At 73.7% G+C, this 902,302-nt stretch carries 873 protein-coding genes, 1 tRNA gene, 2 rRNA genes and 5 pseudogenes (2 of these 881 only partly in view); 512 read left to right on the forward strand and 369 right to left on the reverse strand.

Annotation, left to right across the window (positions count from 1 at the left end; translation table 11 throughout):
• The 8 genes from ACQEVB_RS18670 to ACQEVB_RS18705 form a co-directional block, all read left to right on the forward strand.
• Positions 1-1,397: ribosomal RNA gene (locus ACQEVB_RS18670) — 23S ribosomal RNA — on the forward strand (it extends 1,728 nt beyond the left edge of the window).
• A gap of 119 nt (positions 1,398-1,516) precedes the next feature.
• Positions 1,517-1,633 (forward strand): 5S ribosomal RNA (rrf, locus tag ACQEVB_RS18675).
• A gap of 239 nt (positions 1,634-1,872) precedes the next feature.
• The gene (locus tag ACQEVB_RS18680) at positions 1,873-2,376 is read left to right on the forward strand and encodes a single-stranded DNA-binding protein (RefSeq protein WP_432972819.1); all 504 of its coding nucleotides are present in this window, start codon (positions 1,873-1,875) and stop codon (positions 2,374-2,376) included.
• A gap of 25 nt (positions 2,377-2,401) precedes the next feature.
• A complete protein-coding gene (gene ettA, locus ACQEVB_RS18685) occupies positions 2,402-4,078 on the forward strand; it encodes an energy-dependent translational throttle protein EttA (RefSeq protein ID WP_432972822.1) in 1,677 nt (558 codons plus the stop codon).
• 110 nt (positions 4,079-4,188) lie between these two features.
• A complete protein-coding gene (locus ACQEVB_RS18690; RefSeq protein ID WP_432972825.1) occupies positions 4,189-8,196 on the forward strand; it encodes a hypothetical protein in 4,008 nt (1,335 codons plus the stop codon).
• A 138-nt stretch (positions 8,197-8,334) separates the two neighbouring features.
• A complete protein-coding gene (locus ACQEVB_RS18695) occupies positions 8,335-13,134 on the forward strand; it encodes an NAD-glutamate dehydrogenase (protein WP_432972828.1) in 4,800 nt (1,599 codons plus the stop codon).
• Positions 13,131-13,565 carry an acyl-CoA thioesterase gene (locus ACQEVB_RS18700; protein ID WP_432972831.1) on the forward strand — a complete coding sequence of 145 codons (435 nt, stop codon included), beginning with the start codon at positions 13,131-13,133 and terminating at the stop codon, positions 13,563-13,565. Before ACQEVB_RS18695 ends, ACQEVB_RS18700 begins: the two co-directional genes overlap by 4 nt.
• Positions 13,562-14,179, forward strand: coding sequence for a hypothetical protein (locus tag ACQEVB_RS18705; protein WP_432972834.1), 618 nt, complete (start codon positions 13,562-13,564; stop codon positions 14,177-14,179). The genes ACQEVB_RS18700 and ACQEVB_RS18705 overlap by 4 nt, the downstream gene beginning before the upstream one ends.
• On the opposite strand, the gene ACQEVB_RS18710 is transcribed toward ACQEVB_RS18705, so the two are convergent.
• The 4 genes from ACQEVB_RS18710 to ACQEVB_RS18725 all read right to left on the reverse strand — a co-directional run bounded on the left by ACQEVB_RS18710 (position 14,154) and on the right by ACQEVB_RS18725 (position 17,765).
• Complete coding sequence (locus ACQEVB_RS18710; protein ID WP_432972837.1) at positions 14,154-14,948, reverse strand: MBL fold metallo-hydrolase; 795 nt, start codon at positions 14,946-14,948, stop codon at positions 14,154-14,156. The two genes, ACQEVB_RS18705 and ACQEVB_RS18710, sit on opposite strands and share 26 nt — an antisense overlap.
• Positions 14,945-15,502 carry an ester cyclase gene (locus tag ACQEVB_RS18715; protein WP_432972840.1) on the reverse strand — a complete coding sequence of 186 codons (558 nt, stop codon included), beginning with the start codon at positions 15,500-15,502 and terminating at the stop codon, positions 14,945-14,947. The genes ACQEVB_RS18710 and ACQEVB_RS18715 overlap by 4 nt, the downstream gene beginning before the upstream one ends.
• A 301-nt stretch (positions 15,503-15,803) precedes the next feature.
• Entirely contained in the window at positions 15,804-17,345 is a 1,542-nt protein-coding gene (locus tag ACQEVB_RS18720; RefSeq protein ID WP_432972843.1) for an alpha-amylase family glycosyl hydrolase, read from the reverse strand.
• A gap of 36 nt (positions 17,346-17,381) precedes the next feature.
• Positions 17,382-17,765, reverse strand: coding sequence for a globin (locus tag ACQEVB_RS18725; protein WP_432972846.1), 384 nt, complete (start codon positions 17,763-17,765; stop codon positions 17,382-17,384).
• A 49-nt stretch (positions 17,766-17,814) separates the two neighbouring features.
• Between ACQEVB_RS18725 and ACQEVB_RS18730 the strand changes: the two genes are divergently transcribed.
• The 3 genes from ACQEVB_RS18730 to ACQEVB_RS18740 are packed head-to-tail and all read left to right on the forward strand — an operon-like array spanning position 17,815 to position 19,499.
• Positions 17,815-18,093 carry a YciI family protein gene (locus ACQEVB_RS18730; protein ID WP_432972849.1) on the forward strand — a complete coding sequence of 93 codons (279 nt, stop codon included), beginning with the start codon at positions 17,815-17,817 and terminating at the stop codon, positions 18,091-18,093.
• Between the two features lie 18 nt (positions 18,094-18,111).
• Positions 18,112-18,894, forward strand: coding sequence for an endonuclease/exonuclease/phosphatase family protein (locus tag ACQEVB_RS18735; protein WP_432972852.1), 783 nt, complete (start codon positions 18,112-18,114; stop codon positions 18,892-18,894).
• A 29-nt stretch (positions 18,895-18,923) separates the two neighbouring features.
• Positions 18,924-19,499, forward strand: a complete 576-nt coding sequence (locus ACQEVB_RS18740; RefSeq protein WP_432972855.1) for a mycothiol-dependent nitroreductase Rv2466c family protein — start codon at positions 18,924-18,926, stop codon at positions 19,497-19,499.
• A 9-nt stretch (positions 19,500-19,508) separates the two neighbouring features.
• Here ACQEVB_RS18740 and ACQEVB_RS18745 read toward each other — a convergent pair whose 3' ends face one another.
• The 7 genes from ACQEVB_RS18745 to ACQEVB_RS18775 all read right to left on the reverse strand — a co-directional run bounded on the left by ACQEVB_RS18745 (position 19,509) and on the right by ACQEVB_RS18775 (position 30,052).
• A complete protein-coding gene (locus tag ACQEVB_RS18745; protein ID WP_432972858.1) occupies positions 19,509-20,546 on the reverse strand; it encodes a right-handed parallel beta-helix repeat-containing protein in 1,038 nt (345 codons plus the stop codon).
• 73 nt (positions 20,547-20,619) lie between these two features.
• A complete protein-coding gene (locus tag ACQEVB_RS18750) occupies positions 20,620-21,933 on the reverse strand; it encodes a UDP-glucose dehydrogenase family protein (protein WP_432972861.1) in 1,314 nt (437 codons plus the stop codon).
• An 11-nt stretch (positions 21,934-21,944) separates the two neighbouring features.
• Positions 21,945-22,946, reverse strand: coding sequence for a right-handed parallel beta-helix repeat-containing protein (locus tag ACQEVB_RS18755; protein WP_432972864.1), 1,002 nt, complete (start codon positions 22,944-22,946; stop codon positions 21,945-21,947).
• Positions 22,943-24,673, reverse strand: a complete 1,731-nt coding sequence (locus ACQEVB_RS18760; protein ID WP_432972867.1) for a right-handed parallel beta-helix repeat-containing protein — start codon at positions 24,671-24,673, stop codon at positions 22,943-22,945. Before ACQEVB_RS18760 ends, ACQEVB_RS18755 begins: the two co-directional genes overlap by 4 nt.
• Positions 24,660-25,901 (reverse strand): glycosyltransferase, encoded by a 1,242-nt coding sequence (locus tag ACQEVB_RS18765; RefSeq protein WP_432972870.1) that lies wholly within the window; start codon positions 25,899-25,901, stop codon positions 24,660-24,662. Before ACQEVB_RS18765 ends, ACQEVB_RS18760 begins: the two co-directional genes overlap by 14 nt.
• 246 nt (positions 25,902-26,147) lie before the next feature.
• The gene (locus ACQEVB_RS18770; protein ID WP_432972873.1) at positions 26,148-28,676 is read right to left on the reverse strand and encodes a polynucleotide kinase-phosphatase; all 2,529 of its coding nucleotides are present in this window, start codon (positions 28,674-28,676) and stop codon (positions 26,148-26,150) included.
• Positions 28,673-30,052, reverse strand: a complete 1,380-nt coding sequence (locus tag ACQEVB_RS18775; protein ID WP_432972876.1) for a 3' terminal RNA ribose 2'-O-methyltransferase Hen1 — start codon at positions 30,050-30,052, stop codon at positions 28,673-28,675. Before ACQEVB_RS18775 ends, ACQEVB_RS18770 begins: the two co-directional genes overlap by 4 nt.
• Positions 30,053-30,238: 186 nt before the next feature.
• Here ACQEVB_RS18775 and ACQEVB_RS18780 point away from each other — a divergent pair, with 186 nt between their 5' ends.
• Both ACQEVB_RS18780 and ACQEVB_RS18785 read left to right on the forward strand, forming a co-directional pair.
• Positions 30,239-30,541 (forward strand): ArsR/SmtB family transcription factor, encoded by a 303-nt coding sequence (locus ACQEVB_RS18780; RefSeq protein ID WP_432972879.1) that lies wholly within the window; start codon positions 30,239-30,241, stop codon positions 30,539-30,541.
• Positions 30,538-30,990, forward strand: a complete 453-nt coding sequence (locus tag ACQEVB_RS18785; protein WP_432972882.1) for an SRPBCC domain-containing protein — start codon at positions 30,538-30,540, stop codon at positions 30,988-30,990. Before ACQEVB_RS18780 ends, ACQEVB_RS18785 begins: the two co-directional genes overlap by 4 nt.
• 30 nt (positions 30,991-31,020) lie before the next feature.
• Here ACQEVB_RS18785 and ACQEVB_RS18790 read toward each other — a convergent pair whose 3' ends face one another.
• The 4 genes from ACQEVB_RS18790 to ACQEVB_RS18805 all read right to left on the reverse strand — a co-directional run bounded on the left by ACQEVB_RS18790 (position 31,021) and on the right by ACQEVB_RS18805 (position 35,683).
• Entirely contained in the window at positions 31,021-31,467 is a 447-nt protein-coding gene (locus tag ACQEVB_RS18790; protein WP_432972885.1) for a group II truncated hemoglobin, read from the reverse strand.
• A gap of 154 nt (positions 31,468-31,621) precedes the next feature.
• Positions 31,622-32,611, reverse strand: coding sequence for a mechanosensitive ion channel family protein (locus ACQEVB_RS18795; protein WP_432972888.1), 990 nt, complete (start codon positions 32,609-32,611; stop codon positions 31,622-31,624).
• Positions 32,611-34,707: a prolyl oligopeptidase family serine peptidase gene (locus ACQEVB_RS18800; protein ID WP_432972891.1), complete on the reverse strand. Its 2,097-nt coding sequence runs from the start codon at positions 34,705-34,707 to the stop codon at positions 32,611-32,613. Before ACQEVB_RS18800 ends, ACQEVB_RS18795 begins: the two co-directional genes overlap by 1 nt.
• 127 nt (positions 34,708-34,834) lie before the next feature.
• Positions 34,835-35,683 (reverse strand): phytanoyl-CoA dioxygenase family protein, encoded by an 849-nt coding sequence (locus ACQEVB_RS18805; protein ID WP_432972894.1) that lies wholly within the window; start codon positions 35,681-35,683, stop codon positions 34,835-34,837.
• Positions 35,684-35,768: 85 nt separating this feature from the next.
• Here ACQEVB_RS18805 and ACQEVB_RS18810 point away from each other — a divergent pair, with 85 nt between their 5' ends.
• Positions 35,769-37,586: a BTAD domain-containing putative transcriptional regulator gene (locus ACQEVB_RS18810; RefSeq protein WP_432972897.1), complete on the forward strand. Its 1,818-nt coding sequence runs from the start codon at positions 35,769-35,771 to the stop codon at positions 37,584-37,586.
• Between the two features lie 206 nt (positions 37,587-37,792).
• On the opposite strand, the gene ACQEVB_RS18815 is transcribed toward ACQEVB_RS18810, so the two are convergent.
• Complete coding sequence (locus ACQEVB_RS18815) at positions 37,793-40,843, reverse strand: BTAD domain-containing putative transcriptional regulator (RefSeq protein WP_432972900.1); 3,051 nt, start codon at positions 40,841-40,843, stop codon at positions 37,793-37,795.
• 251 nt (positions 40,844-41,094) lie between these two features.
• Between ACQEVB_RS18815 and ACQEVB_RS18820 the strand changes: the two genes are divergently transcribed.
• From ACQEVB_RS18820 to ACQEVB_RS18865, 10 genes are all read left to right on the forward strand, one after another.
• Positions 41,095-41,994, forward strand: coding sequence for an LLM class flavin-dependent oxidoreductase (locus ACQEVB_RS18820; protein WP_432972903.1), 900 nt, complete (start codon positions 41,095-41,097; stop codon positions 41,992-41,994).
• Complete coding sequence (locus ACQEVB_RS18825; RefSeq protein WP_432972906.1) at positions 41,991-44,873, forward strand: thiopeptide-type bacteriocin biosynthesis protein; 2,883 nt, start codon at positions 41,991-41,993, stop codon at positions 44,871-44,873. Before ACQEVB_RS18820 ends, ACQEVB_RS18825 begins: the two co-directional genes overlap by 4 nt.
• Complete coding sequence (locus ACQEVB_RS18830; protein WP_432972909.1) at positions 44,870-46,039, forward strand: lanthionine synthetase LanC family protein; 1,170 nt, start codon at positions 44,870-44,872, stop codon at positions 46,037-46,039. The genes ACQEVB_RS18825 and ACQEVB_RS18830 overlap by 4 nt, the downstream gene beginning before the upstream one ends.
• Before the next feature lie 167 nt (positions 46,040-46,206).
• Positions 46,207-46,392: a hypothetical protein gene (locus ACQEVB_RS18835; protein ID WP_432972912.1), complete on the forward strand. Its 186-nt coding sequence runs from the start codon at positions 46,207-46,209 to the stop codon at positions 46,390-46,392.
• A gap of 151 nt (positions 46,393-46,543) precedes the next feature.
• Positions 46,544-46,714 (forward strand): hypothetical protein, encoded by a 171-nt coding sequence (locus ACQEVB_RS18840; protein ID WP_432972914.1) that lies wholly within the window; start codon positions 46,544-46,546, stop codon positions 46,712-46,714.
• A 35-nt stretch (positions 46,715-46,749) separates the two neighbouring features.
• Positions 46,750-49,191: an ATP-dependent Clp protease ATP-binding subunit gene (locus ACQEVB_RS18845; RefSeq protein ID WP_432972917.1), complete on the forward strand. Its 2,442-nt coding sequence runs from the start codon at positions 46,750-46,752 to the stop codon at positions 49,189-49,191.
• 9 nt (positions 49,192-49,200) lie between these two features.
• Complete coding sequence (locus ACQEVB_RS18850; RefSeq protein WP_432972920.1) at positions 49,201-50,307, forward strand: lanthionine synthetase LanC family protein; 1,107 nt, start codon at positions 49,201-49,203, stop codon at positions 50,305-50,307.
• A complete protein-coding gene (locus ACQEVB_RS18855; protein WP_432972923.1) occupies positions 50,304-51,227 on the forward strand; it encodes a DUF6895 family protein in 924 nt (307 codons plus the stop codon). Before ACQEVB_RS18850 ends, ACQEVB_RS18855 begins: the two co-directional genes overlap by 4 nt.
• The gene (locus ACQEVB_RS18860) at positions 51,224-52,975 is read left to right on the forward strand and encodes an ABC transporter ATP-binding protein (protein WP_432972925.1); all 1,752 of its coding nucleotides are present in this window, start codon (positions 51,224-51,226) and stop codon (positions 52,973-52,975) included. Before ACQEVB_RS18855 ends, ACQEVB_RS18860 begins: the two co-directional genes overlap by 4 nt.
• Positions 52,972-54,690, forward strand: coding sequence for an ABC transporter ATP-binding protein (locus ACQEVB_RS18865; RefSeq protein ID WP_432972928.1), 1,719 nt, complete (start codon positions 52,972-52,974; stop codon positions 54,688-54,690). Before ACQEVB_RS18860 ends, ACQEVB_RS18865 begins: the two co-directional genes overlap by 4 nt.
• 1 nt (position 54,691) lies before the next feature.
• On the opposite strand, the gene ACQEVB_RS18870 is transcribed toward ACQEVB_RS18865, so the two are convergent.
• Positions 54,692-55,021 (reverse strand): hypothetical protein, encoded by a 330-nt coding sequence (locus ACQEVB_RS18870; protein WP_432972930.1) that lies wholly within the window; start codon positions 55,019-55,021, stop codon positions 54,692-54,694.
• A 45-nt stretch (positions 55,022-55,066) separates the two neighbouring features.
• On the opposite strand from ACQEVB_RS18870, the gene ACQEVB_RS18875 reads away from it, so the two are divergent.
• Positions 55,067-55,567 carry a MerR family transcriptional regulator gene (locus tag ACQEVB_RS18875; RefSeq protein WP_432972933.1) on the forward strand — a complete coding sequence of 167 codons (501 nt, stop codon included), beginning with the start codon at positions 55,067-55,069 and terminating at the stop codon, positions 55,565-55,567.
• Between the two features lie 39 nt (positions 55,568-55,606).
• On the opposite strand, the gene ACQEVB_RS18880 is transcribed toward ACQEVB_RS18875, so the two are convergent.
• Positions 55,607-56,080, reverse strand: coding sequence for a MarR family winged helix-turn-helix transcriptional regulator (locus tag ACQEVB_RS18880; protein WP_432972936.1), 474 nt, complete (start codon positions 56,078-56,080; stop codon positions 55,607-55,609).
• A gap of 51 nt (positions 56,081-56,131) precedes the next feature.
• Between ACQEVB_RS18880 and ACQEVB_RS18885 the strand changes: the two genes are divergently transcribed.
• The gene (locus ACQEVB_RS18885; RefSeq protein ID WP_432972939.1) at positions 56,132-56,599 is read left to right on the forward strand and encodes a nitroreductase/quinone reductase family protein; all 468 of its coding nucleotides are present in this window, start codon (positions 56,132-56,134) and stop codon (positions 56,597-56,599) included.
• 7 nt (positions 56,600-56,606) lie between these two features.
• Here ACQEVB_RS18885 and ACQEVB_RS18890 read toward each other — a convergent pair whose 3' ends face one another.
• The gene (locus ACQEVB_RS18890) at positions 56,607-57,254 is read right to left on the reverse strand and encodes a pyridoxamine 5'-phosphate oxidase family protein (protein ID WP_432972942.1); all 648 of its coding nucleotides are present in this window, start codon (positions 57,252-57,254) and stop codon (positions 56,607-56,609) included.
• 68 nt (positions 57,255-57,322) lie between these two features.
• Here ACQEVB_RS18890 and ACQEVB_RS18895 point away from each other — a divergent pair, with 68 nt between their 5' ends.
• Positions 57,323-58,738: a PLP-dependent aminotransferase family protein gene (locus ACQEVB_RS18895; RefSeq protein ID WP_432972945.1), complete on the forward strand. Its 1,416-nt coding sequence runs from the start codon at positions 57,323-57,325 to the stop codon at positions 58,736-58,738.
• A gap of 27 nt (positions 58,739-58,765) precedes the next feature.
• On the opposite strand, the gene ACQEVB_RS18900 is transcribed toward ACQEVB_RS18895, so the two are convergent.
• A complete protein-coding gene (locus ACQEVB_RS18900) occupies positions 58,766-60,496 on the reverse strand; it encodes an MFS transporter (protein ID WP_432972948.1) in 1,731 nt (576 codons plus the stop codon).
• Positions 60,497-60,649: 153 nt separating this feature from the next.
• Here ACQEVB_RS18900 and ACQEVB_RS18905 point away from each other — a divergent pair, with 153 nt between their 5' ends.
• Entirely contained in the window at positions 60,650-61,546 is an 897-nt protein-coding gene (locus ACQEVB_RS18905; protein ID WP_432972951.1) for a DMT family transporter, read from the forward strand.
• A 7-nt stretch (positions 61,547-61,553) separates the two neighbouring features.
• Here the strand turns inward: ACQEVB_RS18905 and ACQEVB_RS18910 are convergent, their stop codons facing one another.
• Complete coding sequence (locus tag ACQEVB_RS18910) at positions 61,554-62,405, reverse strand: NAD(P)H-binding protein (RefSeq protein ID WP_432980438.1); 852 nt, start codon at positions 62,403-62,405, stop codon at positions 61,554-61,556.
• Positions 62,406-62,497: 92 nt separating this feature from the next.
• Here ACQEVB_RS18910 and ACQEVB_RS18915 point away from each other — a divergent pair, with 92 nt between their 5' ends.
• Entirely contained in the window at positions 62,498-63,100 is a 603-nt protein-coding gene (locus ACQEVB_RS18915; protein ID WP_432972954.1) for a TetR/AcrR family transcriptional regulator, read from the forward strand.
• On the opposite strand, the gene ACQEVB_RS18920 is transcribed toward ACQEVB_RS18915, so the two are convergent.
• A complete protein-coding gene (locus ACQEVB_RS18920) occupies positions 63,054-63,959 on the reverse strand; it encodes an oxygenase MpaB family protein (RefSeq protein ID WP_432972957.1) in 906 nt (301 codons plus the stop codon). The two genes, ACQEVB_RS18915 and ACQEVB_RS18920, sit on opposite strands and share 47 nt — an antisense overlap.
• Positions 63,956-65,683 (reverse strand): acyl-CoA dehydrogenase family protein, encoded by a 1,728-nt coding sequence (locus ACQEVB_RS18925; protein WP_432972959.1) that lies wholly within the window; start codon positions 65,681-65,683, stop codon positions 63,956-63,958. Before ACQEVB_RS18925 ends, ACQEVB_RS18920 begins: the two co-directional genes overlap by 4 nt.
• 46 nt (positions 65,684-65,729) lie before the next feature.
• Between ACQEVB_RS18925 and ACQEVB_RS18930 the strand changes: the two genes are divergently transcribed.
• Positions 65,730-66,356 (forward strand): TetR/AcrR family transcriptional regulator, encoded by a 627-nt coding sequence (locus tag ACQEVB_RS18930; RefSeq protein ID WP_432972962.1) that lies wholly within the window; start codon positions 65,730-65,732, stop codon positions 66,354-66,356.
• On the opposite strand, the gene ACQEVB_RS18935 is transcribed toward ACQEVB_RS18930, so the two are convergent.
• Positions 66,328-66,999: a TetR/AcrR family transcriptional regulator gene (locus ACQEVB_RS18935; RefSeq protein ID WP_432972965.1), complete on the reverse strand. Its 672-nt coding sequence runs from the start codon at positions 66,997-66,999 to the stop codon at positions 66,328-66,330. The genes ACQEVB_RS18930 and ACQEVB_RS18935 overlap by 29 nt on opposite strands.
• 83 nt (positions 67,000-67,082) lie before the next feature.
• On the opposite strand from ACQEVB_RS18935, the gene ACQEVB_RS18940 reads away from it, so the two are divergent.
• Positions 67,083-67,973: an NAD(P)H-binding protein gene (locus tag ACQEVB_RS18940; protein WP_432972968.1), complete on the forward strand. Its 891-nt coding sequence runs from the start codon at positions 67,083-67,085 to the stop codon at positions 67,971-67,973.
• Here the strand turns inward: ACQEVB_RS18940 and pruA are convergent.
• A complete protein-coding gene (gene pruA / locus ACQEVB_RS18945; protein WP_432972971.1) occupies positions 67,921-69,546 on the reverse strand; it encodes an L-glutamate gamma-semialdehyde dehydrogenase in 1,626 nt (541 codons plus the stop codon). The genes ACQEVB_RS18940 and pruA overlap by 53 nt on opposite strands.
• A 93-nt stretch (positions 69,547-69,639) precedes the next feature.
• Positions 69,640-71,163 carry a PucR family transcriptional regulator gene (locus ACQEVB_RS18950; RefSeq protein ID WP_432972974.1) on the reverse strand — a complete coding sequence of 508 codons (1,524 nt, stop codon included), beginning with the start codon at positions 71,161-71,163 and terminating at the stop codon, positions 69,640-69,642.
• Positions 71,164-71,244: 81 nt separating this feature from the next.
• Between ACQEVB_RS18950 and ACQEVB_RS18955 the strand changes: the two genes are divergently transcribed.
• Complete coding sequence (locus ACQEVB_RS18955) at positions 71,245-72,174, forward strand: proline dehydrogenase family protein (protein WP_432972977.1); 930 nt, start codon at positions 71,245-71,247, stop codon at positions 72,172-72,174.
• Positions 72,175-72,424: 250 nt separating this feature from the next.
• Here the strand turns inward: ACQEVB_RS18955 and ACQEVB_RS18960 are convergent, their stop codons facing one another.
• Positions 72,425-72,868, reverse strand: coding sequence for a TIGR03618 family F420-dependent PPOX class oxidoreductase (locus tag ACQEVB_RS18960; protein ID WP_432972980.1), 444 nt, complete (start codon positions 72,866-72,868; stop codon positions 72,425-72,427).
• A 46-nt stretch (positions 72,869-72,914) separates the two neighbouring features.
• On the opposite strand from ACQEVB_RS18960, the gene ACQEVB_RS18965 reads away from it, so the two are divergent.
• Complete coding sequence (locus ACQEVB_RS18965; RefSeq protein ID WP_432972983.1) at positions 72,915-74,015, forward strand: D-alanine--D-alanine ligase family protein; 1,101 nt, start codon at positions 72,915-72,917, stop codon at positions 74,013-74,015.
• Here ACQEVB_RS18965 and ACQEVB_RS18970 read toward each other — a convergent pair whose 3' ends face one another.
• The 7 genes from ACQEVB_RS18970 to ACQEVB_RS19000 form a co-directional block, all read right to left on the reverse strand.
• Positions 74,016-74,552 carry a dihydrofolate reductase family protein gene (locus ACQEVB_RS18970; protein ID WP_432980441.1) on the reverse strand — a complete coding sequence of 179 codons (537 nt, stop codon included), beginning with the start codon at positions 74,550-74,552 and terminating at the stop codon, positions 74,016-74,018.
• A 66-nt stretch (positions 74,553-74,618) separates the two neighbouring features.
• Positions 74,619-75,305, reverse strand: coding sequence for a helix-turn-helix domain-containing protein (locus ACQEVB_RS18975; protein WP_432972986.1), 687 nt, complete (start codon positions 75,303-75,305; stop codon positions 74,619-74,621).
• Between the two features lie 79 nt (positions 75,306-75,384).
• Entirely contained in the window at positions 75,385-76,092 is a 708-nt protein-coding gene (locus tag ACQEVB_RS18980) for a hypothetical protein (RefSeq protein WP_432972990.1), read from the reverse strand.
• Positions 76,093-76,212: 120 nt separating this feature from the next.
• The gene (locus ACQEVB_RS18985; protein WP_432972993.1) at positions 76,213-77,460 is read right to left on the reverse strand and encodes an Nramp family divalent metal transporter; all 1,248 of its coding nucleotides are present in this window, start codon (positions 77,458-77,460) and stop codon (positions 76,213-76,215) included.
• A complete protein-coding gene (locus ACQEVB_RS18990) occupies positions 77,457-78,140 on the reverse strand; it encodes a metal-dependent transcriptional regulator (RefSeq protein WP_432972996.1) in 684 nt (227 codons plus the stop codon). Before ACQEVB_RS18990 ends, ACQEVB_RS18985 begins: the two co-directional genes overlap by 4 nt.
• A gap of 21 nt (positions 78,141-78,161) precedes the next feature.
• Positions 78,162-78,725 (reverse strand): DUF3515 domain-containing protein, encoded by a 564-nt coding sequence (locus ACQEVB_RS18995; RefSeq protein ID WP_432972999.1) that lies wholly within the window; start codon positions 78,723-78,725, stop codon positions 78,162-78,164.
• Positions 78,722-78,958, reverse strand: a complete 237-nt coding sequence (locus ACQEVB_RS19000) for an Lrp/AsnC ligand binding domain-containing protein (protein WP_432973002.1) — start codon at positions 78,956-78,958, stop codon at positions 78,722-78,724. Before ACQEVB_RS19000 ends, ACQEVB_RS18995 begins: the two co-directional genes overlap by 4 nt.
• Positions 78,959-79,093: 135 nt before the next feature.
• Between ACQEVB_RS19000 and ACQEVB_RS19005 the strand changes: the two genes are divergently transcribed.
• Positions 79,094-80,038 (forward strand): thiamine-phosphate kinase, encoded by a 945-nt coding sequence (locus ACQEVB_RS19005; protein WP_432973005.1) that lies wholly within the window; start codon positions 79,094-79,096, stop codon positions 80,036-80,038.
• On the opposite strand, the gene ACQEVB_RS19010 is transcribed toward ACQEVB_RS19005, so the two are convergent.
• Positions 80,039-80,560 carry a DinB family protein gene (locus ACQEVB_RS19010; RefSeq protein ID WP_432973007.1) on the reverse strand — a complete coding sequence of 174 codons (522 nt, stop codon included), beginning with the start codon at positions 80,558-80,560 and terminating at the stop codon, positions 80,039-80,041.
• Positions 80,561-80,617: 57 nt separating this feature from the next.
• On the opposite strand from ACQEVB_RS19010, the gene ACQEVB_RS19015 reads away from it, so the two are divergent.
• Entirely contained in the window at positions 80,618-81,346 is a 729-nt protein-coding gene (locus ACQEVB_RS19015) for a hypothetical protein (RefSeq protein WP_432973010.1), read from the forward strand.
• A gap of 35 nt (positions 81,347-81,381) precedes the next feature.
• Positions 81,382-82,074: a DUF3105 domain-containing protein gene (locus ACQEVB_RS19020; protein WP_432973013.1), complete on the forward strand. Its 693-nt coding sequence runs from the start codon at positions 81,382-81,384 to the stop codon at positions 82,072-82,074.
• 3 nt (positions 82,075-82,077) lie between these two features.
• On the opposite strand, the gene ACQEVB_RS19025 is transcribed toward ACQEVB_RS19020, so the two are convergent.
• From ACQEVB_RS19025 to ACQEVB_RS19040, 4 genes are read right to left on the reverse strand one after another with little or no spacing between them, the layout of a single operon-like run.
• Complete coding sequence (locus ACQEVB_RS19025) at positions 82,078-83,724, reverse strand: L-lactate permease (RefSeq protein ID WP_432973016.1); 1,647 nt, start codon at positions 83,722-83,724, stop codon at positions 82,078-82,080.
• A gap of 44 nt (positions 83,725-83,768) precedes the next feature.
• Positions 83,769-85,106, reverse strand: a complete 1,338-nt coding sequence (locus ACQEVB_RS19030; RefSeq protein WP_432973019.1) for a (Fe-S)-binding protein — start codon at positions 85,104-85,106, stop codon at positions 83,769-83,771.
• Between the two features lies 1 nt (position 85,107).
• Positions 85,108-86,193 carry an FAD-binding oxidoreductase gene (locus ACQEVB_RS19035; protein ID WP_432973022.1) on the reverse strand — a complete coding sequence of 362 codons (1,086 nt, stop codon included), beginning with the start codon at positions 86,191-86,193 and terminating at the stop codon, positions 85,108-85,110.
• Positions 86,190-87,644, reverse strand: a complete 1,455-nt coding sequence (locus ACQEVB_RS19040; RefSeq protein ID WP_432973025.1) for an FAD-linked oxidase C-terminal domain-containing protein — start codon at positions 87,642-87,644, stop codon at positions 86,190-86,192. The genes ACQEVB_RS19035 and ACQEVB_RS19040 overlap by 4 nt, the downstream gene beginning before the upstream one ends.
• A gap of 70 nt (positions 87,645-87,714) precedes the next feature.
• Between ACQEVB_RS19040 and ACQEVB_RS19045 the strand changes: the two genes are divergently transcribed.
• Positions 87,715-89,835 carry a malate synthase G gene (locus ACQEVB_RS19045; RefSeq protein WP_432973028.1) on the forward strand — a complete coding sequence of 707 codons (2,121 nt, stop codon included), beginning with the start codon at positions 87,715-87,717 and terminating at the stop codon, positions 89,833-89,835.
• 105 nt (positions 89,836-89,940) lie between these two features.
• Here ACQEVB_RS19045 and ACQEVB_RS19050 read toward each other — a convergent pair whose 3' ends face one another.
• Entirely contained in the window at positions 89,941-90,762 is an 822-nt protein-coding gene (locus ACQEVB_RS19050) for an SAM-dependent methyltransferase (protein WP_432973031.1), read from the reverse strand.
• A gap of 40 nt (positions 90,763-90,802) precedes the next feature.
• Here ACQEVB_RS19050 and ACQEVB_RS19055 point away from each other — a divergent pair, with 40 nt between their 5' ends.
• Complete coding sequence (locus tag ACQEVB_RS19055; RefSeq protein ID WP_432980444.1) at positions 90,803-91,312, forward strand: GNAT family N-acetyltransferase; 510 nt, start codon at positions 90,803-90,805, stop codon at positions 91,310-91,312.
• On the opposite strand, the gene ACQEVB_RS19060 is transcribed toward ACQEVB_RS19055, so the two are convergent.
• From ACQEVB_RS19060 to ACQEVB_RS19080, 5 genes are read right to left on the reverse strand one after another with little or no spacing between them, the layout of a single operon-like run.
• Entirely contained in the window at positions 91,281-92,558 is a 1,278-nt protein-coding gene (locus ACQEVB_RS19060; protein WP_432973034.1) for an ABC transporter substrate-binding protein, read from the reverse strand. The genes ACQEVB_RS19055 and ACQEVB_RS19060 overlap by 32 nt on opposite strands.
• The gene (locus ACQEVB_RS19065) at positions 92,555-93,382 is read right to left on the reverse strand and encodes a carbohydrate ABC transporter permease (protein ID WP_432973037.1); all 828 of its coding nucleotides are present in this window, start codon (positions 93,380-93,382) and stop codon (positions 92,555-92,557) included. The genes ACQEVB_RS19060 and ACQEVB_RS19065 overlap by 4 nt, the downstream gene beginning before the upstream one ends.
• Positions 93,379-94,278 (reverse strand): carbohydrate ABC transporter permease, encoded by a 900-nt coding sequence (locus ACQEVB_RS19070; protein WP_432973040.1) that lies wholly within the window; start codon positions 94,276-94,278, stop codon positions 93,379-93,381. Before ACQEVB_RS19070 ends, ACQEVB_RS19065 begins: the two co-directional genes overlap by 4 nt.
• Before the next feature lie 57 nt (positions 94,279-94,335).
• Entirely contained in the window at positions 94,336-94,956 is a 621-nt protein-coding gene (locus tag ACQEVB_RS19075) for a DUF998 domain-containing protein (RefSeq protein WP_432973043.1), read from the reverse strand.
• Positions 94,953-95,360 (reverse strand): hypothetical protein, encoded by a 408-nt coding sequence (locus ACQEVB_RS19080; RefSeq protein ID WP_432973046.1) that lies wholly within the window; start codon positions 95,358-95,360, stop codon positions 94,953-94,955. The genes ACQEVB_RS19075 and ACQEVB_RS19080 overlap by 4 nt, the downstream gene beginning before the upstream one ends.
• A gap of 72 nt (positions 95,361-95,432) precedes the next feature.
• Here ACQEVB_RS19080 and ACQEVB_RS19085 point away from each other — a divergent pair, with 72 nt between their 5' ends.
• The 5 genes from ACQEVB_RS19085 to ACQEVB_RS19105 all read left to right on the forward strand — a co-directional run bounded on the left by ACQEVB_RS19085 (position 95,433) and on the right by ACQEVB_RS19105 (position 99,996).
• A complete protein-coding gene (locus ACQEVB_RS19085) occupies positions 95,433-96,365 on the forward strand; it encodes a LysR family transcriptional regulator (RefSeq protein WP_432973048.1) in 933 nt (310 codons plus the stop codon).
• A 155-nt stretch (positions 96,366-96,520) separates the two neighbouring features.
• Complete coding sequence (locus tag ACQEVB_RS19090; protein ID WP_432973051.1) at positions 96,521-98,215, forward strand: sodium:solute symporter family protein; 1,695 nt, start codon at positions 96,521-96,523, stop codon at positions 98,213-98,215.
• Between the two features lie 27 nt (positions 98,216-98,242).
• A complete protein-coding gene (locus ACQEVB_RS19095; RefSeq protein ID WP_432973054.1) occupies positions 98,243-98,500 on the forward strand; it encodes a hypothetical protein in 258 nt (85 codons plus the stop codon).
• Positions 98,501-98,794: 294 nt separating this feature from the next.
• Positions 98,795-99,316, forward strand: coding sequence for a gamma carbonic anhydrase family protein (locus tag ACQEVB_RS19100; RefSeq protein WP_432973057.1), 522 nt, complete (start codon positions 98,795-98,797; stop codon positions 99,314-99,316).
• The gene (locus ACQEVB_RS19105; protein ID WP_432973060.1) at positions 99,316-99,996 is read left to right on the forward strand and encodes a uracil-DNA glycosylase; all 681 of its coding nucleotides are present in this window, start codon (positions 99,316-99,318) and stop codon (positions 99,994-99,996) included. Before ACQEVB_RS19100 ends, ACQEVB_RS19105 begins: the two co-directional genes overlap by 1 nt.
• Positions 99,997-100,073: 77 nt before the next feature.
• Here ACQEVB_RS19105 and ACQEVB_RS19110 read toward each other — a convergent pair whose 3' ends face one another.
• A complete protein-coding gene (locus tag ACQEVB_RS19110; RefSeq protein WP_432973063.1) occupies positions 100,074-100,271 on the reverse strand; it encodes a hypothetical protein in 198 nt (65 codons plus the stop codon).
• A gap of 68 nt (positions 100,272-100,339) precedes the next feature.
• On the opposite strand from ACQEVB_RS19110, the gene ACQEVB_RS19115 reads away from it, so the two are divergent.
• Positions 100,340-100,591, forward strand: coding sequence for a hypothetical protein (locus ACQEVB_RS19115; RefSeq protein WP_432973066.1), 252 nt, complete (start codon positions 100,340-100,342; stop codon positions 100,589-100,591).
• Between the two features lie 14 nt (positions 100,592-100,605).
• Here the strand turns inward: ACQEVB_RS19115 and ACQEVB_RS19120 are convergent, their stop codons facing one another.
• Positions 100,606-101,514 (reverse strand): LysR family transcriptional regulator, encoded by a 909-nt coding sequence (locus tag ACQEVB_RS19120; RefSeq protein WP_432973069.1) that lies wholly within the window; start codon positions 101,512-101,514, stop codon positions 100,606-100,608.
• An 80-nt stretch (positions 101,515-101,594) separates the two neighbouring features.
• Here ACQEVB_RS19120 and ACQEVB_RS19125 point away from each other — a divergent pair, with 80 nt between their 5' ends.
• Entirely contained in the window at positions 101,595-102,428 is an 834-nt protein-coding gene (locus ACQEVB_RS19125) for an oxidoreductase (protein WP_432973071.1), read from the forward strand.
• A 51-nt stretch (positions 102,429-102,479) separates the two neighbouring features.
• Here the strand turns inward: ACQEVB_RS19125 and rpmB are convergent, their stop codons facing one another.
• On the reverse strand, positions 102,480-102,704 hold the full coding sequence (rpmB, locus tag ACQEVB_RS19130; protein WP_432973074.1) for a 50S ribosomal protein L28: 225 nt from the start codon (positions 102,702-102,704) through the stop codon (positions 102,480-102,482).
• Positions 102,705-102,844: 140 nt separating this feature from the next.
• Between rpmB and ACQEVB_RS19135 the strand changes: the two genes are divergently transcribed.
• Positions 102,845-103,888, forward strand: a complete 1,044-nt coding sequence (locus tag ACQEVB_RS19135) for an SAM-dependent methyltransferase (RefSeq protein ID WP_432973077.1) — start codon at positions 102,845-102,847, stop codon at positions 103,886-103,888.
• Positions 103,885-104,898 carry a tryptophan--tRNA ligase gene (locus tag ACQEVB_RS19140; RefSeq protein WP_432973080.1) on the forward strand — a complete coding sequence of 338 codons (1,014 nt, stop codon included), beginning with the start codon at positions 103,885-103,887 and terminating at the stop codon, positions 104,896-104,898. The genes ACQEVB_RS19135 and ACQEVB_RS19140 overlap by 4 nt, the downstream gene beginning before the upstream one ends.
• Positions 104,899-104,988: 90 nt before the next feature.
• On the opposite strand, the gene ACQEVB_RS19145 is transcribed toward ACQEVB_RS19140, so the two are convergent.
• Positions 104,989-106,074, reverse strand: coding sequence for a methyltransferase (locus tag ACQEVB_RS19145; protein ID WP_432973083.1), 1,086 nt, complete (start codon positions 106,072-106,074; stop codon positions 104,989-104,991).
• A gap of 82 nt (positions 106,075-106,156) precedes the next feature.
• Between ACQEVB_RS19145 and ACQEVB_RS19150 the strand changes: the two genes are divergently transcribed.
• Both ACQEVB_RS19150 and recG read left to right on the forward strand, forming a co-directional pair.
• Positions 106,157-107,749, forward strand: coding sequence for a DAK2 domain-containing protein (locus ACQEVB_RS19150; RefSeq protein WP_432973086.1), 1,593 nt, complete (start codon positions 106,157-106,159; stop codon positions 107,747-107,749).
• Positions 107,749-109,932 (forward strand): ATP-dependent DNA helicase RecG, encoded by a 2,184-nt coding sequence (gene recG, locus ACQEVB_RS19155; protein WP_432973089.1) that lies wholly within the window; start codon positions 107,749-107,751, stop codon positions 109,930-109,932. Before ACQEVB_RS19150 ends, recG begins: the two co-directional genes overlap by 1 nt.
• An 87-nt stretch (positions 109,933-110,019) precedes the next feature.
• On the opposite strand, the gene ACQEVB_RS19160 is transcribed toward recG, so the two are convergent.
• Positions 110,020-110,817 carry a hypothetical protein gene (locus ACQEVB_RS19160; RefSeq protein WP_432973091.1) on the reverse strand — a complete coding sequence of 266 codons (798 nt, stop codon included), beginning with the start codon at positions 110,815-110,817 and terminating at the stop codon, positions 110,020-110,022.
• Between the two features lie 201 nt (positions 110,818-111,018).
• On the opposite strand from ACQEVB_RS19160, the gene ACQEVB_RS19165 reads away from it, so the two are divergent.
• Positions 111,019-114,396, forward strand: a complete 3,378-nt coding sequence (locus ACQEVB_RS19165) for a pyruvate carboxylase (RefSeq protein ID WP_432973094.1) — start codon at positions 111,019-111,021, stop codon at positions 114,394-114,396.
• Here ACQEVB_RS19165 and ACQEVB_RS19170 read toward each other — a convergent pair.
• Both ACQEVB_RS19170 and ACQEVB_RS19175 read right to left on the reverse strand, forming a co-directional pair.
• A complete protein-coding gene (locus ACQEVB_RS19170) occupies positions 114,380-114,892 on the reverse strand; it encodes a pyridoxamine 5'-phosphate oxidase family protein (protein WP_432973097.1) in 513 nt (170 codons plus the stop codon). The two genes, ACQEVB_RS19165 and ACQEVB_RS19170, sit on opposite strands and share 17 nt — an antisense overlap.
• Positions 114,889-115,740: an NAD(P)-binding domain-containing protein gene (locus tag ACQEVB_RS19175; RefSeq protein ID WP_432973100.1), complete on the reverse strand. Its 852-nt coding sequence runs from the start codon at positions 115,738-115,740 to the stop codon at positions 114,889-114,891. Before ACQEVB_RS19175 ends, ACQEVB_RS19170 begins: the two co-directional genes overlap by 4 nt.
• Before the next feature lie 80 nt (positions 115,741-115,820).
• Between ACQEVB_RS19175 and ACQEVB_RS19180 the strand changes: the two genes are divergently transcribed.
• The 6 genes from ACQEVB_RS19180 to ACQEVB_RS19205 all read left to right on the forward strand — a co-directional run bounded on the left by ACQEVB_RS19180 (position 115,821) and on the right by ACQEVB_RS19205 (position 120,862).
• Entirely contained in the window at positions 115,821-116,645 is an 825-nt protein-coding gene (locus ACQEVB_RS19180) for an AraC family transcriptional regulator (protein WP_432973103.1), read from the forward strand.
• Complete coding sequence (gene rsmD, locus ACQEVB_RS19185) at positions 116,645-117,196, forward strand: 16S rRNA (guanine(966)-N(2))-methyltransferase RsmD (protein ID WP_432973106.1); 552 nt, start codon at positions 116,645-116,647, stop codon at positions 117,194-117,196. The genes ACQEVB_RS19180 and rsmD overlap by 1 nt, the downstream gene beginning before the upstream one ends.
• 9 nt (positions 117,197-117,205) lie before the next feature.
• On the forward strand, positions 117,206-117,688 hold the full coding sequence (gene coaD / locus ACQEVB_RS19190) for a pantetheine-phosphate adenylyltransferase (RefSeq protein ID WP_432973109.1): 483 nt from the start codon (positions 117,206-117,208) through the stop codon (positions 117,686-117,688).
• 58 nt (positions 117,689-117,746) lie between these two features.
• Positions 117,747-118,448 (forward strand): DivIVA domain-containing protein, encoded by a 702-nt coding sequence (locus ACQEVB_RS19195; RefSeq protein ID WP_432973112.1) that lies wholly within the window; start codon positions 117,747-117,749, stop codon positions 118,446-118,448.
• Between the two features lie 211 nt (positions 118,449-118,659).
• Positions 118,660-119,778, forward strand: coding sequence for an AAA family ATPase (locus tag ACQEVB_RS19200; protein WP_432973115.1), 1,119 nt, complete (start codon positions 118,660-118,662; stop codon positions 119,776-119,778).
• 55 nt (positions 119,779-119,833) lie between these two features.
• Entirely contained in the window at positions 119,834-120,862 is a 1,029-nt protein-coding gene (locus ACQEVB_RS19205) for a MinD/ParA family ATP-binding protein (protein WP_432973118.1), read from the forward strand.
• 68 nt (positions 120,863-120,930) lie between these two features.
• On the opposite strand, the gene ACQEVB_RS19210 is transcribed toward ACQEVB_RS19205, so the two are convergent.
• On the reverse strand, positions 120,931-123,372 hold the full coding sequence (locus ACQEVB_RS19210; protein ID WP_432973121.1) for a hypothetical protein: 2,442 nt from the start codon (positions 123,370-123,372) through the stop codon (positions 120,931-120,933).
• A 936-nt stretch (positions 123,373-124,308) separates the two neighbouring features.
• Between ACQEVB_RS19210 and ACQEVB_RS19215 the strand changes: the two genes are divergently transcribed.
• Genes ACQEVB_RS19215 through mutM form a run of 5 tightly spaced genes read left to right on the forward strand, consistent with a single transcriptional unit; the run spans position 124,309 to position 127,980 of the window.
• The gene (locus tag ACQEVB_RS19215; protein WP_432973124.1) at positions 124,309-125,313 is read left to right on the forward strand and encodes a MinD/ParA family ATP-binding protein; all 1,005 of its coding nucleotides are present in this window, start codon (positions 124,309-124,311) and stop codon (positions 125,311-125,313) included.
• On the forward strand, positions 125,310-125,732 hold the full coding sequence (locus tag ACQEVB_RS19220) for a hypothetical protein (protein WP_432973127.1): 423 nt from the start codon (positions 125,310-125,312) through the stop codon (positions 125,730-125,732). The genes ACQEVB_RS19215 and ACQEVB_RS19220 overlap by 4 nt, the downstream gene beginning before the upstream one ends.
• Positions 125,733-125,764: 32 nt before the next feature.
• Complete coding sequence (locus ACQEVB_RS19225; RefSeq protein WP_432973130.1) at positions 125,765-126,334, forward strand: YceD family protein; 570 nt, start codon at positions 125,765-125,767, stop codon at positions 126,332-126,334.
• Between the two features lie 21 nt (positions 126,335-126,355).
• The gene (gene rnc / locus ACQEVB_RS19230) at positions 126,356-127,096 is read left to right on the forward strand and encodes a ribonuclease III (protein ID WP_432973133.1); all 741 of its coding nucleotides are present in this window, start codon (positions 126,356-126,358) and stop codon (positions 127,094-127,096) included.
• 5 nt (positions 127,097-127,101) lie between these two features.
• The gene (mutM, locus tag ACQEVB_RS19235) at positions 127,102-127,980 is read left to right on the forward strand and encodes a bifunctional DNA-formamidopyrimidine glycosylase/DNA-(apurinic or apyrimidinic site) lyase (RefSeq protein WP_432973136.1); all 879 of its coding nucleotides are present in this window, start codon (positions 127,102-127,104) and stop codon (positions 127,978-127,980) included.
• Here mutM and ACQEVB_RS19240 read toward each other — a convergent pair.
• Positions 127,953-129,206: an APC family permease gene (locus tag ACQEVB_RS19240; protein WP_432973139.1), complete on the reverse strand. Its 1,254-nt coding sequence runs from the start codon at positions 129,204-129,206 to the stop codon at positions 127,953-127,955. The two genes, mutM and ACQEVB_RS19240, sit on opposite strands and share 28 nt — an antisense overlap.
• Positions 129,207-129,341: 135 nt before the next feature.
• On the opposite strand from ACQEVB_RS19240, the gene ACQEVB_RS19245 reads away from it, so the two are divergent.
• On the forward strand, positions 129,342-130,829 hold the full coding sequence (locus ACQEVB_RS19245; RefSeq protein WP_432973142.1) for a peptide MFS transporter: 1,488 nt from the start codon (positions 129,342-129,344) through the stop codon (positions 130,827-130,829).
• Between the two features lie 6 nt (positions 130,830-130,835).
• Here ACQEVB_RS19245 and ACQEVB_RS19250 read toward each other — a convergent pair whose 3' ends face one another.
• Positions 130,836-131,873 (reverse strand): magnesium and cobalt transport protein CorA, encoded by a 1,038-nt coding sequence (locus ACQEVB_RS19250; RefSeq protein ID WP_432973145.1) that lies wholly within the window; start codon positions 131,871-131,873, stop codon positions 130,836-130,838.
• Positions 131,874-131,994: 121 nt separating this feature from the next.
• Between ACQEVB_RS19250 and ACQEVB_RS19255 the strand changes: the two genes are divergently transcribed.
• From ACQEVB_RS19255 to ACQEVB_RS19290, 8 genes are all read left to right on the forward strand, one after another.
• The gene (locus ACQEVB_RS19255; RefSeq protein WP_432973148.1) at positions 131,995-132,312 is read left to right on the forward strand and encodes a PadR family transcriptional regulator; all 318 of its coding nucleotides are present in this window, start codon (positions 131,995-131,997) and stop codon (positions 132,310-132,312) included.
• Positions 132,309-133,436, forward strand: coding sequence for a DUF1700 domain-containing protein (locus ACQEVB_RS19260; protein WP_432973151.1), 1,128 nt, complete (start codon positions 132,309-132,311; stop codon positions 133,434-133,436). Before ACQEVB_RS19255 ends, ACQEVB_RS19260 begins: the two co-directional genes overlap by 4 nt.
• Positions 133,437-133,679: 243 nt before the next feature.
• Positions 133,680-133,772, forward strand: coding sequence for a K(+)-transporting ATPase subunit F (gene kdpF / locus ACQEVB_RS19265; RefSeq protein WP_432973154.1), 93 nt, complete (start codon positions 133,680-133,682; stop codon positions 133,770-133,772).
• A complete protein-coding gene (gene kdpA, locus ACQEVB_RS19270; RefSeq protein WP_432973157.1) occupies positions 133,772-135,448 on the forward strand; it encodes a potassium-transporting ATPase subunit KdpA in 1,677 nt (558 codons plus the stop codon). Before kdpF ends, kdpA begins: the two co-directional genes overlap by 1 nt.
• Positions 135,445-137,541, forward strand: a complete 2,097-nt coding sequence (gene kdpB / locus ACQEVB_RS19275; protein WP_432973160.1) for a potassium-transporting ATPase subunit KdpB — start codon at positions 135,445-135,447, stop codon at positions 137,539-137,541. Before kdpA ends, kdpB begins: the two co-directional genes overlap by 4 nt.
• A 3-nt stretch (positions 137,542-137,544) precedes the next feature.
• Entirely contained in the window at positions 137,545-138,132 is a 588-nt protein-coding gene (locus ACQEVB_RS19280) for a potassium-transporting ATPase subunit C (protein ID WP_432973163.1), read from the forward strand.
• A 4-nt stretch (positions 138,133-138,136) separates the two neighbouring features.
• The gene (locus ACQEVB_RS19285; protein WP_432973166.1) at positions 138,137-140,641 is read left to right on the forward strand and encodes a DUF4118 domain-containing protein; all 2,505 of its coding nucleotides are present in this window, start codon (positions 138,137-138,139) and stop codon (positions 140,639-140,641) included.
• Complete coding sequence (locus tag ACQEVB_RS19290; protein WP_432973169.1) at positions 140,638-141,327, forward strand: response regulator; 690 nt, start codon at positions 140,638-140,640, stop codon at positions 141,325-141,327. Before ACQEVB_RS19285 ends, ACQEVB_RS19290 begins: the two co-directional genes overlap by 4 nt.
• Here ACQEVB_RS19290 and ACQEVB_RS19295 read toward each other — a convergent pair.
• The gene (locus ACQEVB_RS19295) at positions 141,324-141,968 is read right to left on the reverse strand and encodes a CAP domain-containing protein (RefSeq protein WP_432973171.1); all 645 of its coding nucleotides are present in this window, start codon (positions 141,966-141,968) and stop codon (positions 141,324-141,326) included. The genes ACQEVB_RS19290 and ACQEVB_RS19295 overlap by 4 nt on opposite strands.
• Before the next feature lie 19 nt (positions 141,969-141,987).
• Here ACQEVB_RS19295 and ACQEVB_RS19300 point away from each other — a divergent pair, with 19 nt between their 5' ends.
• Complete coding sequence (locus tag ACQEVB_RS19300) at positions 141,988-142,281, forward strand: acylphosphatase (protein WP_432973174.1); 294 nt, start codon at positions 141,988-141,990, stop codon at positions 142,279-142,281.
• Here the strand turns inward: ACQEVB_RS19300 and ACQEVB_RS19305 are convergent.
• Positions 142,268-142,684, reverse strand: coding sequence for a PaaI family thioesterase (locus ACQEVB_RS19305; RefSeq protein ID WP_432973177.1), 417 nt, complete (start codon positions 142,682-142,684; stop codon positions 142,268-142,270). The two genes, ACQEVB_RS19300 and ACQEVB_RS19305, sit on opposite strands and share 14 nt — an antisense overlap.
• Positions 142,681-143,889: a 3,4-dihydroxy-2-butanone-4-phosphate synthase gene (locus ACQEVB_RS19310; RefSeq protein ID WP_432973180.1), complete on the reverse strand. Its 1,209-nt coding sequence runs from the start codon at positions 143,887-143,889 to the stop codon at positions 142,681-142,683. The genes ACQEVB_RS19305 and ACQEVB_RS19310 overlap by 4 nt, the downstream gene beginning before the upstream one ends.
• A 219-nt stretch (positions 143,890-144,108) precedes the next feature.
• Between ACQEVB_RS19310 and smc the strand changes: the two genes are divergently transcribed.
• The 7 genes from smc (at position 144,109) to ACQEVB_RS19345 (ending at position 156,025) form a co-directional block, all read left to right on the forward strand.
• On the forward strand, positions 144,109-147,669 hold the full coding sequence (gene smc, locus ACQEVB_RS19315) for a chromosome segregation protein SMC (protein ID WP_432973183.1): 3,561 nt from the start codon (positions 144,109-144,111) through the stop codon (positions 147,667-147,669).
• Positions 147,670-147,694: 25 nt separating this feature from the next.
• Entirely contained in the window at positions 147,695-149,134 is a 1,440-nt protein-coding gene (locus tag ACQEVB_RS19320) for a DUF222 domain-containing protein (protein WP_432973186.1), read from the forward strand.
• Between the two features lie 770 nt (positions 149,135-149,904).
• Positions 149,905-151,347, forward strand: coding sequence for a signal recognition particle-docking protein FtsY (gene ftsY / locus ACQEVB_RS19325; protein ID WP_432973189.1), 1,443 nt, complete (start codon positions 149,905-149,907; stop codon positions 151,345-151,347).
• A 145-nt stretch (positions 151,348-151,492) separates the two neighbouring features.
• The gene (locus ACQEVB_RS19330) at positions 151,493-152,905 is read left to right on the forward strand and encodes an ammonium transporter (RefSeq protein ID WP_432973192.1); all 1,413 of its coding nucleotides are present in this window, start codon (positions 151,493-151,495) and stop codon (positions 152,903-152,905) included.
• Between the two features lie 4 nt (positions 152,906-152,909).
• Positions 152,910-153,248, forward strand: a complete 339-nt coding sequence (locus ACQEVB_RS19335; RefSeq protein ID WP_432973195.1) for a P-II family nitrogen regulator — start codon at positions 152,910-152,912, stop codon at positions 153,246-153,248.
• A gap of 87 nt (positions 153,249-153,335) precedes the next feature.
• Positions 153,336-153,659, forward strand: a complete 324-nt coding sequence (locus ACQEVB_RS19340; RefSeq protein ID WP_432973198.1) for a P-II family nitrogen regulator — start codon at positions 153,336-153,338, stop codon at positions 153,657-153,659.
• A complete protein-coding gene (locus tag ACQEVB_RS19345; RefSeq protein WP_432973201.1) occupies positions 153,656-156,025 on the forward strand; it encodes a [protein-PII] uridylyltransferase in 2,370 nt (789 codons plus the stop codon). The genes ACQEVB_RS19340 and ACQEVB_RS19345 overlap by 4 nt, the downstream gene beginning before the upstream one ends.
• Positions 156,026-156,056: 31 nt before the next feature.
• On the opposite strand, the gene ACQEVB_RS19350 is transcribed toward ACQEVB_RS19345, so the two are convergent.
• A complete protein-coding gene (locus ACQEVB_RS19350) occupies positions 156,057-157,346 on the reverse strand; it encodes an MFS transporter (protein ID WP_432973204.1) in 1,290 nt (429 codons plus the stop codon).
• A gap of 74 nt (positions 157,347-157,420) precedes the next feature.
• Here ACQEVB_RS19350 and ACQEVB_RS19355 point away from each other — a divergent pair, with 74 nt between their 5' ends.
• The gene (locus ACQEVB_RS19355) at positions 157,421-158,071 is read left to right on the forward strand and encodes a histidine phosphatase family protein (RefSeq protein ID WP_432973207.1); all 651 of its coding nucleotides are present in this window, start codon (positions 157,421-157,423) and stop codon (positions 158,069-158,071) included.
• A 4-nt stretch (positions 158,072-158,075) separates the two neighbouring features.
• Here ACQEVB_RS19355 and ACQEVB_RS19360 read toward each other — a convergent pair whose 3' ends face one another.
• From ACQEVB_RS19360 to ACQEVB_RS19370, 3 genes are read right to left on the reverse strand one after another with little or no spacing between them, the layout of a single operon-like run.
• A complete protein-coding gene (locus tag ACQEVB_RS19360) occupies positions 158,076-159,020 on the reverse strand; it encodes an MBL fold metallo-hydrolase (RefSeq protein WP_432973210.1) in 945 nt (314 codons plus the stop codon).
• Positions 159,017-159,919 (reverse strand): fumarylacetoacetate hydrolase family protein, encoded by a 903-nt coding sequence (locus tag ACQEVB_RS19365; protein WP_432973213.1) that lies wholly within the window; start codon positions 159,917-159,919, stop codon positions 159,017-159,019. The genes ACQEVB_RS19360 and ACQEVB_RS19365 overlap by 4 nt, the downstream gene beginning before the upstream one ends.
• A 46-nt stretch (positions 159,920-159,965) precedes the next feature.
• Positions 159,966-160,838, reverse strand: a complete 873-nt coding sequence (locus ACQEVB_RS19370) for a LysR family transcriptional regulator (RefSeq protein WP_432973216.1) — start codon at positions 160,836-160,838, stop codon at positions 159,966-159,968.
• 105 nt (positions 160,839-160,943) lie between these two features.
• On the opposite strand from ACQEVB_RS19370, the gene ACQEVB_RS19375 reads away from it, so the two are divergent.
• The 10 genes from ACQEVB_RS19375 to ACQEVB_RS19420 all read left to right on the forward strand — a co-directional run bounded on the left by ACQEVB_RS19375 (position 160,944) and on the right by ACQEVB_RS19420 (position 168,292).
• On the forward strand, positions 160,944-162,407 hold the full coding sequence (locus ACQEVB_RS19375; RefSeq protein ID WP_432973219.1) for an amidohydrolase family protein: 1,464 nt from the start codon (positions 160,944-160,946) through the stop codon (positions 162,405-162,407).
• A 106-nt stretch (positions 162,408-162,513) separates the two neighbouring features.
• Complete coding sequence (locus tag ACQEVB_RS19380; RefSeq protein WP_432973222.1) at positions 162,514-162,852, forward strand: P-II family nitrogen regulator; 339 nt, start codon at positions 162,514-162,516, stop codon at positions 162,850-162,852.
• A gap of 40 nt (positions 162,853-162,892) precedes the next feature.
• Positions 162,893-163,447, forward strand: coding sequence for an AAA family ATPase (locus tag ACQEVB_RS19385; RefSeq protein ID WP_432973225.1), 555 nt, complete (start codon positions 162,893-162,895; stop codon positions 163,445-163,447).
• A 10-nt stretch (positions 163,448-163,457) separates the two neighbouring features.
• On the forward strand, positions 163,458-164,996 hold the full coding sequence (gene ffh / locus ACQEVB_RS19390) for a signal recognition particle protein (protein WP_432973228.1): 1,539 nt from the start codon (positions 163,458-163,460) through the stop codon (positions 164,994-164,996).
• Positions 164,997-165,002: 6 nt separating this feature from the next.
• On the forward strand, positions 165,003-166,088 hold the full coding sequence (locus tag ACQEVB_RS19395) for an amidohydrolase family protein (protein WP_432973231.1): 1,086 nt from the start codon (positions 165,003-165,005) through the stop codon (positions 166,086-166,088).
• A gap of 168 nt (positions 166,089-166,256) precedes the next feature.
• A complete protein-coding gene (gene rpsP / locus ACQEVB_RS19400) occupies positions 166,257-166,700 on the forward strand; it encodes a 30S ribosomal protein S16 (protein WP_432973234.1) in 444 nt (147 codons plus the stop codon).
• Positions 166,697-166,939, forward strand: a complete 243-nt coding sequence (locus ACQEVB_RS19405; protein ID WP_432973237.1) for an RNA-binding protein — start codon at positions 166,697-166,699, stop codon at positions 166,937-166,939. The genes rpsP and ACQEVB_RS19405 overlap by 4 nt, the downstream gene beginning before the upstream one ends.
• Positions 166,917-167,468: a ribosome maturation factor RimM gene (rimM, locus tag ACQEVB_RS19410; protein WP_432973240.1), complete on the forward strand. Its 552-nt coding sequence runs from the start codon at positions 166,917-166,919 to the stop codon at positions 167,466-167,468. The genes ACQEVB_RS19405 and rimM overlap by 23 nt, the downstream gene beginning before the upstream one ends.
• Positions 167,469-167,506: 38 nt before the next feature.
• Positions 167,507-167,722 carry a helix-turn-helix domain-containing protein gene (locus ACQEVB_RS19415; RefSeq protein ID WP_432973243.1) on the forward strand — a complete coding sequence of 72 codons (216 nt, stop codon included), beginning with the start codon at positions 167,507-167,509 and terminating at the stop codon, positions 167,720-167,722.
• A 15-nt stretch (positions 167,723-167,737) separates the two neighbouring features.
• Positions 167,738-168,292 carry a Clp protease N-terminal domain-containing protein gene (locus tag ACQEVB_RS19420; protein WP_432973246.1) on the forward strand — a complete coding sequence of 185 codons (555 nt, stop codon included), beginning with the start codon at positions 167,738-167,740 and terminating at the stop codon, positions 168,290-168,292.
• Positions 168,293-168,296: 4 nt separating this feature from the next.
• Here ACQEVB_RS19420 and ACQEVB_RS19425 read toward each other — a convergent pair whose 3' ends face one another.
• A complete protein-coding gene (locus ACQEVB_RS19425) occupies positions 168,297-169,016 on the reverse strand; it encodes an MgtC/SapB family protein (protein ID WP_432973249.1) in 720 nt (239 codons plus the stop codon).
• Positions 169,017-169,047: 31 nt separating this feature from the next.
• Here ACQEVB_RS19425 and trmD point away from each other — a divergent pair, with 31 nt between their 5' ends.
• The 11 genes from trmD (at position 169,048) to ACQEVB_RS19480 (ending at position 179,754) form a co-directional block, all read left to right on the forward strand.
• On the forward strand, positions 169,048-169,788 hold the full coding sequence (gene trmD, locus ACQEVB_RS19430; protein WP_432973252.1) for a tRNA (guanosine(37)-N1)-methyltransferase TrmD: 741 nt from the start codon (positions 169,048-169,050) through the stop codon (positions 169,786-169,788).
• A 127-nt stretch (positions 169,789-169,915) separates the two neighbouring features.
• Positions 169,916-170,275: a 50S ribosomal protein L19 gene (gene rplS / locus ACQEVB_RS19435; RefSeq protein ID WP_432973255.1), complete on the forward strand. Its 360-nt coding sequence runs from the start codon at positions 169,916-169,918 to the stop codon at positions 170,273-170,275.
• A 152-nt stretch (positions 170,276-170,427) separates the two neighbouring features.
• On the forward strand, positions 170,428-171,966 hold the full coding sequence (lepB, locus tag ACQEVB_RS19440) for a signal peptidase I (RefSeq protein ID WP_432973258.1): 1,539 nt from the start codon (positions 170,428-170,430) through the stop codon (positions 171,964-171,966).
• A gap of 29 nt (positions 171,967-171,995) precedes the next feature.
• A complete protein-coding gene (locus tag ACQEVB_RS19445) occupies positions 171,996-172,820 on the forward strand; it encodes a ribonuclease HII (protein WP_432973261.1) in 825 nt (274 codons plus the stop codon).
• A complete protein-coding gene (locus ACQEVB_RS19450) occupies positions 172,817-173,137 on the forward strand; it encodes a DUF2469 domain-containing protein (RefSeq protein WP_432973264.1) in 321 nt (106 codons plus the stop codon). The genes ACQEVB_RS19445 and ACQEVB_RS19450 overlap by 4 nt, the downstream gene beginning before the upstream one ends.
• A 218-nt stretch (positions 173,138-173,355) precedes the next feature.
• On the forward strand, positions 173,356-174,531 hold the full coding sequence (locus tag ACQEVB_RS19455) for a helix-turn-helix domain-containing protein (RefSeq protein ID WP_432973267.1): 1,176 nt from the start codon (positions 173,356-173,358) through the stop codon (positions 174,529-174,531).
• Positions 174,532-174,693: 162 nt separating this feature from the next.
• Positions 174,694-175,050, forward strand: coding sequence for a YraN family protein (locus ACQEVB_RS19460; RefSeq protein WP_432973270.1), 357 nt, complete (start codon positions 174,694-174,696; stop codon positions 175,048-175,050).
• Positions 175,050-176,561: a YifB family Mg chelatase-like AAA ATPase gene (locus ACQEVB_RS19465; protein ID WP_432973273.1), complete on the forward strand. Its 1,512-nt coding sequence runs from the start codon at positions 175,050-175,052 to the stop codon at positions 176,559-176,561. Before ACQEVB_RS19460 ends, ACQEVB_RS19465 begins: the two co-directional genes overlap by 1 nt.
• A complete protein-coding gene (gene dprA, locus ACQEVB_RS19470) occupies positions 176,558-177,838 on the forward strand; it encodes a DNA-processing protein DprA (protein ID WP_432973276.1) in 1,281 nt (426 codons plus the stop codon). Before ACQEVB_RS19465 ends, dprA begins: the two co-directional genes overlap by 4 nt.
• A gap of 100 nt (positions 177,839-177,938) precedes the next feature.
• Complete coding sequence (locus ACQEVB_RS19475) at positions 177,939-178,862, forward strand: tyrosine-type recombinase/integrase (RefSeq protein WP_432973279.1); 924 nt, start codon at positions 177,939-177,941, stop codon at positions 178,860-178,862.
• A gap of 91 nt (positions 178,863-178,953) precedes the next feature.
• Positions 178,954-179,754 carry a FliA/WhiG family RNA polymerase sigma factor gene (locus ACQEVB_RS19480; protein WP_432973281.1) on the forward strand — a complete coding sequence of 267 codons (801 nt, stop codon included), beginning with the start codon at positions 178,954-178,956 and terminating at the stop codon, positions 179,752-179,754.
• A 28-nt stretch (positions 179,755-179,782) separates the two neighbouring features.
• Here ACQEVB_RS19480 and ACQEVB_RS19485 read toward each other — a convergent pair whose 3' ends face one another.
• Entirely contained in the window at positions 179,783-180,742 is a 960-nt protein-coding gene (locus ACQEVB_RS19485; RefSeq protein ID WP_432973284.1) for a M23 family metallopeptidase, read from the reverse strand.
• Positions 180,743-181,069: 327 nt separating this feature from the next.
• Here ACQEVB_RS19485 and rpsB point away from each other — a divergent pair, with 327 nt between their 5' ends.
• The 7 genes from rpsB (at position 181,070) to ACQEVB_RS19520 (ending at position 186,594) form a co-directional block, all read left to right on the forward strand.
• Positions 181,070-181,954, forward strand: a complete 885-nt coding sequence (gene rpsB / locus ACQEVB_RS19490; RefSeq protein WP_432973287.1) for a 30S ribosomal protein S2 — start codon at positions 181,070-181,072, stop codon at positions 181,952-181,954.
• Between the two features lie 87 nt (positions 181,955-182,041).
• Positions 182,042-182,857 (forward strand): translation elongation factor Ts, encoded by an 816-nt coding sequence (tsf, locus tag ACQEVB_RS19495; RefSeq protein ID WP_432973290.1) that lies wholly within the window; start codon positions 182,042-182,044, stop codon positions 182,855-182,857.
• A gap of 49 nt (positions 182,858-182,906) precedes the next feature.
• On the forward strand, positions 182,907-183,725 hold the full coding sequence (pyrH, locus tag ACQEVB_RS19500) for a UMP kinase (protein ID WP_432973293.1): 819 nt from the start codon (positions 182,907-182,909) through the stop codon (positions 183,723-183,725).
• Complete coding sequence (gene frr, locus ACQEVB_RS19505; RefSeq protein WP_432973296.1) at positions 183,722-184,279, forward strand: ribosome recycling factor; 558 nt, start codon at positions 183,722-183,724, stop codon at positions 184,277-184,279. Before pyrH ends, frr begins: the two co-directional genes overlap by 4 nt.
• Positions 184,280-184,329: 50 nt before the next feature.
• Complete coding sequence (locus tag ACQEVB_RS19510) at positions 184,330-185,154, forward strand: phosphatidate cytidylyltransferase (protein WP_432973299.1); 825 nt, start codon at positions 184,330-184,332, stop codon at positions 185,152-185,154.
• A complete protein-coding gene (locus ACQEVB_RS19515) occupies positions 185,151-185,852 on the forward strand; it encodes a class I SAM-dependent methyltransferase (RefSeq protein WP_432973302.1) in 702 nt (233 codons plus the stop codon). The genes ACQEVB_RS19510 and ACQEVB_RS19515 overlap by 4 nt, the downstream gene beginning before the upstream one ends.
• Before the next feature lie 25 nt (positions 185,853-185,877).
• On the forward strand, positions 185,878-186,594 hold the full coding sequence (locus ACQEVB_RS19520; RefSeq protein ID WP_432973305.1) for a hypothetical protein: 717 nt from the start codon (positions 185,878-185,880) through the stop codon (positions 186,592-186,594).
• A 74-nt stretch (positions 186,595-186,668) separates the two neighbouring features.
• Here ACQEVB_RS19520 and ACQEVB_RS19525 read toward each other — a convergent pair whose 3' ends face one another.
• Positions 186,669-189,305, reverse strand: coding sequence for a PEP/pyruvate-binding domain-containing protein (locus ACQEVB_RS19525; protein ID WP_432973308.1), 2,637 nt, complete (start codon positions 189,303-189,305; stop codon positions 186,669-186,671).
• 131 nt (positions 189,306-189,436) lie between these two features.
• Here ACQEVB_RS19525 and ACQEVB_RS19530 point away from each other — a divergent pair, with 131 nt between their 5' ends.
• Positions 189,437-190,513, forward strand: coding sequence for a hypothetical protein (locus ACQEVB_RS19530; RefSeq protein ID WP_432973311.1), 1,077 nt, complete (start codon positions 189,437-189,439; stop codon positions 190,511-190,513).
• 7 nt (positions 190,514-190,520) lie between these two features.
• Complete coding sequence (gene rlmN / locus ACQEVB_RS19535; protein WP_432973314.1) at positions 190,521-191,624, forward strand: 23S rRNA (adenine(2503)-C(2))-methyltransferase RlmN; 1,104 nt, start codon at positions 190,521-190,523, stop codon at positions 191,622-191,624.
• Positions 191,625-191,803: 179 nt separating this feature from the next.
• On the opposite strand, the gene ACQEVB_RS19540 is transcribed toward rlmN, so the two are convergent.
• Positions 191,804-192,673, reverse strand: coding sequence for an alpha/beta hydrolase (locus ACQEVB_RS19540; RefSeq protein ID WP_432973317.1), 870 nt, complete (start codon positions 192,671-192,673; stop codon positions 191,804-191,806).
• Positions 192,674-192,825: 152 nt separating this feature from the next.
• Between ACQEVB_RS19540 and ACQEVB_RS19545 the strand changes: the two genes are divergently transcribed.
• Positions 192,826-193,731, forward strand: coding sequence for a family 43 glycosylhydrolase (locus ACQEVB_RS19545; RefSeq protein ID WP_432973320.1), 906 nt, complete (start codon positions 192,826-192,828; stop codon positions 193,729-193,731).
• Here the strand turns inward: ACQEVB_RS19545 and ACQEVB_RS19550 are convergent.
• Together ACQEVB_RS19550 and ACQEVB_RS19555 are read right to left on the reverse strand one after the other, a co-directional pair.
• Entirely contained in the window at positions 193,720-194,790 is a 1,071-nt protein-coding gene (locus ACQEVB_RS19550) for an ATP-dependent DNA ligase (protein ID WP_432973323.1), read from the reverse strand. The two genes, ACQEVB_RS19545 and ACQEVB_RS19550, sit on opposite strands and share 12 nt — an antisense overlap.
• Before the next feature lie 28 nt (positions 194,791-194,818).
• Positions 194,819-195,214 carry a MarR family winged helix-turn-helix transcriptional regulator gene (locus tag ACQEVB_RS19555; protein ID WP_432973326.1) on the reverse strand — a complete coding sequence of 132 codons (396 nt, stop codon included), beginning with the start codon at positions 195,212-195,214 and terminating at the stop codon, positions 194,819-194,821.
• Positions 195,215-195,289: 75 nt separating this feature from the next.
• On the opposite strand from ACQEVB_RS19555, the gene ACQEVB_RS19560 reads away from it, so the two are divergent.
• The 3 genes from ACQEVB_RS19560 to mug are packed head-to-tail and all read left to right on the forward strand — an operon-like array spanning position 195,290 to position 197,636.
• Positions 195,290-195,655 carry a MarR family winged helix-turn-helix transcriptional regulator gene (locus ACQEVB_RS19560; protein ID WP_432973329.1) on the forward strand — a complete coding sequence of 122 codons (366 nt, stop codon included), beginning with the start codon at positions 195,290-195,292 and terminating at the stop codon, positions 195,653-195,655.
• A gap of 10 nt (positions 195,656-195,665) precedes the next feature.
• On the forward strand, positions 195,666-197,069 hold the full coding sequence (locus ACQEVB_RS19565; protein WP_432973332.1) for an amidase family protein: 1,404 nt from the start codon (positions 195,666-195,668) through the stop codon (positions 197,067-197,069).
• Positions 197,070-197,078: 9 nt separating this feature from the next.
• Entirely contained in the window at positions 197,079-197,636 is a 558-nt protein-coding gene (gene mug, locus ACQEVB_RS19570; RefSeq protein WP_432973335.1) for a G/U mismatch-specific DNA glycosylase, read from the forward strand.
• Here mug and ACQEVB_RS19575 read toward each other — a convergent pair whose 3' ends face one another.
• The 4 genes from ACQEVB_RS19575 to ACQEVB_RS19590 are packed head-to-tail and all read right to left on the reverse strand — an operon-like array spanning position 197,637 to position 199,564.
• Complete coding sequence (locus ACQEVB_RS19575; RefSeq protein WP_432973338.1) at positions 197,637-198,056, reverse strand: PIN domain-containing protein; 420 nt, start codon at positions 198,054-198,056, stop codon at positions 197,637-197,639. It abuts the gene before it with no gap.
• Positions 198,053-198,289 carry an AbrB/MazE/SpoVT family DNA-binding domain-containing protein gene (locus ACQEVB_RS19580; protein WP_432973341.1) on the reverse strand — a complete coding sequence of 79 codons (237 nt, stop codon included), beginning with the start codon at positions 198,287-198,289 and terminating at the stop codon, positions 198,053-198,055. Before ACQEVB_RS19580 ends, ACQEVB_RS19575 begins: the two co-directional genes overlap by 4 nt.
• 31 nt (positions 198,290-198,320) lie before the next feature.
• A complete protein-coding gene (gene ligD / locus ACQEVB_RS19585) occupies positions 198,321-199,286 on the reverse strand; it encodes a non-homologous end-joining DNA ligase (protein WP_432973344.1) in 966 nt (321 codons plus the stop codon).
• Between the two features lie 8 nt (positions 199,287-199,294).
• Positions 199,295-199,564, reverse strand: coding sequence for a DUF2631 domain-containing protein (locus ACQEVB_RS19590; protein WP_432973346.1), 270 nt, complete (start codon positions 199,562-199,564; stop codon positions 199,295-199,297).
• 71 nt (positions 199,565-199,635) lie between these two features.
• Between ACQEVB_RS19590 and dxr the strand changes: the two genes are divergently transcribed.
• The 7 genes and pseudogenes from dxr (at position 199,636) to ACQEVB_RS19625 (ending at position 205,454) form a co-directional block, all read left to right on the forward strand.
• Entirely contained in the window at positions 199,636-200,805 is a 1,170-nt protein-coding gene (dxr, locus tag ACQEVB_RS19595) for a 1-deoxy-D-xylulose-5-phosphate reductoisomerase (RefSeq protein ID WP_432973348.1), read from the forward strand.
• On the forward strand, positions 200,802-202,094 hold the full coding sequence (locus ACQEVB_RS19600; protein WP_432973351.1) for a M50 family metallopeptidase: 1,293 nt from the start codon (positions 200,802-200,804) through the stop codon (positions 202,092-202,094). The genes dxr and ACQEVB_RS19600 overlap by 4 nt, the downstream gene beginning before the upstream one ends.
• A 75-nt stretch (positions 202,095-202,169) precedes the next feature.
• Entirely contained in the window at positions 202,170-203,312 is a 1,143-nt protein-coding gene (gene ispG, locus ACQEVB_RS19605) for a flavodoxin-dependent (E)-4-hydroxy-3-methylbut-2-enyl-diphosphate synthase (RefSeq protein ID WP_432973354.1), read from the forward strand.
• Between the two features lie 66 nt (positions 203,313-203,378).
• A complete protein-coding gene (locus tag ACQEVB_RS19610) occupies positions 203,379-204,212 on the forward strand; it encodes a GNAT family N-acetyltransferase (RefSeq protein WP_432973357.1) in 834 nt (277 codons plus the stop codon).
• A 68-nt stretch (positions 204,213-204,280) separates the two neighbouring features.
• A pseudogene (locus ACQEVB_RS19615) lies at positions 204,281-204,610 on the forward strand (GNAT family N-acetyltransferase); the annotation flags it as partial.
• Between the two features lie 5 nt (positions 204,611-204,615).
• A complete protein-coding gene (locus tag ACQEVB_RS19620; RefSeq protein ID WP_432973360.1) occupies positions 204,616-205,266 on the forward strand; it encodes an alpha/beta fold hydrolase in 651 nt (216 codons plus the stop codon).
• A gap of 14 nt (positions 205,267-205,280) precedes the next feature.
• On the forward strand, positions 205,281-205,454 hold the full coding sequence (locus ACQEVB_RS19625) for a hypothetical protein (RefSeq protein WP_432973363.1): 174 nt from the start codon (positions 205,281-205,283) through the stop codon (positions 205,452-205,454).
• On the opposite strand, the gene ACQEVB_RS19630 is transcribed toward ACQEVB_RS19625, so the two are convergent.
• The gene (locus ACQEVB_RS19630; RefSeq protein WP_432973366.1) at positions 205,433-206,257 is read right to left on the reverse strand and encodes an ABC transporter permease; all 825 of its coding nucleotides are present in this window, start codon (positions 206,255-206,257) and stop codon (positions 205,433-205,435) included. The two genes, ACQEVB_RS19625 and ACQEVB_RS19630, sit on opposite strands and share 22 nt — an antisense overlap.
• A complete protein-coding gene (locus ACQEVB_RS19635) occupies positions 206,254-207,216 on the reverse strand; it encodes an ATP-binding cassette domain-containing protein (protein WP_432973369.1) in 963 nt (320 codons plus the stop codon). The genes ACQEVB_RS19630 and ACQEVB_RS19635 overlap by 4 nt, the downstream gene beginning before the upstream one ends.
• A 136-nt stretch (positions 207,217-207,352) precedes the next feature.
• Here ACQEVB_RS19635 and ACQEVB_RS19640 point away from each other — a divergent pair, with 136 nt between their 5' ends.
• Both ACQEVB_RS19640 and ACQEVB_RS19645 read left to right on the forward strand, forming a co-directional pair.
• The gene (locus ACQEVB_RS19640; protein WP_432973372.1) at positions 207,353-207,628 is read left to right on the forward strand and encodes a hypothetical protein; all 276 of its coding nucleotides are present in this window, start codon (positions 207,353-207,355) and stop codon (positions 207,626-207,628) included.
• A 28-nt stretch (positions 207,629-207,656) separates the two neighbouring features.
• The gene (locus ACQEVB_RS19645) at positions 207,657-208,403 is read left to right on the forward strand and encodes a TetR/AcrR family transcriptional regulator (RefSeq protein WP_432973375.1); all 747 of its coding nucleotides are present in this window, start codon (positions 207,657-207,659) and stop codon (positions 208,401-208,403) included.
• On the opposite strand, the gene ACQEVB_RS19650 is transcribed toward ACQEVB_RS19645, so the two are convergent.
• Positions 208,394-208,840, reverse strand: a complete 447-nt coding sequence (locus ACQEVB_RS19650; protein ID WP_432973378.1) for a MerR family transcriptional regulator — start codon at positions 208,838-208,840, stop codon at positions 208,394-208,396. The two genes, ACQEVB_RS19645 and ACQEVB_RS19650, sit on opposite strands and share 10 nt — an antisense overlap.
• On the opposite strand from ACQEVB_RS19650, the gene ACQEVB_RS19655 reads away from it, so the two are divergent.
• The 3 genes from ACQEVB_RS19655 to ACQEVB_RS19665 are packed head-to-tail and all read left to right on the forward strand — an operon-like array spanning position 208,839 to position 211,726.
• On the forward strand, positions 208,839-209,459 hold the full coding sequence (locus tag ACQEVB_RS19655) for a class I SAM-dependent methyltransferase (RefSeq protein ID WP_432973381.1): 621 nt from the start codon (positions 208,839-208,841) through the stop codon (positions 209,457-209,459). The genes ACQEVB_RS19650 and ACQEVB_RS19655 overlap by 2 nt on opposite strands.
• Positions 209,460-209,497: 38 nt before the next feature.
• On the forward strand, positions 209,498-211,309 hold the full coding sequence (locus ACQEVB_RS19660) for a penicillin-binding transpeptidase domain-containing protein (RefSeq protein WP_432973384.1): 1,812 nt from the start codon (positions 209,498-209,500) through the stop codon (positions 211,307-211,309).
• 42 nt (positions 211,310-211,351) lie between these two features.
• Positions 211,352-211,726: a DUF3054 domain-containing protein gene (locus ACQEVB_RS19665; RefSeq protein ID WP_432973387.1), complete on the forward strand. Its 375-nt coding sequence runs from the start codon at positions 211,352-211,354 to the stop codon at positions 211,724-211,726.
• On the opposite strand, the gene ACQEVB_RS19670 is transcribed toward ACQEVB_RS19665, so the two are convergent.
• On the reverse strand, positions 211,727-213,061 hold the full coding sequence (locus tag ACQEVB_RS19670; RefSeq protein WP_432973390.1) for an MFS transporter: 1,335 nt from the start codon (positions 213,059-213,061) through the stop codon (positions 211,727-211,729).
• Between the two features lie 97 nt (positions 213,062-213,158).
• Here ACQEVB_RS19670 and ACQEVB_RS19675 point away from each other — a divergent pair, with 97 nt between their 5' ends.
• Complete coding sequence (locus tag ACQEVB_RS19675; protein WP_432973393.1) at positions 213,159-214,097, forward strand: Lrp/AsnC family transcriptional regulator; 939 nt, start codon at positions 213,159-213,161, stop codon at positions 214,095-214,097.
• 140 nt (positions 214,098-214,237) lie between these two features.
• Here the strand turns inward: ACQEVB_RS19675 and ACQEVB_RS19680 are convergent, their stop codons facing one another.
• Positions 214,238-215,818 (reverse strand): IS1182 family transposase, encoded by a 1,581-nt coding sequence (locus ACQEVB_RS19680; RefSeq protein ID WP_432964610.1) that lies wholly within the window; start codon positions 215,816-215,818, stop codon positions 214,238-214,240.
• Positions 215,819-216,073: 255 nt separating this feature from the next.
• On the opposite strand from ACQEVB_RS19680, the gene map reads away from it, so the two are divergent.
• From map to ACQEVB_RS19705, 5 genes are all read left to right on the forward strand, one after another.
• Positions 216,074-216,931: a type I methionyl aminopeptidase gene (gene map, locus ACQEVB_RS19685; protein WP_432973396.1), complete on the forward strand. Its 858-nt coding sequence runs from the start codon at positions 216,074-216,076 to the stop codon at positions 216,929-216,931.
• Between the two features lie 197 nt (positions 216,932-217,128).
• Positions 217,129-217,284: a hypothetical protein gene (locus ACQEVB_RS19690; protein ID WP_432973399.1), complete on the forward strand. Its 156-nt coding sequence runs from the start codon at positions 217,129-217,131 to the stop codon at positions 217,282-217,284.
• Positions 217,285-217,326: 42 nt separating this feature from the next.
• Entirely contained in the window at positions 217,327-218,202 is an 876-nt protein-coding gene (locus ACQEVB_RS19695) for an ABC transporter ATP-binding protein (RefSeq protein WP_432973402.1), read from the forward strand.
• The gene (locus ACQEVB_RS19700; protein WP_432973405.1) at positions 218,199-219,053 is read left to right on the forward strand and encodes a hypothetical protein; all 855 of its coding nucleotides are present in this window, start codon (positions 218,199-218,201) and stop codon (positions 219,051-219,053) included. Before ACQEVB_RS19695 ends, ACQEVB_RS19700 begins: the two co-directional genes overlap by 4 nt.
• Positions 219,054-219,056: 3 nt before the next feature.
• Entirely contained in the window at positions 219,057-219,926 is an 870-nt protein-coding gene (locus ACQEVB_RS19705; RefSeq protein WP_432973408.1) for an alpha/beta fold hydrolase, read from the forward strand.
• A 15-nt stretch (positions 219,927-219,941) separates the two neighbouring features.
• On the opposite strand, the gene ACQEVB_RS19710 is transcribed toward ACQEVB_RS19705, so the two are convergent.
• From ACQEVB_RS19710 to ACQEVB_RS19745, 8 genes are read right to left on the reverse strand one after another with little or no spacing between them, the layout of a single operon-like run.
• Complete coding sequence (locus ACQEVB_RS19710) at positions 219,942-220,634, reverse strand: hypothetical protein (RefSeq protein ID WP_432973411.1); 693 nt, start codon at positions 220,632-220,634, stop codon at positions 219,942-219,944.
• 42 nt (positions 220,635-220,676) lie between these two features.
• Entirely contained in the window at positions 220,677-221,144 is a 468-nt protein-coding gene (locus ACQEVB_RS19715) for a peroxiredoxin (RefSeq protein WP_432973414.1), read from the reverse strand.
• Positions 221,141-221,962 (reverse strand): DUF1295 domain-containing protein, encoded by an 822-nt coding sequence (locus tag ACQEVB_RS19720; RefSeq protein ID WP_432973417.1) that lies wholly within the window; start codon positions 221,960-221,962, stop codon positions 221,141-221,143. Before ACQEVB_RS19720 ends, ACQEVB_RS19715 begins: the two co-directional genes overlap by 4 nt.
• A 4-nt stretch (positions 221,963-221,966) precedes the next feature.
• The gene (locus ACQEVB_RS19725) at positions 221,967-223,310 is read right to left on the reverse strand and encodes a class I SAM-dependent methyltransferase (RefSeq protein ID WP_432973420.1); all 1,344 of its coding nucleotides are present in this window, start codon (positions 223,308-223,310) and stop codon (positions 221,967-221,969) included.
• A gap of 8 nt (positions 223,311-223,318) precedes the next feature.
• A complete protein-coding gene (locus tag ACQEVB_RS19730) occupies positions 223,319-224,554 on the reverse strand; it encodes a class I SAM-dependent methyltransferase (RefSeq protein ID WP_432973423.1) in 1,236 nt (411 codons plus the stop codon).
• Entirely contained in the window at positions 224,551-225,267 is a 717-nt protein-coding gene (locus ACQEVB_RS19735) for a DUF1365 domain-containing protein (RefSeq protein WP_432973426.1), read from the reverse strand. Before ACQEVB_RS19735 ends, ACQEVB_RS19730 begins: the two co-directional genes overlap by 4 nt.
• Positions 225,261-226,517 (reverse strand): NAD(P)/FAD-dependent oxidoreductase, encoded by a 1,257-nt coding sequence (locus ACQEVB_RS19740; RefSeq protein WP_432973429.1) that lies wholly within the window; start codon positions 226,515-226,517, stop codon positions 225,261-225,263. The genes ACQEVB_RS19735 and ACQEVB_RS19740 overlap by 7 nt, the downstream gene beginning before the upstream one ends.
• Entirely contained in the window at positions 226,514-227,230 is a 717-nt protein-coding gene (locus tag ACQEVB_RS19745) for an alpha/beta hydrolase (RefSeq protein ID WP_432973432.1), read from the reverse strand. The genes ACQEVB_RS19740 and ACQEVB_RS19745 overlap by 4 nt, the downstream gene beginning before the upstream one ends.
• 199 nt (positions 227,231-227,429) lie before the next feature.
• On the opposite strand from ACQEVB_RS19745, the gene ACQEVB_RS19750 reads away from it, so the two are divergent.
• Together ACQEVB_RS19750 and ACQEVB_RS19755 are read left to right on the forward strand one after the other, a co-directional pair.
• On the forward strand, positions 227,430-228,209 hold the full coding sequence (locus tag ACQEVB_RS19750) for a lysophospholipid acyltransferase family protein (protein ID WP_432973435.1): 780 nt from the start codon (positions 227,430-227,432) through the stop codon (positions 228,207-228,209).
• A gap of 66 nt (positions 228,210-228,275) precedes the next feature.
• A complete protein-coding gene (locus ACQEVB_RS19755) occupies positions 228,276-229,856 on the forward strand; it encodes an IS1182 family transposase (RefSeq protein ID WP_432964610.1) in 1,581 nt (526 codons plus the stop codon).
• 140 nt (positions 229,857-229,996) lie between these two features.
• On the opposite strand, the gene ACQEVB_RS19760 is transcribed toward ACQEVB_RS19755, so the two are convergent.
• From ACQEVB_RS19760 to ACQEVB_RS19790, 7 genes are all read right to left on the reverse strand, one after another.
• A protein-coding gene (locus ACQEVB_RS19760; RefSeq protein WP_432973438.1) for an IS5 family transposase occupies positions 229,997-230,886 on the reverse strand; the annotation gives its coding sequence in 2 pieces (ribosomal slippage) (positions 229,997-230,514 and positions 230,514-230,886; 891 coding nt in all).
• A 194-nt stretch (positions 230,887-231,080) separates the two neighbouring features.
• The gene (locus ACQEVB_RS19765; protein ID WP_432964610.1) at positions 231,081-232,661 is read right to left on the reverse strand and encodes an IS1182 family transposase; all 1,581 of its coding nucleotides are present in this window, start codon (positions 232,659-232,661) and stop codon (positions 231,081-231,083) included.
• A 66-nt stretch (positions 232,662-232,727) separates the two neighbouring features.
• Complete coding sequence (locus tag ACQEVB_RS19770) at positions 232,728-234,104, reverse strand: mycothione reductase (RefSeq protein WP_432973441.1); 1,377 nt, start codon at positions 234,102-234,104, stop codon at positions 232,728-232,730.
• 30 nt (positions 234,105-234,134) lie between these two features.
• The gene (locus ACQEVB_RS19775) at positions 234,135-234,656 is read right to left on the reverse strand and encodes an NUDIX domain-containing protein (protein ID WP_432973444.1); all 522 of its coding nucleotides are present in this window, start codon (positions 234,654-234,656) and stop codon (positions 234,135-234,137) included.
• A gap of 1 nt (position 234,657) precedes the next feature.
• Positions 234,658-234,771 (reverse strand): M15 family metallopeptidase, encoded by a 114-nt coding sequence (locus tag ACQEVB_RS19780; RefSeq protein WP_432973447.1) that lies wholly within the window; start codon positions 234,769-234,771, stop codon positions 234,658-234,660.
• Positions 234,768-235,286, reverse strand: a complete 519-nt coding sequence (locus ACQEVB_RS19785; protein WP_432973450.1) for an NUDIX domain-containing protein — start codon at positions 235,284-235,286, stop codon at positions 234,768-234,770. The genes ACQEVB_RS19780 and ACQEVB_RS19785 overlap by 4 nt, the downstream gene beginning before the upstream one ends.
• 1 nt (position 235,287) lies before the next feature.
• The gene (locus ACQEVB_RS19790; protein WP_432973453.1) at positions 235,288-236,085 is read right to left on the reverse strand and encodes a M15 family metallopeptidase; all 798 of its coding nucleotides are present in this window, start codon (positions 236,083-236,085) and stop codon (positions 235,288-235,290) included.
• Positions 236,086-236,124: 39 nt separating this feature from the next.
• On the opposite strand from ACQEVB_RS19790, the gene ACQEVB_RS19795 reads away from it, so the two are divergent.
• Positions 236,125-236,580, forward strand: coding sequence for a GNAT family N-acetyltransferase (locus tag ACQEVB_RS19795; RefSeq protein WP_432973457.1), 456 nt, complete (start codon positions 236,125-236,127; stop codon positions 236,578-236,580).
• A gap of 100 nt (positions 236,581-236,680) precedes the next feature.
• Positions 236,681-237,163: a LapA family protein gene (locus ACQEVB_RS19800; RefSeq protein ID WP_432973460.1), complete on the forward strand. Its 483-nt coding sequence runs from the start codon at positions 236,681-236,683 to the stop codon at positions 237,161-237,163.
• An 8-nt stretch (positions 237,164-237,171) separates the two neighbouring features.
• Here the strand turns inward: ACQEVB_RS19800 and ACQEVB_RS19805 are convergent, their stop codons facing one another.
• From ACQEVB_RS19805 to yaaA, 4 genes are all read right to left on the reverse strand, one after another.
• Complete coding sequence (locus ACQEVB_RS19805) at positions 237,172-238,425, reverse strand: DEAD/DEAH box helicase (protein WP_432973462.1); 1,254 nt, start codon at positions 238,423-238,425, stop codon at positions 237,172-237,174.
• Between the two features lie 322 nt (positions 238,426-238,747).
• Complete coding sequence (locus ACQEVB_RS19810) at positions 238,748-239,680, reverse strand: serine protein kinase RIO (protein ID WP_432973464.1); 933 nt, start codon at positions 239,678-239,680, stop codon at positions 238,748-238,750.
• A 194-nt stretch (positions 239,681-239,874) separates the two neighbouring features.
• The gene (locus ACQEVB_RS19815; protein WP_432973466.1) at positions 239,875-241,329 is read right to left on the reverse strand and encodes a hypothetical protein; all 1,455 of its coding nucleotides are present in this window, start codon (positions 241,327-241,329) and stop codon (positions 239,875-239,877) included.
• Between the two features lie 190 nt (positions 241,330-241,519).
• A complete protein-coding gene (gene yaaA, locus ACQEVB_RS19820; protein ID WP_432973468.1) occupies positions 241,520-242,269 on the reverse strand; it encodes a peroxide stress protein YaaA in 750 nt (249 codons plus the stop codon).
• A gap of 116 nt (positions 242,270-242,385) precedes the next feature.
• On the opposite strand from yaaA, the gene ACQEVB_RS19825 reads away from it, so the two are divergent.
• The 7 genes from ACQEVB_RS19825 (at position 242,386) to ACQEVB_RS19855 (ending at position 252,891) form a co-directional block, all read left to right on the forward strand.
• Positions 242,386-243,504, forward strand: a complete 1,119-nt coding sequence (locus ACQEVB_RS19825; protein WP_432973470.1) for a PLP-dependent transferase — start codon at positions 242,386-242,388, stop codon at positions 243,502-243,504.
• Positions 243,505-243,516: 12 nt separating this feature from the next.
• Positions 243,517-244,656 carry a homoserine O-acetyltransferase MetX gene (gene metX / locus ACQEVB_RS19830; protein WP_432973472.1) on the forward strand — a complete coding sequence of 380 codons (1,140 nt, stop codon included), beginning with the start codon at positions 243,517-243,519 and terminating at the stop codon, positions 244,654-244,656.
• Positions 244,657-244,832: 176 nt separating this feature from the next.
• Positions 244,833-245,450, forward strand: a complete 618-nt coding sequence (locus tag ACQEVB_RS19835) for an FHA domain-containing protein (RefSeq protein ID WP_432973474.1) — start codon at positions 244,833-244,835, stop codon at positions 245,448-245,450.
• Positions 245,451-245,463: 13 nt separating this feature from the next.
• Positions 245,464-248,550 carry a DUF1668 domain-containing protein gene (locus ACQEVB_RS19840; protein ID WP_432973476.1) on the forward strand — a complete coding sequence of 1,029 codons (3,087 nt, stop codon included), beginning with the start codon at positions 245,464-245,466 and terminating at the stop codon, positions 248,548-248,550.
• Between the two features lie 23 nt (positions 248,551-248,573).
• Positions 248,574-249,203, forward strand: a complete 630-nt coding sequence (locus tag ACQEVB_RS19845; protein WP_432973478.1) for a RibD family protein — start codon at positions 248,574-248,576, stop codon at positions 249,201-249,203.
• Positions 249,204-249,244: 41 nt separating this feature from the next.
• The gene (locus ACQEVB_RS19850) at positions 249,245-250,993 is read left to right on the forward strand and encodes a proline--tRNA ligase (protein WP_432973480.1); all 1,749 of its coding nucleotides are present in this window, start codon (positions 249,245-249,247) and stop codon (positions 250,991-250,993) included.
• Between the two features lie 233 nt (positions 250,994-251,226).
• A complete protein-coding gene (locus ACQEVB_RS19855) occupies positions 251,227-252,891 on the forward strand; it encodes an FHA domain-containing protein (RefSeq protein ID WP_432973482.1) in 1,665 nt (554 codons plus the stop codon).
• A gap of 143 nt (positions 252,892-253,034) precedes the next feature.
• On the opposite strand, the gene ACQEVB_RS19860 is transcribed toward ACQEVB_RS19855, so the two are convergent.
• Positions 253,035-253,445 carry a secondary thiamine-phosphate synthase enzyme YjbQ gene (locus ACQEVB_RS19860; RefSeq protein ID WP_432973484.1) on the reverse strand — a complete coding sequence of 137 codons (411 nt, stop codon included), beginning with the start codon at positions 253,443-253,445 and terminating at the stop codon, positions 253,035-253,037.
• A gap of 19 nt (positions 253,446-253,464) precedes the next feature.
• On the opposite strand from ACQEVB_RS19860, the gene ACQEVB_RS19865 reads away from it, so the two are divergent.
• Entirely contained in the window at positions 253,465-254,490 is a 1,026-nt protein-coding gene (locus tag ACQEVB_RS19865) for an aminotransferase class V-fold PLP-dependent enzyme (protein ID WP_432980447.1), read from the forward strand.
• 16 nt (positions 254,491-254,506) lie between these two features.
• Here the strand turns inward: ACQEVB_RS19865 and ACQEVB_RS19870 are convergent, their stop codons facing one another.
• Complete coding sequence (locus ACQEVB_RS19870; RefSeq protein WP_432973486.1) at positions 254,507-255,022, reverse strand: ferritin-like domain-containing protein; 516 nt, start codon at positions 255,020-255,022, stop codon at positions 254,507-254,509.
• Between the two features lie 15 nt (positions 255,023-255,037).
• The gene (locus tag ACQEVB_RS19875) at positions 255,038-255,574 is read right to left on the reverse strand and encodes a hypothetical protein (protein ID WP_432973488.1); all 537 of its coding nucleotides are present in this window, start codon (positions 255,572-255,574) and stop codon (positions 255,038-255,040) included.
• A gap of 240 nt (positions 255,575-255,814) precedes the next feature.
• Between ACQEVB_RS19875 and rimP the strand changes: the two genes are divergently transcribed.
• From rimP to rbfA, 6 genes are all read left to right on the forward strand, one after another.
• Positions 255,815-256,360, forward strand: coding sequence for a ribosome maturation factor RimP (gene rimP / locus ACQEVB_RS19880; RefSeq protein WP_432973490.1), 546 nt, complete (start codon positions 255,815-255,817; stop codon positions 256,358-256,360).
• Positions 256,357-257,388, forward strand: a complete 1,032-nt coding sequence (nusA, locus tag ACQEVB_RS19885; protein WP_432973492.1) for a transcription termination factor NusA — start codon at positions 256,357-256,359, stop codon at positions 257,386-257,388. The genes rimP and nusA overlap by 4 nt, the downstream gene beginning before the upstream one ends.
• A 180-nt stretch (positions 257,389-257,568) precedes the next feature.
• Positions 257,569-257,865 carry a YlxR family protein gene (locus tag ACQEVB_RS19890; protein WP_432973494.1) on the forward strand — a complete coding sequence of 99 codons (297 nt, stop codon included), beginning with the start codon at positions 257,569-257,571 and terminating at the stop codon, positions 257,863-257,865.
• Between the two features lie 93 nt (positions 257,866-257,958).
• Complete coding sequence (gene infB, locus ACQEVB_RS19895) at positions 257,959-260,937, forward strand: translation initiation factor IF-2 (protein WP_432973496.1); 2,979 nt, start codon at positions 257,959-257,961, stop codon at positions 260,935-260,937.
• A gap of 67 nt (positions 260,938-261,004) precedes the next feature.
• Positions 261,005-261,301 carry a DUF503 domain-containing protein gene (locus tag ACQEVB_RS19900; protein WP_432973498.1) on the forward strand — a complete coding sequence of 99 codons (297 nt, stop codon included), beginning with the start codon at positions 261,005-261,007 and terminating at the stop codon, positions 261,299-261,301.
• A 25-nt stretch (positions 261,302-261,326) separates the two neighbouring features.
• Positions 261,327-261,797, forward strand: a complete 471-nt coding sequence (gene rbfA, locus ACQEVB_RS19905; protein ID WP_432973500.1) for a 30S ribosome-binding factor RbfA — start codon at positions 261,327-261,329, stop codon at positions 261,795-261,797.
• Between the two features lie 75 nt (positions 261,798-261,872).
• Here the strand turns inward: rbfA and ACQEVB_RS19910 are convergent, their stop codons facing one another.
• Positions 261,873-262,208: a DUF397 domain-containing protein gene (locus ACQEVB_RS19910; RefSeq protein WP_432973502.1), complete on the reverse strand. Its 336-nt coding sequence runs from the start codon at positions 262,206-262,208 to the stop codon at positions 261,873-261,875.
• 15 nt (positions 262,209-262,223) lie between these two features.
• Positions 262,224-263,069 carry a helix-turn-helix domain-containing protein gene (locus tag ACQEVB_RS19915; protein ID WP_432973504.1) on the reverse strand — a complete coding sequence of 282 codons (846 nt, stop codon included), beginning with the start codon at positions 263,067-263,069 and terminating at the stop codon, positions 262,224-262,226.
• Between the two features lie 223 nt (positions 263,070-263,292).
• Between ACQEVB_RS19915 and ACQEVB_RS19920 the strand changes: the two genes are divergently transcribed.
• The 3 genes and pseudogenes from ACQEVB_RS19920 (at position 263,293) to ACQEVB_RS19930 (ending at position 265,573) form a co-directional block, all read left to right on the forward strand.
• Positions 263,293-263,505 carry a hypothetical protein gene (locus ACQEVB_RS19920; RefSeq protein WP_432973506.1) on the forward strand — a complete coding sequence of 71 codons (213 nt, stop codon included), beginning with the start codon at positions 263,293-263,295 and terminating at the stop codon, positions 263,503-263,505.
• A gap of 119 nt (positions 263,506-263,624) precedes the next feature.
• A pseudogene (locus ACQEVB_RS19925) lies at positions 263,625-264,071 on the forward strand (class I SAM-dependent methyltransferase); the annotation flags it as partial.
• 179 nt (positions 264,072-264,250) lie between these two features.
• Entirely contained in the window at positions 264,251-265,573 is a 1,323-nt protein-coding gene (locus ACQEVB_RS19930) for an MATE family efflux transporter (RefSeq protein WP_432973508.1), read from the forward strand.
• A 19-nt stretch (positions 265,574-265,592) separates the two neighbouring features.
• On the opposite strand, the gene ACQEVB_RS19935 is transcribed toward ACQEVB_RS19930, so the two are convergent.
• Positions 265,593-267,245: an ABC-F family ATP-binding cassette domain-containing protein gene (locus tag ACQEVB_RS19935; RefSeq protein ID WP_432973510.1), complete on the reverse strand. Its 1,653-nt coding sequence runs from the start codon at positions 267,243-267,245 to the stop codon at positions 265,593-265,595.
• Positions 267,246-267,307: 62 nt separating this feature from the next.
• On the opposite strand from ACQEVB_RS19935, the gene truB reads away from it, so the two are divergent.
• From truB to ACQEVB_RS19975, 8 genes are all read left to right on the forward strand, one after another.
• On the forward strand, positions 267,308-268,186 hold the full coding sequence (gene truB, locus ACQEVB_RS19940; RefSeq protein WP_432973512.1) for a tRNA pseudouridine(55) synthase TruB: 879 nt from the start codon (positions 267,308-267,310) through the stop codon (positions 268,184-268,186).
• Between the two features lie 68 nt (positions 268,187-268,254).
• On the forward strand, positions 268,255-269,178 hold the full coding sequence (locus tag ACQEVB_RS19945) for a bifunctional riboflavin kinase/FAD synthetase (protein WP_432973514.1): 924 nt from the start codon (positions 268,255-268,257) through the stop codon (positions 269,176-269,178).
• Positions 269,179-269,228: 50 nt separating this feature from the next.
• The gene (locus ACQEVB_RS19950; RefSeq protein ID WP_432973516.1) at positions 269,229-269,699 is read left to right on the forward strand and encodes a helix-turn-helix domain-containing protein; all 471 of its coding nucleotides are present in this window, start codon (positions 269,229-269,231) and stop codon (positions 269,697-269,699) included.
• On the forward strand, positions 269,699-270,190 hold the full coding sequence (locus ACQEVB_RS19955; protein WP_432973518.1) for a 2'-5' RNA ligase family protein: 492 nt from the start codon (positions 269,699-269,701) through the stop codon (positions 270,188-270,190). Before ACQEVB_RS19950 ends, ACQEVB_RS19955 begins: the two co-directional genes overlap by 1 nt.
• A gap of 103 nt (positions 270,191-270,293) precedes the next feature.
• Positions 270,294-270,773 carry a hypothetical protein gene (locus ACQEVB_RS19960; protein WP_432973520.1) on the forward strand — a complete coding sequence of 160 codons (480 nt, stop codon included), beginning with the start codon at positions 270,294-270,296 and terminating at the stop codon, positions 270,771-270,773.
• Between the two features lie 195 nt (positions 270,774-270,968).
• Complete coding sequence (rpsO, locus tag ACQEVB_RS19965) at positions 270,969-271,238, forward strand: 30S ribosomal protein S15 (protein WP_432973522.1); 270 nt, start codon at positions 270,969-270,971, stop codon at positions 271,236-271,238.
• Positions 271,239-271,452: 214 nt separating this feature from the next.
• Entirely contained in the window at positions 271,453-273,693 is a 2,241-nt protein-coding gene (locus ACQEVB_RS19970) for a polyribonucleotide nucleotidyltransferase (protein WP_432973524.1), read from the forward strand.
• A gap of 70 nt (positions 273,694-273,763) precedes the next feature.
• Complete coding sequence (locus tag ACQEVB_RS19975; protein WP_432973526.1) at positions 273,764-275,101, forward strand: M16 family metallopeptidase; 1,338 nt, start codon at positions 273,764-273,766, stop codon at positions 275,099-275,101.
• A gap of 11 nt (positions 275,102-275,112) precedes the next feature.
• Here the strand turns inward: ACQEVB_RS19975 and ACQEVB_RS19980 are convergent, their stop codons facing one another.
• The 3 genes from ACQEVB_RS19980 to ACQEVB_RS19990 form a co-directional block, all read right to left on the reverse strand.
• Positions 275,113-275,916 (reverse strand): alpha/beta hydrolase, encoded by an 804-nt coding sequence (locus tag ACQEVB_RS19980; RefSeq protein WP_432973529.1) that lies wholly within the window; start codon positions 275,914-275,916, stop codon positions 275,113-275,115.
• On the reverse strand, positions 275,913-276,443 hold the full coding sequence (locus tag ACQEVB_RS19985) for a hypothetical protein (RefSeq protein WP_432973532.1): 531 nt from the start codon (positions 276,441-276,443) through the stop codon (positions 275,913-275,915). The genes ACQEVB_RS19980 and ACQEVB_RS19985 overlap by 4 nt, the downstream gene beginning before the upstream one ends.
• Before the next feature lie 110 nt (positions 276,444-276,553).
• Positions 276,554-276,679 (reverse strand): hypothetical protein, encoded by a 126-nt coding sequence (locus ACQEVB_RS19990; protein ID WP_432973535.1) that lies wholly within the window; start codon positions 276,677-276,679, stop codon positions 276,554-276,556.
• Between the two features lie 243 nt (positions 276,680-276,922).
• Between ACQEVB_RS19990 and ACQEVB_RS19995 the strand changes: the two genes are divergently transcribed.
• Together ACQEVB_RS19995 and dapB are read left to right on the forward strand one after the other, a co-directional pair.
• Complete coding sequence (locus ACQEVB_RS19995) at positions 276,923-277,399, forward strand: DUF456 domain-containing protein (RefSeq protein WP_432973538.1); 477 nt, start codon at positions 276,923-276,925, stop codon at positions 277,397-277,399.
• Between the two features lie 9 nt (positions 277,400-277,408).
• Complete coding sequence (gene dapB, locus ACQEVB_RS20000; protein ID WP_432973541.1) at positions 277,409-278,158, forward strand: 4-hydroxy-tetrahydrodipicolinate reductase; 750 nt, start codon at positions 277,409-277,411, stop codon at positions 278,156-278,158.
• 14 nt (positions 278,159-278,172) lie between these two features.
• Here dapB and ACQEVB_RS20005 read toward each other — a convergent pair whose 3' ends face one another.
• A complete protein-coding gene (locus ACQEVB_RS20005) occupies positions 278,173-278,727 on the reverse strand; it encodes a GNAT family N-acetyltransferase (protein ID WP_432973544.1) in 555 nt (184 codons plus the stop codon).
• Positions 278,728-278,790: 63 nt separating this feature from the next.
• On the opposite strand from ACQEVB_RS20005, the gene ACQEVB_RS20010 reads away from it, so the two are divergent.
• On the forward strand, positions 278,791-280,053 hold the full coding sequence (locus ACQEVB_RS20010) for a winged helix-turn-helix domain-containing protein (RefSeq protein ID WP_432973546.1): 1,263 nt from the start codon (positions 278,791-278,793) through the stop codon (positions 280,051-280,053).
• Here ACQEVB_RS20010 and ACQEVB_RS20015 read toward each other — a convergent pair.
• Positions 280,034-281,077, reverse strand: a complete 1,044-nt coding sequence (locus ACQEVB_RS20015) for a DUF4097 family beta strand repeat-containing protein (protein ID WP_432973549.1) — start codon at positions 281,075-281,077, stop codon at positions 280,034-280,036. The two genes, ACQEVB_RS20010 and ACQEVB_RS20015, sit on opposite strands and share 20 nt — an antisense overlap.
• Positions 281,074-281,595, reverse strand: coding sequence for a toxin-antitoxin system HicB family antitoxin (locus tag ACQEVB_RS20020; protein WP_432973552.1), 522 nt, complete (start codon positions 281,593-281,595; stop codon positions 281,074-281,076). Before ACQEVB_RS20020 ends, ACQEVB_RS20015 begins: the two co-directional genes overlap by 4 nt.
• 87 nt (positions 281,596-281,682) lie before the next feature.
• On the opposite strand from ACQEVB_RS20020, the gene thyX reads away from it, so the two are divergent.
• From thyX to ACQEVB_RS20050, 6 genes are all read left to right on the forward strand, one after another.
• Positions 281,683-282,435: an FAD-dependent thymidylate synthase gene (thyX, locus tag ACQEVB_RS20025; protein WP_432973555.1), complete on the forward strand. Its 753-nt coding sequence runs from the start codon at positions 281,683-281,685 to the stop codon at positions 282,433-282,435.
• Between the two features lie 2 nt (positions 282,436-282,437).
• Positions 282,438-283,061, forward strand: coding sequence for a TIGR03085 family metal-binding protein (locus ACQEVB_RS20030; RefSeq protein WP_432973558.1), 624 nt, complete (start codon positions 282,438-282,440; stop codon positions 283,059-283,061).
• 56 nt (positions 283,062-283,117) lie between these two features.
• Positions 283,118-284,101, forward strand: coding sequence for a 4-hydroxy-tetrahydrodipicolinate synthase (dapA, locus tag ACQEVB_RS20035; RefSeq protein ID WP_432973561.1), 984 nt, complete (start codon positions 283,118-283,120; stop codon positions 284,099-284,101).
• Between the two features lie 78 nt (positions 284,102-284,179).
• Positions 284,180-285,955 (forward strand): ribonuclease J, encoded by a 1,776-nt coding sequence (locus ACQEVB_RS20040; protein ID WP_432973564.1) that lies wholly within the window; start codon positions 284,180-284,182, stop codon positions 285,953-285,955.
• A 49-nt stretch (positions 285,956-286,004) separates the two neighbouring features.
• Positions 286,005-286,577: a Uma2 family endonuclease gene (locus tag ACQEVB_RS20045; RefSeq protein ID WP_432973567.1), complete on the forward strand. Its 573-nt coding sequence runs from the start codon at positions 286,005-286,007 to the stop codon at positions 286,575-286,577.
• 29 nt (positions 286,578-286,606) lie between these two features.
• The gene (locus tag ACQEVB_RS20050; protein WP_432973570.1) at positions 286,607-287,029 is read left to right on the forward strand and encodes an SgcJ/EcaC family oxidoreductase; all 423 of its coding nucleotides are present in this window, start codon (positions 286,607-286,609) and stop codon (positions 287,027-287,029) included.
• Between the two features lies 1 nt (position 287,030).
• Here the strand turns inward: ACQEVB_RS20050 and ACQEVB_RS20055 are convergent, their stop codons facing one another.
• Entirely contained in the window at positions 287,031-288,665 is a 1,635-nt protein-coding gene (locus ACQEVB_RS20055) for an APC family permease (protein WP_432973573.1), read from the reverse strand.
• Positions 288,666-288,805: 140 nt separating this feature from the next.
• On the opposite strand from ACQEVB_RS20055, the gene ACQEVB_RS20060 reads away from it, so the two are divergent.
• From ACQEVB_RS20060 to ACQEVB_RS20070, 3 genes are read left to right on the forward strand one after another with little or no spacing between them, the layout of a single operon-like run.
• Entirely contained in the window at positions 288,806-289,273 is a 468-nt protein-coding gene (locus ACQEVB_RS20060; protein WP_432973576.1) for an Lrp/AsnC family transcriptional regulator, read from the forward strand.
• The gene (locus ACQEVB_RS20065; protein ID WP_432973579.1) at positions 289,270-290,658 is read left to right on the forward strand and encodes an aspartate aminotransferase family protein; all 1,389 of its coding nucleotides are present in this window, start codon (positions 289,270-289,272) and stop codon (positions 290,656-290,658) included. Before ACQEVB_RS20060 ends, ACQEVB_RS20065 begins: the two co-directional genes overlap by 4 nt.
• Positions 290,655-291,998 (forward strand): NAD(P)/FAD-dependent oxidoreductase, encoded by a 1,344-nt coding sequence (locus ACQEVB_RS20070; protein WP_432973582.1) that lies wholly within the window; start codon positions 290,655-290,657, stop codon positions 291,996-291,998. The genes ACQEVB_RS20065 and ACQEVB_RS20070 overlap by 4 nt, the downstream gene beginning before the upstream one ends.
• A gap of 307 nt (positions 291,999-292,305) precedes the next feature.
• On the opposite strand, the gene ACQEVB_RS20075 is transcribed toward ACQEVB_RS20070, so the two are convergent.
• A complete protein-coding gene (locus tag ACQEVB_RS20075; protein WP_432973585.1) occupies positions 292,306-292,740 on the reverse strand; it encodes a MerR family transcriptional regulator in 435 nt (144 codons plus the stop codon).
• 94 nt (positions 292,741-292,834) lie between these two features.
• Between ACQEVB_RS20075 and ACQEVB_RS20080 the strand changes: the two genes are divergently transcribed.
• A complete protein-coding gene (locus ACQEVB_RS20080; RefSeq protein WP_432973588.1) occupies positions 292,835-294,229 on the forward strand; it encodes a DHA2 family efflux MFS transporter permease subunit in 1,395 nt (464 codons plus the stop codon).
• Here the strand turns inward: ACQEVB_RS20080 and ACQEVB_RS20085 are convergent.
• From ACQEVB_RS20085 to ACQEVB_RS20095, 3 genes are read right to left on the reverse strand one after another with little or no spacing between them, the layout of a single operon-like run.
• On the reverse strand, positions 294,217-294,831 hold the full coding sequence (locus ACQEVB_RS20085) for a response regulator (protein ID WP_432973591.1): 615 nt from the start codon (positions 294,829-294,831) through the stop codon (positions 294,217-294,219). The genes ACQEVB_RS20080 and ACQEVB_RS20085 overlap by 13 nt on opposite strands.
• Complete coding sequence (locus ACQEVB_RS20090; protein ID WP_432973594.1) at positions 294,828-295,967, reverse strand: sensor histidine kinase; 1,140 nt, start codon at positions 295,965-295,967, stop codon at positions 294,828-294,830. The genes ACQEVB_RS20085 and ACQEVB_RS20090 overlap by 4 nt, the downstream gene beginning before the upstream one ends.
• Positions 295,960-296,898 carry a hypothetical protein gene (locus tag ACQEVB_RS20095; RefSeq protein WP_432973596.1) on the reverse strand — a complete coding sequence of 313 codons (939 nt, stop codon included), beginning with the start codon at positions 296,896-296,898 and terminating at the stop codon, positions 295,960-295,962. Before ACQEVB_RS20095 ends, ACQEVB_RS20090 begins: the two co-directional genes overlap by 8 nt.
• A 208-nt stretch (positions 296,899-297,106) precedes the next feature.
• Here ACQEVB_RS20095 and ACQEVB_RS20100 point away from each other — a divergent pair, with 208 nt between their 5' ends.
• From ACQEVB_RS20100 to ACQEVB_RS20115, 4 genes are all read left to right on the forward strand, one after another.
• On the forward strand, positions 297,107-298,252 hold the full coding sequence (locus ACQEVB_RS20100; protein WP_432973599.1) for an epoxide hydrolase family protein: 1,146 nt from the start codon (positions 297,107-297,109) through the stop codon (positions 298,250-298,252).
• Between the two features lie 114 nt (positions 298,253-298,366).
• Entirely contained in the window at positions 298,367-299,131 is a 765-nt protein-coding gene (locus tag ACQEVB_RS20105) for a hypothetical protein (RefSeq protein WP_432973602.1), read from the forward strand.
• A gap of 53 nt (positions 299,132-299,184) precedes the next feature.
• The gene (locus ACQEVB_RS20110) at positions 299,185-300,432 is read left to right on the forward strand and encodes an IS256 family transposase (protein WP_432973605.1); all 1,248 of its coding nucleotides are present in this window, start codon (positions 299,185-299,187) and stop codon (positions 300,430-300,432) included.
• A 49-nt stretch (positions 300,433-300,481) separates the two neighbouring features.
• A complete protein-coding gene (locus ACQEVB_RS20115; protein WP_432973608.1) occupies positions 300,482-300,697 on the forward strand; it encodes a hypothetical protein in 216 nt (71 codons plus the stop codon).
• Positions 300,698-300,733: 36 nt separating this feature from the next.
• Here ACQEVB_RS20115 and lat read toward each other — a convergent pair whose 3' ends face one another.
• Positions 300,734-302,035 (reverse strand): L-lysine 6-transaminase, encoded by a 1,302-nt coding sequence (gene lat, locus ACQEVB_RS20120; protein ID WP_432973611.1) that lies wholly within the window; start codon positions 302,033-302,035, stop codon positions 300,734-300,736.
• A gap of 81 nt (positions 302,036-302,116) precedes the next feature.
• On the opposite strand from lat, the gene ACQEVB_RS20125 reads away from it, so the two are divergent.
• From ACQEVB_RS20125 to ACQEVB_RS20155, 7 genes are all read left to right on the forward strand, one after another.
• Positions 302,117-302,557 carry an Lrp/AsnC family transcriptional regulator gene (locus ACQEVB_RS20125; protein ID WP_432973614.1) on the forward strand — a complete coding sequence of 147 codons (441 nt, stop codon included), beginning with the start codon at positions 302,117-302,119 and terminating at the stop codon, positions 302,555-302,557.
• Between the two features lie 47 nt (positions 302,558-302,604).
• Positions 302,605-303,099 carry a toxin-antitoxin system HicB family antitoxin gene (locus ACQEVB_RS20130; protein WP_432973617.1) on the forward strand — a complete coding sequence of 165 codons (495 nt, stop codon included), beginning with the start codon at positions 302,605-302,607 and terminating at the stop codon, positions 303,097-303,099.
• Positions 303,100-303,151: 52 nt separating this feature from the next.
• On the forward strand, positions 303,152-303,994 hold the full coding sequence (locus tag ACQEVB_RS20135; RefSeq protein ID WP_432973620.1) for a DUF4097 family beta strand repeat-containing protein: 843 nt from the start codon (positions 303,152-303,154) through the stop codon (positions 303,992-303,994).
• Positions 303,987-304,949 (forward strand): ATP-binding cassette domain-containing protein, encoded by a 963-nt coding sequence (locus ACQEVB_RS20140; RefSeq protein ID WP_432973623.1) that lies wholly within the window; start codon positions 303,987-303,989, stop codon positions 304,947-304,949. Before ACQEVB_RS20135 ends, ACQEVB_RS20140 begins: the two co-directional genes overlap by 8 nt.
• The gene (locus ACQEVB_RS20145) at positions 304,946-305,764 is read left to right on the forward strand and encodes an ABC transporter permease (protein ID WP_432973626.1); all 819 of its coding nucleotides are present in this window, start codon (positions 304,946-304,948) and stop codon (positions 305,762-305,764) included. Before ACQEVB_RS20140 ends, ACQEVB_RS20145 begins: the two co-directional genes overlap by 4 nt.
• Positions 305,765-305,777: 13 nt before the next feature.
• A complete protein-coding gene (locus ACQEVB_RS20150; protein WP_432973629.1) occupies positions 305,778-306,071 on the forward strand; it encodes a hypothetical protein in 294 nt (97 codons plus the stop codon).
• A gap of 76 nt (positions 306,072-306,147) precedes the next feature.
• Positions 306,148-308,676, forward strand: a complete 2,529-nt coding sequence (locus ACQEVB_RS20155; RefSeq protein WP_432973632.1) for a DNA translocase FtsK 4TM domain-containing protein — start codon at positions 306,148-306,150, stop codon at positions 308,674-308,676.
• A gap of 134 nt (positions 308,677-308,810) precedes the next feature.
• Here the strand turns inward: ACQEVB_RS20155 and ACQEVB_RS20160 are convergent, their stop codons facing one another.
• Positions 308,811-309,617, reverse strand: a complete 807-nt coding sequence (locus ACQEVB_RS20160; RefSeq protein WP_432973635.1) for a helix-turn-helix domain-containing protein — start codon at positions 309,615-309,617, stop codon at positions 308,811-308,813.
• Positions 309,618-309,634: 17 nt separating this feature from the next.
• Entirely contained in the window at positions 309,635-310,132 is a 498-nt protein-coding gene (locus ACQEVB_RS20165) for an amino-acid N-acetyltransferase (RefSeq protein WP_432973638.1), read from the reverse strand.
• Positions 310,133-310,214: 82 nt separating this feature from the next.
• On the opposite strand from ACQEVB_RS20165, the gene rimO reads away from it, so the two are divergent.
• The 4 genes from rimO (at position 310,215) to ACQEVB_RS20185 (ending at position 313,817) form a co-directional block, all read left to right on the forward strand.
• The gene (gene rimO / locus ACQEVB_RS20170; protein ID WP_432980450.1) at positions 310,215-311,681 is read left to right on the forward strand and encodes a 30S ribosomal protein S12 methylthiotransferase RimO; all 1,467 of its coding nucleotides are present in this window, start codon (positions 310,215-310,217) and stop codon (positions 311,679-311,681) included.
• Positions 311,678-312,277 carry a CDP-diacylglycerol--glycerol-3-phosphate 3-phosphatidyltransferase gene (pgsA, locus tag ACQEVB_RS20175; protein ID WP_432973641.1) on the forward strand — a complete coding sequence of 200 codons (600 nt, stop codon included), beginning with the start codon at positions 311,678-311,680 and terminating at the stop codon, positions 312,275-312,277. The genes rimO and pgsA overlap by 4 nt, the downstream gene beginning before the upstream one ends.
• A gap of 115 nt (positions 312,278-312,392) precedes the next feature.
• A complete protein-coding gene (locus tag ACQEVB_RS20180) occupies positions 312,393-312,773 on the forward strand; it encodes a helix-turn-helix domain-containing protein (protein WP_432973644.1) in 381 nt (126 codons plus the stop codon).
• Positions 312,774-313,013: 240 nt separating this feature from the next.
• On the forward strand, positions 313,014-313,817 hold the full coding sequence (locus tag ACQEVB_RS20185; RefSeq protein ID WP_432973647.1) for a PspA/IM30 family protein: 804 nt from the start codon (positions 313,014-313,016) through the stop codon (positions 313,815-313,817).
• 70 nt (positions 313,818-313,887) lie between these two features.
• On the opposite strand, the gene ACQEVB_RS20190 is transcribed toward ACQEVB_RS20185, so the two are convergent.
• Positions 313,888-315,354 (reverse strand): ketol-acid reductoisomerase, encoded by a 1,467-nt coding sequence (locus ACQEVB_RS20190; RefSeq protein ID WP_432973650.1) that lies wholly within the window; start codon positions 315,352-315,354, stop codon positions 313,888-313,890.
• Between the two features lie 89 nt (positions 315,355-315,443).
• Between ACQEVB_RS20190 and ilvY the strand changes: the two genes are divergently transcribed.
• Positions 315,444-316,319 carry an HTH-type transcriptional activator IlvY gene (ilvY, locus tag ACQEVB_RS20195; RefSeq protein ID WP_432973653.1) on the forward strand — a complete coding sequence of 292 codons (876 nt, stop codon included), beginning with the start codon at positions 315,444-315,446 and terminating at the stop codon, positions 316,317-316,319.
• 55 nt (positions 316,320-316,374) lie between these two features.
• On the opposite strand, the gene ACQEVB_RS20200 is transcribed toward ilvY, so the two are convergent.
• Complete coding sequence (locus ACQEVB_RS20200) at positions 316,375-317,436, reverse strand: TetR/AcrR family transcriptional regulator (RefSeq protein ID WP_432973655.1); 1,062 nt, start codon at positions 317,434-317,436, stop codon at positions 316,375-316,377.
• Positions 317,437-317,493: 57 nt separating this feature from the next.
• Between ACQEVB_RS20200 and ACQEVB_RS20205 the strand changes: the two genes are divergently transcribed.
• Both ACQEVB_RS20205 and ACQEVB_RS20210 read left to right on the forward strand, forming a co-directional pair.
• Entirely contained in the window at positions 317,494-318,441 is a 948-nt protein-coding gene (locus ACQEVB_RS20205; protein ID WP_432973657.1) for an ATP-binding cassette domain-containing protein, read from the forward strand.
• Entirely contained in the window at positions 318,438-319,196 is a 759-nt protein-coding gene (locus ACQEVB_RS20210) for an ABC transporter permease (protein ID WP_432973659.1), read from the forward strand. Before ACQEVB_RS20205 ends, ACQEVB_RS20210 begins: the two co-directional genes overlap by 4 nt.
• On the opposite strand, the gene ACQEVB_RS20215 is transcribed toward ACQEVB_RS20210, so the two are convergent.
• On the reverse strand, positions 319,197-320,000 hold the full coding sequence (locus ACQEVB_RS20215) for a DNA-formamidopyrimidine glycosylase family protein (RefSeq protein ID WP_432973661.1): 804 nt from the start codon (positions 319,998-320,000) through the stop codon (positions 319,197-319,199).
• Between the two features lie 93 nt (positions 320,001-320,093).
• Between ACQEVB_RS20215 and ACQEVB_RS20220 the strand changes: the two genes are divergently transcribed.
• Genes ACQEVB_RS20220 through ACQEVB_RS20235 form a run of 4 tightly spaced genes read left to right on the forward strand, consistent with a single transcriptional unit; the run spans position 320,094 to position 323,704 of the window.
• Positions 320,094-321,017 carry an ABC transporter ATP-binding protein gene (locus tag ACQEVB_RS20220; RefSeq protein WP_432973663.1) on the forward strand — a complete coding sequence of 308 codons (924 nt, stop codon included), beginning with the start codon at positions 320,094-320,096 and terminating at the stop codon, positions 321,015-321,017.
• A gap of 10 nt (positions 321,018-321,027) precedes the next feature.
• A complete protein-coding gene (locus tag ACQEVB_RS20225; protein ID WP_432973665.1) occupies positions 321,028-321,762 on the forward strand; it encodes an ABC transporter permease in 735 nt (244 codons plus the stop codon).
• Entirely contained in the window at positions 321,753-323,063 is a 1,311-nt protein-coding gene (locus tag ACQEVB_RS20230) for a sensor histidine kinase (RefSeq protein WP_432973667.1), read from the forward strand. The genes ACQEVB_RS20225 and ACQEVB_RS20230 overlap by 10 nt, the downstream gene beginning before the upstream one ends.
• Positions 323,060-323,704, forward strand: coding sequence for a response regulator (locus tag ACQEVB_RS20235; protein ID WP_432973669.1), 645 nt, complete (start codon positions 323,060-323,062; stop codon positions 323,702-323,704). Before ACQEVB_RS20230 ends, ACQEVB_RS20235 begins: the two co-directional genes overlap by 4 nt.
• Positions 323,705-323,723: 19 nt before the next feature.
• Here the strand turns inward: ACQEVB_RS20235 and ACQEVB_RS20240 are convergent, their stop codons facing one another.
• Both ACQEVB_RS20240 and ACQEVB_RS20245 read right to left on the reverse strand, forming a co-directional pair.
• Positions 323,724-324,473, reverse strand: a complete 750-nt coding sequence (locus ACQEVB_RS20240) for a GNAT family N-acetyltransferase (RefSeq protein WP_432973671.1) — start codon at positions 324,471-324,473, stop codon at positions 323,724-323,726.
• A gap of 63 nt (positions 324,474-324,536) precedes the next feature.
• Positions 324,537-324,719: a YegP family protein gene (locus ACQEVB_RS20245; protein ID WP_432973673.1), complete on the reverse strand. Its 183-nt coding sequence runs from the start codon at positions 324,717-324,719 to the stop codon at positions 324,537-324,539.
• Between the two features lie 110 nt (positions 324,720-324,829).
• Between ACQEVB_RS20245 and ACQEVB_RS20250 the strand changes: the two genes are divergently transcribed.
• Both ACQEVB_RS20250 and yidC read left to right on the forward strand, forming a co-directional pair.
• Positions 324,830-325,126 (forward strand): DUF6412 domain-containing protein, encoded by a 297-nt coding sequence (locus ACQEVB_RS20250; protein ID WP_432973675.1) that lies wholly within the window; start codon positions 324,830-324,832, stop codon positions 325,124-325,126.
• Positions 325,127-325,184: 58 nt separating this feature from the next.
• The gene (yidC, locus tag ACQEVB_RS20255; RefSeq protein ID WP_432973677.1) at positions 325,185-326,060 is read left to right on the forward strand and encodes a membrane protein insertase YidC; all 876 of its coding nucleotides are present in this window, start codon (positions 325,185-325,187) and stop codon (positions 326,058-326,060) included.
• A 3-nt stretch (positions 326,061-326,063) separates the two neighbouring features.
• Here yidC and ACQEVB_RS20260 read toward each other — a convergent pair whose 3' ends face one another.
• The 4 genes from ACQEVB_RS20260 to ACQEVB_RS20275 all read right to left on the reverse strand — a co-directional run bounded on the left by ACQEVB_RS20260 (position 326,064) and on the right by ACQEVB_RS20275 (position 334,576).
• Positions 326,064-327,017: an SGNH/GDSL hydrolase family protein gene (locus ACQEVB_RS20260; protein WP_432973679.1), complete on the reverse strand. Its 954-nt coding sequence runs from the start codon at positions 327,015-327,017 to the stop codon at positions 326,064-326,066.
• A 443-nt stretch (positions 327,018-327,460) separates the two neighbouring features.
• The gene (locus ACQEVB_RS20265; protein ID WP_432973681.1) at positions 327,461-332,311 is read right to left on the reverse strand and encodes an ATP-dependent helicase; all 4,851 of its coding nucleotides are present in this window, start codon (positions 332,309-332,311) and stop codon (positions 327,461-327,463) included.
• Between the two features lie 45 nt (positions 332,312-332,356).
• Positions 332,357-333,091, reverse strand: a complete 735-nt coding sequence (locus ACQEVB_RS20270) for an arginase family protein (protein WP_432973683.1) — start codon at positions 333,089-333,091, stop codon at positions 332,357-332,359.
• 183 nt (positions 333,092-333,274) lie between these two features.
• A complete protein-coding gene (locus ACQEVB_RS20275; protein ID WP_432973685.1) occupies positions 333,275-334,576 on the reverse strand; it encodes a CoA transferase in 1,302 nt (433 codons plus the stop codon).
• A gap of 29 nt (positions 334,577-334,605) precedes the next feature.
• Here ACQEVB_RS20275 and ACQEVB_RS20280 point away from each other — a divergent pair, with 29 nt between their 5' ends.
• The 5 genes from ACQEVB_RS20280 to ACQEVB_RS20300 all read left to right on the forward strand — a co-directional run bounded on the left by ACQEVB_RS20280 (position 334,606) and on the right by ACQEVB_RS20300 (position 338,690).
• Positions 334,606-334,800: a DUF3046 domain-containing protein gene (locus ACQEVB_RS20280; RefSeq protein WP_432973687.1), complete on the forward strand. Its 195-nt coding sequence runs from the start codon at positions 334,606-334,608 to the stop codon at positions 334,798-334,800.
• A 246-nt stretch (positions 334,801-335,046) separates the two neighbouring features.
• Positions 335,047-336,090, forward strand: coding sequence for a recombinase RecA (gene recA / locus ACQEVB_RS20285; protein WP_432973689.1), 1,044 nt, complete (start codon positions 335,047-335,049; stop codon positions 336,088-336,090).
• Between the two features lie 14 nt (positions 336,091-336,104).
• Entirely contained in the window at positions 336,105-337,139 is a 1,035-nt protein-coding gene (locus ACQEVB_RS20290; protein WP_432973691.1) for a regulatory protein RecX, read from the forward strand.
• A gap of 60 nt (positions 337,140-337,199) precedes the next feature.
• Positions 337,200-338,078 (forward strand): CBS domain-containing protein, encoded by an 879-nt coding sequence (locus tag ACQEVB_RS20295; protein WP_432973693.1) that lies wholly within the window; start codon positions 337,200-337,202, stop codon positions 338,076-338,078.
• 48 nt (positions 338,079-338,126) lie between these two features.
• Positions 338,127-338,690, forward strand: a complete 564-nt coding sequence (locus ACQEVB_RS20300; RefSeq protein WP_432973695.1) for an HdeD family acid-resistance protein — start codon at positions 338,127-338,129, stop codon at positions 338,688-338,690.
• Here the strand turns inward: ACQEVB_RS20300 and ACQEVB_RS20305 are convergent, their stop codons facing one another.
• Complete coding sequence (locus ACQEVB_RS20305) at positions 338,691-339,635, reverse strand: LysR family transcriptional regulator (RefSeq protein WP_432973697.1); 945 nt, start codon at positions 339,633-339,635, stop codon at positions 338,691-338,693.
• Positions 339,636-339,711: 76 nt separating this feature from the next.
• On the opposite strand from ACQEVB_RS20305, the gene ACQEVB_RS20310 reads away from it, so the two are divergent.
• The 3 genes from ACQEVB_RS20310 to ACQEVB_RS20320 are packed head-to-tail and all read left to right on the forward strand — an operon-like array spanning position 339,712 to position 343,114.
• Positions 339,712-340,422, forward strand: coding sequence for a succinate dehydrogenase cytochrome b subunit (locus tag ACQEVB_RS20310; protein WP_432973699.1), 711 nt, complete (start codon positions 339,712-339,714; stop codon positions 340,420-340,422).
• Positions 340,422-342,362, forward strand: coding sequence for a fumarate reductase/succinate dehydrogenase flavoprotein subunit (locus tag ACQEVB_RS20315; protein WP_432973701.1), 1,941 nt, complete (start codon positions 340,422-340,424; stop codon positions 342,360-342,362). Before ACQEVB_RS20310 ends, ACQEVB_RS20315 begins: the two co-directional genes overlap by 1 nt.
• Entirely contained in the window at positions 342,359-343,114 is a 756-nt protein-coding gene (locus tag ACQEVB_RS20320; RefSeq protein WP_432973703.1) for a succinate dehydrogenase/fumarate reductase iron-sulfur subunit, read from the forward strand. Before ACQEVB_RS20315 ends, ACQEVB_RS20320 begins: the two co-directional genes overlap by 4 nt.
• Here ACQEVB_RS20320 and ACQEVB_RS20325 read toward each other — a convergent pair.
• Entirely contained in the window at positions 343,065-343,547 is a 483-nt protein-coding gene (locus ACQEVB_RS20325; RefSeq protein ID WP_432973705.1) for a hypothetical protein, read from the reverse strand. The two genes, ACQEVB_RS20320 and ACQEVB_RS20325, sit on opposite strands and share 50 nt — an antisense overlap.
• 51 nt (positions 343,548-343,598) lie before the next feature.
• On the opposite strand from ACQEVB_RS20325, the gene ACQEVB_RS20330 reads away from it, so the two are divergent.
• The 6 genes from ACQEVB_RS20330 to ACQEVB_RS20355 all read left to right on the forward strand — a co-directional run bounded on the left by ACQEVB_RS20330 (position 343,599) and on the right by ACQEVB_RS20355 (position 349,781).
• Complete coding sequence (locus ACQEVB_RS20330; protein WP_432973707.1) at positions 343,599-344,195, forward strand: TetR/AcrR family transcriptional regulator C-terminal domain-containing protein; 597 nt, start codon at positions 343,599-343,601, stop codon at positions 344,193-344,195.
• Positions 344,192-344,887 carry an SDR family NAD(P)-dependent oxidoreductase gene (locus ACQEVB_RS20335; RefSeq protein WP_432973709.1) on the forward strand — a complete coding sequence of 232 codons (696 nt, stop codon included), beginning with the start codon at positions 344,192-344,194 and terminating at the stop codon, positions 344,885-344,887. The genes ACQEVB_RS20330 and ACQEVB_RS20335 overlap by 4 nt, the downstream gene beginning before the upstream one ends.
• A 161-nt stretch (positions 344,888-345,048) precedes the next feature.
• The gene (locus ACQEVB_RS20340; protein WP_432973711.1) at positions 345,049-345,855 is read left to right on the forward strand and encodes a hypothetical protein; all 807 of its coding nucleotides are present in this window, start codon (positions 345,049-345,051) and stop codon (positions 345,853-345,855) included.
• Positions 345,856-345,862: 7 nt separating this feature from the next.
• Positions 345,863-347,782, forward strand: a complete 1,920-nt coding sequence (locus tag ACQEVB_RS20345; RefSeq protein WP_432973713.1) for a fumarate reductase/succinate dehydrogenase flavoprotein subunit — start codon at positions 345,863-345,865, stop codon at positions 347,780-347,782.
• Positions 347,779-348,549, forward strand: a complete 771-nt coding sequence (locus tag ACQEVB_RS20350) for a succinate dehydrogenase/fumarate reductase iron-sulfur subunit (RefSeq protein WP_432973715.1) — start codon at positions 347,779-347,781, stop codon at positions 348,547-348,549. Before ACQEVB_RS20345 ends, ACQEVB_RS20350 begins: the two co-directional genes overlap by 4 nt.
• 62 nt (positions 348,550-348,611) lie before the next feature.
• Positions 348,612-349,781 (forward strand): zinc-binding dehydrogenase, encoded by a 1,170-nt coding sequence (locus ACQEVB_RS20355; protein ID WP_432973717.1) that lies wholly within the window; start codon positions 348,612-348,614, stop codon positions 349,779-349,781.
• A gap of 93 nt (positions 349,782-349,874) precedes the next feature.
• Here ACQEVB_RS20355 and ACQEVB_RS20360 read toward each other — a convergent pair whose 3' ends face one another.
• On the reverse strand, positions 349,875-350,189 hold the full coding sequence (locus tag ACQEVB_RS20360; protein WP_432973719.1) for a hypothetical protein: 315 nt from the start codon (positions 350,187-350,189) through the stop codon (positions 349,875-349,877).
• A gap of 161 nt (positions 350,190-350,350) precedes the next feature.
• Between ACQEVB_RS20360 and ACQEVB_RS20365 the strand changes: the two genes are divergently transcribed.
• From ACQEVB_RS20365 to ACQEVB_RS20390, 6 genes are read left to right on the forward strand one after another with little or no spacing between them, the layout of a single operon-like run.
• A complete protein-coding gene (locus ACQEVB_RS20365) occupies positions 350,351-351,079 on the forward strand; it encodes a hypothetical protein (protein WP_432973721.1) in 729 nt (242 codons plus the stop codon).
• Positions 351,076-351,570, forward strand: a complete 495-nt coding sequence (locus ACQEVB_RS20370) for a hypothetical protein (protein ID WP_432973723.1) — start codon at positions 351,076-351,078, stop codon at positions 351,568-351,570. Before ACQEVB_RS20365 ends, ACQEVB_RS20370 begins: the two co-directional genes overlap by 4 nt.
• Positions 351,567-352,088: a hypothetical protein gene (locus ACQEVB_RS20375; protein WP_432973725.1), complete on the forward strand. Its 522-nt coding sequence runs from the start codon at positions 351,567-351,569 to the stop codon at positions 352,086-352,088. Before ACQEVB_RS20370 ends, ACQEVB_RS20375 begins: the two co-directional genes overlap by 4 nt.
• The gene (locus ACQEVB_RS20380) at positions 352,085-352,282 is read left to right on the forward strand and encodes a hypothetical protein (protein WP_432973727.1); all 198 of its coding nucleotides are present in this window, start codon (positions 352,085-352,087) and stop codon (positions 352,280-352,282) included. The genes ACQEVB_RS20375 and ACQEVB_RS20380 overlap by 4 nt, the downstream gene beginning before the upstream one ends.
• 51 nt (positions 352,283-352,333) lie before the next feature.
• A complete protein-coding gene (locus ACQEVB_RS20385; protein WP_432973729.1) occupies positions 352,334-352,849 on the forward strand; it encodes a hypothetical protein in 516 nt (171 codons plus the stop codon).
• A complete protein-coding gene (locus ACQEVB_RS20390; protein WP_432973731.1) occupies positions 352,846-353,184 on the forward strand; it encodes a hypothetical protein in 339 nt (112 codons plus the stop codon). The genes ACQEVB_RS20385 and ACQEVB_RS20390 overlap by 4 nt, the downstream gene beginning before the upstream one ends.
• A gap of 93 nt (positions 353,185-353,277) precedes the next feature.
• Here the strand turns inward: ACQEVB_RS20390 and ACQEVB_RS20395 are convergent, their stop codons facing one another.
• Positions 353,278-353,700 carry a VOC family protein gene (locus tag ACQEVB_RS20395; protein WP_432973733.1) on the reverse strand — a complete coding sequence of 141 codons (423 nt, stop codon included), beginning with the start codon at positions 353,698-353,700 and terminating at the stop codon, positions 353,278-353,280.
• Positions 353,697-354,206, reverse strand: coding sequence for a DinB family protein (locus ACQEVB_RS20400; protein ID WP_432973735.1), 510 nt, complete (start codon positions 354,204-354,206; stop codon positions 353,697-353,699). The genes ACQEVB_RS20395 and ACQEVB_RS20400 overlap by 4 nt, the downstream gene beginning before the upstream one ends.
• A gap of 25 nt (positions 354,207-354,231) precedes the next feature.
• Here ACQEVB_RS20400 and ACQEVB_RS20405 point away from each other — a divergent pair, with 25 nt between their 5' ends.
• Positions 354,232-356,163: a prolyl oligopeptidase family serine peptidase gene (locus tag ACQEVB_RS20405; RefSeq protein WP_432973737.1), complete on the forward strand. Its 1,932-nt coding sequence runs from the start codon at positions 354,232-354,234 to the stop codon at positions 356,161-356,163.
• Between the two features lie 52 nt (positions 356,164-356,215).
• Here ACQEVB_RS20405 and ACQEVB_RS20410 read toward each other — a convergent pair whose 3' ends face one another.
• The 4 genes from ACQEVB_RS20410 to gluA all read right to left on the reverse strand — a co-directional run bounded on the left by ACQEVB_RS20410 (position 356,216) and on the right by gluA (position 359,516).
• Positions 356,216-357,112 (reverse strand): amino acid ABC transporter permease, encoded by an 897-nt coding sequence (locus tag ACQEVB_RS20410; RefSeq protein WP_432973739.1) that lies wholly within the window; start codon positions 357,110-357,112, stop codon positions 356,216-356,218.
• A complete protein-coding gene (locus ACQEVB_RS20415) occupies positions 357,109-357,756 on the reverse strand; it encodes an amino acid ABC transporter permease (RefSeq protein ID WP_432973741.1) in 648 nt (215 codons plus the stop codon). Before ACQEVB_RS20415 ends, ACQEVB_RS20410 begins: the two co-directional genes overlap by 4 nt.
• 84 nt (positions 357,757-357,840) lie before the next feature.
• On the reverse strand, positions 357,841-358,755 hold the full coding sequence (locus ACQEVB_RS20420) for a glutamate ABC transporter substrate-binding protein (RefSeq protein ID WP_432973743.1): 915 nt from the start codon (positions 358,753-358,755) through the stop codon (positions 357,841-357,843).
• Positions 358,756-358,787: 32 nt separating this feature from the next.
• The gene (gene gluA, locus ACQEVB_RS20425; protein WP_432980453.1) at positions 358,788-359,516 is read right to left on the reverse strand and encodes a glutamate ABC transporter ATP-binding protein GluA; all 729 of its coding nucleotides are present in this window, start codon (positions 359,514-359,516) and stop codon (positions 358,788-358,790) included.
• A 127-nt stretch (positions 359,517-359,643) separates the two neighbouring features.
• Between gluA and ACQEVB_RS20430 the strand changes: the two genes are divergently transcribed.
• Positions 359,644-360,351 (forward strand): response regulator transcription factor, encoded by a 708-nt coding sequence (locus ACQEVB_RS20430; RefSeq protein WP_432973745.1) that lies wholly within the window; start codon positions 359,644-359,646, stop codon positions 360,349-360,351.
• Between the two features lie 4 nt (positions 360,352-360,355).
• Positions 360,356-361,768: a sensor histidine kinase gene (locus ACQEVB_RS20435; protein ID WP_432973747.1), complete on the forward strand. Its 1,413-nt coding sequence runs from the start codon at positions 360,356-360,358 to the stop codon at positions 361,766-361,768.
• 136 nt (positions 361,769-361,904) lie between these two features.
• On the opposite strand, the gene ACQEVB_RS20440 is transcribed toward ACQEVB_RS20435, so the two are convergent.
• Positions 361,905-362,864 carry a TAXI family TRAP transporter solute-binding subunit gene (locus ACQEVB_RS20440; protein WP_432973749.1) on the reverse strand — a complete coding sequence of 320 codons (960 nt, stop codon included), beginning with the start codon at positions 362,862-362,864 and terminating at the stop codon, positions 361,905-361,907.
• 63 nt (positions 362,865-362,927) lie between these two features.
• Here ACQEVB_RS20440 and miaB point away from each other — a divergent pair, with 63 nt between their 5' ends.
• From miaB to ACQEVB_RS20470, 6 genes are all read left to right on the forward strand, one after another.
• Entirely contained in the window at positions 362,928-364,385 is a 1,458-nt protein-coding gene (gene miaB / locus ACQEVB_RS20445; protein WP_432973751.1) for a tRNA (N6-isopentenyl adenosine(37)-C2)-methylthiotransferase MiaB, read from the forward strand.
• Entirely contained in the window at positions 364,382-364,870 is a 489-nt protein-coding gene (locus tag ACQEVB_RS20450; protein WP_432973753.1) for an Rv2732c family membrane protein, read from the forward strand. The genes miaB and ACQEVB_RS20450 overlap by 4 nt, the downstream gene beginning before the upstream one ends.
• A gap of 25 nt (positions 364,871-364,895) precedes the next feature.
• Positions 364,896-365,579, forward strand: coding sequence for a hypothetical protein (locus tag ACQEVB_RS20455; protein ID WP_432973755.1), 684 nt, complete (start codon positions 364,896-364,898; stop codon positions 365,577-365,579).
• A gap of 90 nt (positions 365,580-365,669) precedes the next feature.
• Positions 365,670-366,617 carry a hypothetical protein gene (locus ACQEVB_RS20460; RefSeq protein WP_432973757.1) on the forward strand — a complete coding sequence of 316 codons (948 nt, stop codon included), beginning with the start codon at positions 365,670-365,672 and terminating at the stop codon, positions 366,615-366,617.
• Positions 366,618-366,622: 5 nt separating this feature from the next.
• Positions 366,623-367,294 carry a hypothetical protein gene (locus tag ACQEVB_RS20465; protein ID WP_432973759.1) on the forward strand — a complete coding sequence of 224 codons (672 nt, stop codon included), beginning with the start codon at positions 366,623-366,625 and terminating at the stop codon, positions 367,292-367,294.
• On the forward strand, positions 367,294-367,716 hold the full coding sequence (locus ACQEVB_RS20470; RefSeq protein ID WP_432973761.1) for an Rv0361 family membrane protein: 423 nt from the start codon (positions 367,294-367,296) through the stop codon (positions 367,714-367,716). The genes ACQEVB_RS20465 and ACQEVB_RS20470 overlap by 1 nt, the downstream gene beginning before the upstream one ends.
• Before the next feature lie 6 nt (positions 367,717-367,722).
• Here ACQEVB_RS20470 and ACQEVB_RS20475 read toward each other — a convergent pair whose 3' ends face one another.
• Positions 367,723-369,234, reverse strand: a complete 1,512-nt coding sequence (locus tag ACQEVB_RS20475) for a DUF349 domain-containing protein (protein WP_432973763.1) — start codon at positions 369,232-369,234, stop codon at positions 367,723-367,725.
• A 227-nt stretch (positions 369,235-369,461) separates the two neighbouring features.
• Here ACQEVB_RS20475 and ACQEVB_RS20480 point away from each other — a divergent pair, with 227 nt between their 5' ends.
• Genes ACQEVB_RS20480 through dapF form a run of 3 tightly spaced genes read left to right on the forward strand, consistent with a single transcriptional unit; the run spans position 369,462 to position 371,894 of the window.
• Positions 369,462-370,145 (forward strand): hypothetical protein, encoded by a 684-nt coding sequence (locus ACQEVB_RS20480; protein ID WP_432980456.1) that lies wholly within the window; start codon positions 369,462-369,464, stop codon positions 370,143-370,145.
• The gene (miaA, locus tag ACQEVB_RS20485) at positions 370,142-371,044 is read left to right on the forward strand and encodes a tRNA (adenosine(37)-N6)-dimethylallyltransferase MiaA (RefSeq protein WP_432973765.1); all 903 of its coding nucleotides are present in this window, start codon (positions 370,142-370,144) and stop codon (positions 371,042-371,044) included. The genes ACQEVB_RS20480 and miaA overlap by 4 nt, the downstream gene beginning before the upstream one ends.
• Position 371,045: 1 nt before the next feature.
• On the forward strand, positions 371,046-371,894 hold the full coding sequence (dapF, locus tag ACQEVB_RS20490) for a diaminopimelate epimerase (protein ID WP_432973767.1): 849 nt from the start codon (positions 371,046-371,048) through the stop codon (positions 371,892-371,894).
• Here the strand turns inward: dapF and ACQEVB_RS20495 are convergent.
• The 3 genes from ACQEVB_RS20495 to ACQEVB_RS20505 are packed head-to-tail and all read right to left on the reverse strand — an operon-like array spanning position 371,891 to position 373,618.
• Entirely contained in the window at positions 371,891-372,775 is an 885-nt protein-coding gene (locus tag ACQEVB_RS20495; RefSeq protein WP_432973769.1) for a helix-turn-helix domain-containing protein, read from the reverse strand. The two genes, dapF and ACQEVB_RS20495, sit on opposite strands and share 4 nt — an antisense overlap.
• On the reverse strand, positions 372,765-373,256 hold the full coding sequence (locus ACQEVB_RS20500) for a DUF6879 family protein (protein WP_432973771.1): 492 nt from the start codon (positions 373,254-373,256) through the stop codon (positions 372,765-372,767). Before ACQEVB_RS20500 ends, ACQEVB_RS20495 begins: the two co-directional genes overlap by 11 nt.
• A gap of 29 nt (positions 373,257-373,285) precedes the next feature.
• Positions 373,286-373,618: a hypothetical protein gene (locus ACQEVB_RS20505; RefSeq protein ID WP_432973773.1), complete on the reverse strand. Its 333-nt coding sequence runs from the start codon at positions 373,616-373,618 to the stop codon at positions 373,286-373,288.
• 345 nt (positions 373,619-373,963) lie between these two features.
• Here ACQEVB_RS20505 and hflX point away from each other — a divergent pair, with 345 nt between their 5' ends.
• Together hflX and ACQEVB_RS20515 are read left to right on the forward strand one after the other, a co-directional pair.
• The gene (gene hflX, locus ACQEVB_RS20510; protein ID WP_432973775.1) at positions 373,964-375,397 is read left to right on the forward strand and encodes a GTPase HflX; all 1,434 of its coding nucleotides are present in this window, start codon (positions 373,964-373,966) and stop codon (positions 375,395-375,397) included.
• A complete protein-coding gene (locus ACQEVB_RS20515; RefSeq protein ID WP_432973777.1) occupies positions 375,397-376,410 on the forward strand; it encodes a hypothetical protein in 1,014 nt (337 codons plus the stop codon). Before hflX ends, ACQEVB_RS20515 begins: the two co-directional genes overlap by 1 nt.
• A gap of 3 nt (positions 376,411-376,413) precedes the next feature.
• Here the strand turns inward: ACQEVB_RS20515 and lexA are convergent, their stop codons facing one another.
• On the reverse strand, positions 376,414-377,151 hold the full coding sequence (gene lexA, locus ACQEVB_RS20520) for a transcriptional repressor LexA (protein ID WP_432973779.1): 738 nt from the start codon (positions 377,149-377,151) through the stop codon (positions 376,414-376,416).
• A gap of 228 nt (positions 377,152-377,379) precedes the next feature.
• Here lexA and ACQEVB_RS20525 point away from each other — a divergent pair, with 228 nt between their 5' ends.
• The 3 genes from ACQEVB_RS20525 to ACQEVB_RS20535 all read left to right on the forward strand — a co-directional run bounded on the left by ACQEVB_RS20525 (position 377,380) and on the right by ACQEVB_RS20535 (position 381,684).
• Positions 377,380-377,892 (forward strand): hypothetical protein, encoded by a 513-nt coding sequence (locus tag ACQEVB_RS20525; protein WP_432973781.1) that lies wholly within the window; start codon positions 377,380-377,382, stop codon positions 377,890-377,892.
• Between the two features lie 275 nt (positions 377,893-378,167).
• Positions 378,168-378,641: a transcriptional regulator NrdR gene (gene nrdR, locus ACQEVB_RS20530; RefSeq protein WP_432973783.1), complete on the forward strand. Its 474-nt coding sequence runs from the start codon at positions 378,168-378,170 to the stop codon at positions 378,639-378,641.
• 154 nt (positions 378,642-378,795) lie between these two features.
• Complete coding sequence (locus ACQEVB_RS20535; RefSeq protein WP_432973785.1) at positions 378,796-381,684, forward strand: vitamin B12-dependent ribonucleotide reductase; 2,889 nt, start codon at positions 378,796-378,798, stop codon at positions 381,682-381,684.
• Between the two features lie 58 nt (positions 381,685-381,742).
• Here the strand turns inward: ACQEVB_RS20535 and ACQEVB_RS20540 are convergent, their stop codons facing one another.
• The 7 genes from ACQEVB_RS20540 to ACQEVB_RS20570 all read right to left on the reverse strand — a co-directional run bounded on the left by ACQEVB_RS20540 (position 381,743) and on the right by ACQEVB_RS20570 (position 387,257).
• Positions 381,743-383,647 carry a DUF2339 domain-containing protein gene (locus tag ACQEVB_RS20540; RefSeq protein WP_432973787.1) on the reverse strand — a complete coding sequence of 635 codons (1,905 nt, stop codon included), beginning with the start codon at positions 383,645-383,647 and terminating at the stop codon, positions 381,743-381,745.
• 74 nt (positions 383,648-383,721) lie between these two features.
• On the reverse strand, positions 383,722-384,657 hold the full coding sequence (locus ACQEVB_RS20545; protein WP_432973789.1) for an alpha/beta fold hydrolase: 936 nt from the start codon (positions 384,655-384,657) through the stop codon (positions 383,722-383,724).
• A 127-nt stretch (positions 384,658-384,784) separates the two neighbouring features.
• Positions 384,785-385,438 carry a response regulator transcription factor gene (locus ACQEVB_RS20550; protein ID WP_432973791.1) on the reverse strand — a complete coding sequence of 218 codons (654 nt, stop codon included), beginning with the start codon at positions 385,436-385,438 and terminating at the stop codon, positions 384,785-384,787.
• Entirely contained in the window at positions 385,435-386,574 is a 1,140-nt protein-coding gene (locus ACQEVB_RS20555; RefSeq protein ID WP_432973793.1) for a sensor histidine kinase, read from the reverse strand. Before ACQEVB_RS20555 ends, ACQEVB_RS20550 begins: the two co-directional genes overlap by 4 nt.
• Positions 386,575-386,592: 18 nt before the next feature.
• The gene (locus ACQEVB_RS20560; RefSeq protein WP_432973795.1) at positions 386,593-386,718 is read right to left on the reverse strand and encodes a hypothetical protein; all 126 of its coding nucleotides are present in this window, start codon (positions 386,716-386,718) and stop codon (positions 386,593-386,595) included.
• Positions 386,715-386,951 (reverse strand): hypothetical protein, encoded by a 237-nt coding sequence (locus ACQEVB_RS20565; protein ID WP_432973797.1) that lies wholly within the window; start codon positions 386,949-386,951, stop codon positions 386,715-386,717. Before ACQEVB_RS20565 ends, ACQEVB_RS20560 begins: the two co-directional genes overlap by 4 nt.
• Before the next feature lie 69 nt (positions 386,952-387,020).
• Positions 387,021-387,257: a helix-turn-helix domain-containing protein gene (locus tag ACQEVB_RS20570; RefSeq protein ID WP_432973799.1), complete on the reverse strand. Its 237-nt coding sequence runs from the start codon at positions 387,255-387,257 to the stop codon at positions 387,021-387,023.
• Between the two features lie 177 nt (positions 387,258-387,434).
• Here ACQEVB_RS20570 and ACQEVB_RS20575 point away from each other — a divergent pair, with 177 nt between their 5' ends.
• Complete coding sequence (locus ACQEVB_RS20575; RefSeq protein WP_432973801.1) at positions 387,435-388,475, forward strand: MBL fold metallo-hydrolase; 1,041 nt, start codon at positions 387,435-387,437, stop codon at positions 388,473-388,475.
• A gap of 209 nt (positions 388,476-388,684) precedes the next feature.
• Entirely contained in the window at positions 388,685-389,173 is a 489-nt protein-coding gene (locus ACQEVB_RS20580) for a DUF3145 domain-containing protein (protein ID WP_432973803.1), read from the forward strand.
• Positions 389,174-389,257: 84 nt separating this feature from the next.
• On the opposite strand, the gene ACQEVB_RS20585 is transcribed toward ACQEVB_RS20580, so the two are convergent.
• The 5 genes from ACQEVB_RS20585 to ACQEVB_RS20605 form a co-directional block, all read right to left on the reverse strand.
• Entirely contained in the window at positions 389,258-390,505 is a 1,248-nt protein-coding gene (locus ACQEVB_RS20585; protein ID WP_432973805.1) for a beta-ketoacyl-[acyl-carrier-protein] synthase family protein, read from the reverse strand.
• On the reverse strand, positions 390,502-390,744 hold the full coding sequence (locus ACQEVB_RS20590) for an acyl carrier protein (protein WP_432973807.1): 243 nt from the start codon (positions 390,742-390,744) through the stop codon (positions 390,502-390,504). Before ACQEVB_RS20590 ends, ACQEVB_RS20585 begins: the two co-directional genes overlap by 4 nt.
• A 44-nt stretch (positions 390,745-390,788) precedes the next feature.
• A complete protein-coding gene (locus ACQEVB_RS20595) occupies positions 390,789-391,775 on the reverse strand; it encodes a beta-ketoacyl-ACP synthase III (RefSeq protein WP_432973809.1) in 987 nt (328 codons plus the stop codon).
• Positions 391,772-392,722, reverse strand: a complete 951-nt coding sequence (locus ACQEVB_RS20600; RefSeq protein WP_432980459.1) for an ACP S-malonyltransferase — start codon at positions 392,720-392,722, stop codon at positions 391,772-391,774. Before ACQEVB_RS20600 ends, ACQEVB_RS20595 begins: the two co-directional genes overlap by 4 nt.
• 151 nt (positions 392,723-392,873) lie before the next feature.
• Positions 392,874-394,049, reverse strand: coding sequence for a PucR family transcriptional regulator (locus ACQEVB_RS20605; protein WP_432973811.1), 1,176 nt, complete (start codon positions 394,047-394,049; stop codon positions 392,874-392,876).
• Between the two features lie 112 nt (positions 394,050-394,161).
• On the opposite strand from ACQEVB_RS20605, the gene ACQEVB_RS20610 reads away from it, so the two are divergent.
• The gene (locus ACQEVB_RS20610; RefSeq protein ID WP_432973813.1) at positions 394,162-394,935 is read left to right on the forward strand and encodes a pirin family protein; all 774 of its coding nucleotides are present in this window, start codon (positions 394,162-394,164) and stop codon (positions 394,933-394,935) included.
• 89 nt (positions 394,936-395,024) lie between these two features.
• Here the strand turns inward: ACQEVB_RS20610 and ACQEVB_RS20615 are convergent, their stop codons facing one another.
• From ACQEVB_RS20615 to aceE, 3 genes are all read right to left on the reverse strand, one after another.
• Entirely contained in the window at positions 395,025-395,231 is a 207-nt protein-coding gene (locus tag ACQEVB_RS20615) for a cold-shock protein (protein WP_432973815.1), read from the reverse strand.
• Positions 395,232-395,471: 240 nt separating this feature from the next.
• A complete protein-coding gene (locus ACQEVB_RS20620) occupies positions 395,472-396,332 on the reverse strand; it encodes an ATP-grasp domain-containing protein (RefSeq protein WP_432973817.1) in 861 nt (286 codons plus the stop codon).
• A gap of 19 nt (positions 396,333-396,351) precedes the next feature.
• Positions 396,352-399,138, reverse strand: coding sequence for a pyruvate dehydrogenase (acetyl-transferring), homodimeric type (gene aceE, locus ACQEVB_RS20625; RefSeq protein ID WP_432973819.1), 2,787 nt, complete (start codon positions 399,136-399,138; stop codon positions 396,352-396,354).
• 181 nt (positions 399,139-399,319) lie between these two features.
• Between aceE and ACQEVB_RS20630 the strand changes: the two genes are divergently transcribed.
• The 3 genes from ACQEVB_RS20630 (at position 399,320) to ACQEVB_RS20640 (ending at position 400,418) form a co-directional block, all read left to right on the forward strand.
• Entirely contained in the window at positions 399,320-399,754 is a 435-nt protein-coding gene (locus ACQEVB_RS20630; RefSeq protein WP_432973821.1) for a DUF3052 domain-containing protein, read from the forward strand.
• A gap of 86 nt (positions 399,755-399,840) precedes the next feature.
• Positions 399,841-400,299, forward strand: a complete 459-nt coding sequence (locus ACQEVB_RS20635) for a peroxiredoxin (protein WP_432973823.1) — start codon at positions 399,841-399,843, stop codon at positions 400,297-400,299.
• A 47-nt stretch (positions 400,300-400,346) separates the two neighbouring features.
• Positions 400,347-400,418 (forward strand) — tRNA-Val (locus tag ACQEVB_RS20640).
• Positions 400,419-400,483: 65 nt separating this feature from the next.
• Here the strand turns inward: ACQEVB_RS20640 and ACQEVB_RS20645 are convergent.
• The 3 genes from ACQEVB_RS20645 to ACQEVB_RS20655 form a co-directional block, all read right to left on the reverse strand.
• A complete protein-coding gene (locus tag ACQEVB_RS20645; RefSeq protein ID WP_432973825.1) occupies positions 400,484-401,500 on the reverse strand; it encodes a magnesium and cobalt transport protein CorA in 1,017 nt (338 codons plus the stop codon).
• 122 nt (positions 401,501-401,622) lie between these two features.
• On the reverse strand, positions 401,623-402,774 hold the full coding sequence (locus tag ACQEVB_RS20650) for an NAD(P)/FAD-dependent oxidoreductase (protein WP_432973827.1): 1,152 nt from the start codon (positions 402,772-402,774) through the stop codon (positions 401,623-401,625).
• Entirely contained in the window at positions 402,771-403,700 is a 930-nt protein-coding gene (locus tag ACQEVB_RS20655; RefSeq protein WP_432973829.1) for an ornithine cyclodeaminase family protein, read from the reverse strand. The genes ACQEVB_RS20650 and ACQEVB_RS20655 overlap by 4 nt, the downstream gene beginning before the upstream one ends.
• A gap of 158 nt (positions 403,701-403,858) precedes the next feature.
• On the opposite strand from ACQEVB_RS20655, the gene ACQEVB_RS20660 reads away from it, so the two are divergent.
• The gene (locus ACQEVB_RS20660) at positions 403,859-404,443 is read left to right on the forward strand and encodes a hypothetical protein (RefSeq protein WP_432973831.1); all 585 of its coding nucleotides are present in this window, start codon (positions 403,859-403,861) and stop codon (positions 404,441-404,443) included.
• Positions 404,444-404,509: 66 nt separating this feature from the next.
• On the opposite strand, the gene rpmF is transcribed toward ACQEVB_RS20660, so the two are convergent.
• Positions 404,510-404,710, reverse strand: coding sequence for a 50S ribosomal protein L32 (gene rpmF / locus ACQEVB_RS20665; RefSeq protein ID WP_432973833.1), 201 nt, complete (start codon positions 404,708-404,710; stop codon positions 404,510-404,512).
• A gap of 220 nt (positions 404,711-404,930) precedes the next feature.
• On the opposite strand from rpmF, the gene ACQEVB_RS20670 reads away from it, so the two are divergent.
• Positions 404,931-405,413, forward strand: a complete 483-nt coding sequence (locus tag ACQEVB_RS20670; RefSeq protein ID WP_432973835.1) for an ATP-binding protein — start codon at positions 404,931-404,933, stop codon at positions 405,411-405,413.
• Positions 405,414-405,547: 134 nt separating this feature from the next.
• Complete coding sequence (locus ACQEVB_RS20675; protein ID WP_432973837.1) at positions 405,548-406,744, forward strand: phosphodiester glycosidase family protein; 1,197 nt, start codon at positions 405,548-405,550, stop codon at positions 406,742-406,744.
• Here the strand turns inward: ACQEVB_RS20675 and ACQEVB_RS20680 are convergent.
• Entirely contained in the window at positions 406,737-407,888 is a 1,152-nt protein-coding gene (locus ACQEVB_RS20680; protein WP_432973839.1) for an anhydro-N-acetylmuramic acid kinase, read from the reverse strand. The two genes, ACQEVB_RS20675 and ACQEVB_RS20680, sit on opposite strands and share 8 nt — an antisense overlap.
• Before the next feature lie 39 nt (positions 407,889-407,927).
• Between ACQEVB_RS20680 and ACQEVB_RS20685 the strand changes: the two genes are divergently transcribed.
• On the forward strand, positions 407,928-408,233 hold the full coding sequence (locus ACQEVB_RS20685; protein ID WP_432973841.1) for a hypothetical protein: 306 nt from the start codon (positions 407,928-407,930) through the stop codon (positions 408,231-408,233).
• On the opposite strand, the gene ACQEVB_RS20690 is transcribed toward ACQEVB_RS20685, so the two are convergent.
• The 4 genes from ACQEVB_RS20690 to ACQEVB_RS20705 all read right to left on the reverse strand — a co-directional run bounded on the left by ACQEVB_RS20690 (position 408,184) and on the right by ACQEVB_RS20705 (position 411,130).
• Positions 408,184-408,717 (reverse strand): GNAT family N-acetyltransferase, encoded by a 534-nt coding sequence (locus tag ACQEVB_RS20690; RefSeq protein ID WP_432973843.1) that lies wholly within the window; start codon positions 408,715-408,717, stop codon positions 408,184-408,186. The genes ACQEVB_RS20685 and ACQEVB_RS20690 overlap by 50 nt on opposite strands.
• Positions 408,718-408,727: 10 nt before the next feature.
• Positions 408,728-409,936, reverse strand: coding sequence for a cytochrome P450 (locus ACQEVB_RS20695; RefSeq protein ID WP_432973845.1), 1,209 nt, complete (start codon positions 409,934-409,936; stop codon positions 408,728-408,730).
• Between the two features lie 80 nt (positions 409,937-410,016).
• Entirely contained in the window at positions 410,017-410,568 is a 552-nt protein-coding gene (locus tag ACQEVB_RS20700) for a TetR/AcrR family transcriptional regulator (protein WP_432973847.1), read from the reverse strand.
• Positions 410,569-410,716: 148 nt separating this feature from the next.
• A complete protein-coding gene (locus ACQEVB_RS20705; protein WP_432973849.1) occupies positions 410,717-411,130 on the reverse strand; it encodes an SsgA family sporulation/cell division regulator in 414 nt (137 codons plus the stop codon).
• A gap of 403 nt (positions 411,131-411,533) precedes the next feature.
• On the opposite strand from ACQEVB_RS20705, the gene ACQEVB_RS20710 reads away from it, so the two are divergent.
• Positions 411,534-413,225 (forward strand): AMP-binding protein, encoded by a 1,692-nt coding sequence (locus ACQEVB_RS20710; RefSeq protein ID WP_432973851.1) that lies wholly within the window; start codon positions 411,534-411,536, stop codon positions 413,223-413,225.
• Between the two features lie 49 nt (positions 413,226-413,274).
• Positions 413,275-413,508, forward strand: coding sequence for a hypothetical protein (locus ACQEVB_RS20715; RefSeq protein ID WP_432973853.1), 234 nt, complete (start codon positions 413,275-413,277; stop codon positions 413,506-413,508).
• 7 nt (positions 413,509-413,515) lie between these two features.
• Here the strand turns inward: ACQEVB_RS20715 and ACQEVB_RS20720 are convergent, their stop codons facing one another.
• Complete coding sequence (locus ACQEVB_RS20720; RefSeq protein WP_432973855.1) at positions 413,516-414,685, reverse strand: hypothetical protein; 1,170 nt, start codon at positions 414,683-414,685, stop codon at positions 413,516-413,518.
• Between the two features lie 96 nt (positions 414,686-414,781).
• A complete protein-coding gene (locus ACQEVB_RS20725; protein WP_432973859.1) occupies positions 414,782-415,420 on the reverse strand; it encodes a flavin reductase family protein in 639 nt (212 codons plus the stop codon).
• Positions 415,421-415,500: 80 nt separating this feature from the next.
• On the opposite strand from ACQEVB_RS20725, the gene ACQEVB_RS20730 reads away from it, so the two are divergent.
• Positions 415,501-416,313 carry a hypothetical protein gene (locus tag ACQEVB_RS20730; protein ID WP_432973861.1) on the forward strand — a complete coding sequence of 271 codons (813 nt, stop codon included), beginning with the start codon at positions 415,501-415,503 and terminating at the stop codon, positions 416,311-416,313.
• Between the two features lie 13 nt (positions 416,314-416,326).
• Here ACQEVB_RS20730 and ACQEVB_RS20735 read toward each other — a convergent pair whose 3' ends face one another.
• The gene (locus ACQEVB_RS20735; protein WP_432973863.1) at positions 416,327-417,151 is read right to left on the reverse strand and encodes a helix-turn-helix domain-containing protein; all 825 of its coding nucleotides are present in this window, start codon (positions 417,149-417,151) and stop codon (positions 416,327-416,329) included.
• An 85-nt stretch (positions 417,152-417,236) separates the two neighbouring features.
• Between ACQEVB_RS20735 and ACQEVB_RS20740 the strand changes: the two genes are divergently transcribed.
• Positions 417,237-418,154 (forward strand): alpha/beta fold hydrolase, encoded by a 918-nt coding sequence (locus ACQEVB_RS20740; RefSeq protein WP_432973865.1) that lies wholly within the window; start codon positions 417,237-417,239, stop codon positions 418,152-418,154.
• Between the two features lie 9 nt (positions 418,155-418,163).
• Complete coding sequence (locus ACQEVB_RS20745) at positions 418,164-419,069, forward strand: cobalamin biosynthesis protein (RefSeq protein WP_432973867.1); 906 nt, start codon at positions 418,164-418,166, stop codon at positions 419,067-419,069.
• On the opposite strand, the gene ACQEVB_RS20750 is transcribed toward ACQEVB_RS20745, so the two are convergent.
• The gene (locus tag ACQEVB_RS20750; protein ID WP_432973869.1) at positions 419,053-419,859 is read right to left on the reverse strand and encodes an SURF1 family cytochrome oxidase biogenesis protein; all 807 of its coding nucleotides are present in this window, start codon (positions 419,857-419,859) and stop codon (positions 419,053-419,055) included. The genes ACQEVB_RS20745 and ACQEVB_RS20750 overlap by 17 nt on opposite strands.
• Before the next feature lie 17 nt (positions 419,860-419,876).
• Between ACQEVB_RS20750 and ACQEVB_RS20755 the strand changes: the two genes are divergently transcribed.
• From ACQEVB_RS20755 to ACQEVB_RS20770, 4 genes are all read left to right on the forward strand, one after another.
• A complete protein-coding gene (locus ACQEVB_RS20755) occupies positions 419,877-421,385 on the forward strand; it encodes a cobyric acid synthase (protein ID WP_432973871.1) in 1,509 nt (502 codons plus the stop codon).
• A 6-nt stretch (positions 421,386-421,391) separates the two neighbouring features.
• Positions 421,392-423,557, forward strand: coding sequence for a VWA domain-containing protein (locus ACQEVB_RS20760; RefSeq protein WP_432973873.1), 2,166 nt, complete (start codon positions 421,392-421,394; stop codon positions 423,555-423,557).
• Complete coding sequence (gene cobO, locus ACQEVB_RS20765) at positions 423,557-424,171, forward strand: cob(I)yrinic acid a,c-diamide adenosyltransferase (RefSeq protein ID WP_432973875.1); 615 nt, start codon at positions 423,557-423,559, stop codon at positions 424,169-424,171. Before ACQEVB_RS20760 ends, cobO begins: the two co-directional genes overlap by 1 nt.
• Before the next feature lie 159 nt (positions 424,172-424,330).
• On the forward strand, positions 424,331-425,311 hold the full coding sequence (locus ACQEVB_RS20770; protein WP_432973877.1) for an aldo/keto reductase: 981 nt from the start codon (positions 424,331-424,333) through the stop codon (positions 425,309-425,311).
• A gap of 34 nt (positions 425,312-425,345) precedes the next feature.
• Here the strand turns inward: ACQEVB_RS20770 and ACQEVB_RS20775 are convergent, their stop codons facing one another.
• Together ACQEVB_RS20775 and ACQEVB_RS20780 are read right to left on the reverse strand one after the other, a co-directional pair.
• The gene (locus tag ACQEVB_RS20775) at positions 425,346-425,822 is read right to left on the reverse strand and encodes a hypothetical protein (RefSeq protein ID WP_432973879.1); all 477 of its coding nucleotides are present in this window, start codon (positions 425,820-425,822) and stop codon (positions 425,346-425,348) included.
• A 12-nt stretch (positions 425,823-425,834) separates the two neighbouring features.
• Positions 425,835-427,250, reverse strand: coding sequence for a hypothetical protein (locus ACQEVB_RS20780; RefSeq protein WP_432973881.1), 1,416 nt, complete (start codon positions 427,248-427,250; stop codon positions 425,835-425,837).
• Between the two features lie 818 nt (positions 427,251-428,068).
• On the opposite strand from ACQEVB_RS20780, the gene ACQEVB_RS20785 reads away from it, so the two are divergent.
• Together ACQEVB_RS20785 and ACQEVB_RS20790 are read left to right on the forward strand one after the other, a co-directional pair.
• Positions 428,069-429,433, forward strand: a complete 1,365-nt coding sequence (locus tag ACQEVB_RS20785) for a cobyrinate a,c-diamide synthase (RefSeq protein WP_432973883.1) — start codon at positions 428,069-428,071, stop codon at positions 429,431-429,433.
• Between the two features lie 23 nt (positions 429,434-429,456).
• Positions 429,457-430,488 (forward strand): patatin-like phospholipase family protein, encoded by a 1,032-nt coding sequence (locus ACQEVB_RS20790; protein ID WP_432973885.1) that lies wholly within the window; start codon positions 429,457-429,459, stop codon positions 430,486-430,488.
• Positions 430,489-430,493: 5 nt separating this feature from the next.
• Here ACQEVB_RS20790 and ACQEVB_RS20795 read toward each other — a convergent pair whose 3' ends face one another.
• Entirely contained in the window at positions 430,494-430,877 is a 384-nt protein-coding gene (locus ACQEVB_RS20795) for a TIGR03618 family F420-dependent PPOX class oxidoreductase (protein WP_432973887.1), read from the reverse strand.
• 93 nt (positions 430,878-430,970) lie between these two features.
• Here ACQEVB_RS20795 and ACQEVB_RS20800 point away from each other — a divergent pair, with 93 nt between their 5' ends.
• From ACQEVB_RS20800 to ACQEVB_RS20820, 5 genes are all read left to right on the forward strand, one after another.
• A complete protein-coding gene (locus ACQEVB_RS20800; RefSeq protein WP_432973889.1) occupies positions 430,971-431,420 on the forward strand; it encodes a winged helix-turn-helix transcriptional regulator in 450 nt (149 codons plus the stop codon).
• Positions 431,421-431,527: 107 nt separating this feature from the next.
• On the forward strand, positions 431,528-432,610 hold the full coding sequence (locus tag ACQEVB_RS20805; protein ID WP_432973891.1) for a DUF5685 family protein: 1,083 nt from the start codon (positions 431,528-431,530) through the stop codon (positions 432,608-432,610).
• Between the two features lie 47 nt (positions 432,611-432,657).
• A complete protein-coding gene (gene cobA, locus ACQEVB_RS20810) occupies positions 432,658-433,905 on the forward strand; it encodes a uroporphyrinogen-III C-methyltransferase (protein WP_432973893.1) in 1,248 nt (415 codons plus the stop codon).
• A gap of 9 nt (positions 433,906-433,914) precedes the next feature.
• Positions 433,915-434,451 (forward strand): cyclodeaminase/cyclohydrolase family protein, encoded by a 537-nt coding sequence (locus ACQEVB_RS20815; RefSeq protein ID WP_432973895.1) that lies wholly within the window; start codon positions 433,915-433,917, stop codon positions 434,449-434,451.
• Entirely contained in the window at positions 434,448-435,347 is a 900-nt protein-coding gene (locus ACQEVB_RS20820; protein WP_432973897.1) for a bifunctional 5,10-methylenetetrahydrofolate dehydrogenase/5,10-methenyltetrahydrofolate cyclohydrolase, read from the forward strand. Before ACQEVB_RS20815 ends, ACQEVB_RS20820 begins: the two co-directional genes overlap by 4 nt.
• Here the strand turns inward: ACQEVB_RS20820 and ACQEVB_RS20825 are convergent.
• The gene (locus ACQEVB_RS20825) at positions 435,337-436,929 is read right to left on the reverse strand and encodes a hypothetical protein (protein WP_432973899.1); all 1,593 of its coding nucleotides are present in this window, start codon (positions 436,927-436,929) and stop codon (positions 435,337-435,339) included. The genes ACQEVB_RS20820 and ACQEVB_RS20825 overlap by 11 nt on opposite strands.
• Before the next feature lie 160 nt (positions 436,930-437,089).
• Between ACQEVB_RS20825 and cobT the strand changes: the two genes are divergently transcribed.
• Positions 437,090-438,160 (forward strand): nicotinate-nucleotide--dimethylbenzimidazole phosphoribosyltransferase, encoded by a 1,071-nt coding sequence (gene cobT, locus ACQEVB_RS20830; RefSeq protein ID WP_432973901.1) that lies wholly within the window; start codon positions 437,090-437,092, stop codon positions 438,158-438,160.
• Positions 438,161-438,237: 77 nt separating this feature from the next.
• Here cobT and ACQEVB_RS20835 read toward each other — a convergent pair whose 3' ends face one another.
• From ACQEVB_RS20835 to ACQEVB_RS20865, 7 genes are all read right to left on the reverse strand, one after another.
• The gene (locus ACQEVB_RS20835; RefSeq protein WP_432973903.1) at positions 438,238-438,981 is read right to left on the reverse strand and encodes a DUF998 domain-containing protein; all 744 of its coding nucleotides are present in this window, start codon (positions 438,979-438,981) and stop codon (positions 438,238-438,240) included.
• A 124-nt stretch (positions 438,982-439,105) separates the two neighbouring features.
• Positions 439,106-440,416: a DNA polymerase IV gene (locus tag ACQEVB_RS20840; RefSeq protein ID WP_432973905.1), complete on the reverse strand. Its 1,311-nt coding sequence runs from the start codon at positions 440,414-440,416 to the stop codon at positions 439,106-439,108.
• A 47-nt stretch (positions 440,417-440,463) separates the two neighbouring features.
• Complete coding sequence (locus tag ACQEVB_RS20845) at positions 440,464-441,159, reverse strand: molybdopterin-dependent oxidoreductase (RefSeq protein ID WP_432973907.1); 696 nt, start codon at positions 441,157-441,159, stop codon at positions 440,464-440,466.
• A gap of 160 nt (positions 441,160-441,319) precedes the next feature.
• A complete protein-coding gene (locus ACQEVB_RS20850; protein WP_432973909.1) occupies positions 441,320-441,700 on the reverse strand; it encodes a VOC family protein in 381 nt (126 codons plus the stop codon).
• Positions 441,697-442,299 (reverse strand): TetR/AcrR family transcriptional regulator, encoded by a 603-nt coding sequence (locus tag ACQEVB_RS20855; RefSeq protein ID WP_432973911.1) that lies wholly within the window; start codon positions 442,297-442,299, stop codon positions 441,697-441,699. The genes ACQEVB_RS20850 and ACQEVB_RS20855 overlap by 4 nt, the downstream gene beginning before the upstream one ends.
• 32 nt (positions 442,300-442,331) lie before the next feature.
• Positions 442,332-443,030 (reverse strand): 4'-phosphopantetheinyl transferase family protein, encoded by a 699-nt coding sequence (locus tag ACQEVB_RS20860; RefSeq protein ID WP_432973913.1) that lies wholly within the window; start codon positions 443,028-443,030, stop codon positions 442,332-442,334.
• Positions 443,031-443,105: 75 nt separating this feature from the next.
• Entirely contained in the window at positions 443,106-443,324 is a 219-nt protein-coding gene (locus ACQEVB_RS20865; RefSeq protein ID WP_432973915.1) for a hypothetical protein, read from the reverse strand.
• Between the two features lie 202 nt (positions 443,325-443,526).
• On the opposite strand from ACQEVB_RS20865, the gene ACQEVB_RS20870 reads away from it, so the two are divergent.
• Complete coding sequence (locus ACQEVB_RS20870) at positions 443,527-444,666, forward strand: NAD(P)/FAD-dependent oxidoreductase (RefSeq protein WP_432973917.1); 1,140 nt, start codon at positions 443,527-443,529, stop codon at positions 444,664-444,666.
• Here the strand turns inward: ACQEVB_RS20870 and ACQEVB_RS20875 are convergent.
• The 3 genes from ACQEVB_RS20875 to ACQEVB_RS20885 are packed head-to-tail and all read right to left on the reverse strand — an operon-like array spanning position 444,659 to position 446,519.
• On the reverse strand, positions 444,659-445,144 hold the full coding sequence (locus tag ACQEVB_RS20875) for a GNAT family N-acetyltransferase (RefSeq protein ID WP_432973919.1): 486 nt from the start codon (positions 445,142-445,144) through the stop codon (positions 444,659-444,661). The genes ACQEVB_RS20870 and ACQEVB_RS20875 overlap by 8 nt on opposite strands.
• On the reverse strand, positions 445,138-445,773 hold the full coding sequence (locus tag ACQEVB_RS20880; RefSeq protein WP_432973921.1) for a CoA transferase subunit B: 636 nt from the start codon (positions 445,771-445,773) through the stop codon (positions 445,138-445,140). The genes ACQEVB_RS20875 and ACQEVB_RS20880 overlap by 7 nt, the downstream gene beginning before the upstream one ends.
• Positions 445,770-446,519, reverse strand: a complete 750-nt coding sequence (locus tag ACQEVB_RS20885; protein ID WP_432973923.1) for a CoA transferase subunit A — start codon at positions 446,517-446,519, stop codon at positions 445,770-445,772. Before ACQEVB_RS20885 ends, ACQEVB_RS20880 begins: the two co-directional genes overlap by 4 nt.
• A 46-nt stretch (positions 446,520-446,565) precedes the next feature.
• Here ACQEVB_RS20885 and ACQEVB_RS20890 point away from each other — a divergent pair, with 46 nt between their 5' ends.
• The 4 genes from ACQEVB_RS20890 to ACQEVB_RS20905 are packed head-to-tail and all read left to right on the forward strand — an operon-like array spanning position 446,566 to position 449,814.
• On the forward strand, positions 446,566-447,537 hold the full coding sequence (locus ACQEVB_RS20890; RefSeq protein WP_432973925.1) for an endonuclease/exonuclease/phosphatase family protein: 972 nt from the start codon (positions 446,566-446,568) through the stop codon (positions 447,535-447,537).
• Entirely contained in the window at positions 447,534-448,649 is a 1,116-nt protein-coding gene (locus ACQEVB_RS20895) for a lyase family protein (RefSeq protein ID WP_432973927.1), read from the forward strand. The genes ACQEVB_RS20890 and ACQEVB_RS20895 overlap by 4 nt, the downstream gene beginning before the upstream one ends.
• Entirely contained in the window at positions 448,646-449,398 is a 753-nt protein-coding gene (locus ACQEVB_RS20900) for an IclR family transcriptional regulator domain-containing protein (RefSeq protein WP_432973929.1), read from the forward strand. Before ACQEVB_RS20895 ends, ACQEVB_RS20900 begins: the two co-directional genes overlap by 4 nt.
• Positions 449,395-449,814: a nuclear transport factor 2 family protein gene (locus tag ACQEVB_RS20905; protein WP_432973931.1), complete on the forward strand. Its 420-nt coding sequence runs from the start codon at positions 449,395-449,397 to the stop codon at positions 449,812-449,814. The genes ACQEVB_RS20900 and ACQEVB_RS20905 overlap by 4 nt, the downstream gene beginning before the upstream one ends.
• Position 449,815: 1 nt before the next feature.
• Here ACQEVB_RS20905 and ACQEVB_RS20910 read toward each other — a convergent pair whose 3' ends face one another.
• The gene (locus ACQEVB_RS20910; RefSeq protein WP_432973933.1) at positions 449,816-450,259 is read right to left on the reverse strand and encodes a MarR family winged helix-turn-helix transcriptional regulator; all 444 of its coding nucleotides are present in this window, start codon (positions 450,257-450,259) and stop codon (positions 449,816-449,818) included.
• A gap of 52 nt (positions 450,260-450,311) precedes the next feature.
• Between ACQEVB_RS20910 and ACQEVB_RS20915 the strand changes: the two genes are divergently transcribed.
• Positions 450,312-451,271 carry a threo-3-hydroxy-L-aspartate ammonia-lyase gene (locus tag ACQEVB_RS20915; protein ID WP_432973935.1) on the forward strand — a complete coding sequence of 320 codons (960 nt, stop codon included), beginning with the start codon at positions 450,312-450,314 and terminating at the stop codon, positions 451,269-451,271.
• Between the two features lie 72 nt (positions 451,272-451,343).
• Here ACQEVB_RS20915 and ACQEVB_RS20920 read toward each other — a convergent pair whose 3' ends face one another.
• The 3 genes from ACQEVB_RS20920 to ACQEVB_RS20930 form a co-directional block, all read right to left on the reverse strand.
• Positions 451,344-452,663, reverse strand: coding sequence for a M1 family metallopeptidase (locus ACQEVB_RS20920; protein ID WP_432973937.1), 1,320 nt, complete (start codon positions 452,661-452,663; stop codon positions 451,344-451,346).
• On the reverse strand, positions 452,627-456,448 hold the full coding sequence (locus tag ACQEVB_RS20925; protein WP_432973939.1) for a Pls/PosA family non-ribosomal peptide synthetase: 3,822 nt from the start codon (positions 456,446-456,448) through the stop codon (positions 452,627-452,629). The genes ACQEVB_RS20920 and ACQEVB_RS20925 overlap by 37 nt, the downstream gene beginning before the upstream one ends.
• A gap of 109 nt (positions 456,449-456,557) precedes the next feature.
• The gene (locus ACQEVB_RS20930; protein WP_432973941.1) at positions 456,558-457,991 is read right to left on the reverse strand and encodes an MFS transporter; all 1,434 of its coding nucleotides are present in this window, start codon (positions 457,989-457,991) and stop codon (positions 456,558-456,560) included.
• A 101-nt stretch (positions 457,992-458,092) separates the two neighbouring features.
• Between ACQEVB_RS20930 and ACQEVB_RS20935 the strand changes: the two genes are divergently transcribed.
• A complete protein-coding gene (locus ACQEVB_RS20935; protein ID WP_432973943.1) occupies positions 458,093-458,935 on the forward strand; it encodes a helix-turn-helix transcriptional regulator in 843 nt (280 codons plus the stop codon).
• On the opposite strand, the gene ACQEVB_RS20940 is transcribed toward ACQEVB_RS20935, so the two are convergent.
• Both ACQEVB_RS20940 and ACQEVB_RS20945 read right to left on the reverse strand, forming a co-directional pair.
• Positions 458,919-459,464, reverse strand: a complete 546-nt coding sequence (locus ACQEVB_RS20940) for a dihydrofolate reductase family protein (protein WP_432973945.1) — start codon at positions 459,462-459,464, stop codon at positions 458,919-458,921. The genes ACQEVB_RS20935 and ACQEVB_RS20940 overlap by 17 nt on opposite strands.
• Entirely contained in the window at positions 459,461-459,943 is a 483-nt protein-coding gene (locus ACQEVB_RS20945; protein WP_432973947.1) for a cysteine dioxygenase, read from the reverse strand. Before ACQEVB_RS20945 ends, ACQEVB_RS20940 begins: the two co-directional genes overlap by 4 nt.
• 74 nt (positions 459,944-460,017) lie before the next feature.
• Between ACQEVB_RS20945 and ACQEVB_RS20950 the strand changes: the two genes are divergently transcribed.
• The 7 genes from ACQEVB_RS20950 to ACQEVB_RS20980 all read left to right on the forward strand — a co-directional run bounded on the left by ACQEVB_RS20950 (position 460,018) and on the right by ACQEVB_RS20980 (position 466,044).
• Positions 460,018-460,881: a LysR family transcriptional regulator gene (locus ACQEVB_RS20950; RefSeq protein ID WP_432973949.1), complete on the forward strand. Its 864-nt coding sequence runs from the start codon at positions 460,018-460,020 to the stop codon at positions 460,879-460,881.
• A 16-nt stretch (positions 460,882-460,897) separates the two neighbouring features.
• Positions 460,898-461,797 (forward strand): alpha/beta fold hydrolase, encoded by a 900-nt coding sequence (locus tag ACQEVB_RS20955; protein WP_432973951.1) that lies wholly within the window; start codon positions 460,898-460,900, stop codon positions 461,795-461,797.
• Positions 461,798-461,986: 189 nt separating this feature from the next.
• Positions 461,987-463,225 carry a helix-turn-helix domain-containing protein gene (locus ACQEVB_RS20960; RefSeq protein WP_432973953.1) on the forward strand — a complete coding sequence of 413 codons (1,239 nt, stop codon included), beginning with the start codon at positions 461,987-461,989 and terminating at the stop codon, positions 463,223-463,225.
• A gap of 51 nt (positions 463,226-463,276) precedes the next feature.
• The gene (locus ACQEVB_RS20965; RefSeq protein WP_432973955.1) at positions 463,277-463,471 is read left to right on the forward strand and encodes a hypothetical protein; all 195 of its coding nucleotides are present in this window, start codon (positions 463,277-463,279) and stop codon (positions 463,469-463,471) included.
• A 65-nt stretch (positions 463,472-463,536) separates the two neighbouring features.
• The gene (locus tag ACQEVB_RS20970; protein WP_432973957.1) at positions 463,537-463,776 is read left to right on the forward strand and encodes a hypothetical protein; all 240 of its coding nucleotides are present in this window, start codon (positions 463,537-463,539) and stop codon (positions 463,774-463,776) included.
• 129 nt (positions 463,777-463,905) lie between these two features.
• Positions 463,906-464,952 carry a winged helix DNA-binding domain-containing protein gene (locus ACQEVB_RS20975; RefSeq protein ID WP_432973959.1) on the forward strand — a complete coding sequence of 349 codons (1,047 nt, stop codon included), beginning with the start codon at positions 463,906-463,908 and terminating at the stop codon, positions 464,950-464,952.
• 228 nt (positions 464,953-465,180) lie between these two features.
• Entirely contained in the window at positions 465,181-466,044 is an 864-nt protein-coding gene (locus ACQEVB_RS20980) for a poly(ethylene terephthalate) hydrolase family protein (protein ID WP_432973960.1), read from the forward strand.
• Here the strand turns inward: ACQEVB_RS20980 and ACQEVB_RS20985 are convergent.
• The gene (locus ACQEVB_RS20985) at positions 466,033-467,265 is read right to left on the reverse strand and encodes a PucR family transcriptional regulator (RefSeq protein WP_432973962.1); all 1,233 of its coding nucleotides are present in this window, start codon (positions 467,263-467,265) and stop codon (positions 466,033-466,035) included. The genes ACQEVB_RS20980 and ACQEVB_RS20985 overlap by 12 nt on opposite strands.
• 146 nt (positions 467,266-467,411) lie before the next feature.
• Here ACQEVB_RS20985 and ACQEVB_RS20990 point away from each other — a divergent pair, with 146 nt between their 5' ends.
• On the forward strand, positions 467,412-468,263 hold the full coding sequence (locus ACQEVB_RS20990; protein WP_432973964.1) for an SGNH/GDSL hydrolase family protein: 852 nt from the start codon (positions 467,412-467,414) through the stop codon (positions 468,261-468,263).
• Positions 468,264-468,267: 4 nt separating this feature from the next.
• Here the strand turns inward: ACQEVB_RS20990 and ACQEVB_RS20995 are convergent, their stop codons facing one another.
• On the reverse strand, positions 468,268-468,423 hold the full coding sequence (locus ACQEVB_RS20995) for a hypothetical protein (RefSeq protein WP_432973966.1): 156 nt from the start codon (positions 468,421-468,423) through the stop codon (positions 468,268-468,270).
• 86 nt (positions 468,424-468,509) lie between these two features.
• Between ACQEVB_RS20995 and ACQEVB_RS21000 the strand changes: the two genes are divergently transcribed.
• Positions 468,510-469,463: a GlxA family transcriptional regulator gene (locus tag ACQEVB_RS21000; RefSeq protein WP_432973968.1), complete on the forward strand. Its 954-nt coding sequence runs from the start codon at positions 468,510-468,512 to the stop codon at positions 469,461-469,463.
• Here the strand turns inward: ACQEVB_RS21000 and ACQEVB_RS21005 are convergent, their stop codons facing one another.
• Positions 469,464-470,453 carry a ferritin-like domain-containing protein gene (locus tag ACQEVB_RS21005; protein ID WP_432973970.1) on the reverse strand — a complete coding sequence of 330 codons (990 nt, stop codon included), beginning with the start codon at positions 470,451-470,453 and terminating at the stop codon, positions 469,464-469,466. It lies immediately after the preceding gene.
• 106 nt (positions 470,454-470,559) lie between these two features.
• On the opposite strand from ACQEVB_RS21005, the gene ACQEVB_RS21010 reads away from it, so the two are divergent.
• Entirely contained in the window at positions 470,560-471,336 is a 777-nt protein-coding gene (locus ACQEVB_RS21010; protein WP_432973972.1) for an enoyl-CoA hydratase-related protein, read from the forward strand.
• A 78-nt stretch (positions 471,337-471,414) separates the two neighbouring features.
• On the forward strand, positions 471,415-472,794 hold the full coding sequence (locus ACQEVB_RS21015) for an FAD-dependent oxidoreductase (protein WP_432973974.1): 1,380 nt from the start codon (positions 471,415-471,417) through the stop codon (positions 472,792-472,794).
• On the opposite strand, the gene ACQEVB_RS21020 is transcribed toward ACQEVB_RS21015, so the two are convergent.
• Entirely contained in the window at positions 472,781-473,056 is a 276-nt protein-coding gene (locus tag ACQEVB_RS21020; RefSeq protein ID WP_432973976.1) for a hypothetical protein, read from the reverse strand. The two genes, ACQEVB_RS21015 and ACQEVB_RS21020, sit on opposite strands and share 14 nt — an antisense overlap.
• 247 nt (positions 473,057-473,303) lie before the next feature.
• Here ACQEVB_RS21020 and ACQEVB_RS21025 point away from each other — a divergent pair, with 247 nt between their 5' ends.
• Positions 473,304-474,488, forward strand: a complete 1,185-nt coding sequence (locus ACQEVB_RS21025) for a glycosyltransferase 87 family protein (protein ID WP_432973978.1) — start codon at positions 473,304-473,306, stop codon at positions 474,486-474,488.
• A 116-nt stretch (positions 474,489-474,604) separates the two neighbouring features.
• Here ACQEVB_RS21025 and qcrB read toward each other — a convergent pair whose 3' ends face one another.
• The 4 genes from qcrB to ctaE are packed head-to-tail and all read right to left on the reverse strand — an operon-like array spanning position 474,605 to position 478,978.
• Positions 474,605-476,293: a cytochrome bc1 complex cytochrome b subunit gene (gene qcrB, locus ACQEVB_RS21030; protein WP_432973980.1), complete on the reverse strand. Its 1,689-nt coding sequence runs from the start codon at positions 476,291-476,293 to the stop codon at positions 474,605-474,607.
• A complete protein-coding gene (gene qcrA, locus ACQEVB_RS21035) occupies positions 476,290-477,444 on the reverse strand; it encodes a cytochrome bc1 complex Rieske iron-sulfur subunit (protein ID WP_432973982.1) in 1,155 nt (384 codons plus the stop codon). Before qcrA ends, qcrB begins: the two co-directional genes overlap by 4 nt.
• Positions 477,441-478,310: a cytochrome bc1 complex diheme cytochrome c subunit gene (qcrC, locus tag ACQEVB_RS21040; protein ID WP_432973984.1), complete on the reverse strand. Its 870-nt coding sequence runs from the start codon at positions 478,308-478,310 to the stop codon at positions 477,441-477,443. Before qcrC ends, qcrA begins: the two co-directional genes overlap by 4 nt.
• Before the next feature lie 50 nt (positions 478,311-478,360).
• Positions 478,361-478,978, reverse strand: coding sequence for an aa3-type cytochrome oxidase subunit III (ctaE, locus tag ACQEVB_RS21045; protein WP_432973986.1), 618 nt, complete (start codon positions 478,976-478,978; stop codon positions 478,361-478,363).
• 122 nt (positions 478,979-479,100) lie between these two features.
• Here ctaE and ACQEVB_RS21050 point away from each other — a divergent pair, with 122 nt between their 5' ends.
• Together ACQEVB_RS21050 and trpD are read left to right on the forward strand one after the other, a co-directional pair.
• A complete protein-coding gene (locus tag ACQEVB_RS21050) occupies positions 479,101-479,520 on the forward strand; it encodes a hypothetical protein (protein WP_432973988.1) in 420 nt (139 codons plus the stop codon).
• Positions 479,517-480,554 (forward strand): anthranilate phosphoribosyltransferase, encoded by a 1,038-nt coding sequence (gene trpD, locus ACQEVB_RS21055; RefSeq protein WP_432973990.1) that lies wholly within the window; start codon positions 479,517-479,519, stop codon positions 480,552-480,554. The genes ACQEVB_RS21050 and trpD overlap by 4 nt, the downstream gene beginning before the upstream one ends.
• Before the next feature lie 92 nt (positions 480,555-480,646).
• Here the strand turns inward: trpD and ACQEVB_RS21060 are convergent, their stop codons facing one another.
• Positions 480,647-480,925 carry an Lrp/AsnC family transcriptional regulator gene (locus ACQEVB_RS21060; RefSeq protein WP_432973992.1) on the reverse strand — a complete coding sequence of 93 codons (279 nt, stop codon included), beginning with the start codon at positions 480,923-480,925 and terminating at the stop codon, positions 480,647-480,649.
• A 99-nt stretch (positions 480,926-481,024) separates the two neighbouring features.
• Between ACQEVB_RS21060 and ACQEVB_RS21065 the strand changes: the two genes are divergently transcribed.
• Positions 481,025-482,605 (forward strand): IS1182 family transposase, encoded by a 1,581-nt coding sequence (locus ACQEVB_RS21065; RefSeq protein WP_432964610.1) that lies wholly within the window; start codon positions 481,025-481,027, stop codon positions 482,603-482,605.
• 192 nt (positions 482,606-482,797) lie between these two features.
• Here the strand turns inward: ACQEVB_RS21065 and ACQEVB_RS21070 are convergent, their stop codons facing one another.
• Entirely contained in the window at positions 482,798-484,510 is a 1,713-nt protein-coding gene (locus tag ACQEVB_RS21070; protein ID WP_432973994.1) for a DEDD exonuclease domain-containing protein, read from the reverse strand.
• Positions 484,511-484,627: 117 nt separating this feature from the next.
• Here ACQEVB_RS21070 and ACQEVB_RS21075 point away from each other — a divergent pair, with 117 nt between their 5' ends.
• The 10 genes from ACQEVB_RS21075 (at position 484,628) to ACQEVB_RS21120 (ending at position 493,427) form a co-directional block, all read left to right on the forward strand.
• Positions 484,628-486,037 (forward strand): NYN domain-containing protein, encoded by a 1,410-nt coding sequence (locus ACQEVB_RS21075; RefSeq protein ID WP_432973996.1) that lies wholly within the window; start codon positions 484,628-484,630, stop codon positions 486,035-486,037.
• A 75-nt stretch (positions 486,038-486,112) separates the two neighbouring features.
• Entirely contained in the window at positions 486,113-486,460 is a 348-nt protein-coding gene (locus ACQEVB_RS21080; protein ID WP_432973998.1) for a hypothetical protein, read from the forward strand.
• Between the two features lie 325 nt (positions 486,461-486,785).
• A complete protein-coding gene (locus ACQEVB_RS21085; protein ID WP_432974000.1) occupies positions 486,786-487,838 on the forward strand; it encodes an NlpC/P60 family protein in 1,053 nt (350 codons plus the stop codon).
• Between the two features lie 90 nt (positions 487,839-487,928).
• Positions 487,929-489,092: a glycosyltransferase family 4 protein gene (locus ACQEVB_RS21090; protein WP_432974002.1), complete on the forward strand. Its 1,164-nt coding sequence runs from the start codon at positions 487,929-487,931 to the stop codon at positions 489,090-489,092.
• Positions 489,079-489,498: a polyketide cyclase / dehydrase and lipid transport gene (locus ACQEVB_RS21095; RefSeq protein ID WP_432974004.1), complete on the forward strand. Its 420-nt coding sequence runs from the start codon at positions 489,079-489,081 to the stop codon at positions 489,496-489,498. Before ACQEVB_RS21090 ends, ACQEVB_RS21095 begins: the two co-directional genes overlap by 14 nt.
• A 9-nt stretch (positions 489,499-489,507) precedes the next feature.
• A complete protein-coding gene (locus ACQEVB_RS21100; protein ID WP_432974006.1) occupies positions 489,508-490,296 on the forward strand; it encodes a metallophosphoesterase family protein in 789 nt (262 codons plus the stop codon).
• Between the two features lie 34 nt (positions 490,297-490,330).
• Complete coding sequence (locus ACQEVB_RS21105; RefSeq protein ID WP_432974008.1) at positions 490,331-490,777, forward strand: SRPBCC family protein; 447 nt, start codon at positions 490,331-490,333, stop codon at positions 490,775-490,777.
• A gap of 43 nt (positions 490,778-490,820) precedes the next feature.
• Positions 490,821-492,095, forward strand: coding sequence for an ArsA family ATPase (locus tag ACQEVB_RS21110; protein WP_432974010.1), 1,275 nt, complete (start codon positions 490,821-490,823; stop codon positions 492,093-492,095).
• The gene (locus tag ACQEVB_RS21115; RefSeq protein WP_432974012.1) at positions 492,088-492,441 is read left to right on the forward strand and encodes a hypothetical protein; all 354 of its coding nucleotides are present in this window, start codon (positions 492,088-492,090) and stop codon (positions 492,439-492,441) included. The genes ACQEVB_RS21110 and ACQEVB_RS21115 overlap by 8 nt, the downstream gene beginning before the upstream one ends.
• 23 nt (positions 492,442-492,464) lie before the next feature.
• Positions 492,465-493,427 (forward strand): ROK family glucokinase, encoded by a 963-nt coding sequence (locus ACQEVB_RS21120; protein ID WP_432980462.1) that lies wholly within the window; start codon positions 492,465-492,467, stop codon positions 493,425-493,427.
• 76 nt (positions 493,428-493,503) lie between these two features.
• Here ACQEVB_RS21120 and ACQEVB_RS21125 read toward each other — a convergent pair whose 3' ends face one another.
• Complete coding sequence (locus ACQEVB_RS21125; protein WP_432974014.1) at positions 493,504-493,968, reverse strand: hypothetical protein; 465 nt, start codon at positions 493,966-493,968, stop codon at positions 493,504-493,506.
• Between the two features lie 203 nt (positions 493,969-494,171).
• Between ACQEVB_RS21125 and ACQEVB_RS21130 the strand changes: the two genes are divergently transcribed.
• Positions 494,172-494,873: a lysophospholipid acyltransferase family protein gene (locus ACQEVB_RS21130; protein ID WP_432974016.1), complete on the forward strand. Its 702-nt coding sequence runs from the start codon at positions 494,172-494,174 to the stop codon at positions 494,871-494,873.
• A 290-nt stretch (positions 494,874-495,163) separates the two neighbouring features.
• Positions 495,164-495,877, forward strand: a complete 714-nt coding sequence (locus tag ACQEVB_RS21135; protein ID WP_432974018.1) for a hypothetical protein — start codon at positions 495,164-495,166, stop codon at positions 495,875-495,877.
• A gap of 28 nt (positions 495,878-495,905) precedes the next feature.
• Here the strand turns inward: ACQEVB_RS21135 and ACQEVB_RS21140 are convergent, their stop codons facing one another.
• The 4 genes from ACQEVB_RS21140 to ACQEVB_RS21155 form a co-directional block, all read right to left on the reverse strand.
• The gene (locus tag ACQEVB_RS21140) at positions 495,906-497,231 is read right to left on the reverse strand and encodes an ABC transporter substrate-binding protein (RefSeq protein WP_432974020.1); all 1,326 of its coding nucleotides are present in this window, start codon (positions 497,229-497,231) and stop codon (positions 495,906-495,908) included.
• A 10-nt stretch (positions 497,232-497,241) separates the two neighbouring features.
• Positions 497,242-498,069, reverse strand: a complete 828-nt coding sequence (locus tag ACQEVB_RS21145) for a carbohydrate ABC transporter permease (protein ID WP_432974022.1) — start codon at positions 498,067-498,069, stop codon at positions 497,242-497,244.
• Positions 498,066-498,941 (reverse strand): carbohydrate ABC transporter permease, encoded by an 876-nt coding sequence (locus ACQEVB_RS21150; protein WP_432974024.1) that lies wholly within the window; start codon positions 498,939-498,941, stop codon positions 498,066-498,068. Before ACQEVB_RS21150 ends, ACQEVB_RS21145 begins: the two co-directional genes overlap by 4 nt.
• 341 nt (positions 498,942-499,282) lie before the next feature.
• Complete coding sequence (locus ACQEVB_RS21155) at positions 499,283-499,510, reverse strand: AbrB/MazE/SpoVT family DNA-binding domain-containing protein (protein ID WP_432974026.1); 228 nt, start codon at positions 499,508-499,510, stop codon at positions 499,283-499,285.
• Positions 499,511-499,587: 77 nt separating this feature from the next.
• Between ACQEVB_RS21155 and ACQEVB_RS21160 the strand changes: the two genes are divergently transcribed.
• A complete protein-coding gene (locus tag ACQEVB_RS21160; RefSeq protein WP_432974028.1) occupies positions 499,588-500,082 on the forward strand; it encodes a polyadenylate-specific 3'-exoribonuclease AS in 495 nt (164 codons plus the stop codon).
• 35 nt (positions 500,083-500,117) lie between these two features.
• On the forward strand, positions 500,118-501,509 hold the full coding sequence (locus ACQEVB_RS21165; RefSeq protein ID WP_432974030.1) for a class II 3-deoxy-7-phosphoheptulonate synthase: 1,392 nt from the start codon (positions 500,118-500,120) through the stop codon (positions 501,507-501,509).
• 10 nt (positions 501,510-501,519) lie between these two features.
• Here the strand turns inward: ACQEVB_RS21165 and pknB are convergent, their stop codons facing one another.
• On the reverse strand, positions 501,520-503,271 hold the full coding sequence (gene pknB, locus ACQEVB_RS21170) for a Stk1 family PASTA domain-containing Ser/Thr kinase (protein ID WP_432974032.1): 1,752 nt from the start codon (positions 503,269-503,271) through the stop codon (positions 501,520-501,522).
• A gap of 122 nt (positions 503,272-503,393) precedes the next feature.
• Between pknB and ACQEVB_RS21175 the strand changes: the two genes are divergently transcribed.
• Positions 503,394-503,747 (forward strand): Rv2175c family DNA-binding protein, encoded by a 354-nt coding sequence (locus ACQEVB_RS21175; RefSeq protein WP_432974034.1) that lies wholly within the window; start codon positions 503,394-503,396, stop codon positions 503,745-503,747.
• Between the two features lie 131 nt (positions 503,748-503,878).
• On the opposite strand, the gene ACQEVB_RS21180 is transcribed toward ACQEVB_RS21175, so the two are convergent.
• The 5 genes from ACQEVB_RS21180 to ACQEVB_RS21200 all read right to left on the reverse strand — a co-directional run bounded on the left by ACQEVB_RS21180 (position 503,879) and on the right by ACQEVB_RS21200 (position 506,763).
• Positions 503,879-504,337, reverse strand: coding sequence for a YybH family protein (locus ACQEVB_RS21180; RefSeq protein WP_432974036.1), 459 nt, complete (start codon positions 504,335-504,337; stop codon positions 503,879-503,881).
• A gap of 11 nt (positions 504,338-504,348) precedes the next feature.
• Positions 504,349-504,951, reverse strand: coding sequence for an NADPH-dependent FMN reductase (locus ACQEVB_RS21185; protein WP_432974038.1), 603 nt, complete (start codon positions 504,949-504,951; stop codon positions 504,349-504,351).
• A 57-nt stretch (positions 504,952-505,008) separates the two neighbouring features.
• Positions 505,009-505,173, reverse strand: coding sequence for a hypothetical protein (locus ACQEVB_RS21190; RefSeq protein ID WP_432974040.1), 165 nt, complete (start codon positions 505,171-505,173; stop codon positions 505,009-505,011).
• Between the two features lie 77 nt (positions 505,174-505,250).
• Positions 505,251-505,772: an allene oxide cyclase barrel-like domain-containing protein gene (locus ACQEVB_RS21195; RefSeq protein WP_432980465.1), complete on the reverse strand. Its 522-nt coding sequence runs from the start codon at positions 505,770-505,772 to the stop codon at positions 505,251-505,253.
• Between the two features lie 88 nt (positions 505,773-505,860).
• Entirely contained in the window at positions 505,861-506,763 is a 903-nt protein-coding gene (locus tag ACQEVB_RS21200) for a LysR family transcriptional regulator (protein WP_432974042.1), read from the reverse strand.
• A 108-nt stretch (positions 506,764-506,871) separates the two neighbouring features.
• Between ACQEVB_RS21200 and ACQEVB_RS21205 the strand changes: the two genes are divergently transcribed.
• Positions 506,872-507,240, forward strand: a complete 369-nt coding sequence (locus tag ACQEVB_RS21205) for a hypothetical protein (protein ID WP_432974044.1) — start codon at positions 506,872-506,874, stop codon at positions 507,238-507,240.
• 7 nt (positions 507,241-507,247) lie between these two features.
• On the forward strand, positions 507,248-508,831 hold the full coding sequence (locus ACQEVB_RS21210; protein WP_432980468.1) for a multicopper oxidase family protein: 1,584 nt from the start codon (positions 507,248-507,250) through the stop codon (positions 508,829-508,831).
• Positions 508,832-509,240: 409 nt separating this feature from the next.
• Here ACQEVB_RS21210 and ACQEVB_RS21215 read toward each other — a convergent pair whose 3' ends face one another.
• The 4 genes from ACQEVB_RS21215 to ACQEVB_RS21230 form a co-directional block, all read right to left on the reverse strand.
• Entirely contained in the window at positions 509,241-510,197 is a 957-nt protein-coding gene (locus ACQEVB_RS21215; RefSeq protein WP_432974046.1) for a phytoene/squalene synthase family protein, read from the reverse strand.
• Positions 510,175-511,830, reverse strand: a complete 1,656-nt coding sequence (mptB, locus tag ACQEVB_RS21220; protein WP_432974048.1) for a polyprenol phosphomannose-dependent alpha 1,6 mannosyltransferase MptB — start codon at positions 511,828-511,830, stop codon at positions 510,175-510,177. Before mptB ends, ACQEVB_RS21215 begins: the two co-directional genes overlap by 23 nt.
• An 80-nt stretch (positions 511,831-511,910) precedes the next feature.
• Positions 511,911-513,443: a phytoene desaturase family protein gene (crtI, locus tag ACQEVB_RS21225; RefSeq protein WP_432974050.1), complete on the reverse strand. Its 1,533-nt coding sequence runs from the start codon at positions 513,441-513,443 to the stop codon at positions 511,911-511,913.
• Positions 513,440-514,564, reverse strand: coding sequence for a polyprenyl synthetase family protein (locus ACQEVB_RS21230; RefSeq protein WP_432974052.1), 1,125 nt, complete (start codon positions 514,562-514,564; stop codon positions 513,440-513,442). Before ACQEVB_RS21230 ends, crtI begins: the two co-directional genes overlap by 4 nt.
• A 217-nt stretch (positions 514,565-514,781) precedes the next feature.
• Between ACQEVB_RS21230 and ACQEVB_RS21235 the strand changes: the two genes are divergently transcribed.
• Positions 514,782-515,741, forward strand: a complete 960-nt coding sequence (locus ACQEVB_RS21235) for a methylenetetrahydrofolate reductase (protein ID WP_432974054.1) — start codon at positions 514,782-514,784, stop codon at positions 515,739-515,741.
• Here the strand turns inward: ACQEVB_RS21235 and ACQEVB_RS21240 are convergent.
• Positions 515,722-516,417 (reverse strand): LppM family (lipo)protein, encoded by a 696-nt coding sequence (locus ACQEVB_RS21240; protein ID WP_432974056.1) that lies wholly within the window; start codon positions 516,415-516,417, stop codon positions 515,722-515,724. The genes ACQEVB_RS21235 and ACQEVB_RS21240 overlap by 20 nt on opposite strands.
• A gap of 22 nt (positions 516,418-516,439) precedes the next feature.
• The gene (locus tag ACQEVB_RS21245) at positions 516,440-517,054 is read right to left on the reverse strand and encodes a GNAT family N-acetyltransferase (RefSeq protein WP_432974058.1); all 615 of its coding nucleotides are present in this window, start codon (positions 517,052-517,054) and stop codon (positions 516,440-516,442) included.
• Between the two features lie 171 nt (positions 517,055-517,225).
• Between ACQEVB_RS21245 and ACQEVB_RS21250 the strand changes: the two genes are divergently transcribed.
• Both ACQEVB_RS21250 and ACQEVB_RS21255 read left to right on the forward strand, forming a co-directional pair.
• The gene (locus ACQEVB_RS21250) at positions 517,226-517,552 is read left to right on the forward strand and encodes a hypothetical protein (RefSeq protein ID WP_432974060.1); all 327 of its coding nucleotides are present in this window, start codon (positions 517,226-517,228) and stop codon (positions 517,550-517,552) included.
• Between the two features lie 28 nt (positions 517,553-517,580).
• Positions 517,581-518,030 (forward strand): SAV_6107 family HEPN domain-containing protein, encoded by a 450-nt coding sequence (locus tag ACQEVB_RS21255; RefSeq protein WP_432974062.1) that lies wholly within the window; start codon positions 517,581-517,583, stop codon positions 518,028-518,030.
• 46 nt (positions 518,031-518,076) lie between these two features.
• On the opposite strand, the gene ACQEVB_RS21260 is transcribed toward ACQEVB_RS21255, so the two are convergent.
• Positions 518,077-518,898, reverse strand: a complete 822-nt coding sequence (locus ACQEVB_RS21260) for a ParA family protein (protein WP_432974064.1) — start codon at positions 518,896-518,898, stop codon at positions 518,077-518,079.
• 239 nt (positions 518,899-519,137) lie between these two features.
• Between ACQEVB_RS21260 and ACQEVB_RS21265 the strand changes: the two genes are divergently transcribed.
• Both ACQEVB_RS21265 and ACQEVB_RS21270 read left to right on the forward strand, forming a co-directional pair.
• The gene (locus ACQEVB_RS21265) at positions 519,138-519,878 is read left to right on the forward strand and encodes a class I SAM-dependent methyltransferase (RefSeq protein WP_432974066.1); all 741 of its coding nucleotides are present in this window, start codon (positions 519,138-519,140) and stop codon (positions 519,876-519,878) included.
• A gap of 235 nt (positions 519,879-520,113) precedes the next feature.
• Positions 520,114-520,503, forward strand: coding sequence for a DUF3040 domain-containing protein (locus ACQEVB_RS21270; protein WP_432974068.1), 390 nt, complete (start codon positions 520,114-520,116; stop codon positions 520,501-520,503).
• A 68-nt stretch (positions 520,504-520,571) separates the two neighbouring features.
• Here the strand turns inward: ACQEVB_RS21270 and ACQEVB_RS21275 are convergent, their stop codons facing one another.
• The 3 genes from ACQEVB_RS21275 to ACQEVB_RS21285 all read right to left on the reverse strand — a co-directional run bounded on the left by ACQEVB_RS21275 (position 520,572) and on the right by ACQEVB_RS21285 (position 525,355).
• The gene (locus ACQEVB_RS21275; protein WP_432974070.1) at positions 520,572-522,800 is read right to left on the reverse strand and encodes a transglutaminaseTgpA domain-containing protein; all 2,229 of its coding nucleotides are present in this window, start codon (positions 522,798-522,800) and stop codon (positions 520,572-520,574) included.
• A gap of 223 nt (positions 522,801-523,023) precedes the next feature.
• Positions 523,024-524,337, reverse strand: coding sequence for a DUF58 domain-containing protein (locus ACQEVB_RS21280; RefSeq protein WP_432974072.1), 1,314 nt, complete (start codon positions 524,335-524,337; stop codon positions 523,024-523,026).
• Position 524,338: 1 nt separating this feature from the next.
• Positions 524,339-525,355 carry an AAA family ATPase gene (locus tag ACQEVB_RS21285; RefSeq protein ID WP_432974074.1) on the reverse strand — a complete coding sequence of 339 codons (1,017 nt, stop codon included), beginning with the start codon at positions 525,353-525,355 and terminating at the stop codon, positions 524,339-524,341.
• 408 nt (positions 525,356-525,763) lie between these two features.
• Here ACQEVB_RS21285 and mraZ point away from each other — a divergent pair, with 408 nt between their 5' ends.
• The 21 genes from mraZ to ACQEVB_RS21390 all read left to right on the forward strand — a co-directional run bounded on the left by mraZ (position 525,764) and on the right by ACQEVB_RS21390 (position 550,431).
• The gene (gene mraZ, locus ACQEVB_RS21290) at positions 525,764-526,195 is read left to right on the forward strand and encodes a division/cell wall cluster transcriptional repressor MraZ (RefSeq protein WP_432974076.1); all 432 of its coding nucleotides are present in this window, start codon (positions 525,764-525,766) and stop codon (positions 526,193-526,195) included.
• Positions 526,196-526,385: 190 nt separating this feature from the next.
• Positions 526,386-527,375, forward strand: coding sequence for a 16S rRNA (cytosine(1402)-N(4))-methyltransferase RsmH (gene rsmH / locus ACQEVB_RS21295; protein WP_432974078.1), 990 nt, complete (start codon positions 526,386-526,388; stop codon positions 527,373-527,375).
• 31 nt (positions 527,376-527,406) lie between these two features.
• Positions 527,407-528,084, forward strand: coding sequence for a hypothetical protein (locus ACQEVB_RS21300; RefSeq protein ID WP_432974080.1), 678 nt, complete (start codon positions 527,407-527,409; stop codon positions 528,082-528,084).
• Positions 528,084-529,931, forward strand: coding sequence for a peptidoglycan D,D-transpeptidase FtsI family protein (locus tag ACQEVB_RS21305; RefSeq protein ID WP_432974082.1), 1,848 nt, complete (start codon positions 528,084-528,086; stop codon positions 529,929-529,931). The genes ACQEVB_RS21300 and ACQEVB_RS21305 overlap by 1 nt, the downstream gene beginning before the upstream one ends.
• 197 nt (positions 529,932-530,128) lie before the next feature.
• Positions 530,129-531,550, forward strand: coding sequence for a UDP-N-acetylmuramoyl-L-alanyl-D-glutamate--2,6-diaminopimelate ligase (locus tag ACQEVB_RS21310; RefSeq protein ID WP_432980471.1), 1,422 nt, complete (start codon positions 530,129-530,131; stop codon positions 531,548-531,550).
• Positions 531,547-532,962, forward strand: coding sequence for a UDP-N-acetylmuramoyl-tripeptide--D-alanyl-D-alanine ligase (locus tag ACQEVB_RS21315; RefSeq protein WP_432974084.1), 1,416 nt, complete (start codon positions 531,547-531,549; stop codon positions 532,960-532,962). The genes ACQEVB_RS21310 and ACQEVB_RS21315 overlap by 4 nt, the downstream gene beginning before the upstream one ends.
• Entirely contained in the window at positions 532,959-534,029 is a 1,071-nt protein-coding gene (gene mraY, locus ACQEVB_RS21320) for a phospho-N-acetylmuramoyl-pentapeptide-transferase (protein ID WP_432974086.1), read from the forward strand. The genes ACQEVB_RS21315 and mraY overlap by 4 nt, the downstream gene beginning before the upstream one ends.
• Positions 534,026-535,414, forward strand: coding sequence for a UDP-N-acetylmuramoyl-L-alanine--D-glutamate ligase (gene murD, locus ACQEVB_RS21325; protein WP_432974088.1), 1,389 nt, complete (start codon positions 534,026-534,028; stop codon positions 535,412-535,414). The genes mraY and murD overlap by 4 nt, the downstream gene beginning before the upstream one ends.
• On the forward strand, positions 535,411-536,730 hold the full coding sequence (gene ftsW, locus ACQEVB_RS21330) for a putative lipid II flippase FtsW (RefSeq protein WP_432974090.1): 1,320 nt from the start codon (positions 535,411-535,413) through the stop codon (positions 536,728-536,730). Before murD ends, ftsW begins: the two co-directional genes overlap by 4 nt.
• A gap of 6 nt (positions 536,731-536,736) precedes the next feature.
• Entirely contained in the window at positions 536,737-537,810 is a 1,074-nt protein-coding gene (locus ACQEVB_RS21335; protein WP_432974092.1) for a UDP-N-acetylglucosamine--N-acetylmuramyl-(pentapeptide) pyrophosphoryl-undecaprenol N-acetylglucosamine transferase, read from the forward strand.
• Positions 537,811-537,976: 166 nt separating this feature from the next.
• Complete coding sequence (gene murC, locus ACQEVB_RS21340; RefSeq protein ID WP_432974094.1) at positions 537,977-539,383, forward strand: UDP-N-acetylmuramate--L-alanine ligase; 1,407 nt, start codon at positions 537,977-537,979, stop codon at positions 539,381-539,383.
• Positions 539,383-540,162, forward strand: coding sequence for an FtsQ-type POTRA domain-containing protein (locus tag ACQEVB_RS21345; RefSeq protein WP_432974096.1), 780 nt, complete (start codon positions 539,383-539,385; stop codon positions 540,160-540,162). The genes murC and ACQEVB_RS21345 overlap by 1 nt, the downstream gene beginning before the upstream one ends.
• A 153-nt stretch (positions 540,163-540,315) precedes the next feature.
• The gene (gene ftsZ, locus ACQEVB_RS21350) at positions 540,316-541,725 is read left to right on the forward strand and encodes a cell division protein FtsZ (RefSeq protein WP_432974098.1); all 1,410 of its coding nucleotides are present in this window, start codon (positions 540,316-540,318) and stop codon (positions 541,723-541,725) included.
• Positions 541,722-542,471, forward strand: a complete 750-nt coding sequence (pgeF, locus tag ACQEVB_RS21355; protein WP_432974100.1) for a peptidoglycan editing factor PgeF — start codon at positions 541,722-541,724, stop codon at positions 542,469-542,471. The genes ftsZ and pgeF overlap by 4 nt, the downstream gene beginning before the upstream one ends.
• On the forward strand, positions 542,468-543,226 hold the full coding sequence (locus ACQEVB_RS21360; RefSeq protein WP_432974102.1) for a YggS family pyridoxal phosphate-dependent enzyme: 759 nt from the start codon (positions 542,468-542,470) through the stop codon (positions 543,224-543,226). The genes pgeF and ACQEVB_RS21360 overlap by 4 nt, the downstream gene beginning before the upstream one ends.
• A 56-nt stretch (positions 543,227-543,282) precedes the next feature.
• A complete protein-coding gene (locus tag ACQEVB_RS21365) occupies positions 543,283-544,113 on the forward strand; it encodes a cell division protein SepF (RefSeq protein ID WP_432974104.1) in 831 nt (276 codons plus the stop codon).
• Positions 544,114-544,117: 4 nt separating this feature from the next.
• Positions 544,118-544,405 (forward strand): YggT family protein, encoded by a 288-nt coding sequence (locus tag ACQEVB_RS21370; RefSeq protein WP_432974106.1) that lies wholly within the window; start codon positions 544,118-544,120, stop codon positions 544,403-544,405.
• Between the two features lie 53 nt (positions 544,406-544,458).
• On the forward strand, positions 544,459-545,313 hold the full coding sequence (wag31, locus tag ACQEVB_RS21375) for a DivIVA-like cell division protein Wag31 (protein WP_432974108.1): 855 nt from the start codon (positions 544,459-544,461) through the stop codon (positions 545,311-545,313).
• A gap of 72 nt (positions 545,314-545,385) precedes the next feature.
• Complete coding sequence (locus ACQEVB_RS21380) at positions 545,386-546,513, forward strand: hypothetical protein (RefSeq protein WP_432974110.1); 1,128 nt, start codon at positions 545,386-545,388, stop codon at positions 546,511-546,513.
• A 254-nt stretch (positions 546,514-546,767) separates the two neighbouring features.
• The gene (gene ileS, locus ACQEVB_RS21385) at positions 546,768-549,947 is read left to right on the forward strand and encodes an isoleucine--tRNA ligase (protein WP_432974112.1); all 3,180 of its coding nucleotides are present in this window, start codon (positions 546,768-546,770) and stop codon (positions 549,945-549,947) included.
• Positions 549,948-550,161: 214 nt separating this feature from the next.
• Entirely contained in the window at positions 550,162-550,431 is a 270-nt protein-coding gene (locus ACQEVB_RS21390) for a DUF167 domain-containing protein (protein WP_432974114.1), read from the forward strand.
• A 128-nt stretch (positions 550,432-550,559) separates the two neighbouring features.
• Here ACQEVB_RS21390 and ACQEVB_RS21395 read toward each other — a convergent pair whose 3' ends face one another.
• A complete protein-coding gene (locus ACQEVB_RS21395; protein WP_432974116.1) occupies positions 550,560-550,928 on the reverse strand; it encodes an excisionase in 369 nt (122 codons plus the stop codon).
• A 51-nt stretch (positions 550,929-550,979) separates the two neighbouring features.
• Between ACQEVB_RS21395 and ACQEVB_RS21400 the strand changes: the two genes are divergently transcribed.
• The 9 genes from ACQEVB_RS21400 (at position 550,980) to ACQEVB_RS21440 (ending at position 559,425) form a co-directional block, all read left to right on the forward strand.
• Positions 550,980-551,942 carry a Clp protease N-terminal domain-containing protein gene (locus tag ACQEVB_RS21400; RefSeq protein WP_432974118.1) on the forward strand — a complete coding sequence of 321 codons (963 nt, stop codon included), beginning with the start codon at positions 550,980-550,982 and terminating at the stop codon, positions 551,940-551,942.
• On the forward strand, positions 551,939-552,694 hold the full coding sequence (locus tag ACQEVB_RS21405) for a class I SAM-dependent methyltransferase (RefSeq protein ID WP_432974120.1): 756 nt from the start codon (positions 551,939-551,941) through the stop codon (positions 552,692-552,694). Before ACQEVB_RS21400 ends, ACQEVB_RS21405 begins: the two co-directional genes overlap by 4 nt.
• A 43-nt stretch (positions 552,695-552,737) precedes the next feature.
• Positions 552,738-554,231, forward strand: coding sequence for a potassium/proton antiporter (locus tag ACQEVB_RS21410; protein WP_432974122.1), 1,494 nt, complete (start codon positions 552,738-552,740; stop codon positions 554,229-554,231).
• Between the two features lie 7 nt (positions 554,232-554,238).
• Complete coding sequence (gene lspA, locus ACQEVB_RS21415) at positions 554,239-554,793, forward strand: signal peptidase II (protein WP_432974124.1); 555 nt, start codon at positions 554,239-554,241, stop codon at positions 554,791-554,793.
• A gap of 37 nt (positions 554,794-554,830) precedes the next feature.
• The gene (locus ACQEVB_RS21420; protein ID WP_432980474.1) at positions 554,831-555,715 is read left to right on the forward strand and encodes an RluA family pseudouridine synthase; all 885 of its coding nucleotides are present in this window, start codon (positions 554,831-554,833) and stop codon (positions 555,713-555,715) included.
• On the forward strand, positions 555,712-556,395 hold the full coding sequence (locus ACQEVB_RS21425) for a hypothetical protein (RefSeq protein ID WP_432974126.1): 684 nt from the start codon (positions 555,712-555,714) through the stop codon (positions 556,393-556,395). The genes ACQEVB_RS21420 and ACQEVB_RS21425 overlap by 4 nt, the downstream gene beginning before the upstream one ends.
• Before the next feature lie 65 nt (positions 556,396-556,460).
• Entirely contained in the window at positions 556,461-557,201 is a 741-nt protein-coding gene (locus ACQEVB_RS21430) for a DUF998 domain-containing protein (RefSeq protein ID WP_432974128.1), read from the forward strand.
• Complete coding sequence (locus ACQEVB_RS21435) at positions 557,198-558,205, forward strand: hypothetical protein (protein WP_432974130.1); 1,008 nt, start codon at positions 557,198-557,200, stop codon at positions 558,203-558,205. The genes ACQEVB_RS21430 and ACQEVB_RS21435 overlap by 4 nt, the downstream gene beginning before the upstream one ends.
• A 56-nt stretch (positions 558,206-558,261) precedes the next feature.
• Positions 558,262-559,425, forward strand: a complete 1,164-nt coding sequence (locus ACQEVB_RS21440; RefSeq protein WP_432980477.1) for a glycosyltransferase — start codon at positions 558,262-558,264, stop codon at positions 559,423-559,425.
• Between the two features lie 76 nt (positions 559,426-559,501).
• Here the strand turns inward: ACQEVB_RS21440 and ACQEVB_RS21445 are convergent, their stop codons facing one another.
• Both ACQEVB_RS21445 and ACQEVB_RS21450 read right to left on the reverse strand, forming a co-directional pair.
• Positions 559,502-560,551, reverse strand: a complete 1,050-nt coding sequence (locus ACQEVB_RS21445) for a glycosyltransferase family 4 protein (RefSeq protein ID WP_432974132.1) — start codon at positions 560,549-560,551, stop codon at positions 559,502-559,504.
• On the reverse strand, positions 560,548-561,435 hold the full coding sequence (locus ACQEVB_RS21450) for an alpha/beta fold hydrolase (protein WP_432974134.1): 888 nt from the start codon (positions 561,433-561,435) through the stop codon (positions 560,548-560,550). Before ACQEVB_RS21450 ends, ACQEVB_RS21445 begins: the two co-directional genes overlap by 4 nt.
• A gap of 430 nt (positions 561,436-561,865) precedes the next feature.
• On the opposite strand from ACQEVB_RS21450, the gene dnaE reads away from it, so the two are divergent.
• On the forward strand, positions 561,866-565,432 hold the full coding sequence (gene dnaE / locus ACQEVB_RS21455; protein WP_432974136.1) for a DNA polymerase III subunit alpha: 3,567 nt from the start codon (positions 561,866-561,868) through the stop codon (positions 565,430-565,432).
• On the opposite strand, the gene ACQEVB_RS21460 is transcribed toward dnaE, so the two are convergent.
• The 3 genes from ACQEVB_RS21460 to ACQEVB_RS21470 form a co-directional block, all read right to left on the reverse strand.
• Positions 565,433-566,605, reverse strand: a complete 1,173-nt coding sequence (locus tag ACQEVB_RS21460) for an MFS transporter (RefSeq protein ID WP_432974138.1) — start codon at positions 566,603-566,605, stop codon at positions 565,433-565,435.
• A 67-nt stretch (positions 566,606-566,672) separates the two neighbouring features.
• Entirely contained in the window at positions 566,673-567,308 is a 636-nt protein-coding gene (locus ACQEVB_RS21465) for a TetR family transcriptional regulator (protein ID WP_432974140.1), read from the reverse strand.
• Positions 567,309-567,349: 41 nt separating this feature from the next.
• On the reverse strand, positions 567,350-568,204 hold the full coding sequence (locus tag ACQEVB_RS21470) for a PaaX family transcriptional regulator (protein WP_432974142.1): 855 nt from the start codon (positions 568,202-568,204) through the stop codon (positions 567,350-567,352).
• Between the two features lie 165 nt (positions 568,205-568,369).
• Here ACQEVB_RS21470 and ACQEVB_RS21475 point away from each other — a divergent pair, with 165 nt between their 5' ends.
• The 3 genes from ACQEVB_RS21475 to ACQEVB_RS21485 are packed head-to-tail and all read left to right on the forward strand — an operon-like array spanning position 568,370 to position 571,974.
• A complete protein-coding gene (locus tag ACQEVB_RS21475) occupies positions 568,370-570,490 on the forward strand; it encodes a SulP family inorganic anion transporter (protein WP_432974144.1) in 2,121 nt (706 codons plus the stop codon).
• Between the two features lie 52 nt (positions 570,491-570,542).
• Entirely contained in the window at positions 570,543-571,487 is a 945-nt protein-coding gene (locus tag ACQEVB_RS21480; RefSeq protein WP_432974146.1) for a GNAT family N-acetyltransferase, read from the forward strand.
• A 22-nt stretch (positions 571,488-571,509) separates the two neighbouring features.
• A complete protein-coding gene (locus tag ACQEVB_RS21485; protein ID WP_432974148.1) occupies positions 571,510-571,974 on the forward strand; it encodes a type II toxin-antitoxin system PemK/MazF family toxin in 465 nt (154 codons plus the stop codon).
• Positions 571,975-571,993: 19 nt separating this feature from the next.
• On the opposite strand, the gene ACQEVB_RS21490 is transcribed toward ACQEVB_RS21485, so the two are convergent.
• Both ACQEVB_RS21490 and ACQEVB_RS21495 read right to left on the reverse strand, forming a co-directional pair.
• A complete protein-coding gene (locus ACQEVB_RS21490) occupies positions 571,994-572,668 on the reverse strand; it encodes an LON peptidase substrate-binding domain-containing protein (RefSeq protein WP_432974150.1) in 675 nt (224 codons plus the stop codon).
• A 4-nt stretch (positions 572,669-572,672) separates the two neighbouring features.
• Complete coding sequence (locus ACQEVB_RS21495) at positions 572,673-573,374, reverse strand: NUDIX hydrolase (RefSeq protein WP_432974152.1); 702 nt, start codon at positions 573,372-573,374, stop codon at positions 572,673-572,675.
• Positions 573,375-573,516: 142 nt separating this feature from the next.
• On the opposite strand from ACQEVB_RS21495, the gene nadA reads away from it, so the two are divergent.
• Genes nadA through ACQEVB_RS21520 form a run of 5 tightly spaced genes read left to right on the forward strand, consistent with a single transcriptional unit; the run spans position 573,517 to position 578,673 of the window.
• Positions 573,517-574,506, forward strand: coding sequence for a quinolinate synthase NadA (nadA, locus tag ACQEVB_RS21500; RefSeq protein WP_432974154.1), 990 nt, complete (start codon positions 573,517-573,519; stop codon positions 574,504-574,506).
• Positions 574,503-576,080, forward strand: a complete 1,578-nt coding sequence (locus ACQEVB_RS21505) for an L-aspartate oxidase (RefSeq protein WP_432974156.1) — start codon at positions 574,503-574,505, stop codon at positions 576,078-576,080. The genes nadA and ACQEVB_RS21505 overlap by 4 nt, the downstream gene beginning before the upstream one ends.
• On the forward strand, positions 576,077-576,940 hold the full coding sequence (gene nadC / locus ACQEVB_RS21510) for a carboxylating nicotinate-nucleotide diphosphorylase (protein WP_432974158.1): 864 nt from the start codon (positions 576,077-576,079) through the stop codon (positions 576,938-576,940). Before ACQEVB_RS21505 ends, nadC begins: the two co-directional genes overlap by 4 nt.
• A gap of 42 nt (positions 576,941-576,982) precedes the next feature.
• Positions 576,983-577,672 carry a protein kinase domain-containing protein gene (locus ACQEVB_RS21515; RefSeq protein WP_432974160.1) on the forward strand — a complete coding sequence of 230 codons (690 nt, stop codon included), beginning with the start codon at positions 576,983-576,985 and terminating at the stop codon, positions 577,670-577,672.
• On the forward strand, positions 577,573-578,673 hold the full coding sequence (locus tag ACQEVB_RS21520) for a protein kinase domain-containing protein (protein ID WP_432974162.1): 1,101 nt from the start codon (positions 577,573-577,575) through the stop codon (positions 578,671-578,673). The genes ACQEVB_RS21515 and ACQEVB_RS21520 overlap by 100 nt, the downstream gene beginning before the upstream one ends.
• Positions 578,674-578,679: 6 nt before the next feature.
• Here the strand turns inward: ACQEVB_RS21520 and ACQEVB_RS21525 are convergent, their stop codons facing one another.
• Positions 578,680-579,591 carry an aldo/keto reductase gene (locus ACQEVB_RS21525; protein ID WP_432974164.1) on the reverse strand — a complete coding sequence of 304 codons (912 nt, stop codon included), beginning with the start codon at positions 579,589-579,591 and terminating at the stop codon, positions 578,680-578,682.
• A gap of 63 nt (positions 579,592-579,654) precedes the next feature.
• On the opposite strand from ACQEVB_RS21525, the gene ACQEVB_RS21530 reads away from it, so the two are divergent.
• The 5 genes from ACQEVB_RS21530 (at position 579,655) to ACQEVB_RS21550 (ending at position 584,075) form a co-directional block, all read left to right on the forward strand.
• On the forward strand, positions 579,655-580,299 hold the full coding sequence (locus tag ACQEVB_RS21530; protein WP_432974166.1) for a DNA-binding response regulator: 645 nt from the start codon (positions 579,655-579,657) through the stop codon (positions 580,297-580,299).
• Between the two features lie 188 nt (positions 580,300-580,487).
• Positions 580,488-581,801, forward strand: coding sequence for a histidinol dehydrogenase (gene hisD, locus ACQEVB_RS21535; protein WP_432974168.1), 1,314 nt, complete (start codon positions 580,488-580,490; stop codon positions 581,799-581,801).
• Positions 581,798-582,931, forward strand: coding sequence for a histidinol-phosphate transaminase (locus ACQEVB_RS21540; RefSeq protein WP_432974170.1), 1,134 nt, complete (start codon positions 581,798-581,800; stop codon positions 582,929-582,931). Before hisD ends, ACQEVB_RS21540 begins: the two co-directional genes overlap by 4 nt.
• Complete coding sequence (hisB, locus tag ACQEVB_RS21545; RefSeq protein WP_432974172.1) at positions 582,928-583,527, forward strand: imidazoleglycerol-phosphate dehydratase HisB; 600 nt, start codon at positions 582,928-582,930, stop codon at positions 583,525-583,527. The genes ACQEVB_RS21540 and hisB overlap by 4 nt, the downstream gene beginning before the upstream one ends.
• Before the next feature lie 17 nt (positions 583,528-583,544).
• Complete coding sequence (locus ACQEVB_RS21550) at positions 583,545-584,075, forward strand: GNAT family N-acetyltransferase (RefSeq protein ID WP_432980480.1); 531 nt, start codon at positions 583,545-583,547, stop codon at positions 584,073-584,075.
• On the opposite strand, the gene ACQEVB_RS21555 is transcribed toward ACQEVB_RS21550, so the two are convergent.
• Positions 584,041-584,511, reverse strand: a complete 471-nt coding sequence (locus ACQEVB_RS21555; RefSeq protein ID WP_432974174.1) for a GNAT family N-acetyltransferase — start codon at positions 584,509-584,511, stop codon at positions 584,041-584,043. The two genes, ACQEVB_RS21550 and ACQEVB_RS21555, sit on opposite strands and share 35 nt — an antisense overlap.
• 62 nt (positions 584,512-584,573) lie before the next feature.
• Between ACQEVB_RS21555 and hisH the strand changes: the two genes are divergently transcribed.
• Genes hisH through hisI form a run of 5 tightly spaced genes read left to right on the forward strand, consistent with a single transcriptional unit; the run spans position 584,574 to position 587,434 of the window.
• Positions 584,574-585,227, forward strand: coding sequence for an imidazole glycerol phosphate synthase subunit HisH (gene hisH / locus ACQEVB_RS21560; RefSeq protein WP_432974176.1), 654 nt, complete (start codon positions 584,574-584,576; stop codon positions 585,225-585,227).
• Positions 585,224-585,478 (forward strand): hypothetical protein, encoded by a 255-nt coding sequence (locus ACQEVB_RS21565; RefSeq protein ID WP_432974178.1) that lies wholly within the window; start codon positions 585,224-585,226, stop codon positions 585,476-585,478. The genes hisH and ACQEVB_RS21565 overlap by 4 nt, the downstream gene beginning before the upstream one ends.
• Before the next feature lie 20 nt (positions 585,479-585,498).
• Complete coding sequence (gene priA / locus ACQEVB_RS21570) at positions 585,499-586,266, forward strand: bifunctional 1-(5-phosphoribosyl)-5-((5-phosphoribosylamino)methylideneamino)imidazole-4-carboxamide isomerase/phosphoribosylanthranilate isomerase PriA (protein ID WP_432974180.1); 768 nt, start codon at positions 585,499-585,501, stop codon at positions 586,264-586,266.
• Between the two features lie 29 nt (positions 586,267-586,295).
• The gene (hisF, locus tag ACQEVB_RS21575) at positions 586,296-587,069 is read left to right on the forward strand and encodes an imidazole glycerol phosphate synthase subunit HisF (RefSeq protein ID WP_432974182.1); all 774 of its coding nucleotides are present in this window, start codon (positions 586,296-586,298) and stop codon (positions 587,067-587,069) included.
• Positions 587,069-587,434 carry a phosphoribosyl-AMP cyclohydrolase gene (gene hisI / locus ACQEVB_RS21580; protein WP_432980483.1) on the forward strand — a complete coding sequence of 122 codons (366 nt, stop codon included), beginning with the start codon at positions 587,069-587,071 and terminating at the stop codon, positions 587,432-587,434. The genes hisF and hisI overlap by 1 nt, the downstream gene beginning before the upstream one ends.
• Positions 587,435-587,445: 11 nt before the next feature.
• Here the strand turns inward: hisI and ACQEVB_RS21585 are convergent, their stop codons facing one another.
• Positions 587,446-588,342 carry a hypothetical protein gene (locus tag ACQEVB_RS21585; protein ID WP_432974184.1) on the reverse strand — a complete coding sequence of 299 codons (897 nt, stop codon included), beginning with the start codon at positions 588,340-588,342 and terminating at the stop codon, positions 587,446-587,448.
• A 108-nt stretch (positions 588,343-588,450) separates the two neighbouring features.
• On the opposite strand from ACQEVB_RS21585, the gene ACQEVB_RS21590 reads away from it, so the two are divergent.
• Genes ACQEVB_RS21590 through ACQEVB_RS21600 form a run of 3 tightly spaced genes read left to right on the forward strand, consistent with a single transcriptional unit; the run spans position 588,451 to position 591,045 of the window.
• Positions 588,451-589,674, forward strand: a complete 1,224-nt coding sequence (locus ACQEVB_RS21590; protein WP_432974186.1) for a histidine kinase — start codon at positions 588,451-588,453, stop codon at positions 589,672-589,674.
• 4 nt (positions 589,675-589,678) lie between these two features.
• Positions 589,679-590,344: a response regulator transcription factor gene (locus ACQEVB_RS21595; RefSeq protein WP_432974188.1), complete on the forward strand. Its 666-nt coding sequence runs from the start codon at positions 589,679-589,681 to the stop codon at positions 590,342-590,344.
• On the forward strand, positions 590,341-591,045 hold the full coding sequence (locus ACQEVB_RS21600; protein WP_432974190.1) for a hypothetical protein: 705 nt from the start codon (positions 590,341-590,343) through the stop codon (positions 591,043-591,045). Before ACQEVB_RS21595 ends, ACQEVB_RS21600 begins: the two co-directional genes overlap by 4 nt.
• Positions 591,046-591,059: 14 nt before the next feature.
• On the opposite strand, the gene ACQEVB_RS21605 is transcribed toward ACQEVB_RS21600, so the two are convergent.
• Positions 591,060-591,686, reverse strand: coding sequence for a TetR family transcriptional regulator (locus tag ACQEVB_RS21605; RefSeq protein WP_432974192.1), 627 nt, complete (start codon positions 591,684-591,686; stop codon positions 591,060-591,062).
• A gap of 58 nt (positions 591,687-591,744) precedes the next feature.
• Between ACQEVB_RS21605 and ACQEVB_RS21610 the strand changes: the two genes are divergently transcribed.
• From ACQEVB_RS21610 to ACQEVB_RS21680, 15 genes and pseudogenes are all read left to right on the forward strand, one after another.
• Positions 591,745-593,295 carry an anthranilate synthase component I gene (locus tag ACQEVB_RS21610; RefSeq protein ID WP_432974194.1) on the forward strand — a complete coding sequence of 517 codons (1,551 nt, stop codon included), beginning with the start codon at positions 591,745-591,747 and terminating at the stop codon, positions 593,293-593,295.
• Positions 593,292-594,182: a Trp biosynthesis-associated membrane protein gene (locus tag ACQEVB_RS21615; protein WP_432974196.1), complete on the forward strand. Its 891-nt coding sequence runs from the start codon at positions 593,292-593,294 to the stop codon at positions 594,180-594,182. The genes ACQEVB_RS21610 and ACQEVB_RS21615 overlap by 4 nt, the downstream gene beginning before the upstream one ends.
• An 89-nt stretch (positions 594,183-594,271) precedes the next feature.
• Entirely contained in the window at positions 594,272-595,096 is an 825-nt protein-coding gene (gene trpC, locus ACQEVB_RS21620) for an indole-3-glycerol phosphate synthase TrpC (RefSeq protein ID WP_432974198.1), read from the forward strand.
• A 50-nt stretch (positions 595,097-595,146) separates the two neighbouring features.
• A complete protein-coding gene (trpB, locus tag ACQEVB_RS21625) occupies positions 595,147-596,475 on the forward strand; it encodes a tryptophan synthase subunit beta (RefSeq protein WP_432980486.1) in 1,329 nt (442 codons plus the stop codon).
• Complete coding sequence (gene trpA, locus ACQEVB_RS21630) at positions 596,472-597,251, forward strand: tryptophan synthase subunit alpha (protein ID WP_432974200.1); 780 nt, start codon at positions 596,472-596,474, stop codon at positions 597,249-597,251. Before trpB ends, trpA begins: the two co-directional genes overlap by 4 nt.
• A gap of 118 nt (positions 597,252-597,369) precedes the next feature.
• Positions 597,370-598,476 (forward strand): annotated as a pseudogene (lgt, locus tag ACQEVB_RS21635) (prolipoprotein diacylglyceryl transferase); the annotation flags it as partial.
• 278 nt (positions 598,477-598,754) lie between these two features.
• Complete coding sequence (locus ACQEVB_RS21640; protein WP_432974202.1) at positions 598,755-599,393, forward strand: DUF2461 domain-containing protein; 639 nt, start codon at positions 598,755-598,757, stop codon at positions 599,391-599,393.
• A 50-nt stretch (positions 599,394-599,443) separates the two neighbouring features.
• Positions 599,444-601,165 (forward strand): sensor histidine kinase, encoded by a 1,722-nt coding sequence (locus ACQEVB_RS21645; protein WP_432974204.1) that lies wholly within the window; start codon positions 599,444-599,446, stop codon positions 601,163-601,165.
• Positions 601,162-601,815 (forward strand): response regulator transcription factor, encoded by a 654-nt coding sequence (locus ACQEVB_RS21650; protein WP_432974206.1) that lies wholly within the window; start codon positions 601,162-601,164, stop codon positions 601,813-601,815. Before ACQEVB_RS21645 ends, ACQEVB_RS21650 begins: the two co-directional genes overlap by 4 nt.
• A 164-nt stretch (positions 601,816-601,979) precedes the next feature.
• Positions 601,980-603,401, forward strand: coding sequence for a pyruvate kinase (gene pyk, locus ACQEVB_RS21655; RefSeq protein WP_432974208.1), 1,422 nt, complete (start codon positions 601,980-601,982; stop codon positions 603,399-603,401).
• Positions 603,402-603,561: 160 nt separating this feature from the next.
• Positions 603,562-604,473, forward strand: a complete 912-nt coding sequence (locus ACQEVB_RS21660; RefSeq protein ID WP_432974210.1) for an acyl-CoA thioesterase — start codon at positions 603,562-603,564, stop codon at positions 604,471-604,473.
• Positions 604,474-604,498: 25 nt separating this feature from the next.
• Positions 604,499-605,194, forward strand: a complete 696-nt coding sequence (locus tag ACQEVB_RS21665; RefSeq protein WP_432974211.1) for a dienelactone hydrolase family protein — start codon at positions 604,499-604,501, stop codon at positions 605,192-605,194.
• Between the two features lie 160 nt (positions 605,195-605,354).
• Positions 605,355-605,879, forward strand: coding sequence for an OsmC family protein (locus ACQEVB_RS21670; RefSeq protein ID WP_432974213.1), 525 nt, complete (start codon positions 605,355-605,357; stop codon positions 605,877-605,879).
• A 16-nt stretch (positions 605,880-605,895) separates the two neighbouring features.
• Positions 605,896-607,218, forward strand: coding sequence for an O-acetylhomoserine aminocarboxypropyltransferase/cysteine synthase family protein (locus tag ACQEVB_RS21675; RefSeq protein WP_432974215.1), 1,323 nt, complete (start codon positions 605,896-605,898; stop codon positions 607,216-607,218).
• Positions 607,218-607,700 carry a CoA-binding protein gene (locus tag ACQEVB_RS21680; RefSeq protein ID WP_432974217.1) on the forward strand — a complete coding sequence of 161 codons (483 nt, stop codon included), beginning with the start codon at positions 607,218-607,220 and terminating at the stop codon, positions 607,698-607,700. The genes ACQEVB_RS21675 and ACQEVB_RS21680 overlap by 1 nt, the downstream gene beginning before the upstream one ends.
• Here the strand turns inward: ACQEVB_RS21680 and ACQEVB_RS21685 are convergent.
• The gene (locus tag ACQEVB_RS21685; RefSeq protein WP_432974219.1) at positions 607,695-608,156 is read right to left on the reverse strand and encodes a hypothetical protein; all 462 of its coding nucleotides are present in this window, start codon (positions 608,154-608,156) and stop codon (positions 607,695-607,697) included. The two genes, ACQEVB_RS21680 and ACQEVB_RS21685, sit on opposite strands and share 6 nt — an antisense overlap.
• Positions 608,157-608,377: 221 nt before the next feature.
• Here ACQEVB_RS21685 and ACQEVB_RS21690 point away from each other — a divergent pair, with 221 nt between their 5' ends.
• A complete protein-coding gene (locus tag ACQEVB_RS21690; protein WP_432974221.1) occupies positions 608,378-609,373 on the forward strand; it encodes a malate dehydrogenase in 996 nt (331 codons plus the stop codon).
• Between the two features lie 77 nt (positions 609,374-609,450).
• Here the strand turns inward: ACQEVB_RS21690 and ACQEVB_RS21695 are convergent.
• Both ACQEVB_RS21695 and ACQEVB_RS21700 read right to left on the reverse strand, forming a co-directional pair.
• A pseudogene (locus tag ACQEVB_RS21695) lies at positions 609,451-610,107 on the reverse strand (AraC family transcriptional regulator); the annotation flags it as partial.
• Positions 610,098-610,298, reverse strand: coding sequence for a cupin domain-containing protein (locus tag ACQEVB_RS21700; protein ID WP_432974223.1), 201 nt, complete (start codon positions 610,296-610,298; stop codon positions 610,098-610,100). The pseudogene ACQEVB_RS21695 and the gene ACQEVB_RS21700, both read right to left, overlap by 10 nt.
• 244 nt (positions 610,299-610,542) lie before the next feature.
• Between ACQEVB_RS21700 and ACQEVB_RS21705 the strand changes: the two genes are divergently transcribed.
• From ACQEVB_RS21705 to ACQEVB_RS21720, 4 genes are all read left to right on the forward strand, one after another.
• Positions 610,543-611,046, forward strand: a complete 504-nt coding sequence (locus ACQEVB_RS21705; RefSeq protein ID WP_432974225.1) for a DUF1772 domain-containing protein — start codon at positions 610,543-610,545, stop codon at positions 611,044-611,046.
• Positions 611,047-611,069: 23 nt separating this feature from the next.
• The gene (locus tag ACQEVB_RS21710) at positions 611,070-611,588 is read left to right on the forward strand and encodes an anthrone oxygenase family protein (RefSeq protein ID WP_432974227.1); all 519 of its coding nucleotides are present in this window, start codon (positions 611,070-611,072) and stop codon (positions 611,586-611,588) included.
• A 455-nt stretch (positions 611,589-612,043) separates the two neighbouring features.
• Complete coding sequence (locus ACQEVB_RS21715; protein WP_432974229.1) at positions 612,044-613,270, forward strand: DUF222 domain-containing protein; 1,227 nt, start codon at positions 612,044-612,046, stop codon at positions 613,268-613,270.
• Between the two features lie 595 nt (positions 613,271-613,865).
• Positions 613,866-614,681, forward strand: a complete 816-nt coding sequence (locus ACQEVB_RS21720; RefSeq protein ID WP_432974231.1) for a mycofactocin-coupled SDR family oxidoreductase — start codon at positions 613,866-613,868, stop codon at positions 614,679-614,681.
• Positions 614,682-614,683: 2 nt separating this feature from the next.
• Here ACQEVB_RS21720 and treZ read toward each other — a convergent pair whose 3' ends face one another.
• The 7 genes from treZ to ACQEVB_RS21755 all read right to left on the reverse strand — a co-directional run bounded on the left by treZ (position 614,684) and on the right by ACQEVB_RS21755 (position 624,472).
• Positions 614,684-616,429 carry a malto-oligosyltrehalose trehalohydrolase gene (gene treZ, locus ACQEVB_RS21725; RefSeq protein WP_432974233.1) on the reverse strand — a complete coding sequence of 582 codons (1,746 nt, stop codon included), beginning with the start codon at positions 616,427-616,429 and terminating at the stop codon, positions 614,684-614,686.
• The gene (locus tag ACQEVB_RS21730; protein ID WP_432974235.1) at positions 616,426-617,571 is read right to left on the reverse strand and encodes a serine/threonine-protein kinase; all 1,146 of its coding nucleotides are present in this window, start codon (positions 617,569-617,571) and stop codon (positions 616,426-616,428) included. Before ACQEVB_RS21730 ends, treZ begins: the two co-directional genes overlap by 4 nt.
• A gap of 70 nt (positions 617,572-617,641) precedes the next feature.
• Positions 617,642-618,880 (reverse strand): PQQ-binding-like beta-propeller repeat protein, encoded by a 1,239-nt coding sequence (locus ACQEVB_RS21735; protein ID WP_432974237.1) that lies wholly within the window; start codon positions 618,878-618,880, stop codon positions 617,642-617,644.
• A gap of 41 nt (positions 618,881-618,921) precedes the next feature.
• Positions 618,922-621,225 (reverse strand): malto-oligosyltrehalose synthase, encoded by a 2,304-nt coding sequence (gene treY, locus ACQEVB_RS21740; RefSeq protein ID WP_432974239.1) that lies wholly within the window; start codon positions 621,223-621,225, stop codon positions 618,922-618,924.
• A 57-nt stretch (positions 621,226-621,282) separates the two neighbouring features.
• Entirely contained in the window at positions 621,283-623,430 is a 2,148-nt protein-coding gene (gene glgX, locus ACQEVB_RS21745; RefSeq protein ID WP_432974241.1) for a glycogen debranching protein GlgX, read from the reverse strand.
• A gap of 90 nt (positions 623,431-623,520) precedes the next feature.
• Positions 623,521-623,982 (reverse strand): PPOX class F420-dependent oxidoreductase, encoded by a 462-nt coding sequence (locus tag ACQEVB_RS21750; RefSeq protein ID WP_432974243.1) that lies wholly within the window; start codon positions 623,980-623,982, stop codon positions 623,521-623,523.
• A gap of 10 nt (positions 623,983-623,992) precedes the next feature.
• On the reverse strand, positions 623,993-624,472 hold the full coding sequence (locus ACQEVB_RS21755; protein ID WP_432974245.1) for a hypothetical protein: 480 nt from the start codon (positions 624,470-624,472) through the stop codon (positions 623,993-623,995).
• 92 nt (positions 624,473-624,564) lie between these two features.
• On the opposite strand from ACQEVB_RS21755, the gene ACQEVB_RS21760 reads away from it, so the two are divergent.
• The 10 genes from ACQEVB_RS21760 to ACQEVB_RS21805 all read left to right on the forward strand — a co-directional run bounded on the left by ACQEVB_RS21760 (position 624,565) and on the right by ACQEVB_RS21805 (position 635,567).
• On the forward strand, positions 624,565-624,990 hold the full coding sequence (locus tag ACQEVB_RS21760) for an HIT family protein (protein WP_432974247.1): 426 nt from the start codon (positions 624,565-624,567) through the stop codon (positions 624,988-624,990).
• A 4-nt stretch (positions 624,991-624,994) separates the two neighbouring features.
• A complete protein-coding gene (locus ACQEVB_RS21765; RefSeq protein WP_432974249.1) occupies positions 624,995-625,609 on the forward strand; it encodes a histidine phosphatase family protein in 615 nt (204 codons plus the stop codon).
• Between the two features lie 59 nt (positions 625,610-625,668).
• A complete protein-coding gene (locus ACQEVB_RS21770) occupies positions 625,669-626,898 on the forward strand; it encodes an MFS transporter (RefSeq protein ID WP_432974251.1) in 1,230 nt (409 codons plus the stop codon).
• Positions 626,899-626,985: 87 nt separating this feature from the next.
• The gene (locus ACQEVB_RS21775; RefSeq protein ID WP_432974253.1) at positions 626,986-628,377 is read left to right on the forward strand and encodes a GGDEF domain-containing protein; all 1,392 of its coding nucleotides are present in this window, start codon (positions 626,986-626,988) and stop codon (positions 628,375-628,377) included.
• Between the two features lie 73 nt (positions 628,378-628,450).
• Positions 628,451-629,854, forward strand: a complete 1,404-nt coding sequence (locus ACQEVB_RS21780) for a diguanylate cyclase (protein ID WP_432974255.1) — start codon at positions 628,451-628,453, stop codon at positions 629,852-629,854.
• A gap of 51 nt (positions 629,855-629,905) precedes the next feature.
• Positions 629,906-631,849 (forward strand): 1-deoxy-D-xylulose-5-phosphate synthase, encoded by a 1,944-nt coding sequence (gene dxs / locus ACQEVB_RS21785; RefSeq protein WP_432980489.1) that lies wholly within the window; start codon positions 629,906-629,908, stop codon positions 631,847-631,849.
• Positions 631,849-632,517: a response regulator transcription factor gene (locus tag ACQEVB_RS21790; protein WP_432974257.1), complete on the forward strand. Its 669-nt coding sequence runs from the start codon at positions 631,849-631,851 to the stop codon at positions 632,515-632,517. The genes dxs and ACQEVB_RS21790 overlap by 1 nt, the downstream gene beginning before the upstream one ends.
• A gap of 9 nt (positions 632,518-632,526) precedes the next feature.
• Positions 632,527-633,642 carry an ATP-binding protein gene (locus tag ACQEVB_RS21795; protein ID WP_432974259.1) on the forward strand — a complete coding sequence of 372 codons (1,116 nt, stop codon included), beginning with the start codon at positions 632,527-632,529 and terminating at the stop codon, positions 633,640-633,642.
• Positions 633,643-633,812: 170 nt separating this feature from the next.
• Entirely contained in the window at positions 633,813-634,835 is a 1,023-nt protein-coding gene (locus tag ACQEVB_RS21800) for an alpha/beta fold hydrolase (RefSeq protein ID WP_432974261.1), read from the forward strand.
• 81 nt (positions 634,836-634,916) lie between these two features.
• A complete protein-coding gene (locus ACQEVB_RS21805; protein ID WP_432974263.1) occupies positions 634,917-635,567 on the forward strand; it encodes a class I SAM-dependent methyltransferase in 651 nt (216 codons plus the stop codon).
• A gap of 12 nt (positions 635,568-635,579) precedes the next feature.
• Here ACQEVB_RS21805 and ACQEVB_RS21810 read toward each other — a convergent pair whose 3' ends face one another.
• The 6 genes from ACQEVB_RS21810 to ACQEVB_RS21835 form a co-directional block, all read right to left on the reverse strand.
• The gene (locus ACQEVB_RS21810; protein WP_432974265.1) at positions 635,580-635,930 is read right to left on the reverse strand and encodes a hypothetical protein; all 351 of its coding nucleotides are present in this window, start codon (positions 635,928-635,930) and stop codon (positions 635,580-635,582) included.
• Between the two features lie 49 nt (positions 635,931-635,979).
• Positions 635,980-636,609 (reverse strand): sugar transferase, encoded by a 630-nt coding sequence (locus ACQEVB_RS21815; RefSeq protein WP_432974267.1) that lies wholly within the window; start codon positions 636,607-636,609, stop codon positions 635,980-635,982.
• 92 nt (positions 636,610-636,701) lie between these two features.
• Positions 636,702-637,199 (reverse strand): TspO/MBR family protein, encoded by a 498-nt coding sequence (locus tag ACQEVB_RS21820; RefSeq protein ID WP_432974269.1) that lies wholly within the window; start codon positions 637,197-637,199, stop codon positions 636,702-636,704.
• Positions 637,200-637,259: 60 nt separating this feature from the next.
• Entirely contained in the window at positions 637,260-638,438 is a 1,179-nt protein-coding gene (locus ACQEVB_RS21825) for an HRDC domain-containing protein (protein ID WP_432974271.1), read from the reverse strand.
• A gap of 62 nt (positions 638,439-638,500) precedes the next feature.
• The gene (locus ACQEVB_RS21830) at positions 638,501-639,154 is read right to left on the reverse strand and encodes a LuxR C-terminal-related transcriptional regulator (RefSeq protein WP_432974273.1); all 654 of its coding nucleotides are present in this window, start codon (positions 639,152-639,154) and stop codon (positions 638,501-638,503) included.
• Positions 639,155-639,490: 336 nt separating this feature from the next.
• Positions 639,491-640,105 carry a DUF3000 domain-containing protein gene (locus ACQEVB_RS21835; RefSeq protein ID WP_432974275.1) on the reverse strand — a complete coding sequence of 205 codons (615 nt, stop codon included), beginning with the start codon at positions 640,103-640,105 and terminating at the stop codon, positions 639,491-639,493.
• Between the two features lie 173 nt (positions 640,106-640,278).
• Between ACQEVB_RS21835 and hemE the strand changes: the two genes are divergently transcribed.
• The 7 genes from hemE to uraH all read left to right on the forward strand — a co-directional run bounded on the left by hemE (position 640,279) and on the right by uraH (position 647,297).
• The gene (gene hemE / locus ACQEVB_RS21840) at positions 640,279-641,367 is read left to right on the forward strand and encodes a uroporphyrinogen decarboxylase (protein ID WP_432974277.1); all 1,089 of its coding nucleotides are present in this window, start codon (positions 640,279-640,281) and stop codon (positions 641,365-641,367) included.
• On the forward strand, positions 641,364-642,749 hold the full coding sequence (hemG, locus tag ACQEVB_RS21845; RefSeq protein WP_432974279.1) for a protoporphyrinogen oxidase: 1,386 nt from the start codon (positions 641,364-641,366) through the stop codon (positions 642,747-642,749). Before hemE ends, hemG begins: the two co-directional genes overlap by 4 nt.
• A 139-nt stretch (positions 642,750-642,888) precedes the next feature.
• The gene (locus ACQEVB_RS21850) at positions 642,889-644,124 is read left to right on the forward strand and encodes an MFS transporter (RefSeq protein ID WP_432974281.1); all 1,236 of its coding nucleotides are present in this window, start codon (positions 642,889-642,891) and stop codon (positions 644,122-644,124) included.
• Positions 644,031-645,629: a peptide chain release factor 3 gene (locus ACQEVB_RS21855; RefSeq protein WP_432974283.1), complete on the forward strand. Its 1,599-nt coding sequence runs from the start codon at positions 644,031-644,033 to the stop codon at positions 645,627-645,629. The genes ACQEVB_RS21850 and ACQEVB_RS21855 overlap by 94 nt, the downstream gene beginning before the upstream one ends.
• A 31-nt stretch (positions 645,630-645,660) precedes the next feature.
• Positions 645,661-646,440, forward strand: coding sequence for an alpha/beta fold hydrolase (locus tag ACQEVB_RS21860; RefSeq protein WP_432974285.1), 780 nt, complete (start codon positions 645,661-645,663; stop codon positions 646,438-646,440).
• 7 nt (positions 646,441-646,447) lie between these two features.
• Complete coding sequence (gene uraD / locus ACQEVB_RS21865; protein WP_432974287.1) at positions 646,448-646,906, forward strand: 2-oxo-4-hydroxy-4-carboxy-5-ureidoimidazoline decarboxylase; 459 nt, start codon at positions 646,448-646,450, stop codon at positions 646,904-646,906.
• Positions 646,907-646,982: 76 nt separating this feature from the next.
• Positions 646,983-647,297, forward strand: a complete 315-nt coding sequence (gene uraH / locus ACQEVB_RS21870; RefSeq protein ID WP_432974289.1) for a hydroxyisourate hydrolase — start codon at positions 646,983-646,985, stop codon at positions 647,295-647,297.
• Here uraH and ACQEVB_RS21875 read toward each other — a convergent pair.
• Together ACQEVB_RS21875 and ACQEVB_RS21880 are read right to left on the reverse strand one after the other, a co-directional pair.
• Positions 647,282-647,767 carry an N-acetyltransferase family protein gene (locus ACQEVB_RS21875; RefSeq protein WP_432974291.1) on the reverse strand — a complete coding sequence of 162 codons (486 nt, stop codon included), beginning with the start codon at positions 647,765-647,767 and terminating at the stop codon, positions 647,282-647,284. The genes uraH and ACQEVB_RS21875 overlap by 16 nt on opposite strands.
• Positions 647,768-647,854: 87 nt before the next feature.
• The gene (locus ACQEVB_RS21880; protein ID WP_432974293.1) at positions 647,855-648,433 is read right to left on the reverse strand and encodes a TetR/AcrR family transcriptional regulator; all 579 of its coding nucleotides are present in this window, start codon (positions 648,431-648,433) and stop codon (positions 647,855-647,857) included.
• A gap of 82 nt (positions 648,434-648,515) precedes the next feature.
• On the opposite strand from ACQEVB_RS21880, the gene ACQEVB_RS21885 reads away from it, so the two are divergent.
• Genes ACQEVB_RS21885 through alc form a run of 3 tightly spaced genes read left to right on the forward strand, consistent with a single transcriptional unit; the run spans position 648,516 to position 651,245 of the window.
• Positions 648,516-648,893 (forward strand): allophanate hydrolase-related protein, encoded by a 378-nt coding sequence (locus ACQEVB_RS21885; RefSeq protein ID WP_432974295.1) that lies wholly within the window; start codon positions 648,516-648,518, stop codon positions 648,891-648,893.
• A gap of 22 nt (positions 648,894-648,915) precedes the next feature.
• Positions 648,916-650,232 (forward strand): allantoinase AllB, encoded by a 1,317-nt coding sequence (allB, locus tag ACQEVB_RS21890; RefSeq protein WP_432974297.1) that lies wholly within the window; start codon positions 648,916-648,918, stop codon positions 650,230-650,232.
• Positions 650,229-651,245: an allantoicase gene (alc, locus tag ACQEVB_RS21895; RefSeq protein ID WP_432974299.1), complete on the forward strand. Its 1,017-nt coding sequence runs from the start codon at positions 650,229-650,231 to the stop codon at positions 651,243-651,245. Before allB ends, alc begins: the two co-directional genes overlap by 4 nt.
• A 30-nt stretch (positions 651,246-651,275) precedes the next feature.
• On the opposite strand, the gene ACQEVB_RS21900 is transcribed toward alc, so the two are convergent.
• Complete coding sequence (locus tag ACQEVB_RS21900) at positions 651,276-651,575, reverse strand: hypothetical protein (protein WP_432974301.1); 300 nt, start codon at positions 651,573-651,575, stop codon at positions 651,276-651,278.
• A 116-nt stretch (positions 651,576-651,691) separates the two neighbouring features.
• On the opposite strand from ACQEVB_RS21900, the gene ACQEVB_RS21905 reads away from it, so the two are divergent.
• Both ACQEVB_RS21905 and ACQEVB_RS21910 read left to right on the forward strand, forming a co-directional pair.
• Complete coding sequence (locus ACQEVB_RS21905) at positions 651,692-652,642, forward strand: hypothetical protein (RefSeq protein WP_432974303.1); 951 nt, start codon at positions 651,692-651,694, stop codon at positions 652,640-652,642.
• Positions 652,643-652,728: 86 nt separating this feature from the next.
• On the forward strand, positions 652,729-653,718 hold the full coding sequence (locus ACQEVB_RS21910) for a hypothetical protein (RefSeq protein ID WP_432974305.1): 990 nt from the start codon (positions 652,729-652,731) through the stop codon (positions 653,716-653,718).
• A gap of 48 nt (positions 653,719-653,766) precedes the next feature.
• Here ACQEVB_RS21910 and ACQEVB_RS21915 read toward each other — a convergent pair whose 3' ends face one another.
• From ACQEVB_RS21915 to ACQEVB_RS21950, 8 genes are all read right to left on the reverse strand, one after another.
• The gene (locus ACQEVB_RS21915) at positions 653,767-655,362 is read right to left on the reverse strand and encodes a hypothetical protein (RefSeq protein WP_432974307.1); all 1,596 of its coding nucleotides are present in this window, start codon (positions 655,360-655,362) and stop codon (positions 653,767-653,769) included.
• Between the two features lie 133 nt (positions 655,363-655,495).
• On the reverse strand, positions 655,496-656,944 hold the full coding sequence (locus ACQEVB_RS21920) for a GH1 family beta-glucosidase (RefSeq protein WP_432974309.1): 1,449 nt from the start codon (positions 656,942-656,944) through the stop codon (positions 655,496-655,498).
• Between the two features lie 110 nt (positions 656,945-657,054).
• The gene (locus ACQEVB_RS21925; RefSeq protein ID WP_432974311.1) at positions 657,055-657,501 is read right to left on the reverse strand and encodes a Rieske (2Fe-2S) protein; all 447 of its coding nucleotides are present in this window, start codon (positions 657,499-657,501) and stop codon (positions 657,055-657,057) included.
• Between the two features lie 26 nt (positions 657,502-657,527).
• Positions 657,528-658,139 (reverse strand): DUF6529 family protein, encoded by a 612-nt coding sequence (locus ACQEVB_RS21930; protein WP_432974313.1) that lies wholly within the window; start codon positions 658,137-658,139, stop codon positions 657,528-657,530.
• The gene (locus ACQEVB_RS21935; RefSeq protein WP_432974315.1) at positions 658,139-658,792 is read right to left on the reverse strand and encodes a hypothetical protein; all 654 of its coding nucleotides are present in this window, start codon (positions 658,790-658,792) and stop codon (positions 658,139-658,141) included. Before ACQEVB_RS21935 ends, ACQEVB_RS21930 begins: the two co-directional genes overlap by 1 nt.
• Before the next feature lie 95 nt (positions 658,793-658,887).
• A complete protein-coding gene (locus ACQEVB_RS21940; protein WP_432974317.1) occupies positions 658,888-659,778 on the reverse strand; it encodes a pseudouridine synthase in 891 nt (296 codons plus the stop codon).
• 53 nt (positions 659,779-659,831) lie between these two features.
• Positions 659,832-660,752: a helix-turn-helix domain-containing protein gene (locus ACQEVB_RS21945; RefSeq protein ID WP_432974319.1), complete on the reverse strand. Its 921-nt coding sequence runs from the start codon at positions 660,750-660,752 to the stop codon at positions 659,832-659,834.
• A gap of 103 nt (positions 660,753-660,855) precedes the next feature.
• Positions 660,856-661,068: a DUF397 domain-containing protein gene (locus ACQEVB_RS21950; protein ID WP_432974321.1), complete on the reverse strand. Its 213-nt coding sequence runs from the start codon at positions 661,066-661,068 to the stop codon at positions 660,856-660,858.
• 280 nt (positions 661,069-661,348) lie between these two features.
• Here ACQEVB_RS21950 and ACQEVB_RS21955 point away from each other — a divergent pair, with 280 nt between their 5' ends.
• Positions 661,349-661,606: a hypothetical protein gene (locus ACQEVB_RS21955; protein WP_432974323.1), complete on the forward strand. Its 258-nt coding sequence runs from the start codon at positions 661,349-661,351 to the stop codon at positions 661,604-661,606.
• Between the two features lie 106 nt (positions 661,607-661,712).
• Here the strand turns inward: ACQEVB_RS21955 and ACQEVB_RS21960 are convergent, their stop codons facing one another.
• The gene (locus tag ACQEVB_RS21960) at positions 661,713-662,939 is read right to left on the reverse strand and encodes an MGH1-like glycoside hydrolase domain-containing protein (RefSeq protein WP_432974325.1); all 1,227 of its coding nucleotides are present in this window, start codon (positions 662,937-662,939) and stop codon (positions 661,713-661,715) included.
• Positions 662,940-663,018: 79 nt separating this feature from the next.
• Between ACQEVB_RS21960 and ACQEVB_RS21965 the strand changes: the two genes are divergently transcribed.
• Positions 663,019-663,222: a hypothetical protein gene (locus ACQEVB_RS21965; protein WP_432974327.1), complete on the forward strand. Its 204-nt coding sequence runs from the start codon at positions 663,019-663,021 to the stop codon at positions 663,220-663,222.
• 7 nt (positions 663,223-663,229) lie between these two features.
• Here the strand turns inward: ACQEVB_RS21965 and ACQEVB_RS21970 are convergent, their stop codons facing one another.
• Entirely contained in the window at positions 663,230-664,024 is a 795-nt protein-coding gene (locus ACQEVB_RS21970) for a 5-formyltetrahydrofolate cyclo-ligase (protein WP_432974329.1), read from the reverse strand.
• 157 nt (positions 664,025-664,181) lie between these two features.
• Between ACQEVB_RS21970 and ACQEVB_RS21975 the strand changes: the two genes are divergently transcribed.
• Positions 664,182-664,883, forward strand: a complete 702-nt coding sequence (locus tag ACQEVB_RS21975) for an LppU/SCO3897 family protein (protein WP_432974331.1) — start codon at positions 664,182-664,184, stop codon at positions 664,881-664,883.
• 69 nt (positions 664,884-664,952) lie between these two features.
• Here the strand turns inward: ACQEVB_RS21975 and ACQEVB_RS21980 are convergent, their stop codons facing one another.
• Positions 664,953-666,155, reverse strand: a complete 1,203-nt coding sequence (locus ACQEVB_RS21980) for a GNAT family N-acetyltransferase (protein WP_432974333.1) — start codon at positions 666,153-666,155, stop codon at positions 664,953-664,955.
• A gap of 121 nt (positions 666,156-666,276) precedes the next feature.
• On the opposite strand from ACQEVB_RS21980, the gene ACQEVB_RS21985 reads away from it, so the two are divergent.
• Entirely contained in the window at positions 666,277-666,816 is a 540-nt protein-coding gene (locus tag ACQEVB_RS21985; protein WP_432974335.1) for a dihydrofolate reductase family protein, read from the forward strand.
• A gap of 180 nt (positions 666,817-666,996) precedes the next feature.
• Here the strand turns inward: ACQEVB_RS21985 and ACQEVB_RS21990 are convergent, their stop codons facing one another.
• Positions 666,997-668,136: a glycosyltransferase gene (locus ACQEVB_RS21990; RefSeq protein ID WP_432974337.1), complete on the reverse strand. Its 1,140-nt coding sequence runs from the start codon at positions 668,134-668,136 to the stop codon at positions 666,997-666,999.
• A 99-nt stretch (positions 668,137-668,235) separates the two neighbouring features.
• On the opposite strand from ACQEVB_RS21990, the gene ACQEVB_RS21995 reads away from it, so the two are divergent.
• Genes ACQEVB_RS21995 through ACQEVB_RS22005 form a run of 3 tightly spaced genes read left to right on the forward strand, consistent with a single transcriptional unit; the run spans position 668,236 to position 674,226 of the window.
• Complete coding sequence (locus ACQEVB_RS21995) at positions 668,236-670,587, forward strand: glycerol-3-phosphate 1-O-acyltransferase (RefSeq protein ID WP_432974339.1); 2,352 nt, start codon at positions 668,236-668,238, stop codon at positions 670,585-670,587.
• The gene (locus ACQEVB_RS22000; protein ID WP_432974341.1) at positions 670,577-673,441 is read left to right on the forward strand and encodes an HAD-IB family hydrolase; all 2,865 of its coding nucleotides are present in this window, start codon (positions 670,577-670,579) and stop codon (positions 673,439-673,441) included. The genes ACQEVB_RS21995 and ACQEVB_RS22000 overlap by 11 nt, the downstream gene beginning before the upstream one ends.
• Positions 673,438-674,226, forward strand: coding sequence for an SAM-dependent methyltransferase (locus ACQEVB_RS22005; RefSeq protein WP_432974343.1), 789 nt, complete (start codon positions 673,438-673,440; stop codon positions 674,224-674,226). The genes ACQEVB_RS22000 and ACQEVB_RS22005 overlap by 4 nt, the downstream gene beginning before the upstream one ends.
• 80 nt (positions 674,227-674,306) lie before the next feature.
• Here the strand turns inward: ACQEVB_RS22005 and ACQEVB_RS22010 are convergent, their stop codons facing one another.
• Positions 674,307-675,392 carry an erythromycin esterase family protein gene (locus ACQEVB_RS22010; RefSeq protein ID WP_432974345.1) on the reverse strand — a complete coding sequence of 362 codons (1,086 nt, stop codon included), beginning with the start codon at positions 675,390-675,392 and terminating at the stop codon, positions 674,307-674,309.
• 32 nt (positions 675,393-675,424) lie between these two features.
• Between ACQEVB_RS22010 and ACQEVB_RS22015 the strand changes: the two genes are divergently transcribed.
• Complete coding sequence (locus ACQEVB_RS22015) at positions 675,425-676,561, forward strand: CaiB/BaiF CoA transferase family protein (RefSeq protein ID WP_432974347.1); 1,137 nt, start codon at positions 675,425-675,427, stop codon at positions 676,559-676,561.
• 10 nt (positions 676,562-676,571) lie between these two features.
• Here the strand turns inward: ACQEVB_RS22015 and ACQEVB_RS22020 are convergent, their stop codons facing one another.
• From ACQEVB_RS22020 to ACQEVB_RS22070, 11 genes are all read right to left on the reverse strand, one after another.
• Positions 676,572-677,342 carry a metallophosphoesterase family protein gene (locus ACQEVB_RS22020; protein ID WP_432974349.1) on the reverse strand — a complete coding sequence of 257 codons (771 nt, stop codon included), beginning with the start codon at positions 677,340-677,342 and terminating at the stop codon, positions 676,572-676,574.
• 13 nt (positions 677,343-677,355) lie between these two features.
• Positions 677,356-677,601, reverse strand: a complete 246-nt coding sequence (locus ACQEVB_RS22025; protein ID WP_432974351.1) for a hypothetical protein — start codon at positions 677,599-677,601, stop codon at positions 677,356-677,358.
• Positions 677,602-677,614: 13 nt separating this feature from the next.
• Positions 677,615-678,760 (reverse strand): anion permease, encoded by a 1,146-nt coding sequence (locus ACQEVB_RS22030; RefSeq protein ID WP_432974353.1) that lies wholly within the window; start codon positions 678,758-678,760, stop codon positions 677,615-677,617.
• 118 nt (positions 678,761-678,878) lie between these two features.
• Positions 678,879-680,300 (reverse strand): SDR family NAD(P)-dependent oxidoreductase, encoded by a 1,422-nt coding sequence (locus ACQEVB_RS22035; RefSeq protein ID WP_432974355.1) that lies wholly within the window; start codon positions 680,298-680,300, stop codon positions 678,879-678,881.
• The gene (locus ACQEVB_RS22040) at positions 680,297-680,692 is read right to left on the reverse strand and encodes a DUF4282 domain-containing protein (RefSeq protein WP_432974357.1); all 396 of its coding nucleotides are present in this window, start codon (positions 680,690-680,692) and stop codon (positions 680,297-680,299) included. Before ACQEVB_RS22040 ends, ACQEVB_RS22035 begins: the two co-directional genes overlap by 4 nt.
• Before the next feature lie 21 nt (positions 680,693-680,713).
• A complete protein-coding gene (gene hrpB, locus ACQEVB_RS22045; RefSeq protein ID WP_432974359.1) occupies positions 680,714-683,089 on the reverse strand; it encodes an ATP-dependent helicase HrpB in 2,376 nt (791 codons plus the stop codon).
• Positions 683,090-683,159: 70 nt separating this feature from the next.
• Positions 683,160-684,050, reverse strand: coding sequence for a hypothetical protein (locus ACQEVB_RS22050; protein WP_432974361.1), 891 nt, complete (start codon positions 684,048-684,050; stop codon positions 683,160-683,162).
• On the reverse strand, positions 684,047-684,880 hold the full coding sequence (locus ACQEVB_RS22055; protein WP_432974362.1) for a PhzF family phenazine biosynthesis protein: 834 nt from the start codon (positions 684,878-684,880) through the stop codon (positions 684,047-684,049). Before ACQEVB_RS22055 ends, ACQEVB_RS22050 begins: the two co-directional genes overlap by 4 nt.
• On the reverse strand, positions 684,880-685,656 hold the full coding sequence (locus ACQEVB_RS22060; protein WP_432974364.1) for an AIM24 family protein: 777 nt from the start codon (positions 685,654-685,656) through the stop codon (positions 684,880-684,882). The genes ACQEVB_RS22055 and ACQEVB_RS22060 overlap by 1 nt, the downstream gene beginning before the upstream one ends.
• Positions 685,653-686,303: an AIM24 family protein gene (locus ACQEVB_RS22065; RefSeq protein ID WP_432974366.1), complete on the reverse strand. Its 651-nt coding sequence runs from the start codon at positions 686,301-686,303 to the stop codon at positions 685,653-685,655. Before ACQEVB_RS22065 ends, ACQEVB_RS22060 begins: the two co-directional genes overlap by 4 nt.
• A gap of 1 nt (position 686,304) precedes the next feature.
• On the reverse strand, positions 686,305-686,928 hold the full coding sequence (locus tag ACQEVB_RS22070) for an AIM24 family protein (protein WP_432974368.1): 624 nt from the start codon (positions 686,926-686,928) through the stop codon (positions 686,305-686,307).
• A gap of 61 nt (positions 686,929-686,989) precedes the next feature.
• Between ACQEVB_RS22070 and ACQEVB_RS22075 the strand changes: the two genes are divergently transcribed.
• The 6 genes from ACQEVB_RS22075 (at position 686,990) to ACQEVB_RS22100 (ending at position 691,228) form a co-directional block, all read left to right on the forward strand.
• Entirely contained in the window at positions 686,990-687,562 is a 573-nt protein-coding gene (locus ACQEVB_RS22075; protein WP_432974370.1) for a YdeI/OmpD-associated family protein, read from the forward strand.
• 112 nt (positions 687,563-687,674) lie between these two features.
• Positions 687,675-688,094 (forward strand): DUF6069 family protein, encoded by a 420-nt coding sequence (locus tag ACQEVB_RS22080; RefSeq protein WP_432974372.1) that lies wholly within the window; start codon positions 687,675-687,677, stop codon positions 688,092-688,094.
• Between the two features lie 19 nt (positions 688,095-688,113).
• Positions 688,114-688,461: a YciI family protein gene (locus ACQEVB_RS22085; RefSeq protein WP_432974374.1), complete on the forward strand. Its 348-nt coding sequence runs from the start codon at positions 688,114-688,116 to the stop codon at positions 688,459-688,461.
• Positions 688,462-688,471: 10 nt separating this feature from the next.
• Complete coding sequence (locus ACQEVB_RS22090) at positions 688,472-689,665, forward strand: RNA polymerase sigma factor (protein ID WP_432974376.1); 1,194 nt, start codon at positions 688,472-688,474, stop codon at positions 689,663-689,665.
• An 18-nt stretch (positions 689,666-689,683) separates the two neighbouring features.
• Positions 689,684-690,487, forward strand: coding sequence for a DUF427 domain-containing protein (locus ACQEVB_RS22095; protein WP_432974378.1), 804 nt, complete (start codon positions 689,684-689,686; stop codon positions 690,485-690,487).
• Between the two features lie 66 nt (positions 690,488-690,553).
• Positions 690,554-691,228 (forward strand): hypothetical protein, encoded by a 675-nt coding sequence (locus ACQEVB_RS22100; protein WP_432974380.1) that lies wholly within the window; start codon positions 690,554-690,556, stop codon positions 691,226-691,228.
• Positions 691,229-691,240: 12 nt separating this feature from the next.
• Here ACQEVB_RS22100 and ACQEVB_RS22105 read toward each other — a convergent pair whose 3' ends face one another.
• Positions 691,241-692,071, reverse strand: coding sequence for an ABC transporter permease (locus tag ACQEVB_RS22105; protein WP_432974382.1), 831 nt, complete (start codon positions 692,069-692,071; stop codon positions 691,241-691,243).
• Complete coding sequence (locus ACQEVB_RS22110) at positions 692,068-694,815, reverse strand: alpha/beta fold hydrolase (protein WP_432974384.1); 2,748 nt, start codon at positions 694,813-694,815, stop codon at positions 692,068-692,070. The genes ACQEVB_RS22105 and ACQEVB_RS22110 overlap by 4 nt, the downstream gene beginning before the upstream one ends.
• Positions 694,816-694,934: 119 nt before the next feature.
• Here ACQEVB_RS22110 and ACQEVB_RS22115 point away from each other — a divergent pair, with 119 nt between their 5' ends.
• The 3 genes from ACQEVB_RS22115 to ACQEVB_RS22125 all read left to right on the forward strand — a co-directional run bounded on the left by ACQEVB_RS22115 (position 694,935) and on the right by ACQEVB_RS22125 (position 698,032).
• Positions 694,935-695,282 (forward strand): YciI family protein, encoded by a 348-nt coding sequence (locus ACQEVB_RS22115; protein WP_432974386.1) that lies wholly within the window; start codon positions 694,935-694,937, stop codon positions 695,280-695,282.
• Positions 695,279-696,502, forward strand: coding sequence for an RNA polymerase sigma factor (locus tag ACQEVB_RS22120; protein ID WP_432974388.1), 1,224 nt, complete (start codon positions 695,279-695,281; stop codon positions 696,500-696,502). The genes ACQEVB_RS22115 and ACQEVB_RS22120 overlap by 4 nt, the downstream gene beginning before the upstream one ends.
• A gap of 132 nt (positions 696,503-696,634) precedes the next feature.
• Positions 696,635-698,032, forward strand: coding sequence for an MFS transporter (locus ACQEVB_RS22125; RefSeq protein WP_432974390.1), 1,398 nt, complete (start codon positions 696,635-696,637; stop codon positions 698,030-698,032).
• On the opposite strand, the gene ACQEVB_RS22130 is transcribed toward ACQEVB_RS22125, so the two are convergent.
• The gene (locus tag ACQEVB_RS22130) at positions 698,029-698,961 is read right to left on the reverse strand and encodes a DMT family transporter (RefSeq protein ID WP_432974392.1); all 933 of its coding nucleotides are present in this window, start codon (positions 698,959-698,961) and stop codon (positions 698,029-698,031) included. The genes ACQEVB_RS22125 and ACQEVB_RS22130 overlap by 4 nt on opposite strands.
• Positions 698,962-699,022: 61 nt before the next feature.
• On the opposite strand from ACQEVB_RS22130, the gene ACQEVB_RS22135 reads away from it, so the two are divergent.
• On the forward strand, positions 699,023-699,604 hold the full coding sequence (locus ACQEVB_RS22135) for a TetR/AcrR family transcriptional regulator (RefSeq protein ID WP_432974394.1): 582 nt from the start codon (positions 699,023-699,025) through the stop codon (positions 699,602-699,604).
• Between the two features lie 11 nt (positions 699,605-699,615).
• Positions 699,616-700,980, forward strand: coding sequence for an MFS transporter (locus tag ACQEVB_RS22140; RefSeq protein WP_432974396.1), 1,365 nt, complete (start codon positions 699,616-699,618; stop codon positions 700,978-700,980).
• Here ACQEVB_RS22140 and ACQEVB_RS22145 read toward each other — a convergent pair.
• Positions 700,964-701,260: an antibiotic biosynthesis monooxygenase family protein gene (locus ACQEVB_RS22145; protein WP_432974398.1), complete on the reverse strand. Its 297-nt coding sequence runs from the start codon at positions 701,258-701,260 to the stop codon at positions 700,964-700,966. The two genes, ACQEVB_RS22140 and ACQEVB_RS22145, sit on opposite strands and share 17 nt — an antisense overlap.
• Before the next feature lie 32 nt (positions 701,261-701,292).
• Between ACQEVB_RS22145 and ACQEVB_RS22150 the strand changes: the two genes are divergently transcribed.
• Positions 701,293-702,141, forward strand: a complete 849-nt coding sequence (locus ACQEVB_RS22150; protein WP_432974400.1) for an SMP-30/gluconolactonase/LRE family protein — start codon at positions 701,293-701,295, stop codon at positions 702,139-702,141.
• Between the two features lie 75 nt (positions 702,142-702,216).
• Here ACQEVB_RS22150 and ligD (ACQEVB_RS22155) read toward each other — a convergent pair whose 3' ends face one another.
• Genes ligD (ACQEVB_RS22155) through ACQEVB_RS22165 form a run of 3 tightly spaced genes read right to left on the reverse strand, consistent with a single transcriptional unit; the run spans position 702,217 to position 704,029 of the window.
• Positions 702,217-703,173, reverse strand: a complete 957-nt coding sequence (ligD, locus tag ACQEVB_RS22155) for a non-homologous end-joining DNA ligase (protein WP_432974402.1) — start codon at positions 703,171-703,173, stop codon at positions 702,217-702,219.
• Positions 703,170-703,658, reverse strand: a complete 489-nt coding sequence (locus ACQEVB_RS22160) for a metallophosphoesterase family protein (RefSeq protein ID WP_432980492.1) — start codon at positions 703,656-703,658, stop codon at positions 703,170-703,172. Before ACQEVB_RS22160 ends, ligD (ACQEVB_RS22155) begins: the two co-directional genes overlap by 4 nt.
• Positions 703,655-704,029: an FKBP-type peptidyl-prolyl cis-trans isomerase gene (locus ACQEVB_RS22165; protein WP_432974404.1), complete on the reverse strand. Its 375-nt coding sequence runs from the start codon at positions 704,027-704,029 to the stop codon at positions 703,655-703,657. The genes ACQEVB_RS22160 and ACQEVB_RS22165 overlap by 4 nt, the downstream gene beginning before the upstream one ends.
• A gap of 66 nt (positions 704,030-704,095) precedes the next feature.
• Here ACQEVB_RS22165 and ACQEVB_RS22170 point away from each other — a divergent pair, with 66 nt between their 5' ends.
• On the forward strand, positions 704,096-705,532 hold the full coding sequence (locus ACQEVB_RS22170) for an MFS transporter (RefSeq protein WP_432974406.1): 1,437 nt from the start codon (positions 704,096-704,098) through the stop codon (positions 705,530-705,532).
• A 28-nt stretch (positions 705,533-705,560) separates the two neighbouring features.
• Here the strand turns inward: ACQEVB_RS22170 and ACQEVB_RS22175 are convergent, their stop codons facing one another.
• Positions 705,561-705,773, reverse strand: a complete 213-nt coding sequence (locus ACQEVB_RS22175; RefSeq protein ID WP_432974408.1) for a helix-turn-helix domain-containing protein — start codon at positions 705,771-705,773, stop codon at positions 705,561-705,563.
• An 83-nt stretch (positions 705,774-705,856) separates the two neighbouring features.
• Here ACQEVB_RS22175 and ACQEVB_RS22180 point away from each other — a divergent pair, with 83 nt between their 5' ends.
• A complete protein-coding gene (locus ACQEVB_RS22180) occupies positions 705,857-706,081 on the forward strand; it encodes a hypothetical protein (RefSeq protein WP_432974410.1) in 225 nt (74 codons plus the stop codon).
• A 60-nt stretch (positions 706,082-706,141) separates the two neighbouring features.
• On the opposite strand, the gene ACQEVB_RS22185 is transcribed toward ACQEVB_RS22180, so the two are convergent.
• The 5 genes from ACQEVB_RS22185 to ACQEVB_RS22205 form a co-directional block, all read right to left on the reverse strand.
• Positions 706,142-708,220 carry a prolyl oligopeptidase family serine peptidase gene (locus ACQEVB_RS22185; RefSeq protein WP_432974412.1) on the reverse strand — a complete coding sequence of 693 codons (2,079 nt, stop codon included), beginning with the start codon at positions 708,218-708,220 and terminating at the stop codon, positions 706,142-706,144.
• A gap of 34 nt (positions 708,221-708,254) precedes the next feature.
• Complete coding sequence (locus ACQEVB_RS22190; RefSeq protein WP_432974414.1) at positions 708,255-709,433, reverse strand: LCP family protein; 1,179 nt, start codon at positions 709,431-709,433, stop codon at positions 708,255-708,257.
• A gap of 157 nt (positions 709,434-709,590) precedes the next feature.
• Positions 709,591-710,196, reverse strand: a complete 606-nt coding sequence (locus ACQEVB_RS22195) for a response regulator (protein ID WP_432974416.1) — start codon at positions 710,194-710,196, stop codon at positions 709,591-709,593.
• Entirely contained in the window at positions 710,193-711,353 is a 1,161-nt protein-coding gene (locus tag ACQEVB_RS22200) for a sensor histidine kinase (RefSeq protein ID WP_432974418.1), read from the reverse strand. Before ACQEVB_RS22200 ends, ACQEVB_RS22195 begins: the two co-directional genes overlap by 4 nt.
• Complete coding sequence (locus tag ACQEVB_RS22205; protein WP_432974420.1) at positions 711,350-712,378, reverse strand: hypothetical protein; 1,029 nt, start codon at positions 712,376-712,378, stop codon at positions 711,350-711,352. The genes ACQEVB_RS22200 and ACQEVB_RS22205 overlap by 4 nt, the downstream gene beginning before the upstream one ends.
• A gap of 246 nt (positions 712,379-712,624) precedes the next feature.
• Here ACQEVB_RS22205 and ACQEVB_RS22210 point away from each other — a divergent pair, with 246 nt between their 5' ends.
• Entirely contained in the window at positions 712,625-713,218 is a 594-nt protein-coding gene (locus tag ACQEVB_RS22210; protein WP_432974422.1) for a dihydrofolate reductase family protein, read from the forward strand.
• Positions 713,219-713,271: 53 nt separating this feature from the next.
• Here ACQEVB_RS22210 and ACQEVB_RS22215 read toward each other — a convergent pair whose 3' ends face one another.
• From ACQEVB_RS22215 to ACQEVB_RS22230, 4 genes are all read right to left on the reverse strand, one after another.
• The gene (locus ACQEVB_RS22215) at positions 713,272-713,565 is read right to left on the reverse strand and encodes a DUF1330 domain-containing protein (RefSeq protein WP_432974424.1); all 294 of its coding nucleotides are present in this window, start codon (positions 713,563-713,565) and stop codon (positions 713,272-713,274) included.
• A gap of 389 nt (positions 713,566-713,954) precedes the next feature.
• Complete coding sequence (locus tag ACQEVB_RS22220) at positions 713,955-714,401, reverse strand: type II toxin-antitoxin system VapC family toxin (protein ID WP_432974426.1); 447 nt, start codon at positions 714,399-714,401, stop codon at positions 713,955-713,957.
• Positions 714,402-714,408: 7 nt separating this feature from the next.
• Entirely contained in the window at positions 714,409-714,675 is a 267-nt protein-coding gene (locus ACQEVB_RS22225) for a type II toxin-antitoxin system Phd/YefM family antitoxin (protein ID WP_432974428.1), read from the reverse strand.
• Between the two features lie 57 nt (positions 714,676-714,732).
• On the reverse strand, positions 714,733-715,404 hold the full coding sequence (locus tag ACQEVB_RS22230) for an MBL fold metallo-hydrolase (RefSeq protein ID WP_432974430.1): 672 nt from the start codon (positions 715,402-715,404) through the stop codon (positions 714,733-714,735).
• A gap of 137 nt (positions 715,405-715,541) precedes the next feature.
• On the opposite strand from ACQEVB_RS22230, the gene ACQEVB_RS22235 reads away from it, so the two are divergent.
• Genes ACQEVB_RS22235 through ACQEVB_RS22255 form a run of 5 tightly spaced genes read left to right on the forward strand, consistent with a single transcriptional unit; the run spans position 715,542 to position 720,068 of the window.
• Positions 715,542-716,756, forward strand: coding sequence for an ABC transporter substrate-binding protein (locus ACQEVB_RS22235; RefSeq protein WP_432974432.1), 1,215 nt, complete (start codon positions 715,542-715,544; stop codon positions 716,754-716,756).
• Positions 716,757-716,759: 3 nt separating this feature from the next.
• Positions 716,760-717,617: a branched-chain amino acid ABC transporter permease gene (locus ACQEVB_RS22240; RefSeq protein WP_432974434.1), complete on the forward strand. Its 858-nt coding sequence runs from the start codon at positions 716,760-716,762 to the stop codon at positions 717,615-717,617.
• Positions 717,614-718,615 carry a branched-chain amino acid ABC transporter permease gene (locus tag ACQEVB_RS22245; RefSeq protein WP_432974436.1) on the forward strand — a complete coding sequence of 334 codons (1,002 nt, stop codon included), beginning with the start codon at positions 717,614-717,616 and terminating at the stop codon, positions 718,613-718,615. Before ACQEVB_RS22240 ends, ACQEVB_RS22245 begins: the two co-directional genes overlap by 4 nt.
• A complete protein-coding gene (locus ACQEVB_RS22250) occupies positions 718,612-719,370 on the forward strand; it encodes an ABC transporter ATP-binding protein (protein ID WP_432974438.1) in 759 nt (252 codons plus the stop codon). The genes ACQEVB_RS22245 and ACQEVB_RS22250 overlap by 4 nt, the downstream gene beginning before the upstream one ends.
• Positions 719,367-720,068, forward strand: coding sequence for an ABC transporter ATP-binding protein (locus ACQEVB_RS22255; RefSeq protein WP_432974440.1), 702 nt, complete (start codon positions 719,367-719,369; stop codon positions 720,066-720,068). The genes ACQEVB_RS22250 and ACQEVB_RS22255 overlap by 4 nt, the downstream gene beginning before the upstream one ends.
• On the opposite strand, the gene ACQEVB_RS22260 is transcribed toward ACQEVB_RS22255, so the two are convergent.
• The gene (locus tag ACQEVB_RS22260; protein ID WP_432974442.1) at positions 720,061-721,290 is read right to left on the reverse strand and encodes an NAD(P)/FAD-dependent oxidoreductase; all 1,230 of its coding nucleotides are present in this window, start codon (positions 721,288-721,290) and stop codon (positions 720,061-720,063) included. The genes ACQEVB_RS22255 and ACQEVB_RS22260 overlap by 8 nt on opposite strands.
• Positions 721,287-721,889 carry a GTP cyclohydrolase I FolE gene (folE, locus tag ACQEVB_RS22265; protein ID WP_432980495.1) on the reverse strand — a complete coding sequence of 201 codons (603 nt, stop codon included), beginning with the start codon at positions 721,887-721,889 and terminating at the stop codon, positions 721,287-721,289. The genes ACQEVB_RS22260 and folE overlap by 4 nt, the downstream gene beginning before the upstream one ends.
• Before the next feature lie 126 nt (positions 721,890-722,015).
• Here folE and ACQEVB_RS22270 point away from each other — a divergent pair, with 126 nt between their 5' ends.
• Both ACQEVB_RS22270 and ACQEVB_RS22275 read left to right on the forward strand, forming a co-directional pair.
• Positions 722,016-722,669 carry a helix-turn-helix transcriptional regulator gene (locus ACQEVB_RS22270; protein WP_432974444.1) on the forward strand — a complete coding sequence of 218 codons (654 nt, stop codon included), beginning with the start codon at positions 722,016-722,018 and terminating at the stop codon, positions 722,667-722,669.
• A 402-nt stretch (positions 722,670-723,071) separates the two neighbouring features.
• Entirely contained in the window at positions 723,072-725,528 is a 2,457-nt protein-coding gene (locus ACQEVB_RS22275; protein WP_432974446.1) for a hypothetical protein, read from the forward strand.
• A gap of 3 nt (positions 725,529-725,531) precedes the next feature.
• On the opposite strand, the gene ACQEVB_RS22280 is transcribed toward ACQEVB_RS22275, so the two are convergent.
• On the reverse strand, positions 725,532-726,212 hold the full coding sequence (locus tag ACQEVB_RS22280) for a sugar transferase (protein WP_432974448.1): 681 nt from the start codon (positions 726,210-726,212) through the stop codon (positions 725,532-725,534).
• A 98-nt stretch (positions 726,213-726,310) separates the two neighbouring features.
• Entirely contained in the window at positions 726,311-727,096 is a 786-nt protein-coding gene (locus ACQEVB_RS22285) for a MerR family transcriptional regulator (protein WP_432974450.1), read from the reverse strand.
• Positions 727,097-727,212: 116 nt separating this feature from the next.
• Between ACQEVB_RS22285 and ACQEVB_RS22290 the strand changes: the two genes are divergently transcribed.
• Both ACQEVB_RS22290 and ACQEVB_RS22295 read left to right on the forward strand, forming a co-directional pair.
• Positions 727,213-728,271 carry a ferredoxin reductase gene (locus ACQEVB_RS22290; RefSeq protein WP_432974452.1) on the forward strand — a complete coding sequence of 353 codons (1,059 nt, stop codon included), beginning with the start codon at positions 727,213-727,215 and terminating at the stop codon, positions 728,269-728,271.
• Positions 728,272-728,348: 77 nt separating this feature from the next.
• Positions 728,349-729,428 (forward strand): fatty acid desaturase family protein, encoded by a 1,080-nt coding sequence (locus tag ACQEVB_RS22295; RefSeq protein ID WP_432980499.1) that lies wholly within the window; start codon positions 728,349-728,351, stop codon positions 729,426-729,428.
• Positions 729,429-729,651: 223 nt separating this feature from the next.
• Here ACQEVB_RS22295 and ACQEVB_RS22300 read toward each other — a convergent pair whose 3' ends face one another.
• The 3 genes from ACQEVB_RS22300 to ACQEVB_RS22310 form a co-directional block, all read right to left on the reverse strand.
• Positions 729,652-730,677 (reverse strand): TIGR03617 family F420-dependent LLM class oxidoreductase, encoded by a 1,026-nt coding sequence (locus ACQEVB_RS22300; RefSeq protein WP_432974454.1) that lies wholly within the window; start codon positions 730,675-730,677, stop codon positions 729,652-729,654.
• A 19-nt stretch (positions 730,678-730,696) separates the two neighbouring features.
• Positions 730,697-732,646 carry a GTP-binding protein gene (locus ACQEVB_RS22305; RefSeq protein WP_432974456.1) on the reverse strand — a complete coding sequence of 650 codons (1,950 nt, stop codon included), beginning with the start codon at positions 732,644-732,646 and terminating at the stop codon, positions 730,697-730,699.
• Positions 732,647-732,765: 119 nt separating this feature from the next.
• On the reverse strand, positions 732,766-733,425 hold the full coding sequence (locus ACQEVB_RS22310) for a TetR/AcrR family transcriptional regulator (RefSeq protein WP_432974458.1): 660 nt from the start codon (positions 733,423-733,425) through the stop codon (positions 732,766-732,768).
• Between the two features lie 79 nt (positions 733,426-733,504).
• On the opposite strand from ACQEVB_RS22310, the gene ACQEVB_RS22315 reads away from it, so the two are divergent.
• Positions 733,505-734,161: a DUF998 domain-containing protein gene (locus ACQEVB_RS22315; RefSeq protein WP_432974460.1), complete on the forward strand. Its 657-nt coding sequence runs from the start codon at positions 733,505-733,507 to the stop codon at positions 734,159-734,161.
• 25 nt (positions 734,162-734,186) lie between these two features.
• On the opposite strand, the gene ACQEVB_RS22320 is transcribed toward ACQEVB_RS22315, so the two are convergent.
• Positions 734,187-734,513: a putative quinol monooxygenase gene (locus tag ACQEVB_RS22320; protein WP_432974462.1), complete on the reverse strand. Its 327-nt coding sequence runs from the start codon at positions 734,511-734,513 to the stop codon at positions 734,187-734,189.
• A gap of 178 nt (positions 734,514-734,691) precedes the next feature.
• Here ACQEVB_RS22320 and zwf point away from each other — a divergent pair, with 178 nt between their 5' ends.
• The 4 genes from zwf to ACQEVB_RS22340 all read left to right on the forward strand — a co-directional run bounded on the left by zwf (position 734,692) and on the right by ACQEVB_RS22340 (position 739,614).
• Positions 734,692-736,188: a glucose-6-phosphate dehydrogenase gene (gene zwf / locus ACQEVB_RS22325; RefSeq protein ID WP_432974464.1), complete on the forward strand. Its 1,497-nt coding sequence runs from the start codon at positions 734,692-734,694 to the stop codon at positions 736,186-736,188.
• Between the two features lie 87 nt (positions 736,189-736,275).
• On the forward strand, positions 736,276-736,497 hold the full coding sequence (locus ACQEVB_RS22330; RefSeq protein ID WP_432974466.1) for a hypothetical protein: 222 nt from the start codon (positions 736,276-736,278) through the stop codon (positions 736,495-736,497).
• 175 nt (positions 736,498-736,672) lie between these two features.
• Positions 736,673-737,437: an ABC transporter ATP-binding protein gene (locus ACQEVB_RS22335; protein WP_432974468.1), complete on the forward strand. Its 765-nt coding sequence runs from the start codon at positions 736,673-736,675 to the stop codon at positions 737,435-737,437.
• The gene (locus tag ACQEVB_RS22340; RefSeq protein ID WP_432974470.1) at positions 737,434-739,614 is read left to right on the forward strand and encodes an FtsX-like permease family protein; all 2,181 of its coding nucleotides are present in this window, start codon (positions 737,434-737,436) and stop codon (positions 739,612-739,614) included. The genes ACQEVB_RS22335 and ACQEVB_RS22340 overlap by 4 nt, the downstream gene beginning before the upstream one ends.
• 10 nt (positions 739,615-739,624) lie before the next feature.
• On the opposite strand, the gene ACQEVB_RS22345 is transcribed toward ACQEVB_RS22340, so the two are convergent.
• The 5 genes from ACQEVB_RS22345 to ACQEVB_RS22365 are packed head-to-tail and all read right to left on the reverse strand — an operon-like array spanning position 739,625 to position 745,095.
• A complete protein-coding gene (locus tag ACQEVB_RS22345; RefSeq protein WP_432974472.1) occupies positions 739,625-740,197 on the reverse strand; it encodes a GNAT family N-acetyltransferase in 573 nt (190 codons plus the stop codon).
• Positions 740,198-740,214: 17 nt separating this feature from the next.
• Entirely contained in the window at positions 740,215-741,762 is a 1,548-nt protein-coding gene (locus tag ACQEVB_RS22350) for an ABC transporter ATP-binding protein (RefSeq protein WP_432974474.1), read from the reverse strand.
• Entirely contained in the window at positions 741,759-742,583 is an 825-nt protein-coding gene (locus ACQEVB_RS22355) for an ABC transporter permease (protein WP_432974476.1), read from the reverse strand. The genes ACQEVB_RS22350 and ACQEVB_RS22355 overlap by 4 nt, the downstream gene beginning before the upstream one ends.
• Positions 742,584-742,618: 35 nt before the next feature.
• Entirely contained in the window at positions 742,619-743,560 is a 942-nt protein-coding gene (locus ACQEVB_RS22360; protein WP_432974478.1) for an ABC transporter permease, read from the reverse strand.
• Positions 743,557-745,095: an ABC transporter substrate-binding protein gene (locus ACQEVB_RS22365; RefSeq protein ID WP_432974480.1), complete on the reverse strand. Its 1,539-nt coding sequence runs from the start codon at positions 745,093-745,095 to the stop codon at positions 743,557-743,559. The genes ACQEVB_RS22360 and ACQEVB_RS22365 overlap by 4 nt, the downstream gene beginning before the upstream one ends.
• 185 nt (positions 745,096-745,280) lie before the next feature.
• On the opposite strand from ACQEVB_RS22365, the gene ACQEVB_RS22370 reads away from it, so the two are divergent.
• Together ACQEVB_RS22370 and ACQEVB_RS22375 are read left to right on the forward strand one after the other, a co-directional pair.
• Positions 745,281-746,684, forward strand: coding sequence for an MFS transporter (locus tag ACQEVB_RS22370; RefSeq protein ID WP_432974482.1), 1,404 nt, complete (start codon positions 745,281-745,283; stop codon positions 746,682-746,684).
• Positions 746,685-747,056: 372 nt separating this feature from the next.
• The gene (locus ACQEVB_RS22375) at positions 747,057-773,393 is read left to right on the forward strand and encodes a hypothetical protein (RefSeq protein ID WP_432974484.1); all 26,337 of its coding nucleotides are present in this window, start codon (positions 747,057-747,059) and stop codon (positions 773,391-773,393) included.
• Here the strand turns inward: ACQEVB_RS22375 and ACQEVB_RS22380 are convergent.
• Positions 773,340-774,080 carry an acetoacetate decarboxylase family protein gene (locus ACQEVB_RS22380; RefSeq protein ID WP_432974486.1) on the reverse strand — a complete coding sequence of 247 codons (741 nt, stop codon included), beginning with the start codon at positions 774,078-774,080 and terminating at the stop codon, positions 773,340-773,342. The genes ACQEVB_RS22375 and ACQEVB_RS22380 overlap by 54 nt on opposite strands.
• 101 nt (positions 774,081-774,181) lie before the next feature.
• On the opposite strand from ACQEVB_RS22380, the gene ACQEVB_RS22385 reads away from it, so the two are divergent.
• Positions 774,182-775,195: an NAD(P)/FAD-dependent oxidoreductase gene (locus tag ACQEVB_RS22385; RefSeq protein ID WP_432974488.1), complete on the forward strand. Its 1,014-nt coding sequence runs from the start codon at positions 774,182-774,184 to the stop codon at positions 775,193-775,195.
• Here the strand turns inward: ACQEVB_RS22385 and ACQEVB_RS22390 are convergent.
• The gene (locus tag ACQEVB_RS22390; RefSeq protein ID WP_432974490.1) at positions 775,119-775,445 is read right to left on the reverse strand and encodes a DUF3099 domain-containing protein; all 327 of its coding nucleotides are present in this window, start codon (positions 775,443-775,445) and stop codon (positions 775,119-775,121) included. The genes ACQEVB_RS22385 and ACQEVB_RS22390 overlap by 77 nt on opposite strands.
• A 52-nt stretch (positions 775,446-775,497) precedes the next feature.
• On the opposite strand from ACQEVB_RS22390, the gene ACQEVB_RS22395 reads away from it, so the two are divergent.
• Positions 775,498-775,800: a DUF3817 domain-containing protein gene (locus ACQEVB_RS22395; protein ID WP_432974492.1), complete on the forward strand. Its 303-nt coding sequence runs from the start codon at positions 775,498-775,500 to the stop codon at positions 775,798-775,800.
• A gap of 52 nt (positions 775,801-775,852) precedes the next feature.
• Here the strand turns inward: ACQEVB_RS22395 and ACQEVB_RS22400 are convergent, their stop codons facing one another.
• Positions 775,853-776,452, reverse strand: coding sequence for a TIGR03086 family metal-binding protein (locus ACQEVB_RS22400; RefSeq protein WP_432974494.1), 600 nt, complete (start codon positions 776,450-776,452; stop codon positions 775,853-775,855).
• A gap of 36 nt (positions 776,453-776,488) precedes the next feature.
• Positions 776,489-777,175 carry a DUF4386 domain-containing protein gene (locus ACQEVB_RS22405; RefSeq protein WP_432974496.1) on the reverse strand — a complete coding sequence of 229 codons (687 nt, stop codon included), beginning with the start codon at positions 777,173-777,175 and terminating at the stop codon, positions 776,489-776,491.
• A gap of 130 nt (positions 777,176-777,305) precedes the next feature.
• Between ACQEVB_RS22405 and ACQEVB_RS22410 the strand changes: the two genes are divergently transcribed.
• Genes ACQEVB_RS22410 through ACQEVB_RS22425 form a run of 4 tightly spaced genes read left to right on the forward strand, consistent with a single transcriptional unit; the run spans position 777,306 to position 780,627 of the window.
• Positions 777,306-778,112, forward strand: coding sequence for an alpha/beta fold hydrolase (locus tag ACQEVB_RS22410; RefSeq protein ID WP_432974498.1), 807 nt, complete (start codon positions 777,306-777,308; stop codon positions 778,110-778,112).
• Positions 778,113-778,148: 36 nt separating this feature from the next.
• Positions 778,149-778,892: an esterase family protein gene (locus ACQEVB_RS22415; protein ID WP_432974500.1), complete on the forward strand. Its 744-nt coding sequence runs from the start codon at positions 778,149-778,151 to the stop codon at positions 778,890-778,892.
• Positions 778,893-778,903: 11 nt separating this feature from the next.
• Complete coding sequence (locus ACQEVB_RS22420; protein ID WP_432974502.1) at positions 778,904-780,142, forward strand: ATP-grasp domain-containing protein; 1,239 nt, start codon at positions 778,904-778,906, stop codon at positions 780,140-780,142.
• Positions 780,139-780,627 carry a PPA1309 family protein gene (locus ACQEVB_RS22425; protein WP_432974504.1) on the forward strand — a complete coding sequence of 163 codons (489 nt, stop codon included), beginning with the start codon at positions 780,139-780,141 and terminating at the stop codon, positions 780,625-780,627. Before ACQEVB_RS22420 ends, ACQEVB_RS22425 begins: the two co-directional genes overlap by 4 nt.
• 4 nt (positions 780,628-780,631) lie before the next feature.
• Here ACQEVB_RS22425 and ACQEVB_RS22430 read toward each other — a convergent pair whose 3' ends face one another.
• Positions 780,632-782,140, reverse strand: coding sequence for a plasmid pRiA4b ORF-3 family protein (locus ACQEVB_RS22430; RefSeq protein WP_432974506.1), 1,509 nt, complete (start codon positions 782,138-782,140; stop codon positions 780,632-780,634).
• Positions 782,141-782,190: 50 nt separating this feature from the next.
• Here ACQEVB_RS22430 and ACQEVB_RS22435 point away from each other — a divergent pair, with 50 nt between their 5' ends.
• Both ACQEVB_RS22435 and ACQEVB_RS22440 read left to right on the forward strand, forming a co-directional pair.
• Positions 782,191-783,093 (forward strand): hypothetical protein, encoded by a 903-nt coding sequence (locus tag ACQEVB_RS22435; RefSeq protein ID WP_432974508.1) that lies wholly within the window; start codon positions 782,191-782,193, stop codon positions 783,091-783,093.
• A complete protein-coding gene (locus ACQEVB_RS22440; protein WP_432974510.1) occupies positions 783,090-784,229 on the forward strand; it encodes an alpha/beta hydrolase-fold protein in 1,140 nt (379 codons plus the stop codon). Before ACQEVB_RS22435 ends, ACQEVB_RS22440 begins: the two co-directional genes overlap by 4 nt.
• 89 nt (positions 784,230-784,318) lie before the next feature.
• On the opposite strand, the gene ACQEVB_RS22445 is transcribed toward ACQEVB_RS22440, so the two are convergent.
• Positions 784,319-785,797, reverse strand: a complete 1,479-nt coding sequence (locus tag ACQEVB_RS22445; RefSeq protein ID WP_432974512.1) for a glutamate-cysteine ligase family protein — start codon at positions 785,795-785,797, stop codon at positions 784,319-784,321.
• A 119-nt stretch (positions 785,798-785,916) separates the two neighbouring features.
• Here ACQEVB_RS22445 and ACQEVB_RS22450 point away from each other — a divergent pair, with 119 nt between their 5' ends.
• Entirely contained in the window at positions 785,917-786,702 is a 786-nt protein-coding gene (locus tag ACQEVB_RS22450; protein ID WP_432974514.1) for a hypothetical protein, read from the forward strand.
• Positions 786,703-786,858: 156 nt separating this feature from the next.
• On the opposite strand, the gene ACQEVB_RS22455 is transcribed toward ACQEVB_RS22450, so the two are convergent.
• Entirely contained in the window at positions 786,859-789,141 is a 2,283-nt protein-coding gene (locus ACQEVB_RS22455; RefSeq protein ID WP_432974515.1) for a molybdopterin-dependent oxidoreductase, read from the reverse strand.
• 96 nt (positions 789,142-789,237) lie between these two features.
• Between ACQEVB_RS22455 and ACQEVB_RS22460 the strand changes: the two genes are divergently transcribed.
• Both ACQEVB_RS22460 and ACQEVB_RS22465 read left to right on the forward strand, forming a co-directional pair.
• Positions 789,238-789,753, forward strand: coding sequence for an Lrp/AsnC family transcriptional regulator (locus tag ACQEVB_RS22460; protein WP_432974517.1), 516 nt, complete (start codon positions 789,238-789,240; stop codon positions 789,751-789,753).
• A gap of 21 nt (positions 789,754-789,774) precedes the next feature.
• The gene (locus ACQEVB_RS22465; RefSeq protein WP_432974519.1) at positions 789,775-790,419 is read left to right on the forward strand and encodes a DUF1707 SHOCT-like domain-containing protein; all 645 of its coding nucleotides are present in this window, start codon (positions 789,775-789,777) and stop codon (positions 790,417-790,419) included.
• Positions 790,420-790,506: 87 nt separating this feature from the next.
• Here ACQEVB_RS22465 and ACQEVB_RS22470 read toward each other — a convergent pair whose 3' ends face one another.
• On the reverse strand, positions 790,507-791,283 hold the full coding sequence (locus ACQEVB_RS22470) for a GH12 family glycosyl hydrolase domain-containing protein (protein ID WP_432974521.1): 777 nt from the start codon (positions 791,281-791,283) through the stop codon (positions 790,507-790,509).
• A 175-nt stretch (positions 791,284-791,458) separates the two neighbouring features.
• Between ACQEVB_RS22470 and ACQEVB_RS22475 the strand changes: the two genes are divergently transcribed.
• On the forward strand, positions 791,459-791,614 hold the full coding sequence (locus ACQEVB_RS22475; RefSeq protein WP_432974523.1) for a hypothetical protein: 156 nt from the start codon (positions 791,459-791,461) through the stop codon (positions 791,612-791,614).
• On the opposite strand, the gene ACQEVB_RS22480 is transcribed toward ACQEVB_RS22475, so the two are convergent.
• The 3 genes from ACQEVB_RS22480 to ACQEVB_RS22490 all read right to left on the reverse strand — a co-directional run bounded on the left by ACQEVB_RS22480 (position 791,601) and on the right by ACQEVB_RS22490 (position 793,145).
• Positions 791,601-791,780 carry a hypothetical protein gene (locus tag ACQEVB_RS22480; protein ID WP_432974524.1) on the reverse strand — a complete coding sequence of 60 codons (180 nt, stop codon included), beginning with the start codon at positions 791,778-791,780 and terminating at the stop codon, positions 791,601-791,603. The two genes, ACQEVB_RS22475 and ACQEVB_RS22480, sit on opposite strands and share 14 nt — an antisense overlap.
• Positions 791,781-791,847: 67 nt before the next feature.
• A complete protein-coding gene (locus ACQEVB_RS22485) occupies positions 791,848-792,498 on the reverse strand; it encodes a class II aldolase/adducin family protein (RefSeq protein ID WP_432980502.1) in 651 nt (216 codons plus the stop codon).
• A complete protein-coding gene (locus tag ACQEVB_RS22490; protein ID WP_432974526.1) occupies positions 792,498-793,145 on the reverse strand; it encodes a nuclease-related domain-containing protein in 648 nt (215 codons plus the stop codon). Before ACQEVB_RS22490 ends, ACQEVB_RS22485 begins: the two co-directional genes overlap by 1 nt.
• Positions 793,146-793,250: 105 nt before the next feature.
• On the opposite strand from ACQEVB_RS22490, the gene ACQEVB_RS22495 reads away from it, so the two are divergent.
• Complete coding sequence (locus tag ACQEVB_RS22495; protein WP_432974528.1) at positions 793,251-795,050, forward strand: glycoside hydrolase family 2 protein; 1,800 nt, start codon at positions 793,251-793,253, stop codon at positions 795,048-795,050.
• On the forward strand, positions 795,047-796,069 hold the full coding sequence (locus ACQEVB_RS22500; protein WP_432974530.1) for a LacI family DNA-binding transcriptional regulator: 1,023 nt from the start codon (positions 795,047-795,049) through the stop codon (positions 796,067-796,069). The genes ACQEVB_RS22495 and ACQEVB_RS22500 overlap by 4 nt, the downstream gene beginning before the upstream one ends.
• On the opposite strand, the gene ACQEVB_RS22505 is transcribed toward ACQEVB_RS22500, so the two are convergent.
• Positions 796,059-796,544: a carboxymuconolactone decarboxylase family protein gene (locus tag ACQEVB_RS22505; RefSeq protein WP_432974532.1), complete on the reverse strand. Its 486-nt coding sequence runs from the start codon at positions 796,542-796,544 to the stop codon at positions 796,059-796,061. The two genes, ACQEVB_RS22500 and ACQEVB_RS22505, sit on opposite strands and share 11 nt — an antisense overlap.
• 174 nt (positions 796,545-796,718) lie before the next feature.
• Here ACQEVB_RS22505 and ACQEVB_RS22510 point away from each other — a divergent pair, with 174 nt between their 5' ends.
• From ACQEVB_RS22510 to ACQEVB_RS22525, 4 genes are all read left to right on the forward strand, one after another.
• Complete coding sequence (locus ACQEVB_RS22510) at positions 796,719-797,606, forward strand: RNA polymerase sigma-70 factor (RefSeq protein ID WP_432974534.1); 888 nt, start codon at positions 796,719-796,721, stop codon at positions 797,604-797,606.
• A 48-nt stretch (positions 797,607-797,654) separates the two neighbouring features.
• Positions 797,655-798,059 carry a hypothetical protein gene (locus tag ACQEVB_RS22515; protein ID WP_432974536.1) on the forward strand — a complete coding sequence of 135 codons (405 nt, stop codon included), beginning with the start codon at positions 797,655-797,657 and terminating at the stop codon, positions 798,057-798,059.
• 29 nt (positions 798,060-798,088) lie between these two features.
• Positions 798,089-798,466: a hypothetical protein gene (locus ACQEVB_RS22520; RefSeq protein WP_432974538.1), complete on the forward strand. Its 378-nt coding sequence runs from the start codon at positions 798,089-798,091 to the stop codon at positions 798,464-798,466.
• 145 nt (positions 798,467-798,611) lie between these two features.
• Positions 798,612-800,027: a protein kinase domain-containing protein gene (locus ACQEVB_RS22525; protein WP_432974540.1), complete on the forward strand. Its 1,416-nt coding sequence runs from the start codon at positions 798,612-798,614 to the stop codon at positions 800,025-800,027.
• Between the two features lie 4 nt (positions 800,028-800,031).
• On the opposite strand, the gene ACQEVB_RS22530 is transcribed toward ACQEVB_RS22525, so the two are convergent.
• Positions 800,032-801,444, reverse strand: a complete 1,413-nt coding sequence (locus ACQEVB_RS22530; RefSeq protein ID WP_432974542.1) for an amidohydrolase family protein — start codon at positions 801,442-801,444, stop codon at positions 800,032-800,034.
• Positions 801,445-801,453: 9 nt separating this feature from the next.
• On the reverse strand, positions 801,454-801,921 hold the full coding sequence (locus ACQEVB_RS22535) for a DUF1348 family protein (protein ID WP_432974544.1): 468 nt from the start codon (positions 801,919-801,921) through the stop codon (positions 801,454-801,456).
• Positions 801,922-801,940: 19 nt separating this feature from the next.
• On the opposite strand from ACQEVB_RS22535, the gene ACQEVB_RS22540 reads away from it, so the two are divergent.
• Positions 801,941-802,510: a TetR/AcrR family transcriptional regulator gene (locus ACQEVB_RS22540; protein WP_432974546.1), complete on the forward strand. Its 570-nt coding sequence runs from the start codon at positions 801,941-801,943 to the stop codon at positions 802,508-802,510.
• 79 nt (positions 802,511-802,589) lie between these two features.
• On the opposite strand, the gene ACQEVB_RS22545 is transcribed toward ACQEVB_RS22540, so the two are convergent.
• Positions 802,590-803,768 carry a VWA domain-containing protein gene (locus ACQEVB_RS22545; RefSeq protein ID WP_432974548.1) on the reverse strand — a complete coding sequence of 393 codons (1,179 nt, stop codon included), beginning with the start codon at positions 803,766-803,768 and terminating at the stop codon, positions 802,590-802,592.
• On the reverse strand, positions 803,765-804,250 hold the full coding sequence (locus tag ACQEVB_RS22550) for a MarR family winged helix-turn-helix transcriptional regulator (RefSeq protein WP_432974550.1): 486 nt from the start codon (positions 804,248-804,250) through the stop codon (positions 803,765-803,767). Before ACQEVB_RS22550 ends, ACQEVB_RS22545 begins: the two co-directional genes overlap by 4 nt.
• 116 nt (positions 804,251-804,366) lie before the next feature.
• On the opposite strand from ACQEVB_RS22550, the gene ACQEVB_RS22555 reads away from it, so the two are divergent.
• Positions 804,367-804,786 carry a DUF6069 family protein gene (locus ACQEVB_RS22555; RefSeq protein WP_432974552.1) on the forward strand — a complete coding sequence of 140 codons (420 nt, stop codon included), beginning with the start codon at positions 804,367-804,369 and terminating at the stop codon, positions 804,784-804,786.
• Here the strand turns inward: ACQEVB_RS22555 and ACQEVB_RS22560 are convergent, their stop codons facing one another.
• The 8 genes from ACQEVB_RS22560 to ACQEVB_RS22595 all read right to left on the reverse strand — a co-directional run bounded on the left by ACQEVB_RS22560 (position 804,787) and on the right by ACQEVB_RS22595 (position 813,504).
• Positions 804,787-806,982: a DUF5682 family protein gene (locus ACQEVB_RS22560; protein WP_432974554.1), complete on the reverse strand. Its 2,196-nt coding sequence runs from the start codon at positions 806,980-806,982 to the stop codon at positions 804,787-804,789. It abuts the gene before it with no gap.
• Entirely contained in the window at positions 806,979-808,064 is a 1,086-nt protein-coding gene (locus ACQEVB_RS22565; RefSeq protein ID WP_432974556.1) for an ATP-binding protein, read from the reverse strand. Before ACQEVB_RS22565 ends, ACQEVB_RS22560 begins: the two co-directional genes overlap by 4 nt.
• Positions 808,061-809,605 carry a DUF5691 domain-containing protein gene (locus tag ACQEVB_RS22570; RefSeq protein ID WP_432974558.1) on the reverse strand — a complete coding sequence of 515 codons (1,545 nt, stop codon included), beginning with the start codon at positions 809,603-809,605 and terminating at the stop codon, positions 808,061-808,063. Before ACQEVB_RS22570 ends, ACQEVB_RS22565 begins: the two co-directional genes overlap by 4 nt.
• A 184-nt stretch (positions 809,606-809,789) precedes the next feature.
• On the reverse strand, positions 809,790-811,094 hold the full coding sequence (locus tag ACQEVB_RS22575; RefSeq protein ID WP_432974560.1) for an SWIM zinc finger family protein: 1,305 nt from the start codon (positions 811,092-811,094) through the stop codon (positions 809,790-809,792).
• 50 nt (positions 811,095-811,144) lie between these two features.
• The gene (locus tag ACQEVB_RS22580; protein WP_432974562.1) at positions 811,145-811,543 is read right to left on the reverse strand and encodes a PPOX class F420-dependent oxidoreductase; all 399 of its coding nucleotides are present in this window, start codon (positions 811,541-811,543) and stop codon (positions 811,145-811,147) included.
• Entirely contained in the window at positions 811,540-811,902 is a 363-nt protein-coding gene (locus tag ACQEVB_RS22585) for a VOC family protein (protein WP_432974564.1), read from the reverse strand. The genes ACQEVB_RS22580 and ACQEVB_RS22585 overlap by 4 nt, the downstream gene beginning before the upstream one ends.
• 334 nt (positions 811,903-812,236) lie before the next feature.
• Positions 812,237-812,845: a class I SAM-dependent methyltransferase gene (locus tag ACQEVB_RS22590; RefSeq protein WP_432974566.1), complete on the reverse strand. Its 609-nt coding sequence runs from the start codon at positions 812,843-812,845 to the stop codon at positions 812,237-812,239.
• Positions 812,842-813,504, reverse strand: a complete 663-nt coding sequence (locus tag ACQEVB_RS22595; RefSeq protein WP_432974567.1) for a TetR/AcrR family transcriptional regulator — start codon at positions 813,502-813,504, stop codon at positions 812,842-812,844. The genes ACQEVB_RS22590 and ACQEVB_RS22595 overlap by 4 nt, the downstream gene beginning before the upstream one ends.
• A gap of 87 nt (positions 813,505-813,591) precedes the next feature.
• Here ACQEVB_RS22595 and ACQEVB_RS22600 point away from each other — a divergent pair, with 87 nt between their 5' ends.
• The 6 genes from ACQEVB_RS22600 to ACQEVB_RS22625 are packed head-to-tail and all read left to right on the forward strand — an operon-like array spanning position 813,592 to position 822,977.
• Positions 813,592-815,187, forward strand: coding sequence for an acyl-CoA carboxylase subunit beta (locus tag ACQEVB_RS22600; protein ID WP_432974569.1), 1,596 nt, complete (start codon positions 813,592-813,594; stop codon positions 815,185-815,187).
• Between the two features lie 14 nt (positions 815,188-815,201).
• Positions 815,202-817,139: an acetyl/propionyl/methylcrotonyl-CoA carboxylase subunit alpha gene (locus ACQEVB_RS22605; RefSeq protein WP_432974571.1), complete on the forward strand. Its 1,938-nt coding sequence runs from the start codon at positions 815,202-815,204 to the stop codon at positions 817,137-817,139.
• A gap of 11 nt (positions 817,140-817,150) precedes the next feature.
• The gene (locus ACQEVB_RS22610) at positions 817,151-817,945 is read left to right on the forward strand and encodes a TIGR03084 family metal-binding protein (RefSeq protein ID WP_432974573.1); all 795 of its coding nucleotides are present in this window, start codon (positions 817,151-817,153) and stop codon (positions 817,943-817,945) included.
• The gene (locus ACQEVB_RS22615) at positions 817,942-819,651 is read left to right on the forward strand and encodes an acyclic terpene utilization AtuA family protein (RefSeq protein ID WP_432974575.1); all 1,710 of its coding nucleotides are present in this window, start codon (positions 817,942-817,944) and stop codon (positions 819,649-819,651) included. The genes ACQEVB_RS22610 and ACQEVB_RS22615 overlap by 4 nt, the downstream gene beginning before the upstream one ends.
• 43 nt (positions 819,652-819,694) lie before the next feature.
• Positions 819,695-820,432: a GNAT family N-acetyltransferase gene (locus ACQEVB_RS22620; RefSeq protein ID WP_432974576.1), complete on the forward strand. Its 738-nt coding sequence runs from the start codon at positions 819,695-819,697 to the stop codon at positions 820,430-820,432.
• Positions 820,425-822,977 carry a M28 family peptidase gene (locus tag ACQEVB_RS22625; RefSeq protein WP_432974578.1) on the forward strand — a complete coding sequence of 851 codons (2,553 nt, stop codon included), beginning with the start codon at positions 820,425-820,427 and terminating at the stop codon, positions 822,975-822,977. The genes ACQEVB_RS22620 and ACQEVB_RS22625 overlap by 8 nt, the downstream gene beginning before the upstream one ends.
• Here the strand turns inward: ACQEVB_RS22625 and ACQEVB_RS22630 are convergent.
• Positions 822,971-823,765, reverse strand: a complete 795-nt coding sequence (locus ACQEVB_RS22630) for a methyltransferase domain-containing protein (protein WP_432974580.1) — start codon at positions 823,763-823,765, stop codon at positions 822,971-822,973. The genes ACQEVB_RS22625 and ACQEVB_RS22630 overlap by 7 nt on opposite strands.
• Positions 823,766-823,769: 4 nt before the next feature.
• Complete coding sequence (locus ACQEVB_RS22635) at positions 823,770-824,327, reverse strand: TetR/AcrR family transcriptional regulator (RefSeq protein WP_432974582.1); 558 nt, start codon at positions 824,325-824,327, stop codon at positions 823,770-823,772.
• 88 nt (positions 824,328-824,415) lie between these two features.
• Here ACQEVB_RS22635 and ACQEVB_RS22640 point away from each other — a divergent pair, with 88 nt between their 5' ends.
• Positions 824,416-825,609 (forward strand): FAD-dependent monooxygenase, encoded by a 1,194-nt coding sequence (locus tag ACQEVB_RS22640; RefSeq protein ID WP_432974584.1) that lies wholly within the window; start codon positions 824,416-824,418, stop codon positions 825,607-825,609.
• Positions 825,610-825,814: 205 nt separating this feature from the next.
• Here ACQEVB_RS22640 and ACQEVB_RS22645 read toward each other — a convergent pair whose 3' ends face one another.
• Positions 825,815-826,393: a TetR/AcrR family transcriptional regulator gene (locus tag ACQEVB_RS22645; protein ID WP_432974586.1), complete on the reverse strand. Its 579-nt coding sequence runs from the start codon at positions 826,391-826,393 to the stop codon at positions 825,815-825,817.
• Between the two features lie 77 nt (positions 826,394-826,470).
• Here ACQEVB_RS22645 and ACQEVB_RS22650 point away from each other — a divergent pair, with 77 nt between their 5' ends.
• From ACQEVB_RS22650 to ACQEVB_RS22680, 7 genes are all read left to right on the forward strand, one after another.
• Positions 826,471-827,313, forward strand: a complete 843-nt coding sequence (locus tag ACQEVB_RS22650) for an SDR family NAD(P)-dependent oxidoreductase (protein ID WP_432980505.1) — start codon at positions 826,471-826,473, stop codon at positions 827,311-827,313.
• Between the two features lie 239 nt (positions 827,314-827,552).
• Positions 827,553-828,611, forward strand: a complete 1,059-nt coding sequence (locus ACQEVB_RS22655; RefSeq protein ID WP_432974588.1) for a sensor histidine kinase — start codon at positions 827,553-827,555, stop codon at positions 828,609-828,611.
• Positions 828,608-829,387: a LytR/AlgR family response regulator transcription factor gene (locus ACQEVB_RS22660; RefSeq protein WP_432974590.1), complete on the forward strand. Its 780-nt coding sequence runs from the start codon at positions 828,608-828,610 to the stop codon at positions 829,385-829,387. The genes ACQEVB_RS22655 and ACQEVB_RS22660 overlap by 4 nt, the downstream gene beginning before the upstream one ends.
• Positions 829,384-829,734 (forward strand): hypothetical protein, encoded by a 351-nt coding sequence (locus tag ACQEVB_RS22665; protein WP_432974592.1) that lies wholly within the window; start codon positions 829,384-829,386, stop codon positions 829,732-829,734. Before ACQEVB_RS22660 ends, ACQEVB_RS22665 begins: the two co-directional genes overlap by 4 nt.
• Positions 829,735-829,754: 20 nt before the next feature.
• Entirely contained in the window at positions 829,755-831,440 is a 1,686-nt protein-coding gene (locus tag ACQEVB_RS22670) for a cation acetate symporter (protein ID WP_432974594.1), read from the forward strand.
• A gap of 140 nt (positions 831,441-831,580) precedes the next feature.
• The gene (locus ACQEVB_RS22675) at positions 831,581-831,940 is read left to right on the forward strand and encodes a DUF485 domain-containing protein (protein ID WP_432974596.1); all 360 of its coding nucleotides are present in this window, start codon (positions 831,581-831,583) and stop codon (positions 831,938-831,940) included.
• Positions 831,937-833,574, forward strand: a complete 1,638-nt coding sequence (locus ACQEVB_RS22680) for a solute symporter family protein (protein ID WP_432974598.1) — start codon at positions 831,937-831,939, stop codon at positions 833,572-833,574. Before ACQEVB_RS22675 ends, ACQEVB_RS22680 begins: the two co-directional genes overlap by 4 nt.
• 62 nt (positions 833,575-833,636) lie before the next feature.
• On the opposite strand, the gene ACQEVB_RS22685 is transcribed toward ACQEVB_RS22680, so the two are convergent.
• Entirely contained in the window at positions 833,637-834,581 is a 945-nt protein-coding gene (locus tag ACQEVB_RS22685) for a cupin domain-containing protein (protein WP_432974600.1), read from the reverse strand.
• Positions 834,582-834,663: 82 nt separating this feature from the next.
• Here ACQEVB_RS22685 and ACQEVB_RS22690 point away from each other — a divergent pair, with 82 nt between their 5' ends.
• Complete coding sequence (locus ACQEVB_RS22690) at positions 834,664-835,656, forward strand: NADP-dependent oxidoreductase (RefSeq protein ID WP_432974602.1); 993 nt, start codon at positions 834,664-834,666, stop codon at positions 835,654-835,656.
• 3 nt (positions 835,657-835,659) lie between these two features.
• On the opposite strand, the gene ACQEVB_RS22695 is transcribed toward ACQEVB_RS22690, so the two are convergent.
• The 3 genes from ACQEVB_RS22695 to ACQEVB_RS22705 all read right to left on the reverse strand — a co-directional run bounded on the left by ACQEVB_RS22695 (position 835,660) and on the right by ACQEVB_RS22705 (position 838,004).
• Complete coding sequence (locus ACQEVB_RS22695) at positions 835,660-836,961, reverse strand: MFS transporter (protein WP_432974604.1); 1,302 nt, start codon at positions 836,959-836,961, stop codon at positions 835,660-835,662.
• Between the two features lie 63 nt (positions 836,962-837,024).
• Positions 837,025-837,186: a hypothetical protein gene (locus ACQEVB_RS22700; protein WP_432974606.1), complete on the reverse strand. Its 162-nt coding sequence runs from the start codon at positions 837,184-837,186 to the stop codon at positions 837,025-837,027.
• An 83-nt stretch (positions 837,187-837,269) separates the two neighbouring features.
• Entirely contained in the window at positions 837,270-838,004 is a 735-nt protein-coding gene (locus ACQEVB_RS22705) for an AfsR/SARP family transcriptional regulator (RefSeq protein ID WP_432974608.1), read from the reverse strand.
• 244 nt (positions 838,005-838,248) lie between these two features.
• Here ACQEVB_RS22705 and ACQEVB_RS22710 point away from each other — a divergent pair.
• A pseudogene (locus ACQEVB_RS22710) lies at positions 838,249-838,408 on the forward strand (MBL fold metallo-hydrolase); the annotation flags it as partial.
• A 10-nt stretch (positions 838,409-838,418) separates the two neighbouring features.
• On the opposite strand, the gene ACQEVB_RS22715 reads toward ACQEVB_RS22710, so the two are convergent.
• Together ACQEVB_RS22715 and ACQEVB_RS22720 are read right to left on the reverse strand one after the other, a co-directional pair.
• Positions 838,419-838,784 carry a helix-turn-helix domain-containing protein gene (locus ACQEVB_RS22715; RefSeq protein ID WP_432974610.1) on the reverse strand — a complete coding sequence of 122 codons (366 nt, stop codon included), beginning with the start codon at positions 838,782-838,784 and terminating at the stop codon, positions 838,419-838,421.
• Between the two features lie 156 nt (positions 838,785-838,940).
• Positions 838,941-839,510 carry a TIGR03086 family metal-binding protein gene (locus ACQEVB_RS22720; protein ID WP_432974612.1) on the reverse strand — a complete coding sequence of 190 codons (570 nt, stop codon included), beginning with the start codon at positions 839,508-839,510 and terminating at the stop codon, positions 838,941-838,943.
• 51 nt (positions 839,511-839,561) lie between these two features.
• Here ACQEVB_RS22720 and ACQEVB_RS22725 point away from each other — a divergent pair, with 51 nt between their 5' ends.
• The 3 genes from ACQEVB_RS22725 to ACQEVB_RS22735 all read left to right on the forward strand — a co-directional run bounded on the left by ACQEVB_RS22725 (position 839,562) and on the right by ACQEVB_RS22735 (position 841,579).
• Positions 839,562-839,969 (forward strand): MarR family winged helix-turn-helix transcriptional regulator, encoded by a 408-nt coding sequence (locus tag ACQEVB_RS22725; protein ID WP_432974614.1) that lies wholly within the window; start codon positions 839,562-839,564, stop codon positions 839,967-839,969.
• A complete protein-coding gene (ligD, locus tag ACQEVB_RS22730) occupies positions 839,966-840,928 on the forward strand; it encodes a non-homologous end-joining DNA ligase (RefSeq protein ID WP_432974616.1) in 963 nt (320 codons plus the stop codon). Before ACQEVB_RS22725 ends, ligD (ACQEVB_RS22730) begins: the two co-directional genes overlap by 4 nt.
• A gap of 438 nt (positions 840,929-841,366) precedes the next feature.
• Positions 841,367-841,579: a helix-turn-helix domain-containing protein gene (locus ACQEVB_RS22735; RefSeq protein WP_432974618.1), complete on the forward strand. Its 213-nt coding sequence runs from the start codon at positions 841,367-841,369 to the stop codon at positions 841,577-841,579.
• 526 nt (positions 841,580-842,105) lie between these two features.
• On the opposite strand, the gene ACQEVB_RS22740 is transcribed toward ACQEVB_RS22735, so the two are convergent.
• From ACQEVB_RS22740 to ACQEVB_RS22755, 4 genes are read right to left on the reverse strand one after another with little or no spacing between them, the layout of a single operon-like run.
• Positions 842,106-842,732, reverse strand: coding sequence for a TetR/AcrR family transcriptional regulator (locus tag ACQEVB_RS22740; RefSeq protein WP_432974620.1), 627 nt, complete (start codon positions 842,730-842,732; stop codon positions 842,106-842,108).
• Complete coding sequence (locus tag ACQEVB_RS22745; protein ID WP_432974622.1) at positions 842,729-843,784, reverse strand: PDR/VanB family oxidoreductase; 1,056 nt, start codon at positions 843,782-843,784, stop codon at positions 842,729-842,731. Before ACQEVB_RS22745 ends, ACQEVB_RS22740 begins: the two co-directional genes overlap by 4 nt.
• Entirely contained in the window at positions 843,781-844,668 is an 888-nt protein-coding gene (locus tag ACQEVB_RS22750) for a metal-dependent hydrolase (RefSeq protein ID WP_432974624.1), read from the reverse strand. The genes ACQEVB_RS22745 and ACQEVB_RS22750 overlap by 4 nt, the downstream gene beginning before the upstream one ends.
• Before the next feature lie 13 nt (positions 844,669-844,681).
• On the reverse strand, positions 844,682-846,385 hold the full coding sequence (locus ACQEVB_RS22755) for an SDR family oxidoreductase (protein ID WP_432974626.1): 1,704 nt from the start codon (positions 846,383-846,385) through the stop codon (positions 844,682-844,684).
• A gap of 135 nt (positions 846,386-846,520) precedes the next feature.
• Here ACQEVB_RS22755 and ACQEVB_RS22760 point away from each other — a divergent pair, with 135 nt between their 5' ends.
• The gene (locus tag ACQEVB_RS22760; RefSeq protein WP_432974628.1) at positions 846,521-846,745 is read left to right on the forward strand and encodes a hypothetical protein; all 225 of its coding nucleotides are present in this window, start codon (positions 846,521-846,523) and stop codon (positions 846,743-846,745) included.
• Here the strand turns inward: ACQEVB_RS22760 and ACQEVB_RS22765 are convergent.
• The 3 genes from ACQEVB_RS22765 to paaZ all read right to left on the reverse strand — a co-directional run bounded on the left by ACQEVB_RS22765 (position 846,736) and on the right by paaZ (position 850,975).
• Positions 846,736-847,614 (reverse strand): lysostaphin resistance A-like protein, encoded by an 879-nt coding sequence (locus ACQEVB_RS22765; protein ID WP_432974630.1) that lies wholly within the window; start codon positions 847,612-847,614, stop codon positions 846,736-846,738. The genes ACQEVB_RS22760 and ACQEVB_RS22765 overlap by 10 nt on opposite strands.
• A gap of 80 nt (positions 847,615-847,694) precedes the next feature.
• The gene (gene paaK, locus ACQEVB_RS22770; RefSeq protein ID WP_432974632.1) at positions 847,695-849,008 is read right to left on the reverse strand and encodes a phenylacetate--CoA ligase PaaK; all 1,314 of its coding nucleotides are present in this window, start codon (positions 849,006-849,008) and stop codon (positions 847,695-847,697) included.
• Positions 849,005-850,975, reverse strand: a complete 1,971-nt coding sequence (gene paaZ / locus ACQEVB_RS22775; RefSeq protein ID WP_432974634.1) for a phenylacetic acid degradation bifunctional protein PaaZ — start codon at positions 850,973-850,975, stop codon at positions 849,005-849,007. Before paaZ ends, paaK begins: the two co-directional genes overlap by 4 nt.
• A 192-nt stretch (positions 850,976-851,167) precedes the next feature.
• On the opposite strand from paaZ, the gene ACQEVB_RS22780 reads away from it, so the two are divergent.
• From ACQEVB_RS22780 to ACQEVB_RS22830, 11 genes are all read left to right on the forward strand, one after another.
• Positions 851,168-852,550 (forward strand): FAD-binding oxidoreductase, encoded by a 1,383-nt coding sequence (locus ACQEVB_RS22780; protein ID WP_432974636.1) that lies wholly within the window; start codon positions 851,168-851,170, stop codon positions 852,548-852,550.
• Positions 852,551-852,648: 98 nt separating this feature from the next.
• Positions 852,649-853,488, forward strand: coding sequence for an enoyl-CoA hydratase/isomerase family protein (locus ACQEVB_RS22785; protein WP_432974638.1), 840 nt, complete (start codon positions 852,649-852,651; stop codon positions 853,486-853,488).
• A complete protein-coding gene (locus tag ACQEVB_RS22790) occupies positions 853,485-854,084 on the forward strand; it encodes a TetR/AcrR family transcriptional regulator (protein ID WP_432974640.1) in 600 nt (199 codons plus the stop codon). Before ACQEVB_RS22785 ends, ACQEVB_RS22790 begins: the two co-directional genes overlap by 4 nt.
• The gene (locus ACQEVB_RS22795; RefSeq protein ID WP_432974642.1) at positions 854,081-854,470 is read left to right on the forward strand and encodes a GNAT family N-acetyltransferase; all 390 of its coding nucleotides are present in this window, start codon (positions 854,081-854,083) and stop codon (positions 854,468-854,470) included. Before ACQEVB_RS22790 ends, ACQEVB_RS22795 begins: the two co-directional genes overlap by 4 nt.
• 167 nt (positions 854,471-854,637) lie before the next feature.
• Positions 854,638-855,570, forward strand: a complete 933-nt coding sequence (gene paaA / locus ACQEVB_RS22800) for a 1,2-phenylacetyl-CoA epoxidase subunit PaaA (protein WP_432974644.1) — start codon at positions 854,638-854,640, stop codon at positions 855,568-855,570.
• Entirely contained in the window at positions 855,567-855,851 is a 285-nt protein-coding gene (gene paaB / locus ACQEVB_RS22805) for a 1,2-phenylacetyl-CoA epoxidase subunit PaaB (RefSeq protein ID WP_432974646.1), read from the forward strand. Before paaA ends, paaB begins: the two co-directional genes overlap by 4 nt.
• A complete protein-coding gene (paaC, locus tag ACQEVB_RS22810; protein ID WP_432974648.1) occupies positions 855,848-856,735 on the forward strand; it encodes a 1,2-phenylacetyl-CoA epoxidase subunit PaaC in 888 nt (295 codons plus the stop codon). The genes paaB and paaC overlap by 4 nt, the downstream gene beginning before the upstream one ends.
• Positions 856,729-857,211: a 1,2-phenylacetyl-CoA epoxidase subunit PaaD gene (gene paaD / locus ACQEVB_RS22815; protein WP_432974650.1), complete on the forward strand. Its 483-nt coding sequence runs from the start codon at positions 856,729-856,731 to the stop codon at positions 857,209-857,211. Before paaC ends, paaD begins: the two co-directional genes overlap by 7 nt.
• Before the next feature lie 2 nt (positions 857,212-857,213).
• Entirely contained in the window at positions 857,214-858,266 is a 1,053-nt protein-coding gene (gene paaE, locus ACQEVB_RS22820) for a 1,2-phenylacetyl-CoA epoxidase subunit PaaE (protein ID WP_432974652.1), read from the forward strand.
• A 13-nt stretch (positions 858,267-858,279) separates the two neighbouring features.
• Positions 858,280-859,077 carry a thymidylate synthase gene (locus ACQEVB_RS22825; RefSeq protein WP_432974654.1) on the forward strand — a complete coding sequence of 266 codons (798 nt, stop codon included), beginning with the start codon at positions 858,280-858,282 and terminating at the stop codon, positions 859,075-859,077.
• Positions 859,074-859,526: a dihydrofolate reductase gene (locus ACQEVB_RS22830; protein WP_432974656.1), complete on the forward strand. Its 453-nt coding sequence runs from the start codon at positions 859,074-859,076 to the stop codon at positions 859,524-859,526. The genes ACQEVB_RS22825 and ACQEVB_RS22830 overlap by 4 nt, the downstream gene beginning before the upstream one ends.
• 1 nt (position 859,527) lies before the next feature.
• Here the strand turns inward: ACQEVB_RS22830 and ACQEVB_RS22835 are convergent, their stop codons facing one another.
• The 3 genes from ACQEVB_RS22835 to ACQEVB_RS22845 all read right to left on the reverse strand — a co-directional run bounded on the left by ACQEVB_RS22835 (position 859,528) and on the right by ACQEVB_RS22845 (position 863,266).
• Positions 859,528-859,866 carry a hypothetical protein gene (locus ACQEVB_RS22835; protein ID WP_432974658.1) on the reverse strand — a complete coding sequence of 113 codons (339 nt, stop codon included), beginning with the start codon at positions 859,864-859,866 and terminating at the stop codon, positions 859,528-859,530.
• A 231-nt stretch (positions 859,867-860,097) separates the two neighbouring features.
• Complete coding sequence (gene ppc, locus ACQEVB_RS22840) at positions 860,098-862,827, reverse strand: phosphoenolpyruvate carboxylase (RefSeq protein WP_432974659.1); 2,730 nt, start codon at positions 862,825-862,827, stop codon at positions 860,098-860,100.
• Positions 862,828-862,903: 76 nt separating this feature from the next.
• Positions 862,904-863,266, reverse strand: coding sequence for a YchJ family protein (locus ACQEVB_RS22845; RefSeq protein WP_432974661.1), 363 nt, complete (start codon positions 863,264-863,266; stop codon positions 862,904-862,906).
• Between the two features lie 32 nt (positions 863,267-863,298).
• Here ACQEVB_RS22845 and ACQEVB_RS22850 point away from each other — a divergent pair, with 32 nt between their 5' ends.
• The gene (locus ACQEVB_RS22850; RefSeq protein ID WP_432974663.1) at positions 863,299-863,919 is read left to right on the forward strand and encodes an L-threonylcarbamoyladenylate synthase; all 621 of its coding nucleotides are present in this window, start codon (positions 863,299-863,301) and stop codon (positions 863,917-863,919) included.
• On the opposite strand, the gene ACQEVB_RS22855 is transcribed toward ACQEVB_RS22850, so the two are convergent.
• Positions 863,920-864,156: a hypothetical protein gene (locus ACQEVB_RS22855; protein ID WP_432974665.1), complete on the reverse strand. Its 237-nt coding sequence runs from the start codon at positions 864,154-864,156 to the stop codon at positions 863,920-863,922.
• Between the two features lie 28 nt (positions 864,157-864,184).
• Positions 864,185-865,252 carry a serine hydrolase domain-containing protein gene (locus ACQEVB_RS22860; RefSeq protein WP_432974667.1) on the reverse strand — a complete coding sequence of 356 codons (1,068 nt, stop codon included), beginning with the start codon at positions 865,250-865,252 and terminating at the stop codon, positions 864,185-864,187.
• 54 nt (positions 865,253-865,306) lie between these two features.
• Between ACQEVB_RS22860 and hemQ the strand changes: the two genes are divergently transcribed.
• Positions 865,307-866,002, forward strand: coding sequence for a hydrogen peroxide-dependent heme synthase (hemQ, locus tag ACQEVB_RS22865; protein WP_432974669.1), 696 nt, complete (start codon positions 865,307-865,309; stop codon positions 866,000-866,002).
• A 15-nt stretch (positions 866,003-866,017) separates the two neighbouring features.
• On the opposite strand, the gene ACQEVB_RS22870 is transcribed toward hemQ, so the two are convergent.
• Positions 866,018-866,794, reverse strand: a complete 777-nt coding sequence (locus tag ACQEVB_RS22870; RefSeq protein WP_432974670.1) for a helix-turn-helix domain-containing protein — start codon at positions 866,792-866,794, stop codon at positions 866,018-866,020.
• Positions 866,795-866,880: 86 nt separating this feature from the next.
• Here ACQEVB_RS22870 and ACQEVB_RS22875 point away from each other — a divergent pair, with 86 nt between their 5' ends.
• Entirely contained in the window at positions 866,881-867,225 is a 345-nt protein-coding gene (locus ACQEVB_RS22875) for a nuclear transport factor 2 family protein (RefSeq protein ID WP_432974672.1), read from the forward strand.
• A gap of 6 nt (positions 867,226-867,231) precedes the next feature.
• On the opposite strand, the gene msrB is transcribed toward ACQEVB_RS22875, so the two are convergent.
• Positions 867,232-867,654, reverse strand: coding sequence for a peptide-methionine (R)-S-oxide reductase MsrB (gene msrB, locus ACQEVB_RS22880; RefSeq protein WP_432974674.1), 423 nt, complete (start codon positions 867,652-867,654; stop codon positions 867,232-867,234).
• A gap of 43 nt (positions 867,655-867,697) precedes the next feature.
• Positions 867,698-868,003: a hypothetical protein gene (locus tag ACQEVB_RS22885; RefSeq protein ID WP_432974676.1), complete on the reverse strand. Its 306-nt coding sequence runs from the start codon at positions 868,001-868,003 to the stop codon at positions 867,698-867,700.
• 36 nt (positions 868,004-868,039) lie between these two features.
• Here ACQEVB_RS22885 and ACQEVB_RS22890 point away from each other — a divergent pair, with 36 nt between their 5' ends.
• From ACQEVB_RS22890 to ACQEVB_RS22905, 4 genes are all read left to right on the forward strand, one after another.
• Positions 868,040-869,122: a DNA polymerase domain-containing protein gene (locus ACQEVB_RS22890; protein WP_432974678.1), complete on the forward strand. Its 1,083-nt coding sequence runs from the start codon at positions 868,040-868,042 to the stop codon at positions 869,120-869,122.
• Positions 869,123-869,229: 107 nt separating this feature from the next.
• Complete coding sequence (locus ACQEVB_RS22895; RefSeq protein WP_432974680.1) at positions 869,230-870,432, forward strand: cytochrome P450; 1,203 nt, start codon at positions 869,230-869,232, stop codon at positions 870,430-870,432.
• Positions 870,429-870,623 carry a ferredoxin gene (locus tag ACQEVB_RS22900; RefSeq protein ID WP_432974682.1) on the forward strand — a complete coding sequence of 65 codons (195 nt, stop codon included), beginning with the start codon at positions 870,429-870,431 and terminating at the stop codon, positions 870,621-870,623. The genes ACQEVB_RS22895 and ACQEVB_RS22900 overlap by 4 nt, the downstream gene beginning before the upstream one ends.
• Before the next feature lie 14 nt (positions 870,624-870,637).
• Complete coding sequence (locus tag ACQEVB_RS22905) at positions 870,638-871,237, forward strand: TetR/AcrR family transcriptional regulator (protein WP_432974684.1); 600 nt, start codon at positions 870,638-870,640, stop codon at positions 871,235-871,237.
• Between the two features lie 121 nt (positions 871,238-871,358).
• Here the strand turns inward: ACQEVB_RS22905 and ACQEVB_RS22910 are convergent, their stop codons facing one another.
• Together ACQEVB_RS22910 and ACQEVB_RS22915 are read right to left on the reverse strand one after the other, a co-directional pair.
• Positions 871,359-872,675: a 6-phospho-beta-glucosidase gene (locus ACQEVB_RS22910; RefSeq protein WP_432974686.1), complete on the reverse strand. Its 1,317-nt coding sequence runs from the start codon at positions 872,673-872,675 to the stop codon at positions 871,359-871,361.
• The gene (locus ACQEVB_RS22915; protein ID WP_432974688.1) at positions 872,672-873,484 is read right to left on the reverse strand and encodes a DeoR/GlpR family DNA-binding transcription regulator; all 813 of its coding nucleotides are present in this window, start codon (positions 873,482-873,484) and stop codon (positions 872,672-872,674) included. The genes ACQEVB_RS22910 and ACQEVB_RS22915 overlap by 4 nt, the downstream gene beginning before the upstream one ends.
• A gap of 97 nt (positions 873,485-873,581) precedes the next feature.
• Here ACQEVB_RS22915 and ACQEVB_RS22920 point away from each other — a divergent pair, with 97 nt between their 5' ends.
• Positions 873,582-874,691: a PfkB family carbohydrate kinase gene (locus tag ACQEVB_RS22920; RefSeq protein ID WP_432980508.1), complete on the forward strand. Its 1,110-nt coding sequence runs from the start codon at positions 873,582-873,584 to the stop codon at positions 874,689-874,691.
• 13 nt (positions 874,692-874,704) lie between these two features.
• Here ACQEVB_RS22920 and ACQEVB_RS22925 read toward each other — a convergent pair whose 3' ends face one another.
• Entirely contained in the window at positions 874,705-875,274 is a 570-nt protein-coding gene (locus ACQEVB_RS22925; RefSeq protein ID WP_432974690.1) for a hypothetical protein, read from the reverse strand.
• Between the two features lie 458 nt (positions 875,275-875,732).
• Between ACQEVB_RS22925 and ACQEVB_RS22930 the strand changes: the two genes are divergently transcribed.
• From ACQEVB_RS22930 to ACQEVB_RS22965, 8 genes are all read left to right on the forward strand, one after another.
• The gene (locus tag ACQEVB_RS22930; protein ID WP_432974692.1) at positions 875,733-877,097 is read left to right on the forward strand and encodes a ferredoxin reductase family protein; all 1,365 of its coding nucleotides are present in this window, start codon (positions 875,733-875,735) and stop codon (positions 877,095-877,097) included.
• A 97-nt stretch (positions 877,098-877,194) separates the two neighbouring features.
• Positions 877,195-878,280, forward strand: coding sequence for a DUF4142 domain-containing protein (locus ACQEVB_RS22935; protein ID WP_432974694.1), 1,086 nt, complete (start codon positions 877,195-877,197; stop codon positions 878,278-878,280).
• A gap of 115 nt (positions 878,281-878,395) precedes the next feature.
• The gene (locus tag ACQEVB_RS22940; RefSeq protein ID WP_432974695.1) at positions 878,396-879,352 is read left to right on the forward strand and encodes a hypothetical protein; all 957 of its coding nucleotides are present in this window, start codon (positions 878,396-878,398) and stop codon (positions 879,350-879,352) included.
• 11 nt (positions 879,353-879,363) lie between these two features.
• Positions 879,364-879,912, forward strand: a complete 549-nt coding sequence (locus ACQEVB_RS22945) for a response regulator transcription factor (protein ID WP_432974696.1) — start codon at positions 879,364-879,366, stop codon at positions 879,910-879,912.
• A 210-nt stretch (positions 879,913-880,122) separates the two neighbouring features.
• Positions 880,123-880,872, forward strand: coding sequence for an SDR family oxidoreductase (locus tag ACQEVB_RS22950; protein ID WP_432974697.1), 750 nt, complete (start codon positions 880,123-880,125; stop codon positions 880,870-880,872).
• A gap of 61 nt (positions 880,873-880,933) precedes the next feature.
• Positions 880,934-882,217: a nucleotidyltransferase domain-containing protein gene (locus ACQEVB_RS22955; protein ID WP_432974699.1), complete on the forward strand. Its 1,284-nt coding sequence runs from the start codon at positions 880,934-880,936 to the stop codon at positions 882,215-882,217.
• Between the two features lie 9 nt (positions 882,218-882,226).
• On the forward strand, positions 882,227-883,381 hold the full coding sequence (locus tag ACQEVB_RS22960) for a geranylgeranyl reductase family protein (protein ID WP_432974701.1): 1,155 nt from the start codon (positions 882,227-882,229) through the stop codon (positions 883,379-883,381).
• 165 nt (positions 883,382-883,546) lie between these two features.
• Complete coding sequence (locus ACQEVB_RS22965) at positions 883,547-885,022, forward strand: DUF732 domain-containing protein (protein WP_432974703.1); 1,476 nt, start codon at positions 883,547-883,549, stop codon at positions 885,020-885,022.
• Between the two features lie 271 nt (positions 885,023-885,293).
• Here ACQEVB_RS22965 and ACQEVB_RS22970 read toward each other — a convergent pair whose 3' ends face one another.
• From ACQEVB_RS22970 to ACQEVB_RS23010, 9 genes are all read right to left on the reverse strand, one after another.
• Positions 885,294-886,868, reverse strand: a complete 1,575-nt coding sequence (locus ACQEVB_RS22970) for an alpha/beta hydrolase (protein ID WP_432974704.1) — start codon at positions 886,866-886,868, stop codon at positions 885,294-885,296.
• 66 nt (positions 886,869-886,934) lie between these two features.
• Positions 886,935-887,555 (reverse strand): alkaline shock response membrane anchor protein AmaP, encoded by a 621-nt coding sequence (gene amaP / locus ACQEVB_RS22975; protein WP_432974706.1) that lies wholly within the window; start codon positions 887,553-887,555, stop codon positions 886,935-886,937.
• A complete protein-coding gene (locus tag ACQEVB_RS22980) occupies positions 887,552-888,106 on the reverse strand; it encodes a DUF6286 domain-containing protein (protein WP_432974708.1) in 555 nt (184 codons plus the stop codon). The genes amaP and ACQEVB_RS22980 overlap by 4 nt, the downstream gene beginning before the upstream one ends.
• Before the next feature lie 38 nt (positions 888,107-888,144).
• The gene (locus ACQEVB_RS22985; RefSeq protein ID WP_432974710.1) at positions 888,145-888,531 is read right to left on the reverse strand and encodes an Asp23/Gls24 family envelope stress response protein; all 387 of its coding nucleotides are present in this window, start codon (positions 888,529-888,531) and stop codon (positions 888,145-888,147) included.
• On the reverse strand, positions 888,528-888,707 hold the full coding sequence (locus tag ACQEVB_RS22990; RefSeq protein ID WP_432974712.1) for a hypothetical protein: 180 nt from the start codon (positions 888,705-888,707) through the stop codon (positions 888,528-888,530). The genes ACQEVB_RS22985 and ACQEVB_RS22990 overlap by 4 nt, the downstream gene beginning before the upstream one ends.
• A gap of 24 nt (positions 888,708-888,731) precedes the next feature.
• Positions 888,732-889,004 (reverse strand): hypothetical protein, encoded by a 273-nt coding sequence (locus ACQEVB_RS22995; protein WP_432974714.1) that lies wholly within the window; start codon positions 889,002-889,004, stop codon positions 888,732-888,734.
• Positions 889,001-889,333: a hypothetical protein gene (locus ACQEVB_RS23000; RefSeq protein WP_432974716.1), complete on the reverse strand. Its 333-nt coding sequence runs from the start codon at positions 889,331-889,333 to the stop codon at positions 889,001-889,003. The genes ACQEVB_RS22995 and ACQEVB_RS23000 overlap by 4 nt, the downstream gene beginning before the upstream one ends.
• Positions 889,330-889,827 carry an Asp23/Gls24 family envelope stress response protein gene (locus ACQEVB_RS23005; protein WP_432974718.1) on the reverse strand — a complete coding sequence of 166 codons (498 nt, stop codon included), beginning with the start codon at positions 889,825-889,827 and terminating at the stop codon, positions 889,330-889,332. The genes ACQEVB_RS23000 and ACQEVB_RS23005 overlap by 4 nt, the downstream gene beginning before the upstream one ends.
• 86 nt (positions 889,828-889,913) lie before the next feature.
• Positions 889,914-890,648, reverse strand: a complete 735-nt coding sequence (locus ACQEVB_RS23010) for a pyrimidine reductase family protein (protein WP_432974720.1) — start codon at positions 890,646-890,648, stop codon at positions 889,914-889,916.
• Between the two features lie 284 nt (positions 890,649-890,932).
• Here ACQEVB_RS23010 and ACQEVB_RS23015 point away from each other — a divergent pair, with 284 nt between their 5' ends.
• The 5 genes from ACQEVB_RS23015 to ACQEVB_RS23035 all read left to right on the forward strand — a co-directional run bounded on the left by ACQEVB_RS23015 (position 890,933) and on the right by ACQEVB_RS23035 (position 895,401).
• A complete protein-coding gene (locus ACQEVB_RS23015) occupies positions 890,933-891,898 on the forward strand; it encodes a FecCD family ABC transporter permease (RefSeq protein WP_432974722.1) in 966 nt (321 codons plus the stop codon).
• The gene (locus ACQEVB_RS23020) at positions 891,898-892,983 is read left to right on the forward strand and encodes a FecCD family ABC transporter permease (RefSeq protein ID WP_432974724.1); all 1,086 of its coding nucleotides are present in this window, start codon (positions 891,898-891,900) and stop codon (positions 892,981-892,983) included. The genes ACQEVB_RS23015 and ACQEVB_RS23020 overlap by 1 nt, the downstream gene beginning before the upstream one ends.
• A complete protein-coding gene (locus ACQEVB_RS23025; RefSeq protein ID WP_432974726.1) occupies positions 892,980-893,798 on the forward strand; it encodes an ABC transporter ATP-binding protein in 819 nt (272 codons plus the stop codon). The genes ACQEVB_RS23020 and ACQEVB_RS23025 overlap by 4 nt, the downstream gene beginning before the upstream one ends.
• A gap of 86 nt (positions 893,799-893,884) precedes the next feature.
• Positions 893,885-894,544, forward strand: a complete 660-nt coding sequence (locus tag ACQEVB_RS23030) for a Uma2 family endonuclease (protein WP_432974728.1) — start codon at positions 893,885-893,887, stop codon at positions 894,542-894,544.
• Positions 894,545-894,555: 11 nt separating this feature from the next.
• Positions 894,556-895,401, forward strand: a complete 846-nt coding sequence (locus ACQEVB_RS23035; RefSeq protein ID WP_432974729.1) for a PPK2 family polyphosphate kinase — start codon at positions 894,556-894,558, stop codon at positions 895,399-895,401.
• A 12-nt stretch (positions 895,402-895,413) separates the two neighbouring features.
• On the opposite strand, the gene ACQEVB_RS23040 is transcribed toward ACQEVB_RS23035, so the two are convergent.
• The 5 genes from ACQEVB_RS23040 to ACQEVB_RS23060 form a co-directional block, all read right to left on the reverse strand.
• Entirely contained in the window at positions 895,414-896,379 is a 966-nt protein-coding gene (locus ACQEVB_RS23040; RefSeq protein ID WP_432974730.1) for an LGFP repeat-containing protein, read from the reverse strand.
• A 368-nt stretch (positions 896,380-896,747) separates the two neighbouring features.
• On the reverse strand, positions 896,748-897,353 hold the full coding sequence (locus ACQEVB_RS23045) for a hypothetical protein (protein ID WP_432974731.1): 606 nt from the start codon (positions 897,351-897,353) through the stop codon (positions 896,748-896,750).
• Positions 897,354-897,424: 71 nt separating this feature from the next.
• The gene (locus tag ACQEVB_RS23050; RefSeq protein WP_432974733.1) at positions 897,425-898,423 is read right to left on the reverse strand and encodes an anion permease; all 999 of its coding nucleotides are present in this window, start codon (positions 898,421-898,423) and stop codon (positions 897,425-897,427) included.
• A 2-nt stretch (positions 898,424-898,425) separates the two neighbouring features.
• Positions 898,426-899,061, reverse strand: coding sequence for a DUF47 domain-containing protein (locus ACQEVB_RS23055; protein ID WP_432974735.1), 636 nt, complete (start codon positions 899,059-899,061; stop codon positions 898,426-898,428).
• Between the two features lie 37 nt (positions 899,062-899,098).
• The gene (locus ACQEVB_RS23060) at positions 899,099-900,241 is read right to left on the reverse strand and encodes an acyl-CoA dehydrogenase family protein (protein WP_432974737.1); all 1,143 of its coding nucleotides are present in this window, start codon (positions 900,239-900,241) and stop codon (positions 899,099-899,101) included.
• 155 nt (positions 900,242-900,396) lie between these two features.
• Between ACQEVB_RS23060 and ACQEVB_RS23065 the strand changes: the two genes are divergently transcribed.
• Positions 900,397-900,690: a hypothetical protein gene (locus ACQEVB_RS23065; protein ID WP_432974739.1), complete on the forward strand. Its 294-nt coding sequence runs from the start codon at positions 900,397-900,399 to the stop codon at positions 900,688-900,690.
• 745 nt (positions 900,691-901,435) lie between these two features.
• Positions 901,436-902,302 carry the 5' portion of an alpha/beta hydrolase gene (locus ACQEVB_RS23070; RefSeq protein WP_432974741.1) on the forward strand. It continues 213 nt past the right edge of the window, so only the first 867 of its 1,080 coding nucleotides appear in the window; its start codon is at positions 901,436-901,438; the stop codon falls past the right edge of the window.

The raw sequence follows: 902,302 nt of genomic DNA on the forward strand, positions 1-902,302 counted from the left end.
ATATAAGGGTGAGACGTGATGCATAGCCGATTGAGGCGAAGTAGAGTGATCCCATGCTGCCGAGAAAAGCCTCTAGCGAGTGCTGTTGCGGCCCGTACCCTAAACCGACACAGGTGGTCAGGTAGAGAATACCAAGGCGATCGAGTGAACTGTGGTTAAGGAATTCGGCAAAATACCTCCGTAACTTCGGGAGAAGGAGGACCATCTGCTGTGAAGCTCCTTGCGGGCTAGCGGTGGGTGGTCGCAGAGACCAGGCCCAAGCGACTGTTTACTAAAAACACAGGTCCGTGCGAAGTCGTAAGACGATGTATACGGACTGACGCCTGCCCGGTGCTGGAACGTTAAGAGGACCTGTTAGTCCCTTTGGGGGCGAAGCGGAGAATTTAAGCGCCAGTAAACGGCGGTGGTAACTATAACCATCCTAAGGTAGCGAAATTCCTTGTCGGGTAAGTTCCGACCTGCACGAATGGCGTAACGACTTGGGCGCTGTCTCGACCACAGACTCGGCGAAATTGCACTACGAGTAAAGATGCTCGTTACGCGCGGCAGGACGGAAAGACCCCGGGACCTTTACTATAGCTTGGTATTGGTGTTCGGTTCGGCTTGTGTAGGATAGGTGGGAGACTGTGAAGTGGCCACGCCAGTGGTTGTGGAGTCGTTGTTGAAATACCACTCTGGTCGAATTGGATGTCTTAACCTCGGGCCATGATCTGGTTCAGGGACAGTGCCTGGTGGGTAGTTTAACTGGGGCGGTTGCCTCCCAAAGAGTAACGGAGGCGCCCAAAGGTTCCCTCAGCCTGGTTGGCAATCAGGTGTTGAGTGTAAGTGCACAAGGGAGCTTGACTGTGAGACCGACGGGTCGAGCAGGGACGAAAGTCGGGACTAGTGATCCGGCACCTCCTTGTGGAAGGGGTGTCGCTCAACGGATAAAAGGTACCCCGGGGATAACAGGCTGATCTTGCCCAAGAGTCCATATCGACGGCATGGTTTGGCACCTCGATGTCGGCTCGTCGCATCCTGGGGCTGGAGTAGGTCCCAAGGGTTGGGCTGTTCGCCCATTAAAGCGGTACGCGAGCTGGGTTTAGAACGTCGTGAGACAGTTCGGTCCCTATCCGCCGCGCGCGTTGGAGACTTGAGGAAGGCTGTCCCTAGTACGAGAGGACCGGGATGGACGAACCTCTGGTGTGCCAGTTGTCCCGCCAGGGGCACGGCTGGTTGGCTATGTTCGGAAGGGATAACCGCTGAAGGCATCTAAGCGGGAAGCTCGTTCCAAGATGAGGTCTCCCACCACCTTGAGTGGGTAAGGCTCCCAGTAGACCACTGGGTTGATAGGCCAGAGATGGAAGCCTCGTGAGGGGTGGAGTTGACTGGTACTAATAGGCCGAGGGCTTGACCACAACTTGTTTATTGCATCCACTATGCGACCCTGAGCACACCACTGTGGTGGTGCTCACGGCCCGAACATCGACACCCTTTTGTTGGGTGTGGGTGTTGGGGTTGATTTGTGGATAGTGTTGTCGGTGGTTATGGCGGAGTGGGAACGCCCGGTCCCATCCCGAACCCGGAAGCTAAGCACTCCAGCGCCGATGGTACTGCACTCGGTAGGGTGTGGGAGAGTAGGTCGCCGCCGACATCAAATGTGAACGAGAAGGCCCCCGCGAGTTTCGCGGGGGCCTTCTTGCTGTCTGCGTACGGTCTGCGACTCCATCTTCGCACGCGGCACCGACAGTTTCGGTTCCACGACGTCGATCCATCCCCAACGGCACGTGGCTGTCCACAGAAATGACGACCCTCTTGGCGCGGGTCTCCAACGCGGGCACGCTCGAATACGTCCGGGTCAGCCGGACGAGACACGAGCTGAGGAGAATCCCCATGTACGAGACCATCGTCACCGCTGTCGGCCGAGTCGCCACCATCGTGTCGAGCCACCGCTTCGGCGACGGTCCGCCGAAGGCGTCCTTCCGCCTCGCGTGCAACGAGCGACGACGTGACTGGTCCAGCGGCAACTGGGTCGACGGCGACACCGTCTACTTCTCGGTGAGCTGCTGGCGATCCCTGGCGGAGAACGTCCAGCATTCGCTGAGGGTGGGGGATCCGGTCGTCGTGCGCGGCCGCATGCACACGCGGGATTACGAGACACCCGAGGGCCGGCGCACGTCCGTGGTCGAGCTGGACGCCACGGCGATCGGGCCCGATCTGGCGCGCTGCACCACCGTCGTCACGCGGGCCGAGCCGGTCGGGCGTGGAACGGGGCGCCAGGAGGCCATCAGCGCGAGCGAGCCTCGCGGGTCCGGCGGGGAGGCCGTGGCCGCCGAGAGGGAGCTCGTGGGCGCCGCAGCGGGCGGTCCGGCGGCGGAGGTGCCCATGAGGCCGTAGGGCGCGCCGCAACTACGATCGTGGAGTGGCAGAGTTCATCTACAGCATGCGCCGGGTCCGCAAGGCACACGGCGACAAGGTCATCCTCGACGACGTCTCGTTGAACTTCCTGCCTGGTGCGAAGATCGGTGTCGTCGGTCCGAACGGGGCCGGCAAGTCGACTGTTCTGAAGATCATGGCAGGGCTGGAGCACGCCAACAACGGCGACGCGCAGCTCGCTCCCGGGGCGACTGTCGGCATCCTCCAGCAGGAGCCTCCGCTCAACGAGGAGAAGACCGTTCTCGGCAACGTCGAGGAAGGCCTCGGCGAGATCAAGCAGCAACTCGACCGCTACAACGCGATCCTTAAGCAGCTGGAGACCGACTACTCCGACGAGCTGATGGAGGAGATGGGGCAGCTGCAGGAGATCCTCGACGCGAACGACGCGTGGGAGATCGACTCGCAGCTCGAGCAGGCGATGGACGCGCTGCGGTGCCCACCGCCCGACATGCCGGTCACGCAGCTGTCCGGCGGTGAGCGCCGCCGCGTGGCGCTGTGCAAGCTGCTGCTCAGCAAGCCGGATCTCCTGCTGCTCGACGAGCCGACCAACCACCTCGATGCCGAGAGCGTGCTGTGGTTGGAGAAGCACCTCGAGAGCTACGCCGGCGCCGTGCTCGCCGTGACCCACGACCGCTACTTCCTCGACAACGTGGCGCAGTGGATCATGGAGCTCGACCGTGGGCGGGCCATCGGCTACGAGGGCAACTACTCCACGTACCTGGAGAAGAAGGCGGAGCGGCTCGCCGTCCAGGGGCGCAAGGACGCGAAGCTGCAGAAGCGGCTCGCCGACGAGCTCGCCTGGGTGCGGTCGGGCGCCAAGGCGCGGCAGGCGAAGAGCCGTGCCCGGCTGCAGCGCTACGAGGAGATGGCTGCGGAGGCCGAACGCCACCGGAAGCTGGACTTCGAGGAGATCCAGATCCCGGCGGGGCCGCGGCTCGGCAACGTCGTGGTGGAGGTCGACCACCTCGACAAGGGCTTCGACGAGCGGGTCCTGATCAAGGACCTGTCCTTCACATTGCCGCGCAACGGCATCGTCGGGGTGATCGGCCCCAACGGGGTCGGCAAGACCACGTTGTTCAAGACGATCGTCGGGCTGGAGAAGCCCGACTCGGGCACGGTCCGCGTCGGCGAGACGGTCCTGCTGTCGTACGTGGACCAGAACCGCGGCGGGATCGACCCGACCAAGACGGTGTGGGAGGTGGTGTCGGACGGGCTCGATCACATCAAGGTCGGCAACGTCGAGATGCCCTCGCGCGCCTACGTGGCGGCGTTCGGCTTCAAGGGGCCCGATCAGCAGAAGCCTGCGGGGGTGCTGTCCGGCGGTGAGCGCAACCGCCTCAACCTGGCGTTGACGCTCAAGATCGGCGGCAACTTGATCCTGCTCGACGAGCCCACCAACGACCTCGACGTCGAGACGCTGTCGTCGCTGGAGAACGCGCTGGAGCAGTTCCCGGGCTGTGCCGTGGTGATCTCCCACGACCGGTGGTTCCTCGACCGGGTGGTCACCCACATCCTCGCCTGGGAGGGCACGGAGGAGAACCCGGCCTCGTGGTTCTGGTTCGAGGGCAACTTCGAAGCATACGAGGCCAACAAGGTTCAGCGTCTCGGGGTGGAGGCGGCGCGACCGCACAGAGTGACGCACCGTAGGCTTACTCGCGACTGACCGCAAGCAAGCTTCTGCCCGTCGGGTGCAGTCCGGGTCCTCCGGTCGCGGCACACCCCCACCGAATGGGCGTCGTGCGGCACGTGCTGCCAGGAAGGTGGGTACGTCACGTGGGTGTCGACCTGCTTGCCGCCGCTGAGACGTTGCTCCCGGCGCGTCCCGATCTGGCTGCTGCCATCGCCGCGCAGGCGCTGGACGCTTCCGCTGCGGCTGACGACCGGAACGGTTGGCTCGCCGCGGCGGGTGTCTTCCTCGACGCGCGGGGCCGGTTCGGCGACGGTCGCCGCACCGCGATCGACCTGCTGTCGACCGTGCGGCGGTGGGGTCCGGGTGCGCTGACCGCTCCAGCGGCGCGTCGGCTGCGGGTCGAGCTCGCTCTGCTCGCGGCCGGAGCCGGGGCGGCCGAGATCGTGCGGACGCTCGTCGAGCCCGTGCTCAGCGTCGGTTCGGGCGCCGCCGACCGATCGCTGCGTCCGGCGGCCCGGATCGCGCTGGCCCGGTCGGCCACCGATCCGGTGGAGAGCACGGCCGCGCTGCGGGCCGCGCGGGAGGACTGCTCCGACGACCGGGCCGGCCGGATCGCGCGGGCGGAGGTCGTGCTCGTCGGCGCGGCGATCGCCCGGCACGACGGTGCGGCGCGCACAGCGGTCGAGTTCGCGGAGGAAGGGCTGCGGCTGCTGGGCGACGACACCGGCGGTGACCGCGATCTGCGCTTGTCGCTGGTCGCGGAGTCGGTCGCCGCTCTGATCGACGTCGGCGACGCGCGTCGCGCCCGCGAGCGGGCCGAGCTGGCTGCGGAGCTGCTGCGCACGACGCCGGGCCCCCGTCGGCAGAGGGCGCTCCTGCAGCTCACCGTGGTGAGCGCGTTCGCCGGGGTCAGGGACATGGCCGACACCGTGGCGGCGCTCGGCGCGGCCGCGCAGGAGGCCGCCGACAGCGACGCGCCGGAGCTGGAGGCGATCTGCCGCTCCGCGCTGGGCGCCATCCACGAGAAGGCGGGTCGGCTGGATGCGGCGCTGGCGGAGTTCCAGGCCGGCGTCGACGCCCAGCACCGCGACCGCGACCGCGAGCAGCGGTTCATCGCCGCGGTCGAGGCCCAGCTCGGATCGGAGTCACCGGCGGCGCCTGCCGGTCCGTTGCCCGCGGAGTCGTCGGCGGACGGGATCTCGTGGTTCGCCGGCTCGCCGTGGGCCGGAGACCCTGCCGACGGACCCGACCAGACCGATGCCGAGGCGGCGACCGCGGCTGCCAATCCCTGGTCCGGTGGAGCCTGGTCGAACGGTGCCCACCGCGGGGTGACGGACGGCCCGGGGGCCGAGACGGCTGGTCGCGGCGCCCAGCGTGAGGTGCGCAGATCCGACCGGTCCACCAACGGTCACGATCACACCGCTGCTCGGCCTGCCCGGCACGCGAAGCCGGATCCGTCGCAGCTGCGCGGTCGCGAGGCGCGGAACGGTGCACGACCCGGCGCACCCGTCCGGGACGATGCGACGGCCCGGCGAGCGCCTGCTGGGGACGCGGCCGGGAACACTGCCGCCGACCGGATCACGGACAGCGACGACATCGAGTCGTGGATGCGCACCGCCCTCGACGACCTCGACCGGACGTGGGGTCCGATGACCGGCCGGACCTCCGGCGCCGGATCGAGTGGGCCGACCCGCGGCGGCTCGACCGACAGCCCGAACGGCGACGGGCGAACCGCCGGTGAGGACGGGACGAGCGGCGTCCGTGATCGCGGCGACCTCGCGAGCGATGACCGTGACCGCACCGGCCCGGACCGGCCGGGTCGGCGCGCCGCGGCCGAGGGTCGTGGCGGTGCGGACGCCGCGGCGTCCGGCAAGCGTCGGGCCGAGCCGGGTGGACGGCCCGGCCGCGACGCCGAGGACGTGGACGTCGATCCGCTCGGACCGTGGACGACGTGGGGACGCCGAACCAGCGCTCCGCGGGCCAACGGTTCGGCCGGTCACGACGCCGTGAGCCGTGCGGGGGCCGGCGACGAGCGAGGGACGCAGGGGCGCTCGGGTCGGAACGGGTCCACGGAACGTGGAGCGGCCGAGGCCTGGCCGTTGGGCCGGCTGGAGACCGACGAACCCGCGGGGCGCGGCGAGGCATCCGGCGCCGGGGGCGAGCCAACTCGACGCTCGGCCGACGATCGGTGGCAGCTGGACCGCGCCGGGTCGGTCGATCGACCCGGGCAGGGAGAGCCGCGACGGTCGCGGGACGAGGCGCCCGATGGTGGGCGCTCGGGCCGTCGCCGGGCGGAGCGGAACGGATCCGGCTCCACCGGAGGAGACCACCGGGCCGACCGGTCCGGGAAACGTACGGCGGACGGTGCACGGCCGCCGGGCCGGTCTAACGATCCGGACGATGGCTCCGACCGGACGACCGTGGGTGGGCAGCGGTCGCACGCACCTGGCCGGTCCGTCGACGACAGGTCGTCCGACCGGTCCGAGCTGGACAGGTTCGACGATCGCAGCGGGGACCCGTCGATGACGTCGCGAGAGTCGAACGGCCTCTCAGCCGACGCGTGGCCCCTGGGCCGGTCGGGCTGGGAGAGGTTGACCGAGCACGGGTCGGCGCGCCACTCGGGTGGCGCTGAGGGCGGCAGGTGGCCGTTCGATTCGTCGGAACAGGACCAGGCCGTGGATCGCGGGCCGGAGGATGCTGATGTCTGGCCGTTGAGCCGGCCGGAGCGGGAACGTTCGAGCAGACCTGCCGGCGAGAAGTCGTGGGATTCCCGCGACTCCGACCGCGGCCCTCGGCATGCGGACCGCGACCGGTCCCCTGGCGGCGCAGACGACGCGCCTGGTGTGCGGTTGAATCGGCCCGGCGATGGCGCAGGTGTGCGGCGTTCGGACGATGAGAGCTGGCCGCTGGATCGGTCGGAGCGGGATCGTTCGCGCAGTGGAGCGGGCGACTCCGGCGCCGGAAGTGCTGGCCGGGAGCGGTCCGGCGATGGCGCAGGTGTGCGGCGCTCGGGCGCGCCGGAGAGGGATCGTTCGGGCTCCGGGGCGGACGAGGAGCCGTGGGGTTCACGCGGCGCAGGCTCGCGGGGCGCGCGCCGAGACCGGTCTGGTGATGGCGCGGGCGCGCGGCGTTCGGAGCAGGATCGTTCGGGCCTCGGGACGGGCGAGGGACCGTGGGGTTCCCGCGACTCCGATGGAGCCGGACGGTCCGGGACCAGGGCCGACCTGGCCGGGTCACGCGAGCGTTCAGGACTCGGCGCAGGCGCGGGGCAGGTGCAGCGCTCCGGGCTGGACCTGTCCGGGGCGCGTGGACGGCATGGCTCCGGCGGCCCGTCCGCGGACGGGAACGGGGAGCGCCGCGAGCCGCGGGAGACGGCGGGTCAGTCGGAGTCCGGAGCGGCGGCCGAGACGGATCCGCTGTTCGCGCTGCTGCGCGCCCCCAAGGCGCCGGTGTCCAAGGATGCGCTGGCCGATCTCGCCCGGCGGCTGACCGTCGCGCCGCAGCGCATGCCGCTCCCGCCCGACGATGCCGCCGGCGGCACCGAGGCCGAGGCGCCCGCCGCGGATCGCGCGGCCGCCGGCTGCGCGGTGGTGCTCGACCTGGCCAGGGACGGGCGGCGGTTCGCCGGCGTCCGGGCGGCGACGGTGATCCGGGAGGTCGCTGAGCTCGTCGCCGAGCACGTGCCCACCGGGTCGCGTGTGCGGTTCGACGAGCCCGACGTGCTGTCCCTCGTCCTGCCGGGCTGGGCCGGCGCGGACGCGACCCGATGGATGTACCGGACGCTGCCCGGGCTGCTCGCCGGGTTCACGGCGAGCGAGGAGATCCGCGGTGTGCAGCTGCGGGCCACCGTCCACGACGTCGACGGGCCGGTGGGTGCGCAGCTGCTGCACCGCATCGACGGTGGCCGCACCGCGGAGCGTCGGGCGCGGACGAAGGAGACCGACTCCGCACCGGGCTTCGAGCGCCCTCCGCCGCGCCCCGTCGAGCGTCCCACCATGCGGGAGGAAATCTCACAAGCCGCGCAGGAGGGCGTGAGACCCGACACATCCGCGCCGGCCCCGGAGGAGGCGCCGTTCACGCCGGCCGACGCCGACGGTCTCGGGCTCGCGGATCTGCTCGCCGGAGCGCTGGCCGCGTACCGCTCGATCTGACGCTCTCTGACTCGATCACTGACTCGATTCCACCGGCGGCGGAGCGGCTGGCGGCGAGCCAGGGCGAGCGCCCCGACGAGCAGGTCGCGAGGGCCGCGACGTGCGCCATGGCGCGCTGTGGACGCCCCTGATCCGGGCATGGAACGCTGGCCGCGCATCACTAGGGTGAAATCTCGCCGAGGCCACCCGGACGGTGGCCAGCGTCGACCATCGGAGTTCACTGTGACAGGCCGGAACGCGGAGCACCCGCTCACGAACGACCCGGAGCTGGCGGCCGTGAGCGCGCTCTACGCGCGCCACGCCCCGGATCTGCGGGGCGGATCGGGCGACCGGCTTCCACAGCTGGACGTGGCCGCGGAGAACCACCTGCGGCTCGCCGCGGAACGTCCACCGGGCGAGGCGCTGGTCCAGGTGCGTCCCGGAGCGGACCGGACGGGCGGGTCGGTCGAGATCGTCACCGACGACATGCCGTTCCTGGTGGGCGCCGTGCTGGTGGCGGTGTCGAAGGCCGGTGCAGAGGTGCGCCGGCTCATCCACCCCATCGTCGTGGTTCGCCGCGGTCCGGACGGCAAGCTGGCCGAGGTGCTGGGCGACGCCGACCCGGCCGATCCGCCGGCCGACACGGTGGTCGAGTCGTGGATCCACCTCGACCTCGACCACGTGCCGGAACCGCGGGAGGAGCTGCAGCGATCGGTCACGCAGGCGGTCACGAACGTGCGGCGCGTTGTCGGGGACGGCACGGCAATGGTCGACCGGGCCCGCTCGGCCGCCGAGCGCCTGACCGTGCAGCACGGCCGCGCCGACGCGGCCACCCCGCCTGCGGAGATCGGCCGTTTCCTGCAGTGGCTGGTCGACGGGCACTTCACCTTCCTCGGCCACCGCGGTTACGCGGCCGACGGATCGGCGCGCGACGCCGGCCTCGGGGTCCTGCGCGACGACGCCGCGGCGGCCGCGTTCGCCCCGCGCAGCGGACTGCTGGCGGGCGGCGACCAGGACGACGTGGTGGTCACCCGGGCCAGCGCGCCCAGCCCGCTCCGCGCGGTGCACCCGTACGTGATCGCGGTGCTGGAGCGCGACGACCAGGGCGTGGTGACCGGCGAGGACCGGTTCGTCGGGATGCTGACGGTGCCGGCGCTGTACGAGAGCGTGCTCGACATCCCGGTGGTGGAGCAGCGGGTGCGCGCGGCGATCCGCGGCGCCGGCTTCCCACTGGAGTCGTACTCGGGCCAGCAGATGCTGGAGGTGATCTCCGGGCTGCCGCGGGAGGAGCTGTTCAGCGCTTCCGAGGAGCGGCTGCGCGACACCGCGATGGGCGTGCTGTCGGTGATCGGCCGGCGCGCGGTGCGGTTCTTCGGGCACCGCGACCCGTACCGCCGGTTCATCTCCTGCCTCGTCTACCTGCCCCGCGACCGGTACACGACGTCGTCGCGCCTCGCGATGGCCGACGTGCTGCAGCGCCGGCTCGGCGGCACCTCGGTCGACCACACCGCTCGGGTCAGCGAGGCGCGGCTCGCGCAGGTGCACTTCACGGTGCACACCGACCCCGACGCGGTGGGCGACGACGAGATCGATCTGACGGCGCTGCAGGACGAGCTGGGCGCGGCGGTGCGCACGTGGGAGGACCGCCTCCTCGGCGCCGTCGGCGGCAGCGACGGCGACACCGCGGAGATCACCGCGGCGCTGCCCGGGATCCCCGAGTCGTACAAGGCGGTGGCGCCGCCGGAGCGGGCCGTCGAGGACCTGCGCCACGTCGCTGCGCTGTCCGGCCCGGGCGACATCGGGGTGCGGCTGTACCCCGGCACGTCGGGCGAGGACCGGCGGTTCACGTTCTACCTGGCCGGCGAGCCGGCGACGCTGACGGCGGTGCTGCCGGTGCTGCAGCAGCTGGGCACCGAGGTGCTCGACGAGCGACCGGCCGAGCTGACCCGTCCGGACGGGCTGCGCGTGCACGTCTACGACTTCGGCCTGCGCCTCGACGAGCCGACCCGGGCCGCGACCGCGGGCCGCTCCGACCACGACATCGAGGCCGGCTTCTGCTCGTCGTTCCGCGCGGCGTGGAGCGGCGACGCGGAGTCCGACGGCTTCTCCGCGCTGATGCTGCGGGCCGGGCTGGCCTGGCGTGAGGTTGCGGTGCTGCGGGCGTACGCCCGCTACGCCCGCCAGCTGGGCAGCCCCTACGGGCACCAGTACATGGCCACCACGCTGCTCGCGCAGACACCGGTGGCGCGCGCTCTGGTGGAGCTGTTCCGGGCCAGGTTCGACCCGGCGCTCACCGGCGACCGCGACGCCGTCTGCGAGGCCGCGCTGGCCCGCGTGCGCGAGCTCATCGACGCCGTGACCGGCCTCGACAGCGACCGGATCCTGCGCGGGTTCCTCGGCATGATCACCGCGACGCTGCGGACGAACTACTACCGCAACCGGCCGTTCCTGTCGTTCAAGTTCGACCCGTCGCAGGTGCCGGACATGCCGGCGCCGCGGCCGAAGTACGAGATCTTCGTGTACTCGCCCCGCGTCGAGGGCGTGCACCTGCGGTTCGGCGCGGTCGCGCGCGGCGGGCTGCGCTGGTCGGACCGGCCGCAGGACTTCCGCACCGAGATCCTGGGCCTGGTGAAGGCGCAGGCGGTGAAGAACGCCGTGATCGTGCCGGTCGGCGCGAAGGGCGGCTTCTTCGTGCGGAACGCGGAGAAGGGGCCGGAGGAGGTCGAGGCGTGCTACCGCACGTTCATCTCCGGGCTGCTCGACATCACCGACAACCTGGTGGATGGCAAGACGGTGCCACCGCCGGACGTGGTGCGCCACGACGGCGACGACTCCTACCTGGTGGTCGCAGCGGACAAGGGCACGGCCAAGTTCTCCGACACGGCCAACGAGGTGGCCGCGTCGTACGGGTTCTGGCTGGGCGACGCGTTCGCCTCCGGCGGCTCGGTCGGCTACGACCACAAGGCCATGGGCATCACCGCCAAGGGCGCGTGGGAGAGCGTGAAGCGGCACTTCCGCGAGCTCGGCGTGGACACCCAGTCCGAGGAGTTCACCGTCGTCGGCATCGGTGACATGTCCGGTGACGTGTTCGGCAACGGCATGCTGCTGTCGGAGCACATCCGGCTGCTCGCGGCGTTCGACCACCGGCACGTGTTCGTCGACCCGAACCCGGACGCGGCCACGTCGTTCGCCGAGCGGCAGCGGATGTTCGCGTTGCCGCGCTCGTCGTGGGACGACTACGACCGGTCGCTGATCAGCGCGGGTGGTGGCGTGTGGCCGCGCACCGCCAAGTCGGTGCCGGTGGGCCCGGAGATGCGGGCGGCGCTCGGCATCGCCGACGGGGTGGAGAAGCTCAGCCCGCCGGAGCTGATCGCGGCGATCCTGCGCGCGCCGGCCGACCTGCTGTGGAACGGCGGCATCGGCACGTACGTGAAGGCGTCCGACGAGCCGCACGAGGCCGCGGGCGACAAGACCAACGACGGCGTGCGCGCCGACGGTCGCGAGCTGCGCGTCAAGGTCGTCGGCGAGGGCGGCAACCTGGGGCTGACGCAGAAGGGCCGCATCGAGTTCGCCCGCAACGGCGGCAAGATCAACACCGACGCGATCGACAACTCGGCCGGCGTGGACTGCTCCGACCACGAGGTCAACATCAAGATCCTGCTGGACCGGCTGGTGGCCTCCGGCGAGCTCGCCCGCGAGGACCGCAACGCGGTGCTGGCGGAGATGACCGACGAGGTGAGCCGCCTGGTGCTCGCCGACAACACCGACCAGAACGTCGTGCTGGGGATCGCGCGGGCGCACGCGCCGTCGATGGTGAGCGTGCACGCGCGGCTCACCAGCGACCTGGAGTCCCGGCGTGGACTCGTGCGCAAGCTCGAGGTGCTGCCCGACGACGCCGGGTTCGCCGCGCTGGAGTCCGCGGGGTCGGGCCTGTCCAGCCCGGAGCTGTCGACCCTGCTCGCGCACACGAAGCTGGACCTGACCGCGGCGGTGCTCGCGACCGACCTGCCCGACACGCCGGCGTTCGCCGACCGGCTCCCCGAGTACTTCCCGCGCCCGATCCGGGAGCGGTTCCCCAAGGCCATCGCGGGGCACCCGCTGCGCCGCGAGATCGTCGCGACACTGCTGGTCAACGAGATGGTCGACGGTGCGGGCATCACGTACGCGTTCCGCCTCGGCGAGGAGCTGTCGGCGTCCCCGAGCGACGCCGTGCGCGCCTACGCGGTCACCACCGCGGTCTTCGACCTGCCGTCCCTGTGGAAGCAGCTGCGGGAGCCGCACATCCCGACGGCCGTGTCGGACTCGGTGGTGCTGGAGACCCGGCGGCTGCTCGACCGTGCGTCGCGGTGGTTCCTCAACAACCGCCCACAGCCGTTGACCGTCGGATCGGCCATCGCGCGGTTCGCGAAGCCGGTGCGGGAGCTCCAGGACCAGATCCCCGAGCTGCTGCGGGGCAAGGAGCACGAGGTCGTCGCCGAGTCGACCGCGGCGCTGACGGGCGCGGGCCTCGCTCCCGAGCTCGCGGCCCGCTGCGGTGCGCTCATGTACTCCTACGGCCTGCTCGACGTCGTGGAGCTGGTCGAGCTGGCCGAGCACGACCGGGAGCCGCGGGAGCCGCGTGACGTCGCTGCGCTGTACTACGCGATGTCCGAGCACCTGGGCGTCGATCTGGCGCTGACGTCGGTGAGCGCGCTGGAGCGGGGCGACCGCTGGCACGCGTTGGCTCGGCTGGCGCTGCGTGACGACCTGTACGGGTCGCTGCGCTCGATCACGCTGGACGCGATGCGCGAAGCCGGCCCGGAGGCGTCGATCGAGGACACGATCGCCGGGTGGGAGCGGGCGAACGCGTCGCGGCTGGTGCGCGCCCGGTCGGCGCTGCACGAGATCGGCAAGGCGGGGCAGCTCGACCTGGCCACCCTGTCGGTGGTGTCGCGGCAGCTGCGGGGGCTCGCTCGATGACGGAGGCACGTTTTGCCGCTCAGGTGCCGATGCGCTGGAGCGACCTCGACGACTACGGCCACCTCAACAACGCCCGCGCCGTCACCCTGCTGGAGGAGGCGCGCATCGCGTTCCTCTGGACGGCGAAGGCGGAGAGCGCCGGGACGTCGTTCCGCGGTGGCCTGCTGGTGGCGGGGTTGAACGTCGAGTACAGGCACCAGGTCAACTACCGCACGGGCCGCACGCTGCGCGTCGCGATGGCGATCGACGAGGTCCGGGCGGCGTCGTTCCGCATCCTCTACGACGTGCACGACGGCCCGGACGCCGAGGACCGGGTGGCGATCCGCGCGTGGACGCGGATGGCGCTCTTCGACATGGACGCGCAGCGCCCGCGCCGGCTCTCGGCGGCGGAGAAGGACTACCTCGCCGGGTTCGCGGAGGCGACGGGATGAGCGCGCTGGCGCTTCCGGACGCCGACGACCGGGCCGACCTCGGCGCGTTCGTGGCGCGCGTGGTGCGCCTGGACTCGGCCGCGACGGTGCGGCTGCGGGCCCGGGACGGGCGGGTGAGCGCGTGGGCGAGCACCCCGTTCGACGTGCTCGCCACCCGCACCGTCGCCGGCGAGCTCGAGCCGCCGGACGTGACGGCGCCGGCGTCGGCACTGCTCACGGCGTTGACGGTGGAGCGGGCGGAGACCGTCGACCCGGGCCGGGGCGGGCTGTGGGCCGGTGACCTGCCGCCCGACACCGGCTGGACGCTGGTCGACGAGGTGCCCGCTGCGGAGCTGGAGGCGCTCACCGAGCGCGGTCTCGCGGTGGCGCGCGACAACGCCGGCCCGCACGGCCCACCCACGTCGCTGCTCGACCAGACGGTGCTCACCGTGACCGGGGCGGGCATCACGGTGAAGGTGCCGATGCGCTGCCTGTTCGCGCTGTCCGGGATGGGTTTCATCGGCGCCGACGCCGCGCCGGTGCGGGTGTCGGCGACCAGCTCCTGGCTGCGGCTGGACGCCCGTTACGGCGCGGTGGCCCGGCGGCGGCTCACGGCGCTCCCGCTGCTGATCTGACCTCGGCCAGCAGGTCGGGGTCGTGGGCGCTGACCACGGTGACCCCCGTGGTCGGGTCGCGGTGCAGCTCGGCGAGGCGGGCGTGGTTGTCCTGCACCTGGGCGAAGTCGTGCGCGACCAACCGTTCCATGACCGTGAGCAGGGCGGGCTGGCGACCTTGCCCGTCGACGATGCTGTGGTGGTAGAACGCGTCGCCGGCGTGCAGCACGGTGCGGTCGTCCAGCTCGACGGCGTACGCGGCGTGCCCGCGGGTGTGTCCGGGCAGCGCGATCATGGCGATGCCGGGGGCGACCTCGTCGAGCGGGCGGGCGGCGGGGAACCCGCGCCACGCCTCGCCCTGCGGCTCGTGGGTGACGACCCGCGGGCCGTGCGCCCACACCACAGGCCGGTAGCGGGCGCGCTCGATGGCGGTGGCCGGGTTGCGGGCGGCCGTCCACTCCGCCGCGGTCGTGTGCACCTGGGCGTCCGGGAAGTCGGCGATCCCACCGGCGTGGTCGGCGTCGAGGTGCGTGAGCAGGATGTGCCGGACGTCGGCTGCGGTGAAGCCGAGCTGCTCGACCTGGCGGACCGCGGTCTCCGCCGGGTCGAGCGCGGGCCGCATGAGGTGCCGGGTGCCGCCCAGGCGCTTCCCGGGGTCGGCGAGGTCGGCCAGCCCGTACCCGGAGTCGACGAGCACCAGGCCGTCGTCGGTCTCGATCAGCAGCACGTGGCAGACCACGGCGGCGCCGGGCGGGCGCATCGTGCCGCAGTTGAGGTGGTGCACCTTCATGACAGCTCCGGTGGGGTCGTCGTGGTGAGCGCCGGGTCGGGTTCGCGGCCCGCCATCCGCAGCATGCCGATCACGGCGCGGGCGAGTGTGAGCAGGTCGCGGGGCTTGCGCCGGTCGAGGCTGCCCAGGAGCTGGCGGAGCACGCTGAGCTGGTCGAAGTAGATGCGCTCGGCGACGAGGTTCTCGTGCTCGTCGAACACGAAGTACGCGGTCATCCGCGTGCGGTGCCGCCCGCCCGTGGCCGGGATCGCGCCGTAGGGACCGAGCTGGGTGCCCGTCAACCAGAACTCGACGATCACCGCGTCGGCGCTGTGCCGGAACGCGATGATCTCGTGGTCCTGGTCGGGGAACGCCCGGCGAGTGTCCGCGTAGTAGCCGCGCACGGCTTCCTCCCCGTCGTGCACGGTCATCGAGGCCACCAGCTCGTAGCGCGGGTGCGGGAAGGTGGCCAGCACGTCGTCCCAGGCGTGGCGCACCTCGTCGTGGAAGTGGTCGAGGACGAGCTTCTGCCGGGCCCGCAGAACGTGCTCGGGCGGGAGCGTGAAGGCGGTCACGCTGACCGAGCCTATTGCGTCGGGCGGCGGTGGGCGGGGAGTCGGCGCGGTGTCCCGGGTAGCTCGCACGGTGCGGGGAGGCCCGCGCGGGCGACGTCACACACCGCGCGGCCATCGCACACAGGTTGCAACCTGTGTGAGACGGCCGGAACCTGTGTGACGTCCTGTGGCCAATTCCGCTCGGCGTCGATCACGAAGGTGCGGTGCCCGGCCTCGCCGGTGAGCTCGTCGGCCTGGTCGCTGCGCAGCCCGTTCCACCAGCGCGACGTGGCGGTGAGCGGCCAACTCCCGCCGGCACTCCTCAGGCGAGCCAGGCCGCGGTGTCCGGGGGGAGCTCGCCCGACTCCAGCGGCCCGCTCGCGAGCAGCACCTCGCCGGGCGGCAGGGGGACCGGGGCGGTGGAGGCGTTCAGGGCGCAGACCAGGGTCGAGCCCGAGCGGCGGAACGCCAGGCAGCCGGGCGGGGCGCCGAACCACTCGACGGCGTCGCCGGCGAAGCCGGGGTGGCTGCGGCGCAGCTCGATCGCCGCACGGTAGGCCGAGAGCATCGACTCGGTGCTCTCCAGCTGCTCGTCGGCCACCAGCTGCCCGTACGCGGCCGGCATGGGCAGCCACGGCGCTCCGGTGGTGAAGCCGTAGCCGGGCGCGGTGCCTTCCCACGGCATCGGGACGCGGTAGCCGTCGCGGCCGCGCTCGCGGCGGCCGGAGCGCTCCCACAGCGGGTCCTGCAGCACCTCGTCCGGCAGGTCGACGTCGACCAGGCCCAGCTCCTCGCCGTAGTACACGAACACGGTGCCGGGCAGGGCCATGGTCAGCATCGCCATGGCCAGTGCGCGCGAGCGGCCAACCTCGCCGCCGCCGTAGCGGGTCACCGCGCGGCTCACGTCGTGGTGCCCCAGCGCCCAGGTCGGCGGTGCGCCGACCGACGCGGTCGCGGCGAGCGCGCGCTCCACGGTCTCCCGGATCGCGTCGGCGTCGAACGGGGTGACCGCCAGCTCCCGGGAGAAGCCCAGGTGCAGCTCGTCGTCGCGCAGGTAGGCGGCGAACCGCTCGTCGTCGGGCAGGCCGATGTCGCCGATCACGACGCGGCCCGGGTAGTGGTCGACGACCGAGCGGATCATGCGGTGGATGTCGTGCACCGGCGGCTGGTCGAACGGGCGGATGCGGGCCGACGCCGCGTCGGTCAGCGACGCCGGCTTGCTCATGCTGTGGGCGCCCTCGACGCGGAACCCGTCGACGCCGCGGTCGAGCCAGAACCGCATGGTCTTCTCCAGGTCGGCCCAGACCTCAGGGTTCGTCCAGTTCAGGTCGGGCTGCTCCGGGGCGAACAGGTGCAGGTACCACTCCTCGGGCCGGTCGTCGGCGTCGGCGACGCGCGTCCAGGCCGGGCCGCCGAACATGCTGGTCCAGCCATTGGGCGGGGTGGCGCCGTCGGGTCCGCGGCCCGGGCGGAAGTGGTACCGGGACCGCTCGGGGCTGCCGGGCGCCGAGGACAGGGCGGCGCGGAACCACTCGTGCTGCACCGAGGTGTGGTTGGGCACGATGTCGAGCAGCAGCCGCAGGCCGTGCTCGTGCACGCGGTCGACCAAGGTGTCGAACCCGGCCAGATCACCGAACACCGGGTCGACGTCGCGCGGGTCGGCCACGTCGTAGCCGTGGTCGGCCATGGGGGAGGTGAAGATCGGCGTGAGCAGCACCGCGTCGGCGCCCAGCAGCTCGACGTAGCCGAGCCGCGACGCGACCCCGTCGAGGTCACCGACGCCGTCGCCGTCGGCGTCGGCGAAGCTGCGCGCGTACACCTGGTAGATCACGGCGTCGCGCCACCACTGCGCCGGTAGCTGCACGATGGACGATCCTGCCAAACGTTGGCCCGGAAGACCTCAGAAGTCGGAGTTCATCATGCTCATGGCGGCGTACTGCAGGTACTGCCACAGCTGGGCGCGGTGCGCCTCGTCCAGCCCGGCCTCGTCGACGGCGATGCGCATGCAGCGCAGCCACGCGTCGCGCTCGATGGGGCCGACCTTGAACGGCATGTGCCGCATCCGCAGGCGCGGATGCCCGCGCTGGTCGGAGTAGGTGCGCGGGCCACCCCAGTACTGCTCGAGGAACATGCGCAGCCGGTCCTCCGCCGGGCCCAGGTCCTCCTCCGGGTACAGCGGGCGCAGCACCTCGTCGTCGGCGACCTCCTCGTAGAAGCGCGAGACGATCTTGTGGAAGGTCGGTGCGCCACCCACCTCGTCGTAGAAGTTCTGCGGTTCGGTCACGCCTGCATTGTCCCGCACCGCCGCGTGGAGGGACCGGTAGCCTCCGCGGATGGAGGTCGTTGTCTTCTACGCCGTTCGTGAAGGAGTCGACCGTGATCGGCTCATGGACGTCTACCCACGCCACAAGAGCTACTACGAGGAGTTCCACGCGAGCGGCGGCGGTCTGATCGCGCTCGGCCCGTTCCTCGCGCCGGACCCGGCGGGTGGATCGATGGGGATCTTCCGATCACGTGAGGACGCGGAGCGGTTCGTCGCCGCGGACCCGTTCGTCCTCGAAGGCCTGGCCGATCCCCGGATCGTCGAGTGGAGCGTCGTGCGATTCGGGTAGGTCCCGGGCGTGCGCCTGATGACGATGAACGTGTGGGGAGTGCGCGGCGACTGGCCCGCCCGCCGGGAGGTGCTGCGCGCGACGCTGGCCGAGCTGCGACCCGACGTGCTGACGCTGCAGGAGACGGTGGTCCGGCCCGGGCTCGACCAGGTCGCAGAGATCCTGGACGGCGTCGTCGACCCCGTCCACGTGGTGCACGGCCGCCACCGCGAACCCGACGGCCAGGGCATCTCGACGGCGAGCCGCTGGCCACTGACCACGGTCGGCGAGATCGACCAGCAGACCGGGCCCCGGACGGCGGGCTTCGCCGCCACCACGCTCCTGACCGACGTCGCCACCCCCGACGGGCCGGTGCTCGTCGTCAACCACTTCCCGAGCTGGCGCCTCGACCTGGAGCACGAACGGTGCGTCCAGACGGCCCGGGCGGCGCGGGAGATCGAGCGGCTGCGCCCGGACCTCGCTGATCCGGTGATCGTGGCCGGCGACCTCGACGCCGACCCGACCGCCGACAGCATCCGCTTCTGGACGGGTCGCTGCGCGCTGGAGGGCACGAGCGTCTGCTACCGGGACGCGTGGGAGGCGGCGCGGCCCGGCGAGCCCGGCACGACGTACACGTCGGAGAACCCGCTGATGGACGAGGACTGGCCGTTCGGGCGGATCGACTACGTGCTGGTGCGCTGCGGCGAGCACGGCGGTGCGCGGCTCCGGGTGCGCGACTGCCGGCTGGTGCTCGACGCCCCGCGTGACGGCGTGCAGGCCAGCGATCACTACGGGGTGCTCGCCGACCTCGGCGAACCGTGACCCGTCACCCGCACGCGTACGGTCGCGGAATGGCCGACCGGTGGACCGCCGATCTGTGGAGTGACCCGGCGTGCCCGCTCAGCCGGCTGACCGCGCGGTGGCTCGGCGTGGTCGCCGAGGCCCGCCCGATCGACGTCGAGTGGCGGGTCATGAGCCTGAAGGTGCTGAACGAGCACCTCGACGTCGACCCCGAGGGCGACGACGAAGGCTACCTGTGGATCCCGGCCCGGATCGCGACCGCGGTGCGGACGAGGTTCGGCTCGGCGGCGCTGGGCCGGTTCCACGACGCGCTGTGGACCGACGGCGAGTGGATCGGTGATCCGGCGGACGCCCTGGCCCGGTGCGGGCTGCCCGCCGAGCTGGCCGCCGCGGGCTGGTCCACGGAGTACGACGCGGCGCTGCGTGCCTCGCACGCGGCCGCGACGGCGCTCGTCGGGCCGGGTGTCGGTACACCGATCCTGGCCGTCACCGGACCGGACGGCGTGCGGGGTGCCGTGTTCGGGCCGGTGCTCACCGGCGTGCCGGATGCGGCGGAGGCGCTGCGGCTGTGGGACGGGATCGTGCTGCTGGCGCAGGTGCCGCAGCTGCGCGAGCTCAAGCGCTGACGAGCGCGGTCACCCGCACTTCCGGTCGACGGCGACGAGCGCGCCGGTCGGGACGAAGCCGCGCACGGTGTTGTTGCGGAAGGTGTTGCCGCAGCCGGACGTGGCCGGATCGGTGATCACGTGCGTCTCGATGACGTTGTGCAGGGCAGCGCTGCTGCCATGGGTGACGTTGTCGACCACGGTCGCGGCGTAGCCCTTCACGTCGACGACGGAGTCGGCGCTGTTGCGGCCCTGCACGCCCGAGCCGTCGAAGAGGTTGCGGGCGAGCACGGTGCCGGCCGTCTCCTCCTTCACGTCGACGTTCTCGGCGGCGGTGTTGGCGAACGTGGTGTCGAGGACGCGGTTGCGCATCGACAGGTCCGGGCCACCACCGGCGACGTACCTGCTCCAGTTGCTCTTGGCGCTGCCGATGTAGACGCCCTCGCCGAACTCGGGCTTCTCCAGACCGGTGTCGTGCACGCGGGAGTGCTGCACCACGTTGTCGCTGGAGGCCGAACGGAAGTGGATGCCCTCCTCGGCGGTGCGGCCGACGGTGAGCCGGTCGAGCACGTTGCGCTGCCCCTGGTCGACGACGACGCCCTTCTCGCCGCCGGTGACCGTGAACCCGGTGAGCTGCCAGTGCGACGCGCCGTCGAGGTGGACGGCGTAGCCGGAGTCGCTGCCCTCCAGCACGGCGCCGGCGGGTCCGGCGAGCGTGATGGGTGCGGCGGCCGTGCCGGAGCGGGTGATCGAGATCGGCCGGTACCGGCCGGGGGCCAGCCGGATCACGTCGCCGGGGGCGGCGGAGTTCAGCGCGGTCTCGAGGGTGTCGTCGTCGCGGACGGCCACTTGTCGCCCGCGGCCGGCCACCAGCGTGACGGGCGCGGTGTCCGGGTCGGGCGCAGGAGCGGCGGTGGGGGCGCGACGCGCGGCGTTCGGTGCCGAGGCGGCGGCGCTGGTGGCGACCGGCGCCGGCTCACCGTGCCGCGGGGCCGGATCGGGACCGGCGGACAGCGAGACGGCGGCGGCGCACACCGCCGCGGCCAGTGCCGCCGTACCGATCATCACGGCGTCCATGGTGGCCCATCGACGCCGTCCGCGGGGCCGGTTCCGGCCGTTCCCCACCCGATCAGTGCTGCTCCTAGCCGCGGCCCACCCCGATCCACGTGAAGCCGGCGCGGCGGAGGATGTCGTCGTCGAGGAGGTTGCGGGTGTCGATCACGACGGGGGTGGTGGTGACCCCGGCCAGGGCGCTCCAGTCGAGGGTGCGGAACTGGGGCCACTCGGTGAGCACCACGAGCGCGTCCGCCTCCTTCGCCACTGTCAGCGGATCGTCGACGACGGTGACGTCGTCGGTCACGCCGGGGACGCCGACCCGATGGGCTGGATCGTAACCCGTGAGCTCGGCGCCCTCGGCCCGCAGCAGCGACGCGACGGCCAGTGCGGGGGAGTCGCGCAGGTCGTCGGTGCCGGCCTTGAACGTGAGCCCGAGCAGGCCGACGCGCCGACCGGCCAGCGTGCCGCCGACGGCCGTGCGCACCTTGTCGACGACGAGGGCGCGGGCCTTCTCGTTGACGGCGAGGCTGGCGCGGACGAGGTCGAAGTCCATGCCGGCGGCCTCGGCGATCTGGAGCAGGGCGTGGGTGTCCTTGGGGAAGCAGGAGCCGCCCCAGCCGGGTCCGGGGGAGAGGAAGGTCTGGCCGATGCGGCGGTCGTGGCCCATGCCTTCGGTGACTTCGACGACGTCGGCGCCGAGGCGTTCGCACAGGTCGGCCAACGAGTTGACGAACGACAGCTTCATGGCCAGGAAGCAGTTGGCGGCGTACTTGACCATCTCGGCGCTGGCGGCGTCGGTGAGCAGGGTGGGGGCGCCGAGGCGGGAGTAGAGGGCGGCGACGCGTTCGGCGGCTTCCTGGGAGGCGCTGCCGACGACGATGCGGTCGGGGTGCAGGAAGTCGTGCACGGCGCTGCCTTCGCGCAGGAACTCCGGGTTGGACACGACGGCGACGTCGGGGCGGTCGAGGATCTGCAGGGTGGTGGCGGCGGTGCCGACGGGCACCGTCGACTTGTTGACCACGACGCAGCCGGGTGGGAGCAGGTCGCGGACCTCGTCGGCGACGGCGCGGACGGCGGCGAGGTCGGCGGCGCCGCCTTCGCCCATGGGGGTGGGGACGCACAGGTAGACGATCTCGGCGGGCAGTTCCGCACCCCGGCCGCCGCTGGTCACTGCGGCGCTCGCGCCGACGACGAACCGCAGCCGACCCGCGGCGATGCCTTCGCCGACCAGCTCGGCCAGGCCGGGTTCGAGGATGTCCACCCGCCCGGCGCGCAGGCGTTCGATCTTGGCCTCGTCGATGTCGGCGCAGACCACGTGGTGGCCGAGTGAGGCCAGGCAGGCTCCGGTGGTGAGCCCGACGTAACCGGTCCCGATGACGGCGATCCGTCGTGCGAACACGGATGGCTCCTCTACTGGCTGCAGGGTTCGCGGGTGATCCCGCGTGCGGCGCCGACCGCCACGTTGTCGCAGGTGACGGTGTTGCGGTCGGCGTTGCGCGTGATGTTGACCGCGTAGCCGTCGGCGGCCACGGCGGCGGTGTTCGCGGAGAAGGTGTTGCCGATGCCCCAGCCGGGGGCGACGTCGTGGACCTGGAAGCCGTCGGTGGGGGCTGCGGTGCCGCGGTTGCCGGTGATGGTCCAGCCGTTGCCCTTGACGTCGACCCAGGCGTCGGCGGCGCTCATCCCGGCGCCGTCGAAGGTGTTGCCGCGCACCACACCGCCCGTGGTGCCCTCCTTCACATCGACCGACTCGGCGGTCGTGGCGGAGATCGTGTTGTCCTCGACGACGTTGCGGTCGCTGCGATCGGGCTGGCAGCCGGTCTGCTCGCACCAGTTGCCCTGCGCGCTGCCGATGTAGATGCCTTCGCCGAACTTGGCGCGGCGCAGCCCGGTGTCGCGCACGGTCAGGCCGCGCACCACGTTGTCGGTGCTGTTGCGGCGCAGGTGCACGCCTTCGTCGCCGGTGCCGGTGACCAGCAGCCCGTCCAGCACGACGTGCTGGGCGCCGTCGAGCATCACGCCCTTCTGCCCACCCCGGACGGTGAACCCGCGCAGCGTCCAGCGGGACGCACCGGCCACGTGGACGGTGTAGCCGTCCTCGATCGCGCCGCCGTCGACGACGGCGTCGCGCGGCCCGCACAGCGTGATGGGCGCGTCGGCGCCGCCCGCGCTCGTGACGACGACGGGGCCGGCGTACCGACCGGGCTGGAGCGCGATCACCGTGCCGGGCCGGGCGCCCGCGATCGCCGCGACGAGCGCTGCGGTCCCGTCGACGAGGGTGACGCCGGTGCCGCAGTCCGCGACCGTGCGCACCGGCGGCGCCGGTTCCTGGGGTTGCGGGGCGGCGGGCGCCGGCCCGGCGCAGGCCGCGAGCAGACCGGCCAGCGCGGCCGCCATGACGGCCCGCCTCACGCGTCCACCTGCGACACGATCGTCACCCGCGTGATCGGCAGTGCCTGCGTCCGCTCGGTGTCGACGACCGGCGGTTCCGCCGGGCGGTCCTCGGGGACCGCGGCGACGGTGGCCGGCACCCGTCGCCGGTGCCGCGTCCACAGCGCGGCCGCCACGGGCAGCACCAGGATCAGCGACCAGAGCAGCAGCAACGGGTGATCACCCAGGTAGCCGAGGAACCGGCCGCTCTCGTCGCGCTGCACGACCCAGCCGGTGTCGTCGTTGGCCCCGACGGCGACCGAGCTGCCGTCGGCGACGCGGGCCGTGTCGATCGCGGACGGGCCGTGCCCGCCGAGCCGGTTGGCGGCGACGGTGGTGCCGCCGGACGCGCCGACGAGCGACACCGCGTAGCGGCGGGCCGCGCCCACGGCGTTGCCCTGCAGGTCGGCGCGGGCGTCGGCCACCTGCATGGCGATCGTGGCCGTGCGGACCGTGTTGCCGACGAGGCGGGTGTCGGTGGCCCCGTCGCGCACCGCGATGCCGAACCCGGTGGCCTCCACGGTGTTGCCGCGCAGCTCCTGACGGGTGCCGGCGCCGCGGACCAGGATGCCGTCCGGGCTGCCGGCGACGCTGTTGTCGGCCACGGTCAGCTCGGCGGCGGTGTCGGCGACGATGCCGACCTCGCGGTTGCCGTCCAGCACCGAGCGCTCCACGGTGAACGTGCGGCCCGGTTCGGGCACCGTGCCGGGCGGGGCGGCCGGGTCCGGCCGCGGTGCGCCGTCGACGCGGATCCCGGCACCGGCGTTGGCGTGGGCGCTGAGCTCGCTGAGCACCACGCGGCTCGCCCCGGCGGAGACGGTGACCCCGTTGCGGCCGTTCCCCGACGCCTCCAGCCGGTGCACGGTGACGTCGGCGGACGAGCGGTGCACGAGCAGCCCGTCCAGCTCGTTGTCGCGGACCGCGCCGCTGTCGATCGTGAGACCGGTGGTGCGGGCGACGAACATCCCGTAGCGGCTGCGCTGCACGACCGTCCGCAGGGCGGCGCCGGTGCCGAGCTCGGTCCGGCTGCCGGTCCACGCGACGCCGCCGGTGCGGCCGCTCCAGAACCCCAGATCGGAGGCGGCGACGTCGGCGAGGTCGAGCCGTCCGCCGGCCGAGCGCAGGTAGGCGCGGCCGTCGGTGACCGTGCCGTCGGGGTTGCCGGTGTCCGGGTCCCAGCTCGCGATCGTCAACGGGCGGTCCAGCGCGCCCGCCAGCTCGACCGTGCCCTTGGCCGCGACGATCGAGGCGAAGCCGCCGCGCCCGCTGGCCAGGCGCAGCACCGCGCCCGGCGCCTGCACCCGCAGGGTCGCCCCGCGCTCGACGACCACGGACATCAGCAGGTCCCAGCTGCCGTCGGGCCGCTGCCGGGCGGCGTCGAGCCCGGCCAGGTCGGCCAGGCCGTAGGGGAGCGGACGGGCGGTGAGCACCGCCGTCGGCACCAGCGACGGTGCGGTGGCGGGGGCGACGTAGGCGGGGGAGCCGCCGTCGCGCAGGGTCGAGACGGCGTAGATTCGGTCGTCCTCGACGGCGACGAGGCGGGCCTGCTGCTCCTGCGCCGCGTCGCCCGCGAGCGGACCGACCTCGGCCTCGGTGCCGGGCACCGAGAACGCAGGAAGGGGCACGCCTGCGGTGTCGGAGCAGCCGGCCAGGGCGGCGCCGAGCAGCACGGCGCCGGCCAGGGCAAGCCGACGGTCACGCCGCCGCACGGTTGCTCCCGGCGTCGAGGCTGGCTTCGTCCTGTCCTTCGCCGCCGATCTGGTCGGCGTGGCGGGTGAGCCAGCCTTGTTTGTTCATGGTGAGGAAGGCCCAGGTCTTGATGGGCAGGGCGACCATCATGATCACGGCGGTGACCAGGGGGAGGATGAGCAGGTCGGCCGGGCGGCGGCGCAGGTGGGAGAACGAGCGGATGGCCCGCCCGACGAGCAGCCAGGCGCCGCCCAGGGCCAGCGCGAGCCCGGGGTGCGGGTTCCAGGCGGCGGCGACGAGGAACCACACCGTGGCGAACATGGTGACCGGGGTGAACAGGATCTGGAACACGGTGAGTTGGGAGATCAGGGGTTGGCGCCAGAGCCAGCCGTTGGTGATGGCGGTGAGGTAGCAGCGGTAGGAGTTGCGGCTCCAGCGGACGCGTTGTTTGCAGAAGGCTTTGAAGGTGGCGGGGAACATGGACAGGGCGCGGGCGGAGTCCTGGTGTTCGGTGCGGTAGCCCTGGGCGAGGACGAGCCAGGTCAGGCGGCCGTCGTCGCCGGCGACGCAGCGGCGGCCGCGGAAGTACTCGTGTTCGAGGTCGTCGAGGACGGGCAGGACGGCCGAGCGGCGGTAGGCGGCGGTGCGCCCGGACAGGCAGACCACGCCGCCGCGCCGCGCGGTGGCGGGGACGTAGTCGAGGTAGCGCAGGTCGATGATCCAGTCGGCGACGCGGCGCCAGATGCTGGTGTGGGGGTGGTAGACGTTCTGGCGGGTGCCGACGCCGCCGACGCGGGGGTCGGCGAAGGGCATCTGCACGGCGGCGAGCAGGCCGGGTTGCCAGGCGGTGTCGGAGTCGGTGAGCACGAGGATGTCGTGTTTGGCGGCGCGGATGCCGACGCCCAGGGCGGAGCGTTTGCCGGCGTGGGCGAACATCATGACGTGGATGCGTCGGTCGGCGCGGGCGATGAGGCGGTCGCGGGCTTCGATGTCGGCGACGTCGAGGACGATGATGACTTCGGTGGGGTTCTCGGCGAGCCAGGTGTCGAGGCAGCGGTCGATGACGTCGGGGTCTTCGTGGAAGGAGGGCACGACCACGCTGGTGGTGGTGCGGAAGTCGTTGACCAGGGGGCGGTAGCCCATCGACATCAGCTTGCGGACCAGCCACACCGCCCAGCTGATGACGCCGATGACCCCGAGCGGCAGGAACAGCTGCCACTGCTCGGCGAGTCCGGCGGATGGGGACATGCGAGAGCCCTTACGAGAGGTCGTGGATCGCTCGCGACAACGTCGGCGGAAGCGGAAGATCTGTCATCCAGACCAACGGTGCAGCCCGTTCGGGGGTACACCACGTCCGCCCTTCGGGCGGCGCGCCTCACACGAGCGGTGCGGACCGTGATCGAAACGTCGACGGGTGCCACCTGACCCACTGGGCTGTTCGGGGGAGCGGCGGCCGGTCACGCCGCTGGATCGGCCCAGCGGCGTGACCGCCTGTCACAGGCGAGGGTCGACCGGCTCGGACTCCAGCGCGAGCACCGCGAACACGCACTCGTGCACCCGCCACAGCGGCTCGCCCGCCGCGAGCCGGTCCAGCGCCTCCAACCCGAGCGCGTACTCCCGCAGTGCGAGCGAGCGCTTCCCCGCGATCCGCCGCCGGCGCACCCGCACCAGGTTCTCCGGCTCGGTGTAGTCCGGCCCGTAGATCAGCCGCAGGTACTCCCGACCCCGCACCTTCAGGCCCGGCTGCACCGGCGCCCGCTGCCCGCGCACGTACGAGCCGGCCGGCTTCACGACCATGCCCTCGCCGCCCTCCGCGGTGAGCTCCTCCCACCACGCCGTGCCCGCGGCGACCGACGCCGGGTCGCCGACCTCGACCGTGCGGGACCGGGTGGGAGCGATCAGGTCGCTCGCGGCGGCCAGCCGGTCCGCGACGCCCAGGTGCCACGCGTGCTCGACGACGGCCAGGTTGCGACCCTGCGCGGCCAGCACCTGGAACGGCGCGATGCGCACGCCGGCGAGCCCGTCCGTCGGCCAGGTGTAGCGGCGGTGCACGGCATCGAACGCCGCGGCGTTGCGCTGCCGGCCGGCGACCCGCCCGGCCACCTCCCCGACGTCGACGCCCCGCGCCGCGGCCGCCGTCAGCGCCGCACCCGCGGCCGGGAGCGCCGTCAACGCGGCCGCGCCGACCGCCGCGTACTGCTCGCGGATCAGCCCGGCCGCCTTCGCGCTCCACGGCAGCAGCTCGGCGTCGAGCAGCAGCCAGCCGGTGTCCAGCTCGTCCCACAGACCCGCGGCTCCGACGGCCGCGCGCAGCCCGGCGAGCAGCTCGGCGGTGAGCGCGTCGTCGAAGAACGACCGGCCCGTGCGGGTGTACGCGGCGCCCGGCCCGTCGATGCCGAAGCGCGCCGGACCGACGCCGTCGTCCCGGGTCACGAGCAGGACGGCCCGCGAACCCATGTGCTTCTCCTCGCACACGACCGACGGCACGCCCTCGCGCGCGAAGTACGCGAACGCCTCGGCGGGGTGCTCCAGCATCCCCTCGACGGCGGACGTGTCCGTGGGCGCCATGGTCGGCGGCAGGTAGGCGAGCCAGCGCGGGTCGATCGCGAACCGGCTCATCACCTCCAGCGCTGCCGCTGCGCGCTCGGCCGGCACGGTCATCCTGCCCAGGTGGCGGCTCTCGACGATCCGCTTGCCCGCCACGTCACCGAGGTCCAGCAGGTACGGGGCCCGCTCCGGCGGTGCCGGCGGCCGCAGCGGCCGGGCCGGCTCGTACCAGACCCGCTCCGACGGCACGGCCACGACCTCGCGCTCCGGCCAGCGCAGCGCCGTCAACGCGTTGCCGAACACCGCGCCCGTGTCCAGGCAGAGGGTGTTGTTGACCCACTCCACCTCCGGCGTCGGCGTGTGCCCGTACAGGACGGTGGCGCGGCCGCGGTAGTCGTTCGCCCACGGGTAGCGCACCGGCAGCCCGAACTCGTCGGTCTCGCCGGTGGTGTCGCCGTACAGCGCGAAGCTGCGCACCCGGCCCGACGAGCGGTTGTGGTAGTTCTCCGGCAGGCCGGCGTGCGCGACGACGAGGCGGCCGCCGTCGAGCACGTAGTGCGAGATCAGGCCGTCGACGAAGCCGGCGACCTGCGCGCGGAACTCGGCGGTCTCGGTGGCCAGCTGCTCCAGGGTCTCGCCGAGCCCGTGCGCGATGCGCACCTTGCGCCCGGCCAGTGCCTTGGCCAGCTTGTCCTCGTGGTTGCCGCGCACGCAGAGCGCCGTGCCGGCCGCGACCATGCCCATGACGAGCCGCAGCACGCCCGGGGTGTCCGGGCCGCGGTCGACGAGGTCTCCGACGAACACCGCCGTGCGGCCCTCCGGGTGGCGGGCGTCGATCGCGCGCCCGTCGCCGTCGCGGTGCAGCTCCCAGCCCAGCTTCGCCAGCAGAGCCTCCAGCTCGCCGCGGCAGCCGTGGACGTCGCCGATCACGTCGAACGGGCCGGTGAGCGTCCGCTTGTCGGTCCAGAGCGGCTCCAGGACGATCTCGACCGCGTCGATCTCGTCCTGGGTGCGCAGCGTGTGGATGGTGCGGAAGCCCTCGCGGCGCAGGCCAGGCAGGCCCTTGCGCAGCTGGCTGCGCTGCCGAGCGATGACGTCGCGGCCGAACGCGCGGTCCGCGCGGGCCTCGGTGCGCTCGACGCACAGCGCCGTCGGCACGTCCAGCACGATCGCGACGGGCAGCACGTGGTGCTGCCGCGCCAGCTGCACCAGCGCCGTGCGGGCCGTGGACTGCACGTTCGTCGCGTCGACGACGGTGAGCCGGCCGCCCGCCAGCCGCAGCCCTGCCACGTGGTGCAGCGCGTCGAACGCCGCCGGGGTGACGGACTGGTCGTTCTCGTCGTCGCCGACGAGGCCGCGGAAGAAGTCGCTGGAGAGCACCTGGGTGGGCCGGAAGTGCTTCGCGGCGAAGGTCGACTTGCCGGAGCCGGACACGCCGACGAGCACCACGAGGGAGAGGTCCGGGATCGTGATCATGCGGCCACCGCCTTGGTGAACAGCGCGAGCTGCGTGGGCGGGCCGACCTCGGGGTCGTCGTCGCCGACCGGCCGGTACGCGACGGTGTAGCCGTACTCGCCGGCCACCGCGTCGGCCCACTCGCGGAACTGGGCACGCGTCCACTCGAAGCGGTGGTCGCGGTGGCGCAGCTGCCCGGCCGGGAGCGTCTCGTAGCGCACGTTGTGCTCCACGTTCGGCGTCGTGACGACGACCGCGCCCGGCGCGGCGTGCCCGAACACAGCGCGGGCCAGTGCGAGCAGCCGCGGCGGGTCGACGTGCTCGACGACCTCCATCAGCACCGCAGCGTCGTAGCCGCGCAGCGCGTCGTCGGTGTAGGTGAGGGCCGACTGGCGCAACGTGATCCGGTCGGCCGCGCGGTCGGACATGCGGTCCAGGTGCAGCCGGCGCTCGGCGGTCTCCAGGGCGTGCGCGGACACGTCGGCGCCGAGGATGCGGGTGAACTCCGGCTCCCGCACGAGGTCGCGCAGCAGCGCCCCGCCGCCGCAACCCAGGTCGGCGACGGACCGGGCGCGCACGTCCTTGAGGGCCGTGACGACCGCGGCCCGGCGCAGCACGGCCAGCGGCGCGCGGGGCTCCACCTCGGCCGGCGGCTCGGCCACCTCCTCCACCTCCTCCACCGTGAGGTCGTCGGCCTCCGCGAGCCGGGCCAGCGCCGCCGCGACGAGCCGGGGGCGGCGCAGGTAGCGGCGGCTCACGAGGTCGCGGTCGGGGTGCGCGGCCAGCCACTCGGCGCCGGCCCGCAGCAGCTTGTCCACCTCGTCGTCGGCCATCCAGTAGTGCTTGCCGCCGTCGAGCGCGGGCAGCAGCACGTACAGGTGGGAGAGGGCGTCGGCGAGGCGCAGCGTGCCCGAGAGGTGCAGCTCGTGGTACGGGCTGGCACCCCAGCCCGGCATCTCGATCGGGGTGGCCTCGACCTGCCAGCCGATCGGGCCGAACAAGCGACCGATCAGCTCGCCGTCCCCGCGGACGACGGGCACGTGCACGTCGAGGGGGATCGGGGTGGCGGCCACCTCGGGGCGGGCGTCGCAGCGGCCGGACAGGGCCGTGCGGAACACCTTGCCCAGTGCGGTCGCGACCATCGACGACGCCACGTACGGGCGGTCGTTGACGTACTGGCCGAGGCTGAAGGCGTCGTCGCGGCCGCGCTGCGCCAGGCCGATCGGGTCGATCTCCAGAAGCAGCGCGACCGTGCACCGCTCGTCGGACGCCTCGGGGTAGAACACGTGCGCCCGCCCGCCGGCCACGTCGAACGTCTGCATCCGCTCGGGGTGCTTGTGCAGCAGGAACCCCAGATCGGTCGCAGGCCGGCGCGTGGTGGAGAGGGTGATCAGCACCCGGCCGAGTATGGCCGGCCGGCCGGTGGGCCTGGCGCGAATTTCCGGTGCCGGGGCGTGGCGGTGATCAAGGGCAAACGGTCGTTCCTGCATCGATCCCGAGCGACCTTTTGCCCTTGATCACGCAGCTCCGCCGCAACCGGGGTTGACCCGGGCATATTGGTTGCTCCAGAGTAACCGTTGCCCATGAGCGACCAAGCAGAAGCAGTCCTCGACGCCCTCGGCGACGCGACCCGTCGCCGCATCCTCGAACGCCTCGCCGCCGGACCCACCCCGGTCGGCGAGCTGGCCGCGAGCCTGCGCACCGGGCGGCCGGGCGTCAGCAAGCACCTGCGCGTGCTGGAGGGCGCCGGGCTCGTCACGCACGAGAGCGTCGGCACCCGCAACCTCTACGCGCTGGCGCCCGCCGCGCTCGTGCCCCTGCAGCAGTGGCTCGTCGGCATGTGGGACTCCGCGCTGACCGCGTTCGCCGAGGAGGCATCGGAATGACACCCCTGCGCCGTGAGGTCATCGTGCCGATCGCCCCGGACGCTGCGTTCGAGCGCTTCACCGCCGGCATCGGCCGCTGGTGGCCGCTGGCCCGGCACAGCGTCGGGGGCGCGACGAGCACGGTCGCGTTCGCCGACGGGCAGCTGGTCGAGACGTGCGCCGACGGGACGACCGACGTCTGGGGCGAGGTGATCGCGTGGGAGCCGGGGCAGCGGTTCGTGATCACCTGGCACCCCGGCCGACCCGACGGCCCGGCCACCGAGGTCGAGGTGCGGTTCGAGCCGGCCGGCTCCGGCACCCAGGTCGTCCTGGAGCACCGCGGCTGGGAGGTGCTGCCCGAGCCGGCCGCCGCCCGCGAGGAGTACGGCAACGGCTGGCCGGGCGTGCTCGCCGCCTACGGGGACGAGGTCCGCAGTGCCGGTGCAGTTCACGCCGATCGCGGCCGTTGACCTTGGGCGTTGTACGCAGGGCGCGAACGTTCAGTCCTGGTCGCCCGGCCACGTCCAGCGCGGCACCTCGCGCAGGGGATGCAGCTCGTCGTCACTGGTGGCGTGGGAGTTCTGCATCGCGACGCGTGACCCGAACTCGACGTGCTCGCGCACGGCGTCGCGGAACGCGGGATCAGCCGGCAGCTGCGCCTCGTCGAGCGCCTTCATGTACAGCTCGACGAAGCGGGCGCGTTGCCGTTCGTCGATCTTCAGTCCGCGGTGGACCGCGATGAGCTGGGCGAAGCCCAGCTCGCGGGAGAAGCGGTCCGGGCCGCCGAAGGACTCGGCCGTGAACGCCGTCAGGTGATCGACGTGCTCCGGCCGGCCTGCACCGAACAGCGGCTGCAGCAGCGGATCGCGCAGCACGCTGTCGTAGAAGATCTGTTCCAGGCGGTGCAGCGCGTCCTCGCCACCGGCGTGCTCGAACAAGGACGGCATCCGCGCTCCCCCGGGTCGTCGGTCTGCAACAGAGTAATCACCGCGGGGCCTGCCGGCGAGCCCGCTCTCGACGGGCGACGTCACACACCGCTGGGCCCGTTCACACACGTTCTGACGTGTGTGAACGGGCCCGACGGTGTGTGACGTCGGTCGGCTACTGGGCCGGTGCCGTCGGCGGGGCAGGGAAGACTGCCGGGCGCGGCACGCCGGCGCCGTCGAACGCGTCGGTGATGGCGGCGTTGAGCGCCCGCTGCACGGCGAACTGCTGCCCGGGCTGCACCTTCACGGTCAGGCGAAGCGTGATGCCCTCGGTGGCGATGCGCTCCACGCCGAGCACCTGCACCTCGCCCAGCACCTGCGCGGCCAGGTCCTTCTCCGCGAGCCGTTCCTGCGCCGCCCGGCCCGCCAGCTCCGTCGCGTCGGCGACGTCGGCGCTGTGCGCCACCGGGATGTCGACGACGGCGACGGCGTAGCCCTGGCTCTTGTTGCCCACGCGCAGGATCTCGCCGTTGCGCACGTACCAGACGGTGCCGCCGACGTCGCGCAGCGTCGTGATGCGCAGGCCGACGGCCTCGACCACGCCGCTGGCCTCGCCGAGGTCGACGATGTCGCCGACCCCGTACTGGTCCTCGAGCAGCATGAACATGCCGGAGAGGAAGTCGCGGACGAGGTTCTGCGCGCCGAACCCGACCGCGACGCCGACGATGCCGGCCGAGGCGAGGATCGGGCCCAGGTTCACCCCGAACTCGGCCAGCACCATGATCGATGCGACCACCAGCACGACCGCGGACGCGATCGACCGCAGCACCGATCCGATCGTGCGGGCCCGCTGCACGCTGCGCGGGCTGTCGGCCGGCGTGGGGTTGCGCGGCAGGCGCGAGGTCAGCCGCGTGAGCCGCGTGCTGGTGGCGCCGTCGACGACGCGGTTGATCGCGCGGTGCAGCAGGTAGCGCACCAGCAGCGCCACCGCCACGATCAGCACGATGTGCAGGGTCGTGCTGACGATCGTGTCGGCCGACTGGGCGAGCACGTCGGAGTTGGTGAGCTGGAAGAAGGTGGCGCACCACGAACCGGGGTCGTCGGCGCAGGCGGGGCGGAAGGGCAGCAACTGCTCGTCGGCGAGGTTGTCGACGGGGGCGTACATCAGGGGAGCTCCAAACCGGTGTGGGCGGCGAGGAAGGCGAGCTGGTCGACCGACAGCGCGACGGTGCGGCTCACCGAGCGGGCGCCGTGCCCGACGTCGGTCTCGCGGCGCAGCAGCACCGGCCGGGTGTCGGGGTCACCGGCCGTGGCGTGCTGCAGCGCCGCGCACATCTTGCGGGCGTGACAGGGATCGACGCGGGAGTCGGCGTCGAAGACGGTGAACAGGACGGCCGGGTACGCCGTCCCGTCCTGGACGTGGTGGTAGGGCGAGTAGCTGAGCAGCCACTCGAGCTCGCCGGGGTCGGCGGCCGTGCCGTACTCGTCGTTCCAGGTGCGGCCCAGGGAGAACTCCTCGTAGCGCACCATGTCGAGCAGCGGGGCCGAGCAGACGACGGCGCGGTACAGCTCGGGGCGCTGGGTGAGCGCGGCGCCCACCAGGAGTCCGCCGTTGGAGCCGCCGAGGATCGCCAGCTGCTCGGGCGTCGTCGTGCCGGCCGCGACCAGCGATTCGGCGGCCGCGTGGAAGTCGTCGAACACGTTCTGCTTGTTGCCGCGGTTGCCGGCGCGGTGCCACTCCTCACCCTCCTCGCTGCCGCCGCGCAGCGAGACCACCACGTAGGCACCCCCGGCCTCCACCCACGCGAGCGCCGCCGACGAGTACGCGGGTTCGCGGGAGAGCGCGAACCCGCCGTAACCCGTCATCAACGTGGGGACGGGCCCGGTGTGCGCGGGGGAGAGCACGAACATCCGCACCGTGGTGCCGTCGCGGCTGGTGAACGTGCGCTGCTCGCTGCGGACCGCCGGCACCGTGACCGCGCCCGGAGCAGTGGCCTCGCGCACCACCTCGCCGGTGGCCGCGTCGAAGCGGTGCACCTCGGTGGGCGTCACGAAGTCGGTCCAGCCGAACCACAGCTGCCCGAACCGCTCGGGGGTGCGCGCGTCGGCCACGGACAGGCCGGTCAGCGAACCCGGGCCGGGCAGGGCGACCGTGCCGCGCGGGCTGCCGTCCAGCCCGTGCAGGGCGAGCTCGCCGACGGCGTGCCGGCTGCGCGCGAGCACCAGCAGCGGTTCCGCACCCGGCACCTCCAGGTACCGGACGGCGTCGAGGTTCGCACCCGGGTCCTCCGCCACCAGCTCCCGCCAGTGCTCCCGACCCGGCGTGCGCGGGTCGGTGACGGCGAGCCGCCAGCGCGGCGCGCCGTCGGTGGTGCGCACGTAGAGGCGGCGGTCGCGCTCCACCCACACCGTCGCGCGCACGCCGTCGGCCTGCGTGAGGACGGGCGTGAGCGGCGGCACCGGCGCGCCGGGGGTGAGCTCGGCGATCCAGACGCTGTCGCGGCGGGCCGTGCCGACGTTGGCGGACACGACGAGCCAGCGACCGTCGTGCGACAGGTGCAGGCCGTAGTAGGTGTGGTCGGTGTAGAGGCCCGGCCCGTCGACGAGCACGTCCTCTCTGGTGGGGGTGCCGACCCGGTGGCGCCAGATGCGGCGGTGGAACATCTGCTCGCCGGGGGGAGCCTCGTGCTCGGCGACCGTGCGCACGTACAGGAACTCGGTGCTGTCCAGCCACACCACCGCCGAGTAGCGGCAGCGGTCGATCGGCTCCTCGACCTGCTCGCCCGTGTCCACGTCCATGACGTGCAGGACGGAGTTCTCGTCGCCGCCGAAGGACAGCTGGTAGGCCAGCAGCCGGCCCTCGCGATCCACCACGCCGCCGTCCAGCGTGGTGCGGCCGGTGGGGTCGAGCGCCATCGGGTCGACCAGCGGTCGCTGCGTGCCGTCGGGCTCGACGACGTGCAGCACGGCGTGGTCCTGGTCGGGCTCGCGGCGGGTGACGAACCGCCGGCCCGCTTTCCACGACGGCGCCGACACCGAACCCGTGGCGGTGAGCCGCTCCAGCGTCGCGGTGAGCCCGGCCCGGCCGGGCAGTGCCGCCAGCCGGGCGGCGGCCAGCTCGTCCTGCGCCTGGGACCAGGACTTGGTGCGCAGGTCGTCCGGGTCCTCCAGCCACCGGTACGGGTCCGGGACGCGGTGGCCGTGCAGTTCGTCGACGAGATCGAGCCGGGGAGCATCGGGGTAGTGGTCCGTGGCCGTCACGCGGACCGAGCCTAGTTCAGCCGACCGGGCGACCACTCGGCGGTCAGGGCCGCCGGCCCCGTCCGGCGGCCTCCGCGCCGGTCAGGATGCGGGGCCGTGCGTCGAGGCCCGCCGACTCCGCGGCCCGTCACGGCGCCGATCCGGCGGGACGTCCGCCGCCGCTCGTGTGCGCGTTTCCGGCGGGAAGGCGGAGCCCGGGATAGCGCTGCTCGACGGCGGCGACCGTCCGCGGCGTCCAGTACGGGTCCGTCGGGGGTGGGAACCCGAGGCAGGTGAGCTGGTCCCCGGACAGCCGCGGGACGAGCGCGGTGAGCCGGGTCCACGCCGCGAAGCTCATCGAGCCCGGCGTGTTCACCGTCGACCCGGGCGTGGTGCGGAGGCTGTACGACACCTGCATCGACAGCCGTTCCGCCCCGACGGCCAGCTCGGTGCCGCGGTGGTAGGTGTTGAAGCCGAAGAGCAGGACGTCACCGGCGCGGGCATGGATCCGCTGCTCCACCTCGTACTCCGGCGCCGGCCGGGGGATGACGGGATCGGAGCCGACGTCGCGGTGCGCGGTCGCCGAACGGGGGACGACGGCGGTCGGCCCCAGCTCGTCGGTGCCGGCGTCGGTGAGGTAGATCAGCGCCACGACCCCGCGGTCGTCGTCCGCATCCACCGGTACGACGAGGCTGTACTCCTTGTTCTCCAGGTGCAGCGGCTGGTCGTAGCGGGCCGCGCCCCCGGTCTTGAGCACGGCCGTGCTGGCGCGCACGGTGGGCAGCCCCGGCAGCCCGAGGGCGGCGATGGCCGCGAGGATCGACGGGCTCAGCGCGATGTCGTTGAGCGCGTCCGTCGCGAAGGGAAAGGCGACGGCGCCGCTGGTGTCGGCGACGGCACCCCGCAGGGCCGTCTCGCCGGCCGCTCGCACGGCGGGGTCGAGCAGTTCGCGAAGGAGTACGAACCCGTCCTGGGCGAAGCGTTTCCGATCGTTCATCGACTGCCCCTCCTTTCGGTGCTCACCACAATCCGTCCGATCCCTTAGCCTCGATGCCGTTCAGGGGGACACATCGGGGGCAGCCGTGCACGTGCACAACCGGGGCGACCAACCGGACCGCACGATCCACTTCGGGGTGCTGGGCCCGGTCCAGGTGATCGAGGGCGGTCGCGACCGCACGCCGTCGCGTTCGCGGCTGCGCGGACTGCTCGCGCTGCTGCTGCTGCGCGCCAACTCGCCGGTCAGCAGCCGGGTGCTCATCCAGGAGCTGTACGGCGACCGGCCACCGACCACGGCGGCCACCGCGCTGCACGTCCACGTGTCGCAGCTGCGCAAGACGGTGTTCGACGAGCGGTCGAGGGCCGAGTCGACACAGCGGCTGGGCACGGTGCGCGGCGGCTACCTGTTGCGGGTCGGGCCCGACGAGCTGGACCTCTTCACGTTCGAGTCGCTCGTCGCCGACGCCGACGCGACGATGGCCGCCGGCGAGCCGGCGCGGGCCGCCGCGAAGTTCCGGCAGGCGTTGCGGCTGTGGCGCGGCCCGGCCCTGACCGACACGGACGCGCCCGTGCTCGTCGAGGTCTTCGCGCCGTGGGCGGAGGCCCGCAGGCTCGACGTCCTGCTGCGCCGCATCGCCGCCGAGATGGAGGCCGGGTCGAGCGCTGCGCTCGTGCCCGAGCTGCGCAGCCTCGTGGCCGAGTACCCGCTCGTCGAGCGCATGCGCGCCAAGCTGATCCTGGCCCTGTACCGGGCGGGCCGGCAGGGCGACGCCCTCGCGGAGTACGCCGAGCTGGCCGCGCTGCTGCGCGCCGAGCTGGACTGCGCGCCGAGCAGCGAGCTGCAGCAGCTGCACCAGCAGATCCTCGTCTGCGACCCGGCGCTGCAGGGCCGGCGGCACGTCGCCGTGATGCGCACCCACGAGCCCGTGACCCCGGCGCAGCTGCCGCGCTGCCCGGGAGCCCTGCACGGGCGGACCGCCGTGCTGGACGAGCTGGTGGAGGCGTTGGCGACCGGTCGGCGCCGGTGCGTGGTGAGCGGCGGCCCTGGCACCGGCTCGACGGCCGTGACCGTCGCGGTGGCGCACCAGGTGCGTGACCGCTTCCCCGACGGCCAGCTGTTCGCGACGGTCGACGCCGGCGCCACGCCCGCCGACGTGCTCGGCAGCTTCCTGGCCGCGCTCGGGCACCGCGGGGACGACCTGCCGATCGGCGGGGTGGCCAGGGCCCGGCTGCTGGTCGCCGAGCTCACCGCGCGCCGGGTGCTGATGGTGCTCGACGACGTCCCCGCCGAGTGGGGTGGCGCCGCACTGGCGACGCTCGCGGGGATGCCACCGGGCTGTGCGCTGATCGCCAACTCGCCCGGCCCGTTGCCCGAGCTCGGCCCGGGCGCGCGGGTCCGGCTCGGTCCGCTCCCGGACGCCGCCGCGCTCGAGCTGCTCGCCGCGGGCGTCGGCCGGCGTGCCGTCATGGACGAGGTCGGCGCGGCGACCGAGATCGTGCGCCGGTGCGGCCGGATGCCGCTGGCGATCCGGATCGTCGGCGCGCGCGCCGGCGGGCGACCGCACTGGAGCCTGCAGGCCGTGGCCAGGCGCCTGGCCGGTCCTCGGCTGCTCACCGAGCTCGCCGTCGGCGACGTCGGCGTGCGGTCGAGCCTGCTGCGCCGGTACGAGCGCTGCGCGGGCACCGATCGCAGCGCGTTCCGCTCGTTGGGGAGGTTGGACGCGCTGCGGGGTGCGCTCCCGGGCGCGGACGTCGACGTCGTGCCGGGCGTGCACATCGCGCCGCGGGCTGCTGCCGGCATCGCCGCCGCGGGCCTGCTGGAGGACAAGGCCGGCTCCGGGTACGTGCTCCGGCCGTTGTGCGCCGCCCTGGCCAGCGAGCTGTGGGCCGAGGAGGCGTCCTGACCGGCCGGAGCGGTGTCCGTCGGTCACAGCGGGTCCGGCGGGATGGAACGGGTCGGCGCGGCGGTGTGGATCGACGGACGGTTCGCTGTCATCACCGGGGCTCCCCTCACATCTGTGTGACGTGGTGCTCACAGCGTGTGCCCGGCGCCTTAACGTTGGCCTAAGCGGCTCACTTACGCGCGCCGAACGGCGGATGGGCCCGCCTGCTAGCCGGTCGATCCGGCGAGGTCGGCGAGGACCAGGTGGAGGTCGGCGGCGGCCTCGTCCGCCAGTGACTCCAGCCCGATCCGCCGGTAGAGCTCGACGCTGCGCCGCAGCCAGTGGGCGGCGTCGTCGAGGCGGCCGGTGTCGCGGTGCGCCCGTCCGAGCACGAGACCGGCTTTCGCGAGCGCCCGCGGATCGCCCAGCTCGGCGAGCCGCGGCATGGCCCCGCCGAGCAGCTCGACGGCCACCTCGGGGAACCCGCGGGCCCGGTGGACGTCGCCGAGGTAGCAGAGGGTCTGCACGACGGCCCGGGTGTCGCCGACGCTCTCGAACAGCGCGATGCACCGGCGGAAGCGCTCCTCCGCCGAGGCCCAACGCTGCTGGTCGACGTCCACCTCGGCGAGGCTGAACAGCGCGAACCCTTCCCAGCGCTTGTCGGAGAGCAGCTGGAAGGCGGCCACGCAGTCGGCGCCGAGCTGCTCGGCCTCGGCCGCCCGGCCCTGCATCCGCCGGACCCGCACGAGACCGCGGAGCACGTAGGCCCACCACCGGCGGTCGCCGAGCTCGTGGAAGATCTCCGCGGCCTGGGCGAGGCTCTCGCCGGCCTCGTCGAGCCGCCCGCTGTCGCGGTCCAGCAGGCCGCGGGCGCGCAGCAGCTGCGCCTGCCCTCGCCGGTCACCGGATCTGGCGAGCTCGGGCGCCGCCGCGGCGAGCAGTGCGCTGGCCCGCCGCAGGGGTCCGCGGTCGGCATACACGGCGGCCGTCCCGAGCAGGGCGAGCGCCTCGCCGTGCCCGTCGCCGAGGGCGCGCGCGCGACACCGCGCCCGGGTGTAGGCGACGACGGCCGCGCCCGCCTGCCCGAGGTCCCACGCGAGATCACCCGCGCGGCGCAGCACCCCTGCCTCGCCGTGGCGGTCACCGGCCTGACGGGCTGCGCTGAGCGCCAGGCGGATCGCGGTGCGCCGGCCCGTCCAGTCGCTGTGGACGTCGACGATCCAGTCGATCCGCTCGGCGAGCCGGACCGTCACCGCCCACAGACGCGCCTCGTGCGCGAGCGCGAGCACGTCGAGGGCGGTGCGGTACTCGCTCCCCGACCAGCCGAGCGGATCCGCGTCGAGCCCGGCGAGCAGCGCGTCGTCCACCGACCACGACACCAGCCTCGGCGGGGGCGCCGGGCTGCCCGGGTGCACCGCCCGCTCGGCCCGGCCGAGCATGGTGCCCATCGCCTCGGCCACGCGCCCGATGCCGCGGTTGATCTCGTCGACGGGGTCGGCGTCGGCCATCTCGGCGGCGAACAGGCGCACGAGCTCACCCAGCCGGTAGCGCACCTCGCCCATCCGGTCCACCCCCGCGACCTGCACGAGCTGCGCGTCGACGAGCCGTTCCACGATCTCCGCCCCGGTGCGCACGTCGACGTCGAGCAGGCCGGCGAGCACCCATGCCGGGAAGCCGGCGAGTCGCAGCCTGGCGAGCGTGCGCAGCGCGCGCTGGTCCTCGGGGCAGCACGCGCGGTAGCTCAGCCCGATGCTCGACCGGACGGCCAGGTTGCCGGCGACCAGCTCGTCGAGCCGGCTCCGCTCGTCCGCGAGGGACTGGGCGAACTCCGTGAGCGTCAGCTGGGGGTTGACCGCGAGCCGCGCCCCGGCGATCCGGACGGCGAGCGGCAGGTGCCCGCAGTGCGCCGCGATCGCTGCGGCGGCCACCGGTTCCGCGGCGACCCGCCCGCCGCCGACGGTCCGGTCCAGCAGTGTGATGGTCTCGGCGGGATGCAGCACGTCGAGAACGACGGTGGCGACGTCCTCGAGGCCGTCGAGCCGCTTCCGCCCGGTCATGAGCACGGCGCAGCCGGCACTGCCCGGGATGAGGGGCCGCACCTGCCGCTCGGACGCCGCGTCGTCGAGCACGACCAGCACGCGCCGGTCCGACAGGATGCTGCGGTAGAGGCGCTCCCGCTCGTCGAGCGAACGGGGGACCAGCCGGCCGTCGACCCCCAGCGCCAGCAGGAAGTCGCGCAGCACCTCGGCGGGATCGACCGGCGCGCCGGTGGCGTCGACGAGCTCGGCGACGAGCTGGCCGTCGCGGAACCGGTCGGTGATGCGGTGGGCGGCCTGCACGGCGAGCGTCGTCTTCCCGATCCCGCCGGGCCCGACGATCTCGCAGCACGCGGGCGCGCCGACGCCGAGCCGGGCAGCGGTGAGCGCGGCGACGACCCGTTCCAGGTCGTCGACGCGCCCGGCGAAGTCGGCGATCGCGGGCGGCAGCTGGGCCGGTACCCCGCGCGTGGTGGACGGCTGCGCGGTCGCTCGCGCCCGCGCGGTGCGCAGCGGCGCGCCCAGCCGGATCCGCTCCCGTACGGCCCGCAGCTCGGGCGACGGGTCGATGCCGAGCTCGTCGGCCAGGACCGTCCGGGTCCGCTCGTACTGGCGCAGGGCCTCGTCGCGCCGCCCGACCTGGTCGAGCGCCATCATGAGGAGCGCGACGAGCCGCTCCCGCAGCGGATGCTCGGCGACGATCGCGGAGAGGTCGGCGATCACCGGCGCCGGGCGGTCGAGGACGATCCGGGCGTGGGCGTGCTGCTCGTGGACCGCGAGCCACAGCTCGGTGGCGGCCGGGACGTACGCGGTGTGCAGCGCCGCGGACGCGACATCGGCGAGCACGGGACCTCGCCACAGCCGCAGAGCGGCGGTGAAGGCGTCGGCGGCCGCGGCCGGATCGCCCTTCGCCAGTGCGGCGGACCCGCGGTCGGCGAGCGCCCGGAAGCGGTGCAGATCGCACTGCATCGGGTCGATGCGGAGCCGGTATCCCCGCCGGGACGTCTGCAGCAGCTGGGCCGGGTCGCGGGCGGACCGGCCCGGGTCGAGGACCTGGCGCAGCTGCGAGACGTAGACCTGGAGCGCGGTCGTCGCCGTCGTCGGCGCGTCCGCGTCCCACAAGCCGTCGATCAGTGCATCCGTCGGTACCGGATTCGGTGCTCTGACCAGCAGCAACGCCAGCAGCGTCCGCAGTTTCGCCGGACGCGGCGTGCGGTCGGTGGCTCCGGCGCGCACCGACATGGGCCCGAGGATCGAGAACCGCAGTGCGTCCAGGTCACCACCCCCCAATGGTGAGCGCGACGGGTGCGGCACGCTCGCGCGCCCGATCCGGACATTCGCACCGGATCACCCGTTCAGGGCGGCCAGCGCCCCCGCGCCCCGATCGTCGCACGGGCCGGGCGATCCGTCCTGTTTAGGCGGCCGGTTAGGTCGATCGGCGAAGCTTCGCGCTCGCCGGGGGTGTCGGTCTCCGGCCAGGTGAAGGGGGCCCCATGCCAGTCACTGACCACCGGCTTCCGCTCGGGCTGATCGAGTTCCTCGACACGTCGGCCGGCACCGTGGGGCGCACCCGCGACCGCCAGCACCGCGCGCTCGCGGGCGCGGTGCTCGCCGACCGGATCGGGTACCGGCGGGTGTGGATCCCCGAGCACCACGGCATCGGGTCCGCCAGCACCAACCCCGTGCCGCTGGTCGCCGTGGTGGGCAGCCACACCCGGCACATCCGGGTCGGCACTGCGGTGTCGCTCGTGCGGGTCCGGCACCCGCACCTCACCGCGGAGGACCTCGTCACCTGCGGGCTGTTCTGCGGTGACCGCCTCGACGTCGGGCTCGGCCGGGGCGACGTCGCCGGGGACGCGGCCACGGCGCTCGCCGGGCTGCACAAGGACGACGCCGCCACGCGGCAGGCCGTCACGACGGTGATGGCGCTGCTCGACCACGGCTGCTCCTGGATCGAGCCGCTGGACACGCCGTTCCAGCGCTGGATGCACGGCGCTCGCGCCACGTCCGCGCAGCAGGCCGGCGAGGCGGGCTTCGACTACTGCCACGGCCTCTTCCTCAATCCCGACGAGGACGTGTGCCGCGCCGCGCTCACCGCTCACCGCCACGCGCACCCGGCCGGCCGGCGGGCCGCGGCGATCGCCGTCGTCGCCAACGACGACCGGCGCCGGGCAGGCGCCGACGCCGCCGTCCAGGGTGGGGTGCACATCAGCTGGGCCGGTACCGCGGCCGAGTGCGCCGCCGCGGTGGTCGCGCTGCTGCAGGGCACCGACGCCGACGAGGTCGTGATCGCCGAGCTGTCCCGTGACGCGGCGGACCACGCGGCGGCGCTGACGGCGATCGCCGGGCACGTGGCCGCGGCTGGTGCCGGCCTGCCGGTGGCCGTCGCATGAGCGCGCAGTTCGCGCTGGTCCGCACGGCGCTGCTGAGCGTGGGTGAGGCGGCCGCCATGGTCACGGCCGGGGAGTGCGACGACCCCGTCGCGCTCGCCGCGGTCGAGCTGGCGGCCGGTCCGCGCGTCGCCGCGGGCGACAGCGAGCGGGCGCGGGCGGCGCGGGCGCGCTACCTGGCCCGGATGGGCGGGCGGGCCACCCCGTTCGGGATCTTCGCCGGCACGGCGGTGGCGGACATCGGCGACGCGCGGCAGCTCGACCTCGACGTTCGGGTCCGGCACCGTGCCCACGTCCGGGTCGACGCGGAGGCGCTGCGCCTGCTCGTCCAGGAGTCCTACGACGAGCAGCCGTTCGGCAACAGGCCGTTCCGGGCGAACCCGACACTGCGCGTCGACGGCTCGGTGCTGCGGTTCACGCGGCTCGGCGACGCGACCGCGGACGTCGTCGCGATGCGGGCGAAGCCGGCGATCCGCACCGTGCTCGCGATCCTGGACCAGGGGCCGGCCACCGGGGCGGAGCTGGTCGACGGGCTGGCCGCGCACGGCGGCCCGGCGGCGCTCGCGGCGTTCGTCGAGCAGCTGGTCGGGACCGGCCTGCTCGTGCCGGCGCTCGACCTGCTCGAACCCGGCAAGGAGCCCGCAGAACTCGCGCTCGCGCTGCTCGAACGCATGGGGGACACCACGCGCGCTGCCGCGCTGCGCACACTGCTCGCCGCCGGGTGCGGCCCCCGGCCGCTCGACGCGGCGCTGCCGCAGCGGCTGAGCGCGGCCTGGAGGGCTGCCGCGCCCGCGACCGCTGCGTGGTCGGACATCGGGGCGCCGCACCGGTTCCACCTGGATCTCCAGCTCGGGGTGCCCGCGGCGGTGCTGGACCGGGCCACCGTCGACGACCTGGAGGCGGCCCTGCTGCGGGTGCGGGCGATGTCGTCCGGCCGCCACGAGCTCGACGACGTGCGCGACGCGTTCGTCGCGCGCTACGAGGACGCCGAGGTGCCGTTGCTGGAGGCGCTCGACCTCGAGGTGGGCGTGGTGCAGCACCACGCCCGCGCCGCGTCCGTGCTGGCCGGCAGCGCCGGGGTCCGCTTCGCCGACAGCGACGACCCGCCACGGGTCGACCCGCGGCGGTTGGCGGTGCTCGACACGTGGCTGCGGGCGGGCTGCCCGGCGGAGGGCGTCGACATCGCCGACCTGCCGGCGGCCGAGCACACCCCCGTCCGGTCCGTCCAGGCCGTGCTGCTCGACGACCACGAGGGCCGCTACCGCGCGCTGCTCGTCGGTGGTGGGGGCCGCGCACCGTTCGCCCTGATGGCGCGGTTCGCGCCCGGCCGGGACGACCTGGAGCGGCGGATGGCGCGGTGGGTGGCCGACGACGGGCCCGATCCCGACGAGCCGATCCGCGCCGAGCTGGTCCACAACCCGGGAGGGCGCATCGCGAACGTGCTGGTCCGCCCGCGGGTGTACGAGCACACGATCGCGCTGGCCGGCGCCGGCGGCGGGTCGCTGTCGCTGGACCGGCTGCTGCTGCGGGTGCAGGGCGACCGCTTCGCGCTGCGCGACGCCCGCACCGGACGGCCCGTGCACGTGGAGCTGAGCTCCGCGCACAACGTCGACATGGCGGGGCAGGACCCGCTGTACTCGTTCCTCGGGCACCTGGCCGCCCCGGGCGGCGCGGCGTGGTCCTGGGGCGCGCTCGAACGCCTGTCGCGGCTTCCGCGGATCACGTGCGGGTCCGTCGTGGTGGCGCCGCAGCGGTGGCGCGTCGAGGCGGCCGAGGTGGCGGAGGTGCTCGCCTCGCCGTCCCCGGCCGCGCGGCTGCGGCAGCTGCTCCCCGGCGTGGCCGACCGCCGCTGGGTCGGGACGGGCGTGTACGACCACGTCCTGCCGATCGACCTGTCCACGAACGCCTCGGTGGCCGCTGCGCTCGGCCGCTCCGGGACCCGTGCGATCGACGTGTTCGAGATGCCGCAGCTGGAGAGCCCCGCCGTGCGCGGGCCGAACGGGCGGCACGTCGCCGAGGTCGTCGTGCCGGTCCGCGCCCGCCGGCCCGCCGCGGTGGGCCCGGTCCCGGCGCGGTTCGAGCAACGCCACGGCGACGGCTGGGTCTACTTCCGCTTCCACACCGGGTTCGCCGCGGCCGACACCGTGGTGACCCGGGCCGCCGACCTGGCCCGCCGGCTGCGCGCCACCGGGACGGCGACGGGCTGGTTCTACCTGCGCTACGGCGAGGGCGGGCACCACGTGCGGGTGCGCATCCGGCCCGCGGAGGGTGCTGCCGACGCGGTCGTCGCCGCGCTGCGCGCGCTCGGCCGGGAGCTGCGCGCGGAAGCGCTGGTCAGCCGGGTCGTCATGGACGACTACGTGCCCGAGGTCGCGCGGTACGGCGGCGCGGCCGGGCTGGCGCTCGCCGAGGAGTTGTTCGTCGCCGACAGCGACGACGTGGCCCGCGTGATCGCGGCCGGCACCGCAGAGGCGGACCGGCTGTACCGGACGGTGGCCGACATGGTCGCCTGGTGCGACGCGCTCTTCGCCGACCCGGCGAGCGCGCAGGAGTTCCTCCGCCTCGGCGGGACGGGGCAGGGGCTGCAGTTCCTGGCTGAGGGCAACCGGCACGGCATGTTCCACCGCGAGCACCGGACGGTGCTGGAGGAGCACCTGGCCCGCGTCGCTCCCGACGACGCGGTGCTCGATCGGCTCCGCGCGTTGGCGACCCAGGTGCGCGGCAGGCTCGACCGCCGCCGGTCCGACTCCGTCCTCGGCTCGGCGCTGCACATGCACTGCAACCGGATGTTCGCCTTCGACGCCAACCGCCTGGAGTTCCTCGCCTACGAGCTGGCCCGGCGGACCCTGCGCGCCCGCGAAGCCCGCCGACGTGCGTCATGACGATCGACGAGGCCTCCCACGAGGCCGCTGCCGAGGCCGTCCAGGACGTGGCGGCACTGGCGCGCACGCTGCTCGACGACGCGCGCGCGGGCATCGCCGGGTCCGCCGACGTCGGGCTGCACCTCGACCTGGCGACCGCCGAGCTCGCTTTCGACGAGCCGGAACGGGCCAGGGCGGAGCTGCGCCGGGCGATCGGGCTGCTCGGCGACCGGCGACCGCCGCCGTGGCTGTACCGGGGTGGCGCCGCTCATCTGGGCTGGGTGAGCGCGCAGGTCGCGGCCCGCCTCGGCGACCCGGGACCCGATCCGCGATGGGCCGCCGTCGTCGGCGAGACGGTCGCCGCGTTCCCCGCCGACCGCGACGTCGACCTGCCGCTGGGGCTGCTTGGCCTCGGCGTGTACGCGCTGGCCCACCCCGACCCGACGGTGCGTGCGCCGCTGGTCGAGCGGGTGCTCGACGTCGTCGCCGACCGCGCCGAGCACGACGTCGACGGCATGTTCGTGCGGCTCGTCGACGCCCCGCACCGGCGCCGGGACGGGTCGGCGGGCCTCGTGCTGCTCGGCGTCGCGCACGGCATGGCGGGACTGGTGTCACTCCTCGCGTCGGTGGCCGACGCCGACCTGCCGGGCCGCGGTCGGGCGCACCGCCTCCTCGCCGGCGCCGTGCGGTGGCTGCTGCGCCAACGCGTTCCCGACGAGGCGCGCTGGGTGCGGACCGGCCATCAGCCGCACCGGCTGACGTGGTGCTACGGCGATCCCGGGATCGCGCTCGCCCTGTCGGTCGTGGCCACGGCGACCCGCTCGGCCGCGGTCGAGGCGGCCGCCGCCGCGATCACGGCGGACGCGCTCGCCCGCCCACCGACGGAGGCCGGGGTGCTGGACGCGACGATCTGCCACGGCGCGGCCGGGCTGATCTGGTTCGGTCACCGGGTCGCCACCGGCGCCGGCGATCCGGCGGCTGCGCGGTTCACCAGGACCTGGGTGTCGCACGTCGTGCAGCAGCGATCCGCGGGCCCGCTGGTGTACGTCCGGCCGGACGGCCCGGGCCGCGACCACTCGTTCCTCGAAGGGGACATCGGGGTCGCACTGGCGCTGCAGTACGTCGCGACCGGCACGCGGCAGCCGTGGGAGCAGCTGCTGCTGGGGTGCCGCATCACCCCGCACTGACGCACGGCCCGAATCGAACCCCGCATGCGCGGTGACCAGCTGGGTCACCGCGCATCTTTGCGTTCTCGACCGGCCTGAAGATCGGTTTAGGAACTGATTAGCCCGGACCGTCATAGTTCTTCTCGTAACCTCCGCCTCGGGGGCCACGGAAAATAGGAGGAAGTCGCATGAGCAACGACCCGCTGAACCACGAGAACGACGACCTGAACGTCGACTCGGAGTCCCTCTCGGCGCCCGGCGGCGGCGAGCTCGGCGGCGACAACGAGGCCCGGGACGGCGCCGACGGCCCGATCACCTTCGGCACCACCTGCTGGGGCACGCCCTGCCCGAGCGCCAACACCATCTCCTGCTGATCGACGCACCCGTCGGCCGGCCCTCCCGACGCGCAGTGGCTCCGTACCAGCCACTGCGCGTCGGGCGTCCTTCGGATCGCCTCTTTAGGACCTGATTAGTCACCCGTTCGACACTGTCCCAGCAGTCCAGGCGAGACCGAGGAGCAGTCCCGTGAACGACATTCCCGAACACAATCCCGATCTGGGCGACGAGGAACTCGGACTCGCCATCGATCCCGCGGCACTCTCGTCCCCCGGATCCGGCGACCTGGCCCCCGAACCGACCGATTCGGCGTCCGCCGAGGTGAACTTCTTCTACACCCAAGGTGGAACTCCCTGCTGAATGCAGGGCCCGGTGCGTTCGAGGGAGCGGGAGCAATGACAGGACGTGGTGAGCTCCCCGAGGGCGGCATCGGCGGGCCGTTCGGCCTGGGTGGCGACCTCAGTGACCAGGCACGGGTGATCGTCTCGGCCGCGCTGGACCACTCCGCGTCGCGCGGCATCGGCGACATGGACACGCACCACCTGCTGTGGGCGGCGGCGACCCAGTGCGACACGACCCGGTCGATGCTCGTCAAGGCCGGCGCCGACCCCGATGCGCTGGCCGCCGAGGCGGGCGACGGCGAGCGGGCGGGACAGCCGCTCGACTCCGTCCCGACGTTGAGCCCCGCCGCGAAACGCGCCCTCCTGGACTCGCACCGCATCTCCCGCGCGCTCGGCGCGGACCACGTCGACGCGGAGCACCTGCTCATCGCGCTCGCGGAGAACCAGGAGTCCGGGGCCGGCCAGATCCTGATGGCCGCGGACGCGACCGCCGACGCCCTCCAGCGGGCGGTGATCCGCGTCGGCCAGGACGGCTCGCGGCTGCCGGCCACCGTGCTCCCCGCCGAGTCGGAGACGCCGACGCTCGACCAGTGCAGCCACGACCTCACGGAGCTGGCCCGGCGGGGCAAGCTCGATCCGACCATCGGGCGCGACGAGCAGATCGAGCAGATCATCGAGGTGCTCAGCCGCCGGAACAAGAACAACCCCGTCCTCATCGGGGAGCGGGGCGTCGGCAAGACCGCGATCGTGGAGGGGCTCGCCCGCCGGGTCGCCGCCGGCGACGTCCCGGATCCGTTGGCGCGGCGGCGGGTGGTGCAGCTGGACCTCTCCGGGATGGGGACGAAGGACGCCGACGCCCACCTCGCGAAGGTCCTCGGAGAGATCCGCGAGTACGGCGAGGGTCTCGTCGTCTTCCTTCCCGACCTGCACACGCTGATCAGCGCGAGCGGGGGCGACATCGGCAACCAGCTCAAGCCCGCCCTCCTGCGCGGCGAGCTGCACATCATCGGGGCGACGTCGCCCGAGGACTACCGCAGGCACGTCGAGAAGGTGCCCTCGCTCGCCAACAGCTTCCAGCCGATCGCGGTCCCGGAGCCGACGGTCGAGGAGACCGTCGCGATCCTGCACGGCCTGCGCGACCGCTACGAGGCCCATCACCAGGTCCGCATCGGCTACGACGCGCTGGCCACCGCCGCCCGGCTGGCCCATCGCTACATCGCGGACCGGTTCCTCCCCGACAAGGCGATCGACCTCGTCGACCGGGCCGGTGCCCGCGCCCGGCTGCGCCGCCACACGCCGACGACGAACCTGCGGGAGCTGGAGCGGACGCTCGAACGGCTGGTGCGGGAGAAGGACGACGCGGTCGCCACCGAGCAGTACGAGCTCGCCTCGGCCCTGCGCGACGAGGTCACCACCACCCGCGGCGAGATCAGCGCGGCCCGGGCCACCACCGGCGGCATCCCCGAGGTCGGCGCCCGCTGTGTCGCCGACGTCGTCGCGCAGACGACGGGCATCCCCGTCGAGCAGCTCGTGCACTCCGAGCGCTCGCGCTTGCAGGGCCTCGACGAGGTGCTGCGGGCCAGGGTGGTCGGGCAGGACGCGGCCATCGCGACGGTGTGCGAGGCGATCCGCCGCTCCCGGGCCGGCCTGACGAGCTCACGCCGGCCCATCGGCAGCTTCCTGTTCCTGGGGCCGACCGGCGTCGGGAAGTCGGAGCTCGCCCGGGTGCTGGCCAAGGCGCTGTTCGGCACCGACGACCGGCTCGTGCGCCTCGACATGAGCGGCTTCACCGACGCCGCATCGGCGGCTCGGCTGATCGGGATCCCGCTGGGCTCGACCGCTACGGGCGACGCCGGCTACCTCACCGAGGCGGTGCGCCGCCGGCCCTACTCCGTGCTGCTGCTGGAGCAGGTCGACAAGGTGCACACCGACGTGTTCAGCGCCCTCCTGCGGATCCTCGACGAGGGCCAGCTGGTGGACGGACTGGGCCGGACGGTCGACTTCCGCAACACCGTCGTGATCATGACGAGCGGGGTCGCCGTCGAGCTCCTCACGACCTCGACCGGGCTCGGCTTCGGCGCCAAGCGCCTCGCGGACGACCCGGACAACCTGGAGGGCCGGGTGTACGCGAAGCTGCGGGAGCGCTTCCGGCCCGAGTTCCTCAACCGGCTCGACGAGATCGTCGTCTTCCAGCCGCTCACCGGCGCTCAGCTGCGCAACGTCGCGACGCGGATCCTGGACGAGACCCGCAGCCTGCTGGCCGACCAGGACATCACGATCGACTTCGCACCGGCCGCCCTGGACTGGATCACCGAGCGCGGCCAGCACGACCACGGCGCCCGGCGGCTGCGCCGCACCATCCAGCGCGAGGTGGACAACGGGCTCTCGGAGCTCCTGCTCTCCGGGCGGCTGGAGCCGGGGCAGCACGTCACGGTGGAGGCGACCGACGGCCAACCGCAGTTCGTGGTGCGCGACGTCCCGCCCCCGACGGCGTAGGCGGGCGGCATGGACAGCATCCTCGACACGGCGCACCGGCTGCGCGCCGACGCGACCGCGCACGCAGCCACGAGCGCCGACTACGCCGTACACCTCGACGTGGCGATGGCGGCCACGGAGTTCGAGCGCGTCCTCGGCGAGCCGTTCGGCGCCGCGGCCGCCTGGCGGCGCGCCGTCGAGCTCCTGCGCGCCGCCCCGTCGATCGACCCGTGGCTCTACCGCGGGGCCGCGCAGGTGGCCTGGGTCGCGCGACGGCGCGGGATGGGCCAGGTGGCGGCGCTCGACGACTGCGTCGCCCGCTGGATCGACGCGTACCCCGCCTGGGGCACCGTCGACCTGCCCCGCGGCCTGCTCGGGTTGGGCGTCTCCGCTGCCGAGCACCCGGACGGCGCGGTGCGCGACAAGCTGACCAGCCGGGTCCTCGACGTCATCGAGGACCGGACGGTGCTCGACGCGGACGGCCGCCACCTGCCCGCTGCGCCGCGGGGCGTCGGGCACCTGCTCGGACTCGCCCACGGCGCCGCGGGGCTGGTCGCCTACCTCGCCGCGGTGAGCGCCACCGACCTGCCGTGCCGCCTGCGCGCAGCCGACCTCCTGGACGCCGTGACCGGCTGGCTGCTCGCCCAGCGGCACCCGGTCGGCGGGTCGGTCTTCCCGCGGTCGGTCGAGACCCGGGACGTTCCGGCCCGCAGCGCCTGGTGCCACGGCGATCCGGGGATCTGGATCGGCCTCGCGGCCGCCGCTGCGGCGGGTTCGGCGGCCGCCGCGGCGGTCGTCGACGAGGTCGCGCACGCCGTGGTCACCCGCCCACCCGAGCACGCGGGCGTCGTGGACGCGACCGTCTGCCACGGCTCCGCCGGCCTGCTGTGGATCGCCCACCGGATGCACGTGGCCACGGGTGACCCGGCGGCAGCCGCGCGCGTCGAGCACTGGATGCGGCACATCCGCGCCGAACGGGCCGCCGGCCCGCTGCGCTACTTCGGCGGCGCCGGCATGGTCCGCAACGCGTCGTTCCTCGAAGGCGATCTCGGGGTCGCGCTCGTGCTGCTCGCCGTCGCGACCGGAACCCGGCCCGCGTGGGAGCGGCTGCTGCTGGGCGGGGAGGTCGGGCGATGACCGGCGCGACGACGGCCGCTCACCCGGCACCGCTGCTCCTCGACAGCGCGCTGGACTGGCTGACGGCCAACGGCGACTGGTTCCGGCCCGAGAAGTGGGAGCAGGAGCTCGGTATCCGCCGCGAGTTCTACGCGCAGCCCGTGCTGGAGCTGCTGCTCGCTGGCCGCAGCCTCGCGCCGCGCCGGCCCGATCTCGCCACGGCGGTGACCGGGCGGGCGCTCGCGATCGCCGAGAGCGTCGTCGACTCCGATGACGTGCGCACCGCGCTGCTCGACCGCGGTGCGCGCTTCGAGGAGTGGCTCTTCCTGCTCACGGTGGTGCACGCGAGCGGGAGTCCACGACCGCAGCTGCTGGCCGCGCTGCAGACCGGCCTCGACGACGACCCCGACATCGGCCCGATCGAGCACCCGGTCCAGCTCGTCGTGCGCCGGTACCTGCTCGATCTCGGCGCGCTGCGGCATCCCACACCGCCGATGGCGGACGTGGCGCGCGCCGCGATGCGCGCACTCGACCGGGACGCCGACAGCCTCGACGAGATGGACGTCTACGGGTTCACCCACCTGCTGCTCTACGCGAGCGACTTCGGCGCGGACCCGCTCCCGTTCGAGCCGGCGCCGACCCGCCGGCTCGTCCGGGAGCTCCTCCCCGCGCAGATCGGCCGCGACCACGACCTCACCGCGGAGCTACTGGCCTGCGCGGAGCTGGTCGGGCTCGGCGCCGACCCGCTTGTCCGGGAGGGCTGGGCGGCCCTGCGCCGTGCGCAGCACCCCGACGGGGCGGTGCCGAGCCCGCCGTACGACGCCGCGGTGGAGGCCACGGTGCCCGCGGGGCAGCTGGCCGGCTACCGCTTCGCCACCCGCTACCACACGACCCTGGCGACTGTGCTGGCTGCGGCGCAGTGCGGCGAGGGACCGCGATGACTGCGACGACCGTCCGTCCGCCGACGGAAGCACCCCCGGTCGCGGCGCCACCGGTGCGCGCGGACCGGCTGCTGGTCGACGCCGTCCGCCAGGGCGGCTGGTGGGTGCTCCTGATGGTGGTGGCCCACGCCGGCGTGGCGGTCTCCACGCTGCTCCTGCCGACCGCACTCGCCGCCGCGCTCGACGCCGTCCTCGCACCCGGTACGTCGACGGGAGCGCTGCCGCTCTTCGCCCTGCTGGTCGTGGCCGCTGTCGGCGCGGCGTTCCTGCTGGAGCTCGCCCAGCCGTACGCGGCGACCGCGGCGACGAGGTGGCTGCGGGGGCGGCTCGTCGACCGCGTGCTCGCCGCCGGAGTGGCCGGCCGGCGCCGGTTCGACACCGGCGACCTCATCACGCGGCTGGGCAGCAACACCGCGACCGCGGCCGCGGCCGGGTCGGTCGTGCTCAGCTCGGTGGTCGGGCTCGTCACGTCGGGGGGCGCGATCGTGGCGCTCTTCCTGCTCGACCCGCTCGTCGGCGGCCTGTTCGTGGTCGGGGTCCCGATCGGGTTCGTCGTCCTCACGTACTTCGTGCGGCAGAGCTCCGACCTCTACGGCCGCTACCAGGCGCTCCAGGGCCGCATCGCCGGCCGCTTCGTCGACGCCATGGCCGGCATCCGCACCATCCGCTCCGCCGGGACCGCCGACCGGGAGGTCCGGCGCGTGCTGGCCCCGCTGCCCGAGCTGTCCGCGGCCGGCCGCGGGATCTGGCGGATGCAGGGCATGGTGACCTGGCGGATCCAGGTGCTCGCCCCGTTCATGGAGATCGGGGTGCTGATGCTCGTCGGGTGGCTGGTCACGACCGGTCGCCTGACGCCCGGCGATCTCGTCGCTGCCGCCGCCTACACCACCCTGGGCCTGCGGTTCTTCGACCAGGGCAGCCTGCTCATCGGGCTGTCCCGCTCCCGGGCCGCGGCGCGGCGGGCCGCCGAGGTGCTCGGCGACCCGGACGCAGACCCGAAGCCCGGCGCGTCGGCGCTGCCGGATCGCGGTGGGGAGCTGCAGCTCCGGGGCGTCACCGTGCGCGTCGCCGAGCGGGTGCTGCTGGACGCCGTCGACGTGCGCGTCCCGGCAGGCGCGGTCGTGGCGCTGGTCGGGCACTCCGGATCCGGCAAGTCCACGCTGGGCGCGGTCGCCGGCCGGCTGATCGACCCGGACGCCGGTTCGGTGCAGCTCGACGGCGTCGAGCTGCGCGATCTCGACCCGGCCGCGCTGCGGCGGGCCATCGGCATCGCGTTCGCCCACCCCGTCCTGCTGGGCACGACGGTGCTCGACGCGCTGGGCTACGGCTGCCCGGACGCCCGACGGGCCGACCTCGTGGCCGCCGCGACCGCGGCGCACGCGGACGGCTTCATCCGCCGGCTGCCCGGCGGCTACGACACCCCGATCGCGGACGCGCCCTTCTCCGGCGGCGAGGCCCAGCGGCTCGGGCTGGCCAGGGCCGTGGCGCGGCGCGGCCGGTTGCTGATCATGGACGACGCCACGTCCAGCCTCGACACCGTGACCGAGGCACAGGTCGTCGACGCCATCACGACCGCGCTGGCCGGCCGCAGCCGGCTCGTCGTCGCCCACCGGACCAGCACGGCCGCCCGCGCCGACCACGTCGTGTGGCTGGACGAGGGACGGGTCCGGCGAGCGGGCCGGCACGCGGACCTCTGGCACGACCCCGCCTACCGCGCGGTCTTCGGCGTCACCGGGGGAGCGGGATGAACCAGCAGGCGCTCAGCCGGGCCGGGTGGCAGTCGCTGAGCGTGGAGCTGCGCCGGCGTCCCGGACCGCTGTGGCGGCTCGCCGGGTGGTCGCTGCTGGAGGTCCTGCCGACAGCGGCGTCCGGGTTCGTCGTCGCCCGCGCGGTCGACCAGGGCTTCGTGCGGGGTGACGCCGCCGTCGGGGTGGCGTGGCTGGGCGGGCTCGCGGTCCTGATGCTCCTCGGGGCGGTCGGCGCCCGGCAGACGTTCGGGAGCCTCGCCGACGTCGTGGAGCCGCTGCGCGACACGGTCCTCGGCGCGGTCGCCGCGGGCGCGATCCGCCGGGCGGCCGCCGGTGTCGAACGGCCGAGCGCGGGTGCGGTGGCGCAGCTGACCGGGCAGGTCGAGGCCGTCCGGGAGATGACCGCGGCCCTGCTGATGACGGTCCGCAAGTTCGCCTTCACCGCGGTCGCCACCCTCGCCGGCATCACCGCGCTCGCCCCGGCGCTGCTCGTGGCGGTGCTCCCGCCGCTCGTCGTGGCGCTGGTGCTGTTCTGGTGGCTCCTGAAGGGCGTCGCGCCCCGGTCACGCACGGCGATCCTCGCCGGCGAGGCGACCTCCGGGGTCCTCGGCGCCATGGTCGGTGGGGTGCGCGACACCGTGGCGAGCGGTGCCGAACGGCGCGCGTCCGGCGAGGCCGGTGCTGCCATCGCGGCACAGGCCACGGCCGAGCGGCGGCTCGCCCGGGTCGAGTCGGCACGGGTGCCGGCGGTCGCCGTCGGGGCGCAGCTACCGGTCGTCCTCCTGCTGGTCGCGGCGCCCTGGCTGGTCGGCGACGGGCTCGTCACGCCCGGCGAGCTGCTGGGCGCGGTCACGTACATCACGACCGGACTGGCGCCGATGCTCGCGGTCCTCGTGCAGGGCATCGGGGCGGTGGGGGTCCAGCTGGGGGTCGTGCTCCACCGGCTGCACGAGGCGTCGCGGGTGCCGCCGATCGCTCCCCCCGCGGATGCGCGGACGCCGCGCGGCCACGACATCCAGGTCAGCGGGTTGACCTTCGCCTACGGAGTGCACGCCGACCCCGTCGTGCACGGGTTCGACCTGTCGATCCCGCCGGACGAGCACCTCGTCGTCGTCGGGCCGAGCGGGATCGGCAAGTCGACGCTGGCGAACCTGATCACGGGAATGGCCACGCCGCAGGCCGGGACCGTCCGGCTCGGCGGCGTCGACCTGCAGCGCGTCGCGCCGGAGGAGCGGCACCGCAGGCTCGCGCTCATCCCGCAGGAGGCCTACGTCTTCGCCGGCACGGTGCGCGAGAACCTCGGCTACCTCCGCCCCGGCGCCACGTCCGCCGAGCTGGACGCCACCTGCGCGGCCATGCCGCCGCTCGCCGACCTGGTGGCGCGGCTGGGCGGCCACGATGCGCCACTCGTTCCGGCCGCGCTCTCGGCCGGCGAGCGCCAGCTCGTCGCGCTCGGCAGGGTGCACCTCTCCGCGGCCGACGTCGTCCTCCTCGACGAGGCGACCTGCTACCTCGACCCGGCCGCCGAGGAGCTCGTCGAGCACGCCTTCCACGACCGCCGCGGCACCCTCGTCATCGTCGCGCACCGGATCAGCTCGGCGCTGCGCGCCGACCGGATCCTCCTGCTCGACGGGGCGCGGGCGCACCTCGGCACGCACCAGGAGCTGCTGGCGAGCTCGCCCCTCTACACCGACCTCGTCGGCCACTGGGCGTGACTCACGGCCGCCGGCGCAGCCCGGCCGCGTCCGCACCCGTCAGGACGAGTGGCCGCTCCGTCGGGTCGGGGTAGCGCCCGATCCGCAGCGTCACCCGTCCCGGTGCGGCCTCGACGAGCATCACGGGCACCCACCGGCCGTCGCGGTGCAGCCACCACGGCTCGGCGAGCGCGGCGAGCCCGGCCCTGCGCACGGCGGACTCGGCCGCCCGCTCGTCGTCGGTGACGGCCAGCTGCGCACCGAAGACGGTGCGCGCGTGCCACCGGCCGTCCTGCTCGGCGACGAACCCGACCAGCTCGCCGTCGTCCCGGCGTACCTCGATCCCGTGCATGCGATCGAGGATGGGACCTGACGTAACGTGAGGTTCAATCGGTGTGTGAGCCACGGCATCGGCGAGCTGGCCCGGATGGCCGGGATCAGCGTGCGCACGCTGCACCACTACGACGCGATCGGGCTGGTCCGGCCCTCCGCGCACAGCCGGGGCGGGCACCGCCGCTACACCGACGACGACATCGCCCGGCTCAGCCGGGTCCTCACCTACCGCGAGCTCGGCTTCGCCCTCGGCGAGATCGCCGAGCTGCTCGCCGACGGCGACGTGCGCGCCCACCTGCTGCGCCAGCGCGAGCTGCTCGCCGAGCGGGCCGCGGCGATCGCCCGGATGGCGGCGGCCGTGGAGGAGGAGCTGGCGGCCGAGGGCTCCGGCGTGCTCATGCCGCCCGAGAAGCGGCTGGCCGTGTTCGGTGACCGGCGCCCGCCCGTCGGGTACGCGGCCGAGCTGGAGGCGGCGTGGGCGGGCCGGCCGGAGCAGCAGCTCCCGGGCATGGCCGACTGGCTGGTCGCGGCGACGGCCGCCGCACGCGATCCTCGCAGAGGTTGAGGCGACCTCGCAGAAGTTCGAACTGCTGCGAGGACGTCCTCACCTCTGCGAGGTGCGATCGTCGGCGCGGATCCGGCTCGCCTGTGCCAGTTGCAGCTCGCGGCCGCGTTCGAGGAAGTCCGCGATCGTCGTCAGCTCGGCGTCGGTGTAGCGCTGCAGCAGGGCCATGCCGGCGTCCCCGACCGGGCCGTAGAAGCGCTCGGCCAGCCCGACGCCCGCCGCGCCGATCGTGATCACCGCCCGGCGGCGGTCGGCGGGGTCGGTGTCGCGGGCGAGCAGCTCGCGGGCCACCAGACGCTGCACGGCCTCGGTCGTGGCGGCCGGGCTCAGCCCGACGGCCGCCGCCAGCGTGCCGGCCGAGGTGGGCCCCTGCTGGTAGATCACGCCGAGGATGCGCAGGTCGGTGCGGTTGACGCCGATCACGTCGGCCACCGCCTGGTCGACGGCGTCGGCGGCGTCGCCGTAGGCGGCGGCAGCGTGGGCGGCCCGCTCCACGACGGATTGCTTCGGCACCCGAAGGACTGTACTGTGCGAAGAATACTTCGGCTACCGAAAGGATTTGCAATGGCTGCGGGACGACTGCCGGGTTGGCTGAAGCCGATGAACCGAGTGGTGCGCGGGCTGGGCCGGATCGGTCTCTCGCTCGGCACGATCCACGTCTTGACCGTGCCGGGGCGAAGGTCGGGGCGGCCGCGCTCCACCCCGGTCTCCCCGCTGGTGGTGGACGGACGGCGCTACGTCATCGCCGGGCTGCCGGAGGGCGACTGGGCGCGCAACGTCCGCGCGGCCCGCCGGGGCGTGCTCGCGAAGGGCCGCAGGCGGCAGGCCGTGGAGCTCCTCGAGGTCACGGATACGCAGGTGCGCGCCGCGGTCATGGCCGCGTTCCCCGTCGAGGTGCCGCACGGCGTCCAGTTCTTCGTCACGCTCGGGCTCGTCGAGAAGCCGACGCCCGCCGAGTTCGCGGCGGCGGCCGACCGGGTCGCGGTGTTCGAGGTGCGCCCGGCCGACCGGCCGGTTCCGAGCCGCCGCTGAGCGGCGGTCAGCGGCGCTCGGCCACGTGCGCGGGGACGGGGAAGTCGGCGGGCACGGTCGGGCAGGGCTCCGGGGCGCCGAACACCGTGTGGACCGGCAGCACCCCGGCCCAGCGGTCGAGGTCGGCGAGGTCGGCCTCGTCGTCGCCGGCCTGCTCGGCCCGCACCTTCACGCTGGCCTCGTCGAGTGGCAGGGCGAGCACCGCGGTCGCAGCCAGCTCGCGCCGGTCCGGCAGGCGGGCGTGCGTCCACGAGCCGGGGGACAGGTGCTCGACGATCGCGTGCAACGCGGCCATGCGCTCGTCGGGATCGGTCACGACCCGGGCGGTGCCGTGCACCACCGCGCTGCGGTAGTTCATCGAGTGGTGGAACACCGAGCGCGCGTACACGATCCCGTCGAGGTGGGTGACGGTGACGCAGATCGGCGCCCCGTCGATGCCGCGGGCGTACCCGGCGCCGGTGGAGGCGTGCAGGTAGAGGGTGTCGTCGATGCGCCCGTAGCCGGTCGGGATGACGACGGGTGCGCCGTCGCGGACGACGCCGAGGTGGCAGATCAGCCCGGCGTCGAGGATCGCGTGCAGGTCGGCGCGGTCGGTGCGCGCCCGCTCGCGGATGCGGGTGATCGTGCTGCGGGCGGTGGTGGAGAGCGCGGTCATGGTTCCAGCGTGGCTGCCGCAGTGGCATCCTGACAGGGCCACTTCGCCGCTGAACGGGAAGGCCACTGGTGGATCTGCCGCCGCTGCCGCTGGACCGCACGAGCGGCCTCCCGCTCGCCGTCCAGCTCGCCGACGCGGTGCGCGGCGCCGCCGCGGCGGGCAGCTTCCGCCGCGGTGACCGGTTGCCGTCGACCCGCGCGCTGGCCGCGACGCTCGGCGTGAGCCGCACCGTCACCGCCGCCGCGTACGACCAGCTGCTCGCCGAGGGCTGGATCGCCGCCCGGCACGGGGCCGGCACGTTCGTCGTCGGGGCGCCGGACGCACCGCCGGGCCCGGCCGCGACCCCGGCGCGACCGCCGACCGCACCGGCCGGCACCGCCACGACGAGCCTCGAACCCGGCTCGCCGTGCACCGAGGCGCTCGACCCGGCGGCGTGGCGACGGGCCTGGCGCGCCGGGGCCGACGCCCTGCCCGCGCTGCTCGCCGACGACGTCGGGCTGCCGGCGTACCGCGCCGCCGTCGCGGACCAGCTGCTGCGGCACCGCGGGCTCGTGACCGGACCGGACGCGGTCCTGGCGACGGCGGGCACCACGGCGGCGGTCGCCGAGCTCGCGGCCCTGCTGCCGCGCGGGGCGCGGGTCGCCGTCGAGGACCCCGGGTACCAGCGGGTGGCCGCGGCGCTGCGTCGTGCCGGCACGACGGTGCTGCCGGTGCCCGTGGACGACGAGGGGCTCGTCGTGGACGCGCTCCCGGACCGGCTCGACGCCGTGTACTGCACGCCCGCGCACCAGTACCCGCTCGGCGCGCGGCTGTCGGCCCGGCGCCGGTTGGCACTGGTGCAGCGGGCGCGCGCCGGCCGGTTCCTCGTGATCGAGGACGACTACGACGGCGAGCTGCGCTACGACGTCGCACCGCTGCCGCTGCTCGCCGCCCTCGCCCCGGACGTCGTCGCGCACCTGGGCACCACCAGCAAGGTGCTCAGCCCGACGCTCGGCGTGGGGTGGCTGGTCGCGCCCCCGGCGGTCCGCGCGGGGCTGCTCGTCGCGCGGGCGTCCGGTGCCCGGCCGGCGGAGGCCGGGCAGCGGGTGTTCGCCGCCATGGCCGCGCACGGCGACCTCGCCCGGCACCTGCGCCGGCTGCGTCGGGTGCTGGGGGAGCGGCGGGCGGAGACGGTCGCGGCGATCCGCGCCACCGGTCACGAGGTGCGCGGTGACGCCGCCGGCGGCCACGTCGTCGCCCCGCTGCCGGACGCGGCCGGCGAGATCGCGGTGGCGGAGGCGCTGGCCGCGCGGTCCGTGACCGTCGGGCTGCTGTCGAGCTACGGGCTCACCGGCCCGACGGGGTACGGCGTCGTGGTCGGGTACGCCGGCCCGGACCGGCCCGCACTGCGCCGCGGCCTGGCGGCCCTGCAGGAGGCGCTGGCCGGCGCAACAGCGGACGTCACACAGCGCGCGGCCATCTCACACAGCGCCCAACCTGTGTGACGTGGCCGCGCGCTGTGTGACGTCGGATCACGCCCGGCGCGGTGCCTCGACCACCAGCTCGCTCGGCCCGCCGGCCTCGCCCGCCACGGCGGCCAGCTCCGCGCCCACCGACTCGGGCGCGCCGGGCTTGCCAGAGCCCGAGAAGTACGACGCCACCGCGGCGACGATGCACGCGATCACGGCGAACAGGAACGCCGCGGCCAGCCCGTCGGCGAACGGGCCGGCGATGAGCTGCGGGAAGAACGAGCGGCCCGTCAGGTAGGCGGCGTGGTCGGCGGGCAGGCTCGCGAGCGTCGGGCCCAGTAGCTGCTGGATCGGGTTGTAGCCCAGGAAGGACGCGAACAGCACGGCCACCGGCGGCAGCCCCGCGATCTGCTGGGCCTGCGCCGCCGGCACCCCGTTCTGGACGAGCCCGGCCGACATCACCGCAGGCAGATCCGTGGACAAGCCCGCGATCATGAGGCTGAAGAAGAAGCCGATCGACAGCACCATCGCCGAGTTCTGGAACGTGGCGGTCATGCCGGCGCCCGCACCGCGCGCGGTGGGCGGGAGGCTGTTCATGATGTCGGCGCGGTTGGGCGAGGAGAACAGGCCCATACCGATGCCGTTGAGCAGCAGGATCACCGCGAACGACCCGTAGGCGAAGTCGATCGGCAGCTCCATGAGCAGCAGGAACGTGACGGCGGAGAGCAGCATGCCGCCGGTGGTGAACCAGCGCGCGCCCAGCCGGTCGGACAGCAGGCCCGACAGCGGCGCCGAGACCAGGAAGCCGACGGTGAGCGGCAGCATGTAGATGCCGGCCCACAGCGGCGTCTCCTCGAACGAGTAGCCGTGCTGGGGCAGCCAGATCCCCTGCAGCCAGATGATCAGCATGAACTGCAGGCCGCCGCGGCCGAGCGACGCGAGCAGGTTGGCCGCGTTGCCGAGGCTGAACGCGCGGTTGCGGAAGAGCGAGAGCGTGAACAGCGGGTTGGGCACCTTCGTCTCGATCACGACGAACGCGGCGAGCACCAGCAACCCGCCGATCACGCAGGTCAGCACGAGCGGGCTGCCCCAGCCCATCACCGAGCCGCCGTAGGGCTGGATGCCGTACGTGATGCCGACGAGCAGCGCGACGAGCCCGACGGCGAACGTGATGTTGCCCCACCAGTCCATCCGAGCCGGCGTGCGGACGCCGTTGTCGCGCAGCTTGAGGTAGGCCCAGATCGTGCCGAACACGCCGAACGGCACGGAGACGAGGAAAACCAGGTGCCAGTTGACCGGCCCGAGCAGCCCGCCGATGACGAGCCCGAGGAACGAGCCGGCGATGGCGGCGACGCCGTTGATGCCCATGGCGGTGCCGCGCTGGTGGGCGGGGAACGCGTCGGTGAGGATCGCGCTGGAGTTGGCCATGATGAACGCGCCGCCGACGCCCTGCACGATCCGCCAGACGATCAGCCACCAGGCCGCGGCGTCGCCGGTCTGCCAGGTGGCGGCCAGCAGGATCGACGCGACGGTGAACACCGCGAAGCCGAGGTTGTACATGCGGACCCGGCCGTACATGTCGCCGAGCCGCCCGAACCCGACCACCAGCACGGCGGTGACCACGAGGAACCCCATGATCATCCAGAGCAGGTAGCTGGTGTTGCCGGGGCTGAGCGGGTCGATGCCGATGCCGCGGAAGATGTCGGGCAGCGCGATCAGCACGATGGACGAGTTGATCGTGGCCATGAGGAGCCCGAGCGTCGTGTTCGACAGGGCGACCCATTTGTAGTGCACGTCGCTTCCCCACGTGATCGAGGATTAGTTACTTGAGCTAAGCATCTTACTCGCCCATGCGGGAAGTGGAACGCGTCACTCCGGTTTTTGGACCAGTCGATCACGCGTCGTATGGCGCTGTTGCTCGGGCCAAGCGGCGGCGATCGTGGGCCCATGACGCTCACCGCCGAACCCGAGACCACTACCCGAACCCGCGCCGGCGCCCTCTACGCCGCCGTCGGGATGACGTGCGTCGGCAGCAGCGTCGCGGTCTCCCAGGTGCTCGTCGACGCGCCGCTGTTCACCGCGCAGGCCCTGCGCTACGGGTTCGCCGCCGTGCTCCTGCTGCTGATCGCCCGGCTCGGCGGCCGGCCGCTCCCGCGGCCGCGCGGCACCGACTGGTGCTGGCTCGTCGCCGTGGCCGCCGTCGGGCTGGTGGTGTTCAACGTCGCCGTCGTCCGCGGCGTCGAGCACGCCGAACCCGCCGCGATCGGCGTCGCCGTGGCCACCGTGCCCATCGCGCTGGCCCTCGCCGGGCCGATCGCCGCACGACGCCGTCCGTCGCCGGTGCTCGTCGTCGGTGCGCTGGTCGTGACTGCGGGCGCCGTGCTCGTCGTCGGGGTGGGCCGGGCCGACGCCGAGGGCGTCTTCTGGGCGGTGGTGGCGATGCTCTGCGAGGCCGGGTTCACCCTGCTCGCGGTGCCCGTGCTCCGCCGGCTCGGGCCGTGGGTGGTCTCGCTGCACACCGTCTGGATCGCCGCGGTCGCCCTCGCCGTGCTCGGTATCGCCGTCGAGGGCCCGGCCGCGGTCGCCCGGCTCGACACCGGCGACCTCCTCGCCGCGCTGCACCTCGCCGTCTTCGTCACGGCGCTGGCGTTCGTGCTCTGGTACACGGCCGTGGGCCGGATGGGCGCCGGCCGCGCCGGCCTCTTCACCGGCATCGCGCCGGTGGCCGCGGCCGTCGGGGGCGTGCTGCTCGGCGGGCCGGTGCCCGGCCCGCTGGTCTGGGCCGGTACGGCCGTGGTGGGGCTCGGGCTGGCCATCGGGTTCGCGTCGGGCCGGGCCGCCTGATCCGGGCTCAGAGGGCAGCCCGCACTGCCTCGATCGACGGCGTCGGCGCGGTCGGCAGGAGCGTGGCCAGGTCGGTGGAGGTGTGCGATCCCCAGCCGGCCCGGAAGGCCGCGTAGAGGTCGATGAGCATGTCGACCGCGGCGGCCGGGAAACCGTGCTGCACGACGTGCGCTCGGAACTCGTCGTCCGTCGCCGCCACGTAGTGCACCGCCGGGCCGGCCAGTGCGGCGAGGTCGCCCCAGCCGATGAGGTCGGGTCCGGTGAGGTCGTAGGTCCGGCCCTCGTGGCCCGCGTCGACCAGGACGGTCGCGGCGGCCACCGCCAGATCGGCGACCGCCGCCGGTGCGATGGTGGCGTCGGCCGCCGGTGCGCGGAGGGTCCCCGTGCGGATCGCGTCGTGCACGTCGCGTGCGACGGAGGCCGCCATTCCCCAGGTCATTCGCAGGATCGTGGCGCCGGCGAAGGCGGACCGGGCAGCGTCCTCGACGGCGCGGTAGGGCTCGGCGTACGCGAGCGGGCAGTGGTCGAGGTCCTGCCAGCTGGTGATGACGATCCGCTCGGCGCCGGCCTGCTCGGCGGCGCGGATCGCGGCGGTGAGCTGGCGGTGCGCCTGGCCGGTGACGGCGGCGCCGTAGTTGGTGCCGTTGACGAAGATCGTCGATGCCCCCTGGTACGCCGCGGCGAGGGTCTCCGGCCGGTCGAAGTCGCCGGTGCGGACGTCCACGCCGCGCGCGGCGAGCCCGCGTGCCCGTTCGGGGTCGCGCACGCTGACCGCGAGCTTCTCGCCGGGCATCCGGCGCAGCAGTTCTTCCACGATCGCGCTGCCGAACGGTCCGTTCGCGCCGGTCACCAGGATCATCACGGTTGCCCCTCGTCGATTAAAGTGGAGTCGTACGCCCCGTTTCGAACAATACGGGGCGGCCGCCCCGTATTGCAACCGAAGGAGTATTGGTGAGCCCCGCTGCTCGTGCCGTCCGATCGGACGTGCTGCGCAACCGCGCCGCCCTGCTCGACGCGGCGGCCGCGGCCTTCGCGCAGGACGGACCCAACGTGAGCCTCGACGAGATCGCGCGGCGGGCCGGCCTGGGCGCCGGGACGCTGCACCGCCACTTCCCGACGAAGAACGCGCTGATCGAGGCCGTCCTCGTGCACCGGCTCGAGGAGCTCGGCCGCCGCGCGCAGGCCTGCTGTGCCGCCGACGAGCCGACGGCGGCGTTCTTCGACTTCCTCGCCGTCATCGCGGCCGAGGCCGGCCAGAACATGACTCTCGCGTCCGCGCTCGACGATCCCGCCGCGCTCAGCGAACGCGTCGCCGAGGCGGGCCAGGCACTGCAGGCGGCCTTCGCCGAGCTGCTCCGCCGGGCTCAGGACGCCGGAGGCGTCCGGTCCGACGTCACGGCCGTCGAGCTGCACGCCCTGGTCACGGGCGTGATCGCCACCGAGCGCGCGCTGCCGGAGGAGTCGCGCGGCCGCGGGCTCGCCGTCGTCGCCGACGGGCTACGGGCGGCTAGCGGGTCACCCGAAGGCCCGGCGCGCGCGCCTCGTCGGGCGTGACCGTCACGGGCCGGACGGGCGGGGTGGGATCGAGGTGGCGGCGCAGCACCGCCGCGGTCGCCGGCAGCGTGTCCCCGAGCACGGCCAGCATCACGCGTGGGGTGGCCGCGCGCACCGCCGCCCGCACCGCCGGCCGGTACGCGCGGCCGAGCGCCGCGGCCCGGCCGAACCCGCCGACCTCACCCATCCACGCCGGCAGCGACGCGATCGTCGCCGGCGCCATCAACCGGCTCAGCCCGGCGACCGCCGCACCCGTCCGCCCGCTCCCGCGCCGGTACGGGGTGCGCAGCAGGTAGTGCATGCCCCGGTGCGCCCGTTCGGACGACGCGAGCCGCGGCCGGACCGCGGCGAAGTACTCCCGCACCTGCTCGCGCGACGACGGCACGTCCGCCGGACGGCAGGTCTGCAGCTCGGCGGCCACCACCGACTCCCGCCAGTACCGCCGCTCCTCGTCGGCCGTCAGCGGGCCGGGGCCGTACAGCTCGTAGCACTTGAGCACCGAGTGCCAGCCGGTCACGTGGATCCACAGCTGCGACTCGGGCGCGTTGGCGCTGTAGCGCCGCCCGCTGATCGGCTCGATGCCCGTGGCCCGCGCGTGCACCTTCTGCAGGTGCTCGGACGCGGCGATCGCCGTCGCGCCGTCCGCCGTCGCGACGGTGAGGAAGTACGCCAGCGTGTGGTCGAGGCGCGTGCGCGGATCGGTGTAGATGCCCGCGCTGTCGGCAACGGCCGCGGCGAGATCGAGATCGAAGTGCTCCAGCACCACCGAGCGCTGGAAGCCGATCAGCGCCGTCGGCGCCGCCCACACCTTCCACGTGGGGGAGTCGGGGCCGAAGAAGCCCCAGTCCTGGCGGGTCATGGCTTCATCTCGTACACGCCCGACAACCCCGCCACCTGCTGCCACACCCGGTCGAACGTGGCGTCGTCGGTCCGCGGGGCCCGCAGCACCGACCGCGCCCACTCGCGCTGCGCGTCCGTGGCGGCGCGCTTGCCGTGCAGGTCGGTGGCGCGGGCGGAGAAGTCGCGCACCAGCACGTCGAAGATCGAGGTGAGCAGGTCCTCGTCCAGCCCGACGATGTCGGCCTGCTCCAGGATCAGCTGCCCGTACACGATCAGCGTGAACAGCTCGCCGAGCGCGAGCCCGAAGTCGAGGTCGCCGAGCTGCTCCGGCGTCGGCGGCGCCGTGGTCAGCAGCTGGACGAACGCCTCGGCCTGCTCGGTGAACACGGCGACGTTGACGTTGCCGGCGTGCGCAGCGTAGGGCGCGCGCCAGTCGCTGAACCGCACCTTCGACAGCCCGCGCGCCGGACCCTGGCGGAACAGGAACTCGTCGTCGGCGGCGTCCAGGCGCGTGCCGACGGCCGGCAGCTCGGTGGGCTGGAACAGGTACGCCGGCATGAACTTGCCGATCAGCGCCAGGTTGACCGCGACCGTGCCCTCCAGCTTGGGCAGCCCGGTGACGTCGGTGCGGGCGACGGTGACGTAGGTGTCGGCCTCGAAGCCCTTCGCCGCGACGACGTCGGCGATCAGGTCGAGCACCACCTCCGCCTCGGTGGTGACCTTCATCTTCGTGACCGGGTTGAACAGCAGGTAGCGGCGGTCGTCGGGGTTGGCGCTGCGGAAGTAGTCGATGGCGCGGTCGGAGAACAGCCGCATCGCCACCAGGCGCGTGAGCGCGTCGACGAGCTGGCGGCGGACCTGCGGGAACGCGGTGACCGGCTTGCCGTACAGCACCCGGTTCTGCGCGTGCGTGACGGCCTCGTACAGCGCGTGGGTGGCCATCCCGATGCCGCCGAAGCAGAGGTTGAACTTGCCGACGTTGACCGTGTTGAGCGCCGCGGAGAACGCGGCGTCGCCGGTGTGCAGGATGTCGGCCGGGGTGACCGGGTAGTCCTCCAGCCGGAACTGCGCCACGTACATCTGCGACGGCACCACGTTCCTCACGACGTGGTAGTTCGGGTGCGTCGAGTCGGCCAGGAAGAAGACGTACTGGTCAGGACCCTCGACGCCGTCGATCCGGCCGAACACGGAGACGGTCGTCGCGCAGTTGCCGTTGCCGATGTAGTACTTGCCGCCGCTGGCGGTCCAGCCGCCGTTGCCGTCGGGTGTGAGGACCATGTCGGACGAGTAGATGTCGGCGCCGTGCTCCCGCTCGGAGAGCCCGAACGCGCCGACGCCGCCCGCGTCGAGCTTGGCGGCGGTGCGGGCGCGGGCGTCGGCGTTGTCGCTCTGCCAGACCGGGCCGAGCCCGAGGATCGTGACCTGCCACGGGTACCAGTAGTTCAGCCCGTAGAAGGCGAGGATCTCCGAGAGCGCGGCCACCCGCGCGGTGTCCCACCGCTTCCCGGGGCCGCCGTCGCGGGTCGGCGTGAGGAACGTGGCGAAGAGCTTCTCCTCGGCCACGAAGTCGAGGAACTCCTGGTAGAAGACGTGACCGTGGTAGTCGGCCAGGAGCTTGCCCTTGCCCCGCGACTCGAACCAGTCGATCACCGCGCGCAGCGCCCGGCGCGTCTCGGCGTCGAAGTGCTCGGGGTCGTAGCGGTTCGGATCGAGCAGCAGCCCGCGCGCGCCATTCCTACTCATGGGTAGCAATATCCTACGGTAACGTAGCTTTGTCGAGAGGGGATCCGTGAACGGACGCCGTGCCTACGCGCCGCGCGTGCCCGTCGAGCAGCGCCGCACCGAGCTGCTCGACGCCGCGCTGGACCTCGTCGTCACCGAGGGGCACAGCGCGGCCACCATGGAGGCGGTCGCCGAGCGCGTCGGGGTCTCCAAGCCCGTCGTCTACGGGGTCTTCGAGAACCGGGCGGCACTGCTCGGCGCGCTGCTGCAGCGCGAGCAGGAGGCCGTCATGGCCCAGCTGGCCGCGATCTCCCCGGGGCGCATCGATCCGGGGCGGCCGCTCGGGCCGCAGGTCGCCGCCGTGCTCGACGACGTGCTGGCCGCCGCGCGGATGGCGCCCCAGCGCTGGACGTGCGTGGTCATGTCGATCCCGGACATGCCCGCCGCGTTCCTCGCCGCCCGCGAACACACGCGTGCGGTGCTGCACGCCCGGATCGAGCAGCACGTCCGCGCCTGGCTCGCGGCGGCCGGCATCGGCCCCGACGTGGCGTCCGACGTCGTGGCGCACGCGGTGCTGTCGCTGGTGGAGACCGCGATCCGGCTCGTGCTCACGGAGCCGGAGCGCTACCGCCCGGAGCTCATCACCGCCACGCTGACGGCGTTGCTCACCGCAGGTGGTGCAGCGCGCGATTGATCCACTCGCCGAGCATCGCGCGTTCCGCGGCGGTCAGAGCAGGCAGGGACGGCACGACCGTCGCGACGGTCGTGAGGAGGGCGACCAGGTCGTCGGCGGGGCTCGCCGGCGCGTCGGTGAACACCGCGGCCGCCACGGTGTCCCACATCGCGTCGGCGAGGGCGGGGTCGCGGGCATCCGCCGGTGCGCCGGTGATCGCCAGGACCGTGCCGACGCCGGAGGCGTGCAGCATCCCGAACGCGCGCTCCTCGTCGACGCGGAGACGCCCGGCGGCGGCCGCCCGGCGGATCCGCCCGCGCAGCACCTCGGCTCCCGCTGCGGTGGCCGGGGACCGCTGGGCCCGCCCCGGCTCGCTGAGCAGCGCGAAGAGCTCGGGGTTGGCCACCCCGAACGCCACGTGGGCGTGCCAGCCGGTGCGCAGGTCGGCGACCGGATCGCCCTCGGCCGGTGGCTTGCCCGCGACGTAGGCGGCCATGACCTGCTCCGCCACGGCGTCGACGAGCCCGTCCTTGTCGCCGAACAGACGGTAGATGGCCGGCGCCTGCACGCCGGCCGCCGCGGCGACGGCGCGGGTGGTGACGGCGTGCACGCCCTGCTCCCGCAGGAGCGTCGCGGCGGCGTCGACGATGCCGGCGCGGGTCATGTATCGACGATAACAGATTCTGGGTAGCGCTGTCTTATCGGTGATACCGTGCAACTGTTATCGGCGATACCAAGGAGTGGATCATGATCGTCATCACCGGCGCCACCGGGCGTCTCGGCACCCTGATCGTCGACCGGTTGCTGGAGCGCGTCCCGGCCGGCGACGTCGGCGTCAGCGTGCGCGACCCCGCCCGGGCCGCCGCGCTCGCCGACCGCGGAGTGCGGGTGCGCCGCGGCGACTTCACCGAGCCGGCGACGCTCGCGGCGGCGTTCGAGGGCGCCGACCAGGTGCTCGTGATCTCCGCCTCGATCGTGGGCCCCGTCGCCGAGGCGGCCAACACCGCCGCGATGGACGCCGCCCGGGCTGCCGGTGCGGCGCGCATCCTGTACACGAGCCACCAGGCCGCGTCGCCGGACTCGCTGTTCGCCGCGCAGCACACCCACGCCGCATCCGAGGCGCACCTCGCCGGGCTGGGCGTGCCGTTCACGGCGCTGCGCAACGGCTACTACGCGAGCGCCATCCCGATGCTGCTCGGCGACGCCCTGGAGAGCGGGCGGCTCGCACTGCCCGCGGACGGGCCGGTCTCGTGGACCGCGCACGTCGACCTCGCGGACGCGGCGGTGGCCGCAGTGACCGAACCCGGCCTGCTCGACGGCGTGACGTCCCCGCTGACCGGCCCCGAGCTGCTCGACTTCGCCGACGTCGCCCGGATCCTCACCGACCTCACGGGCCGGCGGATCGAACGCGTGGTCGTCGACGACGAGGAGTGGGTGGCCGCGTCGACCGCGCCGCGCCCGTACGCCGAGTTCCTGCTCGGCATGTTCCTCGCCGCCCGGCGGGGCGAGTTCGCCGTGACCGACCCGACGCTGGAGTCCGTCATCGGTCGGCCCGCCCGCACCGTGCGGACGATGCTGGCGGAGTTCAGCCCTGGTGCGGGTACCCCGACGCCGTCGGCGGCACGAACGTCTCCTTGATCACCCGCGGGCTGGTCCAGCGCAGCAGGTTGTAGACCGAACCCGCCTTGTCGTTGGTGCCGGACGCGCGGGACCCGCCGAACGGCTGCTGGCCGACGACGGCGCCGGTCGGCTTGTCGTTGACGTAGAAGTTGCCGGCGGCGAACCGCAGCGCCTTCGACGCCTGTTCGACGGCGGCGCGGTCGCGCGCGATGACCGAGCCGGTCAGGCCGTAGGCGGCGCCGCGGTCGATCTGGCCGAGCACGGTCTCGACGTCGGCGTCGTCGTAGACGTGCAGCGCGAGGAACGGGCCGAAGTACTCGGTGGAGAACACCTCGTGCGTCGGGTCGGCGCCCACCACGATCGTCGGTCGTACGAAGTACCCGGTCGCGTCGTCGGCGGTGCCGCCGGCGACGACCTCCAGGCCCGGGTCGTCGTGGGCGAGCCGCTGCGCCGCGGTCACCTTGTCGTAGGCGCGGCGGTCGATGACGGCGCCCAGAAAGTTCGAGAAGTCGGCGACGTCGCCCATCTTCAGGGCTTCGGTCTCGGACACCAGGTCGTCGCGCATGCGGGTCCACAGCGACCGCGGCACGTACGCCCGCGAGGCCGCCGAGCACTTCTGCCCCTGGTACTCGAACGCGCCGCGCACCAGCGCCGTCCGCAGCACGTCGACGTCGGCGGACGGGTGGGCGAACACGAAGTCCTTGCCGCCCGTCTCGCCGACGATGCGCGGGTAGGTGTGGTAGTTCGCGATGTTCGCGCCCACGCGGCCCCACAGGTGCTGGAAGGTCGCGGTCGAGCCGGTGAAGTGGATGCCGGCGAGCGCCGGGTCGGCCAGCAGCACGTCGGAGACGTCCTTGCCGTCGCCGGTGAGCAGGTTGATCACGCTGGGCGGCATCCCGGCCTCCTCGAGCAGCCGCATCGTCAGGTGCGCGGCGAGGCCCTGGGTGGGGGAGGGCTTCCAGATGACCGTGTTGCCCATCAGCGCCGGCGCGGTGGGCAGGTTGCCGGCGATCGCGGTGAAGTTGAACGGGGTGATCGCGTAGACGAAGCCTTCGAGGGGCCGGTAGTCCATGCGGTTCCAGACGCCCGGCGAGCTGGCCGGCTGGTTCTCGTGGATCTGACGGGCGAACGCGACGTTGAAGCGCCAGAAGTCGGCCAGCTCGCACGCCGAGTCGATCTCGGCCTGGTAGCAGGTCTTCGACTGGCCGAGCATCGTCGCGGCGTTGATCCGCGCCCGCCACGGGCCGGTCAGCAGGTCGGCAGCGCGCAGCAGGACGGCCGCGCGCTCGTCGAACGGGAGGTCGCGCCACGCCGGTGCCGCGCGCAGCGCCGACTCCACCGCCGCCTTCGCGTCCTCGTGCGACGCGTTCGCGGTGACCCCGAGGACGTGCCCGTGGTCGTGCGGCGCCACCACATCCACGCGCTTCCCGGACGCCATGTGCTGCCGCCCGTCGATGGTGACGGTGAGCTCGTGCTGCTCGCCGCCGACGGCGACCAGCGCCGCCTCCAGCTCGGCGCGTTCCGGGGAGCCGGGTGCGTAGCTGAGCACGGTCTCGTTGCGGGGCGCGGGCGTGCCGGTGATGGCGTCCATGAAGAGGAGGGTAGGAACCGGGCGCGATCGTCAGGCTGTCCGATCGGACAACATCCGACGGCCGGTGTTGTCCACCCCGACGGTAAACGGCTTTCAGCGGCGGGCCAGCAGCAGCTGCAGGTGTGCCATGAGGCGTGCCCTCGGGTCGCCCAGCGCCAAACCGGACACCGCCGTCGCCCTCCGCAGGCGGTGGCGCAGCGTGTTGGGGTGCACCGTGAGCTGCTCCGCCGCGGCGCGGACGTCGCCGTGCGCCTCCAGCCAGGCCAGGACGGAGTCGGCGAGCTCGGAGCCGTGCTCGGCGTCGTGCGCGACGAGCCGGGTGACGGCCGGGTCGCGCACGTCGGGTGCGTCGGCGAGCAGGTCGAGGGTGGCGTCCAGCAGGATCTCCGCGCGCAGGTCGGCGAGCGCGGCCACCTGCGCGTCGGCCGGCATCGTGGCGAGCACCCGGTCGGCCTCCGCCCGGGATGCCGGCACTCCGGCGAGCCCGGCGGCCGGCGCGCCGATCCCGGCCTGGACACGTCCGCCGGTGCGTCGCGCCGCCAGCGCCACGACCTCGGCGCACATCGCGCGCAGCCCCGGTTCGATGCGGTCGGCGGGCACCCCGGGCAGCACCGCGTAGACGTGGCCGCCGTCCGCGGCCGTCGGGGCGGCGCGGCGGTAGGTCGCCGCATGCACGGCCACGACGTCGGCCAGGTCGGCCACCCCGACGGCGTCGGCGGCGGGGGCGGCGAACGCGGCCACGACCACCGGGGCGGCCGGGTCGATCCCGTACGCGCCCGCGACCAGCTCCGGGGCGACCCGCCCGGCGAGGAGCCCGGCGACCAGGTCGGTGCCGGGGGATCGGCGGGTGCGGCGCCGCACGAGGTGCCCGGCCGCGACCCGCGCGGCGCCGAGCAGCGCGTCCTCCGCCCGCGACGTGAACGGCGTCGCGCCCTCCTGCACCCACATCGTGCCCAGCCAGCGCGACCCCGAGTGGATGCCGGCGGCCAGCCGGCGGCGGATCCCGAGCTCGGCGTGCTCGTTGATGCGCACCACGCCCTCACCCGCCCGCACCCGGTCGAACACGCCCCACTCGCGCAGCAGCCGCAGGTAGTCCGGCGGGCCCTGCCAGCCGAGCACCGACAGCCGGCGCAGCTCGTCGGCCGACGCGCTGTCGGAGCGGGAGTAGGCCAGCACCCGGCTGCCGGTGTCCTCGATGCTCACCAGGCCGCCGGTGAGCAGGCCGGTGGTCTGGGCGAGCGTGAACAGCTCGTCCGGCCCGGCGTCGGTCTCCAGCACCTCGCGGACGAGCTGCTCGACGTGGTCCCAGCGGGCGTCGTCGCGCACGGCGACGACCGCGGCGCGCTGGGCTGCGCGGCGCACCGCATCGGCGTCCGCGCCCGCCTTCACGGCCACCGCGACCGCGCCCCGCCGGTCGACGCCCCGCACCGCGGCCACGGCTTCGCGCCCGCGCGCGCCGATGACCAGCACGAACCTGCCGGCGTAGTCGTCCGGATCGTCGTCGGGGTCGACGATGGCGAGCCCGGACACGGGGACGTCCAGACCGGTCGGGGCCGAGAGGGCTTCTGCCAGCGGAGTGCCCAGCGCAGCGAGGAGGCTCCGCAGACTCGTCTCCACCGTCCGATCCTACGACAACCGCTCCCGATCGTTGTCCGATCGGACAGCCCGCGGCCGCCGGCCCGGACCTACCGTCGTCGCATGCTCAGGACCGTGATGCTCGCCGCCGCCCGTTCCCGGGCATGCCGCGACCTCGCCGAGAACACGCCGCTGCTGCGGCCGCTCGTCGACCGCTTCGTGGCCGGCGAGACCCTCGACGCGGTGCTCGCGGCCACCGCCGCACTCACCACCGACCGGCTGGTGACGATCGACCACCTCGGCGAGGACACCCACGACCGCGCCGCGGCCGACGCCGTCGTCGACGCGTACGTCGCGCTCCTGGGCCGGCTGGCTGCCACGGGGCTTGCGCGACGGGCCGAGGTCTCGGTGAAGCTGTCGGCGCTGGGTCAAGCCCTGCCCGACGACGACGCCGACAAGATCGCGCTCGACAACGCCCGCCGCATCTGCGCGGCCGCGGCCGAGGCGGGCACCACGGTCACCGTCGACATGGAGGACCACACCACCACCGACTCGACGCTTGGCATCGTCGCCGACCTGCGCGCCGACCACCCGTGGGTGGGCGCGGTGCTGCAGGCGCAGCTGCGCCGCACCGAGGGCGACTGCCGCGCGCTCGCCGGCCCCGGCTCCCGGGTGCGGCTCTGCAAGGGCGCCTACGCCGAGCCGGCCGCCGTCGCCTTCCGCGACAAGCACGAGGTGGACACGTCGTACGTGCGCTGCCTCAAGATCCTCATGGCCGGCGACGGGCTGCCGATGGTGGCCACGCACGACCCCCGGCTCGTCGCCATCGCCCGGCACCTCGCAGACGAGCACGGTCGCGGCCCGGGCGACTACGAGCTGCAGATGCTCAACGGCGTGCGGCCCGACGCGCAGCGCGAGCTGGCCGCCGAGGGCCTCACCGTGCGCGTCTACCTGCCCTACGGCACCGAGTGGTACGGCTACTTCATGCGCCGGCTCGCCGAGCGGCCGGCCAACCTGGCGTTCTTCGCGCGCTCGCTGCTGACGCGCTCGTGAGCAGCGGCGCCCGCGACGCCGGGCAGCGCAGGCGCAGGTAGACGTCGCCACCGTCGTCTTCGAAGCGGGCGACCACGACGGCGTCGGCGCGGCACTCGGGGCAGGGCACGGTGGCGGGCATTGCGGCTCCACGGATCGCGGCGGGCACGGAGCGTGCGACCCTGCACACCCCGTGCAACGCCGCCGCTCGACCGCCGGGTGCGGGCCGCGCTGTTACGGCTACGTCAACCCTTCCCGCCGGCGCAGGACCTCAGCCGTTGCCCAGCACCCGCGTCGGCGTGACGAGCACCGCCACCCGCCGCTCCGTGCGCATCACCTCGTCGTAGGTGTCCCAGTCGTCGTGGGTGCCGCCGCACGCGGTGAACACCTCGCGCAGCAGCACGCGCAGCCGTTCGGCGTCGATCCCGTCGACGGGGTCGTCCGGGCCGATCAGCTGGGCGGCACCCTCCACCCCGGCCCACCGCCACCCGACCCGCCACGCGATCGCCGTCGCCGGACGCGCGCGCAGGTTCGCCAGCTTCACCTTCCCGTACGTCACGTAGCCCACGACCGGCTCGCCGGTGAGCGGGTGATCGAGCACCCCCGCGTTCACCAGCGACGAGTGCGGGGTGCCGTCGGCCCGGACGACGGTGACGGTGGCGAGGCCGTGATCCTGCGCGACCAGCGCGCGGACCCCGGCGAGATCGATGCTCATGGGGTGATTCTGCGCCCCGTCACCGGGCCACCTACCCTCGCTGAGCATGAGCGGACGACGAACTCGGGTGGCAGTGGTGTTCGGCGGCCGCAGCAGCGAGCACGCGGTGTCCTGCGTGTCGGGCGGGGCGGTGCTGTCGCACATCGACCGGGACCGCTTCGACGTCGTCCCGGTCGGGATCACCCCCCAGGGCTCCTGGGTGATCGCCCCCGACGACCCGGCCGCGCTGACGATCAGCGACCGCGCCCTGCCCGCCGTCGACCCCTCCGGCACCGCCGTCACGCTGTCCTCCGACTCCGCCCGGCACGCGCTCGTCGCGCTCGACCCGGGTCGCGGGGGCGAGGTCTTCGCCGACGTCGACGTCGTGTTCCCGGTCCTGCACGGCCCCTACGGCGAGGACGGCACCATCCAGGGCCTGCTGGAGATGGCGGGCGTGCCCTACGTCGGGGCTGGGGTGCTGGCCAGCGCGGTCGGCATGGACAAGGAGTTCACGAAGAAGCTGCTCGCCGCCGCCGGGCTGCCCGTCGGCGACCACGTCGCGCTGCGCTCGGGCACACTCGACCTGGACCAGCGGGAGCGGCTCGGCCTGCCCGTGTTCGTCAAGCCGGCGCGCGGCGGCTCGTCGATCGGGATCACGAAGGTGCACGACTGGGCCGATCTCGACGACGCCCTCGCCGTCGCCCGGGAGCGGGACCCGAAGGTGCTGGTCGAGGCGGCCGTGGTGGGCCGCGAGATCGAGTGCGCCGTGCTGGAGTTCCCCGACGGCGAGGTGCGGTCCAGCCTGCCGGCGGAGATCCGTGTCGTCGGCGCCGACGGGGTCGTGCCCGAGTTCTACGACTTCGACGCCAAGTACCTGGACGACGTCTGCGAGTTCGACATCCCCGCCAAGCTCGACGACGCCGAGAGCGAACGCATGCGCGAGCTCGCCGTGGCCGCCTTCCGCGCTGTCGACGGGCAGGGCCTGGCCCGCGTCGACTTCTTCTACACCCCGGACCGGCGCATCGTCGTCAACGAGGTGAACACGATGCCCGGGTTCACCCCGGTCTCGATGTACCCGCGCGCGTGGGCGGTGACCGGGCTGGACTTCACGACCCTGGTCACCACCCTGATCGAGACGGCGCTGGCCCGGGGCACCGGCCTGCGCTGATCAGCCCGCGGCGCGGTAGCCGAGGATCACGATGCCGGAGTCGAGCCGGTGCACGTCGACCAGCTCGAAGCGCCCGGCGCTCCCGGTCCGGTAGAGCAGGCCGTCGGTCGTGCCGGTGCCGACGATGAACGGGTGCACCCACAGCCGCAGCTCGTCGATCAGGCCCGCGGCCATGAGCGCGTGCGAGACCACGCCGAAGCCGTACTGCACGATGTCGGCGCCCGGCTGCTGCTTGAGCTCGCGGACGGCCCCGACGGGGTCGCTGCTGATGACGGTGGTGTTGTTCCACGCCGGATCGGCGAGGGTCGTCGAGACGACGTACTTCGGGAGCGCGTTCATCCGGTCGCTGAACGGGTCGGAGCGGGCGGACCACACCGAGGCGAACCCGTCGTAGGTGTGGCGGCCCATCAGCACGGCGTCGCACTGATCCAGCAGCGCCGCCTGCACCTGGCCGCCGGCGTCGCTGAAGCCGCCGAGCGACGGCCAGTCCTGCGGGTCGCGGACGACACCGTCGAGGGTGATGTAGGTCGAGTTGATGAGGCTCCGCGTGCGGCGGACGGTAGCGACGGGGACCGGGCGCGGTCTTGTACCGAACCGCCACTCCTACAGGTCGAGGAACATCCCGCCGCGGTCCAGCTGAGCGGGGGTGTGACCGATCATCCGGCGCAGCGTCCGGGTCAGGTGCGGCTGGTCGTGGAAGCCACCCGCGTCGACCACGTCGGCGATCGACGCCCCGGCGCGCAGCCTGCGCGCGGCGGTGCGTGCGCGCTCGATCACCGCCAACGTGCGGCGCGAGATGCCGACCGCCCGGAGGAACCGCCCCTGCGCCGTCCGCTCCGGCATGCCGCGGGGCACCTCGCCGTGCCCCAGGTCCTCGACCAGCGGGTCGACGACCAGCAGCCCGCAGCGCGCGAGCCGGTCGACGAAGACGTCGACGTTCTGCGGCGTCGGCAGCTCCCACGCGTGGCCGTCGAGCAGGATCCGGCCGTCGGGCAGGGTCGGCAGCACGATCTCGCTGTTCACGAGGCCGGCCCGGGGGAACGTCGTCAGGTGGGCGCCGATGCGGAAGTCGACGCCGAAGTACTCCGAGTCGGCAGGGCACGACAGGGTCCGTGCCGCCGTCAGCGGCCCGCGCAGGTGCACGGTCGTGGTGCCGCCGATCCGGGCGAACCCGATCCCGGGGGTGGCCGATGCGATCGAGCTGAACTCGGTCGGGCTGTCGCAGGAACCGGCCCAGATCCGGCAGAGCGGCCCGGTCGGCCCGCAGAGGTCCTCGTTGTGCAGGCCCACAGCGGGAAGTGAATCACGTTGAGCGCGATCACGATGGCCGGCCGGGAGCCCGGCCGCACAGGTCGTGACGTGGTTCAGGTCAGTCGTTCCTGAGGAACTCGCCCCAGGCCCATCCGGCGTTGTCGGCCAGCTCGCAGAAGGCATCGGGCGTGCAGGCCTTGACCACCTTGACCACTCGGCCCTTCTCCAGGAATCCGATCTTCTTGGCGTCGTCGCCGGAATCGTCGGAATAGAGATCCACGTCGTCGGTCACGGTCGCGGTCCCGCGGAAGACCCTGTGCATCTTCTTGATGGGTCCTGGCTTCGATTCGGACGTCGCCGGAGTGACGCAGCTGAGCGCGTCGCTGCTGCGCCAGGTGCTCGTGTCGCCCCGGGAACTGGTAGTGGTGCCACTGGCGTGCCCGTCGTCGCCGATCTGGCCGGTGTAGTGGCCCCAGACGCCGGCGCCGACGCCTTCGTCCCAGGTGACGGTGAAGTCGACGGCGCGCCCGGTGATCCCGCCGGAAGCGGTACCCAGGGTGAGGGTGGTTCTGCCGGGTATCGCGTACGCGGCGCGCCCGCCGACCTTGTCGCCGGACGCAGGGACCTGGACGACGTAGCCGCCCGGCTGCTCCATCTGCAGGAGGCCGGCGAACTCGTACTTGTCGCACGTGGCGCTGAGCGCGGCTGGCCGGACGGGGATCTCCGCTGCCGCTGCGGTGGGAGCAGCCAGCCCCGCGAGAACGGCGGCGGCCAGCACGCCCATCGATGCTCGGGCGGTGTTCTGAACGAAAGTGGTGTACGACATCTCTGCTCCTTCCATGACGATTCCTGTGGACCAGGAATCGTCGCCGGAGGTGTTTCCGGCGTCGGGGAGGAGCAGAACATTCCCCCGGTGCGGCCGTCAGCCCTGCTGTGCGGCAGGGGGTCAGGCGCCGGTGAAGAACTGCCAGAGCAGGAACCCGTTGAGCGCGATCACGACGGCGGCGGCGAGGCCGGCCGCCCAGGTGGTGACCGGCCGGTTCACCAGCTCCGCCATGACGTCGCGGCGGCGGGTGAGCAGCACCAGCGGCACCAGCGCGAACGGGATCCCGAACGACAGGACGACCTGGGAGATCACGAGCGCCTGGGTCGGGTCGATGCCGATCCCGAGCACGATCAGCGCCGGGGCCAGCGTGAGCAGGCGGCGCAGCAGCAGCGGGATCTGCCGCTGGATGAACCCCTGCATCACGACCTGCCCGGCGTACGTCCCGACCCCGGACGACGCGAACCCGGACGCGAGCAGCGCGATGGCGAACGCGAACGCGGCCGGCTGGTCGAGCACGCGGGCCAGCCCAGCGTGGACACCTTCGAGCGTGTCGGTGTCGGGCACGTCGCTGCCGAAGAACAGGGCGGCCGCGATGATCAGCATCGCCGCGTTGACGAGGCCGGCGAGGCTCATCCCGACGATGACGTCGACCTGCTGGCGGCGCAGCAGGAACCGCCGGCGCGCCGGGGTGTCGGCGGGCATCCGGGACTGGGTCAGCGCCGAGTGCAGGTAGATCACGTGCGGCATGACGGTGGCGCCGAGGATGCCGGTGGCCAGTAGCAGGCTGCCTGTCCCCTCGAACTGCGGGACGAGCCCACCGGCCAGGTCACCGGCGTCGACGGGGATGCGCAGCAGGGTGGTGAGGAACCCGAGCAGGATCACTCCGAGCAGCCCGGCGATGGCCAGCTCGAACGGCCGGTAGCCGCGGCCCTGCAGGGCGAGCAGCGCGAACGCGACGATGCCGGTGACGACGCCGCCGAGGAACAGCGGGATGCCGAAGAGCAGGTGCAGCGCGATCGCGCCGCCGATGACCTCGGCGAGGTCGGTGGCGATGGCGACGAGCTCGGCCTGGACCCACATCAGGCGGGACACGGGGCGGGGGAACTGCTCGCGGCAGTTCTCGGGCAGGTTGCGACCGGTCGCCATGCCGAGCTTCGCCGACAGCGTCTGGACGAGCATCGCCATCAGGTTGGCCGCGACGATGACCCACAGCAGCAGGTAGCCGAACTCGGCGCCGGCGGAGAAGTTGGTGGCGAAGTTGCCGGGGTCGACGTAGGCGATGGCGGCGACGAAGGCCGGCCCGAAGTAGCGCAGCCGTCCCCAGCCGGCCGCGGTCGGCAGGTTGACGGTCTTGTCGGTGGCGGTCACTGCGACGTCGTCTCCGATCCGGGAAGCACGTGGCCGTGCACGATGGCGACGAGCGGGCCGCCGAGCGCGTGCCGGGTTCCCGACACGACGACCCAGCGCGGCCCGCCGAAAGGTTCCTGGTCGGCGACCTCGATCTCGGCGCCCGGCACGATGCCCAGCTTGCCCAGATGCCGTAGGGCTGCGCTGTCTCGATCTGACACACGTTGCACGCGGAAGCGCGAGCCGGCCGGCACGGCGCGGAGCGGGGTGCCCCACCCTTCGTCGTGGCTGCCGGTGCGGGGCGGGATGGGGTCGCCGTGCGGATCGTGGGTCGGGTGGCCGAGTGCGGCGTCGATGCGTTCCTCGAGCCGCTCGGACAGCGCGTGCTCGAGGAGCTCGGCCTCGGCGTGGACCTCGTCCCACGGCACGCCGGCGGCCCGGAAGAGGAAGGTCTCCAGGAGCCGGTGGCGGCGCACGACCCGCAGCGCGGCCTGCTCACCGGTGCCGGTGAGCCGCAGGGACCGCGGGTCCGGCCGGTCGACGAGCTCGCCGTCCTCGAGGCGCTTGACCATGGCCGACACGGACGGCGAGGACACGCCGAGCTCACGGGCGAGCTGCCCGGTCGTCACCACCTCGCCGCGGGTCGTGAGCTGGTAGATCGTCTTGAGGTAGTCCTCGGTCGCCCGGGACATAGCCACCATGACGGAAGATGATAGACGAGGCTACCGAACGGGAACGGGTCGGACTTCCAGTTTCTGCGCGACGACGTCGGAGATCTCCTGCAATGGCCCGGTTCCCGTGGCGACCGGCAGCGTCACCGCGATGAACACCTGCCGATCCACCGCGACGTGGGTCAGTACCACCGGGTCGGGCACCCCGTCGTCGAGGGTCAACCACGCGACCCCGTTGACCTGCAGCAACGGCGAGGTCGGGCCGAGCTCGGCGGGCCGGGGCAGCCCGCAGCGCAGCACGACCGGACGGGGCGCCGCGGCCCAGGCGCGCACGCCGGGCGTCGGCGGTGTGATCTCGCGCGCAGGCAGCGACCCGGCGAGCGTGCCGGGCAGCGCGTCGAGGAGGGTCGCGCAGGCCGGGTCCGTGGCGGCCGGCGCCTCGACGGGCGCGACGGCGAACGGCCCCGTCTCGGCGACGGGCCGGGCATCGAGCCCGCCGGTCCGCGCGATCACGGCGAGCACGGCGACGGCGACCGCGAACAGCGCCGGGATGGCGACCGCGAGCAGGACCGGCGGTGACCACACCCCGGTCCGGCCGCCCGACCGGGGACTCACCCGAGCTTGACCACCGGGCAGGTCAGCGTGCGGGTGATGCCGCTGACGCCCTGCACCTTGGCCACGACGAGCTGGCCGAGCAGATCGACGTCGGGCGCCTCGGCCCGCACGATGACGTCGTAGGGGCCCGTCACGTCCTCGGCCGACACCACACCCTCGAGCCGGGCGATCGCGGAGGCCACCGCAGCGGCCTTGCCGACCTCGGTCTGGACCAGGATGTAGGCCTGCACCACGGCGTGCCCCTCTCGAACGGATGAGATCGTGAGTACGACTGTCGGATGCCGAAAGTACCGGAGGTGGCACTCGTGCCCGCAGCACCGTCGAGGGAACCCGCGGCCGGCGGACCGGGCGGGCCGGACGCTGGGACGATGGCCGCGACCGTGGCCGCCACCGGCGAGTTCGGGCTGATCGCGGCCCTGACCGGCGATCTTGCGCAACCGCCGACGACGCTGCTTGGCCCGGGCGACGACGCCGCCGTCGTCGCCGCGCCGGACGCGCGTGTGACCGTCACCACCGACGTGCTGGTGGAAGGCGTGCACTTCCGCCTGGACTGGTCGACGCCCGAGCAGATCGGCCGCAAGGCCGCCGCGGTCAACCTGGCCGACGTCGCCGCGATGGGCGCGACCCCCACCGCGTTGCTGGTGGGACTGGTGTGCCCGCCGTCCACGCCGACCGCGACCGCCGTCGGGATCGGCAAGGCGCTGCGCGCCGAGGCGGAGGCGGCCGGGGCGGCCGTCGTCGGTGGCGACGTCACGGGCGGCCCCGTGATCGTGCTCGCGATCACCGCGCTGGGGAACCTCGGCGGCCGCCCGCCGGTCACCCGGGCCGGCGCGCGCCCGGGCGACGTGGTGGCGCTGTGCGGCAGCCTCGGCCGGGCCGCGGCCGGGTGGGCCGTGCTGTCGCGCGGGTTCCGCTCGCCGCGGGAGTTCGTCGAGGCCCAGCGCGTGCCGACTCCGCCGTACGCGGCCGGTCCGCAGGCGGCGCGGGCCGGCGCCACCGCCATGATCGACGTCTCGGACGGGCTGCTGGCCGACCTCGGGCACGTCGCGGCGGCGTCCGGGGTCGTGATCGACCTGGAGGTGCCGCCGGTGCCCCCGCGCATGGCGGAGGTGGGGGCCGCGCTCGGCGTCGACCCGTTGACGTGGCTGCTCACCGGCGGCGAGGACCACGCCCTCGCCGCCACGTTCCCGGCCGGCACCACGTTGCCGGACGGGTGGTCCGCGATCGGCTCCGTCCGCGAGGGTGACCCGGCGGTGCTGGTGGCCGGCCGGCCGTTCGACGCGGACGCGCTCGGCTGGGACCACTTCCGCTGATCAGGATCGGGCGCGGTAGAGGTCGCGCAGCAGGCTCACCTCGGCGCCGTGGTGGATCGCCTCGCGGTTGATGTGCAGCACCAGTGCCGCCATCGGCAGCTCGGCGAACGGCCCTTCCGCCGGTCCGACGGGCTTCTCGAGCGCCTCCGCGTCGAGGCCGCGCACGCCGGCGATCCAGCGGTCGTGGGAGTCGTCGAGCTGGGCGAGCGCCTCGTCGGCGGTCGCGGCGTAGGGCCAGGTGCCGTAGTCGGCGGGCGGGCCGCCGAAGTGCGAGGCGGCCCGCAGGGCGAACACCCCGACGATGACGTGCGCGAGCCGCCACGCGATCGTCGTGACGGGTGGCGGCTCCGGGTTCGGGAACGCGTAGTCGATCGTCAACCCGCCGTCTCCCGGCCGCAGGTTCCAGCAGCCGGGGACGGGCTCCCAGAAGTACTCGTCGTCGGTGAGGCCGGACAGGCGCGGGCGGAGCTGGGTGGTCCAGTGCCATTCCAGCTGGTCGGTGAGCTGCGCGGGCCAGTCCATCGGCCGACCGTAGCCCCGCACGACCGCCGCCGCCGGGCGGTGCGGGACAGTGCGCGGGTGGACGCCGACGACGATGCGCGGCTCGACCCGTCGGCCATGACCGCCCTGGGTGCGCAGGCGGAACGCGCGGGCGACGACGCGGCGGCATGGGCATGGTGGCGCAGGGCGGGGTTCGGCGGCGACGAACCCGCGATGCGCCACCTGGCCCGCGCGCTGCGCCGCGCCGACCCCGCCGAGGCGCAGCTGTGGCGCTGGCACGCGGTGGTCGCGGGCAAGCGCCGGGCGGCCGGCGATCCGCCGGCGGACGTCACCGCGGCGGCTGCGGGGCTGGGCCCGCAGCGTCTCGCGTTCGGGCACGGCGACCGGTCCCCGGCGGAGGCCGGTCTCGGGTGCGGGACGCTGCTGGTGCTCGCCGCGGCGGCGGCCGGGCTGGTGGCGCAGCTCAACGGGGCCGTCCCGGTCGGGATCACGGCGTTCGTGCTGGCGGGCGTGGGCGCGGCGGCGCTCGTGGTGAGCTGGCTGCGGGTTCGCGGCCGGCGCCACCCCGGCGTGTGGGAGTACGCCGACGGGCTCGTCGTGCGCACCCCCGACGGCCGGCTGGCCGGCGCCCGATGGGCCGAGATCACCCTGGACCTCGCGACCGATCCGCCGCTGCTCGGGCTGCCCGGCGGGACACTCCCGCTGGCGCCGGACGCGTTCCCGACGGGGGAGCAGCCGGTGCTGCTGCACCGCATCGGCCACCACACCGATCATCCCGGTGACGAGCCCGGACCAGGCGTGTCGTAGCGTCGGGCCACCGCGGCGCCGAGAAGGAGAGACCGTTGCGCAGACCCGTCCGCTCCGCCGCCGTGGTGCTCGCCGGCGCGCTCCTGCTCAGCGGATGCTCGTCGTTGCCGTTCGGCGGGGCGTCGGCCGCCCCGATCCGGCAGAGCGTCGACACGTCGGCGTTCGTCCCGTCGGCGGACAACCCCGACCCGTCGAAGAAGATCAAGGGCATCACGATCCAGAAGTACGCCGGTGCGCTGCACGTGGGCGGCGACGTGCGGGTGGCCTACACGCACACCCCGCCGTTCGGCGGCCGGCACGACCAGGTCTGGGCCGCCTGCAACGGCGTCGTCTACACGAAGCCGGTGCGCAGCGAGAACCTCGTGCACTCCACCGAGCACGGAGCGATCTGGATCGCCTACGACCCGGCCCGCATCCAGGGCGGCGACGTGGCCGCGCTCGCCGCGCTGGTCGAGGGCAAGCCGTACATGGTGATGTCGCCGTTCCCCGACATGCCCTCCCCGATCTCGCTGCAGTCGTGGGGCCACCAGCTGGCCGTCGACTCGGTGACGGACCCGCGCATCGACCAGTTCATCACCGCGCTGCGCGTCAACCCCAACACCCACCCCGAGCCGAACGCGTCCTGCGACATGTCGAGCAAGTACTTCGACCAGGACAACCCGCCGCCGTACGTGGCGCCGCCCGGCGTCAAGGAGGTCGACGGCAAGAAGATCGTCAAGGAGAGCTGAGCGTCAGGGCAGCATCCACCCCAGCACCGGGGTCGCCTGCAGGGCGATGAGGGTCGCGAGCACGACGAGCATGCCGAGGCTCCAGCCGATCACCTTGCGCAGCAGGACGCTCTCCTGGCCCTCGATCTTGACGGCGACGGCGGCGATCGCGAGGTTCTGCGGGGAGAGCATCTTGCCGAGCACGCCGCCCGACGAGTTCGCGGCGGCGAGCAGGTCGGCCGGCAGGCCCGCTCCACGTGCCGCGGTCACCTGGAGGGCGCCGAACAGCGCGTTCGCTGACGTGTCCGACCCGGTGACGGCGACCCCGAACCAGCCCAGCACCGGTGCGAGGAACGCCAGCGCCCCGCCCGCACCGGCCACGAACAAGCCGATGGCGGTGGTCTGCGCCGAGGCGTTCATGACGTAGGCGAGGGCGAGCACGGCGGCGACGGCGAGGATCGCCCACTTCAGCTCGTTCACGGTCCGGCCCCAGATGGCGACGGCCCGCCCGGCCCCCACCCGCAGCACGAAGGCGACGATCACGCCGGCGACGAGCATCAACGTGCCGGCCGTGGTGAGCGCGGTGAGCGAGTACGCCGTGGTGCTGTGCGGCTTGCCCTGCGGGGTGAGCACGTCGATGCCCGGGAACGGGAAGGCGATCTTCACCGCGTCCAGTGCGGGCTTGATGAACGGCAGCTGCACCAGTGCGAAGACCACCACGATGATCACGTACGGGGCGTAGGCCCGCCGGACCTCGGCGGGTGTGTCCGGGGCGGATGCCGTCCCGGGCCCTCCGGTTGCCGCGATCGCCGGCTTCCGGGCGGCCCACGGCGCGCCGCGAGAGAACCGCGCAAGGACGAGCACTGCGATCGCGCCGAGCAGTGACGCGACGATGTCGGTGAGCGGCACCGAGATGTAGTTCGACGTGACGAACTGGCCGATCGCGAACGCGATCCCGCAGGTGAGCGCCGGCAGCCACGCCTCGCGGATCCCGCGGGTCCCGTCGACGATGAACACGAGCACGAGCGGGACGAACAGGGCCAGGAACGGTGTCTGGCGGCCCACGACCGACGCCACCTGCTCGAGCGGCAGCCCGGTCACGCTGGCCAACGTGATCACCGGAACACCCATGGCCCCGAACGCCACCGGCGCGGTGTTGGCGACCAGCGCGACGACCGCCGCCTTGATCGGTCGGAAGCCGAGCGCGATCAGCATCACGGCGGTGATCGCCACCGGAGCGCCGAACCCGGCGAGCGCCTCCAGCAGCCCGCCGAAGCAGAACGCCACGAGGATCGCCTGCGTGCGGACGTCCGAGGACAGTGCGCCGAAGCTGCGCTGGAGCACCTCGAAGTGCCCGGTCGCGACCGTCATGTTGAACACCCACAGCGCGTTCACGACGATCCACAGGATCGGGAACAGTCCGTACAGCGCCCCGTGGGCGGCCGCCAGCAGTGACATGCCGACGGGCATCCCGAACCCGAGCACGGCGACGAGCAGGGCTGTCAGCAGTCCGGCGAGCGCGGCCCAGTGGGCGCGCACCCGCAGCACGCCCAGCAGCACGAGCACCACCGCGAGCGGCAACAACGACACCAGCGCCGAGAGCCCGAGCGAGCCCCCGACGGCGTTCGGATTCTGCTGGTAGGCGGCCAGGTACTGCGTTGTACCCCACATGGGGTGGGATTGTGCGCCCGCCGGCGCCCGGGGGCATCTCGGAATCAGGTGCGGGGGACGGGCACCCCGCGGATCGACGCGTCCAGCAGCTGCACCGGGTGCAGCAGCGGGAGCGTGGCCTCCAGGTGCTTGCCGATCTGCAGCAGGCAGCCCGGGTTGGCGGTGACGACGATGTCGGGTTGCGCGGCCCGCACGTTCGCGGCCTTGCGCGCGCCCAGCTCGCCGGCGGCGTCGGGCTTGAGCAGGTTGTAGATGCCGGCCGAGCCGCAGCACAACTCCGCCTCGGGGAGGTCCACGAGCTCGACGCCGGGGATCGAGGTCAGGACGGCCCGCGGCTGCGCACGCACCTGCTGGGCGTGCCCGAGGTGGCAGGCGTCGTGGTAGGCGACCCGGGCCCGGACGGGGTGGCGCTCGGCCCGCGGCCCGGCGTCGGCCAGCACCTCGTGCACGTCGCGGACGGACGCGGAGAACCGGGCAGCGCGGTCCGCCCAGGCCGGGTCGTCGGCGAGGAGGTGGCCGTACTCCTTCATCGACGACCCGCAGCCCGCCACGTTCGTGACGACGGCGTCGACGCCGAGCACCTCGAACTCCTCGATGGTGCGCCGGGCCCGCCGCAGCGCCGGGTCCTCACGGCCGGAGTGCAGCTCCAGCGCGCCGCAGCACTGCTGGTCGCGGGGCACGACCACGTCGAAGCCCTCGGCGGCGAGCACGCGCACGGTGGCGGCGTTGACGCGGTGGAAGAACACGTCCTGCACGCATCCCGTCAGCAGGGCGACCCGTCCGCGCCGGTTGCCCCCGACCGCCGGCGTGAGGCGGGGGAGCTGCGCGAACGCGTCCCGCACGGTGACGGGCGGCAGCAGCGACTCCATCGCGGCGAGCCGGCCCGGCAGCTTCCCGGCGAGCCTCGCGACCGCCGGGATCCGGCGCAGCCGCTGGTAGAGCGCGCCGGGCAGGGCGGCGAGCCGCAGCCGCCGCTTGTACGGGAAGAGCGCGAAGATCGCGGTGCGGAAGAGCCGGTCGCCCGGCGAGCGTGACACGTTGCGTTCGATCTGCGGGCGCACCGCCTCCAGCAGCCGGTCGTACTGCACGCCCGACGGGCACGCCGTCACGCAGGCCATGCAGCCGAGGCACGCGTCGATGTGCTGGGTGAACGAGCCCTCCAGGGTGATCTCGCCCTTCCCGGCGAGGTCCATGAGCAGGATGCGGCCGCGCGGGGAGTCCATCTCCTCGCCCCACAGCTGGTAGGTGGGGCAGGTGGGCAGGCAGAACCCGCAGTGCACGCAGTCGTCGAGGAGGTCCCGGTCCGGCGGGCGGTGCCCGTCGAACGCGCTGGGGCCCTGCTGGGGGATGTTGGTCTCGGCGGATCCGGCGGGGGTGGTCACGTCACATCCAGGGGTCGAGGCGGCCCGGGCCGAGTCGGCCGTCCGGGTCGAGGGACTGCTTGACGGCGCGCAGCACACCGAGCGCCGAGGGCGGCGGGCCCCACGCGGGAACGTCGGCGCCGGCGGGTCGCGACCGCAGCACCGACGTGCCGCCGGCGCCCGCGACCGTCTCGTGCGCGGCGGCCACGTCGCCGGGATCGAGGGCGACCGTGGCGATCCCGGTGCCCAGACCGGCAGTGACGGTCCGCGCGGGCAGCGCGGCCAGCACTCCCGGCAGCCGCGACGGGCGGGTGCCGATCCGCAGGACGGCGTCCTGCGGCCCGCCGCGGACGGCGGCGGCGTGCGCCGCCCACCCGTCGGTCAAGGTGGCGCCGGGCAGCACGTGGCGCAGCCGGCCGAGGCGCGCCTCCATGGCGGCGTCGGTGCCGTCGAGCCGCACGAGCAGGGTGCCGCCCACCCACTCCAGCGCCGCCGGCTCGTACGGCCCGCCCAGCACGGCGGCCGCGAGCTCGGCCGCGTCGGCGAGCGGGCAGGTCACGGCGAGCGTGGCCCGCCGCTCGGGCACGGGGTGCAGCCGCAGCACCACCTCGGCCAGCACAGCGAGCGTGCCGTACGAGCCGTGCACGAGCTTGGCGAGGTCGTAGCCGGCCACGTTCTTGATCACGTGCCCGCCGCTGCGGGCCACCGTGCCGTCGGCCAGCACGAGAGTGACGCCGATGACGAGATCCCGCAGGGAGCCGAACACCAGCGCCGACGGCCCGGCGTCCCCGGTGGCGAACAACCCGCCGACGGTCGCGCCGTCCGCCACGCGCGCGGCGTCGAGGCTCACCTGCTGGCCGTGCGGCGCCAGCTCCTGCTGCAGGTCGCGCAGCGGGGTACCGGCGCGCACGGCGACGGTCATGTCGCCGGGGTTGTGCACGATCACCCCGGACAGCCCGGTGGTGTCGAGCACCGCGTCGACGGGCCGCAGCGCCCCGGCCCACCCCGCGGCCGTGCCCGCGCCGCCGATGCCGATGGTGCCCGTCGTGTCGAGGATCGCCGCCCGTAGCGACGCGAGATCGGTGGGCCGCAGCATCGATGCGGTCATAGCCTCTCGATCACCCCGGCCTCCTCCAACGGATGCGCGCGGTACTTGCCGGGCTGCTCCCCGCACAGCCGCGGGGTGGGCAGCACCTTGCCCGGGTTGCAGATGCCGTGCGGGTCCCACGCGTCGCGCACCCGCGCCATCACGGCGAGGTCGTCGCGGCCGAACATCTTCGGCATCGAGCAGGCCTTGTCGGTGCCGATGCCGTGCTCGCCGGACAGCGCACCGCCCATCTCGACGCACAGCTCGGCGATCGCCGACGAGAGCTGCTCCGCCCGCTCGGTCTCGCCGGCCGCCGCGCTGTAGAGCACGAGCGGGTGCAGGTTGCCGTCACCGGCGTGGAAGACGTTCGCCACCCGGATGCCCGCCTTCGCGCCCATCGCGGCGATCCGGTCGAGCGTCTCGGCCAGCCGGGTGCGCGGCACCACGCCGTCCTGCACGAAGTAGTCGGGGCTGATCCGCCCGACGGCGGCGAAGGCCGCCTTGCGTCCCCGCCAGATCGCCGCGCGCTCCTCTGGGGAGCCGGCGATGTGCAGTCGGGTGCAGCCGTGCCGGTCGCAGATCTCCTTGACCTGCTCGAACGTCGAGTCGCACTCCTCGGCCGGCCCGTCCAGCTCGACGACGAGGGCGGCAGGCGTGCCGACGGTGTAGCCCGCGTGGACGGCCTGCTCGGCGGCCTCGATCGCGAGCGTGTCCATCATCTCGACGGCGGCGGGCACGATCCCCGCGGCGACGATGTCGGAGACCACGTCACCGGCCGACGCGATCGACGGGAAGTCGGCCAGCAGCGTCCGCACCGTCTCGGGCGTGCGCAGCAGGCGCAGCGTGACCTTCGTGGTGATGCCGAGCGTGCCCTCCGAGCCGAGGAACACCCCGCGCAGGTCGGGACCCAGCTGCTCGCCGGTGTCGGAGCCGAGCGTGACCATCGAGCCGTCGGGCAGCACCACCTCGATCGCGAGCACGTGGTTGGTGGTGAAGCCGTACTTGAGGCAGTGCGCGCCGCCGGAGTTCTCCGCGACGTTGCCGCCGATCGTGCAGACCTGCTGGCTGGACGGGTCCGGCGCGTAGTAGAGCCCGTGCTGCGCGACGGCCCGCGTGACGTCGAGGTTGGAGACGCCGGGCTCGACGATCGCCCGCCGGTCGAGCGGGTCCACCTCCAGCACCCGGTTGAGCCGGTTCAGGCCGATCACGACCCCGTCCGCCACCGGCAGCGCTCCACCGGAGAGCCCGGTGCCGGCCCCGCGGGCCACGAACGGCACCCCGTGCTCGGCGCAGACCCGGACCGCGGCGGCCACCTGCTCGGCCGTGCGCGGCAGCAGCACCAGCTGCGGGACCACGCGGTAGCCGGTCAGCCCGTCGCACTCGTACGCGCGGCAGGCGACCGGGTCGCTCAGCACGTCGCGAGGGTCGAGGGCACGCTCGAACGCCCGCTGCACCGCGGTATCCAGCGCCATCGGCAAAGCGTACGACGGCACGGGTCATTCCGCAATGCGGAAAACATTATCCGTATGCTAGAATCTAGCCGTGGCTGCCCTGGAGATCGACCCTGCCCTGCGCGCGTTCGTCGCCGACGAGCTGCTGCCCGGTCTCGACATCGACTCGGAGCTTGACTCGGCGCGCTTCTGGAGCGTGCTCGACAGCCTCCACCAGCGGTTCGCCGGGCGCATCACGGAGCTGCTCGCGCGCCGCGACGAGCTGCAACAGCGCGTCGACGCCTGGCACACCGAGCACGGCGCCGACCCGGCGGGCTACGAGGAGTTCCTCGCCGAGATCGGCTACCTCCTGCCGGTCGAGGAGCCGCAGATCGACGTCGCGAACGTCGACGCGGAGATCGCCACCATCGCCGGCCCGCAGCTCGTGGTGCCCGCCACCGTGCCGCGCTACGCGCTGAACGCCGCGAACGCCCGCTGGGGCTCCCTCTACGACGCGCTGTACGGCACCGACGCGCTCCCGCAGACCCGCGAGCTCGCCCCCGGCTACGACGAGCAGCGCGGCGCCGAGGTCATCGAGGAGGCCGACCGCCTGCTCGACGAGCTGTTCCCGCTCGCGTCCGGCAGCCACGCCGACGCGACCGCGTACACGGTCAACAACGGCCGCCTCGTCGTCCACACCGGTTCGGGGGAGGCCGGGCTGGCCGACGCCGACCAGTTCGCCGGCTCCACCGAGGGCGGCGTCCTGCTCGTGCGCAACGGGCTGCACGTCGAGCTGCGCATCGATCCCGAGCACCGCATCGGCCGCCAGCACCACGCCGGCGTGGCCGACGTCGTGCTGGAGTCGGCCGTCACCGCGATCGTCGACCTCGAGGACTCGGTGGCCACCGTCGACGGCGCCGACAAGGCGAACGCCTACCGCACCTGGCTCGGCCTGATGACCGGCGCGCTCACCGCGACGTTCGAGAAGGGCGGGCAGACCGTCGAGCGCACCGTGCACGGCGACCGCGAGTGGACGGCACCGGACGGCTCCCCGCTCACCCTGCCGGGCCGCGCGCTGCTGCTGGCCCGCACCGTCGGCCATCACATGACCAGCGACGCCGTGCTCGTCAACGGGCAGGAGGTCGCGGAGGGCGTCCTCGACACGCTGGTCGTCGCCACGGCGGCGCTGCACGACCTGCGCGGCCTCGGCCGGTTCGCCAACTCCCGCACGGGCAGCGTCTACATCGTCAAGCCCAAGCAGCACGGACCCGACGAGGTGGCGCTCACCGTCGAGCTGTTCGCCGCCGTGGAGGAGGCGCTGGGGCTGCCGGCGCGCACCCTCAAGATCGGCATCATGGACGAGGAGCGGCGCACGTCGGTGAACCTGGGCGCGTGCATCGCGCGGGCCGCCGACCGCGTCATCTTCGTCAACACCGGGTTCCTCGACCGCACCGGCGACGAGATCCACACCGACTTCCTGGCCGGCCCGGTGGTGCGCAAGGACGCCATGAAGTCCACCGAGTGGCTCACCACCTACGAGGACGCGAACGTCGACGTGGCGCTCGCCGCGGGCTTCGCCGGCCACGCCCAGATTGGCAAGGGCATGTGGGCCAAGCCGGCCGCGATGGCCGCGATGCTGGAGCAGAAGGGCGCTCAGCCGCTCGCCGGCGCGAGCACCGCGTGGGTGCCGTCGCCGACCGCGGCCACCCTGCACGCGCTGCACTACCTGCGCACCGACGTCGCCGCCCGCCAGCGCGAGCTCGCCGGCCGGGGCACCGACCGGCGCGGCATGCTCACCGTGCCCCTGCTCGTCGACCAGCTCTCCGACGAGGAGAAACGCCACGAGCTGGAGACCAACGCCCAGTCGATCCTCGGCTACGTCGTGCGCTGGGTGGGCCTCGGCATCGGCTGCTCCACGGTGCCCGACCTGGAGGGCGTCGGCCTGATGGAGGACCGCGCCACGCTGCGCATCTCCAGCCAGCTCATCGCCAACTGGCTGCACCACGGCATCGTCGACGAGGCCGGCGTGCGCGCCACCTTCGCGCGCATGGCCGAGCTCGTCGACGAGCAGAACGCGGCCGAGCCCGGCTACCGGCCGATGGCGAAGGACCTCGACGGCAGCGAGTCCTTCCAGGCGGCGCTGGAGCTGGTGTTCACCGGCCGCACCGAGCCCAACGGCTACACCGAGCGCGCACTGACCCACTGGCGGAAGCGGGCGAAGGCCGGCGCGTAGGCGGCGCCGGCCCGCGGACCTCACACACGGTTGGGCCCGTTCACACATGTCCGGACGTGTGTGAACGGGCCCAACCGTGTGTGACGTCGTGGGTGTGGCGCGCCCTCACGGCTTGCGCGCCGCCACCCCGTAGACGGAGATCTTGGCGTCCGGCACCTCGGACATGACCGAGCCCTCGTCGGGGCGCCACCGGTGCACGACGACGACGCCCGGCTCCAGCACGTCCAGCCCGTCGAGGAACAGCTCGTGCAGCTGCTCCTTGCTGCGCAGGTGGGTCTGCACCCCGCCGCCCGCGTAGCCGGCGGCGGCGCCGCGCACGGTCTCGGCGTCGAGGTCGAGGGTGATCTGGGACAGCGCGAGGCAGCTGCCCGACGGCACCGAGTCGAGGACGGTGTGGACGAGCCGGGTGGCGGTCTCGTCGTCGAGGAAGTGCAGCAGCCCGATCACCGACAGCGCGACGGGCTGCGTCAGGTCGAACATGCCGGTCAGCTCGGGCGAGTCGAGGATCGCCTGCGGGTCGCGCGCGTCGGCCTGCAGGTAGGTGGTGCGGCCGCGCGGGTCGCCGTTCATCAGCGCTGCCGCGTGGGCCAACACGATCGGGTCGTTGTCGACGTAGAGGACCCGGGCGTCGGGGGCGACCTCCTGCACCACCTGGTGCAGGTTGGGCTCGGTCGGGATGCCGGTGCCGACGTCCAGGAACTGCCGGACGCCCAGCTCGGCGAAGTGCCGCGCGACCCGCGTCATGAACGCCCGGTTCGCCCGCACCGCCAGCCGCACCGCAGGCCAGGCCCGCTCCGCGGCGTCGGCGATCGCACGGTCGGCCGCGTAGTTGTCCTTGCCGCCGAGCAGGTAGTCGTAGGCGCGGGCGCTGTGCGCGCGGTCGGTCATCAGGTCCGGCTCGGGTCCCCCCGGCGAGCTGGTCGTCATGGCCTCCATCGAACACCACCGGCCGTACTGTCGACGCGTGATCGACGTGCGAGCCGTGCCCATCGACCATCCCGACGCGCAGAAGCTGATCGCCGAGCTGTACGCGTTCTACGGCGAGACCTACGGTGACACCGGCGACGAGACCGTCGTCGCGGTCGACGACTTCGCCCCGCCGCGCGGCGCGTTCCTCGTCGGGTACGTCGACGATGAGCCCGTCGCGTCCGGCGGGTGGCGGGCCCGCGACGCCGACCCCTCCGACCCGGCCGTCCGCGACGGCGACGCCGAGGTCAAGCGGATGTTCGTGGCGTCGCACCGGCGGGGGCGCGGGTACGGCCGGGCGATGCTCGCCGCGCTGGAGCGCAGCGCGCTGGCAGCCGGCCGCACGCGGGCCATCCTCGAGACGGGCACGCCGCAGTCGGCCGCGATCGCGCTCTACACCGCGGCCGGCTACGCACGGATGCCGTCGTTCGGGCACTACCGGGCGTCGCCGATGAGCCGCTGCTACGCGAAGGCGCTGCTCAGCGCGCCACCTGCTGCCAGCCCTCGGTGAGCTGCGCGCGCAGGGTGGGCAGGTCGATCCGGTTGCCCAGGTAGCGCTGCAGCGCCGGGGTGGCGATCCGGTCCTTCCACTGCGGGTAGCGCTGCACCGACTGGAACGGCGCCCGCACCATGTGCTGCGCGCCGGCCAGCGTGCCGGCCCAGCCGTTCTGACCGTGCGTGGCCGCGGCGACGGCCGCCCGCGCGGGCATCGACGACGGGATCAGCCACTCGCCCTGCGTCAGCGCGGCGAGGTTCGCCGGCTGCACGACGTGCTCGACGAACCGCGCGGACTGCGCGATGGCCGGGCTGTCGACCGCCACCGACAGCACCTGCGGGTTGGCGGACTGCCGCGCCGACGTCGGGTCCGCCGAGCCGGAGAGCGCCGGCAGCACCGTCCAGTGGAAGCCGGGCGGCGCGGTCTCGGTGAGCTGCTGGGCGAGGAAGCTGCCGCCGACGATCATCGCGTAGCGGCCGTTGAGGAAGCCCTTCAGCACGTCGGAGCCGCTCTGGGTGAGCGAGGTGGTGTCGAGCGACCCGTCCACCCACGCCATGTCGTGGATGCGCCGCGGCACCTCCAGCTCCGCGTCCCCGACGGCGAACGTGACGGCGTCGCCGCTGCCGCTGAAGAACCCGCCGCCGAAGTTGAGGCCGAGCGACATGACCGTCGCCGTCGGCTGGCGCAGCCCCCAGCCCAGGCCCTTGTGGGTGTCCGTGGTCGCACGGCGCGCCAGGTCCGCCAGCGCGTCCCACGTCAGGGTCTGGCCTTCGGGCACACCGACACCGGCGAGCAGGTCCGTGTTCGCGAACACGACGTAGGACTGCATCATGATCGGCACGCCGACGATCCGCCCGTCGACGGTCACGGTGTCCCACAGGCCCTGCGGGATGGCGGCGCGCAGCTCGGGGGAGAGGTACGGGGTCAGGTCGGCCACGTAGCCCTGCCGGGCGAAGCCGGTGATGTCGACCGACTCGTCGTGGATCACGTCAGGCGCCGAGCCGGACATGAACTGGGTGACGAGCTGGTTGTGCACCGAGTCGAAGCTGCCCTGGTTGAGCCGCACGGTGATGTCGGGGTGGGCGGCGTTCCAGTCCGCGACGATCCGCTTGGTGGCCGCGACGGTGGGGTTCTGGAAGGCGAGGCTCTGGAACCGGATCGTGGTCGGTCCGGTGGTTTGCGGGGTGGGCGGCACCGTGGCGGTGGCGCAGCCGGCCACGGCGACGAGCCCCGCGACGAGCGCGGCGAGCGTGCGGATCATCCCTTCACCGCCCCGGAGACCAGGCCGGACGTGAGCCGGCGCTGCACCGCGGCGAAGAACAGCAGGCTGGGCACGGTGGCCAGCAGCGCGCCCGCGGCGAGCGCGCCGAGCTGCACCTGCCCCTCGGAGCTGACGAACCGCGACAGCGCCAGCGGCAGCGTCACCTTGTCCGGGTCCTGGATCAGCACGAGCGCGAAGAAGAACTCGTTCCACGACGAGATCAGCGTGAACATCGCCGTCGCCACCAGCCCGGGGGCGAGCAGCGGCGCGACGATGCTGGCGAGGATGCGGGTGCGGCCGGCGCCGTCGACGGCCCCGGCCTCCTCGACGTCGCGCGGGATGGCGGCGATGTAGCCCTGCAGCATCCAGAGCGCGAACGGCAGCGCGTACACGGCGTGCACGAGGGTGAGCCCCCACAGGCTGTCGGTGAGCCGGAACTGGCGCAGGATCAGGAACAGCGGCAGCACCACCAGGATCACCGGGAACACCTGGCTGACCAGCACCCACCCGTTCGCGACGATCTTGAGCCGGGTCCGGATCCTGGCCAGCGCGTAGGCCGCCGGCAGTGCCATGACCAGCACGGCGAGGGTCGCGCCGAGGGCGACGCGGGTGCTGTTCCACGCGGCGGTGCCCAGGTCGGCGTCGGTCGCGGCGGCGGCGAAGTTGGCGAGCGTCGGGTTCGCGGGCAGCAGCCCGGTGCCGCCGATCGCGAGCTCGGCGGCCGGCTTCAGCGCGCTGGACAGCAGCCACAGCAGCGGGAAGCCCAGGAAGACCAGGTACGCGGCGAGCGCGAGGTACTGGGCGGGGCGGCCGAGCGCTCTCATCGCTGCCCCCGCAGCTGGGAACGCAGGTAGAACAGCAGGAACCCGACGATCAGCACCACCATCACGTTGCCCATCGCGGCGGCCCGCCCGAAGTTGCCGGCGCCGAACGCCTCGTTGTAGGCGAACAGCATCGGCAGCATCGTCTGGCCGCCCGGCCCGCCGGCCGTCAGCACGTACACCAGCCCGAACGAGTTGAACGCCCAGATGAAGTCGAGCGTCGTGACGGCGACGGCGACGGTCCGCAGCCCCGGCAGCGTGACGTGCCAGAACCGCCGCCACAGCCCGGCCCCGTCGACGGCGGCGGCCTCGTGCAGCGTGGGGTCGATCGCCTGCAGGCCGGCGAGCAGCGTGATCGTCGTCTGCGGCATGCCCGCCCACACGCCGACGACGATCACGGCGGGCAGCGCGGTGGCGAAGCTGCCGAGCCAGTCGACGCCACCCACCACCCCGTACTGCGGGTTGAGCAGCAGCCGCCACATGATCGCGATGATCACCGGCGGCATGGCCCACGGCACCAGCGCGAGCGTGCGGGTGAGCCAGCGCAGCCGCAGGTCCGCGTTCAGGAGCAGTGCCAGACCGAGGCCGGCGCAGAACTGCAGCACCGTCACCGACAGGGCCCACACCAGCCCGATGCGGAACGACGACCAGAACAGCGTGTCGTCGAGCAGCGTGACGTAGTTGTCCAGGCCCGTGAACGACGTGACGACGTTGCGGCCGGCGCGGCTGTCGGTGAAGCCCAGCGCGAGCCCCTGCAGCAGCGGCCACACGGACAGCAGCGCGACGGGCAGCAGCGCCGGGAGCAGCAGCGGCCAGGCATCGCCGCCGCGGCGCCTGCGCGGTGGCGCGGATCCGGCCCGGCGGACCGCCGGCCGGCTCAGCTGGGCAGCGTCCACCATGCCGTCGTCCCCCCACCGCCGTTGGTCCGCCGACGGTGACACGTCGACGCGCGCCGATCAACCGGTCGGCGCTCCACGTGCGCGATCCACGGCGAGCACCGTGAGCCAGGCCAGACCGACGACGAGGCAGAGCCGCTGCAGGAGCCCGCCGACCGGCAGGAGGACCGGCTGCTGGGCGAAGCCGAGCGCGGCGAGCACGAACAGCGCGAGGAACGCGACGGCCGAGACCAGGCCGTACCGGGCGAACCCGCGCCGATGCTCCCCGCGGGCCGCGACGAGGGCCGCGATCGGCAGCCCGAGGAACACCAGCGCCGAGAACGCCCGGTGCAGCGTGCCGCGCACCGTCGGGACCGGCGCCAGCGGCGTTCCGGGCGGGTACCCGTTGATCGGGTCGCAGGTGAACAGGCCGGCGCCGAGCAGCCCGATGCCGACCAGCCCGACGAGCACGGGCAGCCACCGCCCGGAGCCCGACCGCCGCAGCCCGACGGCGAACGCGAGCACCAGCAGACCGGTGACGAGGAAGTTCGCCGCCTGCGTCCAGCCCGCGTCGCCGATCGCCAGCGAGCTGACGGGGTGGCGCAGCGGGCTGTAGTCGGCCCGCAGCGCACCCGCGACGAGGAACGCGATCACGAAGAGCGGGCCGGCGACCATGCCGCAGGCCAGCAGCGTGCGGGTCACGCGTCCAGCGTAGGGACCCTCTGCCCGGCCCGTGGCCCGATCCACCACGCGATGCCGGCGACGGCGTAGAGCGCCGGCAGCGCGATGACGCTGACCGGCCCGAGTGCCATGACCAGCCCCGCGAGCGCGACGGCGGCCGGAGTCGCCGCTGCTGCGGTCGTCAGCGCGACCCGCACGCCCCGCCGCGGATCCGCAGCGACGAACCCGGCGCCGACTCCGGCCACGCAGCCGATGAGCAGGCCGAGCCCGGTCGCGGCGAGCAGCCCGGCCGTCGGCACGGCCGCCGCGGCGATCAGCACCAGCGGAGCGGTGCCGACCACGCCGGCACCGGCCGCGATCCGCCGCGGCCGGCTGGTCGGGGTGCGGTGGCGGGAGACCTCGTGCAGGGTGCAGATCGTGTGCATGACACCAGCCTGACCGCCATCAACCAACAGGTCCATTTCACGTTTGTGGACGCGAACCTGTAGCCTGGCTGCATGATGGACCGCCGGATCCACGTCCTGCGCGTCGTCCACGCGCTCGGCACGATCACCGCCGCCGCCGCATCGCTGCACCTCACCCCGTCCGCGGTCTCCCAGCAGCTGCGCGGGCTCGCCCACGAGCTCGGCGTCCCCCTGCTCGAACCCGACGGCCGCCGCGTCCGGCTCACCGAGGCGGCGCACGTCCTGCTGCGCCACGCCGACGACCTCGCCGCCGGCTGGGAACGCGCACTGGCCGAGCTGGAGGCCGCCACCGACCTGCCCGGCGGGCCGTTGCGGCTGGCCGGTTTCCCGTCCAGCCTGGACCTGCTCGTCCTGCCGGCCGCGCGGCGGCTGCGCCGGACCCATCCCCGGCTGGAGGTGCGCATCTCCCAGCTGGAGCCGGCCGAGGCGTTCGAGCGGCTGCTGACCGATGAGCTCGACCTCGCCGTCACCACGCCCGCACCGGCCGGCCCGAGCGTCGACGACGCCCGCTACGAGCAGGTCCACCTGCTCGACGACCCGCTCGACCTGATCGTCCCCGCCGACCACCCCCTGGCCGGCCGGACGAGCGCTGCCCTCGACGACGTCGCGCACGAGCCCTGGGTGCTCGCCGCGCCCGGCAGCTGCCCCCAGCACGACCTGGTCACCGCGGCGTGCCTCTCCGCCGGGTTCAGTCCCCGGATCGCCCACGAGGTGACCGACTGGCCACTCGTCGTGGCCATGGTCGGCCACGGCTTCGGCGTCTCCCTCAAACCACGCCTGGTGCCCGCCGAGCCCACGGTCCACGTGATCCCCCTGAGCGGCCCCAGCACCCCGCACCGGCGGCTGCTCGCCGGCCTGCGCCGTGGCAGCCGGGAGAACCCCCGCGTCGCCGTCGGCCTGCAGGCGCTCCTGGAGGTCGCCGGCGCCGAGCCGCACGTGGATCACCCTGTCCTGCGCACCGCCTGATCATCGGCCGGCGACGCTGCGGCCCGTAGCTCCGTCGGGCGAGGATTGATCACGATCCCGACGCGCCGCGCGCCTGCGGTGGCGGCGACCCGTTCGAGGGCACATGATGCGTCCCGCGCACGGGGCGCACGAACGCATCAGGGGGCACACGGACGATGACGACGGTGCTGGCGCAAGCGGTCGATACCCGCCTGGACACGGCCTGGTACGACTACGTGTTCATCGTCTTCTACTTCGCGCTGGTGCTCGGCATCGGCTACGCGGCGCGCAGATCGGTCTCGTCCAGCCTGGACTTCCTGCTGTCGGGCCGCTCGCTGCCGGCGTGGGTGACCGGGCTGGCGTTCATCTCCGCCAACCTCGGCGCGCTCGAGCTGATCGGCATGACCGCGAACGGCGTGAAGTACGGCGTGCCGACCGTGCACTACTACTGGATCGGCGCGATCCCGGCGATGGTGTTCCTCGGGATCGTGATGATGCCGTTCTACTACGGCAGCAAGGCCCGCTCGGTGCCGGAGTTCCTGCGCAAGCGGTTCAACCCCACCACCCAGCGCGTCCAGGGTGTGGCGTTCGCACTGGCGTCGGTGCTGATCGCCGGGGTCAACCTGTTCGCGCTCGGCCTGGTGATGCAGGCGCTGCTGGGCTGGTCGCTGGCCGTGGCGATCCCGGTGGCGGCGCTGGTGGTGCTCGCCTACACGTTCCTCGGCGGGCTGTCGGCCGCGATCTACAACGAGGTCCTGCAGTTCTTCGTGATCCTCGCCCTGCTCATCCCGCTGACGGTGGCCGGCCTGGTCCGCGTCGGCGGCTGGGACGGGCTCAAGCAGAAGGTCGCGGCCGCCGGTTTCCCCGACGACCTCTCGTCGTGGCCGGGCACCGCGCTCACCCAGATCGACAACGGCTTCCTGTCCGTGGTCGGCATCGTGTTCGGCCTCGGGTTCGTGCTGTCGTTCGGCTACTGGACCACCAACTTCGCCGAGGTGCAGCGCGCCCTCTCGGCCAGGAGCATGTCGGCCGCGCGGCGCACGCCGATCATCGGCGCGTTCCCCAAGGCGCTGATCCCGCTGGTGATCGTGGTGCCGGGCATGGTGGCCGGGGTGCTCGTCCCGCAGCTGGTGGAGCTGAAGAAGGCCGGCGGGAACGCGCCCGACGGCGCCGTCACCTACAACGACACGCTCACCCTGCTGATGGGCGAGGTGCTGCCGAACGGCCTGCTCGGTGTCGCGCTGGCCGGCCTGCTCGCGGCGTTCATGGCCGGCATGGCGGCCAACGTCAGCTCGCTCAACACCGTGTTCACCTACGACCTGTGGCAGGACTGGATCCGGCCCGGCCGCTCCGACCGCTACTACCTGCAGGTCGGTCGCGCCGTCACCGTCATCGGCTGCCTGCTGGCCATCGGCACCGCGTTCATCGCGAGCGGCAGCCAGAACCTGATGGACTACATCCAGAGCCTGTTCAGCTTCTTCAACGCGCCGCTGTTCGCGATCTTCATCCTGGGCCTGTTCTGGAAGCGGATGACCGGTCCCGCCGGATGGACGGGCCTGGTCGCCGGCACGGCCGCGGCGTTCACGATCGACCGGCTGGTCGCCGGCAAGGTCATCGACGTGTCGAGCCAGGCCGGCAGCTTCATCGGCGCGGCCGCGGCGTTCGTCGTCGGCGTGCTGGTCGCGGTGGTCGTCTCGATGTTCACCCGGCCCAAGACCGACGAGGAGCTGCGCGGGCTCGTGTGGTCGCTGACGCCCAAGGAGGCGCGCACCCACGAGGCCACGGGCGAGGACGCCGGGTGGTACCGCTCGCCGACCACGCTCGGCGCGATCGTCCTCGCGCTGACCGTCGTCCTCTACATCGTCTTCTGAGCAGTCTTCCGATCGGGGAGGTAGACCATGGCTGATCTCGAGAAGGAGACCGCGGGCGACGAGGAGGTCCCCAGCGCCGCGTCGACCCTCTTCGACCTGCGCACGGTGATCGCGCTGCTGTTCGGCGTCTTCGGCCTGCTGCTGGTGATCATCGCGATCACCGACACCCCGCAGGCGGAGCTGGACAAGTCCGGCGGGCTGCACATGAACCTGTGGTCCGGGATCGTGATGCTGGTGGTGGCCGCCGCGTTCTTCCTGTGGATGCGGCTGCGTCCCAACACCTGATGCGCGACACCCCCGCGCCCTGACGGGTCGGCGGGGGTGGTCGCTGGGGAGCGGACTGGCTCTGGATCTACCTCAGCGGCGCCGCAGCACCGGCTGCGGGTTGAACGCGATCAGCGTCCACTCGTCGAGGCGGCGCATGGCGCGGCGGAGACGGTCGGTCATGGAGTTCATTCCCTTCGGTGCGTCGTCGGTGTTGTGCGTGCACCCAGTACATCGCTCGACGTGTCTGGATCGTTCCAGATGATCAGGTGAGGCCGCTCACGGCCGGGAACGGGCGCCTCATAGGCTGACCCGATGCCCGTCTATGCACTCGGCGACAGCGAGCCGGACATCCATCCCGAGGCGTACGTGCACCCCGACGCGGTGGTGATCGGCAACGTCACGATCGGCGCGGAGTCCTCGATCTGGCCGACGGCGGTCCTGCGCGGCGACGACGGCCGCATCGAGGTCGGTGCTCGTACCAGCATCCAGGACGGCTCGATCATCCACACCACGGCGTTCGAGCCGACGATCATCGGCGACGAGGTGACGGTCGGGCACAACGTGCACATCGAGGCGGCACGGATCGGCAACCGCGCGCTCATCTCGTCCGGGTCGGTGGTGCTGAACGGCTCGTCGGTGGGCGAGGGAGCGATCGTCGCGGCCGGTGCGGTGGTCTCGCCGCGCGCGCAGATCCCGCCGCTCACGATGGCGATGGGTGTGCCGGCGCGCGTGCGCGAGGGCTACGAGGTCAACCCCGATCTCGTCCAGTACGCCATCGACAGCTACATCGCGCGGGGCAAGCGGTTCCGCGCGGAGCTGCGGAGGATCGGCTGATGGCCGCGAAGCCCCTCGAGGAGGTCGTCGAGGCCGGTTGGGCGCGGGCGCTGGCCCCGGTCGCGCCGGTGATCACGCAGATGGGCGAGTTCCTGCGCGCCGAGAACGCCGCCGGCCGCCGCTACCTGCCCGCAGGGGCCAACGTGCTGCGCGCGTTCCAGCAGCCGTTCGAGGCGGTGCGGGTGCTGATCGTCGGCCAGGACCCGTACCCGACGCCCGGGCACGCCGTCGGCCTCTCGTTCTCCGTCTCGCCGGAGACCCGCCCGCTGCCGCGGTCGCTGATGAACATCTTCCGCGAGTACTCGGAGGACCTCGGCCACCCCGCCCCGTCCACCGGCGACCTCACGCCGTGGACCGAGCAGGGCGTCCTGCTGCTCAACAGGTGCCTCACGGTGGCCCCCGGCGCCCCGGGTTCGCACCGCAACAAGGGCTGGGAGGCCGTCACCGAGCAGGCGATCCGCGCGCTCGTCGAGCGCGACGCCGACCCGCTCGTCGCCATCCTGTGGGGCCGCGACGCCCGCAACCTGGTGCCGCTGCTGCAGGACGTGCCGTGCGTCGAGTCCGCCCACCCCTCGCCCATGTCGGCGGCCAACGGCTTCTTCGGCTCTCGCCCGTTCAGCCGCGCCAACGCGCTGCTGGAGGAGATCGGCGGCGAGCCCATCGACTGGAAGCTGCCGTAGCAGCCCGGCCCGCGTCACCTGGGCGATGAACGACAACGCCCGGCGCAGCTCGTCCTCCCAGCTGGGCTGGATGCCCCTCACCGGGCGTCGCGGGACTCATGCACCTTGATCGCGGCGCGGTAGAGCGAGCAGGGCCAGACGTAGCGGCCCGATTGAGCGCCACCGGAGCATACGCGGCAGCGGCCCGTCCCATCGTCGGCGTGATCTCTCGCAAGGCGCTCGGCCATGCCCGGGTTGCCGGCAATCAAGGTGATGAGCGGATCGGCCTCCTCCACGGTGACACCTTCCCATAGTGGGAAGATGCTTCCCAGAGTGGGAAGGGGGTCGAACGTAGTGTCCGGCCGTGGACTTGGAGGCGATGCAGGCGGACGATCTCGTCCGGCTCGCCCGCGACGCCGAGACCTCCCGCAGGGAAGCCCTGGATCTCACTGGGCGCGCGTTGGCCGTCCTCCATGACCGCCACGGACTCTCCTGGCCAACGATCGAACGCCTCACCGGCATCCCGTCCTCCACGGCCCATCGCCGTGCCAGGGACCACCTCCGCGTGGAGGCCGACGACGACGGCCGGCGGTCGGGCGACGAGGCGCAGGGCTGACCGGGTACCGCGCGTCACGAAGCGTGCGGTGGCCGGCGGTGTGCTCCGGCCGAGCGCAGCAGGAACGCCCGGCAGGCCTGCGCCGCTGGTACGAGAGGCCGGTCGGTGCGGTGCAGGAGCCCGACGGGCCGCAGCACCGGTCCCGGGTCCACCTGGTGCACCGCCACGGGCCGGCCGGGTGCCTCGGCCACCGAGCGGGCCAGCAGGGCGACGCCCAGCCCGTGCGCGACGAGGTCGCGCAGCTGCGGCAGGCTGGCGCTCTCGAACGGGATGCGCGGAGTGAAGCCGGCATCGGCGGCCAGCTGTTCGAGGCGGGCACGCAGGCCGCTGGCCGGCGGCAGGCAGACGAACGGCTCGTCCCGCAGGGCGGTGATGGGCAGGGCGCCGGCCGTGGCCGTCGGGTGCTCTGGCGCTGTGATCAGCACCAGCTCGTCGGTGAACAGGTGTGCTGCCGTGACGTGCTCGGGCAGCTCGCCGGGCAGCGGGCAGATCGCCAGATCGATGTGGTCGTGGTCGAGGGCGTCCAGCAGTGCGGCGACCCGGCCCGGTCGCAGGACCAGCTCGACGTCCGGATGGCGGCGATGGAAGGCCGCGAGCGAGCTGGACAGGTCGAACGGGTCGAGCGCCTGGATCGCCCCGATCCGCACCCGGCCGATGTCCCCACCGGCGAGGAGTGCGAGGTCGGTGCGGGCGGCCGCAAGTTCGTCCTGGACGGCCCGAACCTTGGCCAGGAACAGCTCACCGGCGCGGGTCAGCTCGACCCGGCGCGTGGTCCGGCGCAGGAGGGTCACGCCCAGCTCGGACTCCAGCTTGCGCACCTGCGTCGACACCGCGGGCTGCGCGATCCGCAGATGCTGCGCCGCGCGACCGAACCCGCCGTGCGCGACGACGGCCTCGAAGTAGGTGAGTTGGCGCAGCTCCACGTCATTCATCATGCAACGCGATGAATGAGACGTCGAACCGGTCTTGGACGGGCGGGGACACGCCTTTCCATGATGAATGCATGGCAGATGTTTCCACTCTCCGATGGTTGATCACCGGAGGTTCCAGCGGCTTCGGACGCACCATCGCCGAGACCGTCCTCGCGCGCGGTGACGCCGCGGTCGTCACGGCCCGCGATCCGAGCAGGCTCGACGACCTGGCCGAGCGCGGGACCGAGACCGCGGCGCTCGACGTCACGCAGCCCGACCAGGTGCGCTCGGTCGTCGAGTCGGTCGCGGCCCGCGGCCCGATCGACGTGCTCGTCAACAGCGCCGGGTTCGGGCACATCGGCGCGCTGGAGGAGGTCGCCGAGCCGGACCTGCGCCGCGTGCTGGAGACCAACGTGTTCGGCGCGATCGCCATGACCCGCGCGGTCCTGCCGCACATGCGGGCCGCGCGCAGCGGCCACATCGTGCAGCTCTCGTCGGTCGGCGGGGTGATCGGCAACCCCGGCCACGCGGCCTACGCGACGTCGAAGTTCGCGCTGGAGGGCGCCTCCGAGGCACTGGCCGGGGAGGTCGCACCGCTGGGCATCCGCGTCACGATCGTCGAGCCCGGCCGCTTCCGCACGCGGTACGCCGGCACCAGCATGACCTGGGCAGAGCCGATCGCCGACTACGCGGGCACCCCTGCGGGCACGCTGCGGGAGCAGTTCGCCCAACAGGACGGCAACCAGCCCGGCGACCCGGTTCGCGCCGCGGCGATCATCGTCGACACGGTGCACGCAGGGGCGGCACCGCTGCGGCTGCCGCTCGGGCGCGTCGCCGTCGAGCGCATCCGCGAACGGCTGCACGCGCGACTCGCCGACCTGGACGCCGTGGCGGAGCTGGCCGTGTCGGCGGACTACCCAGGCTGAACACGACGAAGCCCTCCGGCCGCCGGCCGGAGGGCTTCGTGGAGGCTTCGGTCAGGCCGAGACGGCCCGGTGCACCTTGCCGGACTTGATGCACGTCGTGCACACGTTGATCTTCTTCGTGTTGCCGCCGTCGGCGACGCGCATGGTCTGGATGTTCGGGTCCCAGCGCCGCAGCGTCTTGGCCTTGATGCGCCGCTTCAGGGCGCCCTTGCCGAGGCGGGCGTTGCGCTTGCCGAAGCCTGGCGACTTGTCGCAGATCTCGCAGACTGCGGCCATGATGGTGAATCCTCTCCGTACCTGCTGAAGTGCGCGTGCCAGCGGTCAAGTCTACAGACCTGCTCCGGCACACCGCGTCGAGGGCGGCGTGCCCACCTGCGGCCGACCGCCCGGTCCGCCCCCGATGTTAGCGTCCGGCCGTGTCCGCCTCCGCGCCCGGGTCCGTTCTCTACTCCGCGTCCGAGGAGAACCTGGACACGGCGGGTCACGAGCTGCGCAGCGTGTTCGGCCGCGCGATCCGGCTCGAACGGATCGGACCGGACCTCGGTGCGGTGGAGGGGCCGTCGATCGCGGAGGTCGCGGAGGCCGCCAGCACGGGGCGGATGGCGTTCGTGCAGCACCTGGCGGTCGAGCGGGCCCGGCTGGCGCCCGGCGCCGGTCTCGCGGACGTCGTGGCCGCGGCCGTCGAGCTGGCCCCACCCGGAGCCGATCTCGCCGTGCAGGCGTGGGCGAGCGGCTCGCCGAAGGCCGGCTACGGCTCCGGTGAGGTCTTCGCGGGGGTCCGCGACGCGCTCGCCGAGCGCGGCACGACGGTCGGGCGGTCGGGTCGCGAGCTCGTCCTGTCGGTGTGCACGACGGAGCGCGGCGTGGTGCTCGGCCTGAACCGCACCGCCGACGCGCTCTGCGACTGGCCCGGCGGCCGGGTGCGCCTGGCCAAGGGCCCCGGCCACGTGTCGCGGGCGGAGTTCAAGCTGGAGGAGCTGTTCGGGCTCGTCCCCCTGGATCTCCCGAAGGGCGGCAACGCGGTCGACCTCGGCGCGGCCCCCGGTGGCTGGACGCGCATCGTGCGGCTGCGTGGCCCGCAGGTGTGGGCCGTCGACCCGGGCGACATGGACCCGCGCGTGCTCGGCGACCCGGGTGTCCACCACGTCCGCACGACGGCGGGGGAGTTCTTCCGGGCGACCGACCTGGAGTTCGACCTCGTCGTCAACGACATGCGGATGGACCCGCTGCTGTCCTGCGACGTGATGCTGGAGGCCGCGCAGCGGCTGCGTCCCGGCGCCCTCGCCGTCATGACGTTGAAGACGGGCACCCACCGCCCCCTGGAGACGCTGCAGCGGTGCCGGCAGCGCCTCGGCGCGCGCTACGACGTCGTCTTCGCCCGGCAGCTGCACCACAACCGCCACGAGCTGACGGTCGTGCTGCGTCGACTCCGAGGGCGCCGCGATAACGTGGCCTCGTGACGCAACGCAAGGTCTCGCTGACCGGCATCAAGCCCACCGGCGAGCCGCATCTCGGCAACCTGATCGGGGCGATCCGGCCGGCGCTGCAGCTGGCCGACACGTACGAGGCGATGTACTTCATCGCCGACTACCACGCGCTGACGACGGTGCGCGACGCCGCGCAGATGCGCCACTACTCGCGGTCCGTCGCGGCGACGTGGATCGCGGCTGGCCTCGACACCGACCGCATCACCATGTACCGGCAGTCCGACGTGCCGGAGACGTTCGAGCTGGCCTGGGTGCTCGCCTGCGTCACCGGCAAGGGCCTGATGAACCGGGCGCACGCCTACAAGGCCGCGCGCGACCGCAACGCCGAGGCGGGGATCGAGGACCTCGACGCCGGCATCAACATGGGCACCTACAACTACCCGGTGCTGATGGCCGCCGACATCCTGCTCATGGACACCGACGTCGTGCCCGTCGGCAAGGACCAGTCGCAGCACGTCGAGTACGCGGCCGACATCGCGAAGTCGTTCAACGCGCTCTTCGGCGAGACCTACCGGCTGAAGGTGCCCGAGCTCGTGCTGCCCGCCGCCGACGCCGGCAAGACCCTCCCCGGCACCGACGGCCGCAAGATGAGCAAGAGCTACGACAACACCATCCCGCTGTTCGCGCCGTCGTCGCAGCTCAAGAAGGTGGTGCGGCGCATCGCCACCGACTCCACGCCCGTCGAGGAGCCGAAGGACCCCGACAGCTCCTCGGTGTTCCAGATCCTCGAGCAGTTCGCCGCGCCCGACGTCGTCGCCGACGTGCGCGAGCGGCTCAAGGCCGGCGGCATGGGCTGGGGCGACCTCAAGAACATCCTCTTCGAGACCCTCGACCAGCAGATGGGCCCGCTCCGCGAGCGCTACGACGAGCTCATGGCGCCGGACAGCGACCTGGACGAGCGGCTGGCGGCCGGTGCGGCGAAGGCCAGGGTCCGCGCAGGCGAGGTGCTCGGCGGCGTCCGCGCGGCCGTCGGCATGGGCTGAGGCCGGACACGCGTCGAGAACGAACTTACGGTGATCAACAAGCCCTGTTGATCACCACAACTTCGTTCTCGACGCGTCGACCGGGCCTGCTCAACGCCGCCGCAGCACGTAGATGCGGGGGTGGTGGCCCTTGTTGAACACCTTCTGCTCGCTCACCGGGCGCCAGAGGTCCTTCGCGGCCGTGAGGCAGCGCGCCATGATCTTGATCTCGTGCGTGAGCACGACGAGCCGGGCGCCCGGTGCCGCGACGTCGTGGGCGCGCCGCAGCAGCAGGGTGTGCAGCTCCTCGTTGCCGGCGTGGTCGCCGATCTTGTCGCCCCACGGGGGATCGGAGAGCAGCACGTCGAACGGCCCGCCCGCAGCCCATTCCTGATCGGCGATGTCGGCGGTGAACAGCCGGGCGCGCCCGGTCAGCCCAGCGCCGGCGAGGTTCTCCTGCGCCGCGGCGATCGCGTCCGCCGCCAGGTCGACGCCGACGGCGACGCGGGACGGCGCCGCCAGAAGCCGCTCGACGAGGATCGTGCCCGAGCCGCACATCAGGGCCGCGACGCGGTCGTCGGGGGACGGGCGGGAGAGGCGCACCATCGCCGCGGCCACCGTCGCGTTGGCGGCGGCCACGTAGCCGGAGCGCCGCCAGGTCCGCGCCGAGAGCGGCCGGTTCCCCAGCCGCACCAGCACGTCCCAACCCTCGCCGGAGCGGCGGAACCGCAGCAGCGTGGTGCCCTCCTGCGGGTCGTGGCGCATCCGGGTTGCCGCCGCGATCTGGTCGGCGACCTGCCGGAATCCGGCGGAGTCGCGGCCGGCCGCGTCGATGCGGAACGAGCGCGACACGGCCCGCCGGTCGGCGTTGGCCGCGTCCCGCACCGTCTCGACGAGGCGGGGGAACTGGCGTCCGTCCAGCAGCGACGTCGGGCGGGGCACGTCCGCGTGCAGGACGAGGAACGGCGCCACGACCGTCCGCAGCGCCATCAGCGTGTGCAGGGGGCCCGTGACGGTCGCGGCGACGGCGTCCTCGCGCACGCTCGTCACCGGCTTGTCGCCCACGACGGAGCGCAGCTCGTCCCGAACGACGGCCTCCAGGCCGGGCAGGAACGTGAACTCGACCCGCCGCCCCACCTTCTCCGGCGCCTTCCGCGGGGGCCTGGCGCCGCGCGCCGAACGGGTGCCGCGTGCCACGAGGTGCCTTCCCTGGAGTTCGTGCTGTCGGCCCTGAGTGTGTCAGCGTGGAGCACCCGTACCACCGGATACCCTCCCCGGCGTGGTCCCCGCCCTCGACGCCCCTCTGTTCGTCCGGTGGGTGGCTGCGGCGGCCGACGGCCTGGAGCGGCACCGCGCCGAGATCGACCGCATCAACGTGTTCCCCGTCGCCGACGGCGACACGGGCTCGAACATGCTGCTCACGCTGCGGGCCGCGCTCGCCGAGGTGGAGGGCGCGGCCGATCCGGCAGCAGCGCTGGCGAAGGGTGCGCTGACCGGGGCCCGCGGCAACTCGGGGGTGCTGCTCTCGCAGGTGCTGCGCGGGGTGGCCGATGCCGTCGCCGACCGCGGTGACCTGGCCGCCGCGCTGGACGCCGCGTCCGTGGCAGCGCGCTCGGCACTGTCGCGGCCCCGTCCGGGCACGATCCTGACCGTCCTGGAGGAGGCGGCGGGCGCGGCCGCCGGGAAGGCCCTCCCCGCGGCCGCGGCCGCCGCCGCGGACGCCGCGGAGCGCGCCGTCCGCCAGACCACCGCGCAGCTGCCGGAGCTGGCCAGAGCCGGCGTCGTCGACGCCGGTGGGCTCGGCCTCTACGTCGTGCTCGACGCACTGGCCGGGCTGGTCACCGACCGCGAGCCGACCGAGACCGTGCCGCTGCCCGCCACGACCGGCCGCCCCCCGCTGCGCAGCCGGGAGGCACTGGTGGGGGATCGCGAAGGCGGTTCCGTCGACTTCGAGTACGAGGTCATGTACCTGCTCGACGGCGTGAACCGGCGCGCCGCCGACGTCCTGCGCGACGAGCTGGACGAGCTGGGCGACTCGGTCGCCGTGGTCGGCGACGGCGCCGGCACCTGGAACGTCCACGTGCACTGCAGCGACGTCGGCGCCGTCATCGAGGCCGGTCTGACGGTGGGTCGGCCGCGGCGGATCACGGTCGTCCGGTTCGGCGACACCCCGGCCCCGGGTGCGGCCCCGCCGGACGCCTGGTTCGTGAAGGCCAGGGCGGTGCTGATGGTCGTCACCGGTGCCGAGGTGGCCGAGCTGGCCGGGGAGGCCGGCGCCCAGGTGCTGGAACGCGATCCCGACCAGCAGGTCGGCGACGACGAGCTGGCTGCGGCCCTCGCGGCCACCCGTGCGCGGCACGTCGTGCTGCTGCCGGACGACGCCGAGCTCACCACGGTCGCCGAGAAGGCTGCCGCGAAGGCGCGCCGCACCGGCCAGGACGTCGTGGTGATTCCGACGTCGTCCGTGCTGCAGGGGCTCTCCGCACTGGCCGTGCACGACCCGCACCGCCGCGCCGGCGACGACGTCGTCGCGATGGCGGAAGCGGCCGCGGGCACCCGCACCGCCGGGCTGATGGTGGCCGAGTCGGAGGCGCTGACCTGGGTGGGTCGCTGCGAGCCCGGTGACGTGCTCGGCATCTCCGACGGTGAGGTGGTGCTCATCGCCCCCGATCTGGCTGTCGGTGCCCTGTGGTTGGCTCATCGCATGCTGACGGCCGGTGGCGAGATCGTCACGGCGCTGCTGGGCGCCGACGCCGACCCCGCGCTCGGTGAGGGCCTGGCGCTCGACCTGCGCCGCACCCACCCGGAGGTCGACGTGATCGTGCACCGCGGCGGTCAGACCGACTTCCCGCTGGTGCTGGGGGTGGAGTGATGCCGCAGTACGACCGCGCCGACCTCGACTCTCCCCTGGAGCCGCTGCTCGGCCGCAAGACGGCCGACCTGCTGGCCGCCCAGCTGGAGATCCACACCGTCGGCGACCTGCTGCGCCACTACCCGCGCCGCTACGTCGACCGCGGCAAGCTCACCGACATCGCCGGGTTCGAGATCGGCGAGCACGTCACCGTCATCGCGCAGGTGGAGTCGGCCAGCCTGCGCCCGATGCGGCAGCGCCGGGGCGAGCTGCTCAACGTCGTCATCCGCGACGAGAAGGGCGCCACCCTCGACTGCACGTTCTTCAACGGGCGGAAGGTCGGCCACGTCGTCAAGCCGGGGCTGCGGGCCGTCTTCTCCGGCAAGGTCGGTGTCTTCAACAAGAAGCTGCAGCTCACGCACCCGCAGTTCGAGCCGTTCGATCCCGAGGACGAGATCCGCCCGTTCGTCTCGGTGTACCCGGCCACGGCGAAGATGACGTCGCTGCAGATCGCCCGGTGCGTGCGGCAGGTGCTCGACATGGTCGACGACCCGACCGACCCGCTGCCGGAGAGCCTGCGCCGCCGCGAGGGCCTGGCCGAGCTGGGCCGCGCGCTGCGCCGCATCCACGTGCCCGAGTCGGAGGCCGACCACCACGCCGCGCGGGCCCGGCTGGTGTGGGACGAGGCGATGGGCGTCCAGCTCGCGCTCGCTCTCCGCCGCGAGGCCACCGCGCAGCGGCCGGCGCCGGCGTGCCCGCCGAAGCCGGGCGGGTTGGCCGAGGCGTTCGAGGAGCAGCTGCCGTTCACGCTGACCGAGGGGCAGCAGAAGGTGGGCGCGGAGATCGCCGCCGACCTCGCGCTGGAGCACCCGATGAACCGCCTCGTCCAGGGCGACGTCGGCGCGGGCAAGACGATCGTGGCGCTGCGGGCGATGCTGCAGGTCGTCGACGCCGGCAAGCAGGCGGCGCTGCTCGCCCCCACCGAGGTGCTCGCCGCGCAGCACGCGCGCTCGCTGCGGGCCATGCTCGGCCCGCTCGGCCAGGCCGGCGAGCTGGGCGCCGCGGAGCAGGCCACCAAGATCACGCTGCTCACCGGCTCGCTCGGCACGAAGGCCAAGCGCGCCGCCCTCCTCGACGCGCAGTCGGGCGAGGCCGGCATCGTCGTCGGCACGCACGCGCTGATCCAGGACCGCGTCGGGTTCGCCGACCTCGGCCTCGTCGTCGTCGACGAGCAGCACCGGTTCGGCGTGGAGCAGCGCGACGCCCTGCGCAGCCGCGGCGAGCTGGCCCCGCACATGCTGGTCATGACGGCCACCCCGATCCCGCGCACCGTCGCCATGACGGTGTACGGCGACCTGTCCGTGTCGGCCCTGCACGGCCTGCCCGGTGGCCGCTCGCCGATCTCCACCACGGTGGTGCCGCTGGCGGAGAAGCCGAGCTGGTTCGACCGGGTGTGGCGGCGGGTGCGCGAGGAGGTCGAGGCCGGTCACCAGGCGTACGTCGTGTGCCCGCGGGTGGGGGAGGCCGCGACGGAAGAGGACCCGGAAGAACCCCCTGAGGACGACGAGTCGGAGGAGTCGGCCCGCCGACCCCCGCTGGCCGTCCTCGACGTCGGACCCAAGCTGGCCGAGGGTGCGCTGCACGGGCTGCGGCTGGGAATCCTGCACGGCAAGCTCCCGGCCGACGAGAAGGACACCGTGATGCGGGCCTTCGAGCGCGGCGAGCTCGACGTGCTCGTCGCCACCACGGTGATCGAGGTGGGCGTCGACGTGCCCAACGCCACCGGCATGGTGATCCTCGACGCTGACCGGTTCGGCCTCTCCCAGCTGCACCAGCTGCGCGGCCGAGTCGGCCGCGGCTCGGCTCCGGGGGTGTGCCTGCTGGTCACCGACATGCCGGCGGCGAGCGCGGCCCGCGAGCGGCTCGACGCCATCGCCGGTACCACCGACGGGTTCGAGCTGGCCCGCCTCGATCTGGAGCTGCGCCGCGAGGGCGACGTGCTCGGCGCGGTGCAGTCGGGGCGGCGCTCCGGGCTGCGGCTGCTGTCGCTGCTGCGCCACGAGGAGATCATCGCGAAGTCGCAGGTCTACGCCATGGACCTCGTCGCGCAGGACCCCGGCCTCGCCGAGCACCCCGGCCTGCGCGCACTGGTGGCGGAGACGATCGGCGACGAGGAGCGCGCGGCCTACCTCGACAAGGTCTGAGTCAGCCCCCGGCGGCTGACGCATACGGTGGGGTGCTCACGCACATGGTCGAACATGTGCGCGGGCGCACCACGATGTGCGTGGGCCTCAGGCGGCGGGCAGGCTCCCGCGGGCCGCGGAGTCGAGCGCGGCCTTCGCCAGCCGCGGCACGTGCACGACGCCGGCCTTGTCGAGCTTGTCCAGCTCGGTGCGGGCCAGCGCGTAGGCGGCGTGGCGCTCCGGGTCGCTGTCGGAGTCGCGTGCGGTGGTGAGCAGCTTGACGACGCGCTCGATGGTGCGGCGTTCGTCGGCGGTGAGGCCGGAGAGGCGGATGCGCTCGGCGGCGTCGCGCGCGGCCTCCCAGGCCCGTTCGGCCTTGTCGACGGCGTGCGCGAACGCGACGGCGTGCGGCGGCGGCGGGAACTGGTCGGTCTCCAGCGCCTGGGCCTCGGCGAACGCGTCGACGAACCGGGCGGTGCTCGGCACCGACACGTCGGAGAGGGCGGGCAGCCGCAGCACGGCGAGGGTGTCGCACTCGTGAGCGGCGTAGGCGTCGCGCAGGGCGTGGAACCGGTTGCGGGTGCGCGCCCACACGAGGTCGGGCCGGGGCGGGGGCGCGGGGCGCATCATCGGGCGCGGCATCGGCGGCCGGGCGGGACCGCGGTACGGGCCGGCCACCGGGCGGCGCGCCTGCGCCTGCCGCAGCCGCCGGCGGCGCCGCCGCCCGGACCCGGAGACGGCGTGGACGAGCCCCACCCCGAGGAGCACCGGGACGATCGGCGACATCAGGGTGCCCACGATCGCGAACCCGACCGCGGCGGTGACCAGGGCGGCCGTCCCCATGGTGATCAACATGACGAGCGCGAGGATCACCAGCGCTCGCGCGGGCGGGAACGAATGCCGCATTCGGGCCTCCTCGCGGAGTCGTCGGCCTTCCGCGAATGCCACTGCGTGAGCGTGGTGCCGCATCATTTCTTGGTACCCGAGACCTACGGCGCTCGCAGGGGCCGATCGGGTGCACCGGCCCCCGCCCGGTGGGGCATGTGGGGCCGCGAGCCCGGGTACGGTTCGCCCGCCGGGAGATCTCCGGCGAGCGAGGAGGTCGGTGTGTTCGAGAAGGTCCTGGTCGCCAACCGCGGGGAGATCGCGATCCGCGCGTTCCGCGCCGCATACGAGCTGGGCATCTCGACGGTCGCCATCTACCCGTACGAGGACCGCAACTCGCTGCACCGCGCGAAGGCCGACGAGTCCTACCAGATCGGTGAGGTCGGCCATCCGGTGCGCGCGTACCTCTCCGTCGACGAGGTGATCAAGGCGGCGCGGCGGGCGGGCGCCGACGCCGTCTACCCCGGCTACGGGTTCCTGTCGGAGAACCCGGACCTGGCCGAGGCGTGCGAACAGGCCGGCATCACGTTCGTCGGGCCGCCGGCGTCCGTGCTGCACCTGACCGGCAACAAGGCCCGCGCGGTGGCTGCGGCCCGCGAGGCCGGGGTGGCGGTGCTGGCGTCGTCGGAGCCGTCGTCGGACGTGGACGCGCTGGTCGCCGCGGCTGACGACGTCGGCTTCCCGATCTTCGTGAAGGCGGTCGCCGGCGGTGGTGGCCGGGGGATGCGCCGCGTGGCCGAGCCCGCGCAGCTGCGCGACGCGATCGAGGCGGCGATGCGGGAGGCCGAGTCGGCGTTCGGCGATCCCACGGTGTTCCTCGAGCAGGCGGTGGTGAACCCGCGCCACATCGAGGTGCAGATCCTTGCCGACGCCGAGGGCAACGTGGTGCACCTCTACGAGCGCGACTGCTCGGTGCAGCGGCGCCACCAGAAGGTCGTGGAGATCGCGCCGGCACCCAACCTCGACCCGGACGTGCGGGAGCGGATCTGCGCCGACGCCGTCGCGTTCGCCCGGCACATCGGCTACGTCAACGCGGGCACCGTCGAGTTCCTGCTCGACGAGCGCGGCTCGCACCACTTCATCGAGATGAACCCGCGCATCCAGGTCGAGCACACGGTCACCGAGCAGGTCACCGACCGCGACCTGGTGATCGCGCAGCTGCGCATCGCGTCCGGGAAGACGCTGCCGGAGCTGCGGCTGCGCCAGGAGGACGTGACGATCTCCGGAGCCGCGCTGCAGTGCCGGGTCACCACGGAGGACCCGGCCAACGGGTTCCGCCCCGACACCGGTCTGATCAGCACCTACCGTTCGCCGGGCGGGCCGGGGGTGCGGCTGGACGGCGGCACGACCCACACCGGCGCCGAGGTCAGCGCCCACTTCGACTCGCTGCTGGTGAAGCTCACCTGCTCCGGCCACGACTTCGGCAACGCGGTGCGCCGGGCGCGCCGGGCGATCGCCGAGTTCCGGATCCGGGGCGTGGCCACCAACCTGCCGTTCCTCGCGGCGGTGCTGTCCGACCCGGACTTCCAGGAGGGTCGGGTCACCACCAGCTTCATCGAGGAGCGCCCCGAGCTGCTGAGCGCGCGCCAGCCGGCCGACCGCGGCACCCGCCTCCTCACCTACCTGGCCGAGACCACCGTGAACCGACCGAACGGGCCGCGTCCGCAGGTCATCGAGCCGGTCGACAAGCTGCCCCCGATCGACGCGTCGGCGGTGCCGCCGGCCGGGTCGCGGCAGCTCTTGCAGCGGCTCGGCCCGGAGGGGTTCGCGCGGGCGCTGCGCGAGCAGACCGCCGTCGCCGTCACCGACACCACGTTCCGCGACGCCCACCAGTCGCTGCTCGCCACGCGGGTACGCACGCGCGACCTGCTCGCCGTCGCGCCGGTGGTGGCGCACACCGCTCACCAGCTGTTCTCGCTGGAGTGCTGGGGCGGTGCCACGTACGACGTCGCGCTGCGGTTCCTCGCCGAGGACCCGTGGGAGCGGCTGGCCGCGATCTCCGCCGCGGTGCCCAACATCTGCACCCAGATGCTGCTGCGCGGCCGCAACACCGTCGGCTACACGCCGTACCCGGTCGCGGTGACCGACGCGTTCGTCGAGGAGGCTGCGGCCACCGGCATGGACATCTTCCGCGTCTTCGACGCGCTCAACGACGTCGCGCAGATGCGACCGGCCATCGACGCGGTGCGCGCCACCGGCACGGCGGTCGCGGAGGTGGCGCTCTGCTACACCGGCGACCTGGCCGACCCCGCCGAGGACCTGTACACGCTGGACTACTACCTGCGGCTGGCCGAGGAGATCGTCGAGGCGGGCGCGCACGTGCTCGCGATCAAGGACATGGCCGGGCTGCTCCGCCCGCCCGCGGCGAAGAAGCTGGTCACGGCGCTGCGGGAGCGGTTCGACCTGCCGGTGCACCTGCACACCCACGACACGGCGGGCGGCCAGCTCGCGACGCTGCTGGCCGCGATCGACGCCGGCGTCGACGCCGTGGACGGGGCGGTGGCGTCGATGGCGGGGACGACGAGCCAGCCGTCGCTGTCCGCCCTGGTCGCCGCCACCGACCACACCGAGCGCGCCACCGGGCTGTCGCTCGCGGCCGTGGGCGACCTGGAGCCGTACTGGGAGGCCGTCCGCAAGGTGTACGCGCCGTTCGAGTCGGGGCTGGCGTCGCCGACGGGCCGCGTGTACCACCACGAGATTCCCGGCGGCCAGCTCTCCAACCTGCGGCAGCAGGCCATCGCCCTCGGGCTCGGCGACCGGTTCGAGCTGATCGAGGACCTGTACGCCGCCGCCGACCGCATGCTCGGGCGGCTGGTGAAGGTCACCCCGTCGTCGAAGGTGGTGGGCGACCTCGCCCTGCACCTGGTCGGGGCGGGCGTCTCGGCGGCCGACTTCGAGTCCGACCCGGGCAAGTTCGACGTGCCCGACTCCGTGATCGGGTTCCTGCGCGGCGAGCTGGGCGACCCGCCCGGCGGCTGGCCCGAGCCGTTCCGCACGCGTGCGCTGGAGGGGCGCGCGCCGCAGAAGGCGACGGTCGAGCTGTCCGACGAGGACCGCCGCGACCTGCGCGACGACCGCCGCGCCACCTTGAACCGGCTGCTGTTCCCCGGCCCGGCCAAGGAGTACGCGGCGCACCAGGAGGCCTACGGCGACACCTCGGTGCTCGGCACCCTGGACTTCCTCTACGGCCTGGACGCCGACCGCGAGCACACCGTCACGATCGACAAGGGCGTCAACCTGCTCATCGAGCTGGAGGCCATCAGCGAGCCGGACGAGCGCGGCTACCGGACCGTGCTCGCGTCGCTCAACGGGCAGCTGCGTCCCCTCACCGTGCGCGACAAGGCGGTCGAGACCGACGTGAAGGCCACCGAGAAGGCCGACCGCGGCAACCCCCGCCACGTGCCCGCCCCGTTCGCCGGCGTCGTGACGCTGCAGGTCGGCGAGGGCGACGTGGTGTCGGCGGGGCAGACCGTCGCCACCATCGAGGCCATGAAGATGGAGGCGAGCATCACCGCGCACCAGGCCGGCACCGTCGCCAGGCTGGCCATCGGCAAGGTGCAGCAGGTGGAGGGTGGCGACCTGCTCATAGAGCTGCAGTGACGCCCTCCGCGGGCGACCGCCAGATGCGCGGCGGGACACCACTGGCGAGCTCGCGACCCAGGAGCAGCTGCACCCGGTAGGGCTGCAGCTTCAGCACCTGCCACGCCGCGCCGTCCGGTCCGTCCGGCCAGAAGCGGGCCGGCGGGTACCCGACGCCCGCCGGCGAGCCCTGCTCGTACAGCCGCCACGCGTGGCGCCGCTCAGCGGGGTCGTCGGTCCATGCGGCGCCCGTGTCGAACGAGACGGTGTCCTGGCGCTGGTCCCAGTAGGAGAACGTGGCGTACGGGTGGGCCGCCAGGTGGGCGGTCTTGACCGGCGTGCGGAACGTGCCGAGCCAGCCGATCGGCTGCGGCCCGTCGAGCTCCCAGACCGCGATCAGGACCCGCGACCGGGGCCGGAGCCGGCCGTCGACCGTCGTCATCGTGGCGTAGTTGATGCGCCCCAGCACCGCCTTGACGTCCTCGCGCATCACGTCGAACGCGACGGCGCGGCTCACCGCAGCACCTCCGCCACGCTGCCGAGGCCGGCATCGCCGTGACCGGCTGCGACGGCGCGCTGCAGGACGGCGAGCAGGGCATCGGGGACGTCGGTGGCGACCCCGCGTGCCACGGACGCCGCGGCCAGCTGCTCGACCGCTCCCACGAACACCGCCACCGATCCGTCGTCCGCGGGGTAGCGACCCGCGTCGATCTGGCCGGCGTGCTGGCCGAGGACGTCCGCGACGAACGGCAGGTGACCCAGCACGACCTCCGCGAACCGCGCGACCGGCGCCCCGACCAGTGCCGCCCCGTGGTGGAACCCGGCGAGCGCGCCGAGGATGACGGCCAGCAACGCCGTGTCCCACAAGGACGCCGCCCCCGGGTCCGCGCCGACGTGCTGGGCGGTGCCCAGCGCCCGCAGTACGGGCTCGACAGCAGCGAACGTCCCGGGGTCACCGCCGTAGAGGAAGAGCGCGGCGGGATCGCCAACCAGCCGTGTGCCGCTCATCGCCGCGCCGTCGAGGTAGCCGGAGCCGACCCGGGCGGCGAGCACCCGCGTGCTCTCCGGGGTGGTGGACACGAGGTTCACGACGGTGCGGCCGGCGATCGTTCCGCCGAGCACGTCGAGCAGGTGGTGGGCGGCGTCGTCGTCGGCGACGGCGAGCACGACGACGGTGGCGGCGGTCGCCGCCTCGGCGGGGGTCCCGGCGGCCCGGATCGCCGGCTCGGCGGCGACGAGGTCGGCCAGGCGGGCGGGTGTGCGGTTCCAGGCGGTGGTGGGGTGCCCGGCAGCCGCCAGCGCGCGGGCCACCACGCTGCCCAGCGCGCCGGTGCCGAGCACCGCGACGGGTTCGAGATCGGTCATGGCGGCAGTCAACCCGGCCCTGGGCTACGGACGGATATTCGAGAACGTCGTCCGGATACGGCTACGTCTACGCTGGCGACGTGCACGACGCCCTGTCCCGGTTGCTCGCCGACGTCCGCCCGCGCCGGGCAGTGGTCGAGAGCGCCGCCCTGAGCGCGCCGTGGTCGGTGCGCTGCACCGAACGGCCGGCGCTGGCCGTCGTCGCCGTCGCGCGCGGCGACGCCGCCGTCGAGATCGCCGGGGAGCGGCCGGTGCGCCTCACCGCCGGCCAGGTGGCGCTCGTCGTCGGCCCTCACCCGTACGCCATGACCGGCACCGACGGCGACACCGCAGTCGTCACCGGCCACTACGACGTGCACGGTGGGGTCTGCGACCGCGTGCTGGGCGGGCTTCCCGCGCTGCTGCGGGCGGACGGTCCGGGCGTCGCCGGGGTGATCGCGCTCGCCGCCGTTGAGCTGGACGGGGAACGGGCGGGGCGGCACGCCATGCTCGATCGGCTGCTGGACCTGCTCCTGCTGGCGGCCCTGCGGGAGTGGCTCGACCGCCCCGAGTCCGGCGCGCCGCCCTGGTACGCGGCCCAGCGCGATCCCGTGGTCGGCCGCGCCCTCACCCTCATGCACGACGATCCGGCGCACCCCTGGACGGTCGCGGAACTCGCGGGCCACGCCGCGGTGTCGCGAGCGGCGTTCTCCCGCCGCTTCCGCGACCTGGTGGGGGAGCCGCCGATGTCCTACCTCACCTGCTGGCGGCTGTGCCTGGCCGGTGACCTGCTGCGCGACACCGACGACACCCTCGCCACCATCGCCGGCAAGGTCGGCTACGCCAACGCCTACGCGTTGAGTGCCGCGTTCACCCGGGTCAACGGGGTGCGGCCGGGCGAGCACCGCGCGCGGGCGGCGGCCTGATGACGCGCATCATCGCCGGCACCGCCGGCGGGCGGCGACTGGCCGTGCCGGCCAAGGGCACCCGACCCACGTCCGACCGCGTGCGCGAGGCGCTGTTCGGGGCGCTCGACCACGACCCCGGCCTGGACGGTGCCGCCGTGCTCGACCTCTGCGCCGGATCGGGCGCGCTCGGTCTGGAGGCGCTGTCGCGCGGGGCAGCGCACGCGCTGCTCGTCGAGTCCGACCGGCGGGCGGCGGCCGTGCTGCGCCGCAACGTGGCCGAGCTGGGGCTGCCCGGCGCCGAGATCGCCGTGATCGACGCCGGGGCGCTGCTGCGCGGGCCGGCCCGGCGCACCTACGACGTCGTGCTCGTCGACCCGCCCTACGACGTCCCCGCCGACGACGTGGCGCGCTGGCTCGCCGACGGTGCCGCGCACGGCTGGTTCACCGACGACGTCGTCGTCGCCGTCGAGCGGACGGCCCGCGACGGCGCGTTCCCGTGGCCGTCCCCGCTGCGCGGCGTGCGTGAGCGTCGTTACGGGGACACCATCGTGCACGTGGGCGGCGGGTAGCCTCCCGCCATGCGGCGCGCCGTCTGCCCCGGCTCCTTCGATCCGCCCACGAACGGCCACCTCGACATCATCGGCCGGGTCGCGGCCCTCTTCGACGAGGTCGTCGTGCTGGTGGCGGTCAACCCGGCCAAGAAGGGCCTGTTCACCGCCGACGAGCGGGTCGCGATGATCGAGGAGATCGCGAAGCCGTTCGGCAACGTCCGCGCCGTCGCGTTCGAGGGGCTGCTCGTCGACTACTGCCGCGACGCCGACGTGCAGGCGATCGTCAAGGGCCTGCGCGGACCCGGCGACTTCGAGTACGAGCTGCCGATGGCGCAGATGAACCAGCACCTGATCGGCATCGAGACGCTGTTCATGGTCGGCGATCCCGGCGCCAGCTTCGTGGCCAGCTCGCTCGTGAAGGAAGTGGCCAAGCTCGGCGGCGACGTCGCTGACCTCCTGCCACCGGTCGTGCACACGCGGTTGATCGAACGGCTCGCCGAGCAGACCTGACACGCGCTGCGTGCGCGAATGCCGGGAACGGTGTGCCCCCGGTGGGATGATGCCGGGCGTGTACCGGGTCTTCGAATCCCTCGACGCGCTGGTCACCGTCGTCGAGGAGGCGCGCGGGGTCCCGATGACGTCCAACTGCGTCGTGCCCCGCGGCGAGGTGCTCGAACTGCTCGACGACGTCCGGGAGGCCATCCCGGCGGAGCTGGACGACGCTCAGGACGTGCTGGACCGCCGCGACGAGCTCGTCGACGAGGCGGCCCAGGAGGCCGAGCACACCCGCAGCACCGCCGAGTCCGAGGCCGAGGAGCTGAAGGCGAACGCCCGCGCCGAGGCCGACCGGATGATCGCCGCGGCCCGGCAGGAGGCCGAGCAGACGGTGGCGCAGGCCCGGCACGAGGCGGAGCGCGCCCTCGCCGAGGGCCGCCGGCAGTACCAGGAGCTCACCGACCGGGCGCACGCCGACGCCGAGCGCCTCGTCGCCGAGGGCGAGGCCGAGCAGGCCCGGCTCGTCTCCCAGACCGAGGTGGTGCGCGCCGCGCACGCCGAGTCCGCCCGGATCGTCGACGGCGCGGAGGCCGAGGCGGCCCGCCTGCGCCAGGAGTGCGACAGCTACGTCGACACCAAGCTCGCCGAGTTCGAGGACACCCTGAGCCGGGCGCTGCGCACCGTGTCCCGCGGGCGCAGCCAGCTGTGGTCGGGCGGATCGGCGCCGGTCGGGGTGAACGGGCGCTCCGGCACCGGGATGGACCTGATCGACTGACCTGATCTCGACCCTGATCTCGGTCGGACCCGTTCCAGCACGTCCGCGGCCGAATGAAGGTATTGTGCCGGGCGTGGGGGACCGCCGGGTTGAGCCCGATCCAACGACCTGGTGGGATCGCTATGGGCATCGCCTGGAGCCACGCGATCTCACCGCCCAGGGTGGCGACCCGAACGTCGTGCAGCACGACCAGCAAGGGGGCAGCAGCGGGATGTCGGCACCGACGGGTCCGCCCTACCCGCCCCCCGGGCCGCCGGCTCCCGGAGGCCCGCCACCGCAGGCCGTAGGCCCGCAGGGGCCGCCGCAGCAGACGGGTCCGCAGCAGGCCGTCCCGCAGTTCGGGCCGCCCGCACCGCCGCCGCCGCTGTTCCCGGCGCAGCAGAGCCAGTACGGCACGCCGCCGCCACCGCAGGGCCCCAAGTCGGCCGCCGAGCTGTCCAGCGAGGCGATCCTGCGCGCCCGCTCCGACGAGCCCGTCGGCGGCTGGCGGCGCGCGGTGCTGCGCATGTCGGGCGGCCTGCTCAACCCGGGCCCGAGCCCGGAGGAGCTGCGCGAGCGGGAGGTGCTGCACCGCATCCGGCGCCCGCTGCTGCAGTCGCACCGCATCGCCGTCACCTCGATCAAGGGCGGTGTCGGCAAGACCACGGTCTCCACGCTGCTGGGCCTGGTGATGGCGGAGAACCGCGGCGACCGCGTGATCGTCGTCGACGCCAACCCCGACGCCGGCACGCTCGCCGACCGGCTCACCGGCGAGTCCAACGTCACCGTCCGGGAGCTGCTGCGCGACCTCGACCGCATCAACACCTGGACCGAGGTCTCCCGCTACACCAGCCTCGCCGGCCGCCTGCAGGTGCTGGCGTCCGAGCAGGACCCGGCCGCGGGTGACGCGTTCAGCCGCGAGGAGTACGAGCACATCTGCGCGCTCCTCGACCGGTTCTTCAACGTCATCATCACCGACTCCGGCACCGGACTGGTGCACTCCGCGATGGAGGGCACCCTCAAGCTCGCCGACAGCCTGATCATCGTCGGCGCGCCCACCGTCGACGGGGCCGGCCGCGCCAGCAAGACCCTCGACTGGTTGCTCGCCCACGGCCACGGCTCGCTCGCCACCGACTCGGTGGCAGTGCTGTCGTGCGACCGCACCAGCCACGAGGTCGACCTGGCCCGCATCCGCGAGCACTTCGCCGCCCGCTGCCGGGCCGTCGTGGAGATCCCGCACGATCCCCACCTCGCCACCGGCGGACGCGTGCAGCTCAGCCGCCTGCGGCCGCAGACCCGCGCCGCCGCGTACGAGCTCGCCGCGCTCATGGCCGACCAGTTCGTCACGTAGGCTCACCGCGAGCTAGCCGCCGGCCGGGGGGTCGGCGCGGGGGAGTGACTCACGAGTGACACAGACACAGGCACACACGACGCACCTGCAGCGACCGGCACCGGTCGCGCCGGTCATGACGCACACGGCCGCCGAGATCGCCGAGGACGCCGTCGTCCGGTTCCGCGGTGACCGCCCGCGCCGCGGCTGGCGCGGCACCGTGTACGCCGCCACCGGCGGCTGGGTCAACCCCGGTCTCGGCGCGGCCGAGACGGCCCGACAGGAGTGGCTCGCCCGCATCCGGCGGCCGCTGCGCGGGGTGCACCGGGTCGCCGTCACCTCGGTCAAGGGTGGCGTCGGCAAGACGACGGTGGCCGCGTGCCTCGGTCTCGTGCTGGCCGAGAACCGCGGCGACCGCGTCATCGCGATCGACGCCAACCCCAACGCGGGCACCCTCGCCGACCGGCTCACCGCCGACACCGCGGTCACCATGCGCGAACTGCTCCGCAACTTCGAGCACACCCGCTCGCTCACCGACATCGCCCACTTCACCAGCCTCGCCGGACGGCTGCAGGTGCTGGCGTCCGAGCAGGACCCCGCCATGAGCGCGGCACTGCGCCGCGAGGAGTACGAGCAGGTCAGCGCGCTGATCGCCCGCTACTACAACGTGACGATCACCGACTCCGGCACCGGGCTCGTCCACTCCGCGATGGAGGGCACCCTCGCCGTCGCCGACAGCCTCGTCGTCGTCGGCGCGCCGACCGTCGACGGCGCCAGCCGGGCCAGCCTCACGCTCGACTGGTTGGAGGCGCAGGGCCACACCGAGACCGCCGCCGACGCCGTCGTCGTGCTCTCGTGCGACCGCATGAGCAAGGACGTCGACACCGCCCGGGTCCGCGAGCACTTCGCCGCCCGCTGCCGGGCCGTCGTCGAGATCCCGTTCGACCCGCACCTCGCCACCGGCGGGCGGATCGAGCTCGACCGGCTCCGTCGCGCCACCCGCGATGCGTTCCTGCAGGTCGCAGCGCACGTGGCCGACGGGTTCGATCCCGGCCGGGTGCCGTCGGCGCCCGCCGTGTCCGGGCAGGTGCCGGCACTGGGCTGAGCCCCCCGACAGACAACGAGGCCCGGTGCTCCAGATGGAGCACCGGGCCTCGTCGTGAGCGTCAGGCGTCAGTCGTCCGAACCGCCGTGGTCACCGCCGGAGTCGCCACCGTGGTCGCCGCCGCCGTTGTCGCCGCCGGAGCCCTTGTCGGAACCGCCGTCGGAACCCTTGTCCGAACCGCCGTCAGAGCCCTTGTCAGAGCCCTTCTCCGAGCCCTTGTCGGAGTCGTGGTCGCCGCCGTCGGAGCCCTTATTGCCGCCGTCGTCGCCCTTGTCGGAGCCACCCTTGTCGGAGCCACCCTTGTCGGAGTCGCCCTTGTCTGAGCCGCCCTTGTCCGAGCCGCCCTTGTCGGACGAGCCGTCCGAGTCGCCGCCGGACTTGCCGGCGTTCCGCTCGCCCTTGCCCTGCGGCTTGGAGGAACCGCCGTCGTCGGACCCCTTGTCAGAGCCCTTGTCGGACCCCTTCTCGCCGCCCTTGTCGGAGCCGCCCTTGTCCGAACCCTTGCCGTCACCCTTGTCGGTGCCCTTGCCAGAGCCCTTGTCGCCGGCGTCGGAGCCCTTGCCGGGGCCCTTCTCGTCGCCCTTGTCCGTGCCCTTCCCGTCACCCTTGTCAGTGCCCTTGTCAGTGCCCTTGTCAGTGCCCTTGTCAGTGCCCTTGTCAGTGCCCTTGCCGCCAGAGCCCGGCTTGTCACCGGAGCCCACTCCGTCGGTGTCGTTGCCCTGCCCGTGACGGTCGAGCCAGTCGTTGCCGGTGCGGCGCTGGTGCTCTTCCTTGCCCGACGGCCGGTTGTTGCCGAGGATGCCGCCGATCAGACCAGCTTCGTTGTCGTCCTTGTCGTCGTCGTGCTGGTTGCCACGGCCGTTGTCCCAGCCGTTGCCCCAGCCGTTTCCGCCCTTGTCGCCCTTGTCTCCGTCGTCGTCGTCGTGGCCGCGGTTGCCCGAGTCGTTGTTGCCCTTGTCGGAGTCGCCGCCGTCGTCGCCGTCATCAGAGCCGCGGGAGCCGCCACCGAGCAGGCTGTTGCCGACGTTCCCGACGGTGCGCGACACGGTGTCGACGGCGCCGCCGAGACCACCGCCCCGGTCGTCGTTGCCGCCACCGTTGCCGCCGCCGTTGTTGCTCTTGCCGGCGACGTTGTCGCTGCTGCGGTCCGCGCCCGTGTCGACGAGGCTGCCACCGCGGCCCGGGAACGGGCCGGCGGCGGTGGAGGAGTCCTGGCGTTCGCCGTTGCTGCCGCTGCTGCCCTCGTCGTCGCGCGGCACCCCGGCCGCGACGACGTCGACGACGCCGTCGTGGCTGCCGCCGTCGTGGTTGCCACCCGACCCGGAGCCGCCGACGAGCGCGAGGACGCCGTCGAGGACCGAGCGGGTGCTGTCGTCGTCGGTGTCGGGCAGCGGCGCCGACATCGCCGACGCCACGTCGTTGCGCAGCGAGTCGACCGCCGCCTTGCTGCTGTCGCGCTGCTGGGCGCGCGCGTTCCGCTGCTCGCCGAGCGTGCCGGCCGCGGCGACCGCGGTGGGGCTGGTCGACGCCTGCGGCGCCGACGCGATGGTGCGCTCGATCGCGGCCAGCTGGGTCTCGGCGTTGGCGAGGTTCCGCTCGGCCTCGGGCAGCGACCGCCAGGACTCGAGCTGAGCGGCGAGCGTGGCCCGCTGCTGCAGCAGGAGGTTCTTCCGCGCGATCAGGGCCTGCACGGCCTCCGGCTGCGTGCTGCCGGCCTTGGCCATCCCGCTGGTGTTCCAGGCGTTCTCGACCTGGGTGACGTCGTCGAGCTGCTTGCTCAGGCTGGCCAGCGCGATGTTGGCGCGGGCGGCCCAGTCGCCGCTGTTGTTGTCGGGCGCCACGGGCAGGGCCGTGGGCTCCGGCGCGGCCGGCGGGTTGGCGACGACGTAGCCGCTGCCGCCGATGACGAGGCTGGCGATCGCGATGCTCGCGACCGCGCGGCGACGCCGTTCGGTGGCCGTGGCCTTGCGCTCACTGCGGAGCGTGGGCCGCTTCTCCGGGCGCAGGACCCGCTTGGTCTGGGTGCCGGAGCTCGTGGCCGCGGCGCGGAACGGGTTGCGGAACGCCGCCGGACGCGCAGCGGCGCCGGACAGGGCCGGCCGGATCCGCACGGTGACGGGCTCCGGCTCCGGCTCGACCGCACCCCGCGCGGCGACCTCGGTGGCCGGCTCGTCCTCGACGACCGGCTGCGGGACCTCCCGCTGGATGCGCTCGGTGGGCGGCTCGACCTCCACCGTCTGCGTCGGCGCCTCGACCACGACGCGCCGGGTGGGCTGCTCCGCCGCGACCGCGGCAACCTCGACGCGCTGGGTCGGCTGCTCGGACTCGGCGACGGCCGCGGTGAGGGCGGACGTCAGCTCCGCGCGCGCGACCTGCCGCTGCTTGCGCGCGGCAGCGCGGTGGGCGGACGAGCAGTAGCGCCGGGGCGGCCCGCCGGCGTCGGGCTGCTCGATGACGACGTCGCACCCCGGCAGAGCGCAGATGGTCGGATCCGTCGGCTGGTCGCTCATCGCGCTCCCCCGCTGATGCTCGGCCGGCGCTGCGCGGAGCGCTGTGTGGATGACTGGCTCGCAAGCTCGCTCATACGGTGTCCCCCCTAGGACAGTTCACCCGCCCCGACCGGCGTCGCCCGGCAGCCGCAGTCGCCTGCGACCGAACGGACCAACCGGCCTCGACGGTTCGTGGGCGACCCCGGCACATCACCTACATGACCTTCATCGCCCGCCTGTGCACTCTCGTTAGCGAGTGACCGGGACGCCCCCCAGCGCCCGACGGCTGCCCACTGCGGATCGTGCACACCACCACAGCACCGGCGAGTCTATCGGGTGAACGCCATTCCCGCGCTGGGGGATCTTGCAGCGGTGCTCGGCCTTCGCTGAACCGTTCGGGTGCCGGGCGCGGGAATCGAGGACCACGCGTTCGTGGACCCGCCGTCCACTGCGGCAACGCCGTCGCGGACCGTGACGGAGCCGATGCGGCGCGCCGTGCGACCGCGCCGGATCCGGCCGCGCGCGGGACCTCTGAGTAGGATCATCCGCGACTGACGGGCCGGTCGCCCGTCCACCGGCGTTCCGCGTCCGGCATCGGGGGAGAGGACACATGCCGAAACGAGCGTTCGTGCCGCCGCACCCGGACGCGCAGCCGGCCGATCCTGGACAGGACGCGCCGACCGCCAGCACACCCGAGCCGAGTGCCGCGCAGGCGCCGGTCGCCGAGCCCGCCCCGCCGGCGGAGGAACCGCAGGTCGCGCCCGCGCCGCCGGCCGCCCCTCCGGCGCCCCCGGTGCGCACGCCGGCGTCCCCGCCCGTCGTCGGCGCGCGTCCCGCCCCGCCCGAGGACGCCACGCAGCGCATCCCCGTCACGGCCAGGGTCGCGCCCACCCCGCCGCCGGCGGCGCCGCCGTTGCCGCCCCCGCTGCGCCGCGGGCGCCGCAGCCCCGCCCGCCGGTGGCCGCCCCGGCCGGCCGGTTCGCGCCGGGCCAGGTGCCACCGCCGGCGTTCAACCCCGGCGACCCGCGCTCGGCCGCCGAACTCACCGACTTCACGATCGTCAAGCCGCGGTCGGACGTCCCCACCGTCGGATGGCGGCGTGCGCTGTACTCGCTCACCGGCGGGGCGGTGAACCCCGGCCTGGGCCCGCTCGAGCGGCACCGCCAGGAGCTGGTCGCCCGCATCCAGCGCCCGCTGCCCGGCTCCCACTTCGTGTCGGTGCTGTCGCTGAAGGGCGGCGTCGGCAAGTCGACGGTGGCGGCGATGCTCGGGCTGATGCTCTCGGAGCACCGCGGTGACCGCGTCGTCGGCATCGACGCCAGCCCCGACGCCGGCACCCTCGCCGATCGCCTCACCGGCGACTCGGAACGGTCCGTGCGCGACCTGCTGGAGAACCTCGACGGCATCCAGGCACTGCCGGACGTGGCGCGCTTCACGAGCCTGATCGGCCGGCTGCAGGTGGTGGCGTCCGCGCAGGACCCCACGGCGCGCACCGAGTTCGACCGGCGCGGGTACGAGCAGGTCACGAGCGTGCTCTCGCGCTACTACGACATCATCATCACCGACTCCGGCACGGGGCTGCTGCACTCGGCGATGGAGGCCACGCTGCAGCGCGCCAGCAGCCTCGTGATCGTCGGCTCGCCGACCGTCGACGGGGCCAGCCGGGCCAGCAAGACCCTCGACTGGCTCGTGTCGCACGGGTTCGCGGAGGCCGTCGAGCGGGCCGTCGTTGTGCTGTCGGCCGACCGCACCAGCGGCGAGGTCGACACCGCACGCCTGCGGGAGCACTTCGGCAAGCGCTGCCGTGCGGTCGTGGAGATCCCGCGCGACCCGCACCTGGCCGCGGGCGGGCGGATCGAGGTCGAGCGGCTGCGGCCCGCGACCTCCGACGCCTACCTGGAACTGGCCGCACTGGTCGCCGACGAGTTCGGCAGCGCGCCGCCGCAGCGGGCCGTCTCGTGAGGGCGCCGGCCGTGGTCGCCGCAGCGCTCGCCGCAGTGACGGTCGCGGGCTGCGCGATCACGCCCGGCACCGCGGTCCCGGCCGGTCAGGCGGTCCCGCTCCCGGCGACGTCGCCGGCGGCCGCTCCCGCCCCCGACGGACCGGGCACCTGCCGGATCGAGGCGGGCACCGGCAGCGTCAGCATGCGCGGGGGCAGCGGCCGGGTCAGCACGGTCAACGGGGTCACCACCCTGACCTGCGGCAGCGGCCCGCCCATGACGATCGCCGCGATCTCCGCCGACGGCGTCGAGGTGCGGCTGCAGGGCGGGCCGAGCGTCACGCTGCGGCCCGGCCCGGCCACCCCGGTCGGCCCCTACACCGTCACCGTCGACGGGGTGAGCGGCGGCAAGGCCACGATGCGGGTCACCCCGCCGCGCTGAGTGTTCCCGGTGCGAGGCCTACCCTGGTCAGGGTGAGTACGCACCACCCCGCCGCCGGCCGTCCCGATCCCGCGAGCCCCTGGGTCTTCGGTACCCGTGAGCTGGGCCGCCGCGCCGGCAACATGCGCACCTACGAGCGCACCATCCCGGCGCCGGCGCCCGGTCTCGGCATCGAGACGATCGGCGTGCCCGAGGGTTCCCCCGTCGAGCTGGCCGTCCGCCTCGAGGCGGTCACCGAGGGCGTCTACGTGTCCGGCACCGTGCACGCCGCCCTGGAGGGGGAGTGCGCCCGCTGCCTCGACCCCCTCACCGACGAGATCGACGTCGAGCTCGGGGAGCTGTTCGCCTACCCGGACAGCGCCACGGACGAGACCACGGACTCCGACGAGCTGCCCCGCGTGGTCGACGAGCAGATCGACCTGGAGCAGACGGTCCGTGACGCCATGATCACGGAACTGCCCCTCGCGCCGCTGTGCCGGGACGACTGCCGCGGGCTCTGCACGGGCTGCGGGGAGAAGTGGGCCGACCTGGAGCCCGGGCACGGGCATGAGACACTGGACCCCCGGTGGGCCGCCTTGCAGGACCGCCTGCCGGCGGAGTGAACCGCAACCCCAGGGGATCACGTGGTGGAACGAGGCTCGCTGGGGCCGATCGAGGACCGCGGCCAGCTGCTCGAAGCCGTGGGCGTCAAGATCGACGACGAGCTGCTGACGCTCGCGCTCACGCACCGCTCGTACGCGTACGAGAACGGCGGGCTGCCGACGAACGAGCGCCTGGAGTTCCTCGGCGACTCGGTGCTGTCGATCGTCGTCACCGAGCGGCTGTACCGCGACCACCCCGACCTGCACGAGGGCCAGCTGGCGAAGCTGCGCGCGAGCGTGGTCAACATGCACGCCCTCGCCGGTGTGGCGGCGGTGCTGGGCGGGTCGGGGCTCGGCGCGTTCCTGCTGCTGGGCCGCGGTGAGGAGCTGACCGGGGGCCGGTCGAAGAGCAGCATCCTGGCCGACGCCATGGAAGCGCTGATCGGCGCCGTCTACCTGCAGCACGGGCTGGAGACCGCGCGTGACGTGGTGCACCGGCTGTTCGAGCAGCTTCTCCTCGGCGCGCCGCTCCTCGGCGCCGGCCTCGACTGGAAGACCAGCCTCCAGGAGCTCACGGCGTCGGCCGAGCTGGGCGTGCCGGAGTACGTGATCGGCGAGAGCGGACCCGACCACATGAAGGTCTTCACCGCCACCGCGGTGGTCGGCGGACGCGAGCTGGGCGACGGCGCCGGCCGCACGAAGAAGGAAGCCGAGCAGAAGGCCGCCGAGCTGGCCTACCGCACGTTGAAGGCCGAGGCCGACGCGGCGAGCAACACCGACTGACGTCCATGCCCGAGCTGCCCGAGGTCGAGGTGGTGCGGCGCGGCCTCGCCGACCACGTCCTCGACCGGACGATCGCGGAGGTGTCGGTCGAGCACCCCCGCGCAGTGCGCCGGCACGTCGAGGGCGACCTCGACTTCGCCGGCCGGCTGGCCGGGCGCACCATCACCGCGGTCTCCCGCCGCGGCAAGTACCTGTGGCTGGAGCTCGACGACGCCGGGATCGGCTCGGACGCCGTCCTCGCCCACCTCGGGATGAGCGGGCAGATGCTGGTCGCGCCGGCCGAGCGGCCGCCGGCCACGCACCTGCGGGTCCGGGTGCGCTTCGCCGACGACGGCCCGCAGCTGTGGTTCGTCGACCAGCGCACCTTCGGCGGCATGTCGATCCACCCGCTCGTGCCCGCCGTTGGTGGCGGGTTGCTGCCGGAGCCGGTGGCGCACATCGGGCGCGACCCGATGGACCCCGCCTTCGACCTCGACGCGGCCGTCGCGGGCATCCGCAGGCGCCGCACCGAGCTGAAGCGCGCCCTGCTCGACCAGACGATCGTGTCGGGCATCGGCAACATCTACGCCGACGAGGCGCTGTGGCGCGCACGTCTGCACGGCAGCCGCCCCACGGAGAAGCTGACCCGCGCGCAGGGCCGCGCGGTGCTCGGCGCGGCGGCCGAGGTGATGGACGCCGCGCTGGCTGCCGGCGGCACGTCGTTCGACGCGCTGTACGTGAACGTCAACGGGGCGTCGGGCTACTTCGACCGCTCGCTCGACGCGTACGGCCGGGAGGACCAGCCGTGCCGGCGCTGCGGCACGCCGATCCGCCGCGAGCAGTTCATGAACCGCAGCTCCTACAGCTGCCCGCGGTGTCAGCCGCGCCCGCGCGCCCGCAGCTGAGTGACCACCGCCCGTCCGACCAGGCCGGCGACCAGCACCGCGGCGCCCGCCAGCACGGTCGGGCCGGGCAGGGTGAACGCCAGCACCACGCAGCCGACGAGGCCGAGCGCGGCGACCGGCCGGTGCAGACGGCCGCCGTCGTGCCGGTCGAGCGTCCACGCGGAGGCGTTGGCGATCGCGTAGTAGCCGAGCACGGCGAAGCTGGAGAAGCCGATCGCGCCGCGCACGTCGGCGACCAGCACGATCACCAGCACGACCACGCCGAGCAGCAGCTCGGCGCGGTGCGGCACCCGGAACCGCGGGTGGACGGCGGCGAGGAACGCCGGCAGCTCGCCGTCGCGGGCCATGGCGAGCGTGGTGCGCCCGATGCCCGCCATCAGCGACAGCAGCACCCCGGCGGACGCGACGGCGGCGCCGACCTGCACGACCGGCGCCAGCCCCGCCCACGTGCCCGAGCGCACCACGTCGGCCAGCGGTGTCGGCGAGGAGGCGAGGGCGGCCGGCCCCACCGTCGCGAGCGCGGTCACCGCGACCGTCGCGTACACGGCGAGCACGACGGCCAGCGCGATCGGGATGGCCCGCGGGATGGTGGTGGCCGGCTCGCGCACCTCCTCGCCCAGCGTGGCGATCCGCGCGTAGCCGGCGAAGGCGAAGAACAGCACGGCCGCGGCCTGGCCGATCCCGGCCGGACTGCACACCGGGCCGCCCAGGTGCGCGGGGTCGACCGCCCCGCCGCCGAGCCCCGCGGCGACCACGGCCGCCAGCGCGAGCAGCGTGACGGCGACCAGCACGCGGGTCAGACCCGCCGTCTTCGTCACGCCGGCGCAGTTCACAGCGGTCAGCACGACGACGGCGCCGGCCGCGGCGAGCGCCGGGTGCGCCGGCCACGCGTACGCGCCGAACGTCAACGCCATCGCGGCGCAGCTCGCGGTCTTGCCGACCACGAACCCCCACCCGGCGAGGAACCCCCAGACCGGTCCCAGCCGGCGGCGACCGTACACGTAGGTGCCGCCGGACTCCGGGTACACGGCCGCGAGCCGGGCCGACGACATCGCGTTGCAGTAGGCCACCACGCCCGCGACCGCCAGCCCGATCAACAGGCCGGCACCGGCCGCCGACGCCGCCGGCGCGAACGCCGCGAACACCCCGGCGCCCAGCATCGACCCCATGCCCAGCACCACGGCGTCGGTGAGTCCGAGGCGCCGTACGAGGCCCGGTTGCGTCATACGCCGGAGGTTAGGCCAACCCGGCGTGCCGAACCGCGCGAGCGTGGTCTGCGCGACGTAGGCATCTGCCTGCGTTTGACGACGGTAGCGAGCCGGCGTACACCGGGTGACCGTCCGACGACGAACGGGGGAGCGATGTCGGAGACGGGGAACGAGCACGGCGAGGTGCGCACGGCGGAGGGTGAACTGCCCGACCGCACGATCTTCGGCCATCCGATCGGCCTGGCCAACCTGTTCGGCGTCGAGCTCTGGGAACGGTTCTCGTTCTACGGGATGCTCACGATCCTCGCCTACTACCTGTACTACTCGCTGGAGCAGGGCGGGTTGGGCCTCCCGCAGCCCACGGCCACGGGGATCGTCGGCGCGTACGGCGGGTTCGTCTACTTCTCGACGGTGCTCGGTGGCTGGCTCGCCGACCGGGTGCTCGGCATGGAGCGCACCGTCTTCTACGGCGGGGTCGTGGTGGTGCTCGGCCACCTGGCGCTGGCCGTGCTGCCCGGCCTCGCCGGTGTGGGCGTCGGCCTCGTGCTGGTGGCGCTGGGCAGCGGCGGGTTGAAGGCGAACGCGTCCTCGCTGCTCGGCACCCTGTACGCGAAGGGCGACGTGCGCGCCGACGGCGGGTTCACCCTGTTCTACCTGGGCATCAACCTCGGGGCGTTCGTCGGACCGATCGTGACGGGCTTGCTGCAGACCTCGCTGGGCTTCCACGTCGGGTTCGGTGCTGCCGCGGTGGGCATGGCGCTCGGCCTGATCCAGTACGTGGTGTTCCGCCGCAACCTCGGCACGGCGGGCCGCCACCCGACCAACCCGCTGCCGCGCTCGGCCTACCCGGTGGCGGCCGGCGTCATCGTCGCGGTCGTGGTGGTGATCGCCGTCGTCCTGCTCACCGGGCTCGTCCCGCTGGCGGACGTGTCGAACGTCGTCACGACGGTGCTGGTCATCGCGTCCGTCGGGTACTTCTACCTGCTGTTGACCAGCCCCAGGGTGACCGCGCCGGAGCGCGCCCGGGTGGGCGCGTTCATCCCGCTGTTCATCGCGAACGCGGCCTTCTGGGCGCTGTTCCAGCAGATCTTCACCACCCTCGCCGTGTACTCCGACGAGCGCATGGACTGGAACGTCTTCGGCTGGACCGCGCCGTCGAACTTCATCGGCTCCGAGGAACCGATCTGGATCATCCTGCTGTCCGGGGTGTTCGCCGCGATGTGGACGCGGCTGGGCGACCGGGCGCCGTCCACGCCTCGCAAGTTCGCCTACGGCGTGATCGGCATGGGCGTGGCGTTCCTGCTGTTCCTGCTGTTCGCGGGTGGCACCGGGAAGTCGACGCCGGCGATCGCGGTGCTCGTGATCCTGGCGTTCTTCGCGGTCTCGGAACTGCTGATCTCGCCGATCGGGCTCTCCGTCACCACCAAGCTCGCACCCGAGGCGTTCCGCGCGCAGATGATGGCGCTCTACTTCTTCTCCGTCGGCATCGGCACGTCGCTGTCGGGCAGGCTCGCCGCGTTCTACTCGCCGGAGCACGAGGGCGCCTACTTCGGCGTCAACGGGTTCGTGGTGATCGTGATCGGCCTGGTGATGTACGCGATCGCGCCGTGGATCAGCCGGCAGATGGAGGGCGTGCACTGACTCCGTTCAGAGCCAGCCGCGCTTCTTGAACAGCACGTACAGCAGCCCGGCGGCGAGGATCATCAGGCCCACCGCCATCGGGTAGCCCAGCGGCCAGTCCAGCTCGGGCATGTGCGTGAAGTTCATGCCGTAGATGCCGGCGACGAGGCTCGGGGCGAACGCGATGGCCGCCCACGACGACACGCGCTTCATCTGCTCGTTCTGCTCGTAGCCCGCCTCGGTCATGCGCGCCATCTCCTCGTTCTGGCGCTGGCCGACGAGCGCCGCGTTGACGCTGAGGATGTTGGTGAGCAGCTGCCGGAAGCCTTCGGTCTTCTCCAGCACGCGGGTGGCGTGGTCGGCGACGTCGCGCAGGGAGCGGCGCAGCTCCAGGTCGAACGTGCCCGCCTTCTCCTTCAGCCGTTCCCGGATGCCGTCGAAGACCTCTTCGAGGGGTTCCACGGCGCGCTGGAACTGGATCACCTCGCGGCTGAGGGTGTAGATCCGCTTGGAGACGGCCGGGTCGCCGCCGAACACCTGGGTCTCGATCTCGTCGATGTCGACCTGCAGGCCTTCGAGCACGGGCAGGTAGTCGTCGACGACCTTGTCCATCACGGCGTAGAGCACCGCGAACGGGCCGTGGTCGAGCAGCCCGGGGTCCTCCTCCAGGCGCCTGCGCACCTGGCCGAGGTCGGGCTGTGCGGCGTGCCGGACGGTGATCACGAACGACGGGCCGAGGAAGAGGTGGATCTCGCCGATCGTCACGGACTCGCGGGCGTCGTCGTAGCGGGCGGGGCGCAGCACCACGAACTCGACCTCGCCGTAGCGCTCGACCTTCGGACGCTGGTGCGCGTTCACCGTGTCCTCGACGGCGAGCGAGTGCAGCTCGAACTCGGCGGCCACCGCGTCGATCTCCTCCTGCGAGGGATCGAGCAGGCCGATCCAGCAGAAGGCGTCGCGGGCGCGCATCGCGCAGTCGCGCAGCGTCTCGAACGTCTGGTCCAGCGACTCGGGCACCACGGCCCGCTTGCCGTCGATGTAGATCGCGTTGTCGATCACGGACATCCGCTGCACCTCCCACGGTCCGCGCCAGCGTAACCGCGTGGGACCGGACCCCGGGTTCACCTCCTGCGCTGTCCGGGCTATTGTGCGATGCGCAGTAGCTCGCGGTGCGCAGGAGGGTGCGATGGACACGAGCCAGTTGCTCAAGGGGGTGCTCGACCTCGCCGTGCTGACCGTGCTGGCTCGCGACGACGGCTACGGCTACGAGGTCGTCCGCCGGCTGCGCGCAGCCGGCCTGGAGGAGGTCGGCGACGCGTCGGTGTACGGCACGCTGCGCCGCCTCTTCAACGCCGGCCTGCTCACCTCGTACGTGGTGGCGAGCGACGAGGGCCCGCACCGCAAGTACTACAGCGTCAACGACCTGGGTCGGGTCCGGCTGGGCGAGATCACGAAGGTGTGGCGGGAGTTCGCCGCCACGATGGAAGGGCTGGTGGGGGCATGAGCACGGGCTCCGAGGAGACGACGACCGCCGCGCAGGCCTACCTCGACGGAGTGCGGGCCGCCCTCGCCGATCTCCCCGCGGCCGAGGTCGACGAGATCCTCGACGACGTGCGCGGCCACCTCGACGAGCTGACGGCCGAGCTGGGGGAGGGTGTCGAGCCACTGACCACACGCCTCGGCACCCCCGCGGACTACGCGGCCGAGCTGCGGGCCGCCGCCGGGTACCCGGCCGCAGCACCGGTCGCGGCGACCTCGCCGTGGCCGGCCCGCTGGGCGCTGGCCGGGATCCTGGTCGGAGCCGGCGGGCTCGCCCTCGGGACGCTGTCGCGCAACCCGCTGCTCGTGCTGATCGGCGTGCTCGCCCCGATCCCGGCGCTGGCCCTCATCGCCCGCGACGGCAAGGACGTGCCGTCGGTCGCGGCCCTGCCGGTGGTGCGTCGGTTCGTCGGTGCCGTCCCGCCGCCCGGATCGGCCGCCCGCGCGGTGACCGACTTCCTGGCGAGCCTGCAGCCGGCCTGGTGGCTGCTGCGGGCGGTGGTCGCGGGGCTGCTGGTGGGCGCCCTCTTCGGGGACCTCCTCGCGGCCGCCGTCCTGGCGGTGGTCGGCGTCCCGGTGTCGGTCTGGCTCGGGTTCGCCAGCAAGCGGGACCGGCGCTGGCTGTGGCTGGTCGTGCCGCTCAACGCGCTCGCCGTGGCGCTGGTGCCGCTGGCGCTCGACGGCTGGAACGTCCCCGGCGGCCACACGCGGGCGACCGCGTACCGCCCGCCGGCCGGCCTCTACCAGGACGACGGCCGCCCGATCCGCGACATCCGCCCCGTCGACGCCTTCGGCAACCCCCTCACCGGCGTGTACCTCTTCGACCAGGACGGCCGGCCGATCGACGCCCGCGCCGTGGACTACTGCTACGACCCGTACCCGACCGCCGCGTCGCCGACCGGCCCGGACCTGCGGCCCTACCCGCGCGGGACCAGGGAGGAGGACCCGGCCACGGGCCGCTGCCACACCGTCCCACCCCGCCCGCTGGTCGTCGCAGTGCCGCAGCCGACGCCGTCGGCCGCCGCACCGACCAGCGCACCGACCAGCGCACCGACCACCGCACCCCCCGCGGCCGCGCCGACGGGCTGACCCGCTACCGGGTGACGGCGGCCACGCGGGCGTCAAGAACGCGTCAACGTGGACCGGTCCCGGCGTCAACGGGCCGTTGCGGACCCACTCGATCGGGGCCGGCTCGGACGACCCTTCGACACGGCCCGCCACGGTGGCGGGCCGCTGCTCGGAGGTGTCCGTCATGGCCGACCTGGCCTACGCGTTGCTGCTGATCGGCGGTTTCGCGCTGCTGGTGCTGATGCTGCGGGGGCTCGACGCCCTGTGAACACCATCGCCTACGTCGTGGGCGGGCTGGTCGCGCTCGCCCTGCTCGGCTACCTGGTCGTCGCCCTGCTGCGCCCGGAGGAGTTCTGATGCTCCCGGACGTCGTCGCGGGGCTGCTGCAGATCGCGGCCCTGCTGATCCTCCTCGCGCTCGCCTACCGCCCGCTGGGCGACTACATGGCGCGCGTCTACTCCGACGAGCGCGACTGGGCCCTCGAACGGTGGCTCTACCGCCTCGTGCGGGTCGACTCCGGCGCCGAGCAGCGCTGGAGCGGCTACGCGGCCGGTGTGCTCGGCTTCTCGTTCGTCTCGGTGGTGCTGCTCTACCTGCTGCAACGCCTGCAGCCGCTGCTGCCCATGGCGTTCGGTCACGGTCCGGTCGAGCCGGCGATGGCGTTCAACAACGCGATCTCGTTCGTGACGAACACGAACTGGCAGAGCTACGTCCCCGAGCAGGTGCTCGGCAACACCGTGCAGACGGCCGGGCTGGCCGTGCAGAACTTCGTGTCGGCCGCGGTCGGCATGGCCGTCGCGGTCGCGCTGGTGCGCGGGTTCGCCCGGTCGGCCACGGAGCCGAATTCTGGCCGCCTGGGCAACTTCTGGGTCGACCTCACCCGCGGTGTCACCCGCATCCTGCTGCCGTTCGCCTTCCTCGCCGCGATCGTCCTGGTCGCGACGGGGGTCGTGATGTCGTTCTCCGCTGGGCTGGACGTGACGGCCGTCGACGGCGCGCAGCACACGCTGCCGCTGGCCCCGGCGGCGTCGCAGGAGGCGATCAAGGAGCTCGGCACCAACGGCGGCGGCATCTTCAACGCCAACTCCGCGCACCCGTTCGAGAACCCGAACGCGCTCTCGAACCTCTTCGAGATCTTCCTGCTGCTCGTGATCCCGGTCGCGCTGACCCGCACCTTCGGGACGATGGTGCGCAACACCCGGCAGGGCACCGTGCTGGTCGCGGTGATGGGCGCGATCTGGGGCGTGTTCGTCGCGCTGGCGTGGCTGGCCGAGGCCAACCCGAACGGGCCGGCCGCGGTCGCGGCCGGTGCGGCGATGGAGGGCAAGGAGGTCCGATTCGGCATCCCCGGCTCCACGCTGTTCGCCGTCTCGACGACGGGCACGTCGACGGGTGCGGTGAACTCCCTGCACGACAGCTTCACCGGCGGCGCCGGCGGGATCGCCCTGCTCAACATGCTGCTCGGTGAGGTCGCGCCCGGCGGTGTGGGCGCCGGCCTCTACGGGATCCTCGTGCTCGCCGTCATCGCCGTGTTCCTCGCCGGTCTGATGGTCGGGCGCACCCCGGAGTACCTCGGCAAGAAGCTGGGCCGCCAGGAGGTCACGGCAGCGTCGATCTCGATCCTCGCGATGCCGGCGATCGTGCTGATCGGGGCCGGGCTGGCGATCGCCCTGCCGGACACCTTGAGCGCGCTCGGCAACGACGGCGCGCACGGGTTCTCCGAGGTCCTCTACGCGTACGCGTCGGCCGCGAACAACAACGGCAGCGCCTTCGCCGGCATCACCGTCACCAGCGACTTCTTCCAGACCACGCTCGGGCTCGCGATGCTCCTCGGCCGGTTCGTGCCGATCCTCGCCGTGCTCAAGCTCGCCGGCGTCCTCGCGGAGCAGCGCCGCGTCGCGCCCGGCGCGGGGACCCTGCCCACCGACGGCGCCCTGTTCGGCGTGCTCGTCGGCGGCACCGTGCTGCTCGTCGCAGCCCTCACCTTCTTCCCGGCCATGGCGCTGGGGCCCATCGCGGAGGCACTCTCATGACGGTCCAGCTCGAGGAACGGCCGGTCGCGCCCGCCGCGGCGCGGTCGGTCGCCGCGGGCGCGTTCGCACCGGCACAGCTGTGGCGGTCCCTGCCCGAGGCGCTGCGCAAGCTCGACCCGCGCGCGCAGCTGCGCAACCCCGTCATGTTCGTGGTGTGGGTGGGGTCCGTGCTGGTCACGGTCTTCGCGATCCTCCAGCCGAGCGTCTTCGCGGTGCTGATCGCGGTGTGGCTGTGGTTCACCGTGCTGTTCGCGAACCTCGCCGAGGCCGTCGCGGAGGGCCGCGGCAAGGCACAGGCCCAGGCGTTGCGCGCGACCAAGCGCGACACCGTCGCCCGCCGGCTGACGGCGACGGGGGAGGAGCGGGTGCCCGGTACCGAGCTGCGCATCGGCGACCGCGTGGTCGTCGAGGCCGGCGAGACGATCCCCGGCGACGGCGACGTCGTCGAGGGCATCGCGACCGTCGACGAGTCCGCGATCACCGGTGAGTCGGCGCCCGTGGTGCGCGAGGCCGGCGGCGACCGCAGCGCCGTCACCGGCGGCACGACGGTGCTGTCGGACCGGATCGTCGTCGAGATCAGGACGCAACCGGGGGAGTCGTTCGTCGACCGCATGATCGCGCTGGTCGAGGGCGCGTCCCGGCAGAAGACGCCGAACGAGATCGCGCTGACGATCCTGCTGGCCGTCCTGACGATCATCTTCCTGCTGGCCGTCGTGGCGGTGGCGCCGATGAGCGCGTACGCGGGGCAGCAGCAGAACCTGATCGTGCTCACCGCGCTGCTGGTGTGCCTCATCCCGACCACCATCGGCGCGCTGCTCTCGGCCATCGGCATCGCCGGCATGGACCGGCTGGTGCAGCGCAACGTGCTCGCCACCTCCGGCCGGGCGGTCGAGGCGGCCGGCGACATCGACACGCTGCTGCTGGACAAGACCGGCACGATCACCTTCGGCAACCGGCGCGCGACCGAGCTGCTGCCGGCGCCCGGCGTCACGGTCGAGGAACTGGCCGCCGCCGCGCGCATGTCCAGCCTCGCCGACCAGACGCCGGAGGGCCGCAGCATCGTCGAGCTCTGCCATCAGCAGTACGGGCTGCCGGCCGAGGCCACCGCCGAGGAGGCGGTCGCGGAGTTCGTCCCGTTCACGGCGCAGACGCGGATGTCGGGCGCGGACATCGGCGGCCGCGAGATCCGCAAGGGTGCGGCGGCGACGGTCCTCGCCCGGGCCACGCGTCGAGAACGAACTTGTGGTGATCAACAGGGCGATTCGATCACCACAAGTTCGTTCTCGACGGTGCGGGCGGACGCCGAGCGGGTCGCCGACGAAGGGGGGACACCGCTCGTCGTGGCCGACGGCGATCGGGTGCTCGGCGTCATCCGGCTCTCCGACGTCGTCAAGCCGGGCATGGTCGAGCGGTTCGCGGAGCTGCGCGCGATGGGCATCCGCACGGTGATGATCACCGGCGACAACCCGCGCACCGCCCGTGCCATCGCGGCCGAGGCCGGCGTCGACGACCACCTCGCCGAGGCCACGCCCGAGGACAAGATGGCGCTGATCAAGAAGGAGCAGGAGGGTGGGCGGCTGGTCGCCATGACCGGCGACGGCACCAACGACGCGCCCGCGCTCGCGCAGGCCGACGTCGGCGTCGCGATGAACACGGGGACGGCCGCGGCCAAGGAGGCCGGCAACATGGTCGACCTCGACTCCGACCCGACGAAGCTCATCGAGATCGTCGAGATCGGCAAGCAGCTGCTCATCACCCGCGGCGCGCTCACCACGTTCTCCCTGGCCAACGACCTCGCCAAGTACTTCGCGATCCTGCCGGCGATGTTCGTCGCGATCTACCCCTCACTGGGCGCGCTGAACGTCATGGCGCTGGCGACGCCGGAGTCGGCGATCCTCTCGGCGGTGATCTTCAACGCGCTGGTGATCGTGGCGCTGATCCCGCTCGCGCTGCGCGGGGTGCGCTACCGCCCCACGAGCGCGGCTGCGCTGCTGCGCCGCAACCTGCTGATCTACGGGCTCGGCGGTGTGGTGACGCCGTTCGTCGGGATCTTCCTCATCGACCTGCTCGTCCGACTGATTCCGGGGCTGTAGACCATGCTCTCCCTCCTCACCCGCCAGACCGCGGCGGGCCTGCGCATCCTGGTGGCGTTCACGCTGCTCCTCGGGGTGGCCTACCCGGCCGCGGTGTGGGCGGTCGCCCAGCTCCCCGGGCTCTCCCGGCAGGCGGCGGGGTCGCCGGTCACGACGCCCGACGGGACCGTCGTCGGGTCGGCGCTGATCGGGATCGACCCGGTCGCCGCCGATCCGGCCACGGATCCGTGGTTCCACACCCGCCCGTCCGCAGCACCGGACGGCGCGTCCGGCGGCTCGAACAAGAGCACGTCCAGCACGGACCTGCTCGACGCCGTGACGAAGCGTCGCGCGCTCGTCGCCCAGCGGGAGGGCGTCGATCCGGCGCTCGTCCCGCCGGACGCGGTGACGGCGTCCGCGTCCGGCCTGGACCCCGACATCAGCCCGGCCTACGCGCAGCTGCAGGTCACCCGGGTCGCGCGGGTGACCGGGCTGCCCGTCGCGCGGGTGCAGCAGCTGGTCGCGCAGGCCACGTCCGGGCGAATCCTCGGCTTTCTGGGTGAGCCCACGGTGAACGTGCCGGAGCTGAACCTCGCCGTGCGAGGAGGATGACCGCATGAGACGGGGTGAGCTGCGCATTTACCTCGGCGCGGCGCCCGGCGTCGGCAAGACGTACGCGATGCTCGGCGAGGCGCGCCGGCGGATCGAGCGCGGCACCGACGTGGTCGCGGCGGTGGTGGAGACCCATGGCCGCGCCCGCACCGCCGAGCTGCTCGACGGCATCGAGGTGGTGCCGATGGTGGCGCTCGGCGGGCCACTGCAGGAGCTGGACCTCGACGGGGTGCTCGCCCGCAAGCCCGAGGTAGCGCTGGTCGACGAGCTGGCGCACACCAATGCACCCGGCTCGCGCCACGCCAAGCGCTGGCAGGACGTCGAGGAGCTGCTCGACGCCGGCATCGACGTCCTGACCACGGTGAACGTGCAGCACCTCGCCTCGCTCGGCGACGTCGTCGAGCGGATCACCGGCGTGCGCCAGCGCGAGACCGTGCCCGACGAGGTGGTGCGCCGGGCCGAGCAGCTCGAGCTGGTCGACATCACTCCGGAGGCGCTGCGCCGCCGCCTCGCGCACGGCAACGTCTACGCCGCCCACAAGATCGACGCGGCGCTCGCGAACTACTTCCAGCCGTCCAACCTCACGGCGCTGCGGGAACTGGCGCTGCTGTGGGTGGCCGACGAGGTCGACGTCGCGCTGCAGCGCTACCGCGCGCAGGCCCGCACCGACGAGGTGTGGGAGACCCGCGAACGCGTGGTCGTCGCGCTCACCGGCGACAGCGAGAGCGAGACCGTGCTGCGCCGCGCCGCCCGCATCGCGAAGCGGTCGGGGGCCGCCGAGTTGCTCGCCGTGCACGTCCTGCGCGGGGACGGGCTGGCCGGCCCGCCCGTCGGCGCGATCCCGCGGCTGCGGGCCCTGGCCGAGGAGGTCGGGGCGAGCTTCCACACGGTCGTCGGCGGCGAGAACGTGCCGGAGGCGTTGCTGGAGTTCGCCCGCGGCGCCAACGCCACCCAGCTCGTGCTCGGCACGTCCCGGCGCTCCCGCCTCGCGCGCGTGTTCGACGAGGGCATCGGCGCGAAGGTCGTCCAGGACTCCGGGACGATCGACGTGCACATGGTCAGCCACGCCGAAGCGGGCCGCGGACTGCGGCTGCCCGCACTGCGCACCGGGCTGTCGGAGCTGCGGAAGGTGCTGGGTTGGGCGCTCGCCCTGCTGCTCCCGGCGATCGCGACGGTGCTGGGCGTGCTGCTGCGCGACCTGATCGGGCTGTCCACCGACGTCGTGCTGTTCTTCCTGGCCACCGTCGTGGTGGCGCTGGTGGGCGGGCTCGGTCCGGCGCTGCTCGCGGCGGTGCTCGGCGGCCTGCTGCTCAACTTCTTCCTCACCCCGCCGATCTACTCGTTCACGATCAGCCAGCCCGAGAACGCCGTCACGGTCGTCGCCATGGCGGTCGTCGGGGTGCTCGTCGCGCTCGTGGTGGACCGTGCGGCGCGGCGGGCGGTGCAGGCCACGCGAGCGCGGGCCGAGGGCGCGTTGCTCGCCTCGTTCGCGCGCACCGTGCTGACCAGGACCGATCCGCTGCCGCGGCTGCTGGAGAAGGTGCAGGAGGCGTTCGGGCTGACGGCGGTGGCGCTGCTGGAGCAGGTGCCGCCCGGCAGCGACCACTGGACGTGCGTGGCGTCGGCGGGACCGGCCGGATGCCTCGACCCCGACGACGCCGACGTCGACGTCGCGGTGGAGACCGACCTGCACCTCATCGGGCTGGGCCGGACCCTGCCGGCGGCCGACCGGCGGCTCCTGGAGGTCGTGGGCGGGCAGGCGCTGCTCGCCCTGCGCAGCCAGCGCGCCGCGGCCGCCGCCGACGACTCGCGCCGGCGCGCGGAGGCCACGGAGATCCGCAGCACGTTGCTCTCGGCCGTCGGCCACGACCTGCGCAGCCCGCTGACCTCGATCAAGGCCGCCGCGAACAGCCTCGCCGACCCGACGTTGGACCTCCCTGAGGCCGACCGCCGCGAGCTCGCCGAGACCGTCGAGGAGTCGGTCGACCGGCTCAGCGCGCTCGTCGACAACCTGCTCGACTCCTCCCGGCTGGCCGCCGGCGCCGTCGAACCGCTGCTCGCGCCCGTCGGCTACGACGAGGTGGTGGCGCTCGCGCTGGTCGGGATCGAGGACCGTGGACGGGTGACCGTCGAGATCGACGAGTCGCTGCCCGACGTCGTCGCCGACGCCGGGCTGCTGGAGCGCGTCGTGGCCAACGTCGTGGACAACGCGCTGCGCCACGCGGCCGGCGCCCCGGTGGTGCTGCGCGCGAGCGCGTACGCCGACCGCGTCGAGCTGCGGATCGTGGACTCGGGGCCGGGCGTGCCGAAGCGCGAGCTGGACGCGCTGTTCACGCCGTTCCGGCGGCTGGGCGCGGACCCGAGCGACCGCGACGGACGCGCCGGGGTCGGGCTGGGGCTGTCGGTGGCCCGCGGCTTCCTGGACGTCATGGGCGGCACCTTGACGGCCGAGGACACCCCCGGCGGCGGCCTGACGGTCGTCGTGTCGCTCCCGGAGGCCCCGCGATGACCGCGCACCGCGTGCTCGTCGTCGACGACGACCCGCAGATCCTGCGCGCGCTGCGCATCAACCTCACCGCCCACGGCTACCAGGTGCTCCTCGCCCCCGACGGCGGCGCGGCGCTGCGCGCCGCCGCCGACGGCCGCCCCGACGTGGTGGTGCTCGACCTGGGCCTGCCCGACCTGGACGGCGTCGAGGTGATCGAGGGCCTGCGCGGCTGGACCACGGTGCCGATCATCGTGCTGTCGGCCCGCGTCGGGTCGGCGCACACCGTCCGCGCGCTCGACGCGGGCGCCGACGACTACGTCACCAAGCCGTTCGGGATGGCCGAGCTGTTGGCCCGGCTGCGGGCCGCGGTGCGCCGGGCCGCCGTCGCGACCGTCGACGGCGAGCCCGTCGTCGACGCGGGCGACTTCCGGGTCGACCTCGCCGCGAAGCGCGTGGTCCGCGCGGACGGCACCGAGGTGCACCTGACGCCGACGGAGTGGGGCGTGCTGGAGCTGCTGGTGCGCCACCGCGGCAAGCTCGTGGGCCAGAAGGAGCTGCTCCGCACGGTGTGGGGACCGAACTACGGCTCGGAGACCAACTACCTGCGCGTCTACATGGCGCAGCTGCGGCGCAAGCTCGAACCCGAGCCGGCGCACCCCAAGCACCTCATCACCGAGGCGGGCATGGGCTACCGGTTCGAGGTCTAACGGCCGAAGTCCTGCGTCCAGTACGACCCGTCGGCCGCGTAGCCGACGCCGATCGTGGTCAGCGTGCAGTCGAGGATGTTGCGCCGGTGCCCGGGCGACGCGAGCCACGCCTGCATCACCTCCGAGCTGGAGGTCTGGCCGACCGCGATGTTCTCGGCCCCCGGGTTCGGGTAGCCCGCGGCGCGCATCCGGTCGACGAAGTCGCGGCCGTTGCGGCTGTCGTGGTCGAAGTAGCCGCGACGGGCCATGTCGTCGCTGTGCGCCTGGGCGGCCCGGGTGATCCGCGAGTCGATGCGCAGCGGGGCGCAGCCGGCGCTCACGCGTGCCCGGTTGGTCAGCGCCACCACCTGTGACTCCTTGGCCGCGTCGACCGTGCCCGTCCGTGGCGACGCCGTGCCGGACGGGGTCGGCGTGGTCCGGGGAGTGGCGGAGGGGGAGCGGGTGGCGCTGGGCTGCGGGGTGGCGCTCGGGGTGCGGCTGGCCGCTGCCGTGGGCAGGACGATCGGACGTTCGCTGACCAGGGCGGACGGGGCGCTCGCCCGGTGCGACGTCAGCGCCGCGATCCCGACCCCGCCACCGAACGCGGCGATGCCCGCGACCGCGATGAGGACGGCCGCTCCACGCCGCCCGAGGTTGATCACGAAGCGATAACGTAGCAGGGTGACGAGTGGTGACGACGATTCGGCCGTTCGGCTCACAGCATGGGTGAGCGGTCGGGTGCAGGGCGTCGGGTTCCGGTGGTGGACGCGGTCGCGGGCGCTGGAGCTCGGACTCGTCGGCGAGGCGCGCAACCTGCCGGACCGCCGCGTCGTGGTCGTGGCCGAGGGCGATCGCAGGTCCTGCGAGTCGCTGCTCGACCTCCTCCGCGGTGACACCACCCCCGGCCGCGTCGACCAGGTCGCCGAGCAGTGGGGCACGGCCAGGGGTGGGCTGCGCGGGTTCAGCGAGGCCTGACGGCCACCGTGCCCTGGGCGGCGGCCACCACCTTCTCCTCGCCGTCCTCGGTCACGGCCACGACGTCGCACCGGCTCAGCACCTGCCGCGCGGTGGCGTGCTCGGCGACGGCATCGGCGCGCAGCACGCTCCCGACGGCCGGGCGCAGGTACGAGATCGTGAGGCCCGCGGTCAGCACGTCCGGCCCGACGAGTGCGGCCGCGGCGAACGTGAGGGCGTTGTCGGCGAGGTAGGCCAGGACCCCGCCGTGCACGAACCCGTTCTGCTGCAGCAGGTCGGCCCGCACGTCGAGCTCCAGCACCGCGCGGCCCGCCTCCACGGCCACCACGCGGGTGCCGAGCAGCACGGCGAACGGCTGGGTCGCGAGCCCGCGCGTCGCGATGTCCAGGTCGATCCCGGTCACAGGAAGTCCTTCAGGTCGGCGATGTCGATCATCGGGAGACCCCAGGCCAGCGCGAGCACCTCGGCCTCGGCGGCACCGGCCATCGTCCCGTCGGCCGACATGATCTCGCAGCAGACGCCGACGGGCGCGAGGCCGGCCGCCCGGCACAGCGCCACCGTCGCCTCCGTGTGCCCGGGCCGCTCGTCGAGCAGCCCGGGTCGTGCGCGCAGCGGGTGCACGTGGCCGGGACGCAGGAAGTCGGTCGCGGCCGCGTCCGGGTCGGCGAGGCGGCGGATCGTCGCGGCGCGGTCCGGGGACGACACGCCGGTGCCGGTCAGGCTCGCGAGGTCGACGGGCGTGCACCAGGCGGTGCCGTGCCGGTCGCCGCCGCCGGGAAGCGGCTCGATCCCCAACCGGTCGAGGACCTCCGGCGCGCTCGGCACGCAGGGCATGCCGCAGACCTCCCGCACGAGGAAGCGCATGGTGTCGGTGGCCAGCCGGTTCGCGGCCACGACGACATCGGCTTCGCCCTCGGTCGTCGGGTCCCACACCACCACGGCGCCGCCGGCCGCGATCTGTCGCACCACCTTGTCGACGCCGCTGCGCCCGTGCACGGCACCCGCCCACGGGAGGTTCGCCAGCACCGGCCCGGCCGCGACCGCGCGCCGGGTGGCCAGCCGGACCAGCCCGTCCAGCTCCAGGTTGACGCGCCGCCCGGGCGTGACCGCGTCGAGCGTGGTCAGGCTGCGGGTGTGCGGCAGCAGCACGACGCTGAAGCGGTCGCGCTGCACCTCCGCGACGGTGACGCTGACCCCGTCCACCGCGATCGGCGACTTCCCGACCAGCCCGTCCAGCAGCCGGGCCGGCGGCCGGATCCACACCCGCGCGCAGCCGTCCTCGTCGTCGACCCGGACAACCTTCCCGACGGCGTCGACGTACCCCTGGACGAGGTGCCCGTCGAGCGGGTCGCCGACGGCCAGCGGCACCTCCACGTTGACGCGGGCACCGGCGCCGAGCGCGTCGAACGTCGAGCGGTGCCGGGTCTCCGCCGACACCGTCACCGCGACCGTCCCGGCCTCGACGGAGCGCACCGTCAGGCGCACCCCGTCCAGGCACACCGCCCCGCCGGCCCGCAACGACCCGGCCGCCTTCGGCGCGTGCACCCGCACGTCCGCGCCGTCGATCTCCTGCACGTGACCGATCTCGGCCACCCGTCCTGTGAACACGATCCACCCACCTCTGCGTCAGCACGTAGCGGACGGGCCCGATCGACGTCGGGCCGGATGGCGGGGTGTCACCGCACGGTCCCGGACTCCCACCGGGTCGCTCCGCACCGGGCGGAGGTGGCCGACTGTGACGGCCACGCCTGGAATTGCACCAGGGCCCATCAGAGCACATACCCCTCGGTACGCTCTACCTTCGCCTCGTCCCCGGAGACCCTGCCCGTGCACCTCAAGAGCCTGACGCTGAAGGGCTTCAAGTCCTTCGCCTCGGCCACCACCCTGCGCCTCGAGCCGGGGATCACGTGCGTCGTGGGGCCGAACGGCTCCGGCAAGTCCAACGTCGTCGACGCGATCGCGTGGGTGCTCGGCGAGCAGGGCGCCAAGGCGCTGCGCGGCGGCAAGATGGAGGACGTCATCTTCGCCGGCACCTCCGGCCGCGCCCCGCTGGGCCGCGCCGAGGTCACGCTGACCATCGACAACTCCGACGGCGCGCTGCCCATCGACTACGCCGAGGTGTCGATCACCCGCCGCACGTTCCGCGACGGCGCAGGCGAGTACGAGATCAACGGCTCGTCCTGCCGCCTGCTCGACGTGCAGGAGCTGCTCTCCGACTCCGGCATCGGCCGCGAGATGCACGTCATCGTCGGGCAGGGCCAGCTCGACGCCGTGCTGCAGAGCAAGCCCGAGGACCGGCGCGCGTACATCGAGGAGGCCGCCGGCGTCCTCAAGCACCGCAAGCGCAAGGAGAAGGCGCTCCGCAAGCTGGAGGCGATGCAGGCCAACCTGACCCGCCTCACCGACCTCACCGGCGAGCTGCGCCGTCAGCTCAAGCCACTCGGTCGCCAGGCCGAGATCGCCAGGCGGGCCCAGGCCGTGCAGTCCGAGCTGCGCGACGCCCGCCTCCGGCTCGCCGCCGACGACCTGGTCACCCTGCGGGACGAGATCGCCCGCGAGGAGGCGGACGAGGCCAGCGCCCGCGCCCGGCGCGCCGAGACCGAGGAGCAGCTCTCCGTCGCCCGCGTGCAGCAGGAGGAGCTGGAGGCCGCGCTCGCCGCGGACGCGCCGAAGCTCGCCGCCGCTCAGGACACCTGGTATCGGCTGTCCGCGCTCGCCGAGCGCCTGGCCGGCACCGTCCGGCTGGCGAACGAGCGGCGCCGGCACCTCGCGGACCCGGTCGAGACCCGAACCCCCGGTCGCGACCCCGACGAGCTGGAGGCAGAGGCCGACGCCATCGCCGAGGAGGAGGACCTGCTGGTCGAGGCCGTCGTCGAGGCGCGGCGGGCGCTCGCTGAGGTGATGGAGGAGCGTGCCGAGCACGAGCGCACCCTCGCCGCCGCCGAGCGCGCGCACCTCGCCGCCGTCCGGGCGCTGGCCGACCGCAAGGCCGGGCTCGCCACGCTCGCCGGCAAGGCCGAGGCGCTGCGCAGCGGCGCCGCCGCTACCGCCGACGAGATCGAGCGGCTCTCCGAGGCGCTGGCCGAGGCGCAGGAACGCGCGTCGGCGGCCCGCGGCGAGCTCGACGACGCGCGCGCCGAGCTGGGCGAGCCCGGCGAGGCCGACCCCCAGCTCGACCAGCGGCTGGACCAGGCCAAGGAGGCGTTCGAGACGGCCCGCACCCGCGTCGCTGAGCTCGTCGCCCGCGAGCGGGAGCTGGAGCAGCAGCGCGCGCACTGGCGGGCCCGCGTCGACGCGCTGTCGGTGGGACTCGCCCGCAAGGACGGCTCGGCCTCCCTGACCGACACCGAGGGTGTGCTGGGGCCGCTGTCCGGCCTGATCACCGTCGAGCCCGAGGCGCGCACCGCGGTCGCTGCCGCGCTCGGCGAGCTGGCCGAGGCGCTCGCCGTCGCCGACGTCGACAGCGCCCGCTCGGCCCTGGAGCTGCTGCGCGGCCGGGACGCCGGGCGCGCAGCGCTGCTGGTCGCGGGCGGGAAGCCGCCCGCCGCCCGCGGCCCGGTCCCGGATGGCGGGCGCTGGGCGGCCGAGGCGATCGGTGGCTCGGGGCCGGCGGTCGCCGCCGTGCGGGCGCTGCTCGACGGCGTGGTGATCGTGCCCGACCTCGCCGCTGCCGTCCGCCTCGTGCAGGCCGAGCCGGCGCTGACCGCCGTCACCACCGCCGGTGACCTGCTCGGCGCGCACCGCGCCGCCGGCGGCTCCGGCACCGCGTCCAGCGCGCTCGACGTGCAGGCCGCCGTCGACGAGGCCTACGAGCGCCGCGAAGCCGTCGAGCAGGAGCTGGCCCGGCTGCGGCCCGCCCTCGAGGGGGCGCGCGCCGAGGAGGCCGCCCGCCAGAACGACGTCGAGACCGCGCGGCGGGCGCGCGGCGACGCCGAGCAGCAACGCGCCGCCGGCGCCGCCCGCCTCGGTCTGCTCGACCAGGCCACCCGATCCGCCGAGGCCGAGGCCGCGCGGCTCAAGGAGCGCCGCGACGCCGTCGAGGCCCGCCGCTCCGACGCCCTGCTCGCGCTGGAGGCCGCCGAGCAGCAGCTCGCCGTCGCCGAGGACGAACCCGTCGACGACGAACCCGACACCGAACTGCGCGACGCCGCCGCCGACGCACTCGCCACCTCCCGTTCCGCCGAGGTCGACGCCCGGTTGGCCCTGCGCACCGCGGAGGAGCGCGCCCGCGCCATCGCCGGGCGCGCCGAGTCGCTGCGCCGCCAGGCCACCTCGGAGCGCCTGGCCCGCGAACGCGCCGCCACCGCCCGGCAGGCCCGCGAGCGCGACGCCGCCATCGCCTCGCTCGTCGCCGACGCGGGGGAGCGGGCGTGCGCGGCCATCGAGGAGTCCCTGGCCGCGGCCGTCGCCGAGCGCGACGCCGCCGAGGCCGCCCGCCGCGCCCGCGAACAGGCGCTCGGTGAGGCCCGCGTGGTCACCGGCCGGCTGACGGCGCTCATGGAGAAGCTCACCGACGCCGTCCACCGCGACGAGGTGCTGCGCGCCCAGCAGCGGATGCGCCTCGAGCAGCTCACCGAGAAGGTGCTCGCCGACCACGGCCTCGGCGTCGACGACCTCGTCGGCGAGTACGGGCCGCACGTCCCCGTCCCGGCGTCGGCGCAGGAGATGGCCGAGTACGAGGCGGCGAAGGAACGCGGCGAGGACGTCACCGCGCCCCCGCCCATGCCGTTCGACCGCGCCACCCAGGAACGCCGCGCCCAGCGCGCCGAGAAGGACCTCACGCTGCTCGGCAAGGTCAACCCCCTCGCCCTGGAGGAGTTCGCGGCGCTGGAGGAGCGCTACCGCTTCCTCTCCACTCAGCTCGAGGACCTCAAGAACACCCGCCGCGACCTCTTCACGGTGGTCCGCGAGGTCGACGAGAAGATCCTCGAGGTCTTCACCCAGGCCTGGGAGGACGTCGCCCGCGAGTTCGGCATCGTCTTCCAGACGCTCTTCCCCGGCGGCGAGGGCCGCCTGGTGCTCACCGACCCCGACGACATGCTCACCACCGGCATCGAGGTCGAGGCCCGCCCGCCCGGCAAGAAGGTCAAGCGGCTGTCGCTGCTGTCCGGCGGCGAACGCTCCCTCACCGCGATGGCGCTGCTCGTCGCGATCTTCCGCGCCCGCCCCTCCCCGTTCTACGTCCTCGACGAGATCGAGGCCGCCCTCGACGACGTCAACCTCCGCCGCCTCATCGCCCTCATGGAGGAGCTGCGCTCCACCAGCCAGCTCATCGTCATCACGCACCAGAAGCCGACCATGGAGGTCGCCGACGCCCTCTACGGCGTCTCCATGCGCGGAGACGGCATCACCACGGTGATCTCTCAAAGGCTGCGGCCGGCGAGCTGAGCCGTTCAAGGAGATCCTGCTCGGGGTGCGGATCGCTGCCGCGCTGCTTCCGCCCCTCGGCCCTGACGGGCCCGCGGTGCGGGTCAGCCTGCCCCCCGAACAACCTGGATCATCCTCCTGTTTTCGCTGGTCACGGGCACCATCCTGCGGTAGAATCGAACACATGGTCGATGCTGAGGAGTGGGTCGGGGTACCCGACTCGCTGCTGCTCGACGGCTCCCCGTCCCCCGCGGCGGTGCAGCCGTCGGGATGGTTGGCGCTCGAACTCGACCAGTACTTCGCCGACCCCTCCACCCTCGACGACCCGGCCCTGATCGACGCGCTTGTCGGCTACGAACGAGTGGTGGCGTGGGCGCAGGCCAGGCAAGCCCGGCTGATCGCGGAACTGTCCGCGCGGCGGGCCGAACCGGGCGGGGTGACCGACTGGGCCGCCGACGAGGTCGGCACCGCGTTGCACCTGTCGTCCGGGACGGCGGCGTTTCGCACCCGCCAAGCCGAGGCGCTGGTGTCGCGGCTGCCGGACACCCTGGCCGCGTGGGAAGCCGGCCTGTTGGATCAGCGGCGGGTCACGGTGATCACCGAAGGCACCGCGAATCTGTCCGACGAGCACGCCGCCCTGGTGGAAGCCCGGGTGTTGCCGCGTGCGCCGCGGCAGACCGCGGCGCAGCTGCGGGCCGCCGTCAAGCGGGCGATCATCGCCGCCGACCCCGCTGGTGCGCAAGAACGGCACGAGCGGGCACGCCGGGATCGGCGGGTCGCGGTCAACCCCGAACCCGACGGCATGGCCTCGCTATGGGCGCTACTCCCAGCCCCGGACGCGGTCGCCGCGTACGAGTGGCTCACCCGGCTGGCCCGCGGGTGCGGCGCCGAGGATCCGCGGTCGATGGATGAGCGGCGTGCTGACCTGTTGGCGGATCTGCTGTCCGGCCGGGTCACCAACCCCGACCTGGCGCTGCCGACCCCGGTGAACCCGGGCAAACCGCTGGTGCAGCTGCTGATGCCGATGACCAGCCTGTTCGGGCTCACCGACGACCCGTGCGAGCTGCTCGGGTACGGCCCGATCACCGCCGAGATGGCCCGCGAGATCGCCGCCACCGCGGTGTGGCGGCGCCTGTTGTTCGACCCCGCCACCGGGGCCCTGCTCGATCACGGCCGCACCACCTACACCCCGCCCGCCGCGCTGGCCGAGTTCGTGCGGGCGCGGGATGTGTACTGCCGCTTCCCCGGCTGCCGCCGCAAGGTCGTCAACGGCGAACTCGACCACATCACTGCTTTCGCCGACGGTGGCGCGACGAGCGCGGCCAACCTGGCCGGCTACTGCGTACGGCATCACCACCTGAAACACGCCGGTGGCGGTTGGCAGGTCCGCGCCCTGCCCGACGGCGGGCTGGAGTGGATCACCCCGACCGGGCACACCCACATCACCCGGCCCTACGACTACCGCGCCGACCCAGACCCACCCTGAACGGCGGCGGCAACAGCACCGTCGAACCCGTGATCGCAGCCCGGAGCACCGGTTCGGGCTTCTTGGGGGACTTCGCGTTGGAGGGTGTTCGGCATGACCCGCGCGACCCGCTTGTGGTTGACCGCTGCCCGGGTGCAACTGCGTCGGTAGCTCGGCAGTGATCCGCGGCCGCCCGCAGGTGGTGTCCGCGGCATGCGCTGCGGCGAGTGCGGCATTGGCGGCGGCCCGAGCGGCTGGGCGGGGCGGCGCCTTTCCATGCGTAGAACGGGGAACGCTCGATCTCCACGAGCGTTCCCAGCCGCTTCACCGTCCTGCCCGGACGGGCAGAGGTTGGGGGTCGTGGTGTGGTCAGCGTTGGAGAGCCAGACGAAGTGGAAGCGGCTCACCAGTTCGTCTGCCCGGCGAACGTGGCCTGCGGCGCAGAATCCGGCGCATTGAGTTCGGGCCGCACGCCTGTTGGTGGCCGGCTCGACGAGCGGCCGGGCGGCTGCGGTGCCGTCCGCGGCGGTCTTGCGGGCGGTGCCGAGCTGGTCGAGGGGGGTCCGTAGCGTGCTGCGCTCGATCCCCGGGTCCTCGGCGATGCCGCGCGGAACAGGGTCGAGGCGCTGACCACGCTGCGTTCGCAGCCCCCGGTTCGCGCGGGGTGGGCATCCCTCCCCACCGGCGGCGCTCGCCCACGAACTCGCCGACGTACGCGGCCAGGAGGGGATCCACCGACCGGACACACCCACCCTGAGCCAGGTCGGCGGGCTCCATGACAGGGTGTGGGCGTGACTCCGGCAACCCTGTGGACCGTCATCGCGGTCGTCGCCGTGGTGGTGCTCGTCGCGCTCGTGGCCGGGCTGGTGCTCTACCGGCGCCGGCGCATCAGCCTGCGCGAATCCGAGCAGGTCGAGCGCGGCGGTGGGGACACCGCGGTCGCGCCGCCGCGCAAGGCCAACGAGTACAAGGCCGGCGGCGGGTTCGACTTCTCCGCGGGCACCGACACCCCGCCCGCGGCCCCGCGCCCGCGCACCCCGAAGGCGGAGACCGCGCCGCCGACGGCTGCGCCCGACCGCATCGCCCCTGCCGAGACCAGCGCAACCGCGGAGAGCAGCGCGCCCCCGGAGAGCGCCGCGCCGGAGACCGCTGCGCCGGAGACTGCCGCGCCGGTCGAGTCCACCCCCAGCACCCCTGCGCCGGTGGAGCCGGACGCGCCTGCGCCCACCACGGCTGCGGCTGCCTCGACCCCGGTCACCACGGCCGATCCGTCCCGCAACGGTGCGGCGCCCCCCGCGCCCGTCGACGAGATCGCCCCCGCCGAGGGCCGCCTGGAGCGGTTGCGGGGGCGGCTGTCCCGGTCCCGTTCCGGGCTCGGGCAGAGCCTGCTCGGCCTGCTCGGTGGCGGGGAGCTGGACGAGGAGTCGTGGGAGGACGTCGAGGCGACCCTGCTCGCGGCGGACCTCGGCCCGGAGATGACGGCCGAGCTGGTCGACACCCTGCGCACCGAGCTGGCCCGCCGCGCCGTCCGCACCCCCGACGAGGCGAAGGCGCTGCTGCGCGAGGTGCTGACCGACGCCTTGCGCTCGGATCTGGACCGGTCGGTGCGGGCGCTGCCGCACGACGGACGGCCGGCGGTGCTCCTCGTCGTCGGCGTGAACGGCACCGGCAAGACCACCACCACCGGAAAGCTGGCCCGGGTGCTGGTGGCGAGCGGCCGGCAGGTCGTGCTGGGCGCCGCCGACACCTTCCGCGCAGCTGCGGCCGAGCAGCTCGCGACCTGGGGCGAACGGGCGGGCGCCACGGTGATCCGCGGGCCGGAGGGGGCCGACCCGGCCTCCGTCGCGTTCGACGCGGTGAAGCAGGGCGCCGAGGAGGGCGCCGACGCGGTCCTGCTCGACACGGCGGGTCGCCTGCACACCAAGACCGGCCTGATGGACGAGCTGGGCAAGGTGAAGCGGGTGGTGTCGCGCCAGTCGCAGGTCGACGAGGTGCTGCTCGTCCTCGACGCCACGACGGGCCAGAACGGGCTCACCCAGGCCCGCGTCTTCGGTGACGTGGTCGACGTGACCGGGGTGGTGCTCACGAAGCTCGACGGCACCGCGAAGGGCGGCATCGTGTTCCGGGTGCAGCGCGAGCTGGGCGTTCCGGTGAAGCTGGTCGGCCTCGGCGAGGGACCGGACGACCTGGCGCCGTTCGAGCCCGCCGCGTTCGTCGAGGCCCTGCTGGGTTGAGATCGGCCCCAAGGCCTCCGGTCCGGGTAACCGGCCCGTAACCTCGTGCGCCTCCTCGTTCACGGAGGCGCAACATTGGTCGCCTGCGCCTGAAACACGACGCACTGAGTATTCCTCCAGCCTGGCCGACAGCAGGAGGGAAACCGTGCTCAATTCCGGCGACACCGCGTGGGTCCTCGCGAGCGCAGCGCTCGTGATGCTCATGACCCCCGGACTGGCGTTCTTCTACGGCGGCATGGTCCGCAGCAAGAGCGTCCTCAACATGCTCATGATGAACTTCATCGCGCTCGCCGTGGTCGGCGTGCTGTGGGTGTTCTACGGGTTCAGCATCTCCTTCGCCAACGACGCGACGGGCCTCGGCCTGTTCGGCAACTTCGACTTCGTCGGCCTGCAGAACACCGTCGGCAAGCTGGCCGGCTTCGCCGTCACGGCGAACCCGGAGACCGGCGTGGCGGCGGCCCCGTGGCCCGGACCCGATGCGCTGCCCGTGCTCGCGTTCGCGATGTTCCAGCTGATGTTCGCGGTGATCACGCCGGCCCTGATCTCGGGGGCCATTGCCGACCGGGTCAAGTTCTGGAGCTGGTCGCTCTTCATCGCGCTCTGGGTGACGATCTGTTACTTCCCGGTGGCGCACTGGGTCTTCTCGTTCGACGGGTTCGTGAGCGCTGACGCGATCGGCGGTTGGATCGCCAACGCCGCGCACGGCATCGGCGCGCTGGACTTCGCCGGTGGTACCGCGGTGCACATCAACGCCGGTGCTGCGGGTCTCGCGCTGGCGCTGCTGCTCGGCAAGCGCCGCGGGTGGCCGAAGGAGCCGATGCGCCCGCACAACCTGCCGTTCACGCTGCTGGGTGCGAGCCTGCTGTGGTTCGGCTGGTTCGGGTTCAACGCCGGCTCGGCGCTGACCGCCGGTGACCTCGCCTCCGTCGCGTTCACCAACACGATGGTCGCCACCTCGGCCGCCACGCTCGGCTGGCTCGTCGTCGAGCAGTTCCGCGACGGCAAGCCCACCACCCTCGGCGCCGCCTCCGGTGCCGTCGCCGGCCTCGTCGCCATCACGCCCGCTGCCGGCTACGTCTCCCCGATCGGCGGCATCGCGATCGGTTTCATCGCCGGTGTGGTCTGCGCACTGGCGGTGGCTCTGAAGTTCCGGTTCGGCTTCGACGACTCGCTCGACGTGGTGGGCGTCCACCTGTTCGGCGGTCTGACCGGCACGCTGCTGATCGGCTTCTTCGGCACGACGTCGGTCAACTCGCTCGGCGGCGACGGCCTGTTCTACGGCGGCGACGCGTCGCTGCTGGGCAAGCAGGCCCTCGCGGCCGTCAGCGTGATGGTCTTCTCCTTCGTCACGGCCTTCGCGATCGGTGCGCTGATCAAGTACACGATCGGCTTCCGCGTCAGTGTCGAGGAGGAGGTCACCGGCGTCGACGAGGTCGAGCACGCGGAGACCGCGTACGACTTCTCCACCCTGCGTGGTGGCACCGGCCTGAGCAGCAACTCCCTGCCCGCCACGTCGTCCGACGCCAAGGTCACCGTCACTGCAGGCAAGGAGAGCTGAGCCGATGAAGCTCGTCACGGCGATCGTCAAGCCGTTCGTGCTGGAGGACGTGAAGGGGGCGCTGGAGCAGATCGGCGTGCTCGGCATGACCGTCAGCGAGGTCCAGGGCTACGGCCGGCAGAAGGGCCACACCGAGGTCTACCGGGGTGCGGAGTACTCCGTCGACTTCGTGCCGAAGGTGCGCGTGGAGGTCGTCGCCGACGACACCCTCGCCGACAAGGTCGTGGACGCGGTGGTCGAGGCCGCCCGCACCGGCAAGATCGGTGACGGGAAGGTCTGGGTGACCGCTGTCGAGAGCGTGATCCGGGTGCGTACCGGCGAACGCGGGAACGACGCCATCTGAGCAACGACCGGCCCGGGCCCGTCGCACGACTCGTGCGGCGGGCCCGTGGCCGCTTCACCGAACATCCGGACAGATCGGACAAACGGCGTGAAGCTGGTCACCGCTGTCGTGCAGCCCTTCGCAGTCGCGGACGTCCGCGCTGCGCTGGACCGCATGGGGATCGCGGCGGAGACGGTGTCCGAGGTGTCCGGGGTGGGCCGCCAACGCGGTCACACCGAGATCTATCGAGGTGCGGACTACCGCGTCGACCTCGTGCCGAAGGTGCGGGTCGAGGTCGTGGTCGCGGACGAGGCCGTCGAGCAGGTACTCGCGGAGCTGACCGCGGCCGCGCGGACGGGCAGGATCGGGGACGGCAAGGTGTGGGTCACGACGATCTCCACGGTCGCGGAACGGGGTGCCGGAGCGCGGTGAGAACGGCTGCGGCGTCGGGGGACGCAGGAGACCTGGTCAAGGCGAAGGCGGTGCTGCTGGAGCCAGGTCCTGGGAAGAAACGGCTCAGCCCGGAGGCGCTCCGGGCCGCGCTGGTGGATCTGCACGACTTCTGGCTGTCGTCGCGGGCCACGTCGATCGGGATCAGCGACCGCGCCGCGCTCGTCGCGGTGGGCGCGCTGGGCCGGCGTGAGCTCGCGCCCTGGTCGGACCTGGACCTCGTGCTGCTGCACGACGGTCGCAAGGACGTCGAGCGGCTCGCCGACGCGCTCTGGTACCCGCTGTGGGACGCCGGGATCGGGCTCGACCACTCGGTCCGCACGCCGGGCCAGGCGGTGCAGGTGGCCGCGACGGACCTGCGCGCCGCGTTCGGCCTGCTCGAGGCCCGCCACATCGCCGGCGACAACGCCCTCACCACGAAGGTCAGCGACGCCGTCCGGCAGGCGTGGCGGGCGGGCATCCGCACGCGCTACGACGAGATCGCCGACGCGGCGCGGGCGCGCTGGGAGAAGGTCGGCGACGTCGCGCACCGGATCGAACCCGACCTCAAGAGCGGCCACGGCGGGCTCCGCGACGTCCAGCTCCTCGACGCGTTGGCGGCCGCGCAGCTGATCGACCGGCCGTCCGCCGACGTCGTCGAGGCGCGGCGGTTGCTGCTGGACGTCCGCACGGAGCTGCACCGCCTGGCCGGCCGCGCCCGCGACGTCCTGCGCGCGCAGGACGCCGACGAGGTCGCTGCCGCGTTGGAGATCGCCGACCGGTTCGAGCTGGCCAGGGCGCTGTCCGGGGCGGCGCGGTCGATCGCGTTCGCGGCCGAGGTGGGCCTGCGCTCTGCCCGGTCGGCGCTGCCTCGCCGGGGGTTGGCGGCGCTGCGCCGCGCGCCCGTGCGGCGCCCGCTCGACACGGGCGTCGTCGAGCACGCCGGCGAGGTGACGCTGGCCCGCGACGCCACCGCTGCCCGGGACCCCGCCCTGATGCTGCGGGTCGCGGCGACCGCCGCGCGCACCGGCTACCCGATCGCCGCCGGCACCCTGCACCGGCTCGCCGACACCGCTCCCGAGCTGCGCGAGCCGTGGCCGCGGGCCGCCCGCGGCGAGCTGCTGTCGCTGCTCGGCGCCGGCCGGGCGATGGCGGAGGTCGTCGAGGCCCTGGACCGCACCGGTCTCTGGGGCCGGCTCTTCCCGGAGTGGGGTGTGGTGCGGGACCTCCCGCCGCGGGACCGCGCCCACGTGTGGACGGTGGACCGGCACCTCGTGGAGACGGCGGCGCAGGCCGCCCGGCTGACCACCCGCGTGGCGCGGCCCGACCTGCTGCTGGTGGGATCGCTGCTGCACGACATCGGCAAGGGCCGCGGCGGCGACCACTCGATCGTGGGGGAGTCGCTGGCCCTGCAGGTGAGCAGGCGGTTGGGCTTCGCCGAGCAGGACGTCACGATCCTCGGGGCGATGGTCCGCCACCACCTGCTGCTCCCGCACACGGCCACGCGCCGCGACCTCGACGACCCGGCGACGGTCGCCAGGGTCGCGGAGACGCTCACGGCGGAGGTCGGCCCCCATGCCGGGCTGCTGCTGGACCTGCTGGCGGCGCTCGCCGAGGCCGACTCGCTGGCCACCGGGCCGGGCGTGTGGAGCCCGTGGAAGCAGCAGCTGATCGGCGACCTGGCCCGGCGGTGCCGCACCTTCCTGGCCGGCGAGCCACTGCCGGCGCCAGCGGTCACGACGGCGGCCGAGGTGGCGCTCGCCGCGGCCGTGGTGGCGGAGGGCCGCCCGCAGCTCGCCGTCACCGAGTCCGGCTCCGACGAGCCCGCCACGGTCGCGATCGCGATGCCGGACCGCGGCGGGTCGCTGTCCGCCGCTGCGGGGGTGCTGGCGCTGCACTCGCTGGAGGTGCACGCCGCCGAGCTGCGCACGGTCACGTCCGGGGACGTCGAGGTGGCGGTGTTCACCTTCACCACCTCGCCCCGGTTCGGCCGCCTGCCCGACCCGGCGTTGATGCGGTCCGACCTGGTCCGCGTCTTGGACGGCGGGCTCGCCCTGGACGAGGCGTTGGCCCGCAAGGAGCGCGACTACGCGCCGGCGATGGCGGTCGCCGACGCCGCGCCGGCGCGGGTCCTGTGGTTCGACGACGAGGCCAGCGGCGCGGTCGTGCTGGAGCTCCGCGGCACCGACCGCATCGGCCTGCTGCACCGCATCGCGGCCGCGCTGGAGAAGTCCGGCGTCGAGCTGCGGTGGGCCCGGGTGGCGACGCTCGGCGCCTCGGTCGTCGACTCGTTCTGCCTGGAGGCCGCCCCCGACGGCGACCGCGTCCGGATCGAGGAGGCGGTGCTGGCTGCGGCCGACATCGGGTGAGAGCGCCTGACGCCTGCGGCGGGGATCAGCATCACCGGACGGGGTGGTAGCTCTCCGCCCGCTCCAGCACGCCGGCCTCGCCGGTGCCGTCCATCGCGATCTCCGCGACTTCGACCCCGTCGAGGTCGGCCTGGCCGGCGTGCGCGGCCTCGTCGACGACCAGTTGCCGATCGGCCGCGGCGAGGAGGGTGTGCCCGGTGCGCAGCACCCCGATGGCGAGCAGGACGGCGACCGCGCCGACGTAGAACGGCACGTGCACGTTCAGGTGCTCGGCGAGCAGGCCGGCGACGAACGGGGCGAGGCCGCCGCCGATGAACCGGATGAACCCGTACGCCGCCGATGCGACGGGCCGGTCGACGGGCGCGACGAGCATGACGGCCTGGGTGGTGAGGGTGTTGTTGATGCCGATGAGCGCGCCGGACGCGATCACGCATACGACCAGGGTCGCGGTCGACGAGGTGAAGGTGGCGATCACCGCGAGCACGATCGCGAAGAGCAGCAGGTTCACGTACAGGGTCGGGGCGGTGCCGAACCGGGTCTGCAGCCGGGGCGCGACGAGCACCGAGAAGATCGCGACGAGCAGGCCCCAGCCGAAGAACACCGCACCCAGCTCGTAGATCGAGAGCCCCATGGGGAACGGGACGTAGCCGAGCATCGTGAAGAAGCCCCAGTTGTAGAGCAGCGCGGTCACACCCATGACGAGCAGGCCGCGGTGGCGCAGCGCCTTGATCGGCTCGCTGATCGACGCGCGGTGGGCCGGCCGCGGGGTCGCCGGCACGAACGCGACGGTGGCGACGAGCGCGATCGCCATGAGCACCGAGACGCCGAAGAACGGGCCGCGCCAGCTGATGTTGCCCAGCAGCGCGCCCAGCAGCGGGCCGCAGGCGATGCCGATGCCCAGCGCCGTCTCGTAGAGCACGATCGCGCCGGCGAAGCCGCCGCTGGCCGAGCCCACGATGACGGCCAGGGAGGTGGCGATGAAGAGGGCGTTGCCCAGGCCCCAGCCGGCGCGGAAGCCGACGATGCCGCCAATGGTGTCGGACGCGCCGGCGAGTGCGGCGAACGCGACGATCAGCACGAGCCCGGCGATGAGGGTGTTCTTCGCGCCGATGCGCGTCGACACCCACCCCGTGACGAGCATGGCGACGGCGGTGACGACGAGGTAGCTGGTGAACAGCAGCGTGACCTGGCTCGGCGACGCGTGCAGCTGGGTGGAGAGCGCCGGCAGGATCGGGTCGACCAGGCCGATGCCCATGAACGAGATCACGCAGGCGAACGCGACGGCCCACACGGCACGGGGCTGGCGGAAGGGACTGCTCATGGGTTATTTGTATAGCACAGCTAACTAACAGAGCCGACCCGATCGTGACGCACCAGACCCGGCAGGATGCCTGCGTGCGGATCGTGGTGCTGCGGCACGCCGAGAGCCTCGGCAACATCGACGAGAGCGCCTACTGCCGCATCCCCGACCACGCCCTGCCGCTGACCGCCGCCGGCAGGGCACAGGCCGCGGCCGCCGGACCGGCCGTGCGGGCGGTACTGGGCACCGGCCCGGTCGCCGCCTACGTCAGCCCGTACGTGCGCACCGTCGAGACCTACCGGCTGCTCGGCATCGACGACCTGGTCAGCCGCTACGTGCCGGAGCCGCGGCTGCGCGAGCAGGACTGGGGCAACCTGCAGGACCCGGCCGAGCAGGTCGTGCAGAAGCGGCTGCGCCACGAGTTCGGGCACTTCTTCTACCGGCTCGCGCACGGCGAGTCCGGCGCCGACGTCGACGACCGCGTCGCGAGCTTCGTCGACCAGCTCGAGCACCGCGTCGCCGAGGACCCGCACCACCCCGACACGGCGCTCCTCGTCTCGCACGGGCTGACGACGCGGCTGCTGTGCCGTCGGGTGTTCTCCTGGAGCGTCGAGCTGTTCGAGTCGCTCTCCAACCCGGGCTACTGCGCCCTCCACGTGCTGACCAGCGAGAACGGGAGCTGGCGGCTGGACCGCCCGTTCGACCAGTGGCGGCCCAGCCCCGACGGCACCGTCCAGACCGGGTAGCTCCTCAGGCGAGGCAGGTCAGCGGCTTGCCGCCGTTGTAGGTGACCATGTCCGCGAGAGCGGCCATGACGTCGATCGGTCCGCCGCGGGGGTGCCCGTCGAGCTCGGCGTAGGCGCGGTGCAGGTTGCCGACGATCCGCTCGGCATCGGGCCAGTCGGCGAACCGGCCGAGGTCGGTGTCCTGCGCGGCCTGCAGCGGGGTGATGCCCGCGGCCCGGCCCCGCTCCGCCAGGTCCAGCACGAACCGCAGGTAGTCCAGGGTGGCGTCGAGCGGGCCGCGATCGTGGAAGACAGGGCCGTGGCCGGGGACCGTCGTCGTCGCGCGCAGCGGCGCCACCACGTTCTCCAGCACGTCGACGGCGCCGGCGACCGAGCCCATGAGCAGGAACGGCGTGCCCCCGTTGAAGATCAGGTCGCCGCAGAAGAGCGTGGCCCGCTCCGGGAACCAGACGAGGGAGTCGTTCGTGGTGTGCGCGGCCGTCCCGACGTGGCGCACCTCGGCCCGCAGGTCGCCCACGTGCACCGTGACGCCCTCGGTGAAGGTCAGGAACGGCGGTTCCAGTGGCAGCGATCCCCAGTCCGGGCTGTCCCAGAACGGCAGCTCCCGGGGCGGCCCGAAGGCGAGCATCTCCGCCCGGGTGCGCTCGTGCGCGACGATCGTGGCGGTGCCGAACAGGGCGTTGCCCCAGGTGTGGTCGCCGTGGTGGTGGGTGTTGACCAGCGTGCGGACCGGTGCCGCGGTCACCGAGCGGATCGCGTCGACGAATGCCCGGGTGCGTCGCTCGGTGGAACACGAGTCGACGGCGACCACGCCCTGCGGGCCCACCGCGAACCCGGTGTTGTTGATCCACCACGTGCCGTCGGGCTGGATGTAGGCGTGGATCCCGTCGCTGACCTCTTCGAGCCGCGGCGGGCCGGGGACGGTGATGTCGTGGGTGTGCGCGCTCATGCGTGCTCCTTCCGCAGTGGCCGGACAGGGGCACCGGCGACGATCGGGGCGTCGATCGCCCCGAGTCCCTCCACCTCCAGGCGGACCCGGTCGCCCGGCACGAGGTACGGGTAGGCGTCCGGGCCGTGCACCCGCGACAGCTCGAGGATGCAACCGGTGCCGACCGTCCCGCTCCCGATCAGGTCGCCGGGCAGCACCCGGGTGCCGCGCGAGGCGTAGGCGATCATCTCGCCGAAGGTCCAGTACAGCGCGTCGAGGCGGCCCGCGCTGTAGGGCTTGCCGTTGACCTCGGCGGTCATCGCGGCGGCCGCCGGCAGCTCGTCAGGGGTGAGCATCCACGGGCCGCAGCTCGACGCCGAGTCCTTCCCCTTGGCGGGACCCAGGTTCAGCCGCATCTCCGCACCCTGCAGGTCACGGGCGCTCCAGTCGCAGAACAGCGTGTAGCCCGCGATGTGTTCCACGGCCTCCTCGGGGCTGAGGTCGGAGCCCTCGCGCCCGATCACGGCGGCGACCTCCAGCTCGTAGTCGAACAGCGAGCTGCCGGGCGAGATCGCGACCGGGTCGTGCGCGCCGTGCAGCGAAGCCGGGTTCGTGAAGTAGAAGACGGGCTGGGCGTACCAGAGCGGGTCCACGGTGAGGCCGATCGCCGCGCTCGCGGTGACCACGTGCTCCTCGAAAGCCATGAAGTCCCGGATCGACGGCGGCCGGGGCACCGGCGGCAGCAGGGTCACCGACTCGGGGTCGACGGCGGGGCCGGCCAGCGCGCGGTCCGCGGCCGCGGGGAGGTCGCCCAGGAGGTCGACCAGTGCGGTCCCGGCGGGCGCGGGATGCAGGCGGTCGCCCGCCCAGACCGCCGCCCGGACGGTGCCGTCGGCTTCGGCGTAGCTGCTCCAGCGCATCGCGCTCCTCACGTCGGGGTCAGCCTGCCGTGCCCGGCGGCACCGATCATGCACGGGATCGGTGATGATCCGCGATCGCCTGGGTGGCGGCGCGGAACACCGCGACGCCCTCGTCCCGCTCACCTCGGCGGGTCGCGACGGCGATCCGGGCCCGGGGACCCGCGAGGGGGACGTATCGGACACCGGGGTGCGGGAAGAACCGGCGGGCGGGCTCCGCGTGCAGTCCGAGCCACCCGCTCGTGACCACGGCCGTCGGGACCCCGGACGGCGACCGGACGTGCACGCCGTCCCGGCGTCCGGCGTCCTCGCCCCACTCGGCCAGCCCGGGGAACCCGCCGACGGGGGAGATCCACCGCTGCCCCTCGACGTCCGCCGCCGTCAGCTGCTCGGCCCGAGCCAGCTCCGACCCGACCGGGACGACGGCGTACCGGTCCAGGTCGGCCACCCGGTCCAGCTCCAGGTCCTCCGCTCCGCCGACGTCGTGGACGATCGCGACGTCGACGTCCCCGGCGCGCACGGCGTCGTACTGGTTCTCCCAGTCGAGCTCCATCGAGGTCAGGGCCAGATCGGGGCAGCGGGACCTGACCAGGTCGCGGACGTCCGGCCACAGGTCGGCCAGGCCGAACCCGAGCACGCCGATCCGCAGGACGCCGGAATCCGCCGGGGGTCCCTCGGCCTGCCGGACCAGCGCGTCGAGCTGCGCGAGGACCTGGCGGGCCCGGGGGAGGAAGCGCTCCCCGGCCGGGGTGATCGTGACCCGGCGGCTGGTCCGGGCGAACAGCGGCGTGCCGAGCTCGCGCTCGAGGGCCTGGATGCGGCGGCCGAAGGGCTGGGCCGCGATGTAGTGGACCTGCGCAGCGCGACCGAAGTGGAGGGTGTCCGCGAGCGTCACCGCGTAGCGCAGCGATCGGACGTCCATGTCCTCACCACCTCGTGTTCCGCGCGATGCTACGTCGGACGGGCCGCGCGATCGCAACCTCTTCGGCACATGTTCCGGCCGCCCGGCGTCGCCACGCTGGGCCGCATGACACGCACCCTGATCCGCGGCGGGCACGTCCTGACGATGGACCCCGCCCTCGGTGACCTGCCCGTCGGCGACGTCCTGGTCGAGGACGGCGTCATCGCGGCCGTCGGCCCTGCCCTGCCGGTCACGGACGCGGAGGTGATCGACGCGCGCGGGCACCTCGTCCTGCCCGGGCTCGTGGACACCCACCGGCACACCTGGCAGTCACTGGTCCGCGGGATCTGCGGGGACTGGACGCTGGGGGACTACTACTTCGGCATCCGGCTCGCGATCTCCCCCGCCTACACCGCCGACGACGTCCGCCTCGGCAACCGGCTCGGCGCCCTCGACGCGCTGAACGCCGGCGTGACCACGCTGCTCGACTTCTCGCACTGCAACAACACCCCCGACCACAGCGACGCCGCCGTCCTCGGTCTGCAGGACGCCGGCATCCGCGCGGCCTTCTGCTACGGCTTCTTCGAGAGCTCGCCCGAGGCCACGCGGTTCGGTGAGCACTCAGCACGGCTCGCCGACTTCCACCGGATCGCCGACACCTACTTCCCGTCGAACGACGGCCTGCTCACCCTCGGGGTGTCGCTCTCGGAGCTGTTCGGGCTGCCGTGGGACCGGACGGTCGCGGAACTGGCCGCCGCGCGCGAGCGGCAGGCGCTGATCGTGAACCACGCCGGTTGCGTCTGGGGCAGCGTGCTGACCGGCGGGATCACCGAGCTCGACGCCCTCGGCCTGCTCGGCCCGGACATGGTCCACGTGCACTGCAACACGTTCGACGACGCGGAGTGGGCGGCGCTGGTCCGCAGCGGCGGGAAGGTGTCGATCTCCGTCGAGACGGAGCTGAACATGGGGATGGGCCGGCCGATCTTCGAGCGCTGCCGCCGGCACGGGCTCGCCCCCACGCTCTCGGCCGACGTCATCTCACTCAACTCCGGCGACCTCTGGCACGAGCTGCGCTTCGGCCTCGGCTTCGCGCGCTGGGCGGCGACCGAGGCGACCACCCTCGCGAACGCGATGCCCGAGACCGTGACCATCACCGCGAAGGAGGCGCTGGCCTGGTCCACCGTCAACGCGGCCGATGCGCTCGGGCTGGGTGGCCGGATCGGCTCGCTGACGCCGGGCAAGCGGGCCGACCTGCAGCTCGTCGGCGGAGGGGCGATCGAGCAGCACCCCCGGATCGATCCCTACGCCACGCTGATCTTCCAGACGACGGCGGCGGACGTGCGCACCGTCCTCGTCGACGGCCGCCTGGTGAAGCGCGACGGTGTGCTCATCGGCGTCGACCTGCCAGGGCTGACCGCCGAGGCCGACACCGCCGCGGACGCGATCCTCGGCCGGGTCCGGGACGCGGGGCGCGCTCTCCCGGGCACGCCGCCGGGTGCCTTCGAGGCACTCGAACCCATCGCGCGCGGCCTCCACGCCGAGGCGGTGCGGGCGGCGGCGGTCACCTCGCCGATCACCGCGTCGTCATGACTCCATGACGGCGGCCCGGTGAGTTCTCCCCCCTCGCGACCGGCGGATCCTCGATACTGGGCACCCGCCCGAGCACGGGCACCGCCGTCCGCGAGGAGTCCGCCCGATGAAGCTGGTCACCGCCGTCGTGAAGCCGTTCGCCCTGGGGGATGTGAAGGCGGCACTGGAACAGATCGGTGTGCTCGGCATGACGGTCTCGGAGGTGCAGGGCTTCGGCCGGCAGAAGGGGCACACCGAGGTCTACCGCGGCGCGGAGTACACGGTCGACTTCGTCCCGAAGGTCAAGATCGAGGTCGTGGTCGGCGACGAGAACGCGGAGAAGGTCGTCGACGCCGTCGTCGAGGCGGCGCGCACCGGCAAGATCGGCGACGGCAAGGTCTGGGTGACTCCGGTGGAGCAGCTCGTCCGCGTCCGTACGGGGGAGCGCGGCGCCGACGCCGTGTGACGACTCGGAACGAATCGGGCGAACCGTACGTTGACGACACGTGGCCCCGCTGATGCTCTCCGTGCCCGGTCGCGCGCTCGTCCTCGTCGCCGGGATCCCCGGCGCCGGCAAGTCCACGCTGCTGGGCACGCTCGCACCCGATCCCGGCACGGTGGTGCTCGACTCCGACGCCCACCGCGCCGCGCTGCGCGGCGTGCTGCACCCGCTCCCGTACGGCTGGTACCGGTGGCTGGTGCACCTGTGGCACCGGCTGTCCGTGCTGGTGGCGGCGTTCTCCTCGATCCCGACGGTGGTCGTGCACCTGCCGGCCACGGCGGTCGGCACGCGCGCCGCGGTGCTGCGCGTCGCCGCCCTGTCGGGACGGGCCCCGCACCTGCTGTGGCTCGACGTCGACGCCGCCACCGCGCGGAGCGGGCAGGCCTACCGCGGCCGGGTCGTGCCCGGTTCGTCGTTCGAGCGGCACGTGCGGGCCGCCGCCGTGCCGCCCGCCGCCGACGGGTGGGAGAGCGTGACGGTGGCCGACCGCGCCGAGGCCGCCGGCGGCCTGGTCCTGCAGGCACTGCCGGCAGTGAGCGGTTCCCGCACGGGCCAGTAGGCTGGGACGGGTGTTCGACACCCTCTCCGACCGGCTGTCCGGAGCGCTGGCCAACCTCCGCGGCAAGGGTCGCCTCTCCGAGGCCGACATCGACGTCACCGCCCGCGAGATCCGCATCGCGCTGCTCGAGGCCGACGTCGCGCTGCCGGTGGTGCGCACCTTCATCGCGCGCATCAAGGAACGCGCCAAGGGCGCTGCGGTGTCGGAGGCGCTCAACCCGGCCCAGCAGGTCGTCAAGATCGTCAACGAGGAGCTCATCACGATCCTCGGCGGCGAGACGCGCCGCATCGCGCTGGCCAAGGAGCCGCCGACGGTCGTCATGCTGGCCGGTCTGCAGGGTTCCGGTAAGACCACGCTCGCCGGGAAGCTCGCGCACTGGCTGAAGAACCAGGGGCACACCCCGCTGCTCGTGGCCTGCGACCTGCAGCGACCCAACGCGGTCAACCAGCTGCAGATCGTGGGTGAGCGGGCCGGCGCCACGACGTTCGCGCCGGAGCCCGGCAACGGTGTCGGCGACCCGGTCGACGTGGCCCGCCGCGGTGTCGCGCACGCCCGCGAGAAGCACTTCGACGTCGTCATCGTCGACACCGCCGGCCGGCTGGGCGTCGACGAGGAGCTGATGCGCCAGGCCGCGGACATCCGCGACGCCGTGCAGCCCGACGAGACCCTGTTCGTCGTCGACGCGATGATCGGCCAGGACGCCGTCACCACGGCGGAGGCGTTCCGCGACGGCGTCGGCTTCACCGGCGTGGTGCTCACCAAGCTCGACGGCGACGCCCGCGGCGGTGCGGCGCTGTCGGTGCGCGAGGTCACCGGCCAGCCGATCCTGTTCGCGTCCAGCGGCGAGAAGCTCGCCGACTTCGACGTCTTCCACCCCGACCGGATGGCCAGCCGGATCCTCGGCATGGGCGACCTGCTCACCCTGATCGAGCAGGCCGAGCAGGTCTTCGACCAGGAACGGGCGCAGGAGACCGCGCACAAGCTGGGCACCGGCGAGCTCACGCTGGAGGACTTCCTCGAGCAGATGCTCGCCATCCGCAAGATGGGCCCGATCGGGAACCTGCTGGGCATGCTGCCGGGCGCCAACTCGGCGCAGATGAAGGAAGCCCTCTCGCAGGTCGACGACAGGCAGCTCGACCGGCTGCAGGCGATCATCCGCGGCATGACCCCGGCGGAGCGGGCCGACCCCAAGATCATCAACGGGTCGCGCCGGCTGCGCATCGCGAACGGTTCCGGCGTGGCGGTCAGCGAGGTCAACGACCTGGTCACCCGGTTCTTCGAGGCCCGCAAGCAGATGAAGGCGATGGCCGGGCAGTTCGGGTTCGGCAGCCGCAGCGCCACGAAGAAGCAGGCCAAGCCGCGTCGGGGCAAGAAGAACCAGAAGGGCGGCCGTCGCGGGCCCACCCCGCGCGCCGGCGCCCAGCCGTTCGGCGCGGGGATGCCGGACCTGTCGAACCTGCCGCCGTCGCTGCGCGAGCTGCCGCCGGGTCTCGACCAGCTGCCGCCCGGCTTCGATCCGAGCAAGCTGCGGTTCCCGAAGGGGAAGTAGTAGCGCATGTACCGGCTGCACGGTGTGGTGCTGGGGCCGGGCGGGGCGGAGGAGTCCCGTGAGCTGTTCGTCGGGTCCGACGGCCGGATCGCCGACGGGCCCATCGCCGGCGCGGAGACCCTGCTCGACCGCGGCTGGATCGTGCCCGGGCTGGTCGACGCGCACTGCCACGTCGGACTCGGCCCCGAGGGGCCGACGACCCTCGAAGAGGCCGTCGAGCAGGCGCTCGTCGACCGCGACGCCGGCGCCCTGCTGCTGCGCGACTGCGGCTCGCCCATCGACACCCGGCCGCTGCAGGCGCGGGACGACCTCCCGGAGATCATCCGGGCGAACCGGCACGTCGCGCGGCCCAAGCGCTACGTCCGCGGCGTCGCCGTCGAGGTCGACGAGCCGGCCACCCTGCCCGAGGTCGTGGCCGAGCAGGCCGCGGCGGGCGACGGCTGGGTGAAGCTGGTCGGCGACTGGATCGACCGCGACGAGGGTGACCTCGCCCCGCTGTGGCCCGACGACGTGCTGGTGGCGGCCATCGACGCCGCGCACGCGGCCGGCGCCCGGGTCACCGCGCACGTGTTCGGCGCCTCCGCGATGCCCGGCCTGATCCGGGCCGGGATCGACTGCCTGGAGCACGGCACCGGGCTCACCGACGACCTGATCGCCGAGATGGCCGCCCGCGGCACCGCGCTCGTGCCCACGCTGATCAACGTCGACACGTTCCCGCAGATCGCGGCCTCGGCGTCGCGGTTCCCGCGCTACGCCGAGCACATGCTCGCGCTGCACGCGGGTGCCCGCGACGTGGTGCGACGCGCGGTCGAGGCCGGCGTCCCGGTCTACGCCGGCACCGACGCCGGCGGCGGGATCGCCCACGGCCGCATCGCCGACGAGGTGCTGGCCCTGCACGCGGCCGGGCACCCCGACGCGCTCGGCGCGGCGAGCTGGTCGGCCCGGGCCTGGCTCGGCAAGCCGCTGCTCGACGCGGGCGCGCCCGCGGACCTGGCCGTGTACCGGGAGGACCCGCGGCGCCACCCCGAGGTGCTGCACGAGCCCGCGCTCGTGATGCTGCGCGGCCGCCCGGTCGACGGCAGCGGCCGGTAGTAGCCCAGCTCCCCGTCCGAGCAGGGCATCTGGCAGAATGGCCGACTGGCTGCGCGGTCGGCCCTCTACCAGCCGCGCCCATCGAACCTCGAGACGCGTCGCACGTACCCCACACGCGCAGCGCGGCCTCACGCCGAGAAAGACACATCGCGAGGAGCAGCAAGCAGCGTGGCCGTCAAGATCAAGCTGACGCGACTGGGCAAGATCCGCCAGCCGTACTACCGCATCGTCGTCGCCGACGCCCGTACCCGCCGCAGCGGCCGGGCCATCGAGACCATCGGCAAGTACCACCCGAAGCTCGAGCCGAGCCTCATCGAGATCGACTCGGAGCGGGCGCAGTACTGGCTGGGTGTGGGCGCGCAGCCCACCGAGCCCGTCCAGCACCTGCTGGAGATCACCGGCGACTGGCAGAAGTTCAAGGGCCTGCCGGGCGCCGAGGGCACCCTCAAGGCCCAGCCGGAGAAGGCCGACAAGCTGGCCCGGTTCCAGGCCGCTCTCGCCGCAGCCGGCGAGGAGCCCACCACCGAGGCCACCACCCCGAAGAAGAAGGCCGACCGGCGCGCCAAGGACGAGGGGGCCGCTGAGGCCGCTGACTCCGCGGCCCAGTCGTGACGGCGGTCCTCGCCGACGCTCTCGAGCACCTCGTCCGCGGGATCGTCGATCACCCGGACGAGGTGCGGGTGGACCTCGTGACCACCCGCCGCGGCCGCACCCTCGAGGTGCGGGTGCACCCCGAGGACCTCGGCAAGGTCATCGGGCGGGGCGGTCGCACCGCCACCGCCCTGCGCACCGTCGTCGGTGGTATCGGCGGCAAGGGTGTGCGGGTCGATGTCGTCGACACCGATCGGTAGTACGCAGTTCCTCGTCGGCATCGCCGTGCGGGCCCATGGCCTGCACGGCGAGGTCGCCGTCGAGGTCAGGACCGACTCCCCGCAGGAGCGGTTCGCCCCGGGTGCGCGGCTCGCCACGAGCCGCCCCGGGAGCCCGGCGGGCGCGCTCACCGTCGCGTCGGCCCGTCCCCACTCCGGCCGGATGCTCGTCCGGTTCGTCGAGGTCCCCGACCGCACCGCAGCGGAGGCGCTGCGGGGCACCCGCCTGCTCGTCGGGGTCGACGAGCTCGCGCCGGTCGAGGACCCGGACGAGTTCCACGTCCACCAGCTCGAGGGCCTCGCGGCCGAGCTGGTCGACGGCACCCCCGTCGGCACCGTGCGCGAGGTCGTGCACGGGCCTGGCGGCGAGCTGCTCGTGCTCGCCCGACCCGAGCTCCCCGACGCGCTGGTGCCGTTCGTGCGCGCGATCGTCCCCACCGTGGACGTGGCCGGCGGCAAGGTCGTCCTCGATCCCCCCGAAGGCCTCCTCGACCTCGAGTCGTCAACCTGAGTTGACACGCCCGCTGCCGTCAACGTAGGTTGACGGCCATGACGGATGCGACAGAGGTGGCCGCCGCGGCCTCCAATCGGGATCCCGCGATCGGCCTCGCGGCCGTCGCCTCCCTGCGCGAACTCCTCGAATCGCTCGAGGAGCTGCAGGTCGGCAACGCCCGCCAGCAGGGCTGGTCGTGGCAGCAGATCGCCGAGTCGCTGCGCGTGTCCAAGCAGGCGGTGCACAAGAAGTACCGCCGGCTCGGGTTCTGAGAGGGGAACAGCCCAATGTTCGAACGGTTCACGGCCAAGGCTCGCGACGTCGTCATCCGTGCGCAGGCCGAGGACATCGCCCGGGGCGCCGACGCCATCCGCAGCGAACACCTGCTCGCGGCGCTGGTCCAGGTGCCCGACACGATCGCGCTGATGGTGCTCACCGGCTTCTCGGTGACCCCCGCCGACGTGCTCGCCGACGTCGACGCGCTCGGCACCACGCCGTCCGACAGCGAGGCGCTGGCCAGCATCGGCATCGACCTCGACGAGGTGCGCCGGCAGGTGGAGGAGGCCTTCGGGCCCGGCGCGCTCGACCGGACCATGGCCGCGCGCGGCGGCCGGAAGAACGGGCGCACCCCGTTCGACCGCACCGCCAAGAAGGTGATGGAGCTGGCGCTGCGCGAGGCCATCGCGCTCAAGCACAACTACATCGGCACCGAGCACATCCTGCTCGGGATGCTGCACAGCGAGACCGGCGCCGCCCAGCGGATCCTCGCCGCCCGCAACGTGCAGCAGCACGTCGCCCGCGTGATGGTGGAGGAGCTGGTCAGGGGCAAGCGCGCCGGTTAGGGCCTCATTCGTCCAGCGGCTCCCGGCCCGTCGCCGTGAACCGGACGGCCGGCAGCTCGGCCAGCTCGCCGGCCAGCGCCGGAAGATCGCCGCGACCGTCCAGGTGCAGGGTCACCGCGGCCACCCGGACGCCGGCGTCGTCGACGTCCTCCCGGTCGACCTCAACCCCGTGCACGGCCCAGCCCCGCTCGGTGCACGCGGCGAGCACGGCCCGCAGCACACCGTGGCCGTCGGCGTAGCCCAGGCGCAGCACGGGCTGCTCCTTGCGCCGCCGAGCTGTGGCCCTGGCCAGCGGCGGCAGCCCGCGGGTCACGACGAAGTGCCCCGCGGTCGTCGCGACCGCGAGCACCGGAAGGCCGGCGCCGCACGCCATCCCGACGGCGGCGACCAGCCACACGGTGGCCGCGGTGGTGAGCCCACGGACGGCGTCCTTCCGCACGAAGATCAGCCCGCCGCCGATGAACCCGATGCCGGACACGATCTGCGCCGCGATCCGCGACGGGTCCAGGGCCACGTGGTCGAGCACGAGCATGTCGGCGAAGCCGTACTTCGACACCACCATGATCACGGCCGACCCCAGCCCGACCAGCGCGTGCGTGCGCAGCCCTGCGCTCTTCGCGCCCGCCTCGCGCTCCAGCCCCACCAGCACCGAGAGCACGAGTGCGAGCGCCACGGGCAGCAGGACCGACCACTGGCCGTCGGTGGACCACAGCGCTGGTGGCACGGCCGGTGCTCCCTCCTGCGAGTATCGCCGCGTGCGGATCGACGTCGTGACCATCTTCCCCGGCTACCTCGCGCCGCTGCGCGAAGCCCTCCTGGGGCGGGCGATCACGGCCGGGCTCGTCGAGGTCGAGGTGCACAACCTGCGGGACTGGACGCGCGACGTGCACCAGGCCGTCGACGACTCCCCGTACGGCGGCGGGCCGGGCATGGTGATGCGCCCGCAGGTGTGGGGCACCGCGCTCGACGACGTGCTGGGGGAGGAGCCGGCCCGGCTGGTGGTGCCCACACCGGCCGGTGTGCCGTTCACGCAGGCCACCGCCCGGCGCTGGGCCGAGGAGCCGCGGCTGGTCTTCGCCTGCGGCCGCTACGAGGGCATCGACCAGCGCGTGGTCGACGACTACGCGACCCGGATGCCCGTCGAGGAGGTCAGCATCGGCGACTACGTGCTGGTCGGGGGCGAGGTCGCGGTGCTGGTGATGGTGGAGGCCGTCGCGCGCCTGCTGCCCGGTGTGCTGGGCAACCCGCAGTCCGCCGAGCAGGACTCGTTCTCCGACGGGCTGCTCGAAGGCCCCGCCTACACCCGGCCCGTGACGTGGCGCGGGCTCGAGGTGCCGGAGGTGCTGCGCAGCGGCGACCACGGCGCGATCGCGCGGTGGCGTCGCGACCGGGCGCTGGAGCGCACGGCGGCGCGCCGTCCCGACCTGCTCGCGGCGCTGCCCGAGGATGCGCTGGACAAGCGGGACCGGGCCTTCCTCGAGTCCCTGGACGGGTGAGTGCATGCCCTCCGGACGCGTCTGGCACTATTGATGAGTTGCCAGCGCCCCAACGGGCCTGCCCGCGCCGTTGACGAGTAACGAGCGCCGCACCACCGCTATCACGTACCGAGGACGGATCTTCGCGATGAACACCCTGGACGCCCTGGACGCAGAGCAGCTGCGCTCCGACATCCCCGCCTTCCGGCCGGGTGACACGCTCAAGGTGCACGTCAAGGTCATCGAGGGCAACCGCTCCCGCGTCCAGGTGTTCCAGGGCGTGGTCATCCGCCGCCACGGCGCCGGCGCCCGCGAGACGTTCACCGTCCGCAAGGTGTCGTTCGGCGTCGGCGTGGAGCGCACGTTCCCCGTGCACTCGCCGAACCTCGAGAAGATCGAGGTCGCCACCCGCGGCGACGTGCGCCGCGCCAAGCTGTACTACCTCCGTGATCTCCGCGGCAAGGCCGCGAAGATCAAGGAGAAGCGCGAGACCCCATCGGCGTCCTGACCTTGAAGGTCGGTTGACGTAGCCTCGTGGGCGTGGCCCTCCCCGAGCTCCCCGACGACAGGCGGGGCCGATCTCGACGGCAGACGCCGGACGGCGAACCGCCTCCGCCGCGGCGTCGGGTGCCGGCGCCGCCGGTCCGGCGTGGTCCCGCCGTGCCCGTCGAGGAGCCCGAGCAGGACAGCCGGCCGGCCCGGCGCGCCCCCGCACAGGGCGATGGTCGCCGCCGGACGGCCGATCCCGCGCGCCGCGGAGCGCCGCCGGCCGACGAGCCCAGGCGAGAGCGGCGGGCGCCCGACCCGCGGCAGAACCCGGACGGTCGACCCGCCGGGCGCCGCCGACGCCCGGAGCCACCGGATACACCGCCCGAGCTGCCCCAGCGGCGTCCACGCGACGCCGAGCAGGGCCGCCGCCAGCCTCCGCCCGTACGCCGCGAGGAGCGCAGACCCGCCGTCCGCGACGACCGCCCGAGCGGACCGGTCGGTGCCGAGCTGTTCACCCCCGAGCCGCCGGTCGAGCGTCGCCCGGAACCGGGGCGCTACGACGGCGGCCGCCGCAACGGCCGCCCCCAGGACGCAGCGCCCCGCCGCGAGCCGGGTCGCCGCCGCGCGCCCGACGGCCGCCGCGGCGCGATCGACGAGCCCACCGTCCGCGCCGGAAACCGCACCGCCCCACGGGGTGTGCCCGTCGAGCCGCTGGAGCCCGTCGACGACGTCATCGCCGGCCCCGCCGCCGACACCGAGGCCACCACGCACGTCGACCCCTCGTCCCCGGAGTTCCCCGGCCGGCACCGCCGCCGAGCCGGCGAGTCCGCCGACGAACGCCCCGCCGCGGCCTACCGCGAGCTGGCCGCCGCCGACGGCCGCAAGCAGCGCACGGGACGGCGGCGCCGCTCGTCGTTCTGGAAGGAACTGCCGCTGCTGGTGCTGGTGGCGCTGGTACTGACCTTCCTCATCCAGACGTTCATCGCGAAGGTCTACGTCATCCCGTCGGGCTCGATGGAGACGACGCTGCACGGCTGCACCGGCTGCAACAACGACCGCGTGCTCGTCGACAAGGTCACCTACCGGTTCTCCGGCCCGCAGCCCGGTGACGTCGTGGTGTTCCGCGGTCCCGACAGCTGGAACAGCGAGATCCAGATCGCGCCGCCGAGCAACTTCCTCATCGCCGGACTGCAGCAGCTGGGCTCGCTGATCGGCCTCGCGCCGCCCGACGAGAAGGACTTCGTCAAGCGCGTCATCGCCGTCGGCGGGCAGACGGTGCAGTGCTGCACCACCAACGGCCAGGTGATGGTCGACGGCAAGCCGCTCAACGAGCCCTACATCTACTACCTGCCCGGCGCCGGTGAACCGCGCCAGCAGGCGTTCGGGCCGGTCACGGTCCCGCAGGGCGAGCTGTGGATGATGGGCGACAGCCGCAACAACTCGGCCGACTCCCGCATCGCCGGGCACGGCGCGGTGCCCGTCGCCAACGTCATCGGCAAGGCCCGCTTGATCGTCCTGCCGTTCCCGCGGTTCGGCTGGATCCCCAGCGCGGACCCGCAGAACCTCAGCGTCGGGCTCGGTCCGGCAGGCGACGCGGCCGGGTTCGGAGCGGTCGCGTTGGCGGCCGCGCTGCCGCTGCTCCGGCGTCGGCGCAGGTCCGGCCTGCTCGACCTCGACGACGTCGACACGTGGCCCATGCGGCGCCGCTGAGCGACGCCGTCCGCTCTAGACTTGCCGTGATGTCCCGCTATGCCGCCTCACGTCGTCGTGCCGTTCGCGCGGCGACCTCGGACCTCCGCCGCGAGGGGCTGCTGCCGGAGCGGGCGATCGTGCGCCGCAGCGGCAACTGGACGTTCCAGGCCACCCTGCAACGGCACGGCCTCGGCCCCGTGGCGGGCGTCGACGAGGCCGGTCGCGGTGCCTGCGCCGGGCCGCTGGTGGTGGCGGCGTGCGTGCTGCGCGCGGCGGACGCCAAGCGGCTCGACGGCCTCACCGACTCGAAGCTGCTCTCCGCCGCGGCCCGCGAGGAGTTCTACGAGATCATCGTGCGGCGGGCCGAGCAGTACGCGGTCGTCGTGATCCCGCCGACCGAGGTGGACCGGCGCGGGGTGCACGTCGCGAACGTCGAAGGGATGCGCCGGGCCGTCGCGCAGCTGGCCGAGCCGCCCGGGTACGTGCTGACCGACGGCTTCCCGGTGCGCGGGTTCGGCCGTCCGGCTCTGGCCGTGCAGAAGGGCGACCAGGTCGCCGCCTGCGTCGCCGCCGCGTCGGTGCTGGCGAAGGTCACCAGGGACCGGATCATGGTGGAGCTCGACGCGGAGTACCCGCAGTACCGCTTCGCCGAGCACAAGGGCTACTGCACGCCCGTCCACGACGCAGCGCTCGCTGATCACGGTCCGTCACCGGTGCATCGCTACTCGTTCGTGAACGTCAGGGCCGCCTTGGCGGGCGCGGGACGGTCCGCCGTCGGCTTCGCGGGCGACCTGGTGGACAATGGACCCTTGCCCGAGCTGATGCCCGTCGGGATGTCCGACGTGGGCGCAGGAGGAGGAGTCGAGTCGTGAGCGCCGAGGATCTCGAGAAGTACGAGACCGAGATGGAGCTCACGCTCTACAAGGAGTACCGGGACATCGTCTCCCAGTTCTCCTACGTCGTGGAGACGGAGCGCCGCTTCTACCTGGCCAACTCGGTCGACGTGGCGGCCCGCAACTCCGACGGCGAGATCTACTTCGAGGTCCGCATGTCCGACGCGTGGGTGTGGGACATGTACCGGCCCGCCCGGTTCGTGAAGAACGTGCGCGTGCTGACGTTCAAGGACGTCAACGTCGAGGAGCTGGACAAGCCCGACCTGCGGCTGCCGGAGGGCAAGGAGTTCGGCTGACCGGGGGAGTCCCGACCAATCGGCGGGTCTGTTCATAGGTTCGTCCCGGCCCGCTGAACCGCACCGGTTCACAGCTCGGCGGCGGACTGCGCATACCTCTGCAGGCTGCACGGCCAGACGAGGCGTGCGGCCCGGCGGAGCACACGCGACACCGCCCGGGCTCGCTACAGCGCGTCAGTGCGGCATCGATGGTGTGGGCAGACAGGGATACTCCGGCAGTGACCGCTCGACGTGCCCGGCTCGCGCGAGCGCGACGCGCGGCCGGTCTCACCCAGGAAGACCTCGCCCACCGCGTCGGCGTCGACCGGTCCACGGTCGGCCGCTGGGAAGCCGGGGAGTCGGACCCGCAGCCGTGGGCACGTCGCAAGCTCGCGAAGGTGCTCGGACTACCGCTCGACGAGCTGGCCGTCGCGCTCGACGACCCTCGGCGGACAGATGCCACGGCGGCCGCCGACGAGGACGCGTTCGACCGGCTGGCCCGCGCGGTCGAGCAGCCGAGGCGCGTCGACCTGACCGTGGTCGAACACCTCGCCGAGACCCTCGCCCGGCAACGGAAGATCGAGGACGAGGTCGGCGCCCGTGCGATGGCGCCCGCGGTACTCGCCGAGATCACGCTGCTCGAGCGGATGGCCCGAGAGGCGCGCGGCCCGGTCCGTGCGGCGGCCGTCCAGCTCCTCGCGGAGTACCACCAGTTCGCCGGTTGGATGGGCGAGGATCTCGGCGACCACGCCGGGGCTACCGCCCACTACGACCGCGCGATGGACGCGGCCACCGAGACCGGCGACGCCAACATGATCACGTCGGTGCTGTCGATGAAATCGCACCTGGCGTGGTCGCTGTGTGATGCAGCGCTTGCCGTGGGACTCGCAGCCGCCGGGGGCCGACACCCTGGCGCAGTCAGCCCCGGCGTGCTGTCGCTGGTGACGCAGCAGGAGGCGCGCGGCCACGCCCTCGACGGCAACGGTGAACAGGTCGATCGTCTGCTGGACCGAGCCGAACGATTGTCGCTCGATGCCGCCGAGCACCCCGAGGACGAGCCCCCGTGGGTGTACTTCACCGACCCCGGCCGGGTGTTGTTCCAACGCGGCGTCGCCTACGTCGAACTCGGCCGGCACGCGCGCGCCGTGGAGCTGTTCCGCGAAGCTCGCGCGCACCTGGGCCCGAGCTACCGACGGGACCACGGCCGGTACGCGGCGCGTCTCGCGCTCGCTGCCGCGCTGGACGGGCGGATCGACGAGGCCACGGCCGCCGGCCGAGAGGCCGTCGCGCTCGCGCTGGTGGCTGGCGGCGCGCACACGGTCGCGGACCTGCGGCGGATGCGCCGCGCGCTGGAGCGGTGGAGCAGCGCGCCTGCCGTCGTGGAGTTCGACGAGATGCTGGCCGATCTCGCGTAGGTGCCGGCGCGGCCGGTCTCCATCGCGCTTGAGCGCGGCGCGTTTACCACGACGCCCCGACGTTTCCGCCGCGCACCGGCCGAGTTGTCCCCAACTCGCCAGTCTGTCCACAGATTTCGCAGGTCACGCCCACGACGGCCGATCAACCGTCATCGTTGAGGCATGGCAGCGAAGGACGAGCTCGGCCGCCGCGGTGAGGACATCGCGGTGCGCTACCTCGAGCACCACGGGCTCGTGGTGCTCTCGCGCAACTGGCGATGCCGCGTCGGGGAGATCGACGTCATCGCCACCGACGCGCAGCGGCTGGTCGTGTGCGAGGTCAAGACCCGCAGCAGCGAACGGTTCGGCGGTCCGGCGGAAGCGGTCGACCTGAGGAAGGCCGTCCGCATCAAACGGGTCACCCAGGCCTGGCTCACCACCCACGGGGTGCGCTGGTGCGAGCTGCGGTTCGACGTGCTCGCGGTGGTGGCCGCACCCGGCGCGCCGGCCCGCGTCACCCACTACCGGTCGGCGTTCTGATGGGCATCGGGCGGGCGTGGTCGGTGGCGCTGCAGGGCGTCGACGGGCACGTGGTGGAGATCGAGGCCGACGTCGGCGACGGGCTGCCCGGCGTGCACATGGTCGGCATGGCCGACACGGCGCTGCGCGAGTCGAAGGACCGGGTGCGCGCCGCAGTGGTCAACTCCGAGTGCGGTTGGCCCAACCGGCGGGTCGTGCTCGCACTGTCCCCGGCGGCACTGCGCAAGACGGGCAGCTCCTTCGACTTGGCGCTGGCCTGCGGCATCCTCGCCGCCGAGCAGGTCGTCGAGCAGCAGGCGCTCGCCGGCACGGCACTGCTGGGGGAGCTGGCGCTCGACGGGCGGCTGCGCGAGGTCCGCGGGCTCCTGCCGTGCCTGCTGGCCGCGCGCCGGGCCGGCCTGCGCCGCGTGGTGGTGCCCGAGTCGATGCTCGGCGAGGCGGCGCTGGTCGACGGCATCGACGTGTTCGGGGCCGCGTCGCTCTCCGACGTGCTGGTGTGGCTGCGCGGGTTCTGCGAGCTGCCTCGTCCCGAGCGGATTGCGGAGGCCGGCACCGGTGCGACCGACGAGCTCGATCTCGCCGACGTCGTCGGGCAGGAGGACGCCCGGCTCGCCTGCGAGATCGCGGCCGCCGGTGGCCACCACATGCTGCTCGTCGGGCCACCGGGCACCGGCAAGACCATGCTGGCCCGCCGCTTCGCCGGCTTGCTGCCGGCACTCGGTGACGAGGACGCGCTCACGCTCGCCGCCATCCGATCCGTCGCCGGGCGGCTGCCGGAGGGGCAGGCGCTCTCGCACAGCCCTCCGCTCGTGGCGCCGCACCCGTCGAGCTCCACCGCTGCGCTCATCGGTGGCGGCAGCGGCATCGCCCGGCCCGGCGCGGTGTCGCTCGCCCACCGCGGCGTCCTGTTCCTCGACGAGGCGCCAGAGCTCAGCCCGCGCCTGCTGGACGCCCTCCGCACCCCGCTGGAGGAGGGCGAGGTGCGCCTCGCCCGCACGGAAGGCACTGTCACCTACCCGGCGCGGTTCCAGCTCGTGCTGGCGGGCAACCCGTGCCCGTGCGCGCCGGCGCACGATCGCGACTGCGTCTGCACCTCGCCGGTGCGGCGCCGCTACCTCGGCCGGCTGTCCGGACCGTTGCTCGACCGCGTCGACCTGCACGCCCGCCTCTACCCGGTCACCACCTTCGCCGTGCCCGACCGCGGCGAGAGCTCCGCCGCCGTCCGCAGCCGCGTGCTGGCGGCCCGGGAGGCAGCCGCCGAACGATGGGCGGGGGAGGGCTGGAAGACCAACGCCGAAGTGCCCGGGCCGGCTCTGCGATCGCGGTTCGCGCTGCCGGCGAAGATCGTGCGCCCGCTCGACCTCGGCCTGCGCTCGGGGCTGCTCAGCGCCCGCAGCGCGGACCGCGCCCTGCGCGTCGCCTGGACCCTCGCCGACCTCGCCGGCGCCCCGTACCCCGACACCCAACTGGTCGAATCAGCCATTTCGTTCCGAGAACGGAGAGCAGCATGAACACCACACCGTCGCAGGTCACCCACCGCCCGTCCCTCGGCCACGGCCCCGTCGCGGGATCGGGCGACGCACCCTCGGCGGCATCCCCACCGCTCTTGGAGGTCGGCCGGTCGGGGACCGTCCCTGCGCAGTTCCGCGGTCCGCCCGAGCAGGCGCCGCCGGTGCCCGACGAGATCCTGCTGGCCCGGGCCTATCTCTCACGGGTCGCGGAGGCTCCGGCGCCGGCGCTGGCCCGGTTCACCGCGGCCGTCGGAGCGGTGGAGGCGGCGGCGCGGGTCCGGCAGGGGGCGGTGCCGGAGGAGGTGGCGGCGGAGACAGCGGGGCGGCGCGCCACCGACTGTGCCGCTGCCGACCTCGAGCTGGCCCACCGGTGTGGCGCGCGGCTGGTCGTGCCCGAGTCACCGCAGTGGCCGGCCGCGTCGTTCGCCGCGTTCGAGGTGTGCGGCGTGCCGACACTCGCGCCGCCACTGGCGCTCTGGGTGCGCGGGCCCGCCGATCTGGTCGGGCTCACCGAGCTGTCCGTCGCCATCGTCGGCGCGCGGGCCGCCAGCAGCTACGGACTGCACGTCGCGGGGGAACTGGGCGCCGGACTCGCCACGCACGAGGTCTGCGTGGTGTCCGGGGCCGCGCTGGGCATCGACGGAGCAGCGCACCGCGGAGCGCTCGCCGGCGGCGGCGCGACCGTGGCCGTGCTGGCGTGCGGGATCGACCGCGCCTACCCGACCACCCACGAGGCGCTCCTTGCTCGGATCGCCACGGACGGGCTGGTGATCAGCGAGTACCCGCCCGGGTCGGTCCCCGGACGGCACCGGTTCCTCGTGCGCAACCGCCTGATCGCGGCGCTCGGCACGGCCACCGTCGTGGTGGAGGCCGGCGTCCGCAGCGGCGCGCACCGCACCGCGGCCGACGCGCAGGCGCTGGGCCGGCCGGTGATGGCGGTGCCCGGCCCGGTCACGTCCGGCTCGTCCGCAGGGTGCCATCGGTTGATCCGGGAAGGCGCCGAGCTCGTCACCCGCACCGAGGAGGTGCTGGAGATCGCCGGTCCGATCGGGCAGCACCTGCTCGCCGAGGAACGGCCGATCGGTGCGCGCCCCACCGACGGGTTGGCGCCCGTGGCGGCCCTGCTGCACGACGCGCTCCCGGCCCACGGTGCGCGGGCAGCGCCGTGGCTGGCGGCCGAGGCGGGCGTCCCACTGTCGGCGGCGCGGGCCGCGCTCGTGGATCTGGAGCGCCGCGGGCTCGCGGTCGCCGATGCGGGTCGGTGGCGACGGTGTTGACGGCTTCGTCGACATGTGCGCCGACGTTCACGAGGGTGGCGCGCCCCGACGCGCGGGCGCGGTACTTGACCACGCCCGGGCCGGCACGGACCGTCGGGGGATGGCCACCCCGCCGGCAGCCGACGAGCTCGCACCAGCCCTGCGTGCCGCGCTCGACGCGTTCGCCGAGCACCTGCAGTTCGAGCGCGGCCGGTCGGAGCACACCGTCCGGGCGTACCGGAGCGACCTGCGCGGGCTGCTCGCCGGCCTGCCCGGGATCGACGCGCTCGACCTCGCGCACCTGCGGGGCTGGCTCGCCGCAGGCCACGCCGCCGGGTTGTCCCGCACCACGCTCGCTCGACGGGCGGCGGCGGCCCGCACGTTCACCGCCTGGGCGAAGCGCGCCGGCCTGACCGACACCGACCCGGGCACCCGCCTGGGTTCACCTCGGCCGCACACCGACCTCCCCGCGGTGCTCGGGGCGCAGCAGACGGCCGACGTGCTCGACGCTGCCACCACCGGAGCCGAGGAGGGCGAACCCGTCGCGCTGCGGGACCTGCTCGTCCTGGAGCTGCTCTACGCCACCGGGGTGCGGGTGTCGGAGCTCTGCGGGATCGACCTCGACGACATCGACGCCGGACGGCGGGCGGTGCGGGTGACCGGCAAGGGCGCCCGCGAGCGCACCGTCCTCTACGGGGTGCCGGCCGAGCAGGCGCTGCGTCGCTACCTGGAGGCGGGACGTCCGGCACTCGTCACCCCGCGGTCGGGGCCGGCGTTGTTCCTCGGAGCGCGGGGTGGCCGGCTCGATCCCCGCGTCGCACGCGCGGTCGTGCACCGGGCCGTCACCGCCGTGCCGGGTGTGCCCGACATCGGCCCGCACGGGCTGCGGCATGCCGCGGCCACACACATGCTCGAGGGCGGCGCGGACCTCCGTTACGTACAGGAGTTGCTCGGTCACGCTAAGCTATCAACCACTCAGCTCTACACGCACGTCACCGTCGAGCGGCTGAAGGTGGTTCATGAGCAGGCGCACCCTCGAGCGTGAGCTCCCGCGGGTCGACGATCTGCAGCTCGATGCGCCTGTTGCGAGCGTTCCGGCCGAACCACGCCGGCGGCGGTCGGAGCCTCGACCGGTCGTGCACGCGCTCCAGCTGCCCCCACCTCCGCCCGTCGAGATCACCGAACCGCCCTTGGAGGAACCGCCCCGCACCGCGACCGACGAGCTCTGGGAGCTGTACCGCACCACCGCGACACGCCCGAGCAGAGATCGACTTCTGCTGCACTACGCGCCGCTCGTGCGCGCCGTGGCACACCGGGTGGCGGCCGGGCTGCCGACCTACGTCGAGGTGGCCGATCTCGCGCAGATCGGCTACTTCGGCCTGCTCGCCGCGATCGAACGGTTCGACCCGGAGCGCGGGCTGCGGTTCGAGACCTACGCGGCGCAGCGCATCCGCGGCGCCATCCTCGACGACCTGCGGTCGCAGGACTGGGTGCCGCGGACCGTGCGCGGCCGTGTCCGCGACCGCGCCCGGGCCCGCGAACAGCTGGAGTCGCGGCTGCGGCGGGTGGCCACGGAGGAGGAGGTGGCTGCCGAGCTGGGGATCACGGTCGACGACCTGCGCGCCCACCGCCAGCCGGTCCAGCTGGTGTCCGTGGAGGCGCTCGACGAGCACGGAGGCGGCATCGCCGACCTCGTCGAGGCCGAGGAGTCGGACCCCGGTGAGCAGTTGGACGCCCGCGAGACCGTCGAGATGCTGCGGACCGCGCTGCAGCGTCTCGAGGAACGCGACCGCACGGTGATCCGGCTCTACTACGCCGAGAACCGCACACTCGCGGACATCGGGCGAACGCTGGGGCTGACGGAATCGCGGGTGTGCCAGCTGCACTCGCGAGCGGTGCTGCGGCTGCGCGGGAAGTTCGCCGAGCTGGCCGGCTGACGCGCCGCGGCTGGCTGCGCAGGGCCGCTCAGTCGGGTCGCGGCGGCCACTGCGCCGGCACCGGCAGCAGCCGGACGTGCGGCGGGCGCAGGAGCACCAGCGGGTCGACGTAGACCAGCCGGTCGCGGCGCGCACCCCAGTGCAGGCACGCGCTCGGGCAGGCTCCGTGCCCGGGCTCGAGCAGGCCCAGCACCTGCCCGGCCGCTACGGGCTGTCCGGCCGCGACGAAGGGTGTGACGGGTTCGTAGGTGGTGCGCAGGCCGTCGTCGTGCTGCACCGACACCGACCCGCGCCCGGCCACCGGCCCGGCGAACACGACGACTCCACCGCGTGCGGCCAGCACAGCCTGTCCCGGAGACCCGGCGAGGTCGACCCCGCGGTGCCCGGGACCGAACGGCTGGTCCGGCCCCCGGAACGGCGTCACCACCTCCGGCGCCGGCAGCAACGGCCACGCGTACCCCGCACCTGGTGCGGGCACTCCGGCGCCCGGCGGAGCGGGCGGGACGGCCGGAGGAGCCGGCGCCTGGGCGCCGGGCGGGACCGGTGGGAGCGGCGGATCCTGGCTGAGCCGCCCTGCCATGGTGTCGAGCGCTGCAGTGCCGGTCCGCCGAGCAGCGACGGGGAGGACCCGGCCGGCGAGACCGACCACCGCTGCGACCAGGAACTGGGGCCCGGACACGTCCTCGACGTCGGTGCCCCGGTGCGCCGACGCGCCGGCGATGGCTGCGGTCGCTGGGCGCCACTGTGGCGGGCTCGGCCCGGCCATCGTCGCGGGCAGCGCCGCTGTGGCGCGTGTGGCGATGGTGCGGTGTGCCGGCAGGTCGGCGACCGCGCCGGTCGTCTGCGGGTGCGCTGCAGTCGGCCCGGGCGCCGAGGCAAGCCCCGCGGCCAGCGCCACCGCCACCGCCACGATCACCTGCCCGGCGACCGGCCGGAACGGGGCGGGACGCCGCCCGGTCGGTGGGTGCGCGCGGCCTGCTCGGTCCATGCCTCGACGCTGGCACGGATCGGGTCGTGTCGGGCCCACGACCGCTGATCTGTGGATGGCCGCACCCCGATGTGGACAACTGCGGGCCTCGCGGCGGGCGCCACGGCCCAGCGGCGTACACTCGATCTGCGCCTCGGGCCGTCCGAGGTGACTTCGCGCGCTCGCGTGATCCCGGCCGAGTCGGGGTGCGGTGGACGGGCGGTCCCGTGCAGTTGGCGGGTCCGGCCACCGGCACGGGCGCCAGGGCGGTGCCGCCACCCGGCACACCGCGACGAACCGCGCGCGTGGCCGGAAGCGGCCGCGCCTGAACGAGAGGTGCACCCGGCCGTGGCCGTCGTCACCATGAAGCAGCTGCTGGACTCCGGTGTCCACTTCGGGCACCAGACCCGGCGCTGGAACCCGAAGATGAAGCGCTACATCCTCACCGAGCGCAACGGCATCTACATCATCGACCTGCAGCAGACGCTGTCGTACATCGACCGCGCGTACGAGTTCGTGCGCGAGACCGTCGCCCACGGCGGCACGATCATGTTCGTCGGCACGAAGAAGCAGGCGCAGGAGGCCATCGCCGACGAGGCGGGCCGCGTCAACATGCCGTACGTGAACCAGCGCTGGCTGGGCGGCATGCTCACGAACTTCCAGACCGTGCACAAGCGCCTGCTGCGCCTCAAGGAGCTCGAGGCGATGGAGCAGTCGGGCGGGTTCGAGGGCCGCACGAAGAAGGAAATCCTCATGCTCACGCGTGAGAAGGACAAGCTCGCGAAGACCCTCGGTGGTATCCGCGACATGTCGAAGGTGCCGAGCGCGGTGTGGGTCGTCGACACCAAGAAGGAGCACATCGCCGTCGGCGAGGCCCGCAAGCTGGGCATCCCGGTCGTGTCGATCCTCGACACCAACTGCGACCCCGACGAGGTCGACTACCCGATCCCGGGCAACGACGACGCGATCCGCTCGGCCGCGCTGCTCACGAAGGTGATCGCGCGTGCCGCGGCCGACGGCCTGATGGCCCGGGCGCAGCGCGCCCGCGGCGAGGGTGCCGACAAGGCCGACGGTGTCGCCGCCGACGAGCCGCTGCCCGAGTGGGAGAACGACCTGCTGCAGCAGGGCGCCGGCTCCGACGGCGCGAGCCTCACCGACACCACTCCGGCCGAGGCCGCGGTTGCCGCCGCGCCCGCCAGCACGACGAACGGCGCGTCGCAGTCCGCCAACTGAGCTGATGCAGGGCCGGGTCCCGACCCGGACCCGGCCCCTGCTCGGCCCACCCCCACGCACCGCCCCCAGAGAACGGACGAAAGGCAGATGGCGAACTACACCGCCGCCGACGTGAAGAAGCTCCGGGACCTCACCGGTTCCGGGATGATGGACTGCAAGAAGGCGCTCGAGGAGTCGGACGGCGACTTCGACAAGGCCGTCGAGCTGCTGCGCATCAAGGGCGCCAAGGACGTCGGCAAGCGCGCCGGCCGCGAGACCGCCAACGGGCTGGTCGCGGCCGAGGGCGGCTCGATGATCCAGCTCAACTCCGAGACCGACTTCGTCGCGAAGAGCGCCGACTTCCAGAAGCTCGCGGCCGACATCCTGGCCGTGGCCGTCGAGAAGGCGCCCAAGGACCTCGAGGCGCTGAAGGCCGAGGCGCTGGGTTCCAGCACCGTCGGCGAGGCCGTGCAGGAGCTGTCCGCCCGCATCGGCGAGAAGCTCGAGCTGAAGAACTACGTGCACATCGACGGCCCGGTGGCGCTGTACCTGCACCGCCGCGACCCCGACCTGCCGCCCGGCATCGGCGCGCTGGTCGCGTACGAGGGCGCCGACGACGAGACCGCCAAGTCGGTCGCCATGCACATCGCCGCCGCCCGCCCGCAGTTCACCACCCGCGAGCAGGTGCCCGCCGAGCTGCTGGAGAACGAGCGCCGCATCGCCGAGGCCACCGCCCGCGAGGAGGGCAAGCCGGAGCAGGTGCTGCAGCGGGTCGTCGAGGGCCGGATCAACGGCTTCTACAAGGACGTCGTGCTGCTCGAGCAGGCCTCCGTGCACGACGCGAAGAAGACGGTCAAGAAGCTGCTCGACGAGGCGGGTGTCGAGGTCAAGGACTTCGCCCGCTTCGAGGTCGGCCAGGCCTGAGCCGGTCCCACCCGAGCAGCTCCGTCCTGTCGAGAGGAACCCCGGCCCGATGACATTGACCGACCCGCGGATCGGCGCAGAAGGCACCCGTACCGGATTCAACCGCGTGCTGCTGAAGCTCGGCGGTGAGATGTTCGGTGGCGGGGCCGTGGGCGTCGATCCGTGGGTGGTCGAGACGGTCGCCCGCCAGATCGCCGAGGTCGTGCGCACCGGCGCCCAGGTGGCGGTCGTCATCGGGGGTGGCAACTTCTTCCGCGGGTCGGAGTTGCAGGAGCGCGGCATGGACCGCGCGCGTGCCGACTACATCGGCATGCTGGGCACGGTCATGAACTGCCTCGCGCTGCAGGACTTCCTGGAGCGCGAGCACCACATCGAGACGCGCGTGCAGACCGCGATCACGATGGGGCAGGTCGCGGAGGCCTACATCCCGCGGCGCGCGATCCGGCACATGGAGAAGGGCCGGGTCGTGATCTTCGGCGCCGGGGTGGGCATGCCCTACTTCTCCACCGACACCGCGGGCGCGCAGCGTGCGTTGGAGATCGGCGCCGAGGTGTTGCTGCTGGCCAAGGGCGTCGACGGGGTCTTCACGGCCGACCCGAAGACCGACCCCACCGCGACGCAGTTCACCGAGATCACCCATCGCGAGGTGCTGGAGCGTGGGCTGAAGGTCGCCGACGCCACGGCGTTCAGCCTCTGCATGGACAACAAGATGCCGATCATCGTGTTCAATCTGCTCACCGAGGGCAACATCGCCCGTGCTGTGCGGGGAGAGCGGATCGGCACGCTGGTCAGCACGCCGGACCACTCGCAGGATGCCGCGCGGAGCTTGTCGGAGCGCGCAGGAAACGCCGAAAGGGACGAGCCATGATCGACGAGGCGCTGTTCGAGGCCGAGGAGAAGATGGAGAAGGCCGTCTCCGTGGCCAAGGAGGACCTGGCCGGCGTCCGCACGGGGCGCGCCACGCCGAACATGTTCTCGCGCGTGGCGGTCGAGTACTACGGCGCGATGACCCCGATCAACCAGCTCGCCTCGATCAACGTCCCCGAGGCGCGCCTGGTCGTCATCAAGCCCTACGACGCGGGCTCGATGAAGGCGATCGAGAAGGCGATCCGGGAGTCCGACCTGGGGCTCAACCCGTCCAACGACGGCCAGCTCATCCGCTGCGTGATCCCGCAGCTGTCCGAGGAGCGGCGCCGCGAGATGGTGAAGGTGGCCCGCGGCAAGGGCGAGGACGCGCGCGTGGTGATCCGCGGTGTGCGGCGCAAGACGATGGACGAGCTGCACCGCATCGTGCGCGACGGCGAGGCCGGTGAGGACGAGGTGACCCGCGCGGAGAAGGAGCTGCAGGCCACCACGGACAAGTACGTCCACCAGATCGACGACCTGGTGAAGCACAAGGAAGCCGAACTCCTCGAAGTCTGAGCACGGTGTCCAGTCCGCCCGCATCGGGTGCCGCCGGAGGTGCGGCGACCGTGCCGCCACGCACCTCGCGTGCCGGCCGGGACCTCGTCGCCGCGATCACGGTCGGCGTGGTGCTGGGCGCGGTCATCCTCACCTCGCTGCTGATCGAGCGGCACTTCTTCATCGGCGTGCTCGGCGCGGCCGCTGCGGTCGGCACGTGGGAGCTGGCCGGGGCACTGCGCCGGGGCGCGGGGATCGCCGTGCCGCTGCCGGTGCTGCTGGTGGGCGGGCAGGCGATGGTGTGGCTGGCGTGGCCGTTCGGGCTCGCGGCCATGGCGGTGGCGTTCGCGGGCACCGCGCTCGCGGTGCTGCTCTGGCGGATGCACAGCGGGTCCGAGAACTACCTGCGTGACGTCAGCGCCGGCGTGTTCACCGCGGCCTACGTGCCGCTGCTGTGCTCTTTCGCCACCCTGATGACGGTCGCGCCCGACGGCGTCGGGCGCATCCTCACGTTCATGATCTGCGTGGTGGCCTCGGACGTCGGCGGCTACACGGCGGGCGTGCTGGCCGGCAGGCACCCGATGGCGCCCACGATCAGCCCGAAGAAGTCCTGGGAGGGCTTCGGCGGCTCGCTCCTGTCGGGCATGGTCGCCGGCGCGCTGTCGGTCACCCTGCTGCTGAACGGGCAGTGGTGGGCCGGCGCGCTGACCGGTGCGCTGCTCGTGGTGTGTGCCACGCTGGGCGACCTGGTCGAGTCGATGATCAAGCGGGACATCGGCATCAAGGACATGGGCAACCTGCTGCCCGGCCACGGCGGGCTCATGGACCGGCTCGACTCGCTGCTCCCCACCGCGCTCGTGGCGTGGGCGGCGCTGACCCTCGTCGTGCCCGGGTGATCGGGCGCGTCCGCCCGATCCCCAGCCCGAACATCTGGCACTGGCCCGACGTCTACGCGCTGGAGAACGCCGCCCAGGACGTCGACGGCGCGATCTGGGCCGCGCTGCGGGAGCTGGCGCCGTTCGCGGGCCGCGACGTCGTCGACGTCGGGTGCGGCGAGGGCTTCCACCTGCCGGTGTTCGCCGCCGAGGCGGCGTCGGTGGTCGGGGTGGAGCCGCACCTGCCGCTGGTGCGCCGTGCTCAGGCGCGCGGGCTGGACGTGCGCGCCGGCAGCGCCGAACGGCTGCCGCTGCCCGATGCGAGCGTCGACGTGGTGCACGCGCGCACCGCGTACTTCTTCGGCCCGGGCTGTGAGCCCGGTCTGGCGGAGGCGGAGCGGGTGCTGCGCCCCGGCGGCGTGCTCGCGATCATCGACCTCGACGCGACCGTGCCGCCGTACGGCGACTGGATGCGGGCCGACCTGCCCCGTTACGACCCGCTGGCGGCGGAGCGGTTCTTCGCCCGGCAGGGCTTCACGATGCGCCGCGTCCGTACGACCTGGCGGTTCCCGGACCGCCGCACCTGCGAGGCGGTGCTGCGCATCGAGTTCTCCGCACGAGTGGCCGCCCGCGCCCTGGCGACCGTCGCCGGGGTGGAGCTGCCGGTCGGGTACCGGGTGCACGTCCGGCCGGCCGGGGTGGTCGTGACCGCGTCGTGACCCGTCCGCCGCTACCGTGGACGGTATGCGCGAGCAGCCCACCGTGCCCAACCGGGCACACCCGACGCGCCCGGAGCCGCCCACCGTGCGGCGGCCCGTACCGCCGAGCCGACCCCGCCCCGTAGCACCGCCGCCGGCTCGTCCGGGGCTGCCGCCGACGCTGCAGGCTCCGCTGCCCGAGCCGCCGCGGGCGCAGCGGCCGCCGCGGCCGGTGCGGCCCATGCCGCTGCCCCTGCTCCTGCCGGCCATCGGTGGGGCCTGGTGGGCGGTCGGCGCGTCCGCGCTCGACACCGGTGCGGGCACGCTGGTGCTCGCGCTGGGCCTGTCGCTCGCCGTCGCGCTGGGCATCGCGCTGCACCGCCGGCTCGGCACGGGCGCGCCGCTCCCCCCGGGTGGGCGCCTGCGCGTGCTGCGCATCGCCCTGGTGGCGGTGGCCGGCATCGTGCTCGGCGGTTGGGGTCTGCGCCTGCTCGGCCTCGGTGAGGTGACCGTGCCGCTGGCCTGCGGCATCACGGGGCTGGCGCTGTTCGCGTTCGTCCGGCTGGTGGACGAGCGGATCATCGTGGCGCTGGCCGGGGCGTTGCTGGTGCTCGCCGCCGTTGGCGCCTCGCTGGCTTTCGGCACCCCCGGCGCGCTGTACCCGCAGGGCCTCGTGGGTATGGGCGCCGGCGCGCTGTGCTGCGCGGCCGCCGCGGTGCGCGGCGGCCTGGTGGCGGAGCTCCTCGCCCGCCGCCGCGGCTGACCCACGTCACACACCGAGTGCGGTCGTCACACACGTTGCAGCATGTGTGAGGTCCGCACTCGGTGTGTGACGTGCTAGGTGGCCGCCACCGCGACCTCGGCCGCCACCGGCGTGACGATGCCGGCGGCCCCGTCCACGGTGATGCGGTCACCGGTCGCGATGGTGATGGTCGCGTCCGGCACCCCGACGACGGCGGGGATGCCGTACTCGCGGGCCACGACGGCGCCGTGCGAGTTGGCGCCGCCCATCTCCATGACCAGCCCGCCCGCGGTGAGGAACAGCGGGGTCCAGCCCGGGTCGGTGGACGGGACGACGAGGATCTCGCCCGGCTCCAGGTGCGCGCCCACCGGGTCCAGCACCACGCGGGCGATGCCGGTGACGGTGCCGGCGGAGGCCGCGGTGCCGGTGAGCGCCCCGTCGGGGGCAACGGCGGCCGTGGCGAGCGCCTCGGGTTCGGTGCCGTCGGACAGCAGGATCCGCGGCACGTGCCGCCGCTGCAGCTCGCGGTCGTAGTCGGCCCGCCGTTCGGCGATGAGCTCGCGCAGGTTGACCCCGCCGACGGCGCGACGCAGCTCGGCCAGGTCGAGCCAGACGACGTCGTCGGCGTGGTCGAGCAGGCCGCGCTCGGTCAGGTCGCGGCCGACCGCGACGAGCTCGGCCCTGACCACCGCGAACAGGCGAACGAGGTAGTCCTTGTGGGTCTCGCGCAGCCCGGCGAGCTCGCGCATGCGGCGCAGCGCCCAGCCGGTCAGCGCGGCCCGGAGCGCGGAACGCTGCCGCACCGCTCCCACCACACCGGCGACGGCGGCATCGGCGGCCGCGGCACCCCGTGCGAACACGGCGTCGGGGGCCTGGGCGGGATCGGTCAGGCGCAGGTAGTTGGCGATCACGCCGAGCACGTACGTCGGGTCGTCCCACCAGCGCGGCATGCCGAGATCGATCTCCGCGACGGCGCGGTGCCCGTGCGCCTCCAGGAACCGGGTGAGGCCGTCCTGGGCGACCCGGGGGAGCAGCCCGTCCCTCCACCGGCCCGCGAGCTCGACGGGGGTGGCCTCGGCGAGGGCTCGCACCGACTCGGGGTCGTCGCGCAGCTGCACGGCCAGCGCCCACAGCTCGAGGTCCATCTCGGTGGTGCTGTTGTGCGGCAGGGACCGCAGGAGCTCGTGGACGGCGTCGGCGTCGATGGCCGGGCCGGCCACCAACCGGGCGAGCCCCAGCATCGCGAAGCCCGCGCCGGCCGCCGGCACCACCGTGGGCAGCACCGGGAAGCACTCGCGGAGCACGTCCGCGGCGTGGTCGATCCGTGCGAGCGGGGCGGTGCCGTCGGGCAGCGGATGCTGGGCGTAGACGCGGGCGCCGATCCGGTCGATGCGGCGTCGGGCGGCCTGCGGGCTGGCCAGCGCGAGCAGGATCTGCGGCGGGATGCGGTACCGGAACGCCACCCGCACGACCTTCGCCACGAACCTCCGGCGTGATCCCCGCCGCGGCGCGAACGCCGGGTCGTCGAGCAGCCCCCGGATCACGACCGCGGACCGCGCCTCCATCACCCCCAGCACCTTCGGGATGAGCACCCGGCCGAGCTCGTTGCGCAGCCCGTCGGTGAAGTCGAAGAAGGTGCGCCCGCCGGCGGCGTGGATCGCCGGGGGGCCCTGCTCGTCGTCGGCGGGGAAGCCGAAGGCATTGCGCGACGCCGTGGCGCCCACAGCGCGGAAGGCGGCGATGCCGAGCGGGGTGATGGGCCGGGTCAGGCCCTGGGCGAGGCTGAAGTTGAGGTAGGCCCGCTTGCCGGGACGGTTGCCGACGGGCACCGGGTGCAGCGTGGTGATCGGGCGGGCCTGGGTGAGCAGCAGTGCACCGGACGTGTCGAGCGCCCACTCGATGTCCTGCGGGCTGCCGTAGTGCCGCTCGACGGCGCGGCCCAGCGCGACGAGCGCGAGCACCTGCTCGTCGGTGAGGGCGTGGCCGGAGTCGCCGCCCAGCTCGACGCGCTCGGTGCCCCCGCCGGGCAGGGCCCGGATGGCGACGGCCTTGTCGCCGGGCGCGTAGTCGATCCGGCCGTCATCCACGGTGATGTGGTCGGGGTTCACCGCGCCGGACACCACAGCCTCGCCGAGGCCCGGCGCGGCGTCGATCACGGTGGTGGTGCGGCGGCCGCTCACCGGGTCGGCCGTGAAGAGCACCCCGGCGACCTGAACGTCGACCATCTCCTGGACGACGACGGCGAGCGCGACGGTGCGCTGGTCGATGCCGGCCGTGTTCCGATAGGCGACGGCGCGGTCGGTCCACAGCGACGCCCAGCAGCGGCGGACGGCGTCGAGCACCGCCTCGGCGCCGACGACGTTGAGGAACGTGTCCTGCTGGCCCGCGAAGCTGGCGCCCGGCAGGTCCTCTGCGGTGGCCGAGGAGCGCACAGCGACGGGCACGTCCGTGCCGAGGGCGGCGTAGGCCTCGGTGATCGCCGTGGCCACGTCGGGCGCGATCGGGGTGTCCAGCAGGGCCGCGCGGGCGGTGGCGGGCAGGTCCGGGCCGCCCTCGTCGAGCACGGCCGAGATGCCGGCCGACGCCGCGGCGTCGCGGTAGGCGGCGGTGGTGACGCAGAACGCCGGTGGTACGGCGAAGCCCGCGGCGGTGAGTTCCGCGAGGTTGGCCGTCTTGCCGCCGACGACGTCGAGGTGGCGAGCGTCGGGGGCGTCGAGACCGATGACCATCATGAACACGAGATTAACTCAACGCGCGATGAATTCTATCCTCCTTTCCGGTGACCGGCAGATGGCGTAGAAGGGGGAGGCCGCTCCCTCGCGCGCGGGAGGTCGCGCCGGCCCCGTCGGAAGACGCTTCCGGCATGGACACGAAGACACCCACCGGGCGGCTGCCCGTCGTCGTCGGAGGTTGGAGCGCAGGCGCTGTCGTGATCGGATCGTGGTGGTCGCTGCGGCCCGCCGACCATCCCTTCGCCCGGCCGGGTGACGACGGCTTCCCGACGCTCCTCGACCTCGTCCCCGGGTCGGTGACCGCGCCGGCACTGGTCGGTGTCGGCGTGGTCGGCCTGGCGGCGGTCCTGACCCGGTCCCGGCCGGTGCTGGTCACCGTCGGCGTGCTCGTCGCGGTGGCGTTCGGCCTGCTCGCGGCCGGCGTCGCCCCGCTCGCCCTGGCCGGGTACGCGATGGCGATGTTCGGCCCGGTCGTCCTCGCCGGCACGCTCGTCGTCGGGGCGTGGCGGTGGCGGGGCGGGCCCGTCGCGCTGGGGCTGATGGTCGCGATCGGAGCCGCGGCGTGGCTCACCGGGATCGCCGACGGTGCCGTCCTGCGGCGCTACGTGGACGTCGTCACCGGCAGCGCTGCGAAGTTCGGGCCGCCGGCCGCGCTGACGTTCCTGCTGGCCGGGGCGGTGCTCTGGGGGGCGCTGGCGGGGCGCCTGGCCCTCGCCGGACACCGTAGGCCGGCGTGGGCCGAACCCGACGCGGCGGCCCGGTGGGGCCGCGCCGCTGCGTTCGTCGCCGCCGCCTGTGTGCTGCCGTACTTCCTCCTGCGCATGACCTGGCTGACGCCGTGGCCGCTCGGCATGTCGGCGGACGAGCTGGCCGTCGTACCCGAGATCCGCCTGCACGGGCTCCTGCTGGGGCTCGCCGCGCTGGCCGGCGGCGTGCTGACGCTGGGCCTGGTCTCCCGCTGGGGCGAGGTGTGGCCGCGGTGGGTGCCGGTGCTGCGCGGCCGGCCGGTGCCGCGCGCCGCAGCGGTCGTGCCCGGTGCGCTGGTCGCGGTGCTGCTGACGGCGGCCGCGGTGCCGATGGCGATCCAGGCGGTCGCGGAGGGCGCGTTCGAGATGCTGCTGATCTTCCCGTTCTGGCTGTGGGGACCGGCGCTGGGGCTGGCCGTGCTCGGCTACGCGCTGCGCCGCGGGACCGCCTCGTACACTTGAGCAGGTCATGACTCTTCCGCTGGTCTTCGACGCGCCCAAGCGCGCCCTCCCGCCCCGCCACCTCGCCGACCTCGAACCCGACGAGCGTCGGGGTGCGGTGACGGAGCTCGGGCTGCCCGGGTTCCGGGCCGACCAGCTGGCCCGGCACTACTTCGGCCGGTTCTCCACCGACCTTGATGCGATGACCGACCTGCCGGCCGCGGCCCGCGACGCGCTGCGCCCGCTGCTCCCGCAGCTGGTGCAGCCCGTCCTGGAGCAGGCCTGCGACGACGGCGCCACCCGGAAGACCCTGTGGAAGGGCCACGACGGCACGCGCGCCGAGTCGGTGCTCATGCGGTACCCGGACCGCGCGACCGTGTGCGTCTCCAGTCAGGCGGGCTGCGGCATGGCGTGCCCGTTCTGCGCGACCGGTCAGGGCGGGCTGCAGCGCAACCTGTCGACGGCCGAGATCGTGGAGCAGGTCCGGCAGGCAGCGGCCGCCGCCCGCGACGGTGCCCTCGGCGAGCCCATGCGGCTCTCCAACATCGTGTTCATGGGCATGGGGGAGCCGCTCGCGAACTACAAACGGGTCGTGGCGGCGCTGCGGCGGATCACCGAGCCCGCCCCGTCCGGGTTGGGGATCTCGGCGCGCGGCGTCACGGTGTCGACGGTCGGGCTGGTGCCCGCAATCGACAAGCTGGCGACGGAGGGCCTGCCGGTCACCCTCGCCGTCTCCCTGCACACCCCTGACGACGAGCTGCGCGACACGCTCGTGCCCGTCAACAACCGGTGGAAGGTCGCCGAGGTGCTCGCCGCGGCCCGGCGCTACGCCGTCGCCACCGGCCGGCGCGTCTCCATCGAGTACGCGCTGATCCGCGACGTGAACGACCACGCGTGGCGCGCCGACCTGCTCGGGCAGCGGCTCGCCCGCGAGATCGGCACCAAGCGCGTGCACGTCAACCTGATCCCGCTCAACCCCACCCCGGGCAGCGAGTGGGACGCGTCGCCGCGGCCCGTGCAGGACGAGTTCGTGCGCCGTGTCCAGGCCGCCGGGGTCGCCTGCACCGTGCGCGACACCCGCGGCCAGGAGATCGCCGCGGCCTGCGGGCAGCTGGCGGCCACCGGGGCGTAGCCCTCGTCAGAGGTCGTCGGGAAGGACCCGGAACGCGGCGTGCTCGGTCAACGGGTCAGCCAGGTCGGCGCCGAACCCGTCGGCGAGGTAGGAGTCGGCGCGCTCGGCGAGAGGTCGTCGGCGTCGGCGTAGACCGTCGTGCGCTCGAGCGGCAGACGCCTATGATGCCCGCCGGGCACTCACCGCGGGACCACCCGGTCCAGCCACGCCAGGAGGTCGGCCTCCACCTCGGCGCGGTTGGTCTCGTTGAGGATCTCGTGGCGGGCCTGCGGGTACACGACGCTGGTGACGTCGGTGAGCCCGGCCGCCTCGAGCCGCTGGACCAGCGCGGAGGAGAGGGCGAGCTGCCCGTTGACCGGGTCCATGTCGCCCACGGCGATGTAGACGGGCAGGTCGCGGCGGATGCCGGCGAGCCGGGCGGGGTCGGCGAGGGCGCGGGCGGCGTGGAACATCGCCTTGCCGGCCTCGGCGTCGAGGCCGAAGCCGCACAGCTCGTCGGCGATGTAGGCGTCGACCTGGGCCTCGTCGCGGGAGAGCCAGTCGTAGTCGGTGCGGGCCGGCGCGAACGGCGCGTTGAAGCCGGAGAGGTCGATGGGCGCGTCGAGGTCGAGCGCCGGTTCCAGGAGGTCGATCGCGGCGGTGCCGGAGAGGACGAGCGCGGTGATGTCGGCGGAGTGGTCGAGCACGTACTGCTGGGCGGCGAACGAGCCCATGCTGTGGCCGAACAGGACGAGCGGCAGGTCGGGGTGCTCGTCGTGCGCACGTTGGACGAGCACGTCGATGTCGTCGACGAGCGCCGTCCAGCCGGCGGCGCCGATGTGCCCGGGCTCGCCGGCCATGGTGGCGCCGTGGCCGCGGTGGTCCTGGCCCTGCACGAGGAACCCGGCGGCGGTCAACGTCTCGGCGAGATGCTGGTAGCGCAGCAGGTGCTCGCCCATGCCGTGCGTGAGCTGCACGATCGCGCGCGGCGAGCCGGCGGGCTCCCAGCGGTAGGTGGCGATCGTGGTGCCGTCGCGGCCGGTGACCGGGATGCGGGTGGGTGACGTCATCGTGCGCCCCTTCGGGGGAGACGGCGGGGGACCGACGTGCAGCCTGCGCGTTCGTCGGCCTCCCGTCCAGCCTCCGCCCGGGCGCGGTGCTCGAGAGCCCGGGAGTTGATCTCGTCCGGCGGCCGGCCCGCGTCCGATTTATCCTGTCCGCCATGGCCACCCCGGCAGTGACCAACGAGGTGATCGTCGGCAATCCGATCATCACCGACGTGTACACGTCCGATCCCGCGGTGCTCGTGCACGACGGCACCGCATACCTCTACACCGGCCACGACGAGGCCGAGCCCGGTTCCCCCGACTACCTGATGCGCGACTGGCTGCTGTTCTCCTCGACCGACCTGGTCGACTGGAAGGCGCACGGCTCCCCGCTCGCGATCACCGACTTCGCGTGGGCGGCGAGCACCGGCGCCAAGGCCGGCGCGGTCGTCGAGCGGGACGGTCGGTTCTACTGGTACGTCGCCGTCGACCGGCCCGACCGCCCGGGCGGGGCGATCGGTGTGGCGGTGGCCGATCACCCGACCGGCCCGTTCCGCGACGCCCGCGACTCGGCCCTGGTCACCGACGAGGTGCCGTTCCCGACCGAGTCCGACCACACGATCGACCCGGCCGTGATCGTCGTCGACGGGCAGGCACACCTGTTCTGGGGCAAGCTGCGCTGCTTCCACGCGCTGCTCGACGACTCCATGACCGACCTCGCCGGCCCGATCACCGAGATCGAGCTGCCCGGCTTCCAGGAAGGTGCGCACGTCCACCACCGCGACGGATGGTTCTACCTGTCCTACGGCTACCTGAACCCGCAGCGCGTCGGCTACGCCCGCAGCCGCTCGGTGGACGGTCCGTGGGAGTTCGTCGGGATCCTCAACGAGGTGGCCGGCAACTGCGAGACCAACCGCCCGTGCCCGGTCGAGTTCAACGGCGAGTGGGTGTTCTTCTACCACAACGGGGTGCTGCCGGGCGGGGGCAGCAGGCGCCGTTCGGTGTGCGTCGACCGGCTGCACCACCGCCCGGACGGGCTGATCGACCGCGTGCGGATGACCACCGAGGGCTTAAGAGGGTAGCCCGAGCACCTCGGCCAGGTCGAACGACACCGGCTGCTCCAGCTGCTCGTACGTGCAGCTCTTGGGGTCGCGGTCCGGCCGCCAGCGCACGAACTGCGCGGTGTGCCGGAACCGCACGCCCTCCATGTAGTCGTAGCGCACCTCGACGACGCGCTCGGGCCGCAGCGGCACGAACGACAGGTCCTTGCCGTTGTTCCAGCGGCTGCCCTCGCCCTTGCGCGGCGTGCGCTCGCCCTCCTCCTGCTTCGCCCAGGCCCAGGGGTGGTCGTCGAACGTGGTGACGAGCTCCTGCATCTCCTGGAAGAGCTCCTTGCGCCGGGCCAGCGGGAACGCGCCGATCACGCCCACCGAGGCGAGCACGCCGCGGTCGTCGTAGAGGCCGAGCAGCAGCGAGCCGATCACGTCGTCGCCGGACTTGTGCACGCGGTAGCCGGCGACGACAGCGTCGCACGTCCGCTCGTGCTTGATCTTGGTCATGACCCGCTTGTCGGGCTGGTAGGTCACGGCCGGGTCCTTGGCGATGAGCCCGTCCAGCCCGGCGCCCTCGAACTGCTCGAACCACTGCTGGGCGACGTCGTGGTCGTCGGTGAGCGGGGTGACGTGCACGGGCGGAGCCGCCTGCGCCAGCGCGTCCACCAGCCGCGCCCGCCGCTCGGCGAAGGGGCGTTCGGTGAGGTCCTCGTCGCCCACCGCCAGCAGGTCGAACGCGACGAAGCTGGCGGGCGTCTCCACCGACAGGAGCTGCACCCGGCTCGCCGCCGGGTGGATGCGCTGTTGCAGCACCTCGAAGTCGAGCGTGTTGTTGGCCCGGTCGAGCACCACGATCTCCCCGTCGATCACGGCGCGCTCGGGGAAGTTCGCCAGCACGGCCTCGACGACCTCCGGGAAGTAGCGGGTCATCGGCCGCTCGTTGCGGCTGCCGATCTCCACCTCGTCGCCGTCGCGGAAGATGATCGAGCGGAAGCCGTCCCACTTGGGCTCGTACAGCTTGCCGGGCGGGATCTTCGGCTGCGGCTTGGCCAGCATCGGCTTCACCGGGGGCATCACGGGCAGGTCCACCCACGTCATCCTGCCCGGCCGCGCAAGTTCACGGCCGGGGCAGTGCCGCGACGAAGCGGGTGAGCAGCTCCGCGAAGGTCGCCTGCTCGGTCTCGCTCCAGCCCGCCATCGCGGTCGCGAACACCTCTCGCCGGAACGCGTGGACGCGGGCCAGCCGCTCCGCACCGGCGTCGGTGAGCACCAACCAGGCCCGGCGGCCGTCCGACTGGTCGGCCTCGCGGCGCAGCAGGCCCGCCCCGACGGCTGCGGCGACCAGCTTGCTCGCGCGCGGCTGGTCGACTCCGAGCGCCTCGGCGATCTCCCCGACGCCGACCGGCCCGTCCGCGGCCTCGACGGCGTCGAGGACCGGCTGGAGGGTGTCGTCGGCCGCGCCCGCCACCCGGGCGAGGGTGCGGCGGGTCTGCCGGCGTCGGATGGCCACCATGGCGGCCTCGACGGCAGCAAGTGTATGTTCATGAGCATGTATATGTCTGATGACAACAAGCCTATCGGATGGTGGTTGAAAGAGGTCGACCGCCTCCTCGAGCAGTCGTTCGCCGGCGCGCTCGCCGTCGAGGGCGTCGACCGCCGGCAGTGGCAGCTGCTCAACGCCATCGCCCGGGAGGGCTCCGCCGATGTCCTCGCGCCGTTCCTGCCGGATCCGGCCGACCGTGATCACGCGGTCGCCGTGCTGGTCGAGCGCGGATGGGTCGAGCGCCGCGGCGACCGGCTCGTGCTGACGGCCGACGGCACGGCCCTGCGCGCCCGGCTGACGGTGATCATCGGCGAGCAGCGCCGCCGCATCACCGACGGCATCAGCGACGCCGAGTACGTCGCCACCGTGGACGTCCTCCGGCGGATGGCGGGGAACCTCGCCGTCCGGTGAAGATGAGCCCATGCTGCCCACCGCCCGCGAGGTGCTCGCCGACCTCGCCGCCCGTCGCGTGTCTGCCCGCGAACTGCTCGACGCCAGGCTGGCCCGCCACGAGGCCGTCCACCCGGTGCTGAACGCCGTCGTGCAGACCGACGTCGAGCGTGCCCGGCAGGAGGCCGCTGCCGTCGACGAGGCGCGGGCCCGCGGCGCCGAGCTGGGCCCGCTCGCCGGCCTGCCGATCACGGTGAAGGACTGCTTCGACGTCGCCGGCATGCCGGCGGTCTCGGGCAATCCCGCGTTCGTCGGGCGCGGGGAGTGCGTCGACGCGGCGACGGTCGCGATCGCGCGTGCCGCGGGTGCGGTCGTCTGGGGGAAGACGAACACCCCGCTCAACCTGGGCGACATCCAGAGCTACAACGAGGTCTTCGGCACCACCACCAACCCGTACGACCCGGACCGGACGTGCGGTGGCTCGTCCGGCGGCTCGGCCGCGGCGCTCGCCGCGGGCGTCACCGATCTGGAGATCGGCACCGACATCGGCGGCTCGCTGCGCCACCCCGCCAACTACTGCGGGGTGTACGCGCTGAAGCCGACGTGGGACCGGCTGCCGATGCGCGGGGTGGTGCCGCCGCTGCCGGAGAACTGGATGCTGTCGGACCTGTCGGTCGCCGGACCGATGGCCCGCACGGCCGACGACCTCGCGTTCCTGTGGGAGGTCCTCGCCGGGCGTACGGTGCCGCGCGGTGACGTGGCCGGCATGCGCGTGGCGCTGTGGGTCGGCGAGCCCGGCTACCCGCTCGCCGCCGACGTCCGGGGTGCCGTCGAACGGGCCGCCGACGTGCTGCGCGGCCAGGGGGCGAAGGTCGAGGTGGCAGCCCCGCCGTTCGGCGACGGGACGGGCGCGGGAAATGACGTCTACCTGGCGCTCCTGTTCGCCGTGCTCGGCGCGAGGAACCTCACCGCCGAGCAGTGGGAGCAGCTCGCGGCCCACCGGGGCGCCGAGCCGGGGCCGCGGTACCGGCCCGGGTCCTACGCGTACCACGCCACGGCGAGCTACCGCGAGTACGCCGCGGCCGCGGTGGCCCGCCAGCGGCTCAGGGACCGGCTGGCCGAGTGGTTCACCGGCTTCGACGCCATCCTGTGCCCCGTCGGCCCGGTACCGGCGTTCCCGCACCAGCACGAGGGCACGGTGTTCGACCGCGACCTCGACGTGGACGATGTGGCCGTGCCCTACGGCCACCTGTTCGACTGGATCGCCTTGGCCACCGCCTGCCACGCGCCGGCGATCGCGGCCCCGGTCGGCGCCACCGCAGCGGGGCTCCCGTTGGGCGTCCAGCTGGTCGGCCGTTGGGACGAGGAGCACCGGCTGCTCGACCTGGCCCGCGCGCTGGAGGCCGCGATCGGCCGCCCGGCACCCCCTGCCTAGGCTCGGTGGGTGGCTCGGTTCACCCGCGAGGAGCTGGAGGCGGCCCGCTCGCTGGTGGTGCCCGATCTCCTGCCCGGTCCTGACGACCCGCCGCTGCGCGTGCTGTTCTGCGGCATCAACCCGGGCCTGGTCACCGCGGTCACCGGGCACCACTTCGGGCGCCCGGGCAACCGCTTCTGGCCGGCGCTGCACGGCGCCGGGTTCACGCCCCGGCTGCTGCTGCCCGCCGAGCAGGGCGAGCTGCGGGGGTTGGGGCTGGGCATCACGAACGTCGTCGCGCGCACGACGGCCCGCGCCGACGAGCTCTCTGACGCAGAGCTGCGCGCCGGGGGAGAGAGGTTGCGGGCGCTCGTGGCGCGCACCCGCCCGCGCTGGCTCGCGGTGGCCGGGGTCGGCGCCTACCGCACGGCGTTCGACCGGCCGAAGGCCCAGGTCGGGCCGCAGGACGAGACGGTAGGCGACACCCGCGTGTGGGTCCTGCCCAACCCGAGCGGCCTCAACGCGCACTGGCAGCTGCCGGCGATGATCGAGGAGTACGCGCGGCTGCGGGAAGCAGCGCAGCGCTGATCAGCCCACGACGACGACGTCTGCGCCGACCGCCTCGTACGTCCGGCGTGCTCGAGCATCGCGGGTGGCGAGCGTCACGCGGTGTTGCGCCGCAGCAAGCGCGACCAGCCCGTCGTACACGGCGCCACCGCTGACCCCGGCCTCGGCGAGCATCGCGGGAATGTGCCCTCCGCGACCAGGACCGAGCAGCAACGGATCGTCCAACTGCGCCATGAGCCGTACCGCGTCGGTTGCGGACAGGCGTGCGTCACCAGGCAAGCGGGTCAGCACGGAGTACGTCTCCGCAAGTGCGTGCCCGCACAGCGGAGGCCGTCGACCGTCGAGCCACGAAACCACCCCCGCATGGTCGGGATGGCTCTTGAGCAGCAGCGGCACCGCCACACTCGTGTCGAGCCCGATCTCCGTGCCGACGGTCGTCATCGACGCCCGTCGTCGATGATCCTGAACATCATCTCGTCGGTCACCACGGTGTCACTGACAGCGACCAGCAGGCCGTCCTCCTCGACGATTCGGGCCGTACGTCCACCCGGGCTGAGATGGGCGCCGTCGCCGTAGCGGCTGATGTCCACCGTCCCGCCCGGTCGCAGGCCCAGCTCGTCGCGCAGCTGCTTCGGGATGACGATGCGACCGACCGCATCGATGGTGACCTCCATGGGAACAGGCTACCAACGATTTCCCAGTCGGTCAGTCCAGCTCCTGCGCCTCCGGCTCCGGCGGCTCCTCCGCGCCCTCGCGGGCGTCGCGGTCGGCCCATTCGAGGAGCTCGTCGAGGACGAACACGTGCTCGTCGATGCTCGCGTGCAGGTCGCCCAGCTCGGCGAACCGCACCGGGACCGTGGCGATGGTGAAGTCGGCGGGCTCGGCGTCGTCGATCTCGTCCCAGCGGATCGGCGTCGACACCACGGCCTCGTGCACCCCGCGCACCGAGTAGGCACTGCGGATGGTGTGGTCGCGGGCGTTCTGGTTGTAGTCGACGAACACCGAGTTCGGGTCGCGGTCCTTGCGCCACCACGTCAGGTCGACCAGGTCGCAGCGCCGGCCGACCTCGCGGGCGAAGGCGTGCGCGGCGCGGCGCACGTCCTGGAAGCCCCAGTTCGGCTCGATCCGCACGTAGACGTGCATGCCCTTGCCGCCGGACGTCTTCGGGAAGCCGACCGCACCCAGCTCGTCGAGCACCTCGTGGGCGACGTGCGCGACGCGGCGCACGTCCGCGTAGGAGGCGCCGGGCATCGGGTCGAGGTCGATGCGCCACTCGTCGGGTTGCTCGACGTGCCCGCGCCGGGAGTTCCAGGGGTGGAACTCGACGGTGGACATCTGCACCGCCCACACGACGTCGGCGACGTGCTGCACGCACAGCTCGTCGGCGGTGCGGTTCCAGCGCGGGAAGTGCACGCGCACCGTCTGCACCCAGTCGGGGGCGCCGCGCGGCAGCCGCTTCTGGTGCACCTTCTCGCCGGTCACGCCGGTGGGGAAGCGGTGCAGCATGCACGGCCGGTTGCGCAGCGCGCGCACGATGCCGTCGCCGACGGCGATGTAGTACTGCGCCAGGTCGAGCTTGGTCTCCCCGCGCGTGGGGAAGTACACGCGGTCGGGGTTGGAGATCCGCACGGTGCGGTCGCCGACCTCCAGCTCGACCGCGGACCCGGGCATGATCGGGCTCAGCGCCGCCAGGCGTTGCGCTTGTTGCGCACGGAGATGACCAGCCCGATGGCGAGGATGACGGCGAAGCCGACGAGGTAGAGGTCCTCGATCTTGCCGGTGTGGTTGCCGATCAGCATCGCGAGCAGCGCGATGATGCAGAAGATGCCCGCAGCCATGCCGCCGCGCGGGAAGCCGCCGTTCCAGCCCCACTCGCTGTGCGGGTCCGGCACGTCCTCCTCTGTGCCACCAGCACCACGCTGGGCCAGTTCGCGCGAGTTGGTCGCCACTGCCGTCCTCCTGATCAACCGATCTGCGGCCTCATCGTCGCACAACACCCGGCCGAGGATGATGGGAGGCGATGAGCACCACGAGATCCGTCACCGTGCTGGGGTCCACCGGCTCCATCGGCACCCAGGCGCTCGACCTGATCGCCCGCCACCCGGGCGCGTACCGGGTCGCCGGGCTGGCCGCCGGCGGGAGCGACGTCGAGCTGGTGGTGGCGCAGGCGCGCACGCACCGCGTCTCCCGCGTCGCCGTGGCGCGCGCCGACGCCGCGGCCGCGGTGCGCGACGCGCTGCCCGGCGTCGAGGTGCTGGCGGGGCCGGACGCCGCGACGGAGCTGGCCGGCGCGTCCGGTGTCGACATCGTGCTCAACGGCATCACCGGATCCGTGGGGCTGCGGCCCACGCTGGCGGCGCTGGGCGCGGGTGCCCGGCTGGCACTGGCCAACAAGGAGTCGCTGATCGCCGGCGGTCCGCTGGTGCTCGCAGCCGCGGCGCCGGGCCAGATCGTGCCGGTCGACTCGGAGCACTCCGCGCTCGCCCAGTGCCTGCGCGGCGGCCGCGCCGCGGAGGTGGAGCGGCTCGTCGTGACGGCGTCGGGCGGCCCGTTCCGCGGCCGCACGCGGGCCGAGCTGGCCGACGTCACCGTCGCGGACGCGCTGGCCCACCCGACCTGGGACATGGGCCCGGTGATCACCATCAACTCGGCCACCCTGGTCAACAAGGGCCTGGAGGTCATCGAGGCGCGGCTGCTGTTCGACGTCCCCTACGAGCGGATCGACGTGGTGGTGCACCCGCAGTCGATCGTGCACTCCATGGTCACGTTCGCCGACGGCTCCACGCTCGCGCAGGCCAGCCCGCCGGACATGGTCCTGCCCATCTCGCTGGCGCTGGGCTGGCCGGAGCGGATCGCCGGAGCGGCCGCCGCCTGCCGCTGGGACACGGCGCAGAGCTGGACGTTCGAGCCACTGGACGAGGACACGTTCGCGGGGGTGCGGCTGGCCCGTGCCGCCGGCGCCGCGGGCGGGTGCGTGCCCGCCGTGTTCAACGCCGCCAACGAGGAGGCCGTCGCCGCGTTCGTCGCCGGCGGGATCGGGTTCACCGGCATCACCGACGTCGTCGAGCGCGTCATCGACGCCGCCGACGGGTGGCACGGCGACCCGGCTACCGTGGACGACGTGCTCGCCGCCGAGGAGTGGGCGCGGGCACGGGCACGGGAGCTGGCCGGAGCAGGAGTGACCTCATGATGACCGTCCTCGGGATCGTCCTGTTCTTCCTGGGGATCCTGCTGTCGGTGGCCTGGCACGAGCTGGGGCACCTGCTGGCCGCCAAGCGGTTCGGCATCAAGGTGCCGGAGTTCTTCGTCGGGTTCGGCCGCACGCTCTGGTCGGTCAAGCGCGGCGAGACCGAGTACGGGGTGAAGCTCGTCCCGCTCGGCGGCTACATCCGCATGATCGGCATGATCCCGCCCGCGCGCGGCGAGGGCATGCTCGGTTCGAGCCGGCGCACCGGGCCGTTCCAGAGCCTGATCGACGACGTGCGCAGCCAGTCGGCGTCCGAGGTCAGGCCGGAGGACGTCGAGCGGCAGTTCTGGACCCGCGCCCCGTGGAAGCGGGTCGTGGTGATGTTCGCCGGCCCGTTCATGAACCTGGTGCTGGCGGTACTGATCTTCACGTTCTCGCTGATGGTGATCGGGGCACCGACCGGCACCAACACCACGGTCAGCGCGGTCTCCAAGTGCGTGGTGCCGGCGACCGCGACCACCGCGGTCTGCCCGCCCGACGCTCCGCTGACCCCGGCGGCCGCCGCCGGTTTCCAGGCAGGCGACCGGATCGTCTCGTTCCAGGGGCGGCCGTACGCGCCCGACCAGTGGGGCGACCTGCAGAAGGCCATCCGCGCGGCCAGCGGCACGGTGACCGTCGTCGTCGACCGCGGCGGCCAGCAGGTCGAGCTGCACCCCACGCTGGTGACCACCGACCTGCCGGACCTGGACAACCCGAAGGCCATCGTGCGGGGGAGTTTCCTCGGCCTGAGCCCCGTCACGTTCTACGAGCCGCAGGGGTTCGGGGTCGTCGTCGACCGGATCGGCGACGTCATCGCCCGCACGGGTGAGGCGATCGTGGCACTGCCGCAGCGGGTGCCGGGCTTGTTCGGCGCTGTCTTCCTGGGTGAGAAGCGCGACCAGGACAGTCCGGTGGGGGTGGTCGGCGCCTCGCGGCTGGGTGGGCAGATCCTCGACCAGGACCTGCCGGTGAAGACCGAGATCTCGATCTTCCTCAACCTGCTGGCGCTGGTGAACATCTCGCTGTTCCTGTTCAACCTGCTCCCCATCCCGCCGCTCGACGGCGGGCAGATCTTCCCGGCGATCTGGGAGGGCATCAGGCGCCGGATCGCCAAGCTGCGCGGCAAGCCGGACCCCGGCCCGGTCGACGTGGCCCGGCTGATGCCGTTCGCGTACGTGGTGGCGCTGGTCTTCGTGGCGTGGAGCGGGCTGCTGTTCGTGGCGGACATCATCAACCCGGTCACGATCAACTGACCTCCTGCCGCCTCGGTGGAGTGCTTCTGGCCACGGCCGCGTCGAGCTGGCACGGGCAGGGGGATACTGGAGGTCGTGACCGTCTCCCTCGGCATGCCCACCCCGCCCGCGCCGACGCTCGCGCCGCGCCGGCCCACCCGCCAGCTGCAGGTCGGCACGGTCGGTGTCGGTTCCGAGCACCCGATCTCGGTCCAGTCGATGACCACCACGTTGACCGCCGACGTCAACGCCACGCTGCAGCAGATCGCGGAGCTGACGGCGGCCGGGTGCGACATCGTGCGCGTCGCCTGCCCGAGCCAGGACGACGCCGAGGCGCTGCCGGCGATCGCGGCGAAGTCGCAGATCCCGGTGATCGCCGACATCCACTTCCAGCCGAAGTACGTGTTCGCCGCCATCGAGGCCGGCTGTGCCGCGGTGCGGGTGAACCCGGGCAACATCCGCAAGTTCGACGACCAGGTGAAGGAGATCGCGGCGGCCGCGAAGGACCACGGCACCCCGATCCGGATCGGCGTCAACGCGGGCTCGCTGGACAAGCGGCTGCTCCAGAAGTACGGCAAGGCCACCCCGGAGGCGCTGGCCGAGTCGGCGATGTGGGAGGCGAGCCTGTTCGCCGAGCACGACTTCCACGACATCAAGATCTCGGTGAAGCACAACGACCCGGTCGTGATGATCCGGGCGTACGAGCTGCTGGCCGAGCAGTGCGACTACCCGCTGCACCTCGGCGTGACTGAGGCCGGGCCGGCGTTCCAGGGCACCATCAAGTCGGCCGTCGCGTTCGGGGCGCTGCTGCGCCAGGGCATCGGCGACACGATCCGCGTCTCGCTGTCGGCGCCGCCGGTCGAGGAGATCAAGGTCGGCACGCAGATCCTGCAGTCGCTCAACCTGCGCCCCCGCAAGCTGGAGATCGTCTCCTGCCCGTCCTGCGGGCGCGCACAGGTCGACGTCTACAAGCTGGCCGACGAGGTCACCGCCGGTCTGACGGGCATGGAGGTGCCGCTGCGCGTCGCCGTCATGGGCTGCGTGGTGAACGGGCCGGGCGAGGCCCGCGAGGCGGATCTCGGCGTCGCGTCCGGCAACGGCAAGGGCCAGATCTTCGTCAAGGGTGAGGTCGTGAAGACCGTGCCGGAGCACGCCATCGTCGAGACCCTCATCGAGGAGGCGATGAAGATCGCCGAGTCGATGGAGGGCGAGGGCGCGCCGCAGGTCACCGTCGGCTGACGCACGCCACACGCGATCGGCGGATCCGCCATGTCCTCCGGCGCGTCCGTGTGGCACCGTAGGAGCGTGCTACGTGTCGCCGGCGCGCGGCTTCTCGATGATCGGGACCGCCCAGGGGTTCGCGCGGTCCTGGACGACGATCCGGTGGCCTCCTGCATGGTCGCGGCACGCGTCGAGCTGGCGGGGCTGGACCCGTGGCGGCTCGGCGGCGAGCTGTGGGGCGTCGGTTCCCGGTTCGACGGCCTGTGCTTCGCCGGCGCGAACCTCGTGCCGCTGCGCGGTGACCGGCACGCCCTGCGCAGCTTCGCCGACCGCGCCCGCCGCCACGGTCGCACCTGCTCGTCGGTGGTGGGCCGGGCCGAGCTGGTGCTGCCGCTGTGGGAGGAGCTGGCCGCGCACTGGGCCCCGGCCCGCGAGGTGCGCGACGACCAGCCGCTGATGGTGCTGGCCGGCGCGCCGGCCGTCCCGCCCGACCCGTACGTCCGCGAGGTGCGGCCCGCCGAGCTCGACGCGTACCTGCCGGCCGCCATCGCGATGTTCACCGAGGAGGTCGGCATCGACCCCTGCGCGGGCGACGGCGGAGCCGGCTACCGGGCGCGGGTCGCCGAGCTCGTCGGCGCCGGTCGGGCCTTCGCGCGGTTCGAGCACGGGCAGGTGGTGTTCAAGGCCGAGATCGGTGCGCTGTCGGGCCGGGTCGGGCAGATCCAGGGCGTGTGGGTGCATCCCGCGCACCGCGGCCGGGGGCTCGGCATCTCGGGCACGGCCGCGGTCGCGGACCGGCTCGCCGGGCTGGGCCGGATCGCGAGCCTGTACGTGAACAGCTTCAACCACACCGCCCGCGCGGTGTACCGCAGGATCGGGTTCACGCAGGTCGGCAGCTTCGCGACGATCCTCTTCTGAAGACGATGGACCTGGAGGTCCGCGCGGTCGAGGGACCGGGAGTGCCGGTCGTGCTGCTGCACGGCGCGGGCGACGGCGGAGCCGGCTACCGGGCGCGGGTCGCCGAGCTCGTCGGCGCCGGGCGCGCGTTCGCGCGGTTCGAGCACGGGCAGGTCGTGTTCAAGGCCGAGATCGGTGCGCTGTCGGGCCGGGTCGGGCAGATCCAGGGGGTCTGGGTGCATCCCGCGCACCGCGGCCGGGGGCTCGGCATCGCCGGCACGGCCGCGGTCGCGGACCGGCTCGCCGGGCTGGGCCGGATCGCGAGCCTGTACGTGAACAGCTTCAACCACACCGCCCGCGCGGTGTACCGCAGGATCGGGTTCACGCAGGTCGGCAGCTTCGCGACGATCCTCTTCTGAAGACGGTGGACCTGGAGGTCCGCGCGGTCGAGGGACCGGGAGTGTCGGTCGTGCTGCTGCACGGCGTGAGCGACAGCGCCGCGGGCTACCGGCCGGTCCTGGCGCACCTGGAGGGCCGGCACCCGGCGCGCGCGGTCAGCTTCCGCGGCCACGGCGGCTCGGCGCGCGCCGGCTCGTACATGCTCGCCGACTACTGCGCCGACGTCGTCGCGCTGATCGAGGGCACCGCGCCCGCCGTGCTGGCCGGGCACTCGCTGGGCTCGGTCGTCGCGGCCCGGCTGGCGAGCACCCGACCGGACCTGGTCGCGGGGTTCTTCGTCGAGGACAGCCCGCTGCTCGCCCTGCGCGACCCGGAGCGCGCCGACGCGCCGTGGTTCGACGTGTTCCGCCGCACGCAGGCGCTCCTGGCGGACCCGCCCGCCGACGACGCGGCGTTCCTCGCCGCTGTCGGTGATCTCCCCGTCGGCGTCCCCGGCAGCGACGTGCGGATGCGCGACGTGGCCAGCCCGCGGTTCCTCCAGCTGCGCGCGAGCGTGCTGCGGCAGGTCGACCCATGCGTGTTCGACCCGATCCTGGACGGCACGCTCGTCCCGCCGGAGCTGCCGGACGCGCTGGCCACGATCGGCTGCCCGACCGCGGTCATCGCCGGCACCTGACGAACGGTGGGGCGATGACCGCGGCCGACATCGCGCAGTGGCAGCGCAGCATCCCCCACGCCACCGTCACCGTGCTGGAGCGCGTGGGGCACGTGATCCACCTCGGCCCGACCCCGGTGCGCACGGCGTACCTGGCCGCGCTCGACGGCCTGCTGGAGCGTCTCGCTCAGCGGGAGACCGCGCGGTAGCGGCGCACCGCCAGCGGCAGGAACACCGCGACGATCAGCACCGGCCACGCGATGGCCAGGAACAGGGCGTGCTGGGCCGGCCAGCTCGCCGTCGCCGACGTGACGGCGCCCGCGTTGCCGAAGAGCACGCGGATCGCGCCGACCGTCGCCGAGAGCGGGTTCCAGTCGGCCACCGCGCCCAGCCAGCCGGGCATCTGCTCGGGGGCGACGAACGTGTTGGCCACCATCGTCAACGGGAAGAGCGGCGCCCAGGCGAGCCCGGCCGCCTCCTGGGTGACGACCAACCCCAGGAAGATCCCCACCCAGATCATGGCGAACCGCAGGAGCAGCAGGAGCGCGACGGCGGCGAGGGTCTCCAGCGGCCCGGTCCGCGTGACCCACCCGACGAGCAGCCCGCACCCCATGAGTACCGCGAGGTCGAGGACGGAGTTGTTGAGGTCGGCGATGCTGCGGCCGATCAGGAACGCTCCGCGCGACACCGGCATGGAGCGGAACCGGTCGGTCACCCCGCGGGCCTGGTCGGCGGCGACCACGGCGACGGTGGCGGCAGCCCCGTTCACCATGGCCTGGGCGAACATGCCCGGCATCAGGAACTCGCGGTAGTCGCCTCCGCCGGGCACCGTGATCGCGCTGCCGAACACGAAGCCGAACAGCAGCACGAACATCACCGGGAACGTCACGCTGGAGACGATCACGGCCGGGTTGCGCACCCAGTGGACGAGGTCGCGACGGGCGATCGTCCAGGAGTCGGCGGCGAGCCAGCGCAGCGACGAGCCGGGCGTGGGGACGGTCAGCACGCTCATGCGGGCACCTTCTCGGGGTTCTCGGCAGCTTGGGGGCCGGTGAGGTGCAGGAACACCTCGTCGAGCGTGGGGCGGCGCACCGAGATGTCGTCGACGTCGACCATGGCGTCGTCCAGCCCTCGCACGACCGCGGTGAGCGCCGCGACCCGGTCCCGGACGGGCGCACTGGCTCGCAGCAGCACCTGGTCGAGCTCGGGGTCGGTGCCGGTGATGCGGGCGAGGACGGACGCGACCGCTGGCAGGTCGTGCTCCTCCCGCACCTGGACGGAGATGCGGTCGCCGCCGAGCTGCGACTTCAGCTCGGCCGGGGTGCCCTCGGCGACCTTCCGCCCGCCGTCGAGCACCACGACCTGGTCGGCGAGCTGGTCGGCCTCGTCGAGGTACTGGGTGGTCATCAGGACCGTGGTGCCGTCGGCGACCAGGCCGCGCAGCGCGGCCCACACCTCGCCGCGGTTGCGCGGGTCGAGGCCGGTCGTGGGCTCGTCGAGGAAGAACACCCGCGGGGCGAGGACGAGGCTGCTGGCGATGTCGAGCCGGCGGCGCATGCCGCCCGAGTACTGCTTGGCCCGCCGGTCGGCCGCCTCGGTGAGCCCGAACTGGGCGAGCAGCTCGTCGGCGCGGCGGCGGGCGTCGGCGCGGGAGAGGTGGAAGAGCCGGCCCCACAGCTCGAGGTTCTCCCGGCCGGTGAGGACGTCGTCGACGGTGGTGGCCTGGCCGGTCAGGCCGATCACCCGCCGGACCCCGGCCGGGTCGGCGGTCACGTCGATGCCGGCCACCTCGGCGCGCCCGCGGTCGGCGCGCAGCAGCGTGGCCAGCACGCGCACGGCCGTCGTCTTGCCGGCGCCGTTGGGGCCGAGCAGCCCGCAGACGGTGCCTTCCGCCACCTCGAGGTCGAGCCCGTCGAGGGCCACCTTCGCGCCGAACGAGTGGCCGAGGCCGACGGCGCGGATGCCGCTCACGGGATCACCAAACTGGGTACGATGTACGTCATGCGTACACGGTACCCACTTTTCGGGGGGTGTGTCGACCCGGTTGTCGACGCCCGTACTCTCGGCTGCTGTGCGATCCCTTTCGTCCCTTGTTTCCGTTCTCGCTGTGCTCGTGCTGGTCGGCTGCGGCGGGCAGGGCTCCAGCACGAACTGTGGCCTCGACGGGTGCACGGTGACGTTCCCGCGCAGCGGCGGCCAGACCGCGGTGTCCGTGCTCGGCGTGCAGGCCCGGCTGGTGGACGTGCAGAACGGCACCGCGCGGCTGGAGGTTGCCGGGCAGCAGGTCAGCGTGCCGGTCGGCGGCCAGACGGAGGCCGGTGGGCTGCAGGTGGGCGTCGAGCGGGTGACCGACGCGGAGGTCGTGGTGCGCCTGCGGGTGTGAGGCTTCGGCCGGTGAATACCGTGTCGGCATGAGCACGGAACCCGGCGGCGAGCTGCGGCGCAGCCTCGACCTGATGTGGCAGGGCGTGCCCGAGCCCGCCCGCGGGCCCCGCCACAGCCTGTCCCTGGAGCGCATCGTGCGGGCCGCCGTCGCCGTGGCGGACGCCGAGGGGCTCGCGGCGCTGTCGATGCGGCGCATCGCCGCCGAGCTGGACGCCGGCGCCATGTCGCTCTACCGCTACGTGCCGGGCAAGACCAACCTGATCGACCTGATGGTGGACGAGGTCTACGGGGAGGACCTCGACGAGCTCGCCGCCGTCGAGGGGGACTGGCGGGCGCGGATCACGCGCAGCGCGCAGCTGCAGTGGGCCACCTACCTGCGCCACCCCTGGATGCTGCAGATCCCGCAGGGGCGCCCGCTCCTCGGGCCGAACTCCATGCGGGCCACCGAGATCGCGCTCGGCCAGGTCGACGGCCTCGGGCTGGACGAGCACGAGATGACCGGTGTCGTCATCGCCGTCAACTCGTTCGTCGCCGGGCTGGCCCGCAGCACCGTCGAGAACCTGCAGGCCGCCGAACAGACCGGCCTGAGCGACGAGGACTGGTGGTCGGTGCACTCGGAGGTCTTCGCCACCGCGCTGCCCCCCGGCACGATGCCGATGCTGGAACGCCTCGGCGAGGCCGGGGTGTGGTCCGGCGACTTCGACTCGTTCGGCTTCGGGCTGGAGCGGCTGCTCGACGGCATCGCGGTGCTGGTGGCGGAACGTCAGGCCTGACCGTCGATCAGCTCGTCGAGCACGGCGTGCAGGTGCGGGCACTCGTGGACCGGGCTCGGGGCCGGGCAGTCGCGCGCAGCAGCCAGGATCTCCCGGGCACGGCGGGCCCGCGCGATCACGGTGTCGAGCTGGGCGATCTGCTCGTCGACGGCGGCAGCCCAGCCCGTCGGCCCCGGACGCACTGCCGACCGGATCGCGGCGACGCCGAAACCCAGCTCCCGGGCCAAGGCCACGAACGCCAGCGTGCGCAGGTCCGAGCGGTCGTAGCGGCGCCGCCCGTCCCGCCCGCGGGCCGGGGTGACGACGCCCTGTTCCTCGTAGAACCGCAGGGCCGTCGGGGCGAGACCGACCCGCCGGGCCGCAGCGCCGATCGCGAGCCCGTCCGGCTGCTCCGGGGTTGACGTCGAGTGCACTGGAGGATGCACGGTGGCGGCCATGGAGCCATCGATACCACCGGCATGGAGCACCGGCCACGTGCCGAACCGGATCGCGGGCCGACCCGAGGGCTGGCTGGGCGCGCTCGGCGGCCGGCTGCTCGCGCTCAACCGCGCGCAGCAGGACGAGGTGCTGGCCCTGCTGGGTCCGCTGGACGGCGCGCGGGTCGTCGAGATCGGGCCGGGACCCGGGATCCTGCTGGGCATGCTCGCCGCCTGCCGGGACGTCGAGCACGTCGTCGGGGTCGAGCCGTCACGGTCGATGCGGCGCCTCGCGACCCGCCGGCTGGCCGAGGCCATCGCCGCGGGTCGGGTGGAGGTGCGGGCCGGCGCGGCGGACGCCACCGGGCTGCCGGACGATGCCGTCGACGTCGTCGTCACCGTCAACACGGTGGCGATCTGGCCCGACCTGGACGCCGGCGCCGCCGAGATCGCGCGCGTGCTGCGCCCCGGCGGCCGGGCCCTCGTCAGCTGGCACGGCGGCGACCGCGGGGCGCGCGGCGGGCTGGGGCTCACCGACGACCAGCTCGCCCGCATCGAGGCCGCGTTGGGCCGGCACATCGGGCCGGTCGTGCGTCGCCACACCCCGCGCTCGACGGTGTTCCTCGCGTCCCCGGCGTGACCTGAGAGGCGCGACCCGCCGGGCGGCATACTCGGGCCGTGCGCGTACGGACGTTCCTCGCCCTGCTCGCCGCGCTGGTCGTGCTCGCCGGGGTCGCCGGGTGCGGCCTGTTCGGTGGCGGTCCCGAGCCCGTGGCCAAGGCCTTCGCCGAGGCCTGGGCGAAGGCCGACGACGAGGCGGCGGGGAGACTCACCGACAACGCCATCACGGCAGCCGCGCAGCTGCGCGCCACCCGGGAGGCGCTGGCCCCCAGCGGGTTGACGGTGACTGTCGGCCAGGTGCGGGAGGCCACCGACAAGGCCACCGCCTCGATGGACGTGACCTGGGCGCTGGGACCGGGCCGGACGTGGCACTACCTCGGCTCGGTGGAGCTGGTCCGCGCCGACAAGGCCGAGCACGGCTGGCTGGTGCACTGGGCGCCGTCGGTCGTGCATCCCGACCTCGGTGCCGGGCAGCGACTCGCCGTCTCCACCACACCCGCTGAACCCGGGCCGGTGCTGGACCGCGCCGGTGTCCCGCTGCTCTCGGCCACGCCGGTGGTCACCGTGCTGCTCGACCGCCTGGCCGCCGGCGACCTCCCGACCGTCACCGGCGCGCTGGCGGCCGCGCTGCGACCGATCGACGACCGGATCACCCAGCAGTCGATCACCGACGGTGCCGCGCGCACCCCCGACGGGCAGGGCTACACCGTCGCGGTGCTGCGCCGCCCCGACTACGAGCGGGTGAAGAACGCCATCCACGACCTGCCGGGGGTGCGGTTCACCAGCTCCGACCGGCTGCTCGGCCCCGCACCGGCGTTCGGGCAGCAGGTGCTGCCCGGCGTCCGCACCGAGATGGCCGCGCAGATCGACGGCGTGCCCGGCTGGGGTGTGCGGGTGGTCGACCAGAGCGGGCAGACGGTGCGTCCCCTCGTCGACGAAGCTCCCAAGGCCGGCACCGCCGTGTCGACGGGTCTGGACCGGGCGATCCAGGCCGCCGCCGAGGACGCCGTCGAGCCGCTGCCGCAGCAGGCGATGCTGGTCGCGATCTCGCCGTCGACGGGCGACGTGCTCGCCGTGGCGCAGAACGGGCCGGCCGACACCGGCGGCGCGCTCGCGCTGACCGGCCGGTACCCGCCCGGCTCCACGTTCAAGATCGCGACGGCGGTGGCGGCCGTCGGCACGGAGGGGCTCACCGTCGACTCGCCGGTCGCGTGCCCCGGCCAGACCGTGATCGGCGGGCGGGCCGTGCCCAACGAGGACCGGTTCGCCCTCGGCACCGTGCCGCTGCGCCAGGCCTTCGCGCGCTCCTGCAACACCACGTTCGCCCAGCTCGGGTCGACGCTGGCGGCGGACGCACTGCCCACAGCCGCGCGCACGCTCGGCCTCGGCGCCGACTACGCGGTGCCCGGCATCCTCACCGTCACCGGCTCGGTACCGGTCGCCGACGACCCCGTCCTCCGCGCGGAGAACGGGTTCGGGCAGGGCCGGGTGCTGGCCAGCCCGTTCGGGATGGCGCTGGTCGCCGCCACCGTCGCGCACGCGGCGCCCGTCGTGCCGCAGCTGATCCGCGGCCGGCCCACCGCTGTCACCACGCCCGCCACCCAGCCCGACCCGGCCGTGCTCGCGCAGGTGCGCACGATGATGCGCGCCGTCGTCACCGAAGGCACCGCGACCAGGCTGAACGCGCTGGGCGAGGTGTACGGCAAGACCGGCACCGCCGAGTTCGACCTCGACGGGCGCCGCGGCGCCCACGGCTGGTTCGCCGGGTTCCGCGGCGACGTCGCGCTCGCCGTCCTCGTCGTCGACGGCGGCAGCTCCGCCCCGGCAGTGGACGCGGCCGGCCGGTTCCTGGCGGCCATCGGTGGGTGACGGCGGGACAGCACGCGGCGGCAGCGGCTACCCTGGCCCTTCGTGGACCGCCGGATCCCCCTGCTCGCCGTCGCTGCCGACGTCGTCGCCGTGCTGGTGTTCGCCGCCGTCGGCCGCACCAACCACGCCGAGGCCTTCGACGTCGCCGGGTTGCTCACCACCGCAGGGCCGTTCCTGGCGGGCCTGGCGCTCGCCTGGGCCACCCCGTACGTGCGGTCAGATCCGGCGAGCCTCGGCTCCGGCGCGGCCGTGCTGGCGGGCACCGCGCTGGTCGGGTTCGTGCTGCGGGCGATCCTGCTGGGGCGCCTGCCGATCTCGTTCGTGCTGGTCGCCACCGTGTCACTCGCAGTGCTCCTCGTCGGATGGCGCGGGCTGTCGCTCCTGGTGGCCCGTCGCGTCGTCGGCTCGTCCCGCTGATCACGACCTGCGGCTGCGCACCAGCACCAGCGCTGTGCCGGCCGCTGCGGCCGTGAGCACCAGCGCGGCGACCAGCGCGCGGCCGAGTGAGCCGTCGGCGAGGTAGAGCCCGCCGAGCAGGGCCACGCCGAACGTCGTGCCGAACTGCTGGACGGCGTTGAGCAGTCCCGCTGCCGAGCCGGTCTCCTGCGGCGCGACCTGCCCGAGTGCCGCGGTGAAGAACGGCACCGTGAACAGGCCCATCCCGATCCCGCCGAGTGCGAGCGCAACCACCGACAGCCCTGAGGCGGTCGCCAGCCCCGCAACGAGCACGGCCAGCCCGGCGAGCATCGTCCGCGGGCCGAAGCGGGCCACCAGGACGCGACCCGACACCAGGGACGCGACCGCGGAGCCCACGGACCACGGCAGCAGCGCCAGGCCGGCGGTGCCCGCGTCGGCCCCGGCGTGCAGCTGGAGGTGCAGGACGACCACGAAGACCGTCCCGTTCACCGCGGCGAAGAACGTCGTGGAGGTGAGGAGCGCGCACGGGAACGCGAGGCGGCGGAAGAGCGCGACCTCCACGAGCGTCGGCCGGCCGGCCCGGGCCGCCGCGCGCTGCACGAGCACCAGCCCGCCGAGTGCGGCCGCGCCGACCAGGAGCATCGGCCGGGTCGTGGCCGTGCCGTCGATCAACGGGTAGGTCAGCAGGCCCAGCGCGAGCACCGCGACCAGCGTCCCGGGCAGGTCGAACCCGGGGCGGGTGCCGGCGCGGTCCTCCCGCAGCCGGCGGGTCAGCGCCAGCACCACGGCGGCCAGCGGGAGGTTCACGAGGAACACCGCGCGCCACGACAGGCCGGCGACGTCGGCGGCGGTCAGCAGGCCGCCCAGCGGCGGCCCGAACACCGCGGTCAGCCCCATCACCGGGCCGATCCAGCCCAGCGCGCGCGGCAGCTCCCGCCCGTCGAACATCGCGCGGATCAGCCCGAACGTCTGCGGCACGATCGCCGCGGCCGCCACTCCCTGCACGGCCCGGGCCGCCAGGAGCAGTGCGACGGACGGCGCGCACGCGCAGGCCGCCGACGCGAGCGCGAACCCGACGACCCCGCCGACGAACAGGCGGCGTCGGCCCCAGGCGTCGCCGAGGCGGCCGCCGGAGACGAGCAGCACCGCGAACGGCAGCGTGTACGCCGCGGTGAGCCATGGCAGCGTCGCGTCGGAGGCGCCGAGCTCGGCGCGGACGGTCGGTGCGGCCACCTGGACGACGGTCGTGTCGAGCACGTTCATGGACTCGGCGAGCAGTAGCGCGACGAGCCCGGCCCACCGCCCGCGGTGGGGGAGCACGGTTGTGTCGGTCATGGACGGGACGGTCCGGCCAGATGAGTGCGCGTTCCACTGAATGCGGGTCATCCTGTAGATCTGTTCCATCGGTGGCCGATGGAGGAGGGAATGTTCCGTGCTCGACGATCTGGACCGCGGCATCGTGCACGCCCTCCACGTCGACGGGCGCGCGTCGTTCCGCCGGATCGGGGAGGTGCTCGGCGTCTCCACGCAGACGGTCACGCGGCGATACCAGCGGCTGCGCCGGGACGCCGGGCTGCGCGTCGCGGCCCTGCCGCCGCCCGGTGCGCCGCGGCGCGAGCAGTGGCTGGTGCGGCTCACCACGACCCCGGCGGGGGCGCAGGTCGTCGCGGAGGCGATCGCGCGCCGGCCGGACACGTCGTGGGTGCGGCTGCTCGCCGGCGGCACCGAGATCGTCGCGATCGCGTCCCACGGCCGCACCGGGAGCCCGCCACCGCTGCTGCAGGACCTCCCCAAGGCGGCGAGCGTCGGCACCGTGGCCGCGCACCTGGTGCTGCACACCTATCGCGGCGGGCCGACGACCTGGCCAGGACGCTTCCGCGCGCTGACCCCGGAGCAGGAGGACGCGCTGCGCCCCGCCCGCGCCTCCACTGCGTCATCGCGGGCCGGCGGCGAGGAGGAGCGGCGGCTGCGGGTCGTCCTCGGCCGCGACGGGCGCACCTCGCTGGCCGACCTCGCCGCGCTGACCGGCTGGTCGCCCGCCACCGTCGCCCGCCGCCTCGTCGAGCTCCGCGCCGCGGGCGAGCTGTTCCTCGACGTCGACCTCGACGACACGGTCCTCGGCGTCGGCACCCGTGCCCTGCTGTGGCTGGCCGTCGCGCCGCGCGACCTCGACGCGGTCGCGCGCGAGCTGGCCGGGCACGACGCGCTGGCCTACGTCGCCGCGATCACCGGCACGCACGCCCTCGTCGCGCAGGTGCTGGCCACCGACCCCGAGGACCTGCACCGCTACCTGACCGGGCCGCTCGCCGCCGTCCGCGCCGTGCACGACGTCGAGACGTCACCGGTGCTGCGGACGGTCAAGTCGCTCTAGGAGACTGCTGAAGAAGGCGGGTTCGGTGGGCAGGGCGCCTCGGCAGTCAGGCTGCGAGGGTCAGCACCCGTGGGTGCGACAAGAGGTCACTCCGCCCGGTGGGCAGCGTGGTGGTGTGGGTGGTGACCGTCAAGGCGGGTTTAGGTGATCGCCCATCCGGTGGTGGTGCGGTGCAGGCCCAGGGCGAGGAGTCGGCGCAGGTTGAGCGCGGCCGCGCGGTGGGACAGCCAGAGGTCGTTGGCTCGGGTGCCGCGGAAGCGCAGGCGGCGGTTGCCGCGGGTGAGCCAGGCGATGCTGCGTTCGACCATGGGTCGGTGCCGCCGGTATATCTCACCGAAATCGGCAGCAGCGGCGTGGGCGCGGTGCGCGCGGTGCAGTGCGTCGTGCGGGTGCAGCCGCAACGTTCGTCCGGTGGCCGAGGTGGTGCAGCGCGAGGCGAGGGGGCAGCCGCGGCAGCGGCGGCCGAAGGTGACGTTGCGGGTTCGGGTGATGTGAGCGGTCATCCCATTGGGGCAGGTCACCAGGCCGGTGGTCTCATCGATGGTGAAGTCGTCGATGGTGAACCCGCCGGGAACCGGGGGGCGCAGCGGCCAGGGTTTGATCACCGCGCGGTGCCCGGCATTGGCCAGCGCGGCGAGCATGTCCCCCGTGCCGTAGGCAGAGTCAGCCAGCACCTCCACCGCGTCGGGCGTGGTCTCGGGTGTTGTTGGGGACTGGTCGAGGTCGCGGTGGAGGAGGTCGATCCCGACGGTGGCGTCGGAGTTGTCTGGGCCGGACGCGGGGGTCAGGGCGGTGGCGGTGATGATCCCGGTGTCGGGTTCGACCACGAGGTGGGCTTTGTAGCCGTCCTGGCGCCGGTTGCGGGTCTTGTGGGCATGGCGGGCGTCGGGGTCGACGGTGGAGATGACGCGGTCCGCGGCGGTGCGCCGGGCGATGCGCCAGCGCCCGTCAGTGCCGTCTGAGCCCTGCGCGGGTTCGACGTCTTGACCCGCGACCAGCGCCAGCAACCCGACCGCCTCTGCCGCAGCGGGGCCCAGTTCCTGGTCAGGCAGATGTCCCAGGACCCGGTGGGCGTCACCGATCAGAGCGTCGACCAGCTCGGCCCGCGCTTGCTCGTCGTCCCAGGCGATGCGGGGCTTCCCGGGCTGGGTGTAGTCGTGTCCGCGAGCCTGGGTGGCGATCACGTGCGCGGCGTCGGGGACTTCCCGGGCGACGCGGCGGATCGCGGCGATGATCTGGGTGACCGTGTCCTGGGTGGCCACCGCGTCGTCGAGGATCGTGGAGTCCAACGCGCGCCGGTGCTTACCGGCCAGCGCGCCGGTCGCATCCACGACCGCGCGGACCGCGTCGAAGATCCGTTCCGGGTGCTGTGAGGCGCTCAGGCGGCGCCGCCAATAGGTCAGCGTGGTCGGGTGGAAACCCGTGTCGGTGATCGCGAGTCCGCACGCGGCCTTCCACCGCAGATCGAAGGTGAGTGCCTCGATCGCTTCCCGGTCCGACAGCCCATGCAGGGTCTGCAACACCAACACCGAGGCGACGTGCTCGACCGGCACCGATGGACGCCCCCGGCCGCTCGCGAACAGATCCGCGAACAGCTCGTCCGGGAACAGCTCGTGGCGGTGCGCGGCCAGGAACGCGAACACCCCGCCCGGCGGCAGCAGATGACCGGCTACGGACTCGACATCGAGCAGCTCACGCTGCGGATCAAACCGACCCTGCACACACCAGATCGTCCCAGCCCGCCGAGATCAACAACCGAACCGACATCCGCGATTTTCAGCAGTCTCCTAGGCCGTGCTGACGGAGTCCTGATCGATGGACTTCGTGATCCAGATCGTTCCTGGCAAGGCGCCGGTCCGTGACTCGTACCTGGCGTACTCGAGCGGGCCGGCAACGCCGCCAGGGACGATCTGGGCGCGAAGGCCGCGATCAGGACTTCGTCAGTGCGGCCTAGCGCGCGGCTTACACTGGCCGGCATGCCTTCCCGCACGTTGCTCACCCCTGGCGTCGTCGGCCCGCTGCGCCCGGTGCCCGCCGACATCCCGCGCCCGGAGTACGTGGGGAAGCCGGGCCCGTCGAAGAGCACCGACCCGTGGGTGCAGACCCCGGAGATCATCGAGAAGATGCGGGTCGCCGGCCGCGTCGCAGCCCAGGCGCTCGCCGCGGGCGGGGCCGCCGTGCAGCCCGGCGTCACCACCGACGAGATCGACCGCGTGGTGCACGAGTTCCTGCTCGACCACCACGCGTACCCGTCCACGCTCGGGTACAAGGGCTTCCCGAAATCGTGCTGCACGAGCCTCAACGAGGTGATCTGCCACGGCATCCCCGACTCCACCGTGATCGAGGACGGCGACATCGTCAACATCGACGTCACCGCCTACCTCGACGGCGTCCACGGCGACACCAACGCCACGTTCCTCGCCGGCGCCGTCGACGAGGAGTCGCGGCTGCTCGTCGAGCGCACCCAGGAGGCCACCGCCCGCGCGATCAAGGCGGTGCGGCCGGGCCGGGAGCTCAACGTCGTGGGCCGCGTGATCGAGTCGTACGCCCGTCGCTTCGGCTACGGCGTGGTGCGCGACTTCACCGGGCACGGCATCGGCCGCAGCTTCCACAGCGGGCTGGTGGTGCTGCACTACGACGAGCCCAGCGTGCACACGGTGCTGGAGCCGGGCATGACGTTCACGATCGAGCCGATGATCACGCTCGGCACCATCGAGTACGACATCTGGAAGGACGGCTGGACCGTCGTCACCAAGGACCGCGCCCGCACCGCCCAGTTCGAGCACACCGTGCTCGTCACAGCGGAGGGGTCGGAGATCCTCACCCTGCCCTGACCCGGTCACACCCGGTGACGGTGTCCGCCGGCGTTTCCGTCGAGAACGACGTTGTGGTGATCAAAAACCCCTGTTGATCACCACAACGTCGTTCTCGACGCGTCGGGGTGCAGCCTCTCGTTGCGCTGTGTTACTGAATCGATGTGACCTGCGCCAAGGTTGGTAATGTCGCGCATGATCGACGCGTTCGTACAGGTGTGGACAACGACATCACCGCACGACTGCGAGCCCTCGACGAGCTCTACACGACCCGCGTGAACGAGGCGGTCGCCGAGGACCGCGAGGACCTGATCCGCGCACTCGTCGACGAGTACCCCGACGCCGTGGCCGCGGTGCTGGCCGAGGCCGCCTGACCCGTCCCCGGGTCCCGCGCGGCGCCTGACTATCGTGATCAGGTGCTGAGCGTGCGGGGGCTGACGAAGGTCTACGGGGGGCGCACGGTCGTCGACAACGTGTCGTTCGACCTGCAGCCCGGCACTGTCACGGCGTTCCTCGGCCCCAACGGCGCCGGCAAGTCGACCACGCTCCGCATGGTCACCGGCCTCACCCCGCCCAGCACAGGCGCCAGCTGGGTCGCCGGTCGCGCCTACCGCGAGTGGCCCAACCCCGCCCACGTCGCCGGGGTGCTGCTCGACGCGTCGGCCGTGCACCCCGGGCGCACCGGCGGCGCGCACCTGCGCAACGCCGCTCTCCTCATGGGCGTGCCGGCCCGCCGCGCCGACGAGCTGCTCGGGCAGGTGGGCCTGGCCGACGCCGCCGGCAAGAAGGTCGGCAAGTACAGCCTCGGCATGCGCCAGCGGCTCGGCCTCGCGCACGCGCTCCTCGCCGACCCACCGCTGCTCGTGCTCGACGAGCCGATCAACGGGCTGGACCCCGTCGGCATCCGCGCCACCCGTGAGCTGCTGCGCGGGCACGCCGCCCGCGGCGGCACCGTGCTGCTGTCCAGCCACGTGCTGTCCGAGGTCGACCAGACGGCCGACCGCATCGTGATGATCGGCAACGGGCGGATCGTCGCCGACGGCCCGATCCGGCAGCTGCTCGCCTCCCACCGTTCCCTCGTCCACGGGCCCGACATGAACGCCATCGCCGACGCCCTGATGCGGGCCGGCATCCGCATCCAGCCGGGCCCGAACGGGCAGATCATGGCCGACGCGCCGACGGCGGCGGTGTCCGACGCCGTCTTCGCCGCCGGGGTGCGGGTGCACGGCATCGCCGAGCACCAGCAGAACCTCGAGGAACTGTTCTTCCGGCTGTCGGGGGCCGGCCGATGAGCGCGCCGACGCTGCCGCCGGGGCCGCCGCCGTTCGGCGGGTTCGCCGGACCTCCGCAGGGACCGCCGCCCGGGCCCCCGCCCGCGCCGCCGGTGAACCCGCAGGCGTTGAAGCGCACCGGCTTCGGCACGCTCGTGCTGGTGGAGCTGCGCAAGCTCACCGGCACGATGTCCGACCGGATCCTGCTGGCGCTGGCGCCGATCGTGCTGGTCGGGGTCACGCTGCTGATCCACAACGCGGTGAAGTACGCCTCGGACTACGCCGCAGCGAAGGACCAGATCACGCCCTCCTTCTACGGGGTCCGGGTCGGCGCGCTGCTCTTCCACGCCGCGCTGATCAAGCTGGTGGCGGGGGAGTGGCAGCACCGCAGCGCCCAGCCGACGCTGCTCGCCCAGCCCTCGCGCGCCCGCTACTTCCTCGCGCAGGGGTCGGTCGTGCTGCTCGTGTGGCTGGTCACCGCCGTGCTGCAGACCGCGACGACGCTGATCGTGGCGCCCGGCGCGGTCACCGGCGTCGGCGCCGGCTACCTGCTCTCCTACCGCATCGGCTGGGTCGTCGGGGTGTGCGTGCTGGGCTCGCTGCTGACGCTGATCGTGGCGCTCACCGTCGCCATGCTGGTGCCGAACGCGGCCGGCGCGCTCGCGATCTACTTCGTTACCGTCCCCGTCATGCTGACGATCAGCGGGTTGGCGCCCAAGGTGTTCGTGTGGCTGGACCCGCTCACGCCGACGGCCACGCTCGCCACCCTCTCGGCGATCCCCGGGCCCGGCCCGGTGATCGTGGCGCTGCTGCTGTGGGCGGGGCTGCTCGCGCTCGCCGGTTTCCGGGTGGCCCGCCGCGACGTGGCCTGACCCGTGGTCGACGTGCGGTTCGTGGCGTCCGGGCCGCTGCGGCTCTGGACGGAGCGGACCGGCGATCCGGCGCTGCCCGCCGTCCTGCTGATCGCGGGGTCGGCCGCGCAGGGGATCAGCTGGCCGGACGAGTTCGTGGCTCGCCTCGTCGAGCGCGGGGTCCAGGTGCTCCGGTTCGACCATCGCGACACCGGCCGCTCCAGCGTCGTCGACTTCGACGCGCACCCGTACACGATCAGCGACATGGCGCGCGACTGCCTCGCCGTGCTGGACGGGCACGGGCTGGCGTCCGCGCACGTGGCGGGTGCCTCGCTGGGCGGCATGCTCGCCCAGTGGCTGGCCGTGCACGCGCCGACCAGGGTCCGGTCGTTGACCGTCATGTCCAGCTCGCCGATGGGGCACGATCCGCGCCCGGTGTGGGCGCGGGCGCTCGCCGGCGAGCCGGCCGACCCGGACGACCTGCCGCCGCCGTCACCGGCGTTCCTCGCTCACCAGGCTGCGGAGCTGCCGCCGGGCATCGAGTCCGACGTGGCCCTGTTCCGGGTCTTCAACGGGCCCGTCCGGCCCTTCGACGAGCCGGCGGCGCGGGCGATGCTGGAGCTGGCGCAGTCGCGGGCCGTCGACCCGGCGGCTGCGGCGCACCACCACCAGGCCGTGTGGCTGCCGGACCCGGAACTGCGGGCTCCGCTGTCGGCGATCACCGCGCCGACGTCGATCGTGCACGGTGACCAGGACCCGCTCTACCCGCTCGCCCACGGCGAAGCGCTGGCCACCGCGATCCCGGGTGCGGTGCTGCACGTCGTGCCCGGGATGGGGCACGTCATGACGTCGCCGGGGCTGCCGGAGGAGGTCGCCGACCTGATCCGGCTGTGAGTCCTACCGGTTGATTCAGCCGACGGCGAGCGAGCCGCCGCGCGGGTCGAAGTCGGCGAGCATGGCGATCGCCGCCTTCTCCACGACCGGGCAGTTCTCCGCCATGAACTTGTCGATGCCCGCCCGGTCGACGGTGTAGCCGCGCTGCGTGGGGTTGAGTTCGCCGTAGGTCGCGCCGTACTGGTCCGGGACGACGCCGCGGAACTGCACGGCCGACGGCGAGCCGGTGTCGACGGTGAGGTAGCAGCCGGGGTTGCCGCCGAGGAAGTCGATGCGCTCCACGGCGTAGTAGCGGCCGTCGAGGATCAGCCGGCGGAAGTAGGGCTCCAGGCCGCTGCGCAGGTTCCACATCAGCGGGAAGAAGCGCGGCTCCGACGGGTTGGGCGGCGGCTTGCCCTCCGCCCACACCGCGTCCAGCTGCGGCGAGCCCACCTCCACCGAGCATCCGGCCGTCCCGCCCATGCCGCGCAGGTCGTGGGCGGTGGTGCCGCCGATCGCGCTGACCGCCTTCGGGGTGATCTGGTCGCACGAGTTGCTGAACGGGAACTCCCGGTCGGTGGACAGCAGGTCGTCGTAGGCGACGGCGTCCGCCGGGAGGGTGGGGGCGGGTGTTGCAGGAGCCGGCCCGGGCGGGGTCGAGCACGCCGACAGCGTGCCGGCCGCCACCGCGGCGAGCAGCAGGGGCAGGACGCGACCGAAGATCCGCACGGCAAGAGTCGACCACATCGCCGTCAGGCCCGTGCCGTCGGCCTACACGGACTCCTGGTGCGCGCGCAGGATCGCCAGCGCGCGGTCGGCGTGCTCGTCGAACTGCGTCTCGCTGCCGAACGACGCGACGAGCCGGCGGTCGCTGTCGATCACGAAGGTCATGCGCCGGGTGTGCAGGCCCGCGGGCAGCCACGAGCGGTACGCGCCGAGCTCCTTGGCCACCGCGTTGCCGGTGTCGGAGAGCAGCGGGTAGCCGAGCGAGTGCGCGCCGGCGAACGCGCTCTGCTTCGCCACCGAGTCGGACGAGATGCCGACGGGCCGCGCGCCGAGCGCGGCGAACTCGGCGGCCAGGTCGCGGAAGTGGCACGCCTCCCGCGTGCAGCCGCCGCTGGAGGCCATCGGGTAGAAGAAGAGCACGACCGGGCCCGTCGCGGTGAGCTCGGAGAGCTTCCGCTCGGTGCCGGTCTCGTCCTGCAGGGCGAAGTCGCTGATCTGGTCGCCGGGCTTCATCCCGTTCCCTTCTTCGGCGGCAGCGGGAGGAACCCGCTGGTCCGCCGCACGTAGTCGGCGTAGCCGGGGCGGCGCCGGCCGATGCTGCGCTCCAGCAGCGCGGCCCCGGTGCCCTTCACCAGCAGCCACGTCATCAGCGCCGCGCTGATCAGCCCGATCAGCCCGGCGACGTGGTGCAGGGCGAGCACGGTCAGACCCCACCAGACGGCCGCATCGCCGAAGTAGTTGGGGTGGCGGGTGTAGCGCCACAGCCCGCGGTCCATGACCGTGCCGCGGTTGGCGGGATCGGCCCGGAAGCGCGCCAGCTGCGCGTCGCCGACGGTCTCGAAGACGAACCCGACGAGCCACAACAGCACCCCGAGCACCGTGACGACCACGGCGATCGGCCCGTCGGCGATCCCGTACTGGCCCAGCTGGACGGGCAGCGACACGATCCACGCGATCACCGCCTGCGGCACGTAGACCTTCCGGATCATGTGCAGCGTCGGGTTGCCCCGCGCCCCCTCGATGATCTTCACGTAGCGCGGGTCCTCCGCGCCGCCGCGGTTGCGCAGGAAGATGTGCACGGCGAGGCGCACGCCCCACACACAGGTCAGCACCGTGATCAGCCAGCGCAGCAGGTCGTCGCCGTGGCCGGCGGAGAGCACGAACGTCGTCACCGCGATGATGGCGAAGGCGAGCCCCCACACGACGTCGATGCCGTCGTGGCGGCCCTTGCGGAGCCCGACGGCAACACCCAGCGCGACGGCGAAGACGACGACCGTGACGACCGCGGTGACCCACAGGTTGGTGCCCAGGGCACCCCACGGGTAGCTCATGCGCTCACCTTGGCGCAGCCGTCGTGGCAGCGCGCGCCGGATCGAGCCCGAGCACCTCGGACCGGGCCCGCGGGAGCCCGGTGCGACCGTCCGCGTCGGGGCGCACGGCGAGCACCTGGTGCACCCCCATGCGGTTCTCCGCGAACGCGAGCGACGCGCCGGCGAGGTAGAGCAGCCACACCCGCCACCGCTCCTCCCCGATGAGGGCGACGGCTTCCGCCCGGCGTTCCTGCAGCGTGGCGAGCCACGGCCGCACCGTCCAGACGTAGTGCTCGCGCAGCGACTGCACGTCCACGACCTCCAGGCCGGCCGCCTCCAGGTGGTTGAGCGTCGACCCCAGGGGGCGCATGTGCATGTCCGGGGCCACGTAGCGCTCCATGAACGCGCCGCCGCCCGGCGCGCTGTTGGTGCCCGCGGCTCCGCGCGACATCTGCTGCAGCAGCAGCCGCCCCTGCGGCGCGAGCAGCCGGTGCAGCTGCGCCGCGTACTCGGGATAGTTCGCCTCGCCGACGTGCTCGCCCATCTCGATCGAGCTGACGGCGTCGAACGGCTGGTCCGAAATCGCCCGGTAGTCCTGCAGCCGGATCTCGATCCGGTCGGCCAACCCCGCCGCGCGCACCCTGGCCAGCCCGAGCTCGCGCTGCTGCGCCGACAGCGTCACCCCGACGCCGGTCACGCCGTAGTGCTCGGCGGCGTGGATCAGCAGCCCGGCCCACCCGCAACCGACGTCGAGCAGGCGCATGCCCGGGCCGAGGTCGAGCTTGCGGCAGATCAGGTCCAGCTTGTCGCGCTGGGCCTCGGCCAGGCCGTACCCGGCGGACTCCTCCTGCGTCCAGTACCCGCACGAGTACGCCATGCGCGGGTCGAGGAGGAACGCGTAGAAGTCGTTGGACAGGTCGTAGTGGTGCGCGATGGCGGCCCGGTCGCGCCGTCGCGTGTGCACCCGGCCCGACAGCCGCGCCTCGGACGCCGGCGGCCGCGGCCGTGGGCCGAGCACCCGCAGCGCAGCAGCCGTCCGCACGGCGTCGACGACGTCGGCGGCGCCGAACCGCAGGCCCGTCAGGTCCTGCGCCTTCGCGAGCTTCCAGAAGCGGGAGAGGCCCTCGGCGATGTCGCCTGCGTCGGATCCACCGGCCGCGATCTCCCCGGCGACGAAGGCGCGGGCGAGGCCCAGCTCGCCGGGGTTCCACAGCAGCCGGCGCAGCGCCCGCCGGTGCTTGATCACGACGACGGGTCCGTCGAGCGCGCCGGCCTCCGACCCGTCCCACGCCCGGACGCGGACGGGCAGCGGAGCCCTGATCAGGCGCTCGACGAGACCGACGAGACGGGGTGCAGCAGGGGGTGCCATCGATCTCCTCAGCGGCGGGCGAACGAGAACTGGTGGACGTCGAGGTAGCCGACCCGGAAGCCGGCCTCGCAGTAGCCGAGGTAGAACTCCCACATCCGGCGGAACGTCTCGTCGAAGCCGAGTGCGGCCACGTCGGCCCAGCGGTCGAGGAAGGCGCGTCGCCAGTGGGCGAGGGTGCGCGCGTAGTCCGGGCCGAGGCTGCGCCGCTCGACGGCGCGCAGGGTGGTGTGCTCGGCGAGGTTCTCCTCGATCGCCTCCACGGACGGGATCAGCCCGCCGGGGAACACGTACTTGTGGATCCAGGTGTGGTCGCGGCGGGTGGCGCGCATGCGGTCGTCCGGCATCGTGATCGACTGCAGGCCGACCCGGCCGCCCGGCCGCAGCACCCGGTCGAGGGTGGCGAAGTACGTCGGCCAGTACCGGTCGCCGACCGCCTCGACCATCTCCACGCTGACGACCGCGTCGTAGCTGCCGTGGGCCTCGCGGTAGTCGCGGAGCAGCACCTGCACCCGCTCGGCGACCCCGGCCTCGGCGATCCGCTGCCGGGCCAGCCGCGCCTGCTCGACCGAGAGCGTCAGCGTGGTGACGCGGGCGCCGCGCTGCGCGGCCCGGATCGCGAGCGCGCCCCAGCCGGTGCCGATCTCCAGCACGTGCTGACCGGCGGTGACCCTGGCCAGGTCCAGCACCCCGTCGATCTTGCGGCGCTGCGCGTCGGCCAGCGGCTCGTCGGGTGCCTCGAACCACGCCGCCGAGTAGGTCATCGTCTCGTCGAGGAAGGTGGCGAAGAGCTCGTTGGACAGGTCGTAGTGGCGGCGGATGTTGGCGCGCGCCCCGTCGAGCGTCATCTCCTCCGTCGCCGGCCGGCGCGGTTCGGCGAGCCGCCGGCCGATCCGCTGCAGAAGCGGCGGCACGAGCGAGCTCAGCTGCGCGGCGAAGGGCGTGAGCAGCTCGGGGAGGTCGTCGGTGGTCCAGTCGCCGGCCATGTACGCCTCGCCGAACCCGATCTTGGAGCCGGCGCCGAGGCGGTGGAAGAACGCCGCCGGGCGTTCGATGCGCATCACCGGGGCACCGCGGCCACCGGCGCCGAGGCAGCGCCCGTCCGGAAACACGACGCGCACCGGCAGCGGGCGGACGGCGTGCCGGAAGAGGGCTTCGGCGATCCGCGCCCGCACCGGCGAGCGCGGGGGAGTCGCGAGGTCGGGCCACCGGTGCGCGTCCGGCCTGGTGGCGGGTTCCGTGGTCATCGGATCTCCTCCTGCCGACGGGGGACGACGGGCAGCCGGCGCAGCCAGAGTGCGACGCCGTGCCGGCGGATGAGCGCGGATGTCCGATGCGGCATGAACGGGCGGCGGACCAGCATGCGGACGAGGTCCCGCGGTCCGGCGGGCCGACGGACCCCGGTGACGGTCGCGCTGAACACCGCGCGTCCGCCCTGGCACAGCGACACCGAGAGCGCGAGTCGCTCGTCGGGCTCGCGCAGCAGCATCCGGTACTCGCCCTCCACGGTGAGGAACGGCGAGACGTAGAACTCCTTCGCCGTGCGCGCCCGGCCGCCGGCGTCCGGGGTGAGCAGGTAGCTGTGCCGCTCGCCGTAGGTGTTGTGCACCTCCGCGACGACGCACGCGAGCTCGCCGCCGGGCCGGTGGCACCAGTAGACGGTGATCGGGTTGAACACGTGGCCGAGCACGCGCGCGTGGGCGAGCATCAGCACCCGGCCCCCGGCGAGGTCGATGCCGCGGGTGGCGAGCCAGGCGTCGAGGTTCTGCCGGATCGTGCGGGTCGGGTCGCCGAGGTGGTCGCGCGCGGCGAACCCGGCGAACGGGCGCAGCACGGGCGGCAGCCGGGGCAGGTCGTCGAGGTCGACGAGCCAGAGGTAGGCGCCGTGGCGGAACGCGCGGTGCATGCCCTGCCGGCGCACGTGCCGGATCGTGCAGTCGTAGAGCGCGGGTGTCACCACGACACCCCCAGCGAGGCCGCTGCGCGCACACCCGCCGCGCAGCCGTCCTCGTGGAAGCCCCAGCCGTGGTACGCGCCGGCGTACGCAACGGTGCCGTCGTTCAGCGCGGGCAGCAGGCGCTGCGCGGCCACCGACTCCGGCGTGTACCGCGGATGCGCGTACTGCATGGTCGCCAGCACGCTCGACGGCTCGACGTGCGCCGCACCGTTGAGCGTGACGACGTGCGGTTCCGCGGTGTCCAGCCGGTGCAGCCGGTTCATGTCGTAGCTGACCAGCACGGGCGACCCGTTGCTCGCGCAGTCGAGCTTGAGGTAGTTCCACGACGCCCGGGCCCGGGGCGCGCGAGGCAGGAGCGACGTGTCGCGGTGGAGCTGGGTGACGTTGGGTGCGTACGTGATCGGGCCTAGCGCTGCCACCTCGGCCGGGGTCGGCGCGGTCCACAGCGCGAGCGCCTGCGCCGGGTGCGTGGCGATCACGACGCGGTCGAACGCGCGCGCGGTGTCGGCGTCGTCGCGGACCTCGACCCCGCGGCCGAGCCGGCGGAGCGCCCGCACCGGCGTGGCCACGTGCACGGCGGTGAGCCCCTTCACCGCGCGCTCCACGTAGCTCCGGGAGCCGCCGACCACGGTCCGCCACTGCGGGGAGCCGCCGACCGCGAGCATCCCGTGGTGGTCGAGGAACGTGAACAGGTAGCGGGCGGGGTAGCGCAGCGAGGTGAGCTCGTCCGCGGACCACACGCAGGCGACGACCGGCAGCAGGAAGTGCTCGACGAAGAAGCGGCTGTGCCCGCCGATCGCGACGAACGCGCCCAGGGTGACGTCTGCGGCCCGCTCGTCGGCCAGCACGCGCCGGGCGTGCCGGTGGAACCGGCCCACCTCGACGAGCATCCGCAGGTACGCGGGTCGGCGCGCGGTGGAGGGCGTCGCGAAGAGCCCGCCCAGCCGGCGGCCGCCGGCGTACTCCAGACCGCAGCCGCGGCAGCGCACGCTCATCGACATCTCGGCCGCCTGGGTGGCCACCCCGAGCTCGCCGAACAGCCGCAGCAGGTTCGGGTAGGTGCGTTCGTTGTGCACGATGAACCCGGAGTCGACCCGGACCGTCCCGCCGGGACCGGGCAGCTCGTGCGTGTGCGCGTGCCCGCCGAGCCGGTGGTCGGCCTCGAACAGCGTGACGTCGTAGCGGCGCTGCAGCAGGTGGGCGGCGGTCAGTCCGGCCACGCCGGAACCCACGACGGCGACGGTGTCCCTCATCGTGCAGCTCCCGATCGGTCGGTCGAGGCCAGCGGGATCGCCAGCCCCGCGGGGGACGGTTGCGTGAAGGCGTTCGTGATCCGGGGGTCCATCGGTTCGATCCCGGCGGCGCCGAGGACGAACCGGCGCACGAGCGCGGCCCAGTCCCGCGCTCGCGTGATCATGAAGTGGCCGGCGCCGGGCACGGTGAACCGCGCGATCCGTCCGGTCACGGCCTTCGCCCGCACCGCGTACGCGTAGGACTGGGCGGGATCGGTCCACCGCTCGCGGTCCCCGTGCGCGATGAGCACCGTGCGCCCGGCCAGCTGCCGCACCGGGTCGGAGCCGTCGAGCCACGGCGCCAGCGCGCACACCGCCGTCGCGTTCGGCGCCCCCGCGGCCGCGAGCGCCGCCCGCCCGCCCATGGAGTGGCCGACCAGCACCACCGGCACGCCCGGGAACCGCCGGTCCAGCTCGGCCAGCGCCCACTGCGCGTCCCGCAGCGCGTCACGGACCGGCGCGTTCCAGCCGCGGACGCGGTAGCGCAGCAGGAACACCGGCAGCCCGGCCGCGGCCAGGTCGTGGGCGAAGGGCAGCATGCGCCAGTAGGTGAGCCGGCGGCGTTGCCCGCTCTCCAGGCTCGTCGACCGGCCCCCGTGCAGCACGAGTACCACGGCGGGCCCACCGGCAGCGGAACCGACGGGTTCCAGCCGGGGCAGGGCGGGATCGGGCACGACCACCTCTCGGGAGACGGGGAGCAGTCACGAGGGCGTTCGACGGCGCCCGTCGTCCGGTTCGCGGGTGCGACGGACGTCACACGGGGTGGGCGATCGGTAGGGCTACCGACGACGATCGGTGCCGGTTCGCGCGACGATCCGCGAGCCGGTGGTGCGCCGGGCGCCGGCCCGGACGGCCACCCAGGGGAGGGACGAGATGACCGAGACACCTGTTCCGGTGCCGCTGCTGACCTTCTGGCAGAAGGTGGTGCTCACCTTCCGTCGCCGCTGGTCGGACTCCGGTTTCTGGTACGGGCTCGCGATCTTCCTGCTGTGGCCGTTCGCGATCTTCGGTGCGAAGGTGGGCTTCCGCGGCGGGGAGCACATCCCGAAGACCGGCGGCGTGCTGCTCGCCTGCAACCACGTCTCGGGCACCGACCCGATCTACGACGTCGCGTTCGTGATCTCCCACGGCCGCATGCCGCGCTTCCTCGCCAAGGCCGAGCTGTGGCAGACCCCGATCGTGCGCAGCGTCCTCGGCGGGGGCAAGCACGTGCCCGTCTACCGGGAGACGACCCGCGCGGCCAACGCGTTCAAGGACGCGGTGGCGGCGCTGGAGCGCGGCGAGGTCGTCGCGTTCTACCCGGAGGGCACCTACACGGGCGATCCCGACTTCTGGCCGATGAAGTCGAAGAACGGGATCGGCCGCATCGCGTTGATGACCGGCGTGCCCGTCATCCCGGTGGCGAACTGGGGCAGCCAGGACCTGCTCCCGCCCGACGGTCGCCCGCACCCGTTCCCGCGCAAGCGCGTGCTCGTCGCTGCCGGCCCGCCCGTCGACCTCGAGCAGTGGCGGGGCGGCCCGCGCACCCGCACCGCGATGGACGCGGTCACGGCGGCGATCATGGCCGACGTCACGAAGCTCGTCGCGGACCTGCGCGGCGAGGAGCCCCCGGCCATCGCCTACGACCCGGACGCCGAGCGCAAGGCCGGCTAGGAGACTGCTGAAAATCGCGGATGTCGGTTCGGTTGTTGATCTCGGCGGGCTGGGACGATCTGGTGTGTGCAGGGTCGGTTTGATCCGCAGCGTGAGCTGCTCGATGTCGAGTCCGTAGCCGGTCATCTGCTGCCGCCGGGCGGGGTGTTCGCGTTCCTGGCCGCGCACCGCCACGAGCTGTTCCCGGACGAGCTGTTCGCGGATCTGTTCGCGAGCGGCCGGGGGCGTCCATCGGTGCCGGTCGAGCACGTCGCCTCGGTGTTGGTGTTGCAGACCCTGCATGGGCTGTCGGACCGGGAAGCGATCGAGGCACTCACCTTCGATCTGCGGTGGAAGGCCGCGTGCGGACTCGCGATCACCGACACGGGTTTCCACCCGACCACGCTGACCTATTGGCGGCGCCGCCTGAGCGCCTCACAGCACCCGGAACGGATCTTCGACGCGGTCCGCGCGGTCGTGGATGCGACCGGCGCGCTGGCCGGTAAGCACCGGCGCGCGTTGGACTCCACGATCCTCGACGACGCGGTGGCCACCCAGGACACGGTCACCCAGATCATCGCCGCGATCCGCCGCGTCGCCCGGGAAGTCCCCGACGCCGCGCACGTGATCGCCACCCAGGCTCGCGGACACGACTACACCCAGCCCGGGAAGCCCCGCATCGCCTGGGACGACGAGCAAGCGCGGGCCGAGCTGGTCGACGCTCTGATCGGTGACGCCCACCGGGTCCTGGGACATCTGCCTGACCAGGAACTGGGCCCCGCTGCGGCAGAGGCGGTCGGGTTGCTGGCGCTGGTCGCGGGTCAAGACGTCGAACCCGCGCAGGGCTCAGACGGCACTGACGGGCGCTGGCGCATCGCCCGGCGCACCGCCGCGGACCGCGTCATCTCCACCGTCGACCCCGACGCCCGCCATGCCCACAAGACCCGCAACCGGCGCCAGGACGGCTACAAAGCCCACCTCGTGGTCGAACCCGACACCGGGATCATCACCGCCACCGCCCTGACCCCCGCGTCCGGCCCAGACAACTCCGACGCCACCGTCGGGATCGACCTCCTCCACCGCGACCTCGACCAGTCCCCAACAACACCCGAGACCACGCCCGACGCGGTGGAGGTGCTGGCTGACTCTGCCTACGGCACGGGGGACATGCTCGCCGCGCTGGCCAATGCCGGGCACCGCGCGGTGATCAAACCCTGGCCGCTGCGCCCCCCGGTTCCCGGCGGGTTCACCATCGACGACTTCACCATCGATGAGACCACCGGCCTGGTGACCTGCCCCAATGGGATGACCGCTCACATCACCCGAACCCGCAACGTCACCTTCGGCCGCCGCTGCCGCGGCTGCCCCCTCGCCTCGCGCTGCACCACCTCGGCCACCGGACGAACGTTGCGGCTGCACCCGCACGACGCACTGCACCGCGCGCACCGCGCCCACGCCGCTGCTGCCGATTTCGGTGAGATATACCGGCGGCACCGACCCATGGTCGAACGCAGCATCGCCTGGCTCACCCGCGGCAACCGCCGCCTGCGCTTCCGCGGCACCCGAGCCAACGACCTCTGGCTGTCCCACCGCGCGGCCGCGCTCAACCTGCGCCGACTCCTCGCCCTGGGCCTGCACCGCACCACCACCGGATGGGCGATCACCTAAACCCGCCTTGACGGTCACCACCCACACCACCACGCTGCCCACCGGGCGGAGTGACCTCTTGTCGCACCCACGGGTGCTGACCCTCGCAGCCTGACTGCCGAGGCGCCCTGCCCACCGAACCCGCCTTCTTCAGCAGTCTCCTAGGGCGTGTCCTGTAAGTCGGCACGCAGCCACAACACGATGGCGGCGATGATGATCTCGGAGCGGTAGTAGGCGACCCGCTTGGCGTAGCGGGTAGCCAGGGCCCGGAACTGCTTGAGCCGGTTGAAGCAGCGCTCGACGACGTTGCGGCCGCGGTAGAGGTCGGGATCGAAGGCGGGTGGACGTCCCCCGCGGGATCCCTTCGCGCGGCGTCGCTGGATCTGATCGATCCGCTCCGGGCTGGTGAACGCGATCCGCCGTGCCCGCAGCGCCGCGCGGGTCGAGGGGTGGGAGTAGGCCTTGTCGGCCAGCACTCGCTCGGGACGAGTCCGTGCCCGGCCAGGTCCGATCCGGTCCACGGCGATCTGGTCGAGCAGGGGTAGCAGTTGGGGGTTGTCCCCGGCCTGGCCCGCGGTGAGGATCACCGACATCGGCAGCCCGCGCCCGTCGACGGCGAGGTGGATCTTGCTGGTCAGTCCGCCGCGGGAGCGTCCGAGGGCCTCCCCTTCGACGGCGAGGGCTTCGACCCATCCGGTGGCGCAGCCCCCTTTTTCCGGGCTCCAGCTGAGTGCTGGTGGGCCCGGACGCTGCTCGAGTCGATGCTGAAGGTCCACTCCACGTTGCCGACCGAGTCGTCTTTGACCACGACCTGGTCGAGGATGGTTTCCCAGGTGCCGTCCGCGGTCCAGATCCGCAGCCGTTCGTGCGCGGTCTTCCACGGCCCGTACCGCTCGGGCAGGTCCCGCCACGGCGCCCCGGTGCGCAGCTTCCACAAGATCGCGTTGATCACCTGGCGGTGATCACGCCAGCGCCGGCCCCCGCTCTCCACCGGTGGTAGCAGTGGCTCGATCCGAGCCCAGGCCTTCTCAGTCAGCTCACCGCGTCCCACCACAGGAGCATGATCACCGGCCGCAGCTCAGAAGCCTTACAGGACACGCTCTAGGAGACTGCTGAAGAAGGCGGGTTCGGTGGGCAGGGCGCCTCGGCAGTCAGGCTGCGAGGGTCAGCACCCGTGGGTGCGACAAGAGGTCACTCCGCCCGGTGGGCAGCGTGGTGGTGTGGGTGGTGACCGTCAAGGCGGGTTTAGGTGATCGCCCATCCGGTGGTGGTGCGGTGCAGGCCCAGGGCGAGGAGTCGGCGCAGGTTGAGCGCGGCCGCGCGGTGGGACAGCCAGAGGTCGTTGGCTCGGGTGCCGCGGAAGCGCAGGCGGCGGTTGCCGCGGGTGAGCCAGGCGATGCTGCGTTCGACCATGGGTCGGTGCCGCCGGTATATCTCACCGAAATCGGCAGCAGCGGCGTGGGCGCGGTGCGCGCGGTGCAGTGCGTCGTGCGGGTGCAGCCGCAACGTTCGTCCGGTGGCCGAGGTGGTGCAGCGCGAGGCGAGGGGGCAGCCGCGGCAGCGGCGGCCGAAGGTGACGTTGCGGGTTCGGGTGATGTGAGCGGTCATCCCATTGGGGCAGGTCACCAGGCCGGTGGTCTCATCGATGGTGAAGTCGTCGATGGTGAACCCGCCGGGAACCGGGGGGCGCAGCGGCCAGGGTTTGATCACCGCGCGGTGCCCGGCATTGGCCAGCGCGGCGAGCATGTCCCCCGTGCCGTAGGCAGAGTCAGCCAGCACCTCCACCGCGTCGGGCGTGGTCTCGGGTGTTGTTGGGGACTGGTCGAGGTCGCGGTGGAGGAGGTCGATCCCGACGGTGGCGTCGGAGTTGTCTGGGCCGGACGCGGGGGTCAGGGCGGTGGCGGTGATGATCCCGGTGTCGGGTTCGACCACGAGGTGGGCTTTGTAGCCGTCCTGGCGCCGGTTGCGGGTCTTGTGGGCATGGCGGGCGTCGGGGTCGACGGTGGAGATGACGCGGTCCGCGGCGGTGCGCCGGGCGATGCGCCAGCGCCCGTCAGTGCCGTCTGAGCCCTGCGCGGGTTCGACGTCTTGACCCGCGACCAGCGCCAGCAACCCGACCGCCTCTGCCGCAGCGGGGCCCAGTTCCTGGTCAGGCAGATGTCCCAGGACCCGGTGGGCGTCACCGATCAGAGCGTCGACCAGCTCGGCCCGCGCTTGCTCGTCGTCCCAGGCGATGCGGGGCTTCCCGGGCTGGGTGTAGTCGTGTCCGCGAGCCTGGGTGGCGATCACGTGCGCGGCGTCGGGGACTTCCCGGGCGACGCGGCGGATCGCGGCGATGATCTGGGTGACCGTGTCCTGGGTGGCCACCGCGTCGTCGAGGATCGTGGAGTCCAACGCGCGCCGGTGCTTACCGGCCAGCGCGCCGGTCGCATCCACGACCGCGCGGACCGCGTCGAAGATCCGTTCCGGGTGCTGTGAGGCGCTCAGGCGGCGCCGCCAATAGGTCAGCGTGGTCGGGTGGAAACCCGTGTCGGTGATCGCGAGTCCGCACGCGGCCTTCCACCGCAGATCGAAGGTGAGTGCCTCGATCGCTTCCCGGTCCGACAGCCCATGCAGGGTCTGCAACACCAACACCGAGGCGACGTGCTCGACCGGCACCGATGGACGCCCCCGGCCGCTCGCGAACAGATCCGCGAACAGCTCGTCCGGGAACAGCTCGTGGCGGTGCGCGGCCAGGAACGCGAACACCCCGCCCGGCGGCAGCAGATGACCGGCTACGGACTCGACATCGAGCAGCTCACGCTGCGGATCAAACCGACCCTGCACACACCAGATCGTCCCAGCCCGCCGAGATCAACAACCGAACCGACATCCGCGATTTTCAGCAGTCTCCTAGGCCAGGTCCAACCCCAGGAGCGCGTTCTCGACCACCTCGGGCAGTGCGGGGTGGATCCAGTACTGGTCGGTGGCCATCTCGCGGGCTCCCAGGCCGAAGGACATGGCCTGGATCAGCGGCTGGATCACGGTGGCCGCTTGCGGGCCCATGACGTGCGCGCCGAGCAGTTGCCCGGTACTGCGGTCGGCGATGACCTTGCAGAAGCCGGTGGTGTCCTCCATGGCCCAGCCGTAGGCGACGTCGCCGTAGGCCTGGATCTTCACGGTGATGTCGCGGCCCTCGGCCCGGCACTGTTCCTCGGTGCGGCCGACGGCGGCGATCTGGGGGCGGGTGAACACCGCGTGCGGGACGAACCGGTGGTCGGTGCGCTTGGGGTCCTCGGGGTGCAGCAGGTTGTGCTTGACGATGCGGGCCTCGTGGTTGGCGACGTGCTTGAGCTGGTAGGGCGAGGAGATGTCGCCGAGCGCCCAGATGCCGTCGACGGTGGTGCGCTGCTGGTCGTCGACGACGAGGCGGCCGTCGTCGTGGGTGGCGAGGCCGGCGCGGTCGACGTCGAGCAGGTCGGTGTTGGCGCGGCGGCCGGTGGCCACCAGCAGCAGGTCGGTGTCGAGGGTGGTGCCGTCGGACAGCGTCAGGGTGATGACGCCGTCGTGTTCGGTGGCGGCGGTGACCTCGGTGTGCGTGCGCACGTCCCAGCGCTGTCGGGCGAGCGCGGTGAAGCGTTCGCGGATGGTGGCGTCGTGGTCGCGCAGCAGCTCCGGGCCGCGCACGACGAGGGTGGTGTGGGCGCCGAAGGCGGAGAAGACGTGCGCGAACTCGGTGCCGATGTAGCCGCCGCCGATGATGACCAGCCGGTCGGGGACGGCGTCGATGCGCATCACGGTGTCGGAGGTGTGGAACGTGACGCCGCTGTCGGTGATCACGGGTGGGATGACGGGGCGGCCGCCGGCCGCGATGACGATCTTGTCGGCGGTGATCTCGTCGGTGCCGGAGCCGTCGGTGTGCTCGACGGTCAGGGCGTGGGGGCCGGTGAAGCGGGCGTGGCCTTCGTAGACGGTGACGTTGGGCAGGTTGATGCGGTAGTCGCGGCCGCCGGCGGAGATGGGGTCGATGCGGTTGAAGATGCGGTCGCGGATGTCGGTGAAGCGGATCTTGTCCACGGTTGCGTCGATGCCGAGGCGCGCGGCGCCGCGGGCGGACTCGACCAGGTCGGCGGGCAGCACGAACATCTTGGTGGGGATGCAGCCGACGTTGAGGCAGGTGCCGCCGAACACGCCGTGCTCGATGATGGCGACGTCGAGACCGTCGAAGCGGTGGTTGACGATCGAGTTGCCCGAGCCGGTGCCGATGATGACGAGATCGTGGTGACGCACGGGATCGAGGCTAGTCGCCGGCCCGGACGATCACCCCGCGTGGAATCCTGACGGTCCGGTGACGTGCCGGGCGGCGAAGAAGCGCTCGGCCGCGGCCGCGTGCAGGTCGAACGCGAACTCGTGGGCGAGCCCGTCGGGTCCGTGGACGGTGCCCCGCTCCGCCGTCTCCGCGTCGGGGGTGAACGCGGGCAGCGCGTCGACCGATGGTGCTTCCGCGAACAGCAGCACCCGGTTCGGCCGCGGCCGCGTCGACGCGAAGCCGGCGGGCACCAGCGCGCCGGGATCGAGCTCGACCCCCGTCTCCTCGCGCACCTCCCGCGCGGCGCCGTCCTGCCAGGTCTCGTGCGCCTCCAGGAACCCGCCGGGCAGCGCCAGCAGGCCGCGCCCCGGCTCGATCCCGCGGCGGACGACCAGCAGTCCCGCACCGGCCACCGGGACGAGCACGACCACGACCGGGATCGGGTTGTCCCAGGTGGTGACGCCGCACGACGAGCACGTCCGCGGCGACGTCGACGGGTCGGGGAACGCGGTGCCGCAGTGGACGCAGTGCACGTCAGTCCCCCGTCGCCGAGAAGTGCTGCTGGTCGACCGGGGAGCGCCAGGTGCCTCCCCAGGTGAACCCGATCCTCGCGAACGCTCTCACGACCGCGTCGCCGGGGCGGATCATGCCGGGCGGAATGCTGACGGACCGCTGAGGTGCCGGGCGTCGAAGTAGTCCCCGATGCCGGTCAGGTCGACGTCGAGCAGCAACCTCGAACGGGCGCGGGACCCGTACACGATGCCGCGCTCGACGATGTCCTCGTTCGGGGTGAAGCGGGGCAGCTCGACGAGCGGAGGTGCCTTCGCGACGAGGACGGCGTGTGCGGGACGCCAATCCCGCGCCACCAGGTCGTACAGCGTCAGGGTGGCCGGATCGAGGTCGAGGCCCGTTTCCGAGCACACCCCGCGGGCTGCGTCCTCCGGCCACGTCTGCGGGGTCTCGACGAAGCCGCCGGGCAGCGACAGGTGGCCCGAGCCTCCCGCGCCGCCGCGGCGCACGACCAGCACACCGTTCTCGACCGGCACCAGGACGGCGACCCTGGCGATCGGGTTGTCCCGGTCGGTGACCCCGCACGCGCAGGCGCGGGGATTGGCCAGCGGTTCGCGGAAAGGGCTTCCGCATGCCCTGCAGTAGAGGATCACGTCAGTCCCCCGTCGCCGAGAAGTGCTGCAGGTCGACCGGGGAGCGCCAGGTGCCTCCCCAGGTGAACCCGATCCTCGCGAACGCCCTGACGGCCGCGTCGCCGGGGCGGATCATGCCCGGCCGGACGTTCGCGCGGTCCAGGTAGGCAGACGCCAGCTCGGGGAGCACGCGCTCGCCGTTGCGGTACGGGTTCTGGAACGGGTCGACGTCGACGGCGAGGCCGTACGCGTGCGCCGACCAGCGGGTCAGGCCGCGCGCGGCCCGGCACACGAACGCGCCCGTGGTGTTGCCGTCACCGGTGGCCGGCGCGTCCCGCTCGGCGACGCTGGTGATGCGCATCCGCTCGATCGGGAAGCCGGCGTCCCACAGGGAGTGGAACGCGCCGGCCACCTTCTCGGCCACGGAGGCGTTCAGCAGCAGCTCGCCGGTGTGCGGGCGCCCGTCGAAGCCGTGGAAGGCGACCGTGACGTAGCGGAGGTCGGTCGCCGCCACCGGGCACTGCGGTGCCCACGTCGACCGCGCCAGCACGTCCGGCGGCACGGGCGAGACGGTGCTGGTGAACGTCCCGTCGGCCGGTGGCGGCAGCTCGTCGACCGTGGGCAGGCGGCGGTCGACCAGGTCCGGTGGGGTGGGCAGCACCTGCGGGGTTCCGTCGCCGTCGAGCGGCAGGGGCGGTCGCGGGGTGGGGGAGGGCGCCGCGGTGGCGACCGCCGGCACCGGAGCCGGCGCGGCGGGCGCCGGTGCGCAGGCCGCCAGCGCCGCCGCGGTCAGCGAGAGGACCACGCCACGTCCGAGCACGCGCACACCGTGCCACAGCGACGGCCTACCCTCGCCGCCGTGACCGACGAGATCACCCTGCATCGCGTGTGGGCGCCGGACCTGACCGCCGAGCAGCTCTACCGGCTGCTGCGGCTGCGCACCGACGTGTTCGTGGTGGAGCAGCACTGCGCCTACCCCGAGCTCGACGGCCGGGACCTGGAGCGCCGCACCCGCCACCTCTGGCTCGCACCGGCCGGCGACCCCGGCACGGTGCTGGGCTACCTCCGGCTGCTCGTCGAGCCCGACGGCGCGCACCGCATCGGGCGGGTGTGCACGGCAGCCACCGCCCGGGGCACCGGACTGGCGCACCGGCTGCTCGCCGCCGCGCTCGCCGAGGCCGGTGACGGCGCCTGCGTCCTCGACGCTCAGGAGCACCTCGCCGCGTTCTACAGCGGGTACGGCTTCGTCCCGTCCGGGCCGGTGTACGAGTGGGACGGGGTGCCGCACCTGCCCATGCTGCGCGCGGCGCGCTGATCATGCCGAGGTGCGGGCGCAGTCGCCGCGGGTACGGGATAATTCGGCGTGACTGCGCTCGATGAGCAGAGCACGAGCAGGGGCACGACCGAGGAGTGGCATGAGCGAGGACCCGACACGAGCGATGCCCCTGGATCCGGAGAGACCCGAGCACGGCAACGTCGGACGCGAGGACCCGCACGCCGACCCCGACACGCACCCCGGGCTGCCCGTTGTCCACGACCCGCGCCGTGACCTGACCGACCCGGCCACCGACCCGAACCTGCGCCCGGTCCGCCGCGGCGAGGAGCCGCCGACCGTGCCCGTGCCGGGTGCGGGGCGGCACGTCGAGCGCACCCGCACGGGCGGCCTCTACGCGGGCCTGATCCTCTCCGCGATCGTGCTGCTCGTGCTGCTGGTCTTCATCCTGCAGAACCTCACGCCCGTCCAGATCCAGTTCCTCGGCTTCGCGGGCGAGCTGCCGGTGGGTGTGGCGATGCTGCTGTCGGCCATCGCTGGACTGCTGCTCGTGGCGATCCCGGGCGGGCTGCGGATCATGCAGCTGCGCCGGGCCGCGAACAAGGTCGCGACCCGGCGCCACTGAAGGCCGGTTCAGGCGGCGCGACGCCGCCGGTTGCCGCCGGGGCGCTGCGGCCGACGGGACCGCTGCGGTGGCGCGGCCGGGGCCGGCGGCGCCAGCGGCACCCCGGACGGCTCACGAGCGCCCGTGATCCGCACCAGCTCGGCGCCGCCCGGAACGGCCTCGGCGCGGGCCGGGCGGATGCCGGCCTGCCGGGTCATGCGGTCGACGTCGTGCCGCTCCTCGGGCGTCACGAGCGTGACGACCACGCCGTTCTCGCCGGCGCGGGCGGTGCGGCCGGCCCGGTGCAGGTAGTCCTTGGGGTCGGCCGGCGGGTCGACGTGCACGACCAGCCCGACGTCGTCGACGTGGATGCCGCGGGCGGCGACGTCCGTCGCGACGAGCACCGGCACGCTGCCGGAGCGGAACGCCTCGATGGCGCGGGTGCGCGCGTTCTGCGCCTTCCCGCCGTGCAGGGCGCCGGCCACGATCCCGTCCCGGCGCAGGCGCTTGACCAGCTTGTCGGCGCCGTGCTTGGTGCGCACGAAGAGGATGGTGCGCCCGTCGCGGGCGGCGATCTCGGCAACGACCTGCTGCTTCGCCTCGCCGTCGACGTGCAGCAGGTGGTGCTCCATCGTCGTGACGGAGCCGGTCGGCGGCGCGACGGAGCGGGTGACCGGGTCGGTGAGGTAGCGGGTGACCAGCGCACCGACGGCCCCGTCGAGGGTCGCGGAGAACAGCAGCCGCTGCCCGTCCGCGGGGGTGCGGTCGAGGATGGCCCGGACCTGCGGGAGGAAGCCCATGTCGGCCATGCGGTCGGCCTCGTCGAGCGCGGTGACGGAGATGTCGCCGAGGTCGATCGTCCGCTGCTGGACGTGGTCGGTGAGGCGGCCGGGCGTGGCCACGACCAGGTCGACGCCGCGGCGCAGGTCCGCTGCCTGCTTGGCGAACGACAACCCGCCCACGACGACGGTGGTGCGCAGCCCCAGCACGGCGGCGAACGGCACGAGCGCCTCGTCGACCTGCTGGGCCAGCTCACGGGTGGGCACGAGCACCAGCCCGCGCGGGCGCTGCGGGGTGCGGCGGCCGCCGGCGAGGCGGGCCAGCACGGCGAGGCCGAACGCGAGCGTCTTGCCGGAGCCGGTCTGGCCGCGGCCGAGCAGGTCGCGGCCGGCGAGCGCGTCGGGCCAGGTCGCGGCCTGGATCGGGAAGGGCGCTTCGAAGCCGCGCTCGGCGAGCGCTGCGACGACGGGAGCGGGCAGGCCGAGCTCGGCGAACGTGGGCATGCCGGACTCCGGCACGCTCCACGTGGGCTCGGGGGTGGATGCGACCGCGGGGGCGGTTGCGGCGGGCCGCGGGGTGGCGCGGCGGGACCTGCGGTTCGGCGCCGGGCGTGAGCCACGGCGGCCGGTCTGGGACGGCACGAGACCTCCGGTACGGGGCCCTCGGCACGTCGAACAGCGACGAGTGGAGCCCTGGGCGCGGTCGCGCCCGTTGATGGATGAAGCTTCTGGTGGCGCTCCGCGGGTGTCCGCGGTGGGCCGGTGCGGGGAACGTGCCGGCCGGGCGCTCACGATCATCGTACCGGAGCGCCCGGCCGGTCAGCGTTCAGTGCGGCGTGATGCCCGCCTCCTCCGCCAGGTCCGCCAGCAGGCTCTCTGGCTGCCCGATCTCCGGCGGGAGGCCGCGGGCGACGAACCACTCGCCGATGCGCGTCACGTCGCGGGCCAGGAACTCCGGCCCGTTCGGGTTGCCGACGATGTCGACGACCTGCGGCAGGTCGATCAGCACCAGCCGCCCGGCACCCGGCCCGGGCTCGACGAGCACGTTGTAGGCCGACAGGTCACCGTGGGCCCAACCCCGCCGCGCCAGTCCGTGCAGCGCGTCGGAGAGCTGGTGCCAGAGGTCGACCAGGTCGTCGGGATCGGGCCGCAGCTGCGCGAGCCGCGGCGCCGCCGCGGCCTCGTCGGTGCCGCGCAGGAACTCGATCAGCACCTCCGTGCCGTCGTAGGAGACGGGGTAGGGCACCGGCAGGCCGTCCGACCACAGCACGCAGAGTGCGGCGAACTCCGCGCCCGCCCACTGCCCGGCGATGACGTCGCGGCCGAACGCGGTGCGGTTCGCCATCGCCCGCATCTCGCGGGACCGGCGCACCCGCCGCCCCTCGAGGTACCCGGCGTCGCGGTGGAAGAGCCGGTGCTCGCCCGTGCGGTAGCGCTTGGCGGCGAGCAGGACCCGCCGGTCCGTGCCCGGTACCCACCGCTCGAGCAGGTGGACGTCGGCCTCCTTGCCGGTCTTGAGGACGCCGAGCTCGGCGTCCACGGCGGCGTGGTCGGTGATCACCCAGTCGGGTCGGGGCTCCGGTCCGTGGGCGGCGCCGTCCCACGTGGACCAGCGGTCGCCCTCGGGTGGGCCGTCGATGTCGGTGCCGCCGCGCTCGTCCCACTCGGCCGTGTCGACGGCGGGAGCGTGGGTGCGGCGGCGGGAGAACGGTTCGTCGCGCTCGTCGATCAGGTCGTCGAAACGGCGGCGACGCTTCATGCGTGAGTCGTGCTGGGACAACGGGGGTGCTCCTGGATGCAGGCCCCGCGGCAGAGAAGTGGCTCAGCGCGGGGAGGGAAGAGGACGGTGCAGGCACACGTCAAGGACAGCTGTCGACATGTGGCACCTCCTCAGGAGCACGCGTGAGCGATCTGCGGCGATCTTCCCGGACCGCTGATGCGCCGGCAACCGGTTTATCCGGCCGCGCGCCCGTCCCAGCTCGCGAGCACCCGCAGCTTGTCGAACGGGATGTTCTCCAGGCTCGCGAAGCTGCCGGTCAGGCCGTTGGCGGCGTAGGCGGAGCCGCCCGGTGCGTACTCGAACAGGAACGCCATCCGGGCGCCGCCGTTGTCGCCGCAGTAGGCGCCGTAGGTCTGCAGCGCCTTCGCGACCGTCTTCTCGGCGGGCGTGAGGTTCGGCAGCGCGTCGACGTCGAGGCTCGGGTCGAGCTGGACCCGCGCACCCTCCGGGATCGGGTTCGGCATCCCGTCGTCGTTGCTGCCGTCGGTCTTCGTGGCGGGGTAGCGGAACTCGCCGGGCTTGGCCATGTTCGTCGAGAAGAACAGGGCGTGCGGGATCTCCCCGGCCGCGATCTCCGACTCCCGCACCACGGCGGCGAACCGCGCGATCCCGGCGCCGGTGGAGCTGCCGTTGGTCTCCCGGCCGTCGCCGTCGAGCGGGGTGATCGAGCCCCACCCCGCGGTCCACGACTTGCCGCCGTCCTTGGCCATCCAGAGGTTGTAGACGGAGTTCGTGAGCGGGTCCGCGACGGCGAGGTGCCCGTCCGATCCGGGGGCGATCGGCGTGCCGGGCGGGATGGGCATCAGGCGGCCGGCGAACGGGTCCGGCCCCCAGTTGCCCGTCTCGGAGAACGTCACCGGGAACCGTGGGGTCGCCGCCGTGATGCCGTCCGGCCCGCGCAGGGTGACGCCGAAGTCGCCGATGTTGGCGATGTGGTCGCCGCTCGCGAGACCCGCCACCATGCCGGCCGACGCAGCGTCGAGCACCGGGTTCGGTGGGATGGCGCCCCACAGCCAGTCCGCCTTCCCGAAGTACGGGCGGTCGTGCCCGGGGTGGCACGCGACGGGCAGGGGCGACGTCAGGCCGGGGACGCCGGGTGGGATCGGTGAACGCGGGGCCGGCTCCTCGACGGGCGGGACGACCGGAGCCGGGACGGCCCGAGCGGGAGTGCCGGGCCGCGGGGCTGCAGGGGCCACGGACGGCCGAGCGGGCGGGGCGACGGACGGCGAGGCGGCGGCAGACCGCGGCGCGGCGGGCAGCGGGGACGCGGCAGCCGCGCGCTGCGCGCCGTCGGGCGTGGTCCCCGGCGGCGGGACCGCGGGGACGGTGGTCGGCGCAGGCGCGGCGGGGTGACCCTCGTCGGCGCCGTCGTCCGGTGCGGTGTCGTTCGGTGCGCCGTCGTCCGGTGCGGTGTCGTTCGGTGCGGTGTCTCTCGGTGCGGTGGCCTGCGCCGGGGCTGCCGGAGTCGTGGGAGCCGCGGCGAGGCCGGGGAGCAGTGGCCGGGGGAGCAGCGCGCACGGATCGACCGGGGCCGCCTCGGCGGTACCGGACACCGCCGGGGCGGCGAGGAGGGCGACGGTGAGGGCGACGGCCACGGTCCGCAGCCGATGAGTCGGTGTGCGGGTCATGACGGCCTCCGTGCTCCGCGTTGCTCCTGGGGTTGCTGTTACAGCTGAGGCTGTTGGGCACGGAGAGTCCAGTGAGACCGCAGGGACTCACCTGTTCGTGCCGGGAAGGTGACCCCAACGGGTTGCCGACGCTCACCCGGGCGGCACGAAGCCACCGGTCGGGCACGGAAGTTGCGGAGAGTGACGGACCTCAGGCCGGGACGATGATCTCCAGCGCGCGCGGTCCGGGCCGCTCCACGCGCATGCCGGCGCGGCGGGCCAGCGTGGCGACGGCGGCGGCGTCGGCCGGTTCGGCCCGGGTGCCGGCGAGGACCCGCGCCAGCGCGCCCTTGTGGGCCTTGTTGAAGTGGCTGACGACGGTGCGCCGCCCGTCCGGGTGCTCGGCGAGCACGGTGGCCGTCACGGCGCCGGGGATGCGGGCGAGCGCGGCGTAGGAGCCCGAGCGCAGGTCCACCACCAGTTCGTCGGCGGCGATCGCGGCGAGGACCGGCTCCAGCGCGGGCTTCCAGAACGCCGCGAGCGTGCCCCGTCCGGGGAGCATCGAGCCGGCGGAGAGGCGGTACGCCGGCACCGGGTCGTCGGCGCGCAGCAGCCCGAACAGGGCCGACCCGACCGCGAGGCGGGCACGGGCCCGCGCCGCGGCGGCACCCTTCAGCGACCGCACGTCGAGGGCGTCGTAGAGCACGCCCGTGTAGCGCAGCAGCGCGGGCGCCGTCGGTGCCGTCCACAGCGCGGCGTTGCGGGCGATCTCGCCGTCCTGCCGCGGGGAGAGGCCGAGTGCGGCCCGGCTGGCCGGCACGTCGTCGGCGAGCGCGACGACGTGCTCGACGAGTTCCTTGCGCGCCGGCTCCAGCTCGGCGTGGCTCAGCGCGTCGAGCCGCAGCGGGGGACCGTCGCCGCCGTCGAGCTTGGTCTCCGACGGCGGCAGCAGCACGAGCACGGGGCGACGGTACCGATCGCCGCTGGTGACGATCGCCGCGGTGCGGGTGAGCGCGGTTGTGCCCGTCGGGGGCCGCAGCTACGTTGCTGACGTGCTCCGCCTCGTGGTCCGACGCCATGTCGACCTCATGCGCGTCGCGAGCGCGGGCTGTCCGCTCCCGCGCTGACCAGCCCTTTCGCGCACGAGCACCACGGGAGAACGTCCTGTCCACCTCCAACCCGACCGCGTGGTCGTTCGAGACCCGGCAGGTCCATGCCGGGGCCCGACCCGATCCGACGACCGGTGCCCGGGCGACGCCGATCCACCCGCCCGGCGCGTCCCCCAACCCGACGCAGGACGTGCTGGAGCGGCGCGTGGCCGCGCTGGAGGGCGGTGTCGCGGCGGTCGCGTGCGCGTCCGGCCGGGCCGCCACCGTGCTCGCGGTCCTCGCCGCCGCCCGGCCCGGCGACCACGTCGTGGCGAGCGACGCGGACCTGTTCCGTCGCACGGTGCCGGAGTTGGGCATCGAGGTCACCGTCGTGGAGGAGCCAGACGGGTGGGCCGCCGCGGTGCGCCCGAACACGAAGCTCTTCTTCGCCGAGGCACTGGGCCCGCGCGGTGCCGTGCTGGACGTGCGCGCGGTGGCCGACGCGGCGCACGCGGCCGGCGTGCCGCTGGTCGTCGACAACACGGTGCCCACCCCGTACCTGCTGCGCCCGATCGAGCACGGCGCGGACGTGGTCGTGCACTCGGCGGCGGCGTTCCTCGGCGGGCACGGCACCGCGCGGGGCGGCGTCGTGGTCACCTCCGGGGACGTCCAGTGGCGCGAGAGCCCCGACCTCGGGTCGGTCATCTCGCCGCAGGACTGCTTCCTGCTCCTCCAGGGCATCGAGACGCTGTCGCTGCGCATGGAGCGGCACGTGCAGAACGCGCAGGCCGTCGCCGAGTGGCTCGAGGCGCGGGCCGACGTGCGGCAGGTGCACTACGCGGGCCTGCCGTCCAGCCCGTGGCACGCCGCGGCCCAGCGGTACCTGCCCAAGGGTGCAGGTGCCGTGGTCGCCTTCGAGCTCGCCGGCGGCGCGGCGAGCCGGTTCCTCGACGCGCTGGAGCTGCACGGCGATCTCGGCGACGTCGGTGACGTGCGCAGCCAGGCCGTCCAGCAGGGCGACGTGATCCGGCTGTCGGTCGGCCTGGAGGGCGTCGAGGACATCACGGCCGACCTCGACGCCGGCTTCCGCGCGGCCAAGGACGACTGAGGAACGGCCGACGTGAGCAGCACGGCGATCACCCTCCCTCCCGTCACCGGCGCGTGGCGGGACGGCGATCCCGTCGGGCGCCGGCAGTGGATCACCCTGCCGGCGCCGCTCGCCCTGGAGGCCGGCGGGGAGCTGCCCGATGTGCGGATCGCGTACGAGACGTGGGGCACCCTCGCCCCGGACGGCGCCAACGCCGTGCTCGTGCTGCACGCGGCCACCGGCGACACCCACGTCACCGGGCCGGCCGAGCCCGGCCATCCCACCCCGGGCTGGTGGGGCGACCTGATCGGGCCGGGCAAGGCGCTCGACCCGGCCCACTGGTTCGTGGTGGCGCCGAACGTGATCGGTGGCTGCCAGGGCAGCACCGGCCCGTCGTCGATCGCGCCGGACGGCCGGTGGTGGGGGAGCCGGTTCCCGCTCGTCACCCCGCGCGACACGGTGGCCGCCGAGACCGTGCTCGCCGACGCGCTGGGCGTCGAGCGCTGGGCGTGCGTCATCGGCGGCTCGATGGGCGGCATGCGGGCGCTCGAGTGGGCCGCCACCGAACCCGACCGGGTGGAGCGGCTGATGGTGCTGGCCGCCCCGGCCGTGTCGTCGGCCGAGCAGATCGCGTGGGCGGCGTGCCAGCTCGCGGCGATCCGCGCCGACCCGGGCTGGCGTGGCGGCGACTACTACGACGCCGCCCCCGGCACCGGCCCGCACGCCGGGCTGGCCGTCGCGCGGCGCATGGCGCACCTGAGCTACCGCAGCCCGTACGAGCTCGCCACCCGGTTCGGAAGGGAGCCGCAGGCGGGTGAGGACCCGTTCCACGGCGGGCGCTACGCCGTCGAGTCCTACCTCGACCACCACGGCGACAAGCTGCTGCGCCGCTTCGACGCCGGCTCCTACGTGCGGCTGACCGAGATGATGAACGCCCACGACGTGGGTCGCGGGCGGGGCGGGGTGGGCGCGGCGCTCGCCGGCGTCCGGGCGCGCACGCTCGCCGTCGGCATCTCGTCGGACCGGCTGTACCCGGTCGAGGAGCAGACCGCGATCGCCGCCGGCGTCCCGGGCGGCCGCGCGCGGACGATCGACTCCCCGTACGGCCACGACGGGTTCCTGATCGAGTGGCAGACGGTCGGCCGCCTGCTGGGTGAGCTGCTGGAAACCTGACGGGACGGTCGGGCCGTACCCCCGATCGGACGAATGCGGCGTCAAGGATCGTCGTAATGAATCCGATACGAGATCCGACGTCCTGCCAGGAGACGATGGCGCTCTTGAGTAGTGACCGCCCGTCAGGGCCCTGTGCGTGGGGTTCGTGACGGGATACCGTTCCTGAAGGTGGTGAGATGAACCCGTTTCTGGAGGTGTGGCGCCAGGCAGGCGCGGATCTGGTGCAGCTCGACGGCGACCGGTTGACGGTCGGACGCGCCGAGGGCAACGACGTCGTGCTCGCCGACGACGGCCAGGTCTCGCGTGTGCACGCCGTCTTCGAGCGACTGGCCGGTTCGTGGAGCGTCCGTGACGTCAGCTCCCGCAACGGCACCTTCGTCAACGGCAACCGGGTGACCGGGGAAGCGCGGGTCAGCCCCGGCGACGAGGTCCGGATCGGCCGCACCCGCATCGTCGTGCGCGGCGATCGCAGCCACGACACCGCCGACGTCACCGAGGCCCAGGCGCCGCCGCCGCAGCTCACTCCGCGTGAGCGCGACGTGCTGATCGCGCTCTTCCGGCCGATGACGGGCGCGGAGATGTTCACCGAGCCCGCGTCCACCCGGCAGATCGCCCAGGAGCTGTGGGTGAGCGAGGCCGCGGTCAAGCAGCACCTGCTGCGGCTCTACGACAAGTTCGGCGTCGGCGGCGAGGGCGAGCGCCGGCGCACGCGCCTGGCCAACGAGGCACTGCGCCGCGGCGCGATCACCCTGGCCGAGGTGCGCGCCGCCACCTCCGGCAAGCCGGCGAACTGACCGGGCACCCGCCGTGGCCACCGACTTCGAGCACCCGCCGACGGCAGGCGGCCGCCCCGCCGTCGTCATCGACCTCGCGCGGGCCGGGTTCACCGATGCGGTGGAGGTGGGGCGCGGCGGGTTCGGAGTGGTGTACCGCTGCCGGCAGGAGGAGCTGAACCGGACGGTCGCGGTGAAGCTGCTGCACACCGATCTCGACCAGGTCAGCCGGGAGCGGTTCTTCCGCGAGGGTCGGGCCATGGGCGGGCTGTCCGGCCACCCCAACGTGGTCGACGTGCTGCAGGTCGGCGTCACCGGCAGCGGACGGCCGTTCATCGTGATGCCGTTCCAGGCGCTGGACTCGCTCGCCGCGCGGGTGCGGCGCGAGGGCCCGATCGGGTGGGCCGAGGCCACCCGGCTCGGCGTGCGGCTGGCCGGGGCGCTGGAGAGCGCGCACCGCGTCGGCACCCTGCACCGCGACATCAAGCCCGGCAACATCCTCATGTCGAACTACGGCGAGGCCCAGCTCACCGACTTCGGCATCGCCCGCATCGAGGGCGGGTTCGAGACCGCCACCGGCGCGTTCACCGGGTCGCTGTCCTACAGCGCCCCCGAGGTGCTCAACGGCAACCCACCCACCGCGCAGTCCGACATCTACGGCCTGGGCGCCGCCCTGTTCTCCATCATCGCGGGCCGGGCCGCGTTCGAGCGGCGCGAGGGCGAGGAGATCATCGCGCAGTTCCTCCGCATCACCGGCCAGCCCATCCCCGACCTGCGCGGGCACGGCGTGCCGGAGCCCCTGTGCCTCGCGCTCGAACACGCCATGGCCAAGGATCCGGCGATGCGGCCCGCGTCGGCCGAGGCGTTCGGGCGGGAGCTGCAGGAGGTGCAGCGGGTCACCGGCCAGCCGATCGCCGAGATGGCGCTCCCGGCGACCCGCCGGACCAGCGCGGACGTCACCGAGACCGCCGCTGCGCCGAGCCCGGACGAGCGGTCCCCGTCCCGCGTCTCCCGATCGTTGGAGCTGGTGGACCACCCCTGGGGGGCGACGAGCGCCGAGGCGACCCAGCTGGTGCCGCCGGCCCGCCCCGCTCCCGGTCCCGTCCCGTACCGCAACTCGCCGTCCGGCGGGTGGACCGGAGGCGGGTCGACGTCCGGCCGGTACCCGCCACCGGCCGGCCCCACCATCCCCGACCAGCCGCCGCCACCGCCGGAGCAGCCGCCGGGCAAGCGCCGCCGGGCGCGGGTGATCGCCCTCGTCGCGGTCGCCGTGCTCGTGCTGGCCGGGCTGTCGGTGGCCGGTGTCGTCCTGCTGCGCGGCCCGGCGACGCCCGTCGACCAGCCGGTGCAGAAGCCGGGGATCGGCCTCGCGTGGGGCGCGCTCGCCGACACCCCGGTGGCCCGCCAGCAGGTCGCCACCACGATGGCCGACGGCGTCGTCTGGGTGGCCGGCGGACTCCTCACCAACAAGGAGGCCAGCACCGCCGTCCAGGGCTTCGACGCGGCGATCAACGCGTGGAAGGACGCCACGCCGCTGCCGGTGCCGCTGCACCATGAGATGGCCACCACCTACAACGGCCAGATCGTCGTGCTCGGCGGCTGGCAGCCCAACGGTGCCCAGCTCAACGCCATCCAGAACGTCAAGGTGTACGCGCTGCAGAGCCAGAACTGGACCGAGCTGCCGCCGATGCCCGGCCCGCGCGTGGCCGGCGGCGCCGTCACCATCGGCAACCGGATCGTCCTGGTGGGCGGCCAGGCCAACAACCAGCTCGTCACCACCACCGACGTCTTCGACGGGAAGGTCTGGAAGCAGGGCGCGCCCATGCCCACCCCGCGCGAGCACCTCGCCGTCGTCACCGACGGGCGCTACCTCTACGCGATCGGCGGGCGGGCGATGTCGTCGGACAAGAACTCGGACGCCGTCGAGCGCTACGACCCCGAGCGCAACGTCTGGGACAAGCTGGCCGCCCTCCCCACCCCGCGCGGCGGCAGCAGCGCGGTCTTCGTCGACAACCGCATCGTCGTGGCCGGCGGCGAGGCGCCGGCCACGACGATCGACCGGGTCGACCAGTACGACGTCGCGACCAACACGTGGTCGCCCCTGCCGGCGATGCGCACCCCGCGGCACGGGCTCGCGCTCGCCGCCGTCGGCACCACCGTCTACGCGTTCGACGGTGCGGCCAAGCCGGCGCACGACGCGTCCACGGCGACCGCCGAGTCGCTCGTCCTGCCGCCACGGCGACTCGGGCCGGCGCCGAAGTGGCGCCCCGCCAACGACGCCCCGGTCGCCCGCCAGTTCACCGGCTCCGCCGTCGTCGACGGGCGCCTGTACGTCGTCGGCGGGCTCACGGTCAACGTGTCCACGCCCGCCGTCTACGCCTACGACGCCGCCATCGACACCTGGACCAAGGGCCCGGACCTGCCGATCCCGCTGCACCACGTCATGGCCGTCAACTACCACGACGAGCTGTGGGTGCTGGGCGGCTGGACACCCGCCGGCGGCAACGAGTCGGGGCTCAACTCCGACCGGGTGTTCGCCCTCCGCGGCGGCACCTGGGTGGAGCAGCCGAAGCTGCTGCACCCGCGGGTCGCCGCGGCCGCCGCCGTCGTCAAGGACAAGATCGTCGTGTTCGGCGGGCAGACCAACGGCGCACTCATCCCCGAGACCGAGGTCTTCGACGGCACCGCCTGGCACAACGCGGCGCCCATCCCGACCCCGCGCGAGCACCTCGGCGGCAGCGCCGGCGGCGGCTTCGTCTTCGCCATCGGCGGGCGGCAGCTCTCCTCGTCGAAGAACCTGGCGACGTTCGAGCGCTACGACCCCGCCACCGACACGTGGACGTCCCTGCCCCCGATGCCCACCGCCCGCGGCGGGCTCGGCGCGGCCTGCTTCGACGGCCGCCTCGTCGTCGCCGGGGGCGAGCTCCCGCGCGACGTGCTGGGCACCGTCGAGGCCTACGACGTCGACACCGGGCTGTGGACCACGCTCGCCCCGCTCGGCACCCCGCGCCACGGCATGGCGCTCGACGTGATCGGCAACTCCATCGTCGCCGTCGGGGGCGCGCAGAAGCCCACCCACGCCGAGTCCACGGCGAAGGTCGAGTTCCTCGACTTCAACTGAGGTCGGGCAGGAGGATCACGACCGTGCCCCGGCCGTTCGTCCTGCTGTCCGCCGCCATGAGCCTCGACGGCGCCATCGACGACACGTCGTCGACGCGGCTCCTCCTCTCCGACGCGGCCGACCTGGACCGGGTGGACGCCGAGCGGGCCGGCGTGGACGCGGTCATGGTGGGTGCGGGCACCCTGCGCCGCGACGACCCGCGCCTGGTGCTGCGGGACCGGTCCCGGGGCAGCGACCCGACGAAGGTGGTCCTCTCCGGTTCCGGGGAGCTGGATCCGGCGGCGCGGTTCTTCACCGTCGGTGACGCCCCGCGGCTCGTCTACACCGCTCGACCGGACGTGGCGAAGGCCCGCGTGGGCCACGTGGCCACCGTCGTCGACGCCGGCGACCCGCTCGATCTCGATCTCGTGCTGGCGGATCTGCACGCGCGCGGGGTGGCCAGGCTGATGGTCGAGGGCGGCGCCCGGGTGCACGGGCTCGTGCTCGGCGCGGGCATGGTCGACGAGCTGCAACTCGTGGTGGCGCCGCTGGTGGTGGGCGAGTCGGCGGCTCCGCGGTTCGGCGGTTCACCGGGCGCGGGACGGCTGGACCTGCGCCTCGCGGAGGCCCGGCCGATGGGCGACCTCGTCCTGCTGCGCTACGTCCGGGGGTAACCGGCGCGACCGCGCGCGGGGCACGTCGCTACCCTCGTCGCGTGTTGACCCGGATGTCGTCGCTGTTCCTGCGTACCCTGCGTGAGGATCCGGCCGACGCGGAGGTGCCGAGCCACAAGTTGCTCGTCCGCGCCGGCTACGTCCGTCGCGTCGCCCCGGGGATCTACGACTGGCTGCCGCTGGGCTTGAAGGTGCTGCGCGCCGTCGAGCGGATCGTCCGCGAGGAGATGGACGCCATGGGCGCCCAGGAGATCCTGCTGCCGGCGCTGCTGCCCCGCGAGCCGTACGAGCAGACCAACCGGTGGACCGAGTACGGGCCGAACATCTTCCGGCTCAAGGACCGCAAGGGCGGCGACTACCTGCTGGGCCCCACCCACGAGGAGCTGTTCACGCAGCTCGTGAAGGGCGAGTTCAGCTCGTACAAGGACTACCCGGTCGCGCTCTACCAGATCCAGACGAAGTACCGCGACGAGGCGCGGCCGCGCGCGGGCATCCTGCGCGGGCGCGAGTTCCTCATGAAGGACTCGTACTCGTTCGACCTCGACGACGCAGGTCTGGAGCGCTCGTACCAGGCGCACCGCGACACCTACGTGAAGATCTTCGACCGGCTCGGCCTCGAGTACGTGATCGTGTCCGCGATGGCGGGCGCGATGGGCGGCTCGAAGTCGGAGGAGTTCCTGGCGGTCTCCGAGACCGGCGAGGACACCTACGTGCGCAGCCCGGGCGGCTACGCGGCCAACGTCGAGGCCGTCACGACGCCGGCGCCCGCGGACCGCCCGCTCGACGGGCTCCCCGAAGCCCAGGTGCACCACACGCCGAACACCCCGACGATCGAGTCGCTCGTCGCCTTCCTCAACGGTGCCGGCCTCGGCCGCGAGTTCACCGCGGCCGACACCCTCAAGAACGTGCTGCTCAAGACCCGGGCCCCCGGAGAAGAGGAGTGGCGCCTGCTCGCCGTCGGCGTGCCGGGGGACCGCGAGGTCGACATGAAGCGCGTCGAGGCGGCGCTCGACCCCGCCGAGGTCGCGCTGCTCGAGGAGGCCGACTTCGCCCGGCACCCGTTCCTGGTGAAGGGCTACATCGGGCCGGGCGCGCTGGCCGCCAACGGCGTGCGCTTCCTGGTCGACCCGCGCATCGTGACGGGCACGGCGTGGGTCACGGGCGCCGACAAGGCCGACCACCACGTCGTCGACCTGGTCGCCGGCCGCGACTTCACCCCCGACGGCACGATCGAGGCCGCGGACGTGCGCCCCGGTGATCCCGCTCCCGACGGCTCCGGCCCGCTGGAGGCCGCGCGCGGCATCGAGATCGGGCACGTGTTCCAGCTCGGCCGCAAGTACGCCGACGCGTTCGGCCTCGACGCGCTCGACGCCAACAACAAGCCGATCCGCATCACGATGGGCTCGTACGGCATCGGTGTGTCGCGGCTGGTCGCCGTGCTGGCCGAGCAGAACCACGACGAGCACGGCCTGATCTGGCCGCGCGCGGTCAGCCCGTTCGAGGTGCACGTGGTGATCGCCGGCAAGACCGACGAGATCAAGGCCGGTGCCGAGCAGCTCGCCGGCGAGCTCGACGCCGCCGGCCTCACCGTGCTGCTCGACGACCGCAACTCCTCGCCGGGCGTCAAGTTCGCCGACGCCGAGCTGATCGGGGTGCCGACGATCCTCGTCGTCGGCCGTGGTCTCGCGAACGGCGTGGTCGAGGTGAAGGACCGCCGCAGCGGCGAGCGGGTCGAGGTCGCGGTGGCAGAAGCCGTGGCGCACGTGCGCGACGTCATCAGGGCAGGCTGATCCGGGCGGTCGGGGAGGGCGACGATGCAGGGGCCGACGACGACAAGGCCGAGGATCGGGCGTCCACCCCTCGCGGGCATGCCCGAACGCGCTGCGTGGGCACGCGTGCACACCCCGTACTCGCCGAGGTTCACCCAGGTCCACGGGCTGTGGCGGGCGTCCTTGCCGTCTCCGGCCGCCCCGGGGATAGTCGGGTCGCTCAGGCCTGATCGGGCCCGGGGGAGGGTGGTCTGATGGAGTTCGACGCGGCCCGCGTGGCGGTGCTGTCCGGCGATCCCGGAGAGGTGGTCGCGCGGTTCCCCGGCGTGGTGTGCGTGGCCCGCTGCCCCGAGCCGGAGCTGCTGCGCCGGCTCCTGCGCCTGTGCTCCGATGCCGCCGGCCCCGACCCGGGCCGGGCACTGGCGCGGTCGCTCGCCCGCTGGCTGTCGGGCGAGGACGACCTGCCCGACCGCATCGTGTTCGGCACCATCGCCCCCGCCGGCGAGCAGCTCGCGGTGTTCCTCTCCGGCGCGGCCGCGGCCGAGGTCGGCGACACCGTGCTGTCCGGCACCGACGCGGCGGCGTGGACCGACCGGCTGGTCACCGCGCCCGACGGGCCGATCCGGTTGGCGCTGCACGGCACCCTCGGCCACGCCGGATCGGTGTCCGACGTGCTGGACCTGCGGGCGGGGGTCGTGCCCGGCGGCGGTGCCGTCCTGCAGTCCGTCGGCCCGCTCGGCGGTCGCTCCATCCCGTCCCGGTCGCTCCCGCACGAGGTGCGCCGCCCGGTGTCGCCGCTGGACCGCTCCCCGTTGGCGCCCGACCCGCTGCCGCGCGCGCACGGCAACGGGGTCGCCCCGGCGCTGGACGTCCGCATGCCGGTCTCCCCGGAACCGTCGCGGTCGCCCCTGTCCACCCTCACCCCGCCGACCCCGCCCGCGCCGGTGCTCCGGTCGGTCCCGGCGCCGCCGGCGCCGCAGCCCGAGCACACGGTCGCGGAGGAGCGGGCCGACGAGCCCGGCGCCGACGAGGAGTTCTCGCCCGGCGAGTGGTTCGGCGCCACGGGAACCGAGGCACCCGAGCCGGCCGTGGCCCCCGATCAGCGGTCGCCCTGGGTCGCGCCGCCGCCTCCGGCCCCTCCGGCCCCCGCGTCGGGGCAGCCGGGCCGGCACGCCGTCCACTCCCGGTCCGGGCCGGTGGAGGGCGTGAACGGTGCTGTCGCGGCGAGCGCCGAGGAGCCGGCCACACCGCGCGCCGGGAGCGAGGTCATGGTCGCCACGCCGCCGGAGGTGGCGCCGGAGCAGGTCACGCAGGCCGCCCCCGTCCCGACCGCCGTTCCCGAGCGGGAGCCGGCCGGCCCGGTGCCGGCACCGCGGTCGGCCCCGGCGGAGCCGGTGACGGCCCGCAACGGCCACCAGAGCGCCGAGGCGCTCACCCACGCGGATCCGCCGGAGGTGCAGGGCCACCTGTGCCCGCGCGGCCACCTCAACGATCCGCGGTCGCAGTTCTGCAACCAGTGCGGGGCACGCATCAACGAGCAGGGCGCCCTGGTCTCCGGCCCGCGCCCGACGCTCGGGGTGCTCGTGTTCGACGACGGTGCCTCCTACACCGTCGACGCCGAGTACCTGGTCGGCCGGATGCCCGAGTCGGACCAGCGCGTCTCCGCCGGTGAGCTGCGCTCCATCGTCGTGGAGGACCGGTCGGGCGCCGTGTCACGGGTGCACGCCGAGATCCGCATCGACGGCTGGGACGTGCTGCTCGCCGACACCGGGTCGCGCAACGGCACGTTCGTCGCCGGACCCACCCAGCAGGGCTGGTCGCCGCTGCAGCCGGGGCGCTCGCGCCGTCTCGTCCCGGGCACGCGGGTGCGCATGGGCGGTCGGACGTTCGTGTTCGAGTCGCCGGGCGGGGCGCAGTAGCGGGCGCGGTCGGATCCCGGCGACGGTGGTGGCGTTGATCAAGGGCAAAACGTCGTTCTTCCGTCGCGGGGAACGACATTCTGCCCTTGATCACGGCGCTGGGGCGCCCGCTGACGGGACTGCCGTCCGGCCGTCCGGCACGCTCAGCCCGACAGGAACGACAGCCTGACCTTCCGCACCGGGTTGTCGCCGTTCGTGTCGACCAGGCAGATCGACTGCCAGGTGCCGAGCGCCGGGCGGCCGCGCAGCACCGGCACGGTCGCGGACGGGGCGATGAAGGCGGGCAGCACGTGGTCGCGGCCGTGCCCGGGACTGCCGTGCCGGTGCTGCCAGCGGTCGTCGGCAGGCAGGACGGTGCGCAGCGCGGCCAGCAGGTCCGTCTCGCTGCCGGCCCCCGTCTCGATGATCGCGACCCCCGCGGTGGCGTGCGGCACCCACACGTTGAGCAACCCGTCCCCGGCCCGGATGGAGCGCAGGAACCGCTCGACCTCGGCGTCGAGATCGACGACGGTCTCGTGGGTGCCGGTGCGAACCTCGATGACGATCGACTCCATGCCGACCATGATGGAGGACGTGCGGAAGGCCTTCGGCGAGCAGTTCGACGTCCCTGACGGATACCTCAACACGGCGAGCATCGGCATCCCGCCCGCGGTGGTCGCGGACGCGGTCGCCGCAGCGGTCGAGGACTGGCGACGGGGCGTCGCGTCGCCGCCGGACTACGACCCGGCGATCGCCACCGCGCGCGCCGCGTTCGCCGAGCTCGTCGGCGTGCCGCACCACCGCGTCGCGATCGGGAGCGCCGTGTCACCGCTCGTCGCGCAGATTGCGGCGAGCCTGCCCGACGGCGCCCGGGTCGTGGTGCGGGCCGGCGACTTCACCAGCGTCACCTTCCCGTTCGCAGCGCAGGCCGGACGCGGCGTCGTCGTGGACGAGGTGCCCGACGCGGAGCTGGCCGAGCGGGCGGCCGACGCCGACCTCGTCGCGGTGAGCGTCGTCCAGTCGGCCGACGGTGCGCTCGCCGACCTCGCTGCGCTGCGCGAGGTTCAGGCCGCCGGCACGACGGTCGTCCTGGACGTCTCGCAGGCGCTCGGCTGGCTGGACGCGGACGTGAGCTGGGCCGACGTGGTGGTCGGCGCGTCCTACAAGTGGCTGCTCGCGCCGCGCGGGGCCGCGTGGCTGGCGGTCAGCGACGCGGTGCGGGAACGGGTGGTGCCGCACCAGGCCGGCTGGTTCGCCGGCGACGACCCGTGGGACACCGTGTACGGGCTGCCGCTGCGCCTCGCACCCGACGCGCGGGCGCTCGACATCTCGCCCGTGTGGTTCGCCCACGTCGGTGCGGCGGTGGCGCTGCCGTGGCTGGCGACGCTGGACCGGGCCGCGGTGCACGCCCACTGCGTCGGCCTGGCCGACGCGCTGCGCGCCGAGCTGGGCCTGCCACCGGCCGGGTCGGCGATCGTCTCGGTGGCGGGCGCCGAGGTGGGCGAGCGGCTGGCGGCGGCCGGGGTGCGTTCCAGCGTGCGGGCCGGCGCGGTGCGGCTCGGGTTCCACCTCTACAACGACGAGAACGACCTCGACCGCGTGGTGGCGGCGCTGCGCTGACGATTCTGGGGCTGAGTCAGCGAGCGGTCTCGGGGGCCCCGGGCAGCTGCGGCACCGCCGGGTCGGCACCGACGACGCCGCGCCAGCGCGCGCAGCGCACGGCCGTCGACGTGAGCGCGTCGAGGGCGGCCTTGCGCAGGGTGCGGTCGGCGGTGCGCTCCATCACCGAGCGCCACGCGGCGAGCGCGTCGGTCTCGGCGACGACGAGCAGCTTGGCCGCCGTGGCCGCCGAGGTGACCGGCTCCGGCGTCGCGTAGGCGGGCTGCGCCGACACCGGCTGGGACCCGATGTCGGACAGGGTGCGCGCGATCTGGCTGCGGAGCTCGCGGTGCGCGTCGGCGTCGGTGCGGGCGGCGGCGCGCTGCTCGGGTCCGAGGAACGCGACGGCGAGCGAGTAGCACCAGACGGCGGCGTGCTCGGCGCCGAGCGCGCGCTGCACGGCGGCGACCGCGACCTCGTCGATGTTCGGGGGCCGCGGCGGGCGCGGGGGCTTCGGCGACGGGGTCTGCTGCGCGGGTTCGGGGTGGGTCATGGGAGCCTCCGGCCGCTACAGCAGCGCCGCGTAGGTGGAGCAGCAGGCCGCGACGGAGGCGACCAGGCCGACCTTCTCGGCCGGCAGGACCATGGCCGCGTCCGCTGCGGCGGCGGCCGATGCCGCGATCGCGTCGTGCACCTCGCGCACCCCGGGCGCGTCGCGGCGGGCCGTGCTCGACGGGGTGGCCGACGGCTTGGCCGAGGAGGTGCCCGAGGGGGCCGCGGGTGCGGTCGTGCGGGCGGCCGCGCCCGTGGCCGGCGGCCGGCCCAGGAGCCGGTCCAGCTCGGCGGCGTGCGTGGTGCGCGCGGCGCGCAGCGGTTCGAGGCGCGCCTTCAGCGTCGGGTCGGCCGCGATCGCGGCGGCGGCGAGTGCGGCGTCGGCCCGCGCGGCGTCGGCCAGGCCGGGCAGCGGGTCGGGCGCCTTCGCGGCGTTCTGCCCGAGCGAGCAGCCGCTGACGGCGGTCGGGAGCACGACGACGGCGGGCAGCACCCTGGTGAGCACGTGCCGCCTGGTCAGGCGGCTGCCGAAGGGCCGGTGCAGCGGGTCCACGGGCCTCCTCACCACGTCGGGTCGCCGGTGCGCGGTCGGCGTCGTCGTCGTGGCGCGCGCCGTGCCGCCGACCCGCCATCCTGCCAGGCGGGTACCCGAGCGGGTGCGGCGGTCGACGGTCGCACGGAGCAGCGGGTGCGGCGCGCTACCCTGACGGACCGCACCGCGTCCGCGGTCACTGCCCACCGCCCACCGTCCGCGCCGGATCCTCGGATCGCCGCGTCGCAGGAGGAGTTCGTCATGCCGCCGTCCAAACCCGTACAGCCGGATCCCGGGCCGCTGCCCGGGCAGCTGTACGGCGTGCTGGAACCGATCGTCACCGGCGCCGGTTTCGAGCTCGACGACCTCGACGTGCGAGTGGCGGGGCGGCGGCACACGGTCAAGGTGATCGTCGACTCCGACGGCGGCGTCGGCCTGGACGCGCTCGCCGGGTTGTCGCGGTCGGTGTCGGCGGAGCTGGACCGCCACGAGCACCTGATCAACGGCTCGTACACCCTCGAGGTCACCTCGCCGGGTGCCGAGCGGCCGCTCACCAAGCAGCGGCACTGGCAGCGTGCGCACCTGCGCAAGGTCGCGGTCACCACGACCGACGGCAAGAAGTTCACCGGCCGGGTGGGCACGGCCGGGCCGGAGTCGGTCGTCGTGCTGGTGGACGGCAAGAAGCGGGAGCTGCGCTTCGCCGACGTCCGCCGCGCCGCCGTCGAGGTGGAGTTCAAACCGGCGCCCGAGGCGGAGCTGCGCGCCCTCGGCGCCGCGCGCCCGGCGCAGGCGGAGGAAGGGTCATGAACGTCGACATCGCGGCGCTGCGCGCCATCGAGCGGGACAAGGACATCCCGTTCGAGACCGTGATCGAGGCCATCGAGACGGCACTGCTCACCGCCTACAAGCACACCGACGGCCACCAGCCGCACGCGCGGATCGACATCGACCGCAAGACCGGTCTCGTCCGGGTCATGGCCAGGGAGACCCGCGAGGACGGCACCACCGCGGAGTGGGACGACACCCCGGAGGGCTTCGGCCGCATCGCCGCCACGACGGCCCGCCAGGTCATCCTGCAGCGCCTGCGCGACGCCGAGCACGAGCGCACCTACGGCGAGTTCTCCGCCAAGGAGGGCGAGATCGTCGCGGGTGTCGTGCAGCGCGACGCGCGCGCCAACGCCCGCGGCGTGGTGATCGTGCAGCTGTCGCCGCAGACCGAGGGCGTGCTGCCGCAGGCCGAGCAGGTGCCGGGGGAGCGCTACGAGCACGGCGAGCGGATCCGCTGCTACGTCGTCGGTGTTACCCGGGGAATGCGAGGGACGCAGATCACGTTGAGCCGTACGCATCCCAACCTCGTCCGCAAGCTGTTCGCGCTCGAGGTGCCGGAGCTGGTGGACGGCACGGTCGAGATCGTGTCCGTGGCCCGCGAGGCGGGACACCGCTCCAAGATCGCGGTGCGGTCCACGGTGCCCGGGGTGAACCCGAAGGGCGCATGCATCGGTCCGGTGGGCGCTCGTGTCCGGAACGTGATGAGCGAGCTGGCCGGCGAGAAGATCGACATCATCGACTGGTCGGAGGATCCGGCCACCTTCGTCGGCAACGCCCTCTCGCCGTCGAAAGTGGTGTCGGTCACGATCGTCGACGAGAAGATGCGCAGGGCACGGGTCGTGGTGCCCGACTTCCAGCTGTCGCTGGCGATCGGCAAGGAGGGCCAGAACGCCCGCCTCGCCGCGCGGCTGACGGGCTGGGGGATCGACATCCGCAGCGACGCCGATCCGCGCGCCGGGGTCCCCACCGGCGCTGACCCGGCCGGATCCGGGTCCGGCACGAGCTGAGATCGCCGACGGTCCCACGTCGGCGTTCGCGACGTCGTGTGCCGGGAGGACGATCGATGCGGCGGATGCCGGCCGGTGCCGTCGAGGAGGGCCGGGGTGGGTAGGGGCGAGCGCAGGGGCACGGCGCGCAAGGGTGCTGCGCTACACTCAGCACCGGCCCACGAACGGGCGACGGGACCGGTGCGCACCTGCATCGGATGTCGTTCCCGATCCGCGGCCGGCGTTCTCCTGCGTGTCGTCGTGGTGGACGGGGTCCTCACCCCTGACCCGCGCCGGCGGCTCCCTGGACGTGGTGCCTGGTTGCACCCCGCTCCGGAGTGCCTCGCCCGAGCCGATCGCCGTTCAGCGTTCCCGCGCGCCTTGCGCGTGCCGGGGCCGCTCCCGGTCGACGCGGTGCGGATGCATCTGGACGAGCAGTACGGGACCCGGGACCGACCCGGGTCCGACACATCCGAAAGCAAGGTCGACCCGTCATGAGCCAGTCGTGAAGATCGCACCATGAACGTGCTTCGACACCAGGCCTAGAGGTCGAGCGGGTCCCGCCGCCGGCCTCCGAATACAAGGAGTGCAGTGGCAGGCAAGGCCCGCGTGCACGAGCTCGCCAAGGAGCTCGGTATCAGCAGCAAGCAGGTCCTGAGCAAGTTGCAGGACCTCGGGGAGTACGTGAAGTCTCCCTCGTCCACCGTCGAGGCCCCGGTCGCCCGCAAGCTGCGGGAGTCCGTCGCCGGCGGTGGTGACGGCAAGAACCGTCAAGGTGGCGCCCGCCCGCAGCGGTCCGGCGCCCCGACCCCCGGTCAGCCCGGTCCGCGCCCGCAGGCGCCCGGCCCGCGCCCCGGTCCTCGTCCGCAGGCGCCCGGGCAGTCCCGCCCGGTGCCCGGCCCGTCCGCGCCGGCCGCGGCCGCGCCGAGCAGCACGGTCAGCGGCCCGAGCAGCCCGACCGCACCCAGCACGGGTGCGCCGCGCCCCGGCCCCCGGCCGGGTCCGCGCCCGCAGCCCGAGCAGCCCGCGGCGCGTCCGTCGACGCCCCCGCCGGCCCGTCCCGCCCCGCAGCAGCCCGCAGCTGCCGCCGACGCGGGCACGGTCCCGCCGCGTCCGCAGGCGCCCAAGCCCGGCCCGCGTGCCCCGCGGGTGGGCAACAACCCGTTCGGTGTCGGTTCCGGCGCTCCGCCGCGCCCGACCCCGCCGCCGCGTCCCGGCCCGCCCGCACAGGGTGGCGGCCAGGCACCGGCGCAGGGTGCGCCCGGCCAGGGTGGTCCGCGTCCGGGCCCGCGGCCCGGTGGCCCGCGTCCGGGCGGCGCGCCCGGTCAGGGCGGCCCGCGGCCCAACCCGGGCAACATGCCGCCTCGGCCCAACCCGGGCATGATGCCGGCCCGCCCGGCCGGTCCCGGTCGTGGTGGACCCGGCGGTCCTGGTGGCCGTGGCGGCCCCGGTGGTCGTCCGGGTGGTCCCGGCGGCGGTGGTCGTCCCGGCGGCGGTGGCGGTGGTTTCCGTCCCGGCGGCGGTGGCGGCGGTTTCCGTCCCGGTGGCGGTGCCGGTGGTCCCGGTGGTGGCGCCCCGGCCGGTGGCGGCTTCCGTCCCGGTGGCGGTGGTGGTCGTCCCGGTGGCGGCGGTGGTCGTGGTCGCGGCGGTGCCGCGGGTGCCTTCGGGCGTCCCGGTGGTCCGGCGCGCCGTGGTCGCAAGTCGAAGCGCCAGAAGCGCCAGGAGTACGACGCCATGCAGGCCCCTTCGGTCGGCGGCGTGCGCCTGCCGAAGGGTTCGGGCGAGACGATCCGGCTGCCGCGCGGTGCCTCGCTCACCGACTTCGCCGACAAGATCAACGCCAACCCGGCCTCGCTGGTGCAGGTGCTGTTCCACCTCGGTGAGATGGTCACCTCCACGCAGTCGGTGTCCGACGAGATCCTCGAGCTGCTCGGCTCGGAGATGAACTACGTCGTCCAGGTCGTGTCCCCCGAGGAGGAGGACCGCGAGCTGCTCGACTCGTTCGACATCTCGTTCGGCGAGAACGAGGGCGACGACGACGACCTCGAGTTCCGGCCGCCGGTCGTCACGATCATGGGTCACGTCGACCACGGAAAGACGCGGCTCCTCGACACGATCCGCAAGGCCAACGTCCGCGAGAGCGAGGCCGGCGGCATCACCCAGGCCATCGGCGCCTACCAGATCGAGACCGATCTCGACGGCGTCGTCCGGCCGATCACCTTCATCGACACCCCTGGTCACGAGGCGTTCACCGCCATGCGTGCCCGTGGTGCGAAGTCCACCGACATCGCGGTGATCGTGGTCGCCGCCGACGACGGTGTGATGCCGCAGACGGTGGAGGCGATCAACCACGCCCAGGCGGCCGACGTGCCGATCGTGGTCGCGGTCAACAAGATCGACGTCGAGGGCGCCAACCCGGCGAAGATCCGCCAGCAGCTCACCGAGTACGGGCTGGTCGCCGAGGAGTACGGCGGCGACACGATGTTCGTCGACATCTCGGCGAAGCAGGGCACCAACATCGAGCAGCTGCTCGAGGCGATCCTGCTCACCGCGGACGCCGCGCTCGACCTGCGGGCCAACCCGAACATGGACGCCCAGGGCGTCGCGATCGAGGCGCACCTCGACCGCGGTCGCGGTCCGGTGGCCACGGTCCTGGTGCAGCGCGGCACGCTGCGCGTCGGCGACTCGATCGTCGCGGGCGACGCCTCCGGGCGCGTCCGGCGGATGCTCGACGAGCACGGCGGCGACATCATCGAGGCCTACCCGTCGCGTCCCGTCCAGGTCATCGGGTTCACCTCGGTGCCCGGCGCCGGCGACACGTTCCTCGTCGTCGACGAGGACCGGGTGGCCCGCCAGATCGCCGACCGGCGGCGCGCCCGCGAGCGCAACGCCGAGCTGGCGAGCCGGCGCAAGCGCGTCAGCCTCGAGGACCTCGATGCGGCGCTGAAGGAGACCAACCAGCTCAACCTGATCATCAAGGGCGACAACTCGGGTTCCGTCGAGGCTCTCGAGGACGCGCTCATGAAGATCGACGTCGGCGACGACGTGGAGCTGCGGGTCATCCACCGCGGTGTCGGTGGCATCACCGAGGGCGACGTCAACCTGGCCACCGCGTCCGACGCGATCGTCATGGGCTTCAACGTCCGCGCCGAGGGCAAGGCCACCGAGAACGCCAACCGCGAGGGCGTCGAGATCCGGTACTACACCGTGATCTACAACGCCATCGACGAGATCGAGCAGGCCCTCAAGGGCATGCTCAAGCCGGAGTTCGAGGAGGTCGAGCTCGGCCGCGCCGAGATCCGCGCGATCTTCCGCTCGTCGCGGTTCGGCACGATCGCCGGTTGCCTCGTCATGGGTGGGATCATCCGCCGCAACGCCAAGGCCCGTCTGCTGCGCGACAACAAGGTGGTGGCGGAGAACCTCACCATCGCCTCGTTGCGGCGCGAGAAGGACGACGCCGTGGAGGTCCGCGAAGGCTTCGAGTGCGGCCTCACGCTGGGCAACTACTCCGACATCAAGGAGGGCGACGTGGTGGAGACCTACGAGATGAAGGAGAAGCCGCGCGCCTGACCCGCGTCGGCGCCCGGGGCAGGTTCGCTGCCCCGGGCGCTGCGGGCACCTGGCGGGCGATCGCCTCATGTTCGTCGGAGCGCTGGAGCTGGACGTGCTGCTCGGCGACGTCGCGTCGCTGAAGCAGAAGCGCTCGGTCGTGCGACCGGTCGTGGCCGAGCTGCGTCGCCGGTTCGAGGTCGCGGTGGCCGAGGCCGGCCATCTCGACCTGCACCGCAGGGCGCTGATCGGCGTCAGCTGCGTGGCGGCCGACGCCGGGCACGTCGGCGACGTGCTCGACCGGTGCGAGCGGCTCGTCGCCGCGCGCCCGGAGCTGGAACTCCTCTCGGCCCGGCGGCGCATGCTGGGGCCGGAGGACGAGTAACCACCTTTCTGCACAGGAGCACGTCATGGCCGATCAGGCCCGCGCCCGCAAGCTGGCGAAGCGGATCTCGCAGATCGTCGCGGGGGCACTGGAACACGAGGTCAAGGACCCGCGGCTGTCGATGGTCACCATCACCGACACCCGCGTCACCGGGGACCTCCGCGAGGCCACCGTCTACTACACGGTGCTCGGCGAGCGGGTCGACGCCGAACCGGACACCGCCGGCGCCGCCGCCGCGCTGGCCAGCGCGACCGGGGTCCTGCGGTCGATGGTCGGGGCCGGCACCGGGGTGCGCTACACCCCGTCGCTGACGTTCGTGCCCGACCAGGTGCCCGACACCGCGCGGCACATGGAGGACCTCCTGGCCCGCACCCGCGAGGCCGACGCCGAACTGGCCCGCCTCGCCGCCAACGCCACCCCGGCCGGTGACCCCGACCCGTACAAGAAGCCGCGCGAGGTCGAGGACGACGAGGCCGAGGCCGACGGAACGGCCTGACGTCACACATGGCTGGGCCCGTTCACACATGTCAGAACGTGTGTGAAGGGGCCCAGCGCTGTGTGACGTGGCTGGTCAGGCCGGGACCAGCGCGGCGAACTCACCGTCGCGGACGCCCGCGCGGAACGCGGCCCACTCCGACGGGGTGAACCGCAGCGTCACACCGTCGGGGGCGTGCAGCGCCACCCCGGACTCCGACGGCTCGGCCGTCGCCGCCCCGTTCGCGCTGGGCGCGTCGGCGGCCACCTCGGCGAGGAACGCGGACCACTGGGCGGGGGAGAAGGCGATCACAGGACCGGAGCCGTGGTCCTTCGTGTCGCGCAGCAGCACCCCCGACGTGGCGGGAGCGACCTCGACGCAGCTCGACCCGTTGCTGCTGTAGCTGGAGGTCCGCCAGGCCAGGTGCTCCATCGCCGTGCTCCCGTGTCAGTCCATCGCCGCGCGGCGGGCTGAGATCACCTCCCGCGACGAGTGACGGTCGAGGGCGGCGGCGCGCAGCTGCTCGCGCCGGTAGATGTAGCCCGCGACCTGATGGTAGTCGCCCACGTAGACGGCGCCGTCGGCATACTCGACGTAGCCGATCGATTGAGCGTCTGCGAAGTCGAACAAGATCAGCTTCCCCGCGATCCCGTCGTGCACGGGCACAGCGTCCGGCATCACCTGCAACGTCACATTCGGCCGCTCTGCCATCTCCAGGAGATGGTCGAGCTGCGCCCGCATGCAGTCCGACCCGCCGATCTGCCGATCCAGCGCATGTTCCTCGATCACGACCGAGACGCTGAGCGGCTCGGCGTCGTCGAACAGGCGCTCCTGCCGAACGGTACGGACCTCGACGATGCGATCGCGGTGCAGTGGCGGAACCTGGCCGACCCCGGTCAGCGCCGCTGCGTAGTCAGGCGTCTGCAGCAGTCCCGGCACGATCAAGGGCTCGTACTCGAACTCGGCGGCGGCGAAGCCCTCCAGGCCGATGAACAACCGGTGCCACTGCGGGATGACTGGCTCCCACGGAGCCCACCAGACTCGCCGAGTGGGCGGAATCAACATCCCGGCCAGCCGCTCGCCGTCCTCTGCGCGGCCGTAGAACTCCATGAGTTTGCGCACGTCGTCGGCACGTTGCACCGAGCGTCCGGTCTCCATGTAGTTCATGCGCGAGGTGCTGGACCCGATGCGCGCGGCGGCCTCGGCCTGGGTCTCGCCGACCCGCGTGCGGGCCTGGCGCAGCTCGTTGCCGACGAGCCAGGCGATGGCGAACGGGTCCTTCCGCGCGGCCACGGCACCTCCTTCGCGATGGTTGGCGCACCGTATCGGCCCGCTGACCCCTCGTGCAAACGCGGGACTTGTGCTGTGGATATCCACACGACATACTTCATCGCATGCTTGCGGTGCGCCTGGTGCGCCTGTTCGGACTCGGGTTCACCGGCCCTCGTGGACGCCATCGACGGGCCACCGGGCGGGGTGGGCCTGGTTGGTGGACCGTCCCGGCCGGGTCCGCCCGATGAGCGAGCTGGCCGAAGCGCTGGCCGCGCAGCCGGAGGTCGTCGCGCGGCTGCTCGCCGACCACGTCCCGGATGAGAAGGGCCGCTGCCGGGGCTGCACCCGTCCGGGCACCGGGACGCCGATGGGGTGGTGGCCGTGCACGCTCAGTGTCGCCGCCGATGCCGCGACGATCCTGCTCCGCCGCAGCGAGGAGGCCACGGACGGCGGGTGATGTCGATCAAGGGCAAAACGTCGTCATTTGTGATCGACAAGCGACCTTCTGCCCTTGATCGACGCAACGGCCCGGACCACCTGGGTACCGGCGCCGGGTCGCGCGGATACGGTGATCCCATGACACGGACCGGGGGGCACCCAGCGGCGACCGATCACCGAGCGGCGCGGCGCGCGTTCCTCCGGGCGGCGCTGCGGGCGCCCGGCACCGTCGGTGCGGTGGCCCCGAGCTCGCCGCAGCTGGCGGCGGTGCTGTCGTCGATCGTGCCGCGCACGGGCACGCCGACGGTGGTGGAGCTGGGTCCGGGCACCGGCGCCGTCAGTGCGGTGATCGCGCAGCGGCTCCCGGCCGGCTCCCGGCACCTGGCCGTGGAGCTGGACGGCGACATGGTGGGCTACCTGCAGCGCACCCGGCCCGACCTGGAGGTCGTGCAGGGCGACGCGCGGAACCTGTCCGCGGTGCTGGCCGCGCGCGGTGTGGAGCACGCCGACGCCGTCATCTGCGGGTTGCCGTGGGCCCTGTTCGACGACGCCACGCAGCAGGCGGTGCTGGGCGAGGTGAGCCGGGCGATCGGCGACACGGGCGCGTTCACCACGTTCGCCTACCTGCACGGGATGACCTTGGCGGCGGCGCGGCAGTTCCGGCGCACCCTGCGCGGCTCGTTCGAGGAGGTGCTGGTGAGTTCGACGGTGTGGCGCAACGTGCCGCCCGCGTTCGTCTACGTGTGTCGCCGCCCGCTGGCGCGATGCCGCACGCACCACCCCGCGGCTCGGCGTCGGACGTCCTGCGGCTCGCCGCTCCGGCGCTGCCGGTGCTGGCCGCCGAACCGCTGTACCTGCTCGTCGACACGGCCGTGGTGGGCCGCCTGGGTGCGGTGCCGCTGGCCGGTCTGGCCGTGGCCGGGGTGCTGTTCGCGCAGGTCACGACGTCGTTGACGTTCCTGTCGTACGGCACCACGGCCCGGGCGGCGCGGCTGCACGGCGCCGGGCGGCGCGCCGAGGCCGTCGCCGAGGGTGTGCAGGCCACGTGGCTCGCGATCGCAGTGGGGCTGGCGCTGGTGGTGATCGGCCAGCTGGTGGCCGCGCCGGTGACCCAGGCACTCGGCAACGGCGGTGCGATCGCCGACGCCGCCGTGACGTGGTTGCGGGTGGCGCTGCTCGGTGCCCCGCTGGTGCTGGTGACGCTCGCCGGGAACGGGTGGATGCGCGGGGTCCAGGACACCCGGCGGCCGCTGTGGTTCGTGCTGGCCGGGAACGGGGTGTCGGCGCTCGCCTGCCCGGTGTTCGTGCTGGGGTTCGGGTGGGGGCTGGTCGGTTCGGCGTGGGCGAACGTGCTCGGGCAGACGCTCGCCGCGCTGCTGTTCGCCGGTGCGCTCGTGGCCGAGCGGGCGCGGGACCGGGTCGGGCTGCGTCCGCGGCCGCGGGTGATCGTCGCCCAGCTGGCGCTGGGTCGCGATCTCATCGCCCGCAGCCTCGCGTTCCAGGCCTGCTTCCTGTCCGCGGCGGCCGTCGCGACGCGGTTCGGCGCGCAGACCGCGGCGGCGCACCAGATCGTGCTGCAGGTGTGGGTGTTCGTCTCGCTGATCCACGACGCGTTGGCGATCGCCGCGCAGCAGCTCGTCGGGGCGGCGCTGGGCGCCGGTGACGGCGACCGCGCCCGCGAGCTGGCCCGCCGGATCCTGCGCTACGGGGTCGTGATGGGCCTGGTCTTCGCGGTGGTGTTCGCGGCGCTCGTCGGCGTCGCGCCGCCGCTCTTCACCCCGGACGTCGCGGTGCTCGCGGTGGTGCCGGTCGCGTGGTGGTTCCTCGTCGGTTTGCAGCCGGTGGCCGGCGCCGTCTTCGCGCTGGACGGGGTGCTGCTCGGCGCCGGCGACGCCGCCTACCTGCGCACGAGCACGCTCGCGGCGGCACTCGTCGGGTTCCTGCCGCTGATCTGGGCGTCCCTCGCGTTCGGCTGGGGCCTGGCCGGCATCTGGTCCGGCCTGGCCCTCTTCATGCTGGTGCGCCTGGCAGCGGTGCTGAGCCGCGCACGCGGCGGAGCCTGGGCGGTCCCCGGGGCGGTGCGGTAACCCCGCGGCGTCGACCGGGTCAGACCCGGGCCACGTCCCACACCGGGGCCGGGGTCTCCTGCACCTCGCCGTCGCCGCCGAACAACAGGAAGCGGTCGAAGCCGCGGGTGAACCAGCGGTCGTGCGTGACCGCGAGGACCGTGCCCTCGAACGCGTCCAGCGCCTCCTCCAGAGCCTCGGCGCTCGCGAGGTCGAGGTTGTCGGTGGGCTCGTCGAGCAGCAGCAGGGTGGCCCCGGACAGCTCCAGCAGCAGCACCTGCAGCCGCGCCTGCTGCCCGCCGGACAGCGACTCGAACCGCTGCTCGGCCTGCCCGGCCAGCTCGTAGCGGGCCAGCGACTTCATGGCGTTCTCGCGGGTGCGGCCGGGCCGGTCCGCGTCGCCCTCGACGAGCACCTGCAGCGGGGTGCGGCCGGTGAGCTCCGGGTGGTCGTGGGTCTGCGAGAAGTGCCCCGGTCGTACCCGTGCGCCGAGCCGGGCCACCCCGGAGTGCGCGACGGGGGCCAGCGCCGCACCGCTCGCCGGCACCGCGCCCGGCTCGGGATCGGAGCCGCCGCGGGCGAGCAGGCGCAGGAAGTGCGACTTGCCGGTGCCGTTGGCGCCCAGCACCGCGACCCGGTCGCCGAACCACACCTCCAGATCGAACGGGAAGGTGAGGTCCTCCAGTTCGAGCTGCTCGCAGACCACGGCGCGCTTGCCGGTCCGCGAGCCACCCAGGTTCATGCGGATCGACTGCTCGCGCGCCTTCTCCTGCGGCGGCCCGGCCTCCAGGAACTTCGCCAGCCGCGTTCGCGCGGCCTGCAGCCGCGACGCCATCCCGTCGTTGTGGCTGGCCTTGACCTTGTACTCCTGCACCAGCCGCTCCAGCTTGGCGCGCTCCTCGTCCCAGCGGCGGCGCAGCTCGTCGAGCCGCTCGTGCCGGGCGACGCGCGCCGCGTGCCACGAGGAGAACCCGCCGGGGTGCACCCACGCCGACCCGCCCTCGACAGTGACGACGCGCTCGGCCGTGTTGGCCAGCAGCTCCCGGTCGTGGCTGACGTAGAGGACGGTCTTCGGCGTCTCCCGCAGCCGTGCCTCCAGCCAGCGCTTGCCGGGCACGTCGAGGTAGTTGTCGGGCTCGTCGAGCAGCAGCACCTCGTCGGGGCCGCGCAGCAGCAGCTCCAGCGCGAACCGCTTCTGCTCGCCGCCGGAGAGCGTGGCCACCCGCCGGTCGCGCACCGCTTCCCACGCCAGGCCGAGCGCCGCGACGGACGCGGTGTCGAACTCGACCTCCGCCGCGTACCCGCCGGCCTCGCCCCACGCGGCCAGCGCGTCGGCGTAGCGCAGTTGGGTGGCCTCGCTCGCGTCCAGTGCCCGTTCGGCGGCACGCAGCCGTGCTCCCGCCGTCGCCACGGCCGGCGGGGCCAGCGACAGGGCGAGGTCGGCGAGCGTGCGCTCGTCCGAGATCGAGCCGATGAACTGACCCATCACGCCGAGCCCGCCGCTGCGCGCGAACGAGCCGGAGTGCGGGGCCAGCTCGCCCGCCACCATGCGCAGCAGCGTCGTCTTCCCGGCGCCGTTCGGCCCGACCAGCGCGACCTTGCGCCCGTCGCCCACCCGGAACGACACGTCGGCGAGCAGCTCGCGGCCGTCCGGCAGCACGTAACCGACGGCCATGGCCTCCACATGTCCCACGAGTGGGAGATGGTGGTGGCCCGAACGGGCAGCCGTCGAGCGAGATAGGCAGAATCCGACGAATGCGTGCCGAACCTCCACCGGGACTGGTCGTCGTCGACAAGCCGGGCGGGATGACCTCGCACGACGTCGTGGGCCGGCTGCGGCGCATCTTCAGCACCCGCAAGATCGGCCACGCCGGCACCCTCGACCCGATGGCCACCGGCGTGCTCGTGTGCGGGGTCGGGCGGGCCACGAAGCTGCTCGGTCACCTCGCCCTCGACACCAAGGCGTACACGGCCACCATCCGGCTCGGCGCCACCACGACCACCGACGACGTCGAGGGCGAGATCGTCGAGACCGCCGATGCCCGCGGCGTGTCCGACGCCGCGATCACCGCCGGCATCTCCGCACTCACCGGCGACATCCAGCAGGTGCCCAGCTCGGTCTCCGCGATCAAGGTGGACGGCCAGCGGGCCTACGCGCGGGTCCGGGCGGGGGAGGAGGTCGTGCTGCCGGCCCGCCCGGTCACGGTCTCGGAGTTCACGCTGGTCGCCCGGCACGGCACCGATCTCGACGTCGTCGTCGCCTGCTCCTCCGGCACGTACGTGCGGGCGCTCGCGCGCGACCTGGGCGCCGCGCTCGGCGTCGGCGGGCACCTGACCGTGCTGCGCCGCACCCGCGTCGGCCCGTTCGACCTCTCCCACGCCCGCACGCTCGACGCGCTGGAGACCGACCCGACCCTGTCCCTCCCGTTGGACCAGGCCGTCGACACGGCGTTCGCCCGGCACGACCTGAACGAGGCCGGAGCCATCGACGTCTCGCACGGCAAGCGGCTCGCCCCGTTCGGCGACGACGGCGTGTACGGCGTCTTCGGCCCGGACGGGCACGTCGTGGCGTTGATGCGCGACGAGGGCGGGCAGGCACGCCCGGTGGTCGTGCTGGCCCCCGCGGCGACGTGACGGTCGCTGCGTAGGCTCCTGCCGACCGGGGATGGAAGCCGACGCAGGAGGCGGGGCGGGTAAGGACAGTGCAGCGCTGGCGGGGACTGGAGGCCGTACCGGCCGGATGGGGGCGCAGCGTCGTCACCATCGGCGTGTTCGACGGCGTCCACCGAGGGCACCAGGAGCTGATCGGCCGCGCGGTCGCGCGGGCGAAGGAACGGCAGCTCCCCGCCGTGCTCATCACGTTCGACCCGCATCCCGCGGAGGTGATCCGCCCGGGCAGCCACCCCGCCCGGCTCACCTCGCTGCGCCGCCGCGCCGAGCTCGTCGCCGAGCTGGGCATCGACGCGTTCTGCGTGCTGCCGTTCACGGTGGAGCTCTCCCGGATGGAGCCGGCCACGTTCGCGCACGAGGTGCTCGTCGACCGGCTGCACGCCGCCGAGGTCCTGGTGGGCAGCAACTTCACGTTCGGCCACAAGGCCGCGGGCGACGTGGCGATGCTGACCGGGTTCGGCCGCCGGTTCGGCTTCAGCGTGGACGGGCTCGACCTGATCTCCGACCACGACGTCACGTTCTCCTCCACCTACATCCGCTCGTGCATCGACGCCGGCGACGTCGCCGCCGCGGCGGTGGCGCTGGGTCGCCCGCACCGCATCGAGGGCGTCGTGGTGCACGGGGCGAAACGGGGCCGGGACCTGGGCTTCCCCACCGCGAACATCGCGACCGCGCCGTTCACGGCGCTGCCCGCCGACGGCGTCTACGCGGGGCGGTTCGTGATCCACGGGCGGGAGCTGCCCGGCGCGATCTCGGTCGGCACCAACCCGACGTTCTCGGGCCGGGAGCGCACCTGCGAGGTGTACGTCCTCGACGTCGACGAGGACTTCTACGGGTTCGACGTCGCCGTCGACTTCGTGGCGCGGCTGCGCGGCCAGGAACGCTTCGACGGCATCGAGGCGCTGATCGAGGCGATCCACCGCGACGTCGCGCGCACCCGCGAACTCCTCGCCTGAGTTTGTCCGTTCGGCCTCGGGCAGGCGATCGGAGCTGCGACCATCCGGTGGTGGCGATCGAGTCCCAGCGGGAGCGCAACGCGCTGAACCAGCAGCGGCAGCGCGCGCTCTACGGCGCGCCGCTCGGGGAGCGGGTGCACCGGCTCGTCGCCGTACTGCAGATCTCGCAGGCCCGGCTGGCGAAGGCGCTGGGCATGAGCCCGGCGATGCTCAGCCAGCTGGTCAGCGGGCGCCGGGTCAAGATCGGCGACCCGACGGTGCTGGCGCGGTTGCTCGAGCTCGACCGCCGGATCGACGAGCTGCGCCGACCCGTCCCCGACTCCACGGTGGAGGCGCTGCTGGACGAGGTGGCGGCGATGCGGTGGTCTGGGGCGGGCGATCCGGCCGATGCCGGCACGGCGCGGGCCGCCGCCGACGCGCTGCGTCGCCTCACCGACCCCGGGCGGCTCGCCGCCGCGGCTGACGCGCTGTCCCCGGCGTTCCCGGAGCTGGCGGACGTGCTGCGGGAGGCCGCCCGTTGATGCGGCTGTTCACCGCGGTGGTCCCGCCCGCCGATGCCGTCGCGGAGGTGGTGGCGGCCCTGTCCGGTCCGGTCCCGGAGGGCTGGCGGCTGGTCGACCCGGCCACCTGGCACCTCACCCTCGCGTTCCACGGGGAGGTGGAGCCGGCGGGGCCGGTCGCCGCCCTCGACCGGGTCGCCGAGCTGCCGGCGCCGCGCCTGCGGGTCGACGGCGCCGGCCGGTTCCCCGGGGTGCGCTGGGCCCGCGTCGTCGCTGATCCGCCGGCCGCGCTGACCGCGCTGGTCGCGGCCGTCGGCGGCGACCCGGACGCGTTCGTGCCGCACCTCACGCTGCTGCGCCGCCGTGGCCGCAGGCGAGTGGCCGCCCCGCGCCTGCCTCCGCTGGCCGGTCCCTGGTGGGAGGCCCGCGAGGTGGTGCTCATGGCGAGCGAGCTGCGCGCGGGCGGACCGGTGCACACGCCCGTGCACCGGGTCGTCCTTGCCGGACGGTGACACTTTCCTCACCTGGCCCGCAGCGGGCTGTGCCTGCGCAGGGGAGCGCGCCGAGCGCCCGATCCGGCGAACCTGGACGCAGTCACTGGAAAGGGTGAAACCGATGTCCGCTCGCCGCGCTGCTGCCGCAGTCCTGTTCGCCGCTCTCGCCGCCGGCGCCCTGTCCGGGTGCAGCACCGGCCCCGCCCGCATCACGCCCGTGGTGGTGTCGTCCCCGGTCGCGAACGTGGACGAGACGGCCGCCGATCCCGCCGCCGCTGCGGTCGCCGAGGTGCCCCCGCCGGCGCCCGAGCCCGTCCCCGCGCCGCAGCCTGTGCGCGCGGTCCCGGCTGCCCGGTCCGGAGGCGACAGCAAGCCCAAGCCGGAGTACCACGAGCCGCCCAAGCACGAGGACAAGAAGAAGCACGAGGACAAGAAGCACGAGGAAGACAAGAAGCACGAGGAGGAGAAGAAGCACGAGGAGGACAAGCACGACTCGGGCAGTTCCGACTCGAGCCACACCGACCCGAGCCAGACCGACCCGAGCCACACCGACTCGAGCCACACCGACTCCGGCAGCTCCGAGCCGAGCCACTCGAGCTGACACGTCGCTCCTGATCACGAACCACCGCCGACCCCGCGCCGACACACCGGTGCGGGGTCGACGCATCGCTGCTGGTAACGTGGTGTCTCGGGTTCGGCTGCAGTCCGTGGCGGCCGCGACCGTCTTCCACCCGCCCCAGGGGATCTCCCGGGCTCGCGGGCAGGCCACACGGCACGCAGAACGAAAGAGGAGCACGTGGCACTCGACGCCGCAACCAAGAAGAGCATCCTGGAGACCTACGGGATCCACGAGGGCGACACCGGCTCGCCCGAGGCGCAGGTCGCGCTGCTGACGAAGCGGATCAGCGACCTCACCGAGCACCTGAAGCAGCACAAGCACGACCACCACTCGCGTCGTGGTCTGCTCCTGCTGGTCGGGCGCCGCCGCCGGCTGCTGAAGTACCTCGCCTCGGTCGACGTGGCGCGCTACCGGTCGCTGATCGAGCGCCTCGGCCTGCGCCGCTGACCCCCTCCGGCCCGGATCGCCTCCCGCGGTCCGGGCCGGTCCACAACTGAAGCACTGACTCAACTCAGACGCCACGCCGCCGGCAGCCGATCCGCCGGTCCTCGGTAGTGGCTCCCGGGCCCGACAGGTCCCCGGGGGCTTCGATCGATGACCGGCTCGCGCCGAGGATCGAGAAGACGGTGGCGTGGGGTCTCCGCCAAGGAGAAACCACTACATGACAGACGAGACCGTGCACGAAACCAGTGCCGTGATCGACAACGGGAGCTTCGGCACCCGCACCATCCGGTTCGAGACCGGACGCCTCGCGCGTCAGGCCGCCGGATCGGTCGTCGCCTACCTCGACGACGACACCATGCTGCTGTCCGCCACCACGGCGTCGAAGCAGCCCAAGGAGCACTTCGACTTCTTCCCCCTCACGGTGGACGTCGAGGAGCGGATGTACGCGATCGGCAAGATCCCCGGCTCGTTCTTCCGCCGGGAGGGCCGCCCGGGCACCGACGCGATCCTCACCTGCCGCCTGATCGACCGGCCGCTGCGCCCGTCGTTCGTCGACGGCCTGCGCAACGAGATCCAGATCGTCGTCACCGTCCTCTCGCTCGACCCCGAGGACCCCTACGACGCGCTGGCGATCAACGCCGCGTCGGCGTCCACGCAGCTCGCGGGCCTGCCCTTCTCCGGCCCGATCGGCGGCGTCCGCGTCGCCCTGATCGACGGCCAGTGGGTCGCGTTCCCGCAGTTCGAGGACCTGAAGCGGGCCGTGTTCGACATGGTCGTCGCGGGCCGCGTCGTCGGTGATGACGTCGCGATCATGATGGTGGAGGCCGAGGCCACCACCGAGACGATCGAGCTGGTCGCCGGTGGCGCGCAGGCGCCCACCGAGGAGGTCGTCGCGCAGGGTCTGGAGGCGGCGAAGCCGTTCATCCGCTCGCTGTGCATCGCCCAGCAGCAGCTCGCCGACGTGGCCGCGAAGCCCACCGGCGAGTTCCCGACCTACCCCGCCTACCAGCCCGACGCGTTCGAGGCCGTCTCGGCCGTTGCGTCCGACGACCTGGCCAAGGCGCTCACCATCGCCGGCAAGCAGGAGCGCGAGACCGCGACCGACGAGGTCAAGGCCGCCGTGCTGGAGAAGCTCGGCGAGCAGTTCGAGGGCCGCGAGAAGGAGCTCGGCGCCGCGTTCCGGTCGCTGAACAAGAAGCTCGTGCGCCAGCGCATCCTGCGCGACCAGGTCCGCATCGACGGCCGCGGCATCACCGACATCCGGCCGCTGTCGGCCGAGGTCGAGGTCGTCCCGCGGGCGCACGGCTCGGCGCTGTTCGAGCGCGGCGAGACCCAGATCATGGGCATCACCACGCTGAACATGCTGCGCATGGAGCAGCAGATCGACTCGCTCGGCCCGGAGACGCACAAGCGCTACCTGCACCACTACAACTTCCCGCCCTACTCGACCGGTGAGACCGGCCGCGTGGGCTCGCCGAAGCGCCGCGAGATCGGCCACGGCGCGCTGGCCGAGCGGGCGCTGCTGCCCGTGCTGCCGACGCGCGAGGAGTTCCCGTACGCGATCCGGCAGGTGTCGGAGGCGCTGGGCTCCAACGGCTCGACGTCGATGGGCTCGGTCTGCGCGTCCACGATGTCGCTGCTCAACGCCGGTGTGCCGCTGAAGGCGCCGGTCGCGGGCATCGCCATGGGCCTGGTCTCCGACGAGGTCGACGGCAACACCCGCTACGTCGCCCTCACCGACATCCTCGGTGCCGAGGACGCGTTCGGCGACATGGACTTCAAGGTCGCCGGCACCGCGGAGTTCGTCACCGCGCTGCAGCTCGACACCAAGCTCGACGGCATCCCGTCCGAGGTGCTGGCGGCGGCGCTCTCGCAGGCCAAGGACGCCCGCCTGACCATCCTCGAGGTGCTGGGCGAGGCCATCGACCGGCCCGACGAGATGAGCCGGTTCGCGCCGCGCGTCGTCGCGATCAAGGTGCCCGTCGACAAGATCGGCGAGGTCATCGGCCCGAAGGGCAAGATGATCAACTCGATCACCGAGCAGACCGGTGCCGACATCTCGATCGAGGACGACGGCACGATCTACGTCGGCGCGGCCGACGGCGACTCGGCCGAGGCCGCGATCGGCATGATCAACGCGATCGCCAACCCGCAGCTGCCGAAGATCGGCGAGCGCTTCCTCGGCACCGTGGTGAAGACGGCCGCGTTCGGCGCGTTCGTCTCGCTGGTGCCGGGCAAGGACGGCCTCGTCCACATCTCGAAGCTGGGCAGCGGCAAGCGCATCGGCAAGGTCGAGGACGTCGTCAAGGTCGGCGACAAGCTCCGCGTCGAGGTCACCGACATCGACAACCGGGGCAAGATCAGCCTCGTCCCGGTTGTCGAGGAGGCCGCTGCGGCCAACGGCACGCCCGAGACGCCGGCGGACGCGGTGGAGACCGCGGAGGTCCCTGCGGGGTGACCGAGCTTGCGAGGTCGCCGATAGGCGCAGCGACTGTCACTCGCGCGACGAGCGTCAGCGAGGAGCTCGGGTGACCGAGCTCATCCAGGCGCCGGGGGCGGAAGCAGCTGCTTCCGCCCCCGGCGTCTTCCGCACCGACCTCCCCGGTGGCCTGCGGGTCCTCACCGAGGCGGTGCCCGGCGTCCGTTCGGTGGCGATGGGCATCTGGCTCGGCGTCGGCGCCCGCGACGAGTCGCCCGACCAGGCCGGTGCCGCGCACTACCTGGAGCACCTGCTGTTCAAGGGCACGGCGCGGCGCACCGCGGCCGGGATCGCGGAGGAGTTCGACGCCGTCGGCGGCGACCTCAACGCGTTCACCGCCAAGGAGCACACCTGCTACTACGCGCAGGTGCTCGACACCGACCTGCCGCTGGCGGTCGACGTGCTCACCGACGTCGTCACCGAGGCCACCATGAACCCGGCCGACGTCGAGGTCGAGCGGGGCGTGGTGCTCGAGGAGATCGCGATGCGCGACGACGACCCCGAGGACCTCGTCGGCGAGCTGTTCGACGAGGTGATGTTCGCCGGGCACCCGCTCGCGCTGCCCGTGCTGGGCACCGAGGAGTCGATCCGCGGCATGCGCCGCGACACCCTGCAGACGTTCTGGCGTGACCGCTACACCACGCCCGCGATGGTGGTCGCGGTCGCCGGCAACGTCCGCCACGAACACGTCGTCGACCTGGTCGGGGCGGCGCTGGCCGGGGCGATGGGCCGGGCAGGCTCGGCCGACCCGGTGCCGCCGCGCACGGCCGGTGTCGCCGTGCCCGTCGTCGCGGAACCCCGCTTGGTGCTGTCGGGGGAGGACTCCGAGCAGGCGCACCTGCTGCTCGGCGTGCCCGCGCCGGACCGCCACGACCCGCGGCGCACCGCGCTGACCGTGCTCAACACGGCGCTGGGCGGCGGGCCGAGCTCGCGACTGTTCCAGCAGGTGCGGGAGCAGCGCGGGCTGGCGTACTCGGTGTACTCGGCCGTGGCCGGCTACTCCGACGCCGGTGCCCTGTCGGTGTACACCGGCTGCGCGCCTGAACGGCTTGACGAGACCGTCGCCGTCGTGCGCGCCGTCCTCGCCGACGTCGCCGCGCACGGCATCACCGAGGCAGAGGTCGTCCGCGCGCAGGGCAACCTGCGCGGCGGGCTGGTGCTCGGCCTGGAGGACACCCCGTCGCGGATGAACCGCCTCGGTCGCTCCGAGATCGACCACGGCCGTCAACGCAGCATCGCCGAGAGCCTCGACCGCATCGCCGCCGTCACCGTCGACGAGGTCAACGAGCTGGCGCGCGAGCTCCTCGCGCAGCCGCTCACGGCCGCGGTCGTCGGGCCGTACGACGACGAGGCCGAGCTGCCGGGGAGCCTGCGCGACCTGACCTGACCCGGGTTCCTTCACCGACCGCTCAGGAACGTCGCGGCCGCGTCCTGCACGGCACGCGCGCGGTGCTTCGGCACGCCGTGCCCGTTGCGGGGGAACACCAGCAACCGCCGGTTGGGCAGCGCGGTGGCGGTCTCCTCCAGCGTGGCCGCCGGGAAGAACGGGTCCAGCGCCCCGCCGATGACGAGCGTCGGGGTGGCGACCCCGCGCAGCTCGGCGCGGGTGTCGTGGGCCAGGTCGGCGGCCACGGTCGTGGTGAAGTCGGCGGCCTGCCGTGCGGTGGGGGTCCCGCCGGTCAGGCCGATCAACCGGCGGGCCAGCCATTGCGCGACGGCGCCGTCGACGGCGATCGCGCCGAGGTCGCCGTGCAGCTCCTGCCAGCGACCCGCGGCGGCGAGCTCCAACCAGCGCTCGCACAACGCGCGCCCGGCCGGGGCCAACCGCGCTCCTGACACGACGAGCACCAGCCGCTCCACCAGCTCCGGCTGCCTGATCGCGACCTGCTGGGCGATCAGGCCGCCGGTCGAGAGCCCCATGAGCCGGAACGGACCGAGCTCGGGACCGAGGGTCGCTGCGTACGCCGCCGTGATGTCGGCCGTCGACGCGCCATCGGGCAGGCCCTGCGGGCGCTGCACGATGTAGACGGTGTGGTCGGCGGCGAGGCGCCGGAACCCGCGGGCGTAGGCGGCGCGGGCCAGGCCGGCCGGCGGCTCGTCGGTGAGGGCGAGTCCCGGCAGCACCACGAGCGGGACGGGCCCGGCGCCGATGCGGACGTAGGGGAGCCGGTCCCGGAACGCGCCCACTGCTGTCGTGGTCATCGGTTCACCTCGGCCGGGACGGGCGCGGTGCGCTTCCGGTACCACAGGCCGGCCCCGACGAGGACGGCGTCGACGACCGCGAGCCCGACGAGCGCGGCCGGCAGGTGTGCGAGCGCGCCGTCGCCGTCGCTGTCGAAGACGAACGTCCAGGCGATCTTGAACAGGACCGCCCCGTTGATGACGACCAGCGCCCATCCCAGCGACCGCCGCCACAGCGCCGCAGCGAGCGCGCCGAAGACCACCGGCACCAGGAGGGCGACGGCGATCTTGCCGACCGTCCACTCGCCGAGCAGGTACTCCTGCTCCACGCGCAGCATCTCGATCACCGCCGGAGAGGGCTCGGCCGGGGCCGGGAACCAGGCCATCGACGTGATCAGCGCGAGCACCGTCGCGACGATGCCCGCGATGCTGCGGCGGTAGGCGAAGAAGCAGAACGGCAGGAAGAACAGTGGGTGGACGTACCAGCTCAGGATGTTGTGGTGCCGGGCCCAGGCCCAGGACACCAGCTCGGTCAGCCACTCGTGCATCGCGGATCCCTCCCGTCGGGTGCCGTCGAGCCTCCGCCGGTCGGCGGCGACCCGGCAGCAGGTCAGCCCGCGTCCAGGGCAGGGAAAACCCTGGGACCGGTGGGCAGCGATCAACGCTGGGCGCGGTCCGCGCGCCGCACCCACGCCGTCTTGGGCACCGTCAGGACCTGCGGGACGGTCTCCATCGGCCACGGCATCGCGAACGCCTCGAACCACATGTCCGCGCCGAGCGCCATCGGACGTGCAGCGCGACCAGCGCCAGGACCAGCACCGCGAACGCCGGCGCATGGCCGATCAGGAACGCCCGGAACACGGTGCCGGTCGAGCTGACGACCATGTCGGTGCGGTCGAACGTCGCGACGATGCCGAGCTGGGTCACCGCCAACAGGGTGCCTGCGAGGATCGCCGAACCGCCGGGAATCGCGGGTACCGGGTCAACCCTGGCCTCGCACCCTGGCCGCCGCCGGTAGGGTGCGCCCGTGACGGAGACCGTGATCGCCGGCGTACTGGTCGTGGTCGGCATCATCGGGATCCTGCTGCCCGTGCTCCCGGGCCTGCTGCTCGTTGCGGCCGGCATCGCGGTGTGGGCGGTGCCGCGCAACGACGCCGTCGGCTGGTGGGTGCTGGGCATCGCGCTGGCGATCATCGTCGTCGGCAGCGTCGTCAAGTACGTGCTGCCCGGGCGGCGGCTGCGCGACAGCGGCGTGCCGACGCGCACCATGCTCATCGGGGCGCTGCTGGGCATCGTCGGGTTCTTCGTCGTGCCGGTGATCGGGCTGTTCCTCGGGTTCGTGCTCGGGGTGTACCTGTCGGAGCTGCAGCGGCTGGGCAGCGGCGCGCTGGCCTGGCCGTCGACGAAGCACGCGCTGGCCGCCGTCGGCTGGAGCATCGTCATCGAGCTGTTCACGGGCCTGCTGGCCGCGGCCGTGTGGGTGGGCGCGCTCATCGCCTTCTAGGCTCGCCTCGTGGCTGACGGGATCAGGGTGGGTGTGCTGGGTGCGCGCGGGCGCATGGGCTCCGAGGTGTGCCGGGCGGTCGACGGTGCGGACGGTCTGGAGCTCGTCGCGCAGCTCGACGACGGCGACGCGCTGGACGGTCTGACCGCCGCGGGCGCGCAGGTGGTCGTCGACTTCACCCATCCCGGCGCCGTCATGGACAACCTGGCGTGGTGCGTCGAGCACGGGCTGGCCGTCGTCGTCGGCACGAGCGGGTTCGACGAGGAGCGGCTCGGGCAGGTGCGCGCCCTGCTCGACGCGACCCCCGGGCACGTGCTGATCGCCCCCAACTTCGGCATCGGCGCCGTGCTGATGATGCAGTTCGCCAAGCAGGCGGCGCCGTTCTTCGAGTCGGTGGAGATCATCGAGCTGCACCACCCGAACAAGGTCGACGCCCCGTCCGGCACGGCCACGCACACGGCGTCGCTGGTCGCGGCCGCCCGCGCCGAGGCCGGGTGCGCGCCCATGCCCGACGCCACCGCGAGCGCGCTCGACGGGGCGCGCGGCGCGTCCGTCGACGGGGTGCCGGTGCACGCGGTGCGGCTGCGCGGGCTGGTCGCGCACCAGGAGGTGCTGCTGGGCACGCCGGGGGAGACGCTGACGATCCGGCACGACTCGCTCGACCGCACCTCGTTCATGCCCGGCGTGCTGATGGCGGTGCGGGCAGTGGGGGACCGGCCGGGCCTGACGGTGGGCCTGGAGCCCCTGCTCGGCCTGTAGCCTCCGGCCCGGGGCTACTCCACCAGCTTCAGGTCCAGCGAGCCGGTGATCCGGATCTCGCGGAGCGTGCCCTCGCCCGTGTCGAAGGCGCGGACGGCGCCGTCGGGCTCCCACCCGGCGCGCGCGTAGAACTGGCGCGACGCGGTGTCGGCCTCCGGCACCCAGGCCAGCCCGTAGACGGCGCCGGCGGTGCGCAGGGCGGCGGCCGCCTCGGCCAGCAGCCGGCCGCCGTGGCCGCGGCGGCCCCACCGCGGCTCGACGAGCAGCACGCCGATCTCGCCCCACGACTCCGGGCCCAGCGTGGGCCCGTCCGCCGGCGCGGCGTTCTCCGGCGCCTCCGCGGGTCCGGCAGCGACGAACCCGACGGTGGCACTGCCCTCGGTGGCGACGAGCACGGCGCCGGCGCCGGCGGCCTGCTCCCACGCCGCGTGCGCCTCAGGGGTGCTGAGCTGCTCGATCGCGGCGGGCGGGACGAGCTCGGCGTACGCGGTGGCCCACGTCCCGGCCTGGATGCGGACGATCTCCGCGACGTCGGAGGCGGTGGCGGTGCGCACCGCGGCGATGGCCATGGGCCATGGATACCCCACCGGTGTGTGCCAAGAACTGTCGGGGGCTCGTGGCAGCATCGCGGGGTGCGCACGTCTCCGCCACCTGTCGACACGATCAGCACCGATGTGGTGCGCCGCGCCGCGCTGGCCGCGCAGGGCTTCGCCGATCCGCGCCCGTCCGGGCCGGTCACCCGGCGCCACCTCACGCGCGTGCTCGACCGGGTGCAGCTGCTGCAGCTCGACTCGGTCAACGTCGCCGTCCGCGCGCACTACATGCCGCTGTTCGCCCGGCTCGGGCCCTACGATCCCGCGCTGGTCGACGACGCCGCGTGGGCGCACTCGGCGCGCAAGCCACGGCTGCTCGTCGAGGCGTGGGCCCACGAGGCGAGCCTGCTGCCGGTGGCCGACTGGCCGCTGCTCATGTCCGGGGCGAAGCGCAGCGGCTGGTGGCGCCACTACCAGCAGCTCGCCGACCGCAACCCGGGCATCGTCGAGGATGTGCTGGCCGCGGTGAAGGAGCTCGGCCCGATCGGCGCCGGCGCCCTGGAGAAGGAGCTCGGCGGGGTCTCGAAGCCGCGGCCGCCCGGCGCCACGTGGTGGGAGCGGTCGGAGGTGAAGCGGGTCTGCGAGCTGCTGTTCGGTGTCGGCCAGCTCACCACGGGCACCCGCGTCCACTTCCAGCGGCTGTACGACCTGCCGGAACGGGTGCTACCGCCCGAGGTGCTGGCGGCGCACCCGGCCGAGCCGGACGCGGCCGCCCGCGCATTGTTGCTCCGCTCGGCCACCGCGCTGGGCATCGCCACCGAGCCACAGCTGCGCGACTACTACCGGCTCGGCCCGCAGCAAAGCCAGCAGGCGCTCGCCGAGCTCGTCGAGGCGGGGGAGCTGGAGCCGGTGGCGGTGCGTGGCTGGCGCAACCCGGCCTACCGCCGCCCCGGCACCCGCGTGCCGCGCCGGATCACCGGTCGCGCGCTGCTCTGCCCGTTCGACCCGGTGGTGTGGGAGCGCGACCGCACCGAGTCGCTCCACGGCTTCCGCTACCGCATCGAGATCTACGTGCCGGAGCCGAAGCGGGAGTACGGCTACTACGTCTTCCCGTTCCTGCTCGACGGCCACCTCGTGGCCAGGGTGGATCTGAAGGCCGACCGGGCGGCCGGCGTGCTGCGGGTGCCGGGCGCCTTCGCCGAGCCCGGTGTCGACGAGCCGCGGGTCGTGGCCGAGCTGGCCGCCGAGCTGCGCACCATGGCGGCGTGGCTCGGGCTCGACGGGGTGGTGGCCGGCGAGCGGGGCGGTCTGTCCGCCCCGCTCGCCGCCGCTCTTCGAGGGGTCAGACCCGCGCCCGCGTGACCAGCACGTCGCCGGTGCCGGTGCGCCCGCGCAGGTGCACGGTCGCGTGCTCGCCGGGCGCCGATCCGCTCACCGCGAGGTCGCTGCGGGCAGTGCCCGAGCCGGAGGAGAGGTCCACCTCGGCCCACACCCCCGCGTGCACGCCGATCGTGAGGTCGCCGGTGCCGGTGGTCACGTCGGCGCGCCCGGACACGACGTCGCTCACCCGCAGGTCGCCGGACCCGGTGCGGGCGTCCAGGTCGCCGTCGAGCCGGCCCACCAGCACGTCACCGCTGCCGGCCTTGACGTCGATCGGGCCGCCGGCGGCGTCGACGGTGATGTCGCCCGACCCGGTGCGCACTCGCGACCGGCCACGGGCCGCCGCGATCGTGACGTCACCGGACCCGGTCTGCACGTCGAGGTCGCCGTCCACCTCGCCGGCACGCACCCGGCCGGTGCCGGTGCGCAGGGCGGTCCAGCCCGTCCGACCGGTGGCGGTCACGTCCCCGGCGCCGGTGCGGGCCGCCAACCGCGAGCCGGCCGGGGCCGTCACGCTCACCGCGAGCGGCACGACCCGCAGCGGCATCTGCTGCGCCGAGCGCACGACGAGCCGCCGGCCGCCTTCCGTCCAGGTGATCTCGGCGGCGCGCACCGCCTCCGCGCCGAGCCGCCCGGGGTCCCACGCGCCGCTCTCCCACGGCGCGCCCTCGAGCGGCCCGCTCTCCCACATGCCGCCGAAGCCGGGGAAGCCCCGGCCGCCCGACCAGTTCGAGGACGCGCTGCTCACCCAGTTCATGATCCCGCGCACGCCCTGGGCGAAGAAGCCGCCGACGTCGGGGTCGTGGCGCACGTCGACGCGCACTTCCCCGGTGGTGCCCTCGGGCACCTCGACCAGGTCCACGGTCACCCGGCCGACGTCGACCGCGATCTCGATCTCGGCGGTGCCGGCGCACTCCCACGTCTCCTGCCGCACGACCTCGGCCCCGTGGTCAGCGTTGTCGTCCGGGCCGTCCTGCGGCGTCGTGTCCTTCGTGAAGTCGGTCATCCCTGCACCCATCCCCGGATCCGCCTGCTGTCCTGCTTCGGCTGCTTGAAGGGCTTGCCCGGCTTGCGCCCGTGCCCGGAGAGCGCGCCCTGCACGGTCTGGGCCAGCCACGAGTTGAGCGACATCCCCTGCTGGGCGGCGGCCTGCTCGGCCTGGTTCTTGATCTGCTCGACGAGCCGCAGGGTGATGCGGGAGATGTCGCCGGCGTCGCCGGTGAACGCGCCGAAACCGGTCTGCGGGGCGGGCGCCTCCTCTTCCTCGTGCTGCTCGGCCCCGGGCTGCCCGGTGACCGACACGCGCACGTCACGGCCGTCGAGGCGGACCTCGACGACGTGGTCGGGCAGCGCCGCGGTCACCTCGGCGGCGAGGTCGGACAGCGCGCTCATGACGGCCAGCCGGGCCGCCGGTTCGATGGCGGAGCCGAGCAGGGCGGCGGTGCGCCGGGTCTGCTCGTCACCGGCTGCGGCGGCGGACGCGAGGTCCTCCCGCAGCTGGTTCACGTACTGGCTGAGGTCCATGACACCACTGTGGCGTCATAAGTGACGTCAGTCAAGGAATCCGTGACGTCACGGCTGGGCGAGATCCGCCGCGGCTACGCTCCCAGCGTGCCGCAGATCGTGCCGCTGGGCGTGCAGCTGGTGGCGAAGACCCAGTTCACCCCGCCCGAGGGCGTCCCGTGGTCGACGGATGCGGAGGGCGGGCAGGCGCTCGCCGAGTTCGCCGGCCGCGCGTGCTACCAGTCGTGGTCCAAGCCGAACCCGGCCACCGCGACCAACGCCGGCTACCTGCGGCACATCCTCGAGGTGGGCCACCTGTCCGTGCTCGAGCACGGCTCCGTGAGCTTCTACCTCACCGGGGTGTCCCGCTCGCTCACCCACGAGCTGATCCGGCACCGCCACTTCTCCTACAGCCAGCTCTCCCAGCGCTACGTGCCCGAGCACGACGCCGACGTCGTCGAACCGGACGTGATCGCCGAGGACCCCGAGCTGCACGACCTGTTCCTCGCCGCGACCGAGGCGTCGGTGCGGGCGTACGAGGGGCTGCTCGAAGGGCTGGAGAAGCGGTTCGCGGACGAGCCCAACGCCACGCTGCGGCGCAAGCAGGCCCGGCAGGCCGCGCGGGCGGTCCTGCCCAACGCCACCGAGACGCGCATCGTCGTCACCGGCAACTACCGGGCCTGGCGGCACTTCATCGCGATGCGCGCCACCGAGCACGCCGACGTCGAGATCCGCGCGCTGGCCATCGAGTGCCTGCGCCAGCTGCAGCGCGAGGTGCCCAACGTGTTCGCGGACTTCGAGATCGGCACCCTCGCCGACGGCACCGAGATCGCCTCCAGCCCGTACGTGACGGAAGGCTGACCATGACCCTCGCGACGACCGAGCGGGCCGCCATCTGCGACGCGTTCGCCGCGGCCGGGCCCGACCGCCCCACCCTGTGCGGGGAGTGGACCACCCGCGACCTGCTGGCCCACCTGCTCGTCCGGGAACGCCAGCCGTGGGCGTCGGGCGGCATCCTGGTGAAGGCCCTCGAGCCGATCACCGAGAAGGCGATGCAGGGCTACGCCGCCACCCCGTGGAGCGAGATGATCGACGCCCTGCGCTCCGGGCCGCCGATCTGGTCGCCGTTCTGGCTCGGCCTGGTCGACCGGTTCGCCAACGCCGCGGAGTTCTTCGTCCACCACGAGGACGTGCGGCGCGGCGAGCCCGGCTGGTCCCCGCGGCCCCCGGACGCGGCGCGCGACGCCGAGGTGTGGGCGATCGTCAAGCGCACGGGCCGCACGATGCACCGCAGCAGCCCGGTCGGGGTGCGGCTGCGCACGCCGGACGGGCGGGAGGTCGTCGCCCGGCCCGGCGCCGGCGTCACCGTCGTCGGCGAGCCGGGGGAGCTGCTGCTGCAGGCCTTCGGCCGCAGCGCCGTCGAGGTGGAGATCGAGGGCGAGCCGGACGCCGTCGTGGCCTTCGGCACGGCGGGGCGCGGACTCTGACGGTGTGGGAACCGGCGGGCCCCGGCGCCGTCGGGGTCGAGCGGTACCGTCAGGGCATGACGTCCGCCACGCGCCCGTTCGGCCAGGTCCTCGTCGCGATGGTCACCCCCTTCGCGGCCGACGGCTCGCTCGACCTGGCCAAGGCGGAGCAGCTCGCCACCCACCTCGTCGACCTCGGGTGCGACGGGCTGGTGGTCAACGGCACCACCGGCGAGAGCCCCACCACCAGCGACGACGAGAAGGACGCGCTGATCCGCGCGGTCGTCGGTGCGGTGGGCGACCGGGCGCGGGTCGTGGCCGGCGCCGGCACGTACGACACCGCGCACAGCGTCCACCTGGCCCGTGCCGCGGAGAAGGCGGGCGCGCACGGGTTGCTGCTGGTCACGCCGTACTACTCGCGGCCGCCGCAGTCCGGCCTGCTCGCGCACTTCACGGCCATCGCCGACGCCACCGAGCTGCCGGTGATGCTCTACGACATCCCGCCGCGCAGCGTGGTCCCGATCGAGCTGGAGACGCTGCAGCGGCTCGCCGAGCACCCGCGCATCCTCGCGGTGAAGGACGCCCGCAACGACCTGCGCGTCGGCACCGAGGTGCTGGCCACCACCACCCTCGCCTACTACAGCGGTGACGACCCGGTGAACCTGCCGTGGCTCTCCGTCGGCGCGGTCGGGTTCGTCTCCGTCACCGGGCACGTGGTGGCGGACCGGCTGCGCGCGATGCTGACGGCGTTCGAGGCGGGCGAGGTGGCGCGCGCCCGCGCCCTCAACGCGTCGATGCTGCCCCTGATCCGCGGGATCGGCCGGGTCGGCGGCGCGGTGTTCGCGAAGACCGCCCTGCGCCTGCGCGGCCTCGACGTCGGAGCCACCCGCCTGCCGCTGCCGCCCGCGACGGACGAGCAGGTCGCCGCCATCGCGGGCGACCTCGCAGCCGCCGGCGTCGCCCTCGATCCCAGCGTCCGCGCCGGCACGGCACCGGGGCTCGGCGCGCTCGGCGCCCGCGTCCCGGCCGACCTCGGTGCCGAGGTCGCCTACCCCCGCTGAGCTTCCCATCCACATGACCGAAGGACGTCACGTGATCCTGCGCATCGAGCGCATCCCCGCACGACCGGGCCGGTCGGCATGAGCCGCCCGCCCGCCCGCAACGACCGCAGGGGCCGGCCGCCCCGCCGCGACCGGGGCCGGCCCGTCGCCGTGCCCGCCGACGCCGAGAACCCGCCCGAGGTCCAGCTGGGCCCGCCGCCGGAGCTGCCCGACGGCGGCCTGCGCGTGGTCGCGCTCGGCGGGATCGGCGAGGTCGGCCGCAACATGACCGTGTTCGAGCACGTCGGGCGGCTGCTCGTCGTCGACTGCGGCGTGCTGTTCCCCGCCGAGGACTCCCCGGGCGTCGACCTGATCCTGCCCGACTTCCGGGCCATCGAGGACCGCCTCGACGACATCGACGCGCTCGTGCTCACCCACGGCCACGAGGACCACATCGGCGCGGTCCCGTTCCTGCTGCGGCAGCGGCCCGACATCACCGTCGTCGGCTCGCGGTTCACGCTCGCGCTCGTCGCGGAGAAGTGCCGGGAGCACCGGCTCACCCCGCACCTGCTGGAGGTGAAGGAGGGCGCGCGGCTGACCCACGGCGCGTTCGACTGCGAGTACTTCTCGGTCAACCACTCCATCCCCGACGCGCTGGCGGTGGCCATCCGCACGTCCGCAGGCGTGGTGCTGCACACCGGCGACATCAAGCTCGACCAGCTGCCGCTCGACGGCCGGCTCACCGACCTGGGCGGGTTCTCGCGCCTGGGCGACGAGGGCGTCGACCTGTTCCTGGTCGACTCCACCAACGCCGAGGTGCCCGGGTTCACCATCGCCGAGCGCGAGATCGGCCCCGTGATCGACGGGGTGTTCCACCGGTCGCCCGGCCGGGTCATCGTCGCCTGCTTCGCGAGCCACGTGCACCGCGTCCAGCAGGTGCTCGAGGCCGCTGTCGCGCACGACCGCAAGGTGTGCCTGGTCGGGCGCTCGATGGTGCGCAACATGGGCATCGCCGCCGAGCTGGGCTACCTCGACATCCCCGAGGGCCTGCTCGTCGAGATGGACGAGGCGATGACGCTGCCCGACGACCGCGTCGTGATCGTCTCGACGGGGTCGCAGGGCGAGCCGCTGTCGGGGCTCGCGCGGATGGCGCGCGGCGACCACCGGTCGGTGCGCATCCGCCCCGAGGACACGGTGATCCTCGCCAGCTCGCTGATCCCGGGCAACGAGACCGCCGTGTTCACCGTGATCAACGGGCTGACCCGGCTCGGCGCCACCGTCGTGCACCAGGGCACGGCGAAGGTGCACGTCTCCGGCCACGCGACGGCCGGCGAGCTGCTCTACCTGTACAACGCGGTGCGCCCGAGCAACGTCATGCCGGTGCACGGGGAGTGGCGGCACCTGCGCGCCAACGCCGCGCTGGCGGTGCTCACCGGGGTGGCCGAGGAGTCCGTCGTGCTCGCCGAGGACGGCGTCGTCGTCGACCTCGTCGACGGGCGGGCGCGGGTCACCGGGAAGGTCGAGGTCGGCCGCGTCTACGTCGACGGCCTGGCCGTGGGCGACATCGGCGAGTCCACCCTGGGCGACCGCCTGGTGCTCGGCGAGGGCGGTTTCATCTCGATCACCGTCGCGATCGACGCCACCACCGGCCGGGCCGTCACCCGGCCGACGCTCTCGGGCCGCGGGTTCTCCGACGACCCGAAGGCCCTCGACGCGGTGCTGCCGATGGTGGAGGACGAGCTCTCCCGCACCGAGGCCGAGGTGATCACCGACCCGCACCGCGTGGCGCAGGCCGTCCGCCGCGTCGTGGGCAAGTGGGTGGGGGAGACCTACCGGCGCCGGCCCATGATCGTGCCGACGGTGATCGCGGTCTGACTCGCGGCGAACCGGTCCGCCGCGGCGAGTCGGGTCGTATCCTTCCGTCATGAGCACTGCGCCGGTGGGCCACCACCTGACGTGGAAGGAGTTCCTCGAACTCCCCGACGATCCGCGGTATCACCATGCCGAACTGCTCGACGGAGAGTTGCTGATCGCGAACGCCGCAACATGGTTGCACCAGCGTGTGGTGAATCGCCTGGTGATCGCGATCGGTACCTGGTGCGATGCCGTCCCCGGCCGCGGCGAGGTCACGACCGATCCGCCGGTGAGAATCACGGACCGACGTGCCTACCTGCCCGATGTGGCCTGGTACGCAGATGGTCGGGATCGCCCGGCGCCGGGCGAGCCCTATCTCGTCGGCGCCCCCGATCTGGCGATCGAGGTGCTGTCGCCCAGCACACGCACGCACGACCAGATCCGCAAGCGGACCGATTACGCCCGCGTCGGGGTGCGCGAATACTGGCTGATCGATCCTGAAGAGCCGGTCGCGTACCTCCTGCGGCGCGCCGGAGCCGAGGTGACCGAGTTCGTGGAGGCGGCGGAAATCACTGCCGAGGGCGTGTTCTCCAGTCCCTTGCTGCCTGGTCTGGAGATCCCGTTCTCGTCGCTCTTGCCCTGAAGTCGGCTTCATGTCGGACAGTTCTCCGCATGGACATCCCGCACGTCGAGGAGACTGCTGACCACGCCGCCGACGAGGAGGCGATCCGCGCGATCGTCGCCGACACGGAGAAGGCGTTCAACACCGGCGACGCCGAGCTGCTGGTGGCGCACATGGCCGCCAACGTGTACGCCGTGGGCGTCACCGGTGCCGAGGTCGCCGGCCGCGAGGAGGCACTCGCAGCCGGCCGAGCCGCCTTCGCGGGCCCGCTCAAGGGTCAGCGGGCCCGCTACGACGTCGTCGGCATCACCTTCGTGCGCCCGGACGTCGCGCTGGCCCGCAAGCACGCCCGCGCCCTGGACGAGCACGGCGAGCTGATCGACGTCGGCCACGCCATGACCGCGCTGTACGTGCTGGCCAAGGAGGACGGCCGCTGGTGGATCGTCGCCCGGCAGAACACGCTCGTCGGTTAGGTCAACCCTTGTCGCCGTCGAGGGGCCGCTGTCCGGGCGGCAGGTTGGACAGGTCCGGCGCCACCACCAGGCCTTCCTCGGAGTCGGGCAGCATGAGGTGGGGCGGCTGGGGCCGGGTGAGGAGCAGGTCGGCGTCGCCGGGTACGAGCGTCTCGCCGCGGAAGAACGCCGGCGCGATCCGGCTGTAGACACCCATCAGTACCGCGCCCAGCACCAGCGCGCCGATGCCGATCACGAACACCCCGCCGATCCCGAAGATCACGGTCTCGCCGCGGCCGGGGTCGGCGTAGTCGATGCACGAGAGCACGAACGCGGCCAGCAGCATCAGCCCGCCGAGCAGCGGCAGCACCCCCTTCGTCCAGAGCGCCCGGCCGCGCAGCTGCTTGCGGAAGAACCACACGCAGGCGAAGCCGGTGAGGCCGTAGTAGAAGGCGATCAGCAGGCCGACCGCGGCGATGGAGTCGGCCAGCACGTTGGTGGAGAGCAGCGTGAGGCCGACGTAGAAGGCCACGGACGCGATGCCCATGCCCCAGGTCGCCCAGGTCGGGGTGAGGAACCGCGGGTGGATCTTGGCGAACGTCTGCGGGATGGCCCGGTAGGCGCCCATCGACAGGGCCGCGCGCGCCGTTGGGAGGATGGTGGTCTGCGTCGACGCCGCCGATGACGTCAGCACCGAGACGATCAGCAGGACCTCCAGGGCGCCGCCGAGCCAGCTGTCACCGAACACGGCCGGGCCGATCGCGGCGAACACGTCGTCGGCGTTCTCGGGGTTGCCCAGCCCGATGCCCTCGGTGCCGGTGCCGGCGAATGCCACCGTCGCGACGGCCACCAGCGCGTAGGTCACGAGGAGCAGCAGGGTGGAGAGCACCGCGGCGCGCCCGGGGGTGCGGCCGGGCTCGTCGCTCTCCTCGTTGCAGGCCACGGCGCTGTCCCAGCCCCAGTACAGGAACACCGCGATGAGGATGGCGGCGACCAGCTCGGTCAGCCCGATCCCGGACGGCCACAACCACGAGATGCTCGGCACCATCGAGCCCTCCGGCGCGTCGCCGGTGCCGACCTTGACCAGCGCCACCACGGCGAAGACGGCGAGCACCACCAGCTCGATGCCCAGCAGCCCGTACTGGATGCGGGCCGAGACCTCGATGCCGCGGTAGCAGATCCACGTCATCACGACGATCCACACGACGCCTGCGACGGTGGTCCACAGCGTGGACGCGGCGAGTTCGGTGAGCCCGAAGAGCAGGAACGTGTACTGCCCGGCGATCTGGGCGAGGTTCGCCATCACGATGATGTCGGCGGCGATGATTCCCCAGCCGCCCATCCAGCCCGCCCACGGCCCGAACGCCCGTCCGGCCCAGGTGAAGGTGGTGCCGCAGTCGGGCTCGGCCGAGTTCAGCTCCCGGTAGGCCACCGCGATGAGGTACATCGGGACGAACGCGAGCAGCATGATGCCGGGCGCCTTCTCGCCGGCGAGCACCACGATCAGGCCGAGGCTGGCCGCCAGGCTGTACGCGGGCGCGGTGGACGCCATGCCGATGACGACGCTGCTCATCAACCCGATCGCGCCGCCGCGCAGGCCCTTCGATCCCGGTTCCCGACCGCCTGGGCGCTGGTCCGTCGACGTGTCCGTGCTCATGGGCGTACCTCCCGGCCAGGTGGATGCGTCCGAGGGACTCTAAATCCCTCCACGTCCGGTTTCGAGGGCCGCACGGGTTACGAACAACGAAATTCGTAGGTGATTGCCATCCTCGCGACTGATTCCCTAGTGTGAAGCCCGTGACCACTGCGGTGAACGCACCTCTGCTCGACGACGTCGGCAAGGCGATCGTCGAGCAGCTCCAAGCCGACGGGCGCCGGTCCTACGTCACGATCGCCAAATCGGTCGGGCTGTCGGAGGCTGCGGTGCGGCAGCGGGTCGCCCGGCTGCAGGAGAGCGGGGTCATCCAGATCGTCGCCGTCACGGACCCGCTGCAGCTGGGGTTCCGCCGCCAGGCGATGGTCGGCATACGTGCGGACGGCGATCTCACGGCCGTCGCCGACGCCGTCTCCGCGTTCCCGGAGGTCGACTACGTCGTGATCACCGCGGGCAGCTTCGACCTGCTGGTCGAGGCCGTCTGCGAGGACGACGAGCACCTCCTGGAGCTGGTCAGCAGCCGGATCAGGGCGCTCCCGGGCGTCCGCAACACCGAGACGTTCGTCTACCTGAAGCTGCGCAAGCAGCACTACGACTGGGGAACACGGTGACCATCGCCGACACGAGCACGCCGCTCGGCACCGACCGCGGCGCCGCCGCCCGCGACCACCTCTGGATGCATTTCGCCCGGCACGCGCCGCTGGAAGCCGGTGCGCGGGTGCCCGTGATCGTGCGGGGCGAGGGGTGCCGCATCTGGGACGACCAGGGCCGGGAGTACCTCGACGGGCTCGCCGGGCTGTTCGTCGTGCAGGCCGGGCACGGCCGCCGGGAGCTGGCGCAGGTCGCGGCGAAGCAGGCCGAGCAGCTGGCGTACTTCCCGCTGTGGGGCTACGCGCACCCGGCCGCGATCGACCTCGCGGAGCGGCTGGCCGGGCACGCCCCCGGCGACCTCAACCGCGTCTTCTTCACCAGCGGCGGCGGGGAAGCCGTCGAGAGCGCGTGGAAGCTCGCCAAGCAGTACTTCGCGCTCACCGGCAAGCCGAACAAGCGGAAGGTGCTCAGCCGCTCGATCGCCTACCACGGCACCACCCACGGGGCGCTGTCGATCACGGGCGTGCCGGCGCTGCGCACCCCGTACGAGCCGCTCGTGCCGGGCGCGTTCAAGGTGCCCAACACCAACGCGTACCGGGCACCGCACGGCCTGGAGGGCAAGGAGTTCGGGCGCTGGGCGGCCGACCGCGTCGAGGACGCGATCCTCGCCGAGGGCGCCGACACCGTCGCCGCCGTGTTCGTGGAGCCCGTGCAGAACGCGGGTGGCTGCTTCCCGCCGCCGCCCGGCTACTTCGAGCGGCTGCGCGAGATCTGCGACACCCACGACGTGCTGCTCGTCTCCGACGAGGTGATCTGCGCGTTCGGCCGGGTCGGCGGCATGTTCGCGTGCGCCGAGCTGGGCTACGTCCCCGACATCATCACCTGCGCCAAGGGCATGACGTCGGGCTACTCGCCGATCGGCGCCATGATCGCGAGCGACCGCCTCTTCGAGCCGTTCAAGCACGGCGACACGTCGTTCCTGCACGGGTACACGTTCGGCGGGCACCCCGTCTCGGCTGCCGTGGCGATGGCGAACCTCGACATCTTCGAGCGCGAAGGCATCCTCGACCACGTCCGGCGCGAGTCGCCGAACTTCCGGGCCACCCTGGAGAAGCTCCACGACCTGCCGATCGTCGGCGACGTCCGCGGGGAGGGGTTCTTCTTCGGCATCGAGCTGGTGAAGGACAAGGCCACGAAGGAGACGTTCGACGACGCGGAGTCGGAGAGCCTGCTGCGGGGGTTCCTGTCCAAGGCGCTGCTCGAGGCCGGCCTGTACTGCCGTGCCGACGACCGCGGCGACCCCGTCGTCCAGCTCTCGCCGCCGCTGGTGGCCGGGCAGGCCGAGTTCGACCGCATGGAGCAGGTGCTGCGGGACGTGCTGACGCAGGCGCTGGATCGCATGTGACATCGCTCTGGGCTGACCAGGTCGGTCCCGTCGAGCGCCGGGCAGCGCTCGACGGACCCGCCGACGTCGACGTCTGCATCGTCGGCGCCGGCTTCACCGGCCTGTGGACGGCCTACGCGTTGATGACGGGCGCCCCGAACCTGCGCGTGCTCATCGTGGAGGGAGAGCACGCCGGGTTCGGGGCGAGTGGGCGCAACGGCGGCTGGTGCTCCGCCTTGTTCCCGGCGGGGACGGCGGCGCTCGCCCGCCGGCACGGGCGCGCGGCCGCGCTCGCGATGCGCGCGGCGATGCGGGCCACGGTCGACGAGGTCGGGCGGGTCGTCGCGGAGGAAGGCATCGACTGCGACTGGGTCAAGGGCGGCACCGTCTCGCTGCTGCGCAGCCCGGCACAGCTCGCGCGGGGCCGGGCCGAGGTCGCCGAGGAGACCGAGTGGGGCGTCGATCCCGTCTCGCTCCTGTCGGCGGACGAGGCGTCGGCGCTGGTCGGGGCCACTCGCGTGCTCGGCGCGACGGTCACGCCCGACTGCGCGCGGGTGCAGCCGCTGCGGCTCGTCCGCGGTCTCGCCGCCGCCGTCGAGCGGCGCGGCGGGCGGATCGTCGAGGGCACCCGCGCGCTCGCGCTGCGTCCGCGAGAGGTCGTGACGGACCGCGGCACCGTCCGGGCCGCGACGGTCGTGCGCGCGACCGAGGCGTGGAGCGCGCACCTCGCGCCGCGCTCGGTGGCGCCGGTGTACTCGCTGATCGTCGCCACCCGGCCGCTGCCGGCGGACTTCTGGGACACCGCCGGGCTCGCCGGCGGGCAGACGTTCACCGACCACCGCCACCTCATCGTCTACGGCCAGCGCACGGCCGACGACCGGCTCGTGTTCGGCGGCCGTGGCGCGCCCTACCACTGGCGCTCCCGCATCGAGCTCGCGTTCGACCGCGACGAGCGGGTGTTCGCCGGCCTGCGCGAGGCGGCGATCGACCTGTTCCCGGCCCTGCGCCCCGACGACTTCACGCACAGCTGGGGCGGGCCGCTGGGCATCCCGCGCGACTGGCACGCGAGCGTCGGGCTCGACGCCGACGGTCTGGCGTGGGCCGGCGGATACGTCGGCGACGGCGTCGCCACCACCAACCTCGCCGGCCGCACCCTCGCCGCCCTGATCCTCGGCCGGGACGACCCGATCACCACGTTGCCGTGGGTCGGACACCGCTCCCGTCGCTGGGAACCCGAACCGCTGCGCTGGCTCCTGGTCAACGCCGGCCTGCGCCTCATGACCGCGGCCGACGCGGAGGAGCAGCGCACCGGGCGCCCGAGCCGCATCGCGGCGACGCTGGCCCGCGCACTGGGCGGCTGACCCGGCGAGTCGCGCATTCCGCCGCGCGGGTTGCGCGTTTCGCCGGGCGAGTCTCCCGTTTGGCCGGGCGAGTTGCGCGTTTCGCCGGGCGAGTCTCCCGTTTGGCCGGGCGAGTTGCGCGTTTCGCCGGGCGAGTCTCCCGTTTCGCCGGGCGAGTCTCGCGTTCGGTGGGTCGAGTCTCGCTGCGCGGACCGGCGGGTCGCCGGCGTGCGAGATGGGCAACTCGCCCCGCGGAACGCGCGACTCGCCCGGCCAAACGCAGGACTCGCCCGGCGGAACGCAGGACTCGCCCGCGGGGTGGGGGTGGTCAGGTCTTGTGGTCGCGGATGCGGGCCAGGGCCGTGTCGACGCGGGCGTCGAGCCGCTTGCCGGTGACCGGGCAGTCCAGCGGGTCGTCGCGCGGGCAGCCCAGGAGGTGCTCCAGTGCAGCGGTGGCGGCGGTGAGCCGCTCGATCGTGTCGGTGAGCTCGGCGACCCGCTGCGACACGAGCTCGCGCCAGTGCTCGCTGCGATCGGGGCCGGCCAGGATCTCGGCGGTGTCGTCGAGGCTCATCATGGCGTCGTTGTGCCAGAGCTGGACGAACGCGAGCCGGTGGACGGCCGCCCGGTCGTAGAAGCGGACGCGGGCCCGGCGCGCGGTGGCCGGCACGAGCCCGACCTGCTCGTAGTAGCGCAGCGCCGAGACGGTGGTGTCGAAGGCCTCCGCCACTGCGCTGATCGAGTAGAGGCGTTCCCCGCTCATGTGCCCGCCTCCGTGCTTGCGCTCAAGTCAACTTCAGTCTGAAGGCTGAGCGTAGCCGACGGAGAACCGGCGGCCAGTCGCAGGAGGAACGCACGTGCGCACGACCGCCTCGCCAACGACAGCTCCCTGGTCCGCGCTGGTCGCGCTGTGCCTGGGCTTCTTCATGATCCTGCTCGACGGCACGATCGTCGCGGTCGCGACGCCCGCGCTGGTGAGCTCCCTGCACACGGACGTCGCCGCCGTGGTGTGGGTGACCTCGGCCTACCTGCTGGCGTTCGCGGTGCCGCTGCTGATCACCGGCCGGTTGGGCGACCGGTTCGGCCCGAAGCGGGTCTACCTCGCCGGCATGGTGATCTTCGTGCTGGCGTCGCTCGCGTGCGCGCTGGCCGGCTCGGTGGCGGAGCTGATCGCCGCGCGGGTGGTGCAGGGGCTGGGTGGGGCGTTGATGAGCCCGCAGACGATGAGCGTGATCACCCGCATCTTCCCCGCCGACCGGCGCGGCACCGCGATGGGCGTCTGGGGTGCGGTGGCCGGGCTCGCCGGCGTCGGCGGGCCGGTGCTCGGCGGGCTGCTCGTCGAGCCGTTCGGGTGGCAGGCGGTGTTCCTCGTCAACCTGCCGATCGGGCTGTTCGGCCTGCTGCTCGCCTGGCGGGTCGTGCCGGACCTGCCGACGCACGCGCACCGCTTCGACCTGCCGGGCGTCGCCCTGAGCGCGGCAGCGATGTTCTGCCTGGTCTACGCCATCCAGGAAGGGCCGGCGCACCACTGGGGGCACATCGCAGGGCCACTGTCGATCCCGCTCCTGATGGTCGTCGGGGTGTTCCTGCTGGTGGTATTCGTCGCCGTCCAGGCGCGGCGCGCCGAACCGCTGATCCCGCTCGGCCTCTTCCGGGCACGCAACTTCACGGTCGCGAGCATCGCCGTGGCCGTGCTGGCGGCCTGCAACAACTGGGGCCTGCCGTTCATGCTGTACGCGCAGGCCGACCGCGGCGAGACGGTGCTCACGGCCGCCCTGCTCATGGTGCCGAGCGCCGTCGTCAGCGGGCTGGTGTCGCCGCTCGCCGGTCGGTACGTCGCCCGCGTCCATCCGGCCCTGATCGCCGGCGTCGGCTTGGGCCTGCTCGCCACGTCGCTCGGCCTCCTCGCGGGGCTGGTCTCGCCCGCCGCGCCGACCTGGGCGCTGCTGCTCGTCGTCGGGCTCGGTGGCGTCGGCAACGGCATCGCGTGGACGTCCGTCTCGGCCATCGCCAGCAACGCCCTGCCGCCCGCCGTCGCCGGCGCCGGGTCCGGTGTGTTCAACACGATGCGGTCGGTCGGCGCGGCGGCCGGCGCCGCGGGGGTCGGCGCCGTCATGCAGATCCGCCTCGCGGCCGAGCCGGCCGGGACGGCAGGGCACGCCGCGGCCATGGGGCAGAGCCTGCTGTTCTTCGTCGCCGTGCTGGCCGTCGCCGTCGTCGCCGTCGCGGCTCTGACGCGTCAGGGGAGCTGAAGCCAACCGGCCCGGCGGGCGATCTCGATCGTGTCGATGCGGTTGCGGCCGCCGACCTTCGCGATCGCGTTCGACAGGTAGTTGCGCACCGTGGTGGGGGACAGGAACAGCTGCCGGCCGATCTCCTCCGTGGTGAGCCCGGTGGCGGCCAGCGCCAGCACGTCGGTCTCCCGCGCGGTCAGCGGGCTCGCGCCGGTCTCCAGCGCGGCTGCCACGAGGTCGGGGTCGAGCACCCGCTCGCCGTGGGCCACCCGGCGCACGGCCTGCGCGAGCGTGGTGGCCGGTGCCGCCTTCAGGACGAACCCGCGGACATGCGACTGCAGGGCCGCCAGCATGTGACCGGGCTGGCTCAGCCCCGTGAGGATCAGCGTGCGGATCGCCGGCAGCTCCTCGTGCAGGTCGCGGGCCACGCTCAACCCGTCGGCCCCGGGCATGTCGATGTCGAGGACCGCGACGTCGGGGAGGTGCTCCCGCGCCGCCGGCAGCACCTGGTCACCGCGGCGCAGCTCGGCGACGACCTCGATGTCGGTCTCCAGACCGAGCAGCGCGACGAGCGCGCCCCGGATCATGTCCTGATCCTCTGCGACCAGCACGCGGATCATGACGCCTCACCGTCCTGTGCCATGAGCGGCACGTCGAGCCGGAGCCGGAACCGATCGGTGGTGTGCTCCACGTCGAGCTCGCCCCCCAGCTCGCGGGCCCGCCCGGCGAGGCCCACCAAACCCGACCCGGGTTCGTCGCCGGGAATGCCGGGGGTGTCGTTGCTGATCACCAGCGAGACCGTCGCAGGGCCGCGGTCGAGGGCGATCGTGCAGGTCGTGGCCTCGCTGTGGCGCAGCACGTTCGTGATGCCCTCCCGCACCGCCCAGCCCAGCAGCGCGTCGACGGGCTCGGGCAGGTCGTCGATCCCGGCGTCGTCGCACCCCGTGACATGCGCGGCGATGCCGGCCGCCGCGAGCAGCCGCACGGCACCGCGCAGCTCGGTGGCGAGCCGTACGTCGCGTCGTTCGTAGGTGGTCGCGCGCAGATCGGCCAGCGCGGTGGTCGCGATGGTGGAGAGGTCGTCGATCTCGCGCGCGGCCCGTTCGGGGTCCGCGTCCTGCAGCCGCATCGCCAGTTCGCCCTTCAGCGCCACCGCGGAGAGGCTGTGCCCCAGCAGATCGTGCAGGTCGCGCGAGACGCGCAGCCGCTCCCGCTGCACGGCCACCTCGGCCAGCTCGATGCGCGCCGACCGCAGCTCGTCCAGCTCGCGGACGAGCCGGGCAGAGACGACCAGACCGCCTGCGCCCAGCAGGTACACCGTCGGGACGTAGAAGACGTACCACACGGCCATCGCCGGGTCGTACTCGATCGCCTGCGGCAGGTTGGTCGCCAGCATCACCACCAGCGGCGGCACGAACCACAGGGTCGAGTACCGACCCGGCAGCAGCATCGCCGCCGACGCCCCGACCAGCCACCACCCGAGGCCGCTGGGGATCGGCAGGATCGTCACCACCACGACCGACGCGACCAGCAGGGTCAGGGTGACCGGCCAGGCGGCGGCTCGCTCGCCGCGGGCCGCCGCCCGGCTGTGGTGCGCCTGGCACGCGATCGGCACGAGCACGAGAAGGCCCCAGGGTGTCCCGCCCGGATCGCCGAAGTTCGTGGTCGCCTGCACGAGGTAGAAGCCGAAGATCGTGACGTGCATGCCGACGAAGACCAGCATCGCCTGCCGCTGCTGCGGGGTGCGCTCAGGCACGGTGCACCGCCGGCTGCTCGACGGTGATGCGCGGCTCGTCCTCTCCGGGTGCGACGAGGATCGTCGCCGGCCCGCGGTCGTCGCGGGTCAGCACGTCGGTGATCGCGCTGCGCAGGGCCGCGCGGAAATCCGGGGTCGCCGGGGCGTCGAGGTCGACGCCCGTGGTGCGCAGCTCCGTGGGCACGCCGGCGGCCGCCAGCAGGGCGACGGCGGTGTCGAGGTCGCGGGCGCGGCTGAGCCGCCGGTAGCCGCCGATGATGCGGCGGGCCTGCAGCAGCGTCGCGCGGAAGTCCGCCACCACCGTGGGCAGGGTGTCCGCGGTCGCGGCAACCGCCCGTTCGAGCACCGGCGCGACGACGTCGTGCAGCTCCCCGGCGATGCGGGTGCGTTCGCGCACGACGGCCGCGTCGCGCAGCCGGTCCCGTGCGGCGACCAGCCGCCGATGCGCCGCCACCAGCCAGATCAACCCGTAGAGCGCGATCGCCCGGAAGACGACGGAGAAGGAGAAGTACAGCGGGGACCAGCTCTCGGCGTAACCCGTGCTGACGAGCAGGACGAGACCCCAGCAGCCGGCCAGCACCGGCACGGCCGCGCGCAGCGGGAGCACCAGGAACCCGCCGAGCGCGGCGAAGGCGAGCATCAACGTCCACGTCTCGCCGATGACGCAGGCCGCCACGCTCGACGTGACGAGCAGCAGCGCGAACACCACGCGACCCCGCGGCGCCGGCACGTCCCGCACCGCGTACCAGACGAGGTACAGGTGCAGCGGCACCGTGACGACCATGGCGATCGCGACGAGCCCCAGCTCGGGCCGGTAGGGCGGCCACGACGCGGCCCGGCCGAGCTCGACCAGGGGGATGAGCACGCAGAACCCGAACGCGGCGTGCGCGATGTACCCCGCGCTCGTCGCGGCGGACGTCCGTTCCCCCACGTCGGCATCGTAGGCAACCCGGGCAGACCGTCCAGCGCTCGTCGGGCGGCCCGTGTCCAGCAGCACGGACGTCACGCGCCCACGATGGCCGCCGGCGGCGGCTGCTGCCAGGTGCGGATGTCACATGCGGTGACCCACAGCAGTACCTGCCGGTGACCGGGCGGGATCCGCATGGTTGACCCGCGTCCCGACCCCGAGAGGATCACCCATGACCGCCGTCGTCCCGGCCCAGCTGACCGACCACCGGATCGAGGTCCCGCAGGAGGCCCTCGACGACCTGCGTGCGCGCCTGCTGCGCACCCGCTTCCTCGACGACCTGCCGCTGCCGGAGGGGACGGTGCAGACCGGTCCGTTCCCGCCCGAGTTCGAACTCGGCGTCCCCGGGTCGCTGGTGCGCACGCTCGTCGCGCAGTGGCTGGAGACCGACTGGCGGGACACCGAGGCCCGGCTCAACGCGTGGCCCAACCTGCTCACCGAGATCGACGGGCAGCAGGTGCACACGATCCACGCGCGCTCGTCGCGGGCGGACGCGACGCCGCTGATCCTGCTGCACGGCTGGCCGAACTCGGTGCTCGAGTACCTCGACCTGCTCGGCGAGCTCACCGAGCCGGCCGATGCGGACGCGCCCGCGTTCCACGTCGTGCTGCCGTCGCTGCCCGGTTTCGGGTTCTCCGGCCCGACCACCGAGCGCGGCTGGAACCGCTACCGCGTCGCCGATGCGATGGCGGAGCTGATGCGCCGGCTCGGCTACGAGCGCTACCTCGTCGCCGGCAACGACGTCGGCTCCATCGTCGGCCCGGAGCTGGGCCGCCGGCACCCCGACGCCGTCCGCGGCGTCCACGTCACGCAGATCTTCTCGTTCCCCAGCGGCGATCCCGCGGAGTTCGAGAAGCTCACGCCGGAGGACTTCGGCTACCTCGAGTTCCTGCAGAAGTGGAACGCCGAGGAGTCCGCGTTCAACACGCTGCAGAGCACCAAGCCGCACCACCTCGCCCACGCCCTGCTCGACTCCCCGGCCGGGCAGCTCGGCTGGAGCGCCCAGCTGCTCGCCGGCGCGGGCGCGCAGCACCTCATCGAGAACGCCGCCCTGTACTGGCTCACCGGCACCGGGGCGTCGTCGACACGCATCTACTACGAGGACGCCCACACCGAGCACCCCACCGAGCCGACGACGGTGCCACTCGGCCTCTCCAGCTTCGCCAACGACGTGCGCCCGCTCCGCCCCTTCGCCGAGCGCGACCACGCCAACATCGTCAGCTGGCAGATGCACGACACCGGCGGACACTGGGCCACGCAGGACGCGGCCGACCTGCTGGTGGCGGACCTCCGGGCGTTCGCGAAGCAGCTGAACTGACCCGGGTACGCGTCGAGAACGACGTTGCCGTGATCAACAAGCCCTGTTGATCACGGCAACGTCGTTCTCGACGAAACGGCCACGGGGACACCGGCCGTCTCCCATGCTGTGCCGGTGTCCACCGAACCGTTCCTGGGATCCGCGGCAGTCGCTGCCGGCCTGCTGACGGAAGCGCGGCTGCGGACCGCGGAGTTCCGATCGGTCTTCCGCGACGTGTACGTCGCAGCAGACGTCGAGGACGATCTCGACCTCCGTTCTCGCGCGGCGGCGTTGCTGCTCCCGGCCGACGGAGCGCTCTGCGGCTACTCGGCGGCAGAGCTGCACGGCGTCGACTGCGCGCCCGCCTCGGCGCCGGCGGAACTGATCGCCCCCACCGGCTCGGTCCGCAAGCGCCGAGGACTGATCGTCCGGCAAGCGGTGCTCGCACCATCCGAGATCGACGTCGTCAAGGGCTGCCGGGTCACCACGCCGTTCCGCACTGCGTGGGACCTCGGCCGCCGGCTCCGGCTGACCGAGGCCGTCGCCGCCATCGACGGGCTCTGCCGGGTCGGCGAGTTCGACCCGATGGCGCTGCTCAACGGCCCGCCGGGCGCACGGGGATGTCGGCACTTGGCGAAGGCGGTGCTGCTCGCGAACCCTCTCGCCGAGTCGGCGATGGAGTCCCGCGTCCGGCTGTTGTTCCACTTCGCCGGGCTGCCCGAGCCGGTCCTCCAGTACCGGCTGTTCGACCGCTACGGAGTGTGCCTGGCGCGGTTCGATCTCGCCTACCCGCGCGCGAAGCTGGCGATCGAGTACGACAGCGCCGACCACTTCGAGGTCACGTCCACGGAGGTGGTGTACGACTTCGTCGCTGATCAGCGGCGTGGTGTCGGGGTGTGAGACGGCCATCGCGTGATCCTTCGAGTGCTCAGGTTCTCGAGGGAGGAGACGCGATGGCCGCGTTGGACAGTGTGGACGATGTCGCGGGCTGGCTTGATGACCGGCTCGCCGGGGCGGGCCCGGATCTGTTGCGGGCGATGGTCAAGCAGTTCGCTGAGGCGTTGATGGCTGCGGAGGCTGACGCGGTGTGCGGGGCGGGGTATCGCGAACGCAGCGTTGCGCGGGTGAACTCGCGCAACGGGTATCGGCACCGGGACTGGGACACCCGGGCGGGCAGCATCGAGTTGTCGATCCCGAAGTTGCGCTCGGGCAGTTACTTCCCCGACTGGTTGTTGCAGCGGCGTCGCCGCGCCGAGCAGGCGTTGGTGTCGGTGGTGGCCACGTCGTATCTGCTCGGGGTTTCCACCCGGCGGGTGGAGAAGTTGGTCGCTCAGCTGGGGATCGAGGCGTTGTCGAAGTCGCAGGTGTCGGAGATGGCCAAGAGCCTTGATGCCCAGGTCGAGGCGTTCCGGTCCCGGCCACTTGACGCCGGCCCCTACACGTTCTTGTGGCTGGACGCGCTGACTCAGAAGGTGCGCGAAGGCGGGCGCACGGTGTTGGTGCACGCGCTGGTCGCGGTGGGGATCACCGAGGGTGGGCAACGCGAGGTGCTTGGTGTGGACGTGGCCTCGGGCGAGGACGGGGCCGGCTGGTTGGCGTTCCTGCGTTCGTTGGTGGCCCGGGGCTTGTCCGGGGTGGCGTTGGTGGTCTCAGATGCCCATGCCGGGCTGGTCGAGGCCATCGGCGCCACCTTGAGCGGGGCCAGTTGGCAACGGTGTCGCACCCACTACGCCCGTAACTTGGCCACCAAGGTGCCGAAATCGGCGCAGCCGTGGGTGCTGACGCTGTTGCGCACCATCTTCGACCAACCCGATGCCGACGAGGTCCACGCCCAGTTCGATCGGGTCGTCGAGGGCCTGGAGGCGAAGTTCCCCGCCGCAGCCGAGCATCTGGACTCCGCGCGGGCCGACCTGTTGGCGTTCACCCCGTTCCCGCGGGTGATCTGGCGCCAGATCTGGTCGAACAACCCCCAGGAACGGTTGAACAAGGAGATCCGCCGCCGCACCGACGTGGTCGGGATCTTCCCCGACCGGGCCGCGGTCATCCGCCTGGTCGGGGCCGTGCTGGCCGAGCAGACCGACGAATGGGCCGAGCAACGCCGCTACATGGGCGTGGAAGTCCTCGCCAAAGCCCGCCAAACCCGCCAACCCGCACCACCACCGCCAGAAGAAGTGGTGACACCGACCGCGATCAGCGCCTAACCTGCACCCACGAAGGACACGAGGTGGACCGTCTCCATCCACCACTCCCGTGGACGTGACCCACTTCGACGACGAGCAGTCGCGCCGAGACCGGGCCCGTGACCTGCAGACCGGCGACCTGGGTTGGCTGACCCTGCGCCTCACGCGCGACGACTACTACCGCACCCCACGGGCGACGGTCTCCCTGATCGCGCGCCGGCTCGCCGAGCGCACCGCCCGCGACAACGTCGAGAACGACGTTGCCGTGATCAACAGGGCGGTTTGATCACGACAACGTCGTTCTCGACGAGTGGGGGTGGGGTTACCGGACCGCCGCCGCGATCGCCGCCACCGCCTGGCGCAGCTCGTCCTCCGTCACCGTCAGGGTGGGGCGCAGGCGGATGCTGCGCTCGCCGCAGCCCAGCATGAGCACGCGGGCGGCGAGGAGGCGGGCGAGGGTGGTGTTGCGGGCGTCGGTGCTCGGCAGGTCGAACGCGACGAAGAGGCCCCGGCCGCGCACGTTGTCGATGCCCGCGACGCCCTGCAGCTCCTCCACCAGCAGCTTGCCGAGCACGGTGGCGTTCTCGATCAGCCCGTCGCGCTCGATGATCTCGAGGTTGCGGCGGGAGCGGGCCATGTCGGTGAGGTTGCCGCCCCACGTCGAGTTGATCCGCGACGACGTGGCGAACACGTTGTCGGGGACCTCGTCCACGCGGCCGCCGGCCATGATCCCGCAGACCTGCAGCTTCTTCCCGAACGACACGACGTCGGGCTGCACGCCCAGCTGCTGGTACGCCCACGGGGTGCCGGTCATGCCGCCGCCGGTCTGCACCTCGTCGAGCACGAACAGCGCGTCGTGCTCGTGGCAGAGCGCCTGCATGGCCTGCAGGAACTCCGGACGCAGGTGGTTGTCGCCGCCCTCACCCTGGATGGGCTCGGCGATGAAGCAGGCGATGTCGTGCGGGTGCGCGGCGAACGCGGCACGCGCCTGCTCGAGCGAGCGCGCTTCGGCGGCCTCGATCTCGGCGAGGTCGACGGGGAAGCGGAGCGCGGGCACGTCGATGCGCGGCCAGTCGAACGTCGGGAAGAGCGCGGTCTTCGTCGGCTCGGTGTTGGTGAGCGACAGCGTGTAGCCGCTGCGGCCGTGGAACGCCTTGCGCAGGTGCAGCACCTTCGTGCCCAGCTCGGCCGGTCGGCCGTGCGCCGCGTTGTGCCGGCGCTTCCAGTCGAACGCCGTCTTCAGCGCGTTCTCGACGGCGAGCGCGCCGCCTTCGACGAAGAACAGGTGGGGGAGCGCGGGGTCGCCGAGCACCCGGACGAAGGTGTCGACGAACGCCGCCATGTGCGTGGTGTACACGTCGGAGTTCGACGGCTTGTTGACCGCGACCGCGCCGAGCTCGGCCATGAACTCCGGGTCCTCGACCAGGCCCGGGTGGTTCATGCCGAGCGGGGAGGACGCGAAGAAGCTGAACATGTCCAGCCAGCGCGAGCCGTCCCGCGCGTCCACGATCCAGGAGCCCCGGCTCGCCCTCGTGTCGAGGACGAGCTCGAAGCCGTCGACCAGCATGTGCCGGCGAAGGGTGTCGTGCACCGATGCCGGCGGGACCACCGTCGGGTTCACCATGTGTCCAGTCTCCTGACCCGATCCTGACGGCACAGCGTCCCGCGCGTCGGAACTGTGCGGCGAAGTGCCACCATGTCCGCCATGGCGCCGACGAATCGTCAGCTCGACGATCTGGACCTGCGGCTGCTGGAGCTGCTGCGGCGTGAGGGCCGGGCGTCGATGGCGGATCTGGGTCGGGCCGTGGGGCTCTCGCGCACCGCGGTGCTCGCCCGCGTGCAGCGCCTGGAACGGGTCGGCGTGATCCGCGGTTACCACGCGGAGGTGGCCGATCCGGGGTTGGCCGCGGCGCACCGGGCCCGCGTGGGGATCGTGCACCGGACGCCTGACGTCGCGGGGTACGTGCGCCGGCTGGCGGGCCTGCCGGGGGTGGCCGAGATCGAGACGGTCACCGGAGAGTACGACCTGTTCGTGCTGGTCACGGCGCCGACGGCGGACGCGTTGGATGCGGTCCTCGACGACATCTCCCGGTGGCGGGAGACGGTGCGCACGACCACGTGGGTCGTGCTGCGCCGCTACGCCTGACGTCACGACTCTTGACGATGGCGCCATCGTGGCGCCATGCTTGCGCCATGGAATTGGGTGTCTTCGTCGATCGGTTGCAGTCCGAGCTCGCGGTCACCGCGTCCTCGGCGACCGACGAGATGCGGGCCGCGGCCGAGCGCGTCGCCGCCGGCCTCGACGCGGCCACCCGGCTCGTGCTGCTGGAGGCCCTCTCCGAGGCCGCTGACGCGATCACGCGCGAGCTCGCCCCGGGGTCGGTCCACGTCCGGCTGCGCGGCCGCGACGCCGACTTCGTGGTGACCCCGCCGCCGGTGCCGCACGCTCCGCAGCAGGACCCGGCGCCGGCCGCGCCCACGGAGGCCGAACCGGCCGACGGACCGGCCGCCCGCATCAACTTCCGCCCGCCCGAGGCGCTGAAGGCCCGGATCGAGGAGGCCGCCGCCCAGGCCGGCGTCTCGGTGAACTCCTGGCTCGTGCGCACCACCACCGCAGCGCTCGACCGGCGGGGTGGCCCGGTGCCGGAGGGCTCGTCCCGCAACCGGGTCGTCGGCTGGGCCGGCTGACCCGCACTCGATCATCGGCAGCGGGGCGGTGGCTCCGCGGAGGGGGATCGCCATGCCCGTCTTCGACACGCCCGAACCGGTCACGATCGTGCTCACGCTCCCGTACGGGGACACGCAGATCCTGGCCTCGGACCGCACCGACACCGTCGTCACCGTCGACTCGACCGACGGCGGCGACGGCACGCAGGTGGAGCTCGTGAACGGCCGCCTCATGATCAGTGCCGCCGAGCGCAAGCGGCGGGGTCCCTGGGTGCGGGACCTGATCGACCGCCTGACCGGCTCGCCCCACAGCCTGCGGATCGAGGTGCCGTCGGGATCCCACCTCGAGGTCGACACCTCCTACGGGGTCGTCCGGGCCAGCGGGCCGCTGGGCACCTGCCGGGTGCGCAGCAGCTACGGGGAGGCGCGGCTCGACCGCACCGGCTCGATCGACGTGCGCGTCCGGCACGGTGACGTCGCCGTCGACCACGTGACGGGCCACGCCGAGATCGTGATGTCGTCGGGCGACGTGCGTCTCGGCATGGTCGACGGCACAGCGGCCGTCTCGAACGACCACAGCGACATCGACATCGGCACGATCACCGGCACGCTGCGGCTCTCGGGGGCGCACGGGGAGATGCGGGTCGGCCGGGCCTGCTCGGACGTGCGGGCACGCAGCGCGTACGGCGGCGTGCGGGTGGAGGAGGTCGTCGCCGGCTCGGTGGATCTGTCCACGACCTACGGCGATCTGGAGATCGGGATCGCCCGGGGCACCGCGGCGTGGCTCGACGTCAGCTCGGCCAGCGGCTCGGTCCGCAACGACCTGACCACACGGCCCGGACCGGACGGGTTCGAGCGGACCGTCGAGGTCCGCGCCCACACCCGTGACGGCAACGTGGTGGTGCGCCGTGCGTGACGTCCACGGTCCGGCCGCGATCGAGGTCGCCGGCCTGCGCGTCGCGTACGGCAAGCACGTCGTGCTCGACGGGATCGACCTGCAGGTGCCGGAAGGCACGGTGTACGCGCTGCTCGGACCGAACGGGGCGGGCAAGTCCACGCTCGTGCACGTGCTGGCGACGCTGCTGCGACCGGACGCGGGGGAGGTGCGCGTGGCGGGGCACGACCTGCGCGACGACCCCGCCGGGGTCCGGGCCGCGATCGGCCTGACCGGGCAGATCTCCGCGGTCGACGCGCTGCTGACGGGCCGCGAGAACCTGCGGCTGATGGCCGACCTGGCTCACCTCGGTCGCGCTGGCGCCACCGTCGTCGACGGGCTGATCGAGCGCTTCGACCTCGGCGCAGCCGCCGGCAAGCCGGCAGGCACCTACTCCGGCGGTATGCGGCGCCGCCTGGACCTGGCGATGACCCTGGTCGGGAACCCGCAGGTGCTGTTCCTCGACGAGCCCACCACCGGCCTCGACCCGCGCAGCCGCCGCGACGTGTGGGACGTCGTGACCGGGCTCGTCGACGACGGCACCACCGTGCTGCTGACCACGCAGTACCTGGAGGAGGCCGACCAGCTCGCCGACCGGGTCGGGGTGCTCGACGGCGGGCACCTCGTCGCCGAGGGCAGTGCCGCGGAGCTCAAGCGGCGCGTCGGCGGGGGACAGCTGCTGCTGCGGGTGCCCGATCTGGCGGCGCTCGCCGGAGCGGTGGCCGCGGTCGGCGCCACCGTGCACCACGGCGACGAACGCTCCACCGACCTCACCGTGGCCGTGGCGTGGGACGGCAGCCCGGACCAGGTCCGCGACGTGCTCGAGCGGCTCGCCGCGCACGGTGTCGCCGTCGACGAGCTCGCGATCCACGCGCCCGACCTCGACGACGTGTTCCTCGCCCTGACGGGCGGGGTCGCGGCAGGGGTGCCGGCATGACGACGCTCCCGGCGCAGGTCACCGTCCGGCCGCTGCGCGACGCCCTGATCATGGTGCGCCGCGACCTGCGCCGCATGCTCCGCTATCCGTCGCTGACCTTCCTGATCGTGGCCATGCCGATCGTCTTCCTGCTGCTGTTCGTGCTGGTCTTCGGCGGCACGCTGGGGGCGGGCCTGCAACCCGGCGCCGGAGCGGCGGGCCGCGCGGCCTACCTCGACTACGTGGTCCCCGGAGTCCTGCTGATGACGCTCGCGTCCGCGTCGCAGGGCACCGCGATCACCGTCGCGATGGACATGACCCAGGGCATCGTCGCGCGGTTCCGCACGATGTCGATCGCGCGGGGCGCGGTGCTGACCGGGCACGTGGTGGGCAGCCTGCTGCAGTCACTGGTCGCGGTCGTCGTGGTCGTGCTCGTGGCGGTCCTGCTCGGCTACCGCCCGGCCGGATCGCCCGCGGACCTGCTCGGCGCGCTCGCCGTCCTGATGCTCGCCGCGTTCGCGTTCACCTGGCTGACCGTCGCGCTGGGCATGGCGGCCGGCACCGTCGAGTCGGCGAGCAACACGCCCATGCCGCTCGTCCTGCTGCCGTTCCTGAGCAGCGGGTTCGTGCCCACGGACGCCATGCCGGGCTGGCTCGCCGCGTTCGCCGAGCACCAGCCGTTCACGCCGATGATCGAGACGGTCCGCGCGCTGCTGGCCGGCACGCCGGTCGCCGGCGCGGATCTGGCCGCCGCGGTCGGCTGGTCGCTCGCGATCGCCGCCGCCGGCTACGGCTGGGCGCGCAGCCGCTACGAACGACTTCCGGCCCAGCCGTGACCACGGAGGACGCATGATCACCGCACTGACCCTGCTCGTGGGCGCCGGAATCGCCGCCGCGGCCGGCACCTTCGGCTGGCTCGCCGGACGCCGCGCGGGCCGCGCCGAGGCGCAGCGCGCCCTGCCGGCGGGCACCATGTGCTCCTGCGGGCACGGCTACGGCATGCACGAGGACGAGCACGCCTGCCACGGCCGGAACCGGGCCAAGCGCAACGGCATCCACCACCTCGACCCGTGCCCGTGCCGCCGCTACGACGGCCCCGAGCCGCTGCCTCGGGTGTGGACGCCGATCGAGCTGGACGGCTGACCGGGTGCCCCTGGTCACCGGGCACAGGGGCGTTTCGGTCCCGGTGTGGATCACCGGTCCCGGATACCGTGGGGTCATGGCAACACGGGCGACGTCGAACCGCGGCTCCGGCGGCAGGGGTGCCGGGAGCCGCTCCGGCGCGTCGCGGACCCGTAACTCGTCGTCGAGCCGGCGCGCACCGGCCCGCCGGCAGCCGTCCCGGAAGAGCCCCGACCTGCTCGACCGCGGCATCGACGGCGTCGGCCGCGGCATCGCGAAGCTGGGCAAGGCCACCGGCCGCGCGCTCGGCCGGGTGCGCGAGCTGGACCCCGACCACCGCCGCGACGGCCTCGGCGTGATCCTGCTGGTGCTGGCCGTCGTGAGCGCGGCGGGCATCTGGTGGGGAGCCGGCGGACCGGTCGGACGGTGGCTCTCGGCCGCCGTCGGCTACGTGGTGGGGCTGGGCGCCATGGTGCTGCCCGTGCTGCTGGTGGGGATCGGGATCGTCCTGATGGCGGTCGCGCCGAAGCCGGAGTCGCGGCCCCGGGTCGCGGTCGGGACGTTGCTGCTCACGCTGGGTCTGCTGGGCATCGTGCACCTGGTCACCGGCCGGCCGGACGATCCGGCCCGCTGGCTGGAGGGCGGTGGCGCGCTCGGCTACGTCGCCGCCACCCCGCTCGCCGAGGGGCTCACGGCGTGGGTGGCCGTGCCGGTGCTGGTGCTGCTGGCCGGCTACGGCTTCCTCGTGCTCACCGGCACACCGGTGCGGTCGGTGCCGCAGCGGGTGCGCCGGCTGCTCGGTCGCGAGGTGGCGGACGACGCCCCCACCGAGGAGACCGACGCGGTCGGCGAGGAGCTGGAGCCGACCGAGGCGCCGCGCACCCGGCGCCCGTCGCGGCGGCGCCAGGCCGGCAGCGTGGCCGATCTCGTCCGCGAGACGTTCGACGGTCCCGACCTCGGCAACGGCAAGGGCATCGTCATCGACGTCGACCCGGTCGACCCCGAGCAGCCGCCGACCCCGCCGAAGCGCCCGGCCAAGGCCATCACGGCCACCCCGCCCGCCGAGACGGTGCCGGACGCCGGCCACGACACCGGCGAGCTGCGGATGGTCGTCCAGTCCGGCCCGGACGCGCCGCCCTACAAGCTGCCGCCGGCGGACATGCTGCCCACCGGCCCGGTGCCGAAGACCCGCAGCAGCGCCAACGACGCGATGATCGAGTCGATCACGGGCGTACTGGAGCAGTTCGCCGTCGACGCGCAGGTCACCGGCTTCACCCGCGGCCCGACGGTCACCCGGTACGAGATCGAGCTGGGCCCGGCCGTGAAGGTCGAGAAGATCACCCAGCTGACGAAGAACATCTCCTACGCCGTCGCCACCGACAACGTGCGCATCCTCGCGCCGATCCCCGGCAAGTCCGCGGTCGGCATCGAGGTGCCCAACAGCGACCGCGAGATGGTCCGCCTCGGCGACGTGCTGCGCAGCGCCAGCGCCCGCGACCAGCAGCACCCCATGGTGATCGGGCTGGGCAAGGACATCGAGGGCCACTTCCTGTGCGCCAACCTGGCGAAGATGCCGCACCTGCTGGTCGCGGGATCGACGGGCTCGGGCAAGTCGAGCTTCGTCAACTCGATGCTGGTGTCGCTGCTGTCCCGGGCCACGCCGGACGAGGTGCGGATGATCCTGATCGACCCGAAGATGGTCGAGCTGACCCCGTACGAGGGCATCCCGCACCTGATCACGCCCATCATCACCCAGCCGAAGAAGGCCGCCGCGGCGCTGGCCTGGCTGGTGGAGGAGATGGAGCAGCGCTACCAGGACATGCAGGCCAACAAGGTGCGCCACGTCGACGACTTCAACCGCAAGGTGCGGTCGGGGGAGATCGTGACGCCGCCCGGCAGCGAGCGGGAGTACCGGCCCTACCCGTACATCCTGTGCATCGTCGACGAGCTCGCCGACCTCATGATGACCGCGCCGCGCGACGTCGAGGACGCGGTCGTGCGCATCACGCAGAAGGCGCGCGCCGCCGGCATCCACCTGGTGCTCGCGACGCAGCGCCCGTCCGTCGACGTCGTGACCGGCCTGATCAAGACGAACGTGCCGTCGCGGCTGGCGTTCGCGACGTCGTCGCTGACCGACTCGCGGGTCATCCTCGACCAGCCCGGCGCCGAGAAGCTGATCGGCATGGGCGACGGGCTGTTCCTGCCGATGGGCGCGTCGAAGCCGATCCGCATGCAGGGCGCGTTCGTCGACGACGACGAGATCTCCGCGATCGTCCAGTTCACCAAGGACCAGGCCGACCCCGTCTACACCGAGGGTGTCACCGCGCAGAAGGCCGGCGAGGCCAAGGAGATCGACCCCGACATCGGCGACGACCTCGACGTGCTGCTGCAGGCGGCGGAGCTGGTCGTCACCTCGCAGTTCGGCTCGACCTCGATGCTGCAGCGCAAGCTGCGCGTCGGGTTCGCAAAGGCCGGGCGCCTGATGGACCTGCTGGAGAGCCGCGGCGTCGTCGGCCCGTCGGAGGGGTCGAAGGCCCGCGACGTCCTGATCAAGCCGGACGAGCTGGAGAGCGTGCTCTGGCTGATCCGCGGCGGGGGCGGCCCGGAACCGGACGACGAGGACTGAGCGGCGTCGCCGGCTCATGGCGCAGGCCGACGAGGGGTGTCGGTGATCAAGGGCAGAACGTCGCCGGCGAAGATCAACTGACGACCTTTTGCCCTTGATCGACGCCAATCGCGCCCTGATCGGCCGGGTCTAGCTCACGAGGTGCGCTCGGCGATCCACTCCGTGGCGGTGAGGCCGGCGAGGTCGCGGAAGTCGCGGGCCAGGTGCGCCTGGTCGACGTAGCCGGCCTCGGCGGCCGCGGTCGCGAGCGCCGGCCGGTCGGGTCGGCGCAGACGGCGGCACACCCGCTCGAAGCGCACCACCCGCGCCATCGCCTTGGGACCGAGGCCGGTCTCGCGGCGGAACAGGTCGGTCAGGTGGCGGCGGCTCCAGCCCACGTCGTCGGCGAGGTCGGCGACGCGGGCGGTGCCGCCGCTGGCACGGATCAGGCCCGCTGCACGGCGCACCTCCGGCCGGATCCCGGACAGCGCGCGGCCGGCGTCGGCGAGCGCGGTGAGCTCGCGGTCGAGCACGGCGAACCGCGCTCCCCAGCCCGGCGCCTCGGCGAGCTGCTCCAGCAGGTGCGCGCAGCGCCGGCCGAGCACCGCGTTCAGGTCGACGGAGTCGCCGGCGAGCTCGGCCGCCGGCGTGCCGAGCAGCGCCCGCGCGCCCTCCCAGGTCAGGTCCAGCTGCACGCCGGTCTGCGCCTCCCCGCTCGCGACCCGCGCAGGCCCGTCGGACAGGCCCGCCACCATCGCCGCGTACCGGCCCGGCGGGTTCGTCGGATCGGCGTTCTCCAGGATCTCGACGGCACCGTCGACGCACAGGATCAGCGTCAGGTGCCCGGAGGCGACGCCCTGGTGCACGCTCGGCGGGCTGGCCTCGGTGCGGTAGCCCACGTAGGTGCTGACCCACGGCCGCAGCTGCGGCGCGGGCCTGCGCCACACCGGGGCGAAGGTCACGGCTCCAGGGTAGAGAGCTACAGGTGCAGCAGCATCCGGACGTTGCCCAGGGTGTTCGGCTTGACGTGCGCGAGGTCCAGGAACTCCGCCACACCGGCGTCGTAGGACCGCAGCATCGCGGCGAACACGTCCGGCTCGACGGGGGTGCCGTCGATCTCGGCGAACCCGTGCCGCGAGAAGAACTGCTTCTCGAACGTCAGCACGAACAGCCGCTGCAGCCCCAGCTCACGCGCGTGCTCGACCAGCGCGCTCACGATCGCGTGCCCCACGCCGCGGCCGACGACCTTCGGGTCGACGGCCACCGTGCGCACCTCGCCGAGGTCCTCCCACAGCACGTGCAGCGCCCCGCAGCCCACGACCTCGCCGTCCAGCTCGGCGACGAGGAACTCGGGGACCGCCTCGTAGAGGGTGATGATCTCCTTCGCGAGCAGCACCCGGCCCGCGTACTCGTCGACGAGGTGCTTGATCGCCCGCACGTCCGCCGTGCGGGCCCGCCGGACCACCGGATCGCTCACGGGGGAGCAGACTAGCGCGGCACTGGCGTCCCGCCGCAGGCCGCGGTCCTGCTCGTCACCTACCCTGTAGGACGTGTCTGAACTGCCCGCACCGCGGCGTGCTGCCGTCCTCACCCTGGGCTGCGCCCGCAACGAGGTGGACTCCGAGGAGATCGCCGGACGGCTGGAGGGCAGCGGCTGGGAACTGGTCGGCCTGGACGACGACGAGTCGCCGGCCGACGTGATCCTCGTCAACACCTGCGGATTCGTGGAGCAGGCGAAGAAGGACTCGATCGACACGCTGCTCTCGGCGTCGGACGTGGCGAAGGAGCACGGCGCGAAGGTCGTCGCCGTCGGTTGCCTCGCGGAGCGGTACGGCAAGGAGCTGGCCGACAGCCTGCCCGAGGCCGACGCCGTGCTCGGCTTCGACTCCTACCCCGACCTGGCCGAACGCCTCGGCGACGTGCTCGACGGGCACGCACCCGCGCCGCACGTGCCGGTGGACCGGCGCACGCTGCTGCCGATCTCCCCGGTCGCCCGCCCCGCCGCGGCCGCCGAGGTCGCGGTGCCCGGGCACGGATGGGTCACCGGTCTCGCCCGCACCCGGTTGAAGGACGGCCCGGTCGCGAACGTGAAGCTGGCCTCCGGCTGCGACCGCAAGTGCGCCTTCTGCGCCATCCCGTCGTTCCGCGGCTCGTTCATCTCGCGCCCGCCGGACGACGTCGTGGCCGAGGCGGCGTGGCTGGGCACGCAGGGCGTGCGTGAGCTGGTGCTGGTCAGCGAGAACTCGACGTCCTACGGCAAGGACCTGCCCGGTGGTGGCCGCGCGCTGGCCCGCCTGCTGCCGCGCCTGGCCAACGTGCCCGGCATCGACGTCGTGCGCGTGTCGTACCTGCAGCCGGCCGAGATGCGCCCGGACCTTATCGAGGCCATCGCCACCACGCCCGGCGTCGCGCCGTACTTCGACCTGTCGTTCCAGCACGCGAGCCCGACGGTGCTGCGCCGCATGCGCCGGTTCGGCTCGCGGCCCGACTTCCTCGACCTGTGCGCCCGCATCCGCGCGCTGAACCCCGATGCGGGGATCCGCAGCAACGTGATCGTCGGCTTCCCCGGGGAGACCGAGGAGGACGTCGCCGAGCTGGAGGCGTTCCTGACGGAGGCACGGCTCGACGCGGTCGGCGTCTTCGGCTACTCCGACGAGGACGGCACCGAGGCCGCCGGGTACGACGGCAAGATCGACCCCGAGGTGGTGGCCGAGCGGGTCGAGCGGATCACCGCGCTCGTCGACGAGCTGATCAACCAGCGGGCGGAGGAGCGGGAAGGCTCCGAGGTCACGGTGCTGGTGGAGAGCGTGGGGGAGGGCGAGGCGACCGGGCGCGCCGCCCACCAGGCCCCCGAGGTCGACGGCGAGGTCATCCTCCTCGACGGCGATCTGGAGATCACCGAGCTGGCCGTCGGCGACCTCGTGCGAGGCGTCGTCACCGGCAGCGCCGGAGCGGACCTCGTGGTGGAGCCGCTCGAGTTCGTCCCGCGCAGCGATCTCGCCGGCTCCGTCCGGGGCTCGGGATGACCTCCGCATCGGGCGGCAGCCCGCCCCCGGTGCTCAACATCGCGAACGTCCTCACCGTGCTCCGGCTGCTGCTGGTGCCGGTGTTCGTGTGGGCCCTCGTCGCCGAGGGCGGGCACGACGTCGAGTGGCGGCTGGGCGCGTTCGCCGTCTTCGTGCTGGCGGCGATCACCGACCGCTTCGACGGCGAGCTGGCCCGGCGGTGGGGGCTCGTCACCGCCTTCGGCACCATGGCCGACCCGATCGCCGACAAGGCGCTGATGGGATCGGCGCTGATCGGGCTGTCCGCGCTGGGCCTCGTGCCGTGGTGGGTGACCGTGGTCATCCTCGGCCGCGAGATCGGCATCACGCTGCTGCGGCTCGCCGTGCTTCGGCACGGCATCATCCCGGCGAGCCGCGGCGGCAAGGCGAAGACGCTGGTCCAGACCGTCGCGATCGGCCTCTACGTGCTGCCGCTCCCGGAGCTCTTCGGCGGCTCCGAGCTGCTCGACGGGGCCCGGTGGGCGTTCCTCCTCGTGGCGGTGCTGCTGACCGTCGCCACCGGTGTCGACTACATCCTGCGCGCCATCCGGCTGCGATCGGCCGCCCCCACCGGCTAGGTGTTCGCCGTGAGCGGACGCCCGAACGGCGCGCGCCCGGCGACGCGGGCCGCTGGTTCTCGGTACGGTTGACACACCGGCTCCCCCGCCGGCTGCACGAGTCTGGGAGGTACGCATGGCGCTGCTGATGCGCGAGGCGATCGGCGACAGCCTGCGTCGGGTGCGCACCGCCCGCCGGCGCACGTTGCGCGACGTGTCGCGGAACGCCCGGGTCAGCCTCGGTTACCTGTCCGAGGTCGAGCGGGGGCGCAAGGAGCCGTCGTCGGAGCTGCTCGCGGCGATCTGCGAGGCGCTCGACGTCAGCCTGGCCGATCTCCTCGTCGACGCCGCCGGCACCATCGGGGCCGCCGCGCCCGTGGCCGCGCCGCGCTTCCCGCTCGGGTTCCGCGCCGACCACCGCCGGCTCGTCCTCGCCGACACCCCCGTCGAGACCCTCCCGGGCACGCCCGTCACCGCGTCCGGCAGCGGTTCGGCGGCGGTGCGGGTGGCCGCCTGAGCACATACTGAGAGGCCTTTGAGGTCCCGCGGATCCGGCCCGGATTCGCGGGACCTCGCCGTTCGGAACAGGTAGCCTGCCCTCCGGGTCGCCCCGAAACCGGTCTCGGGATGATCCCCGATATCGTCCCGGTCTGGTGGAAGCCGGGCCGGTGCGATGCCACGATGGGGGAGTAACACCGGCGGCCGGGCATGCGGCGATGGCAGCGGTGACAAACGGCACCCGGAAAGAGGCGGAAAGATGGCCAACGGTTTCGTGAAGGCCTGGAAGTACCTGATGGCGCTGTTCTCGTCCAAGGTCGACGAGTACGCCGACCCCAAGGTGCAGATCCAGCAGGCCATCGAGGATGCGCAGCGGCAGCACCAGGCGCTCTCGCAGCAGGCGGCCGCCGTCATCGGCAACCAGCGCCAGCTGGAGATGAAGCTCAACCGCCAGCTCGGTGAGGTCGAGAAGCTGCAGGCGTCCGCGCGCCAGTCGCTGGTGCTCGCCGACCAGGCCCGCGCGGCCGGCGACGAGGCGAAGGCCCAGCAGTACGAGCAGGCCGCGCAGGCGTTCGCGTCGCAGCTGGTGAGCGCCGAGCAGTCCGTCGAGGACATGAAGACGCTGCACGACCAGGCCATCCAGGCGGCCGGCCAGGCGAAGCAGGCCGTCGAGCGCAACTCGATGGCGCTGCAGCAGAAGATCGCCGAGCGCACGAAGCTGCTCAGCCAGCTCGAGCAGGCGAAGATGCAGGAGCAGGCCGCGAAGTCGCTGCAGCAGATGAGCGAGCTGGCCGCGCCGGGCAACACGCCGTCGCTGGAGGAGGTGCGCGAGAAGATCGAGCGCCGCTACGCCAACGCGATCGGTGCCGGCGAGCTCGCGCAGAACTCCGTGCAGGGCCGCATGCTCGAGGTCCAGCAGGCCTCGATCGACATGGCGGGCGCCAGCCGGCTCGAGCAGATCCGCGCGTCGCTGCACGGCGGCTCGGTCACGCCGCAGGTCACGGCCGGCGACGCGGCAGCGTCGCCGACCCCGAACATGAACAAGCAGACCGGCACCGCCTGAGGTCACACAGCGCTGGGCCCGTTCACACACGTCCGAACGTGGGTGAACGGGCCCAGCCGTGTGTGCGGTGCTACTGGACCGCGATGTCCACGGAGGGGCGCAGCTTCGCGGCCGTCGCCAGCGCCGCGTGCACCGGGTGCGCTGCGAATGCCGTGACCAGGGCCGGGTCGCCGTCCGCTGCGGCGCGGGGGAGCGCGATCTGCTCGTAGGCCGCTTGGAAGCGCGGGCCCCAGCGGCGCGTGCCGAGCCGGGCCGTGCGCGAGCAGTTGTCCACCATGAACGCGACGTCGCGGGCGTGCATGTACGGCAGCAGCGAGTCGACGGCCTCGATGATCGTCTCGTTGACGATCTCCGACCACGGGTGGCCGCGGCGCAGGAACTCGTCCACCTGCGCCGTCATCGTCGCGACGAACATGCCGGCGGTGAGCGGGTCGATCGGCAGCTCCGCGGTGCCGCGCCGCGCGTGCACCGCGGTCGCCGCGGCCCACATCGGGGAGCCGGCGATCGGCGTCATCGGCCGGTCCGCCAGCCGCGCCTCGGCGAGGATCACGCTGCGCAGCTCGGTGCCGTCGGCCACCTCGTCGTAGATCTCGGCGACCAGCTCGCCGGCCGGCCCGTAGGTGGCCGCGTAGGCGCGGTCGAACACGGCCCGCCCGGCGTCGTCCAGGGCGGCCCGCACGCCGTCGAGCCCCGACGCGGAGATGGTGCGGGCGATCGGGCCGGTCACGTTCTCGCACGACCGCTCGTACGCGGTGACGGGGTCGTCGCCGGCGATGCGGAAGTGCCGCCACAGCGCTTCGACCAGGCCATGCACGGCGCCGAGCAGGATGGCCCGCTCGCCGACGATGTCGGAGAGGTACTCGCTCTCCAGCGTGGTCGCGAAGGTGTACGGCGAGCCGAGCGCCACCGACCAGCCGAGGGCGCGGTCGGTCGCTCGGCCGTCCGGATCGGCGTGGACGGCGACGCTGGCGTTGATGCCCGCCCCGTTGATCTCGCGGCCCTGCTCGTAGAGGCGGCGCACCGAGTCGCCCATGCCCTTCGGGCAGACCGCGATCACCGGGTGCCCGACGGGGAAGTCGCTGCCGATCTCCCGCAGGTGCCCGAGCAGGAACCCGTGCGAGAGGCCGATGGTGGCGCCGGGTCGCAGCGCCGCGAACACCGCCTCGTGGTGGGCGGCGAGCGCAGCGTCGGCGATCAGGAGGATCACGAGGTCGCTCGCGGCGGCGACGGCGAGCCAGTCGCCGAGGGTGCCGTCGTCCTCGGTGAAGCCGTGGGCACGGGCGTCGGCGGCCGAGGCAGAACCGGGCCGTAGCCCGACGCGCACCGTGATGCCGGTGCCGGCGAGCGAGTCGCGCAGGTTGCGGGCCTGGGCCCGGCCCTGCGGCCCCCAGCCGAGCACGCCGATCGACGAGATCCCGGCGAAGGCCTCCGGGAGGAGCGGGAACAGGTGCCGGCCACCGCGCAGGACGGTCTCGGTGCCGCCGGGCACGTCGATCGTCTCGAGGGCGAACACCGAGGACTGCAGGTCAGGACGCATGTCTCGGTTGTAGAGCGGCTACCATCCTGCGCCAAGCGCAACAATCGATGCGCAGCGTTGCAGAACACGGAATGGGCAGGTCAGCGAGCATGTCCGACGAGCAGACCGAGCTGCGGCTGTTCCTCCATCTGTGTCACACACTGAACTTCGGACGCACGAGCCTGGACTGCCACGTCAGCCCGTCCACGCTGACGCGCACGGTGCAGCGGCTGGAGGCGCGCGCCGGGCAGCGGCTGCTCGACCGCGGCCCGCGCGGTGTCGCCCTGACCCCGGCCGGGCAGCGGTTCCGCGCCTACGCCGAGGAGGTCACTCAGGCCTGGCAGGCCTTCCGCGCCGCCGACCCGGCCCGCGGTGACCTCGCCGGCGTCCTGCGGATCTTCGCCACCGTCACGGCCTGCCAGGCGCTGCTGCCCGACCTGCTCGCCCCGCTGCGAGCTGCGCACCCGCTCGTCCACGTCGACCTGCGCACCGGTGACGCCGCGGCCGCGCTGGCCCGGCTCGACGAGGGCGAGGTGGACGCGGCCGTGGCCGGCGTGCCGGACCGGGTGCCGCAGTCGATGCTCGTCCGCACCGTGACCAGCACCGACCTCGTCCTCGTCGCGGCGGTGGACGGACCCGCGGCACCCGACGGGCCGTACGTGCTGCCCCGGCGCGGCCTGGTGCGCGACGCCGCCGAGCGCTGGTTCCGCGCCCGCGGCGCGATGCCGCCCGTCGCCGCCGAACCGGACGGGCACGAGGCCGTCCTCACCCTGGCCGCGCTGGGCTACGGCATCGGGATCGTGCCGCGGCTGGTGCTCGACACCAGCGCGGTCGCACCCCGATTGCAGGTCCTCGCCGCGGAACCGGGTCCGGCGGCGATGCGCGTCGGGCTCTGCGTGCGCCGGGAGGACCTGCGGCGTCCGGTGGTGGCCGCGCTGTGGGGCACGGCACGGCCGCGGCACCCGACGAGCACGACGTTGCCGTGAAATCGAATCGATTCAGTTCGCGACAACGTCGTTCTCGACGCGTCGTCGGCAGGGTTCAGTGGACGGCCGCCGCGTAGCCGGCACTGCGGCCCTCCGCGCGGGCGACGATCAGCCCGTCCCGCACCCGGACGGCGAGCTCGGTCGTGTCGTCGACGGCCTCGACGCCCAAGGCCCCCGGAACCACGCCGGCGTCGTCCAGCACGATCCGCGGCTGCGGCAGATCCGCCGCCGGGACGGTTCGGCGCAGGCAGCCGAGCAGGTCGGCGATCCGCAGCCGGACCAGCCGCCCCGTCTCGGCCGGATCGCCGGTCACGACGACGAGTGTCACGTCGTCGCGCATCCGCGCCGCGCGCAGCGCCTCGCCGGCGGCGGACAGCCGCCCGGCACCCAGCACGACGACCACACCGTCCTCGGCGAGGTCGAGGAAGCGGCCGGTGACCTCGTTGCGCAGCCCGCGCGGGACCGTCCACCGCTCCTCGACCGCGCGGGCCGGGGGGACGTACTGCAGGTGCGGCGGCTCCTCCTCGGCCGTCAGGACGGTGCCGGCGAGCTGCTCGACGCCCCGGGCCACGTCGAACGGGTCGACGGACCCCGGGGCGTTCTCGGCGAGCGCGGCCGCACCGTGCAGCAGGGTGAGCGCCAGCTGGGCCAGGCGCGTGGTGCGGATCCGCAGCGCCGTCCGCGGCTCGACCGCGAGCGCCAGCAGGACGGCCTCGAACGTCAGGAGCTCCGCGAGCACGGCGCGGGACGGCTCGGAGTCGAGCACCCCGGCGAGCGACCGCAGCTGGAGGTGGCCGCTCCCCGCCGAGTCGCCGACCAGCGGCAACCGTTCAAGCCACACCCGGGCGAACGCGCCGAGCGCGCCGCCCGCGGAGGACGGTGACCGGTCGGGGGGCTCGGCGCGTTCGCTCTCGACGGCGTCGACCAGCACAGCCAGGTACAGCGCGCGCTTGCCGGGGAAGTTCGAGTAGACCGCGCCGCGGGTGAGATCGGCCCGCTCGGCGATGCGGTCGATCTTCGCGTCCGCGAAGCCGTGCTCGGTGAACTCGAGCCGGGCAGCGGCCAGGATCGCCGCTCCGGTCCGCTCCTGCTGCTGCGCGCGGGTCAGCCTCGCCATCACACGACCATGATACGGTCACCATCCAGATGATGACGACATCGGAATGGTGAGAACATGGCAGGCATGGGTATCCAGCTCGACGGGCTGGTCAGGAGGTTCGGCCGGCTCACCGCCGTCGACGGAGTGAGCCTCGCGGTGCCCCGCGGGCACGTGCTGGGCCTGCTGGGGCCGAACGGCGCCGGCAAGACGACCGTCGTGCGGGTGCTCGCGACGCTGCTGCGACCGGACGCGGGCACCGTCCACGTCGCCGGCATCGACGCCCGGCGCGACCCGGCCGGGGTCCGGCGCCGCATCGCGCTGTCCGGGCAGCAGGCGAGCGTCGACGAGGAGCTGTCCGGCCGGTCGAACCTCGTGCTGATCGGTCGGCTGCTCGACCTCGGCCGCGCCGGCGCCCGGCAGCGGGCCGCCGAGCTCCTCGCCCGGTTCGGTCTCGAGGAGGCCGCCGACCGGCGGGTCGGCACCTACTCGGGCGGGATGCGTCGCCGCCTCGACCTGGCCGCCGCCCTGGTGGGGCGCCCGGAGGTCGTCTTCCTCGACGAGCCGTCGGCCGGACTCGACCCCGGGACGCGCACCGACCTGTGGCAGCTGATCCGCGGCCTGGCCGCGGACGGGGTCACGGTGCTGCTCACCACCCAGTACCTGGAGGAGGCGGACGCGCTCGCCGACGCCGTCACCGTCCTCGACCGCGGCCGCGTGCTCGCCGCCGGCACGCCGGCCGAGCTCAAGCGCCGCGTCGGCGGGCACACGGTCGTGCTGCGCCCAGCCGACACCGCCGATCTCGGCGCCGTCACCGGCATCGTCACGCGGATCGTGGGCCGGCTGCCCGATCGGCGTCGCGACGAGCTCGTCGTGCCCGTCACGGGCGACGGCGAGTTCTTCGAGCTCGCCGCCGCGCTGCGGGCGCAGGACGTCGCGGTCGCCGAGCTCGCACTGCGCCTCCCCAGCCTCGACGACGTGTTCCGCTCGCTCACCGGCGCCGCCACGACCGAGGAGGCCGCATGATCGCCGTCGTCCGGCACAGCGCGGTGCTCGCCGGCCGCAGTCTCGCCAAGCCCAGCCGGACCGCCGGCCCGATCATGAACGGCGCCGTCACACCCGTGCTGTTCATGGTGCTGTTCCTCTACCTGTTCGGCCGGCCCGTCGCCGGCTCCACCGCCGAGTACCTGCAGTACCTCCTGCCCGGGGCGCTCGTGATGGCCGCCGGGCTCGCCGGCACCGTCGCCACGGGGACGGCGATCAACCTCGACCTGAAGGCGGGCATCACCGACCGGTTCCGCAGCCTCCCGATCGGGCGCGCGGCGCCCCTGCTCGGCGCGGTGCTGGCCGACGTGCTGCGGTACGTCGGCGCGGTGGCGATCGTGTTCGGCGTCGGTGCGGCGCTCGGCTTCCGCGTCCACGGCAGTGCGCTCGCCGCGCTCGGCGCCGTCGGCCTCGCGATCCTGTTCGGCTTCTGCCTGAGCTGGGTCACGGTGTGGCTCGGGGTGGTCGTGCGCAACCCCGACGCGGTGCTCGCGATCGGCTTCGTCGCGTTCGTGCCGCTGCAGCTCGGCAGCAGCATGGCCACCCCGACCGACACCCTGCCCGGCTGGCTGCGGGCCTGGGCCGAGATCAACCCGGTCAGCCACGTCATGAACGCCTGCCGCGCGCTCCTGAACGGAACGCCCGACACCAGCACTGGACCAGCGCTGCTGTGGTCGGCCGGGCTGTTCCTCGTCTTCTGCCCGCTCGCGGTGCGCGCGTACAGCCGGCAGGAGTAGCTAGGCGGGTTGCGGCCCGGCCTGGCACCGCGGGCACCAGTACACCGGCCGCGCGTAGACGCTCTCGCCCTGCTCGGCCGCGCGCACGGTGGTGCCGCAGCGCCGGCACGGCAGCCGCGTCCGCTCGAACACCCAGTGCTGCTCGCCGCGGCCGAGCAGGCCGGTGGTGGACTGCTGCGGCCGGTCGGCGTTGCGCACCAGCAGGTCCCGGGCCAGGGCGATCATCGCGGCAGGGTCGGGGACGTCGCGGGCGAGCGTCCACGGCGTGACGCCGGTGAGGAAGCACGTCTCGCACTTGTAGAGGTTGCCCACCCCGGCCATCACCCGCTGCTCGGCGAGCACCAGCCCCACCTCGGACGCGCCGCGGGCGGTGAACCGGCGCAGCGCCTCCGCGGCGTGCGCGTCCGACCAGCCGGGATCGAGCAGGTCCGGCCCCAGGTGCGCCACCAGCCGGCCCTCCTCGGCGGTCGGCACCAGCTCCAGGTCGTGCAGCGCGAAGCCGACGGCCACCTGGTCCGCCGACGCGAGCACCGCGCGCGCCTCGTGGGCCGGCCGCCGCCAGCCCTGGCCCGGCCGGTAGATGTGCCATGCCCCGTCCATGCGGAAGTGCGAGTGCAGGGTGCGGCCGTCGTCGAAGCGCGTGAACAGGTGCTTGCCGACGGGGACGGTGCCGAGCACGATCCGGCCGGCGAGGTCCTCCCCGGCCAGCCGTGGGTGCCGCAGCTCGCCGCGGACCAGCAGCTTCCCGGCCAGCGCGGCGTGCAACCGCGTTGCGGCGAGGTGGACGGTGTCGCCCTCGGGCACTCCCGGACGATAGCCCTGATCCACCGATCGGTTGATCGCGCTCCGCCGTGCCGGTCGATCCGGCGAAGGGGTGGCAGGCCGCAGCATCGCTGCATGCCGGTCATCGAGGTGCGTCACCTGCGCAAGGCCTACGGCGACCACGTCGCCGTCGCCGACGTGTCGATCGACGTCGGGGAGGGCGAGATCGTCGGCATCCTCGGCCCCAACGGCGCCGGGAAGACCACGACCGTGGAGTGCATCGAGGGGTTGCGCTCCCCGGACGCGGGCTCGATCTCGGTCCTCGGGCTGGACCCGCAGCGCGACCGCGCGGCACTGCGTCGCGTGCTCGGCGTGCAGCTGCAGGCCGGGGAGCTGCCCGAACGGCTGCGGGTGGCCGAGGCCGTCGAGCTGTTCGCGGCCTTCTACCGCGCCGAATCGGTCGATCCGGCCGATCCGCGCGAGCTGATCGACCGCTGGGGCCTCGGGCCGAAGCGGGACACCGCCTTCCGCGACCTGTCCGGCGGGCAGCGCCAGCGGCTCTCGATCGTGCTCGCGCTCGTCGGGCGCCCGCGCGTGGCGATCCTCGACGAGCTCACCACCGGGCTCGATCCGCAGGCCCGGCGCGACGCGTGGGCGGCGATCGAGCAGATCCGCGACGAGGGCGTGTCGGTGCTGCTGGTCACGCACATCATGGAGGAGGCCGAGCGGCTCTGCGACCGCGTCGCGGTGTTCGCCGCCGGCCGCGTGGTCGCCATGGACAGCCCGGCCGGGCTGATCGCCGGGCTCGCCGGCGGGCAGCGGCTGCGCTTCCGCCCGTCCGCCCCCGTCGACGACGCAGTGCTGCGAGCCCTGCCCGAGGTCGACACCGTGCTCCGGCACGGGCCGATCGTCGAGGTCGCCGGGCGTGGCGAGCTGCTCACCGCCGTGACCAGCGCACTCGCCGGCCACGGCATCGTCCCCAGCGGCCTGCGCGTCGAGCAGGCCCGCCTCGACGACGCGGTCGTCGCGCTCACCGAGTCCGTCCCGCAGAACGTCTGAGGAGCCGAGCGTGTCTGCCACCACCGTCCTCGCCCGCACCGAGGCCCGCCTGTTCCTGCGCGAACCCGGGAACGTCCTGCTGGCGCTGCTGCTGCCGACCGCCCTGCTCGTCGGGCTCGGCGCCGTTCCGGCGCTGCGCGAACCCGCGGCCAGGTTCGGCGGGCAGGCGTTCCTCACCGTCTTCACGCCGTCGCTGCTCGGCTGGAGCCTCGCGTTCCTCGCCCTCCAGACGATGCCGGCCGGGCTCGTCGCGTACCGGGAGAAGGGCATCCTTCGCCGCCTCGCGATCACGCCCGTCCGGCCGGCCGTGGTGTTGCAGGTGCAGCTGGCGCTCAACGTCGCCACCGCCGTGCTCGGGATGCTGCTGATGGTGACGGTCGCCGTCGCCGGATTCGGCATCGAGCCGCCGCGCCACCCCGTCGCGTTCGCCGTCACGTTCGTGGTCGGGACGGCGTCGATGTTCGGGCTCGGCCTGCTCATCGCCGCCCGCGCACCCAGGGCGAAGGCCGCTGCCGGTGTGGGCACCATCGCGCTGCTCGTCACCCAGTTCTTCGGCGGGCTGTACCTGCCCAGGTTCCTGCTGCCCGAGGTCGTGGTGCGGATCGGGGAGTTCGTGCCGCCGGGCATCGGCGCCTTCCAGTCCGCCTGGACGGGGGACGGCGCCGCACCCGTGCAGCTCGCGGTGCTGGCCGGGATCGCCGTGGTCGCTACCGTGGCAGCGGTGAGGCTCTTCCGATGGGAGTGACCGGCGTCGCGGCGTCGCGGCCCAGCCGCTTCGCCGACGACCGCATGGCGTCGGTCGAGCAGCGGATGGAGTCGCTGTTCGCCCGCTGGACGCCGTACCTCGGGCTGGCGATCGGAGTGGCGGCCACCCCGTTGATCGTCAAGGACGACACGTGGGTCTGGTCCGGGGTGCTGCCGCTGACCGTGGCGCTCGCGGCGTGGGCCTGGTGGTTCGTCGGCACGACGCCGATGCGCGCCGAGGGGCGGATCGGTGGACCGGTCTACGTGACCGGTCTGCTCGGCCTGATGGCGCCGCTGGTGTGGTTCTCGCCGATCTTCGGCTTCCTCGCGGTCGCCGCCTACTCGGCGGCGTTCGGGTTCCTGCCGCGGCGCTGGCGCTACGTGGGGCTCTTCGTCGCGTCGGCGATCGTGTCGTACACCTACCTCGGCGGGCGGTTCGCCGAGGTGACGACGCTGATGGTGATCGGGTACGGCGTGCTGGTCGTCGTGAACATGGGTGTGGCGGGCCTCTTCACCTGGTACGGGAACTTCACCTCCGAGCTCGCCTCGACCCGCCGGGCGATCATCGAGGAGCTGGACGAGGCCAACGCGCGGCTCTCGGCGGCGCTCGACGAGAACGCCGCTCTGCACGCCCAGCTCCTGGTGGCGGCGCGGGAGGCCGGGGTGCGCGACGAGCGGGCCCGCATGGCGCGCGAGATCCACGACACCATCGCCCAGGGGCTCACCGGCATCGTCGCGCAGCTGGAGGCGGCCGACGTCGCCGAGGCCGAGCCGGAGGTCCGCCGCCGGCACGTCGACACCGCCCGCGGGCTGGCCAGGGAGAGCCTCGCCGAGGCCCGTCGATCCGTCGCGGCGCTCGCGCCCACCCGCCTCGCCGAGGCCCGGTTGCCCGACGCGATCGCCGAGATGGCCAAGAGCTGGGCCGAGACCAGCGGCGTCGCGCTGACCGTCGAGACCACCGGCGAGCCGACACCGCTGCTGCCCGACCTCGAGGTCGCCCTGTACCGGGTGGCCCAGGAAGCGCTGGCCAACGTCGGCAAGCACGCCGGCGCCAGCCGCGTCGGGCTCACGCTGAGCTACATGGACGACGTCGTCGTGCTCGACGTGCGCGACGACGGCAGCGGATACGATCCCGCGACCTACCGCGGGCCCGTCGGCGGCTCCGGCTTCGGGCTCGCGGCGATGGAGCAGCGGTTGCGGCGGGTGTCGGGCCGGTGGGAGATCGAGAGCGCGCCGGGGGAGGGCACGGCCGTCTCGGCGAGCGTGCCGGCCATCCCCGCGCAGGAGCAGGCGGAAGAATGATCAAGGTGCTGATCGTCGACGACCATCCGGTCGTGCGCGACGGGCTGCGCGGCGTGATCGACGGCGAGCCGGACATGGCGGTCGTCGGGGAGGCCGGGCACGGCGCGGAGGCGCTGGCGCGGCTGCCCGGTTCGGGCGCCGATGTCGTCCTCATGGACCTGCGGATGCCGGTCATGGGCGGGGTCGAGGCGATCAGCGAGCTGCGGCGCACCACGCCGGACGTGCGGGTGCTGGTGCTCACCACGTTCGACACCGACAGCGACGTCCTGCCCGCGATCGAAGCCGGCGCCACCGGATACCTGCTGAAGGACACCCCGCGCGAGGAGCTCCTCCGGGCGGTCCGGGCAGCGCACCGCGGCGAGGCCGTGCTGTCGCCGGCCGTGGCCGGGCGGCTGATGGGCAGCGTGCGTGACCGCTCGGCGGAGCCTGCCCCGCAGGAGTCGCTGTCGGCGCGCGAGCTGGAGGTGCTGCGGCTCGTCGCCGAGGGTGCCACCAACCGCGAGGCCGCCAAGCAGCTGTTCATCAGCGAGGCCACGGTGAAGACGCACCTGCTGCACATCTACGCCAAGCTGGACGTCCGCGACCGCGCGTCGGCCGTCGCGGCCGGGTACCGGCGCGGATTGCTGAGCACGAGCGGCTGAGGGGGCAGCGGCACCGGCGTCACGAGCTGACGGGGATCGGCACCCGCAGCGCGTACAGCACACCGGTGCCGCTCGGGCGGAACCCGAGCCGGTGCGCGACGGCGAGGCTGCTGGCGTTGTCCGGGGACGTCGACCAGACCGGGACGCGGCCGCGCGCGCGGATGTCGGCGATCAGCGCGGCCGCGGCCGCGGAGGAGTGGCCGCGGCGCCGGTGCGCCGAGTCGGTGACCACGCCGAGCTCCTCGTACCGCGTTCCGAGGTAGAACGTCGCGGCGATCGACACCAGCCGTCCGTCGACGAACACACCGCGGGCCAGCCCCGAAGCGGCGAGGGCGGCCGGGCTGCCCCAGGTCTCGTGGATCCAGGCGCCGTCGGCCTCGAACGCGGCGATCGCGGGCGCGTCGGCCGCCCCGAGCAGCACCGCGTCGCTGCCCGGCACACCGACGTCGGCCGGCAGCTCGAACACGAGCCGGTCCCATGCCGCGACGCCTGGATCGGCGGCCCGCAGCACCGGCAGGAACTCCGCGGGGGCGGCGACGAAGCCGGCGCACCCGTCGAGCGCGTCCGGCGGCAGGCACGCCGGATCGCCGCGGAGCGCGGCGTTGCCCGGCAGCTCCGCCAGGACGACCTGCGGCGCGTCGAGGCGATCGACGCGGAACCGGCCGACGCCCGCCTGCGCCACGTGCGCAGCGATCATCGCGCCGCCCGGACGCTCCGGGGCGAACCGGGCGGCGCAGCCTGCGGTGTCCTTCGCGGGGACGACGTCCATACCGCGACTGTGCTCGCCCGCGGGGTCACGTGGCGAGCGGATTCAGCAGTGATCAGCCGGCGGTCAGGACTCCGTCTCGACGACCGTTGCACCCTCGGCGGCCTTCTGGACCGCCTCGACCCCCTTCTTCACGGCAGCCTTGGACGAGTAGCCCTGGCCGGTCGCCACGACCTCGCCGTTGCCGGCCTTCAGCCGGAACCGGAACTTGCCGTCCTTGCCCTCGTAGATCTCGAACTTCCCCGACATCGTCGCGCTCCTTCACCTGACCTGATCATGTGGGCAGATCGTTCCTGGACCGTAGCGCGACTGGAGTCTCATTGCCGGGTGCCGAACGCCGGTTCGCCTACGATGGACTCGTGCGGGGGACCATCCATCGGGCGACGGCACTCGTCATGCTGTGGTCCGCGCTGGTCGCGCTCGCCGGCGGCGTGGGGGAACCCGGTCTGATCGCCGGTGTCGTGGGGGCCGCCCTGGTCTGCGCGTGGGGCCTCGCCCACGTCGTGGCCGCCCGCACCGATCCCGCCGTGCCGGCCGTCGCCGCCCGCGCCCACCACCGGACGCTCGCCGGCCGCGCCGTACCCCGCCAGCGCGATCCCGACGCCGCAGGCCACACCCGCTCCCGAGCCCCGTCGGTCGGCACCCCGGCGGGGTAGTCGCTCGCGCACTCCGCCGGACACGTGTCCCTGTCCCGGCTGTCCTCGGAGTGCCGTCATGTCCTTCTTCGATGCCGTCCTGAACCCCGTCTACTACGCCGTCTCCGCCCTCATGCGCGCGTGGCACGGCCTCTTCTCCGCCTTCGTCGATCCGTCCGCGGCGTGGGTGCTCGCCATCGTCTTCCTCGTCGTCACCCTGCGGGCGGTGCTGCTGGTGCCGGCCATCGCCCAGCTGCGGTCCGCGGCCACCCTGCGGCGGATCGGTCCCGAACTCACCGCGCTGCGCACGCGGCACGCCGACGATCCCGTCCGGATGCTGCGCGAGACCAGCGCCCTGCAGCGCGCCCACGGCGCGTCGACCTGGCGAACGTTGCTGCCGGCGCTGGTGCAGGCGCCGGTGTTCCTCGGTCTGCTGCACGTCCTGCAGGGCTTCCACACGGGCACGGCGAACTACGCGTTCGGGCCGGTCGAGGTCGCGTCGTTCCTGGACGCGCGCATCGCCGGCGTGCCGCTGTCGGCGTACGCGGCGATGCCGGCGACGCTGCTCGACGGCTTCGGCGTCGACCGCGTCGCCGTCCTCGCGGTCGCCGTGCCGCTGCTCCTGCTGGCCGCGGCGGCCACCCACCTGACCATGCGGCAGTCGCTCGCCACCAGCACCTTCGACGGGCTTCGCTGGCTGCCGTGGCTGGCGCCGGCCGTGGCGGTCGTCGCGGGGCTGCTGTTCCCGCTCTCGGTCGGCGTCCTGCTCTACTGGCTGATCAGCAACATCTGGACGCTGGCCCAGCACCGGGTCGGCACCGCGTGGGTCGAGCGGACGGTGCCGGCGCCCGCACCGCAGCTCGTGCCGGCCGCCGCGCCCGCTCCCGGCGCGACCGGGAACCCGGGCCGGCGGCGCAGCCGGTCCCGCAGCGGGCGCCGCAAGCCCCGCCGCTGAGCCCTACGCGCGGGAACTGGTGATGGCCGAGAGGACGGCGGTGGCCTGCGCGTCGGCGCCGGCGGAGTTGGGGTGGAACGGGACCGCGACCGCCGGCTGGTTGAGCGACACCGGCAGGAACGCCTCCGCGTACCGGACGGTGGGCAGCTTGCACACGTCGTGCCCGATGGTCGCGGTGTACGTGTCGACGAGCCGCGCGCCGCCGGCCTCGGCCGCCCGCACGAGCATCGCGTTCAGCTCCTGCAGCTTCTCGGCCAGCCACACCTGGTCGGCGTTGCTCGCCTGGACCAGCGGATAGCACCCCGGACCGCGGATGCCGGCGAGGTAGTTGACCAGGAAGACGTCGGCGTCGGGGGACCGGTCGTGGACGGCCTGCAGCGCGGCCACGACCTTCGGCTCGGCCGCAGCGATGTTCTCCGACATGCGGTCCACGCCCTCGGCGGTCCACCTCGCCTTGCACGACGCGGCGAGCGGGTACGGCAACGGCAGGAGGGGTGCCACCAGCGAACCGGTGACGTTGAGGCAGTCGATCACCGCGCCGGCCAGCTCCGCGTCGTTCCCACCGATCCCGACGGTGACCAGGTCGGTGTCCGGCGTGAGGCGCGAGAGCTGCGGCGGGTTCGTGCCGCCGAACGGCAGGCCGGACTGCGGCTGGAAGAAGTGCTCGGTGGTCGCCGAGCCGCAGCTCGCGTCGAAGAACGACTCGACCTCGAGCGCCTTCGCGACCTGCTTGGGGTAGTTGAAGGTCGACTGGAAGCAGTCCACCGGCACGTACTTCCCGGTCGGCGTCCCGGCGGTGCCGAGGAGCACGACGTCGGCGGTCCACGAGTCACCGAGCGCGACGTACTTGTGGTACCCGGCCGGCGCGGCGTGCGCGACGGGCGCCTGCACGAGCAGGCCGGCCGCCACCGCGAGGAGGAGGACCGGAACGGCCCGATGACGGATTCGGGCACGCATCAACAGCCTCCGGTGCGTCGGGTGTGCCCACTCAACGACCGTGATCGACAGAGGATGCGCAGCTCGGAACGGACGTGTCTCGCAGGCCGCGCGCCGCTGCGGCAGCACGGCGGCGGCTACCGGGCAACCAGGCCGCCGGCGACAGCCTCAGCAGCAGCGGACCGCAGTCGGACGTCGCAGCCGTCGCCACCGGACCGGCCCGGGGCGCGCCTCACCGCAGCGCCCCGGGGAGTCCTACGCCGACACCGCGGGTCGGCGCCATCGACCTGGCTGGCCCTACCGGCAGAGCCCCGACCGACCACCCCGTCGCAGCGGGTGGGGCGAGCCTGCCGGCGTGGCCGCCGTCCTGAGCCGGCACACGGCGAACCTCCGCTCCACCGTCGCCCGCACTGTGGTTGACGGGGCCACCGCGGCCGCGCTCCGACCGCCCGTCGGCTGATCCCCTACGCCCGCAGTCGCAGTCCTTTCGGCGTGACCCGGAAGCCGGCCTCGGTCAGGACCTCGGCGACGTCGCTGGTGAGCGAGTGGGCGCCGTCGGCCCGTTCCACGGCGAGCGCGCCCAACCAACCCTCGTGCACCGCACCGGCGAGCGCTCGCGCGCCCGCGGCCAGCTCGTCCCGGTCGGCGGTGAACGACAGCAGGGACCGGCCGCCCCGCTCTACGTACAGGACCGGTGCCCCGTCGACCAGCACGACCAGCGATCCCGCCTTCCGCGCCGGCCGATGGCTGCTGTCGCCGACCGTGGCCGGCCACGCCAGCGCCGCACCGTAGGGCTGCGCCGGGTCGGCGGCTGCGAGCACGACAGCCGCCGGGCTCGCGCGACCGGTGGGGTGCCGAGGCGGTGGCACAGGTGGCTGCTGCCAGCCCGGCTCCGGCATCCAGCGCTCGGGCTGCTCCGCCGGTGCCTCTCCGGAGTCCCCGCCGGCGGGCGGCTCGGGTTGCCAGCGGGGCGCGGGCGGGTTCGCCGGGACCACTGCTGCGGGCACGGGCGGGGCGCTCGGCGGGCCGTCCTCACCCACCGGTCGCGACAGTGCCCGCAACCGGTCGATCGCTCCGGGCACCGCGAACTGCGCCGCGCCGAGCCCGTCGACGACGTAGCCGCGCCGCACCCGTCCCGAGTCCTCCATCGAGCGCAGCACCCGGTAGATGCCGGAGAACCCGCCGACCACCCGCTCCGTGCCCAGGGCACCGCGGGTGAGCACGCCGTGCCGCTCCAGGAACGACTCGGCGCGCGCGTGCATCCGGCGCGTCGGGTCCGGCTCCCGATCCGCGACGAGTGCCCAGCGCCCGCCCGCGGACGGCGGCCCGCTCCGGCTCGGCATCGCCGGGCGCGCGGCGCGCAACTGCGCGTACCGGCCGCGCGCCGGCGCCCGCCGGGCACGATGCGCGCTCCGCCCGCCGGACAGTCGCGCCCGCAGTGGGCCGAGCGTGTCGTTCGTGAGCAGACCTGCCCACACCAGGTCCCACAGGGCCGCGAGCAGCACGTCGTCGGCCGGGGCGGCCTCCCCGGCGTCGATCAGCACGCGGCCGGCCGCATCGGCGAGTGGGCGGAAGAACAGCGCTGCCCCGCTGTGCTCGACGGGCACGTCGAGGTCGGGCCGGCCGAGCGCGGCCAGCAGCGCCCGATGCACCGGCGTGGCGACGGCGTCGAGCTCGGGATCGGGAAGCAGCAGGTCAGCGACATCGGCCGGGGCGACGGCGAGCCAGCCGTCGCTGCCGGCGAGCGTGCCGCACCCGGTCCAGGTGACCTCGCCGGCTGCGGTCAGCTCGTCGAGCAGCGCGGGGGAGTAGCCGGGCAGGCGGGCCGGAAGCACCAGGGACTCCAGCGCGCTGGCCGGCAACGGTGCTCCGGCGAGCTGCTCGACCACGCCCAGCACGTCCTCCGGGCCGGGTGCCCGGCGCATCCGGCCCCGCCGGTCGCCGGACGTCGCGGCCTGCACGCCCTGCCAGGCCGGCAGGAACCGGCCCAGCGCGCGCGGCTCGACCGGCTCGACCTCGGCGCGCAGCCGCGCCAGCGACGCCCGCCGCAGCCGGCGCAGCACCTCGGCGTCGCAGAACTCGATGCCGTCGCTGCCCGGCCGCAGCTCGCCCCGCACCAGCCGGCCGACGCCGACCAGCCGATCGAGCACCCCGGCCACCACGGCCACACCCAGCCCGAAGCGGTGCGCCGCCGCTGCCGCCGGGAACGGCCCGTGGGTGCGGGCGTAGCGCAGCAGGAGATCGCCCAGCGGGTCGGGGACAGGCTCGGTGAACACCTCGGGCACGCCGACGGGCAGCGCCGCGCCGAGCGCGTCGCGCACCCGGCCGGCGTCCTCGACCGGCAGCCAGCGCTCCTCGCCCGCCATCCGCACCCGGATCACCCGGCGCGCCGACTCCAGCTCGCGGAGCCACTCCGGACGGACCCCGCGCAGCCCGGCCTCCTCGGTGGTGAGATCGCCGAGGAACCGCAGCAGGTCGGCTGCGCCCTCGGCATCACGGGCGTGCCGCTCCGGCGCCAACCGCTGCAGCGACGTCTCCACCTCGGCGAGCACGGCCGGGTCCAGGAGCTCGCGGATCGCCTCGGTGCCGAGCAGTTCGGCGAGCAGCGTGGAGTCGAGCGCCAGCGCGGCCGCCCGCCGCTCGGCCAGCGGCGCGTCCATCTCGTAGAGGAACATCCCGACGTAGCCGAACAGCAGGCTCCGCGCGAACGGCGACGGCGCCGGGGTCTGCACCTCGACCATCCGCACCCGCCGCGACTCGACGTCGCCCATCAGCTGCTTCAGCCCGGGCAGGTCGTAGACGTCCTGCACGCACTCGCGCATCGCCTCGAGCGTGACGGGGAAGCCCTCGTACTTGCTGGCCACGGTGAGCAGCTGCGATGCGCGCTGACGCTGCTGCCAGAGCGGGGTGCGGCGCCGCGGATCGCGCCGCGGCAGCAGCAGCGCCCGCGCCGCGCACTCCCGGAACCGGGCCGCGTACAGCGACGACGACCCCAGCTCGGCCACGACGATCTGCTCCACCTCACCGGGGTCGAGCAGGACGTCCTCGACCGTCGGCACGATCTCGGCGCCGGACTCGTCGACCGCGTCGGGCAGGCGCAGCACGATGCCGTCGTCGCCGGCGGCGGCCCGTGCCTCCACGCCGCGCCGCTCGCGCATGCGTGCCGAGATCGCCAGCGCCCACGGCCCGTTGACCTGCGAGCCGAACGGCGAGTGCACCACGAGCTGCCAGTCGCCCAGCTCGTCACGGAACCGCTCCACCATGATCGTGCGGTCGCTCGGCACCTGGCGTGTGGCCTCGCGCTGCTCGCGCAGGTAGGCCAGCAGGTTGTCGGCCGCCCACTCGTCGAGCCCGGCGGCGGCTGCCCGCCCCCGGGCCGCGTCGTCGTCGAGCGCGGCCATCTCGCGCACGAAGGCGCCGACGGCACGGCCCAGCTCCAGCGGGCGCCCGATCGACTCGCCGCGCCAGAACGGCATGCGGCCCGGTTGACCCGGCGCCGGGGTGACGATGACCCGGTCGTGCGTGATGTCCTCGACGCGCCAGCTGGAGGTGCCCAGCAGGAACACGTCGCCGACGCGGGACTCGTAGACCATCTCCTCGTCTAGCTCGCCGACCCGCGAACCCGCACCGTCTGCCCCGCCCGGGGTCATCACCGTGAACAGCCCACGGTCCGGGATCGTGCCGCCGGAGGTGACGGCGAGCCGCTGCGCGCCCGGCCGGCCGCTCAGCTCGTCGGTGACGCGGTCCCAGGTGATGCGGGCCCGCAGCTCACCGAACTCCTCAGACGGGTAGCGCCCGGCGAGCATGTCGAGCACCGCGTGCAGCGCCGAATCGGGCAGCGCCGCGAATGGCGCAGCCCGTCGCACCACCGCCGCCAGATCGGCCAGATGCCAGCTCTCCAGCGCCACCATCGCCACGATCTGCTGAGCCAGCACGTCGAGCGGGTTGCGGGGGTAGCGCATCGACTCGATCGCCCCGCCCGACATGCGCTCGGCGACGACCGCGCAGGAGACGAGGTCGCCCCGGTACTTGGGGAACACGACGCCGCGGGAGATCGCTCCCACCCGGTGGCCGGCCCGGCCGACCCGCTGCAGCCCCGACGCGACGCTCGGCGGTGCCTCCACCTGCACGACGAGGTCGACCGCGCCCATGTCGATCCCGAGCTCCAGGCTGGAGGTGGCCACCACGCACGGCAGGAGCCCGCTCTTGAGCTCCTCCTCGACGAGGGTGCGCTGCTCGCGGGCCATCGAGCCGTGGTGGGCCTTCGCGACGGTGGGTGCCGCGCCGCCGCCGATCCCGGAGGCCCCGACCGCCTCCGCGGGGAAGGTGTCGAGATCGATCATCTCCTCAGCGTCCTCGGCGGCCAGCTCGTTGAGCCGCGAGGTCAGGCGTTCCGCCAGCCGTCGCGAGTTGGCGAAGACGATCGTCGACCGGTGTGCTCGGACCAGCTCCAGCAGCCGCCGCTCGACCGCAGGCCAGATCGACGGGCGCTGCGCCGTGCCCGCCGCCGAGCCGACCACTTCCTCGTCGCTGCTCCCTGGTGCCGGCCGCTCGTCGAGCGCGGCGAGATCGGGCACCGGCACCTCGACGGCGACCTCGATCGTCTTCGGGATCGGTGGCGACACCACCTCGACCGGCCGGGCGCCGGCCAGGAACGTGGACACCTCGTCGATGGGTCGCACGGTGGCCGAGAGCCCGATGCGCTGTGCGGGCTGTTCGAGCAGCTCGTCGAGCCGTTCCAGCGACAGCGCCAGGTGCGCCCCGCGCTTTGTGCCGGCCACCGCGTGCACCTCGTCGAGGATCACCGTGCGCACGCCCCGCAGCGACTCCCGCGCCGCGGAGGTGAGCAGCAGGAACAGCGACTCCGGGGTGGTGACGAGCACGTCGGGCGGGGTACGGGCGAACAACCGGCGCTCGTCGGCCGGGGTGTCGCCCGTGCGCATGCCCACCGTGATGTCGGGGACGGGCAGGCCGAGCCGCTGCGCGGCCTGCCGGATGCCGGCCAGCGGAGAGCGCAGGTTGCGCTGGACGTCGACCGCGAGTGCCTTCAGCGGCGACACGTACAGCACCCGGCAGCGCCGGACCGCCTCCGCGGGCGGCGGCTCGGCAGCCAGCCGGTCGAGCGCCCACAGGAACGCGGCGAGGGTCTTGCCCGAGCCCGTCGGCGCGACGACCAGCGCGTGCTTCCCCGCCTGCGCGGCCTGCCAGGCCCCTTCCTGGGCGGCGGTCGGCGCGACGAAGGCACCCCGGAACCACTCCTGGGTGGCGGGGGAGAACCCTTCGAGCGCCGACGGTCCGGTCACGGCAACCATCATGCGCCCGACCCCCGACAGTTTCCGCCCGCCTCCGATCTGCGCAGGTCAGGGCAGGTGCGCGGAGGCGAACTCGGCCAGCGCCGGGGTGGCACCGCTGCCGGGCCGGTAGGTGCAGGCGAGTCCGATCGCCACCACGTCACCGGTGTCCAGCAGCCGCCGGACCGCCGTGCCCAGCATCGCCAGCGGTACCCCGCCCGGCACCGGGAACAGGAGGCCCGGCACCTCGGCCGGATCGCAGACGTCGACGTCGAGGTGCAGGTAGCAGGGCCGATCCGGGAGCGGCACGGCGTCCCCGCCGACGTGCCGGATGGCCGATCCGGCGAGGAACTCGGCCTCCGGCGGGTCGAGATCACGCCCGTCGACGAGCACGACGTCGGCCTCGGCGACCGGCCGCAGCGCGAGGGCGTCGGGGACGGTCCGGTCGGCCCCTCCGACGAGCTGCCGGATCGGCATCCCGCCGAGGTAGCCCGACGTGGAGGTCTGCGGGGTCTGCACGTCGCCGTGCGCGTCGAACCACACCAGTGCAGGGTCCGTGCCGGCCCGCTGGAGGCCCGCCACGACGCCCAACGACGTCGTGCAGTCCCCGGAGAGCACGATCGGTACCCGTCCCGCCGCCCGTTCCACGGCCACCGCCTGCGCCACCTGCTCGTAGAGCACGGCCATGCGCTCCCAGGGACCGCCGGCGGGCAGCGGCGGGTCCAGCACCAGGTCCGGGCGCAGCGGTGGTTCGAAGTCGGGGAGTCGCTCGTCGAGGTGGAACGGGACGGACAGGACGCTCATACCCCGATCCCACCACTGCCCGGACCGCCCGTCCGCAGGATTCCTGCCGTCCGACGACAAGCCCCGGCCACGCTCACTTGCGCCGGTTGATGAACCACCAGCGGACGACGGTGGCGAGCGACGCCACGATCGCGAGCAGGGCGAACACCTGCCACAACGGCGAGGACAGATCGGTCATCTCGGTCATCTCGCCACCCAGCGTGCCACGGCAGCGCCGTACGCGGGCGGCGGAGCCGGCCAGTCGAGCGCCTGCCCGTCGACGGCGCCGGGCGGCCGGGCGAGCGTGAGTGTCCCGTCGGCCGTCGGCACGTCGACGAGGTAGGGCGCGGGATCGACGTCCTCGACGTGGCCGGGCTCGCCGCGCGGGAGGCTCTGCAGCCACGCCGCCGTCCCGGCCAGCGCGAACCGGACGTGCGGGGTCCCGCCGGTCGCCCGTTGGCGACGCAGGCAGAGCAGCGCCGCCGCGGCGACGAGGTAGCCGGTGGCGTGGTCGAGCAGCTGGCAGGGCAGTGTCCCCGGCGCGTCCGCGCTGCCTTCGTCGACGGCGATGCCGCACGCTGCCTGGACGAGCGAGTCGAACCCGCGCCGGGCACCCCACGGCCCGCGGTGGCCCCAGGCCGACAACGTCACCACGACCAGGCCCGGGAACCGCTGGGCGAGGGCCTCGGGAGCCAGCCCGAACCGGTCGAGCGCGCCGGGCCGGTATCCGGTGACCACCACGTCGGCGCCGGTCAGCAGCTCCTCCAGCACTGCGCCGGATGCGCCGAGGTCCAGCAGCGCGCTGCGCTTGCCCGGCAGTGCCTCCCAGGCCTGCGCGGGGATCTCGGGCCGGTCGGGCGGGTCCAGGCGCAGCACGTCGGCGCCGTGGACGGCGAGCGTGCGGGTGCCGACCGGCCCGGCGATGACCCTGGTGAGGTCGAGCACCCGGGGCCTGCGCTCCGGCCGGGGCGCCGCCGGCCCGAGGTCCGCGTGCTCGACGAGCGGGGGCGGCTCGCCGACCGTGGCGCGCCACTGCGCCGTCGTGCGGACCGCAGCGCCGACCCCGCCTGCCGCGTGCAGCGCCGTCTCCAGCTCGACGGCCGGCCAGGCCGCGATCGCCGCCGTGGCCTCCTCGTCGGTCGCTGCGTCGAGGACGCGCAGCGCGGCAGCGCGGTGCCACGGGTAGTTGGCGTGCAGCCGGATCCAGCCGTCCGCGCACCGATGGAACGCCGACAGGGGAGCGAACCCGCTGCCCGGCGACCGCCCGTCGATCCGCAGGTGCCGCTCGCTGCGCAGAGCCACGGCGAGCCCACGGGTGTCCAGCACGACCGGGGAACGGGTACCGGCGAGCAGGCTCGCCCCCACCGCGGCGGCACCGGCGACAGTCACCGCGTGCCGCGCCGGGAGCGTTTCCGCTGGTCCGACGATCTGCAGGCGGTCGAGATCCGCGGGGTCGCCGCCCAGCGCGGCCCACACCCGTGCGGTGCCGAGCCGTGCGTCGGTCATGGTCGCAGCGTGCCATCTACCGTGGCGGGGTGCGACTGACCCACTTCCGCGATCTCATGGAGACCGAGTTCGGTCCCGCGCGTGCCGCCGCTGTGGCACGCGACCACGTGTTCGCCCAGCTCGGCGACCGGACGGTCGAGCAGGCGCTGGAGTTCGGCATCGACCCGCGCGAGGTCTGGAAGGCCGTCTGCGAGGTCTACGACGTGCCGCCGGCCCGGCGCTGAGACGTGTTCTCCTCCCGCGCGCGCCGGTGGGCGCGGGATCCTAGCCGTCCGGCGTGTCAGTTTCCGCTTTCGAACACCCGTTCGCTAGGATGTTGTCCACATCGGGGGTCGGCCATCCACAGATCCGGAGGTCGTCCGCGAAATGTCGGTGGTCGCCTCTACCGTCATTTCCATCAGCACGATTCGTTCCCCGCATGACATGACGTGAGACATGACCGGCATACCGAGCACGAGGTGGAGACGGCGATGACCGCACCCGACCGCGAGAAGGCGCTGCAGCTCGCCCTCGCCCAGATCGAGAAGAACCACGGCAAGGGCTCGGTGATGCGCCTCGGCGACGACACCCGCCCACCGATCGGCGTCGTCCCCACGGGGTCGATCGCCCTCGACGTCGCGCTGGGCGTGGGCGGCCTGCCCCGCGGGCGCATCATCGAGATCTACGGCCCGGAGTCCAGCGGTAAGACCACGGTCGCCCTGCACGCCGTGGCCAACGCGCAGGCCAACGGGGGCATCGCGGCGTTCATCGACGCCGAGCACGCCCTCGACCCGGAGTACGCGAAGGCCCTGGGTGTCGACACCGACGCCCTGCTGGTCTCGCAGCCCGACACGGGTGAGCAGGCGCTGGAGATCGCCGACATGCTGATCCGCTCCGGCGCGCTCGACATCATCGTCGTCGACTCGGTGGCCGCGCTCGTGCCTCGCGCCGAGATCGAGGGCGAGATGGGCGACAGCCACGTCGGCCTGCAGGCGCGGCTGATGAGCCAGGCGCTGCGCAAGATCACCGGCGCGTTGAGCTCCTCGGGCACCACCATGATCTTCATCAACCAGCTGCGCGAGAAGATCGGCGTGATGTTCGGTTCGCCGGAGACCACGACGGGTGGTAAGGCGCTCAAGTTCTACGCGTCCGTGCGGCTCGACATCCGCCGCATCGAGACGTTGAAGGACGGCACCGACATGGTCGGCAACCGCACCCGCGTCAAGGTCGTGAAGAACAAGGTCGCGCCGCCGTTCAAGCAGGCCGAGTTCGACATCCTCTACGGCGTCGGCATCAGCCGGGAGGGTTCGCTCGTCGACGTGGGCGTGGAGCAGGGCATCGTCCGCAAGTCCGGTGCCTGGTACACCTACGAGGGCGACCAGATGGGCCAGGGCAAGGAGAACGCCCGCAAGTTCCTGCGGGAGAACCCCGACGTCGCGGCCGAGATCGAGAAGCGCATCAAGGAGAAGCTCGGCGTCGGCCCGCAGGTCGACGCGCCGAGCGTGGATGCCGTGCCGGCCCCGGTCGACTTCTGAGCGGAGCAGGTGGGGTGAGCGGCGGTTCGTTCCGGCTCGACCAGGTCCGCACGGGGAAAGGCACCGAGGAGGGCGAGTTCGGCGGCCCACCCGAGGTGGCCTCCCTGGCCGGGATCGCCGGTCAGCAGGCCGAGGTCGGCGCCACCGCGGAACTCGCCGAGTTCGGCGGTGCGCCCGGGCCGGCCGCGGAGGTGGCCGACCTGCGGGCCGCCGGCGATGGCGTAGCAGGTGCGACCACGGTGTCGGCCGCCGAGCTTGCGGTCGGCACCGGGCCCGTTGCCGAGCGCTCGGCGACCGTCGCCGACCTGGCCCGGATGATCGGCCGAGCGAGCCGGGCGAGTGGCGTCGGCAAGGCGGACGACCGCCGCCGGGCCGCCCGCTCCGACGGCGGGTCGGGCACGGTGGCGGAGCGTCGGCGTCCTCGGCCGGTTGATTACCAGGCCGCGGAGCCGCACCCCGAGCACGAGACCGGGTCGCGGGCCGAGCGCCGCAAGGCCCGCAGCGAGCGCGCCGCGGAGCAGGCCAGGGCCGCGATCGAGGCCGATCCGGTCGGGGTGGCGCGGGAGATCTGCCTGCGCCTGCTCACCGACCGGGCCCGCACCCGTCAGGAGCTGGCGCAGGCGCTGCAGCGCAAGGGGATCCCCGACGAGGCCGCCGAGGCGGTGCTGTCCCGCTTCGACGAGGTGGGCCTGATCGACGACGCCGCGTTCGCCGGGCAGTGGGTGCGGTCGCGGCACCGTGCTCGCGGGCTGTCCCGGCGGGCGATCGCGGTCGAGCTGCGCCGCAAGGGCATCGACGACGAGGTGGCAGAGGAGGCGCTGGAGGAGGTCGACCCCGCGGCCGAGGAGGCCCGGGCCCACGACCTGGTCGTGAAGAAGCTGCGATCGATGGCCGTCACGACCGCCGAGGAGCAGCAGTCGGCGGCCCGTCGACTGGTCGGGATGCTGGCCCGCAAGGGCTACGGGGCCGGCGTGGCGTACGGCGTCGTCCGGCGGGCACTGGCCGAGCGGGGTGCCGAGCTGGAGGAGGAGATTCACCCGGACGGGTAGTCGGGCCGAGTCTGCGCGTTGGGCCGGCAACCGTCGGTGTCCGACGTTACCGTCTGGTACATGGCTCTCCGCGCTCGCGACATCATGACCACCCGCGTGGTGACCGTGCGTGCCGACGCTCCCCTGGCACGTGCGGAACAGCTGTTCAAGGAGTACAGCTTCAGTGCTTTGCCGGTCCTGGACCGCTCCAGCCGGCTCGTCGGCATCATCAGCGGGATCGACATCCTGCGGCACCGGGCCGACCGCGGCACCGAGTCCGGCGACGCCATCGTGGCCGACGTCATGACGGCCGACGTGATCACGATGAAGCCCGACGCGAACATCTCGATCCTCACCCACCGGCTCCGCGCCTACGGCGAGCTGCGGGTGATGCCGATCGTCGATCGGGGCCACCTGGTCGGCGTCATCACCCGCAGCGACCTGCTGCGTCCCCGCCGGCGCGGCAGCCCCTTGGCCCGGGCCGCCGGGTGGGCGATCGGCACCGCGCGCGGCGGCGCGGCCAAGGCGGAGGAGTCGGCGACGCTGACGGCGGCGCGGCGGCCGCCGCGGCACGAGTCGCCCGACTGGAACCGGGAGCTGAACGTCGCCGACGTCATGACGGCCGGCGACCTGATCACGGCTCGGGCCGACATGAGCACCGACCAGGCGATCGACCTGCTGACGAAGCACCGGTTCTCGTCGCTGCCGGTGGTCTCGGGCGACGGCAAGCTGGTCGGCCTCGTCAGCGAGGCCGACCTGCTCCGCGACCCGCTGGACGGCCGTCGCTCCACCCGGGCCCGGACGGTCGGCGGCGCGATGACCCGCGAGGTCGTCACGGTGCCGCCGGAGGCGTCGGTGCAGGTGCTGCTCGGGGAGTTCGTGGAACGCGGGCTGCGGGTGGTCCCGGTGGTGTCGAGGGGCCGGCTGGTCGGGATCGTCAGCCGGTCCGACCTGCTCTGACCGCGTATTTACACGATCGGGACGGGGGAACGACGCTAGGTTCCGGTCGTGACGTTGACCTCGGCCGCCAAGGCCTTGTGGTCGATGGTGCTGCTCCGCGGTGTGCTCGCCGTCCTGCTCGGTCTGGTCGCCCTGCTGGCACCGGGGATCGCGCTGCTCGGGCTCATCGTGCTGTTCGGCGTCTACGCGATCCTCGACGGCGTCACGGCGATCGTCGCCGGTGTGCGAGCCCGCGCCGTGATGCCGCACTGGGGGTGGCTGGTCGCGCAGGGCGTGGTCAGCCTGCTCGCGGGTGTCGTCGCGCTGGTGTGGCCGGGTGCCACGGCGCTGACGATCCTGGTGCTGATCGGGGTCTGGGCGATCGTGGTGGGCGTGGCGGAGATCGCCGGTGGCCTCGGTGCCCGGCGCATGGGCGCGGTCGACTGGGGTTGGACGGTGGCCGGCGGCGTGCTCGGCGTCCTGTTCGGGATCGCGCTGCTCGTGCAGCCGGGAGCGGGGATCCTGGCGTTCGTGTGGCTGCTCGGCGCGTTCGCCGTGGTGTTCGGCGTCGTCGTGATCGTGTGGGCGTTCCGCCTCCGATCACTCGCGCGTCAGGTCGACGCGGCAGCGTGATCAGCTGTCGCGCGGACGCAGCACCTGGACGTCACCGGCCAGACCCCCGGCGCTCGACAGCTCGTCGAGGAAGTCGAGCAGGGTGAGCCGGAACGCCGCAGTGGCGTGGGTCGGTGTGAGGTCGGCGCGGCGGGCGAGCGCCACCGTGCGGTAGACCGGCGGGGTGAGCACGGTGCGTCGCAGCCGCGGTCGTCCGGCGAACACGAGATCGGGCACCACGGCGACGCCGGTGCCGGCCTCGACCAGGCGCAGCATGGCGTCCATCTCGCCACCCTGCACCGCGATGTGCGGGGTGATGCCGGCCTCGCGGAACGCGCGCAGGGCGGTCTCGCGGACGTCGTAGCCGGGGCGAGGGAGCACGAGGGGGCGGCGGGCGAGCTCGCGGAGCCCGACGGACCCGCGGCCCGAGATCGGCGCAGCGGCCGCGGGGGAGGCGATCGACAGCCGTTCCCGGAGCACCGGCTCGGTCGCCAGGCTGGGGTCGACGCCCTCGCTCGGCACGATCACCAGCGCGACGTCGAGGTCGCCGCGGACGAGCCCGGCCACCAGCGGTTGCGAGCCGCTCTCGGTGAGCTCCAGCCGGATCTCGGGGTGCTGCTCGTGGAACACGCGCAGCACGTCGGCGAGCACACCGATGCAGAGCGACGGGGTGGCGCCGACACGCACGCGACCACGCCGCAGCCCGACGATCTCGGCGACCGTGCGTCGGGCGCCGGCGGCGTCGGCGAGCATGCGGCGCGCGAGCGGCAGCACGGCCTCGCCGGCGGGGGTGAGGGTGGGCCCGTCGCGGCCCCCGCGGTCGACGAGCTGGGCGCCGAGATCGTCTTCCAGGGCCCTGAGCTGCCGCGACAGTGTGGGTTGGGCCACGCCGATGGCCTCGGCCGCGCGAGTGAAGCTGCCCACGTCGGCGACGGCGAGGAAGTACGCGAGCTGCTGAAGTGTCACTCGCATAGCGTACGGCTATCGCTTGAACCATTCCGATGCATTGGACGTCGAGGACCCGCACGCTCAGGCTCAGCGCATGGTGACTCTCGGCCAGCGGGCCCCGGCGCGTCCGGCCCATCCCGTGCGCGTGACCTCGGTGCAGTTGAAGCTGGTCATGGCCGTGAGCGGCGCGATCATGCTCGGGTTCCTCGTCCTGCACATGATCGGGAACCTGAAGCTGTTCCTGGGCGCCGCTGCGATCGACGAGTACTCCGCGTGGCTGCGCACGATGCTCGAACCGGCAGTGCCGTACGGCACGGTTCTGTGGATCCTCCGGATCGTGCTGCTGGCCGCCGTGGTCGGCCACATCGCCTCGGCGATCGTCCTGACCCGCCGCGCGCACCGGGCTCGCCCCGTGAAGTACGCGCACCGCCACCCGGTCAACGGCAGCTACGCCGCGCGCACGATGCGCTGGGGCGGGGTGATCATCGCGCTGTTCGTCGTCTACCACCTGCTCGACCTGACGACGGGCACGCTGAACCCGCACGGCGTGCACGGCGAGGTCGCGAACAACCTGGTCGCCGACTTCGCGCTCGACCGCTGGTACGTGACGCTGTTCTACGTGCTGGCCGTCGTCGCGGTCGGGTTCCACGTCCGGCACGGCCTGTGGAGCGCGCTGCAGACGATCGGCCGCTCCAGTGCCGCCACGCAGGCGACGCTCAAGGGCGTGGCGCTGGCCGTCGCGGTCGTGCTGACCGCCGGGTTCCTCTCCGTTCCGTTCGCCGTGATGACTGGGCTGGTGAGCTGATGACCTACAGCGACTACACCGTCGGCGAGCCGATCGCCGACACCAAGGCTCCCGAAGGGCCGGTCGAGCGCCGCTGGGAGGACCGCCGCTTCGGCGTGAAGCTGGTGAACCCGGCCAACAAGCGCAAGCTGACGGTCATCGTCGTGGGCACCGGCCTGGCGGGCGGCAGCGCGGCGGCGAGCCTGGCGGAGCTGGGCTACCACGTGAAGTCGTTCTGCTACCAGGACAGCCCGCGTCGCGCGCACTCGATCGCCGCGCAGGGCGGCATCAACGCCGCGAAGAACTACCGCAACGACGGCGACAGCGTGCACCGCCTCTTCTACGACACGGTGAAGGGCGGCGACTTCCGCGCGCGCGAGTCGAACGTGCACCGGCTCGCCGAGATCAGCGTCGAGATCATCGACCAGTGCGTCGCGCAGGGGGTGCCGTTCGCCCGCGAGTACGGCGGCCTCCTGGACAACCGCTCGTTCGGCGGCACGCAGGTCTCCCGCACGTTCTACGCGAAGGGCCAGACCGGCCAGCAGCTGCTGCTCGGCGCCTACCAGGCACTGGAGCGCCAGATCGACGCCGGCGGCGTGGAGATGTTCGCCCGTCACGAGATGCTCGAGCTGATCGTGATCGACGGACGCGCCCGCGGGATCGTCGTGCGCGACATGGTGACCGGCGAGATCGAGACCCACCTCGCCGACGCCGTGGTGCTCGCCTCCGGCGGCTACGGCAACGTGTTCTTCCTCTCGACGAACGCCAAGGGCTGCAACGTCACCGCGAGCTGGCGGGCGCACCGCAAGGGCGCCTACTTCGCGAACCCCTGCTACACGCAGATCCACCCGACCTGCATCCCGGTCAGCGGCGACCACCAGTCGAAGCTCACGCTGATGTCGGAGTCGCTGCGCAACGACGGCCGCGTGTGGGTGCCGAAGGCGCACGGCGACAAGCGCGCCCCCGGCGACATCCCCGAGGACGAGCGCGACTACTTCCTGGAGCGCCGCTACCCGGCGTTCGGCAACCTGGTGCCCCGCGACATCGCCTCGCGCGCCGCGAAGAACGTGTGCGACGAGGGCCGCGGCGTCGGCCCGACGGGCCTGGGCGTCTACCTCGACTTCGCCGACGCGATCTCCCGGATGGGCCGGGCCGCGGTGGCGGCGAAGTACGGGAACCTGTTCCAGATGTACCAGCGCATCACCGGCGAGGACCCGTACGAGGTCCCGATGCGGATCTTCCCGGCGGTGCACTACACGATGGGCGGGCTGTGGGTCGACTACGACCTGCAGTCGACGATCCCCGGCCTGTTCGTGATCGGCGAGGCCAACTTCTCCGACCACGGCGCCAACCGGCTCGGTGCGTCCGCGCTGATGCAGGGCCTGGCCGACGGCTACTTCGTGCTGCCGACGACGATCGGTGACTACCTCGCCCGCGGCGTGCCGAAGCTGGCCGGCGACGAGCCGGAGATCACCGAGGCGCAGACCGCGGTGCGCGAACGCATCGAGAAGCTGCTCTCCATCGACGGCACCCGCACGGTCGACTCGTTCCACCGCGAGCTCGGCCACATCATGTGGGACCTGTGCGGCATGGAGCGCACGGAGGCGGGCCTGCGCAAGGCGCTGGAGCGCATCCCCGAGCTCCGCCGCGAGTTCTGGGAGAACGTCAAGGTGCCGGGCTCGGCCGAGACGCTCAACCAGGCGCTGGAGAAGGCCGGCCGGGTCGCCGACTTCCTGGAGCTGGGCGAGCTGATGTGCCTGGACGCCCTGCACCGCAGCGAGTCGTGCGGTGGCCACTTCCGCGCCGAGAGCCAGACCCCCGACGGCGAGGCGCTGCGCGACGACGAGCACTTCTCCTACGTCGCGGCCTGGGAGTTCACCGGCAGCGGCGCCGCGCCGGTGCTGCACAAGGAAGACCTGGTCTTCGAGTACGTCCACCCCAGCCAGAGGAGTTACGCGTGAGGCTCACGCTCAAGGTCTGGCGCCAGGCCGGCCCGGACGACCGCGGGAAGCTCGTCACCTACCGGGTCGACGACGCCGACGAGGACATGTCGTTCCTCGAGCTCATCGACGTGCTCAACGAGCAGCTCACGCTCGACGGGGCCGAGCCGGTGGCCTTCGACCACGACTGCCGCGAGGGCATCTGCGGCGCCTGCAGCATGGTGATCAACGGCGAGCCGCACGGCCCGCAGAAGGCCACGACCACCTGCCAGCTGCACCTGCGGCACTTCCGCGACGGCGAGACGATCACCGTCGAGCCGTTCCGCGCCGGCGCGTTCCCGGTGGTGCGCGACCTCGTGGTGGACCGCTCGGCGTTCGACCGCGTGATCGCCTCCGGCGGCTACATCTCCGCCCCGACGGGCACCGCGCCGGACGCGCACGCCGTGCCCGTCCCGAAGGCGCAGGCCGACCGCGCGTTCACCGCGGCCGCGTGCATCGGGTGTGGGGCCTGCGTGGCCGCGTGCCCGAACGGGTCGGCGTCGCTGTTCCTCGGCGCGAAGATCACCCACCTCGGCGAGCTGCCGCAGGGTCAGCCCGAGCGCGACTCGCGGGTGCTCGCGATGGTCGAGCAGCACGACGCGGAGGGCTTCGGCGGCTGCACCAACACCGGTGAGTGCGCGGTGGCCTGCCCGAAGGAGATCCCCCTGGACGTGATCTCGCAGCTCAACCGCGACTTCGTGAACGCGAAGCGACACGCGCACCGCTCCGCGTGAGGGAGATCAGCAGCAGCACCGCGAGGACCGCCGACCCGCCGTCCGTCACGAGGGTGGGCAGCAGGCCGAGCGGGCCGAACCGCTCGTAGGTGGCCTGCAGCACCACCCACGGCACCATGCCGGCGACGACCCCGAGCGCCTGACCCACGGTGACCGCGAGCGCGAGCCAGAACGTCCAGGCCCCCCCACGGACCGCCGCGAGCAGCAGCAGGTTCGCCACCAGGAACGCGACGCCGACGATGCGCAGCGTCGCGACCAGCTCGGGCGCGCCCGCGGCGATCTCCGCCGGCGTTCGGCCGGCCAGCGCCATTGCGCGGCCGACCGTCTCCTCGGTGATGATCAGCCACGTCTGCGCGGCCGTGCCCAGCGCGAAGACGAGCCCGCAGGCTGCGGTGAGGACCTGCAGCGGGCGGGTCCAAAGGCGTGCCCTCACGATTCCCCCTATCGCCGATAGGGAGCAATCTATCACCGATAGGGTGAGCAGATGGCGCTCGATCCCGCCCGCATCACGGAGGCTGCCGTCGCGCTGCTCGACGAGGTCGGCCTCGACGCGCTCTCCACGCGCCGGCTGGCCGCCCGGCTGGGCATCGCGTCGCCGAGCCTCTACTGGCACGTCAAGGACAAGGCGGCGCTGCTCGACCTCGTGGCCGAGGCGATCTGCGCCGACGCGTTCGCGATCGACCCGGCGCTGTCCTGGCGCGACCAGCTGGCCACAGGCCTGCGTCAGTTCCGCGCGATGCTGCTCGCGCACCGCGACGCCGCCCGGCTGCTGCGCGACCGGCCGCCGCGCGGCCCGCACCGCCTCGGGCACGTCGAGACGACCCTGACCATCCTGCTCGACGCCGGGTTCACCGAGGAGGACGCCGCAGGCATCGCGCGGCTGCTCACCGCCCACGTGCTCGACTCCGTGCCGGCCGGCGGCCCGCCCGCTGCGCGCACGGAGTGGCCGGACCTCGCCGGCTACCCGAGTCTCCGCCGGGTGGCGCCCACGTTCGCGTCCCAGACCGCCGACGCGGTCTTCGAGCTGGGCGTGGAGATCATCCTCGACGGCCTGGCGGCACGCGTAGCGTCGCAGTCGTGAGCGCGCAGGACGACCGGCCCGTGGCCGTGGTGACCGGGGCGAACCGCGGCATCGGACGGGAGGTCGCGCGGCAGCTGGCCGCGCGCGGCCACCGCGTCGTGGTCGGCTCCCGCGACCTCGACCGTGGTCGCCGCGTGGCAGCGGAGCTGGGCGTGACGGCCTGCCGGCTCGACGTCGCCGACGACGCGAGCGTCGCGGCCATGGCCGAGGAGGTGACCAGCGCGTTCGGCCGGGTCGACGTGCTGGTCAACAACGCCGCGATCGACTACGACACCGACGCCCGCGCCGTCACCGCCGACCTGGCACGCGTGCACGCGGCGTTCGAGACGAACCTGTTCGGGGCCTGGCGCACCGCGCTGGCGCTGCTGCCGCTGCTGCGCCGCAGCCCGCACCCGCGGATCGTCAACGTCTCCAGCGAGGGCGGCTCGCTCGCGTCGATGGGTGGCGGCACCCCGGCGTACAGCACGTCGAAGGCGGCGCTGAACGCGTTGACCCGGGTGCTGGCCGCGGAGCTGCGCGGGCAGCGCGTGCTGGTGAACGCCGTCTGCCCCGGGTGGGTCGCGACCGACATGGGCGGGCCCGGCGGCCGTCCGGTGCGCGAGGGCGCGGCCGGCGTCGTGTGGGCGGCCACCCTGCCCGACGGCGGACCGACCGGTGGGTTCTTCCGGGACGGGCACCCGCTGCCCTGGTGATCACCGGCGGCGGGTGAAACACGTCACGATCAGCATCACAGCGGTGTCACCCGGTAGGGCTGAGGGGGTCCGTTCGTCGTAGGCTCCCGGCAAGTTTTCAGCCCCGTCGCCGTGGGACCCGCCCGCGACGGCGGTACCGGGAAGACGAGGAACCCACTGACGTGTCATCCACCACAGACGCGTCCGCTGGTCGGGCGCAGATCGCGGAACGCACTCTCCGAACCGATCGGTGGTGGTTCCCGCCCTTGCGGGACTTCACCCTCCTCGTCTTGTGGGTCGCCTACGCGACCGTGCGGGCGTTCCAGCAGGACTGGTACTTCACGACCGACCAGAACTTCAGCTACCTGACGCCGTTCTACTCGCCGTGCTTCTCGCTCGGCTGCGTGCCGGAGGCGTCGCACTTCGGGCAGTTCCTGCCGGACTGGTGGTTCCTGCCCTACGCGGCGCTGACGCTGCCGTTCCTGCTGCTGTTCCGCCTCACCTGCTACTACTACCGCAAGGCCTACTACCGGGCCTTCTGGCTGTCGCCGCCGGCCTGCGCCGTCGCCGAGCCGCACGCGAAGTACACGGGTGAGACGCGGTTCCCGCTGCTCGGGCAGAACCTGCACCGCTACTTCTTCTACGCCGCCGCGATCATCTCGGTGATCAACACCTACGATGCGGTGGTCGCCTTCATCAACAAGGACGGCAGCTTCGGCCTCGGGCTGGGCAACATCATCCTGCTGGCCAACGTGATCCTGCTGTGGGCGTACACGGCCTCGTGCCACTCCTGCCGGTCGATCATCGGCGGGCGCCTGAACCACTTCTCCAAGCACCCGCTGCGCTACAAGGCGTGGGGCTTCGTCTCGAAGCTCAACGAGAAGCACATGCAGCTGGCGTGGACGACACTGGCCTCCCTGGCCATCACGGACTTCTACATCATGGCCGTCTCGGCCGGGTGGATCTCCGACCTGCGGATCGTGGGGTGACGCACCGATGACAACACCGAGTGAAGAGATCGAACGCCACGAGTACGACGTCGTCGTCATCGGTGCCGGCGGTGCCGGCCTGCGGGCCGCGATCGAGGCCCGGTTGCAGGGCAAGCGCACCGCGATCATCACGAAGTCGCTGTTCGGCAAGGCGCACACCGTGATGGCCGAGGGTGGTTGTGCCGCGGCGATGGGCAACGCCAACCCGAACGACAACTGGCGCGTGCACTTCGGCGACACCATGCGCGGCGGCAAGTTCCTCAACAACTGGCGCATGGCCGAGCTGCACGCCAAGGAGGCGCCGGACCGCGTCTGGGAGCTGGAGACCTATGGCGCGCTGTTCGACCGCACCCCGGACGGCAAGATCAGCCAGCGCAACTTCGGCGGCCACTCGTACCCGCGGCTCGCGCACGTCGGCGACCGGACGGGCCTGGAGCTGATCCGCACGCTGCAGCAGAAGATCGTGTCGCTGCAGCAGGACGACTTCAAGGAGACCGGCGACTACGAGTCGCACATCAAGGTCTTCCACGAGACCACGATCACCGACCTGTTCAAGACGGACGGGCGGATCGCGGGCTGCTTCGGCTACTTCCGCTCCACCGGCAACTTCGTCCGCTTCGACGCGCCGGCGATCGTGCTGGCCACCGGCGGGGTCGGCAAGAGCTACTCGGTCACGTCGAACTCCTGGGAGTACACCGGCGACGGCCACGCGCTGGCCCTGCGCGCCGGCGCCACCCTGATCAACATGGAGTTCCTGCAGTTCCACCCGACGGGCATGGTGTGGCCCCCGTCGGTGAAGGGGATCCTGGTCACGGAGTCGGTGCGCGGTGACGGAGGTGTGCTGCGCAACTCCGAGGGCAAGCGGTTCATGTTCGACTACATCGCCGACGTCTTCAAGAACCTCTACGCGACGACGGAGGAGGAGGCGGACCGCTGGTACACCGACCCGGACAACAACAAGCGCCCGCCGGAGCTCCTGCCGCGTGACGAGGTCGCGCGCGCGATCAACTCCGAGGTCAAGGCGGGTCGCGGCACGCCGCACGGCGGGGTCTACCTGGACGTGTCGACGCGCCTGCCCGCCGAGCAGATCCTCAAGCGGCTGCCGTCGATGCACCACCAGTTCAAGGAACTGGCCGACGTCGACATCACCAAGGAGCCGATGGAGGTCGGCCCGACCTGCCACTACGTGATGGGCGGGGTGGAGGTCGACCCCGACACCGGCATGTCGCGGGTGCCCGGCCTGTTCGCCGCGGGGGAGTGCTCCGGCGGCATGCACGGGTCGAACCGGCTCGGCGGCAACTCGCTGTCGGACCTGCTGGTGTTCGGCCGCCGCTGCGGTCTCGGCGCAGCGGAGTACGTCGACAGCCTCACCGCCCGGCCCGAGGTGGCGCAGGCCGACCTCGACCAGGCCGAGCAGCGGGCGCTGCTGCCCTTCACCACGGCGGCCGAGGGCGGGGAGAACCCGTTCGTCGTGCACCTGGAGCTGCAGAAGACGATGCACGAGCTCGTCGGCATCATCCGCAAGGCCGACGAGATGGAGATGGCTCTCAAGAAGCTCCAGGACATCGCCACCCGCACCCGCACGGTCTCCGTGACGGGCGGCCGGGCGTTCAACCCGAACTGGCACCTGGCGCTGGACCTGCGCAACATGCTGCTCGTCTCGCTGTGCGTGGCGAAGGCGGCTCTGGAGCGTCAGGAGAGCCGCGGCGGGCACACCCGCGACGACTTCCCCGTGATGGACGCCGACTGGCGGCACGTGCTGTTGGTGCTCTCGGCGCTCGGTGAGGACAACGTCGAGCTGGAGCGCAAGGAGCAGATCCCGATGCGCCCCGACCTGCTCGACATCTTCGAGATGGACGAGCTGAAGAAGTACTACACGGGCGACGAGCTCGGTGGGCACCGCGCCGAGGCTGGGGAGAAGGCATGAGCTACTGGGCCCATTTCCGGGTGTGGCGGGGCGACTCCGAGAAGGGGGAGCTCGTCGACTACCCGGCCGAGGTCAACGAGGGCGAGGTCGTCCTCGACATCGTCCACCGGCTGCAGCAGACCGAGGCGCCTGACCTGGCCGTCCGCTGGAACTGCAAGGCCGGCAAGTGCGGCTCGTGTTCCATGGAGATCAACGGGCGACCGCGCCTGGCGTGCATGACGCGGATGAACACGTTCGCCGAGGACGAGGTCGTCACGATCACGCCGCTGCGCACGTTCCCGGTGATCCGCGACCTCGTCACCGACGTGAGCTTCAACTACACGAAGGCCCGCGAGGTGCCGGCGTTCGCGCCGCCGCCGGACCTGGCGCCGGGCGAGTACCGGATGCAGCAGGTCGACGTCGAGCGGAGCCAGGAGTTCCGCAAGTGCATCGAGTGCTACCTGTGCCAGAACACGTGCCACGTGGTGCGTGACCACGAGGAGAACAAGGCGAACTTCGCCGGCCCGCGCTACCTGATGCGGATCGCGGAGCTCGACATGCACCCCCTCGACGTCGCGGACCGCCAGCACGCGGCGCAGGAGGAGCACGGCCTCGGGTACTGCAACATCACCAAGTGCTGCACCGAGGTCTGCCCCGAGCACATCAAGATCACCGACAACGCGCTGATCCCGTTGAAGGAGCGCGTCGTCGACCGGAAGTACGACCCGCTCGTCTGGCTCGGCAACAAGATCTTCAAGCGCGGCGACGCGCGCGCCGAGCAGAAGTAGCCGCACCAGCTCGAACGGCCCCTCCGCGGAGGGGCCGTTCGCGTCTGCAGGGGAGGACATCCATGAAGGCCGTCACCGTCACCGGGGGCGAGTTCGCCGTCGTCGACCTGCCCTCGCCGGTCCCGGACCGCGGGCAGCTGCGGCTGAAGGTGCTGAGGTGCGGCATCTGCGGCTCCGACCTGCACGCCCGTGACCACAGCGACGAGCTGGCCGACATCGCCGCCGAGATCGGCTACGACGGCCTGTTCCGCTCGACCGACGCCGCCGTGCTCGGCCACGAGTTCTCCGGCGAGGTGCTCGAGGGTGGCCCCGGCACGTCGCTGAAGCCCGGCACGCGGGTGGTGTCGTTCCCGCTGGTGCGTCGCGGCGCGGAGGTGCACACCACCGGGCTCTCGCCGTCGGCGCCGGGCGGGTACGCCGAGGAGGTGCTCGTCGAGGAGGCGATGTCGTTCGCGATCCCCGACGGGTTGTCGACCGAGGTCGCCACGCTCACCGAGCCGATGGCCGTGGGCCTGCACGCGGTGCGCCGCAGCGGCATCACGAAGAAGCAGGTCGCCGTCGTCGTGGGGTGCGGGCCGGTCGGGCTGGCCGTCATCGGCATGCTCAAGGCGACCGGGGTGCGCACGGTCGTCGCGAGCGACCTCTCGCCCGGCCGGCGCGCACTGGCGACGGCAGTGGGTGCCGACGTGGTGGTCGATCCGGCGCAGGACTCGCCGTGGGACCGGCTGCAGGGACACGGCCACATCGAGATGGCGACGGACCTGTTCGAGCTGGGCGTGTCCAGCATGGAGAAGCTGCGCGCGATCCCGCTGATCCCGTGGACGCGCGTCTGGGACCTCGCCGCGCTCGCCGGCCAGACCACGCCGAAGCACCCCGTCGTCTTCGAGTGCGTCGGGGTGCCCGGGCTGATCGACCAGGTCATCGCCGGTGCGCCGCTGGCGACGAAGGTCGTGGTGGTGGGCGTGTGCATGCAGCCCGACACTGTCCGGCCGGCCATGGCGATCAACAAGGAGATCGACCTGCGGTTCGTGCTGGGCTACACGCCGCGCGAGTTCGAGGAGGCGCTGCAGCTGCTCGCTGCCGGGAAGGTGAACGCGGCGCCGCTGGTCACGGGCACCGTGGGCCTGCACGGCGTGGACACGGCGTTCACGGCCCTGCGCGACCCGGAGGCGCACGCGAAGATCCTCATCGACCCCGCACGGGAGGGGCGCGAAATCCAGGCCCCGGCCTGACCGCAACCGGGCCAGAGCGACGTCACACACCCAGTGCGGTCGTCACACAGGTTGCAGCATGTGTGAGGACCGCAGTCGATGTGTGACGTGGCCTCAGCTCTGGCCGAGGCTCTTCCGCAGCTCGTCGAGCTTCTCCTTGGCCTTGCGCTCGCGCTCGGCCAGCTGCTCGTCCAGCGCGCGCCCCTGCTCGGTCTCGCCGGCCAGTTCGGTGCTGCCGATGGCGGTGGCCGAGCGGCCCTCGATCTTCGCGCGCACGTAGTCGAAGCTGGGCACGCCGCGCTCGTCGTAGTCCGGGGTGAACGCGGGCGGGTCGGCCTTCGCCGCGGCGAGCAGCGCCGCGGGATCCTCCACGATCTCGGCGTCGACGATCTCGGGACTCTGCGCGTCCTGGGGTGACGAATCGGGCATCTCGCACCTTTCTTCGCCCGTGGTCAGTGCTGCTACGCCACGTTACCGCCGATCACCCGATTGCGAGCGGCTGCGCGCGTGTCGCGTCGTGACGGCGTGCAGTCACCTTCGTTGGTCGGAGCGTGACAACAGCACTGGGTGATCGCACCGCTACTGAAACGGTGCCGATCTCGCGCATCGCGCCGACGGGATCCGTCGTCGACCTCGTCGTCCCGGCCGCACTGGGCGCGCTGCGCTGGTACGGCAGCACGCGGTTCACCGGACCGCGGCTGGCCCGGCACTTCTTCCTCGCCCCGGCCGGCGAGCACCAGGTGATCCCGCGCAAGCTCCTGCCCGGCGCGCGCGAGCAACGGATCCCGATGCGCGGCTACGACGCCGTGCTCTTCGAGGCCGCCGACCGCTCGGACGCCGCGCTCGCGCTCGTCGGCCCGTTCCACGAGGCGACGACGTGGTTCGGCGGGCCGGCGCCGGGACCGCGCGGCATCGACAACCTCATCTCGACGTTCCGCTTCACCGACGCCGCCGGCGGAGCCAGCCTGGTTCCCGCGTCGGACCTGCTGGTCCGGCAGAGCGGCGTGTCCGTGATCGGGCGCAGTGACCACGCGCTGGTGTCGGTGCGCGAGGCGGCGGAGGCCCTGCCGTCCCTGCCGGAGTGGGCGGGCCTCGCCGTCGCCGGCGGCGAGCTGTGGCGCACCGGACGTGCGCTGGAGCCGGCCGTGGCGTCCCTCGTGGCGGACACGGCGCACGCGTGGCGCTACCTGCTCGCCGGCCCGTCCGCCGTCACCGACGTGGTGCTGCTGGGCCCCGAGTCCGGGCGACCGGCCATCGGGCTGGCCGAGGACGCCGTGGTCGCTGCCCTCTCGGCCCTCACCGCCCGGTGGACGCGATGACCGTCGAGCTCGCCGTCGCGCTGCTGGCCCTGCTCGTGGGGCTGTTCGCCCTGGTCGCGCTCGTCGCGGTGTACGCGCGGGTGCGCGCTCTCGAGGCCGGTCGCGCCGACGGGGTGAGCGGTTACGCGTCCTTGCTCGGCACGCCGGCTCCGGCCGTCGCGCCGTTCGCCGGACAACGGGTGAGCGTGGTCGCCGTCCTGGACGCCGACTGCGCGCTCTGCCACGAGGTGCTCGCCACGCTGTCGGCCATGGCCGGGCCCGACCACCGCAGCGTCGCTGTGTGCGACCGCGCCGGGTTCGCCCCCGCACCCGGTGTGGACATCATCACCGATCCCGCGGTGCGCGCCGAGCTGTTCGAGGGCTACAGCCCCACGGTCCTCGCCGTGGACGCCGCCGGCCGGATCCGCTCCCGCACGTTCGTCTACGCCGACACCGACCGCGTCGAGCTCGTCACCGGGCTCCTCGCACGCACCGAACGGGCCGCGGCATGAGGATCGACGACATCCCGTCCGCTGCGGAACCGCCGCCGGACGCCCGACCCAGCTCCGTCGTCGCGCGCATCCGCGACCTGCGACCCAGCCGCCGCACCGTCCTCAAGGGCCTGTTCGTGGCCGCCGCCGCAGCCAGCCTCGTGCCGCTGGACTGGTACCTGGCGCGCCGCCAGGCCCACGCCGCCGGCGACGGCCCGCGCACCGAGTTCATGGAGTGCGAGGAGGGCGGCTACGACGAAGAGCGGAACAACTGGCCGTCCGGAGGCAGCCCGATGTGCATCGGCGGGTTCCGGCGCGGCAGCTTCCCGTGCAAGGGCGGCTGGCACCGCGAGGGCGAGTTCCGCGACGACGACGACACCGCGACCGTGACCTCCACGCGGGCGGCGACCAACTGCCACGGCCGCAACGCCTGGCGCTGGAAGAGCGTGCGCTGCTCCGACGCCATGACCACGATCTCGTGGGACGACGGCGACGAGTACACCGGCAAGACGATCGCTGTCTGCGGGATCTCGGCATGACGGCCCCCGCGCGGGCGCCGCGGTGGACCCTGCACCCGCTGACGACGGCGCTGGCGCTGCTGGCCGTCGCCGCGCTCGCCGGGCTGCGGGCCTTCACCGCCGCACCTGGCAGCGACGCCGCCGGTCTCGGCGGCCTGGTCGCGGTGCTCGCCGCCGGCGCGGCCGCCGGGTACGCCAACTCCGGCAGCACTTGAAGCCACAACTCGGCGTTCCTGCTGAGCGCGTCGGTCTGGCGCGACAAGCCCGTGATCCGGTTCTTCGGCGCCGGCCTGCTCCTCGGGGCGGTGCTGGTGGCGTTCGTGGCCGCCGTGCTCGGCGCGCTGCCGCAGGCGCTGGTGCCCGCGCCCGTCCGCTGGGTGCTGTTCGGCCTCGCCGCCATCGTGGTGCTCGCCCGGGAGGCCGGCCTGCTGCGGTTCCGGGTGCCGGAGAACGCCCGGCTCGTGCCGGAGGACGTGCAGCACCTGCGGGAGTGGGGTGCGCTGCAGTTCGGGTTCGAGATGGGCACCGGGATGCGCACCTACTCGCCGTCGGCGCTGCCGCACCTGCTGCTGCTCGCGGTGGTGCTGGTGGTGCCGTTCCCGGCGGCGTTCGCCGTGGCCGTTGGGTTCGCCGCCGGACGGCTGGCGATGCCGGTGCAGTCCAACGCGTGGAGCGACGACGGCGCCTGGTCGCAGGTGTGGGCGCGTGCCGAACCCGTCGTCCGGCCGGTGCTGGCGGTGGCGTGCGTCGGCGCGCTGGTGCTTGCGATGCTGGCGGCATGAGGGTCACCGGGGTCGTCGTGGTGTACGACGTGAGCTGCCCGAACTGCTCGCGGATCGCACGGGAGCTGCCGGACCTCGTCCGGGTGCCGGTGACCGTGCGATCCTGCCGCGATCCGCAGCTCGCCGACACCTATCCGGGCCTGACGCCCCGCGTGCGGTCCTGCGGGACGCCGGCGGTCGGCATCGTCCGTGGCAGCGGCCAGGTCCGCTGGTGGACGGGCCTGACCGGCGCGATCGGCCTGCTGCCGCTGCTGCGGTGGCGCGAGCTGCCGGAGGCCGCGGAACTGCTCGGCACGGCCCTGCGCACGCGCCGACGGGGGCGGGCGTGGGGATGACCGCCGGATCTCCGCCGCGAACGGCGGGTCGGATTCGAACCGTGGATACCAGATAACCGACTGTCGCCGGCCCGCTTCCCGTCAGCTCCGACGCTAGCCCGCCGACCCCGGAGGAGTCTCCTGGTTTGCCGCTCGTTCGGCGTCGTTCCGCACCACGCACATCTGGTTGCCCTCGGGATCGGCGAGGGTGACCCAGCCGGTGCCGGGCCCGTACTTGCCGCGGTGGTCGGCGACGACGACGGCGCCGTGCTCGATCAGGCGGGTGACCTCGTCGTCCCGGGTGCCGGTCCGCGGCGCGATGTCGAAGTGGATGCGCTTGGCCGGCAGCTCGGCGTCCGGGACCTCGATGAACAGCAGCTGCTGCCCCGTCTCGGGGTCGCGGATCATGCACTCCTCGTGCCCGGGCAGGTTCGGGTCGCCCTCGATGTCGACGTACCCGAGCACCGGCTTCCACCACTCCGAGAGCTCGTAGGCGTTGCGGCAGTCGATCGTGACGTGCGAGAGGTAGCTGCTCATACGCCGACCGTCCCGTCGATGCCCTCGCGGACGAGGTCCGCGTGCCCGTTGTGCCGCGCGTACTCGTGGATCATGTGCAGGATCACCATGCGCAGCGACACGTCCTCGCCCCAGCGCGGCGCCCACGCCGTGACGTCGAGCGACGCCGCGTCGCGCTCGATCCGCCGGGCGTGCGCCACCTCCGCCTCCCACGCGGCGAACGCGTCGGCACGGGTGGCCGTCGACGCGTCGTAGGCGACCTGGAAGTCGCCGTCGGACGACCACACCAGCGGGATGTCGGACTCGCCGCCTATGATCCGGCGGAACCACGCCCGCTCCACCTCGGCCATGTGCCGCACCAACCCGAGCAGCGAGAGCGCCGACGTCGGGACCGCGGCGCGCCGCAGCTCGTCGTCGGACAGGCCGTCGCACTTCATGGCGAGCGTCGCGCGATGGAAGTCCAGGAACGCCCGCAGCATCTCCCGCTCGCCGGCTGTGGACGGTATCTCGGGTCGTTCGGTCGGCACGGCGCCGAGATTAGTCTCTAGCTTCGTGCGCACTGCCCCGTACGGATCATGGCCCACCCCGTTCACCGCCGAGCGTGTCATCGAGGAGGCGGTGCGCCTGAACGAGCTGCGGCTCGACGGCGCCGACGTCTACTGGGACGAGGGCCGACCCGCGGAGGGTGGTCGCACCCAGCTCGTCCGCCGCGCCGCCGACGGCACTGTCACCGACCTGCTGCCGGACGGGCGCAACGCGCGCAGCGCCGTCCACGAGTACGGGGGAGCGGCGTGGTGGGTGCATGCCGGCGTGGTGTGGTTCGTCGACTGGGCCGACCAGCGCCTGCACCGGCTCGAGCCGGGCGGCGACCCGGTCGCGCTCACCCCGGAACCCGCGCAGCCGCGCGCCGACCGCTACGCCGACGGCCACCTCGCACCCGACGGCGAGACGGTTGTCTGCGTTCGTGAACGGCACACCGGGGCCGGTGCTGCCGACGTCGTCAACGAGATCGTCCGGCTCGCCGCGCACCAGCCGTCCGAACCGGAGGTGCTGGTCAGCGGCCCCGACTTCGTCGCGTCGCCGCGCATCTCCCCGGACGGGCAGGTCCTCGCGTGGCTGCAGTGGAACCACCCCGACATGCCGTGGGACTCGGCCACGCTCATGGTGCGCAACCTGACGACGGACGCCGAGGCCGTCGTCGCCGGCGGGCGGGACGAGTCGGTCACCCAGCCGAGCTGGCAGCCGGACGGCTCGCTGTGGTTCTGCAGCGACCGCACCGACTGGTGGAACCTGTACCGCTGGAAACCACGGACCGACATCGCCGGGGTCGTGCGCATCGCCGCCGAGATCGGCGGCCCGCAGTGGCGGTTCGACCTGTCCCGCTACGCGGTGCTCGCCGACGGCTCGGTCGTCTTCGCCCGGTGCGCCGGCGGCCTCGACGGCCTCGGCCTGCGCACCGCGGACGGGACCGTCCGCGACCTCGACCTGCCGTTCACCGACGTCTCGACCGTCCGCGCGGCCCCGGACGGCACCGTGGTGCTGATCGCGGCGACCGCGACGTCGACCGCCGGGGTGTACCGGCTCGATCCCGTCACCGGCGCGCTCACCGTGCTGCGCGCGCCCCGTGACCTCGGCGTCGACGCGGCGGCGATCTCCGTCGCGGAGCCGATCACGTTCCCCGCCGGCCCGGACGGCCGGGTCGCGCACGCGCTCTACTACCCGCCCGTCAACACCGAGTGGACCGGGCCAGAGGGGTCCTTGCCGCCTCTGGTCGTGGAGATCCACGGCGGCCCGACGGCCGCGGCGTCACCGGCGTTGTCGCTGTCGCGGCAGTTCTGGACCAGCCGCGGGTTCGGCGTCGTCGACGTCAATCACGGCGGGTCCACCGGCTACGGCCGCCCGTTCCGCGAGGAGCTGCGCGGCACGTGGGGCGTGCTCGACGTCGGCGACTGCATCGCGGCCGCCCGCTGGCTCGCCGCCCAGGGTCGCGTCGACGGCTCCCGCATGACCATCCGCGGCGGCTCGGCAGGCGGCTTCACCGTGCTCGCCGCGCTGACCACGCCCGGGCAGCCGTTCGCGGCCGGCGCCGACCACTTCGGCATCGCCGACCTCGCCGTACTGGCCGCCGACACCCACAAGTTCGAGAGCCGGTACATGGACCGGCTCGTCGGCACCGACCCCGACGTCATCCGCGACCGCTCACCCATCCACCACGTCGACCGCCTCGACAAACCCCTGATCGTGCTGCAGGGCAGCGAGGACGCCGTCGTCCCGCCCGCGCAGAGCCGCCTCATCGTCGACGCCCTCCGCAGCCGCGGCGTCCCCGTCGCCTACCTCGAGTTCGAGGGCGAGCAGCACGGCTTCCGCCGCGCGGAGAACATCCGCCGCGCGCTGGAGGCCGAGCTGTCGTTCTACGCGCAGGTGCTGGGGTTCGAGCTGCCGGAGGGGGAGGGCATCGAGCCGGTGGTGGTGGAGCACCTCTGAACACAGGAACGGCGCACGGCGGGGAGCCCGCCGTGCGCCGTGTCGTTCGTGCTCAGCTGGGTCCGCCGCCGCCGTGCGAGGAAGCCGCGACGACCTCCATCTCGGCGTCGTGCACGGCCGTCGGGTCGAGCGGGCCGACCTTGCGGCTGCGCTTGGTCCGTCGGTCGAGGTAGTTCGCCAGCCGCGAGAGCAGCAGGCACATCGCGATGTAGATGACCGCGATGACGAGCCCGACCTGCAGGATCGGCGAGGACAGGTTCGGCTGGCTGCCGAGGTAGCGGGCCTGGTAGAGCAGCTCCGGGTAGAGGATCAGGAAGCCCAGCGCGGTGTCCTTGAGCACCACGACGAGCTGGCTGATGATCGTCGGGAGCATCGCGCGCAGCGCCTGCGGGAGCAGGACGTTGGTCATCATCTGGGTCTTGCGCATCCCGAGCGCGTACGACGCCTCGGTCTGGCCCTTCGGGAGGGCCCGGACGCCACCGCGGAAGATCTCCGCGAGCACCGAGCCGTTGTAGAGCATCAGGCCGAGCACCAGCGCCCAGAACGTGTTGATGTTCAGGCCGAGGCTGCGCGACAGGCCGAAGTACAGGATGAAGATCAGGATCAGCAGTGGGATCGCGCGGAAGAACTCCACGATCGCCGTCGAGGGCACGCTCACCCACCGGTGGTCCGACATCCGGCCGGCCGCGAACACCGCGCCGAAGAGGAGCGAGAGGACCGCTGCGACCAGGAACGCGGACACCGTCGCCCACCACGCGTTCAGCAGCAGAACCTGGATCTGCGAGTACTGGATGAACTCCCAGCGCCGGGCGCTGAACTGCCCGGTGGCGACCAGCCGGTAGATCACGAAGGCGAAGATCGCGAGGAGCACGATCGAGCCGAGCACGCCGTAGGACCGGTACCGGACCCTGGCCTTCGGGCCGGCGTTGTCGTACAGGACGGAGGTCATCGGGACACGCTCCACCGCTTCTCGAGCCGACGCTGCAGGATCGTCAGCGGAGTGACGAGGATCAGGAAGCCGACCGCGACCCACAGAAGGCCGACGAACACGTCGTATCCCCGCTCGGACAGGTTCTGGTAGATGCCGCCGGCCTCGACGACCGAGAAACCGGCGGCGATGGTGGTGTTCTTGAGCAGAGCGATCTGCACGTTCGTCAACGGCGGGACGACCGCGCGGATGGCCTGCGGCAGCACGATCTGGCTGATCGTCTGGGTGAAGCCGAAGCCGAGGGCGCGCGACGCCTCCGCCTGCCCGACGGGCACCGTGTTGATGCCGGAGCGCACGCATTCGCAGACGAAGGCGGCGGTGTACACCGTGAGGGCGAGGCAGGCGAGCGTGAAGAAGTCGAGCCGCACGATGTCGAGGCGCGGGTAGGCGAAGGCGAAGAAGAAGAAGACCAGTGTCAGCGGGGTGTTGCGGATGGTGTTGACGTAGCCGGCGCCGAAGGCTCGCAGGATCGGTACCGGGCTGACCCGCATGCCGGCCAGCAGGGTGCCCCAGATGAGGGACCCGATCGCCGAGATGACGAACAGCTCGATGGTCGTGAGGAACCCGCTGCCGTACAAGGCGAGGTTGTCGAAGAGGACGTTCACCGGAGGATCTCCCTGTCCGGGCCGGGTGGAGGTACGGCGAAGGGGTGGGCCCGCCCGCGGACGGGCCCACCCCTTCGGCTTGCGTCAGTAGCGCTGCAGCGCGGGCGGGGTGCCCGGCGAACCGGACTTGCCCAGCGTGCCGTCGTAGATCTTCTTCCAGGTGCCGTCGTCGATCGCGGCCTGCAGGAGATCGTTGATCTTGCCGCGCAGGGCGGAGTCGTCCTTGTTCAGGCCGATGCCGTAGGGCTCCTTCGAGAACGGCTCACCCACGACCTTGAGGTCTTCCGGCTGGACCGCCGCGAACCCCTTGAGGATGGCGTCGTCGGTGGTGACGGCGTCGACCTGCTTGGAGATCAGCTGGTCCACGCACTGGCTGTAGGTCTGGAACTCCACGATGTTCGCGGGCTCGGTGAGGCCCTGGTCCTTGACGCGCTGGATCGGCGTCGAACCCGTCACCGAGCAGACCTTCTTGCCCTTGAGCGTGTCCTTGCCCGTGATCGCGGTCTCGTCCTTGCGGACCAGGAGGGCCTGGCCGGCGACGAAGTACGGGCCGGCGAACGACACGCGCTGCTTGCGGTTGTCGTTGATCGTGTACGTGCCGACCATGTAGTCGATGTCGCCGCGGGAGATCGTGTCCTCACGGGCGGCCGACGGCACGGCCTTGTACTCGATCTTGTCGTCGCCGTAGCCGAGGCCGGCGGCGACCATGCGGGCGATCTCGACGTCGAAGCCGGAGCGCTTGCCCGTCGTCGCGTCCTTGTACCCGAGACCGGGCTGGTCCTCGCGGATGCCGAGGACGAGCTTGCCCCGCTGCTTGATCTTGTCGAAGGTGGTGGAGCCGGTGAGCGCGACGTTCGAGGCGACCGGGTAGGTGAGCGCGGCGTCGGACCCGGCGGGCGCGCTGCCGCCACCCGGGGCAGTCGGAGCGCCCTCCTTGCCGCACGCGGTGAGGGCGAGGGCGCCGACGAGCAGCCCCAGCGCCAGCTTGCGGATCTTCATTTCCGAGAGTTCCCTTCCGGGGAGCGGACGTACTAGTGGGTGAGGATCTTGCCGAGGAAGTCCTTCGCCCGGTTGGACCGGGGGTTGGTGAAGAACTCCTCGGGGGTCGAGTCCTCGACGATCTCGCCGTCCGCCATGAAGATGACGCGGTGGGCGGCGCGGCGGGCGAAGCCCATCTCGTGGGTCACCACGAGCATGGTCATGCCCTCCTTTGCCAGCGAGGTCATCACGTCGAGGACCTCGTTGACCATCTCGGGGTCGAGTGCCGAGGTGGGCTCGTCGAAGAGCATCACCTTCGGGTTCATCGCGAGCGCGCGGGCGATGGCCACGCGCTGCTGCTGTCCACCGGACAGCTGGGCCGGGTACTTGTCGCGCTGGTTGGCGATCCCGACCCGGTCGAGGAGGGCCAGGCCCTTCTTCTCGGCCTCGGCCTTGCTGGTCTTGCGCACCTTCAGCGGTGCGAGCGTGACGTTCTCGAGGATCGTCTTGTGGGCGAAGAGGTTGAAGCTCTGGAACACCATGCCGACGTCGGCGCGCAGCGCGGCCAGCGCCTTGCCCTCCGCGGGGAGGGTCTTGCCGTCGATCTCGATGGTGCCGGAGTCGATGGGTTCGAGTCGGTTGATCGTGCGGCACAGGGTGGACTTGCCGGAGCCCGACGGGCCCAGCACCACCACCACCTGGCCCGCAGCGACCTCCAGGTTGATGTCGCGCAGCACGTGCAGGTCGCCGAAGTGCTTGTCGACGGCCGCCATGCGGATCATGGGCGTATCGGGCATGGCGGGACGCTAGGGCGAGACGGACACCACAGTCCAGCACCTTGGGGAACCCTTGAGGTTTCGCTCCGATAACGCCCGCAACTGATCGTGACCGACCTGGGAAGGTGGAGCGGTGCACATCCTGCTGGTGGAGGACGACGACCGGATCGCTGCTGCTCTGCGCCCGGCGCTGCATCGGCACGGCATGACGACCACCCGACTGGCGCGCGGCAAGGGCGCGGTCGACCACCTCGCCGACGTCGACGTGGTGCTGCTGGACCTGGGGCTGCCCGACATCGACGGGGTGGACGTGTGCCGGGCCATCCGCGCGGTGAGCGAGGTGCCGGTGATCGTGGTGTCGGCCCGCGGCGAGGTCGACGACCGCATCCTCGGCCTGCACTCCGGCGCCGACGACTACCTGGTGAAGCCGTACGACATCGGGGAGCTGGTGGCCCGCGTGCACGCGGTCTACCGGCGGCGCCGCTCGGCCGGGCAGGGCAGCCCGTCCGGCTCCGGGGACGTCGTGACGGTGGCCGACGTGACGATCGACCTGATCAAGCACACGGTCAGCGTCGCCGGTGCCCCGGTCACGCTCACCCGCAAGGAGTTCCAGGTGCTGGCGATGCTCGCCAGCTCCGGCGGCGCCGTGTGCACGCGCAGCCGGATCGTCGCCGAGGTGTGGGGTCGCACGTGGGCGGGCGCCAACCGCACGCTGGACGTGCACGTCGCCACCCTGCGCACCAAGCTGGGCCGGCCGGAGCTCGTCCAGACGGTGCGCGGGGTCGGCTACCGGTTGGGGCTCCCGGACACGGGCGAGCAGGCCGCGGCCACGGGGGACTGACGCGGTGCGCACCCGCCTGCTGGTCGTCGTGCTGTTCCTGGTGGGCCTGCTGGCCGCAGGGCTCGGCGTACCGCTGGCCGTCTACAGCGCGCAGGCGGCACAGTCGAAGCTGTTCACCAACCGGCTCACCGACACCGTCTACTTCGCGTCGCTGGCGGTGCGGCCGCTGACGGAGGACGACCCGACCGGGCTGGACGCGCAGCTGCGCCGCTTCGACGACACCTTCGGCGTCACCGTCCTCGTGATCGACGCGGCCCGCACGGTGCGGGCGAGCTCGCGCGTCCCGGCTCCCGAGCTGGACGCGGACGGGCAGGACCGGTTGGCCCTCGCGCTGGCCGCGCGCCCGTCCAAGCCGTACCCGCTGCTCATGCCGTGGGACGACCGGCCGATGGTGCTGGCCGAGCCGGTGCTGGTCGACACGGAGGTGCGCGGCGCGGTCGTGACGATCTCGCCGACGGGCGCGCTGCACGCCGAGCAGCTGGTGGTGTGGATCGGCATCGCCACGGCCTCCGTGCTGGCGCTGGCGCTGGCGGTGCTGGTCGCGCTGCCGATCGTGCGCTGGACGCTGCGACCGGTCCGTCGGCTCGACGAGGGCACCGGCCGCGTCGCTGCCGCCGTTCTCGCCGGCGCCGCGCCCGAGCCGGTGTCGGACAACTCGGGTCCGCCGGAGCTGCGCCGGCTGACCGAGTCGTTCGACCGCATGGCCGAGACGGTGACGCAGGCGTACACGGCGCAACGGGCGTTCGTCGCCGACGCCAGCCACCAGCTGCGCAACCCGCTCACGGCGCTGCGGCTGCGCCTGTCGAACCTGGAGGGGCAGGTCGTACCGGAGGCCCTGGACGACCACGCGGCCGCGCTGGAGGAGGCCGAACGGCTCTCCACCCTGCTCGACGGGCTGCTGGCGCTGGCCCGCGCCGAGCGCACCGTCCCGGTGACGGTGCAGGCGATCGACGCCCCGATCGCCGAGCGCGTCGAGGTGTGGCGGCCGCTGGCCGAGCACCTGGAGATCACGCTCGAGATCACCGGCACCCGCGGACTGCGCGCGATGGTGCCGGCGGGAGCCATCGAGACCGTGCTGGACGCCGTCCTCGACAACGCCGTCAAGTTCACGCCGCCGGGGGGTCGGATCACGGTCTGCACCACGGCCGCCGGCGCGGACGACGAGCTGGTGGAGATCGCCATCCGCGACTCGGGACCGGGCATGGACCCCGAGCACCTGGACCGCGCGACCAGCCGGTTCTGGCGGGCGCCGGGACAGGACAACGTGGAGGGCTCCGGGCTGGGGCTGGCCATCGCCGCGCGCACCGTCGAGGTCGGCGGGGGACTGCTGCGGCTGGACCTCCCGCCGGGTGGCGGCCTGCGCATCACGGCGGTGCTGAGCCGCGCGGGCTGGCCACCCCCGGACGACGCCCCGTGAGCACTCAGCGTAGCCAACTGTCCGGCGGTCACCCGTCGAGAACGACGTTGTGGTGATCAACAGGCCTTTTCGATCACCGCAATTTCGTTCTCGACGCACGTGGGCCGGCGGGGACCGTCACCGAGGGTGACTGGACTCAAGCGTCCTTGGCCTCGCGGAAGTAGCGCAGCGCGCCGGGGTGCAGGGGGATCGGTTCGGTGCTGATGGCGGCGCGCAGGTCGATCGAGCGGGCCAGCGGGTTGATCACCACCAGCTTCGACTGGGCCTCGAACAGCGCCTTGATCAGCGAGTAGGCGAGGTCGTCCGGCATCGACGCGTCGACGAGCAGGAAGTTGCGCACCAGCACCGTGGTGATCGACTTCTCGATGCCGTAGCTGCGGGCGGGCACGGTGCCCGGCGCGTAGACGGGGTAGCGGGTGCGGATCGTCTTGAGCAGGTCGGTGAGGTCCAGGAGACGGATCGGCATGTGGGAGGCCAGGTTGTCGACCCCGCCCGTCGGCACCCCGCCCGTCCAGAAGAACGCGTCGATGCGCCCTTCCTGCATCGCCGAGACGGAGTCGTTGATGCCCAGGTAGGCGGCTTGCAGGTCGGTGACGGCCAGCCCGGCCGATTCCAGCAGCCGCTTGGCGACGAAGTAGACGCCCGACTCCTTCGCCCCGACGGACACGCGCAGGCCACGCAGATCCGCCAGGCGGTGGGCGGCGGCGTCCCGCCGGACCACGATGTGCACGAACTCGTCGTAGACCCGGCCGAGCGCGGACGGCCGCGTGGAGCTGCCGGGCGGAAGTGTGGCGAGCGCGTCGGCGGCGGCGTCGACCTGGGAGAACGCGACGTCGGCCGCGCGGGTGGTGAGCAGGCGCAGGTTGTCGACGGATCCGGCGGTGGCGAGCACCTCGGGGGCGACGCGCATGCCGAGCTCCTGCTGCCACGCTTCGGCCAGCGCGCTGCCGAGCGTGTAGTAGACGCCCTGGGTGCCGCCGGTGGCGAGCCGCAGCCGCACCTCCGTGAACGGGGAGGCGCACCCGCTGATGCCGCCGGCCACGGCGAGTCCGCCCGCGACGGCGAGACCGCGGAGCAGAGCGCGCCGATCGAGCACCGGCCCATCCTGTCGTGTCCGGCCGGTTCGGTCGACCCGCCGCGCACGGCATACCCTCGGTACGTGTCCCGCAGTTACACCATCCGCACCTACGGGTGCCAGATGAACGTGCACGACTCCGAGCGGATGGCCGGGCTGCTCGAAGCCGCGGGCTACGAGCGCTCCGCCACCGACGAGGCCGACGTCGTCGTGCTCAACACCTGCGCGGTGCGCGAGAACGCCGACAACCGGCTCTACGGCAACCTCGGCCACCTGCGCCCGGTCAAGCAGGCCAGGCCCGGCATGCAGATCGCCGTCGGCGGCTGCCTCGCGCAGAAGGACCGCGACACGATCGTCCGTCGGGCGCCGTGGGTGGACGTCGTGTTCGGCACGCACAACGTGGGCAAGCTGCCGGTGCTGCTGGAACGGGCGCGGCACAACCAGGCGGCCCAGGTGGAGATCGCCGAGTCGCTCGAGGTGTTCCCCTCCACGCTGCCGACGCGCCGTGAGTCCGCGTACGCCGGCTGGGTGTCGATCTCCGTCGGCTGCAACAACACGTGCACCTTCTGCATCGTGCCGTCGCTGCGCGGCACCGAGCGCGACCGCCGGCCGGGCGACGTCCTCGCCGAGGTCGAGGCGCTGGCCGCCGACGGCGTCCTCGAGGTGACGCTGCTCGGGCAGAACGTCAACGCGTACGGCGTGGAGTTCGGCGACCGGGACGCGTTCGCGAAGCTGCTGCGCGCCTGCGGCGACGTGCCCGGCCTCGAACGTGTGCGGTTCACCTCGCCGCACCCGCGGGAGTTCTCCTCGTCGGTGATCGCCGCGATGGCCGAGACCCCCAACGTGTGCCCGCAGCTGCACATGCCGCTGCAGAGCGGGTCGGACTCCGTGCTGCGGCGGATGCGCCGCTCCTACCGGTCGGCGCGGTTCCTCTCCATCCTCGACGAGGTGCGGGAACGGATCCCCGACGCCGCGATCTCCACCGACATCATCGTCGGGTTCCCCGGCGAGACCGAGGAGGAGTTCCAGGCCACCCTCGACGTCGTGCGCACCGCGCGCTTCGCCAGCGCGTTCACGTTCCAGTACTCGCAGCGCCCCGGCACCCCGGCCGCCGACCTGCCCGACCAACTGCCCAAGGAGGTCGTCCAGGAGCGGTACATGCGGCTCGTGGAGCTGCAGGAGGAGATCTCCTGGGAGCAGAACCGGGCGCTGGAAGGACGGGTCGTCGAGCTGCTCGTCGCGTCCGGAGAGGGCCGCAAGGACGGCGCCACCCAGCGGATGAGCGGGCGCGCCCGCGACGGTCGACTCGTGCACTTCACCCCCGGCGACCGGGAGATCCGGCCCGGCGACATCGTCGAGGTCGAGGTCACCTACGGCGCACCGCACCACCTCGTCGCCGACGGGCCGGTGCGCAGCCACCGCCGCACCCGCGCGGGCGACGCGCACGGCACGCCGGTGCGGGCCACCGGTCTCGGTCTGCCCGGCTTCGGCGCGCCTGCGCCGCTCGCACCCGTCGCGGCCGCCTGCGGAGGTGCCTCGTGAGCAGCGACAACCGCCCCGGCGGCGACCCCGTCCCCGCCGAGCTGCACGCCCTGGACGCAGAGCTGCGCGGCGCCGAGCAGGCGTTCCTGCGGCGCACCGACCCCGGCCCCACCGCTCTGCTGATCAGCGTCGCGATGCTGGTGCTGCTCGTCGGCCTGCTGTTGCCGTGGGTGGGCTACACGCCCGGCTGGTCCGTGCTGGCCGGGCTCGCGCCGCTCGGCCCGCTGGTGCGGCTGTTCACGTTCACCTCGCTCGCGTTCGGGCTGGTCCTGCCCGCGCTGGCGCTGGCCACCCGGCTGTGGGCGCTGGCCTGGCTGTGCGCCGTCGGGGGCGGCATCGCCTCGATCAACGGGCTGTGGGCGCTGTGGACCCGCCAGGTCGGGGTGCCGATCGGTGAGCCGGGCCCGGGCATCGGCATGGTGCTGGCGGTCGTCGCGATGGTGCTGCTGGCGGCCAACTGGGCGCGCATCGCCTTGCGTCGCTGAGCTGAGCCGCTCGGGGGGAGCGCCGGTGGACATCGTCGACGCGACCGGCGCCGAGGTGCGCGTCGCGGTCGCCACCCTCGCGCGGCGCGGCACCCCGCTGCGGTTCACGCTCGTGCCGATGCTGCACGTCGGGCCGCCGGAGTTCTTCGCGGCGGTCTCCGACCTGCTGCGCCGCCACGACCTCGTGGTCGCCGAAGGCGTCCGCGGCGGCAGGGCCGTCACGACGCTCACGAGTGCCTACGCCGGTGCGGCCGGCAATCCCCGGCTGGGCTTCGTCGTCCAGCCTCAGGAGATGGTCGAGGTCGGGCGGCCGGTGATCCGGCCCGACATGGACGGCGCCGAGTTCGACCGGCACTGGAACGCCGTCGACCTGGGGGAGCGGCTGATCACGTCGGTGGGCGCCCCGGCCGTCGGCTGGTGGATGCGCACGTTCGCCACCCGTGCCCAGATCGCCCGTCAGATGGCGCTCGACGACGGCGTCCTCGTCGACGTGGACGCCGACGAGAGCCAGGTGCGAGCGCTGTTCGGGGACCGCCGGGACGCGCTGCTCGCGGCCGCCCTCACCGCGATCCACGACGAGCGCAGCACTGAGCAGATCACCGTCGCCGTGGTCTACGGCGCGATGCACGTGCGGCCGGCGGTGACGGCGCTGCGCCGGCTCGGCTACGTCGTGCGCCACGCCGAGTGGCTGCGGGTCTTCACCTTCTGACGGATCCGCCCCAACCGATCGGAGACGCGCGGGGTCGTCACCGTCGGACGGGTGGCGCAGAGGCCGCCCGGCGAGCGCGGGGGGTGCCGGATGCGGCGAGGTGGCGGTTCCCTGGGCGCACGCTCGGCAGCGCTGGTCGCCGCCCTCGTCGCGGCCCTGCTCCTGCTGCTCGCGCCCGTTCCGGCGGCCGCGCAGCAACCCGTCCCGCCCGACCCGATCGGCCAGCAGGAGCCGGAGCCACCGCCCTGCCAGGGCCAGCTGACCGCCGCCGAGGCGACCAAGCAGAAGATCGACGCGCACAACGCCCGGCCGCACCAGTTCGTGGTGCCCCGCCAGGCCGCGGCGCTGCAGGCGTACGACGCCGAGGCCGCGGCGCTCAACGCCGAGCAGCAGACCACGCTCACCGCGCTGCGCAGCTGCCTCCTGCAGCTGCAGAACCGCCTCGCCATCCGCAACGAGCTGCACCCGCAGGTGACGGGCGCGCCGCCACCGCTGACGATCAGCTCGACCCGCCGGGACGCGATCCGCAAGGGGCGGGACGGGCTGCCGGCCGGCTGGCCGCCGGTCAACGTCTCCAAGCGGCCGGCGGTGCCGCGGGGCACCCCGGCCCGGCCGCTCTACGACGCGATCCGCCAGGGCAACCCGAAGATCAACCCGGACGTCGACGCGGTGCTGCAGGGCCGTTCGCGGCCCCAGGTCGGCGATCCCGACCCGTCGCGGCCGGGGCGCCAGATCCAGGCCCGGTCGAACGGCAACGCCGCGGTCTCGGCCGACCACATCATCACCATCGCCCGCCTGATGTACACGGCGGAGTTCATCCGGCTGCGCCCCGACGACATGTGGGCGGTCGCCACGGCGGCGAGCAACCTGCAGTGGATCGCGAGCGACGTGAACTCGATGAAGGGCTCGGGCTCGATGTCCGTGGTCGCCGGCATCGACCCGAAGTGGCGCGCCGATCAGGTCGCGCTGGAGAAGCGGACACTGGCCGCGCTGATCGACATCATGAAGCGCATCCACGACACGTACGGCGAGGGGTGAGCGCTGTGACCAGCAACGCGTCCGACGAGCTGACGGCAGCCTTCGCCGGCACCCCGGTCATCGTCCCGGACCGCACGCCCGCCGACCTGCCGCCCGCCTGGCAGCCGATCACCGCGGCGGCCGCGCCCGCGGAACGGACCGCGGCCGCGCTGGCCCTGTGGAACGCCGACCTGTGCGCCGCGCTGCCGCGGTTCAGCGCGCAGCTGCGCGACAGGCTCGTCGACGTGCGGCTGTGCGTCGTGCACGACCGCACCGCGCTGGCCTACCTCACCCGCACCGACGCGGACGAGCCGATCGCGTGGACCGGGTACCTCCCGGCCGGTGCGGCCGTGCGGCAGGCCGCGTTCCCGGACACGCTGCCGGCGCCCGCCACGGAGTTCCTGCGCAGCGTCCACGGCGGCTTCACCGCCCCGGACGGCGAGTCGTACGGGCCGATCGACCCCCGGCACATGAGCACGTTCGCCCGGTGGCGCGGCGCCGACGGCCCCCTCGACGGCGTGGACGAGGACGCCACCCGGCTCATGGTGGTCGCCACGGACGGCGGCGCGCTGCACTACTGCACGTCGCCCGACCTCCCGCCCGGCGCCGTCGCGGTCGTCGACGGCACCGAGGTGGAGCCGTGCCCCGACTTCTTCGACGAGCTGGACCAGCTCATGGCCGGGAGGTTCGCGTCGTGATGCATCCACCGCAGGGTCCCTACCCGCAGCAGCCTGCTCGGCGCCGGCGGGGCGTCGTCGTCGGTGTCCTGGTCGCGGCGGTGCTCGTCGCGATCGGCGCCGGTGCCGTCTGGCTCGCCGTCGGCGGCCGGGACGCGACCGCCGTCGAGACGACCATCACCGGGTTCGCCGACGCCGTGGACCGCGGCGACCTGCCGGCCGCCGTGGCGATGATGTGCGCCGAGGAGGCGCAGGCCGTCGTCGACGACGAGGACTACGACCCCGACGCGGCCAAGCGCTCCACGCAGGCTCGGCCGCACCGCGAGATCCGCGACGTCCGGGTCGAGGGGACGACCGCGAGCGCCGAGGTCGTCGTCGACGGGATCGGCGGCCGCGTCCAGCTGCGCAAGGAACAGGACCGCTGGGTCCTGTGCACCCCTTGAGCGGTGTCAGCGCTGCTGCACCGCCGCCTCCGCGGTGTGCAGCCACTCCCGCCACTGCTCGGCCTGCGCGTGCGCCTGCTCGGCGCGCCGCTTGTCGCCGACCGCCTCGGCCTTCGCCGCCTGCGCCTCGAACTGGTTGACGCGCTCGCGGAACTGCGCGACCCGCGCCTCCGCCTCGGGGTCGGTGCGCCGCCACTGCCGGTCGGCGGCCTCCCGCACCCGGTCCTCGACGGCCCGCAGGCGCGCCTCCAGCGGGCGGATGTCGTCGCGCGGGACCTTCCCGATCTCCTCCCAGCGGTCGTGCACGGCGCGCAGGGCGGCGCGGGCCGCGTCCGGGTCGGAGACGTCGATCTTCTCGGCTTCCGCGAGCAGCGCCTTCTTCGCCTCGGCGTTCGCGGCGAACTCGGCGTCGCGCTCCGCGAACGTGGAGGACCGGCGGGCGAAGAACGCGTCCTGGGCGCTGCGGAACCGCTGCCACAGCGCGTCGTCGGCGTCCTTGTGGGCGCGGCCGGCCGCCTTCCACTCCGCCATCAGGTCGCGGAAGCGCGCAGCGGTGTCGGCCCAGTCGTCGGAGTTCGCGAGCGACTCCGCCTCCTTCGCCAGCTCCTCCTTGCGCGTCCGCGCTGCGGCGCGCTGGCGGTCGAGGTCGGCGAAGTGCGAGCCGCGGCGCCGGTTGAACGCCTCCCGTGCCTTCGAGAACCGCTTCCACAGCAGCTCGTCGGTCTTGCGGTCCACGCCGCGGATGGCGCGCCACTCGTCGAGGATCGCCTTGAACCGGTCGCCCGCCTGCTTCCACTGGGTCGCCTCGGCGGCGAGCGCCTCCGCCTCCGCCGCGAGCCGCTCCTTGTGGGCGACGGCCTCGGCGCGCTGGGCGTCCCGCGCCGAGCGAGCGGCCCCTGCGGCCTTGTCGGCGTGGGCCAGCAGTTCGTCGATGCGCGCGACGAGCCCGTCGATGTCGCCGACGATGCTCGCCCCGTTCAGCCCTTCCTTCAGGCCGCGAGCGCTGGTGATGGTGGGGCGCGGGTCGCCACCGGCGACGAGCCGGGCGAACAGCAGCTCGACCTCGGTGAGGATGTCGTCGAAGCGGCGGGCGTAGTGCGCCAGCCCTTCCTCCGGGGTGCCCGCCTGCCACGACCCGACGCGGCGCTCGCCGTCGGCGGTGCGCAGGTAGATGGTGCCGTCCGCGTCGGCCCGGCCCCACCTGGCCGGGTCGGTGCTCGCGGTCGGCACCGGACACGGCGGCACGGCGACGGCCGCGGCCGGGACGGCCGGGGGCGGAACGACCGGTCGCGGACCCGCTCCGGGCGGGGCGGGCTTCGGCGGCGCCGGACGCGGGGCAGGCGGCGGGGCCGGACGGGCCGCGGGGATCGCCGGGCTCGGCGCGGGAGCCTCGGCCGCAGGCTCCTCGGCAGGGGTGTCGCTCGACACGGGGTGCTCCGCGCTCTGCTCCGTGGGCTCAGCAGCGTCGTCCCCCGCGGTGGCGCTGCTCGTGTCCGTGTCCGTGTTCGATTCCGACACCTGGTCCTCCTTGCGTCCGGCCCGTCCACGCGGGACGGGCGCCCCGCCGCTGGTGCGGGGCCGTGCACAGCTGCGGTCATCGGCCGTTCGGTCGGTCGGATGACGTCCGGCGATTGAAACAGGTCCGCAGGGGGCAACGGAACGCCTCGAACCGGTCCCTCTCAGTCAACGGCCGGTCAGCGTCGGCGAACACCCGATCGCGCTCTACCCTCGCCCGGGTGCTGTCGATGATCGCGGTCGTTCCCGAGCCGCCACTGCTCGTCCCCGAGCTGGCGACCGGCGCCACCGCGGAGACCGAGCCGTTGCGCTCTGCGGCACGCGCTGCGGCGGGCGCACTCGCGGCGGCCGCCCAGGAGTGGACGGTCGTCGGTGCGGACGCCGGCGGTCGGCGCTCCGTCGGTCCGGCGACGCGCGGCAGCTTCGTCGGGTTCGGTGCCGACGTGGTCGTCGGGATGTCGCGCGACGCGGACGGGGACGTCGATCCCGCGCTGCCGCTGCCGCTGCTGGTCGCGGCCTGGCTCGGTGCCGTCCACGGCGTCACGCTGCGCGGAGAGCTGGTGGCACCGGACGCCGCACCCCGGGACTGCGTCGAGCTGGGGACCGAGCTCGGTCGTCGGGACGGCGGTCTGCTCGTCGTCGGCGACGGATCGGCCAAGCACACCGAGCGCGCCCCCGGCCACCTCGACGAGCGTTCCGCCGCCTTCGACGATCAGGTGGCCGCCGCGCTCGCCGCCGCCGACGTCGACGCGCTGGCCGGCCTCGATGCCGACCTGGCCGCCGAGCTGTGGGCGTCCGGGCGAGCGCCATGGCAGGTGCTCGCGGGCGCCGCCGGTGGCGGCTGGCAGGGGGAGCTGCTGTACAGCGGCGCGCCGTTCGGCGTCGGCTACCACGTCGCGGTGTGGCGCCGGTGAATCCGCCGCTGGTGGTCGTGGCAGGTCCGACGGCCACGGGCAAGTCCGACCTCGGGGTGGCGCTCGCGCAGGCACTCGACGGGGAGGTCGTCAACGCGGACGCTGCCCAGCTCTACCGCGGCATGGACATCGGCACCGCCAAGCTGGGGCCGGCCGAGCGCGGCGGTGTGCCGCACCACCTGCTGGACGTGCTCGACGTGACCGAGACGGCCTCGGTGGCGGCCTACCAGCGCGACGCGCGGGCCGTCGTCGAACGGTTGCGGGCGGACGGGCGCACGCCGGTGCTCGTCGGGGGCAGCGGCCTCTACGTGCAGGCGGTGATCGACGACCTGGAGTTCCCCGGCACGGATCCCGCCCTGCGGGCCGAGCTGGAGGCGGAGCTCGCGGCGACCGGGCCGGCCGCGCTGCACGGACGGCTCGCCGCCGTCGACCCGGCGGCGGCCGCCGCGGTGCTCCCGTCGAACGGGCGGCGGATCGTGCGCGCGCTCGAGGTGATCGCCCTGACCGGCCGGCCGTTCCGGGCGACCCTGCCCGAGCCGGGCCCCGCCCGATACGACGCGGTGCTGCTCGCCGTCGACCGCCCCACCGACGAGCTCGACGTCCGGATCGCCCGGCGGGTGGCGCGCATGTTCGCCGCCGGGTTCGTCGACGAGGTGCGCGGGCTGCTGCCGGCCGGCCTGCGCGACGGCCCGACGGCGTCGCGCGCGCTCGGCTACCAGCAGGTGCTCGCCGCCCTGGACGACGGTGACCTGCAACGCGCCGCGACCGATACCGTCGTCGGCACCCGCCGCTTCGTGCGCCGGCAGCGCTCGTGGTTCCGCCGCGACAAGCGCATCACCTGGCTGGACGGCTCGGCACCGGACCTGATCGAGCAGGCACTCGCCCGCGTAACCTGGTGACGTGCGGTTCAGCAAGGGCCACGGCACCCAGAACGACTTCGTGGTGCTCCCCGACCCCGACGGCGCGCTCGACCTGACGGCGGCGCGCGTCGCCGCGCTGTGCGACCGCCGGCAGGGCCTGGGCGCCGACGGGGTGCTGCGCGTGGTCCGTTGGAAGGCGATCCCCGCCGATGACACCGGCGTCGGCGAGCCCGAGCCCGGCGTCGAGTGGTTCATGGACTACCGCAACGGCGACGGCAGCATCGCCGAGATGTGCGGCAACGGGGTGCGGGTGTTCGCCCGCTACCTCGCCGCCACCGGCCTGGCGGCCGAGCCCGAGTTCACGATCGGCACCCGCGGCGGCCTGCGCACCGTCGCGTTCGCCGGCGGCGACACCCGCCACGGCGACGTCGCGGTCGGCATGGGGCCTGCCGTGGTCGGCCCGGCCAGCACGGCCGTCGTCGACGGGCGCGAGTACCCGGGCGTCGCCGTCGACATCGGCAACCCGCACCTCGTCTGCATCACCGACGAGCCGATCGACGCGCTCGACCTCGCCCGGCCCCCAGCGCACGACCCGGCACTGTTCCCGCACGGGGTGAACGTCGAGTTCGTCTCCCCGCTGCACGACGACGCGATCACCATGCGCGTCCACGAGCGCGGGGTGGGGGAGACGCGGTCCTGCGGCACCGGCACCGTCGCGGCGGTGGCCGCCTCGCTGCACCGCGCGGGCCGCGCGGAGGGCACCGTCGCCGTCACGACTCCGGGCGGGCCGCTGCGCGTCACGGTCACCCCCGACGGCACGACCCTCTCGGGTCCGGCCGTGCTGGTGGCCGAGGGGGAGCTCTCCGACGCGTGGTGGTCGGCGCACTAGAGCGTCGAGGCGATCCGGTCCAGCTCGGCGCGCGCGTCGTCCTCGAAGAGGGCGTCGGCTACCAGTAGCTCCCACAACCGCTGGTAGATCGCCACATCGTCGGGGTCGCGATGCTCGGTGCTGGTGGTCTTCGTGCCCGTGTGCACCCAGACCTCCGGGTCCTTCCCGGGCTCGCCGTAGATGATGAAGCCGTGTTCGGGGCAGCTGTGCATCGGCGTCCGCCATGGAATCACCCCGATCCGCACGTTGGCGAGGGTGGAGAGCGACGCGAGGTGTCGCAGCTGGGCGCGCAGCACGTGGGGAGCGTCGTCGGGGCCCGGGCGCCAGCGCAGCGCAGCCTCGGTGATCACGAACTCGAACCGGCGGTCGGGGTCGTACAGGGCCTCCTTGCGTTCGGCCCAGGCGACGAGGCTCGCGGTCCTGTCACCCCCGAGCTCGGGACGCAGGAGCCCGCTGAGTCCGACCTGCCGCCGGGTGTACTCGGCGGTCTGCAACAGGCCAGGGACGATCGAGATCTGCGCGTCGCGCATCAGGCCGACAGAGCGCTCCTGCATGCCGATCTGCCGCTGACGATGGGGTGCCCCGCGCTCCAGGTACTCGGCCATCTCGACCGGCTCGCGCAAGGCGATCCGCACCTGCTCGGCCAGGTCCTCGCGTCGATCCGGCGATGCGCCCGCGGCGTCGGCCCACGCCATCGCCTCGTCGAGGGTCGGTACTTGGCGGCCGGTCTCCAATCGCGAGACCTTCGGCTGATTCATGCCGGAGCGGGCGCCGAACTCCGTCTGGTTCAGGCCCGTCGCCTCGCGCATGGCGACAAGCGCCGCCGCAAGTGTGCGGCGGCGCCTGCTGGGTTCGACGTCCGGGCCGTGGTCAGCGATCAAGCTGATCCCGGTGTTCGTGCATCCACTGGTCGAACGGTACGGCGTACTTCATGGCGAGATCACGCCGGGCGATGTACTCCGCGATCGGCAGCTCGGGCGGTGTCGCGCCGACGAACGCCTCGTTCTCGTCGTAGTTCATGACGGCGACCCGTTCGTCGTCGAACATCCAGAAGTCCTCGGTGAGAGTGGCGAGGTCAGGGTGGACATCGCGGTCGACCATGAAGGTCTCGGAGCCGTCCCAGGCACACATCGGGATGATCGCCAACGCGTACCGGACGTACTCGACCAGCGGCCACTCGACGATCACGACCTCGTACACGCGCTTGCCCTCAGCAGTCCAGGCAGCCGTCTTGGCCTGGAACGGGTTGCTCTCGGGCGTGATCGGCGGAATCGGTTTCCCCGCCTGCCACGCGTCCCATTCCGGTCCACGAACACCGCCGTAGCTCTGGTGCTGTTGCAGGCGGAACGCTTCGCGCTGCATCGCGTCGAACTCCGCGTAGAGGTCGATCGTCATGCCGCCTCCTCCACCGTGCTCGACCGGACGAAGTCGGCCTCGGCGAGGCTGACTGCCGCCTCGCCGATCCCCGCACCGAGCCGCAGCAGTTCAGCCGCATCGTCGATCGGTGTTCCGACCACGTCCACGTAGGGAACGGATCGCTCGGCAGGGATCTCGGCGCCGAGTTGCGCCACAGCTCTCGTGAACAGTGGCCATCCGATGCGGACTCGGTTCGAGCTGGCGGTCTGCTCGCCGACGACGACCAGCGTTGCGTCCTCAAGGCGAACAACCTTCGGGCAGGCGGGCTGCGGGTGACAGTCCGCAGCCAGTACCTCGTATGCAGTCATGGGTCCCCCACGTCGACGGTGTGCCAACTATGCACGACTAGGTGCGATCAGACAAGGAATCGGTTGACGAAGGCTAAGATATGTCTGAATACTCATGACTATGCATAGCGCGCAGGACTCTGTGGCGTCCGCTCTCGCCGACGGAGATCCCCGCGTCTGGGAGTCGCTGCTGACTCTCCACGTCGCCGACCGGTCCGGCCGGTGCTCCGTGTGCCGCCGGGCGTCGGGTCCTGCAGAGCACTGGCCGTGCCGCCTGTGGTGGTCGCCGATGCGGCTCGGCAGCTCCGCCACGCCGGGAATCACGGCGGACAGGCGCAGCGTTGACGTGGGAGCATGGCTACCACGATGACTGAACCCGCCCTGTCCACCCCTACCTCCGGCCCCCGCGCCACCACCGGCGATCTCGACCTGGAGGAGCGTTCCTCGCTCCGCCGCGTCGTGGGCCTGTCCACCGAGCTCACCGACGTCACCGAGGTCGAGTACCGGCAGTTGCGCCTCGAGCGCGTCGTGCTCGTCGGGGTGTGGACCGAGGGCAGCTCCGCCCAGATGAACGCGTCGCTGGCCGAGTTGGCCCGGCTCGCCGAGACCGCCGGCTCCCAGGTCCTCGACGGCCTGGTGCAGCGCCGTCCGCGGCCGGACCCGGCCACCTTCATCGGTTCCGGCAAGGTCGACGAGCTGCGTGACGCCGTCGTCGACGCGGGCGCCGACACCGTGATCTGCGACGGCGAGCTCTCGCCCGGCCAGCTGCGCCAGCTGGAGGAGCGGCTGAAGGTGAAGGTCATCGACCGCACCGCGCTGATCCTCGACATCTTCGCCCAGCACGCCCGCTCCAAGGACGGCAAGGCGCAGGTGGAGCTGGCCCAGCTGTCCTACCTGCTCCCGCGCCTGCGCGGGTGGGGTGAGGCGCTGTCCCGGCAGGTCGGCGGGCGCGCCGCGGGCGGCGTCGGGATCGGTGGTCGCGGCCCCGGTGAGACCAAGATCGAGCTGGACCGCCGCCGCATCCGCACGCGCATGTCGAAGCTGCGCCGCGAGATCGCCGGCATGAAGCAGGTGCGCGAGACCCAGCGGGGCACCCGCCGGCGCCGCGAGGTGCCGTCGGTCGCGATCGTCGGCTACACCAACGCGGGCAAGTCCAGCCTGCTCAACAGGCTCACCGATGCCGGCGTGCTGGTCGAGGACGCGTTGTTCGCCACCCTCGACCCCACCACGCGCCGCGCCGCCACCTCCGACGGGCGGGTGTACACCCTCACCGACACCGTCGGGTTCGTCCGGCACCTGCCGCACCAGCTCGTCGAGGCGTTCCGCTCCACGCTGGAGGAGACGGCCGAGGCGGACCTGCTGCTGCACGTGGTGGACGCGTCCGACGCGCTGCCCGAGGAGCAGATCAAGGCGGTCCGCCAGGTGCTCGTCGAGATCGGTGAGCAGCGCGAGGGCAAGATGCCGCCCGAGCTGCTCGTCGTCAACAAGATCGACGCCGCGGACGACCTGCAGACCGCCCGGCTGCGGCACCTGCTGCCCGGCGCCGTGTTCGTCTCGGCACACCGCGGCGACGGCATCGAGCGACTGAAGGAGATCGTGGCGGCCCGGCTGCCACGGCCGGAGGTGGAGCTGCGCGCCATGGTGCCGTTCACCGAGGGCGCGCTGGTGGCCCGGGTGCACTCCGACGGCGAGGTGCTCGCCGAGCGCCACACGGAGGAGGGCACCCTCCTGCACGCGCGGGTCGGCCCGGAGCTCGCGCAGGCGCTGCTGCCGTTCGCGCGCAACGGCGTGCCGGACTAGTGATCGGCCGGATCGTCGCGGCGCTGGCCGCGGCGGTCGTCGCGGCGACCGGACCCGCTGCCCCGCAGGAGCTGTGCACCGTCACCGACAAGCGCCTGGACGAGCTGTCCGGGCTGGTCGTCGACGGGTCCGGCGCGATGTGGGCGATCGCCGACAGCGGCCGTCGTGTGATCGCCTACCGGATCGACCGCGCCACCTGCGCCGTCGCCGGCACGCGGACGGCGTCGATCGACCCGCGCGACGCCGAGGACCTCGCACTGGGCCCGGACGGTGCGCTGTGGGTGGGCGACATCGGCGACAACGACCGGGTCCGCGACACCGTGGCGGTGATCGTGCTGCCCACGCAGGGCACACCGCAGCTGCGCCGGCTCACCTACCCCGACGGCCCGCACGACGCCGAGGCGCTCCTCGTCGACGCTGCGGGCAGGCCGGTGATCGTGACCAAGGAGGGCGCGTTCGGCACCGGGGTCTACCGCACCGCCGAGCCGCCCACCGGCCTCGGGCCGACGCCGCTGGTGCGGCTGGGCACCGTTACCCTGCCCGCCTCCGACGGCACCTCGGGACCGCTGGGCGGCGTCGGGTCGCGCCTGGTCACGGGGGCCGCCGCCACGGCGGACGGGCGGGTCGTCGCGCTGCGCAGCTACACCGACGCGTGGCTGTACGCGGTCCGCGACGGCGACATCGCCGCGGCTCTCACGGGGCCCGCCGTGCGCGTCCCGCTCCCGGACGAGCCGCAGGGCGAGGCGATCGCGTTCGGTGCCGACGGCACGCTCTACTCGTCGGGCGAGACCCGCGGCGGCGTCCGCGCCCAGCTGCGCGCCGTGCCCGGCGCGGCCGCGCTGGTGGGCGATCCGCGGGCCGGGGTGGCGCCGCAGGCGCCGCTCGAACCGCCCGCCGCGGAACCGCCACCGGAGTCGCCGTCCTGGTGGCCGGCCGTCCTTGGCGGCGGGATCGCGGTCGGGCTGCTCGTCGTGCTGGCGCTCGCGATGGCCCTGCGCGGCCGCCGCCGGTAGGCCTCAGAGGCGGCGCAGCACCGCCACCACGCGGCCGAGCACGCTCGCGTCGTCGCCGGGGATCGGCTCGTAGGCCGAGTTCGCCGGCATCAGCCACACGTGCCCGTCCTTGCGCTTGAACGTCTTCACCGTGGCCTCGCCGTCGATCATCGCGGCGACGATCTCGCCGTTCTCCGCGTCGGGCTGCTGGCGCACCACCACCCAGTCGCCGTCGGTGATCGCAGCCTCGACCATCGAGTCGCCGCGCACGTTGAGCAGGAACAGCGTGCCCTCGCCGACGATCTCGCGCGGCAACGGGAACACGCTCTCGACGGCCTGCTCGGCGAGGATCGGGCCACCGGCGGCGATGTTGCCCAGCAGCGGCACGAACGCCGGCGCCGGCCGCTCGTCGGCGAGGCTCGCGCCGGTGTGCGGGTCGGTGTCGGCCTGCTCCTCGGGGCTGCGCACGTCGACGGCGCGGGTGCGGTTCGGGTCCCGCCGCAGGTAACCCTTCTTCTCCAGCGCGCGCAGCTGGTGGTGCACGGAGGAGGTGGAGGTGAGCCCGACGGCGTCGCCGATCTCCCGCACGCTGGGCGGGTAGCCGGACTCCTTGACCCACTTGCGGATGACCTCGAGGACCTTCCGCTGGCGCGGGGTCAGGCCCGGCGCCTCGGAAGGTGGCTCCGGGAAGGCGCTGACCCGGGCACCCGGCCCGGCGCCGGCGCCCTTGCCGGTCGGTCTGGCGGGCTGATCGGGTGCCATGTCGTCGCTCCTTCGGGTTCGCGGATCGAATGCACGGACCGGGCCGGTCGTGCTTCCGGGTGAACGTTAGCTCGATTCTGCAGCGTCGCCAAACACATGTTCGAACGACACGCGGTCTTTTCTCGATTTCTGTCGGTGCCGGGTGGTAGACATCGTCTCGGCAACGTTCGAACGCTTGTGCGATGCCGATCGACGAGGAGTTCGGCAGGGCTTGAGGAGGAGGTCTCGATGCGGAACGGGGCTGCGAGCGGGATGAACGAGACGATCGGAGAGCGGGGCGGGTTCCCGGAGGAGGCGCCGCGCGGCGCGGTCCGTGCGGGCAGGCGGCGCACGGCCGGTCCGCGGCCGGTGCGGCCGGTCGCGGCGCTCCCGGCGAGTCGGCCGGTGCAGCCGGTGCGCCCGGCGAACCGCACGGCACCGGTCGCGGTCGTGGTGCCGCTCTTCGGCGACCAGGCGGGGGAGCGGCTGCTCGACCGCCCGGCGTTCGACGGGCCGTGCGCCCCGCGGGCGTCCGTGCGCGAGTCGATGCAGGCGGCCGGCTGGACGCGGCCGGCGCCGGCCGACAGTGCCGTGCGGCGCTTCCTCTCCGGGCTGGCGCTGCTGGTGGCCGTCGTCGTCACCGTCGTGCTGCTGGGGCTGGTCGCGGCGATGGCCGGCGAGGCGCGCGGCGCCGGTGCTGGAGACGGCGGCGCGGGCACCACCGTCATGGTGTCGCCGGAGGGCGGCGCGGTCACCCGCTGACCCGGACGGCCCAGTCGGGCACGGCTGCGGTCACCGAGCGGGCCGGCGACGGTCGCTCGGACCGGTGGTGGCGGCGCCCGGGAGTGCGCTCGCAGTGCTCGCCGCTTGACGCTGTGCGCACGCGGATGCCGTTCGGCGCGGCGTCGAGCCCGTTCGGGGGCCGTGTCGGCACCAATGGTGTGTCCGGGTTGGTCGACCCCTACATGTTGTGGTTACATGGGTGTCGTTCGCCCGCTGGTCGCGTTCTGAGTTGATCCCGAGGGGCCGGTTCCGCCATGCGTTGTCCGTTCTGCCGGCACTCCGACTGCCGGGTCATCGACTCCCGCGAGGTCGACGACGGGCAGGCCACCCGCCGCCGCCGCTCCTGCGTGGCGTGCGGACGCCGCTTCACCACCGTCGAGGAAGCGGTCCTCGCCGTCGTGAAGCGCAGCGGGGTCACCGAGCCGTTCAGCCGCGACAAGGTCGTCGTCGGGGTCCGCAGGGCCTGCCAGGGCCGCCCGGTCGACGAGGACGCGCTCCAGCAGCTCGCCCACCGGGTCGAGGAGTCGATCCGCGCGGGCGGCACGGCGGAGATCCCCAGCCACGAGGTGGGTCTGGCCATCCTCGGGCCTCTGCGCGAGCTCGACGAGGTGGCCTACCTCCGTTTCGCGAGCGTCTACCGCTCGTTCTCCTCAATCGAGGACTTCGAGAAGGAAATCGCTGATCTCCGCCGTCCCGACGGCGGCGGTGCGGCCGCTCCGCCGACCTGAGTCGGCGCCTCCGGCACCGCCGCAGCACCACCATCCGCACGAGCACCACCTGCACAGCAATCCAGTACGTCCGGGCGCCTCCGTGTGCCCGGGAGCACGTCCGAACAGAAGTCCGACGGTCCCCAGCCCGCCGGAATTCGAGGGAAGGAAGAGCATGGCCGAGACCGTCGGGACACCGAGCGAGACATCGAGCCGGACACAGAACGAGTCGCGCTCCGGGCGCGGCAAGAAGTCGGCGTCCAAGCCGGTGGCGACACCGCGCGCGAAGGGCATCACCGTCGAGCGGATCCACACCACCCCCGGTGTGCACCCCTACGACGAGGTCGTGTGGGAGACCCGCGACGTCGTCATGACCAACTGGCGCGACGGGTCGGTGAACTTCGAGCAGCGCGGCGTCGAGTTCCCCGAGTTCTGGTCGGTCAACGCCACCAACATCGTCACCAGCAAGTACTTCCGCGGCGCCGTGGGCAGCCCCACCCGCGAGTCGAGCCTGCGCCAGCTGATCGACCGGGTCGTCTCGGTGTACCACGCCGCCGGCCTCGAGCACGGCTACTTCGCCTCCGAGGACGACGCGGAGATCTTCGCCCACGAGCTGACGTGGATGCTGCTGCACCAGGTCTTCAGCTTCAACTCGCCGGTGTGGTTCAACGTCGGCACGTCCAGCCCGCAGCAGGTCTCGGCGTGCTTCATCCTCGCGGTCGACGACACGATGGAGTCGATCCTCAACTGGTACCGCGAGGAGGGGCTGATCTTCAAGGGCGGCTCGGGCGCGGGGCTGAACCTGTCGCGGATCCGCTCGTCGAAGGAGCTGCTGTCCTCGGGGGGGACAGCATCGGGCCCCGTCTCGTTCATGCGCGGCGCCGACGCCAGCGCGGGCACCATCAAGTCCGGTGGCGCCACGCGGCGCGCGGCGAAGATGGTCGTGCTCGACGTCGACCACCCCGACATCGAGGAGTTCGTCGAGACGAAGGCCAAGGAGGAGGCGAAGATCCGCGTCCTGCGCGACGCGGGCTTCGACATGGACCTCGGCGGCTCCGACATCACCTCGGTGCAGTACCAGAACGCGAACAACTCGGTGCGCGTCACCGACGAGTTCATGCGCGCGGTGGAGGAGGGCACCGACTTCGGCCTGCGGGCGCGGATGACGGGCGAGGTCATCGAGAAGGTCGACGCCCGCAAGTTGTTCCGCACGATCGCGCAGGCGGCGTGGAACTGCGCCGACCCCGGCATCCAGTACGACGGCACGATCAACGACTGGCACACGTGCCCGGAGTCCGGCCGCATCTCCGCGTCCAACCCGTGCTCGGAGTACATGCACCTGGACAACTCCAGCTGCAACCTGGCCTCGCTGAACCTGCTGAAGTTCCTCGGCGACGACGGCCGGTTCGACGCGGCGCGGTTCGCCAAGGCCGTCGAGCTGATCATCACCGCGATGGACATCTCGATCTGCTTCGCCGACTTCCCGACCGAGCCGATCGGCGAGACCACCCGCACGTTCCGCCAGCTCGGCATCGGCTACGCCAACCTCGGTGCGCTGCTCATGGCCACCGGCCACGCGTACGACTCCGAGGGCGGGCGCGCGCTCGCCGCCGCCATCACCTCGCTGATGACCGGTGCGTCGTACAAGCGCTCCGCGGAGCTCGCCGGCGTCGTCGGCCCGTACGACGGCTACGCCCGCAACGCCTCGGCCCACCAGCGCGTCATGCGCAAGCACGCCGCCGCCAACGACGACGTGCGCACGCTCGTGGCGAGCGCCCCGATCCACAAGCTCGCCACGAAGGTGTGGCAGGAGGGCCTGGAGATCGGCGCCCGCAACGGCTGGCGCAACGCCCAGGCGTCGGTGCTGGCCCCCACCGGCACCATCGGCCTGATGATGGACTGCGACACCACCGGCATCGAGCCCGACCTGGCCCTGGTCAAGTTCAAGAAGCTCGTCGGCGGCGGCTCGATGCAGATCGTCAACCAGACGGTGCCGCGCGCGCTGGCCCGCCTCGGCTACCCGGTGGAGCAGATCGAGGCGATCGTCGAGTACGTGGGCGAGCACGGCCACGTCGTCGACGCGCCGGGCCTGAAGCCGGAGCACTACGAGGTGTTCGACTGCGCCATGGGGCAGCGGTCGATCGCCCCGATGGGCCACGTCCGCATGATGGCCGCGGTGCAGCCGTTCCTGTCCGGCGCGATCTCCAAGACCGTGAACATGCCGGAGGCGGCCACGGTCGAGGACGTCGAGAAGATCTACATGGAGGGCTGGAAGCTCGGCCTGAAGGCGCTCGCGATCTACCGCGACAACTGCAAGGTCGGCCAGCCGCTGTCGGCGGGCAAGAGCGCCAAGTCCAGCGAGACGGCCACCGCGGAGGCGGCGCCGACCGTCGTCGAGGCGCGGCCGGTGCGCAAGCGGCTGCCGAAGAAGCGCCCGAGCGAGACGGTGTCGTTCACCGTGGGCGGCGCGGAGGGCTACCTCACCGCCGGGTCGTACCCCGACGACGGGCTCGGCGAGATCTTCGTCAAGCTCGGCAAGCAGGGTTCGACGCTGGCCGGCGTGATGGACGCGTTCTCCATGTCGATCTCGGTCGGTCTGCAGTACGGCATCCCGCTGGAGTTCTACGTCTCGAAGTTCTCCAACCTGCGCTTCGAGCCGGCGGGCATGACCGACGACCCGGACGTCCGCATCGCCACGAGCGTGCTGGACTACCTGTTCCGGCGCCTCGCGCTCGACCACCTGCCGTACGAGAAGCGCGCCCAGCTGGGCATCTTCTCGGCGGACGAGCGGCGCGCGCAGGTGGCCGAGTCGTACGGGCCGGACCCGGCAGAGCTGGACGTCGAGGCGCTGCGCGGCTCGGTCGACGCGAAGCCGAAGGCCGACAAGACCGACAAGGCCGCCGCCCCGGCCCCGGTGGAGGTGGGCAGCTCCACCGAGCTGCTGGAGCTGCACCTGGGCAAGGCGGCCGACGCGCCGCTCTGCATGACCTGCGGCACGAAGATGCGGCCGGCGGGTTCGTGCTACGTCTGCGAGGGCTGCGGCTCCACCAGCGGCTGCAGCTGACCTGACCCGACGGGGCCGCCACCGGATCGCGTCCGGTGGCGGCCCCGTCGTGCTCTCGTCAGCTCTGCGGGGCCACCGGATGCGGGGCCTCCTCCGTGGCGGTGTGCTGGTGCTCGGTGATGAGCCGCGCGTAGCGGGTGCCCGCGGCCAGGAGCACGAGCCCGGCGCCGACGAACGCGCCGACCCGGGCGATGCCGTCGAGGGCGCTGAGGTCGAACAGCACGAGCTTGGCGACGGCGGCGGCCACCAGCGCCATCCCGGCGACGCGGAGGGCGGGCCGGCTGATGCCGCGCGCGAGCAGCACCAGCGCAGCGACGGTCCAGGAGACCGTCACGAGCGCGTGGCCGGCGGTGAACCCGTTGTCGTTGTCGACGAGCAGCGCGAGGTTCACCACCAGGCCGGTCACGCCGTACAGGCCGACGATGCCGATGCCCGCCCAGAGCGGCGCCGTCTCGGCGTCCGAGCGGACCCAGCCCAGCCGGGCGAAACCGGCCAGGAGCATCACGGCCAGCGCGATCACCAGCAGGGACGCCACGGACGCTGCGACCAGGTCGGGGGGTGGCAGCCATGAGCCGGCGTCGAGCACGCAGCGGCGCGTCACCAGGTCGGCGACGGGTGCGTCCAGGACGAGCGCGCGCAGCACACCCGGCACGGCCAGCGCGGCCGCGAGGACGACGGCGAACCGGCTGCGCATCCAGTGCCCCACCACGGCCGCGACCAGCGCCTGGCCGAGCAGCACGAGCGTGAGCGTCGCGCCGTCGAACGCGAGGCCGGTCGCGGCGAGCAGCGCCACTGCGGCCGACGTCGCGGTGGCCAGTCGCGGCGCGCCCCGGAGCCAGGGCAGCGCGCAGGCCGCCACGAGGGCCAGGCCGGCCCCGGCGGCCACGACGGCGCCCAGCCGGCCGGTGAGCACGAGGGCCGTGACGAGCGCCGGCAGGGCCGCGATCGGGGCGAGGGTGGCGGTCGCGCCGGGGGCGATGCGCCGGCCGGCGGCTCCGGCGGTGACCAGCCCGACCAGCAGGGCCGCGACCGCGACCGCGATCGCCTGGGTCGTGTTGCCGGCGGACGCCGGCGGTTGGGCCAGCGTGGCGCCGACGAACGTCCCGTACAGCGCACTCAGACCCCCGACCAGCAGCGCCAGGACGGACCACTCCCGGCGCCACACGACCGGCAGCGCGGCGACCGACATGGCCAGTGCGAGTGCGACCAGGAGCCAACCGTCGGCGAGCACGGGCGCGAGCACGAGCGCACCCAGGACGACGCCGTTGGCGAGCCAGGGCGAGCGCCAGAGGTCGGCGAGCCCGAGCCCGCCGACGGCGACGAGGAAGGCGAGCGCGATGGCCGGGGCCGGCGCGAGGTAGTCGTAGACGGCGGTCGCGCCGGCGATGACGAGGTAGAGCGTCGCGAAGCCGGTGGCGGCGACGGCCACGGCACCGACCGAGGACGCGGCCCGCCGGTGCAGCCAGAGACCCAGGCCGACGAGCGCCATGCCGAGCACGGCGCCAGCCCCGATCCGCACGGGTGGTGCGAACCAGCCGCGCGAGACGGCCAGCGCGAGGAACATCGCGACCCCGAGCAGGGTGATCGCGGCGCCCGTCCAGGCCAGCAGGCGCGCTCCGCCGATGGCGGCGGCCCGGTCGGCGAGCGACGGGCGCGCCGGGGGAGGGGCGGGGGGCCGGAACGGCGGCGGAGTCGCAGGCGGCGGAGGGCCGAACGGTTGCCCGGGCCCGAAGCCTGCCGGGCCGAAGCCGGGTCCGGGCGGTGGTGGGTACGTGGTGAGACCTGCCGGTGGCGGTCCAGCCGTGCGCGCGGGATCTGCTGGAACAGGAGGCGGGACCGCAGGGGCTTTGTGCTGGCGCAGCTGCGCCAGCTCGGCTGCCATCCGGTCGAGCCGGTGCCCGATGGCGGCGAGCTCGCCGGCGAGAGCGCCGAGCGGGTCCTCGTCGCGGTGCGGTGTCGACATGTGCAGACCATCCCGTTCCGGCCGCCCGAAGTGCAGCGTTGTCCTACCGAAGGGCCGTCACGGTTGGGTCACGGTCAGACGGCGCTGCGCTCGTCCGGCACCGGGGCGAGGGTGCTGGTGGGGCGGCGCAGCAGCCGGCGCCACTGCTCCGCGTTCCAGGTGGCCGGGTCCGTGGTGGCCAGGAAGTTCTCCAGCACGCGCACGAACCGGGTCGGGTCGGTGTGGAACGGGAAGTGCCCGGCGTCGGCGAAGATCTCCAGCCGGCTGCCGGGCATGGCGGCGTGGGCGTCGTAGGCGTGGGTGACGGGCACGACGGCGTCGCGGTCGCCCCAGATGAGCAGCGTCGGCATGCCGAGGGTGAGGTAGCAGCGGTCCAGCATGGTGACGACCTGGCCGCGCCAGTCCACCACCGACCGCAGCGTGCGGGTGAACGCGGCGCGTGCCGTCGCGTCCGGGAGCGCGTCGACGACGCGCAGCAGGTCGGGCGCGTCCTGGCCGAGGTCGGTGCCGAGCGCGCGGAGCAGTGCGACGACCTGCCCGACCTGCCAGCGCGCCGTGGGCAGCCGCAGGAGCGCGAGCAGCATGGTCGCGCCGGGCAGCGTCGCGGCGCGCAGGACCGGGCTGACCCCCGACCCGGCGCCGCCCGACCCGACCAGGACGAGCCGCTCCGTGCGCTCCGGGTACTGGTAGGCGAACTGCATGGCGACGCCGCCGCCGAGCGAGTGCCCCACGAGCGTGACCCGGTCGACGTCGAGCACGCCCAGCAGGTCGCGCACGCCGTTGGCGTAGGCGGCGACGGAGTAGTCGGCGCGCGGCTTCGCGGACGCCCCGTGCCCGAGCAGGTCGGGTGCGATCACGGTGTGGCGCTGCGCCAGCTCGTCCAGCACGGGTTCCCAGGTGGCGGAGCTGTCCCCGATCCCGTGGACGAGCACCAGCGGCGGCCCGCTGCCGACCATGCGGAAGGCGCGCCGGTACCCGTGCACGGTGCGGAACTGCAGGTCGGCGACCATCGGTGGAGCTTAGGTACGGCGCATTTCCGGAATGTTGCGCCCGCCCGCTCCGTCGAGAACGAACTTGTGGTGATTTTGAATCGATTCAGTTCACCGTAACTTCGTTCTCGACGCGGAGCCGGGGCCGCTACGGCTGCGCCCACCCCGCCCGGAACGCGTAGCGCGCGGCCTCCGTGCGGCTCGTGGCGCCGATCTTGGCGAAGGCGTTGTTGATGTGGGTCTTGACGGTCGTGGGGGAGACGACGAGCCGTTCGGCGATGGCCCCGTTGGACAGGCCGGCGCCGATGAGGGCGAGGACCTCGCGCTCGCGGGCGGTGAGGCCGTCGCGGTCCGGGTCGACGCTGCGGGGCGGCGCGTCGGCGGCGAGCGCCGCGATGAGCCGGCGCGACACCTCGGCGTCGAACGTGGACTGGCCGGCCGCGGCCGACCGGATGGCCGCCGCGATCTCCGCCCGGCCCGTGTCCTTGGTGAGGTAGCCGCGGGCGCCCGCGGCCAGCGCGCCGACGATCGACTCGTCGTCGGCGTAGGTGGTGAGCACCAGTACCCCGACGCCGGGGTGTTCCCGGGTGATGCGGGCGGTCGCCGTCACTCCGTCGAGGACGGGCATGCGCAGGTCCATCAGGACGACTTCGCACGGGGTGTGCGCCAGGAGGTCGAGGGCCGCGGCGCCGTCGGCGGCGGATCCGGCCACGGTGATCCCGTCGGCCAGTTCCAGCAGCGCGACCAGCCCTTCCCGCACGATCAGCTGATCGTCGACGACGAGGACCCGGATGTCCGTCATGCGCCCGGCACCTCCGCCACCACGGCCCAGCCGGCGCCGTCCGGGCCGGCGGTCAACCGGCCGCCGACCAGCGCCAACCGCTCGCGCATGCCGGTGAGGCCGTGCCCGGGCACGCTCGACGCAGCCGGGACGCGCGCAGCCTCGTTGCGCACGGCCACCGCGACCGCGTCAGGGCGGAACTCCAGAACCACGTGCAGAGGTGCGCCAGGGGCGTGCCGGGCGGCGTTGGTGAGCGCCTCCCGCGCGGCTCCGGCCAGCGACACCTCGACCGCAGCGCGGACGGGTCGCGGGGTGCCGACCACCTGCAGGTCGGGCGGCTCGCCGAGGTGGTCGCGGGCGTGCGCGGCCGCGAGCTCGCCGAGCGCGTCGGGCAGGGGGAGGACGTCGCGGCGCAGCGCGGCCACCGCGGCCCGGGCCTCCACCAGCCCGTCCGCGGCGAGCCGGCGGGAGCGCTGCACCCGTTCCAGCGCTGCGGGCACGTCGCGCCGGTCGGCCAGCAGCGCCTCCGCCACCTCCAGCTGCACGCCCAGCGCACCCAGGGAGTGCGCGAGGACGTCGTGCAGCTCGCGGGCGATGCGAGCGCGCTCGTCCAGCGCGGCGGCGCGGGCGTGCTCGTCCTGGGCGCGGCGGGTCTGCTCCAGCAGCTGGGCGGTCTCGGTCGCACGCAGGTGGTAGCTGCGCCGCAGCAGGCCCGACAGCGTGATCAGCACCGTCACCGCCGCCAGGACGAGGAGCCGCTCGGTTCCGCGGTCCAGCGACGGGACGACGAGCAGCAGGCCCACGACCGCTGCCACCGCCACGGTGGCCGGCGGCGGTACCGCCGGGTGCAGCGCCACCATCACCAGGCAGGAGAACGCGATCGCCGCGCCCGCGCTGTCGGTGGTGCCGGCGACGGTCGCGGCGGCGGCGATCGCGCCGACGGCGAGCGCGGTAGCCGCCCGGCGCGGCACGCGGTGGTCGAGGACGACGAACGCGGCCCAGCAGGCTGCCGCGCCGCCGAGCAGGAGCCACACCCACACTGCGTCGGCGGGCACCCTCGCGGTGACGAGCGAACCGACGACGACGGCCGTGCCGATCAGCCGGCCGAGCCACCCGAACTCCGGTTCCCCCGCACTGATCGCCGACCACACCCGCACCGGCACAGTCTGCCCTGCTCAGCGCCGTCGGGCACGCAACGCCCACGCCGTGACGAGCACCAGGATCAGCAGCGCGACGAACACAGCTCCGATCACCGCCATGCGCTCCCACAGCAGGTCCATCAAGATCTCCTGGGCGGTCATCGCTGCTCGTCGCGGTGCTCGAGGTAGTGGGCGGCGCCGCGGCCGACCGCGCCGATGGCGCCGCCGCGGTTGCCGGCGGCGCGGGCGATCGGGGCGGCGAGCCGCTTGGCGTCGTCGAGTCGGCCGGCGCGCTTCGCCAGCACCACCACGACCGCGACGAGCACCGCGACCCCGACGATCACCAGCCCGATCAGCAGCGCCCGCATCAGCATGAACGTCATGAATGCCTCCATGACGGCGACGCTAGGAACCCGACCGGGTGGAGCGGCACGGCCCGCGGGTGGAGATCCGGGTGGAGATCGCTATCCGGCCTCGTAGCGCGCGGCACGGATGAGGTCGTCGACGGCGGACTCCTGCACGCGGAAGGACCGCCCGAACCGGACGGCGGGCAGCTCACCGCCGTGCACGAGCCGGTAGACGGTCATCTTGGACACGCGCATCCGCTGCGCCACCTCGGCGATGGTGAGGAAGGGTGCAGGGACGACGTCCGCCGTGCCGTCGGGCGTCACGTGCGGTGATCTCGTGGGCTCTACGACCATCGTGCGTGTCCTCCATGCCCCGTCTTCCGTGCCCCCCACGGGCACCTGGTGTGCGCTGGTTCGGACGGTAGCCGAGGTGGCGTCACCCTCCGGGGTACGCGAACTGCGCCGACGGATGAAATCGGACGCGACCGAGCTCACCGCGCCAGGGACGGAGGCGCCACGTAGGGTCCGATGGTGGTCCCCGACGACGATCCCGCAGGAGACTGGACCGCGCCCGGTGTGTTCCGCTGCGCGCCCGACGTCTACCGCATCCCGCTGCCCCTGCCCAACGACGGCCTGCGGGCGGTGAACGTCTACGCGATCGCCGACGGCTCCGGCTTCAGCCTGGTCGACTCCGGCTGGGTGCTGCAGGAGTCGCGCGAGCTGCTCGTGTCGGCGTTGGCGCAGCTCGGTGGCGGGTTGGGCGACGTGCGGCGCTTCCTCGTGACGCACTCGCACCGCGACCACTACACGCTGGCCGTCGCGCTGCGCCGGGAGTTCGGTGGCCGGATCCTGCTGGGCGAGGGGGAGAAGCCGGGCCTGGAGGAGCTGAACTCGCCGGGCGCAGGTGAGCGGTCGCCCCACCTGCCGCGGTTGCTGCGCGCCGGCGCCGACGACCTGCTGCGGCGGTTGAACGCGTTCCCGCGGCCCGAGTTCGACGTGTCGGACTGGGAGCTGCCCGACGAGTGGATCACCGACGGCTCGGTGATCACCGTGGGGGAGGGTGACGCGCTGCGCGAGCTGACCGCCATCGCCACCCCGGGCCACACGCGCGGGCACGTCGTCTTCGCCGACGAACCGGGCGACCTGCTCTTCGCCGGCGATCACGTGCTGCCGCGGATCACCCCGTCGATCGCGTTGGAGCCGGTGCCGGCGGTCAGCCCGCTCGCCGACTTCCTGGCCTCCCTCGAGCTGGTGCGCAGCCGGCCGGACGCCACACTGCTGCCCGCGCACGGGCCCGTCGGGATGCGGGTGCACGAGCGCGTCGACGCCCTGCTCGCCCACCACGCCGACCGGCTCGAGAAGTCGCTGGCGGCGGTGCGGGAGGGTCGCTCGACCGCCACCGAGGTGGCGGGAGCCCTGCGCTGGACCCGTCGCGAGCACGCGCTCGCCGACCTCGACGTGTTCAACGAGATGCTCGCGGTGCTGGAGACGATGGCCCACCTCGACGTGCTCGTCGAACGCGGCGCACTGACCGTGCGTCACGAGGGTGACGTGGCGCACTACACGATCTAGGCCCGGTTCGGGCGTCCGACACGCCCGACACGCCGCTGGTGCTGGCCACCATGACCCGGATGCAGGCACACTGGGCGCACGAAACTGATCAATGAGTAGCCGATCACCGTGGGAGATCGACAACGGAGATCGACAACTGAACACGCTGCGGTACGCCGACGGTCGAGGACGTTGGGGAAGACGATCCTCGTCGACGTTGGAGGTCTGCAGTGAACGCACGCGGCGTGGTCTTCGTCCACTCGTCGCCGACTGCGGTCTGTCCGCACGTCGAGTGGGCGATGTCCGGCGTGCTCGGTACAAAGGTGTCCTTGCAGTGGTCACCTCAAGGTGTCGTGCCCGGCCAGATGCGGGCCGAGTGCACCTGGACCGGGCCCGTCGGGAGCGGTGGTGCCCTGGCCGGGGCGCTGCGCGCGTGGCCGATGCTGCGCTTCGAGGTGACCGAGGAGGCCACGCCCGGGGTCGACGGTGAGCGCTACTGCCACGTCCCGACGTTGGGACTCTGGCACGGCCGCATGTCCGCCAACGGCGACACAGTGATCCCGGAGGACCAGCTGCGGTCCCTGCTCGCCGAGACGCCGGCCGGCCAGGTGCCCGGCCGCATCCACGACCTCCTCGGCACCGCGTGGGACGACGCGCTGGAGCCGTACCGCTCGGCGGGCGACGGCGCCCCCGTGACCTGGCTGCACCAGGTCGGCTGAGCGCCCCGAGATCGCAGCAGAGCCCCTTTCCCGCAGGAAGCGTGCGGGAAAGGGGCTCTGCTGCGTCGCGTGAAGCGGAGCGGGTCAGACCTTCGTGAACGCGACGGCGGCGTTGTGGCCGCCGAACCCGAACGAGTCGCACACCGCGGCCTGCAGGTCGACCTTGCGGGGCTCGCCGGCGACGACGTCGAGCTCGACCCCCGGGTCGAGGTTCTCCAGGTTGAGGGTGGCGGGGATGATCCCCTCCTTGATCGACAGCAGCGTGATGATGCTCTCGACCGCCCCCGCGGCCCCCACCATGTGCCCGAGCTGCGACTTCGGCGCAGTGAGGATCGGGTGGTCGCCCAGCGCCTTGCGCACCGCCCGGGTCTCGCCGACGTCACCGGCGACGGTGGACGTGGCGTGGCAGTTGACGTGCCCGACGTCGGTGGGCGAGAGCCCGGCCGACTCGACGGCCTTGCGGATGGCCCGCGACTGGCCGATGCCCTCCGGCTCGGGGCCGGTGATGTGGTAGGCGTCGGAGGTGAGGCCGGCGCCGGCGAGCTTGCCGTGCACGGTGGCGCCGCGCGCGGCCGCGAACTCGGCCCGCTCCAGCACCATCACCCCGGCGCCCTCGCCGAGCACGAACCCGTCGCGGTCGACGTCGAACGGGCGGGACGCCCGCTCGGGCTCGTCGTTGCGCTGCGAGAGCGTCCGCGCCTGCACGAACCCGGCGACGGTGATGCCGGTGATGCAGGCCTCCGCACCGCCGGCGATGACGACGTCGACCTCGCCCGCGCGCAGCAGCCGCAGCGCCCATGCGAGCGCCTCCGCACCCGACGCGCACGCCGAGACGGGGGAGTGGACGCCGCCCTGCGCCTTGAACTCCAGGCCCACCCACGCGGCCGGCCCGTTCGGCATGAGCATCGGGACGGTCAGCGGCGAGACCTTGCGCAGCCCGCCGTCCTCCAGGAGGTCGTCCTGGGCGAGGAGGGTGAGCGCGCCGCCGATGCCGGTGGCGACGACCACGGCGAGCCGCTCGGGCTCCACCTCCGGTGCGCCGGCGTGCTCCCACGCCTCGCGGGCGGCGACGAGCGCCACCTGCTCGCAGCGGTCCAGGCGGCGGGCCTGGACGCGCGGGATCACGTCGGTCGGCGCCACCGCGAGGGGTGCCGCGATCTTCACCGGCAGGTCGTACTTGGTGATGAAGTCGAAGTCGTCGTCGATGCGGCGCACGCCCGAGCGGCCGGCGAGGACGGCCTCCCAGGTGGAGGCGACGTCACCGCCGAGGGGGGTGGTCGCCCCCAACCCGGTGACGACGACCTCGACGCCGGAGGCTCGCGCCGAGCTCACTGGTTCTTCGCGATGTAGTCGACGGCGTCGCCCACGGTCTTGAGCTCGGCGAGCTGGTCGTCGGGGATCTTGACCCCGAACTTGTCCTCGGCCTGCACGGCGATCTCGACCATGGACAGCGAGTCGATGTCGAGGTCGTCGACGAAGGACTTCTCGGTGGTCACGTCGGCCGTGTCGATGCCCGCGACCTCCTCGACGATCTCGGCGAGGCCGGCGAGGATCTCGGCGTTGTCAGCCACGGTGGCTCTCCTTCTGGTGGGAAACTGGGGGCTTCGGGGGAAACCTACGGGAAGACGACGACCTGGCCCGCGTAGGACAGGCCGGCGCCGAACCCGACGATCAGCACCGTGTCGCCGGAGCGGACCCGGCCCTCGGCGCGCATGTGGTCGAGCGCCATCGGGATCGACGCCGACGAGGTGTTGCCGGACTCCTGGATGTCGTCGGCCACGACCATGTCCTCGCGGGCGCCGTCCTTGCGCAGCCGCTTGGCGATGGCCTCCACGATGCGCAGGTTGGCCTGGTGGGGCGCCAGCACGTCGATGTCGGCTGGGGTCAGCCCGGCCAGCTCGATCGCCCGCGCGGCCACGGGGGCGATCTTCGTGGTGGCCCAGCGGAACACCGCCTGGCCCTCCTGGTGCAGCGCGGCGTTCTCCTCCTTGATGTAGATCGTGGAGGCGAGGTCGCCTGCGCTGCCCCAGGCCACCGGTCCGATCCCGACGGACGCGGGGTCCGTGGCCGGTCCGACGACCGCGGCGCCGGCGCCGTCGGCGAAGATGATGGCGGTGGAGCGGTCGGTCCAGTCGACCCAGTCCGACAGCTTCTCCGCGCCGATCACCAGCACGTGCTTCGCCGATCCGGCGCGGACCAGGTCGGCCGCGGTGCCGATCGCGTAGCAGAAGCCGGCGCAGGCGGCGTTGAGGTCGAACGCGGCCGGTGCGGTGATGCCGATGCGCTCGGCGGTCTGCGCGGCGGCGTTGGGGATCTGGCTGGGCATCGTGCAGGTGGCCACGATGACGGTGTCGATGTCGGCCGGGGTGAGCCCGGAGTCCTTCACCGCCCGGGCACCCGCCTCGACGGCCATGTCGACCAGCGAGAGGTCCTTCGGCGCGACCCGGCGGTTGCGGATGCCGACGCGGTCGCGGATCCACGCGTCGTTCGTGTCCATCGTCTTGGCGAGGTCGTCGTTGGAGACGATCTGCTCGGGCTGGAAGCTGCCGAACCCGAGCAGGCGTGCGCCCGCGACGGTCGGGGCGAGGTTCAGTTCGGTCATGCGGCACCACCGTTCCCAGAGTTGGCATCTGCGTGGTCGGCGAACAGGGCGGCGGCCTTGTCGAGGTCGTCGGGGGTCTTGAGGGCCAGCGTTGCGGTCCCCTTGAGGTCGCGCTTCACCAGCCCGACCAGCGTGCCGGCCGGCGGCAGCTCGATGACCGCGGTGACGCCCAGCTGCGCGAGGGAGGCCATGCACGCGTCCCAGCGCACCGGCCGCGTGACCTGGGCGACGAGGCGGGTCAGCGCCTCCTCCCCGGCCGCGACGGTGGCGCCGTCGGCGTTGGACAGGAGCGGGAGCGCGGGGTCGGCGGGGGAGATGCCGGCGGCGTGGGTGCGCAGCGCCTCCTCGGCGGGCGCCATGAACCGGGTGTGGAACGCGCCGGCGACCGGCAGCGGGATGACCCGCGCCTTCTCCGGTGGGTTCGCGGCGAGCTGCGCCAGCGCCTCGGCCGGCCCGGCGGCGACGATCTGGCCGCCGCCGTTGCGGTTGGCCGGCGTGAGCCCGAAGCCCTCGATCGCGGCCAGCACCTCGTCCTCGACGCCCCCGAGCACGGCGCTCATGCCCGTCGGCTCCAGCGCGCACGCCGCGGCCATCTCCCGGCCGCGGACGGCGGCGAGCGCCACGGCGTCGGCGGCGGGCAGCACGCCGGCGATCGCCGCGGCGGCCAGCTCGCCCACCGAGTGTCCGGCGATCGGCGAGCCCGCCGGCAGCGCCGTCTTCGCGGTGAACCGCTCGGCGGCCAGCAGTGCGGCCGCCACGACCAGCGGCTGGGTGACGGCGGTGTCCTTGATCTCGTCGGCGTCGGCGGTGGTGCCGAGCCGCTTCAGGTCCAGGCCGATGGCGTCCGACCACGCGGCCAGCGTCTCCTCGGCCGCGGGGTCGTCGAGCCACGGGGCGAGCATGCCGGGCTTCTGGGAACCCTGGCCGGGCGCGAGGAGGGCGATCACAAGGGCCACCCAACACCCTGGACGGCGACCGGCGGGATGCCGCCATCCACCAAGTAGCACGATCGGGTTTGTGGGGTTCCTACACTTCGTGGTGCAGGACACCCCAGGTGACGCAGGTCGCCTGGCCTGATCGTTGTAGGAAATCGGCAGGTCACGGGTCGAGCCTGCCGAGGATGACGGCCGCGCGCAAGACGAGGGCGGAGCGCGGGTCGCCGGGCGCGTGGCCGGTGATCTCGGCCACCCTGCGCAGCCGGTAGCGCACGGTGTTGGGGTGGACGTAGAGCGCCCGGGCGCAGGACTCGAGCGACCCGCCGCCCTCCAGGTAGACCTCCAGGGTGCGGGCGAGCTCGCCCCCGGCCTCGTCGAGCGGGCGGACCACGCGGTCGCGCAGGCGGGCGTGTGCCGTGGTGTCGCCGCAGAGCGCGCGCTCGGGCAGCAGCGCGTCGGCGTCGACGGGACGGGGTGCCTCCGGCCAACCCGGGGCCGCGCGCAGCCCCGCGAGCGCCTCCCGCGCGCTCGCGTGCGCGCCGTCGAGGCCGGCGGCCGGCGGACCCACGACCACCGGGCCCGGGCCGAACGCCTCCGACAGCGAGCCGGTGAGGGCCGCGGTGTCGAGCCCGCCCGGGTCGGCGACCAGCACGATCAGCCGTCCGCCCTGGGTGCCCACGAGCACCGCGCGCCCGGCCCGGTCGGCCTCGCGGCGCAGCAGCGCCGGCGCGCGGGCGACGTCGTCGGGGGTGCTGCCGGCGACCACCCGCACCGTCGCGGTCGGGTTCCAGCCCAGGGCGGACGCCCGGGAGACCAGCGCGTCGTCGGTCTCGCCGCGCACGACGGCGTCGACGACCTGGGCCTCCTGACGGGCGTCCCACGCGCCGCGGTTCTCCGCCGCGCCGGCGTAGACGGTGGCGGCGGCGAAGGCGATCTCGCGGCCGAACCTCAGGATCGCGTCGACGAGTACCCGGCGCTCGGCCTCGTCGGCGGCCAGCGGCGGCAGCTGGCGCTCGAACACCTCGGTGGCGATGCGCACCAGGTCGACGGTCTGGCGCAGCGACAGCCGCTCGGCCAGGTCGTGCGGGGCGATGCGGAACGCCTCCGCGGTGAGCCGGATCGGCTCGCCGCGCTCGCCGAGCCAGGCGACGAAGTTGGCCACCCCGGTCTGCGTGACCAGCGCGACGCCGGCGCGCTGGTCGGCGGCCAGCTCGGCGAACCAGGGGTGCCGGTCGCGCATCTCGTGCAGGCAGGCGCGAGCCAGGTCGCCGGCCGCGAGGCCGATGCGGCGCCGCGTCGCGGCGGACACGGACCTGGTGCCCGATCCGGTCGCCGTCACAGGGGGAGCATGGCACGCGCAGGGCGTCCGCGGCCGTGCGCGATGCTGGACGGGAACACCCGCGACCGCGATGTGGTTGCACGAGCAACAACATCGGACGGAAGGTGCCGCCATGACGAGCCAGCTGCTCACCCCGAACGTCGACGTCCGCAGGGCAGGCGACCGGTTCGCGACCGCGATCGACTGGCTGGACTCGAAGCACAGCTTCTCGTTCGGCGGCCACTACGACCCGGCCAACACCCACTTCGGGCTGCTCATGGTCTCCAACGACGACGTCGTGCGGGCCGGCGGCGGGTTCGAGACCCATCCGCACCGCGACATGGAGATCGTCACCTGGGTCCTGTCGGGATCACTGGTGCACCAGGACTCCGAGGGGCACTCCGGCGTCATCCATCCCGGGCTCGCACAGCGCATGAGCGCGGGCCGCGGCATCCTGCACTCGGAGAAGAACGACGCGTGGCGGCTCGACGCGTCGATCGCCGAGCACAGCGACGACGTCCACTTCGTGCAGATGTGGGTCGTCCCCGACACCGCGCGCATCGACCCCGGCTACGAACAGCTCGACATCGGCGCCGAGCTGGATCGCGGTGAGCTGCTCGTCGTGGCCTCGGGCATGCCGAAGCACGCCGACGAGCGGGCCATCTCGATCGCGCAGCAGCATGCGGCGCTGCACGCGGCTCGGCTCCGTCCGGGCGGCACGGCGGCGCTCCCGACGGCGCCGCTGGTCCACCTGTTCGTCGCCCGCGGGTCGGTGGACCTCGAGGGCGCGGGCACGCTGCACACCGGCGACTCCGCACGCATCACCGTCGGCGAGGGGCAGCGGCTGTCCGCGGGGGCGGGCGGCGCCGAGATCCTGGCGTGGGAGATGCACGCGTCGCTCGGGTGAGCGCACAACTCGATCCGCCGCGGGACGGACGACGGCCCGCGGGGCGCGGTGCTGGACGTGTCGGTGCGGCGGACCGCCGCACCCGCCCGTCAGCCGAGCGGGGTGACCTGCGTGGCCTGCGGACCCTTCTGGCCCTGCTCGATGTCGAAGGACACGCGCTGGCCCTCTTCGAGGCTCTTGTACCCGTTGATCTGGATCGCCGAGTAGTGCACGAACACGTCCGCGCCACCACCGTCAGGAGCGAGGAAGCCGTAGCCCTTCTCGCTGTTGAACCACTTGACGGTGCCTTCAGCCATTCTTGCTCTCCTCGTACCTGGCGCCGGGGCACTGCCCCCGGCATCGCGCCGTCGGGGCACATGCGGTCCGTGCTCCGATCGGGACGCCCGTACCAGTGCCGTTTCGCCGTGCACGGGGCCTGACGTCGGGCGGAGCGTATCGCGTTCGGACCGCCCTGCCGAGGGTTAAAAAGCTGCGGATTTGGGCTGGTTCTCCCGATGCGGGCCGGTCAGGGGTGTGGAAGATCGATTCAGAGCGATTCAGCGCGCGGACAGGGCCGCGGCCAGCCGGTCGGCCGCCCCGGCGTCGGCCTGCGGGAGGAACAACGACGGCTCGATGAGCTCCACCTCCAGCACCGCGTAGCCACCTGCAGCGGTGCGGACGAGGTCGATCCGCGCGTAGCGCAACGGCCCGAAACGAGCGGTGACGACGTCGAGCGCGGCCTGGGCGACGGCGATCTGGGCGGGGTCGGCGCGGTACGCCACGTTCTCCTCGTGGGCGAACAGGCCCTCGACGGACCCGGCACGGGGCAGCCGCACCCGCTTGCTCGCGGCGTGGCTGAACGCGCCGGCCAGGAACACCAGCGGCCACTCGCCGTCGCGGTCCACGGAGTGCAGGAACGGCTGCACGAGCGCGGTCGCGCCGCGTCCGTGCAGCCGTCGCACGTGCTCCAGGGCCGCCGTCCGGTCGGCAGGGCCGTATCGGGCGGCGTCGCGGCTGCCGGCCCCGATGGCCGGCTTCACGACGAACTCGCCGTCCGGCCACGTCGGCGTGCCACCCGGTTCGACGGCCTCCGTGGGCACCGTCGGCACGCCGGCAGCGGCCAGCTCGGTGAGGTACCGCTTGTCGAGGTTCCAGCGCACCACGGCCGCCGGGTTGACCAGCTCGGTGGCGCGGTCGATCACGTCGAGCCGGTCCACGAAGTCGGCGAGGCGCTCCGGGTAGTCCCACGTCGAGCGCAGCACGGCGCGGTCGTAGGACGCCCAGTCGACGTCCTCGTCGTCCCAGTCGACGACGTCCGCCTGCACCCCGGCGGCCGCGAGCGCGGCGAGCGCAGCGGGCTCGTCGTCGTCGCGGCCGCGCGCCGCCGCGGTGGTCAACCAAGCGAGTCGAGTGATCACCGCGGCGACGCTACCGGGGTCAGGCGACCCCGGCGTCGCTGGTCTGCGGGCCGGCGGCCTGCGGATCGTCGATCTTGAACCGCTCCGCGACCTCGCTGACCTTCGCGTGGTCGAACTCGCCGCGCTGCGCCAGCGACGCCAGCGCGGCCACCACGATCGACTCGGCGTCGACGTTGAAGTGCCGCCGCACGGCCGGGCGGGTGTCGGAGAGCCCGAACCCGTCGGTGCCGAGCGACGTGAACGGCGCCGGTACCCACTGCCGGATCAGGTCGGGGACCGCGCGCATCCAGTCCGACACCGCGACCACCGGGGCGTCCGAGCCGCCCAGTGCCTCGGTGACGTACGGGACCTGGGGCTCGTCGCCGGGGTGCAGCAGGTTGTGCTGCTCGGCCGCCACGCCGTCGCGGCGCAGCTCGCCCCACGACGTCGCCGACCACACCTCGGCGCCCACGCCGAACTCCTCGGCGAGCGTGTCGCGCGCCTGCAGGGCCCACGGCAGTGCCACGCCGGAGGCGAGCAGGCGCACCTGCGGGCCTTCCGAGCGCGGGCTGCCCACGTACCGGTAGAGACCCTTCAGCACGCCGTCGACGTCCAGGTCCTCCGGCTCGGCCGGCTGGACGTACGGCTCGTTGTAGACCGTGAGGTAGTAGATGACGTTCTCGCCGGCGAGCTCGCCCTCGTCGGTGGACTCGCCGTACATGCGGCGCAGCCCGTCTCGCACGATGTGCGCGATCTCGAACGAGAACGCCGGGTCGTACGCCACGACGGCGGGGTTGGTGGCCGCGAGCAGCAGCGAGTGCCCGTCGTTGTGCTGCAGGCCCTCCCCGGTCAGGGTCGTGCGGCCGGCGGTCGCGCCGACGAGGAACCCGCGGGCCATCTGGTCGGCAGCTGCCCAGATCGAGTCGCCGGTGCGCTGGAACCCGAACATCGAGTAGAAGACGTACACCGGGATCGTCGGCTGCCCGTGCGTGGCGTACGAGGAGCCGGCGGCGATGAACGAGCCCATCGAGCCGGCCTCGTTGATGCCCTCGTGCAGCAGCTGCCCCTCCTCCGACTCGCGGTAGGCGAGCATCAGCGAGGCGTCGACCGAGGTGTACTGCTGGCCGTTCGGGTTGTAGATCTTCTGCGTCGGGAACATCGAGTCCATGCCGAACGTGCGCGCCTCGTCCGGGATGATCGGGACGAAGCGGGCACCGAACTCGCCATCCTTGATCATCTCGCGCAGCAGCCGGACGAACGCCATCGTCGTGGCGACCTCCTGCTTGCCGGAGCCCTTGCGCACGGTGTCGTAGACCTTGTCGCCGGGCAGCACGAGCGGCTTGGCCGCCACCCGCCGCGACGGCAGCGCGCCGCCGAGCGCCCTGCGGCGCTCGAGCATGTACTGGATCTCCGGCGCGTCGGTGCCGGGGTGGTAGTACGGCGGCAGGTAGGGGTCCTGCTCCAGCACCTTGTCGCTGATCGGGATGCGCTGCTCGTCGCGGAACTGCTTGAGGTCGTCCAGCGAGAGCTTCTTCATCTGGTGCGTGGCGTTGCGGCCGGCGAAGTGGCTGCCCAGGCCGTAACCCTTGATGGTCTTGGCGAGCACCACCGTCGGCTGGCCGTGGTGCTCCATGGCCGCCGCGTAGGCCGCGTAGACCTTGCGGTAGTCGTGCCCGCCGCGCTTGAGGTTCCAGATGTCGGCGTCGGACATCGGCTCGACCAGCGCCTTCGTGCGCGGGTCGCGGCCGAAGAAGTGGTCGCGGACGTAGCCGCCGTCGTTGGCCTTGTAGGTCTGGTAGTCGCCGTCCGGCGTGGTGTTCATGAGGTTCACCAGCGCGCCGTCGCGGTCCGCGTGCAGCAGCGCGTCCCACTCGCGACCCCAGATCACCTTGATCACGTTCCAGCCGGCGCCCCGGAAGAACGCCTCCAGCTCCTGGATGATCTTGCCGTTGCCGCGGACGGGCCCGTCGAGGCGCTGCAGGTTGCAGTTGATGACGAACGTGAGGTTGTCCAGGCCCTCGGTGGCCGCGATGTGGATCAGGCCCCGCGACTCCGGCTCGTCCATCTCGCCGTCGCCGAGGAACGCCCACACGTGCTGGTCGGCGCTCGGGATGAAGCCGCGGGCGTGCGCGTAGCGGTTGAACCGCGCCTGCATGATCGCGTTCATCGGGCCGAGGCCCATGGAGACCGTGGGGAACTCCCAGAAGTCCGGCATCAACCGCGGGTGCGGGTACGACGGCAGCCCGTGCCCGGCGCCGCCGTGCGACAGCTCCTGGCGGAACCCGTCGAGGCGGTCCTCGGTCAGCCGGCCCTCGAGGTACGCGCGGGCGTACACGCCCGGCGACGCGTGACCCTGGATGAAGACCTGGTCACCCCCGGTCGGGTGATCCTTGCCGCGGAAGAAGTGGTTGAACCCGACCTCGTACAGGGTCGCCGACGACGCGTACGTCGAGATGTGGCCGCCCACACCGATCCCCGGCCGCTGCGCCCGGTGCACCGTCATCGCGGCGTTCCAGCGGATCCAGCGGCGGTAGGCCCGCTCGGCCTCCTCGTCGCCGGGGAACCACGGCTCCCGGTCCGTCGGGATCGTGTTCACGTAGTCGGTGCTGGTGAGCGACGGCACACCGACGTGGCGCTCACGGGCACGCTGCAGCAGGCGCAACATCAGGTAGCGGGCCCGCTGCTGACCCGCCGCATCGAGCATGGCGTCGAAGGAGTCGAGCCACTCGGCCGTCTCCTCGGGGTCGATGTCGGGCAGGTGGGCCGCGAGTCCGTCACGGATGACGTTGACCCGTCGCGGCGACTCTGGGCTGGACTGGCCGGTCAAGGGATCTCCCTGTAGGGGCTGGAGCGGGGTGCTTCTCCGGTTCGGGTCCTATCGTGCCCCTCGGTGCTCGATCTCGTAACGAGTGGTTGCGCACCGATCCGTCTCGTGTTCGGATTCCGCATCCGGAGACGACGTCGAGCGTTGTTACCCGGGAAGGTGGATCGAGGCAAAGGGGACATGGGTGGCAACCGCGGATGATGCCGGACGGCAGTCCGACATCGCCGGCAAGCTCGGCGTCGAGCCGGGCATGGTGGTGCAGGAGCTGGGCTGGGACTCCGACGTCGACGAGGCAGTGCGCGACGCCGTCGAGGAGCGTTCCGGCGACGAGATGCTCGACGAGGACGCGCAGGACGTCATGGACGTCGTCCTGATGTGGTGGCGCGACGGCGACGGCGACCTCGCCGACGACCTCGTCGACGCCATGGGCATGCTCGGCGAGAACGGCGTGGTGTGGGTTCTCACACCCAAGACGGGGCGGCGCGGGCACGTCGAACCCAGCGAGATCGCCGAGGCGGCGACCACCGCAGGGCTCTCGCAGACGTCCAACGTCAGCGTCAGCGAGGAGTGGGCAGGTGCCCGGCTCGTCGCGCCGAAGTCGGTGAAGTCCCGGCGGTGACCGACGGGGGCGTCTCCTCGCACGGGCGGGCCGGCCACGGCTGTGGATAGGCTCACCACGACCAGACCCCGTGCAAGGAGACACCGATGGCCCCCGAGGTGGGTTCCACCGCCCCCGACTTCACCCTCCCCGACCAGAACAAGCAGGACGTCACGCTCTCGTCGTTCCGCGGCGAGCGCGCCGTCCTGGTGGTCTTCTACCCGTTCGCGTTCTCCGGCATCTGCACCGGCGAGCTGTGCGCCGTCCGCGACGACCTCGGCAGCTTCCAGAACGACGACGTCCAGGTGCTCGCCGTCTCCGTCGACCACCCCTTCGCGCTGAAGGCGTGGTCCGACGCGGAGGGCTACCAGTTCCCGCTGCTCTCGGACTTCTGGCCGCACGGCAAGGTCGCCCAGGAGTACGGCGTCTTCAACGACAAGGCCGGCATGGCCGTCCGCGGCACCTTCCTCGTCGACAAGGACGGCATCGTCCGCTTCGCCGAGGTCAACGCCCCTGGCGAGGCCCGCGACCAGACGGCGTGGAAGAAGGCCCTCGCGGCCCTGTAGTCGTTCGCCTTCCGTGGCGCCGGGGAGGTATCGTCCCCGGCGCTCCCGGGCGCGTAGCTCAGCGGGAGAGCTCTCGGCTTACAACCGAGCGGTCGCAGGTTCGAACCCTGCCGCGCCCACCGACCTGACCAGGACATTTGCACGCTCGCGGCCGCGTTCGAGCCGGTCGTACTCCCGTGGCGGCTCACAGCCACTTGCTGCGCCGGAACAGCCACAGCAGCACCAGGCACAGCACGAGCATGACCAGCAGCACCAGCGGGTAGCCGAACGGCCAGCGCAGCTCGGGCATCGCCTCGAAGTTCATCCCGTAGATGCCGGCGATGGCGGTGGGGACGGCGGCGATCGCGACCCACGCCGAGATCTTGCGCATGTCGGAGTTCTGCTGCGTGGCGATGTCGGTCTGCTCCAGCGCGAGCTGGGCCTGGCGCATGCCCACCTGGGCGCTGTTGGCGTCGAGCATGCTGCTGAGCAGGGCGTTGACGCGCTCGATCTCCTCGGCGACGCGCATCAGCCGGTCCTCGACGTTGCCGTAGTGGTCGCGGACGACCTGCGGCACCGGCGGGAAGCGGCCTGCGGCCAGGTGCAGCATCATGTCGGCCACCGGGGCGGTGGCCCGGCGGAACTCGAGCACCTCGCGCTTGAGCCGGTAGATCGGCTCGGAGTGTTCGGCGACCACCGGTGAGAACACGACGTGCTCGATCTCGCGGAGCGCGGCGTCCAGGCCGTCGAGGACGGGCACGAACTCGTCGACGAGCCGGTCCACGGCCGCGTAGGTGGCCGAGCAGGTGCCATTGGTCTGCAGCAGCCGGGGATCGGCGTCCAGTTCCTTGCGGGTGCTGCTCAGGTCGCCGGCCCGGCCGTAGCGGGCGGACACGAAGCACGTCGGTGCCGCGACGACGACGAGCGAGCCGAGCGCGACGCGCTGCTCGTCCGCGACGTACTCGGCCGTCTTGAACACCGCGTAGAGGACGTTGTCGACGATCGCCATCCTCGGCCGGCCCTGGTTGCGGACCACGTTGCCCAGCGCGTGCGCGTCCAGGCCGAACGCCGCCCGGACGCGGTCGAGCTCATCGTCCGTCGGCTCGACCAGCGCGACCCAGGCGAAGCTGTCCGGTGCCGCCGACGCCTCCGCGGCTTCCTTGATCCAGAGATCGCCCGGAAGTCGCCGACCCGACCGGTACACCGCGCAGTCCTCGATCACGTCGGACCTCCCGCCCCCACCTCAACAGTAGTGCGACGACGAACGCTGTTTCACCGGCCGAGCGCGAGGTGCTCGACGAGCCCGTCGAGGCGACGCTGGTGCTGGACCGACGAACAGCGGGTTCAGATGATGTTCAGCTCCGGCCGGGTCGCGGCGGTGGCGAAGCGGCGGGCGTCGAACGGGCTGACGTCGACGACCGGCTCGACGTCGAGGAACAGGTCGCGCAACACCTCGCCGACGGCCGGGCCCATCAGGAAGCCGTGGCCGGAGAAGCCGGTGGCGTAGATGAACCGGCTGATCGACGGGTCCTCGCCGATCAACGCGTTGTGGTCGGGGGTCATCTCGTAGAGCCCGGCCCAGCCGCTGCGCACGCCGACGTCGAGCAGTCGCGGGGCGCGGCGCTCGATCGCCGCGTGCAGCCGCGGCAGCCATGCGTCGTCGGTGTGCAGCGCGAAGCCGGGCTGCTCATCCGGGTCGGACATGCCGATCAGCAGGCCGGCACCTTCCGCGTGGAAGTAGAACGTGGTGCCGAAGTCCAGCGTCATCGGCAGGTTCCGCGGCAGGTCGGGGACGGGTTCGGTGATGAGGACCTGGCGGCGCAGCGGCGTGACGGGCAGGTCGACGCCGACCCACGCGCCGACCTCGCGGGCCCACGCCCCGCTCGCGCAGATCACGGCACCGGTCGCGATCGGTCCGGCGTCGGTGCGGACCGCGGTGATCCGGCCGTCACGGGTCTCGATGCCGGTCGCTGCCCGGCCGGTGTGCAGCCGCGCGCCGAGGCGCCGAGCCGCCGTCGCGTAGCCGAGCACGACCGACTCCGGCGTGCAGTGGCCGTCGGTGGGGGAGAAGGCCGCGCCGTGCAGCCCGCCCGGGTCGATCACCGGGGAGAGCCGCCGCGCTTCGTCCGGGGAGAGCAGCCGGCTCGGCACGCCCAGCTCGTTCTGCAGCGCGACGCTCCGCTCGAACGCGGCGACGGCGTCGGCCGAGTCCAGCAGGAACAGGTAGCCGACCTCGTGCAGGTCGATCTCCTGCCCGGGCCGCTCGCGGAACCGGCGGAACGCCGCCAGGCTGCGCAGCCCCAGCTCGATGTTGAGCCGGTCGGAGAACTGCGCGCGGACGCCGCCGGCCGCCTTGCACGTCGATCCGGAGCCCAGCGTGTCCCGTTCGAGCAGCACGACGTCGCGAACACCCGCTTCGGCCAGGTGGAACGCCGCGCTGACCCCCATCACCCCGCCGCCGACGATGACGACGCTCGCCTGCTCGACGTCGGTCATCGGAGGCGCTCGACGACGGCACCCGCGGTGACGAGGTCCTGCCACGGCATGCCGGTGCCCTTGAACAACCGCGGCCGGCCATGATCGACGATCACCGCGCCGCGCACGACCTCGGCCAGCGCGACCAGCTGCGCCGGGTCGAACGCGCCTTCGGCGACAGGGACGAGCACGTCACCGGCTTCGCTCAGGGCTGCCGACCGCGCCTCGACGACGACCGTCGAGCGACGCACCAGCGCCGTGTCGACCTCGCGCTCGTCGGGCGTGTGCGAGCCGATGGCGACCACCAGCGCGTGCTCGGCGACGAGCCCGCCGTCGAACAGCGGAGTGGGGGAGGCGGTCGCGCAGATCACGACGTCGGCGTGCGCGACGGCGGCCGGAGCGGCAGCGGTTGCGGAGATCCCGGCGTCCGCGATCCCCGCGACGAGCCGTTCGACGCGCGCCGGCGTGCGACCGACGACGTCGACGTGCGCGACGTCGAGCACCGCCCGCACGGCATCGACGTGCGCGAACGCCTGCACGCCCGTGCCGAAGAGGGCGACGCGCCGCGCGCCGGGCGGGGCCAGGTGCCGCACCGCCAGCGCCGACATCGCGGGCGTGCGCAGCGTGGTGAGCGCGGCGCCGTCCAGGAGGGCCATCGGCGCCAGGTGGGCGCCCTCGAACAGCACGTAGACGCCCTGGATGGCGGGATACGACGTGCCCTCGTTGGCCGGGCGCACCGTCAGCACCTTGGTGCCGGTGAAGCGCTCGCTGGTCGACGGCATCTGCAGCAGCACACCGTCGGCGGTGGCCAGGCGGGAGCGCTGCCCGTCCTGCTCGGGGTCGAGACCGGCCCGCAGGGCCGCTTCCAGCACGTCGACGGCGTCGGCGACCGGGAGCGCCCGCGCGACGGTGGCCGCGTCGACCCACCTCGGAGTGCCGTCGGTCATCGACCCGAATCTGCCGAGACCGGGGAGGGGTGTCAACCAGGTAAGACAACCCTGACGGATCTGCGGCTTGATCGGGCCGTCCGGGAAGCGGTATGGGCTCCCGCCCCCGCGCACACTGCCACGTCCACGACGGCGCTCGGCCTGTGGGAGGAGTCCACATGTACCAGAACGGCCAGTCGACCTACCCGTCCCCCTACCCGCCCGGCCCACCGGCACCGCCACCGCCCCGGCCGCGCCGGCGGGTGTTGAAGGTGTTGCTCGGCATCTTCGGCGGAGGGATGCTGCTGCTCGTCGCGCTCGTGCTCCTCGGATCGGTGGTCGGGAAGAGCGCCCCTGCGCCGACGCGCAACGCGGTGGACGGCGCCACCGAGAAGGCCGGCCGGCTGTCGGCGATCGACCTGCGTCCGGGGGACTGCTACAACGCCGGGCAGTTGCCGCCCGAGCCGGGCAGCACCCAGTTCATCAGCACGGTCGAGGTCGTGCCGTGCACGACGCCGCACACCGACCAGGTGATCGACAAGATCAGCTATCGGGTCGCCGACGACCTCGACGCGGTGCGGGACAGGCGGGCCGGGGCCGATTGCGACAAGGCGTACGCGGCCAAGCTGTCGGCCGCTGCGGCCAAGGACGCCACCGTCCAGCGCGGGCTCATCCTGCCGCGCGACGCGGCCACCTGGGCGCGGCACCCGGTGGTCGCGTGCACCGTCTCGCACCCGAGCCGCAGCACGTCCGTGCTCGGGTAGCGGAAACGACGCCGGCCACCGTCTCCCGCGGGAGAGGGTGGCCGGTGAGGTGGCGACGCTGTCGCGTCAGCTCTTGAAGACGACGGCCTCCGGGTACTCACGGCCGTTGTAGTAGCCGCAGTGCGGGCACGCGATGTGGCCGGGCTTCTTCTCCTTGCACCGGCTGCACTGCGCGTACGCAGGAAGCGTCAGCTTCATGTTCTTGGAGCGCCGGTGCCGCGTACGCGACCTCGACGTCTTCCCCTTCGGGGTCAGGCCACCAGTCAAGGCGAGTCCTCCATCTCAGCAATCTTGTCCACGTGGCCCATACCGCTAGGTCAAGCGGCTCCAGCCGGACACGCACTGGGCGCGGACATCAAGGTTACAGCATCACGATGTGCCGCCTGCCGGTGCCCGGCGCCGGTGCGGACGGGTGTTCCCGGCGGCCGGAGCTGCGCAGATCGTGCAGCGGTCGCGCGCGGGCCGCGGACTTGTCATCCTGTTGCCCGTGCAGGAACCGACGGACTACTACGCGATCCGCTTCAGCGCGGACCCCGTCCAGTTGGTCTTCTTCCGGCACGGGCTGGACCGGTGGCTCGCCGGACTGCGCTGGCCCGAGTCGGAACGCGTCGACGCCGTGCTCGCGATCGCCGAGGCGTGCGGCAACGCCGTCCAGCACGCGTATCCCGTGGGGGAGCCGGGGGACGTCGAGGTGACGGGCCGGGTCGTGCTGGATCGGGCCGAACGGCACCTGGTCGTGGTCGTGCGCGACCACGGGCGCTGGCGGCAGGACGGCGGCGACGGCTACGGGCTCACGACGGTGCGCGCGTGCATGGAGCGCGTGCGCATCCGGCACGACGACGGCGGCACCGTCGTGACCATGACCAGCCGATCCGTCCCGCTGGTCGAGGCGACCGCGCCGCCGCCCCGGCGCAGCGCCGAGGACGTCCCGGTCACGGATCGGGTGCCGCGCCGGCTGCGCAGCCTCTGAGTCGGCGCTGAGTCGGCGCTGACCGTCGGCGCTGACCGTCGGCCGCCCCGTGCGGGTGAGTTCCGCGTGTCGGCGCCCCACCGGCGCACGCTCCGTGATCGGATCGCGTCCGGCGAGCGAGGGGGATCGGGCGGATGCGGGCACGACGCTGGGCGCTGCGCGGCGTGCTCGGCGCCGCCGTCCTCGGGCTGCCACTGCTCGCGCCGCTCCCGGCGAGCGCGGCACCCGAGCGGGTGCTGGACCGCCTGCTGCCGGCCGAGGCCGTGGGGCCGGGGGTCAGCCATCGCGAGTTCACGACGACCAAGGCCGCCGGGAAGGTGATCGGGGACGTCGTGCAGGTCGACCTGCGCGCACCCGGCGTGCGGATCGACCTGCTCAGCGCGGGGAAGGTCGCCTCGACCGCGCCCGTCACCGCGATGGCCGACGCCGCCGGCGCGGTCGCGGGGATCAACGGCGACTTCTTCGACATCTCCGCCACCGGTGCGGCGACCGGCCCGGCCGTGCGCAGCGGGAAGCCGATCAAGGCCGCGGTGCCGCAGGGTCGCCGCGCAGCGCCCGCCGTGCCGGGCGCGGAGATGGACTACGTGTACGCGATCGGCACGGACGGGGTGGGCCGCATCGACCGCCTGCCGCTGACCGGTGAGGTCAGCAGCCCGCACGGCACGCTGCCGATCGTCGCCTACAACCAGCACGCCGTGCCCGTCGGCGGGGTGGGGCTGTTCACCGCCGACTGGGGCCGCAGCCGCGCGCAGACGCTGTGCGGCACCGACACCGACCCGCAGGCGGGGTGCGCCGACCGCTGGGAGATCGTCGTCAGGAACAAGGTGGTCACCGAGGTCGGCAGCACCGGTGCCCGTGCCCTGGCCGCCGACGAGCTCGCGTTGGACGGGCGCGAGCAGGGGGCGACGGCGCTGCGCGCGTTCAAGGTGGGCGAACCCGTCGACATCGAGTACGAGCTGACCCCCGCCTCGGGCGTGAAGCCGTACGCGGCCGTGGGCGGCCAGCCGATCCTCGTCAACGGGAAGCCGACCGAGCGGCTCGACGACCGCATCCGCGCCCCGCGCAGCGCCGCCGGCAACACCGCGGACGGGCACACCGTGATGCTGGTGACCGTCGACGGGCGCCAGACCGACAGCGTGGGCGCCACCCTGTCGGAGCTCTCGGCGCTGCTGGCCGAGCTCGGCCTCGACGACGCCGTCAACCTCGACGGTGGTGGCTCGTCGACGTTGGTCTACCGGGAGAAGGGCCAGCCGAAGGTGGCGATCGTGAGCGACCCGTCGGGCACGTCGGCGCGGCGGGTGCCCGACGGGCTCGGCGTGTTCGTCAAGTGATCACCATGCGGGTCGGCGGGGTCGCCGCTCCCGCCGCGGGGAAGCCCGCCATGCCCGGGGTGAGCGAGCCGAGGATCCGCGGGCCGCGAGCACCCGTGCAGGCCGGGACCGTGCCGGGTAGCCCGTGCGCGGTGAGGAAGCCGAGCACGCAGAACGCGTAGGCCTCCTTCGCGTCGACGGGCAGGCCGAGACCGTCCGTGGTGCGCAGCCGGGCCGGGGCGAGCTGCGCGGCGAGCGCGGCCATGAGGGTCGGGTTGCGGGTGCCGCCGCCGGCCGCGACCACCTCCCCGACGCCGTACCGGGCGAGCGCCGCGGACACCGTCCGGGCGGTGAGCGCGACCAGCGTGGCGAGCAGGTCCGGGGTGCCGACGTCGTCGGCGCCCGCCTCCTGCAGGTAGGGCAGGTGGAAGCGCTCGCGGCCGGTGGTCCGCGGTGGCGGGAGCGCGTAGAAGGGATCGGCCAGCAGCCTGGCCAGAAGCTCCTCGTGGACGTGGCCGCGCGCGGCGAGCGCCCCATCAGCGTCGTGCGGGGCGCCGGTTCGCGCGGTCACCGCCGCGTCGAGCAGGACGTTGGCCGGTCCTGTGTCGAACGCCACCGGCTCCCGCCCCGGTGCGACGACGGTGACGTTGGCGATCCCGCCCAGGTTCAGCGCGGCCGCCGGGGCGGGTCGGCCGCTGAGCAGCAGCACGTCCACAGCGCTGACCAGCGGCGCACCCTGCCCGCCCGCAGCCACGTCACGTGGGCGCAGGTCGGCCACGACGGGCAGCCCGGTGCGCTCGGCGATCCACGCCGGCTGCCCGAGCTGCAGGGTGCCGCGCGCGGTGGGCCCGTCCACCCAGTGGTGCACCGTCTGCCCGTGCGAGACGACGAGGTCGGCGCGGCCGTCGCACAGCTCGTCGACGGCGCGGGCAGCGACCTCGGCGAACGCCTGCCCGACCGCGGTGTCGAGCCGGCAGACGGCCTCCGCGGTCGTCGTCGCAGGTGGCAGCACCGCCGCGACGAGCTCGCGGTACTCCGCGGGCAGCGGGGCGGTGAACGCACCCAGCGGCTGCAGCACCAGCAGGTCGTCGTCGAGCCGCAGATCGGCGGCCGCGGCGTCGATCCCGTCGATCGACGTGCCCGACATGAGCCCGATCACCCGCACGCCTGCACGCTACGCGGCGCATCGGGCATCATCGGGTCGATGATCGTCAGACTCACCGCGGCCGGTGCCGTCGTCCTCGACGCCGACGACTGCACCGCGCTGCACCTCGAGACCGATCTGCGGGGCGGCAAGCTGCGGGCCGCACTCGCGACCACCGACACCGGAGCGGTCGACGGCGAGCACGTGTGGCTCGACCTCTCCGTGCTCCGGTCGCGGGCGAAGCTCGTCGCCACCGCTGACGACTGGGCACAGCGGTGGACGGCGATGGTCGGGTACGCGCAGGAGCAGGGGTGGCTCAGCGCGGATCGGCGGTCGGTCCGGGTGCACGTGGAGCCGTTGACCTGAGGTCCCGCGCCGCCCACTCCCGGTCGAGCACGGACATCACCACCAACGACGACCAGCTCCCGTCGGTCTCGAGCATGGCCTCGCGCAGCACGCCCTCCTCGACGAACCCGGCGCCGGCGTAGAGCCGGCGGGCGATCGCGTTGCCGGCCTTCACGTCCAGCCAGAGCCTGTGGGTGCCCGGCCGTGCGAACGCGTGGTCGGCGGCGGCGATCAGCGTCGCGCGGCCGGCGCCGGTGCCGCGGGCGTCCGGCCAGACGACGATCCGCCGCAGCTCGGCCACGCCGTCCGCCGACACCAGCACGACGTGCCCGACCGGGGCGCCGTCCCGTTCGGCGACGAGGTGCTCGGCCGCGGGGTCGGCCCGATGCCGCTCGTGCCAGGCGATCGACGCGTCGCCGAGCCACTGCCGCGTCGTCGGATCGGTCTCCGCGGCCAGCACGGCCGTGAGATCGGACGGGGTGCTCGGCCGCAGGCGGACGGTCATCAGCCCATTCTCACCAGGCCAGCGGCAGCCGCTCCGGGCCCCGCACCAGGGCACCGCGCCGCCACGGCACCTCGTCGGCGGGGATCGCCAGGTGCAGGTCCGGGAACTCGTTCAGCAGCCCGCCGACGGCCTCCTGCAGCTCCATGCGCGCCAGCTGGGCGCCGAGGCAGTGGTGCGGGCCGTAGCCGAACGCGAGCGTGGGGCCGGTGGGGCGGTCGAGCACCAGCTCCTCCGGCCGGTCGAACACCTCGGGATCGCGGTTGGCGGCGGCGACCGCGGCCAGGACGGCCTCGCCTGCGCGTACCCGCACCCCGGACAGCTCGACGTCCTCCAGCGCGATGCGGGCGAACCCGGCGCCGGCGCCCAGCGGGGTGTAGCGCAGCAGCTCCTCGATCCCGCGGGTCAGCGCGTCCTTGGCGAGGTCGCCACGCAGTGCTGCGCCCCGGTCGGGCCGGGTGAGCAGCAGGAACATCATGTTGCCGATCATGTTCATGGTGGTCTCGTGGCCGGCGATGAGGATGCCGGTGCCCAGCTGGAGCAGCTCGGCGGTGCTGAGCCGGTCGCCCTCGTCGTGCGCGGCGATGAGGGCGCTGAGCAGGTCCGCGCCCGGTTCCGCGCGGCGCGCCTCGATCAAGCCCGTCATGTAGGCGTTCATGTCGTCGCGGGCCTGCGCCCGTTCCGCCGCGGTGCGGGAGGTGGTGGAGAGCGCGGCGTCGGCGCCGGCCCGGAAGATCGCCCGGTCCTCGACGGGCACACCCAGCAGCTCGCAGATGATCGTGACCGGCAGCGGGACCGAGACGTGCTCGACGAGGTCGGCGCCCGGTCCGGCGGCCCGCAGCCCCGCCAGGAGTTCGGCGGTGAGCGCGGCGGCGCGCGGGCGCAGCTGCTCGACCCGACGCGCGGTGAACGCGGTGGCGACGAGCCGGCGCAGCCGCGTGTGGTTCGGCGGGTCCATGTTGAGGATGCTGGTGGCGTTGTGGTCGATCTCCGGGCGCACCCGCGGGGTGTCGGCGCCCACGGTGGCGGCGCGGCTGAACCGCGGATCGGCGAGCACGGTGCGCGCGTCGGCGAACCGGGTGGCGAGCCAGGCCTCGCCGCCGTGGGGGAGCACCACGCGCGCGAGCGGCTCCTCGCTGCGCAGCTCGCGGTAGAGCGGTTCGAGGTCGAGTGCGTGCGCTTCGCCGAACGGGTAGGAGCGGACGGTGCTGGTGCCGGTCATGTGACGTCCCCGATCTCGTGTAAGCAGTTGCTTACATCCGAAGGTAGGAGCGTCCCGACGGCGTGTCAAACGATCGTCGGTCAGCCGTGCAGCAGCGTGTGCGCGGCGCGGCGCAGGTGCGGCAGTGCGAGGTCCGGCGGCAGCGCGTCGGCGTGGCCCACGGTGCGCACCAGCGAGATGCCCAGGAGCCAGGCCATCAGCAGCTCGGCCCGCGCCTCGGCGTCGGCGCGGTCGGTGCCGCCGACCAGGTCGGCCAGCGCCGCCCGGTAGGCCTGCCCGAGCTCCACGCGCAACCGCTCGCCGACCTGCGTGCTGCCCGTGCCGCGCAGCACCGCCAGGAACGCCGACGGCTCCTGGTCGCGCTCCAGGACGGTGGCGAGGATCCGCTCCAGCAGCTCCTCCGGCGGGCCGCTGGTCAGCACGTCCATCGCGCTCCCGCGCACCGCCTCGGCGAACAGCCCTTCCTTGTTCCCGAAGTAGCGGAACAGCAGGGCCTGGTTGACCCCCGCCCGTTCGGCGACCGCGCGCACGGTCGTCGCGTCGTAGCCGTCCTGCGCGAACAGTGCCCTGGCCGCGCCGAGCAGGGCCCTGCGCGTCGCCTCGGCGTCACGGGGCCTGCTGGACGCGGTCATGCGTCCGAACGGGATCGGGGGCTCATCCGGTGCATCAGATCACCTGCGCGGTGGCGCGGGGAACCGGGAGCGCGGCGCGCTGGGTGGTGCGAGCGGACTCCGCCGGCGCGCGAGCGGCGAGACGTCCGGGATGGTGCGGCCGTGCGACCTACTCGGGGCAGCCCTGGGTGAGGCGGGCGATCTCGGAGTCGAAGTCGATCTCGGCGGCCTCGTCACCGACAGCGACGACGTCGAGGCTGGCGTCGATGAAGTGACGCAGCAGGTCGCGGTCGACCTCGAGCACGGCCCGGCCGTCGCTGGAACGGATCTCGATCTCGACGATGTCGTAGCCCTGGACCTCCTGCGGGCTCATGCGGATGTCGCCGATGCCGGCGGGCCCGTCGAGGGCCTCCATCACGAGCTCGCGGGCCAGCAGCCACTCGACCCACCGGTCGTGCCTGGTACGGACGGCGAGGGTGACCGCGAACGGGTCCTCGGCGCGGTAGGTCCAGCGGGTCACGACCGGAGCCGGCTGCCCGTGCAGCACGGTGAACATGTCCTGTTGGACCGTGTCGGTCTTCATGATCGGCGCCCCCTTGTGGCGATCCGGTCCCGCCGCTGGTGCGGCGGTCTCACCGAGGCAATCGCCGCGGAGGACCGGAACGCTGCACGTCTTCGACTACTTCACCCGAACCAGTGATCCATTCGGTGTGCTGGAACACATCGTTACGAAGCTGCTCCGGACGGGTGATGGTCACCTGCCTGGCGTTGGGCCGTTCCCCGGCGCTCGGCTTCCCCCTGGCGCCGCAACCCGCTGCTGCGTTCGACGGGTGCACGGTATGGGGCGAACGTGCAGGTAGGGGGCGTTCGTCGTCGGCGTGTCGGGCCGTCTCACCCGTCCGATCGGAGGTGCGCCGCATCGGGTGATCGCGGCTAAGGTGCGGGCGGCAGGACACACGGGCACGAACGGGTGAGGTGACGACGAGGTGACCCAGAATCCGTCGGCGGCAGCGTTCTACGCGGCACGGCAGTTCCTCTTCGACCACCGCGAGGACTACGACACGGCCGTCCGGGACTTCCGCTGGCCGGAGATCGGCGAGTTCAACTGGGCGCTCGACCACTTCGACGCCGTGGCCGCCGACCCGGAGCGCGGCGCGCAGCGGGCGCTGTGGATCGTCGAGGCGGACGGCAGCGACGCGCACTGGACCTTCGCGGAGCTCTCGGAGCGGTCCAACCGGGTGGCGAACTGGCTGCGCGGGCACGGTGTGGCCCGCGGCGACCGGATCATCCTGATGCTCGGCAACCAGGTGGAGCTCTGGGAGACGATCCTCGCCGCGATGAAGCTCGGCGCGGTCGTCATCCCGGCGACGACCCTGCTCACCGCGGCGGACCTGCGCGACCGGATCGACCGCGGCAACGCCCGGCACGTCGTCGTGACCGGGGCGGACGCCGGCAAGTTCGACGACGTCGAGGGCGACTACACGCGCATCGCCGTGCGCGACGTGCCCGCGGGGTGGCTGGACTACGCCGACACGGCGTCGGCGGACGCGTCGTTCACCCCCGACGGCGTGACGAACGGCTCCGACACGCTGCTGCTGTACTTCACCTCCGGTACCACCGCGAAGCCGAAGCTCGTCGAGCACACGCACGCGTCGTACCCGGTGGGGCACCTGTCCACGATGTACTGGATCGGGCTGGAGCCCGGCGACGTGCACCTCAACATCTCGTCGCCGGGCTGGGCGAAGCACGCGTGGAGCAACGTGTTCGCGCCGTGGATCGCCGAGGCGTGCGTGCTGGTGATGAACGGGCGGTTCGACGCCGAGTCGGTGATGGCGACGCTGGACCGCTGCCGCGTCACGAGCTTCTGCGCGCCGCCGACGGTGTGGCGGATGCTGATCCAGGCCGACCTCTCGGGCCTGCAGAACCCGCCGCAGAAGGTGGTCGGGGCGGGGGAGCCGCTCAACCCCGAGGTGATCGAGCAGGTCGAGAAGGCGTGGGGGGTGCGGATCCGCGACGGGTTCGGCCAGACCGAGTCCACCGTGCAGATCGGCAACCCGCCAGGGCAGACCGTTAAGCCCGGCTCGATGGGCCGCCCGATCCCCGGCTACCCGATCGTCCTCGTCGACGCGGCGACCGGCGAGAAGGGCGTCGAGGAGGGGGAGATCTGCATCGACCTCGCGGATCGCCCGTTGGGACTGATGGTCGGCTACTTCGGCGACGACGAGCGCAACGCCGAGGCGTTCGCGGGTGGCGTCTACCACACCGGCGACGTCGGCTCCCGCGACGCCGACGGCTACATCACCTACGTCGGGCGCGCCGACGACGTGTTCAAGGCCAGCGACTACCGGATCAGCCCGTTCGAGCTGGAGAGCGTGCTGATCGAGCACCCGGCCGTCGCGGAGGCGGCGATCGTGCCGTCCCCGGACCCGGTGCGGCTGGCCGTCCCGAAGGCGTACGTGGTGCTCGCGGCCGGGTACGAGCCCACCGAGGACACCGCGCGCGACATCCTCACGTTCGCCCGCGAGAACCTCGCGCCGTACAAGCGGATCCGCCGCCTGGAGTTCGCCGAGCTGCCCAAGACGATCTCCGGCAAGATCCGCCGCGTGGAGCTGCGCGGGCGCGAGACCGAGCTGCACGGGTCCGGCTCCGACGCCGTGAGCGGGGAGTTCACCCTGTAGGGCGGGTGCCGGCGAGCGGCGCCGGAACACGCCACGTACCGTCGTGCGCGTGAACGCTGGCGAGGCGCGGGACGACGCGCCGTCGATGGCCGCGGTGATGGCGGGGATGCCCGTCGTCTGGCGGCGCCTGCTGCTCGCGCACGTGCCCGACCGGCTGGGCCGATGCGCCGAGTGCCGCACCTCCAGCGGCTCGGGCGAGCGGTGGCCCTGCTCGCTGCGCCGCATCGCCGAGGAGGCCGAGCGGATCTACGGGCTGGAGCTCGGCCGCGCCGTCGGGGAGTGACGCGCTCTCACCGGGGCCAGCGCTCGCGGTAGATGTCGCGTGCTGCGAGGCTCAGCGCGATCTCGTCGATCAGTGGTTCGTAGAACGCTTGGCGATAACGCTCGTCCGTCGTCTTCGACGCGGTGAAGTACAGACCGGAGAAGGCGGCGAGGAAGAGCGAGACCTGGAAGAGCGCGTTGCTCACCGGGATGGGCAGGCCGAACAGCGTGGCCTCGGCGTGCGGCGCGCCGGCGAGGTAGCTCTCCATCGTCGCGGGTGTGATCATCAGCAGTCCGAACACGACGAAGAACGCGAACACGACCGCCGCGAAGGCGACGACCTGCACCGCCTGAGCCAGGAAGAGCACGAGCACGACGTTGAGCCGCTCCGGTCGGGTCAGCCGGTTCCGCCCGGCTGGTGCGGTGCAGCCGGCGAGGGGAGTGTCCTGCAGCCGGGTCGCCAGGTCGGTCCGTGTTCGGGAGGCCTCGCGCAGCGCGGGGAGCTCGTCCGAGAACGTCGTGATCATGAACCCGAGGGCGATCACCGCCAGGAATGCCACGACGACCCACATCTGTGCACGGCTGAGCGAGTTCGCCGCCTGCCACAGCTCGCCGGTGAAGAAGGCGAGCAGCACGGCCAGCAACAGCAGCGGCAGCACCCGGGAGGCCATGGCACCGACGCCGCGGACCTGCTGCAACGCCTTCCGGCTCGCCCAGACCACTATGGCTCCAACGCCCAGCCGGGTCAGCAGCAGAAGAAGAGCGACCACGGTGACGGCAGTGATCACGGCGTCGAGGTAGGGGGCGAAGTCGTTCGCCTCGGCCAGGACGGGGACCAACGAGGCCGCCACCACGACGATGACGCAGCCGACGGTGAGCCCGACCGTGCCCGAGAGCCGACGCAGCAGCCCACGGGTCACCCACGCAGCCAGGCTCGGCAGCACCAGGAAGGTCAGCGGCACCAGCGGCAGCAGGATCACCGTGTCGACGTAGCCGATGGTCGGTTCGGTCGGATCCTCCGCTTCGGGAGCTGTGCCGATCCCGTAGAGGACGATGAGGATCACGAAGATTCCGGCGAGGAAGACCACGGCCGGTGCCGTGCGGGTGATCAACGCCCGCCTCTGTTCGGAACGGTGGACGATCAGAGGCAGGCCGCGTCCGCGGAACCACGCCTCGACCTCGTCGCGTTGCAGATCCACCATCATGCTCCCCCGATGCGGCGCCGGACCTCACCGTGGGCGCGCCGCGAGCAGACGATGCCGGAGCCGGGTTTCACGCCCGTCTCAGGTGGGCGATCAGCGCGGCGGGGGCATGAAATGCCCTGGCCAGTCCCCGTACCGGATGCGGGTGATCTCGCGGACCTCGCCGATCGTCGACCACTCGTCGCGGCCCAGGCGGGCCAGCGGGCGCAGGGCGTCGATGCGGGGCAGGGCGCCTTCGGTGACGTCGCCGTCGATGGTGGCGGCGTCGATCGCCGCGTGCTGCACGCGGCCGATCACCACGGTGGAGTCGCCCAGCTCCAGTGCCTGGTGCAGCCGGCACTCGAGGGCGACCGGTGACTCGGCCACCCGCGGCGGGGTCACCGTCGCGCTGGGCTCCGGGGTGAGCCCGACGGCCGCGAACTCGTCGACGTCCGGTGGGAAGTTCGTGCCCGTCGCGTTGACCTGCTCGAACAGCCACTCCGGGGCCAGGCACACGACGAACTCGCCGGTCTCGCGGACGTTGCGCAGCGAGTCCTTCTTCCCGACGCTGGTGAACTGCACCATCGGCGGATCGACGCACGACACCGTGAAGAACGAGTGCGGGGCCAGGTTCACCACGCCGTCCGCGGAGATCGACGAGACCCACGCGATCGGGCGCGGCACCACCGTGGCGGTGAGGATCCGGTAGAAGGCCCGGTGGCCGAGCTCGCCGGGCACGATGTCGGTGCGCACGCCCCGATCATGCAGGTCACCCGGCGGAATTCGCTTGTGGGGCATGGTCTCCTCCACCCATGGGGGAGACCGCTGACCGAATGAAGGTGCATCGACGCGTGCTGCGGCTCGCCGGTCGGGAGCTCACCGTCCTCACCCTTCGGCCGGGCTCGTCGGCGCGGTTCGCCACCAACTGGTTCCACGGCACCCCGCACGTGCTCTCGGACCTGCACGGGGCTCGCGTCCTCGGGCGGCTGCTGTGGGCGCTGTCCTACGACCGGCACCCGCAGACGATCGTGCTCCTCGACCGGCTCGATCCCAACCCGTTCGACGCGGAGCCCTCGCTGCCCGCCGTGTTCGGGGTGGCCGGGCGGACCGTGCTCGACACGGCCGTCCTGCGGGGGCTTCGGCGGGCACTGCCGCTGCGGAGCCCGTCGGCGGGCACGGTGCGCCTGCAGACCCACGGCCTGGACGCTGCCGTCGCCCGGTCACGCGCGTACGGCGGGCCGCCTACGGCGGAGCAGATGCGCCTGTTCGCCGAGCAGGACAACCAGGCCCCGATGTCGGCCCGGGCGACCCGCGTCGCCGAGGCGAGCGGGGTGTTCGTGCACCTGGCGGAGCCGGAGCTGCTGCGGACCTGGGCGGTCCAGGTGGCCAGACTCGGCGACGGCATGCGGAGCGGGATGGACTACGCCTACCTCCACGACGGCGCCCGCTGGCCGACGGACGTCGGCGAGGTCCAGGTGTTCGCCGACTACCGCGCCCGGGTCACCGCCGCCCGGGTGGCGCGCGCCGAACTGCTCGCGGGCCGCGACGCACCGACGGACCCGGCCGAGATCCGCGAGGCCGTGTGGCGGCGCGGCGCCGCAGTGCGAAGCCGCAGACTGCCACCGGTCCCGGCCGCGCACGCGTGAGGCAGGTGCGCGATCACGCGCCCGGCCACGCGGTCGCGTCCGCGGCGAGCCACGGCTCGTCGGCGGCGGCCGCGGGGGTCGCGCCGGTGAAGGCGCGGACGTCGTGGTGGAGGTGGGACTGGTCGGTGTAGCCGCCGTCCGCGGCGACCTGCGCGGGTGCGTGTCCGCGGACGAGCCGGTGGACGGCGTGGTCGAAGCGGATGAGCATGCCGGCACGTTTGGGGCTCAGGCCGAGCTGCGCGCCGAAGCGCGCCGACAGGTGCTGGCGGCTCCACCCGACCCGGGCCGCGAGGTCACCGACCCGGCTGCGGCCACGGTCGGCCACGATCCGTCGCCACACCCACGCCACCTCGGGGTCGACCGCGCGGCCGGCGTCCAGCCGCGCGGCCAGCGTCGTCTCGACCAGCGCGAACCGCTCGGGCCACGCCCGCGCGTCGTGGAGCCGGTCGCGCAGGCGCGCGGTGTCGAGGCCCCACAGGTCATCCAGGCCGACGACGCCCGTGCGCAGCTCGGCGAGCGGCACCCCGAGCACCCGGTGGGCGATCAACGGGGACAGCCGCACCTGCACGCACTCGACGTCGCCGGCGCGGACGTCGAACGCGCGGAAGCCGAGCCCGGCGACCAGGGTCGCCACACGCGCCCCGCCGCCGACGTCGACAGCTCCGCCGCCGAACGCGACGGCCACGGTGACGGCCGGGTGCGGGATGACCCGGAGATCGGTCGGGCGCCCGCCGGGGAGGCGGAACCCGGCCATGTCGACCCCGGGCAGCCGGGGCCGCGCCGGTCGCGCGATCTCCCAGCCGGCCGGGGGCTCGACGGTCGGAGGTGCAGGTCGCACTCCTCGACGTTACCGCCGACATTTCTGCAAGACCGCCGCCGTCGATCACCGGAGGGTGGGACGGCACGGAACCCGAGGAGGAGTGATGCCCCGAACAACCCCACGCCGGCGGATCGCGGTGCCGATCGTCGGCGTGCTCGTCGCCCTGCTCGTCGGGAACGCGATCCTGGTGCGGACCGAGACGGCGGATGCCTCCGGTGCCGAGGTCGTGCACCTGCCCGGCGGTGACCTGCACGTCGTCCAGGACGGGCCCGCCGACGCTCCCGCCGTGGTGCTGCTGCACGGACTGGCCGGCTCGACGGCGTACTGGTCGCCGGTGCTGCCGGCGCTGCACGACCTGCGCGTGGTGCGGGTGGACCTGCTCGGCCACGGCGCGTCGGCGAAGCCCGCGGACGGCTACGGCATCGCGGAGCAGGCCCGCCGGGTCGGTATGGCGCTCGACCGGCTCGGCGTCCGCCGCGCGACCGTCGTCGGGCACTCGACCGGGGGCTCGGTCGCGACGGCGCTCGCCGAGCAGCGGCGCGACCTCGTCACGGGCATCGTGCTGATCTCCACCGGCCCGCGGGTGGACGCGTTCCTCGGGGAGAGCCCGGCCGCCGCGCTGATGACGACGCCGGTGGTGGGCCAGCTGATCTGGCGGCTGCGCACCGACGGCATGATCCGCCAGGCGCTCGGCACGGCGTTCACCCGCGAGGTGCAGATCCCCGAGCAGCTCGTCGCCGACGTGCGGGGCATGACCTACCGCAGCCTCACCGCGGCCGACGCGGCGGCCACCGCGTACCTCGAGGAGCGACCTGTCCCGGACCGCCTCGCCGGGCTGGGCCTGCCCGTCCTGGTGATCTTCGGCGCGCAGGACCGGCGGTGGCAGCCGTCGTCGGCGCAGGAGTACCGCGCGGTGCCGGGCGTCCGCATCGAGATCCTCGACGGGGTCGGCCACACGCCGATGTTCGAGGACCCCGGCACCACCGGTGCCCTCCTGCGCGGCTTCTCCGGGATGACCTAACGTCGCGGCGTGCGGGCACGTTCGGTGGGGCTGTTGCTGGGGTGGGCCGCCGACGTCGCGTTCGGCGACCCGCGGCGCCTCCACCCCGTCGCCGGGTTCGGGACGGTCGCGGCGTCGCTCGAACGCCGCACGTACGCCGACTCCCGGGCAGCCGGCGCCGCGCACGTCGCGCTGCTGGTCGGAGGCGCGGTGGGGCTGGGCGTCCTCGCTGAACGGGTGCGGCACCCCGTCGCGCGGGCGGTGCTGACCGCCGCCGCGACCTGGACGGTGCTCGGCGGCTCGTCGCTCGCCCGGCACGGAACAGCACTGGCCGACGAGCTCGACGCCGGCGACGCGGCGGCCGCGCGGGCGCGCATCCCGTCGCTGTGCGGGCGCGACCCCGACCTGCTCGACGTCGCCGGCATGGCCCGCGCGGGCACCGAGTCGATGGCGGAGAACACGTCCGACGCCGTCGTCGCGCCGCTGCTGTGGGGTGCGGTGGCGGGGATCCCGGGGCTGCTCGGCTACCGCGCCGTCAACACGCTGGACGCGATGATCGGCTACCGCAACCCGCGGTACGCGAGCTTCGGCTGGGCCGCGGCGCGGCTGGACGACGTGGCGAACTGGGTGCCCGCGCGGGTGACGGTGGGCCTGGTGGCGGCGTCGGCCCGCGACTCCGGGTGGGCCGCGCTCCGGGCCGCGCGCCGCGACGGGCACCGCCACCCCAGCCCCAACGCGGGTCCCGTCGAGGCGGCGTGGGCGGGGGCGCTGGGCGTCACCCTCGGCGGGCTGACGGTCTACCGGCACGGCGTCGAGGAGCGGCCCCGGCTCGGTGACGGGCCGCCGCCGGACGCCGGTGACCTGCGCCGGGCGGCGCGGCTCTCCCGTGCGGTCGCGGCGCTCGCGGCCGTGGTCGCCGCTACCGTCGCTCGCTGACCTCGTCGTCGCCGGCGAGCGCGGCGCGCAGCTCGCTGCGGGTGCGCTTGCGGCCGCCGCGCTGCAGCAGCTCCAGCCGCACGAACCACACCAGGGCGAAGATCGCGATCGCGCCGAAGGTCAGCCACTGCAGGGCGTAGGAGAAGTTCGTGAACGGCGCACTCCCCGCCGCCGTCGGCACGACCGGCACCGGCTGCAGGACGCCCGGCTGCCCTGCCTCCAGCGTCAGGTAGCCCGGTTCCAGCTCGATGCCGGCGGCCGCGGCGACCGTGCGCGAGTCGGCGGCCCAGACCTGCCGCTTCCCGTCCAGCACCGTGCCCGGACGGGCCTGCGGGTCGGTCTCGTCGACCCGCAGCCGGGCCACGAGCGTGACCGGTCCGGCGGGTGGCGCGGCGATCTGCGGCACGCTCGCCCCGGAACCGGCGGCCGCGTACCCGCGGTCGACGAGCACCTGCCGGCCGTCGTCGGTGCGCAGCGGGGTCAGCACCTCGAACGCGGGCGCCCCGTCGACGACACGCAGCCGCACCAGCGTCTCCGCTGCCGGCAGGTAGGTGCCGCTGACCTGCACCTTCCGCCACTCGATCCCCGGGGTGACGCCGGTGCCGGCCGGCGACAGCTCGGCGAGGGGGACGGGTGGTGCGGCGTTCGCGGTGTCGATCGCCTGCTGCTGGGCGTCGCGCTGGGCCTCCCGCCCGAACTGCCACGGGGCGAGCAGCGTGTAGCAGGCCACCGCGAACCCGATCACGGCGACGATCAGCGCCACCCAGCCCGGACGCAGCAGGAATCGCACGTGCCTACGGTAGGCCCGTGCAGGGTGCGCTTCTCGTCGCGGGTACGACGTCGGACGCGGGCAAGAGCGTGCTCGTGGCCGGCCTGTGCCGCGTGCTGCGCCGCCGCGGGGTGGCGGTGGCGCCGTTCAAGGCGCAGAACATGTCGAACAACTCGGTGGTCACCGTCGACGGCGGCGAGATCGGCCGGGCGCAGGCGATGCAGGCGCACGCGTGCGGGCTGGCGCCGAGCGTCGACTTCAACCCGGTGCTGCTCAAGCCGGGGAGCGACCGGTCGTCGCAGGTCGTGGTGCGCGGACGCGCCGACGGCGTGGTCAGCGCGCAGAGCTACCAGCAGCGCAAGGCCGCCCTGCTCGACGTCGTGACGGCGTCGCTGGCCGACCTGCGCACGCGGTTCGACGTGGTGGTGTGCGAGGGCGCGGGCTCCCCGGCGGAGATCAACCTGCGGGCGAACGACATCGCGAACATGGGGCTCGCGCAGGCCGCCGACCTGCCCGTGGTCGTGGTCGGCGACATCGACCGCGGCGGCGTGCTCGCGCACCTGTTCGGCACGGTCGCCGTGCTCGACGCCGCCGACCAGGCGCGCATCGCCGGGTTCGTGGTCAACAAGTTCCGCGGGGACCCGGCCCTGCTGGCGCCGGGTCTCGACCAGCTGCACGCGCTCACGGGCCGGCCCACGTTCGGCGTCGTCCCGTGGGCGGACGGGCTGTGGCTCGACGCCGAGGACTCGCTGTCCGCCGTCGCCGACGGCGTGCTGGGCGCGCCCGCGCCGCCGCACGGCAGCCAGTGGCTGCGGGTCGCGGTCGTTCGGCTGCCCCGCATCTCCAACGCCACCGACGCCGAGGCGCTGGCCAGCGAGCCGGGGGTGTCCGTGCGGTACGTGACTGAGCCGTCGCGGCTGGCCGACGCCGACCTCGTGGTGCTGCCTGGGTCCAAGTCCACCGTCGCCGACCTGGACTGGCTGCGCCGCACGGGCCTCGCCGACGCCCTCCTCGCCCACGTCCGAGCCGGCCGCCCGGTGCTGGGGATCTGCGGCGGCTACCAGATGCTCGGGCGGCGCATCGCCGATCCGCACGGCGTCGAGGGCGCGTCCGCGGACGGGCTGGGCCTGCTCGACCTGGAGATCGAGTTCGTGCCGCGCAAGACCCTCGCCACCCCGTCCGGCACGGCGTGGGGCGTGCCCGTCACCGGCTACGAGATCCACCACGGGCAGGTGGTGCGCTCCGGTGACCCCGAACTGGGCGACGGCGAGGGCAGCGACGCGGGCGTCGTACTGGGCAGCCACTGGCACGGCCTGTTGGAGAACGACGCGTTCCGCAGGCTGCTGCTCGCGCGGGTGGCCGAGCAGGCGGGCCGCACCGGGTTCGTCGCCGCACCGGACACCTGTTTCGCCGCCGTGCGCGCTGCACAGCTCGACCTGCTCGGCGACCTCGTCGAGCGGCACGTCGACCTCTGCGCACTTGAACATGTGATCAATCACGGGGCGCCGACGGATCTCCCGATCGTCACCTCCGGTCTGGCACGCTGACCGGTGATGTCCACGCCTGCCTTCCCGTTCTCCGCCGTCGTCGGCCACGCCGACCTGCGCCTCGCGCTGCTGCTCAACGCCGTGCACCCGGGCATCGGCGGGGTGCTGGTGCGCGGGGAGAAGGGCACCGCGAAGTCGACGGTCGTGCGCGCGCTCGCCGCGCTGCTGCCCCAGCAGCTCGTCGCCGACGGGTGCCGCTTCCGCTGCGACGCCACCGCACCCGATCCGAGCTGCCCGGACGGCCCGCACCGCACCGACGCCGACGAACGGTCCGCCTCAGCAGAGGCCCGGGCGCGGCACGCCGAGGAGCTGGCCGAGCACCGCCGGCTCGTCGAGATGACGGGCGAGGAGCTTCTGGCGGAGGCTCGCCGCCGGCACCCGGACGCGAGCGAGTTCCGCATCGAGCTCGCTGCGCGCGTCCTGGCCGAACGCGCGGCGGCCGGTCCGCCGCCCGTCCCGGTCACGCCGCTGCGTCGAGCGGTGCCGTTCCGGCTGGAACGGGCGCCGCTCGTCGAGCTGCCCGTCGGTGCGACGGAGGATCGGCTGGTCGGCTCGCTCGATCTCGAGAAGGTGCTGCAGGAGGGCACGAGCGCGTTCCGGCCGGGGCTGCTCGCGCAGGCCCACCGCGGTGTCCTCTACGTCGACGAGGTCAACCTGCTGCCCGACCACCTCGTCGACTCGCTGCTCGACGCCGCCGCGATGGGTCGCGTGCACGTCGAGCGGGACGGGGTGTCGGTCACGCACGCCGCCCGGTTCCTGCTGGTCGGCACGATGAACCCGGAGGAGGGGGAGCTGCGCCCGCAGCTGCTCGACCGCTTCGGGCTCGCCGTCGAGGTGCGGGCCGCGCGCGACGTCGACACCCGGGTCGAGGTGGTGCGCAGGCGCATGGCGTTCGAGGCCGACCCGGCCGGGTTCGTCGCGCAGTGGGCCGACGCCGAGCGGGACATCGCCGAGTCGATCGAGGCGGCCCAGCAGAAGCTCCCGGCCGTCGAGCTGCCCGACACGGAGCTGCGGCGGATCGCGTCGGTGTGCGCGGCGTTCGAGGTCGACGGGATGCGCGCCGACCTGGTCATCGCGCACGCCGCCCGTGCCCACGCGGCCCTGCGCGGCGCTGCCCGGGTCGACGAGGAGGACGTGCGCGTGGCGGCCCGGCTGGCGCTGCCGCACCGGCGCCGCCGCGACCCGTTCGACGAGCCCGGGATCGACGAGCAGGCCCTGGAGGATGCGCTGGACCAGGCCGGTCCACCGGACGAGCCGCCGGAACCGCCCGAGGGTGGGGGCGCTCCTCCGCCCGACCGCTCCGACCCGAGCGAAGGGGCCGAGCGGCCGTCGGGCGACGGCGCGACCCGTCCGGCCCCGCCGCCCGGCCAGCCGTTCCGGGCGCGGCTGCTGCGCGTGCCCGGGCTCGGTGAAGGTGCGCCGGGGAAGCGCTCGCGGGCGCGCACCGACTCCGGCCGGGTCGTGCGCGCGACCGGATCGGCGCCGCAGCGGCCCGGTGACCTGCACCTGCCGGCCACCGTGGTGGCGGCTGCCGGTCGCGGGAGAACGGACGATCGGCTGCAGCTGACGGCCGCCGACCTGCGCGGGGCCGTCCGGGAGGGTCGGGAGGGCAACCTGGTGCTGTTCGCGGTCGACGCGTCCGGGTCGATGGCCGCGCGGCGGCGCATGTCCGCCGTGACCGGGGCCGTGCTGTCGCTGCTGCGCGACGCCTACCAGCGTCGCGACAAGGTCGGGATGGTGACGTTCCGGGCCGGTGGGGCCGAGGTCGCCCTGCCGCCCACGTCCAGCGTGCCGGCGGCGCAGGCCCGGCTCGCGCACCTGAGCACGGGCGGGCGCACCCCGCTGGCCGACGGCCTGCTGCGCGCGCGGAAGGTGTTGCAGGTGGAGCGGCTGCGCGATCCGCGCAGGCGACCGTTGCTGGTGGTGCTGACCGACGGGCGGGCGACGGTCGCCGCACGGCCGGGCAGCGACCCGGTCCGCGACGCGTGCCGCGCAGCTGCCCTGCTCGCCGCGGACGGCGTCGCGACCGTCGTCGTCGACTGCGAGGCCGGGCCCGTCCGGCTCGGGCTGGCCGCGCAGCTCGCCGAGGCCGCGCAGGGTGCACTGGTCGGGATCGGGGAGCTGTCCGCCGATCGCGTGGCGGGCATCGTCCAGGCTGTGTGGGCCGCCTGATGCCGCAGGGACAGGTCCCCGTCACGCCCGACGACGGGCTCTCCACCCGGCAGCGGCGCAACCGGCCGCTGCTCGTCGTGCACACCGGCGAGATGAAGGGCAAGTCCACGGCCGCCTTCGGCACCGCGCTGCGGGCGTGGAACCAGGGCTGGTCGATCGGCGTGTTCCAGTTCGTGAAGTCGGCGAAGTGGAAGGTCGGCGAGGAGGAGGCGTTCAAGGCGCTGCACCGGGTGCACGTCGAGACCGGCGCCGGCGGGCCCGTCGAGTGGCACAAGATGGGCGAGGGCTGGTCGTGGGCCCGCAAGCAGGGCAGCGAGGCCGACCACGCGGCCGCCGCGGCCGAGGGTTGGGCGGAGATCCGCCGCCGGATCGAGGCGCAGACCCACGACATGTACGTGCTCGACGAGTTCACCTACCCCATGAAGTGGGGGTGGGTCGACGTCGCCGAGGTCGTCGAGGTGCTCGCGACGCGGCAGGGGCGGCAGCACGTGATCATCACCGGCCGCGACGCCGCGCCCGAGCTGATCGAGGCCGCCGACCTGGTGCTGCAGACCACGAAGATCAAGCACCCCATGGACGCCGGGCAGAAGGGTCAGCGCGGCATCGAGTGGTGACCCGCTTCGGACCTCCGTCGAGAACGACGTTGTCGTGATCAACAGGGCTGTTCGATCACGACAACGTCGTTCTCGACGCGGGCTCAGGGGCGCGCGGCGGCGAGCTCTGGCCGTGGCCGTCCTGTGCTTCAGCCCGCCGGCCTGATCTAGTGTCGAGGCGTGGAGTACACGCGCCTCGGCACCACCGGACTGAAGGTTTCCCGCATCTGCCTCGGCATGATGAGCTACGGCTCGCCGTCGTGGCGGGACTGGGTGCTCGACCTCGACGCGGCGCGCCCGCTCGTGCGCAGCGCCGTCGAGGCCGGGGTGACGTTCTTCGACACCGCCGACATGTACTCGCTCGGCGCCAGCGAGGAGGTCACCGGCACGCTGCTCGGGGAGCTGTTCCCGAGCCGGGACGACTACGTCCTCGCCACCAAGGTCTACTACCCGCACGGTGACGGACCCAACGACCAGGGCCTGTCGCGCAAGCACATCATGGCGTCCATCGACGCGTCCCTGCGCCGCCTCGGCACCGACCACGTCGACCTCTACCAGATCCACCGCTACGACTACGACACGCCGATCGAGGAGACGATGGAGGCGCTGCACGACATCGTGCGCGCCGGCAAGGCCCGGTACATCGGCGCGTCGAGCATGTGGACGTGGCAGTTCGCGACCGCGCAGCACGTCGCCGACCTGAACGGCTGGACCCGCTTCGTCTCGATGCAGGACCACTACAACCTCCTCTACCGCGAGGAGGAGCGGGAGATGCTCCCGTACTGCGTCGAGACGGGCGTGGGCGTGATCCCGTGGAGCCCGCTCGCGCGCGGGCGGCTCAGCCGGCCCGCCGACGACCGCAGCACCGTCCGGTCCGCCACCGACGTGATCGGTGACAGCCTCTACGGCTCCGTCGCGGCCGCCGACGACGCCGTCATCACCGCGGTGGGCAAGATCGCGGAGAGCCGGGGCGTCTCCCGTGCCCAGGTGGGGCTCGCGTGGCTGCTGCACCGCGACGCCGTCACCGCGCCGATCATCGGCGCCACCAAGCCCGGGCACGTCGAGGACGCCGTCGCGGCGGTGGACCTGGAGCTGTCGGCGGAGGAGATCGAGTCGCTGGAGTCGCCGTACGTCCCGCGTGCGGTGTCCGGGCACGTGTGAGGCGCGCGGTCGCCTGGTGCGTTGCGTGTGGCTGCTACTCCCGGCGCGCGCCAGGGGGCCACACAACGGTGACGGGAATGCGCCTTTCCCGGGCGACTCGTACGGTGTCCCCGGTCCCACCCCTGCCGTCGGGTGGTGCGCCGTCCCAGACGGCGACGAGCACGTCGGCGGTGTCGAGAAGGTTTTCGTTGGCCGCCTCGTATGCCTCGCGGTTCGAGGTTTCGAACGGCATGACGTGCACCTTGTCAGCCTTGCCGATCAGGGTTTCGAACTGCTCGCGGTTGGCGGGTTTGACCTTGTTCTCGCGATAGTCCGCGGCTGGGAGGATGACCTCCAGGGTTCCGCCGAGTTCCAGGACCACGGTGGCGAACAGTTGGTCCGCGCCGCGGGCAAGGCACGAGATCCCGACGAGTGGCTTCGCCGCGTCGGCGAGGGTGGCGCGCAGAGCCTCGGAGATGGCTGGTACCGAGTCCACGGTGATGTTGGAGTGGCCGGTGATTCCTACGCGCACGCCGTTCGCCTCTCATGCGGTTGTCGGGAGTAGCTCACGGATGATGTCGCGGGTTTCGCGGATCGCGGCCACGCGGGTGAGCGGTTCGGTTTCGCGGTGCCAGTCGGCGAGCTTGCGCGCGAGGCGACCGGGGCGGGCCCGGTCGATGAGCGGCAACGCGGTGGCGATGCTGACGGCGGACTGCTCGTGGTCGCCGGTCAGTACTTGGGAACGGGCGAGACTGATCATGTCGAGGGCGCGGTTGCGGCTGCGGCGCGGGTCGCGGGTGGCGATCGCGCGTCCGATGTAGACGATCGCGTTGTGGGCGTGACGGGGCTCGTGCCGGGCGAGGTCGCGGTACCGGGCGCCGATCACCCCGGCGAGTTCGGCACTGTCGAGGCCGGACAGCCAGCGCGGTTCCGTCTTGGGGTCCGCGTCGCTGTGGGCGGTTTCGGCGATGTCGACGGCGCGTTCGAACGCGTACGTCTCGCCGCGTTGGGCGTGGCCCCATGCCTGGCGGGTGGCGAGCATCGCCGACAGGGCCGGAGTGGTGTTGTGCGCAGTGCCGCGCTGGGCGAGCGCGACGACTTCCAAACCGTCTGCGGGCCGTCCGAGATCGAACAACTGTCGTGCGAGGGCGGCGAGTGCGACAGCACCGAACGAGGTGTTGCCGCCTGCTTTCGCCAGGCGGGCCGCCATCACGTAGTGCTCGGCGGCGGACGGGTAATGGCCCGCGTCGAACCCCATCGCCCCGCTGATCTTGGCCAGTTCGGCAGCGGCACAGAACACCCGATTCGTCAGGGGTCCCTCGGGTGCGGTGTGGACGCGGTCGACGATGTCGGCGAGTTGCCCGACGACGGCGGTGCGACCCAGCCCAGCGGTCGAGCGCCAGGCGCGGAACCCTGCGGTGACCGATTCGATGGCCTCCACCTCGGCGAGCGCGAACGGACCGCGTCGCGCTGCGAGTCCGGGATCGTCGGCGAGCGGGGACAGCCACGGCGCCAGCGGGGCCAGCAGGGTAGGGCCGCCGAGGATGGCGGCGGCACCGCGCACGGCCGCTCTACGGCTGATCAAGTACTGCTGCGCCGCTTCGGTGGCGTCGACGGCGATGTCGTCGCGGGTCCACGGCCCCGACCCTGCCGTCGGCATGACAGCGGCTGCGGAGGCGGTAGTGCGGCGAACGGAGTAGAACCCCAAGGCTGCGTCGGAGTCGACGCCGAGCACCGCGCGCAACGCGGCCCGGTACTCGCGGATCGGGCAACGGACGATCCCGCGTTCCCACTTGCCGATCAAATGATCGTCGAGTTCGTATCGGGTGCCGGTGTGGTGCCACAACCACGTGTTGACGGCATCGGCGAGTTCGGCACGGGACATCGGCTCGCCGGGTGCGCCGGGGGATGGGGTGGACTCGCGAGCGGCGCGCAGCAGACGGTTCTGCTCGGTCGCCACCGCCAGTCACCTCCCTGATCGCCCCGCGCCAGGCGCACCTCGAGTTGCCCTGCCGCTCACCCTGCCGCGCGATATTAGGGTTTCACGGGCGGTGCTGGGCTCGCCGTGCGACGTTGCCCCTCCTTGCCCCGTTGACCGTGGGCTGCCCGTGGCTGACCGGTAGGTGCCCGTGTGCGTGGCCTCCCCGTACCGGGTGGCGCACCGGACGGTTCTGGCATGGGTTGCGGTGCGTTCGCGGCGGTAGTGGCGACGGCGGCGCGCTGTGTCGCCGCATCGCTGCTTTCGATCTTGCCCAGGCCTGTGCGGCCTCCTGGTGGTCGTCATCGGCGGCGGCGGAACGTGCACGGCACGTTCGCCTTGCACCGATCCGGGACGCGATCCCCGGCATCGTCGCCTCCGACGTCTCATCGCCGTGTCGTCGTGTCCCGGGGCCGTCCGCCGGTTCGACCGCGCCCGGCATGGGTGATCCGTCGGGTGGTCGGCGCGTGAACGGAGACGAAGCGGCGCAGTGGCGGGGCGCGGTCGAGGTGCTGGCGTTGTGGCCCGGGGTGGTCGCGCGGTTGGTTGTGGAGCACATCGCAGACGTTGACGGGCGGTGCCGAGGGTGCACCCGTCCCGGTGCTGGGACACCGGGTGCATGGTGGCCGTGCCGCCTGGCGTTGCTCGCCCGCGATGCAGGCCAGCACCGCGGCGGCCCGAGTGACCTCCCCTGGCACGGGGCCGATTCCGCACGTCACGGCGGGGTGTGACAGCAAAGCCACCTTCACGCAAGATTCCGGCATGCAACTGGCTTTGCTGCAGCGGCTGGACCCCGGGACGTGAATGCCCGGGCTCTCGTCGTCGCCGCTCCGTCCTCCGGCTCCGGCAAGACGACCCTCGCCACCGGGCTCATGGCCGCGCTGCGCCGCCGCGGGACGACCGTCGCCCCGTTCAAGGTCGGGCCCGACTACATCGACCCCGGCTACCACACGCTCGCCGCCGGCCGGCCGGGCCGCAACCTCGACCCCGTGCTGGTCGGCGCAGAGCGGATCGCGCCGCTCGCCCGGCACGGAGCCGCGGGGGCGGAGATCGCGGTCGTCGAGGGCGTCATGGGTCTGTTCGACGGCCGGATCGACGACGGGGAGGGCTCGACGGCGCAGGTCGCGGGCCTGCTGGGGGCTCCGGTGGTCCTGGTGGTCGACTGCCGCGGGCAGGCGCGCAGCCTGGCCGCGCTGCTGCACGGGTTCCGCTCGTTCGACGCCGACGTCCGCGTGGCGGGGGTCGTGCTGAACCGGGTCGGCAGCGAGCGCCACGAGCAGGTCCTGCGCGCCGCTGCCGACGAGGCGGGTCTGCCGGTGCTCGGTGCGCTCCCGCGCCGGGACGCGCTCGCGGTGCCGTCGCGCCACCTCGGCCTCGTCACCGCGGCCGAGCACGGGCCGGCGGCGCACGCCGCGGTGGACGCGATGGCCGAGCTGGTCGCCGCCCACGTCGACCTGGACGCCGTCGCGGCGCTGGCGACCCCGCTGCCCGACGGGCCCGTGTGGTCGCCGGGGGAGCGGCCCCGCGGCCGACATCCGCTGGTCGCGGTGTTCGGCGGCCCGGCCTTCACCTTCGGGTACGCCGAGCACCGGGAGCTGCTGGACGCCGCGGGCGCCGACGTCGCCGTCGTCGACCCGCTGCGCGACGAGCGGCTCCCGACCGGGACGCAGGCGCTCGTCCTGCCCGGCGGTTTCCCCGAGGAGCACGTCGCCGAGCTGGGCGCGAACGCCGGGCTGCGCGCGGACGTCGCTGCGCTGGCCGCGTCCGGGGCGCCCGTGCACGCCGAGTGCGGGGGGCTGCTGTACCTGTGCGAGAGCCTCGGCGGGGCGCCCATGTGCGGGGTGCTCCCGGCGCGGGCCGCGATGACCGCCCGCCTGACGCTGGGCTACCGCAGCGCCGTCGCGCTCTCCGACTCGCCGCTGCTCTCCGCGGGAGAGCGGGTGAGCGGCCACGAGTTCCACCGCTGCGCGGTGACGCCGCGCGCCGGCGCGCACCCGGCCTGGGCCTGGCGCGGAGCCGATCCGGAGGGCTTCGTGCTGGGCGGTGTGCACGCATCCTTCCTGCACACGCACCCCGCGGGCACGCCGTCGATCGTCGACAAGTTCGTGTCCGCCGTGCAGAACGATGTATCCCGATCTACGCTGAGGCTCTCTACTCTTGAGTAGGGGCCTTCAGCGAGGAGGGTGACATGGTTCGGACCGGACTTGTGCTGGGGGCGGGGGGCCTGCTCGGCTCTGCCTGGACCACGGGCGCGCTCGTCGCGCTGCAGGACATGATCGATCGCCCGCTCGGCGACCTGGAGCTGATCGTCGGAACGAGCGCCGGCAGCGTGCTCGGTTCGGCGCTGCGCTGCGGCCAGAGCGTCGACGAGCTGCTGGCCCACCAGCAGGGCGCCGACCCCGGCGATCTCGCGCCCGACCTCGAGAACGTCGTCGCGCTGCCGGACATCCGCCGGATCGAGCGCGAGACGGGCAACGGGTTGCCACCGGTGCCGTGGCCGTGGCTGGGTTCGCCCGGCCTGCTCGCCTCGGCCGTGATGCGCCCGCGCTCGCTCAACCCGGTCGTCGTCGCGTCCGCGCTGGTGCCGCTCGGCCGGGCCCGGATGCACTCGGTCGTCGACATGGTCGCCGCGATGCAGACCCGGGTCGGTGTCACCGAGGACGGCTGGATCCCGGGCAACCCGCTGTGGATCGCGGCCGTCGACTACGACTCGGGTCGGCGCGTCGTGTTCGGCCGCGCCGGCGGGCCGCGATCGAGCGTCGGCGAGGCGGTGCTCGCGTCCTGCTCCATCCCCGGCTGGTTCGCCCCGCAGGTCATCGGGGGCCGCCGCTACGTCGACGGCGGCATCGCCTCGTCCACGTCGCTGGGGCTCCTCGCTCGGCCCGGCGCTCCCGAGCTGGACGAGGTGATCGTCCTCGCGCCGATGGCGAGCCACGTCTACGACTGCCCTGGCGACCCGCTCTCGCAGCTGGAACGGAAGCTGCGGCGCCTGCTCACCCGCTGGCTCGACGCAGAGGTGGAGGCCGTGCGGGCCGCGGGCATGCGGGTCACCGTGCTCACGCCCGGCCCTGCCGACCTCGCCGCCATGGGCGGCAACCTGATGAACCCGCGCCGGCGCGAACGGGTCCTGGACACCGCGCTGGCGACCTCCCGCGGCGCACTGGCCGCCGCGTTCGCCGCCTCCGCCGACGACGACGGCCTGCAGGAGGGCGCTGCTTAGCGCATTCAGCCCACGCCGACCGTCTGCCGCTCGGGCTCGATGATCGCGACGACGCGCTCCTCGCCGCGCGGGTAGGGCGCGCCGGTGTACTTGATCTGGATCTCGTCGACGAGCGCCCAGCCGGCGTCGCCGTCGATCCACTCGACGACCCGCCCGCGGACGACCATGGGTGTGAACGGGTTGTCGGCGCTCGCCAGCGAGAGCGCGACGCGCGGGTCCTGCTGCAGGTTGCGGGCCTTGCGGGTGTGCGGGCCGGTGAAGAACGCGATCCGCTCGCCCAGCGTGGTGACGAAGACGGGCACGGCGTGCGGGGCGCCGTCGGGGGTGACGGTGGCGAGGTGCGCGAGGGCCTTGTTGTCGATGGCGGCGCGGACGTCGGCGTTCAGCATCGGGGTCTCCTGTCGTTTGGGTTCCTTGAGGGAACGCAGAGACCGTAGCACGACAGAGTTCCCTCAGGGAACCCCAATTGCTAGACTCGTCCCATGCAACGCACCCACTTCGGCGAGCTGGCCTGCTCGATCGCCCGCACGGCCGACGTCGCCGGGGAACCCTGGACACCGCTGATCCTGCGCGACATCTGGGTCGGCATCACCCGCTTCGACGACCTGCAGGCCGAGCTGGGCATCTCCCGCAAGGTCCTCGCCGAGCGGCTGACCCACCTCGTCGACCGGGGCGTGCTCACGCGCCGTCCCTACGACAACCGCCCCCGCCACGAGTACGTGCTGACGGAAATGGGCACCGAGCTCGTCGACGTGCTGATGACGATGGTTGCGTGGGGTGACAAGTGGCTGGCCGGGGCGGCCGGCCCGCCCGTCCTCCTCCGCCACCACGCCTGCGGCGAGATCAGCCACGTCGAGCTGCGCTGCTCGCACTGCGGCGAACCGATGCACGCCGACGACGTCGACCAGCTGGCGGGGCCCGGCGCCGCCTAGCCACTCGCGCACATCCTGATGCGCTCACGCACACGTCCCAGCATGTGCGCGAGCACCCGAAGGTATGCGTGAGCGGTGGGTCCGCCCTGCGCCCTTAGGCTGCGCTGGTGTTCGGCATGATCCGGCCCTGTCGCCACACCCTCGGCCCGGCGTTGCGCGACCAGTGGATCGGGCATCTGTGCGGCCTCTGCCTGGCCCTGCGCGACGCCCACGGCCACCTGGCCCGCGTCGCGACCAACTACGACGGGCTGCTGATCTCCGTGCTCGTGCAGGCGCAGGTCGCCGAGGCGACCAGCCGGCGGGCCGGCCCGTGCCCGCTGCGCGGCATGCGCACGGCGACCGTCGCGACGGGGGAGGGCGCCCGGCTCGCGGCGGTCGTGTCGTTGATGCTGGCGTCGGCCACCCTCGCCGACCACGCCGTCGACGGCGACGGCCCGCTCGCCCGGCCCCGGCTCGCCCGCGCCGCCACCGGCCTCGCGCAGCGGTGGGCCACCCACGCGCGGGCCGACGCTGCCGCGCTCGGCCTCGACGCCGGCGTGCTGCTGGACGCGGTGGCCCGCCAGCCCGCCGCCGAACGTGCCGCGGCGTCGCTGCTCGCCGTCACCGAGCCGACCGAGACCGCCACCGGCGCCGCGTTCGCGCACACCGCGGTGCTCGCCGACCGACCGGCGAACGTCGTCCCGCTCACGGAAGCCGGACGGCTCTTCGGCCGCCTCGCCCACCTGCTCGACGCCGTCGAGGACCTCGAAGCCGACACCCGCACGGGGGCGTGGAACCCGCTGGTCGCGACCGGTACCGACCTGGCCTCGGCCCGCCGGCACGCCGACGACGCCGTGCTGGGCGTGCGGCTCGCGCTGGCCGACGTCACGTGGGCGTCGCCGGCGAGCGGCCGGCTCGCGCACCGGCTGCTCGTCCACGAGCTGGAACGCTCCGTGCAGCACGCCTTCGCGCACGCCGACCCGAAGCCCGTCGAGATGGAGCCGACCCGCCGCCGCGGGCTGCTGCAGGGTTGCGGCGTCGCGCTGGTGCTGTGCTGCACCTGCCAGGTGTGCTGCGGCGAGTACGAGGGGCCGTGGTCGGGTAAGCGCCGGGAGGGCTGGTGCACCAACTGCGGCTGCGACGGGTGCGATGCCTGCGACGGCTGCGGCGACTGCTGTGAGTGTTGCAACTGCTGCGACTGCGGCGGCTGACCGGCGACTATCCTTTGCGGGTTCAACGATCGACGGCAGGAGGACCAGTGACGGTGGCGCCCTACCTCGTGGGGCTGGACCTCACCGGCCGGCGCGTCGTCGTCGTGGGCGGGGGCAGCGTCGCGCAGCGGCGCGTCGTGGGGCTGGTCGCGGCCGGCGCCGACGTCGAGCTGATCGCCCCCGAGGTGACCCCCGCCGTGGAGGCCATGGCCGCGGCCGGGGAGCTGCGCTGGACCGCGCGCCCCTTCGCGACCGGCGATCTCGACGCCGCCTGGTACGCGCTGGCCTGCACCGACGACCCCGAGGTGAACGCCGCGGTCTGCGCGGAGGCGGAGCAGCGGCAGATCTTCTGCGTGCGCGCCGACCACGCCCCTGGCGGTTCCGCGGTCACGCCCGCCGTCGGGCATCACGACGGACTGGCCGTCGGCGTGCTCGCCGGTCGCCGGCCGCGCCGCTCGGCGGCCGTGCGCACGGCGATCGTCGAGGCGCTCGCCGGCGGCCTCGCCGACGCCGTCGACCAGGGCGCTGCGGAACCCGTCCGTCCCGGCGTGGCGCTGGTGGGCGGAGGTCCGGGCGACCCGGAGCTGATCACCGTGCGCGGGCGGCGCCTGCTCGCCCGCGCCGACGTCGTCGTCACCGACCGGCTGGGCCCGCGCGAGCTCCTCGACCGGCTCGGCGAGTCGGTGGAGGTCATCGACGCCAGCAAGATCCCGTACGGCCGCGCCATGCAGCAGCAGAAGATCAACGAGCTGCTGATCGAGCACGCGCGTGCCGGCAAGTTCGTGGTGCGCCTCAAGGGCGGCGACCCGTACGTGTTCGGCCGCGGCTTTGAGGAGGTCCTCGCCTGCGCGGAGGCCGGCGTACCGGTCACCGTCGTACCCGGCGTGACCAGCGCGTTCGCCGTGCCCGCCATCGCCGACGTGCCGGTCAGCCACCGGGGCGTCGCGCACGAGATCGTCGTCGTCTCCGGGCACGTCGCCCCCGGCGACCCGCGCAGCCTCGTCGACTGGCCCGCGCTCGCCCGGCTGCGCGGCACGCTCGTGCTGATGATGGCCGTCGAGCGGCTCGGCGCGTTCGCCGAGGCCCTGCTCGACGGCGGCCGCGACCCGCAGTCGCCGGTCGTGATCGTGCAGGACGGCACCACCCGCATCCAGCGCACCGTGCGGGCCACCCTCGCCACGGTCGCCGACGTCGCGCGGGCGGAGGAGGTCAGCCCGCCCGCGATCGTCGTGATCGGCCCGGTCGCCGGGCTGGTCGACGGGCCCGTGACCAGCGCCCCGCACGACACCGCCTAGGCTCGACGAGTGCCGGACTCCCTGCTCGACCTGCCGGTGCGCGACTTCCTGGACGCGGTCGCCGCCCGTACCCCGACACCCGGCGGCGGATCGGTCGCCGCCGTCACCACCGCCCTGGCCGCGTCGCTGACCGCGATGGCCGCGCGCTACTCCGACCTGCCCGCCGACGAGGTCGACGAGCTGCGCGCCCGCGCCGCCGTGCTCGCCGACGCGGACGCCGCCGCCTTCGCCGCCTACCGCGCCGCGCTCGCCGCGGACGACGAGGGTCGACCGGCCGCGCTGGAACGTGCCCGCGACGCAGCCGCCGCCGTGCCCGCCGAGGTGGCCGAGTGCGCGGGCCGGGTGGCCGAGCTCGCCGGGGAGCTGGTCCGGGCGGGCAACCCGAACCTGCGCTCGGACGCCGCTGCGGCCGTCGCGCTCGCGGCTGCCTCCGCCGCCGCGGCAGCGGAGCTGGTCGCGGTGAACGAGCCGGACTCGCCGCGCCGGCGTCGCGCCGCCGAGGTGGCCGCGTCGTCCCGGGTGCTCGCCGCTGTGGACGGAGGATGACCGCCGACGTCATCGACGGCCGCGCTGTGGCCAAGCAGCTGGCCGACGAGGTGCGCGGCGAGCTGGCCGAGCTGGCCGCCCGCGGCGTGACCTGCGGTCTCGCCACCGTGCTGGTGGGCACCGACTACGCCGCTGCGGCGTACGAGCGCCGGCTGCGCACCGAGGCCGACGAGCTGGGCATCACCTACCGCCACTACTTCCTGGGCGCCGACAGCGAGCAGCACACCGTCGAACGGGTGGTGCGGGACCTCGGCGCCGACCCGGCGGTGCACGGCGTGCTGGTGCTGCGGCCGCTGCCCGCGCACCTCGACGAGGGCCGGATCTTCCAGGCGCTGGAGCCGGCGAAGGACATCGAGTCGGTGCACCCGGAGAACGCGGGCCTGCTCGCACTGGGCACCCCGCGGTTCGTCCCGTCCACCCCGGCCGCGGTGTTCCACGTGCTGGACGGGTGGCTCGCCGAGCAGGAGCTCGACCCGGTCGAGTTCTACCGCCGCTCGACGATCGCCGTCGTGGGTCGCTCCAGCAACGTGGGCCGACCCGCGGTGTCGCTCGCGTTCCAGCGGCAGGCCGTGGTGGTGTCGTGCGACGAGTGGGCCAGCCGCACCGATCGGCTCGCCGCGCAGACCCGGCTGGGCGACGTCCTGATCGTCGCCGCCGGGGTGCCCGGCCTGATCAGGGCCGAGCACGTGGCGCCGGGCGCGATCGTGCTCGACGTCGGCATCAACCCCGTCACCGGCGACGACGGGCGGGTGCGGCTCGTCGGTGACGTGGCGCTCGACGAGGTCGCCGAGGTCGCCAGGGCCGTCACGCCGGTGCCGGGCGGGATCGGCCCGGTCACCGACGTGTGGCTGATGCGCAACACCGCCGCGGCAGCGGCCGCGCGCCTCAGAACTTGAGCAGGCGGTCGAAGAAGTCGCGGTAGCGGTGCATGGCCAGGCGCAGGTCCTCGGTGGAGGTGCGGTCGCCGTCGATGCCGCGGTCGAGCTGCGCGCGCTGGGTGGCGAGCCCGCGCGCGATGTCGTCGAGCAGCTCGCCGACGAGCGCGTCGGCCTTGCGCACGGCGTCGCGCGGCTCGTCGACGAACTCGCTCTTCACCGCGGCCCAGCGGGCCGCGTAGGCCTGGGCGCGGTCGTCGGCGACGAACCGTTCGAGGCCCGCGGGCGGGGTCCGGCTGTCGGCGGCGACAGCCGGGCGGCCGTTGGCGGTGTTCGTGCTGGACTGGGTCGAAGCGGTGGTGTCCGTGGGAACTCCCTGGTCGGAGGGACCGCCGGCTGCAGAGGAGCTGTGCGTGTCGGCGGCGGGGGGTGGAGCAGCGATGCGGGGGCGGAACGGCGTGACCGGGTTGGGGTCCTGGCGGGGCCGTTGCGCGGGGTCGGGCGCGTCGAACAGCTCGTGCCGGCGCCGCGGACGGTTCGCCGAGCCGTTCGGCGGAGCGTGCCAGGTGCGCGCGACGCTGCCGTGGTCGGAGAACCGGTTCGGGTTCTCGTCGGGCTCGGTGGTGGGCCGCTCGCTCGGCGCTGACCGGTCGGCGCCCGGGCCGCGGTGCGGCCCGGCCAGCTCGGGTGCGGTCCAGACGGAGGGACGGGCCGGCTGCTCGGGTTCCGCCGTCGCCTCGACCTCGTCCTCGGGGAGCTCGTCGGCGGCGGGGTCGGCAGGGTCCGCGGCGTCCTCGGTGACGTCGTCCTGGGCGTGGTCCGCGGCCGCTTCGGTGTCGTCGGCCCGCTCCTCCCGCGGCGGGGGCCGCTCCGACCGGGCGGGCTCGGGCGCACGGGTCGACGGGAACATCTGGGTCACGGGCTCGGCGACCGCGCGCGCCTCGGCCACGGGGGGCTGCGCCGGTTCGGGCTGCTCGGGCCGCGCCGCGGCGGGTTGCGGACTCGGGGCACCGTTCTGCGGGACCGCCGGCGGGTGGTCGGCGGGCCCACCATCCGTCGCCGTGAGCGGCGCGGGCGGGGCCATCGGGCGGTTGAGGGGGCGCGGGGTGGCCGGTCGCGCCATCGGCTGCGCCGCCTGCCACGGCACGGGCTGCGGCTCGGGCGCCTGCCACGGGCCGTTGTCGGGACGGCCGTTCGGCCGGCCGTTGGGTACGGCGCCGTTGGGGGCAGCGCCGTGGGGGACAGCGCCGTTGGGGCCGGTGCCGTTGTGGTTGCCCTCCTGCGGGGTGGCCTGGCCGAAGGTCGGGGGCGGTCCCGGGACGGGCGCGGCGAGGGTCTCCTCGGCCGACCCGATGCTGCCGGCCGCCCGCGGCACGCGCTGCGGCAGGCCCTGCTGCTGTCCCTGTTGCTGTCCCGGTCGCTGCCCGGCCTGCGGGTTCTGCTGGGCACCCGGGTTCCCGTACCGGCCGCCCCAGATCTCCGGGCGGCCCTCGTCGTCCCGGCGTTCGGGGTGGTCGTCCCGGCCGCCGACGGTCTCGCGCCACGCCGATCTGATCTTGTCCATGGCACCGCTGTGCTCGCCGTCGTGGCCGGGGGTGGTCATCGGTCTGCTCCTTAGCGGCCGAACAACGGACGGTGATGGTGCCGCCCGGCAGTGCCTCGACGAGATCCACGGTAGGGGGTACCCGTCCGGGGCCTCACCTCGGTGTCACCTCACATCCCACCGCGTACCGTGACGAGGCCGCCCCGTTCGGAGGAATCGTATGAGTCTCGTCGACGACACCGTCGCCCGTGTCCACCCTGTCGACGGAGCGGCCCGCGCCGCCGCGGCGGAGCGGCTCGACCGCATGACGAAGCCCGCCGGGTCGCTGGGCCGGGTCGAGGACCTCGCGATCACGCTCGCCGGCATCGCCGGGCAGTGCCCGCCGCCGCTGCCCGTGCCGGCGACGGTGGCGGTGTTCGCAGGTGACCACGGGGTCCACGCCCGCGGGGTGACGCCGTGGCCGCAGGAGGTCACGGCGCAGATGGTGGGCAACTTCCTCGCCGGCGGCGCGGTCGTGAACGCGTTCGCCCGCAGCCTCGGCCCGGAGACGTGCACCGACGTCGTCGTGGTCGACGTCGGGGTGGCGGCGCCGCTCACCGGCGCCCCCGGACTGATCGACCGCCGGGTCGCTGCGGGAACGGCCGACATGACCGCAGGCCCGGCGATGACCCGGGCGCAGGCGCAGGCCGCCGTCGAGGCGGGCATCGCGACGGCCGACGAGCTCGTCGCGGCGGGCAGCCGCTGCCTGGTCCCGGGTGACATGGGCATCGCCAACACGACCGCGGCCGCCGCGCTGATCTGCGCGTTCACTGGCGCCTCCCCGGAAGCTGCGACGGGCCGCGGCACCGGCGTCGACGACGTCACGCTGGCCCGCAAGGTCGAGGTCGTCACCGAGGCGCTGGCCCGGCACGCCCCGGACCCGGCCGACCCGCTGGGCGTCCTGGCCGCGGTCGGCGGGCTGGAGCACGCCGCGATCGCCGGGTTCGTGCTCGGCGCGGCCGCGCACCGCGTCCCGGTCGTGCTGGACGGGGTGAGCGTCGGTGCGGCCGCGCTCGCCGCGGTCGCGCTGGCACCGGACGCGCTCGGCTACTGCGTCGCCGGGCACCGGTCCGTGGAGCCCGGCCACACGCTCGCGCTCGCTCACCTCGGCCTGACGCCGCTGCTGGACCTGGGCCTCCGCCTCGGCGAGGGGACGGGTGGGCTGCTGGCCGTGCCGGTGGTGAGCGCGGCCGCGCGCGCCCTGCAGGACGTCGCCACGTTCGACGCGGCGGGCGTCACCGAGAAGGAATAGCGCTCACGCACACCGCCGGGTGCCCGCGCACATGCTGCGACGTGTGCGCGGGCGCACGAGCATGTGCGCGAGCGGCACTAGCAGGCGGCAGGGGGCTCGGCGACCGCGGCCGGCTCCGGTGCCGTCGTGCGCAGCGACTGCCACGACAGCCGCAGCAGGTGCCACGCGAGGGCGACGACGACGCCGATCTGGAACGCCATCGACGCGCGCTGCAGCGCGCCGCCGACGTCGACGATGCCGATGGCGGCGAAGGCGTCGGGCGCCAGCTGCACCACCCGGAACGCCAGGTAGGTGGCGGTGAGCACGAGGGCTCCGACGGACATCACCCGCACCACGCCCACGACGGGCTGCCAGGCGGGCGTCTCGGCCAGCCGCGGAGCAGCGGCCAGCCCGGCGAACGAGAGCAGCAGCAGGATGCCGGCGCCGGCGAACTGGTGCACCCAGCCGCTGAACGAGGTGATGTCCGGGCTGTTGTCGGTGGGGAAGATCGCGGCCAGCACCAGGCACAACGACCACACGCCGAGCAGCACGGTGGGGCGGCCGGAGATGTGCGCGCCGGCCCAGGTCATGCCGGCCAGCACGGCCAGCGCGGCGACCGCGAGCGCGACGGCGGCGCTGGTGAACGGGGCGCTGCCGCCCTCGACGAACACGTAGTAGCTCGCCGGCACGCGGATCGGGTTGACCTCGGCGCGGAAGGCGAACCCGAGGTAGACCATCGTGATCACGCAGCGCGCGGCCGACAGCAGTGCGAGCACCGCCAGGAGCAGTGTGCCGATGCCCCACCACCGCCGCGCCGGACGAGACGTCACCAGCACCGCCATCCACCCCCGCTCGACCGGTCGTCCGTGCCGGTCGGGCCGGGACACCGGGTCCCTTCGATGATACGTCCGGACAGATCATCGGCCCACGTTCCGCGGGCCGGGTTTCCGCACGTTCACCCAGCTGTCAGCCCAGGCTGGCCAGGGGATCCGCCGGGGTCAACGCAGGGTCGTCGGAGGCGAGGGTGATCGCCCGGCCGGGCCCGGTCGCCCGGGTCTCGAACCGGACGGTCACCCGCCCGTGCCCGGCGCCCTGCACCCAGCCGTGGCCGTGCTCGGGATGGGTCACGTCGTCGCCGGTGCGCCACGGCCGCGGCGTCGCAACGGGGGATGGCTCGGCAGGGGCCTCGGGCAGCGGCGCGGGTTCGGGTCCGGGGTCCGGTTCGAACAGCGCCGGCGGCGGGTCGTCGGTGAGCCCGGCGAGCGACACCCCGATCAGCCGCACCCCGCCGGCCGGCACCGCGGCCCCGGCCAGCCGCTGCGCGGTCGCGGTGAGCGCGCCGAGGTCGGTGCTGGCCACGGGCGTGGTCTCCGAGCGACTGGCGGTGGCGAAGTCGGCTCCCCGCACCTTGACGGTCACGGTGCGCGCGGCCCGCCCGGTGCCGAGCAGGCGGCGATGCGCGGCCGCGGTCATGCGGGCGACCGCCTCGTGCACGGCGGACATCGCGGTGAGGTCGGTGTCGAAGGTCGTCTCGGCGCTGACCTGCTTCGCGGCCCCGCGCGGCGCCACCGGCCGCTCGTCGACGCCGCGGGCGAGGCGGTGCAGCTCGGTGCCGATGGCGACGCCGAGCACCGCGGTCACCTCGCGCAGGTCGAGGTCGGCGAGCTGGCCGATGGTGTGCACGTCGATGCCGCGGAGCCGCTCCTCGGCCACCGGGCCGACTCCCCACAGCGCCCGCACCGGCAGCGGATCGAGCACGGCCCGTTCCTCGTCGGGGGCGACGACGCGCAGGCCGTCGGGTTTGGCCAGCTCGGAGGCGATCTTCGCGAGCTGCTTGCCGGAACCGGCGCCGATCGACGCCGGGAGCCCGGTGGCGGCGCGCACCGCCGCGCGCAGCCGCACCCCGAACGCGTGCACGGTGGCCGCGTCCGCGCCGGCGAGCTCGGGCGGCTCGAGGAACGCCTCGTCCACCGAGACCGGCTCCAGCACGCCCGCCGCGTCGGCGAGCACCGCCATCACGCGCTCGGACAGCGCCGAGTAGAGCGGGAACCGCGGCGGCAGTACCACCGCGTGCGGGCACAGCCGCCGGGCCTGCGCCATCGGCATCGCGGAGCGGGCGCCGAACACCCGCGCCTGGTAGCTGGCGCCGGCCACCACCGCCCGCGGACCCAGCCCGCCCACCAGCACCGGACGGTCGGCGACGGTCGGCCGGGTGAGCTGCTCGACGGAGGCGAAGAACGCGTCCATGTCGAGGTGCAGCACCCACCGCCCGTTCACGGCCTCATTCTGCTCGGGGCTGTTCGGTCACGTCGGCCCGGACAGCCTCACGAGCCGGGGGCCCGGCTCGGGCGGCGGTTCAGCCACACGATCAGCGGGACGGTCGCCCGGTACGGCAGGCGCAGCAGCGGGCCGGCGAAGCGGGGGTGGCGCTCCTCCCGGTCGACGCGCGCCCGCGGGTGCTCCATCCCCTTGTACCCGAGGCGCGGGAAGGTGTCGCAGACCTCGATCGTCCGTAGGTGCTTGATGTTCTTGTAGCCGTACTGCCCTGGGCTCACGAGGCGCAGCGGGGCGCCGTGGAGGGCGTCGAGCGGCTCGCCGTCGAGCCGGTCGGCGAGCATGACGTCGTCGGCCAACGCGTCGCGGAGGTCCAGGACCGCCCGCCCCCCGTCCGCTCCGCGGGCGATGATCGCGACGGCTCCTGCGGGTTTGCAGCGCGGCTCCACGACCTGCTCCCAGAACTGCCGGAACGACACGCCCGACCACTTCAGGCCGGTGGCCGTCCAGGTGGCGACGCAGTGCAGGTCGGCCACTCGTTCGATCCGGGGGATCGTGCGGTCCAGCTCGGTGAGCGGGAGGTGCAGGTCGTCCTCGACCGCGCCGGCGACCGTGAGGATCGGACGGTCGGGCACCGCCGGGGGTGCGAGCTGTGGCATGCCGAAGCGGGGGAAGTCGCGGCGCCGGTGCTGGCCGGGCGGGAGGCCGCGAACTACCCGGGATGTCGACGGGCCGGATGTCCCCATGGGTTTCTCCTCGTCAGCCACCCGCTTCCGTACGGGTGCGTATGGGAGCGACTGTACGGCACCGTATGGAACCTGCCAACGGCTGGGAGAAGGTCGGGCGACGTGATCGAGCGGGCCTGCGCCATCGGGATCGCGGAGCCCGGTCACCGTCCCTTTGCGCTCAGGCCTCTTCCGTCACCACCTCGAGGAGGTGCCCGTCGGGATCGGCGAAGTAGACCCGGCGGCCGGTGCCGATGCAGTCGTCCGTGCGTCCGTTGGCCTGGTCGGACGGGTCGTTGCCGAACGGGATCCGCCGCGCGGTGAGCTGCGCGACCAGCCCGTCGAACAGCGCCCGGTCCACCCGCAGCGCGAGGTGCTGCCGCGGGATCTCGGCGGGAGAGTCCATGTACAGCACCATCGCCCGGTGCCCGACGTGCACGGCGTTCATGTCGCCGTCCGGGCCTTCCGGCGTGACGGGGGCGCCGCCGAGGAGGTCGCCGAGCTGCCGCGCGGACACAGCGGAGCTGCGGGCGGGCAGTGCGACGTGGTCCAGCTCGATCATGCGCGGGCCCCGTTCAGGAAGAGGTCGACGTGCTCCTCGACGCCGAGTTCGCCGCCCGCGATCGGCCGGTGGCGGGAGAACAGCTGGGTGAGCAGCACGGCGGCGAGCTGCTCGACGGGCAGGCGCAGGTCGGCGGCGTCGGGTTCCATGAGCGCGGCGAGCGCGTCGACGGTGGCATTGGTGGACCGCGCCCGCAGGTCGGCGGCGGCGTCGGAGGGTGGGGGTCGCTCGGCGCGCCGTCCGGTGGCGTGCAGCGCGCCGATGACGGTGCCCATGCGCTGCAGGTGGGCGTCGAGCTCCCGCGCGGCCTCGGCGAGGCGCTCCTCCAGGGGGAGGTCGAGGGGGATCTCGGCGATGGCGTCGAGCGCGTTGTCGGGGCGCAGCGCCTCGGCGACGCAGGCGTCGAGCAGCGCGTCCTTGTCGCCGAACGCGCGGAAGATCGTGGCCTCGCCGATGCCCGCGGCGCGCGCGAGCTGGGCCGTGCTGACGGCGGTGCCGTGCTCGGCGACGAGGGGCAGGGCCGCGGCGACGATCATCGCGCGGCGCTGGTCAGGGGTCATGCTGGGCGCGCGGCGGCGCCCCGGTGGGCTGTCGGTCATGCGTCCACGGTACGGAGTGAGTACTCACTCCGTCAATGGAGAAACGTCGAAGCGTCCTGCTCGAGGACGGACGGCACGTCGGTGCCGAACCCGGCGACCGCGGCCACGTACCCCGCGGCCGGGGACGTCTCGTGCACCCACATCGGCGCTCCGGGGTTCCCGTCGCCCGTCCATTCCTGCACGCGTCCGGGGCCGAGCGTCACGGAGCTCATCGGCACCGACAACCCGTCGCCGGTCGCCTTCAGCACGGCCTCCTTGCGCGTCCACACGGAGAAGAACGTGTCCACCGTCGCGCCCGCGCCGGCGGCCAGCTCGGCGGGGGAGCAGGCGTGCTCGGCCATCGCAGGCAGCTCGACCGATCGGATCTCCTCCACGTCGAGCCCGACCGGGGAGGCGTGCAGCGCCACCCCGACGACGTCGCCGGCGTGCGTCATCGAGAACGCCGGCGCGCCCGCCTGCAGAAGCACGGGCTTGCCGTGCTGGCGCCCGCAGCGGCAGGTGCGGTCGAACGTGAGCACGTCGGCGGGCGAGCCGAGCGCGTCGCCCAGCACGATCCGGGTCAGTGCGTGCGCGGCGAGGTAGCGCGCCTGGTCGACCGGGCGCCGGAACCGCTGCATGCGCTCGCGTTCGTGGGCGTCGAGCAGCCGCACCAGGTGCGGCGCGGTCGCCGGCTCGACCGGTGCGGCCCAGAAGATCCGGCAGGTCGCCGCGGGGATGCCCACTCGCGACATCCTGTCAGATCTGCGTTCCACGGCAGCGGCGCCGCCGGCCCCGTGGACGCGGGACCGGCGGCGCCGGATCACGGATCAGGAACCGGTGCGGCGCACCGGGTTGATCCGCCGGCCCTGCTGGGGCCGCGCGTGTGCCGGGGGCTGGTAGCGAGCCTGGTCGGACACGTGGAACTCGCCGTCCTTGCCGCGCTTGGCAGCCCGTCGAGCCGCCCGGTTGGTGGGGGCGGCCGCGGCTTCCGCGGCGATGGCGGCGGTGAGGTCGAGCGATTCGCTGGATGACGGCTGGGTGGTCATACGAGCCTCCTTGCTGAGGGATGCGGCCGACGGGAGCCAGGCGGCGACGAGGCCGGCCGGAGGGACCGAAGGACGGCGGCAACCGGAGAAACCGGGCCGCGGGAGCTCCGCGCGGGAGCATCTCCATCAGAGGCGCATGCGACGAAGGTACGGCCGGCGTCGCGTCCACGCCACCGATTTAACGGCGGTAGCGTCGGGCCACATGGGGATGCCTGACGTGGTGGTGGTCGGTGGCGGTATCGCCGGTGCCTCGGTGGCGTACGAGCTGGCTGCGCACCGGTCGGTCGTGCTGCTGGAGGCCGAGTCGGTCGCCGGCCGGCACTCCACGGCGCGCTCGGCCGCCACCTGGGTGCCCGGGCACGGCGTGGCGGACGTGCGCGCGCTGGTGGCGGCCAGCGGGCCGCGGTTCGCGCGGCTGGCCGACGAGCTCGGCACGCCGCCGCTGCTGCTGCCGCGGCAGGTGCTGTTCGTCGCCGTCGACGACGAGAGCGAGCGCGGGCTCGCCGGCTACCTCGCCGAACGCGTCGGCGGTCCCGGCGCCGCCGCGCGCATCGACGGCACCGAGGCCGAGCGGCTCTGCCCGGCGCTCGCGCCCGGCACGGTGCGCGCGGCCGGTGTCGTCGAGGGCGCCGACGTCGACACCGACGCGCTGCACCAGGGCTACCTGCGCGGCCTGCGCGGCCGCGGCGGCGAGGTGCGGGTGGGCGCCCCGGCCGGGCGGATCGAGCGGGCCGGTTCGGGGTGGCGGGTCCACTACGGCGACACCGTCCTCGACACCGCGCTCGTCGTGGACGCGGCCGGGGCGTGGGCCGACGTCGTCGCCGAGCGGGCCGGGGTGCCGCAGCTCGGGCTCGTCCCGTACCGGCGCACGATCGCGCTGGCCAGGGTGCCCGACCCGGCGCGGCTGCGCGGGCCGGCCGAGCGGCTCCCGTTCGTCATCGAGGCGGCCGACCGGTTCTACTTCAAGGCCGACGGCGACGACCTGATGTGCTCGCCGGTCGACGAGACGCCCACCGAGCCCGGCGACGCCAAACCGGACCCCCTGGACGTCGCGCTGGCCCTGGAGCGGGTGGAGGAGGCGACCAGGCTGGGGCTGCGGTCGGTGCGGACGAGCTGGGCCGGGCTGCGGTCGTTCGTGGCGGACCGGCGGCCGGTCGTGGGGGAGTGGCCGGGGCTGCCCGGCTTCGCGTTCGTCGCCGCTCAGGGCGGTTCGGGCATCGAGACGGCGCCCGCCCTCTCCGCCTATGCCGCGGCCGTGCTGACCGGGCAGCGCCCGCCCGCCGACACCCCGCAGGACCCCGCGCTGTTCGCGCCGGACCGGGAGCTGAGCCGGGTCACCTGAGCTGCTTGCGCATCAGCGTCGAGGTCGTCTCGTAGCGCACGACCATGCCGTCGGGGCCTTCCTGGTCCCAGCCGTCGGGCGCCTCGCCGTACGCCTCGTAGCCGAGACGCTCGTACAGGGCGCGGGCCCGACCGTTGCCCACCTCGACGCGCAGGTCGGCGCGGTCGCGGCCGCGCGCGACGATCCGGGCCTCGGCCTGGCCGATCAGCAGCGTGCCCAGCCCGCAGGAGCGCAGGGCCGGGTGCACGGCGAGCTGGCCGATGTGGCCGGCGCCCGGCACGACCGTCCAGTCCAGCAGCGCCATCCCGACGGGCAGCCCCGACGGCGGGCACAGGGCCAGGTAGTCGACCTCGCCGCGCGGCACGCGCTCGAGCTCCGCGGCGACGTAGCGCAGGTGCACCGGCGAACCCGACCACGAGCAGGCCGGGAGGTCGTCGACTACCAGGTCGCGGACCGTGACGGGGATGGTCGCTAGCACGCCACCCGCACCGGCGCGCCCGTCGCGGCCACGACCTCGTCGGCGGTGACTCCGGGCGCGGTCTCGGTGAGCACCAGCCCGTCCGGGGTGACGTCGAGGACGCCCAGCTCGGTGACGATCCGGTCGACGCACGCCACGCCCGTGAGCGGCAGCGTGCACGCCTCGACGATCTTCGGGGCGCCGCTCTTCGTGCGGTGCTCCATCATGACGATCACGGTGGCGGCGCCGTGCACGAGATCCATCGCCCCGCCCATGCCCTTGATCATCTTGCCGGGCACGGCCCAGTTGGCCAGGTCGCCGCGCGCGCTGACCTGCATGCCGCCGAGCACCGCGACGTCGACGTGGCCGCCGCGGATCATCGCGAACGAGTCCGCCGAGTCGAAGAAGCTCGCCCCCGGCAGCACGGTGACGGTCTCCTTGCCGGCGTTGATCAGGTCGGGGTCGACCTCGTCGTCGGTGGGGTAGGGGCCGACGCCGAGGATGCCGTTCTCGGAGTGCAGCACCACCGTGCGGCTGGGCGGGATGTGGTCGGGCACGGTGGTGGGCAGCCCGATCCCGAGGTTGACGTGGTCGCCGTCGCGCAGCTCGGCGGCCACCCGCGCGGCCAGCTCCGCCCGGCTCCAGCTCATGACCTGACCGTCCTGATCTCGACCGGCTTCTCCACGCCCGCGACGGGCACCACCCGCTGGACGTGGATGCCGGGGGTGTGCACGGCGTCCGGGTCGATCTCGCCCGGCTCGACCAGGTGCTCGACCTGGGCGATCGTGGTCCGGCCCGCGGCGGCGGCCACCGGGTTGAAGTTGCGCGAGCTGCGCCGGTAGACGAGGTTGCCGTGCCGGTCGCCCTGCCAGGCGTGCACCAGCGCGTAGTCCGGCACGATCGCCCGTTCCAGCAGGTAGGTCACACCGTCGAACTCCCGCGTCTCCTTCGGCGGCGATGCCAGCGCGACCGACCCGTCGGTCGCGTAGCGCCAGGGCAGCCCGCCTTCCTCGACGAGCGTGCCGACCCCGGCCGGTGTGAAGAACGCCGGGATGCCGGCGCCGCCGGCGCGCAACCGCTCGGCCAGCGTGCCCTGCGGCGTGATCTCGAACTCCAGCTCGCCGGCCAGGTACTGGCGGGCGAACTCCTTGTTGTTGCCCACGTACGAGCCGATCGTGCGGCGGATCCGGCCGGCGGCGAGCAGCAGGCCGAGCCCGTAGCCGTCGGTGCCGAGGTTGTTGCTGATGATCTCCAGCCCGCCGGCCCCGTGCTCCAGCAGGGCGGTGATCAGCACCGCGGGCACCCCGGACATGCCGAACCCGCCGACGGCCAGCGACGCGCCGTCGGGGATGTCGGCCACCGCCTCGGCCGCGGTCGGGACCACCTTGTCGAGCATGAGGGGGATGGTAGCAAGTTGTGCGGCTCCCGTACACTTGTTCGCTGTGCGCACAGGCTTGCTCTCCGCGGCTACCGTCGCCGCCGCCGTGGCCCTGCACGGCGACCGGCTCGGGCTCGACGGCCGGCACCCCTTGGTCGGGGTCGCCGCGCTCCGCCCGTACGTGACCGCGGCGACCGCCGGTGCCGCCGCGGTGCTCGCATCGCGCCGGCCCGTCGCCGCCACTGTCCTCGCCGGCCTCGCGGCGGCCGCGGCTCCCTCGCTCGTCCAGCGGCTCGGCACTCGGCCGGCCGTGGCCGAACACCCCGACGACCTCGTCGTGCTCGCCGCCAACGTGTGGCACGGGCGCGCCCTCCCCGTCGCGTTCGCCGCGCTGCTGGAGCGGGAGCGGCCCGACCTCGTCGCGGTGTCGGAGGCCGGGCACCCGTTCCTCCACGCGCTGCGCCCGCACCTCGCCCCGCTCGGCTACCGCACATGGACGTCCGCGGCGGCGGACGCCCCCGACGGCGACGGTGTCGCGCTGCTGGCCGGGCCGCGCGCGGGTGAGCTGACCGTCAGCGGCGGGCCGGAGGTGCGTACCCAGTACCTGCGCGCCACCGGCGGCATCCTCGGCGAGCGTGCGCTGATCGCGGTGCACACCGCGGCGCCCACGACCGTCGCCGGCACCCGGGAGTGGCGCCGCGATCTCGCCGACCTGGCCCGCTGGAGCCACGAACCGGTCGCGCCGATCATCGCCGGCGACCTCAACGCCACCCTCGACCACGCGTTGCTGCGGGCGGTGCTCGGGCCGGTCGCGTCGGCGTCGATCGGCAGCGGTCGCGGGCTCGTCGGCACGTTCCCCACTGCGCTGCGCCCCAACTGGCCGGCCTTGATCGGCATCCACATCGACCACGTGCTGGTGCCGACCGGATCGGCGGTGCCCCGCTATGCGATCGTCGACGTGCCCGGCAGCGACCACCGCGCCGTGCTGGCCCGCGTGCGCATCCCTGTTCCGATCGACGAGGCGGTGTCCCGATGACCCTGTTCGACCCGTTGCTCGGCGCCGACCGCGTGGCCGACCGGCTCGACGACGCGTCGTGGGTGGCCGCGCTGGTCGCCGTCGAGGTCGCGCTCACCGCCGCGGCGGCCGAGCACGGGATCGTGTCGGCCGCCGACGCCGAGGCCGTCGCGGAGGCGGCCGCGCACCTGCCCGTCGATCCGGCGGAGCTGGGGCGGGCCGCGGTCGAGGGCGGCAACCCGGTGATCCCGCTCGTGCGGATGCTGCGCGCGGCAGCCGGCAAGGCCGGCGCGGCCGTCCACCCGGGGGCGACCAGCCAGGACGTCATGGACACCGCGGCGATGCTGCTGGTCGGCTGGGCCGGCGAGGTCGTGCTCGACGACCTGCGCGGCGCCGCCGACGCCGCCGCCCGCCTGGCCGCGGCCCACCGCGACACCCCGATGATCGCCCGCACCCTCGGCCAGCAGGCCGTGCCCACCACGTTCGGGCTGGTCGCGGCCGGCTGGTGCGCCGGGCTGGACCGCGCCCGCACCGCGCTGGCCGTCGAGCTCGCGCACCTGCCCGTCCAGCTCGGGGGAGCGGCCGGCACGCTCGCGGCGCTGCACCCGCACGGCCCGGCCGTCGCGGCCTCGCTCGCGGCGCGCCTCGGACTGGCCGACGCCGCCCCCTGGCACACCGAGCGCACCCGCATCGGCGCGCTGGCCGGTGCGCTCGCGGTCGCCGCGTCCGCCTGCGCCACGCCGGCCACCGACGTCGTGCTGCTCGCCGGCACCGAGCTGGGCGAGGTGCGCGAGGCAGCGCCGGGCGACTCGTCGTCGATGCCGCACAAGCGCAACCCGATCGCCGCGATCACCGCCAGGGCCGCCGCCCGCCGCGCGCCCGCGCTCGCCGCCGTCCTCATCGGGGGCGAGCACGAGCACCAGCGCGCGGCCGGGGCCTGGCACGCCGAGTGGCAGGCGCTCACCGACCTGCTGCGCGCCACCGGCGGCGCCGCCGCGCGCCTGCGCACCAGCCTCGACGGGCTCGTCGTCGACCCCGAGCGGATGGCGGCGAACCTCGCGCTGACCACCGATCGGGCCGACCCCGGGCACGCCGGCGAGCTGTGCGACCGGTTGCTGGCAGCGCGGCCGTGAGCGACCACGTCCGCTCGCTCGAACGCGGGCTGGCCGTGCTGCGCGCCTTCGACGCCGATGCCCCCGTCCAGACGCTCTCCGACGTCGCGCGCCGGGCCGGTCTCACGCGCGCGGCCGCCCGCCGCTTCCTGCTGACCCTGGCCGAGCTGGGGTACGTGCGCAGCGACGGGCGGCTCTTCCAGCTCACGCCGAAGGTGCTGGAGCTCGGCTACGCGTACCTGTCGGCGCTGACCCTGCCCGAGGTGGCCGGGCCGCACCTGGAGGCGCTGTCGGCGCAGGTGCACGAGTCGGCGTCGATGTCGGTGCTGGACGGCGCCGACATCGTCTACGTCGCCAGGGTGGCCACCTCCCGGCTGATGACCGCGGCCATCACGATCGGAACCCGGCTGCCCGCCTACGCCAGCGCGATGGGCCGGGTCATGCTCGCCGCCCGTCCGCAGGAGGAGCGCGCTCAGCTGCTGGCCGCGCCCGCCGCCCTGACCGACCGCACCGTCACCGACACGGCCGTCCTCGCCCGCACCCTCGACGACGTCGCCGCCGCCGGGTGGGCGCTCGTCGAGGAGGAGCTGGAGCTGGGCGTCCGGTCGATCGCCGTCCCGGTCCACGACGCGCGGGGTGCCGTCGTCGCGGCCGTCAACGTCGCGGCCCGGCCGGGGCCGGTCGACCTCGTGGCGGACGTGCTGCCGCACCTGCGCGCGACCGTCGCCGCCATCGAGACCGACCTGCGATCGGGCAGGCTGTCCCGGTGACCCACCGGGAGACGATCGAGCGCTACTACCTCGGCTGCTCCACCGCCGATGTCGAGCTCATGACCAGCACGCTCGACCCCGACGTCGTGCACTGGTTCCTCGCGCCCAACGTCGGCTCGGCGCCCGTCCGCGGCGGGGAGCACCTGGCCCGCTACTGGCGCAAGGTCGCCCGCATGATCGACGCCCGGTGGCTGGTGGACCACTGCCTCGCCGGTGCCGACGAGGCCGTCATCGAGTGGACGATGACCTGGCGGCCCGGCGGCAGCGGTGAGCGGATCGCCACGCGGGGAGCGGAGTGGTTCACCTTCGCCCCCGGCGGCCGGATCACCGAGATCCGCAGCTACTACCAGCAGCGGGAGCACACCACGGAGCTCGACGGCTTCCCGTACGGGGAGCGCGGCTACACGACGGTCTGAGTTACCAGTGCCAGGCCTCGCCGCCGACGTTGGCGATGGTCCGCTGCAGCACGGAGATCGTGGTCGCGTACTCGTCCACCGTGATGCCCTGCATCCGCTCCTCCCGCAGCCCCTTCTGCACCTCGACGGCCCGGGCGAACGCCGCCGCCCCGCTGTCCGTCCACCGCAGGACCGTGCCGTCGGCGTGGATCCGGCCGCGCGCGATCCCGGCGTCGATCGCCTCCTCGATCACGGCCGGCGTGTCGTTGGAGTCGATCACGTCGACGACGGCGGCGCGCTCGACCCCGTCCGGGTGCAGGGAGAGCTGGTGGAGCACCCACCACTCCGGCTGGGTCACGTCGACCTCCGCGAGGGCGGAACGGATGCGGGCGCGGATGGCCTCCCCGGCGCGGACGGTCCAGAACCCGATCGGCTGGCTGGCAGGCGGCTGCATGGGTCGCGTCACCCGCGCGACGTTATGAGCTGGACCCGGGTGGAGGTCAAGGCAGACTGAACGCATGCCCACCCCGACCTTCGCCGACGTCCAGGCCGCAGCCGCGCGCATCCGGGGGCACGCCCATCGCACGCCGGTGCTCACCTCCCGCCGCTTCGACGCGGAGGTGGGGGCGGAGGTGCTGGTCAAGGCCGAGAACGTCCAGCGGATGGGCGCGTTCAAGTTCCGCGGCGCGTTCAACGCGCTCTCCCGGTTCGACGAGGAGCAGCGCCGGGCCGGGGTGGTGGCGTACTCGTCGGGCAACCACGCGCAGGCCGTCGCGCTGTCGGCGCGCATCCTCGGCATCCCCGCGACGATCGTCATGCCCCTGGACGCGCCGGTCACCAAGATCGCCGCGACCAAGGGCTACGGCGCCGAGGTCGTCACCTACGACCGCTACACGCAGGACCGCGAGCAGATCGGCGCCGACCTCGCGACCGAGCGCGGGCTCACGCTGATCCCGCCGTACGACCACCCCGACGTGATCGCCGGCCAGGGCACTGCCGTCATGGAGCTGATCGAGGACGCCGGCCCGCTCGACGCGCTGTTCGTCCCGCTCGGAGGGGGTGGCCTGCTGTCCGGCTCGTGCCTGTCCGCCCGCGCGCTGTGTCCGGACGTGCGGATCGTCGGCGTCGAGCCCGAGGCCGGCGACGACGGGCGGCAGTCGCTGGCGAAGGGCGAGATCGTCCACATCGACGTGCCCGTCACCATCGCCGACGGTGCGCAGACCCAGCACCTCGGCGCCACCGGCTTCCCGATCCTGCAGCGCGAGGTCGCCGAGGTCCTGACCGCGAGCGACGCCGAGCTGGTCGCCGCCATGCGCGTCTTCGCGAGCACGTACAAGACCGTCGTCGAGCCGACGGGGTGCCTCGGCATGGCCGCCGTCCGGGCACTGGCCGGGCGGCTGCCGGGGAAGCGCATCGGCGTGGTGGTGAGCGGCGGCAACGTCGACATCGACCGGTACGCGGCCCTGCTCGCCCCGTAACCCGTCGAGAACGAACTTGTGGTGATCAACAGGCCCTGTTGATCACCACAAGTTCGTTCTCGACGGAGGCAGTCACCTCAGCGGGGGCAGCGGCTTGGCGTGGAGCCATGCCTGCAGCAGGTCCGCCACGTCCGCTCCCGCGAGTGCCAGGAACTGGTCCGTCGTGACCGAGCCGTGCCGGTGCTCGTCCGCCCACGTCCGCAGGAGCCGGAAGAACCGCTCGTCCCCGGCCCGGACGCGCAGGGCGTGCAGCGTGAGCGCTCCCCGCTTGTAGACGCGCTGGTCGAACAGGTTGGTCACGCCGGGGTCGGCGAGCACCAGATCGGCGGGTCGGTCCGAGACGATGGCGTGCCACTCCCGGGCGTGCGCCGCGGCCGAGCGGCCGCCGGACGCCTCCGACCACAGCCACTCGGCGTAGGTGGCGAAGCCCTCGTTGAGCCAGATGTGGCGCCAGTCGGCGATGGTGAGGCTGTTGCCGAACCACTGGTGCGCCAGCTCGTGCACGACGAGCCGTTCGTGCGTGCGCCTGCCGTCGACGTGGTTGGCGCCGAACACGGCCATGCCCTGCGCCTCGACGGGGTCGTCGAGCTCGTCGTCGGTGACGACGAGCTGGTAGTTGCCGAACGGGTACGGGCCGAAGAACCCCTCCAGCGCCTTCATGATCTTCGGGTGGCGCCCCAGGTCGTACGCGGCGGCGCGACGCAGCCGCGGCGGGACCCACGCGCGGGCGCGGGGCGTGCCGAGCGGCAGGTCGGCGTACCGCCCGATCTGCACGCTCATCAGGTACGTGGCGGTCGGCTCCGGGCGCTCGTGGACCCAGGTGCGGGTGCTGCCGGAGCGGCGCCGGTCGGTGAGCACGCCGGTGACGAGCACCGTGTAGTCGGCGTCGGTCGTCACGGTGACGCGGTAGGCGGCCTTGTCGTCCAGCCGGTCGTTGCACGGGAACCACGACGGCGCCCCGACGGGCTGGCTGGCGACCAGCGCGCCGTCGGTGAGCTCGTCCCAGCCGACGTCGCCCCAGCGGCTGCGCACCGGCTTCGGGTTGCCCGCGTACCGCACCTCGACGGTGAACGTGCCGCCGACCGGCTTCGTCGGGGTCACGCGCAGCTTGCCGCCGCGGTGCGTGAAGCCTGCCGCGCGCCCGTCGACGAGCACGCGGGCGACCTTGAACGTGCCCAGGTCCAGGGAGAACCGGGCCAGCGGTGCCTCGGCGACGGCAGTGAGCACCGCGCGTCCGGTCAGCCGGTTGGGCCCGACCTTGTAGTCGAGGTCCAGGTCGTAGTGGCGGACGCCGTAGCCGCCGTTGCCGTGCTGGGGGAGGTAGGAGTCGCCGGATCGGTCCGCCGGGCCCCGGCTCAGCCCCGCCACGAGCTGATCGGGTTGCCCAGCCACCGGGTGTCGGCAGGAACGGCGTCGCCGCGCGTGACGAGCGAGCCGGGACCCACCGTGGTGCGTGCGCCGATGCCGGCCCCCGGCAGGACGATGCCGTTGGGGCCGAGGGTCGCCCCGTCGTCGAGGCGCACGGTGTCCATGGCCATGATCCGATCATGGAAGAGGTGGGTCTGCACGACGCAGCCCCGGTTCACGGTGGCGCCGTCACCGAGGTGGACCAGGTCGGACTCGGGCAGCCAGTAGCTCTCCAGCCACACCCCGCGCCCGATCGACGCGCCCATCGTCCGCAGCCACGCGGTCAGCACCGGCGTGCCGGACGCCGGACCGACCAGCCACGGCACCGCGAGCAGCTCGACGAACATGTCGGCCAGCTCGCCCCGCCACACGAACGAGCTCCACAGCGGGTGCTCGACCGCACGCAGTCGCCCGACCAGCACCCACTTCGCGACGGACGTGACGGCGGCGGCGACGATCCCGGCGAGCACCAGCAGCGGCGCAGCGACCAGCGCCGCGACCAGCCAACCGGCGGCCGCCGCCACGGCGAGCACGTCCGCGAGCACGAGCACGGCCAGCGCCGCCGACAGCATCAGCGGCAGCACCCGGCACAGCTCGACCAGCCCGCGGGCGACCTTGAGCCGGCGCGGCGGGTGGTAGGTGCGGGAGGTGTCGCCGCGCTCGACGGCGCGCCGCAGCGGCATCGGCGGCAGCCCCAGGTAGGACGAGCCCTTCTTCGCCTTGCGCGGCGTCGACGACAGCACGCCGATCAGGCCCCGCTTCGGCACCGAGCGCCCGGCGGCGGTCATCCCGGAGTTGCCGAGGAACGCCTCCTTGCCGACCCGCGACGGCGCCACGTGCAGCCAGCCGCCGCGCAGCTCGTACGTGCCGACCATGGTGTCGTCGGCGAGGAACGCGCCGTCGTTGACGGTGGTCATCTTCGGCAGCGCGATCACCGTCGACGCCTCGACGTCGCGGCCGATCCGCGCGCCCAGCAGCCGCAGCCAGGTCGGCGTGGCGAGGCTCGCGTACAGCGGGTACAGCCCGATCCGGGCCAGCCCCATCAACCGCTCGGTGGTCCACACCTGCCAGCCGATCCGGCTGTGCACGGGGTGGTAGCCCTCCACCATGCCGACGCCGAGCAGGCGCACCGCGCCCAGCACCAGCAGCGCGTAGGCGAGCAGGTAGGCGAGCGTCGCGACGGGCACCAGCGCCAGCACGGCGCCGAGGTTCGGGACACCGGCTCCGAGCACGAACGCGCCGGGCACGGCGGCGATCGCGGGCAGCAGACCCAGCAGCGCCGACGTGACACCGTAGGCGCCGACCCAGAACCGCGACCGGCGCGGCCGCTCGGCCGGCCAGGTCAGCGCGGAGCGGCCGGCGCGGGACGCGGGCGAGCCGGCCCACCGCTGCCCGGCCGGGACGGCACCGTGCACCGTCGACCCCGCGACGACCTCGGCGTTCTTGCCGATCCGGGTGCCGGGCTGCAGCGTGCTGCGGGAGCCGACGCGGGCGCCGGCACCGATGCGGATCTTGCCGATGTGCACGACGTCGCCGTCCACCCAGTGGCCGGCGAGGTCCACCTCGGGCTCGACGGCGGCGCCGCGGCCCACCTTCAGCATCCCGGTGACCGGGGGAGCGGAGTGCAGGTCGACGCCGTCGCCGATCTTCGCGCCGAGCAGGCGGGCGTAGCGCGTGGTCCAGGACGCGGCGGACAGGCCGGTCGCGCCGGACAGCTCGGCGAGCCGCTCCGCCGCCCACAGCCGAACGTGCACCGAGCCGCCACGGGGGTGCGTGCCGGCCCGGACCCCGCGCAGCAACAGCCGCGCGCCACCGGCGGCGATCGCGATCCGCCCGGGCGGGCTGAACAGCCCGAGCCAGGCGAGGACGAGCGCCCACCACGGCACGGCCGGCGCGTTGGCGACGAGGCCCGTCCACGCGGCCACCGAGGCCAGCGCGGCGGCGATCGCCGTCCAGCGCAGGCCGACGACGACCAGCGCGGGCGCGATGAGCAGGGCCTGCAGCAGCGCCGCGCGGCGCGGGACCGGTGCGACGTCGGGCCGCCGGCCCGTGTCGCCGGTGAGCGCGTCCAGGTGCGCGGCCAGGCCGCCCAGCTTCGGGTTGCGGTAGAGGTCGTTGACCGACACCTGCGGGTGCCGGGAGCGGATCATCGCGACGAGCTGCGCGGCGGTGAGGCTGCCGCCGCCGTGGGTGAAGAAGTCGGCCTTCGGGTCGTCGACGGCGACGCCGAGGATCTCGGCCCAGCCCTGCGCGAGCCACTCCTCGGTGGGCGTCAGCGCGCCCGCGACCAGGTCGCGCTGCGGGAGCGGCCACGGCAGCGCGTCCCGGTCGACCTTCCCGGACGTGCGCGTGGGCAGCTCGTCCACGACGGCGACCAGCGGCACCAGCGCGGCCGGCAGGCGGTCGCGCAGCAGCGCGGCGGCCGCGTCGGGGTCGATCTCGCCGGCCACGTACCCGACCAGCACCTGGTTGCCGGCCTTCGTGCGGCGCACGGCGGCCGCGGCGCCGCGCGCCCCGGGCAGCGCCTGCAGAGCCGCGTCGACCTCGCCCAGCTCGATCCGTCGTCCACCCAGCTTGACCTGCTCGTCGGCGCGGCCCAGGAACACCAGGCCCTCGGCCTCGGCGCGCACCATGTCGCCACTGCGGTAGGCGCGGTCCCAGTCCAGCGCGGGCAGGGCGGCGTACTTCTCCGCGTCCTTGGTGGCGTCGAGGTAGCGGGCCAGGCCCACGCCCCCGATCACCAGCTCGCCGCTCTCGCCCAGCTCGACCGGCTCGCCCTCGCCGTCGACGACGGCCAGCTCCCAGCCGTCCAGCGGCAGCCCGATGCGGACGGGCCCGTCCGCGGTGAGCTGCGCCGCCGTCGCCACGACGGTGGCCTCGGTGGGTCCGTAGGTGTTCCAGACCTCACGACCCTCGACGACGACGCGCTCGGCCAGCTCCGGCGGGCACGCCTCGCCGCCGAAGATCAGCAACCGGACGTCCTCGAGCGCGTCGGCGGGCCAGAGCGCCGCCAGCGTCGGAACCGTGGAGACGATCGTGATGCGCTGCTCGCGCAGCCACGGACCCAGGTCGACCCCGGTGCGCACGAGCGCCCGCGGTGCCGGCACCAGGCAGGCGCCGTTGCGCCAGGCCAGCCACATCTCCTCGCAGGACGCGTCGAACGCGACCGACAGGCCCGCGAGCACCCGGTCGCCGGGGCCGATCGGCTCGTCCTGCAGGAACAGCCGCGCCTCGGCGTCGACGAACGCGGCCGCCGACCGGTGGCTCACGGCCACGCCCTTCGGCTTCCCCGTGGAGCCGGAGGTGAAGATGATCCAGGCGTCGTCGCGCAGGCCGGGCCGGCCGGGGCGCCCGATCGGGGCGCTCGCCCGCACCAGACCGCCGTCGGTGAGCACCGCGCACACGCCGGCCTCGCCGAACACGAGCTCGGCGCGCTCGTCCGGGTCGTCCGCGTCGACGGGCACGTAGGCGGCGCCGGCGGCCAGCACGGCCAGGATCGCGACGTAGAGCTCTGCGGTACCCGAGGAGATGCGGATGCCGACCCGGTCGCCGACGCCGACACCGGCCGCGACGAGCTCGCTGCGCCGGGCCTCGACCTCGTCGGCGAGCGCGCGGTAGCTGAGCACCCGGCCACCGGCGTCGACGGCAGCGGCGGTGGGGTGGAGTGCGGTCGTGGTGTCCAGCACGTCCAGCAGGGTGCGCGGGTCAGGCGCGGGACCGGCGGTGAAGCGGGCAGGGAACAGCGGCGCGGGACGGACAGCGAGGGTCATCGCAACCTTCTGCACGAGCACCGCGTCGTCTGACCGGGACACGGTTGACCGGGGGTTGGCTAGAAGGTAACGGGACGGTGACAGCGCCGTCTCTGCGGGGTGTCTCGATTCACCCCGCCGGGGATGTGACCTCGGACGCAGGCTCCTGCAGCGTTGCGGCGACCGGTGCGAGCGCCACCAGGAGCACCAGGTGCCCCGCGGTGACGGCGAGGTAGCCCGCGAGCGGTCCGGCGGCGTCGACGACCGCGGCGTAGATCGTGCCGAACAGTGCGGCGCCGACGGCCAGGCTGCCCTGCTGGGTCGTCGCGAGCACGCCGCTGGCAACACCGGCGTGCTCGGCCGGCACCCCGGCCAGCACCACCCCGAACATCGGGATGGCCGCCGTGCCCTGCCCGAACCCGGCGATCGCGAGCCCTGCGGCGACGCCGAGCGGTGACGGATGCGGCCACCCGGCCGCGACCACCGTCGCGGTCGTGAGCAGACCGGCGCCGAGCACGGCGGCGCCGGTCGGCACCACGCGGCGCCCCAGCCGGGCGACCAGGCGCGGTGCGGCCAGCGCGGCCACCCCGAACGCCACCGCGAACGGCGTCATCGTCAGTCCGGCGGCGACCGGATCGAGCGCCATCCCGTGCTGCAGGACCAGCGCGATGACGAACAGGAAGCCGCCGACGCCGAGGAAGAACGGCGCCACGACGGTCAGGCCGCGTCGCAGGCTGGGCACGGCGAGCAGCGACGGGGGGAGCAGGACGGGCCGCCCGGTCCGTTCGGCGCCCCGCTCCAGCAGCACGAACGCGAGCGCGGCGACGGGTGTCGCCGCCAGCAGCACCAGCGTCCAGGTGGGCCAGCCGAGCGCGCGCCCCTCCAGGAGCGGGATCATGAGCGCCAGCAGCGTGGTCGAGAGCAGCGCCGTCCCGGCCCGGTCGATGCCGTGCGGGACGGTGGCGCGGGACTCGGGCACCAACCGCGGCACCAGCACCAGTGCGAGGACACCGACGGGCACGTTGACCAGGAAGATGGGCCGCCAGCCGGTGCCGGCGAGGTCGGCTCCGACGAGCAGCCCGCCCGCGAGCAGCCCGAGGACCATGGCGAGCGAGCCGACCCCGCCGTACCAGCCGATGGCGCGCATGCGGGCGGCGCCGGTCGTGCAGGCCTGGATGATCGAGAGCGTCTGCGGGAGCAGCAGCGCGGCTGCCAGACCCTGCGCGACGCGGGCGGCCACGAGCACCGCGATCCCGGGCGCCAACCCGCAGACCAGCGACGCGAGCGTGAAGGCGGCCATGCCGGCCAGGAACATCCGGCGGCGGCCGAAGCGGTCGCCGAGCCGGCCGCCGATCACGAGCGTGACGGCCAGCGCGACCCCGTAGCCGGCGACGACCGCCTCCAGCTGGGCGGTGGACGCGCCGAGATCGGCGCCGATGGTGGCGAGTGCGACGTTGACGACGAACATGTCGATCGGGACCAGTGCGGTCCCCAGGAGCAGCACGCCCAGTGCTGCGGGGGTGAGCGCAGGGGAGGGCGCCGGGCGGGGTGGTGCGATTGCCATGGCGTCCAGGCTCGGCCGCCGCGTAGCCAGGTACCAGAGCGTGGTTATCCAGGTATCGGGAGCACCTGGTAACGGGATGGCCGGAGTGCCAGGCTGGTGGTGTGACGGCGATCGCTGAACTCACCCCGGCAGCCGACGAGGAGCGCCGCCGGGAGCTGGCGGGGTTCCTGCGCAGCCGGCGCGAGCGGATCACGCCGGAGCAGGTGGGGCTCCCGGTGACCGGGCGGCGGCGCACACCGGGCCTGCGGCGGGAGGAGGTCGCGCAGCTCGCCGGCGTCGGGGTCACCTGGTACACGTGGCTGGAGCAGGGCCGCGACATCCGCGCGTCCGAGCAGGTGCTCGCGGCCATCGCGGGCACGCTGCGGCTGGACCTGCACGAGCGCGGGCACCTGTTCGCCCTCGCCGGGGTGCCGGAACCACCGGCCGAGCTGAACTGCCGCGCCGTGCCGCCGGGCGTCCTCGCGATGATGGAGCGGCTGCACCCCTTCCCCGCCGCCGTCTACAACGCGCGTACCGACGTCCTCGCCCACAACCGGGCCTACCAGTGGCTCTTCGACATCGAGTCCGTCCCGTTCGCCGACCGCAACGCGACGCTGCTGCGCTACACGAACCCGGCCTGGCAGGCGAGGCTGCCCGACTGGTTGTCCGACGGCATGTCGCGCTCGGCCGGCGCGCTGCGGGCGGCCATGGCCGAGCACGTCGACGACCCCGGGCTCAAGGACCTCGTCGCGCGGCTGCGCCGGGAGTCGCCCGAGTTCGACCGCGAATGGCGCCGGCACGAGGTGCAGCCCATCACCGGGCTGGTGAAGCGGGTGCTGCACCCGGAGGCCGGGATGCTGCTGTTCGACTGCACCCACCTGTGGCTGGGCCGGCGCTCCGAGAACCGGCTCAGCACGATGGTGCCGGCCGACGACGCCACCCGGGCCGTCATGGCGGCCCTGTGATCACCGGTCGGAACCGCAGGTCGGTGATCTGGCCCGACTGCCCGAGGTAGGTCCGTTCCAGTCGGACCGTCCGGCCGCCGGGCACGTCGTGGAGCCGCACGCCGTCGCCGAGCAGGACCGGCACCAGGTGCACCAGCACCTCGTCGACCAGCCCGGCGGCGAGGCACTGCCGGGCGAGGTCCGCGCCGAACAGCACGACGTCGCGGGTGCCGGCCGCAGCACGCGCGGTGGCGACCGCGGCGGCCAGGTCGCCCGTCAGGAACGTGAAGGGCGGGTCCGGCTCGGCCGGCGGGCGATGGGTGAGGACGAACATCGGGCCGTCCCAGGCGCCGCCGTACGGCCGGTCGATGCCGGCCGCCTTGGCGACGTCGTACCCGCGGCGGCCGGCGAGCCCGGCGCCGATCGACGCGATCGTCTCCTCGGCGAGCGAGGTGCCGCCGTAGCCGGCGGACCAGCTCATGTCGTCGTCCGGGCCGGTGACGAACCCGTCGAGGGACGCCGTGACGTGCCACAGCACGATGCCGGTCATCGCAGCGGTGCCGGGTCGGCGTAGCGGCGGCGGGTGGAGCCGCCGGTGCGCAGGTCCATGCCGTAGACGTGCAGCGTGATCGCGGTGTCCGCGGTGTCGTTGGCGATCCGGTGGATGTCGTCGGGCGGCCGCAGCACGGTGGTGGCGCCCACGCGCTGCCGCGTCACGGACGTCGTGGCCAGGACGTCCTGCGTCCGGTAGCGGGTCTCGGTGACCGTGCCTTGCACGACGTGGACGACGCACCAGCACAGGTGGTCGTGGACGGGGGTCACGCGGCCGGGCCGCCAGACGAGCGCGACCAGGGACAGCTCGGTCTCGGCGTGCAGCAGGTGGCTGGAGACGTCGTGCGGAATGCCGGTGAGGACCGGCGGCCGGACGGCGAGAGCGCGGGCCACGGCGCCGGCCGGATCGGCGGAGCGCAGCCCCGCACGGAAGGCCGTGACGAGCTCGGACATGGGCGAGAACGCGGTGGTGGTCATGTCCAGAAGCGTCGACCGCCTGGAGTTATTCGTCTAATGACGGTGTTCGAGGAACTCATCGATATGGTTGATGCATGCTCGACACGGTGCGGTTACGGGTGCTGGCGGCGGTGGCCGAACACGGCTCGATCACCCGGGCGGCGGAGCAGCTGCACTACTCCCAGCCGGCCGTCAGCCATCACCTGGCCCGCCTGGAGGCCGAGACGGGGGTGCGGCTCGTGCAGCGCGCCGGCCGCGGCATCCGCCTGACCGCGGAGGGGGAACTGCTCGCGCGCCGGGCCACCGAGATCGTCGGGCGGCTCGCGGCGGCCGACGAGGAGCTGGCGGCACTGGTCGGGCTGCGCACCGGACGCGTCCGGGTCGGCGGGTTCCAGTCGGCGTTCAGCACCCTCATCCCGCAGGCGGCGGCCCGGCTGCTGGCCGCGAGCCCGCAGATCGAGCTGCAGATGACCGACCTGCACCCCGACCTGGCCCTGCAGATGCTGCGCGACGGGAAGCTCGACTGCGCCGTGATCTTCCGCTACGACGACGAGGTCCCCGAGGGCTTCCGCTGCGTTCCGCTGTTCGACGACGTCATGCACCTGGTCAGCCGCCGGGCGGGGGACACGCTGGCCGACCACCGCGACTCGGCGTGGATCGCCGGCTGCGAGCGGTGCCGCCGCGACTTCGTGGCGGCCTGCGCGGCCGCCGGATTCACCCCGCGCATCGCGTTCACCAGCGAGGACGTGGTCGTCGAGCAGGCGCTGGTGGCGGCCGGCCTGGGGGTCACGACACTGCCTGGTTTGGCGCTGCGGTCGCACAGGGCACCCGGGATCCAGGCGACCCCGATCGCCGCGTTCCGCCGCCGCGTCCTGCTGGCCACCTTCGGCGATCCGCCGGACCCGCCGGCCACGGCGGCGTTCAACGCGGCGATCCGGGCCGTCGTCAGCGAGGAGTGACGGACGGGGGAGCAGCATGTTCGAGGGGTTCATCGACGAGCGCGTCGACGTCGGCGAGGTGACGCTGCGGGTGCGGCACAGCGCGCCCGGCGGCCCGCCAGTCGTCCTGCTGCACGGCCATCCGCGCACGTCGGCGACCTGGCACCGGGTCGCGCCGCTGCTGCGGTCGGCCGGCTACACCGTGGTGTGCCCGGACCTGCGCGGCTACGGCGGCTCCGACAGCCCGCCCACCACACCGGACCACGCGCCCTACAGCAAGCGCGCCATGGCGGCCGACATCCGCGCGCTCATGCAGCGCCTCGGGCACGACCGGTTCGCCGTCGCCGGGCACGACCGCGGCAGCTACGTGGCGCTGCGGCTCGCCCTCGACCACGCCGACGCCGTCACCGCGCTGGCCATCCTCGACGGCATCCCGATCGTCGAGCACCTCGAACGCTGCGACGACCGCTTCGCCGCCGCCTACTGGCACTGGTTCTTCTTCGCCCAGCCGGGCAAGCCGGAACGCGCGATCCTCGCCGACCCGGACGCCTGGTACGGCGGCGACCCCGACGCGATGGGCGCCGAGGCGTACGCCGAGTTCCGCGCGGCCGTCCACGACCCCGCGACGGTCACCGGCATGCTCGAGGACTACCGGGCCGGGCTCACCGTCGACCGCGAGCACGAGGCCGCGGACCGCGCAGCCGGCCACCGGGTCAGCTGCCCGCTGTACGTCCTGTGGTCGCGCCGCGACGACCTCGAGGAGCTGCACGGCGACCCCCTCGCGATCTGGCGCGACTGGGCGGACGACCTGCGCGGCGGCCACGACATCGACTCCGGCCACCACGTGGCGGAGGAGGCGCCGGAGGCACTGGCGGCGGCGCTGCAGAAGTTCTTCGACGCGACCGTTCCCGCCGAGGCCGACGGCGGCCGGTACTGACGACGTCACACAGCGCGCGGCCACCGCACACACCGCACAACCTGTGTGACGCGGCCACGCGCTGTGTGAGGTCGTGAAGGAGGCTCCGCGCGCCGACGCAGAGCCACCACGCCGACGTGCTGGCCGCGGTAGTTTGGGACGGCAGCGGAGGAAGTGCCCACTGGGCGCGGACCGAGAGGGCGTCTCGGCATGGCGGACGGTGCTCGCGGACCTGACTCCGCGGACCGCACGACCGGCAAGCGGATCAAGCAGGCCCGCGGCCGGGCCGGCATGTCGCGGAAGGTGCTCGGGCAGCGCGTCGGGCGCTCCGAGGAATGGGTCAAGGCCGTCGAGAACGGCCGCCTGCTCCCGCCCCGGCTCTCGATGCTCACCCAGATCGCGTCGGTGCTGGGCGTGCAGGATGTCGCCGAGCTGGTCGAGGGCCCTGCCGCCCTCCCGGTCGTCGCGTTCGCGGGCGCTCGCCACGCCGCCCTCGCGCGCGTGCAAGCCGCGCTGACCGATTACCGGATCACGACCGGAGCCCAGCCCCCGAACGTCGCCCACCTGCGGTACCGGCTCGACGACGCCTGGCGCGTCCGGCACGCCAGCCCCGATCACCGCACGCAGCTCGGCATTCTCCTGCCCGACCTGATCCGCGACGCGCAGCGTGCGGTGCGCACGGCGACGGGCGAACGCCGGCGCGACGCCCGGCGGGTCCTCTCGGGCGTCTACCAGCTCACCGACTTCTACGTCGCCTACCAGCCGGCGCCCGAACTCGTGTGGATGGTCGCCGACCGTGCCCTCACCGAGGGCCAGGAGGCCGACGACCCGTACGTCGCCGCCGGCGGCGCGTGGGCCATGGTTCAGGCCTTGCGCGACGCCGGACGGTGGGAGGAGGCGATCGCGCTCGCCGAGGACGCCCGCAGGCAGCTCGAGCCGCACCTCGAGACCGCGCCGGACGACTGGCGCGGCATCGTCGGTGCCCTGGAGGCCGAGATCGCCTACGTGCACGCCCGCCGCGGCCGCCACGGCGACGCGTGGGCGCGGCTGGAGAGCGCCGACCGGATCGCCGCCCGGCTCGGCCCCGGCTACCGGCACGTCCAGTCGTCGTTCTCCCGGCCGGTGATGGGCGCACATGCGGTGACCCTCGGCGTGGAGCTGCAGCGCCCCGGCGAGGCTCTCCGCGCGGCCGAGTCGTTCGACCCCGACACCATCCCGTCGCTGGCCCGGCGGAGCCGCCACCTCATCGAAGTGGCGCGGGCACACCACCAGCGGTCAGAAGGTGCCGCGGCGTGGGCGATGCTGGACCGGTCGGAGCGCACCGCGCCGGAGACGATCAAGTACAACGGGTACGCGCGGCAGATGCTGCTCTCGCTGCGGGACCGGCCGCCGACCGGACTGCGCGTGGATGTCCGCGCCCTCTGCGATCGCGTGGGCCTGGCCGGATAGGGGTACAGACCGTACCTGTCGTTCCGCCGCAGGTCCCTAGCGTCACGAGCCATGAGCACGCACGCCCTCGTCACCTTCATCGCCTCCCAGCCCGGCGCGGCCGAGCGGTTGCTCGCCGTGCACGTCGACGACGGCACCGGCCACTGCCTCGTGTGCTCGGCGGGCCCGCAGGCCGGACGCCTGGTCTGGCCCTGCCCTCTGCACGACGTGGCGCAGGCTGCTCGGGCGATCGCGGGGCGGTCGTGACGTTCGAGTGCGATGTGTGCGGTCAGCCGGTGCGGTTCCGGGGTCATGAGCGCGGTTATGAGCACGTGCGCCTGACGACGTGCACCGGTATCGACGGGATCGTGCTCGGCGTGGCGGCGAAGGAGCGGGTCGGGTGGGTCCGTGTCCAGACCGCTGAGCTGGCCCGGCTGCGCGGGATCGCGGAGCGCGCCGCTCGGCTCGCGGCGGGCGGCGGGCCGCCCGCGGTGCCGACGTGCGGCATCGGTGAGTGGGTCCTGACCGGGTCGGCCGGGCCTGAGCCCCCGTTCCATGATCGACACGGGTGAGATGACCGTCAGCGGGGTTTGCGGCGTCCGGAACCCCGCTCATGGTCATCTCGCACGTGTCGATCATGGAGCGCGCCGGCCCGGCCAGTCATCCGCGCCACCGTCTCGTGGTGCGGCAGACTTCCGCAGGTGTCCGAGGTGCTCACCGTCCGCGCGCTGAACCGCGCCGTCCTCGCCCGCCAGCTCCTCCTGGAGCGGGCGGAGCTGCCGCTGCCGCGGGCGGTGGAGGCCGTCGCCGGGCTGCAGACGCAGTACGCGCCGTCCGGGTACGTGGCGCTGTGGTCGCGGATCGCCGGCTTCACCAGGGCCGACCTGACGGACGCGCTCCACGCCGGCACGATCGTGCAGAGCTGGGCGATGCGGTGCACCATCCACATGCTCTCCGCGGAGGACCACCCGGTGCTGTGCGCCGCGGTGCGCGAGGCACGGCAGACGTGGTGGCGGCGCTCCGGGTTCAACCAGGAGGAGGTCGACGTCGAAGGGGCGGCGAAGGCCGTCCGCGGCTACCTCGCCGACGGCCCGTTGAAGCAGGCCGAGATCCAGAAGCGGCTCGCCGCGGACGGCTTCGCCAAGCAGGTGTGGCCGGGCCTGCAGCTGTGGACGGAGCTGGTGCGGGTGCCGCCGGCGGGCACGTGGGAGCTGCCGCGCGCGCACGTCTACGGCCTGGCCCCGACGGTCCCCGAGATCGACGTCGACGCGGCGCGGGCGCACCTCGTGCAGCGGTACCTGCGCGGGTTCGGCCCCGCGTCGGCGAAGGACGTGGCGTCGTTCTGCGGGTGGACGATCGGGCAGGCCCGCGCCGTGCTCAAGGGGCTGGAGCTGCGCACCTTCCGCGACGAGTCCGGCGGTGAGCTGCTCGACCTGCCCGACGGCCTCCTGCCCGACCCCGACGCCCCGGCGCCCGTCCGGTTCATCGGGCAGTGGGAGGCGGTCCTGCTCGTGCACGCCCGGCGCGCGCTGGTGCTGCCGGAGGAGCACCGCAAGAAGGTGTTCGCCGTGACGATGCCCCAGTCGACCCCCACGTTCCTCGTCGACGGGCAGGTGGCCGGCACCTGGCGGTACGACAAGGCCGCGGACGCGGTGACGTGGGAGCCGTTCGAGCCGCTCCCCGCCGACGCGGCGGCGGAGGTGGCCGCGGAGGCCGAACGGCTGACGGAGTTCCACCGCGCCGGCTGAGCAGCCCCAGGCGCGGGTCCAGGTGCCCGCGATCAAGGGCAGAAGGTCGTGAGTTGATCTCCGCGAACGACACTTTGCCCTTGATCACCGCAACCACCGCCGCCGCCACCGGGTTGTGACGCGTAACAGGGCCGCTCGTCCAGCCCTGGGGAACTTCCAGGCCGCCGCCGGCCCCGGCGCATCCATGCTGTCGGCACCCCAGCAGCGCCATCGACGACGGGAGCAAGGATGCGGTTCTGGACGGTCGGGGTCGTACTCCTCGCGCTGAGCGCGGTGGCAGCGCCGCAGCCACAGCCGCAGCCGCAGGTCGAGCGGGTCGCCGCCGCGTCGATCGACGCGCAGTGGTCCGAGCCGGGGCCGTGGTCGGTGACCGTTGAGGCGCTGGACGCCGCCCACACCGTGTACCGGCCGGCGGACCTGGGCGCTCCCGGCACGCTGCACCCGGTGATCCTCTGGGGCAACGGCACCGGCGTCACGCCCAAGCTCTACGACGGACTGCTGCGGCACTGGGCGTCGCACGGGTTCGTGGTGGCGGCGGCGAACACCCCCAACGCCGGGAGCGGCACGGAGATGCTCGCCGGTGCCACCCGCCTGATCAGCGAGAACGATCGGCCGGACAGCCCGTACCACCAGCGCATCGACACCGCGCACATCGGCGCGAGCGGCCATTCGCAGGGCGGCGGGGGTGCGATCGCGGCCGGCGCGGATCCCCGGGTGTCGACGACCGTGCCGATCGAGCCGGGCCCGCAGGGCTCGATCGCGGCCCTGCACGGGCCGTTGCTGCTCCTCGGCGGCCAGCTCGACCTCGTCGTCCCGCCACCCGTGCTGATCATCCCGCGGTACGCCCAGGCCGACCACGTCGTCGCCGTGTACGCCGAGCTGGCCGGGGCGGGGCATGCCACCCCGGCCGGCAGCGGCGGCGGCTTCCGGGGCGTGTCGACGGCCTGGTTCCGGTTCTGGCTGAGCGACGACGAGGCAGCGGCAGGCGTGTTCTTCGGTCCCGGCTGCGCGGTCTGCGCCGATCGGGCCTGGTCGGACGTGCGGCGCAACGCGCGCGCCGCCGCCGTGCCGGATCCCTCGTCACGATCGTGACGGTCGGCGGGCCGCCAGGGCCGTCTCGATCATGATCGTGTGCCGGGGCAGGGTCGGGTCGAGCCCGGTGAGGGCGGCGACCCGGCGCAGCCGGTAGTCGACCGTGTTCGGGTGCAGGTGCAGCTCGGACGCGGTCTGCCGGCGGTTCTGCCCCGTGCGCAGGAAGCACGTCAGCGTCTCGAGGAGCTCGGGCCGCTCGTCGAGCGGGCCGAGCCGCGCGGCCAGCTTCGGCGAGGCGGCGCTGGGCCGGCTGAGGTGGAACTCCATCAGCACGTCGTCGAGCTGGTACAGCCCGGGCGGCCGGCCGAGGCCGAGCACGACGTCGAGGACCTCGCCGGCCAGCGTCGCCGCGGCCGCCACGCCGGCCGGCGCCGCCGCGACGACGGCCACCGTCAGGTCGGCGCGGGCGGCCCGGCCGAGCGCGTGGACGGTGGCCGCCAGCTCCCGGTCGTGCGCCGGCGTCAGCTCGTCGACCTCGACGGCGACCGGCAGCAGCGCGACCCCGCCGGACTCCGACAGCGCGACGAGCACCGGCTCGTGGGCCCGCCGGTCCAGCTCGGCCCGCAGCCTGCGCAGCTTCCGCCGCGCCGCGACCGCGGCGTCGACGCCCGCGGCGTGCTCGTCGGGGTGCGGGCCGATCGCCATGCTCAGCACCTGGTAGGCGGGCGGCAGTGGGATCCCGGCCAGGCTCGCGGCGTCCTCGACGGGGCCGCCGTCGAGCAGCGCGGTCAGCAGGGCGTGCCGGCTGGCGTGCTCGTCGCCGAGCATGATCTGGCGCTCCTCGACGTATCCCGCCGAGACCGCGGCGCTGACCAGCCGCAGGTAGCGCAGCATGAGCCGGTTCACCGTCATCAGGTCGGCGATGTCCGCGGGCGTCACGTCGCGGGTGACGTGGTCCCACACCACCTCGACCCCGAGGTGGTAGGCGGCGAGCACCGACGCCACCGGGATCCCCTCCTCGGCCCGGCGGGCGGCGGACTCGCGCAGCACCGCCAGCTCGTCGTCGTCGGGGAACCGGGCCGATCGCAGGGTCTCGATGAACAGCCGCAGCGCGTTCTCGATCGCGCTCGTGACGTCGCTGGTCATCGCCTCCGCGGGCAGCAGCTCGTACTCCGGGATCGCCGCCCGGACCGCGTCGAGGAGCGTGCGCACCAGCCCCGGCCGGTCACGGGCGAGGAGCACGTCGATCGGCACACCGCCCAGGCGCAGTGGCTCGGTCATCGCGACGTCCTCGTCGTTCGGGCAGCAGGTGACTGTGGTCCATCACAACATCCGGCGGGAAGGTCGCGTCGCCGGCCCATACCCAGGCCTCCCGCGGGGCTCCATCCTCGGACGTCAAGACGTTACCGACCGGTAGGAGAACGCGGATGCGCCCCCGACACCGCTGGCTGATCACCGCAGCCCTGACCGTCGCCGTGCTCGGCGGATTGACGGCCGGCGCCGCCGCGGAGGAACCGCTGCACTACGTCGCGCTCGGCGACTCCAGCGCGGCCGGACCGCTCATCCCGAACCAGGACCCGAACCTGGCCTGCCTGCGCTCGGACCGCAACTTCCCCCAGGTCGTCGCCGACCGGCTCGGTGCCCGGCTCACCGACGTGACGTGCTCCGGGGCGACCACCGACGACCTCGCCGGCCGGCGGTTCGGCTTCATCCCGCCGCAGTTCGACGCGCTCACCCCCGACACGGACCTCGTCACGCTGTCGATGGGCGCCAACGACATGGAGCTCGGCACGGCCATCCCGACGTGCGTGAACCTGCTGCCGCCGCCGGCAGGGCTGTCGTGCGCGCAGCGGTTCACCGCGGGCGGCAAGGACGAGCTGAAGGCGCGGGCGACGGCGACGGCGCCGAAGATCGCGGCGGCACTCGCGGAGATCCAGCGCCGGTCACCGCACGCGACCGTGATCGTGACCGGCTACGGCACCTACACCCGGCCGGGCGGGTGCTGGCCGTCGGTCCCGCTGTACCCGGCCGACGCCGACTACGTCCAGGCGAGCTTCGGCGCGCTGAGCGACATGCTCAGGTCGCAGTCGGCGGCGGCGGGCGTGACGTTCGTCGACCTGCGGGACGCCACGGTCGGGCACGACATGTGCGCCGCGGCGACGACCCGGTACTACGAACCGCTGGTGCCGACGAACGGCGGCGTCATCTACCACCCCAACGCGCGGGGCATGGCAGCGATCGCGGGCCTGGTCGTGGCTGCTGTCCCGACCGCGGCGTAGCGGCTCAGATCCGCGGATCCCCGCGGTAGTCCGCGAGTCCTCGTAGCTCTGCGAGCTGGCGTTCCCGGTCTTCGCTGGGCGCGTAGCGGGCGGCCGGGGCGTAGTGGGCGACGACGGCGATGAAGGTGATGACGGCGATGAGGCTCAGCAGGATGTCCATGGCAGAAATTATGCGCGGGGCGAGATCCTGCCGACAGTGGCAAGAATGCCGATGACAGCAAAGAATCTGCCATCTACAGTGGGGGCATGCTGAAGAACGTCGCGATGCTGCTCCCCGGCCCGGTCGCCCCGTTCGAGGCGGGCACGATCTGCGAGGTCTTCGGCATCGACCGCACCGCCGACGGCGGCCCGTCCTTCGATCTGCGGATCTGTGGCCCGGTCGCCGGGCGGCCACTTCCCGCCACGACGGGCGGGCTGCAGATGGTCCCGCCACTGGGTCTCGACGGGCTCAAGGGCGCCGACCTCGTGGCGGTGGCGGCCACCCCGGCCCGCACGTTCAGCGACGCCACCGTCGCCGCGCTGCAGGACGCGTGGGCGGCCGGCGCCACCATCCTGTCGATCTGCTCGGGCGCGTTCCTGCTCGGCACCGCCGGCCTGCTCGACGACCGCCCGTGCACGGTCCACTGGATGCAGGCCGACGAGCTGCGCGCCGCCTTCCCGAAGGCCCGCGTGGATCCCGACGTCCTGTTCGTCGACGACGGCGACGTGATCACCAGCGCCGGCACGGCCGCCGGGATCGACGCCTGCCTGCACGTGCTGCGTCGCGAGCTCGGCAGCGGGATGGCGAACATCGTGGCGCGGCGCATGGTCGTGCCGCCCCAGCGGGAAGGCGGGCAGCGCCAGTTCGTCGAGCTGCCGGTGCCGCACTGCACGAGCGACGGCCTCGCGCCCGTGCTGGAGTGGATGCTCGACCACATCGCCGAGGACCACTCCGTCGCGGAGCTGGCCCGGCGCGCGTCGATGAGCGACCGGACCTTCGCCCGCCGGTTCGTGGCCGAGACCGGCACCACCCCGCACCGCTGGCTCATCGGCCAGCGCGTCCTGCACGCGCAGCGGCTGCTGGAGGAGACCGATCTGGGCGTCGACGCCGTCGCCGCGCGCTGCGGGTTCGGCAGCGGCGCGTTGCTGCGCCACCACTTCCGCAACGTCGTCGGCGTCTCGCCCGGCGACTTCCGGCGCACCTTCCGCACGGCCTCCTGATCAGCGCGAACCGGAGAGCGCGGCGATCTGCGCGTCCGCGGCGCTGAGCACGCCCGAGCGGTTCTTGTGCTGCTCCTCGAACGCGGCGACCACCCGCACGTCGTCGGGGTCGTCGAGGCGCCGGATAGCGGCGATCGTGTTCTGCGCGGTCAGGTCGGCGTAGCGCGGGATCGGCAGCTCGCCGGCGGACAGGGCGCCGACCCGGGCCCGCGCCGTGTGCGCGGTGTCCGCGATCGTGCCGGCCCGCTCCCGCTCGGCCACGTCCTCGGCGCGGGTGAGCGCGGCGTCGCGGCCCGCCCCGGCCACCTCCTGGACGTCCGAGACCAGGGTGCGCACGCCGTCGGCCGTGCCCTGCAGGCGCCCGGCGGCGTCGCGGCCTCGGCGGGTGAGCGCGTCGACGGTCCGGTTGACCCGCTCGACGGCGAACCGCGCCGGCAGCCCGGCCAGCCGGGTCACACCGCCCGCGATGCGCTGCAGCGTCGTCGGTTCCAGTGCGCGCGGCCCGCCCGCGGCCTCCTGGGCGAGCACCGTGTTCAGCCATTCGACGGTCTCGGAGTGCGCGTCGACCAACGAGTCGGTCAGCGCCACGACGTCGGGCAGGCCGGCGTGGCCGGCGAGCTCGCGCGCGTAGCGGGCGCGGTCGAGCAGCTCGTTCTCCAGCAGGAGATCCGCCAGCACCGCCTCGTCGACGGGCTGGACCTGCTCCGCGACGGCCTTCGCAACGGCGAGGACGCGGCCCACGACGGGAGCGACGACGTCCGGCACCGCGTCGAGGGAGCGCAGGGCGGTGGCGATGCGCGCGACCCGGCGGTCGGCCGCCGCGGCGTTCTGCTCGAGCTCGCGGCGGACGGCGGCCGTGCGCGCCTGCGCGGTGCGCAGCCGCGCGATGCGGGCCTCGGTGCGCGTCAGGTGCTCCAGCGCGCGCAGCTGGGCGACCAGCGCCGACACGTGGAGCTGACGGTCGGTTGTCGGGTTGCTGCGAACAGTCATGCAGTGAGGGTTGCCGGCCTGCTCGCGAGTCATGCGGTGTCGGCGGTGTGAGCCGAGTCTCCGCGGGTTAGGTTCGAGCCGCCGACATCCCGACGGAGGAGCAGCCGTGACCGACGCCGTTCTCGCCGACCGCGACGCCGACGGCGTCCTCACGCTCACCTTCAACCGGCCGGAGCGCCGCAACGGCTGGGACGACGACCTGCGCACCGCCTTCGACGACCAGATCCGTGCGGCGGCCGTCGACCCGGAGGTGCGGGCGGTCGTCGTGACGGGGGCCGGCACCACGTTCTGCCCGGGCGCGGACCTGTCCCGGCTGGGCCGGCTGGCCGAGCCCGGGGCGACGCTGCCGCACTTCCCCGTCGATCACGTGCGGGAGTTCCCCAAGCCGTTGATCGCCGCGATCAACGGGGCGTGCGCCGGCGTCGGCCTGGTGACGGCGCTGTTCTGCCACGTGCGGTTCGCTGCGGAGGGAGCGAAGTTCGCCACGTCGTTCTCCCGCCGCGGCCTGCCCGCCGAGTACGGCATCGCGTGGACGCTGCAGCGGCTCGTCGGCCAGGAGAACGCGCTGGACCTCCTGCTCTCCGGCCGCACGTTCGAAGCCGCGGAGGCGCTGCGGCTGGGCATGGTCAGCCGGGTCGTGCCGCGCGACGACATCGTGACGGCAGCGCAGGAGTACGCGCGCGACATCGCCGTCAACTGCGCGCCGCACTCGCTGGCGGCGATCCTGCGGCAGTCCCGCGAGGCCGCCGACACCGACTTCGCCACCGCGCTCGACCGCACCTGGGAGCTCGTCGACGAGTTCATCGGCGGCCCCGACCTCGGGGAGGGGCTCACCTCGTACGTGGAGAAGCGGGCTCCGCGGTTCCGCCCGTACCCCGGGTAGCGCTGCACCGAACGCAGCCCTCGCGGCAGCGGCGCCGGACGGGCAGGATCGGGATCACCACCACGCGGGAGTCGCCACATGCCGTCAGCACCGTCAGCAGAGGTCCGCCGTCGGATCGCGGTGATCGGAGCAGGCCCGTCCGGCCTGTACGCGGCGGCAGCACTCGCCGATTCGGGGCGGCCCGTCGACGTCGACGTCATCGACCGACTTCCAGCTCCGTACGGGCTCGTCCGCTACGGCGTGGCGCCCGACCACGTGAAGATGAAGGCCGTCATCCGGGTGCTCGCCAAGCCGTTCGACCCCGCCACCGTCCGTTTCCTGGGCAACGTGCGGGTGGGGGAGCAGGGCGTGCCGCTCGACGAGCTGCGGGCCTGCTACGACGCCGTCGTGCACGCCACGGGCAGTTCGGTGGACCGCGCGCTGGGGGTGCCGGGGGAGGAGCTGACGGGGTCGCTCGGCTCCGGCGCGTTCGTCAGCTGGTACTCCGGCCACCCCGACTTCACCGAGCTCGACCCGCCCCTCGACCATCCGGGCATGGCCGTCGTCGGCGCTGGCAACGTCGCGCTCGACGTGGCCCGCGTGCTCGCGAAGACCGCCGACGAGATGGCCGACACCGACGTGCCCGGCCCGGTGCTCGACGCGCTGCGCGGCAGCGCCGTCCGCGACATCCACGTGGTGATCCGCCGCGGCCCCCAGCACGTCAAGTTCACGCCGGCCGAGCTGCGGCAGATCGGCGAGCTGGCCAACGCCGACGTCGTGGTGCACGACGACGGCGTGCTCGCCGCCGGCGTGCCGGAGCCGCCGGAGCGCCGGCAGAAGCAGAACATCGCGATGCTCACCGAATGGTCAGGTCGCGCGCCGCAGGACCGGCCGCGCTGCATCCACCTGCACTTCCTGCGCACACCCGTCCGCCTGGAGGGCACCGACGGCCGGGTGTCGCGCGTGGTGCTGGAACGCAACGTCGTCGACGGCGAGCGGGTCCGGGGCACCGGCGAGGAGGAGGTGCTCGACGTCGGACTGGTCGTGCGCGCGATCGGGTACGCCGCCGAGCCCGTGCCCGGCCTGCCGTTCGACACCGCCACCGGCACCGTCCCGAACGCCGGCGGCCGCGTCCTGCGCGACGGACAGCCGGTGCTCGGCGCCTACGTCACGGGGTGGATCAAGCGCGGACCGACCGGCGTCATCGGCACCAACAAGGGCGACGCCCACGAGACCGTCGAGGCCCTGCTCGAGGACCTCGACGCGCTACCGCCGGCCGCCGGCGACGTCGCCGACGTGCTCGCCCGGCACGCCGTCGAGCCGATCGACTGGACGGCGTGGCTGCGCCTGGACGCCGAGGAGCTGCGCCGCGGCGGCCTGCGCGGCACGGACCGCGTGAAGGTCGCCGAGGTCGCGGAGATGCTCGCCGCGGCGCGCGCCGCCGACGCTGAGCTCGATCCTGCGTTCAGCAGGGGGTGACGGCGACGACGCTCGGCACGGCCTGCAGGCTCTGCGCGAACGCGTCGCACTCACCGCCGGTCAGGGAGACGGTGCAGGTGATCGAGCTGTAGGGGACGCCCTCGTGGACCTCGGCGGCGAAGTCGCGCACGGCGAAGCCGCAGCCGGCGAGCGCGGCGCCGACGCGCAGCACGCCCTCCATGCCGTCGGTGGTGACGATCTCGTGGCGGCGGTGCGTGCGCGGGGTCCAACTGGTGCGGGTCGCGTCATCGATGACGGTCATGATCAAACTCCTAGGCGGATCCGGGGAGGGGACCCGAGCCAGGTCTCGGAATGGGGAGTTCCGGACGTGCGCGCCGACGACCTGGCTCAGCCGACGCGCGGCGGTACTGCCGCGTCGAGGGCGAGAGCAAGGGCGGTGCGCATACACGGAGGGTAGCACCGGCGGTGACGCGCGCCATTCCTGCTACCTGGAGTCCGGGGGCGGACCACCCGAACGGGACGCGCCGCGCCGTCGCTACGGTCGCCGGATGACGGCCGTGCAGCTCAGGGCCCCGCGATGGGCCGTCCCCGTCGCGCTTGCGGCACTGGTCGGGCACGCGATCGTGCTGCTCGTGTGGCCCGCGGCGCACCTGCTGCTCATCGACCTGCAGGTCTATCGAGCCGGTGCCGAGCACCTGCTGGCCGGCCGGTCGCTCTACGTCGGTCCCGTGCTCGACGCGATGATGTTCGTCTACCCGCCGTTCGCGGCGCTGCTCGTCGCCCCGCTCACGGCGGTGCCCGTGCCGGTGCTGAACGCCGTGTGGACGGCCGGCTCCCTGCTGCTGCTCGGTGCGGTCGTGCGGCGGTGCCTGCGGCTGGTCGACGCCCCGTCGTCGCTACCCGTCGTGACGGCGGTCGTGCTCGCCGCGACCTGGCTGGATCCGGTCCGCACCACGCTCTACCTCGGCCAGGTCAACCTCGTCCTGCTCGCGCTGGTGGCGCTGGACGTGCTCGGACCGGCGCGCAGCCGGTGGCGCGGCGTCGGTATCGGGGTCGCCGCCGCGATCAAGCTGACCCCGCTGCTGTTCGTCGGGTACCTGCTGGTCACGGGCCGGATCCGGGCTGCGGTCACGGCGCTCGCGACGTTCGCCGTCGCCGCCGGGATCGGGTTCGCGCTGGCGCCCGCCGACTCCGTCGACTTCTGGCTGCGCGGCACCTTCGCCGCCGCCGGCCGGATCTCCCCGGCCGACGCGCTGTCGAACCACGCGCTCACCGGCACCATCGCGCGCCGGTTCGGCGAGCTGCCCGTCGTCCCGCTCGTCGTGTCCGCAGCGGTGGCGGTGGCGACGCTCTTCGTGGCCCGGCGGGCGCACCGGGCGGGGGAGGAGGTGCTGGCCGCGGCGGTGTGCGGGCTCGGCGCCGCGGCGGCCGCCCCGTTCGCGTGGTCGCACCACTACGTGTGGGTCGTGCCGCTCGTGCTGGCACTGGCCGGTCGCCCCGGTCGCCGCCGGCTCGCGGCCCTCGCCGTCGTGGCGACGGCCGCGGTGATCACCCGCCTCCCCGGCCCCGGCGTCGGCCCGATCCCGTCGACCGGCCTGGTGTCGCTGTGGCCGGACACCTACGCGGTGCTGACGGTGCTCGTCCTGGCCGTGGTGGCGGTCCAGCTCCGGCCGCCGGCCCTCCGCCCGCTGGCCCGCGGTGGCGTTGATCATGGGCAAAACGTCGTCCGTTGATCGTGGGAAGCGACGTTTTGCCCATGATCAACGGCCGCCCGCCGCGGCAACGGCCGGCCATACGGAACGGGCCCTGCCGGAGACTCCGGCAGGGCCCGTTCCGTGTCGTGCTGGGGCTAGTCGCCCGCGGACAGCGCCTTCTCGCGCTCCCCGGCACCGCCGACGGTGCGCTCGCCCGTGTGGGCGTCGCCGTGCGCCTCGAGCTCACGGCGCGCGGCCTCCAGCCGGGCAGCCTCCAGGCGCGCGGTCTCCTCCGGGTCGTCCGGGCTGAGCAGCGAGCCGGGGACGGACGAGCCGCCCATGCCGAGCTGGTTCATGCGCTTCGGCACCGGGGCGCCCTGGTAGGCCAGCGGGATGGCGTGGCCGTGCTCGTCGACGCCGCCGAGGGGCTGGTGCACCTCGATGAACTCGCCGTGCGCGAGCCGCTTGATGATGCCCGTCTCGATGCCGTGCTCGAGGACGGCACGGTCGGCGCGCTGCAGGCCGATGCACAGCCGGTAGGTGACCCAGTACGCCAGCGGCGGCAGGATCAGCAGCCCGATGCGGCCGGCCCACGTGGTGGCGTTGAGCGAGATGTCGAAGAAGTACGCCACCCAGTCGTTCACGCCGCACAGCACCAGCCACGCGTACGTGACGATGGCCATGACCCCGAGCGAGGTGCGCACCGGCACGTCACGCGGGCGCTGCAGCAGGTTGTGCCGCGCGTTGTCCTTCGTGAAGCGCCGCTCGATCGCCGGGTAGGCCCCCGCGATGACGAACAGCACCGGCAGGAACGCCGCGGTGGCCCAGAAGGCGGCCGGCACCAGGTAGTCGCCGACGTTGATCTCCCACGCCGGGAAGATGCGGCCCATGCCCTCGGAGAACAGCATGTACCAGTCGGGCTGCGACCCGGCCGAGACGTGCGCGGCGTTGTAGGGCCCGAGGTTCCAGATCGGGTTGATCTGGAAGACGCCGGCCATGATCGCGATGACGCCGGTGGTGACGGCGAAGAACGCGCCGCCCTTGGCCGCGAACGCCGGGAGGATCCGCACGCCGACCACGTTGTTCTCGGTGCGGCCGGTGCCGGGGAACTGGGTGTGCTTCTGGTACCAGACGAGCCCGACGTGCGCGGCGATCAGGGCGAGCAGGATCCCGGGGATCAGCAGCACGTGCACGATGTACAGCCGCGGGATGATCTCGGTGCCCGGGAACTCGCCGCCGAACAGCGCCCAGTGCACCCACGTGCCCATCACCGGCACGGTGAGCGTGATGCCGGAGGCGATGCGCAGGCCGATGCCGGACAGCAGGTCGTCGGGCAGCGAGTAGCCGGTGAAGCCGGCGAAGACGCCCAGGAACATCAGCAGGACGCCGAGGATCCAATTGGTCTCGCGCGGCTTGCGGAACGCGCCGGTGAAGAAGGTGCGCAGCATGTGGGCGACCATCGCGCCCATGAACAGCAGGGCTGCCCAGTGGTGCACCTGGCGGATGAACAGGCCACCGCGCACGTCGAAGGAGATGTGCAGGGTGGACTCGTAGGCCCGGCTCATCCACACGTCGCGCAGGTTGTCGAACGAGCCGTTGTACTTGACCTCGACCATCGACGGGTCGAAGAACAGCCCGAGGAACGTGCCCGTGAGCAGCAGGATGATGAAGCTGTAGAGCGCGACCTCGCCCAGCATGAACGACCAGTGCGTGGGGAAGACCTTGTTGAACTGCTTGCGCATCCCGGCGGCGGGGTGGAAGCGCTGGTCCAGCTCGTCCAGCGCGGTGGCCGCCTTGGCCTGCAGCCCACCCGCGGAGCCGGTGGGGGTCGTGATGGAGCTCATGACTTCCCTCGATTCGCGTATCCGGGCCGCTCCCAGAAGCCGGGGCCGATGGGCTCGGTGAAGTCGGAGACGGCTACGAAGTAGCCCTCCTCGTCCACGGTAATGGGAAGTTGGGGCAGTGCGCGCGCTGCCGGACCGAAAATCGGCTTGGCGTACTCGGTCGCGTTGAACTGCGACTGGTGGCACGGGCAGAGGATCCGCTGGGTCTGCGCCTCGTACAGCGAGGTCGGGCAGCCGAGGTGCGTGCAGATCTTGGAGAACGCGTAGAACTCGCCGTAGTTGTAGTTCTCGTGGCCCGCGCGCTTGATCACCGGGGTGCCGGGGCGGAGCCGGATCAGCATGACCGGGGTGTCGGAGCGGCGAAGCGCGGCGTGCAGCGCCTCCTCGTTGCCCCGCTCGCTCTCCCGGAACGGGAAGACCGTCTCCATCGAGCCCGCGTCCTGGTCCTCCGGGCGGACCAGCGAGATCTCGTCCGGGTGGCCGGTGTCGCGGCGCAGGTAGACCTTCTCGCCGTTGACCGGCTGCCACGGGGTGACCCACAGGTCGGCCTGGTCACGGCCCTTCCACGGGTTGTGGATGAGCGGCGCGAGCGCCGCCACCCCGACGCCGAGGCCGAGCACGCCGGCCGCGGCTCCCGCCGCGCGCTTGATCAGCGAGCGCCGGGCGATGTCGGTGTCCTTACCGGCCTTGGCCAGCTGGGCGATGACGGTGCGCCGGGCCACCTCGTCCGACGGGCCGTCGTGGCGCTGCTGCACCGAGACCTCGTCGGGGAAGAACTTCTTCACGTAGGTGATGACGGCGACGCCCAGCGCCAGCACCGACAGCCCCAGCAGCGCCCCGATCACGGGCGTGTACAGCGCGTACAGCTCGTACCCGGGGGAGCCGGGCGCCTGGTACTCGAACGGCCAGAACAGGTACGCCCCGAGGAACGCCAGCCCGGAGACGGCGGAGATCGCGAACCACAGCGCCACCGCGCGCTCGGCCCGCTTCTCCGCCCGGGTGCCCGGGATGGGGAACTTCGGCGTGTTGTGGAGGACGACGACGTCGTCGAGGTTCGCGGCCAGCGTGGCGAGCTGGTCGGGAGTCATCTCGTCGAGCTCGGCCGGCGTGGGTGTGCGCGGCGCGTCGTGCGGATCGGTGGCGGTGCTCAATTCTTCGCTCCCAGCCAGAGTGCGAAGCCGATCATGGCGGCGACGCCGACGATGAAGGTGATCAGACCCTCCGACGTCGGGCCGATCCCCCCGAGCGGGTTGCCGCCGGGGTTGTTGTTGCCGTTCGTGACCGACTTGACGTACGCGATGATGTCCTTCTTCTCCTCCGGCGTGAGCTGCCGGTCCGAGAACTTCGGCATGTTCTGCGGGCCGGTGAGCATCGCCGTGTAGATGTCCTTCTCCGTCGCCGGGTCGAGCGTCGGGGCGTACTTGCCCGACGACAGCGCGCCGCCGCGACCGGTGAAGTTGTGGCACGAGGAGCAGTTCAGCCGGAACAGCTCACCGCCGCGGGCCGGGTCGGGCCCGCGCAGCGCGGCACCGTCCTCCTTGGGCGCCTCGGGCCCACCGCCGTTGGCCTGGATGTAGGCGCCGAGCGCCTCCAGGTTCTCGGTGGCCTCCTTCGCCTTCTCCGGGTCGGCCTGGTGCGGGTTGAACTCCGGCCGCACCGGCTTGCGCTCGGCCTGCGCCTCCTGGCGGGCCATCGGCATGCGGCCGGTCGAGACCTGGAACCAGACGGCGGCGTCACCGACACCGATCAGGCTCGGGCCCTTGTCCTGCACGCCCTGCAGGTTCGAGCCGTGGCAGGTGATGCAGGCGCTGGTGTAGAGCTCCTGGCCCTTCGCGATCTTCGCGGCCTCGTCCTGCTGCGCGCTCGCGACCTGGGCCTGCGGCGTGAACGCCGAGTAGATCGAGCCGACGGACAGCAGGGCGATGCCCAGCGCCATCGCGCCGGCGAAGCGCCTGCGGGCCCTGGTGCGCGGGCCCCGGCCGCGCTTCGCGGGGGGCGCTGTGGGTGTGGTGGTCATCAGCGACTTCCAGCTTCTGATCGTCGTTCGGCAGTCGTCAACGGGCCGGCTCAGCGGATGAAGTAGATGACGGCGAACAGCCCGATCCACACGACGTCGACGAAGTGCCAGTAGTAGGACACGACGATCGCGGCGGTGGCCTGCTGCGGCGTGAACTTCGCCATCTTGGTGCGGATCATCAGGTAGATGAAGGCGATGAGCCCGCCGGTGACGTGCAGGCCGTGGAAGCCGGTGGCCAGGTAGAACACGGTGCCGTAGGCGCTCGAGGCCAGCGTGAGGCCCTCGTGGGTGGCGAGGTTGTAGTACTCGTAGCCCTGCCCGGCCACGAAGAACGTGCCCATCAGCAGGGTGAGCAGGTACCAGCGGCGCAGCCCGAACACGTCGCCGCGCTCGGCGGCGAACACGCCGAACTGGCAGGTGAACGACGACGCGACCAGCACGATCGTCACCACCAGCGCGTACGGCACGTTCAGCTCGTACGGGTGGGGCGGCCACGTCTCGTCGGGCGGGTTCTGCGCTCGCGCGGTGAAGTAGATCGCGAACAGCCCGGCGAAGAACATCAGCTCGCTGGACAGCCAGACGATCGTGCCGATGCTGACCAGGTTGGGCCGGTTCAGCGAATGGATCCGCGCGCTGATGTTGGGAGCGGCTGTCGTCACGTGGGGCATTATGGCCCCCGGCCAACTTCTACAGCCTGTCGGGGTTGGCATCGGCCACCGATCGGTGAACGTGCGGCCACCCACTAGAGTTCCCCCACGCCCAGTACGGCCCGCGATTCGTAGGAGTGCCCGTGAGCAGCCCCGCCGAGACCCAGCCGCTGACGGTGCTCGTCTACAGCCACCGCGCCGAGGTCCGCGAGGCGATCACCACGGCCATCGGCCGCCGCCCGGCGCCCGACCTGGGGCGCGTCCGGTTCGTCGAGGCCGACGGGGTCGCCGAGGTCATCCTCGCGGTCGACCGTGGCGGGATCGACATGGTGATCCTCGACGGTGAGGCGCAGCCCACCGGTGGGATGGGCGTCTCGCGGCAGCTCAAGAACGAGATCGACGACTGCCCGCCGATCGTGGTCACGGTCCGCCGCCGGGACGACCGCTGGCTCGCCACCTGGTCGCAGGCCGACGCCGTGCTCGTCCACCCGCTGGACCCGCTGACGGCCGCCGAGACGGTGGCCGAGGTGCTCCGCCGCTCGGGCGCCGTGGCGCGGACGTGAGTGCGCCGACCTGGCCGGAGCTGATCGGGCGGCTGCTGGGTCGCCACGACCTGGACGCCGACGACACCGCCTGGGTGATGAACCAGGTGCTCGCGGGCGAGGCCACTGCGGCGCAGCTCGCCGGTTTCCTCGTCGCGCTGCGGGCGAAGGGGGAGACCCCGGCCGAGATCGCGGGCCTCGCCGAGGCGATGCTCGCGCACGCCCGCCGGGTGCGGGTGGACGGCCCGGCCGTCGACGTCGTCGGCACCGGCGGTGACCAGGCGCACACGGTCAACATCTCGTCGATGTCGGCGGTCGTGGTGGCCGCGGCCGGTGCGCCGGTCGTCAAGCACGGCAACCGCGCGGCCTCGTCGGCCAGCGGGGCGGCGGACGTGCTGGAGGCGCTCGGCGTCGCCGTCGACCTGCCGCCCGCCGGGGTAGAGGAGACGGTCGCGAAGGTCGGCATCGGGTTCTGCTTCGCCCCGGTGTTCCACCCGTCGTTCCGGCACGCCGGGCCCGTCCGGCGCGAGCTGGGCCTGCCCACGGCCATGAACGTGCTGGGGCCGCTCACCAACCCGGGCCAGCCGGGGGCGTCGCTCGCCGGGTGCGCCGACGCGCGGATGGCGCCGGTGCTCGCGCAGGTGTTCGCAGGGCGCGGCGCGTCGGCGCTGGTCGTCCGGGGTGACGACGGGCTCGACGAGCTGACCACCACGACCACCAGCACGGTCTGGGTCGTCGCCGGGGGCGAGGTGCGCACGGAGACGCTCGACCCGACTGCTTTCGGCATCGCCCGGGCCACCCGGGAGGACCTGCGCGGCGGCCCCCCGGACGTCAACGCCCAGGTGTTCCGCGACCTCGTCGGCGGCGCCACCGGCCCCGTCCGCGACGCGGTGCTGCTCAACGCCGCCGCTGCGCTCCTGGCGTTCGACGGGACGACGGACGACCTGGCCGCCGCGTTCCCGCCCGCCCTGGAACGGGCCGCCGCGGCGATCGACTCCGGCGCGGCGGCGCAGCTGCTGGAGACCTGGGTGAAGGTCTCCAGCGCGCTCCGCTGACGTCACACACCGCTGGGCCCGTTCACACACGTCCGAACGTGTGTGAACGGGCCCGACGGTGTGTGACGTGCGCCTGGCGAGCCGGCTCGGGCTCAGCCCGTGCCGATGGCGAAGCCGCCCTCGGTGTCCGCGCGCGAGTACGAGCGGAACGCGATGTGGGTGTCGGTGGACACCACGCCGTCGACCTTGCTGAGGCGGCCGGCGATGACGTCGGCCAGCTGCTCGTGCTCGCGGACCTTCACCACGGCGATGAGGTCGACGTCGCCCGCGCAGGAGTACACCTCGGCCACGCCGTCGAGGTCGGCGATCGTCTGCGCGGTCTCGGGGATGCGGTCGGCGACGGTCTGCACCAGGACGATCGCGGTGATCACAAGAGCTCCTAGGATCGGCTGGACGCAGGCTAGGAGACTGCTGAAAATCGCGGATGTCGGTTCGGTTGTTGATCTCGGCGGGCTGGGACGATCTGGTGTGTGCAGGGTCGGTTTGATCCGCAGCGTGAGCTGCTCGATGTCGAGTCCGTAGCCGGTCATCTGCTGCCGCCGGGCGGGGTGTTCGCGTTCCTGGCCGCGCACCGCCACGAGCTGTTCCCGGACGAGCTGTTCGCGGATCTGTTCGCGAGCGGCCGGGGGCGTCCATCGGTGCCGGTCGAGCACGTCGCCTCGGTGTTGGTGTTGCAGACCCTGCATGGGCTGTCGGACCGGGAAGCGATCGAGGCACTCACCTTCGATCTGCGGTGGAAGGCCGCGTGCGGACTCGCGATCACCGACACGGGTTTCCACCCGACCACGCTGACCTATTGGCGGCGCCGCCTGAGCGCCTCACAGCACCCGGAACGGATCTTCGACGCGGTCCGCGCGGTCGTGGATGCGACCGGCGCGCTGGCCGGTAAGCACCGGCGCGCGTTGGACTCCACGATCCTCGACGACGCGGTGGCCACCCAGGACACGGTCACCCAGATCATCGCCGCGATCCGCCGCGTCGCCCGGGAAGTCCCCGACGCCGCGCACGTGATCGCCACCCAGGCTCGCGGACACGACTACACCCAGCCCGGGAAGCCCCGCATCGCCTGGGACGACGAGCAAGCGCGGGCCGAGCTGGTCGACGCTCTGATCGGTGACGCCCACCGGGTCCTGGGACATCTGCCTGACCAGGAACTGGGCCCCGCTGCGGCAGAGGCGGTCGGGTTGCTGGCGCTGGTCGCGGGTCAAGACGTCGAACCCGCGCAGGGCTCAGACGGCACTGACGGGCGCTGGCGCATCGCCCGGCGCACCGCCGCGGACCGCGTCATCTCCACCGTCGACCCCGACGCCCGCCATGCCCACAAGACCCGCAACCGGCGCCAGGACGGCTACAAAGCCCACCTCGTGGTCGAACCCGACACCGGGATCATCACCGCCACCGCCCTGACCCCCGCGTCCGGCCCAGACAACTCCGACGCCACCGTCGGGATCGACCTCCTCCACCGCGACCTCGACCAGTCCCCAACAACACCCGAGACCACGCCCGACGCGGTGGAGGTGCTGGCTGACTCTGCCTACGGCACGGGGGACATGCTCGCCGCGCTGGCCAATGCCGGGCACCGCGCGGTGATCAAACCCTGGCCGCTGCGCCCCCCGGTTCCCGGCGGGTTCACCATCGACGACTTCACCATCGATGAGACCACCGGCCTGGTGACCTGCCCCAATGGGATGACCGCTCACATCACCCGAACCCGCAACGTCACCTTCGGCCGCCGCTGCCGCGGCTGCCCCCTCGCCTCGCGCTGCACCACCTCGGCCACCGGACGAACGTTGCGGCTGCACCCGCACGACGCACTGCACCGCGCGCACCGCGCCCACGCCGCTGCTGCCGATTTCGGTGAGATATACCGGCGGCACCGACCCATGGTCGAACGCAGCATCGCCTGGCTCACCCGCGGCAACCGCCGCCTGCGCTTCCGCGGCACCCGAGCCAACGACCTCTGGCTGTCCCACCGCGCGGCCGCGCTCAACCTGCGCCGACTCCTCGCCCTGGGCCTGCACCGCACCACCACCGGATGGGCGATCACCTAAACCCGCCTTGACGGTCACCACCCACACCACCACGCTGCCCACCGGGCGGAGTGACCTCTTGTCGCACCCACGGGTGCTGACCCTCGCAGCCTGACTGCCGAGGCGCCCTGCCCACCGAACCCGCCTTCTTCAGCAGTCTCCTAGCGCGCGGCCCATCCCGCTCACGCACACCGTCGCTGCGTGAGCCAGGGGTCAGTCCGGCAGCGGGCCGACCGGGCGAGCCCGTTCCGCCCAGCCCGTCCACGCCGCGGCGCTGCGCGCCGGCTCGGTCCACGCCGGCGCGGAGTGCACGAGCCGCGTGCCGCCGGACGACAGCCAGCGGTGCAGCAGCCACACCTCCTCGGCCGGCGCGCCGCGCAGGGGCCCCTCACCGGCCAGGACGGTCTGCGCTCCGGTGCGCAGCGCGTCGATCACCGGCATCGGCGACACGCCGCGGCGGGCCACCCCGGCCGCCGCCAGCCGCCCGTACCGCACCACCGCGATCTCCCAGCCGCCCCTGCCGTCCGGACGGGCGCCGACGATCTCCTCGACGGCGGCGAGCGCGGCCAGCCGCTGGCTGCGGGTGAGCGCCACGACGAGGCCGGCGAGCCGGTCGCGGCGGCGCACCGCCGCCTCGTAGCGCTGCTGCTCGCCCAGCTGCGCCACCTCGGCGGCGAGGCGGCGGATCGGCCCGTCGTCGACGCCGTCGACCAGCGCCGCAGCGGCGGCGACGGCCGGCGCGTACTCCTCGACGCTCTGCAGCCCGGCGCACGGCGCCGCGCACCGGCCCAGCTCGTGCAGCGCGCACGGGCTCGCGGACGCGCCGCGGGCCGGGATGCGCTGCGTGCACGACCGCAGGGGGACGGCGTCCAGCACCGTCTCGACGGCGGCGACGGCCTGCTGCCGGGAGCGGAACGGGCCGAACGCCCCGTCCCGCGGGGTGGTGACGACGGACAGGCGCGGGAACGCCTCCGCGGTCGGCGTGACCCACCACGCGCGGTGCGGCTTGCGCGAGCGCCGGTTGTACCGGGGCTGGTGCGCGGAGATCAGCCGCAGCTCGCGCACCGCGGCCTCCAGCGCGTGCGCGCACACCACGGAGTCGACGCGCTCGGCCTGCGCCACCATGTCGCGCACCCGCTTGCGCCGCTCGCCCGAGGTGAAGTAGCTGCGCACCCGGCGGCGCAGGTCGCCGGACGTGCCGACGTACAGCACCTCGTCGCGGGCACCCCGGAACAGGTAGACCCCGGGCGCGGCGGGCAGCGCGTCGGCCAGCGTGCGCTTGCGGCGCTGCGCCTCGGTGGGCCGGTGCGGCGCCGACTCCCTGGCCAGGTCGAGCAGCTCCTCCAGGCTCTGCACGCCGAGGTTGCCCACCCGCTCCATCAGCCCGTGCAGCACGTCGACCGTGGCGCGGGCGTCGGCGAGCGCCCGGTGGATCGGCACCGTCGACGCGCCGAAGAGCCGCGCCAGCGCCGCCAGCCGCACGCTGGGCGCCTCGTCGCGGGAGAGGACGGCGCGGGCCAGCCGCGCCGTGCACACCACCGGCGGGCGAGGCCACACGTGCCCGTGCCGCTCGCAGGCCGCGCGCAGGAACCCGACGTCGAACGGCGCGTTGTGCGCCACCAGCACGGCACCGGACAGGAACTCGAGCACCGACGGCAGCACGGCCGGCAGCCGCGGCGCGTCGGCGATCATCGCCGTGGTGATGCCGGTCAGCGCGACGATGTTCGGCGGCAGCCCGGTGCCCGGGTCGACCAGCGTGGCGAGCTCGCCCACGACCTCCCCGCCGCGCACCTTCACCGCCCCGACCTCGGTGATCGCGTCGGTGCGGTTCGACCCGCCGGTGGTCTCCAGGTCGAGCACCACGAACGTGACCTCGCGCAACGGCGTGCCCAGCTCGTCGAACGAGAGCTGGTTCGATCGCTGCACGGTTGGCTGGTCCGGCGGGGAGCTGAGGAGCGCCACGGCGGCGGACGTTAGCGACGACCCCCGACAGAACTGGCGATCAACGGGGTGTTCCGGGCCGATCGCGGCTAGCCTTGTGCAATGTCCGCGCAGCCCGAGCCGTCCTTCGGCGACGGGCGCCGCGTCCGGTTCGGCCTGGGGGGCGTCGATCCGGTCACGAGCAGCCCCTCGCCCGATCCCGCCGAAGCAGTGCCCGACGCCGGGCCCGAACCGGTCGACTGGGACCGCCTGCCCGAGCCCGTCCGCGCCCGGATCGCGGAGTCGGCGGCCACCGCGCTGGGCGAGCTCCCGGCGGCCGACGTGCCGGCGCGCCTGCGGCGGTTCGTGCGGTTCGCCCCGGCCAAGCGGGCGAAGCTCGCCTCGGGCCCGATGCTGCGCGAACTGTCGGAGTCGCACGCGTTCCGGGCGTCGGTCGTGGCCTGGTGGGACGAGCACCGCACCGGCGAGCTGGAGGTCGCCGCCGACGACGGGCTGACCGCCGCGGCCGCCGCGGTGCTGCGCGGGGTCCCGGAGGCCCCGCAGATCGTCGCCGACGCGGCCCGCGTCGGGGAGACCAGCGAGCTGCGCGCGGAGCTCGACGCGGCGCTGTCGCGGGTGGACAAGCTCACCGCGGAGCTGGAACGGCTGCGCGGCGAGCTCACCGAGGCCAGGGCACAGACCCGGGTGGCCGGGGCCGAGCGCGAGCACGAGTACCAGCAGCTCCGTCGCCGGGTCTCCGAGCAGGGGGCGCGACTGCGGGCCGCGGCCGAGGCGCAGGCCGCGGCCGAGGAGGCCGCCGAGACCGCTCGCGCCGTCGCCACCGCACAGCTGGCGAAGGCGGCCGCCGAGGTCGAACGGGAACGCGCCCGCGCCGAGACCGAGCGGGAGCGCGCCGACCGCGCCGCCGCGGAGGTGCTCGCCGCCCGGCAGGCGGCCCGCGAGGCCAGGCAGGCCGACGAGGTGCGGCTGGCCCTGCTGCTCGACACCGTCGGCGGTGCCGTCGAGGGGTTGCGCCGCGAGCTGGGGGTGACCGGCGGCGGTCCGCGTCCCGGCGACCTGGTCGCGGGCGCATCGGTGCTGCGCCGCGGCGCAGCCGTCGAGTCGCAGGCGGCGCTGGACGCCGTGCTCGCCGTGCCCGCGCTGCACCTGGTCGTCGACGGCTACAACGTCAGCAAGACCGGATACCCCGAGCTGCCGCTGGCCGACCAGCGTTCGCGGCTGGTGGGGCAGCTCGCGGCGCTCGCCGCGCGCACCGGTGCCGAGATCACCGTCGTGTTCGACGGCGCCGGCGTGGTCACCGCGCCACCGCGCGGCTCGCGGGGGCTGCGGGTGCTGTTCAGCGACCCCGGCGTGCTGGCCGACGACGTGATCCGCTCGATCGTCGCGGCGGAACCGGAGGGCCGGCCGGTGCTGGTCGCGACGGCCGACCGCGCGGTCGTCGCCTCGGTGCGCAAGTGCGGCGCCTACGCCGTCCCGTCGGCGGTGCTGCTGACCCGCCTCGGGCGGCCCTGACCGCGGTCTCCGGAAATTGTCGGTGGTCGCCCCTAGCGTTCGTGCCAGGTCGATCCCCGGCCGAACGGAGGCATCATGATCATCGACTGCGACACCTGCGCGGTGCGCGGGCTCGCATGCGGCGACTGCGTGATCGGCGTCCTGCTGAGCACCCCGGCGGAGCTCATCGCGCCTCTGCACGAGGACCCGGAGGACGTCACCTACCGCGTCGAGGAGCCCGGGCCCATCGGTCCCGACACCCGGTTCATTCCCGTCGACGTGCCGTCCGGCGCGCCCACGGTGCAGTTCGCCGCAGCGGAGCGGCGCGCCTTGGATCTGTTCGCGGATCAAGGCCTCATCCCCAGATTGCGGCTGGTGGCCGAAGTTCCGCGCCGAGTGTCCGGCTCGCCCGACGCTGCGCGCACGCACCGTGACGTGGGGTAGCTGAATCGGGGCGCGATCGGGTGAGTTCCGCGCAGGTGGAGCAACCAGGCTGGGGCGAACGGGCGACACACCGGAAGGGGGGTGGTGTGGACTCCGCGTCCTGGGGTCCGTAATCTCCCCGAGACCTTGCGGCCGTCAGCCATTCGAACCCCCGAAGGCGACGCAAGGTCACCGCCAAGCTGGGCCGTTCGGGTCCCCCTTTGCTCCGAACGATTCGGCGGCGGTCTCCGGAGGGAGATCTGTCCCCGTGGCGACGCCTCGGCGTACTTCGACCGGTCGCCCGCGGTGGTTCCGGCACGCGCTGCCCACCGCGGCATCCGTACTCGTGGCACTCCTGCTCGTCCCGGTGAGCGCGTTCCCGGCGCTCGCCGAGCCCACGCCTCCCAACCCGACCCCGCCGACGAGCGAGGCCGCTCCCGCTGCCGATCCCTCGCCGTCGCCTGCGCCGAAGCCCACCACCGCGGCCGACGCACAGAAGCAGCTCGACGCCGTCCAGAAGGACGCCGAGGCGCTCACCGAGCAGTGGCACGCGGCCACCGACGACCTCGAGGCCAAGAAGGGTCAGGTCAAGACCCTGCAGGCCGCCGTGGAGCCGGCCCAGCAGGCGGCGGACAAGGCGAAGGCCGACGAGGAGGCCTACCGCCAGCAGATCGACATGTTCTCGCTGTCCGCGCTGGACAGCGGCAACCTCGACCAGTTCAGCGCGCTGCTCGACAGCTCGGACCCGCAGCAGTTCCTCGACCAGATGTCGGCGCTGCAGACGCTGGCCGCCGACCACAAGGAGATCCTCGACAAGCTGCTCGCGGTCGTCGGCACCACGAAGCAGGCCCGTGAGGACGCCGACTCGGCGATCACGCGCGCCCAGGCCGCCGTGGACGCCGCCGACGCGGCCGCGAAGCAGCTGGAGCAGCGCAAGAAGGACGCCGAGATCCGCATCGACGAGGCGGAGAAGCTCCTCCAGCAGCTCACCCCGGCCCAGCGGCGCGACCGCAACGGCAACGCCGTCGACGCGCCGGCCCTGCCGTCGGGCGGCGGGGTGGGGGTGGCCGCGTTGCGGGCCGCCGCCACGAAGCTCGGCAAGCCGTACGTCTGGGGGGCCAGCGGGCCCGGCAGCTTCGACTGCTCGGGTCTGACGTCCTGGGCCTTCAAGCAGGTCGGGGTCACGCTGCCGCGGTCGAGCAGCGCGCAGGCCGGCATCGGCAAACCGGTGTCGTTCAGCCAGCTGCAACCCGGTGACCTGGTGTTCTACTACGACCCGGTCAGCCACGTCGGGATCTACGCAGGCAACGGCACCTACATCAACGCGCCGCAGAGCGGCGACGTCGTGAAGTACCAGAAGGTCTCCACCGAGGCGTTCTCCGGCGCACGCCGGCTCTAGAGACTTCGTCCGCTCCCCAGGGCGACGGGCGGCGACCGGCTCCGGCCGGTCGCCGTCCCCGCTCCACCGGCGGCCCGATAGCGTCTGACCGTGGGGACCCTGCTCGTCAGCAACGACTTCCCGCCCCGCGTCGGGGGCATCCAGTCCTACCTCCAGGCGCTGGCCGACCGGCTCCCGGCCGGTGAGCTGGCCGTGTACGCGCCGGCGTGGCGGGGTGCGGCCGCGTTCGACGCCTCGCGTGCCTACCCGGTGCACCGGCATCCGACGGAGCTGATGCTGCCGACTCCGGACGTCGCCCGCCGGGCCGCCCGGCTGGCCAGGGAGTACGGCGCCGACACCGTGTGGTTCGGCGCGGCCGCCCCGTTGGGCCTGCTCGGGCCCGGGCTGCGCCGCGCGGGCGTGGACCGCGTGGTGGCCAGCACGCACGGCCACGAGATCGGCTGGTCGATGCTTCCCGGCGCCCGGCAGGCGCTGCGCCGCATCGCCACGACCGCCGACGTCGTCACCGTCGTCTCGAAGCACACCCGCCGCCGCGTGGCACCGGCCTGCGGGCCCGCGGCCGCGCTCGAACTGCTGCGGCCCGGCGTGGACACGGCGGTGTTCCGGCCCGACCCGGGCGCGCGCGCCGACCTGCGGCACCGCCACCGCCTCGGGGACGCCCCCGTCGTCGTGTGCGTGGGCCGTCTCGTGCCGCGCAAGGGCCAGGACGTGCTGGTCAGGGCCCTGCCGCGGATCCGGGCAGCCGCGCCGGGCGCCCGGCTCTTGCTGGTCGGTGACGGGCCGGACCGCGACCGGCTCCGCCGCCTGGCCGCCGACTGCGAGGTTGCGCACGCGGTGGTGTTCACGGGCAACGTCCCGCAGGACGAGCTGGCCGCTCACCACGCCGTCGCCGACGTCTTCGCGATGCCGTGCCGCACCCGTGGACGCGGCCTCGACGTCGAGGGGCTGGGCATCGCGTTCCTGGAGGCCGCCGCCACCGGGGTGCCGGTGGTGGCCGGGCGCTCCGGCGGGGCCCCGGAGACGGTCCGGCCGGGGCGGACGGGCGCCGTGGTCGACGGGCGCGACCCGGTCGCGGTGGCCGACACCGTCGGTGCGCTGCTCGCCGACCCGGACCGCGCGGCGGAGCTCGGCGCCGCCGGGCGGTCCTGGATGGCGGCGGAGTGGACGTGGGACGCGGCCGCCGCCCACCTGCACGACCTCCTGACCGGCAACGTCCGCGCGCGGGTGGAAGACTCCCGGCATGCCGTCGGTTGACGTCGTCGACGAGACCTTCCTCGCCGTCCCGCCCGCGGTGGTGGCTGCCGCCTTCGCCGCGCCGGGCGCGTGGCGGGCGCTGTGGCCCGACCTCGATCTCGAGGTGGCGACCGACCGGGGCGTGCAGGGCGTGCGCTGGACGGTGCGCGGCGCGTTGGTGGGCAGCATGGAGGTGTGGCTGGAGCCCGTGCTCGACGGCACGGTGCTGCACTACTTCCTGCGGGCGGACCCACCCGGACCGGACGGCACGCCGCGGCCCCTGCCCGTCCGCCGCGGCGCCGCGATGGCGCGCGAGCGGCAACGGGCCGCGAAGACGATCGCGTTCGCGCTGAAGGCGCGGCTGGAGCGCGGACGGGCCCCGGGGGAACCGCCTCCGGCGCCGACGGATCCGCCCACGTCCGGGTAGGGTCGAGGCATGCGCGTGCACGTGGTCTCCGACGTGCACGGCAACACGGACGCGCTGGCCAAGGCCGGCGCCGGGGCCGACGCGTTGATCGTGCTCGGCGACCTGGTCGACTTCGCCGACTACGGCGATCCGTCCCGCGGCATCATCGGCACCGTGCTCGGCCGGGAGGCCGGTGAGACGTTCCGCAGGTTGCGCAAGTCCGGGCGGCCGGGCGAGCTGCGCGCGTTCGCGGCCGAGGCCTGGTCGCGCGTCGAGGACCCGGCCGCCGTGATCGAGGAGGCGGTGCGGGCCCAGTACGCCGAGCAGTTCGCCGTGCTGCCCACGCCGACCTACGCGATCCCCGGCAACGTCGACGTGGCGGCGCTGTGGCCGGAGTACGCCCGCCCCGGCGTCCACCTGGTCGACGGGCAGGTCGTCGAGCTGGGCGGACTCCGCTTCGGCTTCGTCGGCGGGGTGCCGCTGCCCCCGGGCATGGCGCCCACCCGCGGCGCCGGATGGACGCCGTACCTGCGCGCCGTCGAGGAGTACGACGCCGCCCTGCACGCCCTCGGCCCCGTCGACGTGCTGTGCCTGCACGCCCCACCCGCCGTGCCCGAGCTGCGCTACGACGTCGTCACCCGCCGGCCGGAGCTGGCCTCGGCGGCCGCCGTCGACGTGATCCGGGAGCACCAGCCGCGCACGGTCCTGTTCGGGCACGTGCACCAGCCGCTGGCCGCCCGGATGCGGGTGGGGCGGACCGAGTGCGTCAACGTGGGGCACTTCCGGCGGACGGGCCGGGCGCACGTCCTGCGGTGGTGAGGTCATCGCGCGACGGGCTGGGTAGCCTGCCCGCATGGCCGACGCCACGACGTCCACGATCCACATCGCCGCGCCACCGGAGCTGGTGATGGCGGTGATCGCCGACTTCCCGGCCTACCCGACGTGGGCCGAGCAGATCAACGGGGTGGAGATCCTCACCGAGGACGAGCAGGGGCGGGCCGAGCAGGTCCGGTTCACCATGGACGCGGGGCCGATCAAGGACTCCTACACGCTCGACTACACGTGGGCGCCCGACGGCATGTCGGTGCGCTGGACGCTGGTGAAGGGCCAGATCCAGCGCGCCCAGGACGGCTCGTACGTGCTGGAGAAGACCGGCGACGGCACGTCGGTCACCTACGCGCTGTCGGTCGACCTCGCGATCCCGATCATCGGCATGCTCCGGCGCAAGGCCGAGAAGGTGATCATCGATACCGCGTTGAAGGGGCTCAAGCGGCGGGTGGAGGCCCTCGACAAGGCCTGACCTGCCGGGTCGTCGCAGCACCCGGCCGGATACCGTGCTCCACGTGCGTGTCGTGCTGTTCACCGGCAAGGGCGGCGTCGGCAAGACGACGCTGGCCGCTGCCACGGCCGCGCGCCTGGCGCGGTCCGGGCGCAAGACGCTCGTCGTGTCCACCGATCCGGCGCACTCCCTCGGCGACGCGCTGGAGGCCGACCTCGGTGGCGACCCCGTCGAGCTGACGACGGGCCTGCACGCCGCCCACATCGACTGCCGGGCGCTGCTGGACTCCTCGTGGAGCACGCTGCAGGCGCACCTGCGCACGGTGCTGGCCGGTGCCGGCGTCGACGAGCTGGTGGCGGACGAGCTGACCGTGCTGCCCGGCGTCGAGGACATCCTGGCGCTGGGCGAGGTCGCCAGGGCAGCGCAGGAGGGCTCGTGGGACGCCGTCGTCGTCGACTGCGGGCCCACGGCGGAGACGTTGCGCCTGCTGGGGCTGCCGGAGGCGATCAGCGGCTACCTGGAGCGGCTCTTCCCGGTGCACCGGCGGGCCGTGCGCGGGCTGCTGGCCGGGATGGCCGGCGCCGACCGCGAGAAGGCGGCGACGTGGGAGGCCACGGCCGACGCGCTGGACGGGCTCGCCGCGCACCTGCGCGGGCTGCGGGAGTTCCTCGCCGACCACTCGCGCACGTCGATCCGGCTCGTGCTGACCCCGGAGCGGGTCGTGGCCGCCGAGACCCGCCGCACCCTCACCGCGCTGGCCCTGCACGGCCTGCGCGTGGACGGCGTCGTGGTGAACCGGCTGCTGCCCGGCCCGCCGCCGTCGCTGCGCGGCCCCGCCGCGCGCTGGCTGCGCGAGCGGCACCTCGAGCAGCAGGCCGTGCTCGCGGAGATCGTCGCGCTGGAGGGCAGCACGCTGGCTGGCGCGGCGGTGCGGACCGCCCCGTACACCGCGGCCGAGCCGACCGGCGTTGCCGCGCTGCTGGAGGTGGCCGACGCCCTGTACGGGTCGACCGACCCGGCCGACACCGGCTCGGTCGCCCCACCGCTGCTGAGCGTGGATCGCACTGCGGGGGAGGGGACGTCGCCGGACTCGGAGTTCGAGCTGTCGCTGCGCCTGCCCGGCGCTGCGGACGGCCCGTTGGACCTGGCCCGGGTCGGTGACGACCTCGCAGTCTCCCTGGGTGGCGTGCGCCGGTTGATCGCGCTCCCGTCGGTGCTGATCCGGTGCACCGTCGTGGCGGCCCGCCTGGAGGGCGACGACCTGAAGGTCACGTTCGTGCCGGACCCGGCCGTGTGGCCGCGGTCGAGCGGCCAGCAGGACGGAGACCGCCGTGGCTGAGGACCACCACCACGACGGGCTCGACGAGCTGCGGAGCGATCTCCGCGAGCTCCTGCTCGACACCATCGACCGGCTCGACCCGCTGCTGGAGGCGGCCCGCACCGGCGCACCGGACGCCACGCACGCCACGACGTGCGCCGTCTGCCCCGTCTGCGCGGTGCTGGCGGCGTTGCGCGGGGAACGCACCGCTCTGTCGATCCGGCTCGCCGAGCACGCCGGCGGGCTCCTGGCGGTGCTGCGGGCGGCGTTGGAGGAGGGCGACCCCGCGGCGCACCGCCCGCCGAGGCCGACGCCGGCGCCCCGTCCGGCCCGGCGCACCGTGCAGCACATCCCGGTCGTGCGGTGAGCCCGGCAGGGGTGGCCGTCGGGGTGGACGTGGGCGGCACCAGCGTCCGCGCCGGCGTGGTCGACGTGGACGGCACGGTCCTCGACACCGTGCGCACCTCGACCCCGGGCAGCGACGCCGCGCTGGAGGCGGCCATCGCGGGGCTGGTCGCGGCGCTGGCCGAGCGGCACGAGGTCACGGCGGTGGGGTTGGCGCTGGCCGGGTTCATCACCCCGGACCTGCGCGGCGTCCGCTTCGCACCGCACCTGTCGTGGCGCGACGCACCGGTCGCGGACCGCATCTCGGCCCGGCTCGGCCTGCCCGTCGTCGTCGAGCACGACGCGAACGCGGCGGCGCTGGGGGAGCGGCACTTCGGTGCCGCGGCCGGGGCGGCGACCGTGGTGTTCATCGCGATCGGCACGGGCATCGGCTCGGCGCTGCTGCTCGACGGCGCCCTCTACCGCGGCGCGTTCGGGGTCGCGCCGGAGCTGGGCCATCTGCGGGTCGTGCCGGACGGGCGACCCTGCCCGTGCGGCAAGTCCGGCTGCTGGGAGCGCTACTGCAGCGGCACGGCGCTGGCGACCACCGCGGTCGAGCTGCTGGCGCGCGATCCCGGCCGGTCACCGGCCCTGCACCGGATGGTCGTCGCGGACCCGGGCAGCGTCACCGGGCGCCGCGTCGCGGCCGCGGCGCACCGCGGCGATCCCGTCGCCGTGGACGCCGTCGCGGAGCTGGCGCGCTGGCTGGGCCAGGGGCTCGCACTGGTGGCCGACGTGTTCGACCCCGAGCTGGTGGTGATCGGCGGCGGGGTGTCGGGCTCGGCGCCGCTGTTCCTCGACGAGGCCCGCGAGCACTACGCGTCGCTGGTCACGGGCGCGGGGAACCGCCCGCTCGCGCGCATCCGCACTGCGCAGCTCGGCGAGGCGGCCGCCGTGGTGGGCGCGGCCCAGCTGGCGCGGGAACGGGCCGGAACGGCGGGGATCAGGGACGGGGCCCGGCGGTCCTGAGCGCACGTCACACACCGCTGGGCCCGTTCACACATGTTCGGACGTGTGTGAACGGGCCCAGCGGTGTGTGAGGTCGCTAGAGGATCGCGCCGCCGTCGGGGTCGTCGTCGCGGTCCATCGCCGACACCGAGTCGGGCCACAGGCGCAGCACCAGCCAGCCCAGCCCGGCGGCCAGCGAGATCAGGCCGAGCGGCAGGCCGTAGACGTCGCTCATGCCCAGCCAGCCGGGGGTGATCACGAGCACCAGGCCGAGGGCGAGCAGGACGCCGCCGACGATGGCGGGCGGCCCGATGCGCGGCAGCGGTGGGGGCTCGGGCGGGACGAAGTGCTCCTGGTTCTCGTCCCACGGCGTGACGGGCACGGGTGCGGTGGTGGCGTCGGCGCCGACCACGGGCTGCGGACGCGTGGTGGGCTCCTCGGGGGCGCCGGGCCACTGGGGCACCCGACCCTCGGACCGCCACTGCGCGACGATGGCGTCGAACTCGTCACGGACGGGGTCGCGGCCCAGCTCCCGTCCGCCCTCGTTCGAACCACCGCTCACGGAACACCCCCAGCCTTCACCCCGGCCGACGTTGCCGGCGTGACCCCATCCTGACATCTCGCGGCCGTGTTGAGGAGTCTCCTCCGAACCCGTTGTGCGCGCGAGGCCGGGTGGTGCGCGGATGAGCTTCGTCGTGCCGCGTTGTCGTGTCCCGACGGTTGTTCGTAGGCTGGCGCCCTCGAACTCGAGAGGGGCGCGTCCGGGTGCTGTACTGGTGGTCGAAGTTCGTCCTCCTCGGACCGCTGCTGCGGCTGTTCCTGAGGCCCGCCGTCGAGGGGCTCGAGAACATCCCCGCCCAGGGCGGGGCGATCCTCGCCAGCAACCATCTGGCCGTCGTCGACTCGTTCGTGCTCCCGCTGATGGTGCCGCGGCGGATCACGTTCCTGGCCAAGCGCGAGTACTTCACGCAGCCCGGTCTCGTCGGGTGGGCGAAGAAGACGTTCTTCAGCGGGGTCGGGCAGGTACCGATCGACCGCCAGTCGGGCTCGGCCGCGCAGGCGGCGCTGGACACGGCGGTGCGCCTGCTCAACGAGCGCAAGCTGCTCGGCATCTACCCGGAGGGCACCCGTTCGCCCGACGGGAAGCTCTACAAGGGCAAGACCGGCGTGGCCCGGATGGCGCTGGAGGCCGGGGTGCCGGTGATCCCGGTTGCGATGATCGGCACCGACAAGGTCAACCCGATCGGCTCGCGGATGTGGCGGCCGCACAAGGTGCGCATCAAGATCGGGGAGCCGCTGGACTTCTCCCGGTACGCGGGGCTGGCCGGTGACCGCTTCACCGAGCGGTCGATGACCGACGAGATCATGTACGCGTTGATGGAGCTCTCCGGGCAGACGTACGTGGACATGTACGCCGCGTCGGTGAAGGAGCGGCAGGCGGCGGCGGAGCGCGCGAAGTCCGCCTGACCGGCGGTGATCACCCGTTCGTGGGCGTGGCGTGGGTCGCGTTCTGTAATGCCCGCCGATGCCCGGTCGATGTCCAGGGCGTGGCACCCAGGACGTTTCGCCTGGACGGGCCGCCTGCTCCGCTCCCGCGGCAGGCGGGTCCGCCCTCCGGTGTAGCGTCCTCACCAGGATCGATACCGGCGCCGGCACCACGGCATCCGGTCGAGGGACCCTTCGGCCGGCAAGAGACCACCCATTTGCCGGTAGCGGGGCGCCCGACTAGTATGCAGTCGACCACGGACGGGTACTCGATGCGGGGAGAGCGGACGACGATCGTGCAGCCACCTCAGGCCGGGCGGCCACCCGCCGTTCCCCCGTCCCAGGGGCAGACGACCGTCCTGCGCGCGCCGCAGCCCGGGCTGCGCGGCCCGCAGCTGCCGACGACCGTCACCCCCGGTGGCCCGCAGGCGCCCACGATGGTGACGCCCGTCGGCCCGCCGCCGCGGCCGCCGATGGGTCACCCGATGGAGGACTCGTACCCGGGCATGGGGCCGGTCGTCAGCCAGGACCGGCCGCACTCCGGGCCGCGTCGTCCGGTGAAGCGCACCGGCGCCGCGTCGTACGCGCGCAGCCTCGCCCCGCTGGTCGGCATGAGCATCGTCGTGGTCGTGCTGATCGCCGGCATCACCGCCTGGATCTCCTCGACCCAGGACCGTTCCGCGGCCCCTCCGGCGCCGCGGCCCGCAGCCGGCCTCACGACGGCGCCGGTGGCCCCGTTCCCCAGCTCCGCGGTCGTGCCGTCGTCGGCGCCGAAGGTCGTCACGCCCAAGCCGAAGCCGAAGGCGGTCACGCCGTCGAAGGTGGTGCCGCCGCCGGCACCGTCGTCGAAGGCCGCCGCGCCGACGTCCGCTGCGCAGAAGACCTCGAAGGCGCCGGTCGAACCGCCGAACAACGGCCAGACCGACACCCCCGAGGAACCCGACCGCGGCCAGACCTGCGGCCTCTTCGCCTGCACCCAGAACTAGGACCTGTCCTAGCCCGGCAGGGCAGCAGCTACTTCACGGCGGCGTTCGCGGCGTCCTGGGCCTGCTGCAGGCCCGGGCCGACCGGGGTGCGTCCGGCGAAGATCTCGTTGAAGATCGGCTCGATGACCGCGTCGGCGGCGCCGTACTTCGGCCCGGACGGGGCGGCGATCGTCGCCGTGCCGCCGGCCTGCCCGAAGTACTGGGTGTCGACGCCCTTGGCCTTCCAGTAGTCGTAGTAGGCGGTCTGGGCGGCTGTCACGGCGGGCAGCGCAGCACCCTCGGCGCCGACGAAGCCGGCACCCTGCGGCGACGCGAGCCAGCGCAGCACCTCGAGCGTCGCCGCCCGGCGCGGGGAGGCCGCGTTGCCGGCCGCGATCACGCTGTTGACGACGCTGACGCGCCCGGCGGGGCCGGCGAGCATCGGCGCGATGCCCCACTCGAACTTCGCGCCGTCGGCGACGTTCTTGAGGTTGTAGGTGCCCGACTGGAAGAGCGCCATCCTGCCTTGCAGGAACTGGTCGCGGCTGAAGTCGCCGTTGGAGTTCGTGTCGGCGGCCGACGGGGCGACGTGCGCGGTGTTGATGAGCCCGACGAGGTACGTGAAGGCCTGCTCGGCCTGCGGGTTGGCGAAGACGAACGTGTCGTCGGGGGCCTGGAACCGCCCGCCGTTGGAGCCGACGAAGTCGTAGTAGATGGCCTGCAGGTCGCGGGCGGCGTTGAACCCGTACTGCGTGATCGCCTTCGGGTCGAAGCCCGGCTGGTCGGCGGTGCGGCCCGCGGAGTCCTTGGTGAGCTTGCGCGCGGCCGGCAGGAACGTGTCGGCGGACTGGTCGGTCGGGTGCCACGTCAGGTTGTTCGGGTCGACGCCGGCCGCGGCGACCATCGCCTTGTTGTAGAAGAGCGCGATGCGGCCGTCGGTGAGTGCCGGCACGCCCCACAGCGTGTTGTTGCGGCTGTACTGCGCCACCGCGGCGGGCACGAGCCCGGGGACGGCGTCGGCGAGCTCCTTGCCGACGTCGATCAGCTTGCCCGAGTCGGCGAACGCGCCGAAGTAGGTGGTGTTGACCCAGAACACGTCGTCGACGGTGCCGCTGGAGACGTCGAGGGGGAGCTGGGTGAAGTAGTTGCTGTACGGCACCACGTTGAGCTTCACCGTGATGTCGGGGTGCTGCTTGGTGAACTCCGCGAACGACTTCTCGTAGGCGGCGGCGACCTGCTGGTCCCACAGCCGGACCGTCACCGTCGTCGGACCGCCGCCCGTGGGCGGCGTGCCCGACGGTGCGGCCGGGGAGCACCCGGTCACCGCGAGCGCGACCGCCGCGGCCACCGCCGCCGCGAGATGGGTGATCTTCATTCCGCTCTCCTCATCGGAAGCCGGTGATCGTGATCGACCGGACGACGTTGCGCTGGAAGACCAGGAACAGCACCAGCAGCGGCGCGATGGCCAGGGTGGTGGCGGCCATGACGATCGTCCAGTTGCCGTTGTACTGGCTCTGCAGCCCGGCCGTGGCGACCGTGATGACCTGCCACTGCGGGCCGGCGGTGATCACCAGTGGCCACAGGAAGTTGTTCCAGTGCGTGACCACCGTGATGATCGTCAGCGTGGTGAGGATCGGCTTCGACACCGGCACGACGACGTAGCGCAGCAGGCGCAGGGTGCCGCAGCCGTCGATGCGCGCGGCGTCGAGCAGCTCGCCGGGGATGCCGCGGAAGTACTCGCGCAGCAGGAAGATCGCGTACGGCGAGCCGAACACCTGCGGCAGCACGAGCGCCCAGAACGTGTTGCGCAGCCCGAGGTCGGTCATCATCGAGTACAGCGGGATGATCGTGACGGCCTGCGGCACCATCAGCGTGGCCAGGTACACCCAGAACAGGGCGTCGCGGCCGGGGAACTCCAAGCGTGCGAACGCGTACGCCGCGAACACCGAGAACAGCAGCTGCCCCACCAGGATCACGGCCACGACCTGCGCCGTCACCACGACGGGCGCGACGAAGCCGTACTGCGAGAACAGCAGCGCGAAGTTCACCCCGGTCACGGGCGACGGCAGCGCGAGCGGCCCCTCCGACGCGAACTGCTGCGGCGTCTTCACCGACGTCATGACCGACAGCAGGAACGGGGCCAGGGTGAGCACGGCGCCCGCGGTGAGGGCGAGGTAGACCCCGGCGTCGCCGAGCCGGTTGCGCCCCGTCACGTCGACAGGTCGTAGGTCGTGCGGCGGGCGAACCACCGCTGCTGGACGACCGTGACGACGACCAGGATCACGAAGAGGCCCAGCGCCATCACCGCCGCGTTGCCGACCGTCCGCGTCTGGAACGCCTCGTAGTAGATCCGCCCCGCCACGACGTCGGTGGCCAGCTGCGGGCCGCCCTTCGGGGTCAGCGCGTAGATCGCGTCGAACGTCTGGAAGCTGGCGATCACGCCCGTGACCAGCACGAAGAACGTCGTGGGCCGCAGCAGCGGCAGCGTGATCCGCCAGAACCGCTGCCACGCGCCGGCCCCGTCGAGCACGGCGGCCTCGTGCACGGTCGGCGGGATCGCCCGCAGCCCCGCCACGAAGAACAGCGCCACGTAGCCGACCTGCGTCCACGCCGTCACCGCCGCCACCGAGGGCAGCGCCAGCGCCGGGTCGGCGAGCCATTCGATGCGCGTGCCGAGCAGCGCGTTCAGCGCCCCGTCGGTGGGGGCGAGGATCCACCGCCACACGACGCCCAGCGCGAGCGGCGCGCAGATCCACGGCAGCACGAACACCACCTGGTAGACCACCGAGCCGCGTAGCCCCCGGTTGATCAGCAGCGCGGCCGCCAGGCCGAGCACCGTCTGCGCCGGGATCGTGATGGCGACGAACAGCGCCGTGACCAGCAAGGAGTGCGCGAACCGGCCGTCCTGCGCCACCTGCGCGACGTTCGCCAGCCCGACGAACGTGCTCGGCGAGATGATGTCCCAGCGGCGCAGCGCCAGCCACATCACCACGAGGATCGGCAGCACGAGGAACACCGCCACCCCGAACAGGCTCGGGGCCAGCAACAGGTAGGCCGTAGCCGTCTGCCCGCGCCGCCCCCGCACCCGGCGTAGCAAATCCCTCGGCCGGACGCCGCGTCAAGGCGGAGCGCCGGAAGATCGACGATCAGTGGGTGGGCGTCCCCTCTCGCGTCCGGCGCCGGGTTCGGCGGCCGGTGGCGGTCGGGTGCGTTGATCAAGGGCAAAAGGTCGTTCGGAATCGATGCGGAAGCGACCATCTACCCTTGATCGCGGCAGCTCATGCCCAACGGTCCGGCAGCGCGCGTCGGCCGCGCCGCAGTGGGGAGAGTTCGGTGATCATGGGCAAACCGTCGCTCCCGAATCGATCCAGGACCACGGTCTGCCCATGATCACTGCATCCGGGTCGAGCTCCGCGGCACGGGCTCTCACCCGATGCTGGTGAGAGCCATGATCTGGTCGGTGCTCAGGACGACGTCGCCTCGCTCCAACGATGACGCGACCACCCCGTTGCCGCTCTGGGCCGGCCTCGTCGCTGGGACGATCACTGCGCAACCGCCCTGGACGACGATCTCGACCTCGTCGCCAGGCTCGAGACCGAGTTCGCGGCGCACCTGCTGTGGGATGGTGATCCGGCCCTTGCTGGTGATCCGCATCCGGCGAGAGTAGCGCCGGTACTCCTCGGTATCGGTCCGGCGACGCGCCTGTCCACCCCTGCACCTAGGCTCACCGGGTGCGCTACTTCTACGACACCGAGTTCATCGAGGACGGGACGACGATCGATCTGGTGTCCATAGGAGTGGTCGGCGAGGACGGGCGCGAGTTCTACGCCGTCTCCACCGAGTTCGACCCGGCGCGGGCCGGGGCGTGGGTGCGGGCGAACGTGCTGCCCAAGCTGCCGTCGCCGGCCGACCCGGCGTGGCGGTCGCGGGCGCGGTTGCGCTCCGACCTGCTGGAGTTCCTCACCGCGGGCGCGGGCGACGTGGAGCTGTGGGCCTGGATCGGGGCGTACGACCACGTCGCGCTGTGCCAGCTGTGGGGTGCGATGCCGGCGCTGCCGCGGGCGCTGCCGCGCTTCACCCGGGAACTGCGGCAACGCTGGGAGGACCGCGGCCGGCCGGCGCTGCCGCCGCCCACCTCCGACGCCCACGACGCGCTGGCGGACGCGCGGCTGAACCTGCTCCGGTGGCAGGCGATCGAGGCCGCCACGGCCGCCCACACCGCCTGACGGGCGGGCGGAGCGTTCGCTTAGGCTCGACCCTTGTGAACTGGACCGTCGACGCCCCGGTAGAGGTGCTGCCCGAGCTGCCGCCGCTGCCGCCCGACCTGCGGGCCCGCCTGGACAAGGCGCTCGGGCTCCCGGCTGCCCAGCAGCCCGAGTGGCCCGACCCCGTCCACGTCGCCCACGTGCGCACGGTGCTGGAGAGCGTGCCGCCGGTGACGCTCCCGCCCGAGATCGACCGCCTCCAGAGCCGGCTGGCCGACGTGGCCGAGGGGCGCGCGTTCCTGCTGCAGGGCGGCGACTGCGCGGAGACGTTCGTCGACAACACCGAGCCGCACATCCGCGCGACGATCCGCACGATCCTGCAGATGGCGATCGTGCTGACCTACGGCGCGTCGCTGCCGGTGGTGAAGATCGGCCGGATCGCCGGGCAGTACGCCAAGCCGCGCAGCGCGCCCATCGACGCGCTCGGCCTGCCGTCCTACCGCGGCGACATCGTCAACTCGCTCACCGCCGACCCGGTCGCCCGCATCCCCGACCCGTCCCGCATGGTGCGCGCGTACGCCAACGCCGGCGCCGCCATGAACCTGGTGCGCGCGCTGACCGCCACCGGCATGGCCGACCTCAGCCAGGTCCACGACTGGAACAAGGACTTCGTCCGCCAGTCGCCCGCCGGCGCCCGGTTCGAGGCCATCGCGGCGGAGATCGAGCGCGCAGTCCGGTTCATGGACGCCTGCGGGGTGGACGACCACAACCTGCACAGCGTCGAGTTCTACGCCTCGCACGAGGCCCTGCTGATCGACTACGAGCGCGCCATGCTGCGCCTCGACACCCGCGACGACCGGGACCCGAAGCTCTACGACGTCTCCGCGCACTTCCTGTGGGTGGGGGAGCGCACCCGGCAGATGGACGGCGCGCACGTCGCGCTCGCCGAGCTGATCGCCAACCCGATCGGGCTCAAGATCGGCCCGTCCACCACGCCCGAGCAGGCGGTGGAGTACGTGGAGCGGCTCGACCCGCACAACGTCCCCGGCCGGCTGACCCTGATCAGCCGAATGGGCAACGGCAAGGTCAGGGACGTGCTGCCGGGCATCGTGCAGAAGGTCGAGTCGTCCGGGCACAAGGTCATCTGGCAGTGCGACCCGATGCACGGCAACACCCACGAGTCCACCACCGGTTACAAGACCCGCCACTTCGACCGCATCGTCGACGAGGTGCAGGGCTTCTTCGAGGTCCACGGCGCGCTCGGCACCCACCCGGGCGGCATCCACGTCGAGGTCACGGGCGAGGACGTCACCGAGTGCCTCGGCGGTGCGCAGGAGATCTCCGACGCCGACCTGGCCGGCCGGTACGAGACGGCCTGCGACCCCCGGCTCAACACCCAGCAGAGCCTGGAGCTCGCGTTCCTCGTCGCGGAGATGCTGCGGGGCTGACCGACCCGGCTCAGATCGTCTCGAGCGTGACCGTGGCGCCGGGCTCCACCTCGGTGCCCGGCCGCGGATCCTGCCTGATCACGCGGTGCGCGCCGAGCCCGAAGAAGCTGCGATCGGACTCCTCGGCCTTCAACCCGAGCTCGGCCAGCGCGGCCTTCGCCTCCCCGTAGGACAGGCCGACGAGCCGCGGAACCGTCACCTTCTCGGGTTCGGGCCCCTTGGAGAGCACCAGCGTGACCGTGCCGCCGACGGCCAGCGCCGTGCCGGCGCCGGGTTGGGTGCGCGCCACCGTGCCCTCCGGCGCGGCCTCGCTGTACTCCCGGCTGCTCGCCTGGACGGGCTGCAGACCGGCCGCGCGGACGGCCTGCTCGGCGGCGGCGACCGTCGTGCCGGGGGCGATGGTGGGGACGGTCGGCCGTCCCGAGGAGACGACGACCCCCACCGTGCTGCCGCGCAGCAGCCGTGACTCCGGGGCCGGGTCGGTCCTCGTGACCACGCCGGCGGCGATCCGGTCGTCGACGGCAGTGGTGACGGTGCCGACGAGGTCGGCGGCTTCCAGGGCGCGCTCGGCCGCGGTCCGGTCCAGTCCGACGAGGGACGGCATCGCCGTCCAGCGCCCGCTGCCCATCCACCAGCCCATCAGGCCCAGCGCGAGCGCGATGACCAGCACGATGGCGATCCAGATCGCGAAGACCCGACGGCTGCGCCGCCGCGCCCGCACGTGCCGTGGCCCGTCCGGTACGGGTTCGCCGAACAGCGTGTGCCCCTGTTCGGACCGCGGCAGCGCGCGGGTGCCGGTCGCCGGTCGAGCTGTCCCGTCCAGCTCGCTTCGCGGCGCCTGCGGGACCGTGACCTGCTCCTCGATCGGGCGGGGCGGCGGGGCCGGCACCGGCACCCGCGGAACCTCCAGCGCGATCGCCAGCGCGTGCAGCTCGGCGAGCATCGCCGCGGCGTCGGCGGGACGCGCGACCGGGTCGCGGCGGGTGGCCCGCACCACCAGCTCGTCCAGCTCGGGCGGCACGTCGCCCGCGACGAGCGACGGCGGCGGCACGTCCGCGTTGACGTGGCGGTACGCCACCGACAGCGCCGTGTCGCCGGTGTACGGCGGCGCGCCGGTGAGCAGCTCGTAGAACAGGATGCCGGCCGCGTAGACGTCGCTGCGGCTGTCGGCGGCGCCCGTCGCGACCTGCTCCGGGGAGAGGTACGCCGCCGTCCCCATGATCATTCCCGCGTGGCTCTGCCCGGCCTGGGCCGCGGCCGTGACCAGCCCGAAGTCGGCCACCCGCAGCTCGCGAGCCGTGCTGATCAGCACGTTCTCCGGCTTGACGTCGCGGTGCACCATGCCGAGCCGGTGCGCCTCGGCCAGGCCGGACAGCACCCCGTCCATGACGGCGAACGCCGCCGGCACCCCGAGCGCGCCGCGGGCGCGCAGCACGTCGCGCAGCGTGCCGCCGTCGACCAGCTCCATGACGAGGAAGACCAGCGGCCCGCCGTCGGGGTCGGCGTGGTGGTCGATGCCGTGGTCGTACACGTCGACGACGGCGGGATGGTCGATGCGCGCCGCGGTGCGGGCCTCCCGTTCCACGCGCGCGCGGAACGCGGGGTCGCCGGCCAGCCGCGGGTCCATCACCTTCACGGCCACCGGACGGTCCAGCCGCGTGTCGAGCCCGCGGTGCACCACCGACATGCCGCCCCGTGCGATGACGGGCCCCAGCAGGTACCGGCCGTCGAGCAGCGTGCCGGTGGCGGGTGGGGCATTCACGCCCCGACGGTACCGTCCGCCCGATATCGGTCCGGTCGAACCCGGTGGCGTGGCGCAGGTTCTGTGGCAAGGTGTCGGGCTGTGAACCGGATGTGGCACGCGGTACCGGGTGGGATCGCGGCGTGAACGAGGTGTCCGAACTGTCCGCCGACGTGGAGGCGTTGCCGGTCAAGGCGGTCGCGGAGCTGCTGTCGGTGCCCGTCACCCGGGTGCACCAGCACGTTCGGGACGGGCTCTACCTCTCGTTCCGCCGCGACGGGGTCGCCCACGTACCGGCCGACTTCTTCGACGGCACGACCGTCGTCAAGGGTCTGCAGGGCACGATCGTCGTGCTCCGCGACGGCGGCTTCGCCGACCCGGAGATCCTGCGGTGGCTCTTCTCCGAGGACGACTCGCTGCCGGGCACGCCCATCGCGTCCCTGCGGGAAGGCCGTCACCGCGAGGTGAAGCGCCGCGCCCAGGCGATGGCCTTCTGACGGGTCGACGTCACCGCCAGCCCCTTCACCCACGTCCGAACATGTGCCGGGTTGGCGGCCTGACGGTGACGGTGGAGCTCCCGGCCCGCTGAGGTCCCAGCCAGGCCAGCACCTCCACCGTCCCCGAACCGTCAGGGATCGAGATCGACCACGCCCTTGCCGCTGGCGACGTCCAACGGCACGGAGACCTGGTCGTGGGCGATCAACCAGACGTCGTCGATCTTTCGCATGCCGTAGGTGACCCGGACCCACATGCCGTTCGTCTGCGCCCCGCTCGGCAGCGTGCCGCGCAGGCGAGCGAAAGCATGCCCGTACGCCACCTCGTCGCCCACGGTGAACGTCAGGTCGCGAACCTCGTAGGTCACGGTCTCGAAGAACTCGAACACCCGCGCCCAGTTCTCGAGTTTCGCGTCGATTCCGATGTGCTGGAGCGGCGGATCGACATCGAAGGACACGACGTCGTCCGTGTACAGCTGCCGCAGGGCCTCGAGGTCCTTGGCCCGCAGTGCTTCGACCACCTTGTCGATCTGCCCGCGGATCTCGACCTCGTCGCGGTCCGCCGGTGCTCGGAATTCGTCGGCCGTAGTCATCACTCGTCTCCTCAGGAATGGGCGGGAACGGTTTCGGCGGTGGCCCGCAGGGGGGCCATGGCGGTGCTCCAGGTGATGAGCTGGTCCAGCGTCTTGCCCAGGGCGGCGACATGGTGATCGCGTGGTGTGAAGGTGGTGCGGTTCTCGAAGTCGGTGAGCAGCGAGATCGTGACCTGGTAACCCACGTCGGCCATACCGAGCGTGCTGCAGACCGTCCGCAGCTGCACCACGGCTCGGGCGCCGCCGTTGACGCCGTAGGAGACGAAGCCGACCGCCTTGTTCGTCCATTCGGCGAACGCGTGGTCGAGCGCGTTCTTCAGCACTCCGGGCATCCCGCCGTTGTACTCCGGGGTCACCAGCACGAATCCGTCGAACGGAGCGATCCGCTCGGCCCAGGCGCGGGTGTGGGCATGGACCGACGGGCCGAACATCGGCGGCACCGGCTCGTCCAGGTGCGGCAGCGGGTGGTCGCGCAGATCGATCAGTTCGAACTCGGCGTCGTCGCGCTGTGACGCCGTTTCCAGGACCCACCGGGCGATCTGCTCGCCGTTGCGGCTGGGGCGGGTGCTGCCGAGGACGATGCCTATTCGGGTCATCTTCTGAACTCCTGTCATGGTTGCGATCGTCGACCGTCCGGCAACGACGTCGGCCGGAATGCCAGGTCGGAACGATCAGGCGAGGTCGTCCCGTTCCGACGGGAGCCAGGCCTGCAGGCTGATGGGATCGTCGTACCCGTCGAACCATCGGACGAAGGTGCGGCGCACCTCGTCGGTACCTCGGAACCGCAGCGGGGGCACGGCGTCGTGATGGACGATTCCGGGCGAGTAGTGCGACATCAGGAGATCGATGTCCTAGCTCCTAGGACTGCTGGGCGGCGCTTCGGAGAACTCGTCGACCTCGACATCGACGCTGGTCATCGTTCGACGTCCTTCGCGTGTCCCGTTGCCACGTGGGTGATCTCGGCTCGCATCCGCTCGTTCGGCGTCGCGATGTCCCACACCCGAACGGTGCCGTGCGCATCGGCGTAGGCCCCGGTGCCGCCGGTGATGGCCATGTCGAGCGGGCTCTCGCCGGTGACCCAGAGTGCTTGCATGGTCAGCGACCCCTGCTCGAGCTTGCCCGTGAGCAGGCACTGCGTGGTGATCTTGGCGCCGTCGATCTGGATGATCTGGCAGGAACCCCCACCTTGCCCCGCCCGGCGGCCGTCCTTGAGCAGCCAGCCGGAGTACACGTAGAGATCACCCACGCTGGGGCCGGCCGGCGCCAGGTCAGGGGCCGCGTACTGGTCGTTCTCGACCGCGAATTCCAGGATCTCGGTGTGCTCTGACGGGCTCGCCGAGCCGGCTTCCGCCCCGCAGGCGCTGAGCCCGCCGGCCAGCAGCGACCCCGCGACAACCGCGACGATGCTTCTCCTCAGCGCTGTCTTGCGATACATGATCTTCTTCCTCGTCTCGGGCTTCGTCCGACATCGAGAAAGATATGACGCCAAGAGCATCTTGACTAAGACCAATATGGCTATGGAGCTATAGCCGTGGAGGCATGGCCTCTCTTGGCATCCAGTCCCAGCCGATGATCGTGTCGCGCAGCCCGCGGGCGGCGGCCGAGAGGTGGCTGCCGGCGCCCCAGTACAGGGTGAGCGTGCGGCGGCAGTCCGGGGCGTCGACGGCGATCAAGGCGGCGGCCGAGGGGCTGGGGTTCAGGCGTGCGGCGAGGTCGGGGACGAGGCTGACGCCGAGGCCCGCCTTGATGAGCTCCGCGATGGCGCTCAGCTCGTCGCCCTCGCAGACGATCTTCGGGGTGAGGCCGCGGGCCGCGAAGAGCCGGTCGAGCAGCCGGCGATGCCAGTGCCCCTCGCCGGCGGCGATGAAGGGTTCGTCGGCGAGTTCTTCGATGGTCACCAAGGTTCGGCCCGCCAGCGGGTGATCGAGCGGAGTGGCCAGCCACATCGGCTCGTCCAGCAGCGGGACGGCTTCCAGCCCGTCGGGGTGGATCGGCTGGGAGGCGACGCAGAGGTCGACGTCGTGGGCCAGGAGGCGGCGGGCCATCTCCGCGGCAGCGGTCTGGCGCAGTTCGACTTCGACGCCAGGACGAGCCCGCTTGAACGCCGTGAGAGGCCCGATGAAGGTGAGGAAGGTTTCCGAGGCCAGTCGCACGGTGCCGAAGGTCCCGCTGCTGGCCTCGGCGACGGCCCGCCGGCCTGCTTCGAGTTCGCCGAGCGCGCGTTCGACGTAGTCGCGGAAGAGCTTGCCGGCGTCGTTCAGCCGGAGCCGCCCGGCCCGATCGAACAGCGGCGTGCGGAGCTCGCCCTCCAGGCGGGCGATCGTGCGGCTCAGCGACGGCTGGGCGACGCGCAGCTCGTCGGCTGCGTGGCTGAGGTGTTCCAGTCGCGCCACCACGAGGAACTGCCTGAGCGAGTTCAGGTCCACTGCGCCATGCCTTTTCCGTCATAACCACATATCAATACTGATCTTAGACACGATAGCTCCGCCGGCATAGCTTCGAGGCGAGACAAGGACAAGCAAGGGAGGACGCCCATGGTGATGCGGGCCCTCGTCAGCGCGCACGTGGTCGCGATCCTCGCCCAGCCCGTGTTCGCCGGCGTGTACCTGAGCGGTGACTTCGACGGCCTGAGCTGGCATGCGATCGGCGCGGACGTCGTCACCTCGATCGGCTATCTGCAGCTGATCGCCGCGGTCGTGGTCTGGGTCCGGGCGCGCCGGGCGTGGCCGTTCCTCGCCACGCTGGCCGTGGTGACGGCCGAGACGGTGCAGTACTTCGCGGGGCTGGACGGGGCGCTGTGGCTGCACTTCCCGCTGGGCGTGCTGACGATCGCCGGACTCGTCCTGCTGTTCGTCGCCGTGTGGCAGCAGCCGACCTCCCGCCAGGAGGCCACCGGTGCGTGAGCTGACCATGACCCGGCGCCAGGTGCTGGGCATCGGCGGGGCGCTCGGGCTGATGGCGGCGACCGGGCTGTCGAGCACGGCCGTCCTGTCCCGCCGCCCCGCGACGACCGGTGCCGAGCTGCGCAGCGCGGTGCCGCTGCCTGCCGCGTTCACGGTGCCGTTGCCGCTGCCGCCCGTACTGGAGCCGGTCGGCGCCGACCGGTACGAGATCACCCAGCGCGAGACGGTGCTGGAGATCCTGCCGGGCATCAAGACTCCCTTGTGGACGTACAACGGCACGTTCCCGGGTCCGGTGATCGAGGCTCGTCGCGGCCGGCCGGTCACCGTGACGCACCACAACCAGCTGCCCGTGCCGACCGTCGTGCACCTCCACGGCGGCCGGACCCCGCCGGAGTCCGACGGGTACCCGACCGACCTCGTCCTGCCCGACGGCTGGCCCGACCCGAGGTTGGGGATCGTCGGGATGCACGGCACGCACGGGATGCACATGCCGACGATGTCCGATCCACGGGCGGTGGTGACGAGGCTGACGCGGGACTACACGTTCCCGACGGACCAGCGGCCGGCCATGCTCTGGTACCACGACCACCGGATGGACTTCACCGCGCCCGCGATCTGGCGGGGACTCGCCGGGCTGCACATCATCCGCGACGACGCCGAGGACGCGCTCGGCCTGCCCGCGGGGCCGCGCGAGTTGCCGCTCGCGATCATGGACCGCGCGTTCGACGGCGACGGCAACCTCGCCTATCCTGCCCTCGACCCCGCTCTGCGGGGACAGCCGGGCGTCCGCGCCCCCTACCTGGCGGGTGTGCTCGGCGACGTGATCCTGGTCAACGGCGCGCCGTGGCCGGTGCACGAGGTCGACGCGGCCCGGTACCGGCTGCGTTTCCTGAACGCCTCGAACGCCCGGCACTACGAGCTCGAAGCGGTCACCGACGACGGGCGGCGTCTCGATCTCGTCCAGGTCGGCGCCGACCAGGGTCTGCTCGCGGGGCCGGTCACCCACCGGTCCCTACCCATGGCCCCGGCCGAACGCTACGACGTCGTCGTCGACTTCGGGTCCGTCCCGGTCGGCAGCCGGGTCACGATCACCAACCGGCTCGGCTCGGGCCGGACCCGTGACGTGATGGCCTTCCGGGTCGCCCGTCGCGCTGCTGACGACAGCCGCGTTCCCGCTGTCCTGTCGAACGACCTGCCCACCTGGAGCCGGTCGGACGCCGTGCGGGTTCGGGACTTCTCGTTCCGCGCCGGGCGGATGAACGACGGTCACGGCTGGCTGATCGGCGGGCTGCCGTTCGACCCCGCCCGTTCCGACGTCACCGTCGGTCTCGGCGACGTCGAGGTGTGGCGGCTGGTCGCCGACGTCCAGCACCCCGTTCACCTGCATCTGGTCGGGTTCCGGGTGTTGTCGCGTGGCGGGAGGCCGGCACTGCCCCACGACGCCGGTCTCAAGGACACGATCTCCCTGCAGCCGGGCGAGTCCGCGGAGATCATCACCCGCTTCGACGGTTATCGCGGGCGGTACCTGTTCCACTGCCACAACGCCGAACACGAGGACATGGGGATGATGGCGAACCTGGAGATCGTGTGAACGCGACCCGCACGAGGTAGACCGACACAGGCGCGGCGCAGTCGCGGCCGGATGCGGTGCGCGACCGGGGCGAAGGCGTCCAGTTCCGCTCACGTCCAGCGCACCATCCCGACGCCGCGTTCGCGCGTACCGTCACCGACCGCGAGCGGGCGTGGGGCTTCCTCGCGGCGATGCGGAGATGGCCGGGTGTGCCGTCGGCCAGACGCGTGCTGGAGTTCGCCGACGGGCGCAGCGGCGGAGTCGGCGAGTTCCGCAGTCGCGTCCTGATCGCCGCGCCTGGGCTGCCCACGGCTGACGACGGCGAGGTCGGCGCGGCGGTGCAGTTCCACGACGGGCGGAGTGCCCGCTCGCCGCCCGTCAGGCGGGCGTTCCGGCAAACCCACCGCATCGATGTGTGTGACGTCGGGGGTCACCAGCGCGCGCCGACCCGCGCGGCCAGTGCCCGCACCAGCGCGGGACCGGCCACTGCCGCGCGCCGGGTCTTCGACACCGTCACGCGGCGGTGCAGGGGGTAGCGGGCGCGCTCCAGCTCGTCCAGGATCCGCCGGTAGAGCACGAACGCGGCGCCCACGCACGCCCGCGACACCGGCTCCAGCAGCGCGATCCCCGGCCTGGCCTGCGCGTACACGCCGCGGGTGTGCGCCGCGACCTCGCGCAGCGCGGCCAGCACCCGCGGGTCGGTGCGGCGGGTGCGGCGGCACCACACGAGCAGGTCGCGGTCGACGCCGTGCGCCGAAAGGACGTCGGCGGGCAGGTAGAGCCGGCCGCGGTCGAGGTCCTCGCCGACGTCGCGCAGGAAGTTCGTCAGCTGGAACGCGACGCCCAGCGCGGCGGCCGCGGGCTCGGCCTCGGCGCGCGGCACCACCGTGCCCAGCACGGGCAGCATCTGCAGCCCGATGACGGCGGCCGAGCCGTGCATGTAGGTGCCCAGGTCGTCGAACGTGGCGTAGCCGGCGACGGTGGTGTCCATGCGCATCGACGCCATGAAGTCGCGGAAGTGCGCGGCGGCGATCCCGTAGCGGGCGGCGGTGTCGGCGACGGCCCGCACCACGGGCTCGGCGTCGGCGGATGGCCGGCCGGCCAGCGCCGCCTGCAGCCGCTCGTCGAGCCGGTCGATGCGGTTCCGGCGCTCCCCGGGTGCGGCGTCGTCCAGGCTGTCGACGATCTCGTCGGCGAAGCGCGCGAAGCCGTAGAGCGCGTGCACGGCCGGCCGGCGCGCCGGCGGCAGCAGCCGGGTGGCCAGGAAGTACGTGCGACCGTGACGCGCGAACAGCGCCCGGCAGCTGCGGTAGTCCTGCTGCAGCTGCGCGTCGGTGATCCCGGCGGCGGCGAGCTCGGCGAGCTCAGCCCGCGTGCTGCTGGGCACCGGCCGGTGTGGGGCCAGCCGGTTCCTCCACCGGGACGGGCGGGGTGATCGCGGGCGCCTCGGGCGTCGGCACGGCGGTCAGCGTCGGGGGTGACGTGACCCGGGTGCGTGCTCCGGCCGCGAGGCGCAGCGGGTCGACGCGGGCGAGCGAGACGGCGGCCAGCAGCGACAGCGCCGCGCAGAACAGCAGGTACGGCGGGTTGTAGAGGGCGTCCTCGCCGGCGGGGTAGTAGCAGATCACCAGCATCGGCGAGACGAACGCCACGAGCTGCAGCCAGCGCAGCGAGAGCGCGGTGGCGGCCAGCAGCGTGAAGCCCCAGCTGACGTACCACGGCAGCAGCGCGGGGGACAGGATCGCGACGAGCAGCAGCACGACACCGGCCCGACGGATCGCGTCGGGGCCGCCGTCGCGGGCCGCGAGCCACTGCTTGACGGCCACCACGACCAGGATGATCACGCCGATGGCCCGCATGACGTTGACGAACGGCTGCTTCGGCACCGTCACGAAGATCGACACCAGGGAGTGCAGGAGCTCGCCGGCGCCGGTCGGCAGCGACATCCAGTTCACGATCATCGACGGCGCGGACAGCGCCGGCAGCCAGCCCAGGTCGACGCGCGCGGCCAGCGTGCACGCGGCGAAGGTGACGCCGAAGACGACCACGCCGGCGCCGATCGCCTTCAGGATCCGCACGAGCTGGGTGCCGTGCATCTGCATCGCCCACAGCAGCACCAGGAACGGCAGCGCGACCGCAGCGCTCGCCTTCACGGCCATCGACATCGTGACGAGCGCGACGCCCAGTGCCGGGCCGGCGTCGCGGCCGGCGATCTCGACACCGCGCAGCGCGACCCAGGCGCCCGCGCACAGCAGGCCGATGACCAGCAGGTCGTTGTGGCCGCCGCCGATCATGAGGATGACCATGACCGGGTTGGCGATCAGGGCCCAGACGGCGACGGGCACCCGGCCACCGAGGCGGCGGGTCAGCCCGGGCAGCGACCACACCAGCAGCGCCAGGCCGGGCAGCAGCGCGATCCGCATCAGGAACACGCCGAGGATCATGTTGTCGCCGACGATCGCGGCGACGCCCTTCGCGACCAGGATGAACAGCGGCCCGTACGGCGCCGGGGTGCCCTGCCAGAACGAGTGCACGTTGTCCGCGATCACGCCCGGCATCGCGTCCGGCCCGACGGCGTACGGGTCGAACCCGAACAGCGGCAGCGCGCCCTGGGCGAGGTAGCTGTACACGTCGCGGGTGAACAGCGGCGGCCCGAACAGCAGCGGGAACGTCCAGACCAGCGACGTCGTGAGCACCGCGCGGCCCCCGGTGCGGCCGGCGAGCACGTCGCGGCCCAGCCGGATCCAGGCCCACACCATCAGCCCGACCCCGCCGTAGACGAGGAACGCGGCCAGCTGGTTGCCGTGCCCGTAACGCCAGAAACCGAGCGGCGAGTTGGTCAGGATCGGGTCGCGGACGAGCACACCCCCGGCACCGAACGAACCGACCAGCATCATCAGGGACGCGACGAACCCGAGGAGCAGCGGGCCACGGGACGGCCGCCCCAGCCGGTCACTCCAGGTCCGCGCGACGTCCACCGCGGGTGGCGCCGGCTCGTCGACCGGTGGTGAGAGACTCATGACGCGGTCCATGCTGCCACGACCGGTCCTGGCCCCTTCCCCCCGGGGCCGGCCCGCGGGCGGTGGTCGCGCGGCTGCGCTCAACGACCCCCGGTGATCCGTTCCGCGGCCAGCCGACCTGAGATCAGCACGGGCGGGATGCCCACCCCCGGCGTGGTGCCGCAGCCGGCGAGCACCACGTTGGGCAGCCGCCGCAGCAGGTTGCCGGGGCGGAACGGGCCCGTCTGGGCGAACGTGTGCGCGAGCGAGAACGGGGTGCCGGCGGTCATCCCGGCCGCCGTCCAGTCGTCCGGCGTGACGATCCGCTCCACCTCGACGGCGTCGGCGAGCGCGCCGAGTCCCGGATGGTTGCGTGCGGCGAGCGTGGTGAGGATCTCGTCGCGGTAGGCCTGCGCGCGCCCCGACCAGTCGCGGGGACCGATCACCGTGTTCGGGCACGGGGCGAGCACGAACAGCTGGTCGGCGCCGTCGGGGGCGAGCGTCGGGTCGGTCGCCGTCGGCCGCGTCACGAGCAGCGACGGGTCGGACATGGGCCGCCCCTCGTCGACGATCTCGGCGAACGTGCGCTCCCACGCGCCACCGAACGAGATCGTGTGGTGCGCCGCCGCCGGGCGAGACTCCCGCAGCCCGAGGTGCAGCACGACCGCGCTCGGCGCGAACCGCAGCGGCACCGGCCGCCGCGGCGCCCCGCCGACCAGCGCGTAGCTCGTGGCCAGCTCCGCGGTGAGCACGACGGCGTCGGCCGCCAGCACGTCGGAGTCGGCGGACGGATCGCCCGTCGGGCGGTGGCGGACCCCGGTGGCGCGGCCGTGCGCCCGCGTGAGCCCGACAGCCGTGCGCCCGTAGTGGATCTTCCCGCCGGCGGCGCGCACCGCGTCGGCGAGCGCCGTCCCGACCGCGCGCATCCCGCCCCGGGGGAACCACACCCCGGCCACGGTGTCCATGTAGGCGATCACGCCGTACGCGCCCAGCGCCCGCGCCGGCGCCACACCGGCGTAGAGGGCCTGGAAGGAGAAGATGCGGCGCAGCCGCTCGTCGGGCAGGAAGCGGGCCACGCGCGGGCCGAGCCGGCCGAACCCGCCCAGCGCCGCCAACCGCACCAGGTCCGGGCCGAGCAGGCCGAGCGGGGAGTCGTGGTTGGCGCCGATGAACCGGTCGATCTCCGCGCGGTAGAGGGCGCCCAGCCAGTCGCGGAGCCGGCGGTACCCGGCCACCGACGCCGGCCCGCACGTCCGGCCGATCTCGTCGGCCATCGCGGCCGCGTCGGTGTGCACGTCGATCGTGCTGCCGTCCGCGAAGTGCGCGCGGTACGCCGGGTCCAGCCGCACCAGGTCCAGCCGCTGTTCGAGGCGCTCGCCGACCGCGGCGAACGCCTCCGCCAGCAGGCCCGGCATGGTGAGCACGGTCGGGCCGGGATCCATCCGCCAGGTGCCGCGCTCCGTCGTCAGGTCCAGCCGGCCGGCCCGGCCGCCCGGGTGGTCGGCCCGTTCGACCACCGTGACGCGGCGCCCTGCACCCAGCAGGTGCAACGCGGCCGACAGGCCCGCGTACCCCGCACCCACGACGACGACGTGGTCGGTGCGGCCGGGCACCCGGCGAGCGCTCCGGCTCACCGCCGCCGTCGGGTGGCCGTGACGGCCAGCTCGGCCAGGCGCGACGCCGCGGGCTCGGCGACCCGCGCCGCCGACAGGCAGTCCAGCGCGGACCCGGTCAGCGCCGCGATCCGCTGCTCGACCGCCTGCACCGCGCCCAGCTCCGAGAACAGGGTGCGCATCCGTTCCACGCCGGCCTCGTCCAGGCGGGCGTCGCCGACCGCGCGCACGACCGCCTCACGGGCCGCGGTGTCGCCACGCCGCTCGGCCCGCTCGACGGCCAGCGCGACCAGCAGCGTCCGCTTGCCCTCGCGCAGGTCGTCGCCGGCCGGCTTGCCGGTGACGGCGGGGTCGCCGAACACCCCGAGAAGGTCGTCGCGCAGCTGGAACGCCACGCCGATCTCGGCGCCGAACCGCCGGTAGGCCGCGATCAGGTCGACGGGGGCGCCCGCGATGGCGGCACCGAGGTGCAGCGGACGCTCCACCGTGTACGCGGCCGTCTTGTAGCGGTCGATCTGCAGCGCGGCACGGGCCGACAGGTCACCGGTCGCCTGGTGCAGCACGTCGAGGAACTGGCCGCCCAGCACCTCCGTGCGCATGGCCTGCCACGGCTCGGTGGCCCGCTCCAGCGCCATCGCGGACAGCCCGCTGGAGCGGAACAGGTCGTCCGCCCACGCCAGGGCCAGGTCGCCGAGCAGCACCGCGGCGGCGGCGCCGAACCGGGCCGGGCGGCCCGACCAGCCTGCGCGGGCGTGCCGCTGCGCGAACGTGATGTGCACGGTCGGGCGACCCCGCCGGGTCGCCGAGGCGTCGATCAGGTCGTCGTGCACGAGCGCACAGGCCTGGACGAGCTCCAGCGCCGCGGCCGCCCGCAGCACCGCGTCGGCCTCGGGGGACTGCTCGTCGCCGCCCGCGCCCAGCCAGCCCCACCAGGCGAACGTCGGGCGGATGCGCTTGCCGCCGCCCAGCACGAACGCCGCCAGCGCGTCGACGGCCTCGGCGAACGCCGGGTCGATCGCTGCCGCACCGCGCCGCCGGACGTCCAGGTACTCGGCGAGGGCAGCCTCGATCCGCCCGGTCAGCTCGCCGTCGTCCGAGGCCGGGGCCGCCGGCGGACCGGGCTGGTGCCCGGCGCGGGTCACTGCCCTGCCTTCGGGTCGTCGCTGGTGGATCGGGGGGCCACGGGATGGAGGGTAGCCGTCCGTGCCGTTCCGCGCGGGCTCACCGCCCGATCGAGGTCCCCCGACGGAAGGCCGGGAGGGTGTCGACGGCACCTCCCGTGGCGCGCCGTCCTCGCCCGCGACGGGCCGCAGATCACTAGGCTCGGGGCATGCACGGGCCAGGATCGCGAGGGGTGGCATGACGGCAACGGGTGGTTCCGGCCAGGAGCGCGGGCGCCGGGTGACCGAGCGCATCGCCGTGACGCGACCCACGTTCTCCGTCGAGTTCTTCCCGCCGAAGGACGCGGCCGGCGAGGTGGAGCTGTGGCGCGCCATCCGCCGCCTCGAGGGGCTCGACCCGGCGTTCGTCTCCGTCACCTACGGGGCCGGCGGCTCCAGCCGCGACCGCACGATCCGGGCCGTCGAGCGGATCGCCACCGAGACGACGCTCGTGCCGATGGCGCACCTCACCGCCGTCTCGCACTCGGTGGCCGAGCTGCGCCACGTCATCGGCTCCTTCGCCGCCGTCGGCGTGCCGAACGTGCTCGCCGTGCGGGGCGACCCGCCCGGCGACCCGCTGGGCGAGTGGATCGCCCACCCCGAGGGTCTGCAGTACGCCGACGAGCTCGTGCGGCTCGTGCGCGAGCTCGGCGACTTCTGCGTCGGCGTCGCGGCGTTCCCGTACGGCCATCCGCGCTCGGCCGACCTCGACGCCGACCTGGAACGGCTGGTCGCCAAGTTCCGGGCGGGTGCCGACTTCGGCATCACCCAGCTGTTCTTCGACCCCGGGAGCTTCCTGCGGCTGCGCGACCGGCTCGCCGCGGCGGGCGTCACCGAGCCCGTCCTGCCGGGGATCATGCCGCTGCTGTCGGTGCGCACGCTGCAGCGCGCGCCCGAGCTCTCGGGTGCCCCGGTGCCCGCCGCGCTCACCGCGCGGCTTGAGCGGTTCGCCGACGACCCGGCCGCGTTCCGCGCCGCCGGCATGGAGGCGACGGCGCAGCTGTGCGCCGACCTCGTCGCCGAGGGCGTGCCGGTGCTGCACTTCTACACGCTGAACCGCTCGCCGGCGACGGCCGAGCTCGTGCGCATGCTCGACCTCGCCCCGGCGACGGCCGCCGGGCAGCCCGTCGGGGCGCCGGTCAGCGGATCGGCGGGCTGACCGGCGGGTTGCGCGTGCGGCGCGCCACCAGCACCACGGTGCCCGCCGCCACCACGACCACCCCGGCCAGCAGCAGCGTCCAGTTCAGCGGCGAGGGCGCGTTCGGGTCGGCGTAGGCCACGACCGCGCTGAAGTCGCCCACCTCGCCGGGGGTGAAGACCCAGCTCACCGTCGTGTCGTCGATGTCGCCGTTGGCGTCGACGACGTCGCCGGGGAAGCTCATCTTGAGCTGGAAGTCCGCCCGGTCCACCGACACGGTCGTGAGGTCGACCGCGCCCGAGACCAGCACCCGTCCACCCAGCCGGCGGATCTGGAACGTCGCCTGCTTCCCGCGCGTGCCCGCCGCCGTCGTCAGCGCGGCCACCTGCTCGAACGACAGCCGGGAGAAGCGCAGCACCGAGCCGGTGTAGTTGTCCTGCTGGTAGGCCGTCACGGTCACGCGGTCGGCCAACCCGGGGGGCAGCGTGATCGACGGGCCCTTGTCGGTCGGCGACGTGGGCGGGGTGGCCACGACGATCTCGCCGGTCACGGTGTCGTCGGGCTGGACGGCGAGCGCGGCCCGGACCCGGGCACAACCGCTGAGCAGCCCCGTCGCGAGGATCACCGCGAGCAGGAGGACGCCGAGGACGCGGCGACGGCCCATGGCGGAGGTCGGTGACGGGGCCGGGGGACGCACGGGCCTCATCGTGCCATCCCGGTCAGGCGGGTCCGGGGTCCGTCCCGAGCTCCGCCGCCGGCGGATCGAGCGGCAACGTGCGGCCGAGCACGGCGAACGGGCGGGTGTCGCCGGTGAAGCGGTGGTCGCGCAGGACGTCCCGGAAGCCGAGCCTGCGGTAGAGCCGCCACGCCCGGCCCGGGGTGGCGGCGCCGTACTCGGGCGTCGAGAGGAGCACGTGCGAGCGGTCGCTGCCGGCCACGAGCGTGCGCAGCAGGCTCTCGCCGAGCCCGGAGCCCTGCGCGTCCGGGCGCACGTGCAGCTCCGTGAGCTCGAAGTAGTCGCGCACCCAGCCCGGGTCGCCGCCGGGCGTGGTGCGGAGACCCCGACGGACCTCCTCGAACCACCACTGGCCCGGTCCGCCCGGATAGCCGTAGGCGATGCCGAGCAGCGCGCCGGTGTCGTCGACCCAGCCGACCGCGCGCCAGCCAGGACGGCGGACGTGGTCGAGCCACAGCGCCCGGCGCTGCCGCGCCGTGCTGGGCGGGTAGCCCATCGCGGAGACGTAGACCTGCAGGGCCTCGTCGAGGCGGGCGGCGAGGTCCTCTGGTCCGAGCTCGACGAGACGGCGCGCAGGTGCCGTGGTCACGCCCTCCATCTCACCACGCCGTCGCGGTGCGGGCACGGTGTCGCCCCGGCTTGACTCCGGACCGCCGGCATGGCCTACTGGAGACATCGAACATTAGTTCGATCACGCTGGGCCCGGCAGGCGGGCGGGGGAAGCGCTCCGCCTGCCGGGCCGTGTCGCCGGGGGCTCCGGGGAGGGGATGTGCAGACCGTGGACACGTGGGCGCGTGTGTTCGGATCGCGGGAACCGGCCTCGATCCAGGTGCGCTACCAGGACGGCGAGCCGGTCGAGTTCGAACGCCGGCCACTGCGCAAGGGATCGCGGTTCCTCGTCACCGACGTGCGCCGCCGCTGGATCGAGACCTCGCCCTGGCCGTTCCCGTCGCCCGAACCGATCGGCGGCGACCAGCTGCGCTGCTGGCACGTCGTCGCCAGGGCCGCCGACGACCCGCAGGCCGACCCGCGCGAGTTCGTGCTGCGGATGCGGTCCGGGCCGGGCGTCTGGGACCTCGTCCGGGTCCGTGAATGAGCAGCCGAGTCTCCGGGAGGAGTGCACCATGACCGTCACCGACCATCGGCCCGCCATCGGGTCCCGGGTGCCCGCGCCGCGGCGCGCGCCCGTCTCGCCACCCGTGTCCCGCAGCGCGCTCGCGCTGCTCCGGCAGGCCGCGGAAGGGCTCGCCGAGGCCCGACGCGACCCGGCCCCGCTCGTCCGCTACCCGGCCGCCTACCTGGCGGCCCTGCGGGCGGCCGCCGCCGTGCTCGCCGTGCGGGCAGCACCCGCCGCACCGCCCAGCCGGCGGCGCGGCAGCCGCAACGTCTGGCAGCTCACCGCCGAGGTCGCACCGGAGCTGGGGGAGTGGGCCGCGTTCTTCGCCGCCTGCTCCGCCACCCGGGCTGCGGCCGAAGCGGGCATCGCCCGGCTCGTCGGCCGCCGGGAGGCCGACGACCTGCTGCGCCAGTCCGAGGAGTTCGTGGAGCTGGTGCGGGGGATGCTCACCGGCTGACCCGTTCAGCCGGCGTCGGCTCAGTGCGTCGGCTCAGTGCGTCGGCTCAGTGCGTCGGCGGCGGGGCGGCCAGCTCGGCGCGGCGGGCCGAGCGCAGGAGCCGGCCCAGGAGCCCGGTGAAGACCGCCGAGATCTCCCGCGCGCCCGGCGTGTCCCACCGCTGGATCGGCAGGCACGCACCCTGCGCCTGCTGCACGGCCGAACGGTCGGGCAGCACGCCCGTGAACACCAGCGGCCCGAACAGCTCGCGCAGCTCGTCGATGCGGAACGCGTGCTCGGTGTTGCGCGGACGCACCCGGTTGATCAACACCCCGAGCGGCTGCAGCTCCGGGTTGCCCCGGGCCCGCTCCGCCTGCACCGCGTCGAACGCCCGCTGCACCCCGGACACCGCGAACATCGTGGGATCCGTCACCAGCACCGCACGATCCGCCGCGGCCAGCGCGCTGCGCGTGAGCTGCCCCAGCGACGGCGGGCAGTCGATGATCACGAGTCGGTACGGGCCGGCGAGGTCCTCGTCGGTGGCCTCCAGCCGTTCGAGCGCCCGGCGCAGCCGGGTCAGCTGCGTGCCGCTCGGGTCGGGATGGTTGTGCCGCTCGCTCTGCTCCGCCCCCACGAGGACGTCGAGACCCTCGCCCCAGCCGCTCGGTGCGATCGCCCGGCGTACCACCGACGGGCGCGGATCGTCCAGCACATCGGCCACCGTGGCGGCCGTCGGGCCGACGTCGAGCGCGATCGTGGCGTTGGCCTGCGGATCCAGGTCGACGACCAGCGCGGGCACGCCGTGCTGCTGCGCGGCGCCGGCCAGTCCGAGCGCCACCGTCGTCTTGCCCACACCGCCCTTGAGGCTCAACGCGGCGACCACCAGCACCCGGCCAACGTACTCTGTGCTTGTTCGGCCGCGCCTGCGGCGCTCCCGCCTCGCGCACTCGTGTGACCGACGCTGCAACCAGCACCTCGCAGACCTCAGGTCGACCTCGCAGGAGGTCGAACCTCTGCGAGGACGCCTCAACCTCTGCGAGGTCCACCGTCGACCCTGGCTGGTTCGCGACCTTCGGGCCCCGGTCGCGCCGGCGACGGCGCCCGAGGGCCGTGTCCTAGGCTGCCGCTGTGCAGGCAGGTGATCGCGCCGGAGGCGGCCAGGTGTTCCGCGCGGTCGCGGCCGAGGTGGCTGCCGCGCAGGAGCGCGCGCCGGGTGCGGCGCCCGCCGTGCTGGACGTCGGCGGCGGCAGCGGGGCGTGGGCCGTTCCGCTCGCCCGGCTCGGGTGCGCGGTCACCGTCGTGGATCACAGCCCCAACGCGCTGGCCGCGCTGCAGCGGCGCGCCCGGGAGGCCGGGGTCGATCGCCTGGTCACCGCGGTCCAGGGCGACGTCGACGCGCTGGCCGACGCGGTGCCGGTCGGCGGGGCCGACCTGGTGCTGGGGCACGGCCTGCTCGAAGTGGTCGACGACGCCCGCGCCGCCGTCGCCGCGCTCGCGGCGGCCGGGAAGCCCGGTGGCGCGGTGTCGGTGCTCGTCACCGGCCGGCTGGCCGCGGTGCTGGCCCGCACGATCGCCGGCCGCCTGACCGAGGCGCGCACACTGCTCACCGATCCCGACGGCCGCCTCGGCGAGCGCGACGGCGTGCGCCGCAGGCTCGACGCCGGCCCGCTGCGGACCCTGCTCGAGGACGGCGGGCTGCTCGTCGAGCTGCTGCAGGGCGACGGCGTGCTGGAGAGCTGGGTGCCTGGTTCGGCACGCGACGACGGCCCGGGTCTGGTCACGGAGCTGGAGGCACTCGGGGCAGGGGAGCCGGGGCTGCTGGCCGTCGCCCCCCGTCTGCACGCGCTGGCGCGGCGGCCACTCGCATGACGGAGAGTCGTGACGCCATCGTGATGTCAAGCATCAGGATCTGACGTCATAATGGTGTCTTGGCGACGTCTACGCGGCCATCGATACATCCGATCCGGCCGCTTGAAGAGTCCGGGTAGTCGCAACGCTGTCGGACTCGTATCCTGATGAGTAACCGCCCGTCCTGGGCGGTTGTCGCGTCGTTCCGGCACCAGGGATGATGACCGACTGGATGACAAGTGCCGGAGGCCAAGCGATGCCCCTCTCCGAGCACGAGCAGCGGCTGCTCGAGCAAATCGAGCGCGCGCTCTACGCCGAGGACCCCAAGTTCGCCTCCACCGTGCGCGGGAAGGGGTTGGGCAGACCGACCCGCCGGCGCCGGTTCCAGGGTGCGGCCATATTCGTTGTCGGGCTGGTGCTCCTCGTCGTCGGGGTGGCGGTGCGCCAGCTGTGGCTCGGCGGCCTCCCGGTGCTGAGCATCGTCGGGTTCCTCGCGATGCTCTCCGGCGCGGTCCTCGCGGTCACGTCGATCGGGTCCGGCGGCCAGCAGGGCGCCGAGAAGAAGTCGTCCGACGCGGAGAAGGAGCGCGGCGGGTTCACCGGCCGCATGGAAGAGCGCTTCCGCCGCCGCTTCGAGCAGGAGTAGCAGCTCTCAGGTCTTCTCGACGGGCCGTCGCACCGGATCACCTCCGGGGTGGCGGCCCGTCGTGGTTCTCAGGTGTGGGCCGGCACGCGTTCCTCGTCGGGGACCGATCCGGCGCCGCGGCGCAGGACGGAGCGGGGGAGCACCCGCTCGCGCAGGGTCAGCGGGGTGCCGGCGACGATCGCCTCCCGGACGACCCGCACCGGCTCGACGAGCTCACCCGGCGCGGGATGCCCGCCGCCGTACCAGCTGGCCTCGACGGATCCGACGACGTGCCGAAGCGCGGTCTGCGCCTCCGAGTCGAGCCGGTGCTCGCGGATCATGCGGCGGGCCGTGCCGCGGACGGTGTCGCTCGATCGGGTGATCAGGTCGCGGTCGGCCGACTCGGCCAGCAGCTCCTCCCAGGCCGCGGCCGCGGCTCCTTGACCGCCGCCGGCCACGGCGGCGAGCCGCTGCCCCCGCTGCCGCCGGCGCAGGATCGACGGTGCCGCCCCCGCGAGCCCGAGCGCCCCCAGGACGAGCACCACCACGAACGGCCACAGCGGGAGGCCGCCACCGGCCGGGTCGTCGGCGGCTGCCGGCACCTGCGGCTCGGACGGCGGCGGCGGCTCGGCCACCGGTGCGGTGTCCGGCCCCTTCGCGTCCGGTGCCTGCTCGTCCTGCGGATCGGTGCCGCCGGCCTGCCGTTCGGCGAGCGCCTCCGCGACGTAGGGCGGGGTGATGGTGCGGCCGTCGGCCAGCGGGGTGGGGTCGAACGTGGTCCACCCGACGCCGGCGACCCACGCCTCCACCCAGGCGTGGGCGTCGGAGGTGCTGACGACGCGCCGGTCGCCGTCCTGGACGCCGCCGGTGAACCCGATCGCGACGCGGGACGGCACGCCGACGGCGCGCAGCATCACCGCCATCGCGGACGCGTACTGCTCGCAGAACCCGCGCTTGCCCACCGTGAGGAACTCGACGAGGGCGTCGTCGCCGCCGCTCGGCGCCGTGGACAGGTCGTAGTGGAACTGCGTGGCCGGCCCGGTGAAGTACTCCTGCAGCGCGACGGCCTTGTCGACGGCGGTGTCGGCGTCGCCCACGACCTGGCGGGCGATGTCGCGGACCCGCGGGTCCACCCGCGCGGCGTCGAGGAACTCCGAGCCGGGACCCGGACCGCGCGCGTCGCGCAGCTGCTGCAGGGTCGGCTGCGTCAGCAGGGTGCGCTCGGTCCACCCCTGCTCCTGGCGGGGCCGGGCGGTGTAGGCGGTGCCGTCGCGGACGTCGTACGACCAGCGGTTCGCGGTCAGCCCGCCGACGCCGAGGGGCTGGCCGTAGAGGGGGAGCCAGTAGTCGCGGAAGGCGAGGTTGGTGATCGTGACGTCGGCGATGTCGCCCCCGGCCGGGTCGGCGGTGAGCGTGCCGGGCAGGGGCGGCCCCGGATCGGGCGGTGCGACCGTCCAACCCGACTGGGGCTGGAAGTCCCGCAGGGTGAGCGCGCGCAGGTAGGTGGGTCGGGGGAGGCCGCCGACCGCGAACAGCTGCGTCGGCTCGCTCTGGGTGAGCTGGCCGCGCAGCGCGGCGAACGGCGACAGCCCGACCCCCGTCGATCCGCCCGATCCGCCCGGCCCGTCGAGGTCGGCGAACCGTCCGGCAGTGCCGACGAAGCCGGTGACGGACCCGACCGCGAGCGCCAGCACCCCGCCCACGACGACGAGCGCGACGCCGCCCACGAGCTGCCGGCGAGCGCCTCGTCGGGCGACGAGGAGCAGGCCGAACCCGGCGGCGGCGGCGCCCATGGCCCACCACGGCAGCAGGGCGTCGGCCAGCGCCGCGGGCACCGCGAACGTCGCGAGCAGCGGCACCCCGGCCGCGGCGGGCGCGCCGGCCCCGACCGCTGCCAGGTACACCGCCGTGGTGACCAGCCCGAACGCCATCGTGATCAGGAAGAGGATCTCCGGCGTGGCCGGGACCGGTGCGATGGTGGTGCTGATCTGGTCGCCCGCGCCGGTCAGCAGCTCGCCGAACCTGGCGAACGTGGCCGGCCCCGGCACGAGACCGAACAACCCGCCGTCGCCGAACCGGGCGGTGAGCAGCATCAGCACCGCCACCAGCTGCCCGATGGTGACGACGGCCGGTCCGGCTCGGTGCAGGGCCAGCCCGACCGCGACCACGACCACCACCGTCATGATCACGGCGCCGAGCCAGCTCAGCTCCAGCACGACGGCCGAGACGGGCGCCGACGCCAGTGCGACCGCCAGGCCGGAGCAGAGCGCGATGCCCCACGGCACCGGCTTGCGCCCCTCAGCGGTCGGGGGGCTCATCGCGGCCTCCTGGCGGCGGGGACGCGTCGACCGGCCGGGGCGAGTGTCGGACCTGGGCACGGCGCCGGCGAGCGCCGACGTGCTCCGCTCCCGGTCGGCGCGTTCACGGCGGCGACCGGCCGGGCGAGGTCGCGCCGATCAAGGGCGAACTGTCGCCAGTCGATCTCCGCGAGCGACATTCCGCCCTTGATCGACGTCGACCTCGGCCCGGCCGCACCGTGGTTCATGACCTGCCCCCGGTGCGCTCCGGGGCGGCACCGGCGACGAGGTCGTCCCACACCTGCTCGAGCGGATCTGCGGCCCGGGCCACCGCGACCCGCCAGCCGGCCCGTCGCAGCGCCGTGGCGGCTGCGTCGGCGCTGCCCGCCCGGCCGCTCGCCGGGTCCCACGTGTCGACGTCGAGGAGCACGGCGTGCCCGCCGCTCGCCCGCCGGGCCAGGAACGCGTCGAGCTGGCCGGGCCGGATCGCGCCGAGCACGGCCACGACGTCGCCCGTGCGGTCGAAGGCCGGTCCCACGAGGTCGTTGCGCGCGGACGCGCGCAGGGAGGCGAGCGCGTCGAGCAGCGGGTCGATGGCGGTGACGTGGCCGCCGGTGGCGGCCTCGCCGGACGGGCCGCCGCTGCCGAGCACCTCGACGCCGTCCTCGGTGACGAGGGTGACGGGCTCGCCGCGGCCGATGAGGTGGGCGCAGACGCTGCCGGCGAGGCTCACCGCGAACTCCAGGCTGGAGTCGGCGCCGCGCCCGCGGTGCGCCTCGTCGCGGCGGTCGAGGAGCACGGTCATGCCGCCGCGCCACGGCCGTTCCTCGAGCCGCACCATCAGCTCGTCGTGGCGGGCGGTGCTGCGCCAGTGGACGCGGCGCAGCTCGTCGCCCGCGCGGTACGGCCGCACCAGCACGTCGGACGTGCCCTGCCCCTGGTGGGCGAGCGCGGCACCGGGCGTGCCCTCGCCGGCACCGAGCGCGGGGGGCAGGCCGCGCAGCGGCGCGGTGCGCGGCAGCGCGAGCACGCGGGTGGCGCCGGCCAGCTCGCGCTCGAACTCCGCCAGCGCGAGCGGGTCGGAGATCGTGCAGGTCAGCGGTCCGATGCGGTGCACGCCGCGCGTCACCGGCCGGATCGGGTAACGCAGCTCGGCCCGGCCGCGGGCGGAGAGGCGGTGCACGGTGAACCGCGGCGGCGCCGCGGGCAGGGGACCGGCGGCGTCGGGCACGGTGTCGATCAGCCGCAGCGCCCCGACGAGGGCCGGCCCGCGCAGCGCGAGCACCACGGCCGCGTCCGATCCGACGGGCAGCCGCGGCGGGTCGACGGTCCGCGCGACGGCCATCACCCGGCGCACCCGCGCGGCGAACAGGACCGCGAGCAGCGGCAGCAGCCCGACGAACACGCCGATGCGCAGCAGGTCCCGCTCGTCGAGGACGAGCCCGCAGGCGGCCGTGGCGATGCCGCCGGCGATCAGGCAGCGCCCCCGGGTGGTGAGCCCGGCCAGGCGTCCCCGCTGCCCCCGGGCCAGGGCCTGCCGGGTGGCACCGGACGACACGTCAGCCCGGCCGGCCGGGCGCCGGCACGGGGGAGCGGCCGACCAGCCCGCGGACGAGATCGGTGGCCGAGCGCCGGGCGGCGACCGCGTCCGGGGTCAGCAGCAGCCGGTGGGCGAGTACGGGCACGGCCACGGCCTGCACGTCGTCGGGCACGACGAAGGCGCGCCCGGCGAGCGCGGCCTGCGCCCGCGCCGCGCGGACGAGCTGGAGCGTGGACCGCGGGGACGCGCCGAGCCGCACGTCCGGCATCCGGCGGGTGGCCGCCACCAGCTCGACGCAGTACTGCCGCACCTCCTGCCCGATGTGGATGCGGCGGACCATCTCGACGACGGTGGCGACCCGCCGGCCGTCGGTGACCGGGCGCAGGACGCGCAGCGGGTCGGCGCCCGCGTGCTCGTCGACCATGGCGAGCTCGGCGGCCGCGTCCGGGTAGCCGACGCTGACCCGGCACGTGAAGCGGTCGCGCTGGGCCTCCGGCAGCGGGTAGGTGCCGTCCATCTCGATCGGGTTCTGCGTCGCCACGACCATGAACGGGCTGGCCAGCTGGTAGGTGTTGCCGTCGACGGTGACCTGGCGCTCGGCCATGGCCTCCAGCAGCGCCGACTGCGTCTTCGGCGAGGCGCGGTTGATCTCGTCGGCGATCACGATGTTGGCGAAGACCGGCCCTGGCCGGAACTCGAACTCCGAGGTCTGCCGGTTGTAGATCGACATCCCGGTGATGTCGCCGGGCAGCAGGTCCGGCGTGAACTGGACGCGGCTGACCGCGCTGTCGATGGTGCGGGCGAGCGCCTTGGCGAGGGTGGTCTTCCCGACCCCCGGCACGTCCTCCACGAGCAGGTGACCCTCGGCGAGCAGGGTGATCAGCGCGATCCGGACGACTTCCGGCTTGCCGACGATGATCCGGCCGATCGAGCCGGCGATCCGGTTGGCCAGGTCGGCGACCTCCGCCAGCGCGGCCGGGGCGAGACCGGTGTCGGGGCTGCCGTCGGCTCCGGCCCGGCTGCTCGTCGCGGTCACCCGACCTCCTCGCGTGTGCCCCGTGGGGCCCGCGGTCCTGGGCCCCACCCTCTGTGCTGCGTCCAGCGTCGCACCCAGTCTGTCAAACCGCTGAGAGGGCGCGACCTCCCCATCGCAGCCACCCGGGCCCGCGGCGCCCCCACCCGGGCCCCCCACTTCACCCCACCACCGCCGCGGAAACCCGTTCCCGGGCCGTTCCGCGCGCGATTCCGGCCGATTTCGACACCCGGAGCGGTGAAGCGGCCGCCGGCCTCCCCACCTCGCCCCACCGGCTCTGACCTGCGAAAGCATGCACCGACCGGGGGACTTGGGGGCGCTTCGCGGTTTGACGGTGGTGGGAAGTGGGGTAATGTGGTGATCGCTGGGGGCACGAGGGTCCTCCAGCCCAGCCCAGGGGAGGTCGGGCCGGTGTTTCTCGGCACCTACACCCCCAAGTTGGACGACAAGGGGCGGCTCACGCTGCCCGCCAAGTTCCGGGACGAGCTGCGAGGCGGACTGATGATCACGAAGGGGCAGGACCACTGCCTGTACGTGTTCACCAAGGAGGCCTTCGGCGAGCTCGCCAGGAAGGTGGCCTCGGCTCCCCTCACCAGCGAGTCGGCGCGCGTCTTCCAACGCAACCTCTTCTCCGGCACCGACGAGCAGAACCCCGACGGTCAGGGCCGCATCGCCATCACCCCGGAGCTCCGCCGTTACGCCGGACTGTCCAAGGACTGCGTGGTGATCGGCGCGTTCACGCGCGCCGAGATCTGGGATGCGCAGGCCTGGCAGGACTACCAGGACAGGCACGAGGACACCTACGCCCAGGCGCAGGAGGAGGTGCTCCCCGGCCTGATCTGACGGTGGGACGGACCCGGCGCGCTGCGGCGGTGTCTCGACCCGGTGGCCCTGGCGCACCTTCCCCGGTGCCAGGTCCGCCGGGTGGGGGCATCGCCGCGGCACTCGGCCCACGGCGGTGACGTCGGGAACGTTCGTGACCGGCAGATCGGGGCATCGGGGGTGACGGCGACACGGGGCTAGGGAGGCAAGGGTGGGACAGCACCCTGACGACGGGGCCGTGCCGGCTGGGGCCAGGCACGTACCGGTCGCCCTACCCCGTGTCGCCGAGCTCCTCGCGCCGGCGCTGTCCGTCGACGGGGCCGTCCTGGTCGACGCGACCCTCGGCCTCGGCGGGCACGCCGCCGCGCTGCTGGCGCGGCACCCGGGGCTGACGCTCGTCGGGCTCGACCGTGACCCGGACGCGCTGGAGATCGCCCGGCGCCGGCTCGCCGCGCACGCCGAGCGCGTCCACCTCGTCCACACCGTCTACGACGGCATCGGCGAAGCGCTGGCCGGGCTGGGCATCCCCCGGGTGCACGGCGTGCTGTTCGACCTCGGGGTCTCGTCGCTGCAGCTGGACGCGGAGGCGCGCGGCTTCTCCTACTCCCGCGATGCCGACCTCGACATGCGGATGGACCCCACGACCGGGCCGACGGCCGCCGACGTTCTCAACACCTACCCGGTGCCGGCGCTGGCCCGGCTGCTGCGCGAGTACGGCGAGGAGCGGTTCGCCTCCCGCATCGCGGCCGCCGTGGCCCGCCGGCGCGAGCAGGCGCCGCTGCGGCGCAGCGCCGAGCTCGTCGAGCTGCTGTACGAGGCCGTGCCGGCGGCGTCGCGGCGCACCGGCGGGCATCCGGCGAAGCGCACGTTCCAGGCCCTGCGCATCGAGGTCAACGGCGAGCTGGACGCGCTGCGCGCCGCCCTGCCCGCCGCGCTCGACGCGCTCGCCGTGGGCGGGCGCATCGTGGTGCTCTCCTACCAGTCGCTCGAGGACCGCATCGTCAAGCGCGAGCTGGCGGCGCGCGCGGCGTCCACCACCCCGGTGGGGCTGCCCGTCGAGCTGCCCGGGCACGGCCCGGAGTTCACGCTGCTCGTCCGCGGGGCCGAGCAGGCCGACGAGGACGAGATCGCCGCCAACCCGCGGGCGGCGCCCGTGCGGTTGCGCGCCGCCGAGCGGATCGCTGAACGGCGCCAGCCATGACCATCAGGCGGACGACCGACGGGAGGGTCGCATGAGTGCACCGGTGACAGAGCGTCCGCGCACCGGGACGCCCACGATCCCCGACCAGCGCACCAGGTCGCGCCGCACCGGTGCCGCGGGTCGGGGGCGCGGCACCGAGGGCGTCTCCCGTCGGGGAGCTGCCGAGCGCGCGTACCAGCGTCGCGACGACCGGCTGCGGCGCCTGGGCGGGCTGTGGGCCGGTTACCGCCTGGGGCGCGCCGCGGCCACGCCGGGACGCACCCCGTTCGTCCTGCTGGTGATGGCGCTGCTGGGGATCGGGCTCGTCGCGATCCTGTGGCTGTCCACCGCCGCCGCGGCCGACTCCTACAAGCTGACGGACGCCCGTTCGGCGGCCCGCACGCTGCAGGAGCAGAGCGAGGTGCTGCGCCGGGAGGTCGCGACGAAGGAGTCGGCCCCGGAGATCGCGCGCCAGGCCGAGGCGCTGGGGCTGGTCGTGGTCCGTGACCCGGCCCGGATCGTCGTCGCGCCCGACGGCACGTCGTCGGTGGTCGGCCAGCCGCGGGCCGCCAGCCGTCCGGCACCGCCCGCGCCCCCCGCGGCCGAGCAGCCGGCGCCCGCGCCGGACGCCGCCGCCCAGCCCGGTGGCGAGACCTCCGAGGCGTCCACCCAGCAGGAGCAGACCCCCACCGAGCAGAACCCGCCCGCTGCCGGCGCAGGGCGCGGCTGATGCCCACTGCCCCGACCCGCAGGAGACCTGTGCGCGCGGCACCGCCGCCGCCGGTCCGCCGCCCGGCGCCGCGCCGGCCCGCCCGCACGGGTGGGCTGCCGGTGCGGCTGCGGATGGGCCGCCTGCTGCTGGTCGGGGTCCTCGCGGTCGCGACGCTGAAGCTGGTGACCGTCCAGACGATCGACGCCGGCGACCTGACCAAGGCGTCGCAGCGCCAGGCCAGCACGCCCATCCTGCTGCCGGCCGAGCGCGGCGCCATCGTCGACCGGGACGGGCGCCCGCTCGCGTTCAGCGTCGACGCCCGCGCACTGGTGACGAACCCGCGCACCATCCGGGACGGGCACAAGGACGACTACCAGGCCTACGTCACGCGCATGGCGGCCGAGGTCGCTCAGGTCACCCACCAGGACCAGCAGGCGATGTACGACCTGATCACCCGCGACAGCGGGTACGTGGTGCTGGCGAAGCTGGTGGACCCCGCGGACGCGCGGCAGCTGGAGGACCGGTTCGTCGAGATCGCGGAGGAGCGCCGGGAGGACCGGCAGTACCCGGCCGGATCGCTCGCGTCGAACCTGGTCGGGGTCGCCACCTGGGACGCCGACGGGAAGAAGCTGACGGGCCGGATCGGCCTGGAGAGCTCGCAGGAGAACCTGCTCGCCGGCTCGGACGGGCTGCGCGTCGTCGACACGGCGGAGAACAGCAACACCGTCATCCCCGGCAGCACCCGGTTCGAGCGGGCCGCCGTGCAGGGGTCGAGCATGCAGCTCACCATCGACTCGGACCTGCAGTTCACGGTGCAGAAGGCGCTGTCGGACTACGTGGCCCGCACGGGCGCGAAGGCGACGTCGTCGGCCGTCGTGCTGGACTCCCGGACGGGTGAGGTGCGCGCGCTCGCCACCGGGGAGACGTTCGACCCGCGCAACCTCGCCGACGCGCGGAGCGAGCAGATGGGCAACCCCGCGGTGTCGAGCCCGTTCGAACCCGGCTCCGTCAACAAGGTCGTGACGATGGCGGCGGCGCTGGAGTACGGCGTCGCGAAGCCCGACGACGTGCTCGCCGTGCCGGGCAGCATCAAGGTCGCCGACCGCACCGTCAACGACGCGTGGAAGCACGGCACCGAGAACTACACGCTGACGGGGGTCCTGGCGAAGTCGTCCAACGTCGGCACGATCATGACCGCGCAGAAGGTGGGGGAGGAGCGGTTCGCCGACATGCTCGCCCGCTTCGGGCTCGGCCAGCGCACCGACGTCGGGCTGCCCGGCGAGTCGGCCGGCCGGGTGCCGGCGCGCGACACCTGGTCGGGGTCGACGTTCGGCAACCTGCCGATCGGGCAGGGCCTGTCCATGACGGTGCTGCAGATGGCCGGCATGTACCAGGCGGTGGCCAACAACGGCGTGCGCATCCCGCCGCGGATCATCGCGTCCACCACCGGCCCCGACGGGGTGCGGACCGTGCCCCCGGCACCCGCCGGGGTCCAGGTGGTGTCGCCGGAGACCGCCGCGAAGCTGCGCACGATGCTCGTCGCCGTCACGCAGAAGGCGCCGAAGCAGACCGGCACCGGCCCGCAGGCCGCCGTGCCCGGGTACGAGGTGGCCGGCAAGACCGGCACGGCGCAGCAGGTGGACCCGCGCTGCGGCTGCTACTCGGCGTCGACGTACTGGATCACGTTCGCCGGGATGATGCCCGCGAACGACCCGCGCTACGTCATCGCGATCATGCTGGACGCCCCGCAGGGCGGCACCAGCGCCGCACCCCTCTTCCACGACATCGCCAGCTACCTGGGCCAGCGCGAGCGGCTCCCCGTCTCGGATGCGCCGCCGCCGGTGCAGACGCTGGTGGTGCCCTGAACACGGTTCGGCTTGTTGACGTTCCGGGCCGTGACGGCCGCGGCACGAGCGGTGCGCCCGAGGGGGCCGGTGGGGCTCTCGGTAGCCTTCCGCGCGTGCCATCCGCCAGCCCGACGACCGTGCCGGCTGCGATCACGCGGCCGCGCACCGTGGTCCCTGCGACCGCGGGTGAGCTGGCCGCGCTGACCGGCGCCGACATGACGGGCGCGGCCGGCGCGCTCGTCTCCGGGGTCACGCTGCGGGCCTCCGACGTGGGCCCCGGCGACCTGTTCGCGGCCCTGCCGGGCAGCCGCGCGCACGGCGCCGAGTACGCGGGTGACGCGCTGGCCCGCGGCGCCTCCGCGGTGCTGACCGATCCGGCCGGGGCGGAGCACCTGAACGGTGGCACCGTGCTGGTCCACGAGAACCCGCGCGCGGTGCTGGGCGTGGCCGCGGCCCGCGTCTACGGGGACCCGACGCAGCACCTGGGCGTCGTCGGCGTCACAGGGACCAGCGGCAAGACGACGGTGGCGCACCTGCTGGAGGCCGGGTTCGTCGCCGCGGGCCGGGTCGCGGGACTGATCGGCACCGCCGGCACCCGCATCGCCGGACGGAACGTGCGGAGCGCGCTCACCACCCCGGAGGCGCCGGACCTGCAGGCCACGTACGCGGTGATGCGCGAGGCCGGCGTCACCGACGTGGCGATGGAGGTCTCCAGCCACGCGCTGGTGCAGGGCCGGGTCGCCGGCACCCGGTTCGCGGTGGTGGCGTTCACCAACCTGTCGCAGGACCACCTGGACTTCCACCGCGACATGGACGACTACTTCGCGGCGAAGGCGAGCCTGTTCGACGGCCGCGCACCGCGCGCCGTGATCTGCGTCGACGACGAGTGGGGGCGCACGCTCGCCGCGCGCGTGCCGGACGCGGTCACCGTCGCCACGGGCGGCGCGGCCGACTGGCGCGCCCGGGACGTCACGTCGGCGGCCGACGGCACCCAGACCTGCGTGGTCGACGGCCCGGACGGGATCGCCGTGCCGCTGCGCCTGCCGCTTCCGGGCCTGTTCAACGTGGCCAACGCGCTCGTGGCGCTGGCCTGCCTGCACGCGGTGGGGGTCGCCCCCGAGGTGGCCGCGGCTGGGTTCGCCGACGTGCGGGTGCCCGGCCGGATGCAGCGGATCGAGGCCGGTCAGGACTTCCTCGCGATCGTCGACTACGCGCACAAGCCGGCCGCGGTGGCCGCCCTGCTGGACACGCTGCGCGCGCAGGTGCCGGGCCGGCTGCTGGTCGTGCTGGGCTGCGGTGGCGACCGGGACCGCGGCAAGCGGCCGCTGATGGGAGCCGCTGCGGCCGCGCGGGCGGAGCTGCTCGTCGTCACCGACGACAACCCGCGCAGCGAGGACCCGGCAGCCATCCGGGCCGCGATGCTGGAGGGTGCGCTCGCCGAGCCCGCGCACCACGAGGTGCGGGAGATCGGCGACCGGCGCGCCGCCATCGCCGCCGCCGTCGCCGCTGCTCGTCCCGGCGACGCCGTGATCGTCGCCGGCAAGGGACATGAGAAGGGCCAGGAGGTGCACGGGGTCGTGCACCCCTTCGACGATGCTGCAGAACTCGAGGCAGCACTACGGGAGCACGACTCATGATCGAGATGCGGCTGGCCGACGTGGCCGCCGTGACCGGAGGCCGGTTGCACCGCGCGAGCGGGGACGAGCGGGTCACCGCCGTCGAGTTCGACTCGCGCTCGGCCGGGCCCGGCACCCTGTTCCTCACCCTCCCCGGCGCCCGCGTCGACGGGCACGACTTCGTGCCCGACGTGCTGGCCGCCGGCGCGACGGGCGTGCTGACCGCGCGCGACCTGGACGTTCCCGGCGTGGTCGTGCCGCTGGGGGAGCGCTCGACCGACACCTACCTGGGCGCCACCGACCCGGACGGGTCCGGCGCCGGCGTGCTGGCCGCGCTGGCGGCACTGGCCCGCCACCAGATGGCGCAGCTGCCGCAGCTGCGCACGGTCGGCATCACGGGCAGCGCCGGGAAGACGTCGACGAAGGACCTGGTCGCCGCGCTGCTGGCGCCGCTGGGGCCGCTGGTCGCGCCGCCCGGCTCGTTCAACACGGAGCTGGGGATGCCGTGGACGGCGCTCCGCGCCGACGAGACCACCCGCACGCTGGTGCTGGAGTACTCGGCGCGCCGCGCCGGGCACATCGCCGGGATGGCCCGGATCGTCACGCCGGACGTCGCGGTCGTGCTCAACGTCGGCTCGGCGCACCTGGCCGAGTTCGGCTCCGTCGAGGGCATCGCGCAGGCCAAGGGCGAGCTGGTGGAGTCGCTGGCCCCGGGCGGGGTGGCGGTGCTCAACGCCGACGACCCGAACGTGCTCGGCATGGCCCCGCGCACCGCCGGCCGGGTCGTCACGTTCGGTCGCAGCGCCGGCGCCGACGTGCGCGCCGAGGACGTGCGGCTGGAGGCGGCCCGTCCCCGGTTCTCCCTGGTCACGGCGGCCGGTAGCGCGCCGGTGGCGCTGCAGCTCGTCGGCGAGCACCAGGTGTCGAACGCGCTCGCCGCGGCCGCCGTCGCCGTGGAGCTGGGCGTCGACGTCGAGACGGTCGCGAAGCTGCTCAGCGCCGCCACCCCGGCGTCGCGGTGGCGGATGGAGGTCACCGACCGGTCCGACGGCGTCACTGTCGTCAACGACGCGTACAACGCCAACCCGGACTCGATGCGGGCCGGCCTCCGCGCGCTGGAGGCGCTGGGCGCCGGCCGGCGCACGTGGGCGGTGCTGGGGCCGATGGGCGAGCTCGGCACGGAGATCGACGCCGCCTACGCCTCCGTCGCCACGACCGCCCGCGAGACCGGGGTGGCCGAGCTGGTCGCCGTCGGGCCGACGGGCTACGCGGCCACGTTCGCCGGCGCCCACGAGGTCCCCGACGTCGACGCCGCCGTGGAGCTGCTGCGCGACGCGCTGCGCCCCGGTGACGTCGTCCTGATCAAGGCCGGCCGGGTCGCCGGTCTGGAACGCATCGCCGCGCAGCTGCTCGCCGGGGAGAACGCCCGGTGAGGGGCATCTTCATCGCGGCCGGGGTGGCGCTGGCCGTCGCGATCCTGCTGACCCCGTACCTGATCCGGTTCTTCGCGCGGCAGGGCTTCGGCCAGGAGATCCGTGCCGAAGGCCCGACCACCCACCAGGCCAAGCGCGGCACGCCGACGATGGGCGGCGTCGCGATCCTGATCGCGATCTGGCTGGGCTACGTCGTCGCGCACCTGCTGTCGAACGAGCCGGTGTCGGTGTCGGCGCTGCTCGTGCTGGGCCTCACGACGGCGCTGGGCATCGTCGGGTTCCTCGACGACCTCATCGGCATCCGCCGGCAGCGCAACCTGGGCCTGAACAAGACCGCGAAGCTCGTCGGCCAGCTGGTCATCGCGATCGTGTTCGGCGTGCTGGCGCTGCAGTTCCGCAACGCCGACGGGCTCAGCCCGGCCTCGACGAACCTGTCGTTCGTCCGCGACATCGCGATCCTGTCGTTCGGCGCGGTCGGGTTCGTGGTGTTCGCCTACGTCGTCATCGGGGCGTGGTCGAACGCGGTCAACCTCACCGACGGGCTCGACGGGCTCGCCGCCGGAACGTCGGCGATGGTGCTGGCCACGTACACGATCATTGCGTTCTGGCAGTTCCGCAACAGCTGCGCGGTGCTGTCGGCGGCCGGCTGTTACCAGGTGCGCGACCCGCTCGACGTGGCGATCGTCGCCGCCGCGGCGATGGGCGGCTGCATCGGGTTCCTGTGGTGGAACGCCGCGCCGGCCCGCATCTTCATGGGCGACACCGGTTCGCTGGCGCTCGGCGGGTTGGTCGCCGGCCTGTCCATGGTCACCCGCACCGAGCTGCTGCTCGTCGTCATCGGCGGGGTGTTCGTGGTGGAGATACTGTCCGTGGCGCTGCAGATCGCGGTGTTCCGCACGACCCGACGGCGGGTCTTCCGCATGGCCCCGTTCCACCACCACTTCGAGCTGGCCGGCTGGGCCGAGACCACGGTGATCATCCGGTTCTGGCTGCTCGCCGCCATGTGCGCGGCCCTGGGCCTCGGCCTGTTCTACTCGGAGTGGCTGACGGAATCGGCAGGCCTGTGACGCCGCCGGTGATCGCGGGATCCCGGGTGCTCGTGGCCGGGGCCGGGATCTCCGGCCTTGCCGCCGCCGAGGCGCTCGTGACCGCCGGTGCGCACGTCACCGTCACCGACGCGAACCCGGCCGCCCTGGCCGACCTGCCGGCCGGTGCCGTCGCCGGGGACGACCCGGACGCCGTCCCGGACGGCACCGCGTTCGTCGTCACCTCGCCCGGACGGCGCCCCGACCACCCGCTGGTCGCCGCCGCCGCGAAGGCCGGCGCGCCGATCGTGGGGGAGCCCGAGCTGGCGTGGTGGCTCGGCGCAGCCCGGCCGGAGCCGCCGACGTGGCTCGTCGTCACGGGCACCAACGGCAAGACGACGACGGTCGGCATGCTCGACTCGATCCTGCGCGCGGCCGGCCACGACTCCGTGGCCTGCGGCAACATCGGCCTGCCCGTGGTCACCGCGGTGGCGGCCGGGCACCGGGTGCTCGCCGTCGAGCTGTCGAGCTTCCAGCTGCACTGGTCGCCGTCGGTCGTGCCGGCGGCCGGGTGCGTGCTCAACGTCGCCGAGGACCACCTCGACTGGCACGGCGGGATGCCCGCCTACGCCGCCGCCAAGGCCAGGGCGCTGGTCGGGCCGGTCGCCGTCGCCGGCATCGACGACCCGCGCGCCGCCGTGCTCCTCGCCGCGGCCCCCGCGCCGCGCCGGGTCGGCGTCACGCTGCACGTCCCCGGCCCCGGCCAGCTCGGCATCGCCGCCGGCGAGCTGGTCGACCGCGCGTTCGGGGACGTCGCGCTCGCCGACGTCGCCTCCGTGACGCCCGGCGGCCCGCCCGGCCTCACCGATGCGCTGGCCGCGGCAGCGCTGGCCCGCGCGCACGGCGTCACCCCGGCCGCCGTGGCCGCCGGCCTGGCCGCCTTCCGGCCCGGCGGGCACCGCGGCGCGGTCGTCGCCGAGCACGCCGGCATCGGCTACGTCGATGACTCCAAGGCCACCAACCCGCACGCCGCCCGCGCCTCCTTCGCCGCGCAGGACGGGCACCGCGTGGTGTGGGTGGTCGGCGGGCTGCTCAAGGGCGCGTCCGTCGACGACCTCGTCGCGGAGGTGGCCGGGCAGCTGCGCGGGGTGGTCGTGATCGGTGTCGACCGTTCGGCCGTACTGGCGGCTCTCGCGCGACACGCGCCCGACGTCCCCGTACGGGAGGTCACCGCGGGTGACGATGGGGCCATGACCGGGGTGATGCCTGCTGCTGTCCGCGCCGCGACGGAGCTCGCCGAACCCGGCGACGTGGTGCTGCTCGCCCCGGCAGCCGCGTCGATGGACCAGTTCCGCGACTACGCCGAACGCGGCAACGCCTTCGCCGACGCGGCCCGCGCGCAGGCCGGCGCAGGGATCGGCGCATGACCGCGGCACCGCCCGTCACACCCAAGGACGGCATGCGCAAGGCCCGCCACGGCATCGGCCGGGCCCTGCTCGCCGTGCAGCAGTGGCTGCGCCGCCCGCTGACCTCGCTGCACCTGGTGCTCGGCATCTTCGCCATCCTGACGCTGTTCGGGCTGGTCATGGTGCTGTCGGCGTCGTCGGTGCAGGCCTACACGGTGAACGGCTCGTCGTACTCGGTGTTCACCCGGCAGCTGATGTTCTGCGTGCCGGGGCTCGCGCTCTTCTGGCTGGCGATGCGGGTGCCTCCCCGCACCCTGCGCTCCTGGGCACCGGCGCTGCTGGTGATCTCGGTGCTGCTGCTGGTGGCGGTGCTCGCCGTCGGCGTGGAGCGCAACGGGTCGAAGGCGTGGTTCGCGATCGGCAGCTTCTCCTTCCAGCCGTCGGAAGGGGTGAAGGTGGCGCTCACGCTGTGGGGCGCGCACGTCCTCGCCGCCCGCCGCGCCGTCATGCACCGCTGGAAGTACGCCCTGTCGCCGGTGGTGCCGGTGACCGTCGTGATCCTCACGCTGCTCGTGCTGCAGCCCGACCTGGGCATGACGATCTCGATGGGCATCGTCGTCATCGCGCTGCTCTACTACGCCGGGGCACCGCTGCGGCTGCTCGCGGTGCTCGTCGGCGGCGCGATGATCGGCGCGCTGGTGCTGGCGCTGTCGGCGAGCTACCGGCTCGCCCGCGTCACCGCGTTCTTCGCCCCCGACAGCGACGCCGCGCTCAAGAGCGGCTACCAGATCAAGCAGTCGCTGTACTCGCTCGCCGACGGCGGCCTGTTCGGTGTGGGCCTCGGCCAGGGGCGCGCCAAGTACTACCTGCCGCAGGCGCACAACGACTTCATCTTCGCCGTCATCGGCGGCGAGCTGGGGTTCGTCGGCGCGTTCCTCGTGCTGGCCCTGTTCGGCCTGCTTGCGTACACCGGCCTGCGCATCGCCGCCCGCAACACCGACCCGTGGCTCAAGATCGTCGTCGCGTCCTGCACGACGTGGCTGGTCGCCCAGGCCGCCATCAACGTCTGCTACGTCGTCAACCTGCTGCCCGTCACCGGCCTGCAGCTGCCCCTGATCAGCTCCGGCGGCACGTCGCTGGTCGTCACGATGTTCGTGTTCGGCCTGCTCGCCAACGCCGCCCGGCACGAGCCGGAGGCGATCGCGGCGCTCCGCCAGCAGGGCGGCGGTGGCCGGTTCACCGGGCGCGTCACCCGGTTCCTGCGCCTGCCGGCGCCGCAGCCGTACAAGGCGCCCGCCGCCCGTCCCCCTGCCCAGCGCACCAGTTCCCGGAGGTAGTCCCGAATGTCCGTCTCGGTGGTGGTGGCCGGTGGAGGCTCCGCCGGTCACATCGAACCCACCCTCGCCGTCGCCGACGCGGTGCGCCGGCTCGCCCCCGACGCACGGGTGACGGCGCTGGGCACCGAGAAGGGCGGCCTCGACACCACGCTGATCCCCGCGCGGGGCTACCCGCTGGAGCTGATCCCGCCCGTGCCGCTGCCCCGCAAGCCGACGGCCGACCTGCTGCGGCTGCCCGGCAAGGTGCGCGCGGCCGTGCGCCGCGTCCGCGAGGTGCTGCGCGAGGTCGACGCCGACGTCGTCGTCGGGTTCGGCGGGTTCGTGGCGCTCCCGGCCTACCTGGGCGCGCGCGGGCGCGTCCCGATCGTGGTGCACGAGGCGAACGCGCGCGCAGGCCTCGCCAACAAGGTGGGCGCCCGGTTCGCCGCGCGGGTCGCGGCCGCCACCCCGGACACCGGGCTGCCCGGCGCCGAGCTGGTCGGCATCCCGCTGCGCGCGTCGATCACCGGGCTCGACCGGGCCGGGCTGCGCGCCAAGGCCCGCGCCGAGTTCGGCCTGCCCGCCGAGGGTCCGGTGCTGCTGGCGTTCGGCGGTTCGCTGGGCGCGCGCACCATCAACAACGCGGTCGCCGAGGCCCTGCCCGGGCTCGTCGACGCCGGCATCGCCGTCCTGCACTCCTACGGCAAGGCCGGCACCCCGGGGCCGGACCTGCCCGGCTACGTCGCCCGGCCCTACCTCGACGACATGCCGCTCGCCTACGCCGCCGCCGACGCCGTGCTCGGGCGCGCGGGCGCGATGACCGTGGCCGAGGTGTCGGCGGTCGGGTTGCCGGCGATGTACGTGCCGCTGCCCATCGGCAACGGCGAGCAGGCGCTCAACGCCGCCCCGGTCGTCGCGAAGGGCGGCGGCCTGCTCGTCGTCGACGCCGAGTGCGACGGGCCGCGGGTGCTCGCCGAGCTCGTCCCGATCCTGACCGACCCGGAACGCCTCGCCACGATGGGCGCGGCGGCCCGCGCGTCCGGCCACGCGCACGCGGCCGACCGGATGGCGGAGATCGTGCTGGAGGTGGCGCGCGGATGACCGCGAGTTGCCCGGTCCAGGACCGCGAGTTGCCCGGTCCAGGACCGCGAGTTGCCCGGATCGGGACGGCGAGTTGCCCGGATCCTGACGGCCGGTGGAAGTACCGGTCCGGCCAACTCACCGTCCCGAACGGGGCAACTCGCGGCGTGGTGGACGGGGGCGGGCGATGACCGCCGGCACCGGCCCCGTCGAGCTCGCCGAGCGGGTGCACCTCATCGGGATCGGCGGTGCCGGCATGAACGGCATCGCCCGGATCATGCTGGCCCGCGGGCTGACCGTCTCGGGATCGGACGCCAAGGACTCCCGGGCCGTCATGGCGCTGCGGGCGCTCGGCGCCGAGGTGTCGGTCGGCCACGACGCCGCCCACCTGCCGCCCGCCCCGGCGACGGTCGTGGTGTCGAGCGCCATCCGCGAGTCCAACCCGGAGCTGGCCGGCGCCCGCGAGCGCGGCCTGCCGGTGGTGCACCGCGCCCAGGCGCTCGCCGCGTTGACGGCCGGCCGGCGGCTGGCCTGCGTGGCCGGCACCGCCGGCAAGACGTCCACCACGTCGATGCTGACGGTGGCGCTGCAGCACTGCGGTCTCGATCCGTCTTTCGCGATCGGCGGCGACCTGACGTCCGGCGCCGGCGCGCACGAGGGCAGCGGCGAGGTCTTCGTCGCCGAGGCCGACGAGAGCGACGGCTCGTTCCTGGCGTTCTCCCCGGCGGTCGCGGTCGTGACGAACGTCGAGCCCGACCACCTCGACCACTACGGCACCCCCGCCGCGTACGAGGCCGTGTTCCGCGACTTCGCCCGCTGCATCACACCCGGCGGTGCGCTCGTGACCTGCGTCGACGACCCCGGCGCCGCGGCGCTGGCCGCCGACGCCGAGGCCGCGGGCGTCCGGGTGCTGCGCTACGGGCGCAGCGCGGACACGCAGGCCACCCTGCTCGACTACCAGCCGGACGGCACCGGCTCGCGGACGCTGCTGCGCCACGGCGGCGTCGAGCACCGGCTGCGGCTGGCGGTGCCCGGCGAGCACATGGCGATGAACGCGCTCGGCGCGCTGCTGGCGGGCCTGGAGCTGGGGGCGACCGTCGAGGGGATGCTCGAGGGCCTCGCCGTGTTCGACGGTGTGCGGCGGCGCTTCGAGTTCCGCGGCCGCGCGAAGGGCGTCGCCGTCTACGACGACTACGCCCATCACCCGGCCAAGGTGGCCGCGCAGCTGCGGGCCGCCCGCGACGTGCTGGCAGACGGCCCGGGTCGGCTGGTCGTGGCGTTCCAGCCGCACCTCTACTCGCGCACCCGCGACTTCGCCGCCGACTTCGGCACGGCGCTCGGGCTCGCCGACGAGGTCGTCGTGCTCGAGGTGTACGGGGCCCGCGAGGACCCCGAGCCCGGCGTGAACGGCGGTCTCGTCGCCGACGCGGTGCCGTTGCCGGCCGAGCACGTGCACTACGTGCCGCGGTGGGCCGACGTGCCGGCCGTGGTGGCCGGGCTCGCCCGCCCCGGCGACCTGGTGATCACCATGGGTGCCGGCGATGTGACGGTCCTCGGGCCGGAGATCCTGCTGCAGCTCGAGGCGAGCAGCTGATGGCGCGCCCGCGGCGGCGGGGGGCGGTGGCCCTGGAGGAACCGCCACCCGGCGTCCCGGTGCAGGAGGAGCGGCCACCGGCCGTCCACCCCCGGGTGTTCCGGCGCCGCCGGGTGATCGCGCTGGTGGTGCTGGTGCTCGTGCTGGCGGGGTTGGGCGTCGGCGCCCGCGTGCTGATCCACGACGCCGGCCTGTTCGACGTCGAGGGCGTGTCGGTGACGGGCACGGTGACCCTCTCTCCGGACGAGGTGATCGCGGCCGCCGCGGTCGCCCGCGGCGTCCCGCTGGCCGACGTCGACACGGCCGCCGTCGCCGCTCGGGTGGCCGCCCTCCCCGCCGTGGCGACGGCGTGGGCGGAGCAGGCGTGGCCGCACACGGTCGCCGTCACCGTCGTCGAGCGGGTGCCCGTCGGGGTCGTCGCGACGGGTCGGGGCGACGCGCTCGTCGACACCACCGGCGCCGTCTACGCCGGGGAGGCGCCGCCCGGCCTGCCGCGGTTCGACATCTCCGGCGCGGGCCCGGACGACCCGGCCACGCGGGCAGCGGTCGCCGCGCTGGGCGACCTGCCACCGTCCGTGCGGGCCGAGCTGCAGACAGTCGACGCGACCGCGTCCGCGGGCTCGACACAGGTCACCTTCGAGCTGACGAAGAACCGCCGGGTACGGTGGGGTTCACCCGATCGCGGGCCGGACAAGGCGGCGGTGCTCGTGCCGCTGCTCGCTCAACCCGGCCACGTGTTCGACGTCGCGAGTCCCGACCTGCCGACCGTCACGCGCTAGCCGAGCGGAGAAAGTCAGCAGGTAGACGCGACACAGAAGGCAACTCGCACGGCGCGCCTGGTGGACCCGGGGTGGGTCGCGCACCTAGCGTGCGAGGCGGTGGCCCGACCTCCCCGGGTCGGACATTCGAGAGCTGAGCTGGAAGGTGCCCTCATGACACCCCCACACAACTACCTGGCCGTGATCAAGGTCGTCGGCATCGGTGGCGGCGGTGTCAACGCCGTCAACCGCATGATCGAGGTCGGGCTCAAGGGTGTCGAGTTCGTCGCGGTCAACACCGACGCGCAGGCCCTGCTCATGTCGGATGCCGACGTCAAGCTCGACATCGGCCGCGAGCTCACCCGCGGCCTGGGTGCCGGCGCCAACCCGGAGGTGGGGCGCAAGGCCGCCGAGGACCACCGCGAGGAGATCGAGGAGGTCCTCAAGGGGGCCGACATGGTCTTCGTCACCGCGGGCGAGGGCGGCGGCACCGGCACCGGCGGGGCACCGGTCGTCGCGTCGATCGCGCGCAAGCTCGGCGCGCTCACCATCGGTGTCGTGACCAGGCCGTTCACGTTCGAGGGCCGCCGCCGCGCCGGCCAGGCCGAGGACGGCATCCAGCAGCTGCGCAACGAGTGCGACACGCTGATCGTGATCCCCAACGACCGGCTGCTGCAGCTCGGTGACGTCGGGGTCTCGCTGATGGACGCGTTCCGCTCGGCCGACGAGGTGCTGCTCTCCGGTGTCCAGGGCATCACGAACCTGATCACCACCCCGGGTCTGATCAACCTCGACTTCGCCGACGTGAAGTCGGTCATGTCCGGCGCCGGCAGCGCGCTCATGGGCATCGGGTCGGCGCGCGGGGAGAACCGCGCCGTCACCGCGGCCGGCAAGGCGATCAACTCGCCGCTGCTGGAGGCGTCGATGGACGGCGCCCAGGGCGTCCTGCTGTCCATCGCGGGTGGCTCCGACCTGGGACTCTTCGAGATCAACGAGGCGGCGTCGCTCGTCCAGGAGGCGGCGCACCCCGAGGCGAACATCATCTTCGGCACCGTGATCGACGACTCGCTCGGCGACGAGGTGCGCGTCACCGTGATAGCGGCCGGGTTCGAGGCGGGCGGGCCGACGCACAAGAAGCTGGAGCCGGAGGCGTTCGGCCGCCGCACCGGCGCGATCGCGCCCGGCGTGAGCGGCACCACCAGCAGCAGCACCACCAGCAGCGCCACGACCAGCAACGGAAACGGCAGCGCCACCGGACAGCCGGCGCCACGGCCGAACGGCCAGGGCAATGGGCACACCGGGGCCGCCGGTCCGACGGCGAGCGCGGCACCGCCGGCCCGCCCGAACCAGACCGGCACCTTGCCGCCGGCCGCGTACACGCCGCCGGAGCCGCGCCGGCCCGAGGTCCCGGCCACGCCGCCGGCCGCGCAGCAGCCCGTCCAGACGGTGCAGACCGTGCAGACCGCGCCGCCGCCGGCTCCGGCCGTCGAGCGCCCGTCCCCGGGCATCGCACCGCCGGCCGCCGCCGTCGAGCTCGACGACCTGGACGACGACGTGGACGTTCCCCCTTTCATGAAGCGGTGACCGCTGCGCGCGTCCGGCGGGTGGTCACCACCCGCGCAGGCGGCCACTCGCGGGAGCCGTTCCGCAGCTTCAACCTGTCTGCGGGCGTGGGCGACGACCCGGACGCCGTGCGGGCCAACCGCGCGCGGCTGCGCCGCGAGCTGAAGGTGCCGGTGACGTTCCTGCGGCAGGTGCACGGCACCGCCGTCGCCACGGTGACGGAGCCGACCGGGCTGGACGACCCCGACATCGACGACACGGACGCGCTGGTCACGGCCACGCCGGGCGTCGGGATCGCGGTGCTGGCCGCCGACTGCGTGCCGGTGCTGCTCGCCGACCCGGTCGCCGGAGTCGTGGGGGCGGCGCACGCCGGGCGCGTCGGTGCCGCGGCCGGGGTCGTGCCGGCCGCCGTCGCCGCGATGACGGAGCTGGGCGCCGACGTCGGCCGCATCGAGGTGCTGCTCGGCCCGGCGGTGTGCGGCGCCTGCTACGAGGTGCCCGCCGCGATGCAGGCCGAGGTGGACGCGGCGCTGCCCGGCAGCGCCGTGCGCACCCGCACCGGCACCAGCGGCCTCGACATCCGGGCCGGGCTCTACCACCAGCTCGTCGCTCTCGGGGTGGCGAAGGTGGGGGCCGACCCGCGCTGCACCCGCGAGGACCGCGCGCTGTTCAGCCACCGGCGGGACCGACGCACCGGCCGCCTCGCCGCGATCACCTGGCTCGATCCCGTACGAGACCCCGCACGAGACACGGACGGCGGGCGGTGACGGGACCGTCACCGGTCAGGGCGACCCCGGAACGGGTGGCCGAGCTGACGCACCGCTTGGCCGCCGTCCGCGCCCGGATCGCCGCCGCCTGCGCCGCTGCGGGGCGCGACGAGTCGTCCGTCGACCTGCTCGCCGTCACCAAGACGGTGCCCGCCGTCGACGTCGCCGCGCTGCTCGACCTGGGCCTCACGGCGTTCGGCGAGAACCGGATCCAGGAGGCCGGGGCGAAGGTCGCGGCCGTCGCCGGACTGCGTCCGGACGCCGAACCGCGATGGATCGTGGTCGGCGGGGTGCAGCGGAACAAGGCGAAAGCCGCCGTCCGCTGGGCCGATCGGGTGGAATCCGTCGACTCCGCGCGGCTCGCAGACGCCCTCGACACTGCCGTTCGGCGCGCCCTGGATGCCGATCAGCGTTCTGCTCCGTTACCGGTTCTGCTGCAGTACAGCGTGGACGGTGACCCTGCGCGCGGCGGCGTCCCCCGAGCGGACCTGCTGGCGCTCGCCGAGCACGTCACTGGGTGCGCCGGGCTGCGGCTCGACGGTCTCATGGCGGTCGCGCCGCTCACCGGAACCGGCACCGAGGAGGCCTTCGCGGACATCGCCGAGGCCGCTGCCGAGCTCCGTGCGGAGCACCCCGCGGCGGCCGTCCTGTCGGCCGGCATGAGCGGCGACCTGGACGTGGCGATCCGTCATGGTTCGACCGTGGTGCGTGTCGGAACGGCCCTTGTGGGGGAACGGCGGATAACCTCCCGGTGATCGCTGGCCCGCTCGCGGGGGCGGCCGGCCTGCGAGGCGTCGATGATGGGAGCGCAATGGGCGCGATGTACCGGCTCAAGGCCTATTTCGGCATGGTTCCCGCCGACGAGATGGGGGAGTACGTCGAGGGCGATTACGAGCCGGGATACGCCGCCGGATCCGCGTCCGGACGCCACGACGAACGGTCGGTGCGCGACGGCGCGGACGGCTGGGACGAGCGCTCCGACCGCCGCTGGGCCGATGACGAACGGTCCTCCTACGACGACGAGTGGGACCGCCGACCGGCCCGCGCAGCGCGCGCGGACCGCGGCGGGGAGCGGGTCGTCACCACCGTCCGCGATCACGTCCGCGCCTCCGGACTCGCGGGTGCCGCGGGTGGCGGACCGGCCGTCCGGGGTGCTCTCGCGATCGACACCGACACCCGTCGCGATCGGGAGTTCTCCCTGCGTGCGGCGGGTGCGCGAGATGGTTCGGCCGATGTCGGAACGACCGGCGGGACGGCCCGCGGCGGGGCGACCGTGCCCGAGCAGCGTGATCAGCCCGCGGCCCGTCCGGCGTCCGCTCCGGCCCGCATCGTGACCCTGCACCCGCGCAGCTACACCGAGGCGCGCGCCATCGGTGAGCGGTTCCGCGACGGCGTGCCCGTGATCATGAACCTGACCGAGCTCGACGCGGCGTCCGCCAAGCGGTTGGTCGACTTCGCGGCCGGACTGGTGTTCGCCCTGCGTGGAGGCTTCGACAAGGTCACCAATCGCGTGTTCCTGCTCACGCCGGCCAACATCGAGGTGTCGGCCGACGACGCCCGCATGCTGGCAACTCGATCGGTGAGCAGCACCGTGGGTGCGACAAGGGTGGATGCGGATCGCGGCGGGTTCCGCCAGGATTGAGGGCGTGCCGCTACCCGTCCAGATCGCGATCTACTACGCGCTGTTCTTCTTCTGGCTCCTGCTGACAGCGCGGATCGTCGCCGAACTGGTCCGTGCCTTCGCACGCCAGTGGGTACCGGCAGGGCCCAGTGCCATCGCCCTCGAGCTGATCTTCACGATCACGGACCCTCCCGTGAAGTTGTTGCGGAGAGTGATCCCGGTCGTCCGGATCGGGGGCGTCGGGCTGGACCTGTCGATTATGGTTCTGTTGCTGGTCGTGTTCATACTGATGAACGTTGCCCAGCCGACGTAGTCGCGAGCCCCAGTCGCACTACGCCGCCGCCGAGGACTGCATGAGGTGATCCGATGCCGCTGACTCCCGCCGACGTGCACAACGTCGCGTTCAGCAAGCCCCCGATTGGGAAGCGGGGGTACAACGAGGACGAGGTCGACGCGTTCCTCGACCTGGTCGAGGCCGAGCTGGCCCGGCTGATCGAGGAGAACGAGGACCTGCGCGAGCAGGTCTCCGACCTCGAGCAGCGCCTCGGCAACGCCCAGGCCGACCTGGAGGACGCGCGTTCGCGCCCCCAGCCGGCCATGAACGGTCCGGTCTCGCCGCCCACGCAGCAGATCCGGTCCGTCGAGCCGCCGCCGATGCAGCGCTCCATGGAGCCGCAGCGCATGGGCCCGCTCGGCGACGCCGACGGTGGTGACCACCACGTGCAGGTCGCGAAGGTCCTGTCGATGGCCCAGGAGATGGCAGAGCGGCTCACCGCCGAGGCCAAGTCCGAGGCCGACTCGATGCTGACCGACGCGCGCACCAAGTCGGAGCAGCTGCTCTCCGAGGCGCGCACGAAGTCGGATGCGCTGGTCAACGACGCGCGCTCGCGCGCCGAGACGATGCTCAACGACGCCCGCACCCGCGCCGAGACGCTGGAGCGGCAGTCGCGCGACAAGGCTGCGTCGCTGGTCGGCGACGCCGAGCGCAAGCAGTCCGAGATCATCGGCTCCATCACCCGCGACAAGTCGGTGCTGGAGAAGAAGATCGACGAGCTGCGCACGTTCGAGCGCGAGTACCGCACCCGGCTCAAGACCTACCTCGAGTCGCAGCTGCGTGACCTCGGGGAACGAGCCTCCGCGGCCCCGTCCGAGAGCAGGGCCGGCTCGAACGGCGGCTACGCGGCCTCCGGCTACGGCCCGCGTGCCGACGCCGGTAGCTGACAACCGCCGCGCAACCAACCACATCCGGCGGTGCGGCCACCTGTGATCGCTCCGCCGCACCCGGAGTGAATCGTGCTGCTGCTGGTCCTGATCCTGGTCGTGCTCGCCTTCGGCCTGCTCGTGTTCGCGCCGCAGGCAGGGAGCGTGCTGGCGGCCTGGGCGGCGGTGGCGCTGAGCGCCATCGCCGGGCTGGTCCTGCTGGTCGACTGGATGCAGCGACGGTCCGCGATGCGGGCTGGTGCGGCCTCGCTGGAGGCGGCGGGCCACCGCCCGCCGAACCGTGACCTGGAGTACCAGCAGGATCCCGAGCCGGCCACCGAGGTGCTGCCGGTGATCCCGCCGGCCGGTCCCGGGCCGCAGCCGGGCCAGCCGGCCCAGGTGGAGGGGCCCACCGCGCTCACACCGCGCGCGGACGCCGGTGCACCCGAGGGCGCGGCGGAGAACGTCGCCGATGCCGGTGTCGACAGCCGCTTCGACGGCCTGGACGACAGCCAGCAGACCGTTCTGATGCCCGCGGTTGAACCGTCCGGCTCTTCCGCTCGACCGTCCAGCGCACCCGACGGAACCGCCCCTTCGAGCGGCCCTTCGTCACCCAGCGTGACGAAAGACGGGTCGACGGCGGCGGCGGACGACCCGTCCGAGGGGGACCGGGTCGCCGAACCAGCCCAAGCCGATGCCGGTGCGACGGTGCTCGTCGACACCCGGAAGCGACCGGCCACGGAGGCGCCGACCACGACCGTCGACCGCAGCGCCGTACCCGCGGCCGACGCTCCTGCCACGAAGGCCGAGCCGGCCGTCACGGAGGCCCCCGCGCCGGCCGCGGCGGCGGAGCAGACCCGGGCCGGCGACAGCCAGCTCTCGGGCAGCGACCTGTTCGGCGCCGGGGAGCAGCGGGCGGCCCAGGAGCCGGCCGCCGCGCAGCAGCCTGCCGAGGCTGCTCCCGAGGAGGCCGCGACCCTGGGCGAGCCGCCGGTCGAGCAGAGCGAGCCGGCCGCGGCCGCGCTCGTCGCCACGCTGGAGGACGAGGTCGTCGTCATCGACGAGCAGCCGCGCTACCACGTGGTCGGCTGCAAGGGACTCACCGCGCACGAGCCGATCCCGATCCCGGCCCGCGAAGCCGTCGAGCTCGGCTTCACCCCGTGCGGCTGGTGCAGCCCCGACCGCACCCTCGCCGAGCGCCACCCCGCCGCCACCCGCTGACACCGGGCCGGGAACAACCCGGTCGACGCCGGCGCTACCCTTGTCGCACAGGCACCGATCCGGCCATCACCGGGGAGCCTCCGGAAGAAACGCGCTCGACGGGCGCGGAGTAGAACCGGACGGGTAGGCCCGTCACAGCCGCACACGAGAGGTCGCGTGGCGCACGCGCGGCAAGCGGGGTGGTACCGCGGCAGCCGAAAGGCAGTCGTCCCCGTGCAGGCAGGAGCAACGAGCCGCACGAGGAGCACCGCCGCATGGCCAGCACCGACGCCACCGATTCCGGGCACCGCTACCCCCAGGTGCCAGGGCACCCGTCGTTCCCCGCTCTCGAGCGCGAGGTGCTCGACTTCTGGGCGGCCGACGACACCTTCCGCGCCTCCATCGCGGCTCGGCCGGCGGGCGAGAACGGCAGCAACGAGTTCGTCTTCTACGACGGCCCGCCGTTCGCGAACGGGCTGCCGCACTACGGGCACCTGCTCACCGGCTACGTCAAGGACATCGTGCCGCGCTACCAGACGATGCGCGGCAAGCACGTCGAGCGCCGGTTCGGGTGGGACACCCACGGCATGCCCGCCGAGACCGAGGCGGAGCGCCAGCTCGGGCTGAAGGACAAGACCGAGATCGACAAGATGGGTGTGGCGGCGTTCAACGCCGCCTGCAAGGAGTCGGTGCTGCGCTACACCGACGAATGGCAGGCCTACGTCACCCGCCAGGCCCGCTGGGTCGACTTCGACAACGACTACAAGACCCTCGACCTCACCTACATGGAGAGCGTCATCTGGGCGTTCAAGACCCTGTGGGACAAGGGCCTGATCTACCAGGGCTTCCGCGTGCTCTGGTACTGCTGGCACGACGGCACCCCGCTCTCGGCCACCGAGACGAAGATGGACGACGTCTACCAGCCGCGGCAGGACCCCGCGGTCACCGTCGGGCTGCGGCTGGCCGCGCCCGGTACCGAGCTGGACGGGGCGCTCGCCCTGATCTGGACCACCACGCCGTGGACGCTGCCGTCGAACCTCGCGATGGCCGTGCACCCCGACGTCGAGTACTCGCTCGTCGCCGCGAACGGCGAGAAGTGGCTGCTGGCGTCCGCCCGGGTCGGCGCGTACGCGCGCGAGCTGGGGGAGGAGCCGGAAGTGCTCGGCACCTACCGCGGCTCGGACCTGCTCGGCCTGTCGTACACGCCGCCGTTCGACTTCTTCGTCGGCCGCCCGAACGCGCACCGGATCCTCGCCGCCGACTACGTCACCACCGACGACGGCACCGGGATCGTGCACATCGCGCCCGCCTTCGGTGAGGAGGACAAGGTCGTCACCGACGCCGCCGGCATCGACGTGGTCGTGCCGGTCGACGCCGTCGGCGAGTTCGACTCGACCGTGCCCCCGTACGAGGGCATGCAGGTGTTCGACGCGAACCCGCACATCATCGAGGACCTCAAGAACGGCACGAAGCCGTACGTGCACGGTGTGCTGCTGCGCCGCGAGACCTACGACCACCCGTACCCGCACTGCTGGCGCTGCGGCAACCCGCTGATCCAGAAGGCGGTGGACTCGTGGTTCGTGCAGGTCACGGCGTTCCGTGACCGCATGGTCGAGCTGAACCAGCAGATCACGTGGGTGCCCGCGCACGTCAAGGACGGGCAGTTCGGCAAGTGGCTGGAGAACGCGATCGACTGGTCGATCTCCCGCAACCGCTACTGGGGCAGCCCGATCCCGGTGTGGAAGTCCGACGACCCGGCCTACCCCCGCATCGACGTGTACGGCTCGCTCGACGAGCTGGAGCGCGACTTCGGCGTGCGTCCGACCGACCTGCACCGCCCGTTCGTCGACGAGCTGACCCGGCCGAACCCGGACGACCCGACCGGGCGCTCGACGATGCGCCGGGTGCCGGAGGTGCTCGACTGCTGGTTCGACTCGGGGTCGATGCCGTTCGCGCAGGTGCACTACCCGTTCGAGAACGCGGACTGGTTCGAGTACCACTACCCGGGCGACTTCATCGTCGAGTACAGCGCGCAGACCCGCGGCTGGTTCTACACGCTGCACGTGCTGGCGACGGCGCTGTTCGACCGGCCGTCGTTCCAGTCGTGCGTCGCGCACGGGGTCGTGCTCGGTGACGACGGCCAGAAGATGTCCAAGTCGCTGCGCAACTTCCCCGACGTCAACGAGGTGTTCGACCGCGACGGCTCCGACGCCATGCGCTGGTTCCTCATGGCGAGCCCGGTGCTGCGCGGCGGCAACCTCGTCGTCACCGAGCAGGGCATCCGGGAAGGGGTCCGCCAGGCGATCCTGCCGCTGTGGAACACCTGGTACTTCCTCTCGCTCTACGCCGGGGCCGCCGGTCGGACGGGACGGTTCCGCACCGAGTCGCCGCACGTGCTCGACCGGTACGTACTGGCGCGCACGGCGGCGCTCGTCGACGAGGTCACCGCGGAGCTCGACGTCTACGACATCGCCGGTGCCTGCGAGCGGGTGCGTGACCACGCGGAGACGCTCACCAACTGGTACGTGCGCCGCTCCCGTCAGCGCTTCTGGGACGGCGACCAGGACGCCATCGACACCCTGCACACGGTGCTCGAGGTGACCTGCCGCGTCGTCGCGCCGCTGCTGCCGCTGACGACGGAGAAGCTGTGGCAGGGGCTCACCGGCGGGCGGTCGGTGCACCTGGCGGACTGGCCGGCCAGCGACCTGCTGCCGCACGACGACGCGCTGGTCAGCGCCATGGACCGGGTTCGGCAGGTGGCGTCGGCGGCGCTGTCGCTGCGCAAGTCGGCCGGGCTGCGCGTGCGGCTGCCGCTCGCGTCGATGACGGTCGCGACCACCGACGTCGACGCGCTCGCGCCATTCGTTGACATCCTGCGCGACGAGGTCAACGTCCGCGACGTCGTGCTCACCACCGAGGTGGAGAAGCACGGCCGGTTCGACGTGGCCGTCAACGCGCGGGTGTGCGGGCCGCGGCTGGGTGGCGACACCCAGAAGGTGATCCGCGCGGTCAAGGCCGGTGAGTACGAGGAGACCGGGGACGGGCTCGTCGCGGGCGGCATCACGCTGCTGCCGGGCGAGTACTCGGCGCGGCTCGTGGCCGTCGACCCGTCGTCGACGGCGGCGCTGCCGGGCAACACCGGTCTCGTCGTGCTCGACACCGACGTGCCGGCGGAGCTCGCCGTGGAGGGCACGGCCCGCGACGTCGTGCGCGTGGTGCAGCAGGCCCGCCGCGACGCGGACCTGGACGTCTCCGACCGGATCGTGCTCGTCGTCGACGGCCCGGCGGAGGTGCTCGACGCCGTCGCCGCGCACGAGGAGTTCGTGAAGGGCGAGGTGCTGGCCACCGGGCTCACCCGCGGCCCCGTGGCGGCGGCGACGCGCACGGGCACGGTCCTGGACCCGGCGGGGAAGTCGGCAGAGATCACGGTCGGCGTCGAGGTCGCCCAGCCCTGAGAGCGCGGCCCCGATCCCGCGAGTTGCCCGGATCAGGACGGCGAGTCGCCTGGTTCGGGTCGGCGAGTTGCCTGGTTCGGGTCGGCGAGTTGCCCGGTTCGCGTCGGCGAGTTGCCTGCTTCGGGTCGGCGAGTTGACCGGGTCAGGACGGTGAGGCGGTCGGGTCGGCAGAGTGAGTCCGCCGATCGGCGAGCCGGAGGCAGGGGGCGGAACCATGCGGTTCGCGATCCACGTCCGTCCTGGCGCGCGCCACGACCACGTCGGCGGCGCGCGCCCGGGCCGGAACGGGCCGGCGCTGGTCGTGAGCGTGCAACCCCGGGCGGTTGACGGCGCCGCGAACACAGCGGTGGTCGCCGCGGTGGCCGACGCGTTCGGCGTGCGCCGCGCGGACGTCTCGATCGTCAGCGGGCACCGCGGGAGGGACAAGATCGTCGAGGTCGTGGGCGGCGATCCGGCCCTGCTCGTCCGGCTGCGGGACGGCTGAGCCGGCCAACTCGCCGTCCCGATCGGGGCAACTCGCCGTCCCGGTCGGGGCGACTCGCGGTCCTGATCGGGGCGACTCGCGGTCCTGATCGGGGCGACTCGCCGTCCTGATCCGGGCAACTCGCGGGGTTACGGGCGGCGCTGTTGCTCCTCCAGCGCTGCGATGCGGATCTCCAGGCGTTCCACCGTGCTGCGCAGGAGCGCGACCTGCGCCTCCAGGGAGACCTCGCGCTCGGCGCGGCGGCGGATGCGGGCCGAGCGGCCGGCGCGTTCCAGCACCGCCTCCAGCGGGACGAGGCGTTGCGGGCCGTGCGGCCCGTCGGCGAGCCGGGACGGGATCTCCCCGTTGCGGTACCAGGCGCGCAGCGCCGACCGCGACACCCCCGCCTCGCGCTCGGCGTCGCCGAGCGGGACCCAGGTGGTGCCGCTGGCGCTGGCGAGCACGTCGAGCTCGGCGCGCCACGCGTCGAGGCGTGCTTCCCAGTCCCTCTCCGTCATACGGTGACCCTATCAATATCACTGTATTGACAGGGTTGCGAGCATGGTCCCATGTTCGAGAAGTTCACCGCGCAGGCACGCGAGGTCGTCGTCGGATCGCAGGAGCGGGCCGGCGCGCTCGGCCACCAGCACATCGGCACGGAGCACCTGCTGCTGGCGCTCCTGCGCCTGCCCGACGACGCGCCGGCGCGGCTCGCGCTCGACGGGGTCGGGCTGAGCGCGGAGGCCGCCGAGGCGGCCGTGCTGGCGATGGTCCCTCGGACCTCCCGCCCGGTCACCGGGCACATCCCGTTCACCCCGCGGGCGCGGCGGGTGCTGGAGCTGTCGCTGCGCGAGTCGCAGCGGCTCGGCAGCGCCGTCATCGGCCCGGAGCACCTGCTGCTCAGCCTCCTCGAGGAGCCCGACGGGATCGCCGCGAAGGTGCTGCTGAGCGACGGTCGCACCGAGGAGCGGGTGCGGTCCGCCGTCGCGACGGCCACGGGTGTCGAGCGCGCCGCGGCCGCGCGGGCGTCCGCCGACGTGGTCAACACACCGGCGACGGAACGGGTGCTGGAGCTGGCCGCGCAGCTCGCGGGCGGCGCCCCGGTGGGGAGCCAGCACCTCCTGGAAGCGCTGGCCTGGGTCGAGGACGGGGTGGCGGGCAAGGTGCTGCACGGGCTGGGCGTCACGCGGGACTCGTTGGCCGAGGCCGTGGACGGCGTGGATCTCGACACCACCGCCGACCTCACCCCGGAGCTGAGCGCGGCCGCCCGGCTCCGCCTGACCTTCGACGGCGAGAAGGCCGTGTTGACCAGCTCCGATCCCACCGTCGTCGCGGTGATTCGCCAGCTCGTCGACGAGGTGGGGGAGCTCTCGGGGGACGGCCCGCTGGCCGGCTCGTTCGTGCCGCTGCACCGGGCCCTCCTGAACACGGCCGCCGCCGTCCACCGGACGATCAGCCCGCCGGCCGACACCCCCGAGGCAGTCCTCGCGCAGGTCCTGCGCGCGCGGCTGAAGCGGCGGCAGAACGGATGAGTGCAGCTGCAGCGCATTGGGCCCGGCTGCAGGAGGGCCGAGGCATCCCGGCCGCGATACTGGCGCAGGCGCCGGCCGACCCGTGGGGGTTCGATCCGGCGGCGTTCCGGGCGCCGGCCGTCGCGCAGGACACGCCGTCGCGGGCCGCCGCGCTGGAGCTGCTCGGCGCGGGCGGCACCGTGCTCGACGTCGGCTGCGGGGGAGGCGATGCCGCGTTCGCGCTCGCCGCCCGAGCGACCCACGTGACCGGCGTCGATGCCCAGCAGGACATGCTCGACCTCTTCGCCGCGGACGCCATTGCCCGCGGCATCCCGCACCGGACCGTGCTCGGTGCCTGGCCCGGGTCGGCGGCCGCCGCCGGGCCGGCCGACGTCGTCGTCTCGCACCTGGTGCTGCACAACGTGGTGGACCTGCCGCCGTTCGTCAGCGCGCTGACGGCGGCGGCCCGCCGCGGGGTCGTCGTCGAGATGCTGTGCGAGCACCCGATGGCGTGGCTCGACCCGCTCTGGGAGCGGTTCCACGGGCTGCACCGCCCGCCACCGGCCACGGACGCCGACGCGCTCGCGGTGCTGCGTGAGTGCGGCATCGAACCCACGGTCACCAGCTGGGAGCGTTCAGCGCGGCCACCCGCCGACCCGGAGTGGGTCGCCCGGCGGCTGTGCCTGGCCGCCGAACGGGTGCCGGAGGTGGCCGCAGCACTGCCGGGCCTGCCCCGCCCGAACCGGGTCGCGACGCTGACCTGGACTGTGTGAAGGCCGTCCCACCTGCGCCGATACAGTTCGGCGAGGAGGTGGCATGCCGAGCCTCGCGACGACTCTCGGGATCGCGTCCGCCGTCGTGCTCGTCGGCGTGCTCGCCGTGCGCGCCTCGACCCGCATCGGGCTGCCGTCGCTGCTGCTGTACCTCGGCATCGGGGTGCTGCTGGGCGAGGCCGTGCTGGGCATCCCGTTCTCCGACGCCCGGCTGACCGAGTCGCTCGGGCTCGCCGCGCTCGTGCTGATCCTCGTCGAGGGCGGCCTGACCACCCGCTGGGCCGCGGTGCGGCCGGCGCTGGGGATCGGGTTGGCGCTCTCCACGGTCGCCGTCGCCGTCAGCATCGGCGTGGTCGGCGTGGCCCTGCACCTGCTGCTCGACCTGGACTGGCGCACGGCGTTCCTGTGGGGCGCGGTGCTGTCGTCCACCGACGCCGCCGCCGTGTTCAGCGTGCTGCGCGGGATCGGGGTGCGCAGGCGGCTGGTGGGGGCGCTGGAGCTGGAGTCCGGGCTCAACGACGCACCCGTCGTGATCGCCGTCGTGGTGCTGGCGTCCGACACGGCGGTCACCTGGCTGCAGCCGGTGCTGGTGGTCTACGAGCTGGCGGCGGGCGCGCTCGTCGGCGCCGCGCTGGGCTGGGCGAGCGGGTGGGCGCTGCACCGCATCGCCCTGCCCTCGACCGGCCTGTACCCGCTGGCGGCCATCGCCGCCTGCGTGCTGGCGTACGCGGCCGGCCAGTCGCTGCACGCGTCAGGCCTGCTGGCCACCTACGTCGCGGCGCTGGTGCTGGGCAACTCGGCCCTGCCGCACCGCGACGGCGTCCGCTCGTTCGCCGAGGGCACCGGCTGGCTCGCCCAGATCGGGCTGTTCGTGCTGCTCGGGCTGTACTCGTCCCCGGCGCGGCTGGTGGACGCGCTCGTGCCGGCGCTGGTGGCCGGGGCGGTGCTGCTGCTGGTCGCCCGGCCGCTGTCGGTGTGGGTGGCGACCGTCGGCTTCCGGCTGCCGTGGCGGGAGCAGGCGTTCCTGTCGTGGGCGGGCCTGCGCGGTGCCGTGCCGATCGTGCTCGCGCTCATCGCGTTCACCGCCGGGGCGCCCGGCGCGCTCACGCTCGTCGACGCCGTGTTCGTGCTGGTGGTGGTGCTCACGCTGCTGCAGGGGACGACGCTGCCGTGGGTGGCGCGCCGGCTCGCGGTCGCGAGCGCGTCGGAGCCGCGGCACGTGGCGGTCGACGCGGCCCCACTGGACGCGCTGGGCGCCGATCTCCTGCAGGTGACGGTGCCGGTCGGCTCCCGGTTGCGCGGGGTGTACCTGCGCGAGCTGCGCCTGCCACCGGGCGCCACGGTCAGCCTCGTCGTGCGCGGCGGCGAGGCGTTCACCCCGACGCTGGAGACGCGGCTGCGCGAGGGCGACCAGTTCCTCGTCGTCACGACGCAGGCCGTCCGGGAGGCCGCCGAGGAGCGCATCCGGGCCGTCGACCTGCGCGGACGGCTCGCCCGCTGGAACGCCGATCGAGCCCGCCGGGACGATGCGGGATGATGAAGGGGTGACGACCGAACCAGCGCCGCCGACGGCGACCACCGGACCCACGAGGGTCGCCCTGCTGTCGGTAATCGCCGCCGTGATCCTGGCGGCCGACGTCGTCACGAAGGTGCTCGCGGTTGCGGCGTTCGAGGGCCGGCCGCCGGTGCAGCTGCTCGGCGGGCTGGTATACCTGCAGCTGATCCGCAACCCGGGGGCGGCGTTCTCCCTGGCCACGGGCTACACGTGGGTGCTCACGATCGTCGCGATCGCCGTCGTCGTCGTGATCGTGCGGGTGGCGCGGCGGCTGCGTTCGCCGGGCTGGGCCATCGCGCTCGGCCTGGTGCTCGGCGGCGCGCTGGGCAACCTCACCGACCGGATCTTCCGCTCGCCCGGCCCGCTGCAGGGCCACGTCGTCGACATGGTGTCGCTGTTCGCGCCCGACGGGCGGGTCTGGCCGGTGTTCAACGTGGCCGACTCGTCGATCGTCTGCGGCGGCATCCTGCTCGTGCTGCTCGCGCTCACCGGCCGCGAGCTCGACGGCACGCGCTCCCGCGGCCGGGGGGACGCCGGTGCCTGACACCCGCAGCCTCCCCGTCCCCGACGGCCTGGACGGGATGCGCCTCGACGCCGGCCTGGCCCGGCTGCTCGGGCTCTCCCGCACGGTCGTCGCGGCGCTGGCCGAGGACGGGCGTGTCGAGGTGGACGGGCGCAGCGCCGGCAAGTCCGACCGGCTCACCGCAGGCGCCTGGCTGGAGGTGGCGCTGCCCGACCCCGAGCCGGCCGCCCCGATCGCGGGCGACGAGCAGGAGGTCGCCGGTCTGGTCGTGCTGCACGCCGACGACGACATCGTCGTGGTCGACAAGCCGGTCGGCGTGGCCGCGCACCCCAGCCCCGGCTGGACCGGCCCCACGGTCACCGGCGGGCTCGCCGCGCTCGGCCACCGGCTGTCCACCTCAGGCGCCGCCGAGCGGCAGGGGATCGTGCACCGGCTCGACGCCGGCACCACCGGCGTGATGGTCGTGGCCACGTCCGAGCACGCCTACACCGTGCTGAAGCGGGCCTTCAAGGAACGCACGGTCGACAAGCGCTACCACGCCGTCGCGCAGGGCCACCCGGACCCGTCCAGCGGCACGATCGACGCCCCCATCGACCGCCATCCCCGGCATGACCACCGCTTCGCCGTCGTCGCGGGCGGCCGGCCCAGCGTCACCCACTACGACACGCTCGAGGCCTTCCCGGCTGCGTCGCTGCTGGACATCCACCTGGAGACCGGCCGCACCCACCAGATCCGCGTGCACCTCTCGGCGATGCGGCACCCGCTCGTCGGCGACCTCGTCTACGGGGCCGATCCCACGCTGGCCGCCCGGCTCGGGCTCACCCGGCAGTGGCTGCACGCCCGCGCGCTCGGCTTCGCGCACCCTGCCGACGGCCGCTGGGTGGAGTTCAGCAGCCCGTACCCGGACGACCTGGCGAGCGCGCTGGACCGGCTGCGCGTGTGACCCGCGGGCGCCTCGGCGTGGTCGTCGCCTGCGTGGTCGTCGCGCTGGGCACGGCGTGGTACGCGGGCGTGCAGTCGATGCCGTCCGGGCCGCCTCCGCCGCCGGCGGGTTCGGTGCGGCTCGGCCCGGACCCGGGCGAGGACGTCGCCGCCTACCGCGCGCGGATCGCGGCCGAGCTGCCCCCGCCCGGTCCTGCGGTGCTGGCACTGGTGCAGTTCGACGCGGCGCGCACCACCGCGGACGCCCTGGTCGTCACGGCCGGCACCGCACCGGTGACCGCGGTGTTCCAGGTGCAGCTCCCGCGCGTGCAGACCGCCCTCGCGTTCGAGGACGTCGAACCGCAGGTGCCGGCCGCGACGGCGCTCGACTCGGCACGGCAGCGCGCGGCCACGGCAGCGTCGGCGCGGGTGGGAGCGGGGAACGACCGGCAGCGCGCCGTCGCCGCGGCGGAACGGGCCGCTCTCGCCGGTGCCGGCTGCCCGTGCGTCGTCGCGCTGGTGGTACGGGGCGACCGGCCGGCCCTGGACGCGCTCTCGGCCCGTCCCGGGGTGCGGGCCGTGCAGGCGGCCCCGCCCGGGACGGCACCCGTCGAGCTGGCGGTGTCGCCCCTCCTGCCGGCGCAGACCGGCCGCGCCGACCCGCTGCCCGACGACGGCCCCGTGCCGGGGAGGTCGGGGTAACCCCCGTACGGGGTTGGGGGGTTCACCTGATACCTGGCGCAGCGGCGCGCTGGCACGGTTGGGCCATGACGACGCGGGGGGCACGAGGAGCAGAGAGCGCGGTCGTGGTGGGGTTCGTGGCCACCGCGGCGGTCGCCGGAGCAGCACTGCACGTCGCCGGATCCGGCCCTGTCGATCCGTTGCGGACGGTGATCAGCGATTATGTGATGGTGCCCGGTGGATACGCGCTGCTCGCGCTGGCCGCCGTCGCGCTGGCGGCGGCGAGCCTCGCGCTCTCCGTCGGGCTGCGCCGCTCCGGGCTGCCGCACCCGGCGCTGCCGGCTGCGCTGCTGGTCACAGGGGCCATCGGGCTCCTCGTGGCCGGTGCCGTGCCCACCAACCTCCCCGGGCAGCCGGTCGGGTTAGGGGCGATGCTCCACCGGGTCGCCGGCGGTGCGACGTTCGTCTCACTGCCCCTCGCCGGCTGGTTGATCGCCCGCCGCGCCGCCACCGCATCGGGTGAATGGCGGGCCCACGCCGCGGTTCTGCGCTGGTCGGCCGCGGTCGCCGGGCTCGTCACGATCGTCTTCCTCGGGGCGCAGATCCCGATCGTTATCGGCGATTCACCTTTATTTCCCTATGTGGGCGGCGCCGAGCGGGCTGCATGTGCCACGGTGATGGTGGTGCTTGTGACGACTGCGCGGGTGATGTGGACGGCGACCGCTGAAGCCGTCGGCGTCCGGGCTGCCCGCACGGCGACGCCCGTCGGGGTGGTCGGACCGGTCGCGGTCGCACCCGTCGCGATCGAGCTGGGGCAGGCGGCATGAACGTCGCGCTGCACACCACGACCTCCCATCCCGGCGTGGCCATCGGCCTGGCCGCCACGGCCGCCATCTGCTTCGCCGGCGCCGCCGTGCTGCAGCACCGGGCCGTCAACGCCGAGCACGCGCCCGAGCGCTCGCGCGACCCGGAGACCGGCGACGGGCTGTCCCGTGCCGGGCTCGCCGCGGCGGCGCGCACCCCCGGATGGCTGTTCGGGCTGGCGCTGGCCGTCGGCGGCACCACCCTGCACGCGCTGGCGCTGGTGCTGGCGCCGCTGTCGGTCGTCCAGCCGATCGGGGTGCTCGCCGTCCCGATCGCCGTGCTGATCAGCGTGCGGCGCACCCACACACGCCCCACCACCGGCGTGGTCGTGGGGGTGGTGCTCGCCATCACCGGGGTGGCGATCTTCGTGCTCACCGCGGCCGGCACCGCCACCAGCACCCCCGCCGCCGACAGCGCCATGGCGCTGGCCGGTCTGATCGTGGCGCTGGTCGTGGCCGCCTTCGCGGCATTGGGCCTCGCCCGGTCCGGCTGGGTGCGCTGCGTCGCGCTGGCCACGGGTGGTGCGGTCGCGTTCGGGCTGGTGTCGGCGCTGATGCGGGCCGTCTCGCAGATGGTCACCACCGGCGCGTCGGCGCTCTTCTCCCCGGCGGTGCTCACCGCGCTCGTCGGGCTGGTGGCCGCCCTGCTCGTCGGCGGCTGGCTGGTGCAGCAGGCGTTCGCGTCCGGCGCGCCCGAGGTCGTCGTCGCCTGCATGACGGTCGTCGACCCGATCGTCGCCGTCCTCCTCGGGGTGGTGCTGCTCGGCGAGGGCGCCTCCACCCCCATCCTGACCTGGTTGCCACTGATCGTCGCCGCCGCGCTCGCCATCGTGGGCGTAGTGGCGCTGGCCAGCCACCACCCCGACGCGCTGGCCCGCCGCGAGGCCGCCGAGCTCGCCGGAGTGCCCGCGACCCGCCCCACCGCCGCGGCCGGAAGCCGCCGCGAGCACGCGCTGCACCGCCGGTGACCGCCGCTGCACCGCGCGCTCCGTTCCCCCCACGAGAGGACCGCTCCGTGACCTCGATGCGCATCCTGATCGGCGCAGAGACCTACCCGCCCACCGTCAACGGCGCCGCCAACTTCGCCGAGCGGCTCGCCACCGGACTGGCCCGCCGCGGCCACGAGGTGCACGTCGCCACGCCGTCGCCGGTCGGGAAGCCGGTCGTCGAGGTCCGCGACGGCGTGACCGTGCACGGCGTGAAGTCGGTGCGCTACGCCTTCCACCCGGACTTCCCGGTCAGCATGCCGTGGCAGGCCCTGCCCGCGGCCAGGGAGCTCGTCGCCGCGCTGCAGCCCGACGTCGTGCACACGCAGGCCCACATGGTCGTCGGCCGCGGCGTGGTCAAGGCCGGGGTGCGGGCCGGGATCCCGGTCGTCGCCACCAACCACTTCATGCCCGAGAACCTGTCTGCGCACGTGCCGTTGTCGCGGTTCGTGATGCGGCCGGCGTCGAAGATCGCCTGGCGGGACCTCGGCCGGATCTTCGGCAAGGCCGACGCGGTCACCGCACCCACCCCGCGCGCGGTGGACCTGCTGGTCCGCCACGCCGGCCTCACCGACGCCTTCCCCGTCTCCTGCGGCATCGACGCCGAGCGCTACAGCGCGCCCGCGCCGGCGCACGACGTGCCGTCGGTGCTGTTCGTCGGTCGGATGGACCAGGAGAAGCGCGTCGACGACCTGATCCGCGCGTTCGCGGCGCTGCCCGGCGGGCTGCCGGCGCGGCTCGACATCGTCGGCGACGGCGCGAAGCGCGCCGACTGGACGGCGCTGGCCGAGAGCCTCGGCGTGGCCGAGCGCGTCACGTTCCACGGTTTCGTGTCGGAGGAGGAGCTGCTCACCGCCTACGCGACGGCCGACGTGTTCTGCATGCCCAGCATCGCCGAGCTGCAGAGCCTCGCGACGCTGGAGGCGATGGCCGCGCGCACCCCGGTGCTGCTAGCCGACGCGATGGCGCTGCCGCACCTCGTCCGGCCGGGCCGCAACGGCTGGCTGTTCCCGCCCGGCGACGTCGCCGAGCTGACCAGGCGCCTCACCACCCTGCTCTCCGACGCCGACCTGCGCGCGCGGATGGGCGCGGTGAGCCGGGAGATCGTCGCCGAGCACGCCATCGACGCCACGCTGGACCGGTTCGAGGGGCTCTACCGCCAGCTCATGGCCGGGGAACAGGAGCAGGCGCGCGCGGCCTGACCGACGTCACACACGGCTGGGCCGGTTCACACACGTCCGAACGTGTGTGAACGGGCCCAGCGCTGTGTGAGGTGCGTCAGCGGGCGAGGCTCGTGAGCAGCTCCAGCAGCGCCTCCGCCGAGCGCTCCCACGTGTAGTGCTCGGCGCGCTCACGGGCGGCCGCGCTGGCGGCCTCCCAGCGCCCCTCCAGCGCCCGGACGGCCGCGGCGAAGCCGGCGGGGTCGTCGGGGGAGACGTACGCGCCGGCCGCGCAGCCCACCTCGCGGAACACCGGGATGTCGCTCACGACGAGCGGCGTCCCGACGGCCATGGCCTCGACGAGCGGGATGCCGAAGCCCTCGTCGCGGGACGCCGACACCAGGGCGGTGGCGCCGCGCAGCACCTCGCGGTACATCTCGTCGGAGGCGCCGTCGTGGAAGACGAGTCGGCCCGGACCGGCGGCCGCGGTCAGCCGGGCGCGCTGCGCGTCCGTGACCCGGCTCATCAGGTGCAGCTCGTGGTCGGGCAGCTGTCCCATCGCCGCGGCGAGCGTCTCGACGTTCTTGTACGGCATGAACGAACCCATGTAGACCAGCGCGTTCGTGCGCGGCAGCCGCGACGGGTCGGCCACCGGATCGGCGGCGTTGGGCACCACCGTCACGGGTCGCCGGGTGAGCCGGTGCTCGGCGATCAGCGCCTTCGTCGTCTCCGACACGGCGACGACGGCGTCGGCGCGGTTCAGCAGGAGTCGCTGCGGCCACCACGCCCGGTGGTAGAGCCGCCACAGCGCCCGGATGGGCAGCGCGAACTCCGGCGGCGGCGTGGGGTGGCGGTAGTAGATGAGGTCGTGGACGGTCAGCACCAGCGGGTAGTCCCGGCCCCAGCTGCCCATCGTCTGCATCGGGGTGAACACCACGTCGGGGCGCAGCCGGCGCACCTGCCGGGCCACCAGCGGCTCCAGCGGGCTCGTCGGCGCGCTCACCAGCTCGTACGGGCACGGCGGCAGCTGCGCGAGCTGCCGCTCGTCGCTGATCAGCATCGTGACGGGGTGCCGCTTCGCCAGCGCCGTGACGAGGCCGGCCGTGTAGCGGCTGATCCCGTCGTGCCGTTCGATGCGGGTGTACCGGCAGTCGAAGACGATCTTCACGAGAGGCCTGCCGCGATCGCCGCGGCCACCTCGGCCGGCTGCTCGTAGTGCGCCAGGTGCCCGGTGCCGGGCAGCAGCACCAGCCGGGCATCCGGGAAGCGCGGCAGCAGCGCGCGCTGCGCCGCGGCCGGCGCGAGGTCGTCGCGCTCGCCGGCGACCAGCAGCGTCGGCACCTTGACCTCGGGCGCGTACTCGGCGACATCGTGACCGACGGAGGCGGCGAACGCCTCCAGCAGGCTCGTCCTGCTGGCGAACGTGGAGAAGTAGCGGTCGTGCTCGGCGTGGATCCAGCGCCTCAGCGCGCGGTCGCTCGTCGTCAGCAGGGCCAGGCCGGAGATCCGGCTGATCACGCGGTTGCGCAGCAGCAGGTCGCCCGCCGGCTCGGGCAGCATCCCGGCGAGGCGGTGGTAGGCGGCCGCGACGTGGCGGGTCACGGCCCGCGGGCCGGCCAGCGCGTTGCTCGCGATCGGGTTGACCAGCACCAACGAGGTGAACCCTGCTGCGTCCGCGGCCAGGGTGGCCGTCGCGACGATCGAGCCGAACGAGTGCCCGGCCAGCACGAGGTCGCCGCCGACGGTCCCGGCGAGCTCACGCGTCCACGCGGTGTAGCCCGCGACGTCGTGCGCGTCGTCCGGCAGGGGAGGGGTGGCGCCGAAGCCGGGGAGGTCGGGCACCAGCACCCGCAGACCGGGATCGGCGTCGACCAGGTGCGCCACGATCGGTTCCAGCCCGTGGTGGTCGCCGCGGAACCCGTGCAGGAACAGCACCACCGTGCGCGGCTCGGCGGCCCCGTAGCGCCACACCCGGGTGGGCGTGCCGCGCACCGTCACCGTGACGGCGTCGACGGGGGTGCGGGCGACGATATCCCCGTACGGCGTGGCCACCTCACCAGCGTAGAGCGTGGGTGCCAGGCCGCGTTGACAACGTCCTGACCGCGGCCTTCGCGCCCAGATCGTCCCTGGCGGCGTTGCCGATCCGCTCGAGTACGCCAGGTACGAGTCACGGATCGGCGCCTTGCCAGGAACGATCTGGATCACGAAGGCCATCGATCAGGACGTTGTCAACACGGCCTACGCGACCGGTCCACCACCCTCCGTGGCCGCGGTCGGCGCACGTTCCGGGCGTGTCGCCGACGGGCTCGTCGACGTCGGCGTGGCGGTTCCGGAGCCAGTGCCGGGGAGGAGCACCATGGGGCATCCCGCCGCCGTCGCCGTGACCGTCCCGCTCCCCTTCGAACGGGTGGTCGCGCTCCGCCGGCAGCAGGAGTAGAACTGATGTTCGAAGTTTGCTCGACCTGTTTGGGGGCGTCGTTCCGTGACGGATTCCTTCGTCCACCTGCACGTGCACACCGAGTACTCGATGCTCGACGGCGCCGCGAAGGTCAACGCGCTGTTCGACGAGGTCGAGCGGCTCGAGATGCCCGCGGTGGCGATGACCGACCACGGCAACATGTACGGCTCCGCGGAGTTCTTCCGCCGTTCGCGCAAGAGCCCGGTCAAGCCGATCATCGGCATCGAGGCCTACCTCGCGCCCCTGTCGCGCCACCACAAGAAGCCGGTGTTCTGGGGGCAGGCCGGCCAGCGCGGCGCCGACGAGTTCGGTGAGGGCGGCGACGTCTCCGGTGGCGGCGCCTACACGCACATGACGATGGTGGCGCGCACCGCGCAGGGGCTGCGCAACCTGTTCAAGCTCTCCAGCCTGGCCTCCTACGAGGGCTACTACCGCAAGCCGCGCATGGACCGCGAGCTGGTCGCGCAGTACGCCGAGGGCATCATCGCGACCACCGGGTGCCCGTCGGGGGAGGTGCAGACGCGGTTGCGGCTGGGCCAGCCCGAGGAGGCCCTGCAGGCCGCGGCCGACTACCGCGACATCTTCGGCGCCGAGAACTTCTTCCTCGAGCTGATGGACCACGGGCTGTCGATCGAGCGCAGCGTCCGCGAGGGCCTGCTGGAGATCTCGAAGAAGCTCGACCTGCGCCCGCTCGCCACCAACGACTCCCACTACGTCACCAAGGACCAGGCGGAGGCGCACTCCGCGCTGCTGTGTGTGCAGGCCGGCAAGACCCTCGACGACCCCAACCGCTTCAAGTTCGACGGCGACGGCTACTACCTCAAGAGCGCCGCGGAGATGCGCGAGTACTGGGACACCGCGGTGCCCGGCGCGGCCGCGAACACGCTCCTCGTGGCCGAGATGGTGGAGCCGTACGACGAGGTGTTCGCCGAGGTCGACCGCATGCCGCGGTTCCCGCTCGCCCCCGGCCAGACCGAGAACGACCTGCTGCGCTCCGAGGTCGAGAAGTACACCCCGGCCAGGTTTCCGAACGGGCTCACCCAGGAGTACAAGGACCGCATCGAGCTGGAGCTCGGCGTCATCGCGAAGATGGGGTTCCCCGGCTACTTCCTCGTCGTCGGCGACCTGGTGCGCTGGGCGAAGGCGCAGAAGATCGCGGTCGGGCCGGGTCGTGGTTCGGCCACCGGGTCGCTGCTGGCGTACATCCTGCAGATCACCGACCTCGACCCGATCGAGCACAGCCTGCTGTTCGAGCGGTTCCTCAACCCCGAGCGCGTGAGCCCCCCCGACATCGACCTCGACTTCGACGAGCGCAGGCGCGGCGAGGTCATGCGCTACACGGTCGACAAGTGGGGCGAGGAGAACGTCGCCCAGGTCATCACGTTCGGCACGATCAAGACGAAGGCCGCGATCAAGGACGCCGCGCGCGTCATCCACGGCCAGCCGGGCTTCGCGATCGCCGACCGCATCTCCAAGGCGCTGCCGCCGCCGATCATGGCGAAGGACATCCCGCTGTACGGGATCTTCGACCCGAGCCACGAGCGCTACGCCGAGGCCGCCGAGGTGCGCGCGCTCACCGAGACCGACCCCGAGGTCCGGCGGATCATGGACACCGCGCGCGGGCTGGAGGGCCTGGTGCGCAACGCGGGCGTGCACGCCTGCGCGGTGATCCTCTCCTCGCAGCCGCTGCTCGACGTGATCCCGCTGTGGAAGCGCGACGACGGCTCGGTGATCACGGGCTGGGACTACCCGTCCTGCGAGGAGATCGGCCTCCTCAAGATGGACTTCCTGGGGCTGCGCACGCTCACCGTCGTCGACGACACGATCAAGGCGGTGCAGGCCAACCACGGCGTCGAGATCGACACCGCCACGCTCGCGCTCGACGACAAGAACACCTACGAGCTGCTCTCCCGCGGCGACACGCTGGGCGTGTTCCAGCTCGACGGCGGCGGCATGCGCACGCTGCTGAAGGCCATGGAGCCCAGCCACTTCGGTGACATCGCGGCGGCGCTGGCGCTGTACCGGCCGGGCCCGATGGCGGCCAACGCGCACATGGACTACGCGGAGCGCTCGAACGGGCGCCAGCCGCTCACCCCGATCCACCCGGAGCTCGAGGCCGCGCTCGAGCCGATCCTCGGCGAGACCTACCACCTGCTGGTGTACCAGGAGCAGGTCATGGCGATCGCGCAGCAGCTGGCCGGCTACTCGCTCGGCCAGGCCGACCTGCTGCGCCGCGCGATGGGCAAGAAGAAGAAGGAGATCATCGAGAAGGAGTACGAGGGCTTCAAGGCCGGCATGCTCGGCAAGGGCTTCTCGAAGGAGGCCTGCCAGACGCTGTGGGACGTGATGCTGCCCTTCTCCGGGTACGCGTTCAACAAGTCCCACACCGCCGGCTACGGGCTCGTCTCCTACTGGACGGCCTACCTCAAGGCGAACTACCCGACCGAGTTCATGGCAGCGCAGCTGACCTCGATCGGCGACAACAAGGACAAGTCGGCGATCTACCTCGCCGAGTGCCGGCGCATGGGCATCAAGGTGCTGCCGCCCGACGTCAACGACTCCGACCTGTGGTTCTCCGCGGTCGGGTCGGACATCCGCTTCGGGCTGGGGGCGGTCCGCAACGTCGGCGCCAACGTCGTCGAGTCGATCATCGCGACGCGCAAGGCCAAGGGCCGGTTCACCTCGTTCACCGACTTCCTCGAGAAGATCGACCTCGTGTGCTGCAACAAGCGCACCATCGAGTCGCTGATCAAGGCGGGCGCGTTCGACTCGTTCGGTCAGCCGCGGCGGGCGCTGCTCATGATCCACGAGGACGCGGTCGACGCGATCACGGGCCTGAAGCGCAAGGAGGCCGAGGGGCAGTACGACCTGTTCGGCGGGGTGGACGACGAGCCGGCCGCGCCGGAGCACTCGCCGCTGGCCAGCTTCAAGATCGGCGACGAGGAGTGGCCGATGAAGCAGAAGCTCGCCTTCGAGCGGGAGATGCTCGGTCTGTACGTCTCCGCGCACCCGCTCGACGGCACCGAGCGCATCCTGCGCAAGCACGCCCCGAAGTCGATCGCCCAGCTCATCGACGAGCAGCAGAAGGAGGGCGAGATCGTCCTGGCCGGGATGATCTCGTCGGTCGACCGGCGCGTGAACAAGAAGGGCGAGCCCTGGGCGATCGTCACCATCGAGGACCTCGACGCCTCGATGGAGGTGCTGTTCTTCCCGAAGTCGTACTCGGTGATGTACGAGGAGCTGGTGCCCGACTCGGCGGTGGCGGTGAAGGGCCGGGTGAACTGGCGGGACGAGCGGATGTCGGTGTTCGCGTCCGGCGTGATCACCCTCGACATCACGGCCGCGCAGGCCAGCCCCGGCACCGAGCCGCCGCTGGTGCTGAAGGCCGACGCGCTGCGGATGGACGAGGCGGTCGTGGCGGAGCTGAAGTCGGCCCTCACCGCGCACCGCGGCGAGACCCCGCTGCACCTGGTGCTCTGCTACAAGAACCGGGAGACCGCGCTGGCCGTCGACGAGAAGTTCTCCGTCACGGTCAGCTCGGCGCTGCTGGGGGAGCTGAAGAGCATCCCGGGGATCGCGGTCGCGGTCTGATCACCGCCCGGTGGGCAGGCGGGGGAGCGCGCCGGCGGTGCCGGCGATCGTCAGCACCGCCAGCGCGGCGGCGGCCACGGCGAACCCGCCGGCCCCGGTCACGGCACCGCCGACGACGGGCCCGACGACCATGCCGCATGCATAGGCGGCGTTGAACGCGGCGTAGGAGCCGCCGAGTGCGGGCGGCTGTGCGCGTTCTCCCTGGTGGCCGATCAGGGTGGTCGCCGTCGCGAGGAGCAGCGCGTTGGCCGCGCCGAGCGCCATCATCGCGACGACGACCAGCCACAGCGGCCCCGCCAATCCCAGCAGGGCCATGGCACCGGCGGCCAGCACGCCGCCGGCGCCGACCAGCGCGCGTGCGTCGACGCGGGAGACGAGCGACCCGACCAGGGGGTTGAGCACCGCGCTGGTGAGGACGATCACCGCGAAGAGCCCGCCGACGGCCAGCGGGCCGAGCCCGTGCGTCACCTGCAGGTGCAGCGGCAGCACGGGCTCGATCGCGGCGAGCGCGCCCGCGCCGAGCAGCACGGCCACCAGCACGCTCACCGTGCCCGGCACCCGGATCACGGCCAACGGCCCCGCGACGTCGTCGGTGGCCGGCGGGTCGGCGCGGACCAGCAGGTAGCGCGCGATCCCGTCGGCCAGTGCGAGCGCGGCGGCCACGAGGAACGGGGCCCGCGGGCCGAACGCCTCGGCCAGGAAACCGCCCACCGGTGGGCCGACCAGCACACCCACCGCCACCATGCTCATGGCCAGTCCCATCGAGCGGCCGCGGGTCGCGATCGGGGTGCTCGCCGCGATGAGGGCGAGGCCGGCGATCCACGACATCCCGGCGGCCACGCCCTGCAGCACCCTGGCGAGCACCAGGAGCGCGAACGAGGTGGAGAACGCGAACAGCAGCGTGGCCGCGGCGAGCCCGAGCATGCCGTAGAGGAGGGGGCGGCGCGGGCCCGCCCGGTCGACGAGCCGGCCGGCGACCGGGGTGACGGCGAGCGTGGCGACCGCGTAGCCGGCGAAGAGCAGCCCGGTCGCGGCCGGCCCGGCGGCGACGGTGGCCGGGAGCAGCGGCAGCACCGGGATGGCGATGCCGTAGACGAGCATGTCGGTGAACAGCGCGAGGCAGGCGACGGTGATCGCCGCTCGCGGGGTGGTGGCGGAGGTACGAGTGGTCACGGGTTCTCCCCGGTCGGGACGGACGATCGTCGAGAACGAACTTGTGGTGAGCTGGATCGATTCGAAATCACCGCAACGTCGTTCTCGACGCGGGGTCGGGGTGCGCCAGCAGGCCGGCGACCGCGGCCCACGCCACGGCCCGGCGGGCCGCGGCGTCGGCGGGAAGCCGCTCCGGCTCGATCGCGGCGGTGTCGTTGGCCCCCATCGCGACGCTGACCAGGACGAACAGTGCGGCGTCGACGGTCACGCCGGGGCGCAGCAGGCCGGGGGCGGCGAGCACGGGCGCGAGTTCGGCGCGCCACCCGTCGAGTGCGCTGCGGTGGTCGCGCACCCCTTGCTCCACCAAGCTCGACCGGGCCGCGACGAACGTGCCCACGGTGGCGAGCGCGCGGAACATCGGGTCCTCGCGCAGGAGTCGCAGGTGCTCCTCGATGAAGCCGGTCAGCGCGGTGGCCGGGTCGGACGCGGCGCGCAGCGGCGCGAGCACCTGCTCGCCGTACCGCCGCCACTGCTCGGTGAGGACGGCGGCGAGCAGCTCGTCCTTGCCGCGGAAGTGGTGGTGGACGGCGCCGCGGGTCATGCCGATGCGGGCGGCGATGCGTTCGAAGGTGGCGCCGTCGTAGCCGTGCTCGGCGAAGGTCAGGAGCGCGGAGTCGAGGACCCGGGCACGGGTCTCGGCCGCCGCGGCAGCGGTGCGTCGCATGGATACATGCTGGCCCGTATGTAAACGGCGTCAAATCCCGATCAGGACGAGGTCATCCGCTGCCACTGCTGCTGCGCGGCGCGGTCCCAGCGCTGGTGCAGCCGGTCGAACAGCTCCGCAGCGCGGGCGCCCGCCCACTCCTGGGGCAGCAGCTCGCCGGGCAGCTTCGGGTCGAGGAACGGAAAGCGGCGCCATGCGTGCACCAGGTGGATCTGGTGGGTGAGGGTGTCGGCGGGGCCGTTCGGCTCGGCGTCGGCGAACTCCTCGAGGAACGCCTCGTAGGCGGCTTCGACCTCGTCGAGGTTCCACGCCTGCTCGACGAGCAGCTGCGGGCTCCCGAGATCGCCGAACGCGCCGACGAACGAGCTGGTGACGGCCCCCAGTCCGAGATCGGCGACGACCTCGGCGACCTCGGCCTGCTTGCTCGGGTCAGGGGTGAGCCACACCCCGGGCGCCGGCGAGCCGAGACCGGCCCACGCCAGGCGGGTGCGCAGCCGGTGCCGCAGCTGCCGGCGCGCCTCCGGCACGCTGACCAGCAGCACCAGCCAGTGCCCGTCCCACGGGCGGGTGGCGGCGCTGAACCCGTAGATGCGGGCGGCGCCGTCGGACAGCAGCCGCGTGCCCTGGTCGGACAGCGACCAGCGCACGCGCCGGCCGGAACGGTCCGACACCAGCAGGCCCTCGGCCGCGGTGCGGGCCAGCGCCTGCCGCGCCGACTTCGACTCCACGCCCAGCCCGCCGAGCACGTCGAGCAGCACCTGCGTCCACACCGGCTCGCCGCGCGGGAGCACGAACTCGCCCAGCACGGTGAGCAGCAAGGACCGGGCGCTGGTGGCGCCGAGTCCGCGCCGGCGCGACAGCGCGGGATGCGCGTTCGCGACCTCCGCTGCGGACATGTTCGGGAGCCTATCCGGGCGATCGGCTGGTCCGTCCCCGGGCGCGCCGCACGGATGTCGCCTGCCGGACCCGCCGATTTTCGATCTGCCACTCGATCGTGTGGACTCCGCGCCCGATCGGAATCGGGCGGAACGGACCAACCGTACTCGTCCGTTCGGCATGACGTGACCCTGACGACCGACCCGCCCGAGACCGCCTCCCGCGAGCCGCGCCGCCGCTTCACCTGGACCACCCTGCGCGCCGACGTGAATGCGTCACTGGTGGTCTTCCTCGTCGCCGTACCGCTCTCGCTGGGCATCGCGCTGGCGTCCGGTGCCCCGATCATGGCCGGGCTGATCGCCGCCGTCGTCGGTGGCGTGGTCGCCGGCCTGCTCGGCGGCTCACCGCTGCAGGTCAGCGGGCCCGCTGCCGGGCTGGCCGTGGTGGTGGCCGAGCTGGTCGCCCGCTTCGGCTGGGGCGTGACGTGCGCGATCACCGTCGGCGCCGGCCTGCTGCAGGTGCTGTTCGGGGCCACCCGGCTGGGCCGGTTCGCGCAGGCCGTGCCGCCGGCGGTGGTGCACGGGATGCTCGCCGGCATCGGCATCACGATCGCGCTGGCCCAGCTGCACGTGGTGCTCGGCGGCAGCCCCCAGACCGGTGTGCTGGACAACGTGCTGGGGCTGCCGGCCCAGCTGTCCGCGCACGTCACCGGCGCCGCCGCGATCGGGGTGCTGACGATCGCGATCGTCGTCGCCTGGCCGTTGCTCGGCCTTCCCCGGGCCGTTCCCGCACCGCTGGTCGCCGTCGTGGTGGCGACGGTCCTCGCCGGCTTCTTCGCCGACGTCGCCCGCGTCGACCTGCCGGGCGGCCTTCTGGACGCGATCGCGCTGCCGGTGCTGCCGCAGGACGACTGGGCCGCCGTGGCCGGTGCCGTGCTCACCGTGGCACTGATCGCGAGCATCGAGAGCCTGCTCTCCGCCGTCGCCGTCGACCGGATGCAGCCGCGCGTGCGCACGGCCGTGGACCGCGAGCTGATCGGGCAGGGCGCCGCCAACACGGTCTCCGGCCTGCTCGGCGGTCTGCCCGTCACCGGGGTGATCGTGCGCAGCTCGGCCAACGTCGCCGCCGGCGCGCGCACCCGCACCTCGGCGGTGCTGCACGGCGTCTGGGTGGCGGTGTTCGCGATCGCCCTGGTCGGGGTGATCGAGCTGATCCCGCTCGCGGCGCTGGCCGGGTTGCTCGTCGTGGTCGGGGCGCGGCTCGTCCGGCCGCAGGACGTGCGCACCGCCCGCGAGCACGGCGAGCTCGCCGTCTACGTCGTGACGCTCGCCGGTGTGCTCCTGGTGAACCTGCTGGCCGGCGTCGGGCTGGGCCTCGCCGTGGCCGGGCTGCTGATGGTGCGCCGCGCCGTCCGCACCCGCGTGCACCTGGAGACGCCTGACGACGGGCCGCGGCGGGTCGCGATCGGCGGCACGCTGTCGTTCCTGTCGGTGCCGCTGCTGGCCAGGGTGCTCGGCCAGGTGCCGGCCGGTGCGCCGGTGCACGTCGACCTCGTCGTCGACTACCTCGACCACGCCGCGTTCGACCACCTCGACGCGTGGGTGCGCCGGCATCGCGCGACCGGCGCGTGGGTGCGCGTCACCGAGCCGGGCGACCGGCCGGACCACCCGGCGTCCGGCCGGTTCGCGACGTGGAGCCAGTGGCGAGGGGACGGTGCCCCGGTGACGGCGCCCGTCCTCGCCGGGGTCGCGGCGTTCCACCGCACCGACGCCGAGCGCCTCCGGCCGCGGCTGCAGGAGCTGGCCGGCGGCCAGCAGCCCTCCGGCCTGCTCCTGAGCTGCGCCGACTCCCGGGTCGTCCCCAACGTGATCACGGGCAGCGGCCCGGGCGACCTGTTCACCGTGCAGAACGTCGGCAACCTCGTCGCCGGCGACGACGCGCGCGCCGCCGTCGAGTACGCCACCGGCGTGCTGGACGTGCCGCTGATCGCGGTGTGCGGGCACTCCGGCTGCGGCGCGATGCGCGCGCTCCTGTCCGCGACCGCGCCGACCGGAGCGCTGGGCCGCTGGCTGGACCCGGCGACCCGCAGCCTGGCCGCCCTGCGCGGTGGGCACCCCGTGGGGCGAGCCGCGCTGCGGGCGGGCCGGTCGGAGTGGGACGCGCTCTCGATGGTCAACGTGGCCGTGCAGCTCGAGGAGCTGCGTGCGACGGGGGTGTCGACCGAGCTGATGGGGCTGTGGTTCGACATCCCCAACGCGAGCGTGCTGGTCCTCACCCGCGACGGGTTCCGGCCGATCGGGGAGTAGCCGGCCGAATTCCGGTCGATCGGGTGGGCCCGGTGGTTCTACCGTGCCCGACATGACGGCTGGCGTGCTGACCTGGCGCCCGATGGGCGCCGACGACGTCCCGGCGTGGGCGCGGCTCCTCGCGGCCGCCGAGGAGGTGGACGACACCGGCGAGCACTTCTCCGAGGACGACCTGCGCGACGAGCTCGCCGACCCCGCGCTCGACCTGCCCGCCGACTCCGTCGCCGTGATGGACGGAACCGAGCTCGTGGCGTACCAGATCACGATGCGCCCCGGCGACACCGCGGGTGTGGGGCGGGCGATGGGCAGCCACGGTGTGGTGCATCCGCGGTGGCGGCGGCGGGGGATCGGCACGGCCCTCGTGCGCCGCGGGCTGGACCGGGCGTCCGAAGCAGGGGCGACGCTGATGGTCCGGGTGCCCGAGGGCGACGCCGGTGCGGCCGCGGTGTGCGCGGCGGCCGGCCTGCGGGCCGTGCGCTGGTGGTCGGACCTGCGCCGGGACCTCGCCGCGCCCGTCGCCCCGGTCGTGCTGCCGGACGGCGTCGAGGTGGCATCGCTCGGGCCCGACTACGACCACGACCGGTGGGACGAGCCGTTGCGTGCGGCGCACAACGTGGCGTTCGCGCAGCACTGGGGTTCCTCCCGGGTCTCTGCGGAGTCGTGGCGGGCGCTGCGCACGGGCGTCTCGGCGTTCCGCGCGGCGTACTCGGCCGTCGCGCTCGCAGACGGCGAGATCGCGGCGTACGTGCTCGGCTACGAGTACCCGACGTCCGGCGCTGGCCGGGAGCTGTACGTCGCGACGGTCGGCACCCTGCCGCGGTGGCGCGGCCGCGGGCTGGCCGGCGCGCTGCTCAACCACGTGCTCGCCGCGGCGCAGGCCGACGGCTTCACCACGTCGGTGCTCACCGTCGACAGCCAGAACGCCACCGGTGCACTCGGCGTGTACGAACGGGTGGGCTACGCGCCGTACCGGCGGGCGGTCACCTGGATCAGCTGACCCGGCTGGGACGATGGCGCGCATGCCGGGGTTCCTGCAGGCCGTCCTGCCGCTCGTCACCCGCGCCGTGCGCTCGTGGGGGCGGGCGCAGGTGCGCAGCGCCCCGACCGGGGAGCGGGCGCGGCGCATCGCCTACGCGCCCGATCCCGACGGCGCCGCCGACCCTGGCGAGATCGTGTGGGCGTGGGTGCCGTTCGAGGAGGGCGACGGGCGCGGCAAGGACCGGCCGCTGCTCGTCGTCGGGCGGGACGGCGGGGGCGGGCTGCTCGGGCTGATGCTGTCGAGCCAGCACGACCGGGCCGATGACCGGAACTGGGTGTCCGTGGGGTCGGGTGCCTGGGACCGCGCGGGTCGTGAGTCGTTCGCGCGCCTGGACCGGGTGCTGGAGGTCGCCGAGCGCGGCATCCGGCGCGAGGGCGCGGTGCTGGCCCGGGACCGGTTCGACCGGGTCGCCGTGCTGCTGCGGGAGCGCTACGGCTGGACGTGACCCGGGACGTCGACGGAGCTCAGTTGTGCCCGTGCTCGACGCTGTACGTGGTCATCGGGGCGGGGACGGCGCGCAGCTGGGCGAGCAGGCCCGTCTCGCGGGCGAGGAACACGCGCACCATGCGCAGCCGCTCGGTGGGGGAGACCTCCTCGAGGAGAGCCTGCCGGTCGGCCATCGGCAGGAGGCAGTCGGCGGCCAGCACGTGCGCGAGCACGGCCGGCTCGACGTCGTCGGTGGGCTCCGTCCAGTCGCCCTTCTTCCACGCGGTGGCGCAGTAGCGGCGATGCGCCGCGCGGGCGGAGGCGGCGAGCATGCGGGTGAGGTCGGCGCCCTCGGGTTCGGTGTCCGGCTGGTACTCGACGGTGCCCATGAGGTACGGCTTGGCGCCGGCGTCGAGGTCGAGGAGCCGGAACCGCCGCGACCCGTGCGTGACGATGTCGTAGCGGCCGTCCGGCAGCCGGCGCACCTCGCGCAGCTGCGCCGTGCAGCCGATCTCGTGCAGGGCGGCCATGCCGGCGTCGTCGGGGGTGAAGCCCTCGCGCACGGCGACGACCCCGAACTCCTTGTCCGGGACGGCGCCGGTGACCAGGTCGACGGTCAGCTGGCGGTACCGCGGCTCGAAGATGTGCAACGGCAGCGGGACCCCCGGCATGAGCACCGTCCCGAGCGGGAACAGGGGAACGATCGCGGCCACCGGACTACGGTATTACCGCGCGCGGGTTGTCGCCCGGGGGCCGCAGCACCGCGAACGCGTCCGTGACGCGCAGCGCGCGTTCGACGAACCGGAACAGGGCGGCCGGCCGCCCGCCGGACGGGCCCGGCGGGGCCATCGCGCCGGTCGGCTCGAGCACGGCGCGCCGGGTGAGCACGCGCTGCAGGTTGGTGGCCGACACGGGGTGGCCGAGCGCGGCGACGTACAGGTCGCGGAGTGCGGAGATCGTGAACTCGCGCGGGGCGAGCGCGAACCCGAGGTTGGTGTAGGAGAGCTTGGCGCGCAGCCGTTCGCGGGCCGCGTCGACGATCGCGGCGTGGTCGAACGCGGTCGGGGGAAGCTCGGCGAGCGGGTGCCATGCGGTGTCGGGGGGCACGGCCGGGTCGGCGTCGGAGGGGACGAGCCCGAGGAACGCCGTGGCGATGCGGCGGGGCCCGGGCACGCGGTCGGGGCGGGAGAAGACCGCGATCTGCTCGACGTGGGTGATCTCGCGGACGTCGACCTTCTCGGCGAGCTGGCGGACCACGGACTGCTCGACGTCCTCGGTGGCGCCGAGGCGGCCGCCGGGAACCGCCCAGCGGCCGGCGTCGGGAGGCAGCGCCCGCTGCCACAGCAGCGTGGAGAGGGTGCCGGCGCGCACGGCGAGCACGGCGGCGAGCACCTCGTGCTCGGCGGCGTGCTCGCTCACGGGGCGATCATAGGGGCGCGGTCGACGTGAACTCCGGGTTGCCGGGAGGTGAGGCCCCGGTCACGTGGACGGTGTACGGCGCGGGTCGCGCTGATAGCATCCCGACTAGTTTACGACTCATAGTCGAAAACAGGAGGACGGGATGACGGTCACCGCAACGGCCCCGCTCGGGGTGCAGGCCTGGGCCGACGAGGTGCGCGAGCTGGCCCGCAAGCGGGACGCCGTGCTGCTCGCGCACAACTACCAGCTGCCCGAGATCCAGGACGTCGCCGACCACACCGGCGACTCGCTGGCCCTCTCGCGCATCGCCGCGGCGTCGCAGGCGTCGACGATCGTGTTCTGCGGCGTGCACTTCATGGCCGAGACGGCGAAGATCCTCGCCCCGGACAAGACCGTGCTGATACCGGACGCGGCCGCCGGCTGCTCGCTCGCCGACTCGATCACCGTCGACGAGCTGCGCGCCTGGAAGGCCGAGCACCCCGGCGCCGTCGTCGTGTCGTACGTCAACACGACCGCAGCGGTGAAGGCCGAGACCGACATCTGCTGCACGTCGTCCAACGCCGTCGAGGTGGTGGCGTCGATCCCGGCCGACCGCGAGGTGCTGTTCCTGCCCGACCAGTTCCTCGGCGCGCACGTGCGGCGCACGCTGGGCCGGGAGAACATGCACGTCTGGGCGGGGGAGTGCCACGTGCACGCCGGGATCAACGGCGCCACGCTCACCCGGCAGGCGCACGAGCACCCCGACGCCGAGCTGTTCGTCCACCCCGAGTGCGGCTGCGCCACCTCGGCGCTCTACCTCGCCGGCTCGGGCGCGGTGCCCGCGGACCGCGTGAAGATCCTCTCCACCGGCGGCATGCTCGACGCCGCGCGCGCCAGCCGCGCCACGGAGGTGCTGGTGGCGACCGAGGTGGGCATGCTGCACCAGCTGCGCCGGGCCGCGCCGGAGATCGACTTCCGGGCAGTCAACGACCGCGCGTCCTGCCGCTACATGAAGATGATCACCCCGGAGAAGCTGCTGCGCGCGCTGCGCGAGGGCCGCGACGAGGTGCACGTCGACCCCGAGCTGGCCGCACGCGGTCGCGCCGCCGTCCAACGCATGATCGAGATCGGGCAGCCCGGGGGTGCGGAATGACGTGGCAGGCGGACGCCGACCTGGTCGTCGTCGGGTCGGGGGTCGCCGGGCTCACCGCCGCGCTGGACGCGGCCGAGCTGGGCCTGCGCGTCGTCGTCGTGACGAAGGACGCCACCGACTCCGGCTCCACCCGCTGGGCGCAGGGCGGCGTCGCCGTCGTGCTCGGCGACGAGCCGGGCGACTCGATCGATGCGCACGTCGCCGACACCCTGACCGCCGGTGCCGGGCTCTGCGATCCCGTCGCCGTCGCGTCGATCCTCGCGGACGGGCCGGCCGCCGTCGCGACCCTGCGGGCGCGCGGGGCGCGCTTCGACGCCGACGCCACCGGCCGTCCCGACCGCACCCGCGAGGGCGGGCACACCGCGTTCCGCGTGATCCACGCCGGCGGCGACGCCACCGGTGCGGAGATCGAGCGCGCGCTGGTCGCGGCCGCCGACGGACTCCCGCTGCTCACCGGGCACGTCGCCGTCGACGCGCTGCGCGACGAGCGCGGCGCCGTGGCGGGCCTCGCCCTGCTGGACGACGCCGGCCGGCCCGGCACGCTGCGCGCACCCGCGGTGCTGCTGGCGAGCGGCGGGTACGGGCAGCTCTACTCGTCCACCACGAACCCGGAGACCTCCACCGGCGACGGCGTCGCGCTCGCCCTGCGCGCCGGGGCCGCGGCCGCCGACCTGGAGTTCGTGCAGTTCCACCCCACCGTCCTGTTCGACGGGCCCGCCACCGGACGGCGCCCGCTGGTCACCGAGGCCGTCCGCGGTGAGGGTGCGGTGCTGCTGGACCGGGCCGGGCGGCGGTTCATGACCGGTGTGCACCCGCTCGCCGACCTCGCCCCGCGCGACGTCGTCGCCGCGGCGATCACCCGGCGGCTCGCCGAGACCGGCGCCGACTGCGTCTACCTCGACGCCCGCGCCCTCGACGGGTTCGCCAGCCGCTTCCCGACCGTGTACGCGGCCTGCCGGGCCGCCGGCATCGACCCCGTCCGCGAGCCGATCCCCGTCACGCCGGCGGCGCACTACGCGTGCGGCGGCGTCGTGACCGACCTGGCCGGGCGCACCGCTGTCCCGGGGCTGTACGCGGCCGGCGAGGTCGCGCGCACCGGCCTGCACGGCGCCAACCGGCTCGCCTCCAACAGCCTGCTGGAAGGGCTGGTCATGGGCGGGCGGGTGGCCCGCACCGTCGCGGCCGACCGTACGGTGCTGCCGCCACCGGGCCCGCTGGTGGCGCCGGCGCCGGCGATGCGGACTGCGCCGCGGCCCGTCGTCCAGCGGGCCATGACGCACGCTGCCGGCATCGGGCGCGACGCCGCCGGGCTCGCGGCCGCGTCCGACACCGTGGAGGCGGCGACCGTGCTCGCGGCGCCGGTGGATCGCAGCGGCGTGGAGGACGCTGCACTCACCCTGCTCGCGCAGGCCGTGCTCGCCGCCGCCGGGACCCGCACCGAGAGCCGCGGTAGCCACGTGCGCACCGACTTCCCCGACCGCGACGACGTGTGGCAGGTGCAGAGCATCGAGATCGTGCTCGACGCGGGCGGTCAACCGGTCGTCCGGCAGGCGCGAGTGGCGGGTGCGGCATGAGCAGCGCTGTGGAACTCGGGCTCGACCTCGACGACCTCGCCAGGGTCGTCGCCACCGCGCTGGAGGAGGACCTCCGCTACGGGCCCGACGCCACGACGGCCGCCACCGTGCCGGCCGACCTCGTCGCCACCGGCTCGTTCGCGGCGCGGACGGCCGGGGTGCTGGCCGGGGTGCCCGCGGCGCGGGCAGTGCTGGACACCGTGCTCGGTGACTACGAGGTGCTCGCCGAGCGCGCCGACGGGGAGCGGCTCGCCGCCGGCGACGCCGCGCTCGTCGTACGGGCGCCGGTGCGGGGTCTGCTCACCGCCGAGCGGACGGCGCTGAACCTGCTCTGCCACCTGTCCGGGGTGGCGACGGCGACCGCGGCGTGGGTCGACGCCGTCGCCGGCACGGGCGCGCGCATCCGCGAGACCCGCAAGACCCTGCCCGGGCTGCGGCTGCTGCAGAAGTACGCGGTGCGCTGCGGCGGCGGGGTGAACCACCGCCTGGGGCTCGGCGACGCGGTGCTGATCAAGGACAACCACGTGGCGGCGGCCGGCTCGGTGTCGGCCGCGCTGGCGGCCACCCGCGCGCAGGCCCCCGACCTGCCGTGCGAGGTGGAGGTGGACTCCCTCGACCAGCTCGACGAGGTGCTCGCGCTCGACGCCGAGCTGGTGCTGCTGGACAACTTCACCGTGGCCGAGACCGCCGAGGCGGTGCGGCGGCGGGGAAACCGGCCGACCCGGCTGGAGTCGTCCGGCGGGCTCACCCTCGCCGTCGCCCGCGCCTACGCGGAGACGGGTGTCGACTTCCTCTCCGTCGGCGGGCTCACCCACTCCGTCGCGGCGCTGGACCTGGGGCTGGACCTGGCCACCGGCTGACGAACGGGCCACTCGATCTTCGATCCCCGCTACCGTTGGCGCGTGCACGATCTGAAGCCTGGTGATCCGGCCACGATCGGGCGCTACCGGCTCGTCGGACGGCTCGGATCCGGCGGGATGGGGGTCGTCTACCTGGGGCGGTCACCGGGCGGACGGGTCGTCGCCGTCAAGGTGGTGCACGCGCACCTGCTGGACCGCGACCCGAGCTTCCGGTCCCGGTTCCGGCGCGAGATCGAGGCGGCGAAGCGGGTCGGTGGCTTCTACACGGCTGCGGTCGTGGACGGCGACGCCGACGCACCGTCCCCCTGGTACGCGAGCGCCTTCATCGACGCGCCGACGTTGACCGACGTCGTCCGCAACGACGGCCCGCTGGGCGAGGCCCGGGCGCGCGAGCTCGGCGCCGGACTCGCCGAGGCGCTCGCCGCCGTCCACGAGGCCGGTCTCGTCCACCGCGATCTTGAGAGGGCCCGGCAGTTGAGGGTCCGGGCTTTCGGCGCCCAGGCGGCCCCTCGCGGCGTTGCCGCCCTTGCAAAGACGCCCGGTCTGCGCTGCGGGCGGCGCCTTGCGAGGAACCATCTGGACACCGAAAGCCGCACGAACCCTCAACTGCCGGACCCTCCAAGCCGACCAACGTGCTGGTCGCGGCAGACGGACCACGGCTCATCGACTTCGGCATCGCCCGCGTCGCCGACGTGCCCGGGGATCCGCTCACGGTCACACCGTCCGGCATGATCGTCGGCACCCCGGGCTACCTCGCTCCCGAGCAGCTCCGGGGCGCCGGCGCGACCCCGGCCAGCGACGTGTTCGCGCTGGGTGCGCTGCTCGCGTTCGCCGCCACCGGGCGGGTGCCGTTCCCCGGCGCGACCCCGGCCGAGGTCATGCTGCGCACGATGACGGGCGAGCCCGACCTGTCGGGGCTCCCGCAGGGCCTGCTGCCCGTGGTGCAGAGGTGCCTCGACCGCGCGCCGGAGCGGCGTCCGTCCGTGGCGGAGCTGGTCCGGCTGGCCGCTGTCGAGGTCGTCGGCCCCGACACCGATACCGACACGGATCCGCTTGTGGCGGCTCGGCCGACCGACCCGGTGCCACCCCGGCGGACCCGCGTCGCCACGCCGGAGGCGCCCGCCCGCCCCGCCGCGGTCGCGGACGTGGACCCCGACGGCGCAGACCTCCACCGGTTCGATCACCTCCCGGTGCACCCTGCCAGGTTGCTGATCGCGGCGGTCCTCGTCGGCGCGGTGCCGGGCCTGCTGGTGCTGTGGGCGACGGCCAGCACCCTCTGGGCCGTGGTGATCGGTGCTGGGGTCGCCCTCGCCGCGCTCTTCCTCCTCGTCGCCAACAACGCGCGCGCGGAGACCCCCGCCCAGCGCCGCGATGTCGGCAACATCGAAACCGGGCTGGGATTCGTCGCGTCCGTGGCTTGCGCCCTGGCCGTCTCGTTGCACACGTTCACGCTCGACTGGTGGTGGCACGTCGCGATCACCGTGCTCGGATGGGGCGTGGTGGGTGTTGCCGCTGCACCTGTCTTCCTGCTGACGGAGCGGTTCGGTGGGGATCTCGGCTTCATGCAGTCCGCAGCAGGCATCGGGATGCTCAGTGCGGCGGTGGCGACCCTCCTCCTGCTGTTCGGTGTCGGCGCATCGGTGTGGTTCGCCGTGGTCGGTGGCATTGCTGCCGGCGCCGTGATCGGAGTCGCCGTCTTCGGCCTGGCGAGACCGAAACCGCTGACGGTCTGACCGGACTCAGGACCTGACCGCGGTGCTCAACCGGTGCAGCTCGTCGTCGGTCAGTCGCAGCGCACCTGCGGCCACGTTCTCCTCCAGGTGCGCCGGGTCGCCGGTGCCGGGGATGGCGAGGACGTGGTCGCCCTGCGCCAGCGTCCAGGCCAACCGGATCTGCGCGGGGGTCGCGCCGTGCGCGGCGGCGACGTCGGCGATGACGTCCCCGTCCACCTCCTGCACGCCGTCGAACCGGACGGGCGTCGAGGCGGGGTCGGCGTGCGCGAGCGCGAAGAACGGCACGAACGCCACGCCCTGCTCGCCGCAGAGCCGGAGCAGCTCGTCGTCGCCCCGCAGGCCCAACCCGTACATGTTCTGCACGCACACGACCGGGGCGATGGCCTGCGCCTCGGCGAGGTGCTCCGGGCCGATGTTGGACAACCCGAGGTGCCGGATCAGGCCCTCCTCGCGGAGCTTCGCCAGCTCCGCGAACCCGTCGGCGATCGACCCGGTGGGCTTGTCCATGCCCCGGCCGACGCGGTAGTTGACGACATCGAGGTGGTCGCGGCCGAGCTGGCGCAGGTTCTCCAGCACCTCGCCGCGCAGGTCCTGCGGCCGCGCGAACACGAACTCGCCGGACAGCGTGCGGGACGCGCCGACCTTCGTCGTGATCACCAGCTCGGCGTAGTGCGCCCGCAAGGTGCTGTTGATCAGCTCGTTCGCCGAGAGCAGCGGCGAGAAGTAGAAGGCCGCGGTGTCGATGTGGTTCACGCCGAGGTCGAGGAGGCGGTGCAGCACGGCCACCGACCGCTCGCGGTTCGCGGTGTGGTCGACGCCGCCGGGGATGCGCATCGCGCCGAAGCCGAGCCGGTTCACGGTCAGGTCGCCCAGCTGCCAGGTGCCGGCGACGTCCGCGGTGATCGTTCCTGTCGTCATGCGCCCAGCCTGCTGCGCGTCCCGCGCCCGCGCTCCTGATCGGCAGCTTGCTGCCACACTGGAATGGTGGAGACGAAGGCCGACGTGACGGTCGTGCACGGCGAGGACGAGCTGTTCGCGCTGACCGGGCCCCTGTTCTCGGCCGCCACGGAGGTCAGCTGCGCGGCCAATGACGCGAACACCTGGGCAGCGTCGCGGCACCGGGCGTCGCTGCGCCGGCCGCCCGGTCCCCACACGGCGCGGAAGCTGTACCGGCCGGCCGCGCTGTTCGACGGCGTGCTGCGCGAGCACATCCACGAGCTGCGGCGCCGCGGCGCCGACGTCCGGGTCACGCCGGACGCGCTCAACGAGACGATCATCCTCGACGGCCGGGTGGCGATCCTGGCGGGCGACCGGTCCTCCGGGGTGCGCAGCTACGGGGTCGTCGCGCGGCCGGAGGTCGTGCGGAGCGTGGCCACGCTGTTCCTGGCCACCTGGCGCCGGGCCACCGACGTCGAGCTGTTCGACCAGCGGTTCGCCGAGGCGCGGGCGCTCGCGCCGCACATCCTCGAGATGCTCTCCTCGGGGTGCAAGGACGAGGCGGCAGCCCGCGCGCTGGGCATCGGCCTGCGCACGTACCGCCGCCGGGTCGCCGAGCTGATGGCCGCGCTGGGCGCGAGCTCCCGGTTCCAGGCGGGGGTGCGGGCGCGGGAGCTGGGGCTCGTCTGATCACGCCGTGGCGGCCTCCCATCACGTCGGCACGCCCGATCATCGACCTCACACAGCGCGCGGCCGCCTCACACACCGCCCAACCTGTGTGACGTGGCCGCGCGTTGTGTGACGTCGACCGCGTCGTCCCGGACGTGACCTCTGCCGACGCCGCAGGAGGCCCGACGTCCCCGCCGTAGACTCGGACCATGCTCGACCCTCTCCTGCGCCGCCTCGACCTGCGCACCGGACTGCCCCGCACCGCCGAGCTGCGCGGCCTGCTGCCGCGCGCCGCGGTGGACGTCGACTCGGCGGTGGAGCAGGTGCGGCCGATCATCGAGGCGGTCCGCGACGGCGGAGCGGAGGCGGCGCTCGACTTCTGCCAGCGCTTCGACAAGGTGCGCCCCGCCGCGGTGCGGGTGCCCGCGCAGACGTTGGCCGGGGCGCTGTCCGCGCTCGACCCTGCGGTGCGCGCGGCGCTGGAGGTGTCGATCGAGCGCGCCCGCAAGGTGCACGCCGACCAGCGTCGGCGCGACGTCGTCACGGGCGTCGTGCCCGGCGGCACCGTCACCGAGCGCTTCCTGCCGGTGCGCCGGGTCGGGCTGTACGCGCCGGGTGGGCTTGCCGTCTACCCGTCCAGCGTCGTGATGAACGTGGTGCCCGCGCAGGAGGCCGGGGTCGAGTCGCTGGTGCTCCTGTCGCCGCCGCAGGCCGAGTACGGCGGTCTCCCGCACCCGACGGTGCTGGCCGCGGCCGCGCTGCTCGGCGTCGAGGAGGTGTGGGGGGTCGGCGGCGCCCAGGGTGTCGCGCTGGCCGCCTACGGCGACGGCGACCTGGAACCCGTCGACATGGTCACCGGCCCCGGCAACATCTACGTCACCGCGGCCAAGCGGCTGCTGCGCGGCCTCATCGGCATCGACGCCGAGGCCGGCACCACCGAGATCGCGGTGCTCGCCGACGACACCGCCGACCCGGTGCACGTCGCCGCCGACCTGATCAGCCAGGCCGAGCACGACCCGAACGCCGCGTCCGTGCTGGTCACCGACTCCGACGCGCTGGTCGAGGCGGTGGAGGCCGAGCTGGCGCGCCAGGTGGCGGCCACCAAGCACACCGAGCGGATCACGACGGCGCTCTCCGGCCCGCAGTCCGGCGTCGTGCTGGTGAACGGCGTCGACGACGGCGTCGCGGTCGTCGACGCGTACGCCGCCGAGCACCTGGAGATCCAGACCCGCGACGCCCGCGAGGTCGCGTTCCGGGTGCGAAACGCCGGCGCGATCTTCGTGGGTCCGTGGTCGCCGGTGTCGCTCGGCGACTACTGCGCCGGCTCCAACCACGTGCTGCCCACGGGCGGCTGCGCGCGGCACTCCGGCGGGCTCTCCGTGCAGACGTTCCTGCGTGGCGTACACGTCGTCGAGTACACCGAGGACGCGCTGCGCGACGTCGCCGATTCGGTGGTCACCCTCGCCACCGCGGAGGACCTGCCCGCGCACGGGCAGGCCGTCACGGCACGGTTCGGCCGGTGAACACGGTCGGCGACGAGGTCACCCTCGACCAGCTCCCGCTGCGCGACGACCTGCGCGGCAAGAGCCCGTACGGCGCCCCGCAGCTCGACGTCCCGGTGCGGCTCAACACCAACGAGAACCCCTACCCGCCGCCGCCGGAGCTGATCAGCGACATCGCGAAGGCCGCCGACGAGGTGGCCGGCGAGCTGCACCGCTACCCCGACCGCGACGCCGTCGCGCTGCGCGACGATCTGGCCACCTACCTGACCACAAGCACAGGTGTTCCGCTCACCCGCGCGAACGTGTGGGCGGCGAACGGCTCCAACGAGGTGCTGCAGCAGATCCTGCAGGCGTTCGGCGGCCCCGGTCGCACGGCGCTCGGGTTCGAACCGTCCTACTCGATGCACCCGATCATCGCCGGTGGCACCCGCACGGAGTGGGTGGCGGCGCCGCGGCGCACCGACTTCTCCGTCGACGTGGACGCGGCAGCGGCGGTGCTCCGCGAACGGCACCCCGACGTCGTGTTCCTGACCAGCCCGAACAACCCCACCGGGCAGTCCTTCGAGCCGGCGGACCTCTCCCGCCTCGTGGCCGCCGCGCCCGGCATGGTCGTCGTCGACGAGGCCTACGCGGAGTTCTCCGACCGGCCGTCGGCGATCACCCTGCTGAGTGAGCACGCGCACAAGCTGATCGTGACGCGCACCATGAGCAAGGCGTTCGCGTTCGCCGGCGGACGGTTGGGCTACCTGGCCGCCGCACCGGCCGTCGTGGACGCGTTGTTGCTGGTCCGGCTGCCGTACCACCTGTCGGCGCTCACCCAGGCGGCGGCGCGCGCGGCGCTGCGGCACGCCGGGGCGACGCTCGGCTCGGTCGCTGCGCTCCGTTCCGAACGTGACCGGGTCGTGGCAACATTGACCGATCAGGGCTACGACGTCGTACCCAGCGACGCCAACTTCGTGCTGTTCGGACGTTTCGCCGACGCTCCCCGCGCCTGGCGGGCCTTCCTCGATCGCGGGGTGCTGATCCGGGACGTGGGGATCCCCGAGCGGCTGCGGGTCACCGTGGGGACGCCGGAGGAGAACGACGCGTTCCTGGAGGCTGCGGCGTCCCTGCTGGTGGGAGAAGTGGTGGAGAGGGAGCGGAACGCGTGACACGCATCGGTCGGGTCGAACGGATCACCAAGGAGACCAAGGTCGTCGTCGAGATCGACCTGGACGGCTCCGGGATCACCGACATCTCGACCGGGGTGCCGTTCTACGACCACATGCTCGACGCGCTCGGCAAGCACGGCGCGTTCGACCTCACCGTGCGCGCCTCGGGCGACATCGACATCGACGTCCACCACACCGTCGAGGACGTCGCCATCGTGCTGGGCCAGGCGCTGCGCGAGGCGCTCGGCGACAAGAAGGGCATCCGCCGCTTCGGCGACGCCCTGATCCCGATGGACGAGGCGCTCGCGCAGGCCGTCGTCGACGTGTCGGGGCGGCCGTACACGGTGCACACCGGCGAGCCGGAGTCGCTCGCCGGGTTCGTCGTCGGCGGGCACTACCCGACGGTGCTCAACCGGCACGTGTTCGAGTCGCTCGCCTTCCACGCCCAGATCGCGCTGCACATCCGGGTGCTCGACGGGCGGGACCCGCACCACATCACCGAGGCCGAGTTCAAGGCCATCGCGCGGGCGCTGCGCGCGGCCGTCGAGCCGGACGGCCGGCTGACGGGCATCCCGTCCACGAAGGGTGCGCTGTAGGCGCACCTCGGATCGAGCTGCGTCCGTTCGCCGCAGCCGATCTCGACGATCTGGCAGCCCTGCACGGCGACCCGCAGGTCATGCGGTTCATCGACGCGCCCGTACCGCGCGCGGTCGTCGAACGGGAGACGCTGCCCGGCATCCTGCGCTCCTACGCGCAGCTTCCTGCGGGGCAAGGCGTCTTCGCAGCGGTGGCGGACGACGGCACGTTCGTCGGGCAGGGCTCGCTGGGCCCCGTGACCAGCCGCGGGCTCGTCGCCGACGGTCTCGAGCTCGGCTACCGGATCGTCCGCGCGCGCTGGGGTCGCGGGTTCGCCACGCAGATCGCCCGCATGCTCGTGCGCCGGGCATTCGTCGATCTGGGCGCCACCCGGGTGGTGGCCACCACGATGGCCGTCAACATCGGGTCGCGGCGTGTCCTGGAGCGCTCCGGGCTGCGGTGGGTGCGGACCTTCCACCTCGACTGGCCCGACCCGCTCCCGGGCAGCGAGCACGGCGAGGTCGAGTACGCCCTCAGCCGTCGGCGCGACCCGATGGCAGGTGCTTGACGAACCCGAGCGCGCCGACGTGCCGTGCGCTCCGCTCGTCGGGCAGGTAGCCGGCAGCACGGTAGAGAGCGACGGCTTCCGGCTGCGCCGGACCGGTCTCCAGGCGAACCGTCCGATAGCCACGCTCCGCCGCGAGCTCCTCCAGTGCTTCGAGCAGCCGCCGGGCGTGGCCGCGGCGGCGCAGATCGGGCGCCGTCCACATCCGCTTGATCTCGCAGGTGGCGGCATCGACGCGGCGGAAGCCGCCGGCGGCGACGGTCCGTCCGTCGACGCGAGCAACCAGCAGCGCACCGCCGGGCGGTGCGAAATCGCCGGGGCTCGTGTCGGCTGCCGTGTGGTCCTGACCGTAGCGACGCACGTACTCGACGGCGAGCGCGGCCAGCACTGGGGCGAACACCGGATCGTCGTGCTCGACGAGCTGCAGTTGGCCGTCCACTCCGGGCACCGTACCGACGGTGGCGTCCCGATCGCGGTAGCAGCTGCCCGTATCCTGGACGCATGCCGCGGATCGTCGTTCTCGACTACGGGTCGGGGAACCTGCGCTCGGCCGAACGGGCGCTGCGCCGCGTCGGTGCCGACGTCACCGTCACCTCCGACGCGGAGGCCGCCGTCGAGGCCGACGGCCTGGTCGTGCCCGGGGTCGGTGCGTTCGCGGCGTGCATGGCCGGGCTCACGTCCGTCGGCGGGCCGCGGATCATCGGGCGGCGGCTGGCCGGTGGCCGTCCGGTGCTCGGGATCTGCGTGGGCATGCAGGTGCTGTTCGACGAGGGCGTCGAGTGGGGGGAGCGCACCGCGGGCTGCGGCGAATGGCCGGGAGCGGTGGAGCAGCTCAAGGCGGACGTGCTGCCGCACATGGGCTGGAACACCGTCCGGGTGCCCACCGGGTCCACCCTGTTCGCGGGGCTCGACGCCGACACCCGGTTCTACTTCGTGCACTCGTTCGGTGTGCGGCACTGGGAGCTGCCCGACACGGAGAACCCGGGCAGCTCGCCGCTGCGACCCCCGCTGGTCACGTGGGCGCACCACGGCGAGGACTTCGTCGCCGCCGTCGAGAACGGTGCGCTCGCGGCCACCCAGTTCCACCCGGAGAAGTCCGGCGACGCCGGCGCGCAGGTGCTGCGCAACTGGCTGCAGGACGTCGTCGGCGCATGACCACCCGGCGGCGCCGCACCACCGCACGTCGCACCACGGGCCGGCGCACCACCCGCCGCCGCACGTCGACGGCGAGCACGCTGGGCACCGCCGTCGGTGCCGCGCTGGCCGGGCTGCTCACCGCGCTGCTGGGCGGTCTGCCCTGGTGGGGTTGGGTGTTGCTGGTCGTGGCCGGGCTGCTCGTCGGCCTGGTGTGGGCGGCCCGGCGGGGTCGGACGGCTGCCGAACCCGTCGATCCGCCCGCGACCTGACCGTCGGTACCCTCCGTGGCGTGACGTTCACGCTCCTGCCTGCCGTCGACGTGGCCGACGGCGCCGCCGTCCGCCTCGTCCAGGGCGAGGCCGGCACCGAGACCGCCTACGGCGACCCGTGGGACGCCGCGCTCGCCTGGCAGGAGGGTGGCGCCGAGTGGATCCACCTCGTGGACCTCGACGCCGCGTTCGGCCGCGGCAGCAACGCCGAGCTGCTCGCGTCGGTCGTGGGGCGCCTCGATGTCGCCGTGGAGATGTCGGGCGGCATCCGCGACGACGCGTCGCTGGAGCGGGCACTCTCCACCGGCTGTGCCCGGGTCAACATCGGCACCGCCGCGATGGAGGACCCGGAGTGGTGCGCGTCGGTGATCGCCAGGTACGGCGAGCGCGTCGCCATCGGGCTGGACGCCAAGATCGGGGAGCAGGGGCCGCGGCTCGCCGCCCGCGGCTGGACGCGCGACGGCGGCGACTTCTGGGAGGCCCTCGCACGGCTGGACCGCGACGGCTGCTCCCGCTACGTCGTCACCGACGTCGGCCGCGACGGCATGCTGACCGGTCCGAACATCGAGTTCCTGCGCGAGGTCGCGGCCGCCACCCCGGCACCGGTCATCGCGTCCGGCGGCATCTCCGCGCTCGACGACCTGGTGGCGCTGGCCCGGCTCGCCGCAGACGGCGTCAACATCGAGGGCTCCATCGTCGGCAAGGCGCTCTACGCCGGCCGGTTCACCCTGCCCGAGGCGCTGGCCGCCGTCGCCGACGTGGACCGGGCGGCCGGCCGCACGGCATGACCCGCCCGTCCGGCACGTAGGATCGACAGGTGCCGGTCGCAGTACGCGTGATCCCCTGCCTCGACGTCGACGCCGGGCGCGTCGTCAAAGGCGTGAACTTCGAGGACCTGCGCGATGCCGGCGACCCCGTCGAGATGGCCGCCCGCTACGACGCAGAGGGCGCCGACGAGCTGACGTTCCTCGACGTCACCGCATCGTCCGACGACCGCGGCACGATGCTCGACGTGGTGCGGCGCACCGCGGAGCAGGTGTTCATCCCGCTCACGGTGGGCGGCGGCATCCGGTCCGTCGAGGACATCGACACGCTGCTGCGGGCCGGTGCCGACAAGGTCGGCATCAACACCGCCGGCGTGCTGCGGCCCGAACTGCTGGGCGAGGCCGCCCGCCGGTTCGGCTCGCAGTGCATCGTGCTCTCCGTCGACGCCCGGACCGTCCCGGCGGGTGGGAAGCCGACGCCGTCGGGCTGGGAGGTCACCACGCACGGCGGCCGCAAGGGCACCGGCATCGACGCGGTCGAGTGGGCGCGTCGCGGCCAGGAGCTCGGCGTGGGGGAGATCCTGCTCAACTCGATGGACGCCGACGGCACCAAGGACGGGTTCGACCTGCGCATGATCGCCGCCGTCCGCGCCGCCGTCACCGTGCCGGTGATCGCGAGCGGCGGCGCGGGCACGGTCGAGGACTTCCCCCGCGCGGTGTCCGCGGGCGCCGACGCCGTGCTCGCGGCGAGCGTGTTCCACTTCGGCGAGATCAGGATCGGCGAGGTCAAGCAGGCGATGAAGAACGCGGGACTGGAGATCCGGTGATCGACGACAAGCCGGCGGGATCGGCACTGGACCCGGCGATCGCTGCGCGGCTCAAGCGCGACGACGAGGGCCTGGTGTGCGCGGTGGCCCAGCAGCTCGGCTCCAACGAGGTGCTGATGGTCGCGTGGATGGACGACGAGGCGCTGCACCGCACCCTCACGACCGGTCGGGCCACGTACTGGTCGCGCTCGCGCAAGGAGTACTGGGTCAAGGGCGAGACGTCGGGCAACATCCAGCGCGTCCACGAGGTGCGGCTGGACTGCGACGGCGACACCGTGCTGCTCACCGTCGACCAGACCGGCGGCGCCTGCCACACGGGCGACCGCACCTGCTTCGACGCGGACATCCTGCTCGGGGTGCACTGACCCCGGTTCACTCACGCGCGTGCCGGTTCGGCCGCAACCGGCTGCTGCGCGCCCGCCAGCGCCACCAGCCCGGCCACGGCGAGGGCGAAACCGCCCAGGAGGCCGGCGAGCGCGGCCGGGCCGCTGATCGGGTCCGGGTGGGCCAGCGCGGTGCCGGCCATGGTCAGCACGGCCGACCACAGTCCCCACGCGAACATCGCGCCCGTCCCGACCCAGCCGGCGACCGCGGACGCGAAGCGGTGCTCGGTCGCACCCCCGGCCAACCGGGCCACCCCGAGCGCGCCGGCCGCCGCGAACAGCGCGTTCGCGACATCGACCAGCACGGCCGAGCCCGATCCGCTCGCGATCCCGGCCACGACGTGCAGGAGGCCGGAGAGGCCCGCGGCCGCAGCACCGCCGCCGACGAGCACGCGCAGGAGCGGCCGCAGCGGCGCGGCGACGGTTCCACCACGTGTGATCACCGCGCCCCACCGGCGGACCGCGTAGGACACGAACGCGAGCGCCAGCCCGACGCCCTGCCACGCGAACCCGCCGTAGACCAGCGGCTGGACCCACGGCTCCAGCGGTCCGGTCGCATCCGACAGCGAACCCAGCGCGGCGACGGGCAGGATCGCGACCACCATCGGCAGCAGGAAGCCGGTCCCCACCCAGATCGGCAGGAGCAGCATCCACGCCGGCAGCCGCGCCCCGAACGGCCGGGTCAGCGCGAGCGCGAGCGCGACCAGGATCGCGTCCAGCAGCACCGTCACGGTGTTGAGCACGACGACGGACGGGTCGGCGAGGAACGGGGCGTCGCGCACCCCGATCGTGCCGCCGGCCAGCCAGATCGCCTTGAGCGTCAGGTACGGGAGGGCGCCGGCCGCGGTGAGCAGGCCGAGCGTCCGCCGGGTGCGGTCGGTCATCTCCATGCCGAGCACTGTGCGCCGCGGGGGATCGCCGGGCCTCCCGCCCGCGGCGGAGCGCCGTCCCCCGCGAGTGGGAGGGGTGGCGGCCCGCTGGTCTGCGACGATCGGTCCATGCTCCGGTCGGTGCTCGCCCCGCTCGTCAGCGGGCTGACCTACCGGCGCTACGTGCACCTGCTGCTCGGCGCGGTGGTCGCGCTGCCGTACGGCGCGCTGGTCGCGCTGTTCGTGACCGCCGCCGGGCAGGGTGGGCTGGACCCGGTCGCGTCGGTCGTGCTGTGCGTCATCTCGGTGGTCGCGGGGATCGGGGCGCTGCTCGTGCCGGGGGTGCGGGCGCTGGAGGTGACGGCGGCCCGGGCGCTGCTCGGGGCCGACGTTCCGGATCCCGACCCGGCGACCGCCGACGCCTGGCCGGCCCGGTGGCGGGCCGCGGCCTGGCTGGTGGTCGTGGTCCTCGCGGGCAGCGCTGTCGCGCTCGCGACGCTCGTGGCGATCCCGACGGCGGTCGGGTTCGCCGTGGCGCCCTGGGTCCTGCTGCCCGGCCTCTCCGACGGGTGGTCGGCCGCCTGGGCGCCGTTCGTCGCGGTGCTGCTGGTGCCGGCGCTGCTCTACCTGGTGTGGGGTGTCGGGGAGGGGCTGGCGCGGCTCGCACCCCGGTTCATCGGGCCGTCGCCGGCGGAGCGGCTGGCCGGCGAGCTGGCGGCAGCACGCGCCGCGGCGCACGTGCTCGCCGAGCGCAACCGGCTCGCGCGCGAGCTGCACGACTCGGTGGGGCACGCCCTCACCGTCACGACGCTGCAGGCCGAGGCCGCGGCCCGCAAGCTCGACGTCGACCCAGCCTTCGTCTCCCGCGCGCTCCACGCGATCGCGGACGCCGGCCGGTCCGCGATGGCCGATCTCGACCACGTCCTGGGGCTGCTCCGCGATCCCGCCGGTGAGCCGGCCGACCGAGCGCCGCAGCCCGACCTCGCCGATCTCGACGCCCTCGTCGCCGGGGCCCGCGCGGCCGGGGTGCCGGTCACAGCGGAGGTCGACGCGCCGCCGACCGCGGTGCCGGCCGGGGTGTCGCGCGAGGCGTACCGGGTCGTCCAGGAATGCCTGACCAACGCGCTGCGCCACGCCGGCCCCGTCCCGGTCGGCGTGCGGGTCGCGATCACCGACGACGCCCTCGCCGTGGAGGTGACCAACCCGCTGGGCGCCGGCGCACGGTCCCGACCCGGTGGCGGGCGGGGGCTCGCCGGGCTGCGGGAACGGGTCGTGCTGCTGCACGGCGAGCTGGCCGCCGGGCCGGACGGCGACACGTGGCGCGTGCGGGCCACGCTGCCGTTGACGCTCTGACAACATGATCTCCGTGATCCGGGTACTCCTGGTCGACGACGACGAGCTGGTGCGGGCCGGCCTGCGCGTGATCCTCGACGCCGAGCCCGACATCGAGGTCGTCGGCGAGGCCGGGGACGGGTCCGAGGCCCCGGGGCTGGTCCGCTCCCTCACACCCGACGTGGTGCTGATGGACGTGCGGATGCCGGCCGTCGACGGCATCAGCGCCACCCGGCACCTCGTCCGGTCGTTCCCGGAGCCGCCGCGGGTGCTCGTGCTCACCACGTTCGGCAACGACGGCTACGTCTACGACGCCCTGCAGGCCGGCGCCACCGGGTTCCTGCTCAAGCGGGCCCGGCCCGCGGAGATCGCGCAGGCGGTGCGCACCGTCGCCGTCGGGGACTCGCTGCTCTTCCCGGCCGCCGTCCGCGACCTGATCGCCGTGCAGGGCCGGGTGGGCGCCGACGGGCTGGCGAAGGCGGGGCTCACCGAGCGCGAGGGCGAGGTGCTGCGCGCGGTCGCGCGCGGGCTGTCCAACGCCGAGATCGCGCGGGAGCTGGTCGTCGGCGTGGAGACGGTGAAGACGCACGTCGGGAACGTGCTGGCCAAGCTGGGTGCGCGGGACCGCACGCAGGCCGTGATCGCGGCGTACGAATCGGGTTTCATCGATCCGCGCCGTCCGCCGGAGTGACGTCCCTGCGCGCCGCCCTGGCCGGCGCACTCCCCGGGCACCCGGCCGCGTTCGGGCTGGTGGAGCCCGAGGGACCCGGCTGGCACCCGCTGCCCGGTCTCGACGTCGCGCGGTGGTGCCCCGACGACTCCGCGGCCACCGCGCTCGGGCTCGCCGAGGTGCTGGGCACCGCCGTGGTGGGCCGGTTGGTCGCCGCTCTCGCGCTGACCGGGTCGGCGTTCGACCCTGCCGACCTCCAGCTGCACCGCCACGAACGGGGCTTCGTCGACGCGGTCGCGCTGTGCGGATCGGCGATGGTGGACGATCCGGCCGCCCGCACCGTCGCCGTGCTCGGCCCGGTGCTGGACGCCGTCGTCGCCGCGACCCGACCTGCGCCGTTGTGGGACGTCGTCGCCGACTCCGCCCGCGGCGCCGCGACCACGCTGGCGCTGCACGGGCACCACGGCGCGCACGCCGTCGCGGACGCGCTGGTCGCAGGGTTCGCCGCGCACGGGGTGCCCGTCCGGCCGGCCCACCGCGAGCAGGTCGCGGGCGTCGAGGTCGCCGTGCGGGTGACGTGCTGCCTGCTGTGGACGACCGTCCCGGCTGCGGAGCGGGACGCGGCCTACTGCTCGACGTGCCCGCACCTGGACGCGGGAGCCCGCGCGGCGAGGTTCCGGAGGTACGCGGAGGAGGCCGGGGGAGGTGCAGCCCCCGGGTGACGCGGGCGGGGACCTCAGCCGAGGTCGCCCGTCGCGTAGCGCTGGATGGTCGGGGCCAGCGCGCGGACGAGCGTCGCGTGGTCGGCCGATGCCATCGGCTCGAGCTTCACGACGTAGCGGGCCATGCCGAGCCCGATCAGCTGGGAGCCGATGAGGTTGGCGCGCATCGCAACCCGGTCCGGCGCGATCGCCTCGATGAGCCGCTTGATCAGCACGTTCATGATGAACTCGCGCAGCATCTTGGCCGCTTCCTGGTGGCTCGACACGCTCTGGACGAGCGCCGCGAGCTGACCGCCCCCGGTGGCGTCCCAGACGGTGAGGAACATCGTGATGATGCGCTCGCCGAGCCGCTCGGGGTCGCCGGGCAGCACCTGGTCGAGGATCAGCGTCGGGTCGAGGGGGAGCTGCATCGCCGCGATGAACAGCTGTTCCTTGCTGCCGAACCAGTGGTTCACCATGGCCGCGTCGACGCCGGCCCGCTCGGCGATGCCGCGCACGGTGGCGCCGTCGTAGCCGAGCTCGACGAACGCCTCCCGGGCGGCCGCGAGCAGCGCGCTGCGCGTGTCGCCGCCGCCCGGACGGCGTCCGCGTCGGCGCGGAGCTGCGGGTTCGGGTGAGGTGTCGGTCCGGCTGGGTGTCACCTCCCCATCCTGCCGCGCGATCGAACGGCCGACCACGACCCCTGCGAGAATGCGAGGCATGTCTGCTCCGGTCAGCTCACCCGTCGGCACCCCCGGAGCGCTCGGCACCGTCGCACCCAGTCGCGAGGAGTTCCGCGCGCTGGCCGCCGGTCACCGGGTGATCCCGGTGACGCGGCGCCTGCTCGCCGACGACGAGACCCCGCTCGGGGTCTACCGCAAGCTCGCCGGTGACCGCGCCGGCACGTTCCTGCTGGAGTCGGCGGAGAACGGCCGCTCGTGGTCGCGGTGGTCGTTCGTCGGCGCCCGGTCGGCGGCCGCGTTGACGGCCGTCGACGGCGAGGCCACCTGGACCGGCGAGGTGCCCGCCGGCCTGCCCGACGGCGGGGATCCGCTCGCGGTGCTGCGCACGACGCTCGACTGGCTGCAGAGCGAGCCGCTGCCGGGCCTGCCGCCGCTCACCGGCGGCATGGTCGGCTACCTCGGCTACGACGTGGTGCGCCGCCTGGAACGGCTGCCCGAGCACGCCGTCGACGACCTCGGCGTGCCGGAGCTGGTGATGCTCCTGGCCACCGACCTGGCGGCCGTCGACCACCACGAGGGCACGATCACGCTGATCGCCAACGCGATCAACTGGGACGACAGCGACGAGCGCGTCGACGAGGCCTACGACGACGCGGTGCGCCGGCTGGACCGGATGACCGCCGAGCTGGCGGCGCCCGCCGCGTCCACGGTGGCCACCTACCAGGTGGTGCAGCCGGAGTTCGTGCGCCGCCGCACCCCGGCCGAGCACCACGCGGCCGTCGAGGCGGCGAAGGAGCAGATCCGCGCCGGCGAGGCGTTCCAGATCGTGGTGTCGCAGCGGTTCGAGGCGCAGTGCCGGGCCGACTCGCTGGACGTCTACCGCGTCCTGCGCACCACCAACCCGAGCCCCTACATGTACCTGCTGCGGCTCGAGTCGGCGGCCGGCGAGCGGTTCGACATCGTCGGCTCCAGCCCGGAGGCCCTGGTCACCGTGCGGGACGGGGTGGCCACCACGCACCCGATCGCCGGCACCCGGTGGCGCGGCGCCGACGAGGAGGAGGACCAGCTCCTCGAGAAGGACCTGCGCACCGACGAGAAGGAGCGCGCCGAGCACGTCATGCTCGTCGACCTGGGGCGCAACGACCTGGGCCGGGTGTGCGCGCCCGGCACCGTGAAGGTGACGAGCTTCTTCGCGGTGGAGCGCTACAGCCACGTCATGCACCTGGTGTCGACGGTCACCGGACGGCTCGCCGAGGGTCGCACGGCGTTCGACGCGGTGGCCGCGTGCTTCCCGGCCGGCACCCTGTCCGGCGCGCCGAAGCCGAGGGCCATGGCGATCATCGACGAGCTGGAGCCGACCCGGCGCGGCCTCTACGGCGGCGTCGTCGGCTACCTCGACTTCGCCGGCGACGCCGACACCGCCATCGCGATCCGCACCGCGCTCGTGCGCGACGGCGTCGCGTACGTGCAGGCGGGGGGCGGGATCGTCGCCGACTCCGATCCCGAGGCCGAGGACCAGGAGTGCCTGAACAAGGCACGCGCGGTGCTGTCGGCCATCGCGACCGCCGGCACGATGACGGCGCCGTGACCGAGCCGGCACGGTCGGGCCGGACACTGGCCGCCGCGGCCGCCGGGCTGGTGATCGCCGCGCTGCTGGTGTGGGGCGCCGCAGCGTTGCCGTGGCCTGCGGGCGCACCGTCGTGGACGGGTGGGGTCGCGCTGCTGGCCCTCGCCGGTGTGGCCGGCGTCGTTGCCACGGCCGGGGTCGCGCGGCGCGCGGTCGGTGCCGTCCTCGCGGTGGCCGGCATCGCCGTGCTCGCCGGCAGCGTGTCCGGGATCGGCGCGGCCCCGCTGGGCACGGCCGCGCTGGTCGGCGGCGGGTTGCTGCTGATCGGCACCGGCGCGCTGGTCGCCTGGCGGGAGCCGCGGCTGGCCCGGTTCGGCGCCCGCTACGACCGATCGCCGGACGACCGCCCGGCCGCGGATCCCGACCGGGCCGCCTGGGACGCCCTCGACGCCGGCCAGGACCCCACGGCGACGACCGGTCCGCCGCTGCCCGTCGGCCCGTGCCGGACGTGCGGCGGCGACGTCCGGCCCGTCTTCGCGCTGTCGCAGCACCACAGCGGCGAGTACCGGATGGAGGACCGCGGTGACGACGTCGTCGTCGGGATCTGCACGTCGTGCGGGACGGGGGAGGCGCGCCACCGCGACGTTGACGGCTGGTCGGCGTACCCGCACGGCGACGAGGACCGCGAGATGCTGTTCGCCGCGACGCTGCCGCCGGCCGCGGCCGCCCGGCTCCGCGACGGGCTCGCCACCTGCCCCGACCCGTTGCGCACGGACTGCCCGTGCCCGGTGCACCACGACCTGCGGACGTTCGCCCGCGGCGTCCGCATCGACGTGCCCGATCCGCCGGAGCGGTGGCCGGAGCTCGACGTCGCGCTCGACGCAGAGGGCAGGCCGCAGTTCACGTGAACACCGGCCGACAACCTGGGGGCGGCCGTGAGATCGGACGTAGCTAGCATGTTCTGCATCCCACCGCAGTGCGAGAGGAGCACGACCGCATGAACCAGCGCGGCGGCAGCGTCCTCGACTCGATCGTGGAGGGCGTCCGGGCCGACCTCGCGGTGCGCGAGTCGGAGATCGACTTCACGGAGATCAAGCGCCGCGCGCAGGCCGCGCCGCCGCCGATCGACGCACTCGCCAAGTTCCACGAGCCCGGCATCGGGGTCATCGCGGAGGTCAAGCGGCGCAGCCCCTCCAAGGGCGACCTGGCGCCGATCGCCGACCCGGCCGAGCTGGCCGCCGCGTACGCGGAGGGTGGGGCGCGCGTCATCAGCGTGCTCACCGAGCAGCGCCGGTTCGGCGGCTCGCTCGCCGACCTCGCCGCCGTCCGCGAGCGGGTCGACGTCCCGATCCTGCGCAAGGACTTCGTCGTCTCGCCGTACCAGGTGCACGAGGCCCGGGCCTACGGCGCCGACGTCGTGCTGCTGATCGTGGCCGCGCTGGAGCAGAACGCGCTCGACGCGCTGCTCGACCGCGTCGAGTCGCTCGGCATGACCGCGCTGGTCGAGGTGCACACCGAGGACGAGGCCGACCGCGCGCTCGAAGCCGGGGCGAAGGTCATCGGGGTGAACGCGCGCAACCTGCACACCCTCGAGGTCGACCGCTCCATCTTCGGCCGGATCGCGCCCGGCCTGCCCACCGACGTCATCCGCGTCGCAGAGTCCGGTGTGCGCGGCCCGGGCGACCTGCTCACCTACGCGGGCTGGGGTGCCGACGCCGTGCTCGTCGGCGAGGGCCTCGTGACCAGCGGTGACCCGCTCGCCGCCGTGCGCGGGCTGGTCGCCGCGGGCTTCCACCCGTCGTGCTCCAGAATGGTGCGGTGACCAGCACCGCCCCCAGCAGCAAGGCCCCCGGGAGCAAGGCCTCGGACGGGATCGCCACCCCGTCCGGGCACGAGCCCGACGAGCGGGGCCATTTCGGCAAGTTCGGGGGCCGGTTCGTCCCTGAGGCGCTCATCGCGGCACTCGACGAGCTGACCACCGTCTACGACAAGATCCGCGGCGACCGCGAGTTCCTCGACGAGCTCGACCGGCTGCACCGCGACTACTCAGGGCGCCCGTCGCCGCTGACGGACGCCACGAAGCTGGGGGAGCACGCGGGCGGCGCGCGGATCCTGCTCAAGCGCGAGGACCTCAACCACACCGGCTCCCACAAGATCAACAACGTGCTGGGGCAGGCGCTGCTCACCAAGCGCATGGGCAAGACGCGGGTGATCGCCGAGACCGGCGCCGGGCAGCACGGCGTCGCCACCGCCACCGCGTGCGCGCTGCTCGACCTCGAGTGCGTGGTCTACATGGGTGAGGTCGACACCGAGCGGCAGGCGCTCAACGTGGCCCGCATGCGGCTGCTCGGCGCCACCGTCATCCCCGTCAAGACGGGCTCGCGCACCTTGAAGGACGCGATCAACGAGGCGCTGCGCGACTGGGTCACCAACGTCGACACCACCCACTACGTGCTGGGCACGGTCGCCGGCCCGCACCCTTTCCCGACGATGGTGCGCGACTTCCACCGCGTCATCGGGCTGGAGGCGCGCGAGCAGGTGCTCGACCGGGTCGGCCGGCTGCCCGACGCCGTCGCGGCCTGCGTCGGCGGCGGGTCCAACGCGATCGGGATCTTCCACGCGTTCCTCGACGACCCGGGAGTGCGGCTCGTCGGCTACGAGCCGGGCGGCGACGGCGTGGAGACGGGCCGGCACGGCGCGACCCTCACCGAGGGCTCGCCGGGCGCGCTGCACGGTGCGCTCTCGTACCTGCTTCAGGACGAGGACGGCCAGACGCAGGAGTCGTACTCGATCTCCGCCGGGCTGGACTACCCCGGCGTCGGCCCGGAGCACGCGCTGCTCAAGGACATCGGCCGCGCCACCTACGAACCGGTCACCGACGCCGAGGCGATGGACGCGTTCGCGCTGCTCTCGCGCACCGAGGGGATCATCCCGGCGATCGAGTCGGCGCACGCGGTCGCGGGCGCCCTGCGGCTGGGCCGCGAGCTCGGCCCCGACGCCGTGATCCTGGTGAACCTGTCGGGGCGCGGCGACAAGGACGTCGACACGGCCGCGAAGTGGTTCGGCATGATCGCCGAGGGGGAGAGCGCGGAGGACGCGTCGGGGACCGCCATCGCCGAAGGGTCGCTTGCGGGCCCGAGCATCAGCGCCGAAGGGTCGCTTGCGGGCCCGAGCATCAGCGCCGAAGGGGGACACCGGTGAGCGTCAGCGACGTCTTCGCCAAGGCGAAGGCCGACGACCGGGGCGCCCTGATCGGGTACCTGCCGGCCGGTTTCCCGACCGTCGACGCGTCGGTGGAGCTGCTCACCGCCCTGGTCGAGGGCGGCTGCGACATGCTCGAGGTCGGGGTGCCGTACTCCGACCCCGTCATCGACGGGCCGACGGTCGCGCGCGCCACCGAGACGGCGCTGCGCGGCGGCGTCCGGCTGCGGGACGTGTTCTCCGTGGTGGAGCGCGTGTCGGCGGCGGGCTGCCCGGCCGTCGTCATGACGTACTTCAACCCGGTGCTGCGCTACGGCGTCGACGCGTTCGCCCGCGACCTCGCCAACGCGGGCGGGCTCGGGATCATCACGCCCGACCTGATCCCCGAGGAGGCCGACGACTGGCTGGCCGCGTCGACGGCGCACGGGCTGGACCGGATCTTCCTGGTCGCGCCGTCGTCGTCGGAGGAGCGGATCGCCCGCACCGCGGCTGCGTCCAGCGGGTTCATCTACGCCGCGTCCACCATGGGCGTCACGGGAGCGCGCGACACCGTCGCCTCCGCCGCGCCGGACCTGGTGGCCCGCACCCGGGCACACACGGAGCTCCCGATCGGCGTCGGCCTCGGGGTCCGCTCGCGCGAGCAGGCCGCCGAGGTCGCCGGCTTCGCCGACGGCGTCATCGTCGGCTCGGCGTTCGTCACGGCGGCCGAGCAGGGCGGTCCGGACGGGGTGCGTCAGCTCGCGGGAGACCTGGCCTCGGGTGTCCGCTCTCGCTGAGGCCCCCGCCATCCCGTCGAGAACGAACTTGTGGTGATCAACAGGGCGATTCGATCACCACAACCTCGTTCTCGACGGGTGCCGCGGGGCCGCTGAGCGGGAGCGATAGCGTGGGGCGGTGAGCACTGCCGTCGCGACCACCGTCCTGGCGTACCTGCCGAGCCCCGACCGCGGGGTCTGGTACCTCGGGCCGATCCCGATCCGCGCCTACGCGCTGTGCATCATCGCCGGGATCGTGGTCGCGGTGCTATGGGGCGAGCGGCGGTTCGTCGCCCGCGGCGGCGCGCCCGGCGCGGTGGTCGACATCGCGGTCTTCGCGGTGCCGTTCGGCCTGGTCGGCGGCCGGCTCTACCACGTGGCCACCGACTGGCACACCTACTTCGGCCCCGGCGGCAACCCGATCGACGCGCTGAAGATCTGGCAGGGCGGCCTGGGCATCTGGGGCGCGATCGCGCTCGGTGGGGTGGGCGCGTGGATCGGGTGCCGCCGCCGCGGCATCCCGCTGCCCGCGTTCGCCGACGCCGTCGCGCCCGGCATCGTCGTCGCGCAGGCGATCGGCCGGCTCGGCAACTGGTTCAACCAGGAGCTCTACGGCGCGCCGACGACGGTCCCGTGGGCGCTGGAGATCTACCGGCGCGTCGACCCGGCCACCGGCGCACCGGACCCGCTCGGCGGCGTCGCCCTCGACCACACGCCGGTCGAGATCGTGCACCCCACGTTCCTGTACGAGCTGCTGTGGAACCTGCTGGTCGCCGCACTCGTCGTCTGGGCCGACCGCCGGTTCCGGCTCGGGCACGGCCGCGCGTTCGCCCTGTACGTGGCCGGGTACACGGCCGGCCGGTTCGTCATCGAGCAGATGCGCACCGACCCCGCCACCCGCGTGCTCGGCGACCTGCGCGTCAACGTCGTCGTGGCGGCCGTCGTGTTCGTCGGCGCCGTCTTCTACGTGCTGCTGGCGAAGAAGGGCCGCGAGGTGCTCGCCGTCGCCGAGACGGCGGTGCCCGAGCGCGAGCCCGTCGCCGTCGGGGTCGGAGCGGCCGCCGCCGGCGCGACCGCCGTACCAACAGCGGCCGACGAGCCGGCCGCCACGCCGACCTCGTCCGACGGGGACGCGGCCGGGTCCGCCGGTTCCGCGACCGATCCGGCTGCCGATGCGGCCGTCGAACAGCCCGACCACCCGTCGGCCACCGCGGTCGCGGCCGACGCCGCGGGGTCGGGTGCGGCCGCCACCGACCCGGCCGCCGACGCCGCGGTCGAGAACCCCGTCGAGAACCCCGCCGTCGAGAACCCCGCGACCGACCCGCCCGCCGAGCCGGCGCCCGACGGTGACGCAGTCGAGAAGCCCGCCGCCGAAAAGCCGGCCGCTGAGAAGCCGGCCGCTGAGAAGCCGGCCGCCGAGGAACCGCTGGCCGACGTCTCGGCCGGTGACCCGACCGCGGAACCCGCGCCGGAACCGTCCTCCCCGACCGAACCCGCACCCGGCGACGCGGCGGACCGCCCGTCGTGACCGGGTTCGCCGGGTTCGGCGAGGCCGCGATCGACTTCTACGACGGGCTGGTCGCCGACAACTCCAAGGCCTACTGGACCGACAACCGCGAGCTGTACGAGTCGGACGTCCGCGCGCCGATGCAGGCGCTGCTCGCCGCGGTGGAGGACGAGTTCGGGCCCGGGAAGATCTTCCGCCCTTACCGGGACGTGCGGTTCTCCGCCGACAAGACCCCGTACAAGACGCACTGCGGCGGCATCGCCGGCCCGTTCTACGTCGAGGTCGGCCCGGACGGGCTGATGGCGGCGGGCGGCTACTGGCGGATGGCCCCCGACCAGCTGACGGCCTTCCGCACGGCGGCGGCCGAGGACCGCCGCGGGGAGGACCTCGAACGGCGGCTCGCGGCGCTGCGCAAGGCCGGCATCGAGATCGGTGGCGAGCAGCTCAAGACCCGCCCGCGCGGGATCGGGCCCGATCACCCCCGGGTCGAGCTGCTGCGGCACAAGGGCCTGTACGGGTGGCGGCGCTGGTCCCCGGACGACGTGCTGCACGACGCAGGCGCGCTCGACCGCGTCGTCAGCACCTGGCGGGCGCTGCGGCCGCTCGTGGAGTGGCTGGGTGATCACGTCGGTCGCAGCGAGCTGCCCCGTCGCTGATCAGGGCGCGCGGATACGATCCGCCCGGGGTCGGCCGTCAGGGGGAACTGGTGGACGGAGCTGACGCCGGGGCGACCGTCGTGGTCGGGCCCCGAGCGCGCCCGGGCAGGTACGGACCTGCCCTGGTGGGCGGCGCCGGCGTGGGCGTCGCCGCCTCGGTGCTGGCGTGGTGGTTCCGCTGGGGCGGCGAACCGGTCGTCGGGTTGCTCAACCTGCTCGTCGTCACGTCGTTCGCGATGACCGCCGCCGTGCTGGCGGCGGACCCTGAGCAGCGCACCACCGCCCGGGAGATGGGCGGCGCGGCGTTCTGCTACATCCTGTCGTGGGGCTGGACCTGGCCGCCGTGGTGGCAGCAGAGCCCGCTGCCGATGCTGTCGTTCGTCGGTGGCTACGTGTGGTTCGTGCTGCTCGGGACGGCGCTGACCCGCTACCCGAACGAGCGCCTGCAGCGCGACGAGCGGCGGCTGCTGTGGTCGTTCGCGCTCTGGGTCGTGGGGCTGAAGCTGGTGCTGGCGGTCGTGTCGCGACCGGAGTGGGCCAGGTTCGACGCCGCCGCGTGGTGGCCCGCGCTCGCCCCGTCCCGCGGCTTCTACGACGGCCTGACCTCGGTGTTCCACGTCGGTCTCGTGTGCTTCGTGCTGGCGCTCCTGGCCGTGCTGGTGCGCAAGATCCGGCGGGGGATCTTCGTTGATCGGGTGGACGCGCTGCCCGCGGTGGTCGCCGCGGCCAGCATCGCACTCGCCGGTGTCGCCTACCTGGTCGCGAGGGTGCTCGACAGCGCACCCGCCGTGCAGGACCTGCTGCGCGTGGGCACCGCCATCACGGCCCTCGGCACGCCGCTGTCGTTCGTCGTCGTGATCCTGCACCGGCACCTCGTGACCGCCACCGCGGCCGCCGCGATGCCCCGCATCTACCGGGCCCGCACGCCGGTCGAGCTGCGCGCGGAGCTGCGCGGCACGCTCGGCGACCCCGAGCTGGAGCTGTGGCGGTGGGACCCGGAGACCGGCGGCCACCGCGACGTCGACGGCACGCCCGTCGAGCCCGACCGGGACGGCCGGTACCTGGTCACCGTGCGCTCGACCGACGGCGAACCCCTCGCCACGCTGGGCATGCGCCCGTCGCTGCGCCGGCACGGGCGGCTGGTCGACGTCGTGGTCTCGGCCGCCGGGATCGCCGTCGAGCGGGAGGCCGGCATCGCCGAGGCCCGGGCGGCGGCGCGCCGCGCCATGGCCCGCGACATGCACGACGGCGCTCAGCAGGCGCTGCTCAGCGCGATGCTGCGGCTGGCGATCGCGCGCAACCGGGCCGACGACGGGGTCGGCGCCGCGATCGACGAGGCGCGGACGGGGGTCGACGCCGCCCTCGCGCAGATCCGCGGGCTCGTGCAGGAGCCCGCGCCCGGGGAAGCGGACCTGGACCTCGCCGCCGCCGTCGGTGAGCTGGCGGCGCAGAGCGAGGTGCCCGTCGAGCTGGACGTGCGCGGGCCCGCGCTGCCGGACGCGCTGGCGCGGCAGGTCTGGTTCGTCGTGGCGGAGGCGCTCACGAACGTGCGGCGACACTCGGGGGCGGCCGGTGCGGCCGTCTCCGTCGTGCGGCTGGCGGACCAGGTGGTGGTGCGGATCGCCGACGACGGTCGCGGCGGCGCCGATCCGAGCGCCGGTCGCGGCCTGGCCGGGATCGTGGAGCGGGTCGAGGGATGGGGAGGCACCGTGGAGGTGGAGAGCCCGGTCGGGGGCGGCACGACGATCACGGCACGGTTCCCGTGCGGGTGACGATCGCGGACGACCATCCGCTGTTCCTGGACGGCCTGCGGGCCTGGCTGGGCGAGATCGGCGTCGAGGTGCTCGCGACGGCCCGCAACGCCGCCGAGCTGGTGGCCGCGGTGCGCGCCGACCCGCCGGACGTGGTCGTGACCGACGTGGCGATGGCGCCCTCGTTCACCGACGAGGGTCTGCTCGCCGTGGAGGAGCTGGCCGCCGACCACCCCGACGTCGGGATGCTGGTGCTGTCGGCGCACCGCGAGCCCGACTGGGTGCTGCGGCTCGTGTCGCTGCGCCCGCGCGGCGTCGGGTACCTGCTCAAGCACAACGTGACCCGGGCGAGCCTGCTGCAGGACTCCCTGAGCCGGCTGGTCGACGGCGGGGTCGTGATCGACCCCGAGATCGTCGCCGACGTGGTGGCGCCGCGGACGTCGCCGCTCGAGGCGCTCACCCCGCGCGAGCGGCTCGTCCTCGCCCACGCAGCGCAGGGCCGCTCGAACCGGGGGATCGCGGTCGAGCTGGGGATCACCGAGCGCACGGTGGAGAACCACATCAGCCGCATCTTCACCAAGCTGCGCCTCCCGGACGGCAACCAGCGCGTCCTCGCCATCCTGGAGTGGCAGCGGGCGCACGGGTGGGGGAACACGCAGCCGCAGGCGTGAGCGGCGCCTCGCCGAGCTGGATCGATTCCGACCGAAAGGTCAGTACGCGGCCTGATCACTCGGTCGAGTGAAGGTGCTGGTCAGGGCGATACTGGATGAACATCAGGCGAATCTCGGGGACCTGCCTTCCTGATCGTTCCAGAGAACGGGCTACACTCTCCCGTGTGAGCCGTCGCACAAAGATCGTCTGTACCATCGGGCCGGCAACTGCGTCCCCCGAGCGCATCCGCGAGCTCGTCCAGGCCGGGATGGACGTCGCCCGGCTCAACTTCAGCCACGGCAACCGCGAGGACCACAAGCGGGTCTACGAGCTGGTGCGCCAGGCCGCCGACGCCGAGGGGCGCGCGGTCGGTGTCCTCGCCGACCTGCAGGGCCCGAAGATCCGGCTCGGCCGCTTCGCCGGTGGCCCGGTCGAGTGGCAGACCGGCGAGGAGGTGCGCATCACCGTCGACGACGTGATCGGCACCCACGACCGCGTCTCCACCACGTACAAGGGCCTGGCCGACGACGCCCGCCCCGACGACCGCCTGCTCGTCGACGACGGCAAGGTGGCGCTGCGCGTCACCGCCGTCGAGGGGCTCGACGTGGTCTGCAGGGTCACCGAGGGCGGCCCCGTCAGCGACAACAAGGGCATCTCGCTGCCCGGCATGAACGTGTCCGTGCCGGCGCTGTCGGAGAAGGACATCGCCGACCTGGAGTTCGCGCTCGACCTGCAGGTCGACGTCATCGCGCTGTCGTTCGTGCGCAGCCCGGCCGACATCGACCTCGTCCACAAGATCATGGACAGCAAGAACGTCCGGCTGCCGGTGGTCGCGAAGCTGGAGAAGCCGGAGGCCGTCGACAACCTGGAGGCGATCGTCCTCGCCTTCGACGGCATCATGGTCGCCCGCGGCGACCTCGGCGTCGAGCTGCCACTGGAGCACGTGCCGCTCGTCCAGAAGCGGGCCATCCAGATCGCCCGCGAGAACGCCAAGCCGGTGATCGTGGCCACGCAGATGCTCGAGTCGATGATCACGAACTCGCGGCCCACCCGCGCCGAGGCGTCCGACGTCGCCAACGCGGTGCTCGACGGCGCCGACGCGGTCATGCTCTCCGGCGAGACCGGCGTCGGTCGCTACCCGATCAAGGCCGTGCGCACGATGGCGCAGATCGTGGAGGCCGTGGAGGGCGGGCCGGTCACCGTGCCGGCGCTCAACCACGTGCCGCGCACCAAGCGCGGCGTGCTGTCCTACGCGGCCCGCGACATCGGGGAGCGGCTGTCGGCTCGCGCGATCGTCGCGTTCACGCAGAGCGGCGACACGGTCCGCCGGCTGGCCCGCCTGCACACGCGGCTGCCGCTGCTGGCGTTCACCCCGATGCCCGAGGTGCGCAGCCAGCTGGCGATGACGTGGGGTGTGGAGACCTTCCTCGTCCCGTACGTGGACTCCACCGACGCGATGGTCGACCAGGTCGACCACGCCATGCTCGCCATCGACCGGTTCCAGCCCGGCGACCTCGTCGTCATCGTCGCCGGCAGCCCGCCCGGCACGGCCGGCTCGACCAACCTCATCCGCGTCCACCGGCTGGGCGAGGACGACCACGGCTGACCCGCCCGTTATCCGCCGCCCGGCCGGCCGCACCCGTGCGGAGCCGGCGGCCGCGCGGCGCTGCACGTCACACACCGCGCGGCCCCCTCACACAGGTTCGGCGGTGTGTGAGGTGGCCACGCGATGTGTGACGTCCGCGGGGCCTGACAGACTGACCACCGTGACCGATCCCGACCCCGAGCCCGCCGGCCAGCTCGCCGTGGACGGCGTGCCGCGCGGGCAGTACGCGCTGGACCGGCTGGTGAAGCTGCTGGACCTCGAGCAGCTCGAGGTGAACCTGTTCCGCGGGCACAGTCCGGCGCACAGCCCGGTGCGGGTGTTCGGCGGGCAGGTTGCGGGGCAGGCGCTGGTCGCGGCGGGACGCACGGTGCCGGCCGACCGCGGGGTGCACTCGCTGCACGCCTACTTCATCCGGCCCGGCGATCCCAGCGTGCCGATCATCTACGAGACCGAGCGGGTGCGCGACGGTCGTTCGTTCACGACGCGCCGCGTGCTGGCCATCCAGCACGGGGAGGCGATCTTCTCACTGTCGGCGTCGTTCCAGCTCCCGCAGGACGGGCTGGAGCACACGGAGCCGCCGCCGGACCGGCCGGTGCCCGAGCCCGAGTCGCTGCCCGACCTCGGCGAGCGGGTCCGCGCGGGTGGCGAGGCCGGGTGGATGGCGCGCTTCGAGCGCCCGCTGGACGTCCGCTTCGTGGACGAGCCGATGTTCTCCCCGGACCGACGCCCGCCGTCGGACGAGCCGATGCGGGTCTGGATGCGCGCCGACGGGCGGCTGCCCGACGACCCGCTGCTGCACGTCTGCCTGCTCACCTACGCCAGCGACATGACGTTGCTGGGCTCGGTGCTGGCCCGCCACGAGGCACCGTCGGGGCGGGTGCAGATGGCGAGCCTCGATCACGCGATGTGGTTCCATCGCCCGTTCCGCGCCGACGAGTGGTTCCTCTACACCTGCTACTCGCCGACGGCGTCGGGCTCGCGCGGGCTGGCGACGGGCCGTTTCCGCACGTCGGACGGCACGTTGATCGCCACGACCGTCCAGGAAGGACTCGTCAGGCTGCCGCCCCGGTGAGCCGCTGATCGAGTACGGTCGCGGCGTGCAGACCGACGTGCGCTTCCCCGCGGGCAACACGACGCTGCCCGCGACGCTGACCGTGCCGGACGGCGACGGGCCGTTCCCCGCACTCGTGATGATCTACGAGGCGTTCGGCATGACGGCGGAGATGAAGCGGGTCGCCCGCGACCTCGCGGACGACGGGTACGCCACGGTCATCCCGGACCTGTTCGCCCGCGGGCCGGTCCGCCCGCTGTGCATCGCGAACGTGATGCGGACCGTCCTGACCGGCCGTGGCCAGGCCCTCGACGACCTGGAGGCGGCCCGCCGCTGGCTCGCCGAACGCCCGGAGGTCGACGCCGACCGGATCGGGACCATCGGGTTCTGCATGGGCGGCAGCTTCGCCCTCCTGCTGGCCCGCACCGGCCTGTACAAGGTGAGCGCGCCGTTCTACAACACCGCCGTCGACCTGCCGCGGTCCTGCCCGGTCGTGGCCAGCTACGGCGGACGCGACCTGATGACCCGCGGCGTGCCGGAGAAGCTCGAGGCCCAGCTCGACGCCCTCGGCGTGCCGCACGACGTCAAGGTCTACCCGGACGTCGGGCACTCGTTCTACACCGTGACACCCGGCCTGATGGGCGAGATCGCGAAGCGATCGCCGATCCACGGCGAGTACCACGAGCCGAGCGCGGAGGACGCGCACCGGCGGATCGTCACTTTCTTCCGCGAACACTTGTAGATCAGGCCGTCGCAGGTTACGACTGTGGGGTGCCGGTCCCGCCCCTGCTCCTCGTGCGCCGCCGGCACGTCGACTTCGCGCTGGTCACCAGCTGCGCGTGTCCGGGTTCCCGCTGATCCAGCACCCCGACACCCGCACCTCCTGACCGTGGAGTCCCGTCATGTCCTCAGCTGCACCCACCCGTGACGACGCCCTGCGCGCGATCGTCTCCGCCACCACCGACGCCGTCTCGACCGATCCCGACAAGGCCCAGGTCGTGTTCCGCGCCTCCGGCACCGGCGGCGCCGGCGTCCGCACCCACCTGCGCATCGGCGAGCACACCCTCCTCATCGACGAGCCGCCCGCGCTGGGCGGCGACAACGAGGCCCCGAACCCGGTCGAGACCGCACTGGCCGGGCTGCTGTCCTGCCAGGTCGTCACCTACCGGTTCTGGGCGGCCCACCTGGGCATCCCGCTGGACGACATCGCCATCGAGGTTGAGGGCGATCTCGACGTGCGCGGCTTCTTCGGCGTCGACTCGGCGGTCCGCCCGGGCTTCGGCGAGGTGCGGGTCGTCGTCACCCTCGACGGCCCGGCGGAGCCGGAGCGCTACCGGGAGCTCGCCGCCACCGTCGACGAGCACTGCCCGGTGCTGGACCTGTTCCGCAACGCGACGCCGGTGACCACCAGCGTCCGCACCGCCTGACGGGCAGGATGGAGTCATGACCGATCGCCCGGGCGCCGGAGACCGCCCAGAGGACCGCCGTTGGGGTTTCCGTACGCGCGCCGTCCACGCGGGTGCGGTGCCCGATGCCGCCACCGGTGCCCGGGCGACGCCCATCTACCAGTCCACCAGCTTCGTCTTCACCGACACCACTGACGCGGCCACGCTGTTCGCGCTGCAGAAGTACGGCCTGATCTACAGCCGCATCGGCAACCCGACGGTGTCGGTGTTCGAGGAGCGCATCGCGAGCCTCGAGGGCGGCCTCGGCGCCGTCGCGACGGCGAGCGGGCAGGCCGCGGAGTTCCTGACCTTCGCCGCACTGGCGGGAGCCGGTGACCACATCGTCGCTGCTGCCGGCCTGTACGGCGGCACGATCACGCAGCTCGACGTCACGTTGCGCCGGTTCGGCGTCGACACGGTGTTCGTGTCGGGTGGCCGGGCGGAGGACTTCGCCGCGGCGATCACCCCGCGCACGAAGCTGCTGTTCGCCGAGGTGGTGTCCAACCCGTCGGGCGACGTCGCCGACATCGCCGCACTGGCCGACGTGGCGCACGCCGCCGGGCTGCCGCTGGTGGTCGACGCGACCATGGCGACCCCGTACCTGTGCCGGCCGATCGAGTTCGGCGCCGACATCGTCATCCACTCGGCCACGAAGTTCCTCGGCGGGCACGGCACCACCATCGGCGGGGTCGTCGTCGAGTCGGGCCGGTTCGACTGGGGCAACGGCAAGTTCCCGCTGATGACCGAGCCCGTCCCGTCCTACGGCGGGCTGACGTGGTGGGGCAACTTCAAGGAGTTCGGGTTCCTCACCAAGCTGCGCGCCGAGCAGCTGCGCGACATCGGCGCCACGCTCTCGGCGCAGTCGGCGTTCCTGCTGCTGCAGGGCGTGGAGACGCTGCCGCAGCGGATGGAGGCGCATGTCGCCAACGCGCGCATCGTGGCGGAGTGGCTGGCCGCCGACCCGCGCGTCTCGTACGTGCGGTGGGCCGGCCTGCCCGACCACCCGCACCACGATCGGGCCGCGCGGTACCTGCCGAAGGGCCCGGGCGCCGTGTTCTCGTTCGGCGTCGCCGGTGGGCGGGAGGCGGGGCAGCGTTTCATCGAGTCGGTGCAGCTCGCGAGCCACCTCGCCAACATCGGCGACGCGCGCACGCTCGTCATCCATCCGGGCTCGACGACCCACCAGCAGCTCACCGACGACCAGCTGCGCGACGCGGGCGTGCCGCCGGACCTGGTGCGGATCAGCGTCGGCATCGAGGATCCCGAGGACATCCTGTGGGATCTCGACCAGGCGCTGGCCGCCGCGGTCAAGGAGGCGTGATGACCTGGGAGAACCCGTCGGCGGTACGCCGCCAGCAGATCCTGCGCGCCACCCGCACCGTCGCGGTCGTGGGGGCGTCGCCGAACCCGGCACGGGCCAGCAACTTCGTGGCCACCTACCTGCTCGCGAGCACGTCGTTCGACGTGTACTTCGTCAACCCGAACGCGACCGAGATCCTGGGGCGGCCGGTGTACAAGACGCTTGCCGACCTGCCCGTCGTGCCGGATCTGGTGGACGTGTTCCGCCGCCTGCAGGACCTCCCCAGCGTGCTGGACGAGGTGCTCGCGCTCGACGGCGTGCGCACGTTCTGGCTGCAGTTCGGCCTGTTCGACGAGGAGATCGCGCGGCGGGCGGAGGCGGCCGGGCTCGAGGTCGTGATGGACCGCTGCCTCAAGGTGGAGCACGCCCGCTTCCACGGCGGCCTGCACCTGGCCGGCTTCGACACCGGGGTGATCAGCTCCCGGCGGCGCAGCAGCTCATAACCCCAGTGGAAGCACCAGGAGCCGGACGGCCCAGTACAGCGGCGCCACGAGGATCACGAGCTGCCAGAACGGCGGGCTGCGCCGGCGGAGCACCAGCCACAGCGCCACGCTGCTCACCACGGTCGCGGCCAGTGATCGGAGGAGCGAGCCGAACCCTCCGACCAGCACGAGCGTGAACAGCAGGTCGACGACCAGCCACACCGCCGCGGCGGCGAGCGCGCGGGGGAGCGGCGTGTGCCCGGACGGCGGCATCGGGCCGGTCGCGGGCGGCTCGATCCGGGCCGGGTAGGGCGGGGCGCCGGGCAGCGGCGCGTGCGGCGCCATGCCCTCGGGCACCTGCGCGTAGCCGGGGCGCGCGGGCGGGACGTCGGGCTCCGGGACGTCGGCCGGGTGGTAGCCCGCAGCGCCCGCCCACGAGGGCCGCTCGTCCGGCTCCCGGTCGTCGGACGGCGTCATGGCTGCACGGTACTGACGGGCGTGGCGCGGTGGCGTCGATCAAGGGCAAAAGATCGTTCTGGATCGATCTCGGAACGACCTTCTGCCCTTGATCACCGCCACGCGGCCGCAACCCCGGAGGAGGACGGTCCGTGACCGCTTCCGCCGGTGTGACGAACCCGGACCGGGGAACGTGCTCCCCGTCGCAGCGACTCGGCGCGACGAGGATTAACCTGCGCCTCGTGTCTACGTCGACAGCCACCCCCGTCACCGTCACCGTCACCGGAGCCGCTGGCCAGATCGGCTACGCGCTGCTGTTCCGGATCGCGTCCGGTCAGCTGCTCGGGGCCGACGTCCCGGTCAAGCTGAACCTGCTGGAGATCCCGCAGGCGGTGAAGGCGGCCGAGGGCACGGCGATGGAGCTCGACGACTGCGCGTTCCCGCTGCTGGCCGGCATCGACATCTTCGACGACGCCACGGCGGCGTTCGACGGCGTGAACGTGGCGCTGCTCGTCGGCGCCCGCCCGCGCACGAAGGGCATGGAGCGCGGCGACCTGCTGGAGGCCAACGGCGGGATCTTCGCCCCGCAGGGCCGGGCGATCAACGCCGGCGCGGCCGACGACGTGCGCGTGCTGGTGGTCGGCAACCCGGCCAACACGAACGCCCTGATCGCGCAGGCCGCGGCACCCGACGTGCCCGCCGAGCGGTTCACGGCGATGACCCGGCTCGACCACAACCGCGCGCTCGCGCAGGTGTCGAAGAAGCTCGGCGTCGGCCTCGACGAGATCAAGAAGCTCACGATCTGGGGCAACCACTCGGCCACCCAGTACCCCGACCTCTACCACGCCGAGGTCGGCGGCAAGGTCGCCGCGGAGCAGGTCGAGGAGTCCTGGCTGAAGGACGTGTTCATCCCGACGGTCGCCAAGCGCGGCGCGGCCATCATCGAGGCCCGCGGCGCCTCGTCGGCGGCGTCGGCCGCGAACGCGGCGATCGACCACGTGTACGACTGGGTCAACGGCACCCCGGAGGGCGACTGGACCTCGGTCGCGCTGCCCTCCGACGGCTCCTACGGCGTGCCCGAGGGCATCATCTCCTCCTTCCCCGTCACGTCGAAGGACGGGAAGTGGGAGATCGTGCAGGGCCTGGAGATCGACGACTTCTCCCGCTCCAAGATCGACGCCAGCGTCGCTGAGCTGCAGGAGGAGCGCGAGGCCGTGAAGGGTCTCGGCCTGCTCTGACCTCCACATCCGCAGCCCCGGCCACCTGGTGGTCGGGGCTGCGTGCTGTCAGCGGCGGTGGCCAGGCGGCGGTGCTCGGCCGGGCTGCGACCGTGCGCGCGCTTGAACGCGGTCCTGAGCGCGAACGGGCTGCCGTAGCCGACGCGCCGGGCGACGGCGGCGAGGGTGTCGTCCGTGTCGCGCAGCAGGTCGGCGGCAAGGGCGAGCCGCCAGCCGGCCAGGAAACCCATGGGCGGTTCGCCGACCAGCTCGGTGAACCGCCGCGCGAACGTGGCGCGCGAGAGCCCCGCAGCGGAGGCGAGCACCGCCACCGTCCACGGGTGGGCCGGGCCGTCCACCATGCGCTGCAGCGCGAGCCCGACGGCGGGATCCGCGGCGGCGCCGTACCAGCGCGGCACCGTCGCCTCGGGACGGGCGAACCACTCCCGCAGCGCCGCCACCAGCAACAGGTCCAGCAGCCGATCCAGCATCACGGCCTGCCCGGGCCCCTCGCGACCCACCTCGTCGGCGAGCATCCGGAACAGGTCGGACCGGGCGCCGAACCCGGGCAGCACGGCCAGCGCGGGCAGCGCACCGGTGAGCCGCCGGCCGACCGCGTTGTCGGCCTGGTAGGTGCCGACGAGCAGTCGGGTGGCGCCGCCGGCGGTGTTGCCCCAGGTCCGCACACCCGAGTGGCCGTGTGACCGCGTCCCCCAGCCACCCGCCACCGGCTGCAGCGGCTCGTTCAGCCGCACCCCCCGTCCGGCGTGCGGCAGGTCGGCCCCGGGTCGATGACCACCTGCGGCGGCGTGTCCGGCCCGTCGGCGACGACGTACGGTGTGCGACCGAGCGTGACCAGCGCATCGCCGGCCCGCATCCGCGTCGGCGCACCGTCACCGGCGATGCCGACCCAGGCCTCGCCGCGAGCGACCGCGATCAGTGCCACGGGCGCGCGGGCCGTCGAGCAGGCTGGCCATGGCGTCCACGAGCCCGAGCCCAGGCTGGACGGGAGCGTATGCGGGCGAGCGCCTCAGGGATGTCTGACCAGACCCTGCGGCAGCTTCACTGATCACGTGACCACCACCGCCGTCCGGCTGGGCTCCCGGACCGGTGCACCACCCTTCGACCGGGGCCGGCGAGGGCACGGGTGTGGGACCCCTGACCAGCACGAGAACCACGGAGCACGTGTCATGACCATCCTGCGCACCCTCGTCCTGCTCGCCGCCACCCTGTCGGTCGGCGTGGGCGCCGGTGCCTACGCCCTGTACGCCCACACCGTCATGCCCGGGTTGGGGACGACCGACGACCGCACCTTCATCGGCGCCTTCCAGGCCATGGACCGCGCCATCCTCAACCCGTGGTTCCTCGGGGGCAGCTTCGTCGGCTCCCTCGTGCTCGGCGCGCTGGCCGCCCTGCTCTGCCTCGGCCGCCCCGAACTGCCGTGGATCGCCGCCGCCGTCGCCCTGCACGTGGTGCTCATGGGCGTGACGATGGCCGTGAACGTCCCGCTGAACGATGCCCTCAAGGCGGCCGGACCGCCCGACGCGCTGGCCGACCCGGCAGCCGTGCGCGCCGCCTTCGACGCCGCCCGCTGGGAGGCGTGGAACAAGCTGCGCGTCGCCCTCTCGGTGGCGTCGTTCGCCCTCCTGGCCTGGTCGCTGGTGCTGCACGGCCGCACCGACGCCGTCGCATGACCCGACACGAAAGAGCAGGTCCCGTGAGCAGATCCACGAACCGCTGGAGCGGCCCCACACTCGTCGGCGCCACCCTCACCACCGGCCTCGCGGCCGGCGCGTTCGACGTCTTCTCCCACACGATCATGCCCGGACTGCGGAAGACCGACGACCGCACCTTCGTCGCCGCCTTCCAGAACATCGACCGGGCCATCACCAACCCGCGGTTCCTCGGCGTCACCTTCCTCGGGCCGGTGATCGCCACCGCGGCCGCCGCCATCGCCAACCGGCGGGAGAAGCAGCGCGTCCAGATCGCGGCCGCACTGGCCCTCTACCTCGCCGCCGTCGCGATCACCGCGCGCGTCAACCTCCCGCTCAACAACGCCATCACCGGGGCCGGCGACCCGGACCGCATCGACCTCGCCACGGTCCGCCGGCAGTTCGACGAGCAGCGGTGGGCGAGGTGGAACGGAGCCCGCGTCGTCACCTCGTCCGGGGCGTTCGCGTTGCTGGCGTGGGCGTTGGCGGGGCACGGGACCGATCAGCTCTGTGCTGCCCCGTGACGCGTGTCGAGACAGTCCAGTCATGCTTGGGTTTCGGTTCCTGCCTCCGGGGCTCCGCCCTCAGGCCGCCGGTTGTTGCGGTTCCTGCTTCCGGGGCTCCGCCCCGGGCCCCGGCCCTTCCTCCGGTGGAGCTTTTCCGTGCCGGCTCCACCGTCGGTCGGTCGCCCTTCGGGATGCCACATCGCCGGCCGAGCCGCAAACGATGGAACGTGTTTGCGGCTCGGCCGGCGCTGCGGCTTTGCTGTGCACGCCCGACCGACGGTGGAGCCTCTTACCCGCGCCTATTCGTGATCGACACGGGCGAGATGAACCTGAGCGGGGATTTCCGCCCGCCCAGAACCCCGCTGATGTTCATCTCACCCGTGTCGATCTTCCTCGCTCGACCCGGCGCCGAATGGTGTCTGACCTGCGATAATCGGCACCCGTTCGAACCTGTGTTCGGGTAAAATCAGGGTATGACCGAGAACCCGCTCGCACAGGCCGCGAGCCTGATCGAGCAGGCGTTCACGGCCCTTTCCGACAGCGCCGATCCCCTCGCCGCGCTCCTCGTTCTCGAGGGTGTGGCGCGGCAGGTCGATCGCGCGAAGGTCGCCGCGATCGCTGCTGTGGAGCGCGATGGCGTGTTGGCGGAGAAGGGCTATCGGAACACTGTTGCGGGGTTGAAGGATCTGCTCGGCTGGGATCACGACACCGCCCGCCGGCATGTCACCGTCGCCGAGCACGTCGGGCCGCGCACCGCGTTGGATGGTGCCCCGTTGGAGCCGGTGCTCCCGGCGACCGCGGCCGCCTTCGAGGCCGGCGCGGTCACCATGCGGCACGTCGAGATCATCGCCTCACTGATGAACTCCCGGCCCGCCGCCCGGATCAGCCTGGCCGATCGGATCGCGATCGAGGCCAGCCTCGGCGAGGCCGCGCGCACCTTCACCCCGCGGGAAGTCCGTGTCATGGGGCTGGAACTGTTGGCCGCCGCCGACCTGGACGGGCCGGAGCCGGATGAGCGGCCCGGTCGTAACGAACTGCAGATGGGCGCCAACGCTGATGGCAGCGGGTGGCTGCGGGGCCAGTTCGAGGACCCGCTGGCGTTCGCCGCGATCCGTACCGCGATCGAGGCCCGCACCCGACCGACCCCGGAGAACCGGGGCACCACCGCGGCGGAGCGCAACGCGGCCGCGCTGGCGGAGATCTGCGGGTTCGCCCTCGACTTCGACGACACCGGCGAGGTGGCCGGGGAACGACCGCGGCTGGTGGTCACCATCAGCCTGACCGACCTGGAGAACCGGGCCCGCTCCGCCATGCTCGACACCGGCGGTCAGCTCACCCCGGGCCAACTGCGCCGCCTGGCCTGCGACGCCCAGCTCATCCCGGTACTGCTGGACGAGCGCAGCGAACCGGTCGACATCGGCCGAGCCAGCCGCACCATCAGCCCCCGCCTGCGCCGCGCGGTCGCCGCCCGCGACCACGGCTGCGCCCACCCCGGCTGCGACCGACCACCGAGCTGGTGCGAAGTCCACCACGTGATCGAGTGGCAACACGGCGGCCCGACCGACCTACGCAACCTGGTCATGTTGTGTTGCCAACATCATGATCAAATCCATTCCACCGAGTGGCGCATCGACATGTCGTCCGGCAGGCCGGAGTTCATCCCGCCACCCTGGATGACCGACCTCTGGACCGCGCCATGACCAGGGCAGCACTGTGCCCAGCACAGGTTCTGAGGCTCCACCGTCGATCGGGCGTGCGCAGCAACGCCGCGCCGGTGGTCGGGGTGCAAACACGCGGTTCGTTTGCGGCCCGGCCGCCGGTGTGGCATCCCGTCAGGGCGACCGATCGACGGTGGAGCCGACCCGCTCGTTCCCGCTCCACCGGAGGAGGGCCGGGGTTCGGGGCGGAGCCCCGAGACGCTCCTCAAACCTCGGCCAGGTGGACGCCCTCCACCAGCTTGCCGCCGGGCGGGTTCAACCACGCCAGGGCGGATCACGGTGTCACCCGGCTCGATCTACTAATTCTTCCGCAACAAGGAGGCGCTCGCCGCCGCATCGCCGACGAGCTGCGCGCCGCCTGCCTGCCGGCAGCGGGGATCGACGACCTCGCCACCCGTGTCCGCGGGCACGGGTGGCCAGCTGCAGGCGGGTCCCACGCCCGAGCGGACGTTCCGCCTGCGCGCCGGGATCTCGTTGAGCTGAGGTCAGCCGACCATAAATCTCAGTCAGATGCTTGAATTACGGAAAGGTGATCTCGTCTGACACGTCTGACACCCTGACTCGAACGGAGCCCCCGATGACCGGACAGCTGGCGGGCAAGGTGGCCCTCATCACCGGAGCCGCGCGCGGCCAAGGACGGGCGCACGCCGTGCGCCTCGCGCAGGAGGGCGCCGACGTCATCGCCGTCGACATCGCGGGGCCGCTGCCCAGCGTCGCGTACGACTCCGCCACGCCGGAGGACCTCGCCGAGACGGTGGCGATGGTGGAGAAGGAGGGGCGTCGCGTCGTCGCCGCGACGGTGGACACGCGGGACCTCGCGGGCCTGCGGTCCGCGGTCGACGGGGCCGTGGAGCGACTGGGGCGCCTGGACGTGGTCGTCGCCAACGCCGCGATCTGCGTCCCGTCCGCCTGGGACGAGATCACCCCGACGATGTTCGACGACACGCTGTCGATCAACGTCACCGGCACGTGGAACACCGTCATGGTCGGTGCGCCGCATCTGGTGCGCGCGGGCGGCGGCTCGATCATCCTGGTCAGCTCCGCGGCCGGGCTGAAGGTGCAGCCGTTCATGGTCCCGTACACGACGAGCAAGTTCGCCGTCCGCGGTATGGCGAAGGCGTTCGCCGTCGAGCTCGCCAAGCACCACATCCGCGTCAACAGCCTGCACCCCACGGGTGTGGCCACCCCGATGGGATCCGGCGACATGCAGGCCGTCCTGGGCAAGGCGATCGCGACCGACCCGCGCCTGGCCCCGATGTTCACCAACCTGCTGCCCGTCGACATCACCCAACCCGAGGACGTCGCGGAGACCGTCCTGTTCCTCGCGTCCGACGCGTCCCGGTACATCACCGCGCACGAGATCGCTCCCGACGCCGGGGTCACCGAGTTCTGAGGTCAGCCGACCAGCACCACCGCGAACCGCTCGGGGCCCATCGTGATGGCGTCGTCGAGGGCCTCCACGGGCTCCGACGCCAGCAGGATGCGCTGGATGTGCTGGCCCAGCTCCAGGGTGACCTCGGACGCGCCCAGGTTGCAGATCAGCCGCAGGCGGCCGCGGTGCAGCACCACCGTGCGGTCCTGCGTGCCCTCGGAGACGTCCACCTCCACGTCGTCGAGCCACGGGTCGGAGAGTTCCGGGAAGCGCTTGCGCAGCGCGATGAGCTCAGTGTGCATCCGGAGCAGGGTGGCGTGGGGTTCGCTACTCGGCTCGTCCCAGTCGAGCTTCGAGTCGAGGAAGGTGGACTCGGCGTTGGGGTCGGGCACGTCGACGTCTCCCCAGCCGTGCTCGGCGAACTCGGCGAACCGGCCCTCCCGCACGGCGGTGCGCAGGTTCTCGTCGGGGAAGTACGAGAAGAACTGCCAGGGAGTGCGTGCGCCCCACTCCTCGCCCATGAACAGCATCGGCGTGAACGGCGAGCACAGCACCAGCGCTGCCCCGCAGGCCAGCAGGCCGGGGGAGAGGGTGTGGGTGAGGCGGTCGCCGGTGGCGCGGTTGCCGATCTGGTCGTGGTTCTGCAGGTAGGCGAGGAAGCGGTGGCCGGGGACGCGGCGGGTGTCGACGGGCGCGCCGTGGTTGCGCTGCCGGAAGCTCGACCACGTGCCCTCGTGCAGGAACGCGCGAGTGAACACGTGCGCCAGCCCGGCCAGGTCGGCGGCGGCGAAGTCGGCGTAGTAGCCCTGCGACTCGCCGGTCAGCACGGTGTGCAGGCTGTGGTGGATGTCGTCGCACCACTGCGCCGTCAACCCGTAGCCGCCGCCCTCCCGCGCCGTGACCAGCTTCGGGTCGTTCAGGTCCGACTCCGCGATCAACGACAGCGGCCGCCCGACGTGCGCCGACAGCGCCTCCACCTCGACGGCCAGCTGCTCCAGCACGTGCCGGGCGCGGGTGTCGCGCAGCGCGTGGACGGCGTCGAGGCGCAGCGCGTCGACGTGGAAGTCGCGCAGCCACATCAGCGCGTTGTCGATGATGAACCGGCGCACCACCTCGGAGTGCGGCCCGTCGAGGTTCACCGTCGGGCCCCAGATGTTGCTGCCCGCGAAGTACGGGCCGAACCGGTCCAGGTAGGCGCCGGACGGGCCGAGGTGGTTGTAGACCACGTCCAGGCACACGCCCAGCCCGCGCACGTGGCAGGCGTCCACGAACCGCTTGAACGCGTCCGGCCCGCCGTAGTTCTCGGTCACCGCGTACCAGCCGACGCCGTCGTAGCCCCAGTTCCGCGGCCCGTCGACGGCGTTCACCGGCAGCACCTCGACGATGTCGACGCCGAGCCGCACCAGGTGGTCCAGCTTCTCGACGGCCGCGTCGAACGTGCCCTCCGGGGTGAACGTGCCGATGTGGCACTCGTAGAGCACGCTGCCGGGCAGGTGGCGGCCGGTCCACGCGGCGTCGGACCACGGGTGGGCGTCCTGGTCGTACAGGCGCGACGCGGCGTGCACCCCGCCCGGCTGCCAGCACGACCGAGGATCGGGCAGCGGGTCGGGCTCGTCGTCCAGCAGGAACGCGTACGCGCTGCCCGTGCCGGCGTCGAGCACGGCGGCCCGCCACCAGCCCGAGCTGTCCCGCCGCATCGGGTACGGCGAGCCGTCGACCAGTACCTGCACCTTCTCCCGTTGCGGCGCCCACACCGCGAAGTCCGTCACGGAAGACGATCGTGCCCGACCGCCGCCGTCACCGCTTCCCGGGCCTCGCCGGCGCCCACGGACGTCGAGACCGCCCGCACCCCGATGACGACCAGTAGTGTCGCCACCCCGATCAGCAGCAGGACCAGCACCGCGATGGCGAGCGTCCGCGGCCACCGCCGGCCCGCCGTGGCGGGTGGTGCTGGTTCGGCGCGCTCGGTCGGTTGGAGCGGCGGGGGCGGCGGGGGCGCGGCCCGGACCGTGATCGGATCGGCCGGCGCCGTCGGCGCTGCGGCGGGCACGGCCATCTCGGCGACGGCGAGCCCGGCGCGCTGCTGCACCTCCTGCAGCGCCTTCCCGAACTCCGTCATCTGCGGCCGGTCCGTCGCCTTCTTGGCCATCGCGTGCTCCAGGACCGCGCACAGGTCGTCGGGGATGCCGGCGGCCCGCAGGTCCGGTACCGGGCTGCGCCCGATGCGCAGGACCTGCGCGAGGAGCTCCTCGTCCGGCTTCCGCGCAAAGGCCGCGTACCCGGCGACGACGGTGAAGAGCGTCGCGCCGAGCGCGTAGACGTCCGAGCGGGGCGACGGTGGCTCGCCCTCCAGCACGTCCGGGGCGCTGTACGCCACCGAGCCGGTGAACTGACCGGTCTGGGTCTCGAAGCCGCCCTGCATGCGGGCGATGCCGAAGTCGGTGAGCTGGGCCTCGCCGTAGTCCGACAGCAGCACGTTCCCCGGCTTGACGTCGCGGTGCAGCGTGCCTGCGCGGTGCGCGCTCTCCAGGGCGCCCGCCAGCCGCACGCCCATCGTGGTCGCGTCCGGCCACGGCACGGGACCGTCCCGCTCGATGCGGTCGGCCAGCGATCCCCGCGCGAGGAACGGCATGACGATGAACGGGCGACCGCCGGGCGTCTCGCCGACCTGCAGCACCTCGACCACGTTGGGGTGTCCCGACAGCCGGCCCATCGCCCGGCCCTCGCGGAAGAACCGGGCCCGGTTCGTGGCGTCGAGGTCGGTGTGCAGCAGCTTCACCGCCACCGTGCGGCCCACGGACACCTCGTGGCAGCGGAACACGACGCCGAAGCCGCCCCGCCCGATCTCGACGGCGTCGGCGAACCCCAGCTGCGCGAGCTCGCGCACGGTCGCCGGCTGGTCCGCACTCACCTCCGACCAGCTCCCACTGCGCGCGACGTCACGGAGGTGATCGTGCCCAACGCTCGCCGGGACCGCGCACTCAGGTGAGGTAGGCGGCCAGCGTGCGCGGCTCCGCCGTCCCGACGACCGTGACGAGCCCGCCCGGAACGGGGTCCAGCCCGTACACGTCGCCGACGCCGGGCAACCGCCAGTGCTCGGCCAGGTCCAGCAGGCCGTTCGCGACGACGTCGACCCCGTCCGTGACGTAGATGCCGCCGCCGGCGAGCACGGCGGACCCCGCGTTCTGGTGCTGCCGGGCGGCGCCGGTGCGCCCGTCGAGCACCGTCACGGCGTGGTCGCCCTCTCGGTAGGCCCAGGGTGCGCCGTCCAGCCGCAGGACGGTCGACGGTGACCGGTCGGTCCGCCACAGCACCCGCCCGTCCACCGCGGACACCGCGACGGCGCCCAGCCCGACCTCTCCGCCCCCGCTGACCAGCAGGGTGTCCGGGTCGAGCGGGGTCACCTCGGCCCGGGCGATCCCGTCGACCTCCGCGGTCCACCGCTGCGCACCGGTGGCGAGGTCGTACGCGGTGACCGTGTCCGGCCCGGGTTCGACGTCGGCGGTGCGCACGAACCGGTCGCCGACCACGGTGACGTCGGTGAACAGCGGGTTCTGCTGCGTCCAGCGCGGTTCGCCGGTGGCCGGGTCGGCGACGCCGTCGGTGCCGGGCCCGCCCGCGGTGGGCGCCAGGTCCTCGACGACGAGGGCGCCGTCGCGCGGGGCGATCTGGTGGCGCACCTGCCAGCGCCGGGCGCCGGTGCCGCGGTCGACGGCTGTCGTGGCGGTGTGGGAGCGGACGAGCAACAGGTCGGGGAGTGCGTCGACGCTGTCGCCCTGATCGCGCGGCGCCTGCCACAGGACGCGGCCGTCGGCGGCGTCGAGGACGGTCGTGGTGTCCGCCTCCACCGTGACCACGGGCCGGGCCCACCCGTCCAGGCCCACCCGGGCATCGGTGCCGGGCACGGTGACGCTCCACCGCGGCGCGCCGGTGGCGAGGTCGAGCCGGTCCACGCGGGTGCCGCCGCCCTGCGGGACCGCCAGCACCACGACGCCGGTGCCGTTCGCGGCGGTGCGGGCGCCGGCGGGCACCGGCACCGACCAGCGCCGTTGCGCGGCGGCGGCGGGCATCGCCGGAGCCTGCTGCCAGCCCTCAGTCCTCGTCCAGATCTGCGCGGTGCCCGGCAGCGGCTGCACCGGCGGCGGAGCGGGTGGTTGCGGTGCTCCGCACCCGGCGGTCAGGACGGCGACGGCCACGAGGACCGCGGGGAGAACGCGCACGCCACCATGATCGCCCCGGCCCCCGCGACCGGTCCGCGCGGTCAGAGTGGGCGGGCGAGCAGGGCCACCGGGTAGCGGTCCAGCAGGGTCGCCAGCCGGGGAGCGCTGCCGTCCACCGGCACGTCGGTGATCATGTCGTGCCAGTCCGCGGCGCCACCCGGCAGCGGCAGCACCGTGTCGCCCCAGCCACCGCGGGCGGCCAGCCCGACCGGCAGCCGCGTGACGACGGCGACGAGGTGCGGCGAGCGCGCGAACGCGACGGCGTGCTCGGCGGCCGCCCCCTGCGCGGGGACGGGCCGGTAGCCCTCGAACACCTCGGGCCGGTAGCGGCGCAGCCGCAGCGCGGTGGCCGTGACCAGCAGTTTCGCTGCGCCCGACGCGTCGACGTCCGGCAGCTCGCCGCTGTCGATGCGGGCCAGCAGCTCGCGCCGCGCCGCCCAGTCGACGGGCCGCCGGTTGTCGGGGTCGACCAGCGAGTACTCGAACAGCTCCGTGCCCTGGTAGACGTCGGGCACCCCCGGCCCGGCGATCTGCAGCAGCTTCTGCGCCAGCGAGTTGGACCGGCCCGGGCCGGCGATCCGCTCGACGAACTCCTCGATCTCGGCCACCAGCTCGGCGTCACCGAGCACCGCGCCGGGCCACGCCGCGATCGCCTCGTCCACCTCCGGCACGGCATCGACGTGACTCGTGACGAGCTTGGCCTCCTTCGAGGCCTTGCGCAGGTAGTCGACCAGGCGCTGCTCGGGGATCGGCCACGCGCCGACGAGGTTCTGCCAGGCCAGCAGCTCCAGCGAGCGCTCCGGCAGGGGGTGCCGCGCCGACCAGCGGCGCACCAGCTCCGTCCACTCGCCGGGGATCTCGGCGAGCACGGCGAGCCGGGCCCGCACGTCCTCGGAGCGCTTCGTGTCGTGGGTGGACAGCGTGGTCATCGTCGCCGGCCAGGACGCCGCGCGGGCCGCCTGCGCGGCGTGGAACTCGGCGGGGGAGATGCCGAACCGGTCCGGCGCCCCGCCCACCTCGTTGAGGGCGACGAACCGGTTCCACCGGTAGAACGCGGTGTCCTCCACGCCCTTCGCCATGACCATGCCGGACGTCTGCTGCACGCGCGTCGCCAGCGCGCCCTGCGGCTCGGCGAGCATGGTCGCGTGGATGCCGTCGAGGACGTCGGCGAGGTCCGGGCGGCGCACCCGCGCCGCGGAGACGGCGGTGTCCAGCGCGGCCCGCCCCTCCGGCAGGTACGAGCGGTAGACGGGGAAGCCCACCAGGAACTCGGCGACGGCAGCCCGGTTCCGCTCGTGATCGTCGCCGGGCAGCAGCGCCGCGATCCGCCGGATCTCCGCCTCCAGGATCGTGCGCGCCACCTCCAGCCGTGCGTCGTGCTCGACGGTGTGCAGGGCCGGCTTCGCGCCCGTGTGCTCGGCGGCGAACTGGGTGAGCAGGCCGGCACCGGCCGGGTCGACGAGCACGCCCTGGATCTCGCGCAGCGCCTCGTATCCGGACGTGCCGTCGACCGGCCACGACACCGGCAGCTCCTCACCTGCTGCGAGGATCTTCTCCACCAACAGCCAGCGGTCCGGGCCGATCGCGGCCCGCAGCCGGCGCACGTAGCCGCCCGGGTCGGAGAGGCCGTCCGGGTGGTCGACGCGGATGCCGTCGACGTCGCCGGCGGCCACCCAGCGCAGGATCTCCCGGTGGGTGGCCTCGAACACCTCGGGCAGCTCGACCCGCACGGCGGCCAGCGTCGACACGTCGAAGAACCGGCGGTAGGTCAGCTCCGCGGCGCCCCGCTTCCACGACCCGAACCGCCAGTGCTGGCGTTCGTGCACCTCCTGCGGCGTGCCGTCGCCAGTGCCGGGCGCGACGGGTGCGGCGTGCTCGTAGTAGTGCAGCACGGTGCGGTCGTCGGAGAGCGACAGCTCGGAGAGCGCCTTCTCCTCGTCCGCGTCCAGGACGGGCAGCAGGATCGGCCCGGCGGCCCAGTCGATGTCGAAGTAGCCCGCGTACGGCGACTCCCGGCCCAGCCGCAGCACGTCCCACCACCACGGGTTGACCTGCGGCACGTCGACGCCGACGTGGTTGGGCACGATGTCGAGCACGAACCCCATGCCGTACGTGCGCACCGCGTCCACCAGCGCCCGCCGGCCCGCCTCACCGCCGCGCTCCGCGGACACCCGGGTCGGGTCCACCACGTCGTAGCCGTGGTTGGACCCGGCACCCGACTCCAGCAGCGGCGACGCGTAGAGCGCACCCACCCCCAGCGCGTGGAGGTAGGGCAGCAGCTCCACCGCGTCGGCGAAGGTCTGGTCCTTCGAGAACTGGTAGCGGTAGGTGGAGGACGGGACCACGGACTGGGCTCCCTAGGGGATGGAAGGCCCGACGGAGGAGGGCCGGGGTGGGTGAGATCAAGTCAGGCGTTGGAGGACGAGCAGCGACCGGGCGGTCACCGCCACGGTGGCGCCCCCCGCGTGGGTAACCGGTTCGGCGGCGGTCACACCTGGCGTCTGGGACAGCGTGACGACCGTGCCGGTGGCAGTGTCGGCCACCACCGCCCAGGTGCGGCCGTAGCCGGCGGGCAGGGTGACGTCGATGTCCTCGTAGTGCGCGTTGAAGGCGACGAGGAACGAGTCGTCGTGGACCTTCTCCCCGCGCGGGTCGGGCTCGGTGATGCCGTCGCCGTTGAGGAACACGGTGACGCACTTGCCGAACCCGGAGTCCCAGTCCGGCTCGGCCATCTCCTCGCCGGTGGGGGTGAACCAGGCGATGTCGGGCAGGGAGGCGCCACGCGCGCGGGCGATGGGGCGCCCGTCGAAGAAACGGCGGCGGCGGAACACCGGGTGCGCGGCGCGCAGAGCGACCATCCCCGACGTGAACCCGACCAGGCCGGCGTTCTTGGTGGCCAGCGACCAGTCCACCCAGGAGATCGGGCCGTCCTGGCAGTAGACGTTGTTGTTGCCCTGCTGGGTGCGGCCCAGCTCGTCGCCGTGCAGCAGCATGGGCACGCCCTGGCTCAGCAGCGTGGTGGCGATGAAGTTGCGCTGCTGGCGCGCCCGCAGCGCGAGCACGCCCTCGTCGTCGGTGGGGCCCTCCACGCCGCAGTTCCACGAGCGGTTGTGGCTCTCGCCGTCGTTGCCGCCCTCGCCGTTGGCCTCGTTGTGCTTCTCGTTGTAGGAGACGAGGTCGGCGAGGGTGAACCCGTCGTGCGCGGTGACGAAGTTGATCGACGCGTACGGGCGGCGGCCGTCGTCCTGGTAGAGGTCGGAGCTGCCCGTGAGGCGGGAGGCGAACTCGCCGAGGGTGCCGGGCTCGCCGCGCCAGAAGTCGCGCACGGTGTCGCGGTACTTGCCGTTCCACTCGGTCCACAGCGGCGGGAAGTTGCCGACCTGGTAGCCGCCGGGACCGACGTCCCACGGCTCGGCGATCAGCTTCGCCTGGCTGATCACCGGGTCCTGCTGCACCAGGTCGAAGAACGCCGACAGGCGGTCGACGTCGTAGAACTCCCTGGCCAGCGTGGACGCCAGGTCGAACCGGAACCCGTCGACGTGCATTTCGGTGATCCAGTACCGCAGCGAGTCCATGATCAGCTGCAGGGTGTGCGGGTTGCGGACGTTGAGCGAGTTGCCCGTGCCCGTGTAGTCCATGTAGTAGCGCTTGTCGTCCTCGACGAGCCGGTAGTACGCGGCGTTGTCGATGCCCCGCAGCGACAGCGTCGGGCCCATGTGGTTGCCCTCCGCCGTGTGGTTGTAGACCACGTCGAGGATGACCTCGATGTCGGCGTCGTGCAGGTCGCGCACCATGGCCTTGAACTCCTGCACCTGCGCGCCCGGGCGGCTGCCCGCCGTCGCGTAGGCGTGGTGCGGGGCCAGGTAGGCGATCGTGTTGTAGCCCCAGTAGTTGGCGAGCCCGCGCTCCTGCAGGTGGTGGTCGTTGAGGAACTCGTGCACCGGCATGAGCTCCACCGCGGTGATCCCGAGCCGCTTGTAGTGCTCGATCATCACCGGGTGCGCGAGGCCCGTGTACGTGCCGCGCAGCTCCTCGGGCAGCTCGGGGTGCTGCATCGTCAGCCCCCGCACGTGCGCCTCGTAGATCACGGTCTCGTGGTACGGGATGCGCGGCGCGCGGTCGGTGCCCCAGTCGAAGAACGGGTTCACCACCACCGACTTCGGCACGTGCGCGGCCGAGTCGGTGCTGCTCTGCTCGTCCGGTGCGCCGAACGGGTAGCCGAACACCGACTCGTCCCAGTCCACCGGCCCGCTGAGCGCCTTCGCGTACGGGTCGATGAGCAGCTTCGCGGGGTTGCAGCGCTGCCCGGTGGCGGGGTCGTAGGGCCCCTCCACCCGGTAGCCGTAGCGCTGGCCCGGCTCCACGCCCGGCAGGTAGCCGTGCCACACGAACCCGTCGACCTCGGTGAGCTCGATCGTCTCCTCGACGCCGTCGTCGTCGAACAGGCACAGGAAGACCTTGTCCGCGACCTCGGAGAACAGCGCGAAGTTGGTGCCGGAGCCGTCGTAGCTGGCGCCGAGCGGGTAGGCGTGGCCGGGCCACGGCCGCATGGGGTCCTCCGAAGGGGTGGTGGGGTCGGCCCGGTCGGGCGCCGCCATCGGCGCGCCGAGCCCGTCGTCAGAGGTTAGCGGGGGACCGGGTCAGGCCAGCCGCTTGGGGAACCCGCCCGTGGCGATCGGGCTCCAGCGCGTCGGCGTGATGCGGATCAGCGCCTTGCCCTGGGTGACCATGGCCTCGCGGTACTCGTCCCAGTCCGGGTGCTCGCCCGCGATCGAGCGGAAGTACTCCACCAGCGGCTCGACGGCGTCGGGCAGCGTGATCAGCTCCGCGTCGCCGTCGACCTGCACCCAGGGGCCGTTGAAGTCCTCCGACAACGCGATCACCGACGCCTTGCCGTGCCGCGCCACGTTGCGCGCCTTGGCGCGCTCCGGGTAGGTCGAGACGACGATGCGCCCCTCGCCGTCGACACCGGCCGTGACCGGAGAGCCCTGCACGCTGCCGTCGGACCGGTGGGTCAGCAGGATCACGTGGTGACGGTCGCGCAGGAACTCGACGAGCCCGGCGCGGTCGACGGTGGTGTTCGTGGCGATGGTCCGTCCCATGGACGGGAGACTATGCCCGCGCCCCGACAGCCGCCCGGCGCTCCGCCGTGCGGGCGCGGACGTAGGCGCCGGCCCGCGGCCGGAACATGAGCACCATCGCGGCGGCGACGGCGGCCAGGTGCAGCACCCGCAGGGCCACGACCAGCAACGTCGGCCCGTCGGCCGTCGCGAGGAACGCCGCGACGTCGCCGCCGTCGGCCAGCCAGCCGATCGGCTCGAACACCAGCGACAGGGTGCCGACGACACCGAGCAGCAGGGCCAACGCCCACCGGACGGCGGCGCGGCCGGTCGGGAGCGTCAGGATCAGCGCGAGCACGCCGGCGTAGATCGTGCCGCGGACCAGCAGCTGGGTGGTGCTCGGTGGGTCGGGCATCAGGAAGACGTTCACGAGCGCCTCCGCGACCCCGGCGCCGACGGCGGCGATCCAGATCGAGGTGGCGGCGAGCAGCTCGGTGGGCAGGCGGGCGGGAGCCGGTGCAGTGGTGGTCATGCACCGAGCTTCGACCGGTGGGGCGCCCGGCACAGCCGGGTGCGCACCCCCGCCCAGGTGGGGACGTCCCCACCCGATGGCAGGATCGGTCCGTGCCCACGATCTTCACCAGGATCATCGACGGCGAGCTGCCCGGCGACCTCGTCTGGTCCGACGAGCGCTGCGCCGCGTTCCTGTCGATCAATCCCCTCGGACCCGGCCACACGCTGGTGGTGCCGCGCCAGGAGGTCGACCACTGGATCGACGCCGATGCCGAGCTGCTGGCCCACCTCACCGCTGTCGCGCACGCCGTCGGCGCGGCCCTGCAGGAGGTGTTCGCGCCGCCGCGCGTGGGGTTGATCATCGCCGGCTTCGAGGTGCCGCACCTGCACGTCCACGTCTTCCCGGCCGACGGGCTGGGGGCCTTCGACTTCGCCAACGCCGCAACGAGCGTCGACGCCGACGAGCAGGCCGCGCACCGCGAGGCGCTGCGGGCCACCCTGCGCGCGGCGGGGCACGGCGCCTCCGTCCCGGACTGACCGCGTGCACCTGGTCCTGGTCCGGCACGCGCTGCCCGTGCGGGTCGACCTCGCCGCAGGGCGCGCCGACCCCGGGCTGACCGAGCTGGGGCAGCAGCAGGCGGAGCGGCTCGTCGCGGCGCTCGCCGACCCCGCGCCCGTCGCCGTCTACACGAGCACGCTCGCCAGGGCCGTCGCCACGGCCGCGCCGCTCGCCCGGGCGCTCGGGATCACCCCGACCGCCCGCCCCGACCTCTGCGAGTTCGACGCCGGTGCCGGCCAGTACGTGCCCGTGCACGAGCTGGCCGCCGCGGATCCGGCCACCTGGCAGCGGATGCGCTCGGGCCTGCTGCCCGCGCACGTCGACGCGGGCGCCTTCACCGAGCAGGTCGCTGAGGCGATGGAGGCGGTCGTCGCGGCCCACCCGGGCCGGGTGACGGTGGTGGTCGTCGCCCACGCCGGCGTGATCAACGTGTGGCTGGCGCGGCTGCTCGGGATCGACCACCCGCTCCCGTTCCCGCTGGACTACACCGGCATCACGCGCGTCGTCGCCGCCCGCGACGGCCTGCGGCGGATCCGCACCGTGAACGAGATCGGGCACGTCGCCGATCTGCTCGAACCCGTCCCCGGGCGTCGGTAGCCACGGGCTGGATCCGACCGCATACTGAGCGTTCCGGGTCGGAGGGGGACCGCACGGACATGCGCCAGTCGACGTTCGCGCCCGTCCTGCGCAACGGCGAGTTCCGCGCACTCTGGACGGCCGAGTTCGGCTCGCTGGTCGGTGACCAGCTCGCCAGGGTCGCCGTGGCCGTGCTGGTGTTCCAGCGGACGTCCTCGGCCACCGCCGCCACCGCCACCTACGCGCTGAGCATCGTGCCGTCCGTGCTCGGCGGGGTGCTGCTGTCCTGGACCGCCGACCGCTACCCGCGACGCACCGTGATGGTGGTGGCCGACCTCGTCCGCGCGCTGCTCGTCGCGGTCATGGCGGTGCCCGGTCTGCCCGTGCCGCTGATCGCGACGCTCCTGGTGCTCGTGGTGGTGCTGCGCGCGCCGCACACCGCGGCGCAGGGCGCGGTGCTGCCGCAGGTCCTCGGCGAGAGCTACGAGCAGGGTCTGGTGCTGCGCCAGATCAGCAGCCAGATCGCGCAGGTCGGCGGGTTCGCCGTCGGCGGACTGGCGGTGGCGCTGCTGCAGCCCGCCGGAGCCCTCCTGATCGACGTGGCGACGTTCGTGGTGTCGGCTGTGCTCGTGCGCTTCGGCACCGCTGCCAGGGCGCGGCCCGACGGGCACCGGCGGCCGGCCGCGGTCCGGGCGGTCACCTACGTGCTGGCGGGGGCCCGGGCGATCGCCGCCGATCCCGCCCGGCGGACGCTCGTGCTCATGGCCACGATCTGCGGCTCCTACGTGGTGCCCGAGGCGATCGCCGTGCCGTACGCGGCGCAGGTCGGCGCCGGGCCGACCGAGGTGGGGCTGCTGATGGCGGCCGGCCCGCTCGGCGGCGTCGTCGGGGCATGGGCGTTCGTGCGCTTCGTGCCGCTCGCCGCCAGGGAGCGGCAGGTCGGCGTGGTCGCGGTGCTCGCCGCCGTGCCGATGCTGCCGGTGCTCGCCGCGCCGCCCGTCCCGCTCGCGCTCGGCTGCTGGGCCGTCAGCGGCGCGTTCGCGACGGCGTACCTGCTGCAGGGCCAGGCCAGCTTCGTGCGGCGCACCCCCGACGCGGAGCGCGGGCAGGCGCTCGGCGTCGCCTCCTCGGCGATGATCGCGTCGCAGGGGATCGCGATCGTGCTGGCCGGGATCCTCGCCGACGCGGCCACGCCCGCGGTGGCGGTCGCGGTCGCCGGAGCTCTCGGGTTCGTGGCCGCAGCGGTCGTCGCGGTGGTGTGGCACCGGACCCGCGACGACGTCGTGCCCGCCGCGTCGGGGCCGTCGTGACCCGTTGCGCTCCGCGATCGACCGTGTACGGTGTCGCCGCCCCGGTCGTCGGACGCCGGTGCCGACCGTGCGACTGCGGGAGCGATCATGGCCATGGACGGCATGCACGTTCCGCTCCGCGCTGCGGTGATCACCGGCTCTCGGGCGGGCGGGGTGCCGCTGACCCGCGCCGCGGCGGTCGGCGTCGCGGTGGCCGCCACCGGCGGCTGGGTGTGGGCCGCGCTGACCGTGCCGCTCGAACTGGCGGACCTGCGGATCGCCGCCCTGCTGCTCCTGCTCGAGATCGGGTACGTCGAGGCGCTGCGGATGGCCCGCCCGCGCCGGGCCGGGACGGCTCCGCCGCGGCGCGGTGGCCTCACCGCGGTCGTGGTGGTCGCCGGCGCCCTGCTGCTGCCACCGGCCGTCGCCGCCCTGCTGCCCGTCGTCGGGTGCGTGCACGAGGCCCGCAGGCTCGGCACGGCCGGGCCGCTCCACCGGGTCGTCCTGAGCGCCGGTGCGGCGGTGCTCGCCGTGCTGGCCGTCTGGGAGGTCCGGGTGTGGGCCGCCGGTGGGGGAACCGCGCTGGCCGGCGGGGTGGGCCTGGTGCTGCTCGCGGTGGCGGTCTTCGCGCTCGTCGACTCCGGGATCGCCACCGCCGCGGCCGCAGCGGCCGCCCGGACCGCGCCGCGCCGGCCCCGGCGCCCCGTGCTGGGCACGTTCGACGACAACCTGCACGACCTGGCCGCGCTCGGCCTCGGCGGGCTCACCGCCGCCGCCGTCGTCGCGAACCCGTGGCTGGTGCCGGCCGTGTTCCCGGCGATGGTGGTGATGCACCGGGCCATGCTGGTGCCGCAGCTCGCCGAGGACGCCCAGATCGACGGGAAGACCGGCCTGCTCAACGCCGCCACCTGGCACGAGCGCGCCGTCGTCGACCTGGCGGCGACGCGCCCCGGTGACGGGCCGCGGGCCGTGCTCGTCGTCGACCTCGACCACTTCAAGGCCGTCAACGACACCTACGGGCACGTCGCGGGCGACGTCGTGCTGGCCGCGGTCGCCGACGCGATCCGGGGCGCGGTCCGGGCACGTGACCTGGTGGGCAGGTTCGGCGGCGAGGAGTTCGTGGTGCTGCTGGCGCGCGCCGACGAGGGCGGCGGGGCGGCCGTCGAGCAGATCGCCCAGCGCATCCGCCGGACCGTCGCCGCGTTGCGGGTCGCGATCGACACCCCGGAGGGCGCCCGGACGGTCGCGGGGCTGCGGGTGTCGATCGGAGCAGGGGTGCAGCGGGAGGCCGGCCATCCGGCGGCCCGCGGCGAGCTGGGCGAGCTCGTCGGCATCGCCGACGCGGCCGTCTACACGGCCAAGCGGAACGGCCGGGACCAGGTCCGCGTGAGCGTTCTCACCCCGCATCGGCCACGACGACCCGAACCGGTCGATGTGCTCACGCTTCGTGCACGGCACAGTTGCCGAGTCCACCCCGATGAGCGACCATCCTCCCCCTGACATGCATCGGGGCGATCACTAACCTCGCCTTCAGAGGGTCACCGGACGGCACCGGCGCGGGAGGAGGTCTCGCATGAGCGACATCGCGAGCACCCCGACCGGGGATCCGGGGCCCGCGTTGCGGCGGCTGCCCCGTCCGGCACTGGTCGGCGTGCTGGCCGTCGAGGTGCTCGCCGTCGTGCTGGTGCTGCTCGCCGGTCTCGAGCCGGTGCGGCTCCAGGACGTCGGGCTGGCCGGGCTGCTCGTCCTGCTGAGCGTCGTGCACACCGAGCTCGCGACGGGCATCGAACGCGTGCGCCGCCGGGTCGCGGCCGCCTCCTACTTCGACCTCAGCTCGGTCTGGACGTTCGCCGCCGCGATGCTGCTGCCCCCGCTGCCGGCCGCGCTCGTCATCGCGGTGATCTACGCGCACCTGTGGAAGCGGGTGTGGCAGCCTGCGAAGGTGCCGCTGTACCGGCACGTCTACACCACGGCGACGGTCGTGCTGGCGGCGCTGGCGGCCCGCACGGTGCTCGTCGCGTGCGGCGGCCTGCCGGCGGGCTCCGACGACGTCGGCGGCGTGCTCGGGCTCGCCGCGGCCGTCGTGGTGTACGTGCTGGTCAACACGCTGCTGGTGGCGCTGGCGATCGCCCTGTCGACCCGACGCCGGCAGACCGTCGCGCTGCAGCGGCTGCTGGGCCAGTGGGACGACAACGTCCTCGAGCTCGCCACGCTGTGCATGGGTGCGCTGGCCGCCGTCGCGCTCGCCGACTCACCCGGGCTGGCCGTGCTGGCGCTGCCGCCGATCCTGGTGCTGCACCGCGCGGTGCTCGTCCGGCACTTCGAGACGGCCGCCAGCACCGACGGCAAGACCGGCCTCTACAACGCCGCCTCGTGGCAGGGGCAGGCGCGCCGCGCCGTGCGGCGCAGCCAGCGCAACGGCACCGCCGTGGGCGTGCTCATCCTCGACCTCGACCACTTCAAGGCCGTCAACGACCGCTACGGCCACCTCGCAGGCGACGACGTGCTCGCCTCGGTCGCCGACGTGCTGCGCGCCTGCGTCCGTGACGACGACGTGGTCGGCCGGTTCGGCGGCGAGGAGTTCGTCGTCCTGCTGCCCGGTCTCGACACCGGCCCGGAGGGGCGTGCCGAGCTCGTGGCGGTCGCGGAGCGGCTGCGGCGCCGCGTCGAGCAGCTGGACCTCGCCGTCGAGACGCCGGACGGGCCCATGACCATCGACGCCATCACGATCTCGGTCGGTGGGGCCGTCTCGGCCGGTCAGGCCGGGGTCGAGCACCTGCTCAAGGCGGCCGACACGGCGCTGTACGCCGCCAAGGCGGGCGGGCGCAACCAGGTGCAGGTGGCCGGCGCTGCCGAGCTGGAGGAGGCCGCTGCGTCGGGCGCCGACGGGCGGCCGTCGGGCACGATCCCGGCGATCCCGGCACCGCGCACGCCGGACGGTCTGCCCCCGGCCGGGGTGCAGCGGCGGGCGGGCTGAGGTTCGGTCACCTCTAGACTGAGTCCGGTGAGCGACCATGCGGGAAGGGCCATCAGCCAGTTGCGCAGTGTCCGGGGTCCGGCCGACCTGCAGCGGCTGGGTCCGGCGCAGCTCGCCGCGCTGGCGGCCGAGATCCGCACCGAGCTGATCAACTCGGTGTCGCGCACCGGCGGCCACCTGGGCCCCAACCTGGGTGTGGTCGAGCTGACGATCGCGCTGCACCGGGTGTTCCGGTCGCCGCACGACACGTTCATCTGGGACACCGGGCACCAGGCGTACGTGCACAAGCTGCTGACCGGCCGCCAGGACGGCTGGGACGAGCTGAAGAAGACCGGCGGCCTCACCGGCTACCCGAGCCGCGCCGAGAGCGAGCACGACCACGTGGAGAACAGCCACGCCTCGACGTCGCTGTCGTGGGCGGACGGGATCTCCCGCGGCTACGCGTTGACCGGGCAGAGCGACCGCACGGTCGTCGCCGTGATCGGCGACGGCGCCCTGACCGGTGGCATGGCGTGGGAAGCGCTCAACAACATCGCGGCCGACCACACCCGCAACCTGATCATCGTGGTGAACGACAACGGCCGCTCGTACTCGCCGACGATCGGCGGGCTGGCCGACCGGCTGGCGTCGCTGCGCCTGCAGCCCGGTTACGAGCGGCTGCTCGAGACCGGCAAGCGCACGCTGCGCCGCACCCCGGTTGTGGGTCGCCCGCTGTACTCGGCGCTGCACGCGATGAAGGTCGGCGTGAAGGACGCGCTGAGCCCGCAGGAGCTGTTCGGCGACCTCGGGCTCACCTACCTCGGCCCGGTCGACGGGCACGACATCGCCGCCATGGAGTCGGCGCTGCGCCGCGCCCGGCGGGCCGGGCGGCCGGTGGTGGTGCACGCCGTCACCCGCAAGGGCAACGGGTACCCGCCGGCCGAGAACGACATCGCCGAGCAGATGCACAGCCCGTCGGCGTTCGACCCGGCCACCGGCCGGCCGACCGGCCCGGCGTCCGTGGGCTGGACGAGCGTGTTCTCCGACGAGATCGTGGAGCTGGGGGCGCAGCGCGCAGACCTCGTCGCGATCACCGCGGCGATGCTCGGCCCCACCGGGCTGGCGAAGTTCGCCGCCGAGTACCCCGACCGCTGCATCGACGTCGGCATCGCCGAGCAGCACGCGCTGACCTCGGCCGCAGGTCTCGCGCACGCCGGCCTGCACCCGGTGGTGGCGGTGTACTCGACGTTCCTCAACCGCGCCTTCGACCAGCTCCTGCTCGACGTGGCGCTGCACGGCGAGGCCGTCACCCTCGTGCTGGACCGGGCGGGCGTCACCGGCAACGACGGGCCGTCGCACAACGGCATGTGGGACCTGTCCATCCTCGGCGTGGTGCCGGGGATGCGGGTCGCGGCACCCCGCGACGCCGCCACTCTGCGCGAGGAGCTGGGCGAGGCCGTCGCCGTCGAGGACGGGCCCACCGCGGTGCGGTTCCCCAAGGGCGCGGTGATCGAGTCGGTGCCGGCCCTGCGCCACCTCGGCGCGGGCCGCGACCGGGTGGACGTGCTGCACGAGCCGGTGCCAGCCGACCAGCAGGACCCGGCGTCGGTGCTGCTGCTCACGGCGGGCGCGTTCGGCGAGCTCGGGGTGGCCGCGGCCCAGCGACTGGCCCAGCAGGGCATCGGCGTCACGGTCGCCGACCCGCGCTGGGTACTGCCGGTCTCGCCGACCGTCGTCGAGCTGGCGGGGCAGCACCAGCTGGTCGTCACGCTGTCCGACAGCGGCCGGCACGGTGGCTTCGGCTCGGCCGTCGCCGACGCGCTGCGCGCCGCCGAGAGCGACGTGCCGCTGCGCGACCTCGCCATCCCGCAGCAGTTCCTCGAGCACGGCAGCCGCGCCGACGTGCTGGCTGCGGTCGGGCTCACCGCCCAGGACGTGGCCCGCCGCGTCACCGAGTGGGCCGTGGCCCAGTGCGGCGTGGTCCCGACCCTGAGCGAGACCGAGGAGCGTCGCTGATGCGCGTCCTCGTCGTCGAGGACGAACACCCGCTCGCCGACGCCGTCGCCCGCGGCCTGCGTCGCGAGGGCATGGCCGTCGACGTCGCCTACGACGGCGACAGCGGCTGGGAGAAGGCCAGCATCACCCGCTACGACGTCGTCGTCCTCGACCGTGACCTGCCCGGCATGAACGGCGACGACCTGTGCGACCAGATCGTCGCCTCCGGCGCCACCACGCGGGTGCTCATGCTGACGGCCAGCGGCACGCTCGCCGACAAGGTCGACGGGCTGTCCCGCGGCGCCGACGACTACCTCGCCAAGCCGTTCGACTTCCCCGAGCTGGTCGCTCGCTGCCGCGCGTTGGGCCGCCGCGCCACTCCGGCCGTGCCGCCGCTGCTCGTCGCCGGCGACGTCGAGCTCGACCCGGCCCGCCGCACCGTCACGCGGTCGGGGCAGCCCGTCGAGCTCACCCGCAAGGAGTTCGGCGTGCTGGAGGTGCTGCTCGCCGCGACCGGCGCCGTCGTCTCCAGCGAGGAGCTGCTGGAACGGGTGTGGGACGAGAACGCCGACCCGTTCACCACCACCGTGCGCGTCACGGTCATGACGTTGCGCAAGAAGCTGGGCGAGCCCGGGGTCATCGAGACGGTGGTGGGCTCGGGCTACCGCGTCCCGACGGCGGCGGCGTAGGCGCACCGGGTGCCCAGCGGGCTGCGGCCGCGCCTCACGCTGCTCGCCACCGGGCTGGTGGCGCTGGTCAGCGTGGTGCTGCTGTGGCTGGGCTGGTTGCTCGTCGGCGGGGTGGCGCGGGCAGTCCCGGCGCTGCCGCCGGGCAGCACGGTGCGCGTCGGCGAGCGGATCGTGCCCGCCGAGCAGTTCGCCGAGGCCGTCGGCGACTCGGCGCGCCGGGACGTCCTCGAGGCCGGGCTCGTCGCGTTCCCGCTGGCCGTGCTCGCGGCGGCACTGGTGTCGTGGTGGCTGGTCGGGCGGGTGCTCGGGCCGCTGCACGAGGTGACGGCGACGGCCCGCCGCCTGGGCGTCGAGTCCCTCGACACCACCCGCACCGGCGTCGCCGACGCGCGCGGCGAGGTCGCCGAGCTCGCCGCAGGCTTCGACGCCATGCTCGACCGGTTGCAGGCCGCGTTCGACGCCCAACGACGGTTCGTCGCCAACGCCAGCCACGAGCTGCGCACGCCGCTGGCCGTGCTGCGCACCGAGGTCGACGTCACCCTCGCCGATCCCGACGCCGACGTCGCGGAACTGCGCCGCATGGGCGCCGTCGTGCGCGACGCCACCCGCCGCGCCGACGACCTCATCGAGGGCCTCCTGCTCATCGCCCGCACCGACGACGCCCAGCTGGGCACCGTCGTCCCCGTCGACCTCGCGGTCTTCGTGGGGCCGGCGCTGGCCGCCGTCGATGCGCAGGTGGGGGAGCGCGGGCTGCGGATCTCCGTGCACACCGCGCCGGCACCCACCCGCGGCGACGTCGCGCTGCTGGAACGGGTCGTCGGCAACCTCGTGGAGAACGCGGTGCGGCACAACGTCCCGGGCGGCTGGATCGAGCTGGTCACCGGCCCGACCGGCCCCGGCTCGACCCTCCTGCGCGTCGCCTCCAGCGGCCCCGTCGTGCCGCCGGAGCAGGTGGCCGAGCTCTTCGAGCCGTTCCGGCGCGGGCAGGTGCAGCGCACCGCGGCCCCCGGTGCCGGGCTGGGCCTCTCGATCGTCCGGTCCGTCGTGACCGCGCACGGCGGCTCGGTAGCGGCCGAACCGGTCCCGGGCGGCGGCCTGGCGGTGACGGTGCACCTCCCCGCCTGACTCCGCGAGTCGCGGTTTTCGGCACGGCGAGTCGTGGAGATCGTGCCGGCGAGTTGCGGGTTCCAGGCCCGCGAGTCGTGGTTCTCGGGCGGGCGAGTCGCGGGTTCGGTGCCACAGGAACTCCGCGCACGCGTCGCCGCGGAGCACGGCGCGTGGGCGACAATCGCCCGGTGCAGCAGCGGCTCGACCAGGTGGTGCTGGCCGACGGCACGGTCGTGGCCTACGCCGTGGTCGGTGCGGGCCGGCCGCTGGTCTACGTGATGGGCTGGCTCACGCACCTCCGGCTGGGCTGGGACCTGCCGGCCGAGCGGGCGCTGTACGAGGCGTTGGCGAAGGGATGCCGGCTCGTGCGCTACGACCGCGCGGGGTGCGGGGTGTCGGCGCCGACCGATCGGCCGGCATCGCTGGAGTTCGAGCTCGAGCAGCTGGGGGCGGTCGCCGGGGCGCTGGGTGAGCCGTTCGACCTGATGGGCACGTCGATGGGGGCCGCGGTGGCCGTGGCGTGGGCGGCCGCCCACCCCGACACGGTGCGCCGACTGGTGCTCTACGGCGGGTGGGTGCGCGGCGGTGAGCTGTCGCCGCCGGACGTGCGGGACCACGTGCTGGGGCTCGTCGAGGCCCACTGGGGGCTCGGCTCCGACGTGCTGACCGACATCTTCGCGCCCGACGCCGATCGTTCGACGCGCGCGGAGCTCGCCCGGTACCAGCGCGCGTGCTCGAGCGCCGCGACCGCCAGGGCGTTGCTGGCCCTGAGCTACGAGCTCGACGTCGGCGACCGCCTCGCCCAGGTGCGGGCCCCGACGTTGGTGGTGCACCGCACCGGCGATCGTGCTGCGCCCGTCGCGCAGGCCGAAGCACTCGCCGCTGGCATCGACGGCGCCCGCCTGGTGCTGCTGGGCGGCCGGTCGCACATGCCGTACGCGGGTGATCGGGACGAGCTCGTGCGCGCGGTCCGCACGTTCCTCGGCCTGCCCGTCCCGCGCCGCCGCACCGCGGGACTGACGCCCCGCCAGCGCGAGGTGGCGGAGCTGGTGAGCCACGGGTGCACGAACCGGGAGATCGCCGCGCGCCTGGGGATCGACGAGCGTTCCGCCGAAGGGCACGTGGAACGGATCCGCCTCCGCCTCGGGTTCCGGTCCCGCGCCCAGATCGCCGCGTGGTGGAGCGGGGGCGGTTCGTCGACGTTGGGGTAGTTCCCCGCCTGACACGGCCGGTGCCGGCGGCGCAGAGTGCCCTCACCGACGAACGAGACGAGGACTCCTGTGATCGACGACGTGACCGTTCCCCCGGCGACCGGCTTCGAGGTGCACGGGGCGCGGGGGCCCTTCAACGCCGCGTTCTTCGGCCTGATGGGCCCGTACATCGAATGGAACGTGCGCGGGCAGAAGCGGCGCGTGTTCGCCGGTCTGCCGCGGACGGTGGTCGAGCTCGGCCCCGGGGTGGGGGCCAACCTCCGTCATCTGGCTCCGGGGTCGACGCTCGTCGCCGTCGAGCCCAACCCGCACATGCACCGCAGGTTGCGGGCCGCCGCCGAGCGCCGCGGCGTCCACCTCGACCTGCGCGAGCGGGTGGCCGAGCACACCGAACTCCCTGACGGGAGCGTCGACTGCGTGATCTCCTCGCTCGTGCTGTGCACGGTGACCGATCCCGCCGCCGTGCTGGCCGAGGTCCGGCGCATCCTGCGGCCCGGAGGCACGTTCCGGTTCGTCGAGCACGTGGCCGCCCGAGCCGGGACGCCCACGCGCCTCCTCCAACGGGTGCTGCGCAGGCCGTGGGCCTGGACGTTCGAGGGCTGCTCGTGCGAACGCGACCTGGCCGCCTCGGTGTGCGCCGCGGGATTCGCCCGGGTCGACATCCAGGAGTACCGGCTGCACTCCCCGTTCATCACCTTCAACACCCAGATCGCCGGCGTCGCCCACGCCTGAGCGCCCGGGAGGTCAGGCCCCGCCCGCGGTGCTTCCGTCGGTCGCGCCCCGAGCGCGCAGCGCGATCGGGACCCCGGCGAGGTCCTCGTCGTTGCACAGCAGCTTGACCTCGTAGTAGATGGCGCCCGGGGTGTCGTCGTAGTCGAGGTGGATCCCGATCACGTCGACCGGCTCGCCGAGCCACTCCTGCACCTCGCGCAGCCATCGCGCCGAGCGCTCCAGTGCGGTGGGCAGGTCGTCGTCCCGGAAACCGACCGGGCGGAACGGCACTTCCTGGATCTCGTCCTGACCGTGCGAGGGGCGCGGCAGTGCTCGTGCCAGCCCGGAGTCGTCGGTGTCCAGTGCGGCCGGATTCTCGCTCACCCCCTCAGCATGGCGCCGGGGCGAAGCCGTGGGCAAGTCGGGTCGGTGATCAGTGCTTGATCAGGTAGAGCGCGGTGCGGACGATGATCAGCAGGTCGAGTCCGATCGTCCAGGTGTCGGCGTAGTCGTTGTCGACGGCGGCGCGGTCGGCGATGGAGGTGTCGCCGCGCAGGCCCTTGACGACGGCGAGGCCGGTGAGGCCGACGGGGACGCGGTGGCGGGCGGCGTAGCCGGGGATGGTGGCGGAGAACTGGTCGACGAAGTGCGGGCGCTCGGGGCGGGGGCCGACGAGGCTCATGTCGCCGAGCAGGACGTTGACCAGCTGGGGGAGCTCGTCGATGGCGGTGGCGCGGATGAAGCGGCCGACGCGGCCGAGGCGGGCGTCGTTGTCGATGTTCCACTTGACGTCGCCCTCGCCGGTCTCGGGCTTGAGCGAGCGCAGCTTGTAGAGGGTGAAGTGGCGGCCGTGCTGGCCGACGCGGGTCTGGCGGAAGATGACGCCGGGGCCGCCCTCGATGCGGACGGCGATGGCGGCGATCAGCAGGATCGGCAGCACCAGCAGCAGTCCGATCAGGGCACCGGCCACGTCCATGGCCCGCTTGACGAGCCGCGCGCCCGACTGCTGGGGCAGTGCCAGCGCGGGGAGGGCCGGGAGCTGGAGGGTGGCGGTGTCGTTCATGCAGAAAGGATCGCGCCGAGCACCCCGTCCGCACTCTCCCCGCGGCAGGCACACTCCGCGCACGCAGGGGTAATGCCCTTCTCACCCTTCGGCTACCCCGGTCGGTTGAGCACCCAGATCGCGAGGTTCAGTGCGCCGGCGAAGGTCACCCAGGCCGCGTACGGGACGAGCAGCCAGGCCGCCTGCCGGTCGATGCGCGCGAACAGCGCGATCGTCGTGCCGACCGTGATCCACAGCAGGACGATCTCGACGAACGCGAGCCCTCTGAGGCCGGCACCGAAGAAGAGCGGCGTCCACGCCATGTTCAGCAGCAACTGGATCCCGTAGACCACGTGCGCGGGACTGGCCAGGCCCGCGCGTCGCCACACCAGCCACCCGGACACGGCGATCAGGACGTACAGCACCGTCCAGACGGGCCCGAACAGCCATGGCGGCGGTGCCCATGCCGGCTGCACCAGCCCGGCGTACTGCTGGGCGGACGTCGCGGCCGCCAGCCCGCCCACGACGGCGACCACGGCCACCGCAAGCCCGAAGCCGAGGAGGGCGAGAACTGCGGTCGGGGCTGCCGGGTGCCGCGCTGAGTTCGTCATGACCGGATCGTCCGGCAGTACGGGGCGTCGCGCGCGTCGATCACCGGCGCAGCGGCCCGATCAGGGGCGCGCGGACAGGGCTTCGCCGAGCACCCCGGCGAGCAGCTCGACCTGCCACTCGCGGGCGCCGCCGCGGCGGAGCGCGGCGGGGACGTCGCCGTCCTCCGGCGGAGCCCAGCACAGCCGGCGGAGCAGGTCGGGCAGCAGGAGGTTCTCGACGGGGACGGTGCGTTCGGCGCCGATCGCGGCGACGGCGGCACGGGCGGCGGCGAGGCGGGCCGCGGCGGCGGGGTCGCGGTCGGCCCACCGGGAGACGGGCGGGGGCCCGTCGCTGGGCGGCGACCCGACGGGCAGCTCGCCCGGGCCGAGCCGCACGGCGCTCTCGACGGCCGACCACCAGTACGAGGTGAGCCGCCGCTGCGCCCGCCCGCGGAAGACGGGCATCGCCGCGAGCGCCTGGGCCGAGGCGGGCACGTGGGCGGCGGCGTCGACGATGGCGGCGTCGGGCAGCACCCGGCCGGGGGCGATGTCGCGTTCGGCGGCGAGCTTGTCGCGCGCCTCCCACAGTGCCCGCACGATCGCGAGGGCGGCCGGTTTGCGGATCTTGTGGATGCCGGAGGTGCGCCGCCACGGCTCCGCGCGCGGCGCGGGCGGGCCGGCGGTGCGGACGGCCTCGAACTCCTCCAGCGCCCACTCCAGCTTGCCCTGCTCGGCCAGCATGCCGGCGAGCACGTCGCGCAGCTCGACGAGGACCTCGACGTCGAGGGCGGCGTAGACGAGCCAGTCCTCGGGCAGCGGCCGCCGGGACCAGTCGGCGGCGCCGTGGCCTTTCTCCAGCGACAGCCCGAGCAGCTGCTCCACCATCGGGCCGAGGCCCACCCGGGGAAGCCCGGCGAGGCGGCCGGCGAGCTCGGTGTCGAACAGCCGCGTCGGGGCGAGCCCGGCCTCGGTGAGGCAGGGCAGGTCCTGGCTGGCGGCGTGCAGCACCCACTCGGGTCCGGTCAGCGCCGGCGCGAGCGGGGAGAGGTCGCCACCGAACGGCACCGGGTCGACGAGTGCCGTACCAGCCCCGGCCCGCCGGAGCTGGACGAGGTAGGCGCGCTGCGAGTACCGGAACCCCGATGCCCGCTCCGCGTCGACGGCGACCGGCCCGGAGCCGGAGGCGATGGCCTGCGCGGTGTCGGCCAACGCCTCCGGTGTGCCGACGACGGGTGGCAGCCCGTCGGCCGGCCGCAGCAACGGGGTCGGTTCGTGCTCGTCACCGGCCTCCGCTGCGGCCGTCGTCGGGTCGTGCTGGTGGATCAGCGGATGACCCCGGCACGCATCGCGAGAGCGACCATCTGCGCCCGGTCACCGGTGCCGAGCTTGCGCCCGATGCGCGACAGGTGGCTCTTGACGGTGAGCGCCGAGAGCGACAACGCCTCGCCGATCTCCTTGTTGGACTGGCCGTCGGCGACGAGCTGCAGCACCTCGACCTCGCGGGCGGACAGCTCCCGCGGGGTGTTGTCGGTGCCCGGGACCCGGGTGCCGGTGGCGAGCAGCGGAGCGACCGTCGGGTCGGCGTACACGCCGCCGTCGAGCACCCGCTTGACGCCGTCGGTGACGATCGCCGCGGACGCCGACTTCAGCAGGTACGCCTGCGCGCCGGCCTGGAACGCCGACCGCACCGCGTACGGGTCGTCGGACGAGGCGAGCACGACCAGGCGGTTCCAGCCGAGGGTGCGCAGTTCGGTGACGAGGTCGAGCCCGCTGCCGTCGGGCAGTCCGAGATCGAGGATCGCGAGGTCACACGGCCCGTTGGCGTGAGCTCGAGCGCGTGCCTCGGCGATCGAGGCTGCCTCGTACACCGTTCCCGCGCCCATCGAGCGCAGACGCGCGGCGATCGCCTCGCGCAGGAGCGGGTGGTCATCGACCACCAGCACCGAGAACAGCTCTTCCCGCGGGTGCGGGACCATCGCGGGCGACAGCACTGCACCGGGTGTTCCACCGCGCACTGGTGTGCCCTGGCCCACAACGGCCACGTCACTACCTCCCTGGAGTCGGTCGTTGCCCCCCGACCGCAACCGGATCCCCGGCTGCGGCCAAGAAGTGTCGCCCGACCGCCCGAGGAGGTGTCGTGGAGGAAGCGTAACCCCCCAAGCGGTCTAACGTCGTGTGTCGATTCGGAGTTTGCCCGAGGAAAGTTACAGCCTTGTCCGGGGGTGTCCACACGATCGTGTGCTGGACATGATCACCATCGGGGTAGAACCCCCTGGTGACACCCCGGTCGAGTGATCGTGACGGCATCCCGCTCAGACCGTCCTGCGGCCGAGCGGAACCGTCCCGACGGGTGGGAGTCCCGCCGCTGCGGCGACGAGCTGGCAGAACGCCTCCGCGTGCCGGGACAGGTCCGGCCCGCTCGTGCCGTCCGGCCCGCCGCCGACGGGCGTCCAGGACGCCCGGATCTCGACGTCGTCGTCCCGGGCGGGTCCGGCGATGTCACCGAACCGCACCGACGACGTCTGGGTGACCGTTCCGCCGAGCGCGACGTACTCCGCCCCGCAGCCCTCCAGTGCCTCGGTCAGCCACGACCACGACACCTCGGGGAACATCTCGTCACCCAGCTGCTCCGGCTCCAGCCTCGCCTGGACGAAGCAGACCAGCCGGAACGTGCCCTCCCACGCGTCCTGACCCGCCGGGTCGTGCAGCAGGATCAGCCGCCCCGACGTGTCCGGCTCGTCGAGGTCCTCGCCCGGGTTGGCGGCGTCGGCCTCGACCTGCAGTGCCCACGTGTAGGGGGCCAGCCGCGGCGGCGCGTCGAGCGCCGTCACGTACAGCTCCGGACGCAGACGCCCCGCACCCATGCTGGCGCTGAGCGTGGCCACGGCGCGCCGGAACTCCGGCGGAGGGGCGGTGGCTGCGGACACGAGCGGAACCATATGTCGCCCACACGGGCGGTGGCGCGAGGCGCGCCGCACGCGTGATCACTCCGAGTGGTCGTGGCCGGTCGTCGGCGTGGCGCGGTTGCGTCGGGGCCCGTTTCCTGGCAGACGCGGGTCACACGACCCGTCAGTTCGCAGCGTGGAATGATGAGGTCCTGATGACCACCACGCCCGCGCTCACCACCGCTCCCGCCACCCCGCGCCGCGACCTGCAGGACGCGCCGTTCCTGGTGGCTGCGCGCGGCGGCCGACCGGCGCACCTGCCGGTGTGGTTCATGCGCCAGGCGGGGCGTTCGCTGCCGGAGTACCGCGAGCTGCGCGTCGACACCGGCATGCTCCAGGCCTGCGACACGCCCGAGCTGATCAGCGAGATCACGATGCAGCCGGTGCGCCGGCACGGGGTGGACGCGGCGATCCTGTTCTCCGACATCGTGGTCCCGCTGCACGCGGCCGGAGTGGGTGTCGACATCGTCCGCGGCACGGGGCCGGTGGTCGCGAAGCCGATCCGCACCCTCGACGACGTCGAGAAGATGCCGCGGCTGCTGCCGACCGCGCTGCGGCCCGTCACCGACGCGATCGCGCTGCTGCTGGCCCAGCTCGGGCAGACCCCGCTCATCGGGTTCGCCGGCGCGCCGTTCACGCTCGCCTCGTACCTGGTGGAGGGCGGCCCCAGCAAGAACCACGAGCGCACCAAGGCGCTGATGCGGGCCGAGCCCGCCGTGTGGCACGGCCTGATGAGCGCGCTCACCGAGATCACGGTCACGTTCCTGCAGGCACAGGTCGACGCCGGGGTCGATGCGATCCAGCTGTTCGACTCGTGGGCCGGCGCGCTGTCCGAGGCCGACTACCGCCGCTACGCGCTGCCGTACTCGGCCCGGGTGCTCGGTTCCTTCGAGGACAGCGGGGTGCCGCGCATCCACTTCGGGGTGGGCACCGGTGAGTTGCTCGGCGCCATGGCCGAGGCCGGTGCCGACGTCGTGGGCGTCGACTGGCGGGTGCCGCTGGACGAGGCCGCCCGGCGCGTCGAGCGGGCCGTGGGCGGGCCGCGCGCGGTGCAGGGCAACCTCGATCCCGCGGTGCTGTTCGCGGACCGCGCCTCGATCGAGGCCGAGGTCCGCCGGATCGCCGCCGAGGGCCGCGCCGCCGGTGGCGGGCACGTGTTCAACCTGGGCCACGGCGTGCTGCCGGAGACCGACCCCGACGTGCTGACCTGGCTCGTCGAGCTGGTGCACGAGCTGCCGGGGTGAGTCCTCGGCACGTCGCCGTCGTCGGTGGCGGGATCTCCGGGCTCGCCGCCGCGCACCGGCTGCGCGCCCTGCTCGGCCCGGACGCGCTCGTCACGGTGCTGGAGCAGCGGGATCGCGTCGGCGGCGTGCTGCACACCGTGGACCTGGCCGGGGTGCCGTTCGACGTCGGCGCCGAGTCGTTCCTGGCCCGCCGTCCCGAGGTGCCGGCGCTGCTCGCCGAGCTCGGGCTGGCCGGACGGGTGGTGCACCCGACCGCCGCTCGCGCGAGCGTGCGGGCCGCCGGCCGGACGGGGCCGCTGCCCGGCGGCACCCTGATGGGAGTGCCCACGAGCGCGGCCAAACTGAACGGCCTGCTGTCCACGGCCGGGCTCGCCGCGGTCGCTGCGGAGCCGTCCGCACCGCTGGCCTGGAGCCGGGACGCCGATCCCGCGCTCGGCCCGTTGCTGCGGCAGCGGTTCGGCGCCGAGGTGGCCGACCGGCTGGCCGACCCGCTGCTCGGCGGGGTGTACGCCGGCCGCGTCGACGCGCTCGGCGTCCGCGCGACCCTGCCGGCGCTGGCCGCGGAGCTCGACGCCGGCGCCCCCAGCCTCACCGCTGCCGCCGACCGGGCCACCGGCCCGACCCCGGCCGGCGGGCCCGTCTTCGGAGCCGTCGACGGCGGCTACGGGGTGCTGCTGGACGCGCTGGCCGCCGCGTCGGGTGCGCAGGTGCGGCTGCGCACCACCGTGCGCGAACTGGAGCGCACGGCGGCCGGGTGGCGGCTGACCCTGGGTCCGGTCCCCGCTCCCGAGCACCTCGACGTCGACGCGGTGGTGCTGGCGGTGCCGGCGCCCGCCGCGGCCCGGCTGCTGGCGACGGCCGCCCCGGGCGCCGCGCGGGCGGCGGGCGGGATCGAGCTGGCGTCGTCGGTCGTGGTGGCGTTGGTCTACCGGCCGGCTGACGTGACCCTGCCGGGCACGTCCGGGGTGCTGGTCGCCACCGACGAGCCGCTCGCGATCAAGGCCGCCACCCACTCCAGCACCAAGTGGGCGCACCTGTCCCCGGACGGGCTGGTGCGGCTGCGCGCCTCGCTGGGCCGCTTCGGCGAGGCGGCCACGCTGCAGGTCGACGACGCCGAGCTGGTCGCGCGGGTGCGCGCCGACCTGGCCACGCTGACCGGCACCACGGCCGCCCCGGTGGCCGTGCACGTCCAGCGGTGGGGTGGCGGGCTGCCGCAGTACGCGCCGGGGCACCTGGACCGGGTCGCGGCGATCGAGGGCGGCCTGCCGGCCGGGCTGGCCGTGGCCGGTGCCGCCCTGCACGGCGTCGGGGTCCCGGCGTGCATCGCGACGGCCCGTGCGGCCGCCGAGCGGGTGGCCGCGGCACTGGTCCCCGCCGCCTGACGACCTCACACACCGCCGGGCCCGTTCACACACGTCCGAACGTGTGTGAACGGGCCCGCAGGTGTGTGAGGTCGCGCTGAGCGGCGGTGAGGGCCGGAACCCGCCGGACGCCACCGCTGCGCGCCGGTCGACTGGGGGCATGACCGGAACCTCCACGCGCGGCCGCGTCGGCGTCCTCGCGATCACGCTCGGCATCTTCACCGTGGTGACCACCGAGATCCTCCCGATCGGCCTGCTGGTGCCGATCGGGAGGACGTTCGACGTCACCGACGGCACCGCCGGGCTCACGATGTTCCTGCCCGGCCTGCTCGCCGCGGGGGCTGCCCCGCTGGTCACGGTGGCGGCGGGGCGCGCGGACCGGCGACGCGTGCTGCTCGCGCTGGCGGCGTTGCTCGCCGGCGCGAACGTGCTGGCCGCGCTCGCCGCCGGCTACGGGGCCGTGCTGGTCTCGCGGGTGCTGCTCGGCGTGGTCATCGGCGGGTTCTGGGCGGTGGGGGTGGGGCTCGCGCCCCGGCTCGTGCCGCCGCGCGCCGTCCCTGCTGCCACTGCGCTGATCTTCTCCGCGGTGCCGCTCGGGTCGGTGCTCGGGGTCCCGGCCGGCACGCTCCTCGCGACGGCGTGGGGCTGGCGGGCGGCGTTCGCCGTGCTCGCCGTCCTCTCGGGCGTGGTGCTGCTGCTCCTGTGCGCGCTGCCCGCGTTGCCGCCGGGCCGGCCGACCCGTCCGGCCACGCTGCGCGCCGTCATCAGCAGGCGGCCGTCCCGGGCAGCGCTCGCCGTGACGGTGCTGGTCGTGGCCGCGCACTTCGGCGCCTACACGTACGTGACGCCGTTCCTGGAGCAGGTCACCCAGGCCGGGCCGGCTCTCGTGACGGCGTTCCTGCTGGTCTACGGCGCGGCCGGGGTCGTGGGGAGCTGGCTGGCCGCCCGCCGACCGGGTCCGGCGGCGTTCGGCTGGGCTGCCGCTCTGCTGGCCGCAGTGACGGTACTGCTGCCGCCGGCGGGCGGCACGGCGGTGGGCGCGCTGGTCCTGCTCGCGGTCTGGGGTATCGCGTACGGCGCGGTGCCCGTCTGCTCCCAGGCGTGGTTCGCCGCCGCCGCACCCGACGCGTCGGAGGCGGCGTCGGTGCTGTTCACGGCGTCGTTCCAGGCGACGATCGCGCTGGGCGCGCTGGCTGGGGGAGCCGTGCTCGACGCGACGTCCCTGGCCGTGCTGATGCCCGCCGGGGGCGCGGTCGCGGCGGTCGCCGTGCTGGTCGTGGCGCTCGCACAGCGGTCCGTAGCATGGACACGGTGTCAGCAAGCATCACCGCGGAGGCCGCGCGCAGGCGCACCTTCGCCGTCATCTCCCACCCCGACGCCGGCAAGTCGACGCTGACCGAGGCGTTGGCCCTGCACGCCGAGGTGATCGATTCGGCGGGCGCGGTGCACGGCAAGTCCGGGCGCAAGGGCGTGACGTCGGACTGGATGGAGATGGAGCGCAAGCGCGGCATCTCGATCACGTCGGCGGTGCTGCAGTTCGCCTACCGCGACTGCGTGATCAACCTGCTGGACACCCCCGGCCACGGCGACTTCTCCGAGGACACCTACCGCGTGCTCGCCGCCGTCGACGCCGCGGTGATGCTGCTCGACGCCGCGAAGGGCCTGGAGCCGCAGACGCTCAAGCTGTTCGACGTGTGCCGGTCGCGCGGCGTCCCCGTCATCACGTTCGTGAACAAGTGGGACCGGCCCGGCCGCGAGGCGCTCGAACTGCTCGACGAGGTGGAGCAGACGATCGGGCTGCGCCCCATGCCGGTGACGTGGCCGCTGGGCGTCGCGGGGGACCTGCGCGGTGTCGTCGAGATCGGCACCGGCGAGCTGCACCGCTACACGCGCACTGCGGGCGGGGCGACGAAGGCCGAGGTCGAGACGGTGCCCGCCGAGGTGGCCGCGGCGCAGGAGCCGCAGCACTGGCCGGCGGCGCAGGAGGAGATCGCGCTGCTGGAGGAGATCGGCGCGGAGTTCGACGAGAAGGACTTCCTGGCCGGCAAGGCCACCCCGGTGCTGTTCGGGGCGGCCCTGATCGGGGTCGGCGTGGGCCGGCTGCTCGACGCGCTGGTGGACCTGGCACCTGCCCCGTCCGCCCGCGACGACGAGGACGGCAACCCGCGCCCGATCGACCGCCCGCTCGCCGGGCTGGTGTTCAAGGTTCAGGCCGGGATGGACAAGAGCCACCGCGACCGCATGGCGTTCCTGCGGATCTGCTCGGGCCGGTTCGAGCGCGGCATGGTGCTCACGCACGCGCCGACGGGTCGCCCGTTCGCCACGAAGTACGCGCAGTCGGTGTTCGGGCAGGAGCGCACGACCGTCGAGGAGGCGTTCCCCGGCGACATCGTGGGCCTGGTCAACGCGGGTGCGCTGCGGCCAGGCGACTCGCTCTACGCCGAGGACAAGGTCGTCTTCCCGTCGATCCCGAGCTTCGCACCCGAGCACTTCGCCGTCGTCCGCGGCAAGGACGCCGGCCGGTTCAAGCAGTTCCGCCGCGGCATCGAGCAGCTCGACAGCGAGGGCGTCATCCAGGTGCTGACGTCCGACCTGCGCGGCGACCAGGCGCCGGTGCTGGCCGCGGTCGGCCCGCTGCAGTTCGAGGTCGTCACCGAGCGGCTGGAGAACGAGTTCCGGGCGCCGGTGTCGCTGGAGACCCTCGCGTACTCCGTTGCGCGGGTGACCGATGCGGAGAGCGCGGAGGTGTTGAACGGGCAGTCCGAGGTCGAGGTGCTCACCCGGCGCTCCGACGGGGTGCTGCTCGCGGTGTTCGTCAACAGGTGGCGGCTGGAGACCGTGCGGCGCAAGTTCCCCGACGCGAAACTCGAACCTCTGCTCGCGGGAACTGTCGAGCGATGAGGATCCCGTTCGTCGGGGGGTCATGACGGACATGACCCTTCTCGACGTTCCCGGCGCCCGCCTCTCCTACGACGTGGCCGGCGCCGGACCGCTGCTCCTGCTGATCCCCGGCGGCGCGATGCCCGGGGCGGCGTTCACCGGCCTGCAGGCCGCGCTCGCCGACCGGTTCACGGTGGTCCGCTACGACTCCCGCGGTCTCGGCGGCAGCTCCTTCGCCGGTGAGCCGCACCCGATCACCGTGCCCGGGCAGGCGGACGACGCGCTCGCGCTGCTCGACGCGCTCTCCCCGGACGCGCCGGCGTTCGTGCTCGGCAGCAGCGGCGGCGCGCTCACCGGGCTCGACCTGGTCACCCGCCACCCCGACCGGGTGCGGCTGCTGGTGGCGCACGAGCCCCCGCTCACGTACTTGCTGGACGAGCCGGACGACGCCGAGGCGGTCATGCGCGTCTACCGCGAGCAGGGTCCGGCGGCGGCGATGGCGGCGTTCCTGGGCGCTACGGGGCTCGACCGCGAGGCGCAGGACGGTCCGCCGCCGGACCCGGCGTTCATGGCCTCGCTCGTCGGCAACTTCGACGTGTTCTTCGGGCAGATGTGGGCGGGCATCGGCGCCTACCGGGCCGACGTCGAGGCCCTGCGGTCGCGACCGGTTCTGCTGGGTGTGGGGGAGACGTCCGACCAGGCCGCCGAGCGGGCGACCCGCGAGCTGGCGCGACTGCTCGACCGCGACCCGGTGACGTTCGTCGGCGGGCACACCGGCTTCACGGAGGACCCGGAGCGGTTCGCGAAGGAGCTGGCCCCGCTGCTGGTGTAATGCCGGGGTGGATCTCCCCACCTTCAACGCGCTGTCCGACGGCGAGGCCCGCGCGGCACTGGAGGCCGTCTGCTCCGCACCGCGCTGGGCCGCCGCCGTCGCGGCGCAACGACCGTTCCCCGATGTCGGAGCCCTGCAGGCCTGCGCGGATGCCGAGCTGTCCGCCACCGATCTCGACGACGGCCTCGCCGGCCACCCGCGCATCGGGGAGCGCGTCTCCGGCCGTTCGGCGCGCGAGCAGAGCGGCGTCGGCGACGACGTGCGGGCCGCGCTGGTCGAGGGCAACCGCGTCTACGAGGAGCGGTTCGGGCACGTCTACCTGGTGTGCGCGAGCGGGCGCAGCGGCGCCGAGCTGCTGGCCACCCTGCAGGAGCGGCTGGGCAACGACCCGGAGACCGAACGGGAAGTCGCCCTGTCGGAGCTGCGGAAGATCAACGCGCTGCGTCTGGAAGGGTTGGTCACATGAGCTCACGCACAGGTTCACGTGCCGACGCACACGGTCGGACGTGTGCGCGGCCGCACGAGGGTGTGCGGGAACGGGGATGAGCCTCTCCACGCACGTCCTGGACGCCGCCTCGGGCCTGCCTGCGCCGTCCGTGCCCGTCCGCCTCGAGCGGGACGGCGCCGTCGTCGCCGAGGCCGTGACCGACGCCGACGGGCGGGTGCGCGAGCTCGGCGACCTCGACGCCGGCACCTGGCGGCTCGTGTTCGACACGGGCGCGTACTTCGCGGCGACCGGGCAGGAGGGGTTCTACCCCGAGGTGGTCGTCGCCTTCACCGTGACCGATCCGCAGCGCCACCACCACGTGCCGCTGCTGCTCTCGCCGTTCGCGTACTCGACCTACCGCGGGAGCTGATACGGCGTCAGCAGGCTCGCGTACACGTCCTCGTCGGTGATCGTCCAAGCGGCCGAACCGATCGGGATCCGCAACTGGACGGCGTCGCCGTCGAAGTGGCGCAGCGCGAGCGGGTACTCGCGGCGCACCAGGCCGAGCATCGCCACGTTGTCGGGCAGCACCGCGCCCTGCAGCTCGGTGACGCCGGCACGCTCGGCGAGCCGGGCGACCGCGGCGAGCAACCGCCGGCCCAGCCCGCGGCGCTGCCACGCGTCGACGACGGCGACGGCGATGTCGGCCGTCCCCGGGGCGGTGACGGTCACGCGCGCGATGCCCAGCGGGACGCGGCCGCACCAGGCGGCGACGGCGAGGCGCCGGTGCCCGTCGATCGGCAGGAGGACGCGGCGCAGGTCCGGGGTGAGCACCGGGATCGGCGAGTGGAAGCGCAGGTAGCGGCTGCGGACGGAGAGCCCGGCGAACACCGTGTCCACCACGTGGTCCCCGTCCTCCGGCGTTACGGTACGAACGATCGTGCTTTTTTCGGCACAGACGGTCACCGGGTCCTCCTCGGGACGGGTTCAGCGTGCGGCGGCGATCAGGGCGTCGATGCTGTGGAGCGCGCGGTCGCGCGCGGCCGGGTCGGCGAGCAGCCGGTGCATGACGTGGTAGGCGAGCAGGACGCCCTCGATGTCGACGGCGAGCTGGCGCGGATCGAGGTCGGGCCGGAAGTGGCCCTCGGCGATGCCGGTGGTGCAGACGGTGGTGAGGGTGTCGATCCAGTCGTTCTGGGCGGCGGCCACCCGGTCGCGCAGCGGGCCCGGCTGGTCGTCGAACTCGAAGGTGGCGGCCAGGAGCGGGCAGCCGCCGTTGGCCGACGCCCAGTCCAGCCAGCGGTCGACGAGCGTGCGCAGGCGGGGCTCGCCGCGCGGTGCGCGCAGGGCGGGGCGGATCACCACGTCGGTGATCCGGGTGACCGTGCGCTCGAACACCTGCAGCTGCAGCGACTCCTTGGACCCGAAGTGCGCGAACAGCCCGCTCTTCGACAGCTCGGTGCGAGCGGCCAGCTCGCCGATGGTGAGCCCGCCCAGCCCGACGCGGGCGGCCAGCCCGCCGGCCTCGTCGAGGATGACCTCGCGGGTGTGCTCTCCCTTGCCCATGCGTCAGTTATAGCACGATCGTTCGTTTCTTGCGACGAGCGGGACGCTAGGATGGCGAGATGATCATGGCGAGGCGGACCTGATGCCCCGGATGTTCCTCAACGGCACCGCGATGCGCGGCGGGGCCCTGCACCACCTCGTCGGCGACGCGGAGCTGGTCGCGGAGACCACCACGGCCCCGCGCTACCGCTTCCACGCCGTCGAGGGCGCCTACCCCGGCCTGGAGGACGTGGGGCCCGGCAACGGGGGCGCGGTCGCCGGCGAGGTGTACGAGATGTCGTGGGAGCAGCTGCGCGAGGTGCTGCTGCCCGGGGAGCCGGCAGGCCTGGAGCTCGGCGTGATCGAGCTGGCCGACGGTTCCGGCTCCCTGGCGATGATCCTGCGCCGCCCGCACACGGAGTTGCCGACGGTGGACATCACAGAGCGGGGCAGCTGGCGGGCGTACCGGGAGCAGCCGTGAGCACGAGCCGGCGGGGGCGATCGTGAGGACCGTGCTCCGCGGCCGCCGCGTCGTCGTCGACGGGCGCGAGCAGCCGGCGGCCGTCGTCGTCGACGGGCCGTGGATCGAGGCCGTGCTGCCGGTGGACACCCCCGTCGCCGGGCAGCCCGCCCAGGAGGTGGTGCTCGCCGACGACGAGGTGCTGCTGCCGGGGCTCGTCGACTCGCACGTGCACGTCAACGAGCCGGGGCGCACCGAGTGGGAAGGCTTCGCGACGGCGACCCGGGCGGCCGCGGCCGGAGGCGTCACCACGATCGTCGACATGCCGCTGAACTCCCTGCCGCCGACGCTGGACCCGGCCGCCCTGGACGTGAAGCGGAAGGCGGCCGACGGGCAGTGCTCCGTCGACGTCGCGTTCTGGGGCGGTGCGGTGCCGGGCAACCTGGGCGGGCTGCGCGCGCTGCACGACGCCGGCGTCGTCGGGTTCAAGTGCTTCATGGTCGACAGCGGGGTGCCGGAGTTCCCGCCGCTGCTCGATCCCGAGCCGGCGCTGCGCGAGATCGCCGAGTTCGACGGGCTCCTCATCGCCCACGCCGAGGACGGGGCGCTGCTCACCGACGCGCACGGCCGCCGCTACGCCGACTTCGTCGCGTCCCGCCCGGCGGCGTCGGAGGAGTCCGCGATCGCGCGGCTGCTCGACGCCGCCCGCACGACCGGCGCGCGGGTGCACGTGGTGCACCTGTCGTCGGCGGCCGCGTTGCCGCTGCTCGCCGCCGCGCGCGCCGACGGCGTCGCCGTCACCGTGGAGACGTGCCCGCACTACCTGGCGCTGACGGCCGAGGAGGTGCCGGACGGCGACACCCGCTTCAAGTGCTGCCCGCCGGTGCGGGAGGCGGCCAACCGGGACGCGCTGTGGCAGGGCCTCGCCGACGGCGTCATCGACATGGTGGTGAGCGACCACTCGCCGTGCACCCCCGACCTGAAGCGCCTCGACTCCGGCGACTTCGGGCAGGCATGGGGCGGTATCGCGTCGCTGCAGATCGGGCTGCCGGTCGTGTGGTCGCAGGCCCGGGCGCGCGGCCACGGGCTGGCCGACGTGGTGCGCTGGATGGCCACCGCACCCGCGCGGCTGACCGGGCTCTCCGGGTCCGCCGGCAAGGGGCGCATCGCGGCCGGTGCGGCCGCCGACCTCGTCGTGTTCGCCCCCGACGCGACGTTCGAGGTGGGCACCCTGCACCACCGCAGCCCGCTGACCCCGTACACGGGCCGCACCCTGACCGGGGTGGTGCGCTCGACGTGGCTCGCCGGCCGCCCGCTGACCGGCGACGCCCCCCGCGGCCGACTCCTGGAGCGCGCATGACGGACGTGACCGAGCTTGCGAGGGCACCATTCAGCGCAGCCGACCTGCCCGACCTCGCCCGCCGCGACCTCGGCGGTGCCGTCGTCTGGGCCAACGACGAGGCGTTCGCCGCCCGGCAGAACCTGATCACGCCGGGCCCGTCGGTGTTCGACCCGGCCGTGTTCGGCCCCAACGGCAAGGTGTACGACGGGTGGGAGACCCGCCGGCGCCGCGACGGCGATCCCGACGCCTGCGACGTCGCGATCGTCCGGCTGGCGACGCCGGCGATCGTCCGCGGCGTCGTGATCGACACCGCCTGGTTCCGCGGCAACTACCCGCCCACCGCGGCCGTCGACGGGCTGTTCCTGCCCGACGGCGACCCGGTCGCGGCGCAGGACTGGTTCCCGCTGGTGGAGCGCTCGCCGCTGGCCGGCGACACGGCCAACTCGTTCGCCGCGGCGGAGGCCGGACCGGCCACCCACGTGCGCCTGCGGATCTTCCCGGACGGCGGTGTGGCTCGCCTCCGCGTGCACGGGGAGGCCGCCCCCGACCCGGCGGTGCTCACGGCGTTGGGCACGGTCGACCTGGCCGCGATGGAGCTCGGTGGGCGCGTCACCGACTGCTCGAACCGCTTCTACGGCTCGGCGGCGAACCTGCTGCTGCCCGGACCCGCCCGGTCGATGGGGGAGGGCTGGGAGACCGCCCGCCGTCGCGGCGAGGGCAACGACTGGGTCGAGATCGCCCTCGCCACCGAAGGCATGATCCACGTGGCCGAGCTCGACACCAGCTGGTTCCTGCACAACGCGCCGGGCGCAGCCCAGCTGTCCGGGCACTCCGGCGACGGGGCGTGGCGGCCGCTGCTGCCGCGCACACCCCTCACACCGGACACGCGGCACCGGTTCGTGCTGGGGGACCCGAAGCCCGTCACGCACGTGCGGCTGGACGCCTACCCGGACGGCGGGATGGCCCGCCTGCGACTGCACGGTCGACCCACACCCGACGGCCTGGCCGCGCTGGCGAGCCGCCGGCGCTGACCGACCTCTGCGAGGTGGTCCGTCGGCCGCTCAGCAGGGGCCGCCGCCGGGCCCGTTGAGGTTCTGGGCCTGCATCCAGATCTTCCGCCCGTCGCCGCCCCAGAAGCGGCCGCCGCGCCAGATGCCGCTGCTGCTCTCCAGGTCCATGCCCTGCCCGGCCCCGATCCAGGCGATGATCGTGCCGCCCGCGCTGTCGTAGTAGGGGGCGGTCTTGTTGACGAAGCACGTCAGCGGGTGCGCCGACGCCGTGGACGCGGTCGCGACGGTCGCGGTCGCGGCGAGGGCGAGAGCGGTGGCCGCGCGGGCCACGCGCCGGCGATCGAAGATCATGCGGTTCACCCTGCCCCCACTCCCGGCCCGCAGCCGCCACACTTCGACGAACGTGGACGGGATCCGTGGCGGTCGCGGGTGCAGGATCACGTTGATCTTCTGGGAGGCTTCCCGCCGTGCGCCTCCTCGTCCGCCTCCTCGTCGCGCTGGTCGCCGTCGCGGTCGTGGCGGCGCTCGCCGTCGTCGCCGTCGACGCGTGGCGGTCCTGGAACGTCCGGCCGGACGACTGCGGCACGCGCCTGCTCGATCCCGCCCGTGGGGACCAGCGCGCCGACGCCGGGCTCGTCGCCGGCGCGTGGTCGGCGCTGGTCGAGAACGACGGCGCGGCGGGTGGCCTCGACGGCTCCCGCCCCGTGCTGGACCGCTCCTGCCTGGCCTACGCCGGGCACGTCGGTCCGGACGGCGCGTCGACGGTCGTGTTCCTCGAGACCACCCGCACCGGTGCCACCGAGCTGCTGCGGATCGCGGAGGTCCGCCTCGGCGGCGCCGGGCCGCGGCGCGCCGCCGTCGGCTACCCGGTGGTGGTCGGCAACGAGGTCGCCGCCGGGGTGGTGCTGCCGCTGTCCGGCCACTACCTCGCCCCGGTCGACGTCACGGCCGTGCAGGTGATCGGGGCGGGCGCGCCGGCCGGACGAGTGGCCGACGGCGTGTTCGACCTCGGGGTCGTGCCCGACCGCACCCTCGGCCCCGCCGAGCAGGTGCCGGACACCGCGGCCACGCTGCTGCTCGACCGCTCGGTCCCGAGCGCGCCCGACCTCGTCGCGCTGCCGGTGGTGAGCCAGCAGGACGCGCCGCCGATCCGCGTCCCGTTCGCCGTGACCGTCGACGGCGCGCCCCGCGCCGACCCGGCCGTCCGGCCGGCGGTGCTGGCCGTCCTGCCGCCGCTGTACGCCGACCCGCGGCTGCCCTCGCTGCTCGGGTCACCGGCACTCGACGTGCGCACGGCCGTCCTGCCCGGCGGGCACGGCGTGACCGTGGCCGGCGCGCGGCCCACGCCCGGGCTGCCGGTGTTCCGGTACTTCGTGCCGGCGGTGGGCCCGGTCGTCGCGGCCGTCCCAGCGGGGTGACCTGAGACCCGGGCGGGGGACAGCCCCACCCCGGACCGGGCACGCGCTCCAGTGTTCCGCGGCGGCCGCGCGCCGAGCATCGGAGCATGCAGATCACAGGGCTGGAGAGCGGCCGGGCGTGGCACCGACCGTTGCTGGTGACGGTGGCCGTGATGGCCGGTCTGGTGGTCGCCGCGGCGATCGGGCTCGTCGTCGACGGGCGGACACTGGGGCACGAGGCGATCTGGGCGAAGCCGCTGAAGTTCGGCATGTCGTTCGTGATCTACGGGCTCACGCTCGCCTGGCTGCTTCCGCAGCTGCAGCGCGCCCGCCGCACCATGTGGGCGCTGGGCACGCTGTTCGCGGTCACCGGCATCGTCGACGTCGGGTTCATCGCGCTGCAGGCGGCGCGCGGCACCTACAGCCACTTCAACGTCGACGAGACGGACCTGGTGAACGTGGTCGGCCAGCAGGTCTTCTCGTCCGGCGTGATCGGGTTGTTCGGCGTCAGCCTCGCCATCGCCGTGGCGATGCTGTGGCAGCGCATCGGCGACAAGGGGCTCACCCGCGCGCTGCGCGCCGGCATCGGGCTCGCCGTGCTCGGGATGGTGGTCGCGTTCTCGCTCGTGCCGGCGGCGGGGGAGTGGACGGCGGTGGACGCGTCCGGTCGGCCGGTGCCGATGTCGGGCGGGCACGGCCTCGCGGTGCCCGACGGGGGCGGCATGCCGGTCACCAACTGGAGCACGGTGGGCGGCGACCTGCGGGTGCCGCACTTCATCGGGCTGCACGCGGTGCAGGTGTTCGTGCTGGCCGTGGTGGTGCTCGCGGTGCTGGCGCGGCGGGTGCCGTGGCTGCAGTCGGAGCGGACCCGGGCAGCCCTGGTCGGGGCGGTCGTGATCGGGTACGGGGGCCAGTTCGCGGTCACGGCGTGGCAGGCCGCGCGCGGGCAGTCGCTGATCCACCCGGACGCCGCGACGCTCCTGGCCGCCGCCGCGGTGCTGGCGCTGGCCGCCGCCGCAGCGACGGTGACGATCGTGCGGGCCCGGCGTCGGATGCCCGAGGCGGACGCGCGGGTCGAGGCGCTCGCCGGCCGCTGATCCCGGGAGGTGCCCGGCGGGTTCCCGCCGGGCATCGCTGCGTGTCGGTCAGCCGATCAGCGAGCTGAGGCTGGTGGTCACCGCCCGCGTGACCTTGCCGATCAGACCCGGCGGCCGCTCGGCGGGCGCCACCTCGTCCTCGTGTCGCTTGTCGTCATCGGAGCTGCCGTCGCCGCGGGAACGGCCGTCGTTCCCGTCGGCGTCGTCGCTCTCGTCGCCGCGGTCGGTGCTGCTCCGGTCGTCGGTGCTCCGCTCGCGGGGGCCGACGGCCCGGGTGGTGCTCTCGTCCGTGTCGGCGACCTCGCGGTTCGACGTGGTGCTGGGCGTGCTCCGCTCGGGGGCGCTGCGACCCTTCTCAGTGCTCGACGTGCCACCCTCGGGGGCGGTGCTCTCCGGCAGGATGACGTCCAGGAGACCCTTGGGCTGCGTGTTCTCGGGCTCGTTCTGTGGAGCGACGTTCTCGGGCTGCCGGTTCTCCGACGGGGCGCTGTCGCTGCCGCCGGCGGACGAGCTGTCGGCGGACGAGTCCTCTGCCGGACCGGTCCCGCCGCCGGCGCTGCTCTCGGCGGGGGCGGCGTCGGACCCGGAGCCGCTCGACTCGGCGGGTGCCGGACCGGCGCTCGGCTCCGAAGTCGGCTCCGAGTTCGTCTCAGAGTTCGGCTCGGAGGTCGGCGCGGAGTTCGGCTGCGACGTCGGCTCGCTCGGGCCCGACTCGACCGAGGGCCGCGTGGTGGGCTCGGGCTGGGTGGTCGGCTCCGCGGAGGGTGCCGAGGTGGGCTCCGCGCTCGGGCCGGAGTTGGGCTGGGACGTCGGGCCGGCGGAGGGACCCGCGGACGGTCCGCTCGACGGCGCGGGCCCGGCGGCGCCGGAGGGCTGCGCGGTGCCGGGCGGCGCGGCGGCCTGCGGCGCGGCGCTCGGTCCGGTGGTGGGTCCGGCGGCGACCGCGCCCGGGCCGGTGCCGGTCTGCCCGGCGGCCTGACCGCTGACCTCGCCGGCGAGGTCGGCCTGCGCGCGGGACAGGCCCTCGCGGTTCTCGTCGGGGCGGACGGCGGCGAGCTCCTGCTCGGCGTCGGCGAGCGCGGTGGCGGCGGCGACGCGGTCGCCGCGGGCGAGTGCGGCGCGGGCGGCCTCGTGCAGCTTGGTGACGTCGGCGGCGGCCTCGACGGAGCGGGCCCGCTCGGCGTAGAACACCTTCGCGATCGGCCACAGCGCCTCGCCCGGCTCGGACTCCCACGCACCGAGCGCCAGGCCGGAGCCCGCGATCGCGACGATGGTGGCGGCGACCGCGAGACGGCGCAGGTAGGGCGGCGACGCGGCGACCGCGTGCTTGGGGCTGCTGCGCTGTTCGGTGATGGGGGTGACGCTGCCGGCGGTCGCGGCGGTCGCGGCGACCGGTGGCTGCTCGACGGCGTCGGCCGACTCCGGGCGCACCTCCTGCACCCAGGCGGCGAACATCGCGGCCAGCTCGTCCTCGACGGGGTCGCCGGTGGCGTCGCGGGGGGTTCCGGCGCCGGCGAAGTGCTCGACGAACTCGTCGTCGGCTCGCAATGCGGCGAGGTCGAGCGGATCGCCCGACTCGGGACCGCGATGCGGGTCGTCGTCGCGCAAGCCGAGCCCCTCCCATCGGGCGCTGTCGTCGATCATCCGTACCGGTCGACGCGGACGCACTGTACCTGTCGTCGACCCGGGGGACACGGCCGCGTCGCCCACAGGTCAGCTCGTAGTTTGTGGCCGAGGTGTTACGACCTGCACGTCCGGCCCCCGTGCGGCCTGGTCATCAGCCGGGTGCGGGCTCGACCGCGTTGGCGCGGACCGTCGCGGCGTAGAAGTGCGCGCTGTCCTTGGGGGTGCGTTGCTGGGTCGCGTAGTCGACGGCGACGATGCCGAACCGCTTGGAGTAGCCGTACGCCCACTCGAAGTTGTCCAGGAGGGACCACACGTAGTAGCCCGTGACGGGTGCGCCCCGGCTGATGGCCTCGTGCACGGCCGCGAGGTGGTCGCGCAGGTAGGCCACGCGCTCGGGATCGTGGACGCTGCCGTCCGGCTCGGGGACGTCGGCGAACGCGGCCCCGTTCTCCGTGACCATCAGATCGAGGCCCGGATGTTCGGCGGCCAGACGCAAGAGCAGCTCGGTGAGCCCGCGCGGGTCGATCGTCCAGCCCATCTCGGTGCGGGGGCCGTGCTGGGTCGGGAACTCGACGTCGTCGGCGGCGATCCAGGGCCGTGGGCTGCCGTCGTCGAGGCCGGTGGGGCTCTCCCGGGGCCGTTCCCGCGTCCAGTGCCGGACGTGGGTGGGGCTGTAGTAGTTGAGGCCCAGCACGTCGATCGGGGCGGAGATGACCTCCAGGTCCCCGGGCCGGACGAACGACCAGTCCGTGACCGCGGACGTGTCGGCCAGGACGTCCTCGGGGTAGCGGCCGTTCAGGACGGGATCGAGGAACACGCGGTTCTGCAGCCCGTCGATGCGGCGGGCGGCGTCGACGTCGGGTGCGGAGTCGGTGGCGGGGTTGATCCAGCCCAGGTTGAGGGTGAGGCTCACCCGGGCCGCGGGGGCGGCGGCGCGCACCGCGGCGACGGCGCGGCCGTGGGCGAGGTTGAGGTGGTGCACGGCAGCGAGCGCGGCCGCGTCGTCGGTGCGGCCGGGCGCGTGGACGCCGCAGGCGTAGCCGAGGTAGGCCGAGCAGAACGGCTCGTTGAGCGTCGTGAACACGCCGACGCGGTCGCCGAGCGCGGCGGCGACGATGCCGGCGTACTCGCCGAAACGGTCGGCGGTGGCGCGGTTCGTCCACCCGCCGGCGTCCTCGAGGGCCTGCGGCAGGTCCCAGTGGTACAGCGTGGCGGTGGGGGAGATCCCTGCGGCGAGCAGCTCGTCGACCAGCGCGGAGTAGAACGCCAGCCCCGCCTCGTTGACGGGCCCGATCGCGTCGGCGGTGACGTGCGGCGTGATCCGGGGCCACGCGATCGAGAACCGGTACGCGGTCAGGCCGAGCTCGGCCATCAGCGCGACGTCGGAGCGGAAGCGGTGGTAGTGGTCGACGGCGACGTCGCCGGTGTCGCCGTCGAGGACCTTGCCGGGGGTGTGGGAGAAGGTGTCCCAGATCGACGGTGTGCGGCCGTCCTCCGCCACGGCGCCCTCGATCTGGTAGGCGGCCGTGGCCGCACCCCAGACGAACCCTTCGGGGAAGCGCAGCGTGCCGGTCTCCTGGTCGTGCTGGATGGAGGTCATGGAGAGAGGGGGGTGCCTTCCGCTCGCGGGACGCGGGGCGGGAGCAGGCCCGCGTCGCCGCCAGCGTGACCGGCCGACGATCAGGGTGTCAAGAAAGCGCTCTCCAACGGTCAGCCCGAGGTCAGCGAGTCACCCTGGACCGTGACGGCGCGCGGGGGCAGCGGCTTGCGGGCCGGGCCGGTCACGACGGAACCGTCGGCGATGGCGAACGAGCTGCCGTGGCAGGGGCACTTGATGACGCCGTCCGCGACCGCGTTCACCGTGCATCCCTGGTGGGTGCAGATCGCGGAGAAGCCCTTGAACTGCCCTGCCGTCGGCTGGGTGAGCACGATCTGCTGGTCGGCGAGCACGATCCCGCCACCGACCGGGACGTCGGCCTTCGCGGCGAGGGCGGGGGCCGACGCTCCGGCCGCTGCGGACGGCGCGGCGCCGCCCGGCGCAGCGGCAGGGGCGGGTGCGGCGTCACCGGGGCGCTGACCGTAGGTGGCGCAGGCAGCGCAGCCGATCGCGGCGGTGACGCCGACGACGGCGGCACGGCGGGACACAGGTGTGGTCATCGAGGTTTCCGTCCGGTGTGGGGAGGTCAGAAGGTCAGGCCGGCGGTGGTGAAGAACCAGAGCGACGCCGTGACCCACAGCCCGGTGAGCGCGGAGAAGACGACGCCGCCCAGCACCGGCAGCGACCACGACGGCGTGCCGGGGCGGCTGAGCACCAGCATCTTCGTGACGAACGCCCCGTAGAACAGGCAGCCGATCAACGAGTGCGCGAGCACCCGCCCGTCGGAGTGCTGGAAGCCGAGCGCGTAGAGGCAGTGCACGGCCACGGGCACGGTGGTGAGCACGGCCAGCCGGCCGGCCCAGCGGTGCAGCCCGCCGATCCACGACGGCGCGGTGCGCAGCCCCGGCATGCGGCCCCACATCACCAGCGCGGACCACAGCTGCACCAGCGCCAGGACGAACGCGAGCGTGGTGAGCCAGGCCTTCACCGCCTGCGGCCCGGAGAACCCGGCGACGTTGATCGAGACGAGCTGCGGCTCGTGCAAGCTGCCGTACACGCCGAGCGTCACGGCGACCAGCGAGCCGATCGCGAACAGCGCGAAGACGCGGCCGGTGCGGGCAGGCGCCGGCATCCGCGCGGTGCCGGCGCCGACCGACATGTCGACGGTCGGTTCCTCGCCGTCGTGCCGCGCGGCCATCACTGGGCGCCCGTCAGCGGGGTGACCTGCACCGGGACCCCGTCGAGTGTGGCGGTGCGGGTGACGGGGTCGAGATCGGGCGCTGCGGAGAGCTGCCCGCCGGTGTTGGTGAGGCCGGTCTTCGTGCCGTCCTGCAGCACCGTCCAGCCGATGCGCTTGGTGACCCCGGCGACGGAGACCTGGCCGCGGTAGGCGCCGGCGGGCGCCTTCGCGGTGGCCGCGGAGAAGGCCCACTCCTTGCCCTTGGCGCTCGCCCGTCCGAACACCGCGCCATTGTCGAGGGTGCCCTGGAGCGACGCACCGTCGGGACCGGTCAGCGAGAGCGCGGCGCCGGTGGCGGTGCCCTCGAGCCACGCCTCGGCCTGCTTGCCGTCGCACAGGTAGGCGACGGCCTTGCCGTCCTTCACGGCGATGGCGATCGTGGCCTCGTTGCCGGCGGTGCGCCCGGCGTAGGCGGCCTCCGCTGGGAACCCGGCCGCCGGGGCAGCGGCCGCTGCGGTGGTGGCCGCCGGCGCGGCCGCACCGGTCACGGCGGTGACCGTTCCGGCCGTGTCCTGCTCGCGGGTCTTCTCCCCGGTCATGTTGACGGTGAACAACCCCAGACCGAGTACGACGACCGCCAGGATCGTCAACAGCGGGCCGCGCTTCGTCATGAGCTCACTCCGGTTCCGGTTGCGGTCGCCAGGATCGCGGCTCCGGCTTTCACCGCGCCTTCATTGGACACTCACGGATCCGGGTGCCGCGAGGTTCAATCGGGCGCCACGGGCCACGCGGCGAGGGTCCGTCGGGTGCGGAACCGGCGGTGCGCGCCCGTGACGGGATCGGTGAACTCCAGCGTCGCCGCCAGGAGCTGCAGCGGGGTCCCGTCTGCGTCGATGCCGGTGCCGAAGTCGTCGAGCGCCCGCTCGGTCAGCACCGGGTAGAAGTCGTCACCGACGATCGGGACGCCGAGCGAGCTCATGTGCAGGCGCAGCTGGTGGGTGCGCCCGGTGGTCGGGGTCAGCCGGTAGCGGCCGAGTCCGGCGCGGTGCTCCAGCAGCTCGACGAGCGTCTCGGCGTTGTCCGGGCCGGCGACCTCCTGGGCGCGGATCACGCCGCGCTCCTTCACGATGCGGCTGCGCACGGTGCGCGGCAGCTCCAGCGCCGGGTCGTGGCGGGCGACCGCCTCGTAGGTCTTGTGCACGCGGCGGTCACGGAACAGCGTCTGGTAGGCGCCGCGGTGCTCGCGACGCACCACGAACATCAGCAGCCCCGCCGTCATCCGGTCGAGCCGGTGCGCGGGGGACAGGTCGGGCAGGTCGTGCTCGCGCCGCAGCCGCACCAGCGCCGTCTCGAGGATGTGCTGCCCGCGCGGGATCGTGGCCATGAAGTGCGGCTTGTCCACGACGAGGAGGTGCTCGTCGCGGTGCACGACCTCGATCGGGAACGGCACCGGCGCCTCGACCGGCAGGTCGCGGTGGAACCACACGTACGTCAGCGGCTCGTAGGCGGCGTCGGGCGCGATCGGGCCGTCGCTGCCGACGAACCGCTGCTCGGCGAGCATCGCGTCGATCCGCTCCGCCGGGACGCGCGGGAGCCGTTCGACGAGGTGCTCGCGCATCGTCGACCACCGGGTCTCGACGGGCGTGCGCAGGCGCACCGCGTCGAGCCCGTGACGCTGCTCGAGCGGTGACGCCGGACGCGGATTCCTTGCTACAGCTCGTCCCGGATCGCGCGCAGGATCGGCTCGGTGCGGCCCGGCTGCTCGACCTGGGCGCACAGGCGGTCCATGACGGCGGCGTAGTGCTCGACGTCGGGTCGCTTGTCCAGGTAGAGCGCGCTGGTGAGCTGCTCGAGGTAGACGATGTCGGGCAGATCCGGCTCCGCGAACCGCAGGATGCTGAACGGGCCACCGGCGGCGGCGTGCCCGCCGTAGCGCAGCGGCGCGATCTGGATCGAGATCGTGGGCAGCTCGTTGAGCTCGAGCAGCCGGGTGATCTGGTCGCGCATGAGCTTCGGGCTGCCCAGACCGCGCCGCAGCGCCGCCTCGTCGATGACCGCCCACAGCCGCGGGCCGTTGCCGGACAGGAACACCTGCTGGCGGCGCATCCGCAGCTCGACGCGGCGCTCGACCTCGAGGGTGTCGGTGCGCGCGAGCTGGGTGACGGCGCGGGCGTAGTCACGCGTCTGCAGCAGCCCCGGCAGGAACTGCAGCTCGTACGTGCGGATCAGCGAGGCCGCCTGCTCGAGGCCCAGGTAGGTCTCGAACCAGGTCTCCAGCAGGTCGGAGTAGCGGTGCCACCAGCCGGGCGCGTTCGCCTGCCGGGCCAGCGCGAGGAACTCCGAGCGCTCGGTGGGGTCGGACACCCCGTACAGGGAGATGAGGTCGGCGACGTCGCGCTCCTTGAACCCGACGCGACCCAGCTCCAGCCGGCTGATCTTCGCAGGCGAAGCGCGGATCGCCTCCCCGGCCTCCTCCCGCGTGACGCCAGCAGCTTCCCGCTGCCGGCGCAGCTGCGCGCCCAGCGCGATCCGCAGCACGGTCGGACCAGAAGCAGCCGATGTGGTGGCACCGCTGTTGGTCTCGCCGTGGGCCGCAGATCCGTCCGCGGACTCACCCCGCAGCACGTTCATGCAGGACCTCCCCGTTCGGGGGAACACTCTGCCGTGAACGTGCCGTTCTCGGCAAGCCGCGGACGGGTGGTCCGGCAGGTCGTGGACACGAAGCGTGGTCCGTTCAGACAGCCATGTCGTCGAACTCGCCGGCGCGGGCGCCGTCGAGGAAGGCGGCGATCTCCGCCCGCGTGTAGACGATGACGGCGCCCTCGGGGAAGCGCGAGTTGCGCATCGCGACCTCGCCACTGGTGAGCTTGGCCAGCTCAACGCAGTTTCCGGTCGGGTTGCTCGCGCTTGCCTTGCGCCAGATCAGGTTCTGCTCGTTCAGATGCACGTGCAGATGGTCATGCATCAGAGCTTGCGCGCGCAAGCCGGAAGGTCCACGATTCTCGTAGGCACGGGCCCGATCGGGTGTCAGCCGATCGGCTAAGCGCGTGTCACGGGCTGTCACATCCAGCTGCGTGGGGGTTCACATGAGTTACGCCTGGGGGTCAGGCGGTGCAGGCCGGGGTCCGGTCCTCGCACCGCTGCACGCCTCCGTCGGGATCGTCGAGGTCGGCTCCGGCGCTGCCGCGCCCGCCGGACCTGCGACGGGACCCACGACCGAATCTGCCGTGCCCGCCGAACAGCCGTCGGCGGGGTACCCCGACGAGGACCGCCAACCCGCCGACCTCGAGCTGCGCCGCCTCGCCGCGGAGCTCGCACCGATGGTCGACGTGTGGCAGCGGCTCCTCGACCAACACCTACCCGACCGGGCAGGGCGCTGCCGCACCTGCACCAAGGGCGGCACCGGGCTGCCCGCCACCCGGTGGCCCTGCTCCATCCACGGCATCGCCGACCTGGCGCGCCGCTGCCACAACCGCTCGGCCTGATCTCTCGGCCTGATCTCTTGTGGGCCGAGCTGTCGGCAGCACTGCTCCACTGCCGGGAGCAGCCGCCGACAGCGGCCCGCCACGGGCGTCGATCGACCGGCGCCGTTCAGCCCAGCAGTTCGAGTGCGGTCGCGGCCGTCCACGAGTGGTCGTGCACGCCCAGCGGTTCGCCGGTGATGGGTTCGTAGAACTCGGCGAACGAGTGGTCCGACAGCAGCTCGAGCATGGCGTCGCGGAGCACGGCGCGCAGGTCCCATGCACCGTCGCGGGTGGCCGCCCAGGCCAGCATCACCACGACCGGTGGCCAGATCGGTCCGTGCCACAGCTCGCGGCGCCGGAACCCGGGGCTCGACGGGGACACCATCGGCGGCAGCGGATGCCGCAGCACGGGGTGCCCCATCCAGTCCTCGCCCAACAGGATCGCGCGCTGGGCCGCCAGCAGCTCGGCGTCCCCGCCGGCGAGCAGCGGAGCGAACCCGGCCACCGTCGCCGGCTCGATCCACACACCTGCCCGCACGTCGAAGTCCCGCGCCAGCATCGTGCGCGGATCGACGGTCGCGGCCACGCCCTCGCGGAACCGGGCGGCGTCCTCCTTGAGCTCCTCCGTGACGTCGGTGCGGCCGACCTCGTCGGCGAGGCCGGCCAGCAGGTCGGCGCACGTCGCCACCACGGCCGAGACGATCACGTCGCGCACCCGGAAGTCGGCCACCTCCCGCATCGCCGTGTCCGCCCAGCCCACCGCGCGCATCTGCTCGAGCAACCAGCGCTCGCGCTCCTCCCTGGTGGCCCGCGGATGCGGACCCGACCGCGAGAGCGGGCCGTCCCAGCGCGGGGAGGCCGGGAAGGCCGACTCCCACGGATGCAGGATCTCGATCAACCCGGTCCGCTCGGGATCCCGCTCGGTCACGAACCAGCGGTGTGACGCCAGCAGCGCGTCGAACGACTCCGCGACGAACTCCTCGGCCGCCGCGAGGTCGGCGCCGCCGTTGTCGCGGCCGCGGTCCAGGATGGCGCGCACGGCGATCGGTTGGCCGGGCAACGACGAGAGACCCACCGCCTGCACGGGACCGGGTCCAGTCGCCCGGCCCTCGTCGAAGATCGACAACGGCAGCATGCCCGTGGGCCGCTGGGCCGCGAGCAGGGCGCGGACCTCGGTGATCGCGCGCGGCAGATCCACCCTGGCCAGCCCGAGCGCCGTCAGCGTGGCCTCCCAGTGCCAGCGGTGGTGCCGGCGCGGGTCCGGCTCCGCGGCGACGACGACCCGGCCGCGGTCGTTGCGGCGCAGCACCCGCGTGGCGGCGGCGCGCAGGATCGCGTCCTCGATCCGGGTCACGGGTGCATCGAATCCGACGATGCCGATCACGGCAAGCGACAACCGGCAGTCCGACCACGTCGGCGGCATACTTCGACCCATGGCTCCCGAGCAATGGTTCTGGTGCTTCGTCCACGAGAAGGTCGAACCGCTCGCGGGGTGCCGCGCCGCGGATAGGCTCGGGCCCTACCCCGACCGCGACTCCGCGGCGCACGCCGTGGAGCTCGCCCGGCAGCGCACCGCGGCCAACGACGCCGCCGACGAGGCCTGGGAGGAGCACGGCACGAGGTACGACCAGCACTGAGGTTCGATCAGCCGGCTGTCTCCGCCAGCCGCGCCAGCAGGGGGATGGTCGCGATCTTCTCCGGCGTGAGCTCGGCCCACCGCACCCCGTCGTTCGGGCGGGCTGCGCGCAGCGGGCGGCAGTCCAGCACCCGCTCCGGCGTCACGACCAGGTCGACGGGCGCGTCGTGCGCGGTCGTCGGGATCTCGCCCGGGCCGCGTACCTGCAGCTCGTGCACCGTCGTCACGACGGTGGTGTGTGCACCGATCAGCCCCGCGGCGCCGGCCAGCGCGAACTCCAGGTCGGCGAAGCCACCGCCCTTGCCGAGCCGGGCCCCGTCCGCTCCGACGGCGACGCAGCCCGTCACGACGAGGTCGACCGGCTCCAGGTCCGCGACGGCGACGCGGCGGGCGGAACGGGTGGCGCCCGCGATCGAGGCGGCCTTGCGCGGCGGGTCGGTGAGGTCGTCCGGGTCGAGCAGGAAGAACGGGTCCGCTTCGGCCAGCCGCGGCACCGCCATGTAGACGAGCTTGCCGTCCTCCAGCGCTCGTTGGCGCACCGGCAGCTGCGCCGAGTCGGGGTTGCACTTCACCGTGCGGGCGGCCTGCCACACGGGGTGGGCGCGCAGCCGCTCAGCGGCGGCCTCGGCGCCGGTGAAGTTGGAGATCCGGTTGCGGGCACCGGGGAACCGGGCGACCTTCGCGGCACTGAGCGCGGTCCACACCTCGTCGCGCAGGGCGGCCTTGGCGGCCAGCACCTCGGGATCGCCGCCGGCGTCGTGGTCGTGCCGGCGGGTGCGGCGGCCTGCTCCTGTGCCTGGCATGACCCCATCCTGCCGCCGGCGTCGCGACGGGGGTTGCCGACCCGCAAGGAAACCCTTACCCGCCCGGCAACGCACCTGCACCGTGGAGGGAGTCCGGCGGGCGGCCGTTCGGCGGATGCTTCTGCCCAGCACGACGCCGCACTGGGGAGGATCCGCGATGAGCACACCGTTCGCGCCGCAGATGGACGACGCCACCGCGCGGATCGAGGACCAGTCCTGGCCCGCCGTCGCCGAGGCCACCACCCACCTGCCCTCCCACGGCCCGAACGCCACGACGCAGTACATGGCGCCCCAGTACGGGATGCCCCAGCAGTACGCCGCGCCGCAGTGGGCTCCGCAGTACCCGCAGCCGCCGTACCCGGGCCACTTCCCGGCGCCGCAGCCCTACCACCCAGCCCCCGCACCGCAGTTCGCGCCGCCGAGCAGCGGCTGGATCACCGAGGAGGAGACGGTCCGCTACGCCGACCTGCCGTCCCCCGCGGCGACGTCCGGCCGGGCGGTCGCCGAGCAGGGCAAGCGACGCCGGCGCAACGTGTGGATCTCCCTGCTGTCGGGCGTGACCGTCGCGACCGGCGTGCTGATCGGTGGGGCCTACGTGATCGGGAACCTCAGCGACGCCCCGGCATCCGCCGTGGTCGGCGACTGCCTGGCCCGCTCCGGCGACGGCGCGGTCGTCGTGCCCTGCTCGGACGCGAAGGCGACGTTCACCGTGCTCGGGCGGCTGGAGAGCCGCACCGAGATCGAGGCGAGCATGTCGGCCTGCAGCCCGTTCCCCCAGACCACCGACGTGTACTGGCAGGGCCGGTCCGGCGCCGGCGAGCGCGGGCTCGTCCTCTGCCTGGGGCCCGCCAAGAAGTAAGAGGCCTGCAGGACGGCTGCTTTCCCGCCATCGGGGGGTGGGAAAGCAGCCGTCCTGCCACTGCGCCGGTCAGAAGTCGGTGCCGTGCACCGGGTCCCGCTCCGGCACGAACGCCGCGTCGAGGCGGGCCAGCTCGGCCGGCTCCGCGGCGAGCCGCGCGGCCGCGGCCAGTGTGCGCGCCCGCACGCAGCCGGTGACGAGGCTGCCGAGGTCGGCGACGTCCAGCGTCACCTGCGCCGCGTCCGACGTCGGCGTGCAGGTGGCACCGTCCGGGCCGCCCTGCAGCCGGAAGCGACCGCCGCGGCCGAGGAAGTCGTCCTGCACGTCGAGCACGGTGTCGACCTCCACCGCGTACCGGCGGGCCGAGAGCACGGTGGGCACGTCGAGCACCCGCGCCCACAGGCCGTCGGCCACCTCTGTGGTGGCGACGATCCGCGGGTCGGTGAGCAGCAGCGGCAGCGGGTCGTCGAGCGGGATCCGCGCGGTCACGGACCGGACGAGCTCCTGCGCGAGCAGCACGCGCCAGAGCGCGGCGTGCGACTCGTCCGTGACGGCGAAGACCTCGGCGCGCAGCGTGGGGGCCTCGCCACCCCAGTGCGACCGGTAGGTGACCCAGCCGTCCGGGTGCACGAGGTGGAACCGGCGGGTGCCGCCGCCGCGGGAGTACTCGCGGTCGTGCAGGAACCGGGCCCACCACGCCGCGCTGCGCGACACGGCTCCCGGGGTGCGGGCGACCCAGCGACGGTGGATCTCGGCGGCGTGCTCGCCGATCTCGGCGGTCTCGGCGTACCGGACGCCGCCCGGGTCGGGCGCGCCGGCGCGGAACTGCGCGAACCGCGGGTCGATCTCGACCGTCCGGTTGCGGGTGGCCTCGCCGTACCCGAACCGGCCGTAGATGGACGCGTGGCTGGCGGTCAGGATGGCCAGCGGGGTGCCCGCCTCGACGAACCCGCGCAGCTGCTCGGCCATCAGCGCCCGCAGGATGCCGCGCCTGCGGTGCGTGGCCGGGACGGACACCCAGGCCACGCCGCGGGACGGGAGCGCGGCCCCGCCGGGCAGCGTCATCGCCATGTCGTAGGCGGCCGCGACGCCGACGACCCCGTCGACCGGGTCGCCGCTGTCGACGGCGAGGAGGAAGTTCTCCGGGGGCAGCACGGTGAACGCGTCGGCCCGCTCGAGCTCGGACATCCGCGCACTGAACCCGCGTTCGTCGGCGCTGACGATCGCCGGGATGTCGTCGTCGGTGCCGGGGCGAATGATCAGGTCGGTCACAACCGCCCAGTCTGGCCGTCCGGGCCGCTGCCCGTCGACGCGATTGCGCGGACCTCCGATGAGTTCGGCGCGTGCGGGCGGTCTCTCCTCCGACATCTCGAGCCCCCGTGCGGAGGACCCCATGAGCAAGATCATCGCCGGCCTGTTCACCTCGGTCGACGGCGTCGTCGAGGATCCCCAGGACTGGCACTTCCCCTACTTCGACGACTCGGTCGGAGCGGTCGTCGGCGAGCTGATGAAGCCGCGGATGCTGCTCGGCCGCACGACCTACGTCGGGTTCGCCGAGCACTTCGGCCCGCTGGCCGGCCAGGAGTTCGCCGACCAGATGGCCGCGCCGCCGAAGTTCGTCGTCTCCACCACACTCACGTCGGCCGACTGGGGCAACGCCACCGTACTCGGCAAGGACTGGGCCGACCGGCTGCGCGAGATCAAGGCCGGCGACGGCCCTGACCTCGGCATGAGCGGCAGCGTCACGCTCATCCACTCGCTCATCGCCGAGGGCCTGCTCGACGAGCTGCACCTGCTCGTGCACCCCGTCGTGGTCGGGAAGGGTCGGCGCCTGTTCCCCGCGGACGGCCCGCACCACCCGCTTCCGCTGGCGTCGTCGACGGTGCTGGACAACGGCACCCTGCACGTGGTGTACGCCCCGGCCACGAGCTGAAAGCGGCGCAGCCGAGCAACCGCCGGGTGGGTCGGCCTTGCGGTGGTGCGGTGATCAAGGGCAAAGGGTGGCTCGTCGATCTTGCTGGGCGACATTTGCCCTTGATCACCGCCGCCCGCCGCCGCGCGGCTGCACGCCGCACCGGCGGCCGCTTCTGCCGCTGATCGGCGATCCGACCGGTCAGCCCGCCGCGGCTGCCCGATCGTTGAGGACGTCCGCGTAGACGGCGTGCAGGCGGGCGGCCCAGCCCGTCGCCGAGTACGTGGCGAGGTAGCGGGCGCGGGCGGCCCGGCCCATCGCGGCGCGGCCCTCCCCGTCGTCGGCGAGCCGGGCCAGCGCGTCGGCGAGCGCGGTCGCCGACAGCGGCACCAGCACGCCCGTCCCGGCGGTCACGATCTCCGGCACGCCGCCCACGCGCGTGCCCACGACGGGCAGGCCGGCGGCCATCGCGCGCAGCAGCGCGGTGGGCAGCGCGCCCGTCGCAGCGCTGTAGACGGCGAGGTCGGCGGCCGCGAGCAGCTCGGCGGGCGCCTGCGCCCGGTGGACGAACCGCACCCGCGCCCCCAGCTCGTCGGACGCGTCCGCGCGCGCCTCCAGCCACGGCCGCAGCGGGCCGTCGCCGGCCAGCGCCACGACGACCGGCACGCCGTCGGGCAGCGCCTCCAGCGCGTCGAACAGCAGCGCGTGCCCGCCTTCGCGGCGCATCGGTTCCGCGGCCAGCACGACGACGTCGCCGTCGTCGACCTCGAGCGCGGCCCGGCGGCGGGCGCGGACTGCGGGGTCGGCCGGGCCGGGGTCCACCACGCCGTTGGGTTCGAGCACGACGGTCGGATCGGGTCCGGCGAGCCCACGGTACCACTGGAGCTGGGTGCGCGAGATCGCGAGCGTGCGGCTCATGAACCGCTGCCTGGCGAGGATCTTGGCGCTGCGCTTGAGCCGGTCGCCGCGGTCGGCCGGGTCGTTCTCGACGCGGTGCAGCGTCGACACCGCCGGGATGCGGTTGCGGGCGGCGGCCGCGGCGCCGACCACGTCGGCCGGGGGGAGGTGGGTGTGCACCAGGTCGACGCCGCGCTCGCGCAGCAGCCGGGCGGTGCGCACCACGGCCCGCGGGTCCCACGGCCCCACGCCCAGCTCGGCCACCGGCACCCCGAGCCGGCGCAGTGCGCTCACCTGCGTGGTGTCCGACGTCGACGCGAGCGCGACGACCACCATCTCGAAGCTGCTTTCCGGGTCGAGCTCGCGGGCACCCGCCGCGAGGTCGACCAGACCGATCTCGGGGCCGCCGGGATGCAGGGTCGGGACCAGGTGGGCGATCTTCACGAGCACTCCGATGCGTGACGACGGCAAGCGGGCCAGGGCGTCGCACCGTCACGTGATCGTGTGACGAGCCGGCACGACCGGCCGCCGACCCTACCCGCGGTGGGCGGCGCCGCGCGGCACGTGACCATCGCGCGGGTGATGCGCCAGGATGGCCCGATGCACGCCGAGGAGTCAGCGCCCACTGGGTCGATCGCCTGCGGGTCCGTGGTGCTCGCCGACGTGACGAGCGAGACCGAACGCACGCTGGTGCGCGACTGGCTGCGCGCGGAGGGTCTCGACCCCGCGATGGTGCTGCCCGTGGACGCCGGAGCCCTCTCGCGGCCGCTGGGCCGGTTGCCAGGGGACACGCTGATCACCCCGGTGCGGGTCGCGTGGCTGCCGCGTGAGCGGGACGGCCAGCGCCGCGTGCACCTCTCGGACCTGATGTCGCTCACCAACCCGTGGCGGCCACCGGCCCGCGCACAGGCGCGGATCGTGCGTCGGGAGCCGGACCGGGCCGCTGTGGTGGCCGCCGAGCCGGCGACGGTCGCGGACCTGCGGCGCCGCTTCGCCACCGGGGGTGCCCAGCGCGGCGGCAGTGCGTCGGCGGCGTTCGGCGAGTTCGTCGCCCGGCAGGCCGCCCTCGCGCTGGAACGGGCCGAGCGGGCGCTCGTCGGCGACCGCTACAAGGTGCCCAAGCGCATCGTCGAGGCGGTGGAGGCGAGTCCCGAGTTCCGGCGCGAGGTCACGGAGCTCGCGGCCAAGCTGGAGATCGCCGAGGACGACGTGGCCCGCAAGGCCACCCGCGACCTGTACGGGCTGGTCGCGGCGATGAGCCCGATGGCCGTCGACGTCCTGTCCGGCGTGCTGCGACCGCTGCACTCGCGGGCGTGGAACGTGCAGGTCGACACGGACGGGCTGGAGCGGCTCCGCGAGCTCAACAAGAAGCACGCGCTGGTGTTCCTGCCCAGCCACCGCTCCTACGCCGACCCGTTGCTGCTCGCCGACGTGCTGGCCGAGCACGACTTCCCGCGCAACCACGTCCTCGGCGGGGAGAACCTCAACTTCTGGCCCGTCGGGCCGCTCGCGAAGCGGGCCGGGATCGTGTTCATCCGGCGCAGCTTCGGCGGCGACGAGATCTACAAGTTCGCGGTGCGCCAGTACTTCGGGTTCCTGCTGTCGAAGCGGTTCAACCTGGAGTGGTACATGGAGGGCGGCCGTTCCCGCACCGGCAAGCTGCGCCCGCCCAAGTACGGGCTGCTCGCCAACGTGGCGGAGGCGGTGGAGCGCGGCCGCACCGAGGACGTGTACCTGGTGCCGGTGTCGATCACCTACGACCAGCTGCGCGAGGTGTCGGCGATGGCCGCCGAGCAGGCGGGCGCCGCGAAGAAGGGCGAGGGCCTGGCGTGGCTGGCGAGCTACGCGAAGGCGCAGCTGTCACCGATCGGCTCCGCCTACGTCCGCTTCGCCGACCCGATCTCGCTCGGCACCGCGCTGAAGACCGGCCGCGACGCCGACGACTCCGATGCCGGACGCCGGCTGGCCCTGCAGAAGGTCGCGTTCGAGGTCGCCGTCGGGATCAACCGGGTCACGCCCGTCGTGGCGACGGCGCTGGTGACGCTGGCGCTGCTGGGGGTGCGCGACCGGGCGCTGACGCTCGGCCAGGTGCGGCGGGTGCTGGAACCCGTGCAGGAGTACCTGTCGGAGCGCGACCTCATGGGGTCGGCGCAGAGCCTGCACACCGACCGCGGCCTGCGGCGGGTGCTGGGTGCGCTCACCGAGTCGAAGGTGGTGACCACGTACGCGGGCGGCGAGGAGCCCGTCTACGCCATCGAGCGCGGATCGCACCTGGTGGCGGCGTTCTACCGCAACTCGGCGATCCACCACTTCGTCAACCGCGCGATCGCGGAGTGCGCGCTGCTGGCGCCGCCGCAGGAGCGGTTCGACCGGGCGCTCGCCCTGCGGGACCTGCTGAAGTTCGAGTTCTTCTTCCCCGAGCGCGAGGCGTTCCGCGCGGAGGTGGCGGCAGAGCTGAAGCGCCTGGGTGCCGGCTGGGGCGAGGAGGGCTCGAACGACGACGGGGAACAGCTGCTCGCCGCGTCCGGGTTCCTCATCGCGCACCGCGTACTGCGGTCGTTCCTGGACGCGCAGCTCGTGGTGGCGGAGCGGTTGGCCGCGCGGAACCCGCGCACTCCCGTCGTCGAGAAGGAGTTCCTCGACGAGTGCGGCGGCATCGGCCAGCAGATGCTGCTGCAGGGCAGGCTGCACGGGCCGGAGTCGCTGTCGCGGGAGCTGTTCGCGAGCGCGTTGAAGCTCGCCGCCAACCGCGACCTCGTCGACGCCGGGCGCGACGAGCTCGCGCAGCGCCGGCAGGCGTTCCTGGAGCAGATCCGGGCCACCGTCGCGACGGTCGTGCGGATCGACGAGATCGATGCCGCCCGGCGGCGTGAGGTGGTCGGCGTTGAGTCCTGAGACGTGGGACGAGGCCAGGCTGGTCGCCGAGGTCGCGGCCGGCCCGCACGGCCCGCAGATCGGCGCGTTCTTCGACTTCGACGGCACCCTCATCGACGGCTTCTCGCTGTCGGCGTTCGCCAAGCACCACCTGCGTTCCGGGCACGTCACGCCCACCGACGCGGGCCGGATGCTGCTGCTCGGCCTCCGCGGGGTCACCACCGAGGAGGACTTCGAGGAGTTCTTCGTCGCCGGCATGCGGGCGTGGGCCGGGCGCAGCGAGGACGAGCTGGCCGAGCTGGGTGAGCGGCTGTTCGTGCAGGGCATCGCCGGGTCGCTCTACCCGGAGGCGTGGCGGCTGGTGGAGGCGCACCGCCGCGCCGGCCACACCGTGGTGCTGGCGTCCTCGGCGACGCGGTTCCAGGTGGAGCCCGCGGCCCGCGCGATGGGTGTGGAGCACGTGCTCGTCACGCCGGTGGAGATCGAGAACGGGGTGGCGACGGGCCGTCCTGGCGGGCCCCCGCTGTGGCGGGCCGGGAAGGCGGCCGCGGTCACCGCGTTCGCCGCCGCGCACGGCATCGACCTGGAGCGCAGCTTCGCCTACTCGAACGGCACCGAGGACGTCCCGTTCCTGTCGACGGTGGGGGTGTCGCGGCCGCTGAACCCGGAACCGGGCCTGGCGGCGGTGGCGGAGGAACGGGGCTGGCCGGTCGTCCGGTTCACCTCGCGGGGGCGCAGCGGGGCGCTGCGGCGCGCGGTGCGCACGGTCGCCGGCGTGGGCGGCATGCTCGGTGGCTTCGGCGCCGGCGCGGTGCTGGGCCTGCTGAACGGGTCGCGCCGCGAGGGCATCGACCTCGGGATCGCGCTGGCCGGCGACCTGGGCAGCGCACTGGCCGGGGTGGAGCTGGACGTGCGCGGGGCCGAGCACCTCAACGCCCGGCCGGCGGTGTTCGTGTTCAACCACCAGAGCCAGCTCGACGTGCTGGTGCTGGCGAAGCTGCTGCGCGGTGGGTTCACCGGCGTGGCCAAGAAGGAGGCCGCGAACACGCCCGGCTTCGGCCCGATCTTCCGCTACGCCGACATGGCGTTCGTCGACCGCGGCAACACCTCCCAGGCGAAGGCCGCGCTGGCGCCGGCGGTCGAGCGGCTGCGCGACGGGATCTCGCTGGTCATGGCCCCGGAGGGCACCCGGTCGCCCACGCCCGCGCTGGGCCCGTTCAAGAAGGGCGCGTTCCACGTCGCGATGCAGGCCGGCGTGCCGATCGTGCCGGTGGTGATCCGCAACGCGGGCGAGCTGATGTGGCGCGGCGCCAGCACGATCCGGGAGGGCACCGTGCAGGTCGCGGTGCTGCCGCCGGTGCCGACCGACGGGTGGCGCACCGCCGACATCGACGAGCACGTCGCCGAGGTGCGCGGCATGTTCCTGGACACCCTCGCCGACTGGGACGGCGGCGAACGCGGCGGGAAGGTGACGGTCACACCGGGGCCGAGCGGCCCCGTGCCGGTGGCGCCGCAGTGGCGCACGTCCACGGAGATGTCGGCCGCCGAGACCGCGATCTGGCGGGCGGAGGCGGCCGACGAGCGCCTGCGCGCCAACGTGACGCTGCTGGAGCTGCTCGACCACGCCCCGGAGTGGGAGCGGTTCGTGGCGGCGCACGAGTGGGCGTCGCGGATGGTGCCGCGGATCCGGCAGCGGGTGGTGGAACCGGCGTTCGGGGTGGGTGCGCCGACCTGGGTCACCGTCGACGCGCTGGACCTGGACCTGCACGTCTCCCGCATCCGGCTACCCGCGCCGGGCACCGAGCGGCAGCTGCTGGACGCGGTGACCGCCTTCGCCGAGCCGCCGCTGCCGCGGAACCGCCCGCTGTGGCGGGCCGCCCTCGTCGAGGGCCTGGCCGGCGACGCCGCGGCGTACGTGGTGACCACGCACCACAGCGTCACCGACGGCATGGGCGTGGTGCAGCTGATGAGCCTGCTGCACAGCCGCACCGCCGAGCACGACCCCGAACGCCCCGAGCCGCCCGCGCCTATCCCGCCGCCGTCGCCGTCCCCGTCGGAGTTGCTGGTGGAGCAGGTCGGTGAGGTGGCGCGGAGCGTGCCGGCGCTGCTCGAAGGGCTGCCCAGGACGCTGTCGCGGCCGCTGTCGGCCGTGGCGCGCTCGGCGTCGGCCGCCCGGTCGCTGGGTGACGTCGTCGTCGGGCCCGCGGGCGGCTCGCCGCTGCTCGCCGGGCGCGGCGGCACCTGGCACCTGGAGACGCTCGACATCGACCACGACGCGTTGCGGGCCGGTGCCCGGGCGGCCGGCGGGTCGGTGAACGACGGGTTCCTGGCCGGGGTGCTCGGCGCGCTGCGGCACTACCACCAGGAGCTCGGCGCCGTCGACGTCGAGTCCGTGCCGATCGGGCTGCCGCTGGGCCTGCGGCCGGAGGACGACCCACAGGCCGGACGCTGGACCGCGGCCCGGTTCGACGGCCCGCTGCAGCTGGTCGATGCCGCCGACCGGGTGCGCGCGGTGCGCCGGTTCGTGCTGGGGGCGCGGGCGGGCGGGAGCGACGCCGGCGGGGCGCTCGGCCCGGCGCTGGCGTGGGTGCCCGGACCGGTGCTGGGCGCGCTGTCGGGCCGGCTCTCCGCCGGCAACGACGTGCAGGCCGCCCCGGTGCCGGGGATCGGGCACGCGGCGTTCATCGCGGGGTCGCGGATCACGCGCATGTACCCGTTCGGCGCGCTCACCGGGTGCGGCGCGACCATCACGATGGTCGTCCACGAGGGCGTGTGCTGCGTCGGGCTCAACCTCGACCGCGAGGCCGTGACGGCGCCGGAGGTGTTCGTGGCAGGGATGGTGGCGGCACTGGCCGAGGTGTCGGCGCTCGCATGACGGCGAACGAGGACGAGCTGCGGACGGACGTGCCGCACTCCGCGCGCGTCTGGAACTACTGGCTCGGCGGCGAGGACAACTTCCCCGTCGACCAGGCCGTCGGTGACGCGGTGCTGGCCTACTACCCGGGCATCGCGACGGTGGCGCGCCAGGCCCGGGAGTTCCTGCAGCGCGCGGTGCGACTGCTGGCGGGCGAGCTCGGCGTCGACCAGTTCCTGGACGTCGGCTCCGGCCTGCCGACGACGCAGAACACCCACCAGCTGGCGCAGGCTCTCGTGCCGGAGGCACGGGTCGTGTACGTCGACCACGATCCGCTGGTGCTCGCGCGGGCACGGACGCTGCTCACGGACACGTCGCCGACCGGTGCCACCGCCTACGTCGACGCCGACGTCCGCGATACGGAGCGGATCCTCGCCGAGGCACGCACCGTGCTGGACTTCGACCGCCCGATCGCGGTGATGTTCCTCGGCATCTTCGGCTACCTGCCCGATCTCGACGAGGCCCGCGCGATCGTGCGGACGATCATGGACGCGGTGCCGCCGGGCAGCTACCTGGTGGTGCGCGACCACACCGACCTGGATGCGACTGCCGGCGATGCGTCCACCGACTACACCGAGTCCGGCATGGCGCCCTACCACCTGCGCAGCGTCGACGAGCTGCGCACCTTCTTCGACGGGCTGGAGCTCGTCGAGCCGGGTTTCGTGCGGGTGGCGCAGTGGCGACCGGACCCGGGGGAGACCGTTCCGGCCACCGCCGACCACGCCGGGCTGGCGCGAAAGCCCTGACCGGTCCCGCCCCTCCGTCGAGAACGACCTTGTCGTGATCAACAGGCCCTGTTGATCACGACAAGGTCGTTCTCGACGCGTCACTCCAGCGCGGCCGGGCTGATCGTCGGCAGCACCAGCATGCCGTCGAACGCGGCGGCCACGTCCACCTCGGCGTGCAGGTGGGCGTGCCGCAGGCCCGTGGGGCGCAGGTCACCGGACCGCAGGTCGAGGAACGTCGGCTCGCCGATCGCGCCTACCGCGGCCTCGACGCTGCCGGGGGCCGGCGGGTCGAGCGGGTGCGCGTCGACGGCTATGCCGTGGCGGGCGTCGTCGTCCAGGCGGGCCAGCGTGGTCGTGCCCGCGACCGCGGTGAGGCCGAGGACCCGGTAGCCGGCGCCCAGCTCGGCAGCCAGGTAGGTGCCGGCTGACCGGACGTGGACGCCCGGCACCAGCGGGACCGGGATCCGCTGGGCGTGCCCGTTGTGCAGGAGCAGCACGATCCGGGCTCCGGGGTGGAGGCGGCGCAGCAGACGCACGCTCTCGGCCATGTAGACGTCGCGCGACGACACGACCAGGCCGCTCGCCTGACCGGACAGCAGCGCGGTCAGCTCCCGCTGCTGCTCGTCGAGCCGCAGCGCGCCGAGGGCGAGGTGCCGGGCGACCGGGTCGGCGGTGGTGGCCTCCACGTGCAGCAGCAACCGGGCCAGCGCCGTGGTGGCGGCGTCGCGCTCGGCAGGGGAGAGCGCCGCGTACCGCTCGGGCGCGGCGCCGTTGTTGGCCGCGGCGTACCGCTCGGTGGCGGCGATCGCCGCCTCCACCGGCTGGCCCGCGAGCAGGTCGAGGGCGGGTCGTGGGGTGCCGCCCGACCCGGGTACGTCCAGCCCGGCGAACGTGACGCCGCCGCGCTCGCGCAGCCACTGCAGCAGCTCCCGGGTCTCGGGGGCGTCGCCGAACCGGAAGGTGAACCCGGCCGCGGTGTCGAGGTCGGCGACCTCCCCGCGCAGCCACGCGTCGACGTGCAGCCCTTCGGCGAAGCCGCTCTCCATCGCGACCACCGTGAAACCCAGCTCGTCGACGAGCCGGCGCACCAGGTCCCGCCGCACCTCGCCGAACTCGCGGACGTGGTGGTTGTTCTCCCCGATCGCGACGACCTGCGCGTCACCGACGAACGCCGTGATGTCCATCCCGTTCCCCCCTTGCAGTGCATGATCGAGCAGTGACCGGTTCTCCCCTCGACGGGATCATCGTGGTGGCCTGCGAGCAGGCGGTGGCCGCCCCCTTCGCCACCCGCCAGCTCGCCGAGCTGGGCGCCCGCGTGATCAAGGTGGAGCGGCCGGGCTCCGGCGACTTCGCCCGCGACTACGACACCGCCGTGCACGGCCTGTCCAGCCACTTCGTGTGGCTGAACCGGTCGAAGGAGTCGGTGGCGCTCGACCTCAAGGCCGAGGCCGACACGGTGCTGCGGCTGCTGGCGCGGGCCGATGTCTTCGTGCAGAACTTCGCCCCGGGTGCCGCCGAACGGCTCGGGCTCGGCGCCGACGCGCTGCGTGCCCGCTTCCCCCGGCTGGTCACCTGCTCGATCTCGGGGTACGGCCCCGACGGGCCCTACCGCGACGCCAAGGCGTACGACCTGCTCGTCCAGGCGGAGACGGGGGTGGTGGCGGTGACCGGCACCCCGGACGAGCCGGCCAAGGCCGGGATCCCGGTCGCCGACATCGCCGCCGGCATGTACGCGTTCTCCGGCATCCTGGCCGCCCTCTACGAGCGCGAGCGCACGGGCCGCGGCCGGCACGTCGAGATCAGCATGTTCGACGCGCTCGTCGAGTGGATGGGCTTCCCGCTGCAGTACACCGCCGGCAGCGGGTCGGCGCCGCAGCGGGCCGGGATCAGCCACGCCGCCATCGCCCCGTACGGCGCGTTCGCCGCGGGCGACGGCGGCGAGGTCGTGCTCGGCATCCAGAACGAGCGCGAGTGGGCGGCGTTCTGCGCGCAGGTGCTGCAGCGGCCCGAGCTGGCCACCGACCAGCGGTTCGCCACCGGCGCGGCCCGGTTGGCCAACCGACCTGCGCTGCACGCCGCGATCGACGCCGTCTTCGCGCAGCTCACGGCCGCCGAGGTCGTCGCCCGGCTGGACGCGGCGCGGATCGCGAACGCCCGCCGCCGCGAGGTCGAGGACGTGCTCGACCACCCGCAGCTCGTCGCGCGCGAGCGGTGGACCGAGGTCGACTCCCCGGCCGGGCCGGTACGGAGCCTCCGGCCCCCGCTGGAGCCCGCGCACCTCGGCCCGATCCCGGCGCTCGGCGAGCACACCAACGCCGTCCGCGCCTGGCTGGACGAGCCCACGTCGCGCTGAGACCCGACGTCTAGGCGGGGCGGGCGTCCAGCGGTACCGAGGTGGCGAGCGCTGTGTCGGGGAACAGGTCGATGCGGCTCAGCGACGGCGCGACGACCACGCGCAGGTCGGTGCCGCGCGGCGGCAGCGAGTCCAGCGCGACGTGCACGGATCCGCTGGTCCAGACGGGGATCCCGGCCAGCGTGCCGGCCGTGGCGGAGTGCACGTGGCCGCCGACCACGATCCGCACGTCGGTGCCGGCGAGGACGGCGCCGAGCGCGGCCCGGTCACGCAGTTCGATCTCCCGGGCGGCCGCCAGGCCGTGCGGCAGCGGGGCGTGGTGCAGCGCGAGCACGGTGCCCGCCGGCGCCGGCTCGGCCAGCTCGGCGCGCAGCCATTCCAGCTGGGCCGGCCGCAGCTCGCCGTGCCCTTCGCCGGGCACGGTGCTGTCCAGTACCACGACCCGCAGCCCGTCCAGCCACGTGACGTGGTCGAACGGCGAGTCGTCCGCGGCCAGCCCGGCCAGCTCGACGCGCAGGGCCGTCCGGTCGTCGTGGTTGCCGGCGACCAGCACGACCGGTACCGGGACCTGCTCCACCACGCTCCGCAGCCGCCGGTACTCCGCCGGCCGGCCGTGCTCGGTCAGGTCGCCGGTGAGCAGGACGGCCGTGACCGGGCGTGCCGCCGTCACGGCGGCGAGCGCCCGTTCGAGCACGGGCAGCGTGTCGCCCGTCGGCCACGGGTCGTGCTCCTCGCGGACGTGCAGGTCGGTCAGCTGGATCAGCGTGTGCGTGGGTTCCACCCGACCGATCCTGCTAGCCGAACAGGTGGGCGAGCACGTCCTTTGCGACGATGCCCAGCCCGAACAGCACGATCAGCGTCACGACGGCGAGGCAGGCGTACCCGACGGCCGTGCCGGCGGCCGGGCTGAGCGCGCTCTGCGGCCCGCTCTCCCGCGCCGAGAAGCCGACCATCGCGAACGCGACCAGCGCGACCACGATCACCGTCACCGCCAGCGAGACACCGGCGACCAGCAGCAACGCACCCCAGTTGATCGTCATTGCGGTGCCCCTCTCAGGCCGCGGCCGCGACCGGCTGCTTGCCGGCGGGCACGTCGTTGACGTTGTCGGCGGTGACCGGCTTGCGGCGGGACGCGGCGAAGATCCCGCCGGACAGCGCGACCACGACGAGGACGACCAGCACCGTGCCCAGCGCGCCCGTGTTGGTGACGAGCGCGGCGATGGCCCCGACCGCCGCCGCGGCGGGCAGCGTGAGCAGCCACGCGAGCGCCATCTGCCCGGCCACGCTCCAGCGGACGGTCGCGAGGCGTCGACCGGCGGCTGCGCCGAAGATCGAGCCGGACGCGACCTGCGTGGTGGACAGCGCGAAGCCGAGCGAGGACGACGCCAGGATCAGCACGCCGCTGGTGGTCTCCGCGGCGAAGCCCTGCGGCGTCTCGATCTCGCCGACCCGCTTGCCCAGCGTGCGGATGATCCGCCACCCGCCCAGGTAGGTGCCCAGCGCGATCGCCGCCGCGCAGACGAACTTGACCCAGAACGGCACCCCGTCGGCGGGGGTCAGCAGCTGCGCACCGATAAGGGTCAGCGTGATCACGCCCATGGTCTTCTGCGCGTCGTTCGTGCCGTGGGCCAGCGCGACCATCGAGGCCGACACGATCTGCCCGGCCTTGAAGCCGGCGCGCACCGTGTTCTCCCCGCCCCGTTCGGCGATCCGGTAGCCGATGTAGGTGGCGACGAGCGCCACGATCCCGGCGACGATCGGGGAGAGGACGGCCGGCAGCAGGACGGCGGTGATGATCCCGCCGAACTTGATGGCGCCGGTGCCCAGCGCCACCAGCATCGCGCCGATCAGGCCGCCGAACAACGCGTGCGACGAGCTGGACGGCAGCCCGAGCAGCCAGGTCAGCAGGTTCCACAGGATCGCGCCGCACAGCCCGGCGAAGATGATCTGCGGGCCGATCCCGCTCGCGATGATCTGGTTCTGGTCGAACAGGTCCTTCGAGATCGTCGTCGCGACGGTGACCGACAGGAAGGCACCGACGAAGTTCAGCGCGCCCGCGATGATCACGGCCGTGCGCGGTTTCAGCGCGCCGGTGGCGATCGACGTGGCCATCGCGTTGGCCGTGTCGTGGAATCCGTTCGTGAAATCGAACGCCAGCGCGGTCACCACGACCACGACGACGATCAGGGTGAGATCCATCGAGGCGCCCCTCCTTCGGGTGTCGGAGCGACGCTACGAGGCCGGAACGAACGGAACGTGAACGCGCAACCACATCCAGGAAGGGGCGAATCGGGCGAAAGCGCGATTCAGGAGAACGTCACCACGGGGACGGCTGGTAGTCCTTGAGGAAGCAGCCGCAGAGGTCCTCGCCGGCTTCGCCCCGGACGATCGGGTCGTACACGCGGGCTGCCCCGTCGACCAGGTCCAACGGTGCGTGGAAGCCCTCCTCGGCCAGCCGGGCCTTGGTCGGGTGCGGCCGCTCGTCGGTGATCCAGCCCGTGTCGACGGCCGTCATGAGGATCCCGTCCGTGGCCAGCATCTCACCGGCGCTGGTGCGGGTGAGCATGTTCAGGGCGGCCTTGGCCATGTTGGTGTGCGGGTGGCCGGGGCCCTTGTACTTGCGGGAGAACTGGCCCTCCATCGCCGACACGTTCACCACGTACTTCCGCCGGGCGGGCGCGGCTGCCAGCGCCGGCCGCAACCGGCTGACCAGCAGGTACGGCGCCGTCTGGTTGCACAGCTGCACCTCGAGCAGCTCGAGCGGGTCGATCTCGTGCACCACCCGGCTCCAGCTGTTCGCCGCCGCGGTGTCGGGCACCAGACCGCCCGCGTCGACGGCGGCCTCCAACGTGGGCGTGGCGGCGGTCAGGGCCAGCGCCGTGACGGCGTGCGCGGGGATCGCCGCACCCTGCTCCAGCGCGTGCGGGTGCGCGGACCCGACGTGGCCGAACGTGATGGTCTCGACGAGCTCCGGAGCCGGTTCCTGCTCGGCCGCGGCCAGCGCCGCGTACGAGCCGGGTGGGCGGCGGACCGTCTGCGCGGCGTTGTTGATCAGGATGTCGAGGTGCCCGCGGCTCGCGACGTCGTCGGCGAGCGCGACGACCTGGGCGGGGTCGCGCAGGTCGATGCCCACCACGCGCAGCCGGTGCAGCCAGTCGGCGCTGTCGGGAAGGGCGGCGAACCGGCGCACCGCGTCGTTCGGGAAGCGGGTCGTGATCGTCGTCTCGGCGCCGTCACGCAGCAGCCGCAGCGCGATGTACATGCCGATCTTGGCCCGGCCGCCGGTGAGCAGCGCGCGGCGGCCGGTGAGATCGGTGCGCGCGTCCCGCTTGGCGTGGTGCTGGGTGGCGCAGGTGGGGCAGAGCTGGTGGTAGAACGCGTCGACCAGCGTGTAGCGCTGCTTGCAGACGTAGCAGGCGCGGGCCACCCGCAGCTCGCCCGCGACGGGCCCGGCCGCCCGCGCGGACAGCGGCAGGCCGGCCGTCTCGTCGTCGATCCGGCCGGGGGCGCCGGTCGCGGTGGCCGCCGTGACGGCACGGTCCGCGGCCAGTACCTCAGCCCGCTTGGCCGCGCGGCGCTGCTTGCGCACCGCCTTGAAGATGCGGGCCGTCGCGCGCCGCACGGCGACCGCGTCGGGGTGGTCCTCCGGCAGGTCCTCGACCGCGGACAGCACGGCCAGCGCCGTGCGCAGATCGGCGGGGTCGATGCCGGGAAGGATCCCCGGGTCGAGCAACGTCATGCCTGCAGTTTCTCCTGAGGGCTCGGCGGCGCCGCCGCCGGCCTGCGGGGGCCGCGCAGGAACGCGATCCGCGGCATGCCCTCGGCGATGTCGTCGACCATGCCCTCCACGCGGGCGAAGCCCTCGGCCAGGCCCGAGGTGAGCTGCGGCAGCCGCGAGAACTCGACGACCAGCTCGACCACGACGCGGAGGACGGCGAACGCCACCGCCGCGCCGATCGGCACCACGACCAGGGCGATCAGCCCCAGCCACCAGGCGAGCAGGAACGCGCCGACGACCAAACCGATCGCGGCCACCGCCAGCGCGCCGACCAGGCCCAGGTAGATCAGGGGGAGCAGGCGCGGGGTCATCCTGGTCTCGAACGAAGGGTCGAGCACGTCGCGAACCTTCATGGTGCTAACTGTAGCAAGCGATCAGCTAACGGGGTTCTCCGGCCACGCGTGCTTGGGGTAGCGGCCGCGCAGCTCCGCCCGCACCAGCGGGTAGCCGGTCGTCCAGAACGACGCGAGATCGCTCGTCACGGCCGCCGGCCGGCCGGCCGGGGAGAGCAGGTGCAGGACGAGCGGCAGCCGTCCGCCGGCCACGGCCGGTGTCGACGTCGCCCCGAGCAGTTCCTGCAGCTTGACGGCGAGCACCGGTGGGTCGGCGGAGTAGTCCACGGCGTACTTCCGGCCGGACGGCAGTTCGACGCGCTCGGGCGCCAGCTCGTCCAGCCGCCCGGCCGTGCGCCAGTCGAGCAGGGCGCGCAGCAGCGGCGCGACGTCGATCTTCGCCAGGTCGGCGCGGGTGCGGGCGCGGCCGAGGTGCGGGGACCACCATTCGTCGGGTTGGCCCGTCAGTGCATCATCGCTCACATCGGGCCACGGATCGCCCAGCACCCTGTGCAGCGTCGCGATCCGGTCCCGGAGCGAGCGCGCGTGCGCGGTCCAGCGCAGCAGGCCGGGGCCCTCGGCGCGCAGGCCGGCGAGCAGCGCGGCGCGCAGCCGGTCGGGATCCGGGCGGTCCAGCCGGCGCTCGTCGAGCACGATCGCGCCGAGGCGGCGCACATGCCGGGCCACGACGTCGCCGCGCTCCCACGCCACCTCGTCGTCCTCGGTGAGCAGGGCGGGGGCGGCCAGCTCGGCCAGCTCACGATCCGCCGCCGCGGCCAGCCGCACCCGGCCGTGCACGGCACCGGGTGTCCGGTCGGCCACGGCGACGGCCAGCCACTCCTGGCCGGTCAGCGGGCTGCCCGCGGCCAGCTCGACCGCGGTGCCGCCGGCCAGGAGGTAGACGTTCCCGCCGCCCGGACGCCGCCGGGCCAGCCGCTCTGGCTGGGCCAGCGCCACGACCAGCGCCGACGATCGAGCGCCCGGCGCGGCGGCGTCCGGCACGCGGTCCTCGAGGCGCCGCACTTCCTGCCGCCAGCGCCCACCTCGACCGCGGAGGGCGCGCAGGGCCGTCTCGACGTCGTCGGTGTCGGTGACCGAGTCGTCGTCGAGCAGCGCGACGACCTCGGCGGCCAGCCGGCGGCCGACCAGCGCGGACCCGTCCAGCAGGGCCCGCCCGAGCCGCGGGTGCAGGCCGAGGGCGGCGATGCGGCGGCCGCGGTCGGTGATCGCGTCGCCGTCCAGCGCGCCGAGGGCGCGCAGCACCTCCTGGCCGGCGCGCAGCGGGCCGTCCGGCGGTGGGTCCCACCAGGAGAGGCCGGAACCGTCGGGCGTGCCCCACTCGGCGAGGTCGAGGGCCAGCCGGGTGAGGTCGGCGGTGCGGATCTCCGGCTCCGGATAGCGCGGCAGCAGCTCGCCCTCCGGCCAGCAGCGCAGGACCCGACCCGGACCCTCCCGGCCGGCCCGCCCGGCGCGCTGGTCGGCGACCGCGGCCGACACCCGCACGGTGACGAGGCCGGCGAGACCCCGGCGGTGGTCGGTGCGCGGCACGCGAGCCAGTCCGGCGTCGACGACGGCGCGCACCCCCGGCACGGTGAGGCTCGACTCGGCGACGGCCGTGGCCAGCACGATCCGCCGCCGTGGGCCCGGGGTGAGCGCCCGGTCCTGCTCCGCAGCCGGCAGCCGGCCGTGCAGGGGCAGGACGTCGGCGTCGAGACTGCCGAGGGCGGTCTGGGTACGCCGGATCTCGGCGGCGCCGGGGAGGAACGCGAGCACGTCGCCCGGGCCGTCGAGCAGCGCCCGGACGGCGCGGGCCACGCACGCCTCGACCCGCTCGCCGCGCACCGGCGGCAGGTACCCGGTCTCGACGGGGAAGGCGACGCCCGGCACCTCGATGACCGGCCCGGCGAGCAGCTCGGCCAGGCGGCCGGTCGCGACGGTGGCCGACGTGGCGAGCAGGCGCAGGTCCGGCCGCAGCCCGGCGCGGGCGTCGAGCAGGAGCGCGAGCAGCAGGTCGGCGTCGAGGTGGCGCTCGTGGCACTCGTCGAGCACGACGGCGGCGATGCCGGCCAGCTCGGGGTCCGCAGCCAGCCGGCGTAGCAGCAGACCCGACGTGACGACCTCGACGCGGGTCCGCGCGGACGCCTTGCGGTCACCGCGCACCGCGTACCCGACGGTCTCGCCGACCCGTTCGCCGAGCAGCGCGGCCATGCGGGCGGCGGCCGCCCGGGCGGCGAGCCGCCGGGGCTCGGCCACGAGCACCCGCCCTTCCCCCGTCGCGGCGAGCGCCAACGGGACGAGCGTGGTCTTGCCGGTACCGGGCGGCGCGACGAGCACGGCGGCGCCGTGCTCGTCGAGGGTGGCGGTGATGCGGTCGAGGTGCCCGCGCACGGGCAGGTCGGGCAGGGCCGGCAGTTTCACGACGTCACACACCCAGTGCGGTCCTCACACACGCTGCAGCATGTGTGACGACCGCACTCGGTGTGTGACGTCACTGCTCCAGCTCGGCGAGGCGGGCTCGGGCCCGTTCCGCGCGGGCCGTCGCGGCGCCGGCGGCCCTGGCCGACTCCTTCGCCGTCGACGCGGCCGCGCGGGCCGCAGCCGCGGTGGTGCGTTCCTTCTCGCGGGCCTCCTCCAGCTCGTGCACCAGGTCGGCGACGTGCTCCTTGGCGTCGGCGTGGGCGGACTCGGCGTCCTCGCGGGCGGCCTCGTCCTCGTCGCGCTGCGCGATCGCGGCCGACTCCGCCGCCTCCGCGTCCTCGACGGCCCGGCGCCGCTCGGCCAGCTCGCGCTCGCGGCGCTCCCGCTCGGCCTTGCCCGCGTCCGCCGGCTCCGGCTCGGGGGCGGGTTCGCGCGGCGCAGGTGGCGCCGGCCGGGTGGCCCGGGTGGGCACGGCGTCGGGGTCGCTCGGCGGGCCGAACCCGCTGTAGGCGATGGTGCGGGTGAGCTGGCCCGAGCGCACCTCGTCGGCGACGGCGGGGTCGGCCAGTGCGGCCTGCAGGATCTCCTGCAGCTCGCGCAGCACCGACTCGCCGGCGTTGTCACCGGACTCGTACGCGAGCCGGCCGGCCTCGCGAGCCATCGCGGCGACGAGCCGGTTGCGCTGCGAGGACAGCGCCCGCAGCTGCGGCCCGTCGAGTGTGCGCTGGGCGTCGGCCAGGTCGCCGCCGAGCGCGAGCAGCCCGTCGAGCTGCTCGCCGCGCTTGCGGGCCAGCAGGTTCGCCAGCCACGCGGCCTTCGTCGGGCGGCGCAGGCGCGCGATGGCCTTGGCCAGGTCCTTGTCGCCGTCGGCCTTCGCCGCGGCGACGGCGTCGTCGCGGATGGGCACGAACTCGTCGGGCCGCGCCTCGTACAGGCGATCGACGACCTCTTCCAACGTCATGTGATCGGTACCGCCGTCCCGCTGACGCCCACACCCGAGGTCGCGTCGAACACGTCGACGGTGATCAGGCTGGGCCGCCCCATGTCGACGCCCTGGTGGATCGTGATCCGGGTGGGCGGGGTGATCAGGCCGAGCCCGCGAAGGTAGCCGGCGAACGCGGCCGCGGCCGCACCGGTGGCCGGGTCCTCCACCACGCCACCGGGCGGGAACGGGTTGCGCGCGTGGAACACCGTCTCGGACTCGCGGTGCACCAGCGCGACCGTCGTCCAGTCGCGGGCGGCCATGAGCGCGCCGAGCCGTTCGAAGTCGTAGTCCAGGTCGGCCAGCCGTTCCCGCGTCGCCGCCGCGAGCACCGGGTGCGATGCCCCCGCGTAGGCGACGCGCGGCGGCAGCGCCGGGTCGAGCTCGCCGCTGCTCCAGCCCAGCGCGGCGAGCAGCTCGTCGACGTCCTCCTCCGCGATCTCCGAGGTCCGCGGCGGGACGCTGACCAGCGTCGCGACGGTGCCGTCCGCTCCCTTGACGGTCTGCACCGGCACCTCGCCGACCGGCGTCATCAGCCGCAGCAGCCCCGTCCCGTTCCGGTCGGCGTGCGCGACGGCCGAGGCGATCGTCGCGTGCCCGCAGAACGGCACCTCGGCGAGCGGGCTGAAGTACCGCACGTCGACGACGCCGACACCCCTGTTGACCAGGAACGCGGTCTCCGAGTACCCGACGTCGGCGGCGACCGCCTGCATCTCGGCCTCGGTGGCCCCGGAGGCGTCGAGCACGACCCCGGCCGGGTTGCCACCCGCGGGATCGGTCGTGAACGCCGAGTAGCGCAGCACCTCCATCAGCGCTGCTGTCCGGCCAACCGCGACTGGATGGTCTGCTGCAGCTGCTGCAGCCCGGGGATGCCCAGCGTCTGCACCTGGCCCTCCAACTGGCGCAGCAGCTGCGGGTCGGAGACCCCCTTCTCGCTCGACTGCAGCAGCACCGTGCCGGCGCCGGTGAAGTCGAACTGGCGTTCCTCTCCCGAGTTCGAGCCGAAGAAGCCCATGGCGGCGCCGAGGAAGCCCTGCATCCAGTTGGCGTCGTAGTGGTGCGACGGCGACGGGCAGTCGGCCCAGCCGACGAGCGCGTCCGGGTCGACCCGGATCGGCGGCTCCGCGAAGATCACCGGCCCCGAGCTGGACGCGAGGAACTTGCCCGTGCCGATCAGCGTGAGGAACCCGGGCACGATCGACTGCTTCAGCTCCAGCGTCGCGTCGAACGCCAGCAGGTTGGCCGCGCGCAGCGTCAGGTTGCCGTCGTCGAGGTCGTAGCTGTTGATGTCGTAGCCGCGGTCGCCGAGGATCAGGTGCCCCGACCCGTTGGCCACCACCCAGTCACGCGTGTAGAGCGGCGCGGAGAACCGCGTCGCCACCATGCCCGCCAGGCTGGTGGCCGCGAGCGGCTCGAAGCGGATGCCCTGGCTGTGCGGCGCCGGGTAGTAGGCGATCATGCGGCCGGTCTGCATGAACAGCTGCCCGTCGAGCTTCACGCAGTACGCGTAGTGGTTGCCGGGGATGTTGTCGTTGTCCGGCAGGGTCATGGGGTTCAGCGGGGCAGGGGGTGCGCCGTCGCTCATATCTTCTGCTCCGATGCCTGGACGTAGACGGTGCCGGTGCCGGTGCACTTGAGCTGGATGGCCTCGCCGGAGCCCCGGCCGACGGCGTCGCGCCAGCCCACGGACGCCGAGATGTCGACGTTCACCTGCCCGACGTGCGCGACGTAGGCCTGCGGGTCGACCGAGACCGGCCCCATCGGCCCGACGGGGACGGCGATCGTGCCGCCGTGCGAGATGACCGCGGCGGTGCCGTAGCCGTGCAGCTGCGTGGTGAACAGGCCCTGCCCGCTCACCGCCCCGCGGACGGCGCCGCGGATGCCGCCCTGCTGGCCGAGGAACACGACCGTGGACTGCAGCGCGGCGTCGTGGGCGAGCAGCCGGTCGGCCTCCACCGACAGCGGTCCGCTGCCGTCCAGCTCGATGATCGTGACGTAGAGGCCGCGGAAGCCGTAGTAGACGCTGCCCTGGCCCTGGGCGACCATCATCGCCACCTGCTCGCCGGACATCATCCGGCCGGCGAACCCGCCGACCCCGCCGCCGCCCATGTGCACCGGCGAGAACGAGACGGCGCCGGTGTAGGCGAGCATCGCGCCACGGCGGGCGAGGATCTCCCGGCCGGGCTCGACGGTCGTGGAGACGACCTTGCTGTTGACGCTCGAGAAACCCATGTCAGCGCTCCTCGGGCTGGATGTAGACGACACCCTGGCCGTCGAACCGCAGGGAGAACGCCTCGCCGCTGGACTCGCCGATCAGGTTGCGCCACGACACGTCGGTGACCACGGTCTGGTTGAGCTGGCCGCGGCTCGCGATGAACGCGTCCTTGTCGACCACCAGCGGGAACTGCGGCGTGACCTCCAGCGCGATCGGCGGCCCGCCCGCCGACAGCAGGGCCACCGTGCCGTACCCCGTGACGGACGTCGTGAACAGGCCCTGGCCCGACGACATCCCGCGGATCCCGGAGAACGCGACGTCGGTGGTGAGCTTGTCCGAGAGCGCGAGCAGTTGCTCCGACTCGGCCTTGAGCGTGTCGCCCTGCAGCTCGACGAGTATCACGTCCATCGCGTCCTTGGCGAACCACACCGTGCCGCTGCCGGAGCAGGTCATCAGCGGCAGCGACTCGCCCGTGGCGCGCCGCTTGATGCCCGCCATGAACCCGTCGCCGCCGCCCATGCCGGCGTTCTTGAACTGCACCTGGCCCGTGTAGGCGACCATCGAGCCCGTCGACGCGCGGACGGCGTCGCCGGAGATGTCCACCGCCAGCATGCGGGGACTGTCGAGCCGGAACGACTGCATGGCCGCGATCCTGGCACAGGACCGGACCGATCGGACACGATCACCTGCCACCATGGCCGGCGTGCGCGAGGACGCCGAGCGGATCCAGCCCGAGACCATCGAGCAGTGGCGGGCCTGGCTCGCCGAACACCACGCCCGCGGCAGCGGGGTGTGGCTGGTGACGTGGAAGGCATCGGCACCCGGCCCCACCCTCGGCTACGAGGAATGCGTGGAGCAGGCGCTCTGCTTCGGCTGGGTCGACAGCAGCGCCCGCGGCCTCGACGAGCAGCGGACGATGCTGTGGTTCGCCCCGCGCCGGCCGGGCAGCGGTTGGGCACGCACCAACAAGGCGCGCATCGAACGGCTCACCGCCGCCGGGCTGATGGCGCCGGCCGGGCAGGCCGTGATCGACGCCGCGCGCGCCGACGGCTCCTGGACGCTCCTCGACGACGTCGAGGACCTCGTCGTGCCACCGGACCTCGCCGACGCGCTGGCGGCCGTGCCTCCGGCCCGGGAACGCTTCGACGCGTTCCCGCCGTCGGTGCGCCGGGCGATCCTCGCCTGGATCGTGACTGCGAAACGGCCCGCGACCAGGGCGTCCCGCATCGCGACGACCGCCGAGAAGGCCGCGCGCGGGGAGCGTGCGCAGGGCTGAGGAAAAAACTCCGGAAAAAGTTCGGCGGACGTGTCGAACGGCGTCGTGCCCGTTCGTGGCCATGGTGAGAGAGCGGCAACCGCGCCGGTCTCCCCAACCACCGGAGGTCCCCATGTCCACCGCCACCGTCTCCGCCGCCCGCACCGCCGCTGCCGCCCCGTCGTACGGCTCCCTGCTGCTCTCCGGGGCGGCCGCCACCGTCGGCGCGGCCGTCGCCACCGCGCTCGTGGCCGCCGCCGGTCAGGCCGTCGGCATCAGCACCGCCGTCGCGGGACAGGAGATCCCGGCGTCCGGGTTCGGCGTCATGACGGTGATCTTCGCGGTGCTCGGCCTGGTCATCGCCACCGCGCTGCGCCGGTTCGCCCGTCGCCCGCGCACCGCGTGGCTGCGCACCACCGTCGTGCTGACCGCGCTGTCGTTCGTGCCCGACGTGCTCGCCGACGCCGCCGTGTCGACCAAGGTCCTCCTGATGGTGACCCACGTCGTGGCGGCTGCCATCGTGATCCCCGCCGTCGCCCGTCGGCTGTCCTGACGATGAAGGAGCCTTTGCCGTGCACTACCTGCTGAGCGTCATCAACGACGAGAGCCTGCCCCCGCTGAGCGACGCCGACCGGGACGCCAGCTTTGCGCGGACCGGCGAGGTCAACGACGAGATGAAGGCGAAGGGCGTCTGGGTGTTCGGCGGGGGGTTGCTGAGCTCGGACAACGCCACCGTCGTCAAGGTGCAGAACGGCACGGCCACGACGACCGACGGGCCCTTCGCCGAGACGAAGGAACAGCTGGGCGGGTTCTGGGTCATCGAGACCGACGACCTCGACGAGGCACTGGCCTGGGCGGAGAAGGCGACCGTGGCCTGCGGGGCCCCGATCGAGGTGCGCCCGTTCGACGGGCTCGCCTGAGCGGCGCGCGATGGATCGCACGGACATCTCGGCCGTCTACCGCGACGAGTACGGCCGCTGCGTCGCCACCCTGACCCGCCTCCTCGGCGACATCGGGCTCGCCGAGGAGGCCGTCCAGGACGCGTTCGCGGTGGCCGTGGAGAAGTGGGAGGTCCTGCCGCCCAACCCGGGCGCCTGGATCGTCACCACGGCGCGCAACCGGGCGATCGACCGGATCCGCCGCGAGTCCACCCGCGAGGCCCGCCACGTGCAGGCCCTGATGCTGCAGCAACCCGACGAGCCGGAGGAGGAGGTGGGACCGGTGCGTGACGACCAGCTGCGCATGATCTTCACCTGCTGCCACCCGGCACTCTCCCCGCTGGCGCAGACTGCGCTCACCCTGCGCCTGCTCGGCGGGCTGGAGGTACCCGAGATCGCCCGCGCCTACGTGGTGCCCGAGGCCACCATCTCCCAGCGCATCGTGCGGGCCAAGAAGAAGATCCGCGACGCCGCCATCCCGTACCGCGTGCCCGAGGCGGCGGAGCTGCCCGACCGCCTGCCGCCCGTGCTCACCGTCCTCTACCTGATCTTCAACGAGGGCTACGCGGCGTCGACGGGCCCGCTGCTGCGCACCGACCTGTGCCAGGAGGCGATCCGCCTGGCCCGCGCACTGGCGGACCTGATGCCCGACGAGCCCGAGGTGCTGGGGCTCCTCGCACTGCTGCTGCTCAGCGAGGCCCGCCGCCCGGCCCGCGTCGACCCGTGTGGTGAGCTGGTGCGGCTCGCCGACCAGGACCGCAGCCTCTGGAACGCCGAGCTGATCGCCGAGGGCCACGAGCTGGTCCGCCGCTGCCTGCGCCGCGACCGGCCCGGCCCGTACCAGATCCAGGCCGCGATCAACGCCGTGCACACCGACGGCCCGGCCACCGACTGGACGCAGGTGCTCGCCCTCTACGACCAGCTCCTCCAGCACGTCCCGACGCCGATCGTCGCGCTCAACCGGGCCGTGGCCGTCGCCGAGGTGCACGGGCCCGCGGCCGCGCTCGCCGCCGTCGACGAGCTCGACATCCCCGGCTACCACCTGCTGCCCGCCACCCGGGCCGACCTGCTCAGCCGCCTCGACCGCCACGACGAGGCCCGGGCCGCCTACGACGCCGCCATCGCGCTCGCCGGCAACGAGACCGAACGGGCGTTCCTGCAACGTCGCCGCGCGGAACTCTCCTGACCTGGGAGCATTGCGGGCATGGCCATCCGCGTCCGCGACACGTTCTCCCAGGTGCTCGGCGAGCTGCGCCACGAGCCCACCGCGAAACGGGTGCGTGCATTCGTCGGCGACGAGGTCGTCGTCGACACCACCGAGGCGGAGCTGTTCTGGGAGCCGCGCCGGGTGGTGCCCTGCTACGCGGTGCCGCTCGCCGCGATCCGCACCGCGGTCGTCGAGGGGGCGGAGGTGGACGGCAGCGGCAGCGACCTGGTCGGCCTGCGCCTGCCCGCGGTGTCGGAGCGGCCGGTGCTCGACCCGTCCATCCCGTTCGCGGTGCACACCACCCCCGGCCGGGTGCTCGACGTCGGCGGCCGCGCCGGGTTCGCCCCGGCCGAGCTGCCCGGCTACGTGGCTCTCGACTTCGCCGCGTTCGACGCCTGGTTCGAGGAGGAGCGGCCGACCGTCGGGCACCCGCGCGACCCGTTCCACCGCATCGACGCGCTGCCCTCCACCCGGTCGGTCCGCATCGAGCACGACGGCCAGGTGCTGGCCGAGTCGAGCCGGCCGGTGCTGGTGTTCGAGACGATGCTCCCGACGCGGTTCTACCTTCCCCGGGACGACGTGCGCGCCGCCCTGGAGCCCAGCCCCACCCGGACCACCTGCGCCTACAAGGGGCACGCGAGCTACTTCACCGCGGCCGGGCTGCCCGACATCGCCTGGAGCTACCCCGAACCGCAGGAGGAGCTGACACGGCTCCGCGACCTCGTCTGCTTCTTCGACGAGCGCCTCGACGTGACGGTCGACGGGGTGGCCCGCCCCCGCCCGGTGACCCCCTGGTCGTAGAGGGGATCACACGACGGGGATCGTCGCAGGTGGTGCCGGGTGGGGGCGACCGCGTCAGACTGTGGTGTGCCCGCTGACCAGTTGCGCCCGGACGACGCCGCGATCCGTCGCGCGCTGGCCGAGTGCATGACGCTGGTCGACATCGACGACGCGATGGGGTGGGCGCCCGGAACGGCCAGGCGACGCCGGTGGCGCTCGGCCGAGCAGGGCGGTCTGCCCAACGCCGACGCCGAGATCGGCGGCGTGGCCCTGTGGTTCCGGCGCACGATCGAGGAGTGGGGATCCCGTCCACGTCAGGCGGCGCGCGGTCGAGGGCGCCCCCGCGGAGGTGACATCGCCGTCACCGCGACCGATCCGCCGGCAGCGGAACCGGCCGATCTCCCCGACGAGCACCCGGAGCCGCCGAGCCCACCTGCACCGGAACCCCGCACCGCCCTGCCGCCGCCGGACGTGCCGGCAGCGGCCACGCCGGAACCGGTGGCCGCAGCCGAACGACCGGCCGAGCAGGACGCGCCACCGCTGGTGCCCGTCGACGATCTGGCGGAGGTGGCGTCGGGCCTGGACCTCGCCGTCGGGCAGACCGTGATCGCGGAGGTGCGCGGGGCGTGGCGAGAGGCCGTGGTGACGCACCGCGACCGGACGACGGTGCTGGTCGAGTACCAGCTCGACCCCGCCCCGCTCGGCGCTCGTGGCCAGCGCGTCGGGATCGACCGCGTGCGTCTCCCACCCGACGGCAGGTGAGGTCGCCGTGGGTCAGCTGGTGATGTCCTTCCTCGTGAACCGCCACACCGCGAGCCCGCCCAGCACGGTGGCGTAGAGCAGCGAGGAGAAGACGCCGCGGGTCATCGCGTCCCAGTCCACGTCGGTGGCCAGCAGGTTGGCCCAGGCCGTGCCGTAGTGGGTGGGCAGGTAGTCGCGCAGGCCTTCCAACGCCGTGATCTGGTCGAGGATCTGCGACACGATCGCCACCATCACGGTGCCGCCGACGGCGCCGAGCGGCGCGTCCGTGGACACCGACAGGAGCAGCGCCAGCCCCGCCACCCAGCCCAGGTACAGGACGAGGTAGACGGCGCCGAGCAGCACCCGGCCAGCGCCCGTCCAGAAGGGCAGGGACTCGCCGGTGGGGCTGACGAGGTCGTCGGCTCCGTACGCGAGCGCGCCCACGACGAGCGCGACGAGCGGCAGCAGCACGATCGCGGCGAACGACAGCAGCCCGGCGACGATCGCCTTCTGCCGCACCAGCCGGGCCCGGGGGATGGGCGCGGCGAGCAGGTAGCGCAGGCTCGACCACGACGCCTCGGACGCGACCGTGTCGCCGAAGAACAGCGCCACCACCACGACGAGCAGGAACGACGCCGAGGCGAACAGCGTGAACACGGCGAAGTTGGGGCCGCTGCCCTTGGCGAGGTCGACGAGGCTGAGCGAGCCCGTCGGCTGCGCGGCCGGCGCCACCGTGAACGCGAACCACAGGATCACCGGCAGGGCCGCGATCAGCCCGAACGCCACCTGGGTGCGGCGGCGCAGCAGCTGGCGGCGCAGCTCGACGTGGATCGGGAGGGTGCGTCCCACCTCGATGGTGCTCATGGCGTCGTGTCCTCTCCCACGAGCTGCAGGAACGCGTCCTCCAGCCGGCGCCGCGGCCCGGCCGACGCCACGTCCACCCCGGCCCCGACCAGCGCGCGGACGGCGGCGGCGCGCGGGGTCCCGTTGAGCATCGCGTGCACGGCGGTGCCGTCGACGGCGACGTCACGCACGCCGTCCAGGGCGGCGAGCACCTCCGCGGCCCGTTCCGGCGCGTCGACGGTGAACGAGGCGGCGCCGCCGCCCGCGATCACGTCGTCGACGGTGCCCTCGGCGACGACCGCGCCGTGGTGCATGACGACGACGTGCGTGCACGTCTGCTCCACCTCGGCCAGCAGGTGGCTGGACACGAGCACGGTGCGCCCGCCCGCGGCGTAGCGGCGCAGCACGTCGCGCATGGCGTGGATCTGGGGCGGGTCGAGCCCGTTGGTGGGTTCGTCGAGGACGAGCAGGTCGGGCAGGCCGAGCATGGCCTGGGCGATGGCGAGCCGCTGCCGCATGCCCTGGCTGTACGTGCCGACGCGGCGCTCGATCGAGCCGCCGAGCCCGGCGATCTCCAGCGCCTCCTCCAGGTGCGCGTCGGCGGTGGGACGACCGGTGGCGGCCCAGTACAGCCGCAGGTTCTCCGCGCCGGAGAGGTGCGGCAGGAACCCGGGACCCTCGACGAACGCGCCGATGCGGGCCAGCACCGGGGCGCCGGCGACGACGGGTGCGCCGAACGCGGTGATCGTGCCGGCCGAGGGCTGGATCAGGCCCATGAGCATGCGCAGCACGGTGGTCTTGCCGGCGCCGTTGGGGCCGAGCAGGCCCAGCACCATCCCGCGCTCGACGGTGAACGACACCTCGCGCACCGCGGTGAACCCGCCCTTGTACGTCTTGGCGAGACCGTCGATCACGAGCGGGGTGGCGGTCGGGTCGGGTTTTACGGCGGCCGGCCGCCGGCGCAGCCGCGCCACGATCCACGCCGCGAGCGCGGCGGCCAGCACGATCCCGATCCCGACGAGCGGGCCGGTCGGCACCGTGTTCGGCGCGACCGCCCGGCCGGCGACGGTCGGGACGGCGAGCCCGCCGCTCACACCGACCAGCCAGACCGCCGGCGCGGTGCTGCCGGAGTAGCCCTGGTCGGTGGTGGAGAACGACACGAGCAGGCGGTTGCCCGTCTCGATCGGCGCCACCACCGCGGGCAGCGTGACGGTGACCGTCGCGGCGCCGGCGTCCGGCACCAGCACCCGGATCGGGGCGACCGCGCTGCCGAGGAGGGTGCGGGTGCCGTCCGGGGTGACCTCGTAGGTCTTGCCGAACAGCACGGCCTCCGGGCCGGCGGGCTGGCCCGGGACCCGCGCCACGGTGAGCGTCACCCGTGGTGCCCCGGCGAGCAGCAGCGGCTGTGCCTGCTGAGCGGTCCTGAACTGGGCGGACTGGCCGGGCAGCTCGGCGGCGAGCGCGGCCACCCGGCCGGCGACGCTGCCCAGCGCGCTGCCGAACCCCGGCATCGACGTGAGCGCGGCCGGGTTGCCCCCGGCCGGGTTGAGTACCGGCTGCGGATCGCCGGTCAGCGCCTGCTGGTCGTCGACGACGGGGGCGGCGCCGGCGATGCCCGGGTAGGCGTCGGCGAGCACGGTGCGTCCGGTCGGGGTGGTTGCCCCGGCCCGGATCCCGCTCTGCACGGCGTACCGGAACGGGCTCTGCTCGCCCTGCGGGGCGATCCCGGCGAGGTGCTGGTCGAACCAGTCGCCGATGCGGGCGCGGGTGGCGGGGTCGGGCGGGCCGCCGTCGTGGCCGCCCGCGTACCAGATCACCGACACGGGCGTGCCGTGCGCCGCGATCTGGCGGGCGTTGGCATCGGCCTGGTCCAGCCCGAAGAGCGTGTCCGACTCGCCCTGGACGAGCAGCGTGGGCGCGGTGATGCGGTCGGTCACCGACGCGGGGGAGGAGCGCTGCAGCAGCGCCGACAGGGCCGCCGACGGGCGCCCGGTGGTGGCCGCCTCGGTGTAGCCGGCGCAGATGTCGGCGCGGAACCGGCCGCACGTCGCCGGGCCGGGCGGCGGCGGGGCGCCGGGTACGGCCGGGCCGAGGCCGGCGGAGAAGAACATCCCGGCCCAGCCGCGCTTGAACACCCCGTCGGGGGCGAACGCGGTGCGCGCCGGGCTGTCGACGGGCGGCGCGGTGGCCGCGGCGGCGTTCGGGAACAGCGCCTGGCCCAGGTCGTTCCAGGTGATCACGGGCGCGATGGCGTCGATGCGCCGGTCGTACCCGGCGAGCAGCAGTGACAGCGCGCCGCCGTAGGACCCGCCGGTGACGCCCACCCGCGGGTCGCCCGGCCCGTCCAGCACGACCTCGGGACGGGCGGCGAGCCAGTCGACGAGCCGCTGCGCGTCGGCGACCTCGTGGTCGGGGGAGTCGAGGCCGATCTGCCCGCCGCTCTTCCCGAACCCGCGCGCCGACCACGTGAGCACCACGAACCCGCGCGCGACCAGCTCGCGCGCGTCGGCGTCGACGGAGGCCTTGCTGCCGCCGAACCCGTGCGCGACGAGCACCGCCGGGGCCGGGGTCGTCGCCGGCAGGTAGAGGGTGGTGTCCAGGTCGACGGAGCCGTTCACGCCCGGGCCGCCGGGCACGGTGATGCGCTGCTCGGTCGCCCCGGGCGGCGGCGGTCCGGGCGTCGGGCTGGTGGTCGCGTACGCGGGCGCGGGCAGCAACGCCAGCACGCCGAGGGCGGTGGCGACCGCGAGGAGGGCTCGGCGCACCTGACGACGGTATGCGACGGACGTCCCCGCCCGACGGGACGACCTCAGAACTTTCTCAGCGGTGTGTCGAGCGGCACGGGCGCCGTTCGTCGGTGAGTATCCGAACCGGAGGAGGAGACATGCGATACGTGATGTTCATCTGTGGTGACGGCACCGAGGCCGACGTCGACCTGTCCACCGAGACCGAGGCGTGGGTCGCGGAGATGGAGGGTCGCGGCGTGCGCGTCACCGGTGACCGGCTGCGGCCCGTCGCCGACACGACGACGGTGCGCGTGCGCGACGGCGAGCCGCTGGTGACCGACGGCCCGTTCGCCGAGGGCACCGAGGTGATCGGCGGGTTCGACCTGCTGGAGTGCGCCGATCTCGACGAGGCGCTGGAGGTGGCCGGCAAGCACCCGTGGGCCGCGTACGGCGGCATCGAGCTGCGGCCGGTGTGGGAGTGGCTCGGCCCGGCCTCGCAGGCGTGACCGATCCCGTTGCTGCTGCCGTCGAGGCCGCGTTCCGCGACGAGCGCGGGCAGGTGCTCGCCACCGTCATCGGGTTGGTGGGTGACTGGGAGCTGGCCGAGGACTGCGTCGCCGACGCGTTCGCCGGGGCCTTGACGGCCTGGCGGCGCGACGGCGTCCCGGACCGGCCCGGCGCATGGCTGACGGTCGTCGCGCGCAACCGCGCACGGGACCGGCTGCGCCGGGCCGGCGTGGAGCAGCGCAAGCTCGCGGAGGTCGCCGAGATGCTGCCCGAACTGGAACCCGAACCGCTCGACGACTTCCCCGACGAGCGGCTGAAACTGATCTTCACGTGCTGCCACCCGGCGCTCGCACCGGAGGCGCGGGTGGCGTTGACGTTGCGCACCCTCACCGCACTGACGACGCCCGAGATCGCGCGGGCGTTCCTCGTGCCCGAGCCGACGATGGCGCAGCGGCTCGTGCGCGCCCAGCGCAAGATCCGCAACGCCGGCATCCCGTACCGCGTGCCGCCTGCGCACCTGCTGCCCGAACGGACCGCGGGCGTGCTCGCGGTGCTCTACCTGCTCTACCGGGAGGGCTACGCGGCGTCGACGGGCGACCTGGTGCGGTCGGAGGTGTCGGCGGAGGCGATCCGGCTCGCCAGGGCGCTGGTCGCGTTGATGCCGGACGAGCCGGAGGCCGTCGGGCTGCTGGCGCTGATGCTCCTGCAGGACGCCCGCCGCCCGGCCCGGCTCGACGGTGCCGGCGAGCTGGTGCTGCTCGCCGACCAGGACCGGACGCGCTGGGACCGGGCGCTCATCGAGGAGGGCGTCGCGCTGCTCGACGGGGCCCTGCGGCGCCGCCGGGCGGGCGCCTACCAACTGCAGGCCGCGATCGCCGCCGAGCACGACCGTGCGCCGAGCGCGTCCGAGACGGACTGGGCCGAGATCGTCCGGCTCTACGACGAGCTGCTGCGCGTGCTGCCGAGCCCGGTGGTGCGGCTCAACCGGGCCATCGCCGTCGGTGAGGCGGACGGGCCCGGCGTGGCCCTGCCGCTCGTGGAGGAGCTGGCCGGGCAGCTGCCCCGCCACCACCTCCTGCCGGCCACCCGGGCGGACCTGCTGCGCCGTCTCGGCCGCACGGCGGAGGCGGAGGCCGCGTACCGGGAAGCGCTGGGCTTGGCCCCGACGGCAGCGGAGCAGCGGTTCCTGGAGAAGCGGTTGGCCGAGCTCGGCGGGTAGCGCCAGGCTCGGGTGATGACGGCAAGGCCACCTTCAGGACCGATTCCGTCCTGATGGTGGCCTTGCTGACGTTCTGGCAGAACTTCTTCTCCGCCCGCTGTCGATTACCGCCCCGCCCGTGCGTCGGTGGGCATGACCATCACGAAGATCCCTGACCTCGCCGAGCGGACGCGCGGGCGGCGGGTGCTCGCCGTCGCCGCGGTCGCGTCCTTCATGACCGCGCTCGACACGCTCGCCGTCGCGACGGCGCTGACCAGCATCCAGCGCGACCTGGGGGCGCGCCCGGACCAGCTGGAGTGGACGGTCAACACGTTCAACCTGGTGATGGCCGTGTGCCTGCTGCCAGCGGCGGCGCTGGGCGACCGGTTCGGCCGCCGCCGCATCTACGCGGCCGGCCTGGCGCTGTTCACGGCGGCATCGGCGGTGTGCGCGACCGCGGCGGACGCCGGGATGCTGATCATCGGGCGGGCCGGGCAGGGTGCCGGGGCGGCGGTGGTCGTCGCGCTGGGGCTCGCGCTGGTCGGCACGGCGTTCCCGCCGGAGCGGCGCGGCACGGCGATCGGGATGATGGAGGCCGGCGCCGGGGTGGCCATCCTCGCCGGCCCCGTGGTGGGCGGGCTGATCACCCAGCTCGTCGGCTGGGAGGCGATCTTCTGGCTGAACGTGCCGGTCGGGCTGGTGCTGCTGCCGCTGCTGCTCATGGCCGTGCCGGAGAGCACGGGCCGGCCCACCCCGGTCGACGTCGTGGGGCTGACGCTGGTCGCCGGCGCGGTACTGGCCGCGATGTGGGGGCTGAGCACCGGCAACCTCGCCGGGTGGACGAGCCCGCAGGTCGCTGCGGCCCTGGTGGCGGCCGGGCTGCTCGCGATCGCGTTCCTCGCCTGGGAGCGCCGCGCCGCGCACCCCCTGCTGCCGCCGCACCTGCTGCGCAACCGCGGGTTCATCGCGGGCATCGCCGCGGTCGCGGCCCTGTTCGTGCAGGTCTTCGGCGGGCTGTTCTTCTTCGGCCAGCTGTTCCAGGTGGGCCTCGGGTTCGACCCGGCCGCGGCGGGCCTGGCGCTGGTGCCGTGGACCGGGATGATGATCGTCGTCGGGCCGCTCGGCGGCCGGCTCGCCGACCGCGTCGGCCCGCGGCTGCCCATCCTGGGCGGACTGAGCATGATCGTCGTCGGGATGGTGTGGGTCGCGCTCGTCACGGGCAGCGGGACGTCCTACGTCGAGCTGGTCGTTCCGCTCGTGGTGATCAGCATCGGCGGGTCGCTGGCGATCCCTCCGGCGACGACGGCGGTCATCGGTGCGGTGTCCGCGGACGAGGTCGGCATCGCCTCCGGCGTGACGAGCATGGTGCGGGAGCTGGCCGGCACGCTCGGACTGGCCGTCATGGTCGCGGTGTTCACCGGCTCCGGCGGCGGCTACGGCTCGGCAGCGCAGTTCGTGACGGGGTTCGGGCCCGCGATGTGGACGGCGGTGGCGCTGATCGTGGCCGGGACGCTGGCGGCGACGCTCCTGCCGCGCCGTCGGGCGAGCTAGCGAGCGCTCCTCGCAGAGCGGAGGTCGTCCTCGCAGACGTTGGAACTGCTGCGAGGACGCTCCGAGTTCTGCGAGGTGCCCGCGCGCAGGACCAGCCACACGCCCACCGCGCACAGTGCGATACCGGGCACCGCGAGCAGCCCCGGCACGTCGCCGAACATCAGCCACGACCAGAGCATGGTGGTGGGCGGGGTGAGGTAGAGCAGCGTGCTCACGCGGGTGGCGCCGCTGCGGCGCAGCACCAGCAGGTACGAGCCGTAGCCGCCGAACGTCGACAGCACGATCACCCACGCGACGGCGACCCAGAAGCCGGGCTCGGCCGGCGGGGCCAGCCGGCCGCCGACCGCCGCCGCCAGCGGGAACGCGATCGCCGCCGCCGTGACCTGCAGGGCCAGCGTCACGAACGGACCCTCGGGTGCCTGCAGCCGCCGTTGCCAGACCGTCGCGGCGGACAGGGAGAGCACGCCGAGCACCGGCAACCCGAACGCCCACCACGGCGCGGAGCCGGGCCCGAGGTCACCCGCCACCACCAGCGCGACCCCGACGATGCCGATGGCCAGGCCGACGCGCTGGGCCGGCGTCGTGCGCTCGCCGAGAAGCGGTGCGGCGGCGATGGCGACGACCAGCGGCTGCAGCGCGGCGATCAGGGCGGTGGTGCCGGCCGGCACGCCGAGCCCGACGGCGGTGACGATGGAACCGAGGTAGCCGACCTGCGCCAGCATCCCGAGCAGGAGCTGCCGGCGCGGCGCCCCGCGCGGGATCGCGATGCGCCGGATCGCGACGACCGCCCACACCAGTACGACGGCGGCGACGTAGCGCCAGGCCAGGAGGGTGTCGGCAGCGGCGTAGTGCGTGCCGAGCTCGGCACCGATGAACCCGGAGCTCCAGAAGAGCACGAAAGTGGCCCCGAGCAGCGTGTTCCGGTTCATGTCCGCCACGTAACCACACCGGTCGGTATACTCGCAGTGCAGAAGCTTCAGGAGGTGTCCCGTGTCACTCACGCCCGCAGGCGAGCGCCTGCTCGCCGCAGCCGCCGAGCTGTTCTACCGGCGCGGCATCCGGGCCGTCGGCGTCGACCTGATCGCGGAGACGGCCGGCACCACCAAGAAGACGCTCTACGACTGCTTCGGCTCGAAGGACGCGCTGGTCGCGCTCTACCTCGAGCACCGGATGGCCCGCTGGCAGGCGTTCCTGGCCGAGCGGATGGCGTCCGTGCCGCCGGGCCCCGACCGCGCCCCGGCCGTCTTCGACGTCCTGGGGGAGTGGCTCGCCGACGCCGACCGGGGCTGCGGGTTCGTCAACGCCTACGCGGAGCTCGGCGGCACCGGGCACCCCGGCGAGGCCGTCGTGCGGGCGGAGAAGGCGGCGATGCGCCGCTACTTCGTCGAGCTGGTCGTCGAGGAGGGGCTTCCCGCGCAGCTGGGCGCGGAGCTGCACCTCCTCTACGAAGGCGCCTCCGTGATGGCCACGGCGGGCGGGGACCCCGAGGCGGTGGAGCGCGCCCGGGAGGCGGCACGGCGGATCGTCCATCTGGCGGGACGACCGGTTGCGGAGGCACCAGCACCGGCGTAGGTCTGCGAGGCATGCTCGACGATCCCGCGACGGCGCGGGCCGCGGTGGCCGCCCGCCTCGACCGGCTCCCCGTGACCAGGGCCCACCGCCACCTCGTGGCCGTGGTCGGGGTGGCCACCTTCTTCGATCTCTACGACCTGTTCCTCGCCGGCACCGTCGCGACGGTGCTGACGAAGGAGTTCGGCGTGGCGAAGGACAGCCTCGACGCCAAGCTGATCCTGGCGTCGGCGTTCCTCGGCGCGTTCGTCGGTGCCGTCACGCTGGGCCGGCTCGCCGACCGCATCGGCCGGCGCCGCGCGTTCCTGCTCACCCTCGGCCTCTACTCGCTGTTCACGCTGCTCGGCGCGTTCTCCACCGAGGTGTGGATGCTGGTGCTGTGCCGGTTCCTCGCCGGCGTCGGCATCGGCGGTGAGCTGCCGCTCGCCGACGCCTACCTGGCCGACCTGCTGCCAGCCCGATCCCGCGGCCGCGCGCTGGCCTGGGCGTACACGATCGGGTTCTGCGGGGTGCCGGCCGCCGGGTTCCTGGCGAGAGCGCTGGTCCCGAGCGCGCCGCTCGGCATCGACGGGTGGCGCTGGCTGTTCGTCGTCGGCGCGCTCGGCGCGGTGATCGTGTGGCTGCTGCGGATGCGGCTGCCCGAGTCGCCGCGCTGGCTGGCCACTCAGGGCCGCACGGAGGAGGCGCACGCGATCGTCGAGCGGCTGGAGGCCGGCGCGCCGCAGCCGCTGCCCGAGCCCGCGCCGGTGGAGCCGGAGCCGGAGCCCGTCGCGGCCCGCGCGCTGCTGCGTCCGCCGTGGCGGCGCCGCGCCGTGATGCTGTACGTGTTCCAGTCGCTGCAGGCCTTCGGCTACTACGGCTTCGGCACGCTGGTGCCGCTGGTGCTGGCCGCCAAGGGCTTCGACGTCGTGACGTCGCTGGCGTTCAGCGCGTTCACGTTCCTCGGCTACCCGATCGGCTCCGCGCTCTCGATCCCGATCATCGAGCGGGTCGAGCGGAAGTGGCTGATCGTGGGCAGCGCCGTCGGGATGGCGGTCTTCGGGCTGGCGTTCGGGTTCGCAACGTCGGACGTGGCGATCGTGCTGCTCGGCTTCGTCTACACCGCGACCAGCAACGTCTTCTCCAACTCGTTCCACACCTACCAGGGCGAGCTGTTCCCGACGTCGCTGCGCGCGACCGCTGCCGGCTCGGCCTACTCGCTGTCGCGGCTGGCGACGGCGGCGATGCCGTTCGTGCTGGTGCCGGTGCTGTCCGGGGCCGGCCCGGCGGCGATGTTCGCGATCGTCGCCGCTGCGATGGTGGTGCTCGTCGTGGACGTGGCCGTGCTCGGCCCGCCCACGACCGGCCGCTCGCTGGAGGCGATCAGCGCGAGACCGTGATCTCCGCGTGCTCCACGTGCGGGGCGCCGTCGAAGAACGGGCCGACGACCGCGCGCCACTTCCCGAAGTTCTCCGACTCGCGGAAGTTCACCACGTGCGCCTCGACGTCCTCCCACTCGATGAGCAGCACGAACCGCGTCGGCGTCTCGATGCTGCGGGTGAGCCGGGCGTTGTGGAACCCCGGCGTGGCGGCCACGTGCTGCAGGCCCTGCTCGACGGCGGCGGGGAACTCGTCGGCCCGGTCCGCGACGACGCGGAAGTCGGCGATTTCGAGGATCATGAGCGCGAGCCTACGGTGGCAGGATCGGCCCCATGGAGCACATTCCCGCACCGTGGACGTTGCTGGACGGGCTCGTCATGGTCGAGTCCGGGCGCTGGCACGAGGGGCGGCTCTGGTTCGCCCACTGGGGGATCGGTGAGGTCGTCGCCGTCGACCTGGACGGGAAGGCGGAGGTGATGGCCGCCGGTCCGCCGCAGATGGGCTGGGCCATCGACTGGCTGCCCGACGGCCGGCTCGTCACCAGCGGACCCGAGATCACCCGCCACGAGCCGGACGGCACGTCCGTCACGCACTGCGCGCGCGGCGGCAACGAGATCGTCGTCGACCGTGCCGGCCGGATCTACAGCAACGGCGCCGACTTCGACTTCGCCGGTGGCGGCGCGCCGAAGCCCGGCTGGATCAACCTGGTCGAACCCGACGGCAGCCACCGCGAGGTCGCCGGCGACATCCAGTTCCCCAACGGCATGGTGCTCACCGACGCCGGTGCGACCCTCGTCGTCGCCGAGTCGTTCGCCGGGCGCCTGTCCGCCTTCACCGTCCAGGACGACGGATCGCTCACCGACCGGCGCGTCTGGGCGGAGGGGTTGGGGCCGGACGGCATCGCCGTCGACGCCACCGGCGCGATCTGGGTGCAGACCGCCGACACGTTCGCCCACTCCGGCGACCCGGACGCCCCGCAGGGCGCCGTCGTGAGGGTGCTGCCGGGCGGGGAGATCACCCACCGCGTCGAGACGCCGCTGCCGTGCTTCGCCTGCGCGATCGGCGGCCCCGAGGGCCGGCACCTCTTCCTGCTGTGCAACGAGTTCGAGGGCGTGGACCGCCTGCTGGAGGTCCAGGAACGCCGCTCGGCCCGCATCCTGGTGACGGAGCTGCCCCGCTGAGGTCCGACCTCACACACCGCTGGGCCCGTTCACACACGTTCGAACGTGTGTGAACGGGCCCAGGAGTGTGTGACGTCAGCCTTGCTCGGCCGCGCGCTTGCGGCGCTTGCCCTCGTGCATCGCGATCACCCGGGCCACCGGGATGGTGTGGCCCTCCTCGACGAGGTCGGCGGGCAGCTCCTGCCGCGCCGGCATGCGCTCGTGCCACGGGTCGCTGTCGCCTAGCCGTTCCAGCGCGGTGTGGATGGTGAAGTCGGCCGGGGTGACCGACCCGAGCTCGGACCACTCCAGCGGGAACGACACGCGCACACCCGGCCGGATCCGCGGGCTGTACGCGGCGGCGACGGTCGCGCCGTGGGCGCGGGTGGAGTCGAGGAAGACCTTGCCCTCCCGCTCCTCCTTGACGTACGCCGTGGTGCCCGCGACCGGGTCGACGCGCTCGGCGCGCTTCGCCAGCGCCCGAGTGGCGGCCGCGGCGTCGTCGCCGGACGTGCCGGCGGCGAGCGGCACCATGACGTGCAGGCCCTTGGAGCCACTGGTCTTCACCGCGCCCTGCAGCCCGGAGTCGGCCAGCGCCTGCCGCACCGACTCCGCGGCCGCGACGACGTGCCCGAAGTCGTCACCTTCCGGCGGGTCTAGGTCGAGCACCAGGTAGTCGGGGCTCTCGGCGCCGATCCGGTAGAGCGGCGCGTGGTACTCGACGGCCCGCTGGTTGGCGAACCACAGCAGCGTCCGCCGGTCGCCGCAGACGGGGTAGGTGATCTCCCGCTTCGCCGCGAACGACCACACCGGCGTCGTCGCGATCCAGTCCGGCGCGTACTTGGGCAGGTTCTTCTGCATGAACGGCTCCTGCCCCACCCGCACCCGCATCACCGACAGCGGGCGGTCGGCCAGCTCGGGCAGGAACCGGTCGGCGACCGCGTCGAGGTAGTCGACGAGGTCGCGCTTGGTGGCTCCGGCGCCGTCGAAGAGCGGCTGGTCGAGGTTGGACAGCTCGACGCCGCCGCGCTCCTCCCTGGCCGCGGGACTCACGAGGGCTCCTTGTGGTGCAGGTCCACGGCGCCCAGCTTGCCGTCGATGATCTCCGCTGTCATCCACGTGAACGTCGGCTGGCGGCGCCGGTCGGTGGGCGAACCCGGGTTGAGCAGGCGCAGGCCGTTGGGCGCCGTGCTGTCCCAGGGGATGTGGCTGTGCCCGAACACCAGCACGTCGACGTCGGGGTACGCGCGGGCGCAGCGCTGCTCGCGCCCCTGCGCGCCACCGGTCTCGTGCACGACGGCCAGCCGCACCCCGTCCAGCTCGGCGCGGGCCACCTCGGGGAGCCGTTCGCGCAGCTCAGGGCCGTCGTTGTTGCCCCAGCACCCGATCACCCGCGAGGCGACGGCCTCGAGGTCGTCGAGCAGGTCGGTGGTAACCCAGTCGCCGGCGTGCACCACCACGTCGACGGCATCGACGACCGCCCACAGCTCCGTCGGCAGCGGCCGGGCGTGGGTGTCGGAGATGATCAGGAGCTTCAGCTGACGCCCACCAGGTCGACCACGAAGATCAGCGTCTCGCCCGGCTTGATCACGGCGCCGGCGCCGCGGTCGCCGTAGCCGAGGTGCGGCGGGATCACCAGCCGGCGCCGCCCGCCGACCTTCATGCCCTGCACGCCCTGGTCCCAGCCGGCGATGACGCGGCCGGTGCCGAGCGGGAAGCGCAGGGTCTGGCCGCGGTTCCAGGACGCGTCGAACTCCTCGCCCGAGGAGTGCGCCACGCCCACGTAGTGCACCTCGACGGTGCGGCCGGCCGTGGCCTCGGCGCCGTCGCCGACCGAGATGTCCTCGGTGACGAGATCGGTCGGTGCGGGTCCGTCGTGCGGGTCGACGTCCGGTCGGGTGAGGGCCACGTCCGTAACCTCCAGGTTGGGGGCCCCAAGCGTGCCAGAGCCCGTCGCGGCGGGTAGACACGACTCGTGCCCGAACCCGATCCCCGCCGGTGGAAGGCCTTGTCCGTCACGTTGACGGCGGGGTTCATGAGCCTGCTCGACGTGAGCATCGTGTCGGTGGCGCTGCCGTCGATGCAGCAGGGGCTGGGCACGAGCCCGGCGGAGATCCAGTGGGTGGTGTCCGGCTACGCGCTGACGTTCGGCCTGGCCCTGGTGCCCGCCGGCCGGCTGGGCGACGCGATCGGCCGGCGCACCATGTTCCTCGGGGCGCTCAGCCTGTTCGTGCTCTGCAGCGCGGCCGCCGGCGCCGCGCCGAACCCGACGCTGCTGGTGATCGCCCGGCTCGCGCAGGGTCTGGCGGCCGGCGCGCTCGCGCCGCAGAACTCGGGGCTCATCCAGCAGCTGTTCAGCGGGGCGGAGCGCGGCCGGGCGTTCGGGTTCTTCGGCGCCACCGTCGGCATCTCCACGGCCGTCGGGCCGTTGACGGGCGGGCTGATCCTCGCGCTGGCCGGCGGCCCGGACGGCTGGCGGTGGATCTTCTTCGTGAACGTGCCGATCGGGGTGCTCGCGCTGGTGCTGGCCGCCCGCCTGCTGCCGCGGGGCGGCTCGGGGCGGCACGAGCACATGGACCTGGTCGGCGTCGCGCTGCTCGGCGGCGCCGTCCTGGCAGCGCTGCTGCCGCTGGTGCTGGCCGAGGCCGGCGGTCTGGGTCAGCTGTGGTGGCTCTTCCCGGTCGCCGCCGTGCTCGCCGCGGTGTTCGTCGTCTGGGAACGCCGGGTGATCGCCCGCGGCCGCCCGCCGCTGCTCAACATCGCGCTGCTCACCGGCACCCCCGGCTACGCGACGGGGCTCGCGCTCGGCAGCGTCTACTTCGTCGGGTTCTCCGGGATCTGGCTGGTGTTCGCCCTGTACTTCCAGAACGGGCTGGGCTACACGCCGCTGCAGTCGGGGCTGGCCGTCACGCCGTTCGCGCTCGGCAGCGCGGTCTCGTCGGTGATCGGCGGCCGGCTCGTCGAGCGCTGGGGGCGGCGGCTGACCGTCGTCGGCCTGAGCATGGTCGTCGCGGGGCTCGCGACCACCGCGCTCGTCCTGTGGCTGGCCCCGGCCGCCGTCGCGGGCATCGCCATCACGCTGCCCATGCTGGCCGCCGGGATCGGCGGTGGCTGGGTGATCTCCCCGAACACCACGATGACCCTGCGCTGCGTCCCCGTCGCGATGGCCGGCTCCGCCGGCGGGGCCCTGCAGACCGGCCAGCGCATCGGCGCCGCGTTCGGCGGCGCCGGGCTGGCCGGCCTGTTCTACGTGGTGCTGGGCGCCACTGGCGGGTCGTACCCGGACGCCGTCGGCGTCACCCTCGCGGTCGCCGCAGGCCTCGGCACGGCCGCGCTGGCGATCGGCGTGTACGACTGGCGCAGCGACCGCCGCGCCGTCGACGCGGCAGTGGCCGTCCCTGCTGTGGACTAGGCGACCCGCCGGCGCGGTTCAAGGCTGCTCACGACTCGCTCCTCGCGCGCGACTCGCGGAGTTGACGTCGAAGGTCGTCGAGGTTCCAGCGATACTGACCGCCGGGCGTGACCAGCGCTGGGGTCACCATGCCCTCCTTCGCCCACCTCGCCAGCGATCGAGTCGACAGCCCGAGCGCGCGGGCCGCTTCGCCCGTGCTCAGGAGTCGATCATTCGCCACGCCCGCACGATACGTCGGCACGTATGGCCTGGTCAGCGCCGATGGCCGAGACGGCTGCTATGGCTGAAATGGCTTGGTTGGCTTGATTGGCCTACTGTGGGAGAGTGACCGCTGAGCGTGACCCGCTGGTGGACCTGATCTCCGGGCAGAAGGGCATGGCTGACCGTTTGATGAGGGAGCACGCCGATGACGGCACCGGGCGCTGCAAGGTGTGCAGTGGCGGCGCCATGACCGGTCGCTACGCCTTCCCGTGCACGCTGTGGAAGGCCGCCGAGACCGCCGCCCGGTGGGTCTCGGCCGATGACGCGACGAACGGCACACCACGGTAGTTCGATCATGCCGAAACAGCCGTGGTGTGCCGTTCGCGCGTCGCGCCGCGCCGGGCAGCCCTACCTCGAGACGCCCAGCGCGTCCTCGAGGAACCGCACCTGCAGGAGCAGCAGGTTCTCCGCCACCACCTCCTGCGGCGTCATGTGCGTGACCCCGGAGAGCGGCAGCACGCTGTGCGGACGCCCGGCCGCGAGCAGCGCCGACGACAGCCGCAGCGTGTGCGCGGCCACGACGTTGTCGTCGGCGAGGCCGTGCACGAGCAGCAGCGGCCGGGTCAGCTTCGCGGCGTCGGCGATCAGCGACGAGCGCTCGTAGGCGTCCGGGTCGCCGGCCGGTGTGCCGAGGTAGCGCTCGGTGTAGTGGGTGTCGTAGAGCGCCCAGTCGGTGACCGGGGCGCCGGCGACCGCCGCGTGGAACACGTCCGGGCGACGCAGCACGGCCAGCGCCGCCAGGTAACCGCCGAACGACCAGCCGCGGATGCCGACCCGGTCCAGGTCCAGGTCGGGATTGTCCTTCGCCAGCGCCTGCAGGGCGTCGACCTGGTCGTCGAGGACGGGCCCGGCGAGGTCGCCGCGCACCGCCCGCTCGAACCGCGGTCCCTTGCCCGGCGTCCCGCGCCCGTCGACGACGACCACGGCGAAGCCCTGGTCGGCGAACCACTGGCTGGTCAGGTGCGCCTTGCGGGAGGCGGTGACGCGCTGCGCGTGCGGCCCGCCGTAGGGGTCCATGAGCACCGGCAGGCGGGTGCCCGGCCGGTGCCACGACGGCAGCAGCAGCGCGGTCGGCAGCCCGCGCTCGGTGACGGCGGCGAACCGCGGCGCCGGCCGCAGGCCCGGTGGGTCGGCCAGCGACGGCACCGTCCAGGTCGCGTCGCCGCGATGCACGGTGACGATGGTGTCGTCCTCGTCGAGGGTCTGCGCGGCCACCAGGAGGGTGCCGCCGACGAGGCGGCCGTTGTGCACCCCGACGCCGGGCGTGCGCTCCACCAGCCCGTCCGGCCCCCACGTCCACAGCCCGATCGACGCGGGGTCGGTGCCGGCGCGCAGCAGCACGACATCGCCGTCGACGTCGCAGACGCCGCGCACCTGCAACCCCTCGGGCGTCACCGGTTCGCCGTCGACGGTGAGCCGGCGGGTGTCCCCGCTCTCGTCGACGTCGAGCAGGGCGCCGGACGGGAGCCGGGCGGGCACCCCGGGCACGACGTCGACCCAGTCCGGGTCCGTGCGCTCGGCGACCAGGGTGGTCCCGCCGGTCTCCGGGTCGACGGCGAGCGTGCGCAGCGCGCGCTGGTCGCGGGGCTGCACCACGATCACGAGGCCCTGGTTGTCCCAGGTGACGTCGACGAGGTACTCGTCGCGGACCGTGTCCCACACCACGTCGGTGCGCCGCCCGTTGAGGGCGATGACCTCCGCGGTGACGTGCGCGTTCGGCGTGCCGGCCGCCGGGTAGGCGATCACGGTGGGGGTGCGGTCGGGGTTGGCCGGGTCGGCGATGTGCCAGCGCTGCACCGGGCTCTCGTCGACCCGCGCCACCAGCAGCGCCTCGCCGTCGGGTGACCACCAGAACCCGCGCATCCGCCCGATCTCCTCGGCGGCGGCGAAGTCGGCCAGCCCGTACGTCACGCCGGGCGCCTCTGGCTCGGCGACCGTGACGGTGGTCCGCGCACCCAGGTCGTGGACGTGCAGCGCACCCCCGGCGGCGTACGCGACGTAGCGGCCCGTCGGGTCGGGCCGGGGGTCGATCACGCCGCCCGGCGTCTCGATCAGTCGCGGCGACAGCGACGCCGCGAACTCGGCCACGTACAGCTGCCCGCCCAGGGCGAACGCCGCCATCGTCACCGGGCGGTCGGTCGCGTACCCGACCACGCCGCCGGCCCGCTCGCGGCTGCGCTCACGCCGCGCGCGCTCCTCCGGCGGCAGGTCGGCGTCGCCGGCCCGGTCCAGCGCGGCCGGGTCGGCGACCAGCCGCTCCTCACCCGTGTCCAGGTCCAGCGTCCACAGGCAGGTCACCGGGTCGGTGCCGCCCTTGCTGCGCAGGAACACGACCCGCCGCCCGTCCGGCGAGACGGTGAACGTGCGGGGCGCGCCGAGGGTGAAGCCCCGGGTACGGGCCTGGCGACGGGGAAAGCTGTCGGTCACGCGGCCAGTCTGCCTGCCCGCCGGACAGTGCCCGTCAGGACACGCAGGGCACGTTGTCGGCCGTGATCACCCGCGATGAGGGAGCGGACGGGTCGGCCGGTGCCGGTGCGGACGTCGGGGTCGGTGCGGGCGTCGACGTGGCGGACGTGCTGGGCTGCGTTCCGGCGACCGGGGTGCGCGCCTCGTCGGACATCAGGGCCATGGCGAACTCGCGCACGGCCAACCTGTCGATCTGCACGGCGACACCGTCGACGGGCGTCTCCAGGTCCGGCCGGCCGGTGGGGATGGTGTGCAGGGTGAGCCGGTCGAGCTGCAGCGACCGCAGCTGGGCGACGAACTGCGGCACGTCCCAGCCGCGGTCGAGCACGACGTAGCGGGTGACGATGCCGACGAGCTGGTTGAGCCGGTCGGGATCGGTGAGCGCGCCCGTGGTGCGCAGCTGCCGGGTGAGCCCGGCGATGAACGCCTGCTGGCGGCCGATGCGATCGAGGTCGCCGCCTTCCAGCCCGTGCCGCTGCCGGACGAACGCGAGCGCCGTCGGGCCCGAGACGGTCTGCGGGCCGGCCGGCAGGTCCAGGCCGGAGTAGCTGTCGCGGGCGGGTTCCTTGAGGCAGACCGGCACGCCGCCGAGGGCGTCGGTGAGCTCGAGGAACCCGGCCAGGTTGATCTCGGCGAAGTGGTCGATGGTCAGCCCGGTGAGGTTCTGCACGGTCTGGACCAGCACCGACCGGCCCACCTCGCGGGCGCGCCGGTCCAGCTCGGGGCCGGTGATGCCCTGGGCGCCGAGCTCCTGCTGCGCCTCCCGCACACCGCGCCCGTACGCTGAGTTGATCTTGTGGGTGCCGCGGTCCCCGGCGATCGGCACGAACGAGTCGCGGGGGATCGACAGCGCCACCGGCGGCTGGCCCGGGTCGGCCGGCACGTGCAGGAGCATGATCGTGTCGGTGTGCAGCTGGCCCTCGTCCGGGCCGGCGTGCATCGCGTCGAGCAGCGGCTGGGGGAGCGGGTTGCCGGCCGCGTCGGTGCGCGCGTCCAGCCCGACGAGCAGCGCGGTGAACGCCTCGCCCGGCGCGATCGGGGCCGCCGGAGTGACCGCCTCGCTGGTGACGAGGGCCGCCTGCACGCGGTGCTGCAGCGTCCAGGCCAGCCCGGTGGCCACCAGAGTGCCCGCCGACACGAGCGCGACGGCGGTGCGCACCACCGTGCGCAGCACGCGTCGCCAACCCTGCAACCCCACAGCGAACCCCTGGTCACCCGAAAGCCTGAGACGGTCAGTACCCCGAGCGACCGGCTGACCAACCACAGTAGATGGATTCAGTGGCTTCCGACCAGCGCATGTGTCGAAGATCCGGTGATCACCGAACTGACGATCACAGCCAACCGGCCCGCTCCGCGATGCGGATGGCGTCGATCCGGTTGCGGGCGCCGGTCTTGGTGATCGCGTTGGACAGGTAGTTGCGCACGGTGGCGGGCGCCAGGGACAGGAGCGTGCCGATGGTCTCGGTGGTGTGCCCGTCGGCTGCTGAGCGGAGGACGTCGGTCTCGCGGTCGGTGAGCGGGCTGGCCCCGGTCTCCACGGCTGCGGCCAGCAGGTCGGGGTCGATCACCCGTTCGCCGGCGGCGACCCGGCGCACACCGGCGGCGAGCGTGGCGGCGGGCGCGTCCTTGGCCAGGAAGCCGCGGACGTGCGCGTGCAGGGCGCGCAGCAGGTTCCCCGGCTGGCTGTGGCCGGTGAGGATCAGCACGGCGCAGTCCGGCAACCGGTCGTGCAGCAGGCCCGCGGCGCTCAAACCGTCGATCCCGGGCAGGTCGATGTCGAGCAGCGCGACGTCCGGCGTGGTGTCCAGCGCGGCCGCGAGGATGGTGTCGCCGCGGTCGAGCTCGGCGACGACGGCCATGTCGTCCTCCAGCGACAGCAGTGCGACGAGGGCGCCGCGGATCATGTGCATGTCCTCGGCGACCAGCACGCGGATCACGGGGTACCTCCACCAGGTGCCGAATGCGGGATGTCGACCGCCAGCTGGAACCAGCCGTCCTCCTGGCTGACGGCCAGGTTGCCGCCGCGGGCCGCGATGCGTGCCCGCAACCCGTCCAGGCCGGAGCCGGGAGAGCCGGCCGGGCCGGCACCGTCGTTGCGGATGACCAGGCCGACGCCGTCCGCGCGGCGCCGGCCTGTGATGGTGACGTGTTCGGCTGCGCTGTGTCGGACGATGTTCGTGACGCCTTCCCGGATGACCCAGCCCAACTCGTCCACCTCGTCGGCCGGGCCGAGGTCGACGTCGATGGTCACGTCGATGCCGGCGGCGCCGAGCAGCGTGGATGCACCGTCGAGCTCGGTCGCGAGCCGGATCGCCTCGGGGGCGGAGGCCACCGCGCGCACGTCGCGCAGCGCGGTGCGGGCCGTCTCGGTGAGGCTCTCGATCTCGGCCCTGGCCCTGGCCCGGTCACGATCGAGCAGTGCCGCGGCGAGATCGCCCTTGAGCGACACGGCTGTGAGGCTCTGGCCGAGCAGGTCGTGGAGGTCGCGCGCGATGCGCAGCCGTTCCGCGGTGACCGACATCTCGGCGAGCTCGACCCGGGAGGTGTGCAGCTCGTCGAGGAGGCGGACGAGTCGGGTCGAGCCGACCATGGACGCCACGACCACCGTGGCGAGGAGCACGTTGTAGGCGAACCCCTCGATCTTCGTCGGAAGGCTCGACCGGGCGAAGTCGCTCTCGATGAAGTCGGCGTAGACGTACATGACGAGGACCGCGACGCAGACCGTCACCCCGGCGGGCACCGGCAGCAGCAACAGTACGGTCGCCATGAGGAAGAACAGACCGAGCGTGCCCGTCCAACCCAGGAGGACCACGAGCAGCAAGGCGGCGACGGCGACCGCGCAGACGGTCGCGGCGACGTGCCTCGGCCTGCGGTCCTCGGCGAGGGCGAGGTCGGTCCGCATCTGGAGCACGGCGAGCACCACGGCGAGGGCCATGGTCGTGGCCGCCGTGGACGCCGACACCGCGCCCGTGACGTAGCTCTGCAGCACATTGATCGGCAGGATCGCGAAGACCGGGAGATGCACCAGCACCAGGGCCAGGCGGGCTCGGCCGTGCGTCCAGAGGGGGAGCCCGGCGACGCTGTCGGTCCTCATGCCGCCACACCCTGCAGACGCGGGCTCAGTTCGAACCGTGTCGCACCCTCGCGCGTCCGTACCGTGAGGACGCAGGATCGGACCCCCTCGTCGCCGAGCACCTCGCCCAGCGCGCGGTACAGATCGCGGCGGCCGGCCGGGTCCATCGTCTCGGGTAGCTCGCCGTCCGTCACGACCAGCTGCGGCCGGACGCCGGCGGCGCGCAGCAGCGACAGGACGGTGTCGAGTTCCGCGCGGACGGACGCGTGCCGGTAGCCGGCGGCGATCCGGCGGGCGTCGGCGAGGGTCGCGCGCGAGCGACCGACCAGCTCGGCAAGCCCGCGCCGGGTGGCGTCGGGGTCGCGTTCGGTCAGTGGGGCGAGTTCGGTGCCGACCGTGATGATCTCCCGCAGGGTGGAGCCCAGTGCCTGGTTGAGCTCGTCGTCGATGCGCAGTCGCTCCTGGTTGACGGCCTGGACGGCGAGCGCCCGTCGCGCCGCCTCCAGCCTGCGGACGGCGCCGACCAGCCAGACGAACACGAACACGGCCGCGGTGCGGAAGCTGACGACCAGGACGAAGTAGACGCCCGCCAGCACCGCGCCCGACGCCACCCCGATGACCAGCGGGGTCGCCACGAACAGCGCGGTCAGCGGGACCGAGACGGACGGCCGCAGCACCACCAGCGCCGAGATGGCCAGCGACGACAGTGCCGCCGTCCAGGGCAGTCCGAGCACCGCGAAGGGGGCGAGGATCAGCACGGCCATCACCGCCAGCGTCCACCGATCGCTGCGCAGCCGGATGCCGCGCAGGCCGTGTGCGACGTGCCGCAGGTGCAGCGGAACGAAGCCCAGCGTCGCCACCAGGGCGACGATCCCGCCGGTCGGGTCGGGCGCGGCGTACCCGCCGTAGACGCCGAACATGAGCCGGAAGACCTCGTTGAGCGGGAGCGCGACGCTGGCGACGACCGCGCCCGTCCCCGCCCAGACGGCGAGCGAGGTCGAGCGGTTGCGGATCCAGCTGCGCGCCCGATCCAGCTGCCGCCGCATCACGCGCCTGCTTGCTCGCCGCGTCGGCCCGGCAGACCGGGGGCCGGGCCACGCCGGGGCGAGCAGGAGCGCCACCTCTCGATCATCGGACCGGGGCCACCTCTCCCGGCAGAACCAAATGTCACAGGATCACGATGGCACGTCACATCCGGGATCGGTGATCGGTGCATCTGCACGGCGCGGACGCGTCTGGCCAGGGTGTACGAGACCGGTGACGGACCGGTCGCATCGCACACCGGAGGACGCATGACCGCCACGTTCACCTTCGACGTCTTCTCCAGCCTCGACGGCTACGGCTCGCCCAGCCTCGACGGCGACTGGGGCGGCTACTGGGGCAAGCAAGGACCCGAACTGCTCGACCACCGCCTCGCCTCGTTCGAGACCGAACAGCGCATGGTGTTCGGGGGCTCCACGTTCCGTGAGTTCCTGGAGATGATCCCCGCCAGCAAGGACATGTCCGACGTGCTCGACCCGTGGGTCACCCAGATGCGGAAGACCCCGGCCACGGTGGTGTCGTCCACCTTGGAGGGCCCGCTCGACTGGCCGGACGCCACCGTCGCGAGCGGCGACGCCGTCGAGGTCGTGCGGAAGCTCAAGGAGGAGTCCGACGTCCCGCTGCGCTCGCACGGCAGCCTGACCCTGAACCGCGCCCTGCTGGCCGCCGGGCTGGTCGACCGCATCCAGCTGACGATCTTCCCGGTGATCAACGCGCGGACCGGGACCGAACCGATCTTCCGCGGCAGCGAGGACTTCGACCTCGAACTGCTCGAACAGCGCACGCTCGACGGCCACACCCAGGTGCTGGTCTACCGCCCGACCCTGCACCCCGGCACTCGCTGACAGCGGGCAGCGCGCGCTGGTGAGCAGGCGGGAGCTCACCAGACGCGCACCCGTCAGCCGAGCCCTTCGACGATGCGGAAGTCGCGCTCGAAACCGTCGGGGAGTTCGGCCAACGCCTCCTGGTAGGCCGCGCTCTCGCGTGCGGCGACGGCCTGTTCGAAGCTGTCGAACTCGATCAGGACGACGCGCTCGGCGATCCCGGCTTCGTATCCGGCGACCCGACTGCCGCGGGCGAGCACCCGCCCGCCGGCCGCCCGGACGGCTGAACGGGCCCGTTCGCCGTAGGCGTCAAGACTCGCGGGGTCGGTGATGGCGGGGTAGACGCTGACCCAGTAGCCCTTGGCCACGGCTCCTCCTGTGTTCGGGATCGATGATCAGAAACTAGTGTCACGTCGAAGGCAGTGACACCGGGGGAGCGGGGCCGAGGGCGGGCGCGGGGGAGGCCTGGTCGCCGGTTCGCTGCGGTGATCAAGGGCGAACGGTCGCCGACCAAGATCGACCGACGACGTTCTGCCCTTGATCACCGACAAGCGCCACCGGGCGAGGCCGAGGCGCCGAGCCCGGCCAGGGGGGCCGTTGGCCGGGCACGTCCGGTCGCCCGGGACGTACGGTCGCGGCGCTGCCGGCAGCCCGGCACCCGTTGGTCACCGCCCCGCGCCGCTCCGGCAGGTTCCGAGGTCGGGCCGACCGTGCCGGGGAACAGTGAGTCGCGTCAGCGGTGCAGACCGCGGCTGCGTCAGCGGCGTTCGTCGAGCGTGCGTGGACGGGTGACCTGAACGATGGTGAGCATGTCTCGGAGTCCCTCGAAGTCGGCAGGATTCGTCGTGAACAGCGGTAGTCCTTCGGCGATGGCCGTTGCCGCGATCATCAGGTCGGCGACCCGACGCCGCGGTTTCGGGCCGGCGCCGATCACACCTGCCGTGACGCGGCCGTACGCCCTGGCAGCTTCGACTCCGAACGGAATGGGATCGAATTCGTGCTCGGCGCGTTGGAGCACATCGAGCCGTCGCGCGAGTTCGGTCGGCGCGTCGTACTCGTCCTGCTCGTCCCTCGATCGCACCTGATGTGGTCCGGCCGAGAGTTCGGCGAGGGTGACCGCGCTGATCGCCATCTCGTCCGGCAACTCGGCGGGTTCGATCCACCGGCGCAGGATCAGGATGTTGGTGTCGAGGAGCCCCTGCACACGGTTCCTAGCGCTCGTACGGATCGAGGGTGTCGTGGTCTGCGGCGGCGTCCTGGTCGGCGCGGAACGCCGCATCGTCGACGACCGCGGCATTGCGCGACATGGCTGCGAACTCGTTGCGCGTGACGAATCGCCGGCGCCGCCGAAGCGGAATCAACTCGCCGAGCCGGTGACCGTCGCGGGTCACGATGAACGATTGGCCCCCTTCGACAGCGTCCATGATCTCCTTCGACCGCTGCCGGAGGTCGCGTTGGGTGATCTCGGGTTGTGTCACGACCGTCGATGACACGTCGGGTGTGCTACCCCGTGCTACCACGTAGCACCTCTGGGCTCACCAGCCCCGCGCCCGCCACTCCGGCAGGTTCCCGCGGTCGACGCCGAGCGTGGTGTCGTCGCCGTGGCCGGGGTAGACCCAGGTCTCGTCGGGCAGCTCGCCGAAGATCCGCTGTTCCACGTCGTCGATGAGGGAGGTGAAGTTCTCCGGCGTCGAGGTCTTGCCGACGCCGCCGGGGAACAGGGAGTCGCCGGTGAAGACGTGCGGGCGCTCGTCGCCGCGGTAGACCAGCGCGATCGAGCCCGGCGTGTGCCCGCGCAGGTGGACGACGTCGAGCTCGATCTCGCCGAAGCGGACGGTGTCGCCGTGCTCCACCAGTTCGTCGACCGGCACGGGGAGTTCGGGGGCGTCGAGGGGGTGCGCGATGGTGCGCGTCTCGAACATGCCGGTGACGGCGCCGAGTGCCTGCCAGTGGTCCCAGTGCTGGTGGGTGGTGACGACGTGGCGCAGGTCGGGCCGGTCGTCCGCGGCGCCGACGAGGTCGGCGAGGCGGTCGGGCTCGTTCGCGGCGTCGATCAGCAGCGCCTCGTTGGTCGCGCGGCACACGAGCAGGTAGGCGTTGTTGTCCATCGGGCCGACCGAGACCTTGGTGATGGAGAGCGCGTCGAGGTCGCGGCGGGCGGCCGGGCCACCGGGGTCGGTGTGCCCGGTGTAGGGGATGACGTCCACCGGGCCACCCTATGCCCGGTGCGCGGGGAGCGGAGGTCGCGATCCGATGTCCGCTTCACCCGAATCGTTGACAACCGGATGGACGGTCGACAACGATCCGTCGACCATCTCCTCTCCCCGACGCCGAGGAGCCCGCCGTGTCCGATCTGTCCCGCCGCCGCCTGCTCGGACTCCTCGGAGCGGCCGCCACCGTCCCCGCCCTCGCCGCGTGCGGCAGCAGCCTCGGCGGCGGCTCGGCTCCGGCCGCCGGTGGGGCCGCACGCAGCATCAAGGTCGGGTTGGTGGTGCCGAAGTCCGGCGTCTACGCCGCGCTGGGCACCGACATGCAGGCCGGCTGGGACCTGTGGCTCGCCCAGCACGGCGGGAAGTTCGGCGACGTCACCGTCCAGACGGTCGTCGCGGACGAGGGCGAGACCCCGCAGACCGGGCAGCCCGCGGTGCAGAAGGTCCTGCAGTCCGACGGCGTCGACGTCGTCGTCGGACTCGTGAACTCCTCGACCGCACTCGGTGTGGCGAACCTGTTCGCGGAGTCGAAGAAGCTGCTGCTCGTCACGAACGCGGGCGCAGCCGACGTCACCGGGAAGGCGCGCAATCCTTACATCTGGCGCACGTCGTTCGTGAACGCGCAGATCTCGGCGGCGATGGGCCAGCACCTGGCCGCGACCGGGTTCAAGGACGGCGTGTTCGCCATCGCCCCCGACTACGCCGCCGGCTCCGAGGTCATCTCCGGGTTCACCAAGGCGTTCGAGGCCGGCGGCGGCAAGGTGGTCGGCTCGGCGAAGCCGGCGTTCGGCAAGACGTCGGACTACCAGCCGTTCCTCACCCAGATCCAGCAGTCCGGGGCCAAGGCCACGTTCTGCTTCTTCTCCGGCGCCGAGGCGATCACGTTCGTCAAGCAGTACGCGCAGTTCGGGCTGGCGCCGGCGATCCCGCTGTACGGCAGCGGCTTCCTCACCGAGGGCAGCGTGCTCAAGCAGCAGGCCGCGGCCGCGGTCGGCGTGCAGACGACGCTGCACTACTCCGACCAGCTCGACAACGCCAGCAACAAGGCCTTCGTCGAGGCGTACAAGAAGGCCAACAACGGAGCCTCGCCGAGCTGCTTCTCGGTGCAGACCTACGACGCTGCGAACGTGCTCGACCGCGCCCTGCGCACGGCGACCGGCGTCGACGGCGACGCGCTGTCGAAGGCGCTCGGCGGCATCGGCACAGTCGACGACAGCCCGCGCGGCCCGTGGACGTTCGACGGGCAGAGCCCGCGCCAGAACATCTACCTGCGCACCGTGCAGGACAAGGGCGGCACCCTGGTCAACGCGATCACGCAGGACCTCGGCCCGCAGAGCCAGCCGACCTGACCCATGGTCGTCTCGATCCTCAACGGCTTCGCGATCGGCTTCCTGCTGTTCGTGCTCGCGGTCGGGCTGTCGCTCGTCTTCGGGATGATGGACGTGCTCAACCTCGCGCACGGTGCCCTCTTCCTCGGCGGCGCCTACCTCGGCGCAGCCTTCGCCGGGGGCTGGGGCGGGTTCCTCACCGCACTGGCGATCGCCGCTGTCGCCGGCGCGGCGGCCGGCGCGGTGCTCTCGCTCATGACCGAGCCGCTGCGCCGCCGCTCGCACCTGGACCAGGCGCTGCTCACCCTGGGCGTCGCGCTGGTCGTGGCCGAGCTGCTGATCATGGTGTTCGGCGACGACCCGCTGTCGGTGGACGCACCGCCCGGGCTGGACGGCTCGGTCACCGTGCTCGGCGCGGTCTACCCCAGCTACCGGCTGGCGATCATCGGGATCGGCGCGCTGCTCGCACTCGTCGTCTGGCTGGTCGTGGAGCGGACGCGGGTCGGCGCGCTGGTGCGCGCCACGGTCGCCGACCGGGAGATGGTCGCGACGCTGGGCGTGGACAACCGGCTGGTGAAGGTGGCGGTGTTCGCCGTCGGTTCGCTGCTGGCCGTCACGGCCGGCGTGCTCGGCGGCCCGATCTACGGCGCTCGTCCCGGGCTGGACGCCGCCGTGCTCATCCTCGCGCTGGTGGTCGTCGTCATCGGCGGGCTGGGCTCGGTGCGCGGCGCGCTGGTCGGTGCGCTGGTGATCGGCCAGGTCGACACCCTCGGCCGGGTGCTGCTGCCCGATCTCGCGTCGTTCATCCTGTTCATCGCGCTGGCGATCGTGCTGGTGCTGCGCCCGCAGGGGATCTTCGCCGGCCCGGTGGGGGCGCGATGACGGCCGCGCCGCAGGTCGAGGTGCCGGGCGGTGTGGCCGCCGCGCCGCCCCGGGTCACCCGCGGGCCCGGGTTGGTGATCGCCGTGGCGGTGCTCCTGGTGCTCGCCGCGGCACCGCTGTTCCTGGCCCCGTTCGCGACCACCACGCTGACCCGCATCGTCGTCTTCGCGCTGTTCGCGGTGAGCCTGGACCTGCTCGTCGGGGTCACCGGCATGCCGTCGCTCGGGCACGCCGGCTACTTCGGCGCGGGCGCGTACGCGGCGGGCTGGACGTCGATCAACGTGACGGCCGAGGCGCCGATCCCGCTGCTGGTCGGCGCGGTGTTCGGGGCGCTCGCCGCGGCCGCGACCGGCTGGATCACCGTGCGCACGTCCGGGGTGTTCTTCCTGATGCTCACCCTCGCGATCGGGGAGACGCTGCAGCAGCTCGCCGACTCCTGGGAATCGGTGACCGGCGGCGCCAACGGCATGGCCGGCATCCCGGCCACCCGGATCGCCGGCACGCCGCTGGCCAACGCCGGCTTCACCTACTGGTACGTGCTGGCCGCGGCCGTGCTCGGGTTCGCGGTCGTGGTGCTGCTGGCCCGCTCGCCGTGGGGCGCCGCGCTGCGCGGCATCCGCGACAACGAGCCCCGGATGCGGGCGCTGGGCTACGCCACGGCGCTGTACAAGTACGCCGTCTTCGTCGTGGCCGGTGGTGTGGCGGGGGCGGCGGGCGCGCTGCTCGTGGCCCAGCAGCGGTTGGTCACCCCAGCCGACCTCGGTTTCATGACGGCGTCGTTCGCCCTGCTCGCGGTGATCATCGGCGGGGCCGGGTCGCTGTGGGGGGCCTGCCTGGGCGCCGCGCTCGTCATCGTCGTGCGCGACGCGCTCGGCCCCAGCCTCGACGGCCACGGCACCCTCGTGCTCGGCATCGCGTTCGTGCTCGTGGTGTACCTGCTGCCGCGAGGCGCGGCCGGGGTGCGGCTGCTGCCGGCGAGGACAGGGCGGCGGACGTGAGCGTTCTCCGCTGCACCGGCCTCGCGCGGTCGTTCGGCGCCCTCAAGGCCGTCGACGGCGTCGACATCGCCGTCGAGCCCGGCGCTCGGCACGCGCTGATCGGACCCAACGGCGCCGGGAAGTCCACGCTGTTCAAGCTGGTCACGGGCACGATGCGGGCCGAGGCGGGCGTCGTGGAGCTGGCCGGCCAGGACGTGTCGCGGCTGTCGGAGGTGCAGCGCTGCCGGCTCGGGATGAGCCAGACGATGCAGCACGCCAGCCTCTTCGCGTCGCTCACGGCGGTGGAGACGGTGGCGCTGGCCGTGCAGCGCCACTCCGGGTGGCGGATCGGGCTCCTGCCGCGCAAGCGGCCCGAGGTGCGGGAACGGGCCGAGCAGCTGATCGCCGACGTCGGGCTCGCCGGCCGCGGCGACGTCGTCGTGCCGGCGCTCGCGCACGGCGAGCGCAAGCAGCTGGAGGTGGCGCTGGCGCTGGCCTGCAACCCGTCGCTGCTGCTGCTCGACGAGCCGGCGGCCGGCATGTCGGCCGCCGAGCGCGGCCGGCTCGTGGAGCTGGTGCAGGGCCTGCCGGCCGAGGTGACCGTGCTGTTCGTCGAGCACGACCTCGACCTCGTGTTCGCGCTGGCCGACGCGGTGACCGTGCTGCACCTGGGCCGCGTGCTGCTGTCCGGCACACCGGACGAGGTGCGCGCCAGCGATGCGGTCCGCGAGGCCTACCTCGGAACCCGCCGGCGCGAGGAGCTGTTCGGCCCATGAGTGCGTTGCAGATCCGCGGGCTGGTCGCCGGCTACGACCGCAGCACCGTCCTCGACGGCGTCGACCTGGCCGTCGACGCCGGCGCCGCGCTGGCGCTGCTCGGCCGCAACGGCGTCGGCAAGTCGACGCTGGTCATGACCGTCGCCGGGCTCGTCGCGCCGACGGCGGGGGAGATCCTGCTCGACGGGCAGCCGATCGCCGGGCTGCGGCCCGACCGGGTCGCCCGCGCCGGCGTGGCGCTCGTCCCGCAAGGCAGGCGGGTGTGGGCCACCCTGACCGTCGGCGAGCACCTCGCGCTCGCCACCGGTCGGCGGCGCGGCACCTGGACCGTCGATGCCGTGCTCGACCTCCTCCCGCGGCTCGCCGAGCGCCGCGGGCAGCTGGCCGGGCGGCTGTCCGGCGGGGAGCAGCAGATGCTCGCGATCGCCCGCGCGCTGCTCACCAACCCGCGGCTCGTGCTCATGGACGAGCCGTCGGACGGCCTCGCCCCGGCGATCGTCGACCAGGTCGGCGCCGTGATCGCGACGATGCGCGCGGAGGGCGTCGCCGTCCTTCTCGTGGAGCAGGACCTGCACCTGGCCTTCGGCGCCGCCGACGAGGTGGCGGTGCTCGACCGCGGCCGGGTCGTGCACAGCGCGTCGACGGCCGAGTTCCGCTCCGACCCGGCCACTGCGCAGCGCCTGCTCGGCGTCAGCTGAGATCGGCCAGCGGCACCCGCTCGTCCGCGAGCCGGGCGAGGTCGACGACCGCGCCCGAGCGGATCAACCCGTTCAGGGTCGCCGTCACCTCCCAGACGTTGACGTTCATGGCGGCGACCACGCGCCGCTCCTGGAGCCAGAACGCGATGAACTTCCGTCCCGCGACGTCGCCGCGCACGACGACCTCCGCATCCTGACCAGGGACGACGTGCCCGGTGTACTCCATGCCGAGGTCGTACTGGTCGGTGTAGAAGTACGGCAGCCGGTCGTAGGTGGCCGTGGTGCCGAGCATCGTCGCCGCGGCGACCGCCGGCTGGTTCAGCGCGTTCGCCCAGTGCTCGACGCGCACGCGCCGGCCCAGGAGCGGGTGGTGGGCGTTGGCGACATCGCCGGCCGCGACGACGTCGGGATCGCTGCTGCGCAGGTGCTCGTCGACGACGATGCCGTTGTCGACCGCGAGTCCCGCGGCCCGCGCGAGCCCGTCGTTCGGCGTGACGCCGATGCCGACGACGACGGTGTCGGCCGCGATCTCGGTGCCGTCGGCGAGCGCCACCGCGCCGACGACGCCCGGGTCGTCGGGCCGCGGTCGGATCCCGGTGACGGTGACTCCGCACCGCAGGTCGACGCCGTGACCGGTGTGCAGGTCGGCGAAGACGCGGGCGATCCGCGGGCCGAGCACACCCAGCAGCGGCAGCTCGGCGCTCTCCAGCACGGTGACCTCGGCAGCGGCACCGCGGGCCGCGGCCGCCGACTCCAGGCCGATCCACCCGCCGCCGACCACCACGATCCGCGCGCCGGGACGCAACCGGGCCCGGAGGAGGTCGCTGTCGTCGAGCGTGCGCAGGTGCAGCACCCCGGCCAGGTCCGCGCCCGGGACGGGCAGGCGGCGCGGGGTCGCGCCCGTCGCCAGGAGCAGCTTGTCGTAGCGCAGCGTGTGACCGCCCGCGGTCGCGAGGCGGTGGTCGGCCAGGTCGATTTCGGTCACCGGGTCGTCGAGCAGCAGGTCGACGTCGTGCTCGGCGTACCAGCTCGCGGGATGGACCCGCACGCTGTCGCGCTCGGTCCCGCCCTGCAGGTAGCCCTTCGACAGCGCCGGCCGCTCGTACGGGTGGTGGGCCTCGGCGCCGTGCAGGGTGATCCGGCCGTCGAAGCCCGCCGCGCGCAGCGCCTCCGCCGTCTTCGCGCCGGCCAGCCCGGCGCCGACCAGGGCGAACGTGCTCATGCCGCACCGTCCCGGCGCCCGATCCGGCCGGTCAGCCCGAGGAACTCCGCCCGCGAGCGCGGGTCGTCGCGGAGCGTGCCGCGCAGGGCCGAGGTGACGGTGGCCGTCCCGCCTGCCCGCACGCCGCGCAGCGTCATGCAGGAGTGCTCGGCCTCGACGACGACGCCGACACCGCCGGGTTCGAGGTGGTTCTGCAGCCAGTCCGCGATCTGGGCGGTCAGCCGCTCCTGGACCTGCGGCCGCCGCGCCAGCAGCTCCACCACGCGCGCCACCTTGGACAGGCCGAGGATCCGGTCGGCCGGCAGGTACCCGACGTGCGCGACGCCCGTGAAGGGCAGCATGTGGTGCTCGCACAGCGACTGCACCGGGATGTCGCGGACCAGCACCAGCTCGTCGTAGTGCTCGTCGTTGGCGAACGTGGTGAGGTCGAACGAGCGCGGGCTGAGCAGCTCCGCGTACGCGTCGGCCATCCGGCGGGGCGTGTCGGCGCGGGCCGGGACGCTGGTGTCGACGCCCAGCGCGGCGAGGAACTCGGCGGCTGCGCGTTCGGCGCGGTCGAGGTCGACGCCGTCGAACGGCGGGACGATCCGCAGCGGGATCGGGGCGTCGGTTGCTGCGTGGGGAAGGGACACGGCCGGCCTCCAGCTCTAACGGACAATATGCTTGACGTTAGAACGCGAGTACTCTTCCGTCAACGATCGTGTCCGTTAGAAGGGTCGGCGATCATGGAGGACTTCGCGAGCCAGGTGGACGGGGTGAGCGCGCTCGCCGAGCCGGCCCGGCGCGCCCTCTACCTCTACGTGGTGGCGCAACCCGGTCCCGTCAGCCGCGACCAGGCCGCGGAGGGCACGTCACTGCCGCGCCACACCGCCAAGTTCCACCTGGACAAGCTCGTCGAGGAGGGCCTGCTCGACACCGAGTCGCGGCGGCTGTTCGGCCGGCGCGGCCCGGGCGCCGGCCGCCCGAGCAAGCTCTACCGCCGGTCCGCGCGGCAGCTCGCCGTCTCCCTCCCGCCGCGGCACTACGACCTCGCCGGCCAGATCCTCGCCGCCGCCGTCGACGACGCGGCCCGGGCCGGCGGCTCCGTCCTGGCCGCCGTCGAACGCGCAGCGGAGGCGGCAGGTCGTCGCCTGGGCGCCGCGGCCCCGGACGATCCGGTCGTCGCGACGCTCGCGGCGTGCGGGTACGAACCCCGGCCCGACGAGACGGGTGTCGTGCTGGCCAACTGCCCGTTCCACGCGCTCGCCCGCGACCACACCGAGCTCGTCTGCGGGATGAACCTGCACCTCGTCACCGCGCTGCTCGACGAGCGGGGTGCGGCGCAGCGCGCCGTGCTCGAACCGGGCTCCGATCGGTGCTGCGTGCGGCTGACCAGCTGAACCGTGCGGTGGGCATCCGCATCTCGCCGGAGTCGGCGGTGCCCGTCGTTCTGGTGCCGGCGAGTTGTGGTTCTGGTGTCCGCGAGTCGTGGATCCGGCGTCCGCGAGTTGCGGCTTGGCGCACGCGAGTCGTGGTTCCGGCGTGAACCTGACCGTCGTCGCGGTGGACGCGACGCTTCCCGCTCGTCGGCGACGAGAACGGCGACTCGCGCGCGCCAAACCCACGACTCGCGGGCACCAAACCCACGACTCGCGCGCGCCGAAACCACGACTCGCGGGCGCCGAAACCACGACTCGCGGGCGCCATGACCGCGACTCGCCGGCACCGGGGCCACGACGCGCCGGCTGTACTAGCCTGCGGCTCTACGCGTCGCGGGGGGCGGCGCGTACGAGGGGGGCGCGGTGATCCGGCGGACGAACGCGCGATCGGTGGCCGCCCGCGTGCCGCTGCCGCACCCCAGGCGCTGGCTGCTGACGGCGGCAGCACTGCTGGCCGTCGCCGGCTACGTCGGGGTGCTGGACGGGCTCGGCGGGCTGCGCGCGTGGATCGGCGGCTGGGTGCCGCCCGGCGGCGAGCCGGTGCTGGGCTCCGCGACGCCGGGTGTGCTGGTGGCGGTGCTCACCCTGATCGCGGGGCTGTTCGCGCTGCGTCGCGGCCTGTTCGCGCTGCTGGCGCGCCGGCCCGGTCCGATCGAGGTCACCGCGTTCCACGGGCTCGCCGACGACGGCTACGCCCCCGACCCGACGGCCGACACCGCGCAGGTCGCGGCCGAGTTCCGGCGCACGCTGACCGAGATGAGCCTGTCGACGCCGCTGTCCATGCCGACCTCGCCCCGCCAGGACGAGTTCATCGACGACGTCGGCACGGTCGCGGACTCGACGACGACGTTCGGTGCCGCGGTCGCGCTGGTCCGCGCGGCGCTGCGGATCCAGTACGCGTACCGGGTCGCCGCGCAGATGCGGGTGCGGCGCGGCGAGGAGCGGTTCGGCATCACCGTGCACCTGGTGATGCAGCCGGGCGGCCGCGGCGAGGTGGCCACGTTGTGGGCTGCGGACTGGGCGTCGGCGGCGGACCTGGCGGCGCATTGGGTGGGCGCGCAGATCCTGCCGCGCAGCCGGCTGGCGCGGCGCGCGCCGTGGACGAGCTGGCACGGCCTGCAGATGCCGCCTGCGCTGTTCCACCACTCCCAGCTGGCCCGCCGGTGCGTGGCGGAGCGCCGGTTCGAGGAGGCGCTCGGCCACTTCCACGAAGCGCTCGTGCTCGACCCGCAGAACCCGTACCTGCGCATCGAGCGCGCCCAGGTGCTGGAGCAGCTCGGGCTGTCGATGGACGCGGTGGTGGCCTACGCCGACATCGTCGCCGTCGAGTCGTGGCACGACCGGACGTTGTGGCGGCGGCTGCGCGCGCACGTCGCAGGCGACGCCGACCCGTCCGAGGACGACGTCACGTGGGCCAGCACCCGCGCCGACGGCCCGCCGCCGCCTCGCCTGCGCGCGCTGGTCACGGGCCAGCAGGCGCTGCTGATCGCGCGCTACCGACTGGTCACCCGGCTGGCGAGCCAGACCGTCGCGCAGCAGTGGTGGCGCGTCGACGACTACCCCGACGCGCGCAACACCAAGCGGACCGCGGAGCGCCGCGAGCTGCGGGCGCGGCTGCGGACCTGGCTGGAGCCGTACTACCCGGACTACCTGGCCGACCTGCAGGGCAGCGCCGAGAACGTGCCGTTCGACGTCGCGGTGCGCCGGCAGCGGCTGCTCGCCCACCTGCTGTGCTTCGTGAGCTGGGTGGAGACGGAGCACCTGCTGGCCGACTACCGGTGGTGGCAGCTGCGCCGCCGCCCGGGGATGGCGGTGTCGCAGACGGCGCTGCGGGTGCTGCGCGTCTGGGCGCCGCTCCTGGAGCGGCGGGCCGCGGTGAAGGTCGAGGGCCCAGTGTGGGACGAGCTGCAGGCGAAGCGGCGCCCCGACCGGCGGCCCGACGGGCGGACGATCACCCGGCCGAAGCGCTGGCCGGACGTGGTCTGGCCGCCCGACATCACGGTCGTCGAGGCCGACCTGGAGCGGGTGCTGCGCCGCAAGCCGGCCCGGTGGCGGGAGTGGCAGGAGTACTACAACGCGGCTTGCGCGGCCGCCGTCGCGCTGGGCGGGCGCCGCGACGACGCACCGGACGAGCTGCGGCCGTGGGCGCGGCTCGCCGTGCGCTACCTGGAACGGGCCGTCAGCTCCACGGACAGCGGTTTCGTCGGCGCCTACACGCAGTGGCTCTCCACCGGCGACGACGACCTGCGCAGCCTGCGCTCGCTGCCCGAGTTCGTCGACTTCCTCGACCGCTACCTGCCCACCGACGACCTGCGCGCGCCGCCGCCGCACCGGCTGGTGGAGCTGGTGATGTCGCAGCACGCGGTGCGCCTGCTGCGCACCTACGCGACGGACCGGGTCGCCGCGCTGGACCAGCGCGAGGAGGCCGAGCTGCCGTGGGAGGCGCGGGCCCGCGCGGTGGCCACCGAGTTCACCGACCAGGACCGTGACTGGCGGTGCCGGCTGCGGCTCGTGCGCAGCGGCCAGAAGCTGCGCCTGCGGATGGGCGGGGCGCCGTTCCCGAGCGCGCTGCCCGAGTTCGACGACGACCCGGCGGCGTGGCGCTACAACCTCGCCGGCGCCGGCCAGGGCAACGGCGAGGTCGCCAAGCGCCACTACCGCGGGTACATCACGTTCCGCCGGGGCGCGCTCGCCGAGGCGTACGCGATCCTTGCCGGCGTGCCGGCGGAACCGCTCACCGTGGCCGGGAGCCGCGCGATGTGGCAGCGGATCGTCGCCGTGATGGACCGGGCGCTCGACGGCCCGCCGTCGACGCCGTGACGCTCAGCGCTTCAGCAGCACCCCGACCGTCCGCACGATGATCGCCAGGTCGAGCCCCAGCGACCACCGCTCGGCGTAGTCGTTGTCGGCGCGCGCCCGCTCCGGGATCGACGTGTCGCCGCGCAGCCCCCGGACCACCGCGAGCCCGGTCAGCCCCACGGGCACGCGGTGGCGGTCGGCGTAGCCGGGCACCGTCTTGGAGAAGCGGTCGACGAAGTACGGCCGCTCCGGCCGCGGACCCACCAGGCTCATGTCGCCGACCAGCACGTTCCACAGCTGCGGCAGCTCGTCCAGCGAGGTGCGGCGGATGAACCGGCCCACCGGCCCGAGCCGGGCGTCCTGGTCGATGTTCCACTGCACGTCGCCCTCGCCGGGCGCGGGTCGCAGCGACCGCAGCTTGTACAGCGTGAACAGCCGTCCGTGCTGCCCGACCCGCTGCTGCCGGAAGAGCACTCCCGGGCCGCCCTCGATGCGCACGGCCACGGCGACCAGCAGCAGCACGGGCGCCACGAGCACGAGCCCCACCAGCGCGGCGACCACGTCGATCACGCGCTTCACCGCCCGCGCGGCGCGCCCACCCCGTGCGGGCGCCGTCGCTGCTTCGTGCACCACCGGCATCGGCACGGTCGCCGGTTCCCCCACCGGCACCGGCACAGCCGTCGGATCCCCCACCACCGTCTTCACCTGTCCGAGGATGCTCCTGCGATCCTGAGAAGACGTCCGGGATTCCCCGGATCCGACCCCTGGACGCTCAGCGATTCCTCAGCCGCCCTCAGGTGATCTCAGGGATTCGCCCTGGTCGCGGGCTCACTGGTGGTGCGGACGGTGCGAGCCAGATCACGGCCGAACGTGACGTCGAGGCGCTCGGAGATGGCCATCTCCAGCACCGCGACCATCGCCTCGCCGGAGATGCGGCGCAACCGCTCGATCGTCTCGTAGACGCGCGGCCACTGGTCGGAGGGCCGCCCCGACGAGTCGAACGGCTTCCACACCTCCTCGAGGAACAGGTCGACGTAGACGCGGGCGATGCCGGAGGCGTGCCGGCTCAGCTGGTCGACGACGTCCAGCGAGCGGGCGACGGGGATGCCGAGCTCGTGCAGGTCCTGCGCGGCGCGCATGAGGCGCGGGCTGACCTCCTCGTACTGGCCGTCGCCGACCTCGCGCAGCAGCCCCATCTTCAGCGCGCGCTTGATCACCGACTCTTCGCTGTCGGGGAAGCGCTCGGCCAGCTCGCCCAGCCCGGAGATCTGGCGGTCCTCGCCGGCGAAGAGCTTGCGGATCCGCCGGATGAACGCCACGACCTCCTCGGTGGAACCGCCCGTCGTGTCGAGCAGCTTCTTGATCGTGTCCAGCTTGACGCCCTCGGCCTGCAGGTCCTTGATGAGCTCCAGCCGGGCCTCGTGGCCCGAGCCGTAGAAGCCGGTGCGGGCGCGCACCTCCGGCGGCGGCAGCAGGCCGCGGGCCTGGTAGGCGCGGATGTTGCGCACGGTCACACCGCTGACCCGTGCGAGGTCGTCGATGGTGAGCGTCGCCTCGTGGGCATCGGTGACGGCGTCGTCCGATGACATGTCCCATAGCTTAGCGTCGATTCGATGAGACATCGAGATCGGGCGAGACGCATGTAACACAGTACCGGCGGTAACAGCGATTGCGATGTGACATGAGGTGGTGCAATGCTGATGTCATGTTTCGCATCGCACCGCCTCGGCGCCGGGGCTCCCGCGTCCTGAAAGCCGCCACCGCGCTGACGACGCCCCTGCTCCCCGAGGACTTCCTCGGGCTCGTCGACCCGCTGTGGAGCGTCACCGAGCTGCGCGGCCGCGTGGTGGACGTCCGGCGCGAGACCGCGCGGGCCACCACGGTGACCATCCGGCCCGGCCGGACGTGGACGGGGCACCGCGCCGGCCAGTACGTGCGCCTCGGCGTCGACATCGACGGCGTGCGGCACTGGCGCACCTACTCGATCAGCAGCGCCGAGCACGAGCGGGAACTGCGCATCACCGTGCAGGCGCAGGACGGCGGCACGGTGTCGGGGTTCCTCGCGCACCGCGTCACCGTCGGCACGATCGTGCGGCTGGAGTCGGCGATGGGGGAGTTCGTGCTGCCCTCGCCGGTCCCGCGGAAGCTGCTGATGATCACTGCCGGCAGCGGCATCACCCCCGTCATGGGCATCCTGCGCACGCTCGCCGCCCGTGGCCCGCTGGGGTCGACGACGGGGCCCGACGTCGTGCTCGTGCACTCCGCGCGCACGCCCGACGACGTGATCTTCGGCGCCGAGCTGCGGCGCATGCCCGGGCTCACGCTGATCGAGCACCACACCGCGGAGCACGGCCGGTTGGAGCTCGCCGACCTGCCCGTCTTCGACGCCCATGAGCGCGTCGTGCTGGCCTGCGGCCCCGACGGTCTGCTCGACGCCGCGCGCGAACGCTTCGGCGACCGCGTGCTCGTCGAGCGGTTCACCCCGCCCACGCGCAGCGCCGGCGGTGCCGGCGGCACCGCGACGATCGGCGACGTCACCGTCGAGGTCGACGGCGCCACGAGCCTGCTGGAGGCCGGCGAGTCCGCCGGCGCCCTGATGCCCAGCGGCTGCCGCATGGGCATCTGCCACGGCTGCGTGCTCCCGCTGCGCGACGGCCAGGTGCGCGACATGCGCACCGGCCAGGTGCACGGCGAGCCCGGCGACCTCGTCCAGACCTGCATCAACACCGCGAGCGGACCCGTCCGCATCGAGACCACCTCCTAGGGAGAGCCATGACCCTCGCCCTCACGAAGAAGACCCCCGCCATCACCGACGCGCCCACCGGCACGCCCCGCCCGCCGATGCGCATCGCGGCGTCGACCCCGTCCCCTGCGGCCGCGGGACTCACCGCCGAGCAGGTCGAGGAGCTGGGCCGGCGCCTCGACGCCATCCGCGAGCGCGTCGAGGCCGAGCGCGGCGAGCGCGACGCCGCCTACATCCACGGCGTGATCAGGAAGCAGCGCTGGCTCGAGATCGGCGGCCGGGCGCTGCTGTTCGCCGGCGTGCTGCCGCCCGCGTGGCTGGCAGGCACGGCGATGCTGTCGGTGGCCAAGATCCTCGAGAACATGGAGATCGGCCACAACGTCATGCACGGCCAGTGGGACTGGATGCGGGACCCGAAGATCCACTCGTCGACGTGGGAGTGGGACAACCACAGCCCGGCCGAGCAGTGGAAGAAGACCCACAACTTCGAGCACCACACGTACACCAACGTCGTCGGCAAGGACCGCGACGTCGGCTACGGCATCCTGCGGCTGTCGGAGGAGCAGGCCTGGCGGCCGTACTACCTGCTGAACCCGGTGGTCAACCAGCTGCTTGCGATCTTCTTCCAGTGGGGCGTCGCGCTGCACGACCTGGAGGCGGAGAAGATCGCGTCGGGGGAGAAGAGCTGGAAGGAGGCGTGGCCGACGCTGAAGGCGATCGGCCGCAAGGTCCGCCGCCAGTTCACCAAGGACTACCTGGTCTTCCCCGCGCTGGCCGGCCCCTTCTTCCTGCCCGTGCTGATGGGCAACCTGACGGCCAACCTCGTGCGCAACCTGTGGTCGCACGCGGTGATCTTCTGCGGGCACTTCCCCGACGGCGCGCTCCAGTTCGACGAGGCCCAGCTGGAGGACGAGACCCGCGGCCAGTGGTACCTGCGACAGATGCTCGGCTCGGCCAACCTGGACGGCGGCCCGCTCTTCCACCTCATGACGGGCAACCTGAGCTTCCAGATCGAGCACCACCTGTTCCCCGACCTGCCCAGCAACCGCTACGCCGAGATCGCCCCCGAGATCCGCGCCATCTGCGCCGAGTACGGGCTGGAGTACACGACCGGGCCGCTGTGGAAGCAGTACCTGCAGGTGCTGAAGAAGATCAACCGGCTCGCGCTGCCGTCGTAGGCCCACGGTCCGGCGAGTCCTGCGTTCTGCCGGGCGAGTCTCGCGTCCGGTCGGGCGAGTTCTGCGTTCCGTCCGGCGCGGCGTCACCGCACGAACGCGTCGCTCGATGCGTCCGAGCAGTGCGCAGCGATCCGACCGCGGGTACCGAACGCGGGACTCGCCCGGCGAAACGCGGGACTCGCCCGGCGAAACGCAGGACTCGCCCGGGGGAACGCGGGACTCGCTAGCGGAGGGCGCGGGCGATCTCGCCCCAGCGCCCCATGGCCGTGCCGCTGCCCACGGACTCCTCGACGAGGTAGCCGACGATCCGCGCCGCGATGCCGGAGTAGCGCTCGCGCAGGGTGTCGGCGATCGTGTCCCACGGCCCGACCACGGCGAAGTGCTCGAGCATCTCGTCGGTGATCGTCGCGGCCATGCCGGCGATGTCGCCGGCCTTGAGCAGCTCGTTGAGCCGCGCGGAGGTGCCGTCGAACCCGAGGTCGTCGAACTGGAACGCGTAGTTCTTCGTCGACCCGTAGAAGGCGATCTGCTCGCGGGCGCGGCGCAGCAGCGGCGCGCGCTCCTCCGGGGTGTCGCCGGGCACCACGAACACGGGCACGATCAGGTCGACGTCGGCGGGGGAGCGACCGGCCGCGGCCGCACCCGCGGCGACCGCCGGCAGCAGCCGTTCGCGCAGGTAGTGCACCGAGTGCAGGGGGTGGACGTGCACGCCGTCGGCCTCGGCGCCGGCCATGCGGCACATCCACGGGCCGACGGCGGAGACGTCGATCATGATGTCGGGGTGGCCGTGGCGGGGCGGCGCCCAGCCGTGCGGCAGCAGCGTGAGGCGGTAGAACTCGCCCTCGTAGGAGAGCCGCTCGCCGCCGGCGAACGCCGCGAAGCACGCCCGGACCGCGCGGACGTAGTCGCGCAGCCGGGGGCCCGGCGGATCGAACTCCGCCCCGTAGCGGCGCTCGACGTGTGCCCGCACCTGCGTGCCCAGCCCGAGCCGGAACCGGCCGCCGGTGTTGCCCGCCAGCTCCCACGCCAGTGACGCGCTGACCATCGGGCTGCGTGGGAACGCGACGGCGATGCCCGTCGCGTAGTGCAGCTCCGGTGCTGCCGTCGCGGCGGCGGCCAGTCCCATCCACGGGGTCAGGCTGGTCTCGGTGAAGACCATCCCGGACAGGCCCGCCGCCTGCGCCGAACGCGCGAGCTCCGCGGTCTCCGCCCAGCTCTTGCCGGGGCCGGTCATGAGGTCGAACTCCATCCGCGGACGGTAACCCGGTTCATCGGGTGCGGAACGCGTGCAGCAGGTACTCCTTGCGGTCGAGCGGGTTGCCGTCGGTGCGGGGACGGGTGGGTGGGGTGCCGGCGACGGGCCGATGCCCGCTCCACCGCGACGTGAGCGTGCCGAGGCCGTGCGTGGCGCCGGGCAGCGCCTGCCCGAGCCCGCGCAGCTCGGCGGCCGGCACGGACGCGCGGACCAGCGTCTGTCCGGCGTCGACCGGCAGCACCTCCTCGGGCGTGCCGCGCGCCGCGCCGAGCATCGCGAGCACGGCGGGGACGGCCTCGGTCGGCACCTCCAGCTCCACCTCGTGCACGGGCTCCAGCACCTGGGTCCCGGCCTCGGCGAGCGCCGCCATCAGCACCAGCGGTGTCAGCGACCGGAAGTCGCCGGCCGCGCTGACCGGGCTCGAGTAGCCGGTGCGGGTCAGCGTGACGAGCGGGTCGAGCACCGGCCAGCCGGCGAGCCCCTGCTGCAGGGTCGCGTGCACGGTCTCCTCGATCGCGGTGTGGAACGCCAACGGCAGCGACCCCAGCTCGACGGCGAGCCGGAACTGCACGCCCCCGCCGGGCTCCCCGGGCTCGACGCGCAGCCCGATCGTCGCGACGAAGAAGCTCGGCCCACCGTCGACGTCGGTGCCGATCTCGTTGCCCATCTCCGAGAGCGCCTCCCCGGTGCCGACGACCCGCTCGGCCAGCAGCACCCGCGGCGGCGCGAACCGGGCCTCGACGCCGTAGGTCTCCAGCAGGGTGTCGTGCAGCACCTCCTGCTGCACCTCGCCGTAGAGCGCGACGGTGAGCGCGCCCGTGCCGGGATCGCGGCGGACCCCGATCAGCGGGTCCTGGTCCGCCAGTTCCAGCAGGGCCGCGTGCAGGCGCGGGCCGTCCGCCGGACGAGCCGGGGTCACCTCGGTCTCCAGGCTGGGCGGGGCGAACAGCGCGGGGCGGGCGTCGGCGCCGGTCAGCTCACCCAGCCGGTCCCCGATGCGTGCCGACGCCAGCCCGCGCACCAGCGCGATGTCGCCGGCCACGGCCGGGCCGGCGACGGGTTCGGCGCCCCGCGCGTAGACCGCGACCTCCGTGACCCGGTCCCCGCCGAGGACGGTGCGCGGCCGCAGCGTGCCCGACCGCACCCGCACCTGGGCGAGCTTCGCGCCGCCGCGGCCGCGGCTCATCGCGAACACGGTCGCGTCGAGCGGGCCGTCCGGGTCACCCCCGGATCGCGGCAGGTACCCCAGCACGGCGTCGACCAGCGCGTCGACGCCCTCACCGGTGACGGCCGACCCGAAGAGCAAGGGGACCACGTCCGCCCGCGCGAGCACGGCGGCGAGCGCGTCCGGCGGCTGCGGGGTGCCGTCGATCCAGCGGGCGAGCACCCCGTCGTCGTGCGCGGCGAGCGTCTCGACGACGCTGGGCGCGGTCAGCGGCACCGGTGTCGTGGTCGCGTCCCGCGTGCCGGCGCCCTCGACGTCGGTCAGCACGACGAGATCCGCATCGAACAGCCCGCGCAGCTCGTCGACGAGCGACGTGGTGCGGGCCCCGCGCCGGTCGATCTTGTTCACGAACACGACGGTGGGCATGCCCAGCCGCTGCAACGTCCGGGCGATCACCCGGGTCTGCGGCTGCACGCCCTCGACGGCGGAGACGACGAGCACCACCCCGTCGAGCACGGCGAGCGCCCGCTCCACCTCCGCGACGAAGTCGGGGTGGCCGGGCGTGTCGACGACGTGGACGCGCACCCCGGAGACGGGCAGTGCGACGACCGCCGAGCGGATCGTGATACCGCGCCGGCGTTCCTGGTCGAGGGTGTCGGTCTGGGTGTCACCGCCGTCGACGCTGCCGAGGCGGTCGAGCACGCCCGCGTGGTGCAGCAGGCGCTCGGTGAGGCTGGTCTTACCGGCGTCGACGTGGGCGAGGATCCCGATCGTGACGCGCGAGGAGGGCGTGGGCAAGGACGGTTCCCGGGAGTGTGGGGGTGCTGGTCACCTGGGTCACTCGGGAACGCACTCGCATGTCGGGCTCCTCGACGATGGACGGGACGACCACCACCGTAGGACCGCCCGCCACCGATTTACCGGCGATAGCCGGCCAGGAACACCTCGACGGCCCGGTCGGCCGTGCGCCGCACGGTCGCGGGGCCCGGCGCCTCGACGTCGACGAGCAGCATCCCGCGGTCGATGGCGGGGCCGACCACGAGGAAGGCGAAGTGCTGCGCCGCCTCGGCCGGGTCCGGCACGCGCAGCACCCCCCGCGCGCCCAGCCGGGCGAACAGCTCGGCGAACGCGGCCATGACCAGCGCGGGAGCCCGCTCGTGGTAGGTGGCGGCGAGCTTCGGGAAGCGCGTGGCCTCGCCGACAACGAGCCGGCGCAGCGCCAGCACCTGCGGGGCGGCGGTGGTGGCGAGGTAGCGGCGCGCGAGGGCGCGCAGGGCGTCGGGGACCGCAGCGTCGGGCACGTCGTCGAAGGAGGCGGGCAGCGCCGCGGCGAAGGCCTCGGCGGTGGCGGTGGCGCCGAGCACGACCTGTCGGAAGAGCGCCTCCTTGTCGCCGAACTGGTTGTAGACCGTCTGCTTGGACGCAGCCGCGTCGGCGGCGATCTGGTCGATGCGGGTGGCGTCGTAGCCCTGCCGGAGGAAGCGGCGGGTGGCCGCTTCGACGATCGCGGCCCGCTTGCGGTCGGTTGCGGTCGGCGCGCTCACGCCGTCGATGCGCACGATGACGCCGTCTTCCATGGAATTCACCGTACTCCGATGAGTACGCGTGGTTCCATGAGTCAGTACTCGCGAGTCCAACCAACCGAAGGAGCTCGCCATGTCAACAACGACCTGTGACCGACCGACCGCCGTCACCCGCTCACTGCTCGGGTACGGGGTGCTGGCCGGGCCGTTCTACCTCGTCGTCGGTCTCGCCCAGGCCCTCACCCGGGAGGGTTACGAGATCGCACGGCACGACCTGAGCCTGCTGGCCAATGGCCCGCTGGGCTGGATCCAGATCGCCAACCTGGTCCTGTCCGGGCTCATGACCATCGCCGCCGCGGTCGGCATGCGGCGTGCGCTCGCCGCCCGCGGGGGCGGCGTGTGGGGGCCGCGGCTCGTCGCCGGATACGGCGTCGGGCTGGTGCTGGCCGGGGTGTTCGTCGCCGACCCGATGAACGGGTTCCCGCTCGGCACCCCGGACGGCCCGCCCGCCAACCCCACGTGGCACTCGTTCGGCCACCTGGTGGCCGGCGCCCTCGGGTTCCTCGCGCTCGTGGCGGGGTGCCTGGTGTTCGCACGCTGGTTCGCCCGGCAGGGCCGCACCGGCTGGGCGGTCTACTCGGCGGCGTCGGGCGTGCTGTTCCTGGCCGCGTTCGCGGGCATCGCGTCGGGCTCGCAGAGCGCGGCCGTGGTGCTCGGCTTCTGGGCCGGGGTGATCATCGCCTGGGCGTGGCTGGCAGCGGTGTCGGTGCACCTCTACCGGACGGCCTGAGCGGCCGGTCGGTGGGTGGGCGAGGTCAGTCCGTCGGGGTGACCTCGCCCATCTCGACCCACGCGTCGCCGGGCAGGTCCTGGTAGTTCAGCAGCGGCTTCTTCGTGACCCACCGGCCCATGTCCACGAAGAACTGCTGCGCGTGCGCCGTCTTGACGTGCGCGGCTCCGGCGTCGCCGTCGCGGAAGACCTCGATGATCGCGAACTCGTTCGGGTCGTCGCCGTTCTGGTAGTAGTCGAACGAGACGTTGCCCGGCTCGCTGCGCACGTTGGCCGTGTACTCGGCGATCCCGGCCAGCCACTCGTCGCGCCTGTCCTGCCGGATCTGAGCCTGGATGACGATGAGGATCACGGGTGGAGTCTCGCAGCCCGCCGCAGGTCCCGCGATCTCAGATTGCGACATCGCGGACCGAACGGGTCTGCTGCCGCGGCACGCCACTGGACCTGGACCTGTCAGCGGCTGCTCCAGGTCGTCGCGGTCGATAGGGTCCATCTCGCCCCGTTCGGTGCTGCTCGCAGGAGGAACGTTCGTGTCTCCGCGCAATCCACAGACCATCGCGTACCCGTCGCCCACCTCCCGTCCGCGCCGCCGTGACGTCGAACCGCTCGCCCCGCACGTGATCGTGCTGTTCGGGGCGACCGGCGACCTGGCCAAGCGGAAGCTGCTGCCCGGACTGGCCTACCTCGCGGAGTCCGCGCTGGCCCCGGACGTGCGCATCGTCGGTACCGCCACGGAGGACCTGACCACCGAGGCCTTCCGGGACCTCGCGAAGGACGCGATGCGCAACTTCGGCGTCCACAAGCTCACCGACGAGGCGTGGGCCCGGTTCTCCGAGCGGCTCAGCTACGTCGGCACCAGTGCGGGACCGGAGGGCCTCGCCGCCGCCGTCGCCGACGCGGAGGAGAAGCTCGGGGAGGACGTGCGGCGGCTGCACTACCTGTCGGTGCCCCCGAAGGCGGCGCAGGCGGTGATCACGATGCTGCGCGACGCGAAGCTGGTGGAGCGCTCGCGGGTCGTGATGGAGAAGCCGTTCGGGCACGACCTGCGCAGCGCCATCGAGCTCAACGACTACGTGCACGAGGCGTTCGACGAGTCGCAGGTCTTCCGCATCGACCACTTCCTGGGCAAGGAGGCGGCGCAGAACATCCTGGCGTTCCGCTTCGCCAACGGGCTCTTCGAGCCGATCTGGAACCGCAACTTCATCGACCACATCCAGATCGACATCCCGGAACAGCTGGGCCTGGACCAGCGCGCCAACTTCTACGAGTCCACGGGTGCGTACAAGGACATGGTCGTCACGCACCTCATGCAGGTGATGGCGTTCGTCGCGATGGAGCCGCCGACGGCGCTGGAGCCGCGCGCCATCAGCGAGGAGAAGAACAAGGTCTTCCGCTCGATGCTGCCCATCCACCCGCACGACGTCGTCCGCGGCCAGTACGGCGGCTACCGGGACGAGGACGGCGTCGCCTCCGACTCCGACACCGAGACGTTCATCGCGCTGCGCGTCGGCCTCGACAACTGGCGCTGGGCGGGCGTGCCGTTCTACCTGCGCACCGGCAAGAAGATGGCCGAGGGGCAGCGAATCATCTCGATCGCGTTCAAGCAGGCCCCGCGGACGATGTTCCCGCAGGGCTCCGGCGTGGGGGAGTCGGGTCCGGACCACCTCACGTTCGACCTGGCCGACTCGTCGCGGGTGTCGCTGTCGTTCTACGGCAAGCGCCCCGGGCCGGGCATGCGGTTGGAGAAGCTCTCGATGCAGTTCTCCACCCAGGAGACCGACACCGCGAAGGACGTGCTGGAGGCGTACGAGCGGCTGATCCTCGACGCGATGCGCGGCGACCACACCCTCTTCACCACGGCCGAGGGCATCGAGTCGCTGTGGGAGCGGTCGATCCCGCTGCTCGACGACCCGCCCGTCGTCAAGCCGTACCCGCCGGGCACCTGGGGCCCGAACGCCATCCACCAGCTCATCGCGCCCAACGCGTGGCGGCTGCCGTTCGAGCGGGCGTGGCGGGAGAAGAGGTAGCGATCGTCGGTCGGTGCTGCGCCGGACAACCCTGTGTGCGAAGATCAACTCGAATCGGATCGCAGACCACTGGGGGACTGGTTGACCATGATCGGTGACATCGCGGACCGCCTGCTCGCGAAGCTCGTGCCGCACGCGACGGCGATGGCCATGTCCGAGCTGCGGGATCGGACGCAGTCGTGCTTCGGCGGCGCCTGCGTCATGTACGGCGGCCGATGCGCCGTCTGGGCGCAGTCGTGCGTGAACGGCGAGTGCGGAGAGTGCTACGCGGTTGCGGGTTGTTCCACCGGAGCTCCGCACGGCTGCTGAGTCGGGCGGTCCCGTCTGCGGTGCTTGCGGCGACTTCCGGCGCTCCGGTCACTAGCGCCGGAACGCAGACCGGAGACCGGAACGCGCTACCAGCCAGAAGTACGACCCGGGCCCCGGCCCGATCGGCGTTCCGGCCGACGCGCGCCCCAGCGTGACCACGGCACCGTCGACCACCATGACGACGCTCCCTCTCCACCGCCGGCCGACCGTTGCCCGCACCGTCGCGGTCGCCGCCACCGCACTCGTCAAGACCTACGGTCGCGGTGACGCCGCCGTCGACGCGCTGGCCGGCGTCGACGTGGCGATCCCGGCAGGGCGGTTCACGGCGATCATGGGGCCGTCCGGGTCCGGCAAGTCCACGTTGATGCACCTGCTCGCGGGTCTCGACGTGCCGACGTCCGGTTCGGTCGTGCTCGGCGACACCGACCTGGGCGGCTGCACCGACGCCCAGTTGACGGTGGTGCGCCGGGACCGGGTCGGGTTCGTGTTCCAGTCGTTCAACCTGCTGCCCCAGCTCACGGCGGAGCAGAACATCGAGCTGCCGGTGCGGCTCGCCGGCCGCGCGGTCGACGCGGGGTGGCGCGACCAGCTCGTCGGTCTGCTGGGGCTGCGGGACCGGCTGCAGCACCGGCCGCCGGAGCTGTCGGGCGGGCAGCAGCAGCGCGTGGCGCTGGCCAGGGCGTTGCTCGGCCGTCCCGAGGTGGTGTTCGCGGACGAGCCGACGGGCAACCTCGACTCGCACTCCGGTCGAGAGGTGCTGGAGCTGCTGCACCGCAGCGTGCACGAGCTCGGCCAGACGGTGGTGATGGTGACGCACGACCCGGCGGCGGCCTCCTACGCCGACGAGGTCCTGATGCTGCGCGACGGCCTGCTCGCGGGGATCGTGCGCGACCCGCGGCCGCAGGCGATCCAGGACGCGCTCGCGGAGCTGTCCCGATGACCTCGCACGTCGGATCGGTCGCCGGGGTGCTGCTCGCGGAGACCCGGCGCCGACCGGGGCGGCTGCTGCTCACCGGGCTCGCGGTCCTCGTCGCGACGGTGTTCGCGGCCGGCACGCTGCTGCTGTCGCAGACCCTCGACGACTACGTCAGCTCGCGCTCCCAGGAGACCCCGGCCGCCGCAGCGGCGGTCGTGCACCCGGCCGCGGGCGCCCCGCTCGCGTCCCGGATCACCGACGTGCCGGGCGTGGCGGCCGCCGTCGCGTACGGGACGGCGACGCTGCCCGTGACCGGTGCGGGACCGGGCACCGAGTGGGGAGTGCGCTCGGATCCCATGCTCGGCCCGCTCTCGCGACTGGCCGCCCCGATCGCCGGCCACCTGCCCACCGCGCCCGACGAGGTCGTCGTCGGGAAGGCCACCGCGCAGCGCACCGGCATCGTCCCGGGCACGCACCTGACCGTGGCCGGGAGGTCCGGCGACGTGCCCGTCACCGTCACCGGGGTCGTGCCGCTCAACTGGGAGGGCACCGACTACGTCGTCACCACACCCGAGATGCTCACCGCGCTCGGCGGCACCGTCGAGGCGGTCGACGTGCTCGCCGCCCCCGGTGTCGGCGAGCACGAGCTGGCCGCGCGGCTCGCCGCCGCGTTGGGCCCCGCGGCGACGGTGCAGACCGGCAGCGACCAGCGGCGGGCCGAGCTCGCCGAGGCGTCGGCGGCCGCGACCGCGGTCCTGCTGGGGGTCGGGACGTTCGCCGTGGTCGCGCTGGTCGCGGCCGCGATCGTCGTCGCCTCGACGTTCCGGATCGTGCTCACGCAGCGGCGCACCCAGCTCGCGCTGCTGCGCTGCGTGGGCGCGGGACGGCGCGGCATCGTCACCGCCGTGCTGGTCGAAGCGGCGCTGTCCGGCACGATCGCGGGCGTCCTCGGCATCGCGATCGCGCTGCTGCTCGGCGAAGGTGGGCTGGCGGCCGCCGCGGCACTCGGTGCCACCGGCCTGCCCGAGCTCGGGGTGCCGTGGCTCGGGATGATCGCCTGCCTGCTCGTCGCGGTCCTCGCGACCGTCCTCGCCGCGGTCGCCCCGGCCGTCGCCGCGTCCCGCATCCCACCCGTGGCGGCGCTGGGCGCCGCCGCGGCCGGCGAGACGGGCGCGCCTCCGACCGGGCGGCGGCTCGCCGTGGCCGGTCTGCTCGCCGCGGTGGCCGCGGGCTCGGCGGTGGCGTCGGCGCTCGTGGCCGCCGACGAGGGCCAGGCGCTGCTCCTGCTGGTGGTGGCCGCGTCCGGGCTCGTCGCCTTCGCGGCGCTGGTCGCGGCCGGACCGGTGCTGGTCCGCGGGCTCGCCGCCACCCTCGGGCGGGTCGTGAGCCTGCTCGGCCGCACCCCCGGCCGGTTGGCGACAGCCAACGCGCTGCAGGTGCCCCGCCGCACGGCCGCCACGATGGCCGTCCTCGCACTGGGCGCCGGCCTGACCTCGGCACTGCTGGTGGCCGTCGACTCCGGTCAGGCGGACGCGGCGGACCGGGTGACGCGGGCCGTCCCGGCGGCGGTCGCCGTGCGGGTCACCGACGCGTCGCGGGTGGCGGCGGTCAGCGACCGGTTGGCCGCGGAGCCGCAGCTCCGGGTGTGGATCGACCCCGCGGGGCCGACGACCCTGCTGGTCGACCCGGCCGAGGGGATCGCGGAAGCCGCCGTCCGCCCCGCCGTCGACCGCGTGCTCACCGGCGTGCCGGGGGTGAGCGTCCAGTACGCGAGCGACGTCCGCGCCGAGCTGAGCACGTCGATCACGATCATGCGCGCGATCGGGTTCGGGCTCGTCGGCATGACGTTGCTCGTGGCCGTCGTCGGGGTCGGGATCACCCTCGCCCTGTCGGTGGCCGAACGCGGCCGGGAGACCGGCCTGCTGCGGGCGGTGGGCCTGTCCCGCACCGGGGTGCGCGCGATGGTGGCGTGGGAGGCGGTGCTCGGCGGAACCGGGGCGGCCGTGATCGGGGCCGCCGTCGGCGTCCTCTACGGGGTGCTCGGGCTGCACGTGCTCGGCATCGGCAAGGGGTTCACCGTCGGGGTGCTGCCGCAACTGGCCGGGCTCGTCGTCGGGGTCGTGGTGGTCGCAGCAGCGGCGGCGGTGGCACCGGCGATCCGCGCGGGCCGCGTCCCGCCGGTCCGCGCCTTGCAGCCGTGACGCCGGCGGGTCACGCCACGACCGCGTCCAGCGGGAGCTCGAAGTGCACGGTGGCGAAGCGGGGGTCGTGCTCGGTGCCGCGGTCGTCGCCGACCTCGATCACCGGAAGGGAGCGCCAGAAGGGCTCGGCCGCCGGCACACGGGTGTTGGTGTGCAGGTAGATGACCCGATAGCCGCCGTCGGCGCGGACGAACTCCTGGCACGCCGCGACCAGCCGCCGCGCCAGCCCGGCGCGTCGGTGACCCGGCAGCGTCGCGACGCGCAGCAGCTGCGCCACCGCCTGCCGGTCGGCGTAGCGGCGCCCGAGCTCCGCCGGGTGCGGCGGGACGTTCGGTCCGCCCACCCGGATCGCCGCCGTCGACACGACGCGATCCTCCTCGTCGACGGCCACGAACATGGCCTGCCGGGGGTTGTCGACGTAGGTCTCGACGGGGCGGTCCAGGTCCCAGTGCCACTGGGGCTGGTAGCCGTAGCCGAGGTCGGTCTCGGCCGTCTCCAGCACGACTGCGCGGGCAGCGGCCAGGTCCGCGGCGGTGACGGCGCGACGGACCACGTGGACGGGCCGGGGCATGGCGGTGGTCACGGTTCCTCCGGGGTCGGTCATCCCGCCCGCCGCGGGGACACGGCCAGCGGGTCGATGGGGTGGGCGTCGAGCAGGGCGTGCGTGCAGGGATGCGTGGCGTCGGCGCGGAGCCGCTCGACGGGCAGGTCCTCGACGATGCGCCCGCCGTCGAGCACGGCGACCCGGTCGCACAGCCGTTCCAGCACGTGCAGGTCGTGCGAGACGACGAGCGCGCCGGTGCCGTTCTCCGCGACGACCCGGGCCAGCAGCCGGACGACGTCGGCCTGCAGCGTCACGTCGAGTGCGGACGCGGGCTCGTCCGCGACCAGCAGCCGTGGCCGTACGGCGAGCGCGCGGGCGATCGCCACCCGCTGACACTGCCCGGTCGACAGCTCGCCGGGCCGCCGGTCGGCGAGGTCGGCCAGCCCGACCTCGGCCAGCAGCTCGTGGGCCCGGGCGCGGCGCGTGGCCCGGTCGCCGATGCGGTGGTAGACGAGCGGCTCGGCGACGAGCCGCAGCGCGCTGCGCCACGGGTTGAGGCTCGCCCGGGGGTCCTGCGGGACCAGCTGCACGGCCCGCCGGACGGCCGCCCAGCCCTGCGTCGCGGGATCGGTGCCGGCGAGCCGGAGCGTTCCGGACACGGGGCGGTGCAGGCCGAGCAGGCAGCGCAGCAGGGTGGTCTTCCCGCCGCCGCTGCGACCGGCGATGCCGACCACCTCGCCGTCGGCCACCTGGAGGTCGAGCCCGTCCAGGACGGGCCGGTCGTTCCCGGGGTGCCGGGCGGTGAGGCCCTCGACGTGCAGGAGGGCCGGGCGGTCCGTCGTCGCCGGCCGGCGGGTGCGCGCGGGCATCGCCCACGGCACGTCCCGGACCAGTCCGCGCGTGGTCGCGTGGGTCGGTGACCCGAGCACCCGCCCGGGCGGCCCGCTCTCGACCACCCGTCCGCGGTGCAGCACCACGACGCGGTCCGCCAGCGCCGCGGCCACCCCGACGTCGTGGGTGACGAGCAGCAGCGCCGTGCCGGCATGCACCCGCCTGCGGAGCGTCCGGACCAGCTCGTCCCGCGCCGGCCCGTCGAGCGCGGTGGTGGGCTCGTCGGCGAGCAGGAGGGATGGATCGGCAGCGACGGCGAGGGCGAGGCCGACACGCTGGGCCATGCCGCCGGACAGCTCGAAGGAGCGCCGGCCGGCGACGACGTCCGGTTCGGCGAAGCCGGCGTCGACGAGCAGCCGGGGGACCGGGGCCGCGGCGCCTGCGGCCTCCGCGACGAGCGAACCCACCCTGCGCAGCGGGCTCAACGCCAGCGCCGGGTCCTGGAGGACCAGCCCGATCCTGCGCCCGCGAACCTGCCGGAGTACGTGCGCCGACGTGAGGTCGTGCACGCCGTCCATCAGCATCTCCGCGGCCCGCACCCGGCCAGGGGCGGGGACCAGACCCATGATCGCCCGCAGCAGGGTGGACTTGCCCGAGCCGCTGCCGCCGAGGATGACGACGGCCTCACCGGCCGCGACGTCGAGATCGAGCCGGTCGAGCACGGTGTGCCCGCGGAAGTCCACGCCGAGCCCGCGCACCCGCAGGACGTTCACGTCGCCACCACCACCGCACTCCGATCGGACAGGTCGCGCAGTCCCTCGCCGAGGCAGGTCAGCGCGAACACGGTGACGAGCACGGCGAGGCCTGGCCCGAGCACGAGGTGCGGCTGCGACAGCGCGAGCCCCCGGGCGTCGGCGAGCATCGCGCCCCATTCCGCGAGCGGTGGCTGCGCACCCAGGCCCAGGAACGACAGGCCGGCGACGGTCGCGATGAGCTGCCCGGTCTCGATCGCGGTGAGCACCGCCAGCGGGCCGACGAGCCGGGGGAGCACCTCGCCGTGCAACAGCTGCCACCGGTTCGCGCCGAGCGCGCGGGCCGTGACCGCGGACGGTTCGGCGAGCGCGGCGCGCACGAGTGCGCGGACCAGGCGTGCGAACGGAGCCCACCACACCAGCAGCGCGCCGCCCAGCACGGTCGTCAGCGACGGTCCGCGCAGGCCGACGAAGGCGAGGACGACGATCACGGCGGGAAAGGCGACGGCTCCGTCGACGAGCCGGCGGCCCAGGTCGTCCAGCCGCGGCCCGGCGAGGCCGAGCAGCACTCCCAGGACCGTGCCGGCGGTGACGACGGCGAGCATCGTCGCTCCCGTCAGCAGCAGGGTCTGGCGGCCGCCGTGCAGGACGCGGGAGAACGTGTCGCGGCCGAAGCGGTCCGTGCCGAACCAGTGCTCGGCACCGGGCGGGGCCAGCCGGGCCCCCACGTTCTGGGCGGCCGGGTCGACGGGCGCGATCCAGGGCGCAACGAGCGCGGCCAGCACGACGACCGCCAGCAGCACCGCGCCGAGCGTGACGAGGCCGCGGCTGGTCGGAGCCACGCGCACCGGCGGTGGGGGACGGAGCCGGGTGAGCGTCATGCGACCGCCGCCGCGCCGCGGGGGTCGAGCAGGCGTGCGGCCAGGTCGAACCCGCGGTTCACCACGACGACCAGCGCGGTCGTGACCACGACGTAGGCCTGCACCACCGGGTAGTCCTGCGCCGCGATCGCCTCCACCGCGTAGTTCCCCAGCCCGGGCCACGTGTACACGGCCTCGGTGATGATCGAACCGGTGACGAGCGCGGCGAAGGCGAGGCCGCCGAGCACGAGCACCGGCGCGGTGGCCGGGCGCAGCACGTGCCGGACGAGGACGCGGCCCGGTGACGCGCCTCGAGCGCGCGCCGCGACCGCGTACAGCCGGCCGCCCTCGGCGACCAGTGACGCGCGCAGGACCCGCGACATCGTGGGCGTGATCGAGATGCCCAGCACGAGCGCCGGTAGCCAGAGCCGCTCCGTGCTCGCCGGGCCGGCGATGCGGAAGCCCACCGCTGCCGTCCCGAGCTGCAGGGCGACCGTCCCCAGCAGGAACGACGGCACCGCGACCGTCACCAGGGTGAGCAGGCGGACCAGCTGGTCGACCGGCCCGCCCGGGCGCCTGCTCGCCGCGAGCGCGAGGCCAACGGCGAGCACGACGCCGACGGCGAACCCGGCGGAGCCCAGCAGCAGGCTGGCGGGCACCCGGTCGGCCATCTCCAGCGCGACCGGCCGACCCGACCGGAACGACGTGCCCCAGTCGCCCGTCGCCATCCGGCCGAGCCAGTTCAGGTACTGCTCAGGCAGGGGCCGGTCCAGGCCCAGCTCCGCGAGCCGCTCGGCGCGGATGCGGGCCTCGTCGGCCGTGGTCAGCGCCGCCCCACCGGCCTCGCCCAGCTGCACGTCGACGGGGTCGCCGGGTGCCGAGCGGACCAGCGCGAACACCACGACCGAGGCGAGCAGCAGCATCGCCGCCAGCCCGCCGAGCGAGCGCAGGAGCCTCACTCGGGCCTCGCGAGCGCGTACCCCGGCTGCACCAGGTTCTCGTACTGCAGGGGGTGGGGGACGAAGCCGGTGACGCGGTCGCTCACGGCGGTCGCCTGCGGCCGCGGGTGCAGCGGGATCGCCGGCACGACCTCGGCGTGCAGGGCGTTGAGGTCGAGCACGGCCGCGGTGCGGCTCGCCGCGTCCGGTGCGGTGTTGGCGCGCGTCACCAGCTCCGCGACCCGCGGGACGGTGTAGCCGCCGTAGTTCCCCGAGCCGCCCTGACCGATCTGCACGGCGAACAGGCTCGGCACGTTGCCCAGCGTGGTGAAGGCCGCGGTCTGCGCGTCCCAGTCGCCGCGGTCGCGGGACTGCTTGACCAGCGCGTTGTCGACGTACGACAGCTGCACGGCCACGCCGAGCCCGGTCCACTGCGCCTGCAGCACCTCGCCGGTCGGGCCCTCGGTGCCCCACGTCTGCAGGCGCAGCGTCAGCGGCACGCCGTCCTTCGAGCGCGCGCCGTCGGCTCCGCGCGTCCAGCCCGCCTCGTCGAGCAGCCGGCCCGCGAGCTGCGGGTCGTACCGGACGAAGCCCTGCTGGTCGGCCTGCGGGTACGCCGGGTTGGAGGCGAGCCAGCTGGGCGCGGCCTCGGTCAGGCCCTCGCCGGCGATCTCGGCGATCGCGGCCCGGTCGACGCCCCACGCGAGCGCCTGGCGCACCCGCTGGTCGGCCAGCGCGGGCGCCACGGGCGAGGCCGGGTTGAGGTAGACCGCGACCGTGTTCGCCGCCGGACTGCCCTGCAGCGTCAGCCCGGCGGTCGACCGGACCTTCGCGAACGCCGAGCTCGGCAGCTGGTCGACGATGTCGGCCTGCCCGGCCAGCGCGATCTGGGCCCGCGCCTCGCCGTCGGCGACCCGCTGGACGGTGATCCGACCGATCTGCGGTCGCGGGCCCCACCAGCCCGGGTTGCGTTCCAGGGTGATCTCCCGTTCCGGCGTGAACCCGGTGACGCGGAACGGGCCGGTGAGGTCGGCGGTCGCCCCGCCGTGGGCGTACGCCGCCACGTTGTGGATCTGCAGCTCGTAGTGCGCGAGGGTGTGGCCGAGGTAGGGCGACGGGCCGTCGGTGCGCATGGTGAGCGTGCGCGGGTCGACGACGCTCACGGTCACGCCCTTCAGCAGGTTCGCCGCGAGCTCGTTGTCGGCGGCCGACCGCGCCAGTGACGCTCGCACGGCCTCGGCGTCGACCGGCGCGCCGCTGTGGAAGGTCGCTCCCGCGCGCAGCCGGACCGTCCACGCGTCGGCGGCGGTCTGCTGCACCGACGCGGCGAGCTCCGGCGCCACGCTGCCATCGGGCCGGATCTTGGCCAGCGACTCGCCGGCCCCGAAGGAACGCAGGTAGCTCGTCGTCAGCGGCTCGGCGGGATCGAGGGTGGCGTTGATCGTCGAGACCGCGAGCGTGAGGGCGTCTCCGGTCGACCTTGCCGCGTCCCCACCTCCGCACGCCGTGAGGGCCACAGCGAGCGCGGCCAGGATGGCGTTCAGCGTGCGGCGCACGATCGACTCCGTTCCGTCGGGTCGCCCAGGCCGGGCGAGGCGAGCCGCAGCGTATGTGACAATGATTATCGATACCAGTTGTTTGCCGGATCTGTTGCCTACGCCATGCGCGCCTCCCCGGGGTGAACTCAGAGTGACCGAGCGGTCGGTCCTGCGCGTCCACGCTTCGTCCGGCTCTCGTGCGGATGGCCGCGTCCGGGCTCGCGACGGGGGCCCTGCCGTTCCTGCTCGGCCTCGCCGTCCTCGACCGGTCGCTGGGCGGCACCGACCTCGGGTTCGCCCTCGCAGCCCGCACCGTGGGCTTCCTCGTCGCCGTTCCCGCTGCGGGCGTGCTCGCCGACCGGTACTCCTGGCACGGCATCGTCGGGTGGTCGGCGACCGCGGCCGCGATCGCCGGCGGGGTCGCGGCGCTCGGCATCGGAACGTCGCCGGCGGTGTTCATCGCCGCGGCAGCGGTTGTCCGAGCGGGGCGCGTGCCGGCCGGCCTTTCAGGCATTCACGGCCGAAGTGGTGGTCGATGTCGGCGAGCGCCAGAAAGCCAACGCCGCGATGACGATCGCGGGCGGGTCAGCGTCCTCCTCGCGCCGTCGGCGCGGGGTCATCGTCGGAATCACCGGATTGCTGCGGCAGGTCGCCGCCGCCGGTTACCGGGGCCTCCGACCGGATCACGGCGGGACGAGCGCCGGGAATTCCTGCGCGGATTCGTCGAAGGTCTCGCGGAGGCCCGGCGGCACCCGTGGTTCGTCGCCGGACCGGGCGCGTTGACGGCGGTGAAAGCCACCGGCTGTTCGGTCACCGCCGTCGTGCTCCCGCTCGTCTCCCGCGATCGCTACGGAACCGGCGCAGTGCTCGCATGCGTCACCACCGGCGACATGGCGGGAGCGCTGCTCGGCGCATTCCTGATCGTGAGTCGGCGTCCAGTGGCGCCGATCTGGGTTGCCTATTCGGCCTCTCCGCCTGTGCGGTGGCCCCGCTCGGCGCTGCTGTTCCCGTTCCTGTGGCGGTGCTCGTCGCGGCCCATGTGGCGACCGGCGTGGGAATCGAGCTGTTCGACGTCGCATGGTTCACCGCGATCCAGCGCGCGCCTGCTGGCCCGGGTCTCCAGCGTCGATTTCCTGCTCTCCTACGGACTGGCTCCGCTGGGCCTCGCCCTCATCGCGCCCGCTGTGACCGAGTTCGGTGCAGAACCGCTCCTCGCGATGTGCGCGGCGGTCTGCCTGATCGGCCCGCTCTCCGCACTCCGTCGTTCCGAGCTCTCCGTTTCGCCGGTGCGCGGCCGCCCATCCCGGTCGCGCACTTCCGTGACGGAGGCAGTGGATGCGCAGTTCTCGCCGAAAGAGGCGTGTCGCTGGGCGCTCTGCTCCGATGCGCGAGCAGGGGACGGAAGCGCCTCGTCGCAGGTGATCCGCAGCCGCGGCACGTGCGGTCCCGGAAGTCTCCGAGCGAGCCTCCCGGTGCCGCTGCATGATCGTCGGCCCCACGATCGAAGGACATCCGAACGATGGACTGATCGGCCCATCGTGAGTTACTGTGACCCACGTCCCCCTTCGGGAGGGCGGAACCCAGGGTTGGACTGGTCGCTGACGTAGCGCGAGCAGCTCGGCCCAGGGTTCCAGACGCGGGTTGCAGCCTCAGGCGCGACGTGCGGACATCGCAGGGCTTGGTTCCCTGTTGGCGAAATCCTGTCTGACCGGCCTTTCGGGTCGGTGTCTCTGCATCGTCTCCGCCGTTCGGGCGGTTGCATCGAGGGGTTCCTGCACATGTACGGGCACAGCGCGCACGAGGGTGAGGCCGTCGGCCTCGCTGTCGGCGTGCCCGTGTGCGTGCAGTTGCGGTTCGGTCCGGCGGACGTGGCGGTGCGGTTGCTGCGGTGGGTGCTCGCGGTGGCGGGTGCTGTTGTCGCGTTGTGGTTGGGGTCGGTGTTGTTGGCGACTCCGGCGTCGGCTGCGGTGGTTGTTCCGATGGCCTCGACTTCGCTGTTGAAGGGAGGCAAGGACAGCGGGGACAACGGCGGTGACGGGAACGACGGCGGAAACAACGGCGGCGGCAACGACGACGGCGGGCACGGTTCCGACGGCGGCGACAAGGGCGGCGACAAGGGCGGCGACGACAACGGCGGCAAGTCGGACGACGGCGGTGGGTCGAAGTCGGACAACGACGGCGGCGAAGAGAAGCAGCAGAAGTCGGACGACGGAGAGAAGTCGCAGAAGTCGAACGACGACGGTGACAAGAAGCAGTCGCACGACGACGACGGCGAGAAGAAGCAGGCGAAGTCGGACGACGGCGAGAAGAAGCAGCAGAAGTCGGACGACGGCGAGAAGAAGCAGTCGCACGACGAGAACGCGAAGAACGAAGACCGGCAGCGGTCGAGCGACGACGAGGCCCGATCGGAGCAGAAGTCCGAGAAGCACGAGAAGGCCGATTCCTCGGACGACGGCGAGCGCAAGCAGGTCTCCGCGGACGACGTCAAGGAACTGCGGGATCGGTTCGCGTCCGACACCAAGGCCGTCGCGAAGGAGATCGAGCACCGCTTCGGCGAGCGCGACAACGACGATTCCGAGACCCCGGATCGCGACCGCGCCGACGGCGACCGTGCCACCAACCACCGCAACGGCGACGACAACGACCACAACGCCGGCGCCGAGGAGTTGCGGAAGACGGTCGCCGGGATCGTCAGCGACACGATCGAGCACGACGCCCGCGCCGATCATGACGACCCTGCCGACCGGGTTCACGAGATCGGCGACCGGATCAGGCAGAAGGTCGAGGAGAAGGTCCGGGAGAAGGTCGGCGACGCCGTCCGTACCGTCGAGGAGCGGATGGACGATTCCGAGCGAGCGACGTCGGCGAAAACCAGTTCCGCCGAGGCCGACGCCGAGAGGAGCGACGACTCCCCGCGCGCTGCGGTGCGGTTCGCGAAGGAACTGTCCGGGCAGTGGCAGGAGTTCGGCGACCGCATGCGCGACAAGGTCGACGCGGTGCGTTCGGCGGCGGAGGACGGTGGTGACGTCCGGGGTGCGGTGCGCGATCTGGTCGACGCGACGTCGGATCTGCCGGGCGGGCACGAGGTGCGTCGGGTGGTGCAGGCTGCCGCGGAGTACGCGATGTCGGCGGTGGACGGTTCGGGCAAGCACGGCGAGATGGGTGTGCTGTCGAACGACAGCGGGTCGGCGGGGCAGTGCACCGGCTCGGCGCACGACTGTGCGGGGGCGGGGTCGGCGCAGAACGCGGTGCTGCTGAAGTCGGGTCGGGGCCCGCCATCGCACGACGCGGATGGTCACGCTCGGTCATCGCGGCACGGCGACGACTCGGATGGTGACTGGTCTGATCACGACGGCGATGAGCACGAGCCGAACGCGACCGATGACTACCTGAACGATCGGATCGCGGCGGACAAGGGCGAGAAGGACCTTGCCGAGGCGAAGAAGAACGCCGACGCGGGGAAGATGACCGCTGCTGACTATTCGGCGGCGGAGAAGGCGCAGTCCGAGCGTGAGACCAAGGCTGCGGCGTCGCGGGAGCAGGTCTCCGACGAGGACGCGCAGTTGGTCGATGAGGTGGTCGACGGGCATGCGGAGCTGTCGGCGACGCAGGCGAAGCTGGCTGCGGAGGACAAGCAGGTCGCTGCCGGTGCGGTGAGCAGGGACGCGCACGAGCAGAACGTGGCCGCCTACGAGCAGCGCCGTGAGCAGGTGTACGAGCAGACCGATCGGTTGCGGGAGGCGACGGGTCGTGGGTCGCCGGACACCGTGTCGGACGCTGCGTCGGATGCCGGGGACGGTGCGGCCGCGGGTTGTGGCGCGAGTGGTGCGTTCGTGGAGTGCCGCGCGGTCACCGCGGATGATCGTGAGCAGGGCCGCTACAACGGCGACGGTGATCGGGGCGACCGGGGTTCAGGGGACAGGTGTGTCGCCTTGGCCGGGGTGTCGTCCGGGTGCGGGGCATCCGCCGGGTCGGGCGACAGTGCGGCGAGTGCGTCGTGTGATCTGACTGCGGGGTCGTGTTCGACGTCGAGCCGTAAGGGTTCTGGCGAGGACGCGGTGGTGGCGAATGCCCGGTTCGAGTTGGGCAAGGGCGATGGTGGCGCGTCGACGCGAGCGACGAGTGATGGCGCGACGATGGCGTGCCGCTCCAGCGGTGGCGGTTGCAGCGGCGACACCACCGGCCCGCCGCGCTCCGGCCAGGACGGCCGCGGGGTCGCGGGGGAGAAGACGGCCCAGAAGACGGCCCAGAAGACGGCGCAGAACGCGTCGTGCACGGGGACCTGCTCGATCGACGGGCGGGCCGACCGCTGGGGCGCGGAAGGTTCCTGCTCCTCGGAGGCTGGTACCTGCGCGGCCGCCAGCACCGGACGCGACAGCGACAAGGCCGGCGACAAGACCGGCGCCGTTGCGGTGAACGCAGCGGCCGGCCCGACCGAGCAGCGTTCCGGCGCGGCGACGGCGAAGGGCGACTGCGCCTCCACGGCGGGCCGCTGCGAGGTCACCACCCGGGTGCACGTGGGCGAGCAGGCTTCGGCGGATGCGTCGGCGCGGTGCTCGCAGGGCGCGACCGGGTGCACCGGTACCGCGGCCACGGCGAGCAACGGCGAGCACACCGAGACCCCCGCGGTGGTCGCGGCGGCGGTGGCGGAGAAGCCGCGGACCCGCGCCACGAACGCCGCGGCGGATTGCGCGGTCACCGCCGGCGGGTGCTCGGCGCACTCCGGTGCGGACGCCGACCGCGGCGACCAGGGCGCGGCGCAGGCCACCGTGCAGGTCGACGGGTCGGGTCGTGGTGCGGCGTCGACGGCGTCGACGGTCAACGGTGTGGCGACCACCCGGGATGGGTCGGGCAAGGCCGACTGCACGGTGGCCGGCGGTTCGTGCGGGGCCTCGTCGGACACCCGCGCGGACAACCCCACCGAGACCCGGGCGGCCCGCTACACGTGGGACGCGGCCACCGGTGCGGTGACCCGCATCCCGGGTGCCACGGTGGACGGTGCGGGTGCGGCGGTGTCGGCGGTGAACGCGTGGGTCGACTGCGCCACCGCGACCTGCACCGGTGCCACCACCACCGCGACCACCGGCAAGATCGCCGCCCCGGTCGCGGCCCCTGTCGACCCGGCGGCTGCCCCGGTGCCGGCTGCTCCGGTGACGGGGGTGCGGGACACGACGGCGTCGTCGACCTGCTCCACCACCGGCGGCTCCTGCGGCAGCCACGCCCGGTCGCAGGTCGGCGACACCACCGGGTCGCGCGCCGCGACCGCGGCGGGGGTGCGGGAGTTGACCGCGTCCAGCACCGCCGGCGCCGGCGCGGACTGCCAGTTGGTCGGGTGCCTGGGCGCGGCGGGGTCGACGACGGCGGGGGGCGCGACCGGTGATGTGACCGGGGTGCGTGACAGCCAGGCCAGCACCGGGTGCACGGTGCACGGCACGGGTGGGGGGTGCTCGACCGAGGCGACGACCGCGGTCGCCAACCGCGCCCCGACCGTGTCGAAGGCGGACCTGACGTCGGGTGTGGCGCAGGTGTCGGGTCCGGTGTCGACCTCCGACGCCTCGGCGACCGTGCAGTGCGCGGGTGCGGCGACCGAGTGCGGCGGGACCACGCTGGCGGCCACGAGTGCCCGCGACACCGCGGTCACCGAGAAGCCGCGGGGTACCTCGACCACCAGCGCGTGCACGGTGACCGGTGGTGGGTGTCGCGGCGAGTCCAGCTCGGCCGCTTCCAGTGCCCCGGACTACGTGATGGTGGACCCGGCCACCGGCAAGCCGCTGGCCGGTCAGGCGTTGGCCGGTCCGTCGTCGGTGGCGCGGTCGAACGCGTCGCTGGACTGCCAGAGCGCGTGCACCGGCACGGTGACCACCACCACGACCGCCTACGACGAGACCACCACGGCGGGTCCGCGGACCTCGACCGGTACCGCGTCCTGCACCGGGGGGACCGGCGGTTGCCAGGTGCGGTCGAGCTCGACCGCGGCCACCGGGCCGGGTGCCGCGCTGGCGCTGGCCGGTGACAACCAGGCCACCAACGTGGCCCGGCTGCCCGCCGGCCCGTCGGCGGCGTCGGTGGCCGGTGCGCTGGTGGTCTGCCAGGGCACCACCACCTGCACCGGGAAGGCCACCTCCGCGGCGACCGCGACCGACCCGGCCGTGTCGGCGAACCCGCGCGGTTCCTCCAGTGAGAGCGTGTGCGAAGGCGTCACCGGTGGCATCTGCCAGGGCGTGACGAACTCCGGTGCCTCGACCGGGCCGGACGCGAACCGGATCGCCCCGATCATGGCCGCCGCCCCCACCGAGAACGCGAAGACCACGACGACCAACACCGGTGACCAGCCCGCCCAGCAGCAGCCGGGTCAGCAGCCGGCCACCCCGCCCGCCCCGGTCGCGCCGGGTTCGTCCGCGAACACCGGCGGGCCGACCGTGGCCGGTGCGTCCTCGTGGACGATGGCCGACGCGATGCTGGACTGCGCCGGCGCGGCGAGCGGCTGCGCGGGCACCGCGCGCACGTCCGCGGCCGGCTCGGACGGTCCGAACACCGTCAACGGCGCCAACGGTGCCCGTGGTCCCCCGGAAGGCCGCGGAACCACGTCGGGCACGTGCGTGACCACCCAGTCCGGGTGCCAGGTCCAGACCAGCTCCACCGCCGGCACCGGCCAGGTCGTTGCCGACATCATCGCCGAGCAGAACACCGACACCGCCAACCAGCTCGCCCAGCAGGCCAAGCAGGCCCGCGCGGACGCCGAGCAGGCCCAGCGGGTCGCCGCCGGCAAGGGCGCGACACCCGAAGACATCAAGAAGGCCACCGACGCCGCCACCGCGGCGACCGAGGCCGAGAAGGCCGCGAAGGACGCCGCGGCACGCGCGGCCAAGCCCGTGACCGACGCCCCGGCCACCTACGCCACCTCCCGCGGATCAGGCGCCTGCGCCGGCCCCGGCTGCGCAGCCGCCGTCACCGGCGACGCCGACTACACGGCCGGCGACGCAGCGGTGAGCAACTCCCACATGGAAGCCGCCTGCATGGCCGGCTCGGCCGCAGGCTGCACGGTCGGATCCACCGCCACCGCGGTCACCACCACCGGTGCCGGGCAGGCCGATGGCTGGTCCGGATCGACGCAGGCGACGGCCCAGCTCGACTGCCCGGCCGGGTGCGTCGGCACCGTCACCGGCCGGACGACCAGCGCGGCCAGCCCGGACGGCGGCGCAGCAGCTGCCGCCCGCGCCGGTGACGGTCCGGTGCCTGCCGCCAACGGGGACGCCACCGACCCGACGTCGGTCTCCGTCGCCGAGGGCTCGACCGGGTGCACCGGGACCCAGGCCTGCACCGCAGCACTGAGCACCGGCGGCCAGGTGGCCGTCGTGCCCGCCGGGGGCGGCCGGTTCGGCACCACCGGCGCCACGATCGAGGGCGCCTGCACCACGGCGACGGGTACGTGCCCGGTCCGCGGTCGCAGCGTCACGGTCGCCACCGACGATCCCGCCACCCTCGCCGGCGGCCTGCGCACGACCACGGCGCCGGCCACCGATCGCACGAGCCACGCCGTCGCCGTCGCAGAGTGCGCCGGCCCCTACTGCCAGGCCGCGACGGGTGGATCCGCGGCTGCCGGTGCCGCGCAGGTCACGGCCGGCTGCGTCGCGACGGGCTGCACGACCCGGACCGAGGGGAACGCGCTGTCGCCGGCGCCGGGCGGCCAGCACACCGCCACCGCCCGCTCCGCGTGCACCGCCGGCCAGGACGGGCAGTGCGCGATCGGTGCCCAGGTCGGCGCGACGCCCGACTTCGCCACGGCAGGGGCCGAGTGCGGCGCGACCGCCGGCTCCCAGTGCTCCTTCGCCTTCCGCGCGGAGGGGCACGCCCGCTCGGCGACGTCGCGGGCCGACGCCGTGGCCCACGGCAGCGGCACCGTGGGTGGCGGGGCTGCCCTGGTGAGCGCGCAGGCCGAGCACGGGGTCGCTCAGGCTCTCGCCGAGTGCGCCGGCACCGCCGGTGTCGACTGCCACCACTCCTACGCCGCGAGCGCCTCCGACTCCGCGGCCAGCGGGGGGAGCCGGGCGCACGCGTCGGCGTCCGGGTCCGGCAGCGGTGGGATGGGCCGCGGCGCGGTGACCGTGACGGCGCAGGCCTCGGCCGGTCCGGGACAGGCGGCGGCGGCCGCGTCGTGCACCGGTGCGCCGAACTGTCGCCACTCCTACTCGGCGAGCGCGGCGGCGTCGGCGTCCGGTGGCGGCAGCCGGGCGCACGCGTCGGCGTCGGGGTCCGGCGGCGGTGGAGTGGGTCGCGGCGCGGTGGCCGTGACGGCGCACGCTTCGGCCGGTCCGGGGCAGGCGTCCGCCTCGGCGTCGTGCACGGGCGCGCCGAACTGCCGCTACTCCTACTCGGCGAGCGCCTCCGGTTCCGCCTCCTACGACGACGGCGTCCATCGCTCGTGGGCCAGCGCGCACGCGTCCGGCAGCGGTGGCGGCAACGGGCCGGGCGGCGGCGGGGTCGCGGTGCACGCCATCGCCCGTGCCGGCAAGGGCTACTCGATGGCCGCGGCGGGATGCAGCGGCGCCGCGAACTGCTCCGCCTCCTACTCGAGCCATGCCGAGGCCGCGCAGACGGTCGGCGGGCAGCACGGCGAGGCGTGGTCGACGTGCTCCGGCGGTGGCTCCGGCGGTTCGTGCAGCACGCAGGCGACGGTGAAGGTCGACGCCGACAGCGCGTTCGCCCAGGCCGGGTGCTCGGGCACCGGCCACTGCGCCTCCCACTACGCGACGAGCTCCGCGTCGTCGGCTGCCGGCACCGGCATCAGCGGCGACTCGGGCGGCCACTGCTCGGGCGACCAGGCGTCGGGCGGGTACTGCGCCACGGGCTCGACGGCCGTCTACGACGAGAAGACGGGCCAGCTGAAGCTGTCGTCCTACTGCGCGACCGAGGGCGGCGCGTGCAGCCGGTACGCCAACCTGAAGATCGACGCCTCGTCGCCCAACGGCGAGCTCAAGGGCCTCGGCGGGGGTGTCTGCACCGGCGGCGTCGGCGCCTGCTCCCTCACCGGCGTCGCGAAGTACTACCCGGCCGAGACCGACAAGGACGGCAACCCGGTCCCGCCGACGCTGGTGGTCGGGACCGGGTGCGACAACCAGGGCGCCGGATCGTGCTCGCACTGGTCGACGGGCACGGCGCGGATCTCCGGCGCCGACGGCAAGATCAGCGGGACGGCCGACAACGCGTGCTCCGGCACCGGCGGCTGGTGCTCCACCGTGGTCGGTGGCGGCTTCGACCCCAAGACCGGCGAGATCACCGCCTACTCCAACTGCACGTCCGAAGGCGCGACGTGCACGAGGTCCGAGGCGCACATCGTCGGCGAGATCAGCCGTCCCGGTCAGGCCGTGCCGAACGGGCCCGAGCTGGGCACGATCAAGGGCGACGGCAAGGTCGACTGCGTGAAGACGTCGGGCCTGTGCTCGGTGTACGGGAAGTTCGTCGCGCTCGACCCGGAGCAGGCCTTCGAGGTCGACAAGGACGGCAAGCCGGTCCTCGGCAAGGACGGCAAGCCGATCCTCATCTATGAGACCGACGACAAGGGCAACCCGATCCTGGACAAGGACGGGAACAAGATCCCCGTCTACCTGCCGGCCCGCGTCAACGTCCAGACCGGCTGCTACCCCGAAGGACCGCACTGCTCCCAGGAAGCCCACGTCAACGGCAAGGTGGAGCAGCGCGGCGACCACGAGTGGCACACCGGCGACGCGGTGGCCGACTGCTCCGGCACCTCCGGCAGCTGCAACATCACCGGGGCGGTCGCCTACGACCCGACCAAGGGCAAGGTCCAGGCCTACACCTCCTGCCAGGGGGCGGGCGCTGCCGCCTGCACCCGGTCGGAGACCCACACCCGGGCGTACGCGGAGTCGAAGGACGGCTCGCTCAAGACCTCGCAGAACCCGTCGGACTGCGTGCAGACCACCGGCGTCTGCTCGTCGGTGTCGGTGGCCAAGTTCGTGGACGAGTACGTCGACGCGCCGCCGCCGTGCACCAGCCCGCACGGGTGCTTCCAGAACCCGGCCAGGACCATCCCGGCGCACCTCGAGTTCGGCTCCAGCTGCGACACCGACGGTCCGACCGGCAACTGCCACTACGAGTTCTCCGCCAGCGGCAGCGCGCAGGCCAGCGGCGACAACGGCAACCTCTCGTCCAGCGCGAAGAGCGCGTGCTCGGAGTCGGGCAACGTCGGTGGCGGCTGGTGCTCGATCGCGGCGAACGCGAAGATCAACGAGGAGGAGCACCGGGCCGAGGCGGTCGCGTGGTGCCTGGGCAGCGCCGGCGTCACCTGCTCGTACGAGGCGAAGGCCGACTCGAAGCACGAGTCGGACAAGAACAACGCGGAGGCCCACAAGTCCTGCGGGACGAACCAGGCCGGCAGCTGCTCGATCTCGGTGAGCGCGTTCACCATGGGGGGCGACGACGACCGTCGGGGGGTCGCCGTCGCCTCCGGCTCGTGCCAGGACACCAACGGCACCTGCAAGGGCGAGGTCCGCACCCACGTCGACTCCGACTGGGACACCCTCGCCGACTGCAGCACCGGCGGCAACGGGCTCTGCTACGGCGACGCGAAGGCGGAGCGGGCCGAGACCGGCGGCCGCGTCTACGACGACAAGACCGTCCTGAAGCTGCACACCAAGGCGCCGGGTGGGGAGGACAACAAGGAGTGCAGCGAGACGTCGGGTGGCTGCCAGGACGGCTACTCGGAGGCGCTCGACGGCAAGGCCATCGTGCTCGGCCGCAACACCGAGAAGACGGTGGGCGGGTTCTTCAAGAACCTCGGCCGCGACACCTGGGCGGTCGTCTCCGGCGCGATCCCCGGGCTCGTCGGAGCGGTCGGCAAGGAGCTGTGGAGCTGGGTCACCTTCGCCCCGTGGGGCGACGAGTACGCCGAGAACCGGCCGCTCACGGGCGGGATCTGGAACGGCATGGTCGGCTTCAAGGAGCGCTGGATCGACGGCGACACCACCAAGCTCGGCAACGACTACTACTTCCGGCCGGTCTCCACGGCGCTGGAGGACATCGGCACGGTGGCGCTGGTCGCGCTCGGCGCCGGAGCGGTCATCAAGGCCATCTCGCTGGGCGCCAAGGGCGCCGGTCTGCTGGCCGGCAGGGTGGGCGCGGCGGCCGGCATGCGGGGCATGACGGCGGCAGGCGCGCGGCTCGGCACGTGGTCGGCGGGGCTCGACGGCGTCGCAGGCAGCGTGCTCCGCGGGTCCATCAGGACGGGCAACGTCGCCATGCTCCCGCTGAAGATCAACTTTGCGGTGGCCCGGTTCGTGTTCGGCCGTGGCGGCGCGGCGCTGCTCCCGCGCCTGGCCGCCGGGGCCGAGGCCGGTGCGGCTGCGCTCCGGGGCCGCGGCACGGCGGTGGGCGAGGCCGGGGAGCTCACGAGCGGGCTCCGCGCCGGCGGCCTCGCCGACGTCCTCACCCGGACCGCGGGCGGGCTCCGCACGGGTGCGCTCGCCAGCGAGGTCGTGGCGCGGGGCGGCATCTTCGGCCGCTACAACTTCGACGGCACCCGGTACATCCCCGGTCTGATCTCGACGCTGCGGGCCTACGGCAGGCTGGGCCTCGCGTTCGGCCAGACGGCCACGCCCGAGGCCGTGGCCGCCGCCCATCGCGCCGCCTCGGTGCGGGAGTGGGGCGTCGACGCGGTCGGTGGTCGGCCCAGCCTGCTCGCGCGGGTCTTCGGACCCGAGACCGCCAACGCGATCCGCCAGGCCGCCCTCGACCGGGCCAACCGGCTCGTCCAGCTCGACCAGCTGATGCGCAACGGTGGGACGACCACGATCCGGCCCACGGTGCCGATCGCCGAGCTGTCCCCGCAGGAGCTCGCCGACCTGACCGGGCTGTCGGTCGAGGAGATCACCGCCGCCGGCTGCCACGCCCTGTGCGTGGTCGACGACTTCGTGCGCGACGCCCCGATGCACCAGGGCGATCTCGTCCTCTACACCCACGACGGCCGGATCTTCATCGACTCCCGCCTCGTGGACGCCCTCCACGACGGGACGATCACCCGCGAGGTGTTCGCCGACATCGTCCGCAACCAGCTGGACGAGCTCCGCAGCGGCGTCCACGGCGACGCCTACCCGCTGCCCTCCCTCGACGAGCTGGCCGGCCTGACCGACGATGCCGCCCGGCCGACCTCGTCCGTCCGGCAGGCGCCGGACGGCCCGGGCGATCCCGGCGCGCCCGGTGGTCGGCAGCCCGGCCCGAAGCCCGGCAACGAGCCCGGCCAGCCCGCGCTGCCCGGTCCGCAGCCCGGCGGCGAGCGGCTCGGCGGCGGACGGCAGAAGAACGGCAGCGGTGGACCGGACCCGTTGCCCGGCGATCCCGACCACGGCGGCGGTCCGCGCCCGCACACGGACGACACCGCGCCCGATCCCACCCGCCCCGGCGAGCAGCGTGAGCTGGACCCGGCCGCTGACAACCTCGACCTGCCGCCCCCGGGCGACGGCAGCACCCCGACCCACACCGGCGCGGAGCCGGTACGACCCGACGAGAACGACACTGGCACGACCACCGACGCAGGCGAGGAGGCACTGCCAGGAGCAGCCGACGACAGCACCACCACGAACCACGCCGAGGGTGAGCAGGACGGCCCGGGCGTGACGGACCCGGCGGACGACGCCGGGGGTTCGCAGGGCGGCACGCCGTCCCAGCGGACGACGACCGACGGTGACCCCGCACGGCCAGGATCAGGATCGCTCGACGGCGAGCCCGTCCCGGCCACCGAGGACACCGACCCGGCTACGACGACCAGCACGAGGACCGAGGCGGACTTCGCGGCCGAGGTCGCCGAGACCCACTCCTACTGGGAGCGGTTCCGGCGCTTCACCGACGAGCACCTCCTGCGGAGGTTCCAGCAGCTGGCCGGCGAGGTGCGCCGTGGGGAGCGCACGGTCGAGGACGCGGTGATCGAGTGCACCGCCCTCGCCTGCGAGGCCTCCCGACGCAGTGGCATGACACCGCGCGACGACCAGATCGCCGCGACGATCGCCATGGCTCGCGAGGACCTCGTCCAGATGGTCACGGGCGAGGGCAAGACCCTCACCGGGTCGCTGACGGCGATCGTGCGCAGCGTGGACGCGCGCGACGCCGCTGGACGGCCCGTCGAGGGCGGTGGCGTGCAGTGGCTGACGCTCAACGAGAAGCTCGTCCGCGACGCGTTCGGCGTGCTGCGACCGATCGCCGACCGGCTCGGCGTGACCGTCGACGTCGTCGTCCCCACCCGGAGCCCCACCGGCAGGAGAACGGCCTACCAGGCCGACATCGCGATCGGCACGGCCAGCGAGTTCGTGTTCGACGCGCTGCGGGCCAGGAACCAGCCGGGCGACCCGGTGCACCAGAACCGCGGCGGCTTCCGCCTGATCGACGAGGTCGACCTGGTCCTGCTCGACGAAGGCGCCACACCGCACGTGCTGGCGGAGGCGGCCAAGCACGCCGGCGTGCCGGTGGCGGACCTCGTGTGGGCGGCCAAGGCCGCGACGCAGCTCGAGCCGGGCCTGCACTACACGATCGGTCGCAACGGGGTGCGGCTGACGAAGGAGGGCATCGAGTTCCTCGGCACGTTGCCGGAGGGCCGGAACCTGCCCGAGGCCCGCGACCTGGGCTCGCGGGCGAACGCAGGGCTCACCCGGCACGTCGAGAACGCGCTGGCGTTCGACCTGATCGTCAGGAAGGACGTGGACTACGTCGTCACGGACGGCAAGGTCCTCATCGTCGACAAGCACGGCGAGCTGCTGACCGACGGTCGGCGCTGGAACGACGGCCTGCACGAGGCCATCGAGTACCGCGAGAACGTCGAGATCGGCGCGCCGACCCGCGTGCTCGACTCGATGACGATCCTCGACTTCATCGGCGACGGCCCGTACGGCGGCATGACCGGCACCGCCGGCGGGCCGCGGTTGAACGGCAAGGACGTCGTGCACATCACGCCGCACAGGGGCGAGAACCGCATCGACGGCACCGTCACCTACCGCAACGCCACGGAGAAGTGGCAGGGCATCCGCGACGACATCATCACCACCTCGCGGACCGGGCGCCCGGTGCTCGTCGTGGCGGGGTCGGTGCTCGACGCGGTCCGGCTCGCCCGGGACCTCCGCGCGGAAGGCGTGGACGTCAGCCTGATCACCGCGCTCGCCTCCGGGGCCAGGATGGACCGGATCATCGCCGACGCCGGTCGGGCCAACCGGGTGACGGTCGCGACGAACCGTGCGGGCCGCGGCATCGACATCCGCCTCGGTGGCGACGTCGAGTACCTGGCCCGCGAGTCCGTGCACCGCGAGTACCCGGGCCTGGAGGCCGTCGACCGCGCCCGGTACGAGTCGCTGCTCCGGGCCGCCCGCATCGAGGCCCGCGACCGGATCCAGTCGGCGCACGACATGCTGAACGAGGCCGGCGGCCTGCACGTGGTGATCACCGAGTTCATGGAGTCCGGCCGGATCGAGATGCAGGCCCGCGGCCGCGCCGGCCGGCAGGGCGAGAACGGCAGCTCCACCGTCCACCGCTCGTTCGACGATCCGGTGCTGCAGCCGGCCGGCCGGCAGGAGCTCTCGGCGGGCGACCCCGCCGTCGACCCCGCCGTCGAGGCCGTCGCGATCGACCTGGACTCCATCGGGGTGGACGCGCTCTTCGACCTCGCGCGGTCCGAGGCCGAGCTCGCGGCCCGGCGGCAGCAGCGCAGCGTCGTCCAGGAGGCCCGGCCGACCGAGCAGGCCCGGTCCGGTGAGCGGGCGGGTACGGCGCCCGCCCCGTTCACGGTCCCGGCGAACCCGGCCGGCATCGACCTGCGGCAGCTGGCACTGGCCCGCGCCGGCCAGCCGATCCCCGGCCTCACGGACGCGCAGAACGAGCGGGCGCAGGAGATCGCCGGCCGGTTCGCCGTCGAGGACTACCCGGGCAGCCAGGAGCAGGTCTACGCGGCCGACGAGCTCGCGGCGCTGATCCCGCTGCGCACCTTCCACCTGCACCGGTACACGGCGGCCGACGTGGAGCGGGCGGTCGAGGCACAGCGGACGCTGCTGAACGGTCTGACCGCGCTCTCACGGCTCGACGAGCTGGGCGAGCGGCTCGGCATGGACCGCGCCGAGCTCGCGGCGACCGTCGCCGTCGCGGAGCAGATGCTCGCCGAGCGCCGGCGCTTCCCGTCCGCGGAGCCGCTGGACCTCGACCCGGCCGATCGGCTCCGCCTCTCGGCGCTCTCCGACCGGGAGCTGCAGGCGCTGGTCGACTACGCCGCCGGCGTCCCCATGGCGGAGATCGCGGACCGGCTCGGCGTGCCGGTCGAGGGCCCGGCCGGTGTCGGCTGGTTCCTCCGCCTCGACGCGCAGCAGCCGGGCACCGTGATCGACAAGCTGACGCGGGAGTTCGTCAACGACCCGGTGCACGGCCCGCACACGCCGGCCGGTCGCCGCGTGCGGTCCGAGGCGGGGGAGCGGGCCGCGGTGGTGGCCGAGCCGGCCGCGCTGGCGCTGCTCGCGGAGGAGCTCGGACGCGACGCCGCCGCCGTGCGGAACATGGTGCGCGACGAGGTGCAGGCCGGCCGGCCGCAGCTCGACGAGCGGCAGCTGCAGCACCTGGTCCGGGAGCGGATCCTCGCCTGGGCCGCGTCGATCGATCCCGACGGGCTCGCCCGCCGCGTCGCGGAGGACACCACGCCGGGCACGTGGTCGGTGGTCCGCGACCACCTCGGGGAGCTCTACCGCGGCAACCGGCTGGACCCGGCCGAGTACGACGTGCTCTGGTCGGTCCCGACCGACCGGATCGAACGGCTGATCGCCCACCTGCCCCGCCGCCACCGCGACCACGTGTACCGCACCCTCCTGCAGGCCGGGATCACCTCGGTCGCCCAGGTCATGGGCATCCCCTCGGCCCAGCTCGCCGCGCTCGACCTGCCGCGGTCGGCTCTGCGAGGAGCGCTGCGGAGGCTCGCCGAGAACCCCGACGCCGCACCCGCGGCCGAGGCCAGGGACCGGCACACGGCCGCCGCCCTCGCGACCCGCACCGACTGGACCCACGCCGACCTCGCCGAGGCGCTGCGGATCGCGGCCGGCCTCCCGCAGGACGTCGACGTGCCCGTCACCCCGGAGCGGCTCGACGACCTGCGCGCGATGACCGGCATCGACCGGCTCGCCGTGCTCGCGGACCTGCTCCTGAACCACCACCGGGCCGGCCTGCTCACCGACGCCGACCGGGCGGTCCTGCCCGTGGCGGCGCTGGACCTGCTGGTGCGGGCCCGGGCCGGCGCGCTCACCGACGCCGAGCTGGCCGGGCTCGTCGCCCGCGGCTCCGGCGCGCTGCGCCAGCCCGCCGACCCGCAGCGGACCGGCTCCGTCGGGCACCTCGAGGCGCTCCTCGTGCTCGACGCCCACGTGCAGGCCCGCCGCGGCGAGCCGACCCCGACGCGGCCGGAGGCGCCCCGGGGCGAACCGACGGCGGCTCTCACGCTCGGCCTCGCGATCGTCGCCGGCGCGGCGGGCGGCATCGGACTCGCCGTCCTCGGCGGTGCGGGAGCGTCCGGTCTGATCATCGGCACGACGGCCGGGGCGGTCGCCGCGGCCGCCGTCGCCGGCATCGTCGGCCTCGTCCGCAACCGGGGACCGCCGGCCGGCCCGCCCACCGCGTCGACGCAGCAGAGCATCGCGTCGACCCGGAACACCGCCGGCACCGCGGCTCGCGGCGCCGGATCCCGACCCGCGGCGATGGCGCGCGCCGTCACCAGGGTGGTCGTCGTGACCGCGGCGCTGGTCGGTCTCCTCGGCTCGTCGTGGCTCGGGCTCACCTCGAGCGCCGAGGCGAGCCCGGTGGCACCGGCGCACGCCGTCGTGTCGGTCGTCGCGTCCGCACCCGTCGTGCACCCGCGGCCCGGCGACACGTGGGCGACGCTCGCGGCGCGGCTGCCGGGCGTCACCGCGGAGGGCCTGATCGCGCGCAACGCGCCGGGGCCGGCCCGGCCGGGTGACCGGGTGCCCGTCGGCACGCCGATCACGGTGCCGCAGGGCTGGACCGGTCAGACGGTGGTGCGGCCGAACGACCGGCTGACCTGGATCGCGGAGCGCTTCGGGATGTCCCCGGAGGAGCTCGCGCAGCTGCAGGGCGACCGGTTCCGCGTGGGCGGTCGCATCGACGCCGCGGCGATGGACCTGATCCACCCGGGCGAGCGGTTCGTCGTGGTGCCGGCCTCCTCGCTCGAGCCGCCGGCGCCGCCGGCGCCGCCCAAGGTCGATCCGGGCACCGGGTCGTCGAAGAAGCCGGAGACCGGCACCCCGACTGCGCCGCCCACGAGCACGACCGGTCCCGACCCGGGGACCGCGCACCCGCCGGCCGTGGTGGCGCCCCAGTCCGGCTCCGGCATCTGGTCGACGGTCCTGCTGACCGGTGGCCTGCTGGTCGGCGGTTACCTCGCGGCGGCGCTCGTCGTGCTGCGCGGGGAGCTGCGGCGGTTCCGGCAGGCCCGGCGGGCCGACGCGGAGTCGCCCGAGATGGCCCGCTCCGCGGACGACGTCCTGTACCGGCTGTCGGTGGTGCTGGGCACCACGGCCGGCGGAGACGCGGTCGCGGAACTGGTCGAGGCGGAGCGGCGGCTGGCGGCGGCCCGGGCCGCGCTGGCCGCAGCCCCCGACGACGCGGCGGCGCAGGCTGCGGTGCGCGCGGCCGCGGCGGCCCGCGAGCAGGCGTCGGACGCGGTCGCCGGGATCGTGGGCTGGCTGCTCGTGGACGCCGTCCGTCTGGGGATCACGGACCGGCGCATCGCGAAGGCGCTCGGTGTCGCCGTGGTGGTGGCCACGGCACTGACCGCCGACACCCGCGCGACGCTGCCCGCGCGCACCGCGGCGCCGAGGTTCGGGCTGGTGTCCGATCGCAGGCTCGCCCGGCTGCGTGACGAGGTCGAGGAGTCCACCGGCACGGTGGAGGACGCCCGGGACAAGCTGGACGACGCGACGGTCCTGATGGCGCTGTACCGCACGCGGGTCCGGTCGACGCTGGAGTCGGGCGTGCGGTGGGTGATGTTCCCGCAGGGCCGTCGCCCGGGTGACGAGCGGCAGCTGCGGCGGATCGCGGACCGGCTGGGCATTCCGCTCGAGCTGGCGCGCGCGTACGCGACCGACCCCGACATCTCGGCCGACGTTCCCCCGGCGGTGGGCGGCAAGCCGGGCCGGCACCGGTCGTTCACCGGCGACCTCGCGCACGTCGTCGAGGCGCTGGCGGAGTCGCGGAGGGCGCTCGCGGGGGCGGAGGCCACGTACGCCGACGCCCTGCGGGCCTGGGAGTCGGCGGTCGCGGCGCACCGGACGCTCATGGCTAACCGGGCGTTCACCGCCCTGCACGACGGGCACTCGGCGCGCGACGTGGCACGGGCGATCGGAGTTCCGACGGCTGCGATCGACGCCGACGCGAGCACTCCGGCCGACGTCCTCGACCTGCGTCCGGCCCTGCCGGCGGCCGCCCTCGCCGGGCTGGCGACCGGATCACCTCTGGCGCGGCCGCGGGCGGTGCCGGCCGGCCGGTCCGGCACGGGCGTGGACGACGGCGGGTCCGGTGTGCGGGGGCCGCCGTGGGAGCGGCGGGTCCCCGCGCTGGGCGCGGCCCGACGCGCGCTCGTGGCGGCGCTGCGGAGCCGGACGGCCGAGTGGACCGAATGGCAGGACCGCGACCGCGAGGCCGGCGAGGCGCAGGCGCGGTACCGGGCACTGCGCGACGAGCTCGTCGAGGCCGCGGGCGGTCTGCTGTCGGTCCTCGACAACAGCGGCCACCAGCTGGCACCGACCGACACCGCAGCGACGTGGCGGGAGCGCAAAGCCGCGCACGAGGCCGCGATCGCCCGGCTGCGGGCGGCCGGACGGGTCGCCGCCGACGCTGCCGCGGCGGCCGCCCGGTCCAGGCAGGCGTTCGTCGACGCGGTCGAGCCGGCGGTGGCGGCCGCCGGCGCGGCCGGGGTGCCGTTCGTGGCGATCACGCGCTGGACCGGGCTGAGCTGGCCGGTCGTCTCCAGGCTGACCGGGCTGGCACGGCCGGACCCGGAGGCGCGCAACGCGATCTGGGACCCGATCTTCCTCGCCTGGATGCGGTTCAACGGGCGGGTGCACCTCGACAACAAGGTGAAGCTGCCGAGCGGTGAGGTCGTGTCGACGCGGTGGCTGCGCGAGCAGCTGCGCCGGGAGGGCGTGACGGCGGCCGGACTGACCGGCCTGGGCGTGGACCCGCGGGTGGCCGACCTGATCGGCATGTCGCGCATGCCGGTGTTCGACCTGTCCGACGGGCACTTCCACCACATCGGCTACGACGACCCGCGGGCCACGTCGATCCGGGGCTTCCTGCAGCGGTTGGCCGGTGACGGGCACCAGGGCGTGATCACGTTCCACCCGATCCCGCAGCGCGGGAAGGGTGCCTCGACGACGGGCGGGACGTTCTACTACGCGGTCACCAACGCGCTCACGCTCGGGCTCGTGTTCAAGGTGCCGATGCTGCAGATGTGGGGCACCTTCCCCGACGTCCGGCTGGTGGACGCGGTGCGGCGGCTGCCGCCGCACCTGGCGTGGCGCGCGGTGATGGGCGTGACGGGTGCGCGCCTGGACATCGCGGGTGCCGAGGGCTACCTGCAGACGATGGCGATGATCAACCCCGATCTCGCCGTGATGGTGGGCGAGACGACCATCGCGAAGGAAGCCGTGCGCGACCTGCTCGGTGACGAGGCGATCCACATCCTCAACCCGGAGTGGGACCGCCAGGTGCGGCGCGTGATCACCGCGGCGACCGTGCTCCGAGCGATGCTCGCGGATCCGCGGTCGGGCGTGACGGCCGCGGACGTGCCCGTGGCGCTGCGTCCCCTGCTCGCCGGTCCGCGGGGCCTCGACGGCGTGGAGTCGGCCCAGCTGATCGGCACGCTGCTGCGGGAGATCGACGCGATCAAGCAGCTGCTGGCGGACAGCGGGCTCGACGTCGCGGCCGGGCAGCTCCGCTCGCGCGCCGAGCTGGCGGCCATGCCGGTGCACAACCCGCACGTCGCGGAGCTCCTGCGGGCGTCGGAGAAGATCGGCTACCTGGTCGTGCTGCACAACGACTGGGGTCTTGCCCGGATCCTGGCCGACGGCCGCTTCGGCGAGGAGGTGCCCGACGAGCGGTACGGGATGCCGCTGCTGGCGCTGCTGAAGAAGTTCCCGACGTCGAAGGTGATCCTGGCGCACCTGGGTGTCGGCAAGTGGACGACCTTGTCGGTGGAGCACCTGCAGCTGATCGGGAAGATCCTCGACGACCCGGCCTACGCGCACATCTCGTTCGACATCTCGTGGAACGAGGTGGCGCGGCACCTGCAGGCCACGCCGGAGATCACCGACGCCTTCCTCGACCTGGTCCGCCGGCACCCGACCCGGATCCTCTTCGGGTCGGACGCCGTCAAGCCGGAGTCGAACCCGCAGTACTACCGGCACGCCCACGACATGGAGCGGATCTTCAAGCGGATCCGGGACGAGCTGGGCATGGACGCGTTCCACAACGTGCGCCACGACAACCTGGAGCGGTTGCTGGTCGCGGCCCGCGCGGACGTGCAGCGCTGGGCGTACGTCCAGTGGCGCTCGGGTCTGTGGGACGACTTCCGCGAGACGCTCGACCCGGACCGCCGCGCGGTCGTCCGACGGTTCCTCGCGCAGTACGAGCTGGTCAACGGCGTGCCGACCCCAGCGGAGCAGGCCGCCGTCGAGATCGTGGATCCGCGGGACGTGTTCGACCCGGCCCGTCCCGGCTCGGACCAGGCCCGGAACCTCGTGATGTGGACCGCGTCGGTCAACCACCGGATCACCGCCGGCCGGTTGATCTCGCCGAAGCTGATCGCAGCGTCGCTCAGGGCGGCCCGGGCGAGCTCGAAGGCGCTGAAGGCCGCACGGGCCGAGCGCGCGGCGGCCGAGCGAGCGGCCAGGGTCGGGTTGGACCTGGCCACCGACCTCGGCGGGCTCGGCCTGGTCGACGCCGACGGGCGAGCGGTCACCGTCGAGGCGTTGATCGCCGGTCACCAGTCGTTGCTGGCCACCGACGACCCGGCCGTGGCCGGGCGGGTCGTCGAGCAGGTTCAGGACACCGAGATCGCCCAGCGCGCGGACAACGCCGAGATCGCGAAGCTGCGTACCCGGTTCGTCCGCCTGACCGTCGCCGCGACCGTCATCGCGGGGATCGGGATCGTCGCCGCGGCCTGGTGGCTGCTGCCGCTGTCCTCCGTCGCGGCCGGGTGGGCGTACGCGGTGCGCGGCGCGTTGAACGTGCACCGCACGATCTACGCCACCGAGCTGCGGGTGATGACCGAGCTCGCCCTGGAGCGCAGCCACATCGACCACGACACGGTCCGCAGCCTGATCGCGGTGATCGGCAAGTACGCCGCGCTGGACCGGATGCCGAAGTGGCGGCTGGCCGGGTTCGACCGGCTCGCCCAGCAGGTGCTGGTGGACGCCTGGGCACTGCTCGAGGCGCCGCTCGGCGCGCAGGAGACCGCGGAGAGCCGGCTGCAGACGTCGGTGAAGGAGTTCTCGATCTTCCTGGACAAGGCCGGGAGCGTCCTGGGCGTGCAGGCCCAGTCGATGTACGGGTTCAGCCCGCACGCCGGCCTGCTGGGCCGGCTCGTCAACACCGCGCTCGCCGGCACGTTCCTGGTCAACCTGGCCGGGCACGTCGCGGGCACGCTCGGCGCGGCCGGACCGCTGGCGTTCGCCGTCAACGGCGTGTTCGCGATCGCCGACACGCTGTTCCTGGTCCAGGCGCTCCCGGCGATGATCGCCGGGTGGGTGGGCTTCGACCCGAACCTGCTGCCGCGCATCCGCGCGATCGCGCAGGCCTGGGCGATGCCGGTGATCACCGTGGCGAACTTCCTGTTCTCCGTCCAGGTCGCCTTCGTCGACCAGAGCCTGATGGCCATCGCCGGCGTCGGCCTGACCGTCTCCTCGGCGTACCTGTCCTGGCTCGGCATCTCCTCCGAGCTGCGGCTGGGGCGCATCGCACCGCGCAAGGGCGTGACGGCGAACCTGGTGCTGGCCTCGAGCCTGCTCGCGTTCGGGCTGCACGCGATCGTGCCCGTCGTCGGGTGGCCGGTCGTGCTCCTCGCCACCGGCGGCAGCGCGCTCGCCATGTGGGTGGCCTCTCTCCTGGACAACTGGCGGGCGCGCCACATCCGCGGGCCGCCGGGCGTCCGCCCGGTGCGTGCCGCCACCGACGCCGACCTGGCGCGGATCGCGACCGAGGCGCTGGTGCACCCGGACGGTCACGGGGTCGTCCTCGTCGCGCCGACCGACCGGCTGCGGGCGTTCGGGCTGGACCTGCGCACCGCGCCGGGCCAGGCCACGATCGTGATCCACGGTGACCGGGACGGCTTCCGGTACCTGATCGACGGCGTCGAGGTGCGGCTGACCGGCGAGCAGCTGGCCTTCGTGCTCGACGGGCTCGGCGTGCCGGCGGGGACCATCAGCGAGCTGGTGCTGTGCACCTGCTCCGTGGGGGTCGACCCGGACGGGCCGGTGCGGGAGCTGTCGCGGGCGCTCGGGCTGCCGGTCGTCGCGGCGACGGCTCCGGTGACCGTGTTCTGGACCCGGATGCTCGGCTCGCGCGTCGAGTCCGCCGGCAGCTGGGTCCGCATCGACGGCGACGGGCCGGCCGAGGTGGTGCCCGCGCCCGCCGCGCTGGTCGAGCCGATCACCGTCCACGGTGCCCAGCGCGTCGGCCCGCCGGGGGTGCGGTTGCCGATCGAGCCGCGGGCGCCGCCGGTGCAGGCCGGCAGCGCATCTGCGGCCGACCGGGAGATCTTCGACCGGGTGGTTGCCCGGGTCGGTCAGGCTCTGGAGGCCACGGCCGAGCGGGAGCTGTACCGCGCGGATCCGGATGCCTACCTCAGCCGGGCCGGCTGGGTCCGCAACGTGCGTGGTGGGGCGGTGGAGGAACTCGCCCTGGACGTGATCAGGGCGGCTGAGATCGGCCCGGACGACGTCCTGCTCAAGAACGTGCGGGTGCTGCCGGAGCGGGCCGACGGCACCCGGCTCGGTGACATCGCCGAGATCGACTACCTGATCATCGGCGCGCGCGGTGCCCGGATGGTGGTCAGCGTCAAGAACCGCGCCGCGCTGTCTCCCCAGGAGAAGGACGAACGTGAGGAGAAGGAACGGCGGCTGCTCGACACGCTGTACCGCACGGTCGCTGATGCCGACGGCGTGAGGCGGGCCGTTGAGCAACGGCTCGAACTGCGCGGGGAGGCCCTGACGGAGATCGTCCGAGCGGTCGTGACGTTCGAGGTGGACGGGCAGGCCCGCGAGCTGGAGCTGGGGGACTTCCACAGCACCTACCCGGGCCGCGGCCGCACGGGCGTCGCGCTGAAGCTGCTCACCCCGGCCGACGAGCCCGCCGATCTGAACGTCGCGCTGACCTCCGCCGAGGTCACGGCCGAGGCGCTGGCCGCGGTCGATCGTCGCGTGCAGGTCCTGGACGCTGCGGTCCGCGAGGCCACCGACGCGGACCTGGCACGGATCGTCGGTGAGGCGCTGGTGCATCCGGACGGGCAGAGCGTGGTGCTGGTCGCGCCCGGGGACCCGCTGCGGGGTCTCGGGCAGCGGCTGCGGACCGTCGTCGGCGACGTGACGGTCGTGGTGCACGGGGCCAGGGACGGGTTCCGGTACGTGGTCGACGGGGTCGAGGTCCGGCTGTCCGGAGCGCAGCTGGCGTGGGTGCTGGCGGAGCTGGGCATCGGTCCCGGCCCGGGTGACCTGGTGCTGTGCGCGTGTTCGGTGGGCGCCGACCCGGCCGGGGCGGTGCGGGACGTGTCGCGGTCGGTCGGCCGTCAGGTCGTCGCGGCGACGGCGCCGGTGCTGCTGGCCCCGACGGGACCGAGCAAGGTGAAGGTCCAGTCCACCGGCGGCTGGGTCCGGGTCGACGGCGACGGCAGGGCGGTGCCCGTCCCGGCGCCGCCGGCGTTGGTGAACCCGCGCAACGCGCCCCAGGACCGGACGGTCTCCCCGGCGAGCGAGTGGCTGCCGATCAACCGGCGCGGGCCACCGGTCATGGCTGGGACCTCTGCGAGCCGTGGAACGCGCCCCGCACCGGCCCCGGCTCGGACGGTCGGCGTGCGCGCCGCCGTGATCGCCGGCGCCGCCGTGGCGACCCTGCTGGTCACCGCGTCGCCTGCGTACGCGGCCACCACGGCCGCCGTTGCGGTGGGGTGGCCCCTGGTGCTCGGTGGCGGCGCAGCGATCGCTGCCGCCGTCGGCGTGGTCGTGCTGGTGCGGAGCAAGGTCCGTGCGGCGCGGGCCGCACGGCTGGATGCGTGGACGACGCGGTTGGAGACGTCGGCCGCGCTGGCCGCCCGGCCGGGCTCGCCGTCCGGCACCGCGAGTCCGAGCGCCGTGCTGACCTGGGTGCTGCGCCTGATCCAGGCGGACGGCCGCGCGTTGCTGGGCGATCTGGAGGGCGGCCGGACCGACGGCGCGACCCGGGCGGCCCTGTCGGCCTGGCTGGCCCGCCTGCCGGACCGGACGATCGCGGGCCGGATCGTCGGCGAGCTCGTCGCCGCCGGTCTGCTGCGCCTGGCCGACACCCCGGACGGGGTCGCGGTCGAACCCGCCGGGTCGTTCGCGGAGCTGTGGGGTCAGGTGCCTGCGGAGGTGCGGGCCGCACTGGCCGCAGCTCCGGCCGTGGTGCTGCGTGCGCCGAACCTGGAGGCGCTGTCGGCCGAGCGGCTCGCGGCGGCCGTGCTCGCCGAGCTGCAGGACGTGGTGTGGGCTCGGGCCGAGGCGCATCCGCCGGCCTGGGCGTGGGTGCCGCTGTGGCTGCGCGGCGGTCGGGCCGCGCTGCGGGCGCACTTCGCGCAGCTGCGCGTGGTGAGCCGGGAGATCGACGGGATCGCCCGCGAGTGGGAGGGACTGCAGCGTCGGCTGGACGTGGTGACGGGCTCGGTCGCGAGGATCGAGAGACGGGGCCGGGCTCGCACGACGGCAACGGAACGTCTGCTGGCCGCCGGGCGACTCGGTGGTGCGCGCGGTACGGCGGCCGTCGGCGTCGCCGCGGTGGGCTGGGCATGGGCAGCGGGCCGGCACGCATGGTCGGTGCGGACGCTGCCGGCGCAACTGCGGGGGGACCGGCCGGCACGGGTGGTCGCCACCCTGACCGCGCAGGCGGCCGCCGTCGAGGAACGGCTGGTCGCTGCGCAGGAGCGGGAGCGCGCCGCTGCCGTGCCGGCGACGGCTGCGGCTGCAGCGGCCGGGTACACCCGCGGACAGGTGACGTCGCTGCGCACCCTGACGATGTACGGCTGGCGGGCCCGGTTCCGGGCGCCGACGGCCGGGGCGATGGGCGCCTTCGCCGGGCAGGCCGCCGGCGCGCCCGCGTACGCGTCCGAGGCGTTCGCCGTGCACCTGGGCCAGTCGGTGCAGTGGGTGACCGCGCAGGGCGCGATCGGCACGTCGTTCACGGCGGGGGCGGGGCTGGCCGCTGCGTCGCTGGGCGATCGGCTGATCAGGACGATGCGGCCGACCGTGGCGCTGGGGGTGCTCGGCGCGGCCGCATTGGTGGTGATCGGGGCGACGGGCATCGCGGCGCTGTTCCTGCCCGCGGTGATCATGGTCGGGATGATGGGCACCGCGGGCGGGCTGGCGCGCGGCCGGATGGAGCGGTACCACCCCGCAGCCGTCGAGCTGAAGGACGCCCGCAACGGGCAGTACGAGCTGGCGTTCAAGGCGGTGCAGTTCGTCCTGCCGATCGTGATCACGCAGGGCGTCGCGATCGTCGGGGTGGCGGCGACCTCGCTGGTGCTGGCCGGGATCGCGGCAGGGCTGACCGCTGCGACGTGGTGGGTGCTGCGCGGCGTGGGGCGCGGCGCGTCCCCGCGGGCCCCGCCGAAGATCCGCGAGTCGATCAAGGGCGCGCTGGCGCAGCTCGTCGGTACCCGGCACGGGCTGCTGCGGCTGGCGGCGTCGATCCCGCTGTTCACCGCCCTGACCGGCCTCTACGCCGCGGCGCTCGGCGGCGCGATGGTCGATCAGATGGCCCTGATCAACGACCCGACGCAGGCGGTGTTCACCACGACCGGGGCCGCGGTGACCGCGCTGGTGACGGTCCGCGGCCTGGCGACGATGTTCGTCGGACCGCTGTGGGCGCCGCTCAAGAGGCTCATCGGTGCGCCGGGCGCGATCGCGCGGATGCTGGGCCGCGACGTCGAGGTGGGGCCGGTCAGCGAGGCGCGGGTGCTGACCGGGGTCGCGGTGCTGTCGCTGGTGCTGGCGCTGCCGGTCGCGTGGCTGGCGATCGCGCCCGGGCTGCCGGCGTTCGGGACGGTGCTCACCGCCGGGGCCGTGCTGACGGCGTGGGCGCGGATGCCCGTGGCGCTGTGGAAGGAAGGCGCGACCGGCGCGTCGTTGAACAACACCGCCAAGGCCGGCTCGATCGCGCTCGGCGCGGCGCTCTCCGCGGCCGTCATGGGGGGCTACTCCACGGCGATCAAGGCCCAGGTGGCGCTCGGCGCGCCCGTCGCAGAACTGGTCACTTCCGCGAACCTGCACCTCGCGCTGCTGGCGGTGCCGGTGCTGGTCGCGCCGATCGTGCTGGCCAGGGTGATCGGCGCGCTGCGCATCGGCACCCTCGACGAGCTGCGCGCCCGGATGATCGCCCTCGGCGGGGACGCCACCGCCGCGACCACGATCACCAGCAAGCTCTCCTCCCGCGGCATCGACGACATCGGTTCGGCCGCGGCGCTGTTCGTCGACCCCGGGTGGGCACCGCGGATCGCGCCCACCCGACGGCTGGCGCTGCGGGACTGGCGCCGCAAGGCGGTCCGGCTCACAGCCGACGAGCACGATCTCCTGCTCTCCGCGCTGGCCGCTCCCGATCCTGGTCGCAGCCGTGGCGGCCTCGCCGCAGCCGCGCGCTCCCTGCGCGACCGGTTCACGCGGTCGTCGGCCGGGGCGTTCCTGGCCGCCGCGGGGTGGGGTCTCGGCGTGCTGGCCACCGCCGGGTACGCGATGGCGCTGCTGTCGCAGGCGCTCGGCCTCTCACCCGGCCCGCTGACCACCGCGCTGATGGTCGGCAACGCGGTCGGGCTCGTGCTGTTCGGGCCGCGGTGGTCGGTGTCGTCGCGGCGGTTGCTCGCGGCGCTGTCGCTGGTCGTCGTCGCGGCCGCGTACCCGCTCTTCGCAGCCGGGACGGTCGGGGCGTTCGTCGCCGCGTTCGTGCTCGGGGTGACGGCCAGCGGCTGGGCCGGGCTCAGCTTCCTGGTCGAGGAGTGGCGCAGCCGGGTCGGCGTCGGGGACCGGGCGATCGCCCTCATGCTGTTCGGGTCCGTCCTCGTGGCACCCGTGCTGCTGGCGCTGGTCACACCACTCGTGGCGGTGTCGGTGACGACCGGGGTGGTCGTGCTCGTCGCGGCCGCGGCGGTGTCGGCGGTTGCGTTGTGGTTCACGGTGCCGGCCGAGCAGCCCGACCGTGCGCTCCCGGCCGACCTGCGGCTGCGCGCGACCCTCCTGGCACCCCTGCGCACGTTCCGGCTCGGGGTGGTGCGGACGGTCGCGCTGCTCTACAGCGCCGTCGCGGTCGCCGTCACCTCGTTCGACGGGTTCTGGCGGGCTGCGCTCGCGGCCGGCGGTGCGTCCACGTCGGTGGCGACGCTGGTCGGCTTCTCCGTGGCCGCGGGCGGCGCGGTCGCGCTGGTCGCGGTGCTGGTGGACCAGATGCGCGCCGGCGCCGGTGCGCCCGGCCTGATCGAGCGCAACCCCGTCGGGTTCCTCACCACGCTGGCCGGACTGCTCGCCGCAGGTGGGCTGGTGGCGGTGCTGGGCAGCGCGCTCGGCCCGGTCGGCACGATCCTGACGGTCGGCGTGGCCGCCTACCTGATCGAGGCCGGCGGCACCGGTGCCGTGCTGCCCGTCCAGACGGTGATCCGCTCGCGGGTCGCCGCGGACGAGCAGGGCATGGCGATGACCGCGGTGACGATCGCGAAGTTCGCCGTCCAGGTGGTGGTCTCGGTCATCGGGACGCTCGTGTGGACCGGGGCCACGCCGTTGCCGGCGGGCTGGCCCGGCGTCGCCGCGATGGCTGCGGCGGGCGCGCTGCTGGCCGTCGTCGTGGCACGGACCCTGCGCGAGCGCGGGCCCGGCACCCCGCAGGTGCCGGACGCCGTGGCGGGCGGTCCGGTCGCCGAGCTGCCCGCGCCGCCGGGCGGTGGACCGCGGTGGTGGCCGATCGTCGTGCCGGTGTACGGCTCGTCGTGCGACGACGACGACTGCCGGAGATCAGGACGGGCGTCGTGGGTGCTGCCCGCCGACGGTCGCGAACGCACCGAGTGAGCCGGTCGCGTGGCCGGCGTGCATGACGAACAGCGGCCGGCCGGCCATCCCGAGGTCGGCCATCCGCAGCGCCATCGGGTGCACGCCGAGCTCGACGGAGGCGCTTCCGCGGCCGAACGTGGCGCGGGAGAGCGCCATCGGCATCTCGCCGCGCAGCAGCTTCCCGGCCTGCGCGCCGTAGCCCAGCCGGCTCCAGACCGGCATCGACGTGCCGGTGCCGGGCGGCAGCGGGACGCGGCCCGCGACGAGCCGCGCCTGCACGACGAACTCGGTGCCGTCGTGCACGCTCACCGTGGCGGTCCGGCCGGCGAACGCCAGGTCCGCCTGCATGATCCACTTCGGCAGGCCCCAGAAGTCCTGCCCGGCCTCGCAGGTGAACGTGCCGGTGACGGGCAGGTCGAGCACGTGCAGGCCCATCTTCAGGCCCGGTCCGGCGACCAGCATGCCGACCCCGACCTCGTCGTAGACGCCGAGCTCCCACTCGTCGTAGTGGACGAGCATCAGGATGGAGAACGCACGCCCGCCGACCGTCCACGGCTCGAGCTCGGTGCCGCGCAGGTGGTGGGCGGCGGCGTCGGGCGCCGCGGCGAAGACCGCGACGCTGACCTCCGCACGGGTGATCGTGACGGGCAGGGTGACCGTGCGCCCCTGGATCGTCCACGTGCTGTCCGTGAGCAGTTCGGCCATCCGGCCACGGTAATCCGGCGGCCGTTCCGACGCGAGCGTGTGTTTGCTGGAACGGCAACGACATTTGTCATTCTTGCGCTCCCGGGCGCACGGTGGTGGACATGAGCGACGAGACGGTGGACGTGGTGGTGATCGGCGGCGGCGTCGCCGGTCTGTCGGGCGCGCTGACCCTGGCCAGGGCACGCAGGTCGGTGCTGGTGCTCGACGCGGGGCAGCCGCGCAACGCGCCGGCCGAGGCGGCGCACGGGCTGCTCTCCCGCGACGGGATCCCGCCGTTGCGGCTGCTCGCCGAGGGCCGGCGCGAGATCTGGGGCTACGGCGGGCGCGTCGAGCAGGATGCGGTGGTCCGGGCCGTCCGGCGCGGGGACGGGTTCGCGGTCACCACGGAGAGCGGGCGCGAGATCGCCGCGCGCCGCCTGCTCGTCACGACCGGGCTGGTCGACGAGCTGCCGGACGTGCCGGGGCTGCGCGAGCGGTGGGGTCGCGACGTGCTGCACTGCCCGTACTGCCACGGCTGGGAGGTGCGCGACCGGCGGATCGGCGTGCTCGGCACGGGTGTCGGAGCAGTCGATCAGGCCCTGCTGTTCCGGCAGTGGACCGAGGACCTGGTGCTGTTCCTGCACACCTCGGCCGACCCGACGCCCGAGCAGTGGGAGCAGCTCGCGGCCCGGGACGTCCAGGTCGTCGACGGCGAGGTGGTGGAGCTGGTGATCGACGGCGATCGGCTCGCCGCCGTGCGGCTCGCGTCCGGCACCGAGGTGGCGGTGGACGCGCTGGCCGTCCGGCCCCGGTTCGCCGCCCGCGGTGACCTGCTGGCGGGGCTCGGCATCGAGGTCGCCGAGCACCCCATGGGCGAGTACGTGCCGGCCGACCCGACCGGTGCCACCGCCGTCCCCGGGGTCTGGGTGGCCGGCAACGTCACCGACCTCGCCGCTGCCGTCGTGCAGTCGGCGGCCGGGGGCATGACCGCGGCCACGCGCATCAACCACGACCTCGTCCTCGCCGACACCGCGGCCGCCGTGGCCGCTCGCCGCGGCTTCACGGCAGCGGCGGAGTCGGCCAACTGCGAACGGGTGCTGGGGGAGCGTCGCCACGGCGTCGCCCCGGTGGCGTGATGCCGGCTCGCGGGCGGCGGCTGCGGTCGTTGGCGATCACGACGGCGATCCACGGCAGCGGCGTGGTGACGATCAACACCACCAGGCCCGCCCACCACGCCGTGTAGTAGAGGACGCCGGAGAGCGCGAAACCGACGATGTGCACCACCATGATCGCGGTGTAGGTCCGCTGCCTGCGGCGTTGCTCGTCGGCAGGGGAGATCGGCGCGTCGGTGATCACGTCGACCCGGCTCTCCCGCCACCACCGCATGCCGCCGTGCTACGCCCGCAGGCCCATGATCGCCACCCGTAGCATCGACTGCGTGACGACCGCTGTCCGATGGTTCCGCTGTGCCGCGATCGCCGAGACGATCTCCTGGGTCGGTCTCCTGATCGGGATGTTCTTCAAGTACGTCGTGGTGCACGACGACATCGGGGTGTACATCTTCGGCCGGGTGCACGGCGCGATGTTCGTGTTCTACCTGGCCACGATGGTGTGGGTGGCCGTCGCTGACCGCTGGCCGGTGACCCGCTGGATCGTCGGCCTCCTCGCCGCGATCCCCCCGTTCACCGGGCTGTTCTTCGAGCGGTGGGTGGAGCGGCGACCGGCACTGGTGACGACGTGAAGAACGGGGTGGGGTTCCGCGGAACCCCACCCCGTTCGGTTCGCGCTCGTGTTCAGGCCTTCCACTCCGGGTCGCGGCCGAGGTAGCGCAGGAGCGCCGCGACGGCGTCGTCGCCGGGCTGCGGCTCGAGCGCCGCGGCGTAGGCGCCGTACTGGCGCAGCGGCTCGACGATCTGCAGCGCCACCTCGTGCAGCTGGGTGGCGAGCTCGGCGGTGAGCGGGGAGGGGGCGCCGACGGCCACCGCGATGTCCCAGGCGTGCACCGCGGCGTCGAGCGCGCAGGCTCCGGCGCCGACGGCGGGGGGCAGCGAGTTCGGGGGGACCGGCACGGGCGCGCTCTCGGCTGCGGGGTCGATCGTGGCCCAGGCGCGGGCGGCGGCCGCCATCGTCGTCTCGGCGAGCTCGATCGGGGAGCCGTCGATGTGGCCGGAGGGGGCGAACGGGTTCTCGGTGGGGCCCGGCTCGCCGGTGATGGTCGAGGCGAAGCCGAGCTGGTCGCCTGCGGCGTGCTGCAGGACCTGCGTGACCGACCACTCGGAGCAGGGGGTCGGGCGCTGCCAGTCGCCCTCGCCGACGGCGGCGAGGGCGACGCGCAGGGCCTCGTGGGCGTTGTCGATGACGGTCCAGGTGCTGGTGTGCGAGTCCGTGTTCATGACACTGACTCTAGCAGAACGGAACGATATGTTCCACTACTTTCTCCGCGGCAGCACGACCCCGGCGACGATCAGCCAGATCAGCCCGGGGAACCGGCCCAGCGGCAGCAGGATCGCCAGCCCGCTGGCCAGCATGGAGACCGTGGAGAGGACGGCGACCGCCGCGATCGCGATCCCGACGAGCGCGAACGTGCGGGGCAGGCGGCCCGACAGCAGTCCGGGCACGGCGACGCCGGCGACGAGCAGGCCGAGGAACGCGACCGCGCCGACGCCGCCGGTGGCGAACATCAGCCCGTGCAGGGCGAGGACGACCGCGCCGCCTGCCGTGCTGACCGCCGGCAGGGCGAGCACCCAGGTGACGAGCCCGGACGCGGCCAGCATCGCGGCCGAGGTGATCCCGCCGACCAGGCCGATCGCGGGGCCGGCCGCGCTGACGCCGAGGTGGCGCTGGCGGCTGTACGCGACGGCGGCGTAGATCGCGAGCGGTACGGCCGCGGCGAACTGGAAGAAGGCCGAGACCGTGAGCGCGGCCGGGTTGCCGGCGATGTAGGCGGCGATGCCGGCCGGGTCGCCGAACGGCGAGGGGATGACGCCGCCCGTGGCGGCGCTGAGCGCGACGCCGGCGACGACGAACAGGAGGGAGAGGCCGGCGAGCACGGCCGGGTTCGGTCCGCGGTGCGCCGGGGTGGAGGTGGGCTGGGAGTCGTTCTCGGTGGAGGTCATGGCACGAACGATAGATATCGAACGATTAGATGTCAACATGAGAAACGCATGCCGGATCGATGTCGAGCGGCAGTGGTCGGCTCCGACCGATCGGCGAGACCATCTGTCGCCCGATCCCCGGAGGAACACCATGAGCACCGCTGTGAGCACCGCCGTCGCCACCTCGGCCGACGGCACCTCGATCGCCTACGAGCGGCACGGCACAGGACGACCGCTCGTGCTGATCGGCGGCGCGTTCAACGACCGCTCCACCGGCAACGCGCTCGCCGCGGCACTCGCCCCGGACGTCGCCACCGTCACCGTCGACCGTCGGGGCCGCGGCGCGAGCGGGTACCGCCCCGACCACGACCCGGCCCGCGAGGTCGAGGACGTCGCCGCGGTGATCGCCGCGGTCGGCGGGGAGGCCGACCTGTTCGGCCACTCGTCCGGGGCGGTACTGGCGATCGAGTGCGTGCTGGCCGGGCTGCCCGTCCGCCGGCTCGCCGTCTACGAGCCGCCGTTCGTGGTCACCGACGACCGGCCGCGCGCGATCGACCTGTTCGGCCGGCTGAGCGCGCTCGTCGCGCTGCAGCGGCGTGACGAGGCCGTCGCGCTGTTCCTCACCGAGGCGGCGCTGGTGCCGGCGGAGTTCGTCGACGGCATGCGCGCCGACGCCGCGACCTGGGACCTGATGACCGGCCTCGCCCACACCCTGCCGCACGACTCGGCCCTCTTCGCGCCGGACCAGGGCGTCCGCGGCGCGGAGCGCTACCCGGGCATCACCGTGCCGACGCTGGCGGTGGCCGGCGGGGCGAGCCCGGCGTGGCTCCAGGCAGGCGCGGCGTGGGTGGCCGAACAGGTCCCGGGCGCCCGGCACGTCGTCCTGCCCGGCGCCGACCACGGCGTCCTGGGCGCGCCCGCCGACCTCGCGACGGTCGTGCGCGAGTTCCTCGCCTGATCGCCAGAGCGCCCGACCCGCACTAGGGTTCGGCGCGTGAGCCGACGGGTGCTGGAGCTGTGGTCGCCCGCACTGGGCGCCGCCGGCACCGTCGTCGCGCACGGGCACTGGGGTCGGCCGGTGCTCGCCTTCCCCGCCGAGGCCGGCCGGGCCGACCAGTTCGACGCGACCGGCATGACGGATGCGCTGGCGGGCCTGCTCGCCGACGGTCGGATGAAGCTGTACTGCGTCGACAGCATCGACGAGCGCACCTGGTCGGACCGCACGCTGCCGCTGGAGGAGCGGGCCCGGCGGCACGAGGCGTACGAGTCGTGGATCGTCGACCAGGTGGTGCCGTTCGTCCACGCGGACTGCGGCGGGCCGCAGCCGATCCTCGTCACCGGGGTGAGCCTCGGCGCGTTCCACGCCGTCACGGCCGCGCTGCGCCGCGCCGACCTGTTCCCGATCGCGCTGGGCCTGTCGGGCAACTACGACCCGCGCACCTGGCACGGCTGGGGCGAGCAGGGGGAGGCGCTGTACTTCCACAACCCGGCCGCGTTCGTGCCGAACCTCGGCGGCGACCACCTCGACTGGCTGCGCGGGCACGTGCGCGTCGTGCTCGTGTGCGGGCAGGGCATGTGGGAGGACACCACCGGCGCGCTGGAGGGCACGCGGGCGCTCGCCGGCGCGCTGGCCGCCAAGGGGATCCCGCACGAGCTGGACCTGTGGGGCCACGACTCGGCCCACGACTGGCCGTGGTGGCAGCGCCAGATCGCCCACCACCTGGCCCGGATCCTGTGAGGGGGAGATCGATGGACCGCCACATCGTCGGCCTGCTGCTCGGCACGGAGGAGGACTGGCCGGCCGCGTTCGAGCAGCTGACCCGGCGGCTCGGCACGGTGCGCGACGGCGCCGGCACCGAGCACGCCTTCGACGTCGAGCGGATCACCATCGAGCCGTTCGACCTGCGCGCGAAGCCGCGCTACGACCTCGTCATCGACCGGCTCGCGTACTGGTACTACGTGCCGCGCGAGTGGTTGAAGAAGGTCGCCCTCATGGACGACGTGTACCTGCTGAACAGCCCGTTCACGTTCCAGTCGATGGAGAAGCACGCTGCCTACTGCGCGATGATGCGGCTCGGGCTGAAGGTGCCCGACACCGTGCTGGTGCCGTTCAAGAACCCGCCGGAGCACGCCAAGTGGGCCTACACGGCGGCCCGCTACAACCGCCCGTTCGACCTCGACGCGATCGCCGAGGAGATGGGCTACCCGCTGTTCATGAAGCCCTACGACGGCGGCGCGTGGGTGGGCGTCACCCGGATCAAGGACGCCGACGACCTGCACACCGCCTACGACCAGTCCGGCCAGCGGCTGATGCACCTGCAGAAGTCCGTCGAGGGCTACGACGCGTTCGCCCGTTCGCTCTCCATCGGCGCCGAGACGATGGTGATGAAGTTCCGGCCCGACGAGCCCATGCACGACCGGTACGAGGTGGCGCACGGCTTCCTCTCGCCCGAGGTGGGGGAGGAGGTGGTCACGATCTCGAGGCTGGTCAACGCGTTCTTCCGGTGGGAGTTCAACTCCTGCGAGAACCTGGTCGCGGGCAGCGAGGTGCACCCCATCGACTACGCCAACGCCTGCCCGGACGTGTCGCTGACCTCGCTGCACTACTACTTCCCGTGGGCGATGACGGCCCTCGTGCGCTGGACGGTGTTCTGCACGGTCACCGGCCGCACCCCGCGCACCGACCTCGACACCGCCCGGTACTTCGCCATCGCCGACCGCGCCGACCTGAGCTACACCGAGAAGCTCGCGGGCTACCGGCAGCTCGCCGACGACTACTTCGACACCGACCGCTACCAGGACTTCTGCGCGAGCCGGCTCGGCCATCTCGACGAGGTCGTGCACGACTGGGTGGCCGGCCCGGACTTCGACCGCCTCCTCGTGGACACTGTGCGGGCGACCTATCCCGAGCACGAGCACGAGCGCTTCCTCGCGCACTTCCGCGGCCTGCTCGGGCTGTGGCTGCAGGAGCAGGGAGGTAGCGGGTGACGCAGGCGGACGAGCTCACGGCGCTGGTGCGCGAGGTCGAGCAGCACACGGCCGAGATCGGCTGGGACCAGCCGGCTCAGCTGTTCGCCGTGGTCCCGACCGCGGAGCTGCTCGCCGCGCAGCCGCACCTGGCCGGCCAGGTCGACGCGGCCGCACCGTTCACGCCGATCGCGCAGGACGCGCTGCCCTCGCCCGACCTGGCCGACGCGCTGGCGACCATCATGTGGCCGGACGAGGTGGCCGGCTGCGCCGTCGTCCAGGAGATCATGGTCGCGCCGCCCGGCCCCGACACCGGTGCCGCGCCGACCCCGGAGGCCGGATACCGGGAGGCGCGGCTGGTGGCCGCCGTGCTGCGCGACGGGCCGGCGGCGTGCGCGCTGCGCATGCGCGACCCGCGCTCGGCAGCGGAGGAGCAGCTCATCGAGTCGGCCGACCTGGCGCCGAACCTGGTGGGCGCGCTGCGGCGCACGTTCGCGCCGGCCTGAACGATCAGGGCCAGGTCCACACCGCCGCGCGGGCGAACGCGACGCCGATCTCCGTGGCGACCTCGGCCTCACCGAGGCGCCGCCGATCGAGCGCACCCATCCGGTGCAGCACCGTCCGCGTCTGCCTGGACACGCTGTACGCCATGTGCGTCGTGAGCCGGCCGCTGTCGCCGACCCACCCGATCGCGTCGAGCCCCCGCGCGATCCCGGCGTCGAGGTCGGCCCAGCCGGCAGCGACCCCGATGAGCAGGAGCAGTCCGGCGTGGCGCGCGCACTCGTCGGCGGACCGGACGGGGAGCTGGGCCGCGAGGTGCCACCACAGCCCCACCGGGTCGTTGCGGAGCTTCCGCCCGGCCGGCGCGAGCACGAGCTTCCCGCGGTGCTTGCGGACCAGCAGCGCCTTCTGCGCCGCCTCCCGGAACTCCAGCACCGGGAGGGTGTGGGTCTCGCGGTTGAGCTTGCCGATCCACTCGTCGGAGATGCCGAGCGCGTCGGCGAACGCCTCGACCTGCGCGGGTGGCAGGTAGCCGGCCCCGGTCAGCGTGATGCCGTCGGTGCCGACCCGGTCGAGCAGCCAGAGGAAGGGCCGCACGGCTTCCGCCGCCGCGTCCGGGGCGGGCGCGTCGGGCAACGGGATCGTGGAGATCGCCGCCTCCAGCCACGCGGCGTCGCGCGCACTGCGGACGCCCGCCAGGAGCTCGGCGAGCGCGGCTGGCAGCTCCTGCCCGCTCGAGGCGGGCCCGGCGAGGATCGCGGTGATCTCGTCGGCGTCGAAGGGGGTGGGAGCGTACGCGTCCAGCTCGAGATCGTCGCCGTACCGGGCCCTGACCTCGGCGACCGCGGCGGCGTGCTCGGGATGGCCCGGATCGGTGACGGCGCACCACAGCTCGTACCCGTCGACCCCGCCGCAGTCCTCGGGCGGGCCGGGGCGGCGACCGCCGGTGCAGACGGCCCGCGGCGCCGACGCGGCGCGCGGCGACACCGCCTCCAGCTTGACGGTGTGCATCCAGTCGTCGCCGAAGTCGTAGCCGTAGGTGATCCGGTCGCCGACGTCGACGAGCAGCTCGTCGATCCGCACCTCGCCCTCGGCGACCCCGATCTCGCCCTCCTCGATCTCGAAGGGCATCAGGTAGGCCTCGGCCGAGCGGTCGTAGATGCTCGTGCCCGAGCTGAAGCGGTGCAGGTGGCTGTCGGTCCAGCCGAACGCCACCTGCAGCACGTCGTGCAGCTCGCTCAGCAGCATGTCGGACGCGATCTCGAGACGCCGCCACAGCGGTGGCCGCGTCCCCTGGAGGTCCACCCGCACGCGCAGGGTGACCACGTCGTTGCGCCGCGGCCGGCGCGCCGAGGGCGGCGGCGGTGGGGCGACGAACGCGTCACCACCTCCGAAGCTGCCGCCGCGCATCAGGCGCTGGGCGAAGGACACCGCCGTGGCGTTGTCGAGCTGCGCCAGCTGCTCCTGGAAGCGGCGCAGGACCTCGGCGTCGTCAGCAGGTTCGGGAGAACGAGCCATCGTCGCAGCGTAGGCCCTGCCCGGTCGGCGTCACAGTAAGGTCGGCGACCGTGCGTCGGACGATCGTGCTCGGACCGCAGCGCCGGCCCGTGCTCGATCGCGTGGTCGCGGCACTCGACCTGCCCGACGGCCCCGTCGCCACCGTCACCGCCGGCTGGCGCGACCGCGAGGCCGACGACACCGAGCTGGACGCGCAGCTGGGCGGGCGCAGCGTGAACCTGCTGCTGTGGTCGCGCTGGCTCGCCGTGCTCGACGCCGACCCCGAGTTCGCCGCCGCCCAGCGCGCCCACCAGGACGTGCTCGACGAGCTGCAGGAGCTCTACCTGCTCCAGCTGGACGGCGCGCTCGGGGCGGCGGGGGAGATCGCGCGCCGGGGCGCGTCCAGCGCGGTGCGCGACGCCGTGCTGGCCGACGCGGAGGCCGCCGTCCGGCTCGTCGACGCCCGCCACCTGGCCCGGGTCGCCGATGCCGAGGCCGAGTTCGCCGACCGGCAGCGGCCCGGTGCGCGGGCGGCCGTGGCGCGACACCGCGCGGAGATCGCCGGGGTGCTGTCGGGAGCGGCCGCGCTCGCCGTCGCCGGCGGGCACGTCGGCGTGCTGATGCGGCTGCTGCGGATCTTCGCGGTGAGCCCGCCGCCGCTCGTGCTGGCCTGGTCGGCCGGGGCGATGGCGCTCACCGAGCGCGTGCTGCTGTTCCACGACCGCGCCCCGCACGGGCCCGCGCACCCCGAGTTCGCGGGCGCGGGACTCGGGCTGGTGCGCGGCTGCGTGTTCCTGCCGCACCCGCGCCGCCGGTTGCTCCTCGACGACCCCGCGCGCACGGCCGTGCTGGCCCGCCGCGTCGCGCCCGACCGCTGCGTCCTCCTCGACGACGGCGTCAGGCTCGACCTCACCGGCGACGGGCTGCCCCCGCACGCGCGCATCCTCACGGTCGACGGGACGGTGGCCCGGTGAAGCGCCTCGCCATCAACGCCCTGCGCGCCGGCCGGCCGGACGCGGCCGCCGTCGACGCGTTCCTCGCCGGGCGCGAGGTGCCGATCGTCGAAGGCAGCCGCTGCACGTTCCTGTACCGCGGGGAGGCCGACGCGGTGCACCTCGCCCAGCGGGTGCTCGGGCTGCCCGACCTCATCCCGCTGCGCCGCCTGCACGGCACCGACCTCTGGTACCTGGTGCTGGAGCTCCCGGCCGGCTCCCGCGTCAACTACCAGCTGGAGATCCGCCGCGGCGACCACGTCGAGAGCATCAACGACCCGCTCAACGAGAAGCTGTCCTACAGCCCGGTCGGCACGTCGTCGGTGTGCTTCGCGCACGGCTACGTGACGCCCGAGTGGACCGCCCCCGATCCCGACGCGCGCCCCGGCGAGCTCGTCGAGCTGACCGTGCCCAGCCGGGCGCTGCGCAGCGACCGGCGCGTCACCGTCTACCTGCCGGCGCGGTTCCGGCGCACCGCGAGCTACCCGCTGCTGGTCGTGCACGACGGCGGCGACTTCCTCCAGTACGCCGCCGCCAGGACGGTGCTGGACAACCTGATCCACCGCCTCGACGTTGCCGAGACCGTCGTCGCCTTCACCCACCCCGGCGAGCGGCTCGGCGAGTACGCGAACTCGGCGGCGCACTCCCGCTACCTCACCGCCGAGCTGGTGCCGCACCTGGAGTCGACGCTGCCGCTGGCGGGGCAGCGGTCCGGGCGCTGCCTGCTCGGCGCCAGCTTCGGCGCGGTCGCCTCGCTCGCTGCGGCCCACCGCGCACCGACCGCGTACGGGTCGCTGGTGCTGATGTCGGGCTCGTTCGTGCACACCGACATCGGCACCGACCACGGCGAGGACCCGGTGTTCGACCCCGTCGTCCGGTTCGTCAACCGCTACCGGGAACGCCCGCGCCGCGTCGCCGACCGGCTGTGGGTCGGGTGCGGGGTCTACGAACCGCTGATCACGGCGAACCGCTCGATCGTGCCGACGTTCGAGGCGACCGGCATGGCCGTCCGGTTCGTCGAGACGCGGGACGGGCACTGCTGGGAGAACTGGCGCGACACCCTCCGCGACGCGCTCAGCTGGGTGCTGCCGGGGCCGCAGAAGTGGGTGTACGAGTAGCGAGGCACGCGTCGAGAACGAAGTTGTGGTGATCTGAAACGATTCAAAATCACCGTAACTTCGTTCTCGACGGGGGACCGCGGGTGGCCTCAGCCGTCCAGCTCCCACGTGTGCACGGGCTGGTTGGCGTGCATGTTCTCCGCGTAGCGCTCCAGCATGGCGTGCAGCGCGGGGATGCGTTCCATCCCGCCGTCCTGCAGCGCGTGCACGGTGCGGGCCTGCCACGCGGCGCCGTTCACGCCGGTGGTGCAGCGCTCTCCGATGATGCCGAGGAGCCGCTCGCGGTCGGCGTCGGCGACACCGAACGCGGCGAGCCCCTCGTGGGCGAGCGGCAGCAGCCGGCGCAGCACCAGCTCCGTGGCCGGGACGGAGCCGAGCCCTGGCCAGTAGAGGTCGGCGTCGATGCCGTCGCGGGCGCCGGCGTGGAAGTTCTCCTCGGCGGCGTGGAAGCTCATCTGCGTCCACACCGGACGGGACGCGGTGGCGAGTGTCCGCACCAGCCCGTAGTAGAACGCGGCGTTGGCCAGCGCGTCGACGACGGTGGGGCCGGCCGGCAGCACGCGGTTCTCGACCCGCAGGTGCGGGGTGCTCCCGACGACGGCGTAGATGGGCCGGTTCCAGCGGTAGATGGTGCCGTTGTGCAGCGCCAGCTCGGCCATCGACGGCACCTCGCCGGCGTCGAGCTGCTCGAGCGGGTCCTCGGGGTCGCAGATCGGCAGGAGCGCCGGGAAGTAGCGGGCGTTCTCCTCGAACAGGTCGAACACCGACGTGACCCAGCGCTCGCCGAACCACACCCGCGGCCGCACCCCCTGCTCCTTCAGCTCCTCCGAGCGGGTGTCGGTGACCTGCTCGTACAGCGGGATGCGGGTCTCGCGCCACAGCTCCATCCCGAACAGGAACGGCGAGTTCGCGCCGATCGCGAGCTGCGCCCCGGCGATGGCCTGCGCTGCGTTCCAGTACGACGCGAACTCGGCCGGGCTGACCTGCAGGTGCAGCTGCACGCTGGTGCAGGCGGCCTCGGGGGTGATCGAGTCGGCGTACGTGGACAGCGACTCGACGCCGCGGATCGACAGGTGCATGTCCTCGCCCCGGGCAGCGAAGATCTGCTCGTTGAGCAGCGCGTAGCGGGGGTTCGCCGACAGCGACTCGATCTTCACGTGGCGGGGCATCAGCGTCGGCAGCATGCCGGTCATCACCATCCGGCCGCCCTCGGCGTGCGCCCGCTCGTTCGCCGAGTTCAGGCTGGCCCGCACCGCGGACTCCAGCTCGGCGAACGCGGTGCCGCCCAGCTCGCGCGGCGGCACGTTGATCTCGACGTTGAACTGCGCCATCTCGGTCTGGAACGCCGGGTCCGCGATGCTCGCGAGCACCTCGGCGTTGACGTTGGCGGGCTCGCCGGCCTCGTCGACGAGGTTCAGCTCGATCTCCAGGCCCGTCATCGGGCGCTCGAAGTCGAACTGGGCCTCGCGCAGCATCACCGTGAGCGCGTCGAGGCTCCGACGGATCTTGTCCCGGAACCTGCGGCGGTCCTCGCGGCTGAACACCCGGTGGTCGACGTCGCGGCCCATCACTCAATCGTGAAAGACCACGTGCCGGCCGGCAACCGGCGATCAGGCGGTACCGGCTGGTAGCGACCGGCTGCCGGCGGCTACCGTCGGTGCCGTCGGGCGCGAGGATGAGGTCACCCATGATCGGTCGCTGGCCCCTGCGGGGGTGGCCGGACGGGTTCCCCGGACGCGTCCCGATCGTCAGCGACGTGACCGCGGCGCTGGGCATCGACCCGCTCGTCGTGCTCCTGCGCTCGACCGCGGCGATCGCGGTGGCCACGCTGCGCGGCCGCGAGTCCACCGTCACCGCGGGTGCCGTCCGGGTGCGCGGCGTCCTCGAGGAGCTCACCGTCGGCCAGGACCCGCGGGGTGTGCTGGGCCGGCTCGGCGAGGTGCGGATGGTCGCCAGGGACGTGGTGTGGTCGGCCACGCGCCTGCGGCGGGTGACGCTCTCCGGTCGCAACGTGCACGTCCGGCCCGCCGCGATCTCCGCGACCGTCGTCGCGGCCCCGGTGCTGATCGACGTCGACGTCGCCCCGGAGGACCTGCCGCCGATCCATCCCCGGCTGCGTCTCGTGATCGACGCGGACGGGCGCGCCACGCTGCACCCCACCGCCACCGCGCGCATCGGGCTGGAGGTGGCGCCGGAGCACGCCGAGACCGGCCTGACGGTCGTCGCGCGCGCCCTGCAGCTCGGTTCGCGGCGCGTCCGGCTGCCGGCGTGGGGGATGCTGCGCCGGCAGATCCCGACCGATGCGCTGCCCGCCGGTGTGCGGCTCGTCGGCGTGGAGACGGCGGACGGGGTGGTGCGGGTCTCCGCCGAGCTGGAGCGCTGGACCGCACCGATCACCGCGGCCACCCTCACCGATCTGGCCGCCCGGTTGACGGCGGGCGCCACCGAGGTGGCCCTCCCGGTCGGGGAGTGACCTGTCGGGGCTGAGGTGGTGCGGTGCGGGCGCCCGGTGTCCCGTTGATCATGGGCAAAACGTTGCTTGTTGATCTTCGAGAGCGACGTTTTGCCCATGATCAACGACGCGGCGCCGGCCCCCGAACCGTGGCCGCGGACCCCAGCGGCCCCCGGGCTACCGCGCCGTGAACTCCGGCGGCCCGAACGCCCGCACCGGCGGCGGAGTGCCGGCGTAGCGCTCCACCTCCACCAGCGCGTGCTGGCCGGTGCAGCCCTGGGCCAGCGAGGAGGTGCCGCGGTCGCGGGTGAGCACGTTCGGGTTGCCGTGCGCGCAGGTGCCGTCGGGCAGCGGGTCGAACCACGCCCCGGTCGGCAGCACCACCACGCCGCGGCGGACGCCGTCGGAGAGGCGGGCCCCGGCCAGGCAGGCGCCGCGGTCGTTGAACAGCCGCACGACGTCGCCGTCGGCGATGCCGCGCGCGGCCGCGTCGTCCGGGTGCAGGGTGACCGCCTCCCGCCCGGCGACCTTCCGCCGGACGCTCTCGGCGCCGGGATCGAGCTGGCTGTGCAGCCGGCCGCGCGGCTGGTGCGCGATCAGGTGCAGCGGGAACCGCTCCGCCATCGGCGCACCGAGCCACTCGTCCGGCTCCAGCCACGTGGGGTGGCCGGGGCAGTCGGCGTCGCCGAAGCCGGCGATGCGGGCCGAGTGGAGCTCGATCCGGCCGCTCGGCGTGCGCAACGGGTGGCCGTCGGGGTCGGCCCGGAACTCGGCGAGGAACGTCGCCTCGCCCGGTCGTTCCGGCAGCGTCAGCACGTCGCCGGCGAAGAACGCGGCCGCGTCCGGCAGGTCGAGGCCCGTGCGCCGGCGGGTGGCGTCGGCCCAGCCGTCGTAGAGGTGCTCGAGCCACTGCTGCGCGGAGCGGCCCTCGGTGAACTCCTCCTCGACGCCCAGCGCGGCCGCGAGCTGCGCGAACACGGTGTAGTCGTCACGCGCCCCGCCCAGCGGTTCGGTGATCGCGTGCATCGGCACGACGTGGTGGTCGGTGGGGGCGGCGCCGATGTCGGTGCGCTCGATCGCCGTCGTCACGGGGACGACGATGTCGGCGTGCTTGGCCGCGGCCGTCCAGAACGGGTCGTGCACGACGAGGGTGTCCACGCGGGCCAGCGCGCGACGCAGCCGGCCGAGGTCCTGGTGGTGGTGGAACGGGTTGCCGCCCGCCCAGTACACCAGCGACACGTCGGGGTAGGTGAGCGTCTGCCCGTCGTAGCGGAAGGGCTCGCCGGGATGCAGCAGCATGTCGGCGACCCGCGCGACCGGGATGAACGCCGTGACGGGGTTGTGGCCCTGCGGCACCCGCGGCATGCGCGTGCCCGGCCCGCGGGTGCCGACGTCGCCCATGGAGCCGTAGCCGTGCCCGAAACCCTGGCCGGGCAGCCCGATGCCGCCGAGCACCGCCGCCAGCGCGATGCCGGCCCACGGCGCCTGCTCGCCGTGCTCGGTGCGCTGCAGCGACCAGGTCACCGTCACGAGCGTGCGGCGCGCAGCCATGTGCCGTGCCAGCTCCCGGATCTCCGCCGCCGGGACCTCGCACAGCGGCGCCGCCCACTCCGGCGAGGTGGTCGCGACGTAGGCCTCCAGCACGTCCGCGCCGGTGCAGTAGCGCTGCAGGAACGCCCGGTCGGCGAGGCCTTCGTCGAACAGGACGTGCATCAGCGCGAGCATGAGCGCCACGTCCGACGCCGGCCGCAGCGGTAGCCACCGGGAGTTGCGCAGGCCGGGCGCGTCCTCGCGCAGCGGGCTGACGGCCACCACCTCGACGCCGGCCGCGTCCAGCGCCTGCAGGTGGGCGGGCACCGAGTGCGCCGTGATGCCGCCCGGCGCGACGTTGGTGTTCTTCTGCGGGATCCCGCCGAACGCGACGATCAGCTCGGTGTGCCGGGCGATGACCGGCCAGTCGGTCAGCCCGGCGGTGACGTCGACGCCGGCGCCGACGACGTGCGGCATGATCACCGCGGCCGCGCCGAAGCTGTAGTTGTTGATGGAGCGGACGTATCCGCCGAGACAGTTCAGGAACCGGTGCACCTGGCTCTGCGCGTGGTGGAACCGCCCGGCGCTGGCCCACCCGTACGAGCCGCCGTAGACGCCCTCCGGGCCGCGCTCCGCGTACACCCGCCGCAGCTCGCCGGCCAGCAGCTCGATCAGCTCCGGCCACTCCACCTCGACGAACGGCTCGTGCCCGCGTGCCTCCGACGGGCCGGGCCCGTCGCGCAACCAGCCCGCGCGCACGGCCGGGCGCGCGATCCGCACCGCCGGGTCGCGCATCGCGGCGATGTTGTCCAGCAGCGGTGACGGTGCCGGGTCGGCCGGATGCGCCCGCACCTGCAGGCCGGCGGGGGTGTCGCGGGCCAGGAAGGTGCCCCAGTGGGTGCTGCTCGGGACGAACGGTGTGCGGGTCACCCGATCATCCTGGACGGTGGATCCGGCGCGAGGGAACCGCACCGGCTCGGCGGAATCGCCGCGGGAGCGGCGCCCGCGCCCCTAGAATCCGAACCGATGTCCGGAGAGTCCGCGGTCGACACGCTCGATCTCGCTTTGTTGACCGCGCTGCGGGAGAACCCGCGCGTGGGGGTGCTGGAGCTGTCGCGGCTGCTGCACGTCGCCCGGGCCACCGTCGCCGCGCGGCTGCAGCGGCTGGAGCAGCGCGGCATCGTCACCGGGTACGGGCCCGACATCGACCTCGCGCAGGCGGGCTTCCCGGTGCAGGCGTTCGTCACGCTGGAGATCTCGCAGGGCGCGCTCGACGACGTCGCCGCCGACCTCGCGGCCGTGCCCGGCGTGCTGGAGGCGTTCGCCACCACCGGCTCCGGTGATGTGCTGTGCAAGATCGCCGCCGCGTCCCACAGCGACCTGCAGGCCACCCTCGTGGAGCTCACGCGGGCCCGGTCGGTCACGCGGTCCACCAGCGTCATCGTGCTCTCCACCGTGATCGAACCGCGGGCGTTGCCGCTGCTGGCCTCCCGCGCCAGCGCCGCCGGAACCCGGGCGCCGGCCTTCCGCGCCGAGGATTGAGCCGCTGGCACCATGGGTCCCGTGTCAGAAGGGACCGAGGCCGGGCAACCGGAGCTGCGGATCGGCGACGTCGAACGGCGGGCCGTCGACACCCGCCTCCAGCAGGCGCACGCGGACGGCCGGCTCACCCTCACCGAGTACGACGAGCGGGCCAAGCTCTGCTGGGCCGCGCGCAGCCAGGCCGACCTGGACGTGCTCAGCGCGGACCTGCCGCCCGACGTGCCGGCCGCGGCACCGCCGGTGGCTCCGGCGCCGCGCCGCAGCCTCTCCAGCCGCGTCGGCAGCGTGCTGGGCGGGGCAGCTGTGCTGGCCGTGGTCGGGTACTCGCTCGTCAGCATCGTCGGCGCGGCCGACGGCGCCGCCGTCTTCGGCGACCGCGTGGCCACCGTCGAGCCGGGCCGGCAGCGCGTCGAGGTCGGCATGCTGTTCGGCGACGCCGAGATCGTCGTGCCTGACGGCACCCGCGCCGTCACCACCGGCACCGTCCTGTTCGGGAAGCTCGACTGCGCGCAGGCCTGCCGGCAACCGCCGGGCGGCCCGCAGGTCGTCGTCGACGCGAGCGGCGCGTTCGGCACCGTCACCGTGCTCACGGAGACCGAGAGGCGTGCCCAACCCGTCCAGCCGGCCCGGCGGGACCGTGATCGCGACCGGGATGACGACGACTGACCGTCAGCGCAGCAGCTCGAGCCCCACCACGAAGCTCGTCCGGGGAGGTCCGTCGCGGACCACGGCCCCATCATCGCGCCGGTAGGCTCACCCGGCTCCGATGCCGGTCACCCCGAACTGCGTAGCGGTGAGCCCCTTGCCGCCCGTCCAGGGCTCGAACCCGGCCTGCACGCTGGTCAGGTACCACTCCGGCGGCAGCTTGCCGCGGGCGGTCGCGTCGCGCGCGAACGCCATGAGGTCGAGGCCGTCGACGCGGTCGGTGGGCTGCACGCGCACGTACGACAGCACCTGGGCGCCGTTCTCGCCCTGCCACACCTCCCACTCGGTGCCGGCCAGCGTGACCGTGCCGACCCGCTCACCGATCGGGGCCGGGCCCGTGGTGCGCAGCCAGATCATCAGCTCCAGACCGGTGACGGTGTCGGTGCGCCGCGGGGTGGGGTCGAACCAGATGTCGTACGCCGCGACCCACGTGCCGGACTGCGGCGCGCGGATCGCGAACGTGCTCGTCACGGGGCCGAGCTCACGCACGGCCTTCGGCAGCACCGTTCCGGTGGTGCAGGTGCCGTAGTGGCAGCCCGCGAAGATCGACGGGTAGGCGGCCGGGGCCTCGGTGGCGTGGTGGTCGCCCAGCACGACCTCGAAGCCGGTGTCGAACGCGCGCACGCACTGCGGGTCGGTGGAGCCCCACACGTTGTTCTGCACCTCGTAGTGCCCACCGGCCACCGGGGTGGAGCCGAACTTCTCGCACACCTCACCGGGCCCGGCGACCACCGGCGCCGACGCCCCCGCCGGCACGGCGAGGGCGCAGCCGACGATCGTGCCCACGAGGACGGTGCCGAGGACGGCGAGCGGGGTTCGGCGCACCTGACCATGCTCGGTGCGGAAGCGTGCGGAACCGGACACGACGCGCCCGCGCGAAGATCACGATCGGGCGACGGCGAGACGGGTGCGGACCCTCCAGGAACACGTCGGTGTCGGCGCCGAACACGCATGCGGCGTTCTGGATCATGTGCGGGCCGACGCCAACGGATCCGGGTCGGTGGCCTCGAGCCAGCACCTCTGCCGCGGCGCCGAGCGCACGTGCGTCGAGGGTTGCGGTGACGACCGGACCGTCGTGCAGGCCGGCGTGCGCGACCGCCTCCCGCACGGCCCACCAGGCCGGCTCGCGCACCTCGGCGGCGTCACGGAAGGCTGAGCTGCATCGGCATGGCGGCGACCGAGCCCTTCCAAACGTTGTACTCGACCGCGACCACCGCGCCCGGCACCTCGGTGACCCCCAACCACGGCTCGATGCCGAACTGCTCGGCGCAGTCGGTCAGCGACACCGGCTGCGTCGGATCGGCCCCGGACGCGGTCAGCACCTCGCCGGCGCTCGCGGCGGTGACGACCCGCGGCTCTCGCGGACCCAGCTGTGCGCGAGCTCCACGTCTAAGGAGGGGGTGGCTGCCCGTAGCCGCGCAGCAACTCGCCCACGTGCTCGATCTCGGCGGCCGGCAGCAGGCGGGGTTCGCCGGCGGCGCGTGCCTGGTGCCAGAGCCGGCACAGCCACTCCACGAGCACGCTGCGGTCGTAGGCCTTCGCGAGGTCGGGCCCGACGGTGGTGGCGCCGTGGTTGGCGTGCAGCACCGCCGATCCGCCGTCGAGTGCGGCGACGGCGTGCGCGGCCAGCTCCGGGGTGCCGTAGGTGGCGTAGGGCGCCACCCGCAGCCGACCGCCGAGCGCGGCCAGCATGTAGTGGATCGGCGGCAGCTCGTCGACCAGCGTGGACACGGCCGTCGCGTAGATCGGGTGCGTGTGCACCACCGCGCCAGCGCCGGTGGCCCGGTACAGCGCCACGTGCATCGGCGCCTCCGACGAGGGCACCGGGCCCGGCCCGACCGGGTGCCCGTCGAGATCGGTGACGCACACCTGCTCTGGCGTCAGCTCCTCGTACGACACCCCGGACGGGGTGATCGCGATCCGCTCGCCGACCCGGACCGACACGTTGCCGGACGTGCCGACGGTGAGCCCGTCGCCCGCCATGCGCCGGCAGCGGTCGACGATCGCGGCCTTGGCGGCCTCCAGTGCGTCCACGGTGATCAGCGTGCCACCCAGGTGGCCGGGCGGCGCGCCGCGGCGAACGCATCGGCCACCTCGGACCGGCCCCAGACCGGCGGCAGCGCGTTCAAGGTGGCGACCAGGTCGGCCGCCGTGCAGACGGTGACCCCGGCGGGCGCGCGCCGCTGCCAGAGCAGCGCGCCCACCAGCGCGACGATGGGCCGCGCCCGCACCGGCCGCCCTAGTGCGGCTGAGAGTGCTTCCTCGGCTCGGGCCGCTTCGGCTCGTGCGGAGGCGACGTGCTCCACCGACCGGCCGCCGACCAGCACCGAGTCGCCCTCGACGACGACCCGGCCGCGGGGGTGGTGGTGGGTGTTGATCGTGACGACGCCGGGCGGGCCGAGCACCAGGTGGTCGATGTCGCGCATCCGGCCCTCGGACAGGCCCAGCGGCACGGCGTGCAGCACCCGCCACCGCGGTGCCCGGCCGAGCGCGCGGTCGAGCACCGACTCCTGCGTGAGGCGGGACAGCACCGCCGCCACGGCGATCTCGCCGTCGGCCCCGATGCGCCAGCTGCGATCGGCGCCGGGGCCCTCGCTCCGGCGACGCCGCGCGGCCTCGTGGGTGACGTGGATGCCGGCCGGGGTCGCCGCCAGATCTCCGGAGATGTCGGCGCTGATGTCGCTCATGGGGCCATCGTCCCGCGGACCGCCGACAGAAATCCGGGGGTTGACAGAGCGTCGTCGCCATCACGATTCTCACGTTGTAATGCCGCCTGCGAGAGGTCTCCGCCCGTGAACGACGTCCCCCGTCCCGAGCACCCGCGCCCGACGGCGGTGCGCCCCCTGTGGCGCTCGCTGAACGGGCAGTGGGAGTTCGAGATCGACCAGGGCGACTCCGGCCTGGAGCGCGGCCTGCGCGACCGGCCGCTGACCGGGCAGATCACGGTGCCGTTCGCGCCGGAGTCGACGGCGTCGGGGATCGGGAACACCGACTTCCTGGAGGCCGTCTGGTACGCCCGAGACGTCGAGGTGCCGGCCGAGTGGGCCGGCAGGCGGGTGCTGCTGCACTTCGGCGCCGTCGACCACGACGCCACGGTGTGGGCCGACGGGGTCGAGGTGGTCCGGCACCGCGGCGGGTTCTCCTCCTTCACCGCCGACCTGGGAGAGCGGGCCGGCGAGACCGTGCGCGTGGTCGTGCGCGCCCGCGACTCCCGGCACGGCGTGCAGGCCCGCGGCAAGCAGGCCACCTGGTACGCGAACACGCACTGCCACTACACCCGCACCACCGGCATCTGGCAGACGGTGTGGCTGGAGGCGGTGCCGCCGCTGCACGTCCGCTCGGTGCGGATCACGCCCAACCTGGCGGCGGGCACCGTCACCGTCGAGGCTCCGGTCACGGCGAACCGGGCCGGCCACCGGCTCGTCGTCGCCCTCTCGGACGCGGACGGGCCGGTCGCGACCGCGTCCGCGAGGGCGGATCTGGACCTCACCCCGACGGTCACCGTGACCGTCCCGGCCGAGCGGCTGCGGCCCTGGTCACCGGCCGATCCGCACCTCTACGACGTCACCGTGCGGCTCGTCGACGCCGACGGTGACGTCGTCGACGAGGTGGAGAGCTACACCGGCATCCGGTCGATCTCGATCGACGGAAAGCGGCTGCTGCTCAACGGCGAACCGGTGTTCCAGCGGCTCGTGCTCGACCAGGGCTGGTGGCCGGACACGTTGATGACGGCGCCGAGCGACGCGGCGCTCGTCCGCGACGTCGAGCTGGCGCTGGCCGCCGGGTTCAACGGGGCGCGGCTGCACCAGAAGGTGTTCGAGGAGCGCTTCCTGCACCACGCCGACCGGCTCGGCTACCTCGTCTGGGGCGAGTTCGGCGACTGGGGCGCGTCCGGGCAGAGCGCCGTGGGGCACAACCAGCAGCCCACGGCGTCGTTCGTGACGCAGTGGCTGGAGGTGCTGGCCCGCGACCACAACCACCCGTCGATCGTCGGCTGGTGCCCGCTCAACGAGACCTACCAGGCGCTGCACGACCGCATCACGGTGCTCGACGACGTCACCCGCGCGATGTTCCTGGCCACCAAGCTGGCCGACCCGACCCGCCCGGTGATCGACGCGTCCGGCTACTCGCACCGCGTCGCCGAGACCGACGTGTACGACTCCCACCACTACGAGCAGGACCCGGAGCGGTTCGCCGAGCTGATGAAGGGCCTCGGCGAGGACGCTCCCTTCGTCAACCTGCACGAGGAGCGCGCGGTCTCGCTGCCGTACGCGGGCCAGCCCTACTTCGTGTCCGAGTTCGGCGGCATCTGGTGGGATCCCGACGCCGCCGCGGCGGCCGGCGACGACCGCAGCGAGTCGTGGGGCTACGGCGACCGCGTGCGCGACGAGGAGGAGTTCCACCAGCGGTTCGCCGGGCTCACGGCGGTGCTGCTGGGCGATCCCGACATGTTCGGCTACTGCTACACCCAGCTCACCGACGTCATGCAGGAACGCAACGGCATCTACCGCTTCGACCGCTCGGAGAAGCTCGACGTCGCCCGCGTCCGCGCCGCCCAGCAGCGCCCGGGCGCCGGCGAGCAGGAGCGGTGACCAGCAGCAGGCCGCCGACGATCAAGGACGTCGCCGCGCTGGCCGGGGTGTCGTGGAAGACGGTCACCAACGTCGTGCACGAGCGGACCAACGTCGCGCCGGACACCCGCGCTCGGGTGCTGGCCGCGATCGCGCAGCTGGACTACCGCACGGCGCTGCCCGCGCGGCAGCTGCGGCAGGGCCGCACGCACACCCTGACCCTGGTGGTGCCGGACGTGCGCAACCCGTACTTCTCGATGCTGATCGAGGCCGTGTTCGCGGCGGCGCAGGTGCGCGGGTACGCCGTGTTCGTCGAGACGGCGGGACGGGCGCCACGCGACGAGGAGCGTGCGGCGTCGTCGCTGCTGCGGTTCGCGTTCGACGGGGTGATCTTCAGCCCGACCTACACCTCGCCGACCGAGCTGCTGCGGCTCGCGGCGCGACTGCCCGTCGTGCTGCTGGGCGAGAACACCGCGGGTGCCGGCCTCGACACGGTCGCCATCGACAACGTGGCGGCCGCCCGCGAGATCACCGAGCACCTCGTCACGACCGGGCGGCGGCGCATCGCGTTCGTCGGGCACCGGCCGGACGGCGCGCCCGAGCCCGGCGGGGTGCGCGTGCAGGGCTTCACCGAGGCGCTGGCCGCCGCCGGGCTCGCCCCGGCCGCGCTCGTCGAGGCGCTCGTCTACGACGAGGCCGGCGGTGCCGCCGGGGTCGCCCGGCTGCTCGCCGACGCCCCCGACGTCGACGGCATCGTCTGCGCCAACGACCTCCTCGCCACCGGTGTGCTGCACGGGCTGCGCGCGGCCGGGCGCACGGTGCCCGGCGATGTCGCCGTCACCGGCTGGGACGACATCCCCGTCGCCGCCTACCTCGACCCCGGCATCACCACCGTCGCTCCCGACGTCCCCGCCCTCGCCGGAGCCGCCGTCGATCGCGTCGTGGCGCGGGTCGACGGCGCCGACGGGCCGTGGGAGCAGGTCGTCGTCCCGCACCGGATCGTGGTGCGCGGCTCGACGACGCCCGGCGTCAGCTCGTGAACTCGCCGAACATGCCGGGCTCGTACGAACCGGCCGGGGTGCGCAGGACGACGTTCATCCGGTTGGCCGCGTTGATCAGGCTGACCAGGGCGATCAAGGCGGCGGTCTGGTCGTCGTCGTAGTGCTTGCGCACCTGCGCCCACGTCTCGTCGGACACGCCCTCGTGGGCGTCGGCGAGCCGCGTGGCCTCCTCGGCGAACGCCAGCGCGGCCCGCTCCGCCTCGGTGAAGACGACGGCCTCGCGCCAGACGGCCACCAGGTGCAGCCGCACCGCGGTCTCCCCGGCGGCCGCCGCGTCCTTCGTGTGCATGTCGGTGCAGAAGGCGCAGCCGTTGATCTGGCTGGCGCGCAGGCTCACCAGCTCCTGGGTCGCCTTCGGCAGCGGCGACTGCGCGATCACCATCGCGGCGTTGGCGAAGCGCTTGGCGAACTTCGTGGCGAGCTCGTTGCCGAAGAAATCGAACCGTGCGTCCATGACGTCGTCCTCTCGGATGGCCGGTGCATGTGCATCGGACGCCCACCAGATGCCGCGGACCCGCCGCGTGTGACAGCCCGGCCGACGTGACCCACGCCACGCCGGTCAGCTGTCACAGGACGGTGGAGCGCGGCATCTGGTGGGTGGCATGGTCGGCGCGAGGAGGACGAACCCATGAGTACCCAGGACGCGCACACCGCGGCGTTCCTCGAGCATCGCAACCTGCTCTTCACGGTCGCCTACGAGATGCTCGGCTCGGCCGCCGACGCCGAGGACGTCCTGCAGGAGACCTGGATGCGGTGGACCGGGGTCGACCTCGACACCGTCCGCGACCAGCGCTCCTACCTCGTGCAGATCACCACCCGGCAGGCGCTCGGCCGGCTGCGCACGCTCGGCAGGCGCAAGGAGTCCTACGTCGGGCCCTGGTTGCCGGAGCCGCTGCTCACCACACCCGACGTGGCCGACGACGTCGAGCTCGCCGAGAGCGTCTCGACGGCGATGCTGCTGGTCCTGGAGACGCTGACGCCGACCGAGCGGGCGGTGTTCGTGCTGCGCGAGGTCTTCGACGTCGCGTACGAGGAGATCGCCGTCGCCGTCGACAAGTCCCCGGCCGCGGTCCGCCAGATCGCGCACCGGGCGCGGTCGCACGTCGCTGCCCGCCGGCCGCGCGGGACCGCCTCCTCGGCCGAGACCCGCGACGTGCTCGCGTCGTTCCAACGGGCCGTCGAGACGGGCGACCTGCAGGGACTGCTCGACGTGCTCGCGCCGGACGTCGTCCTGATGGGCGACGGCGGCGGCGTCAAGCAGGCCGTGCCGCGTCCCATCGTCGGGGCCGACCGGGTGGCCCGGCTGCTGATCGGCGGACCGGCCCGGACCGATGGCGTGCTGGCGTACGAACCGGCTCAGGTCAACGGCTTCCCCGCGCTGATCATCCGGCTCGACGGCGAGCTCGACACCGTCATCACCGTCCGGTCGGACGGCGGCGTCATCACCGGTCTCTACGGCGTGCGCAACCCCGCGAAGCTGTCGTTCATGGAGCGGGAGACCGCGCTGCGTCGCTGATCGGCGTGAGAGGCCACGGAAGCGCCGAGGCAACCCCCGACTGCCACCGTGCTCCTCGATCGGGAGGAGATCGACGTGAGCTGGCATTGGGTGCTGTTCGTGGGGTACGCCGCACTGGTCGTCGGGTTCAGCGTGGTACCCGGGATCCTGATGGTTCTCAGGGGCCGGGCGCCCGACGCGTTCCGGTACGTCACCGTCGGGTGGCGCTGGGTCCCCGTCGACTTCACGCCGGACGAGACCCGGACGTTCGGCCGGCAGCGCATCGTGCGGGGCGTGATGTGGCTGTGCGTGGCGTGGGTGATCATCTTCTGGGCCGACGGATCCGCTCCGGCCGTCCTGACCTGGCTGGTCGCGGCCGCGGCGGTGGCCTTCTTCGGATGGGCGTTCATGCTGGCCCGGCAGGTGCGCCGCCTGCCGTCGGTCGTCGAGGCGAGCGCTCAGCGGAGCCGCTGAGCGCAGCTCGAGTCACGACGGGGACGGTGATGACCGGCAAGTGGTTCGTGTGGTTGGTGTTCGCCGGGTTCTCGGGCGCGTTGATCGTCGTGCCCGGGATCCTGATGATCGTCAGGGGCCGGGCGTACCGGTTCTACCGGTACATCACCGTCGGATGGCGGTGGAAGCACGTCGACCTCACCTCCGACGAGACGAGGACGCTCGGCTGGTACTACATCGCGCTGGGAGTGCTGTACCCCGGTGTGGCGCTGGCGGTCCTGTCCCTCGACGAGGACGTGGCTCCGTCCGTACTGACCGGGGTGGCCACCGCGGCATCCGCAGCCACATTCGTGTGGGCGATCGTGCTGAGCCGACGGGTGCGCCGCCTGCCGTCCGTCGTCGCGGCGCGGCGTCCGGCCGCCGGCTGAGGGCGCGTCCCCCGCGAGTCCTGTGTTCTGCCGCGCGACTCGCCCGGCGAAACGCAGGACTCGCGCGGCGGAACGCGGGACTCGCGGGAGTCGTCGGCCGCTGCGCGGGTTCCGTCGCGGGCCGGACGCCGTAGGGTCGTCCCCGATGGATCCGCTCCTCCCCACCGATCCCCGCACGATCGGCCCGTTCCGCGTCGACGGGCGGATCGGCGCAGGTGGGATGGGGCAGGTGTTCCTCGGCGCCGATCCGCACGGCCGGCGCGTCGCGATCAAGGTGGCGCACTCCGAGCTGACGAAGGATCCGAAGTTCCGGGAGCGGTTCCGCCGCGAGATCCGCATGGCGTCGACGATCCCGGCCTGGTTCACCGCGCCCGTGCTGGCCGCCGACCCGGACGCGACGCCGCCGTGGCTGGCCACCGCGTTCGTGGACGGTCCGTCGCTGCAGGAACGGGTGCGCGAGGGCGGGCCGCTCCCCGCCGCGCAGGTCGCGGCCCTGGGGGCGCGGCTCGCGGCCGGGCTCGCGATCGTGCACGCCACGGGCTTGGTGCACCGGGACCTGAAGCCCGCCAACGTGATCCTCTCGGCCCAGGGGCCGCGACTGATCGACTTCGGGATCGCCCGCGGCCTGGGCGCCACCAACCTCACCGGTACCGGCAACCTCATGGGCACCCCGTCGTTCATGTCGCCGGAGCAGGCGACGGGGTCGCGTGACGTCGGCCCGTACAGCGACGTGTTCGCGCTGGGCGCGCTGCTGGTCTACGCGTCGACCGGCGCGTCGCCGTTCGACGCCGGCACGGTCGCCGGCAGCATCTACAAGATCGTGAACACCGTGCCGGACGTGTCGGCGGTGCCCGAGCCGTTGCGCGGGCTCGTCCGCTCCTGCCTGTCCCGCGATCCGGCCGCCCGGCCCACGGCCGCGCAGGTGCAGGACGCGCTGGGCGGTGACCGGTTCACCGTGCCTCCACCGGTCACCGTCCCGCTGGCGGCCCGCCCCGCGCCGCCGCTGCCCGCCGAGGCGCCGACCGACCGCACGCCGGTCCCGACCACGCCCCGTCGGGCGCGTGGCCGGCTGGCCGCGATCGCGCTGGTACTGGCCCTGGTGACCGTCGGCGGGGTGTGGTTGGCGACCCGCGCCCCGGGGGTCGAGAGCGGCGCGGCGCCCGCCGACGTCACCTCCGACGGCCAGCCCGTCGACGCCTCCGTCGATCCCCGCTTCGGCACCGGCGGAGCGCTCTTCCGCACCCCGTCGGGCAACATCGCCTGCCGGATGGACCCGAACGAGGTGCGCTGCGACGTCGGCGACCGCACGTGGACGGTGCCCGCGCGGCCGCCGGGCTGCACCGGCGCGTGGGCCACGGGGGCGACGATCAGCGGGTCCGGCGAGGGCACGCTGTCCTGCGTGGCCGACGACCTCGGCGGCAGTCCGGCAGTGCTGGGCTACGGCGAGTCGGTGCGGCTCGGCCAGCTGGTGTGCGTCAGCCGCCAGACCGGCGTCCGCTGCGAGAACGGTGCCACGCTGCACGGGTTCGCCGTGTCGCGCACGTCGTTCGAGCTGTTCTGATCCGTCACACCTGGTGCGTGACGCGGCCGGCGACGGCCGTGAGCAGCACCTCCGTGGCCCGCAGGTCGGTGCTGGTGGTGAGGTCACCGGCCACCACGGCCAGGTCGGCGACGTCGCCGACGGCGAGCTCGGTCCGCCCGTCGCACGACGCGGCGACCGCCGCGGCCAGCGGCAGCGCCTGCTCCGGGTGCCACGGCGGCCGCTCGTCGTCGGTGCGGGTGACCGCCGACGCGATGCCGTCCCACGGGTCGAGCGGCGCGACCGGTGCGTCCGAGCCGAACGCCAACGGCACCCCGGCGGCGTGCAGGTCGGCGTAAGGGAACGCGCGTCCGGTGCGTCCGGCCCACCAGCGGTCGGCGACGTCCCGGTCGTCCGGCTGGTGCGCCGGCTGCACGCTCGCGGTGACACCGAGCTCGACGAACCGCGCGACGTCGGCCGGGTCCAGCAGCTGGGCGTGCTCGATGCGACCCGGCGTGCCGACGGCGGCGAACGCGTCCAGCGCCACGGTGGCGGCAGCGTCGCCGATGGCGTGCACGGCCGGGGTGATGCCGTGCGCCGCCCCCTTCGCGACCAGCTCGGTCAGCTCGGGGAGGGGCAGCGCCAGGTGCCCGCGGGAGTCGGTGCCCGGGTAGGGCGTGCAGCACCAGGCGGTGCGGGTGTTGAGCGAGCCGTCCACGAACAGCTTGAGCGGCCCGACGGTCAGCTGCGGGTCGTCGAGCACCTGGCCGGTGCGGTGGCCGCGGGCGATCGCGGTGTCGAGCAGGTGCCGGGCGATGACGCAGCGCACCCGGGTGGCGAGCGGGCCCTGCGCGGCGCGGCGGGTCCAGTCGACGACGGTGTCGGCGAACTCGAAGTCGTCGACGGCGGTGACCCCGCGGGTGGCCGCCGCGGCCAGCGCCTCGCGCGCCCACCGGTCGACGGTGGCGGTGTCGGGGCCCGGTAGCGCGGCCGTTGCGCGGTAGCACTCGTCCTCGACGAGCACGCCCGTCGGGTGGTCCACGCCGATCAGCGCGAGGGCGGCGGGGGAGAGCCACAAGGTGTGCAGGTCCTGGCTGGACAGCGCGACCGGGCGGCCCGGCAGCGCGGCTTCGAGGAGATCCTTGTGCGGCTGATCGGGCCACAGCGCGTCGCGGAAGCCGGCGCCGCTCACCAGACCGGTGCCCGGGCCGGCGGCCGCGGACACCTGCGCCACGGCCTCGGCGGCGGAGTGCGCGCCGTCGAGCTGCACCTTCTGCCGCGCGGCCGCCCACTGCCCGATGTGCACGTGCGCGTCGCGCAGGCCGGGGAGGATCGTGCCGCCGTCGGCGTCGAACCCCGACCCGGTGCCGGCGGGCCGGATCGCGGCGATCACGCCGCCGGCCACCTCGACGTCGACCAGCAAGCCACCGGGACCGTTGCGGACGTTCGTGATCAGCACACGCTGAGACTAGAACCCGAGATCGGACAGCCCCGGGTGGTCGTCGGGCCGCGGCCCGGACGGCCAGCGGTAGGCGCGCTCGGCCTCCGTGATCGGCACGTCGTTGATCGACGCGTGCCGCACGGCCATCAGCCCGTGCTCGTCGAACTCCCAGTTCTCGTTGCCGAACGAGCGCCACCACTGGCCGTCCGCGTCGTGGCTCTCGTAGGCGAACCGCACGGCGATGCGGTTGTCGCCGTACGCCCAGATCTCCTTGATCAGGCGGTAGTCCAGCTCCCGCTGCCACTTGCGGGTCAGGAGGCCGACGATCTCGGCCCGGCCGGTGACGAACTCGGAGCGGTTGCGCCAGCGGGAGTCCTCGGTGTACGCGAGCGACACCTTCTCCGGGTCGCGGGTGTTCCACGCGTTCTCCGCCATGCGGACCTTCTGGATCGCCGTCTCGAGCGTGAACGGTGGGAGCGGGGGGCGGTCGGCCATGTCCCGTAGGCTAGAGAACGTGCGTTCTCCGAGCAATGACGAGATCCTCGACGCCGCCGATGCGCTCTTCTACGCCCGCGGGGTCCAGACCGTCGGGATGGACGAGCTGCGCACTGCGTCGGGGGCGTCGCTCAAACGCCTCTACCAGGAGTTCCCCTCCAAGGAAGCGCTGGTCGCAGCCTGGCTGCGCCGCCGCGACGCCGCGTGGCGCGCCCGCCTCGCCGCCCACGTCGACCGCGTCGAGGAGCCGCGCGCCCGCGTCCTCGCCGTCTTCGGCTGGCTCGCCGAGTGGTTCGCCGAACCCGACTTCCGCGGCTGCGCGTTCGTCAACGCGTTCGGCGAGCTGGGCGCCACGTCGGCCGCCGTCGCAGCCGAGGCCCGCCGGCACAAGGAGCTGTTCGCCGGGTACGTCCGCGACCTCGTGACCGCCGCCGGCGGCTCACCTTCGCTGTCCACGCAGGTGTTCGTGCTGGCCGAAGGCGCGATCGTCACGGCAGCGGTGCTCGGAACGCCGGACGCCGCCCGCTCGGCTCGCGAGGCCGCCGCCGTTCTCCTCGACGGGTCTGGCGGTGCGGCGCGGTTTCGTTGATCAAGGGCAGAATGTCGTCGTTCACGATCGATCAACGACCTTTTGCCCTTGATCAACGCCACCCCCGCACCGAACACCGTCACCGCCGCGCGGCGCGGTACCCCTCCACCCAACCGGCCACGTCGCCCCGGCGCAGGGCCACGGCGAGGAGGTCGGGGAACGCGTCCGGGGTGCAGGCGAACACCGGGATGCCGAGCGCCGCGAGCGCGGCGGCGTTCTCCTTGTCCGAGACCGGGGCGCCGTCGTCCGAGAGCGCGAGCAGCACCAGCACCTGCACGCCCGCCGCGTGCAGGGTGGCGATGCGCCGCAGCATCTCCTCCTCGTTCCCGCCCTCGAAGAGGTCCGTGACCAGTACGAACAGCGTGTCCCGCGGCTTGGTGACGCGCGACGCGCAGTACGCGACCGCCTGGTTGATGTCCGTGCCGCCGCCGAGCTGCGTGCCGAACAGCAGGTCGACGGGGTCGTCGAGCCGGTCGGACAGATCCACCACCGCCGTGTCGAACACGACCAGCGACGTGCGCAGCGACCGGATCGTCGCCAGCACCGCGCCGAACACGGCCGCGTAGACGACGGAGGCCGCCATCGACCCGGACTGGTCGATGGCGAGCACGACCTCCCGCTCCAGCGCCTGGCGCCGGCGGGTGTGCCCGACCAGCCGTTCCGGCACGACGGTGCGGTGCTCGGGCAGGTACCGGGTGAGGTTCGCCGCGATCGTCGCGCCCCAGTCGATGTCGGACGGGCGCGGGCGGCGGGTGCGCGATGCCCGGTCGAGCGCCCCCGACACCGCCGAGCGGGTGTGCTGCGCGATCCGCTTCTCGATGGCGGCGACCACGTCGCCGACGACCTTGCGCGCCGTGGCCCGGGTGGTCTCGGGCATCACCCGGTTCAGGCTCAGCAGCGTGCTGGCCAGGTGCACGTCGGGTTCCACCGCGGAGAGCAGCTCCGGTTCCAGGAGCATGCGGTGCAGGCCCAGCCGGTCGACGGCGTCGCGCTGCATCACCTGCACCACCGTCGACGGGAAGTAGGTGCGGATGTCGCCCAGCCAGCGCGCCACCGCCGGCGCCGAACCGCCGAGCCCGCCGGAGCGGCGGCCGGTCCGGCCGGAGCCGGTGCTGTCGGCGTCGGGCCGGTCGTAGAGCACGGTCAACGCCTGGTCGATGCCGGCGTCGCCGGCGCCGAGCCCCTCGCCGAGCCCTTCCTCGGCGTCGGCGCCCAGCAGGAGCCGCCAGCGCCGCCCCCGCTCGTCGAGTGTGCTCACGGACGCAACCTACTGCGCGGGGCCGGCCGCACGGCCGCCTCGATCGTCCCCGCGATGCGGCCCAGCTGCCGGACCTGGCTGGGGGTGAGGCGGTCGAACACCAGCCGCCGCACCTGCTCGACGTGGCCGGGGGCGGTCCGTTCGACGAGCGCCCGCCCTTCCGGTGTCAGGGTGGCGAGCGTGTAGCGGCCGTCGGACGGGTCCGGGCGTCGGGTGATCCAGCCGTGCTGCTCGAAGCGGTCGAGCGCCTTCGACACGCGGGGGAGTGCGCCGTTGCCGACGCGGGCCAGATCGCTGATGCGGGCCTCGTCGTTCGGGCTCGCCGACAGCTGGGCGAGCAGCCCGTACTCGAAGTGGCTGATCCCCGCGTCGCGCTGCAGCTGTGCGTCCAGCTCGTGGGGCAACCACGTCATGACGCACAACAGGGCCATCCAGGTGGACATCTCCTGCTCGTCGAGCCACCGGGGCGCCTCCGCGTTCATCCCGCCAGCCTACGCCAGTGACGGTTTCCTGGGAAACTCGTATGGCTTGAACAGGCAACCGTTTTGTTTTAGCGTTCACTTGTCAAGGCAAGTCATCAACTCCCCGAGGAGCGCCCATGAGCAGCACGAGCACCGCAGCCGCCACCGACAGCGGGCTGCGCGGCATCGCCCTCTCCGCACTGGTCGTCACGGTCATCAGTGGCGTCGTCAACACCCTGATCTCCCTCGGTGCCCAGGCGTTGGGGGCCGACGCCGGGTTGGTGATGGGGCTTCAGCCCGTGACCTTCCTGGTCTTCACCCTGATCGGCGCGCTCCTCGGCGGGCTCGGCTGGCACCTCGTGCGCCGGCGCGCTGCTGACCCGGCGCGGACGCTGAGGTGGCTGGTGCCGGCCGTCGTCGCGGTGTCGCTCGTTCCCGACCTGCTGGTGGCGGTGTCGTTCAGCGCCGTCGGGGGCATCGCGCTCGGCCTGATGCACCTGGTCGTCGCCGGCGTCGCCGTGCCGACCTACCGGCGGTTCCTGCCCCTTCCGCGGTGATCAGCGCGCGCCGGCCAGGAGCGCAGCGACCGCGGCGACGGCAGGGGCGGCGCGGCGCTCGTCGACCACCTCGTCGACGGTGTCTGCCGCAGGGTCCGCCAATCGGTGCACGGCGTGACCCAGCTCGACGCGTTCGGGCCGGGTGTACTCCCCGAACGTGCGGCGCAGCAGCGGCAGCACGACGAGGAAGTCCTCCTCGGCGAGTCCGGCCACCCACTCGTCGAGCAGGCCGAGCAGCTCACGGTCGTGCACCAGCAGCAGCCCGCCGCCGGACAGCAGCCCCTCCACCCATGCGGCCTGCGCGGGCGGCGACGTCCCGACCGACAGCTGCGCCGACAGCCGCCGCGCCGCCTCCGCGTGGTCGAGCGCGCCGCCGTCGGTGAGGAGCCGGACGATCCGCCCGGCGAGCAGGCCGTGCACGTCGCGGCGGTCGGCCAGCCCGCGCAGCGCTGCCGTCCAGCGGGCGATGTCGGCCGGCTCGTTGCGCAGCGCCAGCGCAGCGTGCACCCCGTCGACGGCGCCGCGCAGCTCGCGGGCGGCGTCCTCGCCGAGCCCGGTGACCGCAGCGGGCAGGCCGGCGCAGATCCGCACCAGCAGCGCCTCGACGATCCCGCCGAGCGCGGCCGTGTCGGTCCCGCGGACGTCGCCGTAGCGCTGTGCCCGCACCAGCGGCGGCACCGCCGCCATCAGGTGCGCGACGTCGAGGTCCAGCGCCGCTTTCGCGTCGAGCGCGGCCAGGACGCCGGGCAGCGCGTCGGGCAGGTCCGTCAGCAGCACGCGTTCGACGGTGCGGGTGACGCCGGCCAGGTCGGGTGCCGTGGCGGCGTCGTGCGTGAGCCGGGCTGTGGCCGCGCCGGCCACCGTGGTGCCGAACCGGGCGGCGTCGATCACCGCGACCGACAGCTCCGGCTGCCACCGCACGTCCCAGCTCTCCCGGAACGTGCCCGTCGAGGCGACGGCGTCGTCGGCAGGCCGGCCCCAGTCGATCTCCAGCGCGGCCAGCCGGTGCAGCAGCTGCGAGCGGCCACGGTCGATGTCGCGACGCAGGTCCAGCGCGTACGCGCGGCCCAGCGGGTCGCGCTTGAGCCGCAGCGTGCGCGCCTGCGCGAGCAGGTCCACCTCCAGCGGCACTGCCGGTGCCTCCGCCGGCACCGTGCCCAGCCGCTCGCCGACGACGAGGTCGTTCGTGACGTAGCGCAGCGGCACCGCGTCGCCCTCGCAGAGGACGGCGAGCGTGGCCTCCTGCATCTCGGCGAGCCCCGGCAGCGACCGGCCGCGCAGCGCGGCCAGCGCCTCCGCCAGCCGCACCGCCTCGATCACGTGCGCCGACGACACCGGCAGGTCCCGCGCCCGCAGCACGCCCGCGACCTGCGTGAACCAGCGCGTCACCGGCTGATCGACCGCCGTGAACAGGTGGTGGTACCAGCCGGGGGAGTCGATGCCCGCCCCGTAGCCGGACGAGCTGGCCAGCCGCGAGTGCGTGAACGGAACCCACGTCAGCGCGGACTTCCGCTTCGGCATGCCGCGCAGGGTGCGGTCGTCCGCGGCGGCCGGGGGCAGCGGCTCGGCCAGCGCCGGCCCGTGCCAGGCGCCGCACACCACGGCCACGTCGCCGTCATGCTCCTTCAGGACGGCCCGGATCGTCCGGCGCATGTACGCCTCGCGCCGCGCCTCCCACACGCCTTCGTCGGGTGCGTCCCGGCGCAGCTCCGTCATCGCCTCCAGCAGCGCCGGGAACGGCGACTCGACGTCCGCGGTGCGCGACTCGACGACCCCGTCCCACCAGCGCTCGGGATCGTCGTGGCCGGCCGCCTTCGCCAGCTCCGCGATCGGGTCGACGGGCCGCGCCCGCCGCTCCGGCTTCGCCTCAGTGGCCCGCGCGAGCACCGAGCCCGACGGCAGGTCGCAGAACCGCACCGGCACGCCGTGCGCGGCCGCCCAGCACAGCGCCTGCCACTCCGGCGAGAACCCGGCGAACGGCCAGAAGACCGACGTCTGCGGCGCCTCCGGGGCGTAGGCGAGCAGCGCGACGGGCGGCGCCATCCCGTCGGCGGTGACGAGCCCGGCGAGCGCGTCCGCGTCGGCCGGGCCCTCGATGACGACGGCTGCGGGCCGCAGCCGCTCCAGCTCCGCCAGCACCGAGCGGGCCGAACCCGGGCCGTGGTGGCGGATGCCGAGGACGTGCAGCCGCGTCACCCGCCCTCCCGGCACGCGCGGTAGAAGTCGCCCCAGCCGGCCCGCTCCCGCACGACGGCCTCCAGGTACTCCGTCCACGCGACCTGGTCGCTCACCGGGTCCTTCACCACCGCGCCGCGGATGCCGGCGGCGACGTCGGCGGCGCGCAGGGTGCCGTCACCGAAGTGCGCGGCGAGCGCGATCCCGCTGGTCACGACGGAGATCGCCTCTGCCGTCGAGAGGGTGCCGGACGGCGACTTGACGGTGGTGCGCCCGTCCGCGGTGACCCCGGACCGCAGCTCGCGGAACACGGTGACCACGCGCCGGATCTCCTCCAGCGCGGACGGCACCTCGGGCAGCTCCAGCGATGCACCCAGCTCCTCGACGCGACGAGCGACGATCGCCACCTCCTCGTCCTCGCTGGCCGGCAGGGGCAGCACGACGGTGTTGAAGCGGCGGCGCAGCGCCGAGGACAGGTCGTTGACGCCGCGGTCGCGGTCGTTCGCCGTGGCGATCACCGTGAAGCCCTTCGCCGCCTGCACCTGCGTGCCCAGCTCGGGGATCGGCAGCGTCTTCTCGGAGAGGATCGTGATCAGCGCGTCCTGCACCTCGGACGGGATGCGGGTGAGCTCCTCGACGCGCGCGACGCGACCCTCCGCCATCGCCGTGAGGATCGGGGAGGGCACGAGCGCCGCCCGCGTGGGGCCCTCGGCGAGCAGGCGGGCGTAGTTCCAGCCGTAGCGGATCGCCTCCTCGCTGGTGCCGGACGTGCCCTGCACCAGCAGCGTCGAGTCGCCGGAGACGGCCGCGGCGAGGTGCTCCGACACCCACGTCTTCGCGGTGCCGGGCACGCCGAGCAGCAGCAGCGCGCGGTCGGTGGCGAGCGTGGCCACCGCGACCTCCATGAGCCGGCGCGGGCCGACGTACTTCGGGGTGACCACGGTGCCGTCGGGCAGCGTGGTGCCGAGCAGGTAGTCGACGACGGCCTGCGGGGACAGGCGCCACGACGGCGGACGCGGGCGCGTGTCGTGCGCGGCGAGCGCGGTGAGCTCCTCGGCGTAGGCCTGCTCGGCGTGCGGGCGGAGGAGATCGGTGCTGGTCACGGGGTGGGCTCCGAAGGGTCGGGACGGGTGAGCTCGGTGGCGAACGTGTGGCGCACCTGCAGGACTGCGGCCAGCCCGCGGATCGTGGCGGGCCAGAGGGTGTGCTCGGGCGCGCGGCGGGAGAAGGCGGTGACGGTGTCGGCGCGGTCGGCGGGCAGGCCGGCGCCGGCCAGGCGCACCAGCTCCCGCACCGCGGGGGTGACGGGCTCGCCGCGCGACGCCGCGTCGGCGATGCGGGCGAGCACGGCGGCGGCCAGCGCGTCGGGCCACGGGCGGGGGCACGCCTGCAGCTCGGCGAGGCGCAGCGCGGCGGGGTCGGTGCGCAGCAGGCGGGCGATGCGCGCGGCCCGCACCGCGGGCGGCAGCGCCTCGGCCAGCTCACCGTCGGGCACCCAGATCTGCGATCGGAACACCGCGGTGCGCTCCTCCAGCCGGGGGGCCGTGGCGAGCAGGGCGGTGATCCACTGCTGGTGGCCCTCGCGGCGGGCGGCGATCCGCCAGCCGGCGTGCACCTCGGGGGCGAGGTCGTCGGCGACGGCGGCCCTGGCGAGCGCCGGATCGTCGCCCCAGGTGGTGAGCGGGGCCCGGGCGATCACCTGCACCAGCCACCACCGCGGCTGGGAGATGCGGGCGCCCTGCGGCGGGTCCTGCGCGACGCCGTCGCGGCCCAGCGCGGGCGTCCACTGCGCGGGCGGCTCCGGTTCCAGCACGGTGCCCCGCACGCCCTGCCGGACGTGCAGCACCGCCCGCGCCCGCTCGGCCGCCCGCCGGGCGTAGCCGCTGCCGGGCAGCACCGCGAGGAGGTCGGCGGCGGTGGCCCGGACGGCGGCCGCGCGGTCGTCCAGCGCGGCCTCCAGGAACGGCTCGTCGGCCGCGTCGAGCCCGACGCGCAGCTCGGCGACGAACGCCGCGCGGTCCTCACCCGTCTCCCGCGCCCAGCCGGTCGCGAGCAGGTCGCGGGCGGCGTCCGGGTCGGTGGCGCGCAGGGCGGCCAGGTGCGCCTGCCGGGCGAGCCGGCCACCGGTCTCCCACACCTGCGGATCGGCCGGGTCGGCCGGCCGCGCCGCGAGCCACGACCACTCCGGCCGGAACCCGGCCAGCCAGCGGCCCCGCCTGCCGGCCACCGCAGCCGCGGCGGTGCGCAGCTCCCGCTGGCGCGTCGCGGCCTCCAGCAGGGCGGGCAGGACCGGCGGGGGCACGATCCGCCCGGCCCGCGCCGTCTCCTCCAGCAGGACGGGCAGCACCAGCGCGTCGGCGGCCGTGAGCCGCCGGGACAGCACGTCGGCGGCGAGCGGGGTCAGCTCCGGCGAGTTCTCGGCCGGCGCCGGGCTCGGCCCGTCGCCCGCGGGCGGCGCGGGCACCAGGCCGGCGCGCTGCCGGGTGAGCAGCAGCGCCGCGGCGTCGAGCAGGGCGGCGGCGGGCTCGTCGGTGGACACCGCGCCGCCGTGCTCGGCCGCGACCCCCGGCAGGTCCGTGACGGCCACGGCGCGCGTCCCGGTGCCGACGGTGGCCGCGGCGACCAGCTCGTCCCAGGTGCTCACAGCCGCCCCCGATCGCGCACGGGGGGCGGTGGCGGCGCACACGGTCTGACGTGTGCGCGGGCGCTCCAGGGTGTGCGTGGGCGGAGGGAGGCCGGCGGCCCTGTCTGTTGCTCGCGCACACGGTGTGGTGGTGGCGCACACGTTCTGACATGTGCGCGAGCGCACCACCGTGTGCGTGGGCCGATCACAGCCGCACCGCCCGCGCCCGGTGCCAGCACGTCAGCGGACGCAGCGCGCTGCCCGTCCACTCGCCGGCCACCGTCACCGGCGACCCGCCCGAGGTGGCGACCAGCGGCCACACGTCGACGCCGGAGACCGCGAGCGGCACGACCCCGTCGGCGCACCGCAGCTGCCAGCCCGTCCCGTCCTCGACGGGGACGCCCCGGAGCACCGCAGGCCACTCGGCGAGCCACGGGTCGTCGGCGAGCGCGGTGGCGTAGCCGTCGAGCAGCGCGTCGACCGTGGTGGGCGCCGGTGGGCCGGCCGTGCCCAGCTCCCCGTGCCGGCTACCGATCAACGCCCGCAGTGGTGGGCGGCCGGGGTAGTGGTGCAGCTCGGCGTCGAGTGCGGTGCCGGGCAGCAGCACCGCGTCGGGGTGGGAGCCGAGCTCCGCACCGCCCGCGGCGAAGAGCAGCACCAGCGCCCACCGCCCGGTCGCCGCCCCGCGGAGCCACACGCGGCGGGTGTCGACCTTGCCCTCGAACGCGTCGCGCACCGCGACCACGATCCACCGGTCCCGGACGCCCGGCGCAGCCAGCACGTCGTCGCGGGCGACGGTGAACCCGACCCGCGAGCGCACGGTGGCCGCCAGCTCCGGCGGCAGCGTCGCCACCTGCTCGTACGCGCGCACGAGCAGCCGCATGCGGGCGTACTCGCCGAGCAGCCGCCCGGGCCACCCCGAGCCGGACGCGGGCGTGGCCGCGCTGCGCCGCACCATGCCGGCGATCCCGGGGGCCTGCGCGTCGACCATCCGCGCCGCCACCTGCTCGACGGGCGCGTAGCCCTCGCCCGCGGCGTGCGCGAGCCCGGTGCGGACCCGGTCGCGCAGCCAGCGCTCCAGCTCGGCGAGCCCGTCACCGACGCGCCGGTGCCGCTCCGCCGCCCGCTTGGCGGCGGCCTCCTCGTCGCGCTCGCGCGGCTCGGCGGTGCGGGCTGGGCGGGAGTCGCGGGCCTTCAACCAGTCGGCCGCGAACGCGGGCGCGGCCGGCTCCTCCGGCACCAGGTTCGACGCCCAGAGCAGCAGCAACGCCAGCGCGTGCTTGCATGGGAACTTCCGCGACGGGCACGAGCAGGAGAACGCCGGCCCGTCGAGGTCGACGGTGGTGCGGTAGGGCTGCTTCCCCGATCCGCCGCACATGCCCCACACGGCCCGCTCGTCGGCGCCGTAGACCTCCCACCGGACGGGGGTGGCCAGCCCGAGCGCGGCCTTCACCGACGCCGGATCGGGCGCCAGAGCCGCCACCCGATCCGTGCCCCACCGTTCCCGCACGCCTGCACGCTATCGGGCGGGTCCGACACTCCGCGGGCACGCCGGGCAGGTCAGCCGAGCACGACCCGGGTCGGTGTGATGCGCAGGATCACCCTAACCACCTCGGCGGGCAGGTCGCGGAAGGAATCACCGCCGCCGGGGCCGTCGTACTTCTCGCCCAACGCGATCGCGAACGCCCGGCCCGGGTCCGGCTCGACCACCGCGGTGCCGCGGATCTCGACGTACCGCTCGTCGTCGGCGGGGTCCCAGACCGTGAGGCTCACCCTCGGGTCACGCTCGACGTTGGTGACCTTGCGCCGCCCGGCAGCCGTGGAGACCAGCACGTCGTCGCCGTCGCGGTCGACCCACACCGGTGAGGTCTGCGGGCTCCCGTCGGGGTTGAGGGTGGCCAGGGCGACGACGTGCCTTGCGTCGACCAGCGTGCGGGCGAACTCGGGGAGACCGGTCACGCGGGGACGCGCACGGGCGCCGGCTCCACCATCTGGTCGAGCAGGTACACCGGGTGGCCGCCCGGGTCGAGGAAGCTCGCCCAGTGCCCGCCGGGGATGGCCCGTGGCTCGGCCGTGAAGGTGAGCCGCTCGCCGTGCTCGGCGCGGAACGCCTTCACGCTGTCGACGAGGAACGCCGGGCCGGGCTGCTCGCCCGCTACCCGTGGCCCGACCATGAACTGCACGTCGGTGCCCGGGATCGTGAACGCGATGGTGGTGTCGCCCTGTCGCCAGGCTTCGGTCCACCCGAGCGTGTCGCGGTAGAACGACAGCGCCTGCTCGACATCGGGGACCGGGTTGTAGGTGAACGCGAGCCGCACGGCACCTCCAGCACGAGGAATCGAGTGGTGCCAGGAATACTCCCATGCGCCCGAACGGGTGAGTGCAGCGGGCCGGTTCCGCCGCCCACCCGATGGCGAGTCGTGGTTCTCGTGAGGGCGAGATGCGGATTCCGCGACGCCGTGCGACCCGCGCGGCCGTACGGAATCCACATCTCCTCGACGTGGTTTCCACGACTCGCCGCCACCCGGAGCACGCGCCGCCGTCCGGGACCCTCGATTCGGGGTCATGGAGTCCGCGGCTCGCCGGACCGAGATCCGCAACTCGCCGGGACGGAATCCACGACTCGCGGGGCGGCGGCGGGCCCCGAGGCTGTCAGCGGGTGGTGGGTGCTGGCGCGCCCCGTGTCGTGCGGAGGACGCGGAAGGCGTTGCGGCTGGTCAGGCGCTCGGTCGGCCAGCCGTTCTCGGTGAGCCAGCGCTGCAGGGAGTCCGAGCCCAGGTTCTTCTGCACCACCATCAACGCCACCCCGTCGTCGCTCAGCCGCGGCAGCCACCGCAGCAGCAGCTCGTGCAGTGCCTGCTTGCCGATGCGGATCGGCGGGTTCGACCAGATCGCCGCGAACCGCACGTCCTCGGGCACGTCGTCGACGACGCGCACGTTGCCGAGCCCGGCTTCCTCGGCGTTCGCCGCGCACAGCTCCCGCGCGCGCTCGTTCACGTCCACCGCCCACACTGTCGCCCCGGGGGAGCGGGCGGCCAGGGTCAGCGCGATCGGCCCGTACCCGCAGCCGAGGTCGAGCAGGTGCCCGGTGGTCGGGGGTGGCGGCGCCTCGTCGAGCAGCACCGCGGTCCCCTTGTCCAGCCCGTCCCGTGCGAACACCCCGGCCGCCGTGCGCAGCGTGAGCGCGCGCGGACCCACCTGCAGCTCCACCGAGCCCAGCGGGCCGGCAGGCCCGGTCGGCGAGTCGAAGTAGTGGCTCACGGGTCCGGCACGGTAGCAAGATCGGGCGCCGGCACCCCGAGGTGACGGTGCTCCATCGGAGTGAACGTGAATTCACTCGGTGTGGGATCGATGCCGAGGCAGCCGTGCGCCATCACGTCGAGCAGGGCGGCCAACCGGTCGGGCTCCAGCCCGCTGCGGAAGAAGAGGGTGGACTGGATCGCGCCGACGGCGGCGTGGACGGCCAGGCGCAGCTCCGCGTCGGAGAGGTCGCGGCGCAGCGGGGCGAGCGTGTGCACCCAGTCCTCGACGTAGTGGCGCTGGGCGCGGCGCAGCCGGCGACGCGCGTCCTCGGGCAGGTTGTGGATCTCCCGGTGGTAGACCGCCAGCAACGCCCGGTGCGAGACCGCCACCGCGATGTGGTCCCTGACCAGCGCGGACATCGTGGCGGCGTCGTCGGTGCCGGCGGCGATCGCCTCCGCGGTGCCGCGCTCCAGCCGGGCCATGCCCTCCTCGAGCAGCTCGACGAGGATGGCGTCCTTCGAGGCGAAGTGCCGGTAGATCCCGGAGCCGACGATCCCCGCCTCGGCGCCGATCTCGGCCATGCCGACGGTGTGGAACCCGCGGTGGGTCGCCAGGCGCGCCGCGGCGTCGAGGATGCGCTCGCGCCGCTCGGGGTCGCGCCGCTTCGGGCTGGCCATCTGGCCATCATCGCAGGCGGACGCTACGGTCGTCACGAGTGAACCGTCAATCACATCTGCAGTCCTGAGAAGCACCTCGGAGGATGGATGCCCGCACTGATCTCGCGGGTCGACACCGCGTCGGAGGAGTTCGTCGCCAACCGGGCGCACCAGCTCGCGGTGCTCGACGAGCTGAACGCCGAGCTGGAGAAGGTGATCGCCGGCGGCGGCGAGAAGTACGTGGATCGGCACCGCCGGCGCGGCAAGCTGCCCGTGCGCGAGCGGCTGGAGCTGCTCCTCGACCCCGACAGCCCGTTCCTCGAGCTGTCGCCGCTGGCCGCCTGGGGCACCGACTTCACCGTCGGCGCCTCCGTGCTGACGGGCATCGGCGTGGTCTCCGGCGTGGAGTGCCTGGTCATCGGGCACGACCCGACCGTGCGCGGCGGCGCGATGAACCCGTACTCGCTGCGCAAGAGCCTGCGCGCGCTGGAGATCGCGCGGATCAACCGCCTGCCCGTGATCAACCTCGTGGAGTCCGGCGGCGCCGACCTGCCGTCCCAACTCGAGCTGTTCGTCCCGGGCGGGCGGATCTTCCACGAGCTGACGGAGCTGTCGGCGCTCGCGATCCCGACGATCGCGCTGGTCTTCGGCAACTCGACGGCCGGGGGCGCGTACGTGCCCGGCATGTGCGACCACGCCGTGCTCGTCGACCGCGGGGCGAAGGTGTTCCTGGGCGGTCCGCCGCTGGTCAAGATGGCCACCGGCGAGGACGCCGACGACGAGGAGCTGGGCGGCGCGCAGATGCACAGCCGCGTCTCCGGGCTCTCCGACTACTTCGCCACCGATGAGGTGGACGCCATCCGCCTCGGCCGCGCCATCGTCAAGCGGCTCAACTGGCGCAAGCTCGGCCCCGCGCCGGGCCCCGCACGCGAGCCGCGCTACGACCCCGACGAGATCCTCGGCATCGTCTCCCGCGACATCAAGGTGCCGTTCGACCCGCGCGAGATCCTCGCCCGCACGGTCGACGACTCCGACTTCGACGAGTACAAGCCGCTCTACGGCACCTCGCTCGTGACGGGGTGGGCGCAGATCCACGGCTATCCCGTCGGGGTGCTCGCCAACCACCGCGGCGTGCTGTTCAGCGAGGAGTCGAAGAAGGCGACGGAGTTCATCCTGCTCGCCAACCAGACCGACACGCCGTTGGTGTTCCTGCAGAACACCACCGGCTACATGGTCGGCACCCAGTACGAGCAGGGCGGCATCATCAAGGACGGCGCCAAGATGATCAACGCCGTCACCAACAGCGCCGTCCCGCACCTCACGATCACCATGGCGGCCTCGTTCGGCGCGGGGAACTACGGCATGTCCGGCCGCGGCTACGACCCGCGGCTGATGTTCGCCTGGCCCGGCGCGAAGCTCGCGGTGATGGGGGCCGCGCAGCTCGCGGGGGTGCTCTCGATCGTGGGGCGGGCCTCCGCGAAGAGCCAGGGCAAGCCGTTCGACGAGGAGTTCGACAAGCAGCGCACGGCCTACATCGAGGCGCAGATCGAGAAGGAGTCGCACGCGTTCGCCGTCACCGCGCGGCTCTACGACGACGGCATCGTCGACCCGCGCGACACGCGGACCGTGCTCGGCATGTCGCTCTCGGCCGTCCACTCCCAGACCGTTGCCGGACGCCGCGGCTTCGGCGTCTTCAGGATGTGACGCAGCAGATGACCATGATCGAGAAGCTGCTGGTGGCCAACCGCGGGGAGATCGCGGCCCGCGTCGTGCGCACCGCGCACCGGCTGGGCATCCCGACGGTCGCGGTCTTCTCCGATCCCGACGCCGACGCGCCCTTCGTCGCACTCGCCGACGAGGCCGTCCGGCTGCCCGGCGCCGCGCCGGCGGACACCTACCTGCGCGGCGATCTGATCATCGAGGCGGCCCGCCGGACCGGCGCCGACGCCGTCCACCCGGGGTACGGGTTCCTGTCGGAGAACGAACGGTTCGCCCGCGACTGTCGAGGATCCGACATCACGTTCGTGGGTCCCACACCGGACGCCATCGCGGCCATGGGTTCGAAGACCGAGGCGAAGGCCCTGATGGCCGCCGCCGGTGTTCCGGTCCTGCCCGGCGCCACGCTGACGGCCGGCACCGACCTCGCCGCGACGGCCGCGCGCATCGGCTACCCGCTGCTGGTCAAGGCCGCCTTCGGGGGCGGCGGGCGGGGCATGCGGGTGGTGCGGTCCGCTGACGAGCTGGCCGATGCCGTCGAGGGCGCCCGCCGCGAGGCCGCGGCGGCGTTCGGCGACGGCACCGTGTTCCTGGAGCGGTACGTCGTCGACCCGCGGCACGTCGAGGTGCAGATCGTCGGCGACGCCCACGGCACCGTCGTGCACCTGTTCGAGCGCGAGTGCTCGATCCAGCGGCGCTACCAGAAGATCGTCGAGGAGGCCCCGTCACCGGCCGTCGACGACGCGCTGCGGGCCGAGCTGGGCGCCGCGGCCGTGGCGGCGGCCAAGGCCATCGGCTACGTCGGCGCCGGCACGGTCGAGTTCGTGCTGGCGCAGGACGGCACCTTCGGGTTCCTCGAGGTCAACACGCGCCTGCAGGTGGAGCACCCGGTCACCGAGCTGATCACCGGGCTGGACCTGGTCGAGGTGCAGCTGCGGGTGGCCGAGGGCGCGCCGCTGCCGCCGTCGGTGACCGGCGCGCGGATCGACGGGCACGCGATCGAGGCGCGCCTCTACGCCGAGGACGTCACGGCCGGCTTCCTGCCGGCCACCGGCACGCTGCACACGTTCCACATCGAGGGGGACATTCGGGTCGACGCCGGGGTCGTCGGTGGCTCGGTCGTCTCCCCGCACTACGACCCGATGCTGGCCAAGGTGATCGCGCACGGCACCACCCGCTCAGACGCCGTCCGCACGCTCGCGCGGGCGCTCGCCACCGCGCGGATCCACGGCGTGACGACCAACCGGGACCTGCTCGTCGGGATCCTGCGCGAGGCCGAGTTCCAGGCCGGGAAGACCGACACCGGCTACCTGACCAGGCACGATCCCGCTCGACTCGGCGCGGCGCCGGAGCCCGGCCCGTTCGCCGTCGCCGCCGCCCTGGCGACCCAGGCCCGCAACCGGGCCGAGGCGCCGGTGCTGGGATCGCTCCCGTCGGGGTTCCGCAACGTGGGCGGGCTGCCCCAGCGCATCGCGTTCACCCGCGGTGAGCAGGAGCTGGACGTCCGCTACCGGATGCGGCCGTTCTCCGCGACCGTGAACGGCGAGCCGCTCGACGCCCAGCTGGTCTCGGCGACGCCGGACGAGGTCGTCCTGGAGATCGGCGGGATCCGCCGGCGCTACGCGGTGCACCGGGCCGGCGGCGTCTCCTACGTCGACGGTCCCGACGGCTCGGCCGCACTGGCCGGGGTGCCGCGCTTCCCGGACCCGAACGCGGCCGCCGCCCCTGGCTCGCTGCTCGCGCCGATGCCGGGCGGGGTGGTTCGGGTGCTGGCCGAGGTCGGCGCCGCGGTGACGCACGGCCAGCCGCTGGTGGTGCTGGAGGCGATGAAGATGGAGCACACCGTCGTCGCCCCGGTGGACGGGGTGCTCGCGGAGCTGGCCGTGCGGGCCGGGGACCAGGTCGACACCGGCCAGGTGCTGGCCGTCGTGACGGACTGAGAGGAGTGATCGTGGCCGTGTCCATGGCGGGGCTCGCCGACGACCTCGAAGCCGAGACCGCGGTGCTGCGCGCGCTCGTCGCGCCGCTGCCGGAGGAGGGGTGGCGAGCGCCGACCCCGGCCGTCGGCTGGTCGGTGGCCGACCAGGTGTCGCACCTGGCGTACTTCGACGACGCCGCGACGCAGTCCGCCACCGACCCCGACGCGTTCCGTGCGCGCCTGCAGCAGCTCGTCGCGAGCGGCACGGTCGACCCGGACGCGATCGCCGCGCAGTTCCGCGACCTGTCCGGCATCGAGCTGCTGCAGTGGTTCGACCGCTCCCGCGCGGGCCTGTTGGCGGCCTTCCGCCCGCTCGATCCCGCGCTGCGCGTGCCGTGGTTCGGGCCGGCCATGAGTGCCGCCTCGGCGCTCACCGCGCGGATCATGGAGACCTGGGCGCACGGCCAGGACGTGGCCGACACCCTCGGCGTCACGCGGGAGCCGACCGACCGGCTCCGGCACGTCGCGCACATCGGGGTCGGCGCCCGCGCCTACAGCTACGCCGTGCACGGCAAGGAGGCGCCGACGACGCCGATCCGCGTCGTCCTGGACGCCCCGACCGCCGGCGTCTGGACGTGGGGACCCGAGGACGCGGCCGACGTCGTCACCGGCCCGGCGCTGGACTTCTGCCTCGCCGTCACCCAGCGCCGCCACCTCGACGACCTCGCCCTCACGATCACCGGGCCCGCCGCCACCGAGTGGATGGCGATCGCGCAGGCCTACGCCGGCGCCGCCGGCACGGGCCGCAAGCCGGGGGCGTTCGCGTGACGCCCGACCGGCCGGTGCTCGTCGCCAACTGCTCCGGCTTCTACGGGGACCGGCTCTCCGCGGCACGGGAGATGGTCGACGGCGGGCCGATCGACGTGCTGTGCGGCGACTACCTCGCCGAGCTGACCATGCTCATCCTGGCGAAGGCGCAGGCCAAGGACCCGCAGCTCGGGTACGCGAAGACGTTCCTCACGCAGGTGGAAGACGTGCTCGGCACCTGCCTGGAGCGCGGCATCAAGATCGTGTCCAACGCCGGGGGCCTGAACCCGGCCGGGCTCGCCGCGGCCATCCGCGCGGTCGCCGACCGGCTCGGCCTGTCGGCCAGCGTGGCGCACGTCGAGGGAGACGACCTGCGCGGGAACCTCGCCGCGATCACCCCCGCGGTCGACAGCAAGCCCGTGTCCGCCAACGCCTACCTCGGTGCGTGGGGCATCGCGGAGGCGCTCGGGGCCGGCGCCGACGTCGTCGTCACGGGTCGGGTCACGGACGCCTCGCTCGTCGTCGGTCCGGCGGCGTGGTGGCACGGCTGGTCGCGGGAGGACTTCGACGCCCTCGCCGGCGCCGTCGTGGCCGGGCACGTGATCGAGTGCGGGCCGCAGGCCACCGGCGGCAACTACGCGTTCCTCGACGAGATCACCGACCGCCGCCTCCCCGGCTTCCCGATCGCCGAGGTCGCCGCCGACGGGTCCTCGGTGATCACCAAGCATCCGGGCACGGGCGGGCTCGTGTCCGTCGGGACGGTCACCGCCCAGCTGCTCTACGAGCTGCAGGGCCCGGCCTACCTCGGCCCCGACGTCACCGCCCACTTCGACACGATCGCGCTGGCGCAGGAGGGCGAGCACCGCGTGCGGATCTCCGGGGTGCGCGGCAGCGCCCCACCGGACACGCTGAAGGTGGCGCTCAACGACGTCGGCGGGTTCCGCAACTCCATGACGATGGTGCTGACCGGGCTCGACATCGAGTCGAAGGCGGCCTTCGCGGAGGAGCAGCTGTTCTCCGTGCTCGGCGGGAAGGACCGGTTCGCCGAGGTCGACGTGCGGCTGCTGCGGTTCGACCGCCCCGACGCGCCGACCAACGAGCAGGCCACCGCGCACCTGCGCGTCACCGTCAAGGACCCGGACCCGCGGAAGGTGGGCCGCGCCTTCTCCAACGCCATGGTGGAGCTGGCGCTCGGCGGCTACGCCGGGTTCCACACGACCTCGCCGCCGACGCCCGAGTCGGCGTTCGGCGTCTACCGGCCGGCCGCCGTGCCGCGGTCCGCCGTCGAGCAGGTGGTGGTGCACCACGACGGCACCCGCACGGTGGTCGCCGACCCGCCCACCGGGCCCGTCCCGGCGCCGGCGCCGGTCGCGAGCGCGCCGGTGCTCGGCCCGACCCGGCGCGTCCCGCTCGGGACGGTGTGCGGGGCGCGGTCGGGCGACAAGGGCGGGGACGCGAACATCGGCGTCTGGGCGCGTGACCGGGCAGGACACGCGTGGCTCCGCGGGTTCCTCACCCCGGACGTCGTGCGGGACCTCCTCGGGCCGGAGGCCGCCGACCTCGACGTCGAGGTGCACGACCTGCCCAACCTGCACGCCGTCAACGCCGTCGTGCACGGGCTGCTCGGGGACGGCGTGGCCAGCTCCACGCGACCGGATCCGCAGGCGAAGGGGCTCGCGGAGTACCTGCGCAGCCGGATCGTGGACGTGCCTGAGGGGTTGCTGTGATCCCGTTGGACAGCCGGGGCCGCACCACGGTGTGATCGCCCGCGTGGATGACGTACTCGGGATGATCGACACCCAGCTGCGCGCGACGGCGGGGGAGCGGGTGGGGCCGGTCGTCCGGCAGGTGGCGAAGGAGCCGGGTGGCTGGAACGGCGTGGTGTACGCCGAGCTCGACGAGGAGACCGCCGACGCCGCGATCGCCGAACAGGTCCGGTTCTACGCCGGGCTGGGGCTGCCCTTCGAGTGGAAGTACTACAGCCACGACCGGCCCGCCGACCTGCCCGACCGGCTGCTCGCCGCCGGGTTCGTCGCCGAGCCGGAGGAAGCGCTGATGGTGGCCGCGACCGCCGACGTGCCGGCGGCCGTGCTGCCCGACGGGTTGCGGCTCGTCGACGTGCACGACCGCGCCGGTCTCGAGCAGGTGGCCGCCGTCCACGGGGCCGCGTTCGGCAGCGACCACTCGTGGATGGCCGACCTGCTCGCCGGCCCGGTCGCCGCCGGCACCACGATCCCCGTGCTCGTGCTGCACGGCGACGAACCCGTGAGCGCGGCCCGGCTCGACCTGCACCCCGGCACCGACTTCGCCAGCCTGTGGGGCGGCGGGACCGTCCCGGAGTGGCGGGGCCGCGGCATCTACCGCGCCACCGTGGCGCACCGCGCCGCCATCGCCCGCGTCCACGGACACCGCTGGCTGCGCACCGACGCCCTCCCCACCAGCCGCCCCATCCTCGAACGCATCGGCTTCACCCAGGTCGGCACCACCGTCCCGTACACGCATGGCTGAGTGGCACGGGCCGGCAGGACGCGACATCGACCAGGAACGGGCCGGCCCGGGCCGGGCAACCCCCGACCCGGCGCCGGCGACCGGGGAACCACCAGCCACGGGACCGAGCACGGCAGCCGCAACCTCGCCGGTCGGGACGCTGAGCACCACGTCGGCGGATGCCGCATCGGCCGACGCGCCGGCCGAGCCGAGGCCGGTCGACGCGTCGAGCGCACCACCACCACCACTGCCACCACCCCCGCCCGCTACCAGCACCGATGCGCGCGGCCCGGTCCGCCCGGTCGTGGCGTGGGTGGCGCTGCTGATCGTCGTCGCGGTGGCGGCGCTGGCATCGTGGGCGGCGGGACCGCCGGCCGCCCGTTCGGCCGCCGCCCCGCCGGACCTGTTCAGTGCCGAACGGGCCGCGGCCGACCTCGACGCGCTGGCCACCGGGCCGGCCGTGACCGGTTCGCCGGCAGGCGACGCCGTGCGGGATCGCCTCGTCGCCCGCCTGGCCGAGCTCGGGCTCGCCCCGCAGGTGCAGCGCGGCACCGGCATCTCGGTGAAGGGGCAGACCGCGTCGGCGGGTCGGGCGGAGAACGTCGTCGCCACCCTGCGCGGCACGGCGCCGGGCGCGGGTCGGGTCGTGGTGGTCGCCCACTACGACACCGCGCCGGGATCGCCCGGCGCCGCCGACGACCGCGCGTCCGTCGCGGCGGTGCTGGAGATCGCGCGGGCGCTGACGGCCGGCCCACCGCCCCGGGCCGACGTCGTGTTCCTGCTGACCGACGGCGAGGAGTCCGGGCAGCTGGGTGCCGCGCTGTTCGGGCGGCTGCAGCCCGGCCCCGGGGTCGTCGTCAACGGCGAGGGCGAGGGCAACGCCGGCCCGTCGATGCTGGTGCAGCTCACGCCAGGCGCCAGGCCGGTGGTGGCGGCGTTCGCCGGCGCCGACCACTCGGCAGGCCACTCGGTCACCCCTGCGCTGTTCCCGCTGCTGCCCGACGCCACCGACCTCGACGCGCTCGGCGCCGCCGGCTACGCGGGCCTCACCCTCTCCCCGATGGACGGCCGGGCCTACCACCAGTCGCCGCTGGACACGCCGGACCGCCTCGACCGCGGCACGCTGCAGCAGCACGGCGACACGATGTTGTCGCTGGTGCGGGGGTTCGCCGACGGCGACGCGGCCGTGCCGGAGCGCTACGGCGCCACGTTCGTGACGCTGTTCGGGCTGGTCCTGCACTACCCGGACGGCGCGCTGGTGCCGTTGGTGCTGCTGTCGTTCGCGATCGTCGTCGTGTACGCCATGCTGGCGCGGCGGCAGCGTGGCGCGGTCGGTCCGCGGCTGGTGGCCGGCAGCGTGCTCGCGCTGCTGGGCCTGATCGTCGCGGGCGCCCTCGGTACGGGGCTGGTCCAGCTGCTGGTCACCGTGCAGCCCGGGTACGCGGCGATGCCGTCCGTCGAGCCGTACCGGCCCGGGTTCCTGCGCGCGGCGGTGGCGGTGCTGGCCGCGTTCGTCGTGCTGACGTGGGCGGGGCTGCTCCGCCGCCGGGTCGGCCGGCCGGGCGTCGCGTTTGGCACGGTCCTGTGGCTCGCGGTCGCCGGCGCGGTGCTGTCGGGCATCGCCCCCGGCACCGCGTTCGTCGCGACGCTGCCGGCGATCACGGCCGGGCTGGGGGCGATCGCGGCGCTGCTCGTCGGGGACGAACGCCCCAGGGTCCAGCTGCTCGTGTCGCTGGCCGGAGCGTTGCTCGCCGCGCTGCTGCTCCTGCTGCAGGGCAGCGCCGTGCTGCTCGGCGGCCTGCCGGGGGCGACGCTCGCCGCCGTCCTGTACGCCGCAGCAGGTTTGCTCCTGCTGCCGGTCGTCGCGGCCGCGGTCGGCCGGCGCACCCGGCTCGTGCCGGTGCTCGCGCTCGTGGTGACGGCCGCGCTGGTGGCGGCCGGGGTGGCCGCGGACCCGTTCGGGCCGGCGTACCCGCGTCCCACGGCGCTGGCCTACGTCGCCGACGCCGGCGGCGGCGCCTGGTGGGTGACCAGCGACCCGACCCCGCCGGACTGGACGCGCCACTACACGCCACAGGCCGGCCCGGTCGCCACCCCGCTGCCGACGGGCGTCGGCCACTGGCGCGGGCCCGCGCCGGCCACCGGGGTGCCGGCCCCGGAGGTCACCGCCATCGGCACGCGGGACGCTCCGGGCGGCACGGTCGTCACGCTGCGCGTCCGCAGCCTGCGCGGCGCCGGCACGATCACCGTGCAGGCCGCCCGTCCCGCCGTCGACGTCGGCGTCACGATGGACGGCGACGGCCCGGTGCGCAGCCGGGTCGGCCCCGGCACCCCGCTCGAGGATCCGCGGTTCCCGTTCCGGCTGCAGCTCACCGACGTGCCGGCGACCGGCGCGACCGTCGAGCTCACCGTCGCCGGACCAGGACCGCTCCAGCTCGCCGTCTCCGACTCCACACCCGGGCTCGACGCCGTGCCGGGGTTCGCGCCGCGACCCGCGGAGCTGACCAGGGGCCGGGCCGACTCCGACGTGGTGATCGCGTCGCGGCTGGTGGTGGTCGGCTACTGAGGCTTGCGTCCCCACGCGGAGACCAGCGGCGCGGTGGCGAGCTCGGGCAGCCGGCCGGCCGCGAGGTTGTCGAGGTGCTGGTCGATCTCGGCGGCGGTCGCGATCCCGGCGTCGACCAGGCGGTCGCGGATCTGCTCGACGGTGGCCCGTTCCAGGACGGCGCAGGCCGGGTGGGTCAGCGGGAAGTAGGCGTCGCCGGCGACGTCGGCGAGCCCCTGCTCGCGCAGGAGCCGCGGCAGCGTCCGGCCGACGGCCAGGTCGGCACCGCGGCCGGCCATGAGGGTGCGGAACCCGCCCCGCAACCGGTTGGCCAGCTGCTGCTCCGGGCCGTGGTCGTCGGGGCAGAGCAGCGGCTGCAGGCCGGGGTCGGCCTCCTCGACCAGCAGGCGACCGCCCGGGCGCAGCGCAGCGACCATGGTCGCGAGCGCGGCCGCGCGCTGCGGCACGTGCGTGAGCACGAGCCGGGCGTGCACGAGGTCGAACCCGATCGCCGGGGGCGGGTCGGTGCCGATGTCGTGGCGCAGCACCTGGACGTCGCCGGCGCCGTCGAGCCATGACGTGTCGATGTCGGTGGCCACGACCAGCCCGTCCGGGCCGACCAGGTCGGCGAGCCTGCGCGCCAGCTCCGGTCCGCCGGCACCGACCTCCCAGCACCGCCACCCGGAGGAGATGCCGAGGTCCTGCACGTGCCGCAGCGTGACCGGGTCGAACAGGGTCGCGAGCGCGGCGAACCGGGTGCCCGCCTCGCGCTGCTCGTTGGCGAGCAGGTAGCCATCCTCGGTGGCCATCGGCTCAGCCCGGCAGGAGAGCCCGCATCGCGGCCTCGATCGCGGCCTCGCGCACCCGGGCCAGCTCGTCGTCGTCGAAGACGGCGACGGTGTCCTGCAGGCCCCCGAGCGCGACCACGGCGCGGACCCGGTCGGCGGGGTCGTCGCTGCCGACGAGCACGGCGTCGACGCGTTCGCGCCAGTGCACGATGACGGGCAGGATGTCGAGCTCGCGGATGGCGTGCACGTCCCGGATCAGCCCGCGCAGCACCTGCCGGTGACGCACGCAGATGTCGTAGTAGGCCAGCACGGTCGGGCGCGGATCGCGGCTGACCGCCCCGTCCTGCGCGGTGGCTTCGACGGCCTCCGCGAGCGCCCGCAGCTCGTCGACCAAGGGCTGGACGAGGGAGCTCATCAGCTCGTTCTTCGACGGAAAGTGGTAGTAGAGCGCCGCCTTGGTGATGCCGAGGCGTTCGGCGATCTCGCGGAGGCTGGTCTGCTCGAACCCGCGCTGGGCGAACAGCTCGCCCGCGACGGCGCGGATCTCGGCGCGGGTCTCGGCGGCGGGCTGGCGGGGCACCATCGGATCTTAGGAGCTTCTCAGCGCCAGAGTTGTTTACCTGCCGCACGGTCAGTAATTTACCGTGCGGCAGGTAAACAAAGGGGGAGTGATGTCCAGGGTCCTCATCTCCGGCGCGAGCGCCGCCGGTCCGGCACTCGCGCTCTGGCTCTACCGGGCAGGGCACGAGGTCACCGTCGTCGAGCGCTCGCCCGCCGTCCGCGACGGCGGCTACCCGATCGACCTGCGCGGCGTCGCCATCGACGTCGTGGAACGGATGGGCCTGCTCGACGAGGTGGTCGCTGCCGACATCGCCACCCGTGCCGCCACCTTCGTCGACGACCGTGGCCGCATCGTCGCGTCGCTCGCCGCGGACCGCCGCGACGCCGCGAACCGGGACGTCGAGCTCCCCCGCGGCGACCTGACCGCGATCCTCTACGCGGCCACGCGGAACGACGTCGAGTACGTCTTCTCCGACTCGATCGCCGGCCTGCAGCAGGACCCGTCCGGCGTGGGGGTGACGTTCGAGCGCTCGGCGCCTCGCACGTTCGACCTGGTCGTGGGCGCCGACGGGCTGCACTCGATCGTCCGGCGGCTCGCGTTCGGCCCTGAGGAGCGGTACCGGCACGACCTCGGGCTGAACTACGCCGGCTTCTCCGTCCCGAATACGTTCGGTCTCGCCCAGGAGGCGGTGATCTACAACGTGCCCGGCCGCGCCGCAGCGCTCTACGCCGTGCGGGGCCGTTCCGAGGTGATCGCGCTGCTGGCGTTCGCCGGGCCGCCCTCCGGCGCCCGCCACGACGTCGCCGCACAGCAGGCGCTGGTCACCGCGGCGTTCACCGGGCTGGGCTGGCACGTGCCCGAGGTGCTCGGACGGATGGAGGGTGCCGCGGACTTCTACTTCGACACGGTCAGCCAGGTCCGCATGCCCGAGTGGACGCGCGGGCGGGTCGCGCTCGTCGGCGACGCGGGGTACGCGCCGTCGTTCCTCTCCGGGCAGGGCACCAGCCTCGCCGTCGTCGGGGCGTACGTGCTGGCCGGGGCGCCGGACGTCGCCACCGCACTGCCGGCCTACGACCGCGCTCTGCGCGACTACGTCGAGCGCAACCAGGGCCTGGCGGCCGCCGGCGGCCGGATGATCCTGCCGCGGACCCGGGCGGCGCTGTGGCGCCGCAACGCACTGCTGCGGCTGGCGCCGCTCGCCGCCCGGCTCGGCCTCGGCCAGGGCCCCGACCGCGCCTTCACCGAGGCCACGACGGCCATCCGGCTGGACGAGCTCGCCGCGCCGGCGGGCGTCTCGCGATAGCCCGCGCCCCGCGCGAGTCCCGCGTCCCGCCGGGCGAGTCGTGCGTTCCGCCGGACGAGTTGCGCGTCCTGCCGGGCGAGTCGTGCGTTCCGCCGGGCGAGTTGCGCGTTCCGGCGGGCGAGTTGCGCGTCCCGGCGCCGCCGCCGGCGAATGCTCACAACGCGAGACTCGCCCGGCGGAACGCAAGACTCGCGCCGGCGGGCGTTCAGGGGGCGAGGGCGGGCAGCAGGATCTCTCCCAGGTACTGCTCCAGCTCGACCGGGGGCGGCGTGAGGATCAGCGAGACGGTGTTGCGCACCAGCCACTCCGCGAGGATCACCGGATCGCGCCGGGCGATCGCGCCGCTCGCCGCCGCCTCCTCCAGAAGCGGCCGCAGCTGGCCCGTGACCAGCTCGATCAGTGCGGCGCTGTCGCGTGTGACGTAGGTGCCGACGAGGTCGGGCTCGTCGGCGAGCACCTTCGCCAGCACCGGGTGCTCGCGCGCCCGCCGCACGACGGTGGCCACCAGGTCGACGACCGTGCCCGGTCCGACCGGGCCGTCGACCCAGCCCGGGAGCGCGGTGAGGAGCCGGTGGGCGTCGCGGATCAGCAGGAGCATGGCCGCCTGCTCGATCGTGCCGACCTGCCGGTACACGGTGGTGCGGTTGACCCCGAGCTCCTGCGCGACGTCCGGCACCGACGTGCGCCGCACCCCGTACCGGACGAAGCAGCGGGCGGTCGCGTCGAGGTAGGGGTCCAGGGCGGCCGGGGGAGGAGCCAGGGGTACCGGCGGTAACACCGCCATCGCGATCCCCCTCCCGGTGTGCAACACTGCGACAAAACAGTTGCGTTGTTGCAGCAGTGTAGGCGATGGGAGACACCGTGCGGGACTTCACCGACAAGGTCGCCGTCATCACCGGCGCCGGCTCCGGCATCGGCCGGGCGCTCGCCATCCAGCTCGCGCAGCGGGGTGCCCGGCTCGCCCTGTCCGACATCGACCCGGTCTCCGTCGCCGACACCGTGGCGACCTGCGAGAAGATCGGGGCCACGGCCGTCGGGTACCCGCTCGACGTGTCCGACCGCGCCGCCGTGTACGCCCACGCCGACCAGGTCGTCGCCGAGTTCGGGCAGGTCAACCTGGTGGTCAACAACGCGGGCGTCGCCCTCATGGCCACCGTCGAGGACATGTCGTGGGACGACTTCGAGTGGATCATGGGGATCAACTTCTGGGGCGTCATGCACGGCACGAAGGCGTTCCTGCCGCACCTCATCGCCTCCGGCGACGGGCACCTGGTGAACCTGTCGAGCGTGTTCGGCCTGATCGGCGTGCCGACGCAGAGCGCCTACAACGCCACCAAGTTCGGCGTCCGCGGGTTCACCGAGGCCCTGCGCGAGGAGATGCTCATCGCCGGCCACCGCGTCGGCGTCAGCTGTGTGCACCCCGGCGGCATCGACACCAACATCGCCCGCGCCGCCCGCAAGCCCGACGGCGTCGACGACGAGGAGACGGCGCGCAGCTTCGCCAAGATCGCCGGCACCTCACCGGACGACGCGGCGAAGACCATCCTCCGCGGCGTGGAGCGCAACTCCGCGAAGATCCTCATCGGCATGGACGCGCGGGTCATCGACCTGATGCCGCGCGTGCTCGGCTCCACCTACCAGCGGCTCATCGCCACCGGGTCGAAGCTGTCGAAGCGGTTCGGGGTCGATCTCGGGCTGGGCTGACGGCCGCGGCGGTGATCAAGGGCAGAAGGTGGTTCGGGATCGATCCAGCCACGACACTTTCCCCTTGATCACCGCCGTGCTGTGCGACGGCTGCACCGCTCTGCGTGCGCTGGCCCAACCGATCGTCCGGGCGCCCGCCTCCTCCCCGTGACGGCCGCGCATGGGGGACTCGCGGTCCTGGTGCTCACCGTGCGGAGTCGCCGGCGCCGGGACGGGCGCGGAGCTGCCATCATCGCCGGATGGCGGGATGGCGTGGTCTCGGCCGCCCGCGGTCCGCGGGCGCCGAGGCGATGGGCGTGCTCGGCATCGGCCGACGCATCGTGGCCGAGCTGCGGGCTGGCCTCGACGGGCCGGGCGCCCAGTCCGCGGTGCGTCGCCTGCACGGCCTGCTCGGCGCGGACACGGTCGGGCTCGTCGACCTGAGCGGGGACGGGGTGTGGGCCGGTCGCGCGACGGAGCCGGGCCCGGCCCGCGAGGTGGTGGCCGCGGTGCTGCGCACGGACGCGCGCGCGACCCGGGCCGGGCTGGTCGGGCTGCCCGTCCACGCGCGGGACGAGCTGGTCGGAGCCCTCGTCGTGGCCGGTGACGGGCTGGACCGGGCCGCCGTGCAGGAGGCCGCCGCCTGGGTCGGGGAGGCGCTGGAACGGGCCCGGTTGGAGGCCTCGGCAGAGGTGGCCGAGCAGGCCGAGCTGCGAGCGCTGCGCGCCGAGATCTCGCCGCACTTCGTCTACAACTCGCTGACCGCGATCGCGTCGTTCGTCGAGTCCGAGCCGGAACGGGCCCGCGAGCTGATGCTCGACTTCGCCGAGTACACCCGGCACAGCCTCGCCCGCGGCGGCGACTACACGACGGTGGCCGGCGAGTTCGGGGCCATCGAGGCGTACCTGGCGCTGGCCAGGGCCGTGCTGGGGGACCGGTTGAAGGTGCAGCTGCGCATCGCCCCGGAGATCCTTCCGGTCGCGCTGCCGTACCTCACGCTGCAGCCGCTGGTGGAGAACGCGGTGCGGCACGGGGTGGAGCTGACCGCCGACGGCGGGCTCGTCCAGGTGCACGGGGAGGCCGCGGGCAGCGAGGCCATCCTCACCGTGGAGGACGACGGCCCCGGCATGGATCCGGAGCACGCGGCCGACGTCCTCGCCGGCCGGGGCAACCCGAACAGCGTCGGCCTGCTCAACGTCGATCGGAGGCTGCGCACCGTGTTCGGTCCGGGCTACGGTCTGGTCATCGAGACCGCCGTGGGCGCCGGCACGAGGGTCGTGCTGCGCATCCCGCGGTTCCAACCCGGGGTGGTGGCGTGAACGGCCCGACGACGAGCGGCTGGCGCGTGCTCGCCGTCGACGACGTCGCTCCGGCGGTCGGGGAGCTGCGCCGGTTGCTGCTGGACGCGCCCGAGGTGGGCTCGGTCGCCACCGCCACCGACACGGTGACCGCACTGCGGTTGATCCAGTCCGGCCCGCTGGACGTGGTGTTCCTCGACATCTCGATGCCCGGCATGGACGGCATGGAGCTGGCGTCGCTGCTGTCGCGCATGACGGATCCGCCGGTGGTGGTGTTCGTGACCGCCTACGAGGAGCACGCGGCCACGGCGTACGGCATCGGCGCCGCCGACTACCTGCTGAAGCCGGTGCGGCCAGAGCGGTTGCGGGCCGCACTGGACCGGGTCAAGCGCTTCCTGGCCACGCCGAGCTCGCCGGAGCCGGAGGTGGTGGACGCGCTGGCCGCGGTGCCGGTCGAGCTGGCCGGGCGCACCCGGTTCGTGCGCCGCGACGACGTGCGCTACGTCGAGGCGCAGGGCGACTACGTCCGGCTGCACACGCCGTCCGGGGCGCACCTGGTGCGCATCCCGATCTCGCGGCTGGAGGAGCACTGGAGCCACGCGTCGTTCGTGCGCGTGCACCGCAGCTTCCTCCTGGCCGTGCCGGCCGTTCGCGAGCTGCGCAGCGACCTCACCGGCGGCCTGCTCGCCCACACCGACGTGGGGGACGTGCCGGTGAGCCGCCGGCACGCGCGCGAGCTGCGGGAACTGCTGCTGGAGGCGGCCACCCGCGGCGTGTTCGACGGGGGTGGCCGGTGACGCGGCAACGCCGGGTCGCGGTGTCCAGCCCGCAGACGCGCGTCGCGCTCGCCCGTCGCCGTCCGGGCAGCGCCGCGCACCCGCCGCACCTGGCCCCCGCCGACCTGGAACGGGCCCGGCGCGCCCACCGCGAGCAGCTGCGCTGGGCGCTGGTCGCGGTGGTGCTGCTGGGTGGGCTCGTCGTGGGCATCCCGCTGCTGCTCGTCGCCTTCCCCGGCCTCGACGACCTGCGCGTGTTCGGGATCCCCGCGTCCTGGCTCGCGGTGGGCGTGCTGCCCTACCCGCTGCTGATCGCGCTGTCGCGCTGGCAGCTGCGCCGGGCGGAGCGCATCGAGCAGCAGCCGTGACCGGTGGCGGAGCGGGTCCGATGATCGTCACGGCACTGGTGCTGGTGGTGCTCGCGACGCTGCTGATCGGTGCGCGCGGCATCGTGATCCGCTCGACGTCGGACTTCCTGGTGGCGTCGCGGCGGCTCTCGCCGACCGTCAACGCCGCCGCGGTGTCGGGGGAGTACTTGTCGGCGGCGTCGTTCCTCGGCGTGGCCGGGCTCGTCGTGAAGGACGGGATCGGGGCGCTCTGGTACCCCGTCGGCTTCACCGCCGGCTACGTGCTGATGCTCGCGCTGGTGGCGGCCCCGATGCGGCGCACCGGCGCGCTGACCGTGCCCGACTTCGCCCAGGCCCGGCTCGGGTCGCCGGGCCTGCGACGGCTGTGTGCCGTCGCCGTGATCGTGATCGCGGCGATGTACCTCGTGCCGCAGTTCAAGGCGGCCGGGCTGCTGCTCAACCTCGTCGGCGGCACCCCGTACTGGGTCGGGGTGGTGGTGGCCGGCGCCGCGGTCTCGATCACGCTGGCGCTGGGCGGCATGCGCGCGGCCACCTACGTGCAGGCGTTCCAGTTCCTGCTGAAGATGGTGCTGTTCACGGTGCCGGCGATCTGGCTGCTGCTGCACGTCGGCGCGGAGACGCGGTCGTCGGCGCTGACCCCGGTCGAGTTCACGACGTTCGCCAGGGAGACGCCCGTCGAGTTCCGGGTCGACACCCGACTCACGATCACCGAACCCACCACGGTCACGGTGAACCGGGGCGCGCCCACCGTGCTCGCGCCGGGTGCGTACACCGCGACCACCGGCAGCACGTGGACGTTCGCCGCCGGCTCCGACGTGCCCGAGGTCGCCGGCGCCGCCGCGCCCGGTGGCGAAGGGTGGTCGCGGCCGCTGCTCGACCCGTCCGGGGCCGGGTTCCCGCTGCTCGCGACGCTGTCGGTGCTGGTCGCGACCGTGCTCGGCACGATGGGGCTGCCGCACATCGTGGTGCGCTTCCACACCAGCGCGGACGGCTGGGGCGCGCGGCGCACCGCCGCCATCACCGTCGCGATGCTCTCGGCGTTCTACCTGTTCCCGGCGGTGTACGGGCTGCTGGGCGCGGTGCTGCTGCCCGAGCTGTTCCTGGCCGGCGGCACCGACACCGTCGTCGTCGCGCTGCCGGCGCGGGTCGACAGCGGGTGGACGGGGGAGCTGCTCACCGCGATGCTGACCGCCGGCGCGTTCGCGGCGTTCCTGGCGACCTCGCTGGGGCTGCTGCTCGCCCTGTCCGGCGCGGTCTCGCACGACCTGCTGGACACGGCCAGCGTGCGCCGGCTGCGGTTCACCACCCTGGCCGCCGCGGTGGTCGTCGTGGCGCTCGCGCTGCCGGCCGCCCACCTGGACATCTCGGTGCTCGTGACCTCGGCGTTCGCCGTCGCGGCCTCGACGTTCTGCCCGCTGCTCGTGCTCGGCCTGTGGTGGTCCGGGCTCACCGCCCGCGGCGCCGCCGTCGGCATGGTGGTGGGGCTCGTCGCCTCGGCCGGAGTGATCGTGACGGGGCTGGTGGTGGCCCCGCCGCCGGGCCTGGCGTCGGTGGTGCTTGGCCAGCCCGCCCTCTGGTCGGTGCCGCTGGCGTTCGCGACCATGGTCCTGGTGTCCTTGCGGGGCACGGCGCCGGCGTGGGCATCTGCCACGATGCTGCGACTCCACCTGGACGAACGCCCTGAACGGAGCAACCGTTCGTCGTAGAACGCGACCGTTCGTCGACCGTTGGTCGCGGCAGTGGTCGATGTGTCGCGCGCCACTACCGGGTGCCCCGGCGTGACCTCGATCCTCTGCACCTGTTGTCACGGTGAGTCCGCGGCCGAATGCGAGGAGGCATCCGAGCGATGAGTACTCCCTTGGGGAAGTCCGATCCGGCGGAGGCAGGTCCCCCGACCGGGTCGCAGGACTGGGCGAAGGCGCAGGCGGAACCGGAGTTCCAGGAGCTGCGCAGGCGGTTGCGGCGGTTCATCTTCCCCGTCACGGCGCTGTTCCTCGCGTGGTACCTGCTGTACGTGCTGCTGGCCAGCTACGCGCCGGCGTTCATGTCGATCAAGGTCTTCGGCAACGTCAACATCGGGCTCCTGTTCGGGCTGCTGCAGTTCGTCTCGACGTTCGCCATCACCGCCTGGTACGTGCGGTTCGCCGACAAGCGCGTCGACCCGCTGGCCGGGACGATCCGTGACGAGCTGGAGGAGAAGAAGTGACCGCCACGCTCGCGCAGGGCGGGGTCGCGGCGAGCAACCCCGTCCTCAACATCACGATCTTCGGCGTCTTCGTCGTCGTGACCCTCGCCATCGTGGTGCGGGTCAGCCGGAAGAAGTCGGCGGCCGCGGGCGAGTTCTACACCGCCGGCGCCGCCTTCTCCGGCCGGCAGAACGGTGTCGCCATCTCCGGTGACTACCTGTCCGCCGCGTCGTTCCTCGGCATCGCCGGCGCGATCGCCCTCAACGGCTACGACGGCTTCCTCTACTCCATCGGCTTCCTGGTGGCGTGGCTGATCGCGCTGCTGCTGGTGGCGGAGTTCCTGCGCAACACCGGCAAGTACACGATGGGCGACGTGCTGGCGTTCCGCATGCGGCAGCGCCCGGTGCGCGCGGCGGCGGCGACGTCGACGCTCGCGGTGTCGTTCTTCTACCTGCTGGCGCAGATGGCCGGCGCCGGTGGCCTGGTGGCCCTGCTGCTGAACGTGACCAGCGGGTTCGGCCAAGCCGTGGTGATCGCGATCGTGGGCGTCCTGATGATCGCCTACGTGCTGATCGGCGGCATGCGCGGCACGACGTGGGTGCAGATCATCAAGGCCGTGCTGCTGATCTCGGGCGCGCTGATCATGACCGCGTGGGTCCTGATCCTCTTCGGGTTCAACCTCTCCGCCATCCTCGGCGAGGCCGTGCAGCGCGGCGGCGAGGCCGGCCAGGCGCTGCTCAACCCGGGCAAGCAGTACAAGAACAAGCTCGACTTCATCTCGCTGGCCCTCGCACTCGTGCTGGGCACCGCGGGCCTGCCGCACATCCTGATGCGCTTCTACACCGTGCCGACGGCCAAGGAGGCCCGCAACTCGGTGGTGTGGGCGGTCTGGCTGATCGGCATCTTCTACCTGTTCACGTTGATCATGGGGTACGGCGCGGGCGCGATCGTCGGACCGGACGAGATCAAGAAGGCGCCCGGCGGGGTCAACTCGGCGGCCCCGCTGCTGGCCGCGCACCTCGGCGGCACGCTCCTGCTGGGCATCATCGCCGCGGTGGCCTTCGCGACGATCCTCGCGGTCGTCGCCGGGCTCACGATCACGGCGGCGGCGTCGTTCGCGCACGACATCTACGCCAACGTGGTGCGCAAGGGTGAGGCCAGCCCGGCCGAGGAGGTGAAGGTGGCCCGCCGCACCGCGGTGGTCATCGGCATCGTGGCCATCCTCGGCGGCATCCTCGCGAACGGGCAGAACATCGCGTTCCTCGTGGCGCTCGCCTTCGCCGTCGCGGCGTCGGCGAACCTGCCGACGATCCTCTACTCGCTGTTCTGGGGGAAGTTCAACACCGGCGGCGCGCTGTGGAGCATCTACGGCGGCCTCGCGGTCACCGTGATCCTCATCGTGTTCTCGCCGGTCGTGTCGGGCAAGCCCGTCGACGCGGCCACCGGGAAGAGCGCGTCCATGCTGCAGGGCGTGGACTTCCACTGGTTCCCGCTCGACAACCCGGGCATCGTGTCGATCCCGGTGTCGTTCCTGCTCGGCTACCTCGGCACGGTCCTGACCAGCCGGAAGGACCCGGCCGACACGCTCAAGTACGCCGAGATGGAGGTCCGCTCCATGACCGGGGTGGGCGTCGAGAAGGCCGTCGAGCACTAACCGCACCAGCAACGGCGCCCGCCGTCCCCTCCCGCGGGGCGGCGGGCGCTGTCGTGTCCGCCTCAGATCGCGACCGGCCGCCGCAGGTCGCTCGGGCGGGTGCCGTGCACCCGCTTGAACGCGACGCTCAACGCGAACGCGCTGGCGTAGCCGACCTGGTGCGCGACCGCCTCGACGGTGGCGTCGGTGCGGGTGAGCAGGTCGGCGGCGAGCGAGAGCCGCCAGCTCGTCAGGTACGCCATGGGCGGCTCGCCGACGAGCTCGGTGAACCGGCGGGCGAACGTCGCGCGCGACACGGCGGCGCGGGCGGCCAGCTCGGCGACCGTCCACGGTGCTGCGGGATCGTCGTGCACGAGCCGCAGCGCGGGACCCACGACGGGATCCCCGAGCGCGCGGTACCAGCCCGGCACGCAGGCCTCGGGCCTGGTGAACCACATCCGCAGCGTGGTGAGGAGCAGCAGGTCCAGCAGGCGGTCCAGCACCGCCTGCTGCCCCGGCTCGTCACGACCGATCTCCGCGGCCGTCAGCTCGAGCACCGGACACAGGTCGCCCGCGTGCGGCACCGTCAGGACCGTCGGCAGTGCGCTGAGCAGCCGCTGCGACACCCGGCCGCGCACCTGGTAGCTGCCCATCACCAGGGCCGTCGGGTCGTCGGGGCGGGCGCCGTAGGTGCGCACGCCGATCTCCAGCGTCGGGTCGAACGGCTGCCCGTCCGCCGAGGTGCAGGCGTTCGGCGCGGCCATCACGTACAGCGGGGTGGTGGTCGAGCCGGGCTGGTCCGCGACCGTGAACGGCGTGCCGCCGGTGACGACCGCGACCTCGCCCTCGCCGACGTGCACCGGCTCGCCGCCGTCGGGGGAGACCCACGCGTCGCCGGCGAGCATCGTCAGCAGCGTCAGCGGCACCCCGTCCGTGACGCGGATCGCCCACGGCGGCGCCACGAGGGTGCGGCCGAACAGTGCGCCTTCCGAGCGGACCTCGTGCAGCAGCGAAGCGAGCGCGTCCATGCCGGCCACGTTAGACGATCAGGCATCGGATCGAGCGCCACAACCATCGAAGCGCTCACCGATCCCCGGTTGACTCAGCGCCATGCGATCCCGTGAATTCCACCTCGCCGCCCGCCCCACCGGCGAGCCGCGGCTCTCCGACCTGCAGCTCGTGACCGTCGACGTGCCCGAGCCCGAGCGCGGGCAGGTCGTGGTGCGCAACACCTGGATGTCCGTCGACCCCTACATGCGCGGCCGGATGGACGACGTGCCGTCGTACATCCCGCCGTTCGCGATCGGCGCGCCGCTGGAGGGCAGCGCGCTCGGCGAGGTGATCGCCAGCCGAGCTCCGGGCGTCCCGGTCGGCGCCACCGTCGTGCACTTCGCCGGGTGGCGCGAGATCGCGGTCGTCGAGGCCGCGGACGTCACCGTCGTCGACCCGGCGCTCGCGGGCCCGGAGGCGTGGCTGGGGCCGCTCGGCATGACCGGGCTGACGGCGTGGGTGGCCGTCACCGAGATCGCGCCGGTGCGCCCCGGTGACACCGTCTTCGTCTCGGCAGCCGCGGGAGCCGTCGGCAGCGTCGCCGGGCAGCTCGCCCGCAAGGCCGGCGCCGCCGTCGTCATCGGGTCGGCGGGCGGGCCGGAGAAGGCGAAGAAGCTCGTCGCCGACCTCGGCTTCGACCACGGGCTCGACCACCGCGCCGGCCCGATCGCCGACCAGCTCGCGGCCGCCGCCCCCGACGGCATCGACGTGTACGTCGACAACGTGGGCGGCGACCACCTGCAGGCCGCGCTCGCCTCGGCGCGGCTCGGGGCCAGGTTCGCGCTCGTCGGCGGCATCAGCGGCTACAACGGCGACGCCGTCGGCGTGACGAACACGTACCAGTCGGTCGTCCGCCGGGCGACCCTGCGCGGGATGCTGGTGACCGAGTGGACCCACCTCGCGCCGGTGTGGGTGCAGCGCGCCGCCGGCTGGCTCGCCGATGGCAGCCTGCGCACCGAGAGCACGGTGGTCGACGGCCTGGAGGCCGCGCCGGAGGCGTTCCTGGGCCTGCTGCGCGGGAAGAACACCGGCAAGATGCTCGTCCGGCTGTGACGCTCAGTCGAGGGGGTTGCCGCGGCCCTCCCGCATGGCGAACACCGCGGCGAGGCTGATCAGCGCCACCACGATCATGTACGCCGAGACGGCCAGCGACGTGCCGGTGGCGGTCTGCAGGGCACCGGCGATCAGCGGGGCGAAGCCGCCGCCGAGCACCGCGCCGACGGCGTAGGCGAACGACGCCCCGCTGTAGCGGAACCGGGCCGGGAAGAGCTCGGCGAACCACGCGGACTGCGGCCCGTACGACAGCCCGAGCCCGGTGGTCAGGACGAGCACCGCCACCACCATGAGGGCGACGTCCGTGGTGTCGACGAGCAGGAAGAACGGGAACGCCCACACGACCAGCAGCACCGAGCCCACGAGGTAGACCGGGCGGCGGCCGGTGCGGTCCGACCACAGGGCGCCGGCCACGATCGTCACCAGCCAGCAGACGCTGCCGATGATCACCAGCACCAGCATGAGGTTGGGGCTCTGCTTCAGCACGCCGGTGCCGTACGGCAGGAGGTAGGCGAGGAACACGTAGCCGATCGTGGTGTTGGCGATGAAGCTGGCGGCGGCCAGCAGCAGCTCCCGCGGCCGCTCGCGGAAGACCTCCACGATGGGCCGGCTGCTGCGCGCCCGCTGCTCGCGCAGCCCGGCGAACACGGGGCTCTCCGCGACCTTCAGCCGCACCACCAGGCCGACCCCGATCAGCACGATGCTCGCGAGGAACGGCAGCCGCCACCCCCACGCCGCGAACTGGTCGGGCGAGGTCGTGTTGCGCACCGTGAAGAACGCCAGCTGGGCGAGGATCAGCCCGGCGGGCACGCCGATCTGGGAGTAGGCGCCGTAGCGGCCGCGCTGCCCGTCCGGCGCGTGCTCGACGGCCATCAGCGCCGCGCCCGCCCACTCGCCGCCCGCCGAGATGCCCTGCGCGAACCGCACGAGCACCAGCAGGATCGGCGCCAGCAGCCCCACCGACGCGTACGTGGGCAGCAGGCCGACCGCGACCGTCGCCAACCCCATCACCAGCAGCGACGCCACCAGCATCGCCTTGCGCCCGACGATGTCGCCGAAGTGGCCCCACACGATGCCGCCCAGCGGCCGGGCGACGATGCCGACGCCGAGCGTCGCGAACCCGGCCAGCGTGCCGGAGGCGGGCGAGAGGTTCGAGAAGAACTGGGTGTTGAAGACGAGCGACACCGCGGTCGCGAAGATGAAGAAGTCGTACCACTCGATGGTCGTGCCCACCGCGCTGGCCATGGCCACCCGGCGCAGCTGCACCGGGTCCACCGACTGCGCCGGCCCTGCCGTCCGATCCATCCCTGACCCCCTTGTCCGGCTGCCGACACGATGTCACGTCGAGCGTCCGGAGGGGAGGTCTGCTCAGGCCGGCACGACCTCGATCCACCCGCGCACGACCGCCGGCGTCACGGAGCCGACCAGTTCCGGGTGGTCGGCCGAGACGTGCTGCAGGACGGTGGTGATGACCTGCTCCTCGTCGTCGTCGCGCACTGCGTAGCCGCACTCACAGCTGACCTGGTTCATGGCATTTCCTCCGCATCGGTTCGGGTGTCGTGCCAGGGTCCTCGCTCGACCGTGCCGCAACGTTGTCGCGACCTTGCCGCCGATCACAGCAGCCCGGCGTGCACGGCGGCCGCCGCCGGGCCCGGGGCGGCCCCGAGTTCGGCCCGCAGCACCGTGCGGAGATCGTCGAACACGGCGAGCGCAGCACCGCGGTCACCGCGTGCGGCCAACGCGCGCATGAGCAGGCAGTACCCGGTCTCCGAGAGCGGCTGCGAGGCGATGAGCCGGCGCGCACTGCGCTCCGCGGAGGGCAGCTCCGTGGGGCCGAGGTGCAGGCAGGCCTCCGCGTAGCAGGCGAGGCCACGGTCGTGGTCCAGCCCGACGGCTCGTCGCCGCTCGTCGATCCACGGGTGGTCGAGGTCGGCGAGGAACTCGCGCTGGGTGACGAACAGGGTGCTGAGCGCCTCCGTCCAGGCACGGCGCCAGTCGCCCCTGCCCATCGCGGCTTCCGCCGCGTGCAGGGCCGCGGCGGCGACCGCGGCGTCGACGACCGCATCGGGCGGCAGGACGAGCTGGAGGTGCTGCCGGCCCCGCACCTCGACGGGTGCGAGGGCCGCGCGGGTCTTCGACAGCAGGGCCGCGAACCCGGGAGCGGCACCCGGGCCGGGCACGCCGGGATGCCACAGCAGGTCGATCAACCGGGCCCGGTCGGCCCCGGCGCGCAGGTGCGCTGCCAGGTAGGCCACCAGCAACCGACCGCGGCGCCCCGGCAGCGCCTGCTCGACCGACCGGCCGTCCACCCGTATCGCGAAGCAGCCGTGCAGCTGGACCCGGACCACGATGCAGGTTCCGCCGAGCCGGGAGCGGAGTCAACCGACGACCGGAGTCCCATGTCTCCGCCCTCCGAGCGATGCACGTCGTGCCCAAGGCGCAGACGCTCGACGTGGTCGCGGACGGCGTGTGCGCTCGCACCAGCACGCCATCCGCGCGCTGGGCGCGTCGTCGCTCACGAGAACACCCGCGCGCAGCGAAGTTCGCATGGGTGCCCCGGCTGGCCGAGCAGGCCGCGTCGGTGTCTGCCGCGCCGCCCTCCACGAGCAGTACGGGCATTGGCCGACGTTCGAGCACTCCCTGCCGTTCGACGTGTCCCGGCTGTGGGACGAGCTGTACTGCGGTCGCGCGGCCGGAGATCCGGACGGTCGAGCGCGACCAGAAGGTCGGGGCGCAGCTGCCGGGTGCGTGACGCCCCGGCGCTAGCGCTTCAGCCAGCTGTAGGCGGTTTGTCGGCTGATGCCCAGCGCGGTGGCCATCGCGCTGGTCTCCAGGCCGGCCGCGGCCCCCTCGACCAGCAGGGCGCGCTGCGCGACCTGCAGCTTCTCCAGCTCCGCCGCGACCGCTCGCATCCGGTCGAGCAGCTCGGTGGCGGCCGGGGTGGCGCCGGCGCGGGAGCGGCCGACCCCCGGTCGGGGGAACGACTGCACGGCCTCCGGGTCCCACCGCCGCGGTCCCGGGCCGGCCAGCGGCGCCGGTGCCTGCCCGCGGGAGACGTAACCGAGCCAGGTCGCCGGCTTGATCCCCCACGCGGCGGCGCACTCGGCGCTGGACCAGGTCTCGGGCACGGCAGCGATGCTAGGACCCGGTGGCCCGGGGGCGGGCGACGGGTGAGGTGAACAGCAGCGGGCTTGTGCGGCCGGAAATCCCCGCTCACGTTCATCTCACCCGTGTCGATAGGGCCTGCTCAGGGCGGAAAGCGTGACGTGGACGCGATCGCCGCGCTACGCCGCACGGCCGAGGTGGGCCAGCACGCCCAGCCACTCGTCGTCCGGCGCCGGCGTGACGACCGGGCCGAACGCCGAGCCCGGCTCACCGCGGCCACCCTCGGCCGGGATCATCGCCGTGATCGTGACGGCGGCGGCCAGCAGCTCGTCGTCGGGCCGGTAGCTGCGGCCCAGCGCAGTGGCCACGTCCCACCCGTGGACGACGGTGTCGATGAGCTGGATGCCGACGACCGTCGGGAGCGGGAACCGCATGGTCGGGTGCAGTTCGGCGAGGCGCACCTGCCGGTCCAGCGGCGCCGCGGCCAGAGCCTCGGCGAGCGCGTGCGCCGACTTCTCCCACCCGTCCGGGGGACCTGGTGCGAACGCCGCGGCCGTCGTCTCGGGGTCGGTGACGGCAGCGGCGAAGCCGTCGTTCTGCCCGACCATGTGCGCGAGCAGGGCGCGCAGATCCCAGCCCGCGCAGGGTGTGGGCCGGTCGAGGTCGGCGGGGGACAGGTCGGCGAGCAGCGCGGTGACGTCGTCGAGCGCGCGCCGGTGCAGGGAACGGAGGTCCGAATCGATGTGCATGGGTAGACGATAAACGTCAGTAGATGATTGGTCCAGGGGTAAGGTTCCGGCGTGGAACGGAGGGACCTCGGCGACCTGCTCGCCTCGCTGGTGCGCGTCGTCGTCGAGCGGGAGACGCCGCTGCTCGAGGAGCGCGGGCTGGACATGTGGGAGTACGTCGTCCTGCTCCGCCTCGCCGGCGGTGCCGCACCCACCCAGGCGCAGCTCGCCGCCGCCGTCCGGCGCGACAAGACCCGGCTCATCCCGATCCTCGACCGGCTGGCCGCCCGCGGACTGCTCGAGCGCACCCCCGACCCGGCGGATCGACGCAACCGCATCGTCGCGCTCACCGACGAGGGCCGCGCCCTGCTGGCCGACTGCCGCGCCGCCGTCGCCGCGATGGAGGACGAGCTGCTGGGGACGCTCCGCCCCGAGGACGCGGCGGCGCTGCGCCGCGCGCTGGAAGCCGTGGCGCCATGACCGAGCTGCCGCCGTACATCCCGCCGATGCTCGCCACCGCTGCGAAGCGTCCACCGCCGGGCCCGGGGTGGACGTGCGAGTTCAAGTGGGACGGCATCCGGGCGGTCGTCGCGGTCGCCGGCGACCGGTGGCGCGCGCACAGCCGCAACAGCAACGACATCTCCGGCGGCTACCCGGAGCTCGCCCGGCTGCCGGAGATCGCGGGAGGCCGCCGCCTCGTCCTGGACGGCGAGCTGGTCACCCTCGACGCCGGCGGCCGCCCCGACTTCGGGCTGCTCCAGCACCGCATGCACATGCGCCCGCCGACCGCCGACCTGCTCGCGCAGATGCCGGTGCTCTACTACCCGTTCGACCTGCTGGTGCTCGACGACGAGCGGCTCGTCACCGCGCCGTACAGCGAACGCCGGGCGGCGCTGACCGAGCTGGGACTCGGGACGCCGGGGCTGATCGTCGTGCCGCCGAGCGTCGAGGGCCTCCCTGCCGAGCAGGTGCTGCAGGTCGCGAAGCAGCACGGGCTGGAGGGCATCGTCGCCAAGCGGACGGCGTCGCGGTACGAGCCGGGGCGGCGCTCGCCGGCGTGGGTGAAGACCGCGCTCGTGCAGACGCAGGAAGTGCTCGTGATCGGCTGGCGGCCCGGCAAGGGTCGCCGCGGCGGTGGGCTCGGCGCGCTCCTGCTGGGCGGGCACGGCCCCGACGGCCTGCGCTACGTCGGCGACGTCGGCACCGGGTTCACCGACAAGATGCTCGACGACATCGCCGCGCTGCTCGCCCCGTTGCAGGTGCCCGCGCCGCAGATCGACGGGATCCCGCGCGAGTTCGCCCGCGGCGCGGTCTGGACCCGCCCGGTGACGGTCGGCGAGGTCGAGTTCCGCAACTGGACGCACGACGGCCGGCTGCGGCACGCGGCCTGGCGCGGCCTGCGCCCGGACAAGGACCCGGCCGAGGTGACCGTCCCGTAATCGAGGACGTCACACAGCGCGTGGCCACGGCACACAGGTTGTGCGGTGTGTGAGATGGCCGCGCGCTGTGTGACGTCGCCGCTCGTCGCGGCTCTGCCGGGGGTGCGGCGTTCGGGTCGAGGATCGCGAGGATGCGGTCCCGCAGGTACCACCCGGGCCACCCCTGGTTCATGTGGGTGCAGGCCCACTCGACGCTGTCGAGCGCGTCGGCGCACTCGTGCAGGGCGCAGCGGTTGCGGGTGTCGTCGCCGGGTGCCCCCTCGGTGAGAGCGCGTTCGTAGCGGCGGGCGGAGGGCAGGTCGGTGACGACGACGTCGTCCTCGTCGTGGAGATGCACGCGAGAAGCATAGCGTCTTGTTGTGTCGTTTAGCGCCAGATAGTGCTCTATACGGACAAAGGCGCAGAGAGTGTCACTTAGTGTCGACTAGCGTCGCGAACGTGAGTGGATCGTCGCTGGTCAGCACGCCTGAGGCGGCGAAGGCGCTCGGCATCAGTGCGCGGACACTGAACCGCTACGCCGCTGAGGGGAAGCTCGTCCCTGCCGGCGTGCTCGCCGGCCCGCAACGGGCGCGCTATCGGTGGGACGTCGAGGATCTGCGCCGGCAGTTCCGAGAACTGGCGGTCCGCCAGCGCGAGCAGCGCGACGAGTGACGCGCGGCCCGACGCGGCCGACGCCGTCAGGAGTCCCTCGATCTGGACTCCTCGATCACGACCCATCCGGCCGCACCCTGGTCGGACGCAAGGATCCGGCCGAGGTCAGTGTCCGTAGAAGACGACCGCGGGCGCAGATGGGTCAGCTCATCAGGGCTCTGCCGAGGGGTGCGGCGTTCGGGTCTCGGGGCGTGTTGATCATGGGCAGAACGTTGCTGTTCGATCTTGGTAGGCCACGTTTTGCCCATGATCAACAATGCGTCCGTCCTTCAGCCGCTGCCCCGGCCCGGCGAGTTGCCGGCCGCCGGGCCGGCCGGACGCCAGGCGGGCGCTTGTTGCGGTGATCAAGGGCAGAATGTCGTTCGCCGAGAGCGACGAGCGACACTTTGCCCTTGATCACGAAGACCCCGGCCGCGTGCCGTCCGGGGCGGCGGGCCACCCGGTGCCGGCCCGTCGACGTGGCGGACCAGCTCGTTTCCGCACGTCAGCGCGACGAGTGACGCACCCTCGACGCCGTCGGGAGCGGTCAGAACGCGACGGCCGGCACCTGCTCGTGCCGGGCGTTCTCCGCCAGCATCGCGATGAGCTGGCCCATCAGCCACTCGACGAGCTGGTCGCGCGGCACGGTCGGGTCCTGCTGCCAGGAGACCGTGGCGCTCTCGGCCAGCGCGACCCAGCCGCGCACCGTCATGAGGAACAGCGGTGACGGGTCGGGTACGCCGCTGCGCTCCACGACCAGCCGCACGATGAGGTTGCGCACCCCGTCGACCAGTGCCGCGGTGTCGCCGCTGGCGACGACCGAGCCGCTGCGCAGCAGCGCCACGTACGCCTTCGCGTGCCGGCCCGTGACGTCGAGGAACGCGTTCAGCGCGAAGCGCAGCTGGTCGAGCGGGCCGTCGCCGCCGGGGTCGGCGATGCGGGCCGACAGCTCCTCCACCACCGCGGTCAGCGCGGCCACCCGCAGCTCGCCGATGCTGGAGAAGTAGCGGTAGAACAGCGCCCGCGAGACGTCGGCCGCCCGGGTGATGTCGTCGACGCTCACCAGCTCCGGGCCGGTCGTCGTGAAGAGGTCGAGCGCGGCCTCGATGAGGTGCTCGCGGCGGCGCTGCGGCGACATCCGACGGGGGGTGCGCGGGCGGGCCATACCGCTCATCGTTGCATCGATCGGGCAGCGGCCGGCAGGTCGACCACGATCTCCGTTCCTGCCGCGCGCGCCACGCACAACGCCGTACGCCCCGGACCTGCGGTGTCGCCGGTCGTGCCGCCCGCCAGCAGCGGAACGTGACAGGTGCCGCAGAAGCCCTGCTGGCAGGAGTAGGGGACGGCCGGGTACGCGGCGCGGATCGCGTGCAGCGCGGAGCGGTCGGCCGCCACCTCGACCGCGGGGCCGTCGACGCCCACCCGGACGGTGAAGGGGCGACCGGCCCGCACCGGGGGCGGCGAGAACCGTTCGGAGTGGAACGCGACTGTGGCCGGTACCGCGGCCCGCAGCAGCTCGATCATCGGCGGCGGCCCGCACACGTACACCGCGGTGTCGCCGGTGAGCCCGTTTAGCAGCTCGGCCGCCGACGGACGGCCGCCGTGACCGGTGTCGGAGCGGCGCCGCACGTGGGCCGGGTACTGCGCGAGCAGGGCCGCCGACAATGGCAGCGACGCCAGGTCGCGCCCGGTGTGCACCAGCCGCCACGGGATCCCGCTGGCCGCGGCCGCCCTGGCCATCGGTGCCAGCGGGGTGATCCCGATGCCGCCTGCCACGAACAGGTACTGCTGAGCTCTGACCAGCGGGAACGCGTTGCGCGGCCCGCGCAGCACGAGCGCGTCGCCCGGGGTCAGCGCGTGCATCTCCTTCGAGCCGCCGTCGCCGTCGTCGATGCGGCGGACGGCGATCCGGTAGGTGGAGCGGTCGCGGGGGTCGCCGCACAGCGAGTACTGGCGCACCCGGCCCGACGGCAGCACCACGTCGACGTGGGCGCCGGGCCGCCACGCCGGGAGGTCCGACCGGTCGCGGTGCTCCAGGCGCAGCCCCACGGCGTCGGGCGCCTCGACGGCGACCTCGACGACCCGCACCGGCAGGTCCCGGTCGACGGGCGCCGGCGGTCGCGTGCCGCCGCGGCGGGCCCGGCGCCGCGCCTCGGCGGCGGCCAGGGCAGCGGCCTTCTCCGCGCGCTGCATGAGCCGCGTCCTGCGCGGGGCCACGTCGGTCACGCGGTGCGCCCGGTGTCGGCGCGCGCCTCGGCGGCCCGGGCAGCGGGGGAGACGGCCAGGTAGGCGACGGCGTCGTCGGTCGATCCGTGCTGCGACGGGTGGTAGCGCGGGTTCACGTAGGTGACGACCGACCACGCCGTCTGCACTGGGCCCGGGCACAGGCCCGCCGCCGCGGTGCGCAGCAGGTCCGACCAGCGCGGCCGCGGTGCCGTGACGTCCTGCGCCATCAGGTGCGTCACCCCGGCCGCCCACAGCCGCAGCAGCATCGGGGCGACGACGGTGAGCATCCGCAGGCGCCGCAGGTAGCTGCCGTCGAGGTGCATGTAGAGGTCGTGGGCCACCGACCGGTGCTCGACCTCCTCCGCGCCGTGCCAGCGCAGGAGGTCGAGCATCGTCGGGTGCGCGCCGGCCCGGTCGAGGGCGTCGGCGTGCAGGATCCAGTCGCCGAGGAAGGCGGTGAGGTGCTCGATCGCCGCCACGACCGCGAGCCGGTCGACCAGCCACTCCCGGCCCTCGGCGCCGTCGAGCCCGCGGTCGCCGAGCGCCTCGCGGAAGATGAACTCGACCTGGTGCAGGTAGGGCTCCGGGTCGATGCCGTGGCTCGCGAAGTGCGTGTGCACGCTCTCGTGGGCGGCCGCGTGCATGGCCTCCTGGCCGATGAACCCCCGCACGTCCTCGGCCAGGTGCGGGTCGCGGATCAGCGGCAACGCCTCGCTGAACAGCCGGACGAACCAGTGCTCGCCCTCCGGCAGCAGCAGGTGCATGACGTTGACGAGGTGCGTCGCGAACGGTCGCCCCGGGATCCAGTGCACCGGCAGCGTCGACCAGTCGAACTGCACGTCGCGGGCGCCCAGGGCCACCCGCTCGGCGTCGGGGTGGGTCATCGTCGACCTCCGTTCAGCTGGGACCGATGTCTCGACGGGCGATCGCGCGCACCAGCCCGGGAGTGAGCCGGTACGCGGCCAAGGAGACGTGCGCCTCCGGCGTGACGGGCTGGAGGGCGGGATTGCGCTCGGCTGCGGAGACGATCTGCGCGGCCACGCGGTCGGGGGTGTAGTTGCGCCGCCTGTAGAGCGCCGTGACGGAGTCCTGCCGGCGCTTCTCGGTGGCCTCGTCGGCGCCGACGAACCGGGTGGTCGCGGTGATGTTGGTGTGCACGACGCCGGGGCAGATCGCGGTGACGCCGATGCCGTGCTCGGCCAGCTCGGCGCGCAGGCACTCGGACAGCATCAGCACGGCGGCCTTCGTCGTCGCGTACGCCGACAGCGCCTTGGCCGGCGTGAACGCCGCGGCCGACGCCGTGTTGACGATCTGCCCGCCCTCGCCGTGCTCGCGCATCTGCGCGGCGAACAGCCGGCAGCCGTGGATGACGCCCCACAGGTTGACGTCGAGGATGCGCCGCCAGTCGGCCACCGTGGTGTCGGCGAACGGGCCGGCCATCCCGATGCCGGCGTTGTTGACCACCAGCTGCGGCACGCCGTGCTCGGCGGCGACGCGCTTGGCGAACTCCTCCATGGCGTCCCCCTCGGCGACGTCGACCTGATAAGCGCGGCCGCTCCCCGCCAGCCGGACGGTCTCGGTGGCCGTGTCGAGGTCGCGGTCGGCGGCCACGACGTCCGCGCCGAGCTGCGCGAACGCGCGCGCCGTCGCCCGGCCGATGCCGCTCCCCGCGCCGGTGACGACGACGGTGCGGCCGGCCCAGCGCCCACCGCTGCGGACGCGCGCCTTGCGCAGGGCGGGCGCGACCGGCCGGTCGGGGTGCTCGACCGCGTCCACCAGCTCGCGCACGCAGCGGGCGATCACGTCCGGCCGGGCGCGCGGCAGCCAGTGGCCGCCGGGCAGCGTGCGGATCGCGAGGTCGTCGACGAACCGGCCGATCTCGGTCTGCATCGGCGTCGACACGTACGCGTCGCCCTCGGGAGCGAGCACCTGCACCGGCACGTCGGTGCGGCGCTGCGCCGGCCCGCCGAGGCGGGCGAGCATGTTGGCGCGGTAGAGCTCGATGCCGTTGACGCCGTCGCGCAGCGCGGGCCGGGGGATCCGCTCGCGCCGGGCGAGGAAGCCGCCGAAGAGCCCGGACCGCCACGCCAGCTCCGGCACCACCGGGAGCTGGAAGAACGCGATGTACCAGGAGTGCAGCGCCTGCCGCAGAGTCGCGGGGGAGGGGCGGCGCATCCACGCGCCGACGTGGTCGAGGCACGGTCCCGAGATCGACGTGTACGACGCGATCCGCGCGCGCAGGCGCGGGTCGGTGACCGCGTGCCAGGTCTGGATGGCGCCCCAGTCGTGCGCGAGCAGGTGCACCGGCCGGTCCGGGCTGACCTCGTCCAGCACGGCGGTGAGGTCGGCGGCGAGCTGGTCCATGAGGTAGCCGGAGCGGTCGGCCGGCTGGTCCGAGGCGCCCGCGCCCCGCACGTCGTAGGTGACGACGTGGAAGCGGTCGGCCAGCTCGGCCACGACGCCGTCCCACACGGTGTGGTCGTCGGGGTAGCCGTGGACCGCGACGATCGTCGGGCTCTCGGGATCGCCGTGCGCGTACGCGGCGAGCGTCAGCCCGTCCGTGGTGCTGACGCGCCGGTGCCGTACCTCGCTGTTGGACACGGTGTCATCGTAGATTCTGTGTCAATAAATCACTGAGCGGTGGGTAAGGGTCTTCTGACCCCGCAGCAACTGCCGCGTGACGCGCGTCACGCCGATCCTTGTCCTACCCCACCCGGAACGACATCGGAGCAGGTCATGACCACTCGGACGAGCACACTGACCGGACGCGACCGAGCCATCCTGCGTGCCGTGGCCGCGGGGCACGCCGAGCTGGGCACCGGCTCCGTCCTCTACGTCGACGGGCGGTACTGCAGCGACCAGACCGCCGGCTGGCGGCTGACCAAGGCCGGTCTGATCGCTGCGGCGCAGGGCGCCACCGGCGAGCGCGTCCCGGCCGTCCTGGTGGGCAGCTACGCCTGATCCGGCCGGTACCCGAGCCGCCCCCGCGTCGCCACGAGGCAGCCGATCGCGAGCACACCCGAGGCGAGCAGCAGGGAGGTGAGCGAGTCGGTGTTCGGGTCCAGCGTCGGGAACATCGGCGCGAGCACCAGGGTCGCGGTGCTGTTGATGCCGCAGTGGAACAGCATCACGATCGGCAGGCTCTGCCCGGTGCGGTTGAACAGCCACGTCATGACGACGCTCAGTGCCACCGCGGCGACCAGGAACTCGCCGACCATCCGCCAGGTCACGTCCGGCCAGCCGCCCCACTCGGTGAGGAACAGCGGCAGGTGCCACCCGCCCCACAGGACGCCGAGCAGCAGCGTGCCAGCCAGCGGCCCGAGCCGGCGCTGCATCAGCGGCAGCGCGAAGTCGCGCCAGCCCGGCTCCTCGGCCAGCCCGGTCGTCAGCAGCTGGGCGAGCAGCATCGGCACGTACGCCAGCACCAGCGCGGCCGTCGGCGGCTGCACGCCGGCCCAGGCGCCGGGCAGCAGCAGCGTCGTCGCCACGTAGACGACCGGGACGCCGACCAGCACCGCGAGGTACCAGCGCAGCCCCACACGCCACCGGATCAGCCGCGCACCCCATTCACGCAGCCCCGCCCGCCCGTACGCCAGCGCGGTGACCAGGAACGCCGCCGTGATCGGCCCGAGGTAGGCGCCCGGCAGGAGGCCGAGGGTCTGCGCGTCGCCCCACAGCTCGGGGATGTTGATCGGCAGCAGGCCCAGCCCGGTCGTGCCCAGCACGTACGGCGTCCAGGCGAGCCAGCTGAGCAGGTAGGAGAGGGTGAAGAACGAGGTCAGCGGGTAGCGGCCGACGATCGTGGCCGGCGAGAGGGAGGCAGGGTGCACGGCCCGAGCACACCAAGCAGGCGCCCGTCGGACATCACGGTCGGCCCCCAGGTCGCAGGTGGGGCCGGCCCTACCGGCGCTCAGGCGTCGCGGAGGTCCTTCACCCGCTGCAGCTTCCCGACCGAGCGTTCGAGCGTGTCCGGGTCTACGACCTCGCAGCCGACGGTCACGCCGACCGTCTCCTTCACCGCCTGGACGAGCTCCGCGGCAGCAGCTGCGCGCCGGTCGGCGGGCGTCTCGGGGCGGGCCTCGACGCGGACGCCGAGCGCGTCCATCCGGCCCTCCCGGGTGCGGACGAGCTGGAAGTGCGGCGACAGGCCCGCGACGCGCAGCACGACCTCCTCGATCTGCGTAGGGAACACGTTCACCCCGCGCAGGATGATCATGTCGTCGCTGCGGCCGGTGATCTTCTGCATGCGCCGCATGCCCGGCCGCGCGGTGCCCGGGAGCAGCCGCGTGAGGTCGCGCGTGCGGTAGCGGATGATCGGCAGGGCCTCCTTGGTGAGCGAGGTGAACAGCAGCTCGCCCTCCTCGCCGTCGGGCACCGGCTCGCCGGTCTCCGGGTCGACGACCTCGGGCAGGAAGTGGTCCTCCCAGATGTGCAGCCCGTCCTTGGTCTCGACGCACTCCTGCGAGACGCCGGGGCCCATCACCTCCGACAGCCCGTAGATGTCGACGGCGTGCATGTCCATGCGGTCCTCGATCTCCAGCCGCATCTGCTCGGTCCACGGCTCCGCGCCGAACACCCCGACCTGCAGCGACGTCGAGCGCGGGTCGATGCCCTGGTGGGCCAGCTCGTCGACGATCGTGAGCATGTAGGACGGCGTGCACAGGATCGCGTCGGGCGCGAAGTCGCGGATCAGCTGCACCTGGCGGGGGGTCATGCCGCCGGAGATGGGGACGGCGGTGGCGCCGAGCCGCTCGATGCCGTAGTGCGCGCCGAGCCCGCCGGTGAACAGGCCGTACCCGTAGGCGTTGTGCACGATGTGCCCCGGCCGCACCCCGGCCGCCCGCAGCGAGCGCGCCATCAGGTCGGCCCAGACCGAGATGTCGTTCTCGGTGTAGCCGACGACGGTCGGGCGCCCGGTCGTGCCGGACGATGCGTGGATGCGCCGCACCTGCTCCCGCGGCACCGCGAACAGCCCGAACGGGTAGTTGTCGCGCAGGTCGGCCTTGGTGGTGGTGGGGAACTTCGCGAGGTCGGCGAGCTCGCGGCAGTCGTCGGGGTGCACGCCGGCCGCGTCGAACGCCTTCGTGTAGTGCGGCACGTTCGCGTACGCGTTCCGCAGGGTCTGCTGCAGCCGCTGCAGCTGCAGCGCGCGCAGCTCGTCGACCGACATGCGCTCGGCCGGGTCCAGCGTGTCCGGCGCGGCCGCCTCCCCGAGGCGGGTCATTTCGCGACCAGCGTGAGCACGTCGTAGCGCGCGACGGACTGCCCGTCCTGGCGCGTGACGTCGGCGTCCCAGCGCACCTCGCCGTAGTCAGCGGTGTCGCGCGGGGTGATCTGCTTGCAGGTGAGCGTGACGGTCAGCGCGTCGCCGAACTTGACGGGCGTGAGGAACCGCAGGTTGTCGACGCCGAAGTTGGCCAGCACCGGCCCCGGGTCGGGGTCGACGAACAGGCCGGCGGCCAGCGAGACGATGAGGTAGCCGTGCGCCACCCGCTCGCCGAACAGCGGGTTCGCGGCGGCCGCCTCGGCGTCCATGTGGGCGTAGAACGTGTCGCCGGTGAACTCGGCGAAGTGCTCCACGTCCTCCTGGGTGACGGTCCGTGGCCCGGCGACGATCGTGTCGCCGATGGCGAGCCGGCTGAGGTCCTTGCGGAACGGGTGCACGTCACCGACCGCGCGCTGCGATCCGGTGACCCAGCGGCCGGTGATCGCGGTGAGCGTGTCCGGGTCGCCCTGCACGGCGGTGCGCTGCATGTGGTGCAGCACGCCGCGGATGCCGCCCATCTCCTCGCCACCGCCGGCGCGGCCCGGGCCGCCGTGCACGAGCTGCGGCATGGGGGAGCCGTGCCCGGTCGACTCCTGCGCGTCGGCCTGCGTGAGCACGAGCACCCGCCCGTGGAACGGCGCGACGCCCAGCACCACCTCGCGGGCGAACGCGCGGTCGCCCGTGACGACGGACCCGGCGAGGCTGCCGAGCCCCCGTGCGGCGTAGTCGATCAGCTGGGCGGTGGACTCGTACGGCAGCACCGTCGAGACCGGCCCGAACGCCTCCACCTCGTGCGGCTCGGCCCGCTCCGGGTCGCCGACCAGCAGCACCGGGGCCTGGTAGGCGCCCGGTCCGTCGGGCTGCTCGCCCTCGTACGCGATGCGGCCGGCGTCGCTGAGCGCCTTGATGCTGCGCCGGACCTCCTCGCGCTGCTCCAGGCTGGCCAGCGCGCCGATCGGGGTCTCGGCGAGTTTGGCGGAGGCGGCTGCCACGACCGCGTCCACGTGCTGGGCGGGCACGAACGCACGCCGGATCGCGGTGCACTTCTGGCCGGCCTTCACCGTCATCTCGGTGACGAGCTGGCCGACGTAGAGATCGAACTCGGGCGTGCCCGGCTCGGCGTCGGGGCCGAGCGCCGAGAAGTTGAGCGAGTCGGCCTCCGCGGTGAACCGCACCCCGTTCCGGACGATCACGGGGTGCGCCCGCAGGGTGGCGGCGGTGGCCGCCGAGCCGGTGAAGGAGACGAGGTCCTGGCCGGTCAGGTGGTCGAAGGTGTCGCCGAGCGAGCCGGCGACGAACTGCCAGGTGCCCTCCGGCAGCAGCCCGGAGTCGACGATCAGCTCGGTCAGCTTCGCGGTGAGGAAGGCGGTGGGGCTGGCCGGTTTCACCACGCTCGGCACGCCGGCGAGGAACGCGGGCGCGAACTTCTCCAGCGGCCCCCACACCGGGAAGTTGAACGCGTTGACCTGCACCGCGACCCCGTGCAGCGGGGTCGCGACGTGCTGGGCGACGAACGTGCCGCCGCGGGAGAGCGGCACCACCGGCCCGTCGACGTAGACGGTGTCGTTGGGCAGCTCCCGCTTGCCCATCGACGCGTAGGAGAACAGCACGCCGATGCCGCCGTCGACGTCGAACTTCGAGTCGCCCTTGGTGGCGCCGGTCTGTGCCGACACCGCGTACAGCTCCTCGCGCTGCTCGCGCAGGTGCGTGGCCAGCGCCTTCAGCAGTGCGGCTCGCTGGTGGAAGGTGAGCGCGCGCAGGGCCGGGCCGCCCACGCGCCGGCCGTGGTCGAGCATCGCCGCGAAGTCGATGCCGGCGGAGGAGATCCGGGCGATCTCGGCGCCGGTGGTGGCGTCGTGCAGGGGCCGCCCCTCCTCGGCGGGTGTGTGCCATCCCCCGGACACGTAGCTGCGCAGCACCGACACGGGTAGCCTCCAGTGGCTCGACCGACCGTTCGTTCGGGAACGTACCAGGGAAGGAGTGCGCGCGGAACCGTCGGCCGGACGGGCGCGGCCCGAACGGGTGGAGCCGCGGTCCACCCGTTCGCCTATCACGGCTGGATAACGGCACTCCTCTCGGGTGCGAGTCACCCGGGTCTTCAACGAGGAGGAGTGGCCATGAGCACTGTGACGGAACTGCGAGAGGCGATGACCGGTCCGGTGATCGCGCCCGGCGACCCGGACTACGACGAGGCCCGTCGCGTCTGGAACGCCGATGTCGACAAGCGTCCGGCGTTGATCGCGCGGTGCGTGTCGACGGCCGACGTCGTCGCTGCGGTGGCCTGTGCGCAGGCAGAGGGGCTGGAGATCGCCATCCGGTCCGGGGCCCACAACGTCGCCGGCCGCTGCACCTGCGACGACGGGCTGATGATCGACCTGAGCGGGATGCGCGACGTGACGGTCGATCCGGAGGCGCGGCGCGCCCGCGTGCAAGCCGGAGCCCTGCTCGGGGACCTCGATGCCGCTGCCCAGGAGCACGGCCTCGCCGTACCCCTCGGTGCGATCAGCCACACCGGCGTCGCGGGGCTCACGCTCGGCGGTGGCATGGGTTGGCTGACCCGGCAGGCCGGCCTGACCATCGACAACCTGGAGTCCGCGGAGATCGTCGTGGCCGACGGGCGCGTGCTGCGGGTCTCCACCGCAGAGAACCCGGACCTGTTCTGGGCGATCCGTGGTGGCGGCGGGAACCTCGGCGTGGTGACCGAGTTCGAGTTCCGGCTGCACGAGGTCGGGCCCATGGTCGAGTTCGGGATGTTCTTCTGGGAGGTCGAGCGGGGCGCCGACGCGCTGCGCCTGATGCGCGACGTCGTCGGCGGGCTGCCGCGGTCGCTCAACGCCTTCATCGCGTTCACGAACGCGCCGCCCGCGCCGTTCGTGCCCGAACAGCACCACCACCAGCCGGGGTACGTGCTCATGCTGGGCGGGTTCGGTGATGCCGCCGAGCACGGGCAGGTCGTCGAGCGGATCCGGGCGGAGCTGCCGCCGCTGTTCGACTTCGTCACGCCGATGCCGTACACGGAGGTGCAGAAGCTGCTCGACGAAGGAACGGCGTGGGGCTTCCACTGCTACGAGAAGAGCATCGAGATCGACGACTTCACCGAGCCGGTGATCGAGGTGCTGGCCGAGCGGCTGCCGCAGAAGGCGTCGCCGCTCACCGTCCTCGTCGCCTACCGGCTCGACGGGGCCTACTCGGAGGTCGGCGAGGACGAGACGGCGTTCGGCGGGCGTCGCGATCCGCGGTACGAGCTGTTCATCTTCCCGATCTGCGCCGATGCGGAGACCCTCGTGCCCGAGCGGGCCTGGGCTCGGGACATCTGGGATGCATTGCGGCCACTGAGCCGCAGCATCGGCGGCTATGTCAACTCGATGTCCGACGAGATCGACGAGGACCGGGTGCTGGCTGCGTACGGACGCGCCAAGCTCGACCGGCTGGCCAGGATCAAGGCCGAGTACGACCCGGGCAACGTGTTCCACCGCAACATCAACATCAAGCCCGTCTGACCCGCGCCGATCCACCCGGCCCGGGTGCCCGGCAAGGTGCCCGGGCCGGCCAGGCCACGACGCGACCGATCGTTCGGTCGGGCGCTACGCTGCGGTCCATGGCTGACGAAGAGGTGGCGGCGTCGGATCCCCAGCCGGGCACCGATCCCGCGGTCCTGCTGATCCGCGACGAGACCGACCCGGCGGTGGCGGTGCTGACCCTCAACCGCCCCGCCAAGTACAACGCGCTCACCACCGAGCTGAAGACCGCGTTGCTGGCCGCGATCCGCGAGCTGGAGACGCAGGCCGACGTGCGCGCGCTCGTGGTCACCGGTGCCGGCCGCGCGTTCTGCGTCGGCCAGGACCTGGGTGAGCACGCGGCCGCGCTGGAGGCCGACCCGTCCACGGCGTTCGACACCGTCAACGAGCACTACAACCCGATCGTCTCCGGGCTGGTCGACCTCGCGTTCCCCGTGATCGCCGCCATCAACGGGCCGTGCGTCGGCGCCGGACTGGGCTTCGCGCTGGCCTGCGACCTGCGGGTCGCCGCCGCCGGCGTGCGGTTCTCCACCGCGTTCACCGGGATCGGGCTCAGCGCCGACTCCGGGCTCTCGGCGAGCCTCGCGCACGCCGTCGGCGTGGCCCGCGCGACGGACCTCCTGCTGCTGAACGAGCCGTTCACGGCGGAGGAGGCGGCGACCTGGGGTCTGGTGCGCCAGGTGGTGCCGGCCGACCAGGTGCTCGACACGGCGCTCGACCTGGCGCGGCGGCTCGGCGCCGGGCCGACGAAGGCGTACGTCGAGGTCAAGCGGGCCGTCCGGCGCGGGGCGATCTCCGCGCTGCCGGACGTGCTGGAGGCCGAGGGTGCCGCGCAGGCCCGCCTCGCCGCCACGAAGGACCACCAGCAGGCGGTCGCCGACTTCCTCGCGAAGCGGACCCCGACCTTCTCCGGTTCGTGAGTACGAGCACGGGTCGGCGCCCGCGGCGCCCGACGAGCGGGCCCGGCTCGTTGCTCGAGGTGTGCGTCGTGGAGTTCAACACCCGCGGCTACGACGCGACCAGCATGGAGGACCTCTCCCGCGCCGCCGGCATCACGAAGTCGTCGTTCTACCACCACTTCGCCAGCAAGGAGGCGCTGCTGCGGGCCGGGCTCGAGGTCGCGCTGGACGGCCTGTTCGAAGTGCTCGACGCGCCCGGCGCGACGACCGGGACCCCCGCGGAGCGGCTGCGGTACATCGTGGCCGCGCAGGTGGCGGTGCTGCAGCGGGAGCTGCCGTACGTGACGTTGCTGCTGCGGGTGCGCGGCAACACCGAGACCGAGCGGTGGGCGCTGGAACGTCGCCGTGCCTTCGACGGGCGGGTCGCCGCGCTCGTCCGGGAGGCCGTGGAGGCGGGGGAGCTGCGCGCCGGGCTGGACCCGACGCTGGCCGCACGGCTGCTGTCCGGCCTGGTCAACTCGGTGGCGGAGTGGTACCGGCCGGGGCGCCCCAGTGGTGCGTCCGTGCCCGAGGCGGTGGCCGACGCCGCGTTCGCGGGGATCCTGCCGGCGCGGTGATCGAGTACGCGGTCCGCGGGCCCGTCGACGACGCGGAACTCTCGCGGCTGCACGCCGCGGCCTTCGACGTGCCAGTGGTGCTGCAGCCGTGGGCGGCGCGGCTCGCCGCGCACAGCCTCACCTGGGTCACGGCGACCGACGACCGACTCGTCGGGTTCGTCAACGTGGCGTGGGACGGCGGCGCCCACGCGTTCCTGCTCGACACGGTCGTCGACCCGGATCGGCAGGGCGCCGGCATCGGGCGGGCGCTCGTGGCCGCGGCGACCCGGGCCGCGGCCGCGGCCGGGTGCGCGTGGTTGCACGTCGACCACGTCGAGGAGCTGACGCCGTTCTACGCGGCGTGCGGGTTCCGGCCGACGGCGGCGGGGCTGATCCGGCTGGTCTAGCCGCCGCCCGGCCAACCTCACACACGGGTGGGTCCCTTCACACATGTTCGGACATGTGTGAAGGGGCCTAACGGTGTGTGACGTGCGCTGGGACTGTCCGCCGGCTTGCGCTTCCGCCCACCCTGCGGCATCCTAAACCGACCGAACATTCGGTAGAGGAGGGGCGCGTGGACGACCTGCAGACGCGGTTCGACGAGACCATCGCTGCTGACCAGCGCATCGAGCCGCGCGACTGGATGCCCGAGGCCTACCGCAAGACGCTGGTGCGGCAGATCGCCCAGCACGCGCACTCCGAGATCATCGGGATGCAGCCGGAGGGCAACTGGCTGCTGCGCGCGCCCAGCCTGCGCCGCAAGGCGATCCTGCTGGCCAAGGTGCAGGACGAGGCCGGGCACGGCATGTACCTGTACAGCGCGGCCGAGACGCTCGGCGTCGACCGCGCCGACCTCACCGAGATGCTCATCGAGGGCCGGCAGCGCTACTCGTCGATCTTCAACTACCCGACGCTGTCCTACGCCGACATCGGCGTGATCGGCTGGCTCGTCGACGGGGCCGCGATCTGCAACCAGGTGCCGCTGTGCCGCTGCTCGTACGGGCCGTACGCGCGGGCGATGATCCGCATCTGCAAGGAGGAGTCGTTCCACCAGCGGCAGGGCTACGAGCTGCTGCTCGCCATGATGCGCGGGACCGACGCGCAGCGCGCCATGGTGCAGGAGTCGGTCGACCGCTGGTGGTGGCCGTCGCTGATGATGTTCGGCCCGCCGGACGGCGACTCGCCCAACACGCAGCAGTCGATGGCCTGGAACATCAAGCGCCACACCAACGACGAGCTGCGCCAACGGTTCGTCGACATGACGGTGCCGCAGGCCGAGGCACTGGGCGTCACGCTGCCGGATCCGGAGATCCGCTGGAACGAGGAGCGTCAGGCGCACGACTACGGCGAGGTCGACTGGACGGAGTTCAAGGCCGTCCTCGCCGGCGCGGGCCCCTGCAACGCGCAGCGGATCGCGCACCGGCGCCGCGCCCACGAGAACGGCGCGTGGGTGCGCGAGGCAGCCACGGCGTACGCCGAGAAGCAGTCGCGAAAGGTGGCGGCATGAGTCGCGACTGGCCCCTCTACGAGGTGTTCGTGCGCGGCAAGCGCGGCCTCAACCACGTGCACGTCGGTTCCCTGCACGCCGCGGACGACGAGATGGCGCTGCACAACGCGCGCGACGTCTACACCCGTCGCAACGAGGGCGTGAGCATCTGGGTGGTGCGCGCCGACGCGATCACCGCGTCGAGCCCGGGGGAGAAGGACCCGTTCTTCGCGCCCGCCGGCGACAAGGTCTACCGCCACCCGACGTTCTACGTGATCCCGGAGGAGGTGCCGCACCTGTGAAGGAGGAGACCGTCTACGACGCGCTGTCCGACGCGCACGACGAGCACGGGCAGTGGGCGTTCGGCACCGGCATCGAGGACGTCGCGACCGAGATCACCGCGCCCGTCCCGGACGGGGTGGACGCCGCCGACCTGGCGGCGTACTGCCTGATGCTCGGCGACGACGCGCTGGTCTACGGGCACCGGCTCACCGAGTGGGTGTCGAACGCGCCGGAGCTGGAGGAGGAGGTCGCGCTGGCCAACACCGCGCTCGACCTCGTCGGCCAGGCCCGGGTGCTGCTGTCCCGCGCCGCGCACCTGGGTGCCGGCGCGGACGAGGACGATCTCGCCTACCAGCGCCGCGAGGACCAGTTCCGCAACGTCGCGCTGGCCGAGTTGACCGATGCCGGCGACTTCGGGCACGCGATCGCCCGCTTGCTCCTGTTCTCGTCGTGGCGGCTGGCGCTGCTGCAGCGGCTGGTGGACTCGCGCGACCCGGTGCTGTCGGCCGTCGCGGCGAAGGGCGTGAAGGAGGTCGCCTACCACCGTGACTACGCCGCCCGCTGGACGCTGCGCCTCGGCGACGGCACCGACGAGTCGCACCGCCGGATGCAGGCCGCCCTGGAGGTCGTGTGGCCCTACGTCGAGGAGCTGTTCCGCGTCACGGACGTGGAGGAGCGGCTGATGGCGGCCGGGGTCGCGGCCGACCCGGCGGCGACCCGGGCCGACGTCGACGCCGTACTGGCCGAGGTGCTCCCGCCGGCGACGCTGACCAGGCCGGACCGTCCGGCGATCGGCACGATCGGCGGCCGTGGCGGCCGCCATGGCGTGCACACCGAGCAGCTCGGGCACATGCTGGCCGAGATGCAGAGCCTCGCCCGCCAGCACCCCGGAGCCCAGTGGTGAGCGCCCGGGAGATCGCGGGTGCGGTCCTGGACCCCGAGATGCCGATGCTGACGCTGGCCGATCTGGGCGTGCTGCGCGAAGTCGAGGAGGACGGCGACCGGGTCACGGTCACGATCACGCCGACCTACTCCGGCTGCCCCGCGGTGGCCGAGATGCGCGCGGACCTGCGACGCCGCCTCGCCGACGCCGGCTACCGCGACGTCGAGGTGCGCACGGTCCTGTCCCCGGCGTGGTCCACCGACTGGATCACCGACGCCGGCCGGCGGGCGCTGGAGGAGCACGGCATCGCGCCGCCGGGAGCCGCGCCACGCGGGCCCGTGACCCTCACCCTGGCCCCGCCGTCGACGGTCGTGCGCTGCCCCCGTTGCGGCTCGCCCGCCACGGAGGAGACGTCCCGGTTCGGGCCGACGGCGTGCACGGCGCTGCGCCGCTGCTCCGCCTGCCGCGAGCCGTTCGAGCACATGAAGGAGCTGTAGCCATGGCCGGCTTCCACAAGCTCCCGGTGGCCGACGTCGAGCGCCTGTGCGACGACGCCGTCGCCGTCACCTTCGCGGTGCCCGACGACCTGCGCGACGAGTTCGCGTTCCGGCCCGGCCAGTACCTGACGCTGCGGCTCATCGCCGACGGGGTGGAGGAGCGGCGCTCGTACTCGATCTGCGCGCCGGCCGGGGCGCCACCGCGGGTCGGGGTGCGCAAGGTCGACGGCGGCATGTTCTCCGAGTGGCTGGTCGACCGGCTCGCGCCGGGCGACACGGTCGAGGTGGCGCCGCCCGCCGGCCTGTTCACGCCCGATCTCGACACCCCGAAGCACCACGGCCTGATCGCCGCCGGCTCGGGCATCACACCGGTGCTGTCGATCGCGGCGAGCGTGCTCGCCGACCCGGCGTCGACGGTCACGCTGATCTACGGCAACCGGCGCACCGACACGGTGATGTTCACCGAGGAGCTCGCCGACCTGAAGAACGCCCACGGCCCGCGCCTGCAGCTCATCCACGTGCTGTCCCGTGAGCCGATGGCGGCCGAGATCTTCTCCGGCCGGCTCGACGTCGAGCGGCTGGGCCGCATCCTGGACGGGCTCGTCGCCGTCGAGGACGTGGACGAGTGGTGGCTGTGCGGACCGCTGGGCATGACCACGGCCGCGCAGGAGGTGCTGCTGGCCCGCGGCGTCACGAAGGACAAGGTGCACCGCGAGCTGTTCTACGTCGACGAGCCACCGCCGGAGCTCCACCGCGCCGAGGCGGAGGTGACGGGGGAGACGAGCGAGGTCACCGTCGTCCTCGACGGGCGCGCCACCACGCTGACCCTGCCCCGGGCCGAGACCGTGCTCGACGCCGCGCAGAAGGTCCGCGCCGACCTGCCGTTCGCCTGCAAGGGCGGGGTGTGCGGCACGTGCCGGGCGAAGGTGCGCGACGGCGAGGTCGAGATGCGCCGCAACTACGCGCTGGAGGACGACGAGGTGGCGGCGGGCTTCGTGCTGACCTGCCAGAGCCGGCCCGTCAGCGCGTCCGTGACGGTCGACTACGACGCCTGATTACGCTGGTCGCATGCCGGACACTCAGTACGAGGACCTGCTCCGACTCGTGCTCGACACGGGCGCCCGCAAGGCCGACCGCACCGGCACCGGCACCCGCTCGATCTTCGGCCACCAGCTGCGCTACCACCTCGCCGACGGGTTTCCACTGGTCACGACGAAGAAGGTCGGGTTCCGCTCGCTCGCCTACGAGCTGCTGTGGTTCCTGCGCGGCGACGGCAACGCCACCTGGCTGCAGGAGCACGGCGTCACGATCTGGGACGAGTGGGCGGCGCCGGACGGCGACCTGGGTCCGATCTACGGCGTCCAGTGGCGGTCGTGGCCGACGCCGGACGGCACGCACGTCGACCAGATCAGCGAGGTGCTGCGCACGCTGCGGGAGAACCCGGACTCGCGCCGGATCATCGTCTCGGCCTGGAACGTGGCCGACATCCCGCGGATGGCGCTGCCGCCCTGCCACGCGTTCTTCCAGTTCTACGTGGCCGACGGCGAGCTGTCCTGCCAGCTCTACCAGCGCAGCGCGGATCTCTTCCTCGGCGTGCCGTTCAACATCGCCAGCTACGCCCTGCTGACGCACATGATCGCCGATCAGGTGGGGCTGCGGGTCGGTGACTTCGTCTGGACGGGCGGCGACTGCCACATCTACGACAACCACGAGGAGCAGGTGCGCACCCAGCTGGCCCGCGAGGCGCGCCCGTTCCCCACGCTGCACCTGAAGCCGGCCGAGAGCCTGTTCGACTACACCTACGAGCACTTCGTGGTCGACGGCTACGACCCGCATCCCCTGATCGCCGCGCCGGTCGCGGTGTGATCGGGCTGATCTGGGCCCAGTCGGCGAACGGTGTCATCGGCCGCGACGGGACGCTGCCCTGGCACCTGCCGGAGGACATGGCGCACTTCAAGACCGTCACGGCCGGTGCCACCGTCCTGATGGGCCGGCGCACCTGGGAGTCGCTGCCGCCGCGGTTCCGGCCGCTGCCGGGCCGGCGCAACCTCGTCCTCTCGCGCACGCCGCAGGAGGTGGAGACCTTCCCCGACCTGGAGGCCGCGCTCGCCGCCGCGACCGGTGACGTCTGGGTGATCGGCGGCGCGGCGGTGTACGCCGCTGCCCTCCCGCGGGCGGACCGCATCGAGGTCACCGAGATCCGGGAGCACGTCGACGGCGACACCTACGCGCCGGACGTGGGCCGCCCGCCGAACTCGGTGGGGGAGTGGCAGGAGTCGACGACCGGCCTGCACTACCGGTTCGTGAGCTGGTGAGCTACTTCTGCGGCGCCGGGCACGAGCCCGTCTGCTCGCCTTCCGAGTTGATCTCGGCGTTGCTGCGCGGATCGCCCGCGTAGTCGATCCAGTTCGTGCACGACGTGTCCGCGCGGTAGGGCCGGGGTGTCGGGCAGGTGCCCGTCCGCTCGCCGAGGGAGTTGAGCTCGGCGTTGCTGCGGGGGTCGCCGGCGTAGTCGATCCGGTTGGTGCAGGAGGTGTCGGACGCCTGCGCCGGTGTCGTGGGCGGCTGAGTTGGGGCGGCGCCGACCGGCGTCGCGCAGCCGCCGACCAGCCCGGCCATCATGATCATGAGCGGGACCGCCGACCGTGCGCGCACGGGGACACACTACGACCCGTCGATCAACAACTCCCGCAGGGCGGCCGCGAAGGCACGCGGATGGGTGGCCATGCCGTTGTGCGCGCCGGGCAGCTGCGCGACGGGCACGTCGAGGAGCTCGCCGAGCGCGGGCCCTCAGCCACGGCCGGGTTCCGCGTCGAGAACGACGTTACGGTGAATTGAATCGATTCAAAACCACCGTAACGTCGTTCTCGACGCGTTCCCCGCGGCTCAGCCCGTGTTCTTCAGCCCCGCCGCGATGCCGTTGATCGTCTGCAGCAGGGCGCGCTCGACGTCGGGGTCGGTGTCGCCGGCCCGGCGCCGCGCGAGCAGCTCCACCTGCAGCCGGTGCAGCGGTTCCAGGTACCCGTCGCGGACGGCCAGGGTGTTGCGCAGCACCGGGTGTCGCCCGAGCAGCGTCGGTGAGCCGGTGAGCGCCAGCACCTCGCGACGGGTGCGGTCGTGCTCCTCGACGATCTGCTCGAAGATCGGCTGCAGGTGCGGTTCGACGAGCGCGTCGACGTAGCGGCGGGCGATCCGAAGATCGGTCTTGGTCAGCGTCATCTCGACGTTGCCGACCAGGTTGGCCATGAACGCCCACTCGATCATCGCCTCGAGGTCGCGGCCGTACCCGGCCTCGCGGGCCGCGGCCAGTCCGCTGCCGAGCCCGTACCAGCCGGGGACGACCATGCGCGTCTGCGTCCAGCCGAACACCCACGGGATCGCGCGCAGGTCGTCGAGGGTGGGGGCGCCGGCGCGGGGCCGCTTCGCCGGCCGGGAGCCCACGTTGAGCCGCCCCAGCTCGTCGACGGGCGTGGCGGCGGCGAAGAACTCCGGCAGCCCCGGTGTGTCCACGAGCTGCCGGTACGCGGTGCGGGCGGCGTCGGAGACGCAGGTCATGACCTCGTCCCAGCGGGCGCGGATGTCGGCGGGCCAGCGCCCGGACTGGTGCAGCAGCGTCGCGTCGATCATGGACGCGAGCAGGATCTCCAGGTTGTCCGTGGCGAGCGGGGGCAGCGAGTACTTGTCGCTGATCACCTCGCCCTGCTCGGTGAGCTTCATGGTGGCGTCGACGGCGCCGGGCGGGGCCGAGGCGACCGCCTCACCGGCCGGACCGCCACCGCGCCCGACCGAGCCGCCCCGGCCGTGGAAGAGCCGCAGCCGCACACCGTGCCGGGCCGCGACGTCGCGGAGCTGCCGCTGGGCGCGGTGGATCTCCCACTGCGACGTGGTGATGCCGGCGCCCTTGTTGGAGTCGGAGTAGCCGAGCATGACCTCCTGCAGGTCGCCGCGGTTGCGCACCTGCTGGCGGTAGCCGGGGTCGCTGAGCAGTCCGTCGAGCAGCTCACCCGCCCGGGCCAGCTCCTCGACGGTCTCGAAGAGCGGCACGAGGTCGAGCGAGCTGCGCGGCCCCGTGTCGCGACTGCCGCGCAGTTCCACCATGTACGCCTCGCGGGCCAGCACGGTGACGGCGAGGATGTCGTCGACGTCCCGGCACATCGAGACGATGTAGGTGCGCACTGCCTCCTGGCCGAACTCGTGCTGGATCTCGTGCACGACGTCGAAGATGGCCATGACGTCGGCGGCCGCGGCGGGCAGGCCGTAGTGGCGGCGGACGAGCGGGCGCGGGCTCGCCAGCTCCCGCGAGAGCAGCGCGCGGCGCTCGTCGCGGGAGAGCTCGGCGTACGGGCGGTCCAGCTCACCGAGCTCGTCGTAGATCGCACCGAGGGCGGCATGGTGGCGCTCGGAGTGCTCGCGCACGTCCAGCTCGGCCAGGTGCAGCCCGATGGCCTCGGCGGCGCGGCGGGCGGTGGCGAGCGTGCCGTCGGCGATGCGGGCGCCCCGGTGCGCGCGCAGCGACCGGTCGAGGACGGCCAGGTCGGCCAGGTAGAGCTCGGTGCCCAGGTAGTCGCGGCCGGGCACGTGCGGCCCGCCGGTGGCGATCCGGGTGCGCGTGTTCTCCAGCCGTGCGTGCACGTACGACAGCGCCAGCCGGTAGGGCTCGTCGGCGTTGGTCTGCTGCCAGCGGTCGTACACGGCGGGCAGCGCGCGGCGGTCGCGCGCCAGCGCCCCGCGCAGCTCCTCGGAGACGCCGACGATCTTCGTGGAGATGCCCAGCTCCTGGGCCAGGCGCTCGACGAAGCGGAGGTGGATCCGCAGGGCGCGGTCGGCCTGCATCGCGACGATCTCGCGGGTGACCTGCGGGGTGACGTTCGGGTTGCCGTCCCGGTCGCCGCCGACCCAGCTGCCGAGCACGATCGGCCGGCCGGCGCCGGGCAGCGCGAACCCGGCGGCGCGCGCCTCCCGCTCGTACGCGCCGACGAGGTCGGGCACGGTCCGTTCGGCGAGGCGCTCCAGGAACCAGTCGACGCCACGTGCCTCGTCGGCCACGGACGGCTTGCCGGGGCGGATCTCGTCGGTCTGCCACAGCGTGTCGATGAGCGCGGCCAGGTGCTCGTCGGGCTCGTCGTGGTCGAGCGCCTCGGCCACCCGGCGCAGCACCGCCAGCACGGTCTGCCGGGACGACTCGGTGGGGTGCGCGGTGAACACCGGCCGCAGCTGAGCCCGCGCCAGGACGTCCTCCACCTCGGCGGCCGGCAGGTCGGACGCGGCCAGCCGCTGCATGAGCACCCGCAGCGGGCGGCGGTCCGCGGGGCGCAAGTGGCGCAGCTCCCGCGAGCGGTGCAGCTGCTCCGCGATGTTGGCCAGCTGGAAGTACTGGGAGAACGCCCTGGTCAGAGCCAGCGCCGTGCCCGAGTCCAGGTCGTGCAGCACCGCGGTGAGCTCCCGCTCGTCCCCGGCCCGCGCGAGCTTGCGCACGCGTTCGACGAGGTCGAGCAGCTCGGAGCCGCCGTGCTCGGCGAGGGTGTGCCCGAGCAGCGTGGAGAGCCTGCGGATGTCGGCACGCAGCGCGTCGTGCTCGGCTGCGGAGACCACACCGGCGGGGGACAGGTCGGTCACGGGCACGCTCCCGTCGAGTGATGACGAGCCGCTCGCGACGACGGGTGCGGCATCCCAACGCTGGGACTTTACCGGTTCAGACGGGCCCGACGTAGACCCAGTGCCCGTCGAGCTTACGGAACGCGCTGTCCTCCTCGACGACGCCGCCCGCGTGGTGCGCGCGGAAGTGCACGGTGCCGGTCTGCGCGAACAGTCCGCCGTCGGTGACGCCGCGGATCTCCAGCCCGGTCCAGCGGGCACGTGGGTTGAGCCCGAGGGTCTGCGGCCGGGTCGCCGGATCCCACGTCCGGAGCAGGTACTCCTCGTCGGACCGGACGAACGCGGTGTACCGCGAGCGCATCAACAGCTCGGCCGTGGGCGGGGCGGCGCCGTCGTGGAACCGGCCGCAGCACGCGGCGTAGGGCTGGGGAAGACCACACGGACAGGTTGGAGCCGGCACACCCACAGTCTCGCGCCCTATGCTCCGCCACCATGGCCCGGTACTTCGATGTGCACCCCGTCGATCCGCAGCGCCGCGCGATCGGGCAGGTCGTCGACCTGATCCGCGACGGCGGCCTGGTCGCCTACCCCACCGACTCCTGCTACGCCCTGGGCTGCCAGCTCGGCAACGCGAAAGGGCTCGAGCGGATCCGCGAGATCCGCCACCTCGACGACCGGCACCACTTCACCCTGGTCTGCCGCGACTTCTCCCAGCTCGGCCAGTTCGTGATCGTGTCGAACGCGATGTTCCGCCTGGTCAAGGCCTCGACGCCGGGCCAGTACACGTTCATCCTACCCGCCACGAAGGAGGTGCCGCGGCGGTTGCTGCACGCCAAGAAGAAGACCGTCGGCGTGCGCATCCCCGACCACGCCGTGGTGCAGGCGATGCTGGAGGCGCTCGGCGAGCCGCTGCTGTCGTCCACGCTGCTGCTGCCCGACCGCGCCGAGCCGCTGACCCAGGGCTGGGAGATCAAGGAGGAGCTCGACCACCTCGTCGACGCGGTGATCGACTCGGGGGAGTGCGGCACCGAGCCGACCACCGTCGTCGATCTCTCGGGGGACGAGCCGGAGATCATCCGGGTGGGCGCGGGCGACCCCAGCCGGTTCGAGTAGTCAGCCTTCGGGCGGGGCGGTCTCGGCGCTTGTCCGCCGCTCGTCGGCGGCATCGGCGGGCGCACCGGCCCGCGTGGCTGCCGCGACCCTGGCCTCGGAGTCCCGCAGCACCTCGGCCGCCGACGCGCGGCGGTCCTCGCCGCCCTCCTCGGCCGCCGCCTCCTCGGGCAGGGGCGGCTCGGCCCTGCTGCTGATCTGCTCCTCGCCCACGGCGCCGGGCGACTGATCGGTTCCCATGCTCCCGGCTACCCCGGCAGCGGGCCGGCTACCCGTCGAGCACCATCCGCGCGGTGCGCTCGAAGTCCGCGATCAGGCCGCCGCTCCCCACCCCGAACAGGCACTGCGTGAGCAGCAGCGCGGTCGTGCCGCGGCGCAGGTCGGTGAACCAGTAGGTCCCGGTGCCGCCCGCCCACCCGATCGACGACTCGTCGTACACCGACAGGCCGAAGCCCCAACCGCGGTCGCCGAGGATCGCCGAACCCTTCTGCTCCGGCATCAGCTGGTCGGTGGTCATCGCCGTGAACAGATCCGCCGGCAGCAGGTGGCCGCCGCGGGCGAGCATGCCGGTGAACGCGAGCAGGTCGGCCGCGGTGGAGACCAGCCCGCCCGATCCGCGCGGGAACGACGGCGGCCGGCTCCACGCCCCGTCGGGCGGATCGGCGACGACGAGCCCGTCGGGTCCGTGCTCGTGCAGGGGTGGGAGTGCGGTCGCGTGAAATGCGGTCGCGGTCATCCCGAGCGGGTCGAACACGCGCTCGTGCAGCACCGCGCCCAGGTCCTGGCCCGTTGCCCGGGCGAGGAGGGTCCCGAGCACGTCGGACCCGGTGTCGTAGGTCCACCTGGCGCCCGGCTGGTGCATCAGGGGCAGCGTGCCGAGCCGGGCCAGCCACTCGTCAGGGCCGAGCGGGACGGGCGGCAGCGGTGGCCCGAGCCCGAGCTGCAGCTCGTCGGCCGCGCGCAGGACGGGCGCGTCGGGCGGCACTGCGGGGTCGACGCCGAAGCCCCACGTGAACGTCAGTAGGTCGCGCAGCGTGATCTCGCGGTCGGCGGGCACGGTGTCGTCGAGCGACCCGGCCGGGCTGGTCAGGACCCGGCGCCCGGCCAGCTCCGGCAGCAGCTCGGTGACCGGTTCGGCGAGGGCGAGCACGCCGTCGCGGACGAGGAGCAGGGCGGCCACGGCCACCATCGGCTTGGTGAGCGAGGCGATGCGGACGACGGTGTCCGGCGCGTACCCGCCCTGCGCGTCGATCGCGACCTCGTCGACCCGCGCGAGCGCGACGACGGCCGGCAGCCCGTGCGCGGCCACCGCATCCCGGACCGGTGAGACGTCCATGACTGATCCGACCACGCCCGCGGCCGGAACTCATCGCCGACCTACCATGGCGTCATGGCCCGCCTGGACTACGCCGAACTGAACAGCACCATCCGCTACACGATGTGGTCGGTGTTCCGGGTCCGCCCGGGCGTGCTGGGTGACGACCGCGCCGGCGTCGCCGCCGAGACCACGGCGTTCCTCGACGCGCTCGACGGCAAGGGCGTGACCGTTCGCGGCGTGTACGACCTCACCGGCCTGCGCGCCGACGCCGACTTCATGATCTGGTGGCACGCCGACAACGTCGAGGCGCTGCAGGCCGCGTACGCCGAGCTGCGCCGCTCGACGGCGCTGGGCCGGGCCAGCGACGCCGTGTGGAGCCAGGTGGCGCTGCACCGTCCCGCCGAGTTCAACAAGAGCCACGTGCCGGCGTTCATCGCCGGCGAGGAGCCCAAGGGCTACGTGTGCGTCTACCCGTTCGTCCGCTCGTTGGACTGGTACCTGCTGCCCGACCAGGAGCGCCGCCAGATGCTCGCCGACCACGGCAAGGCCGCGCGCGGCTACGCCGACGTGCGCGCCAACACGGTGCCGGCGTTCGCGCTCGGCGACTACGAGTGGATCCTCGCGTTCGAGGCCGACCAGCTCGACCGCATCGTCGACCTCATGCGCGACCTGCGCGCCACCGAGGCCCGCCGGCACGTCCGCGAGGAGACGCCGTTCTTCACCGGCCCGCGGGTGGCGCCGGGCGCGCTGGTGGCCACGCTGCCCTGAGCGCGAACTCGCGGGTCACCGTCGACGCTCCCGCTCTCCCAGGATCTCTGCCGTCGCCTCGTCGGCGGGGAGGAAGGCTTCGAGCTCCAGCTCCGCGAGCGTGACGTCGGTCGCGGTGGCGAAGGACGTCAGCGTCGTGATGAGCCGGAGATGGCCGTCTCGGGACTCCAGCTCCAGCGGCACGGCGAACCCGAGCGCGTCCGGCTCGTTCGTGAGCGGCGGGAGGTAGTCCTCGAGCTCGAGGAGCAGCACCTCCAGCGACGGGTCGGGGTTCCGCGCCAGCCGTGTGCGCAGGTTCTCGGTGATGTGCCGACCCCATTCCGGCAGGTTGCCCACCCGCGGCGCGATCCCCCGCGGATGCAGGGCCAGCCGGAACGTGTTGACGGGCGGGCGGAGCAGCTCGGGGTCGACGTCCTCGTAGAAGACGTCGAACGCGCGGTTGGCGGTGAGGAGCACGCCGTGCGGGCGCGCGATCATGGCCGGGTACGGGAGGTGACCGTCGAGGATGGTGTCGAGCGCGCGCCGCACAGGACGCAGCGCCGCGTCGTCGAGCGGGGACTCCGGGAACGCCGGCGCGAAGCCCGCGGCGCGGAGGAGCTCGTTGCGCTGCCGGAGCGGCAGCTCCATCGCGTCGGCCAGGCGCGTGACGACTCCGGGGCCCGGGCGCGACCGCCCCTGCTCGATGAAGCTGACGTACCGCTGGGTGGTGTCGGCCCGCACGGCCAGCTCGAGCTGGCTCAGCCGGCTGGCCTTCCGCGCTCGCTGCAGGAGCGCCGGGAACAGGTTGGTCACGAACCCTGTCGTACCGGTCGCAGGGCATCGTGGCGATACCTTCGCGGGAATCGCCACGTGCGCGCAGCCGACCCGACACTGCCGGCATGACGAACACAGAGACCGTGATCGACCGGTTCAACGAGGCGTTCCGGCTGGAGGCGCCCGACATGCTCGTCGACATCATCGCCGACGACTGCGTGATGGAAGGGGTGGGTCCCGCCCCCGACGGGAACCGGTGGGACGGCTACGCCGAGTGCCTCGCCGGGTGGCAGGGCCTCATCCGCGACCCGGACATCCGCTTCGAGGTCGAGCACGTCGACGTGGCCGGCGACCGCGCCGTCATTCGCTGGCGGCTCCACCACGCCGATGCGCCCTTCCGGGGCGTGAACCTCATGCGCGTCCGGGACGGGAAGATCGTCGAGGCGCTCGGGTACGGCAAGCGGCCCTGACGTGCGTCAGCTCTTCTCGGTCGGCTCCAGCCGGAGCGAGATCGAGTTGATGCAGTAGCGCAGGTCGGTGGGGGTGCCGTAGCCCTCGCCCTCGAAGACGTGGCCGAGGTGGCTGTGGCAGGTCGCGCACAGCACCTCGGTGCGCTTCATCCCCAGCGAGACGTCGGAGCGCTCGATCACCGCGTCACCGGCCAGCGGGGTGAAGAACGACGGCCAGCCGCAGTGCGAGTCGAACTTCGTCTCGCTGCGGAACAGCTCCGCGCCGCACGCGCGGCACGTGTAGACGCCCTCGGTCTTCGTGTCGGTGTACTCGCCGGTGAACGGGCGCTCGGTGCCGGCCCTGCGCAGCACCTGGTACTCGGCGGGGGTGAGCTCGGCCCGCCACTCCTCGTCGGTCTTCACGACCTTGGGGGCAGGTTCGGTTTCCATGCGTCCCAGCCTACGTATCCGGTGGAGCGGTCGCCCGGATCCGTCACAGCCAGGTAAGGATCACGAAGGTCAGCGCCTCCCACACGACCCACGCCGCGACGGCGAGCAGCAGCACGCACACGAGCCACGCCGCCCAGCGGCGCCCGCCCTCTGCCCGGTTGGCGGAGTCGGCGAACGTGCTGACGCCGTGCAGGTAGCCCTCGACCGTGTAGGCGGGGCGCTCCTCCGACATCCGGTCGAGGTGGGCCGCGAACTCCTGCGCCTCCGGATCGTCGGGATCGAGGCCGATCAGCTCGTCGTCGAATCGGCGTGACCGGGCTCCGCTTCGTGGGTCGCGGCGCTCGATCATGCGGGGGAGTGTACGGGCCCGCGGTACCGTGCCCCCGTGGCGAAGACTCCGGCTGCGGTGCTGGCGGTGGGCGATCGTGAGGTGCGCGTTTCGAGCCCCGACCGCGTGATCTACGCGGCGACCGAGCGCACGCCGGAGGTCACGAAGCTGCAGGTCTGCGAGTACTTCGCGGCCGTCGGCGACGCGCTGATGCGCACGATCCGCGACCGGCCGACTGCGATGGAGCGCTGGCCCGACGGCTACCGCGACGGCATGCGCCTGTCCACCGGGTACGGCGACGACGGCGACGGCTTCTACCAGAAGCGGCTGCCCAAGGGGGCCCCCGACTGGGTCGAGACCGTCCGCATCACGTTCCCGAGCGGCCGCACCGCCGAGGAGCTGTGCCCCAGCGAGCCCGCGTCGCTGGTGTGGGCCGCGCAGATGGGCACCCTCACGCTGCACCCGTGGCCGGTGCGCCGCCCGGACGTCGACCACCCCGACGAGCTGCGCATCGACCTGGACCCGCAGCCCGGTGTCACGTTCGCCGACGTGCAGCGGGTCGCCGCCGTGGCCGGCGAGCTGCTCACCGAGCTCGGCCTGCGCGGCTACCCCAAGACCAGCGGCAACCGGGGCATCCACATCTACGTGCGGATCGAGCCCACCCACACGTTCGAGGACGTGCGGCACGCCGCGATCGGGTTCGGGCGGGAGCTGGAGCGGCGCGACGGCGGGGTCACCACCAACTGGTGGAAGGAGGAGCGCGGCGAGCGCGTCTTCCTCGACTTCAACCAGAACAACCGCGACCGCACCATCGCCAGCGCGTGGAGCCTGCGGGCGAAGCCGGGCGCCCCCGTCAGCACGCCGCTGAGCTGGAAGCACCTGGCCGAGATCAGCGACCCGCGCGAGTTCACCCTGTTCAGCGCCCCCGAGCTGCTCGCCGACGGCGACCCGTGGGCCGACATGGACGAGACCCGCTACCCGCTCGAACCCCTCCTGCACCTCTGGGAGACGCTGCCCGGCGGCGAGCTCAACTTCCCGCCCGACTACCCCAAGATGCCCGGCGAGCCGCCGCGCGTGCAGCCGTCGAAGAAGGTCGCCGAGCACTGGGACGAGCACGGCAACCGCGTCGAGGGCACCTGAGGCGCACGTTTCGTCCCGTTCGCCCAAGCTGAGAGAAACGATAGGCGACTATCGTTTCGGTGGTAGCTTCGGTTGTGACCCATCACCCACGACAGTCGGGGGACACCATGACCCAGGCACCGCCCGAGATGCCGGTCTACATGCGGCGCAACAGCTTCGACCCCGACCCGGGGCTGCAGGAGATCCGTGAGGCGGAGGGGGTGCGGCGGGTCAAGGGCGCTCTCGGGATGGACGTCTACGTGATCACCCGCAACGAGGACGTCAAGGAGGTGCTGGCCGACGCGGCGCGGTTCTCCAACCGACGTCCGCCCCAGTTCTCGCCCTTCACCGACAACATGTCGGACGAGGAGATCCGCCGGTCGCAGGCCGGCAACCTGCTCGGTATCGACCCGCCCGAGCACCACCGCCTGCGCCGCATGCTCACGCCGGAGTTCACGCTGCGGCGGATGAAGCGGCTCGAGCCCCGGATCGTCGAGATCGTCGACGAGCACCTCGACAGCCTCGATCGGACGGGTCCACCTGCCGACCTGGTGGCCGAGTTCGCGCTGCCGATCCCGTCGCTCGTGATCTGCGAGCTGCTCGGGGTGCCCTACGCCGACCGGGCCGCGTTCCAGTCCCGCAGCAACCGCCAGCTCGACTTCTCCGTGCCGATCCCGGAACGGACCGCGCTGCAGGTCGAGAGCCGCGCCTACATGGACACGCTGGTCACGGCCGCCCGGAAGAACCCTGGCGAGGACATGCTCGGCATGCTCGTGCGCGAGCACGGCGACGAGCTGACCCAGGACGAGCTCGTCGGCATCGCCAACCTGCTGCTCCTCGCCGGCCACGAGACCACGTCGAACATGCTCGGGCTCGGCACCCTCGCGCTCCTGCAGCACCCCGACCAGCTCGCCCTCGTCCGCGACGACCCCGACGCCGTCGGGCCGGCCGTCGAGGAGCTGATGCGGTGGCTCTCGATCGTGCACACCGGCATCCCGCGCTTCTGCGTGGCCGACACCGAGGTCGCCGGCGTGCCGATCCCGGCCAACAGCATCGTCGTGGTGTCGCTGCCCGCCGCCAACCGCGACCCGTCGATCGTCGAGGACCCGGACCGGTTCGACGTGCGCCGCGGCGCCCCCGGGCACCTCGCGTTCGGCCACGGCGTGCACCACTGCCTCGGCGCGCCACTCGCCCGGATGGAGATGCGCATCGCGTTCCCCGCGCTGCTGCGCCGGTTCCCCGGCCTGGCGCTCGCCGGCGACCCGGCGGACGTACCGTTCCGCGCGTACCACTTCATCTACGGGCTGCAGTCGTTGGAGGTGACCTGGTGAGGATCGGGGCCGACCGGGACCGGTGCATCGGCGCGGGCATGTGCGTCATGACCGACGAGGCCGTGTTCGACCAGGACGACGACGGGGTCGTCGTCGTCCTCGCCGAGGACGTGCCGGAGTCCGAGCAGCAGCGGGTGCGCAATGCGCTGGAGCTGTGCCCGTCCGGGGCGCTGTCCTTGCTGCAGGAGTGAGTTAGCGTTGATCGGTGACGGTCGACGGTGACGGGCGCGGGCTGCGGGTCGACGCCGCCCGCAACCACACGCGCATCGTGGCGGCCGCGGCGATGGCGATCGAGGAGATCGGCGGCGCGGTCTCGCTGGAGGAGATCGCGCGCCGCGCCGGCGTCGGGATCGCCACGCTGTACCGCCGCTTCGGCAGCCGCGACCAGCTCCTGCGGACGGTCTTCGAGCACATCCTCGAGACCCGCATCGCGCCGACGGTCGTCGCCGAGGGCGTCGACCCGTGGCAGGACCTCGTCGACACGCTGCACGCGACCGTCGAGGAGGTCGCGCAGCACCGGGAGCTGCTGCGCCTGGTGAAGGAGTCGGGCGCCGTCGGGTCGGACGCGTTGACGGCGTACGCCGAGATCGTGGAGGGGCTGCTGGCCAGGGCCAAGGACGCCGGCGTGGTGCGCCCCGAGCTCACCCCCCGCGACCTCGCCGCGGTCGTCCTGATGGCGTTCTCGGTGGTCCGGGTGACCGGCCACGACCTGGCCGAGACCCGCCGCTACCTGGCGCTGCTGTGCGACGGCCTGCGCCCCGGCCATCCGGAGCTGCCGCCGGGGTGCGCCCAGCACTCGGGCTGAAGCCCGTCGGGTGGACGGGCGCCGGCGGCCCGCCAACCGCACGTCACACACCGCCGGGCCCCCTCACACACGTTCTGACATGTGTGAACGGGCCCAGCGGTGTGTGACGTGCGGCGTGTCGTCAGCCGAGCACCGCGGCCACGCCGGGCAGCCGCGCGCGGTAGCCGGCGAGCAGCTGCTCCGCCACGCCCACCGAGTCGACGAGGGGGTGGCCGGCGAACGCCCTCAGCGCGAGCTCGGCGGATCGGGTGACGGCTGCCGCGATGGTGTCCTGCTCGACGGCCTTGACCTGCTGCAGCAGGCCGAGCATGCCCAGTGGCAGCGGCTTGGTGGCGAGCGCGGTGATCCCCTGCGGGCCGACCAGGCACGGCACCTCCACCACCGCCTCGGACGGGAGCCCCGGCACGGCGGTGCCGTTGCGCACGTCGAGGATCATGGTGGCGGGTGGGCCGCCGGACAGCGCGCGCATCAGCGCCACCGCCACCTGCTGGTAGCCCCCCGTGGCGACGTCGACCGCGTCGCGCTCGCCGGCGCCGGCGGCGTCGCGGCTCTCGGCCATGTAGCTGGCGTCGCGCTCGTCGCGCACCTGCTGCCACAGCGCCCACGCCGTCGCGGGCTCGGCGGCGGCTGCTGCGTAGAACCGTTCCTGCTGGTCGCAGAGGTACTCGCCGCGGGTCTGGGGCGCGTCGCGGATGGCCGCCACGGCCTCACGGGTGCGGTAGAAGTAGTACAGGTACTCGTTGGGCAGCGCGCCGAGCGCGCGCACCCACCCGGCGCCGAGCAGCCGGGCCTCCTCGATGGTGGCGAGGCGGGCGTCGTCGGCGAGCAGCTCTGGCAGGCGGTCGACGCCGTCGACGGAGAGGCCGCGCAGCCAGCCGAGGTGGTTGAGGCCGACGTAGTCCGGCACGACGGGACCGTCGACGCCGAGCGCGCGGGCGGCGCGGGCGGCCAGGCCAATGGGGGAGTCGCAGATCCCGACGACGCGCTCGCCGAGCACCTGCTGCATCGCCTCGGTGATCATGCCGGCCGGGTTGGTGAAGTTGATGACCCAGGCGTCCGGGGCCACCGCGGCCACGCGCCGGGCGACGTCCAGCGCCACCGGGACGGTGCGCAGGCCGTAGGCGATGCCGCCGGGCCCGATGGTCTCCTGGCCGAGCACGCCCAGCTCCAGCGCCACGCGCTCGTCGACCGTGCGCCCGGCGAGCCCGTCGATCCGCACCGCCGAGAAGACGAACCGCGCTCCGGTGAGCGCGTCGTCGAGATCGGTGGCGGTGCGCACCGGCGGTCCGGGACGGCCGGCCAGCACGGCGGCGATGGCAGCGAGCCGGGCGGCGTCGACGTCGTGCAGGACGACCTCCGTGACCCCGCAGTCGCTGGTGAGCGCGCCGTGCACGAGCGGGACGCGGAAACCGCCGCCGCCCAGGATCGTCAGCTTCATGCGAGCCGCACCGCGCCGAACCGGGCGAGGGTGGCGGGGTCGGCGCCGTCGTTGGTGACGAGCAGGTCCACCGCGTCCGGCCCGCAGACGGGGGAGAGGCCGGTGCCGGGGAACTTGCCGCGGTCGGCGAGCAGCACCGTCTGCTCGGCCGCCGTGATCATCGCCTGCTTCACGGGCACCTCCACCAGCGTCGAGTCCATGACCGTGCCGTCGGCACGCACCCCGCTGGTGCCGAGGAAGAGCCGGTGCGCGCGCACCTCCCGCAGCGCTTGCTCGGTGAGCCCGCCGACGAACGACAGGTAGTTGCGGCGCAGGATCCCGCCCAGCACGAGCAGCTCGACGCTGTCGGCGTCGCGCAGGGCGTCCACCACGGCGAGGCTGGACGTGATCACCGTGACCCGGCGGTGGCGCAGGTGCGCGGCCAGCCGGGCGGTGGTGGTGCCGATGTCGATCAGCACGACGTCGCCGTCCTGGACGAGGGCGGCGGCGCAGCGGGCGACCCGCTCCTTGTCGGCCGGGGCGACGGTGGCGACCTCGGCGAAGGGGCTGTCGGCGTCCATGTCCAGCCCGTCGAGGCAGCCGGCGCCCCCGTGCACGCGGCGCAGGGCGCCGCTGGCGTCGAGGGCCTGCAGGTCGCGCCGGATCGTGGACGGGCTGACGCCCAGTCCCGAGGCCAGCGACTCGACCGAGACGATGCCCGACGTGCGCACGATCCGCAGGATCTCGCCGTGCCGGCTGGCTGGGAGCACCCGAGCACGGTAGCGCATCCGTGCGCACTCCTGCGCGTTCTTGCGCACAACGGTTGCCATCCGCGCACCACGAGGGCACTGTGGCGAGGTGAGCGACATCGTGAACGGCGCCGCGCAACCGGACGCGACCGATCCGTTCGCCCTGCCGCACGACCCGATGCTGTGGGACCCGCTCGCCGCCCTGCGCACCCCGGACGACCCGGCGATCGACGTGCTGATGTCGGGCACGGTGTTCCTCGACATCGTCTTCACCGGGTTGCCGCACCCGCCGGCGGCCGGCACCGAGGTGTGGGCCGACGGCATGGCGTCCTGTCCGGGCGGGATCGCCAACCTCGCCGTCGCAGCGTCGCGGCTGGGTCTGCGGACGAGCCTCGCCGCGGGCTTCGGCGACGACGTCTACGCCGACTTCTGCTGGCGCACGCTCGCCGACCAGGAACGCGTCGACCTCAGCCGGTCGCGGCGGTTCACCGGCTGGCACTCGCCGGTCACGGTGTCGCTGGCCGTCGACCGCGACCGCTCGATGGTCACCCACGGCCACGTCCTGCCGATCGGCACGGCCGAGCTGATCGGTGACCCGCCCCCGTCGCGTGCCGTGCTGACCAGCATCGGCGAGGGCGCGGCCGACGTGCTCCTGCCGGAGTGGGTGGCGCAGTCCCGCGCCCGCGGCGCCATGGTCTTCGCCGACGCCGGCTGGGACCCCACCGGCGCCTGGGACCCGGCGCTGCTCGCCTCGCTCGCCGGCTGCGACGCGTTCCTGCCCAACGACGTCGAGGCGCGTGCCTACACCCGCACCGACACCCCGCAGGCGGCGCTGCGCAAGCTCGCCGAGCACGTCCCGCTCGCGGTCGTGACCTGCGGGGCGGACGGCGCGATCGCCCTGGACGCGACGACGGGGGAGGAGGTCGCGGTCCCCGCCCTGCAGGTCGACGCGCTCGACCCGACCGGCGCGGGTGACGTGTTCGGTGCCGCGTTCGTCGTGGGCACGCTCGCCGGCTGGCCGCTCGTCGACCGGTTGCTGTTCGCCGGACTGTCCGCGGCACTGGCGGTGCACGAGTTCGGCGGCTCGCTGGCCGCGCCCGGCTGGGGCGACGTCCGCGACTGGTGGTTCGGCGTGCGCTCCCGCGCCGCGGCCGGCGACCCGGCGGCGCAGTGCCTGCGCAACCGCTACGGGTTCCTCGACGACCTCGTGCCCACCACCCACGTGTGCGGGGTGCGGCGGGCCGCCGCGACGATCGCCCGCCAGTCCGACCTCACCCGCCCCGCCTGAGCGGGGCGTCAGGTCAGGTCTTCGCCGCGGGCTTGCCGTCGACGCCGATCGCCCGCCACGTGCCGCCGACACCCTCGCCGGCCGTCGAGCCGGGCTTCGTGTCCTTCGCGGAGCGGTAGAGCGGCCAGCCGGCCAGCGTGAGCTGCTGCGTGCCGTCCGGGCGGCCGACGGTGCCGATCTGGTCGGCGGGCAGGCCGGTCAGCTTCGGGATGCCGTCGCCGAGCACAGGGGGCCATGCCTTCGCGCAGTCGCCCGTGCACGTCGACCGCGACGGGTCGGCCGAGTCCTTGTCGAACCGGTAGACGGTGTACCCGTCGACAGTCACGACGGTGCCGAGCGGTGTGGTCGCGGTGGCGAGGCCGGGGGTGGCCGCCGCGGCCTGGGCCGCCCCGCCGACGGGTGGGGCCTCCCGCGCCGGCACGCTCTGCACGGTCGAGCCGCAGGCCGCCGTCACCAGCAGGAGGCTGAGCGCCACACCCGCGCACCCGGCGATGCCGCCCACGATTCCGGAGGCCGGCCCGCCCCGCGCCCGGTCCCTGCGGATCCGCCGTGCGCTGGGCGCCGCGTGCCGGTTGCGGGTCATGGTTTCCTCTCCTCGTGAGCGACGGTCGTCGAAGGGTAGGGACGGGGCGATCGAGGGGGTTGCCAGCCTGAGCCGCATCGCCGGTGCGCGGCTGCCGGTGCGCGACGGACGGACCCGGCTTCCGCCGGACGGGCCACACCGCTGAGCCGAACGCCGCGCTCCGCTCTCAGGCTGAGAACCGTGCCGCTCACCCGTCCACAACCACCGTCGCCCCGGTTGCCGCCCGCTCACCGCTCGACGGGCGGTCGGTCACTGTGGGTGGATCGCCGAGTGGGCGTGGTGCGCGGTCGACCGTGTCCGGTGGCGGCCTGCCTGAGGGCCTTCTCGGCGCGATCGGCTCAACCGTTGCTGCGGACGGAGCAATATCCGACCGCTCGTCGCGGCTCGGGCTTCTCCGGGCTTACGGGGTTCTCAGGTTCGCAACCCCCCGCGGAACCCGCCTCCTAACGTCTGGCGGCATGAGCACGCTGACTGTCGGCGCACCCGTCGACGCCCAGGCACGGCGGGACCGCATGGTCCGCACCGCCTGGATGACGGCGCTCGGCGTCGTCATCGCCGGGCCGGCGCTGCTGTGGCTGGCGGTGGCCCCGCCGGCCCCCCTGTGGGACCGCCTGTCCGTGGTGACGGGCTTCTTCGCGCTCACCGCACTGGTGTGCGCGGCGATCGTGCCCAGCCGCATCCGCGGGCTCAACCGCGCCTTCGGCATCGAGAGCGTCATCGAGGTGCACCGCTTCCTCGGCATCTCGACCGCGGTGCTGACCCTGCTCCACCTGGCCAGCGTGGTGGCGCTGGACCCGTCGAACATCGCCCTCCTGGACGTGTCGTCCGCCCCCGAGCGCGCCGTCGCCGCGGTCGTCGCGACGGTGGCGATGCTGCTGCTCATCGGCGCCGCCGGGATGCGGAAGCGGCTGCGCCTGCCCTACGACGTGTGGCGCTTCACCCACGTCGCGCTGGCCGCGCTCACCATCGTCGCCGCGATGCTGCACGTGTGGTGGCTCGACCACGCCATCCGCACCGCAGCCATGTTCTCTGTGATCGTGCTGCTCATCGCCGCCGTCGCCGGCGTCGCCACCTACCGCTGGGTGTGGCGGGCCCTGCTCGACCCCACCACCGAGTTCCTGGTGCGCGAGGTGCGGTTCGAGAGCCCGACCGTCTCGACGCTCGTCCTACAGCCCCGCGACCTCGCCACCGGCACCGGCAGCTGGGTCTTCGCGCCCGGCCAGTTCGCGTGGCTGCGGCTGCAGCGCAGCATCACCGCCGAGGAGCACCCCTTCACGATCGCGTCCAGCGCGCACCTGGGCTGCACCGAGTTCACGGTCCGCCACACCGGCGACTTCACCCGCACCCTGCGTTCCCTCCCGCCCGGCAGCCCCGTCTGGGTGGACGGTCCGCACGGCGCCTTCACCACCGACATCGGCGCGTGCGGCGGCTTCGTCATGATCGCCGGCGGTGTCGGCATCACCCCGATGATGAGCATGCTGCGCACGGCGGCCGACCGGGCCGACCGCCGCCCGTACCGGCTCATCGTGGTCGCCGGATCGCCGGAGGACCTGCTGTTCCGCGAGGAGCTCGGGTTCCTGCGGGCCACCCTCGACCTGGAGGTCACCGAGGTGCTGCGCCGGCCCCGCGACGGGTGGGACGGGCACACCGGCGACCTCGGCGTCGGGCTCCTCGCGATGGTGCTGCGCACCGTCGCCCGCCCCGACGACCTCGACTACTTCGTCTGCGGGCCGCCAGGGCTCGTCACCGACGCCATGGACGTGCTCGACGCGCTCGACGTCGCCCCGTCGCGCGTGCACACCGAACTCTTCGACTTCGTCTGACCCGTTCTGACCCGTTCTGACCCGTTCTGCTCCCCGCTCTGCCCTGCTCTACCGGGACGCTCCCCCGCTGCCCGCTCCCCGCAAGAGAGGTACCCCGATGCTCCGCCGGATCCCCTGGTTCCTGCGCGTCTCAGTGCTCGTCGCCGTCGTGCTCGCGGTCTCGCTGTCCGTGTTCCAGTCGTGGTCCTCCGGCACGCCGGGCACCGGCGGCTGGACCCAGACGCAGTGGGGCCCGCTCGGCCCCGCGGACCGCGACCTGCTCGTGAAGGTCCGGCTGGCCGGGCTGTGGGAGGCCCCCACCGGCCAGCAGGCCTCCCAGCAGGCCAGCTCGCCGCAGGTGCGCGAGCTGGGCGCCTTCCTCGCCAGCCAGCACGCCGAGCTCGACGCGGAGGTGCGCAAGGTCGCCGACCAGCTGGGCGTGCTGCTGCCGACCCAGGCCAACGCACAGCAGCAGGCCTGGATGCGGGAGATCTCGGCGGCCACCGGTTCGGACTACGACCGGATCTTCGTCCAGCGGCTCCGCGAGGCGCACGGCATCGTGCTGCCGATCATCAGCGAGGTCCGCGTCAGCACCCGCAACGACCTCGTGCGCAAGTTCGCCGAGACCTCCACCGAGTTCGTGACGCGCCACATCCAGCACCTCGAGGCCACCAGCCTGGTCGACTTCGGCGAGCTGCCCGACCCCCCGTCGCCCGGCCTGTTCTCCGGCGACCGCACGTTCGGCGACCTCGTCGTCCCGATCCTGATCTTCGCCGCGGCGCTGCTCGGGGCGATCGGCCTGGTGATCGGCCTGCGCAAGCGGGCCGCCGCGAAGCCGGCCCGGGTGGTCGCCCCGCCGGTGGGACCGGTGCCCGGCAGCGGTCCGTCCGCGGCCATCGCCGCGATCCCCGGTCCGCGGATCAACGAGATCAGCGGCGCGCACCGCGTCGCAGGCGGCTACCCGACGGTCGTCGAACCCGACGCCGGTGTCGCCGTCGACGTTCCTCCGGCCGAGCGGGCTCCCGCGCTGGCCGAGACGCTGGAAGCCGTCCTGGGTGGCCGCGACTCCACGGCCACGATCACCGGCGCGCACCGGTTCCCGCCGGTCGTGCACCCCGGCACGCCGGGCGGTTCCCGGCGTGCGCACCGCAGGGCCACCGTCGAGGACACCGGCCCCCGACATTCCGCCGTACGCCGCTCCTAGCGGCGTCGACCCTCCGGCGCAACTGCCTCCGGGCAGCGCTCCCCGCGATGGCGCCGGACCCGCCGGCGGTCCACCGACCGCTGGCCCGCTCCCCGACCCCGATCGGATCCGACACATGCTGGACAAACCTGACCACCCTGCGCGTCCCGACGATCCCGGTGCCGACCGGGCCGACCTGGCCCGGGCAGTGGCTCGGCAGCGCGTCGGGAGGAACCGGATCGTCCTGGCCGTGGTGGCGTTCACGGCTGCCGTGGTGACCGCGGCCTGCGGCACCGCCAACGCGGCCACGCCGGGGACCGGCCGCGTCGACACAGCCGGAGTCGTCCAGAAGGGCGGCCACGCCGGGCACGGCTCGCCGTCGGCCGACGAGCAGGACGGCGACGACGACGGCGACAAGAACGACGGCAACAAGGACGACGCCGACAAGAAGGACGGCAACGACGAGGGCAAGGAGAACGGCAAGGACGACGGCAAGGACAAGGACGACAAGGACAAGGACGGCGACAAGGGCGGCAAGCCCAACAACGGCCTGGACGTGCTGGGCCGCAACTGCGACAACAGCGACCTGCCCGAGCACACCGGTTTCCAGGTGGCTCCGGCGTGCGTCGACACCGCGTTCGGCGAGGTGGCCGGGGCGGACAAGAGCCCGGCGCTGCTGATCACGGAGGCGCCGCGCGAGGTGAAGGTCGGCGAGGCGTTCACGTTGAAGGTGTCGACCCGCAACCTGGTGCGCGACCGGTTCCTCGGCGCCGCCGCAGGCGGCTACTACCTGGAGAGCTCGTTCCTGGACAAGAACGGCATCCAGCGCGGGCACTTCCACACGGCCTGCCGGATGCTGCCGTCGCTGGACGAGGCGCCGGACTCCTCGCCGGATCCCGACTTCTTCCTCGCCACGCAGGACAACAAGGGCGGTGCGGGCACCGACACCGTCGACGTCGAGGTGACGGGTCTGTCGAAGAAGGGCACGGCGCAGTGCACGTCGTGGGCGGGTGACGGCTCGCACCGCATCCCGATGATGCAGCGCGCCAACCAGACCCCGGCCGTCGACTCCGTCCGCATCACGGTGAAGTGAGGACGGGACCGATGGCGTTCGAGTCGATCTCCGCGGACGGGGCGACGCTTCCGCCGGTCCGCCCGGAGGCCGCGGCCGCTGCGGCGCTGGCCCCCATGGTCGAGGTGTGGTTCCAGATGCTGAACGACCACGTCCCCGACGTCGACCACAACTGCACGGCGTGCACCCACGGCGGCACGGGGACGCGGCACACGCCGTGGCCGTGTGCGCTGCGGTCGGTGGCCGACGCGGCTCGCCGGGAGTTCACGCAGGTCGCCGAGGTGCCTGCGGTCCCAGCGCCGCGCGAGCCGCTCGACGACGCCGACGGCGTCGTGATCCGGTTGCGGGGTCGGCGCCGGCGGCTGCGTGGCCGGCACGGCATCACCCGCATGTTGACGCCGCGGGAGCAGGAGTACCTGCAGCTGGCGGCGGACGGGTGCAGCGACGTGGTGATCGCGACGCGGCTGGGCATCCCGGAGCGGACGGTCGCGACGAGCATCCGCCGGCTGGCCCGCACGCTCGGCGTGCCGGACCGGTCGAGCCTGCTGGTGCTGGCGCTGCGCGAGGGGGTGATCGCGTGACGGCCCCCATCGGGTGGAGACCCTGATTAGAGGGTCCGGCAGTTGAGGGTTCGTGCGGCTTTCGGTGTCCAGGTGGTTCCTCGCCAGGCGCCGCCCGCAGCGCAGACCGGGCGTCTTCGCAAGGGCGGCAACGCCGCGAGGGGCCGCCTGGGCGCCGAAAGCCCGGACCCTCTGCTGCCGGGCCCTCTTTAGTCGGAGAGACTGATCTCCATGGCGGGTGTCGCGGTGGTGACGGGCGCGGGTTCGGGGATCGGTCGGGCGGTGTCGCGGGCGCTGCTGGGTGCGGGCTACCGGGTCGCGCTGGCCGGCCGCCGGGCCGCGGCGCTGCGCGAGACCGCGGGAGAGCACGCCGGCGAGCACGGTCCGGCGCTGGTCGTGCCGACCGACGTCACCGATCCCGAGTCGGTCGCGGCGCTGTTCCGGGCGGTGCTCGTGCGCTTCGGCCGGGTCGATCTGCTGGTGAACAACGCCGGCACGTTCGGCCCGGCCGGCCTGGTAGACGAGGTGCCGGTCGAGGAGTGGCAGGCGGCCGTGGCGACCAACCTGACCGGGCCGTTCCTGTGCGCGCGCGAGGCGTTCGCCACCATGCGCACGCAGCAGCCGCAGGGCGGCCGGATCATCAACAACGGCTCGATCTCCGCACAGGCCCCGCGGCCGGGCAGCGCCGCGTACACCGCCACCAAGCACGCGGTCACCGGCCTGACCAAATCGCTGTCGCTGGACGGGCGCCCGTTCCGCATCGCGTGCGGGCAGATCGACATCGGCAACGCGGCCACGGAGATGACGGCGGGGATCGCGCAGGGCGCCCGCCAGGCCGACGGCTCGATCCGCCCGGAACCCACGTTCGACGTGTCCCACGTCGCGGACGCGGTGCTCTACATGGCAGGGCTCCCGCTGGAGGCGAACGTCCAGTTCATGACGGTGATGGCCACGACCATGCCCCTTGTCGGACGCGGATAGCGGTTGTTCGGCGACTGCGGGTGACTACCCTGTCCGTGGACGCCGATCCAGGGAGTGGGGCATGTGGGGGGACGTGCCGGACGGACGACGGATCGCCGCCGAGATCGAGCAGCGGGTGCGCAGCGGCCGGTTGGGGCCGGGGGACCGGCTGCCGGCCGGCGCCGAGCTCGCCGCCCAGTTCGGGGTGGACATCGAGACCGTCGAGGGCGCTCTCGAGGTGCTCGAGGACAGCGGCCTGGTGCGCAGGCTGCCCGGTCAGCCGGGTGGCGTGGAGATGCTGCCGTTCTCGGCGACCATGCTTCGCCGCTCCATCGAGCGGCTCGCCGAGCTGGACGCCGTGGGGCTCCCGGACCTGATCCGCTTCCGCATCCTCCTCGAGGGCTGGGCCTACCAGCTCGCCGCGCAGCGGGCGACCGCTGCTGACCTGGACGAGCTGGACGCCGCGCTGTCCGCGATGGCCGCGGCCGCGGAGGACGGGCCGGAGGCGTTCGCCGCGGCCGACGTCGCGTTCCACCGGGTCATGGCCCGGGTCAGCGGCGACGAGATGCTGCAGGTGTGCCAGGACGCCGTCCGGGACGTCGTGACGGGCCTGATCTCGCACCGCCTGATCTCCGGTGGCGGCGAACCCGAGCTGCTCGCCAAGGCCCTCGACCTGCATGTCGACCTGTTGGCCGCGGTCCGCGCCGGCGACGGGGAGGCGGCGTCGCGGATCGCGCGCCGATCGATGCGGAGCTACCTCGCGATGCCGTCCGGCGGCGACGACACGCGCCCCGCGCTCGTCCCGCCGCTGGCCACCACCGCACAGGAGGACGTGCTCGGCGTGCTCGACGTCGCTGCGGCCGTCGGGACGCCGTTGTGGCTCGACGGCGGGTGGGCGGTCGATGCGCTGCTGGGCCGCCAGACCCGCTACCACGGCGATGTCGACGTCGTGGTGCCGCAGCAGCACGCCGCGGCGTTCGTCGCGGCGCTCGGCGCGCGGGGGTACGTCGAGCGCGAGGGCGGCGACCGGGCCGAGAACGTCGTGCTCGCCGACCCGAACGGCCGGCAGGTGGACCTGCACGTCATCGAGCTGGACGACCTGGGCAACGGCTGGTACGGCACGGACGAGGTCTACCCCGCGGACGCGCTGCGCGGCGTCGGCGCGATCGCCGGTCGGCCGGTGCAGTGCATCTCGGCGCCGTGGCTGGTGCAGTTCCACACCGGCTACGCGGTCGACGTCGACGACTGGCACGACGTCTGCGCGCTCTGCGCGCGGTTCGACCTTCCGGTACCGCCCGACTACGCCGCGTTCCACGCAGCGCGAGGGCAGGAGGGCGGTCCCGGCGCTGCCGACCCGGTGAGGTAGACCGGTGCGGTGCAGGACGGACAGGTTCCCGCGGACGTGGCGATCGTCGGGGCCGGCCCGGCCGGTGCGGCGGCGGCGCTGCGGGTGCTGGCGCTGCGCCCGGACGCCGACGTGCTGCTGCTCGACGCTGCCGCCTTCCCCCGCGACAAGACCTGCGGCGACGGGATCTCGGCGCACGTGCTGGAGCTGCTGGACGCGCTCGGCGTACCCGCGACCTCGTGGGCCGGCCCGCCGGTCGCCGGGATGCGCCTGACCAGCCCGGGCGGGCGGGTGGTGGCGCGCCGCTGCGCGCGGCCGAACCGGGTGATCCCGCGCGCGGTGTTCGACGCGCGCCTCGTGGCCGCGGCCACGGCGGCCGGTGCCCGGCTGGTGCAGCACCGGGTGCGAGCGCTGCGCGTGCTCGCCGACCGGGTGGTGCTCGACGACCGCTGGTCGGCGCGGGTCGTCATCGGCGCGGACGGGGCCAACTCGACGGTGCGCCGGCTGCTGGGGGCACCGCGCAGCCCGGAGTCGACGGTCGCGGTGGCGGTGCGCGGGTACGCGCCGACCGTCCTGGACCCGGATGCGCTGGTGATCGAGTTCGCGGGCGGTCGCCGACCGGCGTACGCCTGGTCGTTCCCGGTGGCGGGCCGCGGGTCGAACGTCGGGTTCGGGGTGTTCGACCGACGCGGTGGCGGCTCGCGCGCCGATCTGCTCGCCGAGCTGGCCCGGCTCCTGCCCGACCACCCGCCCGACCCCGCCACCGTGCGCGGCCACCAGCTGCCCCTGTCGACCGGCCCGCGCTGGCACCCTGACGGACGCGTCCTGCTCGCCGGCGACGCCGCCGCGCTGGTCAACCCGCTGACGGGGGAGGGGATCTACGACGCCGTCGCGTCCGGGGCGCTGGCCGGGCGGGCCGCACTGCGCGGGCCGGACGCGGGTGCGGCGCACCGGGCCGCCATGCGGGCGACGTTCGGCCACCACCACCGGCACACCGCGCTGCTCGCCCGGCTGGTGCCGCACCCGCGGTTCCTCGACGCCGCCGTCACCGCCGCCGCCCGACACCGACGCGTGTTCGACGCAGCCGTTGACCTAGGCTTGGGTCCGGGCACCGCGTCGGCCGCCGATCTCGTGCGCGTGGCGTCGAGCGGCCTGACCCTCGGTCGGGGAAGCAGGCTGACCTGATGACACGACCGTGTGACGGCGCAACGACACAGCGTCGAACACGCATGTGACGGCCGTCACAGTCGCGTAGGCCAAACGGGCAGTGTTTGCGCCGTCGCCGCAGGTGGGTCGTTGGAGCTGATGACAGAGCGACCCGAACACACCCGGCTTCGAGGGGGGAACGCGATGGACGACGAACAGGTCAACGGACGGCGGTCCGCCCGGCATGGAGCGGCTGCGTCGCAGGAGTCCGTCATCACGGAGGAGCGTCCGGACGTGTCCAGCGGCCACGACATGGGCCCAGGGATCGAGCCAGGGATCGGGCCGGAGAGCGGCACCGACAGCGGTGTCGAGCGAGGCTTCGAGCACGGTGTCGAGCACGGTGTCGAGCACGGGGACGGCCCGGCTTCGGTGCTGGACCGGCACGCGCGCCGCCGGCTCGCCGCGGAAGCGGCCGCCGACGCCGCCGAGGCGGCCGCGGCGGAGGCCGCGAGCCGGGCCGCCGCGGCCATCAAGGCTGCGGCACGGGCCGCAGAGGAGGCCGAGGCCGCGGCCGACGCGGCCGCCAGGGCTGCCGACGAGGCGCTGGCCGCCGCCGAGGCCGAGGCCCGCGCGAACGCCGTGCACCGGTCGGTGCCGGCCGCGCCGCCCGCGCCTCCCACGGTGCGCGCGGCCAACGGACACGCGGTCAACGGACATTCCACCGATGGCCGGCCCGACGGCGAGCCGTCGCGTCCGCCGCACCCCGGTGAGCAGGACGAGACCACCGTCATCGCCACCGTCCGGGCCGGGGGCCGTCGACACCGCCGGACCGCCGACGAGCCCGTCGGCGAGGCGGGTCCGGCCGCGCCGGAGCAGCCGGCCGAGATGACGGCCGTCGTGCCGACGACGCGGGAGCGCGTCGACCCGCGCAGCCCGGACGGGCGCGCCGCCCGCCGCCGGGCCCAGGAGGCCGCTGCCGCGGTGGCCCGGGAGGCGTCGCGGGACCCGGTCACCGACGCGATCGACGTCACCGAGCTCCGTGCCGCCGGCCTGCACTCGGGCGGGCCGCGGGTCCAGGACGCCGCCACGCAGATCGTCCCGGGCCGGCCGCGGTCGGACTACGAGGAGTTCGACGAGTACGGCCGCGACGACTTCGACGGGTTCGACCCCCCGTACGACGCCCCGTACGACCGGGACGACCCGGCGGCGAAGCGGCGCCGCTCGGCGCTGGTCGAGAGCGACGAGGACGGCGAGGAGGAGGGCGGCGCGACGTGGTTCGGGCGCCCCGTCATCTACGCCGTCGGCGGGGTGCTCGTGATCATCGGGCTGATCGTCGCCCTGATCATGGTGCTGGGTGGTGGCCGCAGCACGCCCGCGCCGGCTGCTGGCGCGGGTGACCAGCCGGCGGCGCCGACCGCAGCGGCCCCCACGGGCGCGGCCAACGGGGTCGACCCGACCAGCCCGAAGGCGGTCGCGTTCCTCGACTCGCTACGCGAGGGCGGCATCACCACCAGCAAGTCGGGGGTGTCGGAGACCCAGGCCGCCGCCGGCATCTGCACGCAGATCTCGCAGGGCGCCGACGAGGCGAACCTGGCGAAGACGCTGCCCACGCAGCTGCCGACCGTCGCGAAGAAGCAAGCGTCCCTGTTCGTGCAGCTGGTGCAGAAGAACTACTGCTGAGCCACCCCGCACGTCACACAGCGCGCGGCCACGTCACGCAGGTTGTGCGGTGTGCGCGGTGGCCGTTCGTTGTGTGAGGTCGGGAGCGAGGTTCGCGCTGCTGTACCGCGGCCTGGTGGCGGTGACCGCGCTTCTGGGCCGCGGCGGACGCCGGTCCGGTGGACGTCACACAGCGCGCGGCCCCCTCACACAGGTTGGGCGGTGTGTGCCGTGGCCGTCCGCTGTGTGACGTCCGCGAGCGAGGGCCCGGCCACGGCCCACCCGGGCCGCCTCAGGGTGGGCAAAGGGTGCCGTCGGCCGGGAGCAAGCCGGCCGCCAGCATCTGCGTGGTCACGTCGGCGACGCAGGCCGTGCGCGGGAAGGCGCCACTGCCGGCCCCCTGCCAGCTCACGAACACCGCGCCGGGCAGGGCCTGGGCGAGCCGGCGGGCGCCGTCGAGGGTGCTTCTGGGGTCGGCCGAGGTGCCGATGACCAGCACCGGAGGCAGTCCGGCACCCCCGGTGGGGGCAGCCGGCCGTCCGGTCGGCCACGGCGCGCAGGCCACCACCTGAAGGGCCATCGCGGCGCCGAACAACGGGTGGGCGTCGCGCATCTTGGCCGCGAACTCGGCGGCCTGCGCGGGCGCGAGCCGCCGCTGCGTGTCGTTGCAGGCCGTGGCGAGCGTGCCGTCGAACGTGCCGCGCGGGCCGAGCATCCGGTCCAGCACGGCCAGCAGCGGTGCCGGGTCGCCGGCGTCGGCCGCGGTGAGCGCGGTGGCCAGCGTCGGCCAGCGCCGCGGCTCCAGCAACGCGGTGCGCACCGCGAGCAGGGCCGTGCCGGCGGTGAGCCGGTCACCGGTCGGCGATGCCAGCGGACGCCCTTCCAGCCGCTGCACCAGCGCCTGCACCCGCTTGCGCGGGTCGGGCCCGAGCGGGCAGTCGGCCCGCCCGGTGCAGGCCGTGGCGAAGGCGTCGAACGCGGCCTCGGTGGCGCGCGCCCGGGTGTCGGTGAGGTCGGGATCGTCGAGGCCGGGCTGCGGCGGGCCGTCAAGCACCACGCGGCCGACGCGCGCCGGCTCGGCGCGGGCCCAGTCCAGCACGGCCGCGGCGCCGTCGCCCGCGCCGATCGCGGACAGCTGCCGGACCCCCAGCGCGCCCGTCAGCTCGGCGAGGTCGGCCCCGGTCGACGCGGACCGGTACGGCGCGAGCCCGCTGTCGACGTCGATCGTGCACTGCTGGACGAGGTCGCGGGCGCGGTCCAGCAGGCGGCCGAGGCTGGCCTCGTCGATGGCGCCGGGGTCGGCGTCGACGAGCGCGGCGCGAGCGGTCGCCGGGGCGCAGTCGAGGGTGTCGTAGCCCGCGCCGCGGCGGTCGATCCCGATCAGGTCGAACGCGTCCAGCAGCGCCGGGGGTGCCTGCGCGGCCATGAGCACCGCGGCCCGGGCCGTCGGTTCGGTGGCGGAGTCGCCGACGACGGCGAGCGGCGGCCGCTCGCCCGGCGTGCCCGTGCCGACCCGGACGACCTGCAGCTGCGTGGTCGCGACCGGCACATCGGGGTCGACCGGCACTTCGAGGGTGCCGCACTCCACGTGCAGGCCACGGTCGGGGGGCAGCGGCGTGGGCAGCGCCAGCGCCACCTCGGCCGTGCAGTCGGAGAAGGCGATCGTCGACGCGCCGGGGGCAGGGCTCGGCAACGGGACGGGTTCGGTCGGCGCGGGCGTTCCGGGCGGCGCCGGCGCGACCATGTTGTCGCCGCGCACGGCCACCGGCGGTCGCTGCGACGGCCCCACCGTGCACGCCGTGGCCAGCACGGCGACGGTCCCCAGCAGAACGGCGATCCCTCGACGTGCAGACGGCCGTTGCCTCACTGCCCCTCCACACACCCTTTCCACCCCGGTACGGCCAAGCTTCGCGCACCGCCGGTGTGGGTGCCGTCAGGTGACGCGCGGGGGCGGCGGCGGGTCGTCCACCTCCAGGCGGACGGCGACGGGCAGCTGCCCGAGCCCGAGCGCGGCCCGGGCGGGGGCGAGGACCTGCTCCTCCAGCGCTTCCAGCACGGTCGCCACGTTGCAGTCGTCGGCCAGCCACAGCGTCACGCGCAGCGCCGGCGCCCGGGTGGTGCCGACCATGCGCGCGCGGGCCTTGCCGACGCCGGGCAGCGCGCGGGCCTGCTCGGCCACGGCCTCGCCGATCGCCCCCGAGAGAACCAGGATCTCGGTGTCGCCGGTGGCCTCCAGCCGCAGGTCGGGACGCTGCTCGGGGCGGACCGACCGGGCGGCCCACACCAGTCCCAGCACGGCGAGCACGATCCCGCCGCCGATCGCGACGAGCCGGGCGAGCAGCGCGTTGTTCCGCAGCCACTCGACGATCAGCGGGTCGAGCAGCGGGCGCGCGGCCCGCCCGGTGCCGAACACGCCGTACGACAGCAGCGCCACCAGCACGCCCGCGGCCAGCAGCACCAGCCCGACGAGCACGGCCAGGGCCCGGTCACCGCCGGACGAGCGCGCGACGGCCGAGCGGGAGCGGCGGCGCAGCGCCGGATCGACCTGCGTCATCGCGGCCCTCGCTGCTCGACGAGCCGGACCGTCACCCGCGGTCGCCTGGCCAGCGGCACGTCGTCCAGCAGCGCGGTGATCGTGCCCTCCACCGAGGCCTGCAGCGCCTTCCCGGCGGGCCCGTCGAGGTCGCCCCAGCCCTGCGCGGCCACCGCGATGCGCCGCTTGGTGGCCGTCACGTCGGCGCCGGCGACGTCCTCGCCGCGGCGGACCCGCTTGCCGACGAGCCGCGCCAGCACGTGCGGCGACGTCGTCACCGTCATCTCCGGGCGGGGCGCGGTCACGTCGATGTCCGACCGGCGGGCGGCGATGCCCACCAGCACCAGCACCAGGCCGACCACGGCCGTCCCGACGGCGATCCCGGCCACCGCGGTCTCGGCCCAGCTCGTGGACTCGAGCACGGCTCGCCATTGCGGCCACGGCACGATCACCCCGGCCTGGTCGGTGCCGAGCCGGGTCCAGGCCGCCACCACCTCGATGGCGAGCAGCACGCCGGCAACGGCCAGCGCGAGGCCCAGTACCGGGGCCAGCAGCCGGAGCAGGACACGCATCGGGTCTCCGTGTGATCGGGGGAGGATCGGGGGTCGGGTTACTGCAGCCGGGCCGGTGCCGCGCGGGTCGCGGTGCGCAGCCCGGCGACGGTGACGGCGAGGGACCGGACGTGGTGCCCGGTGATCCGCGCGAGCTCGTCGTCGACCTTGGTCCGCACCGCGTCGACGACCGTGCGGATCTCCCCCGGGTAGCGCAGGGTCACCTCCAGCCGCACGTCGACGGCCGTCGGGTCGCCGTTGCCCGTGACGACACGGGCGCGCGCGCCGGACTCGCCGACGTCGATGCCGGCGAGCCGACGGCCATGACGCATCGTGCCCGGCACCTGGTCGGCGGCGTACTCGATGACCTTGCGCAGCACCACGGGGTCGATGTCGAGCGCGCCTCGCTCGCCCGGCTCGGGCAGCGCGCCCGGCGGTCCGGTCACCGGTCCCGGCCCCTGCCGAGCAGCCCGCCGAGGTCGAGGTCACCGTCGAGGACGCGGCCGATGACCAGCCCGACGATGCCGAGCACCAGCGCGATGAGGAATCCGGTGAGCCCACCGGCGGCCGCGGCCACGCCGAGGGCGAGACCCACGATCAGGCCGGTCTGGGTGGCGGTCATGACAGCTCTCCTTGCAGGCGCGGGTCAGTCGAGGGTGCGGGCGGCGCGCTGCTTGCGCACCGTGCGGATCAGGGCGATCGCGACCCGCAACGGCAGCGGGTACGGCGTGGTGAACTCGACGGGGCGGTCGTAGCGCGGGTCGAGGTCCTCGGTCGGGCTCGCTCCGGGGACCGGCCGAGTCTCGGCGAACCGGGCCATGCCGGCGACGAACGCGTCCGGGTCGCCGCCGCGGTCGGGGTGGTGGTCGCGCACGAAGGCCCGGAACTCGGCCCGCCACCGCTCCTCCTCGGGCGTCACGACGCGTCCCAGGTGCCGGTCACGTCGGCCACCGTGACGTCGACGGGCCGCTCGCCGCACACCGCCGCGACCGCCGCCCGGACGTCCGCCACCACGGCCGGGATCGGCCGCCCCAGCTCGAGTACCAACGCCACCTCCACCGGCTCCTCCGGTTTGCCGACCCGCACGCCGGTCAGCCGCCCGCTCGGCAGGTAGGTGCGGATGTCGCCGTAGGTGCCGGCGTGCAGGGCCGCGACCCCGGGCACCTGGCCGATCGCGGCCGCGATCCGCTCGGCGACCGCGGCCGGATCCCCGGTCGCGTCCCCTGTGACGGCTGCCTGCTCGGTCACTCGACGCGCGCGGAGGCCACGGCCGGCGGCTCCGCCGGGGCGTCGACGTCGGGCAGGTGGATGTCGTTGACGGCGATGTTGACCTCGATGACCTCCAGGCCGGTCATCCGCTCGACCGCGGTGATCACGTTGCGGCGCACCGCGCGGGCCAGCTCGACGATCGACGCGCCGTACTCGACGACCAGGTCCAGGTCGACGGCCGCCTGCTTCTCGCCGACCTCGACGGCCACCCCGGCGATGTTGGCCGCGCCGGTGCCGCCGCCGGGGATCCGCTCCCGGATGGCCCCGAAGGCGCGCGACACCCCGCCGCCCATCGAGTGCACCCCGGAGATCTCCCGCGCGGCGATGCCGGCGATCTTCTGCACCACCGAGGCGGCGATCGTGGTCTTGCCATGGGCGGTGTCGTCGGCGAGCCGCGCAGGCGACGACGCGGTGCCCGCCGAGGTGGTCACCGACGGGGTGGCGGCCTCGGGTGTTCCAGCGCTCTGGGTCATGTCCGCTCTCTTCCGTTGCGTTCTCGAAGTCTGCGTCAGCATCGGGATGCTCGGCACGTCCGTACCCGGCCGACGCCCACGTCATGTCACCCGTTCGGCCGATCGGCTCGACGATAGCGGAGCAGCAGCGTGCCGTCGTGGTCCCGGATCGCGCCGGCCAGGTCCAGCTGCTGGGGCGGGGCACCGGCGGGCCCGCGGGAGATGCGGCCCGCGGTGCCGCCCGCGGCGATCGGGGCGACCGTCAGGCACAGCTCGTCGACCGCGCCGCCCGCGACGAGGTCGCCGAACAGGCCCGGCCCGCCCTCGCACAGCACGCGGTGCAGCCCGCGCCGGTCGAGCTCTGCGAGCAGGTGCGCCGGCGTGAGCCCGTCGAGCAGCGCGACGTCCGCGCCGGCGTCGGCGATCGCCGCCAGCCGCTGCTCGGGTGCGGCCGCCGTGGTCAGCACGATCGGCGCGACGGTCGTGTCGGTGAACAGGCGCGACGCCGGGTCGAGGTCGGCGCTTCCGGTGACGACGGCGATCGGTGGGGGAGCGACGCCGGCGTGACCGGGCTTGCGGGCGCCGCCGTAGTCCTCCGCGCGCGCGGTGCCCGCTCCGACCAGCACGACGTCGCACAGCCGCCGCAGCAGCCGGAAGATCTCCTGGTCGGCCGGGGTCTGCAGGCCCCGCGAGCGGCCGTCGACGGAGACGGCACCGTCGACCGACGCGACGAAGTTCACCCGCACGAACGGCGCGGCCAACTCGTCCGGGTAGGCGTACGCGGCGGCCAGGTCGGGTCCGTCCTCGCCACCGGGCGGCCACAACGTGATCACGGGTGCCATCCCACCACGCTCGACGGTCCGACGGCGGCAGGCGCGGCCGGACCAGCACCGGAACGGGGACCCGCGAGCTGGGTTAGAAGGCGAGCCTCACCTATGGTGAGCGCAGTCGGGGGAACGTGACCGGATCGGAGGACGGCATGGCGGGTGGCCCGCCGCGGCTGGGGTCGCGTCAGCAAGGCCACCTTCAGGACGGAATCGGTCCTGAAGGTGGCCTCGCTGTCATCCGTTCCCGACCCCGACCCGTCGCCTCCGGCGTCCGGCGGCGCCGGATCCTCGCGCTCGCCGTGCTGTTCGCCCTGCTCGTCGTCTGCTGCTTCGCGAGCGTCGCGATCGGCGCCAAGGAGATCGGCATCGCGGACGTGTGGAAGGCGTTCGTCGACTACACCAACACCGAGGACGACATCGTCGTCATGGCGCTGCGGCTGCCCCGCACCGTCATCGGGGTGCTGGCCGGGGCGGCGCTCGGCCTGGCCGGCGCGCTGATCCAGGGCCACACCCGCAACCCGCTCGCCGATCCCGGCCTGCTCGGCGTCAACGCCGGCGCCGCGCTGCTCGTCGTGATCGGGATCTACCTGTTCGGCGTGACCAGCCTCGTCGGGTACGTGTGGTTCGCCTTCGCCGGCGCGTTGGCCGCGAGCGTCGCGGTGTTCGTGCTGGGCTCGATGGGGCGGGGCGGGCCGACCCCGGTCACGCTCGCGCTCTCCGGTGCCGCGGTCACCGCCATGCTGGCCGCGTTCACCTCCGCGATCATCCTCGTCGACGTGCAGACCCTCGACGCGTACCGGTTCTGGGCGGTGGGCGCGCTCGCCGGCCGCGACGGGTCGGTGGCCGGGCAGGTGGTGTGGTTCATCGCGGTCGGCATGGTCATCGCGTTCGCCGGGGCGCCCGCGCTGAACGCACTGGCGCTGGGCGACGACGTCGCCACCTCCCTCGGGCACTCGGTGCGCCGCACCCACGTGGTCGGCATCGTCGCGATCACCCTGCTCGCGGGCTCCGCGACGGCGGCGTGCGGGCCCATCGCGTTCGTCGGGCTGGTCGTGCCGCACCTGGCCCGCACGGTCACCGGCCCCGACTACCGCTGGTTGCTGCCCGTGTCGGCGCTGCTCGGGGCGATCCTGCTGCTGGCGGCCGACATCGTCGGCCGGGTAGTGGTGCGGCCGGCCGAGCTGCAGGTCGGCATCGTGCTCGCGCTCGTCGGCGGGCCGTTCTTCGTGTGGCTGGTGCGGCGGCGGAAGATGGTGCAGGTCTGATGGCGACGCTCACCCTCCTGCCGTTCACCGTCCCCTCCCGGCCCGCGGTGCGCGTCGGCCCGGTCTCGCTGGTCTGGCGTCCGCGGGTGTTCCTGATCGGGCTCGCCGGGCTCGCCGTGCTCGTGCTGGGCATCGCGCTCAACGTCGGCATCGGCGAGGTGCGCATCTCCGTGCCCGACGTGCTGGTGACGCTGGTCGGTGGCGGCGATCCCGGCCAGCGGTTCATCGTGATGGGTCTGCGGCTGCCGCGTTCGCTCACGGGCGCGCTCGTCGGCGCGGCGCTGGCCGCGTCCGGCGCCATCACCCAGGCGATCGCCCGGAACCCGCTCGCCAGCCCGGACGTCATCGGCTTCACCGCCGGCGCGAGCGCGGCGGCGGTGTTCGTGATCGTCGCGGGCGCCGGGTTCGGCGCCGTCGGGTTCACCGCGAGCGCGGTCGGGCTGCCGCTCGCCGCGCTCGTCGGCGGACTGGTCTCGGCGCTGACGATCTACGGGCTGGCCTGGCGGAAGGGCGTGCAGGGGTTCCGGCTGGTGCTGGTCGGGATCGGCATCAACGCGATGCTCATCGCGATCGTGCAGTGGCTGCTGGTCGTCGCGCAGGTCACCGACGCCGCCCGGGCCTACACGTGGATCAACGGCAGCCTCAACGGTCGCGGCTGGGAGCACGTCGTGCCGGTCGCGGTGGCGCTCGCCGTGCTGGTGCCGGCCGCGCTGGTGCTCGCGCACTCGCTGGGGGCCCTGCAGCTGTCCGACGACAGCGCGCGCGGCCTCGGCATCCGCGTCGACAAGGAGCGCACCCTGCTCCTGCTGACTGCGGTCGGGCTGTGCTCGGTCGCCACCGCGTCGGCGGGCCCGCTCGCGTTCGTGGCGCTGGTGGCGCCGCAGATCGCGCAGCGCGCCGTCGGCGCCAGCCGGCCACCGATCACCGTGTCGCTGGTGTTCGGGGCGGCGCTGACCGTCGTCGCCGATCTGCTGGCGCGCACCGCGTTCGGCACCGAGCTGCCCGTCGGCATCGTCACCGCCGTGCTCGGCGCGCCGTACCTGCTGTTCCTCATCGCCCGTCACGGACGGAAGGCCCGCGCATGACGCTCCACCCGACGGAGGTGCGCGCGGCGGTCCGGCTGCGCGCGGAGGGCGTCCGACTCGCCTACGGCGACCGGGTCGTGGTGGACGGCCTGGATCTCGACGTCGTCCAGGGCACCGTGACCGCCGTCATCGGGCCGAACGGGTGCGGCAAGTCGACGCTGCTGCGCGCGCTGGCCCGGCTCATGCGCCCCACCGGCGGGCACGTGCTGCTCGACGGCAAGCGCATCGACGCGGTGCCCACCAAGGAGGTGGCGAAGGTGCTCGGCATGCTGCCGCAGGCCCCGACCGCCCCGGAGGGGCTCACCGTCGCCGACCTCGTCGCGCGCGGCCGCCACCCGCACCAGGCCTGGTACCGGCAGTGGTCCGCCGACGACGAGGGCGCGGTGGGGCAGGCCATGGAGTGGACCGGCGTCGTCGACCTCGCCGACCGCCCCGTCGACGAGCTGTCCGGCGGGCAGCGGCAGCGCGCCTGGATCTCGATGGCGCTGGCCCAGGGCACCGACCTGCTGCTCCTCGACGAGCCCACCACCTACCTCGACCTCGCCCACCAGATCGAGGTGCTGGAGCTGGTGACGCGGCTCAACACCGAGTTCGGCCGCACCGTCGTCATGGTGCTGCACGACCTCAACCTCGCCGCCCGCTACGCCGACCGGCTCGTCACCATGAAGGACGGGCGGATCGTCGCGCACGGCGCGCCCGCCGACGTCATGACCGAGACGATGCTCGCCGACGTCTTCGGGCTCGCCGCGCGGGTGATCACCGATCCCGTCGCCGGCACACCGCTGGTGGTGCCCATCGGCTCCGGAAGAGGATGAGCCTGCCCGTGGCCGGTCAGGGCGGATAGTCTGCGCCCGACCGGACGCCGTCCGGCGCCGGTCGCGATGCCACGGGAGGTGCCACGGTGGGGAGCCCCGTGCTCGACCACGACGGACCGTTCACCGAGGACGACTACCTCCGGCTGGCACCGCCGTCCGGTCACGTCGAACTGGTGGAGGGGACGCTGCTGGTGGGGCCGCAGCCCGGCCCCGAGCTCGGTGCGGCCGTCGCCGCCGTCCGGGCCGCGCTGGAGAAGGCGCTGCCCGAGGGGTTGCGGGTGATCGGCGCCGTGCCGCTGCGGCTCGGACACGACTGCGTGCTCGTGCCGGCGCTGGCCGTGGCGCGGATCGTGCCGGAAGCCGGGCGCGCTCCCGAGGCGGAGGGCGAACCGGAAGCGGACGCTGCCGAGGAGCCGGCGGGGGGCGAGGAGACCGAGGCCGCGGACGAGCCCGGTCAGGACCTGGTCGACGGCGCCGACGTGCTGATCGTCGTGGACGTCGTGGACCGCACGCACGGCATCACCCAGCGGTCGTTCAAACCGCAGCTGTACGCGCGCAGCCGGATCCCGTACGCGCTGCTCGTCGACTCGGCGGCGCGGGTGGCGTCGGCGAGCATGCTGATCGGCGGCCGGCACCACGAGTTCGCCCGCGCCGGCGTGGGCGGGCGGTTGGTGCTGGAGGACCCGTACCGCGTGGAGATCGATCTCGACGCGCTCGGCGCGGAGGAACCCGCGGCTGATCAGTAGGGTGGCGCGCCATGGGTAGGAAGTCGGTGCGCCAGGCGTTCCGGGTGGGCTCCGATGTCGACCTCGCCGCCATCGATCCGCGGGGCCGCCCGATCGGGCCGAAGGACAAGTCGGCGGCCGCGGCCGAGCTGACCGGGCTCGGCGCGCAGCTCGACGACCTGCAGGAAGCGCTCATCGCGGAGGCGTCCGGCGGCGGGCCGCGGTCCGTGCTGCTGGTGCTGCAGGGCATGGACACGTCCGGGAAGGGCGGCGTGATCAGCCACGTCGCCGGGCTGGTGAACCCGCAGGGGCTCGCGATCGCGTCGTTCAAGAGGCCGACGCCGCAGGAGCTGGCCCATGACTTCCTGTGGCGCATCCGCAAGCGGGTGCCCCGACCCGGGCAGATCGGCGTGTTCGACCGCTCGCACTACGAGGACGTGCTCGTCGCCCGGGTCGACGGGCTGGTGCCCGAGGAGGTGTGGCGCGCCCGCTACGACACGATCAACGCGTTCGAGTCCGAGCTGGACAGCCAGGGCGTCGCGATCGTGAAGTGCATGCTGCACATCTCGCCGGAGAAGCAGCAGGAACGGCTGCTCGCCCGCCTCGACGACCCGGCGAAGCGGTGGAAGTACAACCCGTCCGACGTCGACACGCGGTTGAAGTGGCCGCAGTACGCGCAGGCGTACACCGACGCGCTGCGGGCGTGCACCACCGACGCCGCGCCCTGGTACGTGATCCCGTCGGACCGCAAGTGGTACCGCAACTGGGCCATCGCCGCCCTGCTCGCCGAGACCCTGGCGGTGATGGGCCCGCGGTTCCCGAAGCCCGGCTTCGACGTGAAGGCGGAGCGGGCGCGGGTGCAGGCGGCGAAGATCTGAGCGCTCGGTAGCTCAGGGCACCGACCAGGTCTTCGTGCCGGCACCCGCGCGGCCCCGGAAGATGTAGATCTTCTTCTGGCACGCCTGGATGCGCGGGTCGTCGGCGCCGCAGCCGATCGCCTGCGGGTCGACCGCGACGATCGTGTACGTGTGCCCGTCGGCGAAGTTCACGTCGAGCGGGTCGCCGCCGGCCGGGCAGCGGCCGTTCTCGTCGTACTGGGCGGCGAGCGGGCCGAGGCGGTCGGTGCGGCCGGTGGCCTCGTCGGTCACCCAGAACGTGAGCGGGCGCCGTTCCGGGGTGCAGTTGGTGAACTCCGCGCGCTCCATGTCGAACGGGCCCGGCGTCGCCGGCCGCGGCGGCGGCAGCTTGGGCATCGGCGCGGGCGCCGGCACCGCCTGCGGGACGGCCACGGACAGCGGGATCGTCCAGCCCTGGCGGCACACGGAGTTGTCGAGGAACCGGCCGTCGCACCCCTCGACGACGAACGTGTACCGGCCGGGCCGCCCGTGGGTGGTGGTGAAGCTGCCGCGGTCGCGGACGCCGCCGGGGCCCGCCTGACCGACGTTGGCCACGTCCTTCTGGCCGACGTTGCGACCGTCGAGGTCCCACCGGACGATGAAGAAGCTGTAGGTGAACGGCAGCGTCGAACCCCAGTCGAGCGTCGTCTGGTTGCCGCGGGCGTAGAGCGCGACCGTGGCGTTCGTGCCCTGGCTGGGCGTCCACGCGACCTGGCCGTGCTCGAACGTCTGGATCCGCCCGCTGCGGCCGGGCACCGCCTGCTCCCCGCCGACCGGGCAGCCCAGCGGCCCGTCCATCCCGCCGAGGGCCCGCCAGCGATCGCCGATGAGCCCCGCCGCGGTCGACGTGCAGGTCTTCCCGGCCAGCGGGGTCACGGCCGCCGTGGCCGGGGCCGTCGACAGGATCCCCACCACCATCAGCGCAGCGAGGAAACCGGCCCGTGCAGCCCGTCCGATCATTTCAGTTCTCCGTTCCGTGCGGGGGAGTCCGACGGGAGAAGTGAAGGTCAGCGGGCTCGGGAACCCTCCCGAGTGGGTGACGGGTTGGCCGACGCCGGCCGCGGCGCGGCTCGTCGATCATGGGCAAAACGTTGCTGCACAAGATCGAAGGACCACGTTTTGCCCATGATCACCGACACCTCGGTGCCGGGGTGTACCTCGGTTTGGGCTCTGATCAGCTCGGACGAGCCGGCTGGTTCCGGTGGCACCGCACCGCCCGCGTCCGTGGCGCGGCTCGTCGATCATGGGCAAAACGTTGCTGCACAAGATCGAACGACCACGTTTTGCCCATGATCACCGACACACCGTGCCCCGCCCGCGGCGCCGCGTCAGTGGACCGCCGGATGCGGGTCGCGGCCGGCCGTGCGCAGGAAGCGGTCGCGCCACGACACGTCGTCGGGCATCGGGAGCGGGTCGGGGGCGAACCAGCCTTCGGCCCGCCACCGCTCGGCGTCGGGGGCGGTGTGCTCCCACATGGCCCTGGCCAGCGACTCGGGGAAGGGGCAGGCGCGGGAGCCGAGGTGCATGGCGACGTCGTGGGCCAGCCAGCATCGGCTGACGTCGAGCTGCCAGAGGTACGCCTCGGCGGTGCGGTCGCCACCGGGCAGGTGGACGACGGCGGTGCCGTCCACGACCTCGGCGACGGCCGCGCAGGCCGCGGCGGACAGGCGGACCACGGTCTCCTGCGGGTCGCTTCCCAGGGGGTTCGCCGGCGGCTCGGCGAGGGTCGCGCCGGCCAGCAGGTCGGGCACCACGGCCTGCTCACGCAGGTGGTCGACGACGGCCTGGCGCACGGTGCGCCGGCGCGCGGCCGGATGCCCGACGACCGCCACCATGGGCGGCAGCATGATCCGCCAGTCGTCGCCGCGGATCCGGCCGAGCACCTCGACCAGCATGTCCTCGGCCTGCACGAACAGCTCCGCCGCACGGATCATGGTGCCTCCTCGCCCGAGGGCACGAGCCAACCACCTGCGGGTTCGGATCGGCGTGTCGCTTTGAGACGGGCTCAGCTCGGCAGCAGCAGGTGCAGCAGCTGCCAGGCCAGCGCGGCCGTGAGCGCGGCCGCGGGGATCGTCAGCACCCACGCGATCGCGATCTGGCCGCCGACGCTCCACCGCACCGCCGACAGCCGTTTCGTGGCGCCCACCCCGAGGATCGACGACGTGATCGTCTGCGTGGTGGAGATCGGCGCGGCGAAGGCGAACGCCGTCGTGTAGAGCACGGCCGAGGCGGTGGCCTCGGCGGCGAACCCGCGGGGCGGGTCGAGGTCGATGATGCGCCGGCCCAGGGTGCGCATGATGCGCCAGCCGCCCGAGTAGGTGCCGGCGGACAGGGCGCCGGCGGACAGCACCACCACCCACCACGGGATCTCGAAGCCCTGGTGGTAGCCGCCGACCACGAGCGCCAGCACGATCACGCCCATCGTCTTCTGGGCGTCCTGCAGCCCGTGCCCGAGCGCCATCGCGGCCGCGGAGAGCGTCTGGGCGATGCGGAAGCCCCGCGAGACTCGGGTGGGTCGGGCGCCGCGGAACAGCCACAGGATCACGAGCATCACGATCCCGGCCAGCACGAACCCGACGACGGGGGAGAGCACCATCGGGATGACGACCTTGTCGACGACCCCGCCCCACTGCACCGTGCCGGCCGACGCCAGCGCGGCGCCCACCAGACCACCGATGAGCGCGTGCGACGACGACGACGGCAGGCCGAGCCACCAGGTGATGAGGTTCCACGCGATCGCGCCGACCAGAGCGGCGAGCACCACGGTGAGCCCGGCCATCCCGTCGGGCGCCGCGATGATGCCCTTGCCGACGGTGGACGCGACCTCGGTGCCGAGGAACGCGCCGACCAGGTTCATCACCGCCGCCATGATCAGCGCGGTGCGCGGGGCCAGCGCGCGCGTGGCGACGGACGTCGCGATGGCGTTGGCGGCGTCGTGGAAGCCGTTGGTGTAGTCGAAGACCAGCGCGACGACGATCACGAGGATGATCGCGAACAGCTCCACGATCAGCTTTCCTTCACGGCGATGCTCTCGACCGTGTTGGCCACCGTCTCGAACGCGTCGGCCGCGTTCTCCAGGATCTCGACGATCTCCTTGTGCTTGAGCACGGTGAGCACGTCGAGCGGCGTCGTGCCCTCGGCGGGGGCCAGCAGGTCGCCCAGCAGGTCGCGGTAGACGGCGTCGGCCTCGTCCTCGAGGGAGTTGACGTGGATCCAGTACTCCTGCAGCTTCGCCATCTTCTCGAGCTTCGGCATCGCCTCGGCAGTGGCCGTCGCCGCGCGCTGCAGCACCGCCACCTGCTTCGCGATGCCCGCCGGCAGGTGGCTCACCCGGTAGAGCACGATCCGGTCAGCGGCCTCTTCCATCTCGTCGAGCACGTCGTCGAGGGAGGAGGCGAGCCGGTAGATGTCCTCCCGGTCGAACGGCGTCACGAAGGTCTGGTTCAGCTTGACCATGATCTCGTGTGTGACCTCGTCGCCGGCGTGCTCGGCGTCCTTCACCCGCGCGGCGAGCGCTGCCCGTTCCTCCGGTGCCGCGGCGACCAGCTCGGCCAGCAGGTCGGCCGCCGTGGCGATGTTCTCGGCGGAACGGGTGAAGAGCGGGTAGAAGCCGCGTTCGTGTGGCGACAGCCGGAATGCCATGCGGCTTTCATACCCGGTGGCGCCCTTGCCGATGCGGTCAGCCCACCAGCGAGCGACCGATGATCTCCTTCATGATCTCGTTGGTGCCCCCGAAGATGGACTGCACGCGCGAGTCCACGAACGCGCGCGCGATCGGGTACTCCAGCATGTAGCCGTAGCCGCCGTGCAGCTGCACGCAGCGGTCAACCACGCGCTTGAGGACGTCCGAGGCCCACCACTTGGCCTTCGCGGCGTCCTGCACGGAGAGCCGGCCGGCCACGTGCTCGCTGATGCACCGGTCGACGAACTCCCGCGTGATCGACGCCTCCGTGTCCATCTCCGCGAGCTCGAAGCGCGTGTTCTGGAACGCCGCGACCGGCTTGCCGAACGCCTTCCGCTCCTTCACGTACTCGAGCGTGGTGCGCAGCGCGTACTCGGTGCCGGCGGCCGCGGCGACGGCGATGGAGAGCCGCTCCTGCGGCAGGTTCTGCATGAGGTACACGAAGCCCTGGCCCAGTTCGCCCAGCACGTTCGCGGCCGGCACCCGCACGTCGGTGAACGACAGCTCCGCCGTGTCCTGGGCCTTGAGCCCCACCTTCTTCAACCGGCGGCCACGCTCGAACCCGGGCATCCCGCGCTCGACGACGAGCAGGCTGAACCCGCGGCTGCCCGCCTCCGGGTCGGTCTTCGCCACCACGATCACCAGGTCGGCCATGATCCCGTTGGTGATGAAGGTCTTCGACCCGTTGAGGACCCAGTCCGATCCGTCCCTGCGGGCCGTGGTCTGGATGCCCTGCAGGTCGCTGCCCGTGCCCGGCTCGGTCATCGCGATGGCGGTGATGATCTCGCCGGAGCAGAAGCCGGGGAGCCAGCGCTGCTTCTGCTCGTCGGTGGCCAGGCGCAGCAGGTACGGCGCCACGACGTCGTTCTGCAGCGGGAACCCCGGCCCCGACGCGCCGGCGGCGGTCAGCTCCTCGGTGAGGATCGCGTTGTAGCGGAAGTCGTCGGTGCCCCCGCCGCCGAACTCCTCGGGCACGTCGGTGCCGAGCAGCCCGGCCTTGCCCGCCGCGAGCCACACCTCGCGGCTGACCTGCCCGTCGACCTCCCACTGCTCGTGGAAGGGCGTGATCTCCTTCGCGACGAACGTGCGGGCGAGATCGCGGAAGGCCACGTGCTCGGCGTCGAAGATGTTCCGCTCCATGCGGGCGAGTCTCACATACCGGTCGGTAACCTGTGAAGACTTACGGTCAGAACTGATTGTTTCTGTGGGGCGGCGCCGCGGTTGTGGCGTTGATCATGGGCAGAACGTGGTTCTGGACCGATTCGGGAGCGACGGTTTGCCCATGATCGCGAGGGGTGCTGGGGCTTGACGCCGGGGCGCCGGGGCGCGGCGCGACGGGCCGGTTGTCGGTGATCAAGGGCAAAATGTCGCTGGATGCGGGCCCGGAACGACACTTTGCCCTTGATCACCGCACCGTCGCCCGCGCGCCTCAGCCCATGATCAACCGCGTACCGGTGCGCCGGCCGAAGCCGTGCAACGCCCGGGTCTCCGTGATCAAGGGCAAAGTGTCGCTGGAAGCCGGCCCGGAACGACACTTTGCCCTTGATCCGCACCTCCACCCGCGCCTCAGCCGACGATCATGGGCATAACGTGGTTCTGGACCGATCCTGAGACGACGGTTTGCCCATGATCACCACACGCGCCCGGGGCAGAACGTGGATCTGCACCAGCCACCACCACCAACCCGCTACCGGCCGGCGCGCCCCGCCGAAGCCGCACAACGCCCTACCCGCGCGGTGATCAAGGGCAGAGTGTCGCTCGAAGGCGGCCCGGAACGACCTTTTGCCCTTGATCACCGAAACCACCGTGACCGGCCCGCCCCGAACCCGTAACGGATCCATCACCCCGTGCGACCCCCAGCACGCAGGTCGCGCGACCGGGGATCTGGGTGCAGCGAACTTGCGCCGGTCCACGTGAGTCGAGGGTGCGGGCCCGCTGGGGAGCGGGGCTCGTGCCTGCCGTGGACGGGACCGGCACCTCGCGTGGCTGGGGAGCGGCGCGAGGTGCCGGTGTTCTGCTTGTCCGGTCGCGCCTGCGACGCTCCCGGCTCGCGCGCCGAGGACCCGACCGCGCCGAGGACCCGACCGCGCCGAGGACCCGACCGCGCCGAGGACCCGACCGCGCCGAGGACCCGACCGCGCCGAGGACCCGACCGCGCCGAGGACCCGACCGCGCCGAGGACCCGACCGCGCCGAGGACCCGACCGCGCCGAGGACCCGACCGCGCCGAGGACCCGACCGCGCCGAGGACCCGACCGCGCCGAGGTGCAGCGCTCGGCCCTGCGCAGCTGTCGGCGCCGGCGGGGGACGGTCGGAGCGGGGGTAGCGTTCCGGCATGGATCTGTTCGCCGCGGCGTCCAACGTGCGGCACAAGCTCGGCGGCGGGGTGGCCGACCTGCGGCGCATGCCTCGCGACCGGGTCGCGGTGCGGGAGGCGGACGCGCCGCGGGAGAGCCGGTCCGTGCTCTACCGGTACCGCCCGCTCGACGGGGTCGTTCCCCTGGACGAGCCGCCGGTGCTGCTCGTCCCGCCGCTGGGTGCCCCGGACTTCGCCTACGACCTGCGCCGCGGCTGCTCCCTCGTCGAGCACCTGCTGGGCTCCGGTCGCACCGTCTACCTCGTCGACTACGGCGGCCTCACGTTCGCCGACCGCCGCCGCGGCATCGAGCACTGGGTGGACGGGGTGGTGCCGTGGGCGGTCCGGGAGACCGAGCAGGACGCGGGCGGGCCGATGCACCTGCTGGGCTGGTCGCTCGGCGGGATCTTCTGCCTGCTCGCGGTGGCCGCCGCGCGGGAGGCGGGGGCGCCGTTGCCGGTGCGCACGGTCGTCGAGATCGGCAGTCCCGTCGACGTGGCGGCGGTGCCGCTGGTGGCGCCGCTGCGCCCGGTCGCGGCCGTGACGGGCGGTCGCGGGCTCTCCGCGGTCTACCAGGCGATCGGCCTGTTCCCGTCGACGCTCGTCAGCACCGCGTTCAAGCTGACCGCCGTCGACAAGCTCATCACCAAGCCGCTCACCCAGCTGTCGCTGATCGACGACACCGACGGGCTGGCCCAGCTCGAGGCCGTCGAGTACCTGATGAACAACATGCACGCCTACCCGGGACGGGTGTTCGGGCAGGTCTACCACCTGATGCTGCGCAGCAACGACCTCGCCGACGGCAAGCTGGCGCTGTCCGGCCGCACCATCTCGCTGTCGTCGATC

The sequence above is a fragment of the Pseudonocardia sp. CA-107938 genome (genome assembly GCF_050936315.1).
Taxonomy (GTDB): Bacteria; Actinomycetota; Actinomycetes; order Mycobacteriales; family Pseudonocardiaceae; genus Pseudonocardia.

Bases quoted from the DNA above. Each gene is read 5' to 3' on its own strand.
- ACQEVB_RS18680 (WP_432972819.1), top strand. From the start codon at position 1,873: ATGTACGAGACCATCGTCACCGCTGTCGGCCGAGTCGCCACCATCGTG.
- ACQEVB_RS18695 (WP_432972828.1), top strand. From the start codon at position 8,335: ATGGAACGCTGGCCGCGCATCACTAGGGTGAAATCTCGCCGAGGCCAC.
- ACQEVB_RS18700 (WP_432972831.1), top strand. From the start codon at position 13,131: ATGACGGAGGCACGTTTTGCCGCTCAGGTGCCGATGCGCTGGAGCGAC.
- ACQEVB_RS18705 (WP_432972834.1), top strand. From the start codon at position 13,562: ATGAGCGCGCTGGCGCTTCCGGACGCCGACGACCGGGCCGACCTCGGC.
- ACQEVB_RS18710 (WP_432972837.1), bottom strand. From the start codon at position 14,948: ATGAAGGTGCACCACCTCAACTGCGGCACGATGCGCCCGCCCGGCGCC.
- ACQEVB_RS18730 (WP_432972849.1), top strand. From the start codon at position 17,815: ATGGAGGTCGTTGTCTTCTACGCCGTTCGTGAAGGAGTCGACCGTGAT.
- ACQEVB_RS18735 (WP_432972852.1), top strand. From the start codon at position 18,112: ATGACGATGAACGTGTGGGGAGTGCGCGGCGACTGGCCCGCCCGCCGG.
- ACQEVB_RS18740 (WP_432972855.1), top strand. From the start codon at position 18,924: ATGGCCGACCGGTGGACCGCCGATCTGTGGAGTGACCCGGCGTGCCCG.
- ACQEVB_RS18765 (WP_432972870.1), bottom strand. From the start codon at position 25,901: ATGTCCCCATCCGCCGGACTCGCCGAGCAGTGGCAGCTGTTCCTGCCG.
- ACQEVB_RS18770 (WP_432972873.1), bottom strand. From the start codon at position 28,676: ATGATCACGATCCCGGACCTCTCCCTCGTGGTGCTCGTCGGCGTGTCC.
- ACQEVB_RS18780 (WP_432972879.1), top strand. From the start codon at position 30,239: ATGAGCGACCAAGCAGAAGCAGTCCTCGACGCCCTCGGCGACGCGACC.
- ACQEVB_RS18785 (WP_432972882.1), top strand. From the start codon at position 30,538: ATGACACCCCTGCGCCGTGAGGTCATCGTGCCGATCGCCCCGGACGCT.
- ACQEVB_RS18790 (WP_432972885.1), bottom strand. From the start codon at position 31,467: ATGCCGTCCTTGTTCGAGCACGCCGGTGGCGAGGACGCGCTGCACCGC.
- ACQEVB_RS18795 (WP_432972888.1), bottom strand. From the start codon at position 32,611: ATGTACGCCCCCGTCGACAACCTCGCCGACGAGCAGTTGCTGCCCTTC.
- ACQEVB_RS18805 (WP_432972894.1), bottom strand. From the start codon at position 35,683: ATGAACGATCGGAAACGCTTCGCCCAGGACGGGTTCGTACTCCTTCGC.
- ACQEVB_RS18815 (WP_432972900.1), bottom strand. From the start codon at position 40,843: ATGTCGGTGCGCGCCGGAGCCACCGACCGCACGCCGCGTCCGGCGAAA.
- ACQEVB_RS18820 (WP_432972903.1), top strand. From the start codon at position 41,095: ATGCCAGTCACTGACCACCGGCTTCCGCTCGGGCTGATCGAGTTCCTC.
- ACQEVB_RS18825 (WP_432972906.1), top strand. From the start codon at position 41,991: ATGAGCGCGCAGTTCGCGCTGGTCCGCACGGCGCTGCTGAGCGTGGGT.
- ACQEVB_RS18830 (WP_432972909.1), top strand. From the start codon at position 44,870: ATGACGATCGACGAGGCCTCCCACGAGGCCGCTGCCGAGGCCGTCCAG.
- ACQEVB_RS18835 (WP_432972912.1), top strand. From the start codon at position 46,207: ATGAGCAACGACCCGCTGAACCACGAGAACGACGACCTGAACGTCGAC.
- ACQEVB_RS18845 (WP_432972917.1), top strand. From the start codon at position 46,750: ATGACAGGACGTGGTGAGCTCCCCGAGGGCGGCATCGGCGGGCCGTTC.
- ACQEVB_RS18850 (WP_432972920.1), top strand. From the start codon at position 49,201: ATGGACAGCATCCTCGACACGGCGCACCGGCTGCGCGCCGACGCGACC.
- ACQEVB_RS18855 (WP_432972923.1), top strand. From the start codon at position 50,304: ATGACCGGCGCGACGACGGCCGCTCACCCGGCACCGCTGCTCCTCGAC.
- ACQEVB_RS18860 (WP_432972925.1), top strand. From the start codon at position 51,224: ATGACTGCGACGACCGTCCGTCCGCCGACGGAAGCACCCCCGGTCGCG.
- ACQEVB_RS18865 (WP_432972928.1), top strand. From the start codon at position 52,972: ATGAACCAGCAGGCGCTCAGCCGGGCCGGGTGGCAGTCGCTGAGCGTG.
- ACQEVB_RS18870 (WP_432972930.1), bottom strand. From the start codon at position 55,021: ATGCACGGGATCGAGGTACGCCGGGACGACGGCGAGCTGGTCGGGTTC.
- ACQEVB_RS18885 (WP_432972939.1), top strand. From the start codon at position 56,132: ATGGCTGCGGGACGACTGCCGGGTTGGCTGAAGCCGATGAACCGAGTG.
- ACQEVB_RS18890 (WP_432972942.1), bottom strand. From the start codon at position 57,254: ATGACCGCGCTCTCCACCACCGCCCGCAGCACGATCACCCGCATCCGC.
- ACQEVB_RS18905 (WP_432972951.1), top strand. From the start codon at position 60,650: ATGACGCTCACCGCCGAACCCGAGACCACTACCCGAACCCGCGCCGGC.
- ACQEVB_RS18910 (WP_432980438.1), bottom strand. From the start codon at position 62,405: ATGATCCTGGTGACCGGCGCGAACGGACCGTTCGGCAGCGCGATCGTG.
- ACQEVB_RS18920 (WP_432972957.1), bottom strand. From the start codon at position 63,959: ATGACCCGCCAGGACTGGGGCTTCTTCGGCCCCGACTCCCCCACGTGG.
- ACQEVB_RS18925 (WP_432972959.1), bottom strand. From the start codon at position 65,683: ATGAGTAGGAATGGCGCGCGCGGGCTGCTGCTCGATCCGAACCGCTAC.
- ACQEVB_RS18935 (WP_432972965.1), bottom strand. From the start codon at position 66,999: ATGACCCGCGCCGGCATCGTCGACGCCGCCGCGACGCTCCTGCGGGAG.
- ACQEVB_RS18940 (WP_432972968.1), top strand. From the start codon at position 67,083: ATGATCGTCATCACCGGCGCCACCGGGCGTCTCGGCACCCTGATCGTC.
- pruA (WP_432972971.1), bottom strand. From the start codon at position 69,546: ATGGACGCCATCACCGGCACGCCCGCGCCCCGCAACGAGACCGTGCTC.
- ACQEVB_RS18955 (WP_432972977.1), top strand. From the start codon at position 71,245: ATGCTCAGGACCGTGATGCTCGCCGCCGCCCGTTCCCGGGCATGCCGC.
- ACQEVB_RS18960 (WP_432972980.1), bottom strand. From the start codon at position 72,868: ATGAGCATCGATCTCGCCGGGGTCCGCGCGCTGGTCGCGCAGGATCAC.
- ACQEVB_RS18965 (WP_432972983.1), top strand. From the start codon at position 72,915: ATGAGCGGACGACGAACTCGGGTGGCAGTGGTGTTCGGCGGCCGCAGC.
- ACQEVB_RS18980 (WP_432972990.1), bottom strand. From the start codon at position 76,092: ATGTCGTACACCACTTTCGTTCAGAACACCGCCCGAGCATCGATGGGC.
- ACQEVB_RS18990 (WP_432972996.1), bottom strand. From the start codon at position 78,140: ATGGTGGCTATGTCCCGGGCGACCGAGGACTACCTCAAGACGATCTAC.
- ACQEVB_RS19005 (WP_432973005.1), top strand. From the start codon at position 79,094: ATGGCCGCGACCGTGGCCGCCACCGGCGAGTTCGGGCTGATCGCGGCC.
- ACQEVB_RS19010 (WP_432973007.1), bottom strand. From the start codon at position 80,560: ATGGACTGGCCCGCGCAGCTCACCGACCAGCTGGAATGGCACTGGACC.
- ACQEVB_RS19025 (WP_432973016.1), bottom strand. From the start codon at position 83,724: ATGTGGGGTACAACGCAGTACCTGGCCGCCTACCAGCAGAATCCGAAC.
- ACQEVB_RS19035 (WP_432973022.1), bottom strand. From the start codon at position 86,193: ATGACCGCATCGATGCTGCGGCCCACCGATCTCGCGTCGCTACGGGCG.
- ACQEVB_RS19040 (WP_432973025.1), bottom strand. From the start codon at position 87,644: ATGGCGCTGGATACCGCGGTGCAGCGGGCGTTCGAGCGTGCCCTCGAC.
- ACQEVB_RS19050 (WP_432973031.1), bottom strand. From the start codon at position 90,762: ATGACGACCAGCTCGCCGGGGGGACCCGAGCCGGACCTGATGACCGAC.
- ACQEVB_RS19060 (WP_432973034.1), bottom strand. From the start codon at position 92,558: ATGATCCGCACGCTCGCCGCGCTCGTCGCGGGGCTCGTCGCCGTGGCC.
- ACQEVB_RS19065 (WP_432973037.1), bottom strand. From the start codon at position 93,382: ATGAGAGCGCTCGGCCGCCCCGCCCAGTACCTCGCGCTCGCCGCGTAC.
- ACQEVB_RS19070 (WP_432973040.1), bottom strand. From the start codon at position 94,278: ATGGTGGACGCTGCCCAGCTGAGCCGGCCGGCGGTCCGCCGGGCCGGA.
- ACQEVB_RS19080 (WP_432973046.1), bottom strand. From the start codon at position 95,360: ATGCACACGATCTGCACCCTGCACGAGGTCTCCCGCCACCGCACCCCG.
- ACQEVB_RS19085 (WP_432973048.1), top strand. From the start codon at position 95,433: ATGATGGACCGCCGGATCCACGTCCTGCGCGTCGTCCACGCGCTCGGC.
- ACQEVB_RS19090 (WP_432973051.1), top strand. From the start codon at position 96,521: ATGACGACGGTGCTGGCGCAAGCGGTCGATACCCGCCTGGACACGGCC.
- ACQEVB_RS19095 (WP_432973054.1), top strand. From the start codon at position 98,243: ATGGCTGATCTCGAGAAGGAGACCGCGGGCGACGAGGAGGTCCCCAGC.
- ACQEVB_RS19100 (WP_432973057.1), top strand. From the start codon at position 98,795: ATGCCCGTCTATGCACTCGGCGACAGCGAGCCGGACATCCATCCCGAG.
- ACQEVB_RS19105 (WP_432973060.1), top strand. From the start codon at position 99,316: ATGGCCGCGAAGCCCCTCGAGGAGGTCGTCGAGGCCGGTTGGGCGCGG.
- ACQEVB_RS19125 (WP_432973071.1), top strand. From the start codon at position 101,595: ATGGCAGATGTTTCCACTCTCCGATGGTTGATCACCGGAGGTTCCAGC.
- rpmB (WP_432973074.1), bottom strand. From the start codon at position 102,704: ATGGCCGCAGTCTGCGAGATCTGCGACAAGTCGCCAGGCTTCGGCAAG.
- recG (WP_432973089.1), top strand. From the start codon at position 107,749: ATGCCGCAGTACGACCGCGCCGACCTCGACTCTCCCCTGGAGCCGCTG.
- ACQEVB_RS19160 (WP_432973091.1), bottom strand. From the start codon at position 110,817: ATGCGGCATTCGTTCCCGCCCGCGCGAGCGCTGGTGATCCTCGCGCTC.
- ACQEVB_RS19175 (WP_432973100.1), bottom strand. From the start codon at position 115,740: ATGACCGATCTCGAACCCGTCGCGGTGCTCGGCACCGGCGCGCTGGGC.
- rsmD (WP_432973106.1), top strand. From the start codon at position 116,645: ATGACGCGCATCATCGCCGGCACCGCCGGCGGGCGGCGACTGGCCGTG.
- coaD (WP_432973109.1), top strand. From the start codon at position 117,206: ATGCGGCGCGCCGTCTGCCCCGGCTCCTTCGATCCGCCCACGAACGGC.
- ACQEVB_RS19200 (WP_432973115.1), top strand. From the start codon at position 118,660: ATGTCGGCACCGACGGGTCCGCCCTACCCGCCCCCCGGGCCGCCGGCT.
- ACQEVB_RS19210 (WP_432973121.1), bottom strand. From the start codon at position 123,372: ATGAGCGACCAGCCGACGGATCCGACCATCTGCGCTCTGCCGGGGTGC.
- mutM (WP_432973136.1), top strand. From the start codon at position 127,102: ATGCCCGAGCTGCCCGAGGTCGAGGTGGTGCGGCGCGGCCTCGCCGAC.
- ACQEVB_RS19240 (WP_432973139.1), bottom strand. From the start codon at position 129,206: ATGACGCAACCGGGCCTCGTACGGCGCCTCGGACTCACCGACGCCGTG.
- ACQEVB_RS19245 (WP_432973142.1), top strand. From the start codon at position 129,342: ATGTCGGAGACGGGGAACGAGCACGGCGAGGTGCGCACGGCGGAGGGT.
- ACQEVB_RS19250 (WP_432973145.1), bottom strand. From the start codon at position 131,873: ATGTCCGTGATCGACAACGCGATCTACATCGACGGCAAGCGGGCCGTG.
- ACQEVB_RS19255 (WP_432973148.1), top strand. From the start codon at position 131,995: ATGGACACGAGCCAGTTGCTCAAGGGGGTGCTCGACCTCGCCGTGCTG.
- ACQEVB_RS19260 (WP_432973151.1), top strand. From the start codon at position 132,309: ATGAGCACGGGCTCCGAGGAGACGACGACCGCCGCGCAGGCCTACCTC.
- kdpA (WP_432973157.1), top strand. From the start codon at position 133,772: ATGCTCCCGGACGTCGTCGCGGGGCTGCTGCAGATCGCGGCCCTGCTG.
- kdpB (WP_432973160.1), top strand. From the start codon at position 135,445: ATGACGGTCCAGCTCGAGGAACGGCCGGTCGCGCCCGCCGCGGCGCGG.
- ACQEVB_RS19280 (WP_432973163.1), top strand. From the start codon at position 137,545: ATGCTCTCCCTCCTCACCCGCCAGACCGCGGCGGGCCTGCGCATCCTG.
- ACQEVB_RS19285 (WP_432973166.1), top strand. From the start codon at position 138,137: ATGAGACGGGGTGAGCTGCGCATTTACCTCGGCGCGGCGCCCGGCGTC.
- ACQEVB_RS19290 (WP_432973169.1), top strand. From the start codon at position 140,638: ATGACCGCGCACCGCGTGCTCGTCGTCGACGACGACCCGCAGATCCTG.
- ACQEVB_RS19335 (WP_432973195.1), top strand. From the start codon at position 152,910: ATGAAGCTCGTCACGGCGATCGTCAAGCCGTTCGTGCTGGAGGACGTG.
- ACQEVB_RS19350 (WP_432973204.1), bottom strand. From the start codon at position 157,346: ATGAGCAGTCCCTTCCGCCAGCCCCGTGCCGTGTGGGCCGTCGCGTTC.
- ACQEVB_RS19360 (WP_432973210.1), bottom strand. From the start codon at position 159,020: ATGAGCGCGCACACCCACGACATCACCGTCCCCGGCCCGCCGCGGCTC.
- ACQEVB_RS19365 (WP_432973213.1), bottom strand. From the start codon at position 159,919: ATGCGCTGGAGCAGCTACGCCGAAGCCGACGGCACCGTCCGGGCGGCG.
- ACQEVB_RS19370 (WP_432973216.1), bottom strand. From the start codon at position 160,838: ATGGACGTCCGATCGCTGCGCTACGCGGTGACGCTCGCGGACACCCTC.
- ACQEVB_RS19375 (WP_432973219.1), top strand. From the start codon at position 160,944: ATGACACGCACCCTGATCCGCGGCGGGCACGTCCTGACGATGGACCCC.
- ACQEVB_RS19380 (WP_432973222.1), top strand. From the start codon at position 162,514: ATGAAGCTGGTCACCGCCGTCGTGAAGCCGTTCGCCCTGGGGGATGTG.
- ACQEVB_RS19395 (WP_432973231.1), top strand. From the start codon at position 165,003: ATGTACCGGCTGCACGGTGTGGTGCTGGGGCCGGGCGGGGCGGAGGAG.
- rimM (WP_432973240.1), top strand. From the start codon at position 166,917: ATGTCGTCGACACCGATCGGTAGTACGCAGTTCCTCGTCGGCATCGCC.
- ACQEVB_RS19415 (WP_432973243.1), top strand. From the start codon at position 167,507: ATGACGGATGCGACAGAGGTGGCCGCCGCGGCCTCCAATCGGGATCCC.
- ACQEVB_RS19420 (WP_432973246.1), top strand. From the start codon at position 167,738: ATGTTCGAACGGTTCACGGCCAAGGCTCGCGACGTCGTCATCCGTGCG.
- rplS (WP_432973255.1), top strand. From the start codon at position 169,916: ATGAACACCCTGGACGCCCTGGACGCAGAGCAGCTGCGCTCCGACATC.
- ACQEVB_RS19445 (WP_432973261.1), top strand. From the start codon at position 171,996: ATGTCCCGCTATGCCGCCTCACGTCGTCGTGCCGTTCGCGCGGCGACC.
- ACQEVB_RS19460 (WP_432973270.1), top strand. From the start codon at position 174,694: ATGGCAGCGAAGGACGAGCTCGGCCGCCGCGGTGAGGACATCGCGGTG.
- ACQEVB_RS19465 (WP_432973273.1), top strand. From the start codon at position 175,050: ATGGGCATCGGGCGGGCGTGGTCGGTGGCGCTGCAGGGCGTCGACGGG.
- dprA (WP_432973276.1), top strand. From the start codon at position 176,558: ATGAACACCACACCGTCGCAGGTCACCCACCGCCCGTCCCTCGGCCAC.
- ACQEVB_RS19475 (WP_432973279.1), top strand. From the start codon at position 177,939: ATGGCCACCCCGCCGGCAGCCGACGAGCTCGCACCAGCCCTGCGTGCC.
- ACQEVB_RS19485 (WP_432973284.1), bottom strand. From the start codon at position 180,742: ATGGACCGAGCAGGCCGCGCGCACCCACCGACCGGGCGGCGTCCCGCC.
- tsf (WP_432973290.1), top strand. From the start codon at position 182,042: ATGGCGAACTACACCGCCGCCGACGTGAAGAAGCTCCGGGACCTCACC.
- pyrH (WP_432973293.1), top strand. From the start codon at position 182,907: ATGACATTGACCGACCCGCGGATCGGCGCAGAAGGCACCCGTACCGGA.
- frr (WP_432973296.1), top strand. From the start codon at position 183,722: ATGATCGACGAGGCGCTGTTCGAGGCCGAGGAGAAGATGGAGAAGGCC.
- ACQEVB_RS19520 (WP_432973305.1), top strand. From the start codon at position 185,878: ATGCGCGAGCAGCCCACCGTGCCCAACCGGGCACACCCGACGCGCCCG.
- ACQEVB_RS19525 (WP_432973308.1), bottom strand. From the start codon at position 189,305: ATGATGGTCATCGGTCTCGACGCCCCCGACGCTCGCCACCTCGACGTC.
- ACQEVB_RS19530 (WP_432973311.1), top strand. From the start codon at position 189,437: ATGGACACGAAGACACCCACCGGGCGGCTGCCCGTCGTCGTCGGAGGT.
- rlmN (WP_432973314.1), top strand. From the start codon at position 190,521: ATGACTCTTCCGCTGGTCTTCGACGCGCCCAAGCGCGCCCTCCCGCCC.
- ACQEVB_RS19540 (WP_432973317.1), bottom strand. From the start codon at position 192,673: ATGACGTCACCCACCCGCATCCCGGTCACCGGCCGCGACGGCACCACG.
- ACQEVB_RS19545 (WP_432973320.1), top strand. From the start codon at position 192,826: ATGGCCACCCCGGCAGTGACCAACGAGGTGATCGTCGGCAATCCGATC.
- ACQEVB_RS19555 (WP_432973326.1), bottom strand. From the start codon at position 195,214: ATGGTGGCCATCCGACGCCGGCAGACCCGCCGCACCCTCGCCCGGGTG.
- ACQEVB_RS19565 (WP_432973332.1), top strand. From the start codon at position 195,666: ATGCTGCCCACCGCCCGCGAGGTGCTCGCCGACCTCGCCGCCCGTCGC.
- ACQEVB_RS19575 (WP_432973338.1), bottom strand. From the start codon at position 198,056: ATGACGACCGTCGGCACGGAGATCGGGCTCGACACGAGTGTGGCGGTG.
- ACQEVB_RS19580 (WP_432973341.1), bottom strand. From the start codon at position 198,289: ATGGAGGTCACCATCGATGCGGTCGGTCGCATCGTCATCCCGAAGCAG.
- ligD (WP_432973344.1), bottom strand. From the start codon at position 199,286: ATGCCCGGGTCCGCGGTCGAGCTGGAGGTCGGCGACCGCACCGTGCGG.
- dxr (WP_432973348.1), top strand. From the start codon at position 199,636: ATGAGCACCACGAGATCCGTCACCGTGCTGGGGTCCACCGGCTCCATC.
- ACQEVB_RS19600 (WP_432973351.1), top strand. From the start codon at position 200,802: ATGATGACCGTCCTCGGGATCGTCCTGTTCTTCCTGGGGATCCTGCTG.
- ACQEVB_RS19625 (WP_432973363.1), top strand. From the start codon at position 205,281: ATGACCGCGGCCGACATCGCGCAGTGGCAGCGCAGCATCCCCCACGCC.
- ACQEVB_RS19630 (WP_432973366.1), bottom strand. From the start codon at position 206,257: ATGAGCGTGCTGACCGTCCCCACGCCCGGCTCGTCGCTGCGCTGGCTC.
- ACQEVB_RS19645 (WP_432973375.1), top strand. From the start codon at position 207,657: ATGAGCACGGAACCCGGCGGCGAGCTGCGGCGCAGCCTCGACCTGATG.
- ACQEVB_RS19655 (WP_432973381.1), top strand. From the start codon at position 208,839: ATGGAGCCATCGATACCACCGGCATGGAGCACCGGCCACGTGCCGAAC.
- ACQEVB_RS19650 (WP_432973378.1), bottom strand. From the start codon at position 208,840: ATGGCCGCCACCGTGCATCCTCCAGTGCACTCGACGTCAACCCCGGAG.
- ACQEVB_RS19670 (WP_432973390.1), bottom strand. From the start codon at position 213,061: ATGACCGACACAACCGTGCTCCCCCACCGCGGGCGGTGGGCCGGGCTC.
- map (WP_432973396.1), top strand. From the start codon at position 216,074: ATGCCTTCCCGCACGTTGCTCACCCCTGGCGTCGTCGGCCCGCTGCGC.
- ACQEVB_RS19700 (WP_432973405.1), top strand. From the start codon at position 218,199: ATGAGCGCGCCGACGCTGCCGCCGGGGCCGCCGCCGTTCGGCGGGTTC.
- ACQEVB_RS19715 (WP_432973414.1), bottom strand. From the start codon at position 221,144: ATGAAGCCCGGCGACCAGATCAGCGACTTCGCCCTGCAGGACGAGACC.
- ACQEVB_RS19720 (WP_432973417.1), bottom strand. From the start codon at position 221,962: ATGAGCTACCCGTGGGGTGCCCTGGGCACCAACCTGTGGGTCACCGCG.
- ACQEVB_RS19725 (WP_432973420.1), bottom strand. From the start codon at position 223,310: ATGGCACCCCCTGCTGCACCCCGTCTCGTCGGTCTCGTCGAGCGCCTG.
- ACQEVB_RS19730 (WP_432973423.1), bottom strand. From the start codon at position 224,554: ATGACCACGGAACCCGCCACCAGGCCGGACGCGCACCGGTGGCCCGAC.
- ACQEVB_RS19740 (WP_432973429.1), bottom strand. From the start codon at position 226,517: ATGAGGGACACCGTCGCCGTCGTGGGTTCCGGCGTGGCCGGACTGACC.
- ACQEVB_RS19750 (WP_432973435.1), top strand. From the start codon at position 227,430: ATGACCGAGACACCTGTTCCGGTGCCGCTGCTGACCTTCTGGCAGAAG.
- ACQEVB_RS19780 (WP_432973447.1), bottom strand. From the start codon at position 234,771: ATGATCCGCCCCGGCGACGCGGTCGTGAGAGCGTTCGCGAGGATCGGG.
- ACQEVB_RS19800 (WP_432973460.1), top strand. From the start codon at position 236,681: ATGAGCGAGGACCCGACACGAGCGATGCCCCTGGATCCGGAGAGACCC.
- ACQEVB_RS19805 (WP_432973462.1), bottom strand. From the start codon at position 238,425: ATGCCCACGTTCGCCGAGCTCGGCCTGCCCGCTCCCGTCGTCGCAGCG.
- ACQEVB_RS19810 (WP_432973464.1), bottom strand. From the start codon at position 239,680: ATGAAGCGTCGCCGCCGTTTCGACGACCTGATCGACGAGCGCGACGAA.
- ACQEVB_RS19815 (WP_432973466.1), bottom strand. From the start codon at position 241,329: ATGACCCGCACACCGACTCATCGGCTGCGGACCGTGGCCGTCGCCCTC.
- ACQEVB_RS19825 (WP_432973470.1), top strand. From the start codon at position 242,386: ATGTCGACCTCATGCGCGTCGCGAGCGCGGGCTGTCCGCTCCCGCGCT.
- ACQEVB_RS19835 (WP_432973474.1), top strand. From the start codon at position 244,833: ATGAACCCGTTTCTGGAGGTGTGGCGCCAGGCAGGCGCGGATCTGGTG.
- ACQEVB_RS19855 (WP_432973482.1), top strand. From the start codon at position 251,227: ATGGAGTTCGACGCGGCCCGCGTGGCGGTGCTGTCCGGCGATCCCGGA.
- ACQEVB_RS19860 (WP_432973484.1), bottom strand. From the start codon at position 253,445: ATGGAGTCGATCGTCATCGAGGTTCGCACCGGCACCCACGAGACCGTC.
- ACQEVB_RS19870 (WP_432973486.1), bottom strand. From the start codon at position 255,022: ATGACCCACCCCGAACCCGCGCAGCAGACCCCGTCGCCGAAGCCCCCG.
- rimP (WP_432973490.1), top strand. From the start codon at position 255,815: ATGCCGCCGTCCAAACCCGTACAGCCGGATCCCGGGCCGCTGCCCGGG.
- nusA (WP_432973492.1), top strand. From the start codon at position 256,357: ATGAACGTCGACATCGCGGCGCTGCGCGCCATCGAGCGGGACAAGGAC.
- ACQEVB_RS19900 (WP_432973498.1), top strand. From the start codon at position 261,005: ATGTTCGTCGGAGCGCTGGAGCTGGACGTGCTGCTCGGCGACGTCGCG.
- rbfA (WP_432973500.1), top strand. From the start codon at position 261,327: ATGGCCGATCAGGCCCGCGCCCGCAAGCTGGCGAAGCGGATCTCGCAG.
- ACQEVB_RS19910 (WP_432973502.1), bottom strand. From the start codon at position 262,208: ATGGAGCACCTGGCCTGGCGGACCTCCAGCTACAGCAGCAACGGGTCG.
- ACQEVB_RS19920 (WP_432973506.1), top strand. From the start codon at position 263,293: ATGAGCGAGCTGGCCGAAGCGCTGGCCGCGCAGCCGGAGGTCGTCGCG.
- ACQEVB_RS19930 (WP_432973508.1), top strand. From the start codon at position 264,251: ATGCCGCACGCACCACCCCGCGGCTCGGCGTCGGACGTCCTGCGGCTC.
- truB (WP_432973512.1), top strand. From the start codon at position 267,308: ATGCGTGCCGAACCTCCACCGGGACTGGTCGTCGTCGACAAGCCGGGC.
- ACQEVB_RS19955 (WP_432973518.1), top strand. From the start codon at position 269,699: ATGCGGCTGTTCACCGCGGTGGTCCCGCCCGCCGATGCCGTCGCGGAG.
- ACQEVB_RS19960 (WP_432973520.1), top strand. From the start codon at position 270,294: ATGTCCGCTCGCCGCGCTGCTGCCGCAGTCCTGTTCGCCGCTCTCGCC.
- ACQEVB_RS19970 (WP_432973524.1), top strand. From the start codon at position 271,453: ATGACAGACGAGACCGTGCACGAAACCAGTGCCGTGATCGACAACGGG.
- ACQEVB_RS19980 (WP_432973529.1), bottom strand. From the start codon at position 275,916: ATGACCACGACAGCAGTGGGCGCGTTCCGGGACCGGCTCCCCTACGTC.
- ACQEVB_RS19985 (WP_432973532.1), bottom strand. From the start codon at position 276,443: ATGCACGAGTGGCTGACCGAGCTGGTGTCCTGGGCCTGGGCCCGGCAC.
- ACQEVB_RS19990 (WP_432973535.1), bottom strand. From the start codon at position 276,679: ATGGCGCTCGGCGCGGACATGTGGTTCGAGGCGTTCGCGATGCCGTGG.
- ACQEVB_RS20005 (WP_432973544.1), bottom strand. From the start codon at position 278,727: ATGGCCATCGCCGCGGTGCGCACCGCCACCGCCTCCGACGTCGCGGAG.
- ACQEVB_RS20015 (WP_432973549.1), bottom strand. From the start codon at position 281,077: ATGACCGACTTCACGAAGGACACGACGCCGCAGGACGGCCCGGACGAC.
- ACQEVB_RS20020 (WP_432973552.1), bottom strand. From the start codon at position 281,595: ATGGACCTCAGCCAGTACGTGAACCAGCTGCGGGAGGACCTCGCGTCC.
- ACQEVB_RS20030 (WP_432973558.1), top strand. From the start codon at position 282,438: ATGACCCTCGCGACGACCGAGCGGGCCGCCATCTGCGACGCGTTCGCC.
- dapA (WP_432973561.1), top strand. From the start codon at position 283,118: ATGACGTCCGCCACGCGCCCGTTCGGCCAGGTCCTCGTCGCGATGGTC.
- ACQEVB_RS20040 (WP_432973564.1), top strand. From the start codon at position 284,180: ATGAGCCGCCCGCCCGCCCGCAACGACCGCAGGGGCCGGCCGCCCCGC.
- ACQEVB_RS20045 (WP_432973567.1), top strand. From the start codon at position 286,005: ATGAGCACTGCGCCGGTGGGCCACCACCTGACGTGGAAGGAGTTCCTC.
- ACQEVB_RS20050 (WP_432973570.1), top strand. From the start codon at position 286,607: ATGGACATCCCGCACGTCGAGGAGACTGCTGACCACGCCGCCGACGAG.
- ACQEVB_RS20055 (WP_432973573.1), bottom strand. From the start codon at position 288,665: ATGAGCACGGACACGTCGACGGACCAGCGCCCAGGCGGTCGGGAACCG.
- ACQEVB_RS20075 (WP_432973585.1), bottom strand. From the start codon at position 292,740: ATGAGCGGGGAACGCCTCTACTCGATCAGCGCAGTGGCGGAGGCCTTC.
- ACQEVB_RS20085 (WP_432973591.1), bottom strand. From the start codon at position 294,831: ATGATCCGCGTGCTGGTCGCAGAGGATCAGGACATGATCCGGGGCGCG.
- ACQEVB_RS20100 (WP_432973599.1), top strand. From the start codon at position 297,107: ATGACCGCCGTCGTCCCGGCCCAGCTGACCGACCACCGGATCGAGGTC.
- ACQEVB_RS20110 (WP_432973605.1), top strand. From the start codon at position 299,185: ATGGCCGCGTTGGACAGTGTGGACGATGTCGCGGGCTGGCTTGATGAC.
- lat (WP_432973611.1), bottom strand. From the start codon at position 302,035: ATGGTGAACCCGACGGTGGTCCCGCCGGCATCGGTGCACGACACCCTT.
- ACQEVB_RS20125 (WP_432973614.1), top strand. From the start codon at position 302,117: ATGGCGCCGACGAATCGTCAGCTCGACGATCTGGACCTGCGGCTGCTG.
- ACQEVB_RS20130 (WP_432973617.1), top strand. From the start codon at position 302,605: ATGGAATTGGGTGTCTTCGTCGATCGGTTGCAGTCCGAGCTCGCGGTC.
- ACQEVB_RS20135 (WP_432973620.1), top strand. From the start codon at position 303,152: ATGCCCGTCTTCGACACGCCCGAACCGGTCACGATCGTGCTCACGCTC.
- ACQEVB_RS20145 (WP_432973626.1), top strand. From the start codon at position 304,946: ATGACGACGCTCCCGGCGCAGGTCACCGTCCGGCCGCTGCGCGACGCC.
- ACQEVB_RS20150 (WP_432973629.1), top strand. From the start codon at position 305,778: ATGATCACCGCACTGACCCTGCTCGTGGGCGCCGGAATCGCCGCCGCG.
- ACQEVB_RS20155 (WP_432973632.1), top strand. From the start codon at position 306,148: ATGGCAACACGGGCGACGTCGAACCGCGGCTCCGGCGGCAGGGGTGCC.
- pgsA (WP_432973641.1), top strand. From the start codon at position 311,678: ATGACCTCCGCATCGGGCGGCAGCCCGCCCCCGGTGCTCAACATCGCG.
- ACQEVB_RS20180 (WP_432973644.1), top strand. From the start codon at position 312,393: ATGGCGCTGCTGATGCGCGAGGCGATCGGCGACAGCCTGCGTCGGGTG.
- ACQEVB_RS20185 (WP_432973647.1), top strand. From the start codon at position 313,014: ATGGCCAACGGTTTCGTGAAGGCCTGGAAGTACCTGATGGCGCTGTTC.
- ACQEVB_RS20190 (WP_432973650.1), bottom strand. From the start codon at position 315,354: ATGCGTCCTGACCTGCAGTCCTCGGTGTTCGCCCTCGAGACGATCGAC.
- ilvY (WP_432973653.1), top strand. From the start codon at position 315,444: ATGTCCGACGAGCAGACCGAGCTGCGGCTGTTCCTCCATCTGTGTCAC.
- ACQEVB_RS20200 (WP_432973655.1), bottom strand. From the start codon at position 317,436: ATGGCGAGGCTGACCCGCGCGCAGCAGCAGGAGCGGACCGGAGCGGCG.
- ACQEVB_RS20205 (WP_432973657.1), top strand. From the start codon at position 317,494: ATGGCAGGCATGGGTATCCAGCTCGACGGGCTGGTCAGGAGGTTCGGC.
- ACQEVB_RS20210 (WP_432973659.1), top strand. From the start codon at position 318,438: ATGATCGCCGTCGTCCGGCACAGCGCGGTGCTCGCCGGCCGCAGTCTC.
- ACQEVB_RS20220 (WP_432973663.1), top strand. From the start codon at position 320,094: ATGCCGGTCATCGAGGTGCGTCACCTGCGCAAGGCCTACGGCGACCAC.
- ACQEVB_RS20230 (WP_432973667.1), top strand. From the start codon at position 321,753: ATGGGAGTGACCGGCGTCGCGGCGTCGCGGCCCAGCCGCTTCGCCGAC.
- ACQEVB_RS20235 (WP_432973669.1), top strand. From the start codon at position 323,060: ATGATCAAGGTGCTGATCGTCGACGACCATCCGGTCGTGCGCGACGGG.
- ACQEVB_RS20240 (WP_432973671.1), bottom strand. From the start codon at position 324,473: ATGGACGTCGTCCCCGCGAAGGACACCGCAGGCTGCGCCGCCCGGTTC.
- ACQEVB_RS20245 (WP_432973673.1), bottom strand. From the start codon at position 324,719: ATGTCGGGGAAGTTCGAGATCTACGAGGGCAAGGACGGCAAGTTCCGG.
- yidC (WP_432973677.1), top strand. From the start codon at position 325,185: ATGTCCTTCTTCGATGCCGTCCTGAACCCCGTCTACTACGCCGTCTCC.
- ACQEVB_RS20260 (WP_432973679.1), bottom strand. From the start codon at position 327,017: ATGCGTGCCCGAATCCGTCATCGGGCCGTTCCGGTCCTCCTCCTCGCG.
- ACQEVB_RS20265 (WP_432973681.1), bottom strand. From the start codon at position 332,311: ATGATGGTTGCCGTGACCGGACCGTCGGCGCTCGAAGGGTTCTCCCCC.
- ACQEVB_RS20270 (WP_432973683.1), bottom strand. From the start codon at position 333,091: ATGAGCGTCCTGTCCGTCCCGTTCCACCTCGACGAGCGACTCCCCGAC.
- ACQEVB_RS20275 (WP_432973685.1), bottom strand. From the start codon at position 334,576: ATGACCGACGCACGGCTCGGCACCGCACGGGTGTGGGCCGCGCTGGGC.
- recA (WP_432973689.1), top strand. From the start codon at position 335,047: ATGACCGCACCCGACCGCGAGAAGGCGCTGCAGCTCGCCCTCGCCCAG.
- ACQEVB_RS20295 (WP_432973693.1), top strand. From the start codon at position 337,200: ATGGCTCTCCGCGCTCGCGACATCATGACCACCCGCGTGGTGACCGTG.
- ACQEVB_RS20310 (WP_432973699.1), top strand. From the start codon at position 339,712: ATGGTGACTCTCGGCCAGCGGGCCCCGGCGCGTCCGGCCCATCCCGTG.
- ACQEVB_RS20315 (WP_432973701.1), top strand. From the start codon at position 340,422: ATGACCTACAGCGACTACACCGTCGGCGAGCCGATCGCCGACACCAAG.
- ACQEVB_RS20330 (WP_432973707.1), top strand. From the start codon at position 343,599: ATGGCGCTCGATCCCGCCCGCATCACGGAGGCTGCCGTCGCGCTGCTC.
- ACQEVB_RS20345 (WP_432973713.1), top strand. From the start codon at position 345,863: ATGACAACACCGAGTGAAGAGATCGAACGCCACGAGTACGACGTCGTC.
- ACQEVB_RS20350 (WP_432973715.1), top strand. From the start codon at position 347,779: ATGAGCTACTGGGCCCATTTCCGGGTGTGGCGGGGCGACTCCGAGAAG.
- ACQEVB_RS20355 (WP_432973717.1), top strand. From the start codon at position 348,612: ATGAAGGCCGTCACCGTCACCGGGGGCGAGTTCGCCGTCGTCGACCTG.
- ACQEVB_RS20360 (WP_432973719.1), bottom strand. From the start codon at position 350,189: ATGCCCGATTCGTCACCCCAGGACGCGCAGAGTCCCGAGATCGTCGAC.
- ACQEVB_RS20370 (WP_432973723.1), top strand. From the start codon at position 351,076: ATGACCGTCGAGCTCGCCGTCGCGCTGCTGGCCCTGCTCGTGGGGCTG.
- ACQEVB_RS20375 (WP_432973725.1), top strand. From the start codon at position 351,567: ATGAGGATCGACGACATCCCGTCCGCTGCGGAACCGCCGCCGGACGCC.
- ACQEVB_RS20380 (WP_432973727.1), top strand. From the start codon at position 352,085: ATGACGGCCCCCGCGCGGGCGCCGCGGTGGACCCTGCACCCGCTGACG.
- ACQEVB_RS20390 (WP_432973731.1), top strand. From the start codon at position 352,846: ATGAGGGTCACCGGGGTCGTCGTGGTGTACGACGTGAGCTGCCCGAAC.
- ACQEVB_RS20395 (WP_432973733.1), bottom strand. From the start codon at position 353,700: ATGAGCAGCTACCTCTCGCACGTCACGATCGACTGCCGCAACGCCTAC.
- ACQEVB_RS20410 (WP_432973739.1), bottom strand. From the start codon at position 357,112: ATGACCTCCGTCCTGTACGACAACGCCGGCCCGAAGGCCAGGGTCCGG.
- ACQEVB_RS20420 (WP_432973743.1), bottom strand. From the start codon at position 358,755: ATGAAGATCCGCAAGCTGGCGCTGGGGCTGCTCGTCGGCGCCCTCGCC.
- gluA (WP_432980453.1), bottom strand. From the start codon at position 359,516: ATGATCCGCATGGCGGCCGTCGACAAGCACTTCGGCGACCTGCACGTG.
- ACQEVB_RS20460 (WP_432973757.1), top strand. From the start codon at position 365,670: ATGCGGCGAGGTGGCGGTTCCCTGGGCGCACGCTCGGCAGCGCTGGTC.
- ACQEVB_RS20470 (WP_432973761.1), top strand. From the start codon at position 367,294: ATGCATCCACCGCAGGGTCCCTACCCGCAGCAGCCTGCTCGGCGCCGG.
- ACQEVB_RS20480 (WP_432980456.1), top strand. From the start codon at position 369,462: ATGATCGCGGTCGTTCCCGAGCCGCCACTGCTCGTCCCCGAGCTGGCG.
- ACQEVB_RS20500 (WP_432973771.1), bottom strand. From the start codon at position 373,256: ATGCAGCGCGAAGCGTTCCGCCTGCAACAGCACCAGAGCTACGGCGGT.
- ACQEVB_RS20505 (WP_432973773.1), bottom strand. From the start codon at position 373,618: ATGACTGCATACGAGGTACTGGCTGCGGACTGTCACCCGCAGCCCGCC.
- hflX (WP_432973775.1), top strand. From the start codon at position 373,964: ATGACTGAACCCGCCCTGTCCACCCCTACCTCCGGCCCCCGCGCCACC.
- lexA (WP_432973779.1), bottom strand. From the start codon at position 377,151: ATGGCACCCGATCAGCCCGCCAGACCGACCGGCAAGGGCGCCGGCGCC.
- ACQEVB_RS20525 (WP_432973781.1), top strand. From the start codon at position 377,380: ATGCGGAACGGGGCTGCGAGCGGGATGAACGAGACGATCGGAGAGCGG.
- nrdR (WP_432973783.1), top strand. From the start codon at position 378,168: ATGCGTTGTCCGTTCTGCCGGCACTCCGACTGCCGGGTCATCGACTCC.
- ACQEVB_RS20535 (WP_432973785.1), top strand. From the start codon at position 378,796: ATGGCCGAGACCGTCGGGACACCGAGCGAGACATCGAGCCGGACACAG.
- ACQEVB_RS20540 (WP_432973787.1), bottom strand. From the start codon at position 383,647: ATGTCGACACCGCACCGCGACGAGGACCCGCTCGGCGCTCTCGCCGGC.
- ACQEVB_RS20545 (WP_432973789.1), bottom strand. From the start codon at position 384,657: ATGGTCGCCGACCTGCAGTTCCGCACCGTGCACGGGTACCGGCGCGCC.
- ACQEVB_RS20550 (WP_432973791.1), bottom strand. From the start codon at position 385,438: ATGACGGACATCCGGGTCCTCGTCGTCGACGATCAGCTGATCGTGCGG.
- ACQEVB_RS20560 (WP_432973795.1), bottom strand. From the start codon at position 386,718: ATGACCGCCCAGGAGATCTTGATGGACCTGCTGTGGGAGCGCATGGCG.
- ACQEVB_RS20565 (WP_432973797.1), bottom strand. From the start codon at position 386,951: ATGGAGGCATTCATGACGTTCATGCTGATGCGGGCGCTGCTGATCGGG.
- ACQEVB_RS20570 (WP_432973799.1), bottom strand. From the start codon at position 387,257: ATGGTCGTAGAGCCCACGAGATCACCGCACGTGACGCCCGACGGCACG.
- ACQEVB_RS20595 (WP_432973809.1), bottom strand. From the start codon at position 391,775: ATGACCGAACTGAACCTCGCCCCGACCGTCGCGGGCGCACGCCTGCTC.
- ACQEVB_RS20610 (WP_432973813.1), top strand. From the start codon at position 394,162: ATGACGAGCCAGCTGCTCACCCCGAACGTCGACGTCCGCAGGGCAGGC.
- ACQEVB_RS20615 (WP_432973815.1), bottom strand. From the start codon at position 395,231: ATGGCTGAAGGCACCGTCAAGTGGTTCAACAGCGAGAAGGGCTACGGC.
- ACQEVB_RS20635 (WP_432973823.1), top strand. From the start codon at position 399,841: ATGGCCCCCGAGGTGGGTTCCACCGCCCCCGACTTCACCCTCCCCGAC.
- ACQEVB_RS20650 (WP_432973827.1), bottom strand. From the start codon at position 402,774: ATGACCGACGTCGAGCAGGCGAGCGTCGTCATCGTCGGCGGCGGGGTG.
- ACQEVB_RS20655 (WP_432973829.1), bottom strand. From the start codon at position 403,700: ATGACCGACGGCACTCCGAGGTGGGTCGACGCGGCCACCGTCGCGCGG.
- ACQEVB_RS20660 (WP_432973831.1), top strand. From the start codon at position 403,859: ATGTACCAGAACGGCCAGTCGACCTACCCGTCCCCCTACCCGCCCGGC.
- ACQEVB_RS20675 (WP_432973837.1), top strand. From the start codon at position 405,548: ATGCGGGCACGACGCTGGGCGCTGCGCGGCGTGCTCGGCGCCGCCGTC.
- ACQEVB_RS20685 (WP_432973841.1), top strand. From the start codon at position 407,928: ATGATCGTCAGACTCACCGCGGCCGGTGCCGTCGTCCTCGACGCCGAC.
- ACQEVB_RS20690 (WP_432973843.1), bottom strand. From the start codon at position 408,717: ATGACCGTCCGCCTGCGGCCGAGCACCCCGTCCGATCTCACGGCCGTG.
- ACQEVB_RS20695 (WP_432973845.1), bottom strand. From the start codon at position 409,936: ATGACCGGCACCAGCACCGTCCGCTCCTACCCGTTCGGCGAAGCGCAC.
- ACQEVB_RS20700 (WP_432973847.1), bottom strand. From the start codon at position 410,568: ATGACCGCGTCCAGCAGGCCCCGTGACGCCGAGGCGACGCGCAGGGCC.
- ACQEVB_RS20705 (WP_432973849.1), bottom strand. From the start codon at position 411,130: ATGAAGACCGACACGGTCCAACAGGACATGTTCACCGTGCTGCACGGG.
- ACQEVB_RS20730 (WP_432973861.1), top strand. From the start codon at position 415,501: ATGAAGGTGCATCGACGCGTGCTGCGGCTCGCCGGTCGGGAGCTCACC.
- ACQEVB_RS20740 (WP_432973865.1), top strand. From the start codon at position 417,237: ATGCCCCGAACAACCCCACGCCGGCGGATCGCGGTGCCGATCGTCGGC.
- ACQEVB_RS20760 (WP_432973873.1), top strand. From the start codon at position 421,392: ATGTCCACGCCTGCCTTCCCGTTCTCCGCCGTCGTCGGCCACGCCGAC.
- cobO (WP_432973875.1), top strand. From the start codon at position 423,557: ATGCCGCAGGGACAGGTCCCCGTCACGCCCGACGACGGGCTCTCCACC.
- ACQEVB_RS20790 (WP_432973885.1), top strand. From the start codon at position 429,457: ATGGTTCGGACCGGACTTGTGCTGGGGGCGGGGGGCCTGCTCGGCTCT.
- ACQEVB_RS20795 (WP_432973887.1), bottom strand. From the start codon at position 430,877: ATGCTGAACGCCGACGTCCGCGCCGCCATCGACAACAAGGCCCTCGCG.
- ACQEVB_RS20800 (WP_432973889.1), top strand. From the start codon at position 430,971: ATGCAACGCACCCACTTCGGCGAGCTGGCCTGCTCGATCGCCCGCACG.
- ACQEVB_RS20820 (WP_432973897.1), top strand. From the start codon at position 434,448: ATGACCGCCGACGTCATCGACGGCCGCGCTGTGGCCAAGCAGCTGGCC.
- ACQEVB_RS20825 (WP_432973899.1), bottom strand. From the start codon at position 436,929: ATGACCACCCCCGGCCACGACGGCGAGCACAGCGGTGCCATGGACAAG.
- cobT (WP_432973901.1), top strand. From the start codon at position 437,090: ATGAGTCTCGTCGACGACACCGTCGCCCGTGTCCACCCTGTCGACGGA.
- ACQEVB_RS20835 (WP_432973903.1), bottom strand. From the start codon at position 438,981: ATGGCGGTGCTGGTGACGTCTCGTCCGGCGCGGCGGTGGTGGGGCATC.
- ACQEVB_RS20845 (WP_432973907.1), bottom strand. From the start codon at position 441,159: ATGGGGACATCCGGCCCGTCGACATCCCGGGTAGTTCGCGGCCTCCCG.
- ACQEVB_RS20850 (WP_432973909.1), bottom strand. From the start codon at position 441,700: ATGATCGAGCTGGACCACGTCGCACTGCCCGCCCGCAGCTCCGCTGTG.
- ACQEVB_RS20855 (WP_432973911.1), bottom strand. From the start codon at position 442,299: ATGACCGACAGCCCACCGGGGCGCCGCCGCGCGCCCAGCATGACCCCT.
- ACQEVB_RS20860 (WP_432973913.1), bottom strand. From the start codon at position 443,030: ATGTCGCGAGTGGGCATCCCCGCGGCGACCTGCCGGATCTTCTGGGCC.
- ACQEVB_RS20865 (WP_432973915.1), bottom strand. From the start codon at position 443,324: ATGACCACCCAGCCGTCATCCAGCGAATCGCTCGACCTCACCGCCGCC.
- ACQEVB_RS20870 (WP_432973917.1), top strand. From the start codon at position 443,527: ATGGGGATGCCTGACGTGGTGGTGGTCGGTGGCGGTATCGCCGGTGCC.
- ACQEVB_RS20880 (WP_432973921.1), bottom strand. From the start codon at position 445,773: ATGAGCTGGAGCCGGGCGGAGCTGGCCGCGCGGGTGGCCGCCGAGCTG.
- ACQEVB_RS20885 (WP_432973923.1), bottom strand. From the start codon at position 446,519: ATGCTCGACAAGGTGGTCCCGACCGCGGCCGAGGCGGTGGCCGACATC.
- ACQEVB_RS20895 (WP_432973927.1), top strand. From the start codon at position 447,534: ATGACCCTGTTCGACCCGTTGCTCGGCGCCGACCGCGTGGCCGACCGG.
- ACQEVB_RS20915 (WP_432973935.1), top strand. From the start codon at position 450,312: ATGCCCACCCCGACCTTCGCCGACGTCCAGGCCGCAGCCGCGCGCATC.
- ACQEVB_RS20925 (WP_432973939.1), bottom strand. From the start codon at position 456,448: ATGACCCTCGCTGTCCGTCCCGCGCCGCTGTTCCCTGCCCGCTTCACC.
- ACQEVB_RS20930 (WP_432973941.1), bottom strand. From the start codon at position 457,991: ATGGCAATCGCACCACCCCGCCCGGCGCCCTCCCCTGCGCTCACCCCC.
- ACQEVB_RS20940 (WP_432973945.1), bottom strand. From the start codon at position 459,464: ATGACCGGCATCGTGCTGTGGCACGTCACGGCGTCCCTCGACGGGTTC.
- ACQEVB_RS20945 (WP_432973947.1), bottom strand. From the start codon at position 459,943: ATGACCACCACCGCGTTCTCGCCCATGTCCGAGCTCGTCACGGCCTTC.
- ACQEVB_RS20950 (WP_432973949.1), top strand. From the start codon at position 460,018: ATGCTCGACACGGTGCGGTTACGGGTGCTGGCGGCGGTGGCCGAACAC.
- ACQEVB_RS20955 (WP_432973951.1), top strand. From the start codon at position 460,898: ATGTTCGAGGGGTTCATCGACGAGCGCGTCGACGTCGGCGAGGTGACG.
- ACQEVB_RS20960 (WP_432973953.1), top strand. From the start codon at position 461,987: ATGGCGGACGGTGCTCGCGGACCTGACTCCGCGGACCGCACGACCGGC.
- ACQEVB_RS20965 (WP_432973955.1), top strand. From the start codon at position 463,277: ATGAGCACGCACGCCCTCGTCACCTTCATCGCCTCCCAGCCCGGCGCG.
- ACQEVB_RS20980 (WP_432973960.1), top strand. From the start codon at position 465,181: ATGCGGTTCTGGACGGTCGGGGTCGTACTCCTCGCGCTGAGCGCGGTG.
- ACQEVB_RS20985 (WP_432973962.1), bottom strand. From the start codon at position 467,265: ATGACCGAGCCACTGCGCCTGGGCGGTGTGCCGATCGACGTGCTCCTC.
- ACQEVB_RS20990 (WP_432973964.1), top strand. From the start codon at position 467,412: ATGCGCCCCCGACACCGCTGGCTGATCACCGCAGCCCTGACCGTCGCC.
- ACQEVB_RS20995 (WP_432973966.1), bottom strand. From the start codon at position 468,423: ATGGACATCCTGCTGAGCCTCATCGCCGTCATCACCTTCATCGCCGTC.
- ACQEVB_RS21000 (WP_432973968.1), top strand. From the start codon at position 468,510: ATGCTGAAGAACGTCGCGATGCTGCTCCCCGGCCCGGTCGCCCCGTTC.
- ACQEVB_RS21005 (WP_432973970.1), bottom strand. From the start codon at position 470,453: ATGACTGTTCGCAGCAACCCGACAACCGACCGTCAGCTCCACGTGTCG.
- ACQEVB_RS21015 (WP_432973974.1), top strand. From the start codon at position 471,415: ATGCCGTCAGCACCGTCAGCAGAGGTCCGCCGTCGGATCGCGGTGATC.
- ACQEVB_RS21020 (WP_432973976.1), bottom strand. From the start codon at position 473,056: ATGACCGTCATCGATGACGCGACCCGCACCAGTTGGACCCCGCGCACG.
- ACQEVB_RS21025 (WP_432973978.1), top strand. From the start codon at position 473,304: ATGACGGCCGTGCAGCTCAGGGCCCCGCGATGGGCCGTCCCCGTCGCG.
- qcrB (WP_432973980.1), bottom strand. From the start codon at position 476,293: ATGAGCTCCATCACGACCCCCACCGGCTCCGCGGGTGGGCTGCAGGCC.
- qcrC (WP_432973984.1), bottom strand. From the start codon at position 478,310: ATGACCACCACACCCACAGCGCCCCCCGCGAAGCGCGGCCGGGGCCCG.
- ctaE (WP_432973986.1), bottom strand. From the start codon at position 478,978: ATGCCCCACGTGACGACAGCCGCTCCCAACATCAGCGCGCGGATCCAT.
- ACQEVB_RS21075 (WP_432973996.1), top strand. From the start codon at position 484,628: ATGTCCGCGCAGCCCGAGCCGTCCTTCGGCGACGGGCGCCGCGTCCGG.
- ACQEVB_RS21080 (WP_432973998.1), top strand. From the start codon at position 486,113: ATGATCATCGACTGCGACACCTGCGCGGTGCGCGGGCTCGCATGCGGC.
- ACQEVB_RS21095 (WP_432974004.1), top strand. From the start codon at position 489,079: ATGCCGTCGGTTGACGTCGTCGACGAGACCTTCCTCGCCGTCCCGCCC.
- ACQEVB_RS21100 (WP_432974006.1), top strand. From the start codon at position 489,508: ATGCGCGTGCACGTGGTCTCCGACGTGCACGGCAACACGGACGCGCTG.
- ACQEVB_RS21105 (WP_432974008.1), top strand. From the start codon at position 490,331: ATGGCCGACGCCACGACGTCCACGATCCACATCGCCGCGCCACCGGAG.
- ACQEVB_RS21135 (WP_432974018.1), top strand. From the start codon at position 495,164: ATGCGGGGAGAGCGGACGACGATCGTGCAGCCACCTCAGGCCGGGCGG.
- ACQEVB_RS21140 (WP_432974020.1), bottom strand. From the start codon at position 497,231: ATGAAGATCACCCATCTCGCGGCGGCGGTGGCCGCGGCGGTCGCGCTC.
- ACQEVB_RS21155 (WP_432974026.1), bottom strand. From the start codon at position 499,510: ATGCGGATCACCAGCAAGGGCCGGATCACCATCCCACAGCAGGTGCGC.
- ACQEVB_RS21180 (WP_432974036.1), bottom strand. From the start codon at position 504,337: ATGACTACGGCCGACGAATTCCGAGCACCGGCGGACCGCGACGAGGTC.
- ACQEVB_RS21185 (WP_432974038.1), bottom strand. From the start codon at position 504,951: ATGACAGGAGTTCAGAAGATGACCCGAATAGGCATCGTCCTCGGCAGC.
- ACQEVB_RS21190 (WP_432974040.1), bottom strand. From the start codon at position 505,173: ATGTCGCACTACTCGCCCGGAATCGTCCATCACGACGCCGTGCCCCCG.
- ACQEVB_RS21195 (WP_432980465.1), bottom strand. From the start codon at position 505,772: ATGTATCGCAAGACAGCGCTGAGGAGAAGCATCGTCGCGGTTGTCGCG.
- ACQEVB_RS21205 (WP_432974044.1), top strand. From the start codon at position 506,872: ATGGTGATGCGGGCCCTCGTCAGCGCGCACGTGGTCGCGATCCTCGCC.
- ACQEVB_RS21210 (WP_432980468.1), top strand. From the start codon at position 507,248: ATGACCCGGCGCCAGGTGCTGGGCATCGGCGGGGCGCTCGGGCTGATG.
- mptB (WP_432974048.1), bottom strand. From the start codon at position 511,830: ATGAGTCTCTCACCACCGGTCGACGAGCCGGCGCCACCCGCGGTGGAC.
- ACQEVB_RS21235 (WP_432974054.1), top strand. From the start codon at position 514,782: ATGACGGCAACGGGTGGTTCCGGCCAGGAGCGCGGGCGCCGGGTGACC.
- ACQEVB_RS21245 (WP_432974058.1), bottom strand. From the start codon at position 517,054: ATGGAGGGCGTGACCACGGCACCTGCGCGCCGTCTCGTCGAGCTCGGA.
- ACQEVB_RS21255 (WP_432974062.1), top strand. From the start codon at position 517,581: ATGACCGTCACCGACCATCGGCCCGCCATCGGGTCCCGGGTGCCCGCG.
- ACQEVB_RS21270 (WP_432974068.1), top strand. From the start codon at position 520,114: ATGCCCCTCTCCGAGCACGAGCAGCGGCTGCTCGAGCAAATCGAGCGC.
- ACQEVB_RS21275 (WP_432974070.1), bottom strand. From the start codon at position 522,800: ATGAGCCCCCCGACCGCTGAGGGGCGCAAGCCGGTGCCGTGGGGCATC.
- ACQEVB_RS21300 (WP_432974080.1), top strand. From the start codon at position 527,407: ATGAGTGCACCGGTGACAGAGCGTCCGCGCACCGGGACGCCCACGATC.
- ACQEVB_RS21305 (WP_432974082.1), top strand. From the start codon at position 528,084: ATGCCCACTGCCCCGACCCGCAGGAGACCTGTGCGCGCGGCACCGCCG.
- ACQEVB_RS21310 (WP_432980471.1), top strand. From the start codon at position 530,129: ATGACGGGCGCGGCCGGCGCGCTCGTCTCCGGGGTCACGCTGCGGGCC.
- ACQEVB_RS21315 (WP_432974084.1), top strand. From the start codon at position 531,547: ATGATCGAGATGCGGCTGGCCGACGTGGCCGCCGTGACCGGAGGCCGG.
- ftsW (WP_432974090.1), top strand. From the start codon at position 535,411: ATGACCGCGGCACCGCCCGTCACACCCAAGGACGGCATGCGCAAGGCC.
- ACQEVB_RS21335 (WP_432974092.1), top strand. From the start codon at position 536,737: ATGTCCGTCTCGGTGGTGGTGGCCGGTGGAGGCTCCGCCGGTCACATC.
- murC (WP_432974094.1), top strand. From the start codon at position 537,977: ATGACCGCCGGCACCGGCCCCGTCGAGCTCGCCGAGCGGGTGCACCTC.
- ACQEVB_RS21345 (WP_432974096.1), top strand. From the start codon at position 539,383: ATGGCGCGCCCGCGGCGGCGGGGGGCGGTGGCCCTGGAGGAACCGCCA.
- ftsZ (WP_432974098.1), top strand. From the start codon at position 540,316: ATGACACCCCCACACAACTACCTGGCCGTGATCAAGGTCGTCGGCATC.
- ACQEVB_RS21365 (WP_432974104.1), top strand. From the start codon at position 543,283: ATGGGCGCGATGTACCGGCTCAAGGCCTATTTCGGCATGGTTCCCGCC.
- wag31 (WP_432974108.1), top strand. From the start codon at position 544,459: ATGCCGCTGACTCCCGCCGACGTGCACAACGTCGCGTTCAGCAAGCCC.
- ileS (WP_432974112.1), top strand. From the start codon at position 546,768: ATGGCCAGCACCGACGCCACCGATTCCGGGCACCGCTACCCCCAGGTG.
- ACQEVB_RS21390 (WP_432974114.1), top strand. From the start codon at position 550,162: ATGCGGTTCGCGATCCACGTCCGTCCTGGCGCGCGCCACGACCACGTC.
- ACQEVB_RS21395 (WP_432974116.1), bottom strand. From the start codon at position 550,928: ATGACGGAGAGGGACTGGGAAGCACGCCTCGACGCGTGGCGCGCCGAG.
- ACQEVB_RS21400 (WP_432974118.1), top strand. From the start codon at position 550,980: ATGTTCGAGAAGTTCACCGCGCAGGCACGCGAGGTCGTCGTCGGATCG.
- ACQEVB_RS21405 (WP_432974120.1), top strand. From the start codon at position 551,939: ATGAGTGCAGCTGCAGCGCATTGGGCCCGGCTGCAGGAGGGCCGAGGC.
- ACQEVB_RS21410 (WP_432974122.1), top strand. From the start codon at position 552,738: ATGCCGAGCCTCGCGACGACTCTCGGGATCGCGTCCGCCGTCGTGCTC.
- ACQEVB_RS21420 (WP_432980474.1), top strand. From the start codon at position 554,831: ATGCGCCTCGACGCCGGCCTGGCCCGGCTGCTCGGGCTCTCCCGCACG.
- ACQEVB_RS21430 (WP_432974128.1), top strand. From the start codon at position 556,461: ATGACGACGCGGGGGGCACGAGGAGCAGAGAGCGCGGTCGTGGTGGGG.
- ACQEVB_RS21435 (WP_432974130.1), top strand. From the start codon at position 557,198: ATGAACGTCGCGCTGCACACCACGACCTCCCATCCCGGCGTGGCCATC.
- ACQEVB_RS21440 (WP_432980477.1), top strand. From the start codon at position 558,262: ATGCGCATCCTGATCGGCGCAGAGACCTACCCGCCCACCGTCAACGGC.
- ACQEVB_RS21465 (WP_432974140.1), bottom strand. From the start codon at position 567,308: ATGCGACGCACCGCTGCCGCGGCGGCCGAGACCCGTGCCCGGGTCCTC.
- ACQEVB_RS21470 (WP_432974142.1), bottom strand. From the start codon at position 568,204: ATGTCCGCAGCGGAGGTCGCGAACGCGCATCCCGCGCTGTCGCGCCGG.
- ACQEVB_RS21480 (WP_432974146.1), top strand. From the start codon at position 570,543: ATGACGGCTGGCGTGCTGACCTGGCGCCCGATGGGCGCCGACGACGTC.
- ACQEVB_RS21485 (WP_432974148.1), top strand. From the start codon at position 571,510: ATGCCGGGGTTCCTGCAGGCCGTCCTGCCGCTCGTCACCCGCGCCGTG.
- nadA (WP_432974154.1), top strand. From the start codon at position 573,517: ATGACGGTCACCGCAACGGCCCCGCTCGGGGTGCAGGCCTGGGCCGAC.
- ACQEVB_RS21505 (WP_432974156.1), top strand. From the start codon at position 574,503: ATGACGTGGCAGGCGGACGCCGACCTGGTCGTCGTCGGGTCGGGGGTC.
- nadC (WP_432974158.1), top strand. From the start codon at position 576,077: ATGAGCAGCGCTGTGGAACTCGGGCTCGACCTCGACGACCTCGCCAGG.
- ACQEVB_RS21525 (WP_432974164.1), bottom strand. From the start codon at position 579,591: ATGACGACAGGAACGATCACCGCGGACGTCGCCGGCACCTGGCAGCTG.
- ACQEVB_RS21530 (WP_432974166.1), top strand. From the start codon at position 579,655: ATGGTGGAGACGAAGGCCGACGTGACGGTCGTGCACGGCGAGGACGAG.
- hisD (WP_432974168.1), top strand. From the start codon at position 580,488: ATGCTCGACCCTCTCCTGCGCCGCCTCGACCTGCGCACCGGACTGCCC.
- hisH (WP_432974176.1), top strand. From the start codon at position 584,574: ATGCCGCGGATCGTCGTTCTCGACTACGGGTCGGGGAACCTGCGCTCG.
- ACQEVB_RS21565 (WP_432974178.1), top strand. From the start codon at position 585,224: ATGACCACCCGGCGGCGCCGCACCACCGCACGTCGCACCACGGGCCGG.
- ACQEVB_RS21585 (WP_432974184.1), bottom strand. From the start codon at position 588,342: ATGGAGATGACCGACCGCACCCGGCGGACGCTCGGCCTGCTCACCGCG.
- ACQEVB_RS21590 (WP_432974186.1), top strand. From the start codon at position 588,451: ATGCTCCGGTCGGTGCTCGCCCCGCTCGTCAGCGGGCTGACCTACCGG.
- ACQEVB_RS21595 (WP_432974188.1), top strand. From the start codon at position 589,679: ATGATCTCCGTGATCCGGGTACTCCTGGTCGACGACGACGAGCTGGTG.
- ACQEVB_RS21610 (WP_432974194.1), top strand. From the start codon at position 591,745: ATGTCTGCTCCGGTCAGCTCACCCGTCGGCACCCCCGGAGCGCTCGGC.
- trpC (WP_432974198.1), top strand. From the start codon at position 594,272: ATGAACCAGCGCGGCGGCAGCGTCCTCGACTCGATCGTGGAGGGCGTC.
- ACQEVB_RS21670 (WP_432974213.1), top strand. From the start codon at position 605,355: ATGTCCTCAGCTGCACCCACCCGTGACGACGCCCTGCGCGCGATCGTC.
- ACQEVB_RS21675 (WP_432974215.1), top strand. From the start codon at position 605,896: ATGACCGATCGCCCGGGCGCCGGAGACCGCCCAGAGGACCGCCGTTGG.
- ACQEVB_RS21680 (WP_432974217.1), top strand. From the start codon at position 607,218: ATGACCTGGGAGAACCCGTCGGCGGTACGCCGCCAGCAGATCCTGCGC.
- ACQEVB_RS21685 (WP_432974219.1), bottom strand. From the start codon at position 608,156: ATGACGCCGTCCGACGACCGGGAGCCGGACGAGCGGCCCTCGTGGGCG.
- ACQEVB_RS21705 (WP_432974225.1), top strand. From the start codon at position 610,543: ATGACCATCCTGCGCACCCTCGTCCTGCTCGCCGCCACCCTGTCGGTC.
- ACQEVB_RS21715 (WP_432974229.1), top strand. From the start codon at position 612,044: ATGACCGAGAACCCGCTCGCACAGGCCGCGAGCCTGATCGAGCAGGCG.
- ACQEVB_RS21720 (WP_432974231.1), top strand. From the start codon at position 613,866: ATGACCGGACAGCTGGCGGGCAAGGTGGCCCTCATCACCGGAGCCGCG.
- glgX (WP_432974241.1), bottom strand. From the start codon at position 623,430: ATGCGGCCGTGGCCCGGCCACGCCTACCCGCTCGGCGCCAGCTACGAC.
- ACQEVB_RS21750 (WP_432974243.1), bottom strand. From the start codon at position 623,982: ATGGGACGGACCATCGCCACGAACACCACCGTCGACCGCGCCGGGCTC.
- ACQEVB_RS21755 (WP_432974245.1), bottom strand. From the start codon at position 624,472: ATGACCACCACTGCACCGGCTCCCGCCCGCCTGCCCACCGAGCTGCTC.
- ACQEVB_RS21770 (WP_432974251.1), top strand. From the start codon at position 625,669: ATGCGCCAGTCGACGTTCGCGCCCGTCCTGCGCAACGGCGAGTTCCGC.
- ACQEVB_RS21775 (WP_432974253.1), top strand. From the start codon at position 626,986: ATGGCCATGGACGGCATGCACGTTCCGCTCCGCGCTGCGGTGATCACC.
- ACQEVB_RS21780 (WP_432974255.1), top strand. From the start codon at position 628,451: ATGAGCGACATCGCGAGCACCCCGACCGGGGATCCGGGGCCCGCGTTG.
- ACQEVB_RS21790 (WP_432974257.1), top strand. From the start codon at position 631,849: ATGCGCGTCCTCGTCGTCGAGGACGAACACCCGCTCGCCGACGCCGTC.
- ACQEVB_RS21815 (WP_432974267.1), bottom strand. From the start codon at position 636,609: ATGAACGACACCGCCACCCTCCAGCTCCCGGCCCTCCCCGCGCTGGCA.
- ACQEVB_RS21820 (WP_432974269.1), bottom strand. From the start codon at position 637,199: ATGACGAACTCAGCGCGGCACCCGGCAGCCCCGACCGCAGTTCTCGCC.
- ACQEVB_RS21830 (WP_432974273.1), bottom strand. From the start codon at position 639,154: ATGGTCCCGCACCCGCGGGAAGAGCTGTTCTCGGTGCTGGTGGTCGAT.
- hemE (WP_432974277.1), top strand. From the start codon at position 640,279: ATGACCACCACGCCCGCGCTCACCACCGCTCCCGCCACCCCGCGCCGC.
- ACQEVB_RS21850 (WP_432974281.1), top strand. From the start codon at position 642,889: ATGACCGGAACCTCCACGCGCGGCCGCGTCGGCGTCCTCGCGATCACG.
- ACQEVB_RS21855 (WP_432974283.1), top strand. From the start codon at position 644,031: ATGGACACGGTGTCAGCAAGCATCACCGCGGAGGCCGCGCGCAGGCGC.
- ACQEVB_RS21860 (WP_432974285.1), top strand. From the start codon at position 645,661: ATGACCCTTCTCGACGTTCCCGGCGCCCGCCTCTCCTACGACGTGGCC.
- uraH (WP_432974289.1), top strand. From the start codon at position 646,983: ATGAGCCTCTCCACGCACGTCCTGGACGCCGCCTCGGGCCTGCCTGCG.
- ACQEVB_RS21880 (WP_432974293.1), bottom strand. From the start codon at position 648,433: ATGGGCAAGGGAGAGCACACCCGCGAGGTCATCCTCGACGAGGCCGGC.
- ACQEVB_RS21885 (WP_432974295.1), top strand. From the start codon at position 648,516: ATGCCCCGGATGTTCCTCAACGGCACCGCGATGCGCGGCGGGGCCCTG.
- alc (WP_432974299.1), top strand. From the start codon at position 650,229: ATGACGGACGTGACCGAGCTTGCGAGGGCACCATTCAGCGCAGCCGAC.
- ACQEVB_RS21900 (WP_432974301.1), bottom strand. From the start codon at position 651,575: ATGATCTTCGATCGCCGGCGCGTGGCCCGCGCGGCCACCGCTCTCGCC.
- ACQEVB_RS21910 (WP_432974305.1), top strand. From the start codon at position 652,729: ATGCAGATCACAGGGCTGGAGAGCGGCCGGGCGTGGCACCGACCGTTG.
- ACQEVB_RS21915 (WP_432974307.1), bottom strand. From the start codon at position 655,362: ATGATCGACGACAGCGCCCGATGGGAGGGGCTCGGCTTGCGCGACGAC.
- ACQEVB_RS21920 (WP_432974309.1), bottom strand. From the start codon at position 656,944: ATGACCTCCATCCAGCACGACCAGGAGACCGGCACGCTGCGCTTCCCC.
- ACQEVB_RS21925 (WP_432974311.1), bottom strand. From the start codon at position 657,501: ATGACCACACCTGTGTCCCGCCGTGCCGCCGTCGTCGGCGTCACCGCC.
- ACQEVB_RS21930 (WP_432974313.1), bottom strand. From the start codon at position 658,139: ATGGCCGCGCGGCACGACGGCGAGGAACCGACCGTCGACATGTCGGTC.
- ACQEVB_RS21935 (WP_432974315.1), bottom strand. From the start codon at position 658,792: ATGACGAAGCGCGGCCCGCTGTTGACGATCCTGGCGGTCGTCGTACTC.
- ACQEVB_RS21945 (WP_432974319.1), bottom strand. From the start codon at position 660,752: ATGAACGTGCTGCGGGGTGAGTCCGCGGACGGATCTGCGGCCCACGGC.
- ACQEVB_RS21965 (WP_432974327.1), top strand. From the start codon at position 663,019: ATGGCTCCCGAGCAATGGTTCTGGTGCTTCGTCCACGAGAAGGTCGAA.
- ACQEVB_RS21970 (WP_432974329.1), bottom strand. From the start codon at position 664,024: ATGCCAGGCACAGGAGCAGGCCGCCGCACCCGCCGGCACGACCACGAC.
- ACQEVB_RS21975 (WP_432974331.1), top strand. From the start codon at position 664,182: ATGAGCACACCGTTCGCGCCGCAGATGGACGACGCCACCGCGCGGATC.
- ACQEVB_RS21985 (WP_432974335.1), top strand. From the start codon at position 666,277: ATGAGCAAGATCATCGCCGGCCTGTTCACCTCGGTCGACGGCGTCGTC.
- ACQEVB_RS22005 (WP_432974343.1), top strand. From the start codon at position 673,438: ATGACGGCGAACGAGGACGAGCTGCGGACGGACGTGCCGCACTCCGCG.
- ACQEVB_RS22010 (WP_432974345.1), bottom strand. From the start codon at position 675,392: ATGGACATCACGGCGTTCGTCGGTGACGCGCAGGTCGTCGCGATCGGG.
- ACQEVB_RS22025 (WP_432974351.1), bottom strand. From the start codon at position 677,601: ATGACGATCAACTGGGGTGCGTTGCTGCTGGTCGCCGGTGTCTCGCTG.
- ACQEVB_RS22030 (WP_432974353.1), bottom strand. From the start codon at position 678,760: ATGGATCTCACCCTGATCGTCGTCGTGGTCGTGGTGACCGCGCTGGCG.
- ACQEVB_RS22035 (WP_432974355.1), bottom strand. From the start codon at position 680,300: ATGACGTTGCTCGACCCGGGGATCCTTCCCGGCATCGACCCCGCCGAT.
- ACQEVB_RS22040 (WP_432974357.1), bottom strand. From the start codon at position 680,692: ATGAAGGTTCGCGACGTGCTCGACCCTTCGTTCGAGACCAGGATGACC.
- ACQEVB_RS22050 (WP_432974361.1), bottom strand. From the start codon at position 684,050: ATGACGTTGGAAGAGGTCGTCGATCGCCTGTACGAGGCGCGGCCCGAC.
- ACQEVB_RS22055 (WP_432974362.1), bottom strand. From the start codon at position 684,880: ATGGAGGTGCTGCGCTACTCGGCGTTCACGACCGATCCCGCGGGTGGC.
- ACQEVB_RS22060 (WP_432974364.1), bottom strand. From the start codon at position 685,656: ATGAGCGACGGCGCACCCCCTGCCCCGCTGAACCCCATGACCCTGCCG.
- ACQEVB_RS22065 (WP_432974366.1), bottom strand. From the start codon at position 686,303: ATGGGTTTCTCGAGCGTCAACAGCAAGGTCGTCTCCACGACCGTCGAG.
- ACQEVB_RS22070 (WP_432974368.1), bottom strand. From the start codon at position 686,928: ATGCAGTCGTTCCGGCTCGACAGTCCCCGCATGCTGGCGGTGGACATC.
- ACQEVB_RS22080 (WP_432974372.1), top strand. From the start codon at position 687,675: ATGTCCACCGCCACCGTCTCCGCCGCCCGCACCGCCGCTGCCGCCCCG.
- ACQEVB_RS22090 (WP_432974376.1), top strand. From the start codon at position 688,472: ATGGATCGCACGGACATCTCGGCCGTCTACCGCGACGAGTACGGCCGC.
- ACQEVB_RS22095 (WP_432974378.1), top strand. From the start codon at position 689,684: ATGGCCATCCGCGTCCGCGACACGTTCTCCCAGGTGCTCGGCGAGCTG.
- ACQEVB_RS22105 (WP_432974382.1), bottom strand. From the start codon at position 692,071: ATGAGCACCATCGAGGTGGGACGCACCCTCCCGATCCACGTCGAGCTG.
- ACQEVB_RS22115 (WP_432974386.1), top strand. From the start codon at position 694,935: ATGCGATACGTGATGTTCATCTGTGGTGACGGCACCGAGGCCGACGTC.
- ACQEVB_RS22125 (WP_432974390.1), top strand. From the start codon at position 696,635: ATGACCATCACGAAGATCCCTGACCTCGCCGAGCGGACGCGCGGGCGG.
- ACQEVB_RS22130 (WP_432974392.1), bottom strand. From the start codon at position 698,961: ATGAACCGGAACACGCTGCTCGGGGCCACTTTCGTGCTCTTCTGGAGC.
- ACQEVB_RS22140 (WP_432974396.1), top strand. From the start codon at position 699,616: ATGCTCGACGATCCCGCGACGGCGCGGGCCGCGGTGGCCGCCCGCCTC.
- ACQEVB_RS22145 (WP_432974398.1), bottom strand. From the start codon at position 701,260: ATGATCCTCGAAATCGCCGACTTCCGCGTCGTCGCGGACCGGGCCGAC.
- ACQEVB_RS22150 (WP_432974400.1), top strand. From the start codon at position 701,293: ATGGAGCACATTCCCGCACCGTGGACGTTGCTGGACGGGCTCGTCATG.
- ACQEVB_RS22200 (WP_432974418.1), bottom strand. From the start codon at position 711,353: ATGAGGACCGACAGCGTCGCCGGGCTCCCCCTCTGGACGCACGGCCGA.
- ACQEVB_RS22205 (WP_432974420.1), bottom strand. From the start codon at position 712,378: ATGCGGCGGCAGCTGGATCGGGCGCGCAGCTGGATCCGCAACCGCTCG.
- ACQEVB_RS22210 (WP_432974422.1), top strand. From the start codon at position 712,625: ATGACCGCCACGTTCACCTTCGACGTCTTCTCCAGCCTCGACGGCTAC.
- ACQEVB_RS22240 (WP_432974434.1), top strand. From the start codon at position 716,760: ATGGTCGTCTCGATCCTCAACGGCTTCGCGATCGGCTTCCTGCTGTTC.
- ACQEVB_RS22245 (WP_432974436.1), top strand. From the start codon at position 717,614: ATGACGGCCGCGCCGCAGGTCGAGGTGCCGGGCGGTGTGGCCGCCGCG.
- ACQEVB_RS22255 (WP_432974440.1), top strand. From the start codon at position 719,367: ATGAGTGCGTTGCAGATCCGCGGGCTGGTCGCCGGCTACGACCGCAGC.
- ACQEVB_RS22260 (WP_432974442.1), bottom strand. From the start codon at position 721,290: ATGAGCACGTTCGCCCTGGTCGGCGCCGGGCTGGCCGGCGCGAAGACG.
- ACQEVB_RS22270 (WP_432974444.1), top strand. From the start codon at position 722,016: ATGGAGGACTTCGCGAGCCAGGTGGACGGGGTGAGCGCGCTCGCCGAG.
- ACQEVB_RS22285 (WP_432974450.1), bottom strand. From the start codon at position 727,096: ATGTCATCGGACGACGCCGTCACCGATGCCCACGAGGCGACGCTCACC.
- ACQEVB_RS22290 (WP_432974452.1), top strand. From the start codon at position 727,213: ATGTTTCGCATCGCACCGCCTCGGCGCCGGGGCTCCCGCGTCCTGAAA.
- ACQEVB_RS22295 (WP_432980499.1), top strand. From the start codon at position 728,349: ATGCGCATCGCGGCGTCGACCCCGTCCCCTGCGGCCGCGGGACTCACC.
- ACQEVB_RS22300 (WP_432974454.1), bottom strand. From the start codon at position 730,677: ATGGAGTTCGACCTCATGACCGGCCCCGGCAAGAGCTGGGCGGAGACC.
- ACQEVB_RS22310 (WP_432974458.1), bottom strand. From the start codon at position 733,425: ATGGAAGACGGCGTCATCGTGCGCATCGACGGCGTGAGCGCGCCGACC.
- ACQEVB_RS22315 (WP_432974460.1), top strand. From the start codon at position 733,505: ATGTCAACAACGACCTGTGACCGACCGACCGCCGTCACCCGCTCACTG.
- ACQEVB_RS22330 (WP_432974466.1), top strand. From the start codon at position 736,276: ATGATCGGTGACATCGCGGACCGCCTGCTCGCGAAGCTCGTGCCGCAC.
- ACQEVB_RS22335 (WP_432974468.1), top strand. From the start codon at position 736,673: ATGACGACGCTCCCTCTCCACCGCCGGCCGACCGTTGCCCGCACCGTC.
- ACQEVB_RS22340 (WP_432974470.1), top strand. From the start codon at position 737,434: ATGACCTCGCACGTCGGATCGGTCGCCGGGGTGCTGCTCGCGGAGACC.
- ACQEVB_RS22370 (WP_432974482.1), top strand. From the start codon at position 745,281: ATGGCCGCGTCCGGGCTCGCGACGGGGGCCCTGCCGTTCCTGCTCGGC.
- ACQEVB_RS22375 (WP_432974484.1), top strand. From the start codon at position 747,057: ATGGCCTCGACTTCGCTGTTGAAGGGAGGCAAGGACAGCGGGGACAAC.
- ACQEVB_RS22380 (WP_432974486.1), bottom strand. From the start codon at position 774,080: ATGGCCGAACTGCTCACGGACAGCACGTGGACGATCCAGGGGCGCACG.
- ACQEVB_RS22385 (WP_432974488.1), top strand. From the start codon at position 774,182: ATGAGCGACGAGACGGTGGACGTGGTGGTGATCGGCGGCGGCGTCGCC.
- ACQEVB_RS22390 (WP_432974490.1), bottom strand. From the start codon at position 775,445: ATGCGGTGGTGGCGGGAGAGCCGGGTCGACGTGATCACCGACGCGCCG.
- ACQEVB_RS22400 (WP_432974494.1), bottom strand. From the start codon at position 776,452: ATGAACACGGACTCGCACACCAGCACCTGGACCGTCATCGACAACGCC.
- ACQEVB_RS22405 (WP_432974496.1), bottom strand. From the start codon at position 777,175: ATGACCTCCACCGAGAACGACTCCCAGCCCACCTCCACCCCGGCGCAC.
- ACQEVB_RS22410 (WP_432974498.1), top strand. From the start codon at position 777,306: ATGAGCACCGCTGTGAGCACCGCCGTCGCCACCTCGGCCGACGGCACC.
- ACQEVB_RS22420 (WP_432974502.1), top strand. From the start codon at position 778,904: ATGGACCGCCACATCGTCGGCCTGCTGCTCGGCACGGAGGAGGACTGG.
- ACQEVB_RS22430 (WP_432974506.1), bottom strand. From the start codon at position 782,140: ATGGCTCGTTCTCCCGAACCTGCTGACGACGCCGAGGTCCTGCGCCGC.
- ACQEVB_RS22445 (WP_432974512.1), bottom strand. From the start codon at position 785,797: ATGGGCCGCGACGTCGACCACCGGGTGTTCAGCCGCGAGGACCGCCGC.
- ACQEVB_RS22450 (WP_432974514.1), top strand. From the start codon at position 785,917: ATGATCGGTCGCTGGCCCCTGCGGGGGTGGCCGGACGGGTTCCCCGGA.
- ACQEVB_RS22460 (WP_432974517.1), top strand. From the start codon at position 789,238: ATGTCCGGAGAGTCCGCGGTCGACACGCTCGATCTCGCTTTGTTGACC.
- ACQEVB_RS22490 (WP_432974526.1), bottom strand. From the start codon at position 793,145: ATGAGCGACATCAGCGCCGACATCTCCGGAGATCTGGCGGCGACCCCG.
- ACQEVB_RS22505 (WP_432974532.1), bottom strand. From the start codon at position 796,544: ATGGACGCACGGTTCGATTTCTTCGGCAACGAGCTCGCCACGAAGTTC.
- ACQEVB_RS22510 (WP_432974534.1), top strand. From the start codon at position 796,719: ATGAGTACCCAGGACGCGCACACCGCGGCGTTCCTCGAGCATCGCAAC.
- ACQEVB_RS22520 (WP_432974538.1), top strand. From the start codon at position 798,089: ATGACCGGCAAGTGGTTCGTGTGGTTGGTGTTCGCCGGGTTCTCGGGC.
- ACQEVB_RS22525 (WP_432974540.1), top strand. From the start codon at position 798,612: ATGGATCCGCTCCTCCCCACCGATCCCCGCACGATCGGCCCGTTCCGC.
- ACQEVB_RS22535 (WP_432974544.1), bottom strand. From the start codon at position 801,921: ATGGCCGACCGCCCCCCGCTCCCACCGTTCACGCTCGAGACGGCGATC.
- ACQEVB_RS22550 (WP_432974550.1), bottom strand. From the start codon at position 804,250: ATGAACGCGGAGGCGCCCCGGTGGCTCGACGAGCAGGAGATGTCCACC.
- ACQEVB_RS22555 (WP_432974552.1), top strand. From the start codon at position 804,367: ATGAGCAGCACGAGCACCGCAGCCGCCACCGACAGCGGGCTGCGCGGC.
- ACQEVB_RS22595 (WP_432974567.1), bottom strand. From the start codon at position 813,504: ATGGCCAGCCCGAAGCGGCGCGACCCCGAGCGGCGCGAGCGCATCCTC.
- ACQEVB_RS22600 (WP_432974569.1), top strand. From the start codon at position 813,592: ATGCCCGCACTGATCTCGCGGGTCGACACCGCGTCGGAGGAGTTCGTC.
- ACQEVB_RS22605 (WP_432974571.1), top strand. From the start codon at position 815,202: ATGATCGAGAAGCTGCTGGTGGCCAACCGCGGGGAGATCGCGGCCCGC.
- ACQEVB_RS22625 (WP_432974578.1), top strand. From the start codon at position 820,425: ATGGCTGAGTGGCACGGGCCGGCAGGACGCGACATCGACCAGGAACGG.
- ACQEVB_RS22630 (WP_432974580.1), bottom strand. From the start codon at position 823,765: ATGGCCACCGAGGATGGCTACCTGCTCGCCAACGAGCAGCGCGAGGCG.
- ACQEVB_RS22635 (WP_432974582.1), bottom strand. From the start codon at position 824,327: ATGGTGCCCCGCCAGCCCGCCGCCGAGACCCGCGCCGAGATCCGCGCC.
- ACQEVB_RS22640 (WP_432974584.1), top strand. From the start codon at position 824,416: ATGTCCAGGGTCCTCATCTCCGGCGCGAGCGCCGCCGGTCCGGCACTC.
- ACQEVB_RS22645 (WP_432974586.1), bottom strand. From the start codon at position 826,393: ATGGCGGTGTTACCGCCGGTACCCCTGGCTCCTCCCCCGGCCGCCCTG.
- ACQEVB_RS22655 (WP_432974588.1), top strand. From the start codon at position 827,553: ATGGCGGGATGGCGTGGTCTCGGCCGCCCGCGGTCCGCGGGCGCCGAG.
- ACQEVB_RS22670 (WP_432974594.1), top strand. From the start codon at position 829,755: ATGATCGTCACGGCACTGGTGCTGGTGGTGCTCGCGACGCTGCTGATC.
- ACQEVB_RS22675 (WP_432974596.1), top strand. From the start codon at position 831,581: ATGAGTACTCCCTTGGGGAAGTCCGATCCGGCGGAGGCAGGTCCCCCG.
- ACQEVB_RS22685 (WP_432974600.1), bottom strand. From the start codon at position 834,581: ATGGACGCGCTCGCTTCGCTGCTGCACGAGGTCCGCTCGGAAGGCGCA.
- ACQEVB_RS22690 (WP_432974602.1), top strand. From the start codon at position 834,664: ATGCGATCCCGTGAATTCCACCTCGCCGCCCGCCCCACCGGCGAGCCG.
- ACQEVB_RS22695 (WP_432974604.1), bottom strand. From the start codon at position 836,961: ATGGATCGGACGGCAGGGCCGGCGCAGTCGGTGGACCCGGTGCAGCTG.
- ACQEVB_RS22700 (WP_432974606.1), bottom strand. From the start codon at position 837,186: ATGAACCAGGTCAGCTGTGAGTGCGGCTACGCAGTGCGCGACGACGAC.
- ACQEVB_RS22720 (WP_432974612.1), bottom strand. From the start codon at position 839,510: ATGCACATCGATTCGGACCTCCGTTCCCTGCACCGGCGCGCGCTCGAC.
- ligD (WP_432974616.1), top strand. From the start codon at position 839,966: ATGACCGAGCTGCCGCCGTACATCCCGCCGATGCTCGCCACCGCTGCG.
- ACQEVB_RS22740 (WP_432974620.1), bottom strand. From the start codon at position 842,732: ATGAGCGGTATGGCCCGCCCGCGCACCCCCCGTCGGATGTCGCCGCAG.
- ACQEVB_RS22750 (WP_432974624.1), bottom strand. From the start codon at position 844,668: ATGACCCACCCCGACGCCGAGCGGGTGGCCCTGGGCGCCCGCGACGTG.
- ACQEVB_RS22760 (WP_432974628.1), top strand. From the start codon at position 846,521: ATGACCACTCGGACGAGCACACTGACCGGACGCGACCGAGCCATCCTG.
- paaK (WP_432974632.1), bottom strand. From the start codon at position 849,008: ATGACCCGCCTCGGGGAGGCGGCCGCGCCGGACACGCTGGACCCGGCC.
- ACQEVB_RS22780 (WP_432974636.1), top strand. From the start codon at position 851,168: ATGAGCACTGTGACGGAACTGCGAGAGGCGATGACCGGTCCGGTGATC.
- ACQEVB_RS22785 (WP_432974638.1), top strand. From the start codon at position 852,649: ATGGCTGACGAAGAGGTGGCGGCGTCGGATCCCCAGCCGGGCACCGAT.
- paaB (WP_432974646.1), top strand. From the start codon at position 855,567: ATGAGTCGCGACTGGCCCCTCTACGAGGTGTTCGTGCGCGGCAAGCGC.
- paaE (WP_432974652.1), top strand. From the start codon at position 857,214: ATGGCCGGCTTCCACAAGCTCCCGGTGGCCGACGTCGAGCGCCTGTGC.
- ACQEVB_RS22825 (WP_432974654.1), top strand. From the start codon at position 858,280: ATGCCGGACACTCAGTACGAGGACCTGCTCCGACTCGTGCTCGACACG.
- ACQEVB_RS22850 (WP_432974663.1), top strand. From the start codon at position 863,299: ATGGCCCGGTACTTCGATGTGCACCCCGTCGATCCGCAGCGCCGCGCG.
- ACQEVB_RS22855 (WP_432974665.1), bottom strand. From the start codon at position 864,156: ATGGGAACCGATCAGTCGCCCGGCGCCGTGGGCGAGGAGCAGATCAGC.
- ACQEVB_RS22860 (WP_432974667.1), bottom strand. From the start codon at position 865,252: ATGGACGTCTCACCGGTCCGGGATGCGGTGGCCGCGCACGGGCTGCCG.
- hemQ (WP_432974669.1), top strand. From the start codon at position 865,307: ATGGCCCGCCTGGACTACGCCGAACTGAACAGCACCATCCGCTACACG.
- ACQEVB_RS22875 (WP_432974672.1), top strand. From the start codon at position 866,881: ATGACGAACACAGAGACCGTGATCGACCGGTTCAACGAGGCGTTCCGG.
- msrB (WP_432974674.1), bottom strand. From the start codon at position 867,654: ATGGAAACCGAACCTGCCCCCAAGGTCGTGAAGACCGACGAGGAGTGG.
- ACQEVB_RS22885 (WP_432974676.1), bottom strand. From the start codon at position 868,003: ATGATCGAGCGCCGCGACCCACGAAGCGGAGCCCGGTCACGCCGATTC.
- ACQEVB_RS22895 (WP_432974680.1), top strand. From the start codon at position 869,230: ATGACCCAGGCACCGCCCGAGATGCCGGTCTACATGCGGCGCAACAGC.
- ACQEVB_RS22910 (WP_432974686.1), bottom strand. From the start codon at position 872,675: ATGAAGCTGACGATCCTGGGCGGCGGCGGTTTCCGCGTCCCGCTCGTG.
- ACQEVB_RS22915 (WP_432974688.1), bottom strand. From the start codon at position 873,484: ATGGCAACCGTTGTGCGCAAGAACGCGCAGGAGTGCGCACGGATGCGC.
- ACQEVB_RS22920 (WP_432980508.1), top strand. From the start codon at position 873,582: ATGCTGTGGGACCCGCTCGCCGCCCTGCGCACCCCGGACGACCCGGCG.
- ACQEVB_RS22925 (WP_432974690.1), bottom strand. From the start codon at position 875,274: ATGACCCGCAACCGGCACGCGGCGCCCAGCGCACGGCGGATCCGCAGG.
- ACQEVB_RS22930 (WP_432974692.1), top strand. From the start codon at position 875,733: ATGAGCACGCTGACTGTCGGCGCACCCGTCGACGCCCAGGCACGGCGG.
- ACQEVB_RS22935 (WP_432974694.1), top strand. From the start codon at position 877,195: ATGCTCCGCCGGATCCCCTGGTTCCTGCGCGTCTCAGTGCTCGTCGCC.
- ACQEVB_RS22940 (WP_432974695.1), top strand. From the start codon at position 878,396: ATGCTGGACAAACCTGACCACCCTGCGCGTCCCGACGATCCCGGTGCC.
- ACQEVB_RS22945 (WP_432974696.1), top strand. From the start codon at position 879,364: ATGGCGTTCGAGTCGATCTCCGCGGACGGGGCGACGCTTCCGCCGGTC.
- ACQEVB_RS22950 (WP_432974697.1), top strand. From the start codon at position 880,123: ATGGCGGGTGTCGCGGTGGTGACGGGCGCGGGTTCGGGGATCGGTCGG.
- ACQEVB_RS22955 (WP_432974699.1), top strand. From the start codon at position 880,934: ATGTGGGGGGACGTGCCGGACGGACGACGGATCGCCGCCGAGATCGAG.
- ACQEVB_RS22965 (WP_432974703.1), top strand. From the start codon at position 883,547: ATGGACGACGAACAGGTCAACGGACGGCGGTCCGCCCGGCATGGAGCG.
- amaP (WP_432974706.1), bottom strand. From the start codon at position 887,555: ATGACGCAGGTCGATCCGGCGCTGCGCCGCCGCTCCCGCTCGGCCGTC.
- ACQEVB_RS22980 (WP_432974708.1), bottom strand. From the start codon at position 888,106: ATGCGTGTCCTGCTCCGGCTGCTGGCCCCGGTACTGGGCCTCGCGCTG.
- ACQEVB_RS22990 (WP_432974712.1), bottom strand. From the start codon at position 888,707: ATGACCGCCACCCAGACCGGCCTGATCGTGGGTCTCGCCCTCGGCGTG.
- ACQEVB_RS23005 (WP_432974718.1), bottom strand. From the start codon at position 889,827: ATGACCCAGAGCGCTGGAACACCCGAGGCCGCCACCCCGTCGGTGACC.
- ACQEVB_RS23010 (WP_432974720.1), bottom strand. From the start codon at position 890,648: ATGGCACCCGTGATCACGTTGTGGCCGCCCGGTGGCGAGGACGGACCC.
- ACQEVB_RS23020 (WP_432974724.1), top strand. From the start codon at position 891,898: ATGGCGACGCTCACCCTCCTGCCGTTCACCGTCCCCTCCCGGCCCGCG.
- ACQEVB_RS23025 (WP_432974726.1), top strand. From the start codon at position 892,980: ATGACGCTCCACCCGACGGAGGTGCGCGCGGCGGTCCGGCTGCGCGCG.
- ACQEVB_RS23035 (WP_432974729.1), top strand. From the start codon at position 894,556: ATGGGTAGGAAGTCGGTGCGCCAGGCGTTCCGGGTGGGCTCCGATGTC.
- ACQEVB_RS23040 (WP_432974730.1), bottom strand. From the start codon at position 896,379: ATGATCGGACGGGCTGCACGGGCCGGTTTCCTCGCTGCGCTGATGGTG.
- ACQEVB_RS23045 (WP_432974731.1), bottom strand. From the start codon at position 897,353: ATGATCCGTGCGGCGGAGCTGTTCGTGCAGGCCGAGGACATGCTGGTC.
- ACQEVB_RS23055 (WP_432974735.1), bottom strand. From the start codon at position 899,061: ATGGCATTCCGGCTGTCGCCACACGAACGCGGCTTCTACCCGCTCTTC.
- ACQEVB_RS23060 (WP_432974737.1), bottom strand. From the start codon at position 900,241: ATGGAGCGGAACATCTTCGACGCCGAGCACGTGGCCTTCCGCGATCTC.